702 protein-coding genes, 13 tRNA genes, 1 rRNA gene, 1 other RNA gene and 13 pseudogenes are annotated in these 812,835 nt (G+C 45.5%); 278 read left to right on the forward strand and 452 right to left on the reverse strand.

The genetic code is table 11. From position 1 onward, the window contains the following. The 3 genes from H9626_RS00445 to H9626_RS00455 all read left to right on the forward strand — a co-directional run bounded on the left by H9626_RS00445 (position 1) and on the right by H9626_RS00455 (position 1,026). A tRNA-Gly gene (locus tag H9626_RS00445) sits at positions 1 to 71 on the forward strand. A gap of 117 nt (positions 72 to 188) precedes the next feature. Further along, positions 189 to 398, forward strand: a complete 210-nt coding sequence (locus H9626_RS00450; protein WP_178256400.1) for a hypothetical protein — start codon at positions 189 to 191, stop codon at positions 396 to 398. Between the two features lie 22 nt (positions 399 to 420). Continuing rightward, on the forward strand, positions 421 to 1,026 hold the full coding sequence (locus H9626_RS00455; protein WP_178256401.1) for a riboflavin synthase: 606 nt from the start codon (positions 421 to 423) through the stop codon (positions 1,024 to 1,026). An 86-nt stretch (positions 1,027 to 1,112) separates the two neighbouring features. On the opposite strand, the gene H9626_RS00460 is transcribed toward H9626_RS00455, so the two are convergent. Beyond that, positions 1,113 to 2,426 (reverse strand): YihY/virulence factor BrkB family protein, encoded by a 1,314-nt coding sequence (locus H9626_RS00460; RefSeq protein WP_191709226.1) that lies wholly within the window; start codon positions 2,424 to 2,426, stop codon positions 1,113 to 1,115. Between the two features lie 23 nt (positions 2,427 to 2,449). Continuing rightward, positions 2,450 to 2,815, reverse strand: an RNA gene (gene rnpB, locus H9626_RS00465) — RNase P RNA component class A. A 521-nt stretch (positions 2,816 to 3,336) separates the two neighbouring features. On the opposite strand from rnpB, the gene H9626_RS00470 reads away from it, so the two are divergent. Both H9626_RS00470 and H9626_RS00475 read left to right on the forward strand, forming a co-directional pair. Next, positions 3,337 to 4,836 (forward strand): trypsin-like peptidase domain-containing protein, encoded by a 1,500-nt coding sequence (locus tag H9626_RS00470; RefSeq protein WP_191709227.1) that lies wholly within the window; start codon positions 3,337 to 3,339, stop codon positions 4,834 to 4,836. 215 nt (positions 4,837 to 5,051) lie between these two features. Beyond that, positions 5,052 to 5,912: a sigma-70 family RNA polymerase sigma factor gene (locus tag H9626_RS00475; RefSeq protein ID WP_178256405.1), complete on the forward strand. Its 861-nt coding sequence runs from the start codon at positions 5,052 to 5,054 to the stop codon at positions 5,910 to 5,912. Positions 5,913 to 6,034: 122 nt separating this feature from the next. Here the strand turns inward: H9626_RS00475 and H9626_RS00480 are convergent, their stop codons facing one another. The 6 genes from H9626_RS00480 to H9626_RS00505 are packed head-to-tail and all read right to left on the reverse strand — an operon-like array spanning position 6,035 to position 10,306. After that, positions 6,035 to 7,045 carry an FAD:protein FMN transferase gene (locus H9626_RS00480; protein ID WP_178256406.1) on the reverse strand — a complete coding sequence of 337 codons (1,011 nt, stop codon included), beginning with the start codon at positions 7,043 to 7,045 and terminating at the stop codon, positions 6,035 to 6,037. Between the two features lie 15 nt (positions 7,046 to 7,060). Next, on the reverse strand, positions 7,061 to 7,639 hold the full coding sequence (locus H9626_RS00485; protein ID WP_178256407.1) for a manganese efflux pump MntP: 579 nt from the start codon (positions 7,637 to 7,639) through the stop codon (positions 7,061 to 7,063). Next, on the reverse strand, positions 7,640 to 8,362 hold the full coding sequence (locus H9626_RS00490; RefSeq protein ID WP_438616931.1) for a DUF6048 family protein: 723 nt from the start codon (positions 8,360 to 8,362) through the stop codon (positions 7,640 to 7,642). It abuts the gene before it with no gap. Beyond that, complete coding sequence (locus H9626_RS00495; protein WP_178256409.1) at positions 8,310 to 8,804, reverse strand: DUF6452 family protein; 495 nt, start codon at positions 8,802 to 8,804, stop codon at positions 8,310 to 8,312. The genes H9626_RS00490 and H9626_RS00495 overlap by 53 nt, the downstream gene beginning before the upstream one ends. A 4-nt stretch (positions 8,805 to 8,808) precedes the next feature. After that, positions 8,809 to 9,759 carry a glycosyltransferase family 2 protein gene (locus H9626_RS00500; RefSeq protein WP_178256410.1) on the reverse strand — a complete coding sequence of 317 codons (951 nt, stop codon included), beginning with the start codon at positions 9,757 to 9,759 and terminating at the stop codon, positions 8,809 to 8,811. 13 nt (positions 9,760 to 9,772) lie between these two features. Next, the gene (locus tag H9626_RS00505; RefSeq protein ID WP_178256411.1) at positions 9,773 to 10,306 is read right to left on the reverse strand and encodes a DUF4199 domain-containing protein; all 534 of its coding nucleotides are present in this window, start codon (positions 10,304 to 10,306) and stop codon (positions 9,773 to 9,775) included. 285 nt (positions 10,307 to 10,591) lie between these two features. On the opposite strand from H9626_RS00505, the gene H9626_RS00510 reads away from it, so the two are divergent. After that, positions 10,592 to 10,665: transfer RNA gene (locus H9626_RS00510), tRNA-Thr, on the forward strand. A 380-nt stretch (positions 10,666 to 11,045) separates the two neighbouring features. Here H9626_RS00510 and dpp5 read toward each other — a convergent pair. The 3 genes from dpp5 to pyrG all read right to left on the reverse strand — a co-directional run bounded on the left by dpp5 (position 11,046) and on the right by pyrG (position 16,803). After that, positions 11,046 to 13,154 (reverse strand): dipeptidyl-peptidase Dpp5, encoded by a 2,109-nt coding sequence (gene dpp5 / locus H9626_RS00515; RefSeq protein ID WP_438616927.1) that lies wholly within the window; start codon positions 13,152 to 13,154, stop codon positions 11,046 to 11,048. A gap of 160 nt (positions 13,155 to 13,314) precedes the next feature. Further along, entirely contained in the window at positions 13,315 to 15,177 is a 1,863-nt protein-coding gene (yidC, locus tag H9626_RS00520) for a membrane protein insertase YidC (RefSeq protein WP_191709230.1), read from the reverse strand. 27 nt (positions 15,178 to 15,204) lie between these two features. After that, positions 15,205 to 16,803, reverse strand: coding sequence for a CTP synthase (gene pyrG, locus H9626_RS00525; protein WP_191709231.1), 1,599 nt, complete (start codon positions 16,801 to 16,803; stop codon positions 15,205 to 15,207). A 136-nt stretch (positions 16,804 to 16,939) separates the two neighbouring features. On the opposite strand from pyrG, the gene H9626_RS00530 reads away from it, so the two are divergent. Next, a complete protein-coding gene (locus H9626_RS00530; RefSeq protein ID WP_225230829.1) occupies positions 16,940 to 18,541 on the forward strand; it encodes a DUF3078 domain-containing protein in 1,602 nt (533 codons plus the stop codon). 238 nt (positions 18,542 to 18,779) lie between these two features. On the opposite strand, the gene H9626_RS00535 is transcribed toward H9626_RS00530, so the two are convergent. The 7 genes from H9626_RS00535 to H9626_RS00565 form a co-directional block, all read right to left on the reverse strand. After that, entirely contained in the window at positions 18,780 to 20,972 is a 2,193-nt protein-coding gene (locus tag H9626_RS00535) for a glycoside hydrolase family 20 protein (protein ID WP_191709232.1), read from the reverse strand. Positions 20,973 to 21,065: 93 nt separating this feature from the next. Beyond that, positions 21,066 to 23,387 (reverse strand): glycoside hydrolase family 20 protein, encoded by a 2,322-nt coding sequence (locus tag H9626_RS00540; protein WP_191709233.1) that lies wholly within the window; start codon positions 23,385 to 23,387, stop codon positions 21,066 to 21,068. A gap of 412 nt (positions 23,388 to 23,799) precedes the next feature. Continuing rightward, entirely contained in the window at positions 23,800 to 24,747 is a 948-nt protein-coding gene (locus H9626_RS00545) for a DUF4999 domain-containing protein (protein ID WP_191709234.1), read from the reverse strand. Between the two features lie 29 nt (positions 24,748 to 24,776). Then, positions 24,777 to 26,012, reverse strand: a complete 1,236-nt coding sequence (locus tag H9626_RS00550; RefSeq protein WP_191709235.1) for a DUF1735 and LamG domain-containing protein — start codon at positions 26,010 to 26,012, stop codon at positions 24,777 to 24,779. Positions 26,013 to 26,015: 3 nt separating this feature from the next. After that, positions 26,016 to 27,146 (reverse strand): glycoside hydrolase family 18, encoded by a 1,131-nt coding sequence (locus H9626_RS00555; RefSeq protein WP_191709236.1) that lies wholly within the window; start codon positions 27,144 to 27,146, stop codon positions 26,016 to 26,018. 18 nt (positions 27,147 to 27,164) lie between these two features. Beyond that, on the reverse strand, positions 27,165 to 28,718 hold the full coding sequence (locus H9626_RS00560; protein WP_191709237.1) for a SusD/RagB family nutrient-binding outer membrane lipoprotein: 1,554 nt from the start codon (positions 28,716 to 28,718) through the stop codon (positions 27,165 to 27,167). A gap of 17 nt (positions 28,719 to 28,735) precedes the next feature. After that, positions 28,736 to 31,816, reverse strand: a complete 3,081-nt coding sequence (locus H9626_RS00565) for a SusC/RagA family TonB-linked outer membrane protein (protein WP_225230831.1) — start codon at positions 31,814 to 31,816, stop codon at positions 28,736 to 28,738. Positions 31,817 to 32,547: 731 nt separating this feature from the next. On the opposite strand from H9626_RS00565, the gene H9626_RS00570 reads away from it, so the two are divergent. Continuing rightward, entirely contained in the window at positions 32,548 to 33,168 is a 621-nt protein-coding gene (locus tag H9626_RS00570) for a trimeric intracellular cation channel family protein (protein ID WP_178257466.1), read from the forward strand. Positions 33,169 to 33,171: 3 nt separating this feature from the next. Further along, entirely contained in the window at positions 33,172 to 34,026 is an 855-nt protein-coding gene (locus H9626_RS00575; protein ID WP_368735171.1) for an N-acetylmuramoyl-L-alanine amidase-like domain-containing protein, read from the forward strand. 46 nt (positions 34,027 to 34,072) lie between these two features. Here the strand turns inward: H9626_RS00575 and H9626_RS00580 are convergent, their stop codons facing one another. The 4 genes from H9626_RS00580 to H9626_RS00595 form a co-directional block, all read right to left on the reverse strand. After that, positions 34,073 to 35,545: a tetratricopeptide repeat protein gene (locus H9626_RS00580; RefSeq protein WP_191709238.1), complete on the reverse strand. Its 1,473-nt coding sequence runs from the start codon at positions 35,543 to 35,545 to the stop codon at positions 34,073 to 34,075. 112 nt (positions 35,546 to 35,657) lie between these two features. After that, positions 35,658 to 37,397: a glutamine--tRNA ligase/YqeY domain fusion protein gene (locus H9626_RS00585; protein ID WP_178257453.1), complete on the reverse strand. Its 1,740-nt coding sequence runs from the start codon at positions 37,395 to 37,397 to the stop codon at positions 35,658 to 35,660. A 67-nt stretch (positions 37,398 to 37,464) separates the two neighbouring features. Continuing rightward, complete coding sequence (locus tag H9626_RS00590) at positions 37,465 to 39,654, reverse strand: glutamine synthetase III family protein (protein WP_191709239.1); 2,190 nt, start codon at positions 39,652 to 39,654, stop codon at positions 37,465 to 37,467. A gap of 39 nt (positions 39,655 to 39,693) precedes the next feature. After that, positions 39,694 to 40,923 carry an LL-diaminopimelate aminotransferase gene (locus tag H9626_RS00595; RefSeq protein ID WP_178257451.1) on the reverse strand — a complete coding sequence of 410 codons (1,230 nt, stop codon included), beginning with the start codon at positions 40,921 to 40,923 and terminating at the stop codon, positions 39,694 to 39,696. A gap of 115 nt (positions 40,924 to 41,038) precedes the next feature. Between H9626_RS00595 and H9626_RS00600 the strand changes: the two genes are divergently transcribed. Together H9626_RS00600 and H9626_RS00605 are read left to right on the forward strand one after the other, a co-directional pair. Beyond that, positions 41,039 to 41,926 (forward strand): YitT family protein, encoded by an 888-nt coding sequence (locus H9626_RS00600; protein ID WP_178257450.1) that lies wholly within the window; start codon positions 41,039 to 41,041, stop codon positions 41,924 to 41,926. Between the two features lie 24 nt (positions 41,927 to 41,950). Beyond that, positions 41,951 to 42,541 (forward strand): Crp/Fnr family transcriptional regulator, encoded by a 591-nt coding sequence (locus H9626_RS00605; RefSeq protein WP_191709832.1) that lies wholly within the window; start codon positions 41,951 to 41,953, stop codon positions 42,539 to 42,541. A 7-nt stretch (positions 42,542 to 42,548) separates the two neighbouring features. Here the strand turns inward: H9626_RS00605 and H9626_RS00610 are convergent, their stop codons facing one another. Then, positions 42,549 to 43,799, reverse strand: a complete 1,251-nt coding sequence (locus tag H9626_RS00610; RefSeq protein ID WP_178257449.1) for an LA_2272 family surface repeat-containing protein — start codon at positions 43,797 to 43,799, stop codon at positions 42,549 to 42,551. Positions 43,800 to 43,807: 8 nt separating this feature from the next. Continuing rightward, positions 43,808 to 45,466, reverse strand: a complete 1,659-nt coding sequence (locus H9626_RS00615) for an AMP-binding protein (RefSeq protein WP_178257448.1) — start codon at positions 45,464 to 45,466, stop codon at positions 43,808 to 43,810. A 290-nt stretch (positions 45,467 to 45,756) separates the two neighbouring features. Between H9626_RS00615 and H9626_RS00620 the strand changes: the two genes are divergently transcribed. Together H9626_RS00620 and H9626_RS00625 are read left to right on the forward strand one after the other, a co-directional pair. Next, positions 45,757 to 46,221: a MaoC family dehydratase gene (locus tag H9626_RS00620; RefSeq protein WP_178257447.1), complete on the forward strand. Its 465-nt coding sequence runs from the start codon at positions 45,757 to 45,759 to the stop codon at positions 46,219 to 46,221. 245 nt (positions 46,222 to 46,466) lie between these two features. After that, positions 46,467 to 47,171, forward strand: a complete 705-nt coding sequence (locus tag H9626_RS00625) for a TIGR02757 family protein (protein WP_191709240.1) — start codon at positions 46,467 to 46,469, stop codon at positions 47,169 to 47,171. A gap of 3 nt (positions 47,172 to 47,174) precedes the next feature. Here H9626_RS00625 and H9626_RS00630 read toward each other — a convergent pair whose 3' ends face one another. The 5 genes from H9626_RS00630 to H9626_RS00650 are packed head-to-tail and all read right to left on the reverse strand — an operon-like array spanning position 47,175 to position 51,439. Further along, positions 47,175 to 47,732: a phosphatase PAP2 family protein gene (locus tag H9626_RS00630; RefSeq protein ID WP_191709241.1), complete on the reverse strand. Its 558-nt coding sequence runs from the start codon at positions 47,730 to 47,732 to the stop codon at positions 47,175 to 47,177. A gap of 7 nt (positions 47,733 to 47,739) precedes the next feature. Further along, positions 47,740 to 48,108 (reverse strand): diacylglycerol kinase, encoded by a 369-nt coding sequence (locus H9626_RS00635; RefSeq protein WP_191709242.1) that lies wholly within the window; start codon positions 48,106 to 48,108, stop codon positions 47,740 to 47,742. 6 nt (positions 48,109 to 48,114) lie between these two features. Then, on the reverse strand, positions 48,115 to 48,873 hold the full coding sequence (locus tag H9626_RS00640; RefSeq protein ID WP_178257443.1) for an exodeoxyribonuclease III: 759 nt from the start codon (positions 48,871 to 48,873) through the stop codon (positions 48,115 to 48,117). A 31-nt stretch (positions 48,874 to 48,904) separates the two neighbouring features. Then, positions 48,905 to 49,600, reverse strand: coding sequence for a porin family protein (locus H9626_RS00645; protein ID WP_178257442.1), 696 nt, complete (start codon positions 49,598 to 49,600; stop codon positions 48,905 to 48,907). A gap of 48 nt (positions 49,601 to 49,648) precedes the next feature. Further along, positions 49,649 to 51,439, reverse strand: coding sequence for an amino acid ABC transporter substrate-binding protein (locus tag H9626_RS00650; protein WP_191709243.1), 1,791 nt, complete (start codon positions 51,437 to 51,439; stop codon positions 49,649 to 49,651). A gap of 299 nt (positions 51,440 to 51,738) precedes the next feature. Between H9626_RS00650 and H9626_RS00655 the strand changes: the two genes are divergently transcribed. The 6 genes from H9626_RS00655 to H9626_RS00680 all read left to right on the forward strand — a co-directional run bounded on the left by H9626_RS00655 (position 51,739) and on the right by H9626_RS00680 (position 59,004). Further along, complete coding sequence (locus tag H9626_RS00655; RefSeq protein WP_191709244.1) at positions 51,739 to 52,959, forward strand: MFS transporter; 1,221 nt, start codon at positions 51,739 to 51,741, stop codon at positions 52,957 to 52,959. Positions 52,960 to 53,031: 72 nt separating this feature from the next. Continuing rightward, positions 53,032 to 53,346, forward strand: coding sequence for an MGMT family protein (locus H9626_RS00660; protein WP_178256230.1), 315 nt, complete (start codon positions 53,032 to 53,034; stop codon positions 53,344 to 53,346). A 51-nt stretch (positions 53,347 to 53,397) separates the two neighbouring features. Continuing rightward, complete coding sequence (gene uvrA, locus H9626_RS00665; RefSeq protein ID WP_191709245.1) at positions 53,398 to 56,226, forward strand: excinuclease ABC subunit UvrA; 2,829 nt, start codon at positions 53,398 to 53,400, stop codon at positions 56,224 to 56,226. A gap of 38 nt (positions 56,227 to 56,264) precedes the next feature. Next, a complete protein-coding gene (gene ybaK, locus H9626_RS00670) occupies positions 56,265 to 56,753 on the forward strand; it encodes a Cys-tRNA(Pro) deacylase (RefSeq protein WP_191709246.1) in 489 nt (162 codons plus the stop codon). 89 nt (positions 56,754 to 56,842) lie between these two features. Next, positions 56,843 to 58,600: an aspartate--tRNA ligase gene (gene aspS / locus H9626_RS00675; protein WP_191709247.1), complete on the forward strand. Its 1,758-nt coding sequence runs from the start codon at positions 56,843 to 56,845 to the stop codon at positions 58,598 to 58,600. Positions 58,601 to 58,614: 14 nt separating this feature from the next. Continuing rightward, entirely contained in the window at positions 58,615 to 59,004 is a 390-nt protein-coding gene (locus H9626_RS00680; protein ID WP_178256213.1) for a GtrA family protein, read from the forward strand. Here the strand turns inward: H9626_RS00680 and H9626_RS00685 are convergent. The 9 genes from H9626_RS00685 to H9626_RS00720 all read right to left on the reverse strand — a co-directional run bounded on the left by H9626_RS00685 (position 59,001) and on the right by H9626_RS00720 (position 66,115). Continuing rightward, positions 59,001 to 59,429 (reverse strand): ACT domain-containing protein, encoded by a 429-nt coding sequence (locus H9626_RS00685; RefSeq protein ID WP_178256212.1) that lies wholly within the window; start codon positions 59,427 to 59,429, stop codon positions 59,001 to 59,003. The two genes, H9626_RS00680 and H9626_RS00685, sit on opposite strands and share 4 nt — an antisense overlap. A gap of 44 nt (positions 59,430 to 59,473) precedes the next feature. Then, positions 59,474 to 60,772, reverse strand: a complete 1,299-nt coding sequence (locus tag H9626_RS00690; RefSeq protein ID WP_178256229.1) for a phenylacetate--CoA ligase family protein — start codon at positions 60,770 to 60,772, stop codon at positions 59,474 to 59,476. A 307-nt stretch (positions 60,773 to 61,079) separates the two neighbouring features. Further along, positions 61,080 to 61,235 (reverse strand): hypothetical protein, encoded by a 156-nt coding sequence (locus H9626_RS15205; protein WP_430746584.1) that lies wholly within the window; start codon positions 61,233 to 61,235, stop codon positions 61,080 to 61,082. Beyond that, the gene (locus H9626_RS15210; RefSeq protein ID WP_418831669.1) at positions 61,208 to 61,354 is read right to left on the reverse strand and encodes a transcription termination/antitermination NusG family protein; all 147 of its coding nucleotides are present in this window, start codon (positions 61,352 to 61,354) and stop codon (positions 61,208 to 61,210) included. The genes H9626_RS15205 and H9626_RS15210 overlap by 28 nt, the downstream gene beginning before the upstream one ends. Before the next feature lie 10 nt (positions 61,355 to 61,364). After that, the gene (locus H9626_RS00700) at positions 61,365 to 62,465 is read right to left on the reverse strand and encodes a GDP-L-fucose synthase family protein (protein WP_191709248.1); all 1,101 of its coding nucleotides are present in this window, start codon (positions 62,463 to 62,465) and stop codon (positions 61,365 to 61,367) included. Between the two features lie 42 nt (positions 62,466 to 62,507). After that, on the reverse strand, positions 62,508 to 63,581 hold the full coding sequence (gene gmd, locus H9626_RS00705; protein ID WP_178256210.1) for a GDP-mannose 4,6-dehydratase: 1,074 nt from the start codon (positions 63,579 to 63,581) through the stop codon (positions 62,508 to 62,510). Between the two features lie 16 nt (positions 63,582 to 63,597). Beyond that, positions 63,598 to 64,044, reverse strand: a complete 447-nt coding sequence (locus tag H9626_RS00710) for a lipocalin-like domain-containing protein (RefSeq protein ID WP_178256209.1) — start codon at positions 64,042 to 64,044, stop codon at positions 63,598 to 63,600. 20 nt (positions 64,045 to 64,064) lie between these two features. Beyond that, on the reverse strand, positions 64,065 to 65,555 hold the full coding sequence (locus H9626_RS00715) for a capsule assembly Wzi family protein (RefSeq protein WP_191709249.1): 1,491 nt from the start codon (positions 65,553 to 65,555) through the stop codon (positions 64,065 to 64,067). An 83-nt stretch (positions 65,556 to 65,638) separates the two neighbouring features. Beyond that, on the reverse strand, positions 65,639 to 66,115 hold the full coding sequence (locus H9626_RS00720; protein ID WP_191709833.1) for a DUF456 domain-containing protein: 477 nt from the start codon (positions 66,113 to 66,115) through the stop codon (positions 65,639 to 65,641). 279 nt (positions 66,116 to 66,394) lie between these two features. On the opposite strand from H9626_RS00720, the gene ispE reads away from it, so the two are divergent. The 4 genes from ispE to H9626_RS00740 all read left to right on the forward strand — a co-directional run bounded on the left by ispE (position 66,395) and on the right by H9626_RS00740 (position 71,591). Next, positions 66,395 to 67,219, forward strand: a complete 825-nt coding sequence (ispE, locus tag H9626_RS00725) for a 4-(cytidine 5'-diphospho)-2-C-methyl-D-erythritol kinase (protein WP_178256207.1) — start codon at positions 66,395 to 66,397, stop codon at positions 67,217 to 67,219. 17 nt (positions 67,220 to 67,236) lie between these two features. Next, positions 67,237 to 68,874: an RluA family pseudouridine synthase gene (locus tag H9626_RS00730; RefSeq protein WP_191709250.1), complete on the forward strand. Its 1,638-nt coding sequence runs from the start codon at positions 67,237 to 67,239 to the stop codon at positions 68,872 to 68,874. Between the two features lie 95 nt (positions 68,875 to 68,969). Continuing rightward, a complete protein-coding gene (dnaB, locus tag H9626_RS00735) occupies positions 68,970 to 70,532 on the forward strand; it encodes a replicative DNA helicase (RefSeq protein WP_178256205.1) in 1,563 nt (520 codons plus the stop codon). 21 nt (positions 70,533 to 70,553) lie between these two features. Next, on the forward strand, positions 70,554 to 71,591 hold the full coding sequence (locus H9626_RS00740) for an alcohol dehydrogenase (protein ID WP_191709251.1): 1,038 nt from the start codon (positions 70,554 to 70,556) through the stop codon (positions 71,589 to 71,591). A 51-nt stretch (positions 71,592 to 71,642) separates the two neighbouring features. Here the strand turns inward: H9626_RS00740 and H9626_RS00745 are convergent, their stop codons facing one another. Further along, the gene (locus tag H9626_RS00745; RefSeq protein ID WP_225230835.1) at positions 71,643 to 72,131 is read right to left on the reverse strand and encodes a hypothetical protein; all 489 of its coding nucleotides are present in this window, start codon (positions 72,129 to 72,131) and stop codon (positions 71,643 to 71,645) included. A 409-nt stretch (positions 72,132 to 72,540) separates the two neighbouring features. Beyond that, positions 72,541 to 73,356, reverse strand: a complete 816-nt coding sequence (locus H9626_RS00750) for a carboxymuconolactone decarboxylase family protein (RefSeq protein WP_191709252.1) — start codon at positions 73,354 to 73,356, stop codon at positions 72,541 to 72,543. Between the two features lie 249 nt (positions 73,357 to 73,605). Here H9626_RS00750 and pheT point away from each other — a divergent pair, with 249 nt between their 5' ends. From pheT to H9626_RS00785, 7 genes and pseudogenes are all read left to right on the forward strand, one after another. Then, positions 73,606 to 76,068, forward strand: coding sequence for a phenylalanine--tRNA ligase subunit beta (gene pheT, locus H9626_RS00755; protein ID WP_191709253.1), 2,463 nt, complete (start codon positions 73,606 to 73,608; stop codon positions 76,066 to 76,068). A gap of 37 nt (positions 76,069 to 76,105) precedes the next feature. After that, a complete protein-coding gene (locus tag H9626_RS00760; RefSeq protein ID WP_178256201.1) occupies positions 76,106 to 76,840 on the forward strand; it encodes a YebC/PmpR family DNA-binding transcriptional regulator in 735 nt (244 codons plus the stop codon). Between the two features lie 113 nt (positions 76,841 to 76,953). Then, a complete protein-coding gene (locus tag H9626_RS00765; RefSeq protein WP_178256200.1) occupies positions 76,954 to 77,199 on the forward strand; it encodes a TIGR03905 family TSCPD domain-containing protein in 246 nt (81 codons plus the stop codon). After that, positions 77,196 to 77,765 (forward strand): flavodoxin family protein, encoded by a 570-nt coding sequence (locus H9626_RS00770; protein WP_191709254.1) that lies wholly within the window; start codon positions 77,196 to 77,198, stop codon positions 77,763 to 77,765. The genes H9626_RS00765 and H9626_RS00770 overlap by 4 nt, the downstream gene beginning before the upstream one ends. Positions 77,766 to 77,776: 11 nt before the next feature. Then, entirely contained in the window at positions 77,777 to 79,216 is a 1,440-nt protein-coding gene (locus tag H9626_RS00775; protein ID WP_191709255.1) for a DUF1186 domain-containing protein, read from the forward strand. 110 nt (positions 79,217 to 79,326) lie between these two features. After that, positions 79,327 to 79,911: pseudogene (locus H9626_RS00780) on the forward strand (hypothetical protein); the annotation flags it as partial. Beyond that, on the forward strand, positions 79,906 to 80,592 hold the full coding sequence (locus tag H9626_RS00785) for a CatA-like O-acetyltransferase (protein WP_191709834.1): 687 nt from the start codon (positions 79,906 to 79,908) through the stop codon (positions 80,590 to 80,592). The pseudogene H9626_RS00780 and the gene H9626_RS00785, both read left to right, overlap by 6 nt. A 66-nt stretch (positions 80,593 to 80,658) precedes the next feature. Here the strand turns inward: H9626_RS00785 and H9626_RS00790 are convergent, their stop codons facing one another. After that, positions 80,659 to 81,606, reverse strand: coding sequence for an NAD(P)H-dependent flavin oxidoreductase (locus H9626_RS00790; protein WP_191709256.1), 948 nt, complete (start codon positions 81,604 to 81,606; stop codon positions 80,659 to 80,661). A gap of 593 nt (positions 81,607 to 82,199) precedes the next feature. Between H9626_RS00790 and H9626_RS00795 the strand changes: the two genes are divergently transcribed. The 4 genes from H9626_RS00795 (at position 82,200) to H9626_RS00810 (ending at position 85,247) form a co-directional block, all read left to right on the forward strand. Next, positions 82,200 to 83,474, forward strand: a complete 1,275-nt coding sequence (locus tag H9626_RS00795; protein WP_178256196.1) for a replication-associated recombination protein A — start codon at positions 82,200 to 82,202, stop codon at positions 83,472 to 83,474. A gap of 22 nt (positions 83,475 to 83,496) precedes the next feature. After that, positions 83,497 to 84,456 carry a D-2-hydroxyacid dehydrogenase gene (locus H9626_RS00800; protein ID WP_191709257.1) on the forward strand — a complete coding sequence of 320 codons (960 nt, stop codon included), beginning with the start codon at positions 83,497 to 83,499 and terminating at the stop codon, positions 84,454 to 84,456. Next, positions 84,453 to 84,920, forward strand: coding sequence for a C-GCAxxG-C-C family protein (locus tag H9626_RS00805; protein WP_191709258.1), 468 nt, complete (start codon positions 84,453 to 84,455; stop codon positions 84,918 to 84,920). The genes H9626_RS00800 and H9626_RS00805 overlap by 4 nt, the downstream gene beginning before the upstream one ends. A 123-nt stretch (positions 84,921 to 85,043) precedes the next feature. Then, positions 85,044 to 85,247, forward strand: a complete 204-nt coding sequence (locus H9626_RS00810) for a winged helix-turn-helix domain-containing protein (RefSeq protein WP_178256193.1) — start codon at positions 85,044 to 85,046, stop codon at positions 85,245 to 85,247. A 67-nt stretch (positions 85,248 to 85,314) separates the two neighbouring features. Here the strand turns inward: H9626_RS00810 and H9626_RS00815 are convergent, their stop codons facing one another. From H9626_RS00815 to H9626_RS00830, 4 genes are all read right to left on the reverse strand, one after another. Next, entirely contained in the window at positions 85,315 to 86,220 is a 906-nt protein-coding gene (locus tag H9626_RS00815) for a cation diffusion facilitator family transporter (RefSeq protein ID WP_191709259.1), read from the reverse strand. 196 nt (positions 86,221 to 86,416) lie between these two features. Then, positions 86,417 to 87,823, reverse strand: coding sequence for an amidophosphoribosyltransferase (locus H9626_RS00820; RefSeq protein WP_191709260.1), 1,407 nt, complete (start codon positions 87,821 to 87,823; stop codon positions 86,417 to 86,419). 267 nt (positions 87,824 to 88,090) lie between these two features. Further along, positions 88,091 to 89,335, reverse strand: a complete 1,245-nt coding sequence (locus H9626_RS00825) for an ABC transporter permease (protein WP_191709261.1) — start codon at positions 89,333 to 89,335, stop codon at positions 88,091 to 88,093. Positions 89,336 to 89,346: 11 nt separating this feature from the next. Continuing rightward, on the reverse strand, positions 89,347 to 90,549 hold the full coding sequence (locus H9626_RS00830; RefSeq protein WP_178256189.1) for a pyridoxal phosphate-dependent aminotransferase: 1,203 nt from the start codon (positions 90,547 to 90,549) through the stop codon (positions 89,347 to 89,349). Positions 90,550 to 90,965: 416 nt separating this feature from the next. On the opposite strand from H9626_RS00830, the gene H9626_RS00835 reads away from it, so the two are divergent. The 4 genes from H9626_RS00835 to H9626_RS00850 all read left to right on the forward strand — a co-directional run bounded on the left by H9626_RS00835 (position 90,966) and on the right by H9626_RS00850 (position 94,409). Next, the gene (locus H9626_RS00835; RefSeq protein ID WP_191709262.1) at positions 90,966 to 92,201 is read left to right on the forward strand and encodes an L-arabinose isomerase family protein; all 1,236 of its coding nucleotides are present in this window, start codon (positions 90,966 to 90,968) and stop codon (positions 92,199 to 92,201) included. 63 nt (positions 92,202 to 92,264) lie between these two features. Then, entirely contained in the window at positions 92,265 to 92,747 is a 483-nt protein-coding gene (locus H9626_RS00840; protein WP_191709835.1) for a DUF4494 domain-containing protein, read from the forward strand. 14 nt (positions 92,748 to 92,761) lie between these two features. Then, positions 92,762 to 93,430 carry a YggS family pyridoxal phosphate-dependent enzyme gene (locus H9626_RS00845; protein ID WP_191709263.1) on the forward strand — a complete coding sequence of 223 codons (669 nt, stop codon included), beginning with the start codon at positions 92,762 to 92,764 and terminating at the stop codon, positions 93,428 to 93,430. A 10-nt stretch (positions 93,431 to 93,440) separates the two neighbouring features. Continuing rightward, a complete protein-coding gene (locus H9626_RS00850; RefSeq protein WP_178256186.1) occupies positions 93,441 to 94,409 on the forward strand; it encodes a dihydroorotate dehydrogenase-like protein in 969 nt (322 codons plus the stop codon). Between the two features lie 109 nt (positions 94,410 to 94,518). Here the strand turns inward: H9626_RS00850 and H9626_RS00855 are convergent, their stop codons facing one another. The 9 genes from H9626_RS00855 to H9626_RS00895 all read right to left on the reverse strand — a co-directional run bounded on the left by H9626_RS00855 (position 94,519) and on the right by H9626_RS00895 (position 106,505). Next, entirely contained in the window at positions 94,519 to 95,565 is a 1,047-nt protein-coding gene (locus H9626_RS00855) for a DUF4468 domain-containing protein (protein WP_178256185.1), read from the reverse strand. A gap of 119 nt (positions 95,566 to 95,684) precedes the next feature. Further along, entirely contained in the window at positions 95,685 to 96,119 is a 435-nt protein-coding gene (gene rpiB / locus H9626_RS00860; RefSeq protein WP_178256184.1) for a ribose 5-phosphate isomerase B, read from the reverse strand. Next, on the reverse strand, positions 96,119 to 98,134 hold the full coding sequence (locus H9626_RS00865) for a transketolase family protein (protein WP_178256183.1): 2,016 nt from the start codon (positions 98,132 to 98,134) through the stop codon (positions 96,119 to 96,121). Before H9626_RS00865 ends, rpiB begins: the two co-directional genes overlap by 1 nt. 332 nt (positions 98,135 to 98,466) lie before the next feature. Continuing rightward, positions 98,467 to 100,065 carry a xylulokinase gene (locus H9626_RS00870; protein ID WP_191709264.1) on the reverse strand — a complete coding sequence of 533 codons (1,599 nt, stop codon included), beginning with the start codon at positions 100,063 to 100,065 and terminating at the stop codon, positions 98,467 to 98,469. A gap of 119 nt (positions 100,066 to 100,184) precedes the next feature. Beyond that, positions 100,185 to 101,711 carry an L-arabinose isomerase gene (araA, locus tag H9626_RS00875; protein ID WP_178256180.1) on the reverse strand — a complete coding sequence of 509 codons (1,527 nt, stop codon included), beginning with the start codon at positions 101,709 to 101,711 and terminating at the stop codon, positions 100,185 to 100,187. 37 nt (positions 101,712 to 101,748) lie between these two features. Next, positions 101,749 to 102,438, reverse strand: coding sequence for an L-ribulose-5-phosphate 4-epimerase (locus H9626_RS00880; RefSeq protein ID WP_178256179.1), 690 nt, complete (start codon positions 102,436 to 102,438; stop codon positions 101,749 to 101,751). Positions 102,439 to 102,444: 6 nt separating this feature from the next. Next, the gene (locus H9626_RS00885) at positions 102,445 to 103,122 is read right to left on the reverse strand and encodes an NUDIX hydrolase (RefSeq protein ID WP_178256178.1); all 678 of its coding nucleotides are present in this window, start codon (positions 103,120 to 103,122) and stop codon (positions 102,445 to 102,447) included. Positions 103,123 to 103,151: 29 nt separating this feature from the next. Beyond that, the gene (locus H9626_RS00890; protein WP_438616932.1) at positions 103,152 to 104,297 is read right to left on the reverse strand and encodes an aldose epimerase family protein; all 1,146 of its coding nucleotides are present in this window, start codon (positions 104,295 to 104,297) and stop codon (positions 103,152 to 103,154) included. A 453-nt stretch (positions 104,298 to 104,750) separates the two neighbouring features. Then, the gene (locus H9626_RS00895; protein WP_191709266.1) at positions 104,751 to 106,505 is read right to left on the reverse strand and encodes a sodium:solute symporter; all 1,755 of its coding nucleotides are present in this window, start codon (positions 106,503 to 106,505) and stop codon (positions 104,751 to 104,753) included. A gap of 324 nt (positions 106,506 to 106,829) precedes the next feature. Between H9626_RS00895 and H9626_RS00900 the strand changes: the two genes are divergently transcribed. Beyond that, the gene (locus H9626_RS00900) at positions 106,830 to 107,894 is read left to right on the forward strand and encodes a mannose-1-phosphate guanylyltransferase (RefSeq protein ID WP_178256175.1); all 1,065 of its coding nucleotides are present in this window, start codon (positions 106,830 to 106,832) and stop codon (positions 107,892 to 107,894) included. 96 nt (positions 107,895 to 107,990) lie between these two features. Here the strand turns inward: H9626_RS00900 and tpx are convergent, their stop codons facing one another. From tpx to H9626_RS14820, 3 genes and pseudogenes are all read right to left on the reverse strand, one after another. Next, positions 107,991 to 108,494, reverse strand: coding sequence for a thiol peroxidase (gene tpx, locus H9626_RS00905; protein ID WP_178256174.1), 504 nt, complete (start codon positions 108,492 to 108,494; stop codon positions 107,991 to 107,993). Positions 108,495 to 108,553: 59 nt separating this feature from the next. Continuing rightward, the gene (gene yihA, locus H9626_RS00910; RefSeq protein WP_178256173.1) at positions 108,554 to 109,174 is read right to left on the reverse strand and encodes a ribosome biogenesis GTP-binding protein YihA/YsxC; all 621 of its coding nucleotides are present in this window, start codon (positions 109,172 to 109,174) and stop codon (positions 108,554 to 108,556) included. 97 nt (positions 109,175 to 109,271) lie between these two features. Further along, positions 109,272 to 109,412: pseudogene (locus tag H9626_RS14820) on the reverse strand (alpha/beta hydrolase); the annotation flags it as partial. A 57-nt stretch (positions 109,413 to 109,469) separates the two neighbouring features. On the opposite strand from H9626_RS14820, the pseudogene H9626_RS00915 reads away from it, so the two are divergent. Next, positions 109,470 to 109,745 (forward strand): annotated as a pseudogene (locus tag H9626_RS00915) (helix-turn-helix domain-containing protein); the annotation flags it as partial. 286 nt (positions 109,746 to 110,031) lie between these two features. Further along, complete coding sequence (locus H9626_RS00920) at positions 110,032 to 111,402, forward strand: MATE family efflux transporter (RefSeq protein WP_191709267.1); 1,371 nt, start codon at positions 110,032 to 110,034, stop codon at positions 111,400 to 111,402. Between the two features lie 8 nt (positions 111,403 to 111,410). Here the strand turns inward: H9626_RS00920 and H9626_RS00925 are convergent, their stop codons facing one another. The 7 genes from H9626_RS00925 to H9626_RS00955 all read right to left on the reverse strand — a co-directional run bounded on the left by H9626_RS00925 (position 111,411) and on the right by H9626_RS00955 (position 119,638). Next, entirely contained in the window at positions 111,411 to 112,151 is a 741-nt protein-coding gene (locus tag H9626_RS00925) for an SDR family NAD(P)-dependent oxidoreductase (RefSeq protein WP_191709836.1), read from the reverse strand. Then, on the reverse strand, positions 112,144 to 116,412 hold the full coding sequence (locus H9626_RS00930; RefSeq protein WP_225230837.1) for a DEAD/DEAH box helicase: 4,269 nt from the start codon (positions 116,410 to 116,412) through the stop codon (positions 112,144 to 112,146). Before H9626_RS00930 ends, H9626_RS00925 begins: the two co-directional genes overlap by 8 nt. A gap of 6 nt (positions 116,413 to 116,418) precedes the next feature. Then, positions 116,419 to 117,222, reverse strand: a complete 804-nt coding sequence (locus tag H9626_RS00935; RefSeq protein WP_191709268.1) for a hypothetical protein — start codon at positions 117,220 to 117,222, stop codon at positions 116,419 to 116,421. A 273-nt stretch (positions 117,223 to 117,495) separates the two neighbouring features. Further along, the gene (locus H9626_RS00940; RefSeq protein ID WP_178256169.1) at positions 117,496 to 117,918 is read right to left on the reverse strand and encodes an RNA-binding S4 domain-containing protein; all 423 of its coding nucleotides are present in this window, start codon (positions 117,916 to 117,918) and stop codon (positions 117,496 to 117,498) included. A 10-nt stretch (positions 117,919 to 117,928) separates the two neighbouring features. Beyond that, complete coding sequence (gene pth, locus H9626_RS00945) at positions 117,929 to 118,492, reverse strand: aminoacyl-tRNA hydrolase (protein WP_178256168.1); 564 nt, start codon at positions 118,490 to 118,492, stop codon at positions 117,929 to 117,931. A gap of 34 nt (positions 118,493 to 118,526) precedes the next feature. Further along, positions 118,527 to 119,123 carry a 50S ribosomal protein L25/general stress protein Ctc gene (locus H9626_RS00950; RefSeq protein WP_178256167.1) on the reverse strand — a complete coding sequence of 199 codons (597 nt, stop codon included), beginning with the start codon at positions 119,121 to 119,123 and terminating at the stop codon, positions 118,527 to 118,529. 140 nt (positions 119,124 to 119,263) lie between these two features. Then, a complete protein-coding gene (locus tag H9626_RS00955; RefSeq protein WP_178256166.1) occupies positions 119,264 to 119,638 on the reverse strand; it encodes a DUF3276 family protein in 375 nt (124 codons plus the stop codon). A 190-nt stretch (positions 119,639 to 119,828) separates the two neighbouring features. On the opposite strand from H9626_RS00955, the gene nusB reads away from it, so the two are divergent. The 6 genes from nusB (at position 119,829) to H9626_RS00985 (ending at position 125,839) form a co-directional block, all read left to right on the forward strand. Continuing rightward, positions 119,829 to 120,755 carry a transcription antitermination factor NusB gene (gene nusB, locus H9626_RS00960; protein WP_178256165.1) on the forward strand — a complete coding sequence of 309 codons (927 nt, stop codon included), beginning with the start codon at positions 119,829 to 119,831 and terminating at the stop codon, positions 120,753 to 120,755. 46 nt (positions 120,756 to 120,801) lie between these two features. Then, on the forward strand, positions 120,802 to 121,116 hold the full coding sequence (gene yajC / locus H9626_RS00965) for a preprotein translocase subunit YajC (protein ID WP_178256164.1): 315 nt from the start codon (positions 120,802 to 120,804) through the stop codon (positions 121,114 to 121,116). 15 nt (positions 121,117 to 121,131) lie between these two features. After that, positions 121,132 to 122,151, forward strand: a complete 1,020-nt coding sequence (locus H9626_RS00970; RefSeq protein WP_178256221.1) for a CdaR family protein — start codon at positions 121,132 to 121,134, stop codon at positions 122,149 to 122,151. 5 nt (positions 122,152 to 122,156) lie between these two features. After that, positions 122,157 to 122,759, forward strand: coding sequence for a dephospho-CoA kinase (gene coaE, locus H9626_RS00975; protein ID WP_191709269.1), 603 nt, complete (start codon positions 122,157 to 122,159; stop codon positions 122,757 to 122,759). Positions 122,760 to 122,839: 80 nt separating this feature from the next. Continuing rightward, entirely contained in the window at positions 122,840 to 123,259 is a 420-nt protein-coding gene (locus tag H9626_RS00980; protein ID WP_178256162.1) for a DUF5606 family protein, read from the forward strand. A 642-nt stretch (positions 123,260 to 123,901) separates the two neighbouring features. Further along, entirely contained in the window at positions 123,902 to 125,839 is a 1,938-nt protein-coding gene (locus H9626_RS00985) for an NAD(+) synthase (RefSeq protein WP_178256161.1), read from the forward strand. Positions 125,840 to 125,880: 41 nt separating this feature from the next. Here the strand turns inward: H9626_RS00985 and H9626_RS00990 are convergent, their stop codons facing one another. From H9626_RS00990 to H9626_RS15075, 8 genes are all read right to left on the reverse strand, one after another. Next, entirely contained in the window at positions 125,881 to 126,840 is a 960-nt protein-coding gene (locus H9626_RS00990; RefSeq protein ID WP_191709270.1) for an alpha/beta hydrolase, read from the reverse strand. Between the two features lie 10 nt (positions 126,841 to 126,850). After that, positions 126,851 to 127,597 (reverse strand): shikimate dehydrogenase family protein, encoded by a 747-nt coding sequence (locus H9626_RS00995; protein WP_191709271.1) that lies wholly within the window; start codon positions 127,595 to 127,597, stop codon positions 126,851 to 126,853. Positions 127,598 to 127,618: 21 nt separating this feature from the next. After that, the gene (gene ubiE / locus H9626_RS01000) at positions 127,619 to 128,356 is read right to left on the reverse strand and encodes a bifunctional demethylmenaquinone methyltransferase/2-methoxy-6-polyprenyl-1,4-benzoquinol methylase UbiE (protein WP_178256158.1); all 738 of its coding nucleotides are present in this window, start codon (positions 128,354 to 128,356) and stop codon (positions 127,619 to 127,621) included. Between the two features lie 85 nt (positions 128,357 to 128,441). Further along, positions 128,442 to 129,389, reverse strand: coding sequence for a phosphoribosylaminoimidazolesuccinocarboxamide synthase (locus tag H9626_RS01005; protein ID WP_178256157.1), 948 nt, complete (start codon positions 129,387 to 129,389; stop codon positions 128,442 to 128,444). After that, positions 129,386 to 130,351, reverse strand: a complete 966-nt coding sequence (locus tag H9626_RS01010) for a PhoH family protein (RefSeq protein WP_178256156.1) — start codon at positions 130,349 to 130,351, stop codon at positions 129,386 to 129,388. The genes H9626_RS01005 and H9626_RS01010 overlap by 4 nt, the downstream gene beginning before the upstream one ends. Positions 130,352 to 130,498: 147 nt before the next feature. Beyond that, positions 130,499 to 131,125 (reverse strand): LysO family transporter, encoded by a 627-nt coding sequence (locus H9626_RS01015; protein WP_178256155.1) that lies wholly within the window; start codon positions 131,123 to 131,125, stop codon positions 130,499 to 130,501. Next, the gene (locus tag H9626_RS01020) at positions 131,122 to 131,400 is read right to left on the reverse strand and encodes a LysO family transporter (RefSeq protein WP_178256154.1); all 279 of its coding nucleotides are present in this window, start codon (positions 131,398 to 131,400) and stop codon (positions 131,122 to 131,124) included. The genes H9626_RS01015 and H9626_RS01020 overlap by 4 nt, the downstream gene beginning before the upstream one ends. A 398-nt stretch (positions 131,401 to 131,798) precedes the next feature. After that, positions 131,799 to 132,206: a PH domain-containing protein gene (locus tag H9626_RS15075; RefSeq protein WP_191709272.1), complete on the reverse strand. Its 408-nt coding sequence runs from the start codon at positions 132,204 to 132,206 to the stop codon at positions 131,799 to 131,801. A 323-nt stretch (positions 132,207 to 132,529) separates the two neighbouring features. Between H9626_RS15075 and guaA the strand changes: the two genes are divergently transcribed. Beyond that, positions 132,530 to 134,083 carry a glutamine-hydrolyzing GMP synthase gene (gene guaA / locus H9626_RS01030; RefSeq protein ID WP_191709273.1) on the forward strand — a complete coding sequence of 518 codons (1,554 nt, stop codon included), beginning with the start codon at positions 132,530 to 132,532 and terminating at the stop codon, positions 134,081 to 134,083. A 190-nt stretch (positions 134,084 to 134,273) separates the two neighbouring features. Here the strand turns inward: guaA and ndk are convergent, their stop codons facing one another. Continuing rightward, the gene (gene ndk, locus H9626_RS01035) at positions 134,274 to 134,750 is read right to left on the reverse strand and encodes a nucleoside-diphosphate kinase (RefSeq protein WP_191709274.1); all 477 of its coding nucleotides are present in this window, start codon (positions 134,748 to 134,750) and stop codon (positions 134,274 to 134,276) included. Between the two features lie 329 nt (positions 134,751 to 135,079). Between ndk and H9626_RS01040 the strand changes: the two genes are divergently transcribed. Together H9626_RS01040 and H9626_RS01045 are read left to right on the forward strand one after the other, a co-directional pair. Continuing rightward, positions 135,080 to 136,576 (forward strand): 4Fe-4S binding protein, encoded by a 1,497-nt coding sequence (locus tag H9626_RS01040; protein ID WP_191709275.1) that lies wholly within the window; start codon positions 135,080 to 135,082, stop codon positions 136,574 to 136,576. Positions 136,577 to 136,596: 20 nt separating this feature from the next. Further along, positions 136,597 to 137,973, forward strand: a complete 1,377-nt coding sequence (locus tag H9626_RS01045; protein WP_191709276.1) for an aldo/keto reductase — start codon at positions 136,597 to 136,599, stop codon at positions 137,971 to 137,973. A 90-nt stretch (positions 137,974 to 138,063) separates the two neighbouring features. Here H9626_RS01045 and H9626_RS01050 read toward each other — a convergent pair whose 3' ends face one another. The 9 genes from H9626_RS01050 to H9626_RS01085 form a co-directional block, all read right to left on the reverse strand. Next, positions 138,064 to 139,050: a Gfo/Idh/MocA family protein gene (locus H9626_RS01050; protein ID WP_178256149.1), complete on the reverse strand. Its 987-nt coding sequence runs from the start codon at positions 139,048 to 139,050 to the stop codon at positions 138,064 to 138,066. After that, entirely contained in the window at positions 139,047 to 139,865 is an 819-nt protein-coding gene (locus H9626_RS01055; protein WP_178256148.1) for a transporter substrate-binding domain-containing protein, read from the reverse strand. Before H9626_RS01055 ends, H9626_RS01050 begins: the two co-directional genes overlap by 4 nt. A 77-nt stretch (positions 139,866 to 139,942) precedes the next feature. Continuing rightward, the gene (locus H9626_RS01060) at positions 139,943 to 142,048 is read right to left on the reverse strand and encodes a putative porin (RefSeq protein WP_191709277.1); all 2,106 of its coding nucleotides are present in this window, start codon (positions 142,046 to 142,048) and stop codon (positions 139,943 to 139,945) included. Between the two features lie 94 nt (positions 142,049 to 142,142). Next, on the reverse strand, positions 142,143 to 142,685 hold the full coding sequence (locus H9626_RS01065; protein WP_178256146.1) for a 2-oxoacid:ferredoxin oxidoreductase subunit gamma family protein: 543 nt from the start codon (positions 142,683 to 142,685) through the stop codon (positions 142,143 to 142,145). Between the two features lie 23 nt (positions 142,686 to 142,708). Further along, on the reverse strand, positions 142,709 to 143,470 hold the full coding sequence (locus H9626_RS01070) for a thiamine pyrophosphate-dependent enzyme (protein WP_178256145.1): 762 nt from the start codon (positions 143,468 to 143,470) through the stop codon (positions 142,709 to 142,711). Between the two features lie 12 nt (positions 143,471 to 143,482). Next, positions 143,483 to 143,614, reverse strand: a complete 132-nt coding sequence (locus H9626_RS15030) for a hypothetical protein (RefSeq protein ID WP_262891991.1) — start codon at positions 143,612 to 143,614, stop codon at positions 143,483 to 143,485. A gap of 48 nt (positions 143,615 to 143,662) precedes the next feature. Beyond that, a complete protein-coding gene (locus H9626_RS01075) occupies positions 143,663 to 144,748 on the reverse strand; it encodes a 3-methyl-2-oxobutanoate dehydrogenase subunit VorB (protein WP_178256144.1) in 1,086 nt (361 codons plus the stop codon). A gap of 29 nt (positions 144,749 to 144,777) precedes the next feature. Then, positions 144,778 to 145,008 carry a 4Fe-4S binding protein gene (locus tag H9626_RS01080; protein ID WP_178256143.1) on the reverse strand — a complete coding sequence of 77 codons (231 nt, stop codon included), beginning with the start codon at positions 145,006 to 145,008 and terminating at the stop codon, positions 144,778 to 144,780. 21 nt (positions 145,009 to 145,029) lie between these two features. After that, complete coding sequence (locus H9626_RS01085) at positions 145,030 to 145,308, reverse strand: tetratricopeptide repeat protein (protein ID WP_178256142.1); 279 nt, start codon at positions 145,306 to 145,308, stop codon at positions 145,030 to 145,032. A gap of 516 nt (positions 145,309 to 145,824) precedes the next feature. Here H9626_RS01085 and H9626_RS01090 point away from each other — a divergent pair. After that, on the forward strand, positions 145,825 to 148,119 hold the full coding sequence (locus tag H9626_RS01090; RefSeq protein ID WP_178256141.1) for a bifunctional dihydroorotate dehydrogenase B NAD binding subunit/NADPH-dependent glutamate synthase: 2,295 nt from the start codon (positions 145,825 to 145,827) through the stop codon (positions 148,117 to 148,119). Positions 148,120 to 148,402: 283 nt separating this feature from the next. On the opposite strand, the gene H9626_RS01095 is transcribed toward H9626_RS01090, so the two are convergent. From H9626_RS01095 to H9626_RS01105, 3 genes are read right to left on the reverse strand one after another with little or no spacing between them, the layout of a single operon-like run. Then, positions 148,403 to 149,290 (reverse strand): carbon-nitrogen hydrolase, encoded by an 888-nt coding sequence (locus H9626_RS01095; RefSeq protein WP_191709278.1) that lies wholly within the window; start codon positions 149,288 to 149,290, stop codon positions 148,403 to 148,405. A 9-nt stretch (positions 149,291 to 149,299) separates the two neighbouring features. Then, positions 149,300 to 150,328: an agmatine deiminase family protein gene (locus H9626_RS01100; RefSeq protein WP_191709279.1), complete on the reverse strand. Its 1,029-nt coding sequence runs from the start codon at positions 150,326 to 150,328 to the stop codon at positions 149,300 to 149,302. Positions 150,329 to 150,334: 6 nt separating this feature from the next. Continuing rightward, complete coding sequence (locus H9626_RS01105) at positions 150,335 to 154,876, reverse strand: translocation/assembly module TamB domain-containing protein (protein ID WP_191709280.1); 4,542 nt, start codon at positions 154,874 to 154,876, stop codon at positions 150,335 to 150,337. A gap of 423 nt (positions 154,877 to 155,299) precedes the next feature. On the opposite strand from H9626_RS01105, the gene H9626_RS01110 reads away from it, so the two are divergent. From H9626_RS01110 to H9626_RS01125, 4 genes are all read left to right on the forward strand, one after another. Further along, positions 155,300 to 156,739, forward strand: a complete 1,440-nt coding sequence (locus H9626_RS01110) for a Na+/H+ antiporter NhaC family protein (RefSeq protein ID WP_178256137.1) — start codon at positions 155,300 to 155,302, stop codon at positions 156,737 to 156,739. A gap of 13 nt (positions 156,740 to 156,752) precedes the next feature. Further along, complete coding sequence (locus H9626_RS01115) at positions 156,753 to 158,126, forward strand: C1 family peptidase (protein WP_191709281.1); 1,374 nt, start codon at positions 156,753 to 156,755, stop codon at positions 158,124 to 158,126. Positions 158,127 to 158,146: 20 nt separating this feature from the next. Then, complete coding sequence (locus H9626_RS01120) at positions 158,147 to 158,806, forward strand: carbohydrate-binding family 9-like protein (protein ID WP_191709282.1); 660 nt, start codon at positions 158,147 to 158,149, stop codon at positions 158,804 to 158,806. A gap of 408 nt (positions 158,807 to 159,214) precedes the next feature. Beyond that, on the forward strand, positions 159,215 to 160,600 hold the full coding sequence (locus H9626_RS01125) for a leucine-rich repeat protein (RefSeq protein WP_191709283.1): 1,386 nt from the start codon (positions 159,215 to 159,217) through the stop codon (positions 160,598 to 160,600). A gap of 131 nt (positions 160,601 to 160,731) precedes the next feature. Here H9626_RS01125 and H9626_RS01130 read toward each other — a convergent pair whose 3' ends face one another. Then, positions 160,732 to 161,610 carry an arginase family protein gene (locus H9626_RS01130; protein WP_178256133.1) on the reverse strand — a complete coding sequence of 293 codons (879 nt, stop codon included), beginning with the start codon at positions 161,608 to 161,610 and terminating at the stop codon, positions 160,732 to 160,734. Between the two features lie 422 nt (positions 161,611 to 162,032). On the opposite strand from H9626_RS01130, the gene H9626_RS01135 reads away from it, so the two are divergent. Beyond that, entirely contained in the window at positions 162,033 to 163,295 is a 1,263-nt protein-coding gene (locus H9626_RS01135) for a peptidoglycan DD-metalloendopeptidase family protein (RefSeq protein ID WP_178256132.1), read from the forward strand. Positions 163,296 to 163,302: 7 nt separating this feature from the next. Here the strand turns inward: H9626_RS01135 and H9626_RS01140 are convergent, their stop codons facing one another. Then, on the reverse strand, positions 163,303 to 163,842 hold the full coding sequence (locus H9626_RS01140) for an FHA domain-containing protein (protein ID WP_178256131.1): 540 nt from the start codon (positions 163,840 to 163,842) through the stop codon (positions 163,303 to 163,305). A gap of 21 nt (positions 163,843 to 163,863) precedes the next feature. Beyond that, positions 163,864 to 164,979 (reverse strand): HU domain-containing protein, encoded by a 1,116-nt coding sequence (locus tag H9626_RS01145; protein WP_178256130.1) that lies wholly within the window; start codon positions 164,977 to 164,979, stop codon positions 163,864 to 163,866. A 218-nt stretch (positions 164,980 to 165,197) separates the two neighbouring features. Between H9626_RS01145 and H9626_RS01150 the strand changes: the two genes are divergently transcribed. Continuing rightward, a complete protein-coding gene (locus H9626_RS01150; RefSeq protein WP_178256129.1) occupies positions 165,198 to 166,511 on the forward strand; it encodes a UDP-glucose dehydrogenase family protein in 1,314 nt (437 codons plus the stop codon). Positions 166,512 to 166,614: 103 nt separating this feature from the next. Next, positions 166,615 to 167,442 carry a hypothetical protein gene (locus H9626_RS01155; protein WP_191709284.1) on the forward strand — a complete coding sequence of 276 codons (828 nt, stop codon included), beginning with the start codon at positions 166,615 to 166,617 and terminating at the stop codon, positions 167,440 to 167,442. A gap of 14 nt (positions 167,443 to 167,456) precedes the next feature. On the opposite strand, the gene H9626_RS01160 is transcribed toward H9626_RS01155, so the two are convergent. Continuing rightward, positions 167,457 to 167,834: a 2-amino-4-hydroxy-6-hydroxymethyldihydropteridine diphosphokinase gene (locus tag H9626_RS01160; RefSeq protein WP_191709285.1), complete on the reverse strand. Its 378-nt coding sequence runs from the start codon at positions 167,832 to 167,834 to the stop codon at positions 167,457 to 167,459. A gap of 76 nt (positions 167,835 to 167,910) precedes the next feature. Between H9626_RS01160 and kdsB the strand changes: the two genes are divergently transcribed. From kdsB to H9626_RS01210, 10 genes are all read left to right on the forward strand, one after another. Beyond that, on the forward strand, positions 167,911 to 168,672 hold the full coding sequence (kdsB, locus tag H9626_RS01165; RefSeq protein ID WP_191709286.1) for a 3-deoxy-manno-octulosonate cytidylyltransferase: 762 nt from the start codon (positions 167,911 to 167,913) through the stop codon (positions 168,670 to 168,672). Further along, positions 168,669 to 169,961 (forward strand): M16 family metallopeptidase, encoded by a 1,293-nt coding sequence (locus tag H9626_RS01170; protein WP_191709287.1) that lies wholly within the window; start codon positions 168,669 to 168,671, stop codon positions 169,959 to 169,961. Before kdsB ends, H9626_RS01170 begins: the two co-directional genes overlap by 4 nt. Before the next feature lie 146 nt (positions 169,962 to 170,107). Further along, entirely contained in the window at positions 170,108 to 171,196 is a 1,089-nt protein-coding gene (locus H9626_RS01175) for an MORN repeat-containing protein (RefSeq protein WP_178256220.1), read from the forward strand. 7 nt (positions 171,197 to 171,203) lie between these two features. Beyond that, the gene (locus H9626_RS01180) at positions 171,204 to 171,989 is read left to right on the forward strand and encodes an inositol monophosphatase family protein (protein ID WP_191709288.1); all 786 of its coding nucleotides are present in this window, start codon (positions 171,204 to 171,206) and stop codon (positions 171,987 to 171,989) included. A gap of 72 nt (positions 171,990 to 172,061) precedes the next feature. After that, the gene (locus H9626_RS01185; protein ID WP_191709289.1) at positions 172,062 to 172,727 is read left to right on the forward strand and encodes a DUF2461 domain-containing protein; all 666 of its coding nucleotides are present in this window, start codon (positions 172,062 to 172,064) and stop codon (positions 172,725 to 172,727) included. Positions 172,728 to 172,755: 28 nt separating this feature from the next. Continuing rightward, positions 172,756 to 173,202: a NanQ anomerase/TabA/YiaL family protein gene (locus H9626_RS01190; protein WP_178256123.1), complete on the forward strand. Its 447-nt coding sequence runs from the start codon at positions 172,756 to 172,758 to the stop codon at positions 173,200 to 173,202. A 17-nt stretch (positions 173,203 to 173,219) separates the two neighbouring features. Continuing rightward, on the forward strand, positions 173,220 to 175,235 hold the full coding sequence (locus tag H9626_RS01195) for an alpha amylase C-terminal domain-containing protein (protein ID WP_178256122.1): 2,016 nt from the start codon (positions 173,220 to 173,222) through the stop codon (positions 175,233 to 175,235). 6 nt (positions 175,236 to 175,241) lie between these two features. Next, positions 175,242 to 176,393: a DUF6057 family protein gene (locus H9626_RS01200; RefSeq protein ID WP_191709290.1), complete on the forward strand. Its 1,152-nt coding sequence runs from the start codon at positions 175,242 to 175,244 to the stop codon at positions 176,391 to 176,393. Positions 176,394 to 176,542: 149 nt separating this feature from the next. Beyond that, positions 176,543 to 178,033, forward strand: coding sequence for a proline--tRNA ligase (proS, locus tag H9626_RS01205; RefSeq protein ID WP_178256120.1), 1,491 nt, complete (start codon positions 176,543 to 176,545; stop codon positions 178,031 to 178,033). A gap of 538 nt (positions 178,034 to 178,571) precedes the next feature. Continuing rightward, the gene (locus H9626_RS01210) at positions 178,572 to 178,931 is read left to right on the forward strand and encodes a hypothetical protein (RefSeq protein ID WP_178256119.1); all 360 of its coding nucleotides are present in this window, start codon (positions 178,572 to 178,574) and stop codon (positions 178,929 to 178,931) included. 73 nt (positions 178,932 to 179,004) lie between these two features. On the opposite strand, the gene H9626_RS01215 is transcribed toward H9626_RS01210, so the two are convergent. From H9626_RS01215 to H9626_RS01230, 4 genes are read right to left on the reverse strand one after another with little or no spacing between them, the layout of a single operon-like run. Continuing rightward, positions 179,005 to 179,892 carry a DUF7281 domain-containing protein gene (locus H9626_RS01215; protein ID WP_191709291.1) on the reverse strand — a complete coding sequence of 296 codons (888 nt, stop codon included), beginning with the start codon at positions 179,890 to 179,892 and terminating at the stop codon, positions 179,005 to 179,007. A gap of 3 nt (positions 179,893 to 179,895) precedes the next feature. Beyond that, on the reverse strand, positions 179,896 to 183,552 hold the full coding sequence (locus H9626_RS01220) for an ATP-binding protein (protein ID WP_191709292.1): 3,657 nt from the start codon (positions 183,550 to 183,552) through the stop codon (positions 179,896 to 179,898). Further along, complete coding sequence (locus H9626_RS01225) at positions 183,536 to 184,120, reverse strand: condensin complex protein MksE (protein ID WP_178256116.1); 585 nt, start codon at positions 184,118 to 184,120, stop codon at positions 183,536 to 183,538. Before H9626_RS01225 ends, H9626_RS01220 begins: the two co-directional genes overlap by 17 nt. Positions 184,121 to 184,139: 19 nt before the next feature. Beyond that, entirely contained in the window at positions 184,140 to 185,375 is a 1,236-nt protein-coding gene (locus H9626_RS01230) for a ubiquitin carboxyl-terminal hydrolase family protein (protein WP_191709293.1), read from the reverse strand. A 228-nt stretch (positions 185,376 to 185,603) separates the two neighbouring features. Here H9626_RS01230 and H9626_RS01235 point away from each other — a divergent pair, with 228 nt between their 5' ends. The 9 genes from H9626_RS01235 to H9626_RS01275 all read left to right on the forward strand — a co-directional run bounded on the left by H9626_RS01235 (position 185,604) and on the right by H9626_RS01275 (position 196,685). Then, complete coding sequence (locus H9626_RS01235) at positions 185,604 to 186,920, forward strand: DEAD/DEAH box helicase (protein WP_191709294.1); 1,317 nt, start codon at positions 185,604 to 185,606, stop codon at positions 186,918 to 186,920. A 270-nt stretch (positions 186,921 to 187,190) separates the two neighbouring features. Next, entirely contained in the window at positions 187,191 to 188,261 is a 1,071-nt protein-coding gene (serC, locus tag H9626_RS01240; RefSeq protein ID WP_191709295.1) for a 3-phosphoserine/phosphohydroxythreonine transaminase, read from the forward strand. A 14-nt stretch (positions 188,262 to 188,275) separates the two neighbouring features. Further along, entirely contained in the window at positions 188,276 to 189,199 is a 924-nt protein-coding gene (locus H9626_RS01245; RefSeq protein WP_178256112.1) for an NAD(P)-dependent oxidoreductase, read from the forward strand. A 109-nt stretch (positions 189,200 to 189,308) separates the two neighbouring features. After that, positions 189,309 to 190,556 (forward strand): DUF1015 domain-containing protein, encoded by a 1,248-nt coding sequence (locus H9626_RS01250; protein WP_191709296.1) that lies wholly within the window; start codon positions 189,309 to 189,311, stop codon positions 190,554 to 190,556. 376 nt (positions 190,557 to 190,932) lie between these two features. Then, positions 190,933 to 191,838 (forward strand): DMT family transporter, encoded by a 906-nt coding sequence (locus H9626_RS01255; protein WP_191709297.1) that lies wholly within the window; start codon positions 190,933 to 190,935, stop codon positions 191,836 to 191,838. A gap of 11 nt (positions 191,839 to 191,849) precedes the next feature. Further along, positions 191,850 to 192,458, forward strand: coding sequence for an IMPACT family protein (locus H9626_RS01260; RefSeq protein ID WP_178256108.1), 609 nt, complete (start codon positions 191,850 to 191,852; stop codon positions 192,456 to 192,458). A gap of 122 nt (positions 192,459 to 192,580) precedes the next feature. Continuing rightward, positions 192,581 to 193,603: a L,D-transpeptidase gene (locus H9626_RS01265; RefSeq protein WP_191709298.1), complete on the forward strand. Its 1,023-nt coding sequence runs from the start codon at positions 192,581 to 192,583 to the stop codon at positions 193,601 to 193,603. Between the two features lie 302 nt (positions 193,604 to 193,905). After that, positions 193,906 to 194,604, forward strand: coding sequence for a murein L,D-transpeptidase catalytic domain family protein (locus H9626_RS01270; RefSeq protein WP_191709299.1), 699 nt, complete (start codon positions 193,906 to 193,908; stop codon positions 194,602 to 194,604). Between the two features lie 110 nt (positions 194,605 to 194,714). Then, positions 194,715 to 196,685 carry a beta-N-acetylhexosaminidase gene (locus tag H9626_RS01275; RefSeq protein WP_191709300.1) on the forward strand — a complete coding sequence of 657 codons (1,971 nt, stop codon included), beginning with the start codon at positions 194,715 to 194,717 and terminating at the stop codon, positions 196,683 to 196,685. A gap of 611 nt (positions 196,686 to 197,296) precedes the next feature. Here H9626_RS01275 and H9626_RS01280 read toward each other — a convergent pair. Next, positions 197,297 to 197,749, reverse strand: coding sequence for a helix-turn-helix domain-containing protein (locus H9626_RS01280; protein ID WP_008157768.1), 453 nt, complete (start codon positions 197,747 to 197,749; stop codon positions 197,297 to 197,299). 144 nt (positions 197,750 to 197,893) lie between these two features. On the opposite strand from H9626_RS01280, the gene H9626_RS01285 reads away from it, so the two are divergent. The 7 genes from H9626_RS01285 to H9626_RS01310 all read left to right on the forward strand — a co-directional run bounded on the left by H9626_RS01285 (position 197,894) and on the right by H9626_RS01310 (position 204,553). Further along, the gene (locus H9626_RS01285) at positions 197,894 to 198,085 is read left to right on the forward strand and encodes a hypothetical protein (protein ID WP_005815678.1); all 192 of its coding nucleotides are present in this window, start codon (positions 197,894 to 197,896) and stop codon (positions 198,083 to 198,085) included. An 18-nt stretch (positions 198,086 to 198,103) separates the two neighbouring features. Continuing rightward, positions 198,104 to 198,418: a hypothetical protein gene (locus H9626_RS01290; RefSeq protein ID WP_008157769.1), complete on the forward strand. Its 315-nt coding sequence runs from the start codon at positions 198,104 to 198,106 to the stop codon at positions 198,416 to 198,418. Between the two features lie 195 nt (positions 198,419 to 198,613). After that, entirely contained in the window at positions 198,614 to 198,817 is a 204-nt protein-coding gene (locus H9626_RS14830; RefSeq protein ID WP_025892289.1) for a hypothetical protein, read from the forward strand. Then, positions 198,814 to 202,092, forward strand: coding sequence for a DNA primase (locus tag H9626_RS01295; protein WP_191709301.1), 3,279 nt, complete (start codon positions 198,814 to 198,816; stop codon positions 202,090 to 202,092). Before H9626_RS14830 ends, H9626_RS01295 begins: the two co-directional genes overlap by 4 nt. A 168-nt stretch (positions 202,093 to 202,260) precedes the next feature. After that, on the forward strand, positions 202,261 to 203,349 hold the full coding sequence (locus tag H9626_RS01300) for an AAA family ATPase (protein ID WP_130053966.1): 1,089 nt from the start codon (positions 202,261 to 202,263) through the stop codon (positions 203,347 to 203,349). Between the two features lie 4 nt (positions 203,350 to 203,353). After that, complete coding sequence (locus H9626_RS01305; protein WP_130053965.1) at positions 203,354 to 204,034, forward strand: TetR family transcriptional regulator; 681 nt, start codon at positions 203,354 to 203,356, stop codon at positions 204,032 to 204,034. Positions 204,035 to 204,304: 270 nt separating this feature from the next. Then, positions 204,305 to 204,553 (forward strand): hypothetical protein, encoded by a 249-nt coding sequence (locus H9626_RS01310; RefSeq protein ID WP_118165895.1) that lies wholly within the window; start codon positions 204,305 to 204,307, stop codon positions 204,551 to 204,553. Between the two features lie 20 nt (positions 204,554 to 204,573). Here H9626_RS01310 and H9626_RS01315 read toward each other — a convergent pair whose 3' ends face one another. The 3 genes from H9626_RS01315 to H9626_RS01325 form a co-directional block, all read right to left on the reverse strand. Then, complete coding sequence (locus tag H9626_RS01315) at positions 204,574 to 205,467, reverse strand: helix-turn-helix transcriptional regulator (RefSeq protein ID WP_191709302.1); 894 nt, start codon at positions 205,465 to 205,467, stop codon at positions 204,574 to 204,576. A gap of 113 nt (positions 205,468 to 205,580) precedes the next feature. Next, positions 205,581 to 206,069 carry an SLOG family protein gene (locus tag H9626_RS01320; RefSeq protein ID WP_191709303.1) on the reverse strand — a complete coding sequence of 163 codons (489 nt, stop codon included), beginning with the start codon at positions 206,067 to 206,069 and terminating at the stop codon, positions 205,581 to 205,583. A 4-nt stretch (positions 206,070 to 206,073) separates the two neighbouring features. Next, positions 206,074 to 206,634 (reverse strand): ribonucleotide-diphosphate reductase subunit alpha, encoded by a 561-nt coding sequence (locus H9626_RS01325; protein ID WP_191709304.1) that lies wholly within the window; start codon positions 206,632 to 206,634, stop codon positions 206,074 to 206,076. A gap of 756 nt (positions 206,635 to 207,390) precedes the next feature. Between H9626_RS01325 and H9626_RS01330 the strand changes: the two genes are divergently transcribed. The 3 genes from H9626_RS01330 to H9626_RS01340 all read left to right on the forward strand — a co-directional run bounded on the left by H9626_RS01330 (position 207,391) and on the right by H9626_RS01340 (position 209,406). Continuing rightward, on the forward strand, positions 207,391 to 207,612 hold the full coding sequence (locus H9626_RS01330; RefSeq protein WP_191709305.1) for a helix-turn-helix domain-containing protein: 222 nt from the start codon (positions 207,391 to 207,393) through the stop codon (positions 207,610 to 207,612). A gap of 144 nt (positions 207,613 to 207,756) precedes the next feature. Then, positions 207,757 to 208,203, forward strand: coding sequence for a hypothetical protein (locus tag H9626_RS01335; RefSeq protein ID WP_191709306.1), 447 nt, complete (start codon positions 207,757 to 207,759; stop codon positions 208,201 to 208,203). Positions 208,204 to 208,206: 3 nt separating this feature from the next. Further along, positions 208,207 to 209,406 (forward strand): TIR domain-containing protein, encoded by a 1,200-nt coding sequence (locus H9626_RS01340; protein ID WP_191709307.1) that lies wholly within the window; start codon positions 208,207 to 208,209, stop codon positions 209,404 to 209,406. A gap of 610 nt (positions 209,407 to 210,016) precedes the next feature. Here the strand turns inward: H9626_RS01340 and H9626_RS01345 are convergent. Continuing rightward, positions 210,017 to 210,376: a DUF2958 domain-containing protein gene (locus H9626_RS01345; RefSeq protein WP_191709308.1), complete on the reverse strand. Its 360-nt coding sequence runs from the start codon at positions 210,374 to 210,376 to the stop codon at positions 210,017 to 210,019. Positions 210,377 to 210,471: 95 nt separating this feature from the next. After that, positions 210,472 to 210,726 (reverse strand): hypothetical protein, encoded by a 255-nt coding sequence (locus tag H9626_RS14835; protein ID WP_225230838.1) that lies wholly within the window; start codon positions 210,724 to 210,726, stop codon positions 210,472 to 210,474. Positions 210,727 to 211,621: 895 nt separating this feature from the next. Between H9626_RS14835 and H9626_RS01350 the strand changes: the two genes are divergently transcribed. From H9626_RS01350 to H9626_RS01455, 22 genes are read left to right on the forward strand one after another with little or no spacing between them, the layout of a single operon-like run. Then, positions 211,622 to 211,828: a helix-turn-helix transcriptional regulator gene (locus H9626_RS01350; protein WP_122296054.1), complete on the forward strand. Its 207-nt coding sequence runs from the start codon at positions 211,622 to 211,624 to the stop codon at positions 211,826 to 211,828. A gap of 57 nt (positions 211,829 to 211,885) precedes the next feature. Then, a complete protein-coding gene (gene flxA / locus H9626_RS01355) occupies positions 211,886 to 213,397 on the forward strand; it encodes a flexirubin biosynthesis tyrosine ammonia-lyase FlxA (protein WP_191709309.1) in 1,512 nt (503 codons plus the stop codon). A gap of 17 nt (positions 213,398 to 213,414) precedes the next feature. Then, complete coding sequence (gene flxB, locus H9626_RS01360; protein WP_191709310.1) at positions 213,415 to 214,158, forward strand: flexirubin biosynthesis SDR family reductase FlxB; 744 nt, start codon at positions 213,415 to 213,417, stop codon at positions 214,156 to 214,158. Positions 214,159 to 214,164: 6 nt separating this feature from the next. Next, a complete protein-coding gene (locus H9626_RS01365) occupies positions 214,165 to 215,388 on the forward strand; it encodes a beta-ketoacyl-[acyl-carrier-protein] synthase family protein (RefSeq protein ID WP_122296056.1) in 1,224 nt (407 codons plus the stop codon). A 6-nt stretch (positions 215,389 to 215,394) separates the two neighbouring features. Next, positions 215,395 to 215,640, forward strand: a complete 246-nt coding sequence (locus H9626_RS01370) for an acyl carrier protein (RefSeq protein WP_122296057.1) — start codon at positions 215,395 to 215,397, stop codon at positions 215,638 to 215,640. Between the two features lie 4 nt (positions 215,641 to 215,644). After that, a complete protein-coding gene (locus H9626_RS01375) occupies positions 215,645 to 216,517 on the forward strand; it encodes a lysophospholipid acyltransferase family protein (protein WP_122296157.1) in 873 nt (290 codons plus the stop codon). A 10-nt stretch (positions 216,518 to 216,527) separates the two neighbouring features. Next, positions 216,528 to 217,634, forward strand: a complete 1,107-nt coding sequence (locus tag H9626_RS01380; RefSeq protein WP_191709311.1) for a FlxJ family methyltransferase — start codon at positions 216,528 to 216,530, stop codon at positions 217,632 to 217,634. Next, entirely contained in the window at positions 217,621 to 218,025 is a 405-nt protein-coding gene (locus tag H9626_RS01385) for an ApeP family dehydratase (protein ID WP_191709312.1), read from the forward strand. Before H9626_RS01380 ends, H9626_RS01385 begins: the two co-directional genes overlap by 14 nt. Further along, the gene (locus H9626_RS01390) at positions 218,022 to 218,465 is read left to right on the forward strand and encodes an acyl-CoA thioesterase (protein WP_122296060.1); all 444 of its coding nucleotides are present in this window, start codon (positions 218,022 to 218,024) and stop codon (positions 218,463 to 218,465) included. The genes H9626_RS01385 and H9626_RS01390 overlap by 4 nt, the downstream gene beginning before the upstream one ends. Next, positions 218,453 to 220,126: a beta-ketoacyl synthase N-terminal-like domain-containing protein gene (locus H9626_RS01395; RefSeq protein ID WP_191709313.1), complete on the forward strand. Its 1,674-nt coding sequence runs from the start codon at positions 218,453 to 218,455 to the stop codon at positions 220,124 to 220,126. Before H9626_RS01390 ends, H9626_RS01395 begins: the two co-directional genes overlap by 13 nt. Positions 220,127 to 220,132: 6 nt before the next feature. Continuing rightward, complete coding sequence (locus H9626_RS01400; RefSeq protein WP_122296061.1) at positions 220,133 to 220,387, forward strand: phosphopantetheine-binding protein; 255 nt, start codon at positions 220,133 to 220,135, stop codon at positions 220,385 to 220,387. Positions 220,388 to 220,396: 9 nt separating this feature from the next. Next, positions 220,397 to 221,572: a beta-ketoacyl-[acyl-carrier-protein] synthase family protein gene (locus tag H9626_RS01405; RefSeq protein ID WP_122296062.1), complete on the forward strand. Its 1,176-nt coding sequence runs from the start codon at positions 220,397 to 220,399 to the stop codon at positions 221,570 to 221,572. Beyond that, the gene (locus H9626_RS01410) at positions 221,572 to 222,378 is read left to right on the forward strand and encodes a beta-ketoacyl synthase chain length factor (protein WP_122296063.1); all 807 of its coding nucleotides are present in this window, start codon (positions 221,572 to 221,574) and stop codon (positions 222,376 to 222,378) included. The genes H9626_RS01405 and H9626_RS01410 overlap by 1 nt, the downstream gene beginning before the upstream one ends. Before the next feature lies 1 nt (position 222,379). After that, complete coding sequence (locus tag H9626_RS01415; RefSeq protein ID WP_122296064.1) at positions 222,380 to 223,066, forward strand: polysaccharide deacetylase family protein; 687 nt, start codon at positions 222,380 to 222,382, stop codon at positions 223,064 to 223,066. Next, the gene (gene lolA2 / locus H9626_RS01420; RefSeq protein WP_182424384.1) at positions 223,056 to 223,673 is read left to right on the forward strand and encodes a flexirubin biosynthesis/transport protein LolA2; all 618 of its coding nucleotides are present in this window, start codon (positions 223,056 to 223,058) and stop codon (positions 223,671 to 223,673) included. The genes H9626_RS01415 and lolA2 overlap by 11 nt, the downstream gene beginning before the upstream one ends. Continuing rightward, positions 223,670 to 224,023 carry an ApeI family dehydratase gene (locus H9626_RS01425; RefSeq protein ID WP_191709315.1) on the forward strand — a complete coding sequence of 118 codons (354 nt, stop codon included), beginning with the start codon at positions 223,670 to 223,672 and terminating at the stop codon, positions 224,021 to 224,023. Before lolA2 ends, H9626_RS01425 begins: the two co-directional genes overlap by 4 nt. A 7-nt stretch (positions 224,024 to 224,030) precedes the next feature. Further along, entirely contained in the window at positions 224,031 to 225,200 is a 1,170-nt protein-coding gene (locus tag H9626_RS01430; RefSeq protein ID WP_122296067.1) for a DUF2062 domain-containing protein, read from the forward strand. A gap of 5 nt (positions 225,201 to 225,205) precedes the next feature. Beyond that, positions 225,206 to 229,021, forward strand: coding sequence for a 1-acyl-sn-glycerol-3-phosphate acyltransferase (locus tag H9626_RS01435; RefSeq protein WP_191709316.1), 3,816 nt, complete (start codon positions 225,206 to 225,208; stop codon positions 229,019 to 229,021). 3 nt (positions 229,022 to 229,024) lie between these two features. Then, a complete protein-coding gene (locus tag H9626_RS01440) occupies positions 229,025 to 230,518 on the forward strand; it encodes a phytoene desaturase family protein (RefSeq protein WP_122296069.1) in 1,494 nt (497 codons plus the stop codon). After that, positions 230,511 to 232,205: a C45 family autoproteolytic acyltransferase/hydrolase gene (locus tag H9626_RS01445; protein ID WP_191709317.1), complete on the forward strand. Its 1,695-nt coding sequence runs from the start codon at positions 230,511 to 230,513 to the stop codon at positions 232,203 to 232,205. Before H9626_RS01440 ends, H9626_RS01445 begins: the two co-directional genes overlap by 8 nt. After that, on the forward strand, positions 232,192 to 233,493 hold the full coding sequence (gene flxY / locus H9626_RS01450; RefSeq protein ID WP_191709318.1) for a flexirubin biosynthesis putative acyl-CoA ligase FlxY: 1,302 nt from the start codon (positions 232,192 to 232,194) through the stop codon (positions 233,491 to 233,493). The genes H9626_RS01445 and flxY overlap by 14 nt, the downstream gene beginning before the upstream one ends. Positions 233,494 to 233,548: 55 nt before the next feature. Next, a complete protein-coding gene (locus H9626_RS01455) occupies positions 233,549 to 234,115 on the forward strand; it encodes a hypothetical protein (protein WP_191709319.1) in 567 nt (188 codons plus the stop codon). A gap of 194 nt (positions 234,116 to 234,309) precedes the next feature. Here H9626_RS01455 and H9626_RS01460 read toward each other — a convergent pair whose 3' ends face one another. From H9626_RS01460 to H9626_RS01495, 8 genes are read right to left on the reverse strand one after another with little or no spacing between them, the layout of a single operon-like run. Next, positions 234,310 to 234,852 (reverse strand): hypothetical protein, encoded by a 543-nt coding sequence (locus tag H9626_RS01460; protein ID WP_191709320.1) that lies wholly within the window; start codon positions 234,850 to 234,852, stop codon positions 234,310 to 234,312. After that, positions 234,849 to 235,394 carry a type IA DNA topoisomerase gene (locus tag H9626_RS01465; RefSeq protein ID WP_191709321.1) on the reverse strand — a complete coding sequence of 182 codons (546 nt, stop codon included), beginning with the start codon at positions 235,392 to 235,394 and terminating at the stop codon, positions 234,849 to 234,851. The genes H9626_RS01460 and H9626_RS01465 overlap by 4 nt, the downstream gene beginning before the upstream one ends. A 26-nt stretch (positions 235,395 to 235,420) precedes the next feature. After that, entirely contained in the window at positions 235,421 to 236,161 is a 741-nt protein-coding gene (locus H9626_RS01470; RefSeq protein ID WP_191709322.1) for a hypothetical protein, read from the reverse strand. Positions 236,162 to 236,166: 5 nt separating this feature from the next. After that, positions 236,167 to 237,354 carry a toprim domain-containing protein gene (locus tag H9626_RS01475; RefSeq protein ID WP_138273738.1) on the reverse strand — a complete coding sequence of 396 codons (1,188 nt, stop codon included), beginning with the start codon at positions 237,352 to 237,354 and terminating at the stop codon, positions 236,167 to 236,169. A 30-nt stretch (positions 237,355 to 237,384) separates the two neighbouring features. Continuing rightward, positions 237,385 to 238,710: an ArdC family protein gene (locus tag H9626_RS01480; protein WP_191709323.1), complete on the reverse strand. Its 1,326-nt coding sequence runs from the start codon at positions 238,708 to 238,710 to the stop codon at positions 237,385 to 237,387. Further along, positions 238,694 to 238,924 (reverse strand): hypothetical protein, encoded by a 231-nt coding sequence (locus H9626_RS01485; protein WP_005837618.1) that lies wholly within the window; start codon positions 238,922 to 238,924, stop codon positions 238,694 to 238,696. The genes H9626_RS01480 and H9626_RS01485 overlap by 17 nt, the downstream gene beginning before the upstream one ends. Before the next feature lie 29 nt (positions 238,925 to 238,953). Further along, entirely contained in the window at positions 238,954 to 240,273 is a 1,320-nt protein-coding gene (locus tag H9626_RS01490) for a MutS N-terminal domain-containing protein (protein WP_191709324.1), read from the reverse strand. Positions 240,274 to 240,284: 11 nt separating this feature from the next. Further along, positions 240,285 to 241,070 carry a DUF4099 domain-containing protein gene (locus H9626_RS01495; protein ID WP_191709325.1) on the reverse strand — a complete coding sequence of 262 codons (786 nt, stop codon included), beginning with the start codon at positions 241,068 to 241,070 and terminating at the stop codon, positions 240,285 to 240,287. An 83-nt stretch (positions 241,071 to 241,153) separates the two neighbouring features. On the opposite strand from H9626_RS01495, the gene H9626_RS01500 reads away from it, so the two are divergent. From H9626_RS01500 to H9626_RS01510, 3 genes are all read left to right on the forward strand, one after another. Next, positions 241,154 to 241,789: a glucosaminidase domain-containing protein gene (locus tag H9626_RS01500; RefSeq protein ID WP_191709326.1), complete on the forward strand. Its 636-nt coding sequence runs from the start codon at positions 241,154 to 241,156 to the stop codon at positions 241,787 to 241,789. Positions 241,790 to 241,908: 119 nt separating this feature from the next. Further along, on the forward strand, positions 241,909 to 243,090 hold the full coding sequence (locus H9626_RS01505; RefSeq protein WP_181986720.1) for a hypothetical protein: 1,182 nt from the start codon (positions 241,909 to 241,911) through the stop codon (positions 243,088 to 243,090). A gap of 2 nt (positions 243,091 to 243,092) precedes the next feature. Then, entirely contained in the window at positions 243,093 to 244,148 is a 1,056-nt protein-coding gene (locus H9626_RS01510; RefSeq protein ID WP_225230840.1) for a hypothetical protein, read from the forward strand. Positions 244,149 to 244,157: 9 nt separating this feature from the next. Here H9626_RS01510 and H9626_RS01515 read toward each other — a convergent pair whose 3' ends face one another. The 7 genes and pseudogenes from H9626_RS01515 to H9626_RS01545 form a co-directional block, all read right to left on the reverse strand. Further along, positions 244,158 to 244,829 (reverse strand): TraX family protein, encoded by a 672-nt coding sequence (locus tag H9626_RS01515; protein WP_118233139.1) that lies wholly within the window; start codon positions 244,827 to 244,829, stop codon positions 244,158 to 244,160. 11 nt (positions 244,830 to 244,840) lie between these two features. Then, positions 244,841 to 247,150, reverse strand: coding sequence for a type IV secretory system conjugative DNA transfer family protein (locus H9626_RS01520; RefSeq protein ID WP_191709327.1), 2,310 nt, complete (start codon positions 247,148 to 247,150; stop codon positions 244,841 to 244,843). Positions 247,151 to 247,170: 20 nt separating this feature from the next. Continuing rightward, positions 247,171 to 247,644, reverse strand: a complete 474-nt coding sequence (locus H9626_RS01525; RefSeq protein WP_191709328.1) for a hypothetical protein — start codon at positions 247,642 to 247,644, stop codon at positions 247,171 to 247,173. A gap of 3 nt (positions 247,645 to 247,647) precedes the next feature. Then, the gene (traN, locus tag H9626_RS01530) at positions 247,648 to 248,535 is read right to left on the reverse strand and encodes a conjugative transposon protein TraN (RefSeq protein WP_191709329.1); all 888 of its coding nucleotides are present in this window, start codon (positions 248,533 to 248,535) and stop codon (positions 247,648 to 247,650) included. 50 nt (positions 248,536 to 248,585) lie between these two features. Then, positions 248,586 to 249,797 carry a conjugative transposon protein TraM gene (locus H9626_RS01535; RefSeq protein ID WP_191709330.1) on the reverse strand — a complete coding sequence of 404 codons (1,212 nt, stop codon included), beginning with the start codon at positions 249,795 to 249,797 and terminating at the stop codon, positions 248,586 to 248,588. After that, positions 249,794 to 250,282, reverse strand: a complete 489-nt coding sequence (locus H9626_RS01540) for a hypothetical protein (RefSeq protein ID WP_018711104.1) — start codon at positions 250,280 to 250,282, stop codon at positions 249,794 to 249,796. The genes H9626_RS01535 and H9626_RS01540 overlap by 4 nt, the downstream gene beginning before the upstream one ends. A gap of 12 nt (positions 250,283 to 250,294) precedes the next feature. Then, positions 250,295 to 250,675: pseudogene (locus tag H9626_RS01545) on the reverse strand (conjugative transposon protein TraK); the annotation flags it as partial. A 279-nt stretch (positions 250,676 to 250,954) separates the two neighbouring features. Between H9626_RS01545 and H9626_RS01550 the strand changes: the two are divergent. The 8 genes from H9626_RS01550 to H9626_RS01585 all read left to right on the forward strand — a co-directional run bounded on the left by H9626_RS01550 (position 250,955) and on the right by H9626_RS01585 (position 260,135). Continuing rightward, positions 250,955 to 251,248: a helix-turn-helix domain-containing protein gene (locus H9626_RS01550; RefSeq protein WP_191709331.1), complete on the forward strand. Its 294-nt coding sequence runs from the start codon at positions 250,955 to 250,957 to the stop codon at positions 251,246 to 251,248. After that, the gene (locus H9626_RS01555; RefSeq protein WP_225230841.1) at positions 251,235 to 252,197 is read left to right on the forward strand and encodes an ORF6N domain-containing protein; all 963 of its coding nucleotides are present in this window, start codon (positions 251,235 to 251,237) and stop codon (positions 252,195 to 252,197) included. The genes H9626_RS01550 and H9626_RS01555 overlap by 14 nt, the downstream gene beginning before the upstream one ends. Before the next feature lie 280 nt (positions 252,198 to 252,477). Further along, positions 252,478 to 253,530 carry an AraC family transcriptional regulator gene (locus tag H9626_RS01560; RefSeq protein ID WP_191709839.1) on the forward strand — a complete coding sequence of 351 codons (1,053 nt, stop codon included), beginning with the start codon at positions 252,478 to 252,480 and terminating at the stop codon, positions 253,528 to 253,530. Positions 253,531 to 253,737: 207 nt separating this feature from the next. After that, a complete protein-coding gene (locus tag H9626_RS01565; protein ID WP_191709332.1) occupies positions 253,738 to 254,871 on the forward strand; it encodes a DUF3575 domain-containing protein in 1,134 nt (377 codons plus the stop codon). Between the two features lie 16 nt (positions 254,872 to 254,887). Then, entirely contained in the window at positions 254,888 to 255,775 is an 888-nt protein-coding gene (locus tag H9626_RS01570) for a FimB/Mfa2 family fimbrial subunit (protein WP_191709333.1), read from the forward strand. Between the two features lie 20 nt (positions 255,776 to 255,795). Then, entirely contained in the window at positions 255,796 to 256,686 is an 891-nt protein-coding gene (locus tag H9626_RS01575; RefSeq protein ID WP_191709334.1) for a fimbrillin family protein, read from the forward strand. A gap of 28 nt (positions 256,687 to 256,714) precedes the next feature. Further along, positions 256,715 to 258,325, forward strand: a complete 1,611-nt coding sequence (locus tag H9626_RS01580) for a fimbrillin family protein (protein ID WP_191709335.1) — start codon at positions 256,715 to 256,717, stop codon at positions 258,323 to 258,325. Between the two features lie 22 nt (positions 258,326 to 258,347). Next, positions 258,348 to 260,135, forward strand: coding sequence for a fimbrillin family protein (locus H9626_RS01585; protein WP_191709336.1), 1,788 nt, complete (start codon positions 258,348 to 258,350; stop codon positions 260,133 to 260,135). 498 nt (positions 260,136 to 260,633) lie between these two features. On the opposite strand, the gene H9626_RS01590 is transcribed toward H9626_RS01585, so the two are convergent. From H9626_RS01590 to H9626_RS01665, 16 genes and pseudogenes are all read right to left on the reverse strand, one after another. Next, positions 260,634 to 261,068: a hypothetical protein gene (locus H9626_RS01590; RefSeq protein WP_191709337.1), complete on the reverse strand. Its 435-nt coding sequence runs from the start codon at positions 261,066 to 261,068 to the stop codon at positions 260,634 to 260,636. Between the two features lie 24 nt (positions 261,069 to 261,092). Continuing rightward, entirely contained in the window at positions 261,093 to 262,364 is a 1,272-nt protein-coding gene (locus H9626_RS01595; RefSeq protein ID WP_191709338.1) for a relaxase, read from the reverse strand. Then, positions 262,361 to 262,810, reverse strand: a complete 450-nt coding sequence (locus H9626_RS01600; RefSeq protein ID WP_191709339.1) for a plasmid mobilization protein — start codon at positions 262,808 to 262,810, stop codon at positions 262,361 to 262,363. Before H9626_RS01600 ends, H9626_RS01595 begins: the two co-directional genes overlap by 4 nt. 34 nt (positions 262,811 to 262,844) lie before the next feature. Beyond that, entirely contained in the window at positions 262,845 to 263,150 is a 306-nt protein-coding gene (locus H9626_RS01605; protein ID WP_191709340.1) for a hypothetical protein, read from the reverse strand. After that, complete coding sequence (locus H9626_RS01610) at positions 263,101 to 263,538, reverse strand: hypothetical protein (RefSeq protein ID WP_191709341.1); 438 nt, start codon at positions 263,536 to 263,538, stop codon at positions 263,101 to 263,103. Before H9626_RS01610 ends, H9626_RS01605 begins: the two co-directional genes overlap by 50 nt. A gap of 250 nt (positions 263,539 to 263,788) precedes the next feature. Next, the gene (locus H9626_RS01615) at positions 263,789 to 264,280 is read right to left on the reverse strand and encodes a hypothetical protein (protein ID WP_191709342.1); all 492 of its coding nucleotides are present in this window, start codon (positions 264,278 to 264,280) and stop codon (positions 263,789 to 263,791) included. Positions 264,281 to 264,316: 36 nt separating this feature from the next. Further along, positions 264,317 to 264,550: an excisionase family DNA-binding protein gene (locus H9626_RS01620; RefSeq protein ID WP_087339466.1), complete on the reverse strand. Its 234-nt coding sequence runs from the start codon at positions 264,548 to 264,550 to the stop codon at positions 264,317 to 264,319. 310 nt (positions 264,551 to 264,860) lie between these two features. Continuing rightward, complete coding sequence (locus H9626_RS01625) at positions 264,861 to 265,793, reverse strand: hypothetical protein (RefSeq protein ID WP_191709343.1); 933 nt, start codon at positions 265,791 to 265,793, stop codon at positions 264,861 to 264,863. Positions 265,794 to 265,807: 14 nt separating this feature from the next. Next, complete coding sequence (locus H9626_RS01630; protein ID WP_191709344.1) at positions 265,808 to 266,959, reverse strand: site-specific integrase; 1,152 nt, start codon at positions 266,957 to 266,959, stop codon at positions 265,808 to 265,810. A gap of 33 nt (positions 266,960 to 266,992) precedes the next feature. Continuing rightward, a complete protein-coding gene (locus tag H9626_RS01635) occupies positions 266,993 to 268,090 on the reverse strand; it encodes a site-specific integrase (RefSeq protein ID WP_191709345.1) in 1,098 nt (365 codons plus the stop codon). A gap of 214 nt (positions 268,091 to 268,304) precedes the next feature. Next, positions 268,305 to 268,550 (reverse strand): annotated as a pseudogene (locus H9626_RS01640) (conjugative transposon protein TraK); the annotation flags it as partial. A 19-nt stretch (positions 268,551 to 268,569) separates the two neighbouring features. Then, positions 268,570 to 269,697 (reverse strand): TraJ family protein, encoded by a 1,128-nt coding sequence (locus tag H9626_RS01645; protein ID WP_191709346.1) that lies wholly within the window; start codon positions 269,695 to 269,697, stop codon positions 268,570 to 268,572. A 32-nt stretch (positions 269,698 to 269,729) separates the two neighbouring features. Further along, positions 269,730 to 270,416 carry a DUF5045 domain-containing protein gene (locus H9626_RS01650; RefSeq protein WP_191709347.1) on the reverse strand — a complete coding sequence of 229 codons (687 nt, stop codon included), beginning with the start codon at positions 270,414 to 270,416 and terminating at the stop codon, positions 269,730 to 269,732. Further along, the gene (locus H9626_RS01655) at positions 270,406 to 271,059 is read right to left on the reverse strand and encodes a hypothetical protein (protein ID WP_191709840.1); all 654 of its coding nucleotides are present in this window, start codon (positions 271,057 to 271,059) and stop codon (positions 270,406 to 270,408) included. Before H9626_RS01655 ends, H9626_RS01650 begins: the two co-directional genes overlap by 11 nt. 61 nt (positions 271,060 to 271,120) lie before the next feature. Beyond that, positions 271,121 to 271,861, reverse strand: coding sequence for a hypothetical protein (locus H9626_RS01660; RefSeq protein WP_191709348.1), 741 nt, complete (start codon positions 271,859 to 271,861; stop codon positions 271,121 to 271,123). After that, positions 271,855 to 273,405: pseudogene (locus tag H9626_RS01665) on the reverse strand (TraG family conjugative transposon ATPase); the annotation flags it as partial. The pseudogene H9626_RS01665 and the gene H9626_RS01660, both read right to left, overlap by 7 nt. Positions 273,406 to 273,898: 493 nt before the next feature. Here H9626_RS01665 and H9626_RS01670 point away from each other — a divergent pair. Further along, on the forward strand, positions 273,899 to 274,729 hold the full coding sequence (locus H9626_RS01670; protein ID WP_225230843.1) for a DUF4377 domain-containing protein: 831 nt from the start codon (positions 273,899 to 273,901) through the stop codon (positions 274,727 to 274,729). A 384-nt stretch (positions 274,730 to 275,113) separates the two neighbouring features. Further along, a complete protein-coding gene (gene mef(A), locus H9626_RS01675) occupies positions 275,114 to 276,331 on the forward strand; it encodes a macrolide efflux MFS transporter Mef(A) (protein WP_118935671.1) in 1,218 nt (405 codons plus the stop codon). A gap of 76 nt (positions 276,332 to 276,407) precedes the next feature. Here mef(A) and H9626_RS01680 read toward each other — a convergent pair whose 3' ends face one another. The 13 genes and pseudogenes from H9626_RS01680 to H9626_RS01740 form a co-directional block, all read right to left on the reverse strand. Continuing rightward, on the reverse strand, positions 276,408 to 277,961 hold the full coding sequence (locus H9626_RS01680) for a plasmid recombination protein (RefSeq protein ID WP_191709349.1): 1,554 nt from the start codon (positions 277,959 to 277,961) through the stop codon (positions 276,408 to 276,410). Between the two features lie 322 nt (positions 277,962 to 278,283). After that, positions 278,284 to 279,009 (reverse strand): hypothetical protein, encoded by a 726-nt coding sequence (locus H9626_RS01685; protein WP_149874212.1) that lies wholly within the window; start codon positions 279,007 to 279,009, stop codon positions 278,284 to 278,286. A 32-nt stretch (positions 279,010 to 279,041) separates the two neighbouring features. Continuing rightward, positions 279,042 to 279,389 (reverse strand): hypothetical protein, encoded by a 348-nt coding sequence (locus H9626_RS01690; protein ID WP_138274652.1) that lies wholly within the window; start codon positions 279,387 to 279,389, stop codon positions 279,042 to 279,044. Beyond that, positions 279,386 to 279,766 carry a helix-turn-helix domain-containing protein gene (locus H9626_RS01695; RefSeq protein WP_138274651.1) on the reverse strand — a complete coding sequence of 127 codons (381 nt, stop codon included), beginning with the start codon at positions 279,764 to 279,766 and terminating at the stop codon, positions 279,386 to 279,388. Before H9626_RS01695 ends, H9626_RS01690 begins: the two co-directional genes overlap by 4 nt. A 12-nt stretch (positions 279,767 to 279,778) precedes the next feature. Further along, positions 279,779 to 280,885 carry a site-specific integrase gene (locus H9626_RS01700; RefSeq protein WP_149874211.1) on the reverse strand — a complete coding sequence of 369 codons (1,107 nt, stop codon included), beginning with the start codon at positions 280,883 to 280,885 and terminating at the stop codon, positions 279,779 to 279,781. Between the two features lie 31 nt (positions 280,886 to 280,916). After that, the gene (locus H9626_RS01705) at positions 280,917 to 281,738 is read right to left on the reverse strand and encodes a helix-turn-helix domain-containing protein (RefSeq protein WP_149874217.1); all 822 of its coding nucleotides are present in this window, start codon (positions 281,736 to 281,738) and stop codon (positions 280,917 to 280,919) included. Between the two features lie 228 nt (positions 281,739 to 281,966). Then, positions 281,967 to 283,259 (reverse strand): annotated as a pseudogene (locus H9626_RS01710) (TraG/VirB4 family ATPase); the annotation flags it as partial. Between the two features lie 15 nt (positions 283,260 to 283,274). Next, a complete protein-coding gene (locus H9626_RS01715; RefSeq protein ID WP_057249735.1) occupies positions 283,275 to 283,565 on the reverse strand; it encodes a hypothetical protein in 291 nt (96 codons plus the stop codon). Between the two features lie 12 nt (positions 283,566 to 283,577). Beyond that, positions 283,578 to 283,934 carry a DUF4134 domain-containing protein gene (locus tag H9626_RS01720; protein ID WP_130053930.1) on the reverse strand — a complete coding sequence of 119 codons (357 nt, stop codon included), beginning with the start codon at positions 283,932 to 283,934 and terminating at the stop codon, positions 283,578 to 283,580. Positions 283,935 to 284,001: 67 nt separating this feature from the next. After that, positions 284,002 to 284,436: a hypothetical protein gene (locus H9626_RS01725; RefSeq protein ID WP_191709350.1), complete on the reverse strand. Its 435-nt coding sequence runs from the start codon at positions 284,434 to 284,436 to the stop codon at positions 284,002 to 284,004. After that, the gene (locus H9626_RS01730; RefSeq protein ID WP_191709351.1) at positions 284,418 to 285,035 is read right to left on the reverse strand and encodes a MarR family transcriptional regulator; all 618 of its coding nucleotides are present in this window, start codon (positions 285,033 to 285,035) and stop codon (positions 284,418 to 284,420) included. Before H9626_RS01730 ends, H9626_RS01725 begins: the two co-directional genes overlap by 19 nt. A gap of 3 nt (positions 285,036 to 285,038) precedes the next feature. Continuing rightward, positions 285,039 to 285,437, reverse strand: coding sequence for a hypothetical protein (locus H9626_RS01735; protein WP_191709352.1), 399 nt, complete (start codon positions 285,435 to 285,437; stop codon positions 285,039 to 285,041). A gap of 28 nt (positions 285,438 to 285,465) precedes the next feature. Further along, the gene (locus H9626_RS01740; protein ID WP_191709353.1) at positions 285,466 to 286,290 is read right to left on the reverse strand and encodes a ParA family protein; all 825 of its coding nucleotides are present in this window, start codon (positions 286,288 to 286,290) and stop codon (positions 285,466 to 285,468) included. A 279-nt stretch (positions 286,291 to 286,569) separates the two neighbouring features. Between H9626_RS01740 and H9626_RS01745 the strand changes: the two genes are divergently transcribed. The 7 genes from H9626_RS01745 (at position 286,570) to H9626_RS01775 (ending at position 296,705) form a co-directional block, all read left to right on the forward strand. Further along, positions 286,570 to 286,992, forward strand: a complete 423-nt coding sequence (locus tag H9626_RS01745; protein ID WP_005837648.1) for a hypothetical protein — start codon at positions 286,570 to 286,572, stop codon at positions 286,990 to 286,992. 6 nt (positions 286,993 to 286,998) lie between these two features. After that, positions 286,999 to 290,982, forward strand: a complete 3,984-nt coding sequence (locus H9626_RS01750; RefSeq protein WP_191709354.1) for an AAA domain-containing protein — start codon at positions 286,999 to 287,001, stop codon at positions 290,980 to 290,982. Then, a complete protein-coding gene (locus H9626_RS01755) occupies positions 290,979 to 293,381 on the forward strand; it encodes a phospholipase D-like domain-containing protein (RefSeq protein ID WP_191709355.1) in 2,403 nt (800 codons plus the stop codon). The genes H9626_RS01750 and H9626_RS01755 overlap by 4 nt, the downstream gene beginning before the upstream one ends. A gap of 47 nt (positions 293,382 to 293,428) precedes the next feature. Further along, on the forward strand, positions 293,429 to 294,016 hold the full coding sequence (locus H9626_RS01760; protein ID WP_191709841.1) for a hypothetical protein: 588 nt from the start codon (positions 293,429 to 293,431) through the stop codon (positions 294,014 to 294,016). Positions 294,017 to 294,020: 4 nt separating this feature from the next. Beyond that, positions 294,021 to 295,655, forward strand: coding sequence for an AAA family ATPase (locus tag H9626_RS01765; RefSeq protein WP_191709356.1), 1,635 nt, complete (start codon positions 294,021 to 294,023; stop codon positions 295,653 to 295,655). Next, positions 295,656 to 295,763, forward strand: a 5S ribosomal RNA gene (rrf, locus tag H9626_RS01770). It abuts the gene before it with no gap. A 633-nt stretch (positions 295,764 to 296,396) separates the two neighbouring features. Continuing rightward, positions 296,397 to 296,705 (forward strand): helix-turn-helix domain-containing protein, encoded by a 309-nt coding sequence (locus H9626_RS01775; protein ID WP_191709357.1) that lies wholly within the window; start codon positions 296,397 to 296,399, stop codon positions 296,703 to 296,705. A 151-nt stretch (positions 296,706 to 296,856) separates the two neighbouring features. Here the strand turns inward: H9626_RS01775 and H9626_RS01780 are convergent, their stop codons facing one another. The 3 genes from H9626_RS01780 to H9626_RS01790 form a co-directional block, all read right to left on the reverse strand. Further along, positions 296,857 to 297,096 (reverse strand): hypothetical protein, encoded by a 240-nt coding sequence (locus tag H9626_RS01780; protein ID WP_225230844.1) that lies wholly within the window; start codon positions 297,094 to 297,096, stop codon positions 296,857 to 296,859. A 401-nt stretch (positions 297,097 to 297,497) separates the two neighbouring features. Further along, on the reverse strand, positions 297,498 to 299,063 hold the full coding sequence (locus H9626_RS01785; protein WP_191709358.1) for a relaxase/mobilization nuclease domain-containing protein: 1,566 nt from the start codon (positions 299,061 to 299,063) through the stop codon (positions 297,498 to 297,500). 118 nt (positions 299,064 to 299,181) lie between these two features. Then, positions 299,182 to 299,568: a plasmid mobilization protein gene (locus H9626_RS01790; RefSeq protein ID WP_191709359.1), complete on the reverse strand. Its 387-nt coding sequence runs from the start codon at positions 299,566 to 299,568 to the stop codon at positions 299,182 to 299,184. Positions 299,569 to 300,445: 877 nt separating this feature from the next. Between H9626_RS01790 and H9626_RS15050 the strand changes: the two genes are divergently transcribed. After that, positions 300,446 to 300,658 (forward strand): hypothetical protein, encoded by a 213-nt coding sequence (locus H9626_RS15050; RefSeq protein WP_306666760.1) that lies wholly within the window; start codon positions 300,446 to 300,448, stop codon positions 300,656 to 300,658. A gap of 75 nt (positions 300,659 to 300,733) precedes the next feature. Here the strand turns inward: H9626_RS15050 and H9626_RS01795 are convergent, their stop codons facing one another. After that, positions 300,734 to 302,230: a tyrosine-type recombinase/integrase gene (locus H9626_RS01795; RefSeq protein ID WP_117652506.1), complete on the reverse strand. Its 1,497-nt coding sequence runs from the start codon at positions 302,228 to 302,230 to the stop codon at positions 300,734 to 300,736. A gap of 213 nt (positions 302,231 to 302,443) precedes the next feature. Continuing rightward, positions 302,444 to 305,164 carry a pyruvate, phosphate dikinase gene (gene ppdK / locus H9626_RS01800; RefSeq protein ID WP_191709360.1) on the reverse strand — a complete coding sequence of 907 codons (2,721 nt, stop codon included), beginning with the start codon at positions 305,162 to 305,164 and terminating at the stop codon, positions 302,444 to 302,446. Between the two features lie 434 nt (positions 305,165 to 305,598). Here ppdK and rlmD point away from each other — a divergent pair, with 434 nt between their 5' ends. From rlmD to H9626_RS01820, 4 genes are all read left to right on the forward strand, one after another. Then, positions 305,599 to 307,017: a 23S rRNA (uracil(1939)-C(5))-methyltransferase RlmD gene (gene rlmD / locus H9626_RS01805; RefSeq protein WP_178256039.1), complete on the forward strand. Its 1,419-nt coding sequence runs from the start codon at positions 305,599 to 305,601 to the stop codon at positions 307,015 to 307,017. Between the two features lie 16 nt (positions 307,018 to 307,033). Next, a complete protein-coding gene (locus H9626_RS01810; RefSeq protein ID WP_191709842.1) occupies positions 307,034 to 307,951 on the forward strand; it encodes an RluA family pseudouridine synthase in 918 nt (305 codons plus the stop codon). Between the two features lie 5 nt (positions 307,952 to 307,956). Continuing rightward, positions 307,957 to 308,583: an HAD family hydrolase gene (locus H9626_RS01815; RefSeq protein WP_178256040.1), complete on the forward strand. Its 627-nt coding sequence runs from the start codon at positions 307,957 to 307,959 to the stop codon at positions 308,581 to 308,583. Positions 308,584 to 308,629: 46 nt separating this feature from the next. Beyond that, positions 308,630 to 308,704, forward strand: a tRNA-Pro gene (locus H9626_RS01820). An 89-nt stretch (positions 308,705 to 308,793) separates the two neighbouring features. Here H9626_RS01820 and H9626_RS01825 read toward each other — a convergent pair. The 14 genes and pseudogenes from H9626_RS01825 to H9626_RS01890 form a co-directional block, all read right to left on the reverse strand. Continuing rightward, positions 308,794 to 311,412: a fimbrillin family protein gene (locus H9626_RS01825; RefSeq protein ID WP_191709361.1), complete on the reverse strand. Its 2,619-nt coding sequence runs from the start codon at positions 311,410 to 311,412 to the stop codon at positions 308,794 to 308,796. Positions 311,413 to 311,685: 273 nt separating this feature from the next. Further along, entirely contained in the window at positions 311,686 to 312,849 is a 1,164-nt protein-coding gene (locus tag H9626_RS01830) for a fimbrillin family protein (protein ID WP_191709362.1), read from the reverse strand. A gap of 52 nt (positions 312,850 to 312,901) precedes the next feature. Next, positions 312,902 to 313,825, reverse strand: coding sequence for a DUF5119 domain-containing protein (locus H9626_RS01835; RefSeq protein ID WP_191709363.1), 924 nt, complete (start codon positions 313,823 to 313,825; stop codon positions 312,902 to 312,904). Then, a complete protein-coding gene (locus H9626_RS01840; protein ID WP_191709364.1) occupies positions 313,822 to 315,123 on the reverse strand; it encodes a DUF3575 domain-containing protein in 1,302 nt (433 codons plus the stop codon). Before H9626_RS01840 ends, H9626_RS01835 begins: the two co-directional genes overlap by 4 nt. Positions 315,124 to 315,461: 338 nt before the next feature. After that, entirely contained in the window at positions 315,462 to 317,720 is a 2,259-nt protein-coding gene (locus H9626_RS01845; protein WP_225230846.1) for a PL29 family lyase N-terminal domain-containing protein, read from the reverse strand. A 59-nt stretch (positions 317,721 to 317,779) separates the two neighbouring features. Next, entirely contained in the window at positions 317,780 to 319,663 is a 1,884-nt protein-coding gene (locus tag H9626_RS01850) for an OmpA family protein (RefSeq protein ID WP_191709365.1), read from the reverse strand. Between the two features lie 25 nt (positions 319,664 to 319,688). Continuing rightward, positions 319,689 to 322,145 carry a fimbrillin family protein gene (locus H9626_RS01855; protein WP_191709366.1) on the reverse strand — a complete coding sequence of 819 codons (2,457 nt, stop codon included), beginning with the start codon at positions 322,143 to 322,145 and terminating at the stop codon, positions 319,689 to 319,691. A 595-nt stretch (positions 322,146 to 322,740) separates the two neighbouring features. Next, positions 322,741 to 324,122 (reverse strand): annotated as a pseudogene (locus H9626_RS01860) (transposase). A 408-nt stretch (positions 324,123 to 324,530) separates the two neighbouring features. Then, positions 324,531 to 325,916, reverse strand: coding sequence for an aldo/keto reductase (locus H9626_RS01865; RefSeq protein WP_178255960.1), 1,386 nt, complete (start codon positions 325,914 to 325,916; stop codon positions 324,531 to 324,533). A 40-nt stretch (positions 325,917 to 325,956) separates the two neighbouring features. Continuing rightward, positions 325,957 to 327,465 carry a 4Fe-4S binding protein gene (locus H9626_RS01870; RefSeq protein WP_191709367.1) on the reverse strand — a complete coding sequence of 503 codons (1,509 nt, stop codon included), beginning with the start codon at positions 327,463 to 327,465 and terminating at the stop codon, positions 325,957 to 325,959. An 88-nt stretch (positions 327,466 to 327,553) separates the two neighbouring features. Beyond that, positions 327,554 to 328,402 (reverse strand): aldo/keto reductase, encoded by an 849-nt coding sequence (locus tag H9626_RS01875; RefSeq protein WP_191709368.1) that lies wholly within the window; start codon positions 328,400 to 328,402, stop codon positions 327,554 to 327,556. Between the two features lie 145 nt (positions 328,403 to 328,547). Continuing rightward, positions 328,548 to 328,946, reverse strand: coding sequence for a BamJ family beta-barrel-assembly machinery protein (gene bamJ / locus H9626_RS01880; RefSeq protein ID WP_178255957.1), 399 nt, complete (start codon positions 328,944 to 328,946; stop codon positions 328,548 to 328,550). Positions 328,947 to 328,950: 4 nt separating this feature from the next. Then, positions 328,951 to 329,250 (reverse strand): hypothetical protein, encoded by a 300-nt coding sequence (locus tag H9626_RS01885; protein WP_191709369.1) that lies wholly within the window; start codon positions 329,248 to 329,250, stop codon positions 328,951 to 328,953. Between the two features lie 31 nt (positions 329,251 to 329,281). After that, positions 329,282 to 329,659 (reverse strand): YccF domain-containing protein, encoded by a 378-nt coding sequence (locus H9626_RS01890; RefSeq protein ID WP_191709370.1) that lies wholly within the window; start codon positions 329,657 to 329,659, stop codon positions 329,282 to 329,284. A 338-nt stretch (positions 329,660 to 329,997) separates the two neighbouring features. Here H9626_RS01890 and H9626_RS01895 point away from each other — a divergent pair, with 338 nt between their 5' ends. The 4 genes from H9626_RS01895 to H9626_RS14850 are packed head-to-tail and all read left to right on the forward strand — an operon-like array spanning position 329,998 to position 331,625. After that, the gene (locus H9626_RS01895; protein WP_191709371.1) at positions 329,998 to 330,414 is read left to right on the forward strand and encodes an EamA family transporter; all 417 of its coding nucleotides are present in this window, start codon (positions 329,998 to 330,000) and stop codon (positions 330,412 to 330,414) included. After that, the gene (locus H9626_RS14840) at positions 330,411 to 330,584 is read left to right on the forward strand and encodes a helix-turn-helix domain-containing protein (RefSeq protein WP_225230847.1); all 174 of its coding nucleotides are present in this window, start codon (positions 330,411 to 330,413) and stop codon (positions 330,582 to 330,584) included. Before H9626_RS01895 ends, H9626_RS14840 begins: the two co-directional genes overlap by 4 nt. Then, positions 330,581 to 331,096 carry a sensor histidine kinase family protein gene (locus H9626_RS14845; RefSeq protein ID WP_225230848.1) on the forward strand — a complete coding sequence of 172 codons (516 nt, stop codon included), beginning with the start codon at positions 330,581 to 330,583 and terminating at the stop codon, positions 331,094 to 331,096. Before H9626_RS14840 ends, H9626_RS14845 begins: the two co-directional genes overlap by 4 nt. Beyond that, on the forward strand, positions 331,032 to 331,625 hold the full coding sequence (locus H9626_RS14850; protein WP_225230849.1) for a sensor histidine kinase: 594 nt from the start codon (positions 331,032 to 331,034) through the stop codon (positions 331,623 to 331,625). Before H9626_RS14845 ends, H9626_RS14850 begins: the two co-directional genes overlap by 65 nt. A gap of 26 nt (positions 331,626 to 331,651) precedes the next feature. Here H9626_RS14850 and H9626_RS01910 read toward each other — a convergent pair whose 3' ends face one another. From H9626_RS01910 to H9626_RS01945, 8 genes are all read right to left on the reverse strand, one after another. Continuing rightward, positions 331,652 to 332,905 carry a carboxypeptidase-like regulatory domain-containing protein gene (locus tag H9626_RS01910; RefSeq protein ID WP_191709372.1) on the reverse strand — a complete coding sequence of 418 codons (1,254 nt, stop codon included), beginning with the start codon at positions 332,903 to 332,905 and terminating at the stop codon, positions 331,652 to 331,654. A gap of 104 nt (positions 332,906 to 333,009) precedes the next feature. Continuing rightward, complete coding sequence (locus H9626_RS01915; protein ID WP_191709373.1) at positions 333,010 to 334,407, reverse strand: aldo/keto reductase; 1,398 nt, start codon at positions 334,405 to 334,407, stop codon at positions 333,010 to 333,012. A 187-nt stretch (positions 334,408 to 334,594) separates the two neighbouring features. Continuing rightward, entirely contained in the window at positions 334,595 to 335,314 is a 720-nt protein-coding gene (locus H9626_RS01920) for a dihydrofolate reductase family protein (protein ID WP_191709374.1), read from the reverse strand. A 172-nt stretch (positions 335,315 to 335,486) separates the two neighbouring features. Then, on the reverse strand, positions 335,487 to 336,644 hold the full coding sequence (locus tag H9626_RS01925) for an iron-containing alcohol dehydrogenase (protein ID WP_191709375.1): 1,158 nt from the start codon (positions 336,642 to 336,644) through the stop codon (positions 335,487 to 335,489). 172 nt (positions 336,645 to 336,816) lie between these two features. Next, positions 336,817 to 337,482 (reverse strand): flavodoxin, encoded by a 666-nt coding sequence (locus H9626_RS01930; protein ID WP_191709376.1) that lies wholly within the window; start codon positions 337,480 to 337,482, stop codon positions 336,817 to 336,819. A gap of 14 nt (positions 337,483 to 337,496) precedes the next feature. Then, positions 337,497 to 338,045: a flavodoxin gene (locus H9626_RS01935; RefSeq protein ID WP_191709377.1), complete on the reverse strand. Its 549-nt coding sequence runs from the start codon at positions 338,043 to 338,045 to the stop codon at positions 337,497 to 337,499. Positions 338,046 to 338,474: 429 nt separating this feature from the next. Further along, the gene (locus H9626_RS01940; RefSeq protein ID WP_191709378.1) at positions 338,475 to 338,996 is read right to left on the reverse strand and encodes an aldo/keto reductase; all 522 of its coding nucleotides are present in this window, start codon (positions 338,994 to 338,996) and stop codon (positions 338,475 to 338,477) included. A 245-nt stretch (positions 338,997 to 339,241) separates the two neighbouring features. Then, on the reverse strand, positions 339,242 to 340,186 hold the full coding sequence (locus tag H9626_RS01945; protein WP_191709379.1) for a DMT family transporter: 945 nt from the start codon (positions 340,184 to 340,186) through the stop codon (positions 339,242 to 339,244). Positions 340,187 to 340,281: 95 nt separating this feature from the next. On the opposite strand from H9626_RS01945, the gene H9626_RS01950 reads away from it, so the two are divergent. The 6 genes from H9626_RS01950 to H9626_RS01975 all read left to right on the forward strand — a co-directional run bounded on the left by H9626_RS01950 (position 340,282) and on the right by H9626_RS01975 (position 347,397). Continuing rightward, on the forward strand, positions 340,282 to 341,118 hold the full coding sequence (locus H9626_RS01950) for an AraC family transcriptional regulator (protein WP_191709380.1): 837 nt from the start codon (positions 340,282 to 340,284) through the stop codon (positions 341,116 to 341,118). Between the two features lie 434 nt (positions 341,119 to 341,552). Next, a complete protein-coding gene (locus H9626_RS01955) occupies positions 341,553 to 342,737 on the forward strand; it encodes an esterase (RefSeq protein ID WP_191709381.1) in 1,185 nt (394 codons plus the stop codon). A gap of 130 nt (positions 342,738 to 342,867) precedes the next feature. After that, the gene (locus H9626_RS01960; protein WP_178256433.1) at positions 342,868 to 343,674 is read left to right on the forward strand and encodes an AraC family transcriptional regulator; all 807 of its coding nucleotides are present in this window, start codon (positions 342,868 to 342,870) and stop codon (positions 343,672 to 343,674) included. Between the two features lie 146 nt (positions 343,675 to 343,820). Beyond that, positions 343,821 to 344,330: a HEAT-like fold family protein gene (locus tag H9626_RS01965; RefSeq protein ID WP_191709382.1), complete on the forward strand. Its 510-nt coding sequence runs from the start codon at positions 343,821 to 343,823 to the stop codon at positions 344,328 to 344,330. 199 nt (positions 344,331 to 344,529) lie between these two features. Next, positions 344,530 to 346,383, forward strand: coding sequence for an alpha/beta hydrolase-fold protein (locus H9626_RS14855; protein WP_225230850.1), 1,854 nt, complete (start codon positions 344,530 to 344,532; stop codon positions 346,381 to 346,383). A 168-nt stretch (positions 346,384 to 346,551) separates the two neighbouring features. Next, positions 346,552 to 347,397, forward strand: coding sequence for an aldo/keto reductase (locus tag H9626_RS01975; protein ID WP_191709383.1), 846 nt, complete (start codon positions 346,552 to 346,554; stop codon positions 347,395 to 347,397). A gap of 194 nt (positions 347,398 to 347,591) precedes the next feature. Here H9626_RS01975 and H9626_RS01980 read toward each other — a convergent pair whose 3' ends face one another. The 8 genes from H9626_RS01980 to H9626_RS02015 all read right to left on the reverse strand — a co-directional run bounded on the left by H9626_RS01980 (position 347,592) and on the right by H9626_RS02015 (position 354,925). Further along, complete coding sequence (locus tag H9626_RS01980) at positions 347,592 to 348,539, reverse strand: aldo/keto reductase (protein ID WP_225230851.1); 948 nt, start codon at positions 348,537 to 348,539, stop codon at positions 347,592 to 347,594. A gap of 396 nt (positions 348,540 to 348,935) precedes the next feature. Next, on the reverse strand, positions 348,936 to 349,979 hold the full coding sequence (locus tag H9626_RS01985) for a DUF362 domain-containing protein (RefSeq protein WP_191709384.1): 1,044 nt from the start codon (positions 349,977 to 349,979) through the stop codon (positions 348,936 to 348,938). A 120-nt stretch (positions 349,980 to 350,099) separates the two neighbouring features. Next, positions 350,100 to 350,951, reverse strand: coding sequence for an alpha/beta hydrolase (locus H9626_RS01990; RefSeq protein ID WP_225230852.1), 852 nt, complete (start codon positions 350,949 to 350,951; stop codon positions 350,100 to 350,102). A gap of 26 nt (positions 350,952 to 350,977) precedes the next feature. After that, positions 350,978 to 351,979, reverse strand: a complete 1,002-nt coding sequence (locus H9626_RS01995) for an alpha/beta hydrolase (protein WP_191709385.1) — start codon at positions 351,977 to 351,979, stop codon at positions 350,978 to 350,980. Positions 351,980 to 351,984: 5 nt separating this feature from the next. Beyond that, complete coding sequence (locus tag H9626_RS02000; protein ID WP_191709386.1) at positions 351,985 to 352,620, reverse strand: flavodoxin; 636 nt, start codon at positions 352,618 to 352,620, stop codon at positions 351,985 to 351,987. A gap of 190 nt (positions 352,621 to 352,810) precedes the next feature. Next, on the reverse strand, positions 352,811 to 353,467 hold the full coding sequence (locus H9626_RS02005) for a carboxymuconolactone decarboxylase family protein (protein WP_225230853.1): 657 nt from the start codon (positions 353,465 to 353,467) through the stop codon (positions 352,811 to 352,813). Between the two features lie 14 nt (positions 353,468 to 353,481). Next, the gene (locus H9626_RS02010; RefSeq protein WP_368735172.1) at positions 353,482 to 353,859 is read right to left on the reverse strand and encodes an aldo/keto reductase; all 378 of its coding nucleotides are present in this window, start codon (positions 353,857 to 353,859) and stop codon (positions 353,482 to 353,484) included. After that, entirely contained in the window at positions 353,852 to 354,925 is a 1,074-nt protein-coding gene (locus tag H9626_RS02015) for an alpha/beta hydrolase (RefSeq protein WP_191709389.1), read from the reverse strand. Before H9626_RS02015 ends, H9626_RS02010 begins: the two co-directional genes overlap by 8 nt. Before the next feature lie 381 nt (positions 354,926 to 355,306). On the opposite strand from H9626_RS02015, the gene H9626_RS02020 reads away from it, so the two are divergent. Beyond that, a complete protein-coding gene (locus H9626_RS02020; RefSeq protein ID WP_346341894.1) occupies positions 355,307 to 355,471 on the forward strand; it encodes a cyclophilin-like fold protein in 165 nt (54 codons plus the stop codon). Positions 355,472 to 355,524: 53 nt separating this feature from the next. Here the strand turns inward: H9626_RS02020 and H9626_RS02025 are convergent, their stop codons facing one another. The 8 genes from H9626_RS02025 to aroE all read right to left on the reverse strand — a co-directional run bounded on the left by H9626_RS02025 (position 355,525) and on the right by aroE (position 363,608). After that, entirely contained in the window at positions 355,525 to 357,255 is a 1,731-nt protein-coding gene (locus H9626_RS02025; protein WP_191709390.1) for an ABC transporter ATP-binding protein, read from the reverse strand. Between the two features lie 15 nt (positions 357,256 to 357,270). Continuing rightward, positions 357,271 to 359,073, reverse strand: coding sequence for an ABC transporter ATP-binding protein (locus H9626_RS02030; protein WP_178256418.1), 1,803 nt, complete (start codon positions 359,071 to 359,073; stop codon positions 357,271 to 357,273). Between the two features lie 9 nt (positions 359,074 to 359,082). Then, on the reverse strand, positions 359,083 to 359,904 hold the full coding sequence (locus H9626_RS02035; protein ID WP_191709391.1) for a class I SAM-dependent methyltransferase: 822 nt from the start codon (positions 359,902 to 359,904) through the stop codon (positions 359,083 to 359,085). Positions 359,905 to 360,033: 129 nt separating this feature from the next. After that, positions 360,034 to 360,645, reverse strand: coding sequence for a TetR/AcrR family transcriptional regulator (locus H9626_RS02040; RefSeq protein WP_178256416.1), 612 nt, complete (start codon positions 360,643 to 360,645; stop codon positions 360,034 to 360,036). Positions 360,646 to 361,529: 884 nt separating this feature from the next. Further along, a complete protein-coding gene (locus H9626_RS02045) occupies positions 361,530 to 361,715 on the reverse strand; it encodes a hypothetical protein (protein ID WP_191709392.1) in 186 nt (61 codons plus the stop codon). 36 nt (positions 361,716 to 361,751) lie between these two features. Further along, entirely contained in the window at positions 361,752 to 362,099 is a 348-nt protein-coding gene (locus H9626_RS02050; protein ID WP_191709393.1) for a DUF2271 domain-containing protein, read from the reverse strand. A 17-nt stretch (positions 362,100 to 362,116) separates the two neighbouring features. Continuing rightward, on the reverse strand, positions 362,117 to 362,623 hold the full coding sequence (locus H9626_RS02055) for a PPC domain-containing DNA-binding protein (protein ID WP_191709394.1): 507 nt from the start codon (positions 362,621 to 362,623) through the stop codon (positions 362,117 to 362,119). 97 nt (positions 362,624 to 362,720) lie between these two features. Then, positions 362,721 to 363,608, reverse strand: a complete 888-nt coding sequence (gene aroE, locus H9626_RS02060; RefSeq protein WP_191709395.1) for a shikimate dehydrogenase — start codon at positions 363,606 to 363,608, stop codon at positions 362,721 to 362,723. Between the two features lie 112 nt (positions 363,609 to 363,720). On the opposite strand from aroE, the gene H9626_RS02065 reads away from it, so the two are divergent. The 8 genes from H9626_RS02065 to H9626_RS02100 all read left to right on the forward strand — a co-directional run bounded on the left by H9626_RS02065 (position 363,721) and on the right by H9626_RS02100 (position 375,585). Beyond that, a complete protein-coding gene (locus tag H9626_RS02065) occupies positions 363,721 to 364,599 on the forward strand; it encodes an AraC family transcriptional regulator (protein ID WP_191709396.1) in 879 nt (292 codons plus the stop codon). A gap of 655 nt (positions 364,600 to 365,254) precedes the next feature. Continuing rightward, positions 365,255 to 365,815, forward strand: coding sequence for a restriction endonuclease subunit S (locus H9626_RS02070; RefSeq protein ID WP_191709397.1), 561 nt, complete (start codon positions 365,255 to 365,257; stop codon positions 365,813 to 365,815). An 8-nt stretch (positions 365,816 to 365,823) separates the two neighbouring features. After that, positions 365,824 to 367,353, forward strand: coding sequence for a type I restriction-modification system subunit M (locus H9626_RS02075; protein WP_191709398.1), 1,530 nt, complete (start codon positions 365,824 to 365,826; stop codon positions 367,351 to 367,353). A 12-nt stretch (positions 367,354 to 367,365) separates the two neighbouring features. After that, positions 367,366 to 368,745 (forward strand): Fic family protein, encoded by a 1,380-nt coding sequence (locus tag H9626_RS02080; protein WP_191709399.1) that lies wholly within the window; start codon positions 367,366 to 367,368, stop codon positions 368,743 to 368,745. Between the two features lie 5 nt (positions 368,746 to 368,750). Next, positions 368,751 to 369,938, forward strand: a complete 1,188-nt coding sequence (locus tag H9626_RS02085; RefSeq protein ID WP_191709400.1) for a restriction endonuclease subunit S — start codon at positions 368,751 to 368,753, stop codon at positions 369,936 to 369,938. Then, positions 369,935 to 371,587 (forward strand): AAA family ATPase, encoded by a 1,653-nt coding sequence (locus H9626_RS02090; RefSeq protein ID WP_191709401.1) that lies wholly within the window; start codon positions 369,935 to 369,937, stop codon positions 371,585 to 371,587. The genes H9626_RS02085 and H9626_RS02090 overlap by 4 nt, the downstream gene beginning before the upstream one ends. 75 nt (positions 371,588 to 371,662) lie before the next feature. Then, a complete protein-coding gene (locus H9626_RS02095) occupies positions 371,663 to 374,893 on the forward strand; it encodes a type I restriction endonuclease subunit R (RefSeq protein WP_191709402.1) in 3,231 nt (1,076 codons plus the stop codon). After that, complete coding sequence (locus H9626_RS02100; RefSeq protein WP_225230854.1) at positions 374,881 to 375,585, forward strand: M48 family metallopeptidase; 705 nt, start codon at positions 374,881 to 374,883, stop codon at positions 375,583 to 375,585. Before H9626_RS02095 ends, H9626_RS02100 begins: the two co-directional genes overlap by 13 nt. A 571-nt stretch (positions 375,586 to 376,156) precedes the next feature. On the opposite strand, the gene H9626_RS02105 is transcribed toward H9626_RS02100, so the two are convergent. The 9 genes and pseudogenes from H9626_RS02105 to H9626_RS02140 form a co-directional block, all read right to left on the reverse strand. After that, positions 376,157 to 377,515, reverse strand: coding sequence for a transposase (locus H9626_RS02105; protein WP_191709403.1), 1,359 nt, complete (start codon positions 377,513 to 377,515; stop codon positions 376,157 to 376,159). Positions 377,516 to 377,749: 234 nt separating this feature from the next. Continuing rightward, positions 377,750 to 378,601 (reverse strand): DUF7281 domain-containing protein, encoded by an 852-nt coding sequence (locus H9626_RS02110; RefSeq protein ID WP_191709404.1) that lies wholly within the window; start codon positions 378,599 to 378,601, stop codon positions 377,750 to 377,752. Positions 378,602 to 378,610: 9 nt separating this feature from the next. After that, positions 378,611 to 382,261: an ATP-binding protein gene (locus H9626_RS02115; protein WP_191709405.1), complete on the reverse strand. Its 3,651-nt coding sequence runs from the start codon at positions 382,259 to 382,261 to the stop codon at positions 378,611 to 378,613. Then, the gene (locus H9626_RS02120; RefSeq protein WP_191709406.1) at positions 382,245 to 382,802 is read right to left on the reverse strand and encodes a condensin complex protein MksE; all 558 of its coding nucleotides are present in this window, start codon (positions 382,800 to 382,802) and stop codon (positions 382,245 to 382,247) included. Before H9626_RS02120 ends, H9626_RS02115 begins: the two co-directional genes overlap by 17 nt. Next, positions 382,792 to 383,991 carry a hypothetical protein gene (locus H9626_RS02125; protein ID WP_191709407.1) on the reverse strand — a complete coding sequence of 400 codons (1,200 nt, stop codon included), beginning with the start codon at positions 383,989 to 383,991 and terminating at the stop codon, positions 382,792 to 382,794. The genes H9626_RS02120 and H9626_RS02125 overlap by 11 nt, the downstream gene beginning before the upstream one ends. 4 nt (positions 383,992 to 383,995) lie before the next feature. Further along, entirely contained in the window at positions 383,996 to 385,240 is a 1,245-nt protein-coding gene (locus H9626_RS02130; RefSeq protein ID WP_191709408.1) for an ATP-binding protein, read from the reverse strand. A 487-nt stretch (positions 385,241 to 385,727) separates the two neighbouring features. After that, positions 385,728 to 385,970, reverse strand: coding sequence for a transposase (locus H9626_RS15215; protein ID WP_438616933.1), 243 nt, complete (start codon positions 385,968 to 385,970; stop codon positions 385,728 to 385,730). A 149-nt stretch (positions 385,971 to 386,119) separates the two neighbouring features. After that, positions 386,120 to 386,659, reverse strand: a pseudogene (locus H9626_RS02135) (transposase); the annotation flags it as partial. A 633-nt stretch (positions 386,660 to 387,292) separates the two neighbouring features. Then, entirely contained in the window at positions 387,293 to 388,177 is an 885-nt protein-coding gene (locus H9626_RS02140) for an IS4 family transposase (RefSeq protein WP_225230855.1), read from the reverse strand. Between the two features lie 941 nt (positions 388,178 to 389,118). Between H9626_RS02140 and H9626_RS02145 the strand changes: the two genes are divergently transcribed. Beyond that, on the forward strand, positions 389,119 to 390,303 hold the full coding sequence (locus H9626_RS02145) for an ATP-binding protein (protein ID WP_191709409.1): 1,185 nt from the start codon (positions 389,119 to 389,121) through the stop codon (positions 390,301 to 390,303). Between the two features lie 115 nt (positions 390,304 to 390,418). Next, complete coding sequence (locus H9626_RS02150; RefSeq protein ID WP_191709410.1) at positions 390,419 to 390,694, forward strand: hypothetical protein; 276 nt, start codon at positions 390,419 to 390,421, stop codon at positions 390,692 to 390,694. Between the two features lie 55 nt (positions 390,695 to 390,749). Here H9626_RS02150 and H9626_RS02155 read toward each other — a convergent pair whose 3' ends face one another. The 29 genes from H9626_RS02155 to H9626_RS02295 all read right to left on the reverse strand — a co-directional run bounded on the left by H9626_RS02155 (position 390,750) and on the right by H9626_RS02295 (position 415,648). Continuing rightward, a complete protein-coding gene (locus H9626_RS02155) occupies positions 390,750 to 391,262 on the reverse strand; it encodes a DUF6155 family protein (protein WP_191709411.1) in 513 nt (170 codons plus the stop codon). Between the two features lie 9 nt (positions 391,263 to 391,271). Then, entirely contained in the window at positions 391,272 to 391,871 is a 600-nt protein-coding gene (locus tag H9626_RS02160; protein WP_225230856.1) for a YqiA/YcfP family alpha/beta fold hydrolase, read from the reverse strand. Then, the gene (locus H9626_RS02165) at positions 391,868 to 392,878 is read right to left on the reverse strand and encodes a Fic family protein (RefSeq protein ID WP_191709412.1); all 1,011 of its coding nucleotides are present in this window, start codon (positions 392,876 to 392,878) and stop codon (positions 391,868 to 391,870) included. The genes H9626_RS02160 and H9626_RS02165 overlap by 4 nt, the downstream gene beginning before the upstream one ends. A 50-nt stretch (positions 392,879 to 392,928) precedes the next feature. Beyond that, on the reverse strand, positions 392,929 to 394,005 hold the full coding sequence (locus H9626_RS02170) for a hypothetical protein (protein WP_191709413.1): 1,077 nt from the start codon (positions 394,003 to 394,005) through the stop codon (positions 392,929 to 392,931). Beyond that, positions 394,002 to 397,139 carry a type I restriction endonuclease subunit R gene (locus H9626_RS02175; protein ID WP_191709414.1) on the reverse strand — a complete coding sequence of 1,046 codons (3,138 nt, stop codon included), beginning with the start codon at positions 397,137 to 397,139 and terminating at the stop codon, positions 394,002 to 394,004. The genes H9626_RS02170 and H9626_RS02175 overlap by 4 nt, the downstream gene beginning before the upstream one ends. Before the next feature lie 4 nt (positions 397,140 to 397,143). Beyond that, entirely contained in the window at positions 397,144 to 397,761 is a 618-nt protein-coding gene (locus H9626_RS02180) for an abortive infection family protein (RefSeq protein WP_191709415.1), read from the reverse strand. A gap of 11 nt (positions 397,762 to 397,772) precedes the next feature. Then, positions 397,773 to 398,315 carry a restriction endonuclease subunit S gene (locus H9626_RS02185; RefSeq protein WP_191709416.1) on the reverse strand — a complete coding sequence of 181 codons (543 nt, stop codon included), beginning with the start codon at positions 398,313 to 398,315 and terminating at the stop codon, positions 397,773 to 397,775. A 14-nt stretch (positions 398,316 to 398,329) separates the two neighbouring features. Beyond that, positions 398,330 to 399,397, reverse strand: a complete 1,068-nt coding sequence (locus H9626_RS02190; RefSeq protein ID WP_191709417.1) for a Fic family protein — start codon at positions 399,395 to 399,397, stop codon at positions 398,330 to 398,332. Positions 399,398 to 399,403: 6 nt separating this feature from the next. Then, positions 399,404 to 400,678: a restriction endonuclease subunit S gene (locus H9626_RS02195; RefSeq protein ID WP_191709418.1), complete on the reverse strand. Its 1,275-nt coding sequence runs from the start codon at positions 400,676 to 400,678 to the stop codon at positions 399,404 to 399,406. A 9-nt stretch (positions 400,679 to 400,687) separates the two neighbouring features. After that, a complete protein-coding gene (gene fic, locus H9626_RS02200; protein ID WP_191709419.1) occupies positions 400,688 to 401,581 on the reverse strand; it encodes a protein adenylyltransferase Fic in 894 nt (297 codons plus the stop codon). Positions 401,582 to 401,599: 18 nt separating this feature from the next. Next, positions 401,600 to 402,010, reverse strand: coding sequence for a GIY-YIG nuclease family protein (locus H9626_RS02205; protein ID WP_191709420.1), 411 nt, complete (start codon positions 402,008 to 402,010; stop codon positions 401,600 to 401,602). Positions 402,011 to 402,013: 3 nt separating this feature from the next. After that, complete coding sequence (locus H9626_RS02210; RefSeq protein ID WP_191709421.1) at positions 402,014 to 402,754, reverse strand: restriction endonuclease subunit S; 741 nt, start codon at positions 402,752 to 402,754, stop codon at positions 402,014 to 402,016. Between the two features lies 1 nt (position 402,755). Beyond that, entirely contained in the window at positions 402,756 to 403,751 is a 996-nt protein-coding gene (gene xerA, locus H9626_RS02215; protein ID WP_191709422.1) for a site-specific tyrosine recombinase/integron integrase, read from the reverse strand. 53 nt (positions 403,752 to 403,804) lie between these two features. After that, positions 403,805 to 405,310, reverse strand: coding sequence for a type I restriction-modification system subunit M (locus H9626_RS02220; RefSeq protein WP_191709423.1), 1,506 nt, complete (start codon positions 405,308 to 405,310; stop codon positions 403,805 to 403,807). A 4-nt stretch (positions 405,311 to 405,314) separates the two neighbouring features. Beyond that, entirely contained in the window at positions 405,315 to 405,521 is a 207-nt protein-coding gene (locus tag H9626_RS02225; RefSeq protein WP_191709424.1) for a helix-turn-helix domain-containing protein, read from the reverse strand. A 112-nt stretch (positions 405,522 to 405,633) separates the two neighbouring features. Further along, positions 405,634 to 406,038 (reverse strand): hypothetical protein, encoded by a 405-nt coding sequence (locus H9626_RS02230; RefSeq protein WP_191709425.1) that lies wholly within the window; start codon positions 406,036 to 406,038, stop codon positions 405,634 to 405,636. A 35-nt stretch (positions 406,039 to 406,073) separates the two neighbouring features. Further along, positions 406,074 to 407,018 carry a relaxase/mobilization nuclease domain-containing protein gene (locus tag H9626_RS02235; protein WP_191709426.1) on the reverse strand — a complete coding sequence of 315 codons (945 nt, stop codon included), beginning with the start codon at positions 407,016 to 407,018 and terminating at the stop codon, positions 406,074 to 406,076. Next, the gene (gene mobC, locus H9626_RS02240) at positions 407,008 to 407,316 is read right to left on the reverse strand and encodes a plasmid mobilization relaxosome protein MobC (protein WP_191709427.1); all 309 of its coding nucleotides are present in this window, start codon (positions 407,314 to 407,316) and stop codon (positions 407,008 to 407,010) included. Before mobC ends, H9626_RS02235 begins: the two co-directional genes overlap by 11 nt. A gap of 182 nt (positions 407,317 to 407,498) precedes the next feature. Next, entirely contained in the window at positions 407,499 to 408,539 is a 1,041-nt protein-coding gene (locus tag H9626_RS02245; protein WP_191709428.1) for a DUF6371 domain-containing protein, read from the reverse strand. A 79-nt stretch (positions 408,540 to 408,618) separates the two neighbouring features. After that, positions 408,619 to 409,995 (reverse strand): DUF3987 domain-containing protein, encoded by a 1,377-nt coding sequence (locus H9626_RS02250; protein WP_191709429.1) that lies wholly within the window; start codon positions 409,993 to 409,995, stop codon positions 408,619 to 408,621. 11 nt (positions 409,996 to 410,006) lie between these two features. Beyond that, on the reverse strand, positions 410,007 to 410,375 hold the full coding sequence (locus H9626_RS02255) for a helix-turn-helix domain-containing protein (RefSeq protein WP_191709849.1): 369 nt from the start codon (positions 410,373 to 410,375) through the stop codon (positions 410,007 to 410,009). 31 nt (positions 410,376 to 410,406) lie between these two features. Next, positions 410,407 to 411,150: a hypothetical protein gene (locus H9626_RS02260; RefSeq protein ID WP_191709430.1), complete on the reverse strand. Its 744-nt coding sequence runs from the start codon at positions 411,148 to 411,150 to the stop codon at positions 410,407 to 410,409. A 289-nt stretch (positions 411,151 to 411,439) separates the two neighbouring features. Further along, positions 411,440 to 412,546 carry a site-specific integrase gene (locus H9626_RS02265; RefSeq protein WP_191709431.1) on the reverse strand — a complete coding sequence of 369 codons (1,107 nt, stop codon included), beginning with the start codon at positions 412,544 to 412,546 and terminating at the stop codon, positions 411,440 to 411,442. Positions 412,547 to 412,642: 96 nt separating this feature from the next. Beyond that, positions 412,643 to 413,545, reverse strand: a complete 903-nt coding sequence (locus H9626_RS02270; protein WP_191709432.1) for a helix-turn-helix domain-containing protein — start codon at positions 413,543 to 413,545, stop codon at positions 412,643 to 412,645. A 495-nt stretch (positions 413,546 to 414,040) separates the two neighbouring features. Further along, positions 414,041 to 414,241: a hypothetical protein gene (locus H9626_RS02275; protein ID WP_191709433.1), complete on the reverse strand. Its 201-nt coding sequence runs from the start codon at positions 414,239 to 414,241 to the stop codon at positions 414,041 to 414,043. Between the two features lie 44 nt (positions 414,242 to 414,285). Next, on the reverse strand, positions 414,286 to 414,603 hold the full coding sequence (locus H9626_RS02280) for a hypothetical protein (protein WP_191709434.1): 318 nt from the start codon (positions 414,601 to 414,603) through the stop codon (positions 414,286 to 414,288). Between the two features lie 3 nt (positions 414,604 to 414,606). After that, positions 414,607 to 414,942, reverse strand: coding sequence for a hypothetical protein (locus H9626_RS02285; RefSeq protein ID WP_191709435.1), 336 nt, complete (start codon positions 414,940 to 414,942; stop codon positions 414,607 to 414,609). 57 nt (positions 414,943 to 414,999) lie between these two features. Further along, on the reverse strand, positions 415,000 to 415,332 hold the full coding sequence (locus H9626_RS02290; RefSeq protein ID WP_191709436.1) for an SH3 beta-barrel fold-containing protein: 333 nt from the start codon (positions 415,330 to 415,332) through the stop codon (positions 415,000 to 415,002). Positions 415,333 to 415,351: 19 nt separating this feature from the next. Next, positions 415,352 to 415,648, reverse strand: coding sequence for a hypothetical protein (locus H9626_RS02295; RefSeq protein ID WP_191709437.1), 297 nt, complete (start codon positions 415,646 to 415,648; stop codon positions 415,352 to 415,354). A gap of 168 nt (positions 415,649 to 415,816) precedes the next feature. Between H9626_RS02295 and H9626_RS02300 the strand changes: the two genes are divergently transcribed. After that, complete coding sequence (locus H9626_RS02300; protein WP_191709438.1) at positions 415,817 to 416,065, forward strand: helix-turn-helix domain-containing protein; 249 nt, start codon at positions 415,817 to 415,819, stop codon at positions 416,063 to 416,065. A gap of 300 nt (positions 416,066 to 416,365) precedes the next feature. Here H9626_RS02300 and H9626_RS02305 read toward each other — a convergent pair whose 3' ends face one another. The 17 genes from H9626_RS02305 to H9626_RS02385 all read right to left on the reverse strand — a co-directional run bounded on the left by H9626_RS02305 (position 416,366) and on the right by H9626_RS02385 (position 430,342). Further along, positions 416,366 to 417,985 carry a hypothetical protein gene (locus H9626_RS02305; RefSeq protein ID WP_191709439.1) on the reverse strand — a complete coding sequence of 540 codons (1,620 nt, stop codon included), beginning with the start codon at positions 417,983 to 417,985 and terminating at the stop codon, positions 416,366 to 416,368. 24 nt (positions 417,986 to 418,009) lie between these two features. Then, complete coding sequence (locus H9626_RS02310; RefSeq protein WP_191709440.1) at positions 418,010 to 418,228, reverse strand: hypothetical protein; 219 nt, start codon at positions 418,226 to 418,228, stop codon at positions 418,010 to 418,012. Beyond that, complete coding sequence (locus H9626_RS02315; protein ID WP_191709441.1) at positions 418,212 to 418,475, reverse strand: hypothetical protein; 264 nt, start codon at positions 418,473 to 418,475, stop codon at positions 418,212 to 418,214. The genes H9626_RS02310 and H9626_RS02315 overlap by 17 nt, the downstream gene beginning before the upstream one ends. Next, a complete protein-coding gene (locus H9626_RS02320) occupies positions 418,468 to 418,797 on the reverse strand; it encodes a hypothetical protein (RefSeq protein WP_191709442.1) in 330 nt (109 codons plus the stop codon). The genes H9626_RS02315 and H9626_RS02320 overlap by 8 nt, the downstream gene beginning before the upstream one ends. A 77-nt stretch (positions 418,798 to 418,874) precedes the next feature. Beyond that, positions 418,875 to 419,339 (reverse strand): hypothetical protein, encoded by a 465-nt coding sequence (locus H9626_RS02325; RefSeq protein ID WP_191709443.1) that lies wholly within the window; start codon positions 419,337 to 419,339, stop codon positions 418,875 to 418,877. Between the two features lie 19 nt (positions 419,340 to 419,358). Further along, positions 419,359 to 419,742 (reverse strand): RusA family crossover junction endodeoxyribonuclease, encoded by a 384-nt coding sequence (locus H9626_RS02330; protein ID WP_191709444.1) that lies wholly within the window; start codon positions 419,740 to 419,742, stop codon positions 419,359 to 419,361. Between the two features lie 2 nt (positions 419,743 to 419,744). Further along, complete coding sequence (locus tag H9626_RS02335; protein ID WP_191709445.1) at positions 419,745 to 420,623, reverse strand: BT4734/BF3469 family protein; 879 nt, start codon at positions 420,621 to 420,623, stop codon at positions 419,745 to 419,747. Positions 420,624 to 420,729: 106 nt separating this feature from the next. Beyond that, positions 420,730 to 422,073, reverse strand: coding sequence for a DUF3987 domain-containing protein (locus H9626_RS02340; protein WP_191709446.1), 1,344 nt, complete (start codon positions 422,071 to 422,073; stop codon positions 420,730 to 420,732). Then, complete coding sequence (locus H9626_RS02345) at positions 422,070 to 422,408, reverse strand: hypothetical protein (RefSeq protein WP_191709447.1); 339 nt, start codon at positions 422,406 to 422,408, stop codon at positions 422,070 to 422,072. The genes H9626_RS02340 and H9626_RS02345 overlap by 4 nt, the downstream gene beginning before the upstream one ends. Positions 422,409 to 422,410: 2 nt before the next feature. After that, positions 422,411 to 422,758, reverse strand: a complete 348-nt coding sequence (locus H9626_RS02350) for a helix-turn-helix transcriptional regulator (protein ID WP_191709448.1) — start codon at positions 422,756 to 422,758, stop codon at positions 422,411 to 422,413. Between the two features lie 133 nt (positions 422,759 to 422,891). After that, entirely contained in the window at positions 422,892 to 423,896 is a 1,005-nt protein-coding gene (locus H9626_RS02355; RefSeq protein WP_191709449.1) for a hypothetical protein, read from the reverse strand. 11 nt (positions 423,897 to 423,907) lie between these two features. Beyond that, positions 423,908 to 425,104, reverse strand: a complete 1,197-nt coding sequence (locus tag H9626_RS02360) for a tyrosine-type recombinase/integrase (RefSeq protein ID WP_191709450.1) — start codon at positions 425,102 to 425,104, stop codon at positions 423,908 to 423,910. Then, positions 425,101 to 425,847: a helix-turn-helix domain-containing protein gene (locus H9626_RS02365; RefSeq protein WP_191709451.1), complete on the reverse strand. Its 747-nt coding sequence runs from the start codon at positions 425,845 to 425,847 to the stop codon at positions 425,101 to 425,103. The genes H9626_RS02360 and H9626_RS02365 overlap by 4 nt, the downstream gene beginning before the upstream one ends. Before the next feature lie 291 nt (positions 425,848 to 426,138). Then, entirely contained in the window at positions 426,139 to 427,527 is a 1,389-nt protein-coding gene (gene mnmE, locus H9626_RS02370) for a tRNA uridine-5-carboxymethylaminomethyl(34) synthesis GTPase MnmE (RefSeq protein ID WP_191709452.1), read from the reverse strand. After that, the gene (locus H9626_RS02375; protein WP_191709453.1) at positions 427,524 to 428,015 is read right to left on the reverse strand and encodes a GAF domain-containing protein; all 492 of its coding nucleotides are present in this window, start codon (positions 428,013 to 428,015) and stop codon (positions 427,524 to 427,526) included. Before H9626_RS02375 ends, mnmE begins: the two co-directional genes overlap by 4 nt. Positions 428,016 to 428,022: 7 nt before the next feature. Further along, entirely contained in the window at positions 428,023 to 428,901 is an 879-nt protein-coding gene (locus H9626_RS02380) for a nucleoside phosphorylase (RefSeq protein WP_178256391.1), read from the reverse strand. 19 nt (positions 428,902 to 428,920) lie between these two features. After that, on the reverse strand, positions 428,921 to 430,342 hold the full coding sequence (locus tag H9626_RS02385; protein WP_178256359.1) for a tetratricopeptide repeat protein: 1,422 nt from the start codon (positions 430,340 to 430,342) through the stop codon (positions 428,921 to 428,923). A 310-nt stretch (positions 430,343 to 430,652) separates the two neighbouring features. Between H9626_RS02385 and H9626_RS02390 the strand changes: the two genes are divergently transcribed. Both H9626_RS02390 and H9626_RS02395 read left to right on the forward strand, forming a co-directional pair. After that, complete coding sequence (locus tag H9626_RS02390; RefSeq protein ID WP_178256360.1) at positions 430,653 to 431,396, forward strand: tRNA 2-thiocytidine biosynthesis TtcA family protein; 744 nt, start codon at positions 430,653 to 430,655, stop codon at positions 431,394 to 431,396. A gap of 74 nt (positions 431,397 to 431,470) precedes the next feature. Then, the gene (locus H9626_RS02395) at positions 431,471 to 431,839 is read left to right on the forward strand and encodes a DMT family protein (protein WP_191709454.1); all 369 of its coding nucleotides are present in this window, start codon (positions 431,471 to 431,473) and stop codon (positions 431,837 to 431,839) included. Here the strand turns inward: H9626_RS02395 and H9626_RS02400 are convergent. The 5 genes from H9626_RS02400 to H9626_RS02415 all read right to left on the reverse strand — a co-directional run bounded on the left by H9626_RS02400 (position 431,829) and on the right by H9626_RS02415 (position 435,067). Continuing rightward, entirely contained in the window at positions 431,829 to 432,326 is a 498-nt protein-coding gene (locus H9626_RS02400; RefSeq protein ID WP_178256362.1) for a pyridoxamine 5'-phosphate oxidase family protein, read from the reverse strand. The genes H9626_RS02395 and H9626_RS02400 overlap by 11 nt on opposite strands. A 12-nt stretch (positions 432,327 to 432,338) precedes the next feature. Beyond that, complete coding sequence (locus H9626_RS02405) at positions 432,339 to 433,514, reverse strand: iron-containing alcohol dehydrogenase (RefSeq protein ID WP_178256363.1); 1,176 nt, start codon at positions 433,512 to 433,514, stop codon at positions 432,339 to 432,341. 201 nt (positions 433,515 to 433,715) lie between these two features. After that, the gene (locus H9626_RS02410) at positions 433,716 to 434,114 is read right to left on the reverse strand and encodes a hypothetical protein (RefSeq protein ID WP_191709455.1); all 399 of its coding nucleotides are present in this window, start codon (positions 434,112 to 434,114) and stop codon (positions 433,716 to 433,718) included. A 12-nt stretch (positions 434,115 to 434,126) separates the two neighbouring features. Beyond that, the gene (locus tag H9626_RS14860) at positions 434,127 to 434,279 is read right to left on the reverse strand and encodes a hypothetical protein (protein ID WP_204500568.1); all 153 of its coding nucleotides are present in this window, start codon (positions 434,277 to 434,279) and stop codon (positions 434,127 to 434,129) included. A 137-nt stretch (positions 434,280 to 434,416) separates the two neighbouring features. Next, positions 434,417 to 435,067, reverse strand: coding sequence for an MgtC/SapB family protein (locus tag H9626_RS02415; protein ID WP_191709456.1), 651 nt, complete (start codon positions 435,065 to 435,067; stop codon positions 434,417 to 434,419). Between the two features lie 744 nt (positions 435,068 to 435,811). Here H9626_RS02415 and H9626_RS02420 point away from each other — a divergent pair. The 5 genes from H9626_RS02420 (at position 435,812) to H9626_RS02440 (ending at position 442,374) form a co-directional block, all read left to right on the forward strand. After that, positions 435,812 to 437,479 carry a formate--tetrahydrofolate ligase gene (locus H9626_RS02420; RefSeq protein WP_178256367.1) on the forward strand — a complete coding sequence of 556 codons (1,668 nt, stop codon included), beginning with the start codon at positions 435,812 to 435,814 and terminating at the stop codon, positions 437,477 to 437,479. Between the two features lie 17 nt (positions 437,480 to 437,496). Next, positions 437,497 to 438,582 carry an HpaII family restriction endonuclease gene (locus H9626_RS02425; protein ID WP_191709457.1) on the forward strand — a complete coding sequence of 362 codons (1,086 nt, stop codon included), beginning with the start codon at positions 437,497 to 437,499 and terminating at the stop codon, positions 438,580 to 438,582. Positions 438,583 to 438,594: 12 nt separating this feature from the next. Beyond that, a complete protein-coding gene (gene thiD / locus H9626_RS02430) occupies positions 438,595 to 439,428 on the forward strand; it encodes a bifunctional hydroxymethylpyrimidine kinase/phosphomethylpyrimidine kinase (RefSeq protein WP_191709458.1) in 834 nt (277 codons plus the stop codon). A 51-nt stretch (positions 439,429 to 439,479) separates the two neighbouring features. After that, entirely contained in the window at positions 439,480 to 440,367 is an 888-nt protein-coding gene (gene fabD, locus H9626_RS02435) for an ACP S-malonyltransferase (RefSeq protein WP_178256370.1), read from the forward strand. Positions 440,368 to 440,676: 309 nt separating this feature from the next. Next, on the forward strand, positions 440,677 to 442,374 hold the full coding sequence (locus tag H9626_RS02440) for an alpha-amylase family glycosyl hydrolase (protein ID WP_191709459.1): 1,698 nt from the start codon (positions 440,677 to 440,679) through the stop codon (positions 442,372 to 442,374). 116 nt (positions 442,375 to 442,490) lie between these two features. Here the strand turns inward: H9626_RS02440 and H9626_RS02445 are convergent, their stop codons facing one another. The 12 genes from H9626_RS02445 to H9626_RS02500 all read right to left on the reverse strand — a co-directional run bounded on the left by H9626_RS02445 (position 442,491) and on the right by H9626_RS02500 (position 451,863). Further along, positions 442,491 to 443,207, reverse strand: coding sequence for a YiaD family glycine zipper/OmpA-like lipoprotein (locus H9626_RS02445; protein ID WP_178256372.1), 717 nt, complete (start codon positions 443,205 to 443,207; stop codon positions 442,491 to 442,493). Between the two features lie 28 nt (positions 443,208 to 443,235). Beyond that, complete coding sequence (glyA, locus tag H9626_RS02450) at positions 443,236 to 444,516, reverse strand: serine hydroxymethyltransferase (protein WP_191709460.1); 1,281 nt, start codon at positions 444,514 to 444,516, stop codon at positions 443,236 to 443,238. 36 nt (positions 444,517 to 444,552) lie between these two features. Beyond that, on the reverse strand, positions 444,553 to 445,290 hold the full coding sequence (locus H9626_RS02455; protein ID WP_178256374.1) for a porin family protein: 738 nt from the start codon (positions 445,288 to 445,290) through the stop codon (positions 444,553 to 444,555). 3 nt (positions 445,291 to 445,293) lie between these two features. Next, the gene (locus H9626_RS02460) at positions 445,294 to 445,860 is read right to left on the reverse strand and encodes a flavin reductase family protein (protein ID WP_191709461.1); all 567 of its coding nucleotides are present in this window, start codon (positions 445,858 to 445,860) and stop codon (positions 445,294 to 445,296) included. 3 nt (positions 445,861 to 445,863) lie between these two features. Then, positions 445,864 to 446,322, reverse strand: a complete 459-nt coding sequence (gene pyrI, locus H9626_RS02465; protein ID WP_178256376.1) for an aspartate carbamoyltransferase regulatory subunit — start codon at positions 446,320 to 446,322, stop codon at positions 445,864 to 445,866. Between the two features lie 12 nt (positions 446,323 to 446,334). Further along, a complete protein-coding gene (gene pyrB, locus H9626_RS02470; RefSeq protein WP_191709462.1) occupies positions 446,335 to 447,276 on the reverse strand; it encodes an aspartate carbamoyltransferase in 942 nt (313 codons plus the stop codon). 109 nt (positions 447,277 to 447,385) lie between these two features. Then, on the reverse strand, positions 447,386 to 448,270 hold the full coding sequence (locus H9626_RS02475) for a DUF4858 domain-containing protein (RefSeq protein ID WP_225230858.1): 885 nt from the start codon (positions 448,268 to 448,270) through the stop codon (positions 447,386 to 447,388). A 41-nt stretch (positions 448,271 to 448,311) separates the two neighbouring features. Continuing rightward, positions 448,312 to 448,833 (reverse strand): C40 family peptidase, encoded by a 522-nt coding sequence (locus H9626_RS02480; protein WP_191709463.1) that lies wholly within the window; start codon positions 448,831 to 448,833, stop codon positions 448,312 to 448,314. Positions 448,834 to 449,145: 312 nt separating this feature from the next. Further along, a complete protein-coding gene (locus H9626_RS02485) occupies positions 449,146 to 449,745 on the reverse strand; it encodes an NUDIX hydrolase (protein ID WP_191709464.1) in 600 nt (199 codons plus the stop codon). A gap of 168 nt (positions 449,746 to 449,913) precedes the next feature. Continuing rightward, positions 449,914 to 449,989: transfer RNA gene (locus H9626_RS02490), tRNA-Gly, on the reverse strand. Positions 449,990 to 450,137: 148 nt separating this feature from the next. Beyond that, positions 450,138 to 450,812, reverse strand: a complete 675-nt coding sequence (locus tag H9626_RS02495) for a bifunctional 4-hydroxy-2-oxoglutarate aldolase/2-dehydro-3-deoxy-phosphogluconate aldolase (RefSeq protein WP_178256380.1) — start codon at positions 450,810 to 450,812, stop codon at positions 450,138 to 450,140. Between the two features lie 28 nt (positions 450,813 to 450,840). Beyond that, complete coding sequence (locus tag H9626_RS02500; protein WP_178256381.1) at positions 450,841 to 451,863, reverse strand: sugar kinase; 1,023 nt, start codon at positions 451,861 to 451,863, stop codon at positions 450,841 to 450,843. Between the two features lie 123 nt (positions 451,864 to 451,986). Between H9626_RS02500 and H9626_RS02505 the strand changes: the two genes are divergently transcribed. The 5 genes from H9626_RS02505 (at position 451,987) to H9626_RS02525 (ending at position 457,594) form a co-directional block, all read left to right on the forward strand. After that, positions 451,987 to 453,060, forward strand: a complete 1,074-nt coding sequence (locus H9626_RS02505; protein WP_191709465.1) for a LacI family DNA-binding transcriptional regulator — start codon at positions 451,987 to 451,989, stop codon at positions 453,058 to 453,060. A 4-nt stretch (positions 453,061 to 453,064) separates the two neighbouring features. Next, positions 453,065 to 454,555: a UxaA family hydrolase gene (locus H9626_RS02510; RefSeq protein ID WP_191709466.1), complete on the forward strand. Its 1,491-nt coding sequence runs from the start codon at positions 453,065 to 453,067 to the stop codon at positions 454,553 to 454,555. Positions 454,556 to 455,385: 830 nt separating this feature from the next. Further along, entirely contained in the window at positions 455,386 to 455,835 is a 450-nt protein-coding gene (locus H9626_RS02515) for a helix-turn-helix domain-containing protein (protein ID WP_191709467.1), read from the forward strand. A gap of 83 nt (positions 455,836 to 455,918) precedes the next feature. Further along, entirely contained in the window at positions 455,919 to 456,695 is a 777-nt protein-coding gene (locus H9626_RS02520) for a dihydroorotate dehydrogenase electron transfer subunit (protein ID WP_191709468.1), read from the forward strand. After that, positions 456,683 to 457,594 (forward strand): dihydroorotate dehydrogenase, encoded by a 912-nt coding sequence (locus H9626_RS02525; RefSeq protein WP_191709469.1) that lies wholly within the window; start codon positions 456,683 to 456,685, stop codon positions 457,592 to 457,594. Before H9626_RS02520 ends, H9626_RS02525 begins: the two co-directional genes overlap by 13 nt. 76 nt (positions 457,595 to 457,670) lie before the next feature. Here the strand turns inward: H9626_RS02525 and trmD are convergent, their stop codons facing one another. Beyond that, on the reverse strand, positions 457,671 to 458,345 hold the full coding sequence (gene trmD / locus H9626_RS02530) for a tRNA (guanosine(37)-N1)-methyltransferase TrmD (protein WP_191709470.1): 675 nt from the start codon (positions 458,343 to 458,345) through the stop codon (positions 457,671 to 457,673). A 102-nt stretch (positions 458,346 to 458,447) separates the two neighbouring features. On the opposite strand from trmD, the gene ligA reads away from it, so the two are divergent. The 3 genes from ligA to H9626_RS02545 all read left to right on the forward strand — a co-directional run bounded on the left by ligA (position 458,448) and on the right by H9626_RS02545 (position 462,411). Further along, entirely contained in the window at positions 458,448 to 460,451 is a 2,004-nt protein-coding gene (gene ligA / locus H9626_RS02535; protein ID WP_191709471.1) for an NAD-dependent DNA ligase LigA, read from the forward strand. 92 nt (positions 460,452 to 460,543) lie between these two features. Continuing rightward, complete coding sequence (dapA, locus tag H9626_RS02540) at positions 460,544 to 461,437, forward strand: 4-hydroxy-tetrahydrodipicolinate synthase (protein ID WP_178256389.1); 894 nt, start codon at positions 460,544 to 460,546, stop codon at positions 461,435 to 461,437. Between the two features lie 206 nt (positions 461,438 to 461,643). Beyond that, a complete protein-coding gene (locus H9626_RS02545; protein WP_191709472.1) occupies positions 461,644 to 462,411 on the forward strand; it encodes a hypothetical protein in 768 nt (255 codons plus the stop codon). A gap of 63 nt (positions 462,412 to 462,474) precedes the next feature. Here the strand turns inward: H9626_RS02545 and H9626_RS02550 are convergent. The 6 genes from H9626_RS02550 to H9626_RS02575 form a co-directional block, all read right to left on the reverse strand. After that, positions 462,475 to 462,548: transfer RNA gene (locus H9626_RS02550), tRNA-Arg, on the reverse strand. Positions 462,549 to 462,573: 25 nt separating this feature from the next. Then, positions 462,574 to 462,647: transfer RNA gene (locus H9626_RS02555), tRNA-Arg, on the reverse strand. Positions 462,648 to 462,679: 32 nt separating this feature from the next. Continuing rightward, positions 462,680 to 462,753, reverse strand: a tRNA-Arg gene (locus H9626_RS02560). Between the two features lie 80 nt (positions 462,754 to 462,833). Further along, on the reverse strand, positions 462,834 to 465,146 hold the full coding sequence (locus H9626_RS02565; RefSeq protein WP_191709473.1) for a patatin-like phospholipase family protein: 2,313 nt from the start codon (positions 465,144 to 465,146) through the stop codon (positions 462,834 to 462,836). A gap of 209 nt (positions 465,147 to 465,355) precedes the next feature. Next, entirely contained in the window at positions 465,356 to 467,401 is a 2,046-nt protein-coding gene (gene htpG / locus H9626_RS02570; protein WP_191709474.1) for a molecular chaperone HtpG, read from the reverse strand. Positions 467,402 to 467,506: 105 nt separating this feature from the next. Next, positions 467,507 to 470,053 (reverse strand): ATP-dependent Clp protease ATP-binding subunit, encoded by a 2,547-nt coding sequence (locus H9626_RS02575; protein ID WP_191709475.1) that lies wholly within the window; start codon positions 470,051 to 470,053, stop codon positions 467,507 to 467,509. Positions 470,054 to 470,396: 343 nt separating this feature from the next. Between H9626_RS02575 and gyrA the strand changes: the two genes are divergently transcribed. From gyrA to H9626_RS02595, 4 genes are all read left to right on the forward strand, one after another. Then, positions 470,397 to 472,934, forward strand: a complete 2,538-nt coding sequence (gene gyrA / locus H9626_RS02580; RefSeq protein WP_225230859.1) for a DNA gyrase subunit A — start codon at positions 470,397 to 470,399, stop codon at positions 472,932 to 472,934. Positions 472,935 to 472,961: 27 nt separating this feature from the next. After that, positions 472,962 to 474,176 carry a tetratricopeptide repeat protein gene (locus H9626_RS02585; protein WP_191709476.1) on the forward strand — a complete coding sequence of 405 codons (1,215 nt, stop codon included), beginning with the start codon at positions 472,962 to 472,964 and terminating at the stop codon, positions 474,174 to 474,176. A gap of 261 nt (positions 474,177 to 474,437) precedes the next feature. Then, positions 474,438 to 477,674, forward strand: coding sequence for a UvrD-helicase domain-containing protein (locus tag H9626_RS02590; protein WP_191709477.1), 3,237 nt, complete (start codon positions 474,438 to 474,440; stop codon positions 477,672 to 477,674). Beyond that, positions 477,659 to 480,535: a PD-(D/E)XK nuclease family protein gene (locus tag H9626_RS02595; protein WP_191709478.1), complete on the forward strand. Its 2,877-nt coding sequence runs from the start codon at positions 477,659 to 477,661 to the stop codon at positions 480,533 to 480,535. Before H9626_RS02590 ends, H9626_RS02595 begins: the two co-directional genes overlap by 16 nt. A gap of 48 nt (positions 480,536 to 480,583) precedes the next feature. Here H9626_RS02595 and H9626_RS02600 read toward each other — a convergent pair whose 3' ends face one another. The 3 genes from H9626_RS02600 to H9626_RS02610 all read right to left on the reverse strand — a co-directional run bounded on the left by H9626_RS02600 (position 480,584) and on the right by H9626_RS02610 (position 484,065). Then, complete coding sequence (locus H9626_RS02600; protein ID WP_191709479.1) at positions 480,584 to 481,819, reverse strand: DUF418 domain-containing protein; 1,236 nt, start codon at positions 481,817 to 481,819, stop codon at positions 480,584 to 480,586. An 11-nt stretch (positions 481,820 to 481,830) separates the two neighbouring features. Beyond that, positions 481,831 to 482,739, reverse strand: coding sequence for an EamA family transporter (locus H9626_RS02605; protein ID WP_191709480.1), 909 nt, complete (start codon positions 482,737 to 482,739; stop codon positions 481,831 to 481,833). A gap of 240 nt (positions 482,740 to 482,979) precedes the next feature. Further along, a complete protein-coding gene (locus H9626_RS02610) occupies positions 482,980 to 484,065 on the reverse strand; it encodes a phosphotransferase enzyme family protein (RefSeq protein ID WP_191709481.1) in 1,086 nt (361 codons plus the stop codon). Between the two features lie 132 nt (positions 484,066 to 484,197). Between H9626_RS02610 and H9626_RS02615 the strand changes: the two genes are divergently transcribed. Together H9626_RS02615 and H9626_RS02620 are read left to right on the forward strand one after the other, a co-directional pair. Next, positions 484,198 to 484,803, forward strand: a complete 606-nt coding sequence (locus H9626_RS02615) for a tetratricopeptide repeat protein (protein WP_225230860.1) — start codon at positions 484,198 to 484,200, stop codon at positions 484,801 to 484,803. Positions 484,804 to 485,034: 231 nt separating this feature from the next. Beyond that, positions 485,035 to 486,582: a peptide MFS transporter gene (locus H9626_RS02620; RefSeq protein WP_191709482.1), complete on the forward strand. Its 1,548-nt coding sequence runs from the start codon at positions 485,035 to 485,037 to the stop codon at positions 486,580 to 486,582. 96 nt (positions 486,583 to 486,678) lie between these two features. Here the strand turns inward: H9626_RS02620 and H9626_RS02625 are convergent, their stop codons facing one another. From H9626_RS02625 to H9626_RS02770, 30 genes and pseudogenes are all read right to left on the reverse strand, one after another. After that, on the reverse strand, positions 486,679 to 487,806 hold the full coding sequence (locus tag H9626_RS02625) for a universal stress protein (RefSeq protein WP_191709483.1): 1,128 nt from the start codon (positions 487,804 to 487,806) through the stop codon (positions 486,679 to 486,681). A 74-nt stretch (positions 487,807 to 487,880) separates the two neighbouring features. Then, the gene (locus H9626_RS02630) at positions 487,881 to 488,138 is read right to left on the reverse strand and encodes a DNA-binding protein (protein WP_191709484.1); all 258 of its coding nucleotides are present in this window, start codon (positions 488,136 to 488,138) and stop codon (positions 487,881 to 487,883) included. A gap of 407 nt (positions 488,139 to 488,545) precedes the next feature. After that, entirely contained in the window at positions 488,546 to 489,262 is a 717-nt protein-coding gene (locus H9626_RS02635) for a phosphatase PAP2 family protein (protein WP_191709853.1), read from the reverse strand. Positions 489,263 to 489,276: 14 nt separating this feature from the next. After that, positions 489,277 to 490,029, reverse strand: a complete 753-nt coding sequence (locus H9626_RS02640; protein ID WP_191709485.1) for a tetratricopeptide repeat protein — start codon at positions 490,027 to 490,029, stop codon at positions 489,277 to 489,279. A 15-nt stretch (positions 490,030 to 490,044) separates the two neighbouring features. After that, positions 490,045 to 491,874 carry a BatD family protein gene (locus tag H9626_RS02645; RefSeq protein ID WP_191709486.1) on the reverse strand — a complete coding sequence of 610 codons (1,830 nt, stop codon included), beginning with the start codon at positions 491,872 to 491,874 and terminating at the stop codon, positions 490,045 to 490,047. A 38-nt stretch (positions 491,875 to 491,912) separates the two neighbouring features. After that, positions 491,913 to 492,608 carry a tetratricopeptide repeat protein gene (locus tag H9626_RS02650; RefSeq protein WP_191709487.1) on the reverse strand — a complete coding sequence of 232 codons (696 nt, stop codon included), beginning with the start codon at positions 492,606 to 492,608 and terminating at the stop codon, positions 491,913 to 491,915. A gap of 4 nt (positions 492,609 to 492,612) precedes the next feature. Continuing rightward, positions 492,613 to 493,638 (reverse strand): vWA domain-containing protein, encoded by a 1,026-nt coding sequence (locus tag H9626_RS02655; RefSeq protein WP_191709488.1) that lies wholly within the window; start codon positions 493,636 to 493,638, stop codon positions 492,613 to 492,615. A 12-nt stretch (positions 493,639 to 493,650) separates the two neighbouring features. Next, positions 493,651 to 494,649 carry a vWA domain-containing protein gene (locus H9626_RS02660; protein ID WP_191709489.1) on the reverse strand — a complete coding sequence of 333 codons (999 nt, stop codon included), beginning with the start codon at positions 494,647 to 494,649 and terminating at the stop codon, positions 493,651 to 493,653. A 15-nt stretch (positions 494,650 to 494,664) separates the two neighbouring features. Then, positions 494,665 to 495,765: a hypothetical protein gene (locus H9626_RS02665; protein ID WP_410554334.1), complete on the reverse strand. Its 1,101-nt coding sequence runs from the start codon at positions 495,763 to 495,765 to the stop codon at positions 494,665 to 494,667. 8 nt (positions 495,766 to 495,773) lie between these two features. Next, positions 495,774 to 496,643: a DUF58 domain-containing protein gene (locus H9626_RS02670; RefSeq protein ID WP_191709490.1), complete on the reverse strand. Its 870-nt coding sequence runs from the start codon at positions 496,641 to 496,643 to the stop codon at positions 495,774 to 495,776. 74 nt (positions 496,644 to 496,717) lie between these two features. Continuing rightward, on the reverse strand, positions 496,718 to 497,713 hold the full coding sequence (locus H9626_RS02675) for an AAA family ATPase (protein ID WP_191709491.1): 996 nt from the start codon (positions 497,711 to 497,713) through the stop codon (positions 496,718 to 496,720). Positions 497,714 to 497,951: 238 nt separating this feature from the next. Continuing rightward, a complete protein-coding gene (locus H9626_RS02680) occupies positions 497,952 to 498,962 on the reverse strand; it encodes an HU family DNA-binding protein (protein WP_191709492.1) in 1,011 nt (336 codons plus the stop codon). Continuing rightward, positions 498,955 to 499,245 carry an HU family DNA-binding protein gene (locus tag H9626_RS02685; RefSeq protein WP_191709493.1) on the reverse strand — a complete coding sequence of 97 codons (291 nt, stop codon included), beginning with the start codon at positions 499,243 to 499,245 and terminating at the stop codon, positions 498,955 to 498,957. The genes H9626_RS02680 and H9626_RS02685 overlap by 8 nt, the downstream gene beginning before the upstream one ends. A gap of 14 nt (positions 499,246 to 499,259) precedes the next feature. Next, entirely contained in the window at positions 499,260 to 500,558 is a 1,299-nt protein-coding gene (gene rimO / locus H9626_RS02690) for a 30S ribosomal protein S12 methylthiotransferase RimO (RefSeq protein WP_191709494.1), read from the reverse strand. Further along, positions 500,555 to 501,520, reverse strand: coding sequence for a signal recognition particle-docking protein FtsY (gene ftsY, locus H9626_RS02695; RefSeq protein ID WP_191709495.1), 966 nt, complete (start codon positions 501,518 to 501,520; stop codon positions 500,555 to 500,557). Before ftsY ends, rimO begins: the two co-directional genes overlap by 4 nt. 123 nt (positions 501,521 to 501,643) lie before the next feature. Beyond that, complete coding sequence (locus H9626_RS02700; RefSeq protein ID WP_191709496.1) at positions 501,644 to 501,799, reverse strand: DUF4295 domain-containing protein; 156 nt, start codon at positions 501,797 to 501,799, stop codon at positions 501,644 to 501,646. Between the two features lie 9 nt (positions 501,800 to 501,808). Beyond that, positions 501,809 to 501,997 carry a 50S ribosomal protein L33 gene (gene rpmG, locus H9626_RS02705; RefSeq protein WP_005841291.1) on the reverse strand — a complete coding sequence of 63 codons (189 nt, stop codon included), beginning with the start codon at positions 501,995 to 501,997 and terminating at the stop codon, positions 501,809 to 501,811. Between the two features lie 19 nt (positions 501,998 to 502,016). Next, a complete protein-coding gene (gene rpmB / locus H9626_RS02710; RefSeq protein ID WP_191709497.1) occupies positions 502,017 to 502,277 on the reverse strand; it encodes a 50S ribosomal protein L28 in 261 nt (86 codons plus the stop codon). A 103-nt stretch (positions 502,278 to 502,380) separates the two neighbouring features. Beyond that, positions 502,381 to 502,881, reverse strand: coding sequence for a CinA family protein (locus H9626_RS02715; protein WP_191709498.1), 501 nt, complete (start codon positions 502,879 to 502,881; stop codon positions 502,381 to 502,383). A gap of 20 nt (positions 502,882 to 502,901) precedes the next feature. After that, positions 502,902 to 503,924: a tRNA (adenosine(37)-N6)-threonylcarbamoyltransferase complex transferase subunit TsaD gene (tsaD, locus tag H9626_RS02720; protein WP_191709499.1), complete on the reverse strand. Its 1,023-nt coding sequence runs from the start codon at positions 503,922 to 503,924 to the stop codon at positions 502,902 to 502,904. An 18-nt stretch (positions 503,925 to 503,942) separates the two neighbouring features. Next, the gene (map, locus tag H9626_RS02725) at positions 503,943 to 504,797 is read right to left on the reverse strand and encodes a type I methionyl aminopeptidase (RefSeq protein WP_191709500.1); all 855 of its coding nucleotides are present in this window, start codon (positions 504,795 to 504,797) and stop codon (positions 503,943 to 503,945) included. A gap of 312 nt (positions 504,798 to 505,109) precedes the next feature. Next, positions 505,110 to 506,297, reverse strand: coding sequence for a transporter (locus tag H9626_RS02730; protein ID WP_191709501.1), 1,188 nt, complete (start codon positions 506,295 to 506,297; stop codon positions 505,110 to 505,112). A 2-nt stretch (positions 506,298 to 506,299) separates the two neighbouring features. After that, positions 506,300 to 506,944 carry an ATP-binding cassette domain-containing protein gene (locus H9626_RS02735; protein ID WP_191709502.1) on the reverse strand — a complete coding sequence of 215 codons (645 nt, stop codon included), beginning with the start codon at positions 506,942 to 506,944 and terminating at the stop codon, positions 506,300 to 506,302. A gap of 12 nt (positions 506,945 to 506,956) precedes the next feature. Beyond that, positions 506,957 to 508,438 (reverse strand): DUF4836 family protein, encoded by a 1,482-nt coding sequence (locus tag H9626_RS02740; protein ID WP_191709503.1) that lies wholly within the window; start codon positions 508,436 to 508,438, stop codon positions 506,957 to 506,959. Between the two features lies 1 nt (position 508,439). After that, the gene (locus tag H9626_RS02745; protein WP_191709504.1) at positions 508,440 to 509,141 is read right to left on the reverse strand and encodes a 16S rRNA (uracil(1498)-N(3))-methyltransferase; all 702 of its coding nucleotides are present in this window, start codon (positions 509,139 to 509,141) and stop codon (positions 508,440 to 508,442) included. A gap of 57 nt (positions 509,142 to 509,198) precedes the next feature. Continuing rightward, entirely contained in the window at positions 509,199 to 510,665 is a 1,467-nt protein-coding gene (locus H9626_RS02750; RefSeq protein WP_191709505.1) for a DUF4836 family protein, read from the reverse strand. A 26-nt stretch (positions 510,666 to 510,691) separates the two neighbouring features. Next, positions 510,692 to 511,273 (reverse strand): bifunctional nuclease family protein, encoded by a 582-nt coding sequence (locus tag H9626_RS02755; protein WP_191709506.1) that lies wholly within the window; start codon positions 511,271 to 511,273, stop codon positions 510,692 to 510,694. Next, entirely contained in the window at positions 511,270 to 512,562 is a 1,293-nt protein-coding gene (locus H9626_RS02760) for an MFS transporter (protein WP_191709507.1), read from the reverse strand. Before H9626_RS02760 ends, H9626_RS02755 begins: the two co-directional genes overlap by 4 nt. A 592-nt stretch (positions 512,563 to 513,154) precedes the next feature. After that, on the reverse strand, positions 513,155 to 516,343 hold the full coding sequence (locus H9626_RS02765; protein WP_191709508.1) for an efflux RND transporter permease subunit: 3,189 nt from the start codon (positions 516,341 to 516,343) through the stop codon (positions 513,155 to 513,157). Then, positions 516,340 to 516,642: pseudogene (locus tag H9626_RS02770) on the reverse strand (TolC family protein); the annotation flags it as partial. The gene H9626_RS02765 and the pseudogene H9626_RS02770, both read right to left, overlap by 4 nt. Positions 516,643 to 516,749: 107 nt before the next feature. Between H9626_RS02770 and H9626_RS02775 the strand changes: the two are divergent. Then, positions 516,750 to 517,127: a hypothetical protein gene (locus H9626_RS02775; protein WP_191709509.1), complete on the forward strand. Its 378-nt coding sequence runs from the start codon at positions 516,750 to 516,752 to the stop codon at positions 517,125 to 517,127. A 329-nt stretch (positions 517,128 to 517,456) separates the two neighbouring features. Here H9626_RS02775 and H9626_RS02780 read toward each other — a convergent pair whose 3' ends face one another. From H9626_RS02780 to tilS, 6 genes are all read right to left on the reverse strand, one after another. Then, on the reverse strand, positions 517,457 to 518,560 hold the full coding sequence (locus tag H9626_RS02780; protein WP_191709510.1) for a TlpA disulfide reductase family protein: 1,104 nt from the start codon (positions 518,558 to 518,560) through the stop codon (positions 517,457 to 517,459). Positions 518,561 to 518,873: 313 nt separating this feature from the next. Then, on the reverse strand, positions 518,874 to 519,575 hold the full coding sequence (locus tag H9626_RS02785) for an AbgT family transporter (protein ID WP_191709511.1): 702 nt from the start codon (positions 519,573 to 519,575) through the stop codon (positions 518,874 to 518,876). Beyond that, positions 519,565 to 520,290, reverse strand: coding sequence for a DUF5932 domain-containing protein (locus H9626_RS02790; protein WP_191709512.1), 726 nt, complete (start codon positions 520,288 to 520,290; stop codon positions 519,565 to 519,567). The genes H9626_RS02785 and H9626_RS02790 overlap by 11 nt, the downstream gene beginning before the upstream one ends. A 16-nt stretch (positions 520,291 to 520,306) precedes the next feature. Then, positions 520,307 to 524,719 (reverse strand): DUF5112 domain-containing protein, encoded by a 4,413-nt coding sequence (locus H9626_RS02795; protein WP_191709513.1) that lies wholly within the window; start codon positions 524,717 to 524,719, stop codon positions 520,307 to 520,309. A 93-nt stretch (positions 524,720 to 524,812) separates the two neighbouring features. After that, a complete protein-coding gene (locus H9626_RS02800) occupies positions 524,813 to 524,989 on the reverse strand; it encodes a BF3379 family histone-like protein (protein WP_178256576.1) in 177 nt (58 codons plus the stop codon). A gap of 95 nt (positions 524,990 to 525,084) precedes the next feature. After that, on the reverse strand, positions 525,085 to 526,383 hold the full coding sequence (tilS, locus tag H9626_RS02805) for a tRNA lysidine(34) synthetase TilS (protein WP_191709514.1): 1,299 nt from the start codon (positions 526,381 to 526,383) through the stop codon (positions 525,085 to 525,087). A gap of 337 nt (positions 526,384 to 526,720) precedes the next feature. On the opposite strand from tilS, the gene feoB reads away from it, so the two are divergent. The 6 genes from feoB (at position 526,721) to H9626_RS02835 (ending at position 529,809) form a co-directional block, all read left to right on the forward strand. Further along, on the forward strand, positions 526,721 to 529,186 hold the full coding sequence (feoB, locus tag H9626_RS02810) for a ferrous iron transport protein B (protein ID WP_191709515.1): 2,466 nt from the start codon (positions 526,721 to 526,723) through the stop codon (positions 529,184 to 529,186). 20 nt (positions 529,187 to 529,206) lie between these two features. After that, positions 529,207 to 529,362, forward strand: coding sequence for a FeoB-associated Cys-rich membrane protein (locus H9626_RS02815; protein WP_191709516.1), 156 nt, complete (start codon positions 529,207 to 529,209; stop codon positions 529,360 to 529,362). An 83-nt stretch (positions 529,363 to 529,445) separates the two neighbouring features. After that, a tRNA-Cys gene (locus H9626_RS02820) sits at positions 529,446 to 529,517 on the forward strand. 28 nt (positions 529,518 to 529,545) lie between these two features. Then, positions 529,546 to 529,617 (forward strand) — tRNA-Cys (locus H9626_RS02825). 13 nt (positions 529,618 to 529,630) lie between these two features. Continuing rightward, a tRNA-Lys gene (locus H9626_RS02830) sits at positions 529,631 to 529,703 on the forward strand. Positions 529,704 to 529,733: 30 nt separating this feature from the next. Next, positions 529,734 to 529,809, forward strand: a tRNA-Lys gene (locus H9626_RS02835). 170 nt (positions 529,810 to 529,979) lie between these two features. Here H9626_RS02835 and H9626_RS02840 read toward each other — a convergent pair. The 3 genes from H9626_RS02840 to H9626_RS02850 are packed head-to-tail and all read right to left on the reverse strand — an operon-like array spanning position 529,980 to position 532,409. Next, entirely contained in the window at positions 529,980 to 531,167 is a 1,188-nt protein-coding gene (locus tag H9626_RS02840; protein ID WP_178256584.1) for a class I SAM-dependent rRNA methyltransferase, read from the reverse strand. 2 nt (positions 531,168 to 531,169) lie between these two features. Next, positions 531,170 to 531,793 (reverse strand): 3'-5' exonuclease, encoded by a 624-nt coding sequence (locus tag H9626_RS02845; protein WP_178256585.1) that lies wholly within the window; start codon positions 531,791 to 531,793, stop codon positions 531,170 to 531,172. A 13-nt stretch (positions 531,794 to 531,806) separates the two neighbouring features. Then, entirely contained in the window at positions 531,807 to 532,409 is a 603-nt protein-coding gene (locus tag H9626_RS02850; RefSeq protein ID WP_178256586.1) for a DUF5063 domain-containing protein, read from the reverse strand. Between the two features lie 113 nt (positions 532,410 to 532,522). Between H9626_RS02850 and H9626_RS02855 the strand changes: the two genes are divergently transcribed. From H9626_RS02855 to H9626_RS02880, 6 genes are read left to right on the forward strand one after another with little or no spacing between them, the layout of a single operon-like run. Continuing rightward, positions 532,523 to 535,003: an FtsK/SpoIIIE family DNA translocase gene (locus H9626_RS02855; RefSeq protein WP_225230862.1), complete on the forward strand. Its 2,481-nt coding sequence runs from the start codon at positions 532,523 to 532,525 to the stop codon at positions 535,001 to 535,003. Then, positions 534,996 to 535,610, forward strand: a complete 615-nt coding sequence (gene lolA1 / locus H9626_RS02860; protein ID WP_178256588.1) for an outer membrane lipoprotein periplasmic chaperone LolA1 — start codon at positions 534,996 to 534,998, stop codon at positions 535,608 to 535,610. Before H9626_RS02855 ends, lolA1 begins: the two co-directional genes overlap by 8 nt. A gap of 18 nt (positions 535,611 to 535,628) precedes the next feature. Continuing rightward, a complete protein-coding gene (gene trxB, locus H9626_RS02865; protein WP_191709518.1) occupies positions 535,629 to 536,576 on the forward strand; it encodes a thioredoxin-disulfide reductase in 948 nt (315 codons plus the stop codon). A gap of 26 nt (positions 536,577 to 536,602) precedes the next feature. Then, a complete protein-coding gene (locus tag H9626_RS02870; protein ID WP_191709519.1) occupies positions 536,603 to 539,419 on the forward strand; it encodes a M16 family metallopeptidase in 2,817 nt (938 codons plus the stop codon). Positions 539,420 to 539,421: 2 nt separating this feature from the next. Then, positions 539,422 to 540,906: a DUF5687 family protein gene (locus tag H9626_RS02875; RefSeq protein ID WP_191709520.1), complete on the forward strand. Its 1,485-nt coding sequence runs from the start codon at positions 539,422 to 539,424 to the stop codon at positions 540,904 to 540,906. A 13-nt stretch (positions 540,907 to 540,919) separates the two neighbouring features. Further along, entirely contained in the window at positions 540,920 to 541,621 is a 702-nt protein-coding gene (locus tag H9626_RS02880; RefSeq protein ID WP_178256592.1) for an ABC transporter ATP-binding protein, read from the forward strand. A 180-nt stretch (positions 541,622 to 541,801) separates the two neighbouring features. Here the strand turns inward: H9626_RS02880 and H9626_RS02885 are convergent, their stop codons facing one another. The 5 genes from H9626_RS02885 to pepT all read right to left on the reverse strand — a co-directional run bounded on the left by H9626_RS02885 (position 541,802) and on the right by pepT (position 547,912). Then, positions 541,802 to 543,445 carry a C69 family dipeptidase gene (locus H9626_RS02885; RefSeq protein WP_178256593.1) on the reverse strand — a complete coding sequence of 548 codons (1,644 nt, stop codon included), beginning with the start codon at positions 543,443 to 543,445 and terminating at the stop codon, positions 541,802 to 541,804. A 75-nt stretch (positions 543,446 to 543,520) separates the two neighbouring features. Continuing rightward, positions 543,521 to 545,170 (reverse strand): M23 family metallopeptidase, encoded by a 1,650-nt coding sequence (locus tag H9626_RS02890; protein WP_191709855.1) that lies wholly within the window; start codon positions 545,168 to 545,170, stop codon positions 543,521 to 543,523. A 41-nt stretch (positions 545,171 to 545,211) separates the two neighbouring features. Further along, positions 545,212 to 545,421: a twin-arginine translocase TatA/TatE family subunit gene (tatA, locus tag H9626_RS02895; RefSeq protein WP_178256594.1), complete on the reverse strand. Its 210-nt coding sequence runs from the start codon at positions 545,419 to 545,421 to the stop codon at positions 545,212 to 545,214. Between the two features lie 107 nt (positions 545,422 to 545,528). Further along, positions 545,529 to 546,614 (reverse strand): glycine cleavage system aminomethyltransferase GcvT, encoded by a 1,086-nt coding sequence (gcvT, locus tag H9626_RS02900; protein ID WP_191709521.1) that lies wholly within the window; start codon positions 546,612 to 546,614, stop codon positions 545,529 to 545,531. A 71-nt stretch (positions 546,615 to 546,685) separates the two neighbouring features. Continuing rightward, positions 546,686 to 547,912 carry a peptidase T gene (gene pepT / locus H9626_RS02905; protein ID WP_191709522.1) on the reverse strand — a complete coding sequence of 409 codons (1,227 nt, stop codon included), beginning with the start codon at positions 547,910 to 547,912 and terminating at the stop codon, positions 546,686 to 546,688. A gap of 189 nt (positions 547,913 to 548,101) precedes the next feature. Between pepT and H9626_RS02910 the strand changes: the two genes are divergently transcribed. Continuing rightward, complete coding sequence (locus tag H9626_RS02910; protein ID WP_178256597.1) at positions 548,102 to 549,295, forward strand: BamA/TamA family outer membrane protein; 1,194 nt, start codon at positions 548,102 to 548,104, stop codon at positions 549,293 to 549,295. A 119-nt stretch (positions 549,296 to 549,414) separates the two neighbouring features. Here H9626_RS02910 and H9626_RS02915 read toward each other — a convergent pair whose 3' ends face one another. Continuing rightward, positions 549,415 to 550,641 carry a tagaturonate reductase gene (locus H9626_RS02915; protein WP_191709523.1) on the reverse strand — a complete coding sequence of 409 codons (1,227 nt, stop codon included), beginning with the start codon at positions 550,639 to 550,641 and terminating at the stop codon, positions 549,415 to 549,417. Between the two features lie 156 nt (positions 550,642 to 550,797). Between H9626_RS02915 and uxaC the strand changes: the two genes are divergently transcribed. The 3 genes from uxaC to H9626_RS02930 all read left to right on the forward strand — a co-directional run bounded on the left by uxaC (position 550,798) and on the right by H9626_RS02930 (position 553,893). Continuing rightward, entirely contained in the window at positions 550,798 to 552,204 is a 1,407-nt protein-coding gene (uxaC, locus tag H9626_RS02920) for a glucuronate isomerase (protein ID WP_191709524.1), read from the forward strand. A gap of 328 nt (positions 552,205 to 552,532) precedes the next feature. Continuing rightward, positions 552,533 to 553,339: an MBL fold metallo-hydrolase gene (locus tag H9626_RS02925; protein ID WP_191709525.1), complete on the forward strand. Its 807-nt coding sequence runs from the start codon at positions 552,533 to 552,535 to the stop codon at positions 553,337 to 553,339. Positions 553,340 to 553,464: 125 nt separating this feature from the next. Then, positions 553,465 to 553,893 (forward strand): hypothetical protein, encoded by a 429-nt coding sequence (locus H9626_RS02930; protein ID WP_178256601.1) that lies wholly within the window; start codon positions 553,465 to 553,467, stop codon positions 553,891 to 553,893. Positions 553,894 to 554,044: 151 nt separating this feature from the next. Here the strand turns inward: H9626_RS02930 and H9626_RS02935 are convergent, their stop codons facing one another. The 10 genes from H9626_RS02935 to H9626_RS02980 form a co-directional block, all read right to left on the reverse strand. After that, positions 554,045 to 554,929 carry a F0F1 ATP synthase subunit gamma gene (locus tag H9626_RS02935; RefSeq protein ID WP_191709526.1) on the reverse strand — a complete coding sequence of 295 codons (885 nt, stop codon included), beginning with the start codon at positions 554,927 to 554,929 and terminating at the stop codon, positions 554,045 to 554,047. A gap of 5 nt (positions 554,930 to 554,934) precedes the next feature. Further along, a complete protein-coding gene (atpA, locus tag H9626_RS02940; RefSeq protein ID WP_178256603.1) occupies positions 554,935 to 556,524 on the reverse strand; it encodes a F0F1 ATP synthase subunit alpha in 1,590 nt (529 codons plus the stop codon). A gap of 117 nt (positions 556,525 to 556,641) precedes the next feature. Further along, positions 556,642 to 557,196 (reverse strand): F0F1 ATP synthase subunit delta, encoded by a 555-nt coding sequence (locus H9626_RS02945; protein WP_178256621.1) that lies wholly within the window; start codon positions 557,194 to 557,196, stop codon positions 556,642 to 556,644. Positions 557,197 to 557,202: 6 nt separating this feature from the next. Then, positions 557,203 to 557,706: a F0F1 ATP synthase subunit B gene (gene atpF / locus H9626_RS02950; RefSeq protein ID WP_178256604.1), complete on the reverse strand. Its 504-nt coding sequence runs from the start codon at positions 557,704 to 557,706 to the stop codon at positions 557,203 to 557,205. 13 nt (positions 557,707 to 557,719) lie between these two features. Continuing rightward, entirely contained in the window at positions 557,720 to 557,974 is a 255-nt protein-coding gene (gene atpE / locus H9626_RS02955; protein WP_178256605.1) for an ATP synthase F0 subunit C, read from the reverse strand. Between the two features lie 48 nt (positions 557,975 to 558,022). After that, the gene (atpB, locus tag H9626_RS02960; protein ID WP_178256606.1) at positions 558,023 to 559,087 is read right to left on the reverse strand and encodes a F0F1 ATP synthase subunit A; all 1,065 of its coding nucleotides are present in this window, start codon (positions 559,085 to 559,087) and stop codon (positions 558,023 to 558,025) included. Continuing rightward, complete coding sequence (locus H9626_RS02965; protein WP_178256607.1) at positions 559,005 to 559,496, reverse strand: hypothetical protein; 492 nt, start codon at positions 559,494 to 559,496, stop codon at positions 559,005 to 559,007. Before H9626_RS02965 ends, atpB begins: the two co-directional genes overlap by 83 nt. A 70-nt stretch (positions 559,497 to 559,566) precedes the next feature. Beyond that, positions 559,567 to 559,812, reverse strand: coding sequence for an ATP synthase F1 subunit epsilon (atpC, locus tag H9626_RS02970; protein ID WP_178256608.1), 246 nt, complete (start codon positions 559,810 to 559,812; stop codon positions 559,567 to 559,569). A 67-nt stretch (positions 559,813 to 559,879) separates the two neighbouring features. Beyond that, positions 559,880 to 561,409 carry a F0F1 ATP synthase subunit beta gene (gene atpD / locus H9626_RS02975; protein WP_178256609.1) on the reverse strand — a complete coding sequence of 510 codons (1,530 nt, stop codon included), beginning with the start codon at positions 561,407 to 561,409 and terminating at the stop codon, positions 559,880 to 559,882. A 225-nt stretch (positions 561,410 to 561,634) separates the two neighbouring features. Then, positions 561,635 to 562,048 carry a secondary thiamine-phosphate synthase enzyme YjbQ gene (locus tag H9626_RS02980; protein ID WP_191709527.1) on the reverse strand — a complete coding sequence of 138 codons (414 nt, stop codon included), beginning with the start codon at positions 562,046 to 562,048 and terminating at the stop codon, positions 561,635 to 561,637. Positions 562,049 to 562,290: 242 nt separating this feature from the next. On the opposite strand from H9626_RS02980, the gene H9626_RS02985 reads away from it, so the two are divergent. Beyond that, positions 562,291 to 562,509, forward strand: coding sequence for a winged helix-turn-helix domain-containing protein (locus tag H9626_RS02985; protein ID WP_178256611.1), 219 nt, complete (start codon positions 562,291 to 562,293; stop codon positions 562,507 to 562,509). Between the two features lie 115 nt (positions 562,510 to 562,624). Here H9626_RS02985 and H9626_RS02990 read toward each other — a convergent pair whose 3' ends face one another. Next, complete coding sequence (locus H9626_RS02990; protein ID WP_178256612.1) at positions 562,625 to 563,296, reverse strand: MgtC/SapB family protein; 672 nt, start codon at positions 563,294 to 563,296, stop codon at positions 562,625 to 562,627. 414 nt (positions 563,297 to 563,710) lie between these two features. Between H9626_RS02990 and H9626_RS02995 the strand changes: the two genes are divergently transcribed. Next, on the forward strand, positions 563,711 to 564,538 hold the full coding sequence (locus tag H9626_RS02995) for a Cof-type HAD-IIB family hydrolase (protein WP_191709528.1): 828 nt from the start codon (positions 563,711 to 563,713) through the stop codon (positions 564,536 to 564,538). Between the two features lie 90 nt (positions 564,539 to 564,628). Here the strand turns inward: H9626_RS02995 and spt are convergent, their stop codons facing one another. Beyond that, a complete protein-coding gene (gene spt, locus H9626_RS03000; RefSeq protein WP_178256614.1) occupies positions 564,629 to 565,816 on the reverse strand; it encodes a serine palmitoyltransferase in 1,188 nt (395 codons plus the stop codon). Between the two features lie 225 nt (positions 565,817 to 566,041). Here spt and H9626_RS03005 point away from each other — a divergent pair, with 225 nt between their 5' ends. Then, entirely contained in the window at positions 566,042 to 567,073 is a 1,032-nt protein-coding gene (locus H9626_RS03005) for a diacylglycerol/lipid kinase family protein (RefSeq protein ID WP_178256615.1), read from the forward strand. Here the strand turns inward: H9626_RS03005 and H9626_RS03010 are convergent. Further along, positions 567,063 to 567,779, reverse strand: coding sequence for a tRNA1(Val) (adenine(37)-N6)-methyltransferase (locus H9626_RS03010; RefSeq protein ID WP_191709529.1), 717 nt, complete (start codon positions 567,777 to 567,779; stop codon positions 567,063 to 567,065). The genes H9626_RS03005 and H9626_RS03010 overlap by 11 nt on opposite strands. A 178-nt stretch (positions 567,780 to 567,957) precedes the next feature. Here H9626_RS03010 and lon point away from each other — a divergent pair, with 178 nt between their 5' ends. Genes lon through H9626_RS03025 form a run of 3 tightly spaced genes read left to right on the forward strand, consistent with a single transcriptional unit; the run spans position 567,958 to position 572,686 of the window. Continuing rightward, entirely contained in the window at positions 567,958 to 570,438 is a 2,481-nt protein-coding gene (gene lon, locus H9626_RS03015) for an endopeptidase La (RefSeq protein WP_191709530.1), read from the forward strand. Next, positions 570,435 to 571,565: a tRNA guanosine(34) transglycosylase Tgt gene (gene tgt / locus H9626_RS03020; RefSeq protein ID WP_178256618.1), complete on the forward strand. Its 1,131-nt coding sequence runs from the start codon at positions 570,435 to 570,437 to the stop codon at positions 571,563 to 571,565. The genes lon and tgt overlap by 4 nt, the downstream gene beginning before the upstream one ends. After that, positions 571,562 to 572,686 carry an LptF/LptG family permease gene (locus H9626_RS03025; protein WP_191709531.1) on the forward strand — a complete coding sequence of 375 codons (1,125 nt, stop codon included), beginning with the start codon at positions 571,562 to 571,564 and terminating at the stop codon, positions 572,684 to 572,686. The genes tgt and H9626_RS03025 overlap by 4 nt, the downstream gene beginning before the upstream one ends. Positions 572,687 to 572,928: 242 nt before the next feature. On the opposite strand, the gene H9626_RS03030 is transcribed toward H9626_RS03025, so the two are convergent. After that, on the reverse strand, positions 572,929 to 573,426 hold the full coding sequence (locus H9626_RS03030; protein ID WP_178255878.1) for a thioredoxin family protein: 498 nt from the start codon (positions 573,424 to 573,426) through the stop codon (positions 572,929 to 572,931). Positions 573,427 to 573,695: 269 nt separating this feature from the next. Between H9626_RS03030 and serB the strand changes: the two genes are divergently transcribed. Both serB and H9626_RS03040 read left to right on the forward strand, forming a co-directional pair. Next, positions 573,696 to 574,928 (forward strand): phosphoserine phosphatase SerB, encoded by a 1,233-nt coding sequence (serB, locus tag H9626_RS03035; RefSeq protein WP_178255877.1) that lies wholly within the window; start codon positions 573,696 to 573,698, stop codon positions 574,926 to 574,928. 28 nt (positions 574,929 to 574,956) lie between these two features. Further along, positions 574,957 to 576,225, forward strand: coding sequence for a DEAD/DEAH box helicase (locus tag H9626_RS03040; protein WP_191709532.1), 1,269 nt, complete (start codon positions 574,957 to 574,959; stop codon positions 576,223 to 576,225). Between the two features lie 117 nt (positions 576,226 to 576,342). On the opposite strand, the gene H9626_RS03045 is transcribed toward H9626_RS03040, so the two are convergent. From H9626_RS03045 to H9626_RS03060, 4 genes are all read right to left on the reverse strand, one after another. Continuing rightward, positions 576,343 to 578,121 carry an alpha-1,3-galactosidase-related protein gene (locus H9626_RS03045; RefSeq protein ID WP_191709533.1) on the reverse strand — a complete coding sequence of 593 codons (1,779 nt, stop codon included), beginning with the start codon at positions 578,119 to 578,121 and terminating at the stop codon, positions 576,343 to 576,345. A 169-nt stretch (positions 578,122 to 578,290) separates the two neighbouring features. After that, a complete protein-coding gene (locus H9626_RS03050; RefSeq protein ID WP_178255874.1) occupies positions 578,291 to 578,746 on the reverse strand; it encodes a DUF4293 domain-containing protein in 456 nt (151 codons plus the stop codon). 118 nt (positions 578,747 to 578,864) lie between these two features. Further along, positions 578,865 to 579,200, reverse strand: coding sequence for a DNA-directed RNA polymerase subunit omega (locus tag H9626_RS03055; protein ID WP_178255873.1), 336 nt, complete (start codon positions 579,198 to 579,200; stop codon positions 578,865 to 578,867). A gap of 29 nt (positions 579,201 to 579,229) precedes the next feature. Then, entirely contained in the window at positions 579,230 to 580,066 is an 837-nt protein-coding gene (locus H9626_RS03060) for an outer membrane protein assembly factor BamD (RefSeq protein WP_178255872.1), read from the reverse strand. 423 nt (positions 580,067 to 580,489) lie between these two features. On the opposite strand from H9626_RS03060, the gene H9626_RS03065 reads away from it, so the two are divergent. Then, positions 580,490 to 582,154 (forward strand): AMP-binding protein, encoded by a 1,665-nt coding sequence (locus H9626_RS03065; protein ID WP_191709534.1) that lies wholly within the window; start codon positions 580,490 to 580,492, stop codon positions 582,152 to 582,154. A gap of 78 nt (positions 582,155 to 582,232) precedes the next feature. Here the strand turns inward: H9626_RS03065 and H9626_RS03070 are convergent, their stop codons facing one another. Next, positions 582,233 to 582,796 carry a DapH/DapD/GlmU-related protein gene (locus H9626_RS03070; RefSeq protein WP_191709535.1) on the reverse strand — a complete coding sequence of 188 codons (564 nt, stop codon included), beginning with the start codon at positions 582,794 to 582,796 and terminating at the stop codon, positions 582,233 to 582,235. A gap of 108 nt (positions 582,797 to 582,904) precedes the next feature. Further along, positions 582,905 to 583,570 carry a lipoyl(octanoyl) transferase LipB gene (gene lipB, locus H9626_RS03075; RefSeq protein WP_191709536.1) on the reverse strand — a complete coding sequence of 222 codons (666 nt, stop codon included), beginning with the start codon at positions 583,568 to 583,570 and terminating at the stop codon, positions 582,905 to 582,907. A 112-nt stretch (positions 583,571 to 583,682) separates the two neighbouring features. On the opposite strand from lipB, the gene H9626_RS03080 reads away from it, so the two are divergent. The 4 genes from H9626_RS03080 to gcvP are packed head-to-tail and all read left to right on the forward strand — an operon-like array spanning position 583,683 to position 588,732. Next, complete coding sequence (locus tag H9626_RS03080) at positions 583,683 to 584,537, forward strand: RsiV family protein (RefSeq protein WP_191709537.1); 855 nt, start codon at positions 583,683 to 583,685, stop codon at positions 584,535 to 584,537. 31 nt (positions 584,538 to 584,568) lie between these two features. After that, complete coding sequence (rsmG, locus tag H9626_RS03085; RefSeq protein WP_178257546.1) at positions 584,569 to 585,195, forward strand: 16S rRNA (guanine(527)-N(7))-methyltransferase RsmG; 627 nt, start codon at positions 584,569 to 584,571, stop codon at positions 585,193 to 585,195. A gap of 9 nt (positions 585,196 to 585,204) precedes the next feature. After that, the gene (locus H9626_RS03090) at positions 585,205 to 585,843 is read left to right on the forward strand and encodes an MBL fold metallo-hydrolase (protein ID WP_178257545.1); all 639 of its coding nucleotides are present in this window, start codon (positions 585,205 to 585,207) and stop codon (positions 585,841 to 585,843) included. A gap of 39 nt (positions 585,844 to 585,882) precedes the next feature. Beyond that, positions 585,883 to 588,732, forward strand: coding sequence for an aminomethyl-transferring glycine dehydrogenase (gene gcvP / locus H9626_RS03095; RefSeq protein ID WP_191709538.1), 2,850 nt, complete (start codon positions 585,883 to 585,885; stop codon positions 588,730 to 588,732). A 63-nt stretch (positions 588,733 to 588,795) separates the two neighbouring features. Here gcvP and H9626_RS03100 read toward each other — a convergent pair whose 3' ends face one another. From H9626_RS03100 to H9626_RS03115, 4 genes are all read right to left on the reverse strand, one after another. Further along, entirely contained in the window at positions 588,796 to 591,123 is a 2,328-nt protein-coding gene (locus H9626_RS03100) for a transglycosylase domain-containing protein (RefSeq protein ID WP_178257543.1), read from the reverse strand. Positions 591,124 to 591,428: 305 nt separating this feature from the next. Then, positions 591,429 to 592,445, reverse strand: a complete 1,017-nt coding sequence (gene holA / locus H9626_RS03105) for a DNA polymerase III subunit delta (protein ID WP_191709539.1) — start codon at positions 592,443 to 592,445, stop codon at positions 591,429 to 591,431. Between the two features lie 12 nt (positions 592,446 to 592,457). Then, positions 592,458 to 593,234 carry an AMP nucleosidase gene (locus H9626_RS03110; protein WP_178257541.1) on the reverse strand — a complete coding sequence of 259 codons (777 nt, stop codon included), beginning with the start codon at positions 593,232 to 593,234 and terminating at the stop codon, positions 592,458 to 592,460. A gap of 174 nt (positions 593,235 to 593,408) precedes the next feature. Beyond that, positions 593,409 to 594,590, reverse strand: coding sequence for an iron-containing alcohol dehydrogenase (locus H9626_RS03115; RefSeq protein ID WP_191709540.1), 1,182 nt, complete (start codon positions 594,588 to 594,590; stop codon positions 593,409 to 593,411). Between the two features lie 203 nt (positions 594,591 to 594,793). Here H9626_RS03115 and H9626_RS03120 point away from each other — a divergent pair, with 203 nt between their 5' ends. Then, on the forward strand, positions 594,794 to 595,243 hold the full coding sequence (locus H9626_RS03120; protein WP_191709856.1) for a type I restriction enzyme HsdR N-terminal domain-containing protein: 450 nt from the start codon (positions 594,794 to 594,796) through the stop codon (positions 595,241 to 595,243). A 128-nt stretch (positions 595,244 to 595,371) separates the two neighbouring features. Here H9626_RS03120 and H9626_RS03125 read toward each other — a convergent pair whose 3' ends face one another. From H9626_RS03125 to H9626_RS03175, 11 genes are all read right to left on the reverse strand, one after another. Further along, on the reverse strand, positions 595,372 to 596,172 hold the full coding sequence (locus H9626_RS03125) for a zinc ribbon domain-containing protein (RefSeq protein WP_191709541.1): 801 nt from the start codon (positions 596,170 to 596,172) through the stop codon (positions 595,372 to 595,374). 5 nt (positions 596,173 to 596,177) lie between these two features. Continuing rightward, positions 596,178 to 597,272: a Nif3-like dinuclear metal center hexameric protein gene (locus tag H9626_RS03130; RefSeq protein ID WP_191709542.1), complete on the reverse strand. Its 1,095-nt coding sequence runs from the start codon at positions 597,270 to 597,272 to the stop codon at positions 596,178 to 596,180. Positions 597,273 to 597,451: 179 nt separating this feature from the next. Beyond that, entirely contained in the window at positions 597,452 to 599,197 is a 1,746-nt protein-coding gene (locus H9626_RS03135) for a phospho-sugar mutase (RefSeq protein WP_191709543.1), read from the reverse strand. 92 nt (positions 599,198 to 599,289) lie between these two features. Further along, positions 599,290 to 600,402, reverse strand: coding sequence for an MraY family glycosyltransferase (locus H9626_RS03140; RefSeq protein ID WP_191709544.1), 1,113 nt, complete (start codon positions 600,400 to 600,402; stop codon positions 599,290 to 599,292). A 225-nt stretch (positions 600,403 to 600,627) separates the two neighbouring features. Further along, the gene (locus tag H9626_RS03145; RefSeq protein ID WP_438616928.1) at positions 600,628 to 603,039 is read right to left on the reverse strand and encodes an SLBB domain-containing protein; all 2,412 of its coding nucleotides are present in this window, start codon (positions 603,037 to 603,039) and stop codon (positions 600,628 to 600,630) included. 832 nt (positions 603,040 to 603,871) lie between these two features. Beyond that, positions 603,872 to 605,140: an NADH:ubiquinone reductase (Na(+)-transporting) subunit F gene (gene nqrF, locus H9626_RS03150; RefSeq protein WP_178256274.1), complete on the reverse strand. Its 1,269-nt coding sequence runs from the start codon at positions 605,138 to 605,140 to the stop codon at positions 603,872 to 603,874. A 19-nt stretch (positions 605,141 to 605,159) separates the two neighbouring features. Then, positions 605,160 to 605,783 (reverse strand): NADH:ubiquinone reductase (Na(+)-transporting) subunit E, encoded by a 624-nt coding sequence (gene nqrE, locus H9626_RS03155; RefSeq protein ID WP_178256275.1) that lies wholly within the window; start codon positions 605,781 to 605,783, stop codon positions 605,160 to 605,162. Between the two features lie 21 nt (positions 605,784 to 605,804). After that, complete coding sequence (locus H9626_RS03160; protein ID WP_178256276.1) at positions 605,805 to 606,443, reverse strand: NADH:ubiquinone reductase (Na(+)-transporting) subunit D; 639 nt, start codon at positions 606,441 to 606,443, stop codon at positions 605,805 to 605,807. 17 nt (positions 606,444 to 606,460) lie between these two features. Continuing rightward, positions 606,461 to 607,141, reverse strand: a complete 681-nt coding sequence (locus H9626_RS03165; protein WP_178256277.1) for a Na(+)-translocating NADH-quinone reductase subunit C — start codon at positions 607,139 to 607,141, stop codon at positions 606,461 to 606,463. A 12-nt stretch (positions 607,142 to 607,153) separates the two neighbouring features. Further along, positions 607,154 to 608,317 carry an NADH:ubiquinone reductase (Na(+)-transporting) subunit B gene (locus tag H9626_RS03170; RefSeq protein ID WP_178256278.1) on the reverse strand — a complete coding sequence of 388 codons (1,164 nt, stop codon included), beginning with the start codon at positions 608,315 to 608,317 and terminating at the stop codon, positions 607,154 to 607,156. Between the two features lie 77 nt (positions 608,318 to 608,394). Beyond that, positions 608,395 to 609,747 (reverse strand): Na(+)-translocating NADH-quinone reductase subunit A, encoded by a 1,353-nt coding sequence (locus H9626_RS03175; protein ID WP_191709545.1) that lies wholly within the window; start codon positions 609,745 to 609,747, stop codon positions 608,395 to 608,397. Between the two features lie 779 nt (positions 609,748 to 610,526). Between H9626_RS03175 and H9626_RS03180 the strand changes: the two genes are divergently transcribed. Together H9626_RS03180 and H9626_RS03185 are read left to right on the forward strand one after the other, a co-directional pair. Further along, positions 610,527 to 613,787, forward strand: coding sequence for a SusC/RagA family TonB-linked outer membrane protein (locus H9626_RS03180; protein WP_438616934.1), 3,261 nt, complete (start codon positions 610,527 to 610,529; stop codon positions 613,785 to 613,787). A gap of 30 nt (positions 613,788 to 613,817) precedes the next feature. Beyond that, positions 613,818 to 615,533 carry a RagB/SusD family nutrient uptake outer membrane protein gene (locus H9626_RS03185; protein ID WP_191709546.1) on the forward strand — a complete coding sequence of 572 codons (1,716 nt, stop codon included), beginning with the start codon at positions 613,818 to 613,820 and terminating at the stop codon, positions 615,531 to 615,533. A 253-nt stretch (positions 615,534 to 615,786) separates the two neighbouring features. Here H9626_RS03185 and H9626_RS03190 read toward each other — a convergent pair whose 3' ends face one another. Then, positions 615,787 to 617,439 (reverse strand): RagB/SusD family nutrient uptake outer membrane protein, encoded by a 1,653-nt coding sequence (locus H9626_RS03190; RefSeq protein ID WP_191709547.1) that lies wholly within the window; start codon positions 617,437 to 617,439, stop codon positions 615,787 to 615,789. Positions 617,440 to 617,449: 10 nt separating this feature from the next. Beyond that, a complete protein-coding gene (locus tag H9626_RS03195) occupies positions 617,450 to 620,188 on the reverse strand; it encodes a SusC/RagA family TonB-linked outer membrane protein (RefSeq protein ID WP_191709548.1) in 2,739 nt (912 codons plus the stop codon). A 305-nt stretch (positions 620,189 to 620,493) separates the two neighbouring features. Here H9626_RS03195 and uvrB point away from each other — a divergent pair, with 305 nt between their 5' ends. Then, positions 620,494 to 622,515: an excinuclease ABC subunit UvrB gene (uvrB, locus tag H9626_RS03200; RefSeq protein WP_178256283.1), complete on the forward strand. Its 2,022-nt coding sequence runs from the start codon at positions 620,494 to 620,496 to the stop codon at positions 622,513 to 622,515. Between the two features lies 1 nt (position 622,516). Here the strand turns inward: uvrB and H9626_RS03205 are convergent, their stop codons facing one another. The 9 genes from H9626_RS03205 to H9626_RS03245 form a co-directional block, all read right to left on the reverse strand. Then, positions 622,517 to 624,022 carry a TrkH family potassium uptake protein gene (locus H9626_RS03205; protein WP_191709549.1) on the reverse strand — a complete coding sequence of 502 codons (1,506 nt, stop codon included), beginning with the start codon at positions 624,020 to 624,022 and terminating at the stop codon, positions 622,517 to 622,519. Positions 624,023 to 624,066: 44 nt separating this feature from the next. Then, complete coding sequence (locus H9626_RS03210; protein WP_191709550.1) at positions 624,067 to 625,515, reverse strand: ATP-binding cassette domain-containing protein; 1,449 nt, start codon at positions 625,513 to 625,515, stop codon at positions 624,067 to 624,069. A 17-nt stretch (positions 625,516 to 625,532) separates the two neighbouring features. Next, on the reverse strand, positions 625,533 to 627,530 hold the full coding sequence (pulA, locus tag H9626_RS03215) for a type I pullulanase (RefSeq protein ID WP_191709551.1): 1,998 nt from the start codon (positions 627,528 to 627,530) through the stop codon (positions 625,533 to 625,535). Between the two features lie 11 nt (positions 627,531 to 627,541). Then, a complete protein-coding gene (ruvC, locus tag H9626_RS03220) occupies positions 627,542 to 628,108 on the reverse strand; it encodes a crossover junction endodeoxyribonuclease RuvC (RefSeq protein ID WP_178256287.1) in 567 nt (188 codons plus the stop codon). Then, positions 628,105 to 628,410 carry a DUF4286 family protein gene (locus tag H9626_RS03225; protein ID WP_178256288.1) on the reverse strand — a complete coding sequence of 102 codons (306 nt, stop codon included), beginning with the start codon at positions 628,408 to 628,410 and terminating at the stop codon, positions 628,105 to 628,107. The genes ruvC and H9626_RS03225 overlap by 4 nt, the downstream gene beginning before the upstream one ends. A 252-nt stretch (positions 628,411 to 628,662) precedes the next feature. After that, the gene (locus H9626_RS03230; protein ID WP_191709552.1) at positions 628,663 to 629,319 is read right to left on the reverse strand and encodes an HAD family hydrolase; all 657 of its coding nucleotides are present in this window, start codon (positions 629,317 to 629,319) and stop codon (positions 628,663 to 628,665) included. A gap of 17 nt (positions 629,320 to 629,336) precedes the next feature. Continuing rightward, positions 629,337 to 630,512, reverse strand: a complete 1,176-nt coding sequence (locus tag H9626_RS03235; protein WP_191709553.1) for a DUF418 domain-containing protein — start codon at positions 630,510 to 630,512, stop codon at positions 629,337 to 629,339. Positions 630,513 to 630,556: 44 nt separating this feature from the next. Next, positions 630,557 to 630,925: a dihydroneopterin aldolase gene (folB, locus tag H9626_RS03240; RefSeq protein WP_178256291.1), complete on the reverse strand. Its 369-nt coding sequence runs from the start codon at positions 630,923 to 630,925 to the stop codon at positions 630,557 to 630,559. 114 nt (positions 630,926 to 631,039) lie between these two features. After that, positions 631,040 to 633,583, reverse strand: a complete 2,544-nt coding sequence (locus H9626_RS03245; RefSeq protein ID WP_178256292.1) for an adenosylcobalamin-dependent ribonucleoside-diphosphate reductase — start codon at positions 633,581 to 633,583, stop codon at positions 631,040 to 631,042. Between the two features lie 277 nt (positions 633,584 to 633,860). Here H9626_RS03245 and H9626_RS03250 point away from each other — a divergent pair, with 277 nt between their 5' ends. Next, the gene (locus H9626_RS03250; RefSeq protein ID WP_178256293.1) at positions 633,861 to 634,604 is read left to right on the forward strand and encodes an NADPH-dependent oxidoreductase; all 744 of its coding nucleotides are present in this window, start codon (positions 633,861 to 633,863) and stop codon (positions 634,602 to 634,604) included. 120 nt (positions 634,605 to 634,724) lie between these two features. Here H9626_RS03250 and H9626_RS03255 read toward each other — a convergent pair whose 3' ends face one another. Genes H9626_RS03255 through H9626_RS03305 form a run of 11 tightly spaced genes read right to left on the reverse strand, consistent with a single transcriptional unit; the run spans position 634,725 to position 645,523 of the window. Further along, entirely contained in the window at positions 634,725 to 637,280 is a 2,556-nt protein-coding gene (locus tag H9626_RS03255) for a DUF5686 and carboxypeptidase-like regulatory domain-containing protein (RefSeq protein WP_191709554.1), read from the reverse strand. A gap of 35 nt (positions 637,281 to 637,315) precedes the next feature. Continuing rightward, positions 637,316 to 638,299: a CDP-alcohol phosphatidyltransferase family protein gene (locus H9626_RS03260; protein WP_178256295.1), complete on the reverse strand. Its 984-nt coding sequence runs from the start codon at positions 638,297 to 638,299 to the stop codon at positions 637,316 to 637,318. Between the two features lie 19 nt (positions 638,300 to 638,318). After that, entirely contained in the window at positions 638,319 to 639,353 is a 1,035-nt protein-coding gene (locus H9626_RS03265) for a lysylphosphatidylglycerol synthase transmembrane domain-containing protein (protein WP_178256296.1), read from the reverse strand. Positions 639,354 to 639,368: 15 nt separating this feature from the next. Next, positions 639,369 to 639,812: an acyl-CoA thioesterase gene (locus H9626_RS03270; protein ID WP_178256297.1), complete on the reverse strand. Its 444-nt coding sequence runs from the start codon at positions 639,810 to 639,812 to the stop codon at positions 639,369 to 639,371. 37 nt (positions 639,813 to 639,849) lie between these two features. After that, positions 639,850 to 640,578 (reverse strand): flexirubin biosynthesis SDR family reductase FlxB, encoded by a 729-nt coding sequence (flxB, locus tag H9626_RS03275; RefSeq protein ID WP_191709555.1) that lies wholly within the window; start codon positions 640,576 to 640,578, stop codon positions 639,850 to 639,852. A gap of 21 nt (positions 640,579 to 640,599) precedes the next feature. Continuing rightward, positions 640,600 to 642,081: a phytoene desaturase family protein gene (locus H9626_RS03280; protein ID WP_191709556.1), complete on the reverse strand. Its 1,482-nt coding sequence runs from the start codon at positions 642,079 to 642,081 to the stop codon at positions 640,600 to 640,602. Continuing rightward, entirely contained in the window at positions 642,078 to 642,452 is a 375-nt protein-coding gene (locus tag H9626_RS03285) for an ApeI family dehydratase (RefSeq protein WP_178256300.1), read from the reverse strand. The genes H9626_RS03280 and H9626_RS03285 overlap by 4 nt, the downstream gene beginning before the upstream one ends. 10 nt (positions 642,453 to 642,462) lie before the next feature. Further along, complete coding sequence (locus H9626_RS03290) at positions 642,463 to 642,882, reverse strand: hotdog family protein (RefSeq protein ID WP_225230866.1); 420 nt, start codon at positions 642,880 to 642,882, stop codon at positions 642,463 to 642,465. Beyond that, on the reverse strand, positions 642,879 to 643,124 hold the full coding sequence (locus H9626_RS03295) for an acyl carrier protein (protein ID WP_178256301.1): 246 nt from the start codon (positions 643,122 to 643,124) through the stop codon (positions 642,879 to 642,881). The genes H9626_RS03290 and H9626_RS03295 overlap by 4 nt, the downstream gene beginning before the upstream one ends. A gap of 25 nt (positions 643,125 to 643,149) precedes the next feature. Then, the gene (locus H9626_RS03300) at positions 643,150 to 644,370 is read right to left on the reverse strand and encodes a beta-ketoacyl-[acyl-carrier-protein] synthase family protein (RefSeq protein WP_178256302.1); all 1,221 of its coding nucleotides are present in this window, start codon (positions 644,368 to 644,370) and stop codon (positions 643,150 to 643,152) included. Between the two features lie 16 nt (positions 644,371 to 644,386). Next, positions 644,387 to 645,523, reverse strand: a complete 1,137-nt coding sequence (locus H9626_RS03305; RefSeq protein WP_191709557.1) for a GNAT family protein — start codon at positions 645,521 to 645,523, stop codon at positions 644,387 to 644,389. Between the two features lie 346 nt (positions 645,524 to 645,869). On the opposite strand from H9626_RS03305, the gene H9626_RS03310 reads away from it, so the two are divergent. Together H9626_RS03310 and H9626_RS03315 are read left to right on the forward strand one after the other, a co-directional pair. Next, positions 645,870 to 646,466, forward strand: a complete 597-nt coding sequence (locus H9626_RS03310) for a YqgE/AlgH family protein (RefSeq protein WP_191709558.1) — start codon at positions 645,870 to 645,872, stop codon at positions 646,464 to 646,466. Between the two features lie 17 nt (positions 646,467 to 646,483). Continuing rightward, entirely contained in the window at positions 646,484 to 646,999 is a 516-nt protein-coding gene (locus H9626_RS03315; protein ID WP_191709559.1) for an O-acetyl-ADP-ribose deacetylase, read from the forward strand. A 9-nt stretch (positions 647,000 to 647,008) separates the two neighbouring features. On the opposite strand, the gene H9626_RS03320 is transcribed toward H9626_RS03315, so the two are convergent. The 3 genes from H9626_RS03320 to recR are packed head-to-tail and all read right to left on the reverse strand — an operon-like array spanning position 647,009 to position 648,665. Beyond that, the gene (locus tag H9626_RS03320) at positions 647,009 to 647,545 is read right to left on the reverse strand and encodes a GNAT family N-acetyltransferase (RefSeq protein ID WP_191709560.1); all 537 of its coding nucleotides are present in this window, start codon (positions 647,543 to 647,545) and stop codon (positions 647,009 to 647,011) included. Then, positions 647,542 to 648,009, reverse strand: coding sequence for a hypothetical protein (locus tag H9626_RS03325; RefSeq protein ID WP_191709859.1), 468 nt, complete (start codon positions 648,007 to 648,009; stop codon positions 647,542 to 647,544). Before H9626_RS03325 ends, H9626_RS03320 begins: the two co-directional genes overlap by 4 nt. A 38-nt stretch (positions 648,010 to 648,047) precedes the next feature. Beyond that, positions 648,048 to 648,665, reverse strand: coding sequence for a recombination mediator RecR (gene recR, locus H9626_RS03330; protein ID WP_191709561.1), 618 nt, complete (start codon positions 648,663 to 648,665; stop codon positions 648,048 to 648,050). Positions 648,666 to 648,752: 87 nt separating this feature from the next. On the opposite strand from recR, the gene H9626_RS03335 reads away from it, so the two are divergent. Together H9626_RS03335 and H9626_RS03340 are read left to right on the forward strand one after the other, a co-directional pair. Then, positions 648,753 to 650,222: a sodium:solute symporter gene (locus tag H9626_RS03335; protein ID WP_191709562.1), complete on the forward strand. Its 1,470-nt coding sequence runs from the start codon at positions 648,753 to 648,755 to the stop codon at positions 650,220 to 650,222. 102 nt (positions 650,223 to 650,324) lie between these two features. Beyond that, entirely contained in the window at positions 650,325 to 651,191 is an 867-nt protein-coding gene (locus H9626_RS03340; protein WP_191709563.1) for an Rpn family recombination-promoting nuclease/putative transposase, read from the forward strand. Positions 651,192 to 651,212: 21 nt separating this feature from the next. Here the strand turns inward: H9626_RS03340 and H9626_RS03345 are convergent, their stop codons facing one another. Genes H9626_RS03345 through rlmN form a run of 8 tightly spaced genes read right to left on the reverse strand, consistent with a single transcriptional unit; the run spans position 651,213 to position 658,954 of the window. Beyond that, complete coding sequence (locus H9626_RS03345; protein ID WP_191709564.1) at positions 651,213 to 652,409, reverse strand: sugar MFS transporter; 1,197 nt, start codon at positions 652,407 to 652,409, stop codon at positions 651,213 to 651,215. Between the two features lie 25 nt (positions 652,410 to 652,434). Continuing rightward, entirely contained in the window at positions 652,435 to 653,157 is a 723-nt protein-coding gene (locus H9626_RS03350; protein ID WP_191709565.1) for an HAD family hydrolase, read from the reverse strand. A gap of 4 nt (positions 653,158 to 653,161) precedes the next feature. Continuing rightward, the gene (locus H9626_RS03355; RefSeq protein ID WP_191709566.1) at positions 653,162 to 654,100 is read right to left on the reverse strand and encodes a CDP-alcohol phosphatidyltransferase family protein; all 939 of its coding nucleotides are present in this window, start codon (positions 654,098 to 654,100) and stop codon (positions 653,162 to 653,164) included. A 2-nt stretch (positions 654,101 to 654,102) separates the two neighbouring features. Further along, entirely contained in the window at positions 654,103 to 654,978 is an 876-nt protein-coding gene (locus H9626_RS03360) for an ATP-grasp domain-containing protein (protein ID WP_191709567.1), read from the reverse strand. A gap of 24 nt (positions 654,979 to 655,002) precedes the next feature. Beyond that, positions 655,003 to 655,710 carry a nucleotidyltransferase family protein gene (locus H9626_RS03365; protein ID WP_191709568.1) on the reverse strand — a complete coding sequence of 236 codons (708 nt, stop codon included), beginning with the start codon at positions 655,708 to 655,710 and terminating at the stop codon, positions 655,003 to 655,005. A gap of 28 nt (positions 655,711 to 655,738) precedes the next feature. Next, on the reverse strand, positions 655,739 to 656,833 hold the full coding sequence (gene pdxA / locus H9626_RS03370; protein WP_191709569.1) for a 4-hydroxythreonine-4-phosphate dehydrogenase PdxA: 1,095 nt from the start codon (positions 656,831 to 656,833) through the stop codon (positions 655,739 to 655,741). Positions 656,834 to 656,842: 9 nt separating this feature from the next. Beyond that, the gene (locus H9626_RS03375) at positions 656,843 to 657,895 is read right to left on the reverse strand and encodes a DUF4837 family protein (RefSeq protein ID WP_191709570.1); all 1,053 of its coding nucleotides are present in this window, start codon (positions 657,893 to 657,895) and stop codon (positions 656,843 to 656,845) included. A gap of 27 nt (positions 657,896 to 657,922) precedes the next feature. Continuing rightward, positions 657,923 to 658,954, reverse strand: a complete 1,032-nt coding sequence (gene rlmN / locus H9626_RS03380) for a dual-specificity RNA methyltransferase RlmN (RefSeq protein WP_191709571.1) — start codon at positions 658,952 to 658,954, stop codon at positions 657,923 to 657,925. 167 nt (positions 658,955 to 659,121) lie between these two features. Here rlmN and H9626_RS03385 point away from each other — a divergent pair, with 167 nt between their 5' ends. From H9626_RS03385 to H9626_RS03405, 5 genes are all read left to right on the forward strand, one after another. Next, entirely contained in the window at positions 659,122 to 661,503 is a 2,382-nt protein-coding gene (locus H9626_RS03385) for a DUF4922 domain-containing protein (protein ID WP_191709572.1), read from the forward strand. A gap of 12 nt (positions 661,504 to 661,515) precedes the next feature. Further along, the gene (locus tag H9626_RS03390) at positions 661,516 to 662,835 is read left to right on the forward strand and encodes a SpoIID/LytB domain-containing protein (protein WP_191709573.1); all 1,320 of its coding nucleotides are present in this window, start codon (positions 661,516 to 661,518) and stop codon (positions 662,833 to 662,835) included. A gap of 4 nt (positions 662,836 to 662,839) precedes the next feature. After that, a complete protein-coding gene (locus tag H9626_RS03395) occupies positions 662,840 to 664,093 on the forward strand; it encodes an MFS transporter (RefSeq protein WP_191709860.1) in 1,254 nt (417 codons plus the stop codon). Between the two features lie 187 nt (positions 664,094 to 664,280). Then, on the forward strand, positions 664,281 to 664,703 hold the full coding sequence (locus H9626_RS03400) for a Fur family transcriptional regulator (RefSeq protein ID WP_191709574.1): 423 nt from the start codon (positions 664,281 to 664,283) through the stop codon (positions 664,701 to 664,703). Positions 664,704 to 664,766: 63 nt separating this feature from the next. Then, positions 664,767 to 665,321 (forward strand): NADH peroxidase, encoded by a 555-nt coding sequence (locus H9626_RS03405; RefSeq protein ID WP_191709575.1) that lies wholly within the window; start codon positions 664,767 to 664,769, stop codon positions 665,319 to 665,321. 121 nt (positions 665,322 to 665,442) lie between these two features. On the opposite strand, the gene galB is transcribed toward H9626_RS03405, so the two are convergent. The 5 genes from galB to tamL form a co-directional block, all read right to left on the reverse strand. Beyond that, positions 665,443 to 667,944 carry a beta-galactosidase GalB gene (galB, locus tag H9626_RS03410; RefSeq protein WP_191709576.1) on the reverse strand — a complete coding sequence of 834 codons (2,502 nt, stop codon included), beginning with the start codon at positions 667,942 to 667,944 and terminating at the stop codon, positions 665,443 to 665,445. Positions 667,945 to 668,101: 157 nt separating this feature from the next. Further along, positions 668,102 to 670,099 (reverse strand): fructose-1,6-bisphosphatase, encoded by a 1,998-nt coding sequence (locus H9626_RS03415; RefSeq protein WP_191709577.1) that lies wholly within the window; start codon positions 670,097 to 670,099, stop codon positions 668,102 to 668,104. A 13-nt stretch (positions 670,100 to 670,112) separates the two neighbouring features. Next, on the reverse strand, positions 670,113 to 671,774 hold the full coding sequence (locus H9626_RS03420; protein WP_191709578.1) for a putative transporter: 1,662 nt from the start codon (positions 671,772 to 671,774) through the stop codon (positions 670,113 to 670,115). A 205-nt stretch (positions 671,775 to 671,979) separates the two neighbouring features. Then, on the reverse strand, positions 671,980 to 672,231 hold the full coding sequence (locus H9626_RS03425) for a DUF6965 family protein (RefSeq protein WP_191709579.1): 252 nt from the start codon (positions 672,229 to 672,231) through the stop codon (positions 671,980 to 671,982). Between the two features lie 18 nt (positions 672,232 to 672,249). Further along, positions 672,250 to 674,562 carry a translocation and assembly module lipoprotein TamL gene (gene tamL, locus H9626_RS03430; RefSeq protein WP_191709580.1) on the reverse strand — a complete coding sequence of 771 codons (2,313 nt, stop codon included), beginning with the start codon at positions 674,560 to 674,562 and terminating at the stop codon, positions 672,250 to 672,252. 534 nt (positions 674,563 to 675,096) lie between these two features. On the opposite strand from tamL, the pseudogene H9626_RS03435 reads away from it, so the two are divergent. From H9626_RS03435 to H9626_RS03475, 9 genes and pseudogenes are all read left to right on the forward strand, one after another. Continuing rightward, a pseudogene (locus H9626_RS03435) lies at positions 675,097 to 675,272 on the forward strand (helix-turn-helix domain-containing protein). A 48-nt stretch (positions 675,273 to 675,320) separates the two neighbouring features. Continuing rightward, positions 675,321 to 676,877 carry a type I restriction-modification system subunit M gene (locus tag H9626_RS03440; protein WP_191709581.1) on the forward strand — a complete coding sequence of 519 codons (1,557 nt, stop codon included), beginning with the start codon at positions 675,321 to 675,323 and terminating at the stop codon, positions 676,875 to 676,877. Next, positions 676,874 to 677,926, forward strand: a complete 1,053-nt coding sequence (locus H9626_RS03445; RefSeq protein WP_191709582.1) for a PDDEXK nuclease domain-containing protein — start codon at positions 676,874 to 676,876, stop codon at positions 677,924 to 677,926. The genes H9626_RS03440 and H9626_RS03445 overlap by 4 nt, the downstream gene beginning before the upstream one ends. After that, a complete protein-coding gene (locus H9626_RS03450; RefSeq protein ID WP_191709583.1) occupies positions 677,923 to 678,510 on the forward strand; it encodes a restriction endonuclease subunit S in 588 nt (195 codons plus the stop codon). Before H9626_RS03445 ends, H9626_RS03450 begins: the two co-directional genes overlap by 4 nt. Then, positions 678,497 to 679,036, forward strand: a complete 540-nt coding sequence (locus tag H9626_RS03455) for a restriction endonuclease subunit S (RefSeq protein ID WP_191709584.1) — start codon at positions 678,497 to 678,499, stop codon at positions 679,034 to 679,036. Before H9626_RS03450 ends, H9626_RS03455 begins: the two co-directional genes overlap by 14 nt. A gap of 1 nt (position 679,037) precedes the next feature. Then, positions 679,038 to 682,145, forward strand: coding sequence for a type I restriction endonuclease subunit R (locus tag H9626_RS03460; RefSeq protein WP_191709585.1), 3,108 nt, complete (start codon positions 679,038 to 679,040; stop codon positions 682,143 to 682,145). 11 nt (positions 682,146 to 682,156) lie between these two features. Further along, entirely contained in the window at positions 682,157 to 682,342 is a 186-nt protein-coding gene (locus H9626_RS03465; protein WP_191709586.1) for a hypothetical protein, read from the forward strand. A gap of 11 nt (positions 682,343 to 682,353) precedes the next feature. Next, positions 682,354 to 683,049, forward strand: coding sequence for a hypothetical protein (locus tag H9626_RS03470; protein ID WP_191709587.1), 696 nt, complete (start codon positions 682,354 to 682,356; stop codon positions 683,047 to 683,049). 22 nt (positions 683,050 to 683,071) lie between these two features. Beyond that, positions 683,072 to 683,824 carry a TrmH family RNA methyltransferase gene (locus tag H9626_RS03475; protein ID WP_191709588.1) on the forward strand — a complete coding sequence of 251 codons (753 nt, stop codon included), beginning with the start codon at positions 683,072 to 683,074 and terminating at the stop codon, positions 683,822 to 683,824. Between the two features lie 33 nt (positions 683,825 to 683,857). Here H9626_RS03475 and prmA read toward each other — a convergent pair whose 3' ends face one another. Further along, a complete protein-coding gene (prmA, locus tag H9626_RS03480) occupies positions 683,858 to 684,700 on the reverse strand; it encodes a 50S ribosomal protein L11 methyltransferase (RefSeq protein ID WP_178257011.1) in 843 nt (280 codons plus the stop codon). A gap of 150 nt (positions 684,701 to 684,850) precedes the next feature. Between prmA and H9626_RS03485 the strand changes: the two genes are divergently transcribed. The 3 genes from H9626_RS03485 (at position 684,851) to H9626_RS03495 (ending at position 688,680) form a co-directional block, all read left to right on the forward strand. Then, positions 684,851 to 686,176 carry a hypothetical protein gene (locus H9626_RS03485; protein ID WP_191709589.1) on the forward strand — a complete coding sequence of 442 codons (1,326 nt, stop codon included), beginning with the start codon at positions 684,851 to 684,853 and terminating at the stop codon, positions 686,174 to 686,176. Between the two features lie 56 nt (positions 686,177 to 686,232). After that, on the forward strand, positions 686,233 to 687,840 hold the full coding sequence (locus H9626_RS03490; protein WP_191709590.1) for an OmpP1/FadL family transporter: 1,608 nt from the start codon (positions 686,233 to 686,235) through the stop codon (positions 687,838 to 687,840). Between the two features lie 126 nt (positions 687,841 to 687,966). Next, positions 687,967 to 688,680, forward strand: coding sequence for a DNA alkylation repair protein (locus H9626_RS03495; RefSeq protein ID WP_178257008.1), 714 nt, complete (start codon positions 687,967 to 687,969; stop codon positions 688,678 to 688,680). A 30-nt stretch (positions 688,681 to 688,710) separates the two neighbouring features. Here the strand turns inward: H9626_RS03495 and hisB are convergent, their stop codons facing one another. Beyond that, positions 688,711 to 689,832, reverse strand: coding sequence for a bifunctional histidinol-phosphatase/imidazoleglycerol-phosphate dehydratase HisB (gene hisB / locus H9626_RS03500; RefSeq protein ID WP_191709591.1), 1,122 nt, complete (start codon positions 689,830 to 689,832; stop codon positions 688,711 to 688,713). Positions 689,833 to 689,994: 162 nt separating this feature from the next. Between hisB and H9626_RS03505 the strand changes: the two genes are divergently transcribed. Beyond that, positions 689,995 to 690,567, forward strand: a complete 573-nt coding sequence (locus tag H9626_RS03505; protein ID WP_178257006.1) for a flavodoxin — start codon at positions 689,995 to 689,997, stop codon at positions 690,565 to 690,567. 124 nt (positions 690,568 to 690,691) lie between these two features. Here H9626_RS03505 and H9626_RS03510 read toward each other — a convergent pair whose 3' ends face one another. Further along, positions 690,692 to 691,036, reverse strand: a complete 345-nt coding sequence (locus tag H9626_RS03510) for a HigA family addiction module antitoxin (RefSeq protein ID WP_191709592.1) — start codon at positions 691,034 to 691,036, stop codon at positions 690,692 to 690,694. A gap of 508 nt (positions 691,037 to 691,544) precedes the next feature. On the opposite strand from H9626_RS03510, the gene H9626_RS03515 reads away from it, so the two are divergent. From H9626_RS03515 to rsxA, 7 genes are read left to right on the forward strand one after another with little or no spacing between them, the layout of a single operon-like run. Then, positions 691,545 to 691,964, forward strand: a complete 420-nt coding sequence (locus tag H9626_RS03515; protein ID WP_178257003.1) for a SoxR reducing system RseC family protein — start codon at positions 691,545 to 691,547, stop codon at positions 691,962 to 691,964. A 29-nt stretch (positions 691,965 to 691,993) separates the two neighbouring features. Beyond that, on the forward strand, positions 691,994 to 692,845 hold the full coding sequence (locus H9626_RS03520; protein ID WP_178257002.1) for a Fe-S cluster domain-containing protein: 852 nt from the start codon (positions 691,994 to 691,996) through the stop codon (positions 692,843 to 692,845). Positions 692,846 to 692,895: 50 nt separating this feature from the next. Continuing rightward, positions 692,896 to 694,233, forward strand: coding sequence for an electron transport complex subunit RsxC (rsxC, locus tag H9626_RS03525; RefSeq protein WP_191709593.1), 1,338 nt, complete (start codon positions 692,896 to 692,898; stop codon positions 694,231 to 694,233). Between the two features lie 17 nt (positions 694,234 to 694,250). Then, positions 694,251 to 695,237: an RnfABCDGE type electron transport complex subunit D gene (locus tag H9626_RS03530; RefSeq protein WP_191709594.1), complete on the forward strand. Its 987-nt coding sequence runs from the start codon at positions 694,251 to 694,253 to the stop codon at positions 695,235 to 695,237. After that, positions 695,234 to 695,869, forward strand: coding sequence for an RnfABCDGE type electron transport complex subunit G (locus H9626_RS03535; protein ID WP_191709595.1), 636 nt, complete (start codon positions 695,234 to 695,236; stop codon positions 695,867 to 695,869). The genes H9626_RS03530 and H9626_RS03535 overlap by 4 nt, the downstream gene beginning before the upstream one ends. Before the next feature lie 25 nt (positions 695,870 to 695,894). Then, entirely contained in the window at positions 695,895 to 696,479 is a 585-nt protein-coding gene (gene rsxE, locus H9626_RS03540; RefSeq protein WP_178257018.1) for an electron transport complex subunit RsxE, read from the forward strand. Positions 696,480 to 696,516: 37 nt separating this feature from the next. After that, complete coding sequence (gene rsxA / locus H9626_RS03545; protein ID WP_178256998.1) at positions 696,517 to 697,116, forward strand: electron transport complex subunit RsxA; 600 nt, start codon at positions 696,517 to 696,519, stop codon at positions 697,114 to 697,116. Here rsxA and H9626_RS03550 read toward each other — a convergent pair. Together H9626_RS03550 and H9626_RS03555 are read right to left on the reverse strand one after the other, a co-directional pair. Next, a complete protein-coding gene (locus H9626_RS03550) occupies positions 697,064 to 698,032 on the reverse strand; it encodes a glycoside hydrolase family 25 protein (RefSeq protein WP_178256997.1) in 969 nt (322 codons plus the stop codon). The genes rsxA and H9626_RS03550 overlap by 53 nt on opposite strands. 139 nt (positions 698,033 to 698,171) lie before the next feature. Further along, positions 698,172 to 699,815 carry a diphosphate--fructose-6-phosphate 1-phosphotransferase gene (locus H9626_RS03555; protein WP_178256996.1) on the reverse strand — a complete coding sequence of 548 codons (1,644 nt, stop codon included), beginning with the start codon at positions 699,813 to 699,815 and terminating at the stop codon, positions 698,172 to 698,174. 151 nt (positions 699,816 to 699,966) lie between these two features. Between H9626_RS03555 and H9626_RS03560 the strand changes: the two genes are divergently transcribed. After that, on the forward strand, positions 699,967 to 700,248 hold the full coding sequence (locus H9626_RS03560; protein ID WP_191709596.1) for a hypothetical protein: 282 nt from the start codon (positions 699,967 to 699,969) through the stop codon (positions 700,246 to 700,248). Further along, on the forward strand, positions 700,245 to 700,799 hold the full coding sequence (locus tag H9626_RS03565) for a 1-acyl-sn-glycerol-3-phosphate acyltransferase (protein WP_178256994.1): 555 nt from the start codon (positions 700,245 to 700,247) through the stop codon (positions 700,797 to 700,799). Before H9626_RS03560 ends, H9626_RS03565 begins: the two co-directional genes overlap by 4 nt. 68 nt (positions 700,800 to 700,867) lie before the next feature. Here the strand turns inward: H9626_RS03565 and H9626_RS03570 are convergent, their stop codons facing one another. From H9626_RS03570 to H9626_RS03590, 5 genes are all read right to left on the reverse strand, one after another. Further along, positions 700,868 to 701,329, reverse strand: a complete 462-nt coding sequence (locus tag H9626_RS03570; protein ID WP_178257017.1) for an N-acetylmuramoyl-L-alanine amidase — start codon at positions 701,327 to 701,329, stop codon at positions 700,868 to 700,870. Positions 701,330 to 701,498: 169 nt separating this feature from the next. Beyond that, complete coding sequence (locus H9626_RS03575) at positions 701,499 to 701,963, reverse strand: HU family DNA-binding protein (RefSeq protein ID WP_178256993.1); 465 nt, start codon at positions 701,961 to 701,963, stop codon at positions 701,499 to 701,501. Between the two features lie 393 nt (positions 701,964 to 702,356). Beyond that, the gene (locus H9626_RS03580) at positions 702,357 to 702,587 is read right to left on the reverse strand and encodes a DUF4248 domain-containing protein (protein ID WP_178256992.1); all 231 of its coding nucleotides are present in this window, start codon (positions 702,585 to 702,587) and stop codon (positions 702,357 to 702,359) included. Positions 702,588 to 702,835: 248 nt separating this feature from the next. Next, positions 702,836 to 704,188 (reverse strand): replicative DNA helicase, encoded by a 1,353-nt coding sequence (locus H9626_RS03585; RefSeq protein ID WP_191709597.1) that lies wholly within the window; start codon positions 704,186 to 704,188, stop codon positions 702,836 to 702,838. Positions 704,189 to 704,452: 264 nt separating this feature from the next. Next, complete coding sequence (locus tag H9626_RS03590; RefSeq protein WP_191709598.1) at positions 704,453 to 705,046, reverse strand: LvrA C-terminal domain-related protein; 594 nt, start codon at positions 705,044 to 705,046, stop codon at positions 704,453 to 704,455. A gap of 339 nt (positions 705,047 to 705,385) precedes the next feature. Between H9626_RS03590 and H9626_RS03595 the strand changes: the two genes are divergently transcribed. The 12 genes from H9626_RS03595 to H9626_RS03650 all read left to right on the forward strand — a co-directional run bounded on the left by H9626_RS03595 (position 705,386) and on the right by H9626_RS03650 (position 717,444). Continuing rightward, positions 705,386 to 705,772 carry a hypothetical protein gene (locus tag H9626_RS03595; RefSeq protein WP_178256989.1) on the forward strand — a complete coding sequence of 129 codons (387 nt, stop codon included), beginning with the start codon at positions 705,386 to 705,388 and terminating at the stop codon, positions 705,770 to 705,772. 154 nt (positions 705,773 to 705,926) lie between these two features. Continuing rightward, positions 705,927 to 706,676, forward strand: coding sequence for a UpxY family transcription antiterminator (locus tag H9626_RS03600; RefSeq protein ID WP_225230867.1), 750 nt, complete (start codon positions 705,927 to 705,929; stop codon positions 706,674 to 706,676). Positions 706,677 to 707,157: 481 nt separating this feature from the next. Beyond that, positions 707,158 to 708,693 (forward strand): oligosaccharide flippase family protein, encoded by a 1,536-nt coding sequence (locus H9626_RS03605; RefSeq protein WP_191709599.1) that lies wholly within the window; start codon positions 707,158 to 707,160, stop codon positions 708,691 to 708,693. A 36-nt stretch (positions 708,694 to 708,729) separates the two neighbouring features. Further along, positions 708,730 to 709,476, forward strand: coding sequence for a cytidylyltransferase domain-containing protein (locus H9626_RS03610; protein WP_225230868.1), 747 nt, complete (start codon positions 708,730 to 708,732; stop codon positions 709,474 to 709,476). Next, complete coding sequence (locus H9626_RS03615) at positions 709,476 to 710,516, forward strand: N-acetylneuraminate synthase family protein (RefSeq protein ID WP_191709601.1); 1,041 nt, start codon at positions 709,476 to 709,478, stop codon at positions 710,514 to 710,516. Before H9626_RS03610 ends, H9626_RS03615 begins: the two co-directional genes overlap by 1 nt. 1 nt (position 710,517) lies before the next feature. Beyond that, positions 710,518 to 711,030: a 3-deoxy-D-glycero-D-galacto-nonulopyranosonate 9-phosphatase gene (locus H9626_RS03620; RefSeq protein WP_191709602.1), complete on the forward strand. Its 513-nt coding sequence runs from the start codon at positions 710,518 to 710,520 to the stop codon at positions 711,028 to 711,030. Positions 711,031 to 711,077: 47 nt separating this feature from the next. Then, a complete protein-coding gene (locus H9626_RS03625) occupies positions 711,078 to 712,163 on the forward strand; it encodes a glycosyltransferase family 4 protein (protein ID WP_191709603.1) in 1,086 nt (361 codons plus the stop codon). 24 nt (positions 712,164 to 712,187) lie between these two features. Next, complete coding sequence (locus H9626_RS03630) at positions 712,188 to 713,315, forward strand: hypothetical protein (RefSeq protein WP_191709604.1); 1,128 nt, start codon at positions 712,188 to 712,190, stop codon at positions 713,313 to 713,315. Next, positions 713,312 to 714,490, forward strand: a complete 1,179-nt coding sequence (locus tag H9626_RS03635; RefSeq protein WP_191709605.1) for an O-antigen ligase family protein — start codon at positions 713,312 to 713,314, stop codon at positions 714,488 to 714,490. The genes H9626_RS03630 and H9626_RS03635 overlap by 4 nt, the downstream gene beginning before the upstream one ends. A gap of 1 nt (position 714,491) precedes the next feature. Further along, a complete protein-coding gene (locus H9626_RS03640) occupies positions 714,492 to 715,529 on the forward strand; it encodes a glycosyltransferase (RefSeq protein WP_191709606.1) in 1,038 nt (345 codons plus the stop codon). Between the two features lies 1 nt (position 715,530). Continuing rightward, positions 715,531 to 716,340, forward strand: coding sequence for a glycosyltransferase (locus tag H9626_RS03645; RefSeq protein ID WP_191709607.1), 810 nt, complete (start codon positions 715,531 to 715,533; stop codon positions 716,338 to 716,340). A 3-nt stretch (positions 716,341 to 716,343) separates the two neighbouring features. Then, positions 716,344 to 717,444 carry a Wzz/FepE/Etk N-terminal domain-containing protein gene (locus H9626_RS03650; protein ID WP_191709608.1) on the forward strand — a complete coding sequence of 367 codons (1,101 nt, stop codon included), beginning with the start codon at positions 716,344 to 716,346 and terminating at the stop codon, positions 717,442 to 717,444. 453 nt (positions 717,445 to 717,897) lie between these two features. Here the strand turns inward: H9626_RS03650 and H9626_RS03655 are convergent, their stop codons facing one another. The 12 genes from H9626_RS03655 to H9626_RS03710 form a co-directional block, all read right to left on the reverse strand. Continuing rightward, complete coding sequence (locus H9626_RS03655) at positions 717,898 to 718,239, reverse strand: hypothetical protein (RefSeq protein ID WP_191709609.1); 342 nt, start codon at positions 718,237 to 718,239, stop codon at positions 717,898 to 717,900. 2 nt (positions 718,240 to 718,241) lie between these two features. Next, positions 718,242 to 719,096: a DUF4296 domain-containing protein gene (locus H9626_RS03660; protein WP_191709610.1), complete on the reverse strand. Its 855-nt coding sequence runs from the start codon at positions 719,094 to 719,096 to the stop codon at positions 718,242 to 718,244. Then, entirely contained in the window at positions 719,083 to 719,718 is a 636-nt protein-coding gene (locus tag H9626_RS03665) for a lipoprotein signal peptidase (RefSeq protein WP_178256974.1), read from the reverse strand. The genes H9626_RS03660 and H9626_RS03665 overlap by 14 nt, the downstream gene beginning before the upstream one ends. A gap of 58 nt (positions 719,719 to 719,776) precedes the next feature. Then, positions 719,777 to 720,157 (reverse strand): TraR/DksA family transcriptional regulator, encoded by a 381-nt coding sequence (locus tag H9626_RS03670; protein WP_178256973.1) that lies wholly within the window; start codon positions 720,155 to 720,157, stop codon positions 719,777 to 719,779. A gap of 86 nt (positions 720,158 to 720,243) precedes the next feature. Further along, positions 720,244 to 723,732 (reverse strand): isoleucine--tRNA ligase, encoded by a 3,489-nt coding sequence (gene ileS, locus H9626_RS03675; protein ID WP_191709611.1) that lies wholly within the window; start codon positions 723,730 to 723,732, stop codon positions 720,244 to 720,246. A gap of 163 nt (positions 723,733 to 723,895) precedes the next feature. Further along, on the reverse strand, positions 723,896 to 724,333 hold the full coding sequence (locus tag H9626_RS03680) for a PepSY-like domain-containing protein (protein ID WP_191709612.1): 438 nt from the start codon (positions 724,331 to 724,333) through the stop codon (positions 723,896 to 723,898). A 296-nt stretch (positions 724,334 to 724,629) separates the two neighbouring features. Then, on the reverse strand, positions 724,630 to 725,376 hold the full coding sequence (locus H9626_RS03685; RefSeq protein ID WP_178256970.1) for a type II restriction enzyme NmeDI-related protein: 747 nt from the start codon (positions 725,374 to 725,376) through the stop codon (positions 724,630 to 724,632). Positions 725,377 to 725,533: 157 nt separating this feature from the next. Beyond that, complete coding sequence (locus H9626_RS03690; protein WP_191709613.1) at positions 725,534 to 726,805, reverse strand: sensor histidine kinase; 1,272 nt, start codon at positions 726,803 to 726,805, stop codon at positions 725,534 to 725,536. Next, a complete protein-coding gene (locus H9626_RS03695) occupies positions 726,802 to 727,479 on the reverse strand; it encodes a response regulator transcription factor (protein ID WP_191709614.1) in 678 nt (225 codons plus the stop codon). Before H9626_RS03695 ends, H9626_RS03690 begins: the two co-directional genes overlap by 4 nt. 193 nt (positions 727,480 to 727,672) lie before the next feature. Beyond that, complete coding sequence (gene glgP / locus H9626_RS03700; protein WP_178256967.1) at positions 727,673 to 730,243, reverse strand: alpha-glucan family phosphorylase; 2,571 nt, start codon at positions 730,241 to 730,243, stop codon at positions 727,673 to 727,675. 22 nt (positions 730,244 to 730,265) lie between these two features. Further along, positions 730,266 to 731,942 (reverse strand): glycogen/starch synthase, encoded by a 1,677-nt coding sequence (locus tag H9626_RS03705; protein ID WP_178256966.1) that lies wholly within the window; start codon positions 731,940 to 731,942, stop codon positions 730,266 to 730,268. Between the two features lie 264 nt (positions 731,943 to 732,206). After that, positions 732,207 to 733,721: a peptide MFS transporter gene (locus H9626_RS03710; RefSeq protein WP_178256965.1), complete on the reverse strand. Its 1,515-nt coding sequence runs from the start codon at positions 733,719 to 733,721 to the stop codon at positions 732,207 to 732,209. A 179-nt stretch (positions 733,722 to 733,900) separates the two neighbouring features. Between H9626_RS03710 and H9626_RS03715 the strand changes: the two genes are divergently transcribed. Next, entirely contained in the window at positions 733,901 to 734,896 is a 996-nt protein-coding gene (locus tag H9626_RS03715) for a pyridoxamine kinase (RefSeq protein ID WP_438616929.1), read from the forward strand. Here the strand turns inward: H9626_RS03715 and H9626_RS03720 are convergent. The 6 genes from H9626_RS03720 to fldA all read right to left on the reverse strand — a co-directional run bounded on the left by H9626_RS03720 (position 734,878) and on the right by fldA (position 739,524). Then, a complete protein-coding gene (locus H9626_RS03720) occupies positions 734,878 to 735,483 on the reverse strand; it encodes an aminotransferase class IV family protein (protein ID WP_191709615.1) in 606 nt (201 codons plus the stop codon). The genes H9626_RS03715 and H9626_RS03720 overlap by 19 nt on opposite strands. Next, positions 735,467 to 736,462, reverse strand: coding sequence for an aminodeoxychorismate synthase component I (locus tag H9626_RS03725; RefSeq protein ID WP_191709616.1), 996 nt, complete (start codon positions 736,460 to 736,462; stop codon positions 735,467 to 735,469). Before H9626_RS03725 ends, H9626_RS03720 begins: the two co-directional genes overlap by 17 nt. Next, complete coding sequence (locus tag H9626_RS03730) at positions 736,455 to 736,823, reverse strand: YbaN family protein (protein WP_178256962.1); 369 nt, start codon at positions 736,821 to 736,823, stop codon at positions 736,455 to 736,457. Before H9626_RS03730 ends, H9626_RS03725 begins: the two co-directional genes overlap by 8 nt. Positions 736,824 to 736,899: 76 nt before the next feature. Further along, on the reverse strand, positions 736,900 to 738,330 hold the full coding sequence (locus H9626_RS03735) for a carbon starvation CstA family protein (protein WP_191709617.1): 1,431 nt from the start codon (positions 738,328 to 738,330) through the stop codon (positions 736,900 to 736,902). Between the two features lie 256 nt (positions 738,331 to 738,586). Further along, positions 738,587 to 738,958, reverse strand: coding sequence for a DUF2023 family protein (locus H9626_RS03740; protein WP_178256960.1), 372 nt, complete (start codon positions 738,956 to 738,958; stop codon positions 738,587 to 738,589). A 59-nt stretch (positions 738,959 to 739,017) separates the two neighbouring features. Continuing rightward, entirely contained in the window at positions 739,018 to 739,524 is a 507-nt protein-coding gene (gene fldA / locus H9626_RS03745; RefSeq protein ID WP_178256959.1) for a flavodoxin FldA, read from the reverse strand. 408 nt (positions 739,525 to 739,932) lie between these two features. Between fldA and H9626_RS03750 the strand changes: the two genes are divergently transcribed. Together H9626_RS03750 and H9626_RS03755 are read left to right on the forward strand one after the other, a co-directional pair. Further along, complete coding sequence (locus H9626_RS03750) at positions 739,933 to 740,745, forward strand: metallophosphoesterase family protein (RefSeq protein WP_204499844.1); 813 nt, start codon at positions 739,933 to 739,935, stop codon at positions 740,743 to 740,745. Then, the gene (locus H9626_RS03755; RefSeq protein ID WP_178256958.1) at positions 740,726 to 741,370 is read left to right on the forward strand and encodes a hypothetical protein; all 645 of its coding nucleotides are present in this window, start codon (positions 740,726 to 740,728) and stop codon (positions 741,368 to 741,370) included. Before H9626_RS03750 ends, H9626_RS03755 begins: the two co-directional genes overlap by 20 nt. A gap of 63 nt (positions 741,371 to 741,433) precedes the next feature. Here the strand turns inward: H9626_RS03755 and H9626_RS03760 are convergent, their stop codons facing one another. Then, positions 741,434 to 744,439, reverse strand: a complete 3,006-nt coding sequence (locus tag H9626_RS03760) for an AsmA family protein (RefSeq protein ID WP_191709618.1) — start codon at positions 744,437 to 744,439, stop codon at positions 741,434 to 741,436. A 5-nt stretch (positions 744,440 to 744,444) separates the two neighbouring features. Next, a complete protein-coding gene (locus H9626_RS03765; RefSeq protein WP_178256956.1) occupies positions 744,445 to 744,672 on the reverse strand; it encodes a winged helix-turn-helix domain-containing protein in 228 nt (75 codons plus the stop codon). 160 nt (positions 744,673 to 744,832) lie between these two features. Between H9626_RS03765 and H9626_RS03770 the strand changes: the two are divergent. After that, a pseudogene (locus H9626_RS03770) lies at positions 744,833 to 745,518 on the forward strand (MIP family channel protein). Positions 745,519 to 745,696: 178 nt separating this feature from the next. Here H9626_RS03770 and H9626_RS03775 read toward each other — a convergent pair. Genes H9626_RS03775 through H9626_RS03795 form a run of 5 tightly spaced genes read right to left on the reverse strand, consistent with a single transcriptional unit; the run spans position 745,697 to position 749,932 of the window. Next, positions 745,697 to 747,565, reverse strand: coding sequence for an ABC-F family ATP-binding cassette domain-containing protein (locus tag H9626_RS03775; RefSeq protein ID WP_178256954.1), 1,869 nt, complete (start codon positions 747,563 to 747,565; stop codon positions 745,697 to 745,699). A 31-nt stretch (positions 747,566 to 747,596) separates the two neighbouring features. Beyond that, positions 747,597 to 748,415 (reverse strand): DUF3805 domain-containing protein, encoded by an 819-nt coding sequence (locus H9626_RS03780; RefSeq protein WP_178257013.1) that lies wholly within the window; start codon positions 748,413 to 748,415, stop codon positions 747,597 to 747,599. A gap of 13 nt (positions 748,416 to 748,428) precedes the next feature. Continuing rightward, positions 748,429 to 748,806 carry a VOC family protein gene (locus H9626_RS03785; RefSeq protein WP_178256953.1) on the reverse strand — a complete coding sequence of 126 codons (378 nt, stop codon included), beginning with the start codon at positions 748,804 to 748,806 and terminating at the stop codon, positions 748,429 to 748,431. Positions 748,807 to 748,828: 22 nt separating this feature from the next. Continuing rightward, positions 748,829 to 749,554: an MBL fold metallo-hydrolase gene (locus H9626_RS03790; RefSeq protein WP_178256952.1), complete on the reverse strand. Its 726-nt coding sequence runs from the start codon at positions 749,552 to 749,554 to the stop codon at positions 748,829 to 748,831. Beyond that, positions 749,555 to 749,932: a RidA family protein gene (locus tag H9626_RS03795; protein ID WP_191709619.1), complete on the reverse strand. Its 378-nt coding sequence runs from the start codon at positions 749,930 to 749,932 to the stop codon at positions 749,555 to 749,557. Between the two features lie 323 nt (positions 749,933 to 750,255). Here H9626_RS03795 and rho point away from each other — a divergent pair, with 323 nt between their 5' ends. The 13 genes from rho (at position 750,256) to dnaJ (ending at position 764,835) form a co-directional block, all read left to right on the forward strand. Then, a complete protein-coding gene (rho, locus tag H9626_RS03800; RefSeq protein WP_191709620.1) occupies positions 750,256 to 752,223 on the forward strand; it encodes a transcription termination factor Rho in 1,968 nt (655 codons plus the stop codon). Between the two features lie 286 nt (positions 752,224 to 752,509). Next, complete coding sequence (trpB, locus tag H9626_RS03805; RefSeq protein WP_191709621.1) at positions 752,510 to 753,694, forward strand: tryptophan synthase subunit beta; 1,185 nt, start codon at positions 752,510 to 752,512, stop codon at positions 753,692 to 753,694. Positions 753,695 to 753,705: 11 nt separating this feature from the next. Continuing rightward, the gene (locus H9626_RS03810) at positions 753,706 to 755,106 is read left to right on the forward strand and encodes an anthranilate synthase component I family protein (protein ID WP_191709622.1); all 1,401 of its coding nucleotides are present in this window, start codon (positions 753,706 to 753,708) and stop codon (positions 755,104 to 755,106) included. Positions 755,107 to 755,120: 14 nt separating this feature from the next. Continuing rightward, complete coding sequence (locus H9626_RS03815) at positions 755,121 to 755,711, forward strand: anthranilate synthase component II (RefSeq protein ID WP_178256947.1); 591 nt, start codon at positions 755,121 to 755,123, stop codon at positions 755,709 to 755,711. Positions 755,712 to 755,851: 140 nt separating this feature from the next. After that, the gene (trpD, locus tag H9626_RS03820) at positions 755,852 to 756,850 is read left to right on the forward strand and encodes an anthranilate phosphoribosyltransferase (RefSeq protein WP_191709623.1); all 999 of its coding nucleotides are present in this window, start codon (positions 755,852 to 755,854) and stop codon (positions 756,848 to 756,850) included. 1 nt (position 756,851) lies between these two features. Further along, entirely contained in the window at positions 756,852 to 757,643 is a 792-nt protein-coding gene (gene trpC, locus H9626_RS03825) for an indole-3-glycerol phosphate synthase TrpC (protein ID WP_178256945.1), read from the forward strand. Next, on the forward strand, positions 757,640 to 758,284 hold the full coding sequence (locus tag H9626_RS03830; RefSeq protein ID WP_191709624.1) for a phosphoribosylanthranilate isomerase: 645 nt from the start codon (positions 757,640 to 757,642) through the stop codon (positions 758,282 to 758,284). The genes trpC and H9626_RS03830 overlap by 4 nt, the downstream gene beginning before the upstream one ends. After that, positions 758,281 to 759,057, forward strand: coding sequence for a tryptophan synthase subunit alpha (trpA, locus tag H9626_RS03835; protein ID WP_178256943.1), 777 nt, complete (start codon positions 758,281 to 758,283; stop codon positions 759,055 to 759,057). The genes H9626_RS03830 and trpA overlap by 4 nt, the downstream gene beginning before the upstream one ends. A gap of 118 nt (positions 759,058 to 759,175) precedes the next feature. Continuing rightward, positions 759,176 to 760,228 (forward strand): asparaginase, encoded by a 1,053-nt coding sequence (locus H9626_RS03840; RefSeq protein WP_178256942.1) that lies wholly within the window; start codon positions 759,176 to 759,178, stop codon positions 760,226 to 760,228. 110 nt (positions 760,229 to 760,338) lie between these two features. Continuing rightward, positions 760,339 to 761,025 carry a two-component system response regulator PhoB gene (gene phoB, locus H9626_RS03845; protein WP_178256941.1) on the forward strand — a complete coding sequence of 229 codons (687 nt, stop codon included), beginning with the start codon at positions 760,339 to 760,341 and terminating at the stop codon, positions 761,023 to 761,025. 19 nt (positions 761,026 to 761,044) lie between these two features. Continuing rightward, positions 761,045 to 762,826 carry a two-component system sensor histidine kinase PhoR gene (gene phoR, locus H9626_RS03850; RefSeq protein ID WP_191709625.1) on the forward strand — a complete coding sequence of 594 codons (1,782 nt, stop codon included), beginning with the start codon at positions 761,045 to 761,047 and terminating at the stop codon, positions 762,824 to 762,826. Between the two features lie 158 nt (positions 762,827 to 762,984). Further along, positions 762,985 to 763,584: a nucleotide exchange factor GrpE gene (locus H9626_RS03855; RefSeq protein WP_225230869.1), complete on the forward strand. Its 600-nt coding sequence runs from the start codon at positions 762,985 to 762,987 to the stop codon at positions 763,582 to 763,584. Between the two features lie 81 nt (positions 763,585 to 763,665). Beyond that, positions 763,666 to 764,835 carry a molecular chaperone DnaJ gene (gene dnaJ, locus H9626_RS03860; RefSeq protein WP_191709626.1) on the forward strand — a complete coding sequence of 390 codons (1,170 nt, stop codon included), beginning with the start codon at positions 763,666 to 763,668 and terminating at the stop codon, positions 764,833 to 764,835. Between the two features lie 249 nt (positions 764,836 to 765,084). Here the strand turns inward: dnaJ and ffh are convergent, their stop codons facing one another. Together ffh and H9626_RS03870 are read right to left on the reverse strand one after the other, a co-directional pair. Further along, positions 765,085 to 766,410: a signal recognition particle protein gene (gene ffh, locus H9626_RS03865; RefSeq protein ID WP_178256937.1), complete on the reverse strand. Its 1,326-nt coding sequence runs from the start codon at positions 766,408 to 766,410 to the stop codon at positions 765,085 to 765,087. A gap of 65 nt (positions 766,411 to 766,475) precedes the next feature. Next, positions 766,476 to 767,798 (reverse strand): MATE family efflux transporter, encoded by a 1,323-nt coding sequence (locus tag H9626_RS03870; RefSeq protein ID WP_178256936.1) that lies wholly within the window; start codon positions 767,796 to 767,798, stop codon positions 766,476 to 766,478. A 260-nt stretch (positions 767,799 to 768,058) separates the two neighbouring features. On the opposite strand from H9626_RS03870, the gene H9626_RS03875 reads away from it, so the two are divergent. After that, positions 768,059 to 769,315 (forward strand): phosphoglycerate kinase, encoded by a 1,257-nt coding sequence (locus tag H9626_RS03875; protein ID WP_178256935.1) that lies wholly within the window; start codon positions 768,059 to 768,061, stop codon positions 769,313 to 769,315. Between the two features lie 111 nt (positions 769,316 to 769,426). Here H9626_RS03875 and H9626_RS03880 read toward each other — a convergent pair whose 3' ends face one another. From H9626_RS03880 to H9626_RS03930, 11 genes are all read right to left on the reverse strand, one after another. Further along, positions 769,427 to 770,431, reverse strand: coding sequence for a M20/M25/M40 family metallo-hydrolase (locus tag H9626_RS03880; protein WP_191709627.1), 1,005 nt, complete (start codon positions 770,429 to 770,431; stop codon positions 769,427 to 769,429). 114 nt (positions 770,432 to 770,545) lie between these two features. Continuing rightward, positions 770,546 to 771,733 carry a DUF418 domain-containing protein gene (locus H9626_RS03885; protein WP_191709628.1) on the reverse strand — a complete coding sequence of 396 codons (1,188 nt, stop codon included), beginning with the start codon at positions 771,731 to 771,733 and terminating at the stop codon, positions 770,546 to 770,548. A 116-nt stretch (positions 771,734 to 771,849) separates the two neighbouring features. Beyond that, the gene (gene secG, locus H9626_RS03890) at positions 771,850 to 772,218 is read right to left on the reverse strand and encodes a preprotein translocase subunit SecG (protein ID WP_178256932.1); all 369 of its coding nucleotides are present in this window, start codon (positions 772,216 to 772,218) and stop codon (positions 771,850 to 771,852) included. A gap of 5 nt (positions 772,219 to 772,223) precedes the next feature. After that, positions 772,224 to 772,970 carry a DUF8458 domain-containing protein gene (locus H9626_RS03895; RefSeq protein WP_191709629.1) on the reverse strand — a complete coding sequence of 249 codons (747 nt, stop codon included), beginning with the start codon at positions 772,968 to 772,970 and terminating at the stop codon, positions 772,224 to 772,226. 4 nt (positions 772,971 to 772,974) lie between these two features. Further along, entirely contained in the window at positions 772,975 to 773,466 is a 492-nt protein-coding gene (locus H9626_RS03900) for an LptE family protein (RefSeq protein WP_410554213.1), read from the reverse strand. A gap of 22 nt (positions 773,467 to 773,488) precedes the next feature. After that, the gene (locus tag H9626_RS03905; protein ID WP_191709631.1) at positions 773,489 to 774,763 is read right to left on the reverse strand and encodes a sigma-54 interaction domain-containing protein; all 1,275 of its coding nucleotides are present in this window, start codon (positions 774,761 to 774,763) and stop codon (positions 773,489 to 773,491) included. 176 nt (positions 774,764 to 774,939) lie between these two features. Beyond that, on the reverse strand, positions 774,940 to 777,579 hold the full coding sequence (locus H9626_RS03910; RefSeq protein WP_178256928.1) for a DUF5686 family protein: 2,640 nt from the start codon (positions 777,577 to 777,579) through the stop codon (positions 774,940 to 774,942). Between the two features lie 157 nt (positions 777,580 to 777,736). Further along, positions 777,737 to 778,906: a DUF3843 family protein gene (locus H9626_RS03915; RefSeq protein ID WP_191709632.1), complete on the reverse strand. Its 1,170-nt coding sequence runs from the start codon at positions 778,904 to 778,906 to the stop codon at positions 777,737 to 777,739. Between the two features lie 168 nt (positions 778,907 to 779,074). Next, entirely contained in the window at positions 779,075 to 781,369 is a 2,295-nt protein-coding gene (locus H9626_RS03920) for a TonB-dependent receptor (protein WP_191709863.1), read from the reverse strand. A 166-nt stretch (positions 781,370 to 781,535) separates the two neighbouring features. Continuing rightward, a complete protein-coding gene (locus tag H9626_RS03925) occupies positions 781,536 to 781,883 on the reverse strand; it encodes a DUF8478 family putative metalloprotein (protein WP_178256925.1) in 348 nt (115 codons plus the stop codon). Positions 781,884 to 781,902: 19 nt separating this feature from the next. Continuing rightward, positions 781,903 to 783,597, reverse strand: coding sequence for a bifunctional metallophosphatase/5'-nucleotidase (locus H9626_RS03930; RefSeq protein ID WP_438616935.1), 1,695 nt, complete (start codon positions 783,595 to 783,597; stop codon positions 781,903 to 781,905). Between the two features lie 257 nt (positions 783,598 to 783,854). Here H9626_RS03930 and H9626_RS03935 point away from each other — a divergent pair, with 257 nt between their 5' ends. Then, entirely contained in the window at positions 783,855 to 784,784 is a 930-nt protein-coding gene (locus tag H9626_RS03935; protein WP_191709634.1) for a DnaJ C-terminal domain-containing protein, read from the forward strand. A gap of 19 nt (positions 784,785 to 784,803) precedes the next feature. Next, positions 784,804 to 785,094, forward strand: coding sequence for a chaperone modulator CbpM (locus tag H9626_RS03940; protein ID WP_178256922.1), 291 nt, complete (start codon positions 784,804 to 784,806; stop codon positions 785,092 to 785,094). 91 nt (positions 785,095 to 785,185) lie between these two features. Here the strand turns inward: H9626_RS03940 and rpmA are convergent, their stop codons facing one another. The 12 genes and pseudogenes from rpmA to H9626_RS04000 all read right to left on the reverse strand — a co-directional run bounded on the left by rpmA (position 785,186) and on the right by H9626_RS04000 (position 803,614). Then, the gene (gene rpmA, locus H9626_RS03945) at positions 785,186 to 785,455 is read right to left on the reverse strand and encodes a 50S ribosomal protein L27 (RefSeq protein WP_178256921.1); all 270 of its coding nucleotides are present in this window, start codon (positions 785,453 to 785,455) and stop codon (positions 785,186 to 785,188) included. A 20-nt stretch (positions 785,456 to 785,475) separates the two neighbouring features. After that, entirely contained in the window at positions 785,476 to 785,793 is a 318-nt protein-coding gene (gene rplU, locus H9626_RS03950; protein WP_191709635.1) for a 50S ribosomal protein L21, read from the reverse strand. A 362-nt stretch (positions 785,794 to 786,155) separates the two neighbouring features. Further along, a pseudogene (locus H9626_RS15220) lies at positions 786,156 to 786,239 on the reverse strand (SEC-C metal-binding domain-containing protein); the annotation flags it as partial. Positions 786,240 to 787,442: 1,203 nt separating this feature from the next. Continuing rightward, positions 787,443 to 791,243: an N-6 DNA methylase gene (locus H9626_RS03960; RefSeq protein ID WP_191709636.1), complete on the reverse strand. Its 3,801-nt coding sequence runs from the start codon at positions 791,241 to 791,243 to the stop codon at positions 787,443 to 787,445. Positions 791,244 to 791,288: 45 nt separating this feature from the next. Continuing rightward, on the reverse strand, positions 791,289 to 792,299 hold the full coding sequence (locus tag H9626_RS03965; RefSeq protein WP_191709637.1) for a virulence RhuM family protein/type II toxin-antitoxin system death-on-curing family toxin: 1,011 nt from the start codon (positions 792,297 to 792,299) through the stop codon (positions 791,289 to 791,291). A gap of 560 nt (positions 792,300 to 792,859) precedes the next feature. Next, positions 792,860 to 793,903 carry a ketol-acid reductoisomerase gene (gene ilvC / locus H9626_RS03970; RefSeq protein WP_178256917.1) on the reverse strand — a complete coding sequence of 348 codons (1,044 nt, stop codon included), beginning with the start codon at positions 793,901 to 793,903 and terminating at the stop codon, positions 792,860 to 792,862. Positions 793,904 to 793,959: 56 nt separating this feature from the next. Next, positions 793,960 to 794,703 (reverse strand): acyl-[acyl-carrier-protein] thioesterase, encoded by a 744-nt coding sequence (locus H9626_RS03975; RefSeq protein WP_191709638.1) that lies wholly within the window; start codon positions 794,701 to 794,703, stop codon positions 793,960 to 793,962. 86 nt (positions 794,704 to 794,789) lie between these two features. After that, entirely contained in the window at positions 794,790 to 795,341 is a 552-nt protein-coding gene (gene ilvN, locus H9626_RS03980) for an acetolactate synthase small subunit (protein ID WP_178256915.1), read from the reverse strand. Between the two features lie 2 nt (positions 795,342 to 795,343). Further along, a complete protein-coding gene (ilvB, locus tag H9626_RS03985; protein WP_178256914.1) occupies positions 795,344 to 797,041 on the reverse strand; it encodes a biosynthetic-type acetolactate synthase large subunit in 1,698 nt (565 codons plus the stop codon). A 23-nt stretch (positions 797,042 to 797,064) separates the two neighbouring features. Next, a complete protein-coding gene (ilvD, locus tag H9626_RS03990; RefSeq protein WP_191709639.1) occupies positions 797,065 to 798,864 on the reverse strand; it encodes a dihydroxy-acid dehydratase in 1,800 nt (599 codons plus the stop codon). Between the two features lie 393 nt (positions 798,865 to 799,257). Next, positions 799,258 to 801,426, reverse strand: coding sequence for a S46 family peptidase (locus H9626_RS03995; protein ID WP_178256912.1), 2,169 nt, complete (start codon positions 801,424 to 801,426; stop codon positions 799,258 to 799,260). A gap of 16 nt (positions 801,427 to 801,442) precedes the next feature. Next, complete coding sequence (locus tag H9626_RS04000) at positions 801,443 to 803,614, reverse strand: S46 family peptidase (RefSeq protein ID WP_191709640.1); 2,172 nt, start codon at positions 803,612 to 803,614, stop codon at positions 801,443 to 801,445. Between the two features lie 203 nt (positions 803,615 to 803,817). On the opposite strand from H9626_RS04000, the gene H9626_RS04005 reads away from it, so the two are divergent. Continuing rightward, positions 803,818 to 804,516 carry a DUF4369 domain-containing protein gene (locus H9626_RS04005; protein WP_178256910.1) on the forward strand — a complete coding sequence of 233 codons (699 nt, stop codon included), beginning with the start codon at positions 803,818 to 803,820 and terminating at the stop codon, positions 804,514 to 804,516. 173 nt (positions 804,517 to 804,689) lie between these two features. On the opposite strand, the gene H9626_RS04010 is transcribed toward H9626_RS04005, so the two are convergent. From H9626_RS04010 to H9626_RS04035, 6 genes are all read right to left on the reverse strand, one after another. After that, the gene (locus H9626_RS04010; RefSeq protein WP_178256909.1) at positions 804,690 to 805,421 is read right to left on the reverse strand and encodes a lysophospholipid acyltransferase family protein; all 732 of its coding nucleotides are present in this window, start codon (positions 805,419 to 805,421) and stop codon (positions 804,690 to 804,692) included. A gap of 26 nt (positions 805,422 to 805,447) precedes the next feature. Next, on the reverse strand, positions 805,448 to 806,602 hold the full coding sequence (locus H9626_RS04015; RefSeq protein ID WP_178256908.1) for a metallophosphoesterase: 1,155 nt from the start codon (positions 806,600 to 806,602) through the stop codon (positions 805,448 to 805,450). Positions 806,603 to 806,633: 31 nt separating this feature from the next. Next, positions 806,634 to 807,533 carry a vitamin B12 dependent-methionine synthase activation domain-containing protein gene (locus tag H9626_RS04020; RefSeq protein WP_191709641.1) on the reverse strand — a complete coding sequence of 300 codons (900 nt, stop codon included), beginning with the start codon at positions 807,531 to 807,533 and terminating at the stop codon, positions 806,634 to 806,636. Between the two features lie 11 nt (positions 807,534 to 807,544). After that, positions 807,545 to 808,879: a dihydroorotase gene (locus H9626_RS04025; protein WP_191709642.1), complete on the reverse strand. Its 1,335-nt coding sequence runs from the start codon at positions 808,877 to 808,879 to the stop codon at positions 807,545 to 807,547. Between the two features lie 94 nt (positions 808,880 to 808,973). Beyond that, a complete protein-coding gene (locus tag H9626_RS04030) occupies positions 808,974 to 809,717 on the reverse strand; it encodes a polyprenol monophosphomannose synthase (protein WP_178256905.1) in 744 nt (247 codons plus the stop codon). A gap of 31 nt (positions 809,718 to 809,748) precedes the next feature. Beyond that, positions 809,749 to 812,391: a valine--tRNA ligase gene (locus H9626_RS04035; RefSeq protein ID WP_178256904.1), complete on the reverse strand. Its 2,643-nt coding sequence runs from the start codon at positions 812,389 to 812,391 to the stop codon at positions 809,749 to 809,751. Positions 812,392 to 812,553: 162 nt separating this feature from the next. Between H9626_RS04035 and H9626_RS04040 the strand changes: the two genes are divergently transcribed. Next, a tRNA-Ser gene (locus H9626_RS04040) sits at positions 812,554 to 812,640 on the forward strand. 10 nt (positions 812,641 to 812,650) lie between these two features. Continuing rightward, positions 812,651 to 812,723 (forward strand) — tRNA-Glu (locus H9626_RS04045). Positions 812,724 to 812,835: the final 112 nt, after the last annotated feature.

The raw sequence follows: 812,835 nt of genomic DNA on the forward strand, positions 1-812,835 counted from the left end.
GGAAATAGCTCAGTTGGTAGAGCATAACCTTGCCAAGGTTAGGGTCGCGAGTTCGAGTCTCGTTTTCCGCTCTTTCGTGAACCGGTTGAGCAAACCGGTTTTTTTATTGCTTATATGTTGGTAGGAATAGAGGGAATTGATATATTTGCGCCTGCTATTTAATAAAGATTTATCCAAACGAAAAGAGTATGAAAACTTATGACATTTACTTTTCTGACGGAAAAATGAGCGACAATAAAGGATTTGCGCTCAAAACGCTGGAAAAAGCTATTCACATGGCAGAAGACATGTTGCTAAAAGGAAACAGTTATATTGATGATTATGCGGGCGGAATCATCTCGGTTGTCGATTCGGAAGGAGAGACCGTATGGAGCAGCCCGATACCCAAAAAGAATTAAATAAATTTATAGGAGAGAATATATGTTTTCAGGCATTGTAGAAGAATATGCGGAAGTGGTGAAGGTGGTAAAAGAGCAGGAAAACCTTCATCTTACTTTAAAATGTTCGTTTGTCGACGAGTTGAAAATCGATCAGAGTGTTTCTCATAATGGTGTATGTCTTACAGTAGTGAGCATTCAGGACGGAACGTATACGGTAACGGCTATGAAAGAAACCATTGAGCGTTCTAATATCGGATTATTGAAGCCGGGAGATAAAGTCAACGTGGAGCGCAGCATGATGATGAACGGACGTTTAGACGGACACATCGTACAGGGACATGTAGACCAGACTGCCGTATGTACAGCTATTGAAGATGCGGATGGCAGTTGGTATTTTACTTTTAAATACGATTTTAATCCCGAAATGGCGAAGCGCGGTTACTTTACGGTAGATAAAGGTTCGGTAACCGTCAACGGCGTAAGCCTTACGGTTTGCAATCCTACGGAGGATACGTTTCAGGTGGCTATTATTCCTTATACGTATGAGCATACGAACTTTCACACACTGAGCGTAGGCAGTGTGGTCAACATCGAGTTTGATATCATAGGCAAATACTTGAGCCGGATGATGCAGCTTAGCAAATAAACAGAAAATAAAAGGATAAAGAAAGAAGAGCGAAAGGAGGAATATTCCTCGATTTCGCTCTCTTTTTTTGTCTCTTCGTCTTCGGTTTATAGGTCTTTCAGCAGAATCAGATTGTTTTTTCTTGTAAAATCCTCGCGGGCTTTGATTAAGGCTTCCCACGAATCGGAGTAAAGATTACGGTCTATTTTGAAATCTTCCGAACCGTTGGCATCCAGTTTGGCAAGCAGCATACCCACTGTCAGTTGGTTGATGTCTACCCCCGGAATGTAACTGACGTCCTGCTCCTTTCTTTCGTTTACCGTTTCATAAATCAGTTGCATGTCTTGCAGCTCATAAAGGATTCGTTTGGTGAGACGGATGGGAATCTTGTGTTCCCTGCTGATTCGTTCTGCGGTGTAAGGCGATTTCCCTTCTTCAAAGCGTTTGCAGATGGCAGACAGTATGATGGTACAGAAAAAATCGTGGAAACGGCGGCTGATATTTTCGGTTTCTTTCCCGAAGTTGAAAGAGGCGAGATTCTGACTCACATAACTCATTTCCGCTCCGAACAGACAGATTGTCCATGAGATTTGCGTCCACAGCAAAAACATCGGTATCGCGGCAAAACTTCCGTAGATGGCGTTGTAGTTTGAAATCCATATCTGGCTGTTGACGTAGATGTACTGAAAAGCCTGAAAAGCACTTCCGGCAAGTATACCCGGAAACCACGCATGGCTCAACCGCACTTTCGTGTTCGGAATAAAAACATACATTCCGATAAACATTCCCCAAATCAGCATGTACGGAATCAGCCGGATAAAAAACTTAATGACAGGCGCAAGCAGAAGGAAGTTTTCCATCTCCTTCAGGTAAGTCGTCATAAAGATAGTCAATCCTCCCGATACCACGATAAGGATAGGGAAGAGCAGCATCATCGAAAAGTAGTCGGTAATCTGGCGGAACATCGTGCGCGGATATTTCACCTGCCAGATGGTATTGAAACTCAGCTCGATGTTGTCTATCAGATTATAAACCGTCCAAAGCAGCATGATTAAACCTACACCGATAAAGATGCCGCTTTGCGCGTGTTCAAGATACGAGTTAATCCACGAAATGACCAGCTCGGCCTGTTCTTCGGTAACGTTGCTGCGGAACATGGTTTCTACGAACGAGTCGAACCCGAAGCCGCGGGCGATGGCAAACAGCAAGGCAAGAATCGGGATGATGGAAAGCAGGGTACTGTATGTCAGGGCAGAGGCGCGTACCAGCACGCGGTCGTTCAGAAACTGGCGGACGGACAGGATGATGATTTTGATGCAGGCATAGAGCCGTCGCTGTACGGGCGTCACTTCGTCTTCCGTAATGCGCCAGATGCCGTTGCTGAGAAATTGCAGCCAATACCTGATTGTTGCCTTTTTCATAAAGGATAGTATTAAATACAAAGAGATGCAGCCGGACTGTAAGCCGGGTTCTGTTTCCCTGACGGGCAGGGATGTCTGTCATTTATCTACATCTGCCGTCACCGGCAGACTCCAGCGGTCTACCCTCCGACGTGGGGCGAGCAACCCTCGTTAATGCCGGTTTACATGACCTTACAACTCCTAAGACGCACAGCCCGCATGTCGCCATGCGGCTGGTAGGCTCTTACCCCACCTTCTCACCCTTACCTTTTTCCTTGCGGATCGAGGCGGTTATTTTCTTCTGCGTTACTCCACCCTTGCGGATAGCTTTCTGTTAGGAAGTAGGATGCTCTGTGTTGCCCGGACTTTCCTCCTGTATGAAACATACCGGCGACAGACCGTCCGACTGCATCTCTCATCTGCAAAGGTACGGAAATAAACCGAATATATTGGTTTCGCTCGTGTTTTTTTATTTCAAACGCACTGTAAACTCTACTTTCTGAAGTACCGGCTCGTGGAAATCTGAAACATTTGTGGTTTTATCGGTTTCATTTTTTTATTGAATTTGTGGCTATAATAAAATTCGTTACTTATTCGGCCGGAAAACTATCATAAATTCTACCGTATATGTCTCATAACACATGCGGTAGAGTGACCAACTCCATCCGCTTAGGTTGATAGACTTATGCGGATGCGTTTTTGCAGGAAAACTGAAAGGCTGTCAGAACCGACGGACGTGGGCACGACAGAGAGTGGTAACGAATGTAAATTTGGCAGATGTGCCCGTTAACTGCGGTTAATGGGTATTCTTTCTTTGTTAAAAGACGGAAAAAAGAACTGACAACGTGTACAACCGTATGGATTTTGTTCTACTTTAGCAACTGAAAAGTTAAAACAAACTCGAAATTAACAAATAAAGAAATATAAGATTATGAAAACGTCAACTAAATTTGCGATAGGGGCAGCAGCTATGATTGCTGTCAGTGCCGGAGTGGCAGGAGTTACGGCGTATGCTGTAATGCAGAACAAGACGGAGGCGAATGCTTCTTTTTACGATTCTTTCCAAACGGTTCCGCTGACACGTACGGCGGCGATGGATGCTGCCAACATGCAGCCGGTTGATTTGACAAAAGCGGCTGAAAGTTCGTTGAACTCGGTGGTACACATCATGGCTATCCAGCGCAGCAAGACTCAGATAGTACAGGGGCAGCCGGATATTTTCGACTTTTTCTTTGGCGACGGTCGCGGACGCCAGCGTGAGGTGCAGACTCCGGAGCAGCGCGGATTCGGTTCGGGTGTAATCATCTCGAAAGACGGATATATCGTAACCAATAACCACGTGGTGGACGATGCCGACGAAATCAGCGTGAAGCTGCACGACAGCCGCGAGCTGAAAGGCCGCGTGATAGGTACAGACCCCGACACAGACTTGGCTTTGGTGAAGATAGAGGGCGATGATTTTCCTGCCATCCCGGTTGGAAACTCCGACGCACTGAAGGTAGGAGAGTGGGTATTGGCCGTGGGAAACCCGTTCAACTTGGGTTCTACCGTAACGGCGGGCGTGGTGAGCGCAAAGGCACGCAGCCTGCGTGCCAATCAGGTAGAATCGTTCATCCAGACCGATGCAGCCATCAATCAGGGAAACAGTGGAGGTGCGCTGGTTAATGCGCGCGGCGAGTTGGTTGGTATCAATGCCATGCTGGTTTCGCCCACCGGCGCCTATTCGGGCTACGGTTTCGCCATCCCCACAAGCATCATGACGAAAGTGGTGACGGACCTGAAAGAATACGGAACCGTACAGCGTGCACTTTTGGGCATCATGGGTATGGATATGGGACGCGAAGAATATCCTGAAGAAATCCGTAAAGAGCAGAAAGAACTGGGAATAGGTTACGGTGTACAGGTATCTGAAGTAACGGATGAAGGCTCGGCTGCCGGAATTTTGCAGAAGAACGATGTTATTATCGCGCTCGACGGCGAAAAGGTTGAATCAATGGCAAGACTGCAAGGATTGCTCGCCAAGAAACGTCCGGGCGACAAGGTGAAAGTAACGGTATTCCGCGACAAGAAAGAAAAAGAATTTACCATCACGCTGAAAAATGCGCAGGGTAATACGAAAGTGGTTAAGAAAGCCGACATGCAGATTCTGGGAGCAGCCTTCCGCGAAGTGCCCGACGAACTGAAACGCCAGCTCAACTTGGGTTACGGCGTACAGGTAACGGGAGTTTCAAACGGACGCATGGCAGACAGCGGCATCCGCAAGGGATTCATTATACTGAAAGCAAACGGCAAACAGCTACACAGCGTACAGGATTTGGAAGACGTGATGAAGGCAGCTTCGCAGTCGCCCGACCAAGTATTGTTCATGACAGGTGTCTATCCGTCAGGTAAACGTGCCAATTATGCAGTTGATTTGTCGCAAGCCGAATAAAAATATTCAACGGCAATAGGATTTCTTAAGGAAGAGATTAACATGGAAAGAAGGCGTGTTATGTTTTGTTAAACATACACGCCTTTGGCATATTTATTGGTGGTATAATTGTTGATATATGTAATTGATGAGATAGAATCTGAAAAACTTCCGTCCGAAAGGCGGATATTTTCAAATTTATTTTATAACTTTGCATCCAAATCGTTTTATATAAAATGAGACAATTAAAGATAACCAAAAGTATCACTAACCGAGAGAGCGCTTCTCTGGACAAGTATTTACAGGAAATCGGTCGTGAGGACTTGATTACTGTAGAAGAAGAGGTAGAACTCGCTCAGCGTATCCGTAAAGGAGACCGTGCGGCATTAGAGAAGCTGACACGTGCTAATTTGCGATTTGTAGTATCAGTAGCTAAACAGTATCAGAATCAGGGATTGAGTTTGCCGGATTTGATAAACGAAGGTAACTTGGGTTTGATTAAAGCTGCCGAAAAGTTTGATGAAACCCGTGGTTTTAAGTTTATCAGTTACGCCGTTTGGTGGATTCGCCAGTCCATCTTGCAGGCTTTGGCAGAGCAGTCGCGTATCGTGCGTTTGCCGCTGAACCAAGTTGGGTCTTTGAACAAAATCAGCAAGGCATTCTCAAAGTTTGAACAAGAGAATGAGCGTCGTCCTTCTGCCGAAGAACTTGCTGACGAACTGGAAATTCCGGTTGATAAGATCTCGGATACACTGAAAGTATCAGGACGTCATATCTCTGTTGATGCTCCTTTCGTTGAAGGAGAGGACAACAGTTTGTTAGACGTGTTGGTAAACGACGATTCGCCTATGGCAGACCGCTCGTTGGTTAATGAATCACTTTCGAGGGAAATCGACAGAGCACTTTCTACGTTAACCGAAAGAGAGAAGGATATCATCCAAATGTTTTTCGGTATTAACACGCAGGAAATGACGTTGGAAGAAATTGGCGACAAATTTGGTTTGACTCGTGAGCGCGTCCGCCAGATTAAGGAAAAGGCCATCAGAAGATTAAGACAAAATTCACGTAGCAAGTTGCTCAAGTCTTATTTGGGATAAGAGAGCGTTTGGTTTCCGAAAAAGATTAATGCCATCCCGCACAGATATATCGGTGGATATGATGAAGTGTGCGGAATGGCATTTTTGTTTGTATGCAGGCTGAAGCGTCAGCCTTTTTCCTGTTAATGTTTGAGGTATTTTTTCATGCCGTCGGTATAGAATATCTGCATTTTCCCATTCTCGTCAGAATATATTAAGTAAGCATCCAGTTCGTCGTGAGAGTTACAAATGGCACGTGCAGAGTCGAGTCCTAACACCATAAATGCAGTGGCATACGCATCGGCAGTGGCACAGTTGTCGGCAATAACCGTTGCCGAAAGTATATTATGCTGTACGGGGTAACCCGTGCGCGGGTCGATGGTGTGAGCAAATTTCTTTCCGTCTTTATAATAATAATTACGGTAATTACCCGATGTTGCCATGCTTGCATTGCTTATTTCCAATACGGTTTGCAGCTCCTGATTTACGGCAAGTGAGTCATCTATCGGTTTGTTTATGCCGATATGCCACGGTTGCATACTGGCATTTTGCCCTTTCATAACCAGCTCTCCGCCTATTTCTATCATGTAATTTTTGACTCCTTTGCGGTCAAGCAGACGAGCCACGCAATCCACTCCGAACCCTTTTGCTACGGCACTGCAATCTAACGTTATCCGTGAATCGGTTTTTACTATTTCGCCGTTTACCAGATTGATTTTGTTGATTCCTATAAACTGGAGCAAACTGTCTACTTGTGCCGAATCAGGAAGAACAGAGTTTTTAAATCCGAATCCCCATGCGTTTACTAACGGGGCTACGGTGATATCGAAAGCTCCCCCCGTTTCATCCGAAATCTGTTTCGACAGATTAAAAACCTGCGTAAACATGGTGTCGGCTTTCATGCTGGTGTTGTTGTTGATGGCAGTAATGGTCGACTTCTTGTTGAACGGCGATAACGAGTAATCTACCTTTTGTAGTTCAGTTTCAATTTCATCTTTCAAGTTATCGTCCGACTGGTAGGTTATTTTATACGTTGTGCCGAAAATGAGTCCTTGATTGGTTTGATACGGTGCCTGTTTACGCAGGATAAGGATGGTTCCTATGATAAGGAAAAGAAGAAACGGCAACTGCCATTTCAGTTGTTTATTTGCCATGATGTGAAATAGCTTTTAATGATTCTGTAATAAATGTTCAATCAATATTTTTACTCCGATTCCGATAAGTACCAAACCTCCGAACAGCTCCATCCGCAGATTAAACCGTTTGCCGAAGAATACCCCTATGATACTTCCCGTTACGGATATGACAAACGAAGCGATACCGATAGCCCAAAGCGGATAAGATAGCGAAGCAAGCGTGTTGAAACCTGTAAAGGCAAACGAAATGCCTACGGCGAGTGCATCGATACTGGTAGCTATGGCGAGGGTAAGGATGACGCTGAGGCGGGTAGGGTCGAAGCAGCATTGTTCTTCGTCTTCCCGGAAATGGGAGCGTATCATCCGGATACCCAAGAATGCCAGCAACCCGAATGCAATCCAATGGTCGTAAGCCTCAATCAGATGATTGAAACTGCTTGCACCTGCCCATCCGATAAGTGGCATTGCCGCCTGAAACAATCCGAAAAAGAACGCCATTTTCAGGAATATTCCCCATCGGATGCGGTGAAGAATAATTCCGCTTGTTACCGAAACTGTAAAACAATCGATGGCTAAGCTGACGGCTAAAAGCCAAATTTCCGCAAAACTCATTTAGAAAGGTAGATTATAAATCAAATTATACATTATGTTAAAACTGCTGCTGGCGTTTTTCCCGAATCCGGGAACATACCACGGGATGGAGTTTTCGTGTCCCTTTACGTTCATCCGCATTTTGTAGCGTACGCTCCATCCCATGCAAAAACCTTTGTAGATTTTCACTTTTAAACCTACAACGCCTTCCATCCAGCTGGCATTGCTTTTTAATCCGCTATATGAATAAGGGAGGGTGATGATTTCTCCGTAATTAGGGTCGGTCATATCCGGTCCGTTAACATCGTATAAAAAAGAACTCATACCGTAACGTAAGCCTACATATAAATAGCCCGGCAGGTGGGTTTTCTTATGAAATACATTATAATCCATACCGATGCGGAAATAAGGAGCAGACGTTTTGTAATGAAGGTCATTCCCGTCATTAATAGCATCCGCCTTGCCGTATCCTATTTCCACCACGGGCAGGAAGCGGTTCTTGAAGTTTGCCTGCATAGCTACTTCGCTGCTTATGATGTCGCTTCCTAAAAAATTACTTACCAGTCCGGCTATTTCTACCCCGATAGACGTCCCCTGATAAAAAGGTACCTCTTCTTTTTTTTCTTCTTTCGCCTCTTTGGATGCAGCTTTGTGTACTTGTCCGTAGCCGGAAAAAGGCGTTAGCAGGAAGCTACTCAGTATCAGCAACAGTGAAATATAATTTGAAATTCTCTTTTTCATTATTATCAATATTCGGATTAGTGATAACCAGTGAATCCATCATTCGATTGGTAGATGTAGCTTCGGTAACTTCGTAAAACATCATTGTCCCACAGTCTAAGTTCATGAAGTAGGGAATGTTACGATGCTTCACCGTGATAACATCTTGCCCCTGTCTGTTATATCGGATGATAAATTGAGTTTCGTTGTTGTAACTCAGCGGTAAGCTGAGCGAGCTTACGCTTGTTTCCCTGTTTATCAGCGTGTCATTAATGGTAGTATCGGCGGTAACCATTCGTCCTACTACGGTGAGCGTGTCTGTATATTCAATGCTTCGTCCGTACTGGTCGACAAAGTTGAACTGGGCATACGTCAACGAGTTGGGCGGGCAATTCTCTACCTCGCACGCCGGAAAAAAGAATACCGACATCAACAATACGCATAAAATAACCGGTAGTTTCTTCATGGGATTATAATTCTTTCTCGATTTGATATTTGTTTCTTTCCGGTGCGTTACGTACTATCAGCTCACCTATAAATCCGGCAAGGAATAGTTGAGTTCCTAATATCATGGTTGTCAGCGCCAGATAGAAATAAGGATTGTCTGTAACCAGTCCGTAAGGATTCCCGTGATACATGTCATACAGCTTGGTTGCTCCCACGGTTATAACGGCTATAAAGCCTAAGATAAACATGATGGACCCCAAAAAGCCGAAGATGTGCATCGGTTTGATTCCGAATTTAGAGAGAAACCACAAGGTGAGCAAGTCCAAGTAGCCATTGACAAAACGGTTTAACCCGAATTTTGTCTTGCCATATTTGCGGGCTTGATGGTGAACGACCTTTTCTCCGATGCGGCAGAACCCAGCATTTTTCGCCAGATAAGGAATATAGCGGTGCATTTCGCCGTATACTTCTATGTTTTTGATGACTTCACGGCGATATGCCTTCAGTCCGCAATTAAAGTCGTGCAGATTATGAATACCTGATACGGCACGCGCCGTAGCGTTGAAAAGTTTGGTGGGAATGGTTTTCGAAAGCGGGTCATAACGTTTTTGTTTCCATCCCGATACGAGGTCGTAACCATCTTGGGTAATCATGCGGTAAAGTTCCGGTATTTCATCGGGACTGTCTTGCAAGTCGGCATCCATAGTGATTACCACATCGCCCTGCGCGCGCTCGAAACCGCAGTAGAGAGCCGGCGACTTCCCGTAATTCCGGCGGAACTTGATACCCTTTACTGCATCCGACTTACGGCTGAGTTCCTCAATGACCTGCCATGAACGGTCGGTGCTTCCGTCGTTCACGAAAATGATTTCATAGCTGAAGCCGTTGGCCTTCATTACCCTTGCAATCCATTCATAGAGTTCGGGCAAAGATTCTTCCTCGTTATAAAGAGGTACGATAACTGAAATATCCATTGTTTTTGATGTGCTATTGTTTTTTTCTTCTCATAACCAGCAAAGCGGTAGGTAACGCTAACAGAGTGCCGTATATAACGTTTTGCGATATGAGTTGGAATGTTATTTCAAGGGGAGACAGAGACGACACTACGCTGAAAGCCGTAATCAGTTGGTCGACCGAAGTCAGCATTTCGCCCGTTGCCGATGACTTGATAGCCTCTAACTGGTTCAGGTACATGTTAACCAGATATCCTTCGTCGATAAAGCGAAAGTAAATATAATGGGCTACCGCCGTCAGCATGGCTGCAAACACGTATGTGCAGAATGTAAAAGAAAACGCACGCGAAAAACTGATAACTCCCTCGCAGTAATAGTTTCTGAACTTGCGGGTATAAATGTAGCCCAATATGGGGACGAAACAAGTTAGCAAGATGAAGAACAGTTGTAACAACGGAATGGTAAAACCTAACGGGAGAAAAGCGAATTTGAAAATCCAGAAAATACCCATAAAAGTTCCGTATCGCATGGCATGTTGCTGTATGGTTGCCGGTTTGTCTGTTGTCATGTCTGTTATATTGATTAATTCATGCAAAAGTACGTTTTTTCGCTTATCCATGCTATATAAAAGAATGAAAAATCACGTTTTTCAAGAAAAATGAGCAATTTTTTTTAATAGGGTATTGCGGAATAAAAAATAATGTTTACCTTTGCACCCGCAATCGAGAGAGATTGATGATGAAAATGAAATATGGGTAAGTCCCATACGGCCAGCTCCCTTTGAATCCTCCAGGGCTTGATCGCAGCAAAGGTAGAAGGTTGTAGCGGCGCGATATGGACAGCTTACCCGCCTGCCTCTTTAGCTCAGTTGGCCAGAGCACGTGATTTGTAATCTCGGGGTCGTTGGTTCGAATCCGACAAGAGGCTCTCAATACTCGAACGAGGCTGTCTCAAAATGATTTTGGGACAGCTTTTTTTATGTCAAAACTCAAATCTGCTTCAATTTCCTACACCCGACAGAGGTATAAGAAGATATTTTCCGACGTTATAAGCCTGAAAAACGCTACCGTTAGTGTTGGCTGTTTCTAACGGTAGCGTTGAGCATTTCTACCCATAGTGTTGACCGGTTCTATGGGTAGCGTTTTTTCAGCCTTCAGACAGAGGATGAACAGGCTGCCGCTGGCAGGAAAAGCTGTGTTCTGAAGGGAGAGGAAGCGCATAAAAAAACGCTCAGATTATTATGGGAACGATGGCTGTTTCCATAAAATCTGAGCGATTCTTCTTATCTGTGGTTTCCGTATTTCAGGTTATTGTTTTTCCGGTTTCAACCATTTGTCTAACCATTTGAAGAACGTGCGTTGCCACAAGATTCCGTTCTGCGGCTTCAGCACCCAGTGGTTTTCATCCGGGAAGATAAGCAACTCGGCAGGCACTCCTCTCAGCTTGGCGGCATTAAAGGCTGCCATGCCCTGCGATGCAAGGATACGGTAATCTTTCTCGCCGTGGATGCAAAGAATCGGAGTATCCCATTTGTCGACAAAGAGGTGAGGAGAGTTGGCATAGCTGCGTTTCACAGCCGGATTGTTTTTCTCCCAGTACGCACCGCCTAAATCCCAATTCGTAAACCAAAGTTCTTCGGTTTCCAAGTATTGCTGTTCCATGTTGAAGAATCCATCGTGGGCGATGAATGCTTTGAAACGTTTGTTGTGGTGCCCGGCAAGCCAGTAAACAGAATAGCCTCCGAAACTTGCACCTACACATCCCAGCCGGTCTTTGTCTACGTAAGGCTCTTGAGCCATGTTGTCGATTGCCGTCAGGTAATCGTCCATGCAGTGTCCGCCGTAATTGGTGCTGATTTCTTCCAGCCATTCCATACCGAATCCCGGTAAGCCGCGGCGGTTGGGAGCTACGATAATGTAATCGTTTGCAGCCATGATTTGCAGGTTCCACCGATAACTCCAGAATTGGCTGACGGGACTTTGCGGACCGCCTTCACAGAACAACAGCGTAGGATATTTCTTATTGGGGTCGAAGTCGGCAGGATAAACCACCCATGAAAGCATGTCTTTTCCATCCACGGTTTTCATCCAGCGCGGTTCTACCTTACCCAGTTTTAGCTGGCTGAAAATATGGTCATTTTCTTTGGTGATGCGGGTTACCGCGTTATTCGCCTGTAAATCTACCGTAAACAGTTCATCGGCTTCGCTGAGAGAATGACGTTTGGTGAGCAATTTCCCGTCGCCCAGCGTGGCTACCGATACATAATCGTACATTCCGTCTGTCAACTGTTTTACGTCACCTTCCAGATTCGTGCTGTGAATCATGCTCGTGGCGTGCCATACACCGGTGAAATACAGCGTTTTGTTGTCGGCAGCCCAGCAGTAGTCGTCTACGCCCGACTGGAAAGACTCTGTTACGTATTTCTTTGCTCCGCTTTGAAGATTAAACACGCACAGGCGATTCCGGTCGCTCTCGTAGCCGTCGCGTTCCATGCTTTGCCAAGCAATGTATTGTCCGTCTGCCGAAAATTTAGGATTGGTATCATATCCCTTGTTCTTGTCGTTGGCATCTTCTTTGCACAAGTTGCGTGTTTCTTTGCTCTCCAGATTATATAAATAGATGTCCGAGTCTGTTGAAACAGCATATTCTTTGCCCGTCTTCTTGCGGCAGGTATAAGCTATCTGTTTTGAGTCCGGACTCCAAGCCAACTGTTCGATGCCTCCAAAGGGCTTCATGGGCGATTCGTACGGCTCGCCCGCCAGTATGTCGGTAGCTTTGCCCACTTCTTTGCCGTTAAAATCGGCTACAAATGGGTGAGGGATGGTTTGCACCCATTCATCCCAATGTTTATACATCAAGTCGTCTACGATGATTCCGCTTGCCTTATCCAAGTCGGGATAAACATCGGCGGTACGTTCGCCGTATTTGATTTGTGAGATGAAAAGCACTTTGGTTTCATCCGGCGAAAAGCGGAACCCTTCGATATCACCTTCGTAATGTGAGAGTTGCAGGCGTTCGGTTCCGTCCGGATTCATTTCCCAAATCTGGTTGCTTCCGCTTGCCGCGCTGAGGAAAGCTATTTTTGTTCCGCCTTTAATCCATACGAGTTCTCCTTCATTGGCAGAGGTCGTGGTAAGCAGAGTATTTTCTGTACCGTCGGCATTCATCACATAAATGGCGAGGTGACTTTTGTTTTCTTTTACGCTGTAATAAGAAACAGTGTAAGCTATTTTTGTTCCGTCCGGCGAAACGCTTGAGCTGCCGATGCGCCCCATTGCCCATAATGCTTCGGGAGTAAGCCGACCGTCGGCAATGGTAATTTCTTGTCGTCCGATAATTGGACTGTCATCTGTGGTTGTGTTTTCAGGACTTACACAGGCAGAAGTAGCCAACATCATGGCAGCTGTCATTGTCATAAGATCTGTTTTTTTCATTGATACAGTGATTTAGATTAGATATGAAATAATAACGAGTTGACCAATTCGCGGATTGCGGCTTGGCCAACTCGTAAAAGAGGTAACTTTAGTAAGTTGTTCTCAAGGGCAACGGGTTGACTTTTTTCGTCGCCGGAGAGTTTTATTCTTTGCGATATTTCTTCAAACGTTCTTCGCGTTCTTTTTGCAGACGTTCTTGTTCTTTTTGCAGAGCTTCCAGTTTTGCCATCAGTCCGGTCGGTTTACGTGCTGAAGGAGCTTTTTTGTTAGCTTCAAGTTGTGCCAACAGTTTCTGCTCGTCTGTCATTTTACGCATAACCCACATCGTCAAGATACCGATAAGTCCGGAGATGAAGTAATAATAGCTTAATCCCGAAGCGTATTCATTGAATATAAAGAAGAACATAACGGGCATGATGTACATCATCCATTTCATTGCCGCCATTTGTGGGTTGCTTCCCGTATCCTGCTGTTTCATCATGATAATCTGGTTGACTACCGTAGTAACGCTGAATAACAAGCAGAACAAGCTGAGGTGGTTACCCAGCAGGGGGATATGTGTACTCCAACTGATAAGGTCGTCGTATGAAGACAAATCGTCAGCCCATAAGAAACTTTGCTGGCGAAGTTCGATAGCGTTCGGAACGAAGAAGAACAATGCCATGAAAACCGGTGTTTGAATCAGCATAGGCAAGCATCCTCCCATCGGGCTTACGTTATATTCCCGGTATAACGCCATGGTTTCCTGTTGTTTCTTCAGCGCATCTTCTTGCTTGGGATATTTGGCATTAATTTTATCTACATACGGTTTCAATGCCCGCATTTTTGCAGATGAGATAAATGATTTCCACGTAGTAGGCAATACGAGTATCTTGACGATGATAGTCATTAATAAAATAACTAATCCCATGCTCAGTCCCATACTTGAGAGCCAGTCGAACAGGTTGATTGTGAACCAACGGTTAATCAGACGTATAATCGGCCATCCAAGATAAACGAGGTCTTCCAATTCTTGGTCTTTATCTTTAAAGCTCAAATCGTTGCTTGCCAAAAGAGTCTTGAAGTGATTCGGTCCGAAATAGAATTGGAAATGACTTGGTTGTCCTCCTGTCGGGTCGAAGAAGCTCTGCATGTCGGCAGCATAATTCTTCATGTAACCGCTTCCTTGCTGCTCCATTTTAGATTCCAGCGTAGCGTTTTCAAAGCTCTTTTCTGCCATGAACACGCAAGAGAAATACTGGTTCTTAAATGCAACCCAATCCAATGTAGCCGGGATGGTCTCTTTTTCGTCTTTTGTTTCGCTCAAGTAATCAAAGCTGTCGTTTACCGGTTTGTAAGTCAACGAAGTATAACGTTGCTCAAACGTGTAACCTTTTTCCATTTGGCGAGCACGCTGCTTCCAGTCGATCGACATGTTTTTTACAGAAGGGGAGAAGAAATTCTCCATGCCGACTGCTTGCACACTCATATCTACGATGTAAGAGTTCGGAATCAGTCGGTAGTTAAAATCTAAATGTCCTCCGTTTTGTGCATTCAGTCGCATTGTTACCGTACTGTCTGTCACGTTTACCGGCTCAAAGAACAGTTGCTCGGTACGGATATTTTCATTTTTCCCTTCAAAGCCAAAACTCAACGAAGCGTCTGTTCCGTCGAACAAAACCAGTGGCTGATGTTGTTGGTCGTTATAATCTTTCAGCGTAGCTTTATATACACGTCCTCCCTTGTTGGTAAGAACTAATTGAACCACATCGTTTTCTAACGTGGTAAATACTTCTTTTCCCTTTGAGGCTGTATAAAACAATGAGGCAGAGTCGTACTCTATGGTTTGTTGAGCAGCTACTTCCTGCATCATTTTTGTTTGCTCTTGTTCCTGAAGAACCTGCTGAATAGAGTCTTGATAATGCTGTGCGCGTTCTCTTTCTTCTTGACTGGGGCGGTTGTAGATACCAAATCCTACGATAACCGCTCCAATCAGAACAAAGCCCACTAACGTGTTTTTATCCATTTGTTATAGTCTCAATTTATATGATTGTTATTTATCAATAGCAGCTTTTATGAATGACAGGAATAACGGATGAGGCTTCAATACCGTACTGCTGTATTCAGGATGGAACTGTGTGCCGATAAACCATTTCAAGGTAGGAATTTCTACGATTTCCACCAAGTCTGATTCCGGATTAGTTCCAACACATTTCATGCCTGCTTTTTCAAATTCAGCTTTATAGTCGTTGTTGAATTCGTAGCGATGGCGATGACGTTCTTGAATATGTTCGGTTCCGTATGCCTGATATACTTTTGATGTGGGGTCAAGTACACATTCGTAAGCTCCCAAACGCATTGTTCCGCCCATGTTGGTAATTGATTTTTGTTCCTCCATGATGTCGATAACGTTGTGAGGAGTCTTTTCATCCATTTCCCGGCTGTTGGCATCAGCATATCCCAACACGTTACGGGCAAATTCGATAGCCATACATTGCATACCGAGGCAGATTCCGAAAGTCGGGACATTGTGTGTACGGCAATATTTGATGGCTACGAATTTTCCTTCGATGCCGCGCTGTCCGAATCCCGGACAGATGATAATGCCGTCCATGTCTTTCAGTTGTTCCTCTACATTCTCGTCTGTTATCTTTTCACTGTTGATGAACTGAATCTCGGCTTTACGGTCGTTATATGTTGCTGCTTGTGAAAGAGCCTCAAGGATAGACTTATAGGCATCTTGCAAATCGTATTTTCCTACCAACCCTATCTTTACGATCTGTGTAGCGTGATGACGACGGTTTAAGAACTCTCTCCACGGGCCCAACGTCGGGGTTTCTCCTACCGGGAGTCCCATCTTTTCAAGAATTGTCACGTCTAACTTTTGTTCCTGCATACGTAACGGCACTTCGTAAATGGTAGGCATGTCCATTGACTGTACTACGGCGCTTTCATCTACGTTGCAGAACAGAGCTACTTTCTTTCTTAAATTGCTGTTCAATTCATGTTCCGTGCGCAACACCAATATGTCGGGCTGGATACCTACCGATTGAAGTTCTTTTACAGAGTGTTGGGTAGGTTTGGTTTTCAGTTCGCCTGCTGCTGCCAAGTAAGGCACGTAAGTAAGATGCACGCACAGCGCATTTTTCCCCAATTCCCATTTCAGCTGGCGGATACTTTCCAGATAAGGCAGAGATTCTATATCGCCCACCGTACCTCCGATTTCAGTAATTACAAAATCGAATTTATATTTGTTGCCTAACAATTTTACGTTACGCTTGATTTCGTCTGTAATGTGAGGGATAATTTGAATGGTTTTTCCCAAATAATCGCCACGGCGCTCTTTATCTATTACACTTTTATAGATACGTCCGGTGGTAATATTATTCGCTTTGGTTGTCTGTATACCCAAAAAACGTTCGTAATGTCCTAAGTCAAGGTCAGCTTCATGACCGTCTACTGTCACGTAACACTCACCGTGTTCGTACGGATTAAGTGTTCCCGGGTCGATGTTAATATACGGGTCAAACTTTTGGATGGTTACGCTGTAGCCTCTGGCTTGCAGCAATTTGCCGATAGATGATGAAATGATACCTTTTCCTAAAGAAGAGGCTACACCACCTGTTACGAAGATATACTTTGTTTCTGCCACAATATTGAGTTTTTTAAAAATTAATTTCCTTTGAAATCTTTTTTCCAAGTTGCAAAATTAGAAAAAAAAGCTGAATCATAGGTTATGGGGAAATAAAAATATGTAATTTTGCGAAGAATACCGATTCAAAAACAACATGATGAAGAAATTAGGCACACTTTTATTAATAATCTATTCTTTGGGAAGTGGGTTATATGCGCAAGAAGCGCAACGAGATTTATTACAAGGGGGTGATTCGATAGTGACGGAGAAAGCAGTGCTGCTTGATACGCTGGATGCCGTGCGTGGTAATGCGAGGGCGGCAGGCGACTCCGCAGTAACGCTTAAAGATGTAATCGACATACAGGCTGATTCCTTGTTGCTTGAGATAGAAAGAGCTGCTGTTCATTTTGAAGATTCAGTCAATCATTTGAAAGATTCATTGATGAAAGCGAAAATCATGCGTCAGGCAGCAGAGTCGAAACCTTTGCCGGAGGTGATCGCATTTAAGAATCTTATTAAAAATTATCGTACATATTTTTCTGAATGGGAAGACCGCTGGGATGACCTTTATTTGCAGATTACCGGAATTAGGTCTGATGCTAATTTCTATAAGCTCGCCATGCCTGCCACGTATTATCGTGCGCCTATCGAGCAAAGCATGAGTATAGAGGGATGGAAGCCTGTGATACCTTTTGTGCAAGATGATTATAGAGAGAAGGATATTCAGAACTTGCCGGATTTGAGGCGGTCGGCAAAGGTGGATAATTACATCAACCGCCAGTTGTTAAACTTCTATGTGCAATATCCGAGCTTGGTTAAGCAGAACGAGGCTGTATTGGAAGGGGTAGAACCGCTGTCCGGCAATTTGGTAATTCAGAATAGGAAGAAAGAAAAAGTACGCTCGATGGCGCACCGGGAAAAGGTGGGTAAGGTAGATGAACAGGAATTGCTGGTGATAAAACCCAATTTCTGGAAATTTACCGGCGACAGTTACCTGCAATTCTCGCAAAACTATATTTCCCGTAACTGGTATAAGGGTGGTGAAAGTACGAAATCTATGTTGGCAGGATTTACGTGGACTGCCAATTACGATGACCGGCAGGGCATTCAGTTTGAAAACAAAATAGAGTGGAAGCTGGGTTTCGTAACGGCTCCTTCGGATACGCTTCATTCTTATAAGGCTAATAACGATATGTTGCGTCTTACTTCGAAGTTGGGATTGCGCGCCTTCGGTACGTGGTACTATACCATTTCCGGCGAATTTAAAACCCAGTTCTTTTCTAACTATGAAACCAACTCCGATAATTTGGTTTCGGCTTTCTTCTCTCCGGCTGAGTTGAACGTCGGTTTGGGTATGGACTATAAATATACGAAAGACGGGGTATGTAATCTTTCCGTTCTGATAAACCCGCTCAACTATACGCTGTATAGCGTGGCGAACGACCGTATCGACCCTACCAAGTTCAATATAAAGGCGGGAAACAAGCGAGAGAGTGTATGGGGTTCACGTTTGGAAGCTACCCTGTCATGGAAGATTATTAAAAATCTTACTTGGGATTCGCGCTTTTCGTATACTACGAATTATGAAAAGGCGGTTGGCGAATGGGAAAATACATTCACCTTTGCTTTCAATCGCTTTTTGTCTACGAAACTCTTTGTTCATGGGCGATTCGACGACAGTGTTCCCCGTGTAGAAGATTTAAGTTATCTGCAATTACAGGAGTTGCTTAGCTTCGGATTGAATTATACATGGTAAAGTTTCTTGGAATTCTGTAATTACTTCTGTTTGAGGAGAGTATAAAAACAAATATCCTACCGCTATATTCCGAAAAACGCAACCGTTAGCGTTGGTTGTTCCAAGCGGTAGCGTTGACCAACTCTACCCATAGAACGCCTTCGTTCTATGGGTAGTGTTTTTTCAGGTCTAATAAAAAAGCATTGTCGCTTCCGTTTTTGCGGGGCAACAATGCTTTTTCTCTTTCTCAGCCGTCGGCTTATCTTACAGTCACTTCATCGATAAAGAACCACGAGGGATTTCCTACGCCGTAATGCCAGTGCGGACAAACCTTCGTTCCGGTTACTTCCACTTTCAGGTAACGGGCTTTCAGAGGCTGTTTCGATTCCATTTTAACCCCTCTGAACAACACCATGTTCGAGCGTTCTTCTTCCATCTCTATCGTCCCCCATGCCTGATAGTTCTTCCCGTCTTCCGAATAGCTGTATGTTACCTTCAGCGGGAAAAGAATCCAATGACCTATCTGGTGCAGAAAATCGGTTTCGATGTAGGATACGTCTTTTACTTCACCCAAGTCGACGATAAAACCGCCGTCTTTGCCTTCCCAGCCTACCCAGCTCTCCACAAAGCTGGCTCCGCCGAACAAACCGTCGGTCAGCGCCGTTTTGCCCAACTCGGCATATTTGCCCGTAGGTTCGGTAAGGTAAGTTACTTTAGCCCCTAAAGCTAAATTTTTTTCATTGCGCGGCATGTAACGTTCGCGGTATAACTTGCAGTAATCCAGCGCGCGGTTGTTACGTTCGTTAATGGCAGGGTTGTTAAACCGTTTGGCTTCTGCTTCAAAGTAGTTCAGTTTGGCAGTTACGTCATCGAAATCTTTCTCCGGCTGTGTGCGGATGATTTCAAGTTCTGAATAAAGCAAAGGCAGGCGGGTACGTTTTACGCGCTCCAGCAGCACAGGGTCGCCCGCTACGGCTGCTTCCGCCTTGTCGAACAACTGTTTGTAGCGTTTCATCAATATCGGTTTCAGCATACCGTTTTTATGCGAGATGGGAGAGTCATAAATCCACAACCGGAGTCCGCTTCCCCACAGTGCGCCCTGTATGATTTTGATATACTGATATAAATATTCGCCTGCCGCACCGTAGTAACCTTTCAAGAAATGTTGCATCAACTTGTCGGCATCCGCATCGGGATTCCACATCAGTTTCGAAGCCAAGTAAGAACGCAGTTCGGCAAAGTCGCCTCCGTAACTGCTGGCTATCTGCGAGAAGTGCATTTTTACGTGGTGGTCGCGGAAGATGCGGATATTGTCTTGCATGATATGCAGGTTAGGGAAGGGCGACAGATAACCGTCGAAATTGATTCCGTAATCCCACACGAATATGTTGTCCGTAATGTCCGACCATCCTTTCAGCGCCTTCATGAAATACTGTCCGCTTGGATTTTCCGTAAGTGATACCTCACGGTCGCAGTCGATGTCGCAAAGCATCACCACCACGTTTGGCAGCGGTTTCACGTTCTTAGGCGGATTCATGGTATACAGATATGCCAGCGTAGCGATTTCCTTGTCCGGGAAACGTGCCGCTAACTTATTGATGAAATAAATCAAGCTGCCCGACGGAGAGCCTGCTGCGTCGTCCAGCTTTTTACATTCAGGACACGTACAGTTGGTATTGTTTCCATCGTTTTGGCTTACGCTGATAATTTTCTTGTCGGGATTCGCCTTGAATATGGAGTCGATACGCTGTGCCACGATTTCGAATACCTCCGGATTAGTCAGACACCACTGTGCGCCCGGATGCCGTTTGCCGTCGAAGTAAGCATAATACTCCGGATGAGTAGTCCCGTACTCCGATACGGGCAACAGTTTGTTGAATGTATGTACCCAGTAGTTCGCAGCAAACGCTTCGGCAGGTTCTTCCAACCGGTACCACCATTTGTATAAAGAGTCTGTCTGAAGCGCATAGTTCTGTGTCTGACGGTAACGGAAAGCCGGATTATCGGTTTTGTTGATAGATGGAAGCGAGATGTCAGAACGCTTTTCCAACTTATATTCATTATTTCCCCAATAATCTACCCCCAAGTAATCTTCGAGCAATGATACCACGCCGTATACAGCTCCGTTGTCTTTTCCTGTAATAACCAGCTTGCCTCCGGTGGTAGAAATTTGGTAACCGTCTTCTTTTACATCGTCCGATGCCGAAGTACCAATCAAGATGTCGCCTGCAGCCGCTTTTCCTTTCTGCCGGATATCCAGTCGGCATCCGCTTATTTTTTGTACGAAATCTTGCAGGATGTTGGCAGCCGTGCGGTTCACTTCAATTTGTTCTGCCAATACGATTTTAGAATTGCTTTTCCCGTTTTTAACCAAGTCTACCTGTGCGTATGCCGAGGTTCCCATAGAGATTGCTCCGGAGAGCAATAAAAGTTTAAAGAAATCTGTTTTCATGATTGATTTTGGTTTATTAATATAAGGGGTGTACCGTCATTGTTGTCAAACGCGATACACCCCAAGATGCTGGTATGTGATTAGTGTGTTTAGTTATTCCAGACCGATTTCGTCAACGAAAATAAACGCCGGGTCACCTTTTCCCCAATGCCATGCCGGGATATGATATTCCGGCTGAGCGATGATTTTTACATACCGGGCGTTTGTAGGTTCGAAAGTCAACTCATGAGTATAGATACCGTCTTTGGCATCTTTGGTAGCCACCGGGTAAGTTTCCGATTTTACTTCCTTGTAATTCTTTCCGTCGGCAGATACCGCCACGGTCAATTTGCGCAGATCAAGAACTTCATCTACGATTACCACGTCCGTCCGTACCCACGCTTTGCTGATGGATGTTTCTTCCTGCAAGTCAATCACGGCTTCCATGTCGTTTTTGTAGAAAGCAATCCAGCGTCCGGTACGGTAGTTGTTCGTACCCGTCAATCCGTCTATCAGCGTGTTGGCTCCTTCGTATTTATATTTTTCATTGATAGGCTGAAGCATGGTTATGGGTTTCATGGTCGCTTTGTTGAACGCGATTTCTTCTTTCAGCGCATTGCTGCTTCCGTTTGCACGTATCGCTGCGGCTTTCAGCGTACAGCTTTTGTCTATTTTCAGCGTATCGGTGTAACGTTCAGAAGAAGCCGTAGGCTCACTGCCGTCCAGCGTATAGTAGATGGGAGCATCGTCTATTGTACTGAGAACCACATCGAGCACGTTTTCTGCCGTATTGGGGAGATAAGTGGCTCTTACTCCGAACACGTGTTTCGCATAATTGTAGTTTTCTGTATCATAGATGTTGATGAGTCGAGTAAGGCGTTTCAAGAAGTTGTCATAATTCTTCTTTTCCGGCATAGTCCATTGGATTTCTGACAAAGCAGCCATACGTGGCAATTCCATGTATTCCACTTGACGGAAAGTAGGAATGTATTCTGTCCATAAGTTCGCTTGCACACCGATGATGTGTTTAGCTTCTTCCGGGGTAAGAGCCGAGGGCACGGGTTCGTAGTTGTACACCCGGTCAACCGGAATGTAGCCGCCGATGGCAATCGGTTCGTTCTCCGTATCGGTAGTCTGATAATAATCGAAATACAGATGTGAACTTGGTGTCATGATGGCGTCGTGACCTTGCTTGGCAGCTTCGATTCCACCTTCAATTCCGCGCCATGACATGATGGTAGCGTTAGGAGCCAGTCCGCCTTCCAGCGTTTCGTCCCAGCCAATCATTTGCCGTCCCTTAGAATTCAAGAACTTCTCGGCATGATTGATGATGAAGCTCTGTAACTTCTGTTCGGCAGTATGATGCGCATCGTCCTTCAATCCCAAAGCCTTGATGCGTGCCTGACATTTCGGGCATTTCTCCCAGCGTACCTTCGGACATTCGTCACCACCCACGTGGATGTATTCCGACGGGAAGATTTCAACGATTTCTCCCAAAACATCATCGATGAATTCCAGCGTCTTGTCGTTGCCTGCGCAAAGCACATCATCAGAGATACCCCATTGCTTCCATACCTCATACGGACCGCCCGTACAGCCCAGTTCGGGATATACCGTCAAGGCAGCCTGCATGTGTCCGGGCATGTCGATTTCCGGAATTACCGTGATATGACGCTCTTGTGCATATTTTACAATGTCTTTAGCTTCTTCCTGTGTATAGAATCCACCGTAAGGCATATTGTCGTATTCGCCCGAATTGTGTCCGATAACCGTTCCTGAGCGTTTTGAGCCTATTTCAGTCAGTTTAGGATGTTTCTTTATTTCGATGCGCCAGCCCTGATCATCGGTAAGGTGCCAATGAAGACGGTTGATGTTATGTAGCGCCAGCATGTCGATGAAACGTTTTACAGAGTCGGCGGTGAAGAAATGGCGTGAAACGTCGAAGTGCGCTCCGCGGTACGCAAAGCGGGGATAGTCATTAACCACCGTAGCAGGGAACACCACATCTCCCTGCGCCGTAGGCATTGCCTTGCGCAGCGTCTGGATACCGTAGAACACACCAGCTTCCGAAGCTCCGGTCAGCGTAATCTGCTGTTTCGAAACCTCCAGCCGATAAGCCTCCTGATTGCTGTCACTCAGTCCGAGTGCCAAAACAATAGCATTCGAAGACGGAGCTTCATCGGTAACCTGTATGGTTTTCCCTGTTTGTTCGCCGATGTATTCTGCCAGAAACTCAGCATTCCGTTTCATTACTTCATTTCCTTTGGGATATACGATAACCGTATTGTCGGTCAGCGTAAAGTCTCCTGTCGTGCTTGCCTGTATGTCTTGCGGCAACGGAATCACTTCAAAATTAGCTTGGTTCACTGTGCCCGGAGAACAAGCAAAAAGCCCTCCGCACAAAAAGAACAATCCTAAGATGTACTGTTTTTTCATATAAATAATATTGATTAAATATGTGTGTAAATTGGATAATAACTTTATCGCGATGAATTTAAAAACAAGCCGACAACTTTATGAATACGAAAGCATATTCTGACTGATGTGCGGGGTTGTTTTTTGCTTTTATAGCTAAATGATTTAAGCATGTGTTTGTAAAGTTTTTATTGAGTCAACAAAAAGTAGTTACCGTTTTTCACTGTTATTTTTTAGTGCAACAAACTTACAATTTTTTTCGGATATATTTATGTAATACTGAAAAAATTTGCTTTCTCCGCGCAAGAAAAACTTTTTTTATAAAAATGATAGGGGTGGAATCTGTCCTCCTGAATACATCGGTTTACCTGCCTCGTGCATTCAGGAGGATGATTCCAACCCCTATATGATAATTATCGAAATGTTTTCCGGATTATTCGTTAGCTACGTAAACATAAAATGCAGTAACATCTACACGACCCGGTACAGTAATCATTTGATATTTTAGATAACGGGTAGCTCTTGGTTCTTTGAATGCAATTGCTTGAGCAGAACCGTACGTTTGTACCGTATTCATCGATTTCCAATCTGTGCCATTATCGGAAGTAAACACTTCTATTTCTGTTGGTGCATATCCGGCTCCCCAATGTCTGGTTTGAATACCGGTTACGTTATAAACTTCTCCGAAATCTACAGTAAACCAGAAAGGAACTCCGTTTGTGGCAACATCACTTCCACCGGTGCCGGCTACAGTATTGGAGTTCGGATTTTCTACACCTTCCATGAATTCGAACGTCCAATCAGTTTTGTTCGTCATGAGTGTGCTGTTTTCAGGAGCATAACCGAAGAATAAGAACTCTTCAGGTTTTGCCTGTTCCTTTTTGATGTTAACTTTAATACTTTGATTAAATTCAGAATTGGTAACATCGGCAGCTGTAGTAGAAATTCCATCCATCTGTATGGTTAGTACCATATCACATTCTGCATTGTTGGTTACAATATCCGACCAGTCGGTGATGCTGATTGTTACATCTTCCGATTTAGTTTCTCCTGCTTTGATTGTTGCAGTATTGGAAGATAATATCACTTTGTCCGCACTAATGCTATCGCAAGTAGCCGTAATGTTCACAGTAACATCTTGACTTGTTGGTTTATTCAGTGTAGCCATAACTTTATATTCTACACTGCCTTCTATGCCTTTATCTTCTACGTGTTTCAGTGTAAAAGATTCAATGGGTCTGAGGTAATCTGATTGCAGCAGTGAAACGTAGCTCATGTTCCATTCGTTCACTTGATTTTCATCATCATCGTTACACGAAGTGAAAGAAACCGTTCCGCCAATGAATGCTGCCATCAGCATATATTGAAAAAACTTTTTCATATCGTTTATTTGTTTATTTATAATATGTATTATTTCCAATCTGTAGCTGTATCGGTAGACAAGATACCGTCAACCCACGTAATAGGTTGGCTGGTTTCCAATGTGTGTCCCTTTCCGGTTGCATCTTCGAAGATGGTATAAGTTCTTCCGTCTCTTGTTTCAGTTGTACCTTTATCCATGCGCCAGTATGCTTCCAATCCGGTAGAGTTCGGGCTTACCTGTGTCATGCTGTTGGCTATTTGTGTGGCATTGCGTGCAACAGACCAGATACGTACTTGGCTGACCAAAATTTGACATCCTCTCCACCAGCCGCTTTGGTCGCCGTCGCCATCTGTAAACCAACCGATTCCTTTAAATTTCAGACACGGATCTGAGCAAGCTAATTGTCCGCTCTCGATGCCATTAACGTAGATACGGTAAGTAGCTCCGTCGAATGTTACTGCCAAATGTTGCCACTTGTTAGATTCGAAGTTATGGCTCGGGTTTACATAACCATTGTGTAACTGGATTTGAACCAATGAGTGAGCAGCCCATCCGTTTGCTTCATCAGGACTTTGCGGGTCTTCAAAGCGTAAAAGAACCGATCTGTTTTCGCCGTCGCTTGTAGTAAATACGGCACGGTTACGGTTATTCGTGTCACTTACTTGGAAACGAACTTCAACGGTATATTGTGAATAAGTTTCCGGATTTGCAGCATACTCGGGTGAAGACAAGTTAGCTCCATGAATGAACTGCGGAGCAGAGAATTCAACTATATTTTCTGCCAAGATGATATAAGTACCCGTGTTAGGCATTACCGGATAATTACCATCGGTTGATTCCAATCGTACCGGCAGTGCGTATGCTTCTCCGGAATAAACCATTTCTTCCGAAAAGGCTTTTAATGTTACGATAGAGGCTTCGGCATTATAATTTCCTGCTTTGATTACGATGTCTTCTGGTAATGTATACTGTCCTTCCGGAATAGCAATGTAGCTTGTACCGTTTTTGGTATTATATTCATCTAAGATAGTTGGGTCAACTACTAATTTGAAGTGGCTGTCAGTTGAAACAGCATTACTTACATGAATATTCAATGTGGTAGAACTTTCGCCCGTAGCTTGTACGGTCAGTTTTGCGCTGCTTCCCGAGAGTGCTTCATCAATGTAAGCATGTGTGTCGAGAGCTTGATATTCAGCATTGTCACATGCTGTAAATGTTCCTAATCCGGCAATGGAAGCCGATAGCAACAATGTTTTGATATAATTTAGTTTCATAAGTTTCATCTGTTAATATTTAACCAATGAGTGTGAAGAAGGATTCATAATCTGAATCGCATTACGCAGATTCTTATACTCTGGAGTAGTTCCGTATTCAGCTTCCATGTGGTAAGTTCCTACGCCGCCTTTACGGAAACCGTTGCTCGGTTGCCAGCGAGCCATGCCTTCCAATGATTTCATTGTATTTCCGTAACGGTCAGTGTAATTATATCCACCGTTCATGGCAGCGTCTACTGCCTCGAAGTTTTCAGTCATGATAGTCATGTTGGTAACACGTTCTTCGCCAAGTTCTTCTCCGTAGGTCTGAATCAGTCCCGGTCCCGCAACTCCGCCATTAATCAAGCGTCTGTCTAAGTTTGAATCTCCTGAAGCGTTATAAGCCTGAATTACAAAATAATCAAAGTAATGTCCGATTTCCGGTCGGCTTGTAATACTTTGGGGTTCACCGTCAATCAGCAGCAATTTTCCTGTGCCCGATTTCGGTCCGAAATATTTGCCCAATTCATCCACGAAGATAAACATACGATCGTCATCATCTACAATGTTACCATTGTTTCCATAGTTAGGCTCATAATCAATGTCGAATCCGTCGTAACCATACTTGGTAATTGTATCGGCTATTGCCGAAGCATATTTACGGATAGAAGCCTCTACTGCTGCTTCGTCGCTTTCGTCTTCAGGCCATTCCCAAAAATCGTTTACAGCTTCTTGTTCAGAACTGTACCCTTTTTCTTCCCATGTGTCATAAACTTCTTGAGGAGTAATTTGAGTTCCTACCGAAGTGATAATGAAACATAAAGTAAAGCGTGTACCTTTAGTTTTCTGACAGAACTCCAAATCTTTCTTTTGAGCTTCTGTAAGGTTACTCCAATTTCCCCAAATAGAAACAATATCCACGCTGTCCGGAATACCGGCTAAAGAGTTTTTCATAAAAGCTCCTTCACCTGTCCAGTTACCAAACCATCCGAATGCAATTTGATGGTCTGTTTGTTTGTATGCACGAAGTGCAGCATAATATTCTTCCGAAGTCATTTCTTCAGGAAAGACTTCGCGTTCTGCGTCTGTCCAGTCGCTGCAACTGATGAATAGCGATGTAATTACCGACAAGAACAAACCGTATAATAAATATATTTTCTTCATATAGATTTGATTTAGATATTAGTTTTTCTTTGCCCATTTCAAGTCCGTAGCAGGAGAGTCTGAGCCATTTAAGTCTGCTGCTCCGGCTGAACAGTTTGCTTGATTATTGGTAGTTTCTGTATACGGATATTTCAAACGGCGCATACCGCGTTGACTGTTTATTACGCCATTAGACAAATTATCGATGCAAGGATAAAGTTCCGGATAACCTGTACGGCGGTATTCTGCCCATGCCTCGAAGCCTAACGGGTAATTGGCAATCCATTTTTGAGTAATGATGCGCTGGAAGTTCTTTCCGGTCAGCGTATTATCAGAATCATCCCATTTTACACTTACAGTATTAGTATTAGATATAGTAGCAGGTGCTTTCTGAACATCATCATTTGCATGGATTACATCGGGAGCTTGATCGATTTCCATATATTCACTTCCTGAAACAGAATATTGTGACATGGAATTTTCAATGCCCTCTTCGTAATACTCTTTTGCAGATTTGCTTCCTACATTCCACCCACGCAGTTTACCTTCAGCGCGCAGGAAAGATGTCTCAGCAGCGCAAAATACCAACATTTTGTCAGTAGCAGTATAGTTAGGCATAGAAAAGCCGGAAGCTGCATTCTTATCGAAATCAGAATCGCCGGTGCGCATTCCTACGTATTGTCCTTCCATGTTGGCTATTGTAGATGTTGTGAAATATTTAGAACGGCGCGGGTCATTATAAGCATTCATATAATCTACAATATTTGCATTTACGCGCAAGTCGCCCCAACTTACAGCTGCTAACTGGTAGGGATTGGTTTGTGTTCCGCAAGACATCATTGCATTATCGGCATTGGTTTCGATAAGTCCTGCCGGATGTGAAGTAGCTGCTTCTGCATTCTGTTGAGCCACATCGGGTAAGAAACTGCTGATACGCATCGCTACACGCAAGCGCATTGAATTAGCCAGTTTTGCCCAACTTGCATAATTACCGTTATAAACAGGGTCGTTTGAACCTAACGGGGCATTACCGTTAGTGTCTACATGATAATTATAGAGTACGTCAGCAGCATTTGCAAGGTCATCAAGGATAGCTTTGTACACCTCTTCTTGCGTATCGTATGCCACATAGAAATTACCTTTTTGTACTTGGCTGTAAGGCATCGGACCATACGTGTCAGCAACACGCAACATTGTAATGGCGCGCACCATACGAGCAAACGCATAGTAGTGTCCGGTTGAATTGGTTGCTTCTTGAACTTGGAAGAAGTTTCCGTAAATTTTTTCGAACGGTGTGTTCCACGGATTGGCATTCCAAGCATCGCTCGGATTATATGTTCCAAAATTGGTTCCACTCCAAGTGTTGGAAGGGCATAAATAACCTCCATACTGACCTACCATTTGTTCCTGCATCTGAGAATCATTTTGTTGAATATTTACAATGGTCTCAATCATGTTTTTCATCAATGTAGCAGGATCAGCTTCATGAATCTGATATTGATTCGTATTATATTCTTCGAACTTGCTGGTACAGCCTCCTGCCAAGAGTAATAGCGCAGCACCAGTTGTTATGTTTAATAGATATTTTTTCATGACCTTAGTCTATCTCTTTAGAATTGTACTTTTACATTAAAACCTATATTACGCAAGCTGGGTTGCATAAAGTAGTCAACATTCATATAGAAGTTACTTGCCGTAGATGCAGACAATTCAGGATCGAACGGAGCTTTACAGTAAATCATCCATAAGTTACGTCCTACTAAACCTACGGTAACGTTTGCTATATTTTTAAACCATTTCTTAGGAAGTGTATAGTTCAGGCTTAATTCTTGCAGGCGAACGTTCGTTGCGCTATACAAGTAGTAACGTCCGTAACCACCTTCACCGGTACCGATAGTCTGATAATATTTTTGTGCGTCTACCATGCCATTGTTAACCGGTACGCCACCGTTCTCACGGGCTACAGCCGATGCTTCTGATACTCCGTAATAGTCTAATACACCCTGAGTAGCAGAGTAAGCCAAACCACCTACACGTGCCGACAGTACGATGCCGAGGTCGATGCCTTTATAAGTAAAATGGTTTGTCCATCCCAAGTTGAAGTCAGCATCCAAATCGCCCACTTTAGTCGGAGTAGAAGAACTTGTCATGCTGATATTTCCGTTTTGGTCAACACGGATATTTCCGTTGTTATCTCTGGTCAGTTGGTTATATACATAAATATCTGTCATAGAGCCTCCTTCAGTCAGAATAACGCGGGGAGCTACGTTTTCTTTACCCAACCAGCCTACATACATTTCGGGCATGTTGATTTCTTCGCCGGTTACCGGGTTGATACTTCCGCTGGCAAGACGAATTACTTTGTTGCGGTTTAGCGTAAAGGTAGCGTTAGATGACCATCCGAAACCTGCCCATTCGTCTTGGAATCCTAATGCAAGTTCAAGACCTTGATTTTGTACGTTACCGGCTTGTACTACGGCCTGTTTGTAACCGGAAGAAGACGGAATATCGACTTTAAACGTTTGGTTCAAGGTGTTTGAACGATAGTAGGTTGCGTCCAAATTAAAGCGGTTATCCCAGAACTTTAAGTTCAAACCGATTTCCCAAGATTTGGTTTTCTCGGGTTTCATGTTGTCCATCGGGTACAAAGTCGGGTTCTCCCAGTTGTGAGTTTGACCGTTATAGATAAATCCCGGATTGGTAAGGAAGCGGTCGAATGAAGAAGCTACTACGGTATAAGAACCGCGAACTTTTGCATAGGTTATCCATTCGGGGAGCGACATCATTTCAGACAATACTGCTGAAAGACCTACTGACGGATAGAAGAAAGAAGATTGGTTAGAGAAAGCTAATTTAGAATCCCAGTCATTACGTCCGGTAAGCGTTAAGTATAATTGGTTTCTCCAACTCAGTTCGGCACTTGCGAATACACTTTGGATTTCGTCAACATATCCCGACGGTTCCGGTTTGTAGTTGGCAGACCAGTTGATGTTGTTCATCTGGAAGAAATTTGGGATAATCAAGTCGCCGGCTACTGACAATTCGTCAGAAGATACGTGGTAAATAGAACCACCCACATTGGCATTCAAACGGAATTCGCCGAATGTTTTGTCAATAGTAGCCAATACGTCGGCATACAGCGAGCGTTCTTGGCGCATAACGTCTTTCAAGCCACCTGCCAAACCACAGAAAGTAGTCAGGGTAGAAGCCGATTTTTCTTCACGGTTACGGTAATCAGAATTATCCAAATTAACACGACCTGTGATGTTAAACCAGTCTGTGACTTTCCATTTCAATGATGCGTTCAGCATGTAACGTTTCTTTTCTGAAGTACGAACGATACGGTTCTGAATCCAATACGGGTTTTGCAGAGACATACCTCCGTCGCCGTATGGCCAATACTGCTCCATATAACCAAAGTTCGTGTTATAACGTTCGTACAGACGGATTTCATCGAAATTGTCGCCGCGTGGGAATAAATACAGAGCAGGCAATGGGTTATAGTATTGACCTTGCGATACCATGTTTTTATTGTTCTGTACGATGTATTGAGCACCAATATCCAATGTTAATCTGTCGTTCAAGAAGTTAGTTGTATTGCGGGCAGTAAAGTTATAACGGTTATAACTGTTGTTCGGAAGAATTCCGTCCGTGTTTGTAGTAGAAGCTGACAGATAAGTTTGATTCTTGTCATTTCCGGTCGACAAAGATATAGAGTTTATAATATTTGTTCCGGTATTAAAGAAATCCGACGGGTCATATCTGTTGCTTGTTGGTGCCCCCCAACTGTATAATCCCGAACTTGTACCGAAGCGGTTCTGCATTTCGGGCATGATATATGCCTTTGAGAATGTAGTACTGTTGGATACAGTTAGAGAAGTACGTTCTGTAGCTCCTTTTTTGGTGGTGATCAAAACTACACCGTTAGCTGCTGCTGAACCGTACAATGCTGCTGCCGAAGGGCCGGTCATCATGCTGACGCTTTGGATGTCATCCGGGTTAAGGTCGGCTACAGCATCTGAGCCTCCCATGTCGCCGTACTGTCCTTCACCGCCACTCTTACCTGTGTTAAACATCGGCACACCATCGATTACATACAATGCGTTGTTGTCTTTAGTCAATGATTTCATACCACGCATTACCACACGAGTGGCACCACCGGCTCCGGTAGCACCGCTGCTGATTTGCACACCAGCTACTTTACCGGCCAATGAATTCATGAAGTTCGCATCTTTGACGGCAGTCAAAGCCTCGCCTTTTACCTCTTGTACGTTATAACTTAACGCTTTTTGCGAACGCTTGATACCCAATGCAGTTACAACAACCTCGTCTAACACTTCAGTGTCTTCCGACATGGTAATTTGTCCGAAATCGGGTTTGGCGGTCAGTGATAACGTTTTATAACCGATATAAGACACTTCAATTGTAGCGCCTTCGGTTACAGAAAGCGTAAAGTTACCGTCGATATCCGTAATCGTACCATTGTTCGTTCCTTTTTCAAGGATGCTTACACCTATTAAAGGTTCTCCTTTGGCATCTACCACAGTGCCTTTTACTGTAACTGTTCCAGCCTGTTGTGATGCAGATAAATCGCTGAAATAAGATGTTCCGTTAGGATTCGCAAATGTTATACCACTTCCCGGAACCATCAGCAAAAGCAATAATAATTGCGAAAATTTGCCTCTTTTCATAGATTGGGTTAATTAAAATTGATTGATTATAGGTTTGATAAATCTTACATGATTAGCATTTCTCTATGTAAGTCTGTGTTTCTCTTAGGTTAGAGCCTGTTGTTTAAAGGACTTAGTAATATGTTTTTTCATAATAAATAAATTGTGTTTGTTATTCAAGTATTTTAATATAAGTTGTGATTAGCGGTGCAAATATATGTATTTTATTTAATAGATGATAGGATGAATTGAAAAAAAACTATTTTTTAATTAGAGAAATATGAATCTTTTGTTTAATTAGTGGGTGAATTGAATTTTTGGGGTTGGATATAAGACCTGAAAAACACATGCGGTAGAACTGGTCGGTTCTATGGGTAGAAATGGTCAACGCTTCCGCATGAGATGAGTAACACTAACGGTTGCGTTTTTCGGGGATGTATGAGCGGCGGATTTTTTTGTGCTTTCGTAAAGTAAATGAAATTTAATTGGTTGTATATCAGAGAAATGTCGGAAGGTGGGATGTGGGGTCGATATGGAATATCGTTTTGCTGTTAAGATTGTATGCAAGGTGTTTGCCAACTGTTTGCTTTGAAATTTGGTTGCCGTTTTAATTTGTTGTATTTTTACGCTCGAAAAATAAGGGTGGCAGTTGGACGCGTTTTGATAAGACGTTTTGCCCGGCTGCGGGATAAAAAATAATCGGATACATATATTATATATTGTGTAAGTAAAACTCAATGGACTTGATAGAAATACCATCGTTTGTTACCGTACTTGATTTTATCGGTACGTTTGCTTTTGCGATAAGCGGAATTCGTTTGGCGTCGGCTAAACGTTTTGACTGGTTTGGCGCATACATTGTAGGGTTTGCCACTGCTGTAGGCGGCGGTACCATTCGTGATTTGTTGTTGGATGTAACCCCTCCGTGGATGATTGATCCGATGTATTTGGTTTGTACGGCATTTGCCATGCTGTTTGTCATTATTTTCGGCAAATACCTGATCCGGCTTAACAATACTTTCTTTTTGTTCGACAGTATCGGGCTCGCTTTGTTTACGGTAGTAGGGTTCAGCAAGGCGTATTCGATGGGGTATTCGTGTTGGATAGCTATCATCATGGGTAGCATAACCGGAGCTGCCGGTGGTGTGCTGCGCGATGTGTTTATCAATGAAATACCGTTGATTTTCCGCAAAGAAATCTATGCGATGGCGTGTGTGGTAGGCGGGCTGGTTTATTGGTTTTGCCTGAAGGCAGGAATTGAAGATTATTTGGGGCAGATTATAGGTGGGGTGACTGTCTTTTTGGTTCGTATCCTTGCCGTGAAGTATCGGATTACTTTACCTATTCTGAAAGGAGACCCCGAAAATTTATAAACCGTGGGTTCGATTTGTTGCGTTTGGATGCGGTGGGTAGCCGTGGGAATGTTGCTGTTTTTGTTGCCACTGCAGGCGGTGGGGCAGGACAGTGTAAAGGTAGAACGACTGTTGTCGTGTGCTGCCCGGTTGCCGTCCGATAGCTGCCGGACACTTTTCTTTGCCCGCAATCTGTTGGGAGTTCCGTATGTGGCGGGTACGCTGGAGGAGAACGGACCGGAGAGGCTGGTTGTCTCGTTGCAGAAACTCGACTGTACTACGTTTGTCGAAACAGTGGTGGCACTTGTGGAATGCAATAAGCGGGGACAGTGTTCGTTTGCCGATTTCAAAAAGAACCTCGTCCGTGTAAGATACCGGGGCGGAAAGATAGACGGTTATGCTTCGCGTCTCCATTATTTCAGTGATTGGATTCATGAGAATGAAGCGCGAGGGATTGTCAGCGAACTGACAGACTCGATGAATCCGAGCATACGCATTGTTTCGTTAAATTTCATGACAGAACATCCCGATGCCTATCCTGCGTTTCGGAATTCTCCATCGGCTTACGCTGCAATGCAACAGGTAGAGCGGGCATGGGTGGATTATCGGATGCCCTATATCCCGAAAAGCCGAGTGATTTCCTCGGCTGACAGTTTGGATATACAAGATGGCGACATCATTGTTCTCACTACTTCTGTTGCGGGATTGGATGTGTCTCATGTGGGATTTGCCTGCCGGGTGGGTACGGTAGTTCATTTGCTTCACGCATCGTCCCGCTATAAGCAGGTAACCATTGAACCGGTTTCTTTATCGGATTATCTGCAATCTCAAAAAACGATTATGGGAATAAGAATAGTCCGTGTGAATGAACGTCGCTGAGAGTGATAGAACTGAAACCTTACGGTTATGTTGCGGCAGACTGACGTCAGTCTTGGAAATCTTCCAAATTGTTTAATTCGCCGTTTTCCATCATGTGTTTTATTTTCAGCCCTATCCTGATGAAATCTTGGCTGGTTGAATCCATCAGCCCGTTGGTAGCGGCACGTTCTAATAAGTCGGGCTGCTGGATGGTACCTTTGATGATAGCCCGAATCATCTGTTCCTGATTATTTAAAATGTAGTAGCAATACGCAATGGAGAAATAGCATGATTTGACGAGCAAAGGATATTCTTGCTCTAACCGTTTGAAAAACAAGAGTGCATCTTTTATCAATGCGTTGCGGAACAGCATTTTCGCAGTTTCTTCGATGATTTCTCCTTTGTCGATGGCCAATGCTTCCGCATAGGCTATTTCGGTGCGTGCTTTATCAATATCCTTTATACGAATGTAATACTCGGCAAGAGTAAGATAAAGTTGGGCATATTCGCTGTCGTGTTTTAGTGCATCGTCGATGTCTTTTTTCGACAACTCTAACTGATTGGTAAACAGATAGCAGGTAGCCCTTCTCTGAAGTGTGACACCCCATTCCAAGTCGGAAAGTTGGGTTTTGTTTATAATCAGGTTTAAATATCTGATTGCCTTTTCGTAATCTTGTATCGAGATGTAACATTCTGCCAGTACCTGCCAGATTTGTCCTTTATATGGATGGGTTTCTTCTATTTTGTGGAAACATTCGATAGCTTTCTGTAAATTTTCATTCTGCACATAGCAAAGCCCCTTTATTTCAATAGCCATTGGGTTGTCAGGCTCGATAGCCAGTGCAAATTCAATGGATTCAACGGCTTTTTCCGTGTTTTCTAATTGTAGGTAACAGCGGGAAAGGTTAATCCAATGTATAATGTCGTAAGGATTGTCATCCAGTAACCGGTTGGTATAATAGACAGACTTTTCAATATTGCCAAGATCAAAATGACAACTTGCCAGAAACTGCCATGTCTCACGGTTTTCGGAGTTTGCTTTATATGCTTTTTTCAGCCATTTGTACGCATGTTCCTTATGGTTTGTTTCCATATAGACGTCAGCAATGTCAAGCAGCGTTTCTACTCTTTCCTCTTCATCTTCTTCATCTTCTACCATCTTGGTGAAAATTTCTTCTGCTGCTTTGATTTTCCCTTGTTCCACCCAAAGTGTGGCGCGCAGAAACAGCACCTCGCTGTCTTGCTGGTCGGGTAAAAGCTCCAAAGCCTTTTCCGCTTGGTCGTATTTACCTTTTGCAATTAAGTTGTGGCAGCAATATATCATTACATCAAGGTCGTTCGGATGAAGTTTAAAAGCATACGCAATAGCCTGCTCAGATTCGGCTATCATATTTTTACTGGCATAATATTCGGCTATTTGTGTCAGTTCGTTACTCTCAAAGTACGTTGATGTATTTTCACGTACCATGTTTTCGTATTTTGCCAGTAATTCTTTAAACTTGGGGTGTTCAAAAGAAGAAGATAAATCGTTTCTCATCATGAAAAGAGAGCGGACAGAATAGATTTGTTTTTATACCGTGATGAGGAAACTGTATCATGAAAAATCATGAATTTGTTTCATAATCAGTCCCCTCCTCACGGTATGTGTTAGTTTATTTATTAATCTTGCTCCATGTATCTTTCAGTGATACTGTGCGGTTGAATACCAAGTGTTCCGGTGTAGAATCTTTGTCGACGTTGAAATATCCGATACGCTGGAATTGCAAGTAATCAAGCGGCTTGGCATTGGCAAGGAATTTTTCTACATAACATTCCTTTAATACCTTCAGCGAATCCGGATTAATCATTTCCTGCATGGCTTCCAGTGCCGAACAGTTTTTCTCTTCGCGGATGGCAGCCATCGTGTCGCGCGGATTTTCTACTTTCCACAAGCGGTCATACAAGCGTACTTCTGCCGTCAGACAGTGATTGCAGCTAACCCAGTGAAGCGTACCTTTTACTTTCCGGTTGGCTTCCGGCATTCCGCTTTTCGTATTCGGATCGTATTCAGCATATACCTCTGTCACGTTACCGTCTTCGTCTTTTTTACATCCGGTACATTTTACGATATATGCATTTTTCAGTCTCACTTCTTGTCCCGGAGTCATGCGGAAGTATTTCTTCGGCGCATTTTCCATAAAGTCTTCTCGTTCTATCCATAATTCGCGGCTGAACTCGATGATGTGGGTGGGCGAGTTGGGATCTTCCGGATTATTGATAGCCTCCATCTCTTCTACTTTACCCTCCGGATAATTGGTAAGAATCAGTTTGACCGGATTTAATACAGCAGATACACGGGTGGCACGGGTATTCAAATCTTCGCGAACTGCACTTTCAAGCAAGGCAAAGTCGTTTAACGCATCATAGGTAGTATAACCGATTTTGTCGATAAACTTATGAATGGATTCCGGCGAATAGCCTCTGCGTCGGAAACCGCAAAGTGTCGGCATACGAGGGTCATCCCATCCGCTTACCAGTCCTTCTTTAACCAGAACCAGTAAGTTACGTTTGCTCATCAGCGTATAGTTCAGGTTGAGCTTATTAAACTCATACTGATGAGGACGATTATCGTCGAGGTCTTTGCCGTCTTTAACCCAATCAACGAACAGGTCATAAAGCGGACGGTGTACCACGAACTCCAGTGTACAGAGAGAGTGGGTTACACCTTCGAAAAAGTCGCTTTGACCATGTGCGAAGTCATACATCGGATAAGCCTTCCATTTGTCTCCCGTGCGATGGTGAGGAGTTTTTACAACCCGGTAAATGATAGGGTCACGGAAGTGCATGTTAGGGTTAGCCATGTCAATTTTTGCACGGAGTACCATTTTCCCCTCCTCAATTTCGCCGCTGTTCATTTTCTGGAACAGTTCAAGGCTCTCTTCGATAGGGCGATTCCGATACGGGCTTTCCACTCCCGGTTGGGTAGGTGTTCCCTTCTGTGCAGCAATTTCTTCCGAAGTTTGCTCGTCTACATACGCTTTTCCTTCCTTGATGAGGCGGATGGCGAAATCCCACAACTGTTGAAAATAGTCGGAAGCATAATATTCATGTCCCCATTGGAAACCTAACCATTGGATATCCTCTTTGATAGCTTCTACATATTCCACGTCTTCTTTGGTGGGGTTGGTATCATCGAAACGCAAGTTACATACGCCACCATACTTTTTTGCAATACCAAAATCGAGACAGATGGCTTTAGCATGTCCGATATGTAAATATCCATTAGGTTCAGGCGGAAAACGAGTTTGTATTCTTCCCCCGTTTTTCCCTTCTTTTAAATCTTTTTCTACGATTTGTTCGATAAAGTTCAGACTCTTTTTTTCCGAACTTTCTGTTACATTCATTTCAGTCATAGCGTTTTTTTCCTTTACACTTTTGTCGACAAAAATAAGTGTTTTCCTGCGAATAACCTAATTCTTGTTAGCGTATAAACAATAGTTCGCGATATTTGGGCAATGTCCACATCTGGTCATCAATAATAAGTTCGAGCTTGTCGATGTGGTAGCGTATCTCTTCGAGCATAGGTGCGATGGTATCGTGATAAGCGATAGCTTTTTCCCTTTCTTCAGCAATTCGGTTGGCAACCTTTCGTGCTTCCACCATAGCGTCAACACGTTCTTTGATGAATGCCGTATGCTGGGCTATCTCTCGGATAATCGCCAGATTCTCAGCTGAAAGCGAAGCTGCTTCATCGGCAGGGAAAAGAGATTTCATCTTGTAGGCATTGTCGATGAGCTTCGTCTGATACTCGATAGCCACCGGAACGACGTGATTCATTACCAAATCGCCCAATACCCGGGCCTCGATTTGAATCTTTTTGGTATACATGTCCCATTTTACCTCGTTGCGTGCCTTTAATTCCTTGCGGTTCATTACACCTGTTGATTCAAACATCTGAATGGTTTCAGGTTTCAAATAGTTATCGAAGATTACAGGACAACTGGTTTCGCAATCCAATCCGCGGCGTGCAGCTTCTTCTTTCCATTCTTCGCTGTATCCGTTTCCGTCAAAGCGGATGGGTTTGCATTCTTTTATATAACGGCGGATGACTTGAATGATGGCAGAAATTTTAGGTTCGCCTTGTTCGATTAATACATCTACGTCTTTTTTGAATTGAATCAGTTGTTCGGCTACGGCAGCATTGAGGGCAATCATCGCACTGGCACAGTTGGCTTCTGAACCCGGCGCACGGAACTCAAAGCGATTTCCGGTGAAAGCAAACGGAGACGTGCGGTTACGGTCGGTATTGTCGATTAACAACTCCGGTATCTGGGGAATATCCAGTTTCATACCTTGTTTGCCGGCCAAAGATATCAAATCGTCGTTGGTGCTTTCTTCCAAATGATCTAACACTTTGCTGAGCTGAGTACCGAGGAAAGAAGAAATAATGGCAGGAGGAGCTTCGTGCGCACCTAAGCGATGAGCGTTTGTAGCACTCATGATAGAAGCCTTCAGTAATCCGTTATGATGATAAACAGCCATCAGCGTGTTGACTACGAATGTTATGAATCGGAGATTTTCTTCAGCCGTTTTACCCGGAGCCATTAAAAGCACGCCTGAATCTGTTCCTAATGACCAGTTGTTGTGTTTACCTGAACCGTTTACGCCCTTGAATGGCTTTTCATGTAATAACACACGGAATCCATGATTGCGGGCTATTTTGCGCATCAAAGACATGATAAGCATGTTGTGGTCTACTGCCAAGTTACATTCTTCGAAGATAGGAGCCAGCTCAAACTGATTCGGAGCTACTTCGTTATGGCGCGTTTTCACCGGAATGCCCAATTCCAAAGCCTGTATTTCAAGGTCTTTCATGAATGCAGCGACACGAGAAGGAATAGCGCCGAAATAATGGTCTTCCAACTGCTGGTTCTTGGAAGCCTCATGTCCCATCAATGTACGTCCGGTAAGTAATAAGTCGGGGCGAGCTGCATATAATCCTTCGTCTACAAGGAAATATTCTTGTTCCCATCCGAGGTACGAAACTATCTTCTTTACAGAGGGGTCGAAATAATGCATTACGTCTAAAGCCGCTTTGGTCACAGCGCGAAGTGCTTTCAGCAAGGGGGCTTTATAGTCTAAAGACTCACCGGTGTAAGCTATGAAAATGGTAGGAATACACAGGGTATCGTCTACAACGAATACAGGTGAAGAAGGGTCCCAAGCACTATACCCGCGAGCCTCGAACGTATTGCGGATACCACCGTTGGGGAAAGAAGAACCGTCTGATTCTTGTTGAACCAAAAGTTTTCCTGAAAACTCTTCTAACATACCTCCTTTGCCGTCGTGTTCAACAAAAGCATCGTGTTTCTCAGCCGTACCTTCTGTCAGGGGTTGGAACCAGTGTGTATAATGAGTAACTCCTAATTCCACCGCCCACTTTTTCATGCCGGCTGCCACTTCATCAGCAATGCTTCGGTCGAGTGCTGCTCCGTTATCTATTACGTCTATCATTTTTGCGTAGACTTTGCTCGGCAGATATTTAAACATTTTCTCCCGATTGAAAACATATTTGGCAAAATATTCGCTCGGACGTTCGGTGGGATGCGGAACATCAACGGGCTTTTTGTGGAATGCTTCTTCTACGACTCTAAATCTTAATTTTGACATAATACCTAATGTTTGTATAGTTTTAATAGTTGGTTATTCTTATAAATATTGGCAGATACGTCTCATGCCTTCTTCACATTGTTTCCGTTCGCCGAAAGCAGTCAGTCGGATGTATCCTTCTCCGTTCGGTCCGAATCCCACACCGGGGGTACTTACTACATGGGCTTCATATAAAAGGTGTTCGAAAAATTGCCATGATGTAAAGCCTTTAGGAGCTTTTACCCAAAGATAAGGGGCGTTTTCTCCTCCTGAAACTTTAAGTCCTGTTCCGTCAAGATACCGTTTCATAAGACGGGCATTGTCCATATAATAATCTGTCATGGCTTTTACCTGCTCTTTTCCTTCGGGAGTATAAATAGCGGCAGCTCCTCGTTGGGCGATGTAAGAAGCTCCGTTGAACTTTGTGTTTTGGCGTTTGCTCCATAATTTGTTCAGGCTGATTCGTTCTCCTGTCAATGTGGCTGCTGTTACCTCTTTAGGGATAACGGTATATCCGCATCTCACTCCTGTAAATCCTGCCGTTTTTGAAAAGCTGCGTATTTCGATTGCCACCTTTTTCGCTCCTTTTATCTCATAAATGGAATGCGGAATATCCGGCTGGCGAATATATGCTTCGTACGCAGCATCGAATAAAATAAGCGTGTCGTTGGCAAGCGCATAGTGTACCCACTTCTTTAATTCGTTTTTGCTTAATACGCTACCTGTCGGATTGTTGGGATAGCATAAATATATAATGTCTACCCGCTGGGTAGGAAGCTCCGGTATAAAATTGTTTTCCGGTATGCACGGCATATAAACCACATTGCTCCATTGATGGTTTGTTCCCAAGATTCCTGCCCGTCCGCACGACACGTTCGAGTCTATATAAGCCGGATAGATAGGGTCGGTTACACCGATGCTGTTGTCATGGCGCAAGATGTCGCCGATATTTCCCGTATCCGATTTGGCTCCGTCGCTGATGAATATCTCGCTTGGACTTAAACTGATACCTCGCTGTGCATAATCGTTTCTCAGTATGGCTTCAATCAGAAAATCGTATCCTTGCTCCGGACCATAGCCATGAAACGTTTCGGGGCGAGTGAGATCATCAACCGCAGCTTTCATAGCTTGGGCGCACGCCTCGGGGATAGGACGGGTTACATCTCCTATTCCTAAATGAATTATGTCTGCCTTTGGATGGGTTACCCGGAATGAATTAACCTTTTTGGCTATATCCGTAAACAGGTAATTATCCGGAAGTTTCATCAGATGTTCGTTGACTAATGCCATGCTAACTTTAACGCGTTCTATATTTGCGGCAAAATTACGAAATTTATGTTATTTTTACTGCGATACGTATTAGTTTTTTTTCGTACTTTTGCGCCAAATTAAAATCATAGAAAAAATGAATCCGGCTTTGATAGTTACTCGCAAGCAGAGAATACTGAGAGAAATTAAAGATTACTTGATGATCGGTTTAGGAATGATTATGTATGGTATTGGATGGACAGGCTTCCTTTTGCCCAGCGATATCCCTTCTGGTGCCGTTCCCGGCATTGCTTCTATTATTTATTGGGGGACGGGATTTCCGGTGCAATATACTTATTTAATTATTAATTTCTTATTATTGCTTCTTGCGCTGAAGATATTAGGATTGAGGTTTTGTTTGAAAACCATATTTGCTGTTTTTACGTTGACGGCTATATTGGCGGTAATCCAGAATGTGGTTACAGGACCGCTGATTCATGACCAGCCTTTCATGTCTTGCGTTTTAGGTGCTTCTTTCTGTGGCGCAGGTATTGGTGTGGCTTTTTCGGCAAACGGCAGTACGGGCGGAACAGATATTATTGCTGCCATCGTCAATAAGTATCGCGATATATCATTAGGACGTGTTATCTTGATTTGTGATGTGATTATTATTTCATCCAGTTATCTGGTATTGCATAATTGGGAGAAGGTGGTTTACGGTTATGTAGTGCTCTTCATCTCAAGTTTTGTACTCGATCAGGTAGTAAACAGTGCACGTCAGTCTGTTCAGTTCTTCATCATATCGAAAAAATATGAGGAGATAGGAAAGCGAATCAATAAGGACATGCACCGTGGCGTAACGTTTCTTGACGGGGTAGGGTGTTATACCAATAACCATGTGAAGATGATGTTCGTGTTAGCCAAGAAAAGTGAATCGAATACCATATTTCGTTTGATTAAAGATATAGACCCTCAGGCTTTTGTTTCCCAAAGTGCCGTTATTGGTGTTTTTGGTGAAGGATTTGATAGGATTAAGGTTAAATAGATTTATAAAAGCAAGAAATTTATGGTGACAACAAGTGTAGATATTGTAAGAAAGTTGGCGGCTCAATATCATTGCCTGATGAGCCGCGAACAGATTCATGCGTTGGCAGATATAATAACTTGTAAGAAGTATAAGAAGGGTGAACGGATATTAGACGAGAAAGAGACCTGTAAGGCGATGTTGTACCTTGAAAAAGGGATGACGCGCCAATTCTATTTTAAATATGACAAAGATTTAACCGAACATATTGCTTATGAAGGCGGGATTGTGGTATGTTTGGAGAGCTATTTGAAGCAAGAACCCACCCGCTTGATGATAGAAACGCTTGAACCTACCGTATTGTGGGAGATTCCGAAAGAGGAAATCGAACATTTATCGTTGCAAGAAGCAGAAATAGGTGTGCTTTACCGTAAGTTTTTCGAATATTCACTGATTGAATCTCAGGTAAAAGCCGATACCTTACGGTTTGAGCCTGCTCACGAACGTTATAACAAATTGCTTCAGCTTCATCCGGAGATTTTAAAGCGTGCTCCTTTGGTGTATATAGCATCTCTGCTCCAGATGACCCCTGAAACATTAAGTCGTGTACGCTCTGCGAATCTGAACGATAAATGAGTGTTTCTCAGAATAATACGAGACCTATTTCAAAAACACCTTTGTCGTCGAATTTTCCTTCTCCCTTATAACGGCGCAACCATTCATAACCGCCCGATGCAAATACTCCCAAGCGGCGGGTTATGCTATACTCTAAATTAAGGCGCGGTTGTAAGGCATAGAGGCGGGCAGGGTAGCCATTGTTTTTATTATCTAATGTCTCAATGTGGTAAAATCCCATGTCTGCGCTGATGTCAAAGCGAGAAGTAATCGGATAATGAACGCCCGCCCGATAAAATCCGCTTACTGAAAAATCTTTGTCGAATCCAAGATGATAAGTTCCCGCTCCCAGTGTGGTATAAGTAAAGCGGTTCTTAAAGCGTACGGCGAGGTTCAGCTTGCTGGTGTTTCCTCCGGATATAATCATCTGGATGCGTGTTTCCGGCTTCACGTTGATACATCCTATCTGTCTTGTCTTGTCGCTTTGGCTGACGTTCACGATACCCAGTTGCAATCCTTTTTGGCTTTCATTGACTACGTTGCCTATCCCAACCTGAAGTCCGTTATTCTGCGCGCTATAATTAGAAATACCAAGCTGTACACCCTTGTTTTCTACACTGACGTTTCCTAACCCCGCCAGTTGTAAACCACGGTTTTCTTTACCTGCCACATTTAATAAAGACGTCAGTTGAAGTCCGCAGGTGTTTTCGCCTACCACGTTCATCAGTCCTCCGATGGCTACTCCTTTGTTGGTTTTCGAACTGATGTTTCCCAATCCGGCTATCTGTAAACCTCCGGTGTTGTTTCCTCCAAGATTTATCAGTCCTCCTAAAGAAAATCCTTTTAAGTCTTTACCAGTTACATTTCCGAGCCCCGATAACTGAAAACCTTTGGCAGATTCTCCGTTGATGTTCATCAATCCGGCAAGGAGTACGCCTTTCGAGTTATCCCCTGTAACGTTGGCTAACCCGGCAAGTTGGAAAGCAGATACGTTTAGCCCCGTAACGTTGGCAAATCCGGAAATCTGTACACCGTCTACCTTATAGTGTACAATGCTGGATATAAGGTTAATACCTACTCCGTTTAGTCTACTGAAATTACTGAGCAATCCTATGTTAAGGCCGGTCTTGGGCGGAAAATTCTTTTTGTTTGTAATATTAAGCGATATATTCGCCGTTTTCTTCAGGCCTTTCTTCTTAGTTTGGGCTGAAAGAGGAATTGCCTCTGCCGATAGACATATCAGCAGAAGCAATGCTATGGTTTGCTTGTTCAGTTTCATTTTGTTGTTTATTTTACGTCTTGATACAAGAAACGTTTGATACTCTTCTTGGGAGTCTTTTCAAACTCTTCCGGATAAATCTTTACGCGGGCTATCTGGGAGTAAGCGGGCAACTCTTGGTTGAGTGCTACCCGGTTTTCTTCCATAACCTTTTCTATATCTTCTTTGGATAATCCTTGTGCAAAGGCTTCATCGAAATCCGGATAAATCAGTGCGGCAAGTTTATTGTCGCTTTGCTGAATGATAATACATTCGCTCACATAAGGCATGGTATTCAGTCTGTCTTCTATTTCCTCCGGATAAATGTTTTGTCCGGACGGACCCAAAAGCATGTTTTTGCTGCGTCCTTTAATGGTCACGTTTCCGTCGGCATCCATAATACCGAGGTCGCCCGTATGCAGCCATCCGTCTTTGTCGATAACTTGCCGGGTCGATTCCGGATTCTTATAATATCCCAGCATTACGTTATCTCCCCTTGTCAGGATTTCACCCACGATATGTGCCGGGTCGGGACTGTCGATACGCAGTTCCATACGCGGTACTACCTTTCCGCACGAACCGGGCTTAAAGCGTTTCCAGTCTTCGTAACAAATAATGGGGGCACATTCCGTCATGCCGTAACCTACGGTGTACGGAAAATCAATGCTGCGGAGCAACTTTTCTACATCTTGGTTAAAGGCAGCTCCACCCACAATCAGTTCGTAGAAATTGTTTCCGAACGCCCGAATCATGTGTTCGCGTACGGTTTCTTTTATTTTGTCGTTGATGATGGGTACTCGCAGTAAGATTTTCATCTTCAGCGTTTCCAGTTTCGGAAGTATATTCTTTTTGATAATTTTCTCAACGATGAGGGGAACCGAAATCACGATATGAGGCTTTACTTCGGCAAAGGCTTGGAATATGATTTTCGGACTCGGCATACGGTTGAGGAAATAAACGTGACAACCGCAGCAGAACTCGTAGATGAACTCAAATGCCAGACCATACATGTGTGCCATCGGCAATATGGAGATAACCCGATTTCCGGGCTGAAGTGTCAGCACGTCGAAAGCGAATTGTGTGTTCGACCATAAAGCACGATAAGGAATCATTACACCTTTCGAGAAACTCGTCGTCCCCGATGTATAATTGATAATGGCAAGTTCCTCGGTTTCATCTCGGCGGTAACTCACGTGTTCGCGCCGGAAATTGCGGGGAAATTTCTTCCCGAACATTTCGTTCAGATGTTCGCGGGCATACTCCAAATGTTTGCTCCGGCATACCAGCAACGTAAAGTCGGTCATTAAAATAATCCCTTCAAGGTTAGGCATTTCGGCTTCGTTAAGTCCCTCCCATACGAAATCGCCCACAAATAGCAGTCGTGCATCCGAGTGGTTTACGATATTATGTACGGTATCCGGTTTAAACTCGTGCAAGATAGGTACGGCTACTGCACCGTAGGTAAGGATTGCGAGAAAAGCTACTCCCCAGTGCGAACTGTTTCGTCCGCAAAGAGCCACCTTGTCGCCGGGTTTTACTCCGCTTTCGGCAAGTAAGATGTGGAGCTTTTCTATTTTGCGTGCTACATCTTTATATTGTAACGTCGCTCCTTTGTAGTCGGTTAAGGCATCTAAATCCCAATTATTTTTGATACTGTTTTCAATAAACGCCAAAAAACTTTTTTCCATAAATTTGTTTTTAATATTGCACAAAGTTGAATGCCTTTGTGCAAAGATATAGTATTGTTTTGTTTAATCCAACAGTTTCAATGTTTAAAATGTTTTTCTTTCAAGGTATGTTTTTCAGTTTTATTATAAAATAAATGGCAGGCTGATGTGGGATGGAAAAATCGTACTGTATGTCGGAGAAAAAGACCACCTCTTCTGCGTAGAGGGTTTATTTTTATAAATAAATAATGCAGAAATCGAATAAATTTTCTATCTTTGTCTACGGTTTAAGTGATATTAATAGATATTGTATGGAGAAAGTTATTATCAACTCGTACGAAGATTTTGAAAAGTTAGTCGGACATCAGATAGGAGTTTCCGACTGGATAGAAATTCCTCAAGAGCGTATTAATCAGTTTGCAGACGCTACGCTGGATCATCAGTGGATTCATGTAGATACGGAACGGGCGAAGGTAGAAAGCCCTTATAAGAGTACGATTGTACATGGGTATCTTACTCTTTCTTTGCTTCCTCATTTGTGGAATCAGATTATTGAGGTGAATAACCTGAAGATGATGGTTAATTATGGTATGGATAAGATGCGCTTCGGACAGGCTGTTCTGTCAGGGCAGCGTGTTCGTCTGGTAGCCGATTTGCAGTCGCTCGTAAACTTGCGCGGGGTGGCCAAAGCGGAAATCAAATTTTCCATCGAGATTGAAGGGGCTAAAAAGAAAGCCCTTGAAGGTGTTGCCACCTTTTTGTATTATTTTAATTGATAGAGATAATCTTAACTTATTGAATATCATCGGTGTTTCGAAAGAGCGCCTGTGTGCTTAAACGCTATGGGATGAACTTGTTGAAATATCCGCATGTGTCAGTGAACACATCCGTATGTGTAGGGTTACACATGCGGATGCGTTTTTAAGCGCGGGCATGGATTGCGTGTTCTGCTTCCGGCAAGGTAAAAACAGGGAGGGGGAGACGTGATTCATGCCTGACTTTTATGGGATAGAAATTAGTTATGACTGACGAAGTGAAACAACGATTGTGCGCGTGGGCACAGGCTTATCACTGTACGGATTTTATAGATACCGACCCGGTACAGTTTCCGCATCGTTATCGTGAGCAAAGGGACATTGAAATCAGCGGATTGCTTACTGCTGTATTGAGTTTCGGAAACCGGAGCATGATACTGAAGAAGGCGGATGAGCTGGATGCCTTAATGGGACATTCTCCTTTGCGCTATGTATTGTCCCGGCGTTGGGATGATGATTTTAAAAGCAATGACTGGCGGAGTTTTTATCGCATGGTTTCTTATGCTGCTTTCCGCTGTTATTTTGAAAAGTTGTATGCGGTTTATGCTGCCGGTAAAACGTTAGAAGACGCTTTGCTCGGTTATTCAGGCATTCCGATGCAGCAGTTATGTGCCTTTTTGGGGGTATCCGACCGTAATCCGCAGAAAAAGTTGAACATGTTTTTAAGATGGATGATTCGACGCGATTCGGAAGTTGACTTCGGTGTATGGAAACGCATGAATCCTGCCGATTTGTTAATTCCGCTGGATACGCATGTTTGCCGTGTAGCATATCATATTGGGCTGACAGACAAGTCTTCGTTTTCCCTGACTAATGCCCGGCGGATAACCGAAGCGTTGGCACAGGTTTTTCCCGGAGACCCGTGTCTGGGCGACTTTGCCCTGTTCGGTTATGGGGTGACGCACAAGTAGCCTTTAAAATTTCATCGAAGCATAGAAACCGTAATGACCGTCTCCGGCAACGGGGCTGATGGTGAGTTCGTGTTTCTTTGCAAAAGGACGGGTAAAGATGTACGAACTTCCGGCTCCGATAGCAGCTCCGGCAGCAACGTCCCACCAGTCGTGTTTCTTCCCGTAGACTCGGCTCCATCCTACGTAAGTGGATAAGACATAAGCCGGAAGTCCCCATTTCCATCCGTAGCGGCGTTGGATAAAAGCTGCTGCCGTAAACGATACGGAAGTGTGCATGGAGGGGAAAGAGTGGTTGTCGCTGTGGTCGGGGCGGTCTTTCTTTACAATGTATTTTAGCGCATACGTAACGCCAAGTGTGGTTGCGCCTGCGAATACTCCCTGTTTTAATCCTTCCCAATCTTTATTGATTAAAATGGCAGTCAGTCCGGCTACCGGAAGAAGAATTGCGCCTACGTCTCCCGATGTACGTACCGCTTTGCGGCTGCCCGTAACTGCTATTTCTTGTGCTTGGATGGAGACTGCAAGGCAGAGAGCTGTCAGAAAACAAATAATTGATTTCATCTTTTGACTAAAATAGTTTGGGGATAAATATAATAAGTCCTATCGTGGCTGCTGCTACGGCTAACATCAGAACAGCTCCTGCTGCCATGTCTTTTGCCCGCCCGATGGCTTCATTGTAATCCGGTGAAATGACATCGGCAAGGGCTTCGATGGCAGAATTGACGGCTTCTGCCGCCAGCACGGAGCCTATAGAAAAAACAACAGCAATCCACTCTCCGGCAGATAACCGAACGATTAATCCGGCTACGATGACGCACACCGCCGCAAAACAATGTATCCATGCGTTATGCTCGTGCCTGATTAACCATTTGATTCCGTTGAAAGCATAGCGGAAGCTGAGCAACCGCTTGCGCAGAGTGAAGCCGTCGTTTTTCATTACGTACTACCAGTTTATCGTAACTTCTACCGGGCAATGGTCTGACCCGAAGATTTCCGTGTGAATTTTAGCGCCGGATAATTTGTCAGCCAAACGTTCGGAAGCGAGGAAATAGTCGATACGCCACCCTGCGTTTTTTTCGCGTGCCTTAAAGCGGTACGACCACCACGAATAAATGTTCTCCTGTTCGGGATAAAAGTATCGGAACGTATCTATGAATCCGGCATCCAGCAGCGTCTGGAACTTTTCGCGTTCTTGGTCGGTGAATCCTGCATTCATACGGTTGGTTTTCGGATTCTTTAAGTCGATTTCCTTGTGTGCCACGTTCAAGTCTCCGCATACCAATACGGGTTTCTTGGCATCTAATGACTTTAAGAACTTCCTGAAGTCATCTTCCCACGTCATTCGGTAATCCAGCCGTTTCAGTCCGTCCTGCGAGTTGGGAGTATATACAGTGACCAGATAAAAATTCTCCATTTCCAGTGTTATGACACGTCCTTCGTGGTCGTGCTCATCAATACCCAGCCCGTAGCTGACGTTCAGCGGTTGATGTTTGGTAAATATGGCTGTACCGGAATAACCTTTCTTTTCGGCATAGTTCCAGTAAGAAGTATATCCATCGAAGGCAAGATCAAGCTGTCCTTCCTGCATCTTTGTTTCTTGCAGACAGAAAAAGTCGGCATCAAGTTGCTTGAAAGCATCTCGGAATCCTTTGTCACAGCAAGCGCGTATGCCGTTTACGTTCCATGAAATAAGTTTCATCATAAAAGAGTATAGGGGTTAGATAAAAAGAATATTATTTTTTTAAGTCGAACAGATAAGTCAGCTTTCCTCCGATGTAAGAGTGAGCCGAGCGTGAGAAAAAGTCTTTCTTTGTACTGTTATAAAAGTCGCTTAGTCCGAAGTAGTACCTTGCTTCCAGAATGAAATTGCCGATACCGGTGCGCGCTTCCAGTCCTCCTCCGCCGATGATACCATAGTCGAATTTGTTTTCAGCCATTTTGCCGTATTGTTCATTGACTCCGTTCGGACGTTCTGACGGATGCCACGGGTCGCTTTTTTTCTCATTCTCGCTAAGCAGGAAGCCGACTTGTGGACCAAGATTAATGATGAACCTCACTCCATGTCCTTTGTCTTTACCGAAAGCAAGGTGTGCCATTAATGGAATCTCAATATAATTCATGGCGCGCTGATAAGTATCGCCACTCCCGTCTTCAATACTTTCTTTCCAGCCTCGTTGCGAGTAATTGATTTCCATTTGGATACCGCAAATCATTTTGAAATATTTTTCGGAGATATAACGGGCTGTCACGCCGATATTCGGACCGATTAATTTGCTTTGCTTAATGCTGGGGTCGAAGCTGACGTTGCTTAAATTCACCCCTCCGTTGACTCCGACTGAGAAGTTATGCCGTTCGTCCTGCAACTGGGCTTGGGCAGACAGGCTGATTAAACAAAAAAGCCCACAGATAATTATTTGGTATATTCTCATGAATCGATTGCTTCGTTATGTATGTTAAGTTCTGCTTTATGTAGAAGGTTAGTCAAAATCAAGTTTTATCAATTCGAAATCTTTGGTAAGATGAACGAAGAAAACCTTTCGGTTGATAAACCCTCCCCAATTATTAACGCGCTCAAACTTGAATCCGGTTTGTATCGGGATAACTTGGATGGCATTTAAATTTTCTTCCAGTTTATTTCCGTGTTGAGACAATCCTTTCAAGAAAAAGTAGCCGGTATCAAAGCCTAACATGCCGTACTTCGGAAAGATGTTTGCCATGTCTTTGCTATACCAGCGACGATAGCTTTGAGTGAAGTCTACGGCAGCCGGAAATAGATTGTTGGTATAGAAAGAAGAATAGAAATAAGTGTCAAGTTCGTAAAAACTTGCCAGATAATCTTGTGTATAAGTTTGCCATTCCGGATAGCCAAACAGATGGATATCTGCCTCCGGATGGCTGCGCCGTATCTGCGTTAGCTGAGGAACCAGTCTGTTCAAAGCCAAATCCTGTCCGGATGTAGGGATGAATATGTTTGTTTTATTCGCGTCAATGGCAGCAAGCAGTTTAAGCGTATCTACGTTGGTTATCGATTGATAGTTAATCTGATTATTGCTCAACTCCGTCTTCATGCCTTTGATAAATTCGTCTTTATCCTTGCTTCCTGTTCCCGCATCGAGAAAGACTACATTGGCTTTACTGAATTTGCGGAGGAAGTGTTCGTATACCTCTGAGTAAAGGTAAGACTGAGGCGTGTTTACCTGATAGACATACGGATTGCGGAATACTTGTTTTACTTCCGGAGAAAAAGGTATAACCACACGGACTTTGTTCTTTTCGGCAAAATCGGTCAGCTGATTGATACTGTTGGCATGTACAGCCCCGAATATGATATCCATATCCTTTAGTTCCGGTTTTGACAGAATAGTACCGGTCGAAGCCGTGTTCCCTTTTGTGTCATAGGTATAAATATCCAAAGAAACGCCTTGCTTCTTTAAACTGTCTACCGCAATAAGAAAACCTTCATAATATTCTATCATGCGTAATTGCTCGTCGTGGCTTTGACCTTCTGTGAAAGGTAATATGACGGCGGCTTTTACGGTTTGTATTTTACGGGGCGAGGGCTCACTCTGTTTGAATAATTCTTCATTGGAGGGAGCGTTGACCGGAGTCTTTTCCTGCGTGTCTTTTACCGGTTGTGATGCGGGATAAGGTATGAAAAGAAACATCCCCCGTTTCAGTTTTCCGTTTTTTAATTCAGGGTTGGCTGCAATTAGTTCTTCTTGTGTGATGCCATACTTCCTGCTGATGCTGAATATGGTTTCCTTGCGGGCCACCTTGTGCATATCCCGCCACTCGTTGCTGTGTGCGTTTGCTTCAGAGTCTTTGCCTGCGTTTGCCAGATTCTCCTGAGGTTGTTTTATAGCGCTCTGTGCCGGAATGGAGATTACCTGTCCGATACGGAAATTGCTTGCGCTCAGTCCCGGATTGGCATCGCAGATGGCTTGTGCCGTTACGTTGTATTTAACGGTCAGTTGATACAGTGTTTCTCCAGCCTGTATTGTATGGAAAGTTGGCTTTTCTTGATTTGAACCACTGTTTACCTGCGGGATTTTTAAGGTTTCTCCTGCCCGTATTTGTTTTTCGCAACCGGGGTTCAAACGTACGATGTCTTCTATCGTTACGTTATACATGCTGGATATGGAGTAAAGACTCTGTCCTTTGGTTATCGTGTGTAAAAAATATTCGTTTCCGTTCTGCGCCTGTACGGGGGTTCCCATGCTGCCGAACGTTAATACCAAAGACAAGCAAAGTGTATGAATGAATTTCATCGTTTTCTTGTTTCGAGATTTGTTGATTGGCAAAAGTACAAAAAAGTTCGGTATAGCTTTCAATGTATGATATAAAACTTTTAAAATTCGCTGATAAATCTTTTAGAGCTTGTTTAATCGGAAAATTTAAACAGGCTCTTAAAACAACCCTTTTGTTAAATTTGTGCTCTTCCGATTGTTCTTACGGGGAAAAGCCTTACTTTCGCATCCGCAATTTTGTGGGATGAATTTTGCTCGAATTGATATCTTTCAGACAGCGGTTTATCGGAAGAAACGTTAATAATGGAAACTAAATAAAGATGGAAAATATTTTTAATAAACTTAAAGGGCATCCGCATGTTAAAGCGGAGACTACGTATGCGATATTGTTTGCGGTAGGTTTCTGTCATTTGTTGAATGACATGATTCAGTCGGTCATTCCGGCGATGTACCCCATTTTAAAGGATAACTTGGGGCTGACGTTTGCCCAGATAGGTGTTATTACATTGGTCTTTCAATTAACTTCTTCTATTTTCCAACCCTTTGTGGGCCGTTATGCCGACAAGCATCCGCAGCCTTACTCATTGTCTGCCGGGATGTGTTTTACGCTGGTTGGCTTGTTGTGTCTGGCTTTTTCGTCTCATTTTTTTACCATCCTTTTTGCCGTTGCGATTATTGGTTGCGGCTCTTCGGTATTTCATCCGGAGGCTTCACGGGTGGCACAGATGGCATCGGGCGGACGGAAAAGTCTGGCTCAGTCCATCTTTCAGGTAGGGGGGAATGGAGGCAGTGCCATCGGTCCGCTGTTGGCTGCGTTGATCATCCTTCCTTATGGCCAACATGCCGTGGGATGGTTTGCGGTAGCGGCATTGCTTGCCTCTGCCATCTTGGTGAGGGTGGGAAGTTGGTATAGCCTGATGCTCGCCAGCGCGGGAGCGTTGAAGCGTGCGCGGCAGACGGTGGCTTGCAATTTGTCGGAAAGCCGCATACGCTGGGCGTTGGCTATACTGGTAATCATGATATTCTCGAAATATTTCTTTAATGCCTGCATGACAAGTTACTTTACGTTTTTCCTGATTGAGAAATTCGGACTCACGGTACAGCAGTCGCAGTTTTGTCTTTTCGCTTATTTGGCGGCATTCGCCGCAGGAACACTCCTCGGAGGATTTATGGGAGACCGTTACGGGCGAAAGTATGTGATTTTGTTCTCCATCCTCGGCGCTGCTCCGTTTACGCTGGCGTTGCCTTACCTGAATTTGTTTTGGACGCTCGTTGTGGCTATCCTTATCGGACTGATTATTTCATCGGCTTTTTCAGCCATTGTAGTGTATGCCACCGACTTGAAACCCGATAAGGTAGGAATGATTGCAGGTGTGTTTTTCGGACTGATGTTCGGGCTGGGAGGAATCGGTTCTGCCTTTTTCGGATGGTTGGCAGATAAGACCAGTATCGAGTTTATTTTCCGCATCAGTACATGGCTGCCTTTGCTGGGTGTTATCGCTGTCTTTTTGCCGAACACAAAGTCGGTAAATAACGCCTGAAAACACTCCGAATAGAAACCTGTTACACATGCGTTAGAATGGTCGAAGATATGCGGTTGTGTTATGCAAAACATGCGGTTGCGTTTTGACGAGTTTCGTCGGGGTGTTTATGCGGTAGTAATGGCTGTTCCTTGTGGTAAGGTTATCACTTACGGGCAGGTGGCGCAACTGGCGGGTTATCCTCGCCATGCGCGCATGGTAGGGCGCGTGTTGCGCGATGCGCCTGCTTCGTCCGGGCTTCCTTGCCACCGTGTGGTAAACAGTGTCGGGCGGACGGCTCCGCACTGGGAGGAACAAAGAAACCTGCTTGAAGCCGAAGGGGTGGTTTTCCGAAGCAACGGATGTGTGAATATGGGAATTTGTCGGTGGAATTTTACCGACGAATAGATTTTTTCAGTAGTTTTGCAAAGATGTTATTTACCCGGTTAAAAAGAACGCATGACAGACGATAAAGAAACAATCAGTGTGCTGGGCGCACGTGTACATAATCTGAAAAATATAGATGTAGAGATTCCACGAAACAGCCTTACCGTGATAACGGGGCTGAGCGGAAGCGGGAAATCGTCGTTGGCTTTCGATACGATTTTTGCGGAAGGACAGCGGAGGTATATCGAAACTTTCTCGGCTTACGCCCGTAATTTCTTGGGAGGAATGGAGCGTCCGGACGTGGATAAAATAACCGGATTAAGTCCGGTTATTTCCATCGAACAGAAAACCACGAACAAGAATCCGCGTTCTACCGTAGGTACCACCACCGAAATTTACGATTACCTGCGTTTGCTTTTCGCTCGTGCCGGAACAGCCTATTCGTATCTGTCGGGCGAGAAGATGGTGAAATATACCGAAGAACAGATATTAGACCTCATCCGTAAAGATTACAAGGGGAAACGAATCTATATATTGGCGCCGTTGGTGCGTACCCGCAAGGGACACTACAAAGAACTCTTTGAGCAGGTGCGCAAGAAAGGATATTTGTACGTGCGTGTAGACGGCGAAATAAAAGAGATAGTCCACGGGATGAAGCTCGACCGTTATAAGAATCACGACATCGAAGTGGTGATAGATAAAACGGTGGTGACTGAAAAGGAAGAAAAACGGCTGAAGCAAAGCGTGGAAACGGCGATGAGGCAGGGCGACGGGCTGCTGATGATACTGGACGCGCAGACAGAAAGCGTGCGTCATTACAGCAAACGCCTGATGTGTCCTGTTACGGGCTTGTCGTATAAAGAGCCTGCGCCTCATAATTTTTCGTTCAACTCGCCGCAGGGAGCTTGTCCGCGCTGTAAAGGGCTGGGTTACGTTAATCAGATTGATGTGGATAAGGTAATCCCCGACCGTTCGCTGTCGATTTACGAAGGCGCCATCGCTCCGCTGGGGAAATACCGGAGCGTTATGATATTTTGGCAGATAGACGCGCTGTTAGAGCGTTATGAGTTTACGCTGAAAACACCGGTCGACCAACTGCCGGAGGATGTCATCAATGAAATTCTGTATGGGTGCGACGAGCGTTTGAAGATAAAAGGCTCTTTGCTCCATTCATCTTCTGATTATTTTGTGGCTTACGAAGGCATCGTGAAATATATCCAGATGATGCAGGAGAAAGATGCTTCTGCCACTGCGCAAAAGTGGGCAGAACAGTTTGCGAAAACCGACGTTTGTCCGGAGTGTAAGGGTGCGCGTCTGAACAAAGAAGCCCTTTACTTCCGGATTCACGATAAAAACATCTACCAGTTGGCTACGATGGACGTAAGCGAACTGTATGAATGGCTGCTTCACGTGGAGCCTCATTTGGAAGAAAAACAGCGGCGGATAGCCGAAGAGATACTGAAAGAAATCCGTACGCGACTGAAATTCCTGCTCGACGTTGGGCTTGATTACTTGTCGCTGAACCGTTCGTCGGTCAGTCTTTCGGGCGGAGAGAGCCAGCGCATCCGCTTGGCTACTCAGATCGGTTCGCAACTGGTGAACGTGCTTTATATCCTCGACGAGCCGAGCATCGGACTGCACCAGCGCGATAATATCCGTCTGATAAACTCGCTGAAAGAACTGCGCGACTTGGGCAATTCGGTAATCGTGGTAGAGCATGACAAAGACATGATGCTTGCCGCCGATTACATCGTGGATATGGGGCCGAAAGCAGGCAGACTGGGCGGCGAAGTGGTATTTGCCGGTACGCCCGAAGAAATGTTGAAAACCGATACCCTGACCTCGCAATACCTGAACGGGAAGATGAAGATAGAATTGCCTGCCGAGCGGCGTAAGGGCAACGGCAAATCGTTGTGGCTGCGCGGGGCAAGAGGCAATAACCTGAAAGGGGTGGATGTAGAGTTCCCGTTGGGCAAACTGATTTGCGTGACGGGGGTTTCGGGCAGTGGAAAGTCGACACTGATAAATGATACCTTGCAACCCATCTTGTCGCAACACTTCTATCGCTCGCTGCAAGACCCTCTGCCTTACGATGCTGTGGAAGGACTGGAGTACATTGATAAGGTGGTGAATGTAGACCAATCTCCGCTGGGGCGTACCCCTCGTTCCAATCCCGCTACTTATACAGGCGTGTTTTCCGACATCCGCAACCTGTTCGTAGGACTCCCGGAAGCGAAGATTCGCGGTTATAAGCCGGGACGTTTCTCATTCAATGTTTCGGGCGGACGCTGCGAGGCATGTGGAGGAAACGGCTATAAGACCATCGAAATGAACTTCCTGCCCGACGTGTTGGTGCCCTGCGAAGTGTGTCACGGCAAGCGTTATAACCGCGAAACGCTGGAGGTAAGATATAAAGGAAAATCCATAGCCGATGTACTTGATATGACCATCAACCTCGCCGTGGAATTTTTCGATAATGTTCCGCAGATATTGAACAAGATAAAAGTATTGCAGGAAGTGGGGTTGGGGTATATCAAGTTAGGGCAACCTTCAACCACTCTTTCGGGCGGAGAGAGCCAGCGTGTGAAGTTGGCTACCGAACTTGCCAAACGCGACACGGGGAAAACGGTCTATATTCTTGACGAACCGACCACAGGACTTCACTTTGAAGACATCCGCGTATTGATGACCGTGCTTGAAAGGCTGGTAGACAAGGGGAATACGGTAATCGTTATCGAGCATAATCTGGATGTGATAAAGATGGCAGATTATATTATTGACATGGGACCGGAAGGAGGAAAAGACGGCGGAATGCTTCTTGCACACGGTACGCCGGAAGAAGTAGCCCTTTCCGGTAAAGGCTATACCTCGAAATTTATCAAAGAAGAACTTGGTCTCTGACCATGCAGTCTTATACATATATATTATTATAGAGAAAAATGGCAAAAGAAAAAATAGCCAAAACAAACGCGGCACGTTTGTTAGACAAAGATAAAATCAGCTACGAGCTGGTGCCCTACGAAGTAGACGAGAACGATTTGAGTTGCGTGCATGTGGCGGCAAGCCTGAACGAAAACATCGAACAAGTGTTTAAAACCCTCGTTCTCCACGGTGATAAATCCGGATATTTCGTTTGTGTGATACCGGGTGAGCATGAAGTTGATTTAAAGTTGGCAGCGAAGGTATCCGGCAATAAAAAATGTGATTTGATACCGATGAAAGAATTGCTTCCGCTGACGGGATATATCCGTGGCGGCTGTTCGCCCATCGGCATGAAAAAACATTTTCCCACTTACATCCACCACACATGTAATGATTTTCCATTCATTTATGTGAGTGCAGGGATTCGTGGACTTCAAGTGAAGATTGCGCCGGCAGACCTGATAAAAGTCAGTCGGGCAGAAGTCTGTACTTTATTCGCCGACTAAGCGAAAACGCAGTTGCATAAATCAAAAACAAGTGCTACCTTTGCCGTTCAATAAAAAATAGATAAAATTTAACATTCATATATAAAGATATGTTCAGAAGTCATACTTGCGGTGAGTTAAGACTTACCGATGCAGGAAAAAATGTGACGCTGGCCGGATGGGTACAGCGTACACGCAAAATGGGGGGAATGACTTTCGTCGACCTCCGAGACCGTTATGGCATTACCCAGTTGGTGTTTAATACTGAAGTGAATGCCGCTCTGTGTGAACGTGCGAACCATTTGGGACGTGAATTTGTGATTCAGGTACAGGGAACAGTGAGCGAACGTTCCAGCAAGAACCAGAATCTACCTACGGGTGAAATTGAGATTATTGTATCGGAACTGAACGTTCTGAATACCGCTCAAACGCCTCCTTTCACCATCGAAGACAATACCGACGGTGGTGATGACCTCCGTATGAAGTATCGTTATTTGGATTTGCGCCGTACGGCTGTGCGTAAGAACCTTGAACTTCGTCACCGGATGACGATGGAGGTGCGTCGCTATCTTGACAGTAAAGGATTCTTGGAAGTAGAAACCCCGATGCTTATCGGTTCGACACCGGAAGGTGCGCGCGACTTTGTTGTGCCTTCTCGCATGAATCCGGGACAGTTCTACGCCTTGCCTCAGTCTCCGCAGACCTTGAAGCAGCTGTTGATGGTTTCAGGTTTCGACCGTTACTTCCAAATCGTAAAATGTTTCCGCGATGAAGATTTACGTGCCGACCGCCAGCCGGAATTTACACAGATAGACTGCGAAATGAGTTTCGTAGAACAGGAAGACATTATTCAGATGTTCGAAGGAATGGCTAAACATCTGTTTAAAGAACTCCGTGGCGTGGAATTGACAGAGCCGTTCTTGCGGATGCCGTGGGCAGACGCTATGAAATATTACGGTAGCGACAAACCTGATTTGCGTTTCGGCATGAAGTTCGTTGAACTGATGGATATCATGAAAGGATATGGATTCTCTGTGTTCGACAATGCTGCTTACATCGGAGGTATCTGTGCCGAAGGAGCTGCGCACTATACCCGTAAACAACTTGACCAACTGACGGAATTTGTAAAACGTCCTCAGATTGGTGCGAAAGGTATGGTATATGCCCGCATAGAAGCAGATGGCAATGTAAAATCGAGCGTAGACAAGTTCTATTCGCAAGAAGTATTGCAGCAAATGAAAGAAGCATTTGGTGCTAAGCCCGGCGATTTGATTCTGATATTAAGCGGAGACGATGCCATGAAGACGCGCAAGCAGCTTTGTGAATTGCGTTTGGAAATGGGTAATCAGCTCGGCTTGCGCGACAAGAATACTTTTGCTTGTCTGTGGGTGGTTGACTTCCCGATGTTTGAATGGAGCGAAGAAGAAGGCAGACTGATGGCTATGCATCATCCGTTTACTCATCCGAAAGACGAAGATATTCCGTTGTTGGATACCAATCCGGCGGCTGTCCGTGCAGATGCTTACGATATGGTTATCAATGGAGTGGAAGTTGGTGGTGGTTCTATTCGTATTCACGATTCGGAACTTCAGGCAAAGATGTTCGAGATATTGGGCTTCACACCCGAAAAGGCACAAGAACAGTTCGGATTCCTGATGAATGCGTTCAAATTTGGTGCGCCTCCTCACGGAGGATTGGCTTACGGGCTTGACCGTTGGGTATCCTTGTTTGCCGGTTTGGATTCAATTCGCGACTGCATTGCATTCCCGAAAAACAACTCAGGACGCGACGTGATGTTAGACGCTCCGGGATTCCTCGACCAAAAACAGTTGGATGAACTGAACCTGAAAATTGATATTAAAGAGTAATTGCAAATACACGAATGAAAGAACCTGTACGTATATTCCGCTTTGCGGTAGTAGGTACGCTGAATGCCATCATTACTGCCATTGTGGTATGGCTGATGATGCACATTGAAGGCGAGGACTATATTACGGCAAACATCGTGGCGTATGTGGTGGCTCAAGTTCATAATTTCGTGTGGTGCAAATATTGGATATTTCCGATAGAGCAAGATACAAAAAAGAATAGCATCTGGCATCAGATGCTATTCTTTGCTTGTGCTTTTGCCATGTCATACAGCGCACAATTCCTATTCCTCTTAATGTTAGTCGAACTGTTTCATTGTAACGAATACCTTGCCCAGTTCCTCGGGCTTTTTGTTTACGGCGCGGTTAACTTTATGAGCAATAAGCATATCACTTTCCGTTAAACCATTTTTATCAAATCCTTTTCTTCCACGTAGCTTAGTCCGTCACTCAGGATGACTTGCCGTGTCTTTTCGGTATTGTCTGTGCGGAATACGAGTATGCCTTTCCCTGCCAGTAAAAACGAGTAGAGGTAAGAAATACCTATGTCCGCACGTGTGAAACTGCGTATGGCGTCTGCCGCCCGTCCGGGCTGGTTATCGAGGGTGATAGCAAATACGTCGGAAAGGTTAGCCGATATACCGGCATTCTTTAATGTCTCATAGGCACGCATCGGCTCCGAACAGATGATGCGGTAAATGCCATATTCCACAGTATCGGAAATGGTAGAGGCTATGAGCTGGATATTGGCTTCTTTCAATAGCTCAAGCACTTGCAGCAGTGTTCCCGATTTGTTTTCTACAAATACGGATAATTGATGGATGGTCATAATTCTCTGAAGTTTAAAGATTCTTTTATTTGTGTTTCCTGCCGTCAGATTAAAGTCTTTCGTAAATCTTTCACGCGCACCGCCTTGCCTTCTTGTTTCGGCAGACTGCCTTTCGAGACTAACTTCACACGCGGCGTGATTAAGATTTCGTCTTTCAGCTGTCGGGTAATTTCTTTGGTCAGCCTTTGCAAGAATCCATAATCGTCGGTAAAGTCGTTCAGTTCTACCTCTACGGTCATCTCGTCATTGGCTTCAAGGTTGGTGAGAGTGATAAGATACTCGTTACCCAGTTCTTTGAACTGCATCAGGATGTTTTCTATCTGAATCGGGAAGATGTTTACTCCTTTCAGGATAATCATATCGTCACTCCGTCCCTTCATCCGGTCGAGGCGTTTGTGATGGCGGCCGCACGGACATTCGCCGGGCAGGATGCGAGTAAGGTCTCTCGTGCGGTAACGCAGCAGCGGCATTGCTTCGCGGTTGATGGTAGTCAGCACCAGTTCGCCTACCTCTCCTTCGGGAACTGGTTCCAGCGTTTGCGGGTCTACTATCTCCACGATGTAATAGTCCTCCCAAATGTGGAGTCCGTTTTGCTCCAGACACTCGAAAGCCACACCCGGACCACACATCTCTGACATGCCGAACGAGTTATAGGCTTTTACTCCCAGCATGTTTTCTATGCGCCGGCGTTGTTCGTCTGAGTGCGGTTCCGCACCGATGATAAGCGTTTTCAGTCGGGTGTCGCGGCGCGGGTCGATACCCATTTCTTCCATTACCTCATATAAGCGTCCGGCATAGCTGGGGATGGCATGGAGGGCAGTGGTTCCGAAGTCGGTGATGAACTTAATCTGCCGTTTGGTGTTGCCCGCAGCGGCTGGAACGGTGAGCATCCCCAAGCGTTCGGCGCCATACTGGAAGCCCAGTCCGCCGGTAAACATGCCGTAGCCCGACGAGTTTTGGAAAATATCTCCCTTGCGCAGTCCCACCATGTACAGACAGCGCGCCACTGCGTTTGCCCATTCGTCCAAGTCGTGTTGCGTATGCAAGATAACGGTAGGCGTGCCCGTGGTTCCACTTGATGAATGCAGGCGCACCACCTGTTCCAACGGGACGGCAGACAATCCGAAAGGATAATTGTCGCGCAGGTCTTGTTTGGTAGTGAACGGAATTTTTGTCAGGTCGTCCAGCGAGCGGATGTCGTCGGGCGTTAAACCTATTTCGTCGAACCGTCGTTTATAGAAAGGAGAGCGCATACACTGGCGAAGCGTTTTTTGCAGCCTCTCCAACTGAAGTCTTTCTATTTCCGGACGGGTTAAAGTCTCCATTTCCGGATGTAAGTACATGTTGTAGTTTTTCATATTATTTGTTTCTGGTTTGAGTGCAAACATATAAAAAAATGACGAAACAAACGAATCTGTGCAGCAAAATGTAGTCTCTTCGGAATTGTTTTTCATTTGCGTGTAACGCAACCGTTAGCGTTGGTCATCGCAAGCGGATGAATTGCCCGGTTCTACCCATAGAACAGGCTCGTCCTATGGGTAGTGTTTTTTCAGGCTCCTGACCAAGCAGGATAATGGTTTAAATAAGTTCGGAATAATGGCTTCAGCGGCATGAAAAGGAGTGTTGTCCGCTCTGTTTTTTTAAGATTGTTTATTGGGGAGATTGCTCTTTTTTGACATACCCCACGGGCATTTCGATGGATGCACAGCCCAGTTGGGAGATGCGTATCACGACGTGCGACTTTCCGTTCAGCTCAAGCAATTCGCCCCGCAATCCGCTCAGCGGACCTTTTTGCGGTCGCTCCACTGGCGGGTTACTTCTTGTACGGGCAGGTAATAGGTTACTCCCAAGTTGGCCAACTTCTCTGCCGCTTTCTTCTCATGGTGCATCCGTACGTAAAATACATACCAATGTTGGTTATCCATTGCGTAAAAGTCAGATTGTCTGATGATTGATACAAATACCTTTCAGATACCACTCATACAAGCGATGAATCCCCTCGTCGATTTCTATTTTATGATGCCATCCCAGCTCGTGCAGCTTGGTTACGTCGGTGAGCTTGCGCAGGGTTCCGTCGGGTTTCGAAGCATCCCAGCGTAACTCTCCTTTGAATCCGATTTCCTTTACTATTTTTTCTGCCAGCTCGCGGATGCTCAGTTCCTTGCCTGTTCCTACGTTGATGTGACAGTTTCGTATCTCGCGTTCACCTTCTTTGTAAGTGTCTTTGAAATCCACGTTCAGCAATACGTGTACGCTTGCGTCTGCCATCTCCTCGCTCCAAAGGAATTCGCGCAAGGGTTTTCCCGTGCCCCACAGCGTAACGGCATCGGGCGCAATACCGAATCGGGCAAGTTTTTCAAGAATCTCGGCCTCTGTATTGCTTCCGTTTACTCCCTCTACCGGACGCAGGTCGATGTCTTTGCGCACTGCCTCCCAGTTACCTTCGTTCAAGCATTTGGCAAGATAGATTTTGCGTATCATGGCAGGGAGCACATGGCTGTTTTCCAGATGGAAATTGTCATTCGGCCCGTACAGATTGGTAGGCATGACCGCAATATAGTTCGTACCATATTGCAGGTTAAAGCTCTCACACATCTTCAGTCCGGCTATCTTGGCGATGGCGTAAGGCTCGTTGGTATATTCCAGCGGGGAAGTAAGAAGCACATCTTCACGCATCGGCTGGGTAGCCTCACGCGGATAAATACACGTGCTTCCGAGGAAAAGCAGCTTTTTAACGCCGTGGCGGAAACTTTCCCCGATGACGTTTTGCTGGATTTGCAGGTTTTGGTAAATGAAATCTGCACGGTATTGCAGGTTGGCCATGATGCCTCCCACGTGTGCAGCAGCCAGTACCACGGCTTCGGGTTGTTCCGCATCGAAAAAGGCGCGTACGGCAACGGGGTCGAGCAAATCAAGCTCTTTGTGCGAGCGGCCCACCAAATTGTCGTATCCTCTCTGTTTGAGGTTGTTCCAAATGGCAGAACCCACCAATCCGTGATGTCCTGCCACATATATTTTTGTCGATTTGCTTAGCATGATAATCGTATTTTCGTGATAATAGGGACTGTGTTCTTCGGCTTAATTCATCTTGGCATGTAGTTTCTTTACAAACGCCATGTCGTGTTCTACCATGATTTTAACCAAGTCGGCGAACGATGTTTTGGTAGGGTTCCATCCCAAGAGCGTTTTGGCTTTGGTAGGGTCGCCCAACAACTGTTCTACTTCGCACGGACGGAAATACTTGGGATCTACTTCCACCAATATGCGTCCGGTTGCCGTATCAATGCCTTTCTCGTTTACGCCTTCTCCTTCCCATTTAAGTTCGATACCCAAATAATGGAAAGCCAATGTGCAAAACTCGCGTACCGTATGCATTTCCCCGGTTGCGATAACGAAATCTTCCGGTGTGTCGTGTTGCAGGATGAGCCACATACATTCCACATAATCTTTGGCATATCCCCAGTCGCGTTGTGCGTTCAGGTTTCCCAGATACAACTTGTCCTGATAGCCCTGCTTGATGCGTGCCGCTGCCAGCGTGATTTTTCGCGTTACGAACGTCTCTCCCCGGCGTTCACTTTCGTGGTTAAACAGAATACCGTTTACTGCAAACATGCCATAGCTTTCACGGTAGTTCTTTGTAATCCAGAAGCCGTATTGCTTAGCCACTCCGTAGGGTGAGCGCGGATAAAACGGCGTTGTTTCTTTTTGCGGGATTTCCTGCACCTTGCCAAACAGTTCGGATGTAGAAGCCTGATAGATTCTGCATGTTTTCTCCAGCCCGCAGATACGCACAGCCTCCAGCAGTCTTAGCGTACCTACCGCGTCGGTTTCTGCCGTATATTCAGGAACGTCGAACGATACTTTTACGTGGCTTTGGGCAGCCAGATTATAGATTTCGGTAGGCTGGGTTTCCCGGATGATGCGGATTAACGAGCTTGAGTCGGTCATATCCCCCCAATGTAAATTTACCAGTCGGCTTCGTTTCATGTCGCGCACCCACTCATCTAAGTATAAATGTTCGATGCGTCCGGTGTTGAATGAAGAAGACCGGCGCAGAATGCCGTGTACCTCATAGCCTTTTTCAATTAAAAATTCAGCCAGATAAGAGCCGTCTTGTCCGGTAATACCCGTGATTAAAGCTATCTTTTTCATATAACAATGTAGTATTTTAGAATCTTCTTAATGTTAGTGTTGCGTAATCAGACCGGATAACCAAGTTTTTTCCATCGGCTTTTATCACCTCAAATTCCGTGTTGGCAGAGTTAAGTCCGTAGCCATTCAGCATATCGGTGTCGGGCGTGGAAAAATCTCCGGTGCCTCCGCTTTGGTAGTATAATTGGTTTATCGTAATCCGGTTCAGAGCTTCGTCATACCGATATAATCCTTTGAGGGTAGGCAAGCCTAACGAACCGCCTTTTTCTGAAAGCTCGGCTATCTGGAGCTGGATGCTGTAATAAATGCGTTCGCAAGGATGCACTTTCTCATCGCTCGTTGTAGTAAATTCCGTCAGTTGCCAAAAACCTTCAATGTCTCTGTTTATCGGCTCTTTCTTGCAACTGCTTAGGATGAATAGGGTAGTTATGAATAAAATGAATCCGATATGTTTCGTTTTCATGACTCTTGTATTCTTTTAAATTAAAATATTACGCCTGTTTTCTTGATGGTAAGCATTCCCCCCGTAGAGTTTCCCAGATAATTTCCGCGGTCGATACCCAAAGCTACCGATGCGCTCCAGCCGTCTATCCATTTCGGGGTATAAGTAGCTTCGTAAAGCGAACTGAACTGCTTGCGCTGCTTGTCTAACGGATTGCCGTATGTTCCCCAATGGCGGGCAAACGAGATGAGTATCCGGTAGTTCCATTCATCGGAAGGATTTCCTCCTATGCCCAAATGATTTGCTCTTACGCGATTGCTTTTAAAAGAGATGCTTCCGTCTTTGTTATACAGCGGACCGTACAGCAAAGGATTTCCCATGCCCATGCCCATGTATTGCCACCCCCCGTACAGGTAGTGGTTATAATAATTGTCGCTCGCGCTTATCTGGTCGGTAGTAGATTCCCATCCGTGACTGCCGTCGTATAAGATAGGGCCCGACTGGTCTTTCGTACAGAGTCCTTCCCACACGATGCTGCTGACCCAGCGGTTTTTAGGCAGTGTGATTTCCAGTCCTATCTGTCCGTCTTTCCAGCGTCCGTACTCCCAAAACATTTGCGATTGGTCTTCAAAATAATGTTCCAGATAAGCCCTGAACCGCCAGTCGCCCACGTAGTAATTTAGTGCAAAGTTCCAGCTACCCAACATATTTCCTTCCACGTTGACCTGCTCTCCCAACGGAACATCACTGCCTCCCGTTTGAGGGAAGAATGCTTTCCAATAGGCTTTCAAATTGTTGGGCATGTCTAACACAAACTCATTCGAGCCGTCAGACAGTTTCCGGTAACGACTGCCTCCGAATTGCGTATCCATCAGGATTCCGAACTCAAATTCCAGCGGGAACTTTTCTTTATTTCCCAAGCGGAACATCAGCGATTTACTGTGGTAAAGTACGTTTTTTACGAAGTATTGTCCCGGAGCAACGAAATCTTCCTGCCAGTCGTTTTCGGCGAACGAGCCATAAGCGATGTGTCCCTTAAAAGCCAGCCAACCCTTAGTTCCGGGTATATTCAGATAATTTTTTATTTCTCCTCTCACTTGCGGAACAGGTAGAGCGTTCATGCCTTCTACCATCATGCCGCTGCTCAGCGCCGCATTCTTTTCCAGCGGAAATCCCTGACGTTCTTTTCTACCGATACTTAATGTAAGCATTTTCCATGAAAAGTCGGCATATATTTGCTGGATGTGTACGTTCTTGGTGTGGTTGACAGAACCCGCCAAATCGAATCCCGCTTGTATTCGCCAGTCATACTTTAATGACTTGTCGTATGCTACGCCCGCCCGCAGGTATCCCGAATTAGGCTCTACGCTCGACAGTCCGTATCGGTTGGCGGTAAACCATAAAGGGGCATACGTTCCGTTTCCTGCTGTGGCTCCTAATTCTACGCTGTATGTAAAAGTAGAATCAGCTTGCTGTCCGTACAGTGTCGTACTTGTCAACAAGCCGATGAATAGTAAGAATCTAATCTTCATTGATTTTAGCTTTGATATTTTTTACAAAGGAAACAAGAATATTATTAACTTCCAAATTCGTTTTTGAGAAAGTGGCGGGATAATTACCAGATGGCTGTGAAAAACTGAACAAAGAAGTAGATACACAGGGCAACCTTGAGAACGGTTCCGAACAAGAAACCGAGTAAAGAACCTATCCCGGATTTTAAAGCCTGTCTCAAGTCCTTGTCGCCCAGCAGTTCGCCGATAACCGCCCCGAGGAACGGGCCCAATACGATTCCCCACGGCAGGAAGAACAGTCCGGCTATGCCTCCCCAGAACGAGCCCCAGCTTCCCCATTTCGAACCTCCGCTGTATTTGCTGCCCAGCATGGGGATGACATAATCAATCAGTTGTGAAACCGCAACCAGTCCTAACCAAACCAACAGTTCGGTGGTAGTAAACTGTACGCGGTCGGTAAAATGAAGCAACAATAATCCTACGTACGAAATCGGAGTACCCGGAAGTGCCGGAAGTATACACCCGCCCAATCCGATGAGCAAACATAAAGCGGAAAGAATGATAAGAACGATATCCATAATGTATGTTTTAGCCTTTCATTTTAATGGTATTCGGACGTGCTTTAAAACCCCAAAAAATTCTACCCGAAGAGTGATTCATTTCTATGGGTAGAACCGCATGGTTTATCCCATAGCGTAAGGCAAAACTAACGGTAGCGTTTTGCAGCACAAAATCGTGATAAAAGTACTTCTTATTCTGATATGTTTTACCGCAAGAAAACATTTTTTAACCGGATGCGTCTTTTTCTCGAAACTTTACTCTATCTTTGAGGCAATGAAAAACCGCTAACAATAATTATTATGATTACATTTCCAAACGCAAAAATAAACCTCGGACTGAACGTTGTAGAAAAACGTCCGGATGGCTACCATAATTTAGAAACTATATTTTACCCGATAAACTTGCAGGATGCGCTTGAAGTTAACCGCTTGAAAGATACTGACCGCAGTTTTAACCTGAAAGTGAGTGGAACGACCCTTGAAGGAACGCCGGAAGATAATCTGGTGATTAAGGCGTATAATTTGTTGGGCAAAGATTATCAGCTTGCCCCGGTAGACATTCATCTGTTCAAACACATCCCGACGGGGGCAGGACTGGGAGGCGGCTCGGCAGACGGAGCGTTTATGATTAAACTGTTGAACGAAAAATTCAGTTTGCATTTAACCACAGAGCAAATGGAGATTTATGCGGCGCAATTAGGTGCCGACTGTGCATTCTTCATCCGTAACACCCCGGTATTTGCAACCGGTATCGGAAATATATTCGAGCCTGTCGAACTTTCTTTGAAAGGTTATCATATCGTACTGGTGAAGCCTGATACTTCTGTGTCTACGGGCGAAGCGTATGCCCATATCAAGCCTGCACGTCCGGCAATGTCGCTGAAAGAAATTGTAAAACAACCGATTGAAACATGGAAAGGAATCATGAAGAATGACTTTGAAGACAGCGTATTCCCCGAACATCCGGAGATAGCTGCCATTAAAGACAAGCTGTACGATTTGGGTGCACTGTATGCTTCCATGACCGGTTCCGGTTCTTCGGTGTTCGGCATCTTCCGTGAGCCGATAGCCAACGTAGATGAAAAGTTCGGCGAATGTTTTTGCCGCCAACGTGTGTTGGAGTAAAAACGGAATAGGTCTGTATGCAATTAAACGAAACCGAAAAGATTCATTATTTTACGTCGGTAGAAGGTATTACCCTGCCCGCACTGTTTACTTACCCGTTTCACTATACGCCCCATCCGCTGACGGAAAAGGCGGCACTCGAAGTGCAGCAATACCTGCGTACCCGTACCGATTGGGCGGACGAACTGAACGCCGGAAAGATGTTCGGGGTACTGATAGTCCGTACTTCGCAAGGACGCATCGGCTATCTGGCTGCTTTTTCCGGCAATCTGGCTGGGAGCAATAACCATGCTTTTTTTGTCCCTCCGGTGTACGATTTGCTCCGTCCCGACGGCTTTTTCAAACAAGAGGAAGCTGTCATATCGCGGCTCAATCGCCGGATTAAAGAATTGGAAGAAAGCGACAGTTATCACCTGTTGAGGCTGAAGCAAGCCGATTCCGCCCGCCTGATGGAAGAACGTTTGTCTGCCGCACGTCAGGCTCTGAAAGAAGCCAAAAAGCAACGTGAGGAACGGCGAAAGAAAGGGATAGACGAGGAAGAAGAAGCCGCACTTATTCGCGAAAGCCAGTTTCAGAAGGCAGAGTACAAGCGGCTGGAACGGCTGTTGAAAGCAGAATTGGCAGAACAAGTGCGCCAGACGGAAGCGTTTGAGATGCAGATTCATCAACTGAAACAAGACAGAAAGTCCCGCTCCGCTGCCCTTCAGCAGAAACTGTTCGGAAAGTTCCGTATGCTGAACGCACGGGGCGAAGCGAAAGACCTCTGCGAACTGTTCCGCGACACGCCGCAAGGCATTCCTCCGGCGGGAGCAGGCGAATGCGCACTGCCCAAACTCCTGCAATACGCTTACCTTCATTCGTTACAGCCTTTGGCGATGGGCGAATTCTGGTGGGGGATGTCTCCTAAAAACGAACTGCGCAGACAGGGCGCGTTTTACCCCTCCTGCACAAGTAAATGCCGACCCATATTGCGTCACATGCTGGTAGGGCTGGAGGTGGAAAACAATCCTTTGGAAGACGACATACACCGCGATACGGAATTGGCCATCGTGTATGAAGACGACTACTTGGTAGTAGTGGATAAGCCGGCAGGAATGCTTTCCGTTCCCGGCAAAAACGATTTGGATTCGGTGAGCCGGCGTTTGCGTCGGCTGTATCCGTCCGCCACCGGGACACTGGTAGTCCACCGCTTGGATATGGCAACGTCGGGTTTGCTGCTTGCTGCCAAAAACCTCGAAGTGCAACGTCAGTTGCAAGCATTGTTCGAAACGCGGGCGGTGAAGAAACGTTATACCGCACTGCTGGAAGGTGAACCTTTGCGTAACGAGGGGATTATCTCACTTCCGCTTATTCCCGATTTGTCTGACCGTCCCCGCCAAAGGGTAGATTACGAGCACGGAAAACCTGCCGTGACCCGTTATCAGGTAATCGGGCGGAGAGGGCAAAATGCACTGGTGTCTTTTTATCCTGAAACCGGACGCACCCATCAGTTGCGTGTACATGCTGCACATCCGGAAGGACTGAACTGCCCGATTGTAGGCGATATGCTGTATGGCACGAAAGCCGACCGTATGTATCTTCACGCTGCCGAACTTGTTTTCATCCATCCCGTAAGCGGAAAAGAGATACGTATCGTCCGCGAAGCCGATTTTTAGTCGAAACATGCAGCTGGAGCACAAAATTTAAATAGGCTCGATAAGGGTTTCGCTTTTTTGTATTACTTTTGCTGCTTGTAATAAAAATAAGCGAAATGGCAGAAACGAGAAGAACAACACGTGTCCCTAAGACTACAAAGACCAAACAAGTGGATGAGTACGGGCATCTGCAACCGCAAGCTCCCGAACTGGAAGAGGCGGTGCTGGGTGCATTGATGATTGAAAAAGACGCATATTCGCTGGTGAGTGAGATTCTCCGCCCGGAGTCTTTTTACGAACATAAGAACCAGTTGATTTATGCGGCGATAACCGATTTGGCTGTTCAGCAAAAACCGATAGACATATTGACGGTAACCGAACAGCTTCGTACGCGAGGTGATTTGGAGGAAGTAGGAGGACCGTTTTATATCACCCAGCTTAGCGGTAAGGTGGCTTCGTCTGCCCATATCGAATACCATGCCCGGATTATTGCACAGAAGTTTTTGGCTCGCGAGCTGATTTCGTTTACCAGTGCCATTCAGACGAAAGCCTTCGATGCTACGCAGGATGTTGACGACCTGATGCAGGAAGCGGAAGGCAAGCTGTTCGAGATTTCCCAGCAGAACATGAAGAAAGATTATACGCAGATTAACCCCGTGATACAGGCTGCGTATGAGATGTTGCAGAAGGCAGCCGCCCGTACCGACGGATTGAGCGGACTGTCGAGCGGTTTCCATCAGTTGGATAAAATGACTTCCGGCTGGCAGAATTCCGACTTAATCATCATCGCTGCCCGTCCGGCGATGGGAAAAACGGCGTTCGTGCTTTCGATGGCAAAGAATATGGCGGTAAACAATCGCGTTCCGGTGGCACTGTTCTCGCTTGAAATGAGTAACGTCCAACTGGTAAACCGTCTGATAGTAAACGTATGCGAGATTCCGGGTGAAAAGATAAAAAGCGGTCAGTTAGCGCCTTACGAATGGGGGCAGCTCGACTACAAAATAAAAGAACTATACGATGCGCCCCTTTACGTAGACGATACGCCTTCATTGTCTGTATTCGAACTGCGAACCAAAGCTCGCCGTCTGGTGCGTGAGCATGGAGTGAAGATTATCATCATCGACTACCTTCAGTTGATGAACGCCAGCGGTATGTCGTTCGGCAGTCGGCAGGAAGAGGTCAGTACCATATCGCGTTCGCTGAAAGGACTGGCAAAAGAGTTGGACATCCCGATAGTGGCATTGAGCCAGTTGAACCGTGGCGTAGAGAACCGCGAAGGTATTGACGGAAAACGCCCGCAGTTGAGCGACCTCCGTGAGTCGGGAGCCATCGAGCAAGATGCCGATATGGTTTGCTTTATCCACCGTCCCGAATATTATAAGATTTATACCGACGAAAAGGGGAACGACCTTCACGGCATGGCGGAAATCATCATCGCCAAGCATCGTAACGGTGCGGTAGGCGACGTGTTGCTCCGATTCCGTGCCGAGTATGCCCGTTTCCAGAACCCCGACGACGATATGATAGTTCCGATGCCGGGCGAAGAGGCTTCAGCGCCTGTATTACGTTCGAGGATGAACAGCGGAGGCGGACAAGACTTTGTCCCGCCACCACCGGCGGATATGGCTCCTCAGCCTGAAAATCCGTTTGGCGCACCGGTACCGGATGTCCCTTTCTGATTAGAGTAAAATAAAATAGTTATGTTAGCCTATACTTATGTAAAGCGCGGAAAGTTCGAGTTGCTTGATAAACCCGTTCCGCAACTGATAGATTCGCAAGACGCGATAGTGCGTGTTACGTTGGGCAGTATTTGTACCAGCGACTTACACATCAAGCATGGAAGTGTTCCGCGTGCCGTACCCGGAATCACGGTTGGACACGAGATGGTAGGCGTGGTAGAGCAGGTAGGAGCGGATGTCACTTCGGTTCGTCCCGGCGACCGTGTGACTGTAAACGTGGAAACCTTTTGCGGAGAATGCTTTTTCTGTCGCCACGGCTATGTGAATAATTGTACTTTGCCCGACGGAGGCTGGGCATTAGGTTGCCGAATCGACGGCGGACAGGCTGAATACGTCAGAGTGCCGTATGCCAATCAGGGCTTGAACCGCATCCCGGATTCGGTGACCGATGAGCAGGCACTGTTCGTAGGCGATGTACTTGCTACCGGCTATTGGGCAGCAGACATTTCAGATATAACGGCAGAAGACACGGTATTGATTATCGGTGCAGGGCCTACGGGAATCTGTACCCTGCTGTGTGTGATGCTGAAACATCCCCGCCGCATCATTGTGTGCGAGAAGTCGCCCGAACGGATTCGTTTCGTTCGCGAGCATTATCCCAACGTCTTGGTGGTAACACCGGAAGAATGCAAGTCATTTGTAGAAGCAAACAGCAATCATGGCGGAGCAGACCGCGTGCTGGAAGTGGCGGGAACGGACGAAACCTTCCGTCTGGCGTGGGAATGTGCCCGCCCCAATGCCATCGTAACCATTGTTGCACTCTACGACCATCCGCAACAGCTTCCCCTTCCGGACATGTACGGAAAGAACCTTGTCTTTAAAACCGGAGGGGTAGATGGCTGCCGTTGCGACGAGATACTTCGTCTGATAGCGGCAGGAAAGATTGATACCCGTCCGCTCATCACCCACCGCTTTCCTTTGAACCGGATAGAAGAAGCCTATCGAATCTTTGAGAACAAACTCGACGGAGTGATTAAGATAGCGGTAACTGCGCCTTAACGTTTCGCGGGTAGAAAGATAGCTGAGGAGGAGGCTTCGGTACGGATAACTCTATTTGACAATCCGGATCGGGGCTTCCGTCTCCACTCCGTTCAGCCAGAAAGTATTTTCCGATTGCGGTTCATGGTTTTCCCACCAGAACCTGCGGCTGAATGTGATGGTATCTCGTTTGCTCCCGTCATTCCAATCCAATACAAGGGTTTCCCGCTCAAAATTAGTTTCTCCATTAAAGTCACCGAAACTCAATCCGTAAGTGTCGTTATACTCAAACGAGGTCAAGCCGGAGAAGATGACAAGAAGAGCTCTCGAATTACCGGCCACGGTCGAATCTTTTTCATACGTATTTCCCCGGAAGATAGCCTTGATACCATTGTCGGCAATGGAGTTTTCTGTTTCCGGATTCAACAAATCATTTCCCTGTTTGTCCGTTACGTAGATATTGATAGCGAACGGATAAATATCCCATATTGTATCCGGATCGGGACCGTCGCCGTCATCGCAACCTGTGAATCCCATAGCGGCACATAATAAGGACAGCATAAAAACTTTTTTGAACTTCATAGCTTCTTGGTCTTTGGTTGTGTCAAATGTAAGTATTTCTTCTTTAATAATCAAATGATTCTATCAGATATTCTGGGGCAATGGGATGTATTTCAATATCTATCTGGAAAAACTTAGGGTGATTGTCGCTACTTGGTGATGTGTGAATTGTTAAATCTTTTATAGCCTGTTTTTCTTGTACTTAGCTTCATTCCGATTCCTGAAAAAACGCTACCCGTAGAACGGGTGTGTTCTACGGGTAGAAATGGTAAACGCTACCGCTTGAAATGGGTGATGCTAACGGTAGCGTTTTTACGCGGAGTTTGTCAGACTGATTTTCGGTTCATCTGGATAAAAACAGTCCGGCGCAAGTGTATCGAAAAGACTTGTATCCGGGCTGTCCTTTTTGTTAAAGTTTTTTATACTCTTCGTCGGTTACAGGCTCCAGCCATTCGTTGGAAGCATTCTCGCCCGGAATCTCGAAAGCGAGGTGAGCAAACCAACTGTCGGCTGCTGCCCCGTGCCAGTGTTTCACGTTGGCGGGGATGTGGATAACATCGCCCGGAAGCATCTGTACGGCAGGCTTTCCTTCTTCCTGATACCAACCCTTACCGGCTACGCATACCAGCATCTGACCTCCGCCTTTCGTGGCGTGATGGATGTGCCAGTTATTGCGGCAGCCCGGCTCGAAAGTAACGTTGGCAAACGGAATCTGTTCGCTCGATACGCGGGCAAGGTAACTGTTCCCGATGAAATATTGAGCGTATGCCGTGTTCGGTTCGCCGATGGGGAATATCATTTCGCGCTGGAAAGTAGCCTTTCCGTTATCTCCCGCGGCATCGTCTGCCCACACATCTTTAGCCAAGCGGAAAGCCCCCCATGCGTTAGGCCATCCGGCATAGAACGCGATGTGAGTCAATATCTCCGAAATCTCCGTGCGCGTAACACCGTTCTGTTTTGCGAATTGCAAATGATGGGTCAGCGACGAATCAATAATTCCCTTTCCTATGAGGGTTGCGATGGTTACCATGCTGCGGTCGTGCGGACTCAGCCCCGGACGGTTCCATACTTCTCCAAATAATACATCATCATTCAGTTCGGCAAATTTAGGTGCGAACTCTCCCAACTGCACGTGTCCGGCAGTTTGTGTGATTTTTTCTTGTGCCATAATTCCTTGAATGTTAGTCGTTGCTAAAATCAACAATAAAAATAATGTTTTTTTCATCTGTCTGTTTTTTTGGTTTTGTCACAAATGTAGCCGGTTTTCGGCAGATGGGATGTAGATATATTACAGATGTTTGTGTACGTTTTACAGATGTCGCTTCCGTGTGTCTGACGTTTCGCCCACATTTGTTTTATTTCACGCAGTTTGCCCGGCAAGTTTCACGAAAAACCTTTTTCCTTTCTCTTATATCCCAAATATTTATATTAACTTTGCGCATCATTCAGTAGAAATACATAAAAATATACATATATGAATATCTCTTATAATTGGCTGAAAGAGTATGTCAATTTTGATTTGACACCTGAAGAAACAGCAGCCGCACTTACTTCCATCGGTTTGGAAACAGGAAGCGTGGAAGAAGTTCAATCTATTAAAGGAGGTTTGGAAGGACTTGTGATTGGTAAAGTGCTGACGTGTGAACCTCACCCGAATTCAGACCACATGCACATTACTACCGTCGACTTGGGGCAGGGAGAGCCTGTACAGATAGTCTGCGGCGCGGCAAATGTGGCTGCGGGACAGAAAGTGGTAGTGGCTACGCTGGGCACGAAACTGTATGACGGCGATGAATGTTTTACGATTAAGAAATCAAAACTCCGGGGAGTAGAATCGAACGGAATGATTTGTGCAGAAGACGAAATCGGCGTGGGTACGAGCCACGAGGGGATTATCGTACTGCCGGACGATGTGACACCGGGTACGCTGGCGAAAGATTATTACAACATCAAGAGCGATTATGTACTGGAGGTAGACATCACACCGAACCGTGCAGATGCCTGTTCGCATTACGGAGTGGCGCGCGACTTATACGCTTGGCTTATCCAGAACGGCCGTCAGGCAGAACTGAAACGCCCTTCGGTAGATGCTTTCAAGGTGGATAATCACGACATGGACATCGACGTGGTGGTTGAAAATACGGAAGCATGTCCGCGCTATGCCGGAGTATCAATCAAGGGAGTAACGGTAAAAGAAAGTCCCGAATGGTTGCAAAACAAGTTGCGCCTTATCGGTGTGCGCCCCATTAATAATATTGTGGATATTACCAACTATATCCTTCACGCCTACGGTCAGCCGATGCACTGCTTCGATGCCGACAAGATTAAAGGCGGTAAAATCGTGGTAAGAACGTGTGAAGAAGGTACAAAATTCGTTACATTAGACGAAGTGGAACGTAAATTGTCTGAACGCGATTTGATGATTTGCAACGCCGAAGAACCGATGTGTATCGGCGGTGTGTTCGGCGGATTGGATTCGGGTACTACCGAGGCAACGAAGGATGTATTCCTTGAAAGCGCATATTTCCATCCCACATGGGTGCGTAAAACGGCTCGCCGTCATGGTTTGAGCACAGATTCATCTTTCCGTTTCGAACGCGGTATCGACCCCAACGGCTGTATTTATGCTTTGAAAGAAGCAGCCTTGCTGGTGAAAGAACTTGCCGGAGGTGAAATTGCATCTGAAATAAAAGATAATTACCCCAACCCGATAGCCGACTTCGCGGTAGAACTTCCGTTTGAGTATGTGAACGGTTTGATTGGTAAGGAAATTCCGAAAGAAACGGTGAAAAGCATCGTGCGGAGTCTGGAAATGAAGATTGTAGAAGAAACGGAAAGCGGACTCTCATTGCTCGTTCCTCCTTATCGCGTTGACGTTCAGCGTCCGTGCGATGTAGTAGAAGACATTCTCCGTATCTATGGATATAATAATGTAGAGATTCCTACTACGTTGAAATCAAGTCTGAGCGTAAAGGGGGAAGTAGATAAGTCGGTAAAACTTCAGAACTTGGTATCCGAACAGTTGGTAGGCTGCGGGTTCAATGAAATATTGAATAACTCACTGACGGCTGCTGCATACTATGAAGGTCTGGAGAGCTACAAACCGGAAAATCTGGTGCGACTGATGAACCCGTTGAGCAATGACCTGAATGTGATGCGCGCCACGTTGCTGTTTGGCGGACTTGAAAGTATCTGCCACAATGCCAATCGTAAAAATGCCGACCTGAAATTCTTCGAATTTGGTAACTGCTATCATTTCAATGCCGAAAAGAAGAATCCCGAAAAGGTATTGGCCGCTTACTCGGAAGAACTTCACATGGGACTTTGGGTTACCGGAAAACGTGTAAGTAACTCGTGGGCACATGCCAATGAAGATTCTTCGGTATACGAATTGAAAGCATACGTGCTGAATATTTTCCGCCGTTTGGGAGTAAACTTCGGCGGACTGGTATTCGGAAACCTGACCAACGATATTTATTCGGTAGCCATTTCGGTTCATACGCGCGGCGGAAAACTTCTCGCTACGTTTGGTGTGGTAAGTAAGAAGATTCTGAAAGCATTCGACATTGATAACGAAGTTTATTATGCTGACCTGAACTGGAAGGAACTGATGAAAGCCATCAAGGGAAATGCGGTTTACTATAAGGAAATATCTAAATTCCCGGCTGTGAAACGCGATTTGGCATTGCTGATAGACAAAAACGTTCAGTTTGCCGAAATCGAAAAGATAGCCTACGAAACCGATAAGAAACTGTTGAAATCTGTTGAATTGTTCGACGTTTACGAAGGCAAAAACCTTGAAGCAGGCAAGAAGAGCTACGCAGTTAGCTTCATGCTGCAGGACGAAAACGCTACGCTGAACGACAAACAAATCGACAAGTTCATGCAAAAACTGATAACCAACCTGCAAAACAAGTTGGACGCAAAACTGAGATAAATATAATCAACAAGATAACTATTAAAACATAAATCCAATGGGAAGAGCGTTTGAATATAGAAAAGCTACTAAGTTGAAAAGATGGGGTCACATGGCAAAGACCTTTACACGTTTGGGTAAACAAATTGCAATCGCAGTGAAAGCCGGCGGACCGGAACCGGAAAACAATCCGACGCTGCGTTCGGTTATCGCAACCTGTAAGCGTGAAAACATGCCGAAGGATAACATCGAACGTGCCATCAAGAACGCAATGGGTAAAGACCAGAGCGAGTATAAAGGAATGACTTACGAAGGATACGGACCTCACGGTGTGGCTGTATTCGTAGATACATTGACTGATAACACAACACGTACCGTGGCAGATGTTCGTTCGGTATTCAACAAGTTCGGAGGCAACTTGGGTACTACGGGATCATTGGCTTTCTTGTTCGACCACAAATGTGTATTTACCTTCAAGAAGAAAGAAGGAATCGACATGGAAGAACTGATTTTAGACCTGATTGACTACAACGTAGACGATGAATTCGACGAGGACACCGAAGAAGGAACAATCACTATTTACGGTGACCCGAAGAGTTATGCCGCTATTCAGAAACATTTGGAAGAATGTGGTTTCGAAGATGTAGGTGGTGAATTTACTTATATCCCCAACGACTTGAAAGATGTAACCGCAGAACAGCGCGAAACAATCAACAAGATGATTGAACGTTTAGAAGAATTTGATGACGTTCAAACGGTTTACACGAATATGAAGCCCGAAGGAGAGGAATAATCATCGTATTGAAATAATTATTCTCAGGCACGGATTTCGCGGATTCACACGGTTTCTTTTCAGAAAGATACGCTGTGAGGTGCGTAGTTCGTGCCTGATTTTTTTATAAAGCTATGAAGATAAATTATACTACTCAAGGAACGTGCAGCAAGAGCATTGAGGTGGAAGTTGAAAACGGTATAGTAAAGAATGTTTGTTTTACAGGCGGATGTAACGGAAACTTGCAGGGTATCGGAGCATTGGTAAAGGGTATGAAGGTAGATGAAGTGATAACCCGCCTTGAAGGAATCCGGTGCGGTTCTAAACTTACTTCGTGTCCCGATCAGCTCTGTAAGGCATTACATTCGTTAAAGGCATGAATATCCTGATACTGAACGGAAGTCCGCGTCGGAACGGTAATATAGCCCGCATGTTGAAAGCGATGCGCGAAGAAGCCGAGAGCCGTGGCATGAAGGTAACTTCAGTCTGCGTAGCCGATTTGCGCATAATGCCTTGTACGGGTTGCATGGTATGCCGTAAAAAGTTGGCTTGTGTTTTGCCGGACGATGATGCCCAACGGATGCTTGAATTGATACAGGGATGTGATGCATGGGTGATAGGTGCTCCCTGTTATTGGGGAAACATGCCCGGGCAACTGAAAGTGATGTTCGACCGCATTGTCTACGGCATGATGGGTGAAAGTCCGCGCGGAATCCCCATCCCTTTGCACAAGGGAAAGCGAGCCATATTAGTCAGCACTTGTACCACTCCGTTCCCCTTTAATATCCTTTTTAATCAGACGCGCGGCGTTATCAAAGCGTTAAAAGAAATCTTGAAGTGGAGCGGATTCAAGGTCATTTCCACCATCGAGGTAGGAGGCACAAAGCAACACGCCGTGAGCGATAAGGCATTGAAGCGTTGCCGCAAAGTTATCCGTAAACTATAATATGTCTATTTATGAAAAAAGCAAAACAACAAGCAAGCAAACAGTTGACTCCTGAACAGTATATCCGACAGAAAGCCCGTATGCTTCCAGTTGAAGATTGTTTCATGACTTCTGATTGGGAAAAAGTAGGAGAATCTATTGTGTTAGTAGTTCGTCGTCATGTGAAAGAAACTTATACCATAGGGGTATATTTGATTGATACGTTTTGTCTCGGTTTGAAAGATTCGTATTATTATTTTAGTATAGATAAAATTGATTATGATAACCTTTTGGAAAGGTTCAGAAGAAACGAGTCTTTAGAAAAAATCTCTTATAATGAAGCTCACAATATGATATTCGGGGCAATAGCTTTTGCCGAAGAAGCGGGCATAACACCTTCTAATTCATTTGAACTCACAAAATATCTTTTGGAAGAAGATACAGAAGATGTTCCATTAATTGAATACGATTATGGTAAAAACGGTGAGCATTTCCTTTGTGCAAATAATCGTTTGGAATTGAATCGTTATCTGCCTTTGTTAGATAAGAATCTGGGTAAGGGGAATTATCATTATATAGTAAATGATGAGGATGCTGAATACAAAGATTCAATGGATTGGTTGGAGAATATGGAGAAAATGATGGAACGTACTGCTTCGATACCGGAAGAGAAATATTCTTATTGTCATCCTGAATATCCGGCGGTAATAAGGGTGAAAAACGATTGGCTGGTATCTTTGTTCTATGATCATAGAAACGCATGTAAGCTGTCCGAAGCAACTGTTCAGAAGATTTTGGCTTTGCCTCATGAAGAATTAAGAATAGATTTAGAACAGATTATACTGTATGAAACAGGATGTACTTGTGGTCAAATTTCCGAAAGCCAATGGAATACCGAATATGCTTCTGTGATCATTCACTGTTTGTTGTTGTTAGGTGCTTTGGGAGATGCGAGAAGTTTGCCTGTTGTTCTTGAAACGCTTTGTCAAAATGAAGATTATTATGACTATCATTTTGGTGACATCGCAGGTGAAATTTATACTTATGTTCTTTATCGGTTAGGAAAAGAACACCTTGATGAGCTGTTTGCTTATTTGCAGATACCGGGACTTTATTCGTATGCGCGTTACCATATCTTTCCTGCCGTGGCATTGATTCCTTTTTACCAGCCTGAACGCCGTGGCGAAGTGATTGATTGGTTTCGAAAAGTGCTTGTTTTTTATGCCGGCCGTTTGGAAAAGCAAGAGTGTTGCGATGGGATTCTTGTTGGATTGATGACTAAAGATTTGTTGGATTTGCAAGCGAAAGAATTGTTGCCCGAGTTGAAGGTTCTTTACGATACGGATTTGGTAGATACAGGATGTTGTGGAGAGTATTCGGAAATAGAAAAAGAAATGCTTCAAGGAGGAGATTCTGATTTTCGAGGTTCTGTCTTATTGGACATTAATGAAATCTATAAGAAGATAGGTTAATGATTGAATTATTATTGTAGGAATGTTCGCAGTTAACTTATGTAGGGGCGTATAGCATACGCCTGAAAACGTATTGTGGATAAATATTGTTTTTGTAATGTGTTGCTGTTATGAAAGATTACCTAACCTTAGCAAAAGAGAATCAGGAGAAGGCTTGGAGCATTATTCGGGATGCACAAATCATCGAGGCATGGCGAGGGGCGGGAGCGGAAATCAATCTTGTCGGGTCGCTCAAGCTCGGACTACTGATGAAGCATCGCGACATCGACTTTCATGTTTATTCGCAGGATTTGACACTCGAAAAGAGTTTCGCGGCGGTGATGCAGATTGCCGCTTGTCCGCGTATCCGGAAAATGGAATACACCAACCTGCTTGACACTTCCGAAGCCTGCATCGAGTGGCATCTGTGGTACGAGGACGATGAGGCGTTACTGTGGCAGATTGATATGATACACATGCCGAAAGGTTCGGCGTACGACGGTTACTTTGAGAGGGTTGCCGAACGCATTGCTGCCGTGCTGACCGAAGAAACGCGCGATGCAATCCTACGCCTGAAGTACGAAACGCCCGACACCGAAAAGATTATGGGCATTGAATACTATCAGGCTGTGATAGAAGGCGGTGTGCGCACGTATGCCGAACTGACGGAATGGAGAAAGCAGCATCCCGTCGATGGTATCGTTACGTGGATGCCTTCCGAGACATTGCGCCACGCATCCGGAGCCGAGTTTTATGTGATAGACAAAAGTACGTGGGAGAGAGCCGTTTACTTCGACTATTATTATTCTCGGATAAAGTGTAAATATACGCTCAATGCGAATCTCGACATCACGCATCTGGTAGAAGGGCAGAAGCAGCGCGGACTCAAGTTCTTCCCCGTAATGCTGTACGTTATCATGAGAGCCGTGAACCGCAACAAAGAGTTCCGCATGAGCTTTAATGAGAAAGGCGAATTGGGATATTGGGAGTATGTTGTCCCCAGCTACACGCTGTTCCATAATGAAACCAAAACCTTTACGGATGTATGGAGCGATTATTCGGACGATTTTGATACCTTTTATCAAACGGTTGTGGCGGACATCCGAACATACGGAAACATTACCGGCGTAATAAAAGCACGCCCCGACCAACCTCGTAATTTCTGCCCCGTATCCAGCCTGCCGTGGCTGAGCTTTACCGGATTTGCGCAAGATACGTATGCCGAGAGTTCCTTGCTGTTCCCGCTCATCAAGTTCGGGAAGTATTTCCAAGAAGGCGGGAAAATACTTTTACCTGTCGCCGTGTTTGTAAGCCATGCGGTGGCGGACGGATACCACACCTGTAAACTTATCAACGACATGCAGGAGATAGCCCAAAGTTTGTGGAAAGAAGTATAGACTGCCGGAGGCAGATTCATGCAGATTATCCGCTGCGATAGCCTGCATGAACCGGTGTCCGTACGGTTAAAGTGCACAGGTTTCCTGCGTCCGCCGGAGCGCGGCGTTATAATCTTCCACCAACTCTTTCATCACCTCGTCTACGCTTTGCAGGCGGTGAATCATCGAAGCTCCCTGTCCGATTTCCAATTCTCCTTCAAAAATATCCCCTTCGAAGATACCTTTCTTGGCACGACCTTTGCCCAGCAGTTCGCGCAACTCGTCGGCAGAAGCCCCTTTGCGCTCGGCTTCTTCCACTTGCTTATAGAAATCATTCTTTATCAGGCGGGTGGGCGAGAGCTGTTTCAGCGTGAGTACCGTGTCGCCCTCGTTCAGTCGGAGGCAGCGGTCTTTAAACGTGAAGTGTGCCGAGCTTTCTTCGGTCAGTGCAAAGCGCGTGCCCATCTGTACGCCGTCGGCTCCTAACGTCATGGCGGCAAGGATTCCTTCGCCCGTCATGATGCCTCCCGCCGCAATCAGCGGAGCGGTACACATCCGTTTTACGGCAGGTATCAGGCAAAACGTGGTGGTTTCTTCGCGTCCGTTGTGCCCGCCGGCTTCAAACCCTTCGGCTACGATGGCATCAACTCCCGCCTCCTCGCACTTGGAGGCAAAACGGGTCGACGAAACCACATGCGCCACTTTTATTCCGGCGTTATGTAAATATTCTGTCCAAGTTTTAGGATTTCCTGCCGAAGTAAATACAATGGGCACTTCTTCCTCCACGATGATTTTCATGATGCTTTCTATTTCGGGATACATCAGCGGAACGTTTACCCCGAAAGGTTGGTCGGTGGCCTGCTTACATTTACGGATGTGTTCGCACAGTGTTTCGGGATGCATCGACCCCGCACCCAGCAGTCCCAGTCCGCCCGCATTGCTTACTGCGGAAGCCAGCCGCCAACCGCTGCACCACACCATTCCGCCTTGTATAATCGGATAGCGGATTCCGAAAAGATGACATATTCTGTTCATGCGATGTTGTTTTTTTAAAGATTCGTGGGGACAAGATACGAAAAAATCTGTGTCTGCGAAAGATTCTTCCGAAAAACTTGAGGCTGTTTCGGGCGGGTTTCGGGCGTGAAAAATTCTATTCGGAAGACCGGGTCGTTCTATGGGTAGAACAAGGCAGTTCTACCGCATGAAATAAGGAACGCTACCCATAGCATTTTCGGGCTTGTCGATTCGTAAAATCAGGAAAAACACTTAAATGAAGGTATTCATTAAAATTTACATAAGCCATTATACGTATATTAAGTAAAAATTTCTATCTTTGTGGGGATACAAGGCGTGTGGTAGTTAAGAAACCCAAACGAAAGAAAAATGAAAGAAAAACGAAAAACATGTTTTAAGACATGGTTTTTTATTTGGTTGGGTGAAAAAAACGCCGCATCTTTGTGTCGTTATCCTGAAAACAATCTTTTTACCTTAAGAAAAAAAACTAATACCTATTGAAAACTTAAAAAAGGCTCTTTGTGAAAAGCGCCTTTTTTTATGCCTATACTTTTCCTTTTATTCCGATAGAAATGGTTATTTTTGTTCTCGTAATTACTAATCATTGAATCTATATGGCACAACCATTGGCAGAGCGAATGCGTCCGAAGACGCTGGACGATTATATCGGTCAGAAACATTTGGTGGGCGAGGGGGCTGTCTTGCGTAAGATGATTGACGCGGGGCGTATCTCTTCTTTTATTCTGTGGGGTCCGCCGGGCGTGGGTAAAACTACGCTTGCACAGATTATAGCCAATAAGTTGGAAACTCCTTTTTATACTTTAAGTGCGGTGACTTCAGGGGTCAAAGACGTGCGCGACGTGATAGAGAAAGCGCGTAACAGCCGCTTTTTTTCGCAGCAAAGCCCGATTTTGTTCATCGACGAAATTCATCGTTTCAGCAAATCGCAGCAAGATTCTTTGTTGGGGGCAGTAGAAACCGGGGTGGTAACGTTGATAGGTGCTACTACGGAGAATCCTTCGTTTGAGGTTATCCGCCCGTTGCTGTCGCGCTGCCAACTCTATGTGTTGAAGTCGTTAGAGAAAGATGATTTGCTGGAGTTGCTTCATCATGCCCTGACGCGCGACGCGGTGTTGAAAGAAAAAAATATCGAGTTGAAAGAAACCGACGCCATGCTCCGTTATTCGGGAGGCGATGCGCGGAAATTATTAAACATTCTGGAGCTGGTGGTTGAGGCAGACAGCGGCAATCCGATAGTGATAACCGATGAAAAGGTAGTAGACCGTTTGCAGCAAAATCCGTTGGCTTACGATAAAGACGGCGAAATGCACTACGATATTATTTCGGCATTCATAAAGTCTATTCGCGGAAGCGACCCCGACGGCGCACTTTACTGGCTGGCGCGCATGGTGGAGGGGGGCGAAGACCCTGCTTTCATAGCCCGGCGACTGGTGATTTCGGCATCGGAAGACATCGGACTTGCCAACCCGAACGCATTGTTGCTTGCCAATGCCGCCTTCGATGCTGTAATGAAAATCGGATGGCCCGAAGGAAGGATTCCTTTGGCTGAAGCTACGGTTTATCTGGCTACCAGCCCGAAGAGCAATTCGGCATACATGGGCATCGGTTCGGCACTAGAGACGGTGCGGCAGACGGGAAATCTGCCTGTTCCGCTTCACCTGCGTAATGCTCCTACCAAACTGATGAAGCAGTTGGGGTATGGAAATAACTATAAGTATGCACATAATTATAAAGGTAATTTCGTAAACCAACAGTTTTTGCCCGATGACATCCGTGAGGCTCGTTTCTGGCACGCACAAGACAATGCGGCAGAAGCCAAGCTGAAAGAACGGATGATAAACCTGTGGGGAGAGAGATTTAAAGAATAGAAAAACACAAATAGATATTGACATGAAGATAGTAGTTTTAGACGGATATACATTAAATCCGGGAGATTTATCTTGGCAGTCGCTTAAAGCGATGGGCGAAGTGATAGTATACGACCGTACGGCGGCAGAAGAAGTTGTAGAGCGCTCTACGGGAGCTGAAGTTGTGTTGACTAACAAAGTGGTGTTAGATGCGAAAGCCATCCACGCACTTCCGATGCTGAAATATATTGGTGTATTGGCTACGGGCTATAACGTAGTGGATTTGGAAGCTGCACGCCAGCGCGGAATCGTGGTGACAAACATTCCGGCGTATAGCACCAATTCTGTGGCTCAGATGGTGTTTGCACACATCCTGAATATTACTCAGCGCGTGGGACATTATGCCCATGAAATCCGGAACGGAGCGTGGAGCGGACAAACCGATTTCTGTTACTGGAATACGCCCTTGCAAGAATTGGACGGAAAGAAAATAGGTTTGGTAGGTTTCGGAAATACGGGACAAGCTACGGCGCGCATTGCTTTGAGCTTTGGCATGGAGGTATCTGTTTATACCAGCAAGGCAGCCTCTCAGTTGCCTGCAGGGGTACGTAAGTGTGGTTCGGTTGATGAATTGTTCACCTCGTGTGACATCGTGAGTCTCCATTGCCCCCTGACAGACGATACCCGGGAGATGGTAAATGCCCGTCGACTGAGCTTGATGAAGCGTACGGCGATTCTTATCAATACCGGACGGGGTGGACTGGTTAATGAGCGCGACCTTGCTTATGCGCTCCGGAAAGGTACGTTGGCAGCAGCCGGAGTAGATGTACTTTCCAGCGAACCGCCCCGTGCGGATAATCCCTTGTTGAGGGTAGAGAACTGTTTCATTACGCCACATATTGCTTGGGCTACCTACGAAGCCCGCGTCCGCTTGATGAATCAGGCCATTGCAAATCTGAAAGCCTATCAGGAAGGAAATCCAATAAATAATGTAGCAAAATGACAAAAGAAGAACGTATTCAGCAAGCGGTAGCTTATTTTAAAGAAGGATATAATTGCTCACAGTCGGTAGTGCTTGCTTATGCCGATTTGTATGGGTTCTCAAAAGAGCAAGCCTGCCATATTTCAGCATCGTTTGGTGGAGGAATCGGACGTATGCGCGAAACGTGCGGAGCTGCATGTGGAATGTTTCTCTTGGCAGGATTGGAAAAATGTGCCCTTGAGGGTGCCGACCGTGCAAGCAAAGCCGCCAATTATGCATTGGTGCAAGAACTTGCGGGAAAGTTTAAGGCAGAAACCGGTTCGTTATGTTGCTCCGAACTGCTCGGACTTTCAAAAAAAGAACCTATCGTATCGACACCCGAAGCCCGTACACCCCAGTATTACGCTAAACGTCCTTGCCCGCGGATGGTAGAAACGGCAGCGCGGATTTTTGGCGATTTCTTAGAAAACGAAGGTAAATTGTAACAAGTAAAGGCTTTCTGCATAGGATAAAGAAAACTTTTTACGCTTTTTCGTCTTTCGGAATCTTTTTTTCTTTACTTTTGCAACGACACAAATATTTGATACTTAAAATAAAAGCAAAAGATTATGTTAGAAGAAAAAGCAGGTGTTATCGCCGGAAAAATCTGGGAAGCACTAAACGGAAACGAAGGCAAAACTCAAAAGCAGATTAAGAAAGCAGCTAAACTGAAAGCCGATAAAGACCTCTTTTTGGGATTAGGCTGGTTGTTGAGAGAAGACAAAATTGAAACAAGCGAAGTAGAAGGCGAACTTTTTGTAAAGTTGAAATAAAAAGAGCTTGGATAAACAGAAAAGAAGAGTGCAGAGACTTCCCGTCGCTGCACTCTTCTTTTGTTCTCTAACAGCATGATTCCTCCCGACACTTGCAGTCTTTCGTCTCACATTCTACGGTCACATGCCGGATACCCTTTTCACGTAATGCTTGTTTCAAAGCCTGTTTTACGTTTTCCATGTCTTTTAAGTCCTTGATTACGGCATGTACGGTGGCTGCGTTTTCTGTTGTGCTGACTGCCCATACATGCAAATGATGCCATTCCTCTAATCCGGGAATGTCGGAAAGTGAACTCTCTATTTGTTTCATATTGATGTTCGAAGGTACGGCGTCTAAAGACAAGTACAGGCTTTCTTTTAGCAATTTCCATGTAGAAGCTAAAATGATGAGTGCAATGACCAGACTGATGAGCGTGTCGATGATGACAAATCCGGTAAGTGTGATGATTATGCCCGATACCACTACGCCTACCGATACGAGTGTGTCCATAGCCATGTGAAGGAAAGCTCCTTTTACGTTCAGATCATGTCCCTGATTTTTCATAAGCAGCAAAGCGGTTATTCCGTTTACAATGATTCCTACTCCTGCCGTCCATGAGATGGCTTCTCCCGAAATTTCTTCCGGATGACGTAATTTGTAGATACTCTCGATAAGGATGGCTCCTACGGCAACGAGTAGTATAATTGCATTTGCCAACGAAACCAAGATGGTGCTTTTCTTATAGCCATACGTAAAGTGGATGTTTCCGTGGCGTTTTGCCATGCGGATGGCAAACAGTGAAAGCGTCAGGCTGAATACGTCGCTCAAATTATGTCCGGCATCGGATAGTAACCCTAACGAATTGTATGTCAGACCTACTCCGGCTTCAGTGAAGACAAATAAAAGGTTTAGTACAATGCAAAAAACGAATACTCCGCTCAGTGAGTTTGGAACAAAATTGTGTTCGTGTGTGTGATGATGAAGATGTGACATAATCAGATATTTTTTATAAGATTTGCTGCCAAAGATAGGTGATTTTTGATTTGGTTGAACCGCCTTCAGGATATTAACAACCGGGTTGCAAAAGTGGGGACGGGTGTAAGGTGTGTTTGTTGCCAAGTATTGGAGCATAAAAAAGCGCGGAGATTACATCCCCACGCTTGATTATTCGGTATATGAAATATGTTTGTCAGAAACAGCTTGACCCGTCAAAACAGTGGGTGCACAGCTTGCATTTTGGAAGTCCGATGGATTCAACCAATATTTCCAGCGAATTAAAACGTAACGAGGTCAGTCCGAACCGAGCACGTATACGCTCAACCAGCTCCTTGTATTCAGGAGAATCAGTCGTGGCATATTTATCTAACTTGGCATTTTCATCGCCTTCTATTTCTTTGATAATGCGCCGTGTTATCAGTTCCATGTCGCTTTTTGAAGAGGTGAACCCGATAAACGGACATCCGTAAATCAGCGGCGGACAAGCTATACGCATGTGTACTTCTTTTGCACCGTAATCATAGAGAATCTTTACGTTGTCGCGCAACTGAGTTCCACGTACTATCGAGTCGTCGCAGAACAAAAGCCGTTTGCCTTGCAGCATTGCCCGGTTAGGTATCAGCTTCATCTTAGCCACGAGCGAGCGCATACTTTGATTGCTCGGCGTAAAGCTGCGCGGCCATGTAGGAGTATACTTGGCTATGGCGCGATGATAGGGGATGCCTTTTCCTTCGGCATATCCTAAAGCCATACCCACACCCGAATCGGGGATGCCACACGTGCAGTCTACTTCCGACTGGTCGGTCTGCCCCATTTTGTAACCGCTCAAGAAGCGTACTTCTTCTACGTTCCTGCCTTCGTAGCATGAAACGGGGAAACCGTAATACACCCATAAGAAAGAACAAATTTGCATCTTGTCGTTCGGTTTGCGAAGCTGTTCCAAGCCATCGGCACGCATACGGATGATTTCTCCGGGACCTACGTAGCGGTCTACCTCGTAATCCAAGTTCGGGAGGCTGCTTGATTCGCTGGTAGCAGCGTAAGCTCCTTCTTTTTTCCCGATGATGATAGGCGTGCGTCCCCATTTGTCGCGTGCCACGATGATTCCGTCTTCAGTAAGAATCAGCATCGAGCATGAACCCTTAATCTTGTTGAATACGTTTTCAATGCCGCTCACGAAATCTTTTCCCTGTACGATAAGTAGCGCGATAAGCTCCGTCTGGTTGGTTTTTCCCATGCTCATTTCCGAGAAGTGCATGTTGTTAGCCAACAGTTCCTTAACCAGTTCGTCTGTGTTGTTGATTTTTGCCACAGTAACAATGGCAAACTTACCCAAATGGGAGTTGATCATGATAGGTTGGGGGTCGGTATCACTTATAATGCCGATACCTGCCTTACCTTTGAAACCGGGGAGTTCATCTTCGAATTTTGTTCTGAAGTAAGAACTTTCCAGATTATGAATTTTGCGCATAAAGCCTTCGCCTTCGGCGTATGTTGCCATACCTGCGCGTTTCGTTCCCAGATGGGAATTGTAGTCTGTACCGTAGAATAAATCGGTTACGCATTCAGCTTTTGTAACTGTTCCGAAAAAACCACCCATTCTTTTTCTTTATTTATTATGTAATTTGAAATATGGTTGCAAAGTTACGAATAATTTTTGTACCTGAGAAGATGGAAAAACTAAGAACCTGTTTAATTTTTCCGATAAAGTAATTTGTTTGCCGTGATACACCCCTCGGTTTCTCCCTCAAAACGCTACCGTTAGTGTTGCTTGTTTCATGCGGATAAACCTCATGGTTCTATTCGGAAGGCTTGTCGGTTTATCGGGTAGTTTTCAGGGCTTGCAATCCGATGCTTCCAACCCGGATTATTCGAACCGGATGGATTTGGCAGGATGGATATGGCTTATCAGATAAGAGGGTGCGATAAGCATAGACACGGAAATCAGTAACGTGCCGATGTTTATCAGCAAATACCATCCTATATGCAATTCGATAGGCACGGTACTTACGTAGTATGTTGCCGGGTCGAGCCGGAAAGGACGGAAGTAATATTGGATGAGGCATACGGATATGCCGACGATGTTTCCCCATATCATGCCTCGTCCGATAAGAAATACCGATAGCGATAGGAAAATCTTGCGTATGGAAGCGTTGTCTGCGCCTAACGCTTTTAATACACCTATCATGTTGGTACGCTCTAAAATGATGATTAGCAAGCCGGATATCATGGTAAATCCGGCTACCCCCGTCATGAGTATAAGGATTACCCATATATTAATGTCGAGTAAGTTGAGCCAATCGAATATTTGCGGATAGATTTCTTCCGACGTACGCGAGCAGTAGATTTCTCCGTATCGGTCTGTTTGGTCGTTTATCGACGAGCGGATGCAATCGTTCGCTTGGGTTAATTGACTATAATCTTTTACCGTTATTTCAATGCCGCCTACCTGTTCCGGTTTCCATCCGTTCAGCCGGTTTACAGTGTAAAGGTCGGTTATCAAGAAAAGGTCGTCGAAATAAGAGAAGTTTGTTTGATAAATTCCGCTTACCGTTAGCCGGCGTGCCCGTATATTGTTTTCGATGTAATACGTATAGAGCTTATCGCCCACCTTGAGCGATAACTTGTCTGCCACGGAGCGTGAAACCAACACTCGGTTACTGGCGGCAGAATCAGTAAAAGTGGGTATTTCTCCCTCAAGTAAATGTTTCTGTAAGAATGTCCGGTCGTATTCCTGTGCCACTCCTTTCAGCATCATTCCTTGAAAATTGTCGGAAGTCATAATCATGCCCGGCTTGACGGAATATCGTTGTGTATGGGATATTTCGGGCATTCGGTTGATTATATCCATCAAGCTGTCGTTTCCTACGATGGGGGTCATTTGGTAAAGTTGGGCGCCGTCAATGCTGGATACGATGATATCGCCTCCCATTCCTACGACTTTATTACGCACTTGGTGCTTGAATCCGATGACTACCGAAACGGAGACAATCATTACCGCCAGTCCGATGGCAATACCTACCGTGGCGATACGCACGGCAGGCTTTGATACTTTTCTCCCTTCTTCGTTACTTTTGTAGATGCGTCGGGCTATGAATAACTTCCAATTCATTGTTCAGCAGGTCAGTCGTCTACTCTTCCCGGATAGGCTTCGAGGGCTTTTCTTAATACGAAAAGAGCGCGAATCAAGTCTTCTTTCCGCAATACGTAAGCAAGGCGCACTTCATTTCGTCCGCCTCCGGGTGTGGTATAAAATCCGCTTGCAGGAGCCATCATGATTGTTTCTCCCTCGTAGTTGAAATCAGACAGGCACCATGCGCAGAACTTCTCGCAGTCATCTACCGGCAGTTTGGCCACGGTGTAAAAAGCTCCCATCGGGATAGGAGAATAAACGCCGGGAATACGGTTCAGCCCGTCTATCAAGCATTTACGCCGCTCTACATATTCATCGTACGTTTCGCGTGAGTATTCTGCCGGCTCGTCTAACGATGCTTCTGCCGCAATCTGTCCGATAAGGGGAGGACTCAACCGGGCTTGGCAGAACTTCATTACCGCTTTGCGTACTTCCAAGTTCTTTGTAATCAGCGCACCGATACGGATACCGCACTCCGAATAGCGTTTCGATACCGAGTCGATGAGCACAACGTTTTGTTCGATGCCTTCCAGATGGCAGGCAGATATATAGGGAGACCCTGTATAAATGAATTCACGGTATACTTCATCGGAGAAAAGGAACAAATCGTACTTCTTCACAAGGTCGCGGATTTGGTTCATTTCGCGGCGTGTATAAAGGTATCCCGTAGGGTTATTGGGGTTGCAGATCAAAATGCCTTTGGTCCGTTCGTTTATCAGTTCTTCAAATTTTTCAACCTTTGGCAGTGAGAATCCCTCTTCGATGGTTGTTGTTACGGTGCGAATCACAGCTCCCGCTGAAATGGCAAAAGCCATGTAGTTGGCGTAAGCCGGTTCGGGTACGATGATTTCATCTCCCGGGTTCAGGCAACTCAGGAACGCAAACAAGACAGCTTCCGAGCCGCCGGTGGTAATGATAATGTCATCGGCGCTCAAATGGATATTGTATTTTTCGTAATAGCCTACCAGTTTTTCGCGATAACTGCGGTAACCCTGACTTGGGCTGTATTCTAATACCGTGCGGTTTATATTGCGAATCGCATCAAGGGCCGCTCGCGGAGTAGGAAGGTCCGGCTGACCGATGTTGAGGTGATAAACATGGATTCCCCTTTCTTTTGCAGCTTCAGCAAGAGGCGCTAATTTCCGAATAGGCGACTCAGGCATTTCGTTTCCTCTGATGGATATTTGCGGCATAATTAAATTTTTAATTTTGTTTTCACTAATGTGTTTTAGTTGATAATGAGCTTATTATAAACTCTTTCGCTGTTTGGTCCGGAGCTTGAAAAACGCTTGCGGTAGAACCGGTCAGTCCTATGGGTAGAACCGGTCAACGCAACCGCATAGGATGAACAACACTAACGGTAGCGTTTTTCGGGATATATGGCGGAGAATTTCTTCTTGTGCTTTCGCCGGACAAGAAAGTTCAAATAAGTTCACTGCAAATATAGCGCGAAACGATAAATCTGCCAACTTTTAGATGGAATAAAAACGCAAAGCGGGTGCATTCCCGAATCTTACAGAACGTAAATCTATGTTATCAAACTTCATTTTACGGAGATATTTAAGAAAAAAAACGTATGTTTGTTGGCGTAACCCTATAAGCAATCATCATGGAACTTTATTTAATTATATTTACATCGAAAAGTTACAAGGCGGAACAGATTTATGAAAGTCATAAAGCTCTTTTTGTAGAATTAGAGAAGCACTTCAGGCTTCACCTGATACATTATACAGAGGTAGACTCTATTCCGTCGAATGTATATAAAATGGCATTTATAGCAGATGGCTGTGTTTCTGATATCGTGATTCGTAATTTCAGCGTTTTCCCTTATCCCATTACTTTGTTAAGCGATGGACAGAACAACTCGCTTTCTGCTGCTCTTGAGATTGCGGCATGGGTAAAGTCGAAAGACATGCGTGCCCGGATTATCCACGGAACAGTATTCGAAATGGTAAAACAGGTATTGTTTCACCATAAGGCTTTTGCCGCCAAGCGTAAGTTGAAAGGAAAACGTATCGGGCTTATCGGAACGCCTGCTCCGTGGCTGGTGTCGAGCCATGCAGATTACTTGTTGGCGAACCGGAGATGGGGAGTGACGTATGTTGATATTCCGATGGAGGACGTATATAAATATTTTTACGAAATTACGGAGGAGGAAGTGGGGGTTGAGGCATCTCAGGTAGTTGCCCGTGCGCAGGCATGTCAAGACTCCACACCCGAAGATTTGCTGCGCGACATGCGGCTGTATCGTGCCGTAAGGCGGGTTTGCAAAGAACGTGATCTGGATGCACTGACGCTGTCCAGCTTTTCGCTCATCCAAGACTTGCACACCACCGGATGTCTGGCAGTATCGTTGCTGAACGATGACGGCATCCCTGCCGGAAGCGAGGGCGACTTGCAGGCGATTATGACCATGCTGATGGTGAAAGTGCTGACCGGGCAATGCGGGTTTATTGCAAATCCGGCATTTATTGACGTTCAGAAAAACGAGATTCTGATAGCTCATGACACCATCGGCACGAAAATGGTAGACAGTTTCATCATCCGCAACCATTTTGATACCGAAGAGGGGATAGCCATTCAGGGAATCATGCACGAAGGAAATGTTACGCTGTTTAAGTGCGGAGGCGAGTGTTTAGACGAATATTACGTGTCGGGAGGATATCTTACAGAAAACACGAACTATGTTTCCACTTCGCGCACACAGTTCCGTATAAAGCTCGATAAGCCTGCCGATTATTTTCTGCGGAATCCGCTGGGAAATCACCATATCCTCATCAAAGGAGATTACAGCGATATGATTCAAGAGTTTATGCAACAGAATCGGTGTAAATTGAGAGAGTAATTCAAAAAATCGTGTATCTTTGCATTAATAATTAATTATTTTTAATAAAAAGATTGTTTGACGATTATGATGCATAATTGGTTTGAATGTAAAATCCGTTACGAGAAAGTAGCAGAAAACGGAATGAATAAGAAAGTAACGGAACCCTATTTGGTGGATGCGCTTAGTTTTACCGAGGCAGAATCGCGTATAATCGAGGAGATTACCCCGTTTATCAGCGGAGAATTTACCGTGGCAGATATCAAGCGCGCCAATTACAGCGAGCTGTTTCCGTGTGAAGAAGATGCCGCCGACCGTTGGTTTAAATGTAAGCTGTATTTCATTACGCTCGACGAAAAGAGTGGTGCGGAAAAGAAAACGGCTACCAATGTGTTGGTACAGGCAGCCGACTTGCGCGATGCGGTTAAGAAGCTGGACGAAGGCATGAAAGGAACAATGGCAGATTACAGCATTGCTTCCATAGCCGAAACAGCAATTATGGATGTATATCCGTATTCGGCGGAACCTGATATGAAACCCGAATTTGCCGAAGCGGGTAACCGATAAATATAAAATTTATTATGGATATTGAAACTAACATTAAGGCTGTCCGGGCGGAACTTCCTGAGGGAGTACGCTTGGTTGCCGTATCCAAATTTCATCCTAACGAAGCCATCGAAGTTGCGTATGCTGCCGGGCAGCGCATTTTTGGTGAAAGCAAGGTGCAGGAACTGGTAGAGAAACACACCTCTCTGCCTGCGGATATCGAATGGCATTTTATCGGGCATTTACAGACTAATAAGGTGAAGTATATCGCGCCTTTTATTTCCATGATTCATGCCGTGGACTCTTATAAACTGCTTGCCGAAATAGATAAGCAGGCGGCAAAAGTAGGGCGTATCATCCCTTGTCTGCTCGAAATTCATATCGCTCAGGAAGAAAGCAAATATGGCTTTACGTTTGATAGCTGTCGGGCTATGCTTGCTGAAGGAAGTTGGCAGACGTTAAGCCATGTTTCTATTCAAGGTGTTATGGGGATGGCTACGAATACGGAAGATGAACATCAGATTACTCGCGAGTTTGAATCGCTCCATCGCTTTTTCGGTGAATTGAAAGAGACCTATTTCAGCGGCAGCAGCGATTTTCGGGAAATCTCGATGGGAATGTCACACGATTATCCGTTGGCTGTGAAGGCAGGTAGCACACTGGTGCGTGTAGGCAGTAAGATTTTCGGGGAAAGGAACTATTAAATTTATAGCTATGATACAAATTGCAACGAATTTCGCCGGACTGACTTTGGCGAACCCCATCATTGTAAGCAGTTCGGGGCTTACAGACAGCGTTGATAAAATCCGTCGACTGGAAGCTGCCGGAGCAGGAGCCGTGGTCTTGAAGTCTGTTTTTGAAGAACAGATTTCGATGCAAATAGGCAGTATGCAGGGATATGGGGCATCGGAAGCAGATGATTATCTCAGTGTGTATGTGCGTTCTCATGCGCTGAATGAGCATATTCATTTGATAAAGGAAGCAAAAAAGGTATGCCGTATTCCAGTCATTGCCAGCATTAATTGTTATACCGACAGCGAGTGGACTGACTTTGCGCAACTGATGGAACAGGCGGGTGCCGACGCTGTTGAGATAAACATACTGTCTTTGCAGACAGACAAAGATTATCAGTATGGAAGTTTTGAGCAGCGCCATGTCAATATTTTGCGCCGCGTAAAATCGGCAGTGAATATTCCGGTGATTATGAAGCTGGGTAGTAATTTCACTAATCCGGTATCATTGATAGAGCAACTTCATGCAAACGGAGCAGACGGTATCGTTTTGTTTAATCGCCTTTATCGTCCGGATATTGATACGGAACATCTTTCGTTTACTACTTCCAATGTTATGAGTTCGCCTACCGAACTTGCCGACAAAATCCGGTGGACGGCTATCGCTTCGGCTAAAGTGCCGCAGGTTGACTATGCCGTTTCGGGAGGTGTGCATAGCGGGACGGATGTCGTCAAATCGATTTTGGCAGGAGCTGCTGCCGTAGAAGTGTGCAGCTTGATTTACGAACGCGGTGAACAGGAAATTGAAAAACTGAAGCAAGAACTCGGTTGCTGGATGGAGAGAAAAGGTTACGAATCGTTGTCTCAATTTAAAGGAAAACTGAATGCCAAAGAAGACGCTACACCGTTCGAGCGTACGCAGTTTATGAAGTATTACAGCAGCCACGAATAGCAGCCCGATTTTCTATGGGATGCGTTTACATAAACAAGCCCATGTGTTAGGTGAAACTACCAATAGTTTTCTCTAAGACATGGGCTTGCGTTTTATGGGTGTTCAGCCTTTATCTCATCTGAACATTTGTAATTTCTCCCATGTACATGGTGTACGATTTCGTTGTATCAATTGATTGGTTGAGCGACTTCAGTTCGTCGGCAGACATTTTTTGTGCCATCGACTTCTTACATTCGATAACCACGCCGGGCTGGGTGCTTCCTTCCGTGTAGAATGAAATCTGATAAGTATCGCTATGCTCCATAACGGCATTGATGGCTATACGGTTTTGGTCAACCAAGAGATAAGCTACGTTCTTGTTAAACAACTTTCCAAATCCTCCCCAGTTATCCGCTTTCAAGTCAATTTCTTCATCGTTTGCAGTAAGCGTGATTCTTCCCGAAGCGGCAATTTCGCTTAGGTTTTCAGGAAGTTGTTCAAATGTAATGTTTTTCAGTTCTCCTCCGGTCGACGGAACAACAGCAGGTGTTGCCGGTTGTAAAGTTGCGGCAGGAACCGTTTGGGGGGCATTTAAGGCATGAACACCTAAAGCTTCGGCTGCCGATTTGAACAGTTCATCCTTTAAGTCGATGGTTTCTCTGCGGAACTTGCCGCAAATAGGAGCCAGTTTGGTTTTCTTTTTGTTTAGCGCCATATCGTCGGTAATCCATTCCTCGGCTGTGTAACGTTCTCCGCCGTCTCGGTTCTCGTCATACCAGTAACGTATGCGCGTCATTTCCATGTTGCAAGCCCCCTGTTTGGGATAAATGAAAAGTTGATAATAGATGCGTGTACGGTCTAAAGAAAGAGCCGAAGAAGAAAACACGATATATTCTTCTGCCGTAGCTGCGATTTCGCCTTTTTCCTCATTCGAATACACTACCCGGCTTTGCAGGTCGCCTTCGGGTTTAAAGCGTTCGTTAGCCCAATTTAGCATCTGCGTATAGATTTCTTTTTGCGAAAGAGCCGGAGCTTTTAGCTCATAGTTGAAAGTTACTTTTCCATCGGTCAGCGTAACGGCTCCCGCCAAATATTTTGGATTGGAATTGTCTTTTTTATCCTTTGCAGAAAGGAAGAGGGGCATACATGCCAGTAAAATAAACAGAACTTTTTTCATGGTTTCTTATTTTATTAAATAGGTTTTTACTGTTTTCAGATAAATGACAGACAAATATAGCGATAAAAAAAGAGAAGCTCTTTTGAACTTCTCTTTTTTAAGTATTTTAAGATAGAATTTTATTTGACGGGAATCTTGTCGATACGCTTCTGATGGCGTCCGCCTTCAAACTGCGTATTAAAAAATTCTGTCATAATCTTGTCAGCCGTTTCGGTAGTGATGAAACGTCCCGGCATAACCAGTACGTTTGCATCGTTATGCTGGCGGGCAAGATGGGCTATTTCAGGCATCCAACATAATGCGGCGCGGATGCCCTGATGTTTGTTCAGTGTGATGCCGATACCTTCTCCGCTTCCGCAGATGGCAATACCGGGATAGCACTCTCCGGCTTCAACGGCGAGGGCCAGCGGATGAGCATAATCGGGATAGTCGCAACTTTCGTTCGTATAAGTACCGAAGTCCTTATATTCCCATCCTTTTGCTTCCAGCCATTGTTTCACATACTGTTTCAGTTCAAATCCCGCGTGGTCGGATGCCAATCCTATCGTTTTCATTAGAGCATTGCTTTTACTTGGTTATACACATTTTCGGCAGTGAATCCTAATTTTTCGTCCAATACCTTGTACGGAGCAGAGAATCCGAACGATTCCAATCCCCATATCTTACCGTTAGCTCCTACCAGTCCCTGTAAGTTGACAGGCAGTCCGGCTGTCAGTCCGAAAACTTTTGCTCCGGCAGGGATGATGCTTTCTTGGTATTCCTTGCTTTGGCTGCGGAACAGTCCTTCCGACGGAACAGAAACGATGCGGGTCTTTATACCGTCTTTGTGGAGCAATTCGGCACCTGCGGCGAGGGTAGAAACTTCAGAACCGGAAGCAACCAGAATTACATCCGGATTTTCGTCAGAACCGGCTACGATGTAGGCACCTTTGGCAGCCTGACTGTAATCTGTTCCGGCGGGAAGCATGGTGATGTTCTGGCGAGACAAGATTAGAGCCGACGGAGTATCGACGTTCTCCATAGCCAGCTTCCAGCAAACCGTGGTTTCTTCAGCATCGGCAGGACGCAATACCAACATTGAGTTCTTTCCGTGATGGTTCTTCAGTTTTTCCATCAGTCGGATTTGTGCTTCCTGTTCTACCGGTTCGTGGGTAGGACCATCTTCGCCCACGCGGAACGCATCGTGCGTCCAAATGAACTTAACCGGAAGTTGCATCAACGCAGCCATACGTATGGCAGGTTTCATATAATCAGAGAATACGAAGAATGTACCGCAGGCAGCGATAACGCCTCCGTGGAGCGTCATACCGATGCAGCAGCAAGCCATAGTCAGTTCGGCTACTCCGGCTTGGAAGAATGCACCGCTGAAGTCTCCGTTTACAAACGCATGTGTCTTTTTCAAGAAACCGTCGGTCTTGTCTGAGTTCGACAAGTCTGCCGATGCACAAATCATGTTCGGAACCTGTTCTGCCAATACGCCGAGTACCGCTGCCGAAGCGTTACGGGTAGCATCGTTGGCTTTTTGTTGTACGCTTGTCCAGTCGATTTTCGGTGCAGCTCCGCTGAACCATTCTTTCAGTTGGGCAGCCTTTTCCGGATTGGCAGCAGCCCATGCGTTTTCTTCTTCATGGCGTGCGGCAACGATGGCTTTCAGCTCTTCGGCACGTTTCGCATACATTTCTTTTACGTCGTCGAAGATAACGAACGGGTTTTCGGGGTCTGCTCCCAAGTTAATCATGGTGTTCTTGTAAGCATCTCCTCCCAGCGGCGCACCGTGTGTCTTACAGTTGTGTTCGTAAGAGCTGTTGTCGTCTTTGCGAGCGCCTTTACCCATGATACATTTACCGATGATTAGCGTAGGACGTTTGCTTTCAGCTTTTGCTGCGTCTAACGCTTCGCGAATCTGCTGGCAGTCATTACCGTTGATTTCGATAACGTTCCATCCCCATGAACGATACTTCATGGCTGTATCTTCGGTAGTGACCGCACTGGTTTCGGTAGACAACTGAATGTCGTTTGAGTCGTAGAACATAACAAGGTTATCCAGTCCCAAGCATCCGGCAATACGTCCGCCACCCTGAGAAATTTCTTCTTGGATTCCTCCGTCGGAAATATATGCGTAGATGGTTTCTTTAGCAAATGTCGGGTTACCGGTACGCGCAGCTAAGAATTTTGCAGCGATAGCAGCTCCTACGGCAAAGATGTGTCCTTGTCCCAGCGGGCCGGAAGTATTTTCTATGCCGCGTTTTACGTCTACTTCAGGATGTCCCGGAGTAGGAGAGCCCCATTGACGTAATTGTTTTAATTCGTCAATGCTGAATTTGCCGATTAAGGCTAATTGCGAATATAACATCGGAGCCATGTGACCCGGGTCGAGGAAAAAACGGTCGCGTCCTTCCCATGTTGGATTTTGGGGATCGTATTGCAGGTATTCTGCATACAAGACGTTGATAAAGTCTGCACCGCCCATTGCACCGCCCGGATGTCCGGATTTCGCTTTTTCAACCATAGAAGCAGCCAAAATGCGGATGTTGTCAGCTGCGTGGTCCATTACTTGTTTGCTGTTCATATTGATAAAAATTGATTTTGAATGCTACATAAAGCGGACTAACGGCCGCTTGTTTTATTAAAAAATCGGACAAAGATAATTTATTATGCTTATAAAAGCAGCGTGAATGATGTATTTTCTTGTGTTTTTCATTCACTTGTGCCGTAAGAGCCTGTCTAAAGCCTTGCTGACCGCTTCTTTTCGGGGAGTTTCCGTCCGTCGGTTTCCTCCCGAAAACGCTACCGTTAGCGTTGGTCATCCCATGCGGTAGAATTGCCCGGTTCTATGGGTAGTGTTTTCAGGGGCTTCAGAAGCGGTTGTAGGCCGGATTTTAACGGCTCTCCGGGTGTCCTTTATTTTTTGTATTTAACGGCAGCTTCCTCGATGGGCAGACCTGCTTTATAGTGTTCTATATAAGCATTAAATCCAGCCACGTCTTCAGCCGTCGGCTTGATTTCAACGCCCACATCGCCGGCAAATACGTTCTCATCCAAGAAGTCGGCAAGCGACAGTTTTTTCGGGTTGTTTACAAGGTAAGAACCCAGCAAGGCGATGCCCCATGCGCCGCCTTCACCTGCCGTCTCCATTACAGAGATGGGAGAGTCGATGGCTGCCGCTAAGATTCTCTGACCTACGCCTTTGGTCTTAAACAAACCTCCGTGTCCGGTAATTCTGTCTACTTTAATCTTTTCTTCTTTGAAAAGAATATCGTTTCCTATTTTCAGCACCCCAACCGAAGCATATAAGTGGGCGCGCATGAAGTTGGCGAGATTAAACTTGTCGTTAGCCGAGCGGATGAACAGCGGGCGTCCGTCTTCCAGTCCTGTCACCGGTTCTCCCGAAATGTAGTTGTACGAAATCAGTCCGCCGCAATCGGTATCTCCTTCGAGCGCATGGTTATAAAGTTTTCCGTATATTTCGTTCATGTCTACCGGAATGCCCAACAGTTCTTGGTATTCTTTGAACAGGTTCACCCACGCATTGAGGTCGGAAGTACAGTTATTGCAGTGTACCATTGCTACAAGGCTGCCGTCGGGGGTGGTAACCATATCTATCATTTCGTAAGGTTTCGACAGCTCTTTCTCCAGTACAATCATAGAGAATGAAGACGTTCCGGCAGAAACATTACCCGTACGCTGTTTTACGGCATTGGTTGCCACCATTCCGGTTCCGGCGTCTCCTTCGGGCGGACAAACCGGTACGCCGGCTTTCAAATGACCTGATACGTCCAGCTTCTTGGCTCCTTCAGCAGTAAGTGATCCGGCGTTTTCGCCTGCCAGCAAAACTTTCGGCAGAATGTCTGTCAGCGTCCAGCTGTATCCTTTCGGCGCGATTAGCTTGTCAAACTTGGCAACCATTTCGGCAGAATAGTTCTTCGTGTTGGGGTCGATGGGAAGCATACCCGATGCGTCGCCGATGCCCAATACCTTTTCGCCCGTTATTTGCCAGTGAACATATCCGGCAAGTGTGGTCAGGAAAGTGATGTCTTTTACGTGTTCTTCATTGTTCAAGATAGCCTGATAAAGATGAGAAATGCTCCATCTTAGAGGAATATTGTAAACAAATAGTTCGGATAGTTCGGCAGCGGCCTGAGCCGTATTGGTGTTTCTCCATGTACGGAACGGAACCAGAATTTCTTCTTTGTCGTTGAAAGCCATGTAACCATGCATCATGGCACTGATGCCTATGGCCGAGAGCGTTTCTATTTCAGTGTCGTACTGTTGTTTTACGTTAGCGCGGAGGTCGGCGTAGCAGTCTTGCAGCCCGTGCCAGATAGCGTCGATACTATACGTCCAAAGTCCATCGACCAACTGGTTTTCCCAGTTGTGGCTTCCTTGCGCTATCGGTTTGTTTTCTTGGTCAATCAAAACAGCCTTGATTCGGGTAGAGCCGAACTCAATACCAAGAATGGCTTTTCCTGTTTCGATGGTTGACTTTGCATCTAATTTCATGTTAAAACGGTAATTTAAGGTATGATATAAAGAATGGAAAAGAGAGGAAATTAAAAGTGCTGCCGGCGATAGGCTCGCCGAGCACTTTTAATCTTCAGACAGAAGCTAATAAATTAAAATTAGCAAAGAGCCTTATTCAGCATGTAGTAAACTTCGTTCATGCGGAGTTCTTTCTTAAACTCGCCGATAGTGGTATCTTTGTTGATGTGTACCATTTCGATTCCGGCAATTTCGGCATAGTCTTCCCAGTATTCAGCCGTCAAGTCGTAAGAGAAACAAGAGTGGTGAGTACCTCCGGCAAGAATCCATGCTCCGGCACCGACTTCGAAGTTAGGCATCGGAATCCACAAAGCTGAAGCCACAGGCAGTTTGGGCAGCGGTTTCGGCTCGATACATTCTACGTCGTTTACAATCAGGCGGAAGCGATTACCCAAGTCAACCACCGTAGCTGTACATCCTTTTCCGGTCTTAGATGTAAATACAAGGCGTGCGGTCTGGCTCTTGCGGATACCGATTCCGAGGAAGTGAACCTCCAAGCGAGGCTTCTTGGCTGCGATAAGCGGACATACTTCCAACATGTGAGCTTGAAGAATGGCACTCTGTTCGCCGTTGAAATTCAAAGTATAGTCTTCCAAGAATGAACATCCATTGGGCAAACCTTGATTCATAACCCATACCGAGCGGTAGAGAGCAGCCGATTTCCAGTCGCCTTCTGCGCCAAATCCGTAACCGTCTGCCATCAGACGTTGAGAAGCCAATCCCGGAATCTGGTCGAAGTGGCTGCCGTCTGTCTGTCCGAGGTCGTCGAAGTTGGTAGTAAATCCTTTCGCACCTTTAGCTTTCAGAATGGCACGCAGAGCAAGTTCGGCTTTGGCTGCATTCCAAATCTTCTGATAAGCTTCGGTTGATTTGTCTTCTACCTCCGCGTCGTGGTCATATTCGTTGAAGTAAGTCTGAACCAAAGCGTCTACTTCTTCATCTTTCACCTGTTTGTGATATTCCATCAGTTCGCTTACCGGACAGTAGTCAACGTGGTATCCCATACGCTGTTCAGCTTCCACTTTGTCGCCATCGGTTACGGCTACGTTGTTCATCTGGTCGCCGAAGCGGATGATTAACATGTCTTGAGCGTCTGCCCAAGCTGCACAAACACGCATCCATACCGCAATCTTGTGTTGGGTATCTGCATCCTGCCAGTAACCTACCACTACTTTACGACGGATACGCATACGGGTACAGATATGTCCGAATTCACGGTCGCCATGAGCCGACTGGTTCAGGTTCATGAAGTCCATGTCCATTGTATCCCATGGAATTTCTTTGTTGAATTGAGTGTGGAGGTGGAGCAACGGCTTTTTCAACTGTTGTAATCCGTGAATCCACATTTTGGCAGGTGAGAAAGTGTGCATCCATGTGATGACACCGATACATTTCTCGTCATTGTTTGCAGCTTTGAATACAGCTTCTACTTCTTTCGAAGAGTTTGCAGTACCTTTATATACAACTTTTACAGGCAGATTGCCGCTGGCGTTCAAGCCTGCTACCATTTCATTACTATGTGCGTCTACCGCGATGACAGCATCGCCTCCGTAAAGGAGCTGTGCTCCGGTTACGAACCAAACTTCATACTGATTGAATGTGTTCATGGTTGTTTAATTTTTGATGGGTTGATAATTATAAGAGTTATTTCTTTTGTCCGTAATAAGCATTAGGACCATGTTTGCGGCTGAAGTGTTTCTCAATCAGCAGCGGATTCATGGTGAGATGCGGATTAACAGTGTATGCAATGCTTGCCATCTTGGCTACCTGTTCCATGACAACGGCATTGTGAACAGCGTCGTGAGCATCTTTTCCCCAAGCGAAAGGACCGTGGTTCTTTACTAAAACCCCCGGCGTATGTACCGGATTGATACCTTCGAAACGTTTTACGATTACGTTTCCGGTTTCTAATTCGTATTCGCCTTTTACTTCAGCTTCGGTCATGTCTGCCGTGCAGGGGATGGCTTCGTGGAAATAATCGGCATGTGTAGTACCGATGTTAGGCAAATCGATTCCTGCCTGAGCCCAAGCCGTGGCGTAAGTTGAGTGAGTATGAACAACGCCTCCTATTTCGGGGAAAGCCTTGTAGAGTACCAAGTGGGTGGGGGTGTCGCTTGACGGGCGCAGGTTACCCTCTACTACATTTCCTTCAAGGTCCACTACTACCATATCTTCTGCCTTCATCTCGTCGTAAGATACACCACTGGGCTTGATTACCACCAAACCACTTTCGCGGTCAATGCCGGAAACGTTTCCCCACGTGAAAATCACCAGTCCATGCTTAACCAAATCCAAATTGGCATGGAATACTTTTTCTTTCAATGCTTCTAACATACTCTTCTAAAGTTTGAATTTCGGGTCTTTTTGATAAGACTTATCATTGAATTTATAAAGATAAGCTCCTCTGCGAGATCCTGTTTTATCTATTTTATCTGTTTTTTCAATGAATCCCATGTCGGCGATTCGTTTGCGGAAATTCCGCTTGTCCATTGGCTCGCCATATATGGCTTCATACAAGCTTTGCAGTTGCGACAGGGTAAATAACTCAGGCAGCAAGTTGAAGCCAATGGGCGCTCTCGATGCTTTGTGTTTCATGCGCGTCCGGGCTTTTGCCACCATCTCCGAATGGTCGAATATCAAGTCAGGAAGTTCGTTTATATTTACCCAATAGGCATTATGCTGCTGAACTAATTCGCGGTCGTATTCATTGATGTTTATCAGCGCATAATATGCCAGTGAGATTACTCGTTCTCCCGGGTCGCGGTCTACTTCACCGAATGCGCCGATTTGTTCCATGTAAACATTTTCCAGACCGGTCAATTCACTTAATACACGTTTGGCTGCATCGTCCGCACTTTCGTTTTCTTGTATGAAGCCGCCCATGAGCGACCATTTCCCTTTTGCCGGCTCAAAGTTCCGTTTCAATAAAAGCAGGTTGAGTTCTCCTTTATCGAAGCCGAAAATGATGCAATCGATTCCGACATAAAATTTCGGATTTTGTTTATAATATGCAGTCATATAGTGTAATTGTTTTTCGGTACAGATTTTTATTTCTCTACACCGAATTTAAAGATACAGTGGCTGTGGTACGTTTGTCCCGGTTCTAACACAACTGAAGGCCAGTGTGCTTTGTTGGGGCTGTCAGGATAGTGCTGCGTTTCCAAACAAACGGATGCACGTTGCGGATAAGCGATGCCTTTCTTTCCTTTTACAGTACCGTCGAGGAAGTTGCCGGTGTAAACTTGGATACCCGGTTCGTCGGTATATACTTCCAGTGTGATGCCCGTAGTCAGACCCGTCAGTTTGGCTGCCACCTTGTTAATGTCGCCTTTGGTATTTAGTACCCAGTTATGGTCGAAACCATTTCCGAATTTCACCTGTTCGTTGTCAAAGTTAGTCACGTCGGGAGCAATCGGTTTGGGAGTATTGAAGTCGAACGGAGTACCTTTAACAGCCATCATAGTGCCGTCGGTCATAAACGTGCTGTCTACCGGAGTGATGCTGTCGGCTGCAATGTATAAAACATGGTCGATTGCCGGTACCGACGGGTTGCCGTTCAGGTTGAAATAAGAGTGGTTGGTCATGTTAATAACCGTTTTCTTATCCGTTGTGGCATCGTATTTGATGTCGATGGCATTATCGGCCGTAAGCGTATAGGTTACGTTTGCCGTAACGTTTCCGGGGAAGTTGTTGTCTCCGTCCGGCGATTTCATGGTCAGTATGATGGTGCTGTCATTGGTCTGGTTGGCTTCATATACCTGATATTGCCATCCCGTAGGACCACCGTGCAGGCAGTGACCGTAGTTGTTCTGCGGAAGCTGATAAGTAGTACCGTCTATCGTAATTCTTCCTTGATTGATTCGGTTGGCATAGCGCCCGATGGCTGCACCGAAATCACTTGGTATGTTTTGGTAATCAGCTATGCTGTCGAAGCCTAAAACCACATCGGTCATGTTCCCATTTCTGTCGGGAACCATGATTGAAACCAAGCGTCCTCCGAAGTTTGTCACACACACTTCCATTCCTTGATGATTCTTCAGCGTATAGAGCTTTACCGGTTTCGTGCCATCTACCATTGTTTCAAAATTGGCGGGATTCAAGCCCGATAAAGTCAGCGTAGATTGTTCTTGCTTTTGCGCACATCCGCTAAATAAGATGAGAGCTGCGCTCATACCCAAAAGTGATTTTCTCATGTTTTCCATAACTTGTATTTTTCTTTGTTTTACTTGTTTTTTTATTTATGGTGTAAAAGTAACACTTAAAATAATTCGTTGTGTATTTCCCGGTTATGTTATGCAACATAAATGTATATTTTTTATTCTGTATGCCCTGCAAAAAGTGTCGGATTAACAGGAAGATAGAGTAAATGGTGTATGGCTGGGGAGGGGATTGCCTGAGCTTTGTCCGGCTTTATGGAAGACTTGAAAAACGCTTGCGGTAAGACCGACCGACGCTATGGGTAGAAATGGTCAACGCTTCCGCATGGACAGGGCAACGCTAACGGTAGCGTTTTCCGGGTATGTCAGGAGGACTTTTTTTCTGCTTTCATCAGCTGTGAAAGTCTGAGCAAATCTAAAAATAAAGGGAGAACGTTACACAAAGTTCTCCCTTCGAAAATTTAGGCATATATAAATATTTAGGAATATTTACCAGAAGTATGCGTAGAAAGCGGCACAAAGTGCAACAACGCCTAACGTTGAAATAATATCCCACTTGTTCCAGCTTCTGAAAATTTCTTTTTTGTATTCCGGCGTGAATGTGATAGCTTCTACCTGAGCTTTTGACGGAGCAGGAGTGAAGAAAGAAACAACCACCATCAGCAGGATGATGAATACGAGCAGCCAGATTTCGAAAACAAGCCAGTTGGTTTGCCAGAACCATGTAGTGTTTTCCCAAAACGCTCCTTCCATCACAGCGTTTCCGTTTTTGGTAATCACATTGGTTATCAAGCGAATCATACCGATGATGAAACCTCCGATTAATCCCCACTGGCCGGCAAGCGGAGTGATTTTCTTAGAGAAAATACCCATTGTAAATACTGCCACCATCGCCGGAGCCAGCAGTGATTGGATATTCTGCAAATAGCTGTACAGCGTATCCATGCTCATCATGACCGGCATCCACGCCAATCCCAGCAATACTACGATTACGGTAGCGATACGTCCTACCAATACATAGTGAGCTTCACTCATGCCTCTTTTCATCGGCTTATAGAAGTCTTCGGTAAAGAGGGTTGCGCAAGAGTTGAAGAATGCAGCCAAAGAAGCTACAAGGGCGCAGATGAAACCAATGGTAACGATACCTTTCACGCCGGCAGGCAGGATGAATTTCACCATTTGGGCGAAAGCAGCATCGGTATCCGGGATGTTGGTTCCGGCTTTCATTGAGAAAGAGAATCCGCTTTCAGGGTCTTGTGCCAATGCTGCAGCAATCATACCGGGGATAAGGAACATAAACACCGGGAACAGTTTGAAATAACCGGCAGCAATCGTACCACGGCGCGCACGCTTCATCACTTCTTCGTTTGCCTCGCCTTTGGTCTGTCCTAACACACGCTGTACGATGTGTTGGTCGGTACACCAGTACCAGAAGCCGATGATACTTGCTCCGATGAATACAACGAATCCGGGATATTCTTTATACATAGGGTCGCCTTCTTCCCAGTGGAACATGTGGGTTGTTCCGTAGCCGTCATGCAACTGTCCGCAGAAGTCCATCATGGTAGTCCATCCGTCGGCAATGTTTCCTCCACCCAATGTGGCAAGACCGAGGAACAGCACGAGGAACGAACCGACGATAAGAATCGGGGTCTGGATAGCAGAAAGCGTCATTACCCCCTTCATACCTCCGAATACGGTAAAGATGGCAGTGATGGCAATCAGTCCGATGGCTCCGTACCAGAAAGAAATACCCAGCAGGTATTCAAAGAAGATACCGCCCGTAAACGCTGTAACACTCACTTTTGTCAGCACATAAGCCACAAGCGTAATAATAGACAGCCATGAGCCGGTGGTTTTCGTGTAACGGAATTTCAAGAAATCGGGCATGGTGATAATCTTACCCAGTTTGTTATTAAGTAATTGGTAAAACGGAACGAAGAGCCAACCTAAGATAAGAATCATCCATCCTTGCATTTCCCAGTGAGCCATTCCCACGCCGTCTTTCGCTCCGGTTCCGGCAAGTCCTACCAAGTGTTCAGACCCGATGTTGGCAGCAAAGATAGCTGCACCGATGATGTACCACGGTTCGCCTTTACCAAACAGATAATCTTCACTGTTTGCCCCTTGTTGCAAACGTTTGTCCTTTTGTACAGAGCGATATACCGCCCATCCTACTAAGATGACTCCCACTGCGATGATTAGCCAGTCGAGCCATACAAATTCTTGTGAATTCCAGTTCATGATTTTAAGTATTTAAATTATTTAATGTATCTGATTTCTTGGCTGTCAGAAGGTTTTGGTTATTCTTCCTATTGAGTGTATTTCTAACACTAATTCGACTGCAATATTAGGCATTATGTAGATAAGTTGTTTCATAAAAGCTTATGTTATAAAGCAGGTTTCTTGTTTTTTTAATATCGTAAGTAGATTCTTGGTTTTCGGACGCACGTGTTATACAGTATGTCACCCGATTTAATGAATACGGATGGGATTTTTTGCTAAATGGATTTTTTTATTCGGATAATTGATTATCTTTGCGATATCCATGTTAAAAACATTGTACTTATGAATCCGAATAATAATCATTTGGTCATTATGGCAGGCGGTGTAGGAAGCCGTTTCTGGCCGATGAGTAGCACGCAGATGCCCAAACAATTTATAGATGTGTTGGGATGTGGACGTACGCTTATTCAACTCACTGTAGACCGTTTTAAAGATATTTGTCCGCCGGAAAATGTTTGGGTGGTTACATCTGCCGCTTATGCAGATATAGTAGAAGAACAGTTGCCTGAAATAGCAAAAGACCATGTATTGTTAGAACCCTGCCGGCGTAATACGGCTCCGTGTATTGCTTACGTAAGTTGGAAAATCAAGGCGAAAAATCCGAAAGCGAATATTGTGGTTACACCGAGCGACCATATTGTGATAGACGGACGTGAGTTTACCCGCGTAGTGACTTCTGCCATGAAATTTACGGCAGATTCGGATGCCATTGTTACATTAGGGATGAAAGCTACCCGCCCGGAAACGGGGTATGGTTACATTGAAGCTGATCTTTCGATGGCGTGTCCTTCGAACAAGGAGATTTATCGTGTAGATGCTTTCAAAGAAAAACCCGACTTGGAAACTGCCGAGCGTTATCTGCGCCGTAACAACTATTTTTGGAACGCAGGTATCTTTGTGTGGAATGTTAATACGATAGTAAATGCCATCCGTGTTTACCAGCCGCCGATGGCAAAGATATTCGAACGCCTGCTACCTTATTATTATACAGATAAGGAACAGGAATTGATAGATGAGGCTTTCCCGGCATGTGAGAATATTTCAATAGACTATGCCGTGATGGAGAAAGCTGATGAGATTTATGTGTTCCCGGCTTCTTTCGGATGGAGCGATTTGGGGACATGGGGGTCGTTGCATGAGAACTTAAAGAAAGATGCCCATAACAACGTGTGTATCGGTCAGAATATAAAGGTATACGAATCACGGAACTGCGTAATTCACACCACGCAAGAAAAGAAAGTGGTAGTTCAGGGATTGGATGAGTATATCGTGGCGGAGAAGAACGACATGCTGCTGATTTGCCGTTTGAGCGAGGAGCAGCGCATCCGCGAGTTCTCAGAAGATTAAGATCTGCTTGATATAAAAAAGGCACGTATTTCAACAAACGTAAACTGTGTGCGTTTGTATGAAATACGTGCCTGATTGGTTTATAAATTATCCTTTTTACTTAATAGCTGCCAAAGCTGACTCGTAATCGGGTTCTTGCGTGATTTCAGGAACCAGTTCGGTATAAACAACCTTACCTTCAGGATTAATGATTACTACGGCGCGTGCCAGTAAACCACACAACGGGCCATCGGTCATTAAAACACCATATTTTTCTCCGAAGTCTGACGTATATCGGTAGTCCGACAATGGAACTACGTTTTCAATGCCTTCGGTAGTACAGAAACGTCCTTGTGCGAAAGGCAGGTCTTTTGATATAGCCAGAACTATCGTATTAGGCATCTCGGATGCCAGCTTATTGAATTTGCGTACCGATGCTGCGCATACACCCGTATCCATGCTCGGAAAGATGTTCAGCAAAATATTTTTGCCGGCGGCATCGGCTAAAGTAAAGTTTCCTAAATCGCCTTTTACCAATGAAAATTGCGGAGCTTGACTCCCAACTTTTACGAAGTCACCTGCCAATGTAACAGGAGCTCCCTTAAACGCAGTTGTTGCCATAATTGTTTTAACTTTTAGTTTGATTTATAGAAAGAAAACAAGTAAACCTCTTGTTTTGTTCAACCCTCATCGGAGATTTGTGAACTTAATGAGCGATTTACTGATTCAATGTAATTCAGGATTTCATCGCGTCCTGTTTTCTTTTCAGAAGAAGAAATGAAATAAGGCGGCAGTTCCTCCCATTGTTCTTGCAGTGTTTTCAGATACAGCTCTACGTTTCTGTTTGTTTTCGATGTGCTTTGTTTGTCAGCTTTTGTAAAGATGATAGCAAAAGGAATGCCGTTTTCTCCCAGCCATTCAATGAATTTCAAGTCATTGTTTTGCGGGGATAATCTGCTGTCTACAAGTACGAACAGACAAGTCATTTGCTCACGTGTCAGAACGTAATCCTCTATCATCTTTTTGATTTTATCCATCATTTTCTTGCCGCGCTGCGCATAACCATATCCCGGCAGGTCCACCAAATACCATTCTTTGTTGACCAAAAAATGATTGATGAGCAACGTCTTGCCCGGAGTAGAGGAGGTCATTGCTAACTTAGAGCGTTGGGTAAGCATATTGATGAGGCTTGATTTCCCTACGTTCGACCGCCCGATAAAAGCATATTCGGGCAGGTTGGTTTTCGGACACATGTCGGCTCGCGAGTTACTTATAACAAATTCTGCACTGGTTATTTCCATATATCTTATTTTATTGTGATACAAACATACGCAAAATCTGTGAGATAACAGCAGAAAAGGTGCAGGTTTGAGCAAATATTCTCTTTACGGCAAACGCTTAATCTAAACTTTTCTGGTGTAGCCACATTGACAAATGTTCTGCCACTTCTGCATTGTTTAAGTCGGACATGGGGAAATGCGTATTGCCATGTAACCCGGTTTCAGGTAAATGAATAACTGTAACATCGCCGCCTCGCTTCCAGTTCTTTTATCTCGTCTGCTGTGAATATTTCATTCCGATAAATTGGCTGCCGATGGTTTGCCTTCCGTACAGTATTGTGCCGATCAGCTCTGTCTTTCGCCAAACTATCTGGGCGATTTGCTGCGGAAAGAAACGGGGCTTTCTGCCTTGAAACATATTCAGCAGAAGACGTTGGAAGTGGCAAAAGAACGCTTGTTTGGTACGTCGAAAAGCATCAGTGAAATAGCTTACGAGTTGGGCTTCGCTTACCCGCAACATTTCAGCCGGTGGTTTAAGAAATATGCCGGATGTACGCCAAACGAATATCGAGGGCAGACATCAATGGAATGATGGATAAACCTGTCTCTCTGATTGACATAAAGCAAAAAACGCTTGTATATTCTGTTATTAATGAATGCAGGCTGCAAATTGTTCAAACTTTATCGTATTTTTGCGCGAATTTTTTGGAGAAGGCTGTTCCGGAGCGGTTCTGAACGGGGTGGAATCCGTCGAAAAACGCTACCCATAGAACGGGTGAACGCTATGGGTAGCGTAAGGCAATTCTACCGCATGGGATGACTGACGCTAACGGTAGCGTTTTATGGGTGAACAGCCCGTTAGGAAAAGAGGAAAAAATATGGCACAATCAAAAGAAATGACATCGGGCGCATGTTTGCCGCTGATTCTTAATTTTGCGATTCCCCTGCTGTTAGGAAACCTCCTGCAACAGGCTTATTACTTGGTCGATTCGGCTATCGTGGGAAAGTTTTTGGGCATTGACGCGCTTGCTTCGGTGGGAGCCAGCACCTCGGTGGTATTTCTTATTTTAGGATTTTGTAACGGCTGTTGCGGCGGATTCGGCATCCCTGTGGCACAAAAGTTTGGTGCGCGCGATTACGTTACGATGCGCCGTTACGTGTCGGTCAGTCTGAAACTGGCGGGGGTGATGTCGGTAGTTATTGCCATTATCACCTCGTTGCTGTGCGGATACATCCTGCGCTGTATGCAAACGCCGGAAACGATATTTCAAGATGCATATTACTATCTGCTGATTACGTTTATCGGAGTTCCTTGCACATTTTTTTATAATCTGCTTTCCAGCATCATTCGTGCTTTGGGAGACAGTAAAACTCCTTTTTGGTTTCTGCTGTTTTCTGCTCTGTTAAATATCATCTTGGATTTGGTTTGTATCCTCCTGTTTGGTTGGGGAGTAGCTGGAGCGGCAATAGCCACTGTGTTTTCTCAAGGCGTATCCGCGTGGTTGTGTTATCATTATATGTATCGTAAGTTCGACATCCTGAGAACCACGGCTTCCGACCGCCGTTTCCGTCCCGAACTGGCCCGGCAACTGTTGGCAATAGGCGTACCGATGGGACTTCAGTTTTCCATTACCGCCATCGGCAGCATTATGTTGCAGAGCGCGAATAACGCATTGGGTACGGCGTGTGTGGCAGCTTTTACCGCAGCCATGCGCATTAAGATGTTCTTTATGTGTCCGCTGGAGAGTTTGGGTATTGCGATGGCTACGTTCAGCGGACAAAATTACGGCGCCGGACGTCCGGAACGAATCTGGACGGGTGTAAAATCGGCAGCGGTTATCATGCTGAGTTACGTGGCGGTGGTAGCCGTTATCCTGTGGACACTTTCCGATAAGTTTGCGCTGCTCTTCATCTCTCCGTCGGAACACGAAATTATTTACGATACAGCGTTGTTTCTTCATGTGTCGGTATCGTTTTTCCCTGTGTTGGGACTGCTTTGCATCTTGCGTTATACGATTCAGGGAGCAGGTTATACACGGCTCGCCCTCTTTTCGGGAGTGTCTGAAATGATAGCCCGCATACTGGTCAGCGTGATAGCCGTTCCGTTATGGGGATATTGGGCTGTCTGTTTCGGTGACCCTACGGCTTGGGTGTTTGCCGACGCTTTCCTGATACCGGCCTTTATTTATGTCTACCGCCGGCTTTGTGCCATCGTGAAACGTGAGCGTGCTGTTGCCGCTTCCGCCTGAGGGTGAAGTTAGTTGCGGATGTTCAGACGTTTCCACAGCGGACGCGGAATCAGCCTCCAAAAGAATACCAGCAAGCAGTAACGCCAGTCGATGACCGCAATGCGCTTACGGCGTTTCAGCGCGCGGACGATGTGTTGCGCCACTTTCTGCGGGCTCATCATCAGCGGATAATGTTTGCCGTCGTTTAATAATCCGGTAGCAACGAAGCCGGGGCGTATGTCGGTAAAACGGATGTCGGCGTGGTGCATACGTGCCGATTGTTCCAACGCATCGAGGTAGATGTTTTGAAACCGTTTGGTGGCGGAGTAGGCAGGTGCGATACCCAGTCCCTTTGTTCCGGCAATGGAACTGATGACGGCAATATGTCCTTTCGGTTGTTGGCAGAAATAACGGAACGCCGCGGTAGTCAGTCGGACGAATCCGGCGGCGTTGGTTTCCACCGTATCCAGTTCGATGTCGGGGTTGAGGCTGAAATTCTGATGCCCTATGCCGGAACTGTGAAAGTATAAATCCATACCTCCCAAGTCGTCGATAAGATTGCGTAGTGCCTGTTCCGCCTCCGGTTGACGGACATCAAGTACACGGTAACAAATACGGTCGGGCGATAGCGACTGTAACATCTTCAGTTTCTCTTCGCGGCGTCCGGCGATGCCGATGCGCCATCCCTCGCTCACTAACAGCTTTGCTACCTCGTAGCCGATACCCGAAGTAGCGCCGACGATAACGGCACGTTTATTGGTTTCACTCATGGTAGGTTCGTATTTCATATAAAAATTCTTCAAAGTCGGGTGTCTGCGGGTTGTTCTTCTTATAATAAAACCGTTCGCAGTAAGGCATCTGCTCGTTCAGTGGTTTCATCTCCCTTGTCAGTCGGTTACAGAAAGCCATGTATGCGTGTGGGTTGGCGCGCTGTCCGCTATCGTCACGATAAAACGTAACATATCGGTTGTACGGATACGCCTTGACCAAATGATTGACCCACTGTGCAAGGCTACATGCTTCACCGATTGAGATGCGGTCGAACAGATTGGAGAAATTCAGTACAATCAGTTCGGAACGTGCGGCATGGTTTGGCCAAAGACCGGAAGGCACTTCGTCGGGGTGCGCATAAAAGAAGGTCTTTGTGCGGCGGTATTCATCCGTGCGGAAAAAAGTGTCGGCAGTTTCCTGCAAACACTTCTCCGGACAAACTCCGAGGTAAGTCAGTTCGGTGTGCGGTAGATTCCGGCAAACATCGGCAAAAGCCAAGCCCGATGCCCCCGACTCATACGCAAAGTCGCAGAAAACAATGTGTCCCGAAGTGTTACGCAGCAGTTCTCGTAACCGATTTCCGAACACTTCGTACAGCGAGCGGGCAGCAGCGTATTGCTTGCATATATAATAATAATTGTACAGATGAACGTAGGCTGCGGTATCTTCTCCGCCGGCAGTGCGGAAATCGGAACGTCCGTAAGCGATGGCTTCCAACTGGGATGCGCGAGACTCCGGAGCAGGAGGCGGAACTGTTTCCCGGAACGTCCTCTGGAAATGTTCCGGGACAGGATAAACTTCGCTTTGCGTATACCATCCTTCTGCGTATTCAGGCAGTGTGAACGAAGCCCGGCAAAAATCAGAGGTAGTAGACTCTACGTACCCGTTGTTCAGCCGGATGTATTCCATCAACTTATAAAAGGTAAGGTTTGCACCGAGAATATTCGGATTGCCGGTCAGCAGAAGTTGTTTCCGTGCACGGGTTATGGCAACGTTCAGCTTGCGGTCGATGGTAAAACGCCCTTCCTGAAACGAATTAGCCGTAAGAAAATTCAGTTGGCTCAGGTTGCGCACTGTGAAAGAGTAAATGATAACATCGCGCTGGCTTCCCTGATAACGCTCTACGGTGTCGATGGATATATCGTTTAACGCAGGGATTCCGAGGCGGGCTACTTCCTTGCGTATCATGGCAATCTGGTTTCGGTAAGGGACAATCACCCCTACGGTTTTGTGAGCATCGAAATATTTTTCCGTCAGTCGGTAAATCCGTTGCAGCAAAACGCTGACGATACGTGCCTCATTGAGGTTCGTCTTGTCGGACAAAACTGTATCATCCGGAGCTTCGGCAGGAATGAAAACCATGCGTCGGGTAAGCAGCAGGTGGTCGATGTCATCGTGAGGCGTATGGGTATCAGGGTAGGGGTATATCTCTTCCTGATGAGGCAATGGCACCGGCTCTAACCGCTCGTTATAGTAAAAAGCATTGTTCGGAAATTCGGAAATGGCGGGGTGCATACGTCCCTGCTTGCGTAAGACACTGCGAAACGCTTCGCCGCTTTGCTTGTATAAACGTTCGAAGAGCGAGTTCCGGCAGTCGTCTAATCCGATAGACTGAAGAAGCGGATCGGTAACGGAGGCTTCTTCTGCCTGCTGGAGCGCAACGGCAGGCAACTGCTTGTAATCGCCGACAAGAATAAACTTCCCGATGGCATTGGTTTGTTCATGCCGGGCAGCAAGGATGCCTATCAAGTCAGGTTCCAAGATTTGCGAAGCCTCGTCGATAATGGCAAGTTCGAAACGCTTTAGGTTAAACAAATACGAACGGCTGTTGAGAGCGGTCGTCGTCCCTACAAAAATGCGGGTTTGGTTTATCTTTCGGCGGATGTCCGTCAGTTTGGGGCAGTCTTTCAGACTGTTTTTCAGTAAATAGGGCAAATATCGCTTGTCGCACGAAAATTCATGTCCGATACGAATGAACGGAGTTTGCAGGGCGATGCCGGAGTCGACCAGCATACTGCAAATTTCGTCCACGGCGCGATTGGTGTACGAGAGTAGCAAGATGGAAACCGCCGGGTCAGTCAGCGCCTCTTCTACCATATATCGTAAGGCACACGAAGTTTTCCCCGTGCCGGGAGGTCCTACGAGAAGGAAATAATCGTCCGCCTGTTTCTCTTTTAAAATCAGTTCGTCAAACCGCCCGTAAGAACCGTTCAGTCGGCGTTCGGGTGTTCTCGATGGTGCACGCTGGCACAGCAGTAACGCCTTGCGCTCCTGCTGTGCATTGAGAAAAGCATATAAACCGCGTATGCTACCCGACGTTGATACGTCTGAAGTATCGTGTTCCACGGCAAAAGTTTCCCCGTTTGCACCGATAATATCTTTGTTCTGTTGCCCGTTGCGTAACAGCAGAGTTAGTCGGTCAGGCTGTATTTCTACGATGCTTCCTTTCAGCAAGATCTGTTGGCGTACGTCAGGTTCTCCGTCATAAGCATAAAAAATGACAATATCTCCCGTGCGGAAATTAGGCAAGAAATCTTCTCCCTGTTGCGGAATATTCAGTTCGATAAGATCGTAACCTTTATCGGGCGAGCTTTTACGCTTGTCAAGAATCGTCAGTCCGAGCAAGATATTCCCGGCTTCTATTTTCTCGTGAAGCGGGATGTGCCATGTTCCGGCGAAACCATTAGCCGGGTCGTTTCTGCCTCCCGTCTTGCTCAAAACAGATTCTTTAGAGATGAATGTAAAGAAGCGCTGGAAGTAGGCACGTTCCAGTTCCGTACCTCCCTTCAGTGTGTTGATAATTTTTTGCAGTTCCGGCTTTTGGAAATCGTTCCACAGTCTGCCGCCGGAATGAAACTCATTCAAGGTTTCTGTGTCAATATTTTTGATAACCGATTCGATGCTTCCTTCGGCAAAAGCCATCTCGTTGGCTACGATACGGTTTCGAAGACAGATGCTTTCGCGGAACAGATTTTTGGCAAAGTGTTCCATCATCAAACCGTCGCTATACTTTGAATAAAGCAAGAACGTCTGTATGTTTTCAGGGTTGCATCCGAAGTTGTACATCAGCACACCCTGATACAGCATCATCTGTACGAAATGGTCTTCCTTGTGGCTATGATGGTTATACTCGTCTCGTTTGCCCGACTTCTGTTCTACCAGTACGTTAAAATCTTTCTGCAACATATCCGTTCGTCCTTGCAACCCCAGACGCTCGCATATAAAAGAGGCTTCGAGCAGGATGTTATGTTTGTTGAAGGTGCGGATGTTTCGGGGAAATACTTCATGGACAAACGAGCGGATGTTACTCATTTGTGTTTGAGCCTGCGCATGAAAGTTGTCGGGAAGTTGACACGTACAAAACTCCAGCGCCGAAGATGCGAAAAACTTTTTTACCGTGTTCGGATAACTTACCGGAGCGTCTTCGCGTTCGTTGATATAGTCGTCCAGAAACTGGCTGGCGAGGTTACCTAACAGGATGGGTGCAGTGTTGGCTCTGGGTTTCAGCTTGTTGATGAAGTAATTGAGCGGGTGTCTGCCATATTCTCGAAAACATACGGCAAGCGAGCTGATGTCTATCAGGTAGTCGGGGTGGACGATAACGAGACCGGGGATATACTGACGCTCATCATCAATCCGCACATCGAGCAGGTTGATGGGCATATTCTCGGTAAGGATGTCTTTCAGGTAAAGCAAATCGCCATTGTAACCGCCTTTGGCATAGTTGATTATAATGAACGGGCTTTCATCGTCATCGGTTGCCGCAAAGATATGTGTGTCGTCCCAACTCGTAACAGATGCGCGCAGATAGGGAAGGTGGGTTTGGCGACTCTCCCTGTACGGGCGGTTGGAAGCAGGTATTTCGGCAAGCAACGATGATGGTATGGGAGTGTCGAAACTTGCCGAAACAAACTGTGCGATGGCGCGCAAATCGTAACGGTATTCAGAAAGGTCGGCTTGGTAGTTGCCTTGTAGGGCAGCCTTGCAATTTCTGCGCATGGTCTGGATGGCATACCGGTCAGAAGGAGTCATCTTTTTTGCCTTGCATATATAATCCAACCGCGAGAAGAGATTGGCAAAAGCAAGTGTGGTTTCGGCAGTCAGTTCGTAGCAGGCTTGCTCTAATACTTTGTAAAGTTTTATATACTTATCTTGCAGGTTTTCGAGCGAAGCCGGCGGGTGGCTGTGAATTGACTCGATGCGTTTAAACCAGTCGAAAGACTGGAGTGCGATACGCGATGTTTCCGGAACAGACATCATACAATATTAAGGTTGAGTAATAACCGTAAAAATGAGTCGGGCACTCTCTAAGTCCGGATAAGTGGTTTGGTAAGTGGCAGTTACATCTTCTACCATGCTCATCGGAACGAGCGGACTCTCACGTGTGATATCAGTTTGAGACATTAACATCATAACGTGGCTTTCGTTTCCGGCAAGGGTAATCGCGTACTCAATGTAAGACGTGCCTGTATCTTGCGTGTATTTCAGTTCTTGAGTGAAAATGCCGTTCGAACTTTGTCCCGCTCTGTTGGGCGCAATCGTTACACTGCCTTCCGTCTGCTCCTTGTTGGTGTAAGTAAAAGTGAAAATACTTTCCACTGCAACCGGGCTGTCTGCTATGATTTGTTCTTCCAACTGTCTGATGCTCGCTTGTGTCATGTTGGGAGCTTCTATATCGGTTGTTATGCTTGTTGTTTGAAAAGATACCGAAGTATATTCCACAATAATCTTCAGGGTATAGCTGTTACCCGAATTGTCATGGATGGCAATAGTGGCTTCGCCTAAGGTAGAAGGCTTGATAATCAGCGTTTCACCATCGTAATCAAAGTCTACCACCTCTTGGTTGGAATTGCGGATGATGTATCTGCCTCCATCCCCTCCGCTGATATGGAAACTTACTCCTTCATTAAACGGATTAAACGTAAGGGTGTTGGTCTCCTCATTGATGAAAGGAGCTTGCTCAGATATGCTGATTAACGTAATGGGCGAATAGTCATCGTCAGAGCAAGATGTTGAAATAAATGTACATGCTGCTAAAGTAATGCCTGCTAAAAAGTGTTTGAGTTTCATATCTCTGGTAGTTTAATGATGTAATTAAACAAAGTTAGAATAAAAATCTTACAGTTAAAACAGTATTAACCATAATTTAAGAAATTAAGGTAATGAAGATTACTTTCTTGCTGTACTGTGTGGTAGGGATGTTATATGAGGAAGAGGGAAATTTTGTGTCTGAAAGGACATTGAAATTCTACCCATAGCGTAAACCCTTCCATGCGGATGGGATGTCTGTTTCATCCGCATGAAAGGGTTTACGCTACGGGTAGAAAAATGTGGGGGTATGAACTATTCTTCGTCTTCGTCGTCGAAATCAAAGTCGAAGTCATCCAGATATTCGGGCGTGAAAAATTCATCCAAGTCGCGCCGTTCCTTCTTGGTCGGGCGTCCCGTTCCGCGAGCCCGGTCTATAAATCCGCTGATTTTACTCATTTCCAACAATTCATATTGGTCGGGGGTGGTGACGTTTTCCATGATTTCGGGCACTAACTTGGCTCCTACACGCTTCTCGATAGCCTGTAACACCTTGAAAGAATAAGTAACGGGAGGCTTTCTCACCTGAATGACATCGCCCGGTTTCACCATGCGGGCGGGTTTCGCCTGTGCACCGTTGATTGATATTCTACCTTTTTTGCAGGCCTCGGCAGCAATTGTGCGAGTCTTGAATATGCGGGCAGCCCACATCCATTTGTCTATTCTTGCTTCGGGCATAGTCTTTTAGTTATTTGTTGTTATACAGATTCATCGTATTGTTCAGTCCTGCCAAGCAAAAACTTTTTACGATTTCTCCTGCCGTTTCCAGACGTTCTGGCATCAGTTTCATGTCTTCTTCGCCGAAATGTCCCAACACATAATCAATCTGTCCGCCCCGTGGAAAATCATTCCCGATGCCGAAACGCAGTCGGGCATAATTTTGTGTGCCGAGGGTGGCAGCAATGTGTTTCAGTCCGTTGTGTCCGGCATCGCTTCCTTTTCCTTTCAGCCGCAGGCTACCGAAAGGTAGGGCAAGGTCATCTACCACGATTAATACATTCTCAAGGGGGATTTTTTCTTGTTGCATCCAATAACGTACAGCGTTCCCGCTCAGATTCATGTAGGTAGACGGCTTGAGCAATATCAGTTGGCGACCTTTTAATGACAATGTGCTGACAGCTCCGTAACGCTTATCGCTAAAAACAATATTGGACGCCTTTGCAAGAGCGTCCAATACCATAAATCCTATGTTATGACGGGTATCTCGGTATTCATCACCGATATTTCCCAGTCCTACAATCAAATATTTCATTGACAGAGGGATTTTTGTTTAAAAGCGTTGGAAATTATTTTCCGGCAGCAGCCTGCGCACCACGTGCGGCACGAGTCAACTTAACAGCGCAAACAACGGCGTCTTTTGCGTTTTGGATTTCCAAGCCTTCGTAGCTCAATTCGCCCACCTTGATAGTTTTTCCTAAGCCCAAAGAGCTAACGTTGATAACCATACGTTCGGGGATTACGTTGTAAAGAGCTTTCACTTTCAGCTTACGCATCTGAAGAACTAACTTACCACCGGCTTTAACACCTTCAGCCAAGCCTTCCAACTGTACAGGAACTTCCATTACAATCGGGTTGTTTTCATCGATTTGGTAGAAGTCTACATGCAGGATAGCATCGGTTACCGGGTGGAACTGGATATCTTTCATTACGGCGTTTACGATCTTTCCGTCAATGTTCAGATCTACTACATAAATGTGCGGAGTATATACCAACTTGCGCAAACCATCTACTGTAACTGAGAAGTGAGTAGCGATTTGTTTGCCGTTCTCATCTTTTTGAGATCCGTACAATACGCATGGAACACTGTCATTTCTGCGCAAGTCGCGCGTGGCCTTTTTGCCTGTTTCGGTTCTTGCAGAACCCTGAATTTGGATTGATTTCATTTCTTTAATTTTTTGTGTTACTCTAAATTAAGTTTGTTGTTTTGCTTAATTCGCCATCACACGATGCAAATATGTCACACGATAGCTTAAAAAAGCGCGGCAAAGATAGATATTTTCTTTGATGTGACCAACAGATTCGACTAAAAATCAATATCTATTTTGATTTCGTCGGATTTTAATGGTTCATCATACCCTGCGTTTTTCTCTCTTTTTTGTGAAGATTCGGACTGAGTTTTTGGAGAGTTTTCCTCTATATAATTAATAGTTTGCTGAAGACTGTTCATAAATTTGTCAAAGTCTTCTCTATATAAAAAGATTTTATGTTTCTCAAAACTAACCTGCGGTTCATTGCCTTCTTCCAAGAATACTTTCTTGCTTTCCGTTATGGCAAGAAACATTTCGTCTTTACGGCTTTTCTTTACATCAAGGTAGTAAATACGTTTGCCCGCTTTTACAGTTTTTGAAAAAACGATTTCTTTATCCTCCGCTTTGTTCTTTTTATTCAAATCTTCCATAATAGCTCGTTTGTTTCGTTAAAAAAATGCCCTCAAATTTGAAGATTTTTTCGGAATACGCAAAGAAATGGGTTGATAAAAAACTATAATCGCTAAAAAAATAGAAAAAATAGCTTGCTACTATAGGCTGTATGAGGGATTTTGTTTACTTTTGCAGCCTGAAAATTTATGTTTATCTTTTATTGTTGTTATGATTAACAGAGTTCTTATTCGTCTTAAGATAGTTCAGATAATCTACGCTTATTATCAGAACGGAGGTAAAAACTTGGATACTGCAGAAAAAGAGTTGTTCTTTAGTTTATCCAAAGCGTATGATTTGTATAACTATCTTCTTCTTCTCATGGTGGAAGTTACAAAGTATGCTGCAAGGCGTTTGGAGGCAGGAAAAAACAAACTTGCACCTTCTAAAGAAGAGTTGTTCCCGAATACCAAGTTTGTAGAAAATCAGTTTATTGCCCAGCTGGAAGTAAACCGTCAGTTGAATGAGTTTGTTTCCGGTCAGAAAAAGACGTGGGAAAATGAAGCCGAGTTTATAAAATCACTTTGTGAACAAATCATGCAGAGTGATATCTATAAGGAATACATGGCAAGTGAAACTTCTTCGTATGAGGAAGATCGCGAAGTGTGGAGAAAGATTTACAAAAAAATCATATTCAACAACGCGGCTCTTGATGACGTGCTTGAAGACCAAAGTTTGTATTGGAACGATGATAAAGAAATAGTAGATACCTTTGTATTGAAAACCATAAAGCGTTTCGATCCGAAAAACGGAGATAAGCAAGAGTTGTTGCCGGAATTTAAAGATGAAGAAGATCAGGATTTCGCACGCCGCTTATTCCGTCGCGCCATTTTGAATGCCGATTATTATCGCCATCTGATTAGCGAGAATTCCAAGAATTGGGATTTGAGCCGTGTTGCGGTGATGGATGTAGTCATCATGCAGATAGCTTTGGCTGAGATTCTGAGTTTTCCGAATATTCCTATTAATGTTTCATTGAATGAATACGTTGAAATAGCCAAATTGTATAGCACTCCCAAGAGTGGCGGATTTATCAACGGAACACTGGATGGAATTGTTAATCAATTAAAAAAGGAAAATAAACTGACTAAAAATTAATATATTTGCTGAGGTTTAATATTAATTTGATAAAAAGTAAAAACGTATGAATTTGTTAACTGTACCTTTGCAGGCACAAGGCGGTGCTGATTATTCTTTCTTGATTATGATGGTAGCTATCTTTGCTATCATGTATTTCTTCATGATTCGTCCTCAGAACAAAAAACAGAAGGAAATAGCTAATTTCCGTAAAAACTTGGAGGTTGGTCAATCTATTGTTACTGCGGGTGGAATTTATGGGAAAATCAAGTCTATCGAAGATAATGCTGTTATCATTGAAATAGCACCGAGCGTAAAGATTAAAGTAGACAAGAACTCTATTTATGCAGATGCGCAAGCTCCTTCGGCGCAGTCAAAATAAAAATATGTGATGATTATGTTCGCTCGAAAGAACATAAAAAGATATTATTTAATAGGTTTAAGAAAAATCAGAAGTTTCCTGCTCAGTGCAAAGAGTAGGGAACTTCTGATTTTTTTGTTTTTCGTCATCGTTTCGTTTTGCTTTTGGTTGCTTCAAACGATGAACGACACTTATCAAACCGAGTTTAAGATTCCGGTGCGTTTGAAGAATGTACCGAAGGAGGTTGTCATGACTTCCGAAATACCGAATGAGATACGGGTTAGCGTAGAAGACCGCGGAACGGTTCTGCTTAATTATATGCTTGGACGCACATTTTTCCCTATATCTTTCGATTTTCAGGACTATCAGGACAAAGGAGCTAAAGTAACCATACCTTTGGCGGAGTTTAACAAGAAAATCACTTCTCAGCTTGCCAGCTCTACCAAGCTACTGTCTGTTCGTCCTAATGTGATTGAATTTATTTATACGAGGGGAAACGCCAAGAAAGTTCCCGTTGCAGCGAAAGGACGTATGGTGGCAGGGCGGCAATACTATATTTCCAATATTTTGCTTGCTCCTGACTCGGTGGTAGTATATGCACCCAAAGATGTGCTTAATTCGATTACTACCGCATATACAGAGCCTCTTGATTTAGAGAATATAACAGATACGGTGGTTCAGCGCATTCATTTACAGGAAGTAAAAGGAGCGAAGTTTGCTCCTGCCTTTACAGATGTTACCATCTGCGTAGATATGTACTCTGAGAAAACGGTGGAAGTACCGGTTGTGGGATTGAATTTCCCGGCAGGAAAAGTGTTGCGTACTTTCCCTTCGCGTGTGCAAGTTGCCTTTCAGGTAGGATTGAAAAATTTCAAGCGCGTTTCTGAAAATGATTTCTTTATCGGTGTTTCTTACGAAGACTTATTAAATAACAAGAGCAGCAAAATTCCGCTTACCCTGCGTAGTAAGCCCGATTTTGTAAACCATGTCCGTATTGTTCCGGAGGAGGTTGATTACCTCATTGAACAGCAGCCGGTAGAAGAAGGAACAGAATAATCAAAATGATAAAGTTAGGTATTACAGGCGGGATAGGAAGTGGCAAATCTTATGTCTCGCATTTGTTGAGAGCGAAAGGTATCGAAGTGTATGATACCGATAGCGAAGCGAAACGGCTGACGTTGTCTCATCCGCAGATTCGGCAGGAGCTGACTGCCTTGTTGGGAGAGGGTGTTTATCAAAATAACATTCTTAACAAGCCTCTTTTGGCGAACTATCTGTTTGCATGTAAAGAAAACGCACAGCGCATCAATGCAATAATCCACCCGCGCGTTTACGATGATTTTGTCAGTTGGGCAAGGATGAAGGAAAAGGCTGGAGCCTCAATGGTAGGGATGGAGAGCGCCATCCTCTTTGAATCAGGTTTTAATCGTGCGGTCGACAAGGTATTATTCGTATATGCGCCTTTAGACGTACGTATCCGTCGGGCAATGGAGCGGGATAAGTCGACGGAAGAACAAGTGCGTGTCCGGATGCTTGCTCAAGCCTCTGATGAAGAAAACCGCCGGAAGTCCGATTTCCTGCTCATAAACGATGGGGTTCGTCCGTTAGAATCCCAGTTAGAGCAACTGCTTCAGGCGTTAATACAGCGAAAACCTATCCGATAGCTTGTGTATGTCATTCGTGTATTGTATTTTTGCCCCCTGAATAATAAAATAATACTAAATACCTTAATACGATAAACATTATGTTGAAGACTATTTTAGCCATCTCTGGGAAACCGGGGCTGTATAAACTGATTTCTCAAGCAAAAAATATGCTGATTGTAGAAGCTGTTAGTGCCGATCGAAAAAGAATGCCGGTTTACGCAAGCGACAAAGTGATTTCTTTGGGCGATATCGCAATGTATACCGATGGCGATGAAGTGCCTCTGGGTGAAGTGTTGGAGTCTGTAAAGACAAAAGAAAACGGTGCCGTTACTTCTATCGACTATAAAAAGGCATCTTCTGAAGAATTACATCAGTTCATGGCAGAAGTGCTGCCTAATTATGATCGCGACCGCGTTCATACCGGCGATATCAAAAAACTGATTCAGTGGTATAACCTGTTGATTTCAAACGGAGAAACCGATTTTGTAGAAACACCTAAGAAAGCAGCCGAAGCCTGACAGCCGACATTCGGTAAGACAACTTTTAGAAAACATGCCTGTATCCTGATAGGGGATATGGGCATGTTTTTTTATCGGGTTGGGTTAAGAGCGTTTAAATTTTGCTCTGCCTGCGGTTTGAGAATTGTTTTCGGGGAAACAGACCGGAAACAAACTCAAAAAGGAGCGGATAAAAATACTTAATCGGAAAATTAAAACGAACAGGCTCTAAACTTTATTGGGCTTTTCCAGGGACTGAAAACACTACCCATAGCGCAGGTCAACGCTACGGGTAGAAATAGTGAACGCTACCGCATGGAATAATCAACGCTAACGGTAGCGTTTTCTGGGGGCATAACGGTGGAGATTTTTCTCATCAGAAAAAAATAATCGGTTTATTATGAACCTTTTTCAGACATGAGTTGTTATTATATCAAACTAAACAAAGGACTATCATATATAGGATTTATTGAATTGAGGGTTAACACACACAGATCACGTGGGCAAAGTGCGAATGAATCAAACGTGAAGTTTGCACTTGCCTGCGTGTAAGTGTGTGCCGTTGGGTGAAGGTATCTCTTTTTTTGAGCGTAGAGACGTTCTGAATGTCACAATAAATCCTTATTTTTGCATCATTCAATTCGATTATAAACAATACACTATATGAAATACGGTTTTGTGAAAGTGGCGGCGGCTGTTCCGGCGGTGAAAGTTGCCGACTGTAAATTTAACGCACAGCAAACTGAAACCCAAATTGTGGTGGCAGATGGAAAAGGCGTACAAATCTTGATTTTCCCGGAGTTGAATCTTACCGGCTATTCGTGCGGCGATTTGTTCGGCCAGCAAATCCTGTTGGAAGAGGCTGAGCTTGCCCTGATGCAGATTATGAATAACACGCGCCAGTTTGACATCATATCTATTGTGGGTATGCCGGTAGTGGTAAACTCTACGCTTTTAAATTGTGCGGTAGTCTTTCAGAAGGGCAAAATATTGGGGGTAGTGCCTAAAACCTATTTGCCTAATTACAAAGAATTTTATGAGCAGCGCTGGTTCGCTTCGGCAGACGCTCATCCTGATACTACGATGGTTCGTCTCTGCGGCCAGTTGGTTAAAGTTAGCAGGAATTTACTGTTTGATACCCCCGACGTCTGTTTCGGAGTTGAAATATGCGAAGATGTATGGGCGCCCATACCTCCCAGTTCGGAGCTGGTACTTAAAGGAGCCGAGATTATCTTCAACATGTCTGCCGATACGGAAAACATTTGCAAACACCAATATTTGCGCTCGCTGTTGAGCCAGCAGTCGGCACGCTGTCTTGCGGGGTATGTTTTTGCCTCTTCGGGTTTCGGCGAATCGACCACCGATGTGGTGTTTGCCGGCAATGCGCTGATTTATGAAAACGGTACATTGTTGGCTGCCTCTGAACGTTTTTCGTTCGAAGAGCAACTGGTTTCCACCGAAATAGACGTTGAGCGTTTGCGTGGAGAACGTCTGACGAATACCACTTTTGCTGCCGCCGTGCGTAAATATTCCCAGTCGGGCGGGCAGCATATATCCACCGAACTTGTTCCGTCGCGCGGGCTGATACTTACCCGTCCGATAGATGCGCATCCGTTTGTTCCTGCCGGTGGCAAACTGTTGGACGAACGTTGCGAGGAAATATTCTCGATACAGGTGGCAGGACTGGCAAAACGGTTGGTGCATACGAATTGCAGAAACGTGGTGGTAGGCATATCCGGCGGGTTAGATTCGACGTTGGCTCTGCTGGTTTGTGTGAAAACATTTGACAAATTGGGCTTGCCTCGCAAGGGAATTACCGGCATCACGATGCCGGGCTTCGGAACAACCGACCGTACGTATAACAATGCGATTGCGCTGATGGGTTCGTTGCAGGTAACCACGAAAGAAATCAGCATAAAAGATGCCTGTATCCAGCATTTCCAAGACATCGAACAAGATATGTCCGTTCATGATGTGACATACGAAAACGGGCAGGCGCGCGAACGTACCCAAATTTTGATGGACTATGCCAATAAAGTGGGCGGACTTGTTATCGGGACGGGCGACCTTTCGGAGCTGGCTTTGGGATGGGCAACCTACAACGGTGACCACATGTCAATGTATGGCGTGAATGTAAGTATTCCTAAAACGTTGGTGCGTTACTTGGTAAATTGGGTGGCACAGACGGGAGTGGATGTGCTTTCGCGAAACACGTTGCTTGATATCATCGACACGCCGATAAGTCCCGAACTGATTCCGGCAGACGAAAATGGAAACATTAAGCAGAAAACGGAAGACCTTGTAGGTCCATACGAGCTGCATGATTTCTTCTTGTTCCATTTCCTGCGCTTCGGTTCGCGTCCGGCAAAGATTTTCTACTTGGCAGAAATAGCTTTCAAAGGCGTGTACGACAGTACGACGATAAAAAAATGGCTGACCACTTTCTTCCGCCGTTTCTTCTCGCAGCAGTTTAAGCGCTCTTGTCTGCCCGACGGTCCGAAAGTAGGTTCGGTTTCTTTAAGTCCGCGCGGCGACTGGCGTATGCCGAGCGACGCGAGTGCGGCTTTATGGTTAAAAGAGTGTGAAGAATTACAGGCATAATCATTTTGATTATGCCTGATAAAAAGATAGGACAGGCTCTCTTAGGGCCTGTCGTTTAAATTATCTTCAACAAAGCGTTTTACACGCTGTGTGTATTCCTCGGGATAAAGCAGGTAAGAAGTGGCATGTCCGGCATTGGGGACAATCCATAAGGCTTTCGGATCAGGTTTGGCTTTATATACTTCGTATACCATCCATGTAGGAACAAAGTCGTCTTTGTCGCCGTGGATGAAAAGCATGGGCTTATGGCAGCGGGCTATTTGTTTCTCAGCCGATGCTTCGTGGAAATTCCATCCGTTTTTCCATTGGCAGAGCCAGCTTGCCGTGTAAAGCAATGGGAAAGGAGGCAGCCCGAACCGCTCTTTCAGTTCTTTGCTGAACTGTTCCCATACGCTGGTATATCCGCAATCCTCTACAAAACAACGAACATACGCCGGAAGTTGCTCACCTGAGAGCATCATGGTAGTAGCCGCTCCCATCGAAATGCCATGCACCACAGCTTCTATCGAATCCCCAAAAAGGGCAGGAGCAGTATCAATCCACTGCATAACATCTTTGCGGTCGAGCCATCCCATTTGGAGGGCATTGCCTCCGCTTAAACCTGAGTAGCGCAAGTCCGGTAAAAGGATATTGTAATCAAGCGAACGATTATACATGTACCCGATGTGGAACATGCGAATAGCATTATCCGTATACCCGTGGACGATAACCGCAGTTTCTTTCCGCGGGCGTGAAGCACGAGCATAAAAGGCATGGAGGCGTGTTCCGTCGGGTGCAGTAATAAACGTATCGCGAAGCGCATGAGCATTTTGCAGGCTGTCTACCCACGGTGTTATCTGTGGGTACATCTCTTCCATATAGGTAAGAGAACCTGCCATATCCTTCCCCCGGTTTTCAGGGCTCAAGGCGTATTTAAGCATATAAAAACTGCCTCCCACAGTTCCGGCAATCAAGACCAGTAGCGTAATGCCTAAGCTAAGAGCGGTAGTTCGTTTGTTCATACACATTTACTCATTGATTCCAAATATCCCATGCACTGAACGCCTGAAGTAAAAGCATCTCAAGTCCGTTTTTAACCGTAGCTCCACGGTCTTCACCTTTTTTCATAAAAAGAGTAGTGTCGGGGTTATACAGCAAATCGTAAAGCAGATGTTGTGAAGTGAGGCAATCATAAGGAATATCCGGACAAACATCGGCTTGCGGATACATGCCCACGGGCGTGCAGTTGACGATAACTTTATATTCGTCCATGATTTCCGGCGTCAGTTCGGCATACGTAACCGTATTGTCATTATGCCGGCTCCGCGAAACGAACAGGGTTTGCAGGCCTAAATGCTTCAGTCCGCAATCAACAGCTTTCGATGAGCCTCCGGTACCTAAAATCAATGCTTTCTGATGGCAAGGTTCCAGAAGCGGCTCGATAGAGCGTGTAAATCCGATGACATCAGAGTTATATCCTACAAGTTTGATTTTGTTTTTCGAGTTGCGTACCAGCTTGATAACGTTCACAGCTCCAATAGCGGCAGCATCTTTGTCCAGTTCGTCAAGGTAAGAGATAACCTTTTCTTTATACGGTATCGTAACGTTTATTCCGGCAAGATTAGGTGTCGAATTAATAATCTTGGGAAACTCTTCGATAGTAGGGATTTCAAAATTAACGTATTCGGCGTCGATATTTTCGGAACGGAACTTCTCATTAAAGAAGTTCTTTGAAAAAGAATGTCCGAGCGGATATCCGATTAAGCCATATTTTTTCATCTGTGTAAAGGGTTAAAAAGATTATTTAGTAGCAAAATAGAGCGTACAAATCCCCAACGTGAGGCGTTCGAATTTAACTTGGCTGAACCCTGCCTTGCGTATGATTTCTGTCATTATTTCTCCTTGCGGAAAGGCTTTGATTGATTGGGGCAGGTATGTGTAGGCACTTCGGTCTTTCGAAAGCATTTTTCCCAATGTGGGGATAACTATTTTAGAGTAGAGTGCATAGAGTTGTTTCATGGGAAACTTCTCCGGCGTGGATAGTTCAAGTATAACTAAATGTCCGCCCGGTATGAGTACGCGGTACATTTCTTTCAATCCTCGGTCTAAATCTTCAAAGTTTCTTACTCCAAATGCCACGGTGATGGCATCGAAGCGGTTTTCCTGAAAAGAGAGTGAGGTACAGTCTTCTTTTGCAAAAGAAATCCGGTTGCTTAGTCCGGCTTGTTTTACTTTTTCCCTTCCTATATTCATCATTCCTTCCGAGATGTCAGTTCCAATAAGCTCTTTGGGCTGAAGTACCCGACATGCTTGGATAGCGAAGTCGCCGGTTCCCGTGGCTACATCCATGATGTGTTGCGGGTGGAAAGGCTTTAACAGATTGATGGCTTTACGTCGCCAGCACTTGTCTATGTTCCATGACAACGCATGATTGAGCGTGTCGTATGCCGGAGCGATATGGTCGAACATCTTTTCCACTTGTGCGGCTTTACTTTCGCTTTTGTTATAGGGTTTGATGTTTTCTTGAGGGTAGTTCATGTTATGGAAGATTGAAGAAATTATAATTTCGGGGCGTGTATCGAAACACGTCCCGAAACGTATGTCGTAGGGTTGGATGGTATTGTTATTTCTCTAAAAAGTCGAGAACATTCTTTTCAATACGCTCTGCCAAATGTGCTGTATCAGCTTTTACGAATGTTTCGCCTGTGATATGTTCGTATAATTCGATATATCTGTCGCTGATAGAAGTTACGATTTGCGGAGTCATTTCGGGCACTTGTTGTCCTTCCCGTCCTTGAAATCCGTTAGCCATCAACCACTCGCGGACAAATTCTTTTGAAAGCTGTTTCTGAGGTTCTTCTTTTTCGAATCGTTCCTGATAGCCTTCCAGATAGAAATAGCGGCTTGAGTCCGGAGTATGGATTTCATCCATCAGATAAATTTGTCCGTTATGCTTGCCAAATTCGTATTTGGTATCTACAAGGATAAGACCACGTTCGGCAGCCATTTGCGTACCGCGTTCGAATAAGGCGAGGGTGTATTTTTCTAAAGTGGCATATTCTTCGGGAGTAGCCAGTCCGCGTGCCAAGATTTCTTCTTTCGAGATATCTTCATCGTGCATACCCATTTCGGCTTTTGTAGTCGGAGTAATAATGGGGTGGGGGAATTTTTCGTTTTCACGCATTCCTTCCGGCAAGCGTACGCCGCAAATCTCACGGGCACCGGCTTTGTAAGCACGCCATGCGCTTCCGCACAAGTATCCGCGTACGATCATTTCTACCGGGAATCCTTCACACATAACGCCTACGGTCACCATTGGGTCGGGTGTAGCAAGTTTCCAGTTCGGGCAGATGTCTTGTGTAGCATCAAGAAATTTGGCAGCAATCTGATTCAGCATTTGTCCTTTGTAAGGAATACCTTCGGGCAATACTACATCGAATGCCGATATACGGTCTGTTGCAACCATTACTAACTTCTCATTATTGATGTTATATACATCACGTACTTTCCCGTGATACACGTTTACTTGTCCCGGAAAGTGATAATCTGTTTTTGTTAATGCTTGACTCATTTCTCTATTTGTTTTTTAGTGAAAGAATTTTCTTCGTATTTTTCGTACGCTTCTACGATGCGTGTTACCAGCTTGTGGCGTACAATGTCTTTTTTGTTCATTTCCACGAAACTGATGCCTTTTACATCTTTAAGTATCTTCATCGCTTGTTTCAGTCCCGATGTTTGTGACGCCGGAAGGTCTATTTGAGTCATGTCGCCCGTCACAATCATTTTAGTGTTTGTACCCATGCGGGTAAGAAACATTTTTATTTGTTGCGTGGTTGTATTCTGGGCTTCATCGAGGATGACCACCGCGTCGTTCAGCGTCCGTCCTCTCATGAATGCAAGTGGAGCTATTTGAATCACATTCAGTTCCATGTATTCTTTCAGCTTGGCAGCGGGAATCATGTCTTGCAGGGCGTCATAGAGCGGCTGTAAGTAAGGGTCTATTTTGTCTTTCATGTCGCCCGGAAGAAATCCCAGCTTTTCGCCGGCTTCTACGGCAGGGCGGCTCAAGATGATTTTGCGTATTTCTTTGTTCTTGAGTGCGCGTACCGCAAGGGCTATGGCGGTATAGGTTTTTCCTGACCCTGCCGGACCGATAGCGAATACCATATCGTTTTTTTCGAACTCTTTTACCAGTTTCTGTTGATTTTCACTGCGCGGAGTTATTGGTTTTCCGGTTACGCTAAATACGATGGCATCTCCTTTCCTTTCTATTTCGGGCGAATTGCCTTTGACGATATCTAACAATGCCTCTTCATTAAGCGAATTGTAAGCCACGCAATGTTTTTCCAAAGCAGTAATGGCATCTTCGAATGCACACATTTCTTCTTCATCTCCCATTACTTTGATAACGTTTCCGCGTGCTACGATTCGTAATTTTGGAAATAATGCCTTTATCATTTGTATATTAGCATTATTCACTCCATAAAAAACAACCGGGTCTACGTCTTCTAAAACTATATGTTTCTCTATCATTTACCTATTTTGCTATGCTTGTCTCTGTTTCAATTTTCTGCAAATTTAATCATTACTTTTGATTGTTGGACGATTGCGAGTTTATATTTTGAAACATTTCTGCATATCGTGAATGTTTTCACCGGCGTTCCGCAGTACGATGTATAGTTAAAGTCGGCAAAAGAGAGATACGAAAAATGGCACGGAGAGGTCGATAAGGATACCGTGGAAAATAGCCACGGGTATCATTTCTTTCCCTGAAAAGCGTGAAATCATGGGTAGTACCACGTCCATCGAGTTGACTCCTGCTGCCGAGATGGGCGCAAGTTTACCGAAGTAGCGCACCAGCAGGGGTGTACCCAGCAGTGCCATCATTTCGCGGAAAATATTGGCGAGCAGGGCTATCGTACCCAGTTCCGTGGCAAGCTGGATGCCCAGCGATGCCTCTTTAAACTGTGTGATGAGGATGGACGACAGTGAGTAATAGGCAAATCCGCTGCCCACCGCCATGCAGTCGAACACGCTCCATTTCGTCAGCAAAAAGCTGGCACATGCCGAAAACAGCAGCGTGCCGCTTATTGTCGCAAGGGGGATGAGCAAAAACTTCCACCGGATTTCTTTCACAAGATTTTTAAGGTTAGGATTTGAACCGATATTCAGCCCCACTTGCAACATTAATGCGTAAAGTACATACGTAGAAAGATGGGAGTTTTGCCAATCGGCAGGAAGTATGCCGGTTGTACCCAATACACAACCTACTATGAAAACGCACAAAACTATTAAGCTACCTTTCATTGTTTACCTCCTTTCTTGAAAAACAGTTTCAGTACCATCCACGATGCGAGGATACTACCACACGTTGCCGAAACAGCAATGATTGCCGCCTGCCACCCGAACGTGCCAAGATTGTCAATTATTTGTTTATTTGAGCCTATTGAAATACCTAAAATAAAAAGTAAAAGCACGATGGTACATGAGATGGTTTTTTCTGTTTTCTTTAAAAAAGAGATATTCTTGAACAGGTAGCCGATAGCCACACCTGTAAACATGATTCCTATGATGGTAAACATAACACAAACGTTTTTAAGTTTATACTTGCTTTTTACACGAAACAACACCGCGCCGGAATTCTGTATGAGCTTTCGCGCGTGATACATAGTAATTATATGTGCAGAGAAACTTAGCGGAAACCGCTTACCCAGTGAATGCACGCAATGCGGTAACCGTGCGCCTCTGGTAAAGGCGTCATGTTTCGCAGACTTTTATATGTTAGCATTCTTTTCATGGGTTTAATCAGATTGTGTTATTTGGGTTTTGTGAGTGCAAAGATAAACACTTTCTGTATATTTTCCAAATATTTATAAGATTTAAGTGACAAAAGAAAGCATTCAAGAGGGTATTCGTTTCTTGAATGCTTTTTAAGGTTGTGAGTTTTCGGTAGTGAAACTCGAAATATTATTTTACTTTTCTATTTGTCTCTTTTACGAACAAACTTTAGCGATTCCAAAAAAGCGGAACTGTCTTGGGGGTGTAACACGATTTTTTCTTGTGCGTTGTAATAGATAATAACGCGATTGAACAGGAAACCTTTTTCCAAAATGATGTTATCTATTTCCAGAATATGAATGGTTTCATAAAAGAGGCTATATGAAAGTTTGTAGACCAGCTTTTTTTCATCGGTAATCATAATTTTCATTCTATGAATAAAGATATAATAGATGAATATGCAAGGAATCCCCCACGTTGGCACGTTATATAGTGTTTCGGTAATGTTCCGCGTGACTGCGTAATAAACCGAAAGAAGCAGGAGGAAGACAGCGAATAAGCCGAATGCATACCACAATTTATATTTGGGGTTGACCTGTATCACTTTCATAATATATGCTATGTGAGTTGTACATATTTCAAATATAAGAAGAAGTAAGTAAATAAGCAAAGCAGCTTTTTGATTTTTTTGTTTTTACTTTATTAATAAGTAAATTCACTTTCTTCTATGACTATTGGGCAATTCGGTTATCGGCTGTAATAGTATACATGAATGATTTTTTCCGCTGGTTTACAGTTCTGATATATAACCCATTTTTGCCACGTTGCCCGATAAGTTTAAAATGCTACCGCAAGAAATTAAAGTTTATATGGTCAGAATCTGAAAAATTCTAAGTATCTTTGCACACATATATTATTTTACTTAGAACATATATGCAGGAAAAAATCATTATTCTTGATTTCGGCTCGCAGACTACACAGCTTATCGGGCGTAGGGTCCGCGAACTGAACATGTATTGCGAGATTGTTCCCTACAACAAGTTCCCCCACGATGACCCGTCGGTAATCGGTGTAATTCTTTCGGGAAGTCCTTTCTCGGTGTACGATGAGAAGGCTTTCAAGGTAGACCTTACCGGTATCCGCGGCAAATATCCCATCTTGGGCATTTGTTATGGCGCACAGTTCATGGCATATACCAACGGCGGTAAGGTAGAACCTGCCAATACACGCGAGTACGGACGTGCGCGGCTGACGAAATTCGACAACCAGAACCCGCTGTTGAAGGGTGTCCGTGAAAATTCGCAGGTATGGATGAGCCACGGAGATACCATCACTGCCGTTCCCGAAAACTTCGAGATTATCGCGTCGACCGACAAGGTTGCCGTAGCTGCTTATCAGGCAAAGGGAGAGAAATTATGGGGCGTACAGTTCCATCCCGAAGTATTTCATAGCGAAGACGGAACGCTGCTGCTGAAAAACTTCGTGGTTGACATCTGCGGAGGCAAACAAGACTGGAGTGCAGCTTCGTTCATCGAAACTACCGTGGCCGAACTGAAAGAACAGTTGGGCGACGACAAGGTGGTGTTGGGACTGAGCGGCGGTGTTGATTCATCGGTGGCTGCCGTGTTGCTGAACAAAGCTATCGGCAAGAATCTGACGTGTATCTTTGTCGACCACGGTATGTTGCGCAAAAACGAGTTTAAGAACGTACTCCATGACTATGAATGTTTGGGACTGAACGTGATAGGTGTAGACGCCAGCAGCAAGTTCTTTGCTGAACTGGCAGGAGTAACCGAACCCGAACGCAAGCGTAAGATTATCGGTAAAGGGTTTATCGACGTATTCGATGAGGAAGCTCATAAGATTAAAGATGTGAAGTGGCTGGCTCAAGGAACCATTTATCCCGACTGCATCGAGTCTCTTTCCATTACCGGAACCGTAATCAAGAGCCATCATAACGTAGGCGGTCTGCCTGAAAAGATGAACCTGAAACTTTGCGAACCGTTGCGTTTGCTGTTTAAGGACGAAGTTCGCCGCGTAGGTCGCGAATTGGGGATGCCCGAACACCTGATAACCCGCCATCCGTTCCCCGGACCGGGATTGGCAGTGCGTATCTTGGGTGACATTACTCCCGAAAAAGTGCGCGTGCTTCAAGATGCCGACGATATTTTCATTCAAGGTCTGCGTGACTGGAAGGTGAAAGATGCCGACGGAAACGAAACCTCGCTTTACCATCAGGTATGGCAGGCAGGAGTTATTCTGCTTCCGGTACAGAGCGTAGGCGTGATGGGCGACGAGCGTACCTACGAACGTGCGGTAGCTTTGCGTGCCGTAACCAGCACCGATGCCATGACTGCCGACTGGGCACACCTGCCTTACGAGTTTATGGCAAAAGTATCTAACGATATTATCAATAAGGTGAAAGGCGTAAACCGCGTTTGCTATGACATTTCGTCAAAACCGCCTGCAACAATCGAGTGGGAATAAGATTAAGTTTTTATTTTATATTATCGGCATGTATCTGCGAGTGGGATACATGCCGTTTTTTTGTAAAACGGGCGAGTAGGAATGAGGGTGAAAAACGCTACCGCTTGCGTTGTATAACGGATGCGGTAGAACAAGAGAACGCAAGCCGATAGGCAGTCCGGTCTATCGGCTTGCGTTTCAGGACTGATTTTTAGTCTGCCTGATACTCCTCTTCATAGTTCAGATACGGAAGCGCATTTAGCTTATAATCAAATATTTCTTCGGGTTTGAAGAAACGCGCCACTTCCACTTTCGCATTCTCCGGCGAATCGGAGGTATGCACGATGTTTTCTTGTGCGCTGACGCTGTAATCGCCGCGGATTGTACCCGGAACGGCAACCCGTCCGTTTGTAGCTCCCGTCATCGAGCGGACTACCTGTACGGCATCTACTCCCTCAAAGCAGCAGGCAATGATGGGCGAAGCCATCATCGAATTTTTTATACGTTGAAAGAAAGGCTTGCCGGCAAGGTGGGCATAGTGTTCGTTCAGAATTTCGTCGGTAAGCTGCATCATTCTCATTCCGGCGAGACGTAAACCTTTGCGTTCGAAACGGTGGAGGATTTCTCCGATAAGTCCGCGCTGTACTGCGCTGGGCTTTAAAAGCACTAATGTTTTTTCAAGGCTCATAGTTGTATAAATTAGTAAGGTTGATACAAAAGAAATTGTTGGATTATCTGTTTTCAAATATACGCTTTATATTTTTAAAAACGCTATCTTTCAGTAATTTTCTTTTCCACTGCTTGCCTGAACAGGTCGGTTTGTGGTGTTTGCCCGGTTCTTTTCCGGACATGAGCCAAACCATGCAACTCCCTGTCGGGGAGAGTGGCAACTGTAAGATTTACAGTGTTATATAAATTCATTCTATATAAAGCCCGTAAGAGAAAGAAAATAGGGAGCGGAAGAAACAAGTAATTTTCAATCCTGCTATATTTGTTCAGAGAAATTTAAAAATAGCTATGTTACGTAAAATCAGACAGACACTCGCCATTGTGTTTTTTGCGATGGTTACGCTTTTGTTCCTTGACTTTACCGGTACGCTGCATGTTTGGTTTGGCTGGATGGCTGAAATCCAGTTCCTTCCCGCACTACTTGCTTTGAATATTGGTGTTGTGGTTTTCCTCTTGTTGCTCACTTTATTATTCGGCCGTATTTATTGTTCCATTATCTGTCCGCTGGGAGTTTTCCAAGACGTAGTTTCTTGGATCAGCGGAAAGCGGAAAGGGAAAAAACATCGTTTTGCGTATTCACCGGCACTCACGTGGTTGCGTTACGCAGTATTGGTGTTGTTTGTAATAGCTTGTATAGCCGGAATCAATTCTTTTGTGGCACTGCTTGCTCCGTACAGTTCTTACGGGCGCATGGCTTCCAATCTGTTTGCTCCGCTTTGGCAATGGGGGAATAATGTTTTAGCATATTTGGCTGAGCGTGTGGGCAGTTATGCTTTTTACGAAACAGAGGTCTGGATAAAAAGTCTTCCTACTTTCATTCTTGCTCTTATAACGTTTGTTGTAATAGGGGTGTTGGCTTGGCATAACGGACGCACATATTGTAATACCGTTTGCCCGGTAGGAACGTTGTTGGGTGTGGTATCCCGCTTTTCGCTCTATCGTCCGGTCATTGATGTGGAGCAGTGTAAAAACTGCCGGTTGTGTGCGAAAAAGTGTAAATCAGCCTGTATTGACCTTGAAAAACACCAGATAGATTATAGTCGTTGCGTGACGTGTATGGATTGCTTGGATGCTTGCAAGCACGGTGCAATACATTACGAGAACCGTTTTCGGCAAGAAAGAGAGACGAATACGGGTAATTCTAAAGAAGCATCCGACTCTTCCCGCCGTTCGTTTCTTACGCTGGCGGCAACGCTTACGGTAGGTTCAGTGCTGAAGGCGCAGGAAAAGAAAGTAGATGGGGGATTGGCGCCGATTATTGATAAAAAGAAACCGGAGCGGCAGACACCGATATTGCCTCCGGGAGCAGGAGACAAGCGGCATTTTGCGCAGCATTGTACTGCCTGCCAACTTTGTGTTTCCGAATGTCCGAACGGCGTGTTGCGTCCTTCTGCCAACCTGACCACGTTCATGCAGCCCCAAATGTCTTACGAGCGCGGTTACTGTCGTCCGGAGTGTATGCGTTGTGCCGAAGTCTGTCCTACGGGGGCCATCAGTCTGAACACACTGGCAGATAAAGTTTCTACCCAAGTGGGACATGCGGTGTTTGTAAAAGAGCTTTGCGTGGTGCAGCGCGACGGAGTATCGTGCGGAAACTGTGCGCGCCATTGTCCCACAGGTTCGATACAGATGGTTGCCGAAAATCCCGACGACCCGGAATCGCCCCGATATCCGGTGGTAAATGTTGAGACGTGTATCGGCTGTGGAGCGTGTGAAAACTTGTGTCCGTCTCGTCCGTACAGTGCCATTTATGTAGAAGGTCACGAAAGACAACGTTTGGTTTAAAATGTTAATGAAAATGATTTATGGAGAAGAATAATAACCCGATAAACCGCAGAAAGTTTATCAAGATAGTAGGCATCAGTACGGCTGCATTGAGCGGGGTGTTGCCGGGATGTACTTCTGAGAAAAAAGAAACAGCGGGAAACAGTTCCGCTCCTCAGGCGAGCGGGGAAATGACGTATCGCACGGCTGCATGTGGCGATAAAGTTTCGCTGTTAGGATATGGCTGTATGCGCTGGCCTACGCTTCCTTCGCCTGCTCAAGACGGAAATGTTATCGATCAAGCGGCTGTAAACGACTTGGTGGACTATGCCATCGCTCACGGCGTGACTTACTTTGACACGTCGCCGGTTTACATGCAGGGATGGTCGGAAAAGTCGACCGGAATCGCCTTGAAACGTCATCCGCGCGAAAAGTGGCAGATAGCCACCAAACTGTCGAACTTCTCGAACTACACGCGCGAAAATTCGATAGCAATGTATAAGAAGTCGTTTGAAGATTTGCAGGTCGATTACATTGATTATTACTTGCTGCACTCCATCGGCAACGGAGGCATCGAGACTTTCCGCGGACGCTACATTGATAATGGCATGATAGACTACCTGATGGAAGAACGCAAGGCAGGACGTATCCGCAATTTGGGCTTTTCATTTCATGGGACGCAGGCGGTTTTCGATGAGGTTTTGGCAATGTACGACAAAGTGCATTGGGACTTCGTTCAGATTCAGTTGAACTATTCCGACTGGCGACATGCCACGGGAAGCAACGTAAATGCCGAATACCTTTACGGGGAATTGGAAAAGCGTAACATCCAAGCCATTATCATGGAACCGCTGTTGGGCGGACGACTGTCGAAACTGCCCGAACATATTATCGCGCGGTTAAAACAGCGCCGTCCGGAAGATAGTGTTGCGTCGTGGGCATTTCGTTTTGCCGGTTCGCCGGAAAAGGTGCTTACCGTATTAAGCGGGATGACCTATAAAGAGCATCTGATAGACAACCTGCGTACATATTCGCCTTTGATTCCGTTGTCGGACGAAGATTATAAGTTCTTGGAAGAAACCGCCCAGCTGATTATGAAATATCCTACCGTGCCGTGTAACGACTGTAAGTATTGTATGCCTTGTCCGTATGGCATTGATATTCCGGGGGTATTGTTGCATTATAATAAATGTGTGAACGAAGGAAACATACCCAAAAGCCGGCAGGATGAGAATTATCGGCAGGCGCGCCGTGCGTTTTTGGTAGGGTACGACCGGAGTGTTCCTAAGCTGCGTCAGGCAAGCCACTGCATCGGTTGTGAAACGTGTAATCCACATTGTCCTCAGAGTATTGATATCCCGAAAGAGCTTCATCGCATCGACGCATTTGTAGAACAGTTGAAGCAGGAAACTCTTTGACGGCGGGGAAGGTTGAAATAAAAAATGCTGCCCATACTGTCAGCGATTACTGGCGGTATGGGTAGCATTTTTTTGCCGATGCCGGCGGAATTATAATTTATTCAGTATCTTATCCATTACCCAGTTGGTAGGTGTGGCACTGATACCGTCGCATGTGCAGATCGCTTTCCCTTGCAGGTGCTCTACGACCGCCTGAATAAGCGGAAGCTGTACGTGGGGAGGATTCGGCGGAAGAATCTCTTCGCGTCCCCGTTCGGTATGAAGTCCGATAGGCTCGTACGTAAATACCGAGAAACAGAGCATTCCCTTATCGCCGATAATCTCAATACGGTCTTCTTTCGCCGATTCGTGTGCAACGAAACACCACGACCCGGAACCCGGCAATCCGGACTCGAACTTGAAGCAGGCACTGATGGTATCCTCCGCTTCGTAAAGTCCGCCCCGGTTGCTCTTATAACCTTCAGCCTCCAAAATACATCCGAACATGTCCTGTAAGAGGTCGAGCTGATGAGGAGCAAGGTCGTAGAAATACCCTCCTCCGGCAATGTCCGGTTGTACACGCCACGGCAAATTCTTGGAATTATAATCCAAATTACGCGGCGGCTGGGCAAAACGGATTTGGATATTGATAACGTTTCCTATCTCTCCTTCTTCAACTAATTGACGCACCTTCTGAAAATAAGGAAGATACCGGCGGTAATATGCCACGAAACAGGGAACGCCCGTTTCGCGTGAGATGCGGTTGATACGGGCACAGTCCTCGTAGCTGGCAGCCATTGGCTTTTCTATGTAAACGGGTTTGCCCGCTTTCATGGCCATGATAGCAAACGTAGCGTGCGAAGACGGAGGAGTAGCTATGTATATGGCGTTTACATCCTCATCGCCTATCAGTTCTTGAGCATCGGTGTACCAGCGCGGTATGTGATGGCGCATGGCATACGACTTGACTTTTTCTTCGTCGCGGCTCATAACGGCAACCACTTCCGAACCTTCAATCATATTAAATGCCGGGCCGCTTTTCTTTTCGGTTACTTCACCACAACCGATGAATCCCCATTTTACTTTATCTAATTTCATCTGAAGTATTTTTTATAGAGTTTGTGATATTTGTCGCTTTTCATGAATCCATCCAGCCAGACGTTCAGCGTATCTCTGAGCGCAGGCGAATGCTTGTTTACGCCCCACGCATAAAACTGGGTGAAACTGATGTCGGTATCTATATCCAAGTTGGGATAGTTGTCGATGGAAGCCCGTACGATGTTTTCATCGCATACGGCATAGTCGATATCCCCTCCTGCCACCATCGCAATCAGTTGCTCAGCCCCGTATAAATCCACTTCACGGATATAGATGGTATCTGCTATTTCATTGATCAGATTATGGATGCGTAATAGTGAAGGGGAGTTCTTGATAACATGCAACGTTTTGTTGGCAAGGTCGAGCTGGCTTCGGATATACAGACTGTCGGTTTCAGAGCTCGGTTTGCGTTGCACCAGTACCTGTTTTCCCAATAATAGGGTATGAGTAAAAAGCAGTGAGTCTTTCAGACGGGTGGTAACTGCCGTTTCGGTGGCAAGAATGTCATATCGCCCTTCGGTAATGCCTTCCAGTCGTTTTTCAAAACTCATTTCAGGTGTAAGCTCCAAACGCAAGTTCTGGTCTTTGGCAAACTCATTCAGCAGCTCATAGTCGAATCCCTGAACCGTATCGTTACTTGCGTAGTAACTTACGGCATTGTATTCCGTTACGGCACGCAATACGCCCGATTCTGCAATGGCGGGGTAATCTCTTGGTTCATAGGTTGGGAGTGTTTCCTCTCTCGAATTGAACACAATGATTCCTATTGCGAGAACAATGCCTATACAGGCGTAACGGAACAGTTGTTTTTTCATAAGCAATTCAATAAGATTAATAATATCAAGTCAACCGAGCCGCAATGGAAGCTATGTCACGCTTCTTTAAAAGAACATCAGTCAAAGAAGTTCCACGACAAGCCAAGTTTCAGGATGCGCGGATTAAGCGGGTAGTGCGGAGCAAGGAAGTAACCGTTTCCTCCTGTTCCCTGTACCAAATTATACATCTGAACAAAAATGCGCGTACGCTTTAAGTGAAGGTTTATGTATCCGTTAACCAATGGATATCCGCCCACTTTATAACGTGTTTCCGGGTTTTGCAGATAGAATTGTCCGATGGCAGGAGCATAATCGGGGGCATAATACTCTGTGAAGTAACGAATATCGGCACCCATTTCGATGCTTAACACCTTCTTAGCCAGTCCGAACTTAAGATAAAGATTGTGGTATAAAGTCAGTTTGGGTAAAGGCAGTATGTCTTGATTGCTCGAAGTCTGGTACGTAACCTCATTGTCAAGATGGAGTATACCTAATTTGAAATCCTGACGCAAAGAGGCACTGAACACTTGAATACTTCCTGAGTGCTGACGGACAGCCACGTTGTTTTTATAGCTGGTTGTAGCAGTTTCTCCTTCGCCCGTAGTATAACCTACCGAAGCATTATCTAAATACGTATAGTTCGTAATATTTTCTACTCCGGCTTTTAATCGGGTACGCCAACGGTCAATGCTGAACTGTCCTTCGATGCGAGTACGCATGATTTTCGAAAGGTCTTCGTTATCCCACCAATAATGTTTGGAGTGGAAATGCCGATAATAAAATACCGGATTCAGGTTTTTAATGTATGCGTTAGCCTCTAAGCGTACCGTGTCATTGAATAATCGGAAGTTCAAGTCGCCCCGGCCTTCTATACTGAACTGGCCTGCATCTTCGCCTATCAGGGCTACCTCTCCCAATACGTTGTAATGGAATGTTTTCCCTTGTTCTTTTATAAGCTGTCCACCCACCGAAAGAATGTTTTCTTTATGGTCGGTAAGAATTCGCCTTCTCGCTGTTCCGTCAAGCGTATCAGTCAGTGTAAAGCGTCGGTGTTCGAAACTCATAAAAGCCGTAAGTCCCGCTTTGGCCCATTTGTTGAATCCTTCCCGCAAAGATATTCCGACTGTATTTTTTATAGAGAAATGTTTGGTAATGTCGGTAGAGTCATTGCCCAGATAGTTATGTTCAAAGTATTCCTGATTTTGATTGGTATCGTATGAAATGTACTTACGGCGGTTGATGTCGACTTTTAGCGTATGTATAAAGCTCGTAACAGGAACAAATACGGTTTTTGTGATTGTATCGTTTTCCTCTGTTACATCGCGATAGAAACCTAAGTTATAGCGGTGAGTTAGAAACGCATGATACCCTGTATTGTTATTCCATACATCCGAGAGGTTTACAGGCATGTCGTATGTATTATACGTTCTTCCGCCTTCCGCCATTCCTATGGGGTCGGTGATGTAACGGTCGTCTGTGATACCACCGTTTTCTGCAACTTTTAAGTTTTCATTGATAAAATTAAAGTGCATGTCGTACTTGTCTCCCCGATAATAGGCAAAAAGATTCCCGTTGAAGAGAGCGGTCGACTGGTTCATGTATTTCCCTCGCCCGTAAGTATAGTCAATATCGAACCCGAATCCCAAACGCTTGGTGGCATTTACGGCGAAATATGCCTTGAAACGTTCCTCTCCGTACCGTCCGTCTCCCTGTTTGTAATAGGTAAGATTGGTAAAAGGCGATTTTGTATTCGTGTATATTACATCTTGCGAACGGCGTACAGTGAAATCGTAAGGGTCGGTAAAGAAAAACTGGCTGGCTTCCCTTCTTTCGAAAAATACATGGGAGATACGCGGCGCTCCTAAGTTTCCTAAATAAGTGTAATGTCCTGTGGGGCCTCCTGTATCGTTTGTATTTTGAAAATTATGTTGTAACGTATCCACCGGAACTTGGGTTATCGTACCTAACCGGTCATCTACCGTCCACGAAAAGAGTCCGATAGGGATGGTGCTTGCGTCTATTACGGCTGTCGTATCGATAGGATTACCGTTACGGTCGTACCGGTTTGCGTCCAACCCGGAAGCCGAAGTACCGAATTGGCTGTATTGGTTAGATATGTTGGTTTGGGCGTATATACTCCCACATAATAAGAGGGATAACGCAACAAGAAGTATCTTTTTCATAATGCGGCAAAGATACTATTTTTAGTTGTAAGTACAAAAATGCTCCGTTACAGAACGTGAAAATTCATATAATGTAACGGAGCATTGATAATGGTTAAACGGGTTTGATGATATCCATGCCTATTTTGATGGCTTCTTCATTCATCGGGATAAGATGATGGTGGCGTTCCGGCAATGTTTTGCGCAATGCTTTGACGACACTTTCTATCGAAACCACGGGACGTATTTTCAGCAATCCTCCCAATACAATCATGTTGAAAGTTTTTGCCATCTTGCGTTCGTTGGCTTCATCCATAGCATCGATGCGATAGATGTGGATGTCTTTTCGCGTTGGCGGGTTGATGATTCCATATCCATCATAAATAAGTACGCCTCCGGGCTTTACTTTATCCTCGAATTTTGCAAGTGAAGGCTGGTTTAGGATTATAGCCGTATCGTATTTGCTTAAAATGGGAGAGGATATGCGCTCATCGCTTACGATAACCGTAACGTTGGCTGTTCCACCTCTTTGCTCAGGTCCGTAAGCAGGCATCCATGTTACCTCTTTTCCTTCCATCAGTCCGGAATATGCTAAAATTTTTCCCATTGAAAGTACACCTTGCCCACCAAAGCCTGCAATGATTATTTCTTGTTTCATGTTTTTTGTTTTTTACTTTCAATTTAAATATCTTTCAAGTCTCCTAACGGATAGAAAGGGAACATGTGTTCTTCCATCCATTTGTTAGCGGCATCCGGTGTCATTTTCCAGCCCGAACTACATGTAGAAACAATTTCCACCAAGTTAGAACCTTTTCCCTGCATGGAGTTTTCAAAGGCTTTGCGGATGGCTTTCTTTGCTTTGCGGATAGCGGCAACCGTATGTACAGATTGGCGCGTTACGTAACATGTACCCTGAAGCGTTGCTGCTATTTCGGTCATTTTAAGCGGATAACCGTGGATTTCAGGGATACGTCCGTACGGACACGTTGCGGTTTTCATGCCCAATAGCGTGGTGGGAGCCATTTGTCCGCCCGTCATGCCGTAGATGGCGTTGTTAATGAAAATGATGGTGATGTTTTCGCCACGGTTTAATGCGTGGATGGTTTCTGCCGTACCGATACATGCCAAATCGCCGTCGCCCTGATAAGTGAACACCAATCGGTCGGGCCACAAACGTTTGATGGCTGATGCCAGTGCCGGAGCACGTCCGTGGGCAGCTTCTTGGCAGTCTATGTCAAGATAATTATACATAAATACGGCGCAACCTACGGGACTGATGCCTATGGCTTTTTCGCTCATGTTCATTTCGTCGATGACTTCGGCTATCAGTTTATGCACCACTCCGTGGCTGCATCCCGGACAGTAGTGCATGGGATTATCGTTAAGCAGGCGAGGTTTCTGGTAAACCAGATTCTCAGGCTTCATTATATCTTCTTTTGTCATAAGTCTTTTTTATTAGCGTAAAAGGAAACGTAAGACATATTCTACCATCTTGAGGAAGAGTGCCACGCAGCAGACGTAGAAAAACACCACACGGTCTACACCCGGTGAGAAATAGAGAATGACTGCCGCTAATGCCCCAATCATGAAAAGAATATTAAGTATGGTTCTTATCCGGTTGATATTCATAATTCTTTATTTGTTTATAAGTTTTTCTTTGATGGCTTCAATCACCTCGTCCGGATCGGGGACAATGCCACCCAACCGTCCGAAATGTTCAACCGGAATACTGCATTCTACGGCGAGACGGACATCCTCTATCATTTGTCCGCTGTTAAGTTCTACGGTCAATATTCCTTTGATGCGGGAAGCGCGCTCGCGCAACGCTTTAGTGGGGAACGGCCATAGCGTAATGGGGCGGAACAAACCTACCTTGATGCCTTCTTCGCGGGCATGTTCCATTGCTTTCTGGGCGATACGGGCGCATGAGCCGAAAGCTACGATGAGGTATTCGGCATCTTCACACTGTAACTCTTCGTAACGCACTTCGTTGGCTTCGATTTCTGCATATTTTTGTTGCAGATGTATGTTGCGCTGCTCCATAATCGCAGGGTCAAGTTCCAGTGAGGTAATGATGTTGGGCTTGCGTCCGTTTTTGCGTCCCGTCGTAGCCCACGGACATTGTGCAATGACCTCTTCGTCAGTGCGGCGCGGACGGGGAGCGGGCAATACCACTTTTTCCATCATTTGTCCGATAACGCCATCGGCAAGAATGATTGCCGGGTTGCGGTATTTGAAAGCCAGTTGGAAACCTAAGTCAACGAAATCTGCCATTTCCTGTACCGATGCAGGAGCGAGGGCTATCAGGTGATAATCGCCGTGTCCGCCGCCTTTGGTTGTTTGGAAATAATCGGCTTGGCTGGGTTGGATGGTTCCCAATCCGGGACCTCCGCGCATTACGTTCACGATGAGACAAGGCAATTCTGCTCCCGCGATATATGAGATTCCTTCTTGTTTCAGGCTGACTCCGGGGCTGGAAGAGGAGGTCATAACCATTTTTCCGCTTCCGGCGCCTCCGTATACCATATTGATTGCCGCCACTTCGCTTTCAGCCTGAAGAACTACCATACCGGTTGTTTCCCACGGCTTTTGTTCGGCAAGTGTTTCCAATACTTCAGATTGGGGCGTAATAGGATAACCGAAGTATCCGTCTACGCCGATACGGATGGCGGCGTGGGCGATGGCTTCGTTTCCTTTCATAAGAACTACTTCTTCTGCCATATCGAATTTTAATTTTGTTTTATACTTTATTATTCCTCACATTTTGCCCTGTATACTGTCAGGCATCCGTCGGGACACACAATAGCACACGAGGAGCATCCGTTACAAGTGTCTTCTTTCACTTGCTGTACATAATTATATCCTTTTTGGTTTACTTTAGGGGTGAGCGAAAGCACGTGAAGAGGGCAGGCTACTACGCATAAATTGCAGCCCTTACACCGCTCGGTGTTCACCACTACCACACCTTTCATTTTAGCCATATCGTTACGTTTTTCTTTTAGTTATTGATTATACATGTCTTTATTGTAAAATTCCAATATGTCCATAATCATTTTTCGGGCTTCTGCTGCCGGACTTTCGGCATCAAGGTTTACTGCTTCCTGATAATTGTTCAATGCGCCTTGCCAGTCGCCTTGTTTGCGACATACGTTTCCCATTAAATAATAGGTATCCGCTTTGTTTACCCCGGGCAAATCTGTTAGCTGGTTGAGCTGCTCAAGGGCTATATGTATGTGTCCGTCTCTGATGAGCCGGTCGATGCTTTTTAGTCTATTATCCATAAGGCAATAGTTAAGTTTGTATACGGGCAAAGATAGTCTTTAATTTCATACCAAAGTTGTTTTTAGGCGACAAAAAACAAAGATTTTGCTGAAATATTTTTGAAAGATAAAAATAAACCGCTGATAATTAGTCTGTTTTTATAAGCCCCAAAAAGTATTGATTGAAAAAGTTGTCTTTTTAATTAATTACTTCTTCCGTTATGAAAAGTACGTTTTTAAGTGATAAATCTGTCAAAATCTGCATCGCAAAACTTTCGGATGTGATATTTTATGCTAACTTTGCGCGAGGCTATCGAATAACATGAAAATGAGGCTGTTTTAAACTTTCTCCGGTTTTGCCGGAAGACCGGAAAAACGCTACCCATAGAACCGGGGTGTCTTTCGGGTAGAACCGGGCAACGCATCCGCATGGAATGGACAACGCTAACGGTTGCGTTTTCGGGGTATGTACTTCCGGCGGAAGAGAAAGTATAATTGGCTAAAAATAACTAACTTACAATATTAAACGAACACAGAATGAATAAAATTCTTTCTAAAGAACATTTTTCAGAAAAGGTCTTCAAACTGGTGGTTGAAGCTCCTTTGATTGCAAAGTCTCGCAAAGCGGGACATTTTGTCATTGTCAGGGTAGGAGAAAAGGGCGAGCGTATGCCTTTAACAATAGCCGAAGCCGACCCCGTAAAAGGAACGATTACTTTGGTGGTACAGGAAGTCGGACTTTCGTCTACACGCTTATGCGAGCTGAACGAGGGCGATTACATTACCGATGTGGTGGGACCGCTGGGAAAAGCTACGCATATTGAAAACTTCGGTACGGTGGTTTGTGCCGGAGGGGGTGTGGGTGTTGCGCCGATGTTGCCTATTGTGCAGGCACTGAAAGCTGCCGGAAACCGTGTGATTACCGTGCTTGCCGGACGAACCAAAGAACTGATTATTCTTGAAAAAGAGATGCGCGAAAGCTCCGACGAGGTAATTATCATGACCGACGATGGTTCTTATGGGCAGAAAGGTCTGGTAACTCAGGGAGTGGAAGAGGTTATCAAGCGCGAAAAGGTAGACAAATGTTTTGCCATCGGTCCTGCCATCATGATGAAATTCGTGTGTCTGCTTACCAAGAAATACGATATTCCTACCGATGTGTCGCTTAATACGATTATGGTAGACGGTACGGGCATGTGTGGCGCGTGCCGAATCACCGTGGGCGGAAAGACACGTTTCGTATGTGTCGACGGACCGGAGTTCGACGGACATCAGGTAGACTTTGATGAGATGTTGAAACGCATGGGAGCGTTTAAGGACATCGAGCGGGAGGAAATCCACAAGTTGGATGAAAAACCGGAGACTTGCGAGGTTGACAAGCAGGCTGAGGACGGCAGGAATGCTCCGTGGCGCGAGGCGTTGCGCAAGAGCATGAAACCGAAAGAACGTACTGCCATCCCGCGTGTGAAGATGAATGAGCTTGACCCCGAATACCGTTCGCACAGCCGCAAAGAGGAAGTAAACTTGGGCTTGAACGAAGAGCAGGCGCTGACGGAAGCAAAGCGTTGTCTGGATTGTGCCAACCCTTCGTGTATGAACGGCTGTCCGGTAGGTATCAATATTCCGGGATTCATTAAGAACATTGAGCGCGGAGAGTTCCTCGAAGCAGCCCGCGTATTGAAGCAAACCAGTGCACTGCCTGCCGTATGCGGCCGTGTATGCCCTCAGGAAAAACAGTGCGAATCGCAGTGTATTCACCTGAAGATGGGACACGAAGCCGTTGCCATCGGTTACTTGGAACGTTTTGCTGCCGATTACGAACGCGAAAGCGGACAGATTTCCGTGCCCGAAGTGGCTGAGAAGAACGGCATCAAAGTTGCCGTGGTGGGTTCAGGACCTGCCGGATTGTCGTTTGCAGGCGATATGGCGAAATTGGGTTACAGCGTAACCGTATTCGAAGCCCTGCATGAAATCGGCGGTGTATTGAAATACGGTATACCGGAGTTCCGTCTGCCCAACAAGATAGTAGATGTGGAAATCGAAAACCTGTCGAAGATGGGGGTTGAGTTCGTTAAAGATTGCATCATCGGAAAAACCGTCAGCGTAGACGATTTGGAACAAGCCGGCTATAAAGGAATCTTCGTGGCTTCGGGAGCAGGTCTGCCGAATTTCATGAACATTCCGGGCGAGAACTCTATCAACATCATGTCGTCTAACGAATACCTGACGCGCGTCAACCTGATGGATGCGGCAAGCGAAGATTCGGATACTCCCGTAACCTTCGGTAAACGTGTAGCCGTTATCGGTGGCGGAAACACGGCGATGGATTCCGTCCGTACGGCACGTCGCTTGGGTGCAGAGAGAGCCATGATTATCTACCGCCGCTCGGAAGCTGAGATGCCCGCCCGTATCGAGGAAGTAAAACATGCGAAAGAGGAAGGCGTGGAGTTCCTCACTTTGCATAATCCGATAGAATACATAGCCGATGAACAGGGAAAAGTGAAACAAGTCGTTCTTCAGAAGATGGAATTGGGTGAGCCGGATGCTTCAGGTCGCCGCAGCCCCGTACCCATCCCCGGTGCAGTAGAAACGATAGACATCGACATGGCGATTGTCAGCGTAGGTGTATCGCCCAACCCGATTGTCCCCAATTCAATTCCCGGATTGGAGTTGGGACGCAAGGGAACGATTGCCGTAAACGACAATATGCAGTCGTCCATCCCCACGATTTATGCCGGTGGCGACATCGTTCGCGGCGGTGCTACCGTAATCTTGGCAATGGGAGACGGCCGCCGCGCCGCAGCAGCTATGGATAAGCAGTTGCGTGGCTGATTCTGCGTTTCCGGATAAGCGATAATATAATAGGGACTATGTATGTTGGCTGAACATAAAAAGCAAATTCAGCCCAATATACATAGTCCCTTTCGTTTTACTGTTTTGATGCTACATTCTTGTAAAGAAAAATTTTATCGCACAGATCGGGGTGGTTTATCCGTATATATGTATCTGAGTCTTTCGTAATCTATTGCTTGGCTTGGTCTTTCCATATTTTACGCTGGACTATCAGAAACAAGGTGATACTTACGCTGATTTACGTAGGTCAGCGCCGGATGCTTCAGTCGATAAACCGTTTGGTCAGCTCGCCGAACTCATCAATACGGCGGTCGCGGAGGAAAGGCCACCAGCGGCGCACGTTCTCACTGCGATTCATGTCGATTTCCACTACCAAGTTTTCTTCTTTCAGGTTACTTGCCTGTGCGATGATTTCGCCCTGCGGACCTGCTACGAAACTGTTTCCCCAAAACTGGATGCCGTTGGTTTGACCGGATGGATCAGGCTCATGGCCTACACGGTTTACGGCGATTACCGGCAGTCCGTTAGCTACGGCGTGACCGCGCTGTACAGTAACCCATGCACCTAATTGCCGCATTTTCTCCTCCTGCGTGTCGGTGCTTTCCCATCCGATGGCGGTGGGGTAAATCAGCAATTCAGCTCCCTTGAGTGCCATCAGGCGCGCACCTTCCGGATACCATTGGTCCCAGCAAACTTGCACGCCGAGTTTGCCTATTGAGGTTTCTATCGGATTAAAACCAATGTCTCCCGGTGTGAAGTAGAACTTTTCGTAATAGGCAGGGTCATCGGGGATGTGCATTTTGCGATACTTTCCGGCAATGCTTCCGTCGGCATCGAATACCACGGCGGTGTTGTGGTAAAGCCCTGCCGCACGGCGTTCGAAGAGCGATGTAACCAATACCACACGGTAGGCGGCAGCCAGTTCGCTGTAAAATCCGGTAGATGGACCGGGAATCGGTTCGGCAAGGTCGAACATGGCAGTGTCTTCCGTCTGACAGAAGTAAGGGGTATTATGAAGCTCTTGTAAGACTACTAATTCAGCTCCTGCTTGCGCCACGGTAGCGATGTTACGGTGGAGTTTTTCAAGATTCAGTTTGATATCGTTCGTACACGATTGCTGAACGATACCTACGCGGATAGTTCTTTTCATGAGTGTTTGTTATTTGGTTTTGATAGAGTCGGGATATTGCATGGTAACACAGTGAAGCGAACCGTGTTGCTTGATGAGAGCGCAACAGTCTACGCCTACGATTTCACGTCCGGGGAATGCCTCCGCCAACACTTGGGCAGCACGTGCATCGTTTTCCGGTTGGGCATACGTAGGATAGAGTACGGCTTTGTTCATTATCAAGAAATTGGCATACGTAGCAGGCAGGCGTTCGCCATCCTCGTCGTATACGGCATCTGCCATCGGAAGCGGGAGCAAACGGTAGGGGTCTCCGTCGGGTGTGCGGAAGGTTTTCAACTGTTCTTCCATCGTGCGGAGCGCGCCGTAATGCTCATCGTTCTTGTCCGTACATTGTACGTAAGTGATGGTGTTGTCCGGACAAAGCCGAGCCAGCGTGTCTACATGGCTGTCGGTATCGTCTCCGGCGAGGTATCCATAATCCAACCACAACACTTGGCGCAGGTTAAACCGTTCCATCAGGTACAGTTCGATGTCTTTGCGTGTCATCGTATCGTTTCGGTTCGGAGCCAGCAGACAGGTAGATGTGGTAAGCAGGGTGCCGTTTCCGTCGCTTTCGATAGAACCTCCCTCCAAAACAAAATTCCGGCAGTTGATGTAATCGCCGTTCAGCAGTCCGCTTTTAAAGACATGGCTGTTAATCAGATTATCTTTACATGCAGCAAACTTCATTCCCCAGCCGTTGAAACAAAAGTCGAGCAGCAAAGGGTCGGCATGTTGTTCCAACAAAGTAATGAACGCATGGTCGCGTGCCCACGTATCGTTAGTAGGACATGCAACAAAATGAATGTTTGTACGGAACGGAGCATCCTTCAGTTTGTCGGGAAACTCCGGTGCAACCAACAGCAGTGGCTGGCGCGTGGCGATTTCTCGTGCAAGATTGAAAAAACATTCTTCCACTTCATCAAGCATATATGCCCAGTCGGTTTCAGCATGAGGCCACGTTAATTGGATATAACTTTGCCGATGCCATTCGGCAGGTAAATAATACGTTTTTTCCATATTCTGTTATTCTTTTTTTGTTCTTTTCTTTTGAGCGGCAGGAAGCGCCTCTTTTTGCGATTTTTCGTAATTCATTTCATCTTCTTTCTTCTTCTTTGAAGTGCGCAGGCGTCGTCGGTGCAAGAATTGGTCTACCAGTTCTTTCCAATTGGTGAAATCCTTTTTATACATCAGGCCGATACCCTGTGTAGTGAGTGTCGATTTGGTGAAATAACGGTCGTTAGTCTGATTATATCCCCTCAGTCGCAAATCTCCGTTTTTGGTCAGCAGCCAGATGGCTTCAAAGTCTCCCACGAAATTGGTGTTACGCATCGTATTCTCCCGGTAACCGAAGTTTCCGTTGATGATAAGTCGGTTATTCAGCAGACGTCCCGACAAGATAGCTTCGGCCTCCACATCGCTCCATCCCTTTTCACCCGTACTGAGGTTTGTACCCACGTTCCAGTTTCCGTTGTTGATTACCTGCGAAAGCATGTTGTTCAATTGCCCGGACAAGGTACTGAATGCCAGCGAGCTGGTTGCATCAGACTGCGTAGAGTTATTTGCGTAATCATACGTGTAGAATTTGCCGACTCCTAACAGATAAATAATTTGAGTGTTCATCTGCTCTTCGGTACTTGTCAGACTTCGAACCAGTTCACGGTCTTCCTCATTCACCGTTGGCAGTTCAAGGTCGAACTTCAGATTCGGAGAAGTCAGGTTTCCGGTCAGATTCAGCAAACAGTTTACACGGACATTCCCTCTCGATGAGGCCGCATCAGCAATCAAGTCGTTCAGCGAAGCCGAATTGACCGTATACACCGCCTGCACATCGAGGTTAGCCTCACGCGGGTTTCCGTTGAAGCTGACCGTTCCTCCCGGTTGCAACACGAAATCTTTGCGGATAACATTCTGCATACTCATCTTGTAAATTCCCTCGGCTATATTATATGTGCCGAAAATCTGGAAATCACCTTTATTGAAGAAATTGATACGCAAGTTCCCCGTTCCTTTTGCCGAGATATTATCTCCGGCGAGCGGGTCCATGATAATTTTCATGTTGGCCTGTTCAGTCGGTTCTATTTGTAAGTTGATACGTACATCGGCCGGCGTATCATCTTCATCTTTCTTATCCGGTTGGTTTAAGTAATGATACACCTCTGTTTCTATATCTTCTTGTTGACGGCGTGGCGTACGGTCGACAAAAGTGATAAACTGATTGCTGACGGCCTCTGATGTTCCTCCCAATACGTAAGCAAACGCTGTACGGTTATCAGCCCGCAGTGTGCCGTCGACGTTCAGCATATTGTCTCCTCCGCGCAGCCGGACATTGCCTGTGGTGTAAATCCGTCCGTAGAAAGGAAAGTCGGGAGTCTCACGTGCAGTGTTATATACCAGCATGTTATTCATATCAAAGCGGAATTGGTAAGAAAGGTTTTTCAGTTTTGTATGATGAAGCTCCCCATTAGCTGTTCCTAAATGCCCCTCAGGGTCGTTCAACTGTACGTTTTCGAAGTGGAAATTTCCCGATGTAATCCGCACGGAGTCGGCACTCGCTTCGAAACGTGTATTCAGGATATTGACCTTCATACCCATGTTTGCCTGTACAGACCCTTCCAAGTCAAGCCCGGAGAACGGCCCGAAAAGGCGCACGTTCCCGTATGCCCGTCCCCTTACGTCACTGAATATGTTTTTGATAAAAGGCTGCAAGAACGACATATCGGTTCCGCCCGCCTGAATATGCAGGTCCAATCCTTTCAGTTTGGGAGATACATATCCGTTGACGCGCGTAAACCGCGATTCATTTTCCCGTATGTCGGCAAGCAGACGGATACCGCCTATCTCCTTATCCCAACTGCCGGTTATGTCAGCCTGCCCCAACAGTGCATCGTTCAAAGAGAAATTGCCTACATCGAGCCGTGCCTGTATCACCGGGTCGTCCATTACATGATGCAAATGCACCTTGCCGCTGATGAGTCCGTAGAACTTCACGGCGTGGAATTGAATCATATCCATGATGTATAACAGATTGATGTTACGTAAGTCCACCAAGCAAGAGTCTGAAGCCTTTTTCCCGATTCTTCCATCTGCTTTCAGGTGCTGGTCGGCATGTTCGAACAAGAAATTCTGTATTTCAATGCTGTCTTTGGCGACGGTTATAGTAGCCGGATGTACATTCCACACCGTATCGTTTAAAACAATCTGACTGGGGCGCAAATCTATTTTCGTAAGTAATTGCTTCGTGTTTTCCATTTTGCTGAATCCTGCCACGGCATCCACTTTCCCGCTATACGTAATATTGGTATTGTTTCCCCAGTAGAGCGTAGTCTGCAAATGGTCGTTTTTAGCCCGTGTGTGCAAGGTAAAATTAAACATTGCACCTTTTTTCATCAGCGTACCTACCCTGACGCGGCATTGAAGTTCGTTGGAAGGGTTTTCGCAGATAATGTTTCCCGATTCATATTCTTTTCCATTGTAGCTGAATTGAGGGAAATACGCATTGATGCCCATCCGCGCAAGGCTGTCGTTAAAATATCCTTTGATTGTTGCCGGCATTTTTAACGTCAGCGGAATGTCGAATACTTTTGAAGCGAAGTCGCTGTTTTCAACATATAAATCGAAATTGAAATTGTTGTTTGGGGTGTCTGTCTGTGCCTTTTCCGGTAAAATAGATGGCAAATATTGGCGTATTACTCGCTGGATACTTGCCCAAATACTGCGGTATGAATAGTTCCCTTTTACGGTTCCTCTCATAAACGGCGAGTGAATGCGGATTTCTTTTTCTCCATCCGTATTTCCGGCTGTGATGTTCAGATTTTGTAAGAAATAGTCGCGTTCATTATCTGGAGCATCAACGGAAAGGCTGTCAAGATTGATTTCTCCTTTCATGTCGTCGACCGAATGTCCGGAGAAGTCGGCTGTCAGGTTCAGTGAAATATCTGTATCTTGATATTTTTTGGTCAGATTCAGATTGTTGGGACGTAAATTGCGGACAATGGCACGTAAGTTGAAGTCCGGAGTCTGTTGTTTGGTGACGAACTGTCCGTTGACTTCAATGGTTCCGTTTTCATCATTCAATGCTATTTTTCCCTGAAAACCTCCCGGCTGATATTGCCCGTCAAGTAAAATGTTCTGGTAATTGTATTGATTGTATTCTAACGATGAAATAACTCCTTTTACGTATGATTCCGGTCGGTCGTTCTGATATCTCAGCCCTTTTAGTTCGATGTCAAACGCCGCTTTTCCCAATGTATTCTCCTTGTTTAGCAGTTTCCCGATGTTAAAGTCTTCGCTTAAAATCTTTCCGGAGTAGCTGTTCAGGTTGGTTATCGTGTCTTTGTGCATTGTGACGTTTGCTTTCAAGCTGCCTATTGCCGAACGGAAATTGCCATACACCGTAAGTTGGTGCATGAATCCTGATATATCTCCTTCGAAGTCTAAAAACTCCACCTGCTTCAGCACATTAGGCATTTCGTCTTTTCCTGTCAGGTTGCGGAACAGCCAGCCGATACCCTGCTCACTGAAGGCTGCCTGTGAGATTTTTCCGAACAAATAGGGTGGGCGTGACGCTCCTTCGGCATTCACCATAGCCTCTGCTTTGATGCGCAACAGGTGGCGGACGTCGGAAAGAGAAAAGTTGGTACAGCGTATATGCTTCCCTTTGCCTTCAATGGCTAATTGCAGTGTAAGCGGTTCTTTGAAATGGCGGAAAGCAGGTACAAACGGAGACAGGTCGGCAAGAGTAACCGAAGCATTTATATTTCCCTGATAAGTGATGGGGTTTTCAATCGAGAACGGCTTGTTCATGTCTTCTGCCGAAGCTGCCAGTGTGTCGATGACAATCTCTGTATCGGGAAGCCCGATAGAGAAGTTGGCAAGTTGGACTCCCTTATTGTTCGCCGCCAGTTTTGCTGAGAATCGTTTCAACTGGAAACCGCTCTGTTCACTGAAACTCATGCGCCGGATCTGGGCATTCAGCGAATCTTTCTGCAATGTTTTTAGCGCAAGGGTTGCCGACAGATTCTTGATTTTTATATGCGAAGGGTTGAACTTTCCGGGAGTCTGCTCCTCTGAGCGAACGTCATAAGCGAGCTGTCCGCGCCGGATAAGTATCGTATTGATACGTAAATCAATGTTATTTTCTTTTTTTACCGTATCTTTCGGTGCAAAAGTATCAATGATAAACTGGAAGTTTGGTTTACTTTCGGGGGTCTCTTTCTTTAATTGCGCATTGAGTCCGAATAGCTGTATGCTGCTGATGCGTATCTGTCCGTGTAGCAAGGGCGAGATGTCAAACTTAGCCGAGAAACGTGAAATCTTCAGCATTTCTTCTCCTTCGCGGTCTTTCAGCGATACGTTTTGAATAATGATGCGGTTCAACAGTCCCAAATTGATATTTCCGACGCTGACCTCCGTTTGAAACAGTTGGCTGAGTTCTCGCGTAGCGTATGCAGACAGTTGTTTCTGAATGAACGGAACATTCAGAAAGGCAATTATTCCGAAATAAAATACAAGTATCAGAATAATAAAGAAGCGTGTACTATGTTTGATACGGTTTAGCTTACCCATGCAGATTTAAAAATTGAACAAATTTACGAAGTTTGCTGGAACTAACCGATAATTCAACCGCTTATTTCAAAATTTTTAAAGGAAGAACTTTAAATTCCGATACCCTGAAAACGCTACCCGTAGCGTTGGTTATCCCATGCGGTAGAATGACCTGTTTCTACCCATAGAAATGACCGACGCTATGGGTAGCGTTTTTCCGGCTTCCGACCGTGCCGTAAAAGGGCATAAAAAGGCATGGAAACACGGGGTTCGCAGGTCGGTTTACGGCAGAAGGATACTAAAAAAATAAAAAAGAAGCGGAAGGTTAGACTGTATGTGGAAATTTATTCAGACCTTTGCAGCCGTTTTTGAAAGTTTTTGCAGCAACGGCTGTACGTATGCTATTGAATCAATAATAATGTATAATTATACACCGATAAACGAATGACTAAAGTTACTAAGTATCCTTCGCCTCTTGTTTCATTACTGCCCATTTTTGTTTTAATCATCCTTTTGTTTTTTACGATACGCTTGTTCGGAAGTGATGCGTTGGGCGGCGGAAGCCAGATTTGTCTGCTGACGTCTACCGCCTTGTGTGCCGCTATCGGGATGGCAGGCTACGGCATACCGTGGGGAGACATCGAGCGTGCCATAGTCAATAACATAGCCGGAGTGGGCAATGCAGTCATCATCCTGCTGATCATCGGTGCGCTTTCGGCGGTATGGATGTTGAGCGGTGTGGTACCTACGTTAATTTATTACGGAGTACAGATTATCCATCCCAGTATCTTCTTGGTTTCTTGCTGTTTGATTTGTGCCGCAGTGTCGGTAATGACCGGAAGCTCATGGACTACGATTGCTACCATTGGTATCGCACTGATGGGTATCGGGAAAGCGCAGGGGTTTGCCGACGGATGGACGGCTGGTGCCATTATTTCGGGAGCTTATTTCGGCGATAAAATTTCACCCTTGTCGGATACCACTATATTGGCTTCTTCGGTTACCGAAACACCCTTGTTCAAGCATGTACGTTACATGATGTATACTACGGTTCCTTCGATGGTGCTTGCATTGATTGTATTTACGATAGCCGGTTTTGTCTATGTATCGGATGCAAACATCCACTTTTCTTTATTTACGGATGCACTTGCCGAGCGTTTTCATATCTCATTATGGTTGTTGATAGTGCCGGTCATAACAGGAATCTTGATAGCCCGTAAGGTTTCTTCCATTGTAACCTTGTTTGTTTCCACGCTGCTGGCTGTGGTTTTCATGCTGTTATTCCAAGCCGATATTGTTCGCGAGGTGGCAGGCGAGGGGGTGTCAGGCAGTGAAGCCTTGTTTAAAGGGACATGGATGATTCTGTATGGCGGAACAACGTTAGAGACGGAAACAGAGGTTTTAAGCGAACTGATAGCAACAAACGGAATGGCAGGAATGATGGATACCATTTGGCTGATTATATGTGCCATGTGCTTTGGTGGAGCTATGACGGCGTGTGGCATGTTGGGAAGCATCACTTCGTTGTTTATCCGTTTCACTCACCGCCTTACAGGTATGGTGGCATCTACAGTTGGAGCCGGCCTTTTTTTGAATCTTGCTACAGCCGACCAGTACATCTCTATCATTTTGACGGGAAATATGTTTAAAGATATTTATAAGGGAAATGGTTACGAAAGTCGCCTGTTAAGCCGTACTACCGAAGATGCCGTGACTGTTACTTCGGTACTGATTCCGTGGAACACGTGCGGAATGACTCAGGCAACTATTTTAAATGTTCCTACGCTTGTGTATCTACCCTATTGTTTTTTTAACTATATTAGTCCGCTGATGAGCATACTGATTGCTTCCATCGGATATAAGATTGTAAAACTTAAAAAGTAACTATATTTATATTATGAGAAGACATATTACATTTGCTTGCCTGTTTGCTTTGGCATTAGGCGTACAGGCTCAAGAGGGGGGAATAACACCCGAAATGCTTACCCAAATCAAGGGTGCGTATAAACATACTTCTGCAGACAAGGCGATTCATAACGCAATGGCAGGGACGAGCATCGCTGTATTGGCACGTAATCAGGAGCGTCTCGCCAATTTCGACACGAACTTCTCCGACAAGGTAGTTTCGCATGGCATTACCGACCAAAAGCAGTCGGGCAGATGCTGGCTCTTTACGGGGCTGAACGTGCTGCGCGCTCAGATGATGGCGAAGTACGGACTGAGTGAACTGACGTTCTCGCAGAATTATTGTTTCTTCTACGATCAGTTAGAGAAAGCAAACCTTTTCCTGCAAGGCATCATCGACACCCGCATGAAGCCGAAAGATGACAAGATGGTGGAATGGCTCTTTAAGAACCCTATTAACGACGGCGGGCAGTTTACCGGAGTGTCCGATCTGATTCTGAAATACGGGTTGGTTCCCTCATCGGTTATGCCCGAAACATATAGCAGTGAAAATACTTCCCAGCTTAGCAACCTGATTGCCCTGAAGCTGCGCGAGTTCGGATTGCAGTTGCGCGACGACGCTGCTGCCGGGGCAACCGTGGCTGCGCTCGAAGCTAAAAAAACAGATATGCTTGCCACCGTATACCGTATGTTGGCTTTGGCGCTGGGAGAGCCGGTACAGAATTTTAAGTGGACGATGAACGGGGTGGAGAAAGAATACACGCCTCTGTCTTTTTACCGCGAGTTCCTCGGAAACGACCTCGATAATAATTACGTGATGCTGATGAACGACCCCAGCCGCGAATATTACAAGTGTTACGAGATAGATTACGATCGTCACGTATACGACGGAAAGAACTGGACGTATGTCAACTTGCCGGTAGAAGATATCAAGCAGATGGCTATCGCTTCCATCAAAGACAGTACCATGATGTATTTCTCATGCGATGTAGGTAAGTTTATGGACAGCCAGCGCGGAATGCTCGATGTTAATAATTACGATTATGCTTCACTTATGGGAACTGAGTTCGGTATGGATAAGAAACAGCGTATCCAGACTTTTGCCAGCGGTTCTACCCATGCTATGACGCTGATGGCAGTAGACCTTGACGCGAACGGGCGTCCCAAGAAATGGATGGTGGAAAACAGTTGGGGACAAGATGCCGGATTCCGTGGTCACATGATTATGACCGACGAATGGTTCAATGAATACATGTTCCGCCTCGCAGTAGAAAAGAAATACGTTCCGAAAAAAGTTCTTGACATATTGAAGCAAAAGCCGGTGCGTTTGCCTGCATGGGACCCTATGTTTGCACCCGAAGAATAACCGCATAAATACATAAAGCTATGAATACATTGTGTATAAAAAAAATTCAGGCGGTGGCAGATATTTCTGCTTCGCAAGTTCCTGCGTTGCTTGATAAGGCACAGGCAGAATGGCATCGGATAGATACCGTAAATTGGGACGCCTATCCGTATAAACCCGAAGTGAGTTTCCGCATCGTACATACGGGAGACAAACTGTTGGTTCATTACCGGGTGACAGAAGAAAGTGTACGTGCCGTTGCTGCGCATGACGACGGCCGTGTATGGGAAGACTCCTGCTGCGAGTTCTTCGTAAGTCCCGACGGTAATGATGTGTATTATAATTTGGAATGTAACTGTGGCGGAACGCTTCTGCTTCACGGCGGACAGAAAGGCGGTGAGCGTCCTTCGGCACCGGTTTCTGTACTGGAAAGCATAGGCAGATGGGCCTCGTTGGGTCGTACTCCTTTCGAAGAGCAGGTAGGAGAGCGCACGTGGGAACTTGCATTGGTAGTTCCCGCTTCGGCATTCTTTTTACATGCAATAACAGATTTCAGCGGTCTGGTGATGCGTGCCAATTTCTACAAGTGCGGTGACCTGTTGCGTACGCCCCATTTCCTTTCATGGAGTCCTATCGACTTGCCGCGTCCCCAGTTCCATTGTCCGCAATACTTTGGTGAAATACGTTTTGCCGAAGATTGATTCCCGCTAAAAAAACATCTCATAGTTTCTTATAATCCATTGGGTAGAATCAGGTCATTCTTCTCAATGGATTTTTATTCGCATGAGTTCAGGCTCTAAAGCGCGCTGATTATTAGTTCTCCTTTATCTTTCCATTTGCCAATCCGGTTCTTTTTGTTGTTTGTCGCATTCTGTTGTGATGTAATACTTTTGAAAACATTTCAACAATTGCTAACTGAATGTTCATTAATATTCTTTCTTATATTTTTACAATATGCGGCTTAAATCGTGCGAACCAAACGCTCTTTTTTCTTGTTGGTAATAATCGGATAACACAGAAGTCACCTTTGGAGTGATAAACAGGTATTTTGAATTATTGTTTCTTTGTGTGAAATATTATTGAAGTATTAGTTTTTTAATGTAAAGATTATGAACACCCGATTTTTATTTAACCAGATGTTCTTTTTGTTGTTTTCAGTGATAATGATGGCATGTTCCGATTCGGGAACCGAAGTAACAGGCGATGTCGAAGTTGCCGCTGTAACCGTATCGCCTGCTACTCTTAATTTAAATATAGGAGAGACACAACGTCTGACACTTACCATACAGCCCGAAAATGCGAGTGCAAAGAGCGGCGTGTGGAGTTCGTCAGATGAAAGTGTGGCAACCGTGTCGGATGATGGAACAGTGACGGCACAAGCCGAAGGAAATGTTACGATAACCGTAAAGGTTGGCGGTAAAAGCGCAACGTGTGAGGTTACGGTGGCTGCTTCTGCTTCCGAAGAGGAGGATAACAACGATGCAACCCTTTTCGATTTGACAAAGTTGACGGGAGCAGAGCTTGCAAAAGCTATTGCCGATGCTTCGGCTGCGGGGATAACTCGCTTCACGCTGAAAGGTGATTATGCGGCTTTAAATCTCGTAGAGAATAATCCTTTTGTAGGTATTTATATGGAATCACTCGATTTGAGTGGTGTAACAGGCTGGCCGGAAGTGAGCAACGGGCAAGCCGGAGTGCCTCGTCATGCTTTTTATGACAAAGATATCCGGATACAAGAACTCGTACTTCCTGAAGCGGTAAAAGCGGTAGGCAGTTATGCTTTCAGCCAATGTGTGATGTTGACAAGCGTAACAGCGCCGGGTTTGCAAACAGTAGAGCCGTATGCTTTCCAATATTGTTCGGCATTAAAGAAGGTGAGTATGCCTCAGGTCACTTCGATAGGGGAGTCTGCATTCTTTAATTCGGCATTAGTTGAAGCCGATTTCCCCGTACTGACATCTGTGGGCAATCTGGCGTTTCACCAATGCGCTTCGCTCGTTTCGGTCAATATGCCTCAACTTACCGCATTAGGAGAAATCGCACCATTGTATGCTGACCAACCAATTGAAGCATCTGTGTTTGGCAAATGCAGTGCGCTTGTGTCAGTTTCACTGCCTAAAGTGACTGTTGTAGGCGACATGGTATTTGAATCTTGCAAGTCATTGATGAAAATCGAATTGCCTGAAGCTACGGATATTGGCATTTTCTCTTTCCGTGGTTGCAGTGCTTTGCAGGAGGTTTCACTCCCGAAGGCTGTAAACATAAACGATTATGCCTTTGCCGATTGTCCGGCGTTGCGAACTATTCAGTTAGTAACTCCGAATAACATTGCTGTGTATAGCTCGGCTTTCGGTGAATCTAACTCACAAACGCAGAATATAACTCTTACCCTTGCTTCGCAGAACAGTTCGCAGGTAGACCAAGTGGAAACTCCCGATGGTAAGATTACTTATACGTGGAACGGTTACGAATGGAAACATATTTCTTATAAATAACCCAAAAACACTCTGAAAGCAAAACACTTATCACGTTGTGTGCTCGTGTGTTGCCGACAGCGGGAAGATAAGAGATTCGGGATGGTGAGCGCCACAGTAACGCTCACCATCATTTTTTATAGGCAAGAAAGCTATTTCAACAGTGGCAACCGGCTGAGCATATTTTTGAGCCGGATAGCAATACGCGGCATTGGCTCGGCGATGGTCAGTCCTACGATTTCTTTTTCTTGGGCGATATCGTTTATCACCCGCACCACTTCTGCCATTTTCATTCCGTCGGGAACCACTCCTACGGCTGCGATGATTTCGTTCGGGTCGAGTACATCCATATCGAAGTGAACCACCACTTTAGATGCTCCACAGGCTCTCAGCCACTCACGTACAGGGTTGCTGTTTTCCCTTACCTCCTCCGGAGACAGGTGCTTGATTCCGTATTCTTGTTGGCGTATTTTGATTTCTTCCCGTTCCCAGTCTCTGATTCCTACCATCAAGATTTTGTCCGGCGAGATGGTAGCCGGGAGTTCGTCCATGATTTTCCGGTCGCCCACTCCCATGCAGGCAGTAACAGCCATTGCGTGATAACCCGTATACACATCGCCGGGCAGGGTAATATCAGGGTGTGCATCAATCCAGACCATAGCCACGTCGCCATTATATTTATGGGCGAGGTACGTAAACGGGACAACGCTGGTCGAGCATTCTCCGCCCAGTGTCACTATCCGGTCTGGATTTTCTGTGTTCAGAATATCTAACGCAGCCTTTGACTGTCGGTAGATAACCTCACGGTCGAGCACTCCACCGGCACATTCGCGCTTGGAGATATCCGTTGAAACGGGAACGGTCACGGTTTTCTGTCCGCTGTCGGGAGCCAGAAAATTCAGCAGTTGTGCACCTAAGTAATATCCTCTTGCCGCATCGTCGGGATTCGGAATTTCAGGCAGCCAATGATTAATGTCTCCACCCTGCCATTGAGGATAAATCAATCGGATTGTAGTCTTTGCTTGTTTCATAATCTTTACAAATTGTAGGTTGTTAATCTTGTTCTGGCTTTTCCGGATTATGCTGCCGGTATGTCCCGAAAAACACTTCCGTTAGTGTTTGTAGTTTTTAGCCGATAAGTTCCCCGGTTCTACCCATAGAACACCTTCATCCTTCGGGTAGCGTTTTGTCAGGTTCCGGATTAAAGCCGGGAAAACCGATGCAGATTTTTGTTCTTTTTGTTAATTACTTGGATATGTTATTTTTAGGTTTCCGCCCGCCATCATTGGGGCGGTTGATTACAAAAATAAAAGTTTTATGTTTTTTTGCCAAACTAATATCCTTTTAAACAAAGGGTATTAACAATAAAAGCATTACATTTGTAGTAATTAATTATACCATTTTTTGAAAGATAAAATGGGGGCTTGCAATTATTGAATCCAAATTGATTATAATGAAGAGAATAACAAAGAATGTATTCGGCATTTCGGCAGGTGTTCTTATGGTTTTGTTTGCCGGGTTAGGGATAGCTACGTGGATAAACAAAGAAGAGAGCAGAAAGGCGCTTGATGAGGTAGAAGTGACCGACTCGGCAGAAGTCAGCGAAATTGTTTATAAATACGGTATTCCGGTAGATAATTATAATGTACGCTACGGAATAGTGCAGGCAAATCAGAATTTGTCGGTCTTGTTGCAAAAGCATGGATTGTCTGTGGGCGAAGTACACGAGTTGAATAAGCTGTCTGAAGGAATTTTCGATGTCCGTAAGATTCGGAGCGGACAGGCATACGCTGTGTTCGAAACCAAAGACAGCTTGCCGAGAACGAGCTTTTTCGTATACGAAGAAAATCCGAAATCTTACGTGGTGTTCGATGTAAGAAACCGGAAATACGAAGTGCGTAGAGGGGAGAATCCCGTGGAATGGAAACGCAAGCAGGTGAAAGGGAAAGTGGAATCATCACTGTGGGTTGCCATGCAAGAACATGACACGTCGCCTCAGTTGGCAATGATATTGTCGAATATATTCGGATGGACCATCGACTTTTTCGGCTTACAGAAGCAAGACGAATTCCGGGTAATTTACGAACAGGAGTACGTGGAGGGAAAAGAACTGCCCAACTTCCGTGTGCTGGCTGCTTCCTTCAATCACGAAGACAGTCTTTATTACGCCATACCTTTCGTGCAAGACGGCGAAGAGCTTTACTATAACGAGAAAGGAAACAGTCTTGAAGGAGCTTTCCTGAAAGCCCCGTTGGATTTTTACCGCATCTCATCGCGCTTTTCGAACAGCCGCTTCCATCCCGTGTTGAAACGTTATCGCGCCCATCACGGTGTAGACTATGCCGCACCTACGGGTACGCCTGTTTATGCGATAGGAAACGGAAAGGTTATAGCAAAAGGCTTTCAGGCAGGAGGTGGAGGAAACTATGTGAAGATACGCCACAACAGCGTTTACGAAACTACTTATATGCATTTGTCCCGTTTTGCAAAAGGCTTGAAGGTAGGGAATGAGGTGAAGCAAAAAGAAGTTATAGGTTACGTCGGGGCAACGGGGCTGGCTACTGGGCCTCATCTCGACTTTCGTGTTTACGAACATGGAAAGCCGATAAACCCGCTGCATATAAAATCGCAGCCGAAGAAACCCATCAGCCCGATGAATATGCCACAGTTTACCGTTGTGCGCGATTCGTTGGTTAATGAGTTGTCTCGTCTGTAATCAGACTTTACAACTCTTCATTTTCTTCCGCGCAGCGCAAAATCAGGGTGGTAGCTCCCAATGTGAAAATAGCACCATCCTCAATGCGGGCGCGTTCTTTCGCTCCTAAAAGTTCGTTCATAAGGAAAGTTCCCGTGATGCTGTCGTTGTCGCGCAGGGTGTAGATGAGTTTTCCCTGTTTGTTCCGCTTTACATTGATGATGCAATGACGGCGGTCCATGCTGGGGTCGTTGGTTTCGATAGGTACGTCGATGTCCATACCCTTGCTTCGGCGTCCTATTACGTTATCGCCTTCGTGAAGCGGCAGTACTTGTTTGTAAGCAAACGTGTTTTCAATTACCACCACATTTCCACATTCCTGCATACCTGTCGATTCATCTGCCACTTCCTGACGTTGGTTGGCAGCGTTGAGTTTGGCTTTTCCGATGCGTATGCTGAACTGCTTGTGGCAGTTGTCACAGATAAAGACCAATGACTGGCCGATTTCGTATTTTGTTTCGTCAAATTGAATATAATTATCGCATTTGGGACATCTGACTCTCTTCATAAAGATGTATTCTCTCTGTATTTATTTAGCGGTGAATACCCACGCATTTTTAAATTGTTCGTTTTTTCTCAGTTGGTTGACCTCTTGATAAGCCTCGCTGCTGCTGGTACCTTCATGGAGGGCAATACGGTAACGTCCGTTCGACTCTAAGATTTGTACGTTCTTGTAGCCATTCTCGCGGTATTTCTTCACTTGCTCGTCGGCATCGGCTTTCGTAGCAAGGCTGGCAATGATGATGTAAGAACCTTTTTGAACAGCAGGTTGGGAAGCCGGTTTCTCTTTGGGCGTAACTTCTTTTTCTTGAACTTGAGCTTGAGAAGTCGGATTCTTTTGTGCGGGGGCAACCTCTGCCGCCGGTTGTGCAACCGGTTTTACTTTTTCAGTTTTTACGGTAACTGGTTTCAGTGTATTGATGTTGTTACGTATCCGTTTCTTTTTCTCCTGTTGGTTTTGTTGTCCTTCACCGGATAAGGTAGTAGCTACCGATTGGTTACGGATTGCATCAAACATAGCTGTAGAACCGAGTGAAGCATAACTTGCTTCGTCAATATAAGTGTTTTCAACCGGAATGGAGAGAACAAAAAACAGTAAAACGGCTGCTACCGTTGCCACAGCGTTGCGTGCCCAACTGCGTAGCGGTATATGTTTTTTCTCTTTCCGAGACGACATCTGGATAGTCTTGACTGTCGGTGCAGGCTGTTGAGGCTGTACTTCTTTACTTAATAAAGGTAACGAGAACCGTTCTAATCCATACAGGTTCGGCGTGAAAAAAGCATCTTTTAACGGCTCGAACTCATATCGTCCTTTTATATTATAGTAAAGCGTACCTACTCCGTTCAGCTCAAACTGCCCGTTTTCGTAGAGCTGTTCTTTCAGTTGGATAACCGTTTCTTCGATTTTGCGCGTTGCGTCCGGAAAGTCGGTACTATACGTTTTCATATACGACTGAACCAAAAGTCCGTCGTTCATGACTAACTGGGGATTAAAACCGATGGTTCGTGTAGGAGGATAAAACTCGTTATCTTCCTCTTTATACATGGCAGGACGGTTGTGGGCGATAAATCCGCCAAATCCCGGAACGATTACGCAATCGTTTTCTAATAATAAGACTTCTATATGTTTTGCCAATTCAATCATATTGCAAAATTAGCATTTTTCTGTAATAAGCCCTACTGTTTGTATTGGAAAATTTGGAGTTTGTCGGGGAAAAATTGAAATTTGTCGGGTAGAATTTAAACGGCAGGCTCTAAATGAACTTCTTTTGTCAATATCTATTTTTTTTCTATTTTTGCGGAGCGTTCAAGGAGTAGGAAATGCTGCTTGAAACTCAACAAAGAAGATAAAAAGAGGATTTTATGAATATAGCAATAGTCGGAACCGGATACGTTGGTTTGGTAACAGGCACCTGCTTTGCCGAAACAGGGGCGAATGTGATATGCGTGGATACGAATAAGGAGAAAATTGAAGCCCTGAAAAAAGGAGTGATTCCTATTTACGAGCCGGGACTGGAGGATATGGTATTGCGTAATACCAAAGCCGGACGTTTACGCTTTACCACTTCGCTGGAAGAATGTCTTGATGAAGTGTCGATTGTATTCAGTGCAGTGGGTACGCCTCCCAACGAAGACGGAAGTGCTGATTTGCAATACGTGCTTAACGTAGCTCGAACCATTGGGGCATGTATGAACAAATACGTATTGGTGGTTACGAAAAGCACAGTTCCTGTGGGTACGGCAAAAAAGGTAAAGGCAGTTATCCAAGAAGAACTTGCGCGTCGTGGCGTATCCGTCGATTTCGATGTAGCTTCTAATCCGGAGTTTCTGAAAGAAGGCAATGCTATCAGCGACTTCATGACTCCCGACCGTGTGGTGGTGGGCGTAGAATCGCAGCGGGCAAAAGAGTTGATGACCAAGCTATACCGCCCTTTCCTGTTAAATAATTTCCGTGTGATATTTATGGATATTCCTTCAGCCGAGATGACAAAATATGCGGCGAATTCGATGCTTGCCACACGTATCAGTTTTATGAACGATATCGCTAATCTTTGTGAACTGGTGGGAGCCGACGTGAATATGGTGCGTGCAGGTATCGGGTCTGATACACGTATCGGTAGGAAATTCCTTTATCCCGGCTGCGGATACGGTGGTTCTTGTTTTCCGAAAGACGTGAAAGCCTTGATCAAAACGGCGGAAGAACACGGTTATACCATGCGCGTGCTGAAGATGGTGGAGGAAGTAAACGAAGCTCAGAAGGATATTCTGTTCCGGAAACTTTCGGCTTTCTATGAAGGTAATCTGAAAGGAAAGGTTATCGCACTTTGGGGATTGGCTTTTAAACCTGAGACCGACGACATGCGTGAAGCTCCTGCATTGGTGCTGATAGAAAAACTGAAAGCAGCCGGTTGTGTGATTCGTGCTTACGACCCCGCTGCTATGGACGAGGCTCGCCGACGGGTGGGTGACAGTATTTATTATGCACGCGATATGTATGATGCCTTGCTCGATGCCGATGCCTTGCTGATGGTGACAGAATGGAAAGAATTCCGTCTTCCGGCATGGGGTGTTATCAAGAAAACCATGAATCGCCCTGTTATTTTCGACGGACGCAATATTTACGATGCCGAAGAATTGAAAGAGTTGGATATCGTTTATCATTGCATCGGAAAATAGAAAATAAAGGCAAAATAGGCAGCATTGGCTAAGAAAAACAAGTGTTGACTTGGATTTTATGCTTTCTTTTTGTATATTGCCCTCCTTATGAAAGGAGGGTAGTATGGACGAAAAACTAACATTCTATCAGTTATCGTCGGAAGTTGCCAATGAAGTATTGGAACGTGTCGAGGCATTTAATAGAGGAAGAACACGCGAGCGAGGGGCTTATGTAATCAGTCTTGCTACGGCTTACCGTCCTTACTATGCGTTATGGCGCATATTTCCTGATTCAGATATTCCTTTGTTCATACGCACGCTGGCAGTTACGTTTGATGTGGCGGCAGAGCGGGCCATGAAGCTGTTGCAAAATTGCAATGTCGTATTGTCGGTGGCAGATAACGCTGTTTTTGAACGTTGTTATGGATTGACTGACGATGTGATTCCTTTCGGTAAATATAAGGGAAAACGCTTGGCTGAAATTTATTATCTTGCCCCGTCTTATGTGTTGTGGCTGGCAAATAAATTTACCCCTGATACCCGCCGCTATGACCACTTAATCGAATTAGCGAAACAATTTGCGTATGTTCATTTCGAATTGACTGTACAGAAGCGTCAGATATCATCTGTCAGCCGGTTTGTAGGAAATAAAGGCGATAAACTGAAAGACTTGAGTTTGACGGTACTGAATATTCGTCTGCAAGTAGATACCTACAAGCCGGATTTTTATGTAGACCAGAACATATTGGCAGCGGATAGGGATGGCAATCGATTTACGTTTCTTGTAAAGGCGGCGGGGCAGAGCCTGACCCCAAAAGCCCTACACTGCCGGTCTCGGAAAATAAACCGTCAGGAAGTGTTACACCTGTTATCGGCAAAAGTAATGGGACACTATGAAAGTCACGGTGTAAGATATACGCGCTTGGGGTATGTGAAAATACAGTCTGTTTAGCCGGACGGAGATTCTCAGATAAGAAGCATGGCGCGGCGTACGTAGTTCTTTCTCATGTCTTCAGGCTTTAAGACTTGTCCGTTAAACTCCAGCAAGTCGATGTCTAACGGAATGATGCCCGTGCGTTTGCTTTCGGCAGTTCTTCCGTTTTCAACTTCCACCTGTTTCAGAATATGCTGAACGGTTTCCATATCTAATGATGTTTGAAATTTGGCGATGCGGTTCAGGTAGGTTGTTTCGCAGACCGTATTCCCTTCAGCCGGAGTTTTCAGAATCTTCCCCCACCGTATGAGCGGGAAAAAACGGTTCAAGGTTTTCTCGGCATTTTTCAGGTGAACCATCCCTTCCGTATTCGAACCCAAACAAAGCAGACACTCGTATTTCTTTTCCATAAATCAAAATGTTTACATGCAAAAGTAGAAAACTTTTCGTATTTTTGTTGCCTTATTAATTTAAAATTACAATGTCATGAAATTTATAGGAATTATTCCTGCCCGATATGCTTCCACCCGTTTCCCTGCCAAACCATTGGCTGTATTGGGAGGCAAAACCGTAATTCAGCGTGTGTATGAACAAGTAACCGGAGCTTTGGATGAGGCTTACGTAGCAACCGACGATGAACGCATCGAAGCTGCCGTAAAATCTTTCGGAGGAAAGGTGGTGATGACATCGGTTCACCATAAAAGTGGAACAGACCGTTGTTATGAAGCTTTTCAGAAAGTAGGCAAGGGGTACGATGTAATAGTAAATATTCAAGGTGACGAACCTTTTATCCGACACTCTCAATTAGAAGCCATCAAAGCCTGTTTCAATGATGATTCGACGCAGATAGCTACATTGGTTAAACCTTTTGTACCGACCGACGGTTTTGAGGCTTTGGAAAATGTAAATTCGCCCAAAGTGGTGGTAAACAAATCCATGCAAGCACTGTATTTCAGTCGTTCCATTATTCCGTATCAGCGGAACAAAGACAAAGCGGAATGGTTGAGCGGACATACCTACTATAAACACATCGGTTTATACGCTTATCGGGCAGAAGTCTTGAAAGAAATAACAGCCTTGCCCCAATCGTCATTGGAATTGGCGGAATCATTGGAACAACTTCGCTGGCTGGAAAACGGATATACTATAAAGGTAGGAGTCAGTGACGTGGAAACCATCGGGATAGATACACCGGAAGATTTGGCACATGCTGAGCTATGGTTAAAACAACACGGGGAGGTGAAATGATAACAGTTGATAGAACGATAGCACCCAAAATTCGCCAGATAGAGCAATTCTCTATTCCGCAACCCGAGCAGATGACCATGCGAAACGGTATGCCGCTTCATGTAATTCGTGCCGGGAGTGAAGATGTTATTCGCTTTGATTTGATAATAAAAGGAGGACAGTTACATCAAACGCTGCCGCTTCAGGCACTGTTTACCAATCGTATGCTGCGCGAAGGAACGCGCACGATGACTTCTTCCGAAATAGCCGAAAGACTGGATTATTATGGAGCATGGCTTGATCTCTCTTCATCGGTAAACTGCGCTTTTGTTACGCTCTATTCGCTGGGTAAGTATTTCCCGAAAACGGTTGAAATTTTGGCATCCATTATAAAAGAACCTGTTTTCCCGGAAAAAGAATTACGGGTGGTAACGGAGGCAAATAAACATCAGTTTCTTGTCAATAATCAGCGGGTGGATGTGTTGGCACGTAAGCAATTAAACCGTTCTTTGTTTGGCGTTTCGCATCCATTAGGACGTTATGCTGAATGGGAAGATTACGACCGCATTCATGCCGATGTACTGAAAGACTTTTATGCTTGTCATTACCGCTCGGACAATTGTTCTGCTTATGTTTCGGGAAAAGTAACGGACGAGATTGTGCGCTGCATTGAAGAAAATTTCGGAGATGAAGCGTGGGGCGTATCGAATCATACCGTTTATAATCGGATTTTCACGCCGGAGACCGATCAGCGGAAGCGTGTGTTTATTGAGAAAGAAGATGCTCTGCAAAGTTCGTTGAAGATCGGAGGTTTTTCTTTGTCTCGTCAGCATCCCGATTATTTGAAACTGCGTGTACTTGTAACGCTGTTCGGTGGGTATTTCGGCTCTCGGTTAATGTCGAACATCCGTGAAGAAAAAGGATATACGTATGGTATAGGGGCAGGACTGGTGGCTTATCCTGATACCGGTATCTTGGTTATCAGTACCGAAACGGCAAATGAATACATTGAACCGGTAATTACAGAAGTTTATCGGGAAATGGATAAACTGAGAGATGAATATGTCTCAGAAGAAGAATTGACGATGGTACGTAATTACATGTTAGGCGATATGTGTCGTTCGTACGAGAGTGCTTTTTCATTATCCGATGCGTGGATTTTCATAGAAACAGCCGGATTGGATAAAGAATTTTTTGTCCGCAGCGTGGCTTCAATTCGAGACACGTCGGCAGAAGATATTCGCAGGCTTGCCCAAAAATATTTCTGCAAAGAAAACTTAATAGAAGTAGTAGCAGGTAAAAAAGTTTGAAATGATGCCGCCTGAAAAGGCTAAAAAACTTTATTTTTGGAGCGCGAAATATAAATCTTAATGTGAATGTGGTGTTACCAGTGTGTAGGTAGCGGTAAAAACAGAATAATCGAATGAATAAACATACTTTATTATTATGTGCTTTTATGGTGTGGGGCGGTGTTACAGCCTCAGCTCAATTGTCTTTAGGATATTATAAATTTAAAGATGGTTCTGAATATACGGGAGAACTGAAAGGGAAACGTCCGAACGGAAAAGGAAAAACCATCTTTAAAAACGGAGATATCTACGAAGGCGAATATGTAAAAGGGAAGCGTCAGGGAAACGGAACCTATACTTTCAGTGACGGAGAGAAATACGTCGGCGAATGGTATCAAGACCAGCAGCACGGAAAGGGAACATATTATTTTATGAACAACAATCGTTACGATGGAATGTGGTTTGCTGATTTCCAAGAAGGAGAGGGAACCATGTTTTATTACAACGGCGACCTCTACGTCGGTTCATGGCATCATGATAAGCGTAACGGCAAAGGTGTTTATACATGGAAAGGCGGCGCAAAATATGAAGGCGAATGGAGAGATGACCTGAAAAACGGAAAGGGGGTGATGACTTGGGAAGACGGCTCTAAATATGAAGGCGAGTGGAAAAACGGCGAACGGCACGGAAAAGGTACTTTTTATTACACCAATGGCGATAAATACATAGGCGATTGGGTAAATGATGTACAAAACGGAAAAGGGGTTTATTACTTTCAGAATAATGAACGTTACGAAGGTGATTATGCCGACGGTGAACGTACCGGACAAGGTATTTATACCTATCCTAACGGTGACAAATACGTCGGGCAATTCCGGGGAGGATGGCAAGAAGGCGAAGGGACGTTTACGTGGGTGAGCGGTGCTGTTTACGAAGGACAATGGTCGAAAAATCAACGTTCGGGAAACGGTAAATATAAATGGGCAAACGGTGACGAGTACGAAGGGCAGTGGAAAAACAATATGGCAGATGGCGAAGGTACACTGCGTATGACGGATGGCTCTGTATATACCGGCCATTTTGTGCGAGGTAAAGAAGACGGACAAGGAACGCTGGTAACGAAAGACGGAACACGGTTTGAAGGTTTCTTCAAGAAAGGACAGAAAGACGGACCGTTTATTGAAAAAGATGCAAACGGCAACGTAATCCGTAAAGGTACATTCCGCAACGGACGTTTGTTGGAAGAAAAAAAATAAAAAGACTATGGATTTGCTTGAATTGACTGACGATGTACGCCAGATAGCATTGGAGGCGGGTCGCTTTATTCGTGAAGAACGAAAAAGGTTTAGCCGCGAAAGCATCGAGAAGAAACATGCACATGATTATGTTTCTTATGTAGACAAAGAGTCGGAAAAAAGAATCGTAACCCGCCTGAAAGAATTGCTTCCTGATGCAGGCTTTATTGCTGAAGAGGGAAGCGGGAGTATGACTGATGAAAAGTATTGCTGGGTGGTAGATCCGCTGGATGGTACAACTAATTTTATTCATGACAATTCCCCTTATTGCGTAAGCATCGCCCTGCGGGATGAAAAAGAACTCCTTTTGGGCGTAGTTTATGAAATCTGCAGAGATGAATGTTACTGGACGTATAAAGGTGCACCTTCTTATTTGAACGGTAATGTAATACATGTTTCATCGGTCAATACGTTAGACGATGCTTTTATTGCAATAGGATTCCCTTATCGTGCCGAAGAATACAAACCCTTTGCTTTGCGTTTTATAAAAACATGTTATGGCAATGTGGCAGGTTTACGCTTGGTCGGAGCTGCGGCAGCCGAGATGTGTTATGTTGCCGCCGGACGTTTTGACGCCCGTATCGAATCCTACCTCGGGCCGTGGGACATTGCAGCCGGATGCCTGATACTTCAGAATGCAGGAGGTAAGGTTACGGATTTCAGCGGAGGGGATACGTTTTATTCAGGGCATCAAGTGCTTGCCTCAAATGGAAAAATACATGATTTTTTGTTGAATATTATTGAAGACCGGTAATTTTCCCGGTCTTTTTTCGTTTTATATAAATAATTTTTGTATGTTTGTTCGTCTAAAGATACAATGACAGGTATGAATATATCGGGAATCTTGAATTTCTTGAAACTTTTGGCGGCAAACAATAATCGCGAATGGTTTTTAGAGCATAAATCGGATTATCTGAAAGTACAGTCCGATTTCGAAGATTTATTAACAGTAGTGATAGCCCGTATTTCTTTATTCGATGAAAGTGTGGCTCATGTCCGCCCTCGTGATTGTACGTATCGTATTTACCGGGATATACGGTTTTCGGCAGATAAATCTCCTTATAAGACGCATATTGGCGGATATATTAATGCCCGAGGGAAAAAATCCAATCACTGCGGGTATTATATTCATTTGGAACCGGATAATTGTATGTTTGCAGGGGGAAGTTGGTGTATGCCTCCTGAAATGTTGAAAGCAGTCCGTCAGTCGGTATGTGATAATATAGATGAATACCGTTCTATTGTAGAAGATGAGGCTTTCCGTAAATATTTTCCGGTGGTGGGAGAACAATTCTTGAAAAACATTCCGAAAGGGTTTCCGAAAGATTTTCCTTATCCGCAATATATCTGCTGTAAAGATTATACGGTAGCCTATCGTGTACCGGATTCTTTTTTTGAAAACCCGAACTTTGTTGACGATATAGCTGATATATTCATGCAGTTAAAACGTTTTGCTGATTTTACGAATGAAACGATTGATGAGTTGGAATAAATCGGCTATAATGAATCATTGAAAAGTTATGATTATAGATAGAATAGAAAATTTCGAGCAGTATGTTGGGGTACACCCATTGTTTGCACAAGTGCTTGACTTTTTTAAATCGGCAGATTTGAAAATGGCGGCAACAGGGAAAATAATTATGCAAGATGGAAATCTTGTCTTTAATTTTACCGAATCGGCTCCGAAAAAGAAGAAAGAAGCACGTTTGGAAACGCACAACGAATTTATTGATATCCAGTTGCCTCTTTCAGGTATCGAAATGATGGGATATGCACCGCGTAATGTACTTGCAGAAACACCTTACGATGCTGAAAATGATATTTCGTTTTATGATATAAATGCAGATATTTATTTTACTGTAAAGCCGGGTATGTTTGTGATATTCTTTCCTCAAGATGCTCATGCACCGGCTATAACATCTGCTAAGTTAAGGAAATTGATTATAAAGATTAAGGCTAATGTATAATTAATAACACTGATACTATGGATGAAGTATTGAAAATTATTAAAAACGACCCGTGGCTTGAGCCATATTCGGATGCCATTAAAGGAAGACATCAACATGTTATCGACAAGGAAAAAGAACTGATTGGCAAAAGTGATCTGACCGGATTTGCGTCAGGATATCTTTATTTTGGCCTGCATCAGACGGATAAAGGGTGGACTTTCCGTGAATGGGCGCCCAATGCCACTACTATTTATTTGATAGGTGACTTTAATGGATGGAAAGAAAGTCCGAAGTATCGTTTGAAGAGAATCCGTGGTAAAGCCGGAAATTGGGAAATTAATTTGCCGGCAGATGCTTTGAAACATGGCGATCTTTATAAGTTAAAAGTATATTGGGACGGAGGATGCGGCGAACGAATCCCTGCATGGGCAAACCGTGTTGTTCAGGACGAGGTAACTAAAATATTTAGTGCGCAGGTATGGAGTCCGGAAAAGCCTTATAAATTTAAGAAAAAAGTATTTGTCCCGAATGTAGCCCCACTGATGATTTACGAATGCCATATTGGTATGGCTCAGGATGCGGAACGGGTAGGTACATATAATGAATTCCGGGAAAACGTTTTGCCGAGAATTGTTAAGGATGGCTATAACTGCATTCAGATAATGGCTATCCAAGAGCATCCTTATTACGGTAGTTTCGGTTATCATGTATCCAGTTTCTTTGCTCCGTCTTCTCGTTTTGGAACGCCTGAAGAATTGAAACAACTTATTGACGCGGCTCATCAGATGGGAGTGGCTGTTATTATGGATATTGTTCATTCTCATGCCGTAAAAAATGAGGTGGAAGGTTTAGGAAACTTTGCCGGAGACCCTTGCCAGTATTTCTATCAGGGCGATCGGCGTGAACATCCGGCATGGGATTCTCTTTGCTTTGATTACGGAAAGAATGAGGTGATTCATTTCTTGTTGTCTAACTGTAAATACTGGTTGGAAGAATTCCATTTCGATGGTTTCCGTTTCGATGGAGTTACCTCAATGCTTTATTACAGTCACGGATTAGGAGAGGCGTTCTGCAATTATAACGATTATTTTAACGGACATCAAGACGATAATGCAATCTGTTATCTTACGTTGGCTAACCGTTTGATTCATCAGGTAAATCCACGGGCAATAACAATAGCCGAAGAAGTTTCCGGTATGCCGGGATTGGCTGCTCCGTTTGAAGACGGTGGTTATGGTTTCGATTACCGTATGGCTATGAATATCCCTGATTATTGGATTAAAATCATCAAAGAGCGGAGGGATGAAGACTGGAAGCCGTCGAGCCTGTTCTGGGAAGTGACCAACCGTCGTAAAGATGAAAAAACAATTTCATATTGCGAGAGCCACGATCAGGCTTTGGTAGGCGATAAAACAATTATTTTCCGCCTTATTGATGCCGACATGTATTGGCATTTCAAGAAAGGGGATGAAAATGGAGTGGTAGAACGCGGTATAGCTCTTCATAAGATGATTCGTTTGCTTACAGCCTCTACCATTAACGGAGGATATCTGAATTTCATGGGTAATGAGTTCGGTCATCCTGAATGGATTGATTTCCCCCGCGAAGGAAATGGATGGTCATATAAATATGCGCGCCGGCAATGGCATTTGGTAGACGACAAGAGCCTATGTTATCATTATTTAGGTGATTTTGATTCTGCTATGGTGCATTTGATTGAGAGCGTGAAAAATATTCAGAAGAGTGATGTCGTTGAAATCTGGCATAATGATGGAGACCAGATATTGGCTTACCGCCGTAAGGACCTGATATTTGTCTTTAACTTTAATCCTACTCGTTCGTTTACTGATTATGGTTTCCTTGTTCCGCGTGGAGCATACGACGTAGTATTAAATACCGATAGTAAGGATTTTGGCGGCTTCGGGTTCGCTGATGATTCAATGCGCCATTTTACGTGTGCCGATCCATTGTATGCAAAAGAAAAGAAAGAATGGCTGAAGTTATACGTACCGGCGCGTTCGGCTGTAGTTTTGAAACGAGTGAAAAACTAATTTGTAATGGGTAAATATACAAATGTACTTTATGAGAAAGCCGCACGCATGACAACCGTGGTGTGCGGTTTTCTTTTCTCTCTATTTAGTTTCGTTTATTTATATGTTTTCCAGCGAGATGTATTAGAGGCTTTACACTTCTCTTTGGCTCACGGGAAAACACATTTTGCCCCGATGGGCAGTGCTGTCGTTATTACGCTTATACTGCTCTTGCTACGTTGGGGGGTAAACAGCCTTTTAGGATTAAAAGGCTATATACGTTCGCTTTCTTACCTGCCTTCATTTCTCGTTCTCTGTGCTTTGACCGATGTAGGTAGAACCGTGTATATGTCTGCTTATCACACGGTATGGAGTTGGTTGCTTCCGGTTCTCATCCTGATTTTTGTTGTGTTTGCATATTGGTTGCGCGGCTTGTATCGCAATCAGTTGAACACAGAAGGCAGTAGGCTGGGGTTAGTGAATTATAATCTGCTGATACTTTTCGTTCAATGTTTGATGACCGTGCTGGTGGGGAATACCAATCGGGCGTTTCATCATGAATTAGAGGTAGAGCGTTACTTGCGTGACCGGGAGTATGTAGAGGCATTGGAAGTAGGCAAACGTTCGTTAGAATCTACGCATACATTAACAGCACTTCGGGCAATGGCGATGGCTCATGCGAAATTGATGGGAGAAAAACTTTTTGAGTACCCCCAGTATTACGGGGTAGACGGTCTGTTTTTCGATGAAGACTCAACGGCTGTTTTGCGTTTTACGAACGATTCGGTTTACGATCTTTTGGGAGGAAAACCCTATGTAGGAGATAAGCCGTTAGATTATTTGAGCGAACTTTGTTATACAGGCCGTGGAAAATACATTGCGTTGGATTATTACTTGGCGGGACTTCTGCTTGATAAACAGATAAATAAGTTTGCACAGACCATTGACGACTTTTATGAATCAGAAGATTCTCTGCCGCGATATTACCGTGAAGCGATGGCCATATATCGTTCAAATCATTCCGACTCTGTTTTCGTGCGGAATGATTCTGTAATGCAAGAAAAATATATCAGATATAAAACTCGTCAGATGGAATTTGCCTCGCCATTAGAAGAACAAAATTATATGAAACGTGAGTTTGGCGACACTTATTGGTGGTATTTCGATTATCAAAAATAAAGAAAGATTGCATGTAAGCAGGATGCTAATTACATTTTTTACGTCTTTTCGCTCATAAAAGCTCAAAAACAAAGGTTAGAATAAATCTTTTTCGTAATTTTGTGTCCGTAAATCCATTGAAACATAAAAAATAACTGCATAACAAAATTATGGCAAAAGAATTAAAAGACCTTACCAAAAGAAGTGAAAATTACTCACAATGGTATAATGATTTGGTTGTAAAAGCTGACCTTGCAGAGCAGTCGCCTGTTCGCGGTTGTATGGTGATTAAACCTTACGGATATGCGATTTGGGAGAAAATGCAACGTCAGTTAGACGATATGTTTAAAGCAACGGGGCATGTGAATGCGTATTTCCCGCTGTTGATTCCTAAATCATACCTCAGTCGCGAAGCAGAACACGTAGAAGGCTTTGCCAAAGAGTGTGCGGTGGTGACTCACTACCGTTTGAAGAATGCCGATGACGGTTCGGGAGTGATTGTAGACCCGGCAGCAAAACTGGAAGAAGAATTGATTATCCGTCCTACTTCAGAAACAATCATTTGGAGTACGTATAAAAATTGGATTAATTCTTACCGCGATCTGCCTATCCTGTGTAACCAGTGGGCAAATGTAGTACGTTGGGAAATGCGTACGCGCCTGTTCTTGCGTACAGCCGAATTCTTGTGGCAAGAAGGACATACAGCTCACGCTACGCGCGAAGAAGCAGAAGCAGAAGCACAAAAAATGTTGCATGTATACGGAGACTTTGCTGAAAAATATATGGCTGTTCCCGTTATCAAGGGTGTGAAATCGGCTAACGAACGATTTGCCGGGGCGCTTGACACGTATACGATTGAAGGATTGATGCAAGACGGAAAAGCACTTCAGTGCGGAACGTCACACTTCCTCGGACAGAATTTTGCAAAAGCGTTCAATGTTCAGTTTGTTGATAAAAACAATAAGTTGGATTATGTTTGGGCTACTTCATGGGGTGTATCTACCCGCTTGATGGGAGCTTTGATTATGACTCACTCTGACGATAACGGTTTGGTACTTCCTCCGCATCTGGCTCCGATTCAAGTGGTTATCATACCTATTTATAAGAATGATGAGCAGTTGAAGCAAATCGATGCAAAAGTAGAAGGCATTGTAAACGCGCTGCGGGCTTTGGGTATTTCCGTGAAATACGATAATGCCGACAATAAGCGTCCGGGCTTTAAGTTTGCCGATTATGAATTGAAGGGTGTTCCGGTTCGTCTTGTTATGGGAGGTCGTGATTTGGAAAACAATACGATTGAAATCATGCGCCGCGATACGCTGGAGAAAGAAACCCGCACGTGCGACGGAATTGAAGCCTATGTGAAAGATTTGTTGGAAGAAATCCAAGCAAACATTTATCAGAAAGCCTTGAAGTATCGTAACGAACACATTACGAAAGTGGATACGTATGATGACTTTAAAGAACAGATAGAGAAAGGAGGCTTTATTCTTGCTCATTGGGACGGAACTACCGAAACCGAAGAGCGCATTAAGGAAGAAACAAAAGCAACGATTCGTTGTATTCCTTTCGATGCCGACGAAGAAAGCCTTACTCCGGGTGTGGATATGGTTACAGGTAAACCTTCTGCGCGCCGTGTGTTATTTGCTCGTGCATATTAATAATAAGTAGGCGAAATCGTATTTCCCGATATTCAGGCACAGGTATGTGTTCTGTTTGCTCTCAGTAATTGGAGTACAGAATATATATCTGTGCCTTTTTTTGTATCCTGATGTTCCGGAAAACGCTACCGTTAGTGCAGGTTATTTCTATGGGTAGAATTGTCCGGTTCTACCCGTAAGACGCATCGGTTCTACGGGTAGTGTTTTTTCACCCCTTTTGACCATGCCGGATGGAGTTCAAGCAAAAGGCTATACCACGATGTTATTCTTTTGCTCGTATTGTTTTTCAAAAAGAATGTTTATAGGCGTAATCGCTATCTTTAGATTACAAAATTGTTACAAACACCGTGTCTTTTAACAGGTAGAACTTGATTTAAGTCAATAAAAGACACCGTAAGGGTAAAAAATATGCTGTATAATTTTTATGTTTTACAGCATGTTCTTATATTTGCAGTGGTAAAAAGATAAAGCTCGAGCTAAACTATTTAAGTGTTTTTAGGTAACAAGTTTTTAGGTAACAATTTAAATTTTAGGTATTATGAAGAAATTAGGCTTAACATTAACAGTTGCATTAGCATTTTCTGCATCTGTATTTGCATCAGAACCTCAAGAAGTTGCTTCTAAGTGGGATGGTTCAATCAACAAAGCTAAACTATCAAAATATCTCCAGTTGTCGTCTAATCAACACGAAGAAGTAGCAAATATTTGCGACTATTTCCAAGAACAGATGAAGACGGCTAATAATTCAAAGAAAAACAGCGATGAACAGGTTCGTAATGCTGTGTATGGCAATCTGAAATTGATGAAAAAAACATTGAACGAGAAGCAATATAGCGAATACGTTCGTTTGATGGCCATGACTTTGCGTAATAAAGGTATCGATGTCAATAAAAAATAAAGATTAGTTGTTTATAACAAGGTGGGGCTGTTTCATTTTTTCGTGAAACAGCTCCATTTGTTTTTTTGTGGAATTATACCGGCTCTTTGATGAGAAATGTTTTGTATTCGTCTTTATTGTAAACCTCTTGTTCCAATCCTTTATGTTCCGACTGAATGGTCTGTATAAGTTTTCGAATACCCGGTTCGTCGATTTCCAGTCGGTCTAATAGATTAAGTTGATTATCGTATAACTCTTTCTTTCCGAATCGTTTAAATAGCCGGAAACAAGTTTTAGGAACAAGGTATTCCGATTTTCCCGTTACATATTTTTTATATTGACTTTGGTAGATATGGATACCAGCAAAGTCGAAATCTCCATAATGTACGTAGTTATTGGGCTGTTTTTGTAACCACTCAGTGAAGTATTTGTAATGTTCTCTTGGGTAATAGGGCACAAAAAAACATTTCATTTCTCCGAATAGTTCTATTTGGTTTTCAATCATACAGAAGTTTTCCGAGTTTTCAACCAGCACGATTGTAATGTCTTCCGGGAGCTTGAATGAGTCCGGATAAGGCATGAAAACAGGCAGTCCGTTGGCGGGGATCAGAATATGTTCCTTACCTTTCCACTGTGCCTGAATCGGTTCGGTGACTTTAAACAAGAATCCTTGAAACACCCTTTCGGTGTCTTTGTTTTTCGAGTCGCCCGTCAGGTAGACATTGTTTGTACGGGTAGGGGAGGCTTGGCTCTTTACGATGTATTCGTCAAGCGTACATCGGAGATAATGATTATTCAAATAGTTTAATAAATCAATGGGATTGTCAGTATAAATTACTTTCCCGTGATGCACCCTTTTTGCCAATAGAAGTTTCTCTTCTCTTAGTTTACGAAATATCTCGGCACGGAGTTGGCTGGAGGGAATTTGTTTTCCCTCAGCCAGTTCTTTCAACAGACGTGCCTGTTCGGTAGTGATATACATTTGTTATAACTTTTTATCGGATATAAGTCGTGCGATACGTGTCTTGCTTTGAGCGTTTTTCGTCATCAGGTACACATGTTTATACGCATCGCGGTTTAACTCAGTGGGCGACCCGTTAATCAGGATGATGTTACGGTCGTTGGCAAATTTCAGAATCCCGTTGACATTGTTCGGATGGAGTTTCCCGATTTCATCCATCATGCAATGCAGCTTGAAATCCTTGAATTTGCGGGAAGCCCCCTCCTTAAATACGTTCAGCAGCATGATGTTAATCATGGCTTTAACCAAAATGTCTGTTCCTTCCGAACCCACGTTCGACAATTTTTCCACGAATCCGGTATCGTTGTTGTTTTCTACGATGCGGAAGCGTAATTCAAACGAATCGTACAGGCGGATGGAGTCGTAACGGTAAGCGTAGATTTCTTTGATGAAATCCCGGAGCAAGTTTATCGCCTCCTGTTTTACCAGTTGCTCGTTTTCCGAAGAAAAGAGGGTAGTACCCGGGGCAAGGTCGTAAGCATGTTCGTTATAATACTTTTGTATGTTACGCAGCGTGCTTACCACTCGGTTGCTGCTTTCTTCTATTTTCATTTCGATGCGTTGGATTACTCCTACGAAATTACACGTCTGGAATCCCTTGTTTACTTTATTTATCAAGTCTTGAATATCATCCTCCGATGCGGTGAGCATCGACGTATCCATGCTGATGCGCTTAAATACATCCGAGTGTGTATCGTTGATACGTTTTACAAACTCATCGATTCGGTTTTCTTCCACAAAGTCGTGAAGCTCTTCAGCAAAGCGGAGGTACTCCCAGTCTTCGGTAAACTTGGTAGGAAACTTAAACGTGTTGTCTTCGCCGAAGTGTGATGTAAACAGAACCACAGCCTTGCGCAGGTCATTTTTTATCTGGTTACATTTGCTTTCTGTCCTGCTCAATATTTCAATTAAATCCGAACAGTTTTTCTGCGTGTCCGCATCCGCTGTCTGGTGGTCGGCGGTAAATATATCCTGATGAGGTTTGTACCACTCGTATGATTCTATTTTCCCGTACGCCTCCATGTCGTTCTGCAACTTTTGTAATACTTTTTCCGCTTCCTGATAAGCCTGCTCCTGCACATTTATTTGCTCTTGCAGGATATTCGATTCCTTGCGCAGCGTTTCCTGTTCCTGCTTCAGAAGCGATGTTTTAGCCTCTTGCTCCAATGCCCATTCCTGTATATGGTCTATCCAGTCGCGCTTGTCTTTATGAAACTCGATAATCAGTGTCTCATGTTCTTTTATGAAGTTCAGTTCCTTCTTCAGCTCGTTTAACTGGACGGCTATCTGCTGCAGACGCTCTGTATCCGCTCCCTGTGAATGAAGCTCCTCGTCCATTTGTTTGCGGTAGGCTTTCTTTTCGGCAGCAATGCGCTGTTGCTCCTCCCGTTCTTCGTGCTCCACATTTTCCACTAATTGGCGAAGCTCTTTCTCCGCCTCCTTTTCCTGCTCCGTCCAAAGCTGTTTTATGGCTTGCTGCTTTTCGGTACGTTCATGGTTCAGGTTATTCAGCTTTTCATCAATGCGCTGTAATTCCAGCTTTAATTGCTGTTCTTCTGCCACTAAAAGCTTCAGTTGTGCGCTTCGTTCTTCTTCTGCCTTTTGTTTCAGATTTTCCAAGTCGAGCATGTCCTTTTGGTATTGCTTCTCCAGCTTTTCCTGCTCGTATTCTTGAACTCGTATAATTTCGCGCTGCTCTTTAATGACAGGTAGGTATTTATACTTGAGTTGCTCTACCAGTTTTTCCTGATCTTGTTGCAGATGTTGTATTTCGGCAGCTATTTCGGCAAGGCGTTTCTCTCCTGCTTCTTTCTCTTTCTGATAGTCGTTGATTGACTTGATAGGACGATTTACTTCGTCAAGGTTTAGCGAAATGCCATAGAAAGAAGTATCGTCTGTGCCCGACAGTTGTGGAGAAAGGTTGGTTTGCCACAGCACCGATTCGTCGCACAGCTTCCCGATGTTGTCTTCCCAACCCTTTTTGTTATCCTTCAGCCATCCCTGAAGCGTGTGTTTGCTGTTGCGCAAGAAAGTGTCAAGTTCCTCAACACGAGGGCGTAGCTGCTGCTGTTCAGCCTGAAGCTGCGACAAAGCGTCTTCTGTTTCCCGCTCCTTCTTTTGCCGTTCTTCTTCCCATTTCAAGTTGGTTTCTTTGATGATAAGCTCAGCCTGCTCCTTACGGTTTATCTTACTCATTTGCAGCCCGGTGTACGACTGGATGCGATGTTTCAGTTCCTCCAGTTCCTCTTTAAAGAATACCTCTTTGCGGCAAGTCTCTATACGGAAGCGAAGTGCGGTTAGCGCATTCTGTTTCTCGCTTCTCTCCGGATGAAGCTGTTCCGACAGTTCCTGATACTTATGAAACAAAGCCTCGACAGCCTCCTCGCGTTGCCTGCCGATGTCTTTCATACGTTTCGTGAGCGTTTGGTTCAGTTCCTCTTTCTGACGCAGCTTTGCCGCATGGATTTTATTCCATTCCTCGTTCAGCCCGTTAATCAGCCGTTCGTATTTGGTCGAAGTCTCTTCGTACTGCGAGGTCAGTGTGTGCTGTTGTTTTTCCAGACTTTCTTGACGGCTTGCCAATTCTTCTTTTTTAGCCGATCGCTCAATGATGTGGTGGATGTTTATTCGTTCGTATTCCTTTTCTTTCTTCCGTGCCTTTTGCAGTTCGCTGTCAAGGATGGTGAGTCGGTCATGCAACTCGTCGCAACGTGATTGTGATTGCTTTTGTAACTCTTTTTTACGGTTTTGCAACACGTTCCGTTCGGTTTCGGCCTTTTCCTGTTTTTCTTTCCACACGGGATATTTGGCCTGTGCTTGGCGGAAAGCTACAGCCAGCTCCCGACAGCCCTGTACCAATGCCGTTTTAAGTTTTGCCACTTCTGCCGAATAGCCGATGATGTCCGTAGCCTGTTTGCGGGTTTCCCGCTTACGGAATTCCTCGATGTCGCGCAGACGTGTTTCGAAGTTCTTCAGATGCTCTTTGTAACTGTTCAGGTCGATGGCAGTCTCTTCCTCGTTGAGCGATGATATGATAGTCTTTTTAATGAATTCGGCATCCAGCTTAGAGTTTAACAATACATTTTGAATGGTGCGCGGAATATTCTGAAACTGTTTGCTCTCCATCAGCGAATACTTGCGCATATCTGCCTCCACGCCGTTTCCGTACAGGATATTCCGGTATTCTTCGTAAGTATAAATGATGCGCGAATAATCTACTCCGTACTGGTCGAGCATGGCACGGATGCGGTCGGTTCCACTGTATGCCGTGCGGTTTTCGTCCACAAAGAACTCTTTGCGATAAGGCGAGTCGATGAAACGGAAGCAGATGCGGTTCATCGACTTAAAGGTAAGTATGCAGAACGCTCCCTTTTCAGTAGTCACTTCGTAAACGATGTACGAGTTGGCATACGGGAAATAATACTCCGCGTAACTCTGTTTCTCTACCGGGATGCCGAGCTTTTGCGTGTCGGCATTATAGAAAAACAGGATGGAGCGCAACACGGTACTCTTGCCCACTCCTTGCGTACCGATGAAATGTACGTTCCCATCCAAGAAAATATCATCCGCGTAAGGGATGTTTGCACTATTGATAAATATGATTCTATTCAGGTTTCTCATCTTCTTCCGTCTCGTCGTAAATGTTAATACTTTCTATCAGTCGTTCCAGATAGTGCCACGCACTCATTACTTTATATGTATTCGTCTTGTCGTTTTCCAATTCTAAAAACGAATCTTTCGTAAGTTGGCGAATCACGTTGTCAAGTATATCTTTACGGATGTCTTTGTCCGAAAAGTGCTTGCGGAGGCTGTCCAGCTTGTTTTGTAACACTACATTGATGTTCGCCTCTACCAATATCTGTTCGGGTTGAAACCGATATCCCGGCCCGAACGTCTCGTCGTAAGTCTTAAACAGGTCGAGCACGTCAATCCAGTAGTACGCGCGCTGTATTTTTTGTTCCAGCGTCATGCGCGGTTCGTTTCGCGAAAAGTAGAAATACTCGTTGCCATGTTCCAGCGTGTAACCTATCTGGGCAAAGAACAGCGAGAGTGATTCAAAGTTGTCTTCTATCTGGTCGTAAAGATTGCGCAAGGTTTCGTCTACGCTGTTCGAGCTGATAAACAAACCCTTTTGCAAGTATTCAAATATATTGCCTGTCGAGTCAGGGATTCGTATATTTAATTCCATACCGTGAAAAATTTAATTATTAGGATACGTCGGGATATATCTTGGCGTATTCATATTGATGATACACACCGTATTCGTCTGTAATGCGCAGATGGTTTTCGTAGAGCGAAACTATCTGGCAGAAAAACGTGGTGCGTTCTTGCTCGCTCACCTCGCGGCGGAAACGGTGATGTATCAGGAACGAGAACAAATCGTCGGGCTGTGCCGCCTCGTCGTTCCACAGCTTTTGCGCCTGTGCCTGAATGTAGTCGTTCAGGGTTTCGTTCAGGTCGATGGTTTCTTGGTAAGTCGCCTGCGTTTCCATCTCTTCCGCACTGAAGGCACCCGCCTCGTTACTCTGTATAGCCTTGCGGTATTGCAGGTTACGGATTACTTTCAAGATGACGGGACGCGCCTCGTCGGTATTCAGGTAAGAGATAGACAGCTTGAATGAAGGCGACGACGTACCCTCGACCAACAGCGAGTGTTCGCGCTCCATAACCTCCGCCAAGTTACTCCGCGTGCGCAGTTCAAACTGGTCTTGCAGGTATTTCAGCTTCTTGATTTTCTCAACCAATACTATCTGGCTCTTAATCTGATTCAGGTAGTTGATGATGTCCTGCTGCGCGCTGATAAGACTGTGTGCCGAAAGCTGAAGCTCCTGACGCAGTTCCAGCAAGATGTTTGCCAGCTCCTCGTCGGTAGCCTGTTGGAAAAACAGACGCTCTTCGTGCAGGATGAGATGCTCCGTAGCATCAATCATCCGCTGAATGTTTATCCGCTTCTTGTCTAAGTTCTCTAACCGCGCAATCTTTATCTGATACGTAGGCTCGTGTTTCACGGCGTGGTCGATGCTGTCTTGCAGGCTCATGATGTTACGTATGGTAGTGTAAGCGATTTTACGGAACGTAATCTTGATGTTACGGATGTAGCTTTCCTTGCGCGACGGGATTCGCTCTTTCAGATAATAATCCATCAGTTCATGCAAGAACTCAATGTTTTCGTCGATGACGGCAGTGTTTATCTCTTCGTTGGCGTTCAGCAGCAACTCGAAGAACTCTTGGAAACGGATATCCAGCGAAACCTCGTTCCCGTTCTGCCGGATAATCTCTTTTTCGATTAATATCTTCAGGCGATTCTCGTCTCCTTTCAGCAACAGAAGCGCATCGGAGTATTTAAAATTTAATATTTTTCTCTTTTCAAACATCTCTGTAAGCAGCCCTCGTGCGGCAGAGACCGTATTGATGATTTCGTTTATTGAGCGGAATATGTACATAATGTTTGTTTAGTCGAAAAATCATGCAAAGGTATGACAAGACGGCGGAATTTCCTAATTTTTGCAGAACTTATAGGCTGCCGATTTTCTATGGGAAGGAACCTCGCACGCTATGGGAAGAAACCTTCTACGCTATGGGAAGCGTAAGTGTTTCCTATGGGTAGAATTTCTGGGTTGTTCGGCTAAAATTTGTACCTTTGTATTTATTTCAATCAAAACCGAAACATAATGGATATATCTACTATTCTGTTGAATCTGAAAATCAAACAGTTAAACCCCATGCAGCAAGCCAGTGTCGAGGCTTGGAAAGAAGGTAACGACCTGATATTGCTTTCGCCCACCGGAACGGGTAAAACATTGGCATACCTGTTTCCGCTGGTAAGTTCGTTGAATCCCGGTGCCGACGGTGTACAGGCGGTGGTACTTGTTCCCTCGCGCGAATTGGCATTGCAAACCGAACAGGTGTTCAAGTCGATGGGTACAGGATTCGGCGTGATGAGCTGTTACGGCGGACGTCCGGCGATGGAAGAACACCGCGTTATGAAAGGACTTCGCCCCTCGGTGATTATCGGTACGCCGGGACGTATGAACGACCATCTGGAAAAACAGAATATCGATGCTTCCACGGTGCGCCTGCTCGTGATAGACGAGTTCGACAAGTGCCTTGAGTTTGGCTTTCAGGATGAAATGGAAGCCGTTATCGGCAAGTTGCCGCGTCTGCGCCGACGCTTCCTGCTTTCGGCTACCGATGCCGAAGAGATTCCACACTTTACGGGGTTGAACCGCGTATCGAAACTGAATTTTCTGGACGGGAAAGAGGAAGTGGAAGAACGCTTGCAGTTGTATAAGGTAGATTCTCCCATAAAAGATAAGCTCGAAACTCTTTACAAACTGATTTGCTGTTTAGGCAACGAGTCTACACTGGTGTTCTGTAACCACCGCGAGAGCGTAGACCGGGTAGGGAAGTATCTCCACTCGATGAAAGTTTATTGCGAAACCTTTCACGGCGGCATGGAGCAGGACGACCGCGAACGGGCGTTGTATAAGTTCCGTAACGGAAGCTGCTCGGTATTTATTTCTACCGACTTGGCGGCACGCGGACTTGACATCCCCAACGTAAAACACATCATCCATTACCACCTGCCGTTGTCGGAAGAAGGTTTTACCCACCGCAACGGGCGTACTGCGCGCTGGGATGCCGTGGGCAGCGCATACATTATTCTGCACCCCGAAGAACAACTGCCCGCCTATATCCCGTCGGAACCCGAAGAGTTTGTTTTCCCCGAAACCATTCCCGCACCCGCCTTGCCCGAATACATTACATTATATATAGGTAAAGGGAAAAAAGATAAGATTAATAAAGTAGACATCGTAGGATTCTTGTCGAAAAAAGGAAATTTGAGCCGCGAGGAAGTGGGCAGAATCGACGTGAAAGACCACTATGCCTTTGCTGCCATTTCGCGGAAAAAGGTGAAACAAACGTTAAAATTGATACAAAATGAAAAGATTAAGGGGGTAAAAACTTTGATAGGACCGGCAAAGTAATAACTTTGTGACATTACATCTGTTTTACGCTCCCCCTGCAAGAGGGTGTCTTTCTGACCTGCCGCAAGTACGATTTTCGTGCGGACGCTTATTTTATGTGTCTGTATTTGTCAAAATGTTAGTTATCGGCTTATCTGCTTGTTAAAATGAAAGAATATTTGAGGTGAACGCATAAAATTATTAGGATTTCTTTTGGAAGTCTAAAAATAATAGCTATATTCGCAAAGTGTGAGTTTAGAAATCTATTGTTTAACCAAAACAAACATCCAAATGAAAAAACATAATTTTAATGCGGGACCTTCTATATTGCCTCGCGAAGTAATCGAAAAAACGGCTCAGGCTATACTGGATTTTAACGGTTCGGGACTTTCGCTGATGGAAATCAGTCACCGCGCTAAAGACTTCCAGCCGGTGGTAGACGAAGCGGTAGCTTTGTTTAAAGAACTTCTGAATACCCCCGAAGGCTATTCGGTATTGTTCTTAGGCGGAGGAGCAAGTCTGGAGTTCTGTATGGTTCCCTATAATTTCCTTGAAAAGAAAGCAGCTTATCTGAATACCGGTACATGGGCAAAGAAGGCGATGAAAGAAGCAAAAGCCTTTGGCGAAGTGGTTGAAGTCGCTTCGTCTGCCGATGCCAACTATACATTTATCCCGAAAGACTATGAAGTTCCGGCAGATGTGGATTATTTCCATATCACAACCAATAATACGATTTACGGTACGGAACTTCATGCCGACCTTGATGTAAACGTGCCGATGGTAGCCGACATGTCATCGGATATATTCTCTCGTCCCATTGATGTATCTAAATATATATGTATATACGGTGGCGCGCAGAAGAATCTGGCTCCGGCGGGCGTTACTTTCGTTATCGTGAAAAATGATGCGGTAGGTAAGGTGTCACGCTATATTCCTACGATGTTGAACTATCAGACTCATATCGAAAAGGGGTCAATGTTTAACACTCCTCCGGTAGTGCCTATTTATGCGGCTTTACAGACGCTGCGCTGGCTGAAAGCACAGGGCGGGGTAGAGGAAATGCAACGCCGCGCACGCCAGCGTGCTGAGATGTTGTATGCAGAGATAGACCGTAACAAATTGTTCCGCGGTACGGTAACTGCGGTTGAAGACCGTTCGTACATGAATATCTGTTTCGTAATGGCAGACGAATACAAAGACCTTGAGGCGGATTTCCTGAAATTTGCAACCGAAAAGGGCATGGTAGGTATCAAGGGACATCGTTCTGTGGGAGGATTCCGCGCTTCATGCTACAACGCAATGCCGGTAGAAAGCGTACAGGCATTGATAGACTGTATGCAGGAATTTGAGAAAAACCATTAAAAAACGGAGGGCGTATGAAAGTTTTAATAGCAACCGAGAAACCGTTTGCCAAAATTGCGGTAGACGGCATTCGTAAAGAAATAGAAGCTGCGGGCTATGAATTGGCTTTGTTGGAAAAATATACGGACAAGGCACAGTTGCTGGATGCGGTAAAAGACGCGAATGCGATTATCATCCGGAGTGACATCATCGACAATGAAGTGCTCGACGCAGCCAAAGAACTGAAGATAGTGGTTCGTGCCGGGGCCGGTTACGATAACGTGGATTTGGAAGCCGCTACCGCCCACGGTGTATGCGTGATGAATACTCCGGGACAAAACTCGAACGCCGTGGCAGAACTGGCATTCGGACTGATGATTATGGCTGTCCGTAATTTCTACGACGGCAAGTCGGGTACGGAACTGATGGGTAAGAAGTTGGGTATCCATGCTTACGGAAACGTAGGACGGAACGTAGCTCGCATCGCCAAAGGTATCGGTATGGAAATTTACGCTTACGATGCTTATTGTCCGAAAGAAGCAATGGAAGCAGATGGTATCATCCCCGTAAATACGGCAGAGGAACTGTATGAAAAATGTAACGTAGTATCGCTTCACATTCCGGCTACTGCCGAAACAAAAAACTCCATCAACTATGAGCTGGTGAACCGGATGCCGAAAAACGGACTGCTGGTAAACACGGCGCGTAAAGAAGTTATCAATGAAGCCGATTTGCTCCGCCTGATGCATGACCGTCCGGATTTGAAATACGTAACAGACATCATGCCGGTTCATCATGCCGAGTTTGCAGAACAATGTCCGGGACGTTACTTCTCTACTCCGAAAAAAATGGGGGCACAGACTGCCGAGGCAAACATCAATGCCGGCATCGCAGCCGCCAAGCAGATTGTAGGATTCCTGAAAGACGGATGCGAACGGTTCAGGGTAAACAAGAAATGATTTGGAAACCGGTTTTCCCGTTATAGCATGTAGGGGAGGGAAGATAACCCGCCCCTACATTGTTTATAAGGAAGTCGTAACTAATGATATTAACCTCAGATTTAAGATTATGGTAAAAATAAAACCTTTCAAGGGCATTCGTCCTCCTAAAGACTTGATTGAACAAGTGGCTTCACGCCCGTACGACGTACTCAACTCTGCCGAGGCGCGTGAAGAAGCAGCCGGAAACGAGAAATCGCTTTATCACATCATTAAACCTGAAATCGATTTTCCCGAAGGAACGGATGAGCATGACCCGCGTGTGTATGAGAAAGCGGCGGAGAACTTTCGGATGTTTCAGGAAAAAGGCTGGCTGGTACAGGATGAAAAACCATGTTATTACGTCTATGCCCAAACCATGAATGGCAAAACGCAATACGGGTTGGTGGTAGGAGCTTATGTGCCCGACTATATGAACGGGGCGATAAAGAAACATGAACTTACCCGCCGCGATAAGGAGGAAGACCGCATGAAACACGTGCGTGTAAATAATGCAAACATCGAACCGGTGTTTTTTGCGTATCCGGAAAATGCCGAACTTGATGCGATTGTGGCGAAATACGTCGCTCGCAAACCGGAATACGATTTTGTGGCTCCGGGAGATGGATTCGGACATACGTTCTGGGTAATTGATGAAGATTCGGATATCGATGCCATCACTGCTGCATTTGAAAAGATGCCTGCCATGTATATTGCCGACGGACATCACCGCAGCGCGGCGGCAGCGTTGGTGGGAGCGGAGAAGGCTACGCAGAATCCTAACCACAAGGGCGACGAGGAGTATAATTACTTCATGGCGGTATGTTTCCCTGCCAACCAACTGACCATCATTGACTATAACCGGGTAGTAAAAGACTTGAATGGCTTGACTCCCGAACAGTTCTTGCAGGCATTGTCGGAACATTTCATCGTAGAGGAAAAAGGTACGGAAGTTTACAAACCCGCAGCCTTGCATAACTTCTCACTGTACGTTGACGGTAAATGGTATAGTTTGACAGCTAAGCCGGGAACATACGACGATAACGACCCGATAGGTGTACTTGACGTGACGATTTCTTCAAACCTTATTTTAGACAAGGTATTGGGTATAAAAGATTTACGCTCCGACAAACGCATCGACTTTGTAGGCGGTATACGCGGATTGGGTGAACTGAAGAAACGGGTTGACAGTGGCGAGATGAAAATGGCGTTGGCGCTTTATCCGGTATCGATGAAGCAACTGATGGACATTGCCGATACAGGTAATATCATGCCTCCCAAGACTACATGGTTTGAGCCGAAGCTCCGTTCAGGTCTGGTTATTCATAAACTTGAATAGTTTTGTGGAAAGCAGAATGTAAACAGACTTTCATTTTGAGTGCGGATTACAGGGATTGATTTTATGTTAGTAACTCCATTGTAATCCGCATTTAAGAGTTTGTTTAGATTTTGCTCTGCCTCAGTTTGAGAATTGTTTTCGAGGATGTTTTTCGGTTCTTACGAGGATGATAGCGGGCTATCTGACGAGTGAAAACGGGGAAACAGACCGGAAACAAACTCAAAAAAGGGCGGATAAAATACTTAATCGGAAAATTTAAGCAGGTTCTCAATATTTATTAAAATGAAATTAACTCCGTGAAATCCTTATAAATACCATTCGTCAGAAAAAGAAAAAACATTACCTTTGCACGCTAATTTGGTAAAGTTGACAGAGAATGATGAATACAACGGTTAAAGGATATGCGTATGGAGCTATCGCGGCAGCCAGTTACGGGCTGAATCCTTTGTTTACACTTCCGCTTTATAAAGCGGGATTAACTCCTGATTCTGTATTGTTCTATCGTTACGGACTGGCGGTAGTCATGTTAGGCATTTTGATGAAACTGCAAAAACAGTCTTTTGCGCTTCGGCGGAAAGAGGTGCTTCCGCTGTTTGTGATGGGAATGCTGATGGCTTTTTCTTCGCTCGCACTTTTTATCAGCTATAATTACATGGCAGCGGGTATTGCTTCTACCATCTTGTTTATCTATCCGGTGTTGGTAGCTGTCATCATGGCTGTTTTCTTTAAAGAGAAACTTTCTATGATAACCATATTGTCTATCGCCTTAGCGTTTTTCGGAATCTCGTTGCTGTATAAAGGAGACGGTGAAACGTTAAGTTTCGTGGGTACGGTGCTTGTTCTTATTTCCTCTTTGACTTATGCGCTTTATATAATAGGTGTCAACCGCTCCGTGTTGCGTGATATGCCTACCTCTAAATTAACTTTCTACGCATTGGTATTCGGGGCGAGTGTTTTCTTTGTACGCCTGAAGTTTGGTGCCTCGTTGAGTCCTATCCATGAACCTTTGCTTTGGTTGAATCCCATAGCGCTGGCATTGTTTCCCACCGTTATTTCGTTGGTAACAATGGCTAAGGCTGTTCATTACGTGGGGTCTACGCCTACTGCCATATTGGGCGCATTAGAACCGATTACGGCATTGTTTTTCGGTGTGATGATATTCGGAGAACCACTTACTCCGCGTATCGTTTTAGGCATTATTCTGGTGTTGTCGGCTGTTACGCTGATTATTGTGGGTAAATCGTTGGTAAAAACGATTCGTATTCGTATTTTTCATCATTAATTCTTCAACTTGTGGACGATACATATAAAACCATATCCGGTATATCAGAATCTGTTTTCACCGAAAAACGAAGCAAGTTTATTGCGATTGCCATTCCGGTGCGTTCGGTAGCAGAAATAAAAAACTTGTTAGAACAATATCAGAAAAAGTATTACGATGCACGTCACGTTTGTTACGCTTACATGTTAGGTCCGGAGCGCAAAGACTTCCGTGCCAACGACAACGGAGAGCCTTCGGGCACGGCAGGAAAACCCATTTTGGGGCAAATAAACTCGCATGAGCTGACTGATGTGCTGGTTATTGTAGTGCGTTATTTCGGAGGAATCAAATTAGGTACAAGCGGATTGATTGTGGCATATCGTACAGCAGCTTCCCAAGCATTGGCTGAGGCTACGGTTATTGAAAAAACGGTAGATGACGAAGTTACCGTTGCGTTTGAATATCCGTTTATGAACGACGTGATGCGTATCGTAAAAGAAGAGTCGCCCGAAATCATGGAACAATCGTACGATATGGATTGCATCATGACCTTGCGCATCCGGAAATCACAAATGCCTCGCCTTCGTTCCCGTCTCGAAAAAGTAGAAACCTTACGCTTTCCCGAAGATACATCTGTCTGATATTTTTTATTTGCATAGCCTGTGACGGATGAATCAGACTTCCGCCGAACAAGTGTACGGATTATTTGTTTTTATATAATAAATTCAGTATATTTGCGATAGCAACCTTAAAGCGAGGTTTTATGAGAGGTTTGATTCTTTGGGTGATAGGAATGTTGTTGATGGCGGGATGCCACAACCAAGCATTAGACGAAACTCTTGCAGTGGGGCAGGATGTTGAGCCGGTTGATACGGCTTATGCAGAGCAGCCGGCAGAAGAAAAAGTATTAACGGCAGCCGATATTACACTAACCAAAGAATTGATATTCGATCGTTATACTCCCGAAAAAGATGTTTATCCGTATCAAGATACAGTGCGTTCGTTCAAGTGGGACGTGATGCGGCAGTGTCTGGCTTTTATCGAAAACATGCAAGCCAAAGAGGATGTCCGCTGGGGAGTTTTCCAAAATTATAAAAATCGTAACGGGGAAGCCCCTGTGGTGCGTGAGTTTGTGCGTAACGCTTACCGTCGCGTGTCCGACACGCTGGGCGTGGAACGCTACCAGTCTGTGCCTCTTTACCTTCCGACGGACACGCTGGTGCCCGAACGTTATGGTCGTGACGGTTTTCTGGTGCAGGTTATCGAGCAGACTGGCGGATTCTACCGTGTCTATCCTGTGACAATGGAGGAAGAATACCTTGTTCCGAGCCGTTATGTAAAACAACTTTCCGATACGACGGCTTTCCGGCATGTCATTTTTGTCGACCGCCAAGACCAGAATATCGCAACGGTAGAGCAGACAGGAAATCAAGAGTGGAAAGTGCGCAGCATGAATCCTGCCACTACCGGACGACATGCACCGCCCTACGCCCAAGAAACACCGTTGGGTATGTTTTTGCTTCAGGAAAAAAAGCAGCGCATGATTTTTCTGAAAGACGGTTCTTCAGCACTGGGAGGATATGCTCCCTACGCCAGCCGCTTTACAAACGGGGCATACATTCACGGTGTGCCGGTAAACGTGCCGCGCACGGCAATGATTGAATACAGTTGGTCGCTCGGAACCACGCCGCGTTCCCACATGTGTGTGCGGAATGCTACGTCTCATGCCAAGTTTATTTTCGATTGGGCACCTACCGAAAACTCGCTGGTGGTAGTAATCGAATAAATCTTACACAGAACCTGTTTGAACCTTTCCTTCCGCCGAAAACAAGGCAGGAAATATCCTCCGTTATACCCCGAAAAACGCTACCGTTAGTGTTATCCATTTCATGCGGATGCGTTAACCATTTCTACCCATAGTGTTGACTGGTTCTATGGGTAGAATTTCGAGCCTTATCTTGAGGTGGGAGATTCTCTGCTACTCCGGCAAAAATATTTTCCGATGACAAAGTGTTAATTGTTTAGTAATCTTGATATTATATCAAGAATATTCCGTAACTTTGCCGCCGTTCTTTATTTAGCCTGTTTATGCGACGATTCATACTATCTACATGCTTTTTACTTCTTCCTTGTACAAGTTTGTTGACAGGGCATCCCTCTGTATGCAGCGAGGTGATAGCTGAAGCCAAAACCGATAAAGTGGCAGAACTTTACCGCTCCATGCAACTGGAAGGCGTGGTCAACTGGAAGGCTTTCCGTCAGGCGGTGGCGGGATATGAAAAGATTGAAGAGCGCAAGCGCGACATTCTTACCCTGATTGATTTTTCGAAGCCCTCTACCGAAGAGCGTCTGTACGTGTTCGACATGAAAAAGCACCGATTACTTTTCTCTTCAGTCGTATCTCACGGAAAAAACAGCGGCAATAACTACGCCACTTCTTTCTCAAACGAATACGGCTCTTATAAAAGTTCTTTAGGATTTTATCTCACCGAGTCGACCTATCAAGGCAAGAACGGCTACTCTCTTATCTTGAACGGACTGGAGAAGGGGATAAACGACCGTGCCCGCGAGCGTGCCATCGTAGTCCACGGAGCCGCATACGCCGACCCCTCGGTAGTAGCCCGCGGCGGACGCTTGGGCAGGAGTTTCGGTTGTCCCGCCCTTCCCCCCAAACTTTCTCGTCCGATAATCGATGCTATTAAAGGCGGCAGCGTAATGTACATTTACGCCGATGCTTCGGATTATTTGGCACACAGCACAATCTTGGAAACCCGCGATTTGCTTTGATTGTTTTTAATATGGACTAAAATATAGTCCTTGATGTGTCTGTCTTTCCATATTTATGTTACTTTTGTATTATAAATATCATAATAGTCACCTCAACTAATATTAGAAAGATGAAAAAACATGTCGTTTGTTACTGCAAAGCGGTGATTACCGCTTTCTTGCTCAGTCTGTGTGTGGGTTTATATGCCCAAAATACCAAACCGTTTGTTATTCCGGAATTGAAAGAATGGAAGGGAGCGGATGGATTTTTTATTCCCGGTGAGAGTTCGCGTATTATTTATAAAAACGATGCACTGAAAGGTGTGGCCCAACAGTTTGCTGCAGATTATCAAACGATGTTCGGGCGGTATCTTGAAGTAGCTCAAGGAAAGCCGCAAAAGGGAGATTTTGTACTTGCCTACGGAAAAAATAAAAAACTGGGAACGGAAGGATACGAAATCAATGTAACGGATGTGGTGAAAATATCGGCTCTTAATACCACAGGAGCGTATTGGGCTACACGTACGTTGCTTCAAATCAGCGAACAGGAAGATAACAGGCAGTTGCCTAAAGGCTATATGCGCGATTGTCCGGACTACGGAACCCGTGGATTCGTAATCGATTGTGGACGTAAGTTTATTCCAATGTCCTATCTGCGCGACCTTGTTAAAATCATGTCGTATTATAAAATGAACTTCCTTCATATCGTATTAAACAACAATGGTTTCAAGCAATATTTCAATAATGATTGGAATCGTACTTATGGGGCATTCAGGTTAGAATGTGAGACTTTTCCCGGTCTGACCGCGCGCGACGGTTATTATACCAAGAAAGAATTTATTGATTTCCAAAAAGAGGCTTCTGCTCAGTTTGTTGAAATTATTCCGGAAATAGACTCTCCTGCACACTCGCTTCCGTTTACCCATTATAAACCCGAATTGGGCAGTGAGGAATACGGAATGGACCATCTGAACCTGTCGAATCCCGAAGTGTATACTTTCATGGATGCGCTTTTCAAAGAATACCTTGAAGGAGAAGAACCCGTATTTCAAGGCCCGAAAGTACATATCGGTACAGATGAGTATTCTAACAAGAAAAAAGAAGTGGTAGAACAGTTCCGTGCTTATACCGACCATTACATTAAGTATATAGAGAGCTTTGGCAAGCAAGCCTGCGTATGGGGTGCGCTTACCCATGCAAATGGTAAGACTCCTGTAAAATCAGAGAATGTAATAATGTATACATGGTACAATGGTTTTGCTGCTCCGAAAGATATGGTTGAACAAGGATATAAGATAATCAGTATTCCCGATGGGTTGACTTACATTGTTCCGCAGGCGGGTTATTATTATGATTATTTGAATATCAAAAACCTGTACGATGAATGGACGCCTGCCCATGTGGGTGATGTAGTTTTCGACGAGAAAGATCCGGCTATTGTGGGCGGTATGTTTGCCGAGTGGAATGATATTGTTGGCAACGGAGTTTCTGTAAAAGATATTCATCATCGTGTGTTCCCTGCGCTTCAGACGGTAGCGACGAAAACATGGAATACATCTCCTTCATTGCCTTTCAGTGAGTTTGATACGTATAGAAAAACATTTAGCGAGGCTCCCGGCGTAAATCAGTTGGCGAGAATAGGGGATACTCCGGGAATTGTATACGAAAAAGAAGAACTGAAGGCAGGCGACAAGCTCCCTTATCCTGAGATAGGCTATGATTATACTGTAACATTTGATGTGGAAGCATCGGAAGAAGATTTCGGAACAGAATTATTCAGGTCGCCTAATGCGGTATTCTACCTTTCAGATCCGATAAAAGGAATGTTTGGTTTTGCCCGTGATGGATATTTGAACACATTTGATTTCCGCCCTTACCCCAAAGAAAAATTCACTGTCACAATAATGGGCGACAACGTTTCTACCTCGTTATTTATCAATAATAAACTGATTGAGCGGATGGATGTTGAAAAACGTTATCTCAATGGCGGCATAGAAGAAAAAAATAATTTTATACGCACGTTGGTGTTCCCATTGGAAACGGCAGGAAACTTTAAGAGTAAGATTACAAATTTGAAGATATATAATTATAAAAAAGAGTAACATTTCTTGTCTTCTTGTTGCATTTCAAAGAAAAGAGAAGTAACAAAGAGAGGGTGTCAAGATTCAGTTTATTAATCTGAAACTTGACACCCTTTATTGGTAATAAGAAAAAGCCGTATCAATCCTATTCTAAGTAATGATTTGACGCAAGATTTGATGTTGCCATTTTGGTAAACATTTGGTAAATATTCGTGTTTATTCTGCGCGAAAATCGTGTAAAACCGCATAATAAAAATAGGCGGACAAAACCTGTTTAAAAGGTTTTATCCGCCTTATTTATCTGTAAATTAGGTTTCTTTTATGCTTCCTCAATAGCAGCCTGCGCCACTTTCATATACGATTATTCCCCAATAGGTTACATTGCCAGTGTATGTGAAGTGTATGCGCTTTGGTATGACTTTTTTCTAAAGCTGCTACTTTCTTAGCATTATTATTCTATCGCAGCTTGGGCCTCTCCAATACATATCTGTATTTCAATAAGATGCAATATTTGTGTATGTAATCTGTATGCATCTTGATACAATGCTTGGAACAGTTGCAATAGATATTAAGGATGAATGATTTGACCTCTCTGTAACGAGATGACGCATTCATTTAAATTTCAGTATTGTTTATTTCCTATCTTTCAATAGTTCAATAATCACGTCCTTATCCTTCAGGTTTGAATCAAGACGTAGAATCTGTGAGTTCAGACTCTCTATTTGCTCTTTCAGAAGCTTGATTGTTTCCCTCAGGTTCTCTGTTTCTTTCTTTTCGCTGGATAACTGTACGGCCAGTTCTGCATCACCTATCAGATTATTTGCATTTCCATCCAATGAAACGGCTGCAAGGTGTGCCGATATATGATGCTGTCTCGGACAGAAAAGGGAAAAGAAATTGAAGTCCAATGCTTCGCTGACTTTAATAAGCCTGCTCGTTTCCATTGTCTCCCTTTCCAGTATGCGGTTTATGTGCTGCTGCGGTACACCTATTTTGCGCCCAAGCTCAGATTTGCTCAATCCAAGCTCGTTGCGTCTTTTGTCGATAGCCTGACCTACATGCACGTGTTTTATGTCATTATCCATGCGATTCCTTCAATAAATATATCTTAAACAATAAATCATCAAACAAATATTTGGTTATATAAACCATTTTATGTTACTTTGTAGTGTAACCTATTCATTTGGTGAATACAAAGTTAAACATTAAATATTAAACATCCAACAATTATGTCTGAAAACTTAGAAAAAATCCGTCCGGCACTTGTTGCCCTTGAAGTAGGTGAATCCGTTTCATTTCCCATTTCACGTTTGAAAAGCGTCCGTACACAGGCTTCAGAGCTTGGTGCCATCTATAACCGTCAGTTTAAGACCAGGACTGACAGAGAAAACCAAACCATCACGGTAAAACGAACAGTATAGAAACCAAATCAGGTTTATATGAAGATATTACAGTTTCTGGACCATCTTATACCATACGAAACATTCCTGAATGACCTCTCCTCCAGAATTGTCAGGCAATTGAAAGCCGACAAGGATGATCCTGAATTCATCAGCCAGAGGAAGGCATACGAGCTGTTTGGCCGCAGGAATGTAGAAAGATGGAAACGTCAGGGAAAGGTGGTTTCCTATAAAAGACCCGGTAAGGTGGAATACCGCACGGCAGACCTCAGGCTCCTGCAGCGTACCACCCAGGACTATTTTGATGAAAGTCAGTCGAAACAGACTGAAAGACCAGTCAAAAAAGACAAATGATAAACATATTATGGCTAATATTTTAATAGTGGTAAACTATATATGTTTAATTTAGCCGTGATACTCTATGAAATATAAAGAAAACAATTATAGTAGGTACAGAAATGTGCGTCAGTAACCTTTGTTCGCCAGCTTATAGTTTAAAATAAAGTCGGACAGGTATTTGTATCGCACATTCATAATGATTTTATAATAATGAAAGAAATCAGACCAGCGTGCGATCCAAACGGTGTCTATTCAGTCAAGCGCACCTGTGCTGAACTCGGTATCAGCAACAAGACACTCAAAAAATACAGAGATAACGGATATATCCAACCGCTTAATCCTAATAATGTCAGCCGTCCGAAATACTCCGGCCAGTCAATAATCGATTGTTGGAACCTGCTCAGTACGTTATGATAAGCGAAACAACCATACGGAAAGTAAGGGAACTTGCCATAGAAGACGTACTCAGTCCTTATGTCAGACTGTCCAGAAAAGGTTCAACACTGATGGGACTTTGTCCTTTTCATACAGAGAAGACCGGTTCCTTTGCCGTTACCCCAGGCAAGAATCTCTTCCACTGTTTCAGCTGTAACCGTGGTGGTGATTCCATTACGTTTATAATGGAAAAGGAAAACCTTTCCTTCAGTGCCGCCGTGGAATTTATTGCCAGGAACCATAATATTCCGGTAGAATACGTCAGTGAAGAGCGCAGTGAGGAACAGATGGCTGAAGCCAGGCACCGGGAGTCACTTCTGACAGTTCTCGATACAGTACAGTCTTTCTTCCTGCAGAATTTAAGAGCAACAGACAAGGAAGAGAGCCTTGATGCCAGGGCCTACGCATACAGTCGGTGGCATGAGGAGTTCTGTGCCTTTGCCGGAATAGGCTATGCACCGAAGGATGGCCAGGCCTTTATGGATTTCTGCAGAAGCAAGGCTCTGAACGAAGAACTGCTGTACGAACTCGGTATGTTCAAGCGTGGCGAGGACGGAAACACATACGCCATGTTCCGACAGCGTATCATGATTCCCGTGAGAAACAGATGGGGACGCATCATTGCCTATACAGCCAGATACATCGGAGACAACAGGAAAGCTCCCAAGTATATCAACTCGGCAACAAGCATGATTTACTCCAAGGGAGAAACAGTATTCGGTATTGACCGTGCCGCCAGACTGCGTGATGCCGACTATTATATCATTGTGGAAGGTGCTCCTGATGTCCTTAGAATGCAGTCAATTGGATACGACAATACAGTCGCGTCACTTGGAACAGCCTGGAGTGACAGCCAGTTCGAGCTGCTGAAGAAGTATGTATCTTCACTCTGTTTCATTCCAGATTCAGATATTGCGGAAGGCAAACCATACGGACCGGGATTTGAGGCGGTGATGACCAACGGAGCTGCAGCCATAAGAAAAGGATTCCATGTAACAGTCAGGGAACTTCCTTTTGCAGAAATACCATCCGGGACAGAAGGAGAAGTACAATATGCAAAGAATGATGCCGACAGCTATATCCGCAGCAGGGAGGATTACACTTCACTTCCGGAAAAGCATTTTATCATCTGGTTGGCACAGAAACGCTTTCTGGTAGCCGGTTCCATGGTAGAGGAAAGAAAGTGTGTTGCTGAAATAGCAGACCTGTTGCGCTATATAAAAGACCAGCTTGTATATGACCAGTGCATAGAACAGCTCTCCAGACTGCACGGCAAGGTAAAGCTGTGGCGTGATGCCGTTACCCAGGCACGTGGTGAAGCCAGGAGAAGGAACGACAAACCTGCGGCTATGAACGAGATGCAGCGTGAAGCTGAACTACTGCGTCAGTTCGGTCTGTTCGTCAGGGAAAACTGTTACTACTCCATCGGTGAAGATGATGATGAACCGTCAAGAATCTCCAACTTCATCATGGAACCACTATTCCATATCGAGGATGAGATAAACGGAACCAGAATCTTCCGTATGAGGAATATGTACAATGTATGCAGGGTCATAGAACTGAAAGAGTCGGAACTCTGCTCACTGAGCAACTTTCAGCAGAAGGTCGGCTCACTGGGCAATTATGTATGGCTCGCCAAGATAGACAAACTCAACCGTGTAAAGGAATACCTGTATTCAAAGACCGATACGGCAGAACGTATCAGAAAACTCGGTTGGAATGCGGCTGAAGGATTCTTCGCTTTCGGTAACGGAATATTTTTTGCAGGTACATTCAATGCCGTTGATGATTTGGGTATAGTCCGTAGTATAAACGGCAAGGCCTTCTATATACCGGCCACTTCAAAAATATATCTCAACAACCCGGAGATATTCCAGTTTGAGAGACTTATGGTGCATGAGAACCGTAATGGGATAAAGCTGCATGACTATGTAGGCAGACTAATGCAAGTGTTCGGTGAGAATGCAAGCGTAGCCTTCTGTTACCTTCTTGCCACCCTCTTCCGTGACATTATATTCAGACGCACCCGTCACTTCCCCATTCTGAACCTTTTCGGTGAGAAAGGAACCGGTAAAACAACCCTGGCCACTTCCCTCCAGTCTTTCTTTCTGCACGGAGTTGATCCGCCCAATCTCGGTGTAACTTCCGTACCGGCCATGAATGACCGTGTATCACAGGCCGTCAATACACTTGCCGTGCTTGATGAATACAAGAACGACCTCGACATACGCAAGATAGCCTATCTGAAAGGGCTCTGGGGCGGTGGCGGCCAGACCAAGAAGAATACGAATACAGACGGGATGGCAGCACAGACCATTGTCACAACAGGTGTAGCCCTTTGCGGCCAGGACAAGCCGACACAGGATATGGCACTCTATACCCGTGTCATCTTCCTTGCCTTTTCAAAGACATCATTCAACCAGAATGAGAAAAGAGCCTATGAAGACCTTGTATCAGTCTGCAACATGGGACTTACCCACCTCACCCTGGAGATACTGGGGCACCGGGAACTGTTTGAGAAGAACTTCCCGGAAATATATTCCATCACCAAGCGTGAGCTGGCTGCAAAGCTGGAAAATGAAACCATCCATGACCGTATCTTCGGCAACTGGGTTATTCCACTGGCCACTTTCAGAACATTGGAGACAGTCATTGACGTGCCTTTCAGTTATGCGGAGCTTTTTGAAACAGCAGTCAAAGGAATACGCAACCAGAATGAGCTGGCTCAGGAAAGTTCAGAGATAGCGGACTTCTGGAGTATGCTTCAGGGATTCCAGACTTCAGGGAAATGTATCGAGAAGGCACATTACCGCATAAGGTATATGAAATCCTTCCGTCCGTTGTCCGTAAAGGAAGATATAGAATTTAAGGAAGCACGTCCTATTCTCTATCTGAACACGGCAGCTGTGGCATCACTGTTCAACAGCCGGAACGCATGTTCCACCTCCAACCGCTCTAACTGGTCCACCATCATGTCCTACCTGAAATCCCATGCTTCATACCTGGGACTGAAGCAGGACAGATTCACCATACTTCTGCCAAGCGGACTTCCTGACTATACCATCGACATTGTGAATGGCGAGCAGGTTAAGAAGGTAAAGGTAAACCGACCAAAGGCACTGTGCTTTGATTATCTGCAGTTGAAGGAGACTTTCGGATTGGATCTTGAAACTGAGGTGGTATCTGAGGTACAGGAGGAAATGCCTGTTGAGCAACAACATCCAATTAAACAGGAGGAATTACATTTTCGCTGATTATTATGCTGTATCAAGAGAACTATTATATTAATATACTGATTAACAAGTTATGTTATGTGTCTAAAAATATGCTTTTTAATTCATTATTATAGTGAAATTTCCGTATCTTTGTACTTATATGTACGACCTGATATGGAATTAGGTGCTTTTTGTAAAACAGATAATATGATAGAAACTATAACTGTAAAAAATTTCAAGTCAATAACAGATATGACATTGTCTTTAGGTAATGTCAATGTTTTTATCGGTGCTAACGGTTCCGGTAAATCAAATATTCTTGAAGCTATAGCAATGGTTGCAGCTGAGCGTTCTGCCCAAATAGAAGTAAATTCCATGATACAGAAAGGCATTAGGATTGCGAAACCGGACTTGATGATAAGTTCATTTTATGGTCAGCCATCCAACAGCACCATTAATGTAAACATATCTGGGACTGAAGGAGAACGTATAAAATATGCAGTTACCAATTTAGCTCCAGAGGATATTTATTCTACTTGGAATGCTCCTTGGTCAACTGGAGCCAGACGTGGAAACATTAAGGAAGCAGTAGAAAAAACAGATAAGTTAAGGGAATATTTGTCCAAGTATCTTATTTATTCACTGTCAATCAACGCACTTCGTGGATTGACTTCAGACAGCTTGCAATATCCTCTTGGTTTGAATGGAGAAGGTCTTGATGTGCTTCTTAACAACATACCCAAAGAAGAAATCATGCAGATAAAAGAATCAGCTAAAGACTATATATCCTGGATTGAAGATATATTCTTTGACAGTGAGGAAATATATAAGATGCAGGGATATAAATTGGGAAGAAGTAAATCCAATCTCTATTTCAGGGATAAGTTTATGCAGAAAAAGAACAATCTGTTTTCTGCGGAGAATGCCAATGAAGGTGCGTTGGAATTATTGTTTTATCTGACACTCTTTATCAGCAGGAAGACCCCGGACTTCTTTGCCATTGACAACATTGAAAATGGGTTGAATCCCCGTTTGTGCAGGTTTCTCATGAAGAAAATCTGTGAATTGGCTGTCAAGAATGGTAAGCAGGTACTTATAACAACGCATAATCCGGCCATATTGGATGGCTTGAACCTTAATGACGGTAGTCAGCGATTATACGTTGTGACCCGTAACGATGAGGGAAAAACGCAGGCTAAACGTATCCAGACAAAAGAACAGACAGGTGAACAGCGCATGATGCTTTCAGAAATGTGGATGAAAGGACTTATTGGCGGTGTACCTTATAATTTCTGATGATATGAGATTGGGTATTATAGCAGAAGGTAAAGCTGATATAGCTGTAATAAAGGCAGTTCTGAAGGCTTTGAAGGGTATTGATGGTAGTGATGTCGTTCAATTGCGTCCCAGTGAACAGTTTGATGAGACAGATTTGAATGAAATGAATTTCAGCAATTGGAATCTGGTCTTGAAATCATGTGAGGACAATAACCTGCTCCAGTCTTTTTTTGATGTATTGGCAGATGATGCTTTGCTTGTTGTTCAGATAGATACTGCAGAACGAGGTGAAGCTGGGTATGATATAAATGAACCATTACGTACAAAAGATACAGATTGGAAAGAATATTGTGATTATCTGTATAAAGCAGTAGAATATAAAATTTCGAACATTATTCCGGAGACTTATCGTGATAAGGTTGCATATGCAATAGCAATTGAAGAAACTGATGCGTGGCTTATACCTTTATTCGATAATTCCTGTAAAGAAACTGCACAGTATGCAAATCCAAAAGAACGGTTACATTATCTTATTGGCAGGATTGACGGTAAAAAAAGAGTCAAATACATCAACACTGACAAAAAGAATCTGGACTATGATAATATATCAAAAGATATGAGAAAAGGACTTAAGACATGCCGTCAAAAAAGCCGGAGTCTTGATTTGTTCTGTTTGGACTTGGAGAACAAATGCAATATATAATATTATGCCAATAAAAGATAGATTTTCTCTCTTTTGTTGGCATATAAATTTTATAAGATTCTCATGGCGGTGAATGGGAAGATGTAAGTTTTGGAAAGCATGTTAAATCTCAACTATAGCAGGAATTTCGGATAAACAGTAATATTGTAAAGCTGAAATTCATAATTAATTTCTTGCGATTTTTTGTTGTCAAATTTCTGATTATCAGAATATTTTCGTATATTAGTATAGTAATAATGATTATAAACAAAGGTAAAACAAATAAATCCTATGATTATGGCAAGAACATTTACTATTACCAGTTATGGCAAGACTAAGGAATATCCGGAGAGTCAGCGTAAGAAGATGATTAAGGAGTTTGAGACAGCTATGCTTTGCTGTGATGGCAGTGAAGCTGAACGCTACAGGAATATATATGGTGACCTGGTTGCCGGTGAGAAGGAGTGTATGGACACAGAACGTCCATTGGGTCCTGAGCTTGAAGCGATGATTGAGCGAATGTTTACTACTCAAAAGTAAAATTCTACAATTGCAGATTTCTATGTTGCATACCTATTTCTGATACGCCCAATCTTCTGAAGCAGTTTCATTCTAAGCTTTTCCGGAAAAGTAATCTCCACCTTATCACCGAGAGCCAGGATTTCATCCACCAGCTCGTCAGTCACAAGAAGAGTGTAATCAAATGACGTGAAACTCCCCATATCATTCCTTTCCACCTGCGAATGGTGGAAAGGATGCTTTCTCAGATAATCGGCAAATGGACCGTAAGCCCTTAGAGTAACCTCTTCCGGCTGTTGTCCGGTTGGAGCCACAACACCAATAGAGTCTGAAAGACGTTTGGCAAGCGAGAATCTGCAGTCAGTCTGAAACCTGTTTCCGCTGAGATAGATTCTTGTCAGTGCATCAAGAGGAACAGCACAGAACTCTGATCCGTTCCTGTACCCAAGCAGATGCCAGCGGTTATGGAACAGCTTCAAACCTTCCGGTCTCAAACGGCCTTCCACTTCATTGCCCTTGTCATTGGTGTAGAATATGTACAATTCATGTCCATCGCTGATACATTCCGATATATCCGGCAGGTATTCAATACCATTTGACATGTCAGGCAGTACAACACGATGGAACAGACACGGACTGCTTTTCAGAGCCACATCAATGATACGACTGTTGAACAGCCAGTTCCGGCAACTGTCACCGAGTATTTCATCCAGGTTCTGGATATAATATGTATAGTCTTTTCTGTTGCACGCAATAACTATGTCGAAGTTCTCCTCAATCATCTTTCTGTGATGATGGAATGTACGAAGACTCAGCGGCTTCCCATTGTACAGGAAATGGTGCTTCCATATCTCACAAAGCCTTTCAAAAGTGACCTTTCTTTCCTGATAGACTGTATGCAACAGCCAAATGTATCGGTTGTAGATATTATTCATAAAACTACCTCTTTAACTTATTTAATTATCTAAATATAAGCATTATAAACGAGATATGCAAGAAATTTGCACATCTTTTTGTATAATATTTTCACTATAATCCGGACTGGTTTTCAGTACAGATTGACTATATCCATGCCTCTCTTCCTTGCCTCCCTGCAGGTATAGAATGTTCCTCCCAAAGGCTTGCCGTCATAATAGGCAATCAAACCGCATGAATGCTCCAGCATGAAGTCATTGCGCCTTAGAAAGCATCCCTTGAAATAGTGTTCACTCAATACAATAACCCGGTCAGCCTGGGAAATTATTCTCTGATAACGTTCCTTTTCCATTGACGGCCACAGGCAGCTCTGTCTCCTGAAAGGTACAACGGCAATTAGCCGTATATCCGGGTACTTTCCCTTCAGTGACAATACAGTTTCAGCGGCCATCAGGTCGAAACCCATAGCCATGCCTGAATAGAAGCAGGTAATGCCTGATTTGCATGCAAACGACACGGCTTCAACAAGCCGTGTCCTTATTTCATCCAGCCTTTCTGCGGGAATAGTTCTGTGTCCCGTGAAGGCCAGTGATTTTGATTTGTCTGATAATATTCCGTTCATAGTTCTATACTTTATAATGGGTTCTTGCAAGGAAGATGCCTTCAATGACATTCGCTCCGAAACTCTCCAACTGATTCGCATATATACCGAAACTGATTCCGCGTGTTATTACATCATCGAAGACTATGACTGCCTTACCTCTGAACCACTCTTCATCAAATTCGATGATGCTCACCTTTCTGATTTCCTTTTCAGCCTTACGGTTTTCATGAACAGCCAGTCTTTCTCCGCATACCCTTACATGGTCATATCCGTTTATTGCTCCTGTGAGTTCACATACCCTTTTGCAGAAGTTCATATACCGGATTTCATTCTTTCTTACCGATGATGCCGGAACCGGAATGAACACCAACTGTGAGCATCTGTTGCCGTGTTCCTCAATCATTCTTGCTGCCGTCATCTGTGCCACCTCTTCATGAGACCTTCCGTCCTTGAAGTCATAAACCAACTGTCTGTCGGCGATTTCCTTCTCGCCCACATTCTGAATACGTTTGGGAAAATACTTGCAGAACCATGTCTGTGGCTTTTCCAATTGCTTTCTGATGCTTTCGTCCATCTGTGCCATACGCTCTAATTTTTTCCCTTCTGTCAGCAAGTTTTTCAGCTTGCCCGAAGGATATTTTTTGCAGTTCTCAGAAGCGCAGGCATTCAATAAGGCAAACTTCAAGGAAAGCTGAAAATACGCTCAACCCCGTTTGAGGAAGATTTTCAGTCCTGTGTTTGACGTTTGCAATGCCGGAGATACCTTTAAAAATATCTGTAGAGGTATGCTGAACAAACCTGTGGCTGTAATGGTACATTAGGATAAGCATGTATCCCTTTCGCATCAGATGTTTTCAGATAATAAAATGCACCCGTTTCAAGGGTGACAGTGTTGACAGAGAGTATCTGTCAGTGTATCAGGTACTTCATATAGAAATCATGCGTTGACAAACGTTGACAGGCGTAGCCATAATTTTCAGTCCGCTAAAAATCCATAGCCAAACGTTGACACACTATAATACTCTGTTCTTTATAAGAAAAATCAGAAAGAATATAATATGTTGTATTACAGCAGTTTCCCAGACTGACTTTATACCGGATTCTCATTGGATTTGCTGTCAACGCTGTCACCCCTTGAATATATGCCTTCCTTATTTCTGTAAAAACATATTCTCCATCAACGGTCTTAGTGCAGCCGTATTGAATAAATGGTAACACATAATCCATCGTATTCCCACAATCTCCAAAATAATCCCATATTTGACGTATTGACTGCTAATAATCAGATGTTTACCTTTACTTTATAGCATAAACGAAAGAATAATCAGCATGAGATATAATGAAAGTCGTTCCAGAGAAGACATATTCAGTGAAGGATGCAGCACGCTATTTGGGTGTTCACCGCTGTACCATCTATTCCTATATCCGCTACCAGAAAAAGCCGCTGGCTTTCCTGAAAATACCGGATAAGGCAAAAAGAGTATTCATAGGAGCTGACCTGATAGCCTACAAGGAATCCGGTCTGCCAAAGCGTGGCCGCAAGCGTAAGAATACACGTTAAAATAAGTTCATTTCTATTTTTATAAGAGCCAAAACATTAGTAGTAATTTTAATTTTTTCTTAGTAATAGTTTGGTTGTTAAAGAATCATTTTCTATGTTTACAATAGTATAACAAATAAACGTAAGAACGAAAATAAATTAATTATGGAAATGAAATTAAAACATTTGGAATTTATTCAAGGTATTATTACAAGAATGGCTAATAATTCTTTTATGTTAAAAGGATGGGCTGTAACACTTGTTGCTGGTATTTTTGCTTTATCAAGTAAAGATTCTGATCAGTTGTATTCAATCATTTCAATAATTCCAGTTATTGCTTTTTGGGGATTAGATTCTTATTATTTACTGCAAGAAAGACTATATCGATCCCTATATAATAAAGTTAAAGATCTAGAGGAGAACTCGATAGATTTCTCTTTGAAAACAAGTTATGATAAATTCCCTTTCAAGGAAAACAGATATTCACGTTGTTTGTTTTCAAAAACAGAGTTATGGTTTTATTTACCATTATTTCTTGTTTGTCTAGCAGTAATAATATTTGTTAATATTGATAATATTCAAATTTGTATTAAAAATATAATAAATTCATAAGATATGCCTGGTGTTACTAAACGTATATTTGAGCATGATGTAAGAGATATTATTTCTATGTGGAATGATGAGATAAAGACGTTAATGCCATTACTACCACAAGAATATACAAAGAAAGATATAATTAATTTATTAAGGAAATATTATCCATATGAATGGATTTCTGTTGAGTCTAAGTATACTTACTACCATACTAAGGATAAATATATAATGAAATTTTGTGGAAAAGCTCGTTTTAAAATGCTCAAACCTGAACTTTTGATTTGTAAAGTACCAATGTATAAAAAAATATCATCTGAAAATTATCTGGAATACCATAAAAATAATTTTTCAGAAGATGAATGTGAAGAATCAAAAACAAAGCTATGGAACCAAAGGCAACCTAAAATAGAACGTATTAATAAGAAAATTGAAAAAGCTTTATATAAAACTCAGCAAGTAACACCTACATTTATTGATCAATTGATTGGACTATATGAACGTAAAAATACAAGTCAAAAAGATAGAGTCTATATACTTTTAGAATTAAAAAAATATTATTGCAAAAAGGTGATACAATTTTTCTTTAAACTTAATGATACTGAACTTAATAAACAGTTAAGATTTGAAGCTTTCTATTATTTGCAGGAGTTTAATTTTAACCCTCGTCTAAGAAAGCAGAAATATATGTTAGTACATACAAATAATAAAGAGAGAAAGGATTATCTGAAAAATATATATTCTAATGAGAAATATATAATAAAGCTGAATCCGAATGAATTAGAATATAGAATTGAGAATTCAAAGGAACAGAAGATAAAGTCTTATGATTATTTTATTTCCCATAGCAGTAAAGATAGTAAAGAAGTTCAAGAGCTTATTAGGAAAGAAAACAGTCTGAAAAAAAATATTTTTTGTGATTGGATAAATGATATTGATTATTTAAAACGACATTTATTATGTAATGCTACACTTAGAGTTTTGGAAGAAAGGATGAAACAATCAAAAGCCTTAATTTTTGTGAAATCAGAAAACTCACTTAGTTCTATTTGGTGTAAATACGAATTGAATTTCTTTTATGAACTCCAGAAACCAATTTTTATTATAGAGAAAGACTCCATAATAAATAAAGATTTTGAACTTAAAACTATAAATGATTATTGGTTTATAGACTCTGATTATAAAGAGTCGACATTAATTTTTGCATCAAAGATTTACAATTAATGCCTATTTATTTTTAATTGTATTTGCTATGGTAAATAACATAATAAACAGTTTTTTCATTAATTATTATAGCCTACAAGGAATCCGTTGTTCTACCCAAGCGTTGCTGCAAGCTTAAGAAACGCTGTTAGTTCAGTAGGCCACATGGATTGTAACGATAAGATTACATCAGACATCCATATCTGTAGTAAGTTCAACAGCTAACAGTTTTGCTTTCAATTTTACTTCATCCGTATCGGCTACAGCCTATAAGGATTCTGACGGTTCCATCGCTTCCAACTGAATCGTCCATTTCCTTGCGTATTCTTTAGGTACAATGGCACTGACAAAGGAGAATATTTCTTCTGCAATTTCCACTGCAGTGAAGTTGCTGCTTTAATGCTGAAACAGAACGGTACACCGCCAGAAGCCTTCCGTCCAAAGTGAAGATAACGGATTCTCCCAATGTTTTCCAATGAGACATTCCACACATATCTGGCAGAGACATTATAAATGTAGCAATAATTTCTCATTCTACAAATCATCATAATTAGTAATCATTTACCTGCTATAATAAGCAGCCGGTCTTGTCCGTGACGGATAGGACCGGCCACTTCTGTTTTCATACAGCCTATTCAAACCTTGCAAGAAATTCCTGAAGCCTGCTGTCCTGAATCTGTTTCAGCGGAACCTGCTTAAAGTTCTGCTGCTGTCTTACCTGAAGCTTGCCAAGTCCCTGAGCACTCAGGTCAAGCTCCACATCCGAAAGTTCATTGAGGGAAATATACCCGTATTCATCCTCCATGAGTCCGACTACGATACCGAATAGAATCACATCGTCATCCTCTTTGTTTCCTTCAAGGATAAACCACCTTACAGAACCAAGGGCAAAAACCGCACGGCAAACAGCATCCTTTCCCTTGCCGTCTTGGGAGTAGAGCGGATAACCCTCCAGAGCTTCCGCCAGTTGTGTTGTCATCAATCTGCACATATCAGTTAAAAATTAAAAGATTGTTTGATACTCATTTTTCTTGCTCGCATAACATCTGAATTTTGAAGTTCAGATTATTTTCCCTTTGGTAAAGCTCATTGAACTTCATGGCCGGGAAAAACCGTTTTATGTGCATTTGTGACTGCGGACCAAAGGGAGAAAAAGACAAGTGTGAAGTCAGAGAATGCAGACGGAATACCCAAATTTTTGAGGTATGAGAAAATTTGCGGAAGGCTGCCGTCAAGTCCTCCGACTGAAAGCGCAAGCGTCACTTGGCGTTTCTCCAGTCCGCAGTATCTTTGCACATAAGAAACGGTTCCGGCTATGATGCTCCAATGATTTCCTGCCATTCAGTATTCAAAGATTTCTGAAGAGTATAGTATTCGTTTTCAGACAAACCACCGGTAACCAGTTGCCAATGTCAGAGCCTTTGAAGTGAAGAGTAGCGCAACCTTAAAGGCTCTGTCTTTGGCAACTGTCCTGATTTATCTGCATGATTGTATGAACCTGTCGGGTGAAACTTGCCTGGTATCAGGATACGAAGCAAGTCAGCCGGTTAGTTTCCGTAGTATAAGGCAAGTTGTTCCGGCATCGCATGAAATACGAACAGTCGGAACAGCTTGCCTGTATTTTAAGACGAGTATTCAGGGATATAGGACGTTCCGTCAGTGCAAGCTTTAGCCTGCATCAACGGAGCTGACTGTTAGTATTCGTTTTAGATATGTCGTCTGACACCAGTCGCCAATGTCAGAGCCTTTAAAGTTAAGAGCAGCGCAACCTTAAAGTCTCTGTCTTTGGCAACTGTCCTGATTTATCAGTATGATTGTATGAACCTGTCGGCTGAAACTTGCCTGGTATCGAGATACGAAGCAGGTCAGCCGATAAGTTTCCGTTATATAAGGCATGTTGTTCCGGCATCGCATGAAATACGAACAGTCGGAACAGCTTGCCTTTATTTTAAGATTTGTATTCAATGATATAGGCCGTTCCGAAAGTGCAAGCTTTAGCCTGCATCAACGGAGCTGACTGTTAGTATTCTTTTTTAGACTGGTTACGGATATCCAATTATATTGTTCTGAGGAGGGAAATAAATTGCAACGTATTTCAAGACTATTTGCCTGGAATTATATGGTAAATTTATCATTATATGCACCAGTTTATGTGGGATAGTCAGGATTTTGATTAAAGTATTTTTGCTATTAGGGGAAAATCTATAAATTTGCGGTCAACTCTAATAAATAGGTGATGAAAGAATTAAATCGATTAAAAGTAGTTTTAGCAGAAAAAAAGAGAACAGGGAAATGGTTGGCTGCACAATTAGGAAAAGATCCAACAACTGTATCTAAATGGTGTACTAATACTTCTCAACCAGATTTGCAGACACTCTCAGCAATAGCTGAAATACTAGGAATAGATATTAAGGACTTGTTGTATAGCAGCAAGAATGAATAATACACTCAATTAAAATGATTTATCTAAATAAAAAGATTAAATCAATAAATTATAATTATGGAGATAAAAGAGGAACTATCTTTAGAAGATATAGATAAACTTCTTCTTCAAGGAGAGGAGTTAAATCTAACATCAGATATAAAGAAACAAATAAGTGAATCTTATGAGTTTCTAAAAGGATTTTCAAAGGAAAAAGTAATATACGGTATCAATACCGGTTTCGGACCTATGGCTCAATGGAAAATAGAAGAAAAAGACCTAGAAAAATTACAATACAATATAATTCGTAGTCATTCAACTGGAGCAGGAAATCCGCTTCCACCTATTTATGTAAGAGCCGCTCTTTTATCAAGGATTATGACTTTCATCAAAGGTCATTCTGGAGTCCATACCAATAGTGTTGAATTATTAATACAGTTCTTCAACAATAAAATATACCCAATTATACCTGAGCATGGAAGTGTTGGAGCAAGTGGAGATCTAGTACAGTTAGCTCATTTGGCTTTAGCATTAATTGGAGAAGGAGAAGTTTCTTATTTAGGGAAAATAATGAAATCATCTGATGTACTAGAACAGCTAGACCTTAAACCTTTGAAAATGTATATTCGAGAAGGGCTTGCTTTGACTAATGGAACTGCAGTTATGACAGGTATAGGTTTGGTTAATCTATTATTAGCAAAGAAACTTATACACTGGTCTTTAATGGCCTCAGTCATGATGAATGAGATAGCATCTTCTTATGATGATTTTATGTCAGAAGTACTTAATGGACTGAAGTTGCATAAAGGGCAAAAAAGAGTGGCTGAACAAATGAGAAAGATATCCTCTGGTAGTAAAAGACTACGAAACAGAACAGAAGAACTTTACCACCCACAGGAGAAAAATGTATTTCAACATAAGGTACAGCCTTATTATTCATTAAGATGCATACCGCAAATATTAGGGCCAATCTATGATGAATGGGAAAATGCAAAAACAGTTTTAATAGATGAATTAAATTCTGTTGATGACAATCCTATCGTTGATAAAGATCATAATACCGTCTTACACGGAGGAAATTTTCATGGAGATTATGTTTCTTTTGAAATGGATAAGCTAAAGATTTCTGTTACTAAATTAACCATGTTGACCGAAAGACAGATGAATTACCTATTCCATGATAGAATTAATGGAATATTGCCACCATTCGTTAATTTAGGAAAGTTAGGACTTAATTATGGTCTCCAGGCTTCACAATTCACGGCAACATCTACTACAGCTGAGTGTCAGACATTATCGAATCCAATGTATATACATTCTATTCCAAATAACAATGACAATCAGGATATAGTATCAATGGGAACTAATTCAGCACTATTATGTGCTCATGTAATTGAAAACTCATATCAGGTCATGGCAATTCATATGATGGCTTTAGTACAGGCTGTAGATTGCTTACAAATAGCAGAAGACTTAGCACCTGAAACGAGGAATTTATATAATCAAATAAGGAATATAGTTCCGTCATTTGCAGAAGATACACCAAAATATGAAGAGATAAGAAAGCTCGTTACTTTCTTGAAACAATAAACTAAAAGGGATTTTGTATGTCATACAACACTAACAAATATGCACTTGTAACAGGCGGCAGTAGAGGTATAGGAAGAGCTGTCGCTATAAGACTTGCGCAAAGCGGATACAATATTGTAATAAATTATGTATCAAATAGAGAACAAGCGGAAGAAACTCAAAAAATAATTAAGGAATTAGGAGTAGAAGCTGAAATCCTGCAGTTTGACGTTTCTAAAAAAAGTGAAGTAATTGCAGCTATTGAGAAGTGGAAAAGCAGTCATGAGAATGACTATATATCAGTATTGGTGAATAATGCCGGGATAAGAAAAGACAATCTTCTCATATGGATGCCTGAAGAAGACTGGTCTCAGGTACTTAATATAAGTCTAAATGGATTCTATAATGTAACACATGCATTATTACAGAATATGCTTGTGAAGAAATGGGGAAGGATAATAAATATCGTATCCTTATCTGGAATAAAAGGAATGCCAGGTCAAGTAAACTACTCAGCTGCAAAAGGAGGTGTAATAGCAGCAACCAAGGCACTTGCACAAGAAGTTGCAAAGAAAAAGGTCACAGTGAATGCTGTAGCACCAGGATTCATAGAAACTGATATGACAAGTGATTTGAACCAATCAGAATTGAAGGCGCATATACCAGTCGGAAGATTTGGCAAGCCGGAAGAGGTAGCGGAGCTTGTAAATTTATTGGCTTCAGATTCAGCAGCCTACATCACAGGAGAGGTTATATCTATTAATGGAGGTATTTATACTTAAGAATATATGAATAGAAGAGTTGTAATAACAGGTATGGGAATCTATTCCTGTATCGGCCAAAATAAAGAAGAGGTATTAAAATCATTGTTTGAAGGAAAGTCAGGTATAGGCCTGGATCCCCAAAGAAAAGAAATGGGATATCGCTCTTCTCTGACTGGAATTTTAAAGACACCGAACCTAAAGAGCCTATTGGATAGAAGACAAAGGTTATGCTTGCCAGAACAGGGACAATATGCATTTGTAGCAACAAAAGAGGCCTTGGAACAAGCTGGTATAGACCAGGACTATCTGAAAAACAATGAAGTAGGAATACTGTTTGGAAACGACAGTTGTGCAGAACCTGTAATAAAAGGTGCTGATATTATAAGGGAGCAGAAAAGTACGGTCATGGTTGGTTCAGGGAACATATTCCAAACCATGAACTCAACAATAACCATGAATCTGTCCACAATCTTCAATCTGAAAGGAATAAACTTTACAGTGTCCGGAGCTTGTGCAAGTGGTTCTCATGCTATAGGTTTAGGTTATTTACTTATAAAACAAGGGCTACAGGATTGTATAATATGTGGTGGAGCCGAAGAAGTAAATGTTTTCTCTGTTGGGAACTTTGATGCGTTAAGCGCATTTTCCATCAGAGAAGATGAGCCAACAAAAGCATCCCGACCTTTTGATAAGAACAGAGATGGTTTAGTACCAAGTGGTGGTGCAGCCTGTGTAATTATTGAAAGTTATGAATCGGCAATCAAGAGAGGAGCAACCATATTAGCAGAGATAATAGGTTATGGATTCTCTTCAAACGGTGATCACATATCTGTACCTAATGTAGATGGGCCAACACGTTCTTTAAGAAGAGCTATTCAAGATGCCGGAATAAACATCAATGATATTCAGTACATAAACGCCCATGCGACATCAACACCTATAGGTGATTTCAATGAAGCAAAAGCGATTAATGAGGTTTTTGGTGATCACAAACCTTTTGTTGCTTCAACAAAGTGCTTCACTGGTCATGAGATGTGGATGGCCGGAGCCAGTGAAATTGTTTATTCAACATTAATGATGCTAAACGATTTCATAGCAATGAACCTAAATTTTGAAGAACCTGATGAAGCATCTGCTCTATTGAATATACCTACACAAAGAATTGACATGCCTTTTGATACTTATCTGAGCAATTCGTTCGGATTCGGGGGTACAAATTCATCATTAATAGTAACTAAATTAAAATAAACAGATATGACAAAAGAAGAAATTATTGAAAAAGCTCGCACAATCCTTGCTGAAGAGTTTGAAATAGATGTTGATACAATAACACCAGATGCGTCTTTAAAGGACACATTAGGACTGGACAGTCTTGATCTTGTAGATGTGGTAGTTTTGGCTCAGCAGAACTTTGGAGTTACATTGACTGGTCCTGACTTCGTGGATGTGAAAACTTTCTCAGATTTTTATGAATTATTGGAAAAGAAAATAAATGCATAAATCAGTGAAACGTAAATGGAGTGGAAAATCAAGAGGAGGGAAATTAGGCTATCTGTTTTTTATTTACACAATAAAATTACTAGGAATCAAGATAGCCTATTGTTTCTTGGCCCTTGTCGTTATCCATTTTATTCCTTTTGCACCAAAAGCCACACATGCAATATGGCTATATAACAGGAAAAGACTTCATTACGGGACACTTAAATCAATCTTGAAACTGTACCAGCATTATTATGTATTTGGTCAGACATTAATTGACAAATTAGCGATAAAGAGCGGCCTATCAAGTAAATATCATTTTGAATTTGATAATTATAAAAGATTTATTGATATAATAGATAACAGTAAAGGTGTTATCTTGATAGGTGCTCATGTCGGATGCTGGGAAGCAGGTGCAGCATTTTTCGGTAATTATGGGAAAAAAATCAATATCGTAATGTTCGATACAGAACATCGCGGTATTAAGGAAGCAATAGAGGATGCGTCAGAAAAGCAGAATTTTAAGATAATACCAGTAAATGAAGATACATTGGGTGCCATGATAAATATAAAAATGGCACTTAACAATGGCGAATACGTATGTTTTAATGGCGATAGGTATTTGGATGAAAATTCATCTATTAGTTTAGAATTCCTGGGGGGACAAGCAAGACTTCCCATAGGTCCGTTTAAGATTGCCAATAAATGTAGGGTTCCAGTTGTGTTTTATTATTCAATGCGAGAAAAAGGCTGTACATACAGATTTATCTTTGAAGAAGCAGACATGACTAAGAACACAACAACAGAGAATTTAATAAATCAATATATCAGGTCTTTAGAATCAATAGTTAGAAAATACCCACAACAGTGGTTTAATTTCTATAGATTCTGGAATTAAATTATTGAAAATGAAACTTACACCTCAATTAGAGAAAATATATTCCCATGAGAGACTAACGGCAATAGAAGCTCAAAGAAGAGCGCAAGAAATTGCCTTTGGTCCAATAGTCTTTCAAGTATCAAGACTTATGGTAAAATTGGGGATTCTTGAACTATTGTCAAATAATAGAGAAGGTTTAACCCAGGAACAGATAGCAGAAAAAACAGGATTAAGTTTATACGCTGCACAAGTTTTACTGGAAGCGTCCTTGTCTATAGGGACAGTTTTGATAAAAGAAGATATGTATCAACTGTCTAAAACAGGTTGGTTCCTTTTAAATGACAATATGGCAAAGGTGAATATGAACTTCAACCATGATGTTAACTATAAAGGTCTATTTAATCTGGAAGAAGCCCTCTTGGAAGGCAAACCATCCGGATTGAAATCTTTTGGGGAGTGGCCGACCATATACGAAGCCTTATCAAGTTTGCCTGAGCATGTGCAAAAAAGCTGGTTCGGCTTTGATCATTTCTATTCTGATGAATCATTTGAAGCTGCTCTGAAAATTATATTTGATGGTACAAAGAAAGTAAACAGGTTATTAGATGTAGGTGGGAACACAGGAAGATGGGCAACAAAATGTGTTCAATATAATCCATCTGTTGAAGTAACCATTATGGATTTGCCACAACAGGTTGCAATGATGCGTGAACAGACAAAGAATATAGACGGTGCAGACAGAATACATGCATATCCATGTAATTTGTTGGATAAGTCTGTCAAGTTCCCTACTCCGGCATTTGATGTAATCTGGATGAGCCAGTTCTTGGACTGTTTTTCGGAAGAGGAAGTGACTAGTATATGTAAAAGAGCTGCAGAATCAATGGATGAAAATTCAAGATTATATATTATGGAAACTTTCTGGGACAGACAGAAGTTTGAAACAGCAGCTTATTGTCTCACATTAACAAGCATATATTTTACGGCTCTAGCAAACGGAAACAGTAAAATGTATCATTCATCTGATATGGAAAGATGTGTCAACAATGCCGGTCTTGAAATTGAAGAGATTGTTGACGGATTGGGATTAGGACATTCAATAATGATTTGTAAGAAAAAAAATGGAGATAATTGATTTGATACCACAAAGAGAACCGATAGTTATGGTAGACAAATTTGTCGGTATAACAAACGGTATCTCGGAAACTCAGTTGACAATCAAAAACGACAATATATTTGTGGAAAATGATTGTTTCACTGAATTTGGTCTTATTGAACACATAGCGCAATCAGCTGCAGCAAGAGTGGGATATATTTGCAGAAATGAAAACAAGCCAATATCAATAGGTTATATAGGTGCTATATCCAACATGGAAATAGTATTTCTACCGAAGATAAATGACATGTTAGAAACTAAGATTGAGATTCTACAAGAAGTTTTTAATATTACTCTTATCAAGGCTGAATCTTTTACTGATGGCCGATTAGCAGCAAGTTGTCAAATGAAAATTTTCTTGAATTCATGAAGAAGAGGAAATATGATTCCACACCGACCTTAGTGGGTGTAACTAAAGCCAAAGTTCGGTTCAGTGAGGTAGATTCAATGAAAATAGTTTGGCATGGTTCTTATGTAAAATACTTTGAGGATGGAAGAGAAGCATTTGGCCGAGAATATCCAGGCATAGGGTATTTGGATATATATGCCAGCGGATATATGACACCAATAGTGGATTTACAGATACAGTACTTAAACCCGCTTACAATAGATGATGACATCATAATAGAAACGAAGTATATTCAGACACCAGCAGCTAAGATCTGTTTTGAATACCTGATAAGAAAGTCTGATAGCAATATCATTGTGGCAAGAGGCAGTTCCGTTCAGGTTTTCATAGATAACAATGGAGAAATGTGCTTGAACAATCCTCCGTTTTACGAGAAATGGAAAGAAAAATGGATAAAGTAAAACAAGTATATATAGGACATGACAGTTTGATAACATCTTTAGGAGAAAAGATGCAAACCTTCTATGCATTAGAGCAAAAGGAGTGTGGACTCAGCTATAATGAAAAATATGGAATGATAGTAGGGGCTATAAACAGGGCCTTACCTTTAGCATATCAACAAGAGGGATGCACATTCTTTGAATCGCTAGTGATAAATAATACATTAGCAATTATCAATGAATCTCAGTTGGACGTAAAAGACCAAAGGCTTTTGGTCATTTTATCTACGACAAAAGGTAATATCAATAAATTAGAAGATAATGTCTGTCCAGTCCCAGAAGATGCATTTTTAGGTACAACTGCATTGAAGCTACAAACATATTTAGGACTTTCAAACTTGCCATTGATTGTTTCCAATGCTTGTATTTCAGGAGTGTCAGCCCTAATCATAGCCAGAGAAATCATACTACAAGGTAAATATGACAATATTATCGTAGTCGGTTGTGATACGCTAAGTCCATTTATAACAGAGGGATTTGCTTCATTTAAGTCTATTAGTTCAAAACCTTGTAGACCATATGACAAGAATCGTGATGGGCTATGTCTTGGAGAAGCATGTGGGGCAATACTCTTAACATCAGATAAAAGTCAAGCCAGGCGCCCATATTTGTATCTTAACGGCGGTGCTATAACCAATGATGCAAATCATATATCAGGCCCGTCAAGAACCGGTGACGGATTGTATTTAGCTATTGAAAGGGCATTAAGCGAAGCAAACCTAGATAAAAATGATATAGGCTTTATAAACGCACATGGCACTTCAACTGTATATAATGATGAAATGGAAAGTAAGGCTATTGCTTTGGCAGGACTTACTGATAAACCTATAAATAGTTTTAAGTCATATATAGGCCATACATTAGGAGCATCAGGCGTTGTAGAAACCATACTGTGCATTCATGAACTTCTTACAAGAAGAGTATTTGCAACTTTAGGATTCGAGGAGCCTGGGACATCATGTTCCATAAGCGTAAGTTCAAAGGAACAGAAGTTTACAAAAGAAGCATTTATTAAAACGGCTTCCGGATTTGGTGGATGCAATGCTGCCATTGCTGTTTCTTCTGAATGCTACAAAGGTATTCATCCGACCTATGATAATTCTGCTAAAGAAGTATGTCATTACAGCTTGCCGGTTTCATGCGATACGTTTCATGATTTTATTAGGGCAGAATACAAGAAGTTAGGTGAGACCAACATGAAATTCTACAAGATGAGTGATTTATGTAAGGCTGCATATGTTTCTATGGCGAATCTGTTGGAACAGTATTCATTAAATCAATATTCGCCAGAAGATATATCTATAGTTCTAGCAAACAGGTCTTCGTCTCTTGATGCGGATATTGAACACCAGAAAGTCATCAATAAGCATTCAGAAGAAGGGGCTTCTCCTGCAATCTTTGTATATACCTTACCAAATGTCGTTAATGGGGAACTGTGTATTCGCCATAAAATAAAAGGGAATAACACATTCTTCGTTGAAGATAAAGACAATGGAACCGCAGAAGAATATGCGAAATTATTGCTTGAAACAGGAAAGGCAAAGGCTGTCATTTGTGGATGGTGTGAAAAGTTATGTGAAAAGTATGAAGTTAATTTGAAATTATTAATTAGAGAAAAATAAACAATCATGGAACAACTAGTAAAAGAACTCAAACAGCATTTGATTGAGGAATTAAATTTAGAAGAAATAACTGTTGATGATATTGATACAGATGCACCATTATTCGGTGATGGATTAGGATTGGACTCAATAGATGCATTGGAAGTAATACTTATTCTTGAAAAATATTATGGTGTTAAATTGTCCAATTCTGCAGAAGCAAAGCCTATATTTTACTCTGTCAGAACACTTGCTGAATACATTGAGAAAAATAAGAAATAAAACATTATAATGAGCATTGTAGTTAGCGGCTTAGGTGTAGTTTCTTCACTAGGTATTGGAGTAGAAGAAAACTTAACTCATTTATATTCAGGACAAAGTGGTATTTCTCTTTGTCCTGAAATACTAATTACCAACAATAATTTACCTGTTGGTGAAATAAGATACTCAAACGAACAAATAAAAGAAAAACTAGGCATACCAGCAAGTAAAGTAATATCTAGAACTGCATTACTGGGAATGCTTGCCGTTAAAGAAGCCATTATAGACTCACAAATAGATGTGTCCAGTAATAAAACAGGTCTAATATCATCAACTTCTGTAGGTGGTATGGATCTTACAGAAATATTCTTTAAAGATTATATTAAAGACAATACTAAAGGTGATATAAGGCAAGTACTCATGCACGATTGTGCAGCTTCAACTAAAGCGATATGCAATTATTGTAACATTAATGGTTATTCAACTACTATCAGCACAGCATGTTCTTCATCAGCCAATGCTATAATAAAAGGATATAACCTATTAAAGCATGGTGTATTGGATGCAGTTATTGTAGGAGGTTGCGATGCCTTAAGTGCATTTACTTTGAACGGCTTTAAATCCCTTATGATATTAGACAAAGAACTTTGTAAGCCATTTGATGAAAGAAGAGCCGGACTAAATCTTGGTGAAGGCGCTGGATACATTGTTCTTCAAAGAGAAGAAGACTGTAATAAAAAGTACTGCCGTCTTTCTGGATTTGCCAATACGAATGATGCATTCCATCAAACGGCATCATCAGAAAACGGAGAAGGTGCTTATCTTGCAATGAATAAAGCACTATCGATGGCAGGTTTATACCCGGAATCGATAGATTATATAAATGCTCATGGTACAGGTACACCGAATAACGACTTAACGGAATCAATAGCTATATCACGTATATTTAATCAGAATATGCCTCTAATATGCTCCACAAAGTCTTATACAGGACATACATTAGCAGCATCTGGAGGTATAGAAGCTGTATTTTCCATATTATCAATTAAGGAAGGTTTTGTACCTGAATCACTTAATTTTGCTGTGCCAATGCATAATGGAGTAATACCAAATACAACACTTCATAGACAAGAAATTAATACTGTTCTCTCTAATTCTTTTGGATTCGGAGGTAATTGTTCAACTTTAATTTTCTCTAAGCAATAATGAGTTGTTATGTAAAAAATATAATTGCTGATGATGACGTTATATCAGATATCAAAGCACTAATTCCTGAAGCTGCTGTGAGGAGACGAATGTCTCGTATACTAAAAATGGCTGTTACAACTGCTGTAGAATGTTGTGGCAATATTGATAATATTAAAGATATTGACAGCATAGTAACAGCAACCGGATACGGATGTTTGGCAGATAGCGAAAAATTCCTGAGAAATGTAATAGAGAATAATGAGGAGCTATTAAATCCAACACCCTTTATCCAATCTACATTTAACACGGTAGGAGGCCAAATTGCCTTACTTTCAAAGAACCATTGTGAGAATATTACATATGTAAACAGGTCTCACAGTTTTGAGGATGCATTGCTTGATGCATACTTGCAGATTGGTATTGAGGGAAAAGAAAGAATCTTACTAGGAACATTTGATGAAATAATTGAAAGTTCCAACATTATTTTAGAACGGCTAGGGGTCTTTCGTAACGGACAGAAGAATGGAGAAGGTGCTATCTTCATGGAACTTACATCAAAATATTCAGAGGCATGTAATATCAAAATTGAGCACATTGAGTTTTCCAATAATGTACTCAGTCAGGATGAATGTATCGATAGATATGCCAAATCTAAACAAGAAAAAATTGTCTATAACAATTTTACGGAATATGGTATTTATCCAACTGTTTCTGCACGAATATTCTATGATTCCACCAAGGATTTGGAGAGAGATGAAGAAATGATATTTTGCAATAATTATCTTGGTATGAGTTCCTCAATAATTATAGTGAAAGGGGTTTAATATGATTATTATAATTATTTCCTTTATCTTGCTATTCTTTATATGGGCTTCCGCTGATATAAGAAGTGGAATATACTTAAGATGTATTTGTAGAGGGAATAGAATGGAGAAAGCAGTAGCATTAACATTCGATGATGGCCCAGACCCTATTCATACCCCCAGAATACTTGATATACTTGAAGAGAATAATATTAAGGCAACTTTCTTCCTCATCGGTTCAAACATTGAAACATATCCAGAACTGGTAAAGAGAATTTATGATGAAGGGCATATAATAGGGAATCATACTTTTTCTCATACCCCATCATATACTCTTTGGAGTAGTAAAAGAATTTATGAAGATATACGGAAGACAAATGATATCATATATAAAATAACAGGCAAGTACCCGGTTTTCTTCAGACCGCCATTCGGAGTAACCAACCCGCTAATACGAAGAGCTGTAAACAATAGATTTATTAGCATAGGATGGAATATACGCTCATATGATACATTAAAGTTTTTAAAGCGTAATTCTATAAGCGAAAGAATAATACGCAATATAAAGAGTGGTGATATCGTTCTACTACATGATAACAGAGAAGGATCTGACATACTTCTGGAATCAGTTATAGAAGGAATTAAAAAGAAGGGTATTGAAATAGTGCCACTAAATAAACTTATAAATAAGAATGCTTATGAAATATAGATTAATATGTATTTTAATGTGCCTGGGCATGTTCTTGTCGGTAAATGCACAAGGAAACCCGGGAAATGATAAAGAGTTCATAAATGAATTGGAAAGTAAGACATCCAAGATACAAACAATAACCTGTAAATTTACACAAACACAATCTTTATCAGTACTGTCAAATAAAGTGTCGAAAAAAGGTGTCTTCTATTATCAAAGACCAGAAAAGATATTACTCTCGTTCAATGACGGAGACTATATAAAGATGACATCAGAAGATTTCCAGATGAAAAATGGAGATAAAATAAACGAGATGAAGGTAGATTCTAATCCAATGCTTCGTGAGCTGAAGAATATATTGTCAGCTTGCATGACAGGAGAGATAATGAATTCTACCAAAGATTTTAATCATGTGTTGAAGAAAGAGGAACTTAAATATACAATCATAATGACGCCTAAAAAAAAGAGGGTAGCATCTAAAATAAAAGAGATTATGCTTGAATTTGACAGGCGAAATATGTGTCTCAATAAGATGAGAATGACACAACCAAATGGTGATTATACACTATATGAATTTTTGGATAAAGAATTTAATAAACAAATTAAACAGTTTGATAAACAATGAATTGGGAAAATAATTTCTACAGAATCATACAGGTTGCTGAAGGAGATAATGGATTTAACTCTACAGTTGAATTAATGGAGAAACACCCTATATATGAGGGGCATTTTCCGTTTGAACCTATTGTTCCTGGAGTCTGTACTTTGGCTATTATAAGAAGCTGCTTAAGTGTCTATTCTGATAAGAATATATCTTTCAGTAAAATAAAGGAATGTAAGTTTATCTCAGTTATTAAACCAAAAGCAGGGCTTTTAATATCAATAGATATTACATTTTTAAAAGAAAACACAATATCGGCAATAGTATACAATAACGACAATACGGTCTTAAAACTAAAAGCAACAATCAAATAATACAAATATGGAATATACTGTATATAAGGAACGATTAAAACAGTTGAAATGTGCTGTAATAATACCTACTTATAATAATGAGAAGACTATAAAGAAAGTCGTTGACAGTGTGAAGGATTACTGTGATGATGTTATTGTTGTCAATGATGGTTCTACAGATCATACATCTGTAATACTCGGTGAGTATTCCGGAATACAGTATATCTCTTATAAAGAAAATAAAGGGAAAGGATATGCCTTATTAACTGGTCTGAGATATGCTACAGAGAAAGGATTTGATTATGCCATCACTTTGGATTCTGATGGCCAACATTTTGCAGATGATATCCCAACCTTTATAGATAGAATTGAAAAAAAGCCTGGAAGCATTCTGATAGGAGCTAGAAACCTTAGGGCAGATAATATGCCTGGCAAGAATACATTCGCCAATAAATTTTCCAATTTCTGGTATAAGATAGAAACAGGGAATACACTTCAGGACACACAGTCCGGTTTCAGATTATATCCATTAAAATTGATAAAAGGGATACATTTACTGACTCGTAAATATGAATTTGAGGTAGAGATTATTGTACGAGCAGCATGGAAAGGCATTAACGTAGAAAATGTGCCTATCAATGTTTACTATCCACCCAAAGAAGAAAGAGTTTCCCATTTTAGGCCATTAAGAGACTTTACCAGAATAAGTATATTGAATACTTTTTTGGTCATTTATGCTTTGCTATTCTACTATCCCTGGAAATGCTTGAAGTTTCTGACAAAAGAGAATATAAAGAAAGTTATTAAAGAGCAGATTATAAATAATAAGGAAAGCAATATGAGATTATCCATGTCGATCGGCTGGGGTATTTTCTGCGGTATAATACCGATATGGGGCTATCAGATGATATTTGCAGCAATATCAGCTCATATCCTCAAACTGAATAAGGTTATAGCACTGATGTTTTCGAATATAAGCATACCACCTATGATACCTTTCATTCTATATGGAAGTATGAAAATAGGATATGTCATTTATCCTTCAGATACAAAAATATCTTTTGATAACATTACATTCGAGAGTGCCTATACATCCTTATTTCAATATATTGTAGGAAGTATATTATTGGCTATCGTATCAGGATTAGCACTTTTCATTTTGAGTTACTTAGTTTTGGCAATAATAAGAAAAAAATAGAACGCATGTATAATATATTCATTCATATATATGACTGGTTTGAGAAACGTCGTATTGTTCTTTATTTTCTATTAATTCTTATAATTGGGGCAAGTGGTTTTTATGCTTCACAAATAAAGCTGCAAGAGAATATCTCCAGTTTTTTTGATGATGGGGATAAAAATGATAGCAACATTCTGGAGAACTTCAGACTAAAGGACAGAATACTGGTAATGGTTTCCGGTTCAGAACCTGATGAAATGGTTGAAACGGCTTCATCCTTTTCAGACAGCATACAGCCTCTTATAAGTAAGGGACTGGTTAATGCCGTGATAACTGGTGTGAATCAGGAAACAATAAATAACAGTTCAGATTTTATTTACAAATACCTCCCTATCTTTCTAGAAGAGAATGATTATATCCGAATAGAGAATGATTTAGCGGATAGTTGTATAGAAAAGTCCTTGGATCGATATTACACCTTACTCACATCACCATCAGGCTTTGCCATACGTGATATTCTGCATAAAGATCCTCTTAATCTAGGGACTCATATGTTGAAAAAGTTTGAGCGGTTCAGTGAAGATTTTGAGTACGAGATTTACGATGATTATATCTTTAATAAAGATATGACGACTCTATTTATGTATTTGGAGCCTACAAAAAGTATGACGAATACAGGGGAAAATGAGGAACTCGTAAAAGAACTTGAAAAAACATGCAATCTACTTTCAAATGACCAGATTAAAGTTGAATGTATAGGGGGGCCAATAGTAGCAGTGGGAAATGCAAGACAGATAAAGAATGATACATATTTAACTTTGTCTCTAGCATTTATAATTATTCTCCCTTTACTTTACCTGAGTTTCAGAAATAAATTAAGTCTTTTATTCATTGTATTGCCACCAATTTTTGGAGCAATATTAGCTCTGGCAATTATATCTATAACGAAAAGCTCTATATCTGCAATAGCTATTGGAGCAGGAGCTGTTGTATTAGGCATTTCATTAAGTTACTCAATACATATAATATCACATAATAATCATACTAAAAATCCAAGAGATATTATACGGGATTTAGCTTATCCTCTTACTGTCGGTTGTTTCACAACCATAGGGGCATTTATTGCTCTAATGTTCACAGATTCGTCTTTACTGCAAGACATGGGGCTTTTTGCATCCTTAACGCTTATTGGAACAACAGTATTCAGTCTGGTCTTTTTGCCGCATTTCCTTAGATTTAACAATAACAATAAAACCAGTAAGTTATTAAAAGGAATTGAAAAATATAATGGTTATGCATTCGAGAAAAACAAATATATAATAATCGGAGTAGCTGTTGCCACAATTATATGCCTGTTTCATTACAACAAGGTGGAATTTGACAGTGACATGTCTTCTATAAATTTTGAAAGCCCTTCCATCAAGGAAGCAGAAAAAAAAGCCACATCAATATTGGGAAACAGTAAGCAACAAATATATATCGTAACAAGTGGAAATGATCATAAAGAAGTAATAAAAGCATATTCACAACTTCATGAGTTGTATGATTCCTTAAAAAATGAGGACTGCATAGATAAGTATACAGATATAAAGGACTTCATCGTTGATGATGAAGTTCAAAGGGATCGTATATCTAAATGGTCACAATTCTGGGGAAATAGAGCAGAAGAGAGTATGTCCAAGGTCATCAAAGCTGGAGAGTCATTCGGCTTTAATGAGACAGCTTTCGATGAATTGAAGAAAACCCTGAACCAACATTATGAAGTTTGTGATTATAATCACCTTGATTGCGGAAAATCCATTCTTGACGATTGGATTTATAAATCTTCTTCATCTCTTACTTTGATAAGTAAAATTTCTATATCACAGGAAAATAAGGACAAAGTTTATAAGGAGATAAGTAATGTTGGAAATACAACAATTATTGACAGAGCATATTTTTCTTCTAAAATGATAGAAACAACTAGTAATGATTTTAATTTCATACTGCTGGTTACATCTTTCCTGGTATTCTTTACCTTACTCGTTACTTACGGAAGAATAGAGATAGCTATACTTACATTCTTACCTATGTGCATAAGCTGGATAATAATATTAGGTATCATGTCCTTATTAAATATAAAGTTTAATATAGTAAATATCATATTGGCAACATTTATCTTTGGTATAGGAGATGATTTCAGTATATTCACTATGGATGGTTTGCTGAGCAAGTATAAGAATGGAAGCAAACTGTTCGAGGCCCATAAGTCTGCTATATTCTTCTCAGCACTGACAACAGTTATAGGAATGGGGGTTCTTGTTTTTGCAAAGCATCCAGCTCTCCAATCAATTGGTGCAATTTCAGTCATAGGTTTGTGTATTGTCGTTATTGTGTCCTATACAGTTCAACCGTATTTATTTAATTTGCTGATTTTGAAGCCAACACAGCGAGGCGGACAGCCATATACTATATTATCATGCATTAATACTATATATGCATTCCTATACTTTATCATTGGATGTATCATTCTAAATGTAATTTATCTTTTCCTTAAAGTGACATTTTTGAATGGAAAAACCAAACAGAACATATTTCATAATCTGATTTATCACTTTATTCGTATATTCCTTAAGTCCATGTACATGGTAAATGTTCAATACCTGAACATTAAGGAAATTGACTTTAACAAGCCTTCTGTAATAATAGCAAACCACCAATCTTTTGTAGATATATTGATACTTCTATCACTATCACCAAAGATTGTCATGGTAACAAAAGGATGGGTATGGAGATCACCGGTATTTGGCCGTATTGTCCAATATGCAGGTTTCTACACAGTAGAAGAAGGTTATGAAAAACTGGTTGATTCTTTATATCCTCTAGTCAAAGAAGGCTACTCTATTGTTGTTTTCCCGGAAGGAACACGTTCTGACGATTGTGAAATAAAGCGTTTCCATAAGGGTGCTTTCTATTTGGCAGAGAAACTTCAATTAGAGATAAAACCTTTGGTAATTTACGGAACGGGGCTGATTTCCTCAAAAAAACAGCCGTTCTATATTAAAAAGGGAGAAATAATAGCCAAAGTTATACCTAATTCAACAGATTCAGAATTATCAAGCAATACAACCTATCAGGAGAAAACCAAATATTACAGAAAACTATTCCTGCATGAATATGACACCCTTAAGGAGCAATATAATAGGGCAACAAACAATTATTATAAAAAACTGCTTATAAAGAACTATATATACAAAGGCCCTGTTTTGGAATGGTATATGAGGATTAAATGTAAGATGGATGGATATTATAACTATTGGGACAGGAAACTGCCACGTGAAGCAAGGATAGTCGATGTTGGATGTGGATATGGACAGTTATGTTTCATGTTGGGACTTCTTTCTCCCAAACGTGAAATAATAGGTATCGACTACGATTCAGACAAGATAGAACTGGCCAATAATAGTTTCCTGGCAAATGGTAAAATCCGTTTCAGCCAAGGTAATATGCAGGATATTATATTGCCGGAATCGGATGCTTTTATATTTAATGACTCATTGCATTACGTCACCCCATCATGTCAGGAAAGGATATTGTGCCATTGCGCTTCAAGACTCAATCCAAATGGAGTAATATTGATAAGGGAAGGAGATTCTTCGAAGAAGACTGAACATAAGACTATTATTAAATCAGAAATATGGTCAACAAGAATAATAAAATTCAATAAGACAGAAGGTCCTTTAAATTTTATTTCTTCTGATTGGATCAGGCAATTCACCAAAAGGTACAATCTGAATTTAAAAATAGAACAATGTGATAGAAAAACCTCTCAAACTATATATATAATAACTAAACCATAAATAATGGATAAATTCGATGTAGTCATAATAGGAGGAGGTCTAGGAGGACTTTCCTGTGGTGCGATACTAAGTAAAGAAGGTCTTAGTGTCTGTATTCTGGAACAACAAAAGCATATAGGAGGATGTTTGCAGTCCTTTAAAAGGAAAGGTTATAGCCTTGATACAGGAATGCATTATGTAGGCAGCCTTTCAGAAGGAGACACTATGTATCAATATTTCAAATACTTTGGAATACTTGACAAGATTAGATACCAGAAACTTGACACAGATGGTTTTGATGTGATAAATCTAGGTAAAGGAAAAGAATATAGCCATGCTATAGGTTATGACAGATTCATAGATACTTTATCACAGAGTTTCCCAGAAGAGAGAGAGGCCATATCAGAGTATGTTTCTATACTACAGCGTATAGGACAAAATATTAAGCCAGATATACTTAAGAAAGGCCATATATCAAGTGGTGGTGAGGAATATATGGGTATTTCAGCGTATCAGACTATAGATAAACTCTTTAAATCAGAATTGCTTAAGAATGTCATAGCCGGTAATATACCATTGTATGGATATGATAAAAACAAGTCTTCATTGTATGAACATGGAATGATTCATAACTCAAATATAGAGGGGGCTTATAGATTTGTAGGAAATACGCAACACGTAGCAGATGCTTTTTGTGATGTTATAAAAGCAAATGGTGGACAGGTAATATGTGACGCAGAAGTAACAGGTATTGATGTTGAAGGAGGTAAAATAAACAGTGTGGAGATTAACAATGAAACAATCATCGAAACCAAAAATGTCATATCTGCCATTCATCCTGTAATAACCATGTCTCTATTGAGGAATAACACGGTCATTAAAAAAGCATTTATGACTAGGGTAAATTCATTGGAGAACTCTTTCGGATTATTTACGACTTATCTGCTTTTAAAGCCAAATACATTCAAGTATATAAACAGGAATTACTATCTGTACAATTCTCCTGATGTGTGGAATAAGTTTGCTGATTATAAGTCTTGTAACATACCGGTTATATTATTCTCATGCCAGAATAATGGGGACAGTGAGTATGCTTCAGTTATAACACTGATGACACCTATGGATTTCAGTTCAATATCAAAATGGGAAGGTTCAAAAGTAGGACAAAGACCAGCAGAATATATAGAATTCAAAGAGCGTTATACAAACGCTATGATAGAATTTGTATCAAAATATTTTCACGGTCTTAAATCCTGTATACAGTATATATACTCAACGACTCCCTTAAGCTACAAGGATTATAACTCGATGCCGCAAGGCAGTGCATATGGAATAATTAAAGATTTCAACAATCCAATGATAACCCATTTATCACCTAGGACAAAAATAAATAATTTATATTTGACAGGACAAAACCTGAATGTCCACGGATGTCTAGGAACAACAGTCTCTGCTGCTGTAACTTGTAGCGAAATTATAGGAAAGGAATATTTGGCAAAAAAAATTGGCAATGAATAAAATAGGCGTATATAGTAAAGTATTAAAAAGGATAGTATTTACCATTATGGTGATTCTCCTTCTTACGGTTTTAATACCGGTAACAGTAGGTATATACTACTTTAACAAGGCAGATTTCAAATGTCCGAATGATAGTATATATCCCGAGAAGTATCATGTTAAATCTGTAGGTGACTCTATAAAGTATATTGAGCATAACCTGTTGCATAGAAATAAATATGGATTATGGGAAGTGTATATAAGTGGTTCTCCTTTAGAAAGAGGAACAAAATATGGAGTATTAACAAAAGACTTACTGCAATATCAAGAGAATGTTTTTGTAGAGCAGATTAAAGAATTTATACCATCTGACTTCTATTTCAATTTCCTACATAAACTTATAGCTATATTCAATTGGGATATGGCCAGCTATATACCTGAGGAATATAGAAAAGAGATATACGCAATTTCTCAATCATGTAGCCATAAATTTGACTCTTTTGGAACGCCATATGAGAGGCAATTGAATTATCATGCTGCACATGATATAGGGCATACTATGCAAGAATATATGCTTGTTGGGTGTAGTTCATTTGCTGCTTGGAATGAGAACACATCTGATTCAACTTTACTGATAGGACGAAATTTTGACTTCTATGTAAACGATAAATTTGCAAGAAACAAAATAATCCTCTTTATGGAACCTGAAAAGGGGTATAAGTTTGTATCTGTATCATGGCCTGGAATGATGGGAGTTGTATCCGGTATGAATGAGAAAGGTCTCACTATAACCATCAATGCAGCAAAGGGAGCAATACCGGTAACATCAGCTATGCCAATATCATTACTGGTGAGAGAAATACTACAGAATGCAAAAACAATACAAGAGGCTTATCAAATAGCTCAGGTACATAAAACTTTTGTTTCAGAATCGATCCTTATAGGTTCTGCTATTGATAGAAGTGCTGCAATTATAGAGAAGACCCCCAGCAAAACGTCCCTTTATAAAGAAACTGATAATGAGATAATTTGTACGAACCATTTTCAGTCTAATGATTTTATGAATGATTCTTACAACATAGAAAACATAAACAATTCAGACAGCAAATACAGATATGATAGGCTTTCAGAGTTAATTAAGGAATCAATACCATTGTCTCCAGATAAGGTTGCCACTATTTTGAGAGACAGAAGAGGTTTAAACAATAAAGATATAGGATTGACCAATCAGAAATCGATTAATCAATCAATATCACATCATTCAGTAATCTTCAAACCTGAAGAGTTAAAGATATGGGTATCTACTGAACCATGGCAAAGTGGAACATTCTTGTGTTACAACTTAAAAGAGATTTTCGACAACCCTAATAAACTTGTGGAGAGAAATGACAAGCAGCTAACAATCCCTGCTGACACATTATTCTTAGAAAACGATTACCAGAATATATTGGACTATAGAAAGCAATTTAAGAAAATCAGGGAAAGTATAAATAGCGGGTTGGCAATCCCTATTCAGGAGATACATAGTTTTATAGAGCTTAATCCAAATTATTATGAAGTCTATAATATTATTGGAGATTACTATAATGAAATGAACGATATAAGAAAAGCGGTAGAATATTGGAAAAAATCTCTTGATTGTGAGATACCCTCTGTTTATGAATCAAATAAAATAAGAAATAAGATAAAAGAGTATGATAAAGAATAGTACATTACATTATTCATCTGAATCTGATATAATCAGATTTCAAGAAGAAAGACTAAAGGAAACATTGGAGTACCTATCACAGAATTCTCCATTTTATAAGAGAATGTTTAAGGAAAATAATATAGACATCAGCCAGATAAAACATTTGTCAGATCTTCAAAAATTACCTGTTACAACGAAAGAGGACTTACAGAAACGTAACAATGAGTTTATCTGTATAGATAAAGAAAGTATAATAGATTACGTTACAACATCAGGAACATTGGGAGATCCAGTAACTTTTGCTCTGTCCAATAATGATTTAGATCGATTGGCTTATAATGAAGCCAGTTCCTTTACTATGGCAGGTTGCAAGAAAGGTGATATCATACAATTGATGACGACAATAGACAGAAGGTTTATGGCTGGGCTTGCATACTTCTTAGGTGCGCGAGAACTGGGTTGTGGAATCATACGTGTTGGAAACGGTATTCCAGAACTGCAATGGGATACTATACAAAGAGTTTCTCCAAATGTATGTATCGTAGTACCGTCATTCCTGATGAAACTAATCAAATATGCCGAAGAGAATGGAATTGACTATAATAACTCCTCATTAAAAAAGGCTATCTGTATAGGAGAAGCCTTAAGAACCCCGACAGGTGAATACACAACATTAGGGGAAAAAATATCAGAAAAATGGCCTAATCTGGAGCTATTCTCAACATATGCTTCTACAGAAATGCAATCCTCATATACTGAATGTCAAGAACACAGTGGATGTCATATCCCTACAGATCTCATATTGGTTGAAATGCTTGATGATAATAATAATCCTGTTCCTGATGGCCAACCTGGAGAGGTTACGATTACGACACTTGGAGTTGAAGCAATGCCTTTATTGCGTTTTAAGACTGGGGATATATGCATAAAACAAAGTAGCAAATGCTCATGTGGTCGCAATAGTGCAAGATTAAGTTCTGTTATAGGAAGAAGAGGACAGATGATTAAATTTAAGGGAACAACTTTATATCCTCCTGCATTATTTGATATTTTGGACAATATACCTGAGGTAGAGAACTATCTTGTTGAAGTTTTTACCAATACACTTGGTACAGACCAAATTCAAATTAAAATAGGATGTAAGAATCAGAATGATGCATTTATCAAGCAAATAAAAGATGTTTTCCGCTCAAAAGTAAGGGTTGCACCAGATATATGTTTTGTTCCAGTTGAGCTTATAGCAAGACAACAACATCCTGAAATGAGCCGAAAACCTATTAAGTTTTTTGATTTGAGAAATAATTAGTATATTTGTGTATCTTATAATTAACTCATAATTAACAATTTAAAATTCTAAAGTTATGAAGAAGAAAATTTTATTCTCACTCCTGCTTTTATTTAGCATGTTGGTAGTTAATGCAAAAAGTACAGAATCTGTATATGTTTACGGGGTTGATTATTCTTCTGTAAAAGTATATGGAGCCGAAGAAACAGAAGAACAGTTTAAAAATGCATTCGAAGGCATAAATCTTCTGTTAATGAATGAAGCAAAAAAATATGATTTCGCTGATGTCGTGGGTGAAAACAATAAATTAAAACTAGAAATGATTCTTAATTCTACTAAAGAGTGTGATTTCTCTAATATTAAGACTCTGGATAAAGATATTGAACCAATAAATATCGCTGAAAAAATAAAGAATTATCCAATAAAGGAGACATCAGGAGAAGGCTTTATTGTTATTGCTACATTATTGGATAAATCAGCAAATAAAGCAACCTATAAAGTCGTTCTTTTTGATGTTGAAACAAGAGATATATTAAAGGAAGAAGAATTTACAAGTAAAGCAGGAGGTTTTGGATTAAGAAATTTCTGGGCTAAGACTATATACACATTAACAAAGAAATTTGAATTTGATAAAAAGAAATAGTTGTTTCTATATTTTTTAAGAAGATGGATAACTATTTTTTCTTAAACTTATTTCGGATTGAATGAAATAAAATACATAAAAGAGTTATAATTTTATTACCTTCGAACTGGGTCTGATATAACTCTTTTATGTTTTGAAGAATATTTTACATACTTCCCTATAAAAGGAAGCTATATTAAAGGCCTTTCTTATTTTTACAGTGGAATTTCAAATGACCTGATTACACATTGCGCTTCCTTATCCAGAATGAACCAGTATTCAGAACGGTACGGTTGCCCGTCTGAATCAGTGGCTTCATACTCTATCTTCACTTTCCAACCGGTGAACGGCTTACGTTCCTGACTGTCTTCATCCTTTACAGGCTTCAGCTCATCAGAAATTATCAATGAGTGCAGTACCGTCATTGCATCCATCTGACGCTTCATCTGTCCGGACATTCCGTGACTTTCTGAATCCGGATTATCAAAATCCGTATTCTCCATAAACCTGCGGCTGATTTTCATCATGGCCACAGAAAGAGCCATTTTCTCCTTCATGCTAACATACTCACGGCCAAATACAGAATCCGGTTTGCTGATACCGACAATCTTTACGGATTCCGGATTGTCCACCGAAGCCATCAGTGCCTTTTTGGCAATATCTTGTGCCTTATTCCCGCTGTTGCCTGAACAGCCGGTTCCCATTCCGAGCAGAACTGCCACTGCAGGCAGTATCAGTAGTTTCTTTCCCTGTTTCATATCTTTACGATTTGAAGTTTGTCCGGAGCAAGACCGAGGCGTTTGCGGTAAATGGAACCATCCTCCCGGTACATCTCCAGTTCAGATGAAGTAATGTTTTTCTCACAAAGCTCTTTCGCCTCTTCCAGTGTCAGCTGATGGCCTCCTATATTCCTCCAGATGGCGAATGAACACGGTGCTTCCTGATTGCTGTAGTTGGAACAGTTGAAAGCCTTGGTACCCACACGTACCTCGCCGCCGCAGTGCGGACACCTGCCGATAACAGACTGCATATTGACTGCACCGTCATCAGCAAGTTCCAGCACTGTCGGGAAAGTCTTGCCATCCTTGGTGGAAAAGCCGTCCAGAAGGATGCAGCGTTTCTCTAAAAATTCAGCAATCTCCCCGTCATTCATTTTCCGGTTGCCGATGATGGCATTAATGTTGAGCACACAAGAAGGATGCTCACCTGTGTTGTTTTCGCAGCGGTATCCCTTGCAGGTCTTCACCACGTTGCCGCCGCAGAACGGACAGCGTCCTATAATCTTCTTTTCTGAATCCATATTCCTGATAAATTACAATGTTTGATTTAATTGAATGAGACCCCCCGGTTCCAGTCCGCAACGATTCCTCCTATAATGTTCTTGCCGGACATCACACTTGCCCATCCTTCCGGGTCAAGAGAGAACCAGAGGTCGTTCCATGAGAGAGTGCGTACCTGCCATGCCAGGATAAAGAGGTCGGTATTGACAGCCTCCAGTCTGGTCAGTACCTCGTTTGCTATGTAGTACCGCTCGGAAGAACTGAGCAGGTTTACCTTGTGCTTCTCCTTGCCTCCGTCAGAACCGCCTGTATCATAACTTCCGGAAGTCACCAACTGCTTCATGAACGGATAAAGCGCAGCCATCTGGGTTGCGGCATCAGCCAGCTCGTCCGAGACGATTGCAGCAATGGCCGTTCCCTTCAGGTTACTGCCGACCGATTTGAGCAGTAGATTACAGTTCTGAGGTATTTCCGTGGCCACCAGTTCTCCGGCACGCTTTATCTGATAGAGATTCTGCATGGCACCCTGTGCATTGGAAAGATATTCCAGCATCTTCTCCTCCACACTGTGTACCCTGTCGAGAGCAACCGTTACGGCAGTCTCGGCAGCAATGATTTTCTCATGAGCCTTCTGGCGTTTGTCATAGATATTCTTCAGTGTGGATGTCTGTGCAAAAACAGCACCCGTCAGTGTCGGGTCTGTCTGTTGTGCAAAAGTGTCCGTACCTTTCAGCAGAAAAACTGCAAGGGCAATCACTACCGTTATTCTTAACTTGATTCTGTCCATATCATTCAGATTTTACGTCCTTTATTCCTTTGTTCACTCAGATTCTGTTCACGCTCCTCCTTGTGAGGTGAAATCACCGGCTCCATCGGCTTGTTCAGCAGACAGTCGTTCCAGTCCTTGAAAGCCTTCGGTGGAAGCCACTGTCCCATACGGTAGCGGATGTTCAGCTGCCTGGCAACCTGGGCCAGCAGGGGACGGTTCATGTCAGGGTCGAATACCTTTCCCTTCGCTTCAATCTGGATGCCGCCGTCAGTCCTGCTTATCTTCATCTGAATACCTTCCTGCAGAGCCATCATGCGCAGTCCGTATATCCTCCCGGCCAGGTCATTGTCAAAACAGTCGAAGGCACGTGCATTGGGAAAGCGTTCCATAACTCCAGTTATCTGCCGGTCGGAAAATGTGCCGCCCAGTGAAACCAGAGCCGCACTGTCCCCAATCTGTATCCGGTTCATCTGGTAGAAGGCCATGGCATCAAATGCAGATTCACAGAAGAACACGCTTCTTACATTGTCCGGACTGATACCCGAAGGAACAGCCACCCATGCCGAGGATGACGAATCCGTACCGGCTGCTTTCGACTTGTAACCGCCATGTCCTCTGATTTCATAGCCCCTGACTTCATTTCCCTTTCCGTCAGTATATGGGAATCCGATATTGTAGCCTTCAAACTTCCCGTTCTTCCTGTCCCTTATGAGCGAGATGAAAGGAGAAAGAGCTGTAACGGTCGCTTTTGACAGTCCGCGTTGGAAAAACAGTCCCGGTATTTTACCTGTATCAACCGGCTTCACCTCATATCTGGAAGCGTCAAACACACCGCATGATTTTCCTGCCGATTTAACATATTCCCTGTCCTCCCTGTATTCAGGTTCAGGCATGTTGGCGAAACGTGCCATGACCTTGGCTATCTTCTGCCATTCATCCTTTCCTGATACCGTAAAGGAAGAAAGATTCTCACGGATGAGTGTCACCACATCGCCCTTGGAACCGTCACGCCGGAAGAACGTCTGTGCTGCCTTGTCGTTGGGATGGCTGACAATCAGCGTATCCCTCCTGTTACCGCCTTCACCGAGCACCAGCTCGATGTAACGTCCGACACCGGCCTTCCTGTCCAGACGGTATCCCAGGGCATATGCAATGTCATCAATCCCTACACGAGATTTCATTTCCCTGAAATTAACCTTGTAGTCACTCATGCTTTCCGATTTAAGATGTTATACAGAATTTCATATACCAAGTCCTGTACCGGCATTCCGGTTCCTGCCCATCATAGTAATCTCCGGTTCGTATGTCTTCCGTGCCGTCATGTTCAGGGAAGCCTCCTTGTCCTTCCAGTCCGTAAGCTGGAAGAATGTCCTGGCCGTTTCCCTGGAAACCTTCTTCAGCCCCAGCTCCACACCATCGTATGACGCACGGATGGCATAGTCTCCGGAACGGGTCTTGACAATGGCCGCATTTTTGAAAGGCATCTCCTCGTCTGCACTGATAGGAGTGAACGGGGCATTCTTTGCCAGATAAGGTTGTTCGCCGAGAGCCAGACGCTGTCTGTCCACATGGTCAAGAATCAGGTCGGAAGCCTTGTTCACGTCAGCCATGACCGATACGATAAACTTCGGTTCCTGTTTCAGTACACCGATCCACGAGTCCAGATAGGCAGCCGAGTTGTCCGTTATTCTGGAATCAAAGCCCATGGAATGGCTGATCATGGCAGCCGTAAGTTCCGCCACCAGCTCCTCCTTGGCGTATTTCGGGTCACCGAACCTGCCGCCCATCTCCCTGTTCAGACGCTCCGGTGTCATGGTGGAGTGAGTCATTTCATGCAGCATAGTAGAATAATACTCCATTCCACCACGGTAGGTTTCTTCCGGAGAATCACCGATATTGAACTGCGCCTTCATGGGCAGCACCACAATATCCTTTGAGGGAGAATAATAGGCACCGTTCTCACGCTTGTCGGCACGTATCGGACAAAGCCACTGTTGTGTCTCCACCATACGGTCGAGTGCGGCATGGGTGTACATACCTTCCGTATCCCGAAGTTCCGGAACCTTGAATCTGTCCATAAGCTTCTGCATCCTCTCCGGCTGTACTTCTGCCAGATTGGTCTGTGCCACATTGTACACCGGGAATGACTTGATGAAAGGAATGACATCCATATTCTTCTTCTCTTCCTTGCTCATTGCACGGTATTCCTCCGTGCTTATCCTCTTTCCGTGACTGTCCTTTATCATCATATCCCAGTACACCACCGGGAAGGCCTTTTCACCCCTCAGGACATGAGCCTTCAGGTTATGTGCCTGCTTGAAGGTCAGATATACCGGAAGCTGGTAGTTCATAGCTGCGGTATGCATCTGAAGGAAGAAGGAATTGGAACCCGAGTAGTTGCGGCCACCCACATTCTGCGGCAGTCCGGCATAACCCGATGCACCGCCAATCCATCCCTGTTTCCATCCTGTATCCTTCATCTGCTGCATACGCTCAATCATCATTGCAGCGAAGCGGTCTATGGCCGCCTGTCCGCTGTTTCCCTGAGAGTCAGTTCCAGATGCCATAGCTGTCGTCATCCATTACCTGACGGTCCATCTGCTCGATGTCCGTCTGTTCCACATAGAACTCAGCAGATTCATCCGAAGGGTCAGTACCGTGTGACCGGCACCATTCCAGATAATCATCTGCATTCTCACTGTCCATAACAAAACGGAGGAAACCGATTTTGCCCTCCTGCAGAAGCTCCACAAGCTCCTCATGATTCATTTTAGCTGACATATAACTTATATTTTAGTTTTCTGATTATGTTACATTTTCATAGAAACCGTTTTCTCCACCTTTGCGGTGTTGGCGGCAAGCATACCGGTTATTTCCGTATTCAGGTACTTGGCCGCAATCTGTTCCCTTGTGGCCGTCTTGGTCTTGAAAAGAGAATAGCCGTCATCGAAGGAGATTTCATGCCGGGAAGTCTTTCCCTTTTCTCCGAGGTCAACCGACACCTTCCATTTGTTGTCGTTCCTGTCCTTGGCCACACGCACACCTTTGGGGTCAACACCTTCAGGAAGCTGATACTTCTCGTATGCGGATTTCAGATGCAGACGTTCCCCGAAGTTCTTCTCAATAAGCTGGTTTGGAGTGGCCACCCTGTCGAAGTAGGCATTCAGGTCCTGGCGTGAAGCCACGGCAGACATGTTGGTATCCCCAACCTGAACATAGAACTTGTATTTCCCAAAGTCAGGACGCTGCTCGTCCTTCTCCTTATAGACATTGAACTTGTTAACGGTTATGAAACCGTCCGGTCCTGCAATCTCCATTGGCATACGGAAGGCTTCCTCAGATACCTTCGGCATCAGCTTTGTCGGATAGTAGCGTTCCATCAGCTGCGGTACCGTCATTTCCTTGTTCTGATAGGCCGCAAGGTCGGCTGCATCCATCTTCTGCGGCTTGAGCTGCTGTCCGTCAATCTTTGCTGTAAAGTACCAGTCGGCAGGATTGGTGGTACTCTGGTAGGCATGACCATGAGTCACCTTTTCACCGTTGGCAGTCACCATCTGCGGCTCACGGGGCTTTCGTTCCTGAGCTGTTTCCTCTTTCTGTTCGTCCTTCTTTTCGGTCTTTACCTCATTATCCGTCCCGGTCTCAGCTTTGATTTCAGCTTTGGCCTTCGACTTCTTTTCCCTTGCAGGTTTTACATCAACAGTATTCTCCACTGTTCTGTCAGGAGTTTCCTGCGCACCCTGTTCCTTTTTCTTCTTTCCCATATCTGTATTGTTTTGAATGGTTCTGTCATTATTCTCAGCCTTATCCTGTCCGGCCTTCTTCTTCAAAGGACTGTCCAGTGCATCACAGATTGCCACCCTGATTCCGGAACGTATCAGTCTGGGCAGATAAACGTCAAGTGCTGATTGAGGGAATGATGCAACCTTTACCGGTCTCTTGTAGTCAGGCAGAATCCTGTCTGCAATCTCGATGGCAAGCACTGCGGCAGCCTTGACGGCATCCTGCTTATAGAGTTCATAGAAACTGTTCCGTCTGAACAACAGCATAGCATCCGGATGCGTCTTCTTCAGTTCGTTGAACTGCCGGATGATACCGTTATTATTATCTGAATCTGTCTTTTTGGCCATAGAAATCAGTATTAAAGTTTAAGGCTGTTTGCTTTTGTTTCCTTTCGGGATGGAGAGAGGGAAATGGCACGCTCAACGGACTGTCTGTCCACCACTTTCTGATATTCCCAACGGTTCTTGTCAGTCATGACAAGGCCGAGATATTCAGGATGAATCTCGTCATATCGGAGTTTCTGCTGTCTTTCCCATTCCTTCATGTCTCCCTTGATAAGCCTGAATCCCTGCTGCTCCTTCAGGTCAATGCCGACTGAAACCTTCTCACCGCCCACATTCAGTTCAACAGGTTTTCCCTCCCGTACCTGCTGCTTCTGCTGCGTACCCAGTTCAATGTCGTTTACCTTCTCCATGTCCTTCAGACGCTGCTCCAGCTTGATGTCAGTGACACGCCTGTGAATGACGGATTTCGTTTCCGGATCAAGCTGGAGATACTGCTGAGTCTTTTCACCGTTTACGTTGACAGCCTTCTGTATTACCTCACCTCTGGCCAGACGTTCAGCCTCCTGCTGGGTGAGGTTGAGAACCTTGTTTCGTTCCCGGTCCAGTTCGGTACGTACCGGATAGGCAATCAGAGCCGGAGCACCGTTTTTGTCTGTAGTCATCTGAAGTTTCATCGGCATGGTGATGATACTTCCGTTCCTTGCGTTGATGGATACCTGCATGATGGGAGTCACTTCACCTGCCATCAGCTTCTCCTTCACTTCCATAGGTAAACTGTCCGCCTTTTCACGGTCGATACCCAGTATTGCCAGTTTTTCGTATGGCAACAAATCGGACTGATTTCTGTTGTGCATTTCCATATTACTGTAATTAAGCTGTTATATTTGCGGTTCTAACCGCCTGAATGCCACAAATGTATTTACGGCAATCCCCTGAAAAAGAAATGCGCAACACTATTCTGATTTTATTGCTACTGATGTTTTTGCCGGTAAGCGTATCGGCACAGTTCTATACGATAACCAGAGATTCGGAACTTATGCCAACAGAAAGACAAAAGGAGGCTTATAAGAGTGCAGGAAAGGATGTTACAGAAGGGAAAAAGAATAAGATGATGGTAAAGGATACCCTGACTGTCGGATCGGACAATCAGAAGAAATTGGATGATAACAGCCGGAATAGTGACAGGAAAGCATCCCTGAAAACAGAACTGCAAAAGAAAACAGATGATATTACTAAATCAGAAATTCATCTTCCTGAACTTACCATCCCCAACCTTTATAAAGAAATCATAAGAAACGGAATCCTGTACCCTAAAATCGTATTGGCCCAGGCTATACTGGAGACCGGATGGTTCCGTTCATCAGTATGCCGGAATAAGCATAATCTTTTTGGACTTACCAATCCACGTACAGGAAAATACTATGAATTCAATCATTGGACGGAAAGTGTACAGGCATATTATACTAAAGTGCAATATAAATACAAAGGTGGAAACTATCTGCTATGGCTTGATGAGATTGGGTATGCGGAGGATCCAAGGTATATTATTTGCCTATGTAATGTCTTGAAATATTTGTAAATGATAATATTTTTATGCTCTAATAGCCATAATGATAAATTAAAAGTCTATAATACAATTAATAAGTAGTTTATTAGCTGAAAAAATAGTATCTTTGACAAGTTAAAATAAGAATGGTTATGAAATTAGCATCAAAGATTAAAGACGGAAGAATAAATGCAACTAATGTTCTTTTAGATATGTCTATTAAAGAATATTTAAGTGTAGCAAGAGATATTATTAAGAATAACGAGTTTCAAAGGAAACGAGTAAAAAGTTCATCTACTGTATATGCGTTATTAAAAAAAGATTTACGTAGTAACTGTACTATGCCTCCGATTGTATTAGCTGTAAAGGCTGAAAAAATGAATCATCTTTTAAACCATAATGATATAAATGAGGAACAAATTAAGGATTTATTTAAACCTGATAATTTGATAATATTAGATGGCTTACAAAGGACTTATACAATTCTTGATTTAGAATCAGAATTAGTAAAGGAACATGATGATGAGACTTTAGATAGGGTTCTTAATAATAGTATTAGAGTTGAAATTTATCTTGGGATAAATAAAATAGGTATTTTATATAGAATGTTAACACTGAATACTGGTCAAACTCCAATGTCAATTAGACATCAAATAGAAATATTGTATTCTGACTATCTTGATAAAAGTATAAATGACATAACCCTTTTAAGGGAAACAGATTCTCGTCCGATAAAAAACATTGGAGATTATCAGTTTAGAGATGTAATTGAAGGTTTTAATTCATATCTTGATAGAGATGAATTAGGTATAAATCGAAATGAATTATTAGAGAATATTCAAAATTTAGAGAAACTAGCCTTAGAAAATAGTTCTTCCGATTTATTCAAAGATTACATTATAACATACAATAAATTTTTATCGAAAATTAATTCATTTGATGAAGATTGGGCTGTAAACAAGGAAAATCTAAATATTTCGAGTGTTTTCGGTAAGGATACTTTACATATATTTACCAAATCTCAGGTTTTATCTGGATTCGGTGCTGCAATCGGTAAGTTGAAAGATAATGAAGTTATTAAGGACTTCGGAACCATAAGCGAAGATATTGATAAACTAATTTTATCTAAAGATAATACATCATTTGATGCGGTTATGAATATATTGTTATGTAAATTAGATGTAATAAAAAATAAGGCAAAAAAAATAGGTCTTGAGCAGAGAATGTTTTTTACATATTTCTTCCGAGAACTATTTAATCCCAATAGTGATTCATATTTAAACATAAAACAAGCAATAGAAACAGGTTTTTATAAATATAGCAGTTTGATTTAATTGTGGAACCAGCAATAGAATACAAAAGTGATATTCATTCTTTTTTAATATTAAATGCGGAATATGATGAAATAATTGAGATACCATATATCTTGAGGGACAATGATCAAAATGGTAATGTGTTTAATGAGAAAATTAAGAATTATGGTTACAAGATATTTCATAAACAAAATTTTCAAGAGAATGATATTTTTCAAATACATGAAAGTTCTATAGATAGAAGGATTGGATGGTTAATGCCTATTTCTTCAATAATCTCAAAATCACATGATTTTGCGGATAATCCGCACTATTGCCGATATGCTTTTATTGCCTATCAGCTATTAATATCTTATGAAATTTCAGATGAAGAGTTATATACAAAGGAGTTTGACACATTAATAAATGAGAAGTTTATTGAAGATGATGCAGTAATATTTATTTACGATTATACATTAACTAAAGATGTCGGTGATTTTAAAGTTGAAAATTATTACGCATCTTTTTATATGTATGGATACTATTTAAAATCCGGATATTTGAATCCATACTGTCTTTCATCTCCACAAAATGGAAAGATAAAAATAAAAAGGACTTCAGATATTATTGTTAATAAGGATTATTTAGATAAATATTTTAATCAGTTGTGTTTTGAAGAAAATCCTTTTGTTAAGTTTCATTTATTATATCAGATAATAGAATTATTGATTGAAGATATTTTAATTTATTCTTTAGAATATACAATCTATAAATTTAAGAATAAGAAAATATACACTAGAAGCTTAAGAGAACAGATTAGTAAGGTAGAAGCAGAAAAGGATAGGATTATTTTGCTTTCCAATTGGTGTAATGTAGCATCTGATAAATATTCAGATTTACATAATTTATGTAATACATTTCTTCAAAATAAAGGAAGAGACCCTATAGATTTTCCCCAATCTTTATATGCATTTAGAAATTTTATTGTTCATGATTTTAGATATATGACAGAAGATAAGAATATTGTATCTGATGTTAATTATTTATTTGAGCAATATATTTTATATTTGCTTCTTGGCTATAAACATATGGATATATAGAATTTATATTTATAAGATAAACAAATGTACAGGGTAAAAAGCATAGAATCCATATTTTGCTATGCTTCCCTGTACAAACCCTCTTGTTCCGTTATATATGTAAATAATCATGCAGGCCATTACAGCACCAATAACCCCATAGTGCATCATTAAAGTAAATGTGCAAAAAAATTGCATATCTCTACTATATGGGAAAGAGTGACTATATCCATTAAAAAGGTAAAATATAACAATAATAAGAATCCCCCTCCACTCATAGTCCACTCCAAGCCATGAAGCGAGTCCGGCCATGCCAAGTGTCCAAAGGAATCCCAGTACCATACTACGTTGCAGAAGATTTTCAAGAACCATAAGCGTGGCCACACCCAAAGCCAGTGTAAACATCACATTATGTGTCCCATCAACACCATTCAGCAGATACCAGGGTATTTCACTGATTACGGCAAAGCCCAGCAGGGTAAAGAAATACCTGTACCTGCTTCTTGTATGAATAAACCCTTCAGCAATCAGGAAGGCAAACACAGGAAAAGCGATGCGCCCGATACAGCGCATCGTTTCGTATAATACGGTACCGTACTCCATCAGATAGAGAGCAATGTGGTCTATTACCATAGAAATCATGGCAATGACTTTCAGGGCACTGCCGCTAAGTCCAAATGCCGGTTTTAAGGTCATATTCATAAATTACATATTTAACTGATGCCGAGAAGTTCCTTTACCATATCCTCCACTTCCTGGTTCACACGCTTGAAGTTACGGTTCAGCAGGATTTCCTTCTCTTTGTCGTTTTTGAACTCATAGATTTTAGGAAGAGAAACATAGTGCTTTTCTTCGTCTTTAATCTTCTTCATGTCAAAGTGCGTCTTGCAGAAATACTTGGTAGTCCTGAACTCTTCCGACTGTTCGATGTCAAAATGGTCAAGCATACTGTCATCGGTAGCCGTAAAGTCACGTGCCGCCTGTCCGGCCAGCCAGCCTGTTGCCATATCCGCAATCTTGGCAGCAGGAACCAGAAAGTCCATCTTCTCAGAGATTGTGGTTGATACCTTGTGGTCATTGATGGAAATGGAACGTGAGGTCTGCTTTGCTTTTCCGAACACATCATTCTGTGCCCACTCCAGCGTCTCCTTGTTACGTGCTGCACCCATGAAGATATTACCGCAGGTGGTGATAATCTTCTGCATACCGACCTTGCCGTAGTCAGCTTCCAGCTGTGGAAGCTCCTGGAAACCTAAAGTTACTGCTACCTTGTTGGAACGAGCCGTACCAATAAGACGGTCTATCTTGTGAAAGTACAGTGTCGGAAGCTCGTCCACGATGATGCTCACCGGGATGTTACCCTTTGAGTTCACCCTTGTAATCAGTCGGTTCAGAACCAGGGCATTAAGAGAACCGATAACCTGTTCCTTTTCCGGGTCATTGGCAATCACCAGATAGCTCGGATTTGCCTTGTCAGAAATCTTCAGGTCGAAATCATCCCCGGTGAATACCCAGTATGCTTCCGGAGATACAAGACGTGCGGCATTCACACGTAGCGTACCGACCATACCTTCCAGCTGGTCATTCGCCTTGTTTTCATAAGCACTCTTGAAAGGAGCCATCAGTGAAGCAATCCTGTCATCCTGCATCAGGATATTGAATACCTGGTCGTATGGTCTTCCCAAGAATGAAAGCACATGCGGCATGTCCGAGTACTCTCCGGTTACGGTATCCGGTTCCACCTCATTGCCATGCTCGTCCTCATACCAGCACCTTTGAATCAGAATCTTCCTGCCGGTCCGGTCCTTATAGCTGTATCCGTTCAGGTCAACAAACATACGGTCCTCGTCAGTCGATACGTCATTGCCGTTCTCATCCACGAAATCAAGCACCACATTGCCGTCCTTGTCGATGGCATTGAAGTCATCCCAGTTGCGTATGACAATCTCCAGTTTCTTTCCCTCCAGTGATATGAAACGTCTGAGTTTCTTTCCGTTCCTGAACCCGACCGGATGGAAGTTTACAAAGAAATAGATGATGGCAGCCAGGAAGTTTTCCGCAGAGTTGGTGAAGAAGGCTTCAGAGCCGCCCTTCTTCTCTCCACCTCCCTTGTTGAGTGAGGCCAAAAGAGTAGCCGCCGTTTCAGAAGCGGCAGCCAGATCCGGAATATATTTCCGCTGAATCGGATTGATACGGTTGGAGTATTCCACATCGGTAAAGTTGATGGTACGGAATCCGCAGTTCTGAGGCAGCTTTCCTGCCTTACGGTTCTTGCAGTGCTGGTAGAAAAGCGTCTTGGCCAGTGTCGGGTACTTGAAATCATATACCATCATGGCAAAACCCTTTGCTGAATGCTGCCTGATGAACGGGTCAATGATACCGAAAGACTTACCCGAACCCGGCGTACCCAGTACAATCGTGCCACGGAACGGATTGATGATATTGATCCATCCTTTGTGCATTTTTTTCTTCCAGTAGTATATCATCGGAATGTTCACCGAGTAATCGTTGCTGACCAGCGTTTCCGACTGCTGGAACGATTCGTTTTCAAAGTTGAAACGGTCCTCACCAACCTTGTAGTTATAATATTTGGCAATTCCGTCCAGTCCCTGATGTACCAGCATGGTACCCACCACCGAACATACCGCATACAGAAGGCGGTTGGCAGGAAATCCCAGCCAGCTGAATCCGAAACTCATGCCGTGGAATACAAAACAAAGCCCTACAAGTGTCAGACCGGCCAGTACCGGATAAATGACCATTGTCCTTACATTGAACTTCAGTGACTTTTCTGCTTTTGTACCGATACAGACAATACAGATGCATATCAGTTCGGCCACCTTGCATCCCGATACGGAATTGAATACCCTGAACCGTGCCAGCAGGTCGAGTACGAACTGAGTAACCCTGTTGTCAGCCGTAACAGGCAGGTTCATGATGATTTCAATAATCAGAAAGATATAGATGCAGCTCCTGAAGTAATTGTACATCTGCTGCTGTTCCCTTGTCTCCTCAAATGCCATACGCCGTAAGATTTATATTGTCAGAAAGGAACCTTTATACCCAACAGCAGACCGTTGCGGAAGGTATCCCCATGCAGGAAGTTCACATTGTTCTTCTGTATGACAGAGAACTCCAGTCCGCTGCGGAACACATAGCTGTATTCAAATCCGGCCTCCAGCCCGAAGAAGAATTTTTTCTGTACCGCACCGAACTGTGGCCCAAGACGAAGGCGCATCATGCCGTTCTTGTACCTTGCCAGACGGTGCTTGTAAACTATACCGCCATCCCAGAAATATCCTTTCCAAAAGTTGTGACATACAGGTTTCTGCCAGTGATTCCCGACCTCACCATATACTTCGACCGCATTTCCGTATGAAAGCGGATACTCATAACCCAAAGTAGCATTCAGCGTACTTGGAAAAAGGAATCCGGCATTGACGGAAACCTTTCCGGTCTGTGCCGATGCACCGATGAATGCAACCGAGCACAACAGAATGAACAGAATCTTCTTCATGGCCTATCTTTTTATGGAATGATCAATATAATAGTAGGGGTAATAGTCTGCACCGTCCAGAATATCCGAGTCGAAGCCGTCCGCATTGAGAATGTCCTCATACTCGATGGTGAGTACCACCACACGTCCGCTTATCTGGTTTTCGGAAATCTCCAGACGGAGCACCTTTTCTTCAGGGAAAGTGAGCTTCGGAATCACGAGCACATTCCTGTAGTCCTTCCTGAACTTACGTGTGTTGTTCATGCAGAATACCGGAGTAAGCTCTATGGTCTGTGAGTTGGTTGCCTTTGTCTCCTTTTTGTCAGTAAGTTTTACCCTTATTTCTTCAATGTCGTATGCAATTCTGGTTTTGTTTTTCAGCGTATAGTCCAGAAAGAAATAGTCACCGATGGAATAGATATTGTTGATGTATGCTCTGATCCCGTTTTTATTGGATACAATCTGGTTGAACTTTCTCCTGCTTCCATAGACAGCCCAGGCATATCGTGCAATCTCAGCCATCGGCATGGAAACCTCCGGATTGATATAGGACTGTGTCTCATTGTAGGATACATTGTAGATGGTAGAAGCATATTTGGGTGATTCGGTATAGAGGATGTCATACTGGGCAATATGACGCTCACCGATAATGGTTAGTGTACCCAGCAGTTCGTTTTCCCTGTAACCTTCAGATAATATGGAATCATTCTCCAGATAAGGCTTGATGCGGACGATATTATCTGTACACTGATTGCCTATAATTTTAGTAGTGGAAATATCCACCATTTTGATGTTTTCGGGCATGACAATGTGCGTGGTCACTTCCCGGTTGATGTATATCTTCTCGTTAGCCGACAGATGTACGGCTATGCCTGTGATAAGGCATGTTATCAGAAAAATTCTGGTTTTCATATTGGAATATTAAAATGTTACTATAATTTTCTTTGCTGTATTCAGATATATTATCTCGCATCCTCCGAGTTTATCAGGTAAACAATGGTATTGTACTTGATTTTCGCCTTGTTCTTTCTGATATTGGAAGATATTGCAGAGGTAGCAGAGTTGTACATGTTCTGCAGCGACTGGAGTGCAATGGCCTCAGTCGAAATACCTGTACCGTAACCGTCACTGGATTCAAAGCTGATATTCTGCTGTACCGTGTTGGAACCGGCATCCTTCATGAAATCACGGAATGCAGATTCAGGAACATAGAAGCCTTCCATACCGTCATTGTCAAATACAGAAAGCTTGACCTTGATGAACCTGTCGCCGATAAGGATACTGGTTATGGAAGCCCTGACACGCTGCTGACCGAAACCTGTTACCGTTCCATAGAGGTAAGTTCCCTTTTTCAGCTTTGTATCGCTTACCGTCACATCGTCCATAAGCTTGAATCGCAGACGTGTGCCTTCATGCGCCTTTGTAGTCTGGTCAATCATGGCACGTATCAGCTTGTTCTCGGCAAATTCATCCGGAGTAGTAACCGTATTGAATCTTTCGGCATTGGTGTCATTGGACTTGATTACCAGACTCGGACGGTTGCGTTCCCTTTCCTCCTGACGTACTTTAGCTATGGAATCAGCCCTGTGCTTTCTTTCAGCTTCCTCTGCTTCCGGGTCTTTGATACCCAGTCCGCTTTCAATGGCCTTCTGCCGTTCATAGCTCCTCCGCTGAATCTCTTCAAGGTCACGTGCGAACTCGTCCTGTGAGGAATAGCCCATACCTCCGTAACCCGTTTCACTGTTTTCCGAAGGACCGTTTCCGTAAGCATATGCATTGATATGCTTTCTTGATTCTGCAAGGGAACGCTCCAGTTTTTCAAGTTCTCTCTGCTGTCGCTGTCTTTCAGCTTCAGCTGCATCCAGTCTGTTCAGTTCCTCTTCGCTGTAGCCGTGTTCCAGTTCCTCCTTCTTCTGTTCTTCCTCCCCGATACCGCTGACGGCTGTGAAGGCATCCTCGTCACCGAAACGTCTGGACATCTCATACATTTTGTCTCCGGCTTCCTCGGCATTGGCCTGGGGAAGTTCCATGTTGATACGGTCTGTAGCTACCGTTCCGGCAGTTTCCTCACTACCGGAGAAGGTCTGCATCACGAAGTATACCAGTGCGCACAGCGGAACGAATATGACCAGCGGAAAGATATACTTGGGCTGTTTGAAATTAATCTTAATCATGGGTTATCATTGTTTTTAATGGATTTGACTATATTTTCCAGCTGCCGGTATTTGAGGATGATCCGCAAGGAATCCTCACGACTCTTTACTGGTATGGCAATCATGGAGTCCAGTTCATGACGCAGTAACTGTCCCTTTACCGTCATGTCCGTCAATACACTGCGGTGAATGTCCTTGTTTGCCTGGATGGTACGGAATCCCTGAAACACCGGTTCCATTGCGGCTATCGAACTGACATCTGGCTCACTCTGTTTCCCGTTGCCGGAATCTATGGCTACGGTACTTACAAGTAGCAGAAGCAGCGTTCCCGCTACACCTGCGAATGTCGTTTTCGGATGTTTAGCCGCACATCTGTTGGCCAGTCTGATTCTTGCGGCCAGACGGTATCTTGTTCCGATGACACCCAGTTTGGGCTGCAACCACGACCTGACAAGCAGATGCGTTTTCAGACGGCTTTCCTGTATCTTTTTTCTGAATGATTTCATAATATCAGTATATCAATAGTCCAAATCCCTGTTTTCAAGAGTCCTCCAGCCGGTAATGAGCAGACCGTGCGGATTGTTCCTTGTCCTCGGTACGGACTCGATGTAACCTGTTGTCACCATCGAGCGTCTGATGTCCCTGGTCCTGCGCTTGATAAGCTGCGTACCGTAATAGGTAAACTTCCGTTCATGTTCGTCAAACTGAATGGAGTCACACATGATGGTGCAGACAGCCGAAGAGGAAATGATGTCAGAGTAGAAACCGTTCTCGTCCATGGCCTGTTTCTGTTTCAGCGCAGTCCCGTCAGCCATATACATTGCTTTCCCTACCGTCCATTTGATATAGTCGTTGTCGGGCGGCAGGTTGAAGAAATACTGGTGGACTTTCTTTATATAACGATATAATCAACTGTATTACAGTAAATAGCACTTATTACTATTTCTTGAAGTAACAAGACAGAAACAACATAGGTGATTTATGAGAACTCAAAGGAATGTTTGCCAGACTTGCCTGATGGGTGCGAAAGAGGGGGTGTCTAATGCATCGACTTCCTGAATCAAAGATTCAGGTGCAACGCAGCATTTAACTATTCTGTAAAAACACAACCCTATGGTTGTTCGGTTCTGGATAATTATTGTACCTTTGCAATCAAGACAGGAAAAGGATGTATTTCAATGGACACAACGGCAGATAAAACGCTTTCCGTTGCTTCGGTGCCGGAAGCGCAAAGGATGGAACAGGATATAAAGGATTGGGCGCAGTATTCTCAATGGATTGCCGCTGCCATGTCCAAACGGATGTCGGAACTTGGCTTGACACAGAAAATGCTTGCCGAAAAGATGGGCTGCACCCAGCAGTACATATCCAAGGTGTTGAAAGGGAAAAAGAATATGTCGTTGGAAACCATCTGCAAGATTGAAAATGCATTGGGCATTGAGATTATCAAAAACCTGAATGAAATTAAGTAGTAAAAGAGGTATGGCTAAAGACAGGGAAAAGATAGAGGACAAGGCAAATGAACCGGTCGCAAATTGCGACCAGTCACCTATGGCTGCCGATATACAGCCGATGATTCGAGTAATCAGAGGTCAGCAAGTTATTATTGACAGGGATTTGGCTTTGTTGTATGGTGTGGAAACCAGAGCATTGAATCAGGCAGTAAAACGTAATATCGAGCGGTTTCCTGACGACTTCATGTTTCAACTGGACAAAGAAGATGTTGAAATCTTGAAATCACAAAATGTGACTTCAAGTTGGGGTGGCGACAGAAGGTTGCCTTATGCTTTCACCGAACAAGGTATCGCCATGCTTAGCTCCGTCTTGAAATCACAGACTGCGGTGGAAGTGAACATCCGCATCATGAGAGCCTTTGTGTCCATGCGCCGTTTCATCGCTACCAATGCCCAACTGTTCCAACGGCTTGAAACGATAGAATATCATCAGCTTGAAATGAAACGGCATCAGGAGGTGACGGACAAGCGCATCGACGAGGTGTTCAAACGACTGGAAGCCAATATTCCTCCCATGCAGGGTATATTCTACGACGGGCAGGTGTTTGATGCTTACCGTTTTGTATCTGACTTGATACGAAAGGCAAAACGCACCATTGCGCTGATTGATAACTATGTGGATGATACGGTACTGACCCTGCTCGACAAAAGGGAAAAAGGAGTGACTGCCACTATCTACACACAACGTGTAAGCGACCGGTTCCAACTGGATGTTGACCGTCACAACGCTCAATATCCGCCAGTCAGGATAGAGCGGTTAAACAAAGCGCATGACCGTTTTCTGCTTATAGACGACGAAGTGTACCACATCGGGGCATCGATTAAGGATTTGGGCAAAAAGTGGTTCGGGTTCACGCTTATGCGTGACATTCCGGCCTCAGAAATCATCAATAGAATCAAGGATTAGCCAATGCACGAATTGTTTTTTGATGCGTTATTCTCATCATGGGGCAAGCTTGGACGGCCCTATTTTATTGACTATTAGCCATATTAATTATTATTTTTGAATTCTTTTTTGAAATACATATTCCCCAATATTCAGAATAACGGAAAAACCTTGTAATTTTGTACCCGGCAAGTGGGAAAGTAACCGATAATCTTTCTGCAAGCCTGAGATATTAACAAAAAACAAGGTAATAATGGATTATACAATATACGAATTTTCGCTTTTCATTGCGTTGCCGTTGATGCTGTTCTTCGGCTTTTATTTTTTGTTGGCCAAAATACCGGAAAAAGTCATTTTCGGAAATTATCTGCGCTCCCGTCGGATCATAGGGATAGCATTGCTGCTGCTTGCCGCCAATTATTCGGTGCATTTCTTTTTTGGAATCCGGTTCAAGAACGCCAATGCGGCCATTTTGATGAACCTTTCGACCTACTTCCTGTGTTACTGGCTTTTCAGCTCGGCACTCACGACATTGCTGGACCGCTTTTACATCACAAAGCGCCGTTTGCGGACGCATATCAGCCTTTGGGTCATTTTTTCCATCCTTTCCTGCATCGTGCTGATGTTGTTGCCGGAAGGGATTTTGCAGACAATTGCGCTGTTTGCTCTGGCTGCGTGGCTGGTCACTTATGGATTCGTCTTGGCCCGCAGGCTTATTCTGGCATATAACCGTGCCATCAGGATTTTCAACGAAACGTATTCGGATGACATAGGCGCGTATATCAAGTGGCTTTCTATTTTCACATGGTGGGCTGTCATATTCGGCGTGGGATGCGGACTGCTCACATTCCTGCCTGACAAATACGTTTATATCTGGATTCTGTCATCCATCCCGTTCTACGGCTATCTGTTTTATTCCTACCAGAACTACATGATATTCTATGAGCAGGTGGAGCGTACGCTGGAGATAGAGAACGCGGCGGATGATGAGAAGAAAAAGACGGAAACAGAAAAGGAATCACCCAAATATTTCGACGGCATAGAAAGCAGCCTGATGCCTTGGCTGGAAAACAAGAGCTATACGCAATCCGGATTCACCATACAGGACATGGCGAAAACGCTCGGCACCAACAGGACTTATCTGAATGCTTACATAAAGGACAAATATCATGCGACATTCTGCGAATGGATAACCGGCCTTCGGTTGGAATACGCGAAGACCATGCTGAAGGAGCATCCGGAAATGAGCATACAAAAAATCGCGGAGTCGTCAGGCTTTTTGTCCCGCAGTTATTTTATCAAGTCGTTCACTGAAAAGGAAGGATGCACACCCGCCAAATGGAGAAAACCATAGCCAGATACACGGGTTGCGGATTTGTGCTCAATCAACAAAAAGTGCTCAATCAACAAAAATAAGTGCTCATATAACAATTTGCAAAGTGCTCATACAACAAATTCTATAAATGCTGATTATTGACTGAAAATAATCGGCGGAGCATTTTGCGCGACAGATGTTTTTCCATAATTTTGTGGATGGCAACTGATAATAAATCAAGTTTATATGAGCAAAAAAATCCTATTTTTCACCCTATTTCTGTGGCTGACGGCAGTAATTGTACCTGTCTTTGCGCAAGAGAAAGCGGACACCACCTACACCTTCCGTTTCGTACCACAGAAGGATATGTTCTATGTGCCGCTTGACGGCAACGACCGGGAACTTGCCCGGCTGCTGGAATGCGTGCGCCGGAACAAGGACAGCATACTCAGCGGCAGTCTTCCGCTCTATGTGGACGGCTACTGCAATTCCCTTGACAGCGAAAAGGAAAACCTGCGGATGGCCGCCATCCGTTCCAACCGTGTGAAATCGGAACTCATTGTGCGCGGCGGAATCAAAGAGGAATGTTTCATCACCAAGCCCCACGCCAAAAGCCATGCTGCCGACGGTGATTTAGTCATCGTCCGTCTGACAGTACCTGCACCGGAAGCATCCGCCACTGAATCGGAAGGGCTAAGCAAGGCAGAGGAAGAACGCCTTGCCGCCGAACGAGCCGAACAGGAACGCAAAGCTACTGAAGAACGGCGCAAGGCTGAAGAAGCACGCCACGCTACCGAAAAAGCGGAAGCTGACAGACCTGCCAAAGAACAGGCGGCAAGGCAAGCTGAACAGCACCAAGAGATAACTGCCACTCCGTTGGAATCCCCATCATCTGCCCATTACCATTTTGCCCTGCGTGCCAACCTGCTGCGTTGGGCGACACTCACCCCCGACTTGGGCTTGGAGTGGCGCGTCCATCCCTCGTGGGGAATCCTCGTAAACGGCTCGTGGACTTCTTGGAGCTGGAGCGACAAAGACCGCCGCTATGCACTCTGGGAAGTGGCTCCGGAAGTGCGTTACTACATGGGCGAGAAGAAAGCCTGGTATCTGGGTGCTATGTTCAAGGCCGGACAGTTCAACTACAAGCTCTCCGAAACAGGCAAGCAGGGCGACCTGATGGGTGGCGGCATCACTGCCGGCTACCGGCTGCGGCTGAACAAGGCATTAGATCTTGATTTCAACCTCGGCTTGGGCTACCTGAATGCCGACTATGAGAAATATGAAGTCATCGACGGTGTGCGCGTACGCCGTGGCAACGAGACAAAGGACTGGTGGGGCCCCATCAATGCCGGTGTGACATTGGTATGGAAGTTATTCTAACTCGGAGGAATCGAATATGAAAGCAAGACAATATATAAATATGATGGGAATGGCAGCCGCCGTGCTGCTCTCTTCCTGCGTGAAGGACACGCTTTATGACACGCCGCATCCCGACTACGGGAAGATTGCGGTGACAGCCGACTGGTCGGCCCGCGGTGAGGGCATCGACATACCTGCCACATGGACGGTCACCATGGGCGACTACACGGGTACGGAGACTTCCGCCACCCATGCCCCCGACCATCTGTTTGCTCCGGGCAGCTACACCCTTGCGGTGTGGAACCCGGCTGAAGGAATCACGGTAAGCGGCACCACCGCCACCGTTGCCGCAGCCACGGGAAACCGGGCAGGCACGGATGCCTTTGTAAACAATACTCCGGGATGGTTCTTCACCTATACGGAACAGTTGAGCATCGAGAAAGACAAGGACTATCCGCTGACCGCCGCAATGAAGCAGCAGGTACGCGAGCTGACGCTTGTCGTCGAACCGACGGGTGATGCCGCCGGACGCATCACGGAGATTATTGCCCATCTGACGGGTGCAGCCGGAACACTCGACTTCGCAACCGATACCTACGGAGCCGCTTCGAGCGTCGTACTGCCCTTCACCAAGATAACCGAAGGTGATGATGCCGGCAAGTGGAAAGCCACGGTGCGGCTGCTGGGTGTGACCGGCACGGAACAGTTGCTGACGGGCGAAATCCGCTATGCTGACGGCAACCCGACCCCCACCACGTTGAAAAGCGACCTTACGGAAGCTCTCAAGGAGTTCAACACCGGAAAGGGCGAATCGCTGACCCTCGGCGGAACGCTGGTTGAGACTCCCGAAGGCATGGAAGTGGACGGAGCCGGAATTACCGGCTGGGAAGAAGTGAAAGGTGATGATGTAAATGCCGATTTGTAACTAATAAAATGACAGATATAATGAAGACAAGATTTTTTGCACTTGCGGCGCTCGCCCTCGCACTGGCAGCCTGCAATAACGACAACGAGATTCTGAACAATGACGGTCCCGTGGCCGCCCGGTTTATCGCCGACATCGCCCCCGCCACCCGCGCCAGCGGAACCACATGGGATAACGGAGACCGCATCGGCGTCACCGACATCGGCAACGACACCCAGTACGGTAACGTGCCTTTCATCCTGAAGAACGGGAAATTTGAGGCAGAAGAAAAGGTCATCTATATCGAAGATGCAAAGACCCATACTTTCCGCGCCTACTATCCGTACAACGCGGCGGGAGGCACCCTCGCAGCCACGACCGATGCCACGGCGCAGCAGAACCAGCCTGCCATCGACTTCCTCTTTGCTTCAGGAGCCACGGGGGACAAAAACAGCCCGGTAGTGAGCTTCACCGACAAAACGAAGGATGGCGGTGCAGACAACTCCTTCCACCACCGCATGAGCCAGATAACCCTTACCTTCGAGGCGGGCGACGGCGTGGATTTCAGTATGATCAAGCCTGAACGTTACACGCTGGACGGATTGAAACTCACCGGTACGTTCAACACGGCCGACGGCATTGCCACCGCAGACGACGGGGCACAGACCGGAGAACTGACCATGGAGCTGGCCGACGGCAACCTCACGTCATCGGTCATCCTCTTCCCGCAGACAGCTGCATCCCTGCCGTTGACTGTGAATTACAGAAGTCAGAATTATCGTGCCACGCTCACCGTGCCCGAAGGCGCACTGCAGGCGGGCAACAACTATACCTATACCGTCAAGGTACGCAACAAAAACCTTGAAGTCAGCGAAGCCACCATTGCAAAGTGGAACGATGTAGACGGCGGAGAAGTGGGTGCTGACCTGTAAGACAATGAAGAATTAAGAATGAAGAATTATGAGACATAGATTATTTATCCCCGCAGCCACCGCGCTGCTGATAGCCCTCACCGCCTGCACGCAGGACGAACTGGCTGACGACAACCGTCTGCCCGAAGGTGAATATCCCGTAGTGATCCGTGCCACCGGACTGTCCGTAGAGGCAACGCCGCAGGCAGCCCCATCCACCCGTGCCACCGTGGACGGCGACTGGCAGGGCGTACAGACCGTGGCACTCAAGATGGGCGACGCGGTAAAGGAATACACCATAACGGCTACGGATGCCGACGGATACAAGAGCGCCACGCTCTCATGCGAGAACGACCCGCACTACTGGACCAGCCGCGACCCGATTACCGTATCGGCATGGTGGCCCCTCGACAAGGCTGACATCACACGGATGCCTGCCGTGAAGGTGGCCGAAGACCAGAGCAAGTTGGCAGACTTCCAGAACAGCGACTTTATCTCTGCTGAAAACCAGACGGTAAAATTTGACGACCCGACTCTTGAATTTACCCACCGCACGGCACGCGTGGCCATCGAACTGAAGCCCGGCACAGGATTCACGAGCGTGGACGGTGCCACGGTGAGCCTCGTGAGCCTGTCAGCCGATAACGGCAACCCGACCGCCATTAAGACCTACCACGCAAGCGGCAACAGCTACGAGGCACTGACCGCCCCGCAGACCGTTGCGAAAGGCGAGCCGTTCATCCGCGTGGAACTTGGCGGCGGAACCTTCTACTTCCGCCCGCAGAACGACGTCGTATTAGAGGCGGGCAACCGCTATACCTACACCGTCAAGGTGAACGCCACCGGCCTGACGCTGGAGGGCTGCACCATCGGCGGCTGGGAACCCGGCCAAGGCGAGAGCGGCGCAGCCGAGGATTTGGGCTATAACTACGACACCACCACCAAGACCTACACGGTCTATAACGCAGACGGCCTGATGGCATGGAACGAAGCTACACGAAAAGACCTCAGCATCAACTGCACCCTGACTGCCGACATCAACCTGACGGGCAAGAATTGGATGCCGATAGACAAATATGGATATAGTGGTGGCTATCAAGGAGTCTTAGATGGACAGGGACACCGCATCACGGGACTTGCCACCACTACAGATGGCACGATGACGTATGAGGCTGTTGCGTTGTTTGGCTGTATCGGCGACAACGGCGAGGTGAAAAACCTACAATTAGATGTGGCATTCCATGTGATAAAATACGGTCTGACGAGCAGTATAGCGGTGTCCAATCACGGCAAAATTACCGCCTGCTCCGCAACGGGAACGATAAAATCAGCCAATTCCGGTGTCGGAGGCATAGCGTGGACCAACTACGGCACCATCACCGCCTGCTGGTTCAACGGAACATTAAGTGGACAAGATATGGCTGGTTATACTCAAATCGGCGGCATAGGGTGGGAAAACGCTGGTGGCACCATCACCGCCTGCTACTGGGGTGGAAATGCCTTATCGGGACTGTTTTCTGGTACAGGCGAAACTACAAAGGTCAACGACGATGAAAACTGGCAGACAGCCGTGGATGGCATGAACGCCGCCCTCACCGGCAACGACTACCAGTGGGTACTCGGTCCCGACGACCTGCCCGTACTGCAAAAGAAACAATAACAACCCCTAAACAACACGCATCATGAAACGTAAAACAATCTATACATCCGCGGCCATCGCCCTGCTGCTCGGCCTTGCCGCCTGCACGCAGGACGAAGCGGGTTTCCTGCCGGAAGGGGCGGAAGGCACACCCATCGTCTTCACCGCCACGGGGCTGAACCCCGCCGCGACAGCCACCGCCGGTACCCGTGCCCCGGTGGACGGCGACTGGGAGGGCGTGCAGAGCGTGGCAGTCAGGATGGACGGCACGGTGAAGGCATACAATGTGACGCCCTCCACCTCCGACAACACCAGCGCCATGCTGACCTCCGATGACCCGCACTACTGGACCAACCACACCGACCGCCTCGTCACCGCCTGGTGGCCCTACACCGCTGGCGAGACAACCCCGCCTGCCGTGAAGGTAGCTGCCGACCAAAGTGCCCGGAAAGACTTCGAGGGCAGCGACTTCATCGTAGCCGAGGAACAGACGGTGAGCTACGGCAACCCCACGCTCCGCTTCACCCACCGCACGGCACGGGTGACCGTCGTTCTGACGGACTACACCGAGGGGCTGAAGTCCGTGTCGCTGACGGACCTCTCCACCGAGAATGGCAACCCGGCTGTAATCGCCCCGCATGACAAGGGCGGCGACACCTACACCGCCCTCGTCGCCCCGCAAAGTGTGGCAACGGGCACGACATTCATTACCTGCAAATTCACCAACGGCAAGGTCTTCGTCTATAAGATGAAGAACGATACCGACTGGCAGGCGGGCGAGGAATATACCTACACCGTCTCCCTCGCTGCGGCAAAAGACCCGGGATACACCATAGAGGGCGACGGCAGCTACACCGTCACCACCGCCGATGGGCTGAAAAATGTAGCCAAGCTGGTGAACGAAGAGGGCAAGACCGACATCAACATCACCCTTGACACAGACCTCACCCTGACGGGAGAGTGGACGCCGATAGGCACTGAAAGCCAACCATACACCGGCACCTTCGACGGCAATGGCAAGACCATCACGGGGCTGACCGTTACGGGAAGTGACCGATATACGGGTCTGCTCGGCTTCATCAAAGGCACGGTGAAGAACGTGGTGCTGACAGAAATAAACATAACAAGTGGCACGTTCGTCGGCGGCGTGGCGGGATGGAGCTTTGGCGGCAACATTGAAAACTGCTCGGTGTCGGGCAGCGTCAGCGGTAGCGACGTAGGCGGTGTGGTGGGCTATCAACAGGGCGGTTCCATCACCGGATGCAGTTCCTCGGCCACAGTGAAGGGAACGCAGCGGGCAGGCGGCGTGGCAGGTGCAACGAATTCCGGTGCCACCCTGACCGCCTGCTATGCCACGGGCGACGTGACCGTTGAAAACGACGGTACGAACAACTCCCATGCCGGCGGCGTGGTGGGATACAACGGAGGTGGCACCCTGACCGCCTGCTATGCCACGGGCAGCGTGACCGGTAGCGGAAGCGGCACCATCTATGTAGGCGGCGTAACGGGAAGCAACAATTTAGGCACCCTGACCGCCTGCTACCATGCCAAAAGGAATATCAACGGTCCGAACGGAACCACAGGCGGCGTGGTGGGACGGAACTTCAAGGACTCCATGATTGGTGGCGGTATCATCACCGCCTGCTACTGGGGAGACAACGGCCAGACACAAGGCATCGGTGAAGACCAGGTAGGCACCGGCGGAACCACACAGGTGACGGACGGTAACTGGTCAGGAGCCAAGGATGCCATGAACGCCGCATTGAAGAGTGTAGACTCAGAGTGGCGTTACGAACTCACCGGAAAGCTGCCTACGCTGACGAAACAATAACCCCAAACACCAAACATCATGAAGCGATATACAATTCAACCATACGCTATCCACATGACCTTTACCGCTACGGTGCTGAATCCTGCTCCCTTGTCACGGTGAAGAGTTACTGGGAGGCAGGCACGAAATATAAGTACGGGATAAACATAGAATGAGAACATAGAATTGGGAAATCAAGTAGGAGGAAAATAAAGATTGTTTTCTTCCTACTTTTATTTTCTCTGATTATGAAAAAAGATTTAGTACTACAATAAATGCAATTCCCTTAGCCTGACAAGTTTTATATATGACTCCAAAAACACCTCCTGATGCATCTTCACGTCCGGAAAATAAACAAACGATTTCCGGGTAAAAGATACACAAGCAAACGGTCTGACCTCACTAGCATCCATTTCAGGATAGCATTTCTTCATCTGACCTGCAACCGTTTTATTCAAAGCTGCCACAAAGTTAGCCAACCGCACTGGATTCATTTTGGTACAAGGGCAGATGAAGGTTTTACAATAAGCTATGAATAAAGGATATGCCGGTATATAAAAGGATGCATACTATCAGGATTTTCATCCACCCATCTGACACCCACACGCCTTTGTTCTTTTCCAGCATACGTGCAATCCGTTCTTCATGCTCCTTTTGCAGTTTAAGCTGCTTGTCTCGATGAGCCATCAGTTGTTTGCCGACCTCCACGACAAAATTTGTGCAAATCTCATTCAGGGCTTTCAGGGTGTCGGGATGCACCCGTGCGCCGATGTCCTTCTTCTGCAAATCCGCAACGGCATGGGTAAAGCCTGTAATGATGTCCGTCATGCTATCTTTGACGGCACTGATTTCTTTCAGCAGGTCGTGCAGCTCTGCTATCCGGCGGTCTGTTTCATCTTCAGGCGTATAATTGGCAAGCCGCTCACGCAAGGCGGCAGTATCGGGTTGTTTCATATCCTCTGTTGTTTATTGGGTTTGTCATTTGCGTTTCATTCCTGATTTCTTCTGTATGCCGAGCCTGTGCGAAGCCTCACGCGCACAACGGCGGGCAAATTCAATCTCGTCTTCCTCCGGGTCGCGCCCCCATTTGAGGTCGGACTGCGAGCCGCCTCCACCGCCGCCGGATGTCACCTCGTAGGGTGACGCTATAAGAGTGAAGTAAGCCATCGCCAAGTTCTGCAAGTCCTGCCAGTTGGTAAGTTCTTGATAATCGAACTCGTTGTTGAAGAAGTCAATCACCTTGTCGGGCAGATAGCGTTTGTAGGTCTTTCCGTCATGCTCAAACTCCGTGGACAGGCGGTTTGATTTATACTCTGTGTAGTCCTCGTAAACCGTGTTGCGCAGCCGTATAACGGGCTGTGGCTTTTGTTTTGCGGTATTGGGTACGGTAGGTTTCGGGGTCGGTGTGGCGGTCGGTTTGGGTGTCGGGCTTGCTTGTTTGGCTTTCTGTTTGTCCTGTTCGGGATGCAGCTTCTCCCATGTCTGCCTGATGCGTGATGCGGTCAGATTGCGCCCCTTTCCGAGTTCCGATGCCTTGAACCTTGTGTTGCCCTTGCAAAGCACATAGCCACGTATCATGTCCTTTTTGTCCTTGCGCAGATGCAGTTCGTAGCCTTTGGCGGCAAGCAGCTTTTTATAACCGTCCCATGACCATTCGTCCAGTTCACGCAGGGCTTCCATGCAGTCGGCACTGACCTGTGGAATGTTCGTCTCGTGTATGTGCATGGCGGTAGTCCAGCCCCTTTGCCTTGCAACCTTTTCAGCCGCCCGTTGCGCCCGGAGGTGGATGGCGTGGTCGTTGTTGATGTTCCCGTCCTCGTCCACCCGGCAGACAACGGCATGTAGGTGCGGTATGCCGCTCTTGGATTCTTCGTGCAACCATACGGAGGACTTGCTGCCCGATACGTTGGTGTGTGGAGAAACGGTCTTGCCGTCCTTGTCACGTATCTCTTGGCTGTCAAAAGCCGCAGCAAAGTCATACCAAAGTTGCCGCCAGTCGTCCAAGGTGAAATCCTCGGTATGCTCCATTGCCGGGCTAATCTCCATACGGATGACATTGTTCTTGATGTTGGGGCGGTTCATGGTGGCGAACTTCATTTCAGTCCAGATACCCGTAGCGTCCATGCCCTGCGGCATGAAGTTGTCGCAGATGCGCGTTATCTTTTCGGGATGCTTCTTGTTCCTCGATTCTCCTGATACATAGAGCATCGCCCTTATGCCGTGGGCTACCGCCTTTGCGTTGGCTATCATGCGCCGTCCTCCTTTGTTCCTTGGTTTGTTGTCCCTGCCGGATAGCTGTTCGCCGTCTGTGCGGACTGCAAGAAGTCGGCGACACGATTCGTGACATGGGCCACTTTCTCGTACCATTCGAGCATGGTCTCTTCGTGCCGGAACAGGCGTATCTTCTCGTTGTCGCTCAGTCCGTGCAGGGCGTTGGCGAAGTTCACCATGTCCGTGCGGCAGGCCGCAAGCTGACGCAACCCGTCCAATTCCCTGTCGGAAAGCCTTTGCCGTGGCTTGTAACCGAGTGCCCTTGCACGGATGAAGTCACTGCGTGTCATGCCGCACTGGTCGGCGGTGCTTTTGATTTGCGAAAGCTCCTGTTCCGTGACCTTGGTGACAACCACCCTGTCACGCCTTATGACGGGCTTCTTTTGCCTTGATTCCTGATTGAAGGTATCTTCTTCGTGTGTCATATACCAATTAAGTAGAATAGTCGTGAAACGGTTTCTAAAAGAGGGAAGCTGCGAGCCTGCGAGCGGCAAGGACAACAGTCTGCCGGACTGTTGCGAGGACGTCGGGGTGTTGCCGTCCGCAGGCGGTAATACCTCGGCATACCTCGCAACTGAACGCTACCGCTCCATGCCAATCCACCCGTCCGCTTGCCACAGCCAAAACAGACTGGTGCCAGTGGAGTGCCGGATAATGGAACAACGGTAAGCGTTTGTTTTCACAGTACCGCCGTCGGCTCGGCTTTTGACTGTTCTTATTCTTCCCTCTGTTCGTGAGGAATAACAGGGTTGGATATGTTGCCATTCTCCGCTGTTTTCCACTCAAACAGGCACGGAAAGGTCATCACGGATGCAACCCTTGAACGGCAGGTGTTGATAACCTTCATGTCAGTAAGCATGGCAAGCAGGTTGCGTATGCGCTTCCTGCCCATGTTCCATTGCGAAGAAAGCTGTTCTTCGGAATACTGCGCCTGACCTGCGGAAAGCATAAGCGGTCTGTGGAAGCCATTGGCAACACTGTCCGTTAATGCCATCCTTGCCAGCAGGTCGCCAAACAATGTGAAGTTGCTTGTTTTCCTGCCATTGTCATCGGTAGTTGTTCCGCACAGCCATTGCAGAGCACGGTCGGAGAATCGGAAAGAGAATGATGCAATCCCTGTCGGGTACATGAATCTGTATGTTTCCTTGTCCATAAATCTTTGACTTTATAAGTGTGATACTAATTTTTCCTGAATGGAATGAAGCCGTACAGGTATCGGCATGGAAACACCGACTTGGTTTTTGTTGTACCCTGCACGGCTTTTCTGTTTTGAACGGCGCATGAAAAGTGTTAGGCTTGCCAATTACTTGCATCAGTCAGCCAATGCGTATCATCCCGAAATAAGGGAAGAAAAACAGGCTGCGTTACCACGGGGCATACACCTTTCCACTTTTTGCATACGGTCATTTGTTTACTCCGTTGCCGTTAGTGCTGCCCGGAAACGGTTGTCCGGATGCAGGCCGCTTGTCAAGACTCGATACGGCACGGCTGATGTCCGTGGCATTCACCGCAATGGAAAGCAACGCCTTGTTGACCGTCACCAACTGCCGCTTGTCGCAAAACTCCGTCACACGCTCCAGCAATCCGAACGCCCGGTTCAACCGATGTCCCTGTGCATTGTCCGCTGTCAGCCGCTCGTTGTCCGTGCCGCTGTTGAGATAGCGGTTGAGCGCAAGACGGTCGTCCGCTGAAATGCTCTCTGCCGTAGCCTTGCCGTCGGCGATGGCTATGCCCACACGCAGTGCGTCCGCCTCGTAGATGCCCACACTCTCCAAGAATGTGCGGATAGCTTGTACGTCCTTGCCGCTTATCTCACGTTTGCGGCTCTCGTTTTTCTTTTCAGTCGAAACAGCCGAAGCTGCTCCGGCCTGTTCCATGTTCTTACTCTGTTCCATAATACAATTTGTTTTTGATGTGAAAAAATAAGTTGCTTATTTCCGTCCGGCAAGGTAGCGGTCGGCTTCTTCATTGATTTCCCCTTGCGATGAGATGCGTACTCCTGTGAGGAAAGCATCCAAATCCTCCCTCTTGAAGAAACACAGCTTGCCGCACGGCTTGTACATCGGGATTGCCCGGCGCATCATCAGCTTTCGGAAGTAGGACAGCTTGAAACCGCAATACTCGGCGGCTTCCTTGGTGCTTAAAAGTTTTCGTTGCTCTGTCATGTGAGTATATTTTTAGTGGATATTCAGGTCGCTTCTTTGTCTTGGCGACAATGCAAATGTATGGCGGATGTTTTGGAAAACCTCATTTGTAAATGACACAAACAAAGCATTTTGTGAATTATAAATGAAAGTATAAACGGTGCATAACGAAGTATAAAGGAACTCTAAACCCTCCATAATCCCGGATTGTCCTTACATGGCAATCCATAAGAGCGGAAAGAAGTACGGATGTTTGCGGACAGGCATGAAAAATCCCGCCGCTGGCTCGCAGTGACGGGAACAAGAAAAATGATTTTATAAAAATATTCAGTCAGAGTTTCTTGAACTCTTCAAGGTCGTAGGTGTCAAGTCTCGGTCGCAGACGTGTAGCCTTGCGCAACAGTTTGGAGATATGCCGCTGGTGGTCGGACGGATTGTCTTTGGAGGCGGCCTTGAGGTTGCTCGCCAACTGTGCGCCGTTGTTGAGCGGCCAGAACTTCCCGAAGATTACCCATTTCCCTTTCCTAATTTTGAGGGCTGCGCACATCGCGTTGGCGATATAGGCATAAAGCGTCCGGTTGATTTCGTCATCCTCCTTTTTCATCAGCGGTTGGAAGTCCGCATCCAGATAACCGTCCTCCCGGAACAGCACGAGTAAGAACAGCGCATCGTTGGTCTGCAACGCTTCGGGCAACTTTTTTACCAATTCAGGTTGTAGCTGTGAAACGAGGGTGTCGTAGTGCCTGATTTCATCCTCCTGCTTCATCGGCATTGATGATGCGGATATTGAAAGTACAGTTTCGATATGGCTGTCGGTCTGTTCTTTTGTAGTTTGCGGTTTTTTCGGCATGAGCTTGTTCCACCGTTGGAACAGCCACGACTTAACCTGCTTCCCGTAAGCCATCCCGATGATGTAGGGCAGCAGGAAAAGCACGGCAAAAAGTGAAACCATGACGATGACCGTGCTCCAGTCCAGATGTTTGTCAGGCGTGAGGATAAATGCAAGCAACAACGAAATCACAAACCAAGAGGCCGTTAAAACAGAACGGTCTTTGGAAAGCCATTTGTCTATGATAATGTCATACAAAAGGAAAAATTCTATAACCAGTCCAATCCAACCGACAATTGACAAGGCGGTAAAGACAAATGCAGCCGTGGTTGCTTCCATACGGAAAGCAACGGCAGCTACCAACCCGAATGCGGTTGCGGCTACCACTGTAAGCGGTAACAGCATTGTAAGAAAGTTATCGGACAATCGTTTCATCGCATACATCAGGTTTAGTCCTTAAAAATTTCATTGACACGGTTGACAGCTTCGTCTTTCTTCTGGTCGATAATCTTCGCGTAAATCTGCGTTGTGGAAATGTTCTTGTGTCCGAGCAGCTTGCTTGTGGTAAAAATGTCAACATCCAGTGTAAGCATCATGGTGGCGAAGGTATGACGGCTGACATGGTAGGTCACGTGCTTGTTTATGCCAGCCGCCTTCGCCCATTTGTCAAGGATGATGCAGATACGGCTTTCAGAAGGAAGGTCGAAAACCTTGTCTCCGTCTTTGGCATCGCCACGTTCCGGTAACCATTTCATTGCTTGTTTTGACAATGGCAGATAAATCGGGTCGTTGGTCTTTTCCATGACGGTGAACACACGCCACTGGTCGCCGTCCTTGTGTATGTCGCCCCATGTCAGACCGACAACATCGCTGATGCGCAAGGCGCAATAGCACGAGAACAGGAAAGCCTGCTTCACGGCAGGACGGGTAGGACATTCCGTTGCAATGAGTTTTTTCAGTTCGTCAATCTGCAGGAACTCGCGCTTACTTTCGGGGCGGTGGATGCGGTCGGCTGCTGCAATATGCGTGAACGGGTTTTCGGAAAGATAGTCGTTGCGCACAGCCCAGTTCAGCATGGCACTAAGCACCGTGACATACCCTGTGGCGGTGGTCATGGAAATAGGTCGGTTTGTCCGTGCCTTGTAATCGTTCCGCAGGAAATTCATGAAAGCCATGCAATAGTCCTTGTCAAGCATCCTGATGGGAACATCGCCACGGAATTGGAATGTAGCTTTCCGTATGGAATTGACACCCCGTATCATAGAGTGCTTACCGTTGTCCTCCAGCCATCTTGCATAGCGGTCAAGCAACTCAGACAACTTAATGCGGCCACGCAATGTCGCGTTGGAAACGCCTTTTTCATTATTGGTAAGTTCGACGATGCGGTCAGCCTTAATCTTGTTCGCCAAAGCCATGTTGTGCTGGTTCATGGCACGGCTTGCCGGGTCAATCTCCGGAACGAGATAAAGTTTGAGAAACTCATAAGTACGTTTCCCGTTGCGGTAAATATCCAGATAGATAGACTTGTTTCCGTTCTGCAACTCCTTGAAGCGGATACGGACAGGCTCTTTCGCCTTGATAACTTTCTTGGGTCTGGGCATGGTGATATGTTTTTATTGATTATTCGTTTTGAGTTATTTGTTCTTATCTCCAGTATGGCTTGCGGCAACCATTTTCATATATCCTTTCATCGTCTTGGGTGTCATCCCAAGCATACAACTGACAGTGCCTATGTCAGTGCCAGTAGTGAGCAATAGATATATAAAGGTGTTCTGCGCAAGCCGGAAACTCAACGGCTGGTGCAGTCCTGCGTTCTTGCCCCATTGCGACAGGATGTTTCTGATTTCAGTGCCTTTCGGCAATCCTTTGAATACAAGTCCGCGGTGGTTTGCCGTTTCAGGCAACCATCGCATTGATATCGCAGTCAACGGCACGGATGACTTCCTTGAATGCACTTCAATGGTTGTCCTGCCTTCATTCGTCTTTATGTCTTTCCATTTTAGTGAGAGGACATCGGCAAAAGATAGATAAGTGAAGATGCTCAACATGAAAGCCTGTTTGACTTGTGGTCTTGACATCACAGGGCAGGGTGTGTCCATCAAAGCCTTTATTTCGTCAATGGTCAGAAACTTTTTCAACGGACGCTCCCTTGTAATTCGCCCGTGGATGTTCACAAAGCGGAGAGGGTTTACACCTATTATACCATTGGCAACGGCGTTGTTGAGCGTGCTGCTGAAAAGATAGATGAACGCCCTTGCCGTTGTCATGCTGATTTTACCGAACTGTGCAGTATAGTCCTTATGCAGAAAGTCAACCAGTCCGTCACAGTAGCTTTCATCAATGTCAACCACTTTTGTGTCTAATCCACGATAAGCCATCACCGCCTTTTTCATGCACCTTATATTATTGGCTGAAGATATATCTCCCTTATCAAAGATGATTTTCTCATATTCGTCAATGGCTTCGCCTATGCGCATGGGTGATGATTCTTTGGTCTCTATGCCGAAACGCACGGCAAGCAATCCGTTCTCTTTTTCGATACGGATGGCCTCGGCTTCTTTCATCGTCCGCTTGTTTGCGCTGATGTTCTTCTTGGATGTTTCGGGTAACAAATAGAGATGGAGGGCTTCGCGGATGCGTTTGCCGCCCTTGTAATAGTCAAGGTAGATGGACTTTTCCCCATTATCTATCTCTTTGTATTTAAGTGCGATATGCGATTTTTTAGCGGTCATATAAACTCTATTTTGTTACTATATAGTCATTTTTCCGATACAAAACTATAAACTAATTTCAAAAGTAACAAAATAGTAGCAAATAAAGTAACAAAATTAACCCGATTTAGCGAAAATAGGAATTTATCATCTGTTTTGAAAAATAGTGTAAAACATTGATATATAGCTATTATAAATTCCTTTTGTTTCTGATTTATTCTGATGGAAAACATATATAAAGATAATGGTGGAACAGCTGTATGTGCGCCTTGGCCTCCATGGTGAAGTTGGCTTCCAGCCGTGCACGCTCGGCAAGAAACGGAATATCTCCGTCAAGTACATAAATCTGCTGCCTTTCCTCATTGACCAGAGAAATGCAGCACCAGACCGTAAAGGCACAGATGACGGTGCAGCCTCCGATTACCGCAAATACCGTCATCATGGCCAGTCTGGTTTTCTGTGCAAGGGATTCAATAAGCATATTGTAAAAAGATTTGAAGTTATTTGACTAATGACCTGACAGCCGAACCTGTTCCTCTCATGGCAGAACCTGCCGCACCTCCGGCCATGGCACCTGCAGTAGTGGTGATACCCATTGCAGCCGAACCGGCAACGGAACCTGTACCCGAACTTACCCCTCCCGGAATCAGCCATGAAGCCACTTCAGGAACGAAGCGTATGATATAGGTCCCCACGAGCATACCCATGGCATACATACAGTTGGAGCCTATTCCCTGCAGTCCCAGTGCGCCAATCTGTTCCCAAGAGTTTACCGAGCCATGAAGCAGATGGTCGTATGCCACCAGATCCTGCTGCAGGTTATAAAGAAGGATGAAGTCTATATAATAGATGCACATATAGGTCACGAATCCCCATAACGAGAGGGAAAGGAACTTGGACATCCACTGGCTCCAGGCCGAGTTCCATGGCGGTGCCAGCGAGAGGGCAAACATGATCGGACAGAATATCATCATGATGGCCATGAAAATCCTCTGTGCCACGAGCATCCCGTAATACGACATCTGGAAAATCAGTTCCCCGACAAAACGTATGACATCGTTTATCCATTCACTGACCTTCGTCTCAGCCGCCACAGCAGCCCTCTGGGCGTAGTTGTTGATGGTCGAGCCCAGATTCTCCACATTATATATCAGCTTGTCCCACCATGCAGCATCCTGACCGATTTCGGCCACCTGCTTTGCCGTGGCTATGGAGTCCTGTACGGTTCTCAGCCTGTCGAGATATTCACTCTGTTTCTGTGCTACCTTCAGCTCGAAGGTCGCCACTTCCTTGTTCTTTGCCTTGGCCATAGCCCATGTAGCGGACTCCAGACTCTTTCCCGGAACCTGCAGAGCCGAGCATATCCATGAAGAGGATGAAATACACAGGGAAATGCCAATGATACGCAACAGCTTCATGACATCCATACCACGCCTTCCGAGCATCATCATCCAGCATTCGTATGAACCGACACACAGGGCCAGGCACAGACCGAGAGCCTTTGCCATTGAAACGGCATCACCGAGAACGGCCACATTGGGAAATGTCTCCATGGCCGTCAGCAGCTTTTCCAGACTTTCGTCAATAGCCGGAAGGCCTATTGTCAGCGGAATAAACAATAAATCCATATCTTAAAATGTTATTTGTTTTTACTTGTTTTTCAATAATGTGTAGCAGCAACGGCACAAAGATGTGCAGTCCTGTTGACCAGTTCTGCCATCCTGGATTTGGCTTCCTCGTATGCCTTCTGCCGCTTGGCGTTCTCCAGCCCATAACCGACACCGGTTTTGTGTATATAGGCTATATCCGCACAGAGTATTTCATTCTGGCGGCTCAGCTCGTCCACCTGATAGCGGAGCTTGCCGTTACTCTTCTGCATACAGTAGAGCAGTCCGTCCGTGATACAGTCCTGCATACGGTTGAACTCGTTCTTGTAAGTGGCATACATCAGGTCAACATTTCTGTCAGCCTCCCTTGCCAGTTCTTCCTTATACAGTTCCTCGATATATTTGCGCTCACTCTCCACTTTTTTGATTTTCTGCCTCTGCGTCTCTTCGGCGGTCACACGCACCGGCATGATACGCTTCACATCAGACTTTGGTTCCTTGAAACGGACACGGAATCCGGAGTTGAACCAGTCCCATTTCCAGTACATTTCCGCACCTGAGTATTTCTTATGCAGGAAAAAGTAATACCAGTCCGGAGCAAAATCCCACGGACCGTTTTCCATAGACTTCCACTGCTTCTGCTTTTCACTGTCACTTACTATGCTTTGGGCATTGGATGTAAATATGATACATGATACTGCCAGACACATGATTATTGTAAATATTCTTTTAACCTGCATATCCCTGATTCCATTTGTTGATTACACGCTCAGCTATCTCATTCTTCACATTGGAGTTCAGTATCTCCCAGATATAGTCCGGCTTCCATCCGCAGTCCGTGACAAGGAAACAATACAGGTTGGCATTGTCTATTATGTACCTTGCCCTGTCGATGGAAGCCTTCAGTGTCATTACCAGATTCAGCTTCTCATCCATGGAAGCCTTCATCAGGTTTATACCCGAAGCGGCTACGGATGCATACAGTCTGTAGCAGTGTTGTATCTCCCTTGATATTGCCACGTCGGCATCGGCATAATACCATGCTACGAAAGGCTTCTTTGATACATGACTGAAAGTATTGCCGGTAAAGTCCTTGTATTCCGTTACCAGCTGATACAGTGAGTTGGCCGTTGAAGAAATGGCACCGGCCAGTACCAGGTACGAATAGGCATTGTTCAGCCTTGTATCCAGAGTGGTCCGGACATCATTGAACTTTTCCGCACCCTTTTCAATGAGCGACTGCTCGCCATAGCTTGTAGCCACCCTTGTCAGAGCCTTGTCCTCGTCCTTCTTTATGGCCTTGTGCAGGGCAATGAGTGCTTCTATGGTCGGCAGGTCTTTGGGTATTATGAAAGCGGAAGCCTTTACAGGCAGCAACAGCATTATAATACCGGCTGATATGATACTTATATTCCTGAGTTTCATGACAGAGATATATGAAAGGTTAATAATTTGAAGCAACCAGGCCGTTCCAGTCCTGTACAAGATTTCCCACATGATTTTTCATGGTTACCACATTTGCCCATCCTTCAGGGTCAATGGCAAAGAAGAGGTCGTTTGCAGTGGCATACTGTGCCATCAGAACCATTCCTTCCACCTTGTAGCGTATCCTGTTCAGGTCAGTATAGATGCTGTTGGCCAGTGTCAGCCTATCATACCTGTCCAGCAGGTTGTAGCCGTCATCCTTTTTTTCGGCAGTTGCCTGTCCCTGCAACGGATTGGGAATTCTGGCATTGTTCACGATATTGACAAAGTTGCCGACCAGCTGCTGTGTTTCCGCTACAAGATTGCCGAGTTCGTTCAGACAGAGCAGCTTGTTTGAAAATTTGGCCCTGTTTACCGTACTGACAAGTACCGGAACATTTCGCAGAATATCCAGAGCGCACAGGCCTATTTCCTTATAATAAAGACTTTCAGTCCCGAAACCGGATATGTTCTCCATGCTCAGCTTATATAATTCCTTCATTGTAGCCATGCTTACCGTATAGAGTTCCACCTTCTGTTTCTTGGCTGCAATGGTATCCACACGCTGGTTGTGCTGCTCCTCGATAAGTTTCTGTGAAGCGGTATTGGCCAGGACAATCTTCAGACAGTTACGGTCGAATACGATTCTCCATGCAGCAGACATATTGGCTGATGTCGATACCAGCAGTATCGCAATCAGCATGAATCTGAATTTTACCATAGTGACATAACTTTTTGATGTTGGTTGACTTTTCTTGCAAACTCCAGATACAGAAGCCCTCCATCCGCCTTGCGGTCTTCCTCAATACGTGTGATGGCCTCCTGCAGCGTACCGTACCGGGCAAGATAAATCTTCAGTGCCTCCTTTTCGGTACGTTCAGTAGTATATGCCCAGTAGCATTCAGGTGCTTCCTCCACACCGTACACATCCGAGTGCTGTCCCCGGCAAATCCACACCTCCTTGAAGTAGCTTCTTCCCTCATGGTTGTTCAACGCATTGATGGTGAAAATCTGCTGACGCTGTATGTCAGTGAGTCCCAGAATGGCTGCAATATCCTCATACCTGTCCTTGAACTTGGTCTGGTCAAGCAGAATCTTCACATCAGAGTTGTTGATGATGGCCTCCTTCACAATAGGGGAATCAATCACGTCATTAAGCTCCTGAGTAACCACACCGGCTATTCCGTGGAACTTCCGGACGGTCTTATACAAATACTTTATATATTCCGCCATGGTAGGTGATGCTATTGCCTTCCATGCCTCTTCGATGATAAGAGCCTTCCGTCCCTTTTTGATACGCATCTTCTGCAGGAACACGTCCATGATAATCAGCACCACAATCGGGAAAAGCACCGGATCATCCTTTATCTTGTCAATCTCGAATACAATGAAACGCTCGTCAAACAGGTTAATGTCCAGGTCAGAGTTCAGCGTCATCTCCAGCTCGCCGCCACGGTAGAACTGTTTCAGTATGGCTGCAAAGTCATGTATATTGAAACTTATCTTCTCCAACTGTGTAATCTGCGGAATGCGCTCCAGGGCAAACTCATAATAGGAATTGAACGAGAGCTCCTGAACCTTCAGCCGGCGCTTCTGTTCCTCCATGTGGTCAATCTGCCTGTCTATCTTAATCAGCATGGAATTGTTATAAAGTTCCCTCTTATATTTACCGATAATGGCAAGTGCACGTTCCTTTTCCGATTCTGTGGCCGCTTCATCATTAATCAGAGCAGTCAGTGAACGGCACTGTCGTATCAGCTTCAGACGGCGTACTTCTGAAGGCAGCAGCAGTGCACGGTTTTCTGGCTTTTCCTGCGCCTCTTCCGCATTTATCTGCCTGTCGATGTCCTCCATGCTGTGCGTGTACTGTTCGTAGTCATCCTCCATCTTGGCGGCAACCAAGAGTTTCTGTCTCAAAGCCTCACGCTCACTGTCACTGAACCTTTCAAACGGATTGAAATATGCCTCATAGTATTCCACGATGGTCTGGTTTATCAGCATGTCTTCAATCTTGGAAGGAAATGCGTTACCCTTGAATATCAGGAATATCAGCGATTTAAGGAAGTTCTTCTTCTCACCGAAATTGAGTTCATATTCTTCCTTAGTAACCTTGAACGGATTCATGGAGATGGGCTTCTCCTTCGAGTATGATATGTATGTACCCTTGTAATATCCGCATATACCTTCGTAGGAGTCACCCGTATCCACCATAACCACATCCGTATTCTGTTCCAGCAGCTGACGTACCACACTGTTCATGTGGAATACATATGAGAGAGTTTTTGTTGCTGAATATCAGCAATATAAGAAAATAAAGGTACAAAAATCCGGCAAGGGAGAAACGGGGTATAAAAGCTGTTTTTTGAGGAAGTGAGAGGATAGGAAGAAGAAGCGTGTGAAGATGAAAATTTAACAAAAACTTAACAATCGGTAGGCATTTTTACCTTTTGCCGCAAGTCTGTCGGAACGGGGGCAGAACAGCAGAGGACTTGTCGGGGAATTGCTTGACATGATTGATTTTTAGCATGTTTTGCGCATTGAGAGCCAATAGGGGTACAAATGGCGTATGAAATAAGTCTTAAAACTCTGATTTTTGCTCTGCGAAGAAGGTCATTGATAGGAAATTCACTACCTTTGTATTTGGATTGTGGATTGGAGCAACTTTATTCAAGACATACGAAATAAAAAGTTGCATTCGAGATGCAATGTTTTTATAGTTTTTGCATTTTTATAATAGCTAACAATTAAAAAGATAAAAATGAATACGAAAGACTTTTTCGGAATACTGCTTATGGCTATGTTTGCAGTGGTAGGACTAACAGCATGTAGTAACGATGATGAGCCTAAAGATTCTGTCAAAGAGATTAGAATGCAGATTTCAGCAGAAACAGGCGTGATGTATGCATGGGGCGACGACAAGAAGGAGAATCCCATCGAGTGTATGCTTGTCATGTCGGAAGATAATCCCGGAGTATGGGAACCTCTCGGATTCAACAGCATCGAGGGCTTTACCTATGTAAGAGGACATGAGTATTATCTCTCGGTAAGGCGGACAATCCTCGCAAATCCACCTGCGGATGCTTCCGACCGTACTTATTCGCTTATCCGTATTCTTGAGGACAGAGTTGTCACGGAACCAGAAGTTCCGGTTGATGAAGAGATAACATCGGAAGAAGATATCGAATACCATGATTTGTGTCCTTTCGAGAAGTACGCAATCAGCAAGGAGTTCGTTGTTGATAAGGATGGTAATATATATTACGGCGATGGCTCATCGCTGCCGTCATACGACAACGCCCGTATTTGGTTGGAAGATGTCCTTGACAAAGAAGACCCGAATTGGGTTAAATTTCAGACGGTGTCATATCAGGCGACTTATTCGTATGTCTTTTCACCGTTTACCGATGACATTCGTTTGATACGCAACGATTCACATGGTCCGATGTTCAAAAGCGTCATTCCCGAAGATGAGTTTACCCGTATTATCCAAACCATGCAATCCGGCGAAGAAGTCCGTTACGCACTCATCCTTGCCAATGTTTATAAAAAGGGACTTCAAAAGTTGGAATTTACAATAAAAAAGCAATAACCATTATAGGGTGACTCCACCTCGCCCTCTCTCAATCTTCCAATCATACCGACCTTCCGCGACATCGCCAACCTCTTTGAGTGTATGGCGATGTTTTATTTCGTCAAAGGGCTGTCTCTCCGCATAGTCACAATACCATGGAAAGAAAAAATGCTTATTCTTCTTTTCGTTCGTTATATTTGTGTACATTTGCATCAAAAAAAGTTGTTTGACAGAAATACACCACACATCACAGAATTTGTGACTATTCCCAAGTCATTACCTCGTTCTATGAGAAATACTCATAAGTAGCTCATTTTTAATATATTCCTATTTTAATATCGTTTTTTCTTCATAAGAACGACACTTTTTATATTTTTGCGGATACATAAAAATAAGATATAAATGGAAAAATACAACAATTGGAAACTTAAGTTTTATACAATATGGGCAGGGCAGGCAGTATCATTAATCACTAGTGCCATCCTGCAAATGGCGATTATTTTTTACCTTACAGAAAAAACAGGATCTGCGATGGTCTTGTCTATGGCTTCACTTGTAGGTTTTTTACCCTATGCGGTCTTTGGACCAGCCATTGGTGTATTAGTGGATCGTCATGATAGGAAGAAGATAATGATTGGTGCTGATTTAATTATCGCAGCAGCTGGGGCCGTGCTAGCTATTGTTGCATTGTATATGGAGTTACCTATCTGGATGGTTATGGTAGTATTGTTCATCCGTAGCATTGGAACAGCTTTTCATACCCCGGCTCTCAATGCGGTTACTCCACTTTTAGTACCAGAAGAACAGCTTACGAAATGTGCAGGCTATAGTCAGTCTTTGCAGTCTATAAGCTATATTGTTAGTCCGGCGGTTGCAGCACTCTTATACTCCGTTTGGGAACTAAATGCTATTATTGCCATCGATGTATTGGGTGCTGTGATTGCATCTATTACGGTAGCAATTGTACGTATTCCTAAGCTAGGTGATCAAGTGCAAAGTTTGAAACCAAATTTCATAAGAGAAATGAAAGAAGGAATGGCTGTACTACGGCAAAATAAAGGATTATTTGCTTTATTACTCGTTGGAACATTATATATGCTTGTTTATATGCCCATAAATGCATTATATCCTTTAATCACTATGGAATATTTTAATGGTACACCGATGCATATTTCTATTACGGAGATTGCTTATGCCTCTGGTATGTTGATAGGGGGTCTATTATTAGGGTTATTTGGGAATTACCAAAAGCGAATCTTATTAATAACGGCATCAATTTTTATGATGGGGATAAGCTTAACCATTTCAGGATTACTTCCTCAAAGTGGATTTTTCATATTTGTAGTCTGCTGTGCAATAATGGGGCTTTCGGTTCCGTTTTACAGCGGTGTGCAAACAGCTCTTTTTCAGGAGAAAATTAAGCCTGAATATTTAGGACGTGTATTTTCTTTAACTGGAAGTATCATGTCTCTTGCTATGCCAATTGGGTTAATTCTTTCTGGATTCTTTGCTGATAGAATCGATGTAAATCATTGGTTTTTACTATCAGGTATTTTAATTATTTGCATTGCAATAGTTTGCCCAATGATAACTGAGATTAGAAAATTAGATGCAAAATAAAATAGGAGAAACCGTTTCAATAATAAAAGAACATATAAAGGGGAAAAAGCATTTACTTACATTATAAAAGAGAATATCACCGTGAAAGCCCGTTGCTCTGTGTAGAGTTGATTTTCCAATCATATTTCCCCTCCGCGACATCGCCAACCTCTTTGAGTGTATGGCGATGTTTTATTTCGTCAAAAGGCTGTCGGCTCTCCGCATAGTCACAAAGCCATGCGCCGACAGCAGAATGCTGTTCGGGCGTTTCCCCATATTCCTGCATCACGCTCTTGATGTCAGCGGCTTCGGAGGGGGAAAAGACGGACTTGTGCTGCTCCGTACCGAAATGGATAATCGCATCTATGGCTCGCCTGAATACTTCGTTGGCCTTGTAGAGCATATCCGCAAACAGGCTGAGGATATGCCTGCTTGCTTTCAGCGCACTTTGCAGCAGGCGGATGGTCTTGTCCTTCTCCGCTGTGGCTCGGCTTACCGCCATGCTGATGCGATGCTGCTCCCCGGTCTTCTGCTCCCGGAGCTGCCGCAGTGCCGTGTCCCTCTCGGATTCAAAGCTGTCAGCGATTGCCATAGCACTGTCACGCTCCAGTTCGACCGCCCGCTTTGCCTCGGTCAGTGCTTTAGTCCGCTTCGCCACCTCTTTCCTGACGGCATCGGGGAACGATTCTTTGATATGCTCGTTCTCGGCTTTCAGTCTCTCGTTCTCCTGCTCGATGGCTGCGTACTTGCCCTTGCCGAAAAAGTTGGCGATGCCGGACTTTATGCTGTCCGTATTCTCCCTGTAAACCTCTCGCGCACGTTCCTCCTTTTCGGCGATTTCGCTGTCAAGTTCCTCACTGCGCCGCTGCTTCTCTTCGTTCCCGATTTGTAGTTTTTCATGTTCGGATTTGGCATTGTCCGTCTCACGGATCGCAGCATCCCTGTCGGCTTCGGCTGCTTCCTTTTCCGCCTTTACCTGTTCGGCTTCCTGCTTCTGCTTGGCAAGAATGAAGTCAGCGCGTTCAAGATGCTCCTTTCCCGTCTGCTCCTTTGAGGTGCCCCTTTCCATTTCCAGACACTCAGCCAAAACGGTCTGCATCTCGCTCATGGCTTTCTCGTCCAGCTTGCAGGACTTTCCCGTATCGTGGTTCATCCAATCCCATACGATATGGGCGTGCAGGTTGGGCTTCCATGTGGCATTGTCACCGGGTATTCCGTAATACCCCTCGTCACGGTGGATGAACACTTGCAGGGCTGTGACACCCCAACGCTCGTTACACACCTTGCAGAATTTCTGCAACTGCTCCATCGTGGTATCTTCCTTAATGACAACCACGCCCTCCTTGAGCGGAGTGCTGCCACGGACGATGGTCACCTTGCCCGTCTTTTTGTTCACCCTTTCACGGTCTTTGGTCTGCATTGCACGGCCTGTCTTTTCCTTGACCATTGCGGCTATCTGATTGTATCGGTCGGTGAGCGTGGCTTCGCCGAAATCAGGTGATACCCACGTTTCGTTTCTTGCCATAAGGTCGGTGCGTATGTAGAACTTCTCCTTGCGGATATTGGCAAGGTATTCCGCTGTGCGCCTGTTGTGTGCTTCGCTGCTGCCGATGTTGCACGGCTTGATGTTGACGGATGTCTTTTGTGCCATAGGGCTTGTCTGTATTTTGAGTTTCACTTCGGGTTATTAGGGCAGAGCCTTAATCGGTGGGTGCAGGGAGAGGGTCACTTCCTGCTCCGGGTTCTTAGGGGTGGAAGCCACTAAGCGGAGTTTCCAAAGAGGGGGTCACTCTTTGGTCGGGTTGCACAGGGCTGAAAGTCCTTGCCGGGTTCTTAGGGCAGCGTCCTAAGCCCCTCGGGAGAGCCCACAACTTCGGAGCGCAGCGGAGAAGTTATAGTGGGCTATATATGGGCAAGCCCATTCATTCACGCCACGACAACGGAGTACCGCTGAAATCCGCCCTCTGCGCCCGTCAATCTTCCGTGCCTGTGTCGGTATCATCTGCACCGCCAATCGTGCCGTCTTGCGGCTCATTGTGGCTCTCTGTGTGGTTCCCGTCAGGCATCGCATCCCCACTGTCTATGATACGGGGATGGTCGGCATTGTCCTTGCCGTCCTGCCTGTCAGCGGAACGGTCAGAGAACATAGACGAACAAAGGGAAGAAGAAAGGGCTGCTGCACCGCTTTCCGTGGTGTCCGCTTCCTGCTCTCGGCATTGGCGGTTATCCGACATAAAACTTTGCCCGTTCTGTGGCAACCTTTCATCGGAAGATGGTGTCCGTCTGCCGTCTGCATGTTCTTTGACATTAGCCGATGGTCTGACATAATGGGGATTGGTCAGGAGGACACCGCCGACATACCAGCCTGTGAGGAAATGCAGGGTGTGTATGGAAGTTCGGTTATTGGTTCGGGTGGTCAGCACACCGAGCCTGTTAAAGCAGTCAATGAGCTTGCCGATGGTCTTTCGGTTGCATCCCAAGTATTCCGCAAGTTCCACATCGGAAGCTGCGACTTCTCCCACCTCCAAGGCGATTTCTATGCCCTTGATGTTACAAACGGTCTTTGTCCGCACGGCATGGGTCATCAGCCTGTGCAGGCATCTTTGCCTTTGGGCGGAAAATCTGCCCTCCAAAATAAAATCCCACTGCTCGCCAGAAAGGATGGTGCAGTAATGTACGGTCTGTTTGTCTTTATCCATAATCTATGATATATAGGTGTTACAATGGTCGGCTACCTGCCAATGCCTTGCCGCAGTTCGGGCATGTAATACTCCCTGTCCGCCGCTATGTGGTTCAGCACATCCTGCAAACGGTCGAGCTGCTCATGGTCGAGCACACGGATGGCATTGATGGTTATCTTCTGCGTGGCAATCCTGCGGTGGGCAATGTCGGTTTCGCTCATCGTGCCGCCGCCGTCCGCATGGACGGAACGGAGGTAGGCGTTCACCGCTTCCGTCTGTTCTTTGGACGGGTACGGTGCTGCCCATCGGTCTTGGATGTAGTCAACCATTCGGCTGACCGCATTTGCCAATATCGGGTCATACTTTGCAATGACGGGTATCAAGTCCTCTTTTCTCATAATGTCTGCTTTGTCTGTAAAGAACTTGGCTTGTGCTTCTTGCCGCTGCGCAAGGCTTCAAGCCGCCTGTTAAACTCTTCCTCGCTGCCTGTTCCCGATGTACCGCCCTGTTCAATCCATCCGATGATTTCATCCTCGAAGAAGTAGAGCTTGTTGCCCCTCTTGTGGTACGGTATGCGCTTCTCGGATGTCATGGCGTAAATGGTGGAAGCGGACTTGCCGAGCAAGGCGGCGACATCATCCAAGGCAAGCAGGCGTTTGCCTTTCTGCTGTGTGGCTTTGCCCAACGCTTCGTCCACCTTGTCCGCAAGCTGCCCCACCTTTTCAATCAGGAGGGAAACAGCCTGCGGCAGTTGTTCAAACGTGATTTTATCCATAAGCTGTAGTCTTTATTTGAGTGTAATCTGTTCGGAAGCCTTGCGCTTCAGGTCGTTCACCACATCGGCATAAACCTGTGTGGTCGCCACGTTGCTGTGCGTAAGCATCTTAGAAATGGTGTAAAGGTCGGTACCAGCGGCGAGTTGCAGGGTTGCGTAGGTATGCCGGAAGCAGTGAAAGGTTATGTGCTTCGTAATGCCTGCCGACTTTATCCAATCTTTGAGATACAAGGGGAGCAAGGCTTGTGTCATTCCCTTGAACACCTGCCCTGTGGAACGCTCGCCACAGAGGGCGAGGGCTTCATCCGATAATGGCAACACAGCTTCCGTCCTTGTCTTTTTGGTGACGATATGCATACACCAGCCACCGTCCGCCGATTTGATGATGTTCTCCCATTGCAGACGGATGATGTCGCTGATGCGCAATCCTGTAAGGCAAGAGAACAGAGCCGCCGACCTTACAACAGGTTTCTCGCAAGGCGTGTCCGCAAGCATCTTCACCTCGTCAAGTGTCAGGAACTCACGCCTTGTGTTGGCTTCCTTGGCGTGTTTCAGCCGTGGGGCGATGTTCTCCTTTATCCGCCTTTCCTCGTAGGCTTGGCGCAGGACACATTTCAGTTTGTTCAGGTTGTTGTTGGCGGTGGATGCCATCATCTTGCTTTTGTTCTGCGTTGTAAGCGAGAGCATATAGGTGAGAAATCCCTGGCAGTATTCCACGGTCAAATCATCAAAAGTGCAGCTACCGCCGCAATACTTTTCAAAGTGCTTGTAGGCTACATTCCAATTCCTGAAATTGTCATCGTCCGCCATTTTGGAGCGGAAGTATTCCAAGAAGCTCTCTTTGCCCCTGTTGCGGTCGAGAAAACCGAACTCCTCGTTGATGATGGCTTCCGTCCTCCTGCACTTGATAAGTTCCGCATTGCGGAGCATGGTCTTGTTGAACTCAGCTTCAAACTTCTCTGTCGGGTTGGCATAGATGTATATACCGAGGTATTCACGCCTTGTCAGCTTGCCCGTTTTCGGGTGCCTGATGGGTGGGTAGAAGTCAAGGTATAGTGACAACTGCCCGTTCTTGATAGGTCGTTTCCTGACCGTCACTTTCGTACAAATGTTTGTCATATCGGTTGTGTATTTAATTGGTTATAAATGGTTATTCTTCCCGTTTGGCTTTCGTGCTTGCGCTTTTCCGCTCCGCTTCCTTACGTGCCGCATCCCAGTCGGCTTTCAGGTAGTAAAGGCGGTTGCCGTGTATGCGCTTTGTCCGTACCCCGTGCGTGAGGGCGAACCTGCGGACTTGGGTCTTGCCCAGCCCGAACAGGCGCATGATGTCGAAGCACGAATACCAATGTTCCGTAAGGTTGTTGCCCAACCGCTCGTCCTCTTCCGCCATCGCCTTGTCCACTTCCGCTTTCGGGAAACATTTGGTGGAGTTGGCTTTGATGCACGGTATTGAGTACCGCATACGGAGGTTGTAAAACCGTCCGTAGGTATAATTGAACTTTTGGCATATCTCCGCCATCGTATAAAGGTCGCCGCCGACACTTTCCCTGTCCGTAAATGTGTCACGAACGGACTGCTTGTAGTTTGCCGCCGGAATGAGCCTCCGTTTGGTCGGGCTGCCCTTTGTTCCTTTCTTCCCCTCTTGTCGGGAAGTGTTGGTTTCTCCTATGTCCTGTCTTTCTTCTTCCATTTTCTTCTTTGTTTTTTTACTCTGCTTTGCGAATAGTGAAACGCTCCGCTTGCAGTAGGTTGTTTCCTTAATCATCAGAAAGAAATCCTCCTTGGTGATTAGCGTGATGTGGTATGTAATCCTGCAAGCCCGTAGCGTACCCTTGTAAATCAGGTTATACACGGTGCGGCTGCTCACTTGCAGTATGTCCGCCACCTCCCCAATGGTGAGGAACGGCTTGTTTGGCATATCCCAACCGAAGTCGGGCTGACCTGTTAATTTGTGTTCATTTTGACGGTCCATCATCGAAGAAATTAAATTGCACATTGTTGAACGCTGTTGCACGCTGCTGAAAGGAAGTCGAACCGTGCGACCCCTCTTGTGAGGTACAACTGTGGTACAAAATTACTCCAATGAGGACTAAACGCCAATAGCCAAAATTCTCGTCTGTTAAAACATATTAGTTGAAAATCAGGTTTTTATAACACTGAATTTTACAAGTGCTTGCTTTTATTTTGTCCTGTTTTTCTCCATGTGGAACGACTTGCCGGAACCTGAAGGACCGATACAGAAGAAGTTGGCATTGTCCGTCATCTTCCTTTTGCCTTCCTTGCCGGTAATGTCGATACAGACAGGCAATCCCTGACGGTCGGTGTAGTATGTAGTCAGCGGTGTATCTTCGGATTCCTTCAGATGCTCCTTGAAGAAAAAGCAAAGTGCAGCATCCGAAAGTGTCAGGAACAGGTCATAGTCCGGGTTGAAAGCATAGCCATTACCGGGAAAACTGTCCATGAAAAGCTCCAGCTGATTGTAGGCTGTTCTTGACGGCATGATGCCGCACTCATACAGCTTTGTCTCCAGAAAGGAAGTTACAGGAGTAACCTTGTCAGGGGGACAGCTCACCAGAATGTTGAAGTTGCAGTACACAAGCATGGTACTGTCAACGGCCAGCCTGTCCAGCACTTCCTCAATGTCAGCCTTGGCAATACGGTTGCTCGGGTCCGGCATGGAACCGTGACGCTTCGCTTTGGCCTGAAGCTTGCGCAGCAACTTCCTCTGTCCCGGTATCTGAATGACCTGGTTGAACACCACACAGTCCGAGTAGGGGACGCCGGTAAGGAAAGAAAGCAGGTCTGTAGCAATTCCGTATCCGTTGATGTTCATCTGCGTGTACGGCTTTACCATGGAAGGCAGGTTTATCTCGTCAATGTCCACCAGCGGATAGGAACGGATGATACGGTCACCTGTCCTGAGATATTCGTCCGAAGCCTTGAAGTTGGTCATCGAGAACGGTCCGTGCCGGAACTGGAATGCCATGAAACGGTGGCAGTACTCGCTGACTTCCTTCTTGCCGAGCTTCCTGTGCCGGATATGCTTTTCCGTCAGAATATCATCTGTCTTTGATACCTTGGAATGGAAGTCAAGCCATCTCTTCGGGTCATACTGGATGAACTGGCTTCTCTGAGCCTCCTGGGTAAGGATAAGAAAAGTCCTTATCTCTGTGAACACCCTTCCCTCGAAGTATCTGAAATAGCTCCTTGTCAGGAACTCCGCATCATCCGGCACGTCATGGTGATATGCCTGTCTGCACAGAATATCCTGCTTCTGCAGTGCATATCCCTCACCGATGGTCTGAAGGATATTGGATAGCACGTCATGAAACAGCATGTACTGTTGCGCATCCGTACAGAGCTGCTGGACCGGATTGGTAATCTCGAAGATAACGGACGGCTCGCCTCTGGCCGAGAACAGCACGACATTGCCGTCCGTCTCCTCCAGCTGCGCATAGAGTCCGTCAAAAATTCTTTTCCTTTTGTGTGCCATACTGTATAAAGTGATTTACTGTTCTTTTCTCAAGCTTCTGTAGATATAGATGCCTCTTGCCCTTTTCTTGTTGTGGAGTCCACCACGCTGTTTGATGTAGATTGTTATCAGTCCCACCAGTGCCATGACCATCATGGCTATGAATCCTGCAATCTTTCCCAAGGCGATTGAGAAACCGATGAAGCCTACGAATGATATGCCTATGGCTGCCGCTGCCAGAGTAAGGAAACGGCCACGTATGCCCATAAACTCCAGCGGTTTCTGCAATCCCTTGAACACAGGGTATCCTTCCTGATTCATTGTCATGCCGGGAAAGGATTACTGGAAGAACAGCGGAAGAGCTTCCGAAAGTGCGATAAATGCGATACAGCCTCCGATGGTAAGCATGATGGTCTTCTTTACGTCCTGGTCTCCATTCTGCATCTTGAAATAGACGTTGAATGCACCGACCAGAACGATAACGGCAGCAATAGCTTTCATCAGGTTCGATACCGGAGTCTGGTAGGAACTGACTTCCTGAGTTGCCTTGGTAAAACCTGCGGCACCCTTGCTTCCTGCCATTGCATTGGATGTGGAAATAACCAGTGCAATTGCCGCCACCACACACTTCTGTCCAAAACTTGAACCGATGAAACGCTCCGTAAGATTCCGGGCATTTTTCTTTATTATCTGCATTTCTGAATAATGTTAAAGGATTTCATCGCCAAAGAAACAGATGTCACTAAAGGAACGGTATATAATATCAGGCGTTCTCACAGCTGAAGATAACGGCACCGAGGTCACTGGTACCGGTCTCTGCCAGTCGGTTTATTTCCTGAATTATATTCTCTACCAGAATGCCGTCAGTCATGATGGCCTCCCGGTAAACGTGTCTGGAAGATTCTGATTGGGATTCAGATTTCTCTTTACCGTCAGAATTATTGCTTTCATTATTTGATTCGGGATTCTCCGTATTGTTCTGTTCTGAACTTTGTTCTTTGGATTCAGGTTCATCCCGGTTTATCCTTATCGGTCTGAAGCTTCGTGCCTCTTCCGATATGTCTATGTCCTCTTCTTTATGGCTGTCCTGCTCGGCATTCTGTGCGGCCTTTACCCTCTGGAAGTCCATGAAAATCATTGCCGCATAGTAGAATACCATTACCACGAAGAGAAGGAATACTATCTGTCCGTACTGCATGGCTGTTGTAATATGATGTTGGAAGGAAGAGCGGAACTGTCCTGCGGAAGCGGAAGGATATGCAGTCCCAGTCTGATACCCCGGCTTTCCAGACGTTCCCTGCGTTCCGTAGTGCCGGTATAATAAATCACGTTGTGTTCCTCACTGATGATGTATCCGTTTGACTTCATGTTGGAGCGTACCCTTACCTTTGCCCTGTTGGAAATAACACGGATACCGGTTATGGGTTCCAGTCCGAAGACGATACGCCGTCTTTCCCTCTTTACCATCTGAGTACGGATACGTGAGGAAATCAGGTGCTTTTCTTCACTGCTGCGTTTCAGTCCGATTGCAGCGGCTATGCGTCCTACACTCATCCGGGTAATGCCGAGAGCTTTCCCTATCTCAGAGAAGGAACACTCCTGGAAATGGTTTCTGATATAGTCGGCACGCTCCATCCATCTGGATTTGGCCATTTTTACAAGTCCAAGCTCACGGGCTTTTAGCTTGACGGTCGATTCGCTCAGGTTGAGAACAGCAGCTGTATAGGCCGTGGTCTCTACCGGATACAGCTCGACCAGAACGGCCAGCATCCTGTCGGTCCAGTCAGTCTTTTTCATATCCTACAGATTATAACTGTTAAACAACGATTTCTTTTCCCTTCTGTATTCTGCCAGACGTGGCAGGTAGGACTTGAAGAATGCCCTTACGATGGCATTCACCAGGTCAGAGCGGCATCTGCCATGTATATCGCAGTCGTCCAGTGAATCAGCAAGGTCACGGTCGAGTTTGCAGACGAGCCTTTCTGTTTTGTCCGTTCCCGAACTGTCCGATTGAAGGAATTCCATGAAGTCATCCCAGCATCCTGTATCCGAAAGGGAAACAGCAGTATCCTTTTCCTGTGCTTCATTATTCTTTTCCTTTTGCTCAACCTGGGTTTCTACGGAATTTTGCGTCAATATAAGTTCTGAATCATTGATGCCTCTTGTCAGGTCATCTATTTCCGGTATATCCTTACTCATAGTGCTATGGTTATTGAAGTTTTACTGATTATTCTAGTTCTTTATTCTGAGTCTCGTTACTGTCCTGTGAAGCTTCATCAGACGGCTGTGCCTTCTTTTTCTTCTTAGGTTTAGGATTCAGATTTTCCGTCAGCTGTATGCCTTTGAGTTCTTTTTCCCTTATCGGTTGAAGTGTATCGAAGATACTCTGATAGACTTTATCAAAGACCGGTGTAACGATAGCGGCCTGCATGTCCAGTGCCGCCATGGTGCTGAACCGTTCCATATCCGCACGTTTGGGAATCTTCGCAGTGACATATCCATAGTTGGAGAAGGTATCCCTTGCATTGTCCCAGATAAGCAGTTCGGAACGCTTGCCGATTCTTCCGTCATTCAGATTGGGAATGATGAAGAGTCTGGCTTTCATCCTTTCACCGACAGCCTTTTTCAGCCGGTCAACAAACATGAGGAAACTGGCCGTGGACGGAACGGTTACCAGGTCATAATGAAATGGAACAATAATAATATCCGAGTTGACGAACATGGGTATCAGCCCTTCCGCCTTCAGACTTCCGGGAGAGTCCATAAGTACAACGTCAATTTCAGGATCATTGTGCAGCTTCTCCATCAGAGAAGTCATCATTGCCTTGTCATTGGCTTCGTATGCCCATACCTCGTATGGCATTTCCTGTTCGCCGTATTTTCTGACGTCTGCTTTTCGACACTTCATGATGGAGTGCTGGAAGTCGCAGTCTATTACCACAACTCTTGCACCCTTCGTCACCAGATAGTTGGCAAAGGTGACGCAAAGGGTAGTCTTTCCGACACCTCCCTTCTGATTGGCAAATGTCACTATAACCGGAGTTTGTATCATTTCAAGTATTGATTGATTTTGTGACAAATGTATTAACTAAGTTTTTTTGGTAAGAAATGTGCAACACATTTGTGATTTGGGATGGATAAACCGGAATATTCAGATAGATGAAATCTGAATCGCATATTTTATTTAACTATAAAAGTTACAATAGTACATTACATTGTACAATAATTGTTTATGTCATATGATTTCGTGTAACAATACTCATACATTGCACAAATATAAACTTGTCACTTTTTGGACATTTAATTAACTTTGTACCAAAAACAAATAACAATGGATAAATTCATTAAAAATCTCATAGAAGGCAATAATTTCCCACCAAAAGGTTCTGTTACTTTCACCTCTTCAGATCACGTAAGATTTCAAAATAATCAAGATATATCTGGCCATAACTATGGAGCAAATAGAAGATTAGTTATAGAAAAAAATATTGAAGATGGAGAAGGATATACCGTCACTATGTTTAACTTGGACGGTATGCACCCTTTGTGGCAGAACAATATACAGATGTCTCCAAAACGTATGCGCATTACTAATGTTAGCGACAATATAGTTCAACTTCGTGGTTATGGGTATGATAGCATGGGGGCTTCATTCGCGGATTATGGTGTAGTTTTACTTATTGAAAATGAGGAAATTATACGTGTTCAATTAAATATGTACGACCGAAACATAAGTATAGTTTATCTAAAATAAAATAATATGGCTGAATTAGATAGAACATTCACGGAAGAATTATTTACAGAGGTACTGGAGTCAACGCCATGTATTATTGTATACTCTCAACAAGCCTTTGAGTGTAGCAAGAATTATCTTAAATCTACAACTCAGACAGCAAAAGAAATTTTCGAATCTATTCTTGGTGTCCATCAATGCAAAATTATTTATAAAGGAAAGACCAAGAAAGACTTTCGAAAATATCAATTTATTATCGAAGAATTGAAGTTATCTATATATGTTACGCCAAGACAAAATCTAACTGAATTCTCGTTAAGCTATATCTCAGACGAAGAATTTGTTGTCCCAACTGATCCCTCTGAATATAAGAGCATGAATCTGAAATTCATGGCTGAAGAATACATAAACCACAATTTTATGGATTTCCTCGATCGCAATGACCTTATGACATCATATCGTGAAATCAAGGATTTCTGTACAAGTCTTCTTTCCTTGAAAGAACCAGTAAGAGAGATAAATAGAGAACAATCTCGAAAAATGTGGAAAGCATATATTGATGGTGAAAGAGCTTTAAATACAGATAAGAAGGAATTATTTATTGTAGAAGAAGTCGGAACCATAGAGAAAGAGCACTATAATAACCGCACGTATAATACATTAACATTAAAAGTTAAAGCTCCAACTCTTCAGGAAAGATTGACTTCAGCTATAAAAAGTGTTCAAGCTACAAAATACCGTAATCCTAATATAGATTTTGTAACAAATAAAAAAGGAGAAATATCATTTGTCGGTTACGTTGATATAACAGAAGAAATTCTTGAAGAGTTATCAAATGTAGCAGCTGATAACTGCTATAAAGTAGCTGAAGATGTAAAGCATATTCTTTCTGGTAGTTTAACACTTAAGTCATCAGAAAATCTTGATGATTTGTTGGAGAGTATAAATTCAAACCTAAATGATTATGATCCGAACTATAGCTATGCAGATGGGGTATATACCTTTAACGATGATAGTGAAGCGTTATATCTAGAAGAATTAATAAAATCTGATTATCCTGAAACATTGACAACTGAACGCAGGACTGTTATAGTCGCATCGTTTAAAAGCAACCAAAATATAGCTTCAATTATATCTGAGATTAAAGAAATGCCAGGAGTGATAGATGTACTTGATTCTGTTAGTGGTCAACTACTTATAAAAACTCAGGGAAAAAGTTATCTTAACTTTAACTCTCAAGCAATACAAAGTATAAGAATTGCTGCTTGCAGAGCTATCTTTACACCTACAGATTTTAGACCAGATGTGCAAATTGAAGGTCTTTCTGTAAGTGGGAATTCATATATTTTTACTTCTAATGATTCTTATTCTTTTTTCAACACTGCATACGAGATGCACCAGAAGGTTATTGCTGCATATGATAATAAGACCTTCATAAAAAAAGAATACGACTATGGCTGTTTTGTTATTCCGAATAAGGGATTGTTGCGTGAAATGCAGTTAAAATTTGTTTCTAACAAACGGATTAGAGTTAAAGCAGCATCAGGATTGGTTGAATTTTATCCAGCTGATTATAACAACTATATAGAATTACTTTCTCAAGTTCGCCAACATTGTGGTGAATCTTTAAGTATTCAAGAACCGGAATATCATCCTTCTGTTGCTATCAAATTATTAAGTGATGATATTAGCTATTGTAAGAAAGTTTATAAGGAGGTAGCGGAAAAAATAACTGAGATTGCTCCTTCTTTTACAGCCTCTTTTGAAAATGATGAAACATGTCAGGTTCTCAATTACACTATTGAGTATACTGAGTTGGAAGAATTAGCTTCATTTCATGATGCTATCAACTCTAGTATAACTTTATACCCATCTTTGCTTACAAATGAATATGATTTAAATGATGAAGGTAAAACTATATTGTCTTTTGAGTTTGACCATCAATTAAATATAAAATTTGAAAAGAATCTTAGAAATGGTTATATAAATGAGAACGTAAATCTCATCAAGGCTAATGAATATGATGCTATTAATGAAGCGATAGATTTGGCATATGAGGAAGAGTATCAGGATTATGATGAAATTAAAGAACTGAGAAATAACAGAACTCAAATGCTGAAAAATGCTTTGAAGCTAGGAAAATGCATTGGAAGAAAACTCAATAGTATTAAATTTGAAATTAGCTCAGAATTTATTGAATACATGGAGGATCGCAATGCCCAAGGACGAGTTGAGAGATTTATACATGTTGGAGACTACTTGCAATTTCCGATGGTTGGCAAATCTTCTGAGTTACAAAGATTGGCCGATTCAATGTTGCGAATTACCAATCCAAACCAGTTCTATCCACATTCAAAAACTAAAAGGATTCCTGCACCTGCTAATCCAAGATTATGTGACTTCCTATTTGATCCTAGATATGCAGGTGAATTTGATGAGAATCTTGAAGAGGTTAAAAAACGAATAACAGAAACAAAAATTGAAAAGTTCCTTAATGATAAGCAATTGGAGGCTGTAGCAAAAGCTGTTTCTGCTCCTGATATTGCAATTATTCAAGGCCCTCCTGGTACAGGTAAGACAACTGTTATTGCAGAGATTATATGGCAACAAATACTTAAGAAACCTGATTCGAAGATTCTTCTAACTTCACAAACTAACCTTGCAGTTGACAATGCTCTTGAAAGATTGCAGGGGCGTAGAGGTATTAGACCTGTACGAATCCAGAATGCATCAACGGAGAAAGAAATCGGAATAGAAGCAAAAAGGTACATGTTGGACTTTATGGAAGATTGGTGTATTAAACCAAGTGCTGAGAATGAAGACAATGGTACAAACATTTGGATAGACTCCATTCTTAAAGGCATGACAGATGATACTAAGTATGCATCTGTTATAAATCAATGGAAGAGGGATCTTACTGTCAGAGATCGCAATACAAGAGAGTATTTCTATGAAGCATATAAGAGTAATGTAAATCTTGTTGCTGCCACTTGTAGTATATGTGGCTCCAAACAACTTCAAGAAATATATAAATATTTGTTTGGTAACAATGAGAATGCTTTTGATGTTGTTATTATGGATGAAGCAAGTAAGGCTACACCATTGGAGATGTCTGTACCTATGGTATGGGGAAAGAAAATCATCATCATAGGTGACCATAAACAGCTTCCACCGATGATGAATGAAAATAACATCATAACATCCTTGAAAAAGGCAAATCAAAAAGTATTGGCAGAAACCATCGAAAGCTTCAAGGAGTCACAATTTGAAATATTATTTAGAACAGCATTCAAACTCAAACCATCAATAGTCGCAACTTTGGATACACAATACCGAATGCATAAAAAGATTATGGATACGATTGGTCATTTCTATAGTGAAGAACTTGAAGAAGGTCTGAAATGTGGACTTGCTGATGAAGACATGGATAATGAACAATATAATGCTAGAGGAAGTCGTTATCATGGACTTACTATTCCTGGGTTTATTGAACCACAAACACATGCTATTTGGGTTAATGTAAATACATATGAAAGCCAGCCGAGTGGCTCTACATCATATGTAAATTACGGTGAACTAGATGCTATTAAAACAGTCATTAAAGCCTTGCAAAAAGCAGACGGTTTCCAAAAGTTTATGGATTCTCAAGAAAAACCAGAAGATAAAGAAATAGGTATAATAACTTTCTATGGAGCACAATATGGTAAAATTAAAGAAATGTACAAGGATGGAAAAATTGACAAGTCACTTCCTTGTAGAATTAATGTAGTGGACAAGTTCCAAGGTATGGAGCGTAACATAATCATAATTTCAACCGTGAGAAGCAATAAAGAGAAACATTACGGATTTGCTGAAGATATTAGACGTATAAATGTCGGTTTCTCTCGTGCAAGAAGACTTCTAATTGTCATTGGGAATAGAGACTTCTTTAGAGAAAATGCTCATTATAAAAAATCAATTGATGAGATGGACCATTTTGATATTAAACAACTTCAACATTTGGTAAGATGAAACAAAATACATATAACAAGGGACGAAACAAAAATTTTACCCCAAAGTCTAAGAAGTTTAAGTCACAACCTCTAAAAGAGGATTTTGACAAAAAGGAAACTATTGAAGAGACGTTGGATCAACGCCTCAATAATGTCATTGATAAAAATAAAGCAATATCTGAACTCATTATCGGATATATACCATATACTATTAAGTTTGTAGCTCAGTTATATAAAGGAGTTACAAACAAACCGGAAAAAATTTCAGCATTTGAGAAAGCCATTGTTGGAATAATTAGTATTGACGGACAAACATCACTTTCCAATATTGGCAAAATATTAGGATTGGATATAGAGCATGACATTGCTGAACAAAAGATGATTCGTAATGCTATTGACTCTATGATTCGATACAATCTTGTGACGGGTGATGAGTCCGCATATTTTATCACGGAACAGGGACAAGAATTTGCCGCTCATGGTGAGAGAATGAAATCATTTAGTTCCGATTTTGAACTTTGGTATTTAAATAATAATCATTCTTTTGCCGGTTTACGTGACTGTATCTCATCTGATGATATTCAACTTATCAATGAATCAGATTTTTTAAAAGAGGAAGAATCTTTAACCCCTCTAAGCTTTGAAGAAATAAAAGCGCTTTCTGAAATACAAGCATCAAATATGCAGAGTTCAAAGGAAAGATTTATTCTTCAGAATGCAACCCCACAAAATCATAATTTTTATAAGTACGAATTGATAGTTTGTTTTGTTCAGAGCATTAGAACAAAACAAGTCAGGGCTATTGTTTATGACGATGTAACACAGAGTGTTTTGCCTCAGTTATCTCAATTAATTGAAGATGATGAAGATTTAAAACAGACTTTGTTTTCCCAAATGCTTCAAGCTGCAAGTGAGAGTGAAGACCTTACGATTTACAATGATTTAGACCTTGCCAAGTCTGATCCTTTGGTAAAGGAAGATGTAGCAAATATTATTACAGCAGAAAAGAAACTTATTGAGCAAGAGGATAAGCAATCTATAGCAAATGAAGAAAATAAAAAGGCAGAGGAAATTAATTCTAATGATCTTTCAGAAAGGCTTCATAAACGTGCATTATATGATACTATTGCATTTGAATCCGAATTGCATAATATTTTCCAAACTGACAAACCTGATGAAATATGGTTATCCAGTCCATGGGTAGCAGATGGTACATTTATGCGCAACAGACTTCCTTTAATCAAGAATTATCTTAAACAAGGAGGTAAAGTGTTCATATCTTACTCTGCTCCAGACGAAGGGCTTGACAGCCACAAGGATAAGATGGTAGGAAGCCAATCCCAAAAAGCACTTGAAACTTTAGAAACTGAATACAGTAAACAGTTCTTTCATGTTGAGCTTCCTGCATTCCATAAGAAGAATGTTATTGAAGTAAAAAATGGTCAATGTGTATTGTTTACAGGAAGTTTTAACGTTCTATCATTTTCTGTGACATCTAAAAATATCACTCATGTTAGAACAGAAGAGATGTGTCTTGCTCATTATCAAGCTGCAATTAATCAATATCTTTTATCAAAGAAACAATTTGCAGAAAAGTACATTGAAAAAGCATTGCAAGAGATTTCCATATTGCCTTCTGCCGATGTACAAAACTACAAAAATGAGAGAATTGAGTATTTTAGAAAAGATGCTAACCTTGAGGAATTATTTATTGATTACGACAATATTCTTGAGGAACGTAGAACTATGGCAAAATCAGACCTGCTTACAAAAGAGATAGAGGCATTAAAAAATGAAATTGAAAGCAAAATGTCAAATGGCCTATCTCAAAAAGAGGTTGGTTTTTATAGGGCAAAATTGTTTAAATTATCATCTGCAGGCAATGGCTCTATCATAAGTGATGATATTCAAAATGTAATTATTCACTTGCAGAAGCTAATTAATTCATCCACAATGAAGTCAAAGGTGAATAATGCAAGTGATTCATATAAACCCAAAAAGAAAAATGATGCAGGTAATACAGAATCCTATGATAAGATTTTATCTTTAACAATGTCCTTCTATGAATTAGAGCCTACAGATTCAATATCTATTATAAAACATCTCACAGCTCTCTTTTACTTGTCGTTATCCGATAATGCTATAAAAGCAAATATTGGGGACAAGTGGAAGGATAAGTTGATTGCTTTATTGAGCAGCTCAGAATTAAGGAAACTATTCAAATACAATATATTAAAAGATAAACAAGAAGGAGCTTCTCGTGTATTTATAGCTATAGATGAAAAGTTGTATGCTTTTTATAATATCAGATTGGGTAATAAATTGGTAAAGCAATTGTTTCCAGATAAAATCTTTTTGAATAAAGATGATTACCATAATCCATTAAAAAATATTGAAGAATTGTTATTTTCGTTATAATTATGTCAAGATTTGAATCATCTAGGTTTGTACGAAACCCTCAAATAATGAATGCTAATGTTTTAATGGCTGCATGTGAGACGTTAGGATGGAAGTATTCTTTGCAAAACAATATATTATTGGTTACTGAAGTTGGAAATGATTCTAACTTCAATGGTGAGTTTGCCTTGAGATTAGATGTGTCAACTAACGAGGTTACTTACAATACTTATTATATGCCAAATGCACATGTAAAAGTAGAAGAATTAAAGGAAAAGTTTCAAGAGCTCAATGCTGAATACTCGAAAAATGCTTTAATCTCTGAATTTGAAAAAAACGGATTTACCTATAGATCGAATTATACTTTTACACCTACAGAAGAAGAAAGGTTTAGTTTTTATATGGAGGCAAAATCGTATGACCCACTAGAAGATGAACCTTTTGCCTCTATTAAATTTACTATACTAAAAGACGGGACCATTATAACAGATTCTGACTATTTACCAAATGATGTAAACGAAAAGGCTCATGAAGCTATGGATATATTGGAGCAACATTTAGGTAACAAACGTGTAATGACAAAAAAGCCTGTTCCTGCCAAATATTTAAGTAAAATGAAGCCTCGTAGAACAATTAATTTAAATCAAAATTCATAATAGTATGGAAGATGTTTTTCAGAAACTTATCCTAATGATTAGGGCATACTACCCTGTATTATATCTTCATAGTTACGAATACTACAGAACGAAACAAAAGATTAAGGGTATTGTAGAGCTGTTGCGTAGAGAAGGTAAGAAAGTAAATTACTATCAATGGGATTGTGTATATGGACTTGTTCAGATATTACCTGATAAAACAGAGAAAAGAATTGAGCGTATGCAAAACCCTCTTGAAGTGTTAGCTTATATTCTTAACTCAAAAAAGTCTGGGGAGAAAAATATATTTGTTCTTGATGATATAAATAATCATATTGATAGGGATGAAGTTAAATTGATGTTCCGTAAAATTGCAGAAGCAACAAATAACAATACCCATGCAATTATTCTATCGTCAATTTACAGACTTCCTGCTGAATTGGAAAAGTATATTACTGTATTACAAATACCACTTCCTAAACGTAATGAATTGGGAGAAGTTTTGGATATAGTGGCGAAGCAGTCAAAAGTTGAACTCAAAACAAACCTAAGAAATAGACTGATTGATGCTGCGTTAGGAATGACATCAATGGAGGCAGATTTAGCTTACTGCCTTGCCTCTGTTAAGGATGGCTTTGACGATAAGTCTCCTTTTACTGTATCTTCTGAAAAGGAGCAGATTATTAGGAAATCTGGCATTTTGGATTACTTTCCAAAAAATGAAAGTCTAAAAGATGTCGGAGGTATGGAAAATTTAAAGGAGTGGCTTAAAAAAAGGCAGTTAGCATATGACAAGGAAGCTCGCGATTGGGGGTTAAAAGAGCCTAAGGGCTTACTTTTGTTAGGTGTCCCAGGATGCGGAAAGAGCTTAATAGCTAAAAGTATTGCTTCTAGTTGGAATATGCCTTTACTTCGGTTAGATGTAGGAAAAGTCTTTCAGGGCATTGTAGGGTCGAGTGAAGATAATATTCGAAAAGCAATTGCAACTGCCGAAGCTGTTGCTCCATGTGTATTATGGATTGACGAGATAGAAAAAGGTCTTAGCGGTGTACAATCAAGTGGAGCTACAGATGGTGGTGTGACCTCTAGAATATTTTCTACAATATTAACATGGATGCAGGAAAAGACAGCACCTGTATTCGTTGTGGCAACTGCTAATAATATTAATCAACTGCCTCCAGAACTACTTAGAAAAGGCAGATTTGACGAAATCTTTTTTGTGGATCTTCCAAGTCAGAAAGAAAAAGAGAATATTTTTTCCATACATTTGCAAAAAAATCGTCAAAATGTATCTTCATTTGCTTTAGATATTTTAGCCCAAAAAGCTGAAGGATTTAATGGAGCAGAAATTGAAGAATGTGTAAAGGAAGCTATGTTTACTGCATATGTAGAATCACAAGAATCTAATATTGCTCCCAAATTACAGATGATACATATTTTGGATGCTATCAAAAATACTGTACCTCTTTCTAAGACTATGGAGAAACAGATAACTGATCTTAGAAAATTTGCTGTTTCAAGAGCTAAAAATGCTTCTAAAGAGATTGTCTTAGAAAATAGAATGGAAATGCCAATTCTGCTAACTCGTCAAGAATTGGAACTGGAACGCTCATTCGATTCGGTGTTATCTGAGAAAGATAGTAATAGTAACAATATATAATTAGGCGTTAACAAAACGTTGCTCCACCTCTAACCATTCCGAACAGAGAAGTGAAATGCGTTTATGCTGATGGTACTGCAAATGCGGGAGAGTAAGTGAATGCCAGCCCGGAAGCAAACAGGGATGATAACATGTGATGCAATAACTATCAAATTTTACAGAATTATGTTCGATAAATTTTATTTTTTGAACAATGGTGATGTATAGTTTGAGCAGTCTCGCAATAAAGGGGCTGCTCCTAAAAAGACATCTCCTTTTTGGGAAGAGTTTTAGAAACAATTGGGTAAGCGATTCGCTGATTTAATTTGGGTATCAATTATGATACTTCTGATATCTCTTCTCTAAGCAGACCTCCTGAGCATGAGGGTAAAAGGCTCATTTATAATATATATGCTTGAATTAGAACTAAAATAATACAGTAGTGATATTTGTGTATTATACCAATGGAAGTTGCTTTATACTTGGCCTTCTATAGAAGGCTCTTGCCACGTATGGACATCAGCATCACTATCGCAATAAATATTTTTGCGAACCATGGTCAACTTCAATATGATTGACATAATGAGGGAGATCAGATAAGTAACGTCTCTATGCTTTTGTTTGATTTGTTTAAAGAAATGAAATTAAATAAACTAATCAAAACAGATGGACGGATTTAATTCCTCAAATGATATTCCGTCTGAATTAGACGAAACTAACGAGTAGTAAATCAATATAATATCGAAACTTAAACATAACATTATGTTATTTGGAAATAGGATTAGAGAACTCAGAGATAAGCAGGGGGTGTTACAACGACAATTGGCAGCACTACTGGAGATAGACACACCTATGTTCAGTAAGATTGAACGAGGTGATAGACGAGCAAAGCGTGAACATGTGATTAAGCTTGCAGAATACTTGCATCAAGACGTGAAAGAGATGTTGACGTTGTGGTTAGCAGATAAAGTTCTTGATGCAGTAGGTGTTGAAGAGGAAATAAGTTATGATGCAATAACTGTTGCACAAAAACATGTTCAATCTTCTATAAAAGACTATAGTACGTTTTAAGCCTCCCAAAATAAAAACAGCATTCAATATAATTAGAACTGTATCAATCTTTGATTTAGATACTATTTAAATTAAACTTGTTCTCAGATACTTATCCATAAAATAATTTAACCTAATAACTCATGGATTGATACAGTTCAAACTATGGTCTCTACTTTGACCAAAAATTATGTGCTTTATTAATCATTTCATATTCAAACATTTTCCCATTTTTTAATTTTTTCCAATTTCCAAAACCTAATTCCTCTGCTAATTTAAAGAAACCGTCACCTTGTTCCATGCTTCTAGAAACAACAACTGAAGATATAAGTGGACGTCCATTTTCATGTTCATATCTTGAAATGTGACCTAAAATTTCACCTATTTTACCTCTGTCAGCAGGGATTGACATATCAAGTCTTAGATTTGCCGTTTTGCACAAATCGGAATAATATATTAGCTGTTTTTTTGATGCAACATTTATAAGTATGTTGCGTACTGTTTTTTTCTTCTTTTGTTAAGTTCATAATGATAAGTTAATAACGAGCTAAATTAAACTAATCAAATTTTTATGTATGAAACAGCCGTGCAAATTGTTGAAACGTAGTAAGTCAAATTAAGACAACTGTTAATATACGCTTTTTATGCACAGACGATATGCAATATTCGTGAAATTTTTGGATAAAAGCAAAAAGTAGCACGTAATTTAATCAGAGTTATAAGATATAAATATACAATGAATAGTAATTACAATAAACTGTATCATACTCAGATAATAATGAGTGATGAAAATTAATAACGGCATAATTAAAATCATCTTCTTATTGAATTGCCATCATCAACATCATCATAACTACCTTTCTGTCCAACTTCCCACTCACGTTTCTCGCTATGGCTGCCACCACCTGCATCACGCAGCTTGCCCTTGCCTGAGAAACGTGAAGTAGGCTTTGTTTGTTGCTGGTATTTTTGCCGTTCAATTTGCTTCACAAACTGTTTTCTTGGCCGGTCAAGATTGAAGTTTTCTTCAGTAAGATTTATAATGATGTGTTGCTTGAAATTGATGGCGTAAGTTACATCTTCATCCTGACGGACAATAAAGCCCTCTTCATGAAGTTGGCTTCTGACCGAGGTTACAGTATCATCATTGAATATCTCACGCAAACGGTTTACAGCATCAATATGATAGTGTGTTCTTTCCGGAGATATATCCACTAAATCAGTGCGGGATACTTTGAAGATTTTGCAGAGCAGATCACGTTCAGCTTCATTAGCCGGACTGAACAGTTCAACCATGGCTATACGGTTATTACGGTCGATAGCTTCTGCCATAAAAGGTTTCAACGGACGGCTTTGGTCATCAAAGTAGATAATGCCTTTCTTGATATAGGCACGCTGCTTCCTGATTTTACTGTATATTTCCCCCTGGGTAATTTTCGGATTAAGTGTCAGTAATCGGTCAATATAGTCCTCAATCCGGTTGAACCGTTCTTCAGGAGTAGAGAAGTCCAGGAGTTCCTCTACAGCCAGTACTCTTGCACCATGAATGACTGTCTTGTTTGCATGATCAACGAGCATATATCCGTATGGTGTATCCTTCTTGCCGAAGAACACAATGTCAATACCGAACTTCGTTTTCAATTCCTTCTGCAGTTCCTCCTTGTTGGAACTTACATCACGGTACTTCTTTAATATGCTTCTTAGCTGACGGCAACGTGTCCTTTCCCTATAACCGCTCTTGAAAAGACTTTCTATTTCAGAAAAAGAGATTTCCTTCTGAACCTTTCCACCATGCTTGACGAATACATTCTCATCTTTCTGATAGACCTCATATCCCATGGAAACCATTATTGCCTTGAACTGGGCAAATGAAGAGAATGTATATTGTTTGGCAGCATCAATATCATCTTCTGTTTTCTTTTTCCTGTTATTCCCAAGAATATGGTCAATGACTTCTTGAGAACGTCTGCGCTCATGGCTGTGCTGAATCTTTCTTCCATCAGGTGCCACTCTCGAAGTGATGATATGAAGATGGGTATTCTCCGTGTCATAATGAGAGTAAACAAGCAACGGCTGACCAGATTCTCCGTATCCCATTTCCTTGAGATACTGGTGTGCAAAATCCAACAACTCATCTTCCGACATTTCGTGTCCCTTACATGATATGGCCACATGAAACTGTGGTTTCCTGATTCTGTTGTTTTGTGAACTGTACTTCTGGAGATAACCGATCAGTTCACTTGGGGTAGGTTTGTGGAATGTTCCGAGTGAACTGAAATTCTGAATCTCGATAAGCCGTGCAACACCTTTCGAGACTTTATGTTCATTGTAACCGACAGCATGGAAGTTTGTACTTCCCGGTAATATGGTTGCTATCATATTGAATCTTTATTTATCAAGGTTTAAGTGACTGAGTAACCGAAATACTTCAAACTCATGAGTCTACGGTTACACAATAATAATATCTGAAATGATTGAATACCGTGTAATCTGCAATTCAGATTCTGACAGCTTTCTGTGTCAGAGAATCAAGGTCTTTCTTTATTCGGTTTAATGTTTCCTGCGTTTCAAGGATAATAGGTAACAGAACTTCCTGAATATAGCTGGGTGCGAGTAATCCGGCTACCGCAAGCTCATTGGCACGTTTAACCGACTGATTAAGGTTACCTCCAGCCCAGGAAAGTTCATTCTGATATTTCCGGTAAAACAAACCCAAATCATTCATCAGTTCGAGCTGCCTTCTGGTACCGATATTTGAATATTCTGCCAGTGCCGAGCGTATGTAATGGCTCACAGATGAATAGGAGGCAGATTTCTCCTTAAACTGTTGTACTTCCTCCGGTGTCATCCTTACCTTGATGTACTTGGTTCTCTGATTCTTCATGCTTGGATACATTGGTGGTTAGGTTTTCCGGACCATCTTTCGCCATGCGAAACAGCGGCTAGCCGCTCCGATGCGCCAGCATTCGGCAAGTTACTTTTGTGAGTACGAAACGGAGTTTTGTGGCCACAAAAGTACAACTTGCTTGCTTGGAAAACTCTGCACGGCAGAAAGATGACCTCCGGGAATGATTATTACACCCAAATTTACCGGAGAAAGCCGTTGCAAACCGAAATCAACAACACAATTCTTTGGAGGCATATTCCTGTTGACCATGTGCTGTAGCATCTGGTTGTCTTGGAATATCCATATAGCGGAATATTGTTGTATAGAGTCCTAAAACTTATCAAACCAATTTTCGTGTGTTCTGAAATAGATGCTATAAGCATTATTCAAATTTAGAACAATACGAATTTCAGTAATCAGAAAATAATGTTTCGATATATATGGTTGGATAAACCAAAGTTTCAAAAACACATAAGATATAGTTATATGGGATAGATGGCTATTGTTCTCATAAAACCTATATCCAATATAATATGTAGTCCCGATACCATGATAGCATGGTAAAAGTAACCTGATTATCTAAGTTATTGGAATCCCAATAAAAGGGAAAATATAATCTTGTAGCTGATTCAGCTGATGAAATGGCTATAGGGAAATCTTATTTTATCTGAACTGTATTGCAGAAACATTCAGACAGAACAACCTCGTTTTCAGAGTCTGGAGATGCTTTGTTATCATGGTGATATAGCACTGATAATCAGTAAAAATCTACTCGAACAACAAGAAAATAGTGTTGCGTAAATTTCTGTATCTCATTGATTTTTAGTATATTTATATAATTAATAAGCTCTTATACTCATAAATATTACACATTATGTTTGAACTGCTGTTGATTATATATCTGCTGCCGGTACTTATTATCGGTATGCTGCTCCTGAAGCTGGTATTCTGGCTTTTGAGGATTTCCATACGTCTGGCTGTATGGCTAGTAAAGAAGACTGTCATACTTATATGGAAGCTTATCATACTTGTCTTTGCTATAATTATAGGCCGTGAAATCATGCCCAGGAATCAACCGGACAAATAGAAAGAACCGTATCAGTAAGTGAAATGATACGGTTCTGATATGAATTAGGATAATTGTTCCCTCTATGTGTCCAATTTAGAATCCCTTACCTTTACTTCTGACATATACTGCTTCTTTTTGAGAATCACAGTTTGTTAATCGGAACTGTACATTACATCCTACGGGTATGTCATTAGGAAGCTGATTGGCAAGTGCTGAAATAACATCATCAACGGTATCAAAACCTATGTCCGTAACTTCGGCAATGACTTCGCCTTTAAAATATGCTCTTCCATATATCATCATCTTTTTTGTAATACGAAACATTTTCTCTGAAGGTGATTCAAAGTTACGAACCAAACTCTGTTTACTGTTTTTATTACTGAAAAATATGAAGTCTATGATTTTTGCATTAAGTTCCCATGCTGGAGTAAAGTCTATTTTTACATAGCCTCTTGTTATATTAAATCCATGGCTATGGTTCATACCGAATGCTACCTCATACATATTTGCTCCACAATCGTTTTGAGCAATGGTTGCCCAGGTATGACGAAACGTATAAAAGCAATAATATTCCTCCTTGGACATTCCCATATCTTGGCATATTCGCCTGATTCCCATATTTATATTGGCATTGAAACTATCGGAATTACTATAACGACTATGAAAATTAAACAGATATTCATCTGTTTGGTCCGTAGATAGATATTTGTTAAATGTATCCTGTATAAACGGTTCAATACGAATCTCCATGTATGCTTCATCCCTACGACTATGTCTTGTTTTCGCTCTCTTATATCCTATAATACCATTTTTATAATCTTTCTTTTTCAGTTCGTAAAGGTCTATCGTGTTAATACCACCCATACACAATGAAAGCAGGGCTATATCTCTGCCGAGTTCAGGAAGGGGAGATACCATTTTACTTTGTGGCAGAGGACGATTAAAGAATTCACGACAAGCTTCTGCACTGATTGCTCTTTTCAGTGTATTGTCTGATTTTGGGATTATAATTTTTAGCCATGGATTGTATTTTATACGCAAAATACCACGTTCTTCGTCATTCAATTCTATGATTGCTTTCTTAAAAATCTGTCTGATGCAAGTGGGATACATTTCTTTTGCTCTGCTGGTCTTATACAATGTGTCAATCCATTGTGTTAAAACAGAAGTCGTAAGAATGCTAAACATGATTTTGGTAGTACCTATATACCGTTCTAAATGATTGACTGCAAGTTTATAGTTTTTAGCATTACGTTCATGCCCTTCAGATTCCATCTTCGAAATAAACTTTCTCGCATAATCACTGAAGCATGTCTCTTCATCATTTTTGTGAAGGAATTCTATGACATCTTTAAGTTCCCAAAATGTAGCGTCAACACGATTCAGTTTGTCTGTATATTGGCGTATGATTATAGCACAATATTCATTCACTACCGGGTCTGTTAACTCACCATTACTGGTTATATGAGCCGAATCAATAATCTTGTTAGTCTTTATATAACTTGTTTTGCGCTGATGTGTGACTCTGATGTAAACTGTATAGAATCCATCTGATCTTGGCTTTTTTACCGTTGCTTTGAATGTTGTCATACCTACTATATTTTAATGATAAAACAATGGGGAAAACTTTGGGGTAAACGGGGTAAACATGGCCATTTTTGGGGTAAACATAGAGTAAAACAAATACGTTTATTTGGCTCATTTTTTGCGGTTAAATGTACGAACCGTCTAAGCGCAAATCAGGCTGTAATTACCATAAAACGGTGAATTACAGCCTGATATAAAAATAATATTTTTAAGAGATTATTCCTCTATTGCCGCCTGCGCCGCAGCCAAACGAGCGATAGGCACACGGAACGGAGAACAAGAAACATAGTTCAAGCCTACTCGGTGGCAGAACTTAACTGATGAAGGTTCGCCGCCATGCTCACCGCAAATACCGCATTTCAGTTCAGGACGAACGGAACGACCTTTTTCTACTGCCATCTTGATAAGTTGACCTACACCGTTTTGGTCGAGAACTTGGAACGGGTCTACTTTCAAAATCTTCTTTTCCAGATATACCGGCAAGAAAGAAGCAATATCATCGCGTGAGTAACCGAATGTCATCTGAGTCAGGTCATTGGTTCCGAATGAGAAGTATTCGGCGTGAGAAGCAATGCGGTCGGCGGTCAACGCTGCACGCGGCACTTCAATCATCGTTCCTACTTTGAAGGGGATTTCGATGCCTTCTTCTTTAAATACTTCGGCAGCAGTCTGACGGATTACGCGCTCTTGGGCTTCGAATTCGTACAGAATACCGATGAGCGGAACCATAATTTCGGGTTTGGGCTCGTATCCTTCGCGTTTCAATTCGCAAGCTGCACTGATGATGGCACGGGTTTGCATTTCGGTGATTTCGGGATATGTGTTACCCAAGCGGCAACCGCGGTGACCCAACATCGGGTTGTGTTCGCAGAGACTTTCTACGCGGTGGCGGATGTACTCAACGGTAACACCCATTGCCTGCGCCATTTCTTCCTGACCTTTTGCATCGTGCGGTACGAATTCGTGCAAAGGCGGGTCGAGCAGACGAACGTTGACGGGCAGTCCGTCCATCGTTTTGAAGATTTCTTTAAAGTCAGCTTTCTGGTAGGGCAACAGTTTCGCCAATGCTTTTTTACGTCCTTCGGCATCTTCTGCAAGAATCATTTCACGAACGGCTACGATCTTTTCATCATCGAAGAACATGTGTTCCGTACGACACAATCCGATACCTACTGCTCCAAAGCTGCGTGCATCTTGTGCGTTGCGCGGCGTGTCGGCGTTGGTACGTACCTGCAAGCGGCTGTATTTGCTGCACAAGTCCATCAGTTCGGCAAAGTCTCCGGAGAGCTGGGCGGGTTCGGTTTGTATTTCACCGGCGTAAACGCATCCGTTCGAACCGTTTATTGAGATGTAATCGCCTTCTTTCAGCAGCGTACCTTCGATTTCCACCGTGCGCGCCTTGTAGTCTACGTTGATAGCTCCGGCTCCTGAAACGCAACACTTACCCATACCGCGGGCTACTACCGCAGCGTGAGAGGTCATACCTCCGCGGGCAGTCAGAATACCTTCGGCAGCAGTCATTCCGGCGAGGTCTTCGGGAGACGTTTCGATACGAACCAATACGGTGCGGTGACCGTTGGCGTGCCAAGCAGCCGCATCTTCAGCAAAGAATACGATGCGTCCACATGCAGCGCCCGGAGAAGCCGGCAATCCGCGTGTAAGCACTTTCGCACGAGACAACGCTTCTTTGTTGAATACCGGGTGAAGCAGTTCGTCGAGCTTGTTCGGTTCGCAACGCATCAACGCTGTTTTTTCGTCAATCATTCCCTGATGAAGCATTTCCATTGCGATACGTACCATTGCAGCTCCCGTACGTTTACCGTTACGGGTTTGCAGGAACCACAACTTGCCTTCCTGAACAGTGAATTCCATATCCTGCATGTCGTGATAGTGGTTTTCCAACTTGGTTTGCAGTTCATCGAGTTCTTTGTAGATTTCCGGCATAGCCTCTTCCATAGAAGGATATTTGCTTGCACGTTCTTCTGCAGAGATGCCTTGCAGTTCGGCCCAACGCTGAGAACCGATTTTTGTAATCTGTTGCGGAGTACGGATACCGGCTACCACGTCTTCGCCCTGTGCGTTAATCAGATATTCGCCGTTAAACAAGTCTTCTCCCGTAGCAGCGTCGCGTGAGAAGCATACTCCCGTAGCCGAGGTATCGCCCATGTTTCCGAACACCATCGCCTGAACGTTAACCGCCGTACCCCATTCAGCCGGTATGCCTTCCATCTTGCGGTAAAGGATAGCGCGCTCGTTCATCCACGAATCGAACACTGCACAGATAGCTCCCCACAGTTGTTCGTATGCGCACGATGGGAATTCTTTGCCGGTTTGGGCTTTGACGGCAGCCTTAAAGCGTACTACCAGTGCTTTCAGGTCATCAACGTCCAGTTCGTTATCCAGACGGACACCTTTCGCTTTCTTAACATCCTCGATGATAGCTTCGAACGGGTCGATATCTTCTTTGTTAGTAGGTTTCATGCCCAATACCACGTCGCCATACATCTGTACGAATCGGCGGTAAGAGTCCCATGCAAAACGTTCATTGCCGGTCTTGCGTGCCAATCCTTCTACCACTTCGTCATTTAGTCCCAGATTCAAAATCGTGTCCATCATACCCGGCATGGAAGCACGTGCACCTGAACGTACGGAAACCAGCAGCGGATTTTCGATATCGCCGAATTTTGATTTCATCAGCGTCTCAACCCCTTTGATGGCATCTTCAACATCTGTTTTCAGCAAAGCCACCACTGCTTCTTTTCCTTTTTCAAAGTATTCGTTACATACATCCGTAGTGATGGTGAAACCGGGAGGAACGGGGACACCGATCAGATTCATTTCGGCGAGGTTAGCACCTTTACCACCCAATAGATTTCTCATGTCTGCTTTCCCTTCGGCATGTCCGTTGCCGAACGTATAGACTCTTTTTGTATCCATATCGTTAAAAGATTTTATAGGTTATAATATGTTTTTCAGTATCATACAATGTTTTTCATTGAGCCTGTCCAAACCTTCCGTCCTACGGGAGTACAAGGGAAAAATTCTCCGCCGGATGCCTCGAAAAACACTACCGTTAGCGTAAGGTATTCCATGCGGAAGCGTTAACCATTTCTACCCATAGCGTTCATCGGTTCTATGGGTAGCGTTTTTTGCAAGTTCCCGACAGGGGCGTACTGCTGCTTAGAAACAAGCCCTCCTGCTGTTTCGGTCACAAATCTAACCATATTCTTTGAAATTTCACAACGAAAGGGCGGAAAAAATACTATGTTTTGTAATATAGACTTTGCAAAATTAACTTCTTGCCAAATATTGCTCGATTGTCAGAAAAAATGCCTATATTTGTTCCCAAATTGGTCTTAGAGAAAATAAACGTGACACGAAAGAAGAAAGAACTTCCGTTATTGGAAAAAGTAACGATATCCGACGTAGCTGCAGAAGGAAAAGCGTTGGCAAAAGTGAATGATTTGGTAGTATTCGTCCCTTATGTAGTTCCGGGCGATGTGGTGGATTTACAGGTGAAGCGTAAGAAAAATCATTATGCCGAGGCTGTCGCTGTAAAGTTTTATGAGAAATCGCCTCTTCGCGTAGAGCCGTTTTGTCAACATTACGGAGTGTGCGGCGGATGTAAATGGCAATGCCTTTCATACGAAGAACAGATAAAATACAAGCAGAAACAAGTTTTTGATAATCTGACCCGCATCGGGAAGATAGAGTTGCCGGAATTCATGCCTATTTTAGGCTCGAAGAAGACGGTTTTCTATCGGAACAAGCTGGAATTTACATTCTCAAACAAGCGTTGGCTCACCGAGGATGAGGTAAAACAGGATGTGAAGTACGAACAGATGAATGCAGTAGGGTTTCATATCCCCGGTGCGTTCGACAAGGTGCTGGCTATCGACAAATGCTGGTTGCAGGACGACATATCGAACCGAATCCGGAACGCCATACGCGATTATGCTTACGAACATGATTATGCCTTTTTCAATCTGCGCACGCAAGAAGGCATGTTGCGTAACATGATGGTACGCACCTCGTCGACCGGCGAGCTGATGGTGTTGCTGCAATGCAAGATTACCAACGAGGGTGAACTTGCCAAGATGAAAGAACTGCTGCAATACGTAGCCGACAGTTTCCCCGAAATCACATCCTTATTATATGTAATAAATAATAAATGTAACGATACCATCGGCGATTTGGATGTAGAGGTGTTTAAGGGGAAAGACCATATCTTTGAAGTAATGGAAAACCTGCGCTTCAAGATAGGGCCGAAATCGTTCTACCAAACCAATTCGGAGCAGGCCTATGAACTGTATAAAGTAGCCCGCACCTTTGCGGGGCTTACCGGAGAAGAATTGGTATACGACCTGTATACAGGGACAGGTACCATCGCCAACTTCGTGGCGCGTCAGGCAAAGAAGGTTGTCGGCATCGAGTACGTGCCCGAAGCAATAGAAGATGCGAAGGTAAATTCTGAAATCAACGGCATAACGAACACTTTATTCTATGCCGGCGACATGAAAGATATCCTGACCCAAGATTTTATAAACGAACACGGGCGTCCCGACGTAATCATAACCGACCCTCCGCGTGCGGGTATGCACAATGATGTGATTGACGTGATACTGTTTGCTGAGCCCAAGCGCATTGTGTACGTAAGCTGTAATCCGGCTACTCAGGCGCGCGACCTCCAGCTATTGGATGTAAAATATAAAGTAACGGCAGTTCAGCCGGTAGATATGTTTCCGCATACACACCATGTAGAAAATGTCGTGTTATTAGAAAAGCGTTAAGAAGATAAAGAAGATGATGAACAAGAGAAAAAACACCGGATATAACAGGATGCCTCACGCAGCTTCGCGTTATACTATATATAATGTAACAGAACCGATGGAGCTGATGGACTTTCTGATGAAGAAGATGGCAGGCATCAGCAGAACACGTGTAAAGGCTTTGCTTACGAATCGTGTGGTATTGGTGGACAATAATATCCAGACGCAATACAATTTCCCGCTGCTTCGGGGCATGAAAGTGCAGGTCAGCAAAGAGAAACATAAACATGAGTTCCGTCATCCCATGTTGAAAATATTATATGAGGATGCTTATATCATCGTAGTAGAAAAGAAAGAGGGACTTCTGTCGGTGGCTTCCGAACATCAAAAGGAACGCACGGCGCAACATATTCTGACTGAATACGTAAAACGTCAGAATCGGAATAACCGAGTGTTTGTGGTCCACCGTTTAGACCGTGAGACTTCGGGGGTTATGATGTTTGCCAAAGATGAAAAAACACAACATAATTTGCGAGACAACTGGCATGATATTGTTTTCGACCGTCGGTATGTGGCTCTTGTCATGGGAGACATGGAGAAAGATCAGGGCACGGTAGAGTCGTGGCTCACCGACCGTAAACTTTATGTCAGTTCGTCGCCCTACGACGATGGCGGGAAGTATTCGGTAACTCATTATCGTACGATTAAGCGTGCGAACGGTTTTTCGATGATTGAACTCCAACTGGAGACCGGGCGCAAGAACCAAATCCGCGTGCACATGCAGTCGTTAGGACATCCGGTGGTGGGAGACATGCGTTACGGTTGTGAAACAGACCCTTTGAGACGTCTGGCATTACATGCGTTTAAGTTATGCTTTTATCATCCCATTACGGGCGAAACCATGAATTTTGAATTGCCATATCCTATGCCATTCAGATCATTAATGCAACGGTAAAAAACATGATTAAAAATATAGTATTTGATTTCGGTGGAGTAATAGCTCCCATCAGCCGCGATAGGGCAGTAGAAGCGTTTATTCGTTTAGGATTGACAGATGCTGATACACGTTTGGACAAGTATCACCAAACAGGCATTTTCCAACAATTAGAAGAAGGAAAGATAGATGCAAATACTTTTCAGGAAAGGCTGGGTGAGCTTTGTGGCCGTAAGTTGGAATGGGAAGAAACAAAAGAAGCATGGTTAGGTTTCTTTACGGGAGTGAATCCGGATATTTTAACTTATCTGGAAGATTTGCGGACTCGCTATCGTCTTTTCGTTTTGAGCAATACCAATCCTTACGTGATAGACTGGGCATGTAGCAGTCAGTTTTCTCCGTCAGGAAAGCCCCTGAATGAATATTTCGACAAGTTATATCTTTCTTACAAGATAGGCTATACGAAACCGGATAATCATATTTATGATTTTATGATAAAAGACGCAAGTCTGATTCCTTCGGAGACCCTGTTTGTGGATGATGGCCCGGCAAATATAGAAAAAGGCAAAGAGTTTGGGCTACACACTTTTTGTCCTTTAAACGGAGAAGATTGGCGGGAAAAATTAAAAAATATATTGCAAAGCCTTGCATAAGTAAATAAAAAAGCATACCTTTGCATCGCTTTTAAGGAAAAGCTTTCGGGGTGTAGCGCAGTCCGGTTAGCGCACCTGCTTTGGGAGCAGGGGGTCGTGGGTTCGAATCCCGCTACCCCGACGGTTAAGAATCAAGGAGTTACGACTTATCGTAACTCCTTTTTTTTGTTGTCCGAATGGGGCATTTGCCCCATTCGTTATGGATTAACGTCATTCCTGACAAGGGCGTACGCCATGACCTGCACTTTTGGTGAATTGGTCTAATGGCCATACCCAATAATTAGTATAGAGAGTAAGATTATGGGCGTATTCAGAATCGGTAGACGTTGCCGACCAAGTATGTCCCAGCGAACCTACTGCCGATAGGTATCCTCCTGATGAAATTCGTTCTCCTGTTAAAGGAAAGAAAATGGTTCCTTCCGTCTTGTTTGGTCCGCAGTAGAAGTTCCATCCCGGTATGCTGCTATTCCATTCTCCGTTGTATTTATCAACAGTATTGGTGACGTTTTCCCCTGTTGTGGTGAATCCTGTAAAGGCATTGCTTGGTGGTAGCGTGAAACCTACCGGACAAGGGTCGTACACGGTTTTTGTTACGGGATTGTCGTTGAAGTTCTTGCCATTAGTGTTGTTATCCGCATTCCATAAATTGAAGTACATATTTTCTCCTCCGATTTCTTTTTGCATCACATCAGGCTTGCGAATGTAGTTTTTGATACACTCGTTACCAAACGGGAATGACTCTACTGCATGGTTGGCTGTTGAAGCAATCCCCGCTGCGTTATACCACGTTTTATTTCCACTTCCGCTGGATGGACGCAGGGGGTCTTTGCGTCCCCATTCGTAGAAAGTACAGTTCCCTCGGGTAGAGGCAGTTGCTTCTGTTTGGTTAATGGTGATGACACGTGTTTGCCCGTGGGCAGTGAACCGTATCCGACAGCTTCGGGCTGCATAATTGATGACTTCTCCTTCACACCAGCCCAAATGAACAGGCATCAGGTTGTGGGATACATTCTGATGGTTGGTAACCTTGATGGTATGGTATACATCCTCATCCGTTACCCAGATATGCCAAGACCAAAGAATCGTATTCTGATTGTCTTTAATAGCTATAAGCGCATTCCCCTGTCGGATATTTTCTTTGTTTACCGTAAAAGAAATTGTTCCGCCGTTGGTCCCGCTGTTATACTTAATGTCGGTTACCAGCGAGGGGGCATCCTGCCAAACCAGTTCGGCTTTTGCAGGAATGCACCCCGCATTTTTAGCGATATAAGGGTCGGTTATGCCATTGCCCAAATGATTGATGAACGGGTTCAGCGTTCCCTGTATGGAAGCCTTAGAAGTAAACGCCGAGCGGTTAGTCTGTCCGTTTTTGATGGCATTGCCGTATACCAAAGGGAAAGAATACGTTCCCGGTGCGTTCACAATGTAGCAGTTAGCCGTGTTTTCCACATCTGTCGCACCCGTACTGTTCGACAGGTTATAAGGAATGGCTTTGGAGCCTTTCTCTGCTGTTGCACGAAGGGCTGCCGTATGGACGCTTTGCGATACACCGGTTTGTGGAGTAATTGCAGCATTAAATGAAGTGGCTGTTTCGCTTCCCGTTCCGCTTGAGGTGAACTCAGTGAGCCAGTCGGGTTTGGTGTTACTCCACGTCACTCCGTTGTTGGTCGAGTATTGGGAAGTCCATTCTACCGGCTCTGTAACCCCCTGATTGTTTTTTCGGTAACTGGTAACGCTGTACGATTGCGTGCCGCCCAAATAATTAAAGTTCAAGGTTTCGGAGGAAACCGTCAGTGTGTACTGCCAGTTAATCGAGGTACTTGAAAGTTGATATGTAACCGTTTTTCCCATTTGCCATACGCTTTTTCCGATATGTCCTGTAAGGATATTGTCGGTTATTCCATCATTGAACACTACTTCGATTACCGCATTGTCGGGTAAAGTTTGCGGAATCATCATGAAAGTTTGCTCCGGAGCGGTGATTGCTGTATTGGGAGCTCCCGAAGTCGGCCGATTCAGCGTTTGTGAGAAGTCTTTCGGACTGCTGACACGGCTCCACGTGTCTGTTTCGAAGTCATAAACTCCTGTCGAGTTCACACCTTTAAGCGTAACGCTTTTTACGGTGCCTGCCTTCATGTCGCTGCCGCATACAAATTTTACAGCCGTTAAAGCATGGCGGAACTTCAGATTAACCGTCGTATTGGCTCCGCCGTTGATTTCTTCCGATGCTGCCACCAGCAAATCCAGTTGCTCCGCTACATTGTCCGGAACAGTGCAGGATACAGTCGGCGCTCCAGCGATTTGCCCAGAGAGCTGATAGGCACTGTTGTTTTGAGGCGCATAGGCAAAGAATTTCAGTTTGTAAGCGTTGCCGGGCCAGTAATGAGTAGACACCGGAAGCCATGAGTTGCCTGTTTTGCTGACCGGAACATCATACATGTAATTCGGTTTTTGCGTATTGTTCCAATTGCCGGTATATGCATAAGCCGATATACCGAACGCATCGTACATATTATTCGTGGCGACAGGAGTAGAACGGGTGGCCGGAATGCTGTCGGAAGAGAGGGGAGATGCGATGCTGTCAGCATAAAGTGTATGCAGATAAAATGCTTTTCCACCATCCGACTGTAGGGTAGATACTGTAGAACGTGTCTCTGCTCTGCCTTCGTTTTGGTCAAAAGAAATCCAAGTGTTTTGAATTTCCGTAGTAAAGCTGATACGGTTTCCCGCACGGGGCTGTTCTATTTCATCGGTACAAGAAGTCGTGAGAACAAATATTGCAAATAATCCTTGAGCGATCAGGTGGTGTATAAGTCTATGATTTGTCATACATTCATATTTAATTTTTTCGTGAAGTTAATAATCAAGAAAAACTTTAGGCTGGATTATGAATGTACTTTGTTCTATGAATATATGCTTGAATTACAGTGATATGCCCCTTTAATGCAATGTACATTTTCGTTACCTTTTCTGTGCGAATCGGTTCTTATGCGGGAGTGTAAGGCTGAAAAACTAAAAAAGGCAAAGGAATTTTCATCCTCTGCCTTTTCGTTTTTAGTATTTAATGCTCAGGCTAATAGAAAACCAAAGCTCAGGTTATTTTTACATGTTCATCGGAACTTCTACAGTTTCCCAGTCATCTACCGTAACAGTGAACTTGATAGCACCACCTAAGATGTCTTCACCACCGGTTCCGGGAGTTTCGTCGGTATCCGTACCACCGCCGGGATTTTCCGGATTCGGGTCAACTTTACCGGCACCACCGCCGTCAGAACAGAAAGTCAGGTTATAAACATACTTCTTGCCCGGTTCCCATTGTGCGACAGTTTTATTATCGATTGCTACGGCTGAATAAGCATACTTGCCATCTTTGTTGTCATCGGCAGTAGGAGCAGGGTAAATCAATGTTTCACCGGCATCGCTTATATTAGAAATGCGGCAGAGAACGGCAAGGTAAGCACCCTGCTTGTTGATTTCAGCATCGGGGTCGTTCTTTTTTGCATTCCACGGAGTAATCTGTTGCGGGATAATCATGAAATTGTTTTCACCAAACATAACAGACTGGAATTCGCTGGTCAGTGTCACAGCTTTAGTTCCGTTGCTGTAATAAGCCTTTGCAGGAATGTTCTGATCTGCTTGATTGCTCCAGTTGCTGATCGGCAATTTGCTATCAGAGAGAACAGATTCCGGGAAAGTAAGAGTGGCTTTCGTTGCCATGTTTACTAACTTCACTCCGATTATCTCAACCTTCACAGATGCTGCTTTCTCATTCTTAGCTTTCACTTCGATTTGTGACAAAGCATGTTTGAAGGTCAAAGGCACAGGAGCATTGTTATAAGTTTCCTTCGTACCGGTATTGTAAGCCACCAGCAAGTCTTTGTGCTCGGTTACGTTGCCTGCCGGAGTGAAATCGGTAATTGTTTTTGCATCTTTGGTAATCGAAACCGTACCTTTTCCGGTGGCAGGACCATTGGCGTATGCATAGAATTTTAATGCATAGTTCGGCCAATAGTAAGTTTGCGCAGTGTTCCATCCATCGCCGCCTTTTGTTACCGTAGTGGCAAATTCTGTTCCGGCATCCTTAATGGCTGTTACTTTGAAAGTAGACAAAGAGGCTGTGGTTTCCTGATTTGCGCGTGTAGCGTTGTCAATCAGGGTTCGGAAAGAAATAGCGCTTCCGGTGTTTACATCCACAATCTCGTCGTTGGAGCAAGCCACCAACATCGTAGAGGCAATTGCCATGCTTAAAAAAACGTTTTTCTTCATATAAATTATAATTAGTGATTAATGGTGTTAGTTTGTTATATACTTATCTTAGCTACATAGATATACTTATTTCTACCGTACTCCATTCGTCTACGTCGGGGTTAAATCCTCCGCCGTTGTCTATGGGTTTGGGGAGGGGAAGCCCGTCGAGCAGGATGTGTACGTTGGCAGGGTCGGGGGCATTGTGTATCTTTTCGGTTACATCATACGTAAAACTGTATTTCTTCCCGTCGTTCAGTATGGCATACACCGTAAGATACTGAGTGTTGGTCGATGTGGCGGGATACCCGAAAGTATAAAAGTCCGCGTTTACAGTCGACTTGCCGTCGGATGTCATGTCGAACGGCAGGGTAGCCAGTTCTTCTGCCGGCTGGTTTGTTCCCAGCATGAAGCCGTCTGACATATCCGTAAGTGAGCCGAACAGCTCTCCTTCGGTAAGGTATTTCAGGTTTTCCACGTTTCTGATTTCCACCGTGTAATGGCGCACTATGGCTTTCGGATACAGGGTCAGTGTCTGTCCTTCTGCAGAAGCTACCACCTCTACCTCTTCGATGTGGTCGCTCCACAGCATGTCGGGGGTAGACTTTACCCGTTGCCCGCCGGTACTTCCTGCACGCGGAACCGGACGCGGGAAAACCCCGTCTGCCAGATACGCTTCAATGCTTTCGTAGTGGTCGGTGTTTCGGATAATGATAAACTCCGTGTCGTTGTTCATACAAAGTGCGCGGTAACGTCCGGCAGGGACAGTTATTTTTCCTCCCGTTCGGTTGCCGAATTCATAAATCAGCGGCTCTTTTCCCGTTTCGGGGAAAAGGTAAAGGCGCATACTTGCAGGGTGAGCTTCGGGTGCATATTTCCAGTCGAATATCACTTGCAATTCTGCCGTGTGAGCGTGGACAAAACACAGTTCTTTATGCTCGCACGCCGTGAGCAGGCATATTATGATGATAAAGATTAAGCCGTAAAAAGTTTTCATCGTCTGCCTCCTTTCTTTGCATTATAGTTTCCATTGCCAAGCAGCCATACCAGCGACACTTCTGCTTTCGTCGGACCGAACCAACGGCGCTGTTTGGTTGCCTGCCATACATAGTGATTATCCATAGGCAAATATTCGTAATACGTTCCGCCCCAGTAACCCACACCGATTACGAAGTCGAGGTTCAGCCGTCGGGTTACGGGCAATGAGTAACCGTATTCCAGTCCGGCGCTGTAATTCATTTTCTCCCAAAGCGTACCGCCCGGTTTTCCGCCCATGTAGCCCCGGCCTCCGGTCTCAAAGTCGTAGGTAAACACTTGTCCGTAGATGCCGATGTGATGTCCGTTCAGCGGACTGCCTTCGCTTGTGCGGTTGAAGTATTTCCGTACAGCCAACTCGCCGCCGTAGATACGCCAGTAGCGGTGACGGCTGTTGCGGTTCCACCATGCGTACATCCAGTTTCCGCCTACTGAAAAGCCTTTGCCCACATAAAATTCTACGCCGATATTGGGTACGAGAAGGGCATCGTAAAGCAGATTGGTCTTAACAGCCATGTAGAAAGGAGGACGCGCTTGCGGCTCAAATTCTAAAACGGTGGTACTGTCCTTTTCTGTTGCGTAAGAGGGGGGAGTGGTACATTCTATCATTCCGATTTCCGTATCACCCTCGTCTTTGATTTCTTCTTGTGGTGCTTCACAAACATATTCCACCTCTACCAGCGAGTGTCTCAGTTCGGGGAAGAAATGTTCTTCCATGTAACGCCAGCAGTTTCCTTGCCGGAGAGTCATTAGTTGCTTTTTCCTGCCGTCTACCACGATGCCGTTTTTTATCACCCATTCGGGCGTATGATACAGAATCTGCAACACTTCCTCTTTATAAGGCATGTCAGAACGTTCTACTTTGGCTTGCAGCGCTTCCCAGTCGATGCCTGTGTGAGCTTTCGTAATCAAAGCCGATTGTTCGGCAGGCAGTCGCAGGCTGAGGTAATCGCTGATGGCATTGGTTCTTTTTTTCGACAAAGCCTTATTAAATGAAGTATTCCCTTCGGGAGAAGCACCGGAAATGATGTGTAGCCCGTTTAAGCGGCATGTGCTGTCGGCCGAAAGGGTGTAAAGAAATTCCAATAGCTTGCCCATCCGATTCCGGTTATCCTGATATGTGGAATCAATTTGGGATATTCCCTGCCGGTAATATATTTCTACGGTGAGGGTGTCGGTAGGCTGGATGTCATTAGCCCACGAAACAAGACTCCCGACGGACAATATACAAACCAATAATTCTCGTTTGATTTTTATCATAGAAATGAACTTATTATTATTCTGTTTCCAATGCAAAATTAGGCATAATATTCGAGGCGGTATGTTTTGTGCAATGTACATCTGTCTGTGTATAATGTATTGATTTATAGTATGAAATAAGTTTCTGTGGATGTACAAGGCGCGACAGAAGCTGTTAAGACAGGCGGCTGTTCATTTCTATTCGGAGAGTTTGGTAACGGATGCGGTAGTTTTAGGTAACTCATCCCATAGCGCATACCGGTTCTTGCGGATGCGTTTTAGGGATATAAAAAAGCCGCCTGCACATCAAAGTGCGGCGGCTTTAGAAACTGTTTTGAAGTTCTCCCAAAAAACTTTTCTTAGTTCAGATTGGGCAGGGTTTTAGGATAAAATGAGTTGCTGGTGGTAGCTTCAAATATCCGACCGCCTCCGTAGCGGGTAGTGTTATCGCCGTTGTTGGTAAACCCGACATAATGATCGTAAGTACCAGCACCGGGGAAAGGTATGCCGCTATGATTTACGTATGCGTTGACTTCCCAGTCGGGGCGAACCAGCACAGCAGCTAATGTTTGAGGCTCCCAGCGCTTTTTGCCTACCTTATCGTAATAAAAGTTGAGTCCGATGGCAGTGTTGGCTCCGCCCAACGTACAGAACTCACATTCCAACTGGTCGGTGGCGGGGTTGTAAGTCATCGCGTTGCTTTGAGCCACGTATGACACAGGGTTATACGACTTGTAAACAGTAGACAGCAAGTGAGTCTGGTTGGTCAGCAAAATTTCCACTTTCTTGTAATCGAAATCGGCTTTGTCGATACCCAAAAACTCAGAAGCCTTGTAAAGATGAATCTTATACTTAGAGGCAGCGCGGCGGATGCGTATCAGTTCGTTGTTGCTGCCGTTATTCTGCGTATAGCTGTATTGCACCATATACGTGTCGTAAGGTACGGGTTTCATATACGTACCGTTATCGCTTGCCTGATATTCATTGGCATATAATACGCGCCCTTCGGGGCCATCGTTGCCTATGATGCTGCTCAGGTTGACCGAATCCGGACGGAACAGGAACGTATTCACCTTGAATTGTTTCTCTACATCGGCTTCCGACTTGTTGAATACAAACGAAGGATAATCGGAGAGGCTGGAAGAGAGGGGTTCGTTCGTGCCTGTCCCCGCCGGGAACCGTGCAGAAAGTTCGAATTTCCGGTCTTGGAGCTTATAAAACTCGATAAGGAAATAATGTTGTTCCGTCCATTTCAGTTGGTTAAACGGACTGGTGGGACGATTCAGCTCCACGGCGTTCAGCTCGTTGTAAAAATAGCTCATATATAGATACTTGTTCAACTTCAGCTTGATGTACTGCGTCAGGGCAGCTCCCTTCTGGTCGAAAGCGATAAACGAAACCCCTCCCTCAAACTGGGCGCGGTCTAAGTCCATCAGTTGCGGCGAAGTGATATGAATGATGCGCTTGGCAGGGTCGGTGGGGCTGATATCTGCCGTGGCACTCCATCCTGCGGGCAGCATCGCTTCGATGCGTGCCACATTGTCAGAGCAAGTGTAGGGAACATCGATGGTGAGTCCTTCGCGTGTGAACAAGATGAGTGAATCCAGCCCGTTACGGTCTTTCATGGCAAGTTTGCCCGGATTCAGTTTAAACTGGATGCCCAGCAGCGGAATCTGATAAGATGTTCCATCGTGAAGGGTGATGGTGATTGACGTACCGTCGTTTGCCTTTGTCACGTTTTCGATGATAGGCTCTACTACCGGCGTATCTCCCTTGTCACCTTTCGGTCCGGTAGCTTTCACCTTCTGTTCGTTCACCAGCAAGAATGAATAATTCTCATCGCCGGGATACTTGATAGTCCAGTAATAATTTTCGTCGGCAGGGTTATCCGGGTCTTTAGCCGCATTGATGAGCGGTGTCTTTCCGTCGTCGGGGATAGCCTTGCTCGTACTTTTCGTACCGTCGATTACCCAAAAGCCATCGTTACTGATAGTGATAACAGGCGTATGTCCGTCGGCACCGTCATTGCCCTGACCGGGGTCTCCCTTATCCCCCTTCGGTCCGGTAGCAGGCACTCCGGTCGATACCCCGTTGATAACCCAATATCCTCCTACTATTTCCACGGTAGGTGTCGTTCCGTTGGTTCCGTTTGTTCCATCTTTCCCGTCAGCTCCGTCTTTTCCGTCTTTACCATCGGTACCTACTGCTTTCCAAGCCGTTTTCTCTCCGTTTATTACCCAGAAACCGTCATTGCTGATGGTTACTGTGGGTGTTTTTCCGTCGGCTCCGTTTTTTCCGTTATGCCCGTATGGGATGAAGAACGTCCGGTCGTCTAGCGTAATGTCTACTCCCAGCGTATCCGTCTTGCCGTCTTTTTCCTCTACCCGGTATTGAAATCCGGTAACGGTAGGTTTGTTTGCCAAAATATTATAAAGGTTACGCAGCTCCACGATTTCGTTGTTGATGCGTAGAATCTCAGCATTGATACCCGTGAGTTCTGCCGTCAGCTGATACTGTCGGCTGTACAGGGTACTGATGTCTTCGCGGTAACAGGCAGTAACCAGCATAAGCAGTGCCAGCAGGTTTCCTGCGATGTGTATCGTTGTTTTTCGTTTCATATTGTTCGTATGTCTTTATTTAATAAACTGTTCTTCTGTAAATATCCGCCGGAATCGTTTCAGCGGTTTTCTAATTTGTCCAAATTGCTTGCAGCCGAAGCATCTCCTTTTTCGGCAGCCATGCGGAAGTAACGCACAGCCGAAGCACGGTCGCTGTTCAGCGCTGCACATACTCCCAAAAGATTCCAAGCACGATTATCGTCGGCAAGTGTCGACAGATACCGCGAAGCAGTGGCAGCATCACCGTTGTGCAGAGCGATGGAAGCCATGTAAAGACGGGGCATGGGCGCTTCGGGATAGAATTTGAAAGCGATGCCCGAACATTCGTTAAACGCTTCGGAGTACATCGGATAGCGGTTGGCTACGGCTATCATTTCTTCTGCACTGAGCTTGTCGGGGCGCGTATGAATAAGTTGTGTGGCGCGTTCGATTGAGAACGGAGCAATGGTATAATGGAAAGTATATTCATTGCGCCGCAACAGCGGGTAGAGGTCGTTCAACATATCCTTGTAACCGGCTAACCGTGCGAGTTTTCTTTGGCGCGTGGTTACATCGGTGTCGGTACTGAGCACTTCCAGTGCGCGGTCGCGGTCAGGATGATTCCAAGTCTGTAACAAACGTTCCAGTCCGTCCCAGTCTTCAGCATGACCAGCCGTTTTTATTTGGTTTTCCGGATAATTGAAACTGCTTGCAATGTACGATGAAATGGCTTGCGCACGGTTTTGGCTGAGTAAGATATTAAAATCGTGCGGCCCTTCGGGTGAGGCATATCCGTCAATGGAAATTGAGGTGATGGAAATATCTTCATCGTCTGCCAGTTCGCGGAACGCCGTAGTAATTTTCCCCAGTTCATTGAGATTGTCTCCGAGTTCGGGGCGGATATCCCACTTCGATACCGGGAAATGAAGACGCGCCTGACGGCTGATGTTGCGTTCTTTCCGTACACTCAAATCCGGTGTCAGGTAATCGAAAGCGAAGTTTCCGCCGGCAAAAGGATTAAACGCTTCTATTGCGGGATGTACCGGCATTGCGTCCGGTAAGGGTTCGATGCAATGACGTTGCGGTGTGTTCCGCCGGAACTTCCAGAGAAACGATATTCCGTTTTGCCAAATAAAGTCATCGTGACTGCGGCGTATGGTGCGCACTCCGTCAAAATTCCGTTTGCTTACCCATATCAGACCGCTACTAAGCTCCAATCCCAACTTTTGAGTCAGAGCAAAGTGAACAGCAATGTCGCCTCCCAAGCCTACAGACAGTGGACGCTGTTTAGGAGCAACCCGGCTCTTGTCTTCCAAAAGGTGAGCCTGCGCATTATATTTTTGTAAGTAAATACCCGGTTTCACCAGAAGAGATACGGGCTGTTCGCGTCCTTCAGGTATTCGGGTGAAAAGGCGGTTAAAGTTGAATACAGCCTGCAAGGAGGTTTCCCAGTAACGCGATTCGCTGTAAATCCGGGCGTACGGAACCGACTTGATGTAAATATTATTGCCCTGATTTTCCCAAATACCGGCATTGTCGGGAGCCGTCTGGTAATTATCTTCTCCACCCAATATGGTATAAGGATAATAGGTCATGGCATCTTCTGTCCCTAGTCTGAACTTTTCTGCCGAGCGGGGAGAGAATCCGCGCATACGTCCTACCGATACCCCCATCTCCAGTCCGAAAAGGGAGGAGAACCGATATCCACCTTTCAGCGATATCTTATTACCCCAAAAATCACGCTTGGCAGTCAGTGAGTTGACGTCTCCAAACATAAAAGGTACGGAATATCCCGTACCTATGTACCAATAGCCGACTCTGTCTTTTTTCATGCAGCAAGTAGGAGACGGTTTTACACAAAGGCTGTCGCGATGTACAGCCGCTACCGATACTCCGTGCGATGCTAAAAGCAGGAGGCTACCCAATAGTAATTTTCTTTCGATTTCTTTCTTCTTCTTATTCATAAACTGTAAATAATAATTTTCTTTGTCATTGATCATCGCGGATAGGGCGTATGGAGAAAGCCCCGTAACGATCTACCGGACGGCTGATCCATATACTGATTTCTGTGGCTCTGAAAGAGTAACCGTTTGCATAACCACTGGGCGCAGCCCCATATACCTGAATATCTTTTCCGATGCGGTTCGGTTTTCCCGGGCTGTCGGTGTTGTAACGAGATCCGGTGGCAGGAAAGAATATCGTTTCTCCGGTTTTGTTCAGGCCGCAGTAAAAATTCCATCCGTATGTAAACGAACCTGCGACATTCATATCCTTTATGTCTTTCTCTTCTTGAGTGGGGCCGGTGATTGAAAATCCGGTAAATTCCCAACCTCTGGGGAGCTTGAAGCCGGCGGGACATGGATCGTAGATACTTTTGGTAGGTGTCTCATCGTCAAGATAAGCCGTGTTATTGTCAGCATCCCAAAGGTTTAGGTATTTGTTATCCATGGCTGTGTTTTTGTTTAATGTTTGCGGATTCATGATACCCCACGTAATGCAGGCGTTACCTTCATCAGCTAAATACGTAGCCGGATTATTGTTTGATACTTGTCCGCTGTCATCGTACCAGTATTTCGTGGCGAGCGTACCGATGTCGCCGGGATAGAACGGGTCTTTGCGCCCCCATTGGTAGTAGGGGTTATTACCGTTATAATCCAGTTCCAGACCTTCTTGCGTGATGGTAAACGTGCTCACCTTTTCGTTCGCCGTGATGCGCACTTGGCATTCTCTGCTTGCAAAGCTGACATGCTCTCCGTCGCACCATCCCAAATTGACAGTCATCATCTGGCTATCCATTCCATAAGAACTCATTACTCTTTTCGTTTGCGAAACATCGGTATCCGTTACCCAGATGTGCCAGCTCCACATAATCTTTCCATTGGCATCATAAACAGCGATTAACGCATTGCCTTGCTGAATGCTGGCGGCGTTGACAGTAAAGCGGATGGCATGTTGGTCGTCATACAGGCTGACATTTGAGAGGAGTCCCGGAGCATCCTGCCACAATAGTTTACATGATTGAGGCTGGCAGCCCGTATGTTCGTAAATACGCGGCGACAGGATGGGATTGCCCAAATGATTGATGAAGTTTTTCAATATGTAAATATCGTCATAGTCATAGAAGTAAGCCGACTTGTTGTCGTTTCCGTTTTTTATGGCATTGCCGTAAACCAACGGGAAATAATACTCTCCCGGACTGTTGATAACGTAGCAGTTGGCTGTGTTCTGTATCGTTGCGGCGCCGCTGCTGTTGGCAAGGTTGTAAGGCATACTTTGGGTACCTTTTGCCGTCCGCTGTCTTAATGCTTCGGTATGTGCGCTCCGGCTGACTCCCTGCTGCGATGCCACCGTAGCCGTGTAAGACACTGCGTTTACGCTTCCCGCTCCCGAAGTACCGGATGAGAAAGCCGTCAACCAGTCAGGCTTCGTCGTGCTCCAGTTTTTCCCGTCGGCGGAAAATTCGGCAGTCCAGCTTACCGGTTGTTCAACTTTGGAATTTTTCTTGTAACTGGTTATGCTGTAATTAGAACTTCCTCCTTGAATATTATAAGTAGTGGGCGGAATAACGGTCAGCGTATATTCCCAGTTAATCGAGGTGGTTGATATCTTGTAAGTTACCGTTTTCCCCATCGGCCATGATGTGTGCGCAAGGCTGGCTGTCAGCGTATGTTCCGATGTACCGTCGTTGAATACCACCTCTATTTCGGCATTCTCCGGAAGGGCTTGCGGAATCATCATAAAAGTTTGGGCGGGAGTGGTTATCCCCTCATTCTCAGTTCCTGAAACACTCTTGTTTAGCTCTTGCGTGAAAGTCGCCGGATTTTCTATTCCGCTCCACTCCGCATCCTGCATGTTATATACTCCCGAAGAAAAAACATTCTTCAAAGTCACGCTTTTCACCGTGCCTTGCTTTATATCGTTTCCGCATACAAACTTGATGGCTGTTAGGGTATGGTGGAAGGTAAGGCTCATCACCGTATTGGAGCCGCCGCTTACTTCCGGAGATGCAGCCACAATCAAGTCTTTTTGGTCGCCCACCTCTTGTGGAACCGTACAGGTAATCGTAGGAGTACCCGAAGTCTGGTCTGACAACCGGTAAGCGTTTTCGCTCATGGGGGCATAAGCAAAAAATCTCATTTTATAAGCCTTTCCGGGCCAGTAATAAGTAGAAGAAGACATCCATAAGTTGCCCGACTTTCTTACCGGAACATTGTACATGTAATTCGGACGTTGTGTTTCGTCCCAAGTGTCGGTGTAGGCATAAGCAGACACACCGAATGTATCGTACATGTTGTCTTCGTTTATCGGGTTGGAGCGGGTAACACACTTCTCGTTGCTGGATGTACATATACTATCTGTATAAACCGTATGAAGGTAAATATTACCGAGATTTGTCTTCAGTGCGACAGAGGTGTCTGCTGATTCTGTTGTACTTCTTGTATTCAAAGAAGTCCATGAATTTTGAATATCTGAAGCGAATAAAATACGTTCTGATTGGGTAAACCGGGTGGTTTCATCGGTACAGGATACCATAAAAAAAAGGCTTGCAAACGAGGCTACCGCAATGGATCGGCATATACAAATACTTCTATCATTCATTATTCTCTGTTTTTTTAAACAAAATTAGTTGTTTAGTTGCGATTCAGAAGAATTTATGAATGTACATATTCTGTGGTTAGAATATTGATTATCAGAAGTATGTTGTGTTATCGGATGTACATATTCATCCCTCTTTCCCTGTTGTTATCCGAAATTGGTCGGGAAAGCAGGGTACATCCGTTAAAAAACATTATAAACAGGTATGGTCTGTGGTGTGGAGAGCTATGTTATAGATTCGGTTCGTTACTTGGAAATAAAATTATTTAGGGACTGTCGTTAAATTCCGTCATTATGAGTCAATCGGCAGACTGTCCCGGTAATTTTTCCGATCGAACTCATCTTTTTATATTATCGGCTCCGTTTCGGAGCCCCTTTTTTCATTTTTGGACTTAACTGGAGCCAATACTCCAGTGAAAGGGCCATTTCTCACTCACCTCGAACATCAGGCAGCCTGAGCAATTTCGTTGACTTCCCGCCGGACGAGCTGTACTGCATTCGCCGTGTGGATGCCAAAGAAGATGTACAGGATTTCGGTCAACTTCGTCCTTGCCTTGATGCGTTTCAGGCCATAGTGTTCCTTCTGCGTTCCGAACGAGCCTTCCATCCTCGTTGCCCTCACCCTCGCCAGCTCGTTGCGGATGATGTCGTTCTCTTTCTTTTCCAAGGACGGCCACGCTTGACGAATGACGTCTGTATTCCTCTATCCTTGCAGTACCCCCTGTTGGCGCTGCCGGCATAGCCTGCATCTCCTCCGACCTTCTTCGCGTCCACACCGAAGAGCTTTCGGTGCATCTTCAGGCAGTGCGGAAGCCTGGTTCCCTCGTTGAAGGCATTGAATGACAGCTTCTCGATGAATGAGAGTCCGTCAACCTGGATGTTGTTGCACTTCGCACCAAACTCTACGCTCTTCACTTCCTTGCCTCTCACGATCGGCCTCACATACGGCTTGCTGATGCTCACTATCCTGTCCTTGACACTCTCGCGAGGATTGTTGTTCTCGAAGTGGGCCTTCTGCTGGCGGTACACTCTTGTGATGATTTCAATATCGCTCTTCTGTCTGGCTGTCAGCAATTTCTCCGCGCCTGCATTCTCTCTCTCCAGTGTGCGGGTCTCCTTCAGTATCTTCCCCAAAAGGTTGAGCAGGCGTCTGGTCAGTTTCCTGGTCTGGACTTTCGTATGCTTGCGCCGCTTCCTGTACGACAGGTTGGCCTTCTCTACGTCTACGTACTTCGTCCTCGGACGGTGCGCATTCAGCTTGGCACTCAGAGTGCACATTATCTCATATGACTTCTCTATTCCTTCCCACAGAAGCTTCGCATCCGTAGGATAGCGCATCTCGCTCTCGTAGCAGGTCGCATCCGTATACATCGTGTCCAGGTCCTTCATGTACGGTTTCCAGGCTCTTGCCAGTATCTCCTGCTGCTGTTGGATCTTCAGCCCGCGGGCCAGCTCCGAAAACACGTCGTCCAGAAGTTTGTAGTTCGTCAGAGGATGCATCGGGTCTATTCTCACATCGCAGAAGAGCTGATAGTGGACGTTGCCGTTAAGATGCTCCATCAACCTCGGGCTGCTCAGACCTGTGTACATCTTCAGGAACATCAGCGCAACCTTGCCCTCCGGGGTGAAGTATGTTTTTCGCCCTTTCTTCGCTCTCATGCTCTTGCTTATCAGTCCAAAGTTCTCTGCCATCTCACGTAGCGGCAGCCTCTTCCTGATTTTTCCCAGCTCGCTAGTCGCGAATGTCTGCCTATACAATTCATAAAAATCGAACTCCGTGAAAGGGAGATCGGGTGATATTTCAGAGAAATTTTGTACCTTAGCCATGCAGATTAATTTTTGCGATACCTCCAAATTCGGCTTTTCCAGGGCGGTTGGGGGTATTCTTTTTATCTTTAGCTAAGATACAAATTTTATATTACATTGGCAATCAATTCGTTATAAAGTTTTATTCTTTTTACGACAGTCCCTATTTAGTAACGCAAATCAGAGTCGGACACCCGACTCTGATTCTTATCATTAACTTTCTATTATATAACCGGTTAAACCATTCCGGCTCTGTGGATAAGCAAGAAGAAATTCCCTGTCGTTATGTCTCTCAAAACGCAACCGTTAGTGTTGGTCATCCTTTGCGGAAGAGTTGCCCGGTTCTACCCATAGCGTTCACCTGTTCTATGGGTAGCGTTTTTCAAACTCCCCGGGGTATCTGAAACAGTTAAAACGAGCGTATTTTACCTATAAAGTTTCTTGTTTTAATTGTTCTACAAAGTGGTCGATGCGATGTAACTCTGTTGGGATATCAATGCGCTGCGGACAATGCGGGCTGCACTGGTTACAGCCGATGCAGTGACTTGCCTGACGCAACTTGGGTACACTCCGGTCGTAGCCAATCAGGTAGGCGCGGCGGGCGCGGCGATAATCCGCATCTTGCGAACTTTCAGGAATGTTTCCTTCATTCAGACATTTATTATAATGTAACAGAATGGCTGGAATGTCAATCCCGTACGGGCAGGGCATACAATATTTACAGTCGTTACAAGGGATGGTGTCAAACTGCATCATCCGGTCGGCAGCCTGCTGCAAGAAAGCGAACTCTTCTTCACTCAATGGCTGTAAGGGAGAATACGTGTGCAGGTTATCTTGCAGATGTTCCATGCGAGTCATTCCGCTTAACACCGTCAGCACATCGGGTTGGCTTCCGGCAAAACGGAACGCCCACGAAGCAACACTCGCCTCCGGTTCGCGCTGCTTTAGCATGGCCACGATGGAATCGGGCACGTTCGACAGGCGTCCGCCCAACAGCGGTTCCATAATAACGGCAGGAATGTTTCGTTTAGCCAGTTCGTTATACAGGTATTCGGCATCCGTGTTGCGCGGATTGATCTGTTTGGCATATTTCCAATCAAGGTAATTTAGCTGTATCTGTACAAAGTTCCACTGATATTTGTCATGTTCCGCCAACAGCCGGTCGAACACCTTTACGTCGCCGTGATACGAGAACCCCAAGTTGCGGATGCGTCCTGCCTCCCGTTCGGCAAGCAGGAAATCCAGCATACCGTTATTAACGTAGCGCGCTTCGTATTCCTCCATGCCGTTTCCCATCCCGATGCCGTGAAGCAGCAGGTAATCGATGTAATCCGTTCGAAGCTCTTTCAGCGAGTTATGATACATTGCGATGGCATTTTCGCGCTTCCACGTGTCGGGAGCAAAGTTCGACAGCTTGGTGGCGATGAAATACGAGTTACGCGGATGGCGGCTTAGAGCAACTCCCGTAGCATGTTCCGATTTTCCGCGACAGTAAGCGGGTGATGTGTCGAAATAATTTACTCCATGTTCGATGGCATAATCCACCATCCGGTTAACCATCTCTTGGTCTATCTCTTCGTTCCCTTCGCGTGCGCTTCGTCCGCCTACCGAAGGCAGTCTCATCATTCCAAATCCCAATAACGATACCTTGTCGCCCGTAGAGGGATTGGTGCGGTAGGTCATTTCTCCCTTTAGGCTGTCAGAGTTTGCAGAGGATGATGTACTGTTTCCACAGGCAGCTAATCCGGCAGTTGCCCCCGCCATTCCCATAGCCTTCAGGAAATCGCGGCGGGAAATGTTATTTTGTTTATTCATAAAAGTCTGTTTTATCTGATTCAGGAAAATCGTTTGAGCTTTATATCACCCTGTGCATCTCGTGACCTTCTACATAGATAGCGCTGAAAGGACGTGCCGGACAGAGGTTTTCGCAAGCGCCGCAACCGATACACCGTTCTGTATTTACGACAGGAATCTTCGGCGAATCTTCTTGTTGCGGGTCGGAAGGTACCATTTGTATGGCTCCCGCCGGGCAATGACGGGCACAGTTGCCACATTCCACACCATCGGTAAGGGGTATGCAATTCTTTTTTATCCATACGGCGTGACCTATTTGTGTGGCACTCTTGTCTGCTGCAGTTATCGGGTGTATGGCTCCGGCGGGACAAACATCGCCGCACTTCGTACACTCCGGTCGGCAATAGCCTCGCTCGTAAGACATTTCAGGTTGCATCAGTTTCATCAGGTCGGTTGACGGACGAAGCACTTCATTCGGACACACCGATACACAAAGCTGGCAGGCGGTGCAGTGACGGGTGAAATCACGTGCGCTCAACGCCCCCGGAGGCAGGATAGGAGTGGCTCGTTTCGGAATTTTTTTATCTTCAATGGCAGCCAATCCACCATCTACCTTTTTCTCTTGCGCTTTCAGCGTCGTAGCAGTTGCCAAGATTGCTGTAGCGGTCAGGAACGAACGGCGTGCCTCATTGATTTGTTCTTTGTCCACGCTTCTGGTTTGTTCTGCATTCTTGGTCTGGATTTCCTGTTTAAACCACCGGTAACTTATAGCCCCGTGCTTACAGGTATCAAGGCAATCCATACATGCCACACAGCGACTATAATCTACCGTATGACGTTTGCCGTCGATACATGCCGCTTTACACTTGCGTGAACACAGTCCGCAGGCGTTACATTTTTCCGTATCGATTGATATGCGGAACAGGGCAAAACGTGACAGAAATCCGAGTACAGTACCCACCGGACAAATGGTATTGCAGTATGTACGTCCGTTCCGCCATGCCAGTACGACGATTGCAATGAAAGTAACCACGGCGATAACAAACGTAGGCAGGCTTTTCATCCATACAGATGTTTCATAAAAGGCATAACTCTCTGCACGTTCGGCAAAGTAAGCAAACACGTTATTCCCCCATTGATATATCGGTGCGAAAAGATTGTTTGCGATGCGTCCGTATGAACTATACGGTGCAAGCAAGGCTACGAATGAGCCTATTCCCGCAATTACAGCGATAACAAAAAGCGTCAGTACCGTGTAGCGCAAAATGTTTTTGGCAGGCGAGTAAGAGAAGCGGTATTTCTTTTTCTTTCTTTGTCCACTTAGCCACGATATCGCATCCTGAAATACCCCCATCGGGCAAATAACGGAACAATATACACGTCCGAATACGAGCGTAAGCAGGATGAGCAACACGATGATACCCACATTCAAGGCAAGTACCGCGGGCAGGAATTGTATTTTAGCCATCCATCCGAACCATGCGTGTATCGTTCCGGTAAAATCGAGGAACAACAGCGTGATGATTGCAAAAAACACAACGGCAAGTGTCAGTCTTATTTTACGTAACATAGCGTTTAATCGTATTAGTTATAATGTTGGTTTGTTATACGAAAAGAGCGTGCCTTGCTGTGAGACACGCTTATCCGGGCGAAACAATTTATTTGTTTTTGCCGTACTGTACGAGCCATTTTACCGTTTGGGGGTCGTAGTGGGAGAAGAACAGACTGTGACCGAGGTCGAGACCGAGGATGGTCTGCATGTCTTCATCGCTCAGCGTAAAGTCGAACACATCAATATTCTGAATCATGCGTTCTTTTTTCACTGACTTAGGAATAACCACCACACCGCGCTGGATAAGGTAACGCAACGCCACTTGAGGCAGACTCTTTCCGTACTTGGCTCCGATGGCTATTAGCGTATCGTTTCCGAAAAAGTTGTTTCTTCCTTCGGCGAATGGCCCCCACGACATAATCTGAGTGCCATACTCCTGCATAATCTTCTGTGCTTCTATTTGCTGGTTGAATACGTGTGTCTCTACCTGATTGACCATCGGGGGGATTTCGCTGAACTCAGCAATGTCAATAAGCCGGTCAGGATAAAAGTTCGATACACCGATGGCGCGCAACTTGCCCGCACGGTAGGCTTCCTCCATTGCGCGGTACGTGCCGTAATAATCGCCGAAAGGCTGATGAATCAAGAGTAAGTCAATGTAATCGGTCTGCAACTTGCGCAATGACTCTTCGATAGAAGCCTTTGCCCGTTCATATCCCGCGTTCGAAATCCACACTTTGGTTACGATGAACAGTTCGTTACGCGGAACGCCGCATTTCTTTATGGCATTTCCCACGCCCTCTTCGTTGAAATATGCTTGTGCCGTATCTATCAACCGATAACCCACGCTGATGGCATCGCTTACGCATCGTTCACATTCTGAAGGTGAAACCTGATAAACTCCGTATCCCAATATCGGCATATCCACGCCATTGCTTAATTTTATTGTTTCCATATAGCTTGTTTTTTAGTGGTTTTTCTGATGCAACAAAGATACGGCACAAGTTTATCTCTGTTCCTATACAAATTACAGAAGAATATACCTTTTTTACTGATTAAAAGGCTGTGTGATACCGTGGAAAGTGTTGTAGTGTTTTCTTTTATGCTATTCCCAACAGTTCTATTTCGAATATGAGTGTAGAGCCTCCCGGTATTCCCGGTTGCGATATTTTTCCGTATCCCATTTCTGCCGGGATGTAAACTTCCCATTTGTCGCCCACACACATCTGTTGCATGGCAATAATCCATCCTTCGATGAGGTCGCAAAGACGAATGGCTAACGGAACTTCGCCGCGACTGCTGTCAAATTGTTTACCGTCAATCGTCCAGCCCGTGTAGTGAACGGTTACAATGCTGCGTGGCGAAGGGTGCTTGCCGTCGGCTTTTCCTTCCGAGAGCACTTTATAATATATACCTTTAGAGAGTGGTTTTACATCTTTTTCGCGAGATTTTTGTTGAAGCCATTCCTTGTTGGCTTGTGCGTATGCTTTCTTGTCCATTTTGTTAATATTCTTTTGCGTAAACAGGGATTAATACATTCTCGTCCGGCCAGTGTGGTAGGAAGAAAAGAGGCATTGGTTTGCCGCCGATGCCTGACCATTCGATGTGGCGAACTTCATCGAAATTCGGCGGACCGAAATCAAACGAACGTCCGTATAGCAGGACAGCTCTGCGCTTTTCGTCGATTAGCCACAGTCCGCCCCCGTAACAGCATTTCTCGCCAAAGCCTAAAAGGTCTTTATGCAGATAAACGTGTCCGAATTTTAATGTTCCGTTTTGATTAATGATAAATTTCTGGTACATATATTTATTTATGGTTTTTCAAAACAGTTTCTTATATTCTGAGCGATACGTCTTTTCCAAACGGAGCCAAAGAAAGCCTTGCCATTTTGAAATGCTGTTTGGCAAAAGGAATACCGATGAGGCTGATGAAAAGCAACACACCGAAGAATAGATGCATAAGCCATGCCCACAGTCCGCCGAAAATAATCCACAACAGGTTGAGCGGAATACGGATACATCCTGTGGGTGAATCCGTGTTTCTTACTTCAGCTCCGAAGGGCCACAGACAGAGCAGCCCTATTTTGAATGTTTGCAAGGCTATCGGTATGCCTATAATGGTACACGCCACTGCCAAGCTACCGGTGAAATATCCGATGGCGGCTTCCAATCCTCCGAACAGCCACCATAACAAATTGCCGATGATTCTCATTTTTTTATTCTTGTTCTGATTTTATTTGCCCTTAATGATAACAACTGCGAAAATACATGTTTTTCCGGAAGAAACCATCTTCTCCGGCGCATTATTATCCCCTGAAAAACGCTACCGTTAGCGTTAACTGTTTCTTGCGGATGTGTTGACCATTTCTTCCCATAGAAATCATCGGTTCTATGGGAAGCGTTTTAAAGCATTTGATATGAATTGTAAAATACTTAAAACGAGTTACTTATATTGTAATATAATACCTCTTCAAAATTCCTACAAAATCTTATCGTACTTTTGTGGCAATGAGATAATTTTGCATCGGTATACTAAGGAGATAATAGGTTATGTGGAAATATTATGCACTGTTGTCCGCCTTTTTTGCCGCACTGACTGCAATTTTTGCTAAAGTGGGCGTAAAAGACATTAATTCTGATTTGGCGACTGCTATTCGCACCACGGTGATTCTATTGTTGACGTGGGGCATCGTTTTGTTTGGTTCGCATCTCGGAGAGATAAAAGAAATTCCCCGCCACACGTGGCTGTTTCTTGTTCTGTCCGGTGTTGCAACGGGCTTGTCATGGCTGTTTTATTTCAAGGCTTTGCAGACGGGCGATGTGTCGCGTGTAGCCCCGATAGACAAGTTGAGTGTAGTAATAACTATCTGTCTTGCATTCTTGTTATTGAAAGAACCGGTCAGCATCCGGGTTGTGGCGGGTGCGTTGCTGATAACAGGTGGAAGCATCTTAATGTTACTGAAATGAAACTACTGATTATTGAAGACGAACGTGAACTGTCTGCCAACATCGTGACTTATTTAAGTTCCTGTTTACACGCACACATCAAAAACCTGAAAGCTAAGTTGGCGGAAGCGGGCGTGCGCGACTGTGTAAAGAATGTATATGGAACCGGATACAAGTGGGTAGAGCTATGAAAAGAAGAAGTCTGTCGCAGATGATGCTGATGCAGTTCGCCGGATGTATGGCTGTATTGTTGTTGCTTGCCACCCCGCTTTTTTATTTCCTTACAAAGCATTATTACGCCGAAGATATGATAGACATCATCGAGGCAGTGGGTCAGGGACAACCTATTCCCGCCCTCGATTTGGAACAAGACATCATGCAAGGTGTGATGTTACAGTTTGGTATCATCGCATTGATACTGGCTGTTGCCGTCCGGTTTATTTCCCGTCGGTTATGGAAACCTTTTGATGAAACCCTGCACCGGGTGGAGGGCTTTCGTTTGGAGAACGGCATATTGCCCGTTCTGCCAGCGAGTGCGGTGTCTGAGTTTACCCGTCTGAACACCACCTTGCAGACACTGATGCAGAATAATCTGACCAGCTACCGTATGCAAAAAGAATTTACAGAAAATGCTTCACATGAGTTTACAGACTCCGCTTGCTGTTTTTCAAAGCAAACTCGACTTGCTGCTTCAGCAACCTGACTTGACTGAACGGCAGGCGGAGTTGATACAAGGGCTGTATGAAACTTCGAATCGCCTTGCCCGCCTGAACCGTAATTTGCTTTTGCTTGCAAAAATAGACAATCATCAATACGGGCAGATGGAAGAGATAAATCTCGCCGCTTTTCTCCACGAATTATTGCCTTCACTTGAATGTTTGGCGGGAGACATTGTTCTTCATAAAGAGTTTCATGGCTCGCCCGTACTCCACGCAAACCGTACGCTGTTGGAAAGTTTGATGAATAACCTGATAGTAAACGCGGTCCGCCATAATCGTCCGGGCGGAGAAATCACCCTTGCAATAGTTGGCAAGCAATTTGTAATATCAAATACTTCCGATGAACTGCCATTAGACGGTACACTGATATTCAACCGTTTTTATCGGCCGTCGGAGAAAACGAAAGGAAACGGGCTGGGGCTTGCTATTGTAAAAGCTGTTTGCGCATATCATGGCTGGACGGTAAGTTATCAGCATAAGCACGGCGAGCATTGTTTCATCGTCGATTTCTGAACTCTTGTCAAACAGATTCTTGGGCTTTATTCTTCGTGCATCTTTTTTAACTTTCCCACAGCTTTTTCCAATGACTCTTCCGGTTTGATGATGTTATAATTACCCCAAAAGTCTTTATCGAAAAACAGAGTCACATCATCGGAAAGTATCTGGTCTTTGCCGAATGCTTCGCGAATAGGTATGTTGGTGGCAGACGGTTCAATATCGGTTACTACCATTTCCGATACAACAGCGTAAGAAGTGGCAAACAGCCTGCGTCGCCAGTCGCACTTGAACCGGATTTCGTTGCGTATGTAGTTCAGATAGGTTTTATTGCCGTGGTCGGTATAATCTACCAGATAAGTTACGTCTACCGGTTTGAAACGCAGCCCGAATGGTTTTCGGTGAAGAATGGCTTTTGTCGCTTTGTATCGGTCTTTCATGTCAAGATTGAACTCCGCGCGTGTAAATGAGAGCCGTTCTTTATCAATATACAGTTTTCCGTAATACAGTGCGTATGGCAGTTCGCGATTGGGTACGAAACTGATTACATACTGGGGACGTTCGTCAATGTATGTCATTTCTTCGATGTGGAAATCATAGAGCGGAAGCATTTCCCTGCTAAGCAGGAGGTCGGGATTCTTTACCACGTCCAAGTAAATGGCTGCGGTAGGGCCTCCCAACAGTTTTACAGCCAGCGTATCGCTTTGTTTCGGACTGAGTAACCGGCGTCCTTTAAGTATCTTTACGCGGTCTCGTCCGGCATTTTCCGTGTAAGGCGTTTTGTGCAGGTCTACAACGGCTTCGGCTATGTTGATGTAATGCCTGCGCTTACGTGCCGTTTCCCGGTAGAAGCCGGTCAACCGGTCGTTATTTCCGCTGTAATTATCCGGAATTTTTCTGATAGCTTCTTCTACCAGTTCGCGCGGATTACGTCCGCTGATTACTATTTCATCCAGCATCAGTGCAGAAGGGGTGAGCCATACGGTAGGCAGTTCTGCTTCTCCTTTCCTCAGACGGATGTGCTGGTTGTCATAACCCAGATGTGACACTTCGATGGCGATGTTATCTACAGGCTCTTTCACTTTAAAGGTAAACTCGCCGTCGGCATTGGTTACGGTAGATTCGGTACTTCCGGCTATGGAGACGTTGGCATACGATAAGGCTTTTTTGTCCGACTTGTCTTTTACTATCCCGTTGATGGTAACATATTTGCTTTCATCCGTAGGAGGTTCAATCGCCTTTGTCGGAGTCAGATAAAGCAGAAACAGGCAGAAGAGAATGTATTGATTCGTTTTCATGATGCTTTAGTTTAAGAAACTGTTTTTTCTCATCATACAAGCGAAAATGATTCAAAGACTTATTCCGAATCATCGCGCGACAAATTCAAAACAGTTTCTGAGTTTTACAGATTGTTTTGTTTCAGTTGTTCTACAAAGTGGTCAATGCGCTGCATTTCTTTGGGGATGTCAATGCCTTGCGGACAATGCGGATTACATTGCGCACAGCCAATGCAGTGGCTGGCTTGGCGCAGGCGGGGCACGCTGCGGTCGTAACCGATGAGGAATGCACGCCTCGCTTCTTGATAGTTGTCATCCTGACGACTTTTGGGCATGTGTCCTTCGTTGATACATTTATTATAATGGAGCAGCACGCTGGGTATGTCCAATCCGTACGGACACGGCATACAGTAGTTGCAGTCGTTGCAAGGAATGGTTTGATACTGCGCCATAAGGTCGGCTGTTTCTTGCAGGAAGCGGAACTCTTCATCGGTGAGAGGCTGCAAAGGCGAATACGTACGCAGGTTGTCTTGCAGATGCTCCATGTAGGTCATTCCGCTCAGTACCGTAAGTACATCAGGGAAACTGCCCGAAAAGCGGAACGCCCACGAAGCCACGCTATGCTCCGGCTCGCGCTGTTTCAGTTTGGTTACGATATGGTCGTGTACTTTCGACAGGCGTCCCCCTAACAGCGGCTCCATGATAACGGCTGGTATGTTGCGTTTCGCCAATTCGCCGTACAGATATTCGGCATTGACGTTCATCCCCGAAGCGTGCCGCCAGTCGAGGTAATTGAGCTGGATTTGAACGAAGTCCCACGGGATGCCGGATTCCTGCAACATGTAGTCGAATACCTTCACATCGCCGTGAAACGAGAAACCCAATTTGCGGATGCGCCCCGCCTCTTTCTCTTTGAGTATGAAGTCGGCAATGCCACAGTCGTACAGTCTGCCGCGCATTTCTTCCATCCCTGCGCCCGTACCCAAAATGTGGAACAGGTAATAGTCGAAGTAATCCGTCCGCAAGCTTTTGAACGAGTTGCGGTACATTTCTACCGAAGCGTCGTACAGCTCTTTTCCTCGAAGCCCTGCCCCGTAAAGGCGATGGTTCGACATCTTCGTGGCGATGTAATACGAGTTGCGCGGATGGCGGCTGAGAGCGATTCCCGTAGCCTCTTCCGACAGCCCTTGACAGTAAGGCGGCGCGGTATCGAAATAGTTGACACCATGCGCCAGTGCATAATCCACCAGTCGGTTTATCTCTTCTTGGTCTACCACCTGTCCCTTGCCGTCCGGCGAATCTTTCATGGGCCAGCGCATACAGCCGTATCCCAACAATGACACACGGTCGCCCGTCAGGGTGCGGTAGGTCATGGCATCGGTAGGCACCTCGGTGTTTGTCGCCGCAGATGAGTCTGTGCGCTTGTTTCCGCAGGCTGCCAATCCGGTGGTAACGGCGCCTGCCGCGCCCGCAATCTTAAAGAAGTCACGGCGGGAAATCTTTTTCTTATCTTCGTTGTTCATTTTGTCCGTTGTTTTGTAATTTATATACTTTCAATGCCAGTTTGAGGTAGTTCTGAGGCTTATTTTCAGGCTCGAAAACGCTACCCATAGGACCGATGGATTCTATGGGTAGCGTTAAGAGGTCTAAGCGGTAGAAATACCCAACGCAAGCGGTTGCGTTTTTCAGCCCATTTTGAAGGGTGAATTTTTATGTCAAATCCGCTTTGTGGAAGCAGTATCTCAGCCATACAATCCCGTCTTGAACCGTTTCTGCCGACAGCAGTTCGAGGCTCTGTCCGCGAGCGGGCAAATGTTCTTTCCCGATGTATTCGAACACCGAGGGCGACGCTGCCGACCCGTCGATGCCCGGATATACCACAAGGCTCAGTTCGTCTATCAGTCCGGCATGTAAGAAAGCCCCGTTGATGATGCCTCCACCTTGCAGCGAAAGCGACTCCACACCAAACACCTCCGCCAACGTCTGCATCGCTGCGCGCAGGTCATCACCTTTTGCTCCGGCAAAGAGGTAAGAAATGTCTTTCTTCTGAAGATAGTCCAGATAATCGGCAGGTGCCGTTTCGGGCAGGATGGTCACGATGCAGTCGCCCCGCACGGTGGAAGATTCGTAAAGAATGTCGGCATCGGGGTCGATAACCGCAAAAAGGCGGTCGGACGTATGGCTGGCGATGTAAGGCTTCGGGTGAGAGAGCGGGGTAGTGTCTCGCAGGTGAAATTGCTTGGGGAAGAAGCCTTCACACAAGGTATTTTTTCCGAACATCCAAGCATCGGTATTCAGTTTGCGGCCGATGGAGGCATACACCCCCATCAGTTCGCTTTTGCTTTGTCCGTTGAAAGGGTCTGTCCAGCGGTCGGTCAGCAGCCTGCCGTCAACGGACGACATGATATGGCAGATGATTTTAGGTAACATAATGCTTCCTATTTTTACATAAGTTTACGTGTACAAAAATAGTGCGCATCAAAGAGAAAAACCATACATAAATTACTGATAATAGGACCCATTTTACTGATAAGCCTCATCGGGAGCGGCTTTTAGCGGTCGGACTCTCCGCGATACGCTTTGGGCGGTATGCCTGCCAGCCTTACATTCCTTCCCTCAACACTTCATACAGTTCGTCTCTCGTAAACTGTTTGCAGCATCCCGGCATGAGGAAACAAGTATCGGCAGCGGCGCGCAGTACGGTTTCGTCCGTGATGCCCATTTCGCTCCAGCGGGTAGGCAGACCGATTTCGCGGATAAAGCCTGCGAGCGCCTCTACGCCGAGCGATGCAGTTTGTTCTGTGGTATCTCCTTTTACCTTCCATACTTCTTGAGCCATGCGCGCCAGTTTTTCTTTCCCTTCGCTCAAAAGGTGGCGGTAGAGTATGGGGTGGATAACGGCAAGCCCCTGTCCGTGATTGCAATCGGTGTAAGCTCCTACGGCATGTTCTAACATGTGGCATTGGAAGTCTGTCTGTTTGCCTAACTTCAGCAAACCGTTTTCTGCCATTGCCGATGCCCACATCAGTTCGCCACGGGCAAGGTCGTCATCGGGATTGGCTATCAAGGCACGCAGGTTCTTGATGACACTCCGCATGACTGACTCGTTGATTTCATCGGAAAGGTTCGTTGCCTGCGGACGTCCCATGTAGGTCTCCATGCAGTGGCTCAGGGTGTCGAATGCGCCGCTGATGACCTGCTTCATCGGAAGCGTGCGGGTCAGGTCGCTGTCAAGCACGGCAAACGTATGGTAAGCCCCCAACAGCGGTTGCTTCAGTTTCTTTTCTTCGTGAGTGATAACCGCACCGTTGTTCTGCTCGGCTCCCGTTCCCGATGCTGTTACCACGGCTCCCATCGGCACGAACTCCGTAGGATATTGATGCTTGGCATACTGCATCTCCCAAATATCTTCATCCAGTTTTGCCTGTGCCGATACGATTTTGCAGCAGTCGATGACCGACCCTCCACCCACTGCGAGGATGAAGTCGATGCCCTGCTCACGAACCATCTTTGCGCCTTCCTGCACCTTTGCATAAGTAGGGTTGGGCATGATGCCGCCGAAGTCAGTCACCGTCTTGCCGCACTCGTGTAGCCAACCGACGATTTTGTCATACATTCCCGTGCGTTTCAGTGAGCCGCCCCCGTAGGCAAGTAGTACATTATTACCTGCAATACGGTTCATTTCTTCTTTGATGGCGCTCTCGGCGCACCCTTTGCCAAAATGTTGGCGCACGGGGTATTGGTAAGTAAATCTATCCATAGTTGTATCTTTATAGTTAAATGGTTATCTGTTTTTATTACAAAGTTACGGCAGATGAGGCGGTCTGCTCCTATACAAATTACAGATTGATATACCTATATTAACGATACAAAAAATCCCCGTCACGCTAAACCGTGGCGGGGAACCTCTCTCTTATCCGCAGACCGTGGGATTATTCGATAATCCCGATCTCACGCAACCAGCTGCGTATGCCGTCTGCCGATTCGGCAACACTGTTTCTTGGTATGCTGTAACCGTTTACCATTGTGGCTTGTGGTTCCATCTCTGCTATATCGTCTACTGTACCCGACCATCCGCTGCCGCCATGCGATGAAAACGGGATGATGGTTTTACCCGTAAAATCGTAAGCATCGAAGAACGAATACATTGCCATCGGCATCTGATACCACCAGATAGGATAGCCCACGAAGATTACATCGTAATCGTCAAAGTTCTCTATGTTTGTGGCGAGGGCGGGGTGTGTACCGTTCAGCCGTTCTTCATTGGCTTGGTCTGCCAGAGCTGCGTATTCTTCCGGATAAGGCGTTGCCGTCTGGATGCGTACCCTGTCGCCGCCCGTTGCTTCGCCTATCACGGTAGCCATGTATTCTACGCTGCCGCAAAGGTCGCCGTTCACAATAAGCCGACTGGCAGACGAAGCGGCATCCACACCGTTGTCGGGCAGCGGTTCTGAAAAGTAAGCTATCAGGATGCGGTGGTTTGTTCCGGGAACCACATCCTCGGTGGGAGTGTTAATGGTATTGTTCTCATCGTCGCCGCAAGGCGTCAAAGAAAGCGACGCACACAGTAGCGCGAGCGGAAGTATATAGGTTTTCATCTCTCCGTCCTCCCTTATTTGATTACTTTGATTTCCTTCAACCATTCGGTTATACCGTCCGTGTTGCGGTCTACTGCGCCGAATCCTTTCAGATGGTTGGCGTCAGGCGTCAGTTCTGCGATGCGTGCCAGCGTCTCGTCGCGGTAAGTAGAAGCATACGTGCAGAACGGGACTACGGTTTTTCCCTTGAAGTCGTAGCTCTCGGCAAAGGTATTGATAATCATCGGAGCCGTCCACCACCATACGGGGCAACCGATGAACACCGTGTCGTAGCTGTCCCAGTCTGTTACCTTATTCTTGATAGCAGGACGGTCATTCCGCTCTTTTTCAGCCTTTGCCACCTCCGTACACGGTGTGTATTCCGTGGGATAAGGCTTTACGGGTTCGATGCGGAAAAGCGTTCCGCCTGTTTGTTCGGCGATGTATTTCGCCACGTGTTCCATATTGCCGCTCCAACTGAAATAAGCGATGAGGATACGGTTTGCTTTTTCATTGTTTTGTGCGTAACAACTTATCCCGAAAGCCGTCAGCACAGTCAGTAAAAATAATTTAAGTTTCATCATTTTATGTATTTAAGTGTAATCTGTAAATTCAGACTTGGTTCGCGTTATTGTTTCTGATACAAAGTTACGCCGGAAACATCTGTCTGTCCATACACAAATTACAGATTAGTACACCAATATCAACGATATACGGCTCAATTACCCGATGAAAACAGGAAGCGAAATTCGCCGCCGTTATGTCCTGAAAAACGCTACCGTTAGCGTTACCCATTCCATGCGGATGTGTTGACCGTTTCTACCCATAGAAACCATCGGTTCTACCGTTAGTGTTTCCCCAAGCTCTGGGCAAAGCCGTAAAAAGGTTGCAGCAACTTTATTGTCGGATTGAATTATTTCAACAAAAAAGTCCAATCTGAAACGATAAAAACCAGCATGGAATTTATGGATTTCGAGATTGGACTTATGAAACATGAAAAGAATCAAAGAGTTTTATTTTGTGGGAGTCTGTTGTTTTTGTGCGTTAGGTTTGGTTCCTCCGAAGACATCAGACATCGGCATTACGTCTAAAGCGCGGTCTATTGCCTCCACTTCCTCATCGGTCAGCATCACATCTGTTGCCTCGGCATTCTCTTTCAGCCGGTCGGCTTTCCGCGTACCGGGGATGGGCACTATCCACGGTTTTTTGCAGAGCATCCACGCAAGGGAAATTTGGGCAGGCGTGGCGTTCTTATCTTCGGCTATACGGCGAATCAGTTCCAACAATTCGCGGTTTCGCTCGTAACTCTCCGGGCGGAATTGGGGCATCGTGGCACGATAATCGGTTTCGGCATCGAAGCAGGACGCCGGCGTATAGCGGTCGGACAGCAATCCGTTGGCAAGCGGCGAGAAAGCCACCAGTCCGGTCATTTCACGTCGGTTGGCAGGTGCGCCGTAAGCATGGCTCATCCCCATACATCCCAAGCCGACGGCAGACACACGCAGTCCGCGGGTTCCTAAGTTTCTGTATCTCATATCCTAATAATTTATTGGTTGATGATTCTTGTTGAATACTCCCGTTTGGCAGTCTCCGCATCCCGTTTCCCCTTAGCCCATAGTTGCCATGAGTTGACGATGTTCTGCCACACGATGTAACACTCGGCGCCACAGATATTGTTTTGATATCACACCGCAAAGTTACGCTGCCTGCGTTTATCCATCCATACACGGATTACAGATTGATGCACCAATTTCGACGAAAAGGAATATGAGAAATTGTTTTATACTGCTGCTGTTTCTTTCTTTTTTGCTTCGAATGCTTCCATTTCGGCGCGGCTACGGCTTCGTGTTACCATATATACACCGAGGAAAACAAGCACTATCGCGGCGATTTTAATCAGGTTAAACGATGAAGTGCCCCAGTAGAAAACCACGATACAGGTGGCTACGATAGGCTGTACGTAACAGTACATGCTGACCACGGTAGGGCGCAGATGCTTCTGACCGATAGGCGACAGCAGGTAACAGAAAAACGTAGCCCCGAATACCAGAAACGAAAGAGCAAGTATCAAGTCCGCATCCAGCGATGCCCAGTCTACCGCCACCAAATCGGTGTAAGAGAACGGGATGATGCAGATAACCGAATAAGTAAACATCCACTTCATCAAAGTAATGGCAGAATAACGGCTTATGAGGTCTTTAAAGAACACAAGGTAAGAGGCAAAACAAACCTCAGCAATGATGCAGATAATGTCTCCCCATATATTGCCGTCCTGCGTGGAAGCGGAATCTCCATTGCTCATAATAAGCAGAAAAGCGCCGATGGCTCCCATGAAAATGCCCAATACTTTCTTCGCCGTAACCGGTTCTTTCAGGTAGAAAGCGGCTATTATCATGGTAAAGATGGGGGTGCTGGTAGAAATGATGGAGGCATCTACCGGTGAAGTCATGCCCAGTCCGATGGTGTATACGCCTTGATTGAACACAATGCCCAGCAAAGCGGCGAAAAACAGTTTGAGCAAATCCTGATGGGGTACGTGTTCGGGCTTGGTGAAAAGTGAGGCTATCCAAAACAGGGCGGCAGCTCCCAGCAGGCGGATGTCGACTAACAATGTAGGAGTGATGACGCTGCTTAAAAAGATAAACTTCACAACGGGAGACATCAGTCCCCACATGAAATTGGCGGCAAACATAGAGCCATGACCTTTCAATTCGTTTCTTTCCATATTCTTAATGTCTGTATTTGTAAAACGGCGCAAAGGTACAGAGAAACGAAAGCGGATGATTGTAAGAATTATCCTATCTTTTGTATATTTGCGACATGAAAAAAGAAAATATCTTCCTGCCTTTCGAGGTCAAGGTGCGCCGATACGACCGGTTTCCTCTGCCGGAGCACCAGCATTCGTTCTTCGAACTTTGTTACATAGTTTCGGGGAGTGGAGAGTTTGTGTCGGAAAGTCAGCGATTCTCTTTCCGTTCAGGGTCTTTCTTCTTTATAAAACCGTATACGAATCATACTTACCGGCTGGCGGAGATGTGCGACATAGTTTATATCGGGCTGACCGATGCGTATGTCGACCGTGTGCTTGGGGCGGTAGAGAAGGAGCTCTTTTCGCTTCCGGTGCCTACCGATCTGACTGCGCTCATCGCCCGGACGGACAGCGAACGTATTTCCATGCTCATGGCGTGCATCCGCTCCGAGTATCTTTCGCCTTCTTCCGATACGTCTCGGATAGCGGCATGTTGGATTAACAGTATCTTGCTGATTTGCGTGCGTAACCTCAGACATCTGTTGGGCGATGCGCCACGTCCGGTAGCGGAGAGCGACAAGCTGATGTTAATGCTGCAATACATCGAACTGCATTTGGATAATCCGGAGCTACTTACGGCGAAAACCTTGAGCCAGCGGTTTAATACGGCTGAAACTTACATCGGGAAATTCTTTAAAGCGCGTACGGGAGAAAGTTTGAAGAGATATATCCTGAAATGCCGGATAAAGGTGGTAGAAGAGCTGTTGAACTATACGGATTTGCGCGTCAATGAGATTGTAGCGCGAACGGGCTTTGTAGACGAGAGCCATTTGACGCATACGTTTAAGCGGATAACGGGAGTTACGCCCCTTGAGTATAAAAAGAAGATAAATCAGAACATACGGTGAATGAACCGGTATTTGTATCACCGTTGAGGCTTGTATTTGTATCCCGCAACACACAGCGGCGTTGCGGGATAGCTTACGGACATATCTGAGCAGTGCGGACTGGAATCATTTGTAAAATCTTTTCATTTTATATGCTTTAAATTTGTTTCGCTGGAATATACTTTTTAAGGGACGACAAATTACAGAACGATGCACCCATTTTACAGACAATAAGTCCGAAAAAAATTCTACCGCAAGTGTATGCCAACGCTTGCGGTAGAAATGGTCAACGCATCCGCATGTGTTGGTATACGCTTGCGGTAGCGTTTTTGGAGACATATCGTCGGTTATGTTGCATAAGATATATGGAATTAGGGTTGAGCGAATCGGAAAATTTTCTACCTTTATGCCGATAACTTTGCTCAAGGATAAAGATTTGTAACAAACGAATGAATATGAAACGATTTATTGTAATGACAGTGGGTTGGCTGATGGCAGTCAACAGTATGGGGCAGCAGGCGTTATGGAGTGCAGACGGCATCATCTCGCCGGTGATAAACGAAAACCGTACGGTGACTTTCCGTATCTATGCACCTGCGGCGGAAAAAATGGAGGTAGAAGGCGATTTCCTTTCTCCGACGATGGTATCAACTCCGGTAGGCGAGACCGAATCGGCTGGTAAGGCTGTGATGACAAAGAACAGCAACGGGGTGTGGGAATATACGACTCCACCGCTCGTTTCGGAACTTTATTCTTATACTTTCTTAAATGATGGCTTGCGGATTACAGACCCGAATAACGTTTATCAGGTAAGAGACGTGGCTTCGGTAAGCAATATTTTCCTGATGAGCGGACAGCCGGGCGACCTTTACTCCGTGCAGGAGGTTCCTCATGGCAATGTGGCTAAGGTATGGTATCCCAGTCTGACTATGAACATGGACCGCCGCATGACCGTTTATACTCCTGCCGGCTATGAAGACAGCGAGCGGAGCTATCCTGTTCTTTATCTGTTACATGGAGCCGGAGGCGATGAGAATGCTTGGAGCGAACTGGGGCGTGCCGCTCAGATATTGGATAATCTTATCGCTCAAGGTAAAGCCGAACCGATGATTGTAGTGATGACCAATGGCAATGCTTCGCAGCAGGCTGCACCGGGAGAAGCGCCGAACAGCATGAAGAAACCTGCACTGTTTGTACCCGGTATGATGGACGGCCGTTTTGAGCAGGCTTTTACCGACGTGGTAAGCTATGTGGAAAGTCATTATCGGACGCAGGCTGACAAAGCTCACCGTGCCATTGCAGGCTTGTCGATGGGTGGTTTCCATGCCATGCACATCTCGGCACTCTATCCCGACACATTCGACTACGTGGGGCTTTTCTCTGCTGCCATCCATACCGACAACGATAGCCCGGTGTACACCAAATTTTACGAAAACCTCAACCGTCAGTTCAGCACTCCTCCGCAACTTTATTGGATAGGGATAGGGCGTACCGATTTCTTGTACAAGGACAATGCCGCTTTCCGCAGCAAATTAGATAGTCTGAATTATCATTACGAATACACAGAAAGTGATGGAGGACACATCTGGCGTAACTGGCGTATCTATCTGACTACCTTTGTGCAGCGCTTGTTCAAATGATATCATTCTGTTTTCTCCGTATCTGCCAAGAAACAGATACGGGGGAAAGAAAGATACTATATATTTCGGGAAATTCTACATGAAGTTTCGGCTTGAAATATGTATCTTTGGAACAGAGGAAAATGAAGGTATGGCAGAAACAGAAAATATTATCATAAAAGACACCCTTGACGGACTGGGTACGGATGCTTACAGCAATTATCTGGCACATGCCCTTTGTCTGGCAGGCAGTTGCAGACTGAGATACAACGGAGAGGAACGCGAGCTGCAAGCCGGCGATCTGATGATTGTCCGTAAGGGAAAGTTGGTGGAACACATCCGTCCGGCGGAAGACTTCCGGGTAAAGGTGATATACGTAACTTCTGAATTTGTCGTACTCTCCACGCCGCTCAGCAACTATGGCATGAAGGGTCAGCTTGCCCTGTTCCTCAATCCCATCATGAAACTGAATGCCGAACAACGCGAGTTGTGCCGCAAGGATTTCGAGATGGTGGAATTTCGGTTGGCACAGACCGGCCATCATTTCCGAAGGGACTTGCTGATAGCTTCCGTACAGCTGTTGATAATTGATTTTTTCGATTTTCATTCCCATCTTTATGGGGTTGACAACATCCCGCTTCAAAATGCTGCCATCATGAGCCGCTTCCTTAATATGTTGGAGAACGGGACGTACCGCGAACACCGCGAAGTGAACTGGTACGCCGATAAGTTGTGCGTAACTTCGAAATACCTGTCTGAAGTCTCCCGGAAGATAAGCGGTTACGCCGCCAACTACTGGATAAACCGTTATACGGTTCTCGACATCTCCCGCCTGCTCCGCGATAAATCCCTGACCTTCGTCCGTATCTCCGATATGTTCGGATTTTCATCGCCGGCCTATTTCAGCCGTTACGTACAGCAGCATTTGGGAGTAAGCCCGACGGAGTATAGGGGATGATATGCTTTTTTGGGGTAAGAAAGATTGGTAAGGTTTCCATGAGAGCGATAATAGAATCTGTGAATATGTGAAGAGTTTCTGCGTTTTGTATAAAAATAGTTGTTATGTATTGTAAATCTGAATTGATTGACTAAACCACGCTTCTAATGAAATCATCTTTGGAATTTAGACTTTCAAAACCGCAAGTTATGGCATTAGCCGGCAATCTCCATCACGATGAATGCGGCATCGAGGCAATGTTTGCTCAAATGAAGCAAACGAACAGTCCGTATGTAGCTCATAATGCAGCATGGGTGCTGTCTCACCTTTCTAAAGAGGACAAAGAAATTTATCTTCTTCCACACTATGGAGAGTTGGTTGACATTGCAATATCCACAAAGCTCTGTATTCGTCGTGGATTGGTATTGTCTATTCTCGCAGACTTGCCAATAAACGAGCCAAACGGTAAATTATTGGATTACTGCCTTATACATCTGGCTGACCTCAAAGAAAGCAACAGTTCACGTTCTATGATGATTAAACTTGCAGCAAAAATGTGTAAACCTTATCCTGAATTATGCAAAGAACTTATATTGTGTTTAGATATGATGCCACAAGATTCATCTCCAAGCATAGCAGCTGCAAAGAGGAATGCCTTAAAAATAATTCAAGCGTGAATAAAGAACATTCATGTAAAATGTGAGACTATCGTATTGGGAGAATTGTGATTAGAACAAGAATCTGTGAATATGTGAAGCGCATCCGTTTTGTATAACAAACCGCAAAAATGTAGGTACTTGCAGTAATTAGTGTAATAGTCGGCACAAGAATTATGCTGAACTTTGCAGCCGTATAAGTAATGAAATGATGAGAAGAATGACCTACATTGCAATCATAATGGCTGCTATGATGACAGGACTATGGTCTTGTACGGAAAAAATGGAAATCCCTACTGATATGAATGGAAACGGAACAACCAATACTGACAGTTTTCAGATTCAGATGACCCATCCTGTTCCCAATCAATACTTTTCGGAGGCAACAGAGCAGGGGCAGGTAGTAAGAATCGAATATGAATCGAAAGATTATACCCGCGATGACCGTCCTGCCACGCGGAAGCCTGCCTATGTCTATCTGCCTTACGGATATGACGAGAGCCGGCAATATGATGTGGTCTACCTGATGCACGGATGGACGGGAACGGTAGAGGAAACATTTGAAACATTGGGCGGCGCACAGAAGAACATTTTGGACTGGATGATTCAGCAAGGAGATTGCAAGCCTGTCATCGTGGTGTCGCCCACGTGGGACAAAGACAACCGGGCAAAAGATTGGGGTGAATCGTGTGAAGAAATCGCTGTGTTCCATAATGAATATGAGAATGACCTGATTCCTGCCGTTGAAAGCCGCTTCTCGACATACGCTGAAACGACTGACCGGGCAGGTATCGTGGCATCGCGTGACCACCGGGCTTTCGGTGGATTCTCGTTGGGCAGTGTGACGACATGGTATATCTTTGAACATTGTTTCGACTTGCAACGCTTTTTCCTGCCGATGAGTGGTGACAGTTGGCACGTTTCGACTTTTGGCGGACAGACGGTGCCGGAGCAGACGGCTCAGTTTCTTACTTCGGTAGTTCAGGCATCGCCTTACGGAACGGATAACGGTTTTCACGTATGGCACGCCGTGGGGACACAGGATGCACGCTTTTATCAGACCCATAATCAGGCGATGGCATGTATGCAGCTGACCGATGTGTTTACTCCCCATAACTTTTCTTACCACCAGCGAGAGGGAGGGCAACACGATTACAATTCCGTCGTGGAGTTTGTATATAATGCTCTGCCGTTTTTCTTTCCGCCTGAAGCGGGGCAATCTTTCACCCGCACCACCCGCATCAGTGATGTTATGAATGACCCGGCTTTCGGTAATTGGGGACGGCTGATTTTCCCCGTAGACGAGGGCTATTGGAGCGGCGAGACTTTGGAACAGTTGCGCTTGGTGTGGTATAACTACATAGACCCGGACAAGACCGTTGAAATCTGCAATTACCTGAAGGCACATGCCGGCAGCGTATTTCTTGACATTTATACGGAGGCCGAGAAGCAGGACGACCCGCAGAAGCGCAATACGGGACTGTTCTTTTTCCGGGGAAATCCGGGTGCGCCCTTTGCTGTCTGCAATGCCGGTGGTGCATTCGCGTATGTCGGAGCCATGCACGACAGCTTTCCCCATGCTCTTGAACTGTCCAAACTTGGGTACAATGCTTTTGCGCTTATTTACCGTCCGGACTATGCCTACGAAGACCTTGCCCGCGCCATCACTTATATTTATGACCATGCCGATGAATTGGGCGTAAGCGCTTCCGGCTATTCCCTTTGGGGCGGTTCGGCAGGAGCACGCATGGCGGCTGTGCTCGGCAATGAGGATTACTTGCAAGAACTCACCGGACGCACGGATATTCCGCAAGCCTCGGCTGTCATCATGCAATATACGGGTTATAGCATGGTTAGTTCGCAAGACGCGGCAACGTACGCCTGTGTCGGTACGAACGACGGCATTGCCTCATGGCGCACCATGCAACGGCGGCTGCAAGGTCTTTCCGGCATCGGTATCCCGACCGAATTTCATGCCTACAACGGGCTTCCTCACGGTTTCGGGTTAGGCACGGGCACGGTTGCCGAAGGATGGCTGACGGATGCTGTCCGCTTTTGGGAAGAAAATCGATAGCAGAAAAATATGTTATTATCTCGTACAAAGCCAATCCGTTACGATAAGTATCGTCCGCAATTCGGACAATCCGTAAAAAAGGTATGACTGTCTGTAATCTGTGTACAGACAGCTTCGCCATTCCGTCGTATTTTTGTAAATATAGAAAACCGATTAAACGAAGATAATATGGAAACAATCAAACTGAGCAACGGCGTGGAAATGCCGTTATTGGGTTACGGAGTGTTCAAGGTAGCTCCGCAGGAATGTGAACAGTGCGTCAGCGATGCGCTGAACGTGGATTATCGCCTGATTGATACGGCGCAGGCTTACTTCAACGAGGAAGGTGTGGGAAATGCCATCAGTAAGAGCGGGATTCCCCGACAGGATCTTTTTCTTGTTACGAAAGTATGGATTTCGAATGCAGGCGAGGAGAGAGCGGCAGCAAGCATCGACGAGAGCCTGCGTAAGCTGAAGACCGACTATATCGATCTGCTGCTTATCCATCAGGCATACGGCGATGTGTTCGGCTCATGGAGGGCGATGGAGAAGGCCTACCGCGCAGGCAAGGTGCGTGCCATCGGTGTAAGCAATTTTCAGGCAGGACGTTTCTACGACTTCGCTCATTATGTAGACGTTAAACCGATGGTGAACCAGTTGCAATGTAATCCGCTCGTCCAGCAACAGGGTATCGAGCCGCTTCTTGCGGAACACGACACGAAGATGATGGCATGGGGACCGCTTGGTGGTGAGGGTGCCGAAGGCGTGGTAAAGAATGAACTGCTTGCTTCCATTGGTGAGGGCTACGGGAAGACGGCTGCACAGGTGGCACTGCGCTGGCTCACGCAGCGGGGCATCGTCGCCATCCCTAAGAGCACGCATGTGGAGCGTATGCGGCAGAATCTGGACATCTTCGACTTTACGCTGACCGATGAGGAAATGAAACGTATTGCCACACTCAACTGTCACGATGCGGGAACGGTGAACTTCGGCGACCCGCAGTTTGTGAAGTTCCTGATTGAGACCTACGGGTAAAATAGGGTAGAGCTATACATTAAACAACGACGGGAAACATTGCAACAGCATGTTTCCCGTTGTTGTTTTAATCACTTGTCTTTTATACGCTTACCGTGTACCACGCAAGTATTTCAATGTAAATGGTAGAAGAAAATAAGAACGTCAGTTGAAACTTGTAAGTAGCGACGGTTGGGTAACGAAAGCGTCATGATTTACAGCCTTGCTCCCCACACCATCTTCTCCACATCCTCCAGTGTGGCGTTGAAGAAGCGTTTCTCCTTGTTGAGCGAGCGCATCTGCTGCATTTCCTCGTCGGTCAGGGCGAAGTCGAAGATTTGGATGTTCTCCTTGATGTAATCGGGGTTGGATGCACCGGGGATGACGGAGAATCCCTCTTGAATGTGCCAGCGCAAGATGACCTGTGCCGGAGTTTTGCCGTGGGCTTCGGCTATCTTCTTTATTACGAGGTCTTTGAACAAGGCACCGCCCGACATGGCACCTCCCAACGGGAACCAGCATTCCACCTGTATTCCTTCTTTTGCGGCTTTCTTGCGCATCTCCAACCGCTGGGCGTAAGGGTGGCACTCTATCTGGAGCACTTGGGGCTTGATAGTCGCTGCTTTCATAATTGTATTCCACACTTCCTCATTGGCGTCGAAATTGCTGATGCCGAGAGCACGTACTTTGCCCATCTTCACCGCCTTCTCCATGTCTTTCCATGCGCCTACGAAGTCGCCCACAGGCTGGTGAACATAGAGCAGGTCGATGTAGTCCAGTTGCATTCGTTTCAGCATTTCGTCGATGGCTTTCAGCGTCTTGCCTTCGCCGTATTCCGTGGGCCAGAGTTTGCTGGTAATCCAGATTTCTTCGCGCGGTATGCCACTTTCTTTCACGGCACGACCTACACCCGCTTCGTCCTGATAGGCATGGGCGGTGTCAATGTGGCGGTAACCTGCTTTCAATGCCGTAAGACACGATTGTTCGCACACTTCATCGCTGGGCTGGAGGAAGGTGCCGATACCGAAGCGGGGCATCTCTACGCCGTTGTTCAATTTAACCATCGGCACACCGGCCGTCGTTGTTTTCTCTTGTGCATAGGTAGCACATACGCCGCCACATAGTATCAAGGCGGACAGTAGAAGTTTTTTCAGTGATTTCATCTTTGTTGCTTTCTAAATTGATGTTTTCTATATTGGGTCGTTAATTTGTTTTTAACTGAAGTTGTTCGATTTTGTAATGAGCTTATTCTCAGTATTCTACGACTTGACCGATTGCTTGAAAAATTCTATGGGTAGCGTTGGTCGTTTCTATGGGTAGAACCGGTTAACGCTACCGCATAAGATGAATGACACTAACGGTAGCGTTTTTCGGAGTATATCGGCGGAGAATTTCTTCTTGCGTTTTCCCGTCAACGGAAGTTTAAATAAGTTCATTGCTCTGATGCAAAGGTAGGAGATGCGTATCATAACGGGCTTACAAAAACTTCGGGAGGATATGCCGTTTTTGCGGATAAATCTCGCATCAAGTCCGGACTCATCTTTGTTCATTGGGCGTTTTTATATTTGAATGACTTCATAGTTCCTGCTTCCCAGCCCGATGCGCTCTGCATATTCCACCACATGTACTCCGCTACGGCTTTCGATACGCTGGATAAGCGGACGGTTATTGTTACCGTCCGTGGGCGTTACGGCATAAACCAAATCGAGGCAGGCCTGCTCCAAAGCAACAGGGGCAGTCGAGGCAAGGATACCGATGTCCTGCATTTCGGGCGCGGCAGGATTAGAGTCACAGTCGCAGTCCACCGACAGGTTGTTCATCACGTTGATGTAGAGAATGCGGTCGCCGAAATACTCCGCCACGCTTTGTGCCGCTGCTGCCATTGATTCGGTGAAGTCGTTCTGCGATGCCATCGTGTTCCACAGGCGCGATACATCCTGCGTCCGTCCGGCGGAGTGGATATTTGTCTTTCCCCGGCGGGAGGCAATGCCTATCGACTGGTTCTTCAACACACCGCCGAAGCCGGCTATGGCGTGTCCTTTGAAGTGGGTGAGGTTAATCAGAAAATCATAGTTTGCCAGATGGCTGCCTACGAGGTTGTACTGAATGTGTGTCGTATCCTGTACGGGCAGTTGCATTTCACCTTCCTCGTCCATCAAATCCACATTGGCAATGTCAAGAAAACCGTGGTCGCGTATCGCCTGCCAATGGCTTGTAGAATCCGATCGTCCGCCTTGATAAGCAGTGTTGCATTCCACGATGGTTCCGTTCACCTCGTGCACAAGATCGGCTATGAGTGAGGGCTGCAAGTAGTGATGTCCTCCCGGTTCGCCTGTGCTGATTTTGACGGCGACACGTCCCGTAGCCTGTCTGCCCACTGCATGATAAACAGCAAGCAGTCCGGCTGCCGACAAGTCGGTAGTCATCCACACTTGCGATGCCGGACCCGTCGGTTCATCGTTGTCCGGTTCTTCGCCGGGTGCAGGTTCCGGAAGAGGTTCGTTGTCTTCCCCACAGGCAGTGAGGAATGTGGGCAATACGGCCGACGAGGTAAGGGAAGCAGCCATCCACTTCAGCCATTCCCTCCTGTTCATTCTTTTCATATCTGTTCCTCCTTATCAAAATTACATTCAGCATAACAGTTTGAATGCCGGCAGTCAAGGTATCTTTCGAGCCGGACTTCGGTATGGATATGCTTCAGACAATCCATTCTAAACGCCTGTTTAAATGCTTTTCCCCAATTCGTATGCCTGCCTCATAAAGCCGGTATTCTTCACACTGCCTTTCATTCCCACACCGGTAGCCTTTATCATGCCCCGTTCTGTAGGATTGGGCAGACACATCACGAAACCGCGAAAACCGGCTATGGCGAAATCGGCTGTACTTTCCTCTCGGGCGGCACAGGCATCGGCAAGACGTTGCTGTACGTCACCCATTTGCGAATCGAGGAAACCGTTGCGACGCACCAGCCCTGTATTGAACATGCTCAATGTGGCAACCGCCTTGAACCGTTTGTCAGTTTGTGCCGCCTTGAGTGTGTAACCTCCGCCTCCGCAGATGCCGAGGATACCGATTCGTTTGGCATCCACGCCGGGATATTGAGCCAAGATGTCGCAGGCGCGGCGGATGTCCTCAATACGGTTGGCAGGCTTGTCTACGTTGCGGGGTTCGCCCTCGCTTCCTCCTTGATAAGCTGCATCAAATGCGAGACAGATGTAACCCTGTTCAGCCATACGCTGGCTGTACAGACCAGCCACCTGTTCTTTGCAGCCTCCGTTGGGATGTGCCACGACCAGTGCGGGATACGTCTTCGATGCGTCATATCCGTCAGGCGTATATACATTGGCAACAATCTTCAGGCCGTTCAGGTCGTAAGTGATGCGGTGAATGTTCACTTTCCCTGTTTCATTCTGGGTTATGGCACCTCGATAGACCAGTCCGAATGGATTGGTATTGGGACTTTGGATGGTGGAGAAATCCGTCTCAGAAAATGCAGGTCTTGTCTGCGCAACCGATGTGCCTGCCAGCATAAGCGCGGCGCCACCGCATAACATAGTCTTGAATAAATTGTTCATTGTTTTTACTCTATTATAAGTTTGTTTTATTCGTTTGATTTCGGGAAGAAGAACGGCAGGGCATTGTACAGGTATTCCGGAATGGGACGGAACTCGTGCCGTGCGCCTTCTTTCTGATGGAAGGTCATATTCGTGGCATTGAATACATCCGCCAGCCGCGCCATTCCTTCTATTTGGAGCAATATTTCGCTGTAAGCCGAATCGTTCGTGCCGCTTGCCGCCCAGATATAGAAACCGTTTCCGGCATAGGGCGATTGCTGTACACGCTCTGCCAGATAAGCTGCCGTATCATCGGGACGGTTCATGCCGGCAAATCTGCCCAGCGACCAGCAGTCGCCGCTAACGGGCATGAAGTAGCGGAATGCGTTCAAGGTTTCATCGAAAGCATACCACGTGGTGACCGCACCCATCGAAAAACCGCCGATGGCACGGTGGTCGCGGGATGCCTCAATGCCTTCCGTATCGGTAGTTTCTGCATACGTGTGGTATCGGCTCTCAACAATGGGAATCAAGTCGTTTACCAACTCCTGCGGCAAAGCGCGGCAGTAGGGGTCAGCATCCGCATAGTTGGATGTCGGCTGCCCGTAGTTGTAGCTGGGAGTAACCACAATCATCGGGTCGATGTCGCCGTGTGCTATCATCTGGTCAAGTAGCTTGCATACCGCTCCGTCTTCGTCTTCGAAAGTAGAGGCCGCTGTGCTGTAATGCCCATGCACGAAGTAAAGAATATTGTACTGCTTCTGCGCATCATATCCGTAAGGCAGGTAAACATACGCAGTGTTCGTCCGCGCCATTCCCGTACCTTCCGCATAGTCTCGCGTGTCATAATCGATACGTACGATGCTGCCTTGTTCGTTCGCATCTTGGCCGTAGCCGTCGGGAATGGGTCGGGTTTCGTTTATCAATGGCGTATTCTCCCCGTTGTCAGAGATTACAGGTGTCTCGCTACCCGCTTCGTTCGCGTTACATGATGTGAGTGGCAAGGATAGCAGTAGCGCATAAATGAATGATATAAGATTACGTGTCATAATTTTTATTTGATGATTCCTATTTCGCGAAGCCAATTCTCCACGCCGCCGGTGTTCCGTCCGCTGGTGCCGAAACCTTCCAGATGTTCAGCCTCCGGAGTAAGGTCTACGATGCGTTGCAGGGTGGCATCGCGTCCCGATGAAGCGTAGGTGCAGAACGGGATAATGGTTTTGCCTGCCCAGTCGTACGCATCGCTTTCGAGGAACGACCATATCGGCATCGGCGCATCGCCCCACCACACAGGGCATCCTACGAAGATGATGCCATATTGTTCCATATTCTCCACGGTTCCGCTGAGTTCGGGCCGTGTGCCGTTCTCTAATTGCTCCAGTGCCACCTGCGTACATTCCGTATAATTGTCGGGGTAGGGCGTGACGGTTTCGATGCGGTAGAGCGTACCTCCGGTCAGTTCGGCGATGCGTTCAGCCACAGTGCCGGTATTGTTGCTATGGGTAAAGTAGGCAATGAGAATATTACTGTCTCCCGAAGGTTCGTCGGGAGTATTAGGTTCGTCCGGTTCATCCGGTGTTTCGGGCTGTCCGGTTCCCGGTTGTTCTTGCTGTACGGGGTCATCGTCCCCGCAGGCATTGAGAGTGACGGCTGCCAATGCCATCATCAGGTAGATAAAATACTTTTTCATTGCGATATGCTTTTTAGAGATGTTAAGTGATGAAAAACGCTTGCGGTAAAACCAAACTACTCTCCGAATAGAAACAGTCAACGCATCCGCATGAGTTGGATAATACTAACGGTAGCGTTTTTCGGGGTGTTCCAACGGAGAAGACCTTACAGCGTTTGTGTTGGATAAGACTGTTATAACAGGCTTATTATTACTTCATTCCATTAACCATTTCCGTCATCTGGCGCAGTTTACCTTCGGTGATTCCCTGACGCAGACAGATGGCAGAGTGTGATTTCAGCATCGGCTCCACGCCTTTCCCCAAAGCGGAGAGGATAGACACTGTGGCAAGTTCGCGCTCCTGCCACGTCAGCAGGTCACGTTCGAAGATGTCGCAGAACAGATGCTCTTTCAGGTATTGCTCGATGATGGGAGCAAAAGCGGCATATCCGGTCTTGGGGGCGTTCTTTGGTGCACCGCTCAGCTTTTCAAGAAGCTCTGCACCGCGCGTATATTTGTCGCGGTTGTCGTTGACGGGCGTTGCGTCACGTCCTACGGTGTCGGTGATACCCTGCGCCTTACGTTCGTCCAGCACTTGCATAAAGGTCTGCAGGGCACGCAGGCTGCGGGGAAAGCCGCAATAAGCATAAGCATGTACCAATACTTCTTTAATCTCGTTCACGGTCATTCCGTCGTCCAGCCCGCAAGCAAAGGCGGTTTCCAGATTCTCCAAGTTGCCGGTGGCGGTATTGGCGGCAATGGCAACGATGCTCTGTTGGCGGAGACTGAGCGTGTCTGTCTGTTGTGCTAGCAAGGTTCCGCAGCAAGCGAGCAGTGAAAGTGTTAGGGATAAAATCGTTGTTCTCATAAACTTATCTGTCATTAAATTGGTTCTGATACAAAATTACGGCAGATGTTTTTACCCGTCCATACACAGATTACTGATTGATACACCAATATCAACGAAAGAAAACAGGGAAGCCCGTAAAACCGATGGTTAAGCCATATCGTCCCCGGTCTTGACCACCGGCACACGGATGGTTTTCGTCGGCTACTGTTTTCCGGCTCCACATTGGGGTCTATGCGGTGTTGCCAATAAAGGTCAATATGGTCGGTATGAAGGCGGCGTAACGAACCTTCCACTTCTTCCCGGATACGCTTAGGCGATGAATCTGCCAGTACAGGCCACGGCCATGATACGGAACGATCCATCGTAATGCCGAACTTGGTAGCAATCTCTGATATTATTTTGTCAGTTATCTAATCCTTTTTCTTTCAGCCAAGCAGACATTACATCCGCTACTTCCACGTTGTTCAAGTCGGCAAAAGGGAAATGGGTATTGCCCTTAATGCCTAAGTCGGGTAAGTGAATTACCTGTGCATCCCCTCCGTGGCGGTTGATGCAGTCGACGAAAAGACGCGCCATTTCGAGGCGGGCACGCCACGTGTCCTGTCCCCAATGCTTGGTAGGTTGTTCGGGAATGTTGTCGCCATAATAAATGACGATAGGAATACGTGTCAACTTCAGAAACTTGTCCATAGATGTGGAATCTGCTTCCAAAGCCTTTTCCGGTCCGCTGTGGGGAATCGGGGAGGGTACCTCACCTTTAGGAAAGATAAAGCTGCTTCCCGGTTCGTAAGCAATCACCGCACGGGTATTACTGCTCTTGATGGCAGTGAGCCAACCGGGACCACCGCCCATGGAATGAGTAATCAGGATGCCGCCGCCAATCTTGTCCATCAGGGCAGACAAAGCATCCGACACGACCTCTTTGTCGAACGCACCGGTATTGGGCGTCACTTGGCGCATGAATTGTTCCCATGCTTGTGGGGCAGGAGAGAATTGTACGCCGGGGAAAGGGTCTGGCCATACGCCTACACGGAATATCTCAAACTGAAAAGCCTCATCGGGCACAGCGCGAAGCGTGTCCGATACGGTGCTTTTTCCAGCTTTGCCCCGTCGTGGCTGGTCGGCCAGATAGACGCTAAATCCCCGCCGCAGGAAGATGTTCTGGAAGCCTTCCCGTCCGTCGGGTGTCGTCTCCCATGTTTTGGCTGATTCGCCGTTACCATGCAAGAATACCAATGGCAAAGAATGTGTCTTTTCGGGTATTTGATAAAATACGTAAGCATGGTCGCCGTGCAAAGTCTGTCCGGCTGGATTTGTCGGATTGTTTTCATCGTAGCTGCCCGGAACTGTAATTACCGAACCGCCAACCAGAAAGCTGCCCTGTTCGCGGATGCGCAACATGTTGTCATCGTCCGTTCTCCCACAGGCGGAGAGCAGGAAACTGCACACTACGAGGGATGTAATGATACTTTTCATATACGTTGTCTTTTATTTGTTTTGATAAGACAAAGTTACGTTGGATGTAACTGTTCGTCCATACATGGATTACAGAACGTATCACCCATTTTACAGCATATTAATACTTCGGTAAATTTCTTAAACGGGGATTTGTTCGGAAACCGTAATCGAGGTATTTTTGATGGTTATGCAGGTATCCGAATTGATGGACTTTGCGATTACTTTTGCAGAAAATTTGTAATGTAAAATTATGAGGCATACAGTAATAACGATGATTGCAAGTTTGTTAGCTATGAGTACAACAGCCATTGCCCAACAAAATCCTATGCCGGGAAAAGACGGAAATAAATATGTGTCGTAGCATCACCGGACATCAATACGGAGGTTTTCAGTGCGGCTGTGGATTATTCTTGTATCGTTCTGTTTTATGAAACCTTTTCGTCCGGTTACAGCCATACACGGTTGGGACAGATTGATAACCCCGAAGGGCTTGCCGCAGCTTTAGGGGATGGATACGTGAGTGTGAGATTTGCAATAACAAAGAGTACGGACCGCAACATTTAGTGAAATGGATGCCTATCCCATGAAAGGAAACAGGCATCCATTATTGTGTTGTTTTACAGCTTCCAGCCAGAGATGCTTTCTTGTATTTCCCATAAATGAGAATAAAGTCCTTTTTTTCGGACAAGTTCATCGTGTGTGCCTTGCTCCTTTATCATTCCGTTATCCAAAACGATGATTTGGTCTGCATCCTTAATGGTTTTGAGCCGGTGGGCGATGACGATGACGGTGCGTCCTTTGATGAGCGTGTCAATAGCCTTTTGTACTTCCATTTCATTTTCGGGGTCAAGCGAAGCAGTCGCTTCATCCAGCAGGATGATTTGTGCATCTTTCAGGATGGCACGGGCTATGGATATGCGCTGTTTTTCTCCACCCGACAAGGTGCAGCCTCCTTCGCCCACCATCGTTTCGTAACCCTGAGGCAAGCGCATGATGAAGTCATGGCAACAGGCTTTTTTAGCTGCGGCTATAATATCCTCTTCCGTAGCATCTGTTTTTCCGAAGCGGATGTTGTTGCGTATGGTGTCCTGAAACAGATACACGTCTTGAAATACCATGGAAATATGTCTCATCAGACTTTCGGGATTTATTTCGTTCATAGGAACTCCATTAAAAAGGATGCGCCCTTTCTGCGGGTCATAGAAACGGGCACAAAGTTTCATTACTGTACTTTTCCCGCTTCCCGAAGGGCCGACGATAGCTGTCAATGAATTCTTTGGAAGCGTAATATTTATATCGTGCAACACTTCTTTGTCTTGATAAGCGAACGATACGTGTTCAAAACGGATGTTGCCTGCCATCGGAGATTGTTGCTCTCCTTTCATTTCTGTCTCATTCATTAGTGAAAGGATGCGTCCTCCGGCAATGGAAAAGTAGCGGAACTCCGCAAAATTAGTTAGGGCAGAAGTCAGCGGATCAAACACACGCGAGCCGACCACAAGAAACAGTACGAAAACAAGCAGCGATAGCTTTCCTCCCAACAGGAGATAAGTTCCGCACAGTACCATCATCGTCAGTCCGGCGCGTACCAATGTAATGCTCAACAAGACAAACGGGCCTAACAAGGCTTCCTGACGGATGCAGGCACGGCGAAGTTGGGCAAACGCATCGCGCAACCGGACAAAGCGGTCGCCTAATAAATTGTAGGCTTTCATCACCCGGATGCCTTGCAGGTATTCTTCCAATCGGTTTCCTGCATTTATTTTTGCTTGAATTTGCCTGCCGCTCAGTTTCCTCTGTGCCTTTGTGCTTGCCCACAAGACGAGGAAGGCAAGCGGCAAAGCTGCAAACATGCTGACCGCCATTCTCCAGTCAATCCAGACCAGCGAGGCAAAAGCCAGTACGGGCATGACCACAGCGCCCATCAGTTGGGGTAGGTGGTGCGAAATTCCGGTTTCTGCCATCATAAAGTCCGTAATAAGCATGGAAGATAAATCTCCGGGGTCGCGTTTTGACAGAAATCCCAGTGAAAGTTTCCGCAGATGCTCTGCAAGCGACAAGCGTCCTGAAGCACTCATTTCGTATGCTCCCCTGAAATTGGCGCGGTAAGATGCCCGTTCCGCCAAAGCCATTACCAACATATAAACAACCATAATGCCGAATATCCACCACAGGCGGGGCGTGTCAAGCGGTTGTCCGCTTCCGTCAAAAGCATTGAATATGATGCGTATCGCCTCAATGGAGAGACAGAACGGTACGATATTGACTAAGTTGGCAAGCATGGTGTAGCCCACAGGTTTGTAAAGTCGTTCGGTATGTCCTATTGTAATGTTTTTAATTGCGTTCATATCTTGTTCTCCTTTTCAATTTTTGTTCAACGTCCAGTGGTAAGCGCTTGTATAGGCATCCCACATCTTCTTATATGTGCCATCTGTCACGGACAAAACTTCATGCTTCCCGTTTTGTGCAATCCTTCCTTCTTTCATGACAACAATCTTACCTGCGGAAACAACAGAAGAAAGGCGGTGCGCTATCACAATAACCGTCTTTCCCTTCATCAGCGATTGCAAAGCTATCTGCATCTTATACTCGTTTTCCGGATCTGCAAATGCCGTTGCTTCGTCCAGTACCAGTATCGGCGCATTCTTCAATATGGCGCGTGCCACACATATCCGTTGAGCTTCTCCTCCCGACAGGAACACGCCTTTGTCACCGATTCTTGTTTCGTAGCCCTGCGGCAAACGCTCTATGAAGTCGTGACATTGAGCGGCTTTAGCGGCGTCTACCACCTTTTCTTTTGTTGCATCAGGAGAGCCTACGGCGATATTCTCATACAGCGTATCGTAAAACAGAAACGTATCTTGAAAGACGAACGACACCAGCTCCATCAGTTTTTCCATAGCTATTTGGCGGATATTTACACCTCCTATAAGTATTTCTCCTTGCTCCACATCCCAAAAGCGTGGGATTAGGTTGGCTACCGTAGACTTGCCGCTTCCCGACGGACCGACAAGGGCCGTTATTTCTCCTTGCGGTGCCACGAAACTGACATCACGCAAAGCCTCTGTCCGTGTCCCCTGTTCCGTGTTCTCGTAAGCGAATGATACATGGCGGAACTCCACATCGTAGGTTGAAGGTGTCTGTGGGTGTTCCGGTTCCGGTAGAGGCTGTTTTTCCAAGATGTGGTCAATACGGCTTACACCTTCATTGATGTCGCGCGTGTTACCTCCCAAGAATGTCAATTTATAAACGGGAGAAGCCATACCCGGTCCCATGATGATAAAAAACAGCCATACCACTGCCAACGACAATGATTGAGGGCTGGCTTGCATCAACAAGATGCCCATGGGGAGAATGAACGTCACCATCGAATTCAGCAGGACCGTAAATGCGACCATCCCGTTCTGGTAGGTGTCGCAACACTTCAAGGCAAAGGTCTTGTACGCCTGAATCTCGGCATTGAACTGACGGAACGAACGGACACTCTGCCCGAAAATCTTGACAACGGGCATTCCCCGTACATACTGCACGGCGGATGCGCTCATCTTTTCCTGTGCATCGTAGTAGATGCCCATGAACTCTTTTGCCTTTTTCCCCATGAAATTAGAGAATTGCAGAAATAAGCTAAGTGCCACGACTGCCAAACAGACCACCGTCAGCCACACATCCAAAGAGAAAAAGATGACCAGCATTACCACTACCGTTGCCATTACATTGACCAAATCCGGAATGGTATGGGCGATGAAACCCTCTATTTTCTCAATGTTTTGGTCCATTGTTTTCTTGATGGCTCCCGTAGAGGTATTGTTCAAATATCCCAAAGGCAGTTTGCCGATGTGTTCAGACAGTCGGACACGCAGGCCATACAGGATGCGGAACGCTGCAACATGGGAAGACATTAGGGCGGCATATAGCAACACCAGTCCGCCGATAAGCCCTCCGAACGCTATCCATCCCCAGCTTATCATATCTGTACCATTTACCGAAACCGGACTGCCTCCATGTGTCAGCAATTCCTTCAGAACTTCATAAACAGCCCAATAGGGCACAAGCATACAAACTGCGCTGCCTGCCGACAAGATTCCTGCCAGTATTAGCAACCCTTTCTTTTGTCCCGCAATCTCAAACAATCGCGCCAGACCTTCTTCCTTCTTTGTTTTATCCATCGTAAAATGTTATTGTGAGATTATTTTATATCCGAGTAATGAACTGAACTGATAACACAACTTTGTCATCCGTCCCAATATCTGTCCGAAGAAGAACCCCCAGCGTGAACGGAAAAACTTCATGTAGTTGGCTTGTTCGATGAGTTGCAAGGTGGGTTCCCATCGTTCCACCAGATGTCCGTCGCTCAATCCCGAACGGATTTGTGCTTCATGGTTACGGAGCGAATCGGGCTTCACACCGTGCCGGCTCATCATCGTGCCACACACATCAAACCACAATTCACCTCCTCCGAAACGGCTTGCCACGTGGTGCAGGAAGGCTTTTACTTGCTTTTCGTAAAAATACATCAGTACGCCCTCCACAACAAATATAAATTCCGCATCGAGGTGTTTCTGTCGAAGGTCATCCATCCAATCGGTTTCCAGCAATGAAGCTGCGATATAGACATTGCCCGGCTGTTCGGGTATCAACTCCCGACGTAGCGTAATGACTTCCGGCAAGTCCAAGTCGTAAAAGACCGCTTTCCTGTTGCCGATGCGCTGGAAACGGGTATCCAATCCGCAGCCCACATTTACGACTACCGGACGGGGATGCGTGTCGATGAACTGCTTTACGGCACGGTCGAAATACCAACCGCGTACCACGCAGCCTACTTCACTCAATTTCGCCCCATCGAATTGGGAGTAATCGTATTCCAAATTGTCGGCCAACTGTTCTGCTGCCTTGTCATTCAGAATGGGATTGACACGGCGGCTTTCTTTTGCTCTCATGTATAGCGGAATAAATAACGTTTCCGCCACAATGCTCTTAAACTCACGTTTTTGTTTCATATTTTTAGGTGTTTAATAGTGAACGATATTCAGAATTGTTCATAAAAAAAGGAGGAAACCTCCGTGAAGATTTCCTCCTTGCCAGCCCTTTTGTTGCGGCTGCTCGTCTGTATGTGTGTTGTCTGCTTTTCATATTTTAATGATTGCCCTCCATCCTTGAATTTCAAACAAGATGTAATCGTGTAAGATCGCTTCCATTTCCTGTTTGGGTACTGAATGCATCAGCAGTTCCTCAAACAAAGTAAACATCCATACCGTATGCAGGTGAATGATAAAATCGGATACAGACGTGTTTATGTCAGGATGTTTTTTCTGCATGGCCGCAAACCACGCCTTAACCACCTCAGTAGAACGGTCGGTGTAGTTTTCCCGGAAACGTTCCAACGATGAACCTTGTGCGCGGAATAACAGAATCTCCATCAACCCGCGATGCTTGGTAATAAGTGCGACATATTCATCAATGCATGACTTCAGATACTTTTCCGACCGCATCATCATAATATCCTCTCCCCGTATGCCATGATGTTCCTGAAGCATGGCTTCCAAAGCGCATAAAACCGGACGGACTACTTCATGGAAAAGTTCGTCTTTATTCGTAAAATAGTTGTAAATATTCCCGACTCCGATACCTGCCGATTCGGCAATTTCGCGCATGGAAGTCTTGGAATACCCCTTCCGCTCAAATTGCTGTCTGGCAACCGTTAATACACGGCTGCGTATGTCTTCTTTCAGTACTTGCATCTATAATGAACTATGTTTCTATTTTTTTACAAAGGTATAGGGGTTGAAATTCTCAAGCAATACCTATTTTTAGGGATTTAGAGCCTGTTTAAATTTTACTATGCTCAGTTTGAGAATTGTTTTCGAGAATGTTCTTCGGCTTTTAGACCGGAAACAAACTCAAAAAGTGGCGGATAAAAATACTTAATCGGAAAATTTGAACAGGCTCTTAGATGTAAGGCAATATTTCTGACAGAATACCGGTCAAATACGCTACCGTTAGTGTTACCCAACTCATGCGGATGCGTTGACCATTTCTATTCGGAAGGTTGGTTGGTTTAACCGCTTGCGTTTTTCAGATTTTCGGATAAGTCGTAAACGGTTGGAGATGAGTTCAGATTGGCAGGCTGTCTATGATATTTTCCATAGCGGCCTTCAGGGGATACGCATCCGTCGGTTATCATTATTACAAGTTCTTCGGTGTTGCTCAGTTGTCATTCGATTTTAAGTGTTATATTTGTGACGGATTCCTAACTGAGCGGGGTAATAAAGGGTGCAACTCTTGGGGGTGCAGAGTCCACGTGAAGGCTGCTTTCGTCAGCGCGCAGCAGGATGAACCCCAAGTTGGGGCGTGACACCGGCTATCCAATCCGGACTGGCGGGAAACTACGTGTTGGCTTCCCTTTACGGGCCGGACGGACGCAAGGACACGCTTCAGCGTTTTTTTATCAGCAGTCGTCTTCCATACCTTTGTCATACTTAGATAACCGTTTGTCGACCTTCGGCTGTCAAAGTCTACATTCCAAACGTCTTGAATATCTTTTTCCGCTTACTTGGAAATTTTTGAAGATTTATGAGGAATAGGTGAAAGCTGCACCTACTCCGGTTTCAATGATGTGTCACTTTTAGTTCTTGATGTGACAAGCTTTCAGGTCTGTAATCATGTACTCATTAGTTTGGGAAGAATGGAAGCGTTGGACTTTTACCGGTATGGAATCCTGTCCCTTACCTCCCCATTCCAGTTTTCCAGTATAGACAACCCTGTTTTCCCAATACAAAGTACCTTCGATGAAAAACCTATATGTTCCCACAGGGACACGGTTGCCATTATCATCCGTCCCGTCCCATTAGTAAGTTACCACGCCGTTCCGTGGTGTTGCGCCCGTTATGGCATCTATCTGTGCGGAAGACAGGACTTGAGGTTTTGCCTTGCTTACCCAGACAGGAACGGCATCTTTCCGGTATTCATATCCTCCTTTTGCAGTGAAAGACGTAACATACAAGGTACGTACCAACTTACCCGTTTCGTTTTCTATCCAAATGGCATATTGGCTGGAAGCAATGCCGCCACGTTGGAAGCGGAAAGAAATTTCCAACCGTTCTCCTGTGTGATTTTCTTTCGCATAAGAAGAACTGCAACCCTGTATGCCGATACAGACTAACATCAAAATGGCATTGAATAATCCTGTTCTCATGTCGTATATATATTTATTTATTCGTCTAACTGATAACAGTTCAATCCTATTTCCGGAACATAAACGCGGGTGACGGAGGTTCCGAAATCTTCTACCACAAACTCTCCGGCTCCGTTCAGCGTAGCGGCAAGCAGATGTCCTGCCAAAGCGGAATAATCGCTGCGCCCCACGGTGATATGCAGATGTAGATAGGTCTTTCCGTCCATTTGTGAGATGTTTCCTGTCAGGTTGGCTATCTCCATTTGCTCTTGGAAAGTCTTATCAACATATTGTTTGGTCTGAGGATTGAAAAAGCGAAGGATTAATTCATCTATTGCTCCTATCCCGTAAATGGTTCCCGACTTGATGCCCCGTTCTTCGCAGAAAATGTTCAGGGCTTTGACGATTTCCTCGCGATTTTGGATACTGACAATATATTTGTTGCCTGTTTGCTTATAAGTGTACATATCTTGCGGATTTTGTGCGCTTGCCGGAATGAATAACCATCCGTAAAGCAGCAAAGTGAATATAAGTTTTAATTTCATGAGAGTCCGTATTTAAATAGTTGGGATGAAAGTTAGCGACGTTGGCCTTGATGCCAATAAGGATAAGGTTTCTCTGTCTTACTGACGGCATGATTGATTATTGTTTTGATAAACCTAAGACTCGCATCAGTTCTTGCTTCATGATGCCGGCATTCACCTCCTTTCCTGTCCAATATTTTATAGCTATCATGGCTTGGTAAACAAGCATGTTCATTCCGGGAAGAATATGTTTGCATCCATTGGCTAAAGCATCTTTCAGAAAATGTGTATAAACCGGATTGGGGATGCAATCTGCCACTATCATCTGCGGCAGTAATGTGTCCACGCGGATGTTGAGACGCTGCTCCACGTTAGGATATAAGCCTACGGGAGTCGCATTGATTACGATATCTGCATCAGAAGGAATACTGAATGCCTGATTCCATGGCTGGAATGAAGCCTTTGCCGGTGTGCGGCTGTTCAGTAAATCCGCCAATGATTTTCCCCTTTCACTCACATTCACGATGATGATTTCTCTGGCTCTTGCCAGTGCCATTTCTACGGCTATTGCATGGGCTGCCCCACCTGCGCCGAAGATGACAACCTTTTTATCTGTTATGGATGTTATTTCCGAAATAGCCTTTACAAATCCTTTCCCATCCGTATTTTCACCTGTTGTCCTTCCGTCCGGACCGATTATGACCGTATTCACCGCACCGATAATCTGTGCAGACTCTCCAATCCGGTCTAAATACTTCATGACTTCCACTTTGTTGGGAATGGAGCAGTTGAATCCCCGCCATCCCATCGCCTTGGCACCTTCAATGGCTGCCTGTAGATTTTCGGGTCCTACTTCGCAATTGATATAACGACAATGCAGTTGATGGTGGCGGAATGCAGCTTCCATAATAGCGACAGTAGGGTTTTCTGCCGCAGGTTTTGCAAACGACCCAAGCAATTCCGGCAAAAAGTCAGGCGAAGAAATCTTGTGTTCCTTAATGTTCATAATACCAATCTATTTCATTTGATGCTGCAAAGTTAGCAGCAAAAAAAGAAACAAGATTCCATTATATTTGCAGTATTATTCATTATATTTGCAGTAGGGTAAAAATACGAGTATGCCGATATTAGAACGTAAGATTGTACATGACATGGCGACGGTATGCAGCCATATTTCCTATCCCCGCTTTGTACTTCCTTTACACAAGCATGTGGAGTACGAAATCATGCTATTCACTCAGGGCAGCGGGAAACAGTTTGTCGGTGAAGGCGTATCAGAATATAAAGTCGGAGATATAGCCCTTATCGGAAGTAACGTACCTCATCTTCACCTGTGCCATACTAAACTGAATCCCACCTCTGCAAGTGGCTTGGAAGATGAATGGAGTGCAGGGGAAGCCATACAGTTCAGACCGGACATTTTTCCGGAACAAATGAAAGACATTCCTGATTATCGTTTTATCTATGATTTGTTGCAGAAAAGCCAATATGGAATCCGTTTCTACGATGAAGGACTGTTCGACGCAATGTTGGAGTTGATACAGGCATTCGATTCTTCCGGATATACCTCACGTCTTATCTGCCTGTTGCGTATGTTCGAAAAACTGCATGAAAGCCGGCATTTCAAACTACTCTCCGACACTGCGTATAATCAGACGAACCATATACCAGATATGAAAGAACCTGTTAATAAGGTATATACATATCTTTATAACCATTTTAAGGAAAAAGTTTCTTTGGCGGAAATAGCAGAATTTGTCAAGCAAAACCCTTCAGCGTTGTGCAGGTATTTCAAACAACGCACGGACAAAAGTATTTTCCAATGTCTATCTGAAATACGGATTGAACATGCATGTAAATTGCTGACTTATTCAAAAATGAATATTTCACAAGTAGCCTACGAATCAGGGTACAACAGCGTCACTCATTTTATTGCCCAATTTGAGAAAATCACTAAACGTACACCGTCTGAGTATAGAATGCAGATAAAAATGTGAGAAGATTTGAATGTGTAGAATATCGGTAGATTACATAATGAATGAAAGGACCTTGCAGGTTCGGATACGCTACAGATGGAGAAACGGTTTCGTGGCGTTAAATTTAGCCGGTCCTGTTATCATCGGACTGGTACATCGCGAAAGATACTTGATAGGGCAGAGAACTTACTGTGGTATGCACTGACATACTCGTTTTACTTTTCTTCCGGAATCTGTTTCAGATCCTCTACAAACTGTCTTGTCAATTTGACAGCCGTCTGTTTATCCGGTCTTTCCCTTTATGAGGTCTGCTACTATACCTTCACATACCTTCTTTCTAACTTCTTCAGTCATATTCTTTTATTTTAATTAGACATGACCGGTTCCGTAGAGCCAGTATTTCAATATCTTACTGGCCCAGCTGTTCTTTGTCAATGACCGGTGCAAGGCTTAGAGGAAAAAATACCGGAGCGTAGCGAGGATGATTTTTCCCAGCCAACCAGACCGACAGGGCCGCCTTGCACAGTCAGTGGCGTTAGCATGTCACTGTATGGAATAATATCATGGTGTTATGTCTATATAATATGAATAGTAATCAGATTACTTAGAAAAATAGATTATGTTGTTTGGAATAATAAAAATAAGATGTATATTTGCATTGATAAATTAAAGTAAAATGATTACTAAGAAAAAAATATATCTAAAAAACCTTGCAGAAATCCTATCGGGGGTGTATGAGAAAACAGATCCTGATGGAGAGGTAGTATATTTACAGACTAAAGATTGTACAGATACTGTAATCACAAAATATGCTTCCCGGGTATTATTGACGCCTAAAATGCAGAAGAATTTGTTGCAAGAAGGTGATATTCTTTTTGCTTCTAAGGGAGTGAATTATTTAAGTGTGGTATTTCGTGAGCAAGAAAAAGCGGTAGCTTCTACATCTTTTTTTGTAATTCGATTGAGATCGTCGGTAGCTACGCCTGAATATCTTTGCTGGTTCTTGCGTCAACCTTCTATAAAGGCATATTTTAAAAGCAACCAAGTAGGTAGTGCAACACCGCTTATTCATAAACCTGCTGTGGAAAATTTAGAAATACCAGTTCCTTCGTTAGATGAACAGAAAGTTATTGTAGCCATAGCTCGTCTGTCAAAAAGAGAAATGGAACTACAGCAGGCAATCATTGAAAAGAAACAGAACATTGTACAACAATTATTAATGAATAAAATAAAGTAATTGAATATATGGATATTCAACAGAAAATAGATCAGTCACAAATTAATCGCGTAGTTTGGAAAGCTTGTGACACTTTCCGTGGAGTGATAGATCCTAGTCAATATAAAGATTATATTCTAACTATGCTTTTTTTGAAATATGTCAGTGATGTCTACAAAGCCAAATATTCTGAATATTTGAACAGATATGAAGGAGACAAGGAGCGAGCAACTCGCTCCATGCGACACGAGCGATTTGTTATTCCTGAGACAAGTTCATTTGATTATTTATATCAACACCGTACGGCGGACAATATCGGAGAATTGATTGACATGGCATTGGCCGACATCGAAGATGCCAATCGGGAGAAAATGAGCAGTGAAGACGGCAGCAGTATTTTCCGTAATATCAGTTTCAATTCGGCTAACTTAGGTGAGCCGAAAGAAAAGAATGCTCGACTGAAGAATCTACTGGTTGATTTCAGTGAACTGGAATTGGATGAATCTCATTTGGAAAATAATGATATCATTGGAGATGCTTATATGTATTTGGTCTCTACATTTGCCAGTGAGTCAGGGAAGAAAGCGGGAGAGTTCTTTACTCCGGCAGAAGTTTCAACTTTGTTGGCTAAACTGACAAAGAGCAAACCAGGGGCTCGTATCTGTGATCCTACTTGTGGTTCCGGTTCTCTATTGATTAAGGCCGGCAAAGAGGTGGGCAACAATAATTTCTCACTTTACGGCCAGGAAGTGAATGGCAGTACTTGGGCGCTGGCCATGATGAACATGTTCCTCCACGGCTTTGACAATGCAGTGATTCGCTGGGGAGATACGTTGCGTAATCCGAAACTGAAGGAGGATGACAAGCTAATGAAATTCGACACCGTAATTGCCAATCCGCCTTTTTCATTAGACAAATGGGGGGCTGAAGAAGCAACTCACGATCCCTATAATCGTTTTTGGAGAGGCATTCCCCCAAAGAGCAAAGGCGACTGGGCTTTTATTTCCCACATGATAGAAGCAGCTCAGGAGGGCAGGGGTAAGGTCGGTGTAGTAATTCCGCATGGCGTACTGTTCCGTGGAGCAAGCGAAGGCAAAATCCGCAAGCAGGTGATTGATGAGAATTTGTTGGAAGCGGTTATCGGTTTGCCTGCCAATTTGTTTTTCGGAACAGGTATTCCGGCAGCTATTGCCATTTTCAACAAAGGGAAAAAAACAGACAACGTATTGTTTATAGATGCCAGCAGAGAATATGAAAATGGAAAGAACCAGAACAAACTGCGTCCGGAAGATATCAATCATATTGTTTCTGTCTACCAAAAATTTACCTCTGGGCAGCTTGAATCCGGTGTAGCAGAAGAGAAATATGCTTTTGTGGCCACTCCTGCCGATATACGGGAAAATGACTATAACCTGAACATCCCCCGTTATGTGGATACCTTTGAGGAAGAAGCCGAAATAGATATTCCGGCCGTACAGAAAGAGATTGATACACTTGAAGCGGAATTAGCTGAGGTACAGGCTAAGATGAGAGATTATCTAAAAGAATTGGGATATTAAGATTAAGAAAATATGGCTAACATTGATCAACTATATAATGAATGGCTGTCCTTGCAGCCATTAAAGCCGGAAGATAAGAACAGGCTGGACCGGAAATTCATGTTGGAGTTCAATTACAACTCTAATCATATAGAAGGAAATACTTTGACCTATGGGCAAACTGAACTGTTGTTACTTTTCGGAAAGGTTGTAGACGAGGCTAACATGAAGGATCTGGAAGAGATGAAAGCCCATAATGTCTGTCTGAGAATGGTGCAGGAAGAGGCAGACGATAAAAGTCATCCTTTGACGGAAACTTTTATTCGTCAGTTGCATCATACCTTGCTTCGTGAAGATTATACCATGTATCGTCAGTTACCGGATGGAACCACCACTTCCTATGTCATTCATGCGGGAGTATACAAAACCCGTCCCAATTCGGTGATAACGGTTACTGGCGAACGTTTTGAATATGCTTCACCCGAAGAGACACCGGCCTTGATGACCGACTTGGTGGAATGGTACAATATCGAAGAACAGAAAGCTGAGTTATCGCCCATTGAATTGGCAGCGGTCTTTCACTACCGTTATATTCGCATCCATCCCTTTGAAGATGGTAACGGTCGCATTGCCCGTCTGTTGGTGAATTACATTCTTACACGCCATCACTATCCGATGATTGTGGTAAAAAGCAAAGATAAAGACCGTTACTTGACGGCCCTTAATCGTTGTGATGTGCAGGTTGGGCCAACTCCTTCTATAGGGGCTCATGCGGAACAGGCACAACTGATGCCTTTTATAGACTATATGACCCAGTGTCTGGAGGCAGCATTGACAATCTGTATCAAGGCTGCTAAAGGGGAGAGTATTGAAGAGGAAGATGATTTTCAGAAACAAATCAAGCTATTGCAACAATTGGCTGAGAAAAAGGGAAATAACTCACTTCGGTCTGATACTGTAGAAAATAAGATTGATTTGTATAATAAACTGTTACTTCCATATTCTCAGAAAATGAAAACAGAACTATTGCCGGCTTTTAATTTCTTTGAAGATACAAAGTGTAGCTACTCAATAGGGCTTAAAAACTCAAATATGGATTATTGTCATCAAAATCATCCATTAGATTTTAACTCCTTTACTAATGAGGATAAGGAAATGTGGACTCAAGTAAAATCAATCAGTTTTTCTATTTCCTTTAGCAAGTTAAAATCGGATTATGCGATGCAAAATATTTCTACGTGCCTAAGCGCCATTGTCCAATTCTTTGCGCAAGATTATATGTTTCATACTAAAAAATATGCTTATGGAACATATCCCTGTGCTGAAGATATAAACGAGGCTTTGGATTGGCATAAACAAACTATAATTGATATTATTGAAAAGGCAATAAAAGATTATAACCCTGAAAATTAAGAGATATGACAGATTGTATTATTCCAGAAGGTTATAAAAAGACATCACTGGGAGTTATACCTAAAGAATGGGAAGCGGTGCGTATACATGAAATTTGTACGCTAGTTAACGGTAGGGCTTATAAGCAAAATGAATTACTATCTGAAGGAAAATATAAGATACTTCGTGTTGGTAATTTCTTTACAAATGATAGTTGGTATTTTTCAGATCTAGAGTTGGAAGCCAATAAATATGCTTGTAAAGGAGATTTATTATATGCATGGTCTGCATCATTTGGACCACGATTCTGGACTGAAGAAAAAGTGATTTATCATTATCATATTTGGAAAATATGTGATTTAAAAGGAGTTGATAAACAATATCTATATTTTTTTCTAGATTATGATGCATCTTTGCTGCAAAATGCTATTCAAGGAGGAACAATGCATCATATCACAAAGAATGATATGGAGAAAAGATTTATCCCTCTTCCTCCAATGGAGGAGCAGCAGAATATTGCTAAGGTATTGAATACATGGGACAAAGCCATTGAGAAGCAAACACAACTCATAGAAAAACTAGAATTGCGCAAAAAAGGATTGATGCAACAATTACTCACAGGCAAGAAACGTTTGCCAGGGTTTGGTGGAGAGTGGAAGAAAGTAAAGGCAGGTTTACTTTTTGGAAGTTCTTCTATTCGCTCCAATAAGTTAGAGCCTCTTTTATCTGTTACCCAAGATAAAGGAGTCGTTCCAAGAGATATGTTGGAAACAAGAGTCACTATGCCAAATGGTGATCTTTCATCTTTTAAACTTGTTGATGTAGGGGACTTCGTGATTAGTTTAAGATCATTTGAAGGTGGGCTTGAATATTCAAAATATCGCGGTATTGTAAGTCCGGCATATACAGTCTTAAAAAAGAAGACAGACCTAAGTGATGTTTTTTATAAAGTTTACTTTAAGAGTAATGATTTCATTCAACGCTTGACTGTTGCAGTAATTGGTATAAGAGACGGTAAACAAATCAGTTATTCAGATTTTTGTTATATTAAAATACCATATCCTTCCTTGCAAGAACAAAATGCGATAGCTAATGTATTTGTATCTTGTGATAACGAGATTCTCTTAGCCAAACATAAGTTAAATAGTTTTCAACAGCAAAAGAAAGGCCTAATGCAAGTATTATTAACAGGAAAGAAACGAGTCACATTATGAAATTTAAAAGAATAGAATTTGAAAATCATCCTATTTTAGGAAATTGTGTGTTCGACCTCACTACTAAAAATGGAGATATTGCCGATACAATTATCATAGCTGGAGAAAATGGTTGTGGAAAATCTGTATTCTTAAATGAATTATATAGATTTGAACCGAGTACCTTATTTAGTAATAAAATCGGTAGAATGATAGTCGATGCTGTTTTAAATAAAATCGAAATCACAAAATTGAATGCACTTGAAGAAATTAAGAGAACTAAACCAGATGGATTGAAAAGCAATGAAATTCAAATTATACAGGATTTTAGTATAAAAAACAATTGGAAACAAAGTGTCTTTTATCTTGATGGTAGTCAGTTTTATGGTCATACATTATCTAATGTATTAAAACGAGTCTACTCTGATGTGGAAATTAATTTTTCGCCTCGAAAAATTAATAGTGTTACCGCACAAAACATAGATCAAATACAAGATAACGCAATTAAATCTTCTAATAATTTATCTACTGAAATAACACAATTACTTATCGATATAAAGACATTAGATGATGCGGATTTGGCTAATTGGGTGGAGTTGCATCCAGGAGAGGTTCCTCCAGAATCAATAAAATCTATAAGGATGAAAAGATTTACAAATGCATTTCATTCTATATTTGAGAATAAGAAGTTCAAAGGAATAACTAATGAAAATGGTTATAAGAGTGTTAACTTTGAGGAGTTTGGACGTATTATGTCCATAGATCAATTAAGTTCAGGTGAAAAACAAATAGTATTTCGTGGTAGTTTTCTTTTAAAAGATAAAAAGAGTATAGAAGGTGCATATGTTTTAGTTGATGAACCTGAAATCAGTTTACATCCCAAATGGCAAATTAATATTCTTCCATTTATTAAAAAAATATTTATGGATGAGTGTGGTGTACAAACGTCTCAAATTTTCGTAACAACTCATTCTCCTTTTATAATTCATAACTATAATAGATCTAATGATAAAGTTATTATATTGCAAAAAGATAATAATGGAATAATTAATGTATCTGATAAGCCGGAATATTACTCTTGGACTACTGAGCAAATTATCCAAGAAGCTTATGATATAAACATAAATCTTCAGCCTAATGTAAAATATGTTTTTGTTGAGGGAGAAACTGATGAATATTATTACAAGAAGGCATTAGAGGTATTTGGCTTAGATCAAAATAAACTGATTTTCAATTGGATTGGACGAAATCTTACAAAAGGGAAAAATGAAAATACGGGAGATACAGCTTTAAATAATGCGGCTTCCTTTTATAAGGCTAACCCACAGATGATTACGTGTAAACAAATAATATTGTTGTATGATTGTGATACTAATAAGCCTGAAGAAAATATGGGAAATTTGTATATATTAAAAATGCAAAACAACTCTAAAAATTTAAAATATAAAAAAGGCGTGGAAAATCTATTAAATCTTCCTCTTGATTTTAACTATGATACATTTTATAAACTTACGGAAAAAGAAGATGAATACGGAGGGAAGTCCCAAATCCAGAAATTAGATAAGACAGCCTTATGCAATTATGTATGTTCATTACCCAATGAACAACTAAGAGATATATTTAAATATCTAAAAAATGAAATAGATAAAGTCTCCACACTCTCTGATTGATATATTTTGATATGATTATGTCATAAAAGCATAAGTATGAAATACATTAAAATAAACGAAGGAAATAATTAAATTATGCAAGGAATATCATTTAAAGAAGACCATATCAGTCAGATACCCGCTTTGCAGCTATTGCAGAAGTTGGGATATACATATTTGACTCCTGACGAAGCATTGGCCATGCGTGGCGGGAAGACATCGAATGTACTGTTGGAAGATGTACTTCGTAGTCAGTTACGTCGCATCAATTCCATTCGGGTGAACCGAAATAAGGAGGAACTGTTTTCAGAACAAAATATTGAAAACGGTGTATTGGCTATGCGCAATATCCCGATGGAAGGTGGGTACTTGAGCGGGAATGAAGCCGTTTACAATCTATTGACACTGGGTAAGGCGTTTGAACAAAGTATTGATGGTGACAAGAAAAGTTATACCATGCGCTTTATCGACTGGGAGCGTCCGGAAAGAAACGTATTTCATGTGACGGAAGAGTTTGCAGTAATGCGCACCGGAATGGCCGATACGTACCGTCCAGATATAGTTTTGTTTATTAACGGTATTCCACTGGTAGTGATAGAGTGTAAGCGTCCTGATATTAAAGGAGCATTTGACCAGGCTATATCCCAGCATCTCCGTAATCAGAAGGACGATGGTATCCGCGGCCTTTACTTGTATAGTGCTTTGTTGCTCAGTATAGGAAATAGTTACGGAGCGTATGCCACTACCGGAACACCGGCCAAATTCTGGACCAGGTGGAAGGAGATGTTCGTTACAAAGAAAGAAGAGGCGGAATATATACAGCAGTTGGACTGTCTGGTAAATACGCCGCTGGATGAAAAACGGAAGTCACATCTGTTCAGTGACCGTTTTCGTTATGTGCGGGCGTATTTCGATGCCATGGAACAGGAAAATGTGTTGCCTACCGAGCAGGATCGGTATCTGTTTAGCCTTTGCCGTCCGGATAGGTTGCTTGACTTGATTCATAATTTTACCATCTATGATGGGGGGATCAAAAAACTGGCCCGTTACCAACAATATTTTACGGTAAAAGAGATTACAGAACGGGTCAAGACGTTAGAACATGGGAAACGGCGAGGAGGTGTAGTATGGCATACGCAGGGCAGTGGAAAATCGCTTACAATGGTTTTGCTGGCGCAAGCAATCGCCCAAGCCAAAGAAATACAGAATCCAAGAATTGTGATGGTAACTGACCGTACGGATTTGGATAGTCAGATTACCAATACATTCAAGAAGTGTGGACGGGAAGTGATGAATGCTACAACCGGAACTCATTTGGTGGAGTTATTGGAGAGTAAGACGGATGCCATTATTACAACTGTCATTAATAAGTTTGAAACAGCTGTCAAGCGTATGAAGCATCCGCTGACAGATCCCAATATCTTTATTCTGATCGATGAGGCCCATCGTAGCCAATACAAAGAAATGGCTATCAAGATGGATCGGGTATTGCCTAATGCCTGCAAGATAGCTTTCACCGGTACGCCGTTGATGAAGAAGGAAAAAAATACGGCAAATACGTTCGGCGGTATCATCCGTCCGATATACACCGTGCGTCAGGCTGTAGAAGACGGTGCCGTAGTTCCATTGCTTTATGAAGGGCGAATTGTACCTCAGCATGTACACGAAGGGCCCATAGACGATTTCTTTACCAAAGTTTGTGAAGGACTGAATGAATATCAAACGGCCGATTTAAAGAAAAAATATTCGCGCACCGATTTTGTGAATCAGACAGGCCAGCGGGTGTATTCCATTGCTTGGAATATCTCTGAACATTTCCGTGATAATTGGCAGGGAACGAAATTCAAGGCTATGCTGGTTACACCGAGGAAAGCCATTGCTGTATTGTACAAAAAATATTTGGATGAGATTGGCTTGGTATCTTCAGAGGTGCTTATTACAGCTCCTGACATGCGAGAAGGTGAAGAATCGTCATACGGTGATACGTCGGAAGAAGTAAAGGCGTATTGGAAAAAGATGATGGATGAACACGGAACCCCTAAGAAATATCAGGAAAACCTGATTTCCCGTTTCAAGAATCAGGAACAGCCTGAAATCATGATTGTTGTGGACAAATTGCTGACCGGATTTGATGAGCCGAAGGTGGTAGTGATGTATTTGGACCGTAAACTGAACGGACATACATTGTTACAAGCCGTGGCGCGTGTCAACCGGGTTTGTGATGGCAAAGAGTTTGGTTACATCATTGATTATTATGGAGTCTTAAAAGAATTGGACGAAGCGTTGGATTTGTATTCTAATTATGACGAAGAAGAACAGGCGGTTTTCCGTGAGACTCTGGAATCAGTTGATACTGAAATAGCAAAATTGCCACAGAAATATTCAAATTTATGGGATTTGTTCAAGTCAATTTCCAATAAACGGGACTTGGAGGCATATGCACAGTCATTACGTGAGGAAGACAGACGACAGGAGTTTTATGAGAGACTGACAGCTTATGCATCTTGCCTGAAAATAGCTCTTTCTACACGTAGTTTCCATGCACAAACTCCAGAAGAAGAAATCAAGCGATATAAAGATGACTTGAATATGTTCGTCAAGTTGAGATCGGCAGTTCAATTACGCTATTCAGATACAATAGATTATAAGCAATATGAAGGGCAGATACAAAAATTGATTAATCGCCATGTAGAAAGTGGAGCAGTAAAACCAATCACAGAATTGGTAAATATCTTTGATACGGAAGCCTTCGAACAGGAAGTAGAAAAGATTGTAGGAACAGCGGCAAAGGCAGATACGATTGCTTCCAGAACCAGTAAATTTATTACAGAAAATATGGATACAGATCCGGCGTTTTATAAGAAATTCTCTCAGTTACTGAAAGAAACTATTGCCGCTTATGAACAAGGCCGAATCGATGAGTTGGAGTATTTAAAACGGGTCCTGAAATGCAAAGACGATATATTGTCTCATACGGATAATGAATTGCCGGAAGAGTTGCAGCAAAATAATGCAGCAAAAGCTTATTACGGATTAGCATTGGAAACCTATCAACGTATATTTGGTGACGCACAGGTTGACTTAAAGAAATTGGCGTTAGAAACTGCTATGACTTTTGATGGAATTATAAACCGTACATTGATTGTGGACGGGAGGGTTTTGGTCGACTGGCAACAGAAATCGGATATTATTGGTCGTATGAAAATAGAACTGGAAGATTATCTGATAGATGATGTGAAACGGAAGTATGGACTTGACTTTTCTTTTAATGATATGGATACGATTATTGATGGCTGTGTAGATGTGGCAAAGTTATGGATCAAATAAAAGACTGCATAGAATATGGCTCTGTTGTTATGGAGTATGCAGTAGAATACAGAGCCAGAAAGACTTTGGGTATCTGTGTGTATCCGGATGGTAGTGTGGAAGTAAAGGCTCCAATGGAAGCACCACTGGAGCAAATCAGAAAACACGTTCATCGTCGTGCTCCATGGATTTATAAACAGCAACGCTATTTTTCTTCTTTCGGTATACATACACCAGAACGAAAATATGTCAGTGGAGAATCTCATTTATATTTAGGCAGACAATATATGCTGCGTGTGGTTGACAGTGAACGTAATGAAGTACATTACAAAGGAAATATACTCGAAGTAGAGTGTAGGCATCGTAAGGATGTACGCCCTTTACTTATGGCTTGGTATAGAAAACGTGCTGAAATAAAGTTCAAAGAATATGCGGACCCATTGATAGCACGTTTCGGTCGTCATCAGGTTCACCCGACTGGTATTAAGCTGAAAGATATGGAGACTCGTTGGGGAAGTTGTACCGCTTCCGGACAAATTATGCTGAATCCGAGGTTAATAGGTGCTCCACGAATTTGCATTGAGTATGTGATTATTCATGAACTTTGCCATCTTGTTTATCGTAATCATACTAAAGCCTTTTATGAGTTGTTGACTCAGGAAATGCCGGATTGGAAAAAATGGAAAATGAAATTGGAGAAGTTGATGATTTAGGATTTTGACATTTAAAAAGATTTGAGTATTTAACGTGAGTTCGATATAACTCATTTTGATACACCCTCATGCCTTTTATGACAATTTCGACAAATCTGTGTCTTTTTGCCAGAATTATTATCACCTTCAATTACTTTTTGGGCAAATGTCATATGTTCGCTATGGAGAAACATAACCTACTGATTTGAGACGCACCGATTCTCCACCTATATTGAACATCCACAATACCATTCATTTACGCAGAAAAATTCAAAGAAAAACATTGGAATATGAAATCTATCAATTAAATTTGCAACTACATACTCACCCCGCTTCCCATAAGAACAGCGCGCTCTGGGTGAGTCTTTTATTTGTAATTCAAAAGAGATATAAAAGAATGACTAGTCCTAAATAGGGGTATTCAGTAAATATCCCTAAAAAACATAATGGCATATGAAGATGGTAGACTATACCCCCTCCATATGTCATTTTCATTGTAGTTTTTCGTTGTTTTCTCACATAATTCTATCCGTCAAGACATGACTCCTGAAGAAGCCGGATGACCTCTTCTGATTCAGTCAGTAAAATCATGTCATGCTGCTTTAACCGTCCTGTTCCTGATCTTGTCAATCATCCGTACGGCATTAGCCGTATGTATTCCGAAAAAGATCCACAGGATTTCCGTCTTCCTGTTCCGTGCCTTTATCCTTGAGAGCGAGTAATGCTGCTTCTGTGTGCCGAAGCTGCCTTCAAGCCGGGTGGCCCTCTCCCTTGAGAGTTCACTTCTGAGAACCTTCCTCAAGGATTCATCCTTTGCCGTTCTTCCTTTGCGTACGAAGGACGTGGAGATTCCATATTTCGTGCAGAACTTCCTGTTGGCGTTATTGGCATATATGGAATCGGCAGCCACACATCTTACCCTCACGTTCATGAGTTTCTGCTGCATACGGATACAGTCTTTCAAACGTATACCCTCATTGAAAGCCTTGAACGAGAGGTGTTCGATGAACGATATGCCGTCTACCTGTATATTGTTCACTTTTGCACCGAACTCGACGGATTTGGTTTCCTTGCCTCTGACGATGGGACGTACATAATGACGGTCAATGCTTACAATGCGGTCACTGACCTTCCGCCCTTCAAACATTTCCTTCTCCTGTACAAGAACCTTTCTGATAACGGACAGCCGCTTCCGGTAATCCGGTGTATATCGGAGTGCGGCTCCGTACTCTCTATGGATTCCATCCCTCTGTATGAGGAGTTTTTCAAGGAGTCTGATCATACGGCGCTTGAGCATTCTTGTCCTTGATGCCTTTCTTTTTCTTTTCTTGCTGTAGGACAGATAAGACGCTGCCACATCCGCATATTTGTTGCGCGGACGCCTTATGCCGAGTTCCCCGCAATGCTTACAGATATGCCTGTAGAGCCATTCGAGACTTTCCCAGAGGAGTTTCATATCTGTCGGGAAACGCATATGGCTCTCGTAGCATGTGGCGTCTGTCATGCACACGTGAAGGTTCTCAAGATATGGTTTCCAGTGTGTGGCAAGTATCTCCTGAAGGGGGGCAATATCAAGACGGGATGCGATCTCATTACGGATAGCGCTGACTATCTTGTAGTTGGTCACAGGCATGGATGGGTCTATCATGATTCCGCAGAACATCTGGTAGTGTATGTTCCCGTTCAGATGTTCCACCAGTTGCCTGTCAGAAAATCCGGTATAGGCTTTCAGGATCATGAGGGCAATCTTTGACGAAGGGCTGAAAATGTTCCTACGTCCCAGACGCTGCCCGGACAGACCGATTTCTTTCGCCATATCCTCGAACGGGAACACGGAATGAAGCCTGCCGAGTTCACTTTCATTAAAACTCTTGCGGTATTTTTCCAGAATATCAAATTCTGTAAACCCCAAAGTAGGGTGAATTTCCGAAATATTTTGTATCTTAGTCATATCTTAGTTAATGTATTACCCCCGTTTTAGCCGTCAAACCTTATTTTCGGGGGAATACCTAAAGATATAAAAAAGCCAACTAATTCGCAACACTTTGTGTATGAATTAGTTGGCTAATTTTATACTATTTACTGAATCTCCCTAAATAACTGCTGCAAGTTTTAGACAAAATACAGTTCAGCAAGACTATCCTTACTGAACTGTATTTTTATAACTTTCAATTCTTATCCATCTCTACGGATCACAACATATGTAACCCTCTTGATCATAAGTTTTTCGTTCATGATGAATTAAATCTATCAACTGTTGTAATTCACACGCATCCGACTTAATATCTTTGAAACGGTAATACTGTTCATCATATCTTTTCCGAGAACCAGACTTCAGGCGAGATTCAATATCAGTTGGGATTAAATAGGAAGAACGCTCTTTACCTAAATATTGCTGGAACTCAAATAGAAATATATTTATTCCCGCTAAATCAAAATCTCCGAAGTGAAGATAATGATTCGGGATAGTGCACAGCCATCTTCTAAGGTCGGTCGACTGAGGATACCGGGATACAAACAGCACTTTGTCTGAAAGTCCATGAGTATGAAGATACTCCTCAAAGAATCTGCGTTGCCTGCGGATCATCCTGAAATTCTCCATATTCTCGACACCAATTACTACGACATCTTCGGGAATTGTAAATTTCTTCCAATCTGAGACAAAGAGGAAACTTCCTTCTTGCGGATTTACAGGGAATGAGTCTCCACCTAAGAAACACTCAACACGTTCATAACTGTTTACAGGAAATCCCGGGCAGGAACGGACCATAACAAGTTTGGAATTTCCTGTCTCCGCAGCCATTGTGGCACGGGAATCTGAAGCATTTGCTTCGATAATACGGAAACTCTCGTCCTTGTCTATAAGAAATCTTTTCAGAGCCTCCATATCACGGGCACGATAGGATTTTCTTGAGCCACGTGGTATAACCAACAGCAGACCTTCTGCCGACAGCTCATCAAGCAACTTACTGTTCAGCCTCGACCCAGCAACCTGTTCACCGGCTAACAATGCCTGTATAGACGCACTTATTGCCATATTATCCGATTAATTTATTCGTTTCAACAATTTCTCTACTCTTGTCCTTACTCCATGCTTACTTAACAGGTATGTATAGCGGTAGTCGTATGGATTATACGATGTCGGTGAACTGTTGATAAGATAGATATTGCGTGAATTGGCAAACTGCAGAATGCCTTTTATATTGTTAGGATGCAAGCGACCTATCTCATCCATCATGCAGTGTACGATAAAATCACCACTTTTTTTGGCAGCCTTTTTCTTAAACACATTGATGAGCATGATATTAACCATTGCTTTCACAAGAATATCCGTACCATCCGATCCTACATTATTAATACGTTCAACCCAGCCGGTGTCATTGTCGTTCTCTTTCACACGGAACTGTAAACGGAAAGCGTCCCCCAAAGATACAGTCGAACGATTCGGTTCGTTCTGCAACTGATGAGACAGGCTTTTCAGATAATCTACGACCTTACGGTTCACTTCATCCCGATTATTATTTGAGAAAAGGTTCAATTCGCCGATAGAAAAAGCATTCTCTATAGCATAATCATGAATAGATATAAGCAGTTTCATGAGTTTGTCAGATGACTCATCTGCCCTGAGTTCAATACTCTTGATTACTCCTGCAAAATTCTTTTCTATAAAATCACGGTTTATATCCTGTATCACCCCATCCACATCCGACCTGCGTTTCATTAGTGAACCGATTTCCGCCGAGATACGTCCCAAGATATCTTTATAATGCTCGCTGGTACGTCTGCGGAATTCCTCGATTTTATTATTGTCCATAAAGTCCTGCAAATCCGCTGCAATCTCCAAATAGTCATTGTCTGTTACAGGCATTGTATCGAAATGGAAAGCATTTTGGGGCTTAAAGTTACGATTGAAACTGACAACTATAGATTTAAGCTTGTCTATCGATTCACGCTTCTGATTGACCGTACCTCGAAGTTGACTCAAAAGTTGCTGACAATCCAACTCGGTCTTCTTCATCTTGTCATCAGAGAGGAAAGCATCAGGCACCAGATGCTCATTTTCTACCATCTGATGATAAAGCGTCAAGCCTTCTCTCCTATGTGTCAGTTCACCACGAACCTTTTTCCGACGCTCTTCCATTTCTTTACATTTTTTCCCGATACGTGTCCGCCTGTCTTCATAACGCTGACGTATCATGGCGAGCCGCTGCTCTATAATCTTAATAGCCTTTTTGATTTCCGGCTCCTTAGCAAAAAGATTTTGCTCTGTGTCGCGATATCTAATAACAATTGAACGTTCTTTATCAATCCTTATCAACAGAGTCTTTAAATCATTTAAAGCCCTGCGATATTGCTCGAGCAGGTTCGTATCAACGCCCTTGCCTGCAAGTTCGGCTTTCTGCTGTTCATTGAGTTGTTGCTTCTGTACGGCGAATTCCTGATTACGTTCGGTCGCTACAGCATCTTGCGACTCCTTGAAAATACGCAATTCCTCATCAAGTGCTTTAGTCGCTTTATTAAACGATGAATCGAGCTCCTTAAGGTCCTTTTTATTTTTCAATTCATACTTATTGCGCGCCTCCTTCTCCGAATTCACATGCAGTACTGCCTCATTAAAGGAATGTTCACGAACGTCTTTTTCGCGGGCAATCTGCTCCTGTTCTTCCATCTCCAGCTTATGTCTACGATTTTGTAGGTTCTGCCGCTTGGCTGGCACCTGTTCTTCTTCCACCTTCAACGATGTCATTTTCTGACGAAGCGGATTGACCTGTACAGCATATTTCTTGCCAAGTTTAGCTATCTCTTCCTGAAGAGTAACAGGCAATTGCGTAAGTTGACGGTTAATCTGCCGTACCTGCTCTTCCAGGTTATTCTTCTCCAATCTATATTCATCAGGCGTACGATGCACAGAGGCAATATTATCCAGGTTTAACTTTACGCCAAACATACCATTAGCCACATTGTCCAACTGAGGGTCAAGCCCTTGAGCATATAGAATCCTCTCTTCGTCAACGACTTTGCCTATCGTGTTCTCCCAACCTTCAGCGTTTTCACAAAGCCACTTGTAAAGAGAACCGTCTAAACGAGCCAATAAATCATGAATCTTTGCGATTTGTTCACGCATTTGTGTACGATCAGCGTCAAGACGTTCCTGCTCACGCTGAGAGGCTTGTTTTATCTCCGTTTCTTTCATCTCATACTCGGCAGTAATCCGGGCAATCTGACTTTTTACCGCTGTCTGTTGGGCCGCATTCTCTTTTTCCGTAAAATTCAATTGTTGCAGTTCCTCATCTACTTGCTTTATTTCATTAGCCCGGGGATGCCAATGCCGGAGTTCCTTCAGCGCATTTTCAGTCCTGTTCTGTTCAATCAACAACATTTGCAGACGTTCGTCAGAGTCGTGTCGCCAGCTGTTGAAAGTCTCCATAACCTGATTCCTGTTTCTGGTACGTTCTTCTTCCAAGCTCTTACGCTTTATCTGAAGTTCGGTCTGTTTCTGATAATATGCTTCTTTTTGCATGTTCCCAAACGCCTGACGTGCATTTTCCAGTTTACCTCTTGCAATGTTGTACTTTTCTTCTATCGATGCATAAGCTTTCAACAAATCATCCAATAGCGTTTGTTTATCAGCAGCCTCCTGTCTGATAGCAGACTCACGACCGGCAAGAGCGAGTTTGTCATCAATACCCTCGTCAGAGAAATACTTTCTTGCCTGTGCTATTTCCTTCAATTTACCCTTTTGGGCACCAAGGTCTTGATTGAGTGCGTCTTTTTCTTTATCATATTCTGCCGTAAGTTCCTTTTCACGGTTATGTTCTTTCTCTATGTCCGCTTCAACTTCTGCGGCTTCTATCTCCAAAAGAGGTATATGCTTTTCACTATAAGCTACAGCATGATTGAGCATGTGCCATACGTCAGACAACTGCTGGTCGAGTGCTACAATTGTACGGCCCTGTTCAGCTATTTTCAATGCTTGCTGACGCACAGGGTAACTGCCATCACGTGTTTGGCGGAACCAACAGTCTATCTCGTCATACTCCCGCTCAAAATCTGTAACAAGTCGTCTGTAGGTCTGCAAATCAATCGGCAAATCCTCATCAGTCATGGATTGTATAATCGTATTCTTTACAAAGTCCGCATCAAGTTTGGTATTCAGGAAGACATTCTGAATGCTTCGTGGAATATTCTGATAATGCGAGCTCTGCACCAATGCATAACGCGCATATTTATGGTCATGAGTGTTGCCGAAGATTATATCCTTGAACATCACACCGGACTCGATTCTTGCAGAAACAGCTACGTCTTTGTCTATACGTTCGCGAATCTTCACCCAGTCACTCAATACCTGCTTGTCATCGTCTATTAGCCATTCACGCTGATAAGGTGCATCAATAAACCGCCATGAAGCGCGTCCCTGATATCTGCCGACAAGTATCGTATATGCGCCATTGTCTCGAATCACTTCATAAAGTATATAAGAGTTTGACTGGCGAAAATAAAATTCATCAAACGATTTCTGCCCCTGTTGAATACCCAAATGCTGTTTATCCGCATTGTAGAAAAAAAGCAGAGCCCTCAATACCGTACTTTTACCGACACCCTGAGTCCCTGTGAAATGTACATTCCCGTCTACAGATATCTCTGCATACGGAATATTGGCACTATTGATAAAAATAATCTTATTCAGGTATTTCATCTTCATTTGCAATTTGAATTATTTCAACCAATTCTTCGGCATAGCGGAATGCCGAAGTAACCTTAAAAGTCTCATCAAGTTCGCTGATACACTCCGCAAAGCCCATGTTCTGCATTTCCTGAAGCAGCTTGTTTACTATTTCAACATTAGACCCCACACCGTATTTCTTGAACAAACGGTTTGCCTTTTCCTTCAGTTCGATATCCAGACTGATCTGTTCTACCAAATGACTTTTGCGAAACTGATATCCTGCAGCAAATGACTGATTATAGCATTTCAGAAAATCCAGATAGTCAAGCCATTTTGAAAAGCTGTCCAATTTCTGCTCTATCGTCTGTTTACCCTCTCCTATTCTTGAAAAATAGAAGTAACCATTACCAGATTCCAGTTGCAGACCTATTTCCTTGAAGTATTCTGTATAATCTTCCAAATTCTCCTCGATATCCTCATACAGATGACGGACAGAGGTATCTGCACTGTCTACCGAAAGAAACTCTCCCCGGCTTAACCGCTCGTATATTCTTTGAGTATTATTTCGCATAAATTATAGGATATTCAATGTCTTGATAAATTGCATATTCGCCTGTTATCCGGCATTCATCAGGATGCAAGATAACCAGCTGACAGAAGAGGGTAGCATGTTCTTCTATGCTACGTTTTACTTTATAGTCATACATCAGAATGAATTCAAACAGATTATAACTTGATGCTAAAAATGCATTCCAGACTTCGGCAGAATCCACCTCCTTCAGTTGCCGGATATGTTCTTGCAAGTCTTCCTCTGCCAGAGGCCCGGCTTCCGTTCTGGCTGTTTTCTGTATTCCATTCCGTTCGGCAATTCGTCTCAGCAACTTTACTACCTGATCGTTTTCCCTTAGCATTTCTAAAGACAGGCGAATCTTATTGTATTGGCGGGATTCCATCCAAAGAGGATTTCTTTCTTCCAGAACTTTTACAAGGTTCGTGTCAGTCTTGATAAGCAACTGATCTTGCAGGTACTTCAACTTCCGTATCTTTTTGTAAAGTTGATTTTGCAGGTCTATCTGATTGATATAGGAAATAATCTGTCTGTCAATTTCCATTAGCGCATGATAGGCTTCTACAAAATCATGTTTCACATCGCTACAGGTCTTTGCCATGTGCGGATCATTGGCCATGATGAAAAAGGCGTGTTCATTATCCATCAGTTTTTCACACTCACGTATCATGGCACGAATGCTATGGCTCTTCTCATCCAGATTCTCCAGTTTCTTCTTTTTGATGACATAATTGGGTTCCTGCTTATAGGCATTGTCCATATTACGCTTCAAATCCACCACATTCTTCAGGGTCCTGAATCCGGTCTTCTTTAAAAGTTGCCGCACACTATCCTGATATCCGGCTTTGCGGTTGGGATTCGTCTCTTGCAAGAAATAACCGATATTCTCTTTCAGAGTATTGATACATTCCTGTACGCTTAATACGCTAATTTCCTCATTGACATTCAGCACTTCCTCAAAGAAGTTCAGATAGTCGCTCTCAATCTCAACCGCATTTCCGGATTCCACCAGCACACCATAATCAACCAGTTTTCTCAATCTTTGTTCATTTCCTCCGACAAGGTCAATGGCAAGCCCCGACGGAAACTTCATAAGCTTCCGCTTCTCAAACATCTCGCTTAGCAATCTTTGCTCACGTGAGAGCGTTTTCGTCAGTTCTTCTATACTTCTGAAATGCGTCAGGACATCCATATATTCAAAACTCTGTGATTGGCACTACATCTATCCTATAACCATCTTTCTCAATTGTGCGCTTATCATTATAAGTCACAATAACAAGATTATCACACTTTAATTCTCCGGCACATTCAACAATGCTGTCCATTTCCCGCTTCTCCGTTTTAGGACTGCTCATATCATAACATACCTGGACAAGGCGTAATATGCGTGGTCCTTCACGAAGGACAAAATCAACTTCTTTATCATTCCGTGAACGATAATAAAACATGGTCTTTTCAACATCATAGCCCCGGCGTATAAGTTCTATGAAAACTTGATTTTCAAGCAGTCGCCCTAAATTGTCACTCAAGGAAAATGCCTTTGATGCCACAAAACCGTTGTCAACGACATATACTTTCCTTGGGGCTTTTTTCATCAGCTTAAGCTTATTGTTGTAGCGTGACAAATAATAGAAAAGGTATGGTTCATGGAGATAATCCATATATTTTTTAGTCGTATTGACACTGGAGAAGTCAAGTTCCGATGTCAATTCATTAGCACTAACAGGATTACAGAAGTTCGAGACAAGATACATGGCCAAGTTATTCAGATCTGTCACATTCCGGACATTATGACGCTTAGCCACATCTTTCCATATAATGGAATCAAACAACGTGTCAAGATAATTGCGTGTCAATTGGCGTGAAGCGACTACTTCCGGATAACCGCCATTCCTCAAATAGTCATCTGTCAGCACAAGAGATTCTGTTTTGTGTTCCGGTTTCAGTATATGCAGATCAAGCTTGTTCCAATCGAAAAACTCTTCAAGACTGAAAGGCAACATCTCTACCTGAAGATACTTGCCTGTCAATACTGTAGCCATTTCACTGCTGAGCATTCTGGCATTACTGCCTGTTATTACAAGATTCTTTCCCATCCTATATAATTCACTGACCCACAGATCCCAAGCTTCAAGGTTCTGGACCTCGTCCAACAGGATATATTCATACCCAGGATAGACATCATCCAGCATCCGCATGACCAGATTCGCATCCCAAGTTTCCAGCAATTGATAATTATCGAAGTTCAGATATGCGAAATTCTTGTCTCGCAGCATCAATAATGCCTGAGTAGATTTGCCCACCCGTCGAGGACCTGTTATCAACTTGATCAGATGGTTGCTCAATAACAAATCTGTATCTTGGATGCTCTTACGTATCAAATACGGACGAGACATCAGTTCATCACGTTCTTTGCGCTGATTTAGAATGATTGTTTTCATCTCCTATATTATTATTCAAGTGCAATATTACTATTTTTTATTCAAACAGCAATGCATATTGCATAAAATGTATGCTATTTTATGCAATACAAAATCATCATTGAGTAAAAATCAAATCATTGAGACCAAGAACTGCCATACTTATTGAAAGAATTACCTTCTCGTGATATTAATAGTCCGTTAAAAATTCAACATATCGGCTAAGCGGCTTCCGCCACAAAGCCAAAGAGTTCTTTGATAAGTTTAGTATTAAAAGTTCTGTTCGGTTTCAGACCGGACTTACTAAAAATTCTTTTGAGTATATAAACATTACTCAGATAGGCTTTTAGCAGTCCTATGGAAAGCGAGGGATAGTATCGTTTCCGCATGACCTTTGCGATGTTTATCGGGGCCAGTGAAGCATTGAACCCAAATCGGTCATTAGAGATTTTCACATGCAAAATGCAAGTGAAAAGTCTGCCTGCAGCTTGATTTAACTGTGCATTGCTTAATTCTTGCCATAACTACGGCACATTTTGCGCAAAAAGAAAGCTGAATTTTCTAATGACCGATTTGGGTTGAAAGCGAAGTTGAGTTTCTTCAAGTCTCTTGCCTGACAATCATTGAGTCCGGTGAACTGCTTGGAATCCCGAAAGCAAAACTCAATCTGGAATCTTGTACGGTAGTATTCGATGATGTCTTTGGCCGACATGTCAAGATCGGTGGAGAAATAGATTTTTGTCCTCCTGATTCCGGATAATGAGCCACGACTTTGATGTTGCGTTTCATTGCCTTTGAATAGGCCTTGATTGAGTAAGCCTTTCCTCTTTCAATATCGAGAACTTCACAACGCTGAAGGTCGAGTTTCTCAAAATCAATCTTCTCGCCTTTGATACGCGGCCGTCCCCTCTTGCCCGTGCGGACACCGTCATGTGCATACCACAAGGCGGCATCATCACGCAGGCGGCTGATGACATGGAATCCCATCAGGCAGGCTTCACCCACGAACTTCGCCTTTGAGAACCATGCGTCTGCAACGACATAACGTGTTATGCGAAGCAGCTTATCCTTGTATTTGCGGAGCACGTCAAGATACCAGTCCACAAGGTTGTAATCTTCGCCTTGCTTTTCCAGATACCCCTTGTCCGGTGTCTGTTCCGCACGCAGCGTCATGCAGTCCCGACTGTCAATGTCGACAATGCCGATACCGAGAATTTCTAAGCCTCGTTTCACCTGAGAAGCGCATCCCGACCAGAACTTGCCGATATAAGGAGTCTTCTTTCCCGACTTTGAAATGTAGCTCGCGTCTATGGCAATGGCTTTTCTAACGCTTTCTCCAAACCGCTGCCGCATAAGAAAGAGATTGAACTGCATCCAGTCAAACTCACGTTCAAACAACTGCCGGAAGCGTTGTTCCGAACTGTCCGAGTAACGGCCCATTTGGGTTTAAATCACTTCTAGGAATACATGGATTGGTTTTTCAATAATGTTTCTGTTACATCTCAGTGTGAAGTAACTTGGTTTTCTGATGAAGATAAAAATAGAATCAATAGATTAGTTTTGGATTACTGGGGTTTGAAGGATAGGATGAAGATTACGAAATTAGAAGAAATAACCCAAACTTGAAAACTTTTAGTATATGTTTGGGACCGTCACCTATAATAAACATATTGACTAGTGGATTACCGGGTAATGTTACTCGCCCAATCTATCTTGAATATAATAGCAGAAAAAGATAACTTAACCAGATATGGGCTAATCCTGAGAATAATTATCATATGCTTCAAAACAATGTATCCATTATAGAGGCATTGTTGGCTATTATTTTACAGACATGTAATGGAACACATGCATAGTGCTGTATCTTTCTATAAATCTGTAAAACGGAACTCTGTGGTATGGAGAACGAATGCGCAGTCAAAATCGGGGAAATGGTATTTGATATTAAGCAACAAAGCTCTCTCTTTTCTGTAGTAATCAATTTTAGAGACTTTCAAACCTAGTATTAGCTGAGACTAAAGTTTCTTTGGGCTATTTTACCACAGTTGGGAGGAGATATAATAATCGTGTTGATTAATGATGTATAGTTCTGTTTCGATAAAGCGATGATATCAACTCCGCAGATGCGTCAAGATTGTTTGTCAGGAAGATATATCGTGTACCGTCTTCAGGATTCTCAACGATGAGTTTTCTAAGTTCCTCGGGATAATCCTTAGAACTTTTATAAACCGTAAAGCATCCGATTACATCCGAAACTACACCTTCCGGCAATCTTCGTTTCCAGGTTTTAGGCTTGATCCGTACATTTGTTTTGGCTCGTACAACGAAGAAAGCACCTATACGACTTATCGTATTAAGGTTGCTGAAATCGTTATATCCACGGTCGAATATGTAGTGCGCTCCAGATTCGTATGGTATCTCAGGCATAGCCTTTGAATCGTGAATGTTGGCAGGTGTAATGTGCACAAATGCAGGTACTTCCGCTTCAATATCATAGAGCGTATGCAACTTTATTCCGCCTTTGTGTTTGCGAAATCTAGCCCATTCAAACACCGACAGGCACAGATCAATAGTGGTAGAGTCAAATGCGTAAACATGACCGTCAAGTTCGAATATTTTATTGATTCTACGCTTGCGGGCCTCGGCAATCATGAATGTTGCATACTCCTCGAAAATACGGTAATCACGTTGCTCATTAGCCTTACTGAGATTGCTTCGTGTTACAGATTTCCCGATTCCGAGATGGTAGAGTTTCCCAGCGTGTGCTTCCATAGCCACAACCAGATCCCGGAGGCTCTCCCGATTGGAAATCTGACCGAACATCATCGTAAGTAGTTGATTCCAACAGGTATAACTCTTGATATATTTGTCGCCTTCATACTTCTTTACGAGATAGTTGAAGTGATTGCGATCAAGAAATCGGGTTAATTGAGCAAAAACGAACTTGTCTTTATGCATAACGGTCTGATTAATACTTTTATAGTAAATTCAAATCCGTTGACTCCCAAAGCACTTATAACAAATTGAATTCCAATAATTGCAAAGAACTTCTATGATTTTTTAGTGGACACTAATGAAGAGCCGCTTCTTTTTCACTTTCCCGGACACTTTTTTCCGTTTTGCTTCACGTTTGCGAGATGCGTCACGTTCGCACTCTCTGCAGCAGTATTTACTTGACATCTTGGATGCAATAAATTCTTCTCCACGTGTTAAACATTTCTTTAAAATCTTCATATTTTTGGCATGTTAAAATCGTCCATTTCCTTTGCAGCAATTTTCAGGTATTTGCAGGAATTTTCACGAGGTGTCCAACATGTCAATGGGCGCACATTTGTCACTTTTGCAATTTTTGCATGAGGTGCCATATATGTCATTTTTCCATTGCCATTTGGTCGCAAAATTTAGGGACAGGAACGATATTTGAGCCAAATTTATCCTTAAAAACTGGTTATAACAAGTTTCAAATGGAAAGTGTTAAAATGAAAAAAGCCACCAAAACGGTGGCTTTCAAATAGTTAGCAATATATTGTAATATTGTTGATAATCAGCTATTTGCCGATGCATCAGGCATACATCATTGAATATCAGCGGCTATTCATTTTAAAAGGTACAAGTCGTATTCTGACAATTGAACGAAGTCGAAAAGAAAATGTAAGGTGTTTACATTCAATGGCTTTCGCTCATGGTCTTGTACCGCCTTTTTTCAGTCTTTTTGTGAAATATCCTCTGCCATGTACAAAACATTGATAGACAAAGGATTTCACCGTATATGTTACAGAACGCTTGATTACTTCCACAAAGATAATGTTTTTCTTGTAAATCTATGATTATTACTCAAATAAATTTGTTACTTTTGCTGTGAGTAAAAGTTTTCATCGCATTGAGTAAAATGTAATAGTATGTATAGACGAGCAGAATATCAGTTGATTACAGAACGCTTGAAAGAACCTCGCAGGTTCATTCAAGTCGTTATGGGCGCCCGGCAGATAGGAAAATCAACGCTGGTCAAACAAGTGCTGAAAGATTTGGATATGCCTTACCAGTTCTTTTCTGCCGACAATGTTCCGGCTACGAACAATGCATGGATTTCTGATTGTTGGGCGGCTGTGCGCAGCTTGAAGGAGAGCAAAGGCTGGGGAAGCGTTATTTTTGTAATTGATGAGATACAGAAGATTGCCAACTGGAGTGAGGTAGTGAAAAAGGAGTGGGACGATGATACGTTCCATGACCGCGATATTAAAGTTTTGCTTTTAGGGAGCAGTCGTGTGTTATTAGAAAAAGGTTTGTCTGAATCTCTTGCTGGACGGTTTGAGGAAATACGTATGAGCCATTGGAGCTATCAGGAAATGAAGGAGTGCTTCGGTTTCTCGCTTGACCAATATATGTTTTACGGAGGCTATCCCGGTGCTGCCACTTTAATTGGCGATGAAGACCGCTTTAGCCAATACATTCAGTCGGCTATCATCGAGGCGACCATTAACAAAGATATTCTGATGGATACGCCGATAAGTAAACCAGCCTTACTTCGGCAAACCTTTGAGCTGGGAGCAGCTTATTCGGGCGAATTGCTTTCATTGAACAAGATGTTAGGCTCGCTTCAAGATGCAGGGAACACAGTAACATTGGCAGGCTATATCAATCTGTTGGATGAAAGCGGATTGCTTTGTGGGCTTCAGAAATTCAGCGTGGATATGGCAAGGCGACGTGCCAGTATTCCTAAGTTGCAGGTCTATAACAATGCGTTGAAGATGGTATATAGTCCGTTGACCTTTGAACAGGCGATACTCAACCGCAAGGCATGGGGACGAATCTTTGAATCGGGTATCGGTGCCTATCTGGTAAGCCAAGCCTTCGTGCATCGCTTTGAGGTATTCTATTGGCGTGAACGAGACGATGAAGTCGATTTCGTTTTGCGCAAGAAAGGTTCGGTGGTCGCCATTGAGGTGAAAAGCAATGCGGAGAAACGGACAGAAGGATTGGATAAATTCCGCAAACTTTTCAATCCGCAATCGGCGTTTATTGTAGGTGATGGAGGCATCAGTGCGGAAGATTTTCTTTCGATGGATGTGAGGAAACTCTTTTGAGGAGGTTAAGCCTTCAAGTCAATGAATTAAGAATAATAAAAAGGAAAAACTATGGATACATTAAGTTTCACGAAAGTAAAATCATTGTTCATCCTAACTTTAATACAAAGAGACGATGGACAAAAGAAACAAACTTTGGAGGCGCCAACAAATGGCGCGTGTGTTTAAGGCTCGCATGATTCTTTATGCAGCTTATGGAACTCCTGTTATCCGTGAGGATGGAAGTATAGACAATCATCCACATTGGTTCAAACTGGCAAAGGACAAATGGGCAAAGGTTTATCAAACCACAGGAACTCCGTGTAGCTGCTGGATGTGCAGAGGAGAAAAGTACAATCGTAAAGAATATAAAAAGGAAACTTTGCGCATTATCCGGGAGTCAATGGAGTAGAAATTGGGAAAGCCATTCTTTGTGTATCTAAGCAGGGAATGGTTTTCTTTTTTAGTTACCTGTATTGGTGATAGATTTCTGAAAGCGTATCATAAAATCCCCAACCACAGTTGCTGGCATTATCAAGCAATTTCTCTATCCGTTCATAATATTGCGCCAATAAACCATGCATGAAAATAAACTTCATGGCTTTGTCGAAGTTGTTTTCCAAAGTAATGTAATATTGCTCCCACATGTCGCCAAAAGTCACGGTATATTCGCACCCCTGTTCGATGTAGAAAAGCATTAGGTCTGCGACATAAGTCGGTTCAGTTTTCAGTTTTTGGAAATCGGAAATGACTTTCCTGCACTTTGCGAATGAGGGCTTTTCCGAGAAACCACGGGTGGGGAAGAACTCCTGCCGGATAGTTTTCTTGCATTTCTCCAATTCGGCTTTGCTGTCAGGAGTTAGATAGAACTCCAGATAGTCTTTGGCTTCTTTACGTGCGTCATAAAGTTCAAGCATCACTTCGATAACTTGTTCTTTGGAGAGCGTTTGCAGGTATTTTTTTAGTTTTGCTTTTGACATATTTGTTTGTTATAGGGTTGTTGTATATAGTTTTTCTACCAGCGGCACATAATACTCTCGTACCTCCTCCGCTGTGGGCGTATGGGCACCAGGAAAGTGATAGGTATGAGTATAGTGTTGCAAGAACAACGGTTCAAAATGCGCCAGATGGTCATTCTCCCCGAATAGTCCCCAGATGCGGTTATCCAGTTCCGGTCGGTAGGCATCCCATTGATGGGCTTGTACCTCGGCAAACTCCTCTATGAGGGATTGGTCGATTATGAAATGTTGATGCCTGTCTGCCCGTGGTGACTTGTATTCGTGCGGTCCAATGCGTTCTGTAAGAAAGCGGGTCATTTCTAAGTAAGGATTGCTCAACAGGGCAGGCAAACCGAGTCGGGATGCCGCTATCTGTGCTAAGAATGCCCCGTTGCTGTTGCCCACCAATACGCAAGGCTTTTCTTGTTGGCAGATGTTTTCAATAAACGCCAATGCCTTTTTCGGATGCAAGGGTAGGTCGGGTGTGAGGACTTCCGCCTTGCCCACAAATGCTTGCTTCAACGTCTGTGCAGGTATGCAACTGCCCGAAGCAAAGAAGCCGTGCAGAAAAAGAATTTTCTTTATCATCATTGTCCGTTTGTTATAATTTCCCAATGCCCGTTTTTGTCCGAGCCGATGCGTTTGATAACCGTCCCATTCAGCTTTTTAATATAACGAGCTACGGTAGCCCGACCCATGTTCAGTGCTTTGGCGTATTCATCGTAAGTATATTCCGGATGTGCCTTAATCAAGGTAATAAGCCGCGTTGCAGTATCATTTACAGTATCACTTTCATCGTTTACAGTATCATTTATGCTTTGCTGATACTGTAAAATCCTGCTTTCAAGGTTGGTGATATGCTGGGCAAGCATGACATCTTGAATAATCGTGCTGTCTTCTTGCTCACGGCTATCAATCAAAGCCTGGATATATTCACCTTTGGCTTCTTTCGTTACGATGGAAGGGATGAGTTCTAACTGCCTTTGTATGATGTTCATCAGAAGCCTTGTGGTGCGTCCATTACCGTCCACCCACGGATGAATGGTTACCAGACGAAAATGGGCTTCGAAACTCAGACGATAGCAGGCCGCCATATTATTTCTATCTACAGAAACAAGTGTATCGTTCAGCCATTGGCAGAAATCAGCGGTAGCTTGTGGAACTTTTTGAAATGCCATATAACTTCTTCCTCCAATGCCTGCACTTACGTTGCATCGGCGCAACTCACCTTTTGAGGAATCAAAGTTACCGCCCAATGTGGAGTACTCAGAGCCTGTACGTCGCATGACTTTAGCTGCCAACTCGCATAAAAAATTGACTGTATAGGGCTTGGATGTTTTTGCCCATTCAAAACCGAAAAGATAAGCGTTTTTAAGGTCCACATTCATCATCTGCTCAACAAGGCTTCTACCTTTGGCAGCAATGCCTTCATCGAACAACAATTGGTTTTCCACCTCTGTTACGGTAGAACCTTCGATGGCGGTTGAGTGCGTAATAAGCGAATAGAGGTAGAATTTCTCATAATCAACCTGTTGCTCAATTCCTGAAGCTGTGTATCGGCTTATGGTTTCTATCAGTTTCTTATCAATATCTTTCATCGTATAGCTTTATTTGACTTTGGAATCATTCATAAATGCAGCATCTTTTGTTACAAACCATTCGGAACAAGTCCGAGCCGATTAATGGATTCATTTACGAATTGCAAGGCTTCATGTATCTTTAGCACCTCTGTGTAATCCCAAAATTTCACTTCATCTTTTATAGGGAGTGATTCAATCTCTTTTTTAATCCGTTCAATCTGTTTTTGGTCTGTCACAGCGACAATGCCTTGAACCGCTTTGTTGTTTTTGGCTTTCATTAAGTTTAGTATCAAGCTGTCGATAGAACCAGAAGTTTGAACTTCAAACACATAAATCACGCGCCCCATGTTCCCAATGGTAACTTCCCAAATAGCATCAACCACTGCGCCTGCGGCAACTTTCTTTTCAACTTCAGCTCGGAAGCCTAAGCAATGTCCGATTTCAGCCACTTTGTCACGGATGTCATTATGGATGAAAGTCGCATCTTTTTTGCTTGTAGCAATAAGTTCTTCTCCTTTGTCGGGAATGGTACAGTCTGTAGAATCGTCTTGTAACTCATTCCAAATAAAAGAGTTTAACGCCAACAAATCACAGATTTCATTATATCCGTATTCTTGGGATTTCGTAAGCAATTCTCGTCCAATCTCGGATAGTTTTGCATACATTTTTCCGTCCAATCTTGCCTCATAGCGTGGAAGATTATCGATGTTCAGTGTTTTGAATCCGGTGTATGTCTTTTTATTCCAAAGTAAATATTGTGAGGAATATGTTTTGCATAACAGCTCACTCATAATGGCCGGGCCGATTCCTTTAATCTTTGAACGAAAATCATCCCATCTTTTTTCAATATCCGTTTCTCCATAAATCAAATTGGTAAATTGTTTGCGGAGCAATTCTATTCCATTGGCTTCTATGATATTGTCAATTTGATAATGCTTATTGCCCCACATAGCCATAGCCCATAATGGCGAAAGATATTCGAATAAGTCATCTTCAGACATGGTAAGAAGTCGCTCTTTAGTAAAAGTATGAGCTTTTCGCTGTGCCTCTATCCGTTCTTGTTTCGCTTCATTTGCTGCTGATGGATTCTTTATCAGCCATTCTTTATAAGAAGCGAGGTATTTTATTAATTTCTGTTCGTTCATTCTTTATTGCGCTTATTATATTCAACATTTGGTTCCGCTGCCATTGAATAAGACTTCTCTTGCAAGCTATATAATTTCGGTTCGCTTGAAGTATCTTCATTGTCTGTCCATTGTTCACATTGACGGATAACCGTTTCTAATGCGTTGGCAGCTTCTTCGGGTGGATAATGGTATTTCTTTAGCAGACGTTTTATCATCTTTCGCATACCGGCCCGTGCCGATTCTTTTTTTTGCCAATCGATTGTGCGATTCTTTCGAAGTGCCTCCGTAAGTTCTTTGGTCATGGCTACCAATTGTTCATTGGTATAAACATCTTGTACAGCTTGCGGCTTCGTCAAAGCATCATAAAATGACTTTTCTTCCCGTGTAAGACCTAAGTCATTTCCTGCTGATTCGGAAGACGAGATTTCTTTTGCTAAGTTCAAGAGTTCTTGTATCACCTCTTCATTGGTAAGTAAGCCTTTTAGATAAGAGGATAAAGAACGGTTCAATAGGTCAGAAAACTTTTCAGCCTGCACAATGTTTGTCTTTTGATATAAGGATACACGCTCAGCCAGCAGTCGTTTCAGAAGTTCAACCGCAATGTTCTTTTCTTTCATCTTCGACACTTCTTCTAAGAAAGCAGAGTCAAACAAAGAAAATTCTGCTTTGACGTCTGAGAACAGATTGATAACTCCGTCACTTTTTACACTTTGTTTCAGCAACTCACCAATTCTTGCATTTATTTCTTTCTTGGAAACTTTTCCTTTTCCTGTCATTCGGGAGAGCAGGGTACGGACGGTTTCAAAGAAAGCCGCTTCGTAGCGTTGTTGTTCATTTAGCAGACTGCGACACAAAGTGATGGAATTATGCAACAACATGGCTTCTTTTAGAAAAGTCTGTTGCTTTTCTTGTTTGTCTGGTGACATGATAAAATTCACGCCACTTTTGATAATCTGGGCACATTCAGCATCCGATGCGGTTTGGAATAGACTGTAATCATAGCCATGAAACAAGTCGCGGCATATTTCCAGTTTCTCTTTGAATTTAAGCAAAGCCGTTTCTTTAATATCAGGATTGCCAAAATTCTTACGGTCACGTCGAGTATAATCGTGCATAGCTTCTTTCAAAGCCTTTGCTATTCCTATATAATCAACAACCAATCCGCCGGCTTTTCCGTTAAATACGCGGTTTACACGGGCAATGGCCTGCATCAGATTATGTCCGCTCATAGGTTTGTACACATACATGGTAGCCAATGACGGGACATCAAAACCTGTCAACCACATATCCACAACAATGGCTATCTTCATCGGGTCGTTATCGTCCTTGAAGCGTTTGGCAAGCTCTTTCTTGTATTGTTTGTTGCCAATGATGTCGTGCCATTCCTCCGGGTCTTTATTGCTTCCGGTCATTACTACCTTTACTTTTTCATCCCAATCAGGACGGAGTTCCAATATCTTGTGATATATACTCATGGCAATAGGGCGTGAATAGGCAACAATCATGGCTTTTCCCGTCAGTTCATATTGTCGGTTTTCTTCATAGTGTTTCAAAATATCCCGGCAAAGAGAATCTATTGTAGCTGGAGCACCCAAGATTTCCTCCAGATGCGACATCTCTTTCTTGCTCTTTTCTATCTGTTCTTCCGTTGCCCCTTCTTCAGCGAGAAGCTCATATTCGTCATCAATGGCTTTGAGGGTGGCTTCATCCAGTTTCAGGTTGACTACGCGCGATTCATAATACACCGGACAGGTAGCACCATCGGCCACGGCTTGTGTCATGTCGTAAACATCAATATAGTTGCCAAACACTTCTACGGTATCGCGGTCTTTGGTGGAGATAGGTGTTCCCGTAAAGCCGATATATGAGGCATTGGGCAAGCAATCGTGAATGATTCTTGCAGTACCGATGACTCGTTTGGCTATATCTTCCCCTTTTTCATTCTTAGTCATTCTGATTTTTTCTTCGAAACCGTATTGACCGCGATGGGCTTCGTCTGTCATGACCACAATGTTTTTTCGCAAAGAAAGAGGTTCATCCGATTCCTCAAACTTTTGCATGGTGGTGAATACTATGCCGTTTGCTTCTCGTCCGGACAGTAGGGATTTCAAATCGTCCCGACTTTTTGCTTGTACGGGAACTTGACGTAAGAAGTCTTGGCATTTGGAGAATTGAGTATAAAGTTGGTCGTCCAAGTCATTGCGGTCGGTGATTACGACAATGGTCGGCTGTGAAAGTTCTTCTTGCAACAGGTGGGCATAGAAAACCATGGACAATGATTTTCCGCTGCCTTGTGTATGCCAGAACACACCTATTTTTCCATCATTTCCAATAGCAATCTTTGTACGTTCTATTGCTTTCTTTACGGCAAAGTATTGATGATAGGCTGCCAATATCTTGGCATCTCCTGATTCGTCTTTTGAAAAACATACAAAGTTCTTGATGATGTCTATCAAGCGTTCCTTGGCGAATATTCCTTCAAAAAAGGTGTCATAATCGGCAAAATCCGTACTCTCATAATCACCGTCTTTGGTTTTCCATTCCATATATCGGTCTTCCTTGCTGGTGATTGTTCCCGCCTTGGAGCAAAACATGTCACTTATTACGCAGAATACGTTATATATAAATAAAGATGGAATCTCCTTCATGTAGTTCCGCAGTTGAAGATACGCTTCCGATGCATCTGTTTCTTCGCGTGAAGGTGATTTAAGCTCAATGATAACAAGTGGCAATCCATTGATGAAAACGACCATATCAGCCCGTTTTTCTGAATGTTCCACGAATGTCCATTGGTTGACTATCTGGAAATTGTTCCGATGGATGTGTTCATAATCAATCAAGTAAACTATTTCGTTGCGTTGTTCTTTGCTGTCAAAGTAAGAAACTTCTATGCCATGCTGAAGATAGTCCATGAAAAGCTCATTCTTCTGAGTCAGGCTTCCGGTATCTATGTCTTTCAGCTTGGCTATGGCCTCATGGATGGCAGCTTGTGGCTTATTGGGATTGATTGAACTCAAACTGTCCAGCACCTGTTCTTCGTAGAACGGTACATAATAATCGCGTTCTATGTCCGGACCATATAGATGCTGATATCCCATGTTTTCGTACAGGGAAATCAATGCGTTTTCGTAACTACCTTCTGTGAATGACATATCGCTAATTTTTTAAGTTGTTTAAATAAGAATAGTACACTTCTTTGTATGCTTCGTAATCCTGTTTGTACAGGGCTTCGGAAGCGGAGAGAATCACACCGCCCAATTCCAACGGATTTTCTTCATCAAACGACTCGTTGAAAGACTGGCAATCTTCGTAATGAATGCGTGAATTGGGGCTGTTGGAACAGGCATAAACGTGCAGGATAAAACCTCCTATTACATCGGTTGTTTTGTATGTCAATAAAGCCGTAGTCTTATCAAAGGGGATATGTTGTTTGTCTTGTCCATGTGAAGCAAAACCGGAACAGTTTCTCATTTCACCCAGCTTTTGTACAACAGATGCAATCCGTCTAATCAATTCTATTTTGTTCGTTTTGTGTAATTCTCCTGTGAACACATTTTCCAATGTCAGTTTCACCAAAGTTTGAAATTGCCAATCAGCATTGTATGCGACAGCTCGATTGGTAAGAATTGTCTTGCAAAGACTTTCTATCATGCTTTTGCAGACTTCAATGCATAAGTCTGGATTGGTTTCAATCGTGTTTTCAATGGTCAAAATATGAGCATTCAAGTAATTGAAACTTGGCATTTTACTGATATGTTCACGAATCCATTTCATATAGATGTTTTTTATGCGGCTATGTTTAAATTGCCATTTATCCGGCGGTTCAACTCGATTTTGTCGTCAAGGGAAGAAAGAATTGAAGCTATCTTTTCCTGCTTTTTCAAATCTGGGACTTCAACCTCATAGTTTGAGAATGAACTTTTATTTATAATAGGTACGGCAGTGGAAGTTTTACTAAGATAATTCAATTCCTTACCGACCAATGTCATGAGATAGTACACAAAATCAGTATTAAATTGCCGATTGGGGATAATAGAGTTAAACTGCTGATTGGTAATAGTTGGCTCTAATGTCATTACAACCTTACCCAAATCAGATCCAATACAACTTACGCACACAGAGTGTGGAGGTAGTAAGCAATTTTTCACTTCGTTCAATCCTTGTTCGGTAAGAGTTTTACTTGTTTTAGGAACGGACTTATAAGATAAGTCATCTGACGGGGTAAGAAAAGGAATATTACCGCCATAGTTTTCAACAATAGATGTTCTGGGAGTTTTTCCAGTAACAACTTTGCCAATATCTGATATGTGTATTTTCTTTAGCTCCATAAATAAATGAGAATTTAGCGGTTCAAATTTATATTTTTAACGACCCATTTCCCGTTTCTTTTTCCGTTTTCTCGTTCCAACAAGCCACGCTCTATCAAAGAAGGGGTTATTCGCTTGACAGTTCGGGGGGATTTGCCGATATGTACGGCAATCTCAGTTTGAGTGGCTTCTGGATTGTCTTTAAGGAATTTCAGCAAAGCAATCTCATCCAAAGTGCAATTCAAGGTGCCATTTTGGCTCTTTGAATCATTGGTGCTGGCACTTTGGATGGCTGCGATATGCAGCGCCCGGTTATGTAACTCGTTTTTCTCGCCAAACAACAAGTTTCTGAAAAACAGTTCCAAGAATGATGTTGTGGCGGAGATTCCTTTTGCGTAGTTGTTGTAATTGGCTCTGACCAATGCATTCCTGAAATACCATGAGTGTTCTTGAAACACGCTGTTGTTAAATGTGAATCCAAATGTATGAAGGTATTTCATGGTGAACACGGCAGTGGTACGTGTGTTTCCTTCTCCGAAAGGATGGATTTGCCAAATATCCGAAACAAACTTACATATATGCCTCAATGCTTGATTGGCACCAAGTGACGGATAATCTACACTCTTTTCTTGTCCGAAATCGTATTCAAGTGTCTGACGGATTAACTCATGGTTGGAGTACAAAACAGTATCCCCGTCAAGTACCCATTCTTTCTTGGTTATGTCATAATCGCGCAATCTTCCTGCAAATTTGTACAAGCCATCAAATAACCGCTTATGGATGAGTATCAGATAATCTGGCGTGAATGAAAAGGATTTCTCGGATAGTATCTCGGTGATTCTTGCAGATACTTTATCCGCTTCTTCGGTTCGTTCATTCTCTACGTCCTTCCTATTCGCCTTTGATAGATAATAGCTGTCAATCAAGTGCTTTACCTCGTCAATAGTAATGTCGCCTTCGATGTGTCTGCCTGCCGTCTGCAACAGATACTTCGATGGTTTAAGACCGTCAACGTCTTGCAGCCCGATTGCGGTTTGCCACGCTTGCGCCTTTTCCTTGCTATTAGGTTCGCCTTGCTTTATATATTTGTCGAAATCACTCATTCTGTTTCATTCAGTTATAGTGTTAACATTCAGTTCGCCGGACATTAGTCTGGGGAGGAGTGTATCTCTAAGATGAGAAAGCTGTTCTGATTCTATTCCATTTTTCTGTATCTTGTTATAATAAATATCAACATATTTCTCAAAGTTCAGTGCGACTTCTATTGGAGGAATAATAATTGGCTCTTTCTGAGTCAATCCATTGATGTCAAGATTCTTAATTCCTGTAGTTCCATTTTCATAAGAAAACATTACTCCTTCGTTGTAGAGTTTCTCCCACATATAATACATAAAAGAAGAGTATCCTACCATTGGTCTGATTGCTTTGCAGAAATTAGTACATACAATAGAATTATTGTATTTAGTCAATAATTCATGTGATATTCTACAAATTCGACCTGTTGATTGTGTTGGACTGCCACCAGAGATTTCAATTACTAAATTTCCAGCTGTCAATGCCTTTGTTGCAAAATTCTTTTCAAGGATAAATCGTATTGGCATATACCCTTTATTCCCTATTTTAACATCAGGAATGTCAGCACCTCTAAGGCAAAAGACTTTCTTAATATAATTACCCTCTTGTCTTTCTTTTCCCCAATCACCACTAAGTGTTGATTCTATGATATTATTGAATCGCCCAACTTTCCATCCTTCCGGTATCCTTCCAAGCTCCGAATCCACAAATTTCCCGTCCTTGAACGGTTCAAAATCCACGAACCAGGCCTTGAACAACGCCTGCGCCTGCTGCTCTAAATTGCCATTTATCCGGCGGTTCAGCTCGATTTTGTCGTCAAGGGACGAAAGTATTGCTGCAATGCGTTTCTGTTCATCTATATTAGGAATGTTTACAGTCAAAGCTTTCATTACGCTGCCAGAAACTTCTTTGAAAGTTGTGCCACTTCCCATATTTTCAATGACAGGTTTATAATAAACAAGAAGATAGTATAGGAACAGTGAATCAACAATTTCATTATTAGGGATGATACTCTTAAACCCTTGATTAGTGCATAATGCATTTTGAGCAATTGCAACATATCCTATTGGTGCCCGTGAAGAAAATAAAATGCTATTCTTGGGCAACATTCTACAAGAGCAATCATCAAATCCTTTTTGACTAATCATTCTCTCTCCATGAGAAATGTATCTACAATTAAGATTCGATAGATCTTTTGGCGTGATCCATGCTATGTTGCCATCATAATTAGATGAATCTTTTGTTGATGGAGTAGCTCCACCAACAATGGTTCCAATATCGCCTAATTTATATTCTTTCCAGTCTTCCATGTCAACTTATCAATCGTTTTGTTCGTAATAATAAGAATAATCAATTCCTTTCATAAACATCTCACGGTCATCTATTTTAGTGGTCAGTGCAGATTTCACCAAAGTTTTGATGTGGGTGCTGTCTGTCACACTTTCGCGCATGGCTGTCAGATATTCGTTTTTGTCTATTTGGCTCCAATCCACACATCGCTTGAGTGACCGTTTAAGTATCAAATCAAGCCAGATTCGGGTTGTGCGACCGTTCCCTTCCATAAAAGGGTGGGCAACATTCATTTCAACATATTTGTCCAAAATCTCATCAAAGGTTGTTTCCGGCATTCGCTCAATGATTTGCAACGTTTCAGGGAAATGCATACAGTTCGCGAAAGTAAATCCGCCTTTTGAGATGTTCTTGGTGCGTATCTGCCCGGCAAAATCATACAGTCCGCCAAAGATATATGCGTGAATCTGTTGCAAACATTTCAGACTGCCCGGTTCAAGGCGTTGCAATAAACCGCTTTCATACAGTTGATATGCTTTCTTACGGCTCTGTCCGTCTAAAGTATTGTCGCTATACGTGAACCAATCAAGAAATTCGTTTGCCCTGTTATTGGGATAATGTTTGGCTAACAGAGCAACCTCTTCACTGTTAAGCACATCTGCCTTACGCAATTTGCCGTCGGGAGCTTCGAATTTGAACTCGTGAGTGTCACTCACGAGTTGGATGCCTTCCTGTTTCAACTTCCGTTTGAGCCATCGCCAATAGTTTCCCGCTTTCGTATAGTCCGGTTCGTTGTTGATGGCACGTATTATATCAGTGGCTGAAAACCACCAACAGTTGTTTTCGTCATCCCATATAGCCCTAACTTCACGGTCATTAAAGAAGCGTATGGATTTCTTATGCTGTTTTCCCGAATCTTCCATAAATGAGAATTTAGCGGTTCAAAATTCTTTATTCCATATAGGCAAACAAGAGTGCTGCGTAAAATAATCCTGTAATAATAGAGCTTCAATTAAGCCAGGAAGATATTTTCGCTCATCTATAATATACCATTCAATGATTATTTGTTCGATTTTAGTATCTTCTTTTATCTTTTTAGCAAAAAAATCTTCCCTTTTTATACCGTCCTGTTTGTTATTTAGCCTCTTTCTTAAATCTTGTGACTTAAAACTTCCCTTCTGCAATATGGTACCGCTTTTCCCAATATATAGTATATCTCCGATTTCTGTATTTTTACGAAAAATATAGACACCATATCCACCATCTGGTATATCTTTGGTTTGTTTTCTTAAAGAATCTCCCAATTTAAAAGAGCAATATCCTTTTGCTTTCGTATATTTTTCTATATTCATTATTTATTGCATTTTAATTTCACCTGACATTAATCTTGGAAGCAATAAATCTCTTATTTCTGTGAGATTTTCACTTTCAGTATGATACATATCCTGTGCATGAAGTAATCGTTTATATAAATCATTGAATTTTAGGACAATATTTTGAGGTGGATAGGCTATTCTAATTAAAGCAAAATCTGAATATTTGAGCGTCTGTCTTACCCCTCCTATAGAACGAGCTATCACCTCTTCTTTAAAGGATGGTAACTGCCTATACATATCAAAGAAATAATGGTATTCTTTCTCACATGAGAACACTACATATACAGGGCTAACACAGCCATCAAACATAAAAGTATTTCTACCCATAGAGCCAATATTAACACGTGCTGGGTTATAAGCAAATGAATTTGGTTTTACCAAAATGTATTTTGCTATACTATCACTGAAAACTTGTTTGGTAAAATACTCCTCGGAAAGCATTAGTTTTCCCGTAGTTACTGGAGATAATACTTTTACGTCAGAACGTATTCCAACTTTTTCTTTTTCTTGGGTTGTCACTTTGCCAAGTTCAACAACTTTCCATCCTGCCGGTATCTTTCCAAGTTCTGAATCCACGAATTTTCCACTTTTGAACGGCTCGAAATCCACGAACCAGGCCTTGAACAACGCCTGCACTTGCTGCTCTAAATTGCCATTTCTGCGTTTATTTTTTCGTACAGAAAGGTTATGAGGTTTATATGTATAATATCCTGTTCTCATTTCAACTGATGAATTTGCGGTGAGAAAGTTTCACATTTGTTTGATTGACCATAGCATAATGCATGGTCGTGTCAATCTTGACATGCCCGAGCAAGCGTTGTACCTGTTCAACGGGCATTCCCTTGTCGATTGCCATCGTTGCAAGAGTTCTTCTGAATTTATGAGGATACACACGGACAATCTTTGCCTCTCGCCCGATTTTCCGCAAACGGGTTTCCACTCCCGATATTTCAAGGCGGTTATGTGGTTTAGCCAATGAAACAAAAAGTGCCTTGTTGCGGTCTTTACGTGTAGCAAGATATTGTTGGAGATGAATTTTGGCACGGGCATTGAAATAAACAATCCTTTCTTTGTTTCCCTTGCCAAATACGATACATTCACGTTCATTGAAGTTGATATCCTCCCGGTTCAGTTTTACCAGTTCGCCCACACGCATCCCGGTAGAAGCCAGCAAATCAATAATTGCCAAATCACGAATCTGTTTGCAGTTATCCCGCAAATGTTCAAGATTCTCATCCGTAAGTACCTCCTTCACCTGTGTGCCAGTCTTGACTTTATGGATTCTGCGTACCGGGCTTTTGATAATGTAATCCTCTTCCTCAAGCCATCCGAAGAAAGAAGAGAATATGCGGCGTATGTTGTCAATTGTCACCTTGCTGGATTTGTGCTTACGTTGGAAAACCGCTAAGTAAGCCCGAATGTCCTCAGTGGTATAATTGATGACTTTCTTTGGCATGGTTTTGAAGAGTTGCCGGATGGTAGAACCATAATACTTAATGGTAGGTGTAGTGCATCCTTCCACTTGTTTGGCGGACAGAAAGATTTCAAGCAGACGGTCGTTGGTGGCAGTTTCCTCATGCTGTGCCTTTTCTCCGTCTTGCGTAATGGTGTATTTGCTGACTACTTGCAACAGCACACCATTCAGTTGGGCTATTTGTTCCACGCTTAAAATCCCTGTCATCGCATTGCTGATTTCTTGAATTAGTTTTTCTTTCATATTCTTCGCTTATTTGATTGGATCTCCTAATTGAAGAATGTGGCGGTTTCAATTTATTTTATAATGAATCCTATGCTTCTTAATTGTTTTCTGATTTCATCTTCCAGCTGATGTGACTGGACAAACATATCGGAAAGTTCTGAAGTAAGCCGTTCCATTTTTTCTTGAAACGGTTCGCCGTCATCCTCTACTTCTGCAATTCCTACATAACGTCCCGGAGTAAGTATATAGTCTTGCTTTGCTACATCTTCAAGTGTGGCTACGGCACAATATCCTTTTTCGTTTTCCTGTGTTCCGGCTTCGAAATCTTCGAATGTCTTGGCTATTTTCATTATATCGTCCTCTGACAATTCTCGAAGTTTCCGTGTAACCATTGTTCCCATATTGCGAGCATCGACAAACAGGATTTTCCCCGTTTGTTTCTTCGCCCTGTTCAAGAACCACAGTGATACGGGTATGCCTGTAGTATAGAACAACTGAGAGGGCATAGCCACAATTCCTTCCACCAAATCCGCCTTGATGATATTTTCACGGATTGTGCCTTCACTTCCCGTCTGTGAAGAGAGTGAACCATTAGCAAGCACCATGCCGATTCGTCCACGGGGTGACAAGTGGTGAATCATGTGCTGAAGCCAAGCAAAGTTGGCATTCCCTGCGGGTGGAATCCCATACTTCCAACGTACATCGTCCTGCAATTTATCCGCTCCCCAGTCGCTGAGATTGAAGGGAGGATTGGCAAGGATAAAATCTGCTTTCAATGTTGGGTGCAAATCATTGAAGAACGTATCTGCGGCAAATTTCCCCAAATCAGCTTCTATGCCACGAATAGCAAGATTCATTTGAGCCATTTTCCATGTGGTCGGGTTACTGTCTTGCCCGAACACGGAAATGTTGTTGATGTTACCTTGATGCCTTTCAATGAATTTGGCAGACTGTACAAACATACCTCCTGAACCGCAACAAGGGTCATAGACACGGCCGCTGTATGGCTGAAGCACTTCGACCAATGTACGGACAATGCAAGCTGGTGTATAAAACTCGCCAGCCAGTTTTCCTTCCGCCTCGGCAAATTTGGAAAGACAGTATTCGTAGGTTCGTCCCAATATGTCTTTGGTATCGCCATGTTCTTTCATTTGAATATTGGTGAACAAATCCACGACATCGCCCAACCGTCGTTTATCAAGTTCCGGACGGGCAAAGTTTTTAGGAAGAATACCTTTCAATCGTACATTCTCTTTCTCAATCAAGCGCATGGCGTTGTCAACTACCGTACCCACTTCTGGTGTATGAGCAGCTTCCGCCACAACAGACCAGCGGGCTTCTTGGGGGACAAAAAAGATGTTTTCCGATGTATATTCGTCCTTGTCCTCTTCGAAGCCGTCACCCTCAGCAACCAATGCATTGTATTTTGCCTCGAAACGGTCGGAGATATATTTAAGAAAAATCAATCCTAATACGACTGATTTATATTCCGATGCATCCAGATTACCTCTTAGCAAATCTGCTGCTTTCCATATTTCTTTTTCAAAGCCAATGTCGGCTGTATTAGTCTTAGCCATATCTTTATTTTGTTTTATCGTTTATCAAATCCTTCACATCCACATTCAGAATCTCCGCTATCTGAAATAGTACCTCCAAACTGGGTTGCCGTCTGTTGCAGACGTATGAGTTGACAATGCAGAAACTTTTGCCGAGCTTTTCCGCCAGCCATGTCTGTTTGATGCCACGTTCTTCAAGCACTTCTTTTATTCGGTTCATGGGTTTGTCCATTGTCTGTTATCTCTTAGTTCTGTTTACAAAGGTATAAAATATCATGCTATAAAAAGATAAAAGAGGAAGAAAACGCTCCCTCTTCGCTCAAAATCATTCAAAAGCCGTCTTATCAGACGTTGATTGTTGCCAATGGTGCGGCATAGCAGTTGTACTCGAACCGATAGTTCGTGGTAGGCTTCAATCCCAACAGACGATGGTCGTTTTTCACGTCATTCTCGATGCCGAGGTAGTAGAAACCGTAGAGTGGAGCATACTCCTTGAAGAAACTTACCAAGTCCAATAAATTCTCTTGGTAGTTTTTCTCGAAGGCATGGTTCACTAAGATGATGCAACGGTCGGGAAAACCGTTGACACCCTTGCTGTATTCCCACAGACGAAAATATAGCTTCACGTTCTTTTCGTGGATGTCAATGCAGCAACCATTACAGGTCGGATTCACATACACGCTGTTACGATACCCGAACTTCTCACAAATGTAGAGTTCAATGTCTTTCACAAAATTCTTGTCAATCATAATGTTGAAATTTAAAATGTCAATAAAATGGTTTGTTATAATCGGAAGCCGCGCTTGCGTTTGGCTTTCTTTTTCCGTTTTAGTTCCGCTTCAAATGCAGCCTCGTCTGATGTGTTGGATGTCGGCATCGGCATGAACAATCCCAATCCCGAAGAATGTGCTTCTTCAAAATCAGATGTCCGTTCTTGTAAAGGAGATGCTGGTACGGCATTGTCCTTGACTGTTTCCCGATATGAATAGGACGGAGCGTAAGCGTTTCTTTCCAGCTGGCGGTCAATGGTCAGATAGCTGAACTCCCGACTGATTTTTGAACCGGAAAAGATGTACCTCCCATATCCGAACTTCACCCCTTGAATGTCCCGTGTGGTGCGGCTGACCTTGAATTTCATGTCGATGCCATATTCGGCAAGCGCGTCTTTCAGTTCGTTCCAGTTTTGGGCATTCTGCACTTCTGCTTTCAAAGCCTTGTAGATTCGGTGCTTCGCTCTGTCATACGGGCGCAACCGTTCTTCGTTCACATGGTCTTTACCTTGGGCAAAGTACAGGCGGTATTTTGCCGTTAGCATCTTACAGACCTTCTCGTTACGATAGCGGTCGTTCTTGTCACTGATGGTTTTGCCGTCTTTGTCTACACGGTTGAACACGATGTGGCAATGTGCATGCCTGCGGTCGGTATGACGGGCTATGATGTATTGTGTGTTTCGGATGCCCATGCGTTCCATGTATTCGCGGGCGATTTTCAGCATGAGTGCATCATCGTTTCTTAGTCGCAGACTGTCTTCCGGAGAGAAGCTGAGCGATGTGTGTCCGACAATGTTTTTTACTTTGTCACTCAGCAAGGATTGTAACTCAAACTGCTCAGCCATCTGTTCCGGTGAACCTTCCACTCCGACAGCTTCCAGAAGTCTTGCCTTTTCTTCTTTCAGCACATAGCGCACGCAGCCGCTGAAGGAAGTTCCTTTTGTCAGTTTACCTATCATCTTTCAGTTGTTTGATGAGTTGTGAAATATGGTTCGAAATCTCCACGCAGTGGTCAGCCACGGCAAAGAATCCGTAGGTGTTTGCCTGTTTAGCCAATTGGTTCAGGTTAGTGCTTTCGCCAATCAACTGACGGATGATGTGCAAGTGGTCACGGGTGATACGTTCTCGTACCGACCCATGTTCAATGAGTGAACGTATGACTTCACTTTTGCTCCGTTTGCTGCGTCTGCTCAACGCTCCCAACCATGCCAACTGGTCATCGGTTAGGCGTAATGTAATCGTATTTTTCTTGTTCATTTCTCGTCGTTTTTTAATTGTTACAGTTGTGACCATCGGGAGCTGTCCCACCGGACTTCAGGGTGGGCAAGTTGTCGGGAAATGTAATACACCGACATAAACTTGCTTACCCTAAAAGTTCCGGTTTTCAGCCCTTACGGTCAGTATTGAAAACCTCCCTTTTGGTATGCCCGAAACATTATTCAGGAGCTGTTCCGTTGTACGTTTACCAATTCCAGACCAAGCATTTCAATCAATGTTTTCAGGTGCGGATTCTTCCTGTTCATCGCTTGGAGAACAGCCTCGTCTGGCTGGATTTGCAGCAGGTAATCGGCGATGTCATACCCTTCCTTCCGTTCGCTTTCGGGAGCGTTGTTTTCGAGATAGTCGAAAAGTTGTACCTCGATTCCATAGTTGCGTATCATTCCGATTTTGCTTTGCCAATAGTCGGTCGCTCCCAAGTCAGGGAAAAGAACAACACTTCTTTTCGCCAGTGCCGAAAGGCTGCTTTCATTGAAGCATCCGTTCTTTCCGCCCGAAGCGAGCCATAGATATTGTGGCAGATAATAGGAGGCGATAAGAGCTGTTTTCTCACTTTCGACTAATGCAACCGGACGGGTTTTATCAGTCGACAACAGGTGCTCGCCAAAGAAACATTGCTTCAGGTTAAAACCGGATTTATAGAGTAGGGAGTGCGCCCAAGTGATGTGATTGTGTGGCTCTTTTACTCTCTTTCCGGTTTCTGGATTGTAAAGCATTATCTTGCCTGTACGAACTTGGTTGTTGTGGTCAATCTGCCAAAACACGGTTGCTCCATCCCAATATCTGGATGAACCGACGCGATACTTTTTCATAAGGCTCATGGCAGATGATTCTCCAAATTGGGAGGCCAGAAACTGATACAGCTTATTCGTTTTATAGCATTTCAAAGACCGCTTGACTATTTCTTCGTTGATGAAAGAAGTAGGAGTTGTCTTTATCTCACCTGGTTTCGGCAGAACTGACGAAGAACCTTTTTCAAGCAACATTTGTTTCGCTTCAGGTTTTTCATCAAAATAATTCCGCGGCGTGAAATGATAACCGCACTTCTGTTCATGGTCGCACCGCCCTACATGGTCGGGGAAGGATATTTGTTTCTCCGTATCGACATATCGAGAGAAACACCTCTTGCGATGGCAGGCAGGACACGTATGTCTGGTGGCAATACCTTTGTATGGCTCTAATATAAATCTATGTGCCGTCATTGTTTCAGTTCTTTTATGTGTGTCGTTATTGTCACTATTGTCGTTTTCAAGGTTGAAAGTGTCAAAAGCGACAAAAACGTCACGGGTTAATCTTTGAGTATTCTCCATGTTTCTCTTTGCGGAACAGGATGCCGATGTTGTCGTTCAGGAACCGTTGCAGAGTACGTTCCTTCATGCCATTCTGTTCTGCAATATGTGTCGCCTGTGCCGTGGTGAACGTACAGGGAAGCTGGCCGACAATGGTTTGTTGCTGGCTATTCAATACCACTTCGCTGATTATGTGTTGTACGCTCAAAGCGGACTCCTTGAAATACTCCGTCAGCCGTATGGCACGTTCCACAGTCAGCAAGTCAATGTGGGTTTTATCACATTCACCACAAGTCCACCGTGCCAGTTGAATAATCAGACAGAAACGGATGATGTATATTTCCAGCTTGCAATAAATGCTGACAATCGTGTCATTCCCTTCACGGTCGCATAATTCTGAGAAACGATGCTGCCATTCATATAGCCGTTTCTTTGCCTCTTCATCAAAGTGCAGGATATACGGTTCAACTTCTCCCTTGTCGTTGTAATTGCATTCCAAGCAGATAAACTTGTCAATGATGGCGTACCATTCCTGTTCAATATTGGCAGGCAGTTCCTTATCATTCCAACGGGCTTTCTGTTGGAGATTGGGCATCACGAAAAGAATGCGGTCAATGAATCCGTTGCTTGAGCGCTCTCCTTTTGCCAATTCACCCAAAATCTTCTTCTGAATCGTACCAATGACCGATATGTATGGACGCTTGATAAAGATGGAACTCTTTGCGCTCTTACGGTCGGAAATGGTTGTCTTTGCACTGAAAACCGAAAGCCAGAACTGTTCTTCCGAACCGTTGTTGTATCGGTTAAAGTTCTTGAACCATGCGGACAACTCGTCTGCCCACAGGCAGAGTCCACGCTTGTTCTGTGCGTGGATAAGACTCAGTCCTTCGGGTGTAACGTCCGATACAAGGAAACGTCTGCGGACGGGTTCCATTGGAAATTGCTCATATCCGTTTTCCGTCCGTTCTTTCCGGCTCATGCACATCTGTCGTTCATACTCTGCATAAGCGTTTTCATATTCCTGATTCTGTTGGTAATCGAAATCAAGAAACGGTTTCATTGCGAAGCTGAGCGGGTGACTTTTATTCGCTCCCGGTCTGCCTATCAGTGCCATGTAGAGGATAGGACTTTCTTGCCATCCTTGTTTGATTTGAACAAGATGCGTGTTCCCGATTCCTACGGCGATGGCCGTAAGAATGGAGGCGGCAATATAGTCCGTAGGATAACTATGGCATTCATGTACCTCTCGGATGATGCGCTGGATGCGGTTCGGAAAGATACTGACGGGAAACTCGGTGCCTGCCAATTTCATGCTCATATCAATGGCCTTGTCCAGCATTAGCTTTGGGTCAATTGTTTTCTTTTCCATAATCCGAAAGATTAGAAGTTTGTACGTGGTTTGGGCTTGCGGCGCATTCCACTTTGCATATTGGCCAAAACTTCGTCATAATTCTGTTCCGAAGTTTTCTTCCGTCCGTTTTCGACCCATGCCAAAAGTTCATCCTCGTAGAAGTAGAGCTTCTTACCTTTCTTATAAGCTGGCAACATACCTTTCCGTACCAATGTATAAACCGTGGTTTTTGCCTTGTGAATAATGCGGCAGGCATCTTCGATTTCAATCAGTACTCGTTTTTCGGATGATGGAGGTTTTAGTTCCGACACCATCTTTTTCAATTCAATGACCTGTTCGGTCAGATAACCTACCGCTTCGGGCAGCTTATCAAAACTAATAGATTTCTCATTTTGCATCATATTACGTATGGATTTAGTGGTTTCTGAATTAGGCTGATTGTTTTAAGGATGTGTCAATTTTGATGGTACATTTCCCCTCTAATCGCAGTTTGCTCTTTAATGTGGAGATTTCACTTTCTTTCAATGCTTCTGCAAATACACGTTTGATGAAAGTCGCTATCTGGATTCCTGTTTTTGAGAATTGATAGCCGATGTTCCATCCGAAGTGCATCAGGTCAATGGTTCGGATGGCTGAGTCCACTTTGACGGTACGTATAACCTTTGGAAAATTCTTGTCCGCATGGAACAGACAGATGTATTCGCAAAGAATGTTCAAGTCATCTTCTTTCATATAGGGTGCGAAAGATTCGCGTGTGTAGGTCAGAACTGTAGTGAGTTTTTCTTGTTCGGCTTGTTCTTTGGCTTTCATGGCCGATAGTCGGATTTGTGCATAGTCCATGCTGGGTGGAGGATTCGTGGCCGCTTCTTTGGTCCAAGGCTCTTCTTCTGTCGTTCCTTTGCTATCCTCTGTTTCGACCTTACGCTTCTTTCTGTAGTTAGGAAACTTCATAAACAGAGTATCAAAGAAAGGAGAAAGCGTTTTTTTGAATAACTCTTGCAGATTGATATAAATGACGGTAAGCATCAGGATACAAATTCCGAACGCTACATAGCCATTAAAAGCATCAAGTCCATAATGGAGCACCATTTGCCGTGCCATCGCACCAACAATTACATTTGCGCTGAATACTAATCCTGTCAGCGTTTGCTTTTCTAATTTTTCAGTCTTCATATTTATCGATTTTAGTTGTTTGTCTGCAAAAGTATATTGGTATAAACGGATTCCAATCACTTCACTCTGTCGTGGCAGCTTCTGGCGTCGTTAATGAGGACACAAACTGCCAAAAGAATGATTAGTTGGCTAATCCATGTGCAAAAGTGCGGAATTGATGTCAAGGCAATTACATAGTATGTACATAGTAGGTAATGATTTTTTTGAGAAGGGTATGAAAAAGCCCGAAATGGATGAACCAAATCGGGCTTTACAGGGTTATCATATCAGCAAAGGTGTTGTGTCGTTTTTATTTGAGTGATATTTTATTGGCTGTTTCCCGCTTCTTTGTATTTATCAAGTCCGCATAGATTTGGGTCGTGGACACATTCTTGTGTGTGAGCATTTTGGAAACGGTGTAGATGTCTGTACCTAACGAGATTTGGATTACGGCATAGGAGTGGCGGAAGCAGTGAAAGCTGATGTGCTTATCGATTCCGGCTTGTTTAATCCATTTCTTCAATGGATGTTGCGTCATGCTTCGTTTCAATCCTTTGAACACTTTTCCCGTGCCGGGTGTTCCACACAATTCGTATGCTTCATTACTGATAGGGAGTGTCGCTTCCGTCTGTGTCTTTTGTGTACGGATGCGCAGGCAATAGCCTTGGTCGGGTGCAATTTCGAAATCTTCCCATTGCAGCTTCAGAATGTCACTGATGCGCAAACCAGTCAAGCAGGCGAAAAGAGAAGCCGCTTTAAGTACGGGGATGTCGCAGGGAGTGGCTGCAAGCAGCTTGACTTCATCCAGTGTTAGATATTCCTTTTTCACATCCTCCGGCTCAATCTTATCCAAGAAATCGTTGATGTTCTCACGAATCCATTTGTCACGGTAAGCAATTTTCAGCAATCCTCGGAATGTGGAGTAGTAGCCGGAAGCGGAATTGAGCGAAATGGGACGGTCGGAGTGTTTGAGTTGCTTGGCGTTCAATAAATATTCTCTGAACCGCTTGCACAAATCTACGTTCACTTCACCGAAAGTACATTTGCCCTTGACGAAGTTGTAAAAGTGCTGGTACACGAAAGTCCACTTCTCATCTTTGGTGCGACACATCTTTTTGAAATAGGCAAGAAAGTCAGCTTTTTGCTTGGTTTTGTCCAAGAAGCCAAACTCTTCGTTGATGAGGGATTGCACACGGATACATCGAATGGCTTCCGCTTTGTTTAGCATCTCATTGTTGAATGCCCGTTCCATTTCGTTTTTGGGATGGGCATAGAGATAGATGCCAAGGTATTCCCTGCGGCTCATCTGCATCGTTTCGGGGTTGCGTACTGCCGGATAATAATCCAGATACAAAGAAATACGGTCATTGCGAATCGCTCTTTGGCGAACGGTCACTTTTGTACAGGTGTGATTCATAACTGATGATATTTAGAGTTTTACATTTGTTTTGGGCACAAAGAAATCGGGTGATATAATGGCGACCAACATCACCGGACGATAACCGGAAAATCGTTATTCAATCTTGGGTGGAGCAAGTAACTTGTCCAATTCAGCCCGGCTGATGAAGGTGTATTTGCCTTTCTTTATCTTAGATATGTGGTGCCATTTCACATAATGGTAAAGCTGGTCTCGCGTGAGGTTGAACTTCTCCATCGCTTCCGCTACGGTATAATACATGGTTTCTTCCGGCTTGGCAATCCCTTTGGCAATGTCCACATGTTTTTTCGAGTAATACACCATAATGCCCTCTTTCTTCTTGGGGATGGCGTTCTTATGGGCAAAGGTGTAGATGGCCGACAGGGTCATGCCGAACTTCTCCTGCATGTCTTGCGTGCTGTACCATTCAGAGATGTCCGGGTCTGGGGCTTTCTTGGCAAAGTAGGCATCGATATGTTTCTTGCTCCAATAGGTCTTGCCGCGATTGAAAGTTCGTGGGATGCCGTGCTTCTTGGCAATGGCGAATATCCACGATTCATTGACATGGTATATCTCTTTGACTTCGGCTGTGGTGTAGAAGTCGGTGATGGGGGACTTATCTTTAATTCCCTCCGTTGCTTCGTTCATGTCAATGTAATCTGACATGTTTTCAATGTTAGTTCTTTTGATAAGAGTCTTACGATTGAACCGAATGACTTTTATTTTTCCTGTCTTTATATATCGGTATATGGAAGTTCTTCCAACTCCTAATAGAATGCTTACTTCAGTTGGGGTAAGATATTCTTTGTCGGGTCTTGACGGCAATCTGATAGATTTGCCAATTTCTTGATTATAACTTTCGATGCGCTGTTTCCTTATCTTATCTTTATAAGCGAGGTTTGCGCAACGATGAGAACAATACTCGGTTGTTGTCTTATGAGCGGTGAATAGATTACCGCACCATTTACATCTTTTCTGAATTTCAATTCGACTGCTCATTTTATATATCCTTTAAATTCGCCAAAAATGTTTCATCGCGTACCACAGCGTACCATGACGTATCAATGTGTCCACGACCTTTCCGACCAGAAATCGGAGAGTAACAAACGAGTTACAAATACGGTACAAAAATGAGCTGAAAAAGGCCCCTCAACGATGAATATCGCTGAATGAGCAAAAATAAAAGGCGCTCAAAATGAACGCCTTACTAATCAATGATGATTGATGTTAATCGTTTGTAAGTACGACGCAAAGTATAACTAAGGTTGTATATCAAGTATTTACAAAATAGTGGTACAAATATGGTCTAAGTGTGTCATTTTTAACAATAGACAACCATAAGAAAATAGGGAACAAATGCAAATATAAACCTTTTCTTTGATGTGCGTGTTTATTTCTCCCATAAGGTTGCAAAGGTGCTGGAGATGTTGCCAGATTGGTCGCCTCATCAATAAAAGCAAAGGGCAACCGTTGTGGCTACCCTTTGTCATGGCTTTACATCCATTCGAGCGACTTTCTTATTTCCTGTATTTTCTCAATCGTGGTTTTGCCTACGTTGCGGTACTTCATAAGCTCATCCTCCGGGATTGTACGCAACAGGCTCACATCTATTATCTCGTGTCCGTTCTCGTATCGGATGATATTCGCCAGCCTTAGCGCACTCTTTGCCATTGTCAAAACTCTATCTTCGTTCATGTTTGATTATTACTGTTTGCCCTCTTACAGCTTCGGACGTTGCTTTATATCTCTGTCTGGTTACGAAATCCTATTTTTCCATCTATACTGTCTATTATGTACTTATCTGCCATCTTATTAAGATTCATACACGCATCGCAAAACTCACTTGCCTTTTCTTCATCAACCTCACCATACAGCAAAGTATGAAGTGAGAAAAGAGTGTCTAATACATCTTGTACCTTGCCTTTGAAATATAAGGCGGCACGTGTATTTTCACTTATTGGCATTTTTGTTATTCGGTCTGCAAGATTATGGCTATACAACTCTTTCAGTATATTCTTTTGTGTTTCTTCGTATGTCGTTTCTCTATTGGTTTCCATATTTTATAATGTTTGAATGTCAGTCGTTTCTTTTAATCCTAAGTAGTCATTGTCTGTTCGTAATCCTATAAGCCCGAATGGAGTTTTACGCTCTCCCCAGCACTTTTCGTTCAGGTTGTCAGCAATGACAGAAATGTGCAACAGATTTTCTATTGTAGATCTGTTTTCGTCAAATATCCAATCTTCTGCGTTGATGATGTCCTTAATAAGGTTTTGCAATCCGGAGGACAAACTGATTATCCCAGTATGGCTTAGAATGTCCTTGCCGAACTTTGCCAGTTCAAATGCCTGGTCTGCTGTCAGACCGCCTAACTTTTCTCCGATTTCTGTAAATTCCATATCTATGTATTTTTGTGGCAGGGTGCCCGTTTGATAGACACCACACCGGGTTAATAATCATGCTATCTTTATCAAATTTGCCACTTTAAATGACCTGTATTCGTTTTTCTCCGTATCGAAGTACACTTGTATTGTCTCGTTTCTTTTACGGCTCTCTGTGCCTTTGTTTGGCGGCAATAGCGATTCTTTCAGCGTACCGTATGCCTCACGTATTGAGCCATCGACTTTTTGAAAGTAGAACTTTACGATACGTTCTTTCATTGATGCCTTCAGTTTCATGTTCAGCCAAGCCGTTTTAAGGGCTTCGCTCATTGTGTAGCCGTTCTTCTTGACCATCTGCCAAGCCATGCGCATTACTTCACGCATCCTGTTTCTAAAATCTGTTGCCATAATCTTTATGTTTTAAATGTTATGCTGCCAATTCGTTTTCTGCGTATCTCTCAATCTCTGTAAGGTTGCAGACAACCTCTACCTCGTTGCCGTCCTCGTCATAGGCTTCTACGCTGTCAATGCAAACAGAAACGTAAGTAGTCACCCATGCACCTGTACCGTTGAAATAGTCATTCTCGCAATAACCGTCAATCTCAAAGCTGCCATCGACAACTACCAGCGTGTTGTTTACCTCTACCTCAACAGAGAACGTACCCTCGTTGCCCTCGATGTTTTCTGCTATCGCATTTGCTATTGTTTCGTTTATTGCTTTCATGTTATGTAATGTTTTAATTTTCGATTGCGATGCAAATGTAATATAAAACGGTACAATATGCCAAACAAAAAGAAATGTTTAACACTACTTTAACAAATAAGCGTACCGATATAATACTACAAACAACTTTTATTCGTATATTTGCATCGAATATTAAAACACTACAATATGGATTTAAGAATAAAAGAAGTAATCAAAGAAAAGGGCATGACTATAACAGAACTTGCCGACAAGATGGGAATTAATCGGGTAAATCTCTCTAATATGGTAAATGGGAATCCTACGGTAGAAACTCTTAATAAAATTGCGGATGCCATTGGATGCCCTGTAACGGAACTGTTCGAGCAACCCAAGAAAGACGCTCTGACAATTAACTGCCCACATTGTGGTAAGAGTATCAATATCAAGGTTGAATGAATTTTTGTAGAAAATAGCAGCAGGTTGACAGGTTGTCGGTTGACAGTCATTAAATACATTGATATACAGATATTTATAGCAAAATATGTGTCAACCACATAATTTATGGTATTGTGATTACAAAAAAAAGTAGTAGGTTGCGGGGTTGCGGTTGCGGGTGTGCTTAATTGCTTTATTATCATTTAGTTACATTGGTTTTAGCCGCAACCAGCTATATTATGGTATCACGAAAAAGCCCCGAAACGGTAATGTCCGAAACGGGGCTTCATTAATATGGTAATGTGGAAAAATCCCACATTTTTACAACTTGTTGTTTATAGTCCTCACAATGCTTTCTCCTTGTTGTGGTATCTGTTTGGCGATTTTGCCCGTGTTTTCCTCTATTGTCTGCACGGACATGGTATTTTCCGCCCCGAACCTTGCCAAGTCATCCACTTTGATACCCATGTCCGTAACTCTCGAAACGAGCGCGTCAAGCTGTGCGGTCGGGAATGTCACATTGATTTCAGGCCGATAGCTTTCATTCATGACCTGCCTTGTTTGGGAAGCAATATCGGGAGCATCTGAAACGGATGGAACAAGGGAAACCGCATCGCTGTAACTTTCACCGGACAAGGCTTCATAGATTTGCCTCAACGCATCTACCTGTTCTTTGTTCAATCCTTTGATTTCCTCACCTGTTATCTGTAAGGCGGTAAACCGTCCGTTCAGTTCGTCTATGCTGTCCTGTGAGGCGGTGGCAAATCCCTTGCTTGATGCCTGCTGCTGTTCCTGCGCCTCCGGCTTGAATATGTCGAATCCCTGTTCCTCTGCCGCCTGCTGGTAGACCTCGTAAAGTTGGTTTGCCTTGTCCTGCTGTTCTACAGCGTCACCTACAAGCCCGTTGAGGATGTTCGTCCATTGCTTGAAACGCTGTTCGTCCGTAAGGTTGGTGTCCTTCATCACTTCCATCATTTCATTTTGAGCCTCCTCCAATAGCGGGGCAAGAGTAACGGAGTAAATCATCTGTTCGGCCAGCGTTCCCAACATGTCCGAAACGGACTGCGTGAAAGATTCTGCCGCATCTGTCCCATTCCTGAACGCATCCACCAAAGCATCGGACATGTTGTTTCCCAAATCTCCGAAAATGTCCGTCATGTAGTCGTTGAGGGATTCAAACGCTTCTTCCGCCTGTCCGGCAAGGTCAATCATGTTCTGTAAGGTGGCTTTGTCCTCATCTGACATCTCACGGGTGTTTATAACGGACTCCGCCAGTTCCTTGTTAAATTCCCCGTTGGCTTCTATCAAATCGGGGTAAACATCAAGGATGGAAGAATAGACATCATGCTGCTTTTTCCAGAACCAAGCTCCGGTCGTATAGCTTCCGGTCTTGATTTCAATGTCGGCCAGTCCGGAATAGCTGTCTTTCAGTTCTGAATAATTTATTCCAAGCAGTTTATCAATAAATGCGTTGCCGGTACTTTTGCGAGAAAAGTATTCCTGCTGCTCTATTGTCCCGGCTATCTCGTTGTTCAGGTCTGTTATTGATTCCTTCAGCACATCGACTGCGTTTCTGGCCTTTGCGTATGAATCAATGCCAAATATCGTGCTCGCCTTTTCGTATAGCAGGTTCTGCTCCAGCAAAAGGAGATTGTACTCCCTCTGTTGGGCTATCGTGTCGTTCATTATCTTTTCAAGCGTCTGTTTGTGCTTTGCCGTTTCTTGTGCTCCTTTGCCGATTAGCGAGAAGATTTCACCTGCTGCGGCGAATGCTCCTCCTACAATTCCTCCCTGTGCGAATGCCATGCCGATATTTGACACTGCACCCAGCACATCGCCCAGACTTCCAACGACATTTGCGGCCCGGTCTTTCCCCATCGCTTCGAACATGGAAGAAACCTCATCGGCCGCCTGCCCGGCCGCTCCTGATATTGTACGCACGTCCCCCGATTGTAAATACTCTGTTCATTGTAAATTCTTATTAAGTGATTCATTTTTGATTTTCATTTGTAATTGAGCATCATCGGTGGCATAAACATCGATGTTGATGCTTACAGGTGTATCCGTGGGAAACTCGTCCATCAGTTTCTTTCTGCCGTCAATTACGGAGTATATTCTTATCCGTTTCTTTGCCGGATTATTGCCTTTGGCGAAGTCCAGCAGTAACTTAACATTTCTTTTCATATTCCCTCCTTCCGTATATCCGTACATACTCCGCAAATACCGAATCTGTGTCTTTCCTTCCTTCTTCAATCTGGAAAGCATCCACCATTTGGGTACAGCATCTCAGCCATTCTTCAAACTCAGGCTCTCCAGTCTTGCCTTGTTCGGCTGCAATCCACAATTCAGGGGATATGCCGGGGAATTCCGCCTTTTTCTTCACTGCGCCAAGTATGGCGTCAATCTTCTGTTTTCGTTCTTCCTTATTCATTTCGTAATTTGTTTATGCGTTCTGTAATCTTGTCTACCACTTCATCGGGTGCGCTCTCTAAAAGTTCCTCCAGCTTCTTATATTCCTCGTTGAGCATTTCACCAGGCGACATGCTCTGCATCTTTGGGGTGACATACTGCAAGAGGTTTGAAATTACCCTTACACGCTCGCCCGGATCTAAAAGTTCCAAATCATTCTCGAACTGATTGCGGTTCGTGTCAATGATTGAAGCTATCCACTCCTTGACCGTTCCCGATATCTTGTTCGGAGTGCCTTTCTTGCGCCCTCCTGTCTTTTCTGTTCCTTTTCTTCGTCCTGCCATTTCTATAATAGATTTGATTAGAAATTGCCGGGCAGATTCTCCGTCGTGGCAAACCTGCCCGGATTGAGTGTTACACTTTACTTGCGCATGAAGCTCTCACGCTCCATCGCTGCCTGCGGCTGCATGTCGGGATGTTTCAGTATTGCTCTCGTGTCCATGTCAATCGCGGCGGCGAATGAGTTTGTTTCTTCCTGTGGAGTTTCTGCTAACTGGTAAGAACCGGGTGCGCCTTTGACCTCCTGCAATCCCCCAACAAAATATTGTTTCTCTGAATTATCAAAGTCCGGGTCAAAGTGGGCATTATAACCCAAAATCGCATCTGCCATCTTTTCGGTTTCAGTTCGCCCGTCCCATTGTTCCGGGTTGTTTATGGCATTGTTAGCCGCTTCCAATCCGAATTTCACGGCAAGATGAGCAACGCGCATCGCCCAGTACTTGTCAACGTCCGCATCGTTATTCCATTTCACGATTGCTTCTTTCGCTTTTTGGTAACCCTGTTCTTGTGCCAAATTGGCTACTGAAAATAATAAGTCTTTTCTCATGTTTTTAAAATTTTGATTGTTAATAAAATAGTTGTTTTTGCTCGTTCACCTCCAGCAGAGCGAACTCTACGCGAGGATGATATTTGTCGATTTTCTTTTCCGCTGTAATCTGAAAGCATAGTTTATCGTCCGTAATGGCCCCGACCATTTGCAGGCAATCCAGTAGCGTTTTTAAGCTATTATCTAAGTCAAAACGTACCGAACTATGCCACACCCGGACAAAGAGCCGGAATCGTGAGGAAATACGCCTGTTTCGGTATATCCGGCATTGTTCCATGAAGCTGCGTTCATAAGCCCGTATCTTCTCGTCCTTGATGATGCGCTTTGCGCCGAACTTTCCCGGCACGGCTTGGTAGTGGTTCGCCTTGGCGATAATCTGGCCGTGTATCGTTTCCACTTCCATGCCTAAGCGTTTTTGAATGTTATCCCGTAGTCCTTGCATATCTCGAAGAACGATCCGATTCCTATGCGCTTCCCTGTCCGTAAAAGGTTGGTGAACTTCTTATCGGATTCAGCGTGGTTGTAGGCTTGGTTCTGACTGCTGCACACATGGAAGAACTGCCTCCCTTGCTCGCCCAATGAAGCCAATGCGCAACCGATAGTAAACCATGACTGATAATCTCCCGTGATGTCTATGCCGTTGGCTTCTATCCGCTCACAGCACTTTGCGACCTTGTCCAACACATCGTTGCCGGAGTATTGGTAATTTACCATTGACCGGGGTTCTACATAATAGCCCTCATAGGGGATTGCCTCAGCATTTACATAAGGCTCTGCATCGTAGGACAAACAGCGCATCCGGCACACATCACCGCAAGCCGCATCTATGTTTATACCCATCCGTGCGAAATCCCGTTTAAGCTGCTCGAACTGTCCTTTGTGGTAATCCGGGTATCGTAATGGGAGTATCACGAAATAGCCGTTGCCGCTTACCGACAAACTGATATAGGCAATTTGGGGCAGCTTTGAAAGCCCCTGCTTCACTTCGTTCCAGTTGTCAATATGCAAGTTGTCCTGTCGGTCTATGTCCACACAGATAAAACCGGAATGCTTCACAAGGTTCTCAGCTTTACGGGTAGGGGAGAACACCCCGCTTATACAAGCCTGCGGCAAACGCTTCTTAATCTCGTTCCGTTCCTCTTTCGTGGGCAAAGAACGTAGCTGTTCAACCTCTGAAATATGCTTCTTGTCAAAGAGGAATGCACGGAGTTTGCATGTCGTGCCGTACACATCACGGACACCGTTGTATATCGAAACCTCTGTATCAAAAATATCTTTTCTCATATTCTCAAAATTTATTAGGTGGTTGCATGGTTGCGGTTGCGATATGGTGTAAAATTGTGTATCACAATAAATTACCACATATTTAGCCGCAACTACTATATTTGTGCTATTCTAATATCATATCTTGGGTGGTTGCGCTCGTTTTCTCTGTATCTATCACATTATAAGTGGTTTGTATATCACCGCAACCGCAACTCCGCAACCTATCGTATTTTTTCAAGCACTTGGAAACGAATTGACGGGAAACTCCGACACCATCCGCAAAGGCTTGGATGCTTGGGGGATTATTGGCGAAGAACAAACGTGCTGTCATCTCTTCGTTTCCCATCGCTTTCGCTTCCGGCTGTTTCCTGCCCTCTGTCAGCTTCATGTACACCTTTTCGGCGCATCGCTCGAAGTAATTCATGCACCGTATCGAATACTCCATTTCTTCGGGTAGAATGCGGCTCATGCCCGGTTCGTTTCCCAACAGGTGTGCTATGCCTGCCCATCGTTCCACCATGATTTGAAGTTTGGCATAGACGGAAGCCATGTAACCGCAAGCACCTGATTTCTTCACTTGGAGCTTGTTGTAATAGTCAATATAGAGTTGCTTTGCTTTATCTGTGATATAAAGCGTGCCTAAGCCATTGCTTGCAAAATCGAAATCCAACAAACCGTTTATGTATTCGCTCCAAACGTCCGATACTTCCTTAGACACCTTGCTTTCCGAATACATCGCCGGGGGAATGTCATCAGGATAGACAAACAGCCAGCGTTGGTTAAATCCGCTGCTCATAAAGTAGTCGCTTCCGAACGTGTCGGCAAGTACATCGGGCTGTGTCCCTCCTATGATGGAAAGGCAAGGTTCTTTAATCAGCAAGGCAGTTTCGGATTTACGGTTGATGATAATGTCGTCCACGCTCCATATTGAGATAAGCTGTGGTACTTCACCGCTCTTGTTGTATCGGTTCATATTGTACAACATGGTCGCAATCTCATCGGACACCAACAGGACATTCGGATTTTCGGATAAAGCCTTAATCCTGCTTTCGGGTGTAGAATCGCTTATTATCAGTTGCCGATAAACGGGCTTGTCGGCATTTTCATTCCCTGCTTTTACTTCCGCATCGTATTTCTTCATCGCTTCCCTGAACACTTCATAATTCGCTGCGTTGCGGTTGGTCAGAGGCCGCAATACTTCACGCATCGGGGTGGTCTTGTTGCTTCCGCTTGGAGCCACAAGGCAAATGTAGAACGGAAAATAATTCTTATACCGTCCATCGTCGGAACATATTCGTTTGCCTACCGTTGTCGATACCGCCGTGAACATGGAAGCTGTGATAAAGTCTCGGTTGCATTGGTAGCCATCGGTATAGCTTTGTATGATTGCTTGCGCTTCTGAGGAAAGCCCGTCAATAGGTAAGGAAAGGCTTCCGGCAAGTATGTCGTTATCTACTGTAAACTTCATCGTCTTACCCCCTTCCATAAAATGTCAAACAATGATAGCTGCCTATCGTCTTTGAAATACTCCCGGTTGCTGGTATAGAATCCGGCTTGCCTGTGCGATATGGGGCATTTGCCGGATGATACCTTTCGGATGATGCCGTTTTTCTTCATCTTGTCAATGAAACGGCAAATGTTGGCAATCCTTATGCCTGTTTCCCGTTCCGCTTGGTACATTGTCTTGGGCATCTCTGAAAAACATTGCGCAAGTCGCTTGAATTGAGGGATTTTATTCGTATCTTTGCCCCTGTCCTGATGAAGATTGGTAGTCGTGTCGGCTACCTTTTTTCTTGTATCCATATTTAGCCGATTTTTCGTGTTTCACAATACTTGTCCGCTTCATCCTTTAGCTCGCTTTCGCTCTTGCGTTTCCCGTTTGATAACCACTTGTCAATGTCGGACTGGAGAAAACGCAATTTCTTACCTCCCTTGTGGTATGGGATTTCCCGTTTGCTTACCCATCCGTAAATAGTTGCTTTTGCCGGGTGGTCGGGCAGATAGGCTTTGAGTTCGTCAATGTTCATCCATCTGTCCGCTGGAGCTGTCGGCGTTTCGCTCTTTTCCATTAATGCTTTTTCCAAAGCCTCTACTTTGGTGATGAGATATGCCATCGCTTTGGGCATGGTCTCTAAAGTAATCGTTTCGTTCATTGTTGCTGTCCTGCTGGCTGTGTTCAGGCTTCCAGTTCCCGCCATGAAAGAAAAAGAAAACCGCTACCTCGAATGAGATAACGGTGCAAAAGAATTATATCCTATTTGGCAATAATTAGCGTGCTAACTCATGCTAATTGAATAATTGCTTTTCATAGATTTCCTTGTATTGTTCGCTTTCATTGTCTATGGATGAACCAGATATTTTGTAGTTCAATAAACTATTGTTTAATACTTTAGCTAATTCATTTCTGTTTATGTTTCTGTCTATTATCCCCTTTGCTTTAAGCTGTTTAAAGTATTGGGCAATACACCCTTTTTCGTTCTTCTCGTTACCTATAAATTTATAAGCATTATTCGTTTCATCGTATTCAAGCAATCGTGGAGTACATTCTGTTAATGCCATTAGGTATTTATTCCAATCTGTGGTAGTAAATATGTCGGCAAAGTTCTTGTATTGTTTCTTTTTTGTTGAATCCGATTTTTCCGAATTTTTATCTAACGAAGGTTTGATTAGTTCTATAATAAATTGTACTCTGTTATTGTATAAATCAAATAAATTTTCAAATGCAGAAAGTCTGTTAGAATATCTGAATGGATGATTTAATACTTTCACATCAAATTGAAAATCTTTATATTCATCGTGTAACTCCTTTATTATTTGAGCACCTCGTTCCATTTTGCCAGAATCTAATATTTCTCCGGCATAATCGTTGCCATCCATAACAGGAAGCCCATTAATTAGCGGTTCTGTGTAGTCTAAAAAAGTTAGGACTCTGTTTCTGTCATATTCTGATAAGCAAGTATGTTTAGGCGTATATTCTATCTTTGAATCTACACCATGATTTAAAATGTACTCAACGGTGCTTAAATTTGTATCAAATAATTTGTGTCGTTTTCTATAATCTTCTAATATGCTATCCCTTTCTAATGATTCTATAAAACTTAATTCTCTTCTTCTTATTTCTTCGTTTATTATTTCCTCTTTCCATAAATTTAATTGGCTACTAAACAAGGAACATCCTAATTCATCAAAAGTTGTTTCTCTGTATATGTATTTATACATTTCTTCATATTTAGTAGGATTAAAGCATACATAGTTGAGAAACTCAGAAACACTAATACTGATAATGTTCATAACTATATCGTTTATAGGATTTTTATTTTCTCTGCTGCTTCTCTCTTTGCTTCCTCTAATGTCTTGGCATACACCAACGTAGTACCGATGTTCTTATGCCCCAACATCTTCTGTATGGTGGTTATTTGCGTACCGCTGGCAAGTTGTAGGGTCGCAAAGGTGTGCCGGAAGCAATGAAATGTGGCGTTGCGAGTGATTCCTGCCGCCCCAAGCCATTGAGCCAAAGCCTTGTTCGCGTATGCGGAATAGACCAAGCCCTCGAAAACAAGGTCATCCGGCTTGCGTCTTTCTCCACATAGTTGCATGGCTTGTTCGGATATGGGAAGCTCATCGTACTTGCTTGTTTTTTGGATGGTATATTTCAAAGTAAACTTACCGTCCTTTTCTTCGATTTCTCCCCACTTCATTTTGCGTATATCCGAATGCCTTAGACCTGTGAGGGCGGAAAACAGAGCCGCACGTTTCAATACCGGGTTTGTGCATGGCGTTTCCACCAGTCGTTTAAGTTCGTCAAGGGTCAGAAACTCCCTGCGGGTTTCCTTTTCTTTGATGCCTTTCAAGTCCTCGTTGATGTTCTTGGGGAGATATCCATACTTATAAGCTGACTTCAAAGCTATCTTGAATTTCAGGAAGTAGGCAGCAGCCGTGTTGTTGGATAATACAACCTTGTCGCTTCTGTGCGTCCTTACGTTCAGGAGATAATCCCTGAACCTCTCACACCAAAGCAAATCAATGTCGCAAAAACGCTTTACCGTTGCATTGTCTGATTTCTTGGTATAGTCTTGCAAGTGCTTTAGCGCACTCATCCAGTTGTTGTAATTGGATTCTTTCTTGTCCTTAGCCAAATCACGAAAGTAGGCAATGAAGTCCCCTTTGCTGCGCTCTTTGGCCTTCAGCATCTCCGCTTCCGCGTCCGTGTAGATTTCCGCCTTGCTTAACTCGTTTTGTCTGTTTGCTCGTATGATTTCGGCAAGGCGTATCGTTTCCTCATCCGCTTCACTATACTTGTGAGAGCCGTCCTTGCTGGTTTGAAGTTCCCCGTTCCTTTTCTTCAGGGGAACAACGTACATGCCCAGATACTCCCGGCGCATCGTTTCGCCTGTCTTGGGGTTTGGAATGCCGGGGTAGTAATCAAGGTAAAGCGTTTCCTTTCCGGTGTTGAGCATCCGGAAGCGTAGCGTTACTTTCGTTGTCTTTGATTTCCTCATGATTCCTTATGTTTGAGTTTGTCGATATGCTGTTTGCTGTAATAGAGCTTGCCGTTAAGTCGCTTCTTTGGGATTGCGTACCGGGAAACAAATACCCTGACGGCTTGCTCTGTCATACCGTAGATTTCCATTACTTCGGGTGTCGTCATCCAGTCTGCAAGGTTGGAGAGGGTATTGTCAAATCCTCGTTTCCTGAAATACGCATCTATCCGGCTTTTGGCTATCAATGTCCGTGTACCTGCTTTCTTAGTGGGTATACCCTCTGCATTGATAATCTTCCTTATCCGGTGCCGGAGCAAACCGTATTTCTCCGTAACCTCGTCTATGGTGTACCATTCATCAATGGACTTGCGTTCCCCAGTCGCAAGCACTTCATAAGGTTCTATCTCATCGAACAAGGCTTCTATGTCTTTTTTGCGTATTAATGTCGTGCGCTGCGATAGACGCTTTGCCGGGATGATACCTTTGTGGCAATAATTGTAAACTGTTTGCTTGCACCAACCTAACAGGCTTGCTGCTTCTGATATGCTAAGGTATTCCCGGCCTGATAAATCCACTTTGGCTCGTTCTCGTTTCGTCTTGGATGCCATAGAAGCGGATAGGGAAATAACCTCTTTGCGCTTGATTTCCCGGTATGCTTTACAATTACATTGATGTGAGCAATAGCGGGCTGTTTGCGTGTACGCTTCAAACTCGCGTCCGCAAAACTCGCATATTTTCTTTATAGGTTCTTTCGCTTTCATGTCCGTATCATCTCGCACCCATTTAAGTCTATATTAGTCCACATAAGTCTATCTTAGTCCAAAACGGAGATTTCATATTATTCTATGTTAGTCCATTTTGGCGATAAAATACGATTGAATGTGGTACAAATAATCTTCATTTTGCAATGTGGTACATAAGTGGTACAAATGTACGATAAATAAACGAATAATAAAACGAAACAACGATAAATTTGCAGAAAAGAAAAACCGCTATAATAGAGCGTATTATAACGGTTTTACGATAAATGCTATTTCTTTGTTTATGGTCGGTTACTTGCCGATGCAAAAATGCTCAAAGATATTACCAAGAACTTCATCGGTTGTTACTTCTCCTATGATATCGTTCAGGTGGAAGATACATTCACGTAAATCTTGTGATATAAGGTCGGAGGGTAAGGAGGATATTAAACCTTGCTCTACTCTTGTGATAGCATCAAGTGCGTGGGTAAGGGCTTCGTAATGACGGAGGTTGGTTACAATGACATCGTTTGTACTAATTGAGGGGATATGGGTTACCTCTGTCAGAAGTTTTTGAAGTTTATCTATGTTTATTTTTTGACGGGCAGATATGGCTATCGTGTGATAATTATTTTTATCGAACTCCGAGTTTGAGGGGATGTTATCAACCAAGTCGCATTTGTTTTGAGCGAGTATTACTTGCTTGTTCTTTAAATAGGGTTCTACTTCCTGAAAAAAGATTTTGAAGTTTTCATGACGTTGCAAGTCGTACATCAGGATAACTATTTCGGCCTGCTCCAATGCTTTGAAGCTGCGTTTTATTCCTAAGTTTTCGATTGTGTCGTCGGTTTGACGGATGCCGGCTGTATCAATGAAACGGAAAGTTACTCCGTTGATTATCATTGTATCTTCAATGACATCGCGAGTTGTTCCGTGGATGTCGCTTACGATGGCTTTGTCTTCGTTAAGCAGGGCGTTGAGTAGGGTAGACTTACCTACATTGGTCTCCCCGATGATGGCTACCGGAATGCCGTTTTTTATGGCATTTCCAATACTGAACGATTGTACCAAACGTTCTATTACCTGATGGATTTGCGCTGCAAGAGCCTGAAGTTCGCTGCGGTCGGCGAACTCTAATTCTTCATGGTCGCTGAAGTCTAATTCCAATTCCATCAGCGATGTCAAATGTAACAATTTATTACGTAGGACTGCAAGTTCTTTACTGAATCCTCCACGCATTTGGTTCATGGCGAGGCGATGAGTAGCTTCGGAAGTGGAAGCTATCAAATCGGCTACGGCTTCTGCCTGACTCAAGTCCATTTTCCCATTTAGAAATGCCCGCTGTGTAAACTCTCCCGGTCCGGCAGTCCGGCATCCGTTGTTGATGAGTAGTTGCATTACTTGTTGCAGGATGTAAGCAGAACCGTGACAAGATATTTCTACCGAATTTTCGCCGGTGTAGGAGTGGGGAGCACGAAACAGACTGACTAACACTTCGTCTACTATTTCTCCCTTTTCGTTTTTTATCTGCCCAAAGTTCACCGTATACGCCTTACGCTCGGTGAGCGGCAGGGGATTTTTTTCGGTGGGATGAAAAATTTTATCTGTTATCGAGAGGGCTTCTGCGCCTGATACACGGACTATCCCGATAGCTCCGCCTTGCGCCGTAGCTATTGCACAAATCGTATCTTGAGTATTCATTGCCGATAGAGGGTTTCTGTTAATATTGTTACAATTTTTTCTAATGACTCACGGTCTGTTTCATCGAATTCATTTAAATGGTCACTGTCTATGTCGAGTACACCTTTCACCTCGTCTTCTACTATGATGGGAATAACGATTTCAGAGCGCGACAAGGAACTGCACGCGATGTGTCCGGGAAATTGATCTACATCCGGAACTACAATGGTGCGTTTTTCAGCCCATGCCGTACCGCATACACCACGGCCTTTGCGGATGCTGTAACAAGCCACGCTACCCTGAAACGGGCCTAATATAAGTGCGTTGTTTTCTACCAGATAGAATCCTACCCAGAAAAAGTTGAATGCTTCTTTCAGCGCCGCACAAGTATTGGCAAGCACACTTATCACATGAGATTCGCCTTCAATGAGCGGAACAAACTGTTCCAAAAAAATACGATACCTTTCTGCTTTGTCAGCCGAAGTGTTTTGTTTGAAACTTGCTTCCATTGTCTTCTCAGATTCTTTCCAATACGAGTTTTATCAAGTCGTCTATCTGGTTCTTATAACCTGTATTCACTTCTTTCGCTACGCGGTTGGCTATCACTATACATACAGTGGTGGCTTTGTGTCCCATCAACCGCGAAAGTCCGGCCAGTGCCGAGCTTTCCATCTCGAAGTTTGTTATATGTTTTCCTTCGTAGACAAACGACTCTATCTTTTCATTTTGACGAGGGTCGGCGAGTGGAATGCGCAACTGTCTGCCCTGTGGCCCGAAAAATCCGCCGCATGAAACGGTAATGCCTTTCGTCATGTCATGACGTGCTATACGTTCTACCATCTCTTCGTCGGCATGGATTACGTAAGGAGCCGGGGCGCACAGATTACCGCTCCATCCCAAGTGGTTGAGCAGGGCACGCTCCATCGGCAGGTCGCATACAGCGTTGCGTCCCTCATAGAAGTTGAGCAGTCCGTCGAACCCGACCGAGATTTCCGAACAGATGAAAGAACCTTCCGGTGTGTAGGGCTGTAATCCACCACACGTACCGATGCGCACCATTTCCAGTTGGCGAAAATCGTCTTTTTCCTCACGGGTGCGGAAATCAATGTTTGCCAATGCGTCAAGTTCGTTTACCACGATGTCAATGTTATCACATCCGATGCCGGTAGAAAGAACCGTTATCCGTTTTCCCTTATAGGTTCCGGTGATGGTTTTAAACTCGCGGTTTTCAATCTCACACTCCCGACTCTCAAAGTGCGAAGCCACCAGTGCCACACGCCCCGGATCTCCCACAAGAATCACTTTACTTGCCAACTGCTCCGGCTTTACATGAAGATGAAACACCGAGCCGTCTTCATTTATTATAAGTTCTGAAGGAGGAAAATATTTCTTTATCATAATCGTCGCAACAATTTTAATTGGTTAATGATTTTATCTCAGCGTTACGTATGTTGATACTGAGCGTTTCTATCTCTTTATACAGTTCTTCCACTCTTTTTTCTTTGTCAAGAATGCCGGGAGCCATCTGTGCTTTACCAGCCTGAGCAGCCGAAGCATATTGTGAGCGCAACTCTTCGAGCGACCGGCGGAGTGTTGTCAAATCTTTTTCCTTCTGCTGAAGGCTTTGGAACATCTTGCGCGCCTCTGCCGAACGGAAGTCGGACAGGAAGTGGTAAACCGCATTATCGTCTATTACGAAATAAAAATCATGACGCTGTTTCTGCTCTTCTTCTCCATACATAATTTGTGCCAACTGCTGTTTGGCAATGCGCACTTTACCTGCGTCAGACCATGTTTTCTGAATTTCTTTCAGCATCGCCAGTTTTGCCAGCGCTTCCGGTTCAGTGGTTTCGTAATCGTATACGTCTTTTGTCTCATTAGGAACAAATACATAGATGCAAACCTTTCCTTCGGGTTGCCGGCGGTCGGAAGCAAACCATCCCAGATTATTAAAATCATCGACGGCATACATATAATCATTATAAGGAGAGTTGAACGGCATACCGATGTTGTCCGGACGGAAATAGGTATTGTCGTCTGAGTTATAACGGGTGATAAAAATATCATATCCCCCCATACTTCCTTCGCCCTGAGCGGCGTAATAAAGTGTGATGCCATCCGAATCCATAAACGGATAATTCAGGTTTTCTCCCGTATCATTCAAATCGGCCAGCGGGGTAGCCTTACTCCACTGGTCAGTAAGTTTTACGCTTGAATAAAGTTTGGTTTCTCCCTCCGCATTTGGCATTGCTTCAATCATCCGGTCATTCATCTCGTTGACAAACCGGGTGCAAACCATGCTGTCTGTCAGGTTAGAAGTAATCGTACCCGACTCTTTGCTTAATTTATACGCGGCAAGAAAATCCTTTTTATCTACCACGAAACTATCTATAACCGTTACCTTTTCCACACCTCGTATCATACGCGCTCCCAGCCGGAACTTCGTCATCAGCGAATCGGCTTCTGCGGTATCCCTCTTTTTGCGTTCCAGCCAATAAATATGGTCTTCAAGGTTCGTAATGGCATCGTCGAAACGATAAAGGTCGTAATACGCCTTGCTCAAATAAAGAAATCCGTCGATCACTTTCCGCTGGGCGCTTTTCTCCAAATAAGGAAGTGCCTCGCTTGTTTCTCCGGTTTCATAGCAACATGCCCCGTACCAGTAATTATAGTTCGCGTTCGACGGAGCTTGTTTTACAAGACGCTGAAATACAGGCTTTGCTTTTTCAAAGTCTCCATCGGTAAACCATTTGCGCGCTTGGGCAAGCGTTTGCGCCGACATGCTTCCCGAGCAACACGCCAAAGCCAAAAGCATCAGTTTATATTTCTTATCCATAGTTTCGTGTCGTAAAATGATTTTTCAAATATACGCAATCTTTCCGAAAAAATCGATTTCTGTCTTCCTAAATCTTCCGTAAATCATTCTTTTCATATAATTTTGCGCCAATTTTGAGTATGAAGCGATTTAAACATGTAGCGAGCATGTTTTAAACCTTCTCCGGCTTGGTCTGGAGCTTAATAAATGCTATGGGTAGCGTTGACCATTTCTATGGGTAGAACCGGTCAACGCTACCGCATGAGATGAGTGACACTAACGGTAGCGTTTTTCGGGTCAATCCGAAAGGCGAACTACAAACTATCGACGTATGAACAAACTGACGGAAGAAACTAAATTAATGCGCCGTATCGAGCAGCGTTTTGCCAAAGGCGTGGTGAAGTACGGATTAATAGAAGAGGGTGATAAAATATTGGTAGGGCTGTCTGGCGGGAAAGATTCGTTGGCGCTGTTGGAACTGCTGGCGCGCCGTTCAAAAATCTACAAACCCCGCTTCTCGGTAGTAGCCGCACACGTGGTGATGGAGAATATCGCCTACGAATCGGACACGGATTATTTACGCAACTATGCGGATGAATTGGGTGTGCCTTTCCTCACTTACCGCACATCTTTTGACCCTTCGACCGACACGCGCAAATCGCCCTGTTTTCTCTGCTCGTGGAACCGCCGCAAGGCACTCTTTACCATTGCCCACGAGCAGCAGTGCAATAAAATAGCACTGGGACACCACATGGATGACATCCTTGAAACTTTGTTGATGAATCTTACCTTTCAAGGAGCGTTCAGCACCATGCCTCCGCGTTTGGAAATGCGGAAATTTGACATGACCATCATCCGTCCTATGTGCCTCGTACACGAAGCGGATTTGGTGGAACTGGCGGCTTTGCGTGGTTATCGAAAACAGATTAAGAATTGTCCATACGAGAAAGATTCTCACCGCTCGTCGATGAAAGATGTTTTGCGCCGTCTGGAAGAAATGAACCCCGAAGCCCGATACAGTCTGTGGGGAGCAATGGGGAACGTTCAAGAAGACTTGCTGCCTGAAGAAGTGTAAATTTTATCCACTGATGACAAGAGTAAAGAACTGATATAAAAGCAATTGGAAATTAAATCAATAACACAAATAAAATGAAAGGTATATATACGATTTCGTTACTTATCGTATCGAATATTTTTATGACTTTTGCATGGTATGGACACCTGAAGTTGCAGGAAATGAAAATCTCTTCAAACTGGCCGCTTTACGCCGTAATCTTATTCTCATGGAGCATTGCTTTGGCGGAGTATGCCTGCCAGATTCCGGCAAACCGCATCGGATTCGCCGGAAACGGAGGCCCTTTTTCACTTATGCAACTGAAAGTGATTCAAGAAGTAATCACCCTGATTGTGTTTACTATTTTTACAACAGTATTCTTCAAGGGTGAGGCATTGCATTGGAATCATTTGGCAGCATTTGTCTGCTTGATACTTGCCGTTTACTTTGTCTTTATGAAGTGAGTCCCATCCGTTTGCTTTTGGCACTGACTTCGATGATGTCCAAACGGATAATCTCAGTCCGGTGGAAAGACTTGTTCGCATATTCAATGCCCTCCATCTTGTGCTGCGGACAATATTTGCTCAGCAGCCATGAGAGGGCAGACATGCGTTCGGCTTCGTGCAACCCCCGGTGAGCAGTACAGCGTAAAATCACGCTTTCGTATCCGGTGGTAAACTTGTCGGGAAGAACGCGGGTACGCCCTACAACGCAAAAAGAAACTTGGTTACATGCATCGATACACGCCAGTTTGCGTCCTGCCGGAGCGCAGTGAATGTAAATAGAATTTCCACGGTCCCACACATAATTTACCGGTACGCCGTAAGCCCCCGTTCCGTTTTCGTCTTGCATGGAAAGTACACCGTATTCGCCCGACTGCAAAATCTCAAAAGCCCGCTTTTCGTCCAGCAGACGGTCTTGACGGCGAACCTCTTCGTTATTGAATTTCATACAACTATGTTTTTATCGGTTTGCTATTTCATAAATTTCGCGACTTGCCTTGCTGTCGAGCGGAAAGTAATTGCCTACCCGTTCTCCTTTGTTCTCGTGGAATTTTTTTACTAACAGGTCGATGTCCGGATGTTCGATACCCAACTCACGGAACGTAACCGGCATACCGATGGAATGAAGGAACGATTTGAATCTCCGGATGCCCTCTAAAGCCATCGCCTTACAGTCTGTACTTTTAGGCACATCCCATACACGGGCGGCATACTGAGCTACCTTCCCCGCATGATGTTCCGCCATGTAAGTAAGCCATGCCGGAAAAATAACGGCAAGTCCCGCGCCGTGGCTCACATTATATACCGCACTAACCTCATGCTCCAAGAAATGCGACGACCAGTCTTCCTCACAACCCACTCCGCACGTTCCGTTATGAGCTATCATCCCCGCCCACATCAGGTTGGCACGCGCACCGTAATTACATGGCTCTATTGTTACCCGCATTGCTTCGTAAATAATTGCTTTCAGCGTACCTTCGCAAATTCGGTCGGTTACCTCGGTATCCTCCGTATTGGTGAAGTACCGTTCCATGATATGCGCCATCATATCAGTAATACCACAGGCAGTCTGCCAAGCGGGTAGGGTATAAGTCAATTCCGGATTCATTACTGCAAATGCCGGACGCAATACTTCGGGGGTGCGCAGGCTCAGCTTCTTCAAACCATCGAGCTTGGTGATGACCGAATTGCCCGAACCTTCGCTTCCCGCTGCCGGAATGGTGAGCACCACACCGATGCGCACCGCCTTTTCGGGCACCGCCTTACCGATAAAGAAGTCCCAGAAATCGCCTTCGTAAGGAATACCCACCGCGATGGCTTTTGCCGTGTCTATCACCGAACCTCCGCCCACGGGTAGAATGAAATCTATCCTTTCGCGCCTGCCCAGTTCAATACCTTCGTACACTTTAGGGTCGGTAGGATTGGGTTGGATGCCTCCTAATTCCACATAGGCAATGCCTGCATCGCTTAATACCGACTCTACCCGTGCTAACAATCCGCTGCGGATTACGCTTCCTCCTCCGTAAACAATCAGCACTTTGCTTCCGCCGTATTTCTTCACAAGTTCGGCGGTACGGCTCTCTGTTTCCCTCCCAAATACAAATTCGGTAGGACTATAAAAAGTAAAATTATTCATGTCCGCTTCAGTCTATTAAGATATTATGAAAAGTATCACTTGCTCTTTTCTCGCAAAGTTATGGATTTTTTTCGTAACTTGACAGTCTTAACTCCTTTATCTCTAAGATGTATGTTCGGGCCTCTAAATCCGGGAATAAAATGATTTTATTGTTTCTCACAACTTGATTGGGGGTACACTTTCCACCTTGATATTGCATTACTATATCAGCAGGAAACGCCCGGTGTGATTGAACAATACATAATAATAGAGTGCAAACACGGCAAGCGGCAGCAGTACGAAAAGCAGGTTTTTCCCCTGCCTGTTTGTCCGCCTGTACACTCCGCGCTCTTTCCTTGCCCTTCGTTCCGGCAGGAAAAGAAAGCCGTTAAAAAGGTAAATGATAATATAAAGCAGCAGGTGGAAATGAACGTGGCATAAGTTTTTCATGAAATCGGAATCGAAGAACACGTATAGCAGGCTGTTGCCCAGTGCCGCGATGATATAGATACACAGGCTGAACAAGGCAACCGCACAATTTTTGCTTAGCTCCCGATTTCTGCAAAAAGAATCGCAGATAAAGAAAATGGTGTAATACCAATACTTATACCAGTTCATCATTGCTTGTTTGATTTAATGGTTTAACAAAGGGAAAGCATCCGGCAGTTGCCCCGGCATCGTTATGAGCCTGCCGGAATAAGGAAATGCGAAATCCCAAGTCTCCAAATCTCCGTTTGCTTTGTTTTCATCGCAATGTTTTACACATCCATTGCTTCCTATTTTCATCTTGAGGGTGAGTGTTTCTTCATCTTTAGTTCCTGTATAAAATAGAGGTCGGGAACTGTTCTTATCACCTTCAACATTGTTTTCCTAATAATTGTTTAAAAGAGCTTGGCGATTTTTTTAAAAAAGTAAAACAGTGCCTATTCTATGCTCGATATGGTTACATCGTCAAAATCATCCATATAGTCGATAAGACGCTCGGTGTGATTGCCGCGTTTCACCTTCATCTCTATGCTCGCTTCATAGATTTCGCCTTGCGAAGTACGCCGGTCGCGCAACTCATAGGAATAGAGTTCGATGCAGTCGTTTTTTATCTGACCGATAACCCGCTTCACGCTCTCCCTCTTGGTAGCCGTAAAGGTGAGCTGCACCGTGGTAGTCCCGAAAGTCGGGATGAAAGAGTTCAGCACTTCCAGCCCGAAAAGCACCAACGCTGTGGCTATGGCGGCTGCCAAATACATGCCGGTTCCGCAGGCAAGCCCGATTGCCGCCGTCACCCACAATCCGGCGGCAGTGGTAAGCCCCCGCACCACATTCTTTTGGAAAATGATAGTCCCCGCTCCAAGAAAACCGATGCCCGAAACCACCTGTGCCGCCACGCGCGAGGAATCTTTCAAATCGACCCCGAATCCGTATTGCGACACAATACAGAAAAGGGCACTGCCCAATGCCACTAAAAAATGCGTGCGGAAACCGGCTTCCTTTGAACGGTATTCACGCTCTATCCCGATGACTCCTCCCAAAAGCAGAGCCACAAATAATCTGAGTGTTATTTCTAAAATCATATTCATTTTTAATGTGTGGTTATTCAGAAACTTACTTTATTTAATTGCGCAAAGCAGTTTATACGCAGAACCTATTAAAACTTACTTATCTTACACCATCACAGGAAGAGATACTTGGTCTGTATATCCCGAAAAACGCTACCGTTAGTGTTATCCAACTCATGCGGATGCGTTAACCATTTCTATTCGGAGAGTTACTTGGTTTTACCGTTAGTGTTTTTCAATCTTCCAGACTAAACCGGAAATGTCTGAAAACAAGGTTGTTAAAAGTTTGGATTATTTCGCCTATTATCTGGTAAATAGGCGCACGAAAATTTTATTGTTCTCCAATGAAGAACAATAAATTATTCCTTTTTCATTATTCCGGAAAACAACTTATATGCGTTGTGTTTTATCTGAATCGTGTTAACACCATAGAGCCATAATAATAAACGATGTGTTTTCTACAAAGATTTTTTTGATATTCACTGCCTTCTTTAAATGCACTTGGTTATACGGTGTTTTGCAAAGATACGGGAAATATTCGATAAAACCAACCTTGTCGATAATAGATACTATGCTTTTTCAGCGTCATACATAGTATGAATATTTTTGTTTTTTACAGGTTATATTCCCCAAATATAGGCATAGGGATTGAAAAATCATACAGGCTTAAATAAAACCTCTGTAAATCAAATCTGTTACTTCGTTCTTCCTTGTTTCACTTTTTTGTCGTAACTTTGCCGCTCCTAAATTTTTAAAAGTTACTATATGAAATCAGATATTGAGATAGCCCGCAGCATTGAGCTGACCAAGATTAAGCAAGTAGCACGCAATTATGATATTCCGGTGGAGGAGATTTCCAATTACGGACGTTACATCGCCAAAGTACCGGAAACGCTGATTGACGAAGAAAAAGTGAAACAGAGCAACCTGATTCTTGTTACTGCCATTACACCGACCAAAGCAGGTATAGGCAAAACAACTGTTTCCATCGGTCTGGCGTTAGGACTGAACAAGATAGGGAAGAAAGCTATTTGTGCGCTTCGTGAGCCTTCGCTCGGTCCTTGCTTCGGTATGAAGGGAGGAGCAGCCGGAGGTGGTTATGCCCAAGTATTGCCGATGGAGAAAATCAATCTGCACTTTACAGGCGATTTCCATGCCATCACCTCGGCACACAACATGATTGCGGCGCTGCTCGATAATTATATGTATCAGAATCGCGATAACGGTTTTGCGCTGAAAGAGGTGCTTTGGAACCGTGTTCTCGATGTAAACGACCGCGGTCTGCGCTACATTGTTACCGGATTGGGAGGAAAAAGTAACGGAATCACCCGCGAATCGAGTTTTGATATTACGCCGGCTTCTGAGATTATGGCAATCCTCTGTCTGGCTAAAGATGAAACGGATTTGCGTCGGCGCATCGAAAACATCTTGTTGGGCTTTACCGTGGATAACAAACCCTTTACAGTGAAAGACTTAGGTGTAGCCGGCGCCATCACGGTATTGCTGAAAGATGCCTTGTCGCCTAACCTCGTACAAACCACCGAACACACGGCTGCTTTCGTTCACGGAGGTCCGTTTGCAAACATCGCTCACGGATGTAACTCTGTACTGGCTACCAAACTTGCCATGACTTTCGGCGATTATGCCATCACGGAAGCAGGATTCGGGGCAGACTTGGGGGCAGAAAAGTTTTATGACATTAAATGTCGGAAGGCGGGACTGCAACCCAAACTGACGGTTATCGTAGCTACCGCACAGGGCTTGAAGATGCACGGCGGGGTAGACCTCGAACAAATTAAAGAGCCAAACATGGAGGGACTGAAAGAAGGAGTCAAGAATTTAGATAAGCACATTGAGAATCTTCGTTCGTTTGGTCAAACCGTTGTTGTGGCATTCAACCGTTACGCCAATGATACTGACGATGAAATCGATTTCGTTCGCCGTCATTGCGAAGAACAAGGTATCGGATTTGCCATCAATAACGCCTTTATGGAAGGAGGAGACGGCGCAATAGATTTAGCAAACTTGGTAGTGGAAACCATTGAAAAAAATCCGTCGCAACCGCTGACTTTCGCTTACGAAGAAACCGATTCGGTAGAAGAAAAGGTTACGAAGATTGCTTGTGGATTATATGGTGCTAAACAGGTATTGTTTGGCGCTGCTGCTCGTAAAAAGCTGAAGATGATAGAAGAATTAGGATACACCAATTTCCCGATCTGTATTGCTAAGACGCAATATTCTTTCTCTACCGACCCGAAATTATATGGCGTGGCTCAGGGTTTCAACTTTGCCGTGCGCGACATTGTAATCAATGCCGGTGCGGAAATGTTGGTTATCATAGCCGGAGAAATCATGCGTATGCCGGGACTTCCCAAAGAGCCTCAGGCGTTGCATATTGATATCATCAACGGAGAAATAGAAGGCTTGTCATAAATATTAAAAATAATACGATGGCATTCGAAGCAACAAAAAGAGAATGGGGCGAACTGTATGCGTTTTTCCGTCTGTTGGCAGACGGGTACGTACATGCAGGTACGCCCGAAGCCGGAAAAGATGAAACCTGCCGTTTCCCGGTCGCTATGATTCAGCGTGAAGAGCATGACGGAACACGGCGTTACATCATCGAAAAAGAATACATCCACATTCAGGGCGATGAGATTGACAAACGGATTCCGCGCGAAGACTTTGCAACCGTTGCCGAGCTGATATTGAATGGCGTTCGCGATAGCAGGACGGATGATGTCACTTCGCCTGACGGGGTAGAGGGCTTTCTGGATGAAGTGGCTATCTATGATTTGGAAGCAAAAACCGACGACCGGACAGATTTCAGTGTGGCATTTTATAGCGAGGATGCCCCGCTGACCGGAATGTGCGTGCGTTCCCGTTTGGGAACGATGTTCCCATTGCTGGACGGAGGACGCTCTGCCAACTTCAAGTTCGAGCAGACCGGAGTGCGGTTCGCCGTCCCCACCATCAATAAAATCAATGCCGAGGGCGAGGAAGACGATGTATTGAGACGCATGTTGATGATTGAGCGCTTGGGAGGAGTATTAAAGTATAGCGACGTGGCGGATAAGGTGTTCCGCAGCAATCTGTCGATGATTGATTTACACATGGGACGGTTGCTGGCAGAAATGACCCGCCTGATGTGGCTCGATGACATAACGAAGGTCTCAGATTTGACCGAGGCCATAAAATCGTTGAATCCCTTAAAGATAAAAGACGAACTGATAAACAAGCACGGCTTTTACGAATATAAGATAAAGGAATTTCTGCTGGCTTTGGCAAACGGTATGCGTCCGGCTAAACTTTACAGAGGTACAGACAGCGCAATCGCCGGACTGCTTTTTGTTACGGGAGACGGTGAAGTGCTTTGTTACCAACGGGCTTTCCGCCAGACATTCGCCGATTTCCTTTTCCAAAATACCCGCTTGGAGCGAGGCTCTACCGAGAAAGACAAGTATGGATATCTGGAGCGCGAGAACGGAACTTATTATTTCAAACTTAATCTGAAGGTAGGATTGCTGAAACGATAGAGCAAAAACATCATGACAACATACCCTTGTATTTTAACCATAGCCGGTTCGGATTGCAGCGGAGGAGCCGGTATTCAGGCAGACATCAAAGCGATATCTGCATTAGGAGCATACGCAGCAAGTGCTATTACGGCAATTACCGTACAGAATACCTGTGGTGTAACAGGGATTCATCCTGTGCCGCCTGAATACGTTAAGGGACAGATAGAAGCCGTTATGACCGATATCCGTCCGATGGCTGTGAAAATAGGCATGATTAACGATGCCGAAATTGTACACGTCATAGCAGATGCCCTCCGTAAGTTCTCTCCCCGTTTTGTGGTGCTCGACCCCGTCATGGTTTCAACCAGCGGCTGTAAGCTGATAGAAGATGCGGCTATCAACGCATTGACTACCGAACTGATGCCACTGGCTACGCTGATAACTCCCAATCTGAGTGAGGCAGAAGTTTTGACCGGCGGGCAAATAGAAGGGGTGGAAGGAATGAAAATCGCCGCCCGTAAGCTATTGGATTACGGCAGTTCCGCTGTTTTAGTAAAGGGCGGACATCTGGAGGAAGGAGAGATGTGCGATGTTCTTCAGATAAATAACGAATCCGCTCCCCACCTCTATACAATGAAAAAAATAGAGAGCCGGAATACACACGGAACCGGCTGTACACTCTCGTCTGCCGTTGCTACCTACTTGGCATTGGGCGAACCGATGACCGAAGCCGTGCGTAAGGCAAAAGAATACGTCTACCGCGGGATTTTGTCGGGAAGCAACGTTCACATCGGAGAAGGACACGGACCGCTAAATCATTTTCACGCTCCCGTGGCTATGCACATTTTCAATGAAAATGAGTAATATATCAAAAGAATCATTACCTTTGCATCAGTAACATTAATAAAAAGAGATATGAAAGCATTTGTATTTCCCGGTCAGGGAGCTCAGTTTGTAGGTATGGGCAAGGATTTATACGAAAATTCTGCACTTGCCAAAGAACTGTTTGAAAAAGCAAACGATATTTTAGGTTATCGAATTACGGATATTATGTTTGAAGGCACAGACGAAGACCTGCGCCAGACTAAGGTTACTCAGCCTGCTGTATTCTTACACTCGGTGATTTCCGCATTGTGTATGGGCGATGCTTTTCAGCCTGAAATGACGGCCGGACACTCTTTGGGCGAGTTCTCGGCGCTGGTAGCTGCGGGTGCGTTGTCGTTTGAAGACGGATTGAAATTGGTATACGCACGTGCGATGGCAATGCAGAAAGCCTGCGAAGCACAGCCTTCAACAATGGCAGCTATTATTGCTCTGCCTGATGAAAAAGTAGAAGAAATCTGCGCATCGGTGGCAGCCGAAGGTGAAGTATGCGTGGCAGCCAACTATAACTGCCCGGGACAGATTGTTATCTCCGGTTCTATCGAAGGCATCAATAAGGCTTGCGAACTGATGAAAGCTGCCGGAGCCAAACGCGCATTGCCGCTGAAGGTAGGAGGGGCGTTCCACTCTCCGCTGATGGAACCCGCCAAAGTAGAGCTGGAAGCTGCTATCCAGTCTACCGATTTCCATACACCGAAATGTCCGATTTATCAGAACGTGGATGCTAAACCGCACACCGACCCTGCCGAAATCAAGGCCAACTTGGTGGCTCAGCTTACGGCTTCGGTACGCTGGACACAAACGGTGCAGAACATGGTGGCAGACGGAGCCGATGATTTTACAGAATGTGGTCCGGGAGCCGTTTTGCAAGGATTAATCAAGAAGATAGATAAGAATGTAAATGCGCACGGCATTTTATAATCTTACATAACTGCGCAAGACACGGGTTACACGAACCGCTTCATTTTCGCTCTGCAACACAGAAAAGGAAGGGTTTGCGTAATCCGTGTTTTTTATTAGCTTGTTTTAAACCGTACCGGGGGCATGAAAACACTACCCGTAAGACTGATGGTTTCTATGGGTAGAACCGGACCATTCTACCGCTTGGGATGACCGACGCTAACGGTAGTGTTTCCCAAGTCATGATATTGGGAAATTCTTTCGCAGGCGGAGGGGTTTGACAGGCTCTGTATCACAAAACCATATAAAAGACACTTCACTAATTCAACTATGAACACCACTGAAAAAATAATTATTTACCAAGTATTTACCCGATTATTCGGAAATACAAGCGTGTGCTGCCAGCAGAACGGAGACCTCCGGACAAACGGTTGCGGCAAAATGGATGACTTTACGAAACAGGCTCTACACGCCATTAAGAAGATGGGTGCAACGCATATCTGGTACACAGGCATTATAGCTCACGCTACGCAAACCGACTATACGGCTTATGGAATCCCGAAAGACCATCCTGCCGTTGTAAAAGGGAAAGCAGGCTCACCGTATGCCATCAAAGATTATTATGATGTAGACCCCGACCTCGCAGTTCGTCCGGAGAAGCGCATGGAAGAATTTGCCGCACTGGTAGAGCGCACACACGAAAGCGGCTTGAAAATGATTATCGACTTCGTGCCCAATCACGTTGCCCGTCAATACCATTCGCTGGCAAAACCTGCCGGTACGAAAGACTTAGGAGAAAACGATGATAAGACACAGGCCTTCAGCCCGAACAACAACTTTTATTACATTCCCGGACAGGCTTTGGGGGGCGACTTGAATCTGTATGATGCCGAAGCCGGGCGTTACGAAGAAATGCCGGCAAAGGCTACGGGAAATAACCGTTTTGATGCTACTCCTAACGTCAATGACTGGTATGAAACGGTAAAACTTAATTACGGAGTAGACTATATCGGCAATACCGGATGTCATTTCGACCCGATACCCGACACGTGGCATAAGATGAAAGATATTCTGCTGTTCTGGGCAGCAAGGGGTATCGACGGATTCCGCTGCGACATGGCGGAAATGGTTCCCTGTGAGTTCTGGGGCTGGGCGATTCCGCAAGTAAAAGCCGTTTACCCTAATCTGATATTCATTGCCGAAGTGTATAATCCGAATGAGTATCGCAACTATATCTTTAACGGTCATTTTGATTATCTTTACGACAAGGTGGGACTGTACGACGCCTTGCGTGCGGTAACTTGCGGATATGCTTCTGCCACGTCGATAACTTCCTGCTGGCAAAGTGTGAACGATATTTGGAGTCACATGCTGAACTTCCTCGAAAACCATGACGAGCAACGTATTGCTTCCGATTTTTTTGCCGGAAATCCGTTCAAAGCAATTCCTGCAATGATTGTTTCCGCATGTATGAACACCAATCCGATGATGATTTATTTCGGTCAGGAACTGGGCGAATCGGGCATGGACAGCGAAGGATTCAGCGGACGCGACGGGCGGACTACCATTTTCGATTACTGGAGCATTGACAGCATCCACCGCTGGAACAACCACGGACGCTTTAACGATCATCTGTTGAACGATAAGGAAAAAGATTTACATCATTTTTACACCCGGCTTCTTACGCTATGTAATTCTGAGCCTGCCATTGCAAAAGGAGAGTTTTTCGACCTGATGTATGTCAACCGGAATACTTGGAAAATGGACGAGCATAAACAATATGCTTTCCTTCGCAAATATGGAAAAGAGGTATTATTAATCGTAGTTAATTTTTCAGAAATGCCGATGCACGTGTCTGTTAATTTGCCGCAACATGCCTTCGATTATTTGCAGATGCCTGCCCAAGCTACTTGTCAAGCGAAAGAACTGTTAAGTGGAAAAACAGAAACCATTTCTTTTTCTCCGGAACGTACTGTGAACTTGGATCTTCCGGCTTTGGGAGGAAAAATTCTGAAAATAACTTTTTAAGTCGTTGACCTGCACATCTTGTCATAAAAAATATCAGCATGTTTCCTTTCAAAAACATGCTGATATTTTTTATAGCCTTCCGACAAACCGACAGGCTTGTTGAAAGACGATTGGCATTACTGGAGCGTACCGGCTTCAGCCTGTTGAATCATCTGCTGACTGGCATACATATAAACTTCTACGCGACGATTTTCCTGACGACCGGCTTCGGTAGAGTTATCTGCCACGGGATTTGTTTCTCCCAAGCCCTGTACGGTTTTAATCTGAGTAGGAGTGACCCCGCATGACAGCAAGTAGCTTGATACGCTCTGCGCACGCTGTTGAGACAAATCCATGTTTTTCTGATAGCTCTGTTGCGCCGTAGAGTTTCTCCATCCCTGATTGTCGGTATAACCGTAAATGGTTACATCCATATCGCGGTTCTGATTCAACACATTATTGGCAAATTTGCTCAATGAAGCCTGTGCCGAAGGGCTGAGCGTTGAATTACCTGTGCTGAACAAAATGCCCGAATCAAAAGTAACCTTTACAGCCTGCAAGCCATTATTGTCGGTTACCTGTTCTACCTCTGCACCCTCTACCTGCTGAGCCTGTGCAGCCGCTTTGTCCATTTTTTTACCAATCAATACACCGGCTCCCGCACCGACAGCAGTACCTACTGCCGCACCGATGGCTGCGCCTTTACCGTGTCCGATTACACCGCCCACTAAAGCACCCAATGCAGCGCCGCCTCCGCCGCCTATCATACCGCCTTTCGCGGTATTTGTCATACCACAACCGCTGAATACTAAACATGCGCTTAGTAATACAGCCATAAAGCTAATTTTTTTCATACGCTTAGTTTTTTAAGTTTCTTATAAATCAATAAGCAAATATGGGGTAATTTTTCATCGTATCGTTTACACGTTTACGAACCGAAGCAATTACCTCTTCATTGTCAACATTCGAAAGTACTGTTTCAATCATTTCGGCTATTTCGTACATCAAATCTTCTTTCGCCCCGCGTGTTGTAATGGCAGGCGTACCCAAACGGATACCGGAAGTCTGGAATGCCGAGCGAGTGTCGAACGGTACCATGTTCTTGTTTACTGTAATATCTGCCGATACCAGTGCCTTTTCTGCCACTTTACCCGTCAAATCGGGGTATTTGGTACGTAAATCAACCAACATCGAGTGGTTATCTGTGCCTCCCGACACGATGGTAAACCCGCGGTCCATCAGCGCCTGTGCCAGTACCTTTGCATTCTTTTGCACCTGCTTTTGGTATTCCTTGTATTCAGGCTGCAAGCATTCGCCGAACGCTACCGCTTTGGCAGCAATTACGTGTTCCAGCGGACCACCCTGTATGCCGGGGAATACGGCAGAATCGAGCAGCTGAGACATCATTCTGATTTCTCCCTTCGGAGTCTTCTTTCCCCACGGGTTAGGGAAGTCTTTACCCATCATGATTACACCTCCGCGCGGTCCACGCAATGTCTTATGCGTAGTAGAGGTTACGATGTGAGCGTATTTTACCGGATTATCAAGCAGTCCGGCTGCAATCAGTCCGGCGGGATGCGCCATATCTACCATAAAGATAGCACCCACTTTATCGGCTATTTCACGCATACGCTTATAGTCCCATTCGCGTGAGTAGGCAGATCCTCCTCCGATGATCATCTTAGGACGTTCACGCAAAGCAATTTCTTCCATCTGGTCATAGTCTACACGTCCTGTTTCCTTATTCAAATTATATTCGCAGGGCGTATAAATAATGCCGGAAGTATTAACAGCAGAACCGTGAGAAAGATGTCCGCCATGAGCCAGATTCAATCCCATGAACTTGTCACCAGGATTCAGTACAGCCAGAAAAACAGCGGCATTAGCCTGTGCTCCCGAATGAGGCTGTACGTTAGCCCATTCTGCACCGAAAATCTGCTTCAAACGGTCGATTGCGATTTGTTCGCTTTGGTCTACCACTTCGCATCCTCCATAATAACGTTTACCGGGATAACCTTCGGCATATTTGTTGGTCAAACAAGACCCCATCGCTTCCATCACCTGATTGCTCACGAAGTTTTCCGAAGCAATTAATTCGATACCTTTCAACTGGCGTTGATGTTCTTTCTCGATAATGTCAAAAATCAGTTCGTCTCTTTTCATGATATTCTATAAATTAGTTACTATTTTAATTGTTTGTTAAAAAATAAGTCCGACAGAAAAACTCAAAATGTTCCGTCGTCTTTCTATTTGTATTTTCCCCTCATTATAAGGAGATTCTGTCAGCGAACGATTGTAAGTGACAGATTTGGTCATATTATGCAACCCGACTTCATAGCGGAAATCGAAAAAGATATTCGATACATTGACGGCAAGTCCTACCACCGCGCTGTAATTCCACCGACGAAAGGTTTCATGGATGTCCTGTTGATAAAAACCAGAATATTCGTTTTTTGTTTGCTTGTCCCAAATATAAGCTACTTTCGGACCTACGAAAAACGCCATCCCGTAAGGAGATACGTCGATAAACTTATAGCCATAGAGGATGGGCAAATCAAAAGAAGAAATGGTGGTTTTTATCAATGCACTTTCAGGGATAATCTCAGAATTGGCCAGTGTATAAGGAATTGATATACTCCCTTTCGAAACGTTATAAGAGAGCTCCGGCTGAATAAAATGATGTTTTTTCAGGTTAAACCGACAAAAGAGAGTAGCAAAATATCCTACTTTGTAATTATTTTGGATATTTTCTACTCTTTTGTTATCGACAGATAATTCATCGCTGAAAAACATCGAAGAGTTAAATCCCGCTTTTGCCCCCACACTTACCAACGATTTATGGAGCGTAACCATAGGCGCACTCTGAGATTGTGCATACAGCGGAAATGCTGACAACACAGCAGATAAGCAACCAACTAAAGCGAGACTTTTAATCATTGTCTATTTTTTCTTTTCGACCGACCATCCGAACTTGCCGATTTTCTTGCCCATCCCGTAGTAATTACCGTGGGCATATACCAGAAGATTAGCACGTGCAAGGTCGAATTTACCGGTTTCACTATCCAGATATTTATCATCGGCTTTCACATTCACTACGTCGGCAATGAACATATCGTGCGAGCCCAATGAAATAATTTCTTTTACGCGACATTCGATGCAGAGGGGAGACTCTTCGATAATCGGAGCATTTACTATCGTAGCTTTACCCGGGGTGAGTTTCATCTCTTCAAATTTGTTGTAATTTCTTCCCGAACGTACTCCGCACCAATCCGTAGCAAACGCCATATCTTCGGTGGTCAGATTGATGACAAACTCCATATTCTTTTTCAATATGGGGTAAGAGTGACGCTCCGGACGAACCGAGATATAACACATGGGAGGATTGGTACAAATCGTACCCGTCCATGCTACAGTCAGTATGTTATATTCGTCCTCCTTGCTTCCGCAACTTACCAACACCGCAGGAAGCGGATAAATCATCGTACCCGGTTTCCAGTCTTCTTTCATTTATTAAAGCAATTTAATATTATCCTTCAACTGTTCCTTTTCGCAGTAATGACATTTCAGCAGGCCTTTTTCTTTATTTACTACGTGAAACCACGTCTGCATCGGCTCGTTATTGGTGATACATTTCGGGTTATTGCACTTTACGATTCCTTTCAGCTCATCAGGCATAACCACCTGCTTTTTCTCTACTACCTCGTAATCGCGGATAATATTCAGTTTGACATTCGGGGCAACTACCGACAAGCGGCTGATTTCTTCATCCGTAAAAAAACGGTCGGCAATCTTGATAATACCTTTTTTGCCTAACTTCTTACTTTCAAAATTATTGCCGATGGTAATATTTGTTTCCATGTGCTGCAAATCGAGCAACGACACCACCGTAAATAATTTATCGGAGGGGATATGATCGATAACCGTTCCATTCTTGAGAGCGGCTACTTGTAATTCTTTTTTATCGCTCATAAGTTTTGTTTTTTATTTGTTAGTATCCGCTTTCACTTCATCCAATGAAATGCCCAACACGTCGCAAAGAATAGCTTCACGAGCATATAATCCGTTCTGAGCTTGCTGAAAGTAATATGCTTTCGGGCTTTCATCTACATCGTAAGTAATTTCATTTACTCGGGGCAGAGGATGTAAGATACGCAAATTAGGACGGGTTTTACCCAGCATCTTACCATTTAAGATATACAAATCTTTTACCCGCTCGTATTCCATCAGGTCAGTAAACCGCTCGCGCTGGACACGTGTCATGTATAAGATGTCAGCATCTGCAATCGTGTCTTCCGTAAAGTCGGTATGTTCGATGTATTTAATGTTATGCTCCTGACAATACAGTTTGTATTCTTCCGGCATTCTCAGTTCCGTAGGCGCAATGAAATGGAAAGTAGGGTTAAAATGGCGCATAGCCATCAGCAAGGAGTGAACGGTGCGTCCGTATTTCAAGTCTCCTACCAAATAGATATTCAGATTATCCAGCGTCCCTTGCGTTTTATAAATAGAATAGAGGTCGAGCATCGTTTGAGAGGGATGCTGGTTTGCCCCGTCTCCGGCATTGACGATAGGTACGGGCGCTATTTCGCTGGCGTAGCGTGCAGCCCCTTCCAGATAGTGACGCATCACGATGATATCGGCATAATTACTCACCATCATGATGGTGTCTTTCAGCGTTTCGCCCTTCGATGAGCTGGTTACTTTCGGGTCGGTGAATCCGATAACTCTTGCTCCTAAGCGATTTGCCGCCGTTTCAAAACTTAACCGCGTGCGAGTGGAAGGTTCGAAGAAAAGAGTCGCAACCACTTTCTCGGCCAGTAAGCGACGGTTAGGCTTCTTCTCAAACTCTTTTGCCATTTCCAACAGATAAAGGATACGTTCTTTGGAGTGATTGGCAATCGTAACTAAACTTCTATTTTCCATATTTTCGGTTTTCTTATTGCATTAATACCGGAATTCAAAGGTAGACAAAAAAAATAAATTTGCCATTCTTTTCATCAGATTTCTTTTGCCCGAACAGAAGGAATAGTGATTAATTTTGCAGGTCTTTCAGGTATCTTGTTTGTTGTTCAAGCTCGTAAGCATTTTGTCTCACTTTGTCTTTGCGGAAAAATTCTTTCTGGCGTACAGAGTCTTCCGCCTGTTTTCTGCGAATGTACTTGTACCAGTCGCCTGCCGATTCCGGCTCGTCTGCCTGCGATTTCCGCTTGACGGGTTGGACTTTGGGCAGAGTGTCTTTTGCCGCTACGGATGGAATATGGGTTAATGAGTCGGGCTTTACCGAATCCGTTAAACTTGCGGATGCTTGCATCCAACGGTAGAAGTTCGGGAATTTCAAGCTGTCTTCTTTCGTGGGCTGATAATCCTTATAAATCTTCCATGCATTGGCATACTTGCGGTTATGCCGGAGCATACGTCCGCGGCGCGTCAGGTTCTCGGTAAGAAATTTGTTGAAATCGACGGTAATTGCCACGCCTGCTCCCGCCGAGCCTCCCACGCTTTCATACATTCTGCCCGGAGATGGAAGAATGGTTCTTCCGTACTCATCTTTATAAATACTGCTCGACAGCTTCCACGTCATTTCCCTTTCTTTCTTCCTGCCCACGATGAGTACGTCGTAAACGGGGTCGTCGCCAAAGCGTGTCCAAATGCTATATGGCAGCAGGCGGATATACCCTTCGGGCTTTTTTACAATCGTAGTGTCGAGCAGGCTGCGGGGAATACCGATATCTGTTTTAAAGTTCATCCATTTTTTATCAATCGGAGCTTCTTCCGGCTGAGATTCCGGCACCTTCATACCGCTGAAATCAAATTGAATCATTTTTACAACGTCTTTGTTCAGGCGCCACTCTTTATCGTCCGTTTGCGTCTGAGCCGAAACCGTGTTTATTCCTATTCCCAAAAAGATTCCAACCATTAATTTTACGGTATTGTTAACATTAGATATTCCTTGCATAATCATTTCACCCTTCCGCCTTGCATCCAGCATTTTTTATAATAAGTGTCATTTACCCGGCTGATAATCACCCCCTGACTGCTGCTGGCATGAATAAATTTTCCGTCTTTCAGATAAATCCCCACATGGGTAGCCCTGCGTTTGCTTCTGCCGTTATGAAAGAAAACCAAATCGCCTTCCTTCAGCTTTCCTTTCGTTACCTTCCGACAGTCTTGCGTACGTTGGTCATCGGCATTGTTTTTCAACTTCTTACGATAAACTTTCTTGTAAATTTGCGTAGTCAGTCCGGAACAATCCACCCCGCGCATAGTCTTTCCTCCGTAACGATAGGGAACTCCCATCCACCGCGCTGCTTCTATATACAGGGCATGGTTATCTTTCTCGTCGATATCCATGTCGAGCCTTACTGCTGCATGGGCAAGTGCCTGAAAATCATAACGTGGAGCGCGCGTACCACAAGAGGTCAGAACCATCGTAACGATAATGCCTACCCATAAGGAAATATGTTTGAAGCGTCTGCACATTTGCTCTCTCTTTTAATCTTATCGGAGCAAATGTATAGAAAATAAGTATAGCATGTTTTTGCTGTTTAGACAATTTTTATTTTATTCATGAAGTCTAAGAGCTTGTTTAAATTTTACTCCGCCTTAGTTTGGGAATTGTTTTCGAGGATGTTTTTTCCGTTTTTACGAGGATGATAGCGGGCTCTTAGAGCCTGCAAAAATTCTACCCATAGGACGACCCAGTCTTATGGGTAGAACCAATGAACGCAACCGCATGGAACAGGATACACTACCGTTAGTGTTTTGGGGAGAAAAGCGAGATGTGAATTTATTTTACGCTTTGACGGGATGCTCACTGAAATATTTCCACAAAGGAGCAGCCATGAGCGATTGTTTGATGCGGTCTGTACACAACAGTTCATACACCTCTTCTTTCGTAAGCAGATGAATGGATATATCTTCGGTATCTTCCAAATGTTGGGTAGAAACAGACTCTACGCCGGTGGCAACGAAGCAATGACAAATATTGGTCATGGTACTGGTATTAGCAGATATTTCCATGTACGGTTTCCATTCTCCGCCGCCGAATCCGGTTTCTTCATACAGTTCCCGTTTTGCCGATTCGAGCGGTGTCTCTCCCGGCTCGCATACTCCGGCACAGATTTCGTAACTCGTCAGCCCGATACCGTGGCGATATTGCCGCTCCATCAAGAAACTCCCGTCCTTTGTTATGGCGATGACATTTACCCAATCAGGATACTCCAACACATAATACTCCTTGTTTTCCACCCCGGTCGGCAGTCGCACATGGTCTTTCCGTGCCGTAAGCCACGGACGTTTTATCAGATATTCACTTTTTATAATCTCCCACTTCCGGTCTTGATTGTTTTCTTTTATCCGCCGCGTGTCAAGGTAAAAATCAGCTGTTGCCATATTAGAGATTTATTAAGGTTAGTACGTTTTGCTTATTCCATTTGCATCAGATTTGCACCGTAAATGTACGAAAAACACCGGAATATGCCGCAATATATACCGTTCAATTTAGACGAATTACAACAAAAAAAAGGAGTTACTTTTTATCGTAACTCCTTAATTTTCAGATGGAGCGGCAAGCGGGACTCGAACCCGTGACCCTCAGCTTGGGAAGCTGATGCTCTACCAACTGAGCTACTGCCGCATTTATTCGCCGACAAAAGTAGATTTTATTTTGGGAATATCCAATACTAATCTTGATTTTTTTATTTATCCGGCGAAATTAATTTGATAATGCCTATGGAAGGCAGCAAGAACCGTGTTTATCTTGTGCCTCCCATTATTATTTGTTATTAAGCTATTTGACGTGCCTCGCGGATATAGGCAAGAACTTCTCTGCATTTATCCGTAATGTATGCCCAGTCTCCGGCAGCTATCGTGTCTTTGGGGAATAGCTTCGAACCCATACCGACACAATACACACCGGCTTTTATCCAGCCTTTCAGATTTTCTTGCGTGGGCTCTACACCGCCCGTTACCATTAGTTTCGACCACGGCATCGGGGCAAGCATACCTTTTATCAAATTGACTTCGAGTACATCGCCGGGGAAAATTTTACAAAGGTCGCAACCGGCTTCTTGCGCAAAACCTACTTCGGAAACGCTTCCGCAACCCGGAGTATAGGCTATCAGCCGCCGATTACATACCTTAGCTATTTCAGGATTAAAGAGCGGGCCTACGATGAAATTAGCTCCCGACTGAATATACAAAGCTGCGGTAGGGGCGTCTACTATCGAACCGACACCCAATGCCATTTCCGGACATTCTTTGTTCGCGTATTTAATCAGTTCAGCAAACACTTCATGGGCAAAGTCTCCACGATTGGTAAATTCGAAAGCCCGAACACCGCCTTCGTAACATGCTTTTACTACCTTTTTGGCTATTTCTACATCCTGATGGTAAAACACAGGAACCATGCCTGTCGAACCGATTTGGGTCAATACGGTTATTTTATCAAATTTAGCCATAATTCATATAAAAATAGAGATTAAAAAATCAGCGTTGCACTCTACCGCTGGCGTCACCTCCTGCCAATGCTTCTACTTCGTCAGCCGACACCAGATTGAAATCTCCATTAATCGTGTGTTTTAGTGCTGAAGCTGCCACGGCAAACTCTAAGGCTTCTCCCTGAGTTGCTTTGGTCAATAAACCGTGAATGATTCCTCCGGCAAAAGCGTCTCCACCACCTACACGGTCGACAATGGGGTCGATGTCATAATGTTTCGATGTGTAAAAATCTTTTCCGTTATAAATCATGGCTTTCCACCCGTTATGAGTTGCAGAGAAAGATTCGCGTAGCGTGGATGCAACATATTTGAAACCAAACTCTTTTACCATTGCCATAAATATGCCTTTATATCCTTCTGCATCAGTCTTTCCACCGGTTACATCGGCTTCCGGTTTAAATCCCAAGCAAAGTTCGGCATCTTCTTCGTTGCCAATACATACATCTACATATTTCATCAACGGGCGCATAATGGACTGGGCTTTTTCTTTTGTCCACAATTTTTTACGGAAATTCAAATCAACTGATACGGTTACTCCCTGACGTTTGGCTGCCTCGCAAGCTAAGCGGACTAATTCTGCCGCCTTATCAGAAATAGCCGGTGTGATGCCGGACCAATGAAACCAATCGGCATTTTTCATTATCGCGTCAAAATCGAAGTCTTCCGGTTCTGCTTCTGCTATTGCAGAGTGGGCACGGTCGTAAATAACTTTGCTCGGACGCATGGATGCTCCGGTTTCCAGATAATAAATGCCTACGCGGTCTCCGCCTCGTGTGATATAATCTGTTTTTACACCATATTTACGTAGAGCGTTCACGGCTCCTTGCCCGATTTCGTGTTTCGGCAGTTTCGTAACGAAATAAGCATCGTGTCCGTAATTGGCACAACTAATCGCAACATTTGCCTCGCCTCCACCATACACTACATCAAAGCTGTCCGACTGTATGAAACGGGTATTTCCCGGGGTAGACAGCCGCAGCATGATTTCGCCTAAAGTTACAATTTTTCCCATCGTTTTTTGTTTAAATATTAGATTTGTTCGCTTTGTGTGCGCACACAAAGGTACATCTTATTTTTTAATTAGCAAAAAAAGCAATATATTTGTTCCTTAAAAACTCATGAAACAAGTAGATATATGGAGAAAGAACAAGGGCGTATCCGCATCAAAGATATAGCTCGCCAAGCAGGAGTTTCGGTAGGAACAATAGACAGAGTGCTTCATGGGCGAAGCGGAGTATCAGCAGAAAGCCGAAAGAAAGTAGAGGAGGTGTTGAAGCAGTTAGACTATCAGCCTAACATGTATGCCAGCGCATTAGCCTCGAATAAAAAATATAAATTCGCTTGTTTTATCCCTTTACACGTTTCGGGGGAATATTGGGAAGATGTAGAGCAAGGCATGGCTCAAGCTGTAAGTACGTATTCTGATTTTAATATTTCCTTAGAAACGTTTTATTACGACCAGTATGTTTCGGGAGCGTTTCAGGCCGTTGGAGAATCTGTCATGCAGTCGCTTCCTGATGCCCTTGTTTTGTCGCCGACGGGTGAGGATGAAACAGCACTTTTCGTATCTCAGTTACAGCGTGCAGGCATACCTTATATATTTATAGATTCTAATATTCCACGTCTTAATCCTTTGGCATTTTATGGGCAACATGCGCGTCAAAGCGGTTATTTTGCAGCCCGTATCCTGAAATTGTTGTCGCAGGAGAGCGAAGAGATAGTTGTTTTCCGACAGATAAATGAAGGTCATTTGGGTTCTAACCAGCAGTTTTATCGAGAAGCAGGATTCCATTCATACATGAAAGAGCATCACCCTGATTTGAAAATACACGAGCTGAATTTTTACGCCAAACAGCCTGACGAAAACGAACCGCTGCTCGATCATTTTTTTGCTTCACATCCTAATGTCACATGCGGCATTACATTCAATTCGAAAGTATACATCATCGGCGAATATATGGAGAAACACCGGCGGAAAGATTTCCGTTTGATGGGGTACGACCTTTTGCGACGTAACGTATCCTGTCTGAAAAACGGAACGGTGGATTTTATCATTGCCCAGCAGCCTACGCTACAAGGATACAACAGCATAGAGTGTTTATGTAACCATTTAATCTTAAAGAAAAAAGTAAAGCAATACAATTACATGCCCATCAGTTTGATAACGGTAGATAACATGGACTTCTACATCGACAGTCATACTTTATAAAATCATGGAAACTCGCTGTTTGAAAATAAACCCAACGGATAACGTAGCTGTGGCGATTCTCCCGCTTCGAGCAGGGGAAACGATTTGTATATGCGGAAAGGAAATCACCCTGCGCACCGATGTGCCTGCCGGACACAAGGTGACGTTAAAAAAATTCATAAAAGGGGAGAATGTAATCAAATACGGTTATCCCATCGGTCATACCATCAAGCCGATGGCACAGGGAAGCTGGATAAGTGAACGGGAAATCGAAACGAACCTGTCCGGTTTGTTAGAATACAGCTATCAGCCGACAACCGTTTTACTTGATATTCCGCAAGAGAACAAAACGTTCAAAGGCTATCGGCGCAAGAACGGCGAAGTAGGTATCCGCAACGAAATTTGGATAATCCCAACCGTAGGATGTGTGAACGGTGTAGTCAGCCGACTGGCGGATTTATTGCAGCGCGAAACCGGCGGTAAAGGGATAGACGGCATTCGGGCTTTTCCGCACAATTACGGTTGTTCTCAGTTAGGCGAAGACCATGAAAACACAAAAAAGATTCTGCGCAACACAACGCTTCACCCCAATGCCGGCGGCGTATTGGTGGTAGGTTTAGGCTGCGAGAACAATCAGCCCGACGACTTCCGTAAATATCTTGGTGCGTATGACAACGAGCGGATCCGTTTCCTGATAACTCAGAATGTAGACGACGAACTGGAAGAGGGTATGCGTATCTTACGCGAGATTTATGCACGCTGCAAGGAGGATGTGCGTTCCGACATCCCTCTGTCGGAACTTCGGATAGGACTGAAATGCGGAGGTTCCGACGGGTTTTCAGGCATCACGGCAAACCCGCTTTTGGGACTGTTTTCCGATTACCTGATAGCTCAAGGCGGAACAACGGTATTGACCGAAGTTCCGGAGATGTTTGGTGCGGAAACGATATTGATGAACCGATGTCGTAACAAAGAATTATTCGAACAAACCGTACGTTTGATAAACGACTTTAAAACATATTTTCTTTCGCATGGCGAACCGGTGGGTGAAAATCCTTCGCCCGGAAACAAAGCCGGCGGAATTTCCACGCTGGAAGAAAAAGCATTAGGGTGTACGCAGAAATGCGGAAAAAGTTACGTGTCGGGGGTAATGTCCTACGGCGAACGGTTGCAGTCGAAAGGATTGAATCTGCTTTCGGCTCCGGGCAACGACCTTGTGGCAGCAACGGCATTGGCAGCCTGCGGTTGCCACCTGATTCTATTCACCACCGGACGCGGTACACCTTTCGGTACTTACGTGCCCACACTTAAAATAGCCACCAACTCGGCTCTGGCAAAACACAAGCCGAAGTGGATAGATTTTAATGCAGGGACTATCGTTGAGGGCGAGTCCATCGAAATTACCTGCCGGCGCTTTATCGATTACGTTATCAGAGTAGCAAGCGGGGAGCAGGTTAGCAACGAGCGAGCCGGATATCACGAACTTGCCATCTTTAAAACCGGAGTAACCTTATAGTCCCGCTGCTTATTCGCATAGCGCACTTCTATAAATGTTCTTATCTGACGAAATCGCAGGATAATTTTCCATCGGCATCTTTCGTAAAACGCTACCGTTAGTGTTACTCATTCCATGCGGTAGCGTTACTTCGTTCTACCCATAGCGTTGATGGGTTCTACCGTTAGCGTTTTCAGACTCCATGATTAGTCTCGCAGGCTAAATCGCGAGAATCCAAAATTTGAAGCCGCACGAGACTTTCTCCGCAAATTTTAAAATCTCAGCATAACACGTAAGGTTCTCCCAATGGCAGAGTAGCACGGGGCATTTTAAAGCGAATCATATTACAAATGTAACGGGAAGCAGGTTTATTTATGTAATATCACAAATGTAATCAGCCGTAATTTGTGTACATTTGTAATAGGATAGGGGAGTCAGGCTATTAGAATCCATATTTGTTTCCAATCGGAATGTAAACAAATACTATTGTAAACGTATAGATATTAATGGCTTAATATGAACCTTTTAAGTATTGAAAATCAGAAAAATAACAAGAACATATAAATAAAAACTCCAATAATTTATGCAAATCATCGGTTTACGTATGTAAAGCAAGCGTTTTACACCTATATTTATTTATTAATCACGTTATTACCATTAATATAAGGATTGATATTAAAGCGATTATTCAAGTAAAAATAAGGGATTTACATCTGTAATACAGCTATTTGGATAGAAATCACAACCTTTGTAATACATTTGTAAAACTTTACTTTTCTAAAATTAAATTTGCTTTTGTCAATCCCTATTTATACCTTTGTAATGTGAAATTTTTAATATTACATCTGTAAATGAAAGACCGTATTCAACAAATAATGCAGAAAGAGGGACTGACGAATGCCGAATTTGCCGAGAAAATCGGTGTTTCCACCTCTTCGCTCTCTCACATCTTCAGCGGGCGCAATAACCCAAGTCTGGATGTGGTAATGCGGATTCATAAGGCATGTCCGTATGTCAATCTCGATTGGCTTCTCTACGGAGAGGGACAAATGGAAAGCCGGAAACAGGCTGTTACCGGCATTGACCAGTTTTCTCAGGCTGCCGAGAATCGCGAATTTACGGACAGACCGTCGGGCGATAACGATTTTCGCAAGGAAAACCCGCCACAACCGCCGTTTTACATGCCTAAAGAAACTGTAAGAGAAGAAATTAAGTATATAGAAAAGCCTCATCCCAAAATAACAGAAATAAGAATTTTCTTCGATAACGGAACGTATGAAACCTTTAAACCGGAAAAATAGCTGATAATCGCCCTGCCGCTTTGTCGGGTTGTATTATGTAAATTCGTATCTTTGCCCTACGAAACGATTTACCTGATTTTTGTATGAAGAAATACATTTTAGATTTAACGGTTACAGAGAACATACGGTTGCACACCAACTATGTCCTCATCAAACTAACTCAATCCGAGCCTCTGCCCGATATGCTTCCGGGACAGTTCGCCGAAATCCGAGTAGATGGTTCGAACACTACATTCTTGCGTCGTCCCATATCCATCAATTATGTAGATAGGACTACAAACGAAGTGTGGTTCTTAATCCAACTGGTAGGCGACGGAACACGCCAACTGGCTACTGTAAAAAAAGGCGATAACGTAAACGTAGTGCTCCCGCTGGGGAACGGATTTTCGATGCCGCAAACTCCCGACGAAAAGGTATTGCTGATAGGTGGCGGCGTAGGTACGGCACCCATGCTCTACTTGGGTGAAGCCTTGCTGAAAATGGGATGCAAACCAGCCTTCCTTTTGGGGGCGCGCTCAAAGAATGACTTGCTGCAACTGGAACAGTTTGAAGCCTTCGGCGATGTGTACACCACAACGGAAGACGGCAGCGCAGGCGAGAAAGGATACGTGACTATGCACAGTATTCTGAGGGGAAATAAATTTGACAAAATTTACACCTGCGGTCCCAAACCCATGATGATGGCGGTAGCCAAATATGCAAGCGAACACAACATCGAATGCGAAGTGTCGCTGGAGAATACCATGGCGTGCGGCGTGGGCGCTTGTCTTTGCTGTGTAGAGAACACAAAAGAAGGACACGTGTGTGTATGTAAAGAAGGTCCGGTATTTAATATAAAGAAATTATTATGGCAGATTTAAGTGTAAACATTGGCAAGCTGAATATGGCGAATCCGGTGATGACGGCATCGGGTACATTCGGTTATGGACTGGAGTTTCAGGACTTTGTTGACTTGGAGAAAATCGGGGGCATCATCGTGAAAGGTACTACGCTTCATCACCGTGAAGGGAATCCTTATCCGCGTATGGCGGAAACTCCGATGGGGATGCTGAACGCCGTAGGACTTCAGAATAAAGGAGTGCATTATTTTGTAGAACACATCTATCCTACGATAAAGGATATACGCACCAACATGATTGTAAACGTATCGGGCTCGCAAGTGGAGGATTATGCAGAAACGGCAAGCATCATCAACGAACTTGAGAATATCCCTGCCATCGAGCTGAATATCTCTTGCCCGAACGTAAAGCAGGGAGGTATGGCTTTCGGCGTGACTGCCCGCGGAGCTGCCGAGGTGGTAAGCGCGGTGCGCAAGGCATATAAAAAGACACTGATTGTAAAGCTCTCGCCGAACGTAACCGACATTACGGAGATAGCACGTGCAGTAGAAGGTGCCGGGGCAGACAGCGTTTCGCTTATCAACACGCTGCTGGGGATGGCTATCGACGCTGAAAAACGTAAGCCTGTATTGTCTACCACCACCGGAGGTATGAGCGGGGCAGCAGTTAAGCCCATCGCGTTGCGCATGGTATGGCAGGTAGCTAATGCCGTGAAGATTCCGGTTATCGGACTGGGAGGTATCATGAACTGGAAAGATGCCGTAGAGTTTTTGCTGGCGGGAGCCACGGCTATCCAGATAGGAACCGCAAACTTTATCGACCCTGCCGTTACCGTGAAAGTAGCTGCCGGCATTGATGATTACCTGAACCGTCACGGGTATGCTTCCGTTCGCGACATCATTGGAGCACTGGAAGTATAAAGACATAAAAAAAATCCGGTTCAGACCGGGCGGGCTTTCCGCCTGTTCTGAACCGGAATAACGTAAATATTATTTATCATTTCAACAAGTCGGGACGCAAGCGTTGCGTACGTTCCAACGACTGCTGAAATTCCCATTCATGAATCTTTGCTTCATGTCCTGATAAAAGAATATCGGGCACTCTCCATCCTTTGTATTCAGCCGGGCGCGTATAAACCGGCGGAGCAAGCAAATTGTCTTGAAAAGAATCCGACAGCGCCGACTGTTCGTCCGAGATGACTCCCGGAATAATCCGCACGACGGCATCGGCTATCACCGCCGCAGCCAGTTCGCCCCCCGTAAGTACATAATCGCCGATACTGATTTCCTTTGTTATGAAATGTTCGCGTATGCGATAATCTATTCCCTTGAAGTGTCCGCACAGGATAATCAGATTCTGACTCAACGAAAGCGTATTCGCCATCTTCTGATCGAACTGCTCGCCATCGGGTGTGGTGAAAATCACCTCATCGTAATCGCGCTCTGCCTTTAAAGCAGAAATACAGCGGTCTATCGGCTCTATCTTCATCACCATTCCCGCACATCCGCCAAACGGATAGTCATCGACCTTGCGGTAGCGGTCGTAAGCATAGTCGCGCAGGTTATGTATATGAAACTCAGCAATGCCTTTTTTCTGCGCCCGGCTCATGATAGAGTAATTGAAAAAGCCCTCTATCATTTCGGGCAAAACCGTTATAATGTCTATTCTCATATCTCTTGTTATTTTTCAGCAAAAATACGAATATTCCGCCGTCCGGCATCTCTTGAAAAGACATTTTTGCTATTTTTGCAAGAAACATCTCATAGACTAACCATGACAGAAATAGAAAGAATCGATCAGTTGCGCAACGAACTCCATGCGCATAATTATAATTACTACGTACTCAATGCCCCGGTTATCAGCGACCAAGAATTCGATAGACTGATGCGTGAGCTGCAAGATTTGGAAGCAAAACATCCGGAATGTTTCGATGCCAACTCGCCGACCATGCGCGTGGGCAGTGACCTTAACAAGAACTTCACGCAAGTAGAACATAAATATCCGATGCTTTCGCTGGGGAACACTTACTCGGAAAGCGAAGTGGCAGACTTTTATGAGCGTGTACGTAAATCGCTCAACGAGGATTTTGAAATCTGCTGCGAAATGAAGTTCGACGGAACATCTATCTCGCTGACGTATGAAGACGGAAAACTGGTGCGCGCCGTAACACGTGGCGACGGCGTAAAGGGCGACGATGTGACAGACAATGTAAAAACCATCCGAAGTATTCCGCTGGTACTTCACGGAGAAGGTTATCCGAAAAATTTTGAAATAAGAGGCGAAATTCTGATGCCGTGGACGGTATTCGAGGACTTGAACCGCGAGCGGGAATTGCGTGAAGAACCGCTTTTCGCCAATCCGCGTAACGCTGCTTCGGGGACGTTGAAGTCTCAGAACTCGGCCGTCGTAGCCAGCAGAAAACTGGATGCCTACCTTTATTACTTGCTGGGAGACAACTTGCCTCATGACGGACATTACGAAAACCTGCAAGAGGCTGAAAAATGGGGATTCAAAATATCTCACATCACCCGCAAGGTACGTACACTGGATGAAATCTTTGAATTTATCAACCATTGGGATGTAGAGCGGAAAAATCTGCCGGTGGCTACCGACGGAATCGTACTCAAAGTAAATTCCCTGCGCCAGCAACGCAATTTAGGTTATACGGCCAAATCGCCTCGCTGGGCCATCGCTTATAAATTCCAAGCAGAACAGGCGCTGACCAAACTGCTGAAAGTAACTTATCAGGTAGGCAGAACAGGAGCGGTGACTCCGGTAGCCAACTTGGAACCTGTGCAGCTTTCGGGAACTATCGTCAAACGGGCTTCACTGCATAATGCCGACATTATCGCCTCGCTGGATTTGCACATCGGCGACATGGTATATGTAGAAAAAGGAGGAGAAATCATCCCGAAAATTACAGGTGTAGACGTTGCATCGCGTCCGCAAAACAGCGAAAAGGTTACTTTCATCACCCACTGTCCGGAATGTGGAAGCAAATTAATCCGTTATGAAGACGAGGCTGCCCATTATTGTACGAACGAAACGGCCTGTCCGCCTCAAATCAAAGGTAAAATCGAGCATTTCATCAGCCGCAGGGCAATGAATATTGAAGGACTCGGACCGGAGACAGTAGACCAGTTTTATCAGGAAGGGATGATTCATAACGTTGCCGACCTGTACACGTTGAAAGCAGAAGACATCTGTAAGCTGGAACGCATGGGAGAAAAGTCTGCCGAAAATATCATTCAAGGCATCGAAGCCTCGAAACAAGTCCCTTACGAGCGGGTTCTTTTTGCATTGGGAATCCGATTTGTGGGCGAAACAGTCGCCAAAAAAGTAGCTAAAGCCTTCCGTTCCATCGATGCATTGGCAACAGCAACACTGGACGAACTGATTCACGTTGACGAGATTGGTGAGAAAATAGCCCAAAGCATCCTGCTGTACTTCTCGAACGAACAAAACCGGATGCTTGTCGAACGTTTGCGCCAAGCCGGATTAAAGTTGGAGGCCGATGAAGAAGATTTATCCGGACACACCGACAGACTTCAAGGTAAATCAATCGTCATCAGCGGTGTGTTTGCTTTACATTCGCGCGATGAATACAAAGACCTCATCGAGAAACACGGAGGAAAAAATGTAGGAAGCATTTCAAAGAAAACAAGTTTCATTCTTGCCGGAGACAATATGGGCCCAAGCAAATTAGAAAAAGCACAGAAATTGGGCATCCCCATCGTCGATGAAAACGAGTTTCTGTCAATGATAGCAGAAGAATAATAAAGAAAAGACTAAAAAGCTATTAAAAATAAACTTTTAACAGAAAATATTTCTACTTTTGTAATCAAAATAACGTGTATACGAACTTATCTATGATACAGAGAAGACTTAGAGGAATGGGAGTGGCTCTGATTACTCCTTTCAAAGAAGATGGAAGCGTAGACTATGATGCGCTGGTGAGGTTGGTTGAATTTCAGGTGCAAAACGGAACTGATTTTCTTTGTGTATTAGGAACTACCGCAGAAACTCCGACATTGACTGCCGAAGAAAAAAAGAAAATAAAACAAACTGTTGTAGAACGGGTAAACGGGCGTATTCCTATCTTGTTGGGCGTAAGCAGCAACTGTACCCAAACGGTTGTCGATACTTTGAAAAACGATGATTTCAGCGGTGTAGACGCTGTATTGGTTGCAGTTCCTTATTACAACAAACCCTCGCAAGAAGGCATTTACCAACACTATAAAGCCATCGCAAATGCTACCAAACTTCCGGTGGTTCTTTATAACGTACCGGGACGCACGGGAGTAAACATGACTGCTGAAACTACGCTCCGACTTGCACGCGACTTTGAAAACATCGTTGCCATAAAAGAGGCATCGGGAAATATTACGCAGATGGATGATATCATCAAGAACAAACCTAAAAACTTCGATGTCATCTCCGGAGACGACGGCATTACCTTCCCGCTTATTACGCTGGGAGCGGTAGGAGTTATTTCAGTTATCGGCAACGCTTTCCCGAAAGAGTTCAGCCGCATGACACGCTTGGCTTTGGCTGGTGATTATACAAGCGCATTAAGCATCCATCACAAATTTACCGAACTGTTTAAGCTATTGTTTGTCGACGGTAATCCGGCAGGCGTGAAAGCAATGCTGAGCATGATGGGCATGATTGAGAACCGCCTTCGCCTTCCTCTTGTGCCAACTCGTATTACCACCTATGAAGAAATGCGCCGCATCTTGGAGCAACTAAAAATAAAATGTTGATTACAACCTCTACACAAGAAATCCTCCTTACAGATTCATGAATTTGCAAGGAGGATTTTTTGTATCTGGAAACCAGAAAGTTGCCAATGAAGCGACCTTATGTTAAAAGTATACAAACCAAAGCCTAATAATAGACAGATAAATTGTTTTTCCCCCATCTTTTTAGTTTATTTGCAAATATACTTATCTTGATAATTAGGCATACGATGAAAACATATCTTTATTCTCTGCTATTAGCTTTCTCTTTGTTCTTCTTTTCATGTAAAGATGAAAGCTCCATCGAACTCTTTCAACAGTCGTCAGAGATTGCCATGAATTTCCCGATAAAAGACGGAATCATTTCTTACCGCATCAACCACGGGGGAGAAATAGCCATGTATGGAGGAGTGGGTACTTACGGCGTTTTTTCAAATAATGAAGTGGTTGCCACTGCCGAGGTCGTTAATAACGAATATATACGGGTTTATGCACAAAGTGTCGGAACAGCAGAACTAACAGTGCAAGACGATGCGCATAACGCAGCATTGGTACGGATTGTGGTGGAACCGGATCTGCGCGAAGCTATCGTTCTAAAAATCGATTATGAAATAGAAGGAGTTTCGGAAGAAGAGAAAGAACTGATAAAAGAAGAACTTACCGCCACCGAAGAATGGAATAATGCCCATATCTTATTTGAATTTGACCAAGCCGATGCCGGACAGCTTACAGCAACCGATGGTAAAAGTTCAAATCACCTGATAGAGAATGTTCCATTCGTATGGAGTGATTATAACTTGTTTGTCGACGATGGGTTAAGAGCGTCTTTAAACTTTGTTTATCGTGGGAACTTACTTGCAGAAAACATTGATTCAACAGACTGTAATTCAGAAATTCAATTCGGTGCATGGGAGCTTGATGTTACTTCCGATTTCCAAAAACAGTATCCCGGCATAACCAGTCTGAAGAAAATATTTTGGGTTACGATAGGAAAGTGATTATACAAAGCAATAAGACATAAAAAAAGTTCCTACATTCTTTTCAGAAAGTAGGAACTTCTGTGACCGCGACAGGATTCAAACCTGTAACCGGCTGATCCGTAGTCAGCTACTCTATTCAGTTGAGCTACGCGGCCATCAATTATTAACTATGACGAAGTGTGACCACGACAGGATTCAAACCTGTAACCGGCTGATCCGTAGTCAGCTACTCTATTCAGTTGAGCTACGTGGCCAAAACTTCTTGTTTAAGAATTTCAAAGAACAGTGACCGCGACAGGATTCAAACCTGTAACCGGCTGATCCGTAGTCAGCTACTCTATTCAGTTGAGCTACGCGGCCTTGTGTCTTTTCTTAACGGGTGCAAAGGTATGGCTTTTTCATGAAACTACCAAATGTTTGAGCAACTTTTTTGCAATAATTTATTCCATAAATCTCGTTCCGAATACTTGCCAGCCCAGTGTAAGACCGAAATTCCAGTTCTTAGACGGTGAGCTATAATGATTTACGTAAGCGCTTATCGCACCAAACGGAAGTTTAACAACCAAAGCCAATTCTCCCAAATATTCTACACCGTGGAATAATTCGCCGTAATAAGCTTTCCGGTTAGCGTCTTGCTTGATTGGAAATATCGGAACAAAACCGTAAATTCCCGCCCGAGCATGAAAAACAGAGTTGAACTGATAAATGGGGCAAATACCTGCTCCTACAAATTGGTTTGCACGGAAAGCCTCATTATATGTAATCTTACTGTGAGCAGTAGGTGCAAAAGTTCCTGCCTGCATCATGCTTGCCCGATAATTATGGCTGAAGTTACGCGATGAATAATAGGCGTGCAGATAAGCCCCTAACGTGAAATTGTGACGTAAATTGTAATATCGCTCCAATTCGTAAGATAATTGCAGCCACGACTGTATGTATTTATACCCACCCTCGTAAGAGTCTTCTCCGATGCCGGGATAAAAATGTTCACGCCCGGTATAAATATGTGCAGCCAATCTTTCTCTGCGTCCCGACGTAGCAAACTGGCGGCTGTTCAACGTATTGCCGTCCAGTGCAACCGACCCTCCAAAAATCGTGTATTGACTCCGATCTCTCTTCGCCGTAGAAAAATCAATAATGTTCGTCTGAAAATACTGGTCTTCCAAATTGCCTAACCCAATGCCAAATTCGGCTTTCTGACGACTGAGGAATGGAATGGACACATAAAGTTTTACAAACTCTTCCTTCTGCTTATTGAAAACAGGGCTATTTCCTTTCGTTAAAAATTTGCCCTGCTTCTGATAATCGAACGTAGAAAGCGAAGCTACCAGACGATAAGAAGTAGGTAAACGTGTAGGCAGATCAATACGTCCGGAAAGCTGGACATTATTATAAATCTGCCCCAACTGTCCGTCAAACGAAAATTCTTTCGCAAAGTTATTCAGGTTGTGATAAGTCGCCCCCACATAAACCTGATTTGAACCGTTCGAACCAACGTTTCCTCCCACACGCAGAGACAGATCGTCTTCCATCGTTACTTTCAGGCGCAAATTAAATACGCTGTCTATCGGATTATAAGTAACGTGGGGAAGGATTTCTGAAATCATATTATCGGAAATCAATCTAAAATACCCCCGTCGAAGTTCTTCCAAATCAAAACTTCCATCTTTTTCCGTATGAAATTCTTTGCGGATATATCGTTGCTGTTGATAATTCACTCCATCAATGGTTATTTTGCGGAAGCGAAAAGCCGGCAAAGCGTTTCGATAAGCTATTCTCCGTCTGGTTAGTTGCCGATAGTTCACCCTCCGCGAAATACGTGATTTAATGGTATCCATCAGTTGAATGGCACGCTCGTAACCGATGTCATGAAGTTCATCAAAACGGTCGAAATCCATCAAATTCACATCATCATACTTAAAAGTCATCAAGATACCCAAAGAGTCGGGCAGCGTATAATCGGTTTTCTGCATAATCATACTTTCCAACTGCCCGATAAGATCGCCTTCTTTGGGCTTTCCGGGATTGGAACTGACCACGCTGCCGATGATGATATCGGGATGAAAATCTTCTACCATCACATTAACCGGAAAGTTATTATAGATGCCTCCGTCGTATGCCAAGACAGAATCTATTTCAATAGGTTTAAACATGGCAGGGAAACTCATTGAGGCTCGTACTGCATCGCCCAAGTCTCCTCGGCTGAATATGATGGGACGCTTATTATACACATCAGAAGCCACACAACGGAAAGGGATGAAAAGTTTATTAAAATCGTTTCGACAAGAGGCCGTGGCCTGACCAAACAGTTCAACGAAAGCAAGATTCATCTGAAGCGGATTAACCACGCTCGATGGTAAAATCTGTGTTTTCATCTTGTGAAGCGGATTTTTCAGCGATACGCGGATATTTATAAACTCCGGTGTAGGCGGATTCTTTTTAAAATAATACACGTATTTTTCCTCAATGTCTCCGGTATACCAACGCTTGAAATCGTCCGATTTGATGATACGCTCCATATCGTCGGGCGAATATCCCATCGCATATAGCGACCCGACGATAGCTCCCATTGATGTTCCCGCCACGTAGTCGATAGGTATATTATTTTCTTCCAACGCACGGATAATACCAATGTGGGTTAATCCTTTGGCACCGCCTCCACTAAGCACTAATCCTACTTTTTGGGCAGAAAGGGGAAGTACCGCAAACCAAGCCGCAACACAAACCAGCAACACGAAGCCTAATCTTTTCATAAAATATTCGGTTAAGTCAATATCAAAGATACAAGCAAAAACTGATACTCTGTAAAAAAAAAGATTTTTTAAGGATTACCTTTCCGGAAAAGGGAAATAAAGGACAGAAAAACATACGCATGGACTATGGAAAAACACACGCAAAAAAAGAGGCTGCCAATACTGACAGCCCCTAACCAATATCTTGAAATGAAAGACACTATTAATTATCAGATCATCTCGATGCTGCGTTTTACAAAATTAGTCAACGCTTCACCCTTCAACATATTGTTTTGCAATAAAGCAAGGTCAATCAGTTGGTGAACCACCTTATTGCCGGCGGCATATTCATTGATAACACCGTCTTTCTGCTTCTTCTGGTCATCCAATTTCTTTTCCACGTCTGCCAATTCGTCTTTTCCCGCCGTCGGGATTTCGTCAGACTTCTTGCCTTCTTGCGCTTTATGAAGTTCGTTCATGCGAAGTGTGAGCATGGCAATCTCTGATTCAATCGGAACCAACTTTTCTGCACATGCCGATTCAGCGTCTGCCAATACTTGTTTAATCAGCTTGTGGTCGCTGTTCAAAACCAAGCTATACATATCCGGCATTTCGCCGTAGAAACTCATACCCGGCTGAATGTTTGCCATTTCTTTCATTCGGCGCATATATTCTGCCTGCGTAATCACGATGGGAGCCGCTGTTTCGCCCATAGCCTGTGTATCGACGTTGAATTCAACCTTCTGCACATTCGGAAGTTGTCCTCTGAATACGGTTGCCAGAACCTGACGCTTGTCTGACGGAAGTTCTTCGCCTTTCTGTTCTTCTTTTACAATCAAGCGGTCAATAACGTCGCTGTCTACACGTGTAAAACGGCTCTTTTCAAATTTCTGTTCCAGCATGTTAATCATCGGAACATCCAACTGTCCGTCCATCAGCAACACGTTATAGCCCTTGTTTTTAGCCGCATCGATGTAGGTATATTGTTCATCTGTATTGTTGGCATACAGATAAATCAAGTTGCCATCCTTATCCGTCTGGTTATCTTTAATCAGCGTCTGATATTCTTCGAAAGTATAATACTTACTGTCGGTGTCTTTGAAGAGAGCAAACTTGTTTGCTTTTTCGTAGAAGTCTTCCTGTGTAAGCATTCCGTAATTAATGAATATCTTCAAATCATCCCACTTGGTTTCAAACTCTTTACGGTCGTTTTTAAAGATAGACTGCAAGCGGTCTGCCACCTTTTTGGTAATGTAGGTAGAGATTTTCTTTACATTCGAGTCGCTCTGCAAATAAGAGCGTGATACGTTCAGCGGAATATCCGGAGAGTCGATAACGCCGTGCAGCAACGTCAGGAAGTCGGGCACGATACCCTCTACCGAGTCGGTTACATACACCTGATTGCAATACAGTTGTATCTTGTTCTTCTGTAAATCAATGTTGCTCTTTATTTTCGGGAAATAAAGTACACCGGTCAGGTTAAACGGATAATCCACATTCAAGTGAATCCAGAACAGCGGTTCGTCAGACATCGGATACAAATCGCGGTAGAACTTCTTGTAATCCTCGTCTTTCAGTTCGCTCGGCTTTTTCGTCCAAATAGGTGTGCTGTCGTTTATCACGTTATATTCGTCCGTTTCTACCTGCTTGCCGTCTTTCCATTCTTTCTTTTTGCCGAAAGCTACCGGAACAGGCAAGAACCGGCAGTATTTGCTAAGCAACCCCTGTATGCGTGATTCTTCCAAAAACTCACGGCAGTCATCGTCAACATACAGTATCACGTCGGTACCACGGTCGGCTCTGTCGGCATCCTCCAGCGTAAACTCCGGACTGCCGTCGCATGTCCATTTCACTGATTTTGCATCGTCACGGTACGATTTGGTAACGATTTCGACTTTCTTTGCCACCATGAAGGCAGAATAGAATCCCAATCCGAAATGACCGATGATGGCATTTGCATCGTCTTTATATTTTTCAAGGAAATCGTTGGCTCCCGAGAAAGCAATCTGATTAATGTATTTATCGATTTCCTCAGCCGTAAGTCCCAAACCACGGTCGGAAATGGTAATCGTGTCTTTATCTACTTTCACCTGAATGGTCAAGTCGCCCAGTTCTCCTTTAAACTCGCCTTTCGAAGCAAGTGTTTTTAACTTCTGAGTGGCATCGACCGCATTGGATACCAATTCGCGGAGAAAAATTTCATGATCGCTATACAAGAATTTCTTGATGATGGGGAAAATGTTCTCTGTTGTAACCCCGATATTACCTTTCTGCATAATCTATATATTATTAATGTTATTCAAATACCGCTTTACAAGTAGACAAAAAAAATGCCAGACACAAGCGTGTCTGACATTTTGTCTGATTTCAGGCGGATTGTTTTATGGCTTTTCAACAATCATCCGCAGTTTATCGTTGTCTTTATCCAACACCACGTGTAACGTATCGCCCGCCACAGGAGCCTCATTGATGATCAACTCGGCCAAACCGTCTTCCAGATTATTCTGGATAGAACGCTTCAACGGACGTGCGCCAAACTGAACATCGTATCCTTTCGAAGCCACATAACGTTTGGCATCGTCATCGATAACCAGTTTATAACCCACATTCTCAATCCGTTGATACAATCCCTTCAGCTCAAGTTCGGTAATACGGGTCAAGGCTTCCACATCCAACTGGTCGAACGTTATGATTTCGTCCAGACGGTTGATAAACTCAGGCGCAAACGATTTGTTCAACGCTTTGGTTATCACGCTGCGCGAATGCTCCTTGTCGTCGGTACGCATCTGAGCCGTAAAGCCGATGCCTTTTCCGAACTCTTTCAACTGGCGCGTACCGATATTCGAAGTCATGATAATCACCGTATTCTTAAAGTCTACCGTCCGTCCGTAGCTGTCTGTCAGTCGTCCTTCGTCCATCACCTGAAGCAACAGGTTGAACACATCGGGATGGGCTTTCTCTATCTCGTCTAACAACACGATAGAGTAGGGTTTGCGACGGACTTTCTCAGTCAGCTGTCCACCTTCTTCATAACCTACATAGCCCGGAGGCGCACCCACCAAACGTGAAACGGTAAACTTCTCCATATACTCGCTCATGTCTATCCGGATGATGGCATCTGCCGAACCGAACATCTGCACTGCAAGTTCTTTTGCCAAATGCGTTTTACCTACACCGGTCGGCCCTAAGAACAAGAATGTTCCAATCGGCTTGTTGGGGTCTTTCAGCCCTACACGGCTGCGCTGGATGGCTCTTACCAGCGTGTCTACCGCCTTATCCTGACCGATAACTTTGGCAAGCAGTTCGCTGCGCATTCCTTTCAGTTTGATGCTGTCTGCTTCCGCCATACGCCGAACAGGAACACCGGATATCATGGAAACCACATCCGCTATCTGTTCCGCATCCACCGTTTCACGGTTTTCTTTCAGCTTTGCTTCCCATTCGTTTTTCATCACCTCCAGCTGCTCCATATACTGCTTTTCACGGTCGCGGAAGCTGGCTGCAAGCTCAAAATTCTGTAACCGGACAGCTTCGTTTTTATTCGCCCGCATCTCGTCAATCAGCTTCTCCTGCTCTTCGATTTCTTTCGGAGCGGAAATGTTTGTCAGATGCACGCGCGAACCCGCTTCGTCCAACGCATCTATCGCTTTGTCGGGGAAATTACGGTCAGTAACATACCGCTCTGTCAATTTGACACATGCCTCTAAAGCCGCATCCGTATAATTGACATTGTGGTGTTCTTCGTATTTCTCTTTGATGTTCTTCAATATCTGCAACGTTTCGTCCATCGTGGTCGGTTCTACCAACACCTTCTGGAAACGCCGTTCCAAAGCACCGTCTTTTTCAATGCTCTGCCTGTACTCGTCGAGGGTAGTGGCACCGATACACTGTATTTCTCCGCGCGCCAACGCAGGCTTCAGCATATTCGCCGCATCCATCGAGCCGGCAGCCGAACCTGCACCTATAATGGTATGAATCTCGTCGATAAACAAAATAATATTCGGGTTCTTTTTCAGCTCGTTAAGTATGGCGCGGATGCGTTCTTCAAATTGTCCGCGATATTTTGTACCCGCCACAACCGAAGTCATATCCAGCGCAATCACCCGCTTGTCGAACAGTATACGCGACACTTTCTTCTCAACAATGCGCCGCGCAAGACCTTCAACGATAGCAGATTTACCCACACCCGGTTCGCCGATAAGAATCGGATTGTTCTTTTTACGCCGGCTCAAAATTTGCGCCAAACGCTCTATTTCCTTCTCACGGCCTACCACCGGGTCTAACTTTCCTTCCTCGGCAGCCCGCGTCATGTCAGTGCCGAAAGAATCGAGCGCAGGAGTGTCGTTATTCGGTTTCTTTTGCGAGGTCTGGGCAGACGACTGCTTTGCACCCTGCGAATAAAATCCGCCCTCGTTTCCCATGTTGTCCCGACGGCGTATTCCGTTATCCTCCTCATCGTCTTCGTCTTCTTCGAACGGAACTCCGCTTTGCGGTTCGGTTCTCGGAACCAGTTTGTCTATCAACTTTTGATAGCTCACGTTTTTCGTTTCCAGTATTTCTGCCGCTCTGTTCTTGCCTTCGCGCATGATAGCCAGCAACATGTGTTCGCTGTCAGCCATGTTTGCCTTTAACAGCCGTGCTTCCAATAAACTCATTTTCAATATTCTCGATGCGTTTTCGTTAAACGTTATGTCTTCAGAATAGCCTTCTGTAACAGATTCTTCACGCAGCATCACTTCCAAGCCGCTCTTTATTTCCTGCAAATCGATATACAAACTTTGCAACAAACCTACAGCTTTTCCTTCCCCTTCGCGAAGAATCCCCAACAGCAAATGTTCCGGACCGATATACGTGTTTCGCAACCGGTTGGCTTCCTCTTTGCTGTATGCGATAATGTCAGTCACTCTTTTTGTAAATTGGTTATTCATATAATGTAAATCCTCCTTCCAGCTTTGGTTTTTGCATTTCTCTGCAAAGATACATATTATAATAATAACTTTTATATATCTTGTTTTTTTACTTACAAAATGTGTGCCACAAAATGATAAAATTCATGCGGTAGAAACATCCGACACTACCCATAGCGATACCCGACGCTTCCCATAGTGTCAGCTGACGTTAGCCGTAGCGTTTAAACTCGGATGGGTTTGCGCTTTTAAGCGAGTAAACCGACACTTTTTTGCGCAAAAAGTTTCGTATATCAGGTAAAAGTCGTACTTTAGCATGGTTTTTCTATAAGCCGCAGAGATTATTAAATTAATATTTTACTAAATGCAAGAACAAGATAGAATTATAAAAATCAACATCGAAGAGGAAATGAAGTCGTCGTACATCGACTATTCAATGTCAGTAATCGTTGCACGCGCCCTCCCGGATGTAAGAGACGGCTTCAAGCCCGTTCACCGCCGCATATTATATGGTATGATGGAACTGGGCAACACGTCGGACAAGCCGTATAAAAAGTCAGCGAGAATAGTAGGTGAGGTATTAGGTAAATATCACCCCCACGGAGATTCTTCTGTGTACGGGGCACTGGTGCGTCTGGCACAAGACTGGGCAATGCGCTATCCGTTGATAGACGGACAGGGTAACTTCGGCTCAATAGACGGCGACAGCCCTGCGGCAATGCGTTATACCGAAGCCCGGCTGAAAAAAATCGGCGAAGACATGATGCAAGACCTGTATAAAGAGACCGTTGACTTTCAAAATAACTTCGACGATACGCTTCAGGAACCTACTGTCATGCCTACACGCATCCCGAACCTGCTGGTCAACGGAGCGTCCGGTATCGCCGTAGGTATGGCTACAAACATGCCTACACATAACCTTGCCGAAGTAATCGATGCTTGTATTGCTTATATAGACAATAATGACATCGACGTAGCAGGACTGATGCAGTATATCAAAGCGCCGGATTTCCCGACGGGAGGATATATATATGGTATCAGCGGCGTGCGCGATGCATACGAAACGGGACGCGGACGAGTTATCATGCGTGCGAAAACGGAGATTGAGACACATCCTACGCACGACAAAATCATCGTCAACGAAATTCCGTATAACGTAAACAAAAAGGAACTGATTGAAAACATTGCGGCTTTAGTAAACGAAAAGAAAATCGACGGTATTTCTTACGTAAACGATGAATCGGACCGCGAAGGTATGCGAATCGTTATCGATGTAAAACGCGATGCGAACGCCAGCGTGGTGCTGAACAAGCTGTTTAAGATGACGGCGCTGCAAACTTCGTTCGGCGTGAATAACATCGCACTGGTTCACGGACGTCCGAAACTGCTGAATCTGAAAGACTTGATTCACCTGTTCGTTGAACATCGCCACGAAGTGGTTATCCGCCGCACACGCTATGACTTGCGTAAGGCGAAAGAGCGCGCCCACATCTTGGAAGGTCTGATTATCGCATCGGACAACATCGACGAGGTAATCCGCATCATCCGCGCTGCCAAGACTCCTAACGAGGCTATAACCAACCTGATGGAACGTTTCCAGCTTACGGAAATACAGGCACGCGCCATCGTGGAAATGCGTCTGCGCCAATTAACGGGACTGATGCAAGACCAGCTTCACGCCGAGTACGACGAGCTGATGAAGCAAATTGCTTACTACGAAGAAATTTTAAGCAATGACGAACTGTGTAAGAAAGTCATAAAAGACGAATTGGTAGAAGTAAAAGAGAAGTACGGCGACAAACGTCGTTCGGAAATCGTATATGCTTCAGAGGAATTTAATCCGGAAGACTTCTATGCCGACGATTCGATGGTTATCACCATCTCCCACATGGGATACATCAAACGTACACCGCTGGCAGAATTCCATACCCAGAACCGCGGTGGAGTAGGCTCGAAGGGCAGCGAAACACGCGACGAGGATTTTATCGAACACATCTATCCGGCAACAATGCACAATACGATGATGTTCTTCACCCAAAAAGGAAAATGCTATTGGCTGAAAGTGTATGAAATCCCCGAAGGTAACAAAACATCGAAGGGACGTGCCATCCAGAACCTGCTGAACATTGACTCGGATGACACGGTGACGGCTTACCTGCGTGTGAAGAACCTGAACGATACTGAGTTTATAAACAGCCACTACGTGTTGTTCTGTACTAAAAACGGTGTCATCAAAAAGACATTGCTCGAACAGTATTCACGCCCGCGCCAGAACGGTGTCAACGCCATTACCATCCGTGAAGACGACCGTGTAATCGAGGTACGTATGACGAACGGAAACAACGAAATCGTAATAGCCAACCGGAACGGACGTGCGATACGTTTCCACGAAACCGCCGTGCGCGAAATGGGACGTACCGCTACCGGAGTTCGAGGCATTACGCTGGATGATGACGGACAAGACGAAGTAATCGGAATGATTTGCATCAAAGATCCGCAGAAAGAAACAATCATGGTTGTGTCGGAAAACGGATACGGAAAACGTTCGGACATTGAAGATTACCGTAAGACAAACCGTGGAGGTAAGGGTGTTAAAACTCTGAATATCACGGACAAGACAGGAAAATTAGTTGCCATCAAATCGGTAACGGACGAAAATGACCTGATGATAATCAATAAATCGGGTATTACGATTCGTTTGAAAGTGGCAGACGTACGTATCATGGGACGTGCAACGCAAGGCGTGCGGCTGATTGACCTCGAAAAACGTAACGACCAGATCGGTTCTGTTTGCAAGGTTACTTCCGAAGCCGAAGAAGAGAATATTGATTTGCAAGCAGATGAACAAGACACTGCGTCGACCGAAAACACAAGCGAAGAAAGCGAGAAACCAATAGAATAAATTTTGTATCACTAAATTTTTATAGTTATGAGAAAAGTTTTATTTACTGTAGCTTTATTCTTTACAGCGTGCGCCGTTTCTGCCCAAGAAAGCGTGGTAAAAGAAGCTAAATCAGCCAAAGGTAATCCGGAAGAGGCTGCTAAAATCATTGAACCCGCATTGGTTGACCCGTCAACAGCTAACGACCCTGAAACTTGGAAATTAGCTGGAGATTTTCAGAAATCTATCTACGACGAAGAAAACATGAAACTATATATACCGGGTGGTCAGGCAGATACTACAAGATTGTATAATAGTTTGGCAAAGATGTTCGAATATTACATGAAATGTGATGAAGTAGAACAAGCTAAAGTGAAAAGCGGCGAGCTGAAGAAACCGAAACTGAGAAAAAAATTGGCTAAAGCCTTGATTGCCGTGCGTCCGCAGCTGACAAATGCCGGTATCGAAGCATTTAACACCAATAACTACGAAAATGCGTTGAAATACTTCGGCTTGTATGTTGATGCACCTCAAGAACCGATTTTTGAAGGAGATGACGAACTTAAAAACGATACACTGGTTCCGTTGTTTGCCAATTATGCAGCTATGGCAGCCAGCTTTGTAAAAGATAATGCCGCTGTTATAAAGTATGGTAATATCGGTAAAAACCACAAAGAAGAAGGTTATCGTTCTTTGATGTTCATGGCTGAAACATACGGAAAAAGTGAAACTCCGGACTCTGTTCAGTGGCTGGCAACTATCAAAGAAGGTGTAGAAAAATTCCCGTCACAGGAATATTTCATCGGTAACTTGATGGACTATTATATCCAGAAAGGTAAAGTAGATGAAGGTTTGGCCCAAATCAATGAAATTATAGCGAACAATCCTTCTCCTTATTTCATGTATGTAAAAGGTGTGCTCCAGTACGAAAAGAAAGACTATGATGGAGCTATTGCTACATTCAATGAAGTGATTGCTAAAAACGGTGATTTCGTAGCTGAATCTTATTCAAAAATAGGTGATTGCTATTTCTTCCAAGGACAATCAATCGAAGAAGAAAACTTGAAAACTTCAATGGATGATCCCAAATATGCGGAAGGAGAAGCTAAAGTAAAAGACTTTTATAGCAAAGCACAACCGTTCTATGAAAAAGCCAGAGAATTGGCTCCGGATAACAAACAACTTTGGGGACAATTCCTTTTGAGAATTTACTGGAAACTCAACAAGGCTGAATACGAAGCATTAGAAAAAGAATTAAATTGATTTTCTAATAAGAAAACAAAAAACTAACAAAGAAGGCCGGAATAGAATGTCTATCTCGGCCTTTCTTTATTAATAATACATAATCAGTATTATGTTTAATTTATAACGGGATAAATTGAATACTCCCACCCATCCGGGCAAATCAAACAATTAACTATAAAATATAGGCATACAGAATTAAATGAACGGTGTACGAATACTGTCGACAAAATAAAACCGCAAATGCGATAAACTTTACTCGACATCTAAAGTAACATTTATATGGAAAAACATCCTCAACTTTTAGTATATAAAGCATCAGCCGGTTCGGGGAAAACATTTACCCTCGCCGTTCAATACATCAAATTACTCATCGAAGACCCACGGGCATATCGGAAAATACTGGCTGTTACTTTTACCAACAAGGCAACTGCCGAAATGAAAGAACGCATACTAAGCCAACTTTACGGTATTGCTTCCGGAGATAAAGACTCGAACCGCTATCTGAAAGAAATTTTAAAGACCACGCAGAAAAACGAAGCGGAAGTCAGACGGGCGGCAAGCGAGGCGCTGCATAACATCATTCATGATTACAGCCGATTCCGCATCGAAACCATTGACTCGTTTTTCCAGTCGGTCATGAGAAATCTGGCGCGCGAGTTGGAATTAGGAGCAAATCTGACTATCGAACTGAATAACAGCGAGATATTAAGCGATGCGGTGGACGTATTAATCGAAAAACTAACCCCTACCTCACCGGTTCTTTTGTGGCTGTTAGAGTATATCGACGAGCGCATTGCCGATGACCGTCGATGGAACGTATCGGGCGAAATCAAGAGTTTCGGAAGGAATATATTCGATGAAAGTTACATTGAGAAAGGAAGCGGCTTAAGAAAAAAATTAAACGATTCTTCTTTTATCCCTACATACCGAAAAAAACTTCAGGATATACGCGAAGAGGCATTGGAAGAAATGAAAGGATTTAACCAGCAGTTCACTGAAGTATTGGAAGCCAACGGATTAAAGCCTGAAGAACTGAAAGGAGGCTCGCGAGGGATAGGAAGCTATTTCAACAAGATAGCCAACGGTAATTTAAGTAGAGAGGTGCGCAATGCTACGGTAGAGAAATGCTTACAGAGTGAAGATGACTGGACTACAAAAACTTCAGCCAAACGAGAGCTGATTCGTACCCTTGCCGCTACCGAGCTGATTCCCCTGCTAAACGCAGCCGAAAAATTCCGTCCGGTAAATAACCTGTTGGTCAATTCATGCGATTTGTCACTTCGTTACCTCAATAATCTACGTCTGCTTACCCACATTGATGATGAAGTCCGTCTGCAAAACCAACTTCATAACCGCTTTTTGTTGTCGGATACCAACGCCCTGCTTCACAATCTGATACGCGAAGGAGACGCTTCTTTTATCTATGAAAAGATTGGTACAACCATCGATATCGTAATGATAGACGAGTTTCAGGACACCTCGCGTATGCAGTGGGAAAATTTCCGCCTGCTACTTGAAGAAAGTCTTTCACAAAAAGAAGGTAGCCTTATCGTAGGCGATATCAAACAAAGCATTTACCGCTGGCGGAACGGTGACTGGAAAATACTCGCCGGATTGGGACACGACCATAGTTTCCGCATCAACGAACAGACACTTGAAACCAACTGGCGCAGCGAAGCTAACATCATCGGCTTTAATAATGAGCTGTTTACCGCTGCGTGCCGTGTGCTTTCCGCACGCTATGAAGAGGAATTGGAAGAACCGTGCGAACAACTGACACAGGCGTATAGTGACGTTTGTCAGAAAACACCCAAGCAGACGGAACGGGGTTACATCAAGGTATCTTTTCTCGGAGATACGCAAGAAGAATCTTATGCTGACGCTACTCTGCGGCAGCTTGCCGAGGAGGTATCGCAACTCGTTGCGCAAGGAGTTCATACGGAAGACATTGCCATCCTTGTACGCAAGAATAAAACCATTCCTGCCATTGCCGATTATTTCGATAAAAACACGCCTTACCGCATCGTGTCCGACGAAGCATTCCGGCTTGATGCCTCGCTTGCCGTCTGCATGATGATAGACGGTTTGCGCTTTCTTACCTCACCCGATGACCGCATTGCCCAAGCCCGGCTTGCTTCGGCTTTCCAACAGGAAGTGCTGCGTAAAGATATCAGTCTGAACACCATCCTACTGAACGATATATCGGATTACCTTCCTGCCGGATTCATGCTGCAAACAGAAGAACTGCGCTTAATGCCGCTCTACGAACTGCTTGAAAAGCTATTTGTTATGTTCGACATGGAAAAAATAGAAAAGCAAGATGCTTACCTCTGCGCTTTCTTCGATGCCGTAACAGAGTATATGCAGAACAATTCATCGGAGCTGACGGCTTTCATTGCTTTTTGGGACGAAAAACTACACGAAAAGACCATTCCGTCGGGCGAAATAGACGGCATCCGTATTCTTTCCATCCATAAGTCGAAAGGATTGGAATACCATACCGTGTTGCTTCCGTTCTGCGACTGGAAGATGGAAAACGAAACCAACAATCATCTTATTTGGTGCTCGGTGGCAGGAACGGGAAAAGAAACAGACATTCCGCCGTTCAACGAACTGGATATCGTTCCGGTAAACTATTCATCGACTATGGCGGATTCGGTGTACTGTAACAGCTATCAGGAAGAACGTCTCCAGTTGTGGATAGATAACCTCAACCTGCTTTACGTGGCATTCACCCGTGCTTGTAAGAATCTGATTATATGGAGCCGTGCCAACCAGCGCGGGACTGTATCTTCTCTACTCTATGAATCTATCACTCAAATGAATACGCTGAAAATGGAAAGGACGTCTGACGGAAATGAGGAAGGTGATACAGGCGAAGAGGTATTTGAATACGGTGAACTTTGTTTATCTGAAAAGACCGAACAATCTGAATCGAGCAACCGCCTGCTTATGCATCCCTCTCCCCTCCCGTTGCAGATAGAAAGTCTCGAAACGAAGATAGAGTTTAAACAATCGAACCGCTCGGCCGACTTTATTCGTGGAGAAGAAGATAATCAGGAGCAATACATCCGTCAGGGACAACTGCTTCACTATGTGTTTGCTTCCATCGAAAAAGAGAGTGACATGCCTCAAGCCTTTGAGCGACTGCGCTTTGAAGGAGTGTTGGAAACGGAAGAACAAGAAATGCAAATCCGTAAGCTGGCTACATGGGCGATGAATCATCCGAAAGTAAAAGACTGGTATAGTGGAGAATGGACGCTGTATAACGAATGTTCCATCATCTATCTCGACGAGGATGGAACCATGCAAACCCGCCGTCCCGACCGCGTGATGATGAAAAACGGCGAGGCAGTTGTGGTTGATTTTAAATTTGGAAATAAAAAAGAGACATATAACGAACAAGTACGCCAGTACATGAACTTGCTTGCTCACATGGGTTATAAGCACATCCGTGGGTATTTATGGTATGTATTTGCTAACGAACTGGAGGAAGTATCATGGAAACATTCTTAAAACAAGTAGCACACGATTTATATGAGAAACTGAATGGCGATTTCACCAAAGTAGCCATCGTATTTCCCAACAAGCGCGCAGGATTATTCTTCAACGAGTATCTGGCACAGGAGTCTCAGCGCCCATTATGGTCGCCTGCCTATATCAGCATCAGCGAATTATTCCGCCGCTCTTCATCGCTGCAAACAGGCGATCCGATAAAATTGGTATGCGACCTTTATAAGATATTCATACAGATAACAGGAAGTAAAGAATCGCTGGACGAGTTTTACTTTTGGGGAGAAATGCTTATCAGCGATTTCGATGATGCCGATAAGAACTTGGCGGACACCGATGCGCTTTTCAGTAATCTGAAAGATTTAAATGAACTTACGGATAACTATGATTTCTTAGAGGAAGGACAGAAAGAAGCGCTGAGCCAGTTCTTCCACAATTTTTCTCCCGACCGTATGACCGAGCTGAAGCAACGGTTTACTTCGTTATGGAATGTACTGGGAGATATTTATACACAATACAAAACATTGTTGGAGAGTCAGGGCATCGCTTACGAGGGAATGCTCTACCGCAAGGTTATTGACACGATGGACGTAGCCGACCTCCCGTATGACAAATATGTTTTTGTGGGTTTCAACGTACTGAATAAAGTGGAACACAAGCTGTTTTCCCGCTTAAACGATGCAGGGAAAGCTCTTTTCTATTGGGATTATGACCTGTTTTATCTGGAGAAGAATCCACACGAAGCGGGAGAATTCATACGCCGGAATCTGAAAGATTTCCCTTCGGAACTTCCTTTATCGGCATTCCATAATCTGAACAGACCGAAGGAAGTGACATTCATCGAATCGCCTACCGAGAACGGGCAAATCCGTTACCTTCCCCAATGGATTCGGGAGAATCTTACTGCGGAAGAAAAAGAAACAGCTGTGGTACTCTGCAACGAAGCGATGCTGCAACCCGTGTTACATTCGCTGCCAGAGAACATACGCCATATAAACATCACGATGGGTTTTCCGCTCTCACAAACTCCGGCATACAGTTTTGTCAATGCGCTGACCGAACTTCACACCACAGGCTATAACCCGAACAACGGGCGTTTTCAGTTTAATGAAGTAATCAGCGTATTGAAACATCCTTACACGCGACAACTGTCCGCCATCGCCGAAACGTTGGAAAAGACACTTACCGAAGGAAACCGTTTCTACCCTCTCCCTTCGGAGCTGCAACAAGATGAGGTGCTGGGAAAGATATTCAAGCCTTGCCAAAGTAACCTTGAACTATGCGGTTTGCTTTCCGAAGTCATCAAACAGGTAGCTGTTATCTACCGCAAACAGAGCGCATCTGCCGATGATGCGTTTAATCAGTTGTATCGCGAATCGCTTTTCAAGACCTACACATTAGTCAACCGCTTCCGGACGCTTACAGAAAGCGGAGAACTGAATGTACGGCAAGATACTTTCAAGCGTTTGCTTACGCGCGTCATGTCTGCGGCAAGCATTCCTTTTCACGGCGAACCTGCCATCGGTTTACAGGTAATGGGCGTTTTGGAAACACGTAACCTCGATTTCCGCCATCTGGTCATGCTGTCGGTCAACGAAGGTCAGCTTCCGAAAACAGGCGGCGACTCTTCTTTCATACCATATAACCTCCGCAAGGCTTTCGGCATGACCACCATCGACCATAAGATTGCCGTTTATGCCTACTATTTCTATCGGTTATTACAGCGTGCAGAACGGGTTACCCTGCTTTATAATACGGCTACAGACGGAATCAACCGGGGAGAGATGTCGCGTTTCATGCTTCAGTTCCTCATTGAATGGGAATATCCGATAGTAAAGAAACAACTGGAAGCAGAACAATCCCCGCAAGGCTCTGCGCCTATCATTGTCGAGAAAACACCGGAAATAATGAAACGGATGCAGAGCCGATTCGATATCCGCGTGAATCCCAAAACCTATCTTTCTCCCTCGGCTCTGAATTGTTACATGGATTGTCCGCTGAAATTCTATTATCAATATGTAGCTTCCCTCTCCACACCCGACGAAGTGAGTGCAGAAATAGATTCTGCTAAATTCGGAAGTATCTTCCACGATGCTGCTGAGCACATTTACAAGGATTTGACCTCACACGGCAGCAAGACTATAAGCCGGGAGGCTATCGAAGCCTTACTGAAAGACGATGTGCGTCTGCGCAACTATGTCGATAGTGGTTTTAAGAGGTTATTCTTCAACATACCGGAAGATGAACGTGCGCTTTATAACGGCATACAGCTCATCAACTTCGAGGTTATCGTGCGTTACATCCGCCAACTCTTGCAAAACGACCTGCGCTATGCTCCGTTCACATTCGTGGCTTCCGAAGTTCCTGTGAGAGAGCAAATCGAAATCCGTACGCCTAAAGGGATGCTGAAATCCTGCATCGGAGGGACCATAGACCGCATGGACAGCAAAGACAATACGCTGCGCATCGTGGATTATAAAACGGGAGGCGATGCCGATATTCCCGCCAACATAGAATCACTGTTTATACCGGGAAAGAAACGTTCGAACTACGTTTTTCAAACTTTCCTTTATGCTTCCATTGTTTGTCGGAAACTTCGGGAGAAAGGAGACAACAGTCAGGTTGCCCCTTCCCTGCTCTACATCCATCGGGCAGCATCGGACAGTTATTCTCCTGTTATTCAGATGGGCGAGCCCCGAAAGCCCAAAGAACCGGTTGAAGACTTCAGCCGATACGAGGAAGAGTTCCGCAGCCAGTTGAGTACGCTGCTTGAGACCATCTTCCACCCCGACATTGCTTTTACGCAAACCGAAACAGAAGAAAAGTGTACCTACTGCGATTTTAAAACGCTTTGCAAGAAATAAGCGTTTTAATATCTCTAAATCCGGAATTATGTTTGTGCTATAATCACCTCAAGCGCGAACATTATTCCGGATTTCAAACTTTTTGCCATAAGTCAGCATTCGCCAAATCCATTCCAGCAAGCCGAAACGAAAACCGAAGAGCCATAAACGACTGAATAGAATTTGAAAAATGTAAACAAGGAATGCGATTACTTCTGTCTGTATCAATCCCACATTAGCTCCCCAGCCTAAACCGATACCATAAAATAAAAACATACCAATAACCGACTGTCCGATATAGTTTGTCAGCGCCATCCTTCCCGGTGCAGCCAGACAGCTCCATAACTTTGCTTCTTTTCTTCGGAGATAGAACAGGCAGATGCCACACAAGTAAGCCAGCCCCAACGGATAAACACTGATCGTATAAATCAAAGTATGCATTGCGTTTCCCCACGGATGTCCGTTCATGCTGCTCCATGCATAAAGCAATGACAATGGCAGTCCAATCAGAAAACCCAGTCGGGTTATCGTTTTTAACAAACCAATACGGGTTTCCAGTCCGGTGTACATTCGGTTACGTCCAATATAGAAACCTAAAATGAACAATCCGAAAACCTTGAAATAGCGGTTACCGTCCACAAATTCCTGCACACGGACTAATGCACCTTGAACAAGGAATTGAAAAACCTCTTTATAACTGCCCGCATCGCGCAACCAATAGCCAAAATTTTCTTCTGTTATACCATAAAGATTACAGTAATGCCACTGCGCACGAACTGCCGGAGCAGAAAGTCTGATGCCGAAAAATGCTGTCAGCGCATCTATAACAACAGGAATTAAAAGGAAAAAAGCGGAAACCTTTAATAGTCCCCTATCAGATACGTTGCGGAATAACGGGAGCAACATACCCAACAGGGCATACAACATTAAAATATCGCCGCTCCAAATAAACATCAAATGCAGAAAGCCTATGACTGTCAGCACGGCCATCCGTCGATAAAATATCTGAAAACCGTTTGCCCCTTTCCGTGCAGCATTAGCGATGATAATGGAAAAGCCAATGCCGAACAGCAGTGAAAACAAAGTATAAAATTTTCCGTCGACAAAGATGTAAAGCAAATAGCGCAATACATGGTCTATGCCCGATGTCGGCATGGCCTTTATCGTTTCACTGCTTTGGAATGTATAAAGTGAAAATTCCGGATAGTTTGCCATGCAAATTCCCAGTATCGCAAATCCCCGTAAGGCATCAAGAATGACATAGCGTTCCGACGATTTTACAGGAGCAATGTTTTCTGTATTCATAAGTCCTTTTTTTATTCAGTTTTCTTTTTGTTGACTAACATAACGCTACATAATATAACAGCCAGCCCGATTAATTGGATAAATGTAATGTCTTCTCCGCCCAATCCGCCAATAACCACAGCCACCACAGGATTAACATAAGCATGAGTCGCCACCTCGGTAGCCGGACGAACTTTCAATAACCATACGTAAGCAGAATAGGCAAGTAAAGAACCGAATGTTACCAAGTAAATCAATGACAGCCACGCTGCCTGCGATATCGTTTGAAAATCGACCTCTTCCCAGTCGTTCGATAATCCGGAACATAACCAGAACATGATACCGGCTGATAGCATTTGCCATGCCGAACCGGCAAAACCATTTATCCCCTCTACCGCCGATGAACGATATTTGGCATAAAGCGAACCCAACGACCATGATATACATCCGGCTACCAGTATCAAAATACCATATTCACCATGCTGATAAACAGCACTCTCTTTTCCCATCTGCTCAACATAAAGCATACCCACACCTATAAATCCCAACAGCAAGCCAACGACTGTTGTTACGCTGCTGAAGGTTTTCTTCCACATCGGAATGTCAAATACCATAATCCATAGTGCCGTAGAGGAAGCTACGATGGCTACCACACTGCTACTGACATACCGTTGTGCCAGCATAATAACTGCCATATCAATAAAAAGAAGGACAATGCCGCTTATTGCCGAACGCCGGACCAGAGAAAGCCGAAAAACCTGTTCGCCACGGATAAAACAAAGGAAGAGTAACAACACACCCGCCATACTGAACCGTAATGCGCCTAACAAGAAAGTAGGAAATCCGTGCAAGGCTACACCTATAAAATAATAGGTAGAACCCCACACTACATAAATCAAGAAGTAGGCTATCCAAACGGCATATCTTTTGACTGTTTTCATCCTTCTTATATATACCAAACTGTTTGGTTGCAAAAATAACAGTTTGTATCAATAAGACAACTACCTGTATGGCGGAGATAATTACCACAATTACAGTTTTTTTTGTACAAAAAAATAGAAGAGCGTTGCTTAGAGCTTCGTTTAAAGCGACAGGCTCTAAAAGAAACAGGGATAACTGCAGCCTAACGCTACAATAATCCCTGTCTCCACAATGCGTTTTCTCTCAAAACGATGTATCAATCAAATCAATCCGGCTATGTATGCTTTCATTGCCGATTCGGATTTCCGAACTTCCTGATATAATTTATACTGAGCCAACGTACGGACATAATTATGCTCTCCATATTGTGTTCGGTAGTATACGTCGCCATTCAGATAATCGGTCAAGAACCTAACCGCTTGCATATAAGGGAAAAGCATCACTGCATACGGTAACATTTCTACTTCGAGCGGAGTAAGAAACGAACCCGCCGAAGCGATGTATCCTTTGGCAAACGATTTAAATATATCAATGTCAAAATGAACCTTGCTTAAATCCGGCTCATCTTCAGGAGCAGTGTTAGCAGCCGAACGCAAGAAATCGCCGAAATCAGAAAAAACAAACGAAGGCATTACGGTGTCCAAGTCGATTACACACAATACCTTGCCGTCGGCATCAAACAGCATGTTGCTTACCTTCGTATCGCAGTGACATACACGTTTCGGAAGTTTACCTTCTCGATAAAGCTGCTCTGCACGACACATCTCATCGGCATCCCGTTCGATATCAGCTATCAAAGAAGCAACTTTCTCTTTCCGCCCCACACTGTCGAGCGAAGCAGCCTCACGCAGTTGGCGGATGCGAAGCTCCATGTTGTGAAAATCGGGAATCGTTTCGCCCAACGGTTCGTCCAAATCTACCAACATCGCCTCAAATTCTCCAAACTTCAGTCCCACCAGATAAGCCATTTCAGGGTTCACCTCTGTCAACGTCCGGGAGTTGCGAATAAACACACATGCCCTCCAATAACGCTCCCCATCAAAATAATAGGTAGTTCCATTATCTGCCGACAAAAAACGGAGCACTTTCCGGTCAATGTCCGGCTCGTTACGTTCTTCCAACTTCCGACGGATATGGCGGGTTACACATTCAATATTGTGTTGCAGAAGAGCTACATCTTTAAACACATAATGATTTATACACTGAAGCACGTAATCATTCTGCTGAGGCGATGCAGTGCAAACAAGATAAGTCTGGTTTATCAAACCGGAAGTCAAAGGCTTGATTTCTGATATTCCGGTTATTTCAGGAAAATGACAAACAATTTCTTTAAGTTGTGAATCCATAGTCTATTCAATTTATGTTCAATAACATACAAAAGTAACAAAGTTTTCATAGTAACGAAACATTTTACCAAAAAATCTTTGCGTGTTTCTGAAAACTTTATAGTTTTGCCGCCGTTAAAAACTAAACGAACCATGAAAACTACCATGAAGACACTGACAAGCCTTTTAATCTGTTGCTTATTTGCAGCCTCATACGTGAATGCACATACGCTGAACCGCCCCGAAAGTACCAACTATATTAATGGGGTTACAGCTCTGAACGAAGGAAATCCCGAAAAGGCATACGAACTTTTAAACGCAGAAATCAACGAACATCCGCAAAACGGATATGCCCATTGTTATATGGCTCTTATCTGTAATTATTATGGCGATATGAAAATGGCGCTGGACGCTGTAAACAATGCGTTGGAGTTACTCCCCCAAGACGATAACGAGTACCGTTCGTTTGCCTATTATACCCGTGGAACAATGTTGCTCAATTTAAAAGAGTGGGCTTTGGCAGCTACCGACCTGACTGAAGCAATCCGTCTGAATCCGGAAGATACTGAAAACTATAAGGCACGTGCCGAAGCCTATCTGAATAACGGAAACTACGAGGCTTCATTCGAGGACGTTACCACGGCTCTCAAATTAGACAGCAAGGCGGATGTGAACGACTTGGTTCTCCAACTTTTGGCAGCAGCTCCGTCTGCCGAACTTGTCAACCGCATCGCTTCTGCTTACACCCTGATAAAATAAAGTTGCAATTTACGCTTTCTTGTGGTCCGGACAGGCGGCTCACAAGGGTAAAAAACATGCGGAAGCCCTGACTGACGCATATTGATATTTTAGTAAAACATGCGTATATATCAAACAAAATATACGCATGTTTTTTTATTCCTTGTAACATCTCCTTGTTTCTAAAGACTTGATTTATTACTTTTGTACTCCGAACGAGAAAATTACTAACATTTATCAAGACAAAAAAGAATGAATCAAGCAAAAGGACATCCCAAAGGGCTCTATCTGTTATTTGTAACAGAAATGTGGGAACGTTTCAGTTACTACGGTATGCGTGCGCTGTTCATGCTCTACATGGTACAGGCGTTGCTGTTCGACAAAGAAACAGCCTCACAAGTTTACGGAAGTTATACAGGATTAGTGTATCTGACTCCGCTTATCGGTGGTTACATAGCCGACCGATACTGGGGAAACAGGCGTTCTATCGTGGTGGGTGCACTGACGATGGCAATCGGACAGTTTCTACTGTTTCTCAGTGCCTGCTATTTCCATGAGGTATCGCTTGCCAAATGGCTGATGTTCTGCGGATTAGGAATGCTGATATTGGGTAACGGTTTTTTCAAACCGAACATCTCCACGATGGTAGGAAGGCTGTATGCGGCAGACGATACGCGCAAGGATTCTGCTTTTACCATCTTCTATATGGGCGTAAACGTAGGGTCTACCCTTGCTCCGCTTATCTGCGGGCTGGTGGGAAACACCGGACATCCGGAAGATTTTAAATGGGGATTTTTGGCAGCATGTATCGGCATGTTGCTGGGTGCGAGTGTTTTTTCAGTGTTTAAAAACAAATATATCTGCGACCCGGACGGAAATCCCGTAGGCGCGGTTCCTACCCAGACGAAACGCGACGCCGATGATACCGCTCCACGTACTGCGACATCGAAACGTACATGCGGTATGGTGATAGGCACTCTCCTGCTGACCCTTTTGTTCTCAATAGATTGGAGCGCAACAAACGGCAATTATTTTCACAATGCCGACTGGATAGGTTCGCTTATCTACGCCACTGCCATAACCGTTCCGCTGCTGATTATCACCGATAAATCGCTGACACGCATTGAGCAGGCACGTATCGGGGTAATCTATATCATCGCCTTTTTCGTCATATTCTTTTGGGCTGCTTACGAGCAGGCTGGCGCATCGCTGACTTTCTTTGCCGATGAGCAGACCGATCGTCATATTGGAGGATGGGAGATGCCGGCAGCTTATTTCCAATCGTTTAATCCGATTATGATTGTTACCCTTGCCCCACTGTTTGCTGCCATCTGGTCGTTTTTAGGAAAGCGCGGAATCGAACCTTCTTCACCGCGCAAACAGGCTATCGGCTTGTTTCTGTTGGCTTTAGGTTACTTGTTCATTGCTTTTGGCGTGAAAGACGTTGAACCGGGCGTAAAAGTAAGCATGGTCTGGCTTACGGGATTGTATCTGATTCACACGATGGGTGAACTCTGCCTCGCTCCCATCGGGCTTTCTTTAGTTTACAAGCTCTCTCCCGTACGGTTTTCTTCGCTGCTGATGGGTGTATGGTATCTCAGCACCTCGGCTGCCAACAAATTTGCCGGGATGCTGAGCGGATACTATCCCGAAAACGGAATCAGTAAAAACTTTTTAGGCTATCAGGTTGAAAATCTTTTCGATTTCTTCATGCTCTTTGTGTTTATGAGCGGCACGGCTGCCGTCATACTTTTTGTATTCTCCGGAAAACTGCAAAAGATGATGAAAGGAACGGAATAACTTTTCTTTCCATTCCCTTTCCCTCCCCAAAAAAACAGCCACAAGTTTACGCAATGACCTGCTTCGGACGTAAACCTGTGGCTGAATGTGTTTTAATTATTTAATAACCAGTATGGGCGTATTAGAATGGAATATCATTCTTCGTGCAATACTCGGATTAAAAAGACGGGCAAATACATTCCGTTTATAATTCGTAATGCAAAGCACGTCTATATTTTCTTCTTTTACATATACATCTAAATTATTCAGCAAATGGTCTTCCGTCACTATATTATAACTGATGTTTAACTGCGGGTATTGTTTCTTGAAATATTCTTTAATACCTGCGAGCTTTATTTCATTCCACGTACGACGCTGCTCGTTTGTATTCAGATGAATAAATGAAATGTCGAACTTATAGTTTTGAAAAGTCGTAATGAGCGAATCAAACGCTATCAGGTCGCGCTGGTCAAAGTTGGTAATAAACCCAACCTTATGTATTTCGTTAAAGTTCTTAGCCTTAACATGTTCCGGAATCGCATAAACAAACGTAGGGCTACGGTCAATAATTTCCGCCGTCACACTACCTATTAAGTCCAGCTCCTTCTCACCCATTCCGCGGGTGCCCATAATGATGATAAGCGGTTCTTCTGTGCGGGCATAATGAAGGATTTCCTCTTCGGGCACTCCCTCACGCAGCAGGCAAGTATACTTCACAGACGGAAGCTCACCGCTATTTATCTTTTCTTTGATATGCTCGACAAGTTTATTCAACTGCTCGTGTATATTATCCAACATGCTTTTAATGCCCATTTCTTTTTCGAAAGGAATGCCATACCCCTCCGTAGCATATTGCAGGCTCGGCATGTATACCGGACTGAAATACACGTGCATCAGAACAACTTCGGCATGAATTTCATTGGCAAAATTGAACCCAAACTCACACGCCTTTAAAGAATACCCTGAAAAATCTATCGGAATTAATATCTTCTTGCTGCGGCGTTCCGCTTTCTGAGGCTCTTCTTTTACCACTTCATCTGCCAGCCAAGCCGAACTTTCAATGATTTTCAAAGCACGCGGCAGGTCGCTTTCTTTAATACGGATTCGTACTCCCGATGAAATAACCGGCTGAATTAAGTTCACATTATGAATATATGCTTCAATACCTTCATTCTCAAGTACGGTTTTAAGAATTTGCGCCTTGGAATAAGTCAAAATAGCTAACGTAACAAGTTTTTCTTCCATAACACAAGTTTTTTAAGGTTGAACATATAAGAAAAAATCCCAGCCATCGGGACACGCTGACTGGGATTGGTATTTTACGCTTTTTGCTGTTCCTTTAAGATAGCGATTGCTTTGTCAAGCACTGTCGTATCGTCTAACATGACTAAACCGCCATCCGGTCCCGGCTCCAAGTGAATACCTACACTTTTACCGTCTTTAAAATTATGTCCGCCAAAGAAGTTCCGCACCGTTTCTACGCTCAGGCTCAGTTCGTCGGCGATACGGTGCATACTTCCGGTGGGCAATGAATCTTTAATTTTACGCAACTCGTTAAAAGTTATTGTTCTGTTCATAGTAGTTCCATATTTAAGAGTTAGACTGATTGTTTTAAAATCTCGATATAAAAATAATGAAAGATTCTGACAAGACAAATAAAATCAATAATATTTTTACAAAAATCGGTTTCCGGGCCTGAATTTCTATCATATAGTTCATAAAAACACGCTCCGGCTTCGTCAGGAGCTTTGAAAAACGCTAACGGTAAAACCGGTCAGTCTTCCGAATAGAAATGGTGAACTCATCCGTTAGAAAAGGACAACGCTAACGGTAGTATTTTTCGGGATATAACGGCGGAGAATTTCTTGCTTTCGCAAGGCAGGAAAGTTAAAGGGATTTATATCCAACAAAAAAGCCGAAGAAACTTTACAGTAAGTTCTTCGACTTTTTTTATAACAAATTCAAACAGGTTCTATAAGTAGCATCAGAAATCGAGCACTTTGGCTTTAATCATTCCCATTACCAGTGCGTAAATATAGGTAAGCAACAAGACAAGATGCAGCAAGTTTACATCTTCGCTACCGTATGTTTTCTTGTCGGTGGCATAAGAGGGTGTCGACATGTAGCGGTTATTGATGAACAGTTTTCTTTGGAGGAAACTATAAAGCCAGTACGTAAGAAGTGAAATACAGCAACCGCATATTGCCCCGCAGAGGATGTCGCCCGGATAATGTACGCCCAAATAGATTCGGGAATACGACGGGATGGCTGCCCATACAAACATCATCCATGTAAAGCCTTTGTTACGGATAAGTAGAGAAACAAACATAGCTACCGCAAACGTATTGGTGGCATGGCCGGAAATGAAGCCGTACAAGCCTCCCCGATACCCGTTGACCGTATGAACCAGATACATTATCTCAGGGTCTTGGGTAGGACGGAAACGGGCGAAAAAAGGCTTGCATATACTGGATGAAAGTTGGTCTGCCAACGTTACGGTCAAAGCGATCATCCCGACAATCAGCAGAGCCTGTGTAGGCTTATTATTCTTGAAAATAACATATAAAAGCATCAATATAGCCGGAATCCAAGTAGCTGTGCTGGTTACCACCCACATCACTCCATCCCAGAACAAGGAGTGACTTCCGTTCAAGGTAAGCAATAGTTCTTTATCAAAATCAATAAGTTGCTGTATGTCAATCATAATGGAACGTATCAAATAACTTCAATAGCTTTCGTCTGCACCCAACCTTTATTACCGTCTTCCAAGCGGATTTCTTTCCACTCTGTCATCGAATTATCTTCGATATATACTTTGGTTCCTTCGTGAAGTACAAACAAATCTGTCCCACTTTCATCGGGCGTGCTTTTTACTGTCACCGTAGGGCTCATTATAATTGCCCCGTTACGGATTACCAGTTCTTCTTTTTGCCGACCGGCAAAGACATTGGCAAATATCGTGACCAGCAACAATACGAAAGCCGAAATAAATCCCACTTTTTTCACCCATATCCGATTGCCGAAAATATAGAAAACCATTCCCACCAAAAGCAGTATGAAAGAAATGATACCAAGTCTGCCCCATCCGCTTTCACTCATCAGGTTGGTGAGCGCGTTTATCCATGTTACAATAAACACTTCACTGGCGGGCGTAATCTGATCGACAGTCTTGCTCCGAGCCATTTCCAAATTAAACCGGGTGTCAGAATCGCCCGGATTCAGCAACAAAGCGCGCTCATAGTTGAGTATGGCTTTTGCCATATTCTTATCTTTAAAATAACTGTTTCCCAAGTTATAATAAATATCTGCCGACTCATCTCCGGCATTTAAGATGGCCTCGTATTTCTCAATAGCTCCTTTAAAGTCATTGTCTTGATAAGCTTTGTCGGCTTCCTCTTTTGCCGAGGCAGCCGATACCAGTTGGACAAGACTTAATAAAAACACGTATACGACAAATAATCTTTTCATCCTTTCCTGTTTTTTTTAGTGTTTAATATTGTTTTCCATCTTACTGATGATTTCAACGGATGCGGAATAAACTTTATCCATTGCTTCGCTTTCATTTCCCGGAGCATAGCGGGCAAATTCACATTCATTCAGTGCAGCAATAAATTCTTTTACCAGCTCTTCGCTCACGCCATATTTTGCAAGCTCAGCTTCAATATTGTCTTTTGAAAGCTGCGAAACCGGAATACTTAACTTATCACTGATATATCCCCACAAAGCCTTCAGCACTTCGTCGTAGAATTCATTTTTCTTGTTTTCAGCCAATAATTTACCAGCCAGCTTCATACGCTTGGTAGCTACCTTGTTTGCTTTCTTGGTCTTCATTTTTGCCACATTTGCATTTTCTTTCGCACGGTTTCTATACAGAATGACAAAAACAACAAACAACAGCAACGGTATGATATACCATAAATAGTATCCCACTGTTCCGAAGAAGAATTTACCTTTCGGATACAATGTCGTGTCGCCAAGCTTAATAAAGCGTATGTCTTTACCAAGCACTTTGACGCTTTCTTTATTGGTAAAGTCGGAAATCACTTGGTCGGCATTTCCCTGTCCTTTTTCCACTTTCAGATTATACGCCTGCGTTTTCAGTGTCTTATAAGAATTACTCTTCAGGTCGAAATAAGTAAACTCAATCGGCGGAATAGTAAAGTTACCGGCATGACGCGGAATGGCCAAATACTCAAAAGTCTTCGTTCCGCTCAATCCATTATTTGTCAGGTCGTAATTATCCGTGACTTTCGGATCGTAAATTTCAAAATCCTGCGGGAATTTCACTTCGGGCGTATTGATTAACTTCATGTTTCCTACTCCGCTCAGCGTCAACTTAATAGTTACAGCGTCATTCGTCTTGACCTCAGTAGCATTAATTGATGAAGAAATTTTAAAATCTCCTACTCCGCCAGAGAAGTTGGCTGGTTTAGCCGGCAGCGGTTCTACGTTGATAGTCAGTTTCGGGGTTACGATTTTCTTTTTTACTTCTACATATCCGCCCCCGTTAAAAAAGGCATCAAACGGATCTTCCGAGAAAGTCTGTTGTGCTATTACGCCATCGAAAGTAATAGAGGGAATCTCCAATTTACCAGTCTGCTGCGGAAACAAGATATACTGGCTCCATACGGTTGTATTATAATTTCTCCCTTTATAATGCTCCAGTTTGAAAGTTTTCTGCTGGGGAAGTTGTACTTCCTGAGTGTGGAATCCTTTCAAATCAGGCATCTTGCCGTACAGTTGACGGAGGTTTACCAGCGTATATACTTTATAAGTCAATAAAATAGCTTCCTGCTCGTGTACAGTTGTTTTACTTGCCGTAGCTGTGATAAACAAATCATCCTTTGTTATTTTACTGCCCGCTTGCTGGCTACGAGAGGAAGAAGCGCCTCCTTGCTTTCCTCCGGCATTACCACCAGTCGATTGATCTGCCGGAAGAACTTTAATCTGTATGGAATTTGAGAAAATCTTTTCTCCTTCAGCCTCTATGCTTGCAGCGGGGATAGTATACGTACCTTCTTTTCCCGCCATCAGAATATACGTAAAGGTAATCGACCGGCTGGACGATACTTTTCCATTAATAATTTGCGTACTGCTTTGCTGCGAGCGACTGGGGCCCATCAAAACATCGAATCCGCTAATAGACGGAGCACGGAAATCCTTTACCTGCTGTGTATTAACTGTAAACTCCAAACGAAACTGGTCACCGCTTACCACCACATCAGGGGCACTGGCAGTAAACGTAACTTTATTTGCAGCCTGCATCTGCCACGCAGTAACCGTTAATAATAGTAAGAAAATAATCTTCCTCATTTATTTCATTTTTTATATTATCTACTCAATAAACAGTATCACCAATCTTTCTCTAACTTACGTCCTTGAACCTGAATTTGTTTTTTCACTTTATCTTGGACATTCTTTTCATCCTGCATCACTGCGTTCAGCAATTGTTCCGCATTTTCTTTCGACATTTGGTTCTGTTGCTGCTGTTGCTGATTCTGTTGCTGTTCTTGTTTATTTTGGTCTTGCTGATCTTTATTTTGCTGTTTATCATCCTGCTTTTGATCTTGCTTCTGCTCTTTATTCTGGTCTTGATTCTGCTGCTGTTGCTGCTGATCTTTCAATTGTTTCTGTGCCAAGGCCAAATTATAGCGAGTTTCATCATCTTTCGGATTGTTGCGCAATGACTCTTTATATGCTTCAATACACTGCGGAAGCTGTTTCGACGATTGCAGGATAACCCCCATGTTATGATATATCCGCGCTAATTTGGATTTATCTTTTTCAATGCGTGAAGCAGCATCAAATTGCTCCATAGCCTCTTTTGCCTTTTCTTGCATGAGCAAAGAATTACCGAGGTTATACATGGCATCCGCCGATTTAGGGTTTAGCTCCAACGCTTTACGATAATCCACTTCTGCCTTGACAAACAAACTGTCTTTATAAAGTTTGTTTCCGCTTCGCAAATAATCCCGCTCTGTTTTCTGTCCGTACGCGAAAACAGAGACAAACATCAACATCAATAATATATATCCCTTGCGTATCATTATCTCAATCTCGTTTAAAGAGTCTCACATTCTTGAAAAGCGGATTTTTACGGTCTAATATCATGATTTCGGCTGCCAGTAAAAGCAACGCCAGCCATGCCAACACCTGAAATTGTTCATCGAATTCGGTAAACACTTGGGTTTCGACATCCGCTTTTGCCAACTTATTAATTTCTGCATTCAATGCCCGTTCGGCACGATTGGTATTGTCTACACGTACATACATTCCGTTTCCGGCCTGTGCGATTTCCTGACACATCTGTTCGTTCAGCCGCGTAACGATAACGTTTCCATCCTTATCCCGCCGGAACTCGTTCTGACCTTCCGTAGGAATGGGAGCTCCATCGGGCGAACCTACTCCAAGTACAAAGACACGCACTCCTTTAGAGGCTGCTTCTTTTGCGGCTTCTACCGCTCCGCCTTCATGATTCTCACCATCGGTTATCAGCACGATAGCTCTACCAACCCCCTCATTCGGAGTAAAGCTCTTCATAGCCAAGTCGATAGCCCCTCTGATATCTGTTCCCTGTGTACTTATCAATGAAGGACTGATAGTTTCTAAAAACATCTTGGCAGATACGTAATCGCTTGTTATCGGCAGCTGAGTAAAGGCCTCTCCAGCAAAAACAATCAGTGCCACTTTATCATTATTAAAAGTCTCAACCAGCCGCGAAATCAGTTTCTTTGATTTATCCAAACGGCTGGGCGTTACATCTTGTGCCAACATCGAATTGGAAATGTCTAACGCCACGACTGTTTCTACGCCCTGACGTTTTACCGTTTCCATCTTCGAACCGAATTGCGGACGGGCTAACATAAAGATAACCATCGTAAGTGCGGCAAACACTAACCAGAATTTTACATCCGGACGATATTTAGAAACATCCGGCATTAATTGTGCCAGCAATTCCGGGTCACCATACCGGCGAATTTTCTTGCGGCGTTTATAATTGGAATACAAATAAAACGCTATCAGAAAAGGCAGTATGATTAGCAAATATAAATAGATAGGTTCTCCGAATCGAAACATAACTTTCTCTTTTTAAGGTATTTTCTTTAATACGGTATTGCGCAAAACTATTTCCAGCAAAATGCAAAGGAAAGCAATCAGTGCATACAATTCATAGGCCTCTTCGCGCTTGCTGAACTCTTTTACATTCAACTTGGTTTTTTCCAACTTGTCTATTTCGCGATATACATCTTTCAACTTCGAGTTACTGGTAGCGCGGAAATAGTTGCCATTCGTGGTTCCGGCAATTTGCGACATGGTTTGTTCATCTATCTCAACAGGCATCTGAACATACTGTACTCCTGCATAAGTTTGCATCGGATAAGGAGCGGTTCCATTCGTTCCTACTCCGATAGTATACACTCGGATACCGAACTGCTTGGCTATTTCGGCAGCAGTAAGCGGAGAAATGTCGCCACGGTTATTCACACCGTCGGTCAAGAGGATAATGACTTTCGATTTTGCTTTGCTATCTTTCAGTCGGCTTACGGCGTTGGCAAGTCCCATCCCCAATGCCGTTCCATCTTCTATCATTCCACGCTGCACCATATCGCAACTTACGCTGCGGAAAAGATTCAGAAGCACACCGTGGTCAACCGTCAGCGGACATTGGGTAAAAGCCTCTCCCGCAAAGATGGTTAAACCGATATTATCGTTCGGACGACCATTGATAAATTCCGATGCCACCTGTTTTGCCGCCTCAATACGATTCGGCTTCAAATCTTCAGCAAGCATACTGGTAGAAACGTCTACCGCCAGCATGATGTCTATTCCTTCTATTTCCGTATTCTGCCAATTATCGGTAGTCTGCGGGCGTGCCAATACCAACACTATCATCACAAAAGTAACAATCCGCAATACAAACGGGGCGTGAAGCAGCCATACCTTCCAGCTTCGAGGCGCATTCATATACATACGCGTCGTAGAAACCTGCATGGTAGGCTCCGTTTTTTTACGCTTCATGATATACCATACTATATATGGGATAAGAAGCAGTAGCAGAAACAGATATTCAATATTTGCAAAAACCATAACTCTATTAATTTATTAAAAGAAGAGCGCTATTATATGGCGGATAGCCACATAAAGTGCTATCACAGCGCCGATACCCGTAACCGCTATGCTGCACAACAACATAATGCGTCCCTGTTTCGAACGCTTTTCCTCCACCTTAATTTCCGTGGGTTCTTTCTTGGCATTCGGGTCTTCTTCTTTTTTGGTTTGATTGATAAAATCAACAGCACTAACCAAATTCATATCATTTTCGTTCATCAAAGGCGCGAACTTGGCAAACTTCACGAGATCGGCAGTTTCGAAAAGCACTTTCAAGTCATTGATAGACTCTTTATCTTTTTCTTCAAGCAACCGTTCGATAATCTCAGAAGAAGTCATTTCCATCGCGTTAAATCCGAAACGTTCCTTTATATATACACGGATTACGTCTGTAAGTTCGGTATAATAAAGTTTCGGTTCTTCACGCTGCCATGCCTTGTTTGCCTTGATTTCTTCTATCTTCTTCATGGCAGCCTGATGAGGAGGCAGCTTGGGTTCGATTTTGATAATCTTAATGATAGGCTTATTGTTCCGGTAACGGATGACAAAAAAGACTGCCACCGCACCCAATATGAGCATCAACAAGAAAGCGTATACCAACGGGGCAATGTCACTCCATGTCAAGGGTACTTCCTGAATACTCTTCGGCCCAAAAAACTGGTCGGGATGAAGTGTATCCACCGGCACAGAATATACCTTTAACGCCAATGCCTGCGACTGATAAGATTCGTTGTCAACCTTAACTTCAAAAGGCGGCAGATAATATAAAGCCGAATCGAAAGAAGTAATGGTATACTCCTGAGATATCAGCCAACGCTTATTCTCGTTAAGTAATTGCGTATCCGGTTTAGCAACATCCAAAACTTCAACTCCCTTCACCAGCGTATCACGCACGGCAGGCAGAATCAGTTTATGATTGGCATCCATACTGACCTCAAGCTTTACCTTTGCCTGCTCGCCGATGAGCAATTGCAAAGAATCGATAGTTGCCTCCACAGTCACCTGTGCGCGGAGCGTGGAAGAAGCCAGAAAAAGCAAAGCCATACAGCCCAACACTTTCAACGCCCTTAACCTATTACATAGGGTATATTTCATCTTTTCTCTTAGTTTCGTTTAGCGAATAAATTCAACAATGCTTTTACATAATCTTGGTCGGTACGCACCGAAACCGAATCGACATTACAATGCGTAAAAGTGTCATTCAGTCTGGCTTGTTGTTTCACCCACCATTCATGATGCGCTTTACGCAGTGCTTTCGATGAGGTATCAATCCACTGTTCATGACCCGTTTCCGCATCACGTACATGCATCAAACCAATATCCGGTAATTCCTCCATTCGGCGATCGTACACCTGAATAGCCACCACATCATGCTTACGGTTTGCCACCGTCAGCGCATTTTTAAAATCGCGTTCATCAATAAAATCGCTTAACATAAACGCCGTACAACGCTTCTTCAACACATTAGTCAGATACTCAATAGCGCATTGCAGATTTGTCCGTTGACTTTGCGGTTGAAAATCCAACAGCTCACGGATAATGTAAAGAATATGTTTACGCCCTTTTTTAGGGGGAATAAACTTTTCTATACGGTCGGAAAAGAAAATAACCCCGATTTTATCGTTATTCTGGATGGCAGAAAAAGCAAGCGTCGCCGCTATTTCAGTCACCATACTTTTCTTCATCTGCTTTACCGTTCCGAAATCCAAACTGTTCGACACATCAACCAGCAACATGACAGTCAGTTCGCGTTCTTCTTCGAATACCTTAACGAATGGTTTGTCAAAGCGAGCCGTTACATTCCAGTCTATATCGCGCACATCATCGCCATACTGATACTCGCGCACCTCCGAAAACGCCATACCCCTGCCCTTGAAAGCAGAATGATACTGCCCCGCAAAAATATTGCTCGAAAGTCCGCGCGTTTTTATTTCAATCTGACGGACGCGCTTTAGTAATTCACTTGTTTCCATTCTTTTAAGATTAATCTTTTAACAACGTATAAGCCCTTTTCGCTATAACAGGCGAGCCGAAACACTCCGGCTCATTAGGGCACTTCTACCTTGTTCAGAATCTTACTTACGATTTCGTCAGACGTTACGTTAGTCGCTTCTGCTTCGTACGTCAATCCGATACGGTGGCGAAGCACATCGTGCGAAACAGCACGGACATCTTCCGGAATCACATAACCACGACGCTTGATAAATGCGTAGCTACGTGCCGCCAAAGCCAAGTTGATAGATGCACGCGGAGAACCGCCAAAGCCTATCAGACCTTTCAAATCTTTCAAATCGTATTTCTCCGGATAGCGGGTTGCAAATACGATATCGGCAATATACTGCTCGATTTTTTCGTCCAAATAAACTTGATGTACCACCTTACGGGCTTCGATAATATCTTCCGCTCTCAGAATCGGACGGATTTCTATCTTCTCGCCTGATATATTCTGACGGATAATCTTTTTCTCTTCTTCCAATTTCGGATAGTCGATAAGCACTTTCAGCATGAAACGGTCGACTTGCGCTTCAGGAAGCGGATAAGTACCTTCTTGTTCTATCGGGTTTTGAGTAGCCATTACCAAGAATGGTTCAGGCAGGCGGAAGGTTTCTTTACTCAAGGTTACCTGACGCTCTTGCATGGCTTCAAGCAAAGCACTCTGCACTTTCGCAGGGGCACGGTTAATTTCATCCGCCAATACAAAATTAGCGAAGATAGGCCCTTTTCGAGTAATAAACTGTTCGTCTTTCTGACTGTATATCATCGTACCGAGAACATCGGCAGGAAGTAAGTCGGGGGTAAACTGTATACGACTGTATTTTGCGTCAATCAAAGAAGCCAGCGTTTTGATTGCCAAAGTCTTTGCCAATCCGGGAACACCTTCCAAGAGGATATGACCGTCGGACAACAGACCGATTAATAATGATTCTATAAGATGTTTCTGACCGACGATAACTTGATCCATACCGGTCATCAGATTTGTAACAAACGCACTCTGACGTTCAATGCGTTCATTTAGCTCACGAATGTCAATAGCTTCAGCCATAATTTTTTTATTATTTAATTTTTCTATTTCAATTAATGGAGCATCCGCATTTTTTATCAGACTCTTTAGCGTAAGAAATCGGACGAATGCAGACATCCCTATTTTATTACTCAAACGATGCGTCAAAAAGTTTTTTAACGCACCCCAAAATTAAAGGATTCGATTAACAGACACAACAAATATTTATTAAAAAATACAGATTGAGGTACAGATTTAAACCTAATTGGGCTAAAGAAATTTAATTTGAGGGTCTTTCCACGCTTTTTGTCCTTTTCGGCACAAGAACGGGAATGCGAATGGTTGTCCCGACAGGGACATTATTAGGATTTTTAATAATTTGTTTATTGTACCTCGCCAAATAAGGCCACAATTTTTTATTGCCGTAAAATTTCAAAGAAATTCTGGCAAGACTTTCTCCCGAACGGAGTGTATAAGTGGTTTTCGTTCCTGTCATGTCATATTCTACCGTGTCGGACAAATTTTCTTTACGGATTGAAATTTCTTCCTTTGCTGTTTTTCCTTTTTCATCCGTTTTTGTAACAGATTTTTTACTTACCGAATCAGTCCGGACGGCAACGGTTACAACCGGAGCAAGCATCACAGAATCGGGCTTATCAGAAGATATTGTCTCTGCCGGTTTTTGATTTTCAAAATAACAATGTAACATTGATTCGGGAATATATCTGCGCCCAGAGCCCAACATCCACGCTACAATTCCGCCAACCAATACACCTAACAGTAAAATAGCAGAAATCATACACCACGGCAAGCGCATAACAATATTTTTTTCCATGCGAGACGGAGCCTCAGACACAGGCTCAGACTGAAGGACGCTATTCGATGCGTTTTCGGCAGATGGAACATCCTGTACCTCAACCGTATTTTCTTCGTTTTCTGAAGACTCCGGCATGTCGCTGAAATGAACATCATCTTTCAGAAGAACAGTTTCGAAATGTGCGAAAGGCTTATTCACAGCATCTCGGACCGATGCTTCGGGAATGAATGAAACTTTTGTATATTCTTTTATCTGTATACGCTCACCCGTATTGACATCCACGCTTTCGCGAGCGTTCACCTCAATCAGTTTAAAAGTACCTAATCCTTTGATTTTTACATATCTGTCTCGAACTAAGGCTTCTTCTATCAGAGTGAAAAAAGCCTTGACAAACGCTTCTGCATCTGCCGGTTCCATTTGATGATGTTCAATCAAAAAATCAATTAAATCCTGTCGGATGGTTTTGTCAGTCATCAGAAGTATTACTCTTTAGCTTTTCTTTTAACGTCAAGTTGGGTTTGAAACAAAGGTTTAACTTGGGCGGAACCAAGAAACGCTGCTTGGTCAACGGATTCACAGAAATACGCTCCATTTTTTTCTTCACTTCAAAGGTGCCGAAATTCTGGATTGTTACGTTCTTCCCTTCTTGCAAGTCTTGTATTATACATGCGATAAGAGAATCTGTCACGGTTGTCGCATCTTTTACCGTATAGCCCAAGCGGCGCGATAGTTCACTGATAAATTCTTTATTATTCATAATCCGTACAAACATTATAATATAGTGGCATACAAATCAAAATCGTCTGCGTCGTTGATTTTTGCTGTATAAAACTCACCTATTTTCAATGCCTGTCCTTCATCCTTCACCAACACTTCGGGATCTACCTCAGGCGAGTCGAATTCGGTTCTGCCCACGTAATACTCTCCCTCCTTGCGGTCGATGATAATTTTAAATGTCTTGCCTATCTTGGCGTGGCTCAGCTCAGCCGAAATCTCTTGCTGGATAGCCATCAGTTCATCCAAGCGCTGCTGTTTCACCTCGTCAGGGATATTATCCTCGTATTTATTTGCCGAGTATGTTCCTTCTTCTTCCGAATAGGCAAAAGCCCCCATGCGGTCGAAACGAACTTTACGGACAAAGTCTTTCAGTTCCTCGAAATCCTGCTCCGTTTCGCCCGGAAATCCCACCATCAGCGTGGTTCTCAGATGAATGCCGGGCACTTCTTTACGGAACTGCTCAATCAGTTCATAAGTCTCGGCTTTGCTGACATGGCGACGCATCCGCTGCAACATGTTATCGCTGATGTGCTGCAAAGCAATATCCATGTATTTACAAACGTTGTCATGTTCGCGCATCACACGGAACAATTCTTTCGGAAAGCGGGCAGGATAAGCATAATGCAAACGAATCCACTCAACGCCCGGTATCTGAGCCATGCGCTCAATCAGTTCAGGGAGCATTTGCTTTTTATACAAATCGACTCCGTAATAAGTCAATTCCTGAGCGATGACCTGAAACTCTTTTACCCCTTCGGATACCAACATACGGACTTCATCTAAAATCTCCTCCATCGGACGAGACACATGCTTGCCGGTAATGATGGGAATAGCGCAATAGGCACACTGGCGGTCGCATCCTTCCGAAATCTTCAAATAAGCATAGTGGGCAGGCGTAGTAAGATGACGCTCGATAGCAAACTCAGAGTGATAGCTTTTCCCCAAATCGGAAAGCAAGTCATTCCAATTAAATTTTCCATAAAACTTATCTACTTGCGGAATCTCTACCTGCAGTTCTTTCAGATAACGTTCAGAAAGACACCCCATCACATAAAGTTTTTTCAGGCGTCCCTCTTCCTTAGCCTGACAAAACTCCAGAATCATGTTAATCGACTCTTCTTTTGCATCCCCGATAAATCCGCACGTATTGATAACGGCTATTTCTCCTTTGGGATTGTCACTGTCATGGGTAACCTTATAGCCGCTCGCCTCCAACTGACGCATCAGTTTCTCCGAGTCTACCAGATTTTTAGAGCACCCTAAGGTTATGATATCTATCGTATTTTTTTTCATTTATTAGCTGTTGTTCCAAACAATGAATCCACAAACTCCCGGCGACGGAAAATTTGCAAATCTTCTATACCTTCACCTAACCCGATATATTTTACCGGGATTTTAAACTGGTCGGAAATTCCGATAACCACTCCTCCCTTAGCTGTTCCGTCTAATTTAGTAATCGCCATCGCATTGACTTCTGTTGCCAAAGTAAATTGCTTAGCCTGTTCAAAGGCGTTCTGACCGGTTGATCCATCAAGCACCAAAAGCACTTCATGAGGAGCGTCGGGAATGACTTTCTGCATTACGTTTTTTATCTTGGTCAGCTCGTTCATCAAACCGATTTTATTATGCAAACGTCCTGCCGTATCAATAATCACCACATCCGCATTATTTGCCACAGCCGAGCTTAATGTATCAAAAGCAACCGAAGCCGGGTCGGCACCCATTTTTTGCTTGACAACCGGGACTCCTACACGCTCGCCCCAAATAACCAGCTGTTCAACTGCAGCTGCACGGAACGTATCGGCAGCTCCCAGATAAACCGATTTTCCTGCTTTTTTAAATTGATAAGCCAATTTACCGATAGTGGTGGTTTTACCTACTCCGTTCACCCCTACTACCATGATAACATAAGGCTTCTTGCCCGACGGAACGCTGAAATCGTCTGCATCTACCGTGTTATTTTCAGTAAGCAGAGTAGCTATTTCTTCACGAAGAATATTATTCAATTCATTCGTATCAACATATTTATCCTTGGCTACACGCGCCTCAATACGTTTGATAATATTCAATGTGGTCTCCACACCCACATCCGAAGTAATCAAAACTTCCTCCAGATTATCCAGCACCTCGTCGTCTACCTTCGATTTCCCGGCAATGGCACGGGCTATTTTACCGAATACGCTCTCTTTGGTTTTAGATAATCCTTTGTCTAAAGTCTCTTTCTTTTCCTTCGAGAAAAAACTAAAAAATCCCATACAATCTGTATTTATTATCTGTTTCAGATACAAAGATATACGAAATATTGAAGACATACAAAAAAAGTTCCTCTCATTCTAAACATGAAAGGAACTTTTTATTGATTTGTTCTCAATGCGTAATTATTTCTTCAGATGTTCCTGTACTTTTTCGTTAGGAATCATTTGTTCATCAAAAATGTAAGCACCGGTTTTCGGAGACTTAACCATTTTGATAACTTTTGTATAAGAACGACCTTCTTTACCTGTTTGAAGGGTTGCGACTGTTTTCTTTGCCATGGTCTGTTATTATTTAATTTCTTTATGAACTGTTACTCTCTTCAAAATAGGATTGTACTTTTTCAATTCCAATCTTTCTGTGGTATTTTTTCTGTTTTTAGTTGTAATGTAACGAGAAGTTCCCGGCATACCACTATCCTTCATTTCAGTGCATTCAAGGATTACCTGTACTCTATTACCCTTAGCTTTCTTCGCCATAGTCTTTCTCTCCTTTTAATTAACCAATAACTTTGATACTTTTCCAATCGCAATAACCTTTTTCAACTGCTTCTGTCAGCGCTGCATCAAGGCCTTTCTTGTTAATAGTACGCAAACCGTTAGCGCTAATCTTCAGACTAATCCAACAGTCTTGCTCTACATAATAAAATTTCTTTGTAAACAAGTTCACATCGAACGTTCTTTTAGTTCTTCTTTTTGAGTGTGAAACATTGTTGCCATTCAAGGCTTTCTTTCCGGTAATTTGACAAATTTTTGACATTTCTATCTAAGTTTTTATAGTTTTATTCATGCTTCTTTCAAACGGAGTGCAAAGTAAGCGATTTTATTTTATATACACAAACTTTTTGCCAACATTTTAGCTTTTACGCCTCATTCTCTTGCTCTTGACACAGTTCTAAGAGTAATTGAAGGGCTTTTTTCGTTGCAGCTTGGATATTTTTCTCACGTCCGTCGTCTTCCGTAAGTTTCGCTGTAATCACTTTCGACTTATTGCCTGCTGCCACCCAGATTGTACCTACGGGCTTGTCGGGAGTACCTCCTGCCGGACCTGCTATACCCGATGTGGCAATGGCATAATCGGTACTCAATGTCTGCATGGCTCCGTAAACCATTTCTGTTACAGTTTCCTCGCTCACAGCGCCATGTGCTTCTAACGTTTCTGTTTTCACATGAAGCAGGTTTTCCTTCACTTCGTTCGCATAAGCGATGATTCCCCCTTTATAAAAGCGGGAACTGCCCGGTATGGCTGTGATAATGGCTGCCACGTTTCCTGCCGTGCAGCTTTCGGCGGTAGCCAGAGTAAAACCTTCTCTCCAGAATATTTCACTAATCTCTTTACTTAATGTTTTGGTTTCTACTGACATAAACTCTTTATTTTAATGTATTACTTTATTGTTACCCGTGAGTATGCGGGCTTATCTATCGAACAAAAATCTTTATCCAAGAACTTATAATAACCGGTAATGGCTATCATGGCGGCATTATCCGTAGTATAACCGAACTTCGGGATATAGATGTTCCAACCATACTTTGCCGCATGTTCGCGGAAGGCATTGCGCAATCCGTTATTCGCCGAAACTCCCCCGGCCACTGCCACTTCGTTGATTCCCGTATCTTTTACCACCTTGCGCAATTTATCCATCAAGATATCCACGATGGTTTTTTCCAGCGAGGCAGCAAGGTCTGTCTTATGATGTTCTATGAAATCAGGGTCTTCTTTCAGCCAGTTGCGTAATGAATACAGGAATGATGTTTTCAAGCCACTGAAACTGTAATCATAACCAGCAATGTGAGGTTTGCTGAATGTAAACGCATTCGGATTACCCTGACGGGCAAGTTTATCGATTATCGGACCTCCCGGATACCCCAGTCCCATCACCTTCGAACATTTGTCGATGGCTTCTCCTGCCGCGTCGTCTATCGTCTGACCCAGCACTTCCATCTCGTTATAAGCATTTACACGGATTATTTGGGAATTTCCGCCCGATACCAGCAGGCAGATAAAAGGATATTGGGGATGAGCCGACTCTACATCGGGTTCTTTTATGAAATGAGCCAATACATGGCCTTGCAAGTGATTTACTTCTACCATCGGGATGCCTAACGAACGCGCCAACCCTTTAGCAAAGGAAACGCCGACCAGCAGAGACCCCATCAGCCCCGGACCTCTGGTAAAAGCTACGGCACTCAGTTCTTCTTTCGTCACCCCGGCACGCTTCAAAGCCTCGTGTACCACAGGCACGATATTCTGCTGGTGGGCACGCGAAGCCAATTCGGGCACCACTCCCCCGTATGCCTCATGAACGGCTTGGCTGGCTATGACGCTCGACAGCAATACGCCGTTTTTAATCACGGCAGCCGAGGTGTCGTCGCACGATGACTCTATGCCTAATATAATCGTATCCATTTTCTTCTATTATATATATTAATGTGTTAATATCTTGAGACCATGCTCCGTCATTACGAAAGTATGCTCCCATTGTGCCGACGGAAGTTCGTCTTCGGTCACTACCGTCCAGCCATCTTCTTCATCAATAAAGACTTCCCAAGTACCCATATTTATCATCGGCTCGATGGTAAACACCATTCCCGGAACCAGCAACATACCGGTACCTTTCTTTCCGAAGTGTTCCACATCCGGTTCTTCGTGAAACTCCACACCTACGCCGTGACCGCACAAATCGCGTACCACCGAAAACCCGTTTTTCTTGGCATGTTTCTCAATGGCATGACCGATGTCGCCCACAAAACCGTAAGGGCGGGCGGCTTCCATCCCGATTTCCAAGCACTCTTTCGCCACACGCACCAGCTTCTCCTTTTCCGGAGTAGTCTTGCCGATAACAAACATGCGAGAAGCGTCGGCATAATAACCGTCCAATATCGTGGTACAGTCTACATTTATTATATCGCCTTCTTCCAAAATCTCCTCCTCGCTCGGTATTCCGTGGCAAACCACTTCGTTAATCGAAGTACAGCAACTCTTGGGGAACCCCTCATAACCTAACGTAGCGGGAATCGCCCCGTGGCTTACCGTATAATCGTAAACCAGCTTGTCGATGTCCGCCGTACTCATTCCGGCATGGATTTCTTTTTCAATCAAATCCAAAACTCCGGTATTGATAATCCCGCTCCGGCGGATGCCTTCTATCTGTTCGGGAGTCTTAATCAATTCGCGTGTAGGAACCAGATGCCCCCTATCCTGATAGAAAAGCACCTTCTTATCTAATTCTGTCAATTCCGCACCTTTTGGAACTTTCCAGTTTTTTTTATTCCTCCTCATGACTTTTGTTCACTAATAAAATCACGCAAAGTTAACAGAAAAAACGGAAAACCTCATACATTTCGACAAAAAACTCGCTCCGTCTTTGCGACGTGACGAACGATGGTTCGGATTCGATTTGCCGGGTTTGAAAATTCTACCGCTAAGACCACGCATTTCTACCCATAGCGTTACCAAGTCTTACCCATAGAAACAAGCAATTCTTGCGGTAGAATTTCCGAGTCTGAGAGCGTCAAGATAAAAACTTGATTCAAAAGGCTTTGCGATAATAGGTTTTTGCATCTGCTCCGTTTGCCGACTCTGCGAAAAGAATTACTTGCGAATCCAAATGGAATTGACCTTACGGCGAATTGCCCAAACGTTCAGACACGACACGAGTAAGAACAGAATGCCGCCCGCCACGCACGAGGACAGTAGCGAACTTGGGGGCAAATCCGGGAAAATTTTCCCAATAACATCGAGGTACACCGAGCGAATCGCCACAACCGCTGCCATACTCAGAACGAAAACCAGCAGGTTCAGCCCGATGCTCATCGCTTGGTAAGGACGAGCCACGCGCGAAGGACTGTATCCGATGAGCAGGAGGTTTTCTAACTTTACGGTATTCTTCTGTAAAAGCAAATAGATACTGAGCATCAGGATATAGAAAGAAAGAATACTTATCAGCAGACCTACGGATAACACGATGCTTACGATTACTTTTAAGAACCAAGCCGTTTTTCCGGAGTCTAACTTATCGCCTTCGGTTTCATAACCATTGTCTTTAAAGTATTGGGCAATACGCTCGTCGGTCGGATTATCGACTTCCACAATCAAACGTGAGGGACGGTTTGTTTCGTTATCCCCATACGTGCGGTTCGCCCACAGCATGAAGTCTTCAGGCACAAGAATGGTGTTCAGGCGGTTTGAGAATCCCACGATACGTCCTTTCATGGCTTTTACCTGCCCGCGTCCGCTTATACGGATGTCGAGAGACATCATCCCCATCACCCCTTCGGATAACTGCGGAAGATTCCGGCTTTGGGCAAATCCGAAGTTATAAAGATTCAAATAATTGCGCGGGATGATAATCGGAATTTCTTCCTGCCCTTCTTTAAACGTCCAATCGTTTAACTTCACATCGACAAAGCGGTTTGGAACAGACTCAAAAAACATAGCCGTAGACAGTTGCATACCTTGTACACCCAGTCCGCCGTACACCTTAAACCGTGCAGGCGTGAAAGTTCCCACAGCTTTCGTGAAGGGTTGTTCTTCCATATCGGCAATGTCCCCTTCCGAGAAGGTGCTGCTCTTCCCCACCACCGAGCCTAACGTACTGACTTTCTTGCTTACCACCAAGTAATCTTTCTTCATGAAACTGTCGCCCTGTGTGAATACAGGCAACACATCACCATAAAACTGTACGCTAAGCAACACGATAACCATTCCGCAGAGATTGGCAAAAAAGAATCCCGCCAACTGTGCCGCACTGATATGCTGTTTCAGTAATTTCCAAACCATAGTTACAAAGAAATAATTCTGTCATAATTTAGCGGGAGGTGTTTGCCGATAGACGTAACCACGATTCCCGCCCCTTGTTTTTTAGTTTCTTCGATAAGAATTTCACTCATAATCCGACTGTTCCCATCGTCAAGGTGGCTGATCGGTTCATCTAAAAAAATGAAATCAAAAGGCTGGCACAATGCGCGGATAAAGGCTACCCGCTGTTGCTGCCCGAATGACATTTTATCTATCCTTTCATTCCACTTATCGGAAATTCCCAATGCCTCAAACCACTGTCTGATTTGCTTCTTATCGGCATAGCCGGTAAGGGTATTTTTCAACTGGACGTTCTCCCACGCAGTCAGTTCACCAAACAAACGAAGTTCCTGAAAGAGCATACTTATCGAACGTTTGCGGACAGCAACCCACTGGAACACCGAATAGTTGCGTATATTTTCTCCGTCGAAACAAATAATTCCCTGATAATCGCGGCGGTATCCGTAGATAAAGCTGCACAAAGAAGACTTTCCCGTCCCCGAAGCAGCCTCAATCAGGTAAGTCTTTCCGCGCTGTAAGGCTACCTGTTTATGCCAAATATCCGAAACGATGCTGTCTCGTCCGGCAAACACTTCCGGCAATGTTTGTTGTAATTCAATCGTATTCACTCTAATTACGTCTTAAAAACCTACTATTTGCACTAATTGTTGCAATACATTAACCTGCTTGTCTTTCATCACCCATTCGATATGGATGTTCTTTCCATCGGGCGATTCTGCCGTGAGATATCCCAGACCTCCCGTCATTCCGGCAAAATTCACTGCGCCAAAGAAACGTTTTCCGGTCACTCCGCCTCCCCATTCAGTATCACGCAACGACCATCCCAAAGGTTTCTTTCCTACCAGTTGGTCATTGTTTGTCAGATAAAAGCGATTGTCTTTCACCCCGAACCAGAGAGCCATCGGACCTTTTCCCAAATTCAGCATCGCAGCATCGACAGCCCGAAACTCGTATGCATCTTGACCTTTATTAAGTAACTTTACCTGTCCTCCACTCATTGCAACCAATGGTTTAAGTGCTTCGAACGTTTGAAGGAAATCGCGGTTTACTACATCGGCATACATTATGAAGTCACGACTGCGCAAAGGATTCGGGAAAGCGATTGTTACATCGCCTTTCACCGCATTGAAGATTGCAGCAAAATCAAGCGGAATCATTGATGTTTTGAACTGGCGGCGCATCGTAGGGTTTTCGTTCAGCAGGCTGAAGATTTGCCCGCCATCGATGTTCATTGCCATCCACACTCCCGTATTTGAAGAAAATGTATCCAGATAATGTCCTTTCAAGACTGAGCAAGCCTTTAATTGTTTCTCCAGCAAATCATTCATCACCCCGTCTGTTATTACAGGAATAATGTCTGCCACTGCCTTTCCGTTTTCAAAGCTCAGTGTAGCCAACGCCTTCACGTCTTTCAGTTTCAACTCTGCCGAGACTCCCATTGTCAGCGGGGTAACATATTCAGACGGAAGCAACTCCAGCGAAGCAAGCGTAACGATATCGCCTTTTGATTCCATCATCTTTTGATAATCGGGAGTCGACGCAAACCCTTCCCCTTCTTTTTGGCGCAACAGTCTTTCTGCCTGATATTGCAAGTCTTTCGCTTCGCCTTGCTGCAAAGGAGTCATAGCCACCAAAGCTATATCGGAGTAAGCGATCAGGGTATTCCCCATCACCGTCCATGTACATCCTCCGCTTTCACGCAAAGCACCGCACAGTTGTTGTTCATGGAAAGCCTCCAGCAAATCTGCAACCGCGCTCCGGCTTGACACACGTGCCAACACGCCGGCAGAGGCAGCCTGTTTCCTCACAAAAAAATAGATGTTATCTTCCAATGCGATACCGCTTTCCGAAGGGTTTTGTATGATTTTATCTACCAACTCCTGAGAACTTAAATCGCTTCCCAATACGGCTTTCAGTTTCCGGGCTACGCTTTTTTCCTTTTCATCGTTCAATCCCGCCTTCTGAGAAAGCGTTTTCAGGTTGACAGAAGCCACCAATGCCGCATCGTCCGGCAAGGCTAAAACATATTTACTACCGTCGGTACACGATGCAAGCAACAGCATGAAGATTCCTATCCATATCGCAACATTATACCGTCTCATGCTAATTCTGATTAAATAAATTCATGATATGTACCGCCACCAACGCAGCCGTTTCGGTGCGCAGGCGAGATTTCCCTAAACTGATAGCTTGAAAGCCGGCAGCTTCTGCTTTCTGAACTTCTTCCGGACTGAAATCGCCTTCAGGTCCGATTAAAACCACAGCATCTTTTCCGGGGATGAGTACATCTTTCAACAGTGGTTTTTCGCCTTCATAACAATGGGCAATAAACTTCTGGCCTTCGAACTTTTGCTGAATAAATTTCCCGAAATCTGTCAATTCGTTCACAAGAGGCTTACGTGCTTTCAGCGATTGTTTTACTGCCGAAACCACTATCTTTTCAATGCGTTCGGTCTTGATAACCTTGCGCTCGGAAAAACGGCAGTTCACAAAACTCAGTTCATCAAACCCTATTTCAGTAGCTTTTTCTGCGAACCACTCGATTCTGTCCATATTTTTAGTGGGAGCCATTGCCAAATGAAGATGACCGTTCCACAACGGAGCTTGACCAATGGTTTCGACCACCTTCACTTGACAACGCTTGCCCGTAGCGGCAGTGATTACCGCTTTATAAAAAAATCCTTTACCGTCGGTAAGCATCACCTCATCGCCTACGCCTAAGCGCAACACCCGAAGGCAGTGTCCTGCCTCTTCTTCCGGCAACTCTCCGTCGACGGTAATATCCGGAGTATAAAATACGTGCATATAGTTTCTTTTCTTTAATCTAACTTACGCACAAAGATAAAGGTTTTCCGCGAAAACTCACTCGTTCATTCCATTCATTTTCTTCACGGCGTTCACCCATTGTTCCAAGACATTCTTTTCTTTATCTCTCATAATGAATGTAAGCGATGAGTGTGTAGCGTCGTCAGCACTCACCGTAACATAGTCGATATATTCAGACAACATCTTAATAACCGCTCCTTCAACGCCGCGGGTCTGACTTGCCAACAGTCCTCCCCATGAGCGGAAATCAATCATCATGAAAAATAACTTGCCGTCTGCTTCTCTTGCCCACGGAGCTTTCTTCAAGGAATTTTCAGCTGAAACTTCTTTCTGATTGGTCAAATAAAACACTCCATCTTCTACTCCATAACTGATTTTCTGCAAATCCAGTATCGGTTTCCATTGTGACAAATCCTGTAAGAAATCATCATTGTTGACTTCTGCATAAAGTCCGATGGATGGAATCGAAGCATCCGAACCTATACCCAAAGCAACCTGACCGTCGATAGCGCTCACCATTTTTTCTACATCGATAGGCAATGAACCGCTTTTCAGTTTTGTGCCTAACACATTATTGTTCAGCAAATAAGTATACAACTCTTTTCCGTTCAGGTTAATACCCATCCACAACATTGCATCGTTCGGATACTTTTCCATGAATGTATCATCCACTTTTCCGGCATATATTTTCATTTGCTCTTTTACCATCGACTCAACAGTCTTATCGGTGTAGAAATTCTCTGCATCCATTATCATTTTCCCCTGCTCAAAACGAACGGCAACTGCCGACTTGATATTTTTTAAGTCGATTTGTTCGGGCAAACTCATTTTTACCATTGACAAGTATTGCTGCGGTAATATATCCGTTGAGGCGATAAGGGCAATATCTCCTCCTATTTCGACAAGTTTTTTAAAAGATTCGGTTTCAGCATACGTATTCTCCGACGCATTCAGCCACTCATCCGCTTTGCTTTCCAACGTTTCTACCTCTTCCGAAACTTGAGACAGAAGCACCAACAAGGTCGTTTCATTATAAGCAATCAACGACTGTTCTTCAACCGTGGTATAAGAAAAACCGGCTCCATCCTTAAAGGGCTTGCAAGCATTTTGGCTCACCAGTACATTCATAGCCTCTTCCAACTTGCTCTTGTCCGATACAGCCACAACAATTCCTGTAATATTACCTCCGGGCATTGCGAAAACATATAAATTTTCTCGCCAGTCGATACCGCTTTCAGACGGATTGGCCATGATTTTGTTGATCAGATCAACATCATTGCCAGCCATTTCATTTTTGATTGCTTTCCCGATTTCGTCTTGCAACTGCTTGGTGTCGGCTTCTGAGAGTGCGCACTTTTCAATCATCTGCCGCATATTGAAAGAAGCGACTAACGACGCATCAGCAGGAATTACGTTTACATACTGTTTCTTTTCTGTTGAGCAGGCTACTGCCAATAACGTCACGACCAATAATAAGGTCCAATTTCTAAGTTGTGTTTTCATAAAATATAGAATTTAAAGGTGCAAAATCATTCCGTCTGTTCGTCGTCCGTATCGGTCTCTTCCCTACGCTTGATTTCATCGCGTAACTGCGAAGCCGTTTCATAATCTTCGCGGCTAACTGCTTCCTCCAATGCCGTTTTCAGCATCTTCATATCAACAGAGTTCACCGTCAAGCCAAACGTTTGGTCTGACATCAAATCGCGCAACTTTTCACGTTCCAGAATATCTTCATACACATAAATCGGGAACATCTTGCGCAACGACAAAGATATGACATCAGTGGTACGGGCATCTATTTTAAATTCAGTATTGTCTGAGCGCGTAATATAAAGGTACGAATAGTACACACCATCTTTTACCTCATAAATCAAGGCTTTACGGATAAACATACCTTCTTCGTGTAAAATATCTAAAATCAAATCATGCGTAAACGGACGAGGCATACGGTAAGGCATCTGTACAACCCGAATCGCTTGAGCTTCCCAAGTTCCGATAATTAAAGCCAACCTACGGTGTGCACCCCCGATTTCTTCCAAAACAACAGCATAAGCGTCCGATGGCTTCAATACTGTTGACATATCCAAATACTTTAATTCTACTTCTTTCATTTTACTTGCTCTCCTTTTGAAGAAACTTTATTGATATGTTCATATTTATCTTTAAATACAAAAGCAAAAACAACAGCTACCACTAACGCATAAGCAGCAAATACAAACCACGCACAGCTCCAGCCTTCAACCTGAGGCAGAGAGCTGTCGAAATCGACAAAATAATTTACTACGGCTTGAGCACTCAACGTACCGACGGTAGCGCCTATACCGTTTGTCATGATAATAAACAACCCTTGCGCACTTGAGCGGATAGACAAGTCGGTCTCTTTATCGACAAACAACGAGCCTGAAATATTGAAGAAATCGAAAGCCACTCCATAAACCAGCATCGAAAGAATGAACATCCAGACTCCATTACCCGGATCGCCCAGTCCGAACAATCCGAAACGTAATACCCATGCCCCCATCGCTATAAGCATCACTTTCTTGATGCCAAAACGACTTAAAAAGAAAGGTATCAACAAAATACAGCAAGTCTCACTAATCTGTGAAATAGAAATCAGCAAGTTGGCATGTTGTACACCAAAGGTATCGGCATATTCGGGCAGTGCATTAAAACTGGTTATGAAAGGATTGGCAAATCCGTTGGTTATCTGGAGAGACACCCCCAGCAACATGGAGAAAACGAAGAATATCGCCATTCTTTTATTTTTAAACAGCAGAAAAGCACGCAGGCCTAATGCCTCGACCAGCGATTTCTTTTCGCCGGCTTCCCGATTTACTGGGCAATCGGGCAAAGTATTAGCATAAGCTGCTAAAACTACTCCCCACGCGGCACATGTAAAGAACTGCATGTAATTATCTTGAAAGCCAAGCAAATCTACCAGCCACATCGAACAAATAAATCCGATGGTTCCAAAAGTACGAATCGGAGGGAAAGATTTGATTGTATCAAGTCCTGCCTTATCAAGCGCAGTATATGCCACCGAGTTGGACAGAGCCAATGTAGGCATGTAAAAAGCCACGCTCATGGAATAAAATGCAAACAATACGGTAAGCGAAACATCATTGCCCGCCGTCAGTCCGTAATACCCCGCACCCGCCATAAACAACGCTGCCAATAAATGACTGACTCCTAACAAACGCTGAGCCGGTATCCAGCGGTCGGCAATAATGCCTAATATAGCCGGCATAAACAAAGATACAATTCCCTGCATCGCATAGAAAAGCCCAATATAATTACCCAACCCTACCCGGGCAAGATAAGTTCCCATCGAAGTCAAATAAGCTCCCCACACTGCAAATTGCAGAAAATTCATTACAATCAAACGTACTTTTATATTCATATAGCTAATACTTTTTCATTACAAGCAAGCGCACAAAACGCGCATTAAAATCTACAAAAACAAACACGCATTGTCCTTACTCCATCGGAATAATTGGTTATCAAAATCCGTATTTTTTTAATCCGACAGTTTCTAACAAACAAATATACGCAATTTTTTGAATAATGTTTCCTTATAGTATAATTTGTTTCAATAACAGAGAAGCTATTTAACGTGAGTTAGACATAATTCAAGACATAGAAAGTTGACTTTATTGACGAAACAGACGCTTCTATTGCTGAATCTTTACACGATTACCATCATCTAAACCAATCGTTATTACTTTGTTTTGGAATACAAATAGCATACATATAACAACAAAGAACCAAAGGAACGTCCTTGCCAATCAGGATGTCCTCAAAACACAGCGTGAAACCGTCAGAATCACATTGAATCTCATTTTAATGTTTCTACCTGATATACAAGGGAATTTTTCCTGCTGTTATATCAAAAAAAACACTACCGTTAGCGTTGGTCATTTCTAACGGTAGTGTTGCCCGGTTCTACCCATAGTGTCCATCGGTTCTATGGGTAGCGTTTTTCAGGCTCTGAATCATATCCGACGGGGTATGCCTTTACGCACTTTTTTTAAAGAGAAGATGGGGAGATAGAAAAAGATTCCGACGACTGACATTACCAGCCCGCCGATTGTCCCTGCAGCAAGCGGGAACCAGAAGCCTTCTTTCTCCTCTCCTATCATGAAGGGAATGAAGCCCAGCACGGTGGACACTACTGTCAGGAATATCGGAATTATCTTTACATTCCATGCTTTGGTGTAGGCACGGCGTTCGTCCAGCAGCGGGTATCGTCTGCGGATGGCGTTGTACTCGTTCAGGATGTAGATGCTGGCGTTTACCGTGATGCCGCACAGCAAAATGAATGCGGCAAAACCGCCCTGATCGAAGTTCAGCCCGAACAGGTAGAAGGTAAGGAACACGCCGATGTACGAAATCGGGATGACGAATATGATTGCCAGAGGCTGCTTCAGCGAGTTGAACAGGATAGCCGATATGAAAAAGATGATGGCTATCACTATCAGCAGCAACAAGTATTGCCCGGAGTTATTTTCACCCCAGTTCCAATAGTAGTCCTGTATCTCCACCGTGTACCCCATCGGCAGACGCGCCTTGAGAATCTCCACATCTTTCTTCAGCAATTTTCTGCCTTGTTCCGTGGAACCGATGTACTCGTATTGCAGGCAAAGCACATACTGCTGGTTTTCTTTCGCCACCTTCTTGGGTGCCTGCTCCTTAGCCACGACTGCGAAATCGGACAGTTTATAGGATTTCCCGTTAATTACGAAGGGCACTTCCATCAGACTCCACACGTCATAGTCCGTACTCTGGCGCGAAGAAAGCCGGAGGTACTCCAAACGGTTTTCGTAAACGATAGTCCCCACAGCCTGCCCGTGCATGAAAACGGGCTGAAGCACGGCGAACAGCTCTTCCGCCGTGAGATTCTCCTTTGCCATACGTTCCTTGTCGAACTGCAGGAAAAACTCGCTGTAATCATCTTTCCAGTAAGAAAATTCGGAGTTGACCGTCACCTCTTTGATACGGCGGTGGGCAAGCAGGAGCTTCTTCATCTCGTCCGCCCAATGATTCAGTTCGTCGTAATTGTAGCCATACATCTTTACCCGGAAACTGCCGGCAGACTCGCGGACGTCGTTGCTGAATCCCTGATCCTGCAACCCGTACACGCTCCAGCTTCCGCCGCCCAGCATCAGTGCCTTGCTTATGATATTCGATTTCAATACGTAGGGGAAACCGCTGTGCTGGTGCTCCTTCTTGAAAAAGATCTGGATGGAAGCATGACGGGCATCGTATATGGATGTCTGGAACTGTCTGATCTCCTTAAACTCACTCAGAAAAGTCTCCATCCTTTTTACCAGCGTGTTCATCTGCTCCAGCGTGCTTCCGTTGGGCAACGTGGCGTTTACCGACAGCACCACTTCACTCTCGTCGCGCCCGAAATAGCTGCCGTTATATACTTTCTCCACGAACAGGCGCAGGGTTCCGCCCAATACCTTGTCGACTACCGGCTTCACGTCCTCGCGGTAAGTGGCATTGTCGAACACCTTGTTATACAGTTCCGCCCATCGGCCTTTCTCTTCCGCCTGCTCAATCTTTTCGGGAAGCATGAACACCGGTATGCCGAAAGCAAGCAACAGGATGAAGCACGCAATGACACGGTGGCGGCACAACGCACCAATCATCACCCGGTAGAAACGGGTAAAACCTACCGTAACACGCTTGAGCCGCAGACGCGGATGAAGGGGAGCAGAACGCCGCAGGCTGATTTTCTCTATTACCGGAGGCACAAAGAACAGGGCTACGAGGAGTGAGATGGCAAGGTTGATGATAACAACCGCCGCAAAGTCCTGCAGGTTAAGCCGGATTTTTTCGTCAAGAAAGAAGATAATCACCAAAGCTCCGATGGTGGTAAGCGTCGCCGCCAGTATCGACATGAAGGCTTTCAGGTTATGGCGGCGCAAGATATGGTCGGTCATGACAATGGTGTTGTCGATAACCAGATTCAACGAGATGGTAATGCCCGCCAGCGAGTAAAGCTGAATCTCCAGTCCGCAAACATAATAGAGTATCACTGCCACGGATATATTCACCGCCAGACTGAGGACAATCAGGAGGAGGTAACGGAGGTTACGGGTTATCACGGCGACGAACAGCAGCAGAATCAGTACAGTAATGCCCGTACGAAAATAGATTGTATCCAACTCCTTGCCGATATAGTCGGTAGCATCGTAGCTGGTATGCACCTCATAGCCTGCCGGCATCTTCCGCTGGACTTCCGACATCACCTCCTTAATTTTTTCGGACAGGGTGAGCTGGTTGGCGGTCTCCTCGGCGGTAATCGAAAGGTAAACGGAGTTCAGCCCATTGATACGGAAATAGCCGGAAGGCTCTTCCTCCGTATGCACCACCTTTATCAATTTGTCAAGGGGAATACCTTCTCCGTCCTTGTTGGCAACCCAGATGGAAGAAGGGTCGAAGTTGTTCTCCTCGCCTTCCGCTGTACGTACCAGCCTGATCCATTCACCACCCTCACTTGTCTGACAAATGCCCAGAAATTCTTTCCCGTAATGCTCGGCAACGGCACGGCTGATGTCTCCCACCGAGATGCCGGCGCGTGACAACCGGTCATTGTCGAAAACCAATCTCCACTCCATCGGGGTGGCGCCGCTCAACTCCACCTTATAGATGCCCTTTATCTGCGCCAGTGCCGGTTTAATCTTTTCTTCTCCGTAGCGCTGGATGACAATCGGTGTTGCGGGAGCATTCAGCGTATAGGTCATGAAAGGACGCGATGAGCGGTCATCGGAACGCCAGGTGGAAATCTGCGGATAGCTGACACCTTCGGGAAGCTGCGGCCACAACTGACGCACCAACGTAGACACTTCAAAACGGGTCATGTCTATGTCGGCATACTTGTCCAGTTCCATGCTGACGGAACCGCTCCCGTTATCGGACGTGGAATAAATGTTCCGTATCCCGCCCACGCGCGAAAGCACACCTTCCAGCCTGCTCGTCACCTCCGACTCTATCAGCCGTGCCGAATTTCCCGGCATGGAGAAAGAAACAGTCAGCCCCGGCATGGTATGCGAAGGCGACAGCTTCACCGGAAGCAGCGGAGCCAACGCCAGTCCCACCAGCGACAGGCAAACGAACGTCACAATCAGGGTGAACGAGGAAAAGGTCTTCTTATCTTCTGTGTCCTGTCTCATCGGTAAGTCCCCCTGTCAAAGTCGAAATGGTCAGCCAATGAAAATCCGCTTTCAAAATCGTGGAGCGTGAGCTTGCGTATTTTATAATAATTCAACCAATAATTCTGCAACGCCCCGATGTAGTTCTTCTGTGCCTCCTGCTGGCGGTTCAACGAGAGTGTCAGACTGTTTATGTCCGCCTGCCCGATAATGAAGCGCCTGCGGGTCTGGTCATAAGCAAGCTCGGCAAGTTCAAGTGCCTCTTCAGCACTGCTCACCAAATCCTGCTGCACGTTAAAGTCGCTCACCGTCACCATCAAATAATACGAATCCTATACGATACATAAGATATGTACCTCCCACAGGCATATTGCAAGTTGCAGAAATCAAACTATATGAAGACACTTCGCTTGAAAAAGAAATACGCATGAAACCCGTCACGCTTCTCCCTTATATTGAACATGTTACAGATGGAGACATATTATCTTTCTTATACCTGACTTCGGAAGGCATCATAGAACCTTTGGTGTTTGCTCTTGAAAGACCGCAATCGATAAGAAGTATTTATTACGTCACGAGAACCGACGACAACTATGTATGGGAAGGAGATGTATATGAGTTGTTATATCAAGACGGACCTGACGGATGGAAATCATTAGGGACAAAAGCCGCTACATCCAAGCATATAACATTCAATGCGCCAAAAAATGCTTTACTGTGGTTGCGGGATAAGACCAAAGGAAGAGAAGAGCAGGTTTTCATCTATAAACATAACAGACAATGGTTCAACTCTGATTTCAAATAGTAACCTATCAAAGCCTGCTTAAACGCTGTACAAATCCATAAAAATGTATACAATTTTTATCTTAAAAACAAGCAACTCCTCCTGATAAGCAAGCTGAAAAATCGTCATCTTAGAACCGTTTAAATTTTCCGATAAAGTAAAACAGGCTCTCAACGTATCAAAAAATTCTATAGGTAGCATTAAGGGGTTTATCGAATAGAAGTATGGAACGCAAGCGGTAGCGCTGAATGACGCAAGCGGTAGCGTTTTGCCATCGAAAAACATAAAAAAAGCCAACCGACTCCTGACGAATCGGTTGGCTGAGCGATGTGATGTATTTCTATAAATGATTATTTCAAAAGTTCGCCCAATTTGGCATCCAATTCTTCTCCACGCAAATTGCGGGCTACGATTTTGCCTTGTCCGTCTACCAGCACCGTTGCCGGGATTGAACGGACGCCGTACAAGCCTGCACCTGCACTCTTCCATCCCTTCAAATCAGACATCTGCGGCCATGTAATGTTCAAATCCTTAATAGCTTTCTTCCAGCTTTCAAGATTGCTGTCTAACGAAACACCTACGATTTCAAGTCCTTTTGCCTTGTACTTGGCATAAGCGGCTACCACATTGGGCATCTCCATGCGGCAAGGACCGCACCAGCTTGCCCAAAAATCAATCAAGGTATATTTGTTCTTGGCAACGTAGTCAGAAAGTTTAATTTCTTTACCATCGGGAGTAGGCATGGCGAAATCGATGTAATTCTGCCCTACGGATGTTTTTACCACCGTTTCCACGTATTCTTTCAAGGCTGCAAGGTCTTTATCGGCTGCATATCCGGCAGGAACTTGAGCCAACAGCGGCTGAACTTTCACGGCATCGAAAGCATAACCGAACGAAGCCAACAGATGAACGCCAACGGGGTTGGTTACGTTATCGGATATCGTAGTAAACATCTTATCCATGTTTTCGGTATCCATCTTGTCGAGCACTTGGCTCATCGAGTCGCGCTGTGCCTTAGTCAGCGTAGAGTCCATCTTCATCATTTGCTCCCAGATGGTATTCATTTCCTGTCTTGAAGCCATGTAATCGTCCATAATCTTCTGGAAAAGGTCGTTATACGAAGTACCCGATACGCGGCTTGCTTCCGGGTTCAGCGCCACATTGATCGTTCCGTTTTCAGAAAAGAAAGTAGCAACCATGCGGCTATTATCCGTGGCATAAGTCACATAACGTACTTTAATCAATGAATCGGGTGTACAAGTAAATTCGAATGTTCCGTTTTTCACTTCCACCGAGTCTGCCGGAACGAGGTTTCCGTCTACAAAGTCTTGCAGGTAAACATATTCTCCATCGGCAACTCCTTCTGCTGTTCCTTTGACGGTATACCCCGTCTGATTCTGACAAGCAGCCAGCGACATTAATCCCGCTACTGCCATTAACACTGTTTTTTTCATTGCTTTTATCTATTAAAAATTACATTTAGCGAATATTTCATTTTGCGAACAAATATAACGCTTTCAGATGAAACAAGAAAAAGATTACAGAAAGTTTAGAAACTGTTTTGAATTTCTCCAAAAAGTTTTTCTCGTCTTGATGCATTCGTTTTCGTGTGTGCTTTGAGCGATTTTTTGGTCCTTTCCGCTTCTGTTCTTCGTCAGATAGCCCGCTATCTTCCTCATCACACAAGCGAAAATGCCTCAAAAACTCATCCCAAATCATCGCACGATAAATTCAAAACAGTTTCTTAGAGCCTATTAAATTTTGCTCTTACTTTCTTTCCGGCGATTCAATCAGGGGAAGAAGCGAACAAACGAGGTAGGCGGCGCAGAACACGCCGTCGGGAACTCCGACGCAGGCGAGAAGGTGCGTATAATCTAAAGCAGAAAAGAACAGGGTGACAAAAAACAACGTGACGAAAAAGGTGGGGCGGCGGACAAAAAGGCAGGACATGCCGCGAACGATGTCTTTGTCCGAGCGATAATAATCGGCTACGCAGGCATAGACTATCGCCATCAGCGACATGCCTAAGGAGATGACACACCATATCCCTTTCGCCAGCGGAGAATCTTCTAACGTACCGATGACATTGCGCACGATTCCCCACGGCCCCCACGCCAGCACTCCACAGGCGGCAGCGTAGATACCTCCCACCACCAGCGCCATCCATAGTCCGCGCCGCTCTTTACGGAAAAGACTGTGCTTGCCCGAACAGACTCTCCACAGCGACTGCCCCAAGCCGGAATCTGCCCAAAGTCCGGCCCCGAAGAAAAGAATCAATGCCGGAAGCAGTACGGGCGAGTGCAGATAGTTGTCGGCAAGGCTGCGGAGCGCCCACCGGAGCCCTTCCGGACTCAGCAGATTCTGAACGCCCTGCCAGTCGTAAATGCTTCCAATCCACGATACGAAAAGCACAGCCAGCGTAAGCAGCATATAGCATGAGGCAAGTCGGATAAAACCTTTAGTCTTCATCGGGTTCCAGATTATCTATATCCAAAATGCGGAGTTCGAAAGCCCGCGTTACAAGACGGCAGGCATTTACACCGGTACGCTCATCGGGACGGAACAGACGGTTTACCAAGTCGTTCTGCCGTTTCTCAATCGACTTCACTCCGAAAGGCATTGCCTTCAGATTGGTTATCATTTCTTTCGTATACCCCAAAGCCAAATGACGCAGCAAGCGTTCATCGTATTCGTCGATGTCGTACTCGATGATGGCTTCCTGTCGACGCTGTTCTGTCTCCACCGCTTGCTTGAAACGCTCTACTATCTTCTCCAATATCGGATAATTGAAGACCAGTTTCTTGCCGTCCATTACCGCCTGCACATCGGTTGCCGTCAGCAGCTCACCGGTTTTCAGTATGATTCCGTCGGCACCTGCATTCAGTACATCTACCCACAGCTTTTCGTTCAGAATCTCTCCGGTAAATATCAGCACTTTCAGCTCCGGGCGTTCGCGATGCAAACGGGCACAAATGTCTACACCGATGGTAGTGGAACCTCCCAGACCTAAGTCAAGCAACACCAAATCGGGCGTACAGGTTTGGAGCAACGTCCAAAAGTCGGCTTCGGTCATAGCCGTACCTATCACTTCGGCATTGGGTATCTCATGGCGAAAAATCTCCTCCGTTCCTTTCAGCTCTAACTTAACGTCTTCTACTATGATTACTTTAAACTTCTTTTCCATATCTATAAACATCTGATTAAATTCGTTTCTGACTGAGCGGGACTGTGAACCATACGGTAAAGCCCTCCCCTGTTGCCGGCGAAGCATTGATGCGGCATCCGCGACGTCCGGCATAATCGTCATGCTCGCGGATAATTTGTTTGCATACCAAGTATTCCGTCCCTACAAGTGTACCACTGCTACCCGCCGGACACATACGCGATTTATCGGGATAAAACAAAGCGTTCAGGGTTTCTTGCGTATAGACACGTCGGCAGTCTGTAAAATCAAAACGGGCAAATCCGTTCTCGTTCCGTACCGAAAGTTTCAGTTTGCCCGGATGAGCATATCGCACTGCCTCCTCAAGCAAATTGGCAAGAAGGAAGCGTAATAAGACTTCGTCTCCAATTACCGTCAGCGATTCACAGTCGACTTCCATTTGTATCTCTACCTGCTGTTTCCGTATCAGTTTCTTCAGATACTTCCCGGCATACTCTGCCAAGCCCTGCACCTTTACTTCCGAACGGCGGAAAGTTACATCATCTAACTGGCGTGCCGCACAAGCGGTAAGCAGTGTGAATACATCTTTATAATAGCCAACCAATTCTGCCATCGCTTCAAGCTGGGTATCTGTTTCCGCTTCCGGAAGTCCGTCGTCCATCCGCTCCAATATCTGCTTGATGCGATTCGGATAATACATTGTTTCGTGTTTGATGGTAGACAAACAGTTATCAAGCACCATATTCTGAACATGGAGTTGGTTTTCTTCGAATCGGGAGCGCCGCGCATCGTCTTCCGCCAACTCAATGTCGCTGTACTTACGCCGCACCTGAATAATGGTATGATATAACACAACACTCAGATAACCCGTTACCAGCTCTACCGCCAAACGGTCTTCTTCACGGGTAAACGGACGGAAAAGGTTCAGAGCCAGTACGCCGATGCTTTGTTTTTCATCTCCCGACTCTATCCACAACGGCAGGCAGCTCCATCCGATATTCTCCGTCCATTGCGGAATTTGTTTGTCGAAACATTGCTGAACAGAATCGGCAGACTCATTTTGGTTTTCTTTTTCCGGGAAACAATAAGTATAGCGCAGGGAGTGAGATTCATCGTCATACGCTGCCAAGACCATATTGTCGATAGGAACCAACTCTTTCAGTTCGCCGAATATACCGGTCAACTGTTCAGGACGTATAGCCAACTCACCCTTCTCACTCCAAGCTGCCGAAGCGGAAAATATGGCTCGGTTTATAGCGAATACCTGCTCCATATTATAGCGGTAATACAGTCGCCTGCGCACGTAAAGTACATAATACGCCGAAAGACACGCCAACACCGAAAGAATAAACACTACTAAAGCAATCCATTTATTATTTGCCGATTGCTGCATCTGGAGGCAATATTCTTCCAACGAGGTGTCTTTGCTTAATTTCTTATATAGTACAGTATAGGCATTGTTATTATAACGATAAACACGAAAATCTTTTACTGCCAGTGCTGCAACAGCGGCTTCGTTTCTTACATCGAGCAGTATGTAGTAATCGGTAACAAAACCTTGAGCCAGCCATGTTTGTTCTGCCGGTTCACTTTTACTGTATAAGCTGAGCATGGGAGTGCGACTGCCTGAGTAATGAGCGTGATGCGTATTCATATAATGGAATACACTGTCTGCCAGCATCAATGCCTCCTGATAACGCCCATTTACATTGCAGTCGTAAACTAAATTAGCGTAATTATTGGCTTTTACCAGCAAGCTGTCATACTCCATTACAGGGGCAGCCGCAGTCTTGTCTCCCGCCTGACCGGAACAGGCTGTACCCATCCACGAGAACAGAAACAGCAGTCCCACGCCTATGCTTTTGCGGATTCCTTTAGGCAAGCGGAAATAAAAGCGGCTGCCTTTTCCCAATTTGCTTTCGATACTGAACAAACAAACATTGAAAATCGGATTCGTTTTACGATATTTCTCAATAATTCCTTTACAGTTCATCAACCCGAATCCGTGCCCTTTCTGTTTGCGCAGACCGGAAGCATCTGTAGCTGTGGATAGACCTATTGACGATGAATCGTAAACCTTACTGTCTAATATCAGGGAAATGTCATCAGCAGACAGCCCCGGCCCGTTATCGGTTACTGATATCTCGACATAAGTATCGGTTTCTTCGGCTTTTACTTCGATACATCCACCTTCGGGCGTATATTTCCGGGCGTTTTCTGCCAACGTATTTATCATGAACAAGGTCAGCGACTTGTCTGCTTTCACCACGGCTTGTGTAGGCACAACCGTTAGTTGCTGGTGCTTCTGTTCAAAAGTACGTCGGCCCTTTGCTATTACCGAAAAAAGTTCATCCAAACCGAAGTTCTCTACGCTCAAGCTCAGCTCTCCCTGTCTCATTTTGATCCAGCAAGCCAAGATGTCGTTATATTCATTGATTTTGGTTATCAGTTCGCTGATGTAATCCAACTTTCCCCGGCGAACGTCTTTTGCCTGTGCATAAGCAAACGACTGCAATTTGTGTATTTCGTTTACCGTACGGTCGATGTAGGGCAATATCCCCGTAACAATGGAAAGACATGCTTTCTTTACTTCGTTCTGACACTTATATTCCGCCAGTCGCTGCTCGTGAGCATAAAGTTCTTTTTCCAATCGTTTCCGTTCGTCGCTCAGCAATACGAAATTCATTCCGTTTTCGAGCGTCCATGCCAGATAGGGAAGCAACAGGCGGATATATGCTTCTTCTTCCTTTCGCAACTTCTTGGAACGGAACAGGAAAAGTTTTCCCACCGGCTTTTGCTTGCCGGGAGATACCAATTCAAAAGTCAACTTGTTTTTCGTTTCGGACACATCTTCTTCCGCTGATTCTTCGCCGTCTAACACCACATGCAGGCCGGTAGCACCAAACATTTGCAACAAATCATCTTTTACCGCCCTGAGTACGGCATCCTTCACCTCATCCCTGTCTGCCGCATCAGCAGGAACTCCCCCGGTTATTTTCCGGCAAAGCGTCAAGAGGTGTTTCAGTTTCTGAAGATAAAGGGTATTCCGTTTTTTTCGGTAAATGCTCAGTCCGATAAACAATGCGGTCAGAACGATAAGGCTTAGCACCACGAGCATCAGCATGGCATTCAGCAAACGAGACTCGTGCTTCAGCGTCTGATAGCGGCTCTCCAGCTCTTTGTCTTGGCGCGTATAGTCCAGAATATCCAGATATACATTCCGGTTGTAATCCGATTCCTGCTTGCAGTCCATCGCCGCGTAAGTACGGCTCAACTGTTCGCGCAGGCGGGCTATCCACTCCGGAACGGTTTTGATTCCTTCATCGTTTATCCACGCAAGCTCTACCGATGCGGGCGCATTAGGAACAAACGTGCGCAGGCGGTCGAGTGTATCTTCGCAATGGTAATATTTTTCATGGTGGAGGTTTACGTAATCCAATGCTTTTTTCAAATTCGCCAAGGCCTTTTCAGGCTTTCCGGCATGGTTATAATAAGTGGCAATCGTACGATAAGTACCTGAAATCTGATACCAGTCGCCGTAACGTTTGAACAGCTGCAAGGCGTTTCGTGCGTATCGCAGCGGAAGGCTGTCAAGCTCTATGTTATCGGGGTTGATCAGCCGCAGCAGTCCAGAACGTTTTTCTTCCACCAACTTTCGGTTGCTTCTGAAATTCAGCAACTCGGCTATTGCCTGCATAGCATTGGCTTCGAAATAAACATAACCGCCTACGTGACCCGCTTGCAGACAATCGAGCAGATAGCCCAGCTCGCCCAACACAATTTTTTCCGGCGAATCGGCCTCGTACATTCCCCCCGAACCGCGCATATACAGATAGTAAAGCCATTGGGAAGTATCGCCCCACAATATCTCTTCGGGGATGGCATTAATGGCTTCCAACGCCTCTTTGTCTTGCTGCAAATAATAATAGTAGATGCCCGATACGATATAAAACTCCGATATTCCGTAATTCAACCGCTTCTGCAACCACTCATCGGTAATCGAGGAGCGGTCTTCGTCGATGCGTTTCATGCGGTGAAGAGCACGGTTGCGATAGTCGTAGAACTCTTTGTTCATTGATGTCCGCTGACAAATTTTCATCATGCCCACATCGGCTATCAGGTGTTCGATTTCGTTTCTTCCCGTGCGGGCAGCTTCGCGGTACAGGCGTGCAGAGTGTTCAAAGTCCATTTGCATGAAAGCACAGAAAGCCAGGTTGTTCAACGCCTCCGCCCGTCCGTCGGAATAATCGGCAGACAAGCGGAATGCCTGTTTTGCCGCCTGCAACGAGGCATCCAGATTTTTATAGCGTACCTCGTATGCCTGACGGTTCAGCGAGTCGGTTTCCGCAGCAAGACGATTTGCCTCCCCCCTGCCTCCACACGCCGGAAGCAGTGCGCCGCACACCACCGCCGCACACAGCAAGTTCCAAACATACTTAGCCACTATCATATAAGTCCTAATATATATAAAGAAAGAGAGATTGTATCGGAATCAGAAACTCTGACGAGATACAACCTCCCTCCATTCAGTGTTGGTATGACTTTATTTTTTTGATTCTTCCAAAGATACTTTTCTAAATTCTTTCAACACTTTTTCCAATTCCAAAGATGCTTTACGCGCACGGGTTCCCGCTGCTTTATTTCCTTTTCCAGCCTGTAACTCTGCGTCTGCAACCAATGCCTCAGTCATTTCTTTGATTTTTGCAATTAATTCGTTCATAGTTTCTTAAATATTTAATTAAACATATCCAAAGTAAATACAATTCGCTCAATGTAAAGCATCGGCAGCTTCTTTTTTTACATCTTTTAATACAACTACCTGTCTTTTATTGCAAAATCTACATGCAAAAGCAAAATACGCCGTGTTTCCGTAGTTACACGATAGCGATTATCCGTCCGTTCGTTTACTAACCATACGATTTCTCCGCCGCTGCAAACCACGTATTGTTCTTCTTTGCGGAATACGGAAAACTTCTTATCGAGCATGTAATCGCGCACTTTTTTAAAACCTTTCATCCCATAAGGAACAAACCGGTCTCCCGACTGCCATTTACGGAGCGTCAGCGGCAGGGTTACCTTGTCGGCATCCAAACAGGCATAAAGCGGGTTGCGCAGAAAGGCCGGTGCCGACTCGGCAGGAATCACTTCTTGATGTAATACGGGAGATTGTTCGTCCCACTCGCCGCATTGTTTCCATATCAGTTCGCTACGGTCGCACAACAACACTTTGTCACCGGCATAAAACAACTTGCCCGACTGCCCTTTCAAACATGCCCCATAAATATCTTTCAGTTGCGAGGCGTTAAATCCCAACGGATAAAACAATTCGTACAACACAGCTTGGGGAGATGTCTCCCGCAACAGAGCCGATATGCTGACACGACGTTCGCCCACTTTCACCCGAACACAAGCCTCTGCCATTGCCGCATGATAAACATCCGCCACGTCCGACAGCCTACGTGCTGTTTCGGCTATGGCTTCTTTCACCGAAGGATTAATACTTTCAAGCATGGGCAATAGGTTCAGCCGCAATTTATTCCGGGTAAACTCATCTTCCAGATTCGTACTGTCGGTTACGTACGGCTGATTCAGAGAAGACAAATATGTCAATATTTCTTCCCTGCTCACACTTAATAGCGGGCGGACTATCACCCCGTTTTTAGGACGAATACCGCGCAAGCCGTCAATCCCTGTTCCGCGTGTAAGATTCAGTAAAAAAGTTTCCACGCTATCGTCTCGATGATGAGCCACAGCCACCACACTTGCTCCGATATCCCGGCGCACTTGCTCGAACCACCCGTAACGCAATTCGCGTGCTGCCATCTCGATGGAAATGCCTTTCGAAGAAGCATAACCAGCCGTATCAAAATGGGTTACATGGAGCGGTACACTTAACTGCTCCGTCAGTTTACGCACGAAATTTTCATCGCGCACCGACTCTTCGCCGCGCAGATGGAAATTGCAATGGGCTGCCTCGCACACGTATCCGGCATGAACCAAAACTCTGAGCAGCGCCACCGAGTCGGCACCTCCGCTCAAAGCCACCAATATCCGTTCGCTTTTACCGAACAGTTGTTTCTCTTCAATATAAAGTATCACTTTTTTACCAAACATATCCGGGCTTTTATCTGATTATCCGAACAAAGTTACACTATTTTCGGATAGGCGGCAACTGATGGCTGAAAAAGTGCTTAAAACGCTACCCATAGAACCGATGAACACTATGGGAAGAACCGGGCAACACTACCGTTAGAAATGACCAACACTAACGGTAGCGTTTTCGGGGGCATGACGGCACCTGATTCCTGCCTATGCTTGAGTAAGCAAACGGGGCATTTTATAGTACCCGGCACATACAGAAACATCCCAACATATTATTTAAAAACAATCTAAATTATTTGCATAACAACAAGCAATCGTCTATATTTGCAAGCAAAATAAAAACAGAACTATGAGATTGTCAGAATTACAGACGGGAGAAAGAGGAATTATCATCAAAGTCTTAGGACATGGAGGCTTCCGTCGGCGCATCATCGAAATGGGGTTCATAAAAGGGCAGGCAGTAGAAGTATTGCAAAACGCTCCGCTGAAAGACCCCATAAAATACAAGGTCATGGGGTACGAGATATCCTTACGCCGACAAGAGGCATCCATGATTGAGGTTGTAGGCGAAGAAGAAGCACGAAACACAAACAATGAAGCTATCGATTATCACCGCCCCATATCCGAATCCATCCCCGTAACGGAGGAGGAAATGAAAAAAATAGCGCAAGGCAAACGGCGTACCATCAACGTTGCGCTGGTAGGAAACCCAAATTGCGGAAAAACATCGCTGTTTAACGTGGCTTCCGGTTCGCACGAGCATGTGGGCAATTACAGTGGGGTAACAGTCGACGCAAAAGCAGGACATTTCGAATTTCAGGGATACAGTTTCCGACTTATAGACCTGCCGGGCACGTACTCACTCTCGGCTTACAGTCCTGAAGAGCTTTACGTACGCAAACACATCATCGAAGAAACACCCGACGTTATCATCAACGTGGTAGACGCCGGCAACTTGGAAAGAAACCTTTACCTGACAACGCAACTCATCGACATGAATGTGCGCATGGTAGTGGCGCTGAACATGTACGACGCGCTGCAACGCAGCGGAAACACCTTAGACATCAAACACCTCAGCCGGTTACTGGGCGTACCGATGGTTCCTACCATCAGCCGCACCGGAGAAGGCATCGACAATCTGTTCCACGTAATCATCGGACTGTACGAGGGGGCAGACTTCATGGAGCAGAAACAGGAAATACAGAATGAGGTATTGCGGGAGTTCCGCGAATGGCACGACTCGTACGTTCCCGACCATAAATTCGAAGGGGATGATTTTGAGACGAAAGGTTATATCCGGCATATCCATATCAACCACGGGCCGGAACTTGAACGAAGCATCAACGCTGTGAAAAACGAAATCTGCCGGAACGAAAACATCCGGTACAAATACTCTACCCGCTTTTTGGCAATCAAGCTGTTGGAAAACGATAAAGACATCGAGCTACGGGTTATTTCGCAACTGCCCAATGCCCAAACCATCATTCAAACACGCGACAAGGAAGCCCGACGATTATATAATGTACTCAATGAGGACAGCGAACAAGCCATCACCAATGCCAAATACGGCTTTATAACAGGTGCGTTGAAAGAAACTTATACCGATGTCCACCAGAATAAAGAAATGTTTACTCACATCGTCGATAACATCGTGACACACCGCATCTGGGGCTATCCTATATTCTTCATCTTCCTTTACATCATGTTCGAAGCGACATTTGTACTGGGTGAATACCCCATGCAGGGAATCGAATGGATTGTTGAAAAAATCGGGGTACTGGTCGAAACTTTCATGCCCGACGGCTCACTGAAAGACCTGATAATCGACGGAATCATCGGCGGAGTAGGCGGCGTTATCGTATTTCTGCCCAATATCTTGCTGCTCTATCTCTTTATATCGTTTATGGAAGATTCCGGATACATGGCGCGTGCCGCTTTTATCATGGACAAAATCATGCACAAAATGGGGCTGCACGGCAAATCATTTATCCCGCTGATTATGGGGTTCGGATGCAACGTGCCTGCCATCATGGCATCGCGCATCATAGAAAGCCGTAAATCGCGCTTGGTAACGATGCTGGTAAATCCGCTCATCTCTTGCAGCGCCCGCCTGCCCATTTATTTAGTCATGATTGGAGCGTTCTTCCCCAACAACGCCAGTCTGGTACTGCTTACCATCTATGCCGTGGGCATCCTGCTGGCAGTGCTCATGGCGCGTATCTTTGCCAAATTTATTGTAAAGGGAGACGATACGCCTTTTGTAATGGAACTTCCCCCCTACCGTATGCCTACCTGCAAATCGGTGTTGCGCCATACGTGGGAAAAAGGACAACAATATCTGAAAAAGATGGGAGGCATCATCATGATAGCTTCTATCATCATCTGGTTCTTGGGATATTACCCGAACCATGCCGAATACCAAACCGTGGCCGAACAGCAAGAGAATTCTTACATCGGACAAATAGGTAAAGCCATCGAACCGGCTATCGAACCTCTTGGATTCGACTGGAAGATGGGAATAGGCATCCTGTCGGGGGTAGGCGCCAAAGAACTTGTGGTAAGTACGCTGGGCGTTCTGTATACAAACGACGGCGATGTAGACAGCGTGAACTTGGCAGACCGCATTCCGATTACGCCACTCGTAGCCTTCGGTTACATGCTGTTTGTTTTGATTTACTTCCCCTGCATAGCCACCCTTGCTGCCATCAAACAAGAATCGGGCAGCTGGAAATGGGCTTTATTTGCCGCCGGTTATACCACCGCTTTGGCATGGATAGTAGCTTTCCTTGTCTACCAAATAGGAAGTTTGTTTTAATAAATAGATAAAAAGTCATCATGGGAATACAAGATATCATCGTACTGATCATTGTTTCTTGCTGCGTACTATATGCAGCAAGAAACATAGTTAAAACATTCACACGCAAAAAGAAAGGCGTATGTAACTGCGGATGCGGATGCTCCGGATGCGCTATGGCTCGAAAGAAAAAATGAGTTTTTTACGTCAAAGGTATTGCAGATTTCAAAAATAGTTGTACCTTTGCATCGCGTTTGAAAAACGAGAGCGCCGAAAGTTCGGTTCCTTGGATGAGTGGCTTAGTCAGCGGTCTGCAAAACCGTGTACGGCGGTTCGAATCCGCCAGGAACCTCGAACGAACATAAACACAAAACCGTAATGGTTCCTTGGATGAGTGGCTTAGTCAGCGGTCTGCAAAACCGTGTACGGCGGTTCGAATCCGCCAGGAACCTCAAACGGCAGAATGCACTCTTAGCTCAGTTGGTAGAGCAACTGACTCTTAATCAGTGGGTCCAGGGTTCGAATCCCTGAGGGTGTACGAAGGAAATTTGACAAATTTATAGTGGATGCACTCTTAGCTCAGTTGGTAGAGCAACTGACTCTTAATCAGTGGGTCCAGGGTTCGAATCCCTGAGGGTGTACCAAAGCCGTGAGGTCAAGAAAGAAAAGAAGGTGTCTGAAAAAGATGCCTTCTTTTTTTGTTATGCCGCCAATTCATCATCCATGCTTATGCACAAAAAAAAATCTATTCCATAAAGACAGGGATGTTATGGAATAGAATTTTCAAAAACAAATGAAAAGAGAAAACGCGGATTTACTCTACATATAAAACCAATCCTTTCAAGTATTCACCTTCGGGGTGGTAGATGTTTATCGGATGGTCGCCCGGCTGGGTGAGCTGATGAAGGATACGGACATTACGACCGCTCTGGGCGGCTGCCGTAAACACCGCATTACGGAAGTCTTGCTTGCTGACCACCTGCGAGCAAGAGAAAGTGAACAGGATACCACCCGGACGAATCTTCTCGAATGCCTTTGCATTGAGTTTCGTGTAACCGCGCAATGCGTTACGTAATGCGTCCCGGTGTTTGGCAAAGGCGGGCGGATCGAGTATTATCAAATCGTAACGGTCGCCCATATTATCAAGAAATTTAAACGCATCTTCGGCGTATGCTTCATGACGCTTATCTCCGGGAAAGTTGAGCTCCACATTTTTATTGGTCAGGTCGATAGCCTTAGCCGAACTGTCTACCGAATGTACCAACTTTGCCCCACCACGCATAGCGTAAAACGAAAAACCACCGGTATAGCAGAACATATTCAATACGCTCCTCCCGTTGGCGTAACGCTCTAACAACGCACGGTTTTCACGCTGGTCGACGAAGAAACCTGTTTTCTGCCCCTTCAGCCAGTCGACATGAAACTTCAAGCCGTTTTCCATCGCCACGTTATCCGGACTGCCTCCTTTGATAAACCCGTTCTCAGTGGCAAGCAAATCGGCTTTAAAAGGCAAAGTAGTTTCCGACTTATAATAAATATTCTGAATCACATCACCCATTACTTCAGTCAGTGCATCGGCTATTTCCATGCGATAGATGTGCATACCGGCAGAATGAGCCTGCATCACGGCTGTATGATTATAAACATCGATAATCAAGCCCGGCAGGTTGTCGCCTTCCCCATGAACCAAGCGATAAGTGTTGTTCTGCGGATTATCAATCAGCCCGAGCGCGCGGCGCAAGTCTTTTGCCACACTTAACCGGCGTACCCAATAAGCACGATCTATTACCTCCTGACGGAAACTGAGTACACGCACCGCAATGCTACCTATCTGAAAATGTCCGCACGCTATAAATTCTTTTTTAGACGTATATACATCTACCACCTCTCCTTCTTCGGGTTCGCCCTCTACACGGGCAATCGCTCCCGAAAACACCCACGGATGGAAACGTTTCAAAGATTCCTCTTTACCGGGTTTTAAATATACTTTCTTATAAGCCATAATCAAAGTTGTTCGTTAGTTACGATTTTATAATTACCATGCTGGCGCAGTTCTTCCAGATATTCATAGATACGAACGCAAGCCCAAGCATCAGTAGCTGCATAGAGTTGTTGCGCTTCGGTCAGTGTATCAGCCTCCCAATTAGACAAGCGTTGACTTTTAGAGACTTTCTCATGAAACAACAAAGCGTAAATTTTCTGCAAGCTCTTTTCTTCTATGCCAAAACGAGGAACATAATCCTGCAACTCTACCCAGTTTCCTTCACGCGGATCTTTCTGATTACGCTTACGAAGCATGGCAAAGTCATCTTTTAAAGACAAACCGACCTTCAGGACATCATTTTGCAGAAAATCTTCCAGAAAGTCCGGCAAACCTATCCGGTTCAAGCGAAAAAGGAAACAGGTATCATAGGTAGCTATCTGCAAAAGAGCAACCTTGTTGACAGCTCCTTTCCGAAAAGACGGACGTGTTTCTGTATCTATCCCTACAACGGAATGTGTATTCAAATAAGTTACAGCCCGCTGAGCATCTTCTTCGGTGTATATCACGAAGATACGTCCGCCGAAAGCTGCTTTCGGCAAAGCAGCCACAACTTTTTTATCTATTTTATTTCGTATTTCAATCATCCAAAATCAGCTTTTATTCATCTTCTCCCATATCAAGTCCCTCATACAGTTCATCTTCCGTACAAGTGTCTTCATATTCAGTATCCTCTTCATCTTCTGCAGGCGTACTATATTTTACTTCATGTAACGCCCGCATGACATTTACCAGACGCTGCCCCCAAAATTCAGCAAAAGCATCGCGCACGACTGCCAGCGCATCGTTCATCGTTCTATCCAGCCCTAACTGATATACACAAATAAAATCCTTCAGTGCCTGATAGATATCCGCCAACCCCTCAGATATACTTTGCTTGATTGGCGTATCGCTGTACATCATATCGTCAAGAAATACTTCCAAGTAATCATCTCTATCCCCCATCAACGCAGAGACCGACACGCGAAGTTGCTCGTAATCAGCCTCGGTAACAAATGTTTCGGGCGGGAACTCATCTATTTGCTCACACTCAGGCAGCAAAGAGGCTTTCAAGTAAAGCAGAGGTAAAAGTTTAAGAGAAGTATCAACAAACTCTCGTCGTTTCAATCGGGAAGCACGCTCCAAGAAACCACACATCTCGGCAGCCACGGTTACAAACTCGACAGTATTTTTGTCAAATATCGGTTGAGTATTATTTTCCATAAATAATATTGGTTAGGGCGCAAAGGTACGAAAAAAATTTTTCAGTTCTACTTTTATTCGTACATTTGCATAAATCTTAAAGATAAAGCATTTCAACAAGACAAATGAAAACAATGAATGATATTAAAAGCGCAACTGAAAAATCTATCAGCCCTAAAAAGGTAATTACTGCCATTAAAAGCGAAACGGCGCACTTTGTGATAGGTCTGTTATGTGTTATTTTCGGTGTTTATTTGTTATTAGCATTTAGCTCATTCTTTTTCACGGGCGGAAACGACCAAAGTATCTTAACGCATCCTGAAGGAAACGAATTACTGGAAACCGGTAACAAAATACAGAACTACGCCGGAGCAAGAGGGGCACAGCTTGCCCAGTATCTGATTAATGACTGCTTTGGTATTCCGGCTTATTTTATCATTGTGTTTCTAATCGTGGCCGGTATGAGATTGATGAAAGCATACCAATTCCGGTTGCAGCGATGGTTTGTAGGCTGTACGGTGGTTATGATTTGGACCTCCATTACGCTGGGATTTGCATTCGACGGAACATTTGAAAACTCTTTTATTTATCCGGGCGGACTTCATGGTTATAACGTAAGCCAGTGGATATGTTCACAAATAGGTACACCGGGACTGATTCTCGCTTTGTTCGTAACAGCTGTGCTTTTCGCCACACTAATCACACGTGAAACAATGCCGTTCATGCGCAAGGTTTTCCACCCTACTTTACGCAAACAGAGTCAGGCTCACTCCGAAGAAGTAAAGGCAGAAAGCGACAACAAGAATCGGGCTGACAAAAAAACAATGACTGAAACGCCCGTACAAACTCCAAACGATATAAAAGTTGAGCCTCAGACCAACGTTTCTCCTACTGAAGAGGCAACAGAAACTTTTCCTGAAATCCCCATGACCATGCAGGAAACCAAAGAAACGGAATCTGACGTACAGGTAACAGCTCAAGAATACAGCCAACAGGAAAATGTAAAAGAAGAATCTGACGAGCAAGACGAACCGCTCTTCGAAATTGACCACACACCAACTGACGAGGTGGAAGATGTTACGCACAGAGATGTTACGCAGCCTTATAATCCCCGACTCGATTTAGAGCACTATAAGTTCCCTACCCTCGACCTGCTCAATACTTATAATGATAATGAGCCTACCATCAACATGGAGGAACAGAATGCCAATAAAGACCGTATCATCCGGGTATTGCGCAGTTTCGACATCGAAATAAGCTCCATCAAGGCAAGCGTAGGCCCGACCATTACATTATATGAAATAACTCCGGCAGAGGGAGTGCGCATCTCGAAAATACGTAATCTGGAAGACGATATTGCATTAAGTCTTTCTGCATTGGGTATCCGCATCATTGCTCCGATTCCGGGTAAAGGAACCATCGGTATCGAAGTGCCAAATGCCAATCCGCGCATTGTCCCGATGAGCAGCGTATTGGCGAGCAAGAAGTTTCAGGAAACAACATTTGAGCTTCCCATTGCTTTGGGTAAAACCATCACAAATGAAGTGTTCATGGTTGACCTTGCGAAAGCCCCTCACATGCTGGTTGCCGGTGCTACAGGTCAGGGTAAATCAGTAGGACTGAACGCCATCGTTACCTCCCTGCTCTACAAAAAGCATCCCAGCGAACTGAAGTTTGTTATCATCGACCCCAAAAAGGTAGAGTTTGCCATTTATGCGCCGATAGAAAAACATTTCCTTGCCAAACTGCCCGATGGAGAGGATGCCATTATTACGGATGTTACAAAAGTGGTACAAACGCTGAACTCGCTCTGTGTAGAGATGGATACCCGATATGATTTGCTGAAAAAGGCAGGCTGCCGTAACATTAAGGAATACAACAACAAGTTCATCAACCGTCAGTTGAACCCCGAAAAAGGACATCGGTTCATGCCTTATATCGTTATCATCATTGATGAATTCGGCGATTTGATAATGACAGCAGGCAAGGAAGTTGAATTGCCTATTTGTCGCATAGCCCAATTAGCTCGTGCGGTGGGTATTCACGCCATTATCGCAACCCAGCGTCCGACTACGAATATCATCACCGGAACCATCAAAGCGAACTTCCCGGCGCGTGTGGCTTTCCGCGTGGCTTCCATGATGGACTCTCGTACAATTCTTGACCGCCCGGGGGCACAGCAGCTGATTGGTAAGGGAGATATGCTTTATTTGCAGGGAAATGACCCGGTGCGTGTACAGTGCGCTTTTGTCGATACGCCGGAAGTAGAAAGAATTGCCAATTATATCAGCGAACAACAGGGTTATCCTACGGCATTCATGTTGCCCGAATACGTAGACGACAGTGCGGATTCCGGAGGAGCGGCAGAGGTTGATATGAACCGCCTCGACCCGTTGTTCGAAGATGCTGCCCGACTGGTTATTTATCACCAACAGGGTTCTACATCGCTCATCCAACGGAAGTTTTCTATCGGTTATAACCGGGCAGGACGAATCATGGACCAACTGGAACATGCCGGAATCGTGGGTGCTGCCAACGGTAGCAAAGCGCGCGATGTTCTTTGTATGGATGAAAATGATTTGGAAATGCGCATGAACAGCTTAAAAAATGAATAAAATGAATCGAATTTATACTTTATTTTTCTTACTAATGCTGACATTATCTTTATCAGCACAGCAAGATACAAAAGCAAAAAACATCTTAGATAAAACGGTTGAAAAATACAACCAGTCTAAAGGGATAAGCGTTATTTTCGGAGGCTCACAAAGTGGAAAACTACTTTTAAAAGGAGAAAAATTCCAATTAACTACCCAAGACGTAACGACTTGGTTCGACGGGCAGACGCAATGGAGCTATCTGAAACAAAATGAGGAAGTAAATATCAGCACTCCTACTCCCGAAGAATTAAGAGCCATCAATCCTTATGCGTGGTTATCTCTTTATAAGCAAGGATTTAACTACCGTTACTCAGGCGTCAAAACACGGGAAGGCAAACAAGGCCATGAAATTGTCTTGACTCCTCAAACGAAACAAGATATACAGAGCATAACACTCTTGATTGGTTCGGATTACGAACCGATTTATATCGGAATCTTACCAACGGAAGGACAGATGCAAGAATTCATTGTACACAATTATCGTACACAATTAAATTTGAACGATAATGCTTTCCGTTTTGATAAGAGCAAATATCCCAATGCTGAAATTATTGATATGCGATAAATTAATATTCATATAATTATGACGACAGAACATGTAAAATGCCTGATCATTGGTTCAGGCCCTGCCGGATATACGGCAGCCATTTATGCCGGTCGAGCAAATATTTCCCCTGTGCTTTACGAAGGTATTCAGCCGGGTGGACAGTTAACAACAACTACTGAAGTAGAGAATTTTCCGGGTTATCCCGATGGAGTGACAGGTCCTGTGCTGATGGACGATTTCCGTAAACAAGCAGAAAGATTCGGAGCCGAAATCCGCAACGGCATCGTTACTAAGGCAGATTTAAGCAAAGCCCCCTATACATTCATCGTAGACGAAGAAAAAGAAATCACTGCCGATACGGTTATCATTTCTACCGGAGCTACCGCCAAGTATCTCGGACTGGAAGATGAAAAGAAGTATGCCGGTATGGGAGTCAGCGCCTGTGCTACGTGCGACGGCTTCTTCTACCGCAAAAAAACAGTTGCCGTTATAGGCGGCGGAGACACGGCTTGCGAAGAAGCCATCTATCTGGCAGGTTTGGCAAGTAAAGTTTACTTGGTGGTTCGAAAGCCTTTCTTACGCGCATCGAAAATCATGCAAGAACGTGTGATGAACCATCCCAATATCACCGTGTTATTCGAGCATAACGCCGTAGGATTGTATGGCGACAATGGCGTTGAGGGTATGCACGTGGTGAAGCGGATGGGCGAAGCCGATGAAGAACGTTACGATGTTGCCATCGATGGATTCTTCTTGGCAATCGGTCATCAACCGAACTCCGATATTTTCAAGCCGTGGGTAAAGACCGATGAAGTGGGCTATATCCTCACAGAGCCCGGAACGCCACGCACCGGAGTACCGGGAGTATTTGCAGCGGGCGATGTGGCAGACCCTCATTACCGCCAAGCGATAACGGCCGCCGGAAGCGGATGTAAGGCAGCTATCGAAGCTGAACGCTATCTTTCAACAAATGGATTACTTTAATTCAATTATTACTAAGTTATAGAGTTATGAAGAACATGTTTAAGAAAACAATTGCCGTTATTGTCGTGGCAAGTGGTGCGGCAATGGTGTCTGCCCAGCAAATGCCTTCTCTGCCTACCGACCCTGCGGTGCGAGTCGGCAAGTTAGAAAACGGACTGACTTATTACATACGTCACAACGAATTGCCTGAAAAGCAGGCGGATTTTTACATTGCACAAAAGGTGGGTTCTATTTTGGAAGAAGACGATCAGCGGGGATTGGCTCATTTTTTGGAACACATGTGCTTTAACGGTACAACACATTTCCCCGATAATACCTTACGCGAATATCTGGAAACTATCGGAGTAAAATTCGGTGCAAACTTAAATGCCTATACTTCAATAGATGAAACAGTATATAATATTACGAATGTACCCGTAATCCGCGATGGTATTATTGATTCTTGTCTGCTTATTCTGCATGACTGGGCTAACGATTTAACGCTTGCTCCCAAAGAAATAGATAAAGAGCGCGGGGTCATCCACGAAGAATGGCGTACGCGGATGGGTGCCATGATGCGTATGTACGAGCAGGTGTTCCCGGCTATGTACAAAGGAAGCAAATACGGACATCGTCTGCCTATCGGTACGATGGAAGTGGTAGACAATTTCCCCTATCAAGCATTACGTGATTATTATGAAAAATGGTATCGCCCCGACCAACAAGGCATCATTGTAGTGGGAGACATTAACGTGGATTCGATAGAGAACAAGATCAAACGCCTCTTCTCTCCTATCGAGATGCCGAAGAATCCGGCTAAACGCGAATATTTCCCCGTGCCCGATAATCAGGAACCGATAATCACCATTGCTAAAGATAAAGAGCAGGAAGTTCCTGTGGTTTATCTGTTCCATAAGCATGAGGCTATCCCTGACGATCAGAAAAATACGATTGATTATCTTACTGTCAATTATATGACATGGGCTATCGAAGAGATGCTTAACAACCGCATCGATGAATTGATGCAACAGGCTAACCCGCCTTTTATACAAAGTTTTATTGATGACTCCAACTATTTGCTGGCTAAAACCAAAGGCGCATTTACCGGAGTTGCTGTAACCAAAGAAGACGGTATCTTGAGCGGAACAGAAGCCTTGATGAAAGAAATCGAACGGGTACGCCGTTTCGGATTTACGGCAGGCGAATATGCCCGTGCTAAAGCCGACTATCTGCGCAGTTTGGAAGTAAGTTACAACGAACGTGACAAACAGCGTACGCCGTCTTACGTAAATGAATATTTAGGAAACTTCTTGAATGGCGAGCCGATTCCGGGTACGGAATTTTATTACCAGACGATGACACAAATCGTTCCGATGATTCCGTTGGAGGCTGTTAACGCTTGGATGAAACAATTAATCGGCGAAAACAATATCGTGCTGAGCGTATTCTGTCCGGAAAAAGAAGGTATGAAATATCCTACCGAAGCCGAACTGAAAGCCATCATCGACAAGACCCAAACTGAAGAACTGACGGCGTATGTCGATAAGGTTTCCAACGAACCGCTGCTGAAAGAGAAACCGGCACCGGGCAAGGTAGTTAAGAAAGAAGAAGGTGCGTTCGGCACTACCCTGCTGACACTGAGCAACGGGGTGCGGGTGGTTATCAAGCCGACCGACTTCAAAGCCGACCAATTACAGATGGAGGCGTTCAGTCCCGGAGGTAACTCGCTGTTTGATAACAAAGACGTGCTTCAGTTCTCTAACCTTAACGAGGTTGCGGCTTTGGGCGGTCTCGGCAATTTCAGTCTGACCGACCTGAACAAGGTTTTAGCAGGCAAGATGGCATCTGCCAGTGCTTCTGTCAATACATATACCGAAGGAGTAAGCGGCAACTGCTCACCTAAAGATTTGGAAACCATGCTCCAGCTTACTTACATGCTGTTCACCGCTCCGCGTACCGACCAAGAGGCGTTCTCGTCATACATCAACCGCAAGAAAGCGGCGCTGACCAATCAGGAAGCTAACCCGATGAGTGTATTTATCGACTCGCTCAACATGACGCTTTACAACAAGAACCCGCGTATTTTCAGCATGAAGGCTGAGATGATGGATAAAGTGGATTACGGAAAGGTAATGGAACTTTATAAAAATCGTTTCGAAGATGCCGGCGACTTTACTTTCTTGTTTGTAGGAAACATTGACATGGAAACGGCAACCCCGCTGATAGAACAATACTTGGGAGGTCTTCCCACCCACGGACGTAAGGAAAACTTCGGACAGACCAACATCAGTTTCCGCAAGGGAAAAGTAGAAAACAATTTCGTACGCCCGCTCGAAACCCCGAAATCTACTGTCGTTTTGGTTAATACCGGAGAATGTCCGTACACGTTGAGAAACAAAATATTGATGAACATTACCGGACAGTTGCTTGACATTCTGTACACGCAGACCATCCGCGAAGAGCAAGGCGGAACGTATGGCGTAAGTTGCGGAGGAAGCATCACGAAGTACCCCGACGAGAAGGCAGCATTCCAAATCTATTTCGATACCGACCCTGCACGTAGAGAGAAGATGGTAGAGCTGGTAAGACAAGGATTAGCCGACTTTACCGCCAACGGTCCGAAAGCTGATGATTTGAATAAAGTGAAAGAATACATGCTGAAAACTTATCAGCAAAACCAAAAGGAAAACGGTTACTGGCTCGGCGTTCTGAACGAATATTACTGGAACGGAATTGATACCAATACCGATTTCGAAAGCATCGTAAACGGCATCACGGCTACCGACCTGAAAGAGTTTGCCAAGACGTTCTTCGGACAAGGTAACCAGATAGAAGTCAGTATGAGTTCTCCCGTAAATAAATAATCATGTTACTTTCCGACATACGAAAAAACCAAAAACTTGCAGCAAGGCGGAGTCCGATATATGAGCGGAACCGCTTTGCCAAGTTTATGATTTATTTCGGTATCACTTTTTGGGCAGCATACTTCGTTTACATCGGAGTTATGCTGTTTTTTGCTTTTAGCGAGGGGATACCGAATATGGAGCCTTATCACATTCTGAACTGCGGTCTGCCGTTCTTTCTGCTGATAGATTTCTTTATGCGCTTCCTGCTGCCCACTCCGGTGCAGGAAATCAAACCTTACTTACTCCTCCCTCTCCCCAAGAAGCGGGTACTCAATGCCTTGCTCATACAGGCGGGACTGAATCCGTTTAACCTGTTTTGGCTTTTCCTCTTTGTGCCCTTCGCATGGCTTTCCGTGCTCCGGTTTTATGGAATCCCCGGCGTATTGGGTTACTGCGTGGGGATATGGCTGCTGATGGTAGGCAACGGCTATTGGAGTATGCTGGTGCGGGTGCTGATGCGTCAGAAATTCATCTATATCCTGCTCATATTGCCTGTGTACGGAAGCATGGCGCTTTTGGAGTTCCTGCCCGAAACGGAGTGGACATCGCGGTTTTACATGGATTTGGGCGAAGGATACATCGAATGGAATCCGCTGGCATTTCTCGGCACGCTTGCCGTGGCTATCGGACTGGCGGGAGTGAACCGCTGGGTGCAGGGCAAACTGATTTACCGGGAACTGGCGCGCACGGAAGACAACAAGGTGAAACACATCAGCAACTATTCGTTTTTCGAGCGTTACGGCATCGTGGGCGAATACATGCGTTTGGAACTGAAACTGATATTCCGCAACAAAACGCCGAAGTCGAACTTCTGGAGCTTCCTCTTCATCATGGTAATGTTTGCGTGCGCCCTTGCCGGCGATGTGTACGGCAGCAACAACTACATGAATTATTTCATCTGCCTCTACTGCTACTGTGTGTTCGGGCTGATGACACTGAGCCGAATCATGTCGTTCGAGGGGAATTACATCGACGGGCTGATGGTGCATAAAGAAACCATCTATAACCTGCTGCTCGCCAAGTATTACCTGCAAAGCATCTTCCTGATAATCCCTTTCCTGATGATGCTTTATCCCGTGGTGACAGGCACGGTTTCGCTCCTCACCTCCGCAGCTTACCTGTTTTTTACGATGGGACCGATATTTGCCACCATCATGCAGCTTGCCGTTTATAACGACAAGACCGCCGTCCTTAACGGCGGGTTCATGGCAAAGTCGCAGGGAAACACCATGTATCAAACGCTTATCACGCTCATCGCATTTGCTGCCCCGCTGCTGATACAGAGAATGCTGACGTTCTTCCTGCCCGAAACCGAGGCGGGTATCGCCCTGTTGGTCATCGGACTTGCAACGGTTGCCACGCACCGGATTTGGATAAAAAACATCTACGTGCGCTTAATGAAACGCCGGTATAACAACATGGAAAACTTTAGAAACACACGTTAATCAACTCATCCTTATGATTCTGATTCATGATTTAAAGAAAACCTACGGCAGCAAAGTGGCTGTCGACATACCCGAATATACCATTGCCGAAGGAGAGATATTGGGATTGGTGGGAAACAACGGAGCGGGAAAAACTACGCTTTTCCGCCTGATGCTCGACCTTCTGAAGGCTGACAGCGGAAACGTTACGATAAACGACATTGATGTCAGCCGGAGTGAATCGTGGAAAAATTTCACAGGGGCTTACCTTGATGAGAGTTTCCTTATCGACTATCTCACACCCGAAGAGTATTTCTGTTTCGTGGGAAAAATGTGCGGTTTCACAAAGGCCGAAACAGAGGAACGGATTGAGGCTTACAGCCGCTTCATGGCAGACGAAATCATCGGGCAGAAGAAGTACATCCGCAACCTTTCTGCCGGAAACAGACAGAAGGTGGGGATTATCTCTGCCCTGCTCAGCCGCCCTGCGGTGGTGATTTTAGACGAGCCTTTCAACTTCCTCGACCCCAGTTCGCAATCGTCGCTCAAGCATTTGCTCCGCGAATATAACCGCGAAACATGCGCCACCATCCTCGTGTCGAGCCATAACCTGACCCACACCACAGACATCAGCACACGCATTGCCGTACTGGAACACGGGGTCATCATCCGCGACATCGACAACACCGAAGGAACGGCTTCGGAAGAGCTGGAAGAATACTTCAGAAGGGAATAACCGGACGAAAAATTCTACCCGAAAGACAGGGTGACGCTAACGCTTGTGTCAAGTAAAACTTCCGCATGGATTTCCTCGCGTTACCCATAGAAATTTCGGCACAAAAAAAATCGGCAATACCCGGAGATAGAAAGCCTCCGGATATTGCCGATTCAAGTATCAAAATCAGTGGCGTACCTCTTACCAAGTCTTCATCAAGTAGCGGTCGCCGGTTTCTTCTACTAATTTTTTCAAGAACTCTTCGCTGTATCCCGGACGGTCGAGCGGAGCACTGTTTCCGGTTTCGGGGCGAACCAGCTTACCGTTTTTCACACGCTTCACTGCGCCGTCGTTATAACGGACAATCAGGAACTCACCCAACTTCTTCCAACTATCCAGTGCGGTGCGTGCAGCCATGTCGGTATAGTTGGTCAGAAACTCCTTCGCTTTCTGCGGGTCTTCCTGATACAGTTTCAACGCTGCACTTTCTATTCCTTCCTGCGCATTGGCATACATATCTTCCAAGCTGTTTTGTACGGAACGCATATCGCCTACCATCAGCGAGTAACGCGGACGAATCATGTCTGCCACCCAGTTATAAATCCAGAAGGCCGAATCCCATGAGAACGTGACACAGTCGCCGTTACCTTCGGCATACGGAGCCGGAACACGGTCGGTATTACAGTAAACGGGAGTAAACACCGTCATGTTTGCATCGTCTAATCCGAACCACAATACACCGCCTACCATGTCGGGCATCGTAGAACGCATCTGCGAAACAAATACAAAGCCACTCTGCTGAGTTGAGATAGGACGTTCGTTGAAATAGTCTTTACCATCGACCTTAAAAGTCAGCGGAGAAAGACGATAGGGCGTTTCAAAAGCTCCTGCCCCACAATCTTTTGTAATGTCAAGCGGCGTACCCTCGTAGTGGTCGCGCATGGCGTGCTGAATATCGCGTACAGACACCTTGCGGTCGGGCTTCACGTAAAGAGGCATCGGTTCTTTACTCTCGCCCTGAACGTAAGGCAGGTAAGTCTGTCCCGTTGATTTGCTGAACATGTTATAAAAACTCCATACACGGGCTTCGCAGAAACGAACATTATCGAAAGTAAGAGGACAATAAGCATCCGCAAAGCTGAAATCGGTATTCTTTCCGGAGAAATAGCCTTTTTCACGGGCGAAAGAAACCACATCCGGAGCGTAGAGGCAGTTCTCTTTGTCGCTCATATTAAATTTATGGATACGGCTTTGGTTGGCGTGTGCAGCAATGCAATCGTCGGGGATGCGCACGGCTACCCATACGGCACCTTTCACTCCCGGTCCTTTACCAATCATTTCCATAATCCAAGCCTCATTAGGGTCGGCGATGGAGAAAGACTCGCCACTGCTGTAATAACCGTACTCCTTTACCAAATCGGTCATTACCTTGATGGCTTCTTTCGCCGTGCGAGAACGCTGAAGCGCCACGTATATCAGACTTCCGTAGTCCATGATACCCGTAGAATCTACCAATTCCGGACGTCCGCCGAACGTAGTTTCGCCGATAGTAACCTGAAACTCGTTCGTATTCCCTATCACGTTATACGTTTGTTTAGCCTCCTTGATTTGTCCCAAATACTTACCGGTATCCCACTCGTAGATGTCGCGCATCGCTCCCGCCGGATGAACGGCTGCCGGATAATGGCAAAGGAATCCGAACAATCCGTACGAATCGGCAGAATAAGACACAATTACCGAACCGTCGGCAGAGGCATTCTTGCCGACAATAAAATTAGTACAGGCCCAACTGCCCGTAACAAAGGCTGTCAAAAACAAGACAGCAAAAACTAATCTTCTCTTCATATATAAATTGGTTTATGTATTGTTTCTTTATTTTTTATGGGAAATATCTCTGACGGCGGCGAGCATGTAGACGCATCAGAAGCGATACGTGCGGCGGGTCTCGTTTCCGCAATAATCCGTCACCACCACTTCTGCCTGATGTGCCACTCCACGTTTCACACGTTCCGGGTCTTGGATAACCAACACGCCTTTCTTTAACCCGAACAAGACGAAATGTCCGTCAATATATACTTTATAAGAGACAACCCCTGTTTCTGCATCGCCTACCTTAAAACGAATGTTTCGATTCGTGCGCCATCCTTGTATCCCTACCGGAGTTACCCGCGGAGCAACGGTATCGACCGCCACGGCAAAACGTCCCAACGAACGAACGCGGGCTTTCACCCACCCGTCGGAGTACGTTCCGCCCATCGATGCACGGCGTTTCCCTGCCTTTTGCACGATATAGTATTTCGAAGTGTCGGACACGGGGAGGTGGCGCACACCGATAGACAAATCGCAATAATCGTGTAAAGGGGTATTGCCGGCATCCAGCACATAGTCTAACGAAACAGCTCCGCTGTCTCCCGTTACCGAAGTGCGAAGCTCAACATTATCGTAGATGTAACCTCGGGGAATCACCAGCTCCATTCCCGGTTCCTGAATCACGTTTGTCCGATTCCAATAAAGCATCTTGCTGTCAGCCTCCTGACGATATTCCGGTATCGGCTGCCGACGTCCGCGCACGGTGAAACGGTAAGTCTTCCGATTGCCGAAGTTATCTTCCAATACGTAACGGAAATGATAATCGCGCTCCTCATCTATCGTTACGATACCTTTACTTTCACCGGTATGAAGCAGACGCAAGCGATTGCCGGGCAGCGTACGGGAACGCATAATCAGCCTCCGTGTACGTACCAGTTCATCGTAATCCGTAAAGCCGTTAATCATCCGGTTTTCGGCGGGTGCCACCGCATCGGTGGTGCTATTGAATACCTGAACAGAATCGACATAGAGTGTTACGGAATGTACACCATAAAAGTTGGAAGTACCGTCCATATAATCTTTTGCACTGATACCCGTATAGATTTCACCCCATGCGCTGACCGGCTGATTCAGTGAGGCTATCGGGACGAGTTTTTTACGCTGCGAACCGTTTACCACTCCTTTGCCTTCTACGGGATAAAAGCCGACAAGACTTGCCACCGGTGCTTTTTTATCTGAAAGATACCGCTTGAAGTAAGGCATGGGGTCGATATATTCGTCTGTATCCGTACGGCGAAGCTCCAAATGCAAATGCGGACCAGCCGACGAACCTTCGTTTCCGCTCAGCGCGATAACATCGCCCTGCTTTACGGGAAACTGTTCGGGCGTAAACGTCAGGCTGCAAGTAAAAGTCTCGTTAGCATATTGATAGTTGCGCAGATACTGCTGGATTTCCGGGGCAAAAGCCACAATATGCCCGTACACCGAAGTCAATCCGTTAGGATGAGCCACATAAATAGCCTGCCCATACCCTCCGTGGAATACGGCAATGCGTGAAACATACCCGTCTGCGATGCAGCGAATCGGTTTTCCGGTCACACCCTGTGTTTTTATATCCAGTCCGTTATGAAAATGATTGGGACGAAGTTCCCCGAAATTGGCACTCAGCAACAAAGGGAAATCAAATGGCGAACAAAAGTCGACCCGTACAGAATCTTGTGCCTGCATCGAGAGGGCTCCTCCTCCCACAAACACAAACATCAACTTTCGTACAGAAAATAGAACTTGCTTTAATTTCTTTCTCACTTCGTTTCGTCTTTCTTTGCATCTTTATCCGTCGAAGTATTTTCCTCGTCGCCTACCCCGTTCAGTCCTTCTTTGAAATTTTTCACACCCTTTCCCATACCTTTCATCAGTTCGGGAATCTTTTTACCGCCGAAAAGCAGCAATACCACCAACAGGATAATCAGAATTTCCTGTGTGCCCAAGCCTAAAAACAATAGTGTATTCATATCCGTTATCGTTGTTTTATCTTATCTGCGTACAAATATAATAGGATTTTAATAAAAAACGGGCACGAATCACAAGGATTCATACCCGAAAGTCCATTAAAAAACCGTTATTTACGGAAAGGCGGTTTTACAACCTGCGCTTTCAGCTTACGTCCGCGATTATCCAAATAGATTTCCGTACCGGGTTTGGCAAAAGCTGTTTCCACATATCCCATCCCGATACCGATTTTACGTATAGGCGACATCGTGCCGGAAGTTACGTGCCCGATGGTTCTCCCTTCGGCGTCGGTCAGTGCATAACCATGACGCGGAATGCCTCTGTCTATCATCTCGAAGCCCACTAACTTACGGCTCACACCTTCGGCTTTCTGCTGTTCCAGCGCGGCCCGGTTCGTAAAGTTCTTGCCTTCTACAAACTTGGTTATCCAACCCAATCCGGCTTCGAGCGGTGAAGTGGTGTCATCGATATCGTTACCATAGAGGCAGAATCCCATCTCCAGACGGAGCGTATCACGGGCTCCTAATCCTGCGGGCTTGATGCCAAACTCTTCGCCGGCTTCGAAGATGGCGTCCCATATCTTCATCGCATCTTGAGGATAGAAATACAGTTCGAAACCGCCCGCCCCGGTGTATCCGGTATTCGAAATGATAACATTAGGCACACCGGCAAACTCGCCTACACGAAAAGTGTAGTAAGGGATTTCACTCAGGTTGACGGAAGTCAGTTTCTGTAATGCGTCAACCACTTTCGGTCCTTGAACAGCGAGTTGGGCAATGTTATCGGAAGCATTTTCCAATTCCGCCCCCACCTGATTATGCGAAACACACCAATTCCAATCTTTATCAATATTTGCAGCATTCACTACCAGCATATACTTTTCAGGCTCGTAGGCATATACCAGCAAATCGTCGACTATACCGCCCGTTTCGTTGGGGAAACACGTATATTGGATTTTTCCGGGTGTCAACACAGCAACGTTGTTCGACGTAACTTGTTGAAGGAACTCAAGTGCGTGAGGCCCTTTTACCCAAAACTCGCCCATGTGAGAAACGTCGAACACACCAACGGCATTACATACCGTCAGATGTTCATCAATGATTCCAGAATATTCGATGGGCATGTTATAGCCTGCAAATTCGTGCATTTTTGCGCCAAGCGCAATGTGTTTTTCGGTAAACGGAGTTGTTTTCATAGTGATTTGGTATTAAGAATTAAGTTATTGAAGACCGGCCATATTCTCCGGCCTTCAATATTTACGTTTTATCAATATCTCTTAGCTGTTAGTTCTGCTATTTTTACTACCACATTCATGGCTTTTTCAATTGATTGCACAGGTACAAACTCATAACGTCCATGGAAGTTCAATCCGCCGGCAAAGATGTTCGGACACGGCAAACCTTTAAATGAGAGTTGCGCACCGTCTGTTCCGCCACGGATGGCTTTTACGTGAGGCTCCACTCCTGCTTCCTGCATGGCAGCGAACGCAATGTCGATAATGTGCATCAACGGCTCTACCTGCTGGCGCATGTTATAATATTGGTCTTTAAGCTCTACCGTAATCAGTTCTTCGCCGTATTTTCCGTTGATACGTGCCGCACAGTCTTGCATGAGTGCCTTGCGCGATTCAAATTTCTCACGGTCGTGGTCGCGGATGATGTACGAAAGCATCGTGCTTTCTACCTCTCCCTCCATGCCTATCAAGTGATAGAATCCTTCGTAGCCTTCGGTAGTTGCGGGTGTTTCATCGGCAGGAAGCATGGAAACAAACTCATTGGCTACCAAGAGCGAATTGATCATCTTGTTTTTGGCATAGCCGGGATGCACGTTGCGTCCTTTTACCTGTACCTTCGCCGCGGCTGCATTGAAGTTTTCAAACTCCAGCTCTCCTACTTCGCCGCCGTCCATCGTATATGCCCATTTCGCTCCGAATTTTTCCACATCAAACTTATGGGCTCCCAGTCCGATTTCTTCGTCGGGGTTAAAACCGATGCGGATTTTTCCATGCGGGATTTCGGGATGCTGCTTCAAGTAAGCCATCGCACCGATAATCTCGGCGATACCCGCCTTGTCATCGGCACCCAGAAGCGTATGACCATCGGTTACAATCAAGTCTTCACCTACGTGGTCAAGCAATTCGGGGAAACGTTTCGGCGAAAGGATGATTCCTTCTGCTTCACACAAAGCAATGTCTGTACCGTCATAGTTCTCCACGATACGCGGGTTTACATTTTCTCCACTCATGTCGGGGCTGGTGTCAATATGGGCAATGAAGCCGATAACGGGCACAGGACGGTCTACATTCGCAGGAAGCGTAGCGAAAAGGTAACCATTGTCATCGAGCGATATTTCCTCCAGCCCGAGGTCTTCCAACTCTGTTTTCAAATATTGTGCAAACACCATCTGTTTCGGTGTACTGGGGGTAACACCGGTCGATTCATCAGACTGAGTGTCGAATGTTACGTACTTTAAAAAGCGTTCTATTACTGTCATATTCTTTTATGCTATGAAAAATTCGTTGATGTAAAGGTAAAAAATAGCCTCCGAATAGCCAAACCTGTTACCATTTTTTATTAAAAACAGCGGCTATACCTCAAAGTCTTATAACGGATATTCGTTTTTTCAACGAACTTTTGTACTTTTGCACAATATCAATTAACCGAATGTCCCCGACATAACAGTATGAAAAGACTTATTTTTATCTGCATAGCCTGCCTGCTTACGCTCGGCAGTTTTGCACAAGAGCCGCAAGACTCCATTACAAAACCACCTACGATGAGCAAAAAAGAACTGCGACGCCAACGGGTGGCTCAGCGCAATTTCCATTATAATATATTGGGAGGTCCAAGTTTCAGTCCGGACTTTGGCTTGCTGGTGGGAGGAAGCGCACTGATGACTTTCCGGATGAATGCAAAAGATACCACAATGCGCCGCTCAGTGGTGCCGGCTGCTATGGCATTTATGTTCAACGGAGGATTGAACATCATGGTGAAACCGCAGCTTTTCTTTAAAGATGACCGTTTCCGCATTTTCGGACAATTCAGTTATAAGAATACGCAAGAAAACTTTTACGGTGTAGGATATTCTACGAACAAAGACTATGTGCGCAGCGATACCACAAGCCAGTACCGTTACAGCGGAATACAAATCAACCCGTGGTTCTTATTCCGGGTAAGCGATACCGACTTTTTTATCGGACCGCAAATTGATTTGAATTACGACCACATTACCGACCCCGCCAAGTATCTTGTCACCGAATCGAGCTATGTCGAAGCAGGTGGTACGAAAAACGGATATAAGAATTTCAGTTCGGGTGTCGGATTTCTTGCCACTTACGATACACGCGATATTCCTGCAAATCCTTACAAGGGGATTTATCTGAATATCAGCGGCATGATGTATGAAAAGTTTTTGGGAAGCGATACCGAGTTTTATCGCTTCGAGTTAGATTACCGGCAATATAAGTTGGTAGGACAGCGCAAGGTGCTGGCATGGACTGTGCAGAGCAAACACGTATTCGGCGATGTGCCTTTAAATAAATACGTATTAAGCGGAACGCCTTTCGACTTACGCGGATATTACATGGGGCAGTATCGGGACAAGTCTTCTCACATAGCTCTTGTGGAGTACAGGCAAATGTTTAACAACGACCGTAGCAACCGACTGAAAAAAATATTAAGCCATTTGGGATTTGTTGCATGGGGAGGCTGCGGGTTCATGGGACCTACACCGGGGAAAATAGAAGGGGTACTTCCTAACGCCGGACTGGGGTTGCGCATTGAGGTACAGCCTCGTATGAACGTGCGGCTTGATTTCGGGCGGAACTTTATCAACAGACAGAATTTATTTTATTTCAACATGACGGAAGCCTTCTAACGGTATGCGGGGAGATTCTGTCAACACTTGCATCAAACCGCAGGTTCTCATGCCGGCATGAGTCATTTCATCCCATATAAAAATCAGGAGCCACCCGCCGGTAGTTCCTGATTTTGTTTTTATAACAATTCTTTTACCGTTTCCAGCATTCCCTTCTCCAGAATATCGTCTAAATACTTTTTCACGAGAGCTGTCAGCCCCGGTATATGGTTTAAGTCTTCATCCCAAATAAACGTTGCGCCCAATACGCCTTTGGCTACTTCCTGCGTGTCGTTCGTTTTCCATAACTTTTGCAGCCATTCTATTATTTCGGGTGAATCATCGGGCTTGATTTCTGTGCCGTCGGCACGATTTCCACCTTTATAATAAACAATCATGGCGGCAAACCCCAAAACAAGTCCTTCGGGCAATTTGCCTTTACGTGCCAGATAGACCTTTACTCCCGGCAAATCGCGTGTACGGTATTTGGGGAAAGAATTCAGCATGATAGATGTTAAGCGATGATCTACAAAGGGGTTATTAAAACGTTCCAATACGTCATGCGCAAACTGTTCAAGCTCGGCTTTCGGCAAATTCAATGTTTCCATCAACTCGTCAAACATCACCCGATGAATGTATCTGCCGATAACCTCATGACGGCACGCATCACGCACTATGTTTATACCCGACAGATAGGCCACAGGCGATAATACCGTATGAGGACCGTTAAGCAACGTAACTTTCCGCTCGTGGTAGGGCGCCTCAGAATCGACAAACAAGACGTTCAGACCTGCCTTATCAGCCGGAAATTCGGCCACAACAGATTTCGGAGCCTCGATAACCCACAAGTGAAAAACTTCTGCCTGAACTACCAGATTATCATCATATCCCAACGTATTCTTGATGCGGTCAATATCTTTGTGCGGAAACCCCGGCACAATGCGGTCGACCAACGTGGCATATACTCCGCAAGCCGTTTCAAACCAACGGCGAAACTCATCCCCTAAGTTCCAATGCCTGATATATCGGATAATGGTTTCCTTCAGCCGGTGTCCGTTCAAGAATATCAACTCGCAAGGAAAGATTATCAATCCCTTCGAAGGGTCTCCACCGAACTTCCTGAAACGGTGATAAAGCAACTGGGTCAGCTTGCCCGGATAGGAAGCCGCCGGAGCATCGTCAAAACGGCAAGCTGAATCGAAAACAATGCCTGCTTCGGTGGTATTTGATATCACAAAACGCATGTCAGGCTGCTCGGCTAACTTCAGGTAATCGGCAAACGCACGCAAGAAATTACCTTCGCCAAACTGAATGATGCGTTCGGGACGCAAAGTCTTCCCCGCAGTCTTTTTGTTTAAAACTTCCATGTTATCCAATGATTTGATGTATCGGCAAATATAGAGATTTTTTTGGTCATTATACAGAAAATACATATATTCGTGTTCGATAACGAAGGCTGTATAAGCACGATTTGCCCTCGAAATACACCCAAACAAAGACATCAAACGAATTTATATACGCTTATGAAAAAATTCATGGACGAAAACTTCCTGTTACAGACTCAAACCGCGCAGGAACTTTATCACAATCATGCGGCAAAAATGCCCATCATCGACTACCATTGCCACCTTAGCCCCAAGATGGTGGCAGAAGACCATCAATTTACGTCTATCACTGAAATATGGTTAGGAGGCGACCATTACAAATGGCGTGCGATGCGCGCGAACGGAGTAGCGGAACGATACTGTACGGGAAACGACACATCCGACTGGGAGAAATTTGAAAAATGGGCCGAAACCGTGCCATACACCCTGCGTAACCCACTCTATCACTGGACTCATCTGGAGCTGAAAACAGCTTTCGGCATCGAAAAAGTATTAAATCCTACAACTGCCCGCGAAATATTCGATGAATGTAATGCCAAACTCGCCACACCCGAATACTCGGCACGCAACCTGATGCGCCGCTACCACGTAGAGGCTGTATGTACCACCGACGACCCGACCGACTCTTTGGAATATCATATCGCCACGCGCCAGAGTGGTTTTGAAATAAAAATGCTTCCTACATGGAGGCCGGACAAGGCTATGGCGGTAGAACACCCGGCAGAGTTCCGCACTTATATGGAGAAACTCAGCGAAGTGAGCGGTGTGTCTATCCACCGTTTTGACGATATGGTTACGGCCTTACAGAAACGCCATGACTTTTTCGGCGAACAGGGATGCAAACTGTCTGACCACGGCATTGAAGAATTTTATGCGGAAGATTATACCGATAAAGAAATTGACAGCATATTCAACAAAGTATATGGAGGCAAGCCACTAACCTGCGGAGAAGTACGGAAATTTAAATCAGCAATGCTGGTGATATTCGGGGAAATGGATGCTGAAACAAACTGGACACAACAATTCCATTACGGGGCTTTACGCAACAACAACACGAAGATGTTTAAGCTGCTGGGAGCAGATACGGGGTTCGACTCCATCGGAGAGTTTTCCACAGCCACAGCAATGTCGAAATACCTCGACCGGCTGAACAGTGAAGGAAAGCTGGCAAAAACCATCTTGTATAACCTGAATCCGTGTGCGAATGAAGTCGTAGCTACAATGGCAGGAAACTTTCAAGACGGTTCGATACCGGGAAAAATCCAGTTCGGTTCCGGCTGGTGGTTCCTCGACCAGAAAGACGGCATGGAAAAACAGATAAATACATTATCGCTGTTAGGGCTGTTAAGCCGCTTTGTGGGGATGCTGACAGACTCCCGGTCGTTTCTCTCCTATCCGCGCCACGAATATTTCCGCCGTACACTGTGCAACCTCTTGGGAAACGATGTAGAAAACGGCGAAATACCGGAATCTGAAATGACTCGTGTACGCCAAATGGTAGAAGACATCTGTTATAACAACGCCAAGCATTTCTTCAACTTCTAAACATGGATGAAAACCGGAGAGGAAAGTGATTTAAACAGGTTCTTATAGCGAGCTTATTTTCAAGGCTTTACCGCTTAGCCGGAAAGTCGGAAAATTCTACCCATAGCACCGGTCGGTTCTATGGGTAGAAACAGTAAACGCTACCGCATGAAATGAGTAACGCTACCCGTAGTGTTTTCGAGGAGATATACCTGCGGAAACAGAGCCTGAAAACCGGCATTTTGAATTTCTCCAAAAAGCTTTCTTGGCTTGATGTTTTCATTTTCGTGTGTGCTTTAGGCGATTTTTTTGTAACTTTGCGTTCCTTTTAACAAAAAGAGTCCGAGAAATGAAAATTAGGTTTATGAGTCTGGGTAGCGGCAGTAGCGGAAATTGCTACTATCTGGGAACAGACATGTATGGCATATTGATTGACGCGGGAATAGGCATCCGCACAGTAAAAAAAATATTCAAAGAACGGGGATTGAGTTTAAGCACAATACGGGCGGTATTTATTACGCACGACCATGCTGACCACATTAAGGCTGTGGGACACTTGGGAGAAAAACATAACATACCCATTTACACTACCCCCGAAATCCATCAAGGCATTCGCCGCAGCTATTGTGTTACAGAGAAGCTAAGCGCCTTGCACATCTGTTACATCCAAAAAGAAGAAACCGTAGAAATAGGCGACTTCAGCATTACGTGTTTTGAAGTGCCTCACGACGGTACAGACAACGTAGGGTATTGTGTTTGCATCGACAGAAAAACATTTACATTCATCACAGATATCGGTCACATAACAGACACTGCCGCCCGATACATCAGCCGGGCGAATTATCTGATTATGGAGGCAAACTATGACGAATCGATGTTGCAGATGGGGCCTTATCCGCAACATTTAAAACAGCGCATCGCCGGCGAAAGAGGGCACATGTGTAACAAAGTGATGGCTGAATTTATAGCCAACCACTTCCCGAAAGACTTGAAATATCTCTGGCTGTGCCACCTGAGCAAAGACAATAACCATCCGGAACTGGCTTATAAAACCGTAGAACTGGCACTAAAAGAAAAAAACATCATCGCAGGAAAAGATGTCGAAGTAATACCTCTGAAACGTACGCTCCCTTCAGAGATGTACTGCTTTGAATAACAGTCACTTGGGAATTTCCCTACACGATATAGGGAAATTCCTTTAAGAAGATAGGAAAAATCATTCGATTATATCATTTTACCCTTCTACCTTTGTAACATCAAACCAAAGGAAAGGAGACCGATATGAAAAAGTTTAAATTATATTTGCTGTTGGCTTTTGCAGCACTGATTATTCCGCTTACCTCCTGTGAGCACGTTGGCATTGGTGTCGAGTTCGGGAATGGTTCAAACAGCTATTACGAAATGACCGATTATTTGTGCAGCCGTCCGTGGGTAGATGAATGGTACGACAACAACGGTACTTATTATCGTCAGGAACTGAACTTTTACCCCGACAATGTAGGCAACGATTACATTTTTACCCAAGACCGCTACGGTTACATTCAGGAGAGCCGTTACACTTTCGTTTGGGACTGGTATAACAGCATATACACCAGCATACGCATGAAATACGGTACAAGAGATTATTCTTATATGGAAAATATATCAATAGGAGGAAACCGGCTAAACTGCCTGCTCGACGGAGAACCCGTGTATTTTGAAGGAAAATAAATGCAAAAATGCTGAACATTACTTATTTTCTTTTGTTTTAAAATTAAGGACAAAAGAAAATCGTTTCCATCATGATAATTAATTTTTTGGTCTTTTTTTAAAAACTGTACACCAAAAGTCTTAACGACTCCGGGTACAGTTTTTTTCTTTATCAAGCCATAGTACCACCCACAATATCCAACAACTCGTTAGTAATTGCCTGTTGACGACTCTTGTTATAGAGCAAGGTCAATTCCTGTATCAAATCATTGGCATTGTCGGTAGCCACTTGCATAGCCATCATACGCGCAGCGTGTTCAGACGCATTCGAGTCAAGCAATGCCGTATATATCTTCATACGCAACACCTTAGGCAGTAATTCTTGCATTACCCTTTCGGCAGAAGGTTCGATGATATAATCGGCTTCCTTATTGCTTGATTCCGAATGTTCATCATCTTCTTTAGAAGACAAATCAATGGGCAGATAAGTTTCGCGCGTCAGAACTTGAGTAGACGTAGACTTAAAATGGTTATATAACAATTCTACCTGCTGGATTTCGCCATCCAAGAATCTATTTATCAAATCCACAGCTAAGTCTGCCGCCTCCTGATAGTTCGGTTTGCCACATAAATGCTGGTAATCCCCCATCGGAACCACGCCTTTTATCTTCTTAACGGCATCGGCGATTTTACGCCCTATCGGATAAACCAGAATGTTTTCACACCCTATCCGGTTACCGTATTCCTCAACCATTTCGTTCAAATGGCGGATAACATTCATGTTAAATCCACCACATAAACTACTATTCGACGCAAATACTACAACAGCAATCTTCTTTACATCACGTTTCACGGTGAAAGGCGACTCGACCGTAACTCCTGCACTCAAAAAGTTAGTAAGCATACGGTGTAGTCTTCGTTCGTAAGGAAGCATGTTTTCGATAGCTTCCTGCGCCTTATGAAGTTTTGACGAGGATACCATCTTCATCGCCGAAGTAATCTTCAGCGTCCCGTTGATTGAGTTGATTCTTCCTTTTACTTCTTTCAGTGATGCCATGATGCTTATTGTTTAAACTGTCCGGCTGTTTCTGCCGCTACTTTTTCAATAATTGCCGTTATTTCGTCGCTAATCTTTCCGCCTGCCAACACGTCAATAACATCGGCTTGATGATTTGCACGCAAGTTGGTTAAGAACGCATCTTGGAAAACACGTACCTTCTCTAATGGAATATCACGCATCAAACCATGCGTTCCGCAATAAAGAATGGCAACCTGTTCACCTACCGGCATCGGACTATACTGCGGCTGGATAAGCAACTGATTGTTTTTACGTCCGCGGTCGATTGTCATTGCGGTTACAGGGTCCATATCGCTGCTGAACTTCGAAAATGCTTCCAGTTCACGATATTGTGCTTGGTCGATTTTCAAGGTTCCGGCAACCTTCTTCATACTCTTGATTTGGGCGCTACCACCTACACGCGACACTGAGATTCCGACATTGATTGCCGGACGGAAGCCCTGATTGAAGAGGTCTGTTTCAAGGAATATCTGCCCGTCGGTAATAGAAATCACATTGGTCGGGATGTAAGCCGAAACGTCTCCTGCCTGAGTTTCAATGATAGGCAATGCCGTTAACGAACCACCTGCTTTAACTTTTCCTTTCAGGCTTACGGGAAGGTCGTTCATCTGCTCTGCCACTTCCTGCTGGCTGATAATCTTCGCAGCACGCTCCAACAAACGTGAATGCAGATAGAAAATATCGCCCGGATATGCTTCACGTCCTGACGGACGGCGCAAAATCAACGAAACTTCACGGTAGGCTACTGCCTGCTTAGACAAATCATCGTAAACTACCAACGCATGGCGACCGGTATCGCGGAAGAATTCGCCGATAGCAGCTCCCGCAAACGGAGCGAAATACTGCAATGCAGCCGGGTCGGAAGCCGTTGCAGCTACTACTACCGTGTAATCCATCGCACCTTTTTCGCGCAGAGCATTCACGATACTTGCTACCGTAGAACCTTTCTGACCGATAGCTACATAAATACAGTATACGGGATCGCCTGCTTCATAATTAGAACGCTGGTTGATAATGGTATCAATCGCAATGGCTGTCTTTCCAGTCTGACGGTCGCCGATAATCAACTCACGCTGTCCGCGGCCGATAGGAATCATCGCATCAATAGCTTTAAGTCCTGTTTGCAACGGTTCTGTAACAGGCTGACGGAAAATAACTCCCGGAGCTTTACGTTCCAATGGCATTTCAAACAGTTCGCCACCGATTTCTCCTCTTCCGTCCAAAGGTACGCCCAACGGGTCGATAACACGTCCCAGCATACTTTCGCCTACACGGATAGAGGCAATGCGCTTGGTACGTTTTACAATCATACCTTCCTTAATCTGGTCGGTAGGTCCTAACAACACAGCACCTACATTATCTTCTTCCAGATTCATCACCGTACCCATAATACCGTTTTCGAATTGCAGCAACTCATTGGCCTCGGCATTACGCAACCCATAGATACGCGCTACGCCATCGCTCACCTGCAATACGGTTCCCACTTCATCGAATTTCAGAGAAGTATCGATTCCCTGTAACTGCTGAAGCAATACTTCTGAAACTTCACTGGGTTTTATTGTATTCTCTGGCATAATCTTTTTTAATTGAAAATTGAAGAACTGAAAATTAAAAATTAAGTCTGATTCCCTCATGCTTCATAAACAACCGGCATGGATTCTTCATTCTTAATTTTTAATTTTCAATATTCTTTAAACTATTCTTCTGTTTCTCGCAATGAACTGCTGTTTAACCCGCTTCAACTGATTGGCAACGCTGGCATCCAAACGATATCCCGCTACTTCGATGATATAGCCACCGATAATTTTCGGGTCTATTTGAGTATCCAGTTCGACTTTACTTTGCGATTTGCTTCCCACAAAGTTTGCCAGATGTTGTATCAATCGTTTAGAGGGGACGGCAGTTATCAATTTACCCATGAGGATGTTTTTATCTTCCCGATATAAATCAATATATGACCACGCCATGAATTGCAAGAACTTTTCTCTTCTTCCTTCTAACACCAGTTTAAAAAAGCGAAGCAATTCGTTGCTTACCTTTTCTCCTCCCGATGCTTCACGAAGCAAATCAAGTTTCTTATCGGCATCCAACACAGGATTCTCTACCGCACGACGCAAATCGGGAACATCCGTATAATGAGAGGCTAATGACTTCATTTCCTCATATACCTGTCCTTCCTTGCCATTCGCCTTCGCATAAGCGAGCAATGCTTTTGCAAAACGCATAGAAACGACTCCTGTATTCATCATGTATTATTTTTTAGAAGATTCTATCATTTCATCCAACATACGGTCAATCAGTTCTGTTTGCTCTTTCTCGTCGGCCAGCTTGTTACGCATTATTTTTTCAGCAATACCAACCGACAAAACAGCTACCTGACGGCGGATGTCACGGATTGCACTTTCTTTTTCTGTTTCAATCTGTTTCTTCACTTCATCCATCAAGCGTTGTCCTTCGCGTTGAGCACGTTCTTGAGCATCTTTAATGATACGGTCGCGTGTAGCAGCCGCTTCGCTCAAGATACGACCTTGCTCTTCACGAGCCTGAGCCAGAACCTTTTCGCTTTCCTGTTTCACGTTAGCCAACTGTTCGTTAGCTTCCCGTGCCGCTTTCAGAGAATTGTCTATATAAGCCTTCCTTTCGTCAACCATCTTGATGACTACCGGAAAACCGTACTTAGCCAATATAAAGAAAACGACTCCGAACGTGATAAGCATCCAGATAAGCAATCCCGGATCCGGAGTTAGTAATCCCATAACGCTTTATTAATTATAAGAACAAAGTCAACAAACATACTACGATGGCAATCAAAGCCACACCTTCAACCAAAGCGGCTGCAATAATCATACTCATACGCAGGTCGCCTGATGCTTCCGGCTGACGAGCCATTGCTTCCATAGCAGAACCACCAATTCTACCGATACCGATACCTGCACCTAATACTGCAATACCTGCGCCAATAGCAGCACCTAATTTACTAATACCAACACCTGCAGCTGCCTGCAATAAAACTGACAATAACATAATTTTTTCGTTTTTTAATGGTTATACTTTTATTTCTTTTAATTTCTTTTATTTGGCTCCATGACCTTTCACCCGTGACAGTCCGATAAAAACAGCAGACAGCATGGTGAATACATAAGCCTGAATGAACGCAACCAAGATTTCAAGGGCATTCATAAAAATACCGAATACTACAGCGACAAACGTCATCGAGCCGTTTATAATAGGGCCTGCTTTTACCGTAATAAAGATGATGGCTATCAAACTTAATACGGCTGCATGACCTGCCATTATGTTGGCGAAAAGACGAATCATCAATGCAAACGGTTTGGTAAATATACCGAAGAATTCAATCAACGGCATCATAGGAACCGGAGCTTTCAACCACGTAGGCACGTCTGGCCAAAATATCTCCTTCCAATACTCCTTCGTTCCAAAGATATTGGTCAAAAGGAACGTACACAAAGCTAACACCAATGTAATAGCAATGTTACCGGTAACGTTTGCTCCTCCCGGAAAGATGGGAATCAACCCCATCAAATTGTTGACCAGCACAAAGAAAAAGGCCGTCAACAAGTAAGGCGCATACCGCTTGTAATCTTCACCCACGCATCCTTTGATTACATCGTCGTAAATCATCAGGATGAGTGCTTCCATCATACCCACACCGCCGCGCGGAGCGCTTTGCTCCACAGGATGTTTCTTATACCAGCGCGCACAGGCTATCATGATAACCACCAATATCGCACTGTTGATAAACAGTCCCAACACGTCTTTGGTAATGGAAATGTCAAACGGTCTTATTTCTGCACCCGCAGCATCCCGCTCTACGATTTTGCCGTCGTAGGCTCCGCCTTCCGCAATGTACAAGCCCTCATATTCTTCTCCCCCCTCTAATTTAGAAGAAGAAAAAACATGCCAGCCCGTACTGCTCTTTACGATTACCGGGAGCGGTATGCTGAGTGAAGTATTGCCGAACGTTGCGATATGCCATTCATAAGCATCGCCGATATGTCCGAACACCAATTCATTCACGTCCACATCCGCAGCTTCATCGTTCTGAGCCTTCAGCGTTTCTGCCGGAACTATCGCCAACAGGAGCAGAAGCATTACTATGTACCGTAGTTTTTTCATTGTTTGCTTGTTTTCTTAATTTCAGTTTCGCTTCAAAACGAAGGAAGAAACGGGTCTCGAATATCAGAAACGCAAAATAGAACAGGATAAACGTTGCAAAAAAAGCCACCACCTCATGTCCTATCACGAATCCGTAGAATAACAGTATCAATATACTCAGGATAAACTTCAATGTCTTACACACAAGGTAAGTCATCGCTATTTTGTCTAACCCCAAGCTATAATTGAACGCGAACATGTAGATGTAAAACAGCCCGAAAAGATAAAAGAATATCGGAATGGCGGGAAACCACAAAAAATACCTTTCAGGGATAAATATATGATATACCAATGCCACCACTGCTGTCAGAATCACTCCTATGACAGTCAATTCTTTTATAAACTTTTTCTTTACGGCTAACAAAAACATTTCATCACACAGTTTTTCATTCGTAAAACTATAAAAAACATATTCGGTTCAACGTCCGCTTCCACTCTTTTCAAAGCTCTGCGCAGACTGAAATCTGATTATCTCTAACTTCTACGAATCCTCCCTTTATTTCTAAAGAGTGTGTTTCCTTTCCGGCCACATATCTCACTTCTCCCGCTACCAACGACGATATTATCGGAGCATGGTTTACCAAAACCTGAAATTCTCCTAATTCTCCCGGCAATACCACCGAATCCGCTTTTCCATCGTAAACGGTACGTTCGGGTGAAACAATAACCAGATGAAGTTCTTTCATAATTAACTTATTTTTGAGTTTCCGAGCCATGAGCCTGTTTTAAGCTACAAGCCCTAAAAACTTAAAATTATCCTTTAGCTGCCTCCAGCAATTTCTTTCCTTTCGCTATGGCATCTTCGATGGTACCCACATTCAAGAATGCCTGTTCGGGTAAGTAATCCACCTCACCGTCCAGAATCATCTTGAATCCTTTAATTGTATCCTCGATAGAAACCATCACGCCCGGAACACCTGTAAACTGTTCTGCCACGGCAAAGGGCTGTGAGAGGAATCGCTGTACACGACGGGCACGGTTCACAGTCAAACGGTCTTCATCCGAAAGTTCATCCATACCCAAGATAGAGATGATATCCTGCAACTCCTTATTGCGTTGAAGAATCTGTTTTACTCGTTGGGCAGTTTCGTAATGTTCTTTACCTACAATCAGCGGGTCAAGAATACGAGATGTAGAATCCAACGGGTCAACAGCCGGATAAATACCTAACTCCGTAATCTTACGGCTCAACACAGTGGTTGCGTCCAAGTGAGTAAAAGTAGTAGCCGGAGCCGGGTCGGTCAAGTCGTCGGCAGGGACATAGACAGCCTGTACAGAAGTAATAGATCCATTCTTGGTAGAGGTGATTCGCTCCTGCATCTGTCCCATTTCCGTAGCCAACGTTGGCTGATAACCTACGGCAGAAGGCATACGTCCCAGCAATGCTGAAACTTCCGAACCTGCCTGAGTGAAACGGAATATATTATCAATGAAGAACAATATATCACGCGGTCCGTTATCTCCCGTCTTGCGGTCGCGGAAAGATTCGGCAAGCGTCAAGCCGGAAAGTGCTACTGACTGACGTGCGCCGGGAGGCTCATTCATCTGCCCGAACACCATTGCCACCTGCGATTTTTCCACTTCGTTATAATCTACTTTCGACAAGTCCCAATTTCCTTCTTCCATGCTTTTCAGGAACTCATCGCCATAACGAATTACGCCTGACTCAATCATTTCGCGCAGCAAGTCGTTACCTTCACGGGTACGTTCTCCTACTCCTGCAAACACGGAAAATCCATTGTGCCGCTTGGCAATGTTGTTAATCAATTCTTTGATAAGCACGGTTTTTCCAACACCGGCTCCACCAAACAAACCGATTTTACCTCCCTTCAGATAAGGTTCCAAAAGGTCGATAACTTTAATACCCGTAAACAGGACTTCCTGAGTTGTCGCCAAATCTTCAAATTTCGGCGGTTCGCGATGGATAGGAAAGCCGTCTTTCTTTTCCAACTCTCGCATTCCGTCAATAGCGTCACCAACGACATTCATCACGCGTCCCTTAATTTGATTACCCACCGGCATCGTGATAGACTGACCGGTAGTCATGACTTCCATTCCACGCTGTAATCCGTCCGTACTGTCCATTGCAACGGTACGCACCGTGTCTTCACCAATATGCTGCTGCACTTCCACTACCAGCGTACGACCATCCTTACGTGTGATGGTCAACGCATCGTGGATATTAGGCAAAGCACGTTCAGCGTCCTGTCCTCCCTTCAACTTGAAGTGAACGTCGACCACCGGACCGATTACCTGTGAAATATGTCCAACGATTTTTGACATAAGCTTCCTATTAGTTTGTTAAATGTTTGACTAATTCTGTACCGCAAATTTAAAAAATAATCTTTCAAAAGTGTACTATCGAGTAACATTTTTTAGCCGCAAAATGTAAATATATACCATAAATCAAGAAAATCTGCCTGCTTCATTTTATGCCGACCGATATTTATAAACACTTTTTCACACAAAAACCTTACAAATCACCTTTCAGGGGTTCTCCTAAAGGCATCATTCGCCTATCACCGTAGCCACAATGTGTCTGCCTCCGCCGTGATTTCTGAACTCACAGAGGTAAATTCCCTGCCATGTGCCCAGATTAAAACGCCCGTCGGTGATGGGTATCGTGAGGCTTGCACCTACAATCGTCGACTTGGCATGGGCGGGCATGTCGTCCCAGCCTTCCAGCGTATGGTCGTACCACGACTCCCGCTCTTTTACCAGATTATTAAAAATCTTCTCCATGTCGCCGCGCACATCGGGGTCGCAATTCTCGTTGACAGACAATGCGGCACTGGTATGCTGAATAAAAAGATTTACAAGCCCCACACGGGGAAGGTTCGGCAAATGGGCTGTCACTTCTCCGGTTATCAAATGAAAGCCTCGTGCACGAGGTCTTAACACAAATTCTGTTTGTTGTATCATATATATAATAATGTATATAAAGTTTGCCACGGAAATACAGATTATCCGTCAGACCGGCATACGCAAAATGAATACCCGCTTTATCACCACCGCCTTTTTCTTCATACCCAAACCGGGCTCAACATTCGCTTCAGTCTTCCCATTACAAATTAAATAAAGAAATATTTGTTTATAAAACAATTTCTATATATTTTTGCTTCATAGACAATAAATTAATAACAACTCTATAAAACAAGACAACTATGGACAAGATTCAGATTGGCACAAACGCAGGCATTGTCTGGAATATCTTAAAGGACAATGCTCACTGGAATTACGAAGACCTTAAAGAAGCCTCTGGCTTATCAGACAGAGACCTTAACGCAGCTATCGGATGGTTGGCGCGTGAAGACAAAATAGATTTCGACATAAATGAAAACCAAGACAAATTATTTCTTCACGTAAATGTTTACATCGGATAAGCGCCTTTTCTGCTTACAAAATCGGAAAGAAAAAGATTTACAACAGCAAGGATATTCCAAAACAAATGTCGCCCTCGGCGTTTTTTGGAATATCCTTGTTTATTGATGCCGTCTCTCACACGATCTTATTTACTCTTACGCCTGGAAAATCGTTCAGAAACATCAGCAGCAATCCTTCTTCATTCATGCGCTTTGCCTTAATCACCATGCTGACGTGGAACATCTTCCTGCCGTCTTCGTATGAATGATTCATCTCATACGACGAAACCTGATAATCTTTCGAATTAAATTTTGCCGAAACGTCTTTCAGTATCTCTTCGTTTTCCGTCGAAAACTCAATAATCATATTCCGCATCCCGAAACTTTTAAAGCAACGGCTCAACACCTCCAGCCCGATGAGAACCATCAGTGTGGCCGATATGCCGATAACATACATTCCTGCGCCTATCGCCAGTCCGATGCCGGAAGTAGCCCATACACCGGCAGCAGTGGTCAGCCCTCTCACCACTTGCTTTTGCAGTAAAATAATCGTACCCGCACCGATAAAGCCAATGCCGCTCACCACTTGGGATGCCAAACGGCTGGGGTCGAGATGGATTAAATCTTTCTTCAACACATCGGAAAAACCATATTGCGACACAATCATCAGCAGAGCGCTGCCTAACGCCACCAGAAAATGAGTGCGATACCCTGCTTCTTTGGCGCGATACTCTCGCTCCAGACCAATCATTACCCCCATCATGCCTGCCACAAAAAGCCTGAGAACAAAATCTGTATATAAATTCATACCAAAAACCTTTCTTTATCTTTATTTCCGCAAGTTAGGGAAAAAATCGGATATATCATACAACAATTTCCACCAATGTTATCAAGCGATGACGGGCATCCGCAAAACATGCGGAGGGCATTCCTGATACATATCTGATTTACAGCTACTTTCTTAATTTCCCCCGGCTAAGTTTGAAACTTGAAAACACTAACGGCAGAACCGATAAACACTACGAATAGAAACAGTCAGCGCATCCGCATGGGCGGGGTAACACTAACGGTAGCGTTTTTCGGGGTATAGCGGCAGCCTATTTCTTCCCGCATTTTCGCCTGACAAATGAAGTTTAAACAGTTTCAAAGCCCTGAATCCGAGAAGATATTCAAAGTATTATATTATATTTGCAAACAAAATCTCATCACTTAATCTTTTCGTATGAAATATAAACTTTTGGTATTGGATTTAGACGGTACTTTAACCAACTCGAAAAAAGAAATAACCCGGCACACGAAAGAAACGCTGATAAAAGCCCAAGAAGCCGGACTGAAAGTCGTACTTGCTTCCGGACGCCCCACGTATGGCGTTGCTCCGCTGGCGAACGAGCTGGAACTGCAAAAATACGAGGGCTACATATTGGCTTATAACGGGGGTGAAATCATTGATTGGAAAACACGCGAACTGATGTATGAAAAGCAACTCGACAGCGATTTGCTGCCCTACCTGTACCGCTGCGCCAAAGAAAACGATTTTGCCATCGTTACTTATGAAAACGAGTACGTATTGACAGAAAAGCCCGATGATGAATATGTATTAAAGGAAGCGCTGCTCAACGTTATGAAAATAAAGAAAGTAGACAACTTTCTGGAGGCTGTGAAACATCCCATCACGAAATGCCTGATAGTAGGCGAACCTTCCCGGCTCGCTCTTCTTGAAAAAGAAATGTATGAAAAATTAAAAGACCGCATGGGGGTGTTCCGCTCAGAGCCTTACTTTCTGGAGTTAGTGCCCAAAGGTATCGACAAAGCGCAATCGCTGTCTGTATTGCTGGAAGAAATCGGCATGACGAAAAACGAGATGATCGCCATAGGCGACGGGTTCAATGACCTGTCTATGATTCAATACGCCGGGTTAGGCATTGCGATGGAGAACGCGCAAGACGTCGTAAAACAAGCCGCAGACTTTATCACTCTTTCCAATGAAGAAGATGGTGTGGCATACGCCGTAGAGAAGTTTTATCTGGATGACAGCCTATCTTCTCTGTAAGCAGCAGGCCGGGGAAAATGCAGAAACAAAAAAATCGGGAGGATGTCGTAAAAACATTCTCCCGATTTTTTATAAAGAAAAGCCTTTCGGTTATTTCAAAATATCCAGTTGCTTAAAGCATTTAACCAGCTTATCGATAGCAAAATCAACTTGCTCTTGCGTATGCGTAGCCATCAGTGCGAAACGAACCAGCGTGTCTTGGGGCGCACATGCAGGCGGAATCACCGGATTGATAAACACACCTTCGTCGAAAGCCAGCTTGGTTACCTCGAACGTTTTATCAGTATCGCGTACGTACAAGGGGATAATCGGGCTTTCGGTATCGCCTATCTCAAACCCGGCATCGCGAAAACGCTTTAAAGCGTAGTTAGTTATCTTCCACAGGTTTTCCTGACGTTCCGGCTCTGTTTTCAGGATATGGAGCGCCTCTTTAGCCGCTGCCGTGGCTGCCGGAGTATTACTTGCTTGGAAAATATAAGAACGTGCATTGTGGCGCAACCAGTTGATTACATCTTTATCACCTGCAACAAAACCGCCGATAGAAGCCAGCGACTTACTGAATGTACCCATGATAAGGTCAATGTCTGCCGTCAGTCCGAAGTGGTCACACACACCGCGTCCGTTTCTTCCGAACACGCCCAAACCGTGAGCCTCGTCTACATAAATACAAGCATTATATTTCTTTTTCAGCCTTACGATTTCGGGCAAATTAGCCAAGTCGCCTTCCATCGAGAAAACACTGTCTACCACGATTAACTTCAGCGCATCGGGTTCGCATTTCTGAAGTTCTTTTTCCAAAGCATCCATATCATTATGCTTGTACTTCAACTGAGTAGCAAACGAAAGACGACGTCCGTCGACAATAGACGCATGGTCGCGGTCATCACAAATAATGTAATCACCTCTTCCCGCTAACTGGGGGATAACTCCCTCGTTTACCGTAAATCCCGTAGAGAAACAAAGTGCTTCATCTTTTCCTACAAACTCCGCCAGCTCCTTTTCCAATTCAATATGAATATCAAGCGTACCGTTCAACAAACGAGACCCTGCACATCCTGTACCATACTTACGGGTTGCAGCAATGGCTGCCTCGATAATGCGTTTGTCGTAAGTCAGTCCCATATAAGAATTAGAACCAAACATCAGGACTTTTTTCCCGTCCATCATTACTTCTGTGTCCTGAGCGCTGTCTATCTCACGAAAATAAGGATATACGCCTCTCTCCATATACATTTGAGGCACTCTGTATCTGCTCAGTCTTTCTTGTAATATTCCCATATTTTATTTTGGTAAACCGTTTCCGGCTGTTTATAATAAATTATTAATACTCGCCAATATCCTGTTAAGAAATATCGCGCAAAGATAACAATTTATCCTAACACGTACACAATCGACTAAAAAAAAACTTAGCAAGATACCAATTTATCCATAACAAAGTAAGGATTTTAAAATTAAGAATGTTACTTTTGTAACCTGATTTTTTCAGGATAAACCTCAAAAAAGATGGAGAAGAAACGCATTACGTTTATAATAAACCCTATTTCGGGAACTAACGGAAAAGAAATTATACTGCGGCTGATTAATGAACTGATAGACCGCTCGAAATACGACTATTCCATACGCAAGACCGAGTATGCAGGACATGCAACGGAAATTGCGAGACAAGCTGTAAAAGAGCATGTAGACATCGTAGTAGCCATTGGCGGAGACGGTACTATCAATGAAATAGGACGTTCACTTATCCATACTGACACCGCACTGGGTATCATCCCTTGCGGTTCGGGAAATGGACTTGCCCGGCATTTACATATCCCGATGGACCCCAAAGGGGCTATTTATACGCTTAACGCGGGCATTATCAAGAACATCGATTACGGGATTATAGACGGGCGTCCGTTTTTCTGTACGTGCGGGGTGGGATTCGACGCTTTCGTAAGTTTAAAATTTGCCGATTCCGGTAAGCGGGGGTTGCTGACTTATCTGGAAAACACCCTGCACGAAAGCCTGAGATATCGTCCTGAAACATACGAAATAGAAAATTCGACTGGAACGGTACGCTATAAGGCTTTCTTAATAGCTTGCGCCAACGCTTCGCAATATGGGAACAATGCTTACATTGCCCCTCAAGCATCACTGACCGACGGAATGATGGATATTACGGTATTAGAACCTTTTACGGTGTTAGACGTCCCGTCGTTGTCGTTTCAGCTTTTTAATAAGACCATCGACCAGAACAGTTGCATCAAAACCATGCGAGATGACCGTATTATCATCCACCGGGCCAAAGAAGGAGTCTTTCATTTTGATGGCGACCCTGCTATGGGAGGAAAAGACCTAAAGGTGGAAATCGTTCATCAGGGACTGCATGTTATTGCACCGATGAAGCCCGCAAGGATGTATGAACAGCCGTTCAATATTTTACAGCACTTTACCGACTTCATAGGAAGACGCCCCATCAGCACGACTATATCGGACAGACACAAGCAATTACTCATGCTCAACCAGAATATACTGAGAAGGCTGTCTAAGAAATAAAAAGATAAAAGTCTTTCATCAGTGCGGTAAATTCCGGAGTATAGATTTTAGGAGCTGTTTCTATCGTAAGGTGTCCGACCTGCGTTTCGGTTGATTTATCTCTCGAAAACGCCATCAACACTCGCTTTGCAGGCATATTCGGTTTGGTGTAAACCCACGTTTGCTTACTCAAGAACAGCTTGAACTTTGTGGCAAGCGCAATAAAATCGGAGGCTGCATTGGCCGGCAGAACAACGGAGAATGTTCCATCATCGGTTAAAAGCACGGATACAGCCTGCAAAAGAGAATGGAAATCAAGTTCATCGGTATGCCGCGCTGTGTTCCGCTGTGCTTCGGGACATTTCACGTCTTCTGCAAAATACGGAGGGTTGGATAAAATGACATCAAACTTTGTGTCGCACTCGTTTGCCATCACCCGTACGTCTTGCCGGGCTATGGTAATCTGCCCGCTCCACTGCGATGCCATCACGTTTTCCCGGGCTTGAATCACCGCGTCTTCGTCAATATCAATCCCTAACACAGAAGCATCGCACCGCTGGGCAATCATCAATGCAATCAAACCGCTCCCTGTACCCACATCCAATATTTTTTCCGCACGCGAAACGTCTGCCCAAGCACCTATCAAAACTCCGTCTGTACCAACCTTCATGGCACATTTATCGTGATAAACCGTAAATTGCTTAAATTTAAAATAAGGATTTGCCATATAACCGAAAACTTGTTTGCGCGCCAAAAGTAAGCAAAATGATGTTTATCTGCGAACAATTCAGTATATATTCACTATTATTAATGTATTTGCCGCCCCTGTTTGTTCCGTATTTAATGCAGAATGATTAACTTTGTAGCCGCTTTTGAAAAAGCCAAACACACTACTGAATGAGATTATGATAAAAAAAAGTCGAAAAGAAAATATTCTAATGAACACAGACAGCGAAGACATTTCGATGTTGGCTGAAATAGAAACAGTGCCAAGAGAAGTAACGGAAGAAGAACTGGAGCAGGAGTTTCCGGTTATGACTTTACGCAACATGGTTATGTTTCCATCGGTTGTCATGCCTATTACGGCAGGACGCCGCACCACACTGAAGCTGGTAAACGCTGCTTTAAAAAATAGTTCCTCTATCGTTATTGCTACACAAAAGCTCAGCGAAGTGGAAAATCCGGGGTACAAAGACCTCTACCCTACGGCTGTTATAGGCAAGGTTTTACGTGTATTCGAAATGCCGGGAGGAAACACTACGGTTATTCTTCAGGCTAACGGGCCTAAAGTCCATTTAGATGAAATAACCTCCGTACGTCCTTACCTCAAAGGCAAAGTAACGCCTATAAAAGAAACAATGGAGGCGGAAGATTCGGATGAGTTTAAGGCATTGATGGATACCTGCCGCGAACAGTGTCTGAAGTTTGTCGAAACGTCGGAACACATGAGTCCGGACACTTCGTTTGCCATTAAAAATTTGGATAACTCGGAATTATTGGTGAACTTCGTATGTACGAATTTCCCTTTTTCCATCGAAGAAAAGTTTGAATTGCTCGACCTCAATACGCTGAAGGAACGATTATACCGGCTTATTCAGATATTGAATAAGGAAGTCCAACTGGCTGCCTTGAAGCAAAGCATCCAAATGCGTACACGCGAGGAAATTGACCGCCAGCAGCGTGAATACTTCTTGCAACAGCAGATAAAAAACATCCAAGACGAGCTGGGGAACGGACAGAACGATGAGATAGACGAACTCCGCCAAAAAGGTGAACAGAAACACTGGAAAAAAGAAGTTGCCGAAATCTTCGAACGCGAGGTAAGCAAACTTGAACGCATCAATCCGCAATCGCCGGACTATAACGTGCAACTGACTTACCTGCAAACACTGCTTGCGTTGCCGTGGGATGTTTATACAACCGATGTCATCAACATAACAAACGCCGAAAAGATTCTGAATAAAGACCATTACGGACTGGAAAAAGTAAAAGAACGTATATTGGAACACTTGGCGGTATTGAAGCTGAAGGGCGATTTGAAGTCTCCCATCATTTGCTTGTACGGACCTCCGGGAGTAGGAAAAACATCTTTGGGACGTTCTATCGCAGCTTCGTTGAAACGGAAATATGTGCGTATGTCATTGGGTGGAGTACACGATGAAGCAGAGATTCGAGGACATCGCAAAACTTATATAGGTGCGATGCCGGGACGTATTATCAAGAGTCTGATAAAAGCTGAAACCTCAAATCCGGTAGTTATCTTGGATGAAATTGATAAATTAGGCAGAGACCGTCAGGGAGACCCAAGTTCGGCTATGCTCGAAGTGCTTGATCCGGAACAGAACAATACGTTCCACGATAATTACATTGACATCGATTATGATTTGTCGAAAGTCATGTTTATCGCCACTGCAAATAACTTATCTATGATTCCTACTCCCCTGCTCGACCGCATGGAGTTGATAGAAGTCAGCGGATACATCACCGAAGAAAAAATTGAGATAGCACGCCGCCATTTGATTCCGAAAGAAATGGAAACAAACGGACTGAAAAAAGAACACGTTAAGTTCACAAAGGCTGCCATCGAATACATCATTGAAAACTACACCCGTGAAAGCGGAGTGCGTGAGCTGGAAAAGAAAATCAACAAAGTGATGCGGAAAATTGCGCTAGAGATAGCAAGCGACAAATTTACTGAACAACATGAGTTGAAACCGTCTGATATTCCGAACTATCTCGGTACACCTGAATACTCTCGTGACAAGTATCAGGGCAATGAATATGCCGGAGTGGTTACCGGATTGGCTTGGACGGCCGTGGGAGGAGAAATACTTTTTGTTGAAACCAGTCTGAGCAAAGGAAAAGGAAGCCGTCTCACGCTTACAGGTAATCTGGGAGACGTGATGAAAGAATCGGCAATGCTGGCACTGGAATACCTGAAAGCACATAGCCATTTGTTAGACTTGCCGGAAGGTATTTTCGATAATTGGAATATTCATATCCATGTGCCCGAAGGTGCAATTCCTAAAGACGGGCCTTCGGCAGGCATTACAATGGTTACCTCACTGGCTTCTGCATTGACACAACGAAAGGTTAAACCTAATCTGGCAATGACAGGAGAAATTACCTTGCGCGGAAAGGTATTGCCCGTAGGCGGTATCAAGGAAAAAATTCTGGCTGCCAAACGTGCCGGTATCAAGGATATTATCCTTTGCGAGGAAAACCGTAAAAACATAGAGGAAATACAGCCGTTGTATCTGCAAGGCTTGACTTTCCATTATGTAAAAGACATCAAGGAGGTATTAGATTTGGCATTGACCGATGAGAAAGTGGCAGATGCCATTGATTTTACCGTAACCGAGGAACAGAAAGAAGAAAAGAAATGAAATTTGAACTGCAATACACAGATGCACGCTCGAATGCGCGTGCCGGATTAATCACCACCGACCACGGGCAGATAGAAACACCTATCTTTATGCCTGTGGGAACTGCCGGCACGGTAAAAGGCGTACACTTGCGTGAGTTAAAAGAAGATATTAAGGCGCAAATAATTTTGGGGAATACCTACCATCTTTATTTGCGTCCGGGGTTAGACATCATCGAAGGAGCAGGAGGCTTGCATAAATTCAACGGATTCGACCGCCCGATGCTGACCGACAGTGGAGGATTCCAAGTGTTCTCGCTTTCGGGTATCCGGAAGATGAAGGAAGAAGGCGTGGAGTTCCGTTCCCACATCGACGGTTCAAAACATTTGTTTACGCCCGAAAGAGTGATGGATATCGAACGTACCATCGGTGCAGATATCATGATGGCGTTTGATGAATGTGCACCGGGAACGTCTGATTATAACTATGCCAAGAAATCAATGGAGCTGACTCACCGCTGGCTGGACCGTTGCATTACGCGCTTTAACGAAACAGAGCCTAAATACGGATATAACCAGTCTCTTTTCCCCATCGTGCAAGGTTGTGTTTATCCGGATTTGCGCCGGCGTTCTGCCGAATACATTGCGTCTAAGAATGCCGACGGAAATGCTATCGGCGGACTTGCGGTAGGCGAACCGACTGAGAAGATGTATGAGATGATTGAGGTGGTCAACGAGATACTGCCTGCCGACCGTCCGCGCTATCTGATGGGAGTGGGTACGCCTGTCAACATCTTAGAGGGTATCGAGCGAGGTGTGGATATGTTCGACTGTGTGATGCCTACGCGCAACGGGCGTAACGGTATGCTCTTTACAAAAGATGGCATCATGAACATGCGCAACAAGAAATGGGAGAACGACTATTCCCCCATCGAAGCAGACGGAGCTTCGTACGTTGATACCGCATACAGCCGTGCTTATTTGCGCCATCTCTTCCATGCACAAGAACTTCTTGCCCTACAAATCGCTTCTATCCACAACCTTGCCTTCTACTTATGGCTGGTAAAAGAAGCCCGCAAACATATCATTGCAGGAGATTTCTCTACGTGGAAACCCATGATGGTAAAACGCTTGTCTACACGATTATGAAAATACCGGTAAACATAAAACAACTGTTCAAACAAAAGTGGCTGAAGAGGCTTGACAGGTACATCATCGTCAAGTTCTTAGGTACTTATTTCTTTGCCATCGCGCTGATTATTTCAATCGCCGTTGTGTTTGACATCAATGAAAACATTGATGACTTTATCAAGAACAAAGCGCCGCTCAAGGCTATTGCCTTCGATTATTATCTGAACTTCATCCCCTACTACACCAACCTGTTCAGCCCGCTGTTTGTGTTTATCGCCGTTATTTTCTTCACCTCGAAGCTGGCGGAAAACTCCGAAATCATCGCCATGTTTTCTACGGGCATGAGTTTCAAGCGGCTGATGGTGCCTTACATGATTTCTGCTGCCATCATTGCGCTGGTTACTTATGTGCTAAGTACCGAAGTCATACCCACGGGAAGCGTAACGCGACTGGAGTTCGAGCGGGTGTATAAGAATAAAAAATCGTCCGACTATGCCCGAAACATCCAACTTGAAGTAGACAGCGGTGTCATCGCCTACATGGAACGGTACGAAGATTATAATAAAACGGGGTATCGGTTTTCGCTGGACAAATTCGAAGACCATAAGCTGGTTTCCCACCTTACCGCCCGGCGGATTACGTATGATACGGCTCAGGTACATAAGTGGATTATCAAAGACTACATGCTGCGCGAGATGAAGGGAATGCGGGAAACCATCACCAAAGGCGACCGTATCGACTCTATCATCAACATGGAGCCGCAGGACTTTCTTATCACCCGAGGCCAGCAGGAAACCATGACCAGCCCGCAGCTGAGGGAGTATATCGACAAACAGAAACAGCGGGGATTTGCCAACATCAAGGTGTTCGAAGTAGAATATTACCGACGTATAGCCACTTCGTTTGCCGCGTTCATCCTTACCGTTATCGGGCTTTCACTCTCCTCGCAGAAGCGAAAAGGTGGAATGGGATTACACTTGGGTATCGGTATCGGACTGAGTTTCTCGTACATTCTGTTCCAAACCATATCATCGACTTTTGCCATCAACGGCAATATGCATCCGAATCTTGCTGTCTGGATTCCGAACATCATTTACGTCTTTATAGCAGTATATTTATACCGCAAGGCACCGAAATAAGGAACAAGCTGATAATAAAGTAATTCAATCTTCACAGTGAGCTTGAAAAACACTAACGGTAGAGCCGGTCAACACTATGGGTAGAAATGGTCAACGCTACCGCAAGAAATGCCCCACGCTAACGGTAGCGTTTTTCGGGACAGGCTCAATAAAAAAAGTTGCAATGAATTTGCGTAACGCGCTTTCATTGCAACTTTTGCTTTTTTTGTTGTATTCACTTTTTTCTTTCCCAACGGGGAGCCTTATCGGTTAAGATACAAGGCCAATTCGTCTGCGGTTACGTTCTTGGCAACAATCACTCCGCGGCTGTCGACCAAGTAATTTTTAAAACCGCTTTTCAAATCGTACGATTTGAATACTTCCGAATCTTCCCCTTCCATTTCCAGATGACAGACCTCTTTGTCTATCCCGTCTTGACGTACCGCCGCATCAAAAACCGAGCGGTAACGGTCGAACGAAATGGAAATCAACTTCACGCGGGCATCTTTTTCTACGGCATGACTCAGCGTTGCGTTCGTCATTCGCGAAGCTGCATCGTAGCTTGCCCAAAAGCTCAACAAGGTGTAACTACCATCGGCAGCGTGCAGGTTGAGCGGCTGCACTTCGTTGCAGAGTGCCAACTCGGGGACTCTCGTACCCACAGCCAGCTTCTCAGTAAATACACTCTCTCTGCTGAATGAAAAAGAGAGTAAGGAACCGGTTATTAATACAACAAAAAACCATTTTACATTTTTAATCATGTAATTTGATTTTAGTTAATACTATCCGGGACTGTCCTTTTACAGTAATTTCCGCCCGGAACATTATTTCCAAGACACCTCTTGCCACAGAAATATCTCTTTCTCTTCGGAAATCCGGTGCAAAGGTAAATCTTTTCGAATAAAAAAAGAAAAACAACGAATAAAATTTATGTTTTACAGCATGAGTTTTATACTTGTTTAATAAAAACTCCCCCTAAATACGCCCGAAAGCGATATAATTTGTACATTTGCATAGATAAATTAACCCCATGGAAACTAAAACAGAACTGATATTAATCCGCATCAGCGGTGTGGATCGTCCGGGATTGACGGCTTCAATCACCGAAATCTTATCGGAATATGATGTAGATATTATGGATATCGGTCAGGCTGATATTCATAGCACGCTTTCGCTCGGTATTCTTTTCAAATGTCATGACAAGGATTCGGGAAATATCATGAAGGAGCTGCTTTTCAAGGCATCTGCATTGGGTATCAACATCCGCTTTTACCCCATTTCGGCAGAGGAATATGAAGAATGGGTAAACATGCAAGGGAAAAACCGGTACATTCTTACCCTGCTGGGCAGAAAGCTGACCGCCGCACAGATAGCGGGAGCTACCAAGATATTGGCGCAGCACCAATTGAACATCGATGGCATCCGGCGCCTGACGGGACGTATTCCGCTGGACGAGAAAAAAGCGAACGTAAGGGCTTGTATCGAACTTTCGGTTCGTGGCACTCCGAAAAACAAAGAGGAACTGCAAAGCCAACTGATGCAGTTAAGCAGCTCGCTTTCAATGGATTTTTCGTTCCAGTTGGATAATATGTATCGCCGTATGCGCCGGTTGATTTGTTTCGATATGGACTCTACACTGATAGAAACCGAGGTTATTGATGAGCTGGCGATACGGGCAGGCGTAGGCGAACAGGTAAAGGAGATTACGGAGAGAGCCATGCGCGGTGAAATTGATTTCAGGGAAAGTTTTAAAGAAAGGGTTGCCTTGCTGAAAGGGCTGGACGAAAGCGTAATGAAAGAGATTGCCGAAAACCTGCCCATCACGGAGGGAGTAGAACGACTGATGTACGTGCTGAAGAAGTACGGCTACAAAATAGCCATCCTGTCGGGAGGTTTCACGTATTTCGGCAATTACCTAAAGGATAAGTTCGGTATAGATTATGTATATGCCAACCAGCTCGAAATCGTAGACGGGAAACTTACGGGCAGATACGTGGGAGACATCGTAGACGGAAAACGGAAAGCGGAGCTTCTGCAACTTATCGCACAGGTGGAGAAAGTCGACATTGCGCAGACCATCGCCGTGGGCGACGGTGCAAATGACCTGCCGATGCTTTCTGTGGCAGGGTTGGGCATTGCCTTTCATGCCAAACCGAAAGTGGTGGCAAACGCACGCCAGTCTATCAACACCATCGGACTGGACGGCGTGTTGTATTTCCTCGGTTTCAAAGACTCTTACCTCGACGAACGGGGCAAACTATAAGCATATATAAAAGATTGATATACTAATTATGAAGTTTTCAGAACTGAACTTAGAAGAATGCGTTTTACAGGCATTAGACGCCATGAACTTTAGCGAATGTACGCCGGTACAGGAGCATACGATACCCGTTATCCTTGAGGGACGTGACTTGATTGGGGTTGCCCAGACGGGAACGGGAAAGACGGCTGCCTACCTACTGCCTGTACTCAACCAGCTCAGCAAAGGCGGATATCCGGTGGATGCCATTAACTGTATCATCATGGCTCCTACCCGCGAACTTGCCCAGCAGATAGACCAACAGATGGAGGGTTTTTCTTACTTCATGCCGGCTTCGAGCGTGGCGGTTTACGGAGGAAACGACGGGGTTCGCTTCGAGCAGGAGAAGAAAGGACTCACGCTGGGGGCAGACGTGGTGATAGCAACGCCGGGAAGATTAATCAGTCACTTGAGTCTGGGCTACGTAGACTTATCGAAAGTGTCGTTTTTTATCTTGGATGAAGCAGACCGTATGCTCGACATGGGATTTGCCGACGATATCATGCAAATCGTGAAGTACCTGCCGAAGGAGCGGCAAACCATCATGTTCTCGGCTACCATGCCAAACAAAATCCAGCAACTGGCAAAAACCATCCTGACCGACCCGGTGGAGGTGAAACTTGCCGTATCGAAACCGGCCGACAAAATCATACAGGCGGCTTACATCTGCTACGAAGCGCAAAAATTAGGCATCATAAAAAGTCTGTTCAACGCACAGAAACCGGAGCGCGTGATTATCTTCGCCTCATCGAAACTGAAGGTAAAAGAGGTGGCTAAGGCGTTGAAGCATCTGAATCTGAATGTAGGAGAAATGCACTCCGACTTGGAGCAGTGTCAGCGCGAGGCAATCATGCACGAGTTCCGAAACGGCAGAATCAACATGCTGGTAGCTACGGACATCGTGGCGCGAGGCATAGACATCGACGACATCCGTTTGGTTATCAATTACGATGTGCCTCACGACAGCGAAGATTACGTTCATCGTATCGGACGTACGGCGCGCGCCAACAACGACGGATGTGCCATCACCTTTGTCAGCGAAACCGAGCAAACCCGCTTTAAACAGATAGAAGACTTTTTAGGAAAGAGCATTTATAAGATTCCCGTACCGGCAGAACTTGGCGAAGCTCCCATCTATGCGCCACATACCTCACGCCACAGCGGAAAAAACTGGAAGAATAAGGGAAACGCCGGAAAGAAACATGCTTCCGGAAACCGGAACAGAAAAAATATGCCACAACGGAGAACTACCAAAAACTGACAAAAAAGACATCTATCCGCATAAAAAATCCTCTTATTTTATCTTTCATATCGAATGAACAGGATAAAATAAGAGGATTCTATTTATCTGAAACCGCCTCTGAAAGAAAGGCATCTATTATTCCGATATTTCCGCACGATTTACTTTTTCCAGCAGAAAGCGGCTCTGATTCCAGTGAAAGGGCTTGTAATCGCTATTGGTAGATATTTTATTCCGCTCGAATACCAGCCCGTCTACCGATTTGGCATATAACACCGGAGCATCGAACACTTCGAACTCATTATCGGTTATCCGGATGGCTCCCGGCTTTCCGCCGTGGAAATATTTCACCTGATGTTCCAAATCGGGGATTTCCGGATAAATGGAAATCACGGCGTTAGTAAATTGAAACATGCTGGTAAGCGAATTGACGAAACGGTTATGACGGATGACCACATCGCGGCAGGCTCCGGTTTCATACCAACCGTTGCAGTCTCCGCACAGCAAGATTGCCGTGCCCGAAGTATGGTCGAACAAGTTATGTTCCACCACCGTTTGGCGCGGTGTACTGAACAGTGCGCCACGGGCGCGATTGTTACGCACTACGTTATGCGCAAAATAAACTTCCGGAGTCCACGTCAGGTTTTCGATGCCGAAATCTTCCTGTCCGCCAATCTCATTCGGAAGTGGCTGAACGAAACGGATAAGAAACTCTCTGGCACCTTCCGCCGTCGGTTGGTCGGAAGCTGTAATGCGCTCGATACAGTTTCTTCCATCCAGCAGTTCCATCGTCTGCGAGCGGATGAACTGTACGCTGTCGCCCGCAAATCCCCAATCAAATCCCCACGACTGGTCGTGCATGTAGCGAGCCGCCAACGTATGGTCGTCTACACGGCGGAGTACCTTCAGATACGTGCCGTGTACGTTGATGGCGTCGTCCATCATCCCTTCATACAGTCCGTTCACCGAAGTTATCTTTCCCTTACACTGCGAAAAGTGGGTAGCGTCTGCTTGGGTGGTAAAGTAACGGACATCCGTGTCACCTTTCAGACATACGCCGAAACCCTCCATCGTAATGCCGTCGCAAAGCTGAGCCAAAAGCCCCATGCCTTGCGCGTAATGCACCTTCACGTTTTTCAGTGTGGTATGAGTGTTATGCGACAAGAAGATGCCGGGCGTAGGACGATCCCACGAACGCATTGCCACAACAGTGCCTTCGGGCAAGCGGCTGTCTTTCCAGCGGGGAGCGTAAATCAGGTTCTCTCCTACCTGCGTACAACCTTTGGTGGGACAGGCGATGTCACTGGTACGGTAAACAATGTGTCGGGTCTTTTCCTCGAACGCAATCCCCGACATCGGATGCAGCGTCCATCCCTTGCCGTAAGTTTCAAATATCGAATCTTTCGTCACGCGGTAATCCACCCACGGAGCAGGCCGGAAGGTAATGCCTTTCTCTCCTTCATTTTTCACGATTTGTACCTGCGCGATGTGCGGATTGGCAAAGTCGATACTGAAATCCTGCAACGTACAGTCGCTGCTACGAAGCATAGAAACAGGAATCATCTGTCCGTGGAACACAAATTCCGCTCCGTTTCCTTCCAGCGTAACCGATTTCAGGTCTTCCAGCGCAATTCCTACCCGTTTGGGATTCGTCTGGTCGTGGTTTGAGATGTAATAAACCCGCTCTGCCGCTCCTTCGGGGTAGAAATGGTACGTTCCGGGCTTAAACTTCAGGATGAGTGACTCCCCCTCGCGGGATTCCTTTTTAATCTTGGCGAGTGCCTTTTCCATACGTGCCGACATGTTGCTCTTCTTTCCGGGGACAATCCCGAAGCGGCTCATGTCGTAAACTTGCTGCGCCCACAGCGGAAGGCAAAGCGAAGCAAGCAGTGCCGTGTATATCAGTTTGTTTTTCATAACAGATTTATTAGATGCATTACTTTGCAAAATAAATACTTTTTATTGAAACGAAAGCTGCATCACCTGAAAAAGAAAAGCAAAAAGCCAACCGATCCGCAATGAATCAGTTGGCTTTTCATATAATGTTTTTTTAATGTTCTTGAATAAAAGCCGACTAAAAGCCTAATCAGCGCAAACGTTCGTAAGCCTTGACCAACATTTCGTCTTTTCCTATCGCACGGATAGCAAGCCAACTCAGTACGAGCGACACGAAAGGCAGGCAGACAGTCCATGAAGGAACATACCGGCAGTCGCCTTTCAGCATAAACACAAAGGTGATCAGCGTAGCATAATATCCCACCAGCAACACACAGTTGAAAACCGTAAGCCGAATCTGCAACATGCGTTTCTTATACAAGAATATCGTTACTGCGGAAATTACGGCTATCGCTACCAGCAATACGAACAGCGCCCACGGAGCATAATTCGCCGTCCCGTCGGCAGCCACTACCGCCAGATTGGTAAACTCAACGGGCGGAACGCTGTAATCCGCACCCACAAAACTCCCCACGGGGAGAAACATCATTACTACCGACAGTATGGCTACAATCAGTAAATAAACGGTTTGAATACGTTGTATCATAGAATTATCTAATCTTGTTAAGGTTTCTTGATAAAACAAAGAATCTGTAGCTCCGGTATGCTTTGCCGCCGTTACAGATTCTTTATACATTTCTTATTTCAGAAGAAAAGTCATCTTTTTATTGCAATTTTTCTTTCTCCTTCGCCGGATTTCTGTAATAAACTTTTCCTTCGATGTACTCCTGAGTTGCTATCAACGTCGGTTTCGGGAGCTTTTCATAATAACGAGAGATTTCGATTTGTTCTCTGTTTTCAAAAACCTCCTCCAGATTATCGTTGTACGAAGCAAACTCCTGCAATTTCTTAGAAAGGTCGTTCTTCATCTCCGCCGCAATCTGATTGGCACGTTTACCTATGATGGCTACTGTTTCATAAATATTGCCCGTGTCTTCACACAGTTCCATTAAATCACGGGTAACGGTAGTCGTAGGAGCATTTGTTTTTTTGTAATCCATAATGTTTTATTTAATCCCAATATTATTAGTTATTCTTCTTCAGTCGAAACAAAACGGCTGGCATCCTTGAAGATGTTTTCCACTTCCGTCATATACTTGCTTTCAGGAAATTCATTCTTAAACGCATAATACTCGTCGATGGTTTCGCGCATACGTTCTTCTTTCTTCTCGAGCACGCTTTCTTTCGCCATGCCGTATTTGGCACGCAGTATCAGGATGGAAAGGTCTTCGCGCAATTTCGTATACGGATAATCTTTCAGAATGTTCTGGGCGGTAACCACCGCAGCCAGATAGTTGTTACCCGTACTGCTGTATGAGGCATTTCCTGAGTAAGAGCCCAAATCGTAATACAGTTTTGCCGAAAGATATTCTTTTTCCACCAGCTTGTCTTGAAGTTCGAATATCATGCTCTGGGCAAGGTCGCGGCGCGAACTTCCGGGGAAATATTCCATAAACATCTGCAATTCTTCAATCGCCTTGTAAGTGCTGCTTTGGTCCAAACGGGGTTCGGGCGTATCAAGATAAAGCGCTTTCCCGCTGTGGAATCGTGCCAACTCCGTGTAAGTCCCGCGCGGATAAGTGGTGTAATACGTATTAAAATAATGTGAAGCCGATACGTAATCGCCCTGATTATAGTAGGTCATTGCCAACATGTACAGAGACTCTTCACCATTGACCGTACCTTTCAGGATAGGAATCAATTCTTCCAAGATAGTTGCAGCCCTTGAGTTTTGTCCTTTGGCGAAATAACTTTTCGCAGCTTCGTATTTATATTCATAATCAGTGCTTTTCAGCACTTTGTTGTACTCTCCGCACGAGGATAACAATCCGGCGGAAAGGAGCGCCATAACTATGTACTTTTTCATATCATTCATATATAGTTGCGCAAAATTACGGCTTTCCACGGAATAATACAACTATTGGATTAAAAATTAACAAAATGAAATGAATCGACAGGTTAACCTGCCGTCGTCCGACCGAAATCGGACGGTGTTTTTTCTCTATGGGATAGACTTACTTACGCAAGCCGAAGCGTTACCCGGTTTATCCGCATAAGTTACACAACACATGCGGTTGAATTTCGAGTCTCGTAAACATCTGTTTTTGAGGATATTCCTCTGCCGTCACACAAAAGGATACGGCAGGCGATCCGCCGAGTGAATTTATTTCACCGGGACTATGAAACGGCACCCCGTTTACAAAAACAGCCGAATCTCTATGAATGTTTGCTTAATTTTACTATTTTTGCGCACAAATTCACGCTAAATGTGCAATTCTCATACCAAAAGATGGAGACAAAAGACAGTTTTATAGAGTTAATCGAACAAAGTATCCGCACGAACTGGAATCGTGACGCACTGACAGACTACAAAGGTGCTACCTTGCAATACCGTGACGTGGCACGCAAAATTGAAAAAATGCATATCTTATTCCGACATGCCGGCATAGAGCCGGGCGACAAAATCGCTTTATGCGGACGCAACAGCGCGAATTGGTGTGCAGTATTTCTCAGCATCATCACTTATGGAGGTGTGGCAGTCCCCATCCTTCACGAATTTAAAGCCGATAACGTTCATCACATTGTCAATCATTCTGAAGCACGTATGCTCTTCGTGGGCGACCAAGTATGGGAGAATTTCAACGAAGCTGCGATGCCCAATCTCGAAGGTATCATCGAGCTGAAGAATTTTGATCTCGTGGTTTCGCGTTCCAAACAGCTTACGTATGCACGCGAACATCTGAACGAAGAGTTCGGCAAAAAATATCCCTGCCGTTTCCGTGCCGAGCAGGTCTCATACCGGCGCGAACAGCCGGAAGAGTTGGCAGTAATCAACTATACATCGGGCACTACGGGATATTCGAAAGGTGTCATGCTGCCTTACCGGAGCATCCTGTCGAACGTGGTACATATTCATCAGAAGGTAAACCTTCAGGCAGGCGACCGCGTAGTATCCATGCTTCCGCTCGGACATATATTCGGGTTGGTCTTCGATTTTCTTTACGGCATGACCATAGGCGCGCACTTATGGTTCCTGACCCGTATGCCGAGCCCGAAAATCATAGCCGAATCATTTTCTGAAATCCGTCCGCGCGTAATAGCATGTGTACCGCTCATCGTTGAAAAGATTTTCAAGAAAAACATCCTTCCTACCGTCGACAACAAACTGGGCAAACTCTTGCTGCGTCTGCCTATCATCAGCGACCGTATTAAGGCGGAAATCCGCCAAAAGGCAATGGAGGTATTCGGCGGGAACTTTATAGAAATCGTAATCGGGGGCGCACCGTTCAACGCGGAAGTGGAAGCCTTTTTACGGAAAATCAATTTCCCTTACACCATTGCTTACGGGATGACGGAGTGTGCTCCTCTCATCTGCCACAGCCGCTGGGATGAGATTTTATATACCTCATGTGGTAAAACGGTATCGAACATGGAAACGAAAGTGCTGTCTTCGAACCCCGAAGAAATTCCGGGCGAATTGGTTTGCCGGGGCATGAACGTGATGTTGGGTTATTATAAAAACGAAGAGGCAACCGCTCAAACCATCGACAAAGACGAATGGCTGCATACGGGCGACATGGCTATAAAAGATGCAAACGGGAATATCTTTATAAAGGGACGTTGTAAAAACATGTTGCTTTCTTCTTCGGGACAAAATATTTATCCGGAAGAAATAGAGGCGCGTTTGAACAACATGCCGTTTGTAAACGAATCGCTGGTTATCATGAAAGACAGCAAGCTCATCGCACTGGTTTATCCTGACAACGAAGAGGCTTTTGCACAGAGCATGAGCAAGCAACAGCTTGAAGCTGCGATTGAAACGAACCGCATCGAACTGAATAAGCTGCTTCCTGCATATTCTCAGATTACCCGCATCAAACTCTATCCCGAAGAGTTTGAAAAAACAGCCAAGAAGAGCATCAAACGGTTTATGTATCAAGATATCAAGGAGTAATCCTTGCAAAGGGAAACAAGAGGCAGAACAGCGTCCGGCGTTGAAGTTCTGCCTCTTGTCATTTAATGGTTTACCATCTTACTCAATATGGCGGATATGCTTTGCCGGCACGCCTCCCACGATGGTATTTGCCGGTACATCCCTGTTCACCACCGACCCTGCTGCAATAATGGCATTGTCGCCTACGGTCACGCCCTGCAAAATGGTGGAATTAGAGCCAACCCACACATTCTTCCCCAGCACAATGGGAGCATGATTCATGGATGTCCGTTTTTCGGGAGCAATGCCATGATTCAACGTGGCAAACACCACATTGTGTCCGATTAAACAATCATCGCCCAACGTTACGCCTCCTTGATCTTGAAAATGACAGCAGGCATTGATAAATACGTTCTTTCCTACGGTTATGTTTTTCCCGAAATCGGTGTAAAAGGGAGGGAACACACGGAAAGTAGGATCTACAGGTTTGCCAAACAAGCGGGACATCAATTCGCGCACTTCATCGGGGGTATGATACGCTCCGTTCAACTCAAAAGTTATACGGCGAGCCTCATCGCTCATCTGATTCATGAACTGGTAAATTTCTTCTGTATTCAGAGGTTTCCGCTCTGCCACATGTTTCAAATATTCCTTTAACGTCATAATAGGTTAAGTTTTGTTTTTACGCTGCAAATTTCGGAAAAAACAGATTCTTTCTATTAAATATATTACAGATATTATGAACCTAATTATGGATATCAGCTGTTATTTTCACTTTATCCTGCCCGATAACAGTTCTGTCAGCATTATCTCCAATCTCTTTCTTGCCTCTTCAAACGGAACGTCACGCCCTGTCTCGCGCTCAATTGACGTAACCCCCTTGTCGACAAAACCGCAGGGATGAATATAACTGAAATAGCGCAAATCCGTGCTGACGTTCAATGCCAAGCCGTGCATGGTAACAAAATGGCTGCAACGCACCCCCATCGCACATATCTTGCGTTCGCCAGGCATTCCCTTATCTATCCATACTCCCGTAGCACCTGCCACCCGCTCTGCCTTGATTCCGTATGAATCACAAACACGAATCACTGCTTCTTCCAGCAAGGATATATATTCTTTCAGTCCCAAATGGAAATCTTCCAAATTCAATATCGGATAACAAACGATTTGTCCCGGCCCGTGATAGGTAATATCTCCTCCCCGGTCTATGCGGAACAGCTCCGCCCCAACCTGCTGCAAGCGGGAAACGTCGAGCAGAAGATTGGCCTCTTTCCCGTGTTTGCCCAATGTATATACGTGAGGATGCTGACAAAAAATCAATCTATTTTCATACGGCATACCGTTTTGTTTGGCTGCAACCAGTGCTTCGAAGCATTCGGTCTGCCGTTTCCACGCTTCCGCATAAGAAATAAGTCCCCAATTTTCAGTTTTCATAATGTTTTTTAGCTTAAAGATTCTTCGGACAAAGATATGAAAATCCGGGAAGTTTTTCTACATTTGTCTGACAGGAGTTCCCAATGAACTCCCTCATAAAAACAATTAAATAATGAAAACGAATAAACTTTTACTCACCGCAATTATCTTAAGTCCGTTCGTGTGCTTTTTGTCACCGGGATGTATAGAAAAGAATCAAGTTGTTGAAGAAGCAAGTATAGCAAGTCTGCAAGCCGACACCACCGTCAGCCTTAACACAGCCGTAGAAAGCTCTCCGAATTGTAAAATACACCTTGATTTCATGTATTTGAAATGTTCAGACAAGGATTCGATTTCGCAAAGCGTGAATCAGACCTTGCAAAGCATATTCTTCAATGAACAGCTCAGCCTCCTGTCGCCGGAAATCTTTGTCGACTCTGTAATGCATACTTATATTTCGAAATACAAAAACGATGTTGAAAAATACTATCAAGCCGACATCAAAAACGGAGTGGATGCCAAAGATATTCCGCAATGGTATAACTATGAGTTCGACATCACGAGCGAATTGGCTAAGGGAAAGAATAACCAGTTTTGGAACTATACGGTATCAACATTTCAAAATACCGGAGGAGCTCATCCGAACACATGGGGCAAATGGGTAAACATCAATGCGTCAAACGGAAAGGCATTGACCAAAGAAGACATCTTCCTGCCGGGAACGGATAAAGACATTTGCAACCTCATATTAAAACAACTGATACAGGAAGCAAACAAGCGGCTGGAAACAGATACCATCAGCAGTATGGAAGGTTTACAGTCGGCAGGCGTATTATTGGACACAGACTTATATATCCCCGACAATTTCCTGTTGAAAGAAGAAGGCATAACCTTTTTATATAACCGCTACGACATAGCTCCGTACTCAATGGGCGATTTTCAGTTGACCGTCCCTTATGCAGAAATAGAGACTTACTTAAAATTATAACAATATATTCAAAACAACATCAATACAGACAATGGAGATTATTCTGAAATATTTCCCCCAATTAACCGAGAGACAGAAAGAGCAGTTTGCTGCTTTATACGATTTATATACCGACTGGAACAGCAAAATCAACGTGATTTCGCGCAAAGATATTACAAACCTGTACGAACATCATGTGCTCCACTCATTGGGCATAGCCAAAGTCATCAATTTCCGTCCCGGTACGGAAGTGATGGACTTGGGTACGGGAGGCGGTTTTCCGGGCATTCCCCTCGCCATCCTTTTCCCTGATGTACAGTTTCATTTGGTTGATAGCATCGGCAAGAAAGTGAAAGTTGCCACCGAAGTGGCGCAAGCCATCGGATTAGAAAATGTAACGACACGGCATTGCAGGGCTGAGGAAGAAACTCGGAAATTCGATTTCGTAGTAAGCCGTGCGGTAATGCCGTTGGCAGATTTAATAAAAATAATCCGAAAGAACATCAAAAAAGAGCAACAGAACGCATTGCCTAACGGACTGATATGCCTAAAAGGTGGCGAACTGAGCCACGAAATTCTTCCGGTAAAACATAAATCGATGCTGCATGAACTGAAGAATGATTTCCAAGAAGAATATTTTGATACGAAGAAAGTAGTTTACGTAACCATTAACGGATAGTTGAAAGATATGAAAATCAAACGATTTGAATTTAACATGTTTCCGGTAAATTGTTACGTCCTTTCGGACGAAACCGGAGAAGCTGCCATTATTGACGCCGGATGTTATTATGCAGACGAACAACAAGTGTTGAAAAAATACATACAAGATAATAAGTTGACTCTCAAACTGCTGCTAAATACTCATCTGCATCTTGACCATATATTCGGCAATGCTTTCATCGTGCGCGAATTCGGTGTTCAACCACAGGCATGTAAAGACGATGAATTCTTATTGCCACATACGGCAGAACATTGCCGCATGTTTGGTTTCGAGCTGAATGAAACTCCGGCTCCGTTAGGCGGATACATCAATGACAATGATACGCTTCGTTTCGGGAACGTGCAGCTGAAGGCTATTCACGTTCCGGGACACTCGCCGGGAGGCATTGCTTTTTATTGTAAAGAATCGGCGTGCCTGTTTAGCGGGGATGTCCTTTTTCAAGGAAGCATCGGACGTGCCGACCTTGAAGGAGGTGATTTCAACCAACTGCGCCGCAGTATCATCGAGCGTCTTTTCGTCCTCCCCGATGAAACTGTGGTTTACCCGGGACATGGCGATTCGACCACCATCGGCAATGAAAAAATGGATAATCCTTTTTTCAGATAAGAAACAATGTAATTATATAATATCAACCTTAAAACAATCATGAAAACAAGAACATTTGCAGATAGGCATGTCGGCATATCCGACAAAGACTTGCCAGCTATGCTGGAAAAGATAGGAATGAAAACACTGGATGAACTGATAGACCGTACCATTCCCTCACAAATCCGCTTGAAAACTCCCCTACCTCTGGCTCCTGCCATGAGCGAACGAGAGTTTTCCATGCACATTGCTTCATTGGCGGCAATGAATAAATTATATAAATCTTATATCGGGACAGGATGGTATGACACGGTTACACCGGCAGTGATTCAGCGCAACGTATTCGAGAATCCCGTATGGTATACGTCGTATACTCCTTACCAGACTGAAATCTCACAGGGACGCTTGGAAGCCTTACTGAATTTCCAGACCGTGGTCAGCGACTTAACTGCCATGCCTTTGGCGAACTGCTCTTTGCTGGATGAAGCAACGGCGGCTGCCGAGGCTGCAACAATGATGTTCGGTCTGCGGAGCCGTGCACAACAAAAAGCGGGAGCCACCACTTTATTTGTAGATGAGGAAATCTTCCCACAGGTGTTGGCTGTGATACATACGCGCGCCATCCCGCAGGGTATGCAAATAAAGACAGGCAGCTATAAGAATTTGAAGTTTACGCCGGATATCTTCGGATGTATCATTCAATATCCAAACAACAGCGGAAGCGTAGAAGATTACCGTGAATTTACATCCCGCGCTCACGAAGCAGGATGCAAAGTTGCTGTAGATGCCGATATCTTGGCACTCGCCTTGCTGATGCCTCCGGGTGAATGGGGAGCTGATATCGTATTCGGAAGCACTCAGCGTCTGGGTATTCCGATGTTCTACGGCGGACCGTCGGCTGCTTATTTCGCTACACGCGATGAGTACAAACGCAACATGCCGGGGCGTATCATCGGATTGTCGAAAGATAAATACGGACATATTTGTTACCGAATGGCTTTACAGACGCGCGAGCAACATATCAAACGCGAAAAGGCTACTTCCAACATCTGTACTGCTCAGGCATTACTGGCTACCATGAGCGGATTTTATGCCGTATATCATGGGGCGGAAGGTATCCGCAGCATTGCCGAACACATCCACTTTACAGCGGTGACGCTCAACAAGCAACTGGCTCACTTAGGATATAAGCAGCTCAACAAATGTTTCTTTGATACGCTCCGCCTGCAACTGCCTGCCCAAGTTTCAACAGAGAAGCTCCGCACGATAGCTTTGAGTAAGGAAGTTAATCTCCGCTATTTCGATAACGGCGATGTAGGTGTAAGCGTCGACGAGACAACAACCCTTGCAGACGTTAATCTGCTGATAGCGATATTCAGCATTGCAGCAGAAAAGCCGGTTCATGAAATCAACGAGATTCCGGAGACTGCCGCCCTGCCTCGCGACTTGCAAAGAACCTCCGGTTACCTGACACACGAAGTATTCTGTAAGTATCATACCGAAACCGAAATGATGCGTTACATCAAGCGATTGGAACGGAAAGATATTTCTCTCGCTCACTCCATGATTTCATTGGGTTCATGTACGATGAAACTGAATGCAGCTTCTGAGATGATTCCGCTGAGCAACGCCGGTTGGATGAATATCCACCCGCTCGTTCCGGAAGACCAAGCGCAGGGTTATCAGACATTGATCAGCAACTTGAGCGAACAACTGAAGGCCATTACGGGATTTGCCGGCGTAACGCTTCAGCCTAATTCGGGTGCAGCAGGCGAATATACGGGACTACGCATCATCCGGAGTTATTTGGAGAGCATCGGCGAAGGACACCGACACCTGATTCTGATTCCGGCATCGGCACACGGAACAAACCCGGCATCAGCCGTACAAGCGGGATATGAAACGCTGACTTGTGCTTGCGACGAGCATGGTAACGTGGATGTGGAAGATTTGCGTGCGAAAGCGGAAGCTCATAAGAACGAACTGGCTGCGCTGATGATTACGTATCCTTCAACACACGGTATATTTGAAGCAGACATTAAGAAGATTTGTGAAATCATTCATGCTTGCGGCGCACAGGTTTACATGGACGGTGCGAATATGAACGCGCAAGTGGGACTGACCAATCCGGGAACTATCGGGGCCGATGTGTGTCACCTGAATCTGCATAAGACTTTTGCCAGCCCTCACGGAGGAGGCGGTCCGGGTGTAGGTCCGGTTTGCGTGGCTCAACATCTGATTCCGTTCCTTCCGGGACATGCAGCCATGGGTAATCCGCAAAACGAGGTGGCTGCTGCTCCTTACGGAAGTGCGGGTATCCTGCCTATTACTTACGGCTATATCTGCATGATGGGAACCGAAGGGCTTGAAAAGGCTACGAAGACTGCCATCCTGAATGCCAACTATCTGGCGGCTCGCCTGAAAGATACGTATGGAATTGTTTACCGAGGGACGAACGGATTTGTGGGTCATGAGATGATTTTGGAGTGCCGGAAGATACACGAAGAAAGCGGTATCACCGAAAACGATATTGCCAAACGACTCATGGACTATGGTTACCATGCTCCTACGCTGTCTTTCCCGGTTCACGGCACACTGATGATTGAACCTACCGAGAGCGAGAGCCTTGCAGAGTTGGATAACTTCGTGGATGCCATGCTTTGCATCTGGAACGAAATAGAAGAAATCAAAAACGGAGATGCTTCGAAAGAAGACAACGTTTTGGTAAATGCACCGCATCCGGAATATGAGGCTGTGGGCAATCAGTGGCAACACATGTACAGCCGCGAAAAAGCGGTTTATCCGATGGAAAGCGTACGCGAAAACAAATTCTGGATAAACGTTGCGCGCGTAGACAATACGCTGGGAGACCGTAAACTTCTTCCTACACGTTACGGCAGTTTTGAATAAGCGATAACAAAAAATCCCCATCACCCGGACGGATGATGGGGATTTTTTTACCCTATCTGAAAGTTATTGGAAAAACAAGTCGTCTAACCGGCTGGTATTTTCTTCTTCTATCTCTGTCAACCGGTCTTTACACGGATCAAAATCTTCGGGGATGTCGAATGTCTCATCTTCCGAATAACCCAATGTCTTGTCGGCAAATACTTTCTGCATGTACAGTGACCATACGGGAAGCGCCATTGATGCTCCCTGTCCGTCGCGCATGGTGTCGAAATGGATGTCGCGTTCTTCGCCTCCTACCCAACAGCCGGATACCAGCGAGGGAGTAAATCCCATGAACCAACCGTCGGAATTCCGGTTGGTAGTACCCGTTTTACCACCCATGTCGGCTTTGATACCGTACAGACGACGCACACGTCCACCCGTACCTTCATTGATAACCGCACGTAACATAACCAGCATCTTATAGGCGGTCGATTCGCTGATTACTTCGTTTACCTGCGGAGTAAATTCGGCTATCACATTGCCCTCGTTATCTTCGATACTGGTAACAAACAGCGGAGCAGTACGGATGCCCTTGTTTACAAATGCCGTATAAGCACTTACCATTTCGCCCACCGAAATCTCGCACGGGCCGAGGCAGAGCGATACCGTGGGTTGAACGTCTTTATTCAAGATGCCGAACGAATGAATCAGGCGAACCAAATCATACGGGCTGAGCTTGCTCATCAAGTAAGCGGATATCCAGTTGTTTGAGTTTGCCAATCCCCATTTCAAGGTTACTATTTCGCCGTAATGCGACCGCGAGCTGTTACGCGGAGACCATGCCCGTCCGTTTTCATCAAACAGGGTCTGTTCTACGTTGCGCACCTCATCGCAGGGAGAGAAGCCGTTCTCCATAGCCAGCGCATAAACATAAGGCTTGATAGTAGAACCTACCTGCCGGCGTCCCACCATCGCCATGTCGTACTGGAAATAATTGTAATTCGGACCTCCCACATACGCCTTTACATGTCCCGTCAGCGGGTCCATCGACATGAATCCGGCACGCAAGAAATGTTTATAATACTTAATAGAGTCGAGCGGAGTCATGATCGTATCTTTTTCGCCTTCCCATGAGAACACAGACATTTCGTATTTAGTGTTAAATGCCTTCATGATTTCGGCTTCCGAACAGCCCGCATTTTTCATCGTCCGGTAACGGTCGCTCTGGTGGATGGAGCGATTCAGAATCTGTTGCACCTCTTCTACGGTCAACTGATTGGTGTAAGGTGCAGTTTTGCGTCCGCGTTTTTCTTTGAAGAAGCGCGGCTGGAGGTATTTCGCCACATGTTCGTAAACCGCTTCTTCGGCATAACGCTGCATACGCGAGTTTATCGTGGTATGAATCTTCAGTCCGTCTACATACAGATTATAATTCGTTCCGTCTTTCTTCTTGTTTTTAGCACACCAGCCATACAGCGGATTGGTTTCCCATGCCAGCGAGTCTTCGTAAAACTTCTGCATCTGCCATCCCCGGTAGTTGCTCTTTTCGGGTTTCTTTGCCGTCATTACCCCGCGCAGGTATTCGCGGAAGTAAGTCGCCAGACCGTCTTTATGGTCAACGGGCTGGAACTTCAACACCAGCGGAAGAGCCTGCAACGAGTCACATTCCGCCTGTGTCAGGAATCCCGCCTTCCGCATCTGGTCGAGCACCGTGTTGCGGCGTCCGCGCGAACGCTCGTTAAACCGGCGCGGATTATACAGCGACGGGTTTTTACACATACCTATCAGCGTGGCGGCTTCTTCGATTTTCAACGTCTTCGGCTCTTTACCGAAATACGTTTTCGCCGCTGTTTTTATACCTACAGCATTATTCAGGAAATCAAACTTATTCAGATACATTGTCAGGATTTCCTCTTTCGTATAATATCTTTCCAGCTTTACCGCAATCACCCACTCGATGGGTTTTTGCAGCAAACGCTCCATCACGTTGTCTGCCGTAGGCGAATAAAACTGCTTGGCAAGCTGCTGGGTTATGGTACTTCCCCCACCTGCATTTTTCTGCATGAATATACCGCGCTTGATAACGGCACGCATGAATGCACGCGCATCAATGCCCGAATGTTCGCTGAAACGCACATCTTCCGTAGCCACCAGTGCGTGAACCAAGTGTGGCGAGAGGTCTTCATAACCTACATACACGCGGTTTTCTTTACTAAGCGACCACGTACCGAGCAGCTGCCCGTCTTCTGAGATAACTTGCGTGGCAAACTTCAGGTTGGGGTTTTCCAGTTCTTCAACGGGAGGAACATAGCCGATTTTTCCGTTTGCGATGGCGGTAAACACGATAGCTACAGCCGCAATACACAAAAAAATGATTCCCCACAATACGTATATAAATGTCTTTCTCATTTTCTCCTAAATAGATTTATTCTTTTTAAACTGCAAAATTAAGGAAAATCGTTAGAATAACCACATAAAATCCAAAGAAGATAGCAATAGTAGCATGAAAGTTATCGGACTTTACCCGACTGGGCGAGAAGGATGAAAAACACTACCCATAGAACGAGGTGGTTTTACGGGTAGAACCGGGCAACTCTACCGTTAGAAATGACCAACACTAACGGTAGCGTTTTCCGGGGCATAAGAAGACTCAAAAAGGGTTTTTTATTCATTCGGGATGTGCCCTTACACAGAGTAACAGAAAAGACTGATTATCAGTGAAGAATGAAGTAAACCAGTTCGCGGAGGAGTTCGCCGTCGGACACGGAGGAATTTCCCACGCCTTTCGATTTGGCATCACACTGGCGGATTGCTCCCACTATCTGCATCACCTTTACGCCCGTATACCGCTTCATGGCATTTTCGTAATCTTTAGCCTGCCACGGCGAACGCAGCCCGAGGTGAGCGGCTATTCCCCGGTCCGACTTGTCGGGCGCATAATACACCAACATCAGGTTGGCAAAGAAATTGAACAGCACGGCAAGTGTGACTTGCAAGGGATTGTTTTTAGGGTTTTCCTCAAAATACTTAATGATGCGGTTTGCCTTCAGCACATCTTTCTCTATCAGCGCATTGCGTAACTCAAAATTATTATAATCCTTGCTGATGCCGATGTTACGTTCAATCTGTTCGGGAGTAATCCGCCGCTGACCTGCCGGAAGTGTTATCACTAATTTTTCCAACTCGCCCGCCATGCGGTTTAAATCCGTGCCTACAAATTCTGCCATCATCTCCGAGGCTTTCGGCTCTATCTCCACCTGCTTCCGCTTCAGGTATGAGGTGATAAATCCCGGAAGCTGAGCGTCTTTCAGTTTCTTCGACTCAAACAGAACGCCGGCTTTCTCCAGTTCGGCAACCAGTTTTTTCCGACGGTCTAACGCACCGTGTTTATAACACATCACCAAAATAGTCGATTCCAGCGGCTTCTGTAAATAGTAAACCAGCTCATCCAGATTACGGAGCGCCTGTGCCTCTCTTACCGCCACCACTTGATATTTCGACATCATCGGATAACGCTTCGCGGCATTGATAATCGTGGCGATATCGGTATCGGAACCGTATAACACGGTAAGATTAAATTCTTTCTCGGTATCGGTCAGAACGGTATCGATGATATAATCGGATATGCGGTCGATATAATAATCTTCCTCACCCATGAGGAAATACACGGGCGCATACACTTTGTTGCGCAGGTTGCGGACAATTTCTTCGTATGTTACTTCTTTAGCCATAATGCCATCGATTTACCAGTCGAATTTCAAATGTTTAACCGTTCGTTTCTCTTCTATAATCATGCGCAAGGCATCGACCCCGATTTCCAGATGCTCGTTTACGAACTGTTGCGTTACCAGCGAATCGCTTTGCTCGGTTTTTATCCCTTCGGGAATCATCGGCTGGTCAGACACCAACAAGAGCGCTCCCGTAGGAATGTGATTGGCAAAGCCGGTTACGAAGAGTGTGGCAGTTTCCATGTCGACCGCCATCGCCCGTGTTTTCAGCAGATACGCCTTAAAAGCCTCGTCATGTTCCCATATACGTCGGTTTGTAGTATAAATCGTCCCCGTCCAGTAGTCGCGTGAATGGTCACGAATGGCAGAAGAAACCGCACGCTGAAGCATGAACGCCGGAAGCGCAGGCACTTCGGGAGGATAATAATCGTTTGAAGTTCCTTCACCGCGGATGGCTGCAATCGGAAGTATCAAATCGCCCAAATGGTTTTTCTTGTCGATGCCTCCGCATTTGCCCAGAAACAGGCAGGCTTTGGGGCGAATAGCACTCAGCAAGTCCATGATGATGGCGGCATTGGGACTACCCATACCGAAATTTATTATTGTGATTCCCTCGGCATGGGCAGAAGTCATGTTGGCATCCCGCCCCAACACGGGGACGCCGAACCGCTCGGCAAACAGCTCGACATATTTATTAAAATTGGTCAACAGGATATATTCGCCGAAGTCTTCCAGCTTCCGTTTGGTGTATCGCGGCAACCAGTTTGCCACAATTTCTTCTTTCGTCTTCATTTGTTTTTGCTCTTTTCAGACAAAGATATATTTTCTACCGCATAACTCCAAATCCGTTTCCGGTTCTGATGCACATAAAAAAAACGTGCTTACGTTCCGGTTAAAACATAAGCACGCATTTCTGAGCAAGCCGGCGGCAACATTTCAGACGTCCCGCCCTGCCACGGAAGCCTCTCATTTATAAGATTTCCGATACACTTCCACAATATCTTCGTCCGACATCTGCACGCGGTCGCTGGTAAACATTACGCCCATAACCTCGCGGGAGTTTCTCATCAGTTTTTCAAACTCGTCGGGAACAATGCCGTAATCAGACATCTTCAAATCGGCAACGCCACAAGCCTCCTGCAAACGAGTCAGCGCCGTAAGAAAATCTTCAGGCTTCGTAGCATCTGCCATCCCCATAGCCTGAGCCATACGCACAAAACGGTCGTCGCAAGCATGGTTCTTTATAAAAAATTCGTAATAAGCACGGCTTACCATTATCAGACCCGCCCCGTGAGGCAAATTAGGGTGATAAGCTGAAAGAGCATGTTCCAACGCATGTTCGCTGGTGATAAGCGTCAGACACATAACGCCCCCCGACAACGTGTTTCCGAAAGCCACGCGGGTACGTGCTTCCATGTCGTTTCCGTTTTTAACCGCACGCGGCAAATATTCGGCAATGTTACGAATCGCCTCAAGAGCATACATGTCGCTCATCAGATTCGCCCCTTTTGCAATATAACCTTCCGTGCTGTGGAACAACGCATCGAAACCTTGATAAGCGGTAAACGCAGGCGGTACACTTGCCATCAGCTCAGGGTCGACTACCGAAAGCACAGGAAACAGCGAAGCATCGCCCACGAATGCTTTTTCAAACGTATCTTCTTTCGTAATGACTCCCGAATTGTCTGTTTCCGAACCGGTTCCGGCCGTAGTAGTTATAGCTACGATAGGCAATGGCTTTACGGCGATGGGATGTCCTTTTCCGGAACCGACAGTCACGTAATCCCACAGTTCTCCTTCGTTGGTAGCCATCACAGCAATGGCTTTGGCACAGTCCATTACGCTGCCCCCTCCCAATGCAACAAGGAAATCGCAATCAGCCTTACGTGCTGCTTCAGCTCCGGCATCTACGTTACCCACAATGGGATTAGGCGATACGCCGTCAAACACCACGGTTTCAATACCCGCCTTTTGCAGTTGCTCTTCGGTACGGCTCAAATAACCATTGGCACGGGTAGATTTTCCATTCGAAATAACAATTAATGCCTTTTTACCCGGCATGGGTTGTTCGCTCAACTGATTCAACATTCCGGCACCAAACAATACGTGGGTAGGAATGTACATGTCATAACTGTTATTGGTCTGCATACATTAAAGTGTTTAAATTATCTTTTTATCTGATGCAAAAATAGGAAAGAAGCCATGAATAGCTTGTACCCGATTTACAGACGATTGTATCGTATTTACAGATTTAGAGCCTGTCATACATGGGGGCGATTATTTTCCTGATTCGCCCGAATATCCCAAGTTTTTCCATTACTTTTGCACGAAAGAAACAATTATACAGAGAAATGCCAACGCTGAACTTGCCACCCTATCCTTACAAGCTATCAAAAAAAGAAGGTAAAAATTTTATTTTTGACGAACTGCGAAAGAAATACGTTGCCCTGACTCCCGAAGAGTGGGTAAGGCAGCATTTCATCCATTTCCTTATAGAGCAGAAAGGTTATCCGAAAGGACTGCTTGCCAACGAAATTCAGATAAACTTAAACGGAACAAAGAAACGATGTGACACGGTTTTATATAACAGAGACCTGACTGCGAGGATGATTGTGGAATATAAAGCCCCTCAGGTAGAAATCACACAGGCTGTATTCGACCAAATTACGCGCTATAACATCATTCTACGGGTGGATTACCTGATTGTGACGAACGGAATCAATCACTATTGTTGCCGTATCGATTACGAAAAAAATACTTATTATTTTTTACCGGACATCCCGACGTATGCCGATTTATGACTGCCGGATACAAAAAACTCCCGCAGACCGACTGCCGAACAAGGGAAGTCAATCTGCGAGAGTCCGCTCAAAATCATGTAAGAGGCCGAGCAAAATCTAAGAGCCTGTTTAAATTTTCCGATTAAGTATCAACCTCTTGATTTTATTTTTGTATCCAAATGCTTTTCTACAGCTACACCCGCCAGTTCCGGGTCAATCATGATACGTCCGCAATATTCGCACACAATGATTTTCTTACGCATACGGATATCCAACTGTTTCTGAGGCGGAATCTTGTTAAAGCAACCTCCGCACGCATCACGCTGTACATAAGTAATACCCAATCCGTTACGTGAATTTTTACGAATACGTTTGAAAGCTTGAAGCAGACGCGGCTCAATGGTAGTTTCCAGCGATTTAGCCTTTTCTCTGAGTTTTTCTTCTTCCTGTTTGGTTTCGGCTACAATCTCGTCTAACTCGTTCTTCTTAATTTCCAAGTCCTTCTTTCTTTCTTCCAACGCCTGCGTACTCTTTTCGATTTCTTCTTCTTTTGCCTGAATAGAAGCCGTATATTCACGTATACGTTTTTCGCAAAGTTCCACTTCCAGTGTCTGGAATTCGATTTCTTTTGTCAATACGTCGTATTCACGATTGTTACGCACGTTGTCTTGCTGTCCTTTGTATTTTTCAATTGAAGTTTTAGCTGTTTCGATTTCGATTTTCTTCTTCGATACGTTGGTTTTCAGCTCTTCAATTTCGGTTTTGATTTTTTCGATACGTGTGCTCAAGCCCGTAACTTCGTCTTCCAAATCTTGCACTTCAAGCGGCAGTTCGCCTCGCAAAGTCTTGATTTTGTCGATTTCAGACAACATGGTCTGCAACTGGTACAAAGCTCTCAGCTTTTCTTCTACGCTCAATTCGCTCGGATCTTTCTTTACTTCTTTTGCCATAATAATCACAAATATTTGATGGGATTTGTATTGACACGTGTCATTTGCACGTCTAATGTCGGAAACTTCTCCCTCAGAATTGAATAAAATATTTCTTTTGTATATTGTTCGCTCTCGTAATGTCCGATTTCGGCTATCAGTATGTCATTTTCGTAGCTGAAGTAATCATGATACTTTACTTCGCCCGTTATAAATACATCGGCATGACAACCAACTGCTTTTGGCAACAGGAAAGCCCCTGCCCCGCCACAAAGTGCAACGGTCTGTATCAATCGCCCGTTCAGCCGAGAATGTTTCACACAACCCACCTCGAACAGCTTCTTTATGCGCTTCAGGAAATCGGTTTCTGTTTCAGGCTCTGCCAATTCTCCCACAATTCCGGCTCCCGCCTGATTCCACTTATTCGCCAATGGATACAAGTCATATACAGGTTCTTCGTAGGGATGAGCCGCCATCAATGCCCGAACCACTGCCGACTGAAGATATGCCGGAAGGATGGTTTCGATACGTGTTTCCGACTCCCAATGCATCTCGCCCACCTTGCCACAGTAAGGATGAGTACCTTCGCCGGCACGGAAACTTCCCTTGCCTTCCAGATTATAGCTACACGAATCATAATCTCCAATACATCCGCATCCGGCAGCAAACAGCGCTTGGCGTACCGTATCAGCATGAGCGGCGGGAACAAATGTTACCAGTTTCAGTAAGCTACTCTCTTTGGCATCGAGTATTCTTACGTTTCTCAAACCAATCTTTTCGGCTATCTTGAAATTCACTCCCTGCGGAGCATTGTCTAAATTCGTGTGCATCGAAAAAATGACAATATCATTCTTTATGGCTTTCATAATACAACGTTCCACGTAGTCACGCCCCGTTATGGATTTATATCCTTTAAATATCAACGGATGATGAGATACGATGAGGTTATATCCCAGCGTTATCGCCTCGTCTACCACAGCTTCGGTCACGTCCAGACACAACAAAGCCCCTGTAGCTTCCGCGTCTGTCAATCCTATTTGCAGTCCGGCATTATCAAATCCGTCTTGCAAAGGCAGAGGCGCGAATATCTCAAGGGCATTTACAATTTCCTTAATTTTCATATTCCGCGAAAATTTGGTGCAAAGATAAGTATTTTCCGCGACTTATCCTCAAGGGTAACCGTTTTTTGACGGATTTTTATGGACTTACGTCCGGAAACATTTACAAAAAAAGCCACAGACACGCGAAGCATACGACTCTCCGCACATCTGTGGCTCTACTATAAAGTCTAATTCTCCAATCAGATTCCCAATGATTTCTTCACTGCTTCAATCTTTTCGGTTGCGTCAGCATTTGCTCCTACATAGCATTTCGGGCATTGCATTTCGCCCTTGATTTCCATATAGAATTTAATCTTAGGCTCTGTTCCTGAAGGACGTACTGACACCTTCGTTCCATCTGCCGTGAAGAACTGCAATACATTTGAAGGTTCCGGCATGTCAAGTGCGGTAACATTACCCTTATTGTCGGTTGCTTTAAGCGATTTATAGTCTTTTACCAAAACTACTTCCGAACCGCCTAATTCTTTCGGCGGACATGAGCGGAAATTATCCATCATCGCTTTAATTTCGTCTGCACCGGTCTTTCCGGGTTTCACTACATTTACGGTTACTTCTTTAGAGAATCCGTATTCCACGTAGATTTCCATCAAGACATCATACAATGTTTTACCTTGATCTTTAGCCCATGCACAGATTTCAGCCAACAGTGAGCAAGCAGATACAGCATCTTTATCGCGAACGAAGTCTTCTGCCAAGAATCCATAACTTTCTTCACCACCGCCGATGTATTTCTTCACACCTTCGTTCAGACGAATCTGACGTGCAATCCATTTAAAGCCTGTGTAGCAGTCGTACATTTCGATATGGTTTTTATCAGCAATGGCTTTTATCAGTTCGGTAGTCACAATGGTTTTAACGATAAACTCGTTACCTTTCATCTTACCCATCGCAATGCGGTTCTTGATAATGTAATACAAGAAGATAAGACAAGTCTGGTTACCGTTAATCAATACCCATTCGCCTTTACTGTCCTTACATGCCATTCCCACGCGGTCAGCATCCGGGTCGGAAGCCATTACGATATCCGCGTCAATGCTCTTAGCCAAAGCAATAGCCATTGACAAGGCTTCGGCGTTTTCGGGATTCGGAGATACTACCGTGGGGAAATCGCCACTCTTTACCATCTGTTCGGGTACGCAGTGTACATTTTCAAATCCCCATAACTTCAATGACTGCGGAATCAGCATCATACCTGTTCCGTGAATCGGAGTATATACAATCTTCAAATCTTTCTGGCGTTTGATAACTTCCGGATCAATTGAAATCGTATGAACTTGGCGCAGGTATTCATCGTCTATTTCCTTACCGATGATATGAATCAATTCTTTGTTTCCTTCGAATTTGATCAAATCAGCCGATGTAACCTTGTTCACTTCATCGATGATACCGGTATCGTGCGGTGCAAGCACTTGCGCACCGTCGTCCCAATAAGCCTTGTAGCCGTTATATTCTTTCGGGTTATGAGAAGCTGTAATGTTAATACCGCTCTGGCATCCCAAATGACGAATAGCAAAAGACATTTCCGGAGTAGGACGCATATCGTCAAACAAATAAACTTTTATACCGTTAGCCGAGAAGATATTTGCTGAAATTTCGGCAAACTTGCGGCTGTTATTACGGCAGTCATGACCTACTACGACTGAGATATCGGACTTTCCGGCAAAACATTTATTCAGATAATTTGCCAATCCCTGAGTAGCTGCACCTACGGTATAGATATTCATGCGGTTAGAACCTGCACCCATAATACCACGCAAACCGCCCGTACCAAATTCCAAATCCTTATAAAAAGCATCAATTAATTCCGTCTTGTCCGAATTTTCCAACATGCGCTTTACTTCTGCTTGTGTTTCGGCATCATAAGCCGGAGTCAACCACTTTTGTGCTTTCTCTGTACAGAGTTTAATCAATTCATCGTTTTCCATGACTTTGTTCGTTTTTAATTAGATTCATTTTAATAAGACAAAAATAAAAGTTTCATCTTAATAATCCTAATAAAACGATGAAGTTTTTTTGACTATCTCTTTTCTCGTTTGTTGATTATTTTATCAAACCAAACATTTAGCCCTGTCCATACCAAGACATCGATAACAAAAACCAATGTATTATCCATAAAGTGGATGGCAGTGATGGTAAATGCACAAAAAAGAGCAGACATCAACTGAATGGTTACAAGTGCCCTGCGGGGAGAAAATCCCATGGCGAGAAACTTATGATGGATATGGGTTTTATCGGGCAAGAAAAGCTGCTTCCCGTTGCGGGCACGACGCAATACGACACGCACAACGTCGAGGCACGGAACCATCAAGACGCTAAATGCCACCAATACCGGACTGCTGTCGCTGGACTGAAGTATGACTGAATACGGGTCGTACATACAATATTTGATGACAAAAAAGCTCAATATGTAGCCTAATGTCAAACTGCCTGTATCGCCCATAAAGATTTTGCGCCCACGGTCGGCATTTCCAAATACGTTGTACGAGAAAAACGGGATAATCACACCTACACAGGCAAAGGCAAGCAACGCATATACCCAATATTGGTAATGAACGAAAATCACTCCGAATATTACCAGCGCAACCATGCTCAGCCCTGAAGCCAAGCCGTCAATTCCGTCGATCAGGTTGATTGCATTCGTAATAAACACTACCAGCAGTATCGTAAGCGGAATCCCCACAGAAGGTATTACCTCATGGATACCAAATAACCCGTAAAAACTATTTATGTAAAGTCCGGATACAGGGAACGCTGCCGCCGAAAGAATTTGCACCAAGAATTTTTTGCGATAGCGCACTCCCACCAAGTCATCGGCTATACCTACAATATACAGCAATGTCAATCCGGAAATGAGAAACAACAATTCATAGATAGTTTTCACATTTAAAATTTCCATCAACGGCTGCCCGCCCAAAATACGGACTGCCGTAAATGTACACATCGTAAAAACAATAACAGGGAAAAAAGTGACACCGCCCAACCGGGGAATGGGGCGTTTGTGTATTTTACGGGCATCCGGTTCATCAAACAACCGCTTACGCAACGATATAATCAAGATGTTAGGAATAATTATCCGTCCCAACAATACGGCCACAATAAAGGCTGTGATAATAATATAAAGGTTCTCCATACACTATAAATTAGTAGCACTCCATTTAGCTATTTAAATCAGCGGATAAAGGTACAGGTTATTTTCGAGACAGAAACAACCTTTTATAAAATAAACTCTATTTCCAATAAAATGTTTTCAAATCAACAAGTTTTATTACTATAATAGACAAAGTTGTTTGTCTGATTGTAATTTATCAGACAAACAAAATCGGACTGAGATATAAGACTAACTTATTTATTCCTGCTATTTTATCAGATTTGCCAACGAAGCAATCATCGTAGCCAGCGAAGCAAACGAAGTGGCACCCGACATTATACCTGCAAAATTGACTTTACGGGTTTTGTTCGGCACAACGATTTCACAGCCCGGCTCAATCTGTTTTTTGCCGCTGCCTTTCAACTCTGCCACCTGACCGTTCATGTAAATAATAAACTTCTTGCTCTTCTTTGCCTGCGAAGAATATCCGCCTGCCTGACTCAGATAATAGCTCACTTTCTTGCCCTGTAAGTAAGAAACCGTATTAGGCATCATTACCGCACCACTGATTTTTACCGTATTATTATATTCGGGAACATTGATTACATCGCCTTCACGCAATACGATATCGGCATCTCCGCCCGGATTTGCCAATGCCGCCTCCAAATCAATGCCCACCGTAAACGTACTGTCGACCGTCAGCCCCATAGAGTTCGCGGCAGACGTACCAATCTCTCTACGAATCATCTGGATAGCATCCTGCATCCGTTTCAATTCTTCATCATTGGCTATACGGGTCAGTTTCGCGCCACGCACGTAACCGAATTTGTTCACTCCTCCCGCACGCTTGATAATGCTGCTCAAACGTTCACTCTTCGTATTCAGGTTATATTGCCCACCGTATAACACCTCACCGGTTACAGTGACGTTAGACTGTGCACTGTAGCTCGGACTACGGCGAACCACTACTTGGTCGTAAGGCTGAAGAACAAATCCCGGCGTTCCGTCAACCACAAATCCGTCTTTCAGCGCGAAAGAATAGTTCTCGCCTGTGATTTCTGAATCGGTCGTGCTTTTCGGGTTGCGGATACGTCGAGCGATATCCACACGTACCACAGAAGCCGACTCTTTCAAGCCGCCCGCCGTAATAACCAAGTCTTCCAACGTCATATTATCGGCATAGGTATATTCGCCCGGCTCGTTTACTTCGCCTGAAATCGAAACTTTCCCCCAATTCTTCAAATCGTGGATACTCGGAATGTAGAGAATATCGTTCTTACGCAAGGCAATATCGGGAACCGTGCCGTTCAATATGCCCGAAATATCAACAGGAAGTACCTCGCGAGTCAAGTTTTCACGTTCGCGATACAATACGGCACGCGCCGTAAACGCTTCGCCCAACAACCCGTCGGCCTTTTCGACCAACTGGCGTACCGTGTTCAGATTACCGCTCAACTGGTAAACACCCGGATGATACACCGCTCCTCTCACTTCCAGCTTGTTTGTATAACGGTTAAGGATGGAATCTGCCATCACCACATCGCCGTCTTGCATCTGAAACGCCGTATAATTTTTTTCATCAACAATTTCTACGGAATATTCTTTCCCGTTTTGGCGGATAATACGCAGCGTCTTTTTATAGGCATCCGATGAGAATCCGCCCGCATAGGCAAGCAGTGTAGCCACCGACTCGTTTTTCTTCATCTCATAACGCATCGGACGTTTTACTTTACCGGTAATCTTAACCAACGCATCGTAAGGCGGAACGATAATCACATCGCCTTCCTGCAACGAGATATTGTCTTGGATATCCCCTTTCATGATATATTCATACACATCGAGCGTTTTTACGATTTTTCCTCCGCGCGCCACCTTCACGTTACGCAAACTACCGATGCTGCTTACGCCGCCCGCACTGTAAAGTGCATGAAAAACGGTTGAAAATGAAGAGAGTGTATAAGTGCCCGGATATAATACCTCACCCATTACATTAACCTGAATGGTGCGGATATTTCCCAAAGTGACTTTAATGTTATTTGCAGAGTCAGCATAAATTTTATGAAGTTCCTGTTTCAACAAATCGTCTGCCTCCTTCATACTCTTGTTAGCCAAAGAAATAAGTCCCAGATTCGGGATATTGATGTATCCGTCCGGCGAAATTTCCTGCTGAATCGTATTTTCGCTGGCACCCCAAATGTAAATAACCACTTCGTCGCCCGGACCGAGACGGTAATTTTCCGGTGTGGCAAGATTCAGGTTCGGTTCGAATGTCAGTGCAGAAGAATTAAATATGTTGCGTCCGAACACCTCGTCTTCAGGATTTCCGGTGTTCAGCGAATCCCGGAACGCATTGGCATAATACAGGTTTGATGAAGAAAGATTGCCATATTGCGTGTTCAACTGGCGTTTGCGGCTTACCGATGTCAAAGAAGCAGTTCCTGTTTCGGTTGTCGTTCCTCCCATTTGTTGTTGATACATTTCTTTTACACGCAATGCCTGCTCTTGAGTCACCCCGCGGCTTAACAGTTGTACCATGATTTCGTTTTGGCTTGTACCCTGTTGTAACGCGCTCTGCACATATTCAAGCACTTGTGAATCGCTCATACTCTGTGCATAAGCCGAAGCCGCACCCATCAACAATAACAAAGAAAAGGCGAATCTTACGAATCGTTTCATCATAATTAAAATAAATCTTTTTAATCCTCTTGTTTCCAAACTTATATATTTTGCAAAGATAGAGTATTATTTAAAGAATAACAAACGAAAAACCTTTTTTAGTTTTTACCCTCAGCGTAATCAAACAAACGATAATTTTAACCGAAAAAAGTTTACAGTGTATATAAAAGTTAGAGAGAGGTGTTATAATATAAAAAGTGTTAACAAAAAGCACTTTTCTATTTCATTGTTATGTTTGATAACATAAAAACATTACTTTTGCATCGTGTTTTTCATGGTATTAGATTTAAGGTTAATGAAGATTGGGAGTCTGGGAAGATTCCCTTTTTTTATGCCCGTATCAAACACGGCTTCCATCCGTCATCCAATCCTGCCATTAAGAGCCTGTTTAAATTTTGCTCTGCCTCAGTTTGAGAATTGTTTTCGAGGATGTTTTTTCGGCTTTTACGAGGAGGATAGCGGGCTATCTGACGAGTAAAAACGGGGAAACAGACCGGAAACAAACTCAAAAAGGGGCGGATAAAAATACTTAATCGGAAAATTTAAACAGGCTCTAAGTCATCAAAACGTCTATCCGGACTTATCTGTAGCCTATAAAAATTCTACCCGACAAACCGACAAGTTCTATGGGTAGAACCGGACAACTCATCCGTTAGGGATGACCAACACTAACGGTAGTGTTTTTCGGTGTATAACAACGCTTATTTCTTTTTGTACTTTCACCGGACAGGAACGTTTCGTTTCGCATCCTGCCGGCTTTAAAGATTACTCCCCCGGCAATAAAAAAACTCCTACCGGAATGGCAGGAGTTTTCACTAATTGGAATAAAATATTATTAACCTCCAAAATTATCATACATAATTGAAGCGGGATCAACACCCAGACTATCCAGCATGTTAACCACAGCTTTCGACATCGGGCCGGGACCACACATGTAGTATTCAATGTCTTCCGGAGCTTCGTGATTCTTCAGATAAGTTTCATACATAACCTGATGAACAAATCCGGCGGTATATTTTACGCCCGCAGCGTCGGCAGCCGGGTCCGGACGGTCTAACGCCAAATGGAAGTGGAAGTTTGAGAAGTCTTTTTCCAACTGCAAGAAGTCTTGCAAATAGAACACTTCGTTCAGCGCACGCGCACCGTAGAAGTAGTGCATTTCGCGGTCGTGAGTGTTCAGTGTACGAGTCATGTGCATAATCTGAGCGCGCAACGGAGCCATACCGGCACCACCACCTACCCAAATCATTTCTTTTTTTGAGTCGAAGATAGGATGGAAATCTCCGTAAGGTCCGCTCATCAGCACCTTATCGCCGGGTTTCAGCGTAAAGATATAAGAAGAAGCGATACCCGGATTAACATCCATGAATCCGCTACGGTCGGGTTTAAACGGCGGAGTGGCAATACGTACCGTCAGCATAAATACATCGCCTTCGGCAGGATAGTTTGCCATTGAGTAAGCACGAATCGTCGGTTCGGGATTCACACACTTCAGCGAGAACATGTTAAACTTCTTCCATGCAGGCAGGTATTCATCGCCAATCAGAGCCTTGTCGATATCCTTGTCATAGTCCATCGTAAATGCAGGAATCTTGATTTGGGCGTAAGAACCCGGAATAAAGTCCATGTGTGCGCCTTTAGGCAACTGCACTTTGAACTCTTTGATAAACGTAGCCACGTTCTTGTTTGAGATAACGGTACATTCGTACTCTTTTACTCCCATCACTGATTCGGGCACTTTTATCGACAAATCGCCTTTCACTTTTACCTGACAGCCCAAACGCCAATGGTCTTTCTGCTGTTTGCGGCTGAAATGGCTCACTTCGGAAGGAAGAATCTCACCGCCCCCTTCAACTACCTGACACTTGCATTGTCCGCAAGAACCTTTACCGCCACAAGCCGACGACAAAAAGATATTGTTAACCGCCAACGTATTCAGCAGCGTAGAGCCGGATTCAACCTCCAGTTGGTTTTCGCCATTGATAGTCAGTTTCACCTTTCCTGAAGTAACCAAGAATTTCTTAGCTACCAACAAGATAACTACCAGCACAAGAATAGTCACGAGGAATACTCCAATGCTTGCTAAAATAAAATTCATGTCCATTGTCTTATTCCTTTCGTTATTAGATGTTCAAACCAGAGAAACACATAAATGCCATAGCCATCAAGCCTACGGTAATAAACGTGATACCCAATCCCCGCAAGGGAGCCGGCACGTTTGAGTAAGCCATTTTTTCACGGATGGCAGCCAAACCCACGATAGCCAGCATCCATCCGATACCTGAGCCCAGTGCGTAAGAGATAGAATCCCAAATGTCGCCGATGTACTTAGGGTCGGAAGGAGTCAGGTTGATGCGCTGCTGCATAAACAGAGAAGCACCCATGATGGCGCAGTTAACGGCGATCAGCGGCAAGAAGATACCCAACGAAGCATAGAGTGAAGGGCTGAAACGCTCTACCACCATTTCTACCAACTGGGTAATCGCAGCGATAACCGCAATAAAGAGGATGAAGCTCAAGAAGCTCAAGTCGATACCCAAGATGCCGTCGGCAGCAAGCACTTTGGTTTGAAGCAGGTAGTTAACCGGCAGCGTAACCACCAGTACGAAGGTTACGGCAATACCCAATCCGATAGCAGTCTTTACATTCTTCGATACGGCAAGGTAGGAACACATACCGAGAAAGAATGCAAAAATCATGTTGTCCACGAATATAGAGCGGACCAATAAACTTATAAAATGTTCCATAATACTTTCCTTTCCTTAATATTATTCCTTATCTTGCAATTCCGGGTGTTTTGCACGCTGATACCAAATAAGGCAAGCTACGATAATCAATGCCATAGGCGGCATCAGCATCAAACCGTTATTTACATAACCGGCTTCTTTGATTGCATCGTAATTCAGGATATTGATGCCCAGCAGTGTTCCCGAACCTAATAATTCACGGATAAACGCTACGATAACCAGAATCTTGGCATAACCCAATCCGTTTCCAAGTCCGTCCAAGCAAGATTCCCACGGGCCGTTAGCCATCGCAAAGGCTTCCAAACGTCCCATCAAGATACAGTTGGTGATAATCAAACCTACGTATACAGACAACTGAACGCTGACATCGTAGGCAAATGCTTTCAATACTTCGCTCACGATTGTTACCAACGCTGCCACTACAACCAACTGCACGATAATACGAATACGATTAGGGATTGTTTTACGAATCAATGAAATAACCACGTTAGAAAACGCCGTGATAATCGTTACAGAAAGTCCCATTACAATGGCAGGCTCCAGCTTAGAGGTTACTGCCAATGCCGAACAAATACCCAGCACCTGAACAGTTACAGGGTTATTCATGCTTATCGGAGTTGAAAATACTTCTTTGTTTTTAGATGAAAATAAACTTCCCATGTAATTTCCTCCTCACTTTATTCTTTAATCGTTAAAAATTTGGTATACTGTCCCATGCAGTTTTTCAGCATTTGGTCTACCGCCAACGAAGTGATTGTACCTCCGGATATACCGTCTACCTGATATTCCGGCTTTTCAATCTTTCCATTCTTTACTACGCCCAGACCGATTGCACCGTCTTCCATCACGTTTTTATCTTTAAACTCATTCTGGAAATGTTCTGTTGCAATTTCGGCTCCAAGTCCCGGAGTTTCTGATGCGTGAGAGAAATAAGTTCCGTAAACGGTATTCTTATCTTCGTTCAGAGCCACATAGCCCCAGATAGCCCCCCAAAGACCTGTACCGTAAACAGGGATGACATACTTAGCCTTTCCGTCTATTTCACACACAAACAGATGGGCGCGGCCGTTTTCCTTATATTCTTTTTCATAGCCCGTAACGAAAGTTCCCTCGTAAGGTTTCAGTGTTCCGTCTTCGGCTACAACCATATCTGCTTTTACTACTTTGGCAAATTCAGCTTCTGCATCCTGCACCTCCCTGATGTTCAATGCAGACAGAATCTGCTTTTTCGTATCCAGCTCTACATTTTTTCCTTGAAGGTCGCGCAGAGAAGAGTTGACAAAAGCCAGTAAGAATGCTACGATAACAACCAGTACCGAAGCATAAACGATAGTATAAGAGTTACTATTGGTATTCATTGTATTCGGTTTTTATTTGTTAGACATAGCACGTTTAGCACGGCGTGAAATATTATTCTGCACTACTACATAGTCAATCAGCGGAGCAAAAATGTTCATCAACAAGATTGCCAGCATCATACCTTCAGGATAGCCCGGATTCAGAACGCGGATGATGATTGCCATCGCACCGATTAAGAAACCGTAAACAAACTTACCGTTTTCAGTACGTGAAGACGTAACAGGGTCGGTAGCCATGAATACAGCTCCGAAGCAGAAGCCTCCCAAGCACAAGTGTTCGTACCACGGCATTTGGGCAATATAGGTATCCGGACCAATCGTGTTGAAAATCCAGCCCATCAGCGCACCTCCCACGAAGACAGACAGCATGGTTTTCCAACTTGCCACGCCTGACCACAGCAGGATAACGGCTCCGATGGCAATGGCTATCACGCTGGTCTCACCGATAGAACCCGGTATCAGACCCGTAACCATGTCCCAAGAGAATTCCGGACACTCGGCAACCTTAGCTATACCCAGCGGGGTAGCTGCCGTCAATCCGTCGACCGTTTTTCCCAAACCGAAAATGCTGTCGCCCGATACCCATACCGTGTCACCTGACATCTTTGTAGGATAAGCGAAAAACAAGAATGCACGTGTAATCAAAGCCGGGTTGAAGATATTCATACCTGTACCACCAAAGACTTCTTTTGCGAAGATTACAGAGAAAGCGGTAGCCACGGCAAGCATCCACAACGGACAGTCAACCGGCACAATCATCGGTATCAACATACCTGACACCAAGAAACCTTCCTGAATTTCTTCTTTTTTCCATTGAGCCACTACGAACTCAATACCCAATCCTACCACATAGGAAACGATGATTTTAGGCAATACAGCCAAAAAGCCGTAACCGAACATTTCCCAAAAGCTGCCTTCCACGCCCGTAGCATGGTAGTGCTGGTAGCCTACGTTATACATACCGAACAGCAATGCCGGCATCAATGCTATGACCACGAACGACATGATACGCTTGCTATCAATCGCATCGTGGATATGCGTACCCGTTTTCGATGTTGTATTCGGCACGAACAAGAATGTTTCAAAGCCATCGAATACAGAACGAAAAGCATGGTATTTGCCTCCCTCTTCAAAGTTCGGCTTTATCTTATCGAGATAATTTCTTAATGCTTTCATTATTATTTAGTTTGTAATTTACCGTTTTTGAGCATCAATCCAACAAATCAATTTAATATCACTCAAAAACACATCTGTTAACACATCTCACGGCGAAGCATATCCAAGCCCTCGCGGACAATACGCTGCAACTCCATCTTTGACGAACAAACGAACTCACACAATGCGAAATCCTCAGGAGCCACTTCGTAAATACCCAACTGCTCCATGCGGTCGATATCTCCTGCGATGATTGCTTTTATCAGGTATTCAGGAAGAATATCCATCGGGAGCACCTTGTCGTATTCATTCGACATTATCATGTGGCGTTCACCGCCTTTCACACGGGCATCCAATACATATTCTTTCTTCTTGCCCATCAGCCAGCTGAAATAAGAGTGATTTATGCTGAACTGGTCGCAGCGGGGCATTATCCAACCCAACATTTCATGAATGTCGCTTCCTTCCGGAATCACGGTTACCTGACTGTGAAAAGCGCCCAAGAAGCCGTTTGCCGGAATTTGTTTTCCCGTCAACGGATTGCCACTGATATAGCGCAACTCTTTATCCTTGTTTACATTATTGGCCAATACGTCTGTCAGCAAAGCCCCTATTTTTAATTTGCAATAAGCCGGTTTCTTCACTTCCGAACCCGTAATTGCAACCGTACGGGTCAAGTCTACCCGTCCCGTATTAAACAACCTGCCAATAAAAATAACCGCCTGCGGATCAATAGTCCATACGGTTTCTCCTTTATTGACCGGTGCGATATGATTAATCTGCACACCCACATTTCCTGCCGGATGTGGTCCGTCGAATACCGTAAGCGTTACGTGTTTAGCTTGCGTCAGAGCTGCGCTTTTCTGATTCACGCTGATGCTTAAATACGTTGTAGCTATTTTAGCCAGCGCATCAAGTCCTGTCTGGAAATGAGCCTCTTCTCCTTTCAAGGCAATCTCAAAATCAGGCGCCAACGGATTACTGTCGAATGCAGAAACAAAAATAGCTCTCGGAGCCACAGTAGGATCAGCTATCACGTCGTAAGGACGCTGCTTGATAAAAGCAAACATTCCGGCGTCTTGCAAAGCTGCCTTCACAGCATCCCCATCCATTGAAGCCACGTTTTTCTTTCCAAACTCTTCGAAATCTTGTTCCGGTGCTGCTTCAACGGTAATACTCATCACTTTACGGCGAGCTCCGCGCTCAACGCTTGTTACTACGCCACTTACGGGCGAAACAAATTTCACTTCAGGATGATTCTTGTCAATAAACAAGGGTCCTCCGGCCATCACATACTCCTGTTCTTTCACTACCACTTTTGGAGTTACACCCGTAAAGTCGTCAGGACACAAAGCGTAGAATCCCGGCTCTTTCACAGACATAACCTCGGCTGTAGCTTTTCCTTTCAGATTTATGTCTAAGCCTTTACGTAATTTTATTAAATTAGCCATATATGGGTTATAAAAATGGTTTTATATTTTGCGGGCAAAAATAAACAAAAAATAAGGAAATAAAGAAGAAATAACTATGGAAAAATAAGAATTTATTCAATTTATCGTGCTCAGAGGCTGTTTTATATTCGTATTCCAACATGATTCTGGTATCAGAATTATATAACATAACTTTATTCTTGCCAACGCAGTCAATATCCAGAAACAGAAGTAAGAAACCGTACTCCATCCTATACATTATTATTAACATCAAAATGACCGAAAAACGCTACCGTTAGTGTAACTCATTCCATGCGGAAGAGTTGACCATTTCTATTCGGAGAGTCAACAGGTTCTACCGTTAGCGTTTTTCAGGCTTCCTGCCAAGCCGTAAAAGTGAAATACAAGTCCAATATGGAGCTGTCTAAATCACCTTACCAGAAAATTCAAAGGAACTCTGATTTCAAGGCACTTTATCAACCTAAACTCATAAAACACCATGACTTCATAAAAAAACCACATAACAATTTTGTTTATACGTAAAAAGTTTATTAATATTGCAAAGTTTATCAATTAAAGCTAATTAAACCGATAAAATTTATGTTAAACTTTAAAACCTATGCCTATGACCTAACAACTGCTTTCCTTATTTCCCGGATTCGATCGAGTCCATATATCAACTTCATTTTAATGAGAATCTAAATATCATGAAATTTATGCGCAAAAAATACAGCTTAATTGTTATGGTGCCGTTCCTCGGTGCATTATCAGTAGGAACAGCCAATGCTACGCCTGCCGAAATGAGGGTAGACGAAATAAATATGACGCAACAATCCGGTACTTGTACAGGTGTTGTAAAAGATGCCAACGGCGAAGTTGCCATCGGTGCCTCCGTAGTAGTCAAGGGCACAACAAACGGTGTTATTACCGATATGGACGGTAATTTCACATTATCTGGCGTAAAACAGGGAGACATTATCGTAGTCAGCTATATCGGTTTTACACCACAAGAAGTTAAATGGACAGGAAAACCTTTGCAAATCACTCTGCAAGAAGACGTTAAAACGCTGGATGAAGTAGTGGTATTGGCATACGGCGTAAAACAGAAACGCGGAAAACTGACCAACTCTGTATCATCAGTTTCAGAAGAGACATTGACAGTAGGTTCGTATGGCGACCCTGCACAGGCATTGGTAGGTGCGGTTTCCGGCTTGAAAGTCCAACAATCTTCCGGTTTTGCCGGCTCTACTCCCACCATTACTCTCCGTGGTGGTACAAGTTATGACGGTTCAGGCGAGCCATTGGTTGTGGTAGACGGACAAATCCGCACAGACGGTTTAAGTGACTTAAACTCCAATGACATCGAATCGATGGAGATTATGAAAGATGCCGGCGCTACTGCCATTTACGGTGCACGCGCTGCCAATGGTGTAATCTTAGTCACAACAAAACAAGGTAAAGAAGGTAAAGCTCAGGTAAACTTCAACATGAAAGTGGGTGCACAATATTATACTCCTGCTTACGATATGATGGATACGGAAGGATATATTTATTGGATGCGCAGGGCACATGCCGAAACTCCGTGGGCGCCCGCAGCCAATTTAAGTTCTACCTCCCGCCCGATGTCTACAGGAGCAACAGAACTGACTCCCAGCAGCCAATATAATATCTTAGGTTACACAGGTTCCGACTACCAGTTAGACTTGATAAACAACCACGGATGGCGCGTCATGGACGACCCCGTCAGCGATGGAAAAATCTTATTCAAAGATACAAACATTGAAGACTATAACATCAACAGTCCTGCCATATCCCAAGAATATAACCTGAGTTTTTCAGGCGGTAACGAACGGGGAAAATATTATGCAGGCTTAGGATATTATGATGCCGAAGGTCTTCCCATCAATTCTTTTTACAAGAGATATTCATTCTCATTTACGGGAAACTATAAACTGACAAAATGGTTAGAAGCCAGCTCCATCTTCAATTACAACCGTGCAAACTGGGAACAAGGTCCCGGACTGTTGGCAGATACATACGGAAGCAGCTTCGACTCATACTACTTCGGCCGTATCCTAACGGTGCCTGCCACCATCCGTTTGGAAGATGAAGAGGGGAATCCTTTGATCGGTATTGACCGCACGAATGGAAACTGGTCTTACCAAGCAGACAAATTCCAGCGCAACAATCAAACAGACAAGTTCAACATGACCCAAACATTGCAGGCAAACTTGTTCGACGGTTTCACACTGAGAGGTACAATGGCATGGAGTTTCAGCGAATTTGTAGGCGAATCGTTCAACAAAGATTACTATCAGAATGCCGGTGAGAGCGGTTTGAACACCACACGTGCTTCAAGTGCTACATTCTACCGTTATTTCAACCAAACTTACAATATCGTTGCCAATTACGATAAGCAGTTCGGTGACCATAATGTAAGTGTAATGGCAGGTACAGAGTTTTGGGACAAGCAATACAAATACATTTATGCTGCCGGACAAGAAGCACCTACTGACGACTTTGGAGATTTGGGATATACCTCTACTGAAGCAGGCAAGCGTTCAACAGATACAGAGCATACCCGCGAACGTATCATGTCATTCTTCGGACGTGCTCAATACGACTATAAAGAACGTTACATTCTTGCATTTACATTCCGTGAAGATGGTTATTCACGCCTCATCAACAACCGTTGGGGCTTCTTCCCCGGTGTATCTACAGGTTGGGTATTCTCAAGTGAAGACTTCTATGCACCTTTGCGTGATATCATGAACTACGGTAAGTTGCGCGCCAGCTTTGGTATAAACGGTAGTATTGATACTGATTATATCGGCATTTATACCTTGCATGGCCAATACGGTTCTAACCGATACAACAATAATGTCGGTTTCCGGTTGAGCACGCTTCCTAATCCTGACCTCCGTTGGGAAAAGACCCGCACGGCCGAAGTCGGATTGGATTTAGGATTCCTGAATAACCGGTTTACCTTAGGCTTCACATTCTATGACCGTGTTACGTCTGACAAATATGCATCTCTACCTTTGCCACCTACTACGGGTTGGAGTTCTATTACCAACAACAATGGTAAATTCCGCAACCGGGGTATCGAAATAGATATCAACGCCAACTTACTTAAAAGAAAAGACATCACTTGGACATTGGGTGCAAACATCGCATACAATAAAAACACAGTAGTAGAATTGCCATACAACGGTCTGGAAAAGAACCGTCAAGGAGCAACTCAAATCTATACCGGCAACGGGGATAAAACAATGTATGTAGGCGGTCTTCAAGAAGGCGAAACTCCGTATGATGTTATCGTTGGCTACGGTGTAGACAAGATGGTACGTTCGGAAAATGATTTAGTAGATGGTTATTGCGACATGTCGCAAAGCATCGCCGTTTACTCAGGTCAGAAAGGATATCAGAAATTAGTGGATGCCAAGTGGACAGGAACCGCTTATGAATTGGCTCCCGGCGATTTGATGTATCAAGATATCAACGGCGACGGTGTCATCACTTCGTATGACCAAAAGGTTATCGGTCGGTACACCCCGAAATGGAATGGCGGTTTCAACACGACGTTCAGTTGGAAAGGCCTCTCACTCTATCTCCGTACAGACTTTGGCTTAGGATTTGAAAGCTACGACGGTATGCGCCAATGGATTAATGGTTGTGCACAAGGAGAATATAACATGACAACCGATATTTGGGATTCATGGACACCGGAGAATCCAAATGCAAAATACCCGCGCTATGTATGGGCAGACCAGTTAGGTACGAACAACTATGTACGTACTTCAGAATTTTGGGTAACAAAAGGTAATTATTTGGCTCTACGCGAACTGCAATTATCTTACACTTTGCCGAAAAACATCTGCCAGAAGTTCTATTGTCAGGGGCTGACAGTATCTGTAACCGGTCAGAATCTTGGCTATTGGACAAGCAGCTCTTGTGCCATCCCTGACCGCATCCAGTATACCAACGGAAATACTGGAGGTTACGGAGGTACATACGCACTGCCTCGTACCGTACTTTTCGGCCTTAACATTACATTCTAACAAACGTTTATCTAACACAGAAATTACAATATGAAAAGAAATAAATTATTCAATGTATTCTCTGCAGCCTTGCTGAGCGCAGGCATGGGATTGAGTTCATGCTCTGATTGGCTGGACTTGTCTCCTATTGACTACTATGGAGCAGGCAACTTCTGGCAAACAGAAGCGCAAGCTATCGGAAATTTAAGTGCCCAAATGTCAGCCTTCCGTGGGTATTGTTTTCAGTCTGTCATTGTTTACGGCGAACTGAGAGGTGGGGCTTATACAAGAGCTACCAATGGGTCGGACGGTTCAAGTCTTGATTACCAATACCTTCGAGACCAAAACTTATCGCAAACCAACTACGGTGTAGGAAACTTCGGAGGTTACTGGGGACTGATATCTTCAGTCAATCTTTTCATTGCCAACGTAGAAGCAGCCAATTACTTTTCGAGTGAAGATACCAAAAATTACTGTTTAGGTATGGCATACGGTATGCGTGCTTATTACTATTTCTTAATGTATCGTGCATACGGGGGTGTACCTTTGCGCCTGACTCCGGAAGTAGAAAACGGTAATTATGACCCAAGTACTTTGTATATGCCACGTGCCACGGCTTCTGAGACCATGACACAAATCAAGGCAGACATCACCAAATCGTTAGAATATTTCGGTAATCAAACCACTTTCAATTTCAACGGAAGCGACGCCAATGCCAAATATTATTGGTCGAAAGCAGCTACGGAAATGCTTGCCGGAGAGGTTTATCTGTGGAACGCGAAGGTGACGGTTGGAGACCAGCAGGCTACACCCGCCGACCTGACAACAGCCAAAACTCACTTTGAGAACGTGATTTCTGATTACGGTTTGGACTTGGAAGGAAACTTTACAGACATTTTCAGTACAAGCAACAAGCAAAATGAAGAAATCATCTTTGCATTCAAATTTGATGAGAACGAAGCTACCAACAGCATTCCGGTAAATAACCTTTACGGTATCATTACCGGTAACACAATCGGAGCCGCATACGACAGCGAAGGAAATCTTTGGGATAATCCCTTGCAAATACCGGGTACACAGCAACGTTACCAGTATGCAAACGCCTTGTGGTATCAGTTCGATGAAGCAGATACACGCCGAGACGCCACTTTGCTTCCTTCTTGGCATGATCAAGCAGCTACCCAGCTTCGAGGCACTTTTGCCTGCAAGAACTTGGGTTCCATCTTAGAGTCTACCGGTTTCAAATGTTATAACGGCGACCAGCCTATTTACCGTTTGGCATTGGCATATTTGTCATTAGCAGAAATAGCAAACATGGAAGGCGACAATTCCGCCGTTGAAAGATATGTGAACCGCATCCGTGAACGAGCATACGGTGAAAACTGGAATGCTGACACGTATGGCTATACGGCTGGAAGCTTTGTAGAAAACGAAGTAGCCATTCTGCATGAAAAAGACAAAGAATTTGTTCAGGAAGGTCAACGCTGGTATGACATCTGCCGTATGTCTGTCAGTGCAAATTGCGGAGCTTTAGACCATTTAGTATTCCATAACGAGGGTCACATTGCATACGGTCTGACTATTACAGACAACATGAAAGAAGTCAGCAATATTCCGTGGGATCAGCAGACACCACCGGAAATCGTAGTAGAACCGATTCTCAGCACAGACTTGGCTTATCGTGTATTGTGGCCGTTAAGCACTTCTGACCTGAATAATGACAAACAGTTAGAACAAACACCGGGATACGAAGACGATGTAGAATAAAGTCATTCGTACACTTAACGTAATAGTTTCACGCTTGCTTTTGCCGCTTGGCATAGCAAGCGTGATTTTTTATGCCACTCAACAGATAATTATCCCCATTAAAATTCTACCCATAGGACTGATGCGTCCTATGGGTAGAACCGGGTAATCCTTCCGCATGAACATAGAAACACTAACGGTAGTGTTTGCAGGGATAAATCTACGTGGGTTCACGTTATGCTCTTAAAGGCATAACATCTTACCATTCAACAGATTAATAAGAGACCGTTACCTTATATCCGATATTTTGTTCCAATGATTGGTTCATCGTGATGACCTTTTCCGGTATCGGGAAAACAGTAGTGAATCCGCTTTCTTCGTTTTCTATCTGAGGACGGAAGCTGTATGCCTGCGTAAATATTCCGAAACGAATCATGTCTTGACGCCGCCAGCCTTCCCATGCCAGTTCCATCTGCCTTTCTGCCAGCAAATTGGCTAACGTTGCCGGACGAGAGGATGCACCTGCCCTGCCCCGTACAGCGTTCAGTGCAGTATCGCCATTTTCTCCGTTGCGCACTTGTGCCTCGCTCTGCATCAGTAACACGTCGGCATAACGGAACAACACGATGTCGTTATCCAGCAGTTTACCGTCTTTCAGTCCGGTTTTATCCACCTCATACTTCTTCATGCGAGCACCGGCCGTTTTCTCGTAAGGTTTTCCCGATACATCAAGAGCCACCTGCCACGGCTCGTATACCAGAGGAGTTACTTCGTCATCGAGCATAATCTGGTTGCCATCCAAATCTTTTACCGCACCGGCAAAGTAACACCATTCGAAACGCGGGTCGACTTCGGGCGTATCGTAGCCGAAGGTTTTCAGTACCTCTATCGTTGCGCTTGAGCCGTTTTCCCCACTCAGTCCGTAGGCTTTCGCGTGGTTATAGTGGCGCGAGCGGAACAGATATATAAACTGATTGGTATACAGCGTTTTGCTCATAGGTATTACAAAGATGTTTTCGCGCGAGGACTCGTTGAACACCGCAAAATTCTGCGTATAGTCAGGCTCTAAGATATAGCCGGAAGCTGTTATTTTTCCACAATAATATTTCACCGTTTCCCATGCATTAAGCTGTTGTCCTTCTACCTCAAAAAAGAGTTGGCTGCCATCGGGCTTGTTTCCGTCTGTCCAGTTGTCATCCGAATAAATTTCGGCATTCAAGGCAAGTTTTGCCAACAGGAAATATACCACCGGGCGCGTAATTCTTCCGTAGTAAAGCCCCGGCAGATTGCTATGCTCCTCACTCAACAAGGGAGCTGCCGCCTGAAGCTCGTCGACAATGAAACGGAACACCTCGCTTCTTTCTTCCTGACGGACATCGCCAACGCGATCACCCGACGACAATACCAACGGAATCCGTCCAAACAAATCCATCGTGTAATAATAGAACATAGCCCGAAACGCACGTACTTCGGCTATATAAGCGTTTACATCGTCATTCGGATGTAAAGCGGCATAGGCATTTATTTTTTCCAACGAACCGTTACACAGAATGATTACCTGATACAGATATTCCCATGTATCATAGATGGCGTCGTTATTAACTCCCCAGCGGTGCAGGTAAAGTCCCTGCCAGAAGCCACCGTCGTACCAGTCTCCGCCACGGGTAGGCATGATGGCCTCATCGGTGGTAAAGGTATTCAGGTCGTAAACGCCCCGCCCCGTACCTTGCAGTCCCTGACTGTCGGCATAACCGCCTATGTGATTATAAAGCGACAAAACCCCGTTTTGATAAAGCTCCTGCAAAGTAGCATAAGCGGTTTCTTCATCCCGGCTATCTTGAGGATGTTCTTCTAAAAACTTACCACATGAAACCAGCATTCCCGCAACGCCAAGCACAAGCACAATTAAATAAGATAAAGTTTTCATAATAACCGGATTAGAAATTCAAACTCAAACTAACAGTATAAGTACGCAATAAAGGATAAGTACGCTTGTCGTCAACTCCCAGCGTGGCATCTACCAGACTGGAGTTTACCAGCGGGGTCAGCCCTGAATATCCGCTAATGGTTCCCAAGTTATTGACCGTACCCGCCAAGCGTATGCCTTTCAGGAAACGGCGTGGCTTTAGAGGCACAGTCCACCCCACGGTCAGATAATCGAAATTAACGTAGTTTCCGCTCTCTAACCAGTAATCGGTGGCCGTCTGGTCTTTTATCATCCGTTTGGGAGCCTCTGCCAATACGTTATAATCGGGCAGACTGTTCATGTTCATATACGAAAGCGAAGTCCCGTTATACACCTTATGTCCGAATGCGCCGTTTATCTGTAACGAGATGTCTATATTCTTATATCGGAAACTGATGTTCGAACCTAACAGAACCTTCGGGATGGCTTGCCCTGCCACGTAGCGGTCTTCTCCGTCTTCCAGATTAACCCCTCCCCCGTTCAGGTCGGCAATCTGATACGTATAGCCTCCTTCACCGTCGGATACCAAGCCTTCGCAATGAGGAAGGTAAAATACGCCCAACGGCTGTCCCACTATCTGATATACGATATTATTATATCCTCCGTGGGTACCCGCACCGTTCAGACCGGCTATCGCCGTATATTCCGATGCCGAAATATATTCTCCGTTATACACTCCGCTCAACGAAAGCAACTTATTTTTCTGGAAAGTGATGTTCGCATTGATATTCAGTTCCATGTCTTTGGTTTTCAGCGGAGTGACACCTACCGAAACTTCGGTTCCGCTGTTGCGCATCGAGCCTAAATTGGCAAGCAGTGTGCTGTACGGAAATGGCGGTACACTGACGTTATACTGATACAGCATGTCGGTGGTTTTCGAATTGTAATAGTTGACCGACAGCAAGAGGCGGTTACCATACATGCTTAAATCGAATCCGGCGTTGAAGGTGTGTTTTACTTCCCATTTCAGGTCGGGATTGACGTTTTTCATACTTTCGTAAGTTACCAGCGGCGCATTGCCTACGGGAGTCACACCGTTCGGGCGTACCAGCGCCATCGTAGTGTACGAATCAATTCCGCCTTGATTACCTGCCAGTCCGTATCCCACACGCAGCTTCAGATTATCAACGGAACGGAATTGTTTCATAAAAGCTTCTTCTGTTACATTCCATGCCAACGAAGCCGAAGGGAAAAAGCCCCATTTATGGTTTCTCCCGAATTTGGATGAAGCATCCGTACGCGCATTCAGCGTGACAACGTAACGGTTATCGTACGTATAATTCACGCGCCCCAAGAAAGAAGCCAAGTGAGGGTCTTCGTAATACGAGCCTGTACCGTCCCACGGGCGCAAAGCTCCCGCCTGCAAGTTATGATAACCCAAAGCATTCGATGAAAAGTTTGTCACCGTGGTGTAAAAGCCTTTATATATATTTTTCTCTAATTCGCCCAGCGCAAGCACATCAAAGAAATGCGCCCCTGCCTGTTTGCGATAAGTCAGCATCAGGTTACCCAACAACGACTCCGACTTGCGGTCGCCACGGTAAGCCTGCCCGTTTGCCCATACGCTGGTAGGAAGATACTGAGCATCCTCGGCATCGTTATAGGTGTAAGAGCCGAACATCACCAATTTCAGGTCTTCCATCAAATTAAAGGTCAGCCGGGCATGTGCACTGAGATAAGAAGCATCGTTGTTATTATCTACTTCCATCCAAGCCAACGGGTTGGTTATCTGGCTGGCAGTGGTGATTTGGTCCCATCCTCCCGTTTCCGGATTCTTATGGTTAGGGAAAGTAGGATTAAAAGTTGCAGCCGAATAAAAAGTCTTTTGCGTATCAAACAGCGTGCGGTTTTTCTTTACCGAGCCAAACAGCCCCAATTCGCAGTCGATGAATCCGTCAAGCAGTTTCTGGCTCATGTTCATGTTTGCGGTAAACAGCTTCATGCTCTCGTTGTCAACCACTCCCTGACGGTCTTGATACCCCAACGACACACGGTAGTTCGATGCTTCACCGCCTCCATAGAACGCTATGTTATGATTCTGCTGCAAACCTACCTGCTCAATCTCTTTCTGGAAGTCTGTATCATACCCCTTGTCTAATATTTGCAGATTGTTTTCGGCTGCCACCCTACGAAATTCTGCTCCCGAAAGCATATCCAAATGACGGTACACATGAGCGATGCCGAAACTGCCGCTGTAATTTACCCGCGTTTTTCCTGCCACACCTTTTTTGGTCACAATGTTGATAACGCCCGAAGCTCCCCGCGAACCGTACTGAGCCGTCTCGGAAGCGTCTTTCAGGATTGTAAAGCTCTCGATGTCTGCCGGATAGATGGAGGTCAGCATCGTCAAGTCGCCCAATACCCCGTCTACTATTATCAGCGGGTCGTTTCCGCTGGTAAGCGAGGTAGTACCACGCATACGCACCGACTCTAATGCCGCCATGCCGTTGCTGCTCTTCAGAATCGTAAGTCCTGCCACCCTGCCTTGAATAGCCTCCAGCGGATTGGTTATCTGTTCTTTATTCATCTGACTTTCAGTTATCCGTTCCACCGAGCCGGAAAGGTTTATCAGGCTTCCGCGCGCGTAACCGATGTTCAATATCGAGTCGGGCGGCAATTCTGTCTGCGGATTTTCTTGCGCCGATAAAGACTGGAAACAAAAGGGGAAAGCCCAAAGGCAAATAATCGGAATGTAGCTATTTCTTTTCATACCATCAGATTATAAGGGAAACACTTTTCACAAAAATAAATATAAATATTGAATATTCCTAATTCTTTACAAAGATTCTGAAGCTATTCAGAGTTACGCACAGGCTTGTTTTCAAGAGCCTGTTTCAGGCTGAAAAAACACTAACGGCAAAACCGGTTAACCTTCCGAATAGAAACAGGCAACGCTTCCGCATGGGATGAGTGACGCTTGCGGTAGCGTTTTTTTGGAATGTTTGCATCTGCGATTTTTATCACCAATTCATTTTTTATCGTATCTTTGAGGGCTAACTTAACACAAGGACAACTATGGATTTTGAACTGGTATCTGATTATAAGCCGACGGGCGACCAGCCGGAAGCTATCGCACAACTGACGGAGGGGGTGATGAATCATCTTCCGGCACAAACGCTGCTGGGGGTTACAGGCTCGGGAAAGACTTTCACAATAGCAAACGTCATCAAAAACGTAAATAAGCCGACACTTATTTTAAGCCACAACAAAACGCTTGCCGCGCAGCTGTACGGAGAGTTCAAAAACTTCTTCCCGCATAATGCCGTGGAATATTACGTATCTTATTACGACTATTACCAGCCGGAAGCCTATATACCTTCTACGGATACTTATATAGAAAAAGACCTTGCCATCAATGATGAAATAGATAAGCTGAGGCTTGCCGCCACATCTGCCTTGCTGTCGGGGCGCAAAGATGTTATCGTTATTTCATCTGTATCGTGCATTTACGGTATGGGAAATCCTGCGGACTTTTATAATAATGTAATCGAGGTGAAAAAAGGAAAGCGCATCGACCGCAACGTGTTCCTCCGCCGGCTGGTGGATAGTCTTTATGTGCGTAACGACATTGAGCTGAACCGTGGGAATTTCCGCGTAAAGGGTGATACGGTAGACATCTTTCTGGCATATACCGATGACATACTGCGTGTCATGTTTTGGGATGATGAGATAGACAGCATCGAAGAAATAGATCCCGTGTCGGGACATCGTACCGACTCTTTCGATGAATATAAAATCTATCCGGCTAATCTTTTCATGACAACAAAGGAAAGTACGCTGCGCGCCATTCATCAGATAGAAGACGATTTAACCAAACAGGTGGCTTATTTCGAGGAAATCGGGAAGCCTTACGAGGCAAAACGGCTGTACGAGCGGGTGACTTACGACATGGAGATGCTCCGCGAGTTAGGACACTGTTCGGGCATCGAAAACTATTCGCGTTACTTCGACGGACGCGAGGCGGGAACACGGCCTTACTGCTTGTTGGATTTCTTCCCCAAAGACTACCTGATGGTCATTGACGAAAGCCATGTCAGTGTGCCTCAAATCCGTGCCATGTACGGCGGAGACCGCGCTCGGAAAACCAATCTGGTAGAATACGGATTCCGGCTGCCGGCTGCGATGGATAACCGCCCGCTGACATTTGAAGAGTTTCAAGCAATGACGAACGAAGTCATCTACGTCAGTGCCACCCCCGCCGAATACGAACTGCAGCAAAGTGAAGGGATAGTTGTAGAGCAGGTTATCCGCCCCACCGGATTGTTAGACCCGATCATCGAAGTGCGTCCGAGTTTGAATCAGATTGACGACCTGATGGAAGAGATACAACAGCGCATCGAGCAGGAAGAACGTGTGTTGGTTACCACTTTAACCAAGCGCATGGCGGAAGAGCTGACGGAATATCTGCTGAACCACGGGATACGCTGTACGTACATCCACAGCGATGTGGAGACGCTGGAGCGTGTAAAGATTATGGACGATTTGAGGCAGGGACTTTACGACGTGTTGATCGGTGTAAACCTGCTGCGTGAAGGACTGGACTTGCCTGAAGTATCGCTGGTTGCCATCTTGGACGCGGATAAGGAAGGTTTCTTGCGCTCTCACCGCTCGCTGACACAGACGGCAGGACGCGCAGCACGAAACGTCAACGGAAAGGTCATCATGTATGCCGACAAGATAACGGACAGTATGCGCCAGACGATTGACGAAACCAATCGCCGGCGGGAAAAACAGTTGGCTTACAACGAAGCGCATGGCATAACTCCCCGACAAATAAAACGTGCACGGAATAACGTTTTACTTGACATACAGGGAGAAAAGACAACCACCTCGCCCAAAGCATACGCCGAAGCACCGCAAGAGATTCAAACGGCTGCCGATCCGATTATCGAATACATGTCGAAAGAGCAACTTCAGCGCAGCATAAACCGTACGCGGAAATTAATGCAAGAGGCGGCAAAGAAGCTAAACTTCATCGAAGCCGCCCAGTATCGCGACGAATTGTTGAAATTAGAGGATTTGTTGAAAGAGAAATAAATTATCTCTTTCTCCAAAATCCGGGCGTAAACATCAGCAATATGCCGAACAGTTCCAAACGGCCGAGCAACATCAGGAACGAATGTATCCACTTGGCTGCGTCCGGCATACTGCTCCATGAGTAGGCAGGTCCGTATGCTCCTAAAGCCAAACCGGCATTGCCCAAACTGGATACTACCGTACTAAAAGCCTCTGTCACTCCCAGACCTAAAAACATCAGCACGATCCAACTGACAAAAAAGCAAATCAAATAGAACACTACAAACGTGGTTACCGTGGAAATCGTGGAACGAGAAACGGTCTGATTGTTTACTTTTACAGGCAGTACGGCACGCGGGTGCATCAGTCGCTGAAATTCATTCTTTATATTACGCATCACGATAAGCAACCGCATGTTTTTGATACCTCCGGCGGTAGAGCCGGTACATCCTCCCGCAAACATGGCATAAATCAACAGCATCCATGTAAACGGCTGCCAATTAGCATAATCATCCGTAGAGAAACCGCAGGATGTATGCAAGGTGGCAACTTGGAACAATGCCTTACGGAAAGCCTCTTCTACCCCGTAATGATTATGCACCACGAGCGATGCGGTGATAATCAGCGTAACGATTAGAATAGAACTGATAAACCATTTTACTTCGTCGTCGCGGAACAACTGTTTGCAACGACCTTTCAGACACATGAAATAGAGTGAAAAGTTCATGGCAGACAGAATCATGAAAATAGCAATCACATACTCGATAAAAGGTGAATGCCAATGAGCCACACTGTCTTGTTTGGTAGAGAAACCTCCTGTACCCGTAGTACCGAAAGCATGACAAACTGCGTCAAACCAGTCCATACCGCCCAACATCAGCAGTCCGGTTACCACGATGGTCAGAATCAGATAAACCGTCCACAACATTTTCGCCATCACACTAATCTTCGGATGTATCTTGTCATGCGTCACACCGGTCGCTTCGGCAGAGAACAGCACTTGGTTTCCCACTCCAAAAATCGGCAATACGGCAATCGTAAAGAACACGATTCCCAAACCTCCTACCCAATGTGTGAAGCTGCGCCAAAACAACATCCCATGAGACAACTCCTCAATGTTGTCGAGAATCGTTGCCCCGGTGGTAGTGAACCCCGACATGGTTTCAAAAAAGGCATCTGCTACCGAAGGGATGGCGCCACTCATATAAAACGGCATCATGCCGAACACGGTGAACAGCAGCCATGTGAATGCCACCACGCAATAGCCGTCGCGCCGTGTAACCACGTTGTTGGCTCCCCGTCCCAAAAAGAACATGATTCCGCCTACCACTACATTGATTACGGCGGCATAAATGAAATAAATATAATCCGCTTCCCGATAGAGCAACGACACCCCCATGCAAACAAGGAACAACGCTGCTTCAATAAAGAGCAAAATACCTAAAATACGCAAAATAATTTTACGGTTAATAAAACTATTTCTACGGCTACTGCCTGCCGGCATTTCGCTTAGAATAAACTCTTCCATTCTATTAGCATTAAAATGTTTCAATTCAATTCAAAAAAGTAGCTTCAATTCCGCTTCAAGAACAATGAATGCGTAATCGTATCCGGTAACTCTTCCTGATAATGAGTCACCATAATCAGCGTTTTGTCTTTTCGCGCACAAAAAGCCTCTATGATATCTTTTACCATCCGGCGGTTATACATATCCAATCCGTGTAGCGGTTCATCCAAAATCAGCAGTTCGGGGTCTTTCACAAAAGCTCGTGCCAGCAACACCATGCGCTGTTCACCGCTCGAAAGTTGCAAGAAACTCCGGTCTTTCAAGTCTGCAATGCCGAAAATTTCCATCCACCATTCGCAAACAGCCCGGTCTTTTTCCTGCATTTTTTTATAAAGTCCGATGGAGTCATGAAGTCCGCTTGCCACGATGTCTATCGCCGGAAGGTTTTTCAGATACGCCCGATGCATCTCCGGGCTTACGTATCCGATGTGTTTTTTGATTTCCCAAATGCTTTCTCCGCTACCGCGCTTTCGTCCGAACAGGGCTATATCGCACGCATAACTCTGCGGATTGTCGGCACAGACCAAACTTAACAAGGTCGATTTTCCGGAGCCGTTCTCACCGCTAAGCGCCCACTTCTCACCACATTTCACCGTCCAGTCCAAATCTTTCAGGATGGTACGTTCACCGTAGCGGATGCTTACCTTATGCAAGTCGACCACATGCTCGTTATGATATAAATTTTCAGCATAAGGAAGATTCAGGATGCGGCTGCGCTTTTCTTCCGACAAGACATGCGAGGGAATGGATTCCCGATGCGCAAGGTATTCCTGCAAAGTGATTTTCTTGCCGCAAACACGTCCGGTTACGGGGATAACGTGAGTGATAAACGAAGGTATATCGTCTGTTTTCGACAAGACAAGGATAACCTGCAAATCGGTAACCTCAATCAGCCTCTTCAGCAGGGAGTGAAGCAAATCGCGCGTCTTGGCATCCAAACCTATAAACGGATTATCCATTATCAGTACACGCGGATTGCTGAGCAATGTCTTCGTCAGTTGGAATTTGCGAAGCTCACCGCTCGACAAGAGGATGATGTGCTTATCAAGCATTGCTTCAATACCAAACAAATCATAAAGTGCATTGCGCAAAGCCTCGTTGGTACATGGCGGAAGCAAGTCGCGGACAATCGGCGTGTCGTCAAGGTCGTGAGCATTCCAACGCTGCTGGTAATAGTAACCGCCGTCGGCATCTCCGTACGAATCGCGGAAAGCGATATACTTGATATTGTCCGACACAAGCGAAGACTCCGAAGGCGAAAAATCATATTTCACTTCGTTCATCAACAGCGGATAACGTCCGGTCAGTGTGTCTATCAGCAGGCTCTTTCCCGCACCGTTCGCACCTACCACCGCTATATGTTCTCCTTTAGCTATCTGTAAGTTTATCGGTTCTTTCAGTCTGTAAAGCGGATGGCGCGTAACGCCATCCTCAACAGCTATGATGTTTTGCATCTTATATATGAATTTTATTATTGATGAACTATCAGCGCTGAGCGTGGTGCCACCTGAAGCTGGTTGCCCACTATCATACCCAGTCCGGTAATCAGGTCCACTTTCCCGTCGCGGCAAGCCACCCAGTACTTACCTGCCGGAACGCTTATCTTGACAGGCTCGGTACGTGCATTAAGTACCACCGTTGTATTTATCCATGAGTCGTTACACGGACTTCCTTTCAGGCGGAAAGCCACAACGTTACTTGCCGGAGTTTCCAGAAACTCCAGATGCTCGCGTATCAGGTCGGCATCTCCCATACGGAAGGCAGGATGTGCTTTCCGCAGGGCTATCAACCCTTTTACGTAATCGAACACGCCACGGTGGGAGGTCTTGTTATGCCAGTCGATTGCGTTTATCTCATCCGGACTGTTGTATGAGTTGCCTACCCCCTGCTTGTCGCGCATCACTTCGTCGCCGGCAAAGATAAAAGGAACACCCTGAGAGGTAAGCACGGCGGTTTCCGCCAGCTTCAGAAGCGCTTCCAATTCTTGTACCGAAGCTCCGGGAAGCGTTGTTTTCAGTCGGTCGGTGATACACAAATCGTCGTGGCAGCTTACGTAGCTGATAAACTGGCTGGGAGCCAATGCCCACGACACAAGTGCATGGCCTAACGTGTCGTTGGTTACCTGTGCATGGCGTATGCCACCTGCCAAGCCGAACTTGATTCCGTTAGCGTGACCCAAACGGCCGATAACGAAAGCCCCTTTCGAATCGTCGCCCCATGCACCGCGCAAAGAGTCGCGAAATTCATCGCTGAAAGCGGCAATACCCGGCATTTTATAAGTATTTGCCTTCATCGCCAACCGGTCGTCAGGAAGCTGAGGCGCGCTCGCAGCCCACCCCTCGCCATACATATAAATAGTAGGATCGATGTCATTCAATGCTTTCCGGATGGCATTCATTGTCTCAATGTCATGGATTCCCATCAAGTCAAACCGGAAACCGTCAACATGGTATTCTTTCGCCCAATAAGTTACCGATTCTACCATATATTTCCTCACCATCGCCCGTTCGCTTGCCGTTTCATTCCCGCAGCCCGAAGCATTGGCAAACTTTCCGTCTTTGTCCTGCCGGTAAAAATATCCCGGAACGGTACGCTCAAAGTTGCCGCCTTCCGTGGTTGCGGTATGGTTATATACCACGTCCATTATCACACGGATACCGGCACGATGCAACGCCATCACCATTTGTTTGAACTCACGGATGCGGACATCGGGACGATACGGGTCGGTAGCATACGAACCTTCGGGAACGTTGTAATTCTTCGGGTCGTATCCCCAGTTATACTGCGGAACGTCGGGCTTGGTCTCGTCTACCGAAGAAAAGTCGAACGAGGGGAGCAAGTGTACATGCGTTACTCCCAATTCCTTCAAATGGTCGATACCTGTCTTTTCGCCGAGGTACGTGTGAGTACCTTCTTCGGTCAGGGCAAGAAATTTTCCACGGTTGCGAATCCCCGCCACGGTGTCGATAGAGAAATCGCGGTGGTGCATTTCATAAATAACAATGTCGGAAAAGCTTTTCAGGGGAGGACGCACGTCATTCTCCCAGCCTTCGGGATTGGTGGAAGCAAGGTCGATAACCGCCGCCCGGTCACCGTTCACTCCTACCGCCTTAGCCATCACGCCCGGCGTGTCTCCCTGCCACACATCGTTTATTTTAGCATTGAATGTATAGAACTTTCCTTTCAAGTCGCCTTCAACGCTAATGTTCCACATACCCGATTCGCCCACTTCCATCGGAATCATGCGAACCGCCGAGCCGCCTTGTCCTTCATCGTACAACAAGACACGGACTTCCTGTGCCGTAGGCGCCCACAGTGCAAACCGAGTAGCCGCAGGCGAATAAACCATTTCTTCCCATTTACCTTCATAAACCGGATATTCGTCGTAGCTCCGGTATTCTTTCGGCTGATAAGAGCTACATCCCGCCGTTACAAGCATAGACATAGCAAGAAAACTTTTCAGGTTCATACTTAGTTACTTTATCTTACTTTATCAGGATTTTTCGCTATATAATCTTTCCACCCCGAGTAGGCTTTGGGCATTTCCGGACGCCCCATTTGCAAATAATGGCAATAGGCTGCACCCAGCGCATCCGTAGCATCCATGAAAGGCCCCATCTCCGACTGCGGAATGTGAAGCATACGTTTCAGCATGTCGGCTACCTGTTCCTTGCTTGCCTGCCCGTTTCCAGTAATTGCCATTTTTATCTTCAGCGGGGCATATTCGGTTACGGGTATGTCACGGCGGAGGGCTGCCACGATAGCCACGCCTTGCGCCCGCCCCAATTTCAACATCGACTGTACGTTTTTACCGAAAAAAGGGGCTTCGATGGCAAGTTCGTCGGGCAGGTACGACGCTATTACTCCCTGTACGCGCTCATAAATATGCTTCAGTTTCAGGTACGGGTCGGCACACTTGCGGAGGTCTATTACGCCCAGTGTCATCACTTCGGGTTTCGTACCCGTTATTTTCAAGACACCGTACCCCATGATATTCGTGCCGGGGTCGATACCCAATATGATTTTCTCTTTTACCGGACGTATCACCTGATAACCTCCATCAAAGTGGGAAAACCAACCACCTTGCCTTTAAAAATTTTCATCATTTCTTCGTTCAGCTTCGCTCCGCAAGCCGTGTGCCAGCGGTGAAGGGCAGCGCTGTCTTCCACCTCCCACTGCAAGGAGAAACATTCGCTGTCTTGTTCCTTATGGCTCAAGATACGCAAGATACGCGGATTTTTCAACTCTCCCGACTTCTCTGCTTCAGGAATATAACATTCATTCAGCCAGATTACGAAGTTACGGGCATCATCTAACTCTACATGAAACGTAGTATTATACACCAACATAAAACTGTTTTTTTAATGATATGTTACTAAACCGGTTAAGACTTTCTTTTTACACGAAAAAGCTCTAACGTCATATTCCCAAAAACACTACGGTTAGCATTTTTATTTCTTGCCGACAGCCCCATTCTTTCTATTCGGAAGACTTACCCGTCTTTCGAATAGAATTTTCAGCCTCGGAGAAAGCCTGAACAAGTTCATTGCAAACTTACGTATTTTCTGCGGAATAAACGAAAAATTTCATCACGGGTTTGCTTATTCCGGAAATAGAAACCGCAGAATGTCTTGGCTGTGGTCTGCAATGAAATCGGGCGAATATGCTTCCAGCTCCGCGCGCGGACGGAATCCCCAGCTCACGCCCACCGTGGTAACACCTGCGTTTTTCCCGGTTTCCATATCTACGCAAGAGTCGCCCACGTAAACCGTATCCGGCTTCCCTACTCCGGCTTTTTCCATAATCTCGAACACCACATGCGGGTCGGGCTTGGCGGGAATCCCTTCGCGCTGACCGTAGATTCCCACGAAATCAATCTCCGGAAAGAATTGCAGAATGAGCTTGCGGGTGGCATCCTGATACTTGTTCGATGCCACTGCCACTTGGATTCCGCGCTCCTGCAAAGCTGACAGCACTTCCGTGATTCCCGGATAGGGACGGCTTAAATCGGCGTTATGTTCGTTATAATAAGGGATAAACTCGGAACGGATTTTCAGAACGTTGTCTTGCGTACGGGCATTTGCCGGCAGAGCACGCTCGAAGAGCTTGTTGATACCGTTTCCCACAAAAAATCGGTAGGCATCGGTTTCGTGTGTCGGATAACCGAAATGTGCCAGTGCGTGATTCGTTGCCGCTGCCAAGTCGGCTATCGTATTGAGCAGCGTTCCGTCTAAATCGAATATTACAAGTTTCTTCATTGAGTGATGTTTTTTTGTTATTTGTTCGTACCCATCCAAGTCCATTTGTGCCAGATATGTTCCAGCGGGCCTTGCTTGTGTTTTCCCAACCACCATTTACAAAACCAAACTTGCAGCAGGAAGGTGCAGATTCCTACCAAAAGGCTTACCGTATATCCGCAGTAAGGCGCAAGGTATAGTCCGAAGGGAAAATAGATAAGAGAACCTATAATAGACTGTGTGATGTAGTTCGTAAGACTCATTTTTCCGTAAAAGCGCAGGTTGCTTACCTTGCTGCTGAACTTCTTGTTTTGGTAGAGTATCACAAACGATGCCACCAAAACCAGCGTGAATGCCAGCTTCTGCCATATGTCGAAAGCCGTACCTGCCGTTTGCTGGATGAGTGTATCGCTTTTCATAATCAGCTCTTTCAGGGTATACAGCGGAGCAAATGCCACTGCCGAAACTATCAAGATATTTACCCACAGGCGCAGGTTCCGTTCGGTAGAAACAAACAACTGCTTTCTGCCGATATAAAATCCCAAGAGGAAAAGTCCGGCCGTCTGGAAGAATCGTCCGGCATTGACCGCCCACAGCAGACTGGCTTTTTGTCCGAGGGTGATGTTACCCAAGATGAAATCGCCGAAGTTTCCGGCTTTGGTGTATTCTGCCACTTCGGTATACATCTCGCCTACTTTCAGGTCGGGCAGATGGTGTGCAGGGTTTATCAGACCGGCAATGTAGTGATACCATTCCACGGGCTGTAATAAGAAAAGCACAGAAGTAACCAGCAGCGCCTTGTCGCTCCAGTTGCGGGTGAAAAACAATACCAAGCCCACTACCACAAACAGCAAAAGCACATCGCCCGCCGGGAAAAACGCGGCATTCAGCGTGGCGAACCCTGCCAACAAAACCAGTCGCCACAAAAAGCGATACCCGAAATCTTTCCCTTGCTTCCTCTGGTTATTGGTCTGTATATAAAATGTAAAACCAAAAAGCAAAGCAAAAATAGCATAGGCTTTTCCGGCAAACAGGCTGAATACGCCGTTGAATACTCCCTGATCCAAAATATTCAACCACGCGGGCGAATCGGCAGGATATACCGGAAAAATAAAGTGTTCCAGATTATGAACCAAGATTATTGCCATTACAGCAAACCCGCGCAGGGCATCTACCACCTCGATACGGGGACTCTTCTTTATCAGTTGTTCCATTTTATTTATTGAATAATGGTTCTATTTCCGAATGTCCGGCTGGCTCAGCGAGTATAAGTAGCCTCCACACCTACTTGGCTGCAATCGGCTCCCATCGGCGGGTTCTGTTTGTAAAGGCAAATGTTTACCTCGGTCAATGCCGAAAAATCATCGAACAAACGCCGTGCAATGCGGTAAATCACATGCTCCAACAGGCGAGAGGGAATTTGCATTTCATCTTTCACGCTCCGGTAAACCTCGGCGTAACTTACCGTACCCTCCAGCTCGTCATTCTCGGCAGCACGAGCGAAGTCGGTACGGAGGCGGAGATCGATGGTATATTCCGCCCCCACCTTGTTTTCTTGAGGCAACACGCCGTGATAAGCAAACAGTTTCAGTCCGTTGATACGGATATACATCGAAGAACTTTTCATAATTACTACTAAAAAGTTTTGTCATCCCAAACGCTGACTGAAAACCTTGACACAGGTATCTACCACGTTCAGAATGACAAAACGATATGATTAAACTATTATTATTTATCGGGATTATCCGCAGCGTGAAGAACCGCAGGTTTTACAAATCAGGCATCCTTCTTGGTAAACCAGCGTTTCGTGTCCGCAGTTGGGGCATTTCACGCCTTTGGCTTCTGTTCCGTCCTGAACGTATTTCTTCAGCGCGCGTGCCACTCCGTTCTTCCAAGTGTTGATGCTTTCGCTATCCAACTGGAGTGAGTCGACCAACTTGATAACCTGCTCGATAGGCATACGCCAGCGCAACACGCCCGAAATCAGCTTCGCATAGTTCCAATACTCTTTGTTGAACTTTTCCGACAGCCCTTCGATGGTCATCTTATAGCCGCGCTTGTTCTCGAACTGGAAATCATAATGCTTGTTACCGTTTTCATCGTAGTTCTTGATGATACGTCCCGTGGTTACCGACTTCGGCAGGATGATACCGTCATCATCGTCCTGCAGACCGGTAAATATTTCGTACGGATGTCCGTCGAGCAAACCTACAAATGCCACCCACTTTTCTTTGTTGTTCTGGAAACGAACCACGTCTGCCTCCAACACCTTCGGGCGAACCTCTACTATCTGAGGCGGCTTGCAGTGACATTCTTCTTCCTTCTTCTCGTCTTTCTTTTTGGTAGAGAGCAATACGCCCGCACGAGAACCGTCACGATATACCGTACATCCTTTACAGCCCGAACGCCATGCTTCTACATACAAGTGGTTTACCAACTCTTCGTCTACATTGTTCGGCAGGTTGATGGTAACACTGATTGAATGGTCTACCCACTTCTGGATACGTCCCTGCATCTTCACTTTCATCAACCAGTCTACATCGTTCGAAGTAGCTTTATAGTAAGGCGATTTAGCCACCAGTTCATCTATTTCTTCCTGCGTATAACGCTTGTTCGGGTCGTAACCGTTTACTTCCATCCACTTCAGGAACTTGTGGTGGAACACGATGTATTCTTCAAAAGCGTCGCCCGTTTCGTCTACAAAGTCTACGTGCACGTTGGTATCGTTCGGGTTTACCTTGCGACGACGCTTGTACACGGGCATGAACACCGGTTCGATACCCGATGTGGTTTGTGTCATCAGACTGGTAGTACCCGTGGGCGCAATCGTCAGACACGCGATGTTACGACGGCCGTACTTCGCCATTTCCTCGTACAGTTCGGGGTCGGCTTCTTTGATACGGTTTACAAACGGATTGTTCTTTTCGCGTTCGGCATCGTAGATTTCAAACGCACCACGCTCTTTCGCCATGTTGACCGACGAGCGGTATGCCTCCAGCGCAATGGTTTTATGTACTTTTTCAGAAAATTCGGTAGCTTCTTCCGTTCCGTAGCGCAGTCCCATCGCAGCCAGCATGTCTCCTTCGGCAGTGATACCCACTCCGGTACGGCGTCCCATGCCCGACTTGCGGTAAATCTTCTCCCACAAGTGGCGTTCGGCACCTTTCACTTCTTCGCTTTCAGGGTCGGAGTCGATTTTCTCCATGATGCGGTCTATCTTTTCCAGCTCAAGGTCGATGATGTCGTCCATGATACGCTGAGCCAGCGCCACATGTTTCTTAAACAGGTCGAAATCGAAATAGGCTTCCGGAGTAAACGGATTGACTACATACGAATACAGGTTAATAGCCAGCAGGCGGCAAGAGTCGTACGGACACAAGGGGATTTCGCCACACGGGTTGGTAGATACGGTGCGGAAACCTAAATCGGCATAACAATCGGGCACAGACTCACGGATGATGGTGTCCCAGAACAATACGCCCGGTTCTGCCGACTTCCATGCGTTATGTACGATTTTCTTCCATAGTTCAGAAGCATTGATTTCTTTCGTAAATGTCGGGTTGGCAGAGTCGATAGGAAACTGCTGCGTATACGGGTGGCCTTCTACTGCCGCTTGCATGAACGCATCGTCCAACTTTACCGAGACATTGGCTCCCGTCACTTTTCCTTCAGTCATCTTAGCGTCGATAAACGACTCCGAATCGGGATGTTTGATAGATACCGTAAGCATCAACGCCCCCCGGCGTCCGTCTTGCGCCACCTCGCGCGTAGAGTTTGAATAACGCTCCATAAACGGTACCAACCCCGTAGAAGTCAACGCCGAGTTTTTTACCGGAGAACCTTTCGGACGAATGTGTGAAAGGTCGTGTCCCACTCCTCCACGGCGCTTCATCAACTGTACCTGTTCTTCGTCGATGCGGATAATCGCGCCATAAGAATCTGCCTGACCATCCAACCCGATAACGAAACAGTTGGAAAGAGATGCCACCTGAAAATCATTCCCGATTCCGGTCATCGGACTGCCCTGCGGGACAATATACTTAAACCGGTCGAACAGATTAAACAATTCCTGTGCGCTGAGCGCATTAGGATACTTCGCTTCGATGCGGGCTACTTCATTGGCAAGACGCCAGTGCATGTCCTCCGGAGACTTTTCATAGATGTTTCCAAACGAGTCTTTGACGGCGTATTTATTAACCCAAACGCGCGCCGCCAACTCATCTCCTTTGAAATACTGTAACGAAGCCTCAAACGCTTCATTGTAACTATAAGTTTTCTTTTCCACGATTGATATATATAATGAAAATGTTTTTCTTTTCAAAAAACGTCTGCAAAGCTAAAAATGTTTTTTTTTATATGCAAAAGAATGCGAAAGAACTTATCAAGTTTTCCAAAATAAAAACACAAACTCCTGATAAACAATGATTTAAAAAATTTGTCGATTTAAAAAGTTTTCCAAAACGGACAATATCATAATAAAAACGCCCGCGAACAATATAATGCTTTTCTGCCAAAATTAAAAAGAAAATAATATCTTTGTAACACCAAAACAGATAAACATCATGGAATCAATCAAGAACAGAAGAACTATACGCAAGTACAAGCAACAGGACATCTCTGCCGACTTGCTGAACGAACTGCTGGAAGAGTCGTTCCGGGCTTCTACAATGGGGAATATGCAACTTTACAGCGTGGTGGTTACGCGCGATGCCGAAATGAAAGCAAAGCTGGCTCCGGCTCATTTCAACCAGCCGATGGTTACGTCGGCACCGGTGGTACTGACGTTTTGCGCCGATTTCAACCGCTTCAGCAAATGGTGCCGCCAGCGCAAGGCGGAACCGGGGTATAACAACTTCATTTCGTTTCTTAACGCGGCTACCGATGCGTTGTTGGTTACCCAGAACTTCTGTACGCTGGCAGAAGAAAACGGGCTGGGGATTTGTTTTCTCGGCACTACCATCTATAACCCCGACCAGATAATCGAGATACTCGGACTGCCGGAACAGGTTATCCCCGTTGCTACCATCACAGTGGGTTATCCCGATGAGCATCCCGAACAGCCCGACCGTCTTCCGTTGCGGGGAATCGTCCACGAGGAACGGTATCACGATTATTCGCCCGAAATGATTGACGATATTTATGCGTACAAAGAGTCGCTTCCCGAAAACAAGCATTTTGTGGAAATCAATCACACGGAGACATTGGCACAAATCTTTACAAATATCCGTTATAAGAAATCGGATAACGATTACATGTCGGCGGGACTGAAACGGGTGTTGATTCAGCAGGGATTTCTCGACGAATAAACCCATGCGGACAGGCCGCCCGTTCTTAGCCGAAGAAGCAGACAACGCAAGCCGATAAACCATGATGCTTATCGGCTTGCGTTTTCAAGGAATATAACACTTTGATTTTCAAAGCACGTATCAGAAAGACAGGTGCATCGTACAGCGCACGCCTTTCGTCTGGATGCCGGGATGGTTGCGGTAATTCAAACGCCACACGTAGTCAAGGCGCAGAAACTTGAAAATGTTTTCAATGCCCACACTCACTTCCATGTAAGGGGCTTTCCCCATCGTGTAAGAACCTGCCGGAAAAGCGTACAGCCCCTCACCGTTTACCGCCGGATTGTTTTTGTCGGTCAGGTGTCCCCACAGTCCGCGGAAACAGAACACTTCCCTCCATTTCAGTTTCTTGATGAGCGGCAGACGGTTGAACAGGTTTCCGTTCATGTAATAAGTCAAGTCCCACGAAATGTATTCGTCGTTGATAAACTCGATGGCATTCATGTTTGTATACGCTTCGGGCTGGATGGTGTAGGTAATATTGGCGTTCGGCAGAATCAGCAACGGATACGGCACTTTGCTCCACACCTTTCCTGCCTTCGTAATCAGGTCGGCGTAACCGAAAGCCGAGAACCAGAAACGTTTCTGGATGCCGATGTCCGTGCGGTGATACGTGTACGACGAGCCTAACAGCCCTTTCTTCGCCATCAGATGACTGAGGTTAAAGATAAGCGCATCGTAGGTTATCGGAATGCGCTGGGTACGTGTCTGATAAAATTTTTCATTTTTTCCGTACCGGAAATTCAGTTCAAGTTCGGTCATGTCGTAATTCTTGACCGGGGTGGTAGAGCCGTCGCTGTTGATACGGTCGAACGCAGCATACTCGGTAGCATACTCGCGGCGGTTGCGCACAATGGCACCGTAGGATATTCCATTATAATGTTCGCGCGTGTATTCCAGCTCCGCCTTGCGCAAGTAAGTGGCGCGCGTGTCTTTCTGCCGCTTGATGGCAAGCATCACGTTATCTTTGCTGGTGTACATGTAATTTTGTCCCAACTTATTAATGTCGTACATGTACTCCATGCGCAGGGCGTGCCGTGGAAACTCCAGACGATAATCTTTGCGGCGGTTAAACGAGTATTCCACCAGCGCGTCGTATTTCATCTTCTTGTCTTTCGTTCCGTATGCCACGTAGCCGTCGAAAAACCAGTGAGGATTGAATACAGGAGTGGTTCCTCCGCCCACGCGGAAACGTGCGCCTTCGATGGCGTTACCGTTAATGGTACTGTTCATCGGTCCTAAGTCGAACTTGTTTTTCCGGGGGTCTTTATTGGTGGGAATGTAGCCCGACACAAGGGTTGTTACCACTTTCTCGGTGATATAGAATACCGGCACGGAACGCAGCTTTACCATCAGGGCTTCTACCGAATTGGAATTTCTTTTCTTCCCGCTCTCCGGACGGTTGGCTACCCAGAACTCGTCGGGTTGCCGGTATGCGTCTTTCAGCGTAATGACCGGGGCACTCTGCTCGAACACCCCCGCCTGCTCGCCCAACGGCTGCTCGAACGAGTGATTGCTGTACACATTCAGCCGCTGTGCGTACATGCCCTTCGATTTTTCGCTCAGCTTGAAGTTTACCCGTATATCGTCTTTCGTAATGATGCGCGTACTGTCGGGCTCGCGTTCAAACGTTTGTTCGATGGTCATCTGCGACACGAAATTCAGGTTAATGTCTTTCGCCACATTCAGAATGGCACGCTTGACGAAGTACGTGGAATCGAGCGCAACAAAGAGATGTCCCGTAAATCCGAACGACTCCGAATTGAAGGGTACGAAACCCAAATCGACACACGGTTTGTTATCGACCTGTAACGTATCGAGCAGGTAGTATTTATAAAAAGCCGGACCGATGGTAGACAACGGACTGACAAAACGTTGCAGAAACAGCGGTATGTTGTTCTGAAAGATGTCTACTTCTTGGAATGCCTCATCGAGAAACTGCTGGATACCGTCGCGCGAGAAGATTTCATCCACTCCTGCCGATTTGCTTGCTTTCACCACACGTTTTTCCGACTTGGGGTGTTTGCGGTAATAAACGGTTTCTATTTTCTCTCTTTCAGATACGGGGAGAATCGTTGTGCCGACTTCGAGAGTGTCGATGAAATCTGCCAAGAAATCGAATTTGCCGGGCTGTCCGTTTTTCTTCTTTTTCGGCGTATAATCGTTCATCGCAAATACCACTTTCTCATACTGGTCGTAACGGAAATAGTCATGATTACGGGGGTCGCTCCCGTCGCGCCGGGCAATGACCTCTCTCACGAAGCGGACGGCAGGATTATCTTTCCGGCGGTATCTCTCCCGCCCCGGTTCCACCACGATTTCGTTCAACGTAATTCCCGTGGGCGCCAAGCGTATCTTGAGGTTCGTGGTTTTGCCCGACGAGATGTCGACTGTCTTGACGTCATACCCCAGATACGAAACCTCCAGCACCCGTACCGCCGAAGAAGTTGACAGCGAAAACCTGCCATCGGCATCCGTGATTGTTCCGATAGTAGTTCCCTTCAGCATCAACGAAGCATAAGGCAATGCCTCTCCGCTTATCGAGTCGGTTACCACTCCCTTTATCACAATCTTCTGAGCGTCTGCCAGCAGGCACACGAGCAAAAGAACGCACCCTAAGACAATCTTTTTTCGCATATCAACTCCTTTATGTTTGTTTCAATCCTAAAATCCTATAACTGACTGCACAGCTCTTTACAGAACCTTTCGTGACGTGCGCGCATATACCGGCAGATTGCCGTCATGATAACCACTTCGAAGAAGAAGTAAAGCCACGGCACATCGGCAAGACACGTTGCGTAAAGTACGATAGCCCGCGTATTAAAGGTAAGGATGTTTGTCCACTTCATCATGGGCAATGACAATGCCCGGAAACGGTCGCGGAATTCCTGAGGGATATGTCCGGTTTCGCCGTACCGCTCGCGCAGCTTTTTCATCAGACGCTGAAATTCAGGGGTCTGCTTTTCCTGCGTACGGGTGTAATTCACATACGTCTTCAGGAATGCTTTCCAAAGGAAGTTGCCTTTCCACGGGGTTTCATCGTACAATTTCTGCTGCTGAACCGAGTTATCGAGTTCGCTGCCTGCCTCTCCTTTCAGGAAGAACAGGTGAATCTGACGGTAGTAATCGGCTATACCGCACTGGCGGCTGTGGCATCCGAAACCGGAATACAGCACCACGGCAAGAAATACCGACACGGCAATCCATGTGTTCTGTCCGGTATTCTCAATGCCGAGCATCCGGAACTCCCAGTCGTGATGGACGTAAAAACGGTAAACCAGCGACAGATAAATAGGTATGAACCATACCTCGCTTGCCGCCCCGTCGAGAATACGTCCGAGACGGGTTTTCTTTCCCGTCATACGCGCCAGTTGTCCGTCGGCGCTGTCGTAAAAATTAGCCCACGCCAAAAGTAACATCGCAATCAGGTTATACAGCAATCCGTCCATTCCCTCCGTGCGGTACGAACCGTGTGCGAAAAACCACGACGAGCCGGCACCGATTATCATCGAAAGGATGGTAACCGTATTGGGGTGGATATTGAAACGCTGAAAGAAAAGCGCCCAACGGTAACCGATAGGACGGGTCCACACGGTATCGAGCCATTCTTCCGTATCGTTCGATTTGTAAGTTGATTTAACGTCTTCTTTAGTCATTGCAGTAGTATGTTTTTATTCAGTCGTCCGATTTTTTGCCTATCTTCATGAGCAACAACCCGATCGAGGTCCAGAACAGTTCGCGCACGCGGCAAATGATGCTGACAAACATCCCCACATCGCCCGTCATCCCCATCTGAGCCACCGACATGGCAAACCCGCCTTCGCGTCCGCCCAACTGCAAGGGAAGAAAGCCCAGCAGGTTGGCAAACAGAGAGGTGAACGCCAGTATCAGGAACGAATGAAGGAACGTCAGCACGTAGCCTTCCCATCCGCCCCCGCCGTTGATGTTGAAAAGCAGCAGCATGAAGAATATTTCGAAGCTCTGTAACAGACGCCCCACGTACTCCAAGAAGAAACTGCCGAAAAAGGAGCGTTTGTTCTGTCCCTGTAATTCGGATATCTGTTCATCGATTTTCTTCAAGTCGTCCAGATGATTCTCTAAAAAGCGTTTCCCCCACTTTCTGAGTCCCGGAAGTTTGCCGAGGAAACGGATGAACTTAACCGCCATCCCGTTTTTATATCCCTTTACAAACAGGTAAATACCTCCCCAGCAAAACAGCAGAATCAGCCCCAAGATGATGCCGATGCCTACGTTGAACGGCAAATCGCCTATTGCCACAAGAATAAGATAGGTAACAACTCCCGTCACCCAAAACCAGAAATGACTGAAGATGTGCATCATGGCAAAAAGAACCACCGACGAAGTGGCTCGCCTCACACCGATGTATTTCGTCATTTCCATGATTTTATAAGGCTCGCCGCCCAGCAGACCTATCGGTGTGGCATAATTCAGCGCAAAGCCCGATATGGTCAACTTCAGCAAATTCGGGAAATCAATGGTACACGCTCCGCTTCCCTTGATAATTACTTTCCAAGTACACGCATTCAGTATATAAAGGAATCCCCACAGCCCCAAAATGGCAACCAGCCAGTAACCGGCTCTTGTTATATAGCCCCACAGCTCGACGAAACTTACATCGAATGTGAAAAACATTACGACCACGGCCGCAAGACCTATAATGAAAAACAAATTGTTAAGATATTTCCGCATATTTTTATTCTGTTTTTATTCTTCCCGTCCGGTTTCAGACAGGCGCAAATATTTGTTCTGCCACTCTTGATAATAATCGGGCTTCTCTACCATCAGCTCCCCGCAGGGGTCAATGAACAGTTGGGTAGTTTCTCCCTCGGCACACAGTGTGCCATCACTCTCGCGATATACCTTATAGTGGTAATCCAGCCGTGCGCCGGGCTTATACACGTAGCACGTATGAATCACTGCCACGTCGTTAAGGGCGAGCGGTGCGTAATATTTCACATGCAGGTCGTAAATCGGCGCATAGATTCCCGAACGCTGCATATCGGCATAGCCTATCCCCGGATAATGCCTGCCAAAAGACTCTCGTCCGTCTTCAAAATAAGTGACATACGACCCGTGCCAAACCCTCTGCATGGAGTCAATCTCGCTAAACTTTACCTGCACGCGGCAGATGTCTTCAACCGTACCCATAGCATGTAAGAACTTATCCCATTACGTAAACCTGCACTTACGTATAAAGTCCTCCGTTTATCGAGATAACTTCGCCGGTGATATAGCTTGCACCGGGCGACACAAGGAAGCCTACCAGCTCGGCAACCTCTTCGGGAGTTCCGAAACGGTTGGCGGGGATGGTCTTTTTCAGTGCAGCTTCATCCAGTCCTTCCACCATGTCGGTTTTGATGAATCCGGGAGCTACGGCGTTGACGGTTACATTCTTCCGCGCCACTTCCTGAGCCAGCGCCTTTGTAGCCGCTATGATGCCCCCTTTTGCCGCCGAGTAGTTGGTTTGTCCGGGAAGTCCCTTGATGCCGCTGACACTCGCCATGTTGACGATGCGCCCGAACTTATGGAACATCATGGGTTGCAGCAGCGGTTGCGTCACGTTATAAAATCCGTTCAGCGTAATGTCGAGCACGCGCGTCCAGTCTTCTTCGGGCATCAGCGCCAAGATGTTGTCGCGACGTATGCCGGCATTGTTTACCAATACCTCGACGTATTCATCGGGGTGAGCCGCCTCCCATGCGGCAAGTGCCTCGGCTGTTTGCTGACGGCTGCTTACGTCGAATTTCAACAACTCGCCGTCCTGCCCTGCCTCACGCACCAGTTCCAGCGTCTTTTCCGCTTCGGCGGCGTTTGACACATAATTGACGAGAATACGGTAGCCCATCCGGGCGAGCTTTACGCAGACAGCCCGGCCAATGCCGCGACTGCCTCCCGTTACCAAAGCATATTTCATTGTTATTCGTTTCTACTGTTATTATTGATTCGTATTTACTATATTCCAAATTTTTTCTTTTCCCATTACCTCGGCACAGGTAAACAGGGCGGTCATTGTTACGCCATGTAACCCGTGGAGCATCAGATTTTGTCCAGTGAGCAAGAGGTTAGGGATAGGGGTGCGCGGCGAAAGCATCGTCAGCATCGGGCTGTTAAAGTCTTTACGCAACCCGTATGCCGAGCCTTCGGGCGTGAACGTATAATCGCGATAAGTAAGCGGTGTGCTGGTATAGCGTGCCTCCACGTGACGGGAAAGTCCCGGCAAAATGCGTTCTGCCAGCGTCATACATTCATCTGCCATCTGTTCTTTCATCTGACGGTATGCCTCTCCGCGCCTGCCCACGGTGGTATCGGTCCACGGCGTACAGCGGCTCCACGGCATGGGAGTCAGCAAGTCGAGCTGACGGGTGTATTCACTCCCGTCGTCCGGCACACGGCAACTTATCAAAATCCCGCTTACGGGAGCATCTGCCTGATAAAACGTCCACACATCGGGACGGCGGTACACATAGCGGTTGCAGTTGAAGTAACGAACCGACTGAGGCTTGAGAGCGAGCGAAACGGTAAACATCCCAAACGTGTTTTCGAGGCGTGCAATGCGGTTGCGATACACTTTTTTCATCCGTTCGCTTTGTTTTACCCAGCCACACGTAACGGCGGGATGCACATCGCTGATGAAGGTATCGCCCTCGTAACGTTCGCCATCGGCACAGACGGCACATCTCAGTTTTCCACCCTGCTCCACCAGCTCGGTCACTTCGGCGTTGTAAACGATGTCTCCTCCACGCGAACGAATGTCGTTCAGCAAAGAATCGACTATCAGCGAACCATCTCCCTTGAGCCTCCAGCTACTTTCGATAAAACTGCCGTTGCCGTGGGCGAATGTAAACAAGGGTAACGACTCGCGCCGCAGTTCCATTTTCAGCGAAGTGCCGCTCAGCACATTTATCAGCAACGAATCGTTGAACGTACGCTCCAAATATCCGTATGCGCTTGTCTCCACCAAATCCGGAAAGTCAGACGATTCGGGTGCCGAGGGATTCAACGCATCAAACTGATGTTCGCTTGTGTAACGCAGCAGCCTCGCATACTGCTCCAGCCCCTTGCGCTCGGCAGGAAATTCGGCAGCCAATGCGTCGACAAAGGCATCGTATCCCTGCATGAAAGCAAACGTGCGGTCGGCGATGGTCACGCGGTCGAAAGCCTCATCAAGGCGCTGCCACGGAAGGCGGAGCAATCCCAAATAATCGAACGCCGCATGAAGCGACTGTCCTTCGCCCAGTCCTCCCACATAGTGAAAGCCCGTATCGAACCGCATCCCCCGGCGTTTATAGCTCTGGATACATCCGCCCGCCTGTGTTTCTCTTTCAAGTAAAAGAACGCTTCGCCCCGAACGAGACAGAACCGAAGCACACACCAGTCCGCCCAATCCGCTGCCTATGATAATCACATCATACTTCATGCCGTAATCACTGTCATCTCGCCTTTGTACTCCATGTATGTCCGCTCGTTGTCGGCTATCTTTGCCGTCACCGCAAAACCTTTGCCGACAGGCGAACAGCTCAGCGTAACCTCCACTTCGGGACACACCGACGGCGATGCCACTGCCGTAAGGCGGCACTGCCTGATGGTATCGATAACCAACCGCTTACCCGTAAGTAACATGGCGCACTCTTTGATGGTTTCTATATTACAAACGCCGGGGCTTACCGGATTGCCGGGGAAGTGTCCTTTATATACCTCGCAATCGGGAAGAAGCGCCACGCGGAATACGGCATCCAAGCCCTCTCCGCTCCGGCCGATGATTTTATAATAGCTGTTTTCAAGCAACATGGCGGTATTCTTATTTAATGAAAATCTTCATTTGCGTATCTGCCACCGTTTCGCCCTTTACCCGCGTTTCGCCTTTGATTATCGTAACGCCGGCTACCTCGGCTCCCATCGTTATCGTGGTATTCAGCTCTTCGCCGGGAGCCGGACGGCGGTAACAATGGAACTTCTTGATTTCGCCGATATAGCCCACAGGAGGCTCGGAAGCTCCTGCGAGCAGTGCCTTGTATCCGGCAAAGGCTGAGGCAGACTGGGCGATGTGTTCTATCAACCCGACTTCTGCCAAGAGGCCGTCATCGTCGAGAAAATAGTTATCCGCCTTGACAACGAAGCCCGTTACAGCCACATCGTCCGTTGCATCCGTCAGCCTGTCGACCATCAGGATTGGGGCGCGCTGCGGGACGAGCTTCGTTACATCTACAATCTCCATCATGCAGGCAAATGAGTCTCTATGTAAGTATAGAGGTCGTTAAACGTTTTGATTTCACGCAAGTCTGCTACCGGAATCTTGATTTTGTAGGTCTGCTGAATGATAGCTACAAGATCTACCAAACTCAGGCTGTCCAGCGAAAGCGTTTCCTTTACGTTTGCTTCCGGCGTGAAAGCCTCTGCTTCTACTTCAAATTCTTCGGATAATAAAGCATTTACTTTTTCTACTATTTCTTCGCGTGTCATAACTAATGTGTTTTTTATGATGTAATTATAAGTTTTTTACGATAAGGGTTGAATTTGTTCCGCCAAATCCGAATGAGTTCGACAAGAACATGTCGAAATGCGTTTCGCGCGTTTCGGGCAAGATATTGATGCAGGCGGTATCCTCGTCAGGATTCTCAAAGTTGATGTTTCCGGCGATGAACCCGTTTTTCATCATCAGTATCGAATAGATAATCTCGCTGGCTCCCGCCATCCACATCTCGTGTCCGGTCTGGCTCTTGGTTGAGGTTACCGGCACCTTGTTGTCGGCGAACACCTGCGCTATCGCCTGTGCTTCGCGGCTGTCTCCGATGCGGGTCGATGTGGCATGAGCGTTGATGTAACCTATCTCCGCCGGCGAAACGCCCCCGTTTTTCAGGCACAGCTCCAGCGAACGGGCAGGCCCTGCCACGTTAGGCGTAGAGATATGGTCGCCATTGCTTGAGAATCCCCAACTTACGATTTCCGCCAAAATGGGTGCTCCGCGCTTCACGGCGTGTTCATAGCTTTCAAGGATGACTGTCGCCGCACCTCCGCCGGGCACGAGTCCGTCGCGGTCGCGGTCGAACGGGCGACTGGCACGTGCGGGTTCATCCTCGCGTACGGAAAACGACTGGATTCCGTCGAACGCCGCCACGCTATACATGTTTGCCTCTTGTGCTCCGCCACACACTACACAGTCTTGCAGTCCGTTGCGTATCAGCAAAGCTCCCAAGCCAATCGACTGAGACCCCGATGCGCAGGCGGCAGATGCCGTGAGATTGATGCCCCGCAACTTAAACAAGCAGGCGAGGTTCATCGTAACCGTTGAGTTCATCGACTGAAAGATGGCTCCGCTGCCACACGCTGCCGTGTCTTTAAACTCGCGGAACTTATCGAGCGCATTCATCGTAGCTTCGGCCACCGAGTCATTGCCATAAATCAGACCCACTTCATGCGTATTAATATAATCCTGATCCAACTTTGCATTTTCAAGTGCCGCGCGAGTTGCCATGTAAGCATATTGAGCCTCTTCGGGCATAAACTGACGGAAATTGCGCGAAACAAACGGTTTCAGGTCGGGATGTTCTACATGGGCACATAAGGCGGAACGGAATCCGGCATCTTTACGCTCCTGACTGAAAACGATGCCGCTCTTCCCCGTGTACAACGAGTTACGTACTTCTTCAAGCGTTTTTCCCAGACAAGACCAAATGCCCATACCTGTTATTACCACTCTTCTTTCCATAACTTTAATCTTAAATTTATAATTTTTTCTTATAACATCTCCTCCTTTTGGTAAAGGTGGGATGCAAAGGTTTCCATTGCGATAGTTCTTTTACATTGCTTTCCAGCTGCGGCCCGGTTTCCGCCCACGTAAAATGATACTTATTATAAATAGGTATCAGGTCGGCAAAGAACAAGGCGTTCACGCCCAGCCCCTGATAATCGGGACGCACGGCTATGAGCAGCAGTTCTGCCTTGTCTTCATGCTTCCACTTCAGGGCGCGAAGCAGGTGATACCACCCGAAGGGGAACAATTTTCCACCCGACTTGCGCAACGCATACGACAAACTGCCCATTGTTATCGCCACACCTACCAGCTCGCCCTTATCGTTTTCGATGACAGGCAGCATCTGGTTATTTATCAGCGGGAAATAACGCTTTACGTACTGTTCTATCTGCTTGTCCGACAGTTCGGTATATCCGAACAGGGGCGAATATGCCTTATTCATCAGCTCGAACACTTTCTTCCCGTATCCGCGCTTGTAAACATCGGCATTGGTCAGCTTCTTGACACTAAGCCCGAAGAGTTCTTTCGACAGACTTGACACGCGGGCATATTTCTCTGGAATCTCTTTGGGGATGTCTATCCGGATTTGTACCCAGTCTACTTCTTTTTCATACCCCAGCGTCTCCATGTGTTTGGGGTAGTAAGGATAGTTATAAATGGTAATCATCGAACCCATCTGGTCGAAATCCTCTACCAACATGCCCTCCTTATCGAAGTCGAAAATTCCCATCGGCCCCTGTATGCAGTCCATGCCGCGTTCTCTGCCCCACTCTTCCACCGCGTGGAGCAGTGCACCCGAAACATCCAAGTCGTCAATAAACTCAACAAACCCAAACCGGACATTCTTGGTATGCCACTTCTCATTGGCGTGATGATTGATGATACCGGCTATGCGACCTACGGGATTTCCCTCTGCATCGTATGCAATGAATGGCTGAATTTCAGAAAACTCCAGTCCCGTGTTTTTACGCGGGTCGAACGTCTCGCGGATGTCCATTCGCAAATCGGGAACATAATACGGACAATTAGCATATAATTTGTCTGCAAACCGTAGAAAATCGTTCATTTCACGCTTCGTCCTGACTCTATTTACACTAATATTTCTCATACGGGATGCAAAAATACAAATAGTTGCTTGAAAGCAAAGTCGGGAAAATTCAAATACAACTTTTTGACTATTTTTTCAGCGATTGGGAATATTTCTGCCCGTCTTAAAAGACAAACAGCCGTGCAAACATTCTTTAAGTTGCCCGAACGGGCTTTTCGGAAACGTTTCGGAAAAACCGGTATGCCTTTGGTTCACAATAAAAAAAGAACCGACACGCACCGATCTGCTCCTTTCGTCCGCCCCAAGACAATAAAGAAAATGATAAAAAATAAAGGCAAAAACTTTTTTATTCCAACAATAGTCAATATCTTAGATGAATATTTCAATAAAAACAGACAATGCAAGTATGGACATGAGTATTTTCCATGTAGAATCAAACAAGACCTTTCCGGTACACGCCGGAAACATCCTTATCGCCTCTCCGCTGCTGCCCGACTATCGCTTTGCGCGTACGGTCATCCTGCTGGTAGCACACGACTCGGAAGGAAGCGTAGGACTTGTTGTAAACAAACGCTTTTACACGACATACACTCTGAACATGATAGTCCCGGAGTTAAAATACGGACCACAGGTTCCTGTCTACCCGGGAGGACCGATGGATAAAGACAACCTGTTTTTCATTCATTCGCTTTCTTTCTTAGACGGAGCTGTGCCTTTGGGACACGGGCTGTACGTGAACGGCGACTTCGAGTTCATAAAAGACTACATCATGGCAGGAAATCCCGTAGAGGGGCGCATCCGTTTCTTTACCGGCTATGCGGGATGGACGTATGGACAACTGGAACAGGAAATTGAAGAAAATTCGTGGATTATCGGGAACAGCAATCCGATGACTTTCCTGAGAGGACAATTCAAACACCATTGCTGGAAAAACTGTCTGGAAAATATGGGAAGCCCGTACAACATTTGGGCTACATACCCCCAGTTTCCTTCACTGAACTAAGCAGAGCTTTAGAAACCATGAAAAAGACAATACAGATACTGAAAGGCGACATCACCCGGCTGAGTGTGGATGCCATCGTGAATGCGGCGAATAACTCGCTGCTTGGCGGTGGCGGAGTAGACGGTGCCATTCATCGGGCTGCCGGCATCGGACTCTTAAAAGAGTGTCTCACTCTGGGTGGCTGCCCGACGGGAGAAAGCAAAATGACAGATGCTTATAACCTGCCGTGTAAGAAAGTCATCCATACGGTAGGTCCTGTGTGGCACGGGGGCGGACATAACGAAGCCCGGCTGTTGGCATCGTGTTATGACACGGCTATGGATTTGGCCGAGAAACATAACCTGCTCAGCATCGCTTTTCCGTGTATCAGCACCGGGGTATATAACTACCCGCATGAAGAGGCTGCCAAAATCGCCTTCGACACGGTTTTACGCCATATAGACAGCGGAAGTTATAAAGGCGAGGTCATCTTCTGCTGTTTCTTGGAAGAAGACGCGAGTATTTACGAAAAATTATTGCAAGCCTGCCCGTAACCGCCGGATTCAAATCTGCGTGTCACACAAAGGATTAAGTTTCTGCAACATGCAGACGGTATGGTATCTGCCCCGCACCCGAACCCAATCATGCAAGCAGCCGCATTCTTCATATCCTGCCGACAAGAACAAGCGCATACAGCCCACGTTGTCTTTCCGCACGTAGGCATAAAGCTGATGAATGCCCAGCAAGTCGAAACAATGCGCTTCAAGCAGCAGCAGCGCCTTACGCCCCACTCCTTGTCCGCGCATCTCCTTACAAACCATGATGCCTACCTCGGCACGGTTATGACGGGGGTCGAAAGTACAGAGGTCTACCATGCCCAGCGTGCCTCGGTCGTGATGGACAATCATAAAACGGAGCTGGCGGTCGACAAACACATCGTTCTGAGCTTCTGAAAGGTAAGTCTTCAGTTGGAAACGCGAATAAGGACCGGTGGCCGTTCCTTCCGCCCACAGTTCTGCATCGTTTTCAAACGCCAGCATCATATCCAAGTCTTCGGGCTCAGGCGCACGAAGCGTAATTTCATCCGTCCAGTCTTTCATAGCTCAGCCTCATCTGCGGGGTTTATCAAATCAAGCTCAGACAGCAGACGCTGACGGCCGGGCACGCAGAAAAGCGAAGCTATCATCACCATCCCCGTACACAGCAATCCGGTTGTGTTCAGCGTACAATAATAAGAAGTAAGATTAAAGACTGCCGGAGCAAGCAATAACGAAAGGCGTACCTCGCTCCACCTGCGGTAACTAACCAGCGCACCGGGCAGCGGCAACTGCCTTACGTAGCGGGTAAGAGAGAGGTTGAACAGGCGGAGAGACAAGGGTATCAACGCTAACGCTAACAATATCCCACTCAACCGCATGAAGTAATCAGCCTTAGCGTTAGCGGTCAGTGTTCCTTGCGGTAGAAAATCTGCCTCAAAAAGCACCACCTCTGCCACTACTATCGCCCACATCAGAACAAACTCCAGTTGCAAACGCCGCAACAAACGATTTATCTTTTTCTCCATCATTACACTATTATATTAAAAAAGGTACGCATCCACCGTTACATCGTCCCCGTAAACGCTATGCGGTTTACTATCGAACGTCCTAAAGTAACCTCGTCGGTATACTCCAGCTCGTCGCCTATCGAAATACCGCGGGCAATGACCGTCAGTTTTACGTCCAGCCCGCTCAGCTTGCGGAAGATGTAGAAGTTTGTGGTGTCGCCTTCCATCGTCGAGCTCAACGCCAGTATCACTTCCTTTACCGAACCGCCTTTCACGCGCTCTACCAAGCTGTCGATTTGCAAATCCGAGGGACCGATGCCGTCCATCGGCGAAATCACCCCGCCCAACACGTGATACAGCCCCTTGAACTGCTGGGTATTTTCGACCGCCATCACGTCGCGAATATTCTCGACCACACAGATGGTAGACGCATCGCGCGCAGGGTTGGAACAGATGCGGCAAACATCCGTATCGGAGATGTTATGACACACCTTGCAGTATTTCACCTCGCGCTTCAGGGTCACGATGGCACCGGCGAACGCCTCTACGGTCTGCGCGTCTTGACGCAGGAGGTGTAACACCAGCCTCATGGCGGTTTTGCGCCCGATACCCGGAAGTTTGGCAAACTCTCCCACTGCCTTTTCGAGCAACACCGACGGATATTGTTGATTCATTTGATTCAGTTTCTTATTTTTTGATTGCGCGGGCAAATTTACTAATTTTCTATATATCTTTGTACCCCTTAACGAAACAGATTCATCATGAACGGCACTTTTATCCTTATCACGATATTTCTTTACTTCGGGCTTCTGCTGCTGGTAGCCCGACTCACCGCCAACCGACATACCGACAACGACGCTTTTTTCCGTGGCAACCGCCAGTCGCCGTGGTTCATCGTATCGTTTGGCATGATAGGCGCATCGCTCTCCGGAGTTACGTTTGTGTCTGTTCCCGGCATGGTGGGCAGCATCGACATGACTTACATGCAGACGTGTCTGGGGTTTGCCGTCGGCTATTTCATCATCGCCCATGTGTTGCTGCCGCTGTATTACCGGCTGAATCTGACTTCCATTTATACTTACTTGGGCGAACGCCTCGGAAGATGCTCTTACAAGACGGGAGCATCGTTTTTCCTGATTTCGAAGCTGTTGGGAGCTGCCGCACGCCTGTACTTGGTATGCCTCATCCTCCAGCATTACGTGTTCGACGCTTACCATATCCCGTTTGCCGTGACCGCCGCAGGCACCATCGTGCTAATCTGGCTTTACACGCGGCGCAGCGGAATACGCACCATCGTGTGGACCGACAGCCTGCAAACGCTCTGCCTGCTGGCTGCCTTAGGACTGATTCTGTATCAGATAATCGGCACATTGGGGCTGAGCGCAAAAGAAACAATAGAACTGGTGGCGGGCGATGAACACAGCCGCATCTTCGTGTTCGACGACTGGCAGTCGAAACAGAATTTCTTCAAACAGTTCTTCAGCGGTATCTTCATCACCATCGTAATGACAGGGCTCGACCAAGACATGATGCAGAAAAACCTTTCTTGCCGCAACCTTCGTGAAGCCCAGAAAAACATGTACTGTTACGGTGTATCGTTCGTTCCGGTCAACCTGCTGTTCCTCGTACTGGGCATCCTGCTGCTGGCGGTAGCCTCCCGGCTCCACTTAGACGTCCCGGCAAAAGGCGATGACATCCTTCCCATGTTTGCCGCCGGAGGGCATCTCGGCTACACGGTTCTCGTACTTTTCACCATCGGCATCATAGCAGCCGCCTTTTCGAGCGCCGACTCTGCCCTTGCCGCCCTGACCACCAGCTTCTGCATCGACCTGCTGAACATCAGCCGTTACCCTGAACAGAAAGCGCAACGCATCCGCAAGCTGTCACACCTGCTCATCTCGGTAGTATTCATCGCATGTATGCTGGCATTCAAGGCAATAGACAGTCCGAGTGTCATCGACATGATTTACGTGCTGGCATCGTACACCTACGGCCCGTTGTTGGGTCTGTTCTGCTTCGGACTCTTCACCCGCCGACAGCCCCGCGACCGCTTCGTGCCCTACATAGCCATCGCCTCCCCCGTGGCCTGCTACCTGCTCTCCCGCCTCATCTCCTCCACCACCGGCTACCAGTTCGGCTATGAGATTCTGATGGTCAACGGTCTGCTTACATTCATCGGACTACTGCTCCTGAGCCTCAACCGCCGGCTACCCCAATCGCCCGTATCATAGCCTCATTAGCAGATATTGCTTTATTTTTATAACTTATTTAATCTGCGGTGAAAATTTGGAATACTGATATTATTTCGTACTTTTGCTAAAAACGACAAATATATGGCAAACAGTTATATAAGATTCGACTGGGCAATGAAGAGGTTGCTCAGAAACAAAGCGAACTTTAATGTGTTGGAGGGATTGCTTACCACGCTACTGAAAGAAAACATACACATACAGAAACTGCTTGAGAGTGAAAGCAACCAAGAAGAGGAGTTCGACAAATATAACAGAGTAGACATGCTTGCCGAAAACGATAAGGGAGAACTCTTTCTTGTGGAAATACAAAACAACAATGAGTATGCTTATTTCCAGCGGATGCTTTTCGGCACATCAAAATTGGTCACTGAATACATAAACCGAGGAGAGGGATATGAGAAAGTAAGAAAAGTATATAGCATCAACATCGTGTATTTCTCGCTCGGTCACGGGAAAGATTATGTGTATCACGGAAAAACCGAATTCAAAGGGATACACAAAGGAGATATTCTTGAACTGACTCCTTTCCAAAAACAAACATTCAAGGCAGATACCGTGAGCCAGCTATATCCGGAGTATTACATTTTGAAAGTGAACGATTTTAACAGCGTGGCAAAAAGTCCGCTCGAAGAATGGATATATTATCTTAACACAGGAGAAATACCCGACAATGCCACTGCGCCCGGACTTGACAAGGCGCGGGAACAGTTGAAGCTGGACAAGATGAGCAAAGAGGAACTTAAAGCGTATTACCGGCATCTGGATAATATTGTCATCCTGAAAAGCAATATTTTTACAGAACGGGAAGAAGGCAGAGTGGAGGGCAGAGCTGAAGGTGAAAAAAGCAAACAGCTGGAAATAGCCCGGAACTTGAAGCGGATGGGGCTGTCTACCGCCGATACATGCAAGGCTACGGGACTTTCCGCTGAAGAGGTGGAACGGCTATGACAATCGAAAAGCTGTGTGGTTTTACGCCTGCATCATCTTACGGGCGTAAAACCATACTACCAAATAGCCAACAAAGGGGACGATGAATGCCATGCTCATCGTGGAGCAGTCGGCTACGTAGCCCATCAGCAGCGGACCTACCGCTCCGCCCACGGGAGACATCATCAGGAAGGAGGAAGCACGCTTGGTATGGCTTCCCAAACCTCTGAGTGAGAGGGCAAAGATGGTGGGGAACATGATGGCTTCGAACGCATAGCCTGCAAGCAGGGCGATTAGCGATGCCATACCCAAGTCCATCACTACGCAGAGGGTGGTCAGTACGGTGCCGGTGGCGCAGCAGAAAAGCATTTTTTCGGCGCGTACGCGGCTCATTATCCAGCTTCCGGCGAAACGTCCCACCATAAACAGGCTCAGTCCGCCGAACGAAAGGACGAGCGATGCCTGACGGGGGCTCATCCAGCCTTGGTCGGTTACGTAGTTGATAAAGAAACTGTTGATGGATATTTCTCCCACCTCGTAGGCAAAGAGGGCTATCAGTCCGAAGATAAACAGCTTATGCGACCACAGGCTGACGCGATTTCCCTGTTCGTCCGTTTCTACTTCGTGCTTGATTTCAGGGAGGCTGATGCGCGAAAATACCACGCCCACCAGCAGCACGATGATACCCATGATGGTGTAAGGCAATGCCACGTTGCCCGAAGGTTCCTTGTCGTCAGAGAACAGCACCAGTGCGGCGAGTATCGGGGCGAAAATGCAGCCTAACCCGTTAAACGACTGTGCGAAGTTCAGGCGGCTGGCAGCGGTTTCTTTTGCTCCCAGCTCGGTTACATAGGGATTGGCGGCTGTTTCGAGAAACACCAGTCCGCAACCGATGACGAAGAGTGAAAAAAGAAAGAAGTTGAACGACATCCAATGCTGGCCGGGGATGAAGAGCAACGAACCGACCCCGTAAAGCAGCAGTCCGAACACCACTCCCCTACGGTAACCGAAACGGTTGATAAACAGTCCGGCGGGTATCGCCATGATGAAATAGCCCATGTACATCGTAACCTGTATCATGGCAGAATGGGCTTTGGTTATCGCCAAGAGTTCTTGGAAGTGCTTGTTTAATACGTCTAAAATAGCGTGTGCGAACCCCCACAGAAAGAATAAAGACGTAAGCAGAACAAACGGTATGAGGTATCGTTTTTCTACCAGAGCGATGCGCTGTTTTTTCATATCACGACTCCTTTCTGAACGGTTATTACAAATAAGACAACAGTTGGGGCAAATCGGTGATAATCACGTCGGGCAGGGTTTCGTCGATGGTTTCGTTGCCCCATCCCTCGCCTTTCAGCCAAGCCACCTTGCAGCCTACGGTTTTTGCCGGTACTACATCTTTCGAGAACGAATCGCCCACTACGAGGATGTTTTCTGCCGGGAATCCCATAGCCTCTACGCCCAACCGGTAGATGGCAGGGTCGGGCTTACGCACGCCTACCACCGACGATTCGATGATGTCTGAAAAACAGTCGGACAGCGCGAAGTCTTTCAGAATGGTTTGGATGTTTCCGTAAAAATTAGATACCAACACCAACTTGTAGCGTCCGGCAAGCGTTTCTACCACGGGGCGCGTGCGCTGTAACACGTTTAATACGTATTGGTAACAAGCGTCTGCCACCTTGCGGGCATACGCTTTCCCGGCAGCATCGGCTTCGCTCAGTTTTCCCTGTTCTACGAGGTAAGTTATCTGAATATCGGTTTTGATGCGCAACACATCGTGAAAGTCGTGTTCGGGTTTTACCAGCGGGATGCGTGCCAGCGTGCGTTCGCCGTGTACGTATGCTTCGCGGAAATCCGCCTTGCTGACGGGCACTTGCAGAGCTTCGTATTCGCCCCACAACACTTCTGCCCAGTGGCGGCTGTTCGTGTCAATTGTTCCTCCGTAATCAAAGATGATACCTTTAATATCTTCCAGCTTTTTCATTTTGTCATTTATATTTTTGATACAGACGGGCACACATCGCTTCGTGCCGGTGACGCATGTAAACGAAGAGTGCCGTCATTATTACGATTTCAAAGATAAAATACAGCCACGGTTCGCCTATCAGCAGACTGATGTAGAGGGCGATGGCGCGGGTGTTGAAGGTGAGGATGTTGGTGTACTTCATCAGCGGCAGGCTCAGGGTGCGGAACTCGTCGCGCAGTGCCTGCGGAATGTTGTTGCCGTACTTTTGTTGAACCAATGCGTAGAAACGCTGGAAGTTAGGCGTCATCTGCTCTTGCTGACGGGTATAATTTCCGTAGAAGTACAGGAAAGCCTTCCACCAGAAATTGTGTTTCCACGGCAGGCTGTAGAATATCTCGCGCTGCTGTTTGAAGTTGTCTAATTCGCTGCCCGACGTGCCTTTCAGGAAATACAGATGGATGTTCCGGTAATAATCGGCAAGCGTACACTGCTTGCTGTGGCAGATGGTGCCTGAGAAGAGCGCCAGAATCCAGATGTAAATGCCCCACGTCATGCCTTCGCCGGCTCCTATCCCGAAAGGCAGGGGGTCGTTGGTGAGCCGCAGGCAAATAGCGGCATAGATGGTAAAAAACCACAAGTCGCCCGCAAAGCCGTCTAACATACGTCCCCAGCGGGTTTTCTTTCCGGTGAGCCGTGCCAACTGCCCGTCGCAGCTATCGTAATGGTTTGCCCACATCAGCAGAAAGATTCCTGCCAGCGTATGTTTCATGTCGGGAAAATAAAACATCACTCCTGCCGCCATGCCCAAGATGATAGACAGGATGGTCACCACGTTGGGATGTACCCCGAAGCGTTTGAAAAACAACGCCCAAGCGTAACCTATCGGACGGTTAAAATAGATATCAAGGAACTCTTCCGTATCCATCGACTTGAAAGAAGCCTCAAATCCTTTCTTTTCCATAATCAGTCGTTTAGTTTTTCTGTTTTTTGAGTTATGCAATTATAGATACATTCCGCTATTTTGGGTCCTGCTTCTTCGCGGCAGCGGGCAAAGCTGGGCCAGTCGTTGAAATCGATGATACGGATTTCTCCCGTCGATGATACCACACAGTCGCCTCCGTAGATGTATATGTTCAGGGCTTCGGCTGCCTGATTGCCGTATGCTTGGAGTTTCTTTACGTCGAAAGGAAATCCGCGCGTTTCGCCGTTGATGGCTTCCAGTCCGAATTTGCTGTGCGACTGCTCGGTGGGATAGAAAGTGTAAAAGAAATCGGTTCCGCGCACGCCGTAGAACTTCACCAAGTCGCCTACCAGATGCTCGTTGACTACCGCTTCGGGGATGTTGCGCCGGCGGAAGTCTGCCAGCACGTGTTCCGCCTCTTCGCGACACTCTACGTAAACTACATCTTCTTTCACCATCGCGTGGGAATTGCCCCGCTTTATCCAACACGGAAATACGTCCGGGGTAAAAGCCCCGTCGGTGGGGATGATGAAGCTGCGCGGATGGGGAACGTGGTTGGCTACCAGCAGTTCGGTCATCGCCTTGCGCACGCAGTTGTCGATGCCATACGCCGAGTTGACCACCGTAGCCCCGTTGTCTTCCAGTTCTTTCAAGCGGTTGATGGTAGCCCTATCGCGTGCCATATCAAAGATAAAATCTGCCTCAATACCTTGTTTCACAAACTCCTTCTCAGGATAAAGGATTACCTCGCATCCTTTTTTTTCCAAACTTTCGGCTGTTATTCTGAAGATAGCAGCGTCGTTTCCTACATGATTCGGCGAGTATTCATTACCACGGCTCACGCCCACTACCCGAATCTTCTTGTCTGTTACAAACATCTTTTTACTCTCAATCTTTTTTATTTATTCCTTTCGATTCAGAAAAGCCTCAGCTTTTACTATATCACTTGCGTGGTCTACGTCTAATATTTTCGAAAACGGATAGGCAGTCAGCCGAAGCCCGTCTGCCACTAATTGACGCTGGAAATTCCTCATGCGCGACATGCCTTTTTCCATACATCCTTCAAGGGTGCGGATGGCTTTCGGTGTGAGGCAGTAGATGCCGCCCGAAATGTAACGACACTGCGGGGTGGCTTCGTCATGGAATCCGGTAATGTTCAGCTCTTCATCGGTCGAGATATAGAGGGGTTTTTCGTCGTCGATGTAATCGGTTACTGCCATCATACCGTCTTTGTCCGATGCCTTGAATGCCTCGATAAAGCGCGTGAACTCGTCTTCACGGAATATCGTGTCGACGGTAGTAAGACAGAATTTATCGTCTTTCAGGTATCTGCTTAACTCATAAAAACTGTGCATCGAACTGGGGGTGGTTTTTACCACGACCTCCAGCGGTACGCCCGAAGTTTTTTTCAGTTCGGCAAGATGCGCTTTCGTTTCGGGGACTTCATTATTGATGATTACCACCACCTGCTCGGCTCCGTTTGCTTCAAAAATGCGAATCAGGCGGTCAATCATTGCCGTACCGTTGAGTTGCACCAACGGTTTGGGCAACCGGACACCCTCTTGGGAAAGTCTGGAACCTTCTCCGGCTGAGATTATTGCAAATTTCATGTTTTATCGTAGTTTCTTTTTATCTGATTCAATCTTCGTCGATAGTGTCTAATTTAAGTTTATCGCTGTCATCGCGTTTTTCGTAATACTGCTTCCGCAGGGGATGGGCACTGATTTCTCTCTCGATGCAGCGGTGGCGGAACACGTCGATGGCTACGTAAACAGCCTGACGGAACGAGTCTTCCGAAGCGATGCCCTGTCCGGCAATGTCGTAAGCAGTGCCGTGGGCGGGCGAAGTGCGCACGATGGGAAGCCCCGCCGTAAAGTTGACCCCCTCATCCATAGCAAGTGCCTTAAACGGTGCAAGCCCCTGATCATGATACATCGCCAGAATACCGTCGAAATGGGTATGGTTTCCCGAACCCATGAACCCGTCGGCAGGGTAAGGACCGAAACACAGCACACCTTCTTCCGCCATTTCCTGTATGGCAGGCGTAATCACGGTTTGTTCCTCCGTACCCAGCAGCCCTTCGTCGCCGGCATGGGGGTTCAGCGAGAACACGGCGATGCGCGGACTGTCGATATTGAAGTCTTGCTTCAGCGAACGATGGAAGATGGCGAGTTTTTCTTTTATCAGCTCTTTGGTAATGTCTTTCGATATTTCGCTCACCGGGATATGTCCCGTAACGAGTGCTACGCGGAAATCGTCTTTCAGCAGAATCATCAGCGCCTTCTGTCCGTTGCCCACGCGCTGTTCGATGTACTCGGTATGTCCGGGGAAATGAAAGTCGTCCGACTGGATGGTCGATTTGTTTATCGGCGCCGTCACCAGCACGTCGAAGTATCCTTCCCGGTATTCGGCAAGCGCCCTTTCCAGTGCCAGCAGCGCGGCACGTCCGCCTTCCGGTGTAGGCTTGGTAAGTTCAACCTTCACTTCCTCCTCGATGCAGTTTACGATGTTCAGTTTCCCCTCTTGCGCATCGGCGGCAGAAGCCACGATACTGAAATTGGTGGGAATATCCATCGCCTTGCGGTGATAAGCAGCCACCTTCGGCGAACCGTAGATAACCGGCGTACAGAGGTCAAACATCGCGGGGTCGGCAAAGGTTTTCAATATAACCTCGTAACCAATGCCGTTTATGTCTCCGTGGGTGATACCCACCTTTATTTTACGTTCTTCCATATTCACTTCTTATTTCTGTTCTCCTTCTTTCTTTTCTTCCGCTATCGACTGGTCTACCGTTATTTCGGGCGCTTCTTTTTCAGAAGGCAGCTTCAGGGTATAGAGTGCAGCGTTTAACTTTCTTATCTGGTCGCGTTTCAATTTTCCGGGGTTATATACGAATCCCTCGACTACTATCACCCTGCCGTTGGCACGGTCTACGCGGGCGTGTGCCACAAACGGGCCGCCCATTGCGTCGTTCTTCATTTCCCACAGTCCGCGTGCTTCGAATGCGTAATCGCCCTTCACGGCAATGTTTCTCACGCTCACGAACGAAGAGTCTGCCGTCTGCATGTACATGCCTTCTTCCGAGCCGGGCAGGTTAATCTGCATCACCGAGTCGCGCTTGTGGATGAAATACGCCTTTGTAAACGTCTGTTTGTCGGTATAGGGATATGAATACATTACGAAGTTCATATCGTTCAGTTGGGTCGATGCCCAGAAAAACTGTTCTCCCGTCTTATACGAATTCAGCTCTACGGGCAGCCACACGTCGCAGTCGAACTGGCTTCCCACCTTAGCCGAAATCACTTCGCTGTGTTTTGTTTTCAGCTGGCTTACCTCGCGGTTCATCTCGGCGCGGGTAAAGAAATCGACTATCACCTGACCGTGTTTCGACACATACTCGGCAAAGTCTTTCTGGTTAGGCGACTGGATGCTCATTATCATCTGCGGCGAAGAATAAACGTCGCGTGAGTATTTGAACTTGGTCTGCGTATAGATGTCTTGGATATCTACGATGATGATATTGCGGAACAGACGCATCCCGCGTTCGAAGTAATCGGGACGCACACGAGAGATACGGAACGAACGCTCCGACTGGGGAAGTCCCGGAACATCGGTATCCAACACGTGGAACAATGCACTGTCAGGGCTCATCCAACATTTATCGTCTGCCACAACCAGTATTTCGTAAGGACGTCCGCTGGCTACGGGGGTTATCATGCTCTTTCCTCCTTCTCGACACGAAGCAAGCGAAAGAACTGCCAACATAAAGCTCAAATAAAAGGCAAATCGTTTCATATCCCTCTTGTTTTAAAAATTAATATCTCATTCTTTTTCTGCCTGCTGGCGTGCCGTAGAGAGCATACCGCAAGCGGCAAAAATGTCTTCTCCGCGCGAGGCACGAATGGTAGCAAACAGTCCGTGGCGCGTCAGGTAGTCGCGGAAAGCAATCATCGAGTCCATGTCTGTTCCTTCCAAGTCCACTCCGGGGATGGCGTGGAAACGAATCAGGTTCATCCGGCACTCCAATCCGCGCAACAGGCGTACCAGCTCTTTGGCGTAGATCAGGCTGTCGTTTACGCCCTTGAACACGATGTACTCAAACGACAGGCGGCGCTGCTTGCTGAAATCGTACCGGTGCAGAATCTCCACCATTTCGGTAATGGAGAAGGCTTTTTCGGCAGGCATCAGCGTGCGGCGCTGTGCCGGGAAAGGCGAGTGCAGGCTCACTGCCAAATGGCAGTTGCTTTCGCGCAAGAACCGTTCGAATCCCTTGCGCAGCCCCACCGTAGACACCGTGATGCGCTTGGGACTCCACTTATAGCCGTAGTCGGCGGTAAGTATCTCCAGCGCGCGCAACACCTCGTCTAAATTATCCATCGGCTCTCCCATCCCCATGAAAACCACGTTGGTCAGCGTGTCGCGTTCGGGGAGCGAGTAGATTTGGTTCAGTATCTGGGCAGCAGTCAGGTCGGCTGAAAATCCCTGCTTCCCCGTCATGCAGAACATGCAGTTCATCTTACACCCTACCTGCGAGGACACGCACAGCGTGGCACGCTCGCCGTCAGGGATATAAACCGACTCGATGTAATTACCTTCCGGTGTACGGAAAAGATACTTCACCGTGCCGTCTGCCGAGCGCATTTCGTGTACCGGACTGCTCGCCCCTACCTCGTACGTTTCTTTCAGCCGCTCCCGGTTTTTCTGCGAGAGGTTGGTCATTTCGTCAATCGTTGCAACTTTCTTGTCGTACAGCCATCCGGCTATCTGACCAGCCGAAAACTTGGGCATCCCCAAGTCTTTCACGATTTCGCCCAGTTCACTTAATGTTTTTCCCAGCAAAGGAATTTTCGCCATATCTGCTTTTTTATTAATTCCGAAAATACAATTAGCGTACAAAGTTAGGCAAAAAATAAATAAGTCCGTTAAAAATAGAAAGATTTTAACGATTGCCCTCCCTTGCATCTTATATTCCGGCAAGAATCATTACCTTTGTTCTACACTAACTTAATTCATGGAACAAAATGATTACTTGTTTTCTTTTTCACGACCATTCTTGTCCTTCTGACAACACCGTTACCAACCTGAAGGATTGCCTGCCGACAGCGCGCGTCGTTACTCCCGACGAGCTGGACTTGCCGGCGGCGAGCATGGAGTCGACAGAGATGCTGCATAAGGTGGTTTCGATGGCAGATACGCCTTATACATTATTTTATATAAAGCCTCAGCCGCTGGAGCTGGGATACAAGGCGCTGGAGCGCATGTGTGATTACCTGAACGCCCCGGAAACGGGGATGGTGTACGCCGACCATTACCGGTGGGAGGACGGAACGCGCAAACCGCATCCCGTGGCAGATTATCAGCCGGGCAGCGTAAGGGATGATTTCGATTTCGGCTCGGTGATGCTTTTCAAAACGGAGTGTCTGAAAAATGCGTTCCGCCTGATGGGTGCCCAGCCCGATTATGAGTATTCCGCGCTGTATGCGCTCCGGCTTGCTCTTACGCGGACGCATGAACTGACACACATCCGCGAATATCTTTACACCGAAATGGAGGAGAACGACACGCGCCGCCCCGAAGAAAAGCAGTTCGACTATGTTGACCCGCGCAACCGGCAAGTGCAGGTGGAGCGCGAACGGGCGTTTACGTATTACCTAAAAGACATCGGGGCCTTTCTGCCCGAACCCACGGAGGGGATTGACCCGCAGAAGGGCGATTTTGAATACGAGGCTTCGGTGATTATTCCGGTGAGGAACCGGGTGCGAACCATCGGTGATGCCATCCGCTCGGCGGTGGAACAGCAAACCGACTTCCCGTTTAACGTGATTGTGATTGACAATCATTCTACCGACGGTACGGCGGACATCATTGCCCGTTATGCCGATGACCGGAGGGTGATTCACCTTGTCCCCTCACGTACCGACCTCGGTATCGGCGGGTGCTGGAACGTGGGAATCGACCATCCGCTGTGCGGACGCTTTGCCGTCCAACTTGACAGCGACGATTTATACAGCTCGCCCGCCACGCTGCAAACCATCGTCGACATGTTCCGCCGCGAGCGTTGTGCGATGGTGGTCGGCTCGTACCGCATGACGGACTTCAACCTCCACACGCTTCCGCCGGGGGTTATCGACCATCGCGAGTGGAGCCGCGAGAACGGACATAACAACGCGCTACGTGTCAACGGGCTGGGTGCGCCGCGGGCTTTCTACACGCCTCTGTTACGGCAAATGCGTATCCCGAACACCAGCTACGGAGAGGATTATGCACTCGGACTGTGCTTTTCGCGCCGTTACCGCATCGGGCGCATCTACGATGTGCTTTACCTCTGCCGCCGTTGGGAGGGAAACTCGGATGCCGCCTTGAGCATCGAGCAAATCAACCGCAACAATGCGTACAAAGACAGCCTGCGCACGCTGGAAATCCGGCTGAGACAGGAGCTTGCCAAAAACCTCGACGCCTCGGCGCCGTGTCCGCCCAAAGAGGCTTTTTTTGCCGGACAGTTCGAAAAATGGGAGCTGGCGAAGAATAATCACCGGGCACTGAACCGCATCAGGCTGCGCAGCTTCCGCATCGGCGATTCAGACATCCTTGTACAGTATAATCCCGAACGTGCCGTGTCTACCTGTGCCAAGCTCGACAAGGCTTCCATCGAGGCGCGTCCGTGCTTTCTTTGCGAGGAAAACAAACCGGAAGCACAAAGCAGCATCCGCATCGGGATTGACGAGGGGTTCACGCTCCGCGTAAATCCTTACCCCATCTTGCCGGAACATCTTACCTTGTCTGCCGTGCGCCACCAGCCGCAGGTGCTTGCCGACAAGACCGACCGGCAGCTTCCGGGAAGGCTCTTGGAGTGGATGGACGAACATTTTGCGAAAGGCTATGCGCTGTTTTATAACGGGGCGAAATGCGGGGCTTCTGCGCCCGACCATTTTCATTTTCAGGCTGCCCTGCAACAGGATATTCCGTTTATCCGCCAATGGAAACGACTGATGCTTACTGCCGACGAGCTTGGGCGCTGCGAGCTGGAAACGGGAGGCTGCTGTACGGAGTATCGGATAAACGATTACCCGTGTACGGTTCATGCTTTTGTAAGCGAACGGGGGTATAAGTACGCGCCCCGCCTCGTAACCCGCTACCTGAACAGCCTGCCGCAACACACCGGCGAAGCCGAACCGCGGTATAACCTGTTTGCATGGATGGACGAGGCACGGGGATTTACGCTGGCTTATTTCCCGCGAAAGGAACACCGCCCGCAATGTTATGCCGCAAACGATGATACCCAACGCCTCATCAGTCCGGGGGCATTGGACATGGGAGGCATCATCGTAACGTGCCGTGAAAAAGATTTCGAAGGCATTACGGCAGACGATATCCGGCAGATTTACCGGGAAGTAACCTTATAAAACAAGACTGACATGAAAGAACCCGAAATACATGTAGGCATCCTCAGTGCCGAAAGGATAGATTTCACGCTGAATGCTCCGTTCCGCGCCGAGGGGCAGACGGTATGCGGCAGTCAGCAAGTAACCGCCGAAGGCAATCGGCTGCGGTGGAACGGGAAAACGTACCGTGAGCTGTTTTTTACTCCCGTTACCGGGGAGGAGGCTTCTTTCTCGATACACCACGTAACCATCGGCATCCACTTCCACTGGGAGCGGAAAGAGACCCAGACGTTTACGGGCAGGCTGCGCTTCATCGCTGCCGAAGGGAAGGTAACGGCTGTCAACCAGCTTCCTGCCGAAGATTACCTGACAAGTGTCATCTCCTCGGAAATGAATGCTGCCTCGCCTCCGGAGTTTCTGAAGGCTCATGCCGTCATCTCGCGGAGCTGGCTGCTGGCGCAAATCAGCAGGCAGGCTTCGGATGCCTATCGGGTGATGTATTCCGGCCATTCGGTAGCCTCTGCCGAAAACGAGTACATCCGCTGGTACGACCACGAAGACCACACGCTGTTCCATGTGTGTGCCGACGACCACTGCCAGCGGTATCAGGGCATCACGAAGGCTTCTACCCCGGCGGTGAAGGCGGCAATCGAAGCTACGCGCGGCGAGGTGCTGACTTACGGCGGGGTAATCTGCGACGCTCGTTTCTCGAAGTGTTGCGGCGGTGCCACCGAGGTGTTTTCCACTTGCTGGGAGGACAAGAATTATCCGTACCTGCGCCCCGTAAGAGATGCGGCAGAACCGTCTCCCCTGCCCGACCTGAGCCGTGAGGAGGAAGCGGAACAGTGGATTCGCCACGCTCCGGACGCGCTGTGTAACACCCGCGACGCGCACCTCCTGTCGGTGATTCTGAATGATTACGACCGGGCTACCACCGACTTTTACCGCTGGCGGGTGACGTATGCGCAGGAGGAGCTGTCGGCTCTCATCTGCCGCAAGACGGGCATCGACTTCGGGAAGATTCTCCGCCTCACTGCCGTAGAGCGGGGCAAGTCGGGGCGCATCTGCAAACTGAAAATCACGGGCAGCCGGCGTACTGCCGTCATCGGCAAAGAACTGGAAATACGCAAGGCGCTGTCGGCAACCCATCTGTTCAGTTCGGCGTTCGTGGTAGACTACGGCGCGGAACACGATGGCGCACCCGAAACCTTTACCCTTACCGGGGCGGGATGGGGCCACGGCGTGGGGCTGTGCCAGATAGGGGCGGCGGTGATGGGCGAACGCGGTTACCGTTATACCGACATCCTGTTACATTATTATAAAGGGGCAACCCTGAGCAAACTTTATGAATAGACTGATGAAAACACATTCGCCGTGGAGCTGGGTTCCTACCCTCTACTTTGCCGAGGGACTGCCTTACGTGGTGGTCATGACGCTTTCGCTCGTGATGTATAAGCGCATGGGCGTATCAAACACCGAAGTGGCTCTTTACACCGGATGGCTGAACCTGCCGTGGGTTATCAAGCCGCTGTGGAGTCCGTTTGTCGACCTGCTGCGCACCAAGCGCTGGTGGATTGTAAGTATGCAGTTGCTGATAGGGGCTGCGCTGGCGGGGGTGGCGCTCACGCTTCCTGCCGACGGGTATTTCCGCTACACGCTCGCCTTTTTCTGGCTCATGGCGTTCAGCTCCGCCACCCACGACATTGCTGCCGACGGGTTTTACATGCTGGGGCTCGACACCCGCCAACAGGCTTTCTTCGTGGGCATCCGCAGCACGTTTTACCGCATCGCCACCATCGCCGGACAGGGGCTGCTCATCATGCTGGCAGGCTTCTTGGAACGCTACACGGGGCGCATCGCCTACGCTTGGAGTCTGACGTTTTTCCTCTCAGCAGGGGTGTTCATCGCGCTCTGGCTGTACCACGCCGTAACGCTACCGCATCCGCCCTCCGACGCTTCCGCTAAGGCGCGCCCGTTTATCGGCTTGCTTAAAGATTTCATGCAGACGTTTGGCTCGTTCTTCCGAAAAGAACATGCCGCCACCGCCATCCTCTTCATGCTGCTCTACCGCCTGCCCGAAGCCCAGCTTGCCAAAATGAGCATTCCGTTCCTGCTCGACCCGCTCGCTCAGGGCGGACTGGGCATGATGACCGAGCAAATCGGATTCACGCAGGGAACGATAGGAATCATCGGACTTACCGTCGGGGGGATTCTCGGCGGGATAGCCGCCGCCCGCCACGGACTGCGCCGGTGGTTGTGGCCGATGGTGTGTGCCATCTCCCTGCCCGATGCCGTTTACATCTACCTCAGCTACGCCCAGCCGGAAAGTCTGACGCTGATCAACAGTTGCATCTTCATCGAGCAGTTTGGCTACGGATTCGGGTTCACCGCCTACATGCTCTACCTCATCCGCTTTTCGGAAGGCAGTCACCAAACTGCCCACTACGCCATCTGTACGGCGTTTATGGCGCTGGGCATGATGATACCGGGCATGGTGGCGGGATGGATTCAGGAGCTGCTGGGCTACCGGCTGTTCTTTATCTGGATTATGGTATGCACGCTGGTTACATTCGGCGTAACCTATCGGCTAAAGGATAAGATAAACTACTGACAGACATGCAGATATCTGCTCCCTTCATGCCGTGACGTATCGCATACGCCCCCAAACGCCCGCACAGGCGGATACAGACATTCATTAAAAAAATAAAAAAACTGCACACAACGTTTGCTAATAAAATAAATATCTATATCTTTGCCATCGAATTAAAGTTGTAATAATTACAGAGTTGAAAGAGAATATGAACGTTTACGAATACTTGATTAGCTATAACATTAAGCCATCCGTACAACGCATCGCGATTATGGACTACTTGCTGAAGCATAAAACCCATCCCAGCATTGATGAAATTTACTTGGCTTTATGCAAAGACATCCCTACCCTTTCAAAGACAACTGTATATAATACGCTCAAGTTGTTCGTTGAACACGGTGCGGCAAAACAGTTGACGATTGATGAGCGAAACACTTGTTTTGATGGCGACTTGTCGCTGCACGCGCATTTCCAGTGTAAGTCATGCGGAAAAATCTATGACGTTCCGCTGAGTACCGAAACCAACGAAACCGAAAAACTGACAAAGAGCGGATTTGAAGTAGAAGAAGTGCATCATTACTACAAGGGGATTTGCCCCCACTGCTGCGAAAAATCCCTCGCAAAGAATTAAGAAAGAATTAAAGAGAAAACCAACGAATTAACGATATTAACTAACAACTAAAACTTTTACATTATGAAAAAATTTATCTGTACTGTTTGTGGTTACATCTATGAAGGCGAAACCGCTCCCGAAAAATGCCCTTTGTGTAAAGCTCCCGCTTCTAAGTTCAAAGAAATGGAAGAAAACGCAGAAGGTGGTTTGCAATTCGTTGACGAACACGTTATCGGCGTAGCTAAAGGTTGCGACGAAGAAATGATTAAAGACCTGAACAACCACTTCATGGGCGAATGTACTGAAGTAGGTATGTATTTGGCTATGAGCCGTCAGGCAGACCGCGAAGGCTATCCTGAAGTAGCTGAGGCTTTCAAACGCTACGCTTGGGAAGAAGCTGAACATGCTGCAAAATTCGCTGAACTGCTGGGCGACTGCGTATGGGATACAAAAACGAACTTGGAAAAACGCATGAACGCTGAATGTGGTGCTTGCGAAGACAAGAAACGCATCGCTACCCGCGCTAAAGCGTTGAACTTGGACGCTATCCACGATACGGTTCACGAAATGGCTAAAGACGAAGCTCGTCACGGTAAAGGTTTCGAAGGATTGTACAACAGATACTTCAAAAAATAAGAACTGAACGGACTGTTCAGAAACAAAAAAAATCATTCCAAGCCGAGAGGTTTGGAATGATTTTTTTTGTTTATAGCGATTGGAACAGACGCGGGGCAATCCGTGCCCCACGTTCCGTGTGTTACTTCTCGGATACGATTTCCAGCTTGGCGGTTTTCAGTCCCTTCGAACTGGCTTCAAGCACAATCTCGCCGGCTTCTTCAGTGGAAGACACAATAGCGGTCATCATGCCCGAAAAGACTTTCATCTGCGGCTTCTGGAACGATTCGAGCGAAGCGGGATTGCCGTTTGCCCCGGCGCGGTAGTAACCTTTGCCTTTCACCTTAAACTTGATTTCGTTGTCGGCAAGCGGACAGAGGTTTCCGTCTTTATCCACCACGCTGACGGTTACGAACGAGAGGTCTTTGCCGTCGGCTGCTATCTTCGTGCGGTCGGCTTCCAACTTGATGGCGTAGGGCTTGCCTGCCGTGTGGATTTCTTTCTCTGCCACAGCCTTGCCGTTAGCATCGTATGCCACCACTTTCACCGTTCCCGGTTCGTACTTGGTGTCCATCCACATCAGGCGGTAGCGCTGCTGACGCTTGAAGGTAGTAGAACCTACCGAGTCGCACTTGCTGTTGTCGATGGTCACGGTGAGGTCTTTCGTGCGTTTGCCCTGACTCTTTCCGTTGATGAACAGCTCGGCAGAAGGATAGTTGGTGTAGACGAATACCGGAGTCACCTCGCCTTCGCGTCCCTCCCAGTTCCAGTGCGGAAGGATGTGGAGCGTTTCCACGTCTTTGTTCCAGTGGCTGCGATACAGGTAGTAACGGTCTTTGGGGATACCTGCCAAGTCGATGATACCGAACAATGACGAGTGGCTGGGCCAGTCGGAGTAATACGGAGTAGGCTCGCCCAGATAGTCGAATCCCGTCCATACGAACTCGCCGATGCTCCACGGGTAATCTTCGTGCCAGATGAAGTTATCTTCCGGAAGGTCAGACCATCCGCAGTGTTCCACGTCGTACGAGGAAGCCTGATGGTCATCGTACTTCTGCATGGCGCGACGAACCACAGGGAACTTATATACGCCGCGCGAGCTGATGGTAGAAGCGGTTTCGCTACCTAATGAAATCTGTTGGGGGAGCTTCTTGTAATTCTCGGCATACTTGAACGGGCGGTAGTTGAATCCCGGCACGTCCATCACGGCAGCCATGTTGTTGTTTACCACTGCGTCGGGCGCATCCATCCCCTGCGTTACGGGGCGTGTGGGGTCTTCGCGGTGACAGATGTCTTGGAGGAAGCGCGTCAGCTTCGGACCCGTCGCACCGTTCCATTGGTCGGGCACCTCGTTGCCGATACACCACATCACGATGCTGGGGTTGTTGCGGAAGTGGCGAAGCAAGTTCACCAAGTCTTTCTCCGCCCACTCGTCGAACAGCTTGTTGTAGCCGTTGGGCACTTTCGGGGTTTTCCACCCGTCGAACGATTCTGCCATCAGCATCATACCCATCTCGTCGCAAGCCTCAACCAGCTCCGGCGCAGGCATGTTGTGCGAGGTGCGGATGGCGTTACATCCCATGTCTTTCAGGATACGGATCTGGCGGCGGATGCCTGCTACGTTGGCAATACCTCCCAACGGGCCCAAGTCGTGGTGGTTACAAACGCCTTTGAACACGGTACGTTCGCCATTCAGGAAGAAACCCTTGTCGGGGATAATCTCGATGGAACGGATTCCGAAGCGGGTGGTATATTCGTCTTTCAGCTCGCTGCCTTCGTAGATACGCGATTCGGCGGTATAAAGCGCGGGAGTTTCGGGAGTCCACAGCGCGGGGCGGTCTACCACGAAGTCTTGCACAAACTTGCCGTCATCATACTTCGAGCCGCGGTTTTCAGCCGTAGCCACCACCTTTCCCGATGCGTCTTTCAGTTCGGTAACGATGCGGTAGTCGGCCAACTGTTTGCCCTCCGGCATCCGCAGTCCGGTCAGCAGATGTACTTTGGCATACTCTTTCTTCACCACGGGCGTAGTGAGCTGAGTGCCCCACGTAGGAACGTAAGCATCTTCATTGATTACGAGGTGTACGTTCCGATACAGTCCGGCACCGGGATACCAGCGTGAAGATTCGTGTTCGTTCTCTAACCGCACGGCGAGGGTATTCGTTTCGCCCGGTTTCAGGTACGGAGTGATGTCGAAGTAGAATGAGTTATAACCGTAAGGCCAGTAGCCCACTTCGTGTCCGTTCAGCCATACGCGGGCGTGGCTCATGGCTCCGTCGAACACCAGCGTGGCGGTTTTTCCGGCGCGGAACTCAGGGGCATCGAAATCGAGGCGATACCATCCCGTGCCCACGAAAGGCAGGCCGCCCGTACGTCCGGCGTGTTCCATCGCTTCCTTCTGTCCGTCTTGAGTGATGGCGAGGTTCTGCTTGTCATTGTCGATGCTGAACGGCCCGTAGATAGCCCAGTCGTGAGGAACGGTTACCGACTGCCATTTGGAATCATCGCACTCGGTGGCAGAAAAAGTAGCATTGTCTTCACGTGTAAACTTCCATCCTTTTTCCAGCAAACGCTCGGTGCGCACTTGCGCCGCCACGCATACCGGCAGAACGAGAAGCATCATCAAAAGTAGTTTCTTCGTCATAAAGTAATGTATTTTTAAAATTATTGGTTATATAATCCATACATTCCACAAAAATAAAAATAATTATCCGCATCCGAAGCAAACTCCTAATAAATAAGTTGATGTTATACAGCAGGTGTTAAAAAAAAACGGGGCGTTACGTGCGCCCCGTTTCCCGTCAGAATGACTTTTCCTTTATCAGCCCCATGCGGTAGGCTGCCAAGAGTTTTTTCAGGTCTTCTATCTGAATCATCAGCTCGCGGCCCTTGTCGGTGTCTTTCACCATCATGCGCTTGCTGCTCATTTCCACGATTTGGGTGGTCGACTTGATGTCCTGCCCCTCCTCGATGGCTTTTTGCGTGGAGGTGAACGGCTCGTGTTGAACCAACTGGAATCCGCGCGAGTGATATACCAATGTATATCCGGCGATGCCCGTTTCGGGCTGGTATGCTTTTGAGAATCCGCCGTCTATCACCATCAGCTTGCCGTTTGCCTTGATGGGCTTCTCGCCTTTCACGGCTTTCACGGGCACGTGTCCGTTGATGATGTGGCGGTGTTCTCCTTCTACGCCGAACTCGTCCATAATCATGTCGCAGATGTCTTCGCGGTCGCGCAGGGAGTAATAATATCCTTTCACCTCTTTGTGGGTTTCCTTGTCGACGAGGAAGTAACGCTCAAAGGTTGCCATCTTGCTCTTGTCGAACGCAGGCGAATCGGGGCCGCACCACAAGTACCAGAGGTAATCGAGGGCAAAGGATTTTTCTTTGTTGTCGTTGTCGGCAAAGTAGGCGGTGCGGATAAGCTGCCCCACGCGCTCCAGCAGTGCCTTGCCCTTGTACTTCTTGCCCAAGATGTCGACTTCCTTCAGTGTCCCGTCGGCGTTGAGGGGCATGGAAGCATGGAACAGCAGGTTCGAGTTGCATACGTTGTACATGCAGCCGTAACGGAAGAGGCATTTCATGTGCTTGCGCAGCTTTTCGCTGTGGGTAAACGAATTATGCAGCTTGGCGACTATCTCGCGCTCCTCGTCGGTGAGGCGGTACGGGTCGGACGGGTCGACGGTGGGGAAATAACAGTCGCGCATTTCATACTCGCGCCCGTCTGCCACAAACACCTTGCGTCCGAAGTCGATGTGGTGGAGCAACAGGCGGTTTTCCATCTCGAACTCAGGGCGGCGGCGGATTATCTCTGCCTCCAACTTAAACTGTATCACGCTGATTGCCTTGTGCATCTGGGCTATCAGGCGGAGGGTCTTGTCGTTATACGGACTGGTGGTTTCGTCCATGCGCGGACCGAACAGCGTGCAGGGGTCGCTGGCGTAGGTATCCATCGCGAAGGTGGCAAGCGGCAGGAGGTTGATTCCGTAGCCGTCTTCCAATGCCGAGAGGTTGCCGTAGCGCATCGCCAAGCGCAGCACGTTCGCCATGCTGCACACGTTTCCGGCGGCAGCCCCCATCCAGAGGATGTCGTGGTTTCCCCACTGGATGTCGAAGTTATGATAGTTGCAAAGCGTGTCCATGATGACGTGAGGGCCGGGTCCGCGGTCGAAGATGTCGCCCAAGATGTGCAGCGAGTCTATCGTAAGCCGCTGGATGAGGTTACACAGCGCCACGATGAAATCGTCGGCACGGTTCGTATCGATTATCGTACTGATAATTACGTTGATATACGCCTGCTTGTTCGGCTCCATGCTGCTTTCGTGAAGCAACTCCTGAATGATGTACGAGAACTCTTCGGGCAACGCCTTGCGCACCTTCGAGCGGGTGTATTTCGACGATACGTTCTGACACACCTTCACCAGTTGGTTCAGCGTAATCACGTACCAGTCTTCCAGATACTCTTCCGAGTCTTTCACCAGCTGCAACTTCTGTTCCGGATAGTAAATCAGCGTACAGAGTTCTTTCTTTTCGGTTTCGCGCAGGGTATTTTCAAAAATCTCGTTCACCTTCCGTTTGATGGCTCCCGAAGCAGTGCGCAGCACGTGTTGGAAAGCCTCGTACTCTCCGTGCAGGTCGGCAAGGAAATGCTCCGTACCCTTCGGCAGGTTGAGTATGGCTTCCAGATTGATGATTTCCGTACTTGCGGTGGCAATGGTAGGAAAACTATGTGACAGCAACTCCAGATAGCGGCAGTCGCGCTGAATCATTTCGTCAGTAATCTGTTTATATGTTTTCATAGCGGTATGAGTATTATAAGAATATCATCAGTATCAGTTGGGCGATGATTACGCGGGTAAACATTCCCAACGGATAAACCGTGGCGTAGCTCACCGAGGGGTTATCGTTGGGGATGATGTCGTTGGCATAGTTCAGCGCCATAGGGTTTGCCATGCTTCCGCAGAGCATCCCGCAGGTGTTTCCGAAGTCGAGGCGGCAGCAGCGCATCGCCACTAACGCCATGATTACCACGGGCACGAAGGTGATGGCAAAGCCCAGCCCCACCCACAGCGCACCTTCGGGGCGGAGTACGGTTTCGAAGAAATGGGCGCCTGCCTCGATGCCCAGACACGCCAAGTAGAGCGACAGCCCGATGCCGCGCAGCATGAGGCTTGCGCTGCGGGTGGTGTAAGTCACCATGTGGAGGCGCGGACCGTATGCCCCGATAAGGATTCCCATCACGATGGGGCCTCCGGCGAGTCCTAACTTCACGGGCGAGCTGATGCCGGGGATGGAGATGGGGATAGAACCGATTACCAGTCCCAGCACGATGCCGATGAAGATACACGCCAAGTTAGGGTCGCGCAGGGTTTTCACGGTGTTTCCCAGCACTTTTTCTACGTTCTGTATCGCCGCAGCCTCGCCCACCACCGTCAGGCGGTCGCCAAGCTGGAGCACCAGTCCCGGCGTGGCAAGCAGTTTCACCCCGCTTCGCAGCACGCGGCTGATGTTGATGCCGTAAGTATTTCGCAGGCGGAGCGAGCCTAATTTCTTTCCGTTGATTTCAGGACGCGACACGATGATGTGTTTCGAAATCAGCTTGCTGTCGATGGCATCCCAGTCGATGTCCTCCTTGTTCCAGTCGCGCTTCTCCTGCTCGCCGAAGAGGATGGTCAGCGCGGGAGCGTCTTTCTCGGTGGTGATGACCAGCAGGCGGTCGTTCTCCTTCAGTATCTTGTCGTACGTGGGGATGCTTACCGAGCCTTCGCGCCAGATGCGCGAGATGACGAACTTGGGGTATCCGGCATGGGCGATGTCTTGTATGCTTTTATTGAAGATGGCAGGATTATGCACCTGAAAGGCGGCTATATACGTATGGTTGGGGTCTTCGGGCTCGTGGTTCTCCATGTCGGACGGGCGGACAAAGAGTTTCTTCATCACGATGATGGCAAGGATGACCCCCACCACGCCCAGCGGATACGTAACGGCACAGCTCAGCGCCGCCCCGTTGGTAGGTTCGCCAAACTGTTTCAGCGTCTGCTGCGCCGCTCCTAATGCAGGAGTGTTGGTAGTGGCTCCGCAGAGGATTCCCACCATGTCGGGCATCGACACACCGCTTACAAACGACAGCACCACCGCCATCAGCGTACCTATCAGGATAACGCCCAGCCCCAGCATGTTCAGCGTGAAGCCTCCCCGGTGGAAGGAGCTGAAGAATCCCGGACCTACCTGAAGCCCCAGCGCGTAGACGAAGAGCACCAGTCCGAAGCTCTCGGCGTAGGCAAGCATCTGAGGGTCGACCGTAAAGCCGAGGTGTCCTGCAAAAATACCTGTGAAAAATACGAAAGTAACCCCCAGCGACACGCCGAACACGTGAACCTTTCCCAATCCTAACCCGATGGAGATAATGAGGGACATGATGATGACCGCCTGCAAAGCGGATTGCTCGAAAAACAAATTATATAGCCATTCCATGCTGCAAAGATATACACTTTTATTCGGTTACGAGGCAGTGAGCCCGTTTTAATTTTCCTCACCTGCACTGAAGCACACGAAGAAACCCTCCGCCGTGATGCTCCGGAGAAACGCTTCCGTTAGCGCGGTTCACCCTATATGGCAGCGTTTACCGGTTCTATCCATAGCGTCGAGGGGCTTATGCCGTAGCGTTTTTTTCAGGCTCTTACAGGGATGCTTCGCCCTCTAATTTCTTTTTGATGCGCAACAACAACCACAGGCTGCCTTCCATGCGCGGATTGCCGGCATAGAGGTATGACTGTTCGAAAAGGCGCGAAACGGTGTCGGGCAAGTCGGGGATGTAAGTGGCACTGTCTAACTGCATACTGGCGGGCAACTGCTGTTGCTCGAACCACTCTTCTACTACTTTTATTTTCCGGTAATCTTCCGGGTTGTCACTTTTCTTTCTGATTAGCATATTACTGTTATAATGTTTTTAAAACGGATAACCTACCGCAAAGTGGAACGCAAAGTCGCGTCCGAAGTCGGGCGAAATAATCGGATAACGGTCGCGCCCTTCGTACATGGGGTTGATAGCCTTCATACCGCCGTCGAAGCGGATAATCAGGAAATCCAAGTCGAAACGGATGCCCAGACCGTATGCCACAGCCAACTGCTTGTAGAAGCGGTTAAACTTAAACAATCCTTCGGGCTGCATCTCGCGGTTACGGATGGTCCACACGTTTCCGGCATCGATAAATGCCGCCCCGTTCAGTTTCCAGAACAGATGCGTGCGGTACTCCAAGTTCAAATCCAGCTTGATGTCGCCCGTATGGTTCACGTAGTCCAGACTGTTGGTGTCGCCGCGATAACCTCCCGGACCCAGCGAGCGGACGCTCCAGCCACGCACACTGTTCGCCCCGCCCGAAAAGTAGAGTTTTTCGAAAGGGAGGCTTTTCGAGTTTCCGTAAGGATACGCCACGCCCACGCCCACGTGGAACACGAGCGAGTTACGGTCGTCTATCATAAAGTTTTTTGCGAAATCGAAATCAGCCTTCACATACTGTGCAAAGTCGATGTTTGCCATCTGAAACGCCTCGCCGTTTTTCGGACGCCCGTTTACTATCTTCGAGAAAGCATAAAGCAGGTTGCCCGACTCTTCGATGTTGAAGCGGATGGAATAGGAATTGCGCTGGGCGGTTTTGCTCGATATGGCTCCGGAGCTGTTATACGTATAGGTATAGCCCATGCGCACGATGAACAAGTCTTCGTAGCTGTAACGCAGCAGGGGATTGCGTTCGTCCATCATGTCGAGGTAATCACGGAAGGTCTCGGAGCGGTAAGGCATGTAAATGTAGTTCACATCGAGCAAGTCGAACCGGTGAACCGCCCGCCGCTTCGACCACCGGTAGCTCCATGCCGCCGACGCCACGGTGCGTTCAAACTCCGGACGAATCTGCCAGTTATACTTCACGCTCACCTCCGAAGTGGCACGGATGCGCCGCTTGAAGTCGGACGAGAGGAAAGGGAACATAAATTCGGGGAAATTCAGGCTTCCCTCCACGGCGTACTCCATGTAGTTGCTGTTGGCATATCCCTCTAACCCGCTCACCGCCTCGTATGCGCCTCGCAGCTTCAGCGTCAGCGTTTCCGAGCCGCGAAACAGGTTGCGGTGGGTGTACGCCACCGATGCCGCCGCACCGAGGTCGCCAGCCGAGTTCGTCCCTTCGATTTCGAACGACACCGACTTGTTCTTTCGTTTCGAGAGGGTTACGTACGCATCGAGATACGCCGAGTCGCCCTCCAGCTCCTCGCGGAAGCGGATGTTGGAATACTTCAGGATACCCAGCCGGCTCAAGTCTGAATACGTGTTCTGCACGTCGCTGCTCTGATACAAGCGTCCTGTTTTCAGTCGGTTATAATCGGTTATCACTTTGGGGCGCAAGAAAGGCTTGCCGTGGAAGTACAGCATTGCCCCCTGCGAGCGGATGGAATCCATGCCGCGAATGGCATCGGCGGAAAGCTCGGCAAAGTCCACGTCGAGCAGGAAGTTTACATTTCTCACCGTGTACTGGCGGTGCGGTTCCGGGTCGTCCGACTTCTTGCGGCGGAACGGAAGCAGCTGCACCGTCAGCCCCACCTTGCGCGAGTGTGCCGTGGTGTCTGCCTGATAAGTGATAAAGTCTTTGTTGAAGCGGTAATATCCCCGGTTCTGCAGATACTGGGTGATGCGCTGGCGTTCCTCGTCGAGCACATTCACATCGAGGCGCATACCGGGGTGCAGACGGGTGAGCGCCGAGTCGCGGGCAAGGTAACTCCCCACGGTAGAGTCGGCAATGTCATAAGTAATATGGTCGATCACGTAAGGCTCTCCGGTATGGATGCTGTAACGCACTTTCATTTTTTTCTTACCCTTATGCTGCTCGTTCAGGCGGACGTAAGCCCCCATGTAGCCCATGTTCTGCACGGCAAGTTCTATCTGCCGGCGCGACTCCTCGGCAGCCTCAGGGTCGTAGATGCGGGGTGCGTCGCCTATCTTCCACAGAAAGCGGTTTATCCACTTCGACGAATCCCGCCCCGACGCGCTGTATATGTACATCGGCAGCTTCACCAAGCTGAACCACTTGGCGTTAGGCGTCTGGCGGATATACGTATTCATCTGCGAAGGCTTCACCTCTTTGTTGTCCGACTCAATCTTCACGTCGTCCAACAAATACTGACCCTCCGGGATAAATTTGCTTACCGAACATCCTGCCAGTGTGAGGACTGCCGCCAGCAAATAAAGAATACGCAGCATCGCTTTTTCCATATCAGTTCGTAGAAGCACGGAAATGTGCAAAACAGTTGCAAATATACGGATTATCGTTGGAATAACAGAATAAATTTCGGGTTATTAACTTTCAACGATACTGATATTGCGGTAATGGGGAAAATTAGCGATTATTCCCATTAGGAGCAAATAAAAGAGCGGGATTTTCCTAATTCCGGCATTATTGATGCTGTGCATTCTTATGCCCTTGCGATTTGGATATCTCAGCTATTAAGTTTCGACTATTACATCAGAGTATAGTCCAATCAACCAAGATACCAACCAACAATTCGACAAACAAACCAACTTATCATTTTCTCTCGGATGTGGCAGATAATATGACCGCTGTTTGGTTGTTATTTCCATACTCAAATCTTATATTCAAGAAACAATTTGCTGAAATCTTTTCTTCCAAAGTCGGGAAATATATGCGTACAAAAAAGTAGTGTACTTCTACGACCAAATAAAGTCAATTCATTATATTTGCAGCAAATTCAATTTAATGATTAGCATAGAAGATATAATAGGCTCAAGTTGGTTCTTGTCGAAAAAAGAAAACAGGTAAATGGCTGGCTGAACAATTGAAAAAAGATCCTTCGACAGTATCAAAATGGTGTACCAATGTTTCACAGCCTGACTTGGCTACTCTTTCAAGAATAGCTGAATTATTAGATATTGACAGGAGAGAACTTATTAACAAAAGCAAGTAAACTCGTTCCTTTGAGGAAAATAAGTACAATAACATAGAAGTATATATAATGACAAGCATACAACAAAGAGAGCAATTGCAGTCTCAGATTTGGAAAATAGCCAACGAAGTGCGTGGGGCTGTTGATGGATGGGACTTCAAGCAATTTGTTTTGGGAACATTGTTCTACCGCTTCATCAGCGAAAACTTTACAGACTATATAGAAGGCGGAGACGATAGTATTGACTATGCTTCTTTACCTGACAGTATAATAACTCCGGAGATAAAAGAGGATGCGGTCAAGACGAAAGGATATTTTATATATCCGAGCCAGCTTTTTGTCAACGTGGTAAAGACCGCCAACAACAATCCCAATCTTAATACAGATTTGAAAGCCATCTTTGATTCTATCGAAAGCTCTGCGAACGGTTATGCATCCGAAAAGAATATCAAAGGACTGTTCGCCGATTTTGACACGACAAGCACCCGGCTTGGCAATACCGTAGAAAACAAGAACAGCCGTTTGGCGGCGGTTTTAAAAGGTGTGGCAGGATTGAATTTTGGAAGTTTTGAAGAGCATGAAATAGACCTTTTCGGTGATGCATACGAATTTCTGATTAACAACTATGCAGCCAATGCAGGAAAATCGGGCGGCGAGTTCTTCACTCCTCAAAATGTTTCCAAACTCATATCAAGGCTTGCCATGCACAAACAAACGACCGTAAACAAAATATACGACCCTGCTGCAGGTTCAGGTTCTTTGTTGCTTCAAGCAAAGAAACAATTTGAAGACCATATCATTGAAGATGGCTTCTTCGGTCAGGAAATAAACCATACAACCTATAACTTGGCTCGTATGAATATGTTCCTACACAATATCAATTACGATAAGTTCAATATCGCACTTGGAAATACGCTTATCGATCCACAGTTTGGAGACGAAAAGCCTTTTGATGCCATCGTTTCCAACCCACCTTATTCAGTAAACTGGATTGGTTCGGATGATCCCACACTTATCAATGACGACCGTTTTGCTCCAGCTGGGGTGCTTGCCCCCAAATCGAAAGCGGATTTCGCTTTCGTCCTACATTCTTTGCATTATTTGTCAAGCAAAGGACGTGCCGCTATTGTCTGTTTCCCCGGCATATTCTACCGAGGCGGGGCTGAGCAGAAAATCAGGAAATATCTGGTGGATGGTAACTATGTGGAGACCATTATCTCATTGCCTTCCAATTTATTCTATGGAACTTCGATAGCGGTTAATATTTTGGTTTTGTCAAAACATAAATCTGATACTAAAATCCAGTTTATAGATGCAAGCGGAGAGGATTTTTTTACGAAACAGACCAACAACAATGTGCTTGAGGATAAGCATATAAACAGGATTATAGAAATCTTCGATAAAAAAGAAGATGTTGATTACATAGCCAAATCAGTTGATTATAAAACCATTGCCGAAAATGATTATAACTTGTCGGTAAGTAGCTATATAGAGGTTAAAGACACCCGTCCGAAGACTGACATTAAGGAACTGAATGAGCGCATCCGCCGTATAGTGGCACGAGAAAACGAACTGCGTGCGGAAATAGACAAAATAGTAGCTGAATTAGAGGAGGATGAGGTATGAGTGAGATATGGAAAAAAGAAGATACCTTTCTGAATGACATCAGAGGTATTATAAATTCGGCCAAACAAAATGCCGTGCGTAGTGTGGACTTTTGCCGGGTACAGATGTATTGGCACATGGGAAAGCGTATTTTTGAGGAAGAACAGCAGGGAAAAGACCGTGCCGATTACGGAACATACCTTATAAAGAATCTTGCCAAACAACTGGAGCCTGAATATGGAAGCGGTTTTTCTGTCCGCCAATTGGCTTTTTGCCGTCAATTCTATCGGATTTATCCAATTGCGAACGCACTGCGTTCACAATTGAACTGGACTCAATATCGTATGCTGATTCAGATAGATGATCCTGATAAGCGTATGTATTATGAATTGGAATCTGTCAATAACGGTTGGACGGCAAGAGAAACGGAACGGCAAATCAATTCGCAGCTTTACGAACGTCTGTTACTGAGCAATGACAAGGAAGCTGTCCTTGCCGTTGCCCGCAAAGAGCGCATTCCGCAATCGCCTTTGGAAATCATTAAAGATCCGATGTATCTGGAGTTTTTAGGAATGGAACGTAAGGCTGCCTATTATGAAAAAGATTTAGAGTCGGCTATCATCACTCACTTGCAACATTTCTTGCTTGAATTGGGGCAAGGATTCACTTTCGTAGCACGGCAAAAACGTATTCTGCTTGAAGATGACGAGTTTTTTGCCGACCTCGTGTTTTACAACCGTCTGCTGAAATGTTTCGTTGTCATCGAACTGAAAACCGGTAAACTGACACATCAGGATTTGGGGCAATTGCAAATGTACGTCAACTACTACGACCGTGTGGAAAAGACTGCGGAAGAGAATCCTACCATCGGCATCCTGCTTTGCACCAGTAAAAATGATACTGCCGTGCGCATGGCGTTGCCAGAAGACAATAAAACCATATTGGCAAGCGAATATAAACTCTATCTGCCCACACAAGCACAACTGATTGACGAAGTGAATAGTGTGCGAAAGATGGTGGAAGAACAACATGGATTTAATAGGGGTAATGAAATGGAGGATGAGGTATGAGCAAGTTGCAGAAATTAATTCAGGAACTTTGCCCGGATGGAGTGGAGTATAAGACATTGGGGGAAATTGCTACCATAAAAAATGGTAGAGATTACAAACATTTAGGTAAAGGGAATGTTCCTGTTTATGGCTCTGGTGGAATAATGACTTATGTTGATACTTATGTATATAATAAGCCAACAGTTTTAATTCCACGTAAAGGTTCACTTGGTAATTTGTTTTATGTAGATACGCCATTTTGGAATGTTGACACCATTTTTTACACAGAGGTTGATACGCAACAAATTGACGTGAAATATTTATATTACTTATTGGCTAAAGAGCATTTAGAGAATTTAAATAAAGCAGGTGGAGTTCCAAGTTTAACTCAATCCATTTTAAATAAACTAATACTTCCTGTTCCTCCTCTCGAAGTCCAAAATGAAATAGTCCGCATTCTTGACCACTTTACCGATCTTGCAGCAGAGTTGCAAGCGGAACTGCAAGCGAGAAAGGAGCAGTATGAATATTATCGGAACCAACTGTTAACGTTTAATAAAATAGGGGGGGGGTACGCAAAACGTAACTTGGATGAAGATGAGTGATGTATATGATATGAAAGCAGGAAAAAATATATTGGCATCCGAAATATATAGTTCAGAAACTACGATAACTCCATATCCATGTTATGGAGGTAATGGAAAAAGAGGATATGTAGCTGTATTTAATCAACATGGAGAGAAAGTTCTTGTTGGAAGGCAGGGTGCTTTATGTGGCAATGTATGTTTTGCAGAAGGTGAATTTTATGCAACCGAACATGCTGTCGTTGTTTCTGAAAAAGGATTTTGTCTTCCACGATATACATTTCACGTATTAAATATGATGAATCTTAACCAATATAAGACTGCTGGTGCACAACCTGGATTATCAGTTACACGTTTGGAAACTTTACTAGTTCCTATTCCTCCCCTTACAGAACAAGAACGCATCGTCACCATCCTTGATAAATTCGACGCTTTGGTAAACGATTTAACCCAAGGTCTTCCTGCTGAAATAGCTGCCGTACAAGAACAATATGAATATTATCGAAATAAAATACTCTCATTTCCAAGAATTAAAATAGGAGCATAATATGGGGCAATATAACACCATAGCAGAATCAAACAACTTCATCGTACTTGATGCATACACCAAGTATAATGAACTTCATGAACCTCCGGTTTTATATCAGTCGGAGGCAGGTCTTGAACACGAATTTATCGAGGATTTAGTGAATCAAGGCTATGAATATCGCCCGGATATATCAACTCCCGATGCACTGCTGGACAATGCGCGTAAGAGGATTCAAGAACTTAACGATGTGGAGTTTACCGATAAGGAATGGTTGCGGTTCGTGGAAGAATATCTGGACAAACCGGGCGATACACTGACAGACAAGACCCGTAAGATTCACGATAACCACATCTATGATTTTGTTTTTGATGACGGACATATTAAGAACATCTATATTGCCGACAAACAAAACATTGCCCGTAACAAGGTACAAGTAATCAATCAGTTTGAACAAACCGGAACACAAGCCAACCGTTATGATGTTACCATTCTGGTTAATGGTTTGCCATTGGTACATGTTGAATTGAAAAAACGCGGTGTCGCCATCCGTGAAGCATTCAATCAGGTTCACCGATATTCCAAAGAGAGTTTCAACAGTGATAATTCACTTTTCAAGTATATTCAGGTGTTTGTCATTTCAAATGGTACAGACAGCCGTTATTTTGCCAATACGGTTGAGCGCAACAAAAACAGCTTTGACTTTACCATGAACTGGGCAAATGCAAAGAATACCGTGATAAAGGATCTCAAAGACTTTACAGAGACCTTTTTCCAAAAGAGCACCTTGCTTAACATCATTTTTACTTATACAGTCTTTGACACAAACAATACTTTGCTTGTAATGCGCCCGTATCAGATTGCGGCGACAGAGCGTATGTTATGGAAAATCAGAAGTGCATACCAAGCAAAAAAATGGTCTACAACCGAAGGTGGTGGATATATCTGGCATACCACAGGCTCGGGAAAAACGCTTACCAGTTTCAAAGCAGCACGATTGGCAACCCAACTGGACTTTATTGACAAGGTATTCTTTGTCGTTGACCGCAAGGATCTTGACTATCAGACGATGAAAGAATATCAGCGGTTCTCTCCGGATAGTGTCAACGGGTCTGAAAGCACGGCTGGATTGAAACGGAATATAGAGAAGGATGACAACAGGATTATCGTCACTACAATTCAGAAACTGAATAATCTGATGAAAAGTGAAGACAATCTGCCCGTTTATCAAAAACAGGTCGTTTTCATTTTCGATGAGTGCCATCGCTCCCAATTTGGTGAAGCGCAAAAACAATTAAGAAAAAAGTTCAAGAAGTATTATCAGTTCGGTTTTACAGGAACCCCCATATTCCCGGAGAATGCTTATGGCTCGGAAACAACGGCAAGTGTGTTCGGCAGGGAATTGCATTCGTATGTGATAACGGATGCCATCCGCGATGAAAAAGTATTGAAATTCAAGGTTGACTACAACAATGTACGACCTCGTTTCAGAAATATAGAAACAGAACTTGACGAACAAAAGCTAAGTGCCGCAGAAAACAAACAGGCATTACTTCACCCTGCCCGCATAAATGAAATTTCGCAATACATCTTGCACAATTTCAGAATTAAGACACATCGGAATCAAAGCGACAGCAAAGGTTTCAATGCCATGTTTGCTGTCAGTAGTGTGGATGCAGCCAAATGCTACTATGAAGAACTGAACCGATTGCAGAAAGATTTGGAAAAGTCTTTGAAAATAGCTACCATATTTTCTTTCGCCGCTAACGAAGAGCAAAGTTCAATAGGTGAAATACCGGATGAGAATTTTGAACCGTCGGCAATGGATCTCAGCGCAAAAGAGTTTTTGACAAAAGCCATCGACGATTATAATGCCCTGTTTGGAACAAGTTATGGCATTGACGGCAAAGAGTTTCAAAATTATTACAGAGACCTTTCCAAAAGAGTAAAAAATAAAGAGGTGGATCTTGTAATCGTAGTAGGCATGTTCCTGACTGGCTTTGATGCTCCGACTTTGAATACACTGTTTGTAGACAAGAATTTACGTTATCACGGATTAATACAGGCATTTTCCCGTACCAACAGGATTTATGATGCCACCAAGACATTTGGCAATATCATTACATTCAGAGACCTCGAAAAACACACGATTGATGCCATAAAATTATTCGGCGATGAAAATACCGCAAATGTAGTGCTGGAGAAAAGCTACAAGGAATATTTGGAAGGCTTTAAAGACATTGCTACGGGTGAGGCACGGAGAGGATATATTGAAATTGTAAAAGAACTGGGAGATAAATTCCCTGATACGGACAAGATCGTTACAGAACAAGATAAAAAGGAATTTGTCAAACTGTTTGGCGAATATCTGCGGGTGGAAAACATATTGCAGAACTTTGATGAGTTTACGGTAGTCAAAGCCTTTCAGACAATAGATACGGATAATCCGGATGCAATCGAAGCATTTAAAAACAATTATTTTGTCAACGATGACGATATTGCGAAAATGCAGAAATTGCAAATGCCGTCTGATAGGATCATTCAGGATTACAAATCGACTTATAACGACATACGAGATTGGTTAAGACGAGAAAAAGAAGGAAAGAGGCCAGAAAAATCAAGAATAGACTGGGATGATGTCATATTCGAGATAGATTTGCTTAAATCGCAGGAGATAAACCTTGATTATATTCTTGAGTTAATTTTTGAAAATAACAAAAAGAAGTTAGACAAATCTTCATTGATTGATGAAATCCGCAGGGTTATTCGGTCAAGTGTCGGCAACAGAGCCAAAGAAAGCCTGATTGTTGATTTTATCAATGACGCTAATCTCGATGCCATATCTGATAAGACTGAAATTATAAAAGCATTCTTTGAATATGCGCAAACTCAGCAAAAGAAGGAAGCATCGGATTTGATAGCGAGCGAGAATCTGAATGAAAAAGAAGCCAAGCATTATATTGAAGTGTCTTTAAAACGTAAATACGCAAGTGAGAATGGAACTGACTTTAATAATATCCTACCCAAAATGAGTCCCCTGAACCCATTATACCTGACTAAAAAACATAAGGTGTTTGAAAAGATTGCCGCTTTTGTCGAAAAGTTTAAAGGTGTTGGTGGACAACTATAATTTTTGTTGATATGGCAAATGCTTCTGTTCTAAATTGGAATACGATTGAACTTCATTATGGGTTTAATGATGAAAGTCACACCATGGATGCAATCGTATTCCATAAATGCGAATATGAATTTTTAGGTATTGCAAAAGAAATTGTGCAAAATCAAACAGTGTTAAAGATTTATCTTTTAAAATCTAAAATAGATTAATCATGCGATATATGAAAAGTGATTTAACGCTCATACTGGGCTGTGTCTTGTTGCTGGCGGGGTGCAGTGCATCGTCAAAGAAGGCGGATGATGCCGGGGCGGAGGCAACGCCTGTTCCGGCAGAGGTGACGGACGATTACACTCGGTTCTTTACCGAAGGAATCCGCTTGGAGCGTGCCGACGGAAAGGCGGGAGGCATGTATGTGAGGTTCGGCAAAGACTCGCTGACGGCGGAGCTGTTCTCGCCTGCCGAGGGGGTGACCGAGACGCTGGAGCGGCGCATCACGCCGGCGGGCAAACGGGTGTGGAACATGGAAGACGATGATACCAAGAATCTGCGCCGGGAGGACGGCGGACTGTGGACGGTGAGCCGCCGCGGGAAACTGATTTTCTCTGAAGCGGGAGCTGCTGACGGACTGGGCAACTGGCTGACGGAGCGTTTCGAAGGGACGGCTGCGGGGGCGCGTTACCGGCTGGCTGTGCGTCACCGCGAGCATAGCGGCGACGGGTATTTCCTGTTGCACCTCACTCCTGCACAAGCGGAGGCGGGAAACGACACGACGCTCATCTACACGGGACGACGATACACGCAGCGGGTCACAGCGACCGATGCCGACGCCACCGTATGGCAGTTGGTTGCCGACGATGGCGTGACCCTCTATAACTTCATCCCCGAAAACCGCACGCTCGAACAATTCAACCGATAAAGTTTATCCGTAAAACAAGATCATGCTTAGCAAGAATAAAATAAAGTATATCCGCTCGTTAGAGCAGAAGAAACATCGCAAGGAGGAACAGGCTTTCCTTGCCGAGAGTAACAAATTAGTTAACGACCTGTCGGGGCATTTCGACTGCCTGCTGCTGGTGGCTACGGCGCACTGGTTAGAGGAGCATCCCCACGTAAGGGCGCAGGAGGTGATTGAGGCGAGCCGCGAGGAGTTGTCGCGTGCCAGCCTGCTGAAAACGCCGCAGGAGGCGCTGGCGGTGTTCCGTATTCCGCAGTACGAGGCGGAGGCGGAGGTGGTCAGGAGGTCGCTGTGCCTTGCGCTCGACGGCGTGCAAGACCCCGGCAACTTGGGGACTATCATCCGCATTGCCGACTGGTTCGGCATCCGGCACATCTTCTGCTCGGCGGGGACGGCGGATGCGTTCAATCCTAAAACGGTGCAGGCTACGATGGGTGCGCTGGCGCGCGTGCAGTTGCATTACTGCGACTTGAGGGAGCTGGTGGCTTCATTGCCGGATGTCCCCGTGTTCGGCACGTTCCTCGACGGGGGCGACCTCTACACGCAGGAGCTGTCGGCAAACGGGCTTATCGTGATGGGCAACGAGGGAAACGGCATCAGCCCCGAACTTGCCGCTGTCGTCAACCGCCGCCTCCTGATACCCAACTATCCGCAGGGAGAGGAGACGAGCGAGTCGCTCAACGTGGCGGTGGCTACGGCTGTCGTCTGTGCGGAGTTCCGCCGGCGGATGCGCTGACCCGCCGGAAAGGGAATGCCCCGCACGGGGGGATTATTTTACGAGCTTCACTGCCGCCCAGCGGTTCTTCTCGCGGTGATGCACGAAAGTCAGTCCGAGGCTCTCGCCGCGCTCGCGGATAGCAGGGATATCGTCTACGTAGAATCCGCTCATGTAGATTTCCGAACCCTCGTGCATACACGCCACGTAAGCCGGGAGGTCGGCAAGCAGGATGTTGCGGTTGATGTTGGCGATGATGACATCGAAAGGCTTCCGTCCCTTGAGCAGCGAAGCGTCGCCCAGCTCCACGGTGATGTTCGCGATGCGGTTCAGCGCAATGTTGTCGCGCGAGTTGTTCACACACCAGTCGTCGATGTCGATAGCCGTCACCGGGTCGGCGCCGCGCATACTGGCAAGGATGGCGAGGATAGACGTTCCGCATCCCATGTCGAGCACCGACTTGCCCCGCAGGTCGGCATCGAGCAGTTCGGCGATGATAGAGCCGGTGGTTTCGTGGTGTCCCGTGCCGAACGCCATCTGCGGATTGATAACGATGTCATACTCAGCCTTCGGATAGTCGGTATGGAAAGTGCTGTGGATAACGCAGCGGTCGCCGATTACTATGGGTTGGAAAAAATTCTTTTCCCATTCCTCGTTCCAGTCCTTGTCCTCAGGTTCGGTAACGGTATAGGTAATGTTCGTGTCCGGAAGCGGAAAGGTTTCCAGCACCTCCCGCAAAGCATCTTCGCTGAACTGCGCCTGCTGGATGTATGCCTGCATACCGCCCTCACACGCCACGAAACTCTCGAATCCGATGTCGGCAATGAGAGCCGCCAGCACGTCGGTCACGGTTTCGGTACACGGACGTGCAGTAAAAGTCACTTCAAAGTATTTCATATATAAAAGGGAAGTATTAATTTTCGCAAAGATAGCCATAAATAGGGAAAACCCTACCCCGAAATAGGGAATTTCTATTTGCAGAGAAAAAATAACTCCCTAAATTTGTAACAAGAAAAGAATGTACAACATAAAAAAAGACGAACAACTATGAAAGGTAAAGTATTTGCTTCATTGCTGGTTGCCTGCCTGCCGTTGCTGGCAGCGGCGCAGAGCAACGATGACCTTTACTTCGTGCCGAAAAAGAAAGCCGAAACCAAAACCGAAACAAAGGTGACGGTGGAAACTGCGCCGAAGAAGGTGTCAAATACGACGACGGTATATGCCGCGCCGGGCTCTACCGTAGTGGTGAAAGACGCTGCGGGAAAAACGCGCGACATCGACGAGTATAACCGACGGTATACTTCGCGCGAGAATACGTTTACGATGGAAAACGATACCCTCTACATCCAAGAAAAGCCTTACGGCGAACGCGGTGAGTGGGTGAACGGGTTCGAAGGCTCGCAGGATGATTATGAATATGCCATGCGCATCGTACGCTTCCGAAGCCCGCGCTATGCCATCCCGGTAAGCAGCCCGCTGTACTGGGACGTGGTTTACGGCGCACTGCCCTCGTGGGAATGGAACGTGTACGACGACGGACTGTATGCTTACGTGTTCCCGACGTTCAGCAACCCGCTGTGGTGGGACTGGCGGTGGACATGGGGCGTAGCCGGACCGCGCTTCGGATTCAGCTGGGGATGGAGCTCGTGGTACTATGACCCGTGGTACTCGCCTTACTGGTACGCCGGATATTGGGGAGGTTACTGGGGATCGTACTGGCATCACCCGCACCCTTACTGGCATCATCATCCGCCTTATTACGCCGGAGGATGGGGAGGCGCAGGATGGCGTCCCTACGGACACCGCGACGCCCGGCCGGGACGATACACGGGATATACTACCTCGCGGCATAACCGGGTGGTGACGGGCACGCGCGGAGGCAGCAGCACACGCCGGGGATACAGCACGTCGAGCATCCGGCGGAACAACGCTTCGACGGCTTCACGTACTACCGGACGGGTGGTCAGCCCTAACTCACGCAACAACGGTTATTCGCTCCGCCCCGTAAGCACGCTGCCGGGTAACCGGGGAGAGGCTACGCGGAACGGATTCAGCACCGGGACTACCACGCGCGGAAACGCTACTTACGTGCGCCCCAGCAGCACGATAGACCGCACCGGCTCTTCGTATAACCGCCCCAGCAGCACGCGCCGCAGTTACAACGATGTGTATAACCGCAACGTGAACACCACGCGCTCACGCTCGTATAACAACACGAATACGCGAAGCTATAATTCAAGCCGAAGCTACAACTCGAACCGGAGCAGCTTCTCATCGGGCAGCAGCCGAAGCAGCTTCAACCGCGGCTCGATGGGCGGAGGAAGCACACGGATGCGCAGCGGAGGCGGAGGAGGAAGCTCACGCAGAAGATAAGCTCACGCAGAAGATAAGCTCAACGAAAGGTAGAGAATATAAACACACTACAAGGTATGAAAACAAAGATAAGCATGATAGCGCTACTTGCCGGCATGGTGTCGGCAGCAGGCGCACAAAACCAGTATGACGTGGCTCGAATCTTGAACGACGACCTGAACGGAACGGCGCGTTTCGTGGGCATGGGCGGTGCCATGAGTGCACTGGGCGCCGATATTTCGACCATCGGCACAAACCCCGCCGGTATCGGTCTGTTCCGGGGAAATGATATTTCGCTGTCGTTCGGGTTTAACAACAATCAGGCGAAAGCGGACATGAACGGTTCGACTGCCACCGAGAAGCGTACCAAAGCGTCGTTCGACCAAGCGGGCATCGTGTGGAGCTCGAAGATTGGGAACAAGACTGACTTGCGTTACGTGAACTTCGCGTTCAACTATCACAAGCGTGCCAACTTCAACCGCCAGTTCTCGGCGGGAGGCAATGCAAGCAACGGGCTGTCGCTCACTCACGTGATGGCAGACATGCTGTGGCGCGCCGGCGATGCGGCAGGTACGTATTATAACACGGAAACGGATTTCGCCAACCTGTATGATGCACAAAACCCCTACACCGACACGTATTATTACGGCACGCCGTATCTGGCGGCATTGGGCGCACGTACCAATCTGGTTACTCCCCGACTCCAGTCGGCTACCGACCCTACGATTATCGGCATGGACGGGTGGGACGCTGCCAGCAACCAGTATTACACCCGTGAGGAAGGCGGCATCGATGAATACGATTTCAACGTGGCGTTTAACGTGAAAGACCGTTATTACTTCGGCATCACCTTAGGCGTGTATAACCTCGATTATAACCGCTACTCGTCTTACGGCGAGACGCTGACGGCGGGGGGCGACTTTACGCTGAACAACTTTTACACTGCCGAGGGTTCGGGAGTCGACCTGAAATTGGGTGCCATCATCCGCCCGTTTGAGTACTCTCCGTTCCGCATCGGACTTGCGGTACACACTCCGATATGGTACTCGCTGACAGAGCATCACACGGCTAACCTCACGTCGAACCTGCCCACTACCGACGGCTCGATGCTGAGCACCACCGAGAACTTGGTGGATTACCTCAACCCTGCCTACATCATGGATTACCGCCTCACCACGCCGTGGCGTTTCAACGTGAGCATGGGTACCATCGTGGGCGGCATCATGGCGCTCGATGCCGAATACGAATATGCCAAGTATTCTTCGGCACAAGTAGACGATGTGGATGGCTACCAGCTGAATGCCACCAACGCCGTAAGCGAAACGCTGAAAGGCGTACATACGTTCCGCGCCGGTATGGAGACGAAGCTGACCTCGGCGTTCAGCCTGCGTGCGGGATATAACTTCCGTTCGGCTCCGATACAGGAAGATGCGTTTAAAAACATCCCTGTCACCGACGAGACCCGTACCGATGCCGAGTACCTGAACCTGAAATCGCAACAGGCAGTTACGGTGGGATTGGGATGGCGCGGAAAGCTGTTCTATGCCGACCTTGCCTACAAGTATGATTTCTACAAGGCTGACTTCTATGCTTTCGGGGCGGAGCAAATCGACCTTACCCCGTCTGCCACGAAGGTGAACAACGACCGCCATCAGTTGCTGTTTACGCTCGGCGTACATTTCTAAACATATTCATCCTGTAGGGGCGTATCGCATACGCCCCGATTACACCAACTTAATCCGTGTGGGTGTTTTCGGGCGTATGCGATACGTCCCTACGGTATAATAATCAATCATTTATTTATCGGAACAATGGAATATCTGTTAGACGGGCTGACCGTTAAAGAACACTTGCTGCGCCTTGCCGAAGAAGGCAACAAACCGTTCACCGAGAGCCTCAATCCGGGAGTGGAACACGTGCTGGGCATCCGCATACCTGCCTTGCGCCGGCTGGCGGCACGCATCGCCCGCACCGACTGGGAGGCTTACCTTGACACGGCAGACACGTTTTACATGGAAGAGCGGATGCTGCAAGGCATGGTGTTGGGCTGTGTGAAACCCGATGCCGACGTGGAGGTGTATCTGCACCGCGTAACGAAATTCGTATGGATAATCAACAGCTGGTCGGTATGCGACACGTTCAAGTTCGGCGGCGGGAAGAAGTTCATCGCCACCCATGCCGACCGCCTGTGGGAGTATCTGAAAGAATGGATGCGTGCCGAGGGCGAATACGAGGTGCGCTTCGGGGTGGTGATGGCGATGAGCCTTTTCACCGACGAGGCTCACATTGCCGAACTCCTCTCCTGCCTCGACGACATCCGCCACGAAGGTTACTACGTGAAGATGGCGGTGGCGTGGGCGCTGTCGGTGTGCTTCGTCAAGTTCCCCACCCTCACGATGGATTACCTCCGCCACAACCGCCTCGACACATTTACTTATAATAAGGCGTTGCAGAAAATCATCGAGTCGTATCGCGTAGATGCACCCACGAAAGAAGTCATCCGCACGATGAAACGCAAGCAGTAACCGCCCCCGCGCAAGGGAACGCCCCGCCCCTTACAGCGTCCCCTTGCTCGACGGCACTTCGAAGTGATACACATCGCGCCGCACCGCCATGCGCAGGCTGCGCGCCAGTGCCTTGAATATCCCCTCTATCTTGTGATGCTCGTTCACGCCCTCGGCACGGATGTTGAGGTTCATCATCGCCGCATCGCTCAGCGACTTGAAGAAGTGGAAGAACATCTCGGTGGGCACGTCGCCGATACGCTCGCGGCGGAACTCAGCATCCCACACCAGCCACGGGCGTCCACCGAAGTCGAGCGCCACCGTACACAGGCAGTCGTCCATCGGCAGGCAGAAGCCGTAACGCTCGATGCCCCGCTTGTCGCCCAGCGCACGCCGCAGACACTCACCCAGCGCCAGCGCCGTATCCTCCATGGTGTGATGCTCGTCCACCTCCAAATCTCCCTTGACATGCACCGTAAGGTCCATCCCCCCGTGCTTGCCTATCTGCTCCAGCAGATGGTCGAAGAATCCTAATCCCGTACGGATGTCGCACTTCCCCGCCCCGTCCAAGTCTACACGGATGTAAATGTCCGTCTCCTTCGTGGTGCGGCGCACCTCCGCCGTGCGTTCTCCGGCAAACAGAAACTCCGCCACGCGGTCCCAGTCGGTAGTGGCAAGGGCGCACACATCCTCCAGTCCCGTACCCGCCAGCACCGCCTTGTCGGGCTGCAAGAGGATGGCACGGCACCCCAGATTACGCGCCAACTCCACATCCGTGGCACGGTCGCCAATCACGAAACTCCCCGCCAAGTCATAGTCCGGATTCCCGATAAAGCGCGTCAGCATCCCCGTGCGCGGCTTGCGCGTGGGCGCGTCATCGGCAGGAAACGAGCGGTCGATACACACCTCGTCGAACGTCACCCCCTCGCCCTCCAGCGTTTTCATCACCAAGTTATGCACCCCCCAGAACGTATGTTCCGGAAAAGCCTCCGTCCCCAGCCCGTCCTGATTGGTCACCATCACAAACTCAAAGTCCAGCTTCCGGCGTATGAAATACAGGTTGCGCATCACTTTCGGGTAAAACTCCAGCTTCTCGAACGAGTCGAGCTGATAATCCACAGGCGGCTCGATGACCAGCGTGCCGTCGCGGTCGATAAAAAGAACTTTTTTCATGCGTATAATCTGTTATGTAATGAGAGCAAATGTAATACAAAAAAGCGAAACAAGGGGCAGAAAAGCTGTAAATCTGGTACAATAGTCAGTAAATTAGTTACATTTTTTCGGATTCAACCGCTTATCTTTGCACTATTCATCAATAAAGCCTAACGATACGCCATGAACAAAATTTTACTGACACTTGCAGCGGCGATGGCTATATGCCTCACCGCCTGCGCACAAAACAAGGAGAAACGGAACATGGAAACAACAACACCTCGCACGCTGGTGGCATACTTCTCTGCCACCGGAACCACGGCAAAGGTTGCGCGGCAGATTGCCGGCATCACGGGCGGCACGCTTTACGAGATTACGCCGCAGGAGGCTTACACGGCTGCCGACCTCGACTGGAACGACAAGCACTCGCGCAGCTCGGTGGAAATGAGCAATCCCCAGTCGCGCCCCGAACTGAAAGAATCACAAACGCCCGACGTAGCCGCTTACGACGTGGTTTTCATCGGCTACCCCATCTGGTGGGACCAAGCGCCGCGCGTAATCAACACGTTCATCGAGCGTCATGACCTGAAGGGAAAAACGCTCATCCCCTTTGCCACGTCGGGCGGAAGCGGAATAAGCCACAGCGTAAGCACGCTGAAAACTACTTATCCCGACTTAAACTGGCAAGAGGGCAAACTGCTGAACCACACCGACAGCAACAGCCTCGGCGAGTGGGTAAAATCTTACCAAAAATAAGAAAAGGCAGTTATCAAGGTAGGGGCGTATGGCATACGCCCTCGGACACACACTTATTTCCGTGGGTTGTATTCGGGCGTATGCCATACGCCCCTACAAGCTATCCGGCGGCAGGCAGACACACTCAAAGCACTGCTGCAACCTTTCGGATATTCTCCAAACGCTGCATGAACGACTTGTCTTTTTTAGCAATGCGCATGTTGTATCTCATTTGAAGTCGCATCAGAGGTTCGGCATCCACTCCTAAAGCCGCTTCAAACATCATAGCCGTCTTCTCTGTAACAGGACGACGTGCGTTGAGTATCTCATTCAGAACAGAATATCCTATGCCCATTTGCTCCGCAAGTTTCCGTTGTGAAATCCCCCTGCATTCGATTTCCTCTTTCAAGATTTCCCCCGGATGCGTGGGAAACGCCGGCTCAAGATTGCCTGCTATCATATTGGGGTCAATTCCTTGAATGGTTATCATAATCAATTTATTTATAATGGTTTGACAAATTTGTTATATTACATATCGTAGCAACGGTTTCTCCGTCCCTGATGTGTTCCTTAAATTCGATACGAATTTACGAACCCTTCCCAACATTCGCAAAAAAAGCGAACATTTTATATCCAACATCAACAAGGTAGGGGCGTATCGCATACGCCCGAATACAACCACGTTTATGTTTTTTCCACCACAGATTACACGGATTAAACAAGTTATTATTTCGACATGAATCCAATGGAGGCGGAACATCGCACCCCATGCCCGGATACTACGAATAAGGAGGGGCGACACTGCCCGTAAGAAGAAGGGCTGCTCCGGCTAAAACCGGACAACGCAAGCAGGTGTTTTTTTTCTTGATTCAACGCGAGAAAAATGCCTGCTTGCGCATTTTTATACTTTTTTGCAACATTTTCCCCGAAACCTTGACCACCGAAACAATTTTTCTGCTACATTTGCCTTTAGTTGTAATCTTCAGTTTGCAAAAACGATGAAAAACATAAAACATACGGGGGTTGTAGAACAGGTGGACGGGATGCGGCTCAAGGTGCGCATCAGGCAGACATCGGCGTGTGCGGCGTGTAGCGCGAAGGCACACTGCAATGCCTCGGAAACAAAAGAAAAGCTGATCGACGTGAGAAACGAGCGGGGGATTCCCTGCCGCGCCGGACAGGAGGTGGTGATCTGCGGAGCTGCCTCGATGGGAATGAAGGCGGTGGGATGGGCTTTCGCACTGCCCTTTGCGGTGGTGGTGGCATCGCTCTTTGCCGCCATGAAGCTCACGGGAGGCAACGAACCGCTGTCGGCAGTGGTGGCGCTGGCAATGCTTGTGCCTTATTACCTCGCCCTGCGCCTCTGCCGGAGGTGGCTGGGACGCAGCTTTGTGTTTACCTTAGAATCTGTCAATTAACCATTCAAACAAACTAACTTCATCATACTATGAACTCTATTCTGATAGCAATCATCTCGTTAGGCGCCATCGGGCTGGTGGCGGCAGTCATCTTATATGTGGCATCGAAACGGTTTGCCGTAAACGAAGACCCGCGCATCGCCCGGGTGGCGGAGGTGCTTCCGCAGGCAAACTGCGGAGGATGTGGCTATCCGGGCTGTTCGGGCTTTGCGGCGGCGTGCGTCAAGGCGGGCTCGCTGGATGGGAAACTATGTCCGGTGGGCGGACAGCCTACGATGGACAAGGTGGCTGCCATTCTGGGACTGGAGCCGGTGGCTGCCGAGCCGGAAGTGGCGGTGGTGAGGTGTAACGGCACGTGTGAAAACCGTCCGCGCCTCACGCAGTATGACGGCGTGCGCTCGTGTGCCGTGGCTCATGCCACGTACGGAGGCGAAACGGGCTGTACGTTCGGCTGTCTGGGATGTGGCGACTGTGTGCAGGCGTGTCAGTTCGGCGCACTGCGCATGAACCCCGAAACGGGACTGCCGGAGGTGGACGAGGAGCGGTGTACGGCGTGCGGGGCGTGCGTGAAGGCGTGTCCGCGAAACATCATCGAGATTCGCCCGAAGGGACGGAACAACCGCCGGGTGTACGTAAGGTGTGTCAACAAAGACAAGGGAGCGGTGGCACGGAAGGCTTGTGCGGCGGCGTGCATCGGCTGCGGCAAGTGTGTGAAGACGTGTCCGTTCGAGGCCATCACGCTGAAAGACAACTTGGCGTACATCGACCCTGCCAAGTGTAAGGCGTGCCGCAAGTGCGAGCTGGAATGTCCGCAGGGAACCATCGTGGCTGTAAACTTCCCTCCGCGCAAGGCGAAACCACAAGCCGAGGCGGAGGCGTGACAACCGGGAAAAAAAGACCAAAGTAACTAACCCAATAAAGATATAGTACAGTGAAAACATTCAGAATAGGCGGAGTGCATCCGGCAGAAAACAAGCTGTCGGCAGCGGCGGCAATCGAGGTGCTGGGGCTTCCGCGTCAGGCGGTGTTCCCGCTGTCGCAACACATCGGCGCACCTGCCGTGGCGATAGTGAAGCGGGGCGACAAGGTTAAGGTGGGGACGAAGATAGCCGAGGCGGGCGGATTCGTGTCGGCAGCGGTGTTCTCGTCGGTGTCGGGCACGGTGAGCAAGATTGACAGCGTGACCGACGCGAGCGGATACCGCAAACCTGCCGTATTCATCGACGTGGAAGACGATGAGTGGGAAGACGGAATCGACCGCTCGCCGGAGCTGGTAAGCGCGTGCAGCCTGAGTTCGGAAGAAATCATAGCGAAGATAAAAAACGCAGGCGTGGTGGGCATGGGAGGCGCGTGCTTCCCTACCCACGTGAAACTCTCTCCCCCGCCGGGAGTACGTGCCGAGTGTGTGATAATCAACGGCGTGGAGTGTGAACCGTATCTTACTGCCGACCACCGGCTGATGCTTGAAAAGCCCGACCAGATACTGGTGGGCGTGGAGCTGCTGATGCGTGCGGCGAAGGTAAATCGGGCGTACATCGGCATCGAGGCGAACAAGGCGGATGCCATCCGGCTGCTCACCGAAAAGGCTGCCTCGCATCCGGGCATCGAGGTGGTTCCGCTCCAGATGAAGTACCCGCAGGGAGGCGAGAAACAGCTTATCGACGCCATCATCGGACGTCAGGTTCCGGCGCCGCCTGCCATCCCCATCCACGTGGGAGCGGTGGTGCAGAACGTGGGCACGGCGTATGCCGTCTACGAGGCGGTGCAGAAAAACAAACCCTTGCTTGAGCGGGTGGTGACGGTCACGGGGCGGTCGGTGAAACATCCGTCGAACTTCCTTACGCGCATCGGAACGCCTGTGAGCCAACTCATCGAGGCGGCAGGCGGACTGCCCGACAATGCCGGCAAGGTGATAAGCGGCGGCCCGATGATGGGCAAGGCGCTCGCCACGCTGGACGCGCCCGTGTGTAAAGGCAGTTCGGGCGTACTGATAATGGACGACGAGGAGGCACGCAGGGCAGAACCCCAGCCGTGTATCCGGTGCGCCAAGTGCGTCAGCGTATGCCCCATGGGGCTTGAACCCTACCTGCTTGCCACGTGTTCGGCGCGCGGCGACTGGGAGCGCGTGGAGCATGAAATGATTCTCTCGTGCATCGAGTGCGGCTCGTGCCAGTTCACCTGTCCGTCGCACCGTCCGATGCTCGACTACATCCGTTTAGGCAAAGGCAAGGTGGGCGCCATCGTTCGCGCACGTAATGCTAAAAAATAACTCACACACTGATTATTATGGCAAATAAATTTATCGTATCATTATCGCCTCACGTACACGGGGGCGACAGCGTGAAGCGGAACATGTATGGCGTAATCATTGCGCTGATACCTGCGCTGCTGGTGTCGCTGCTGGTGTTTGGCGTGGGGGCAGCTATCGTCACGCTCACCTCGGTGGCGGCGTGTGTATTCTTCGAGTGGGCTATCACGAAATATATCTTGCGGCGCGAACGCTCGACGGTGACAGACGGGTCGGCGGCCATTACGGGGCTGCTGTTGGCGTTTAACCTGCCGTCGAACCTCCCGGTATGGATTGTAATCATCGGGGCGCTGGTGGCCATCGGCGTGGGCAAGATGACGTTTGGCGGACTGGGGTGCAACCCGTTTAATCCCGCGCTGGTGGGACGTGTGTTCCTGCTGATTTCCTTCCCCGTACAGATGACCTCGTGGCCGCGGGCAGGACAGTGGGCCGAGTATCTCGATGCCGAAACGGGGGCTACTCCGCTGGCGCTGATGAAGCAGGCGATACATGGCGACGCGGACGCGCTGTCGCAACTGCCCTCGGCATGGGACATGTTCATAGGCAACGCTCCGGGCTGTCTGGGCGAAATCAGTGCGCTTGCCCTGCTGCTGGGCTTGGCTTACATGCTGTGGAAGCGCATCATCACGTGGCACATCCCGGTGTCTATCCTCGCCACGGTGTTCGTCTGCGCGGGACTGATGCACTGGGCGAACCCGGTGTACGCATCGCCCGTCCAGCACCTGCTGAGCGGAGGTCTGATGCTGGGCGCCATCTTCATGGCTACCGACTATGTGACCTCGCCCATGACCCACAAGGGGATGATTATCTACGGAGTGGCTATCGGGTTCCTCACGGTGGTAATCCGCGCTTTCGGCTCGTACCCCGAAGGCATGTCGTTCGCCATCCTGATTATGAACGCCTTTACGCCGCTGATTAATACGTACTGCAAACCAAAACGTTTCGGGGAGGTAACGAAGAAATGAAGAAACTTACATCATCTTTAAAGAACATGGCTCTGGCGCTGACGGGCTTTTCGGTGGCTGCCGGGGCACTGCTGGGATGGGTGAACAGCGTGACGGCTGAGCCTATCGCACAAGCTAACGCCAAGACGCTGAGCGACGCCATCGCCGTGGTGGTTCCGCCGTTCGACAACGACCCTGCCGCTTCGCCCGAAACGGTGGAGGTAGAGGGAGTTGCCTACAAGGTATACCGTGCCACGAAGGGAGGCGAGTTTGTAGGTGCTGCCGTAGAATCGTCGGCAAACGGGTTCGGAGGCACGCTGACCGTACTGGTGGGATTTGACAAGGAAGGTAACATTACCGACTATTCGCTGCTGAGCCACTCGGAGACGCCGGGATTAGGCTCGAAGGCGGCAGACTGGTTTAAGAAGGGGGCGAAGGGAGACATCACCGGAAAGAATCCGGGCGAGAAACCGCTCACGGTGAGCAAAGACGGGGGCGAGATTGATGCCATCACCGCTTCGACCATCACCACACGGGCGTTCCTGAGAGCCGTAAACGCTGCTTACGCCGCTTACACCAACCAGCCGGTAGACGCACACAGCGGGGCTACCGGACAGACTGATGCCACGAGCGGGGCTACCGTCAATCCATAAAGAAAGAAGGAGGAATCGTATTATGATGAATAATTTCAAAATATTGATGAACGGGATTATCAAAGAGAATCCCACATTTGTGTTGCTCTTGGGCATGTGTCCTACGCTGGGCACCACGTCGTCTGCCATCAACGGCATGAGCATGGGGCTTGCCACGATGTTCGTGCTGGTGTGTTCGAACGTTGCCATTTCATCCATCAAGAACCTCGTGCCCGACATGGTGCGCATCCCCATCTTCGTGGTGGTCATCGCCACGTTCGTAACCGTGCTTCAGATGGTGATGCAGGCTTACGTGCCGGCGCTGTATGCCACGCTGGGGCTGTTCATCCCGCTCATCGTGGTCAACTGTATCCTGCTGGGGCGTGCCGAGGCTTTTGCCTGCAAGCACGGGCCTGTCCCCTCGTTCTTCGACGGGCTGGGCATCGGGCTGGGCTTTACCATCGCACTGACGCTTTTAGGCGGCGTGCGCGAGCTGCTGGGCACAGGCAAACTGTTTAACATGACCATCCTGCCCGAACAGTACGGGATGCTGGTATTCGTCTTGGCTCCGGGAGCGTTTATCGCACTGGGTTACCTGATAGCCATCGTCAACCGCCTGCGCAAGGCATAACGCATTGTTACATCTATCATAAAAACAGAAACTGAGTATGGAATACATCTTGATATTTATCACGGCAGTGTTTGTCAATAACATCGTGCTGTCGCAGTTCCTCGGCATCTGTCCGTTCCTCGGCGTGTCGAAGAAGGTAGAAACCGCCATGGGCATGGGGGCAGCCGTGGCGTTCGTGCTTACGCTTGCCACCATCGTAACGTATGTCATTCAGAAATTTGTATTGGATGCCTTCGGGCTGGCCTACATGCAGACCATCGCGTTTATCCTCGTGATAGCCGCACTGGTTCAGATGGTTGAAATCATTCTTAAAAAGGTATCGCCCGCCCTGTATCAGGCGCTCGGAGTGTTTCTGCCGCTCATTACCACCAACTGCTGCATCCTTGGCGTTGCCATCTTGGTGATTCAAAACGATTACGACCTGCTTACGGGTGTGGTTTACGCTTTCTCTACCGCACTGGGATTTGCGCTGGCGCTCATCGTGTTTGCCGGCATACGCGAACAGCTCAGCCTCGTCAATATCCCGAAAGGGATGCAAGGCATGTCTATCGCCCTGATTACCGCCGGACTGCTGGCTATGGCGTTTATGGGTTTTTCGGGAGTCGACAAGGGTCTGTCTGCCCTGTTTGGTCTGTGATGACAGGCTTGATGCGCAGCGAGTCCATCTCCGCCATCGTCCCGTTAAACACGTTCAGGTCTACCTGATTATCAATTCCGGGCAGCGTGCCCACGTCGGTATGCTGCCAGAATTTCCACTCGCCCTCGTATGCCACCGAGTCGACATAATAATGTGCTATCCAGTAAGGATATGAGTTGAACAGCGAGTCGTTCAGATAGCGCGTTTTATACTTGTACGAGGTATACAGGATAGGCTTCACGCCGTAATGACGCTCCACGCGGTCGAGCCACTTCTTGAGGTCGGCACGCAGCTTACGCGCGTCGGCAGGGCGTGTCTCGATGTCGAGCACCGGAGGCAAGTCGCCCGGTTCGAGCTTCACCGAACGGATGAAGAAGTCCGCCTGACGCTCCGGCGAAGTCTTCGGATTATAGAAATGATAGGCACCGCGGATGAATCCCACGCGGCGTGCTTCATCGAAATTGCGCACGAAAGCCGTGTCGCTGAAATCTCCCCCCTCCGATGCTTTCATGAATACGAACCTCACAGGAAACGGAGCCTGCTGCACGCCTCGCAGCTTCTCCCAGTCGATGCGTCCCTGATGGTGCGAGATGTCAAACCCGTGTACGCTGTAGCCGTAGGGCAGACACACGCCGTAAGCCTTCGTTCCGTAGCAGGGCTTCCAGCGGTAAGCATAAGGGCGGATAAAGAAATAGTAAAACCCTGCCAACAGGATAACCCCCACCGCCCCCATCATCAGGTAATACGCCCATGAGGGGAAATTCCGTTTGCGCTCTCCGCCTTTTTTCTTCCTGCCGCGTTTTGCATTTCCCTTACGCGGTGCAGCCTCCCTGCGTCTGGCAGGTGCAGCCTTGCGTGAGCGTGTCGTTGTCTGTCGAGGTTTATTCACCACCAATATGGGCGGTTCTTTGGTCATGATAATATCAGTCAGGGATTTCAGGATTCATTTAAGGCACGAATTCCGCCGAGCCGCACGGACGCAAATCCGCACGGTACTCACGCAATTCGTGCCTGATGAATGGTGTTTCTTACAAATAATAAAAAAAGTATTCTATTTACTTAGCCTGCTCCAACTGGAGGGTCTTCGTAGGCTGGTCGCATACTTCCGTAGGACCGAAGTACTGGATCGGGCCCGGATATACGTAAGCGGTTTCCTTAGCCCAAGTGTCGCGTACGGCAGCAAAAGCCTTGAACGGAGCACCATCCAAGCGCACCAATGCTTTCTGGATAACCGGTTTCATTTCGCCGTGACGACGTTCCATGTTCATCATCATCGTGATAGGCACACCGCCTGCAATCCACTCTTCAGCCGGAGCCGTGGTGTTGCGTACCGATGACATGTAACCCGTCTTGCCGTTAGCAATCAGCATTGAAGCCGTGTAACCCAGTGAGTAGCAGTAGTCGGCATCGAAGTTCGACGGAGCAGCGCAGCGTCCTTCGTAACCGAAGAAGTGGTGCTGAGCAGCGAATTTGCCCACATACTTGCCTTCAGCCTTCCATGCAGCCAGTTTCTTGCCTACCATTTCAGACAGCAGCTTTTCGGTTTCGATGAGCGATACCTGTACGTTTCCGTGCGGGTCGCGGTCGAGTGTCAGCTGGCGAGCCACGCCTTCGGGCAGTGAAGCGTAAACGGCAGCATTTTCAGCCGTCAGGTGGTCGATGATGTACTGGCGTTGCTGGTTCGGTTCTACCGCAGCGTATGCTTCAGCGTTTACGGCAAGGAAGTCGTTCAGTTCGGCAATCAGCTTCTTCATAGCCGGGATGAACTCGATCAAGCCTTCCGGAATCAGCACCGTACCGAAGTTGTTGCCATCGGCAGCACGTGAAGCCACAGCGCTTGCGATGTACGTAACCACGTCGTCGAGCGACATGTTCTTAGCCTCTACTTCTTCCGAGATAAGGCAGATGTTCGGCTGAACCTGAAGCGCACATTCCAGCGCGATGTGAGAAGCCGAGCGTCCCATCAGCTTGATGAAGTGCCAGTATTTGCGAGCCGAGTTACAGTCGCGTTCGATGTTACCGATAACCTCCGAGTAAGTCTTGCAAGCCGTATCGAAACCGAAAGAAGTTTCAATCATTTCGTTCTTCAAGTCGCCGTCGATGGTTTTCGGGCAGCCGATAACCTGTACGCCGTAGTTCTTCGCAGCGTAATATTCAGCCAGCACGCAGGCATTGGTATTCGAGTCGTCGCCGCCGATGATAACCAGCGCCTTGATGCCCAGTTCTTTCAAGATTTCGTATCCCTTTTCAAACTGGTCTTCTTTTTCCAGCTTGGTACGTCCTGAGCCGATGATGTCGAATCCACCCGTGTTACGGTATTCGTCGATGATGTCGGCAGTCAGTTCTTTATAGTTATGGTCTACCAAACCGCCCGGGCCGAGGATAAAGCCATACAACTTGTTGGCGGGGTTCAGTTTCTTGATACCGTCGAACAAACCAGAGATTACGTTGTGTCCGCCCGGAGCCTGTCCGCCCGAAAGGATAACGCCTACGTTCATCGGAGCGTATTCTTTGGCTTCACCTTCAACGAACTGAATCAAAGGCATTCCGTAAGTGTTAGGAAACAGTTTCTGGATAGCTTCTTGGTCGGCTACCGACTGGGTCGGTTCGCCCTCTTTTGCTACCACCGCGCCCTTTAAGGCTTTTGGCAATTTCGGCTGATAAGCAGCTCTTGCGATTTGTAATGCACTTTTTGTCATGATTCTTAATTATTATATATAAGGTGTGTAAAAAAGTCGGTTGCTTTGAATCCCTGCAAATTTCGTTTTTTTTTCGGAAATACGAAAGAAAGTAATAAACTTTTCTTACCTTTACCCATGAAAAACTGCAAACTTTAATTTTTTAAGAATCATGGCAAGTAGAAAAAATCTGAAAAAACGCATCAAGAATGCATACGAAACAATGTTATACCTGTGTATGGTAGAAGCCTCTGCCGCCGAAAACCAGCAACAGCGCGAAAAGGCTGCCGAGGTGATGGCCGACCTTGCCGTGCTGTTCCAAGATTTGGTGTGCCGCATCAGCCATACCGAGCCGGGAAGCACGAAGCTCTTTTACCAGAAGCTGAGAAACGACTTTGCCGAGGGGATGAAGGCGGCGCTTGACAAGCTGTACGACCAACCTGCCGAGGCATGAAGCAAGCACTGAGCCGGTTTATCTACCACAGGCTGCTGGGGTGGAAAGCGGTGGTAGGGGTGCCCGACTTCAAGAAGTGCATCTTCTGTGCCGCACCGCATACCACCAACTGGGATCTCTTCATCGGGAAGCTGTTCATCAACGCCATCGGGCGCAAGTCGGGCTTCCTCATGAAGAAAGAGTGGTTCTTCTTCCCGCTGGGCGGATGGTTCCGGAGCATGGGGGGCATACCGGTGTATCGCGACAAGCATACGTCGATGGTCGACCAGCTCATTGCCCGCGTGAAAGAGAGCGACGAGTTCCACCTCGCCATCACGCCGGAGGGCACGCGCTCTGCCAACCCCAACTGGAAACGGGGCTTTTACTACATCGCGCTGGGGGCGCAGATTCCCATCGTGCTGGTGGGGGTCGACTACGAGCGGAAGTGTATCACCGCCGAGCGTTACCTCATCCCCACGGGCGATGTGGAGAATGACATGCGCGAAATCAAACAGTATTTCAAAAACTTCAAGGGGAAGCATCCGGAGCGGTTCGACGTGGGCGACTGCTGACCGGGGGCTTCCCCTTGCTTTCGCCCGCACGGCGAAAGGTTCATCGTGTGCTTACGCGCGGCGGCGCGTCATGCTTTGCCGAGCCACTCCGGGACTTCGCGCGAGACGTCGAAACACGGACACTGCTTCGTCCACTCGTGAGGCTCTACCGTGCCGTCGCCGTCGAGGTCGGGGCTGAGGTCGCGGTGTCCCACCACCCGCTTAATCCCGTAATCCTTTGCCAGCACCCTTACCAGCACACACAGCGCATGGCGTTGCTGCGGGGTGCGCGTGTCGGCAGCACGTCCGCCGGCATCCAGCCCGCCCTCGTAGGCTATGCCGATGCTCTTGGCGTTGAATCCTCTGGCGTGGGCACCCGTCCGCTCCACGGGGCGCATGGAGCAGATCTGCCCGTCGCGGCGGATGTAGTAATGATAGCCGCACCCGTCGAACCCGCGACGGCGGTGCATGGCGTCCAGCGCGTGGGGCGAGAGCGGTACATCCGCCCTCGTAGCCGTACAGTGGACTACAATCGTGTCGATTTCCCTCATTCGCACTCCTTTCTTTTTCCGGTGAGGATGCAAAGCAGGCACTTTATCACCCTGACAATAATCCATTTCAGTTTACTTTTCATCATACGTGTGTTTTACATGGTGTTTGTGGTTCGTCAAAAAAAAAGGCAGACAGCCCCGCCGCACCGGGCGACAGGGCCGGGAGGAGTCAGGCAGACAGTCCGCTGTCGGGTTCTCCCTCCTCTTCCTCGCCGCCGTCTGCAGTGCCGCCGGTACGGTCGAGCGTGCTCACGCGCTCAAACGCCAGCGTCTTCAGTGCGTCTTGCAGCACCGCCCCCGGACGGAACAAGATGCGCTTGCGCTTAATCATGCCCGTGGTGAACGCATCTTCGGTGTCGCTGCCCTCGCTGCCCAGACTGACTTGCAGCGAGCCGAGGCTTCCCAGACGGATAATCTCACCACACTTCAGTCCGTCGCTCACCGCCTCCTCAAGCGCCGTAAGCACCGCCACCACGTCGGGTCGCGTCACGGTACACTCACGCTGGATGCGCGTGGCGATTTCTTCAATGCTCATCACCCCGCGTGCCTGAGCCCGTGCGTAAAACTTGGGCGGCGAGTCGGGGTCTTGGGGGTTCTTACGTGCGGCAAGCGAGTAGGTCACTAATTTTTCCATAGCTCTGTTCTCCTTTCATTTTTAGTTGGTTAAACATCGATTTCTTTATTACGATGCAAAGATACAATGCCGGGAAACGGCTATGTCGCGAACGGTCGCGTGCGGTCGTGGTTCTTTCCTTTTTTTCTTTTTTCACCACAGATTACACAGATTAAACAAATTATTTTTTTCTTGCGTATGGAGATGGAAACGCGGATTCACCACAGATTACACGGATTAATAATTTTATTTTTCTCATCTGCGGAAATCTGTGTAATCTGCGGTGTATACTTGGAAACGCGGATTCACGCGGATTAGCGCGGATTAATAATTTTATTTTTTCCATCTGCGAAAATCTGCGTAATCTGTGGTGAATAAACAAGAAAATATCTGCGGTGAAAGAAACAAAAAGATTCAAGGCTCACCCAGTCCGCGGATAATCACTTCCACTTCGGGTTTAAGGTAATACTTGCGGTGCTTGTCGTGGTTCAGTTCGCTCAGCCCCTGCACGATGCTGGGACAGTGGTTTATCCACCGCTGGAAGTTGCGCATCGCCGTGGCAGGGCGACTGTTGGGAAAATACAACCGGGCAAGCTCCGACTTGCCGTACACACGCAAACGAAAAGGTTCTTCTGGTTCTAACATAGTCGATTTTGTTTTTATTTTTTCACCACAGATTACACAGATTAATAATTTTATTATTTTTCTCATCTGCGAAAATCTGTGTAATCTGCGGTGTATACTTGGAAACGCGGATTAACGCAGATTCACGCGGATTGATAAATTTATTATTTTCCTAATCTGCGATAATCTGTGTAATCTGTGTTTAAAAATTAAAATAAAAAAATCTGCGGAAATCTGCGTGAATCTGCGTTTCAAGCCCCACACACAGTTTACAATAGCTTTTTAATCCACCCTGCGGGCGGCTCGTACTCTCCGATGCGCGTCATGCTGGGGTTATATCCGTAATACACCTTGCCGGTGCTGCCGTTGCGGTGCTTCGCCACGATCGCCACGCCCAAGCCCTCGGTAGGATAGCCCGAATCTTTCTCGGTGTGGAACCCGCAACGCTCCGGACGGTAAAGCATCACCACCATGTCGGCATCCTGCTCGATGGCGCCACTCTCACGCAGGTTGCGCAGCTCCGGGATGCCGTAACGCTGCCCCTCCACCTGACGGTTGAGCTGGCTCGACACGATGACCGGACAGCCTAACGAACGAGCCAAGCCTTTGAGCCGCCGACTGCACTCTGCCACCTCCTGCTCGCGCGTGCGCCCCTTCGACACGGTTTCGAGCAACTGGAGGTAATCGACGAACAACAGTCCCAGCCGCCCCTTCGCCTGAAGCCCTTTGGCGATGATGCACAGCTGGTCGATGTTGATGTAAGGCGTATCGTCGACGTGGATGGGCAGCGCCGACATCCGCTCCGCCGTCCGGCGCACGTCGTCCAGCTCCTCGTCGGTCAGCTGCCCCCGCTTCATGCGCAGCGGGTCGGCACGGCTCTCTGCCAGCACGAAGCGTTCGCCCACCTCGGCGGCAGTCATCTCAAGGGTGAAAAACGCCACGGGAATCCCCGCCATCGCCGCTTTGCGGGCAAAAAAGAGGTCGATAGCCGTCTTCCCGTCGCCCGGACGCGCGGCAGTGAAAATCAGGTTCCCCGGCTGCCATCCCCCCGTCAGCGCGTCAAGCTCCGCCAGACCGGTGGGCACCCCCGTCAGTCCGCCCACCGACAGCGCCTGCCTGCGTTCCACCTCGCGCACGGTGCGGTCCATCACCTCCGGCATGTCGTGCAGGTGGTCTTCCACCTCCGAGTCGTCGAGCAAGGCAGCAATCTCGCGCTGCACGGCGATAACCACGTCGTACACGTCGTTCGTCATGTCGCCCGCCGCCTTGAGCTGCTCCGAGAGCACCTGCACCAACCTCCGGCGCAGGTAATACTGCTGAAGGATAAGGCAGTGATACTCGATGTGTGCCGCCGACGCCACGCGCCCTGCCAGCATTGCCACGCGGTACGCCCCGCCCGCCTCGTCGAGCGTACCGGAGCGCCGCATCTCCTCGGTCACGGTAAGCATGTCGACTCCCTCGCCGCGCCCGTAGAGCGCAGCCACGGCACGAAACACTGCCTGATGTGCCGACACGTAAAACATCTCCGGGCGCAGGCGTTTCAATACCGTGTCCTGCGCCCCGCGTTCCAAGAGACATGCTCCCAGAACGGCTTCCTCAATCTCTGATGCTGAATTTTCCATAGTGTGTTATGTGTGTGTTTTTTTATTCACCACAGATTACACAGATTAAACAAATTATTATTTTGCATATAGAGGTGGAAACGCGGATTTACGCGGATTCACGCGAATTAATAATTTTATTTTTTTCATCTGCGGAAATCTGTGTAATCTGTGGTGAAAAGACATAAACGTGGATGTATTCGGGCGTATGCGATACGCCCCTACATCGGATTTATTGTGAAATAATAATTTGTATAATCTGTGTAATCTGTGGTGAAAAACAAATCAGTTGATAACAAAGCTGCGCCGTGCCAGATAGCCGGCAGCCGAGCGCAGGCGCCGCATGTCTCCCACCTCACAGATATACCACTCGATGTTTTTGCGTGCCTCCCCGCGCTCGTAGGCGTTCAGTTTCGACCACGCCCGGCGCGCCATCTCCTTGTCGACGGCGGGCATTTGGGTAAGCTCGTGGTAAACCTGCCAGAATTCTTCGAACTTTTCGTCGCTGCGGTTCACGCCCGGCTTCGGACCACACTCCATGCGGCACAGCTTGTTGTAATGCAGCATGATGATGCTCACCCCATCGCCTGTAAGCGTGTAGCGGATGATTCCCTCACGCTGCAAGGCGGCAAGAAAGCGGCGCGTACGTGTCCGCCCCCACCCCAAACGGAGCGAAAGGCGGCGCACCGAAATGTGCATCTCGCCCCGGTGAAGCTGGGGCTGCTCGGTGTAACAAGCCGTGTAAAGCATATACAGGTATGCTTCGGTGTCGGTTAACGGACGTTCTTCGCCCAACTCATGAAACATTTCTCCCAACATGTTGCGGGGAACTACCATAAATCCCTGATTCCCCGGCGATTGCATAACTTTCGTTATCATCAATCATTAAAAGTTTTTGCGAGGCGAACCACCGTCTGACCCACTTTAACATTTCAAATGGACCACTCAACTGCTTCGCGCTCAGGTTATTACTCGGAGAGGTGTTACGCAAGTGTACCACCTGCCGTACCACCCTCTCTATTTATTATATAAAAGAAAGAAATAATAAGCAACGGAAGATTCTTTGCCGGCAAAGAACGTTCGTATTGATATTTTTCTTAATTTTAACCTCGATTTCCCAACAAGAGGTTATGTGTTACGCCGCAAAAATGGAGATTTTTTATCAAACAAACCCTGCCTTACAGGGCAGGATAAAACCGAAAATATTTTACGTAACACATGGCTAAAAAACAGACTGACCTATTGCCTTTCTGCGAAGTAAGCAAGGAGCAACTTGAGGCGTGGATGAGTACCGTCCACTTATTTTTTGACAAAATGTATAAAACGGCGGACATACCGAAAGCGCGCGTTATCAGCGCCACCGGATGCCACGAGCGGACGCTCTACGCCAAACGGCATAACTATAAGTTTGAAACCATGGCAAGATTAGTGTTCTTCCTCACCCAAGCCATGAACTTCACGCTTAACCTGAACGCGCTGTTACAGGCGGTGATACACTGCTGCCGCGAGGGGAAAGACCTCGTGATACAGCCTGCCGACCCCGACGCGCCGCTGGAACCGGGACAGGAGAAAATTCTGGCACAAAAACGCAAGCGCAAGCGTTGAACCGCTTGTCGGCACGGGAGGCGGAACGCTTGCGGAAGCACCCGCACACCCAAGCCGTAAAAATCCGGACACACTGCCCGAAGTCATAACAATCTCTAATGATGTTTGAATTATTCGGGTTTTGTGTTCGGATTTCAGTATATTTTGCGTACCTTTGCCCCGAAGTACGACCCCGTGGCAGCAACTGTGGGAGGCTTTCCTATACGGAGGCGGCACGCAGGCAGGCTTCATCTTCAGGGAAAGACGGACAAGAACCTGCGCTAACAACGCGAAGCGCAGGGAAAAGAGGAACACCCCTATCCCACGAAAAACCTCACCACAAACAGTCAACACCGAACCCGAACAAATACGAATGACGGAAAACATCCTGAGCGAAACGGTATGGATGCCCCTGCAAACCATCTACAACAAAGAGTTGCTGGTGGGCGAATACCTGCGAGAGAAACATATCGAGTATTACATACCCATGAGCTACGAGCTGCACGAAGCCCACGGCGATCCGGAACAGGGCAGGCGCACGCTTGTACCCGCCATCCACAACCTGCTGTTCATCCGCTGCCGGTACGACGAGGAATGGTGCCGCCGCTTTGTGCGCGAATCGCCCCACCCCGTCTACTTCCTGAAGCGCGAACGGGCGGGAAACGGGTTTTGCACCGTGGGCGAGGCGGAGATGCAGAACTTCATCCGTGCCACCAACCCCGACATCGAGGGGACGCGCTTCGTGAACCCCGAAAAGCTGAAGGGCAAGAAGGGCACGCCGGTACGTATCGTGAAACCGGGCCCGCTGTATGGCGTGACGGGAACCTTCGTGCGCTATGGCGGAAAGCATTACATCGCCATACAGATGCCGCAGAGCACCACGCTCATCAAGGTGAGCTACACGTGGTGCGAACTGATCGAATGATTTTCCATTCACCACAGATTACACGGATTATTATTTTTTGAAACGCGGATTCACGCGGATTAGCGCGGATTAATAATTTTATTATTTTTTCATCTGCGAAAATCTGTGTAATCTGCGGTGAAAGAAAACAGTAAAAAATAACAACACCGAGACATCACCCGGCAGGCACTCCGCACGGAGTCAGGGCACGGCATGGGTTGATTATGAATTTATTAACTAAAACAGCTCACCACAGATTACACAGATTATTATTTTTTGAAACGCGGATTCACGCGGATTAGCGCGGATTGATATATTTATATTATTCTCATCTGCGAAAATCTGTGTAATCTGCGGTGAAAAAATATCTGCGAAAATCTGTGTAATCTGCGGTGAAAAATATATCTGCGGTGAAAAAAATAAAAAACGTGTAAGAATAATCTCAAGCAAATATCATTATACAGAGACATCTGCACACGGCGGATGCCTCCGGATTTTTTTTATGGATAAAACTTCGAATAACAAACGTATAGCAAAAAATACGATGCTGCTGTATGTGAGGATGATTGTATTGATGTTCGTCCAACTGTACACCGTGCCCGTTATCCTGAACGCATTAGGAACGGAAGATTACGGAATATACAACGTTACGGCAGGCGTAGTTACCATGTTTTCATTTATCGGCGGTTCGCTGGCATCCGGTTCACAACGCTTTTTATCGTTCGAACTGGGACGGAACGACGAAAAGAAACTGAAAAGCGTGTTTAATACCACGCTGTCTATTTACCTGATTATTGCCGTCGGGATTTTCATTGTGTTGGAACTTGCCGGCACGCTCTTCCTAAACTACAAAATGACCGTGCCGCCCGAAAGGATGGAAGCCGCCAACTGGGTATTACAGTCGGCTATCGTGGCTTTTCTGTTCAGCCTCGCCAACATACCGTTTACTGCTGCCGTCATCGCCCACGAACGGATGAACCTGTTTGCTTATATAAGCATCGTAGAATGTTTTGTGAAACTGGGGATAGCCCTGCTGTTGCCGCTCATCCACACCGACCGCCTGACGGCATACGCCATCATGATTTGCTCTGCCCAACTGCTTATCTTGCTGAGTTACGTGTGGTACTGCCGCAGGAATTTCGCCGAGTGCAGACACCTGCGCTTTTCGTTAGACCCCGCATTGCGCAAAGACCTGCTGAGCTATTCGGGCTGGAACATGATAGGCTCGATAGCCATGATATCGCGTATGCAGGGCATCAACATCATCATGAACCTGTTTTTCGGTCCGCTGCTGAACGCCGCCCATGCCATCGCCCAACAGATTAACGGTGCGCTGAACCAGTTTATCAATAACGTTTACATGGCTACCCGTCCGCAAATCACGAAGCTCTACGCCGCCCGCCAGACGGAAGATATGTGGCAACTGATATTCGTGAGCAGCAAGTTTGCCTACTACCTGCTGATGCTGCTGAGCATCCCGTTGCTGATTGAAACCCAAACGATACTTGCGCTGTGGCTTCACAACGTCCCCCAGCTTGCCACCGAGATTTCCCGTCTGATGATTGCCACCATATTGGTGGAGACGCTCTCAAACCAAGTCATCGCCGCCTACCAAGCAGCAAACAAGATAAGGAAATATCAGATTTCGTCGAGTACGATTCTGCTGTGTAACATCCCCATATCCTACGTTCTACTGTTGGCTTTCCCCGAAAACGCCCTGCTGCCGTATGTGGTTTCGGTGGGGCTGTCGGTATTGTTTTCGCTATCCATTTTGTGGAACGCGAAACGGCAAATCGGATTCGACATCAAGCGATACAGTAAAGAAGTGCTGGCAAGAGTGATTTCTGTTTATCTGATAACTTTTGCCCTTGTAGAAGCATGTGTATCCTGCCTGACACCCGGTTTTACAAGAATTATCGTCAGCATTATTCTGACCATCGGAATATCCGTGATAACCATCGGAAGCATCGGAATCAGCCCGAAGGAAAGAACTTACATCTATGATTTCATCAAAAAGAAATTTCATAAAAGCAAATAAATTCTGTCTCACCTTTAGATCAAAAGATTTATGAACATGACATTTTTAATTCAGGCACGTTTAGGCTCTACACGGCTGCCCGGAAAAATCCTGAAGCCTTTTTTCCAAAACCAATCAATATTGGATCTATTAATCGAGAAACTGAAACAGATAGCCGGAACTGACATCATATTAGCCACCTCTACATCAGAGAATGATAATCCATTGGAGGAATTTGCCAAACAGAGAGGTGTCGACTTTTTCAGAGGCTCGGAAACAGACGTGCTACAACGGTTCATAGGAGCAGCCGAACACTTCGGAGCTAACCGGCTTATCCGCATTTGTTCGGACAATCCGTTTCTGGAACTGAAATCCATCCAAGAACTGATAAATTACGTAACGAGCAATCCGGAGTTTGACTACGTAAGTTTTAACGTGGGCGGAACTCCTTCCATCAAAACACATTATGGCTTTTGGACGGAATATGTTACACTGGACGCGCTTCGGAAAGTGGCATCGCTCACCAACGAGGCTTTGTATCACGAGCATGTAACCAATTACATCTACACTCACCCCGAACAGTTCAAAATCAAATTGTTAAACACGCCGGAAGAACTTATCAGACACAGCGATATCCGGCTGACTATTGACACCGAAACCGACTTTAAAAACGCACAGGCTGTTTATGCCGACTTGGTTCAGACTACAGCCTACCCTACCATAGCCGATATCATCGGTTATCTGGACATCCATCCGCAATATTATCAAACAATGAAACAAGAAATCTCTAAAAATTCAAAATAATGAAAGAAACATATATTATTGGAGAAATAGGACAGAACCATAACGGCTCTGTGGATATAGCTAAATTAATCGTCGAATTAATAGCACGCCCTATCAAAGAAGAAGTGTTCAACTTGGATTTAAAGCCGATGAACGCTGTAAAGATGACTAAAAGAGATTTGTCGGAAGAACTTACCACCTCACAGATGAACCGCATATACGACACCCCAAACTCGTTCGGACGTACATACGGCGAACACCGTGCTTTCCTTGAACTGACCGATGAGGAACACTTCGAGGTATATAAATATGCCAAGTCTTTGGGACTGGATTTCGTAGAAACCCTTTGCGCCATAGGCTGTTTATCGCTTCTCAAACTGTTCACTCCCGACTACCTGAAAGTTGCAAGCCGAGACCTGACAAACCTGCCTCTGCTTGAACGACTGGCAGAAACAAAAATCCCCATCATCCTGTCGACCGGCATGGCAGGAAAAAAAGAGCTGGACGAAGCTTTAGACATTATCACCCGTTACCACTCCAACATATCTATCCTACATTGTGTATCGCAATATCCCACACATCCCGATAATTTGAATCTGAAAACCATTACTTACCTGAAAAAGCATTACGGACAATATAAAATCGGTTTTTCAGACCATACCATCGGAATTGCTGCTCCTACCGTGGCAGTGGGCATGGGTGCAGAAATCATAGAAAAGCATATCACCATCGACCGCAGAATGAAAGGAACTGACCAAGCAGGCTCATTAGGTCCGGACGGTGTACTGAGAATGGTGCGCGACATCCGTATTGCCGAACGTTGGTTAGGCGAAGAGGAACTTTACATCGACCCTGCCGTAGCTTCGGCAAAAGAAAAATTAGAGCGTTCCATTGCCTCCAAACACTTCATCAAGGCAGGCAGCGTTATCTGTCAGGAAGATTTGCACATGCTCAGTCCCGGCGACGGATATAAATGGAGCGACTTAGACAAAGTAGCAGGTAAAATCGCAACAAAGGATATTCCTGCCAATGAAATTATTTATCCCGATTATCTGAAATAATATGAAACTACCCAAACTGATATTGACAGACATAGACGGCGTATGGACTGACGGCGGAATGTATTACGACCAGACGGGAAACGAATGGAAAAAGTTTCATACGTATGACAGTGCCGGCGTTCTGTTGGCACATAAATTCGGCATCCCGGTAGGCATCATCACCGGCGAAGATACGGAAATAGTAAACCGGAGAGCGAAAAAACTAAAAGTGGATTATCTGTTTCAGGGGGTAAAAAACAAATTAGAGGTGGTGGAAAGTATAGCAAAGCAACTGAACATTTCCTTGTCCGACATAGCATACATAGGCGACGATATCAATGATATCGCCGTCTTGAAATGTGCCGGATTTGCCGGAGTTCCCGCCAGTGCCCCCGAATATATACGCACTTTGGCAACCGTCCCGTTACAGAAAAAAGGCGGAGAAGGTGTTTTCAGAGAATTTGTAGAACGCATCATATTGGAGGGAAAAAGCCCGCAAGAAATTCTGAATGTGTATATAAGTAATATTCATTGAAAATGAAAATAGTATATTGCATTCATTCCCTATATAACTCGGCAGGGATGGAAAGAATCATTACAGAAAAGGCTAACGCCTTGTCTGAAAAAGGACACAAGGTTTTCATAATCACAGCAGAACAACAAAACCGACCCGTTTTTTACCAACTCGCTCCAAAGGTTGTTCACTATGACTTAGGAATCAATTATACAGAAAACAGTAGTTTTTTCTCCAAACTGATAACTTATAACCGAAAAAAAAGAAAACACAGAAAGAAATTATCTGATTTACTCTTTCGGATAGAACCTGATATTACCATTTCAACTATGGGAAATGAATTTCTATTCCTTTACAAAATAAAAGACAAAAGCAAAAAGATATTAGAAATTCATTTTGCCAAGAATTACAGAATGATGTATAAACGTAATCTATTATGGAAAATGATAGATTATTACAGAAGCAGACAGGAAGAAAAAAAAGCTGCCTATTATGACAAATTCATCGTTCTTACCCAAGAAGATAAAAGCCATTGGAAGGGACTGAACAACATTATAACTATCCCTAATTTTATCACCCTTCCACCCGTAAATGCCATTCAAAAAGAAAAACGTAAAAACATCTTAATATCAGTAGGCAGACTTGCTTACCAAAAAGGATATGACCGACTAATCAATGCTTGTGCCTTGATTAAAGACCTATTAAAAGGATGGGAAATACACATTTATGGAAACGGAGAACTTAAACAAGACTTGGAACGTTTAATACAAGAAAAAAAGCTGTCGGACGTTATACACATTTATCCGGCAACCTCAAACATTAATCAAGTCTATATGGAAAGCAAAGGCATACTTTCACCATCACGATTTGAAGGTCTTAGCATGGTTTTAATTGAAGCCATGTCATACGGTGTTCCTCCGATAGCTTTCAATTATCCATGCGGTCCACAAGACATAATCACAAATAACGTAAATGGCATATTAGTAAATAACGGTGATATCATTGCCTACTCGGAAGCCATAACAAAATTCATAAACGATGAATCTTTCAGAGAATCTCTCTCGGCAGCAGCCATAGAAAGAGCAAAATACTTCTCGAAAGAACGCATCATAAACCAATGGATCAGCTTATTCAATGAGCTACAAAAGAATTAGTTATTTTAATTGTCTATCAAAAAAATGAAACAACTCATTATCCTCAGTCAAGCTCCTTTGACTCCCCAAATCAGAAGAAACTGTTACATTGACGAATTTATCAATGCAGGATATACAAACATTGAATTTTGGGATATTTCTCAATACCTACATCCCGGAATAAAACTTAAAGATGAATTACAAGACGAACATATTAAATACATCCCAAACATAGAAACCCTTTCAGCATCAATAGACAACTTAAATGTTGAAAACTCCATATTTATACTTGATTTTCCTCAAGGGTGGAACACAAGACATTTATTCAGGGTTCTTTCAGATAAAGAATGTATATACGTCAGGATTGATATGTATGCCAACACTTATTTATATATCTCTAAATGGAAACAGTTATCCAAGCTATTCAGCAAACAGTTGGTACATATCATTAAGGAAAAAACTAAAAGCATTTTATATAACTTCTACACGAAGAAATATCACATACAGCCTTTTAAGCGTTATTATTCATCTTCCGCTCTATCTAAAGTAAATCGCACAGATAAAATCAATCACCCCGATTACGAAGAACTCAAATACTCGCCGACAACTCCCGCTGTCAGTGGAAAATACATCTTGTTCATCGACACCTATTTCGGTTATCATCCCGATGATAAGTTTATTTATAAATACAATTCACATGCTTCTCCTGAAGAATATCATGAATCACTAAAAAAATTCTTTGCTTTTTTAGAGCAAAAATATCAAATGCCTGTAGTTATAGCAGCACATCCTAAGTCTGATTATCCAGCCGATACCTTTGGAGGCAGACAAATCATAAAATATAAGACAAAAGATTTAGTCTTTTTTGCAGACAAAATCATTTTACAGCTCTGTAATACTATTTCATGGGTAACACTGGTTGATAAACCTCTCATATTCATAACAACCAGAGGCTACGAAATGTATCAATTACGCAGGAGACGTTTACGAATGTTAGCACAAATTCTGGGTATGAAAGTCTTTAATATTGATGAATGTAATTGGGAAGATATAACTTTTACAAACGTAGCACAGCAAAAAAGACTGAATTACATTTATACGTACCTTACAGACAAAGAGATAGAAAACAGGAAAAATATAGATATACTGACCCATTCATTTGAATCATTATGATTTTTACTCCTGTCAATTATGAAAGGGCTAATCCATACGTCTATAAATTATTATTAGCAATATTTTATTTCGACCTCCTTTTAGGATTATGCCCTGCATGGCAAGGATCTTTTATCCTTCGCTTTATATCATACGAATCATTCATGAAAATATGGCAATTAGGGAGCTTATTCGTTACTATTTCATTTTCATTCCTTATACTATGTATTCAAAAGAAAGTATATAATCCGCCTATATTTTTTACAATATACATACTTCACATATTATTTACTACTTCAATCGTGCTAAACGGTTTAAAATCCGGCGCACTTGCCATAGTGGGTATTCCACTATCTTACTGGGTTTTATACGATACTTTAAAGCAATATAGATTTCCTCCCAAGCATCTTAAAAGAGCGTTTTATGCTTTACTCGCATGGTGCATAATTCCCATATTTTATTATGCCGTGGCTCCTTTAGATACTAAACTCTTATTCATGACCGGACCCGAAGGACAAATATTGACTTTTGGAGGATTCGCCCAACACAGAAATTTTTACGGAATTTTTTTAGGAGTAGCTTTTATCTGTACACTAATATGGAAAATGAAGCCTTCGCTTAAAACTTTACTCTGCGTTTTATTAAGCATAGGATTAATATTATCCGTTTGCCGTACTGCAATACTAAGTATAGCCATAACAGTTACTTACATTTTCCTATTTCATAAAAAGATTTCCATCAAAAAGAAAATAGCTTTTCTGTGCATCCTATTTATCATGGGGACACTCGTTTACTTTATTTTAACAAATTCTTCACTTGTAACAAGAGATGTTTCTGATAATGATGACCGAATAGAATTATGGAGCGGTATCATCAAAATAATTGAAAAGAACTTTTTCTGGGGCGTTGGCGAAGAGGCTCTTTATTTCTCCAAAGGATTTCCTAAAGGAGCACCTGCACATAATTTCGCTTTAGCCACTATTGCCAGCTACGGAATATTTGTTTTCGTTACATTCTCCATATTGCTGATACTTATATTCAGATATTCAGGATTTTATTTTAATGCTTTCCTTATTTATCTGATTTCATGGGGACTGACACAACCATACTTCGGCTGCACCTTGATTTCAATTCACATATTAATTCCATTATTCATCGGACATCTTTTAGACAATAATCGAGATTTGATTTTTTAGTATGAAAATAGCTTATATAGTACCTAAATTGGCAAACAAAGCCCCCATCATGATAGTGCAAGAGCTTGTAAAGCAAATGACTAAGCACAATCATCATTGCACTGTATATTATTTCGATGAAGGAGGCACATTAGAATTTCCCTGTGAAACAATACATATCCCTTCTTTTTACGCAAAAATTCAATTTAAACAATACGATGTAGTACATACTCACGGATTCAGACCCGATTTATATATTTATTACCACAAACCACCCAAAGATAATACATTGTATATAAGCACCATACACAGTTACATATTACCGGATTTAAGTTCACAATATAATAAATTCATCGCACACACAGTAGGGAGAATCTGGTTGCATTGCTTAAAAAGACAAGATAAAATAGTAACTTTAAGTAAAAATGCAACTCACTATTATCAGAAATGGTTCAGTCCTAAAAAGTTATATTGGGTATATAACACGCGCGAAATAACCGACCTTTCTCCTCTACCTGATACAAAAATAAAGAATTTATCAGACTTTAAAAAAGACAGCTTATTAATCGGAGTTAATGCCATGCTTAGCCCGATAAAAGGTATTGACCAACTGATAAAATGTCTGCCATACATTCCTGATTATAAACTATATATCATAGGGGATGGTAATATTAAAAGCCAACTTATCCAATTATCTCATGATTTAGGAGTGGCAGACCGCTGTTATTTTGCCGGATATCAAGAAAATGCTTATAAATATCTCCCCTATTACGATATTTATGCCATGCCAAGCCGAAATGAAGGATTCTCATTAGCCGTATTAGAAGCTGCTATTTTCAAAAAGAACATTATATGTTCTGACATCCCGATATTTCGAGAACTATATTCAGAAAAGGAAGTCTCCTTTTTTGAAGTAGATAACTTAGAGTCACTTATCAAAAGCATAAAAGAAATATCGACATCGAATAATAAAGGAGTACAAGTTTATCAAAAGTATATAAGCTCCTATTCTCCAGAACATTTCTATACAAATTATCTAAAAATCTATCAAAACTTATAACATGTTTTCCGTTCTTTTATCCGTCTATAAAAAAGAACAGCCGGCTTACCTCCGAGAATGCCTCGACAGCTTATTCACACAAACTTTAATGCCCGATGAAATCGTGTTGGTGAAGGATGGTCCGCTCACCGACGAACTCGACCGCACGATTGACGAATATGTGCAGCTACACCCGGAACTGAAGGTGGTGGCGTTGCCGCAGAATCGGGGATTGGGCTGTGCGCTCAACGAGGGGCTGAAGCATTGTTCTTTCTCGCTCGTGGCACGAATGGATACCGATGACATCGCCAAGCCGGAGCGGTTTGAGAAGCAAATCAGGGTGTTTGCGGAGCATCCCGAAGTGGACGTGTGCAGCGCGTGGATTGAGGAGTTTTACGAGGATACGAGCCGGGTGGTGTCGGTGAAAAAACTGCCTGAGCTGCATCCGGAAATCCTGAGGTATGCCCGCAAGCGGTGTCCGGTAAATCACCCCGCTACCGTGTTCCGTAAGGAAAAGGTCTTAGAGGCAGGGGGCTATCCGCCTATTCCGATGTATGAGGATTACGGGCTGTGGGTGAGGATGTTGGCACGCGGATGCCGTTTCTATAACCTGCCTGAAAGTGTGTTGTACTTCCGCACTTCGCCCGACACGTTCAAACGCAGGGGCGGATGGGAGTACGTGAAAAAGGAGATTAATTTGTTAAACTATATGAGAGAAATAGGCTTTATCTCGACACCCGTGTTTTGCCAGAATGTGGCTATACGGCTGGTGGTCAGACTGATGCCTAACAATATACGTGGTTTCATTTATAAACATTTGCTCAGAAAATAAATTATGGAACAGAACATCAACAATACGCAAACCGAGAACGGGAAGGAACAGGAAATCGACCTGCTGGAGCTGGTAGGAAAACTGTGGAGAAAGAAGAAACAAATCTGCAAGGCGGCGGGATATGGCGCACTGATAGGATTAGTGGTGGCATTCAGCCTGCCGAGGGAGTACACCGTGTCGGTCACGCTCTCGCCTGAATCGGGAAAGACAGGAGGAAGCAGTCTGATGGGGATGGCTTCGATGCTGGGGTTAGGAAATGCCACCATTGCCGATGCCGACGCGCTGAACGTATCGCTTTTCCCGGAAATCATAGCGTCGACGCCGTTTGCGCTGGAGCTGTACTCCATGCAGGTAAAACCGGAAAAGAGTGATACCACCGTGGCGTTGCACCAGTTTGTGGAGGAGCAAAGCAAACCGTGGTGGGGGTATGTTTTCGCGCTTCCGGGAAAGGCTATCGGGGGAGTGATGTCGTTGTTCAGCGATAAGGAAGAGGAGGAACGTATCGCGCCCGACCCGTTCCACCTGACGCGCAAGGAGGAAAAGAGCCTGATGTTGATTAAAGAATCGATGAAAGCGGAAGCCGACAAGACTACGGGGATTACCACCATCACGGTTACGCTGCAAGACCCTGTGGTGACGGCGGTGGTGGCTGACAGCGTGGTAAACAAGTTGCAACAGTACATTGCCGACTACCGCACGCGGAAGGCTACCGAGGACTTTAACTATCAGGAGGTTATCTATAACAAGGCGAAGGCGGAGTTTTACAGCTTGCAGCAGGAGTATGCGCGGTATGTCGACCGGAACCAGAAGATAACGCTTCAGTCGGCAAAGATTGAGCAGGAGCGGATGAAAGATCAGTACGACCTTGCTTACCAGTTGTTCCAGCAGGCTGCCACGCAGTTGGAGGTGTTCCGCGCGAAGATTCAGGAAGACAAGCCGGTATTTGCCGTGGTAGAGCCTGCCAGTGTGCCGCTCAAGCCATCGGCTCCGCGCAAGGTAATCATTCTCATCGGGTTTGTGTTCCTCGCCGTGGTAGGCAGCGGGGCGTGGATTCTCTTCGGCAAAGAGCTGTGGGAGGATGTGAAAAAAGGAATCCGCGGGTAGTTTTTTTCACCACAGATTACACAGATTATTATTTTTTGAAACGCGGATTCACGCGGATTTACGCGGAGTAAATAATTTTATTTCTTTTTCATCTGCGGAAATCTGTGTAATCGGCGGTGTATATTTGAAACGCGGATTAGCGCGGATTTACGCGGAGTAATAATTTTATTTTTTCTTCATCTGCGAAAATCTGTGTAATCGGCGGTGTATGCTTGAAACGCGGATTAGCGCGGATTTACGCGGAGTAATAATTTTATTTTTTTCCATCTGCGGAAATCTGTGTAATCTGTGGTGTATATTTGAAACGCGGATTAGCGCGGATTTACACGGAGTGATAATTTTATTTTTTTCCATCTACGAAAATCTGTGTAATCTGTGTTAAAAAACATTTCCATACGCAAAATAATAATTTATTTAATCTGTGTAATCTGTGGTGAAAATTCCCACACAGCATTATATCCGTGTAATCGGTGGTGAGAAAAGAGGGATAACGCGGCTGTGGGGGGTGAACTCCGTGGCGGAGAGGTTGAAGGGAGCGATGCGGACGGCGTGCAGCGGTGCGGCGGGCTGGCTGCGGAGGCGGTCGGCGTAACCGGAAAAGGGTTCTTCGGGACGGCGCGGGGGAAAACCGGGGGCGATGACGATGATGCCGCTCACCCACTCGGTGTGACTGATTTCTTCACGCAGGGGAAAGACGGTACGCACGATGCCGCTGTCGTCAAGCTCTACCACGTGGAGGTCGAGCATTCTCTGTTCGCTCGACAGATAGATGCGGCGGGCGGCAAATCGCTTCATGATCATCGGGGTGAGGCGGTGCGCACTTTGCGGTTTTTCACTTCGGGAGCTTCCGCTTCGTCGTCGGCAGGTTTCGATGCCGGGGCTACCGAAGCACTGCCGTTGTGGTTGCGCGTCAGGCTGATGCCGTTTATCAGCACGCTGCCCTCTGAGGCGAGGTCGGAATCGTAATAAATAAATCCGTTGATGGTTTTAAACTTATACGCCGAGTCGGCACGGAGCGTGAGGCGCTGCGTCCCCGACGAGGTGATGACGCGCGTAATGCCTTGCGTGCTGTCGTTGTCGAAGGTAAAGTTCAGTCCCATCACCGCTTTGGCTTTTTGGCGGGCTTGAGGCATGAAAAGGAAATTCGCCTCCCACGTCATGCCGTCGTGAGGCCTGAACGAGGTGTCGGCACGCAGTTCGAAAGTCACCTTATTGGTCAGTTCAGACGATGAGAGCCAGTAAAGCGAAGGCATGTCTACCGTGTCGCGGAAGAGCGTAAGCGAGGTCTGCCCGCTGCGCCGGTCGGCAAACTTGCGCACCTGTTTTCCGTCGGCCTCGAAGCGTTTCAGCAGATTGTCGTAGATGGCAGCCAACTCCTCACCGTGACGCGAGTACCACACCATCGACGAGTCGAACTCTGCCTCGGTCACGCCGTGTTTGCGGAACACATACTCCGCGTAAGCCTCCTTCTTGTAACTTTCGGTATGGGGCAATTCGCCTTGCAGCGTGGTGCCGAGGTGGTAATCGTACAACAGATTTTCCATTTCGGCAGGCTGGATGATGTCGGACGGAATCTGCTTTCCACATCCCGCCAGTGCGCCTGTCACGGCTGCTGCCACAAGCCAACTTGCGTATCTCTTACTTTTTTTCATGCTCTTCTTTGGTGTTCAGGTAACGGCTGTAAAATATCAGCAGGGCGATGATGCCGCAACTGATTGAGGCATCGGCAAAGTTGAATATCGGGCTGAAGAAGATGAAATGGTCGCCACCCACCCACGGCATCCACTGCGGCCAGTAGGTGTCGATAATCGGGAAGTAGAACATGTCGACCACCTTTCCGTGAAGCCAGTCGGCATAGCCTTCTCCGATGGGAGTCCACGTAGCCACCTGAAAGGGAGTGCTCTCTGAGAATATTTCGCCGTAGAACACACAGTCGATGATGTTTCCCACGGCTCCGGCGAGTATCAGCGCGAGGCAGACCACGTATCCGTTTGCCACGCGGCGTTCCTTGCGGCGCACGATTGAAACCAGATACCATGTGATGAGGATTACAGCCACGATGCGGAACAGCGTGAGAAACAGTTTGGCGAATATCTCCAAACCGAACGCCATGCCGGGGTTTTCGGTGAAATAGATGTAAAACCAGTCGGTGACGCGGATGTTTTCGTGGAGCGCCATGTTGGTTTTCACCGCAATCTTGATTACCTGATCAATCACTAATACCAAAAAAACAATCAGGGCAGCCAGCCGCCCCTGAGTGAGCCATTTCTTCATACGCAGGTATTGAAACGGGGAGACACACCGCCTCCCCTTCTTTTTTTTACTTGTTTAATTATTTCTTTCCGGCCTGTTTTGCTTCGATGCTCAACGTAGCGTGAGGAACCGCCCGGAGGCGTTCGGCAGGAATCAGCTTGCCGGTTTCACGGCAGATTCCGTACGTTTTGTTCTCGATGCGCACCAGTGCCGCACGCAGGTTCTGGATGAATTTCAACTGACGGGATGCCAGACGGGTGGTTTCTTCTTTCGAAAGCGTGTTGGCGCCTTCTTCAAGCACCTTGTAGGTGGGCGAAGTATCGTCGGTATCGTTTCCGTCGGTGTTCATGATACTACTTTTTAATTTCTCATAGTCGCGCTCGGCGAGCTGAAGTTTTTCCATGATAATGGCGCGGAACTCCTCGAGTTCGGCATCCGAATATCTCGTTTTTTCAGCCATAGTTTTTAAGTTTTAAAAAGTTAATTAATAGTATCCGGTCTTCCGCGTCCTCAGCACGAGGACGCAGAGACGGATGTGTTCTTTTCTCACAATTTGGTTACCTTTATCATCAGCGAATAGTCGTCGAAGCTCAGCTCGGTGGCATCCGCCACTTCGTCGGCAAGCGTCAACGAGTTTGCCAATACTTGGTTGCAAATATACGTATTATATTCGGTTACCGCATCATCGGTGTTCGGATTTTTCGACAAAACAATGTCTATCTTGTCGGTTATTTCGAAACCGCTGCTCTTACGGATGTTCTGGATGCGGTTTACCAGTTCGCGGGCGATACCTTCGCGGCGAAGCTCGTCGGTTACGGTAACTTCGAGCGCCACGGTGAGGCGGCCTTCGTTTGCCACGAGCCATCCGGGGATGTCTTCGCTGAAGATGTCGACGTCGGCGGCTTCGACCACAGCTTCCGCACCGTCGAGGATGAACGTGTAGCTGCCTTCACGCTCCAAGCGTGCGATTTCTTCTTGCGTCATTCCCGACACGGCGGCTGCCACGGCTTTCATCTGCTTGCCGAACTTAGGTCCGAGCTTCTTGAAGTCGCACTTCACACGTTTTACCAGCACGCCCGAATCGCCTTCCACGAAGCGGAGTTCTTTCACATTTACTTCGCTCATTATCAAGTCTTTCACGGCTTCGATGTGGCGGCGTTGCTCCTCGTCTACCACCGGCACCATGATACATTGCAGGGGTTGGCGCACCTTGATGTTCACCTTGCGGCGCAGGGCGAGCACCATCGAGGTAACGTCTTGTGCCATCTGCATACGTGCCTCTAATTCTTTGTCGATGAGCGACTCGTCTGCCACGGGGAAGTTTGCCAAGTGTACAGACACCACGTTGTCGCGTCCGGTTACCGAGGTGAGGTCCATGTACAGGCGGTCGGCGTAGAACGGTGCGATGGGCGCCATGAGGCGTGCCACGGTTTCCAAGCATACGTACAGCGTCTGGTATGCCGAGAGCTTATCGGCCGACATCGAGCTGCCCCAGAAGCGTTTGCGGTTCAGGCGCACGTACCAGTTGCTGAGATTGTCGTTTACGAAATCGGTAATCAGTCGTCCTGCCTTCGTGGGTTCGTAGTCGGTGTAACAAGCGTCAACATCTTTTACCAGCGAGTTGAGCAGCGAGAGTATCCAGCGGTCGATTTCGGGACGTTCGCTTACGGGTACTTCGGGTTCGGCGTAGGTAAATCCGTCGACGTTGGCATAGAGGGCGAAGAACGAGTAAGTGTTATACAGCGTGCCGAAGAATTTGCGGCGCACTTCGTCTACTCCGTCGGTATCGAACTTCAGGTTGTCCCACGGCGAGGAGTTGGTTATCATGTACCAGCGCAGGGGGTCGGAACCGAATTTCTCGATGGCTCCGAAGGGGTCGACGGCGTTGCCCAATCGTTTCGACATCTTGTTTCCGTTTTTGTCGAGCACGAGTCCGTTTGACACCACGTTTTTAAACGCCACGCTGTCGAACACCATCGTGGCGATGGCATGGAGCGTGAAGAACCATCCGCGGGTCTGGTCTACTCCCTCGGCGATGAAGTCGGCGGGATAGTATGAACGGCTGTCTATCAGCTCTTTGTTTTCGAACGGGTAATGCAGTTGGGCGTAAGGCATCGAGCCGGAGTCGAACCACACGTCAATCAGGTCGGTTTCGCGCTTCATCGGTTTTCCGCTCGGCGAAACGAGGATGATGTCATCCACGTAGGGGCGGTGGAGGTCGATGAGGTCATAGTTTTCTTTCGTATATACGCCCGGCACGAACCCTGCTTTTTTGTATGGGTTGCACTCCATGACGCCTGCGGTAACAGCCTTCTCCACTTCCGCATAGAGTTCTTCAAGCGAGCCGATACATTTTTCCTCTCCGTCTTCGCTGCGCCATACGGGTAACGGCGTACCCCAGTAGCGCGAACGGCTCAAGTTCCAGTCGTTGAGGTTTTCAAGCCACTTGCCGAAGCGTCCTGTGCCGGTCGATTCAGGTTTCCAGTTGATGGTTTTGTTCAGCTCCATCATGCGTTCCTTGCAGGCGGTAGAGCGGATGAACCAACTGTCGAGCGGATAGTAAAGCACGGGCTTGTCGGTGCGCCAGCAGTGCGGATAGTTATGCACGTGTTTCTCGGTCTTGAACGCCAAGCCTTGCTGCTTGAGCATCATGCAGAGGTACACGTCGAGCGATTCGGCTGCCTGAGCCGCCTTTTCGTCGTATTTTCCGTCGATGGTGAACTGGGGGTCGTAAGCGTTTTTCACCCAGCGTCCTTCGTATTCCTTGTATTTTTCCACGTCGATGCAGGTGCTGACGAATGTTTCGTCCAGCTCGCTCATCAGGAAGAACTTACCCGTGAGGTCTACCATCGGGCGGGTTTCTCCTTTCTTGGTAATCATGAACAGCGAGGGGATGCCTGCCGCGCGTGCCACGAAAGCGTCGTCGGCTCCGAAGGTGGGCGCGATGTGAACGATACCCGTACCGTCTTCGGTGGTCACGTAATCGCCGGGGATGACGCGGAACGCTTTGGCAGATGCCTCGTGCCACGTGCCGTCTTCGGCTGCCTCAACGGGTTTCACCCACGGGATGAGCTGTTCGTACTCCATTCCCACGAGGTCGGTACCCTTGTAGCGTCCCACTATCTCGAAGGGAATCAGCTTGTCGCCCGGCTTGTAGTCGGCCAGCGCGATGCCTTCCGCCTTCTTGTTGAAGTGAGTATAGAGCAGGTCTTCGGCAAGCACCACGGTCATCTTCTCGCCCGAATAAGCGTTGTAGGTGCGCACTGCCACGTAGGTATATTTCGGTCCTACGCAGAGGGCGGTATTCGAGGGGAGCGTCCACGGCGTAGTGGTCCACGCCACGAAGTAAGGCGTCCCCCACCCCGTCATTTCGGGTTTGGGATTTTTCATCTTAAACTGAGCCACCACGGTTAGGTCTTTCACGTCGCGGTAACATCCGGGCTGGTTCAGCTCGTGCGAGCTGAGTCCCGTTCCGGCAGCGGGCGAATAAGGCTGAATGGTATATCCTTTATACAGCAATCCTTTCGCGTAGAGCTGTTTGAGCAGCCACCACAGGGTTTCGATGTATCGGTTATCGTAAGTGATGTAAGGGTTATCGAGATCTACCCAGTAACCCATCTTGTGAGTAAGGTCGGTCCACTCTTTGGTGAATTTCATCACATCCGTGCGGCAGTGGCGGTTATACTCTGCCACCGAGATGGTTTTACCGATATCCTCTTTGGTAATTCCCAATGCCTTCTCAACCCCCAGTTCGACGGGCAGCCCGTGGGTATCCCATCCCGCTTTCCGCTTCACCTGATATCCCTTCATGGTTTTAAATCGGCAGAAAGTATCTTTAATGGTACGCGCCATCACGTGATGAATGCCCGGCATACCGTTTGCCGAAGGAGGTCCCTCGTAGAATACAAACGAAGGACAGCCCTCGCGTTCCGTCATACTGCGGGAGAAGACATCGTTCTCATCCCATTTTTTCAGCACTTCCTTGTTTACTTCCGACAGGTTGAGCTGCGAATATTCGGTAAATTTCTTACTCATAATCTATCTCTCTTGTTTTTCTTTTATTATTTCCTAAAACTTGCACATTCGGCGGGGAGGAAATAACCTCCCCAAATTTAGGGTGCAAATTTATAAGAAAAAAGAATAAGAGTAAAACATTTGAGATAGTATTCTCATTAACAACACTTAAAAATGGTTTCCATCAGTCGTCGATGTCGATAACCTGCATCTGATTGTTGAACTTGATTTCCCAGCGGTTAGAGAGCTTCACTTCGTATTCTTTCTTGCTTCGTTCTATCTTCAGAATCTCGGCGTCGGGATAGTTCGTCTTCACGTAATCGCGTATGGCTGCGGGCACGATTGCCTCCGGCACGGGGTTCCGTGTACATTTCACCTCCGTCCATCCCCCGGTGCGGTCGAACTCCACCTTGTCGCCATTGGTAAATATCACCTCGTAGTTTTTCGAGAGCATATCGCTTTCCATTTTAGCCAGCGCCACTTTGTGCTTACTGAAATGGGTGGTGATGAAAGTCTGCGCCGGTGTGGGCAACTGTCCTATCTGGATGGGCTTGTCGCTGTCGGCAAGTGCGGCAGTCGAAAACGTAAACACGCATACAAGCAAAAGGAATAATTTCTTCATGATTCATACATTTTAAAAAGTGGGATAATCGTTTCGCTACTGCAAAGATGGGAAACGAATCTGAAAAGAATTTGAAATGAGCATCGAAAATCTGGATAATGGGGTGCGTGATAATTAACAACGATGCCAATGCGTTTGTTTTTTAATCAATTAGAAAACTGAAAACGCTAACAGTAGAACCGGTCGATCCTACGAATAGAACCGGTCAACTCATCCGCACGTAATAAACGATGCTACCGCAATGTTTTTTAGGGACTCAACGGCAACACAAATGACATATTCATTCCATGATTCTTTTAAAGTATAAAGTCAAATGATTGTTTCTCCAATTCCATTTCGTATTGCTTAATAAGCGTATCATAGCTTAAAAAGGAAACGCGTTTATTCAAACGTAACTCATCAAAAGCATGAAAACGCATTTTATCCTCAAATTCAGGTTTTCTCTTTATATCTGCAACAATAGTCATTCTTACATAAAAATCTTGCAAATCATTGAACTTTAACAACGAGTTCTGAATATCAGTAGAATGTTCAATCTCAAAAAAAGAATGAGGCATATTACGCTCGTTAAACCATATCGTATCAATAGTAGAACTACGCTTTATTATTTGAGGATAAGAATAAGACGGCAGCTCATTAAGCGTAGAAAGTTCTTGCAACTTCCTTCCATCATAAAATTTTTTATTTTTGTCTTGTTTTGGTATAAATGTCTGCATTTTATGAAACTTCCCTATTATCAATAAAATCCCCTGATAATAAGAATGATTAAACATCTTAACAGCATCCGAATCTTTATTCTTTTCGGTTTCTACAATTATACCTCTGTCTTCTATTTGCTTCTTATACTTTTCAAGCCCGTACAATCCCGGCTTTATTTTATAAATACCTTTAGTCTGCTGTACAATACGACGAATACTTGCAAATGGAGTTTTCGTTTTCCATTCACAATCTTTTATCTTAAAAACTTCCTTATTTAATTCACTTAAAGTAGCAACTCCGCCTAACTTATCTAAGGTTTCTATAACCGCTTCATATTGCTTCATAATCGCATTAATCTTATTAAACTAACAAACGGCTCTATGTTAGTCTTCCCTTTTGTCATCATGTATATAGAATACAAAGGTACAAAATACGATATGAATTTTGGGCTCAGAGGCTGCTTAAAATTTCCTATCGAGGTAATTTATGTTTCCTGCATAATCAGCTGCGCGATACGGTAAACACATGCCTGCCGTCGGCATAGCGGTAAGTTACTGACAGATGGCTCGCCTTACATACGGAGTCGACCAGAGCCAGTCCCAGTCCCGTGGAACCTTCTTTCTTGCTGCCCTGATAAAAGCGTTCGAAGATGCGTTTATCGTCAAGCGGATGTTCGCCCGTATTGCTGATTTCGAAGGAGGCCGCGGTAAAGGAGACGGTTATCTCGCCACCTTCGTCGGCATGTACGAAGGCGTTTTTCAGCAGGTTGGCTACCAGCACCGATGCCAGCGACTCGCTCATCGTTACGCGGAAAGTGGCGGCTTCGGTCACTTCTACCCGGATGTGGCGGTAGGCGTATACCTCCTGATAATCGTCGAGGTAGGTGCGGAATAGCTTGTTCAGGCAGATTTCTTTCTCGTCGGAGAACTGGTGGTTCTCTATCTTACACAGCAGCAAGAGCGAGCGGTTCATGCGCGTCAGCGACTCCAGCGTCTGATGGGTCTTGGCAAGCTCGGAGAGCTGTTTCTCGGTAAGCGTGTCGTCTTCCATCAACATTTCCAGCCGGTTGAGGGAGATGGCAAGGGGAGTCTGCATCTCGTGGGAGGCGTTTCCGATGAAAAGTTTCTGCTGTTCGTACACTTTCTCGCTGCGCTCGGTGAACACCACCGCCGCATCGTTTAGCTTACGGAATTCCGAGATGGAGGTTTCATTTGTCAGAGGTTTGTTTTTGCCGCCCAGACGGTAGCGGTCCAGCCAGTCGAGCAAGCGGTAGAGGGGTTTCATGTTGCGCTGGAACACCCACGCATTGACGGCAAGGATGGCGAGGAGCAGCAACACGTAGAGGAAAACAATCCACCCCAAGAGGGCGCGCCGCAGGTCGAGTTTCTCGATGGTGGGAGCGTAAACCACCAGCTCCATGTAGCGTCCGTCATCGGTTTGGAAGATGGTCATGAGCACACGTGCCGGCTCGGTTTCTTTTTTTTCTTCGATATACACCGTCTCGTCGCGGTACGTAATGTGGGGATACGAGCGGGCGTATTCTTCGCTCACTTCGTAGAGGTAATACTGGTTGTTCGAGCCGCTGTTTTTCGAGGGCATCTCTTCGCCCGACAGCCAGCGGATGATGAGCGTCTCGGCGTAATCGCCCAGCGAGTCGTCGGTCTCATCGTTTACCTCCTCGATGATAGCCCAGTAAAAGAACACCGCCCACACCGTGAGGATTGCCACGAGCAAGGCGGACACGCGCCACATAACGAGATGGAAGAGCTTCATTCTATCACAAATTTATAGCCGATTCCGTAAACAGCCTTCAGTTCCGGCGTGGCTCCCGCTTCTTTCAGGTGGCGGCGCAGGTTTTTTATCTGGGCGTAGATGAAATCGAAGTTATCCACTTGGTCGATGTGGTCGCCCCACACCGATTCTGCCAGCGTGTTCTTGTTGACCAGCCGTCCGGGACGCAGCATGAAGTATGAAAGAATGTCGTACTCCTTGCGGTTCAGCTCCACTTCCTTCCCTCCTATCAGCACCTTGAAGAGGTCGGGGACAAGCTCGATGTTCCCGTACCGGATGGTGTGTTCTCCTTCGCGCGTGTTGCGTCGGAAGAGGCTTTTCAGGCGGGCATGGAGTTCGGCAAGGTGGTAAGGTTTGGGCAGGTAATCGTCTGCTCCGAGGTCTAATCCCTTCACCTTGTCCTCTAACGAGTCTTTTGCCGAGAGGATAATCACATTCGTACGTTTGCCCAGCGCACGCAGCTCACCGAGCAGGTCGAGTCCGTTGCCGTCGGGCAGCATGATGTCGAGCAGGATGCAGTCGTAATCATAATCCTCTATCTTGCGGAGTGCCGTCATGTAGTCGGGAGCCTGCGACACCACGTAGCGTTCTTTTTCGAGCGAGCGGGTGGTTATCTCGCGCAGGTCGTTGTCGTCTTCTACTATGAGTATCTTCATATCGGTTTCATGATTAGGGTGATGCGCAAATATACGAAATCCGGTGGAATAAAAAAACGAATACCTGCAATTTGCCAACACAAGAGGGTATAAAAACGCTGCGGCTCCTCCCACCGGAGAAACCGCAGCTTGTCACTGTGAATTTAAAATTAAAAATTCATGAAAAGCAAAGTATCTGTCTCACGACAGTATTTTAGTCCATATTAAACCAGCGCACGTAGCAGAACTCCTGACGGTGAGCCAAGTACGGATGTTTCGGGAACATACGGTAAGACACCTTGAAGCTGCCGGCGTTCGACAGGCTGTTGATTACTTGGAACGTATACAGGTCGCCTTCGCGCTTGATCATCTTCATCGGCGCAACCGAGTAGATGTGTTCTTTGCCTTCTACGCTGGTGTAAGTAATAACCTGCTCGATACCGATGGCATCGTTCAGTCCTTTTTCGTCTACCACGCAAGTAATGGTGTAATCTTTTCCGCTTTCCACGTTGCCCTGACGCAGCTCCTGCGATTTATCCATTGAAACGATTTGGATAGAATCCCACTTCGCAGCCACTTCTTCCTGCCATGCAGCCAGTTCTTTCACCTTTTCGAAGTTGTTGGCAGCCAGTGCGTGGAAGCGTTCTGCTTCTTTGGTGTAGAACTTCGTGTAGTAGTCGTCAAGCTGGCGTTTCATCGTATAGTGAGGAGCAATCTGCGCGATTGAGTTCTTGATGGTCTTCACCCAGCCTTCAGAATATCCCTTCTTGTTACGCGCGTAATACAGCGGCAGGATTTCGGTTTCGAGGATGCTGTAAATGGTAGCGGCATCCAGCTGGTCTTGGTATTCCTGATTCTGGTAAGTACGCTTTTCGGTAAGCGCCCATCCTGCCCCTTCGCGGTAGCCTTCCAGCCACCATCCGTCGAGTACAGAGAAGTTTACCACACCGTTCATCAGCGCTTTTTCGCCCGACGTACCCGATGCTTCGAGCGGACGGGTCGGGGTGTTCATCCAGATGTCGACACCCGAAACGAGGCGGCGTGCCAGCTTCATATCGTAGTTTTCGAGGAAGATAATCTTACCCATGAACTCCGGACGGCGAGAGATTTCTACAATCTTCTTAATCAATCCCTGTCCGGCTCCGTCGTGCGGGTGAGCTTTTCCTGCGAAGAGGAACTGCACCGGATAGTCGGGGTTGTTTACAATCTTCGACAAGCGGTCGAGGTCGGTAAACAGCAGGTGTGCACGCTTATAAGTAGCGAAGCGGCGGGCAAAACCGATGAGCAGCGCGTTGGGGTTGATTTTATCCATCAGCGTAACCACGCGCGAGGGGTCTCCCTGATTCTTCAGCCACGTATCGCGGTACTGGTTGCGCACGTAGTTGATCAGCTTATTCTTCAGCGCCATACGGGTTTGCCAGATTTCTTCGTCGGGCACGTTGTAAATCTTTTCCCAGATAGAGGGGTTCGACTGGTCTGCCATGAAGTTCTTATCGAAATACTTGCTGTACAGGGCTTTCCATTCCGATGCACACCATGTGGGGAAGTGAACGCCGTTGGTAACGTATCCCACGTGGTTTTCTTCGGGGAAGTATCCCTTCCAGATGCCTGCAAACATTTCCTGCGAAACTTTTCCGTGAAGCCAGCTTACGCCGTTTACTTCCTGACAGGTGTTGCAAGCGAAGGTCGACATACAGAAACGTTCGTTGTTGTCGCCCGGGTTGATGCGTCCCAAGTCCATCAGTTCCTGCCAACTGATGCCCATGCGCTGCGGATATCCGCCCATGTATTTTCCGAACAGCCCTTCGTCGAAGTAGTCGTGTCCGGCAGGCACCGGCGTGTGAACCGTATAGAGTGAAGAAGCGCGTACCACTTCGAGAGCTTCTTCGAACGACATTCCGCTTTCCACGTAGTCGCACAAGCGCTGTACGTTACACAGAGCGGCGTGTCCCTCGTTACAGTGGTAAACGTCTTTCTTGATGCCGAGGCGTTTCAGCAGCAATACACCGCCGATACCCAGCAGGATTTCCTGTTTCAAGCGGTTTTCCCAGTCGCCTCCGTAAAGCTGGTACGTGATGGGGCGGTCGAACTCGCTGTTCATTTCGTTATCGGTATCCAGCAAGTAGAGAGGCACACGTCCTACGTTGACTTTCCATACATACGCATGAACGTAGTAGTTGAGGTAAGGAACGTCGAGCACCAGCGGGCTTCCGTTTTCGTCCATCACACGTTCGATGGGCAGGCTTCCGAAGTTCTGCGCTTCGTAGTTTGCAATCTGCTGTCCGTCCATCGACAGGCTTTGGTCGAAGTATCCGTAGCGGTACAGGAAACCGATACCACACATATCCACGTTACTGTCTGAAGCCTCTTTCAGGTAGTCGCCGGCAAGGATACCCAGACCTCCCGAATAGATTTTCAGCACGTGAGTCAAACCGTACTCCATACAGAAGTAAGCTACCGACGGCCGAGAGGCGTCGGGTTTGGTGTTGACATAGGTTTTAAACTTATCGTAAATATGATTGATTCTGCTTAATACTTCCTTGTTGTTACACAATGCTTCGAGCTTTTCGTAGCTCAAACGTTCCAACAGCGCAACCGGATTCTGTTTTACGAACGACCACAGTTCGGGGTCGAGTTCTCTGAACATTTCAGTTGCTTCGTCATTCCAAGCCCACCAGATATTGCGAGCCATTTCTTCCAACATCTTCAATGATTCCGGAATGCGCGACTTAACGTTCACTTCTTTCCACACCGGAGCATTCACATAATTAGTTTTGACTTTCATATCTCAAGTTTTAAATTTGGTTTCAAAATTTGTTTTCCTCAAGACGTTTGGCTGCGTTACGCAACGCCACGTCGTAAGCCACGTAATAGTTTTTGATAAAATATTTCCACAGAGCCTGTTCAGCAACGGCGGCTGCGTTTTTCCGCACCTTGTCGATTTCTTTGGGCGAGAGCGCCGAATATTCGGTCAGCGTGTCGCGTATGGCATCTGCCACCTCCGAATAGTTATAGTCGGTGCGGTGAATTACTTTTACACCGTCTTGCAGTGTGGCGTAGTGTCCTTTCAAGGTGTTGACCCAAAGTCCGAATCCGGCAAGGTCTGTCGTAATGGTAGGAACTTTAAACGCCATGCTTTCCAGCGGCGTGTAGCCCCACGGCTCGTAGTAAGAGGGATATACCGTAAGGTCGAATCCGGGCATCAGGTCGTAATAAGCCAAGTTTACGATGCCGTCGTTACCGTCGAGGTAGCAGGGCACGAAGATTACTTTCACGCGCATGTCTTTAGCGTTCGACATGTTCAAATATTTCAACATATCGAGCACTTGGTCATGGCTCATGTTATGCAGCCAGTGGGTGATAAACGGACATTCGAGGGGGGTATCAAAGTCTTCCTTGCTCTTCAGCCGTTCAGCCAAGTCTTTGCGCGGTTCTCCCACCCATCCCGGCACACTGACAAACGCCAGCACATCCCGTTTCAGGTTCTTGTCGCGCGTCAAGCGGTTCAGCGCCTCCAAGTACACGTTTATGCCTTTATTCTTGAACTCGTATCGTCCGCTCGTTCCCACCAGCATGGTGTCGTCTCCCAGCCGGGTACCCAGCAGCTTGTTTGCCACGTTCAGCAGCGCCTTGCGTGCTTTCTGGCGTTTTGCGCTGTAACTTCTTCCTTTCGGAACGAAGTCGTCTTCAAAGCCGTTGACCAGCACCACGTCTGCCTGTTTTTCCAACAGTTCCTTACACTCGTTGTCGGTAATGTCGCTCACGGTAGTGAAGCAGTCCACATGGTGCGCCGTCTGTTTTTCGATGGAATGTTTCGATTCCATGTTCAGTTCGCGTGCCATCTGGTCGCCGTTGTAAGCAAATAAATAATCGTAAAGGGGTTTGTTGTTTCCGGCAATAGACCTGCCGATAGAAGTAGCGTGGGTAGTAAAAACAGTCGCTATCTGAGGAACGTGTTTCTGAATATATAAAGCACCGAGTCCGGTCATCCACTCGTTGGCGTGATAAATCACCTTGTCGGCAACTGTCAGGTTATGGCGGTAATAACTTTCAACCACTTTTCCTGCCGCGTACGAGAACATCGAGGCTTCGTCGTAATCGCCATAAGCATGAAGCGAATCTACTTGAAAATCAAGCCAAGCCTGCGTATAGATATCATTTTTTACGGCATAAAAGGGAGTAAAGTCTACCAATATTGTTATCGGGTTTCCGGGGATGTTCCATCGTCCTACCCGGATTTTCAGATTATCCTTCGTTTCCGCTTCTGTTCTCCATGCTTTCAGCAACTCATCGTCTTCGGTAAACAAAGGGTTCTCTTTGCCGGACCAAACGTCTGGTCCGATGAAAAAAAGTCTGTCCGGAAATGCTTCCTGCAATGTCTTCGCCCGTGTAGAAAGTACGGTATAGATACCTCCAACCTTATTACAAACTTCCCAACTCGATTCGAAGATATAGTCCGGAGTTAAAAGTTTATCACTAATCATTACTAATATTTTCTAAATCAGGCGCGAAGTTACGAAAAAACATTGAATTACAACGAACAAAACAAGAAAATAGTTGTTTTTTATTTCCGTATTTTTTCACAGCCTAAATAAGAGCCTGTTTTAATTTTCCGATAAAGCAAGTTATGCCGGATCTCATCCGCATGGAATAAAGCACCGAACCGCTAAGAATCCCCTACGCAAGCGGCAGGGTTTCCCAGCGGTTCTGTATGTTCGCCCGGAGGCGGAATGTTATGAAGAAAAATATTATTTGGCTACGCGCTCCAGCCACTTCAGCATGAAGAGCATGGTGAACATCGAGATGCAGCAAGCCACCACGAATACCGTCCACGTCATCCAGATGGGGATAGACTCGTATAACACAGCGCCGATGAACAGCAGCTGGTTACCCACGGCGGTAGCTCCTAACCATCCGCCTTGCATGATGCCCTGATACTTGGGAGGCGCAACTTTCGACACGAACGAGATGCCCAGCGGCGAGATGTACAGCTCGGCAATGGTGAGCACCAAGTAAGTAGCCATCAGCAGCAGCGGAGTCACTTTAACGGGCGATACTCCGGCAGCGATGATGTCGGCATGAAGCGGAAGGTTGGCAAAGTATGAACCTAACGCCATGATGACGAATCCGGTAGCGGCGATACCCATACCGATGGCAATCTTCTTCGGCGTAGAGGGTTCTTTGCCACGCGCGCGCTGACGGGCGAACACTGCCATTACCAGCGGGGTGAGGAACACCACGAAGAAGGGGTTCAGCGACTGGAACAGCTCGGCGGTGATAGGCATACCGAAGAGGTTCAGGTCGGTGTATTCTTTAGCAAAGAGCGTAAGGGTCAACCCGTTTTGGTGGAACGAGAACCAGAAGAAGATTACCACGCCAAACACGGCAAACAGCGCCATGATGCGTTGTCTTACTTCCTGCGGACTCATTTCTACCGCTGCCGCGCCACCCTTTGCTGCGGTTTCTTTCGATGCGGGGTCGGGGAAGCGGCGTTTGTTTATCACGTAGATTGCCAGCGAGAGCAGCATAGCCGCGATAGCCACTGCAAAAGCGTAATGGAATCCCGTAGAGAACACGTTGAGGTAAGCGTGGGCGAAGGCATCGAGGTCGGTCACCGCCTGTCCGCTCACTTCGGCAGCCAGCGCACGGAAGTTTTCGGCTGCCTGCGGCTGAAGCGTTCCCGCCAAGTGTCCGTGACACAGTTCGGGCAGGTCTGCATTATAGGCAAAGCCGTTATGAATCAGCCACCAGTTACGCACGCCCACGGCAGCAGGCGGAGCGAAGATGGCTCCGATGTTGATAAACATGTAGAAGAGCGAGAAGCCGGAGTCGCGCATACTGGCGTACTTCGGATTGTCGTACATCTGTCCTACCAGCGCCTGAAGGTTTCCCTTGAACAGTCCGTTTCCGAAAGCGATGACAAACAGTGCCACGCAAGTCATCGTGAGCAGCATCGTTTTGTTAGCCTCGGTAGCCTCGGAAGGGATTGCAAGCAGAACGTATCCCACCGCCATCAGCACAATCCCCGTCAGGATAGTACCTTTATAGTTACGAGTTTTGTCGGCTATCACACCTCCCACCAATGCCAAGATGTAAATAGAAAAATAAAATGTAGAATAAATCAGACCGGCTTCTTTCGGGCTCAAAGCGAATTTAGCCTGCAAGAAAAGCACCAAAATCGCCATCATGGTATAAAACCCAAAACGTTCCCCCAAGTTTGCCAATGAAGCTGCGACCAGTCCTTTTGGATGTTTGTTGAACATAAGTTAATGAAGATTTTAAATTAATACATAGTAAATTAGGGGCAAATATAGGCAAAATCCGCGAATATCCTAATGGTTTGGCTTATTTTTAAAGTGTATTTTCGACCGACAAGGCGCGCCGGGGGTACATTATTTTTCGTACATTTGCGCCGTAGCTTACTTTTAAAACCGACATTGTCATGGCAGATAATTACATAGAAAAACAGTACGAACTGTATCAGGCGCGCAAGGCGGCATGGGAACAAGCGCAGAAAACCAAACGGCGGAAGGCGGCGGAGACGCAACGGAAACCGAGCGTGCTGTTTCAGAATCAGACAAAAAAGATTGTGGCGGTGCATGACCTTTCGGGCGTGGGACGGGTGTCGCTCATGGCGGTTATCCCCATCCTGTCGTCGATGGGCTTTCAGGTGTGTCCGCTGCCTACCGCCGTGCTGTCTACCCACACGCAGTATCCGGTATATTCGTTCCTCGACCTGACGGACGAGATGAGCCGCATCATTGAGAAGTGGGAGCAACTGAACATCCGGTTCGACACGTTTTACACGGGTTATTTGGGTTCGCCCCGCCAAGCTCAAATAGTAAAAGACTTTATCCGCAAGTTCCGCCGGCCCACCGACTTGGTGGTGGTAGACCCGGTATTAGGCGACAACGGGAGCCTGTATAAGGGAATCTCGGAGGAGATGGTGACCGAGATGAAGACGCTGGCATGGAACGCCGACATCATTACGCCGAACCTTACGGAGATGTTTCTGCTGTGGGGCAAGCCGTATCAGCCTACGGTGACGGACGACGAGCTGAAGACCGCCCTGCGCGAACTTGCCGCAAAGGGTCCGGAAATCGTTATCGTGACGAGCGTACCGGTGGCAGACAATCTGCATACGACGTCGGTGTATGCCTATAACCGCACCGCCCGCCGTTACTGGAAGGTGACGTGTCCTTACCTGCCGGCTCATTATCCGGGCACGGGCGACACGTTTACCAGCGTGGTTACGGGGTCGCTCATGCAGGGCGACAGCCTGCCCATCGCCTTAGACCGCGCCACGCAGTTCATCCTGCAAGGCATCCGCGCCACTTTCGGCTACGAGTATAACAACTTGGAGGGCATCATGCTTGAAAAGGTGCTTCATAACTTGGACATGCCCATTCAGGTGAGCAGTTACGAGTTGGTGGAGTGATATGAGACGGCAGCGCAAGGCAGTTCCACCTCTCCGAAGGGAATCATGGCGTTGAAAAGGCGCATCTTCTGATACCTTCCCACTTCGGTGGCGGGGATGTCGCGCTCTGCCAGCACTCCCTGAGCCAAGAGCGAGGCGCGCCGGGTGCCGCAGAGCAGGGGATGTGAGGGAGTGTACCACCCCGTTCCGTCCCACAGGGCGACGTTGGCTATCGAAGTGTCGGTAATCAGTCCGCGACGCACTATCAGCACGTCGTCTGCCGCTCCGCGCAGGGCAAACAGACGGTCGAGCAGCGAGCGGTCGGCGCTCTTGTAACGATAGTCCGCCTCATCGCAATCTACCATCGTCAGACTCTTCACGGGGCGTATGCGGTAGGGGAAATATTCCACCTGCTCCACCTCGCGCCCGTACACCACGCGGCAGCGCGTCCGGCCGGCATAACCTCCAGGGTGAATCACGTCCTCCAGCCGGAGCGGTTCTACCCCACCCCATACGGCGGCGCGCGTGGCGTTCATCCGCCGGTTATGCAGGTCGAGGTTCCACGCCCTGCCCCCTTCTATCCGTATCGTTTCAATAAATCGGCACATAAACTTTTTGTATCATTTCTTCGTACTCGCTGCGCGCATCGCTCATAAAGGTGATGCCTCCGCCGCTCTTGAACACCATCGACCCGTCGGGACGCTGTTCGAGGAAGCGAATCAGCACCGCGCTGTCGAGGTTCGTCCCGTCGAACCAGCCCATGATGCCGGTGTAGAATCCACGCTCGCAGGTCTCTGCCTCGCGGATGATTTCCACGGTTTTCCGCTTCGGCGCACCGGTTATCGAGCCGGCAGGAAGGAGACGGAAAAAGAGGTCGCCCAGCCGCTCGCGGTAATCGTCGGGGAGGCGTCCGCGTATCTCCGAACTCATCTGGAGCAACGCGCCGCGGTGGGTCTGCAGGCGGTCTAAGTAGCGATAGCGGGTTACGGTTACTTCGGTAGCTATCCGGCTCAGGTCGTTGCGTATCAGGTCGGTTATCGTGGCGTGTTCGGCAGACTCTTTCTCATCGTTCAGCAGGCGGGAGGCGGCATCGGGCAGCAAGGCATCGATGGTTCCCTTCATGGGATGTGAATACACGAACCCGTCGGCGATGCGCACGAAGATTTCGGGCGAGAACACCGTGAAGCGGTCTTTCAGCCAGAGCTTGTAGCGGGCTTGGGTATGGCGGAACACGTCGAGCAGTGAAAGGTTTGTCGTTACGGGTGTGGCGCAGGTAAGATTGGTGAGGAACGAGTTGCCGGCGTAGATGTTCCGTCTCACCACATCGAACGAGCGACGGTAGGCTTCAAACGGCTGCGGAAATGCTTCCCATAAGACGGAGTGACGCAACGGCAAGAGCGGTTCATCGGTATTCGAACGACCGGGGAAAACATACCGAAGCTCATCGGCGGGGATTTCTTCCAACGGTTCTACCAAGCAGTGCGCCTCATCGAAATCGATCAGGAAGAAGAACTCGCGGCGTTCGCTCCCCCAGCGGTTCATGCGCCGTATCGCCTCGGCGCGCGGACGGAACACGAGCTTACTCATGGCTGCGGCGGGTTTTAAACGAGGTGATATAGACGGTAATGCCCGCAGCCACGGCAAGCATCAGCGCCTTGAGCCACCACGGGTGGAACAGCAGCAGGATGCAGTGGAGCGAGGTGAGCCAGAGCAGCGTGAGCGACACGATTTTGGCACGCAGGGGGATGGCGCGGTCTTCACGGAAACTGCGGATGTACTCACCCAAGTATTTATGACGGAGCAGCCACGCATACGCCCTCGGCGAACTGCGGAAGTAAAGGGCGGCGGTGAGGAGCAGAAAAGGCGTGGTGGGCAAGACAGGCAAGAAGATGCCCGCCACACCCAGCGCTAAAGAGAGTGTGCCTACTGACAGATAAATGTATTTCATGCCGGCAAAGATAGGCTGTTCTCACCACATTTTTCAAATTTCATTGCTTTTTATTTTCTACGCCGGTACACACACTTCATTTCACGCACCGGGTTTTCCACACGGCAAAAAGCAAGCCCGACAAAACGAATGCCACGGCTGCCGATACATAGCCCACGACGGGAGGCAACCCGAAACTGTTGTCGGAGATGAGCAGGAAAGAAATGCAGACCGCTGTCATAAACATCGCCGGCAGGAGGGTAATCCAGTAATTCTTTTTCTTGCGCACTAAATAAACCGTCAACGTCCAGAGCGTGAATACTGCCAAAGTCTGGTTTGCCCATCCGAAGTAATTCCATATCACGTTGAACCCGTCTTCATCGGCAATGTTATACCACAGGAGTGCCAGCGTGACACCGAATACGGGGATGCAGATATAGATGCGCTTGCGGATGGTGTGTTGCTCCAGATGCAGGAACTCGGCTATGATGAGCCGGGCACTGCGCAGGGCGGTGTCTCCGCTGGTGATGGGGGCTGCCACTACGCCCAGTATCGCCAAAGCTCCGCCGAATACTCCCAACCATCCTTGAGATACGGTGGTAACCACTTCGGGGGCTTGGAGCGTGGCAGGTACGCCCAGCTCGCCGGCGGCACCTCCATAGAAGAAATACATAGACACGGTGGCCCATATCAATGCTACCACGCCTTCGGTTATCATCGCACCGTAAAACAAGGGCCGCCCTTGACGTTCGCTCTTGATACAGCGTGCCATAAGCGGACTCTGGGTGGCATGGAAACCGCTGATGGCTCCGCAGGCGATGGTGATGAACAGGCAGGGGAATATCGTACCCAAAGACGGATTCATGTTGGCAAGCCCGTCGATCAGTTCGGGCAGGGAGGGCCATCTGACGAAAAGCACGACCATCAATGCCACTGCCATAAACAGCATGGCTATGGCGAAAAGCGGATAGATGCGGCCGATGATTTTGTCGATAGGCAACATGGTGGCAAGGAAATAGTAAACAAAAATGATGAGGCACCAGATGTAGACCCACGTGAGCGAATCGCTGCACAGCTTGCCGAGAATGATTGCCGGGCTATACACGAACACGGCACCTACCATCAGCAGCAGGAAGACGGAGAATACCAGCATCACTTTCTTGGTGCGTCCGCCCAAGTAAGCGCCCACCAGTTCGGGCAACCCTGCCCCGCCGTGGCGCATGGAAAGCATACCGCTCAGGTAATCGTGGACGGCTCCGGCAAAGATACACCCGAAAACAATCCACAGGTAGGCAGAAGGACCGAACTTGGCACCCATAATCGCCCCGAAGATAGGGCCTGTGCCTGCAATGTTCAGAAACTGAATCATGAAAATTTTCCATCCGGGAAGCACCACGTAATCTACCCCGTCTGCCATGCTTACCGCCGGGGTGGGACGGTCGTCGGGAGCAAACACCCGCTCTACAATGCGCCCGTAAACAAGGTAGCCCACCACAAGGGCCACAAGGCTCAATACAAATGTTATCATAGTTTTATCTGTTGTTAAATTGTTTCAGTCTGTAACAAACGGATGCAAAATTATGAATAATCTCTATAAACCGGCTTGTGTTTCTACAAAAAAGTTTCCTCCGGTGTATTGGCGTGTGTGTATTTTCGTGCTTTTCCTGCGAGCAGAAGCGAACGGTCACGGTGGCTGAATGGAAAAGGAATATATAAAGAAAAGCGGAAGAGTGAATAATGAATGACGGCGATGCCCTGTCTGCCATTCATTATTCACCCTTCAGTTACTGTTTTTTCATCGTGCAGCGTTTGCGCGTCTTGCGGTCGCAGTAACGCTTGCACTGCGCACATATATCGTAGCCTAACATCGCCCCCAGTATGAAATCTTCTTCGGGCGTGAGCATGTTCAGCGGGCGGGTCACCATCAGACGGATGGCTTCGATGCACTCCGCCTTGCCGAAAAACAAGTTGATGCGCTCGCCGTCCACGGGCTGGATAACGAAACGGATATGCTGGCTTTTCAGGCGGTTTACGGCAAAGTCTTCGTACTTCTTGTTGGTGGTGTAAAGCACCATCTGGCGCACGCCTTTCTTAAACTCGTAAACGTGGTTGAGGAACACTTTCAGTTCGGAAGGATGAATATCGGGGGTTATCATAGGCTTTTTCGATTTATATATGTGTCAGTGAAACTTCGTTAGAAACAGAGAGAAAAGGGTTATGCCAAGTCAGCTTTCAGCAGGTCGGTCCATGCCGATACGCGCGCCTCGGTTTTGTCGCTTTCGTTCATTTCGTCGATAGCCAGCCCTACAAACTTTCCGTCTGTCACGGCGATAGACGAGCTGTACGTATATCCGGTGTCGGGCACAGCCCCCACGAAACGACATCCGCTGTCTTTCAGGTCTTCGTAGATAACCCCCATGCCGTCGCAGAAAGTATCGGAGTAAGATTCCGAGTCGCCGCAGCCGAACAGGGCAATCACTTTATCGGAGAGGTTCATCCCTTTCAACACCTTAACACCGTCGTACCAGTCGTCTTGCAGTTCGCCGTCGCCCCATGTCGAAGTACCCAGCACCAATGCTTCGTAACTCCCGGCAAGCTCGGCAGTCATCTTGCTCACATCGTGCACATCGGCAGCAGCCACACCTAATTTTTCAGCAATCATGCGTGCAACAGACTCGGTAGTGCCTGTTGTAGAACCATAAAAAATACCAATTTTTTTCATTGTCTTCATTATTAAAATTCGATACCGCAAAGTAACAGCATCGCAGGCAGTTATGAAATACCTAAAAATTGGGATTTTTCAGTTCGTATTACTTTTTGGGATTACATGCGCTAATATACAATATTTTAGTTTCCATTGTCTCAAAGCCTGCCTGATTTTTTTAATTGTAGAGGCGTATCGCATACGCCCGAAAGCATCCACATGGATAATCTGCGTATTCAGGGCGTATGCGATACGCCCCTACACGGACTAATGGAAGATGTTCATTTTATCTAACCTACGGGACATGCGGTGTTCAAAAAACCACCGTTTTCATTCATCTTCTTTCAAATCGAACATTTTTCCCGAATATCTGAAAACGGAAGATTGGTTTTTTCTTCCGTTCTTTGCAACAGAAATGTAACAGCCATGACACAGAAAAACCAAATTTCAACTTTTTTGCTCACGGTGTGCCTGCTGTTGGCGGGGTGTGACATGATAGAGTATCATCCGTATGACTTGGACATCGACGGGGAGACGGGTATCAACGAGAAGAACATCGCGATTATCGAGGAAACGGGTAAAGGAAGAAAGGAATTTGCCTTTGCCGTTATCAGCGATACGCAACGGTGGTACGATGAAACGGAGGATGCGGTGGAGGCTATCAACCGGCGCACGGACGTGGACTTTGTGGTGCATACGGGAGACCTGTCGGACTTCGGAGCGAAGCTGGAATTTGAGAAACAACGCGACATACTGAACCGCCTGAACGTGCCTTACGTGTGTTTGCTGGGGAATCACGACTGCCTTGCCACGGGGAAAGAGGTGTTCAACATCATTTTCGGGGAAGAGGATTTTGCGTTTACGTATGGCAATACGCGCTTCATCTGCCTGAACACCAATGCACTGGAGTTTGACTACACCGATGCCGTCCCCGACTTCACTTTCCTGTCAAACGAGCTTGCATCGCTCACGCCGGAGGTGGAGAAGACAGTGGTGGCGATGCACGCCGCTCCTTACTCGGAGCAGTTTAACAACAACGTGGCTCCCATTTTCCACTATATCATCGACCAATTCCCGAAACTGCAATTCTGTATCCACGGACACGGGCATAACATTACGGTGAACGATTTTTTCGACGACGGTACGCTGTATTACCAGTGTCCGTGTGCAAAAAAGCGGGCGTATCTTTATTTTACCATCAACGAAAACGATTATACCTATGAAGTGGTTTATTACTAACTTGTTGTTATGCGTCGTCTTGGTGTCTGCCCGGGCAGCTTCGTCCGACTCGCTTGCCGCCCCACGGAAATGGGACAAGCGCGTACACCTGAAATATAAAGGCTGGGAACGGCTGAAGCCTACTCACGCCAAATGGCAGTACGCCGGAGGCATGGGCGTATCGAGCGTAGGAGTGGGATGGGACTACGGGAAACGCCGCCAGTGGGAAACAGACTTCCTCATCGGCTACCTGCCCAAGAAATATGCCAGCAAGTTCCGGCTGACGTTTACGGTGAAGCAGAATTACATCCCGTGGAGCATCACGTTTGCCGACCGCTGGGTGGCGGAGCCTTTCTACTGCGGGCTTTACATAACCACCATCGCGGGAGAGGAGTTTTGGGAGAAAGAGCCGGGACGATACCCTAACTCGTATTACAACTTCAGTACGAAGATTCGCCCGTATATCTTCGTGGGACAGCGCTTCGGGGTAGATGTTCCCCACTCGCTGCTGCGCAACGTATCGTTTTATTACGAAATAAGTACCTGCGAGCTTTACCTCGTCAGCAAAGCTACAAACAAGAGCCTGAGCATGAAAGACATCCTCCGCATCTCGTTCGGGGCGAAGGTGTATTTGTTCAGAGACTGAAACAAAAAACACAAAAGGATGCCCACGGTATGTATGTGTGGTGCATCCTTTCGTGTTTCGTAGTTATTCCGCTTCCCTCGCCTTAGCAGACATACGTCCGCCGCTCCGGTTCATCACCTGCTCAAAATCGCGGACGATATTCCTACCCATGTTCACGCGCGTACTGTCTACCTTTCGGATGGCAACAGGCGTTACAGCGTCTTTATATTTTGCCTTGCCGAGTCGGAACTTCATGTCGTCCAGATTACCGGAAATGTTCAGCCCCAACTTGAACGGCACGGGCGACTTGAGGATGGAGATGTGATAATCGAAATTCATATCCAGCCCCTGCGTTCCTCCCACGGCAGCTTTGTAGCGGTCTATCTGAACCACGAACGGGTAGATGGTAACGTCGCCGTCGTCTACGGTAAGGTTGACCGAAATACTGTCGAACACGTTCCGCTCTTTGTTCTTAAACAGGAGTTTCTTGGATATTTCGGCAAAGGTCTCTCCGTCCATCAGCACCAGACTGTCTCCTTTGATGTGAACCGCCGCGCGCAGCGAAGGTATCTTGATGTTGAGTGCCGAGTCGAGTACCGTTTCGGCAGCCGCCTCAAAGTCGACCGTTCCTTTAAACGAACGAAGCATCGGGACGATGGTGTCGAGCGACGGGGCAAACTCTACCAGCCTGCCGATGTTGATGCGCTTCAGGCGGAAATCGAAGCCGGCATATCCCCTCGCCTTGCGTTTGGCGCGATACACTAACGTGGCACGCATGTCGGCATCCAGTCCGCGCATACTGAGGTTTTTCAGGTGAACCGCCTGATTACGCACGTCTACCGCCCCGTTTACGTTCTCGAACACCATCTTTCCGTAAGTAACCCGCTTCAGGTTGGTCTGCAACTCAAAGTCGATGTTCTTGGGGATGACAAACAGTTCCATCGGGGCATCGCTGCTCGCCGTATCCACTTCTGCCTGCAAGGTATCCTGCGGGAAATTCAGCGAATTGATAAGCTGGTTACAGTCTAAGTTGCGCGATGAGATTTCAAGATTGGCACGCAACATCCGATGGTGTTTCATGGCTCCGTACAAATCATGTACCGCTCCTGACGCCGTCAGGTTCGAACGCCCGATGCGCATACTTGCATTCCGCAGCGTAATCGCCCGGTTGCCCACCGTGACCGAAGTTTTCCGCATCCGTATGGGCAAGGCGAACTGCGGCGTACGAACGGTAAGGCGGTTGAAGCCGATGATGCCTTTCGGAATCCACAGCGAATCGCGCACCTTGTCGGCTGTCACGGCAAAGCCTCCTTCGTCCATTCCCATCTTCATGTCGCCCAATCGGCAGAACAACGTATCGGTTTTCAGCGACAAGTCGACCTGAGGCTTTTCGGGATTCTTCCGCTGAGGCTGCAAGCGCACGGTAGCGTTTGCCTTCTGGCAATACACGCCTAACGAATCGCCCAGCGCCCCCTTCAGCCGGTTGACCTCCAATTTACATTCTACGCTCACAATCCGCGTGGTGTCTTGCGGGTTGGTAGACTTGACGGTGGCTTTCAGATGAGCCACGTCCGACGACAAGCGGGGCGCACGTACCTTGATGGTGCTGACGTCCAGTTTTGCCGCCAAGAAATCGTTTCCGACAAACGCCAGCGAAGCATCCCCCAGAAACTCGAAATGCTTCGTGGAGTCGCGCAGCGCAAGCCCCTGCATGTTCAGTTTGCCGCCCGCACGGATACGCCCCAAGTCTTGTTTCTTGAGCGACGACAGCCGGCAGTGCAGCCGCAGGTCGGCATCCAGCTTACCTTCGATGGAGACCCCCTTCTGGAGCGGGAAGGTCTGGGCAAGCGCCGTAAGGTCAACCTTCGACTGGGTATTGAAAGTAATGTCCGGGTCGCCCAGCAAATCTTGAATCTTCGCATCAGCCAAGATTTCGGTATGCGCACCCCGGAAACGGAAAATCTTCAAATCGGCATACGAAGGAGTGTGCCGCATCAGGTCGACGTAGGCATAAAAGTCAGCCTCGAAATTGTCAATCCCGTAAGGCATCCGGTCGTATTTCGCCGACGCATCCTTTATCGTTACCTTGAGCGTAGACACGGGCATTTGATTTTTACCGTATAACCCCTTCAGCGTTCCCTCCACCGTTACGTTTCCCTGCGCCTTCACTTTTTCTTTCTTCAGCACGCTTTCAGGAATTATATGAAGCACCGTTTCGAGCGAGGGTGCATGTAGCCCGTATGTGAGGTCGGTTTCGAGGACACGGCGCAACGTATCGCGGCGTAGCGTCCCCTTCACGTCGAGTTCGACACCGTTTACCGCCAGCCGTGCATTCCGCAGCGTAAGCGTCCGTGTGGCGCGGTTCAGGTCGACATCGGTTTCCACCTCCGTGGCAATCTTGTTAGCCAGCAACTGCCCGTCTTGCCAGAAGAGAATATTTTCGTTGTCGAATTTCAGGTTCATCATCGAGTGCCCTTTTTTCAGCGACGCTCTCAGGTTCAGATTCGCATTCTTCAGGTCGGCATATACGCGCGTCTCACGGTCGTCGAACGTAACGTTCGCCCGCTTCAGCCTTACACGGTTGATGTTGATTTCGCTTATCATCATCGCCGTGTCCTGCTTCACGGTGTCCTCCACCGCCGCGGCAGTGGTGTCGGTCAGCGCGATGTCCCAGTTAGCCACCCCGTCTTTCCCCTTATACGCATATACAGAGGCATCTTCCAGTCCTACATAATATAAGTTTATCTTTTTCTCTTTCAGATAATCGATGGGGTTGATCACCACCACACATTTCTTAAACGAGACGAGCGAATCGGTTTTCTGCCACAGCGTGTCGCGCACGGCCTTCGAAACCAGCGACCCGTCCGTGAGCTTCAGCCCGAAGCGCGGAAACGAAGAAAAGAAAGTCAGCTCCACGCTCCGCATGTCTAATTTTGCGTTCAGCGAACGGTTCGCCACCTGCAACACCACGGGCGTAAGTTTTTCGGAAGTAAATACAAAATTGATGGCGACCGCAATAACAGCCAGTATCACAACAATGAGCGAGACAAGCGTTATTGAGGTCGCCTTGATTACTTTACGCACTTTCATTTTCTCTATCCGATATAGTAACTCAATTCAAGATACAAACACCCTTTATGGTTCTCTTCATTTTCGCTGAATTGAATTTTTCCTTCGCGTGCCAGCCACCCGATGGCTGCGTTTAATTCCCTGTCTCTAAGCCCTGAAGCCTCTTTTAACTCTTTATACTCCCATCGGCGATTATCGCCATGCAATATGCGCCAGACGATACCGGCGCATTCACCAATCGTTTGTACATTCATAGTTGTAAGTTTTTTAGATTTGCCTCCCAAATATCATAATTTTTGTCGAATCATCCAAATTTTCATACTTTTTTATTATGCTGCTTCAAAGTTTCTTCCTATATTTATACGTCGTTTTTAAGATTTTATTTCGATTGTTTAATCTTTAAATTATTAGCGTATGAGAAAGTATTTAGCAGAAATGATAGGAACGATGGTACTCGTTCTTATGGGATGCGGAAGCGCGGTTTTTGCTGGAAACGCTGCCGCTGAAGTGGGAGCCGGCGTAGGTACGCTGGGTGTTGCTCTGGCATTCGGGCTTGCGGTAGTAGCAATGGCATATACCATCGGCGGAGTGTCGGGCTGCCACATCAACCCTGCCATTACGCTGGGCGTATGGCTATCGGGCAGGATGACGAATAAAGATGCCATCATGTATATGATATTCCAGATCATCGGAGCCATCATCGGTTCGCTGATTCTTACGCTGCTGGTTTCTACGGGCGGGCATGGAGGTCCTACCCTGAGCGGCTCGAACACGTTCGACCCCGGCGAGACGGCTCAGGCGTTTGTTGCCGAGGCGGTGTTTACGTTCATCTTCGTGCTGGTGGTGCTGGGTACGACCGATGAGAAGAAAGGGCCGGAAACTTGGCGGGACTTGCCATCGGTTTGTCGCTGGTACTGATTCACATCGTGTGTATCCCTATCACGGGGACATCGGTCAATCCGGCACGCAGCATCGGTCCGGCGCTGATGGAAGGCGGACAGGCACTGTCTCAACTCTGGCTTTTCATCGTGGCTCCTTTTGTGGGGGCGGCATTCAGTTCGATGGTATGGAAGACCATCGGAGGCGGCAGAAAACGCTAACCGCAGCACCGGCAAGCCTTACGAATAGAAACCATGAACCCTACGGCTTGAAAGAAAGGAGGCTAACGGTAGCGTTCTGACGGAAAAATTTCATAGAGCGGAAGCTCTGCTAATAAAAGAAAAAAATCACTCCCCAGAAGCGTCCGGGGAGTGATTTTTTATACATACGAACAAAGGATTATCCTTCGATTTCACTCAGTTCGAGCCAGCGCATGGTCTTTTCGTCCAGCTCATCGTTGAGCACGGGCAGGCGTTTCGATTTCTCCGTCAGCTCGTCTACGCTCAGCGTACCGCTGCACAGGGCTTCTTCGATGGCTTTCTTTTCACTTTCAAGTCCGGCGATTTCCACCTCTAACTGTTCAAATTCCTTACGCTCCTTGAAGGTCATGCGGCGGCGTTCGTTGGTGCGGACGCGCTTGGTTTTTTCCTCCTTCGGCTTTGCCGCTGCTTTCCGCTCATGTTCTTCTTTGGCGAGCTTCCACTCGCGGTAGTCGGTATAGTTGCCGGGGAAGTCGCGGATGTCTCCCTGCCCTTTGAACACCAACAGATGGTCTACCACCTTGTCCATAAAGTAACGGTCGTGGCTCACCACGATGACGCACCCCTTGAAGCTCTGCAAGTATTCTTCAAGCACTTGGAGGGTCACGATGTCGAGGTCGTTCGTAGGCTCGTCGAGCACGAGGAAGTTGGGGTTACGCATCAGTACCGTACACAGGTACAGCCGCCTGCGCTCTCCGCCGCTCAACTTATACACGTAGCTGTGTTGGGTTTCGGGCGTGAAAAGAAAATGTTGCAGGAACTGCGATGCCGTGAGCCGCTTGCCGTTGCCCAGCTCGATTACCTCGGCGATGTCGGTTATCACGTCGATTACCTTCATCTGTTCATCGAACTGCAATCCCTCTTGCGAGTAGTAGCCGAAGCGTACCGTTTCGCCGATGTCGAGCCGTCCGCTGTCGGGCTTCTCCAGCCCCATCAGAATCTTGATGAAGGTAGATTTCCCCGTACCGTTATTGCCCACGATGCCCATCTTTTCGTAGCGGGAAAAGATGTACGAAAAGTCGTCGAGTATCTTCAGGTCGCCGAAGCTCTTACACAGATGGTCTGCCTCGAATATCTTCGACCCGATGTAGGCAGCCTTCACGTCGAGCTTCACCTGCGCGTCGTACGTGCGGCGTTTCGCCACTTTCTCCAGCTCGTAGAACGCCTCCTCGCGGTAGCGTGCCTTGTGTCCGCGCGCCTGCGGCATCCGGCGCATCCACTCCAGCTCGGTACGATACAGGTTATTGGCACGGGCGGTCTCGGCATTTGCCGCATCGATGCGCTCTTGCCGTTTCTCTAAATAATAGCTGTAATTTCCTTTATACGAATAAATGCGGCGGTTATCTATCTCGATGATTTCCGAACACACGCGGTCAAGAAAGTAACGGTCGTGCGTCACCATGAGCAGGCTGAGTTTCCCACGGTTGAGATACTCTTCGAGCCACTCGGTCATGTCGAGGTCCAAGTGGTTGGTCGGCTCGTCCATTATCAGCAAGTCGGGTTCGGTAATCAGCACGTTGGCAAGTGCCACCCGCTTCAGTTGTCCGCCGGAGAGGTTCTTTATCGGCTGGTTGAAATCGCGAATCTTCAGTTGCGACAGAATCTGTTTCGCCCGCCGCTCGTAATCCCACGCCTTTTCATGCTCCATGCGCGCCAGCAGGTCGTCCATCCCCGGATTGCCCGGCGTTTCCATGCACCGCTCATACTCTTTTATCAGCTCCACCACAGGCGTGCCGTGATAAAAGCAGGCTTCGAGCACGGTCAGCTCGCCGGGATAGTGCGGACTCTGCTCCAGATAACCCACGCGCAGGTCTCGCCGATAAGTAATCTTGCCCTCATCATACCCCTCCTTGTCTGCCAGAATGTTCAGCAGGGTGGTTTTCCCCGACCCGTTTTTGGCTATCAGCCCGATGCGCTGTCCTTCGGCAATGCCGAACGATATGTTCTGGAAAAGCACAAGGTCGCCAAACGATTTGGTCAGGTTTTCTACTTGTAAATACGGAACCATGATTGTTTTATTTCTATGGATGGTTTTTCGATTAAATAACGGCTTCCGCCTCGCGCCGTATCCGCAGGTATTCTGCCTTCAAGTCGCAAGGCTCTCCGCGGCTTACCTTGTTCCAAATCAGCGATACGGGGTAAACCATAAGCCGGGTATCGGCAAAACGGAGTGCGGGATATTCTTTTTTCCCGTCGATGACGGTAACCCAGTCCATTCCGTCCATTTCGTTGACTAATATCGTACCGAAAGCGATGCCGAAATTCTCCCACGCCTGACGGTTTCCGGGCTTGAATTTCCCCTCGTCTACCATGCGCTGAAGGTTGGCAATGTCTGTCTCATGCGCCGTGAAATCTTTCGACAACTGCTTTTTCAGCGTAGAAACCGCCCAGTCATAGCCTTCGTTGATGGTGTTGATTTCGAGAACACGTACGGGGATGACGTCGTGCCACGGTTTTTCGTCCGGCTGACGCACGCGGAGTGATGCCACAATGTCCTCGCCCGGTTTGGGGCTGTCGCCTTTACGCACGGTAAACGAACATTCCACGCTTATGCTTCCACAACCGGTTATCCAGATGTGGGAAACGTAATCGGTGCCTTCTTCATTAAATGCTTCGGCAAAGTAAACGCAGTCCCACGCGCCCACCTTTACGGGTTTGGAACCGGACGTATGGCGCAGTTCGTCTGCCATGCAGTCTTTGGCATAGTTACGGTTCTCGCCCTGATAAGCCGAGATGCGGAAGTTTCCGTTCCACTTTTCGGGATTGTAGAACAAGAAGCAGTCTTCGGCTTCTTCCGCCTCACACCAGTTGTCGGGATATTCCAACGAAAACCATGACCCCGGAGATATATATTTCATCATAGGCATCAGGTTATTTTTCGGGAAGAATTTCTATCCAGTAATCATCGGGGTCGTTGATGAAATACAGCCCCATCGCCTCGTTTTCGAAACATACGCAGCCCATCTCTTTGTGATACGCACGCGCCTCGTCGTAATCGCCGCCCACGCGGAAACAGAGGTGGCTCTCGTTCTCGCCCAGCTCGTAGGCTTCGGTGTGGTCTCGCAGCCACGTCAGCTCCAGCAGAAAGCCGCTCACCTCGTCGGTAAGGTAAACCAGCGTGAAAGAGCCGTCGGCAGCCTCCTTGCGGTGAGACTCTTTCAGTCCCAATGCCTTATCGTAGAACTCGATACTGCGCTTCAAATCGGTTACATTGATATTGAAATGGTCAAATCTTCCTTTTACTTTCATATACATTATTATATATAAGTGATTACTCAAATAATAATTCGCGCTGCCCGCGGCGGGCAAGCACAATCATCCTTCCTCCGTTCGCCTCTGCCACGGAGCGGAAAGCTGCTGCCTCGGCATACGCCTCATCGAAGTGCATCGGTACAAACACGGCGGTCTTCACCTGCTCTACAAACTGGCGTGCGCCGCGCATGTATTCGCGTCCCAAGCGGGGGTCGACGGGAAACATCGCCAAGTCGAGCCCGGAGGTATAACTGCGAAGGTCGGCAAGCTCATGAAGGAAATTCTTTTCGTATCCGCGCCACTCCGCCTCGCTGCTCTCGTCCATCCAGTGCCAGTTATTCAAATCGCCCGCATGGAAAATCTTTTTTCCCCCGACTTCTACCAAGAACGAAACGCCCACATCGGTAGAGCCGAAGGCGCGCACGGCGAGACACTCGTCGGCATACGTATCGCCTTTTTTCAGGAATATGGCTTCATCTTTTCCGGCGCGGCGGCGGCGCAGGATGTCTTTCGAGAACAGGTAAACGATGTCCGGACGCTGTTCGCGCCACTTCAGCACCTCCCGGCTGAAATGGTCGGCATGAAAATGGCTCGCCAGCACGTAAAACCGTCCGTCACGTTGCAACAACTCGCTGTGAAGGATTCCGCTGTCCGGACCTTCCGAATCCTCAAAATAATCGAATACCAGCGTAAAACCGCTGCCCGCCAGAGCGAAACCGCTGTGATACAAATAGATTAATTCCATTTACCGCACGGCGATACATTCGATTTCCACCAATGCCCCTTTCGGCAACGCTTTTACAGCCACAGCCGAACGTGCCGGGAAATCGCCTTCGAAATACTTGGCATATACGGCGTTCATATCGGCAAAGAGCGACATGTCGGCAAGGAAAACCGTCGTTTTTACGATGTTCGCCGTGGTAAGTCCGGCTTCAGCCAATACGTTTTTAATATTATCGAAAACCTGAATCGTTTGTTCCGTTACTCCTCCTTCAACAAACTCACCCGTTGCCGGATTTACCGGAATCTGTCCGGAAAGAAACAACATACCGTTTGCTTCGATAGCTTGGCTGTACGGACCGATTGCCGCAGGAGCTTTTTCTGTAAAAATAACCTTCTTCATCGTTCTTAAATATCTATTTAAATTAATTCAACGGCTAAGTTAGCACAAATCTTTCATTTGTGGGCAGAAAAGAGAAAAAAAACGGCATTTATTAGATTTTCTGACAAAAAACATTTACCTTTGTCGATGTAATCATGTAAAACGAGGTTAGCAAGACACCTCCGACATGGCTACTCCTTATTATACCAAATAAAGAATAATATCAATTAAATCCGTAATTTACTGACGCGCAACGATTACGACACCGGTTCTTTATGATCAGTGTTAATCGGCATTATGTACTGCGTTGCCGCTAAATTACTAATCTCATTACACATTTTTATATGTATAACATCATTCAATTAAACGACAAAGACTTGTCGGAACTTCAACAGATAGCCAAAGAGTTGGGTCTGAAAAAAGTCGAATCGCTTCGTAAAGAAGACTTAGTCTACCGTATCTTAGACGAACAAGCCATCGTAGGCGCAAACAAAGCGGCAGAACGGAAAGAGGGACAACCCCGCAAACGTTCACGCATCAGCGTAAAAAAAGAGGGAGACAAAGTTTATACTGCAACAAAAGACAAGGCACAAAAATTAGAAGCCAACACACCTGCGTTACCTGCACCTACACTTTTGTTTAAAGAAGAGGCAGCCGCAGCCCCGACTGAAAAAGCCAACGCAACAGAAGAAGCTAAAACAGAAACATCGGAAGTAAAGCAGCCTAAGAAACGCGGACGCAAACCGGGCTCGAAAAACAAATCGACACTGGCACGCGAGGCAATGGAAGCACAGAAGAAAGCGGAAGAAGAGAAAAACACAGAAGCCCAAGAGGTAGTTGTTCCTGCTGCTGAAGATGACATGGAGCTTCCACCGCTCGACCTGAAGGGCGGAGACGATTTCGTTCCCATCGAAGACCTTCCTTCCGAAAAATTTGAAATCCCCTCGGAACTGCTCGGCAAATTCGAAGCTACCAAAGTAGAACCTCCTACTCTCCCTGCCAAAGAGCAAAAAAAACCGAAATTCCAACCGCGCCAACAACGGCAGAATAACAATCGGAACAATAACCGCCCGAACGTTAACAATAATCCGAACAACAATAATAACAATACCCCGGCTGCACAGACGGAAGCACCGGCAAACCAACCTGCCGCAGCTCCGCAACCTGCCAAACCGGTTGAAAAGGTTTACGAATTTGACGATATCCTGAAAGGAACCGGCGTTCTGGAAATCATGCCCGACGGTTACGGATTCCTCCGCTCATCTGATTACAACTACCTGTCGTCACCCGACGATATTTATGTTTCTCAGTCGCAAATCAAACTGTTCGGACTGAAAACCGGAGATACCGTAGACGGAATCATCCGCCCGCCCAAAGAAGGAGAAAAATATTTCCCGCTGGTAAAAGTATCTAAAATCAACGGACTTGAACCGTCGCTGGTGCGCGACCGCGTTCCGTTCGACCATCTTACACCGCTTTTCCCCGACGAAAAATTCAAGCTCTGCAAAGGTTATGACGACAATCTTTCGGCTCGCGTAGTCGATCTGTTCTCGCCCATCGGAAAAGGACAGCGCGCACTTATCGTGGCTCAGCCCAAGACGGGTAAGACGATTCTGATGAAAGACATCGCCAATGCCATCGCAGCCAACCATCCGGAGGTGTATATGATTATGCTGCTCATTGACGAACGTCCGGAAGAAGTAACCGACATGGCGCGCAGCGTAAACGCCGAAGTGATTGCTTCGACTTTCGACGAACCTGCCGAACGCCACGTGAAGATAGCGGGCATCGTACTGGAAAAGGCGAAACGCATGGTAGAGTGCGGACACGATGTGGTTATCTTCCTCGACTCTATCACCCGACTGGCACGCGCTTACAACACCGTTTCGCCGGCATCGGGCAAAGTGCTTTCGGGTGGTGTGGATGCCAACGCCCTGCACAAACCGAAACGTTTCTTCGGAGCGGCACGAAACATCGAAGGCGGAGGCTCGCTGACCATCATCGCCACGGCTCTTATCGACACGGGCTCGAAGATGGACGAGGTTATCTTCGAAGAGTTCAAGGGAACGGGTAACATGGAGCTTCAACTCGACCGCAACTTGAGCAACAAGCGCATCTTCCCGGCTGTCAACATCGTCGCTTCAAGCACGCGCCGCGACGACTTGCTGCTCGACAAGACGACGCTTGACCGCATGTGGATTCTGCGCAAGTACCTGTCGGACATGAACCCGATAGAGGCGATGGATTTCGTGAAAGACCGTCTGGAGAAAACGAAAGACAACGAAGAGTTCCTGATGAGCATGAACTCTTAATCCGGAGAAAAAAACGCTATTTTCTTAAAAAAAACGGCATTTTGTTTGGAATCACTAAATTTATGCCTACATTTGTGCATCGAATAACTGAAAAGAACAACTTGATATGAAACAAACGATGGTAAATACATTCTTCTGGTGGCGCCTCTTACAACTCCATAGGTCGTAAGGGAAATCAGTCGTGTGTATATACCAATCGAATCAAGATATAGCGTAACGGGCTGTCGTACTTTACGGCAGCCCGTTTTTTTTTCGAATCAGAATCATACAAAATACAAATGCAACTATGAAAACTTATCAAGTAAACGAGAATGGCTATTACGGAGAATTTGGCGGGGCATACATCCCCGAAATTCTCCACCGGTGTGTGGAAGAGCTGCGAAACGCCTACCTGAAGGTAATGGACAGCGAGGATTTCAAACAAGAATTTACCGCTTTGCTGCGCGATTATGTGGGCCGTCCCTCGCCGCTCTATCTCGCCCGCCGACTGTCTGACAAGTACGGCTGCAAGATTTACCTGAAGCGTGAGGACTTGAACCACACGGGAGCACACAAGATAAACAACGCCATCGGTCAGGTACTGATAGCCCGACGGATGGGAAAGAAACGCATCATCGCCGAAACGGGTGCCGGACAACACGGCGTTGCCACCGCTACGGTCTGTGCGCTGATGGGCATGGAATGTGTGGTTTACATGGGTAAAACAGACGTGGAACGCCAGCACGTAAACGTAGAGCGGATGAAGATGCTCGGAGCGCGGGTGGAGGCGGTAACATCGGGCAACATGACGCTGAAAGATGCCACCAACGAAGCGATTCGCGACTGGTGTTGCCATCCTGCCGACACGTATTATGTCATCGGTTCTACCGTAGGGCCTCATCCCTATCCCGACATGGTGGCACGGCTCCAGTCGGTCATCAGCGAGGAAATCAAAAAGCAGTTGACGGAACAGGAGGGACGCGACTATCCGGATTATCTGATGGCTTGCGTGGGCGGAGGAAGCAATGCCGCCGGAACCATTTATCATTATTTAGACGACGAGCGCGTGAAAATCGTGCTGGCGGAAGCCGGAGGCAAGGGCATCGACACGCTGATGTCGGCAGCTACCATCCAATTAGGACGGTTAGGTATCATCCACGGTGCGCGCACGTTAGTGATGCAGGACGAAGACGGACAGATAACGGAGCCTTATTCCATCTCTGCCGGACTGGATTATCCGGGTATCGGACCGATGCACGCTAACTTGGCAAGGCAGCATCGCGCCACGGTGCTCGCCATAAACGATGATGAGGCTGTACGGGCGGCTTACGAGCTGACCCGGCTGGAGGGTATCATCCCGGCATTAGAGTCGGCTCATGCCCTCGGAGCGTTGGAAAAGATGAACTTCCGCCCCACCGACGTGGTGGTGCTCACCGTATCGGGACGCGGAGACAAAGACATTGAAACTTACTTGGCAAACAATCCTTACTAAACTATCTGATTATGAAAACTTACAGCTATACTGCCCAGCATAAGACGTTATTGGGCGACCTCCATACGCCGGTCAGCACATACATGAAGGTGCGCGACCTTTTTCCGCAGAGTGTATTGATGGAAAGTTCGGATTATCACGGGGTGGAAAACAACCGCTCGTTCATCGGGCTGAACCCGATAGCAAGCATCGGGGTGAGCCACGGCGTGGCTACGGCAAAGTATCCCGACGGCAGTACCGAGGAACATCCCATCACAGAGAACTACCGCGTAGAGGATGCCGTCAGTCGGTTCCTGTCGCGCTTCCACGTGTCGGGCGAGTATGCCCGCTACTGCGGACTTTACGGTTACACCACGTTCAACGCCGTGCGCTACTTCGAGCATATCCCCATCAAAGACAGTTGCGACCCTAAAAACGATGCGCCCGACTTGCTGTACATCCTGTATAAATACCTCGTGGTGTTCAACGATTTCAAGAGCGAAATGGTGCTTATCGAAATGCAGGACGAGAAAGAACAGTCGCACATCGGCGAAGTGGAAAAAGCCATCAACAACCGCAATTTTACCGAGTACGATTTCCGTGCTGTGGGAGAAACGACCAGCACGCTGACCGACGAGGAGCATAAAGCGAACATCCGCCGGGGCATCGGACACTGTATGCGGGGCGACGTGTTTCAGATTGTTCTTTCGCGCCGCTTCGTCCAGCGTTACGAGGGCGACGACTTCAAGCTCTACCGTGCGCTGCGCAGCATCAACCCGTCGCCGTACCTGTTCTACTTCGATTTCGGAGGCTTCCGCATCTTCGGTTCTTCGCCCGAAACCCACTGCAAGATAGAAGACGGGCGGGCTACCATCGACCCGATAGCGGGAACCACGCGCCGGAACGGAGACAAGGCGAAGGATGCCGCACTGACTGCCGCCCTGCTTGCCGACCCGAAGGAGAACGCCGAACACGTGATGCTGGTCGACCTTGCACGGAACGACTTGAGCCGGAATTGCCACGATGTAAAAGTGGACTTCTACAAAGAGCCGCAGTATTACAGCCACGTTATCCACTTGGTGAGCCGCGTGAGCGGAATGCTGAACGAGGGGGCGAATCCGGTAAAAACGTTCGTCGATACCTTTCCGGCCGGTACGCTGAGCGGCGCTCCGAAAGTGCGTGCCATGCAGCTCATCAGCGAATTAGAGCCGCATAACCGGGGGGCATACGGCGGATGTATCGGGTTCATCGGACTGAACGGCACGCTGAATCAGGCTATCACCATCCGCACCTTCGTGAGCCGGAACAACGAGCTGTGGTTTCAGGCGGGAGGAGGCATCGTGGCAAAAAGCAATGAAGAAAACGAACTGCAAGAAGTAAACAACAAGCTGGGAGCATTGAAAAAAGCAATCCTCTTGGCAGAACAATTATAAGACTTAAAGAAACTATGAATATAGCAATTATCGACAATTACGACTCGTTTACCTATAATCTGAGTCATTTGGTGAAAGAATCGGGAGCGGCGGTCACGGTATTGCGTAACGACCGGTTCTGCATGGAAGAACTTGAAGCATTCGACAAGCTGTTGCTTTCGCCCGGCCCGGGAATCCCTGAAGAGGCGGGTCTGCTGCTCGATGTCATCCGCACGTATGCCGGACGGAAACCCATCTTGGGGGTATGTCTGGGTGAGCAAGCCATCGGCGAGGCGTTCGGCGCACGGCTTACCAACCTGAAGGAAGTGTATCACGGCATCCAAAGCCCCGTACGCATCGTGTGCCGGGACTATCTGTTCGACGGACTGCCCGACGAAATCGCCGTGGGGCGTTATCACTCGTGGGTGGTAGATACCGCAGCATTCCCCTCCTGCTTGGAGGTTACTGCCGTGAGCCGCGAGGGATACATCATGGCGTTACGCCACAAGCTGTTCGACGTGCGCGGCATACAGTTCCACCCCGAATCGGTTCTGACGCCCGACGGCAAGCGCATGATTCAGAACTGGTTGGCTCATCCGGCCGAGGCTTCGGGCAACGCCCTGTAAACGAGGAAGTAAGAGAAAGGAAAAATCCTACCCGTAAGACCGACCGGTTCTACGGATAGAAACGGGCATCGCTACCGCTTGGAAAGAATGATGCTAACGGTAGCGTTTTCCCGGTATAAAAACAAAATACAGATACACCTATGAAACAAATACTTATACGACTTTTTAATCACGAGATACTCACGCGCGAAGAGGCTTGCCGGTTGCTGCAAGACATTACGCGCGGACGATACAACGATACGCAGATAGCCGCCCTGCTTACGGTTTTCCAGATGCGCGGCGTGAAGGTTGACGAACTCATCGGTTTCCGCGATGCCCTGCTCAGTACACGCATTCCCGTCGACCTCTCGGCTTACCAACCCATCGACATCGTGGGGACGGGAGGCGACGGAAAGAATACGTTCAACATCTCTACGTGTGCCTGCTTCGTCGTGGCGGGTGCGGGTTACCGCGTGGCGAAACACGGCAATTACGGGGCTACCTCGGTGAGCGGGGCAAGCAACGTGATGGAGCTGCACGGAGTAAAGTTCACCAACGATGCCCAACGCCTCATCCGCTCGATAGAGAACTGCAACATGGCTTACCTCCACGCCCCGCTGTTTAATCCTGCCATGAAGACGGTTGCCACCATCCGCAAGGCATTGGGCGTGCGCACGCTGTTCAACCTGTTAGGCCCGCTGATAAACCCCTGTCTGCCCGCCTACCAGTTGCTGGGGGTGGCAGACTTGCCTCAGATGCGCCTCTACACCAACACGCTCCAGCGTCTGGGCATCGGATTTGCCGTGGTCAACAATCTGGACGGATACGACGAGATTTCGCTCACCGACGAATTTAAGGTGATGACCAACCGTTACGAAACCATCTACCGCCCTGCCGACTTGGGGTTCTCCATTGCCCGGCAAGAGGAGCTGTACGGAGGCGATACGCCGCAAGAGGCGGCACGCATCTTCGACAACGTGCTCGAAAACCGCGCCACGAAAGCCCAAACCGACTGTGTGCTGATTAACGCTTCGTTCGCCATCCAAGCCGTAGAGCCTATGAAACGGATTGAAGAGTGTGTAGCCATCGCACGCGAATCGTTGGAAAGCGGAAAGGCACTGAAAACTTTCCGTAAATTTATCGAACTAAACGCCGACTGACATGAAAGAACAAGATATCCTGCAAACCATCGTTGCCCACAAGCGTATCGAGATAAAACAGCAAGAAGAGGTGGTTTCGATGACACAGTTAGAAAACCTGCTGGAAGACCTCGCGCCGTGCGTCAGCATGAAGCAGCGTCTCGCCGCATCGCCCACGGGCATCATCGCCGAGTTTAAACGCCGATCGCCTTCGAAAGACTGGATTAACCGTGAGGCGGACGCTGCGCTAATCCCTCCGGCTTACGAACAGGCGGGTGCCTCTGCTCTCTCCATCCTGACAGACGAACGGTTTTTCGGCGGAACGCTGAAAGACATCCGCACCGCACGCCCCCGCACCTCGCTCCCTATCCTGCGCAAAGATTTTACCGTGAGCCGTTACCAGCTCTGCCAAGCAAAGGTGACGGGGAGCGACGCCGTATTGCTCATCGCCTCTGTGCTGTCGGCAGAAGAATGCCGGACATTGGCACGCCAAGCCCACGAGCTGCAATTAGAGGTGTTGCTCGAACTGCACGATGAGGCAGAACTGGGACACGTGAATGAGTTCGTTGACATGGTGGGCGTAAACAATCGCCATTTGGGGACGTTCCGCACCGATGTCGAGACCTCGTTCCGTCTTGCCGACCGCCTGCCGAAAGATTTCCTGCTGGTATCGGAAAGCGGAATATCGCAGCCCGAAACCGTGCGTCAGTTGCGCGAAGCCGGATTCCGTGGATTCCTGATGGGCGAAGCATTCATGAAAACTGCCGACCCCGCCGCCACCCTCTCCGGTTTCATAAAAGCCTTACAGCCATGATAGTGAAAGTCTGTGGTATGCGCGATGCCGTCAACATCCGCGAGGTGGAACGGGCGGGAGCCGACTGGATGGGATTTATCTGCTACGAACGCTCTCCGCGCTTTATAGACCGCGTGCCGGAATACCTCCCGCAAAAAGTGGTGCGTGTGGGCGTGTTTGTCAATGCCGCTCCGGAGGTCTGTCTCCGGCAGGCGGAGGCATTGGCACTGCACGCCGTACAGCTTCACGGTACGGAATCGCCCGACTGTTGCGACCGGCTGCGCAAGAGCGGACTGAAGGTGGTCAAGGCGTTTGCCATCCACCGTGCGGAGGAACTCCAAATCACCGAGCCGTATGCCGGCGTATGCGATTACTTCCTCTTCGACACTCCCTGCCTGCAATACGGCGGTTCGGGACGCTCGTTCGACTGGAGCGTCTTGGAACACTATCGCGGCAGTACGCCTTTTCTGCTGAGCGGAGGGATTCGTCCCGAAAGCATGGAGGCACTGAAGGCTTTCCGTCATCCGCGCTGGGAGGGCATCGACCTGAACAGCGGCTTTGAATCCGCGCCGGGCATGAAAGACGCGCAAACCCTCGCCCGCTTTATCGCCGAATTTAAAAAAACTACATCCATCAACCCTTTAAACACGTCAACATTATGAACCGCATCAATCAATTATTCAGTACCAAGAAAAGCCGAATTTTCTCACTCTATTTCTGTGCCGGCACTCCTACTTTGGAAGGCACGGCAGACGTCATCCGCACCCTCGAACAAAAAGGGGTGGACATGATTGAAATCGGTATTCCGTTCAGCGACCCGATGGCAGACGGTGTGGTGATTCAAGCAGCCGCAACCAGTGCCCTGCGCAACGGAATGACTCTGCGAAAACTATTCGCCCAATTAGAAAACATCAGAGATACCGTACAGATACCGCTTATACTGATGGGCTATCTGAACCCCATCATGCAATACGGCTTCGAGAACTTTTGCCGCGACTGCCGGCGCACGGGCATCGACGGAGTTATCATCCCCGACCTTCCTTTCAGGGATTACGAGGAAGAATACCGCCCCATAGCCGAGCGTTACGATGTAAAAGTCATCATGCTCATCACGCCCGAAACCAGCGAAGAGCGCGTCCGCCAAATCGACGCCCATACCGACGGATTTATCTACATGGTATCGTCGGCAGCCACCACGGGGGCACAGAAAGATTTTGACGAACAGAAGCAGGCATACTTCCGCCGCATCGAAGCAATGAATTTACGCAACCCGCGCATGATTGGTTTCGGTATCTCAAACCGTCAGACGTATGAGGCTGCGGCAGCTCACGCGGCAGGGTGTATCATCGGCAGCAAATTTGTCACGCTGCTCGAAGAAGAAGGGGGCGATGCCGCCCGTGCTACCGACCGACTGATGGATGCACTCAGCAAATAAGGTTAAGGAATGTCTGCATCCGCCCCCGATTTTAATCATTTTGCTATTTTTAGGCGCTCCCGTTTCGGTATTTCAACATTAAAAGCTATCTTTGTGGCATAATTAAAAGAAAAAGCCCATGATAAAATCCGACTATCCTTCCGTTTTGTTAATTTATACCGGAGGAACGATTGGTATGATTGAAAACCCCGAAACGGGAGCATTAGAAGCCTTTAATTTCGACCAACTGCAAGAAAATGTGCCGGAACTGAAACGCTTCAACTATCGCATTTCTTCTTACCAGTTTTCTCCGCCTATCGATTCTTCGGACATGGAACCGGCATTATGGGCGAAGCTCGTAAAAATCATACATTATAATTACGATAATTTCGACGGGTTTGTTATCCTGCACGGTACAGACACGATGGCATATACTGCGTCGGCACTGAGTTTCATGCTCGAAAATCTGAGCAAGCCGGTTATTCTTACGGGAAGCCAACTCCCCATCGGGATGTTGCGCACCGACGGAAAGGAAAACCTGATTACTGCCATCGAAATAGCTGCCGCCAAGTATCCTGACGGTACGGCGATAGTGCCGGAGGTATGTATCTTTTTTGAAAACCACTTGCTGCGCGGAAACCGTACCACGAAGATTAATGCTGAAAACTTTAATGCCTTCCGCTCATACAACTACCCTGCCCTCGCTACGGCGGGTATCCACATCAAGTATGAGTATGACCGCATCCGCAAGGCAGACCCTTCCATCCCCATGCATCCTCACTATGTGTTCGACACGAATGTTATCATCCTGACATTGTTTCCGGGGATTCAAGAAAACATCGTGCGCACGGTACTGAATACGCCGGGACTGAAAGCTGTGGCGCTAAAAACATACGGTTCGGGCAACGCGCCTCAGAAACCGTGGTTCATCCGCTTGCTGAAAGAGGCTACGCAGCGGGGAATCGTTATTGTAAACATCTCGCAGTGTCAAACCGGAATGGTGGAAATGGCACGCTACGAAACCGGGCTTCACCTGCTGGACGCAGGCGTTATCAGCGGTTATGACTCGACGGCAGAAAGCGTGCTTACCAAACTGATGTTCCTCTTAGGCCACAACATGTCGCCACGCGAAATACGAAACGAAATGAGCCGTCCCATCGCCGGAGAATTTACACGCCCCGAAATGTTGTAACAAAATCGTAATAAGTATTTCATAAGGGCGAAACAAAATAAAGTCAACTTTGCAATCGTAAAGATAAATATCGTATTTTTGTAAATAACAATTCATTTAGCGGATACAATATGAACGATTACAGAATATTAGTAGTTGACGACGAAGAAGACCTCTGCGAAATACTGAAGTTTAATCTTGAGATGGAAGGCTATCAGGTAGACACTGCTACCTCTGCCGAAGATGCTCTCAAACTGAAACTCACCAACTACGACTTGTTGTTACTTGACGTAATGATGGGCGAAATATCCGGATTCAAAATGGCAAGCATGATGAAGAAAAACAAGGAAACGGCAGACATTCCCATTATTTTCATCACGGCAAAAGATACGGAAAACGATACGATTACGGGATTTAACCTCGGAGCAGATGATTACATCTCGAAGCCGTTCTCACTCCGCGAAGTTATCCTGCGTGTGAAGGCCGTACTGAGAAGAACAAGCAGTACGCCGAACGAAAATGCTGAAAAACTGACCTACAAAGGGCTGGTTATTGATATTCCCAAAAAGAAAGTAACCATCGACGATGAAGAAGTGGCGCTGACTAAAAAGGAGTTCGAAATCCTGCTTTTCTTACTCCAGAATCAGGGACGGGTGTTCTCGCGCGAAGACATTCTCGCCCGTGTATGGCACGATGAAGTGTATGTACTCGACCGCACCATTGATGTCAACATTACCCGCCTGCGCAAAAAAATCGGCGAATACGGACAGTGCATCGTTACGCGGTTAGGTTATGGTTATTGCTTTGAATGTGAATAAACTATCCTGAAACTTTATTATGACTAAACTTTCTTATCGTATCCTCTCGTTCAGCCAGAGGCTGTTTCTTTCTGTCCTTATCCTTTTCCTCGTTTTTGCCATCTGCTTCATCGCGTTTCAGTATCAACGCGAAAAAGCCTACAAAAGCGAATTGCTGAACATCCAGTTGCAAAGCTACAACAACCAGCTTGGCAATTTCATTACCGACCGGGGCGAACTGGATATCGACTCCATGCAAAATTATGTGGCAACCCACATGATGCCCAACCTGCGCGTTACCCTCATTACGCCGTTGGGGAAGGTTATTTATGACAATATACGAAAAGACTGGAAAAACTTTGAAGATCATTCCACACGCAAGGAAGTACAAGAAGCACTGATGTATGGCAGCGGGTATTCCATCGGACGTAACTCGGAAAGCATTGAGGGCGAAGAATATTTCTACTCCGCACGTTACTATCCTCCTTTCCGGCTGATTATCCGCTCAGCATTGCCATACAACCTCAGCCTGAGCGAACATCTGAAAGCCGATTCTTCTTTCTTATGGTTTGCCCTTTTCATCAGCCTGATTCTGATAGGCGTGTTTTATCAGTTTACACGCAAGTTGGGGATGTCTATCTCCAAACTGCAACAGTTTGCAATGAAGGCCGACCGCAACGAGCCTATCGACCTTGCTATTTTAGACACTTTCCCGAAAAACGAACTGGGAGAAATATCACAACACATCATAAAAATATATAAGCGTCTGCACCGGGCCAAAGAAGCTCTGTACATTGAGCGTGAAAAGCTGATTTCACACTTACAGACGTCGCACGAGGGATTGGGTGTATTCACCAAAGAGCGGAAAGAGATTCTGGTGAACAATCTTTTCGTACAGTACATCAACAACATTTCCGACCGCAATCTCAGCTCGTCAGATTCTATCTTCCTGATACCGGATCTGAAGCCGATTACCGATTTCCTGACCAAGAACGAGGGAAATTACAGCAAAGAAGAGAAACGACTGTCGATGCACATCGACAAGAATGCCCGTTCGTTCGTTCTGGAGTGTATCATCTTCCAAGACCTTTCGTTCGAAATATCCATCAACGACGTAACGCAAGAGGAAGAACGTGCCCGACTGAAACGGCAACTTACCCAAAACGTAGCCCACGAGCTGAAAACTCCCGTCAGCAGTATTCAGGGATACTTGGAAACCATCATCAGCAATCCGAACATCTCGCCGGAAAATATGCGTACATTCCTCGAACGAAGCTATGCACAGAGTAACAGGCTCACCTTGTTGCTGCGCGACATCTCGGTACTGACCCGCATGGATGAGGCTCCCGGAATGGTAGAAAAAGAAACGGTAAACCTAAGCCGCATCGTAGAAAACATCTTAAACGAAGTGGCTTTGGGACTGGAGGAAAAACAGATGCGCGTGGTCAACCTCATGCCCCACGACCTTATCCTGACCGGAAGCAGCTCGTTGCTGTACTCTATCTTCCGCAACTTGACCGACAATGCCATCGCATACGCGGGAGTAGGCGTACAGGTTACTATCAACTGTTTCCGCGAAGACGAGAAATTCTATTATTTCAGTTTTTCCGACACAGGCATCGGAGTACCTGAAGAACATCTTAACCGCCTGTTCGAACGGTTCTACCGGGTAGACAAGGGACGCTCGCGCAAACTGGGAGGCACGGGGCTGGGACTTGCCATCGTTAAAAACGCCGTGCTTTTCCACGGAGGAACCATCTTTGCCAAAAACGCGCCGTCGGGCGGACTGGAATTTGTATTTACCTTGCAAAAAGATTTGTAAATAATACACACCGACATAAGGAATTTGCCAACTCTACGCTGTCAGTCTGACATTTTTTCACTATTTTTGCAGCCGTTCTCGTACAAACGACCGCTCAGGCACACTATTTGCTATTAGCCCCATATAAATATTACAGAAATAATCAAACGAATATAACTATGGATATGAAAAAAAATCAGACTTCGGAAAACGAGGAAATATTAAAAGAAAAAGAAGCTGAAGCTGCCGCCGAAAATCGGGAAACGCAAGCCGAACCTCAACCGAACGAAGAGGAACAAGCCGAACTGACTCCGGAAGAAACGTTGACTAAGGAGCTTGAAGAAGCTAAAAACATCATTGAAGAACAAAAAGACAAATACCTGCGCTTGTCTGCCGAATTTGACAATTACCGCAAGCGTACCTTAAAAGAAAAAGCGGAATTGATTAAAAACGGAGGTGAAAAGGCTATCTCGGCTATCCTCCCGATACTGGACGACTTGGAACGCGCGCTGGAAAACATGCAGAAAACAGACGATCTGAAAGCTATTCATGAAGGTATTGACTTGATCTACCAGAAATTCCTGAAAAACCTGACTCAGGAAGGATTGGAGAAAATGAATCCCATAGGCGAAAACTTCGACACGGATTATCATGAAGCCGTAGCCCTTGTACCTGCTTCTGCCGAAGAACAAAAAGGCAAGGTGTTAGACTGTGTACAAACGGGATATAAACTTAATGATAAAGTAATCCGCCACGCAAAAGTTGTTGTGGCACAATAAAAATCAGTAAAAGATGAAGAATCGGGAAAAGGAAAATCTTCTTTCCCCGGTTCTCCATCTTTTTTTAATTCTTCTATAAAAATGGCGAAAAGAGATTACTACGAAGTATTAGGCGTAAGCAAGTCGGCATCGGCAGACGAAATAAAAAAGGCATACAGAAAAAAAGCGATACAATATCATCCTGACAAAAATCCGGGCGACAAGGAAGCGGAAGAGAAGTTCAAAGAAGCGGCAGAAGCCTACGAGGTTTTGAGCAATCCGGATAAACGCGCCCGCTACGACCAGTTCGGACATGCCGGAGTAGACGGAGCAGCAGGAGGCGGATTCGGCAGCGGAGGCATGTCAATGGATGACATCTTCTCAATGTTCGGCGATATCTTTGGCGGACACGGCGGATTCGGAGGGTTTGGAGGGTTTGGAGGAGGAAGCGCCCAGACGCACCAACGCAAATTCCGTGGCGCAGACCTGCGTGTGAAGGTAAAGCTGAGCTTGAAAGAAATCTCTACGGGAGTGGAGAAGAAATTCAAGGTAAAGAAGTATGTGGAATGTCCTCACTGCCACGGAACAGGAGCTGAAGGTAACGGAGGCGTAGAGACGTGTCCTACCTGTCACGGAACAGGAAGCGTTACACGCACGCAGCAAAGCATTTTCGGCATGATGCAGACGCAAACGGTGTGTCCGCAATGTAACGGAGAAGGTAAAATCATCAAGAATAAATGTAAGGAATGTAGCGGCGAAGGTGTGGTTTACGGCGAAGAAGTGGTTACGGCGAAGATTCCGGCTGGTGTGGCAGAAGGAATGCAGGTTACCATCAACGGCAAAGGTAATGCCGGAAAGCACAACGGTGTGCCGGGCGACTTGCTGGTACTCATCGAAGAGGAAAAACATCCCGAACTGATTCGCGACGAGAGCGACTTGATTTATAACCTGCTGCTGAGTGTGCCGACGGCTGCATTGGGCGGTACGGTAGAAATCCCCACCATCGACGGGAAGGCTAAGATAAAGATTGAACCGGGAACGCAACCGGGCAAGGTGCTTCGTTTGCGGGGCAAAGGTTTGCCGAACATCAACCGGTACGGATACAGCACGGGCACGGGCGATTTGCTGGTAAACGTCAGCGTATATATCCCCGAAACGCTTACGAAGGAAGAACGTCAACTGCTCGAAAAATGGCAGGAGGCTGAAAACTTCCAACCCAATCTCAGCCTGAAAGAAAAGATATTCAAGAAGTTCAGAAGTCTTTTCGAGTAACATCCGGTTACCCCGGACGCTCAGAAGAAATAGCCATCCGTTTGCCACCCCAAAACGCTACCGTTAGCACCTCTATGCGCAAGCGGTAGAGTGACTCGGTTCTAACCGTAAGACACATCAGTCTGACGGGTAGAATTTCAGGGCTGTGAAACAGAGACAAAAGATACTTCAAATAGAAAACGGAATCGCCCGAAGCAGCAGTGGTTGCTTCGGGCGATTCCGTTTTCTTTTGGTATCCGATGCCCGGACTTATTTCCGTTTCATTTTCTGCATCATGCCGGCCATTTTGCTACCCGTAACCATTTTCATCATCTTACGGGTCTGGTCGAACTGCTTCAACAGGCGGTTTACTTCTTGGATGTTCGTTCCGCTACCTTTGGCGATACGCATACGGCGCGAACCGTTCAGTATCTCCGGACGTTTGCGTTCTTCGGGAGTCATTGAATAGATAATCGCTTCGATGCTCTTAAACGCATTGTCGTCGATATCGATGTCCTTGATGGCTTTTCCCACACCCGGAATCATCGATGCCAAGTCTTTCAGGTTACCCATCTTCTTTATTTGCTGAATCTGTCCGAGGAAATCATCAAAATCGAACTGGTTCTTCTGGATTTTCTTCTGAAGGCGTTTTGCTTCTTCTTCATCGTACTGTTCTTGCGCACGCTCTACCAGCGAAACGATATCACCCATGCCGAGGATACGGTCTGCCATACGAGCGGGGTGGAACTGGTCGATGGCATCCAGCTTTTCACCTGTACCCACAAACTTGATGGGCTTGTTTACCACCGTGCGGATAGAGAGCGCCGCACCACCACGAGTATCACCGTCTAACTTCGTGAGCACTACGCCGTTGAAATCCAAACGCTCGTTAAACTCGCGTGCCGTGTTTACGGCATCCTGTCCTGTCATGGCATCTACCACGAACAAGGTTTCATCGGGGTTGATGGCGTTTTTGATGGCTTCGATTTCGTTCATCATCTGCTCGTCTACCGCCAAGCGACCTGCCGTATCGACGATCACCAAGTCGTATCCTTTCGCCTTAGCCTCTTGGATGGCGTTAAGAGCAATCTGAACGGGGTTCTTGCTTTCAGGTTCGCTGTAAACGGGCACTTCGATTTGCTGTCCCAACACCCTCAACTGTTCGATGGCTGCCGGACGATACACGTCGCACGCTACCAAAAGAGGTTTACGGTTTTTCTTGGTTTTCAGCATCCGCGCCAGCTTGCCTGAGAAAGTGGTTTTACCCGAACCTTGCAAACCCGACATCAGGATGACTGCGGGACGTCCTTTCAGCTCGATTTCGGCAGTCTCGCCACCCATCAGTTTGGTCAGCTCATCGTGTACGATTTTTACCATCAACTGGCTCGGTTTCACGGCTGTAAGCACGTTCTGTCCCAACGCCTTTTCTTTTACCGTATCGGTAAAGCTCTTTGCCACTTTATAGTTTACGTCCGCATCCAGCAGTGCGCGGCGAACATCTTTCAAGGTCTCTGCTACATTGATTTCGGTGATTTTTCCCTCACCTTTCAATATTTTAAACGACCGTTCTAATCTTTCACTTAAATTGTCGAACATATCTTTTGCTTTGCTTAATTTCTTCTTTTACAACGAGGTGCAAAATTACAAAAAAAACGATTCACTCAAATCTTTTTGTTCTGCCATTTTGCTTTTTTCAGATAAATGAGGCTGAATGTCAGCATCAATACATAGTAAATCAGTTCGGTAGTAAAACAAACATCCACCGGAGCCTGAATAACCATTCCTACCACGATGATATAAAGTGCGTAGAAAACCTGCACCCCCACCTCAAGCACCAACGCCGCCTGCGTGTTTCCCGTGCCGGAAATTCCGTTGAAATACACGTTTGCCACCGATGCCACTACCATTGCCACACAAACCACGTAAAGTGCCGAAACCGACTCGGTAAGCAGTGCGGCTTCGTTCGTGTAAACCGAAAGGATAGCATGGGGGAAAATGACGCATAGCGCCACACAAACCAGCATGAACAAAAACGACATTTTGGCTATTTTGTGAAGCAGCCTGATTACTTGGGAAACGCCTCCCGCACCTATCAGGTTACTAACCAACGTGTTTGCGGTAGTAGAAAGGGCCTGTACCGGAATCAGCATCACCACGTACACGCTCCGCACGATGTTGGCTATGGCAAGCTGGCGCTGCCCTAACCGTTCGAGTGCCATAAAAAACACAAACCAGATAGCCATTGCCAGAAAATATTGCACCATCGTGAAGCAGGAAATCCGCAAAATGCGCCCCACCATCGCCCAGTCGAACCGCCCGAAACGGTTTAATCCGTATTTCTTCAAATCGACCCTGAAATAAGTGTAACACAAGAAAAACACCAGCGAAGAAGCCTCGGCTATCACCGAAGCAAGTGCGGCTCCCTTGATTCCCATCTCCGGGAATCCGAGTTCACCGAACACCAGTGCATAATCGAGCACCACATTGACCAGCGCCATCACCACGGCATTCATCGTCAGCGTCTTGGTCTGCGTTATGCCGATATACAGCGCACGGAACATGACATTTACAAATGCAAACAAGAATCCCCAAATACGCCACGTAAAAAACTCATAGGTGGCGTGAAAGATTGCATCCGACGTTATGAGCAAACGTATCAAGGGCTCGGCTGCCATATACATCACGGCAAGCAGCACTACCGCCATCGCAAAGCTGAACGCCGTCCCCTGCCACATCACCTGACCTACCGAACGGTAATTCCCCTCTCCGTTACGCCGGGCGATAAGAATCTGCGACCCCACGCTGAAACCAAACGCCACGGTGTATACGCAGATGTATAACAAACCGCCCATCGCCGCAGCCCCCAGAGCCACTTCGCTTACGTGTCCTAAAAACGCCGTATCGGTTACGTTAATAACATTCTGAGCCAACAATCCTAAAAATATAGGATAAGTAACATTCCATATTTCTTTATTGCTATACATAAAAAAAATTTTATAAACCAAACAAGCGGAAAAACGATTGGCAAAGATACAAATAATTCCGCTGACAAGAAACTGTGGGGCAGGCGCGCGCCCTGCATCGGTTTACAAGCCTGCCGGGAAGGAGCCTTCACTTTAACCAAAAATAACAAAACCGATGAAAATAACGCCCGCTTTTTCCCTTCCATTTCATTTTTTTCTTAACTTTGCGCTGCAACTGAGATACAAATGTAACACTTTAACATACTTAAAATATTAAGATTATGATGACTATTGACAAATTCAACTTTGCCGGAAAAAAGGCAATCGTTCGTGTGGACTTCAATGTACCTTTGAACGAAGAAGGTAAAATTACTGATGACACCCGTATCCGTGGAGCGCTGCCCACATTGAAAAAAATCTTGGCAGACGGCGGTGCACTTATCATCATGTCACACATGGGTAAACCCAAAGGTAAAGTAAATGCGAAATATTCTTTAAGCCAAATTGTAGATGCAGTTGCTGCTGCATTAGGTACTCCGGTTCAGTTCGCTCCCGACTGCGCTAAAGCTCAGGAAGCTGCCGCAGCTTTGAAACCGGGCGAAGTGTTGCTGCTCGAAAACCTCCGTTTCTATCCGGAAGAAGAAGGCAAACCGGTAGGCATTGAAAAAGAAGACCCTGCTTACGAAGACGCTAAGAAAGAAATGAAAGCACGCCAGAAAGAATTTGCTAAAACATTGGCTTCTTACGCTGACTGCTACGTAATGGATGCTTTCGGTACAGCTCACCGTAAACACGCTTCTACTGCTGTTATCGCTGACTATTTCGACGCTGACCACAAGATGTTGGGCTACCTGATGGAAAAAGAAGTTCAAGCGGTAGATAACGTTTTGAAAGACATCAAACGTCCGTTTACTGCCATCATGGGTGGTTCTAAAGTTTCTACCAAAATCGGTATCATCGAAAACTTGATGGACAAGGTAGACAACCTGATTCTGTGTGGCGGTATGACATTTACTTTCGCTAAAGCTCAGGGCGGAAAAATCGGTAAATCAATCTGCGAAGAAGACAAACTCGACTTGGCTCTCGAAATCATCGAAAAAGCTAAAGCTAAAGGTGTAAACTTGGTATTGGGTACTGACTGTGTAGCTGCCGATGATTTCTCTAACGATGCTAACACGCAGATTTGCCCGGCTAACAACATTCCTGACGGATGGGAAGGCTTGGATGCAGGTCCTGAAAGCCGCGAAGCATTTAAGGCTGCCATCAAGGGTGCCAAGACTATCTTGTGGAACGGTCCTGCCGGTGTATTCGAATTCGACAACTTTACGGGCGGTTCAAAAGCCATTGCAGAAGCAATCGCTGAAGCTACGAAGGAAGGTGCATTCTCACTGATTGGCGGTGGCGACTCAGTAGCTTGTATCAACAAATTCGGTATGGCAGACCAAGTATCATACATCTCAACCGGTGGTGGTGCTTTGCTGGAAGCTATCGAAGGTAAAGTATTGCCGGGTATCGCTGCTATCCGTGGTGACAAATAAACATAATATCTTGTCATAAAAACACTAAAGGATGCGTCTTTCCAATGAAGGCGCATCCTTTTTTTTAGTTCATTCCTATCCGTCCGGAATGTCTGTGAAGCTGATTACAGATTAATAGGTTTCCTCGTTAGCCAGATTCCACATGTTCAGGAATGCCGCGCGGGTGATGTCTGTCAGTTTCTCCCAGTTAATCCGTTCTGCATGGTCCGTAGGCTGGTGGTAATCCGGATGGGCATCCGTGTGATACCAAATGATGGGAATATCCTTCAAAGCAAACGACCCGTTGTCGCTGCCTCCTATGGGGCGGTCCCAAGCCCGGTAGTCCGGCTCCAGTTTCAAATCATATCGGGCGATGGCATCTTTCAGCCACTGACCGAACACAGGATGCGACTCGGTATAGAAATAAACCACGTGTTTGGGCTGCTGCGGTTTGTTATTACGCCCTATCATGTCGAAGTTCAGGTATCCTTTGATTTGGTTTACGAAAGGACATGACTGCACAAAATATTTTGAGCCCAGCAATCCTTTCTCCTCCCCGTCCCAAAAAGCGAAGATGACGTTTCGTTTCGGCTTCTTGCCCGACACAGCAAACGCCCGTGCAATCTGCAAGGCAGCCGATACGCCTGAAGCATTATCGTCTGCTCCGTTATAAATCTGGTCGCCAGCCAAAGTGGGGTCGTAACCGATATGGTCGAAGTGTGCCCCGATAACCACATACTCATCAGCACGTTCGCCGGGTATCCATCCCAGCACGTTTGCCAGCTTCAGGCTGCGGTATGTGCCTTGCTTGAGCCGTGCCACCGAGTCCGGGTGTACTTGGAAACGTCCTTTCTGCTGGCGTTCCACGGCACACGCCTCAAACGGCTGATAATACGTGTCGCCCAGCAAAGGCCGGATGCCCGCCTCTTTCAGTTCCGAAACCAAATAACGTGCCACGATACGCGACTCCCGCTGTCCGGCCTCACGCCCCAGCAGATTATCATCTGCCAGAAATTCTACGATAGCTTCCGCCTTGTCACGGCTGATGCTCTGCAATCCTTTCTCTACGGGTGCTTGTGCCCACACCCCCATTGATGCCGCAAAGAAGCAGCAAACTCCCAAAATTTTCTTATACATATTCGTTGTGTGTTTTTTAAGGCTATGTTTTCGCAAATATAAAAAATACTTTTCAGAATAAGCCATTCTGACTTTCTTATCCGCGTGTGTTTATGGGCATATCTATCTTGACATTTACTTGTTACGGCTTCCCATCCACGTCAGCTTATGCCAGATGGTTTCCAGCGGACCGCGACGGTAATGACGGAACCACCAATGGGCGAAAGCCAACTGAGCGAGGAAGAACACACAGCCAATCAGGAAACTGTACGTATTACCGCACACCTTATGAAGTGCCAGCCCGTAGCCGAAATAAAGGAAACTCCCTATCACCGACTGCATGACGTAATCTGTAAGACTCATTTGTCCGTAGGGAGCCAACCAGCGTTGCACCTTTCCGTTATTTGCCCAGTAAAGCAATAAGAACGCGCTGACCAACGTCAACATAAAGAACAGATTATACCAAGAATTAAGAATGGTTTTCATGGTTTCAAGAATGAACTTCGAGTCGATTTGCGAGAAAACGAATTCTTTTACAAAATACATCACAAACGCCGAAGGGATGCTGACGTACAGAACGCGACGCCAGAACGAACGAGACCGTGACAAGCTTTCCGGAGCAGATGCACTGAAATATCCCATGCGGCCCAGCAACATTCCGAACATAAAAAGCGATGAAGTCTGGAATACGCGCCCGTAACACCAAGCCCAATTCAGACTTGCCAACTGCCCGGTTACAAAGTTTGCCTTCACCATCTCCCACCACGATGTTCCTCCCAACTGCGGATATACATCTCCTAACGAATAAATCATCTGCTTGGGAGCAAACTCCGGATTTACCACAGCACAAATCACTTTAACCCACTCTAAGGGCTGAAGCATCAGAAACAAAGCGAGTATGAATACTGCCTTATTACTCCAATGACGGACGGGCACCAACACAAAGCCTAAAATGGCGTAAAGCACCAAAATTTCGCCGGGGAAGAAGCTGGCGTTGATGAATCCGAAACCCAACAGTAACAGCAACCGCCACATATAGCGGTTTTTGAAATCTTCGCCACGCTTTTCTGAACTGCGGCTCTGGAGATAAAAGGTAAAGCCGAACAGCAGGGCAAAAATGGCGTATGCCTTGCCTGAAAACAGGAAGAAAAGCGTATTCCAAATGTGAGTGTCAAACCACCCCAACAGTCCGGTAGCGGGCGGAGGGAAAGAATAGAAGTTAAAATGCTCGATATTATGAAGCAACACGATGCCCATTACGGCAAATCCGCGCAACGCATCGACAGCCAAAATACGTTCTTTTTTTTGAATCGGTGTTCCCATAGAAAAATAGAATTAAAGCGGATAAAAAAACAAAGGCACGAATTACAGACTTCCACCCTACGTATTTAGGTATAACAAGTCTGTAATCCGCGCCCGTTTATAACATCGCGATATATTTATTTAGCCGAATCGCCCGGTGCCGGAGTAGCAGCAGCATCCTGAGTTTCGGTCTGCGGAGCATCAAAACCAGCAGGAGCATTCAACGGATTTGTTTTTTGTTCTTCTATAGCCTGTTCCATGATAACAGAAGAATTGGTAGTCTGATGAGGTATCACGTAAGAAGTCGCAATACTGATAACCACCATAAAAACAGCCAATCCCCACGTCAGCTTTTCAATGAAATCGGTTGTCTTACGAACACCCATAATCTGATTAGAAGACGCAAATGCGGAAGAAAGACCTCCCCCCTTCGAGTTCTGCACCAATACGACGAAACACATCAATATGGCTGCAAGCACCATTAATACAACAAATAATAAGTACATTTTCTTTATTTTGATTTAGCGTTAATAATCAATTTCTCTAAAAATCTCATTTGGTCTGCAAAGTAAGTATTTTTTTTCGGATATTTCAAATTTAATTTTTTAATAATTTCCAGAGCTTTATCATATCGTTGCTGCTTGACATAGATTTTAGCCAATGTTTCGGTGAAATAATCTTCTTCGTTGTCTGTTTCGGGCTCTTTTTCTTCGGTTTCCGTATCTTCATCCTCTGGCTCGGCTGCACCGGCATCCTCGGGTAAAACGTTCCGTTCATCGTCTGCACTTTCTATGAAATGGTCAATCAGCTCCTGTCCGCGCAAAGGAGGTGTAGCTTCTTCCGCAGCAGGCAAGACGGATTCGCCCATCAGCACCGATGTATAATCCACCGCCGCCATATCGGGTACCGGAAGTTCGGCCGGTGCAGCGTCTGAATGTCCGGAAAGGAAACGGTCTATAAGGTCGAGTGTACGGTCGGCTCCGTCGTCAACAGCACTTACCGGTTCGTGTTCTTCCAGCCGAAAACGGTCTCCCTCAAGATAATAAAACAACACACCTATATCGGCAACAAACAAAGCCCCCCGACGTAATTCATCGCGGAAAGCCGGGTCATTCAGCAGAAACAGATTCTTCAGATACAATACCCACGCCGTTTGGAAATATGGATAACGCTCCAACAGCGTACGTAACTCATACAAACTGTTTTTATCCAACCGTTCGGGGTGTTTTATCCATTCTTGTAATTGCTGTTGCATCATGAGTCTACCAGTTTGCTACTGTGGCGTTAAAAATCTGCTCCACAATTTCGTCAATCATCTGGTCAACCAACTCCTCCTGCACGGCAGAAAGTTGCTGGCTGGCGTTATATTCACGGCTCGCCGAGAACGATTGTTCAAAGTCTTCCACGTGATTGGTATTGTTTACAAAGCGTACATTCACCGTCATACGCAGTTCTGCCATCGTTGAATAACCGTCAGAGCCCACACCCTTATTATAAGCATCGTAGTTGGTGATTTCTCCCGACAGTTCCAAATCGCCTCCCTGACGTACCTGCTTCAAGCGCGTCTGCTGCATGTAAGCATCCTGCAAGGCTGTGTTGAACATCGACTCCATCGGCCCCCATACAAACGCCGCCGAACGGTTCGGAAAGTTTTCAAACGAAATGGTTTTTACTTTCTCATAGTTGATAGACGAACCGTTAAACTTATAAGACACTGTACAAGCCGCCAGCAAGCACACGGCCGTCATCCACATGCTTATTATTTTCCATTTTCTTTTAATCAAGCCCATATTCTTTTATTTTTCGATAAAGGGTACGTTCGGATATCTTTAAATCGTTTGCGGCGCTTTTCCGCTTTCCGTGATGCCGCTCAAGCGCCTTGCGAATCATTTCTTTTTCTACGTCGTCCAGCGAAAGATTTTCTTCGACATACTCTTCGGTATCTTGCACTTCGGGTTCTTCAGCCGGCACTGTCTTTACGGATGCAATATGGTTGACAGAAGGTACGGAACTCATCATCACCGGATTGTTTTGAACAATGCTCACCGGAGTATTCGGTATGTAGCGCACGGAAGCATCCTGATGGGTGGAAACCGGAGCATTGCCATTACGTTCTGCCATTATGTCATGCATGAATTTCTTCAGCTCCGTTACGTCGCGCCGCATGTCGAACAATACTTGGTAAAGAATCTCACGTTCGCTCTCAAAACCTTTATTGCCTGAAGGCTTCACACCGAGCAGTGTTGGCAAATGGGAATCTGACTGGGTGGGCAGATAATTACGAAGAATCTCCGGTGTTATATCCCGGTTGGTTTCAATAATAGAAATCTGTTCGGTAATATTTTTAAGCTGACGCACATTTCCCGGCCACGAGTAAGCCGTCAGCATCTGCTTTGCTTCTTCGGTCAGCTGAATGGCAGGCATCCGGTATTTTTCTGCAAAATCTCCGGCAAACTTCCGGAACAGCAGCACGATGTCGTCCGGGCGTTCGCGCAGAGGCGGTATCTTGATAGGAACGGTATTCAAGCGGTAATACAAATCTTCACGGAAACGCCCTTCCGCCAATGCCTCGGCAAAGTTGACATTCGTAGCAGCAACAATCCGCACATCGGTTTTCTGTACTTTCGAAGAGCCAACCTTGATGTATTCGCCCGATTCGAGCACGCGCAGCAACCGGGCTTGTGTAGACAGCGGGAGTTCTCCCACCTCGTCCAGAAAAATCGTACCTCCGTCTGCTTCGGCAAAATAACCTTTCCGGTCACTGATAGCTCCGGTAAAAGCACCTTTCTCATGCCCGAACAATTCGGAATCGATGGTTCCTTCAGGTATCGCCCCACAGTTTACCGCAATATACGGCCCGTGTTTCCGACGACTGAACTGGTGAATGATTTGCGGAAAGCTTTCCTTACCTACCCCGCTTTCCCCAGTTACCAATACGGACAAATCGGTAGGAGCCACTTGCATGGCTATATCTATAGCCCGATTCAGCCCCTCGGTATTTCCGATGATGCCGAACCGTAATTTCACATTCTGTATTTCTGATTTTACCATATAATTCGTATTATATATGACAAAATTATAAAAACTTTGGCTTGGCTACTTATTCCGAAAAGAAAAAAGTAAGAGCCTGCTTCATTTTTCCAATTAAAGCAACGTTTTATCAGTTTCTTCTGAGTCTGTTTCCGGTTTGTATTTCTGATTGGTTACAAACCTGTATCCCCACCGAATCAGAATACGGTGCGAATCATAAAGCGGATGCCCCACTTGTTTGCCGTAGGCAGGTCATTATAATTTAAACGGCGTACGTATTCTACATGCAGCAACTTGAATATATTATGGATGCCGACACTCAGCTCTACATAAGGTTTCTTTTTATCCATTACATAGCTGGATGTGTAGAAATTGCCATTTGCATCGTAATGTCCGGGAAACATCATCAGTTCTGCATCGTTTCGGTTCTGCGGCAATAGGGGATTATTCTTGTCGGTAAGCGTTCCCCACAAACATTTAATGCCGATGAACTCGCGCCATTTCAGTTTCTTCAGCAGCGGGATGCGGTTAAAGAGTTTTCCCTGCATGTTCCACGAAACGTCCAGCGAAGCATAGCGGTCGTTCAGAAACTCCATGTTGTTAATCAGGTTGAATGTTTCTTCCTGAATGATATACGACAGGTTGGCAGCGGGCATAATCAGCAGCGGGAAGGGAACTTTGTTCCACTGGATTCCTCCCTTTATCGAAGTATCGATGTTTCCCCACGAACTGAGCCACCAACGTTTATAGAAACTCACTTCGCTCATGTTATAAGTATAGTCTGACCCCAACACACCTTTCAGCCCCACTGTGTGCTGTAAGGTAAACACCGGAGCATCAAGATTGATGGGCAGACGTCGCTGCTTGGTATTGATAAATGTTTCGCCGGGGGCATAACGCAAGGCTATTGTAGCCTCCGCCACCGAAAAGTCGTGTACATTATAAGGTGAACGCACCCACTCCGTACCCGACAGACTGCCGTCTGCTATCGCCTGCTGCAACTGGGTCTCGCCTGCCATCGTACGGTAGAACAGTTTGCCACACGGCTCGTAATTGGAGTGTTTCAGAATGAACGTGGTTTTCAGTCCCGACTCGCGTTCCAACTCATATTTCACACTTGCCGTACGTTCGTAATTATATTGGTCTACCGACGTTACTTTCAGCGATGTAAAGACATTATCCTTGTCCGTAGCCATGAACTTATCGGTTGGCAGCATATTGTCGTACGAATAAGAGAAAGTCAACGAATTAATCGGATATTCCCTCGGCAGATATTCACGTTTCTTGAACGAGTATTCCACTTCTGCCTTGTATTTCGAGCGCGCATCTTTAAATCCGTACGCATAATATCCTCTTAAAAAGAGATGCGGATGCAGATTTGCCGTAGTTTGAGCAGACGCACGCAAGCGGAGGCCGTCGATGTAGTTGCTTGAAATCATGGTGTTGATAGGCCCTATATCCACCTTGCTGGGTTTTCCACGGACACCGGTTTCCACAAAGTTTTCGATAAAGGCTTTTGCCACAAACATGATGTATTTAAATCCCTTTATCTTGCTCAGGTTATCGACAAACGAATCCATCTGTTTTTCCGAGGTAGTAAGCTGTGTGGGGCGATATTCTTTCCAGAATTCATCGCCACGCATCATGGCATTCACGTCTTTTATCTCACTGCCTTTCCGCTTGAAAATCCTGTCCGGGATTTCATCGAACCCGAAGTCTGAATACCTTGTGGTACGCCTTACCTGAAACGATCCGAGCAATTTCCGCAAATAAGAAAGTTCGCAGGTCATGTCGTCAACCATCAACACCCATTCGCCTGAAGGCAACTGACCGAACTCCTGCTCGATAATCATCAAATCCACAAAGTTGATATCTGTTTTCTTTGGCAAATTCATGGTGCATTTCTTCACACGATACGTCGAGTCTGCCAATATATACAGACTTCCCGTAAAGCCGAAATCTTGCGGATTGTTGGGAACAAACGAGAGCAGGAAACATTCATCGCGGTCTACCGTCAATGTATCCATGATGTAATAGCGGTAAAAATTAATTCCCGCATCCGAAATCGGACTGTCAAAAGGATATTGCAAGAAGCGGAAACGGTCTTGGTAGATGTTTACATCCTGAAACACATCCTTCAGCACCGTAGTCAACATGTCGCCCGTATTAAACAGCTCGTTGATACCCGATGAATTAAGCCCCTTTATGATCGTCTTTTCGCTGTGAGGATTTTTGCGGTATACTTTCTCCGATACGGTTTCGTCGACAGATATGGGCAGGATATTCTTGCCCGTTACGTCGCTCACCTCCACTTGGTCGCGAAAGAACGGATATTTCTTAAAGAGGTTCGACTCGCGTAACGAATCGGTCGTGATGTTATTCAGCGAAAAAGTAATCTTCTGGTACTTATTATAGTGATAATAATCGTTTACGCTCAGGTCGTTCAACTCTTTGGCGGCGATAACCTTTTTCATCATCTCCACCGCCGGATTATTCTTACGCGAATATTTTTCTTTCTTAGGCTTGACTATCACCTCGTCCAATACCAAATCGGCTTTCATTTTCACATCGAGCCGATGCGTATTCGGAGACACTTTCAGCACTTGCGTGGCATAACCCACCATCGAAAAAGTCAGTTTATCCCACCCCGCACGGGCATCTATCGAGTAATTTCCATCTATGTCGGTAATTGTCCCCACCCCTTTTCCGTCGTAATACACATTCAAATAAGGAATGGGTTCTCCTGTTTCAGAGTCTGTCACAACTCCTTGAATCTGGGCAGAAAGTTTCGCAACTCCCATACACAATACCAACAGAAAAAATAACCTTTTTACCATATATTGTTTCAATACCTTCTCTATGTTTTTTTATACTTATTGCGCAACGAATGAGCGCGTAAAGTTACAGAGTGTTGAAGTCTCTTACAAATTTATGCCGACAAAAAGCTATAATCTTACCTTTTTTTATGAATAATAGAATATTATTTCTACCCAATCAGTCTCCCCGATAGTAATAAAGCAAAGCGTGGCGCGCTATGAAATCGGCATTTTCCTGCACCGTAGTCCGGCTTTCTCCATCCGGGAAAACGGCGTCGGGCAACAAATGATGTTCCAAACAATGCAAGAGCAAGTCGGGCGGACAAAGCGTTTCTTCCGTCAGTAGCCGGAAAGCATTCTTCGCCGCCGCATCGGGGGCATACATCGGGTTGTCCGGGTCGGCTATACACTCGCATACATCTTTTGCCAGCAGGATGCCTTTTTCCGGTTCGGTCATCAGCACAAAGTTGCGGAACGGTTTCATTTGAGGCAACGTATGGTTATCATCGTCTGTCCATTTCAGCACCTCCACCAAGAAACGCCTCAGCTCGCCGTAGCCGTTCAGGTAAACGATTCGCTTTCCGTTCGTTCCTGCCACAAAGTTGCGGTACATCTCTGCACTTTTTTCGCGCACTTCATCGGGCACGACAGGTTCATCAGGGAACAGTCCTTTTACCTGTTTCCATGCCGGTGCGTTATCTCCCGCCAACCGTTCTATCCACTCGTGAAGGAACAGAGCAAGCGGCCCTGTGGGGATGATGAAACGGTCGGCAGCGGTAACCCGCTCAATGTATGGCGCCATCGAAGGCTCGGTAAGATACGTATGCCCGAACAGCCACGTCAGTTTACGGTCGGCATCGCGGGCATCCGAGTAGCCACTCCAATAATTTTCGAGCAACTCATTTTCCGGAGCTTCTTCGTATGCCGTTGCCAACACTTCGTAAAATGCAGCCGCCTGCTTTGCTATCCGCTCATCGCAGGGGTTAACGTACGGATGTTCGTAAGGAGCTTTCTGCCACGTGTTCCACACGATGAAGCGTACATCTTCTTCATTCACTTCATCGCGCAGGTAATCGTCTGCCAGCGTGTAGAACGGCAAAGGCTTGCCATACAGCCGGATATGCTCGTCGATAAAACTACGCCACAGCCCCAGTCCGGAAATCACATCTTCCAGATAAGCCGCCACGTAGAGACACATTTTTTTACGGAACGCTTCCGGCATTCCGGAGAGCATAACAGCCTTGTAGAGTCGCCCTGCAAGTTTTACAAAATACTCGTCTGAGGATTGCGGAGTGGCATAAGGATGGATAGCCATCCAGTCTTTAAGATATATTGTTGGTTTATTCATTTTTATTCGTCGGTTGATTATTCTACATAAGAATGAGCTTTTATTGTTCTTGCAAATTTAATAAATATTTCTTTCGTGCGGTTTCTTTTGCAGAAAAGCATTGTAAAACGCCCGGCCTCACTGCTACTGACAGACAAGACCGGGCGTTATCAATACTAAGAAAGACTCTTAGTTAAAGAACTTTATCCCAATGAAATAAGTACGAGGCTGTGTAGGCCCGTAGAAATACTTCGAGTCACGCAGTTTGCCACGGTCGAGGTCTTTCTGGAAGGCGTTGAAGATGTTCTGCACACCGCCGTTCAGTTGAAGTTTCAAATGGTCGTTCAGCACGAAGGTATAATTCAACTTCACACCCAAATCCATAAAGTCGGGGGTATGTTCCAAGCGGTCTTTCGCAATATATCCTGCAAAGTGAGGAACAATCATCTTACCCGTGTAGACACCCGATATGGAGAAATCGAAGTTCTTCAGCGGAGCGGAAGTAAACGTGAAATAACCGTAATAATCGGGTGTACGAGGCATCCGCTTGATAGGTGCCACGTCTGCATCCTCGCTCCAATGAATGGCTTCGGTATAACGGCTGCGCTGTACGGTAAATCCTAATTGGAGCTGCGCCTCCCGCCCGTGAGCTATCTTATAATCAATGTTAGCCCCGTAAACGCGCGCGCCGTGTCCGTTACGCCGTTCCTGCTTCAATGTTCCGGTCTGAGGGTCTTTGCCCATAGCTTCCAGATAAAACACATCGTTAAGAGCCGTATAGAAACCTTCTATCAAGAGGTTCGACTGAAAGTGCCCGAAGTTTGCAGTCCAGTCCAGCGAGCCGCTCACACTGTTCGAGCGTTCGGGCTTCAATCCGTCTGCCAGCGTAATCATCATCGCTTCGCCGCCTACCGCCGCCACGTGAAGGTCTTCATCGTAAGCCTGAGGCGCACGGAATCCGGTGGACCATGTAAGGCGGCCTTGCAGCTTCGACGAAGGATTCCACAGCAGGTTGACGCGCGGACTGAAAATAATGTCGTCTACCAAGTTATGCTTATCCAAACGGAATCCGGCAAGCAAGGTGAAATGTTCCATCTTCCATTCGTTTTGCGCAAAACCGCTGGCTATCCTCACATCCTGACGGAGGTCGCGGTTATACCCCGTCATTACGTCGTGAAGGGAGTTGTAGCTATACTCCAGTCCTCCCGTAAACGTGGCGGGAGCAAAAAAGCAGTTGTCCATGTTTCCCACATACATCGCCCCGCCCACTGCCGTAAGGTCTTTGGTCTTTCCGTAAGCATTGGGGTCTTCACCTGCGCCGTAATAACTGTTGCGGTCGATGTGTTGCGCCGAACCATACACCGACAGTTTGTGGCGATATTCGCGGAAGAACACATCATACGTCAGTCCGCCGCTGTTTATAACGTGTTTCGTCTGCTCGGTAATGTCTGTTTCGTGAGGCTGAAGGTCGAACTTGTTACCTCCGCGCCGGAATTCGTTCGTGGTATGATACTCGATGCTGATGCGGCTGAACTGTGTGGGGCGGTAGTAAGCACGAAGCCCGAAGGTATTCATGTTCAGTTTACCCAGTTCCGAGAAACCGTCGCCGTCGGCATCGTAAGGATTGCGGTTGCGGTACGACTGGTAGAGGGCGATGCCATACGAATTATCAGACGACACCAGCGAGGCATTGGCACCCACGTATTGCTCCCACACCTTTCCGTTGAGATTCGACATGGTAGACGATACCTGAAACGAATTGTTCACCGGGTCTTTGGTGATGATGTTGATGGTTCCGCCCACGGCATTTGCCCCGAACAGCGCCGAGCCGCCGCCACGCACCACCTCTACGCGCTCAATCATGTTGGTAGGAATCTGCTCCAATCCGTACACGCCCGACAGCGCACTCATCACCGGACGGCTGTTTATCAGAATCTGCGAATAAGGACCTTCCAGTCCGTTGATGCGCACTTGCGGGAATCCGCAATTCTGGCAGTTGTTTTCCACACGCAGTCCCGACTGAAAGTTAAGCGACTTGGCGAGGTCGTTCGAGTTGACTATCTCAAACAGGCGGTTATTCATCACGTTTACCACCACCGGAGCCAGCTTTCGGTTGGTCTCGTTGCGGTTGGCAGACACCACCACCTCATCGGTCATAATCGTTTCTTCTTCCATCACAAAGTGCATGTCAACAGTGAAATCATTGCCCACCGTTACGCGCTTGGTTTGGGTAGAATACCCCATGCTTTGTACCTTCAGCGTATATTCTCCTGCCGGAACATTCTTAAAGCGGAAGTAGCCTTCGGCATCGGTAGCCATCCCTACGCCCGTTTCAACTATCAATACATTGGCGTATGGCAAACCTTCCTCCGTATTTTTTTCTATCACATGTCCGGTAATAATGTTTCCCTCTTTCACCGGATTAACCGCCATGCTTACCAGAGCGCACAGCAATCCCGTCAATATTAATATATGTCTTTTCATTACGTCTTTTTGTTCGTTGATTAATGCGTGTAAAACACCTGCCCACACTGCCGCCAAAACGCATACGGATGTGTTCCCTTGAGCATACGGATGCACACGGGAGTCCATGCGGATGTTTTCAGCAACACTTCGGGTAGGATTTTCCATGCCGGGAACAGCCCGGCAACTAACTGATTTGAAAAGACATAAAGGGAGGAGCGCGCAGATGGATTCCTGCCGTATGCGCTGATACGGCACGGAAGTTATCCTGCACGCAGAATAACGAATAAACAACATGCCAATCCGGTTTAACCAGCTCGGTCTCTTCCTCGTCCAGCGAATAGAAACTGGAAAGAAAGTGCAACGAAAGGGTTTGCCCGGCAGTATGGGAGTGATGCTGAGTGAAAGGGTGAGAATGGACAATCATTACCCCGCCTACCACATGGACGTGGGCAAATACGACGACACTCGTATAATACGCCACGAACAGGGTAAGCAGGCTTAACGCCCACACACGAATATGGTATGTCTGCATTCTCACTTACTCAGTTGTATTATTTATTGCCAAACAAAAGTAGGTAATCCCTTTTGGCTGCAACTTCCGTCCATGCCTCCGGGATAAATTTCCATTGATTCAACGCTACGGGATGAAGCGTTTTTACCTCTTCAATGCGTTTCATCAGGTAATAACGCAAATCTTTGTCGGTAGAGAAAACGATACGCTTCGCCAGTTCCGCTTTCGGGATGCCGGCACCTTTCGTCAGCAAGTCTCCCCCGCCGTTGCCCCTGTATGAATTAACAGCTACGCGGTAGGTTTTGTTCATATCGAAAGCGCGTCCGTCGGCTAAACTTTTGATGGAAATCTTTTCGCCCTGCGGCTTGGTTACATCGACAGTATAAATAATGCCGGCGGCCGAATCGAAATTGAAGCTGGGGTTTTTAAAACGTCCGAATCCATTATCTTTTTCGTTGAGCAGCAGCAGATGGTCGGATGCCGATTTCATCTGGTTCGTCCAAATGGCATACGACATTTCAAGGAAGTTTTTAATCTCTTTTCCGCTCAGTTCCATCACGTAGAGCATGTTTTCGTACTTATAAAGATTGAACATGTCGCTCATGTAGATGTCGCCTTTCTTGATTTCAGCGTTAAACGACAGCGGGGCGCAGAACGAAATGTCTGCTCCGGTGATGTCTAACTGCAACTGCTGGATGAGGTCGATGAACGCCGACGAACCGAAATAGGCATCGCGTGTGGAAATGGTGCGGTCGATGCTTCCTATCTTGCGCGAAACAAAAGTATCTACGGCCTGATATTGTTCTTTGAATGCCGACATAAAGTCCTCGTCAACGGGATAAGTGGTCATATCGGCAAGTTTGCCTTCTACCGACTTGCTTACTACCCTATCGCCGCGTTTTACTACTTTCAGGGTAACGTCGGATACGGTGCGTGCCATATTTGCCGGGTCAATCAACAAGACAGAGTCGCCCGCTACGTTGGCTACCTTTTCGCAACGGCGCACGTGGTCGTGTCCCATAAAGATGACATCGAATCCCGGAACGTTACGAGCCACCTCACCCGAACCGTTTTCTATCGTATTATCCAGCTTGTTTCCTTCCGGACCAGCGTGAAACAATCCTATCAGTACATCGGGATTTTCTTTCTCGCGGATAATCTTCACCCACTTGCGGGCACAGGTTTCCATATCTTCAAAACGGAGTCCGCTCCACAACTTTTCGGGCAACCACGACGGAATGGAAGGGGTAATCATTCCCAATACGGCTATCTTTACTCCATCCCGTTCCAACACTTGATAAGGCGGAAGGTAGGGTTCGCCGCTCAGCGTGTCGATAACGTTTGCTCCCAGTACGGGGAAGTTACACTGCTTCACCCAACGGTCGTACACGGCGTGTCCGGTTTCCACATCGTGGTTTCCCATGTTTCCCACATCGTAACGCAGGTAATTCAGCATTTGGGCACATACGTGGTCCGATACCGTATCAATGAAATTATAGTAATATGCCGTGGGTTGTCCTTGCAGGATGTCGCCGTTATCAAGCAACACCACGTTGTCGCCAAACGCCTCGCGCTGTTCTTTTACATACGAACTTACCCGCGCCAGACTGCCGTCGAGGGGTTTTCTGCCGATAAAATCGTAGGGGAAATAACACCCGTGAACATCGCTGGTCTCGATAAACTTTAACGTGATTTCTTTTTCGCCGGAAGTAGTACACGACTGTATACAGCCCATACCGATAATTGCCGTCAGGCAAAGGAGAGATTTCAATGACTTCATAAAGACAATTTGTCAGATTTATGCCGCAAAGATAGTCAAGAAAATCGAGATAGGAAACAACTGTCCCAATAATAATAAGCCGCTCGATACATGTTTCGTATGTTTCCGGCACGAAACGTCTCTCTGCCTCCGAAAGGAAGAAAAACAGCCTGCCGGACAACCCGATTGGCATGTAATTTGTTCCACTTCAAGCAATTAAACTAACTGACAATATGGCTTACATAGACTATTACAAAGTGCTTGGCGTTGAGCGGAATGCAACCCAAGACGACATTAAGAAAGCATACCGTAAGCTGGCAAGGAAGTATCACCCGGACTTGAACCCGAACGACCCTACGGCTAAGGACAAGTTTCAGGAGATAAACGAAGCCAACGAGGTATTGAGTGACCCGGAAAAGCGTAAGAAATACGACGCTTACGGCGAAAACTGGAAACATGCCGACGAGTTTGAAGCGCAACAGCAAGCCTATCGCGCCCAACAGCAAGCAAACGGAAACAGGCAAGGTGAATACTGGTACTCTACCGACGGAGAACATTTTACGAGCGGATTTGGAGGTAACGCAAGCGGATTCTCTGATTTCTTCGAGGAATTGTTCGGACATCGGGGGGCAACGGGAGGCAGAACACGCGGCGGATTTCGCGGTCAAGACATTGAAGCCGAACTTCAACTTTCTTTGCGTGAAGCCGCTGTTACACACAAACAAACGTTCAGCATCAACGGCGAAACATTACGAATCACCGTTCCGGCGGGCGTAGCAAACGGGCAGGTTATCAAGCTGAAAGGACATGGAGGCAAAGGAATGAACGGAGGTCCGGACGGAGACTTATACATCACGTTCGCAGTAAGCGATGACCCTGCCTTTAAACGGAAGGATAACGACCTGTACACCGATGTCAACATCGACCTGTACACTGCCGTATTGGGTGGAGACGTGACCGTGAATACCCTCGACGGGCAGGTTAAACTGAAGGTACGCCCCGGAACGCAAAACGATGCGAAGGTACGTCTGAAGGGCAAAGGATTCCCGGTATATAAACAGGAAGGTAGCTTCGGCGACTTGATAGTGACTTATCATGTATCAATTCCTACCACGCTGACCGAACATCAGAAAGATTTGTTCCGTCAGTTGCAACAAGGATAACTTTTAAAAACGGACAATTATGCAGAACGATTTGATTATCATAAGCGACTATTGCAGCCGCTGTAACATAGAGCCGGACTTCGTCATGATGTTGGGCGAAGACGGGCTGATAGACATTGAGATACGAAATAACGTCAGCTATTTCCCTGCCGAACAACTGAACGAACTGGAGCGATACGCTCACCTGTATTATGACCTCTCTATCAACATCGAAGGCATTGATGCCATCCGCCACCTGCTGGCACGGGTAGAAGACTTGCAGCAAAAGGTTCGCCGGCTTGAAAACGAACTGCGCTTTTACCGCCGGTAAGCATAAAAACAAATCAGGCACGGATTACGGTTTCTTTGGAAACACCGTACATCCGTGCCTGATTTTTTATCGTTTCGTAACAGTACCCTGATTATGCTTCAGCTTCAGCAAACGGAACTACAGAAACATAGCTTCTGTTTTCACGTCCTTTCTTGAAACATACTGTACCGTCAATCAAAGCGTAAAGAGTGTGGTCACTACCCATACCTACGTTGTTACCCGGGTTGTGAACTGTTCCTCTTTGACGAACAATAATGTTACCGGCTTTGCAAACTGAGCCGCCGAATATCTTTACGCCTAATCTCTTACTTGCTGATTCACGACCGTTCTTAGAACTACCTACACCTTTCTTATGTGCCATTTTCTTCTACGTTTTAATGATTAAGCAATAACTTGTTTGATTGTCAATTCGGTAAACTGCTGACGATGACCGTTCAGCTTCTTGTAACCTTTTCTTCTCTTCTTGTGGAATACCAACACTTTCTTGCCTTTTACGAGGTGAGAAACTACTTCGCATACCACTTTTGCACCTTCTACGGTAGGCGCACCTACTTTTACAGTACCGTTGTTGTCTACCAACAAAACTTTGTCAAATTCAACAGTTGCGCCGTTTTCTGCATTCTGAATGTGTTGAACAAACAGCTTTTTGCCTTCTTCAGCTTTGAACTGCTGACCGTTAATTTCTACAATTACGTACATCTTTTATTTTATATTAAACGGGTTTTCTCCGCAAGGTGAACCGTCCTCTCCGGTTACTTGTCTACCTCCACGGACTAAATCGGACGCAAAGGTACTGCTTTTATCTCACATAGCCAAAGGGTTGGACAAGTTTTTTATCGGAATAAAATATAAAAACATAAGATAGAGCCCCACTATCGCCACGCTGATTGATATATGTATACCATCCTTATGAGATTGGCGAAACAGCAAATCCATTTTCTGGTATTCATCGCGCTGAGAGTTTTCGGATTCTGTGTATTTTTGAAACTATATTGCTTTCATTTTTATTCACAATGTATAAATTTATAAAGAATAAGCGAAATGAGTTCTCAATATACAGATTACACATCTTTACCATGACACTTCTTATATTTTTTCCCACTTCCACATGGACAAGGATCATTCCTTCCAACACCTTTAAATGCTTTATCTAATTTTTCCTTTTGACATTTTCGTTTTTCTTTTATTATACAGTCATCTATCATTGTTTTCAATTTATCATCAAGGAAAAAATTAGGATGCCATCCCTTTAATATCTTATCAAGAATAAAACTATCAAAGGCTGATGCAACTATACCTGGTATAAAACCAAACAAGCCTATTAAGTTCGTACCAATAAATCTTATTGGATTTATACATTTAGCCCCCAAAATATTCTGAACAGAATTCATAATTTCCTGTTGCATCAATTGTTCTTCATAATCAGATTTCTGCATCCAATAACGAAAAATCTTCCCTTGAAAATCATTCCTTAATTTAAGGATATCATTTAAGCCGATAATTCCTTTTACAAATAATTCACCAAGATCAGGAAATCCTTTTTGTTGTTCAATTCGTATCAGAGCATCTGTTCCAACATGAATATCTTTACTAAATGCAGAAGCCGTCTTTCGGAGCATTAACTCATTTATTGCAGCATCCATTTTTATATTATCAATATTCAGCATTGACGCTAAAATCACTGACTTATTAAGCTCTTGTAAACGTATTAAGTCTGGAACATAATATTCTTTTTCTCCATCATATCGTATACGGCAAAAATTGGGATTAAAAATAGATTCGAGATTTTTAATGTCCCACTTAACTTCTTCTTTAATCTTCCTTTTTACTTCCTTTTCATCTCTTAAATTCACGCTATTCTCATCAATAAGATAAAGTATTATTCTCTTTTCTTGTTCATCAAATTTGTATTGATTCAGTATATTTTCAACGTAACTCCACCTATGAATATTACTCTCATTTATTTCTTCTTTTCCTAAAATATATGAAAAGAAATCATATTTGCAAATGTTATTCTCTGTGATTACAACGGGATTTAAATCTTGATCGGGGATTATATATAATATATGTAACCGTAACAATTCTTTAAGACCATTACATCCTAAAATGGGAATAATATTCCATATACTATTCCCTTCAATATAGATTTTATCAAATGACAATAATGCTGTTATCAAATCTCTTGTCATTTGCAAAAACATCGCAGAACGATTGATTTTAAAATCATATCCGAATCGAACCTCAATTGTTTCTTGTTTATTATTAATCCGCTCTAAAGTTAGGTGTTGATAAACATTCGGATAATTTGTTATCAGTATTTTTGATTCATCCATATTTCCTGCCATTATTTATTTCAGATATCTATCAATAATAGCGTTCTTTCTGTTACCATAGCCATCAATCACAGACTGCGCCTTATCTATATCTGCCTCATACTCTTCTATTTGAGCAACAATAACATTTTGTTGTTCTAACGAAGGTACAGGTATTTCATATTGTTTTAATAATCCAGCACTGATATTAGCTTGATTTATTGATTTTGACATAACCGAAAAACCATGTTCACGAATAGGTTTACTATTGAGTATATAATTAAGATACTTAGGATTAAGCAAGTCTTTCTTATAATTTACACGAATTAAATAGCCGGCAAATATGGCAGGTCTATCACCTGTATATATAGCAGACTTGCCTACATGAACAGGACTATTAGTTCTATTAAACAAAACATCATTTTCATGTAACATATATTGCGCAATATCATCTGGATCGTTGGAATATACAACGTCATCCCAAACAATCCTTCCGTTCTGTATATTTCCCATTCGCACTACAGCTACCTTACCAGTAGGTAAAGATTTGGAAGAAGTACCATATTCAAAAGACGAGCATAATGTTTCGAGCCTTTTATGTTCATACAAGCTAAAAACAGGCAGAATGATATCGTTAATCTTCTGATTCATAATATCAATTTGTGATATGGCGATGTCATATTCTTCATCTACTTGGTTGCATTCATTTACAATTCTATTTATAATATCCTCTGGAACTTTAGGTATTGGTATTCGTTCTATATCTTTCGGATATACATGAGGTTGTGCAGAACCTTTTTGCAAATAAAAAATTTGATGCTGAATGCTTTTAAGAAAATTGTAAATAAAAAAAGTTTCTATATCATTCTTACCAACAACTGTAGTACAATCAGATGCAAATATTGGTTCTTTCCATAAATTTACAAATCCCGCATTAGCTCCAGAAGCACTAATTGTGATAACATTCGCTTCCCTATTAGCCTCATTGTGATAACCAGCATAATTTATTCCACCAGCAACGACTTTTATTTTTCCCTCTTTGCATTCAGCAGAAGTTATTGATTGTCCTTTTTGGATCAAAGCCGTATCTTTCAATTTTAAAAGCTCATATTTACTTTGAACTTTAATTTCCCTATTAATAGAAGTTTTTATTACCTTATCAAACTCCACTCGAGAGAAATCAATCAAATCAGCAAAATTATTAATTGATACATACTCCTCACATTCAGCACTTATATTTAATTCTTCCCCAAGAAAATTATGACGGATAATCATATTGATTTTATTTTCATTATGCAGATCGGCAGGGTCGAACAAAGGTGTCTGTATTTGGGCAATGCCTTTATTCCGATCCAATTCATTGTCTTCATCTGCATCACTTACGCCTATGTATTTAATACCTTCATTTCCTTTGCTACTGCTCCATTCATATCCTAAGAACTTTTTTATTCCAGCGGTTTTTGAGGGGCTTTTAACAATGACCACCGGTTGCTGATTACTCATTGCCAACAAGAAGAAATATAGTTTTTCCTTTTCTATTGCTTTTATACTACTAATGATATATGAACGTAATTCCACTTTACGCATTTCTTCCGTATATTTGGACGTGATGCGTTTTGTCTTAATTTTCTTAGCACGAGAATCATTCTTGAACTTGTCAATGTAATCTTTAAACAAGTCTATTCCAAGTAAAGATTCATTGGGAGTGGAAGAAAACAGAGTTTTATAATCTTCTACACTTACTCCGATTCGCTCACAATACCGTTCCAATAAATCAAGGTCTGCATACCGTTCATCATGGGTAGTATTGCCCATAAACCATGCATCTACCCGATATTTATAGTGTACTGCCAAAGCCGGATTTTCACTTTTACGACGCAGAAATAAAGTTACCGTATTAGTACCTGTTTTGCCAAATGTTCCACTCCCCATTTCCACAATGGAAACTATATTAAAATATTTCAGAAGAATCTCACGACACTTGATATAAATATTGCCATTGCTCAATACGCTTGAAGGCAAAATAATGGCGGCAACTCCCCCTGGACTTAGCAACTGCTTAGCTCGTTCTATAAAGAATGTTTCAATGCTGTTGTTCTTTGCCAAATCATTTACTTCTGAGCTTAACTCATATTTTTCTCTTTCCTCTAGACTCAAAGTTTCCAAAAACCCTTTTACACTATAAGGTGGGTTAGCAATCAAAACAGAAAAAGATGCCTCCTTAAGACCTACCTTATTAGATAATGCATCTGCATAAATGATATTAATCCCTTCCTGCCCATACATAAAAGAAGAAACTTTAGCTACTTTAGACAGACGATATTCTTTCTCTATGCCAAATATCTCCTTATAATATTCAGTCACCTCATCTCCTTTATATTGCTTAACAAATGATCTTATTTGCTGAGCATATTCATTTAAGAAATGCCCGGCACCGCAAGCATAATCTATTACTTTAGGAATACTAGTACTATCCCTAATGATGCTTTCAAGCGGTAAAGAAGAAACCAAAAAACGCACAATAGGAGTAGGAGTAAAATATTGTCCTTCACTTTGCTTTACACCTTGGTCCAAAAAGCCTTCAAACAAATCCCCTAAAAATTGATTTTGCTCTTCCGTCTTTAAGCGGATATCTTGCAGCATTTTTACCACTTCTTTCAATATGACCGCATTCTGATTGAATAGCTGTTCATTGTGTACATCCAAGAAAGCAAAATCACTATTTGAGAAAAATTTCAATTGACGAAAATATTCCAATATCTTTTCTTTAATAGCATCGGGATCATTCTTTTGTATCTTAAACGTTTCTTCAATTGTTGCATTATCTATATATGTCACTTCTTCGTTCAAATAGTCTTTCATACCTATCTGATACATCTTTTGCAATCGGTCTTGAAAATTATAATAATCATCATACGCTGCACCTTTCCATATAAACTGCAATTCTTTTCCATGACGAGTCTCATCTACTATCTTAACCAAAAACAGATTAACCAACTTATCGAAAGCATTTTCACGCCCCGACACATTATATTGACGCATGATAGTTGCAAATTGATTATATTTCTTTTGAATAGCAGTAGCGTCAACCGTTTGGAGATCATCAATAGTGAATTTCTTTTTACCTATATGGAAAGGAACTGCTTCTTCCTCAAAAATACCTTTTGTATTATAATCCAATTGATAAGTATCTTTCCAAACTTGATAATATTCATCCCTGTTTCCACCTCTCCTTGTTACCTCCTCAAAACTCTTCAAATTTCTATTAGACAACAAATAATCTTGGTTATCCAACATGGAAATAACATGATATGTCTTTTTACATACACCATCTACCCAATCGGATGTATAAAGACAAATATATTGAGCCTTTCGATAAGAATTATAATAATTGAATAATTGCCCACCGTTATGGAGCATTAATTTCCAAGCCTTATTAAATTCGTCATTCTCTGTTTGTTCCGTAGTCTTACACTCAATCAGCAAATATTCATCACCATTATTGTCTTTCACTATAATATCACAGAACCCTCCTGTATCACCATGTCCTCCAGGCATCCCTTTCTCAAGAATAATTTGCTCTGGGTAATAACCTTTTTCCAAGAGACTGGCTACACATTCGAAAACAACAAAATTCTCAGGCTGATGAAAATTCTTTGTCGTTTCACGCTCAGCCTCTAATCTATCTGGATATATCAACCGCTTATTTGTGAAATCTACAGAAAGTATAGCACCTGATTCTTCGTATTTTTTGGAGTATATGATAGACACAGAATTATCTACCATTTCAAATCCTATTGCTTGCAATAAATTGTGAAAATTATCTTGTTTAATCATGAATTTTATCTTAATAAATAATTACTATAAAGGTAATAATTCGATTTATAATTCCGACTTCCAGTTGTTTCTGTTAATCAAATTCACCACCACTTTTACCATCATGTCTTTTTCCTCCGTACGACTTTCGGCAATCATCAGCGTGAGGGCAACAAGGGTGTTGTCGGCTATGCGTTTCGTACCGTCCGGATTGTAAAGGATACCGTTGCCTGCCATAAACCATAAGAATAGCGTGGCGGCTATGCGCTTGTTGCCATCGCTAAACGAATGATTCTTGGTTACGAGGTAAAGCAGCATGGCGGCTTTTTCTTCTACCGACGGATAGAGGTCTTGCCCGCCAAATGTCTGGTATATCTGCCCGATGGAGCTCTTGAACGAATCGTCTTTCTCATGGGCAAACCATTGGCTTCCACCGAACTTGGCTTTCAGTTCTTCGATAGCTTGCATGGCTCCTTCGTAGGTGGCATGAAACTTTGCTTCGTTCGTAGTCTGATCTACCGTCAGTTGTTGATAATCGTACTTATCCAATGTATCGAGGGCATAAGCATAATCGGAAACAACTTCTACCAAATTGAGGGCATCATCGGAAGTCAATGTTTCTTGTGCCTTGACCGTCCTGCCTAAGACGGCGACCAACTGTTTCAGTTCCGTGTAACGTTGCTCCGTCAAAGCCTTATTGACAGCATAGCCTTTCACCAAATAATCTTTCAGAACCTTGTTTGCCCAACGACGGAATTCAACACCCTTTTTAGATTTTACACGATAACCTACGGATATAATCACATCCAGATTATAGAATCTTACATCATGTGTCTGGCTTTTCTCTGCCATAGCCCCGTGTTGAGTGGTTGTCGCAAATTTTGCGACAACCACTTCTCCCATTAATTCTTCACGAATAGCATTATCAATATGCTTTCGAATAGTTTTAGAATCCCTTCCGAATAATTCTGCCATTTGGTTTACATTCAACCACACAGTTTCCTTGTCTATTTTAACATCCAACTGTGTTTCTCCATCAGCAGAACGATATATTACAATTTTATCATTCAAGTTCATACCCTAACTCTTAAAACAAATTCAACAAACAAAAAAGACGGCTGACCTGTATCGGAGCACCCGCATGAAACTGTTGCTTCGTTTTTCCCTAACTGCCCGGCTAACCATTTCCCTGTTTTACCTTGCTCTACCCATATTATTTTCAGTCGGTTTATCTTTTCTGCCCCCATATTCAGTTCATATTACAAGGATGCGATAACATAGATTGACGCTACTTGCAAAGGTAGTGATTAATCTTAAATGTTTTGAATTTCCAAGAAGTGAACCACTATCTTTTTCTGCAACTGCGTTTTTTGTGTTATACTCTTTATGGAGGTTGCGGTGGGACTGAAACGCTACCGTTAGCGTTACCTATTTCATGCGGAAGAGTTGCCCGGTTCTACCCATAGCGATGAATGGTCTAACCGTTAGTGTTTTCCAAGCCTCCGATTCGGTCGGACGAAAATCTTAACAGACTCAATAAGAAAGAGATACAGAAGACTTCGGAAAGGCATAAAAAAAATCCGCCTGCAACTCGGCTATGAATTGCAGGCGGAGGATATACGGATTAACGAACCGTATCAGTTATTTTCCGGACGCAACTTGCGGACGGTAACCGCAGTCTGCCACATTTCGCTTTCGCGCAATGCTTTCAGTTCGGCATTCAGCTTTTCGCGGTAGTCAGGCTGAGAGTTGCTGTCGATTGAAATCTGTGCTTCGTGACCTGATTTTACGCTTTCGTACAGTTTCTGCATAACGGGTTTGATAGCATCGTGGAACGGAGTCATCCAATCAAGCGCACCGCGCTGAGCGGTGGTAGAACAGTTGGCGTACATCCAGTCCATACCGTTTTTAGCGAACAGCGGCATCAGTGACTGAGTAAGCTCTTCCACCGTTTCGTTAAATGCTTCGGATGGTGTATGTCCGTTTTCACGAAGCACTTCGTATTGAGCCAGCAGCAAACCTTGAATGGCTCCCATCAACGAACCGCGTTCGCCGGTAAGGTCGGAAGTTGCTTCGCGCTGGAAGGTAGTTTCAAACAAGTAGCCTGAGCCGATGCCGATACCCAGTGCGATGGTGCGGTCGTAAGCCTTTCCCGTAGCATCCTGATAGATGGCGTAAGAAGAGTTCAAGCCGCGTCCTTCGAGGAACATGGTACGCAAAGATGTACCCGAACCCTTCGGGGCAACCATGATAACGTCAATGTCGGTAGGAGGAACCACGCCCGTACGGTCGTTCCATGTGATGGCGAATCCGTGAGAGAAATACAAAGCCTTTCCTGCAGTAAGATACGGCTTGATGGTAGGCCATACAGAGATTACGGCTGCATCTGAAAGCAGACACATGATGATGGTACCGCGCTGGCAAGCCTCTTCGATGCTGAACAGCGTTTCGCCCGGCACCCATCCGTCGGCTACTGCCTTTTCGTAAGTCTTGCCCTGACGCTGACCTACGATTACGTTGAAACCATTATCGCGCAAATTCAATGATTGTCCCGGACCCTGTACGCCGTATCCGATAACTGCAATCGTTTCATTCTTTAATACTTCACGTGCTTTTTCCAAAGGAAACTCTTCGCGGGTTACTACGTTTTCGATAACTCCGCCAAAATTCAGTTGTGCCATTGTTTTTACAATCTTTTTACGCAGCCCAAAAGCTGCACGGTTAATTATTAAATTAGTTACTTAAATATCAGTTTGCTGCGAACCACCACTTCCGAGTCGTTCTTCTTGACCTCAATGTCATACTCATTGTCGCCCGTCTGCTGGCGATAAAACGTCAGCTTGTCGCCGTAATAACTTTCGGCTACATACGCCATTTCGAAACGGTGTACGCGCTTTTCGCGAAACGTTTGCAGCGGGAAGAGATCGAGGATGTGTTCGATGTACTTGATGCTGTTTACATGACCGTTGATGTCGATGTCGCTGTACTTTGCCCGATGCTCTCCCGCCACGGTGTCTTCGCTAACCTTAATCCGGCTCGGTTTGGCTATCGGACAGTCTTTGTCGCAGATATACTCCGTTATCGACCCGTTATGCAAGGTCAGCAAATCGGCGGGCTTACGGGTTTCCATGCTAATCATCGCCCAAATCGAACGCGCATAGCCTATCGGTCTCCCATCGGCATTCAGAATGGCAAAGTTGCGGTCGGTAAACAAACGGTATACGTTCTCCACCCACGTTTGAACGCTGAACGATTCATACGCTTTCGGCATTTCTTCCATCTCGACAGCCAGACGCGACAACACCCATGTATAACGGTTTTCATTCAACGTGGCGATTCCGAAGCCACGCTCCTCGGCATGGAATCCGGCGCAATTCAGCAGGTGATTTCCTAAAACCCCCATCGTCAGCCTTTCGTTAAAATCGACATGGAAAGGTTCAGCCACGAAATGATACGTCCCGATTTTGTTTTCTTCAGACATTCTTTTCTGAGTTTATGAGTTTGTAAATATCTTCATTCAAAAGCCTCAACGCGCAAAACACTTACAGGCAGAACCGCCCGGACGGACTAAAGCCCTTTCTTATAGCGTTCTTCACGGTGAGCCAAATATTCGTTCACACGCTCGAAACAGCTTGTCGACACGGCAATACGTCCCGAACGGACGAACTGCAACACGCAATTCAGCGCCTTCAGTTCCTGATAAAGCGAGGTAATATCGTCGCTCATGCCCGTCAGTTCCACGATGGCAAACACCGGATTAACTTCTACGATGTGTGCACTGTAACGGCGGACCACTTTCGAGGCTTCGGGATTCGACTGAAATTCAGGCATCGAAACCTTATACATTGCCACTTCACGCTGGAATATTTCGCTGTCGGTGAAATAATGCGCCTGAATAACGTCTAATTTCTTCTCAATTTGTTTCACTACTTTTTCGATGATATCTCGCGTAGTCCAGCACGTAATGGTGTACTTATGTACGCCCTTGATAGACGATGCCGAAACATTCAGGCTCTCGATGTTCAACTGCCGGCGAGTAAACACCGCCGTTACCTGATTCAGAATACCGGCGAGGTTTTCAGAGTGAACAATAATAGTATATAATGTTTTGTTTTCCATAATCAACACTCCATTAACATATAGTTAACCGAACTGCCCGGAGGCGTCATCGGCAATACGTTTCCTTCTTCCACTACACAGGCTTCCAAGAGAAATGCCCCGTCGGTTTCAAGCATCTCGCGGATGGCATCGTTCAGCTCGGCACGTTCTATTACGCGGCGCGACTTGATGCCGTATGCTGCTGCTATCTGCATGTAGTCGGGGTTCATCATCGGCGTAAACGAATAACGGCGATTGAAGAACATAGCCTGCCACTGGCGCACATTGCCCAGATAATTATTATTCAGCAAGATAATCTTCACCGGGGCTTTCTGTTCCATCACCGTGCCCAGCTCTTGCATGGTCATCTGCAAGCCACCGTCTCCCATAAACACACACACCGTGCGGTCGGGGCGGCCGAATGTAGCACCTATGGCTGCCGGAAGTCCGAACCCCATCGTTCCCATGCCGCCGGAAGTTACCACGCTCCGTTCTTTCGTATATTTAAAGTACCTACATGCCATCATCTGGTTTTGTCCCACATCCGTTACCAGTATGGCTTCGTTGTTCGTTGCCTCGCTTACGGCGTGAACCACTTCTCCCATGTTCAAAGGACCTTCTTTAGGGAACACTTCTTTCTCGATAACCGCAGCATACTCTTTTTCTTCGTACGTCTTGAAACTGTCAATCCACTCTTTATGCTCTTGATGCTGGATTAATTCGGTAAGCAAAGCCAATGTACGTTTACAGTTGCCCAAAACCGGTACATCTACCGCCACATTCTTTCCTATTTCCGACGGGTCAACATCCAGATGAATAACTTTCGCCTGTTTTGCATAGGTATCCAACTTTCCTGTTACCCGGTCGTCGAAGCGCATACCCACGGCTATCAACACATCACACTCGTTGGTTTTCACATTCGGTCCCAAGTTGCCATGCATACCCAACATACCTTTATTTAAAGGATGCTCCGTTGGCAACGCGGAAAGTCCCAACAGCGTACACCCGCAAGGAATATCCGCCTTTTCAATAAAGGCACGAAGTTCGGCTTGCGCATTTCCCAACTCTACCCCCTGACCAACCAGCGCCAACGGCCTCTTGGCTTCATTAATCAGCGCAACCGCCTCGGCTACTGCCTTCGGGTCGGTTTCAGGGTCGGGGTCATAACTGCGGATGAAATCCACCTTCATCGGTTCAAACTCAGTAAGTTCCTGTTGGGCATTCTTGGCAAAATCAAGGACAACCGGTCCGGGACGTCCGCTCCTCGCTATATAAAACGCACGTGATACCGCCCACGCCACATCCTCGGCACGGCGAATCTGATAGCTCCATTTCGAAATAGGCTGTGTAATACCCACAAGGTCTACCTCCTGAAACGCATCCGTGCCCAACAATCCGGCTCCCACCTGTCCGGCAATCACCACAATCGGTGTGCTGTCTATCATGGCATCGGCAACGCCCGTTATCGTATTCGTGGCTCCCGGCCCACTTGTTACCAAGCAAACGCCGACTTCCCCCGAAACCCGGGCAAATCCCTGAGCAGCATGTGCAGCTCCCTGTTCGTGACGCACCAATATATGATTTAATTTATTCCGATGGTCGTAAAGTGCATCAAACACCGGCATGATAGCTCCGCCCGGATAACCGAAGATGGTTTTTACCCCCTCGTGTTCCAGCGAACGCATCAATGCTTCCGACCCTGTTATTTTTTCTTTCGACATATTCTTACTTTAATGAAGATTTACTATACGATTCTCACCCCACCCTTGTCTGCCGAGCTTACCATGCTGGCATAAGCGCGTAAGGCTTTCGATACTTCCCGGTTTCGAGTCAGCGGAGCCATCGGACGGGCAGCCAGCTCTTCATCGCTCAGCCGCACATTGATGGTACGGTTGGGAATATCTATTTCTATAATGTCTCCGTCTATTATCTTTCCGATGTTTCCGCCTGCTGCCGCTTCAGGGGAAATATGCCCGATGCTCAGTCCCGAAGTTCCTCCGCTAAAACGTCCGTCGGTTATCAATGCACATTCTTTACCCAAATGTTTCGATTTGATATACGATGTAGGATATAACATTTCCTGCATTCCCGGACCTCCTTTGGGGCCTTCGTGAGTAATCACCACTACATCGCCGCTCACTACCTTTCCTCCCAAGATACCTTCACAGGCAGCTTCCTGAGAGTCGAACACCTTAGCCGGACCAGCAAACTTCCAGATGCTTTCGTCTACGCCTGCGGTTTTCACCACACAGCCGTCTTGAGCTATATTTCCCTTCAACACAGCCAGTCCGCCGTCTTTGCTGTACGCATGTTGCAGGTCACGGATACATCCTGTCGCACGGTCGGTATCCAGTTCCCGATAAACATTATTCTGCGAACCGAGGGCGATATTGAACTTCCCGCCCGGAGCGCTGGTGTAAATACGCAAAGCCTCTGCATCCACCTCCGGTTTACAAACATCGTATCGGGTAATGGCCTCTGCCAGTGTAGTACCATCTACACGGTGAACCGACGTATCGAGCAGTCCGCCTTTTGCCAACTCGCCCAAGATGTTCAGGATACCTCCTGCGCGGTTCACATCCTGAATGTGGTATTTCTGTGTATTGGGAGCTACCTTACAGAGGCAAGGAACACGGCGTGACAGCATGTCAATGTCGTCCATCTTAAAATCAACTTCCGCTTCATGGGCTATCGCCAGAAGATGAAGCACCGTGTTAGTCGACCCTCCCATCGCTATATCCAGCGTCATGGCATTCAAGAAAGCCTGACGAGTGGCTATGCTTCGCGGAAGTACGCTGTCATCGCCTTCTTCGTAATACTTAAAGGCATTTTTTACTATCAGTGCAGCCGCATCTTTAAAGAGCTGTTTCCGATTAATATGAGTAGCCACCACCGTTCCGTTTCCCGGCAATGCCAACCCGATAGCCTCATTCAGACAGTTCATCGAATTGGCTGTAAACATGCCCGAACAGCTTCCGCATCCGGGACAGGCATGACGTTCGATTTCGGCAACATCGGCATCGCTCACCGTGGGGTCTGCCGACTTTATCATCGCATCAATAAGGTCAAGATGCTGTCCGTTCCATTCGCCAGCCTCCATCGGGCCTCCCGACACGAACACCGTAGGGATATTCAAACGCATGGCAGCCATCAGCATCCCCGGCGTGATTTTATCGCAATTAGAGATACACACCATCGCATCGGCTTTATGGGCATTGACCATGTACTCCACACTGTCGGCAATCAGGTCGCGTGAGGGCAACGAATACAGCATACCGTCATGGCCCATCGCAATGCCATCGTCGATGGCTATGGTGTTAAACTCTGCGGCAAAGCAGCCTAACTTTTCTATTTCGGCTTTTACCTGCTGACCGATTTCGTGCAGATGCGTATGTCCGGGAACAAACTGCGTAAACGAGTTTACCACAGCTATAATCGGTTTACCCATCATTTCTTTCTTCATTCCGTTTGCCACCCACAAGGCTCTTGCACCTGCCATGCGGCGACCTTCCGTACTCATCGAACTGCGTAACTGATGTTTCATCTCTTTCTCTCTTTTTCAATTAAAAAGCCTCTCTCATCATCGGTGAGAAAGGCTTTCATACATATCTTTATTTCACAACTACATACGCGAAACTTCCTCACCTCTTGGTGTCATCACCACGACGCGAATAATAATATGCAGGACTGCCAAGTTTGCCAATGTATGAGTTGATGTCATAATTAAATATCTGTTTTGTTTTACAAATGCAAAGGTAAAGTCTTTTTTATTATAAACAAATAAATTGACACTTTTTTTTCGAATAAACTAATATTCGTAAGTATTCATTTGTTTTTATTGTCAGTTTATCAATAAGCTCATCATAAAAAAGCCTGCCCGCCTTCTGCAAGATGCAGGCAGGCGGGCAGGCATATCAAGATGATATCTGTTTTTGTCTTAACGGATAATCGTCATTTCGTCTATCAGATGACGCGCTCCGGCATATTTGTCTATAATAAATAATGTGTAGCGAATGTCAACACAAGCGGCGCGTTGCAACTGGGGATTATAAGCGATATCGCCTGTCAGCCCTTCGTAGTTGCGGTCGAAGCCGGTACCGATAAGTTCACCTTTCGCATTAAACACCGGCGAACCCGAATTACCTCCGGTATTGTCGGTTGCCGTAGCAAAGCAAACCGGCATTCTGCCATCGGGCATCGCATACTCGCCATAATCTTTCTTTTCGTAAAGTTCTTTCAGCTTAGCGGGCACTACAAACTCCGGATTATCGGGGTCTTCTTTTTCCATCACGCCTTTTAAGGTAGTGTAATATAAATACTCCACACCGTCAACAGGTTCGTACGAGCCTATTTTACCGTAAGTCAGACGCAACGTAGAGTTGGCATCCGGATAAATAGCTTTCCCCTGTCGGCGACGCAGTTCCAACATACCTGCCACCCACGTTTTATGGGCAAGGTTGTAGGCGTTCGTTTCAGCCTTCATAGCGTCGCTCGTAGCCTGATATCCTTCTTTTACCGACTTGGCGTAGATTACCATCGGGTCATTTTCCAACGTTTCCGCAGCAGGGCGTTTCAAGAATTTCTCCAACGCTTCGGCACTGCTGAAAATGGAACGGGTGAAACAAGCGTCTACAAACGCATCGGTACTGCCCTGATATTTATCGTCAATCAGACGGAACACACTGATGCGTTGCGCAGCCGGTATCAAACGGGCATAAAGCGCAATAAGCTGTTTCGACACCTTGCAGTCTACCGACGGACTGTAATCTTTATTGAAGAATTTCTTTCCTGCCTCGCGGAGCTGTTGGGTTTCTTCGGCTATCGCTTTTTTGTTTTTCTGCTGCAAAGCCTCCAAAAGGTTATCGGTATTGGGGATTTCAGAAAACTCCGTACCCAACATCAGCGCTTCATAGATGGCTTGCTGGTGATAAACCGCATCCCGACGTTTTGCCACGATGTCTTTAATGGTTTCGTATGCTTTAAGGTAATCATCATTACCAGTCTCGCGTCCGAACTCAAGCAAGCTCTCCTGCTGTTTTTTCTTCGTATTCAACACCTTCAGCCGTACCAGTCCCTCGTTCATGCCAATGGCGTTTTTCCAATAATTGGCAGACGAAGCATACTTGGCAGCATACTGGATGCGGGTTTTGTCATCTTTGCTCATCTCCTCACCCAACACGCGCAAACGCACTCCGCGCACGGTGTCGCGCATGAAGTTGGTGGTTTGCATACGTTCTTCCACTTCATCGCTTATCATATAACGCCAGTTGCGTCCGGGGAATCCCATGACGAAAGTAAAGTCGCCCTCTTTCACACCCCGCAGGTTGATGGCGATGTGTTTCTTTACGCGCAGCGGAACATTATCGGCACTGTATTCTGCCGGTTTTCCGTCTTTCGACGCATAAATACGGAAGATAGAAAAGTCGCCGCAGTGACGGGGCCACATCCAGTTATCCGTATCGGCTCCGAATTTTCCGATAGAAGAAGGAGGAGCTCCTACCATGCGCACATCCTTATAAACGGTCTTCACAAACAGATAGTATTTGTTGGCACCGTAAAACGGCTTCAGTTCGAGAACAGTAAACGTATCGACAGCAATGTTTTCCTGTTCGGCAAAACGCGATGCCACCGTAGACAGGTACGACGGAGACAGATAGTTCAACCCTTCCGGGTCTTCGTCTTTAGCCAACTGTTCGCGCACGTAATCTGTCACGTCAAGGATACGGTCGATAAACGTCACCGTAAGCCCGCTGCAAGGAAGCTCCTGCGAGCGGTTCATAGCCCAAAAGCCATCCGTCAGGTAATCATGTTCCACCGAGCTGTGTTGCTGGATGTATTTATACCCGCAGTGATGGTTGGTGAGCACCAAACCTTCTGCCGAAATGACTTCGCCCGTACAGCCGCCTCCGAAGTGGACAACGGCATCTTTCAGGCTGATGCTGTCGGGGCAATATATCTGGTCGATACCGATATCCAGTCCCAGCTCACGCATTGCCGCCGCATTTTGCTGCTTCAGGTCGGTCAGCATCCACATGCCTTCATCGGCACGCGCCGTAGAGACCGCCAACGAGCCCAGCAAAGAGCACAATAAAATCGCTTTTTTCATACTGAGTGTGATTATTTTATTCTACAATCGTCATTTCGTCAATCAAATTCTTACAGCCGCCCAACTTCTCGATGATGAACAACACGTAACGAATATCCACCGCGATGCAACGCTGAAGGTTATTGTCGAAATTGATATCACCTGAAAGAGACTCCCAGTTGCCGTCGAAAGCTGCTCCGATCAACTCACCGTCGCCATTCATCACCGGCGAACCGGAGTTACCGCCCGTAATATCGTTCGTAGTCAGGAAGCAAGCAGGCATTTCGCCGTTAGGCAGAGCATAACGTCCGTAATTCTTGGTAGCATAAAGTTCTTTCAACTTAGCAGGCACTACGAATTCCGGATTGTTCGGGTCTTCTTTTTCCATTACCCCTTTCAGTGTGGTATAATATTTATAGTGAACACCGTCTTTCGGGTCATACGATTTCACGTTTCCATACGTAAGACGGATAGTGAAGTTTGCATCCGGAGCTTTCGGCGTGGGAGCATACATTTCGCACAGTCCGCGAACATAAGTTTTATGCAACAGATTGATATCGCCGTTTGCCTCATCCAGCTTGTTGGTCAACTCCTTATACATATCGCTTACCGCGTTTGCATATTGTGCCGACAGGTCTTTGTCGATGGCTTCCCAGGTAGGATTAGCGATGAAGGCATTGAAATTTTTCTCATTGGCAAAGATGCTGTTGTCATACAAAGCGTCTACGTAAGCATTGTAATCGCCCTTAAACTCGGTCTGGATGGTTTTGTAGAATCCGGGCAATGCTTCTGCCGGCACACTTCCGGCGTACAGCGGCAGCAATACCTTAGCCACCTTGCGGTCTACCTCGTGGTCGTAATCCTTGTTATGGATTTCGGCGTAAGCCTCTTTCAAGTCGGCTATCGCCTTTTCGATGTCTTTCTTTTTGTTCTTTTCCAAAGCCACACCCAAGTCGCTCAAAACCGACACTTTAGAAGCCAACGAAAATTCGATACCGTTACGGAACGTTTCCGCAAAGTAAGTCAACTGGGTACGAATCGGCAATACGCGGTCTACATAAGCATCAATCTGCCCCACCACCTTTGCATACGCATCGTTGTTTTTACTGTTGGCAAACTCAAGGAATTTTACTTCCTGCTCTGCCTTCGCCTCCAACACCTTATTATCGATGATGGCTTTATTCATACCGATGGAGTTTTTCCAGTAGTTGCTTGACGATGCAAACTTGCTGGCATACTGGATGCGCACTTTATCGCTGGCAGCCATTTCTTTACGCAACACAGCCTGACGTGCCTCGCGCACGGCAATGCGGGGGATATTCGTACCCTCCATACGCAAGCGCACTTCGCTCTCGGTAAGGTAACGGCTTGTACTGCCGGGGAATCCCATAATCATGGCATAATCGCCTTCCTGCAACCCTTTCAGCGAGATGGCAAGATGTTTTTTCACTTTGAGAGGAACGTTCTCAGGACTATATTCTGCCGGGTTACCGTTTTTATCGGCATAGATACGGAACACAGAGAAGTCGCACGTATGCCGGGGCCACATCCAGTTATCCGTTTCGCCGCCAAACTTACCGATGGATGAAGGCGGGGCAGCCACCATGCGCACGTCGCTGTACGTTTTAATGAAAAACAAATAATATTTATTGCCCTCGTAGAACGGAAGCGCTTGGGTAGAAATGCCCGGTTTGCCCTTCAGGTCGCTCTTCTTCAGTCCCTCGTCGGCAAGTTTTTTCAGATACTTGCTGCCGAATGATTCGGCTTCGGTAACCTTTCCTTTTTTGATATCCTCGTTCACCTTGTCGGTAACATCCACAATGCGTTCTACAAACTTGAATGTCAACCCCGGAGTAGGCAACTCTTCCGCATAGCTTTTTGCCCAAAATCCGTCGGTAAGGTAATCATGCTCAACCGAGCTGTGCTGCTGGATGGCATCGTAACCACAATGATGGTTTGTCAGAATCAATCCGTTCGGCGAAATGATTTCGCCCGTACATCCGCGTCCGAATATACCTATTGCATCTTTCAACGTCACATGGTCCGGACTATAAATATCGGCAATATCCATTGCCAACCCTTGCGCTTTCATGCGCTCGGCAAGGTTTTGTTCCTGCATAAGCTGGAGTAACCACATACCCTCGTCCGCCTTTGCCGGAGTGAAGGCTGCACAAATCAATGCGAGTGCTAATACTTTCAGTTTTTTCATTGCTTTATTTTTTACATGAGTCTATTAAAATAATCCGTCAGGCCACACGCTACGACCTGTCTGAACTGCAAAAATAGTAAAAAAAAGAACATTCCCCCGTAAATCAGTAATAATCCTCTATATAGTTTAATTTATGATAATTTTTTTCCTACCCTAACCGAAAGATTATACCTTTGCTGTGTAAAATTCAAAAGGAGATTTACATGTTTAGATTTTGTTTTTTCCTGTTGTGTGCTGTTCTATGCGCCTCTTGCAGTAAAAAGTATAAAATAGAGGGCTCTTCTTCCGTCTCTACGCTTGACGGCAAGATGCTTTTTATCAAAGTACCGACGGGCGATAACCTGATTGATATAGACTCGGCAGAAATCATACACGGCCTGTTCAAGATGAAAGGAAAGGTCGACTCTACAGTTTTCACGATGCTATACATGGATGACAAGAAAATCATCCCCATCGTGCTTGAGCAGGGTAACATTTCTATCCGGATAGATAATGCGCGCATCACCATCAAAGGTACACCGCTGAATGACAGTTTCAACAATTTCATTTTGAGCCAGAACTCGCTGGACGACCGCGCTTCGGAAGTAGAGTACGAAGAAAGCCGCATGATTATGGACGGCACGTATGGACCGCAGGAGCAACACGAAATTGTAAGAAAACGCAACCAACTGCAAGAAGAGCGAAACAATCTCATCAAAAACTTTATCCAAGACAATTACGAAAATGCGCTGGGGCCGGGCATCTTTTTCTGGATAGGAAGCAACATGCCGTTCCCGTTTCTTACGCCCACGATGGAGGAAATCGTAGAAAAGGCTCCCGATTCGTTCAAGAATAATCCGATGGTAAAAGACTATGTGAGTGCCGCACGCAGCAACATGGAAAAGATGGGTATCATTCACTGATTTTTTCTACCCATAGAACCGGTCGGTTCTACCCATAGAAACACTGAGCTTTCCGAATAGAAACCACCTGCCTTTCGAATAGAAAAAAATGCGGGGACATTTCGAGTGAAACGAACGTTACGTTCTGTCGAAATGTCCCCGCGTTTTTATTGGGATAATGCGCTGAATTCGGCTTATTTGTATTTTTCGTCCAACCCGCTTGCTATCGACTTATACGATTCTTCCATCAGCATTTCGAGATTTTCCGTACCCTTCTTCCCTATCGGATAGATGGGTTTATGAATGGTAAGCGTCAGCGGATGACGCGACAGGAGTTTTCCGGTACGGGGAAATATTTCGAACGAACCGTTTATCGTCATCGGCACGACAGGCATTTGAAGCTGGTCGGCAATGAAAAAAGCTCCTTTTTTAAATTCGTTCATCTTACCCGTAAACGTGCGGCGTCCTTCGGGGAAAACCATGAGTGAAGTACCGTTGGTCAGCACCCGTTCGGCATACTTGATGGTTTTATACATCGAACGCGGATTCGACTTGTCGACGAAGATGAAACCTGCCGACTCGCACGCTTTTCCCACAAACGGAATCTTGCGCAGACTTTTCTTCATCATCCACTTGAAGTTCCTCCCCAAGAAGCCGTAAATCAGGAAGATATCAAACGCTCCCTGATGATTGGCAAGGAAAACATACGAGGTATGATGGTCGATATTTTCGCGCCCTTCGACCTTTACCGGCAACAAGAAAACAAGGCACGTCAGTTGCGACCAGATTTTTCCGGGATAATATCCCCAGAAGTGTCCGTTCCCCAGCCAGCAACCAACCATCGTGGTGAGAGCGGTAAGCAACGTAAGAACGATAAAGATAGGTAATCCGATACAAATTTGGTAAACAATATACAAATATCTCATAAATCAGTTTTTGTGATGATAAACAATTATTTTTCTTTCTGTAAAGTGATGACTGTGATTTCAGGCCATGCCCCCAAGCGCATCGGGAACAGTACGTAGCCCAAACCTATATTGACATAAAGTCCGCGCTTGCCTTCCAGATACATTCCGCAATGCTCAGGATAAATGAATTGGGAAGGCGAAAATCCGAACACACTGACCTGCATTTCGTGGGTATGCCCTGCCAACATCAGTTGAATGTCTGTTTTGGGCAACACCTCACGCCGCCAGTGGGTCGGGTCGTGACTCAACAGCACTTTAAACATGCCATCCGTTCCGCGCAAGGCTTTGGGCAAGTCGCCGAGGTCTGGGAAAGGCGGATTCCCGCTGTTCTCCACTCCCACCAGCGCTATCGAATCATTTCCCCTGCGGATGATACGATTTTCGTTAAGCAACATCTGCCACCCCATACGGTTCTCGCGACTGATAAGCGTATCGACATTCGCCAATCGCTCAGCTTCCGAATTCCAATGAGTATAAGTGGCATAATCATGATTGCCCAAGATGGAATAAACACCGTCTTTTGCTTTCAACTGTGAGAATACAGGCATCAAGTCTTTCATTTCATCGGCACGGCTGTTCACCAAATCGCCGGTAAACACCGCCAAGTCAGGATGCTGCTCATTACACAGGCGGATAGCATCTTGCAAGGCTTCCTGATTCCGCTCCCAGCTGCCGGAATGAATGTCTGATATTTGCAGAATCCGATAACCGTTGAACGCATCGGGGAGGTCGGGCGAGACAAACGTTACTTCATTCACCCGGAAATTTTCTTTCCCCTTTGTCCCTCCGTAATAAATATAACAAAACACAGCCAATGCCGGAATCAAAGAAATCATGCCGTGAGGAACGGCACACCGGAACAGCTTACCGACACCGCGCAGCAAAAGACTGGAAAGGACGTATACCAGTTTCGGCACAGCAATACATAACGTAACCACAAGATATACCCCGAAATAGTGTCCGAAATTTTCGTTGATAATCAGAAAAACCAACAATACCAGCAGCAGCAACACGGTAGGCAGCCAATACAGCCTCTTTATCCACTTACGCTGCGCACCACGTACGTATACTTTATAGATATACCAGTCGGGCAGCAACAGCAGGAGAAGAAACATTAATGATACTCTCAGTAAAATCATATATCACACTAATAAAAGATTTTCAATTCTCTCAAGAGGCGGACTCAATGTTTCCCGCCAAAAATTTTTTCATTGTCTCAAGCGAATATCCGCGCCGCCGGGCGTAATCGGCAAGCTGCTCGCCGTCAATCTTGCCTACCGAAAAATAGCGCGAAGCAGGATGGGCAAACATCAGTCCGCACACCGAAGCATGAGGCTGCATCATTCCGTTTTCCGTCAGCCGGATACCGATGCCTTCCATATCCAACAACTCTGCAAGCAAGAAAGATACAGACATATCGGGCAATGAGGGATACCCCACCGCCGGACGAATCCCCTGATACTCCTCACGCAGGAGTTGTTTCATCGTCAGATTCTCATCCTTAGCATAGCCCCAAATCTTTTTACGGATGGTTTCGTGGGTTTTCTCCGCAGCAGCCTCGGCAAGCCGTTCGGCAAGTGTCTTTACCAATAAACGCTTATAATCATCATCGGCATAAAGTTCTTCCATTTCCGCATCCACGGTTGTGGCAAAAGCTCCCACAGTATCGGTCCCATGAGAAAGCGGGCGTACGAAGTCGCTCAGACAGAGATACGGATCGTCGGGGCGAACGCGGGTCTGCTGGCGCAACAGCGGAAAACGTTTCCCGTCTAACAACAAATTATCCCCATCGGCATTTGCCTCCATCAACCGATAAACGGCATATACCCGATAGTCTTCGTCCAGCCCGTCCAGCATCCGGACCGCCTCTTTATAAAGTTGCATGGCCTCTGCCGCTTTACCACGTTCTTCTTCAGGAAATTGGGTCAGCCACATTGCCCGACAAGAATCGCATCCATGCACATCGGCTATTGCAGCAAAACGAGGCTGGAATCCCCACGCATGAAAGAAATAAATCCAATTGATGTATTCCGTCAGTTCGTGTATCCGGTAAATAATCTTCCCTTCCATAACGGTATCTGTTAACGGTCGAACGTCAAAGCCTGTCCACGGCGACTACGGTCTACCTTGCCATCGGTATAAACCAGCGCACCGTTTACAAACGTTTTTTCTACTTTCGCATGGAAGTGTCTGCCCTCCATCGGACTCCATCCGCATTTGCTCTGAATACAATCAGACGTCAGCACCCACTCTTTATCAGGATTAACCAACACCAAGTCTGCCTGATATCCGGGACGAATGTATCCACGGTTTTTAATCTGGAACAGTTCGGCAGGTGCATGACACATTTTCTGTACCAACTGTTCTACCGTAAACACGCCTTCACGAACCAACTCGAACATGCTTACCAAAGAAAACTGGAGTGAGGGCATTCCCGACACCGCCTTTAATGCACCACCCTGCTTTTCAGATAACAGATGGGGAGCATGATCGGTAGCTATTACATCGATAAGGTTGGTAGACAACGCCTTGCGCAACGCATCCCGATCGGCGCTCGTCTTGATACTCGGATTACACTTGATGCGTGCTCCCAGCGTGGCATAGTCTTCATCGCAAAAACAAAGATGAGAAACACACGCTTCGGCACTAATACGCTTTTCTGAAAGCGGTTTATCTTCGAACAACTCCAACTCGCGAGCCGTACTGACATGCAAAATGTGTAGCCGCGCACCGGTTTCTTTAGCCAACTGTACGGCGAGCGATGAAGACTGGTAACATGCCTCTTCACTGCGGATAACAGGATGGAACCGGATATCCGGGTCGTCGCCATACTGTTCGCGGATACGCTCTGTGTTGCGGCGAATCACCTGCTGGTCTTCGCAATGGACGGCAATCAGCATCCCCGCCCCGGAGAAAATCTTACGCAAAGCATCCATACGGTCAACAAGCATATTGCCCGTACTGGCTCCCATAAAAAGTTTCACGCCGCATACATGTGTTTTATCTAACTGGCTCAGCATATCAGCGTTATTGTTGGTCGCCCCGAAATAGAATGAATAGTTTACCACACACTTGGTAGCGGCATCGGCAAACTTGTTATCGAGAGCCTCAAGGGTGGTAGTTTGCGGATTACAATTCGGCATATCCATAAACGATGTCACCCCACCGGCAGCCGCAGCAGCCGTTTCGGTAGCCATATCAGCCTTATGCGTCAGTCCGGGGTCGCGAAAGTGTACGTGATCATCTATAACACCGGGAATGAGGTAACAGCCTTGTGCATCCAACCACTCGTCGCACTGCTCTGCCGGACGTCCCTCGCCCGCTATTACCTTACGGATTATTTCGCCTTCCACCAGTACAGAGCCAACAAAGCGGCTACCTTCGTTTACTATAATCGCATTATATATACACAGCATGTCTAAAATAAAAAAGAATGAAAATTAAAGACTAAAAAAGGGTAATGAAGAGACTTCCCGACGTAACAGCAAGTGTTTCTTCATTACCCTTTCTTTATTTTTTTATCGGATATTTCTTGAACCAACTATCCCACTTCAGACGAATGACTCCAAACACGGCTTCGCCGAAAATACTGCTGTTCATCTTCGATGTGCCCAGCTCACGATTAATAAATATAACCGGAACCTCTACCACCTTAAATCGGCACTTATAGGCGGTAAACTTCATCTCTATCTGAAAAGCATATCCCTTGAAACGTATCTGGTCTAACGGAATAGTCTGTAACACGGAGCGACGGTAACATACAAACCCCGCCGTAGTATCATGAATCGGTATGCCCGTAATGAACCGTACGTATTTCGATGCAAAGTACGACATCAATACACGTCCCATGGGCCAGTTTACGACATTTACTCCACTTACATAACGTGAACCGATGGATACATCTCCTCCTTCGTCATGACATGCCCGATACAAACGGGGAAGGTCATTCGGGTTATGGCTGAAATCGGCATCCATCTCGAAGATATATTCATACGTCCGCTCAATAGCCCACTTGAATCCGGCGATATAAGCCGTACCCAATCCCAACTTCCCTTTCCGCTCTATCATGAACAAGCGTTCGGGAAATTCGTTCTGTAACCGACGCACGATATCGGCTGTGCCATCGGGCGAATTATCTTCGACAACCAATATATGAAAACATTTCTCCAAGCCAAATACGGCCCGGATAATGTTTTCTATATTTTCCTTTTCATTATAAGTAGGAATAATGACTATACTATCACTTCCTTGCATGGCGTTTCTGTGTTTAGCCTGATTAGATAAATTATTTTTTTAATGCGGCAATGCTTTCCTTTAATGCGGCAATCTTGGTCTCGGCATCGGCTTGTTTCTTACGTTCCATTTCAATAACGTTTGCCGGAGCTTTGCTCACAAATTTTTCATTACCCAACTTCTTCAGTACGCTCTGCAAGAATCCTTCCTGATACTTCAGGTCGGCCTCCAGTTTTTTCAGTTCTTCCTCAACATTAATAAGATTGCCCAACGGGACAGCATATTCCGTAGTACCTACCATAAAGGTAGCAGCTCCCTCAGATTTAGTTGTTACCACCTCTATCGAAGAAAGATTGCAAAGTTTGGTGATAATGGCTTCTCCCCATGCTTCGCCGAGCGAACCCGTATTGACAATCTCCAGTGAAAGTTGCTCTTTCTGAGCTATATTCTTTTGTAAACGAATGGTACGGATACCGCTGACCACTTCTTTTACGGTTTCAAAGCGACTCAAGATAGTATCGGTTTCTGCCGTTGCGTCCTGTACAGCCGGCAACTGCTGAGTCATGATGCTTTCGCCTTCCTTGCGGTCGTAAATATGCTGCCACAATTCTTCGGTGATAAAAGGCATGAACGGATGGAGAAGTTTAAGCAACGTATCGAAGAAACCGAGCGTTTTTTCGTAAGTAACCTTATCAATAGGCTCACCATAAGCCGGTTTCGCCATTTCCAAATACCAGCTTGAGAACTCATCCCAGAATAATTTGTAAACAGCCATCAACGCTTCGCTCAAACGATATTTTCCGAAAAGGTCTTCTACCTCGGCAATCGTCTTGTTCAACATGGCTTCAAACCATTCTGTAGCCAAACGTGCATATTCCGGCTGATCTATTTCGGCAGTCTGCCATCCCTTAACCAGACGGAACGCATTCCATATCTTGTTATTGAAGTTACGACCTTGTTCACAAAGAGCCTCATCAAACAAGATATCGTTTCCGGCAGGCGCACAAAGCATCATACCCATACGCACACCATCGGCTCCGTACTTATCAATCAGTTCCAACGGATCGGGCGAGTTACCCAACGATTTAGACATTTTACGACCGATCTTATCACGCACGATTCCGGTAAAATAAACATTCTTAAACGGCATATCGCCCATATATTCGTAACCCGCCATAATCATACGCGCCACCCAGAAGAAGATAATATCAGGACCGGTAACCAAATCGGTGGTAGGATAATAATATTTGATTTCTTCATTGCCGGGGTTGTTAATGCCGTCGAACAGAGAGATAGGCCACAACCACGATGAGAACCAAGTATCCAAACAGTCGTCATCCTGACGCAGTTCTTCAATCTTCATATCCTCACGTCCGGTTTTCTGCTTGGCAAGTTCAAGCGCTTTTTCCGGCGTTTCAGCCACAACAAACCCGCCTTCGGGAAGGAAATAAGCCGGGATGCGATGCCCCCACCAAAGCTGGCGACTGATGCACCAGTCTTTAATGTTTTCCATCCAATACTTATATGTATTTTTATATTTAGGAGGATAAAACTTCAGTTCATCGTTCATAACCGGAGGCAACGCCATATCTGCGAAATGCTTCATCTTTAAGAACCACTGCATGGACAACTTAGGCTCGATAGGCACGTTGGTACGTTCTGAACATCCAACTTTGTTGGTATAGGCTTCCACTTTTTCCAACAATCCCGCAGCCGCAAGGTCTTTCTCTATTTGCTCGCGCACATCAAAACGGTCCATGCCCACATACAGTCCGGCAGCCTCACTGATAGTTCCGTTATCATTAAAAATATCAATACTGGGCAGATTATGTTTCTCACCCAACATATAGTCGTTTACATCGTGTGCCGGAGTAACTTTCAGACATCCTGTACCAAACTCGATATCCACATAATCATCTTCGATAACCGGGATTACGCGATTAACCAAAGGCACGATAACCTTCTTACCCTTCAACCATTGATTTTTCGGGTCATTAGGATTGATACACATCGCCGTATCACCCATAATCGTTTCAGGACGTGTAGTAGCAACTACGGCATAACGTCCTTCAGCATCACCCTCTACCATGTAGCGCAGGTAGTATAGCTTACTATGTTCTTCTTTATAAATCACTTCTTCATCCGACAACGCAGTCAAGGCCTTCGGGTCCCAGTTTACCATGCGTACACCGCGATAAATAAGTCCTTTATTATAAAGGTCGACAAAAACCTTGATAACGCTTTTGCTGCGTTTTTCATCCATCGTAAACGCAGTTCTGTCCCAGTCGCAAGACGCTCCCAACTTCCGAAGCTGCTTCAAGATAATGCCACCATGTTCATCCGTCCACGCCCAAGCATGTTTCAAAAACTCATCGCGGGTAAGATCCGTTTTTTTGATACCTTGCTGAGCAAGCTTATTTACCACTTTCGCCTCAGTAGCGATAGAAGCATGGTCGGTTCCCGGAACCCAACAAGCGTTTTTGCCCATCATACGGGCACGACGCACCAATATATCTTGTATAGTATTATTAAGCATGTGTCCCATGTGAAGAACTCCGGTCACATTGGGTGGCGGAATAACGACGGTATACGGTTCGCGTCCGTCGGGTTTCGAACTGAAAAGTTTATTATCCAGCCAATACTGATACCATTTCCCCTCCACATCAACGGGATTGTACTTACTTGCTAATTCCATTGTTTTATTATTATCTTGTTAAGTGTTAAATGCTTATCGTTTTCATTGGTGCAAAGTTAATAAATATCCATAGAAAACACGATAAAAAAATCATGTAAATGTTTGCAAGAATGAAAAAGTTCTCCTACATTTGCACCGCATTTGAGAGAAAATGAATTCTTTGGAAGTTTGGGTGAGTGGCTGAAACCAGCAGTTTGCTAAACTGCCGTACGGGTTACCGTACCGGGGGTTCGAATCCCCCAGCTTCCGCAAAAAACATGGCGCTTTCGTCTAGTGGCCTAGGACGCGGCCCTCTCACGGCTGAAACACGGGTTCGATTCCCGTATGCGCTACACTTCAATTTCAAAATGTTAATTTTCCATTAACAGGAAGTTTGGGTGAGTGGCTGAAACCAGCAGTTTGCTAAACTGCCGTACGGGTTACCGTACCGGGGGTTCGAATCCC

The organism is Phocaeicola faecium (genome assembly GCF_014837055.1).
In the GTDB taxonomy this organism is placed as follows: domain Bacteria; phylum Bacteroidota; class Bacteroidia; order Bacteroidales; family Bacteroidaceae; genus Phocaeicola; species Phocaeicola gallinarum.

Bases quoted from the DNA above. Each gene is read 5' to 3' on its own strand.
- H9626_RS02030 (WP_178256418.1), bottom strand. From the start codon at position 359,073: ATGGATAAAACAAAGAAGGAAGAAGGTCTGGCGCGATTGTTTGAGATT.
- H9626_RS01065 (WP_178256146.1), bottom strand. From the start codon at position 142,685: ATGAAACAAGAAATAATCATTGCAGGCTTTGGTGGGCAAGGTGTACTT.
- yajC (WP_178256164.1), top strand. From the start codon at position 120,802: ATGAATTTGTTAACTGTACCTTTGCAGGCACAAGGCGGTGCTGATTAT.
- H9626_RS02350 (WP_191709448.1), bottom strand. From the start codon at position 422,758: ATGAACGAAACGATTACTTTAGAGACCATGCCCAAAGCGATGGCATAT.
- secG (WP_178256932.1), bottom strand. From the start codon at position 772,218: ATGTACTTATTATTTGTTGTATTAATGGTGCTTGCAGCCATATTGATG.
- xerA (WP_191709422.1), bottom strand. From the start codon at position 403,751: ATGAAAGAAAAACTAATTCAAGAAATCAGCAATGCGATGACAGGGATT.
- H9626_RS01070 (WP_178256145.1), bottom strand. From the start codon at position 143,470: ATGACAAAAGAAGATATAATGAAGCCTGAGAATCTGGTTTACCAGAAA.
- fic (WP_191709419.1), bottom strand. From the start codon at position 401,581: ATGGAAGATTCGGGAAAACAGCATAAGAAATCCATACGCTTCTTTAAT.
- H9626_RS02475 (WP_225230858.1), bottom strand. From the start codon at position 448,270: ATGGTTGGAATCTTTTTGGGAATAGGAATAAACACGGTTTCGGCTCAG.
- H9626_RS01890 (WP_191709370.1), bottom strand. From the start codon at position 329,659: ATGAGAATCATCGGCAATTTGTTATGGTGGCTGTTCGGAGGATTGGAA.
- H9626_RS02245 (WP_191709428.1), bottom strand. From the start codon at position 408,539: ATGACGGCACATAGATTTATATTAGAGCCATACAAAGGTATTGCCACC.
- H9626_RS03070 (WP_191709535.1), bottom strand. From the start codon at position 582,796: ATGACGTTAAAGGAATATTTGAAACATGTGGCAGAGCGGAAACCTCTG.
- H9626_RS03365 (WP_191709568.1), bottom strand. From the start codon at position 655,710: ATGAAATTTGCAATAATCTCAGCCGGAGAAGGTTCCAGACTTTCCCAA.
- H9626_RS03870 (WP_178256936.1), bottom strand. From the start codon at position 767,798: ATGTATAGCAATAAAGAAATATGGAATGTTACTTATCCTATATTTTTA.
- H9626_RS03755 (WP_178256958.1), top strand. From the start codon at position 740,726: ATGAAGTGGTTTATTACTAACTTGTTGTTATGCGTCGTCTTGGTGTCT.
- H9626_RS02485 (WP_191709464.1), bottom strand. From the start codon at position 449,745: ATGGCAACAGCTGATTTTTACCTTGACACGCGGCGGATAAAAGAAAAC.
- H9626_RS00680 (WP_178256213.1), top strand. From the start codon at position 58,615: ATGAAAGAACCTGTACGTATATTCCGCTTTGCGGTAGTAGGTACGCTG.
- H9626_RS03530 (WP_191709594.1), top strand. From the start codon at position 694,251: ATGGCAAATAAATTTATCGTATCATTATCGCCTCACGTACACGGGGGC.
- H9626_RS00685 (WP_178256212.1), bottom strand. From the start codon at position 59,429: ATGACCATCCATCAATTATCCGTATTTGTAGAAAACAAATCGGGAACA.
- H9626_RS02155 (WP_191709411.1), bottom strand. From the start codon at position 391,262: ATGTCAAAAGCAAAACTAAAAAAATACCTGCAAACGCTCTCCAAAGAA.
- H9626_RS02565 (WP_191709473.1), bottom strand. From the start codon at position 465,146: ATGAAAAGATTAGGCTTCGTGTTGCTGGTTTGTGTTGCGGCTTGGTTT.
- H9626_RS01300 (WP_130053966.1), top strand. From the start codon at position 202,261: ATGATAGAAACTATAACTGTAAAAAATTTCAAGTCAATAACAGATATG.
- H9626_RS03485 (WP_191709589.1), top strand. From the start codon at position 684,851: ATGAAAGGTAAAGTATTTGCTTCATTGCTGGTTGCCTGCCTGCCGTTG.
- pepT (WP_191709522.1), bottom strand. From the start codon at position 547,912: ATGACAGTAATAGAACGCTTTTTAAAGTACGTAACATTCGACACTCAG.
- H9626_RS00775 (WP_191709255.1), top strand. From the start codon at position 77,777: ATGAAAAAAGCAAAACAACAAGCAAGCAAACAGTTGACTCCTGAACAG.
- H9626_RS01965 (WP_191709382.1), top strand. From the start codon at position 343,821: ATGAAATCATCTTTGGAATTTAGACTTTCAAAACCGCAAGTTATGGCA.
- H9626_RS01615 (WP_191709342.1), bottom strand. From the start codon at position 264,280: ATGGAACAGAGTAAGAACATGGAACAGGCCGGAGCAGCTTCGGCTGTT.
- pheT (WP_191709253.1), top strand. From the start codon at position 73,606: ATGAATATCTCTTATAATTGGCTGAAAGAGTATGTCAATTTTGATTTG.
- H9626_RS03195 (WP_191709548.1), bottom strand. From the start codon at position 620,188: ATGAAAAGAAATAGCTACATTCCGATTATTTGCCTTTGGGCTTTCCCC.
- H9626_RS03640 (WP_191709606.1), top strand. From the start codon at position 714,492: ATGAAAATAGCTTATATAGTACCTAAATTGGCAAACAAAGCCCCCATC.
- H9626_RS15075 (WP_191709272.1), bottom strand. From the start codon at position 132,206: ATGAAAGTGATACAGGTCAACCCCAAATATAAATTGTGGTATGCATTC.
- dapA (WP_178256389.1), top strand. From the start codon at position 460,544: ATGATACAGAGAAGACTTAGAGGAATGGGAGTGGCTCTGATTACTCCT.
- H9626_RS01365 (WP_122296056.1), top strand. From the start codon at position 214,165: ATGAATAGAAGAGTTGTAATAACAGGTATGGGAATCTATTCCTGTATC.
- H9626_RS02775 (WP_191709509.1), top strand. From the start codon at position 516,750: ATGAAACCCGTCACGCTTCTCCCTTATATTGAACATGTTACAGATGGA.
- H9626_RS00970 (WP_178256221.1), top strand. From the start codon at position 121,132: ATGTTCGCTCGAAAGAACATAAAAAGATATTATTTAATAGGTTTAAGA.
- H9626_RS02140 (WP_225230855.1), bottom strand. From the start codon at position 388,177: ATGCATAAAGACAAGTTCGTTTTTGCTCAATTAACCCGATTTCTTGAT.
- H9626_RS00770 (WP_191709254.1), top strand. From the start codon at position 77,196: ATGAATATCCTGATACTGAACGGAAGTCCGCGTCGGAACGGTAATATA.
- H9626_RS00830 (WP_178256189.1), bottom strand. From the start codon at position 90,549: ATGCCGCAAATATCCATCAGAGGAAACGAAATGCCTGAGTCGCCTATT.
- H9626_RS03965 (WP_191709637.1), bottom strand. From the start codon at position 792,299: ATGAACTTGAATGATAAAATTGTAATATATCGTTCTGCTGATGGAGAA.
- H9626_RS01160 (WP_191709285.1), bottom strand. From the start codon at position 167,834: ATGGAAAAGAAATACGAGTGTCTGCTTTGTTTGGGTTCGAATACGGAA.
- H9626_RS02455 (WP_178256374.1), bottom strand. From the start codon at position 445,290: ATGATTAAAAGTCTCGCTTTAGTTGGTTGCTTATCTGCTGTGTTGTCA.
- rho (WP_191709620.1), top strand. From the start codon at position 750,256: ATGTATAACATCATTCAATTAAACGACAAAGACTTGTCGGAACTTCAA.
- H9626_RS02595 (WP_191709478.1), top strand. From the start codon at position 477,659: ATGGAAACATTCTTAAAACAAGTAGCACACGATTTATATGAGAAACTG.
- H9626_RS02205 (WP_191709420.1), bottom strand. From the start codon at position 402,010: ATGAATATAGAAAAATATACGAAAGCAAAAGGATATTGCTCTTTTAAA.
- H9626_RS14845 (WP_225230848.1), top strand. From the start codon at position 330,581: ATGAAAAGAAGAAGTCTGTCGCAGATGATGCTGATGCAGTTCGCCGGA.
- H9626_RS01940 (WP_191709378.1), bottom strand. From the start codon at position 338,996: ATGAGATACAGAAACTTAGGAACCCGCGGACTGCGTGTGTCTGCCGTC.
- H9626_RS00555 (WP_191709236.1), bottom strand. From the start codon at position 27,146: ATGAAGAAAATATATTTATTATACGGTTTGTTCTTGTCGGTAATTACA.
- H9626_RS03885 (WP_191709628.1), bottom strand. From the start codon at position 771,733: ATGGGAACACCGATTCAAAAAAAAGAACGTATTTTGGCTGTCGATGCG.
- H9626_RS02715 (WP_191709498.1), bottom strand. From the start codon at position 502,881: ATGTCAGTAGAAACCAAAACATTAAGTAAAGAGATTAGTGAAATATTC.
- glgP (WP_178256967.1), bottom strand. From the start codon at position 730,243: ATGAAAGTCAAAACTAATTATGTGAATGCTCCGGTGTGGAAAGAAGTG.
- H9626_RS02150 (WP_191709410.1), top strand. From the start codon at position 390,419: ATGGACAAAAGAAACAAACTTTGGAGGCGCCAACAAATGGCGCGTGTG.
- H9626_RS02740 (WP_191709503.1), bottom strand. From the start codon at position 508,438: ATGAGACGGTATAATGTTGCGATATGGATAGGAATCTTCATGCTGTTG.
- flxB (WP_191709310.1), top strand. From the start codon at position 213,415: ATGTCATACAACACTAACAAATATGCACTTGTAACAGGCGGCAGTAGA.
- H9626_RS00650 (WP_191709243.1), bottom strand. From the start codon at position 51,439: ATGAAATTCATTCATACACTTTGCTTGTCTTTGGTATTAACGTTCGGC.
- H9626_RS03940 (WP_178256922.1), top strand. From the start codon at position 784,804: ATGCAGAACGATTTGATTATCATAAGCGACTATTGCAGCCGCTGTAAC.
- H9626_RS14830 (WP_025892289.1), top strand. From the start codon at position 198,614: ATGAAAGAAATCAGACCAGCGTGCGATCCAAACGGTGTCTATTCAGTC.
- H9626_RS01630 (WP_191709344.1), bottom strand. From the start codon at position 266,959: ATGCCCAGACCCAAGAAAGTTATCAAGGCGAAAGAGCCTGTCCGTATC.
- H9626_RS03785 (WP_178256953.1), bottom strand. From the start codon at position 748,806: ATGAAAGTAAAAGGAAGATTTGACCATTTCAATATCAATGTAACCGAT.
- H9626_RS01975 (WP_191709383.1), top strand. From the start codon at position 346,552: ATGGAAACAATCAAACTGAGCAACGGCGTGGAAATGCCGTTATTGGGT.
- H9626_RS00580 (WP_191709238.1), bottom strand. From the start codon at position 35,545: ATGATGAGAAACGATTTATCTTCTTCTTTTGAACACCCCAAGTTTAAA.
- H9626_RS00950 (WP_178256167.1), bottom strand. From the start codon at position 119,123: ATGAAATCAATCCAAATTCAGGGTTCTGCAAGAACCGAAACAGGCAAA.
- H9626_RS03190 (WP_191709547.1), bottom strand. From the start codon at position 617,439: ATGAAAACTTTATCTTATTTAATTGTGCTTGTGCTTGGCGTTGCGGGA.
- H9626_RS00845 (WP_191709263.1), top strand. From the start codon at position 92,762: ATGGATATTGAAACTAACATTAAGGCTGTCCGGGCGGAACTTCCTGAG.
- uvrB (WP_178256283.1), top strand. From the start codon at position 620,494: ATGGATTTTGAACTGGTATCTGATTATAAGCCGACGGGCGACCAGCCG.
- H9626_RS03300 (WP_178256302.1), bottom strand. From the start codon at position 644,370: ATGGAAAGAAGAGTGGTAATAACAGGTATGGGCATTTGGTCTTGTCTG.
- H9626_RS01825 (WP_191709361.1), bottom strand. From the start codon at position 311,412: ATGACAAATCATAGACTTATACACCACCTGATCGCTCAAGGATTATTT.
- H9626_RS01810 (WP_191709842.1), top strand. From the start codon at position 307,034: ATGAACAAGAGAAAAAACACCGGATATAACAGGATGCCTCACGCAGCT.
- rsmG (WP_178257546.1), top strand. From the start codon at position 584,569: ATGGAGATTATTCTGAAATATTTCCCCCAATTAACCGAGAGACAGAAA.
- ispE (WP_178256207.1), top strand. From the start codon at position 66,395: ATGATTACATTTCCAAACGCAAAAATAAACCTCGGACTGAACGTTGTA.
- H9626_RS00800 (WP_191709257.1), top strand. From the start codon at position 83,497: ATGAAGATAGTAGTTTTAGACGGATATACATTAAATCCGGGAGATTTA.
- H9626_RS03265 (WP_178256296.1), bottom strand. From the start codon at position 639,353: ATGCGGAAATATCTTAACAATTTGTTTTTCATTATAGGTCTTGCGGCC.
- H9626_RS03270 (WP_178256297.1), bottom strand. From the start codon at position 639,812: ATGGGTACGGTTGAAGACATCTGCCGCGTGCAGGTAAAGTTTAGCGAG.
- H9626_RS02585 (WP_191709476.1), top strand. From the start codon at position 472,962: ATGAGAAAAGTTTTATTTACTGTAGCTTTATTCTTTACAGCGTGCGCC.
- lolA1 (WP_178256588.1), top strand. From the start codon at position 534,996: ATGAATAAAATGAATCGAATTTATACTTTATTTTTCTTACTAATGCTG.
- flxY (WP_191709318.1), top strand. From the start codon at position 232,192: ATGATAAAGAATAGTACATTACATTATTCATCTGAATCTGATATAATC.
- H9626_RS02790 (WP_191709512.1), bottom strand. From the start codon at position 520,290: ATGGAAAAGAAGTTTAAAGTAATCATAGTAGAAGACGTTAAGTTAGAG.
- H9626_RS01195 (WP_178256122.1), top strand. From the start codon at position 173,220: ATGGATGAAGTATTGAAAATTATTAAAAACGACCCGTGGCTTGAGCCA.
- H9626_RS00740 (WP_191709251.1), top strand. From the start codon at position 70,554: ATGTTAGCCTATACTTATGTAAAGCGCGGAAAGTTCGAGTTGCTTGAT.
- H9626_RS03255 (WP_191709554.1), bottom strand. From the start codon at position 637,280: ATGCGAAAAAAGATTGTCTTAGGGTGCGTTCTTTTGCTCGTGTGCCTG.
- H9626_RS01045 (WP_191709276.1), top strand. From the start codon at position 136,597: ATGGAGAAGAATAATAACCCGATAAACCGCAGAAAGTTTATCAAGATA.
- H9626_RS01865 (WP_178255960.1), bottom strand. From the start codon at position 325,916: ATGAATAAACAAAATAACATTTCCCGCCGCGATTTCCTGAAGGCTATG.
- H9626_RS03510 (WP_191709592.1), bottom strand. From the start codon at position 691,036: ATGATAACCATTCAAGGAATTGACCCCAATATGATAGCAGGCAATCTT.
- H9626_RS01265 (WP_191709298.1), top strand. From the start codon at position 192,581: ATGAGAGGTTTGATTCTTTGGGTGATAGGAATGTTGTTGATGGCGGGA.
- H9626_RS02795 (WP_191709513.1), bottom strand. From the start codon at position 524,719: ATGATAGTGGCTAAGTATGTTTGGAACTTGCTGTGTGCGGCGGTGGTG.
- H9626_RS00530 (WP_225230829.1), top strand. From the start codon at position 16,940: ATGATGAAGAAATTAGGCACACTTTTATTAATAATCTATTCTTTGGGA.
- trpA (WP_178256943.1), top strand. From the start codon at position 758,281: ATGAACCGCATCAATCAATTATTCAGTACCAAGAAAAGCCGAATTTTC.
- atpB (WP_178256606.1), bottom strand. From the start codon at position 559,087: ATGAAAAAACTACGGTACATAGTAATGCTTCTGCTCCTGTTGGCGATA.
- H9626_RS02800 (WP_178256576.1), bottom strand. From the start codon at position 524,989: ATGAACGAATTAATTGCAAAAATCAAAGAAATGACTGAGGCATTGGTT.
- H9626_RS03575 (WP_178256993.1), bottom strand. From the start codon at position 701,963: ATGGAAAAATTAGTGACCTACTCGCTTGCCGCACGTAAGAACCCCCAA.
- H9626_RS03455 (WP_191709584.1), top strand. From the start codon at position 678,497: ATGAAGATGAGTGATGTATATGATATGAAAGCAGGAAAAAATATATTG.
- serB (WP_178255877.1), top strand. From the start codon at position 573,696: ATGGAAACTAAAACAGAACTGATATTAATCCGCATCAGCGGTGTGGAT.
- H9626_RS00750 (WP_191709252.1), bottom strand. From the start codon at position 73,356: ATGAAAAAAACATTATTTTTATTGTTGATTTTAGCAACGACTAACATT.
- H9626_RS01475 (WP_138273738.1), bottom strand. From the start codon at position 237,354: ATGAGTGACTACAAGGTTAATTTCAGGGAAATGAAATCTCGTGTAGGG.
- H9626_RS00480 (WP_178256406.1), bottom strand. From the start codon at position 7,045: ATGGCAAATAAACAACTGAAATGGCAGTTGCCGTTTCTTCTTTTCCTT.
- aroE (WP_191709395.1), bottom strand. From the start codon at position 363,608: ATGAACATTAAGGAACACAAGATTTCTTCGCCTGACTTTTTGCCGGAA.
- H9626_RS03775 (WP_178256954.1), bottom strand. From the start codon at position 747,565: ATGGTTCCGTATTTACAAGTAGAAAACCTGACCAAATCGTTTGGCGAC.
- folB (WP_178256291.1), bottom strand. From the start codon at position 630,925: ATGAAAAGTTCTTCGATGTATATCCGTATCAACGGACTGAAACTGTTT.
- H9626_RS02090 (WP_191709401.1), top strand. From the start codon at position 369,935: ATGAAATTTAAAAGAATAGAATTTGAAAATCATCCTATTTTAGGAAAT.
- H9626_RS03735 (WP_191709617.1), bottom strand. From the start codon at position 738,330: ATGATAACATTTGTATTGAGCCTTGTGGCCCTTGTGGTGGGCTACCTT.
- H9626_RS02085 (WP_191709400.1), top strand. From the start codon at position 368,751: ATGACAGATTGTATTATTCCAGAAGGTTATAAAAAGACATCACTGGGA.
- H9626_RS02845 (WP_178256585.1), bottom strand. From the start codon at position 531,793: ATGATTGAAATACGAAATAAAATAGATAAAAAAGTTGTGGCTGCTTTG.
- H9626_RS01435 (WP_191709316.1), top strand. From the start codon at position 225,206: ATGTATAATATATTCATTCATATATATGACTGGTTTGAGAAACGTCGT.
- holA (WP_191709539.1), bottom strand. From the start codon at position 592,445: ATGGCTAAAGAAGTAACATACGAAGAAATTGTCCGCAACCTGCGCAAC.
- H9626_RS01790 (WP_191709359.1), bottom strand. From the start codon at position 299,568: ATGAAGAATCAGAGAACCAAGTACATCAAGGTAAGGATGACACCGGAG.
- lon (WP_191709530.1), top strand. From the start codon at position 567,958: ATGATAAAAAAAAGTCGAAAAGAAAATATTCTAATGAACACAGACAGC.
- H9626_RS01955 (WP_191709381.1), top strand. From the start codon at position 341,553: ATGAAACGATTTATTGTAATGACAGTGGGTTGGCTGATGGCAGTCAAC.
- H9626_RS03580 (WP_178256992.1), bottom strand. From the start codon at position 702,587: ATGTTAGAACCAGAAGAACCTTTTCGTTTGCGTGTGTACGGCAAGTCG.
- H9626_RS01925 (WP_191709375.1), bottom strand. From the start codon at position 336,644: ATGGATAGATTTACTTACCAATACCCCGTGCGCCAACATTTTGGCAAA.
- H9626_RS03145 (WP_438616928.1), bottom strand. From the start codon at position 603,039: ATGATGAAACGATTCGTAAGATTCGCCTTTTCTTTGTTATTGTTGATG.
- H9626_RS01085 (WP_178256142.1), bottom strand. From the start codon at position 145,308: ATGGATAATAGACTAAAAAGCATCGACCGGCTCATCAGAGACGGACAC.
- H9626_RS01170 (WP_191709287.1), top strand. From the start codon at position 168,669: ATGATAACAGTTGATAGAACGATAGCACCCAAAATTCGCCAGATAGAG.
- H9626_RS03765 (WP_178256956.1), bottom strand. From the start codon at position 744,672: ATGAATGTACAAACGATTGGTGAATGCGCCGGTATCGTCTGGCGCATA.
- H9626_RS01305 (WP_130053965.1), top strand. From the start codon at position 203,354: ATGAGATTGGGTATTATAGCAGAAGGTAAAGCTGATATAGCTGTAATA.
- H9626_RS02445 (WP_178256372.1), bottom strand. From the start codon at position 443,207: ATGAAAAAAATTAGCTTTATGGCTGTATTACTAAGCGCATGTTTAGTA.
- H9626_RS02315 (WP_191709441.1), bottom strand. From the start codon at position 418,475: ATGAATAAGGAAGAACGAAAACAGAAGATTGACGCCATACTTGGCGCA.
- H9626_RS00565 (WP_225230831.1), bottom strand. From the start codon at position 31,816: ATGAAAAGAGGCAAATTTTCGCAATTATTATTGCTTTTGCTGATGGTT.
- H9626_RS02255 (WP_191709849.1), bottom strand. From the start codon at position 410,375: ATGCAAAATGAGAAATCTATTAGTTTTGATAAGCTGCCCGAAGCGGTA.
- H9626_RS02685 (WP_191709493.1), bottom strand. From the start codon at position 499,245: ATGAATAATAAAGAATTTATCAGTGAACTATCGCGCCGCTTGGGCTAT.
- H9626_RS03795 (WP_191709619.1), bottom strand. From the start codon at position 749,932: ATGAAGAAGGTTATTTTTACAGAAAAAGCTCCTGCGGCAATCGGTCCG.
- H9626_RS03325 (WP_191709859.1), bottom strand. From the start codon at position 648,009: ATGGAGAAAAAGATAAATCGTTTGTTGCGGCGTTTGCAACTGGAGTTT.
- H9626_RS01495 (WP_191709325.1), bottom strand. From the start codon at position 241,070: ATGGAAATGCACAACAGAAATCAGTCCGATTTGTTGCCATACGAAAAA.
- H9626_RS01235 (WP_191709294.1), top strand. From the start codon at position 185,604: ATGGATATATCTACTATTCTGTTGAATCTGAAAATCAAACAGTTAAAC.
- H9626_RS03210 (WP_191709550.1), bottom strand. From the start codon at position 625,515: ATGCAAAACATCATAGCTGTTGAGGATGGCGTTACGCGCCATCCGCTT.
- H9626_RS04035 (WP_178256904.1), bottom strand. From the start codon at position 812,391: ATGGAATTAGCAAGTAAGTACAATCCCGTTGATGTGGAGGGGAAATGG.
- H9626_RS02995 (WP_191709528.1), top strand. From the start codon at position 563,711: ATGAAATATAAACTTTTGGTATTGGATTTAGACGGTACTTTAACCAAC.
- H9626_RS03615 (WP_191709601.1), top strand. From the start codon at position 709,476: ATGAAAGAAACATATATTATTGGAGAAATAGGACAGAACCATAACGGC.
- H9626_RS03720 (WP_191709615.1), bottom strand. From the start codon at position 735,483: ATGTGCCGATTTATTGAAACGATACGGATAGAAGGGGGCAGGGCGTGG.
- H9626_RS03450 (WP_191709583.1), top strand. From the start codon at position 677,923: ATGAGCAAGTTGCAGAAATTAATTCAGGAACTTTGCCCGGATGGAGTG.
- gmd (WP_178256210.1), bottom strand. From the start codon at position 63,581: ATGAAAAAGATAGCTTTAATCACGGGTATTACCGGACAAGACGGCTCT.
- flxA (WP_191709309.1), top strand. From the start codon at position 211,886: ATGGAGATAAAAGAGGAACTATCTTTAGAAGATATAGATAAACTTCTT.
- gyrA (WP_225230859.1), top strand. From the start codon at position 470,397: ATGCAAGAACAAGATAGAATTATAAAAATCAACATCGAAGAGGAAATG.
- H9626_RS01985 (WP_191709384.1), bottom strand. From the start codon at position 349,979: ATGAAAAGAATGAACAGGAGGGAATGGCTGAAGTGGATGGCTGCTTCC.
- H9626_RS03790 (WP_178256952.1), bottom strand. From the start codon at position 749,554: ATGGAATTAATCTATTTGTATCACAGCGGTTTCGCTCTGGCGGGCAGC.
- H9626_RS02590 (WP_191709477.1), top strand. From the start codon at position 474,438: ATGGAAAAACATCCTCAACTTTTAGTATATAAAGCATCAGCCGGTTCG.
- H9626_RS01485 (WP_005837618.1), bottom strand. From the start codon at position 238,924: ATGTCAGCTAAAATGAATCATGAGGAGCTTGTGGAGCTTCTGCAGGAG.
- phoR (WP_191709625.1), top strand. From the start codon at position 761,045: ATGACTAAACTTTCTTATCGTATCCTCTCGTTCAGCCAGAGGCTGTTT.
- mobC (WP_191709427.1), bottom strand. From the start codon at position 407,316: ATGAACAAGAAAAATACGATTACATTACGCCTAACCGATGACCAGTTG.
- H9626_RS01405 (WP_122296062.1), top strand. From the start codon at position 220,397: ATGAGCATTGTAGTTAGCGGCTTAGGTGTAGTTTCTTCACTAGGTATT.
- H9626_RS02645 (WP_191709486.1), bottom strand. From the start codon at position 491,874: ATGAGGAAGATTATTTTCTTACTATTATTAACGGTTACTGCGTGGCAG.
- H9626_RS03205 (WP_191709549.1), bottom strand. From the start codon at position 624,022: ATGGAAGAGTTTATTCTAAGCGAAATGCCGGCAGGCAGTAGCCGTAGA.
- H9626_RS02375 (WP_191709453.1), bottom strand. From the start codon at position 428,015: ATGGAAGCAAGTTTCAAACAAAACACTTCGGCTGACAAAGCAGAAAGG.
- fabD (WP_178256370.1), top strand. From the start codon at position 439,480: ATGAAAGCATTTGTATTTCCCGGTCAGGGAGCTCAGTTTGTAGGTATG.
- H9626_RS02915 (WP_191709523.1), bottom strand. From the start codon at position 550,641: ATGGAAGTTTTAAACAAAAAGACTGCGGGGAAGACTTTGCGTCCCGAA.
- H9626_RS01555 (WP_225230841.1), top strand. From the start codon at position 251,235: ATGAAATTAAGTAGTAAAAGAGGTATGGCTAAAGACAGGGAAAAGATA.
- H9626_RS03715 (WP_438616929.1), top strand. From the start codon at position 733,901: ATGGCAGATAATTACATAGAAAAACAGTACGAACTGTATCAGGCGCGC.
- H9626_RS01720 (WP_130053930.1), bottom strand. From the start codon at position 283,934: ATGCAGATAATAAAGAAAAATGCCCGGAATCTTACGGAGCGTTTCATC.
- proS (WP_178256120.1), top strand. From the start codon at position 176,543: ATGGCAAAAGAATTAAAAGACCTTACCAAAAGAAGTGAAAATTACTCA.
- H9626_RS01350 (WP_122296054.1), top strand. From the start codon at position 211,622: ATGAAAGAATTAAATCGATTAAAAGTAGTTTTAGCAGAAAAAAAGAGA.
- H9626_RS01755 (WP_191709355.1), top strand. From the start codon at position 290,979: ATGAAACAAAATACATATAACAAGGGACGAAACAAAAATTTTACCCCA.
- H9626_RS03225 (WP_178256288.1), bottom strand. From the start codon at position 628,410: ATGTTGGTGTATAATACTACGTTTCATGTAGAGTTAGATGATGCCCGT.
- H9626_RS03385 (WP_191709572.1), top strand. From the start codon at position 659,122: ATGATTACTTGTTTTCTTTTTCACGACCATTCTTGTCCTTCTGACAAC.
- H9626_RS00590 (WP_191709239.1), bottom strand. From the start codon at position 39,654: ATGTCAAAATTAAGATTTAGAGTCGTAGAAGAAGCATTCCACAAAAAG.
- H9626_RS01005 (WP_178256157.1), bottom strand. From the start codon at position 129,389: ATGAGTCAAGCATTAACAAAAACAGATTATCACTTTCCGGGACAAGTA.
- H9626_RS02075 (WP_191709398.1), top strand. From the start codon at position 365,824: ATGGATATTCAACAGAAAATAGATCAGTCACAAATTAATCGCGTAGTT.
- H9626_RS01210 (WP_178256119.1), top strand. From the start codon at position 178,572: ATGAAGAAATTAGGCTTAACATTAACAGTTGCATTAGCATTTTCTGCA.
- pyrB (WP_191709462.1), bottom strand. From the start codon at position 447,276: ATGGAAAATAGAAGTTTAGTTACGATTGCCAATCACTCCAAAGAACGT.
- H9626_RS02985 (WP_178256611.1), top strand. From the start codon at position 562,291: ATGGACAAGATTCAGATTGGCACAAACGCAGGCATTGTCTGGAATATC.
- H9626_RS01585 (WP_191709336.1), top strand. From the start codon at position 258,348: ATGAAACGTAAAACAATCTATACATCCGCGGCCATCGCCCTGCTGCTC.
- H9626_RS02930 (WP_178256601.1), top strand. From the start codon at position 553,465: ATGAAAAAGTTTAAATTATATTTGCTGTTGGCTTTTGCAGCACTGATT.
- rsxA (WP_178256998.1), top strand. From the start codon at position 696,517: ATGGAATACATCTTGATATTTATCACGGCAGTGTTTGTCAATAACATC.
- H9626_RS00745 (WP_225230835.1), bottom strand. From the start codon at position 72,131: ATGCTGTCCTTATTATGTGCCGCTATGGGATTCACAGGTTGCGATGAC.
- H9626_RS00550 (WP_191709235.1), bottom strand. From the start codon at position 26,012: ATGAAACTTATGAAACTAAATTATATCAAAACATTGTTGCTATCGGCT.
- H9626_RS02065 (WP_191709396.1), top strand. From the start codon at position 363,721: ATGCCGATATTAGAACGTAAGATTGTACATGACATGGCGACGGTATGC.
- H9626_RS01915 (WP_191709373.1), bottom strand. From the start codon at position 334,407: ATGAACAACGAAGATAAGAAAAAGATTTCCCGCCGTGACTTCTTTAAG.
- H9626_RS03140 (WP_191709544.1), bottom strand. From the start codon at position 600,402: ATGGAGAACCTTTATATTATTATCACAGCCTTTATTGTGGCCGTATTG.
- H9626_RS02295 (WP_191709437.1), bottom strand. From the start codon at position 415,648: ATGAAAGCAATAAACGAAACAATAGCAAATGCGATAGCAGAAAACATC.
- map (WP_191709500.1), bottom strand. From the start codon at position 504,797: ATGAGGAGGAATAAAAAAAACTGGAAAGTTCCAAAAGGTGCGGAATTG.
- H9626_RS01735 (WP_191709352.1), bottom strand. From the start codon at position 285,437: ATGAGTAAGGATATACCGGAAATAGATGACCTGACAAGAGGCATCAAT.
- H9626_RS01230 (WP_191709293.1), bottom strand. From the start codon at position 185,375: ATGTACATATTCCGCTCAATAAACGAAATCATCAATACGGTCTCTGCC.
- traN (WP_191709329.1), bottom strand. From the start codon at position 248,535: ATGAAAACCAGAATTTTTCTGATAACATGCCTTATCACAGGCATAGCC.
- H9626_RS03905 (WP_191709631.1), bottom strand. From the start codon at position 774,763: ATGGTAAAATCAGAAATACAGAATGTGAAATTACGGTTCGGCATCATC.
- H9626_RS03645 (WP_191709607.1), top strand. From the start codon at position 715,531: ATGTTTTCCGTTCTTTTATCCGTCTATAAAAAAGAACAGCCGGCTTAC.
- H9626_RS01945 (WP_191709379.1), bottom strand. From the start codon at position 340,186: ATGGAAAGAAACGAATTGAAAGGTCATGGCTCTATGTTTGCCGCCAAT.
- H9626_RS01670 (WP_225230843.1), top strand. From the start codon at position 273,899: ATGAATACGAAAGACTTTTTCGGAATACTGCTTATGGCTATGTTTGCA.
- H9626_RS01120 (WP_191709282.1), top strand. From the start codon at position 158,147: ATGAATACATTGTGTATAAAAAAAATTCAGGCGGTGGCAGATATTTCT.
- H9626_RS02510 (WP_191709466.1), top strand. From the start codon at position 453,065: ATGGAAACTCGCTGTTTGAAAATAAACCCAACGGATAACGTAGCTGTG.
- trpB (WP_191709621.1), top strand. From the start codon at position 752,510: ATGAAAACTTATCAAGTAAACGAGAATGGCTATTACGGAGAATTTGGC.
- tilS (WP_191709514.1), bottom strand. From the start codon at position 526,383: ATGTTTGGTAAAAAAGTGATACTTTATATTGAAGAGAAACAACTGTTC.
- H9626_RS01285 (WP_005815678.1), top strand. From the start codon at position 197,894: ATGTCTGAAAACTTAGAAAAAATCCGTCCGGCACTTGTTGCCCTTGAA.
- kdsB (WP_191709286.1), top strand. From the start codon at position 167,911: ATGAAATTTATAGGAATTATTCCTGCCCGATATGCTTCCACCCGTTTC.
- H9626_RS03960 (WP_191709636.1), bottom strand. From the start codon at position 791,243: ATGATTAAACAAGATAATTTTCACAATTTATTGCAAGCAATAGGATTT.
- H9626_RS00870 (WP_191709264.1), bottom strand. From the start codon at position 100,065: ATGAAATTAGATGCAAAGTCAACCATCGAAACAGGAAAAGCCATTCTT.
- H9626_RS02185 (WP_191709416.1), bottom strand. From the start codon at position 398,315: ATGGAGCTAAAGAAAATACACATATCAGATATTGGCAAAGTTGTTACT.
- H9626_RS03740 (WP_178256960.1), bottom strand. From the start codon at position 738,958: ATGATAACCCCCGATATTCATCCTTCCGAACTGAAAGTGTTCCTCAAC.
- rsxE (WP_178257018.1), top strand. From the start codon at position 695,895: ATGAATAATTTCAAAATATTGATGAACGGGATTATCAAAGAGAATCCC.
- H9626_RS03110 (WP_178257541.1), bottom strand. From the start codon at position 593,234: ATGAAGACGAAAGAAGAAATTGTGGCAAACTGGTTGCCGCGATACACC.
- H9626_RS02280 (WP_191709434.1), bottom strand. From the start codon at position 414,603: ATGGAAACCAATAGAGAAACGACATACGAAGAAACACAAAAGAATATA.
- H9626_RS01990 (WP_225230852.1), bottom strand. From the start codon at position 350,951: ATGAACAATTTATTCAAGACTATGTTATGCGGTGGCGCCGCGCTTATG.
- thiD (WP_191709458.1), top strand. From the start codon at position 438,595: ATGACAACATACCCTTGTATTTTAACCATAGCCGGTTCGGATTGCAGC.
- H9626_RS01960 (WP_178256433.1), top strand. From the start codon at position 342,868: ATGGCAGAAACAGAAAATATTATCATAAAAGACACCCTTGACGGACTG.
- H9626_RS00935 (WP_191709268.1), bottom strand. From the start codon at position 117,222: ATGAAACTCAAACACTTTTTAGCAGGCATTACTTTAGCAGCATGTACA.
- H9626_RS04010 (WP_178256909.1), bottom strand. From the start codon at position 805,421: ATGAGATATTTGTATATTGTTTACCAAATTTGTATCGGATTACCTATC.
- H9626_RS03605 (WP_191709599.1), top strand. From the start codon at position 707,158: ATGGATAAAACTTCGAATAACAAACGTATAGCAAAAAATACGATGCTG.
- phoB (WP_178256941.1), top strand. From the start codon at position 760,339: ATGAACGATTACAGAATATTAGTAGTTGACGACGAAGAAGACCTCTGC.
- H9626_RS02440 (WP_191709459.1), top strand. From the start codon at position 440,677: ATGAACACCACTGAAAAAATAATTATTTACCAAGTATTTACCCGATTA.
- H9626_RS02170 (WP_191709413.1), bottom strand. From the start codon at position 394,005: ATGAACGAACAGAAATTAATAAAATACCTCGCTTCTTATAAAGAATGG.
- H9626_RS03120 (WP_191709856.1), top strand. From the start codon at position 594,794: ATGCCAACGCTGAACTTGCCACCCTATCCTTACAAGCTATCAAAAAAA.
- H9626_RS02225 (WP_191709424.1), bottom strand. From the start codon at position 405,521: ATGGACAAACCCATGAACCGAATAAAAGAAGTGCTTGAAGAACGTGGC.
- H9626_RS01550 (WP_191709331.1), top strand. From the start codon at position 250,955: ATGGACACAACGGCAGATAAAACGCTTTCCGTTGCTTCGGTGCCGGAA.
- H9626_RS02680 (WP_191709492.1), bottom strand. From the start codon at position 498,962: ATGACTGACAAAACCATCCGACAGGATTTAATTGATTTTTTGATTGAA.
- H9626_RS02500 (WP_178256381.1), bottom strand. From the start codon at position 451,863: ATGGGAAAAATTGTAACTTTAGGCGAAATCATGCTGCGGCTGTCTACC.
- H9626_RS01010 (WP_178256156.1), bottom strand. From the start codon at position 130,351: ATGATAGAGAAACATATAGTTTTAGAAGACGTAGACCCGGTTGTTTTT.
- atpC (WP_178256608.1), bottom strand. From the start codon at position 559,812: ATGAAAGAACTTCATCTGGTTATTGTTTCACCCGAACGTACCGTTTAC.
- H9626_RS03285 (WP_178256300.1), bottom strand. From the start codon at position 642,452: ATGTTGCTTGAAAACAGCTATTATAAAATCATCGGCCGGAGCGGAGAG.
- tpx (WP_178256174.1), bottom strand. From the start codon at position 108,494: ATGGCAACAACTGCGTTTAAGGGAGCTCCTGTTACATTGGCAGGTGAC.
- H9626_RS03725 (WP_191709616.1), bottom strand. From the start codon at position 736,462: ATGAGTAAGCTCGTGTTCCGTCCGCGCGCCGAGGCGATACGGCGCATG.
- H9626_RS02070 (WP_191709397.1), top strand. From the start codon at position 365,255: ATGATTACTAAGAAAAAAATATATCTAAAAAACCTTGCAGAAATCCTA.
- H9626_RS01185 (WP_191709289.1), top strand. From the start codon at position 172,062: ATGAATATATCGGGAATCTTGAATTTCTTGAAACTTTTGGCGGCAAAC.
- H9626_RS01515 (WP_118233139.1), bottom strand. From the start codon at position 244,829: ATGAATATGACCTTAAAACCGGCATTTGGACTTAGCGGCAGTGCCCTG.
- H9626_RS02935 (WP_191709526.1), bottom strand. From the start codon at position 554,929: ATGGCATCACTGAAAGAAGTAAAAGGAAGAATCAACTCAATCAACGGG.
- ligA (WP_191709471.1), top strand. From the start codon at position 458,448: ATGACAGAAATAGAAAGAATCGATCAGTTGCGCAACGAACTCCATGCG.
- H9626_RS01335 (WP_191709306.1), top strand. From the start codon at position 207,757: ATGGAAATGAAATTAAAACATTTGGAATTTATTCAAGGTATTATTACA.
- H9626_RS03560 (WP_191709596.1), top strand. From the start codon at position 699,967: ATGGCAAGTAGAAAAAATCTGAAAAAACGCATCAAGAATGCATACGAA.
- H9626_RS03055 (WP_178255873.1), bottom strand. From the start codon at position 579,200: ATGGATTACAAAAAAACAAATGCTCCTACGACTACCGTTACCCGTGAT.
- H9626_RS02095 (WP_191709402.1), top strand. From the start codon at position 371,663: ATGCAAGGAATATCATTTAAAGAAGACCATATCAGTCAGATACCCGCT.
- H9626_RS02850 (WP_178256586.1), bottom strand. From the start codon at position 532,409: ATGGAAAATAATACTCAACCGATATTTGACAAAAATACTGTCGAGTTT.
- H9626_RS03630 (WP_191709604.1), top strand. From the start codon at position 712,188: ATGAAACAACTCATTATCCTCAGTCAAGCTCCTTTGACTCCCCAAATC.
- H9626_RS02480 (WP_191709463.1), bottom strand. From the start codon at position 448,833: ATGTGCAGACGCTTCAAACATATTTCCTTATGGGTAGGCATTATCGTT.
- H9626_RS02460 (WP_191709461.1), bottom strand. From the start codon at position 445,860: ATGAAAGAAGACTGGAAACCGGGTACGATGATTTATCCGCTTCCTGCG.
- fldA (WP_178256959.1), bottom strand. From the start codon at position 739,524: ATGAAAAAAATTGGTATTTTTTATGGTTCTACAACAGGCACTACCGAG.
- H9626_RS00630 (WP_191709241.1), bottom strand. From the start codon at position 47,732: ATGAAATCAATTATTTGTTTTCTGACAGCTCTCTGCCTTGCAGTCTCC.
- H9626_RS03045 (WP_191709533.1), bottom strand. From the start codon at position 578,121: ATGAAAAACAAACTGATATACACGGCACTGCTTGCTTCGCTTTGCCTT.
- H9626_RS03520 (WP_178257002.1), top strand. From the start codon at position 691,994: ATGAACTCTATTCTGATAGCAATCATCTCGTTAGGCGCCATCGGGCTG.
- H9626_RS00660 (WP_178256230.1), top strand. From the start codon at position 53,032: ATGCGGTTGCGTTTTGACGAGTTTCGTCGGGGTGTTTATGCGGTAGTA.
- H9626_RS03550 (WP_178256997.1), bottom strand. From the start codon at position 698,032: ATGACCAAAGAACCGCCCATATTGGTGGTGAATAAACCTCGACAGACA.
- H9626_RS01570 (WP_191709333.1), top strand. From the start codon at position 254,888: ATGAAAGCAAGACAATATATAAATATGATGGGAATGGCAGCCGCCGTG.
- H9626_RS01125 (WP_191709283.1), top strand. From the start codon at position 159,215: ATGAACACCCGATTTTTATTTAACCAGATGTTCTTTTTGTTGTTTTCA.
- H9626_RS02145 (WP_191709409.1), top strand. From the start codon at position 389,119: ATGTATAGACGAGCAGAATATCAGTTGATTACAGAACGCTTGAAAGAA.
- H9626_RS02110 (WP_191709404.1), bottom strand. From the start codon at position 378,601: ATGGCAATAAGTGCGTCTATACAGGCATTGTTAGCCGGTGAACAGGTT.
- H9626_RS02660 (WP_191709489.1), bottom strand. From the start codon at position 494,649: ATGGTTTTTGCAAATATTGAATATCTGTTTCTGCTACTGCTTCTTATC.
- tamL (WP_191709580.1), bottom strand. From the start codon at position 674,562: ATGGAAAAAGCGATGCTGCGTATTCTTTATTTGCTGGCGGCAGTCCTC.
- yidC (WP_191709230.1), bottom strand. From the start codon at position 15,177: ATGGATAAAAACACGTTAGTGGGCTTTGTTCTGATTGGAGCGGTTATC.
- H9626_RS00900 (WP_178256175.1), top strand. From the start codon at position 106,830: ATGAATCCGAATAATAATCATTTGGTCATTATGGCAGGCGGTGTAGGA.
- H9626_RS02165 (WP_191709412.1), bottom strand. From the start codon at position 392,878: ATGAAAGATATTGATAAGAAACTGATAGAAACCATAAGCCGATACACA.
- H9626_RS01255 (WP_191709297.1), top strand. From the start codon at position 190,933: ATGATGAATACAACGGTTAAAGGATATGCGTATGGAGCTATCGCGGCA.
- H9626_RS02760 (WP_191709507.1), bottom strand. From the start codon at position 512,562: ATGAATATAAAAGTACGTTTGATTGTAATGAATTTTCTGCAATTTGCA.
- ilvN (WP_178256915.1), bottom strand. From the start codon at position 795,341: ATGGAAAACAAAACATTATATACTATTATTGTTCACTCTGAAAACCTC.
- H9626_RS03405 (WP_191709575.1), top strand. From the start codon at position 664,767: ATGAAAAAATTTATCTGTACTGTTTGTGGTTACATCTATGAAGGCGAA.
- H9626_RS02320 (WP_191709442.1), bottom strand. From the start codon at position 418,797: ATGGCAGGACGAAGAAAAGGAACAGAAAAGACAGGAGGGCGCAAGAAA.
- H9626_RS01215 (WP_191709291.1), bottom strand. From the start codon at position 179,892: ATGTATATCACTACCGAACAGGCACGTCTGTTGAAAGAACTGGCTGAG.
- H9626_RS01815 (WP_178256040.1), top strand. From the start codon at position 307,957: ATGATTAAAAATATAGTATTTGATTTCGGTGGAGTAATAGCTCCCATC.
- nqrE (WP_178256275.1), bottom strand. From the start codon at position 605,783: ATGGAACATTTTATAAGTTTATTGGTCCGCTCTATATTCGTGGACAAC.
- H9626_RS01930 (WP_191709376.1), bottom strand. From the start codon at position 337,482: ATGAAAACCTATATACTTCCGCTCGCGCTACTGTGTGCGTCGCTTTCT.
- H9626_RS01150 (WP_178256129.1), top strand. From the start codon at position 165,198: ATGAATATAGCAATAGTCGGAACCGGATACGTTGGTTTGGTAACAGGC.
- coaE (WP_191709269.1), top strand. From the start codon at position 122,157: ATGATAAAGTTAGGTATTACAGGCGGGATAGGAAGTGGCAAATCTTAT.
- H9626_RS01645 (WP_191709346.1), bottom strand. From the start codon at position 269,697: ATGGATTTATTGTTTATTCCGCTGACAATAGGCCTTCCGGCTATTGAC.
- H9626_RS00925 (WP_191709836.1), bottom strand. From the start codon at position 112,151: ATGAGTGAAACCAATAAACGTGCCGTTATCGTCGGCGCTACTTCGGGT.
- H9626_RS02230 (WP_191709425.1), bottom strand. From the start codon at position 406,038: ATGATTGACAAGAATTTTGTGAAAGACATTGAACTCTACATTTGTGAG.
- H9626_RS02945 (WP_178256621.1), bottom strand. From the start codon at position 557,196: ATGAATACAGGAGTCGTTTCTATGCGTTTTGCAAAAGCATTGCTCGCT.
- H9626_RS02890 (WP_191709855.1), bottom strand. From the start codon at position 545,170: ATGTTTGTGTTTGTGGGAGGAGGAGCCCTCTCGATGCAGGCACAAGAT.
- H9626_RS01590 (WP_191709337.1), bottom strand. From the start codon at position 261,068: ATGAAACAACCCGATACTGCCGCCTTGCGTGAGCGGCTTGCCAATTAT.
- H9626_RS01705 (WP_149874217.1), bottom strand. From the start codon at position 281,738: ATGGACCGTCAAAATGAACACAAATTAACAGGTCAGCCCGACTTCGGT.
- H9626_RS02040 (WP_178256416.1), bottom strand. From the start codon at position 360,645: ATGCAAGTACTGAAAGAAGACATACGCAGCCGTGTATTAACGGTTGCC.
- mnmE (WP_191709452.1), bottom strand. From the start codon at position 427,527: ATGAATACTCAAGATACGATTTGTGCAATAGCTACGGCGCAAGGCGGA.
- rpmA (WP_178256921.1), bottom strand. From the start codon at position 785,455: ATGGCACATAAGAAAGGTGTAGGTAGTTCTAAGAACGGTCGTGAATCA.
- H9626_RS02780 (WP_191709510.1), bottom strand. From the start codon at position 518,560: ATGAAAAAAACAGTGTTAATGGCAGTAGCGGGATTAATGTCGCTGGCT.
- H9626_RS01295 (WP_191709301.1), top strand. From the start codon at position 198,814: ATGATAAGCGAAACAACCATACGGAAAGTAAGGGAACTTGCCATAGAA.
- glyA (WP_191709460.1), bottom strand. From the start codon at position 444,516: ATGAAAAGAGACGAACTGATTTTTGACATTATCGAGAAAGAACATCAA.
- H9626_RS00640 (WP_178257443.1), bottom strand. From the start codon at position 48,873: ATGATGAAACTTATTTCATGGAACGTAAACGGCATACGCGCTTGCTGT.
- H9626_RS01655 (WP_191709840.1), bottom strand. From the start codon at position 271,059: ATGCTGTTGCTGCCTGTAAAGGCTTCCGCTTTCATAATACCCAAAGAC.
- H9626_RS02405 (WP_178256363.1), bottom strand. From the start codon at position 433,514: ATGAATAATTTTACTTTTTATAGTCCTACCGAATTTGTATTTGGGAGG.
- H9626_RS03345 (WP_191709564.1), bottom strand. From the start codon at position 652,409: ATGAAAAAACAGCGCATCGCTCTGGTAGAAAAACGATACCTCATACCG.
- rlmN (WP_191709571.1), bottom strand. From the start codon at position 658,954: ATGGCGAAAATTCCTTTGCTGGGAAAAACATTAAGTGAACTGGGCGAA.
- H9626_RS00990 (WP_191709270.1), bottom strand. From the start codon at position 126,840: ATGAACAAACGAACTACCGCTCTTAGCTTAGGCATTACGCTACTGGTC.
- H9626_RS00655 (WP_191709244.1), top strand. From the start codon at position 51,739: ATGGAAAATATTTTTAATAAACTTAAAGGGCATCCGCATGTTAAAGCG.
- uvrA (WP_191709245.1), top strand. From the start codon at position 53,398: ATGACAGACGATAAAGAAACAATCAGTGTGCTGGGCGCACGTGTACAT.
- H9626_RS01830 (WP_191709362.1), bottom strand. From the start codon at position 312,849: ATGAAGAAAAACGTTTTTTTAAGCATGGCAATTGCCTCTACGATGTTG.
- H9626_RS01290 (WP_008157769.1), top strand. From the start codon at position 198,104: ATGAAGATATTACAGTTTCTGGACCATCTTATACCATACGAAACATTC.
- H9626_RS01835 (WP_191709363.1), bottom strand. From the start codon at position 313,825: ATGAAAACTTTTTACGGCTTAATCTTTATCATCATAATATGCCTGCTC.
- H9626_RS01130 (WP_178256133.1), bottom strand. From the start codon at position 161,610: ATGAAACAAGCAAAGACTACAATCCGATTGATTTATCCTCAATGGCAG.
- H9626_RS01490 (WP_191709324.1), bottom strand. From the start codon at position 240,273: ATGGCCAAAAAGACAGATTCAGATAATAATAACGGTATCATCCGGCAG.
- H9626_RS00645 (WP_178257442.1), bottom strand. From the start codon at position 49,600: ATGAGAATATACCAAATAATTATCTGTGGGCTTTTTTGTTTAATCAGC.
- H9626_RS00715 (WP_191709249.1), bottom strand. From the start codon at position 65,555: ATGAAGATTAGATTCTTACTATTCATCGGCTTGTTGACAAGTACGACA.
- atpA (WP_178256603.1), bottom strand. From the start codon at position 556,524: ATGCCAGAGAATACAATAAAACCCAGTGAAGTTTCAGAAGTATTGCTT.
- H9626_RS03080 (WP_191709537.1), top strand. From the start codon at position 583,683: ATGAAAACGAATAAACTTTTACTCACCGCAATTATCTTAAGTCCGTTC.
- H9626_RS01415 (WP_122296064.1), top strand. From the start codon at position 222,380: ATGATTATTATAATTATTTCCTTTATCTTGCTATTCTTTATATGGGCT.
- H9626_RS01920 (WP_191709374.1), bottom strand. From the start codon at position 335,314: ATGTTACCTAAAATCATCTGCCATATCATGTCGTCCGTTGACGGCAGG.
- H9626_RS03165 (WP_178256277.1), bottom strand. From the start codon at position 607,141: ATGAATACCAATAGTAACTCTTATACTATCGTTTATGCTTCGGTACTG.
- atpD (WP_178256609.1), bottom strand. From the start codon at position 561,409: ATGTCAAAAATCGTTGGACATATTTCACAGGTAATCGGTCCGGTGGTC.
- H9626_RS03115 (WP_191709540.1), bottom strand. From the start codon at position 594,590: ATGCAGACCAATAACAGTTATGACATGTACATTCCTACCCACGTATTG.
- H9626_RS00760 (WP_178256201.1), top strand. From the start codon at position 76,106: ATGGGAAGAGCGTTTGAATATAGAAAAGCTACTAAGTTGAAAAGATGG.
- H9626_RS03625 (WP_191709603.1), top strand. From the start codon at position 711,078: ATGGAAAGAATCATTACAGAAAAGGCTAACGCCTTGTCTGAAAAAGGA.
- trpD (WP_191709623.1), top strand. From the start codon at position 755,852: ATGAAACAAATACTTATACGACTTTTTAATCACGAGATACTCACGCGC.
- pdxA (WP_191709569.1), bottom strand. From the start codon at position 656,833: ATGGAAGAACGTAAAATAAAGGTGGGTATCACCCACGGAGACATAAAC.
- H9626_RS01995 (WP_191709385.1), bottom strand. From the start codon at position 351,979: ATGACACGTAATCTTATATCATTCATTTATGCGCTACTGCTATCCTTG.
- H9626_RS02365 (WP_191709451.1), bottom strand. From the start codon at position 425,847: ATGAAAGCGAAAGAACCTATAAAGAAAATATGCGAGTTTTGCGGACGC.
- H9626_RS03880 (WP_191709627.1), bottom strand. From the start codon at position 770,431: ATGTATAAGAAAATTTTGGGAGTTTGCTGCTTCTTTGCGGCATCAATG.
- H9626_RS01400 (WP_122296061.1), top strand. From the start codon at position 220,133: ATGGAACAACTAGTAAAAGAACTCAAACAGCATTTGATTGAGGAATTA.
- H9626_RS03050 (WP_178255874.1), bottom strand. From the start codon at position 578,746: ATGATACAACGTATTCAAACCGTTTATTTACTGATTGTAGCCATACTG.
- H9626_RS02815 (WP_191709516.1), top strand. From the start codon at position 529,207: ATGGGAATACAAGATATCATCGTACTGATCATTGTTTCTTGCTGCGTA.
- H9626_RS00610 (WP_178257449.1), bottom strand. From the start codon at position 43,799: ATGAAACTGAACAAGCAAACCATAGCATTGCTTCTGCTGATATGTCTA.
- H9626_RS03390 (WP_191709573.1), top strand. From the start codon at position 661,516: ATGAAAGAACCCGAAATACATGTAGGCATCCTCAGTGCCGAAAGGATA.
- H9626_RS00955 (WP_178256166.1), bottom strand. From the start codon at position 119,638: ATGGAAGATTTGAATAAAAAGAACAAAGCGGAGGATAAAGAAATCGTT.
- H9626_RS00600 (WP_178257450.1), top strand. From the start codon at position 41,039: ATGAATCCGGCTTTGATAGTTACTCGCAAGCAGAGAATACTGAGAGAA.
- H9626_RS03180 (WP_438616934.1), top strand. From the start codon at position 610,527: ATGAGGGTAGACGAAATAAATATGACGCAACAATCCGGTACTTGTACA.
- H9626_RS03060 (WP_178255872.1), bottom strand. From the start codon at position 580,066: ATGAAAAAGTACATAGTTATGGCGCTCCTTTCCGCCGGATTGTTATCC.
- H9626_RS02625 (WP_191709483.1), bottom strand. From the start codon at position 487,806: ATGGAAGAAAAACTTGTTACGTTAGCTATTTTGACTTATTCCAAGGCG.
- H9626_RS03130 (WP_191709542.1), bottom strand. From the start codon at position 597,272: ATGAAAATTAAGGAAATTGTAAATGCCCTTGAGATATTCGCGCCTCTG.
- H9626_RS03400 (WP_191709574.1), top strand. From the start codon at position 664,281: ATGAACGTTTACGAATACTTGATTAGCTATAACATTAAGCCATCCGTA.
- H9626_RS03065 (WP_191709534.1), top strand. From the start codon at position 580,490: ATGGAGACAAAAGACAGTTTTATAGAGTTAATCGAACAAAGTATCCGC.
- H9626_RS14835 (WP_225230838.1), bottom strand. From the start codon at position 210,726: ATGGCAGGAAATCATTGGAGCATCATAGCCGGAACCGTTTCTTATGTG.
- H9626_RS04000 (WP_191709640.1), bottom strand. From the start codon at position 803,614: ATGAAAAAACTGAAAGTATTAGCACTCGCATTGATTTGTGCAGCCTTC.
- H9626_RS01535 (WP_191709330.1), bottom strand. From the start codon at position 249,797: ATGATTAAGATTAATTTCAAACAGCCCAAGTATATCTTTCCGCTGGTC.
- H9626_RS03685 (WP_178256970.1), bottom strand. From the start codon at position 725,376: ATGAAGCAATATGAAGCGGTTATAGAAACCTTAGATAAGTTAGGCGGA.
- H9626_RS03840 (WP_178256942.1), top strand. From the start codon at position 759,176: ATGATAAAATCCGACTATCCTTCCGTTTTGTTAATTTATACCGGAGGA.
- H9626_RS03090 (WP_178257545.1), top strand. From the start codon at position 585,205: ATGAAAATCAAACGATTTGAATTTAACATGTTTCCGGTAAATTGTTAC.
- H9626_RS02980 (WP_191709527.1), bottom strand. From the start codon at position 562,048: ATGATACAACAAACAGAATTTGTGTTAAGACCTCGTGCACGAGGCTTT.
- ybaK (WP_191709246.1), top strand. From the start codon at position 56,265: ATGGCAAAAGAAAAAATAGCCAAAACAAACGCGGCACGTTTGTTAGAC.
- H9626_RS01155 (WP_191709284.1), top strand. From the start codon at position 166,615: ATGGACGAAAAACTAACATTCTATCAGTTATCGTCGGAAGTTGCCAAT.
- H9626_RS01780 (WP_225230844.1), bottom strand. From the start codon at position 297,096: ATGTCAATCCCTGCTGACAGAGGTAAAATAGGTGAAATTTTAGGTCAC.
- H9626_RS02665 (WP_410554334.1), bottom strand. From the start codon at position 495,765: ATGAAATATACCCTATGTAATAGGTTAAGGGCGTTGAAAGTGTTGGGC.
- H9626_RS03025 (WP_191709531.1), top strand. From the start codon at position 571,562: ATGAAAATACCGGTAAACATAAAACAACTGTTCAAACAAAAGTGGCTG.
- H9626_RS03005 (WP_178256615.1), top strand. From the start codon at position 566,042: ATGGAGAAGAAACGCATTACGTTTATAATAAACCCTATTTCGGGAACT.
- prmA (WP_178257011.1), bottom strand. From the start codon at position 684,700: ATGAAATACTTTGAAGTGACTTTTACTGCACGTCCGTGTACCGAAACC.
- H9626_RS00820 (WP_191709260.1), bottom strand. From the start codon at position 87,823: ATGGGTGGTTTTTTCGGAACAGTTACAAAAGCTGAATGCGTAACCGAT.
- H9626_RS02885 (WP_178256593.1), bottom strand. From the start codon at position 543,445: ATGAAGAGAAGATTAGTTTTTGCTGTCTTGTTTTTGACAGCCTTTGTT.
- H9626_RS00700 (WP_191709248.1), bottom strand. From the start codon at position 62,465: ATGCTAAGCAAATCGACAAAAATATATGTGGCAGGACATCACGGATTG.
- H9626_RS03710 (WP_178256965.1), bottom strand. From the start codon at position 733,721: ATGTTCAACAAACATCCAAAAGGACTGGTCGCAGCTTCATTGGCAAAC.
- H9626_RS00485 (WP_178256407.1), bottom strand. From the start codon at position 7,639: ATGAGTTTTGCGGAAATTTGGCTTTTAGCCGTCAGCTTAGCCATCGAT.
- nqrF (WP_178256274.1), bottom strand. From the start codon at position 605,140: ATGGACATGAATTTTATTTTAGCAAGCATTGGAGTATTCCTCGTGACT.
- H9626_RS02495 (WP_178256380.1), bottom strand. From the start codon at position 450,812: ATGGCTAAATTTGATAAAATAACCGTATTGACCCAAATCGGTTCGACA.
- H9626_RS00615 (WP_178257448.1), bottom strand. From the start codon at position 45,466: ATGGAAAAAAGTTTTTTGGCGTTTATTGAAAACAGTATCAAAAATAAT.
- H9626_RS01425 (WP_191709315.1), top strand. From the start codon at position 223,670: ATGAATTGGGAAAATAATTTCTACAGAATCATACAGGTTGCTGAAGGA.
- H9626_RS14860 (WP_204500568.1), bottom strand. From the start codon at position 434,279: ATGAAAATAGGAAGCAATGGATGTGTAAAACATTGCGATGAAAACAAA.
- H9626_RS01560 (WP_191709839.1), top strand. From the start codon at position 252,478: ATGCTGTTCTTCGGCTTTTATTTTTTGTTGGCCAAAATACCGGAAAAA.
- H9626_RS03590 (WP_191709598.1), bottom strand. From the start codon at position 705,046: ATGATAACGAAAGTTATGCAATCGCCGGGGAATCAGGGATTTATGGTA.
- H9626_RS03320 (WP_191709560.1), bottom strand. From the start codon at position 647,545: ATGAAAGACTGGACGGATGAAATTACGCTTCGTGCGCCTGAGCCCGAA.
- H9626_RS01885 (WP_191709369.1), bottom strand. From the start codon at position 329,250: ATGTACCAGAAATTTATCATTAATCAAAACGGAACATTAAAATTCGGA.
- H9626_RS02415 (WP_191709456.1), bottom strand. From the start codon at position 435,067: ATGAATATGATTTTAGAAATAACACTCAGATTATTTGTGGCTCTGCTT.
- H9626_RS14840 (WP_225230847.1), top strand. From the start codon at position 330,411: ATGAAACTACTGATTATTGAAGACGAACGTGAACTGTCTGCCAACATC.
- H9626_RS00710 (WP_178256209.1), bottom strand. From the start codon at position 64,044: ATGAAAACGAAACATATCGGATTCATTTTATTCATAACTACCCTATTC.
- H9626_RS03570 (WP_178257017.1), bottom strand. From the start codon at position 701,329: ATGAGGGAAATCGACACGATTGTAGTCCACTGTACGGCTACGAGGGCG.
- H9626_RS02880 (WP_178256592.1), top strand. From the start codon at position 540,920: ATGATTCTGATTCATGATTTAAAGAAAACCTACGGCAGCAAAGTGGCT.
- H9626_RS01270 (WP_191709299.1), top strand. From the start codon at position 193,906: ATGCGACGATTCATACTATCTACATGCTTTTTACTTCTTCCTTGTACA.
- H9626_RS00810 (WP_178256193.1), top strand. From the start codon at position 85,044: ATGTTAGAAGAAAAAGCAGGTGTTATCGCCGGAAAAATCTGGGAAGCA.
- H9626_RS02400 (WP_178256362.1), bottom strand. From the start codon at position 432,326: ATGAAATTCAATAACGAAGAGGTTCGCCGTCAAGACCGTCTGCTGGAC.
- H9626_RS01765 (WP_191709356.1), top strand. From the start codon at position 294,021: ATGGAAGATGTTTTTCAGAAACTTATCCTAATGATTAGGGCATACTAC.
- H9626_RS03595 (WP_178256989.1), top strand. From the start codon at position 705,386: ATGGCTAAAAAACAGACTGACCTATTGCCTTTCTGCGAAGTAAGCAAG.
- H9626_RS04005 (WP_178256910.1), top strand. From the start codon at position 803,818: ATGTTTAGATTTTGTTTTTTCCTGTTGTGTGCTGTTCTATGCGCCTCT.
- H9626_RS02755 (WP_191709506.1), bottom strand. From the start codon at position 511,273: ATGAAAGAAGTAGAATTAAAGTATTTGGATATGTCAACAGTATTGAAG.
- H9626_RS03460 (WP_191709585.1), top strand. From the start codon at position 679,038: ATGGGGCAATATAACACCATAGCAGAATCAAACAACTTCATCGTACTT.
- H9626_RS02505 (WP_191709465.1), top strand. From the start codon at position 451,987: ATGGAGAAAGAACAAGGGCGTATCCGCATCAAAGATATAGCTCGCCAA.
- H9626_RS03730 (WP_178256962.1), bottom strand. From the start codon at position 736,823: ATGAAATACATTTATCTGTCAGTAGGCACACTCTCTTTAGCGCTGGGT.
- H9626_RS01795 (WP_117652506.1), bottom strand. From the start codon at position 302,230: ATGACAACATTCAAAGCAACGGTAAAAAAGCCAAGATCAGATGGATTC.
- H9626_RS03040 (WP_191709532.1), top strand. From the start codon at position 574,957: ATGAAGTTTTCAGAACTGAACTTAGAAGAATGCGTTTTACAGGCATTA.
- ftsY (WP_191709495.1), bottom strand. From the start codon at position 501,520: ATGGGATTTTTTAGTTTTTTCTCGAAGGAAAAGAAAGAGACTTTAGAC.
- ileS (WP_191709611.1), bottom strand. From the start codon at position 723,732: ATGAGTAAGAAATTTACCGAATATTCGCAGCTCAACCTGTCGGAAGTA.
- H9626_RS01370 (WP_122296057.1), top strand. From the start codon at position 215,395: ATGACAAAAGAAGAAATTATTGAAAAAGCTCGCACAATCCTTGCTGAA.
- H9626_RS02620 (WP_191709482.1), top strand. From the start codon at position 485,035: ATGAATCAAGCAAAAGGACATCCCAAAGGGCTCTATCTGTTATTTGTA.
- H9626_RS03610 (WP_225230868.1), top strand. From the start codon at position 708,730: ATGACATTTTTAATTCAGGCACGTTTAGGCTCTACACGGCTGCCCGGA.
- H9626_RS03160 (WP_178256276.1), bottom strand. From the start codon at position 606,443: ATGGGAAGTTTATTTTCATCTAAAAACAAAGAAGTATTTTCAACTCCG.
- H9626_RS01875 (WP_191709368.1), bottom strand. From the start codon at position 328,402: ATGGAAACAATAAAATTAAGCAATGGCGTGGATATGCCGATATTGGGA.
- H9626_RS02675 (WP_191709491.1), bottom strand. From the start codon at position 497,713: ATGGCTGAAGCTATTGACATTCGTGAGCTAAATGAACGCATTGAACGT.
- H9626_RS01680 (WP_191709349.1), bottom strand. From the start codon at position 277,961: ATGGCACAAAAGACATCCGTCAACATCAAGCCGTGCAACATCGGCAGC.
- H9626_RS15210 (WP_418831669.1), bottom strand. From the start codon at position 61,354: ATGGATAACCAACATTGGTATGTATTTTACGTACGGATGCACCATGAG.
- H9626_RS00825 (WP_191709261.1), bottom strand. From the start codon at position 89,335: ATGAATTGGAAGTTATTCATAGCCCGACGCATCTACAAAAGTAACGAA.
- H9626_RS01935 (WP_191709377.1), bottom strand. From the start codon at position 338,045: ATGATGAAACTTAAATTATTTTTACTGACTGTGCTGACGGCTTTCGGG.
- H9626_RS01605 (WP_191709340.1), bottom strand. From the start codon at position 263,150: ATGGCAACATATCCAACCCTGTTATTCCTCACGAACAGAGGGAAGAAT.
- H9626_RS02605 (WP_191709480.1), bottom strand. From the start codon at position 482,739: ATGAAAACAGTCAAAAGATATGCCGTTTGGATAGCCTACTTCTTGATT.
- H9626_RS03170 (WP_178256278.1), bottom strand. From the start codon at position 608,317: ATGAAAGCATTAAGAAATTATCTCGATAAGATAAAGCCGAACTTTGAA.
- H9626_RS02525 (WP_191709469.1), top strand. From the start codon at position 456,683: ATGGCAGATTTAAGTGTAAACATTGGCAAGCTGAATATGGCGAATCCG.
- H9626_RS02130 (WP_191709408.1), bottom strand. From the start codon at position 385,240: ATGAAAACAATCATTCTAAATCAGCGCAAAGAACGTGATGAACTGATG.
- H9626_RS02015 (WP_191709389.1), bottom strand. From the start codon at position 354,925: ATGAAAAGTATCATTACATCCCTCGTAGTGTGCAGTTTCCTGCTCTCC.
- H9626_RS03915 (WP_191709632.1), bottom strand. From the start codon at position 778,906: ATGAATAAACCAACAATATATCTTAAAGACTGGATGGCTATCCATCCT.
- H9626_RS02190 (WP_191709417.1), bottom strand. From the start codon at position 399,397: ATGAGTGATTTCGACAAATATATAAAGCAAGGCGAACCTAATAGCAAG.
- H9626_RS02220 (WP_191709423.1), bottom strand. From the start codon at position 405,310: ATGGCTAAGACTAATACAGCCGACATTGGCTTTGAAAAAGAAATATGG.
- H9626_RS00895 (WP_191709266.1), bottom strand. From the start codon at position 106,505: ATGAACTGGAATTCACAAGAATTTGTATGGCTCGACTGGCTAATCATC.
- H9626_RS00455 (WP_178256401.1), top strand. From the start codon at position 421: ATGTTTTCAGGCATTGTAGAAGAATATGCGGAAGTGGTGAAGGTGGTA.
- H9626_RS01095 (WP_191709278.1), bottom strand. From the start codon at position 149,290: ATGAAAAGAACTATCCGCGTAGGTATCGTTCAGCAATCGTGTACGAAC.
- H9626_RS00730 (WP_191709250.1), top strand. From the start codon at position 67,237: ATGCAATTAAACGAAACCGAAAAGATTCATTATTTTACGTCGGTAGAA.
- H9626_RS03635 (WP_191709605.1), top strand. From the start codon at position 713,312: ATGATTTTTACTCCTGTCAATTATGAAAGGGCTAATCCATACGTCTAT.
- H9626_RS02655 (WP_191709488.1), bottom strand. From the start codon at position 493,638: ATGTTTCGATTCGGAGAACCTATCTATTTATATTTGCTAATCATACTG.
- H9626_RS02080 (WP_191709399.1), top strand. From the start codon at position 367,366: ATGGCTAACATTGATCAACTATATAATGAATGGCTGTCCTTGCAGCCA.
- H9626_RS01250 (WP_191709296.1), top strand. From the start codon at position 189,309: ATGGTAAAAATAAAACCTTTCAAGGGCATTCGTCCTCCTAAAGACTTG.
- H9626_RS03135 (WP_191709543.1), bottom strand. From the start codon at position 599,197: ATGGAAAACGATGAATTGATTAAACTCTGTACAGAGAAAGCACAAAAG.
- H9626_RS02840 (WP_178256584.1), bottom strand. From the start codon at position 531,167: ATGGCTTATAAGAAAGTATATTTAAAACCCGGTAAAGAGGAATCTTTG.
- H9626_RS03030 (WP_178255878.1), bottom strand. From the start codon at position 573,426: ATGATTAAAAATGTAAAATGGTTTTTTGTTGTATTAATAACCGGTTCC.
- H9626_RS01620 (WP_087339466.1), bottom strand. From the start codon at position 264,550: ATGACAGAGCAACGAAAACTTTTAAGCACCAAGGAAGCCGCCGAGTAT.
- H9626_RS03910 (WP_178256928.1), bottom strand. From the start codon at position 777,579: ATGGTAAAAAGGTTATTTTTTCTGTTGGTATTGTGTATGGGAGTTGCG.
- H9626_RS01310 (WP_118165895.1), top strand. From the start codon at position 204,305: ATGATTATGGCAAGAACATTTACTATTACCAGTTATGGCAAGACTAAG.
- H9626_RS01135 (WP_178256132.1), top strand. From the start codon at position 162,033: ATGAAGAGAATAACAAAGAATGTATTCGGCATTTCGGCAGGTGTTCTT.
- H9626_RS03565 (WP_178256994.1), top strand. From the start codon at position 700,245: ATGAAGCAAGCACTGAGCCGGTTTATCTACCACAGGCTGCTGGGGTGG.
- H9626_RS02195 (WP_191709418.1), bottom strand. From the start codon at position 400,678: ATGGAAGACTGGAAAGAATATAAATTAGGCGATATTGGAACCATTGTT.
- H9626_RS03185 (WP_191709546.1), top strand. From the start codon at position 613,818: ATGAAAAGAAATAAATTATTCAATGTATTCTCTGCAGCCTTGCTGAGC.
- H9626_RS01650 (WP_191709347.1), bottom strand. From the start codon at position 270,416: ATGCAGGTTAAAAGAATATTTACAATAATCATGTGTCTGGCAGTATCA.
- ffh (WP_178256937.1), bottom strand. From the start codon at position 766,410: ATGTTCGACAATTTAAGTGAAAGATTAGAACGGTCGTTTAAAATATTG.
- H9626_RS03445 (WP_191709582.1), top strand. From the start codon at position 676,874: ATGAGTGAGATATGGAAAAAAGAAGATACCTTTCTGAATGACATCAGA.
- H9626_RS03555 (WP_178256996.1), bottom strand. From the start codon at position 699,815: ATGACAAAAAGTGCATTACAAATCGCAAGAGCTGCTTATCAGCCGAAA.
- H9626_RS03855 (WP_225230869.1), top strand. From the start codon at position 762,985: ATGGATATGAAAAAAAATCAGACTTCGGAAAACGAGGAAATATTAAAA.
- H9626_RS02910 (WP_178256597.1), top strand. From the start codon at position 548,102: ATGAAAAGACTTATTTTTATCTGCATAGCCTGCCTGCTTACGCTCGGC.
- H9626_RS01980 (WP_225230851.1), bottom strand. From the start codon at position 348,539: ATGAAATCACTGAAAAAACTTCTACTGTCCGCCTTGATACTATGTGGC.
- H9626_RS00940 (WP_178256169.1), bottom strand. From the start codon at position 117,918: ATGCCCGAAGCAAGAATAGACAAATGGATGTGGGCTGCCCGCATATTC.
- flxB (WP_191709555.1), bottom strand. From the start codon at position 640,578: ATGAAATATGCTTTGGTAACGGGAGGCAGTCGCGGCATTGGCCGGGCT.
- H9626_RS03100 (WP_178257543.1), bottom strand. From the start codon at position 591,123: ATGAGAAAGACATTTATATACGTATTGTGGGGAATCATTTTTTTGTGT.
- H9626_RS02355 (WP_191709449.1), bottom strand. From the start codon at position 423,896: ATGAACATTATCAGTATTAGTGTTTCTGAGTTTCTCAACTATGTATGC.
- H9626_RS14850 (WP_225230849.1), top strand. From the start codon at position 331,032: ATGAGTTTACAGACTCCGCTTGCTGTTTTTCAAAGCAAACTCGACTTG.
- gcvT (WP_191709521.1), bottom strand. From the start codon at position 546,614: ATGAAAACAACTCCGTTTACCGAAAAACACATTGCGCTTGGCGCAAAA.
- H9626_RS01390 (WP_122296060.1), top strand. From the start codon at position 218,022: ATGAAGAAGAGGAAATATGATTCCACACCGACCTTAGTGGGTGTAACT.
- H9626_RS02025 (WP_191709390.1), bottom strand. From the start codon at position 357,255: ATGAACGCAATTAAAAACATTACAATAGGACATACCGAACGACTTTAC.
- dnaB (WP_178256205.1), top strand. From the start codon at position 68,970: ATGGCAGAAACGAGAAGAACAACACGTGTCCCTAAGACTACAAAGACC.
- H9626_RS01050 (WP_178256149.1), bottom strand. From the start codon at position 139,050: ATGAAATTAGATAAAGTAAAATGGGGATTCATCGGTTGTGGTGAAGTA.
- H9626_RS01340 (WP_191709307.1), top strand. From the start codon at position 208,207: ATGCCTGGTGTTACTAAACGTATATTTGAGCATGATGTAAGAGATATT.
- H9626_RS02235 (WP_191709426.1), bottom strand. From the start codon at position 407,018: ATGATAGGTAAACTGACAAAAGGAACTTCCTTCAGCGGCTGCGTGCGC.
- rplU (WP_191709635.1), bottom strand. From the start codon at position 785,793: ATGTACGTAATTGTAGAAATTAACGGTCAGCAGTTCAAAGCTGAAGAA.
- H9626_RS01575 (WP_191709334.1), top strand. From the start codon at position 255,796: ATGAAGACAAGATTTTTTGCACTTGCGGCGCTCGCCCTCGCACTGGCA.
- H9626_RS01395 (WP_191709313.1), top strand. From the start codon at position 218,453: ATGGATAAAGTAAAACAAGTATATATAGGACATGACAGTTTGATAACA.
- H9626_RS02385 (WP_178256359.1), bottom strand. From the start codon at position 430,342: ATGGATAAGAAATATAAACTGATGCTTTTGGCTTTGGCGTGTTGCTCG.
- nusB (WP_178256165.1), top strand. From the start codon at position 119,829: ATGATTAACAGAGTTCTTATTCGTCTTAAGATAGTTCAGATAATCTAC.
- H9626_RS03375 (WP_191709570.1), bottom strand. From the start codon at position 657,895: ATGAAACGATTTGCCTTTTATTTGAGCTTTATGTTGGCAGTTCTTTCG.
- H9626_RS01380 (WP_191709311.1), top strand. From the start codon at position 216,528: ATGAAACTTACACCTCAATTAGAGAAAATATATTCCCATGAGAGACTA.
- H9626_RS01635 (WP_191709345.1), bottom strand. From the start codon at position 268,090: ATGACCGCTAAAAAATCGCATATCGCACTTAAATACAAAGAGATAGAT.
- H9626_RS00585 (WP_178257453.1), bottom strand. From the start codon at position 37,397: ATGACTGAAATGAATGTAACAGAAAGTTCGGAAAAAAAGAGTCTGAAC.
- H9626_RS03175 (WP_191709545.1), bottom strand. From the start codon at position 609,747: ATGGCTAATTTAATAAAATTACGTAAAGGCTTAGACATAAATCTGAAA.
- H9626_RS03315 (WP_191709559.1), top strand. From the start codon at position 646,484: ATGAAAAAGACAATACAGATACTGAAAGGCGACATCACCCGGCTGAGT.
- H9626_RS02395 (WP_191709454.1), top strand. From the start codon at position 431,471: ATGAAAGGTATATATACGATTTCGTTACTTATCGTATCGAATATTTTT.
- H9626_RS01330 (WP_191709305.1), top strand. From the start codon at position 207,391: ATGAAAGTCGTTCCAGAGAAGACATATTCAGTGAAGGATGCAGCACGC.
- H9626_RS01100 (WP_191709279.1), bottom strand. From the start codon at position 150,328: ATGGAAAAAACGTATTATTTACCTGCCGAATGGCATCGGCAAAGTTAT.
- H9626_RS01075 (WP_178256144.1), bottom strand. From the start codon at position 144,748: ATGGCAGAAGAAGTAGTTCTTATGAAAGGAAACGAAGCCATCGCCCAC.
- H9626_RS01760 (WP_191709841.1), top strand. From the start codon at position 293,429: ATGAATGCTAATGTTTTAATGGCTGCATGTGAGACGTTAGGATGGAAG.
- feoB (WP_191709515.1), top strand. From the start codon at position 526,721: ATGAGATTGTCAGAATTACAGACGGGAGAAAGAGGAATTATCATCAAA.
- H9626_RS00470 (WP_191709227.1), top strand. From the start codon at position 3,337: ATGAAAACGTCAACTAAATTTGCGATAGGGGCAGCAGCTATGATTGCT.
- H9626_RS03260 (WP_178256295.1), bottom strand. From the start codon at position 638,299: ATGACTAAAGAAGACGTTAAATCAACTTACAAATCGAACGATACGGAA.
- H9626_RS03690 (WP_191709613.1), bottom strand. From the start codon at position 726,805: ATGAAGCTCTTCCATCTCGTTATGTGGCGCGTGTCCGCCTTGCTCGTG.
- H9626_RS01505 (WP_181986720.1), top strand. From the start codon at position 241,909: ATGAAATTAGCATCAAAGATTAAAGACGGAAGAATAAATGCAACTAAT.
- H9626_RS01845 (WP_225230846.1), bottom strand. From the start codon at position 317,720: ATGAAACGAAAAACAACGATACACATCGCAGGAAACCTGCTGGCACTG.
- H9626_RS01440 (WP_122296069.1), top strand. From the start codon at position 229,025: ATGGATAAATTCGATGTAGTCATAATAGGAGGAGGTCTAGGAGGACTT.
- trxB (WP_191709518.1), top strand. From the start codon at position 535,629: ATGACGACAGAACATGTAAAATGCCTGATCATTGGTTCAGGCCCTGCC.
- hisB (WP_191709591.1), bottom strand. From the start codon at position 689,832: ATGAAAAAAGTTCTTTTTATCGACCGCGACGGCACGCTGGTCATCGAG.
- H9626_RS02390 (WP_178256360.1), top strand. From the start codon at position 430,653: ATGAACAAACTGACGGAAGAAACTAAATTAATGCGCCGTATCGAGCAG.
- H9626_RS00505 (WP_178256411.1), bottom strand. From the start codon at position 10,306: ATGACAACAGACAAACCGGCAACCATACAGCAACATGCCATGCGATAC.
- H9626_RS02035 (WP_191709391.1), bottom strand. From the start codon at position 359,904: ATGAAACAAAAACGTGAGTTTAAGAGCATTGTGGCGGAAACGTTATTT.
- H9626_RS01850 (WP_191709365.1), bottom strand. From the start codon at position 319,663: ATGAATAAGAAGAAGAAAGAAATCGAAAGAAAATTACTATTGGGTAGC.
- pyrI (WP_178256376.1), bottom strand. From the start codon at position 446,322: ATGAGCGATAAAAAAGAATTACAAGTAGCCGCTCTCAAGAATGGAACG.
- H9626_RS02275 (WP_191709433.1), bottom strand. From the start codon at position 414,241: ATGAACGAAGATAGAGTTTTGACAATGGCAAAGAGTGCGCTAAGGCTG.
- H9626_RS02640 (WP_191709485.1), bottom strand. From the start codon at position 490,029: ATGAAAAGATTATTTGTCGTATACGTGTTTTTATTAAGTCTTGTCCAA.
- htpG (WP_191709474.1), bottom strand. From the start codon at position 467,401: ATGCAGAAAGGTAATATCGGGGTTACAACAGAGAACATTTTCCCCATC.
- H9626_RS01690 (WP_138274652.1), bottom strand. From the start codon at position 279,389: ATGAGAAAAGAGGACTTGATACCCGTCATTGCAAAGTATGACCCGATA.
- H9626_RS02005 (WP_225230853.1), bottom strand. From the start codon at position 353,467: ATGAGAACAACGATTTTATCCCTAACACTTTCACTGCTCGCTTGCTGC.
- H9626_RS03515 (WP_178257003.1), top strand. From the start codon at position 691,545: ATGAAAAACATAAAACATACGGGGGTTGTAGAACAGGTGGACGGGATG.
- H9626_RS01275 (WP_191709300.1), top strand. From the start codon at position 194,715: ATGAAAAAACATGTCGTTTGTTACTGCAAAGCGGTGATTACCGCTTTC.
- H9626_RS01745 (WP_005837648.1), top strand. From the start codon at position 286,570: ATGGATAAATTCATTAAAAATCTCATAGAAGGCAATAATTTCCCACCA.
- galB (WP_191709576.1), bottom strand. From the start codon at position 667,944: ATGACGAAGAAACTACTTTTGATGATGCTTCTCGTTCTGCCGGTATGC.
- H9626_RS01345 (WP_191709308.1), bottom strand. From the start codon at position 210,376: ATGTGCAGATTGATGACAACACAACTGGCGGAAGCTCTGGAGGGTTAT.
- ppdK (WP_191709360.1), bottom strand. From the start codon at position 305,164: ATGGATACAAAAAGAGTCTATACGTTCGGCAACGGACATGCCGAAGGG.
- H9626_RS02630 (WP_191709484.1), bottom strand. From the start codon at position 488,138: ATGAACAGAACAATAACTTTTAACGAGTTGCGTAAAATTAAAGATTCA.
- H9626_RS03620 (WP_191709602.1), top strand. From the start codon at position 710,518: ATGAAACTACCCAAACTGATATTGACAGACATAGACGGCGTATGGACT.
- H9626_RS00475 (WP_178256405.1), top strand. From the start codon at position 5,052: ATGAGACAATTAAAGATAACCAAAAGTATCACTAACCGAGAGAGCGCT.
- ilvC (WP_178256917.1), bottom strand. From the start codon at position 793,903: ATGGCACAACTGAATTTTGGCGGAGTTATCGAAAACGTAGTAACCCGC.
- H9626_RS03290 (WP_225230866.1), bottom strand. From the start codon at position 642,882: ATGATGGAGATTGTAGATGTAACGAAGCTCGTCCCGCAGCGCGCCCCA.
- H9626_RS01140 (WP_178256131.1), bottom strand. From the start codon at position 163,842: ATGAAGAGAGTCAGATGTCCCAAATGCGATAATTATATTCAATTTGAC.
- H9626_RS00885 (WP_178256178.1), bottom strand. From the start codon at position 103,122: ATGACTGCATATTATAAACAAAATCCGAAATTTTATGTCGGAATCGAT.
- dpp5 (WP_438616927.1), bottom strand. From the start codon at position 13,154: ATGACAATGACAGCTGCCATGATGTTGGCTACTTCTGCCTGTGTAAGT.
- H9626_RS01115 (WP_191709281.1), top strand. From the start codon at position 156,753: ATGAGAAGACATATTACATTTGCTTGCCTGTTTGCTTTGGCATTAGGC.
- H9626_RS03655 (WP_191709609.1), bottom strand. From the start codon at position 718,239: ATGAAGCGATTTGCCGCCCGCCGCATCTATCTGTCGAGCGAACAGAGA.
- H9626_RS00985 (WP_178256161.1), top strand. From the start codon at position 123,902: ATGAAATACGGTTTTGTGAAAGTGGCGGCGGCTGTTCCGGCGGTGAAA.
- H9626_RS02750 (WP_191709505.1), bottom strand. From the start codon at position 510,665: ATGAAAACACAACTTAGAAATTGGACCTTATTATTGGTCGTGACGTTA.
- H9626_RS03495 (WP_178257008.1), top strand. From the start codon at position 687,967: ATGGAATATCTGTTAGACGGGCTGACCGTTAAAGAACACTTGCTGCGC.
- H9626_RS03350 (WP_191709565.1), bottom strand. From the start codon at position 653,157: ATGAAAAAGCTGGAAGATATTAAAGGTATCATCTTTGATTACGGAGGA.
- H9626_RS03830 (WP_191709624.1), top strand. From the start codon at position 757,640: ATGATAGTGAAAGTCTGTGGTATGCGCGATGCCGTCAACATCCGCGAG.
- lipB (WP_191709536.1), bottom strand. From the start codon at position 583,570: ATGAAAACTGAAAATTGGGGACTTATTTCTTATGCGGAAGCGTGGAAA.
- H9626_RS01730 (WP_191709351.1), bottom strand. From the start codon at position 285,035: ATGAAAAAGACTGACTGGACCGACAGGATGCTGGCCGTTCTGGTCGAG.
- H9626_RS03340 (WP_191709563.1), top strand. From the start codon at position 650,325: ATGGCAAACAGTTATATAAGATTCGACTGGGCAATGAAGAGGTTGCTC.
- H9626_RS01910 (WP_191709372.1), bottom strand. From the start codon at position 332,905: ATGAAAACGAATCAATACATTCTCTTCTGCCTGTTTCTGCTTTATCTG.
- H9626_RS00545 (WP_191709234.1), bottom strand. From the start codon at position 24,747: ATGAAAAAGTTTTTTCAATATATGCTGATGGCAGCATTCATTGGCGGA.
- H9626_RS01220 (WP_191709292.1), bottom strand. From the start codon at position 183,552: ATGAGAAACCTGAATAGAATCATATTTATCAATAGTGCAAACATCCCT.
- H9626_RS03900 (WP_410554213.1), bottom strand. From the start codon at position 773,466: ATGTGGATGACGGCCGTGTGCTTGCTGGCGGCTTGTACAGTGTCTTAT.
- H9626_RS02325 (WP_191709443.1), bottom strand. From the start codon at position 419,339: ATGAGAAAAGACTTATTATTTTCAGTAGCCAATTTGGCACAAGAACAG.
- H9626_RS02265 (WP_191709431.1), bottom strand. From the start codon at position 412,546: ATGAATCACACCTGTACAAAAGTGACCGTTCGCCAAAGAGCGATTCGC.
- H9626_RS01740 (WP_191709353.1), bottom strand. From the start codon at position 286,290: ATGATACAAACTCCGGTTATAGTGACATTTGCCAATCAGAAGGGAGGT.
- H9626_RS00880 (WP_178256179.1), bottom strand. From the start codon at position 102,438: ATGTTAGAAGCATTGAAAGAAAAAGTATTCCATGCCAATTTGGATTTG.
- H9626_RS01520 (WP_191709327.1), bottom strand. From the start codon at position 247,150: ATGGCATTTGAGGAGACAAGGGAACAGCAGCAGATGTACAATTACTTC.
- H9626_RS01145 (WP_178256130.1), bottom strand. From the start codon at position 164,979: ATGATTGAATTGGCAAAACATATAGAAGTCTTATTATTAGAAAACGAT.
- H9626_RS01020 (WP_178256154.1), bottom strand. From the start codon at position 131,400: ATGTTTACCATCATAGGAATCATGTTTACAGGTGTGGCTATCGGCTAC.
- H9626_RS00790 (WP_191709256.1), bottom strand. From the start codon at position 81,606: ATGAACAGAATATGTCATCTTTTCGGAATCCGCTATCCGATTATACAA.
- recR (WP_191709561.1), bottom strand. From the start codon at position 648,665: ATGAATCAACAATATCCGTCGGTGTTGCTCGAAAAGGCAGTGGGAGAG.
- H9626_RS01950 (WP_191709380.1), top strand. From the start codon at position 340,282: ATGAAAAAAGAAAATATCTTCCTGCCTTTCGAGGTCAAGGTGCGCCGA.
- H9626_RS02515 (WP_191709467.1), top strand. From the start codon at position 455,386: ATGAAAGACCGTATTCAACAAATAATGCAGAAAGAGGGACTGACGAAT.
- H9626_RS02300 (WP_191709438.1), top strand. From the start codon at position 415,817: ATGGATTTAAGAATAAAAGAAGTAATCAAAGAAAAGGGCATGACTATA.
- H9626_RS01625 (WP_191709343.1), bottom strand. From the start codon at position 265,793: ATGAAACGATTGTCCGATAACTTTCTTACAATGCTGTTACCGCTTACA.
- H9626_RS03695 (WP_191709614.1), bottom strand. From the start codon at position 727,479: ATGAAGATACTCATAGTAGAAGACGACAACGACCTGCGCGAGATAACC.
- H9626_RS02160 (WP_225230856.1), bottom strand. From the start codon at position 391,871: ATGATGATAAAGAAAATTCTTTTTCTGCACGGCTTCTTTGCTTCGGGC.
- H9626_RS02100 (WP_225230854.1), top strand. From the start codon at position 374,881: ATGGATCAAATAAAAGACTGCATAGAATATGGCTCTGTTGTTATGGAG.
- H9626_RS02250 (WP_191709429.1), bottom strand. From the start codon at position 409,995: ATGGAAAAGAAAACAATTGACCCAAAGCTAATGCTGGACAAGGCCATT.
- H9626_RS03335 (WP_191709562.1), top strand. From the start codon at position 648,753: ATGAACGGCACTTTTATCCTTATCACGATATTTCTTTACTTCGGGCTT.
- H9626_RS02650 (WP_191709487.1), bottom strand. From the start codon at position 492,608: ATGATACGCAAGGGATATATATTATTGATGTTGATGTTTGTCTCTGTT.
- H9626_RS01470 (WP_191709322.1), bottom strand. From the start codon at position 236,161: ATGGACAGAATCAAGTTAAGAATAACGGTAGTGATTGCCCTTGCAGTT.
- lolA2 (WP_182424384.1), top strand. From the start codon at position 223,056: ATGAAATATAGATTAATATGTATTTTAATGTGCCTGGGCATGTTCTTG.
- H9626_RS00835 (WP_191709262.1), top strand. From the start codon at position 90,966: ATGGAACTTTATTTAATTATATTTACATCGAAAAGTTACAAGGCGGAA.
- H9626_RS01180 (WP_191709288.1), top strand. From the start codon at position 171,204: ATGGATTTGCTTGAATTGACTGACGATGTACGCCAGATAGCATTGGAG.
- H9626_RS01280 (WP_008157768.1), bottom strand. From the start codon at position 197,749: ATGGATAATGACATAAAACACGTGCATGTAGGTCAGGCTATCGACAAA.
- bamJ (WP_178255957.1), bottom strand. From the start codon at position 328,946: ATGGACAAGAAAGCATACGCACAAGCCAACAAGGAATGGCTTCAACAA.
- H9626_RS02340 (WP_191709446.1), bottom strand. From the start codon at position 422,073: ATGAAGTTTACAGTAGATAACGACATACTTGCCGGAAGCCTTTCCTTA.
- H9626_RS15050 (WP_306666760.1), top strand. From the start codon at position 300,446: ATGTTTGAACTGCTGTTGATTATATATCTGCTGCCGGTACTTATTATC.
- H9626_RS14855 (WP_225230850.1), top strand. From the start codon at position 344,530: ATGACCTACATTGCAATCATAATGGCTGCTATGATGACAGGACTATGG.
- H9626_RS02875 (WP_191709520.1), top strand. From the start codon at position 539,422: ATGTTACTTTCCGACATACGAAAAAACCAAAAACTTGCAGCAAGGCGG.
- H9626_RS02600 (WP_191709479.1), bottom strand. From the start codon at position 481,819: ATGAATACAGAAAACATTGCTCCTGTAAAATCGTCGGAACGCTATGTC.
- H9626_RS03305 (WP_191709557.1), bottom strand. From the start codon at position 645,523: ATGAGAAATATTAGTGTAAATAGAGTCAGGACGAAGCGTGAAATGAAC.
- H9626_RS01775 (WP_191709357.1), top strand. From the start codon at position 296,397: ATGTTATTTGGAAATAGGATTAGAGAACTCAGAGATAAGCAGGGGGTG.
- H9626_RS04015 (WP_178256908.1), bottom strand. From the start codon at position 806,602: ATGATTTTACTGAGAGTATCATTAATGTTTCTTCTCCTGCTGTTGCTG.
- H9626_RS03470 (WP_191709587.1), top strand. From the start codon at position 682,354: ATGAAAAGTGATTTAACGCTCATACTGGGCTGTGTCTTGTTGCTGGCG.
- H9626_RS01430 (WP_122296067.1), top strand. From the start codon at position 224,031: ATGGAATATACTGTATATAAGGAACGATTAAAACAGTTGAAATGTGCT.
- H9626_RS00595 (WP_178257451.1), bottom strand. From the start codon at position 40,923: ATGGCATTAGTCAACGAACATCTGATGAAACTTCCGGATAATTACCTG.
- H9626_RS03670 (WP_178256973.1), bottom strand. From the start codon at position 720,157: ATGGCTGAAAAAACGAGATATTCGGATGCCGAACTCGAGGAGTTCCGC.
- H9626_RS00450 (WP_178256400.1), top strand. From the start codon at position 189: ATGAAAACTTATGACATTTACTTTTCTGACGGAAAAATGAGCGACAAT.
- H9626_RS15030 (WP_262891991.1), bottom strand. From the start codon at position 143,614: ATGATTGGGGCATTAGCGGCAGTCATTCTCTATTTCTCACCGGGTGTA.
- H9626_RS01870 (WP_191709367.1), bottom strand. From the start codon at position 327,465: ATGTTACGTAAAATAAGACTGACACTTGCCGTTGTGTTTTTTGCAATC.
- H9626_RS01895 (WP_191709371.1), top strand. From the start codon at position 329,998: ATGTGGAAATATTATGCACTGTTGTCCGCCTTTTTTGCCGCACTGACT.
- serC (WP_191709295.1), top strand. From the start codon at position 187,191: ATGAAAAAACATAATTTTAATGCGGGACCTTCTATATTGCCTCGCGAA.
- H9626_RS03440 (WP_191709581.1), top strand. From the start codon at position 675,321: ATGACAAGCATACAACAAAGAGAGCAATTGCAGTCTCAGATTTGGAAA.
- H9626_RS00930 (WP_225230837.1), bottom strand. From the start codon at position 116,412: ATGATGTCTGTTCCGGAAACATCGCGTATCGCACTCCAGTCTTTCGAC.
- H9626_RS00535 (WP_191709232.1), bottom strand. From the start codon at position 20,972: ATGAAAACAGATTTCTTTAAACTTTTATTGCTCTCCGGAGCAATCTCT.
- H9626_RS02000 (WP_191709386.1), bottom strand. From the start codon at position 352,620: ATGAAAAAGTATTTTATCTACCTGATGATGGCATTGGCAGCCGTCACT.
- aspS (WP_191709247.1), top strand. From the start codon at position 56,843: ATGTTCAGAAGTCATACTTGCGGTGAGTTAAGACTTACCGATGCAGGA.
- H9626_RS00805 (WP_191709258.1), top strand. From the start codon at position 84,453: ATGACAAAAGAAGAACGTATTCAGCAAGCGGTAGCTTATTTTAAAGAA.
- H9626_RS00560 (WP_191709237.1), bottom strand. From the start codon at position 28,718: ATGAAAAAATATCTATTAAACATAACAACTGGTGCTGCGCTATTACTC.
- H9626_RS03295 (WP_178256301.1), bottom strand. From the start codon at position 643,124: ATGACACGCGAAGAAATAGTAGAAAAAGTAAATGCTTTATTATCCGAA.
- H9626_RS02575 (WP_191709475.1), bottom strand. From the start codon at position 470,053: ATGAATAACCAATTTACAAAAAGAGTGACTGACATTATCGCATACAGC.
- H9626_RS03925 (WP_178256925.1), bottom strand. From the start codon at position 781,883: ATGCAGACATACCATATTCGTGTGTGGGCGTTAAGCCTGCTTACCCTG.
- H9626_RS01385 (WP_191709312.1), top strand. From the start codon at position 217,621: ATGGAGATAATTGATTTGATACCACAAAGAGAACCGATAGTTATGGTA.
- H9626_RS02545 (WP_191709472.1), top strand. From the start codon at position 461,644: ATGAAAACATATCTTTATTCTCTGCTATTAGCTTTCTCTTTGTTCTTC.
- H9626_RS03660 (WP_191709610.1), bottom strand. From the start codon at position 719,096: ATGAAAAAAAGTAAGAGATACGCAAGTTGGCTTGTGGCAGCAGCCGTG.
- dnaJ (WP_191709626.1), top strand. From the start codon at position 763,666: ATGGCGAAAAGAGATTACTACGAAGTATTAGGCGTAAGCAAGTCGGCA.
- H9626_RS03810 (WP_191709622.1), top strand. From the start codon at position 753,706: ATGAAAACTTACAGCTATACTGCCCAGCATAAGACGTTATTGGGCGAC.
- uxaC (WP_191709524.1), top strand. From the start codon at position 550,798: ATGAAAAAATTCATGGACGAAAACTTCCTGTTACAGACTCAAACCGCG.
- ubiE (WP_178256158.1), bottom strand. From the start codon at position 128,356: ATGAACTACCCTCAAGAAAACATCAAACCCTATAACAAAAGCGAAAGT.
- H9626_RS03010 (WP_191709529.1), bottom strand. From the start codon at position 567,779: ATGGCAAATCCTTATTTTAAATTTAAGCAATTTACGGTTTATCACGAT.
- H9626_RS03475 (WP_191709588.1), top strand. From the start codon at position 683,072: ATGCTTAGCAAGAATAAAATAAAGTATATCCGCTCGTTAGAGCAGAAG.
- H9626_RS02990 (WP_178256612.1), bottom strand. From the start codon at position 563,296: ATGAATTTATATACAGATTTTGTTCTCAGGCTTTTTGTGGCAGGCATG.
- ndk (WP_191709274.1), bottom strand. From the start codon at position 134,750: ATGAGCCTTGAAAAAACATTAGTGCTTTTAAAGCCCAGCGCAGTACAG.
- ilvD (WP_191709639.1), bottom strand. From the start codon at position 798,864: ATGAAACATCAGTTACGCAGTTCGATGAGTACGGAAGGTCGCCGCATG.
- H9626_RS03650 (WP_191709608.1), top strand. From the start codon at position 716,344: ATGGAACAGAACATCAACAATACGCAAACCGAGAACGGGAAGGAACAG.
- H9626_RS03920 (WP_191709863.1), bottom strand. From the start codon at position 781,369: ATGAAAAGACATATATTAATATTGACGGGATTGCTGTGCGCTCTGGTA.
- H9626_RS02700 (WP_191709496.1), bottom strand. From the start codon at position 501,799: ATGGCAAAGAAAACAGTCGCAACCCTTCAAACAGGTAAAGAAGGTCGT.
- tgt (WP_178256618.1), top strand. From the start codon at position 570,435: ATGAAATTTGAACTGCAATACACAGATGCACGCTCGAATGCGCGTGCC.
- H9626_RS01015 (WP_178256155.1), bottom strand. From the start codon at position 131,125: ATGAAAGGTAGCTTAATAGTTTTGTGCGTTTTCATAGTAGGTTGTGTA.
- H9626_RS02055 (WP_191709394.1), bottom strand. From the start codon at position 362,623: ATGAAATTAAAACTTATATTCACTTTGCTGCTTTACGGATGGTTATTC.
- H9626_RS03975 (WP_191709638.1), bottom strand. From the start codon at position 794,703: ATGTCTGAAGAAAACAAAATCGGGACGTATCATTTCGTGGCTGAACCT.
- H9626_RS03995 (WP_178256912.1), bottom strand. From the start codon at position 801,426: ATGAAAAAAGCGATTTTATTGTGCTCTTTGCTGGGCTCGTTGGCGGTC.
- H9626_RS01410 (WP_122296063.1), top strand. From the start codon at position 221,572: ATGAGTTGTTATGTAAAAAATATAATTGCTGATGATGACGTTATATCA.
- guaA (WP_191709273.1), top strand. From the start codon at position 132,530: ATGCAGGAAAAAATCATTATTCTTGATTTCGGCTCGCAGACTACACAG.
- H9626_RS03935 (WP_191709634.1), top strand. From the start codon at position 783,855: ATGGCTTACATAGACTATTACAAAGTGCTTGGCGTTGAGCGGAATGCA.
- H9626_RS03760 (WP_191709618.1), bottom strand. From the start codon at position 744,439: ATGAAAGTGCGTAAAGTAATCAAGGCGACCTCAATAACGCTTGTCTCG.
- H9626_RS02870 (WP_191709519.1), top strand. From the start codon at position 536,603: ATGAAGAACATGTTTAAGAAAACAATTGCCGTTATTGTCGTGGCAAGT.
- H9626_RS04025 (WP_191709642.1), bottom strand. From the start codon at position 808,879: ATGCTGTGTATATATAATGCGATTATAGTAAACGAAGGTAGCCGCTTT.
- ilvB (WP_178256914.1), bottom strand. From the start codon at position 797,041: ATGTCGAAAGAAAAAATAACAGGGTCGGAAGCATTGATGCGTTCGCTG.
- H9626_RS02180 (WP_191709415.1), bottom strand. From the start codon at position 397,761: ATGAAATGGATTCGTGAACATATCAGTAAAATGCCAAGTTTCAATTAC.
- H9626_RS01525 (WP_191709328.1), bottom strand. From the start codon at position 247,644: ATGAAGAAGATTCTGTTCATTCTGTTGTGCTCGGTTGCATTCATCGGT.
- H9626_RS01245 (WP_178256112.1), top strand. From the start codon at position 188,276: ATGAAAGTTTTAATAGCAACCGAGAAACCGTTTGCCAAAATTGCGGTA.
- H9626_RS00635 (WP_191709242.1), bottom strand. From the start codon at position 48,108: ATGAAAAACGACGGCTTCACTCTGCGCAAGCGGTTGCTCAGCTTCCGC.
- H9626_RS02260 (WP_191709430.1), bottom strand. From the start codon at position 411,150: ATGAAGACTGAAAAATTAGAAAAGCAAACGCTGACAGGATTAGTATTC.
- H9626_RS02745 (WP_191709504.1), bottom strand. From the start codon at position 509,141: ATGCACGTATTTTATACTCCGGATATTACCGTCGACGGAGAGTTGCCG.
- H9626_RS03280 (WP_191709556.1), bottom strand. From the start codon at position 642,081: ATGAAGTATGATGTGATTATCATAGGCAGCGGATTGGGCGGACTGGTG.
- H9626_RS01445 (WP_191709317.1), top strand. From the start codon at position 230,511: ATGAATAAAATAGGCGTATATAGTAAAGTATTAAAAAGGATAGTATTT.
- H9626_RS03535 (WP_191709595.1), top strand. From the start codon at position 695,234: ATGAAGAAACTTACATCATCTTTAAAGAACATGGCTCTGGCGCTGACG.
- H9626_RS02765 (WP_191709508.1), bottom strand. From the start codon at position 516,343: ATGAGACAGGACACAGAAGATAAGAAGACCTTTTCCTCGTTCACCCTG.
- H9626_RS02290 (WP_191709436.1), bottom strand. From the start codon at position 415,332: ATGGCAACAGATTTTAGAAACAGGATGCGTGAAGTAATGCGCATGGCT.
- H9626_RS00815 (WP_191709259.1), bottom strand. From the start codon at position 86,220: ATGTCACATCTTCATCATCACACACACGAACACAATTTTGTTCCAAAC.
- H9626_RS00540 (WP_191709233.1), bottom strand. From the start codon at position 23,387: ATGAAAAAACAGTACATCTTAGGATTGTTCTTTTTGTGCGGAGGGCTT.
- trmD (WP_191709470.1), bottom strand. From the start codon at position 458,345: ATGAGAATAGACATTATAACGGTTTTGCCCGAAATGATAGAGGGCTTT.
- H9626_RS02730 (WP_191709501.1), bottom strand. From the start codon at position 506,297: ATGGTTTGGAAATTACTGAAACAGCATATCAGTGCGGCACAGTTGGCG.
- H9626_RS01480 (WP_191709323.1), bottom strand. From the start codon at position 238,710: ATGGCATCTGGAACTGACTCTCAGGGAAACAGCGGACAGGCGGCCATA.
- tsaD (WP_191709499.1), bottom strand. From the start codon at position 503,924: ATGGATACGATTATATTAGGCATAGAGTCATCGTGCGACGACACCTCG.
- H9626_RS02420 (WP_178256367.1), top strand. From the start codon at position 435,812: ATGAAATCAGATATTGAGATAGCCCGCAGCATTGAGCTGACCAAGATT.
- H9626_RS01175 (WP_178256220.1), top strand. From the start codon at position 170,108: ATGGTGTGGGGCGGTGTTACAGCCTCAGCTCAATTGTCTTTAGGATAT.
- H9626_RS03490 (WP_191709590.1), top strand. From the start codon at position 686,233: ATGAAAACAAAGATAAGCATGATAGCGCTACTTGCCGGCATGGTGTCG.
- H9626_RS03250 (WP_178256293.1), top strand. From the start codon at position 633,861: ATGGAATCAATCAAGAACAGAAGAACTATACGCAAGTACAAGCAACAG.
- H9626_RS00980 (WP_178256162.1), top strand. From the start codon at position 122,840: ATGTTGAAGACTATTTTAGCCATCTCTGGGAAACCGGGGCTGTATAAA.
- H9626_RS00890 (WP_438616932.1), bottom strand. From the start codon at position 104,297: ATGAGAAAATCACTTTTGGGTATGAGCGCAGCTCTCATCTTATTTAGC.
- H9626_RS00995 (WP_191709271.1), bottom strand. From the start codon at position 127,597: ATGAAAAAATATGGCTTAATCGGATATCCGCTCGGACATTCTTTTTCA.
- H9626_RS00785 (WP_191709834.1), top strand. From the start codon at position 79,906: ATGCCTTCCGAGACATTGCGCCACGCATCCGGAGCCGAGTTTTATGTG.
- H9626_RS00765 (WP_178256200.1), top strand. From the start codon at position 76,954: ATGAAGATAAATTATACTACTCAAGGAACGTGCAGCAAGAGCATTGAG.
- H9626_RS01040 (WP_191709275.1), top strand. From the start codon at position 135,080: ATGTTACGTAAAATCAGACAGACACTCGCCATTGTGTTTTTTGCGATG.
- H9626_RS01595 (WP_191709338.1), bottom strand. From the start codon at position 262,364: ATGATAGCCAACGCAAAGGCGGTAGCCCACGGCATAAGGGCGATGCTC.
- H9626_RS04030 (WP_178256905.1), bottom strand. From the start codon at position 809,717: ATGCAAGGAAGTGATAGTATAGTCATTATTCCTACTTATAATGAAAAG.
- rpmB (WP_191709497.1), bottom strand. From the start codon at position 502,277: ATGTCAAAAATTTGTCAAATTACCGGAAAGAAAGCCTTGAATGGCAAC.
- H9626_RS00460 (WP_191709226.1), bottom strand. From the start codon at position 2,426: ATGAAAAAGGCAACAATCAGGTATTGGCTGCAATTTCTCAGCAACGGC.
- atpF (WP_178256604.1), bottom strand. From the start codon at position 557,706: ATGGGATTACTAACTCCGGATCCGGGATTGCTTATCTGGATGCTTATC.
- H9626_RS02125 (WP_191709407.1), bottom strand. From the start codon at position 383,991: ATGGATGTCCTGACGCATTTCAGAAGTATAGAAGAACTGACGAAAACG.
- H9626_RS03125 (WP_191709541.1), bottom strand. From the start codon at position 596,172: ATGGCAAAAGAAGTAAAGAAAGATCCGAGCGAATTGAGCGTAGAAGAA.
- H9626_RS03680 (WP_191709612.1), bottom strand. From the start codon at position 724,333: ATGAAGAAATTATTCCTTTTGCTTGTATGCGTGTTTACGTTTTCGACT.
- H9626_RS03930 (WP_438616935.1), bottom strand. From the start codon at position 783,597: ATGGGCTGTATACAGTCGTGTACTACTTCCGGCGAAAAAGAAATCACG.
- H9626_RS03415 (WP_191709577.1), bottom strand. From the start codon at position 670,099: ATGAAAACATATAAACAGATTACTGACGAAATGATTCAGCGCGACTGC.
- H9626_RS02310 (WP_191709440.1), bottom strand. From the start codon at position 418,228: ATGAAAAGAAATGTTAAGTTACTGCTGGACTTCGCCAAAGGCAATAAT.
- H9626_RS03235 (WP_191709553.1), bottom strand. From the start codon at position 630,512: ATGGAACAACTGATAAAGAAGAGTCCCCGTATCGAGGTGGTAGATGCC.
- H9626_RS02855 (WP_225230862.1), top strand. From the start codon at position 532,523: ATGAATGATATTAAAAGCGCAACTGAAAAATCTATCAGCCCTAAAAAG.
- H9626_RS03420 (WP_191709578.1), bottom strand. From the start codon at position 671,774: ATGGAATGGCTATATAATTTGTTTTTCGAGCAATCCGCTTTGCAGGCG.
- H9626_RS02335 (WP_191709445.1), bottom strand. From the start codon at position 420,623: ATGAGAAAAGATATTTTTGATACAGAGGTTTCGATATACAACGGTGTC.
- H9626_RS02785 (WP_191709511.1), bottom strand. From the start codon at position 519,575: ATGAAGACTAAAGGTTTTATCCGACTTGCCTCATGCTATATGCTGCTT.
- H9626_RS02925 (WP_191709525.1), top strand. From the start codon at position 552,533: ATGAAAATTAGGTTTATGAGTCTGGGTAGCGGCAGTAGCGGAAATTGC.
- H9626_RS03895 (WP_191709629.1), bottom strand. From the start codon at position 772,970: ATGATGCAACAGCAATTACAAGAATGGATAAAACACCCCGAACGGTTG.
- H9626_RS00495 (WP_178256409.1), bottom strand. From the start codon at position 8,804: ATGAAGAAACTACCGGTTATTTTATGCGTATTGTTGATGTCGGTATTC.
- H9626_RS03505 (WP_178257006.1), top strand. From the start codon at position 689,995: ATGAACAAAATTTTACTGACACTTGCAGCGGCGATGGCTATATGCCTC.
- H9626_RS02965 (WP_178256607.1), bottom strand. From the start codon at position 559,496: ATGTTTTTGTTAGCCGTAAAGAAAAAGTTTATAAAAGAATTGACTGTC.
- pulA (WP_191709551.1), bottom strand. From the start codon at position 627,530: ATGAACCTGAAAAGTTTTCTTGCTATGTCTATGCTTGTAACGGCGGGA.
- H9626_RS01465 (WP_191709321.1), bottom strand. From the start codon at position 235,394: ATGGATTCAGAAAAGAAGATTATAGGACGCTGTCCGTTCTGCGGCGGC.
- rpiB (WP_178256184.1), bottom strand. From the start codon at position 96,119: ATGAAAACGATAGGATTGGCATCCGACCACGCGGGATTTGAACTGAAA.
- H9626_RS01320 (WP_191709303.1), bottom strand. From the start codon at position 206,069: ATGAACGGAATATTATCAGACAAATCAAAATCACTGGCCTTCACGGGA.
- H9626_RS03705 (WP_178256966.1), bottom strand. From the start codon at position 731,942: ATGATTAGTGATAAACTTTTAACTCCGGACTATATCTTCGAATCGAGT.
- H9626_RS01580 (WP_191709335.1), top strand. From the start codon at position 256,715: ATGAGACATAGATTATTTATCCCCGCAGCCACCGCGCTGCTGATAGCC.
- H9626_RS01225 (WP_178256116.1), bottom strand. From the start codon at position 184,120: ATGGAATTAAATATACGAATCCCTGACTCGACAGGCAATATATTTGAA.
- H9626_RS00690 (WP_178256229.1), bottom strand. From the start codon at position 60,772: ATGTACTTACATCCGGAAATGGAGACTTTAACCCGTCCGGAAATAGAA.
- H9626_RS01660 (WP_191709348.1), bottom strand. From the start codon at position 271,861: ATGGTAAAATTCAGATTCATGCTGATTGCGATACTGCTGGTATCGACA.
- H9626_RS01315 (WP_191709302.1), bottom strand. From the start codon at position 205,467: ATGAATAATATCTACAACCGATACATTTGGCTGTTGCATACAGTCTAT.
- H9626_RS01715 (WP_057249735.1), bottom strand. From the start codon at position 283,565: ATGACAATGAATCAGGAAGGATACCCTGTGTTCAAGGGATTGCAGAAA.
- H9626_RS03780 (WP_178257013.1), bottom strand. From the start codon at position 748,415: ATGAAATATATATCTCCGGGGTCATGGTTTTCGTTGGAATATCCCGAC.
- H9626_RS01460 (WP_191709320.1), bottom strand. From the start codon at position 234,852: ATGAAACAGGGAAAGAAACTACTGATACTGCCTGCAGTGGCAGTTCTG.
- H9626_RS03230 (WP_191709552.1), bottom strand. From the start codon at position 629,319: ATGAAGAAACTTGTAATATTCGATTTAGACGGAACGCTGCTCAATACG.
- H9626_RS01190 (WP_178256123.1), top strand. From the start codon at position 172,756: ATGATTATAGATAGAATAGAAAATTTCGAGCAGTATGTTGGGGTACAC.
- H9626_RS02360 (WP_191709450.1), bottom strand. From the start codon at position 425,104: ATGAGGAAATCAAAGACAACGAAAGTAACGCTACGCTTCCGGATGCTC.
- H9626_RS03875 (WP_178256935.1), top strand. From the start codon at position 768,059: ATGATGACTATTGACAAATTCAACTTTGCCGGAAAAAAGGCAATCGTT.
- H9626_RS01090 (WP_178256141.1), top strand. From the start codon at position 145,825: ATGAATAAAATTCTTTCTAAAGAACATTTTTCAGAAAAGGTCTTCAAA.
- H9626_RS02115 (WP_191709405.1), bottom strand. From the start codon at position 382,261: ATGAAATACCTGAATAAGATTATTTTTATCAATAGTGCCAATATTCCG.
- H9626_RS02615 (WP_225230860.1), top strand. From the start codon at position 484,198: ATGAAAACTACCATGAAGACACTGACAAGCCTTTTAATCTGTTGCTTA.
- araA (WP_178256180.1), bottom strand. From the start codon at position 101,711: ATGAACACATTCAATCAGTATGAAGTTTGGTTCGTAACCGGAGCACAG.
- H9626_RS01055 (WP_178256148.1), bottom strand. From the start codon at position 139,865: ATGAAAAAACAACTGTTCCGTTACGCCTGTATAGGCATTGTTCTCGCA.
- H9626_RS04020 (WP_191709641.1), bottom strand. From the start codon at position 807,533: ATGGAAGGGAAGATTATTTACCGGATACACGAACTGACGGAATACATC.
- H9626_RS01785 (WP_191709358.1), bottom strand. From the start codon at position 299,063: ATGATAGCAACCATATTACCGGGAAGTACAAACTTCCATGCTGTCGGT.
- H9626_RS00920 (WP_191709267.1), top strand. From the start codon at position 110,032: ATGGCACAATCAAAAGAAATGACATCGGGCGCATGTTTGCCGCTGATT.
- tatA (WP_178256594.1), bottom strand. From the start codon at position 545,421: ATGAATACACTATTGTTTTTAGGCTTGGGCACACAGGAAATTCTGATT.
- H9626_RS01725 (WP_191709350.1), bottom strand. From the start codon at position 284,436: ATGCAGTACGGACAGATAGTATTCCTTCTCTTCGTGGTAATGGTATTC.
- atpE (WP_178256605.1), bottom strand. From the start codon at position 557,974: ATGTTATTGTCAGTTTTATTGCAGGCAGCTGCAGGTGTTGGTATTAGT.
- H9626_RS03465 (WP_191709586.1), top strand. From the start codon at position 682,157: ATGGCAAATGCTTCTGTTCTAAATTGGAATACGATTGAACTTCATTAT.
- H9626_RS02210 (WP_191709421.1), bottom strand. From the start codon at position 402,754: ATGAGAACAGGATATTATACATATAAACCTCATAACCTTTCTGTACGA.
- H9626_RS00625 (WP_191709240.1), top strand. From the start codon at position 46,467: ATGACTGACGAAGTGAAACAACGATTGTGCGCGTGGGCACAGGCTTAT.
- H9626_RS01105 (WP_191709280.1), bottom strand. From the start codon at position 154,876: ATGGGTAAGCTAAACCGTATCAAACATAGTACACGCTTCTTTATTATT.
- H9626_RS01565 (WP_191709332.1), top strand. From the start codon at position 253,738: ATGAGCAAAAAAATCCTATTTTTCACCCTATTTCTGTGGCTGACGGCA.
- H9626_RS02410 (WP_191709455.1), bottom strand. From the start codon at position 434,114: ATGATGAACTGGTATAAGTATTGGTATTACACCATTTTCTTTATCTGC.
- rpmG (WP_005841291.1), bottom strand. From the start codon at position 501,997: ATGGCGAAGAAAGCTAAGGGTAATAGAGTACAGGTAATCCTTGAATGC.
- H9626_RS01060 (WP_191709277.1), bottom strand. From the start codon at position 142,048: ATGAAAAAGATACTTCTTGTTGCGTTATCCCTCTTATTATGTGGGAGT.
- H9626_RS03355 (WP_191709566.1), bottom strand. From the start codon at position 654,100: ATGGAAAAGAAAGGATTTGAGGCTTCTTTCAAGTCGATGGATACGGAA.
- H9626_RS00865 (WP_178256183.1), bottom strand. From the start codon at position 98,134: ATGAACAGCAAACAAGTAATGGACCACGCAGCTGACAACATCCGCATT.
- H9626_RS01840 (WP_191709364.1), bottom strand. From the start codon at position 315,123: ATGATAAAAATCAAACGAGAATTATTGGTTTGTATATTGTCCGTCGGG.
- H9626_RS01325 (WP_191709304.1), bottom strand. From the start codon at position 206,634: ATGGCACAGATGGACGAAAGCATCAGAAAGCAATTGGAAAAGCCACAG.
- H9626_RS02520 (WP_191709468.1), top strand. From the start codon at position 455,919: ATGAAGAAATACATTTTAGATTTAACGGTTACAGAGAACATACGGTTG.
- H9626_RS02285 (WP_191709435.1), bottom strand. From the start codon at position 414,942: ATGGAATTTACAGAAATCGGAGAAAAGTTAGGCGGTCTGACAGCAGAC.
- yihA (WP_178256173.1), bottom strand. From the start codon at position 109,174: ATGGAAATAACCAGTGCAGAATTTGTTATAAGTAACTCGCGAGCCGAC.
- H9626_RS03395 (WP_191709860.1), top strand. From the start codon at position 662,840: ATGAAAACACATTCGCCGTGGAGCTGGGTTCCTACCCTCTACTTTGCC.
- H9626_RS02120 (WP_191709406.1), bottom strand. From the start codon at position 382,802: ATGCGAAATAATACTCAAAGAATATACGAGCGGTTAAGCCGGGGAGAG.
- H9626_RS00795 (WP_178256196.1), top strand. From the start codon at position 82,200: ATGGCACAACCATTGGCAGAGCGAATGCGTCCGAAGACGCTGGACGAT.
- H9626_RS03665 (WP_178256974.1), bottom strand. From the start codon at position 719,718: ATGAAGAAATGGCTCACTCAGGGGCGGCTGGCTGCCCTGATTGTTTTT.
- gcvP (WP_191709538.1), top strand. From the start codon at position 585,883: ATGAAAACAAGAACATTTGCAGATAGGCATGTCGGCATATCCGACAAA.
- H9626_RS01600 (WP_191709339.1), bottom strand. From the start codon at position 262,810: ATGACACACGAAGAAGATACCTTCAATCAGGAATCAAGGCAAAAGAAG.
- H9626_RS03310 (WP_191709558.1), top strand. From the start codon at position 645,870: ATGGACATGAGTATTTTCCATGTAGAATCAAACAAGACCTTTCCGGTA.
- H9626_RS01455 (WP_191709319.1), top strand. From the start codon at position 233,549: ATGAAGAAGAAAATTTTATTCTCACTCCTGCTTTTATTTAGCATGTTG.
- H9626_RS01610 (WP_191709341.1), bottom strand. From the start codon at position 263,538: ATGGACAAGGAAACATACAGATTCATGTACCCGACAGGGATTGCATCA.
- H9626_RS01200 (WP_191709290.1), top strand. From the start codon at position 175,242: ATGGGTAAATATACAAATGTACTTTATGAGAAAGCCGCACGCATGACA.
- H9626_RS03815 (WP_178256947.1), top strand. From the start codon at position 755,121: ATGAATATAGCAATTATCGACAATTACGACTCGTTTACCTATAATCTG.
- H9626_RS02050 (WP_191709393.1), bottom strand. From the start codon at position 362,099: ATGAGAACAGGATTATTCAATGCCATTTTGATGTTAGTCTGTATCGGC.
- H9626_RS01540 (WP_018711104.1), bottom strand. From the start codon at position 250,282: ATGAAATCATTCAGAAAAAAGATACAGGAAAGCCGTCTGAAAACGCAT.
- H9626_RS00855 (WP_178256185.1), bottom strand. From the start codon at position 95,565: ATGAAAAAAGTTCTGTTTATTTTACTGGCATGTATGCCCCTCTTCCTT.
- spt (WP_178256614.1), bottom strand. From the start codon at position 565,816: ATGGGAATATTACAAGAAAGACTGAGCAGATACAGAGTGCCTCAAATG.
- H9626_RS02175 (WP_191709414.1), bottom strand. From the start codon at position 397,139: ATGTCATTCACAGAAGGTAGTTACGAAAACGCATTGATTTCCCTGTAC.
- H9626_RS02105 (WP_191709403.1), bottom strand. From the start codon at position 377,515: ATGACTAAGATACAAAATATTTCGGAAATTCACCCTACTTTGGGGTTT.
- H9626_RS02670 (WP_191709490.1), bottom strand. From the start codon at position 496,643: ATGGAAACAAGTGAATTACTAAAGCGCGTCCGTCAGATTGAAATAAAA.
- H9626_RS01695 (WP_138274651.1), bottom strand. From the start codon at position 279,766: ATGGATAAAATCACGTTTGAACAACTGCCGCAGGCTGTTTCCCTCCTG.
- H9626_RS02345 (WP_191709447.1), bottom strand. From the start codon at position 422,408: ATGGATACAAGAAAAAAGGTAGCCGACACGACTACCAATCTTCATCAG.
- pth (WP_178256168.1), bottom strand. From the start codon at position 118,492: ATGAAATATTTGATTGTAGGACTGGGAAATATCGGTGATGAATACCGA.
- H9626_RS03425 (WP_191709579.1), bottom strand. From the start codon at position 672,231: ATGCTAATCAGAAAGAAAAGTGACAACCCGGAAGATTACCGGAAAATA.
- H9626_RS03750 (WP_204499844.1), top strand. From the start codon at position 739,933: ATGACACAGAAAAACCAAATTTCAACTTTTTTGCTCACGGTGTGCCTG.
- H9626_RS02330 (WP_191709444.1), bottom strand. From the start codon at position 419,742: ATGGAAGTGGAAACGATACACGGCCAGATTATCGCCAAGGCGAACCAC.
- H9626_RS00850 (WP_178256186.1), top strand. From the start codon at position 93,441: ATGATACAAATTGCAACGAATTTCGCCGGACTGACTTTGGCGAACCCC.
- H9626_RS03585 (WP_191709597.1), bottom strand. From the start codon at position 704,188: ATGGAAAATTCAGCATCAGAGATTGAGGAAGCCGTTCTGGGAGCATGT.
- trpC (WP_178256945.1), top strand. From the start codon at position 756,852: ATGAAAGAACAAGATATCCTGCAAACCATCGTTGCCCACAAGCGTATC.
- H9626_RS00500 (WP_178256410.1), bottom strand. From the start codon at position 9,759: ATGGATATTTCAGTTATCGTACCTCTTTATAACGAGGAAGAATCTTTG.
- H9626_RS02270 (WP_191709432.1), bottom strand. From the start codon at position 413,545: ATGAGCAGTCGAATTGAAATTCAGAAAAGATGTAAATGGTGCGGTAAT.
- H9626_RS03360 (WP_191709567.1), bottom strand. From the start codon at position 654,978: ATGTTTGTAACAGACAAGAAGATTCGGGTAGTGGGCGTGAGCCGTGGT.
- H9626_RS00620 (WP_178257447.1), top strand. From the start codon at position 45,757: ATGGAGAAAGTTATTATCAACTCGTACGAAGATTTTGAAAAGTTAGTC.
- H9626_RS02610 (WP_191709481.1), bottom strand. From the start codon at position 484,065: ATGGATTCACAACTTAAAGAAATTGTTTGTCATTTTCCTGAAATAACC.
- H9626_RS01110 (WP_178256137.1), top strand. From the start codon at position 155,300: ATGACTAAAGTTACTAAGTATCCTTCGCCTCTTGTTTCATTACTGCCC.
- H9626_RS01700 (WP_149874211.1), bottom strand. From the start codon at position 280,885: ATGACAAACATTTGTACGAAAGTGACGGTCAGGAAACGACCTATCAAG.
- rimO (WP_191709494.1), bottom strand. From the start codon at position 500,558: ATGAAAAAAAATACGATAGATATCATAACCTTAGGGTGCTCTAAAAAT.
- H9626_RS01750 (WP_191709354.1), top strand. From the start codon at position 286,999: ATGGCTGAATTAGATAGAACATTCACGGAAGAATTATTTACAGAGGTA.
- H9626_RS01500 (WP_191709326.1), top strand. From the start codon at position 241,154: ATGCGCAACACTATTCTGATTTTATTGCTACTGATGTTTTTGCCGGTA.
- H9626_RS02425 (WP_191709457.1), top strand. From the start codon at position 437,497: ATGGCATTCGAAGCAACAAAAAGAGAATGGGGCGAACTGTATGCGTTT.
- H9626_RS01080 (WP_178256143.1), bottom strand. From the start codon at position 145,008: ATGGCTAAAATGAAAGGTGTGGTAGTGGTGAACACCGAGCGGTGTAAG.
- H9626_RS01685 (WP_149874212.1), bottom strand. From the start codon at position 279,009: ATGGATAAAGACAAACAGACCGTACATTACTGCACCATCCTTTCTGGC.